Below are 922,746 nucleotides of genomic sequence, written 5' to 3' on the forward strand. Positions count from 1 at the left end.
ACAGTTCAATCTGGACTGGCTGGACGCCAGCTTGGGCAGTCTGGGTAAAGCGCTCGCGCCACCCGACGTGCAGGCCACCCTGCTCGAATTCACCGCCACCAGCCTCGCCGACGCAGTCAACCGCGAATGCGTGGGCGCGCATGAACTCTATGTCTGCGGTGGCGGAGCGCATAACAGGGCGCTGATGCAACGCATCAGCGCCCACCTGCCCGACCGCAAAGTGGCCACCACCGCTGCGCTAGGCATCGACCCAGACTGGGTTGAGGCGCTCGCNTTTGCCTGGCTGGCAAGGCAGACGCTGCATCAGATACCGGGCAATCTGCCCCCAGTCACCGGTGCACGCGGGGAGCGTGTCCTGGGAGCGATTTACCCGGCCTGAAACCCGTACCACCAGGAAACAAAAAGCGGCCGAGGCCGCGATGTCCCAAAGAAAAAGCGGCCGAGGCCGCTTTTTGGTTGTGGGGTGAGCTTACGCCGAGAACGACGAGCCGCAACCGCAGGTGGTGGTGGCGTTCGGGTTCTTGATCACGAACTGCGCGCCCTCCAGACCTTCCGAATAGTCGATCTCGGCGCCCACCAGATACTGGAAGCTCATCGAATCGACCAGCAGGGTGACGCCGTTTTNTACCATCACGGTGTCGTCGGCATTCTGCGCTTCGTCGAAGGTGAAGCCATACTGGAAGCCGGAACAGCCGCCACCGGAAACGAACACGCGCAGTTTCAGGTCGGGGTTGCCTTCCTCGTCGATCAGGCTTTTGACTTTGCTGGCCGCGCTATCGGTGAAGATCAGCGGGGATTCCATTTCGGTTGCTGCATTCATGGTGATGCTCCTTGAAAATGTGTGGGGTGATTATCCGCATCACCCGTGCTGCGTCAAGCAAAGACCCTGATGGGGCCGCGGAGTTCCTCCCTTAGGGCAGCATCCCCACGTCGGCCAGCGCCGTGTCTTCGGGCAAATCGAACAGGATGTTCATGTTCTGCACCGCCTGTCCCGCCGCGCCCTTGACCAGGTTGTCGATCACCGACAGCACGACCACGGTGTCGCCGCCCTGCGGCCGGTGCACGGCGATGCGACAGACGTTGGCCCCACGCACCGAGCGGGTTTCCGGGTGCGCGCCGGCTGGCATCACGTCGACGAAGGCCTCGCCCGCGTAGCGCTTCTCGAACAGCGCTTGCAGGTCGACGTCGGCGCTCACCTTTGCGTATAGGGTGGCGTGGATGCCGCGGATCAGCGGTGTCAGGTGCGGCACGAAGGTGAAGCCCACCGGCTTGCCAGCGAAGCTGTCCAGCCCCTGCTTGATCTCCGGCCAGTGGCGATGACCGCCGACCGCGTAGGCCTTGAAGTTGTCTGCCGCCTCGGCGAACAGGATGTGGGTTTCCGGTTTGCGCCCGGCGCCCGACACACCCGACTTGGCATCCGCCACCAGAAAACCGGCATCGGCCACGCCAGATTCCAGCAGTGGCAGGAATCCCAGTTGCACGGCAGTCGGATAACAACCCGGGTTGGCGATCAGGCGCGCGCCCCTGATCTTGTCGCGATTGAGCTCGGGCAGGCCGTAGACTGCCTCGGCAACCAGGTCCGGGCAGGCGTGTTCCATCTTGTACCACTTCTCCCACACCGCGATGTCCTTGATGCGAAAGTCCGCAGCCAGGTCGATCACCTTGACGCCAGCGTCGAGCAGCGCGCGCGTCTGCTGCATCGCCACGCCATTGGGGGTGGCAAAGAACACCACGTCGCACTGTTCCAGCCCTGCTTCTTCCGGCATGGAAAACGCCAGTTTCACCCGGCCGCGCAGGTTGGGGAACATCTCCGCCACAGGCATGCCGGCTTCCTTGCGGGATGTGATCGCCTTCAGTTCCACTTGTGGATGGCGCGCCAGCAGGCGCAACAGTTCGACCCNCGTGTAACCCGTTCCGCCGACGATACCGACTTTGATCATGGTGTTTTTCCTTGCGAAGAATGCGCCCGATTAAGGAGGCGAAGAATGACTTAATTGTAAGACACGCGCGCTGACAGACATAAAAAAGCCGCCCGGGAAAGGCGGCTTTCTGTGCAGGCCAGCGCCTTAGCGCTTGGAGAACTGCTTGCGGCGACGCGCCTTGTGGAAGCCGACCTTCTTGCGCTCGACTTCGCGGGCATCGCGGGTCACCAGACCGGCGGCCTTCAGCGTGGGCTTCATCTCCGCATCCAAATCGATCAGCGCGCGAGTAATGCCGTGGCGCACTGCACCGGCCTGGCCCGATTCGCCGCCGCCTGCCACGTTGACCATGATGTCAAAGCGGTTCAGGTTGTCGGTCAGCACCAAAGGCTGGCGCACAATCATGCGACCGGTTTCACGCGAGAAATACTCGTCCACCGGCTTGTCGTTGACGACAATCTTGCCGCTGCCGGCCTTAATGAACACACGGGCAACCGACGATTTACGACGTCCCGTACCGTAGTTGTAATTACCGATCATGATGCGGCCTTAGCGTTGATGTCGAGGGGCTGGGGCTGTTGGGCTTCATGCGGATGGTCCGCGCCCGCGTAAATCTTCATTTTCTTGATCATGGCGTAGCCAAGCGGGCCTTTGGGCAACATGCCCTTGACCGCCTTCTCCAGCGCACGACCGGGAANACGCTCCTGCATCTTGTCGAAGTTCGTCTCGTAGATGCCGCCGGGATAGCCGGAGTGGCGATAGTATTTCTTGTCGAGGCCCTTGTTGCCGGTCACGACCATCTTGCTGGCGTTGACGACCACGATGTAGTCGCCCGTGTCGACGTGGGGCGTGAATTCGGGCTTGTGCTTGCCGCGCAGACGGCGAGCAATCTCGGACGCCAAGCGACCCAGCACTTTGTTATCGGCGTCAACCACGAACCAGTCGCGTTTGACTTCATGCGTTTTAGCGGAAAAGGTTTTCATGACCCAACCTCTGCACAGAGGACAATCTCGGAAAGCCGGGCATTTTAACTGCCGACCCGGAACAAAGTCAAACACTGTCTGAAATTAGACTACCCGACTGACATACAATCCCCACCATGACCGCCTGGCTTGCCACCAACCTGATCGCCCTGGCCTTGCTGCCCCCATTGTCGCTGGCGATCCTGCTGGTCGCCGGGCTTATCGTCCATCGCCGCCGCCCCCGCCTGGCCATGTCACTGATCCTGCTATCCACCACTGCACTCTACGTCCTGTCCACCCCCTGGGTGGGTGGCCTGTTGCANAAAAGCCTGGAAATCAGCGCTCCGATCATCCCGAGCCAACTGCAGACCGCCGAGGCCATTGTCGTCCTCGGCGGCGGACGTCGGCTCGGTGCAGCCGAGTATGGCAGCGACACGCTCAACGGCCTCAGCCTGGAACGCCTGCGCTACGCCACCTTTCTCCACCGTGGCAGCGGCCTGCCCATCCTGGTCACCGGCGGCAAACCCGGCGGCGGTACCTTGTCCGAGGGCCGCATCATGCAGCACATCCTGCAAAACGAGTACGGCATCTCACCCCGGTGGGTCGAAGACGCCGCGCTTACAACCTGGGACAACGCCCGCCTGTCAGCACAGCTACTGCGCAGTTCCGGCGTTCGCCGTATCGTCCTGGTCACCCATGCCTGGCATCTGCGGCGCGCCGTCCCGCTGTTCGAAGCCCAAGGGCTCAGCGTCATCCCTGCCGGCATCCAGTTCTCCAGCACGCGCCTCGACTCCATTCTCGATGTCCTACCCACGCCTGCCGGCCTGCGCGACAGCACCTTCGCCCTGCACGAATGGCTCGGCATTTTGTGGTACAAACTCCGGGCCAATTTCTAACAAACCCCGTTCGCCCTGATCGTGAGCCTGACGAACGATCGAAGGGCAACGGTTCTTAATTGAAGGACCTCCCATGAAAGCCCGCGTCAAACTCATCGAAGGCGTCAGTTTCGTCGGCCAGAGCGAATCCGGCCACAGCGTCGTCATGGACGGCCCGCCCGATTCCGGCGGCAAGAACCTAGGGGTACGCCCGATGGAAATGCTACTGCTTGGATTAGGTGGCTGCTCCGCCTTCGACGTCGTTCACATCCTGCGCAAGAGCCGCCAAGCCGTCACCGACTGCGTCGCCGATCTGTCCGCCGAGCGGGCCGACACCGATCCCAAGGTCTTCACCAAAATCCACGTCCATTTCACCGTCACGGGCAAGGCGCTCGATCCCAAGCGGGTTGAACAGGCTGTGAAGCTCTCCGCCGAGAAATACTGCTCGGCCTCGATCATGCTCGGCCAGGTGGCAGAGATCACTCACGATTTCGGGGTAGTGGAAGGCTAATCCCCCAAAACGGGCTCCCGAAGGAGCCCGTTCAGTACGACTAATTGGCTTGAGCCAGATTAGAAGTTGTGGACCACACCCATCGAGAAGCCGGTGGGGTTGCCGCCAGCAGACGTGCCCGGGTTGTCGCCATGGCCGCCGCCGAAAGCGGAGAAAGCGGCGCCGCTGTCGTTGTCGGTAGCAGCATAAGCAAACTGCAGCTTGGTGCGCTTGGACAGGCTGTAGTCCACACCTACTGCGTACAGTTGAGCGCCGGTGTTGCTGACGCTGTTCAGGTCGCCTGCCTCATAGTACTGGGCCTTGAGCAGGATGTTGCCCATGTTGTAGCCCGCACCCAGACCCCAGACCTTGCGGTCGGCGCTGTTCACGCCAGCAATGTCGTTGGCTTTCTGATACAAACCGGTGAACTTGAAGTTGCCGATGGCATAACCAGCCGCCAGGCGCCAGACTTTCTCGTCGCTCAGCAGAGCGTTCGCGTTGCTGAGGTTGTGCTTCTCATAACCCAGGCCCAGCATCAGGGGGCCATTCTCGTAGTTACCGGCAGCTGCCCAGCCGTCGACGGCAGCATCCGTTGCATCCACACCGCTCATGGCGCTGAAATAAGCCACCGTGCCGGACAGACCGCTCATACTCGGCGTGGTGTAGGCAACCTGGTTATTGGGACGGGTGTCGAAGCCCAGGCCTGCAGTATCCACAGAGGTGAGGTTACTCGAGTTGCCGATCTGGGTGTCGAAGAAGTCCGTCTTGCGGCTCAGCATCTTGACCGGGGATTCGTTCTTGCCGACGATCACGGTACCGAAACCGCCATTCAAGCCCACGAAGGTGTTGCCGGAGCCAACGCCATCCTGTGCGCTACCGTTGAAGGTATCGCTATTGCCGGTACCACCTGCGCTGAAGTAGGTCTGGATCTGCCAGATGGCATTCAGGCCGCCGCCCAGATCTTCGCTACCCTTGAAGATGATGTTCGACGCGTTGCTGGAAACGCCGACGTTGCCGCCGTTGGCTGCGTTGTCGGAATCCAGATAATCAACCGACAGGTTCATCTGGCCGCTGATGTCGACGTTGGACGTCGCAGCGAAGGCGGGAGCGGCAAAGGCGGAAGCCAGTGCCAGCGCGATCAGTTTCTTTTGCATTGCAAATCTCCTTATTACAGAATTTTTGAAAGCTCTGCAGAGCTGTCCTGCACGGACGTGTGCCTAGTGGACGCTGTCGATTATCCAGACTCCCTTCCAGCCAGCAAGAAAAGTTGTTGTTTTTCCATCACGCATACGTCAAAGTGTTGTTTTGTTGCATCAGCACAACAGATGGCGTGACGCAAGGCCTGTGTGTATTGGCGCAGTCGTGGTGAAGCCCCCATGGCTACAATAAGCCAACCCGCCTACCTCACAGGAGAAACTCATGCGCTGGGAAAACGGACGCCGTAGCGACAACATCGAAGACCGGCGCGGCATGCGCGTGAATGGCCGCGGGCTGGCCGGCGGCGGCATCGGGGCAATCATCCTGGCCTTGGTGGCGATGTATTTCGGCGTGGATCCGTCGGTCGTCCTGAATCAGACGGGCAGTCTGGCGCCGCCACAGGAAACGCATCAGCCTGCCCCGTCCAGCCCGGAGGAGGACAAGCTGAAGGATTTCGTGTCGGTGGTCCTGGCCGACACGGAAGACGTGTGGGGCACGCTGTTCAAGGAGTCAGGCAAGTCCTACCAACCGCCCACATTGGTGTTGTATTCCGGCGCGGTGCAGTCGGCGTGCGGGTTCGCCGAAGCGGCGATGGGGCCGTTCTACTGCCCGGGCGACCACAAGCTGTATCTGGACATGTCCTTCTTCAACGATCTGGCCAAGCGCCACGATGCGCCCGGCGATTTCGCGCAGGCCTATGTGGTGGCGCACGAAGTCGGACACCACGTGCAGACCTTGCTGGGCATCTCGGACAAAGTCAACGCAGCGCGCCGCCGTGCAAGCGAAGCCGCCGGCAATGCGCTGCAGGTGCGGATGGAACTGCAGGCCGACTGTTTTGCCGGGGTGTGGGCCTACCATGCCAATCAGGCGCGGCATGTTCTGGAGCCGGGCGACATCGAGGAAGCGCTCGCGGCCGCAGCCGGAGTGGGCGACGACCGTCTGCAGCAACAGGCTCGAGGCTACGTGGTGCCGGAATCCTTCACCCACGGGTCGTCGGCCCAGCGGATGCGCTGGTTCAGCCGCGGCATGCAGGGCGGCGATCCGGGACAGTGCGATACCTTCCAGGCGGCCCGTCTGTAAGCCGAACGAACCATGCACATCTGGGTGGATGCCGACGCCTGTCCAGCCGTGATCAAGGACATCCTGTTCCGAGCGGCAGACCGGATGCAGGTGCCGCTGACGCTGGTGGCCAACCGCCTGCTGCGGGTCCCGCCCTCACCTTATATACGCGCACGGCAGGTGCCGATGGGTTTCGACGTGGCCGACCGCCATATTGTGGACGAGGTTGCGGAAGGCGACCTGGTGATCACCGCGGACATTCCGCTGGCGGCCGCGCTGATCGAGAAAGGGGCATTCGTCCTGTCACCGCGGGGGAGTGCCATAGCGCCGAAAACATCCGCGAACGGCTGGGCCTGCGCGATTTCATGGAAGGCCTGCGTAGCGCCGGCGCGGACATTGGCGGGCCGACTGCGCTGTCGCCGGCAGATCGGCAGGCGTTTGCCCGGCAACTCGACCGCTTTCTGGCGAAGCGGGGCGTCAAATAAGTCGCCCTGCACCGGCCAGCCCCACCATCAGCCGCACGCCGCCGTATGCCAGCCAGGACATCATGCGCCGCGGCCAGGAACGGCGTTGCCAGTCGGCCGGATCAAGCGCAGCGGATTGGTCGAGCGCCTGTTGCAGACGCTCCCGCAGGTCGTGCGCAAATCCCGCATCGTTGACGACAAGGTTCGCCTCGCGTGCTAGCAACAAGCTGAACGGATCAATATTGCTGGAGCCCACGGTCGCCCAATGGCCATCGACCACGGCGACCTTGGCATGCAGTTCGCTCGCCTGGTATTCGTAAATATTCACGCCGGCGGCAAGCAGATCGCGGTAAAGCGCACGCGCCGCAGCCTGAAAGAAAAGGTGGTCGGTATGCCCCTGCACCAGCAGGTGGACCGGTACGCCACGCGCGACAGCCTNTTTAAGCAGCTTCCTGAACCGGCGTCCCGGCAGGAAGTAGGCATTGGCAATGACGATCTCGTCGCGCGCCAGGGCCAGGGCGGCAAGATAGACGCGCTCAATGTCGCGGCGATGGGCGAAATTGTCGCGCACCACGAAGGCGGCACGCACATGGCCATCGGTCGGCCAGGACGCTTCGATCGCGACTGTGCGCCCGCGTCCCTGCAGTTGCGTGAAGGCCACCAACCGCCAAAGATGGCGGACGCTCCGGTGGATGGGGGCGAGCAACGGCCCGCGTACTTCCACGCTGTAATCGAGCCGCGGCGTGGCAAGGTGCACCGGTTCGAAATCGCCAATGAGATTCATGCCCCCAATGAAGGCAATGCAGGCATCGATCACCGCCAGCTTGCGATGCAGCCGCCGCAAACTCCTGGGATTGGAGCGCCAGCCGCTGCCTACCAAGGGACGATACGCCCGCACACTGACGCCGGCCGCTTTCAGTGCGTCGAGCCAGTCAGCCGGCAGGTCGCGCGAGCCCACGCCATCGATCAGCACACGCACTTGCACGCCGCGCCTGGCTGCGCCGATCAGGGCATCGCGCACGGCCACGGTACTGGAGTCCGCGTTGAAAATGTAGGTTTCGAGGTGGATCTCGTCGCGTGCGGCATCGATCGCGGCAATCAATGCCGGAANAAATTCCGCGCCGCTTTGCAACAGGCGCAACTGGTTGCCGGAAACCGGCTCGACGCCGCGAAAGAAGGATGGGTTTAAGCGGCTGTGCGCGGTCATCAGGCCGGGCTGAGCGAGGCGGTCAGGGCGGCATGGTCGGAAATGCGGTGCCAGGCGTTGCCGGTGTGAACCTGCGCCGCCTGGATGCTGAAGCGCCGCACATAGATGCGGTCAAGCTGGAACATGGGCAGGATGGAAGGGTAACTGCGCGCCGACTTGCCGTGGTGAGCCTCGAATACCTCGACCAAACCCAGTTCGTCCTCGAAAAACCGTCCTGTCCGCACCAGCCAGTCGTTGAAGTCGCCTGCCAGGATCAAGGGCGCATTGTCCGGCACCATAGCCCGCACGCGCGCGGCGATCATCGCCAACTGGCGCTTGCGCCCGCGTTCGGTCAGGCCGAGGTGCACGTTGATGCAGTGCACCGGCACGGCGATGCCGGGCACCTCAACCTCGCAATGCAGCATGCCGCGGCTCTCGAACGCATGGGCGGAGATGTCCTCGTTCTCCCAGGTGAGAATCTTGTAACGCGACAGGATGGCATTGCCGTGGTGTCCGGTGTCGTAGATACAGTTCTTGCCATAGGCGAAATCGGTATAGATCTGGCCGGCCAGAAACTCATGCTGGGGTCGGTTGGGCCAGTGCTGGAAACGGCTGGCGCGCAATCCATGGCTGCCCTGCACTTCCTGCAAAAACACGATGTCGGTTCCCAGCGTGCCGAGACGGTCACGCAGCTCATGCACCGTCAGGCGCCTGTTGAATTGCGACAGGCCCTTATGGATGTTGTAACTGGCGATATGCAGCGGAGAGACCATAAACCCATTATAGGCGTGTGGACAGCAGGCGAATCGCCGCTGCATTGCTGGATGAGAAGCAGCGCTCAGCCGCCACATCCCAGGGCAGCCACACATAACGCAGATGCTCACGCGGCGCCAGCGTGATCGGCAGCGGCCCAGGCAAGCGCAAGCCGAATACGTGCTCGGTATTGTGGGTCACGCCTGGCGCATAGCGGTGGCGCCAACGCTCGTAAATTTCGTAGCGGGTTTCGATATTCCAGGNGGTCAATTCGAACTGGCTGGCGTCGAGCCCGGTCTCCTCGCGCACTTCGCGGATCGCGGTCTCAATCAGCGTTTCGCCTTCGTCCTGCGAGCCCGTCACCGACTGCCAGAGGCCTGGTGCATCGGCGCGTTCCATCAGCAGCACCTGGCCGTCCTGCGTGTAGATGACGACCAGCACCGAAACAGGGATTTTATGCACGGTCAAACGATGCGGGCGTTGAGCGGAACACCCGTCGCCAGGATGGCGATCAAACGGTCGATATTGGGGTGCTTGCCAGGATGGCGACTGGCATCCTCGGTGTGTTCGGCGAAAATCGCCAAGCCTTCTGCGGCGGCCTCGGCATTGATCACGCCATATTCCTGCACGAGATAGGCATACACCCGGAACGACCCGGCAGTACCGGGCGCGTTGGCGATCGTCGCAATCTCAGCGCCGGTGGAGTCGCTCAATACCAGTGTCTCGCCCGAGAACTCTGGCAGGGTTTTCAGGGTGTCGGCGAATTTCATCCCGCCGCCTTCTCCGTGGGCGCGGTGTTGCGCAGCCGGATATGCAGTTCGCGCAGCTGTTTTTCGTCCACCACGTTGGGCGCGTTGGTCATCAGGCAGGAGGCGCGCTGGGTCTTGGGGAAAGCGATGACGTCGCGGATCGACTCGGCGCCGGTCATCAGCGTGACCAATCGATCCAGCCCGAACGCGAGGCCGCCATGCGGCGGTGCGCCGTACTGCAGGGCGTCGAGCAGGAAGCCGAATTTCTCACGGCGCTCTTCCACACCGATGTTCAGCGCGGCGAACACCTTCTCCTGCACCTCCTCTTTATGGATACGCACCGAGCCGCCGCCAACTTCCCAGCCGTTCAGCACCATGTCGTAGGCCTTCGACAGGCACTTGCCGGGATCGGTGGCGAGCCAGTCTTCGTGGCCGTCCTTCGGCGCGGTGAAGGGATGGTGCAGCGCGTCCCAGCGGTTCTCGTCCTCGTTGTATTCGAACATGGGGAAATCGACCACCCACAGCGGCGCCCAGGCGCGTCCATCGACGTGGCCCTTCTCGTGGCCGATTTTCAGGCGCAGTGCGCCAAGTGCGTCGTTGACCACCTTGGCGCGGTCGGCGCCAANAANAATCAGGTCGCCATTCGCAGCACCGGTGCGTTCCATTACGGCGCGCAACGCGGCTTCGGAGAGGTTCTTGACGATAGGCGACTGCAGGCCGGACTCGTTGAGCTGAGCGACGTCGTTGACCTTGATGTAGGCCAGGCCCTTGGCACCGTAGATCTTGACGAACTCGGTGTAGCCGTCGATCTCACTGCGCGAGAGGGCGGCGCCGCCAGGAATGCGTAGCGCGGCGACGCGACCTTTCGGGTCGTTGGCCGGACCGGCGAACACCTTGAACGCGACATCCTTCATCGCGTCGCCGACGTCGACGATTTCCAGCGTCACCCGCATGTCGGGCTTGTCTGATCCATATTTATTCATCGCCTCGGCGTAGGTCATGCGCGGGAAGGCGGTGGGCAGCTCGATGCCCTGCGCCTTCTTCATCATGTCGCGGATCATGCCCTCGACGAGATTCATGATCTCCTCCTCGCCCATGAATGAGGTTTCCAGGTCGACCTGAGTGAATTCGGGCTGACGGTCAGCGCGCAGGTCCTCGTCGCGGAAGCACTTGGTGATCTGGAAGTAGCGGTCGACACCCGCCACCATCAACAGTTGCTTGAACAGTTGCGGCGATTGCGGCAGCGCGTAGAACATGCCGTCGTGCACGCGGCTCGGCACGAGGTAATCACGCGCGCCTTCGGGCGTCGAGCGCGTCAGCATCGGCGTTTCGACTTCCATAAAGCCGTGCGCGTCGAGGTGGTCGCGCATGATCTTGGACACGCGGTAGCGCAGTTTGAGGTTCTTCTGCATCGGCTCGCGGCGCAGGTCGAGGTAACGATACTGCAGGCGGATGTTCTCGTTGATAGTGTCGTCGTCGATCTGGAAGGGCGGCGTCAGCGAGGGGTTCAGCACCTCCAGCTTTTTGGTCAGCAGTTCGACCATGCCAGTGGTCATGTTGGGGTTCTCGGTGCCGGCGGGACGCGGCCGCACCAGACCCTCGATCTTCAGCACGAATTCGGAACGCACCTCCTCGGCCAGCTTGAAGGCCTCCGGGGTGTCGGGATCGATCACCACCTGCATCATGCCTTCACGGTCGCGCAGGTCGATGAAGATGACGCCGCCATGGTCGCGGCGGCGGTGCGCCCAGCCGCACAAGATGACGGTGTTGCCGATGTCGGCGGCCGTGACGACGCCGCAGTAATGTGTACGCATAGTGGTTTTCCTAGTAGCTGCCCCGCCCCGACTCGCCGGAGGCGACGCCCATCGAGACGATGTATTTCAATGCGCGGTCGACCGGCATATCCAGCTCGATGACCTCGCCCTTTTTCACATAAAAATAGAATCCGTTGACCGGGCTCGGCGTGGTGGGGATGAACACCGCGACGTGTTCCTCCGGCAGCATGCGCGCCACTTCGTCCGGCACATTGGTCTGGAACGCCAGCGACCACGCCTGAGGATGCGGGTAACGCACCAGCAGCACCTTGCGGAAGGCGTGCCCGCTGCCTGACAAGAGCGTGTCGGACACCTGTTTGACGCTGCCGTAGATGGTTTTCACCACCGGGATGCGAGTCAATTGCCGCTCCCAGAAGTCGATGATCTTCTGACCGAAGAAATTGGCGCCGAACACGCCGGTCAGCACGATGATCAGCAGCGTCAGGATCACGCCCAGGCCAGGAATCCGCATCCCAAGCCAGGCCTCGGGCTGCCACGCGGCTGGCAGCACCAGCAGGCTCTGATCCAGGGTGCCGATCAACAGATCGAGCACCCACAGGGTGATCCCCAGCGGCACCCAGATCAGCAGGCCGGTAATGAAATAACGTTTCATACGTGCAATTCAATCAAAAACGAAGAAGCGGACGGCTCGCACCGTCCGCTTCCCGGTTTGCTGCCCTCGTCAGTTACACGCCGGACACGCGCCCGTGCCGCAGGCGGGCGAAGGCGCCTCGGACTTCGTTTCCGCTGGCTTGCTGCCACCGCCTTTGAAATCGGTGGCATACCAGCCGGTTCCCTTCAGTGCGAAACCGGCCGCCGTTACCTGCTTGGCATACGCGGCCTGGCCGCAAGAGGGACACACCGTCAGCGGCGCATCGGACACTTTCTGCATTTCATCCTGGGCGAAGCCGCAGGCGGTGCATTGGTAGGCATAAATCGGCATAAAAATTCTCCGACAATCAAGAAGTTGCGGAATTATACCTAGATGGACACAAGTCCCCAAACAGCGGCTGAAAATCCCCCGTCAGACCCATCCAGCCAGGCCACCGGAAGCGCCTGTCACCAGCCCAGACTGAGGCTGCCATAGACACGGCGGCTGAAAATGTTGGTATCACGAAACTCCTGGTAATTGCCGAGCAGGCTCTGCCCGACCACCGATGCCTCGATGTCGCGTCCCAGCCATTTCCAGCGTCGCGCCACACGCAGGTCCATGCGATTGTAGGCAGCGGTGAGGTCGCCTTCGGACAGCCATTTCATTGCATCGCTGCGCCACACGCCCATGCTCGCTTCCCAGCCATGATCCAGACGGTAGCTGGCAAGCAGGCCCCAGGTGTTGCGCGGCGCGGAGACGGGAACGTCCTTGTTGAAATTGATGACGTTGTGGATGACAGCCCCTCCAAAACGCGCCTCCAGAAACACGCGTGAATAGTGCGCGCTCAGATCGAGCGCATGCACGGGCCGCCAGCGCAGCTGGATCTCGCCGCCGTGGGATCTGGCGCTGCCAATATTCGCGTACTTGAACTCGTTGGGCCGGATTCCGGCATCGTCCGAGGGTCNGAAGTCATACTTGTCCTGGCCGATAAAGTCGTCGATCTTGTCCTGGAACAGCCGTACATCCATTTCGAGCCGGGCCGGGCGCAAAAACCCCACATAGCCAATCTCGCGCGACAGGACGCGTTCGGGCGCAAGGCCGTCGGACGGCACCGTCACCACATCGGCCACCGCGCCGGATTGCAGTACATAAACCTGGTTACCCTTCTCCTCGAAGAACGTAGGCGAACGATAGGCACGCGAAATTCCCAGCCGGATGACGTGCCCGGGCATCAGGGTGAAATTGGCTGCGACACGCGGAGAAATATCGATGCCCGTAAAGTAGTGGTGCTCCAGCATGGCTCCGCCTTGCAGCAGTACCCGCTCATGCGGGCGCCACTCCAGATTGCCGAACACGCGCGCAAGCTCGCCGCTCCATTCCCTGCCGGAATTGTAATTCTGTGGGCTGGTAACGGTTTCCTGACGTACTTCGCCGCCCCACACCCCACGCAGATTGGGGAGCCATTGCTCGTTCACCTGCAGTTCGATGTTGCTGCGCGTCTGCAGCAGATACTGGTCGACGTTCACCACGCCGATGCCGAGGGCAGTCAGGTCCGCCAGCGCGTTGGCATCGAAGCGGTTCTGAGCATAGTAGGCTTGCAACCGCCACTCGCGGCGCGCGGATTCCACTTTGTGATAGGCCAGTTGCAGATACATTGCCCGTGCGTCCTGCTGCCGGGGTTCCAGAACGGCAGTCGGGCTGACGACGCGCCGGCCAGCGCTCCAGTCGCCCTGGGACAGGCCGAACTGCACCATCGCATCGGAATTCGCAGATAGCTGCCAGTCCATGCGCCCGTTGACGAAAGCGGTCTTGCTGGCCTCGAAGTACTGCCCGTTGTCCCCGGCCCCGTCCGCCGTCTTGGTGGTGATGTCCCGCTCGAAGCGGTCGCGTTGCTGGGTCGATGCAGTCAGACGATAGCGCAATGCGCCGTCACNCCCGCCATGGCGGACCGTCGCGCCACGCATGCCCTGTTCGCCGAGCTGCAAGGAAACGAATTCCCNCGCGACCTGCGCCGCCGTCTTGGTGATGATGTTGATGACCGCCGCGAAAGCATTGGCGCCATAGATCGCGGCATCCGGCCCGCGTACCACTTCAATGCGTTCAATATCGTCGATGGAAAGCGGAAGATCGGTCCAGTTCACGGCGCCATAATGCGGACTGTATATCGAACGCCCATCGACCAGCACCTGAAAACGCCGCGAGAACGCGTCGCCCAGGCCGTGATAACCGGCAGCCCATGTGTTGTCGCGCGTATAGGCGACCGAGAAGCCCGGCACGAGGCGCAGGAGATCGGGGATGTCGCGAAACCCCGATGCGTGAATCATCTCCTGATCGATGACGGTCACGGCAACGGGTGCCTCACTCACTGGCTGGGACAGGCGCGACGCCGACAGCACTACCGGCAGATCGTCGAGAAAGTCGGACTCGGTCACTGCCGCCCTCGCCTGCTGGGCACCCGCCAAAACGGCGCCGATCAACAGTGCGCCCGTCCATCCCCTGAATATCGTGTGTGGTCTGCTGATCACCGCATACCGGTGCGCTGCGCACCGTCTCCCTATTCACCCTGTTTATTTATGTATTTCCAGGGCTAACGGCTGGCCATCCTACCCGCCGGAAATCAGAACGGAATATCGTCGTCCATGTCGTCAAAGCCACTACTGGCCGGACGCTGCGCGGCGGCAGGCGCACTGCTGCGCGGCTGGCTGCGCGGGGCGCTTGCGGGTGCTGCCTGATTGTAGGAACCGTCGTCCATGTCGGCCATCCCACCGCCACTGCGTCCGCCCAGCATCTGCATGCGGTCGCCGCGAATTTCGGTGGCGTATTTCTCGATGCCTTCCTTGTCGGTGTACTTGCGGGTGCGGATGCTGCCCTCGACGTAGACCTGGCTGCCCTTCTTCAGGTATTGCCCACACACTTCGGCGGTACGCCCAAAGAAGCTGACCCGGTGCCATTCGGTCTGCTCGACCATCTGACCGGTTTTGTCCTTATATTTGTCGGTGGTGGCGATGGCAAGGTTGGCGACAGCCTCTCCGCTCGGCAGGTAGCGCATTTCGGGATCGCGCCCAAGGTTGCCGACCAGAATCACTTTATTGACGGATGCCATGTTTTCCCTGGATGTAAGCGTTGTCGTGTTGCGGATTCTATCAGGCCAGCCTGTCAGGCGCCCGTGGCTTCCAGCAGGATGCGGGCGGCGGCTTCATCCCAGCCCTGCAGGCTGACCTTGAGCATGGCCACCCNCTCTTCGGCCAGCACCACGGCTTCCACCACGCCAGCCACCGCTGCCAGTTTCGTTTTCAGCAGCGCTGCCTGGTCCGCAGGCATCGTCCCGACGCGGAACATGCGTGTCTTGATCGCGAGCGGTGCGGTCATCGACAGGCTCAGCGCCAGCCAGACCGCCATCAGGACCACACAGAACAGGAACACGGCGTAAAACCCGACATGCTGCGCCAACCAGCCGCCGAAGACGCCTCCGAAGAACAATCCCAGTGCCTGTGCGGTGTTATACACGCCCATCGCGGTACCTTTGGCCGACACGGGGGCCAGTTTGGAAATCAGCGACGGGAGGCTGGCTTCGAGCAGGTTGAAGGCGGCGAAATAAAAGAACAGTGCCCNCACGATGCCCCAGAAATGTCCGATGCCGAACGCCATCCCCAACTGGGCCAGCAGCATCAGCGCTACCGCGCCGATGAACACCGGTTTCAGTTTGCCGTGCTTCTCGCCATAGATGATTGCCGGCACGATCAGCAGGAACGAACCCAGCAGCACAGGCAGGTAGACCATCCAGTGGTGGGCCGGCGGCAGGCCGCTGTTCTTGAGGGCCACCGGTACCACGACGAACATCGCCATCTGCGCCGCGTGCAAGGCAAAAATACCGAAGTCGAGGCGCAGCAACTGGGCGTCATGCAGCACGTCTTTCAGTCGCGCCGGGTTGGCCTGGGCATCGGCGTGGAAATGACTGCTCAGGGGATCGGGTACCCAGACTTTCACCACCCAGATGGCAGCCAGCGCCAGCACGCCGGTCAACGCAAAAATCCCAGGCACGCCGATGAGGTGATTGAGCGTCGGCCCCGCCACCATCGACGCGGCAAACACGAGGCCGATGGTCGAGCCGATCATCGCCATCGCCTTGGTGCGGTGTTCCTCACGGGTAAGATCGGCCAGCATGGCGGTGATGGCGGCGGAAATCGCACCGGCACCCTGAATGGCACGGCCGAAAATCGTCCAGTAGATGTCGGGCGCTGTGGCGGCCACAAAGCTGCCGATCGCGAAGAGGATCAAACCGAAAATGATCACTTTCTTGCGGCCGATGCGGTCGGACGCCATGCCGAAAGGGATCATCAGCAATGCTTGGGTCAGGCCGTACATGCCAAGCGTCAGCCCGACCAGAGTGTGATTGTCCCCGCCCGGCAGATGTTCGGCATACAGCGCGAACACTGGCAGGATCAGGAACATGCCCAGCATGCGCAGGCCGAAAATCGCTGCCAGGCCTGAGGTGGCGCGCTTTTCAGCGCGGGTCATGCTTTCTGAAAGGTCGATTTGAGCCACGGCGGGATGTGCTAAACAGTGTTAGGCGAATTCGTGAAGTCCGTTATATTAGCAGGTTGCGAATTACGCCTCACGCACCCTGACCAATGGAATTCATCCGCATCCGTGGCGCCCGCACCCACAACCTGAAGAACGTCAACCTCGATCTGCCGCGCAACAAGCTGGTGGTGATCACGGGGCTGTCGGGCTCGGGCAAGTCCTCGCTCGCGTTCGACACACTCTACGCCGAGGGCCAGCGGCGCTACGTCGAATCGCTGTCGGCCTATGCGCGTCAGTTCCTGCAACTGATGGAGAAGCCCGACGTCGATCTGATCGAGGGCCTCTCGCCTGCAATCTCGATCGAGCAGAAGGCGACCAGCCATAACCCGCGCTCGACCGTCGGCACGGTCACCGAAATCCACGATTACCTACGCCTGTTGTACGCCCGCGTCGGCGATCCGCAATGCCCCGAGCACGGCATCACGCTGGCGGCGCAGACGGTGTCGCAGATGGTCGACGCGGTGCTGGCGCTGCCCGAGGACACCAAACTGATGATCCTGGCCCCGCTGGTGGTGGGCAGAAAAGGCGAGAACCTCGAACTGTTCGCCGAATTGCGCGCGCAGGGTTTCGTGCGGGTGCGCGTCGACAGCAAGGTGCACGAGATCGACACCGTGCCCAAGCTCGACAAGAACAAGAAGCACACCATCGAGGTGGTGGTCGACCGCTTGAAGGTGCGGGCCGACGCCAAGCAGCGCCTCGCCGAAAGCTTCGAAACCGCACTCAGACACGCCGACGGCCGCGCGCTCGCGGTGGAAATGGACTCCGGCAAGGAGCATCTGTTCTCCGCCAAGTTCGCCTGCCCGGTGTGCAGCTACGCGCTGCCCGAACTGGAACCACGCCTGTTCTCGTTCAACAACCCGATGGGCGCGTGCAGCCAGTGTGATGGGTTGGGCCAGATCACCTTCTTCGACCCGGCGCGCGTGGTCGCCTTCCCGCACCTGTCGCTGGCAAGCGGGGCAATCAAGGGCTGGGACAAGCGCAATCAGTTTTTCTACATGATGCTACAGAGCCTGGCGATGCATTACGGCTTCGACCTCGACACGCCGTGGGAATCGCTGCCGGCGCGGATCCAGGACGTGATCCTGAACGGCAGTGGCAAGGAAGCGATTGCCTTCCAGACGCTAGCGCCGCGCGGCGGTTACACGACGAGAAGCTATCCGTTCGAGGGCGTGCTCGCCAACATGGAGCGGCGCTACCACGAGTCCGACTCGATGGCGGTGCGCGAGGAACTCGCCAAGTACCAGAACAACAAACCCTGCCCGTCCTGCCACGGCACGCGGCTGCGCGAGGAGGCGCGCCACGTGATGGTCGGCGGTGTGCCGATCTTCGAGGTCAGCGCGATGCCGCTGAAACAGGTGCTGGGCTTTTTCGAATCGCTGACGCTCGAAGGCCACCGGGCCCAGATCGCCGACAAAATCGTCAAGGAGATCGTCGCCCGCGTCGGCTTCCTCAACAACGTCGGGCTCGACTACCTGTCGCTCGACCGTTCCGCCGACACGCTCTCCGGCGGCGAGTCGCAGCGCATCCGCCTGGCCTCGCAGATCGGCTCGGGCCTGACCGGCGTGATGTACGTGCTCGACGAGCCGTCGATTGGCCTGCACCAGCGCGACAACGACCGCCTGCTGGCGACGCTCAAGCACCTGCGCGACATCGGCAACTCGGTGCTGGTGGTCGAGCACGACGAGGACGCGATCCGCGCGGCCGACTATGTGGTCGACATNGGGCCCGGGGCCGGCGTGCACGGCGGTGAGGTGGTGGCCGAGGGCACGCCGGAGGAAATCCGTCTCAGCAAGAACTCGCTCACCGGACAGTTCCTGTCCGGCCGGCGCCGCATCGCCATCCCGAAGAAACGCCGTCAGCCCGACACTGACCGGCAGCTGGTGGTGACGAACGCCAGCGGCAACAACCTGAAGCACGTCACGCTCAAGCTGCCGGTCGGCCTGTTCGTCTGCATCACCGGCGTGTCGGGCTCGGGCAAGTCGACGCTGATCAACGACACGCTCTATACCGCCGTCGCGCGTCATCTGTACGGCTCGTCAGCCGAGCCGGCGCCGCACGATGATATCCAAGGACTGGAATTTTTCGACAAGGTGATCAACGTCGACCAGTCACCGATCGGCCGCACCCCGCGCTCCAACCCGGCGACCTATACGGGGCTTTTCACTCCGATTCGGGAGCTCTTCGCCGGTGTGCCGGAGGCGCGTGCACGCGGCTACGGGCCGGGAAGATTCAGCTTCAACGTCAAGGGCGGACGCTGCGAGGCCTGCCAGGGCGATGGCGTGATCAAGGTCGAGATGCACTTCCTGCCCGACATCTACGTGCCGTGCGACGTCTGCCATGGCGCACGCTACAACCGTGAGACGCTGGAGGTGCAGTACAAGGGCAAGACCATCCGCGACGTGCTGGAGATGACCATCGAGCAGGCGCACGACTTCTTCGCCGCGGTGCCTGTGGTCAAACGCAAGCTGCAGACCCTGCTCGACGTCGGCCTCGGCTACATCCGCCTCGGCCAGTCGGCCACCACGCTGTCGGGCGGCGAGGCGCAGCGGGTCAAGCTCGCACTCGAACTGTCCAAGCGCGACACCGGCCGCACGCTCTATATCCTCGACGAACCGACCACCGGCCTGCACTTTGCCGACATCGACCTGCTGCTGAAGGTGCTGCAGCGGCTTTCCGACGCCGGCAACAGCGTGGTCGTCATCGAGCACAACCTCGACGTCATCAAGACCGCCGACTGGCTGATCGACCTCGGCCCGGAAGGCGGCGCCGGCGGCGGCCTGATCATCGCCGAGGGCACGCCGGAGACCGTAGCCGACAACCCGGCCAGCCACACTGGCCAATACCTGCAGCCGGTGCTGTCCAAGCACTGACATGGCTGAGCCGGTCCGCCTTTCCAAGCTGATGTCCGAGCGCGGCCTCTGCTCACGCCGCGAGGCCGATAGCTACATCGAGAAAGGACTCGTATTCGTCGACGGCCGCCGGGTCAGCGAACTCGGCACCAAGGTCGACCCCGATTGCGCGATCCGCCTGGACAACGCCGCCAGTGCGCAGCAGCAGCAGCGCGTCACGATCCTGTTGCACAAGCCGGTCGGCTATGTCTCCGGCCAACCTGAGCCGGGTTACCAGCCGGCCGTCGTCCTGATCCGCCCCGACACGCTGTGGCAGAGTGGGCGCGCCGGGCAGGCATTCCACCCCTCCCACCTCAAAGGCCTGGCGCCCGCCGGCCGGCTCGACATCGACTCCACCGGCCTGCTGGTGCTGACCCAGGACGGACGCGTTGCCAAGCAGCTGATCGGCGAGGATTCCGGGATCGAGAAGGAATATCTGGTGCGGGTCGAGGGCCGACTGGATGAAAAGGGGCTCGCGCTGCTCAATCACGGCCTCTCGCTCGATGGCCGCAGACTGCGCCCGGCCAAAGTGAGTTGGCAGAACGCCGACCAGTTGCACTTTGTGCTGAAGGAAGGCCGCAAGCGCCAGATCCGCCGCATGTGCGAACTGGTCGGACTGAAAGTGGTGGGACTCAAGCGCGTGCGCATCGGCCGGGTGCGGCTGGGCGAGCTCCCTCCCGGACAGTGGCGCTATCTGCGCGACGACGAATCGTTCTGACGGGAAAATCGTAAAGCAGGCCGCGCCGTGCCGAGGCTTGTTTCATCGGGCTTTTGCACTAGAAATAGATTTGCAGAAAATTAACTCTGCATTTTTCCACGCACACCAGGGAGACTTTCCATGCAATCCAAACTTCTCGTCGCACTTCTCGCCGCACTTGCCCTCACTGCATGCCAAAAAGCGCAAGAGGCTGCTGCCCCTGCCATGGATCAGGCCAAGGAAGCCGCAGGCGCCGCAGCAGATTCGACTGCGGAAGCGGCCAAGTCAGCAGCCGATGCCGCAAGCGCGGCTGCCTCGTCAGCGGCCGAGTCCACCCAAGACGCAGCCGCCACGGCCGCCCAGCATGCGGCCGATGCGGCATCTGCAGGCGCAGACAAGGCACAGGAAATGGCCGATAAGGCCAAGGACGCCGCCAAGGAGTAATCCAGGCGCTCAAATACTCAACGGTCAGGACTTCCTGGCCGTTTTCATTTTGAAATCCGGCGAGCGCCATCTCAAAACGTAGCCCCTACAATTGGGTCTCGCCTTTTCAATTTCGCCACATGGATCCACGCTCGCTGCTGCTGGGCTCATTCCAGGCCGCGGTCGCCGCAGCCGACCCCGGGCATATCCTGCCATCGCATCTGCCGTCGCCNCCGCGCGGCCGCACGCTGGTGGCCGGTGGCGGCAAAGCCGCTGCCAGCATGGCGGTTGCCGTCGAGACCCACTGGCCAGCGGACGCACCGCTGGCCGGATTGGTCGTCACACGCTATCTGCACGGTCTACCCACCCGCCGCATCGAGATCGTGGAAGCCAGTCATCCGCTGCCCGACGGACGCGGCGAAGCGGCCGCCCTGCGTATGCTGGACATGAGTCGTCAACTGGGTCCGGACGATCTCTTGCTGGTGTTGATTTCAGGTGGCGGCTCCAGCCTGCTCGCCGCGCCAGTCGAAGGCGTGACCCTGAAGGAATTGCGTCAGGTGACCAAGGCGCTTCTGCATGCTGGCGCAAGCATTCACGACATCAACACCGTGCGCAAGCATCTCACCCGCTTATCGGGTGGCCAGTTGGCTCAGGCTGCCCAAGCGGCCCACGGACTGGCGCTGATCATTTCCGATGTGGTCGGCGACGATCCGGGCTCCATCGCATCAGGTCCCTGCGCGCCCGACGTCAGTTCCTGCGTCGACGCCCTTGAACAATTGCAGCGGTTGCGGATAACCCCGCCGGAAGGCGTCAGGCACCATCTTGAAGCCTGTGCCGCAGGGTGTCTTCCGGACACGCCCAAGCCGGGGAACGCCTGCTTCGCCAGGATGGAGAACCGTGTGATCGCATGCGCGCACGACAGTCTGATGGCGGCAGTCCGATATTTCGAACAGCACGGGATCCCCGCTTTTCTGCTTTCGGACAAGGTCGGGGACGATGCACAAAGCGTGGCACGTCATCATGCCGCATTGGTGCATGCATTGGCACGTCGACAGACGCTCGCCCTCATCTCCGGCGGAGAAACCACCGTCGCCTTGCAGCCCAGGCATGGTCGGGGAGGCCGCAATAGCGAATTTCTGCTGGCCCTGGCGCTTGCGCTGCGCGAGACGCCCGCCTGGGCGATCGCCTGCGACACGGACGGGATCGATGGCAGCGAAGACAATGCGGGCGCCCTGCTCACACCGGACACCCTGGTACGCGCACGCGCTNNGGAACTCGATGCTGAGGGTCGGCTCACTGCGCACGACAGTCACGGTTTCTTTTCCGCCCTGGGCGATCTCGTCGTGACCGGCCCCACCCGTACCAATGTCAACGATTACCGTGCGCTCGTGATTGGTCTGGATTGACGGCTTTGCAAAACACGATTCAGTTCAGGCGTTGAACCTGGACCGGGTCGCCGACCGCCAAGCCATACGTCGTGGCGGCGCTTCCGCGATTGACTGCCAGTTCGAGCAACCCCACGCTATTGATGAACCAGAATCCGTCGCCTTTGCCGACCAGACCGAAACTCTCTCCGTGCTTGAACCGTTCACCTGCTGCGCTGACATGGGCGTTCTGTGGCACCCCGCGCATACCCGTCCAGGCGTTGCCGTAGTGATCGATGTAGATGACACGTGCCAGATCCCCTGCGTCGAATTCAACGTCGAGCGCTTCGATCGATGTCAGTTTATCGGTCGGGAAGTCGCCGCGTGCAATTTCGGCCGCGATCGGCGCAAACAGGTCGCGCCCATGAAAGGTTGGAGACACGCCCTCTGGTTCCCAGATAATGCGCCACAACCGGGCATCGGCATGACGGGCAGCGATGACGGATAACAGGCCGTTGTCAGGTCCGACAAACCAGCGCCCGCCTGCCAGTACTACGGCCGTGCGGCGCGGCGTGCCCACCCCGGNGTCTACCACCGCTAGGAACGTGCTGCCCGGCGGAAAAACGGTCGCGAACGCGGCCAGCAGATGTGCGCCCGCATGGGGATTGAAATCGGGCGCCTCATGCAGGAGATCCACCACCTGCTGTGTGGGCGCATGTTCCGCCAGGCGCGCCTTGACCTGCCCCACATAGGGATCTCGAGTTCCAAAATCGGTGAAGAGAACGATCACGTGCTTTCCAATTCGATAGGGACCGGGAAGGGTGACTATGCCTGACGGACCGAACTGACGGCAAGCCCTCGACCCCCTCCGGTCTATTGCATCCGGCCCTGACATGAAAAAGCCGGGATGACCCGGCTTTTATAGCGAAATATCGGTGACGCCTTACTCGACGTCAACCGCCGCCGTATCGGTATCGGGGCGATCGACCAGTTCGACCAGTGCCATCGGTGCGTTATCACCATTCCGGAAGCCATATTTCAAAATGCGCAGATAACCACCAGGACGCGTCTTGTAACGGGGACCCAACTCACCGAACAGCTTGACGACCATGTCGCGGTCGCGCAGGCGGTCGAATGCCAGGCGGTGATTCGACAGGCTAGGCTCCTTGCCCAAGGTGATCAGCGGCTCGACGAAGCGGCGCAGCTCCTTGGCCTTCGGCAGCGTGGTCTTGATGACTTCGTGCTTCAGCAGCGACACGCTCATGTTGCGAAACATGGCCAAGCGATGGCTGGTAGTACGGTTCAGTTTGCGATTGGATTGACGATGACGCATGGCTTATTCCTTTCAGACAGTATTCTTGGGCAAGGCCGCCAGCCACGGCGACCCGCACTTTATTGTTGATTTCGGTTCAGTAAATCAGGGGCGCTCAAGTCCTGCGGGCGGCCAGTTCTCAAGTTTCATGCCCAGGGACAGCCCCTTGGAGGCCAACACATCCTTGATCTCGTTCAGCGACTTGCGGCCCAGATTGGNGGTCCGCAGCAGTTCGGTCTCGGAACGCTGGATCAGATCGCCGATGAAATAGATATTTTCGGCTTTCAGACAGTTGGCCGAACGCACGGTCAGCTCGAGATCGTCAACCGGCCGCAGCAGCAGCGGATCGACTTGCGGCGAACGCGGCGACTCGGATTCGGCCGGGGTGCCTTCCAGATCGGCAAACACCGACAGCTGGTTCACCAGGATGCGGGCGGCTGTACGCACGGCTTCTTCTGGCTCGACCACACCATTGGTTTCGATATCGATCACCAGACGGTCAAGGTCGGTACGCTGCTCAACGCGGGCACTCTCGACCGAGTAGGCGACACGGCGCACCGGGCTGAACGAGGCATCGACCAGGATCGAACCGACGGCACGGGTTTCATCTGAAACCTTGCGCGTGGTGGCCGGCTGATAACCGCGACCCGCTTCGATCTTGATTTCCATGTCCAGCTTGCCACCCTTGGTCAGGTGGGCAATCACGTGATCGGGATTCAGCACTTCGATGTCGTGGCCGACCTCGATGTCGCCCGCGGTCACGACGCCTTCACCGGCCTTGGAGACTTTCAGCAATGCCTCGGACTTGCCGTGCATTTTGAATGCGATGCCCTTGAGGTTCAGCAGGATGTCGACAACATCTTCCTGCACGCCTTCAATGGTCGAGTATTCGTGAACCACGCCGCTGATGGCGACTTCGGTCGGCGCATAGCCCACCATGGAAGACAACAGAATGCGACGCAGCGCGTTGCCGAGCGTATGGCCATAGCCACGCTCAAAAGGCTCCATAATGACCTTGGCATGCAGCGGGGAGGCGCGATCCACCTCCACAATACGCGGCTTGAGAAATTCCGTAGCGCTTTGCATAAAGTGCGTTTCCTTAAGACCGTCTCAGCTTATTTGGAGTACAACTCGACGACCAGCGACTCGTTGATCGTCGACGGCAGTTCCGAGCGTTGCGGGACCGCTTTGTAAGTGCCCTTGAGCGCCTTCGCATCGACCTCGACCCATTCAGGATAGCCGCGCGCCGCAGTCGCTTCGGCAGCTGCCTTGATACGCAGATGGGCTTTCGCCTTGTCCACCACCTCGACCACATCGCCTGCGCGAACCTGATACGACGGGATATTGACCCGGCGACCGTTCACGGTAATGCCGTTGTGGCGGACCACCTGACGCGCCTCGGTACGCGACGCGCCAAAGCCCATGCGGTAGCACACCGAATCCAGACGCGACTCGAGCATGGACAGCAGATTTTCACCAGTCACGCCCTTGCGGCTTTCCGCGCGCTTGTAGGTCAGGCGGAACTGGCCTTCGAGAACGCCGTAGATGCGGCGGATTTNTTGTTTTTCACGCAGTTGCACGCCGTAACCGGAGAGGCGTGCACCGCTCTTCTGGCCATGCTGACCAGGCGCATAGGCACGACGTTCAATCGCGCATTTGTCGGTAAAGCACTTCTCGCCCTTCAGAAAGAGCTTTTCGCCCTCACGACGGCACTGACGGCATTTGGGATCAAGATTACGAGCCATGATTTTCCCTGGAAATTAGATACGACGCTTTTGGAGGGACGGCAACCGTTATGCGGAATCGGGGTCACATCCGAGATCGCGACGATCTTGAAACCCAGCGCATTCAGCGCACGCACGGTGGATTCGCGGCCGGGGCCAGGGCCCTTGATCCGCACTTCCAGGTTCTTGACGCCGTATTCCTGCGCCATCTTGCCGGCGTTTTCGGCCGCAACCTGCGCCGCAAACGGTGTCGATTTGCGCGACCNCTTGAAGCCCGCACCACCCGCCGTCGCCCACGACAAGGCATTGCCCTGACGGTCGGTGATGGTCACGATGGTGTTGTTGAACGAGGCGTGAATATGCGCAATCCCTTCCGCGACATTCTTCTTGACCTTTTTGCGTACACGCGCTGCTGTTTTAGTAGCCATGATTAACCTTTACTTTTTGATGGCCTTGCGCGGGCCCTTGCGGGTACGCGCATTGGTACGGGTGCGCTGACCACGGACTGGCAAACCCTTGCGATGGCGGAAGCCACGGTAGCAGCCAAGATCCATCAAACGCTTGATGTTCATGGTAATTTCACGGCGCAGGTCGCCCTCGACCGTGAACTTGGCCACGCCTTCACGCAAGCGCTCCATTTCGGCTTCGGACAGGTCCTTGATTTTGGACGTACGGGCAACCCCGTCGCGTCGCANAATCTTGCCGGAGGTGGTCCGGCCGATACCGTAAATGGCGGTCAACGCAATAACCGCGTGTTGATGATTCGGGATATTAACCCCAGCAATACGAGCCATTCGCAAAGCTCCGAACGCAAAACAAAAATTATAACACGTCAACCCATCTTTGGGTCGACTCGGATACAAACTTGGCAGTTTAGCCCTGGCGCTGCTTGTGGCGCGGATCGTCACAGATCACGCGCACCACGCCCTTGCGGCGCACAACCTTGCATTTACGGCACATTTTCTTGACTGAAGCCTGCACTCTCATGGTTCTCTCCATTCATCCACCGGCAGAGACTGCCGGTTAAAATCATTTGGCCCGGAAAACAATCCGGCCTTTGGTCAAATCGTACGGCGTCAATTCCACCGTCACCTTGTCGCCCGGAAGGATGCGGATGTAATGCATGCGCATTTTTCCGGAGATATGACCTAACAACACATGACCGTTTTCCAGCTTGACTCGAAAGGTGGCGTTCGGCAGGTTCTCGATCACTTCACCCTGCATCTGAATGACATCTTCCTTAGACATCAGCGCCCCGCCAAGCTGTTCTTGAAATTGGCCTTCTTAAGCAAGCCTTCATACTGGTGCGACATGACATATGCCTGAACTTGAGCCATGAAATCCATGGTCACCACCACAATAATCAGCAGAGAGGTTCCGCCAAAGTGGAACGGAACATTCCATTTCAAAATCAGAAACTCGGGCAGCAAACACACCAACGTGATGTAAATCGCGCCCACCAGTGTCAGCCGGGTCAGGATCTTGTCGATATAACGCGCCGTCTGCTCACCCGGGCGGATACCTGGCACAAACGCACCGCTTTTCTTCAGGTTATCTGCCGTCTCCTTGGAATTGAACACAAGGGCCGTATAGAAAANACAGAAGAATATGATCGCGATTGCGTACAACAGCACGTATACCGGCTGACCGGGAGACAGGGTTGCCCCGATGTCCTTCAGCCAGCTCATGCTCTCGCCGCTCCCGAACCATCCCGCCAGCGTGGCCGGGAACAGAATGATGCTGGAAGCGAAAATCGGCGGGATCACCCCGGCCATATTCAGCTTCAGCGGCAAATGTGAACTCTGGCCACCCACAACCATTTTTCCAACCTGGCGTTTGGCATAGTTGACCAGAATCTTGCGTTGGCCGCGCTCGACAAAAACAACCAGCGCAGTCACCAGCAATACGGCGACAAACAGCATCAACACGAGCGGGATCGAATACGCACCCGTGCGCGTCAGTTCCAGCGTACCGCCAATCGCATGCGGCAAGCCCGCAGCGATCCCTGCAAAAATGATGATCGAGATGCCGTTGCCCAAGCCGCGTTCGGTCACCTGCTCGCCCAGCCACATCAGGAACATCGTACCTGCCGTCAGTGTGACCACAGTAATCGCACGAAATGCCAGACCAGGATCCAGGACGAGGCCCGCTTGCGATTCCAGTGCAATGGCGATGCCCAAGGCCTGGAATACGGCCAGGAACAAGGTTCCGTAGCGGGTGTACTGCGTAATCTTGCGCCGGCCGGCCTCACCCTCTTTTTNTAGGGCTTCCAACTGCGGCGACACGCTGGTCATCATTTGCACAATGATCGACGCCGAGATGTACGGCATGATCCCCAGCGCAAATACGCTGAAACGCGACAATGCACCGCCCGAAAACATGTTGAACATGCCCAGGATGCCGCCCTGCTGCGACTTGAACACCTGGTCGAGGACGAGCGGGTCGATGCCCGGCACCGGAATAAACGTGCCAATCCGGTAGACAATCAGGGCGCCAAGCAGAAACAGCAAGCGACGCTTGAGATCGCCGTATTTGTTCAAGCCGGTTTTGGGCGTGGCCAAAGCGGAGTCCTCGCTGACTTATTCGGCGACACTGCCGCCAGCTGCTTCGATCGCAGCGCGCGCACCTTTGGTCACTGCGATCCCGCTCAGCTTGATCGCCTTGCCGATTTCGCCGGCCAGATAAATCCGGGCGGACTTGGCGCTGGCGCTGACGATACCCGCCTGCTTCAGCACCAGCAAATCAATCTCATCCACGCCCACTGCCGCCAGTTCATACAAGCGCACGCGCGCCGTATCCGCCTTGGTCAACGAGACAAAGCCACGTTTCGGCAAACGGCGATGCATAGGCATCTGGCCGCCTTCGAATCCCACTTTGTGGAAACCGCCCGCACGGGATTTCTGGCCTTTGTGGCCGCGACCCGCGGTCTTGCCGAGGCCCGATCCAATGCCACGACCCACGCGGCGCTTGTCCTTCTTGGCACCGTCTGCCGGTTTAATATTGTTCAGTTCCATTTAAGCCTCGCACTTCACCAGATAGGCAACCTTGGTAATCATTCCGCGGTTTTCCGGCGTATCCAGCACTTCAACGGTATGGTTCATCCGACGCAGGCCCAGGCCGCGCACACAGGCGCGGTGCGGCGCCTTGGTGCCAATCAGGCTCTTGATCAGCGTCACCTTGATTTTCTTCTGCTCGCTCATGGCTTACCCCGCAATGTCTTCGACAGACTTGCCACGCTTGGCCGCGATCTCGGACGGCGTGGACATCTTCATCAAGCCGTCGATCGTGGCGCGCACGACGTTATAGGGATTGGTCGAACCCAGGCACTTGGCGAGCACGTTCTGCACACCCATGACCTCGAACACCGCACGCATCGCGCCGCCGGCGATAATGCCGGTACCTTCCGATGCCGGCTGGATCAGCACGCGCGAGGCGCCATGCTGGCCCACCACCGTATGGTGGAAAGTGCCATTCTTCAGGCTGATCTTGACCAGCTTGCGACGCGCTTCCTCCATGGCCTTCTGCACGGCAACCGGCACTTCGCGGGACTTGCCCTTGCCCATGCCGATACCGCCATCGCCGTCGCCAACCACGGTCAGCGCGGCAAAACCCATGATCCGGCCGCCCTTCACCACTTTGGTGACGCGGTTGACCGAAATCATCTTCTCGCGCAAGCCGTCGCCGCGCTCTTCGTTACTCGTAGGTGCTGTACGGGCCATCTTGATTCTGCCTCGTTAAAATGCCAAACCGCCTTCGCGGGCCGCTTCAGCCAGGGCTTTCACACGCCCGTGAAACTTGAAGCCGGCTCGGTCGAAAGCCACTTTTTCAATGCCCAAGCCCTTGGCTTTTTCGGCCAGACGCTTGCCCACAGCCGCCGCGGCGGCCACATTACCGCCATTGGCCAGCTGGCCGCGCAGTTCCTTGTCGTTCGAGGACGCGCTGGTCATGACCGTTCCGCCATCCGCCGAAATNNGATCTGGGCGTAGATGTGGCTGTTGGTGCGGTGAATTGCCAGGCGAATCGCCTTGACGGCCGCGATTTTGGCGCGGGTTTTGCGCGCTCTGCGAATCCGTGATTGCTTGGTGTTCATTATCTGTCCTTAAGCCTTACTTCTTCTTGGTCTCTTTCTTGATGACCACTTCGTCGCTATAGCGAACGCCCTTGCCCTTGTAGGGCTCCGGCGGACGGTATGCGCGCACGTCGGCGGCCACCTGCCCAACAGCCTGACGATCAATGCCCTTGATCACAATTTCAGTCTGCGTCGGGGTCTCAACCTTGATGCCAGCCGGCATCTTGTGCACGACCGGATGCGAGAAACCAAGCGTCAAATTGAGCGCATCGCCCTGGGCTTGAGCGCGATAACCGACCCCAACCAGCGTCAGCTTCTTCTCGAATCCCTTNNGGACACCTTGCACCATGTTGTTGACCAGCGCACGCAAGGTCCCCGCCATGGCATTCGCCTGAATGCTTGCGCCGACGGGCGCAAAGGTCAGCACACCCTCATTGAGCGCAACCGACACATCGGACGACATCGCCCGGCTCATGGTGCCCAGCGGGCCCTTGACGGAGATGGCGCCACCCAAGGTGACTTCGACACCTTTCGGCAACGTAATAGGATTATTGGCTACACGTGACATATCCGCTCCCTCTTACGCAACCACGCACAGAACTTCGCCACCCACGCCCTTGGCGCGCGCATGGCGATCAGTCATCACGCCGCTCGAGGTGGAGACGATTGCCACACCCAAGCCGTTCATGACACGCGGTAGGTCTTCGGCACCTTTATAGATGCGCAAACCAGGCTTGCTGACGCGCTCGATGCGCTCGATGACCGGACGGCCTGCGTAATATTTCAACTGCAACTCGAGTTCAGGCTTACCGGCCTCGCCACGAACGGCGAAATCCTCGATGTAACCTTCGTCTTTCAGCACCTTGGCAATCGCCACTTTGACCTTGGAGGAGGGCATCGTGACAGCCGCCTTTTCAACCGCCTGCGCATTGCGAATGCGGGTCAGCATGTCCGCGATGGGATCACTCATACTCATATCGTCTACCCCTTACCAGCTAGCCTTGACGATGCCCGGGATCTCGCCCCGCATCGCATATTCACGCAGCTTCCCGCGCGCCAGGCCAAACTTGCTGAACACGCCACGTGGACGGCCCGTCAATTGGCAACGGTTACGCTGCCTCACCGGGCTGGAATTACGCGGCAATTCCTGCAACGCCTTGTATGCCGCCATGCGATCTTCGTCGCTGGTCGCCACGCTGGCGATGACGGCTTTGAGCTCGGCGCGCTTGGCGGCATATTTCTTCACCATACGCGCGTTTTCTTCACGATTGATCAAGGATAACTTGGCCATGCCTACCTCAATTCTTGAACGGGAAACTGAAGGCGGCAAGCAGAGCTCGCGCTTCATCATCAGTCTTGGCGGTGGTGGTGATCGTGATGTTCATACCACGCAACGCATCGATCTTGTCGTACTCGATCTCGGGAANAATGATCTGTTCCTTGACACCCATGTTGTAGTTGCCACGGCCATCGAAGGACTTGCCCGAAATACCCCGGAAGTCGCGGATACGCGGCATGGCCACCGTAACCAGACGATCCAGGAATTCGTACATCTGCGCGCGGCGCAGGGTCACCATACAGCCGACGGGATAGTTCTCACGGATCTTGAAACCGGCAATCGACTTCTTGGACTTGGTGACGACCGGCTTCTGGCCCGCGATCTTCTGCATGTCCGCCACCGCGTGATCCATCACCTTCTTGTCAGCCACTGCCTCGCCAACCCCCATGTTCAGGGTAATCTTCTGGATGCGCGGCACTTCCATGATGGATTTATAGCCAAACTGCTCGACCAGCTTGGGCACCACCGTCTCACGATACAATTCTTGAAAACGCGCCATGATCACCCCTGAGCGTCAACCATTTCGCCATTGGACTTNGTACACCCGCACCTTGCGGCCGTCCTCCAGCATCTTGTAACCCACGCGATCCGCTTTCTGCGTGCCGACATTGAACAATGCGACATTCGAAGCCTGGATCGGCATCTCTTTCTCGACGATCCCGCCCTGGATGTTGCGCATGGGATTCGGCTTTTGATGCTTCTTGGCCCGATTCACACCCTCAACAACCACATGGCCGTCATCCAGCACACGCAGCACAGTACCGCGCTTGCCTTTGTCTTTTCCGGCCAGGACGATCACCTGATCGCTTTTACGAATTCGTGCCATGATTCCCTCTCACAGAACCTCGGGCGCAAGCGAGACGATCTTCATGAACTTCTCGGTACGCAACTCACGGGTAACCGGCCCAANAATACGGGTACCGATCGGCTCTAATTTGTTGTTCAGCAACACGGCAGCATTGCCGTCAAAGCGCACCAGCGAACCGTCGGGGCGACGAACACCCTTGGCGGTACGAACCACCACGGCGTTGTAAATATCACCCTTCTTCACGCGGCCACGCGGCGCAGCATCCTTGATGCTGACCTTGATGATGTCGCCCACACTTGCATAACGGCGATGACTGCCGCCCAGCACCTTGATGCACATGACGGAGCGCGCACCGGTGTTGTCTGCCACGTCCAATACGGACTGCATCTGAATCATTTAATTGCCTCCAACTTTATCCACCACAGAGGCGGCCAGTTTTGGAACCCGTTCGGGAGAACACCCGCATGATGCGGGATTGCTTGAGTCAGCGAACCGGGTTCAAAACCGGCTCCCCAACCGGAAAACCCGGCACTATACCGGGTTTGAGCACCTGATGCAAGCCTTATACGCGAGCGCGCTCGATCAGTTTGCTGACGGTCCACGCCTTGGTACGCGAAAGCTTGCGCGATTCCTCGATCTGAACCATGTCACCCTCGTGAAACTCGTTGTTTTCATCGTGGGCATGATACTTTTTCGACAGGCGGATCACCTTGCCGATAACCGGATGCTTCACGCGGCGCTCAACCAGAACCGTGACCGTCTTGTTCATCTTGTCGCTCACCACACGCCCCGTGAGCGTGCGCACCATCTTCTTGACTTCAGTCATGCTTGACCCGCCTTCTCGCGCATAATGGTCTTGACACGGGCAATATCGCGACGCAGCTTGCCCAAATCAGCAGTTTTGCTCGACTGCTGGGTGGCCACCTGCATACGCAATGCAAAGTGGGCGCGCAACAGCGATTCCAGTTCCTGCTTCAACTCTGCGGCATTCTTGCCGCGCATTTCTTTCGTATTCATCACTCAGCTCCCGATCATGCGGGTCACGAAGGTGGTCGCGATCGGCAGTTTGGCCGCCGCCAGGCGGAATGCCTCGCGTGCCAGCGTTTCGTTCACACCATCCATCTCGTACAAAACCTTGCCCGGCTGGATTTCAGCGACGTAATACTCAGGCGCGCCTTTACCGTTACCCATCCGCACTTCGGCCGGCTTACGGGAAATCGGCTTATCCGGGAAGATACGGATCCAGATACGACCACCACGCTTGATGTGGCGAGTCATCGCACGGCGCGCAGCTTCGATCTGGCGCGCGGTCAGACGGCCACGACCGACGGCTTTCAGGCCGAAATCGCCAAAACTCACATCGGCACCGCGGGTTGCCAAGCCGGTGTTACGGCCCTTCTGTTCCTTGCGATATTTTCTTCTAGCTGGCTGCAGCATGTTTCACTCCCGATTTCTTGCCGCGCTTTTCCTGTTCAGCGGCCGCAGGCTGTTCGCCGCGATTCAGCGNNCATCGCCCTTGTAGACCCAAACCTTGATGCCGATGATGCCGTAGGTGGTCTTCGCTTCGGCAAAGCCGTAATCGATCTCTGCACGCAGCGTATGCAGCGGCACACGGCCTTCGCGATACCACTCGGTACGGGCGATTTCCGCACCGTTCAAGCGACCCGAGCTCATGATCTTGATGCCCTGGGCACCCAGGCGCATCGCGTTCTGCATCGCGCGCTTCATGGCGCGGCGGAACATCACGCGCTTCTCCAGCTGCTGGGCGATACCGTCGGCGATGATCTGGGCATCGGTCTCCGGTTTGCGCACTTCCTCAATATTGACGTGCACAGGCACCGACATCAGGCGCGCCAGCTCGCTGCGCAGCACTTCGATATCCTCACCCTTCTTGCCGATCACCACACCGGGGCGGCCGCTGAAGATCGTGATGCGCGCATTCTTCGCCGGGCGCTCGATCAGCACCTTCGAGACCGAAGCATGGGCAAGCTTCTTCTTCAGATAGTCACGAACCTTGATGTCCTCAAGCAGGGTGCTTGAGAAGTTGCGGTTCGAACCGTACCACTTGGCCGTCCATATGCGTTGAACACCAAGACGGAACCCAATCGGATGTATTTTTGTCCCATGCCGCTTCCTTAATCGCCGACCGTCACGGTGATGTGACAGGTCGGTTTGCTAATACGGTTGCCACGGCCTTTGGCGCGGGCAGTGAAGCGCTTAAGCACCGACCCCTGGTCGACATAAATCGTCTTGACTTTCAGGGTATCGATGTCGGCACCTTCGTTGTGCTCGGCATTAGCGATCGCCGACTCGAGCACCTTCTTGATGATGCCCGCGCCTTNTTTCGGGCTGAAGGCCAGAATATTCAGCGCCTTTTCCACGCGCAGGCCGCGGATCTGGTCAGCAACCAGACGGCCTTTCTGTGCGGACAGGCGGGTACCACGCAAAATTGCAGAAACTTCCATCATGCGCTCCTTATTTCTTCGCCTTCTTGTCCGCAACGTGGCCCTTGAAGGTACGCGTCAGGGAAAACTCACCCAGCTTGTGGCCGACCATGTTTTCGGTCACGAACACCGGCACATGCTGGCGGCCGTTGTGCACCGCAATCGTCAGACCGATGAAATCGGGCAACACGGTGGAACGACGCGACCAGGTCTTGATCGGGCGCTTGTCATTGGAACCGCGAACGGCTTCAATTTTTTCAGCAGGTGCCCGTCGACGAACGGGCCTTTTTAATTGAACGTGCCATATCTTTCTACCTCAATCAGCGCGCGTGACGGCGGCGGACGATCATGTTGGAGGTGCGCTTGTTACTGCGGGTACGATACCCCTTGGTCGGCGTACCCCACGGGCTGACCGGATGACGACCCGCCGCGGTGCGACNCTCACCACCACCATGCGGGTGGTCGACCGGGTTCATCACGACACCGCGCACGGTCGGACGAACACCGCGCCAGCGCATTGCGCCGGCCTTGCCGATCGAACGCAGGCTGTGCTCTTCGTTGCCGCACTCGCCCAGAGTCGCGCGACAGTCGACGTGCACCTTGCGGATTTCACCCGAACGCAGACGCAATTGAGCGTAGCTGCCTTCGCGCGCCAGCAACTGGACCGAGGTGCCAGCGGAACGTGCGATCTGCGCGCCCTTGCCCGGCATCATTTCGACGCAGTGCACCGTGCTGCCGACCGGGATGCTGCGCAGCGGCAGGCAGTTGCCGGCCTTGATCGGCGCTTCGGCGCCGCTCACCAGCTGAGCACCCGCGGCAATGCCGCGAGGGGCAATGATGTAACGACGCTCGCCGTCCGCGTAGCACAGCAGGGCGAGGTGCGCGGAGCGGTTGGGGTCGTACTCCAAGCGCTCGACAGTTGCCGGAATGCCGTCCTTGTTGCGACGGAAATCGACCACGCGGTAATGCTGCTTGTGACCGCCGCCTTTGTGGCGAACCGTAATATGCCCGTTGTTGTTGCGGCCCGAACCGCGCTTCTTGGGCTCGAGCAGTGCAGCAACGGGTTTGCCTTTATGCAGGCCAGGTGTAACGACCTTGACGACCGCGCGGCGACCGGCAGAGGTAGGTTTGACTTTGATCAATGCCATGATTTTCTCCCTTACTGACCGGACGCGAAGTCGATGTCCTGACCCGGCTTCAGGGTGACATACGCTTTCTTCCAGTTGTCACGGCGACCCATGACACGACCGGAGCGCTTGACCTTGCCCTTGACGTTCAGCACCTGCACACCCGTCACCTCAACCTTGAACAGGCTGGCAACCGCTGCGCCGATTTCCCGCTTGGTTGCGTCGGGCAACACACGAAAAACAACCTGATTCAGTTTGTCGGCCACGCGCGTGCTCTTTTCGGAGATCACCGGCGCGAGAATGACTTTGAGCAGACGCTCCTGACTGATCGCACTCATCACACCATCTCCTCAAACTGCTTGACCGCCGCCTTGGTGATCAGCACGTTACCGAATTTGACCAGACTCCACGGATCGGCCTGATGCGGCTCGACCACGTAGACGTTCGGCAGGTTGCGCGAAGACAGCCACAGGTTGTCGTCCACGCTGTCGGCAATGATCATGACCTTGCCATAACCCATCGACTTGAGTTTGTTGGCAAGCACCTTGGTTTTGGGGGACTCGATGCCCAGGCTTTCGACAACCTTGAGCTTGCCCTCGCGCGCCAGCTGCGACAGGATGGTCGCCAAGCCGGCACGATACATCTTGCGGTTCACCTTATGGGTGAAGTTCTCGTTCGGCTTGTTCGGGAAGGTCACGCCACCCCACGCCAGATCGGGCTGGAGGTACGGCCAGAACGCGCGCGGCCGGTGCCTTTTTGGCGCCACGGCTTGTGCGTGGAAGCCGTCACCTCGGCACGCGTCTGCTGCGCGCGGTTTCCGCTGCGCGCATTGGCCTGGAACGCGGTCACCACCTGGTGCACCAGCGCTTCGTTGTAGTCGCGGCCGAAGGTTTCGTCGGAGACAGCGAGGCTGGTCACATCCTGCCCCTGCTCGTTAATGATCGTCAAATCCATCAGGCACCCCTTTCACTGCCGGGCGCACCACGACATGACCACCCTTGGAACCCGGAACGGCGCCTTTCAACAGCACCAGACCACGCTCCACATCGACACGCACAACCTCAAGGTTCTGCTTGGTGCAGGTGACCGCACCCATATGGCCGGACATGCGCTTGCCCGGGAAAACACGACNCGGATCCTGCGCCATGCCGATCGAGCCTGGCACGTTGTGCGAACGCGAGTTGCCATGGGTGGCGCGTTGCGATTTGAAGTTATGGCGCTTGATGGTGCCCGCAAAGCCCTTGCCCTGCGTCACACCTGTAACATCCACCTTCTGCCCCGCCTGAAGCACCTCGACAGAAACCGTGGCGCCCGCCTGGTATTGGGCAGCGACGTCGGCAGGCACGCGGAATTCACGCAGCAGCTCGCCCGCATCCACACCCGCCTTGGCGTAATGTCCGGCTTCCGATTTATTGACACGGCTATTGCGACGGCTGCCGTAAGCAACCTGCACAGCGGAATAACCGTCATTTTCTGGCGTGCGCACTTGCGTCACACGATTGTTTGACATTTCCAGCACCGTCACCGGAACGGACGCACCGTTCTCGGTAAAAATGCGGGTCATGCCGACCTTGCGGCCAACGAGCCCGATACTCATCTTTGTATTTCCTATCTCAAGCCGGCAGCCGAAGCTGCGGACAAGGGTTTTAGGTGCCGATTACAATTGACCGGCGACTATTGGTACAACTGAAGGGGCGGCAGTATACCCAAGCCGCCCGCTTTTTACAACTTGATTTCGACGTCCACGCCGGCAGGCAGATCCAGCTTCATCAGGGCATCGACCGTCTTGTCGGTCGGGTCCATGATGTCCATCAGGCGGCGATGGGTACGGATCTCGAACTGGTCGCGCGACGCCTTGTTGACGTGGGGCGAACGCAGCACGTCAAAACGCTCGATCGAGGTCGGCAGCGGGACCGGGCCCTTGACCACGGCGCCCGTGCGCTTGGCGGTTTCCACGATTTCGAGCGCGGACTGGTCGATCAGTTTGTAGTCAAACGCCTTCAGGCGGATGCGGATTTTCTGGTTTTGCATTATTGAGCCTTACTCTTCGATCTTGGCCACGACACCCGCACCGACGGTACGACCGCCTTCGCGGATGGCGAAACGCAGACCTTCGTCCATGGCGATCGGCTGAATCAGCGAGACTTTGATGCTGACGTTGTCGCCAGGCATCACCATCTCGGTGCCAGCCGGCAGCTCGATGCTGCCCGTGACGTCGGTGGTACGGAAATAGAACTGCGGACGGTAGCCGTTGAAGAACGGGGTGTGACGACNCCCTTCGTCCTTCGACAGCACGTAGATCTCGGCCGAGAACTTGGTGTGCGGCTTGATGGAGCCGGGCTTGGCCAGAACCTGGCCACGCTGGACTTCTTCACGCTTGGTGCCACGCAGCAGGACGCCGACGTTGTCGCCCGCCTGGCCCTGGTCGAGCAGCTTGCGGAACATTTCGACGCCGGTGCAGGTGGTCTTGACGGTGGGGACGATGCCGACGATCTCGATTTCTTCGCCAACCTTGATGACGCCGCGCTCGACACGACCGGTGACAACGGTGCCGCGACCGGAGATGGAGAAGACGTCTTCAACGGGCATCAGGAAGGGCTTGTCGATGGCGCGCTCGGGCTCGGGAATGTAGTTGTCGAGGGCGTCGGCCAGTTTCATGATGCTGGGCTCGCCGATGTCGCTCTGGTCGCCTTCGAGGGCTTTCAGGGCGGAGCCCACGATGATGGGGGTGTCGTCGCCCGGGAAGTCGTACTTGGACAGGAGTTCACGGATTTCCATTTCGACGAGCTCGAGCAGTTCGGCGTCGTCGACCATGTCGGCCTTGTTCATGTAGACGATGATGTAGGGCACGCCAACCTGACGGGCCAGCAGGATGTGCTCGCGGGTCTGGGGCATGGGGCCGTCGGCGGAGGATACGACGAGAATGGCGCCGTCCATCTGGGCAGCACCAGTAATCATGTTCTTGACGTAGTCGGCGTGACCCGGGCAGTCGACGTGGGCGTAGTGGCGCTTGGCCGTCTCGTATTCGACGTGGGCGGTGTTGATGGTGATGCCGCGCGCTTTCTCTTCGGGCGAGGAATCAATCTCATCATACTTCTTGGCAGCCCCGCCAAATTTCTTCGACAGAATGGTGGTGATCGCCGCGGTCAAGGTGGTCTTGCCGTGGTCAACGTGTCCAATGGTGCCAACGTTTACGTGCGGTTTCGTCCGCTCGAATTTTTCCTTAGCCATTTTTCAATACCCTATAAGATCAAAATTNNATTTCTTGGCAATGATCGCTTCCGCGACGCTCTTCGGCGCCTCGGAGTAGTGCTTGAACTCCATCGAGTAGGTCGCACGACCTTGCGACATCGAACGCAGATCAGTGGAGTAGCCGAACATCTCGGCCAGCGGCACCTCGGCCTTCACCAGCTTGACCCCGGCGGCATCTTCCATGCCCTGGATGATGCCACGGCGACGGTTCAGGTCACCCATGACGTCGCCCATGTAGTCTTCAGGCGTCTCTACTTCGACTGCCATCATCGGCTCCAGCAGGACCGGGCTCGCCTTGCGCATCCCGTNCCTGAAAGCCAGAATCGCTGCCAGCTTGAACGCCAGCTCAGACGAATCGACGTCATGGTAGGAGCCGTCGAACAGCGTGACCTTGACATCCACCACCGGGAAGCCGGCCAGCACGCCGTTGTTCAGCGCTTCTCTCAGGCCCTTCTCGACCGCAGGGATGAATTCGCGCGGGACCGTACCGCCCTTGATGGCATCAATGAATTCAAAGCCCTTGCCAGCCTCGTTCGGCCCCATCTTGATCCAGACGTGACCGTACTGACCCTTACCACCCGACTGCTTGGCATGCTTGCCTTCCTGCTCGACTTCCTTGCGGATCGCCTCACGGTAGGCCACCTGCGGCGCGCCAACGTTGGCCTCGACGCCGAACTCGCGCTTCATGCGATCCACCAGAATTTCGAGGTGGAGTTCGCCCATGCCCGAAATGATGGTCTGGCCGGATTCTTCATCCGTGCGCACGCGGAACGACGGGTCTTCCTGCGCCAGACGACCCAGCGCGATACCCATTTNTTCCTGGTCGGCCTTGGTTTTCGGCTCAACCGCAACGTGAATCACCGGCTCGGGGAACTCCATGCGCTCCAGCGTGATCGGGCTGGCCACATCACACAGCGTATCGCCCGTGGTCACATCCTTCAAACCCACCGCCGCCGCGATGTCGCCCGCGCGCACTTCCTTGATTTCTTCGCGCTGGTTGGCGTGCATCTGCAGGATACGGCCGATCCGCTCCTTGCGGCCCTTGACCGGGTTGTAAATCGTGTCGCCGGAATTCACCACACCGGAATAGACGCGGAAGAAAATCAACTGGCCAACATAGGGATCGGTCGCGACCTTGAATGCCAGCGCCGAGAATTTTTCGTCGTCCGCCGCACGACGCTCACCCTGCTCACCGTTGTCGAGTTCACCCTTGACAGGCGGAATATCGGTTGGCGCAGGCATCAACTCGACCACCTTGTCGAGCATGGCTTGAACGCCTTTGTTCTTGAACGCGGTACCGCACATCATCGGCACGATTTCGCTGGCAATGGTGCGCGCACGCAAACCCGCAAGGATGTCAGCCTCGGAGAGATCACCCTCTTCGAGGTACTTGTTCATCAACTCTTCGGACGACTCCGCAGCCGCCTCGACCATGGTCTCGCGCCATTTCTTGCTGACCTCAACCAGATCGGCCGGGATGTCGCGCAGGTCAAATTTCATGCCCTGGCTGGCCTCATCCCAATAGACCGCCTTCATCTTGATCAGGTCAACCACGCCCTCGAACTTGTCTTCCGCCCCGATCGGCACTTGCACCGGAACCGGGTTGGCCTTCAGGCGCGAGCGCATCTGCTCATAGACCTTGAAGAAGTCGGCGCCGGAACGATCCATCTTGTTGACGAAGGCCAGACGCGGCACGCCGTACTTGTTGGCCTGGCGCCACACGGTTTCGGACTGCGGCTGCACACCACCCACCGCACAGTAGACCATGCACGCGCCGTCCAGCACGCGCATGGAGCGCTCGACCTCGATCGTGAAGTCGACGTGCCCCGGGGTGTCGATGATGTTGATGCGATGCTCGGGGAATTTGCCATCCATCCCCTTCCAGAAGCAGGTCGTCGCAGCAGAGGTAATGGTGATGCCACGCTCCTGCTCCTGCTCCATCCAGTCCATGGTGGCCGCGCCGTCATGGACTTCGCCGATTTTGTGCGACACGCCCGTGTAGAACAGGATGCGCTCGGTGGTGGTGGTCTTGCCGGCGTCAATATGGGCCGAAATGCCGATATTGCGATAGCGCTCAATGGGAGTCGTGCGTGCCACTTTAGTTACCTGCCAATCAATACGTTGGGTTTAGAAGCGGAAATGCGAGAAGGCCTTGTTGGCCTCAGCCATACGGTGCACTTCTTCGCGCTTCTTCACTGCGCCGCCACGACCCTCGGCCGCATCCAGCAACTCGCCCGCCAGACGGGCGCCCATGGACTTTTCGCCACGCTTGCGCGCCGCATCCTTCAGCCAGCGCATGGCCAGCGCGGTACGGCGGCTCGAGCGCACCTCGACCGGGACTTGGTAGTTGGCGCCGCCGACGCGACGACTCTTCACCTCGACCAGCGGACGAGCATTATTCAGCGCCGTGCTGAACACTTCCAGCGGATCCTTGCCGGACTTGCTGGTGATCTGCTCGAAGGCGCCATAGACAATGCGCTCGGCGACCGACTTCTTGCCGCTGGACATGACGACGTTCATGAATTTCGAAACTTCCTGATTACCGAATTTCGGATCAGGCAGGATTTCACGCTTGGGGACTTCGCGACGACGGGGCATTTTCCTGTCTCTCTATCTAGTTAAGCTTGCTGGCCAATTAGGCTTTTGGGGGACACCAAGTTCAATCACGCCTTCTTGGGGCGTTTGGCGCCATACTTCGAGCGCGACTGCTTGCGATCCTTCACNGCCAGCCGTATCCAGGCTGCCGCGCACCGTGTGGTAACGCACACCCGGCAAATCCTTGACGCGGCCGCCGCGCACCAGCACAACCGAGTGCTCCTGCAGGTTATGGCCTTCACCACCGATGTAGCTGATGACCTCGAAGCCGCTGGTGAGCTTGACCTTGCACACCTTACGCAAGGCGGAGTTCGGTTTCTTGGGCGTCGTGGTGTACACGCGGGTGCACACGCCGCGGCGTTGCGGGCAGGCCTTCAAGGCCGGAACCTTGCTCTNTTCCACCGGCGCCTGGCGCGGCTTGCGGATCAGCTGGTTAATCGTTGGCATGTCAAAAATTCCGAAAAATTAAGGTGAGCGTATCGTTTGTAAAACAAGCGGGACGGCGCCAACCGCATTTTTGAACGCGGCGCCGTCCCGGGCTACAGTCCTGCGCTTCCCGGCGCACGTATGGCCGGAAAAAGACGCGTGATTCTAGGGAGAGCCCTCTCCCTGTCAAGCCACTTCCTGATTCTGGTCGGCACTGGTTTCACCGCCTTCGATCAGGTGCGCAGCGCCCAAGTCCTCCCCGGCTGCCTGGCGGCGACGGGTATTGTGGTAGGCCAGACCGCTGCCTGCCGGGATCAGACGACCGACAATCACGTTTTCCTTCAGGCCGCGCAGCTCGTCCTTCTTGCCCATGATGGCCGCTTCGGTCAGCACGCGCGTGGTTTCCTGGAAGGAGGCCGCCGAAATGAAGGAATCAGTCGACAACGACGCCTTGGTGATACCGAGCAGGATCGGATCGTAGGTGGCAGGTTCTTTGCCTGCCGCGACCATCTCGTCGTTGATCTGCAGCACTTCCGAACGCTCGATCTGCTCCCCAGGGATAAGTCCGGTCGCGCCCGGATCCACCACAGTGACGCGGCGCAGCATCTGACGCACGATGACCTCGATATGCTTGTCGTTGATCTTCACACCCTGAAGACGGTAGACGTCCTGCACCTCGTCGGTGATGTAGCGGGCCAGCGCTTCCACGCCCTGCAGGCGCAGGATGTCGTGCGGGTCAACCGGGCCGTCGACGATCATTTCGCCCTTCTGGACGATCTGGCCGTCGTGTGCGGTCACATGCTTCTCTTTCGTGATCAGGTACTCGTGCGCCACGCCGTCCATATCGGTGATGACCAAGCGCTGCTTGCCCTTGGTGTCCTTGCCGAAGGAGACGGTGCCGGTGACTTCCGCCAGCACGCCGGCATCTTTCGGCGAACGTGCCTCGAACAGCTCGGCCACGCGCGGCAGGCCGCCGGTAATGTCGCGTGTCTTCGAGGTTTCCTGCGGGATACGCGCGAGCACGTCACCCACCGCCACATCCTGGCCGTCCTTCACCGTGATGATGGAGCCGATNNCTGGAAGGTGATGTTGACTAGNGGTGTCGGTTCCCGCGATCTTGATCTCGTTGCCGGTTTCGTCCAGCAGCTTGACCTGCGGGCGCANGGCCCTGCCTGCACCGCTGGCCTTGCGCTTGGGATCGATCACCACCAGCGTGGAGAGGCCGGTGACGTCGTCGAGCTGCTTGGCCACGGTGACGCCCTCTTCGATGTTCTCGAAGCGAATCCGGCCGGCATATTCGGTGATGATCGGGCGGGTGTGCGGATCCCAGGTGGCCAGTACGGCGCCTGCCTTGATCTTGGCACCGTCGGTCACCATCAGCGTGGCCCCGTACGGTACCTTGTGGCGCTCGCGCTCGCGGCCGCTGTCGTCGGCAATAATGATCTCACCGCTGCGCGAGATCGCAACCAGTTCCTTACGCGCGTTGGTCACGTAGCGCATGGTGGCGGTGTACTGTACCGAACCGTTGGACTTCGCTTCCAACTGGCTGGCAGCGGCAGCACGCGACGCCGCGCCACCGATGTGGAAGGTCCGCATGGTGAGCTGGGTGCCCGGTTCGCCGATCGACTGGGCGGCAATCACACCGACCGCCTCGCCAGCATTGACCAGATAGCCGCGCCCCAGGTCGCGGCCGTAGCACTNGGCACACAGGCCATAGCGGGTCTCGCAGGTCAGCGGCGTACGCACCTTGACCTCGTCGATGCCCAGCGATTCGATGGTGTCGACCACGTCTTCCACCAGCAGGGTACCGGCTTCGAACACGGTTTCCTGGGTCTCGGGATGGATGATGTCGCTGGCAGCCACCCGGCCGAGAANCCGTTCGCGCAGCGCTTCAACCACTTCACCGCCCTCGACCAGCGCCTTCACGACCAGGCCGTTCTTGGTACCGCAATCGTCCTCGACCACCACCAGATCCTGCGTCACGTCGACCAGGCGACGCGTCAGGTAGCCCGAGTTCGCGGTTTTCAGTGCGGTATCGGCCAGACCCTTACGCGCGCCGTGAGTCGAGATGAAGTACTGAAGCATGTTCAGGCCTTCACGGAAGTTCGCCGTGATCGGGGTTTCGATGATGGAACCGTCCGGCTTCGCCATCAGGCCGCGCATGCCGGCCAGCTGGCGAATCTGCGCAGCGGAGCCCCGCGCGCCCGAGTCAGCCATCATGTAAATCGCGTTGAACGATTCCTGGGTGACGTCCTTGCCATTGCGATCGGCGACTTTCTCGCTTCCCAGCTGCGCCATCATGGCCTTGGCCACGGCGTCGCCGGCACGGCCCCAGATGTCGACCACTTTGTTATAGCGCTCGCCCTGCGTCACCAAACCCGAGGTGTACTGCGATTCGATCTCTTTGACCTCGGCTTCGGCCGCGCCCAGGATCTGTCCCTTCTCGTTCGGAATCAGCATGTCCTTGATGGCGATCGACATCCCTGCGCGGGTCGCGAAGGTGAAGCCGGTGTACATCAGCTTGTCGGCGAAGATCACCGTCTCGCGCAGGCCGCAGCGGCGGAAGCTGGCGTTGATCAGCTTGGAGATTTCCTTCTTCTTCAGCGCCTTGTCGACGAAGCTGAACGGCAGCCCCGGCGGCAGAATTTCCGACAGCAGCGCACGGCCGAGCGTGGTTTCCACCCGCTTGATGGTCTCGACGCGATTTTTGTTCTCGTCAAGCGTCACTTCCTTGATACGCACCGTGACGCGTGCATGCAGCGCTGCCTCACGGTTGTCGTAGGCACGGCGCGCCTCGGTGACGTCGGCAAACATCATGCCTTCGCCCTTGGCGTTGACCATTTCACGCGTCATGTAATACAGGCCGAGCACGATGTCCTGCGACGGCACGATGATGGGCTCGCCGTTGGCGGGCGACAGCACGTTGTTCGACGCCAGCATCAGGGTGCGCGCTTCGGCCTGCGCCTCCAGCGAGAGCGGCACGTGGACGGCCATCTGGTCGCCGTCGAAGTCGGCGTTGAATGCCGCGCACACCAGCGGATGCAGTTGGATCGCCTTGCCTTCGATCAGCACCGGCTCAAACGCCTGGATGCCCAGGCGATGCAGCGTCGGTGCGCGGTTCAGCATCACCGGATGCTCGCGGATGACCTCTTCCAGCAAGTCCCACACGATCGGCTCTTCGTCTTCCACCATCTTCTTGGCGGCCTTAATCGTGGTCGCCAGCCCCAGCACTTCGAGGCGGTTGAAAATGAAGGGCTTGAACAGCTCGAGCGCCATTTTCTTCGGCAGGCCGCACTGGTGCAGCTTGAGCGTCGGGCCCACCACGATGACCGAACGGCCCGAGTAGTCGACACGCTTGCCCAGCAGGTTCTGGCGGAAACGACCGCTCTTGCCCTTGATCATGTCGGCCAGCGACTTCAACGGGCGCTTGTTGGCACCGGTCATCGCCTTGCCGCGACGGCCGTTGTCGAGCAGCGAATCAACCGCTTCCTGCAGCATGCGCTTTTCGTTGCGCACGATGATTTCCGGCGCCTTCAGTTCCAGCAGCCGCTTCAAGCGGTTGTTACGGTTGATGACGCGGCGATACAGGTCGTTGAGGTCGGACGTGGCGAAGCGGCCGCCATCCAGCGGCACCAGCGGACGCAGTTCGGGCGGCAGCACCGGCAGCACTTCGAGGATCATCCATTCGGGCTTGATGCCGGACTTCTGGAAACCTTCGAGAATCTTCAGGCGCTTGGACAGCTTCTTCAGCTTGGTGTCGGAACCGGTTTTGCTTATTTCCGCGTGCAGGGTCTCCACTTCGGTATGCAGGTCGAGCGAGCGCAGCAGCTCGCGCACGCCTTCCGCACCCATCAGCGCCTTGAACTCATCGCCGTATTCTTCCAGCTTGGCGAGGTAGTCTTCCTCGGTCAGCAGCTGGCCACGATTGAGCGGCGTCATGCCGGGCTCGACCACGACAAAGCCCTCGAAGTAGAGCACGCGCTCGATGTCGCGTAGCGTCATGTCGAGCACCATGCCGAGACGGCTGGGCAGCGACTTCAGGAACCAGATGTGGGCGACGGGCGAAGCCAGTTCGATGTGGCCCATGCGCTCGCGGCGCACCTTGGACAGCGTGACTTCGACGCCGCACTTTTCGCAGATCACGCCGCGATGCTTGAGGCGCTTGTACTTGCCACACAGGCACTCGTAGTCCTTCACCGGACCGAAGATCTTGGCGCAGAACAGGCCATCGCGCTCCGGCTTGAAGGTACGGTAGTTGATGGTCTCCGGCTTCTTCACTTCGCCGTAGGACCAGGAGCGGATTTTCTCCGGCGACGCCAGGCCGATCTTGATGGCGTCGAACTCTTCCTCGTGGGTGGCCTGCTTGAAAAGATCTAACAATGCTTTCATGGCTGTGTCCTCACCCCTAAATTAATAACGTTCCAGATCGATGTCGATGCCGAGCGAGCGGATTTCCTTCACCAGCACGTTGAAGGATTCCGGCATGCCCGCCTCGATCTTGTGATCGCCCTTGACGATGTTCTCGTACACCTTGGTACGGCCGTTCACGTCGTCGGACTTCACGGTCAGCATTTCCTGCAGCACATAGGATGCGCCATACGCCTCCAGTGCCCACACTTCCATTTCGCCGAAGCGCTGGCCGCCGAACTGCGCCTTGCCGCCCAGCGGTTGCTGGGTGACGAGCGAGTACGGGCCGGTGGAACGCGCGTGCATCTTGTCGTCGACCAGGTGGTGCAGCTTCAGCACGTGCTTGTAACCCACCGTGACCTGACGATCGAAAGCTTCGCCGGTACGGCCATCGTACAGCGTGACCTGACCACCTTCGGGCAGGCCGGCCAGCGTCAGCATGCGACGGATTTCCTCTTCCGAGGCGCCGTCGAACACTGGCGAGGCAAACGGCACGCCCTTTTGCAGGTTGCGTCCCAGCTCGATCACTTCCTCGTCGGTGAAGCCGTCGATGTCTTCCGACTTGCCCGACTGGTTGTAGATTTCCTTGAGGAAGTGGCGCAGGTCCTTCACCAACGTCTTGGTCTGGGCCGCCAGCATCTGGCCGATCTTCTCGCCCAGGCCCTTGGAGGCCCAGCCGAGGTGGGTCTCCAGGATCTGACCGACGTTCATCCGCGACGGCACGCCAAGCGGGTTCAACACGATATCGACCGGGCGGCCATCCGCCATGAAAGGCATGTCCTCGACCGGCACGATCTTCGATACCACGCCCTTGTTGCCGTGGCGGCCGGCCATCTTGTCGCCGGGCTGCAGACGGCGCTTGACTGCCAGGTAGACCTTGACCATCTTCTGCACGCCAGGCGGCAACTCGTCACCGGCGGTGAGCTTTTTCTTCTTCTNTTCAAACATCGCATCGAATTCGATGCGCTTCTGCGTGAGACTGTCCTTCAGCGACTCGACCTGACGGCTGGCCTCGTCGTCGGCCAGACGGATGTCGAACCAGTCGTGGCGATTCACCGATTCCAGGTAGTCCTTGGTGATCTTGCTGCCCTTGGCCAGTTTCTTCGGCCCGCCGTTGGCGACTTTCAGGTGCAGCAGTTTTTCCAGACGCGCGAAGGTATCGTCCTCGACGATGCGCATGCGGTCGGTCAGGTCCTTCTTGTATTCGGCGAGTTGGGTGTCGATGATCGACTGCGCGCGCTTGTCGCGCTCGATGCCTTCGCGGGTGAAGACCTGTACGTCGATCACCACGCCCGACATGCCGGACGGCACCTTCAGCGACGTGTCCTTCACGTCGGATGCCTTCTCGCCGAAAATGGCGCGCAGCAGCTTTTCTTCCGGCGTCAACTGGGTTTCGCCCTTGGGCGTGACCTTGCCGACCAGCACGTCGCCGGCTTCGACTTCGGCGCCGATGGCGATGATGCCGGAGTCATCCAGACGCCCCAGTTGGCGCTCGGCCAGGTTGGAGATGTCGCGGGTGATCTCCTCGGGCCCGAGCTTGGTATCGCGCGCGACCACCGACAGTTCCTCGATATGGATCGAGGTGTAGCGGTCTTCGGCGACGACTTTCTCGTTGATCAGGATCGAGTCTTCGAAGTTGTAGCCGTTCCATGGCATGAACGCGACCAGCATGTTCTGTCCGAGCGCCAGTTCGCCCATGTCGGTCGATGCGCCGTCGGCAATGACGTCGCCGCGGGCGATGACGTCACCCACCTTCACCAGCGGACGCTGGTTGATGTTGGTGTTCTGGTTGGAACGCGTGTACTTGATCAGTGAATAGATGTCGACGCCGACTTCACCGGCGCGTGCTTCCTCGTCATGCACACGGATCACGATACGGCTGGCGTCGATATAGTCGACGATACCGCCACGATGCGCAGTCACCACCGTGCCGGAATCGACCGCAGCCGTGCGTTCGATCCCGGTGCCGACGAAAGGCTTTTCCGGACGCAGACAGGGCACGGCCTGGCGCTGCATGTTGGAGCCCATCAGCGCGCGGTTGGCGTCATCGTGCTCGAGGAACGGAATCAGCGACGCGGCCACCGACACGATCTGCGCCGGCGCGACGTCCATGTATTCAATCTTGTCGGGCGTCGACAGCGTGAATTCGTTCTTGTAGCGGCACGAGACCAAGTCGTCCTTGAATTTGCTCTTGGCATCGAGATCAGCATTGGCCTGTGCGATGACGTATTTGCTTTCCTCGATCGCCGACAGGTATTCGATCTCGTCGGTCACCTTGTGGTTGACGACCTTGCGATAAGGCGTCTCGATGAAGCCATACCAGTTGGTGCGGGCGAACAAGGCCAGCGAGTTGATCAAGCCGATGTTCGGACCTTCCGGCGTTTCGATCGGGCAGACGCGGCCATAGTGGGTCGGGTGCACGTCGCGCACCTCGAAGCCGGCACGTTCGCGGGTCAGGCCACCGGGGCCCAGCGCGGAAACGCGGCGCTTGTGGGTGATCTCGGACAGCGGATTGGTCTGGTCCATGAACTGCGACAGCTGTGACGACCCGAAGAATTCCTTGATCGCCGCCGACACTGGTTTGGCGTTGATCAGGTCATGCGGCATCAGGTTGTCGGACTCGGCCTGCGAGAGGCGCTCGCGCACAGCGCGCTCGACCCGCACCAGGCCAGCGCGGAACTGGTTCTCCGCCAGTTCGCCGACAGAACGCACGCGACGGTTGCCGAGGTGATCGATATCGTCGATTTCACCGCGGCCGTTGCGCAGCTCGACCAGGATCTTGATCACCGCGACGATGTCCTCGGTCGATAGCGTGCCCGAGCCGGTCAGCTCGTCACGACCGATGCGGCGGTTGAACTTCATGCGGCCGACGGCCGAGAGGTCATAACGCTCTTCGCTGAAGAACAAATTGACGAACAAGGCATTCACTGCATCTTCCGTGGGCGGTTCGCCCGGACGCATCATGCGATAGATCGCCACCTTGGCGGCGTATTCGTCGGTGGTATCGTCAGTGCGCAGGGTCTGCGAAATGAAGGCACCGTGATCGAGGTCATTGGTGTAGAGCGTATTGAACTTGTCGACGCCCGCTTCGGCCAGCTTCGTCAGCAGGTCTTCCGTGATCTCGTCGTTGGCGCGCGCCACCAACTCGCCAGTATTCTTGTCGACCACATCGTGCGACAGCACACGGCCCACCACGAATTCGACCGGAACCGCCCATTTCTTGACGCCGGCGGCGTCAAGCTCGCGAATGTGCTTGGCGGTGATGCGCTTGTCCTTGGCGACGATCACGTGGTCATCCTTGCCGCAGATGTCGAAACGCGCCAACTCGCCGCGCAGGCGCTCCGGCACCAGTTCAAACTGGATGCCCTGGGTGTTGATGTAGAACGTGTCCTTGCTGAAGAAGGCATCAAGGATGCTCTCCGGCGTATAGCCGAGCGCCTTCAGCAGGATGGTGACCGGCATCTTGCGACGACGGTCGACGCGGAAGAACAGGATGTCCTTAGCGTCGAATTCGAAATCCAGCCAGGAACCGCGGTAGGGAATCACGCGCGCCGAGAACAGCAGCTTGCCCGAGCTGTGGGTCTTGCCGCGGTCGTGTTCGAAGAACACGCCGGGCGAACGGTGCAGCTGCGACACGATCACACGCTCGGTACCGTTGATGACGAAGGAGCCGGTCGGCGTCATGAGCGGGATTTCGCCCATGTAGACTTCCTGCTCCTTGACCTCCTTGATGGTCGGCTTGGATGCCTCCTTATCCATGATGACCAGGCGCACTTTGGCACGCAGCGGCGCACNAAAGGTCAGACCACGCTGCTGACATTCCTTGATGTCGAACACCGGCTCGCCCAGCAGGTAGCTGACGTATTCCAGACGGGCGTTGCCGCTGTGGCTGACGATCGGAAAAATCGAGGTGAACGCGGCCTGCAGGCCTTCGTTCAGGCGCTCGTCGCGCGAACGGCCCTCTTGCAGGAAGGCACGATAGGATTCAAGCTGGGTCGCCAGAAGAAACGGCACCGGAAGGGTGTTGGTCCGGCTGGCAAAGCTCTTGCGCAGACGTTNTTTCTCGGTAAAGGTATAAGCCATGGGGTCTCCTTGACGATCAGGGGCGGGCGGGCACGCGGGTTACGCGCCGGCGCTTTGTAGGGCACACGCAAAGCAAATGACCCGGAAGCCGATTCCGGGTTCCGGGTATTTGCTGCTTGCGTCTGCCGCGGGTTTCCCGCAACACACCACCGCAATATGAATGTGGCGAAATAAATGCGTCTCCGGAAACGGCGGCACGCTTGCGCGCGCCGCCCTGGGGACCGTACTTATTTGACTTCGACGCCTGCGCCAGCTTCTTCCAACTGCTTCTTCAGCGCGTCGGCATCGGCCTTGGATACGCCTTCCTTCACGGCCTTGGGTGCGCCATCGACCAGGTCTTTGGCTTCCTTCAGGCCCAGGCCGGTAGCGGCACGCACCACTTTGATGACTTCCACTTTCTTTTCGCCAGCGGAGGTCAGCATCACGGTGAACTCGGTCTGCTCTTCAGTAGCAGCACCAGCAGCGCCACCGGCAGCGGGGCAGCCACGGCAACCGCAGCGGCAGCGGCGGAAACGCCGAATTTCTCTTCCATTTCCTTGATGAGCTCGGACAGCTCAAGCACGGTCATGCCAGCGATGGCATCCAGAATGTCAGCTTTTGCAACAGCCATTTGTATTACTCCTGTCAATTATGCTTCAGATTAAAAATCAATGTCGTTTATATGCGGATGTCGGCAGGCTGCTCAGGCAGCCTGCTTGTCGCGCACCGCAGCCAGCCCGCGAACGAACTTGGTCGGCACTTCGTTGAGCGTACGAACGAATTGCGCGATCGGGGCCTGCATGGTGCCCAAGAGCTTGGACAGCAGTTCTTCGCGGCTGGGCATGCTGGCCAGATTCCCCACATCCTTGGCGGACATGATGAAGTTGGGCATGGCACCGGCCTTGACGACGAACTTGTCGTTGGTCTTGGCAAACTCGTGCATCACTTTGGCGGCAGCCACCGGATCCTTGGAAATGCCATAGGCAAGCGGGCCGACCAGCTGGTCGGCAATGCCTGCAAACGGCGTATCCACAATCGCGCGGCGTACCAGCGTGTTTTTCAACACGCGCAGATAGANCCCTTCCTTGCGCGCTTGCGCACGCAGCTGGGTCATGTGCTCCACCGTGATGCCACGGTATTCGGCAACAACAACCGTCTGGGCAGCCGCAACCTGCGCAGCAACCTCGGCAACGACGGCTTTCTTTTCTTCAAGATTCAGACTCAAGGTCTTACCTCCTTCTCAGTTACGGAGCGTTACCCGCTTGTGCCCACGGGGCGCTCCGGCTGGCGGCCTTGACAGGAAAATCCTGCTGGGGAACGCCATCTGCGTAGGGCCCGGTACCCGCAAACAGAGGATGTAACTCATCGCCCACTTGTCAGTCACCGGCAATTAAATCCTTGCGGATGCCTACGGTCTTTGACAACCCGTCAGCCAAACATCTGGCTGACGGCCCAAAGTTCAGACTGGGGCACACCTTCCGGCGTGCCCTCAAATAAATTTATGCGCTGACGCTGGCCTGGTCGACGCGCACGCCCACGCCCATGGTGCTCGACACCGACAGGCGCTTGAAGTAGACCCNCTTGGAGCTGGCCGGCTTGGCCCGCTGCAATGCGTCCAGCAAGGCCGCCAGGTTTTCCTTCAGATCCTCGACGCTGAACGAAGCACGGCCAATGGTGCAATGCACGATGCCACCCTTGTCGGTACGGTATTGCACCTGACCGGCCTTGGCATTTTTCACTGCGCCGACCACGTCAGGCGACACGGTGCCGACTTTCGGGTTCGGCATCAGGCCGCGCGGACCCAGAATCTGGCCGAGCTGGCCGACCACGCGCATGGCGTCTGGCGTGGCGATGACCACGTCGAAATCCATCTTGCCGGCCTTGATCTCCGCCGCCAGATCGTCGAAGCCGACGATATCCGCACCAGCATCTTTCGCTTTTTGCACGTTATCGCCCTGGGCGAACACTGCCACGCGAATGGTCTTGCCGATACCCTTCGGCAAAACCACGGCGCCGCGCACCATCTGGTCGGATTTACGCGCATCGACGCCAAGGTTCACGGCGATATCGATCGATTCGTCGAATTTGGCCGTAGCCGTTTCCTTGACCAGCTGCAAGGCGTCCGTCACCGGGTAATTGCGGTTGCGGTCAATTTTCTCTTTGAGCGCACGCAGGCGCTTGGATGTATTAGCCATCTCAGACTCCCTCCACGATGATGCCCATGGAACGGGCCGTACCGGCAATGGTGCGTACCGCCGCGTCCATGTCGGCCGCAGTCAGGTCGGGTTCCTTGGTCTTGGCGATCTCTTCGAGTTGGGCGCGGGTGATCGTGCCCACCTTGTCAAGATGCGGTTTGGCGCTGCCCTTGTCGAGCTTGATCGCCTTCTTGATCAGCACGGTCGCGGGCGGCGTCTTCATGATGAAGGTGAAGCTCTTGTCCGCGAACGCAGTGATCACGACCGGAATCGGCAGACCGGGCTCCATGCCCTGGGTCTTGGCGTTGAACGCCTTGCAGAATTCCATGATGTTCAGGCCGCGCTGACCGAGCGCAGGACCAATGGNGGGCGACGGGTTGGCTTTACCCGCCGGCACTTNGCAGCTTGATGTAGCCGACAATCTTCTTTGCCATGATGGCTCCTAATAAATGAGTACCAACGCGCTTTGGGGTTGCCCTACTCGCGCTCCTCGCCGGTTGCCCGGACCTACCTTCCTATTTGATGCCGCTTCCAGGCTGATGCCGAAGCGACCTCACCCAGCCAGACTTTACTTTCGCCTGGACTAGCTTTTCTCGACCTGACCGAAGCCCAGTTCCACAGGCGTCGCCCGACCAAAAATCATGACCGACACGCGCAGCTTGCTCTTGTCGTAATTCACTTCTTCCACATTGCCATTGAAGTCGGTGAACGGACCATCGATGACCCGCACCACCTCGCCCACCTCGAACAGCACCTTGGGCTTGGGCTTCTCCACACCCTCGCGCATCTGGTCGAGAATAGCCTGTACTTCCTTTTCGGAGATGGGCGCCGGCTTGGTCGCCGTTCCGCCGACGAAACCGGTGACCTTGGGCGTACTCTTCACCAGGTGCCAGGTATCGTCGTCCATCTCCATCTGAACCAGGACATAGCCGGGAAAGAATTTGCGCTCGGCAGTCTTTTTCTGCCCCGCCTTCATTTCCACCACTTCCTCCACCGGCACCAGGATTTCGCCGAAACGATCCTTCATGCCAGCACGCTCGATGCGCTCAACCAGGTTGCGCGCAACGCTTTTCTCGAAGCCGGAGTAGGCNNATGAACCACGTACCAACGCATACTCAACTCCCTGTCCCATGGCCAGCTTGACCAGCCACAACAAAATTCCATCTACCGCCCACAGGAACAATGCCATCACGACCACAAAAGCCATGACCACGCCCGTCATCTGGACAGTCTCCTTGCGCGTCGGCCAGACAACCTTCTTGGCCTCATCGCGCGAGTCCAGCGCAAACCGGTAAAAGCGCTTGCCCGGGGCCGACAACCCCGCCACCACGCCCGCCAGCACGACGCCGCCGATCACCGACAGGACACGCACCACGGTTGGCGCATCCGCAAAAATAAANNAGCCGGCCACCCCTGCGATGACCAGCAATACCGCTACCAGCAGCTTGATTTTGTCAGCCATGAATGCTGTGCGCCTTACGGCTTATCCTGTGGCAGGCCAAGAGGGTCTCGAACCCCCAACCTTCGGTTTTGGAGACCGACGCTCTACCAATTGAGCTATTGGCCTGTATTACTCAAGGCCGGGGGCAGGCATACGGCCCGACCCCATCCTTCCGGTCAAACCGGCTTACTCTTCGATCTTGGCCACGACACCCGCACCGACGGTACGACCGCCTTCGCGGATGGCGAAACGCAGACCTTCGTCCATGGCGATCGGCTGAATCAGCGAGACTTTGATGCTGACGTTGTCGCCAGGCATCACCATCTCGGTGCCAGCCGGCAGCTCGATGCTGCCCGTGACGTCGGTGGTACGGAAATAGAACTGCGGACGGTAGCCGTTGAAGAACGGGGTGTGACGACNCCCTTCGTCCTTCGACAGCACGTAGATCTCGGCCGAGAACTTGGTGTGCGGCTTGATGGAGCCGGGCTTGGCCAGAACCTGGCCACGCTGGACTTCTTCACGCTTGGTGCCACGCAGCAGGACGCCGACGTTGTCGCCCGCCTGGCCCTGGTCGAGCAGCTTGCGGAACATTTCGACGCCGGTGCAGGTGGTCTTGACGGTGGGGACGATGCCGACGATCTCGATTTCTTCGCCAACCTTGATGACGCCGCGCTCGACACGACCGGTGACAACGGTGCCGCGACCGGAGATGGAGAAGACGTCTTCAACGGGCATCAGGAAGGGCTTGTCGATGGCGCGCTCGGGCTCGGGAATGTAGTTGTCGAGGGCGTCGGCCAGTTTCATGATGCTGGGCTCGCCGATGTCGCTCTGGTCGCCTTCGAGGGCTTTCAGGGCGGAGCCCACGATGATGGGGGTGTCGTCGCCCGGGAAGTCGTACTTGGACAGGAGTTCACGGATTTCCATTTCGACGAGCTCGAGCAGTTCGGCGTCGTCGACCATGTCGGCCTTGTTCATGTAGACGATGATGTAGGGCACGCCAACCTGACGGGCCAGCAGGATGTGCTCGCGGGTCTGGGGCATGGGGCCGTCGGCGGAGGATACGACGAGAATGGCGCCGTCCATCTGGGCAGCACCAGTAATCATGTTCTTGACGTAGTCGGCGTGACCCGGGCAGTCGACGTGGGCGTAGTGGCGCTTGGCCGTCTCGTATTCGACGTGGGCGGTGTTGATGGTGATGCCGCGCGCTTTCTCTTCGGGCGAGGAATCAATCTCATCATACTTCTTGGCAGCCCCGCCAAATTTCTTCGACAGAATGGTGGTGATCGCCGCGGTCAAGGTGGTCTTGCCGTGGTCAACGTGTCCAATGGTGCCAACGTTTACGTGCGGTTTCGTCCGCTCGAATTTTTCCTTAGCCATTTCCAAGTACCCCTCAAATTTGCACAAGAACGATGCGGCGCATCACAACCAACATCCCGACTACCGCTTTATCAAATACAGGCGCGCCGCCTCAAACGGCGACCACCCAAAACCTGGTGCCCATGGGCAGGATTGAACTGCCGACCTCTCCCTTACCAAGGGAGTGCTCTGCCACTGAGCTACATGGGCTTCGGACTTACTACCAAATAAGCCCACACAAAAACTGGAGCGGGTGAAGGGAATCGAACCCTCGTCTTAAGCTTGGAAGGCTTCAGCTCTACCATTGAGCTACACCCGCTTCGCCCTGCTCGGCCTGCAAAAACTGGTGGTGGGGGAAGGATTCGAACCTTCGAAGGCAGAGCCGTCAGATTTACAGTCTGATCCCTTTGACCGCTCGGGAACCCCACCCAAACGAAGCGCGAGATTATAGGGGGTTCCCGAGACGCTGTCAAACACCTTCACCGCAAAAACCCGTCCAGCTCACACATTGAACAGGAAATTCATGACATCGCCATCCTTGACGACATATTCCTTGCCTTCCGCACGCATCTTGCCGGCCTCCTTCGCCCCCTGCTCGCCCTTGCAGGCAATGAAATCCTCGAACGCGATGGTTTGCGCGCGGATGAAGCCACGCTCGAAATCGGTGTGGATGACGCCCGCCGCCTGCGGCGCGGTATCGCCCTTGTGGATGGTCCAAGCCCGCACCTCCTTCACCCCCGCGGTGAAATAGGTCTGCAGGCCGAGCAGATCGTAGGCGGCACGGATCAGGCGGTTGAGCCCGGGTTCGTCCCAGCCGAGTTCCTTCAGATACTCCAGTCGATCTTCCGGCGACAACTCCTGAAGCTCGGCTTCCAGCGACGCACATACCGGAACGACCGGGGCGCCCTCCTTTTCGGCAAAGGCCTTCAGCGCGTCGAGCATGGGGTTGTCATGGAAGCCGTCCTCGCTGACGTTGGCAACATACAGCGCGGGCTTGACCGTCATCAGACATAGCGGCTTGATCGCTTCCAGCCCTTCCGCGTCGAGGCCGGCGGCACGTGCGGGACGCCCCTCGTTCAGTGCGGCAAGCACCGGCTTCAAGGCCTCCGTGATGATTTTCGCCTCCTTGTCGCCCCCGCGCGCCGCCTTTTCATACCGTATCAATGCCTTCTCGGCACTCGCCAGATCAGCAAGCGCCAATTCGGTCGCAATAGTCTCGATATCTGACAGCGGATCGACCTTACCTGCGACGTGAATCACGTTTTCGTTGTGAAAACAGCGCACAACGTGGCAGATCGCATCCGTTTCACGGATGTTGGCGAGAAACTGGTTGCCCAGACCCTCGCCTTTCGAGGCGCCGGCCACCAGGCCAGCGATATCGACGAATTCGACGATTGCCGGCACCACCTTTTGCGGTTGGATGATGTCGGCCAGTTGCGCCAGACGCGGATCCGGTACTTCAACGATACCGGTATTCGGCTCGATGGTGCAGAAGGGGTAATTCTCCGCCGCAATACCCGCCTGGGTCAGCGCATTGAACAGGGTGGATTTTCCGACGTTGGGCAAGCCAACGATGCCGCATTTGAGACTCATGGGTTTTCCAGTTTAGGTTTGACTGAGGCGGTTTTTACGGACGGATTGGTGTTGGCGCGCTGGGTGGCCATATTCCACTCGCCTTTCTCGATCAACGGCACCAGATCGAGTGCACGATCGATGGCCGCGTCGATCTCCGCCTGCTCCTCGCGCCGTGGTTGCTTGAGGACATAGTTCACGACTTCGTTGCGGTCGCCCGGATGACCGATCCCGATGCGCAGCCGCCAGTAGTCCTGCGTGCCCAGATGCGAGGTGATGTCCTTGAGACCATTGTGCCCGCCCATGCCGCCGCCGAACTTGAGGCGCAACTGGCCGGGTGGAATGTCGAGCTCGTCATGCACCACCAGAATCTCGCCCGGCTCAATACGATGAAAACGCGCCAACGCGCCGACCGCCTGACCGGAGCGGTTCATGAAGGTCTGCGGCAACAACATCCAGATGTTTCCCGCACTGCGCCCGACAATGCCGTGAAAACGCGATTCATGTGCCAATGGAATGCCCCACGCCCGCGCGAGACGCGCGCAAACCAAAACCCGGCATTGTGCCGGGTTTCTTCGTAGTCACGCCCCGGGTTACCGAGGCCGACAATCAGGCGGGGGCCATCATGACGACTCACAACGCAACCGCAGCCGGGTTGCGTCAAGACTCAAGCTGCGGGTGCAGCCGGCGTCTCAGGTGCGGATTCGTCAGACTTCATACCCTTGGGCAACGTGATCGTCGCCACTGCGGGATTCTCGTGCTGCACATGTGCAACAAGTTCCACACCCTCGGGCAATACGAGGTCATTCGCATGAATGGAATGGCCGATCTCCAGCGCCCCCATGTCCACAGCAATGAACTCGGGCAGGTTACCCGGCAGACAGGTCACGTCGATTTCGGTCACCACATGGCTGACCTTGCCACCACCGGTTTTAACACCAGGGGCAGTATCCGCATTCAGGAAGTGCAGCGGAACCTTGACGTGTATTTTGTGCGTCTTGTCGACACGCTGGAAGTCGACGTGCAGCACTTGCTGCCGGTAAGGGTGCCATTGCGTATCACGCAGCAGCACCGACTCCTTGGCGCCGTCGACATTCAGCGTCAGCACGGAGGCGTGAAAAGCCTCCTTGCGCAGCGCGTGGTACAGCGCGTTGTGATCCAGCTCGATCTGCACCGGGGCTGCCGTGCCGCCGTAGACGATGCCGGGGACTTTGCCCGCGTGACGCAGACGGCGGCTCGCACCCGTACCTTGCAATTCACGCTTGGCGGCGATGACTTCGATTTCCATAGTATTTCTCCAATTTACCTACCCAATGATGCATTGCCGAAAATGGTCAATGCATGCGCAAAACCCCGCGACCAGGGGCATTCCCAGCCCGCTATTCGATGAAGAGCGAACTGACGGAATCTTCGTTGCTGATGCGGCGGATGGTTTCCGCCAGCAGTTCAGCCACCGACAACTGCCGGATTTTCTTGCATGCGCGCGCATCATCTCGCAACGGGATGGTATCGGTCACCACCAGCTCGTCGATCGCGGAATTCGTCACGCGCTCGGCGGCGCTCCCCGAGAGTACGGCATGCGTGCAATATGCCATCACCTTCTTGGCACCATGCTCCTTCAGCGCATTGGCCGCTTCGCACAGCGTATTGGCCGTATCGACCATGTCATCCATGATGATGCATGTCCGATCCTTGACGTCGCCGATGATGTGCATCACCTTCGCCACGTTTGGCTTGGGACGGCGCTTGTCGATGATCGCCAGGTCGCATTCCAGCCGCTTGGCAATCGCCCGTGCCCGCACCACCCCGCCTACATCAGGCGATACCACCATCAGGTTCGGGTGGTTACGCTTCCAGATATCGCCCAGCAGGATTGGACTGGAATAGATGTTGTCGACCGGAATATCGAAAAACCCCTGGATCTGGTCCGAATGCAGATCCATCGTCAGCAAGCGGTCGATTCCCACGCCCTGCAGCATGTTGGCCACCACCTTGGCGGTGATCGCCACCCGGGCCGAACGGGTGCGCCGGTCCTGGCGCGCATAGCCGTAATACGGGATCGCCGCGGTGATGCGGGCGGCCGAGGCGCGTTTCAGCGCATCGACCATCACCATGACTTCCATCAGGGTGTCGTTGGTCGGCTGGCAGGTCGACTGCAGCACGAACACGTCCTTGCCGCGCACGTTCTCCAGGATCTCGACCATCACCTCGCCATCGGAAAACCGCGACACCGTGGCACGGCCGAGATGAATGTTCAAGTGGCGCACCACGTCGCTGGCAAGACGTGGGTTGGCATTTCCGCTGAACACCATCAGGTTGTCTATGGACACACGAGTCTCCGGCGATTTGGCTGGTCCGACACAACAACAAAAACAGCCGCCACCGGCGGCTGTTCGCTTAACTGGCTGGGGAGGTAGGGATCGAACCTACGAATGTCGGAATCAAAATCCGATGCCTTACCACTTGGCGACTCCCCAATAAAAATCGGGTGCTGCTCAGTCGCAGTACTCGTACAGCGGATGCCGGTCGAGCCCCTGCGCCACAAAACCCTGCATCGTTTCGGGTAGCCGGCGCAACACGCCGCGCGCCGCTTCTTCCGTCCCGAACGATGCAAACACGCAGGCCCCCGAACCGGTCATTCGCGCCTCGCCGAAATTCGCCAGCCATTCGAGATGACGCGCGACTTCGGGGTATCGACTGACCACCACGGACTGCAGGTCGTTACGACCCATGCCTGCGGAAAAGGGCGCTATTTTGAGGGGTGGCGTGTTGCGTGTCAATTCCGGCACGGCAAAAATTGCTGCGGTCGGCACCTGCACCGGCGGCATCAGCACCACATACCAGGCCGGNNGGGCGCTCACCGCATGCAGGATTTCGCCGACACCTTCGGCAAATGCGGTCTGCCCGAACACGAACACGGGCACGTCGGCCCCCAGTCGCAACGCCAGCTCCTGGAGCGTCTTGCGCGGCAGATCGACCTGCCACAGACGATTGAGCGCCAGCAGGACCGTGGCGGCGTCCGAACTGCCGCCGCCCAGGCCGCCGCCAAGCGGCAGATTTTTATCCAGCCGGATGCTCACACCCACTCCGGCAGGTGCGTAGGCCTGCAATAGGCGCGCCGCACGAACGGTCAGGTCATCGTCCTCGGACACACCGGGAAGATCACCTTCACGCACGATCCGGTCATCATCGCGCAATTCGAGATGTACGGTGTCGCCGTGGTTGATCAGCCGAAACACGCTCTGCAGCAGGTGGTAGCCATCGGCACGCCGGCCGACGACATGCAGGAACAGATTCAGTTTGGCTGGGGCGGGATAGGCGTGGCTGCTCATTCGCTTTGCCAACTGTCAGCTACCAGCCGGATTTCCAGGCCTTCTCGCTTCACTACCAGTTTGCGCGGACGCGCAGACGCATCGGCGACATATTGGAGATAATCGATCGTCCAGCCATCCTGCTTGAGTTGCGCAAGACGGCCCGAGGCATCGCGCGTGGCCTCGAAGGCGCTGTCCGGGGCCGGGCGCGCCTGCACCCACCAGGTCAGCCCCGTGACCGGCAACACATAACCGAGCGCCTCGCGCGTCAAGGTGTCGGCATCGCGGGCGTGTCGCGTAGGCTGATTGGGGATTTCGAGCGTCACGCCGTCGCCGTCGCGCACGATGCGCGCCACCCCCTGCCCCAGGGGCGACGTCATCAGCAACTCGTCCCGGTCTGCCCGATGCTGCCAGTGGATCTGGCCCGACAGATTCTGCTCGTCGCCCTGCACGCCGATGCGGCCCTGCAGGGTCCAGTTGGCAGACTGGGCTGGCATCTCGACGACCGGAGGCACGGNGGGAGCCGATGCACAACCGCCCAGTAGCAGCGCCAGGAGCGCTGTTGTAGAGGCGGCGCGCATCAAGGCTTGAGACGGCGTAGCGTTTCCAGCAACAATTCGTTTTGCGGGTGGCTTTGCAGGCTGCTTTGCCATAGCTTGCCCGCTTCGTCACGCTGGCCGCGCGCCCACAGGACTTCGCCCAGGTGAGCGGCGATTTCGGGGTCGGGGCGCGCCTTGAAGGCACGTTCGAGATATTCCTGCGCGCGCGCCAGGTTGCCTGAACGGTACTGTGCCCAGCCCACGCTATCGAGGATGAAAGGATCGTCCGGCGACAAGGTCAATGCCTTGTCGAGAAGGGTGAGGGCTTCGGAAAGACGCTTGGTGCGGTCAGCCAGCGTGTAGCCCAGCGCGTTATAGGCTTGTGCATCCATGGGACGCAGCACGATCACGCGGCGCAAATCCGCCTCCAGCACATCGAGCTTGTCGAGTTTCTCGGCCGCCATGGCATGGTCGTACAGCAGATCTGCCGAGTCGGGGTAACGCTTGAGTCCCTCCGACAGCACCTCATAGATCGCCGCGTACTGCTTGCTGCCGCGCAACACTTCGGCCTGGGCCTGAATCAGCCGCACATTCTGCGCATCGTTCTCGCCCTGGGTGGCTTTCAACAGGGCGATTGCCTCCTCCGGCCGGCCGGCCCCGACCAGCAGCACGGCCTGACGCGCACGCGCCGGAACCAGATAATTGCCGGCCTTGACCCCAGCGTAGTAGGCACCGGCCGCTTCCGGCTGTTTCATCTGTTCGGCCGCCTGTCCCAGGTAGTAGTACACGGCGTTCGGATCGCGCGGGTTGTATTCCAGGGTTTTCGCCAGGAAATCGTGGGCTGTCTTGGCATCGCCCATTTGCAGGGACAACAGGCCCGCAGCGAAACTCACTTCGGCATTGCGCGGAAAATCCCGGGTCAGCCGGGTGAATTCGGCACGCGCCTCGTCGAAATGGTTGGCGCTGACAAGGACGCGCGCGTAAGCCAGCCGAACCTCGCGGGCATCGGCATGTGCAGCCAGAAATGTCCGCATGAACGCGAGCGCGTCGGCATGCGATGTCTGGTCGAGTATCTGGGCCCGCAGCAAAGCGGCTGGCTCCCAGCCAGGACGCAGGTCATCGGCCTTCTGCAAGGCGGCGACCGCCGCCTCGTTACGTCCGACGCTGGCCGCGGCTTGGGCCACTGCAAAACGCGCTTCCGGCAAGGTCGGATAGTCCTCGGCCAGCCCTTCGACCAGTTCCAGACTGGCCGGCGAGCCACGCGTTTTCCCCATCACGGAGGTCAGATGCAGAAAGCCATTCGCAGGATCCTTCTTCAGCAGGACCCGCAGAATGGGCTCGGCCTCGTCGAATTTACCCTCATTCAGCAGCAGCACCGCCATCGTCTGCTGGGCAGGCTCCGAATCCGGTTCGGCCGCCATCCACAGCCGCGTGGCCTCCAGCGCGCCGGCCGGGTTGCGGGCGAACATCGAAACCTCGGCGGCCCGGCGGGCGATACGGGGATCGTGCGTCTCCCGCGCGAGATTGAGATAAGTCGACTGGGCGACGCCGATCTGGCCACGCTGTCCGGCCACTTCCGCCACCAGGAACTTGAACAGGATGTCCGGCGTAAGTGGCTGCTTGGGCAATGCGGCTTGCGCCTTGGCCGCAGCCTCCGCCGCCGGGTCGACTGCAGGCTCAGCCACCGCTTCGGCAGGCGGCTGGGGCTGGGATTCCACCGCGACAGGCGGCGGCGACTTGACGCCAAGCTGGCTGCACGCGGTCACGAGCGCCAGCATTGCGTAGAGAGGAAAAGTCTTGAGGAATGCCATGTTATGCCTTGTTGATCGATTGCTTGTCACGATTCTAAGCGTTCGAGGCCCGCCTGTATGCAAGGTTCAACCTTGCCCCCTATTGCGACCGCAGCGCGTCGATGGGATCGAGTCCTGCGGCGCGTCTGGCCGGGTAGAAGCCGANAAACACGCCGATCAGGAAAGATACGCCGACCGCCATCAGTACCGAGGCCGGCGTGACCGCTACCGGCAAGCCGGCCAGCCGTTCGACCAGCCAGGCGCCGCCAATACCGAACAGCAGCCCGATTCCGCAGCCGAACAGTGACAGGGTCAGCGCCTCGATCAGAAACTGCCACAACACATCGCGGCGGCGTGCGCCGATCGCCATGCGGATGCCGATCTCGCGGGTCCGTTCGGTCACCGACACCAGCATGATGTTCATGATCCCGATACCGCCCACCACCAGCGAGATGGCGGCGATCGCACCAAGCAGCAGACTCATGATGCGGGTGGTCGAGGCGGCGGTCTCGGCGAGGGCCGTCAGGTTGCGCACGGTAAAGTCGTCATCCTGGCCCAATCCGATCCGATGTCGGCTGCGCAACAGATCGTTGATGGACGCTTCGGCGGCATCCATGCGTTNTTCCGACACCGCCTGCACCATGATGAAGCGGGCGCGGTTGCGCAGGGTGTTGCTGAATATCTTTTGCTGCGCGCTGCTGATCGGCACCAGCACGGTATCGTCCTGGTCGCGCCCATCGAGACTCTGTCCTTTGGACGCCAGCACGCCGATCACCTCGAACGGCGCCTGCTTGATACGGATGATCTTGCCGACGGGATCCTCGTCGCCGAACAGTTCGCGCGCCACCACGCCGCCGATGACCGCCACCCGCGCCCCGCGGCGCACGTCGGCGTCGCTGAAGAAACTGCCCGACGCCATCGACCAGTTCCGCACCACCGCATAGTCCGGCGTGGTGCCGTAGACCGAGGTGTTCCAGTTGACGCCCCCGTAGATCAACTGGGCGCCGCCGGGCGACACGGGCGCCGACGCCAGGATGTCGGGCAGCTCGCGAATGGCGTCGGCATCGTCGAAAGTGAGCGAGGGCGCATCGCCGGTCGCCACCCGCGCGCCCCNCGACGAGACGGCACCCGACATGATGATGAAGAGATTGCTGCCCATCGACTCGATCGAGCTGCGAACCATCGCCTGCGCACCCTGGCCGATCGCCAGCATGAGGATGACGGCCGCCACGCCGATGACCATGCCGAGCATGGTGAGGAAGCTGCGCATGCGATGCGTGGTGAGCGCATGCCAGGCGGTCTCGAGCAGGCTGGTGAAAATCATGCGGCAACCTCCGCCTGAACCACGTCCTCGATCACCCGGCCATCCTGGAAACGGATGCACCGACGGGCATAGGCGGCGATGTCGGCTTCGTGCGTCACCAGCACCAGCGTGATGCCTTCTTCACGGTTGAGCCGGCTGAACAGGTCCATCACCTGGCGGCTGGTTTCACTGTCGAGGTTGCCGGTCGGCTCGTCGGCAAAAATGATGCGCGGGCGCGTAGCCAGCGCGCGGGCGATCGCCACCCGCTGCTGCTGGCCACCCGACAGTTGCAGCGGCGAGTGATGCGAGCGCTCGCCCAGCCCCACCCGTTCGAGCATGGCCTGCGCCTGCTGGCGGCGCGCCACGCGCCCCATCCCGGCATACATCAGCGGCAGTGCAACGTTGTCGAGCGCGGTCAATTTGGGCAACAGGTTGAACCCCTGGAACACGAAACCGATTTCACGATTGCGCAACGCCGCCAGTTGATCCGACGACAGACGGCCGACATCCTGTCCGTCGAGGTGGTAGCTGCCGCGGGTGGGCCGGTCGAGGCAGCCGAGCAGATTCATGAAGGTGCTTTTACCCGAGCCCGACGCGCCCATGATGGCGACGAACTCGCCCTCGGCAATGCTGAGGCTCACGCCGCGCAGCGCCTGGAACACGCCGGCACCGGTCGAGTAGTCTTTTTCGAGATTCGCCACCTCGATCAGCGGTGCGCCGGGAACGGCCATCAGAACAGACGTCCGCGCGACATGCCGCCATTCTCTTTTTGGCCGCCAGATCGGCCACGATCACCGTATCGCCCGCTTTCAGCGTTCCGCTGACGATTTGCGTGTAGGCCTTGTCGCTGATGCCGGTCTTCACCGCTACCCGTACGGGCTTGCCGTCGACCAGCCGATACACCGCCGAACCACGCTGCTTGCCGGCGCCCTCGACGACGCTGCCTACCTGCGGGCGGAAGCGCAGCGCCGTCGTCGGTACCCGCAGCACGTCCGGCCGGGTCTCGACCAGCACGCGCAGGTTTGCCGTCATCCCTGGCATCAGCGCCAGGTCCGGGTTGGCGACATTCACCACCACGTTGTAGGTCACGACGTTCTGCGCGGTCGTGGCGTTCAGCCGCACCTGCCGCACCGCACCGGTGTATTCGGTATCGGGGAACGCATCGACACGAAACTTGACCGGCTGACCGACCTTGATCTGCCCGATATCGGCTTCCGACACGGTGGAATCGATCTGCATCTGCGTCAGATCCTTGCCGATCTGGAACAGCGTCGGCGTCTGGAAGCTCGCCGCCACGGTCTGGCCGACGTCGACCTGGCGGTTGATCACGGTGCCGTCGACCGGCGAGCGGATGATCGAGAAACCGAGATTGGTCTGGTCGCGCGTCACCTGCGCGCGCGCAAGCCGCACCTGCGCTGCCGCCTGGGCGCGCGCGGCCAGCGCCTGATCGAGTTCCTGCTGCGACACATATTCCTGCTTGAACAGCGTCTGCATGCGTACCGCATTGGCCTCGGCGAGATCGAGCTGCGCCTGGGCGTTGGCGAGGTTGGCCGTGCTTTGCGCCAGCGCTGCCTTGAACAGTGCCGGGTCGAGTTCGGCCAGCACCTGCCCGGCTTTCACCTGCTGATTGAAGTCGGCATCGATGCGCCGCACCGTTCCCGAGACCTGGGTACCCACGTTGACCAGCGTGACCGGATTGAGCGTGCCGTTGGCCGACACTTCAGCTGCAATATCGCCACGATCCACCGTCACCGTCCGGTATTGCGGTTCGGCAGGCTTGCTCTTGCCGTTCCACCACCATGCCGCCGCCGCAAGCACCATGACCAGCAGTACAAGCACCCCTGTTTTTCTCATCGCTTTCCTTCCTGCTGCGCCGGTTCCAGCCAGTCCCAGCTCAAATCCCCAATGGCCTGCGCCAGCTGCGCCCGCGCCACCCGCAAGCCCAGCCGTGTCTGCAACTGGGTCTGCCGCGCCTGGGCCAGATTGGCCTGCGCGCTCAATACATCGAGCAGGATGCCAAGCCCCGCCTGATAACGCCCCAGCGCAAGCTTCTCGGCCGCAGCCGCGCTTTCCACCAGATCGGCGCTGCGGCTGTCCGCCTCGGTCTCGCTCTTCACGCTGTAGTAGGCACGCCATACATCCAGCGCGACCTGGTTGGCGACACGGTCGCGTTCCGTCGCGGCCAGGTCGGCCTGGGTTTGTGCCGCGGCGATCTGATAGGTGTTGCGGTAACCGGTGAAGAGCGGAATGGTCAGATTGATCCCCACGCTGGAACTGGTCGCCGCCAGGGACCCGTTGTCCTGCCGTTGCGCCCCATAGAAAGCCGAGAGGCTGGGCTTGCCGGCGGCCTCGGCGCTTCGCACACCGGCCTGCTGCGCCAGCACCGTCGCCTCCGCCGCACGCAGATCCGGCCGGCGGTTGCGCGCGGCCTCGATCAAACCATCCACCGCCGCGCTCAGGTCCGGCATCTGGCTGAATGCCGCCTCGCTGTCGATGACGCTGAAGCCGGTTTGTCGGGTATCACCCATCAGTGCAGCCAGTTCACCTTGCATCCGCGCGGCCTCGCCTTCGGCACGGATCCGCTCGATCTGGCGCTGGGTATACACCGTTTTCGCCTGCAGCCGGTCGAATGGAATGGCCGTCCCTGCCGCCACCCGTGCGGTGGCGGCCTTGAACGCGAGCGCCGAGGCCTCGGCCTCGCGCGCGACGTTGACCGCACCCTGTGCGGTCAACAGGTTGAAATAGGCGGTCACCGTCTGCAGATAGAGCTGGCGCACACTGTCGTCCTGGCTTGCACGCGCCGCCGCCAGCAACGCCTCGGCGGCATCGCGCTGGGCCGCACGGCCACCGAAGTCGTACAGCAGGTATTGTGCGTCCAGCCCGAGTTGCCAGGCGTTGCGATCGTTCGGCAGCGTACGGTCGCCGGTACGGGACGCGTTGCCGCTGATCGACAGGCTGGGCAGATAGGCACTGTATGCCTGCCCCAGCTCGGCGGCGCGCAGCCGCGCCGTGAGCCAGGCGCTGCGGGTGGCCGGATTGGCGCACAGGGCGCGCTCGACCGCGCGCGCCAGCGTAATCGGGCCAGTCGGCACGGCCGCGTCGCATACCGCCGCCGGGCGCAGTTCGGCCACCGGCGACGGTGGCACCCGGTCGAGCACCCCGAAGGGATCCGCAGCCGAAGCCGCACTGCTGACCAACATCACCAGCAGCAGAGAAAATCGTGCATTCAAAGTAAGGGGTTCTGGGGTAAAAGCGCGTTATATAGAATGACAGTGTATCGGTTCAGTTCCCATTTGCGGGTACAAAACATCACAGAGCGTCGTGCTTCCCCGAACGGCTCCGCCCCTTTTCCATCGCCCCTCCTCCATCCGCGCCATGCCCGAATTACCCGAAGTCGAAACCACCCGCCTGGGATTGCTGCCCCACTTGCAGCATCGCATGCTCACGCGCATCGTGGTGCGCAACCCGCGCCTGCGCTGGCCGGTACCGGCCGATCTGGAGACACGGCTGGGCGGGCTGACACTCAAAGGGCTCGACCGGCGCGGGAAATACCTGCTGTTCGATTTTGGGGCCGTCACCCAGATCGTCCACCTGGGCATGTCGGGCAGTCTGCGTCTGGCCGGGCCGGACGAGCCCGCCGCCCTGCACGATCACGTCGACTGGCTGTTCGACGACGGCAGTACACTGCGATTGCGCGACCCGCGCCGCTTCGGCGCCGTGCTGTGGACCGACGACGTGACGCGGCACCCGTTGCTCGCCCATCTGGGACCTGAGCCCCTGACCCCGGCGTTCGACGCTGCCTATCTGCATGCGCAGTGTCAGCGCCGCAACGCTGCGATCAAGCAGGTCATCATGGATGCGCAGGTGGTGGTCGGCGTTGGCAACATCTACGCCTCCGAGTCGCTGTTCCATGCCGGCCTCCGCCCGGCGACTGCTGCGCGCCGCCTCAGCCGTCCGGCCTGCGCCCGGCTGGTCGCCGCGATCAAACAGGTGCTGACGGCCGCCATCGCTGCGGGCGGCAGTTCGCTACGCGACTATGTCGCGAGCGACGGCGAACTGGGTTATTTCCAGCTGCAAACACGGGTATACGATCGCGAAGGCCTGCCGTGCAAAACATGCGCGACCCCGATCCGGCGCATCGTGCAAGGTCAACGCGCAAGCTTCTACTGCCCCAGCTGCCAGCATTAAGCCAGCCGGCACAGAATCAAGTTTTGTCATTAATATGTCGTTAAATGACAATGCCTTATCTCTGACTGGCCCCATGCAATCCACCACCCTGGTTGACGAATTCGAGCACTACAGTAACTGGCGCGAAGCCGTGTACGTGCGCGTCGAAGCGTTGCGCGACTGGCTCGACGCCCAGGAACTGAGCGATGCCGAATCCGAAATGCGGCTGAACCAGCTGCTCGGCCGCCTGCAGGAGGACAGGTTGAACGTGGCCTTCGTCGCCGAATTCTCACGCGGCAAGTCCGAACTCATCAACGCGATCTTCTTCTCGGATTATCGGCAGCGTGTGCTGCCGTCGTCCGCAGGGCGCACGACCATGTGCCCCACCGAACTATTTTTCGATCCACTGCATCGCCCTTCGCTACGTCTACTACCGATCGACACCAAGACCCGCGAGGGCAGCATTGCCGACTTCAAACGCAACGCGGATGCCTGGACCGAATTCCCGCTCAACCTCGATTCTGCCGAGGAAATGAGCGCAACGCTGATGCGGCTGGCCGATACGCTCGATGTCGATGCCACCACGGCCGAAGCGTTCGGCCTGATCAATCCCAACGATGAGGAAACCGCGCACAGCCTGGCGCGCGACGGCAGCATTGCCATTCCCCGCTGGCGCCATGCGCTGATCAANTTTCCCCACCCGTTGCTGAAACAGGGGCTGGTCATCCTCGACACGCCTGGACTGAATGCCATCGGCACCGAGCCCGAACTGACGCTCAACATGCTGCCCAGCGCCCATGCAGTGCTGTTTCTGCTGGCAGCCGACACCGGCGTCACCAAGTCGGACATCGAGATCTGGCGTCAATACATTGCGCCGGTGCAGGGCGCCAGCCGCGCACGGCTGGTGGTGCTGAACAAGATCGACGGCCTGTGGGACGAACTGAAGACGGAAGCGCAGATCGACGCTGAAATCGCCAAGCAGGTCGCCAGCAGCGCCGCGCTGCTCGATCTGCCTCCGAGCCAGGTTTATCCCGTATCGGCGCAGAAAGCGCTGGTCGCCAAAGTGAAGAGCGATTCCGCCCTGCTGGAAAGAAGCCGCCTGCCCGGATTGGAAGCGGCCCTGACGCAGGAGCTCATCCCTTGCAAGCAGGCGCTGGTCAGCGAATCGTCGCAGGCTGCTGTGGAAGACGTGGTGATCAAGACCACCGAGCTGTTGGAAACCCGGCTCGCCACGATCCAGGATCAGGTCGACGAACTGCAGGGGCTGCGCGGCAAGAACCGCGACGTCATTCAGCACATGATGGTCAAGGCCAACGAGGACAAGCAGCAGTTCGAGCGCGGCCTGGAGCAGTTCAATGCCTTGCGCAATGTATTCGCGACGCAGGTCGAGGCACTGAGGCAGCGGCTAGGGATGCAAGCGCTACGTCAGGAAGTGCACCTCACCCGGCTGGCGATGGANAAAAGCCATTTCAGCGTAGGACTGCGTGAGGCGATGGGGCGCTTTTTCCGCCAGGTGGACGGCAACCTGGATGCGTCGGCTGAGACCATCAAGGAAATCCGCGCCATGATGACGGCGATGTATCAGAAATTCAGCGACGAACACGGTCTGGCGGCGGTCAACCCGCCGGATCACAGCCTGCACAAATATCGCAAGGAAATGGCACGGCTGGAGCGCATTTTCGATGAGCGCTTCAATACCGTATTCAAGATGATGACGGTGGGGCAAAGCCAGTTGACCGCGCGCTTCTTCGAGACGCTGGCGAGCAAGGTGGTCCAGGTGTTCGAACTGGCCAATAGCGAAACCGAGTCCTGGCTGAAGGCGCTGATTGCGCCCATGGAAACTCAGGTGCGCGAACACAAGCTCCAACTGAAACGTCGCCTGGAAAGCGTCAGCCGCATCCATACCGCCACCGAGACGCTGGACGAACGCATTGCCGAACTGGAAGCCTCGATTGGAACCGTGAGCGACCAGCTGGACAGCCTGGCACGTATCAACCTGCGCATCGCCGACGCCCTGGCGGATGAACTCAACAAACCCGCTCTGGCCAAAACGGCCTGAGTGATTACTTGCTGGCGGTCAGGCGCAGAAACTTCTCCTGCAGCTGCTCTTTGGTTTCCGGGTAATCCGGATTGAGCGGGATGCAATCGACCGGACACACCTCGACGCACTGCGGCGTATCGAAATGGCCGACACATTCGGTGCACTTGTTGGGATCGATGATGTAAATCTCGTCGCCCTGCGAAATGGCGTCGTTGGGGCATTCGGGCAAACAGACGTCGCAATTGATGCATTCGTCCGTGATCATCATTGACATGTCATTCTCCGGGTCATATCAGTTTTTACTTATTTTCTCACTTAATCGCTGCGCCACCAATGGGTGGACGAAGGGTGTCACGTCCCCACCCAACTGCGCGATCTCGCGGATCATGCTGGCTGAGATGAACATGTATTGATCCGACGGCGTGAGGAACAGGGTTTCGATGTCGGGCTTGAGGTTGCGGTTCATGCCCGCCAGCTGGAATTCGTATTCAAAGTCGGACGCCGCGCGCAGCCNCCGCAGCACCGCGATCGCGCCCTGTTCGGCGACAAAATCGATCAGCAGGCCGGAAAATCNCTCGACCCGCACCTGCGGCACGTCGGCCAGCACGTCACGCGTCATCGCCACCCGCTCCTCCATGGTGAAGAAAGGCCGCTTGTTGCGCGATTCGGCCACCGCGACGATGACGCAGTCAAACAGCCGTACCGCGCGCCGCACCAGATCCTCATGGCCGCGTGTGATGGGGTCGAAGGTACCGGGATAGACGGCGGTCAGCATGGATTCATCATTCCTTGATCAGTAGCGCGAAATGCGAGCGCCCCGCGCGCCCGCTGCGGTGGATGATAAACCCCGAAGGCGCCACGACTGCCGTCTCCTGTTCGATATAGGCATGGCCGCCGGGCTTGAGATGACGTCCCAGATCGGCCAGTACGCTTTCGGCCAGCCCGCTGCCGAAGGGCGGGTCGACGAAAATCAGATCGAACGCCTCGTGGCTGTTCGCCAGCCACGCCAGCGCGTCGGCACGCAGGATGTCGACCTGGCTTGCCCCGAGCACGGTCCGGTTCTTTTCCAGTGCAGCGGTCGTTTTGAGATCGCGTTCGATCATGACGACCCGGCCTGCGCCGCGTGAAGCAGCCTCGAAACCGAGTGCGCCGCTGCCGGCGAACAAATCCAGACAAATCCATCCTGGCAGATCCTGGCCGAGCCAGTTGAACAACGTCTCGCGCACGCGGTCGGGCGTCGGGCGCAAACCCGCGCCATCGAGAAAATCGAGCAGGCGACGACGGTATTGTCCACCGATGATGCGCACCCGGTTGGCCGCGCCATGTGCTCGCTGGGNGGCGGCACGCTTAGCGAGCACGCTCTCCTCCCACGATGACCGTCACCAGCCTGTCGGGATCTATGTGGCGGGCAAATGCCTGCTTCACGGTCGCCACATCGACCGCATTGACCTTGTCGACCCAGGTATCCAGATAATCCAGGGGCAGCTTGTAGAAGCCGATCAGCGACAGGTATTCGAGAATCTTCTTGTTGCTGTCGATACGCAAAGGAAATCCACCGGTGAGGTTGTCCTTGGCCTGTTTCAGCTCCGCCTCGCTGGGGCCGTCGGCGATGAATTGCCGCAGGGTAGTCCGCGCCACCTTGAGCGCGTCGTCGGTTTGCGCCAGCTTGGTCTGCAGGCCAAGCTGGAATGGCCCGGCCTCCATCATCGGCATGAAATAACTATAGGCACTATAGGCATAGCCGCGCTTGTCGCGCACTTCGCGCATCAGCCGCGAATCGAAGCCGCCGCCGCCCAGCACATAGTTGCCCACGAATAGCGGAAAGAAATCGGGGTCGTTACGCGCCACGCCCACCGCGCCTACCAACACATGGCTTTGCGTGGAGGGAAACGCGATCCGCTGTTCATTTGCCCTCGCCGGCTCAGGCTTCGGCAGTGCCGGGACGGCCGCCGCACTGGACAGGCCCCCTGCCAGACGGGCGGCGATGGCCTCGGCCTCGGCACGGGAGATATCGCCCATCAGCGAAATCACGGCATTGGGTGCACTGTAGTGTGCACGGTAGAACGTCTGCACGTCTCCGCGCGTCAGTTTTGCGATCGCCGCGGGGTCGCCCGATTCGTCGTGGGCGTAGGGGTGGGTGCCGTAGAGCGCACGATAGAACGCCTTGTCGGCCACGGTGCCGGGGTCGGCCTCCGCCTCGCGGATGCCGGCAATGAGCCGCTGTTTCTCGCGCTTGACCACGGCCTGCGGGAAATCGGGCTGCTGCAGCACGCGCGCCAGGATATCGAGCGCAGCGTCCTTCTCGGCCTGGGACGACAAGGTACGCAGCGTGACGCCTCCACGATCGCGGTCGAATGTGCCGCCCAGCACGGCTCCCACATCGGCCAGGCGATGGGCGATCGCCGTATCGCTGAGGCCGCCGGCTCCTTGATCGAGGAGAATGTGAGTCAGTTGGGCAAGGCCCGCCTGACCGTCTGGATCGCGCGCGCTTCCTGCGGGAAAGTCCACCGAGACATCGAGGATAGGCAGTTCATGGCTTTCCACGAAGATCACCTGCGCGCCGTGCGGCGTGTGCCAGTGCTGGATGGCCAGTGCAGCCTGTGCCGACAGGGGCAGGCACAACAGCAATGCGACACAGAAAGTCTTAATCATGGCGGACTCCCGGCACCGCAGGGCGGCGCGTCTGGGGTTGCAAAGCTTGCGGGTCGAGTATGCCCACGCTCAACTGGTCATCCTGCAGCCATTGCTTCGCTGCGGCCTGCACCTNCCCGGCGCTCACCGCACGCAACTTTTCGACCCGGTGCGCAAGCGCCTCGGGCGGCAGCCCCGCGGTCACGTATTCGCCCAACTGCATCGCCTGGAAAAACAATGAATCGCGCTGGAACACGTCGGCCGCAATGACCTGCGCCTTCACCCGGGCAAGTTCCGCCTCGCTGACGCCATCGCGCTGGATCTGCTCGATCTGGCCGCGTATGGCTTNTTCGAGTTCGTCCGTCGTCTTGCCCGGCGCAGGCGTCGCGTCGATCATGAACATGCCCGGGCCGCGCGAAACGGCGTCGTAGCCGGCACTCGTGCTCACTGCGATCTGCTGTGTCTTGACCAGCGATTTCTGCAGGCGCGCCGAGTCATTCCCGGAGAGCACGCCCGCGAGAATCTGCAGCGCATAGGGCGCGGTATCCTTTTCCCAGTCCTTGAGGATGGGCGCATGCCAGGCCATCAGCAGATAGGGCACCTTCGCAGGCACCTTGACCACGACGCGCTTCTCGCCGATCTGCGCAGGCTCGTCCTGCGGCTTGCGCACCGGCAACGCACGCGCGGGAATCACGCCGAAATAACGCTTCGCCATGGCGATCACGTCGTCCGATTTCACATCGCCGGCCACGACGAGAGTCGCATTGTTCGGCACATACCAGCGGGCGTACCAGTCGCGCGCGTCCTGCGCGGTCATGTGCTGGAGATCGTCCATCCAGCCGATCACGGGACGGCGATAGGGACTCTCCTGGTAAGCCGTCGCCATCAGGCGTTCGTACACCACCGACTGCGGCTGGTCGTCGGTGCGCAGCCGGCGTTCCTCCATCACCACCTGCATTTCCTTGGCGAACAGGTCATCGCGGATGACGAGGTTGGCCATGCGGTCCGATTCCAGCTGCATCGCCAGTTCCAGCCGGTCTTTCTGCATCTGCTGGAAATACGCCGTGTGGTCGCGGTTGGTAAAGGCATTCTCGCGCCCGCCTGCGGCGGCAATGCGCTTGGAAAACTCGCCCGGCGGCACTGTCTTCGTGCCACGGAACATCATGTGCTCCAGCACATGCGCCACGCCCGTCGTACCGTTGAATTCGTCCATTGATCCGGCGCGATACCAGACCTGCGACACCATCACCGGTGCCCGGTGATCTTCCTGTACGATCACCCGCAGACCATTGTCCAGTGTGACGTCCGTCACCGCCGCCTGCGCACTGCCCACCATCAGCAGTGCCAGCAGCATTCCCCGCATGCCGAGCATGTTTCCACCTCTTGTTGAATGAGTCCGAATGATAAGCCGTAGCCGAATGATAAGATTAGGCGTCCGTCAAACAGCTATGCTGACTGCCTTTATCCGTGTTTAGTTTCTTCAAGCCCAAACCGCCCGCTTCCGAACCGACTACGCCCGCCACCCCGGTCGAGCCCGCGCCCCCGCCAGTCGAGTCGCGTCCCGGCTGGGCACAGCGGCTGAAACAGGGGCTCGCCAAAACCCGCGACCGGCTGGGTGGCCAGCTGGCCGGACTGTTCGGCGTCGGACGCAAAATCGATGCCGAGTTGTTCGAGGAACTCGAGACCATCCTGATCACAGCCGATGTCGGCGTGGACGCGACCCAGGCCCTGCTCGACACCCTACANAAAAAGGTCAGGCGCGAAAACCTGACCGAGGCCTCCGACCTGCAGGCCGCCCTCAAGCAGGCACTGGTCGACTTGCTGACGCCGCTGCAGGCGCCGCTCGACGTCACCCCGCACAAGCCCTTCATCCTCATGCTGGCGGGCGTCAACGGCGCCGGCAAGACCACCACCATCGGCAAGCTCGCCAAGCTGTACCAGTCGCAGGGTCTGTCAGTACTGCTGGCGGCCGGCGATACCTTCCGCGCGGCGGCACGCGAACAATTGCAGGTCTGGGGCGAGCGCAACAATGTGACCGTGGTGAGCCAGGANAAAGGCGATTCTGCCGCAGTGATCTTCGACGCCATCCAGGCTGCCCGCGCGCGCAACATCGACGTGGTGCTGGCCGACACTGCCGGCCGTCTGCCGACGCAACTCCATCTGATGGAAGAGATCAGGAAGGTCAAGCGCGTGATCGAGAAGGCCATCCCCGGTGCGCCGCACGAAGTGCTGCTGGTACTCGATGCCAATACCGGCCAGAACGCCGTCACCCAGGTCAAGGCCTTCGACGATGCGCTCGGCGTGACGGGCCTCGCGCTGACCAAGCTCGACGGCACCGCCAANGGGGGAGCCATCGCGGCCATCGCCCACGCCTGTTTGACACGCCCGCGGCCGATCCCGGTGCGCTACATCGGCGTCGGCGAGACCGTCGACGACCTGCGCCCCTTCGATGCGCGCGAGTTCGTCGAGGCGGTGTTTACTGCATGATCAGCTTCAGCCAGGTCACCAAGCGCTATCCCGGCGGGCACGAAGCTCTCTCCGGCGTCAGCCTCGCCATCGAGCAGGGCGAACTGGTTTTCCTCACCGGACACTCCGGCGCCGGCAAGAGCACGCTGCTGAAACTCATCGCCGCGATCGAGCGCCCGACCAGCGGGGTAGTGTCGGTCAGCGGCCAGAATGTCAGCCGCCTGTCGCGCCGTGCAGTGCCCTATCTGCGCCGCAACATCGGCCTGGTGTTCCAGGACCACAAGCTGCTGTTCGATCGCAGCGTGATCGACAACGTGGTGCTGCCGCTCGACATCGCCGGCTTCGACCGCCGCGAGTCGCTCAAGCGCGCCCGTGCGGTGATCGACAAGGTCGGCCTGCTCAACCGCGAGAAGGCCAATCCCGTCAGTCTCTCGGGCGGCGAGCAGCAGCGTCTGTGCATCGCCCGCGCACTGGTGAGCCGCCCCGCCCTGTTACTGGCCGACGAACCGACCGGCAACCTCGACGCCGGCTACGCGGCCGACATCATGGCCATGTTCCGCGATTTCCATCAGGTCGGCACCACGCTGGTGATCGCCACTCACGACGAACGCGCTATCACGGCCCTGGGCGGACGGACGCTGCACCTGGATCACGGCAGGATCGGCGAGGGGGCATGATAGGCGGCTGGATGCGTCACCACAAACACGCGCTCGGCGCCGCCTTGCATCGGCTACGCATCCAGGCATTCACAACGCTGCTGACCGCCCTGGCCATGGGCGTGGCGATCAGCCTGCCCAGCGGGTTGTATCTGGGGTTGTCGAATCTCAGCCGAGTGGCAGGCGAATTGCCGGCGCAGCCGGAAATCAGCCTGTTTCTAGACGCCGGGGCGTCCGCCGAACAAAAACAGGCTATCGCCGCGCGGCTCAAGCAGCCCGATATCGCCAAAGCCCGCTTCGTGCCCAAGGATGAGGCGCTGGCTACCCTGAGCGCCTCGCAGGACTTGTCCGACATCACGGCCGGCCTGACGGAGAACCCGTTGCCGGATGCCTGGATCGTACGGCCCCAGGCCACATCGCGTGATGCGCTGGTGCATATTTCCGACAGCCTGCGCAAACTGCCAGGAATAGCGGAAATCCATCTCGACAGCCAATGGGCGGAGCGCCTGCAGGCCGCACTCGCCATCGGCCGTACNGGGGTCTGGCTGCTGGCTGGGCTCTTTGCCATCGCGCTGATCGCCATCTCGGGCAACGCCATCCGTGCCCAGGTGCTGGCCCGGCGCGACGAAATCCTGGTCAGCCGACTCATTGGCGCCACCGACCGCCATATCCGCCGCCCGTTTCTCTACCTGGGCGCACTACAGGGCTTGTTCGGCGGACTTGCAGCCGGCGGGGTGCTGGCGGTGGCGGGCATTCTCCTGCGTGAACCTGTCGAGCATCTGGCTGTCCTTTATGGATCGACGTTTCATCTGCTGCCGCCGGACGGAGCCGAAATCGCCGTGGTGCTTGGGCTGACCACGCTGTTCGGCTGGCTGGGCGCCTGGCTCTCGGTAACGCGGAGCCTGCATCAGGTCGAAGCGGCACGCTGATTTCCCTTTGGTTTTCCCACGCCGGGGAACCCAGGCCGGTCTTAGCACTCTTAGAATGAGAGTGCTAAACTATTTGCAAGGGGTTTTACACGCATGAATCAATCGATGTCTTTACCCATTCCCGCTGCTTACAGCCTGGATAGCTATATTCAGACCGTCAACCGCTATCCCATGCTCAGTCTGGAAGATGAGCAGAAGTTTGCGCGTGCCTGGCACGACAAGCAGGATGTCGAGGCTGCCCGCCAGTTGGTTGTCTCGCATCTCCGCGTGGTGGTGAGCGTGGCGCGGCATTACCTCGGCTACGGTCTGCCGCACGCCGATCTCATCCAGGAAGGCAATGTCGGCCTGATGAAGGCCGTGAAACGCTTCGATCCGGACCGCGGCGTACGCTTGGTGTCATTCGCACTGCATTGGATCCGCGCCGAGATCCATGAATATGTTCTGAAGAACTGGCGTCTGGTCAAAGTCGCGACCACCAAGGCGCAACGCAAGCTGTTCTTCAACCTGCGTAGCCTGAAGCAGTCGCTCAATGCCTTGACGATCAAGGAAGCCGACGCCATGGCCCGCGAGCTCAATGTCAGCCGCAAGGACGTGCTGGAGATGGAAACGCGCCTGTCGGGGCACGATGTGTCGATCGACCCGACCATGGACGATGGCGAGGAAAGCTACAGTCCCCTCGCCTATCTGGCGAGCCCGGACGAAAACCCGGCCCAGTTGCTGGAACGCGAGCAGACCGAACAATTGCGGCACAAGGGACTGGTGAACGCACTGGAAGACCTCGACGAACGCAGCCGCCACATTATCCAGGCGCGCTGGCTGACCGAGGGTGAGGCCGCCACGCTGCACGAACTGGCTGCTGAATACGGCGTGTCGGCAGAGCGCATCCGCCAGATCGAGGCGCGGGCCCTGCANAAAATGCGCGCCGCGATCCCGGCATAAGGTTTGTTCCCCCAATGACAAGGCCCCGCAATTGCGGGGCCTTGTCATTGGGGGAAGGTCGATCAGAAAAACGAGCCGATCAGTACCGAAAAATGCTGATCCAGGCCCAGACGATCAATCCCGTTACCACGACCATGGGAAAACCCTGAAAAGTCAAAAGCTGTTTCATTGTGCGTGCTCCATTAAAGTTGGTGAATTTTAATTGACTTGCGCCGTTTTGGGTATGTGTTCGCTTGATTGCCCTAAGAATCCTCGTCCTTGCCGCCCGAGCGGCGCGTCGGGAGAAGGGGATCATCGTCGTCCATCAGAATACGTTCGGCAGGCCCTTCCAGATCGTCGAACTGGCCACTCTTGATCGACCAAAACACACCGAGGGCGATCAGCAACACGAATATGCCGGATAGCAAGAACAAGAACCCTAGGGTACTGTTCATGGCATCACCAGCTCCTGCGTATGCTGATAATGCAGGGTGTTTTCCCGCGAGAGGCGGAGTTCAACCAGCCAGCGCCCACTCGCCGGCACCTGCAGCACGCCGCCATATACGCCTGCATCGAGCTCGGGCAGCGGGACGGTGAGCGTCGCCTGGACGGCGCCCGGGCGATGCAAACGCAACTCGGCCACGACGCGGTCGACCGGCAAGCCGGTGTGGTTCCGGACACGAACACGGACCGTCCGGACGGATTCGTTGCCGTCCAGGCCACTGACGTCAATATCCCAGCCCAGTTCGGCCTCACGGTGCGCCTTGGACAGCTCCGACGAGATTGCAGTGGCCGCCTCCTGATTGTGGGGAACCACGCCTGAGAATCCGCTATACACCGGTCCGCCATTGCTGCCCAGCCACCAGCGCCCGATCGGCTCGGGCAGCCCCTTGTTCGCGATGTAGAGGAACCNCCNCATGAGCACCGTCAGCCCCGCGANAANAAACATGAGCAACTTGGGCGCCCAGTGCATGCGCCCGCCACGCCGCCGGAACAGGGTCAGGGCAAACAGCACGAGTGCCGTCGCGAAGAAAACCGAGATATGGATGGCGACCACGTCCAGCCCGGGCCAGTGGCCAACGATGAGTACAAAATAAGCGACCAGCGGAATACCGCCCGCCAGTACCGCGCGCAGGATGGGTGGCAAACTGCGGATCAGGCCGCCCAGGGCGTACAGGACGAGCACAGCGGCCAGCCCGCCAAACAGGGTGATCACTGTATTAATCATGTTCTTCTTTCGGGCCGTCAAATCGAACGTTTTCGGAACGCGCCTCAGCCGGCTTGCCCTTCGGCGTGATGATCAGTTCGAAATGATGGGTATGTTCTGCCAGTTCAGGCGTCAGGCGCACGCTGGCCTGAACAAGCCCGCTGTGCCCTGGTTTGATCGTGATTTCGCGGAAATTCCCCAGGTCAAGCGCGCCAGCCGGTATGCCGCTTGCGCTGATCTCATAGGTCTGGTCCTGCGCCGCCTTGTTGGTGATGCGGACCTGATATCGATTGCGGATGTCCCCGTTCGACAACACGACGTACAAAGGTTGCCGAATCTGATTGACCGCACGGTCGTAGCTGCCGCGGGTACCGATGCTGTAGGCGAGATACGCGCTCATCAGAATCAGGGCCGCGCCATAGCCGATGGTTTTCAGGCGCTTCCATTCCACTCTTGGCGCAGTCGGTTCGGGTGCGGCCAGATTCTGTTCCGAGTCGTAGCGGATCAGGCCCTGTGGGAAGCCGAATGAATCCATGATGGTGTTGCAGGCATCAATACAAAGCCCACACGAAATGCATTTGTATTGGAGCCCGTCGCGGATATCGATGCCGGTCGGGCATACCTGCACGCATAGTCCGCAATCGACGCAGTCGCCCAATCCTTNTTCGTGGCGCTCGTCCAGCGTACGTTGGCCGGCACGCGCACTGGCGCGCCCATGCGCCCCTTCACCCCGCCTCGCGTCGTAATGCACGGCCAGGGTTTCGGGTTCGTACATCACGCTCTGGAAACGTCCGTACGGGCAAACATAAGTACAGATCTGCTCGCGCATCAACCCAGCGGCAGCGTAAGTGGAAATCGTGAGGATACTGACGGTGATATACGCCGCAGCAGCAGCCTGGCCGGTGAAAAAGTCCAGCACCAGTTGCGGCGCATAGGCGTAGTAGGCCACAAACGTCATGCCCGTCCAGAACGACGCCAGCACCCACAGGACATGCGTGCCGCCGACCTTGAGCAGCTTTTCACGATTCCAGGGCTGGCGGTAGAGGCGCACGCGCGCGGGCCGCTCGCCCTGAATCTTATGCTCGATCCAGATAAAGAAATCGGTCCACAGCGTCTGGAAACAGAAATATCCGCAAAATGCGCGCCCCACCAAGCCGGTGACGAAGAACAGCAGGATGGCGGCGATGAACAACAGCAACGCCAGCCAGACAACGTCTTGCGGATAGACCGTAAGGCCGAAGATCAGGAAGCGCCGTCCCGGCAGATCAAACAGGACAGCCTGCGACGGGGCATCGAGCCGCGACCACGGCAGCCACGGCAACAGGAAATAGATCGCATAGGCCAGCACCAGCACCGTCGTCTTGAAACGACGAAACCGCCCCTTCACCGAGCGGGTAAAAATCGGAATACGCTTCTGGTAAAGCCCTAGCTGCTCTTCTAAGCCTGTTTGCATGGTGTGGCCGTTGGATCCGCGGGAAGCAAAAGCCCCCGTGAACGGGGGCTTTGCTCATGTCAGTCTGCAGTTCTACTGCCCACCGCCCAGTTCATGGACATAGACCGTCAAAACCTTGATCTGTTCAGGCGAAAGACGTCCAGCCCACGCTGGCATCACACCCTTGTTGAGGCCGCTGGCGATGACATTGCGAATGGCTGCAACTTTCCCTTCCGCACTGCTTGCCGCGGGCACGTTGGCCCACAGCCAGATATTGTCGGTCAGGTTTGCCGAACCGATCTCCTTGCGTCCCTTGGCGTCGGCACCATGACAGTAGTAGCAGGCCGCGGTTTCGCTATGGAACAGGACATTGCCGGCCGCCGCCTTGGTTGCGTCATGGCCAATTCCCGAAAGACTGGCCACGTAATTGGCCAGCTGGTCGATCTGCTCGGGCGAGAGCACCTCGCTGAAGGTCGGCATGTAGCCATGACGACCACCCGTGATCGTTTCATGAATCTTGTCGAACGAACCGCCATACAGCCAGTCGTCGTCAGTCAGGTTGGGGAAGAAGCCCACCACGCCTTGGCCGCCCGCCTGGTGACAGGGCGCGCAGTTGTCGGAGAAGAGCGCCTTGCCCGCCGACAGGATGAAGCCGTTCATGTCCGGATCCTTGGCGATCTGGGCATAGGACATCGCTGCAACCTTGTCGAAATAGGGCTTTTGTGCAGCCGCAGCCTGATTCATATCCTCCATCAGAAGCGCTCGGGTATTCCAACTGTGCGTCTTGGTCTCGCCATCGCTGTTGACGTAGGTGATGTTCGACAGGCCGCCTATCCAGCCCTTGCCGAACGGCCAGGACGGGTAGATCGTCCAGTACACGAGGGCGAACACCACCGTGACGTAGAACGTGTAGACCCACCAGACCGGCAGTGGATTGTTGTATTCCTGCAGGTCTCCATCCCAGGCATGGCCCGTGGTTTGCACAGTTTGAGATTGTAGTTTTTGCTCGCTCATTGCTTGTCCTTCGTGTCTTCCTGATCGTCCAGGAACGGTATGTTGCGGTAAGACTCGAGTTGGTCGCTCCGCTTCTTGCTACCGTAGGCGTAGATCACGATGCCGATAAAGGTGACGAAAAAGATGACCAGGCCAAGGGGTTTGGTGTTTTCGGGTTTCGAAAACCACATCAAAAAGTCCATTCCAAACCCTCCGGCCTGTTTCGATCAGCGGTCGTTGACGAATGCATCGTCCTTGTACTTGCCGAAATCGACCATGGTGCCCAACACCTGCAGATAGGCTACCAATGCATCCATCTCGGAAATACCCGAACGATCGCCGTCATAGTTGCCGAAGTTGGCCTGTTCGATCAGGCTCTGCTGCGCATTAGGAATGTGCAGCTGCTTGGCAACGGTTTCACCGAACTTGGCCACGTTCGCCTTGTATTCGGCATCCGTCAGCGAGTACGGCACCCCGACCTTGCGCAACGCCTTCATACGTTCCGCGATATCGGACGTATCCAGTGGCGTCGCCTTCAGCCAGGGGTAGTTCGGCATCACCGACTCGGGCACCATCGAGCGCGGCGCGGTCAAGTGCTGGACATGCCACTCGTTCGAATATTTGCCGCCCACGCGCGCCAGGTCTGGGCCGGTACGCTTGGAGCCCCACTGGAAGGGGTGGTCGTACTGCGACTCCGCTGCCAGCGAGTAGTGACCGTAGCGCAACTTCTCGTCACGGAACGGGCGGATCATCTGGGAATGGCAGAGATAGCACCCCTCGCGCTGATAGATGTCCCGTCCGCGCTGTTCCAGCGGCGTATAGGGACGTACGCCGTCGACCTTCTCGATGGTTTTGTCGATGAAGAACAGGGGCGTGATTTCCACCAAGCCGCCGACGCTGATCGCCAGCATGGTCAACACCGCCAGCAGGCCGATGTTGGTTTCAATCCATTCGTGTTTGAAGTTGAAGTTCATGATCTATCTTTTCCCGAATCATGCGTGAGCCAGCTTGGCGGCCAGCTTGGCTTCCAGCGCGGCGCTTTCGCGTTTGCCCTGACGGATGGTCATGAACACGTTGAAGGCCATCATCACCATACCGGTCAGGAAGAACATGCCGCCGATGGCGCGCATCGCGTAGAAGGNGTGCATGGCCGCAACCGACTCGACGAACGAGTACTGGAGGTTGCCGAACTCGTCAAATGCGCGCCACATCAGGCCCTGGGTGATCCCGGAAATCCACATTGCGACGATATAGAGAACGATGCCGATCGTGGCCAGCCAGAAATGCCACTCGATCAACTTGCGGCTGTACATTTTGGTGTCCCACAGCTTGGGCATCATGTGATACAGCGAGCCGAAGGTGATCATCGCGACCCAGCCCAGCGCGCCGGAGTGGACATGGCCCACGGTCCAGTCGGTGTAGTGCGACAGCGCATTGACTTCCTTCAGCGACATCATCGGGCCTTCGAAGGTCGACATGCCGTAGAACGACAGGGCCACGATCATGAAGCGCATGATCGGGTCGGTACGCAATTTATCCCAAGCGCCCGACAGGGTCATGATGCCGTTGATCATGCCGCCCCATGAGGGCATCAGCAGCAGGATGGAGAACGCGGCGGCCAGGGAGGAGGTCCAGTCCGGCAAGGCGGTCCAGTGCAAGTGGTGAGCGCCCACCCACATGTACATGAAGCCCAGCGCCCAGAAGTGGACGATGGACAGCCGATAGGAATAGATCGGCCGGCCGGCCTGCTTGGGCACGAAGTAATACATCATGCCGAGGAAGGCCGCGGTCAGGAAGAAGCCCACCGCATTGTGGCCATACCACCATTGCGTCATCGCATCCTGCACGCCCGAGAACAGGCTGTAGGACTTCATCGAGAACAGGTCGATGGGCATCGCCAGGTTGTTGAAGGTATGCAGCAGCGCGGTCGCCAGGATAAAGGCCAGATAAAACCAGTTGGCCACGTAAATATGCGGCTGCTTGCGGCGCATGATGGTCCCGACGAACACCGTGAGATACGCGACCCACACGACTTCGATCAGGATATCGATCGGCCATTCCATTTCCGCGTATTCGCGCGACTGGGTATAGCCCAGCATATAGCTGAAGTCTGCCAGCGCGATGGCGGCCATCCAGCCCCAGAACGTGAAACTGGCCAGGCCGTCCGAAATCAGACGGGTCTGGCAGGTACGCTGAACCACGTAGTAGGAGGTGGCAAACAACGCCGAGCCACCGAAGCCGAAAATCACCGAGGTGGTATGAACGGGACGGAATCGCCCGAACGAAATGTAGGGACTATCGAAGTTCAGAAACGGCCAGGCCAGTTCGGAGGCGATATATACGCCCACGAACATGCCGATCACAGCCCAGACGATCGACATGACGGCAAATTTCTTAACGACTTCGAAGTTGTACTGCTCCGCACCGGAATATGTGGTTACCGCCATGGCCCGCTCCTGTTGTACCCGTAATAGCGCCTGCGCCGCGCCTTAACAGCATATGCTTATATTAAAAAACTGCGGGATTATATTCCGGCCACCCTGGGTCCCGCAAGCCCAAAACCGGGCTCAGGAAGGCAGCAACAGCAACTTCAGATCGTGCGCGATCGCTTCCGGGCTGCTGCCATAGGGCATGAGCAATCTCAAATTCCCCTTAGGATCATAGATATACGTCCCGGCACTGTGATCGATCAGATAATCGCCTGCGGCTTTAACCGATGTCTTTTGATAGACGACTTTGTATTCTTTTGCCAACTGCTTCAGCGTTTCGGCATCGGTATACATTCCCAGGAATGCCGGATTGAAGGCGGGGACGAACTGTTTCAGGATGTCAGGGGTATCACGCTGCGGGTCCAGCGTCACAANAATGACCTGTACGCGTCCGGCCTGGTCTCCGAGGAGTTTGAGTGCTGCGGCAAAGTCCGACAGTGTCGTGGGACATACGTCCGGACAATGCGTATAGCCGAAAAAGATGGCGACGACCTTGCCCTTGAAGTCCGCCAGCGTACGCACACGGCCGTTGTGATCGGTCAAGCGGAAATCCCGCGCGAAGCCTGCGCCTGTAATATCGGTCGCCTGGAATGAGGGCGGCTGCGGGGCAGGGTGACACCCCGACAGCGCGATCAGCGCCATCGCCCAGACTGCGGCGAGCCAGCGTGTCATGCCTTGATCTGCTCGAACAGCTGTCCGGGGATATCCGCCAGCCGGTATTTGCCGGACTCCACCGCCTTCGCCAGCTTGTCCAGCGTAGTGTCCTGCAACAGATCGATGATTTTCTTCTTCACGGGCACCCAGCGAAAATGCAGCGGACACGCTGTCTCATCGCTACACTTTTTCAGTCCCAACAGGCAGCTCTGCGTAAACGCAGGCCCTTCTGTCAACAGCAGGATTTGCATCAGGGTGATCTTGTCCCNCCNCTCGCGCAGGCAGAAGCCGCCCAGGCGACCCCGAAAGGAAAACAGCAAATTGCCTTTGGCCAGGCTCTGCAGGATTTTGGCTAGATAGGGTGCGGGCACGCCCAGTTTGGCTGCGATATCCTTGTTCAGCACCGGCGTGGCGTCAGGCTGGGTAGCCATGTAGATCAGCGCCTGAACGGCATACTGACTGGTGCGCGAGAGGATCATTCTGTACCCCAATGAAATGAATTGGGGACAATATAAAACAATCCTGTCTGAATATCTAGTTAAAAGCCCGAATTCCCATACAAATCAAATGGGTAAGTTGATGTAATGATCAACCAGCATGATTGCGAACAATAGGCTCAAATACCAGATGGAATAGCGGAAGGTTTGCTTGGCGAGCGCATCACTATATTCGCGATATAAACGCCAGCCATAGTGGATAAAGCGCCNCCCGAGCAAAACGGCACCAATCAGATAGATCCACCCGCCCATGCCCGTCCCGACCGGCAACATGGTCACGGCAAACAGCAGCACGGTGTAGAGCAGTACATGCAGGCGGGTATAGGCCTCGCCGTGCGTCACCGGCAGCATCGGCAGGCCGGCCCGGGCGTATTCCTCGCGCCGGTATAGCGCCAAGGCCCAGAAATGCGGAGGTGTCCAGGCAAAAATGATCAGGAACAACAAGAGCGCATCGTGATGGATTTCGCCCGTTGCCGCGGCCCAGCCAAGTACCGGCGGCATCGCGCCGGACGCGCCGCCAATGACAATGTTCTGCGGCGTGGCCGGTTTCAGCACGGCTGTATAGATCACCGCATAGCCGACGAACGTGGCCAGTGTCAGCCACATCGTGAGTGGGTTGACGAACACATTCAGCAGATACAGGCCGGCCCCCACCACGCCGGAAAACACCAGCGTCTGGGTGCTGGTCAATTCGCCGCGAGGTAGCGGACGAGCACGTGTACGCGCCATCACCGCATCGATTTTCTGTTCGATCAGACAATTGAATGCCGCCGCCGCACCGGCCACCAACGCAATCCCGAGCGTACCGGCCCACAACGCGTTCCAGTTCGGCCAACCGGGCACGGCGAGGAACATGCCGATCACGGCCGTGAATACGATCAGGCTGACGACACGCAGCTTGCACAAAGCCAAAAACTGTTGGCATCGGCAGGCCGCACCCTGGACCATCAAAGATTCCATGTTCATCTCCTGCGCACCCGATAATTCAGCACAACCAGGCTGGACAGCAACAATGCCGCACCCGCATTGTGCGCGACCGCCACGGCCAACGGCAGGCTAAACAGGACATTGCTGATGCCCAGCGAGACCTGCAACACCAACAGCCCGCCTATGACCAGCCCCATGCCGGCGTAGCNCGGACTACCTACCAGGCGCAGAACCAGCCAACTCAAATACAGCGTCACTACCAAGGCCATGACCCGGTGCGTCCAATGGATGGCGGTCAATGCCGACAATGGCAACAACTCACCGGTCGCGGTCTCGCCAAGATTCCGGTGCAGGGTGAAGCCCTGCTCGAAATCCATCGGCGGCACCCAGGCACCGTGACACAGCGGGAAATCGGGGCAGGCCAAGGCTGCATAGTTGGTGCTCACCCAGCCGCCCAGCCCGATTTGCATCGCCACCAGAATCAGCCCCAGCAAGGCCCCGTTGCGTAGATGATCGCTATTCGCATAGTAGGTGTGGCCCGATTGGCCGCGTTCGCGCAGCCAAAGCCAAAGCAGCAGCGCGAGGGTCGTCATGCCGCCCAGCAGATGCGAACTGACGATCAACGGCTTAAGCAACTGGGTGACTGTCCACATACCCAGCATGGCCTGGAACACGATCAGACCGAGTAGCAGCCAAGGCAAGCCAAGGCCACCGCGTGTTTCATGCCGCCCGCGCCATGCCAGTATGGCAATGGCCAGCACCAGCAAACCCAGCGTGCCAGCAAAATAGCGATGCACCATCTCCTTCCAGGCTTTGACATGGGACACCGGCCCATCCGGGCGCACGGCAAGTTCTGCGTTGATGGCATCCGCGGCGTTGTGCGGGGTCAGCTTGCCGTAACATCCGGGCCAGTCGGGGCAGCCCAGTCCGGCGTCGGAGAGACGAACGTACGCACCCAAGGCCACCACTCCGAACGCAAGGATCAGGGCAGCCAGAATGATTTTCCGATATGTCGTCATGGTCGCGGATCAGCCTATCTGGGATGCCTTGAGCAGCAGCTTGAGGTCTTTCATCATGCGGTCGAAATCGGCCTGAGCCGGGAAACGCAGCATCAGATTGCCCAGCGGATCGATCAGATAGATGTGGTCGACCCGATTCTGCGCAGCTGGAAACTGCGCCACGAAAGCCGCGTTCGCCGGCCGCCACACATGCAAATCGGGATGCGCCTGTAACAGCTTCGCATCCGGCGTACCGCTGTCGGTCACCACCCACAGCCGCTCGATGCGGTCCTGCTCCTTACCTTGCGCGATCCGCGTCTGGCGCATCAGATAGAGTTGCCATGCGCACGCCGCGTCGCAGCGAGTTGGACCCACATGCACCATCACCCATTTTCCGTGCAGTGCCTCCAGATCGTATGGGCGGCCATCGGGCGTGCTGCCCGCAGTTTGCTGCAGGGGGTGACCTTGAGCAGGTCGCCGTAATTGGAATGGCCCGCCGGACGCCATCCCGCGTAGGCCAGATAAGCAGCCACCACAGGCATCAGAAACACGCCGACCAACAACAGGAATTTACCGCGCGGAGTTAATTGCATACTCGAAACCATTTCGGACGTTGGGTACATCAGTCATCGTCATCCCGATGACGCTTTACGTTCAGGACCAGCCACAACACTGCCAGCGTCGTCGCCAGACTGTACCACTGGATTGCATAGCTGACATGCATGCTGACGCCGGTATCAGGACGCGGCCAGTCACGAACCAGGCCATCCGCCAGCGGAGTGGTCTGCAATAACAGCAGCGGTTGCAGCGTCAGCCGGGTAGTTGCGGCATAGCGTGCGAAATCCAGGTTCTGCCACACCCGTCCCTGGGACGGTGCATGCATCAACTCGATATAGCGGCTGTGCGGATCGACGGCCATGCCTTCGAGTCGTATCAGCCNCCNCGGCGTCGGGGGCAAGGGAATCTNTTCGCGAGAGGGCCCTACCGCCACCCAGCCGCGATTGACCAGAATGGCAAGCGGCCCGCCCTCGATGATGAGCGGCGTCAGTACGTGATATCCCGCCANCCCTTTATAAACTCGGTTGTCGAGGAAGATGGTATGCGCCGCGTCAAACACCCCGCGCACTTCCAGCTTCCGGTACAGCACGCTGTCGCGGTCCAGCAGTGTGCTGCCGACATGGATGGGCGCTTCCCGAATCGCCACATCGTAACGTGCCTGCAAGGCGCGCTTGGTTTCGGCGCGCCCACTCTGCCAGTTGCCGAGCCACAAGGTCAGCACAANAAAGAACAATGCAGCCAGGGTCGGCCAGAGCCTCGGGGAAAACTGCCATGGGCCTACACGCAGTCTCAACAAGTGCATAGGCCCGTCAATCCGGTTAGACTGGAATTTTTACGAGCATACCGTTCCATGCGCATCGTTGCCCTGCTCTTCATCGTGTTCATCCTGGCCAGCCTCGCCAGCGCACTCTACTACCTCATCAAGGACAAGGGCCGATCGGATCGCACAGTCAAGATGCTGACGGTGCGCGTCGTGCTTTCCCTCACCCTTTTTCTGCTGCTGATGGGTGGCTACTACTTCGGCATCATCCCGCAAACCGGGCTGCGTTAGCCTATCCCCCGCAACAAAAAGCCGCGCTGAACGCGGCTTTTTGTTGAACTGGTGGCCACGGTCAAGCGTGGCCCGCCTGCTGCGTATCAGCTCCCGACCTAGATCAACCAGTAGACCAGGATAAACAACAGCACCCACACCACATCGACGAAGTGCCAGTACCACGATACGGCCTCGAATGCGAAATGATGTTCGGCAGTGAAATGCCCGGCGATCGAACGCAGCAGCATGACGATCAGCATCGTCGTTCCCACCAGCACGTGAAAACCGTGAAAGCCGGTCAACATGAAGAAGGTCGCACCATACACGCCTGCACCCAGCGTCAGCCCCATCTCGGTATAGGCATGATGGTATTCGTAGGCTTGCAAACATAGAAAGACCACACCGAGCGTGACCGTCATCCCCAGCCCCAGAATCAGCTGCATACGGTTGTTCTTTTTCAGTCCCCAGTGCGCCCAGGTGACCGTCACCCCAGAACTCAGCAGCAGCAGCGTGTTGATGGCCGGAATGCCCCATGCTTCCATCGGCGTGAATTTCAAGCCATCAGCGGTAAGGCCGGGCCCCGCAGTCGGCCACGCCGCCTTGAACGTGGGCCAGAGTTGCTGCATCGTGTCGGACTCGCCCAGCCAAGGCACCGACAGCACCCGGGTATAAAACAGCGCGCCGAAGAAAGCGGCGAAGAACATCACTTCGGAAAAGATGAACCAGCTCATGGACCAGCGGTACGAGGAATCCACCTGCTTGTTGTAGCGGCCGGCTTCGCTGTCTCGGATCACTTCGCCAAACCATCCGAACATCATGAAAAACAGCACGGCCACCCCGGCCAGCAGCACCCAGAGGCCATGGTTGATTTCGTGCATGGTCATGACGCCTCCCACTGCCATCGTCAGCAGGGCCACCGACCCGATGATCGGCCAGAGCGAAGGTTGCGGCAGGTAATATTTATCGGTTTGTGCCAGGCTCATGTCTTTCCCTCTTCCTCGTCTATTGATCGTTTACTTCACGAACTGCAGCACCAGGTACACCACCAGCAATAATGTCAGAACAAACACCACACCGCCGACCAGCCCGGCAATGATGATCTGTGCCTGCGTCAGGCTTTGCGCGTCATCATCGTAATCGCGCCGTTTGCGCACGCCGAAAAACTCCAAAACACGGCAAGTGCAGCACGCAGGTTCCCCTTTTCAGCCATGCGGCACTTTTTCCGGCAACGTCGCCGTCTGCGCCTTGGGGTCCGTGTTGAAGAAGGTGTAGGACAAGGTCACGGTATGCAAGTCCTTGTCCATCGACGGATCCAGCACGAACAACACTGGCATCTGGCGCCGTTCGCCCGCAGCCAGCTTCTGCGGAGTGAAGCAGAAGCACTCGATTTTCCTGAAAAATGCGCCTGCGCGGGCCGGCCCGTAACTTGGCACTGCCTGGCCCACGATTGCATGGTCGCTGTTGTTGGCCGCTTCGTAGTCCACCTGCACCAGCTGGCCCGGATGCACCTTGATACTGCGCTGCATGGTTTTGAATTGCCACGGCAGCCCCTCGTTGGTATTGGCGTCGAATTCAATCGTCACCCAGCGGCTGGTATCGACCTGGGTGTTTTTCACCAGACTCTGCTCGTCGCCAGAATTGATTCCGGTCACTTCGCAAATCTTGTAATAAAACGGTACCAGCGCAAACCCAAATCCAAACATGCCCAGCGCCACAACAATGAGCTTGGTCAGCGTGTTGGATTTGCCGGTGGTCATGGTCTATTTCAATCCGTTGTATAGCGTGAACAGGAACAAGCCAATCGCAATGGCAGCCAGAATGCCGGCCGTCAGATATTTGCCATTTTGCTTGTTGTCCGTCATGCCGATTGAATCGCCGCTCATTTCACCACCGGTGCGGTTTCAAAAGTATGGTAAGGCGCGGGCGAAGGCACCGTCCACTCCAGGCCTTGGGCCCCTTCCCAAACCTGATCGCTCGCCTTGGCCCCGCCCTTGATCGTTTTCAGTACCAGAGCCAGGAAGATCAACTGGCTGAATCCGAAGATGAAGGCGCCCACGGTCGCAATCTGGTTGAACTCAGTGAACTGCAGTGCATAGTCGGGTATGCGTCGCGGCATGCCGGCCAGGCCGAGGAAGTGCATCGGGANAAACACGATGTTCATGCCGATGACGGACAGCCAGAAGTGTGTTTTTCCGAGCGTCTCGTTGTACATATGGCCCGTCCATTTCGGCAGCCAGTAATAGATCCCGGCAAAAATGGAGAACAAGGCGCCGGAAACCAGCACATAGTGGAAATGCGCCACGACGTAATAGGTGTCCTGCAGCTGGATGTCGACCGGCGCCATCGCAAGCACCAGTCCCGAGAAGCCGCCTATCGTGAACAGGCACACGAACGCGATGGCGAACAGCATCGGTGTCTCAAACGTCAGAGAACCTTTCCACATCGTGGCCACCCAGTTGAACACCTTCACCCCGGTCGGGACCGCGATCAACATGGTGGAGAACATGAAGAACAGCTGCGCCGCCACCGGCATGCCCACGGCGAACATGTGATGCGCCCACACGGTGAACGACAGGATCGCGATCGACGCAGTGGCATACACCATTGAGGCGTAGCCGAACAAGGGCTTGCGGGAGAAGGTCGGAATGATCTGCGAGATGATGCCGAAAGCCGGCAGGATCAGGATGTAGACCTCGGGATGCCCGAAGAACCAGAAGATATGCTGGAACATCACCGGGTCGCCACCGCCTGCCGCGTTGAAGAAATGGGTACCGAAATTACGGTCGGTAAGCAACATGGTGACCGCACCCGCCAGGACCGGCATGGTGGCGATCAGCAGATAGGCGGTAATCAGCCAGGTCCATACAAACATCGGCATCTTCATCAGCGTGAGCCCAGGCGCGCGCATGTTGAGGATGGTGGTGATGATGTTGATCGAGCCCATGATCGACGACAGGCCCATGATGTGTATGGCCAGAATCGTCAGGTCATAGGACACGCCGCCCTGGATGAAAAGCGGCGGGTACATCGTCCAGCCGCCGGCCACGGCGCCGCCCGGCAGCCAGAACGACCCCAGCAACATGATGCCGGCCACCGGCAAGAGCCAGAAACTCCAGTTGTTCATGCGCGGGAATGCCATGTCGGGCGCACCGATCATCAGCGGCACCTGCCAGTTCGCAAAGCCGGTGAAGGCCGGCATGATGACGCCGAAAATCATGATCAGGCCGTGCATCGTGGTGAGCTGATTGAAGAAATCGGGGTGCATCAGCTGCATGCCCGGCTCGAAAAGTTCGGAGCGAATCAGCAGCGCCATCGAGCCGGCAGTAAACAGCATGATGAGCGAGAACCACAGGTAGAGCGAACCGATATCCTTGTGGTTGGTCGTGGTCAGCCAGCGCATGATTCCGGTGGGATGCGCGTGGTGTCCGTGGTCGTCGTGGGCGTGTGCTGCGTCAGACATGACTGTGCTCTCCTCTCGGTTGTTCACTGCGCGGCGGGGGCGGCGGCGACGGCTGCTCNCCCGCGGGCGGCTGCGATGTCCGCGGGCTGCGCCGCGTCACCCATCTTGTTGTCCCAGGCATTGCGCTCATACGTCACGACCGCGGCAATTTCCGCATCGGACAAGCGGTCGGCGAATCCGACCATGGCGGTGCCTGGGCGACCGCCGTGCACCACGATATTGATATGCGCGGCAATTGGCCCGGTGGCGACCTTGGAACCGTTCATCGCAGGGAACACGCCTGGCAGGCCCATGCCATTGGCTTGGTGGCAGGCGGCGCAGTTGGCTTGATAGACTTTCTCGCCCCGTGCCACCAATTCCTTGACGTCAAAGGTTTTGGTGTTGTCAGCCGCAGCAGCCTGCGCCGACCCTTTCTTCTTGGCCACCCAGGCTTTGTAATCCTCCTCGGAGACCACCTTGACCACAATCGGCATGAAACCATGGTCCTTGCCGCACAACTCGGCACATTGGCCGCGATAGGTGCCGATCTTGTCTGCCTTGAACCAGCTATCACGGATGAAGCCCGGGATGCCGTCCTGCTTGACGCCGAATGCGGGAACCCACCAGGAATGGATCACGTCATTGGCGGTAATCAGCAAGCGCACCCGCTTGCCAACCGGCACCACCATCGGATCGTCCACTTCGAGCAGGTAGTGTTCGTCCTTGGCCGCCGTGCCGTCGATCTGTTCACGCGGCGTGGCAAGTGTGCTGTAGAAGTGAACGCCTTCGTTAAGGTAATCGTAGCCCCATTTCCACTGGTAGCCCGTGATCTTGACGGTCATGTCGGGATTGGAGGTGTCTTTCATCTCGATCACGACCTTGGCGGCCGGATAGGCCATCCCCACCAGGATGATGAACGGGATGACGGTCCAGATGATTTCGACTGTGGTGTTTTCGTGGAAGTGCGCAGCTTTGTGGCCGACCGATTTGCGGTGCTTGACCAGCGAGTAGAACATCATGCCGAAGACGATGATGAAAATTCCGACGCACACCAGCATGATGAGGTTATGCAGATGGAACACCTNCCTCGCCACCTGACTCGCCGGTGGTTGCAGGTTGTATGCATAGTCTGCCAGTGCTGACTGGCTGGCTGCCCATACCGCCCCCATCACCCCTGCCCTTTGCCACATGCTTTTCATCGCGTTCCCCGTCCTCTGACTTTGTTATGGGTAGTCGTTGCGGCGCGTATTGCCCTATGCCTGCAACTTTCTGCGTAAGGTCGCAGCCAGTTGCAGCCGCGCCTCGTCACTCAGGTACTGTCCGACTTTTGTTTCGCGACCATGAGAACTCAGGCTGAGACGGCAGTTTCTGCCTGACGTCCCGCAGTCGCATATCACACGCGCCCATTGGCGATTCATTTCACGGCGCTCTCCATACGTGCCGGCATGCCACTCCAGCACTATCACATCCCCTTCAATCGTTAGTGTTTCGTAATCCCCTTCTCGGCTGCGCAGCGTCTCCAGTGCCCATGCCAGCAATCCAATTTCCAATCCGGCAAAAGGCAAGATCAGCCAGTATCCCAGGAGCGCGAAGCCACTTGCCGTTACAAAACATACTGTCGCCAGACTCCAGAGCACCAGCTGCTGCTGGCGGTGTGTCAAGGAATGGTTAGGGCGGGACTGGAATACAAACGCGCCTGCTGACACACCTTCACAGTCTTCCGTATTCACCTGTTCCATATGGAGAAGCGAGGAAACCGCGTGCGGCATCATGTCGCAGACAGTAACACGACGCCGCTCGCCAGAACAAGCGGTGCGCTCGAATTAACTTATTGATTTGTTTATAAAATATCGTTATTACAGACTATTCTAAGATACTAACCAATCAGGCAGCGTCAGCCATTGCGGCATGTTCAACGCCAAACCTTCCCCCTCAAAAAATCCCTGAACGCCCAGACACGGACCGGGCAGGCGCGTACGCAAGGCCGCCAGGTTTTCCGCTGCCTGCGGCATCGCCGGCTCGATGTGGTTGCCCACCCACCCTGCCCACGGGACACGTCGCAGAGTGATCGATTCGGCCGTCAGCAATGCATGATTCAGACAACCCAGTCGCAGTCCCACCACCAGCGCGACGGGCAGGCCCAGACGCAGAGCGAGGTCCGCCATATCCTCATGCTCGTTAAGCGGGACCCGCCATCCCCCTGCGCCCTCGACCACCACGATATCGGCGATGGCGGCGAGGCGCGCATACGCTTCAGCAATGACGTCCAGTTCAATCCGCACACCGAGCGATTCCGCGGCAATATGCGGCGCGATGGCTTCGGCAAAGGCGTAGGGATTCACATCGTGTACATCCGCATCGACGTTGGCCGCCTGCATGAGCGCTACCACGTCCTCATTCAATTCGCCCGGCGCAGCGCCGGCCGACACCGGCTTCATTACTGCCACCCCTAGCCCGCGCGCGCGCAGCGCATGAATCAGCGCCACCGCCACGCGCGTCTTGCCGACACCGGTATCGGTGCCGGTGACGAACAATCCACGCGCGCTCATGCCAGCCCCAGTTTGCGGCGACGCTCGCCGATGTTGAACTGGATCACCTGCCGTCCGTCTTCGCGCCGGATCTTGTCACCTGCCCAGGCATGGCCATAGATCACTTCGAAGGTCGCCGGCAGCCGTCCGTCACGGCGTTGCATTTCATAGGCCTGCTCAAGCCGCGACCACGCCGTCTTGCCCAACAGGCCGCGGCGGCGGGCCAAGGCCGCATTGTGCGCGCCGATTCCCTTGAGATCCTGCATCAATGATTTGAGGTCGGTATAGGTCAGCGTCAGCATCTCCATTTCCATCACCGGGCTCGAGAATCCGGCGTGGATGAGCATGTCGCCGATGTCGTGCAGATCGATGAAGCGGTTCACGTGCGGGGCATCGTCGATGGCCGTAAAAGTCTCGCGCAGTTCCTTCAGCGTATCGGGACCGAATGTTGCGAAGATCAGCAGGCCGCCTGGAGCCAGCACCTGATGAAACCCCTTGAACGTGGCTTCAAGATCGTGCGCCCACTGTATGGCCAGGCTGGACCAGACGAGATCCATACTGTTGGGCGAAAGCGGAAGCCGCTCCATGTCGGCGCACACCAGATGATTCGTCTCCGCAGGCGAAGGCGCCAGGCGATGCAGCACACGCCGCGCCCACGTCGGCTGCGGCAGGCGCGCGCGNNCTGCCGCCAGCATGGCCGGCGCGATGTCGAGCGCGCAGAGTTCGGACGCCGCATAGCGCGCACGCAGATGCGCCAGACCATAGCCGGTACCCGTGCCGACATCGAGCACGCGACCTGGTTGCAGCGACATGAAATCGAGACGTTCCAGTAGGCGATCGCATACTTCGCGCTGCAATACCGCGTGCGCATCGTAGCTGGTGGCGGCATGATCGAACGCACGCCGCACTTCGGCAAAATCCAGCTCGGCTTCAGTCATGGGCAAAGCGTCCGATTGCGGCAGCCACGTCTGCACTGTGCGACAGATGCGGCGCATGCGCAGCCCTAGCCAGTTCGACATACCGTGCGTTCGGGAGGGTTTCCGCCAGCCAGCGCCCTGCCGCCGCCGGCGTCAATGCATCGAGTGCGCCATGCAGCACCAACGTCGGCTGCGTCAGACGCGTCAACTGCTGACGCAAGTCTGTTTCACGCAGAATCGTCAATCCACCCGACAAGGCCTCGGCGCGCGCCTGCGGCAGGGCCAGAAAGTGCTGGCGCAGCTGCTGCAACAATGATTTTTGATCGGGCACACCACGTGTCTGCAAGCTGAGAAAGCGCAGTAGCGTGGCCTGCGGGTCAGCCAGCAGCGCTGCGCCGAAATCCTCCAGGTCGGTTGCGGGCACCCCATGTGACCAGCTTTCATCTGCGACGAAACGCGGTGTCGAGGCCAGCAGGATCAGGCGTCTCAACTTGCCCGGATGATCGAGCGCAGCGCGCATCACCACCTGCCCGCCCAATGACCAGCCCAGCACGGTGCTGCCTTCCGGAACCTGTTTCGTCAGATCGTCTGCCCAACTCTGCAACGAGTTGTTCGGCTGACTGTTGCGCCCACCATGTCCCGGCAAATCGAGTGCATGCACGTCGAAATCATCAGCCAGCAATTGCGCAAGCACGTCGAACACGCGCGCATTCATGCCCCAGCCGTGCACCAGCACCAGTATGGGCTTAGTCGAGCGCATGCAGGGCCTCGACCAGTTGCGCGATATCGTCTGCGCTATGTGCCGCTGACAGGGTAATGCGCAGGCGCGCCGTGTCGGCGGGAACCGTCGGCGTACGGATGGCGGGCACCATCAGCCCACGTTGCAGCAAGTCTTTCGACAGTTGTACCGCATCGGCATTCGCGCCGATCACCAGCGGCTGGATCGGCGTGTCCGAAGGCATCAGAGCGCCCCGTTTCAAATCAGCCAGACCTTGGCGCAGTTGCACGACATGCGCCCTCAGCCGTTCGCGCCGCGCTGTGCCTGCTTCGATCTGGCGCAGGCTCTCCAACAGGCATGCCGCCAGGTGCGGTGGCGAAGCCGTCGTGTAGATGTAGGGACGCGCCTTCTGGATCAGCCAATCGATCACACTGGCGTGCGCGGCCACCACGGCACCCGACACGCCCGCGGCCTTGCCCAGCGTGGCCAGATAGATCACGCGGTCGCTCGAGCGCGCGCGTTCGGTCAAGCCGCCGCGACCGCCGTTGAGCACGCCGAAGCCATGCGCGTCGTCGAGATACAGCCAGGCGTCGTAGCGTTCGGCCAGCTCGAGCAGGGCGTCGACCGGCACCAAATCGCCGTCCATGCTGAAGACCAGGTCGGAAACAATGAGCTTGTCCTGGACCGTACTGTCTGCGAGTTGCGATTCAAGTTGAGCGAGATTGTTGTGACGGTAGCGGCTGAAACGCGCACCGGACAGCTGCGCTGCGTCGACCAGCGAGGCATGGTTGAGCTTGTCGGCGAAGATCTCGCCATGGCGGCCGACCAGCGCGGTGATCACCGCGAGGTTCGCCATATAGCCGGTGGAAAACAGCAGGGCCGCCGGTTTGCCGATGTAACTGGAAAAAGCCGACTCGAAGTCGTGATGAAAACGGTGGTGGCCGGTGATGAGATGGGCGGCACCCGCGCCAACACCGCATTGGTCGAGCGCGGCATGCGCGGCTCGAATCAAAGCCGGATCAGCGGCAAGGCCGAGATAATCGTTACTGCAGAAGGAAATGACGCGCTGGCCATTGATCGTGACATGGGCGCCTTGTGCGCCGTCGAGCAGCAGGCGCCGCCGTTCGAGATGATCGGTCCTCAGCGCCGCCAGCCCCTGCTGCAGGCGGGTCAGCGCAGCAAAACTCACAACGGCTGCAGGCCCAGCGAATCGAACAGGCGCTGGTCGCGTTCCCATTCGGGGTTGCCGGTGGTGAGCAGTTTCTCGCCGTAGAAAATCGAGTTGGCGCCGGCGAGGAAACACAGCGCCTGCACCGCGTCGCTCATCTGCTGACGCCCGGCCGATAGGCGCACGAAGCTCTTCGGCATGCAGATGCGCGCCACCGCGATGGTACGGACAAACTCCAGCGGATCGAGCGCTTCGGTGCCGGCCAGCGGCGTGCCCTCGACCTGGACCAACAGGTTGATCGGCACCGATTCGGGCTGCGGATCGAGCGAGGCCAACTGTGCGATCAGACCGGCGCGCTGGGTGCGCGATTCACCCATGCCGACGATGCCGCCGCAGCACACGTGCAGGTCGGCATGACGCACGCGCTCGAGGGTGTCGAGGCGATCCTGATATTCGCGCGTGGTGATGATCTCACCGTAGAACTCGGGCGCGGTGTCGAGGTTGTGGTTGTAGTAATCGAGGCCTGCTTCCTTCAGCTGCTCGGCCTGGCCGTCCTTCAGCATGCCCAGCGTGGCGCAGGTCTCCAGCCCCAGCGCCTTCACTTCTCGCACCATGTCGAGCACGGGCTCGAGGTCGCGCTGCTTGGGGCCGCGCCAGGCAGCGCCCATGCAGAAGCGCGAGGCGCCGGCGGCCTTGGCGGCTTTCGCGGCGGCCAGCACGTCGTCGAGTTCGAGCAGGCCCTGGTTTTCCACGCCGGCGTCGTAACGTGCCGACTGCGGGCAATAGCCGCAGTCCTCGGAACAGCCGCCGGTCTTGATCGACAGCAGCGTCGACAACTGCACGCGATTGGGGTCGAAGTTCTCACGATGCACCGTTTGCGCCTGATACATCAGGTCGGCAAACGGCAAGGCGAACAGCGCCTCGATGGCGGCCATGGATAGGCGCGCAGGCGGTTGAGTCATGTCATTCATTGATGGCTACCTCGATGGTCATGTCCTGCCACGACTCGCGCGCGGCCCGGTAAATATCAAACAACGCCCACGGCACGATCACCACCACCGCGAATCCCAACACCAGCATCAGCCCCTGCCAGCCGCCCAACAGGTCGTAGAGCGGTTGGCCGAACACCACCAGACTGCCCATCACGCCGTAATAGCGGTAACCTGCCCATTTGTTGTAATGCGCCGTGCGCGGATTCGGGTGGTGCGCGATACTGGCATAGACGAAAATCGACGCGCCCAGCCAGATCATGATCGGTGGCAGGGACAGCACGAACGGCAGGAAACCGATTTTCTGGCCGGCAAGCAGCTTACCCAGGAGCAATGCCGTCAGCGAAATCAGCAACACCACGACGGTGATGAGATTGAACAGCTGCGCGGCGAAGCGGGAAGATGAAGCTGGAATGACGCGTTTGGCTTTCATGACCGCGATTTTCAGGGCGCACGCAGCCTCTGTCAAATTTCATAGACGACAAAATTGAACATCCGATCAATTTTTAATCAACTCATCCCACGAACCTGTCTACTGTGCGGCGACGCGACGCGCACTGGGCATGTATGCCCGGCCTGCCTGACCGATCTGCCCTGGCACGCGCAGCCACAGTGTCCGCAGTGCGCCACGCCCACGCCCCAGGGACAGACCTGCGGCGCCTGCCTCAAACGNCCCCCTGCGTTCGACCGTACCATTGCGGCACTGCGCTATGTCTTTCCGCTCGACCGATTGATTCCGCGCCTGAAATACCAAGGCCAGCTCGCCATCGCACCGGCGCTGGGCGAGTGGCTGGCCCGGGCCACGGAAGCCGCACCAGTGCCGGATCGCCTGATTGCCATGCCGCTGCATGCAGCACGCATCCGTGAGCGCGGCTTCAACCACGCCACCGAAATCGCCCGTGACGTGGCGGCCCGGCAAGGACTCCCGCTCGATCTCAGCAGTTGCCGGCGCATCCGCGACACGCCACCGCAGACGGGACTGAAGCACGATGCACGACGCCGTAATCTGCGCGGCGCATTTGCCTGTTCCGGAGACGTACGAGGGCAGCATATCGCGCTGGTCGACGACGTGATGACGACTGGAACCAGTCTCGACGAACTGGCCGCGACACTGAAACAGGCTGGTGCGCGCGAGGTGACGTGCTGGGTGGCGGCGCGCACGTTGCCGCCGGGTGACACGCAAGCCTCGCGCTAAAGCGCTGTTGAACGAATCGGCGTCAGCCGTAGATCTCTTCCACCGCGAAAATCCGCCGGTGTTCGCGCATGGCATAGCGGTCGGTCATCCCCGCGATGTAGTCGGCCACGGCGCGCGCACCCTCGAGCGATTCGCGCATCTGGTGCTCCGGCGGCAGCAGGCGGGCATCGCCGGTAAAGGCCGTGTAGAGATCGCTGATGATGCGTCCCGCCTTGGCGCTCATGCGGGCCACCTTGTAATGGCGGTACAGGTGGCGCAGCAGGAAGCGTTTGAGCTCGCGGTGCTCGTCGAGTAGTGCGGGGCTGAACGCTGCCAGCGGCGGTGCGGTACGTACCTCGGCCAGGGTCTGCACGCCGCTGTTCTCGACGTTCCTGCGCGTGGTATCCACCAGGTCGAGAATCAGCGTATTGATGATACGGCGAACGGTTTCGGTCACCACGCGACGCCCCTGCAAGGTCGGATATTTCGCACGCACCTCCGCCAGGTGGCGGGCAAAGATCTGGACTTCGCTCAACTGCTCCAGTGTGATCAGTCCAGAGCGCAGGCCGTCGTCGACGTCGTGGTTGTTGTAGGCGATTTCGTCGGCCAGGTTGGCAATCTGCGCCTCGAGCGAAGGCTGCTGTTTGTTCAGGAAGCGCTCGCCCACTGCGCCGAGCTTCTCGGCATTGGCGAGCGAGCAATGCTTGAGGATGCCCTCACGCGCCTCGAAGGTAAGGTTCAAACCCTCGAATTCGGCATAGCGCTCTTCCAGCAGGTCGACCACGCGCAGCGACTGCAGGTTGTGTTCGAACCCGCCGTGCTCGCGCATGCAGGCATTCAGCGCATCCTGGCCGGCATGACCGAACGGCGTGTGGCCAAGGTCGTGCGCCAGCGCCACCGCCTCCACCAGATCTTCGTTGAGATGCAGCAAGCGGGCGATGGTGCGGCCGATCTGCGCCACCTCGATGCTGTGGGTCAACCGGGTGCGGAACAGGTCGCCTTCGTGGTTCACGAACACCTGGGTTTTGTATTCCAGCCGCCGGAATGCGGTGGAATGGATGATGCGGTCGCGATCGCGCTGGAACTCGGAGCGCGGCGCAGCGGGCGCCTCGGGATGCAGCCGGCCGCGGGATTGACTGGAATGCGCTGCGTAGGGTGCGAACGACGGTTCCATCAAGCCTCCTTCAGTGCGNNGCGCGGTCAGCACGGCGGTCAGCACGTCGGTCGGCACGTCCGCGGTAATCACGGCCTCGCCCAGTTTCTTCAGCAGCACGAAACGCATCTTGCCGCCCTCCACCTTCTTGTCGTGGCCCATGTATTCGAGATACCGGTCCATCCCCAGATCGGGCGCAACGTCCGGCAGTCCGGCTGCACGGATCAGCGCGCGCGTGCGCGCAACCTCCGCTTCCGACAGCCAGCCCAGCCGCCGCGAGGTTTCCGCCGCCATCACCATGCCGGCACCCACGGCCTCGCCGTGCAACCAGTTACCGTAGCCCATGCCGGTTTCGATCGCGTGACCGAAGGTATGGCCCAGGTTGAGGATCGCACGGATACCGCCTTCGCGCTCGTCCTGCCCCACCACCTGCGCCTTGATCTCGCACGAACGGTAGATCGCATGGGCAATCGCCATCGCATCGAGTGCGCGCAGATTGTCCATGTTGGTTTCCAGCCAGGCAAGAAAGTCGACATCCCAGATCAGGCCGTACTTGATCACCTCGGCGAGTCCTGCCGACAATTCGCGTGCAGGCAACGTCTTCAGGGTATCGGTGTCGGCGAGCACCACTTTCGGCTGGTAGAACGCGCCGATCATGTTCTTGCCGAGCGGATGGTTGATCCCGGTCTTGCCGCCCACCGACGAATCGACCTGCGACAGCAGCGTGGTGGGAATCTGGATGAAGGGCACGCCGCGCTGATAGCTCGCCGCAGCGAATCCGGTCATGTCGCCGATCACGCCGCCACCCAGCGCGATCAGCGTGGTCTTGCGCTCGGCACGCTGGGTCAGCAACGCATCGAAAATCAGGTTCAGCGTTTCCCAGTTCTTGTAGGCCTCGCCGTCCGGCAGCACCACCTGCGCCACCGTTACGCCGCCGGCCTCCAGGGTTGCCCTCAACTGCGCCAGATACAACGGTGCCACAACGGTGTTGGTGACCACCATCACACGTTTTTGCGGCAAGTGCGGCAGAATCAGCTCAGGTCGGCCCAACAGACCCGAGCCAATGTGGATAGGGTAGGAGCGGTCGCCGAGATCGACTTGGAGGGTTTGCATGAAACTGAAAAAGACAAAAGAGTTGTTCGATTGTAACCAAAGCCGGCATTTTCCTTGAACTAACGCGTATGGCACATTGCTTGCTGAGCCCACAATCCATTAATTGATGATGATCCATGAATAGCCACTCACTCTCTGCCGCCGCTGATTGCCGCCTTTTCATAGTCGGAGCGCATACCCATGCCAAGCCACGGCTTTGTTTTTGTGTCGCCATATCGCCAAGGCAGATGAAATCCCATTCATGGTCATCCATCGTTTGATCTAATGTCCATGCCTGACCGTATTCTGCTGGTTTCACCGGCGTCCCCGTTCAATCCCCAGTCGGGCGCACAACAGCGCACTGCTTTGCTGTACGAAGCCCTGCGGACGCTNGGGGAGGTGGATGTGGTGTTGCTGGAGCCTACCGCCGACCCCAGCCGACTGGATATACCGCCCAAACCAGGGATCCTGGCACATGGACGCTGGCACCAGCGTCCGTTCGGCATCGGAAAATTCAAACCGGACAGCGCCCTGAATCTGGCACTCAAGGCAGCNGGGGTTGACCTCGAGCGCTATAGGCTGATCGTCAGCCGCTATCTCAATCCACTCGCCAAGCTGGTCGTCCCACCCGGCGTACACAGCGTGGTTGACCTGGACGACTGGGGCTACCATTACGGACCCGGTGCACTGGCACTGGCCGCACAATTCAAATCGCGATATGCTGCGTGGCTGGCAAAACGACAGCTCAAACGCTTTGACGCATATTTCTTTGTCAATCGACGCGATCAGGCACAGCATCGCGAACTCAAATCGGTACTGCTGCCCAACATCCCATACGCACCACCCACCCAACCATTTCCACAGACGAACAGCCCTGTTCTGCTGTTCGTCGGCTCGCTCTGGTATGCACCCAATCGCGAGGGCATCGACCGTTTCCTGGCCCGCAGCTGGCCGGCCATCAAGTCCGCCCATCCGGAGGCAGAACTGCTGTTGGTGGGGGCCGCACCGCCCGCCGTGCGACAAGCATGGGAACAGCATCCCGACGTTTCTGCCCCCGGTTTCGTTGACGATCTGGGCGAGGCGTACCGCAATGCTGCATTCACCATCGCTCCCATTTACTCGGGCGGCGGCACCAACATCAAGATTCTGGAATCGCTCGCTTATGGCCGGGCATGCATCACAACGCCCCACAGCGCCGAGGCCTTCAAGGAGGACCTNGGGAGCGCAGGNCTTGGGGTTGCCCGGGACGACAGACACTTTGCCGAGCAATGCATCGCCTGGCTGGATGATAGCGATGGCCGGAGACGCAACGCAGAAGCAGGCTGGAACACGGTCACCGCACGCTACACACGCCCCCACTTTATCGAACAAGTCACGCAACTTTGCGCGCCACTTCTAAGATGACCCTGGATAGATGATACGCAGGCAATCCCTCATCGATCAGGCCATCATTGCCCGTAATCTTCTGCAGGCCGTGCTCCCTCTGCATCGGTTACGGGCCTCGGCATCCAGGCCCATCCTGCCGAAAACGCCCACGCGTTTCGCCATCATCGCGGGCGACGTCACCGACCCTTCCAGCTCCCTGGGCGACCTGGCCATGTTCAGCGCCTTGATGCAATCGCTTCGGGCGCAAAATCCGGACTCGATATTTACCATTATCGGTGAACGCCGCCACACCATTGTCGTACCCGGTATTGGCGAGACGCCGGTCGTACCCGCATGGTCCGGNAAAACCGGAACGCGCGCGTTCGACGAATTGATACGCCAGCACCATGCCTTGTTTGTCATGGGCGCCGATATCCTGGACGGCAAATACGGTGCAGCCCTGGTACAACGCATCGTCGCCTACTGCAACCACAGCGTAGCACTCGGCATTCCTGCCACGATGCTGGGTTTCAGTTTCAACAGCAACCCACGGGCTCCGGCGGTCCACGCCCTGTCGAGATTGCACCCCAAGGTAACCATCAATATCCGCGACCAGCCGTCTCTTGACCGCTTCGCCCGGATTGTCGGCATACCTGCCAAGCTATGCGCCGACAGCGCCTTCCTGATGCCTCCCGCCACGGAGTCCGAGCCCGAAACTGAAGCCTGGATCGCCGCCATGCGCCGTGAAGGCCGCACACCCGTGGGCGTCAACCTGAATGCCCACGCCTTGGCGCCCGCCATTGCCCAAGTGGGCATGGACAAACTGATCGATCACATCGCCGAACAGCTCAGGTGTGCGGGCGTACAGAACAAACTTGCCTTCCTGCTGCTGCCACATGATCTCAAGTTGCAATCAGGCGACGTCATCATGCTGAAGGCACTCGACAGCATCCTGCAACGGAAGGGCTTCACACACGTACGCTATACATCGATCAACCACCCCGACAAAATCAAGCGGCTCACAGGCCAGCTTGACCTCGCCATCACGGGCCGCATGCATTTGGTCATCGCCTCATTGGGTAGTGGAACCCCTACGCTGTCGATTACCTACCAGGACAAATTCGAAGGCCTGTACCAGCACTTCGATCTGTCGCTCGAACACACCATTACCCCGATACAATGTCTCAGCGACGCATTCTTGAGGAAAATCAACGACGCATTCATGCATAGGCATGACAATCGCGCACGGATACTCAGCCACCTGCCNAGAGTAAAAGCACTGGCTTCGCAAAACCTTGCGATCGCAACGTGCGACCCCGCCGATTAAAAGCCAACAAACCAGCATATCAATTACCACAAACCAACCAGACCATCATTACAAAATCAGGAGGGGTGATGCTTATCCGGGATATCCAGGCAAAACATGAAGATGGCCAATACCGCGTGCAGGCCGAGGTGGCATTTGAGACCCGCCCCCGGCAGGAAACCATTTTCTTTTCCGTACCCTCGGAACAAGCTGACTGGATTCGCCCCGAACCCAATGCATTCATGGTGGGAACCGCCATAGCCGCCATGTGGAACGGTGAAAATACGCTCGCAATTGAAGGGACCGTAGATCCGCAACTCCGTACCAGACTCACCATAGCCATGCGGCTGTTAACGAGTTGGCATAAAGCCCGCTGCGTCCAGTCGATATCGTGGCGCCAGCAGCGCCGCGCGCTGCCGGATATTCCGCGATCGACCACAGCATTGTTTCTGTCCGGCGGCGTAGACTCATTGTCTGCCCTGTACTGGAACGCCAGCCAGTATCAGAAGGGCGACCCCAGGCGGGTAAGCGTCGCATTCTTCGTCCACGGCCTGGATGTGGGCGATCCGAACAAGCCCAATCGGCTCGATGTCTGGAGCCTTGGCATTCAGACGCTCTCCACCCTCTGCCAGGAGCTTGAGGTCGAACTGGTGACAATAAAAGTGCCTCTTGAAATCCGAGTGGGTAAGCTGACGTCATATTGACCAACCTGGATGAGTGAATTCATGACTGCCAAGCTGTTTGAAACTGCCCTTGGAATTGCCCCGCCGTGGACGGTGGCGTCGGTCGACTTCGACGAGTCGGCCAGACCTTGACCGTGCTGATTGACTTCAAGGCTGGCAGCCGCTTCAGGTCTCGGGCCATGAAGGCGTGCATCCGGTGCACGACACCGTGACCAAGACCTACCGGCACCTGAACTTCTTCCAGCATGAGTGCCATCTGCAGGTGCGCACGCGAGTGAAGCTGCCCAATGGTTCGGTGCGACTGGTCGAGCCTGACTTTGCCGGGCGGCTGAATGGCTTCACGCTGCTGTTCGAAGCCTTCATCCTGATGCTGGCGCGCCAGATGCCGTTTGCCGCCGTGGCGCGCATCGTGGGCGAATCGTCCCACCGGGCTGGCGGTGTGCCAGAAGTACGTGGAGATGGCCTGCGGCCTGGCGGATCACTCCGGTGTCACGGCGCTGGCCATTGACGAGACCTCGCGCGCCCGAGGCCACAGTTATGTCACCCTGGCCGCAGACGCCGAGGCCAGGCGCGTGCTGTTCGTCACGGAAGGGCGCGACGCCCAGACCATTGCGCAACTGGCCGAGTATCTGGGCGACCATGGCTGCCCGGCCGGGAACATCGCCTCGGCGAGCATCGACATGTCGCCAGCCTTCATCGCCGGAGTCAGCCAGCATCTGCCCAATGCCCGCATCACCTTCGACAAGTTCCACGTCATCGGCCACGCCAGCACGGCGGTGGACAAGATGCGCCGCATCGAGCAGCGCACCGACAAGTCCTCAAGGGCATGCGCTGGACGCTGCTCAAGGATGCCTCCCGGCTCAAGCCCGAGGCTGCTGCCGATCTTGACGCACTGATTGCCAGGATGACTGTCAAGCGCACGGCGCGCGCCTGGGTCCCAACCGCGCGAAATCCTTGATCGCAAACAAATCAACGTCGTGCGCGCCATGCTGGAACACTGGTGCACTTGCGTCATGCGCTCCAAGGTCGAGCCGATGAAGGAGGTTGCCCGGATGATCCGATCCCATCTGGAAGGAATCGTGGCCTGGGCTCAGACACGGCAGACCAATGGATTTCGGAGGCGATCAACGGCTTGTTCCAGGCCGCCAAGCGGCGTGCCCGTGGCTTCACCCGCATCGACACAATCAAAACCGTCATCTTCCTGATCGCCGGCCGTCTCGATTTCCACGCCATTAACCCTCTGCAGAACAACCCACTTGAAATCAACAGAGCAATAAAAGTCAATTTGCGGAATCTGGCCCCGAGCTGGCGGCTTTACGGCAGCTGGCAACATGCTTCCCTTCTGGCCTCCATCGCCCACGCTGCGAGTTCACGCATTTACCGATGTATCATCGCCCCGGACTACTCGGTGGAATACATCCCGCATCCCCATGGTTCGCATCCCTGGCTGAACAGTTATTTCGGCGCCGACTTCCTTGAAATCCTCACCGGTGACATGGAGCAGTTCAGCCGTCTGGAAAAAGTCCGTTTCCTATCGACTCAACCTGGCGTATTGGATGCGCTCAGAGTGTGCTGGGATGCCGGCGCCATCCCGCAGGGGTATCTGAATTGCGGCCGCTGCCTGAAATGCGTCCGAACCATGCTCGCGTTCATGGCCTGCGGACAACTCGCCACGACCAAGGCATTTCCGTTCAATGATGTAAGCGCCGAAATGATGAGAGCAACCCCATCAGGACGCCTGCCGAGATGGAACTTTATCTCGAACTGCTGGCTCCCCTCGATGCAATGGGGCGGAAGGATCTGACAACGATCATCAAACGAAAAATGTGGCTGTTTCAAACCGAACACGCACTGAAGCTCTATCGTTTACGCCCGTTTGCCAAGAAACTTCTGGGCAGAAACTGACGCGATTCCACACATGGATATAGGAGTTGTGGTCACAATGACTGCCTATCCAGGCAAGCAGCCCAGTCATCCCAGATGAAATGCCATCTTTGCAGCGCAGAAACCAGGATCATGTTCACTGCGGAGATTCTCCACAAATACATGGTTCCCTATCACTACTGTGCAGCGTGCGACCACCTGTTCGTCAGCGATCCCACCTGGATGGAAGAAGCCTATTCGGATGCCATCGTGCAGGAAGACACGGATATTGCTGCCCGGAACATCTTTAATGCGTTAAAGCTCGCTGCAATCGATTTCCTGGTCCTGGGCGATCGCGGACGGGGAAAGTACGTTGACGTGGCGGGTGGATACGGCCTGCTGACTCGCCTGATGCGCGACCTGGGATTCGACTACTACTGGTCTGACCCCTATGCGAACAACCTCTATGCGAGAGGCTTCGAGTACGATCCCTCGCTAGGCGGCTGTCTGGCCGTCAGCGCCATCGAAGTCCTGGAGCACACGACCAATCCGCTCGATTTCATACAACGTACCCTGGCCGACCACCAGTCCGACACATTCATCTTCACGACCGAAGTTTTCGCTGACAATGACCCACCCCTGCCTGGTCACTGGGGTTATTACGCATTCGACACCGGCCAGCACATCGCTTTCNNCCGCCAGGGGCTGAAACGCCTGGCCGAACGACTGGGCATGACTTACTACCCATTGGGGCGTCTGCATGTCTTCTCGAAGAAAAATCTGCCGCGCTGGAAACTCAAACTGGTCAGCTGCAAATGGCTGGCCATNCCCCTCGCATTGATTGCGGCATCAAGACTGGGCTCCAGGCGAGGCCGGGATCAGGCAATAATACGCAACCGAACGAACCGGACCCAGGCATAGAGCTTGCTTTTCAAAATCCCCATGCCCCCATCTAACACCCTAGTATTCAAAAAAATGAGCCTTGGTCATTCCATCCGCCATGGCGCCAAGTGGGTCTTCATTGGCAACACCGGCAGCCAGGTCGTCAACTTCGCGCTGGGACTGATACTCGCGCGCCTCCTGGTGCCGGCCGAATTCGGCATGGTGGCGACCATCCAGATATTCACCAGCCTGGCCGGGTTCGTTGCTGGCGGCGGCATGGGACAAGCCATCGTACGCGCCAAGGAAGCCGGCAAGCGTGACTACGATCTGCTGTTCACGCTGCAATTCCTCATCGGGCTGGCGATCGTCAGCTTCTTCTTCGTCATCGCCCCCTGGTTCGGACGCTGGTACGCGAACCCGGTGTATGCCGATCTGCTGCGCGTGGCCGCGTTATCCTTCCTCGTGCGCCCATTTTTCAATGTGCCCAGCAACATGCTGCACCGGGAAATGCGCTTCAAGGCCAAGACTGCAGTCCAGTTGACCAATTTAGCGGTCTACAACAGCATCGCTCTGAGTCTGGCTTATCTAGGTTATGGTCCCTGGAGCCTGATCCTGGCTGGACTTTTCGGTTCGATTTCAGGAGCGCTGCAATTTTCCTGGTATGCGCGCTGGCGCCCGGGCATTTGCTTCGATTTTGCGCGTGCAGGCGAATTGATGCGCTATGGCTTACTGGCCACTTCAAATAATGTAGTCAGCTACCTCCAGAGCCAGGTAACGATTTTCATTTTGTCTCGGTCGGGCAATGCAACTCTGGTCGGTCTATTCAACAAAGCATTAAGCCTGGCTTACATGCCATTCACAATGATCAGTGGATCCGCATATGAACCGGTTTTTCGGGCCATTGCACAATCTGCCGACAATCCAGACCGCATACGCTACCTGTATTTACAGAGTATTCGGCTAGGGTGCATTTACACATACCCTATATACGTTTTGCTGTACTGGTTAGCGCCTGAAGCAATTCGGTTCTTTTATGGCGCAAACTGGCTTGGCTCTGCAGAACCATTATCCATACTTATATTTGCGGGGTTCTTCATGTCGATAGGCCACCCTGCAGGCGCATTGCTGGCAGCCATAAATTTGCTAGGAAAAGAACTGGTTATCCAGCTTGTCAATCTGGTTATCCTGATACTAGGCATGCTCATCGCCATTCCTTATGGTCTCAAGGGTGCAGCGTGGGTAGTTGTTTTCTCACAATTCGTAGGCATGATTTACATTACTTTTGTTGCATGCCAAGCAATCCGGATCCGGTTTGTAGACATAGCACACGCAGTCATTCCCGCCGCTGTTCATGCAATCATTTTGCTCATTTCGCTAGCTATGCTCGAGAAACTGGCCGGCAATGTCATACACGGAGACTTTCTAACACTTGCTTTCTTTGGGACGGCAGCAGCCGGAATAATTGTGCTTGGCGGCCTATTCTCTCCCTTTGAGGCCATGCGTGCCGAAAGCAAGAAAATGATTGGCGTCGTACGTAATCGCTTGGCTTTGGCAGGGAACAAAAATAATGAATCAGAAAATTTCAGCAATCGCTTTTTATCTACCTCAATTCCACCCCATTCCAGAAAACGATTTGTGGTGGGGAAAAGGTTTTACTGAGTGGACCAATACCGCCAAAGCCACGCCCCTGTTCCAAGGACACTATCAACCGCATGTTCCGGCTGATCTTGGTTTTTATGACTTGCGTTGTGCCGAGAGCCGTGAAGCGCAAGCAAAATTGGCAAAGGAATATGGCATCACAGGGTTCTGTTATTACCACTACTGGTTTGGTGGAAAACGAATTCTGGAGCGCCCTTTCAATGAAGTCCTCTCCTCCAGCCAGCCCGATCTTCCATTCTGCTTATGCTGGGCAAACCAGACTTGGACCGGCATTTGGCATGGGACACCCAATAAAATTCTGGTCGAGCAGACTTACCCTGGCGAAGCCGACTACCGCGCGCATTTTGAAGCCTTGCTGCCCGCTTTTTCCGATTCACGCTATATCCGGGTTCAAGGAAAACCACTATTCGTGGTGTACCGTCCCTCAGAACTACCCGATGCCAAAGCATTTGTCAGGCTATGGACAGAGTGGGCGCAAGCGGCTGGATTACCCGGCTTTTATTTTGTTGGCGTAAACCACAATGACAAATGGACACCACAGCAAGATCATTTTGATGCCGCAATTCTGCAAAATNNTCCCACCCAAAAGCCCAATGTGCCGTGGAAATACCCATTGCTCAAACTCAGCCAGCTTCGTCACAACTTCCAGCTGACGATTCACAAGTATGCGGATATCTACCCCACCCTCACCCGGAATGAACAACCAAACCATGTCGAGTTCCCGTGTGCCATTCCCAATTGGGACAACACACCTCGTTCAGGGCTCAATGGACTGGTCATGCAGGACTCAACACCAGCATTATTTCAGAAACACTTCGATGCCTGCCTGCGCAATGCCAAACGGTTGCCGGAAGACCAACAGATCATATTCGTGAAATCGTGGAATGAATGGGCTGAAGGTAACCATCTGGAACCTGATCTTCGTTATGGCCATGCCTATCTAGAAGTTATTAAAAACGCACTTGACAATCCAGGCCGGTCTTAAGCCTCTCAGTTGCACACGCGACCAGTAGCTCACCTATGATCGATCCCATTACCCGTTACCTCCACCACAACGCTGGCAAGCATGGTCCCATCATGCTCATGTATCACGCCATCGCATCAGGCAAAGACACGCCAGCCTGGCCTTGGGCCGTGTCCATGCGACAATTTTGCGACCAGCTCAATTTCCTGGCCACAGAAGGCTATGCCACGCCAACCATGAACGAACTGATCGCAGCGCCGGCGAAGAAATGGCAGGGACGCACGGCTGTAATCACATTCGACGATGGCTATGTTGACAATCTTGCTGCCTGCGAAGAGCTGCAGAAACGCGGCATGCGTGCCACATGGTTCATCGTGTCCGGCTCGATCGGCCAGTCACCACCCTGGCCTGAGGATGGCCGTCCCGCAGGCCGGCTACTGAACGCTGACGAACTTCGCGAGATGCTGGCAAATGGCATGGAAGTTGGTTCCCATACAGTCAGCCACACGCGCATGACAGAACTCGACGACATGAATTTGATGCGNGAGTTAGCCCATTCCAAGGCCACTCTAGAAGATCTCCTTGGCAGCCCTGTCGACAGTTTTGCCTATCCCTATGGCGATTGGGACACACGCTGCGCCGAGGCAGTGCAACAGGCTGGCTACAGCGCGGCCTGCACCACCCGCACTGGCTGGGCATTACGCGACAACACNCCTTACCAATTGCGACGGCTGACCGTATTCAATACGGACACCACGAGCAGCTTCGCACGAAAACTTTATTTCGGGAGCCACGACGTGCGATGGAGAGACATCGCCCGCTATGCCCTGCGACGATTTCGAAATGCCTGAGTTGGCCGATGACACCCGCCATCTCCATTATCATGCCCTGCTACAACGCCGCGGCCCATTTGCCGACCAGCGTCGGCAGCGTGCTGGCCCAGACGTTCCCCGACTGGGAACTGCTCGCGGTCGACGACGGATCCAGTGACGCCACCCTGGCGTGGCTGCAGGCGCAGACAGANCCCCGGATCCGTCCGCTCGCCCAGCCCAACCAGGGCGTCAGCGCAGCACGCAACACCGGCCTGGCGGCGGCGCGCGGCCAGTATGTGGCGTTTCTGGACGCGGACGACACCTGGGCCGAGCGCTTCCTGGAAAAGATGCAGGCCGCATTGCAACATCGTCCTGATGCGGTATTGGCGTATTGCGGCTGGCAGAACCTCGGACTGCCCGGCGGACGCGGCGAACCGTTCGTGCCGCCCGATTATGAAACCCCGGACAAGGCGAAAACCCTGTTTGCCGGCTGCCGTTGGCCGATCCATGCCGCGCTGGTCCGGCGCGAGGCCGTGCTGGCCGCAGACGGTTTCGATCCCACCCTGAAAAATGCCGAGGACTACGCGCTATGGCTGCAAGTAGCAACGTGTGCGCCCATCGTCCGCGTACCTGAAGTACTGGCCTTCTACCATTTCCACGGCAACGGCCAAGCCTCGGCTGACCATGCCAGTGCCGCACTGCAGCACTGGCAGGCACAGTGCCACTATCTGGCCGCCCACCCCGCTTTCCGCGCCGCACTCAGCCGCCCTGACAGGCGCGCGCTGACCGTGGGTGAGTTGCTGCAGCGCGGCTATGCCTGCTACTGGCAGCGCGACCTACCCGCCGCCCGGCAAATTTTTCGTACGGTCATGAAACAAGGCTATGGCACACTCACCGACTGGAAGTACATGTTGCCCGCCTGGCTGCCCGAATCCTGGCATCGGAGGCTGATCGGGTTGCGAGACCGGAATACCTAAATACAACCGTATGGACAACTTCGACCCCACGCTGATCTCCGTTGTCATGCCCTGCTACAACGCCGCACCCTACGTGGAAGAAGCGATCGAGTGCGTGCTGCAGCAAAGCTACCGGAATGTCGAACTCATCGTCGTGGACGACGGGTCGAACGATGCATCCATGCGGATCGTCGAACGTCTGGCGGCCGGCAATCCCGACCGCATCACCGTGCTGCACCAGACCAACAGCGGCCCCTATGCGGCACGCAATCACGGCCTGTCCCATGCGCATGGCAATTTCGTCGCTTTTCTGGACGCGGACGATTACTGGCACCCCGACGCGCTCAACCGGCTGCACGCCGCGATGACGGAAACCCTTTCCGATGTGGCGTATTGCGGCTGGCAAAATGTNGGGGAGGCCGCTGCCAGCACCCATCCCTACATCCCGCCCGACTATGTCCAATCGGATGCCGCCGCCCTGTTCCTGCAATCCTGCCCGTGGCCGATCAATGGCGTCCTAGTGCGGCGTCAACTTATCGACACCTTGCGCGGATTTTCGGAACGTCTACCCACCGCCATGGACTACGACATGTGGCTGCGCATGCTCGCCCTCCAGCCCACGGTGGTGCGCGTTCCCGAGGTACTGGCATTCTATCGCCGCTATCCGCGCGGCGATGCGCATATCCCACGCTGGCGCCAGGTCTTCGATGCCATCGCCGTGCGCGAGGACTTCGTCCGCCGGCATCCCGCCCAGATCGCCCATCTCAGCCGGGCTGAACGTGATGACCGGGTGTACGGCTCGCTGCTACCCGAGGCGTATCGCTGCCATTGGCGGCGCGATACCGACTCCGCGCGGCGCCTGTTCCGTCGTGCGTCCCGCAAGACAGAATGGAAAGCACGTGATGCCAAATACATCCTGGCCAGTTTCTTGCCTGCATCGGTATTCGAATCGCTGATCCGGATGATCGATACCCGGCGCAGCACGCGTAATTCCATCTGAACCGTCGTCATGCCTGTGCTTACCTTCGCTTTTTGCACCTATAACCGTGCGGACCGCCTGGAAAAACTCGTTGCGGCGATGCGTACTCAGACTTGCCCCGTTCCTTTCGAAATTCTGGCGATCAACAACAATAGCCCTGACAATACGCTAGAAGTATTGGCGCATCTGCAACGACAACCCGGCACTCCCCTACGCTTTGTGACCGAAACGGCACCTGGCATCGTGCCCGCGCGCAATCGTGCGTTGGCTGAAGCGATCTCGAGCGACATACTGGCATTCATCGATGATGATGAGATTCCACAGCCTGATTTCCTGAATGCAGCCTTCGACGCCATCGTGAACGAAGGGGCGCAATGCGTAGGTGGCCGCATCGAAATCGATTTCAGCCCATATGGCCGGCCGGCCTGGCTGGATGATGACGTGGCTGGTTTTCTTGGCCGGCTTGATCACGGCCAGGCGCCACTATGGCTTAGCGACACCTCAACACCCATCTGGAGCGGCAATACAGCTTATGCAATGCAGCTCTTTCGCGACCATTCTGACCTGCGTTTCGATTTGCGTTACAACCGTAAAGGTGAAGGAATCGGTGGCGGCGAAGATGCCATGATGCTTCGCACGCTTCTCGATCTAGGCACAAGAATCCGCTATCGATCTGATATGGCCGTCACGCACAGCGTGGATCCCTGGAAACTGAAAGCCAGTTACTTCCTGAGGCTTCATTATCTGGCTGGCGTGCGGAATGGCCAGTATGTCCTACCTGATTACCCTACAACGCTACTCGGGATGCCNCCCTTCATGGTTACCCAGTTCCTGAAGCACAGCGGTCGAACATTGAAGCTGGCGCTCAGCGGAAAACCAGGTCTGGTCCGCCAGGCGATGAATGCTGCCCATGCGCTGGGCAGCCTGCAAGGCTACCGAAACCGGTCCGGGGCTTGACCATGATCGACGCCGCCATTCGCTTCGATGATCCATCCGCGGTCAGCGACCATGCGCTCGAGCACGGAATATTGCATGCCATGGCCATGCACGATGTCTGCGCCACCTTTGCGGTCATTCCGCATGCCGGACAGCACGCCTTGTCGGCCAGCGATGTGCCCCATCTCGTCGAGGCACGGCAATCCGGCAGGATGGAAATCGCCCAGCACGGGTTCAGCCATGAACCCTGTCAAGCCGAGGCCAGTCTTCCTTCCGAATTCGCCGGTCTTGATCAGGCGGAACAAATGAAGAAAATCGTAGCCGGCCGAGCGACGCTTGAACAGGTATTTGGTTGTGCGATCCCAGGATTCGTTCCGCCGTTCAATACCTTCGACCCCATCACCGCTGCCGTGCTTTCCGAGCAGGGTTTCCTCTACCTCTCGGCGGGCAGTGAACACGGATCGGTCGAATCCGGCCGTCTCACCGAGCTTCCGCGCACCTGTCAGCTCACCGAACTCCGTCCGGCGCTCGCCGAAGCGCGACGCCACCCGCACGGCGATCTGGCCATCGTGGCTGTCATGCACCATTACGATTTCCAGGAGTCGGGGAGTACCGACGCACCGTTGACGCTCGAGCAACTCTCGGGTCTGTTTCGATGGCTCCGCCAGCAACCCGATGTGCGATTGCACACATTGAGCCGGCTGGCCTCCAGGCATGACGCGAATACCTGGCGCAAGGCGGTGCAGCGAAACCGCTGGGTGCAGCGGCAGCACTGGCGCATCCGTTCCGTTTTCCCGCGATATGGCCTCATGCCCCACGCTCTATTCAGATACGTTCGTTTGACTGGAACCTCCACGTGACCTCGTCTTTCTCGCCCCCATCACGTCAGCAAGGCCCGATCTTCATCGTCGGGGCGCCGCGCTCCGGCACCACCATGCTGCAGTACCGGCTGCGCAATCACCCGCACATTTCGCTCCCCACCGGGGAATCGCATTTCTTCATTCCGCTGTACCGCAATCTGAAAAGTTTTGGCGATCTCCGCCAGGCGGACAATATCCGGCGCGTGCTGCAAGCCATGCATGAGCAAAGCCGGGACTTTCTGGAGACCGATCTGCATGGCTTGAAATTCGATGTCGACCGGTTGGCCCGAGAACTTCATACCGAAGGCCGGTACACGATGCCGGCGATCATATCGGGGCTGTTCGAGAAAAATGCGCGGGGCGAAGGAAAGTCCAGATGGGGCGACAAGACGCCCTATTACGTGATGCATCTCCCCAAACTGCTCGAGTGGTTTCCCGATGCCCAGATCGTGCACCTGATCCGCGACGGACGCGATGTCGCCCTGTCGCTGTTCGGCAGACAGCACGATTTCTCCGTGTACAACACATATTTCGCGGCGGAATACTGGGAAAGCTATGTGGAGAAAGGCCGCGCACTGGGCAGCCAATTGCCGCCCCAGCAATACATGGAACTGCGCTACGAGGACTTGCTCACGCACCCCGAAGACAGCATGCAGCGGATTTGCACGTTCCTGGGCGAACCCTACTCGGCCGAGCTGTTTGCCATCACGTCGGTGGACGACCCGGGCAAGACCCCGCTGGTGCATGAGCCCCTGAAAGCCGACAACGCGGGAAAATGGCGCAGCAAGATGACGCCAGCCCAGATCAGGGCCTTCGAAAGCGTGGCAGGCAAGACCTTGCGCGAGTTCGGCTACGATCTGGTCACGCCGGGCACACCGCCTGCGCTCGCCGTGAAAGCCGCCTACCGTCTGCATAACAAGGTGCTGACCCGTTTCTGGAAACGTACCCGACGGGCACTCGCGTGACCGCGCTCACCATCCTCATCTGCACCCACAACCGGGCGGATCTGCTGCANAAAACCCTGGCGTCGCTCAACCGGGCGCGCCGCCCCGCCATGCCCGTGCACATCCTGGTGGCGGCCAATGCCTGCAGTGACGATACCGTGGCGCAGATGCAGGCGTACCAGGCTCGCCAGGCGACCGAAAACAGTTTGCCGCTGCAGGTGCTCGACGTACCCACACCCGGGAAATCCCATGCGCTGAATGCCGCCATCCCGACCATCGAAACCGAACTCATTGCCCTGGTGGATGACGACCACCGGGTGGACGAGAACTATTTGACAGCCATCGAACAGGCCGCTGCGGCNTGGCCGGAGGCTGGCCTGTACTGCGGAAGGATCTTGCCGGATTGGGATGGCAGCGAGCCTGCCTGGGTGCACGACGACGGCCCCTACCGCATCTATCCGCTGCCGGTTCCGCGCTACGACCAGGGCGATACGCCTCGGGCCGTCACGGCCGAGGCCGGCCCGATACCAGGCGGCGGCAATCTGGTCGTGCGCCGACACGTGTTTGAATTGGCCGGCCAGTTTTCCACCGAGCTGGGGCCGCACGGGCACGATCTCGGCGGTGGCGAGGACAGCGAATACGTATTGCGTGCCCTGGCGCGCGGCGAGCACTGTCAATATGCGCCGGCCATCGTGCAGTACCACTATGTCGACACGGAACGGCTTCGGCTCGGCTATCTCCTGAANAANAGCTATCAGCGAACCCGCTCGACCGCTCGCCTCCGTGGCAACGGTTCGGTTCCCTTGTACATGTGGCGCAAGCTGGCCGAGTATGGCGCCCACAGCGTATTCAGTCTGTCATGGGCCAAGCGGCGTTTTTACTGGGTGCGCACCGCGGCAGCCCTGGGCGAGATTCAGGGCTGCCGCGAGTCGGGACATCGCAGCAAGAACCTGGAACTCCCGCCCGATCGCGGCATCGTGCTCACCGAATCGCTGGCCTTGGTCACCGCCGTCTGCGGCCTGATCGCCTGGTTCGCCAGCGGCCAGGCGCGCTGGACCGGCCTGCTTCCCGCCCTGGGCGTGGCCGGAATCGGCACAGCCGCCCTGCTCGCCAAATCGCTGCTCGATTTTTCGCATACCGGCCCCCGTATTCGCGACGAGGTACTCAAGCATTACCGCCGCTATACGCTGTTTTCGCTGGCACGCCTGACGGCCTGGGCTTTTGCGCTCATGCTTTTCACCGGNGGAGCCGGCGTGCTGCTCTATTTCATGCTTGCCACGGCGACGGGCACCGGCTGGTCGGCATGGCTGGCCGCCATCGCCGCGCTGCTCGGCATCCTCGGCGGTTTCGGGCTGCAATTCATCCGCAAGCTGCGTTTCAATCCCGGACTGCTGGCGGCGTCGATGCATTACCGCATGAGCCGGCTCTATCGACTCTGGCATGCCATGACGCCGGCGCGCATCGCCCGGTTGCAGACTCTGGGGATCGTCCTGATCGGGCTATTGTTCATGGCCGCCTCCTGGCAGTTGGCGAAGGAAAACCGCATGGCCACCTTGATGGCCCTGTGGGCGGCCACGCTGTTCTTTGCCGGGACGATCGTGTGGGCCGGCTGGCAATCCGAGGCGCGCGCGCCGCGCAAGCGTTCTGCGCGCACGTCGGATTCGCAGCCCAACATCCTCATGATCGGATCCGATACGCTGCGCGCCGACCGCTTGGGCGCGCTGGGATATCGCCGCATGCTGACGCCCCATATCGACCGATTGGGCGAGCGCGGCGCACTCTTCGCCAATTGCTATGTGCCGTGCGCGCGCACGGCGCCGAGTCTGATCTCCATGCTGACCGGCACCTGGCCCCACACCCACGGCATCCGCGATAACTATGCGGACCACAAGACCACGCGACTGAACGTGGATGCCCTGCCCGTGTGGCTGAAACAGGCCGGCTATCGTACCGCGGTGATCTCGGACTGGTGCGGTGCCGACATGGGGAAATTCTCCTTCGGCTTCGACTACACCGATCTGCCGGAAGACCAGTGGAACCTGAAATACCTCATCCGTCAGGGTCCCAAAGATCTACGGTTGTTTGTTTCCCTGTTCGTCCATAACCGGCTGGGGCGGTTGCTCCTGCCCGAGGTGTACTATCTCGGCGGGGTACCACTCACGCAGCCACTCGGCAAACGCGCCCGGCATCTGGTGTCGCGCCTTGCGGAAAACGCACAGCCGTTCTTCCTCAATGTGTTCTACTCCACCACACACCCGCCCTTTGCCTCGGAGTGGCCGTGGTATACACGCTTCGCCGACCCGAGCTATGCCGGCGAGTCAAAATTCGCGATGGCCCGGCTCACGGACCCATTCGAGATCATCCGNCGCCAAGGCGCNCCCCGTGAGGAATTCGATCTCGACCAGATCATCGACTTGTACGACGGCTGCGTGGCGGAGTTCGACGACGAAGTCGGCAAGATGCTGGCGCACCTGGATGTCTGTGGCCTGGCCGACAATACGATCATCGTCGTCTACTCCGACCACGGCATGGAATTCTTCGAGCACGACACCTGGGGACAGGGCAATTCCGCCGTCGGTGATTTCAGCCCGCGCATTCCGCTCGTCATCCGCGCACCCGGCCGGCCGGCTCGCGGCGCGGTGGAGCAGGTAGTGCGCTCGATCGACCTTGCACCCACGCTACTTGAACTCGTCGGCGCACCGCCCGTCGCCAGCGTGGACGGCGTGTCGCTCTCAGGCTGCATGGAGCTGGACGGCAACTGCCCCGAACTCGACGCCTTCAATGAAACCGGCATCTGGATCGCGCATATTCCCGGCCTGCCGGATGCGCACCTGCGCTATCCCAACCTGCTGGAACTGATGGAGGTGCCGGATCGCGCCAGCGGCGCCCTGGCAATCAAGTCCGAATACTGCAACGCCATCCTCGACGCCAAGGATCGCATGATCCGAAGCGGCCGCTGGAAACTGGTTTACCAGCCACTTGAGACAGGCCATGTGCTCAGCCTGTTCGACCTGGAAACCGACCCCGCTTGCCAGCACGACGTGTCGGCGCACCATCCACAGCTGAAGGCGGATTTATGGGCCCGGTTGCAGGCCTTCGTCCAGGCGTCGCGTCAGCGCGCCCGCCCCTGATCAATCCGGGCAGAAGCGGCAGTAGGGATTGGTCGGCGAGCCGATTTTGGGCGGCGCTGCAGGCGTCTCGGCTGGAGGCGGCGGTGCGCTGTCAGACGACTCGACGGGTGGCGTGGAACCGGGTTCTGCAGTCGGCGCGGCGGCCGTGTCCGCCTGAACGGCAACCGGTACAGGCTCGACGGGGGCTGGGTACGGCAGCTTGCCACCCAGTTCGGTGTAGCGCCGTTGCAGGCNTCTGGTGTCGGGATTGTGCCGCAAGCCCTCCGTGACGGTCTCCAGAGCCTTGGCGCGATTCTTCTGCTGGCTGTACAGGTCTGCCAACGTCATGTAGGCGCGGGGCTGTTTCGGATCCGCCTCGATCGCTTTCATCAGATCCCCGACCGCTTCGCCCGTCCGCTTCATCATCGACAGGGCAATGCCGCGATTCATGAGGATTTCGGGGCGCAGGGAAANATCCGCAGGCGCATTGGTCAGCATGTAATCGAAGTTACGCAGCGCCGCCTCCAGGGTACCTTGCCGATCCTTGTTAGCCGATCCCATGCCGCGTGCCCGGTTCACAAAATTGAGTCCGGCGCAGTAGTGATGAATATGGATAAAACCACTCCCCATGGAATCACGCCACATCTTCGCAGGCCCAGGGTTAGTTTCTTCATTGAATTTGGCAGTGCAATATGCCGGAAGTGTCGCCAATTCCATTTTATTGGGCGCCCAGCCCGCTGCAACGGGCCACGACGTGACCACGCAGGCAAGGACTAGTCCTAGTTTGGTGAGTGTTTTCATCACACGTCCTTTCTCAGTCATCTCGATTCCGTCATGCCGACCGTATCTCCCGAATGGCCAGCCAGTCAAACAGGGTGTTCAATCCGCGCCAATCCAGCCTGAGCACCTCCGGATAGAGGGGATACAGGTCGCGCACATGAAACGGCAATGCAGTGAACCCTGCGGGCTGGATGGCCCGTCCCAGCATCTTGTTCTGATATCCCCGCACGCTGTAGCGCACGCGCCGCCGAAAGTATTTTTTCCATTCGCGCGGCAACCAGGGCGACACCGAGTCGAATTCAAACCCAGCCTCACGGACCACGACCACCCGGCCGTTGTCCCAGCGGGTGTCCCNCTGCAAATCCCATTTCAGCATCGCGCCCATCAGCGCATCTTCGCCGATGGTGCCGACAGGCATTTTGATGGCCTGGGCGCGGATGCGTTCCACGAAGCTTCCACGCAAGCCGTATAAATTGCCCGCCACACCATTATCCCTGAGCATGTCGCGCTGGAACGCGGCAACACCGCGGCCGCTTTGCGGCAATGCCGACACGCCGTTTGCCTGGGGATGCTGCGCCAGTGCCTGCGCCATGGCATCGAGCGAGCCGGCCACCGCCCGCACGTCACCATCGATGAAAANACAGGGGGTCTCCGTACACACAGCAATCTCATGCACGAACACGTTCCAGGCGTTGGCCTTGTCTCCCAGTGCGATCGACACGAGGTGGACATTGGGGTGGTCGGCCGCGTATTCGCGTACCAGCGTTTCGGTCCGGTCAGTGCAGGCATTGGCCAGCACATGGCAGGCGAGCGGGTGGGTCGCGGCGGCCTGCAGGCTGTCAAGGCAGGCGATGATGTTGCGCGCTTCGTTATGGGCAAAAACGGCGACGGGCCAAGGGGATACGGTATCTGTCATGGATGCGGCTCAGGACCGGGTTGTTGTCATGTTCAGTTGGCGGGTTTTCTCTGCCACCCGCTCCCAGGAGAATTCGCGTTCCACCCGCTGCAATGCGCGCTGGCCCCAGGCACGAGTCAAGTCCGGCTGCGTCAGCAGGCTGCGCAAGCCATCTGCCACGGCATCGACCGACGTGCCATCCACCCGCAGCCCCGTCTCGCCATGCAGGACCGCCGATCCCGTCCCGCCGGCCAGGCCTGCCAGGCTCGGTTTGCCGCAGGCAGCCGCTTCGATGAAGACCATGCCAAAGCCTTCATTGTCGCCGTTGATCTCGCGGTTGGGCATGGCAAATATATCGCAGGCATTCTGCCAGCGAGGCAGATCCGCTTCCCTGACCGGGCCAATGCGATGGACCACGCCCGTCAGGCCGAGGTCATGGATCAGGCCGTCAAGATAGTCGGCATCCTCGCCTATCCCGCCAATGACATAGCGCAGCGGCATCCCTTCGGCATGCAGTTTCCNCACGGCCCGGATCATCTGGTCGAAACCCTTGCGACGCGACAGCCTGCCGACCGAGAACAGCAGTTTCTCGTCCGTGCCGATCCCCAGNNGCTCACGCAAACCGGTGGTATCCAGGCCCGGCCGGAATACCGAGACGTCGACACCGGGATAGATGAGCGTGATGCGCGCCGGGTCGACGCCCATGCCCCGCAAGGTGTCACGCGTATGGTCGCTGTTGGCAATGACCCGGTCGGCATGACGCAGGGCGAACCGCATCGCCTTGAATTTCCGGCCGTTCCCCCAGCTGGTGAGTTCTTCGCCATGGGCATAGATGGCCACCGGCCTGAACGTCAAGCGCGCCACCCNCCATGCCACCAGCCCTTCCGGCAGCGCGCGGAAGGCATGCACGGCCTCGAAGCGGTGCGTAAACGCCAACCGCAGCGACCGGAGGANAANACGGGCATACATCGCGAGCGACTCGGGACGCAGCCAGGCCACACGCCTGAGGCTCAGACGATGAATGGTATTGGGATGCGTCGCGTCCACAGCCGCCGCGCCGGCCACATCGGCAGTGACGATATGGATTTCCTTGCCGCCGAGACGCCGGTACACCTCGGCGGCCCACACGGCTGTACCGCCCTTGGTCGGGAGAAAGAGTTCGGTGAGGACAAGCAGACGAGTCATGGTGGGGAAGCGGAACAGGCCGTATAGCATCATCGGTGCCTGCAGCGGTTATTTGTCGGTTTTGAAATTTCTGCGGAATTGGACATGTCAATGCAGCATGCCCGAATGATAACGGCCCTGCCCGGAATCAGGCGATTTATGCCGCAACCTGGACCCTTTCCACCTTGCACGCTGCCGAGAACAATCTTCACAACCCGCATCAATGCTGTCGCGTTATCGCTTGACGAATGCGATTCTTCAGTACTTTCCCTGCCAGGCTGAAGTGGTGCCAGTACAGCCCGCTGACTGTTGAGTCGAAAANATTGCGCCAGGGAAAAGCCTGGTGATTCTGGTACGCGTAATAGGCCTTGTTGAAATGGGCGTTTGCCAGGGAAGCCGTCGTCAATCGCTTGAGCAGGGGCGTGGCGGCGACCTCGTCCAGGTTCAGAAGTCCTTTGCGAATATGGATGATGGTGTCGATGAGGCGTTGCTTTTCCTCCGGCCGGCTGAAATAACTCTGCCCCTCGCATCGCACACGATAGCTGGGCGTCACGAGCAGGCCACACGTACAGCGAAGTGCCACCCGGTAATACCATTCCAGGTCCTCGAACCCTTTTCCGCTGTAGAACCCGACTTTCTGCAATTGGGCCTGTTTGATCGCCACCCGCTGAAACGCCATCGGGATACGCTCGAGCAATGCGCCGAACAACAGGTCGGAATGCAGGCGCAACACGCCTTCGGTTCCCTCCAGGCGCTCGCCCATCGTAGCGAGTACACGCGTCACTGCCTGCGTCTGATTGTGTCGGGTACCCTCGGCATCGCTGCCGAAAGGTTCCACATTCACAAACAGACAATTCAGGTTCGCATCATCCCGGAAAGCCGCATCGATCTGCGCCAACGCATCGACACCGAGCAAATCGTCGTCGTCGAGAAAGAAAATCACTTCGCCAGTCGCCGTCCGCATTCCTGTATTGCGGGCTTCCGAGGGTCCTTGCGCTACCTCGTTCCGCAGCAGCCTGATGCGTCCTGCCAATTCTTTCTGCCGGGCATCGAACGTCACCGCGGGACGGGACCCATCGTCCACCACGATGACATCCCATTCGTCGAAGCGCTGCGCCTCGACACTGGCAATAGCCTCACGGAGCAATTCGGGGCGATCGTGAGTCGTGATTACAGCGGTGATCTGCATACCCTATCCATGTCACCCAGGGGCCTCGTTCAGACCAGACAAACCTTCCATCCGGCTATTCTCCATGCCGGCCATGTACCTAGCGGGGCCCGGCAAAGCCGGCATACTCAACCGGTCAGCATCGACAGCACAGCACGCAGGCTCTGCCAGCCGGGGCGCGCAGCCAGCAGCGGCAACACGGCCCGGACGGCCGCGATACGCTGCCCGCTCTTGCTCAAAGCACAGCCGAGGTTGTAGCGCGCGCCATATATCCGGCCCGCCACCCCTGCCTGACCGGTGTCGGGAAACGTTCGGCCAGCCGCATCAGATCGGACAGCGTGCGCACATTTTCACGCTGCGCTGCCACCGGATTGCGGCGCGTGGCGCTGCCGCCATGTATCACGTACACGCCGAGGCTTTCGCAGATTACGCCGATACGATGACTATTGGCCACCAGCCGGGTCAGAAAATGGACATCCTCGCAGACCTTGAATCCGGTTGGGTAACCGCCCAGTTCGATGAACCGGGCACGTGGAACCGACAGCGTGTGCGTGTCGCCGAAATGATCGGCCACGAAGGCCGCGATTTCTGCGGGTGCGTCCATGACCACACGCACCGCTCCGGCAGCCTTGGCCAGCATCAGGCGTCCCGATTCGTGCTGCGCCATCGACGTGCCAAGCAGCTTTCCATCCGTATCGCGATACTCGTAGTCGCCCGTCAGGCAATCCAGCGTCGCGTCCTCGGCAATCCATGCCGCATGGAGCCCGACACGACCGGGTGCATACCAGTCGTCGGCGTCGAGAAACGCCAGCCAATCGCCCGTGGCGACGGCGGCACCCGCGTTGCGCGCCACCGACACGCCGCTGTTGGGCTGCCGGATCAACCGCACCGCCTCGCCGAACCGGCGCGCGACATCGGCCGTGGCATCGGTCGAGCCGTCATCCACCACGATGATTTCATGTACCGGCCAGCTTTGCGCACGCACCGACTCGATGGCGCGCGCCAGGGTGTCGGCTGCGTTGAATGCGGGAATGATGACCGAGAAACGCGGGCTCATGCCGAACGTCCAAGCCAGGCCAGCGGCAGTGCCAGGCCGCTTAGGTGGGCCATCCGGCGAAAGCGCGGCACCTCGTCCAGCCGGACGCGCCAGACGGCAAGGCGACGGCGCAACCGGCCTTCGATCCAGGCCGGATCCCGTTTTTCGATCGCGTGTGCCAGTTCGAGCGGGGTGAGAAAGCGCACNNGTGGGCAGGCGGCCAAGGCCGCATTCAATCCCGCTTCGAGTGCCGCAAGGCTGCCATCCGCTGCCTGCAGGAAATTGAAACGATGGGTTTCCACCAGGCAAGCCCGTCCCTGCCGGGTGCGCGTCTTGAGTCCATCCGCCAGCCGTTGCGGCGCATGGCCCAGGGTCGGCTCGAAATACACATCGCGCACCAGATAGGTTTGCCCGGCCCGTGAGCGCTCGCCGGACAACATCGACGCATCCACGCATCCTGGCCGGCCCGCGGCATCCCGGCACGTGGCGCGCTGGCCGGGCGTGACGACGACATCGATTCCCGACCGCGCCCACGCCGCCTCGACGGCTTCGCTCCAGATGAACGTCGTGGCGACCGCCACTTGCGGCAACCGGCCCAGAACAGCCCGATACGTTGCCGTCTCCACGGCAACGGCTTGCTCGATCGCCACGGTCGGCAGTGCGCGCGAGGGCAGATCCGAGGCATCGACCCAGCGGCTCTGCAAGGCGGACGGCAGCGCCTCGGTCGCGGCAGGTTCCGGTGCGGCAAGCCAGTCGCGCACGGCCGCTTCGTTTCGGGCCGTGGCCAGCAGGGCCGGCGGCCAGTAGTGGCACTGGCCATGCAACTGCGGTGCAAACACCCCGGCCTCGATGCCTGCCTGCATTGCCATACGCACCGCCTCGAAACGCTCGTCAGCGAGCGTCAAAGCGTGATATTCCGTAAAACGGCTCGCTGCGATGCGAGCCCCATCTGGCACCTCCAGTACGATCCCCAGCGTCATGACGGCCGGACGGCCGTTGCGGTCGCGTATGCGCTGCAACAGGCCCGACAGGCGGATCAATGCATCCGCCTGAGACAATGGCCCTGCGCCCCAGTCGTCGCTTTCGACGATAAGCACGGGATGACGCAGCACCGGTTCGCGCCAGCGTGCGACGAGCGGACCGGCGAATGCCAGCAGCACTCCTGCCCATAGCAGCATCACCATCGCCAGGAGCAGCGCCAGTATGGTCATCGATACCCCATCTCCGCCGCCACGTCAACCACCTGCGGCAACACCCGTTCGATCTTGTCCCGGTTGCGGCCATCCTTCCATTTGTCCAGGCGGATTTCGGAAAACGCGTTGTAGGGAATGTCGAGCACCTCGGCGCAGTGCGCCTGCAGATGCGCATCGAAGGCCAGGCCGCAGCCTTCGAATACCTGGCGGAAGGTGGCGACCGGGTCGCGCAGGAAATCCTCGTAGAACACCTCGACCCACTGTCCAGCAGGAATGCCGGCCTTGGCATCGAGGATGGCCCGGTTGACCGCGGCATACTGAAAGGCGGCGACCTCTTCGACCGGTGCGTTCACGTAATGGCGCCAGCCCTCGGAAAGAAAGAAACACCATTGCGTCAATTGCCCGCCCTCCACACCCACGCGTGCCGGCAGGTCATTCGACCAGGTGGCGAATTCGTCGGGCTTGCGCCAGCCTTCGATCAGCGAATTGAGGTTGTCGCCCGGGCTGCGCTTGACGAAAACGAATACGGCGTCGGGAAACAGTGCCCGCAGATACGCGACGCACAGTCCGTTCTGGTTGTTCTTGTCGACCCAGCGATGCTGGCCGGTCCAGCTGTAGAAGTAGCGACTGACGTCGTCCCGTTCGGCTGCGCTGGCATCCGTCGCATCGAGCGCGTGCGTGTTCCAGTCCTTGTCGGCCAGAGGGTGCAGGTCCGTCCAGTAATCATGGGTCTCGCGTTGCAGACTGCCGATCTCACGCGACTCGGACAGCGTTTTGTAGACCAGCGTGGTCCCGGCCCGGGAGCAACCGATCACGATGATGGGGCGTTCCGCCGGGCGCGGCGAAAGCTGCCAACGCATCCGGCGCAAGGCGCGACGCGTTCGCCGCGCATGGAATGCCAGCGTCTTGACCACCTTTTCAGCAAATTCACTCAAACTCATAGACTTTCTGTCGTTATCAAACGAAGTCCGATTACCCCGCAACCGGGCATACAGGATTCGTGCCAATCGGCATGCTCGTTTATATTGGCAGACATTATCCCGTATCACGCTGACACAACACACCATGGATGGCATTTTTGGCTGGCTGGGCGACCACGGCGCGCATCAGGACCTGATCCGACATATGAGGGGAGCGGCCAACCCGGCACCGGAAGGTCTGCTGCACGAACACAGTAGCCAGATGCTGGGAGTGGCCGCGTGTTCGCGCTTCGGCAAGGCCGACATCCACGTCGAAAACGGTCTCGCCGCCACCTTGACGGGTCGCCCGGTCTTCCTCGATGAGGAACTGGCCTTCATCGCCCGCGACCGCAATCCGGCCACCGCCGTGGCGCACGGCTGGATACGCCATGGCGAGACGCTGCCCACGCTGATGCACGGCAATTTCGCCTTTGCCGTGCTGGAACCGCTCAAGAANAAAGCCTGCCTGGTTCTCGATCGCGTGGGGGCAGAGCGCCTCTGCTATGCGTATCGGGGCGGCCATCTGGTGTTCGGCACCAGTGCACAGAACGCCAGCGCCCACCCCGCGGTCGGGCGGGTCATCGANCCCCAGGCGATCTACGACTATCTGTATTTCCACACCATTCCGGCACCTCGCAGCCTCTATCAAGGCGTACACAAACTGTTGCCGGGGCAAATGGTCACCTTGAAAAACGGCCAGCTCAGCACCGCGTTCTACTGGCAGGCCGATTACACCCCGGTCGAGGCCGGATTCGACGCCCATCGCAGCGATTTTCGTACCGTACTGGATGAGGCCGTACGCGATGTCGACGCCCCTTCCACGGCGGCGTTTCTGTCCGGCGGCACCGACAGCTCGACAGTTGTCGGCGCGCTCACCGCCGTACGCGGCGCACCGGTCGACACCTTTTCCATCGGCTTCGACGCCGACGGGTTCGACGAAATGGAATACGCGCGCTGCGCGGTCGAGCGCTACGGCAGCCGCAGCCACGAGTATTACCTGAAGCCCGCCGACATCGTGACGGCGATTCCCGTCATCGCACGCGAGTACGACGAACCTTTCGGCAACGACTCGGCGGTACCGACCTATTTCTGCGCCAAGGCTGCACGCGAGGCAGGGTTTGAACACATGCTGGCAGGCGACGGCGGCGACGAGATCTTCGGCGGCAATGCGCGCTATGCCAAGCAGAAGCTGTTCGAGAACTATTTTCGCCTGCCTGCGGCGATCCGGCGCGGCGTGGTGGAGCCGATCGCACACCTGCCCGGGCTGTCCAACCGCTTTCCNCTTGCCAAACTGAAAAGCTACGTGCGGCAAGCCAACATGGGCCTGCCGCTGCGCCTGGAAAGCTACAACTTCCTGCACCGTACCCCGCTCGACCAGATCCTCACGCCGGATTTCATCCATGCCGTCGACCCTTCGACAGCAGACGCCGCACTCACCGAAGTCTATGAACGTACCGCCTCCGACCATTACATCAACCGCATGATGCATCTGGATCTGAAGTTCACCCTGGCCGACAACGACCTGCGCAAGGTGGGCACGATGACCGAAGCAGCCGGTATCGAAGTGCACTATCCACTGCTCGACGACCGCATGGTCGCCTTTGCCAACCACCTGCCGGTCGACTACAAGGTGCGCGGCCAGATGCTGCGCTGGTTCTTCAAGGAGGCCCTGCGCGATCTGCTGCCCGAGAAGATCATCAACAAGAGCAAGCACGGCTTCGGCCTGCCGTTCGGCGTGTGGAGCACCCAATATGCACCGCTCGGCGACCTCGTCGGCGACAGCCTCGCGGACTTCAAGCAGCGCGGCTGGATCCAGCCGGCCTATCTGGACCATATGCTGGCCATGCAGCGCGGACCGTACGCCAGCTACTACGGCGTGATGATCTGGGTGACCATGATGCTGGAACAATGGCTGCAGGCGAACGAACACTGAAGTGAACGCCAGTCAGCAGCCTCAGAAGTCGAAATAGATGAACTTCTGGCTGCTGCCGCCGAAGACGATGAGCGTCAGCGCCAGGCCTGCGTAGGCCGTGCCGCGCAGCGTGAAATGCAGTTGCCCCCAGCGCTGCAGACCTTGTCTCAAGAACCGTTCGATGGACGGTTCCAGCAAGGTGAGCAGCAGGCTGCCCCATACCAGCCACTGCACATAGCTGCGTACCGACGCGACCTCGGTTGTCTCTCCCAGCCCCAGCATCGCCGCGGTGATGATCCACGCATCGTGAAACGAATGCGCCCGGAAGAACACCCAGCTGATCCACACCAGTGCAAGCGTCACCGGCCAGCCCAGCCAGGACAGCAGTCGCGCGCCGAAGGAATGCGACAGCACGCCCAACCGCGAATAGAGGTCGAGCAGCAGGCGATGCAACACCAGATAACCGCCATGCAGGAATCCCCAGAACACGAAGGTCCAGGCGGCGCCGTGCCAGAGTCCGCCCAGCAGCATCGTGATCATCAGATTGGCCAGATTGCGGGACTTGCCACGCCGGTTGCCGCCGAGCGAGAAATACAGGTAGTCGCGCAGCCAGCGCGACAGGGTGATGTGCCAGCGCTGCCAGAATTCGCGGACGCTGCGGCTGGTATAGGGGTGGAGGAAGTTGCGCGGCAAGGTCACGCCGAACATCAGCGCCAGGCCGATGGCCATTTCGCTGTAGCCGGAAAAGTCGAAATAGATTTGCAACGCAAATGAAGTCGTGGCGAGCCAGGCCAGGTAGAAGTCCAGCATGTCGGGGCGGCTGAACAAGTCGTCGGTCAGGAGCGAGAGGTTATCGGCAAACAACACTTTCTTGACGAGACCCACCATGAACACCAGTGCGCCCAGTTTCACGCACTCCGCCTTCAGCGGCTGCAGGGATTCCAGCTGTTCGACCAGTTCGGAGGCACGCAGGATGGGGCCGGCGATCATATGCGGGAAGAAGGTCACATACAGCCACCAGGCGCGAAAGGAAATGCGGTGCGTCCATTCGCCACGGTAGACGTCGATCATCACCGACAGCATGTGGAAGGTATAGAAGCTGATGCCCAGCGGCAGCGCCCAGTCCGCCCAGCCAGGCGGTGCGCCGCCCACAGGCAGGTCGAACCATGTGCCCAGCGTCCACAGGCTGTCCAAGGCCATCCCGAGATATTTGACGACGCCCAGGAAGCCCAGATTCAGCACCAGGCCCGTCACCAGCAGCCGCTTGCTGCGGGTAGCCGACAGACCCGAGTAGATCAGGTAATTGAGGCTGACCGACACCGCCAGCAGGATGAGATAGACCGGTTTCCAGGACGCATAGAAAATTAGGCTGCCGACCAGGATGACGACAGCACGCTCGCGATAATTGCGTGCGCCGGCGTAGAACATCAGCAGCACAGCAAAGAACAGCAGGAAAGTCGGGGAGCTGAACAACATGCCTATCGATCCTTCCAGGCGGCCAGCTGATGCCCCAGTTCGGCGCTGTAACGCTGCGCGCCCCGGTCGTTCAAATGGCCTGCGTTGACGAAGTCGTCAGGGCCGAAACCGGTCGGCGTGGGCAACACGATCACGCCGCGTTGCCGCAGGCGTGCCAGCAGTGCCCGATAGGAGGCGGCCTCGGGGCGGGGATCGACAAAGGCGGACAAGCGGTCGCGCAAGGGCGGCAGGGTGACGAACACCCGTACGCCGCGCGACTGCAGGAGATCGATCGCCTGCCATAAAANACGTTCGACGGCCGGTACCGNGGGATGCAAGGCCGCACGTTCCTGCTGCGCCACCTGACCCGCATTCTGGGCCGCGCCGAAACCCGCTCGATAGCCCGAATAGGCCGCTGCTGNCCNCCCGACCGGATCGAGCGAGCGCACACTGGCCTCGACGAATCGCAGCGCCTTGTCCGGTTCGCGCAACTGGCGAAGGTTGCCACTGTACGACCACAACCGCAGATGGCTTCCCAGCCAGTCGCGATAGCGGGCCGCATCCCACAGGGCGCACCGGTCGGCAAGAAAGCTGACGTAACCGAGTGAATTGTCTTCCTGAAGGGCGCTTTCATCCAGGCCAAGCACCACGGTCTGAATCGCCGCTTTTCCCAGCAGACCGCGTTCCTCCAGCCGCCGGATTTCGCCGTGATACACGATGGCATTGGCACCCGGCAAGCCCAGGTTGAAGCCGCGCAAGACATGGCCCGGCCAGACCCGCTCCACTGCACGCGGATCAATACCGTTGTCCGTCCGGCTGTTGCCGATGAAGAGGATCTGCGGCGGGCGGCGCTCGACCTCGAACAGCTTGTCGTAGGCCCGCCCCTGGGCAAACACCGCACGGTAGCGAAACATCACGGCTTCACTGTGCAGGGCCAGCTCGACCAGACCCGTCAGCAGCAACGCCAGCCAGAAAGCCCAGCCCAGCCCGGGCGGCAGGCGCAAGCGAATCCCCGGCACGGTCAGCCCCTGGGCCCGGTGCTTTCCGGGCTGAACCGGCTCGATGGATGGGGCAGTTCACTGCTCCGGGCGCGGCCATCGACAGGGACCACCTTTGCCAGCACGCCGGAGAACTTGGCGGCCAGTACCAGGATGATCATCAAATGATAGGGCAGGTCGAAATGACTCATGCCCAGGAATGCGCCGGCCACCGCATAACCGATGAGGCTCACCTGGATCATGGCCGCCAGATCGGCGGCCCATTTTCGCTCGGGGTCATGCTTGCATCGCTTGATGATCTGCTGGGCCCGAATCCAGGCCAGCAATCCCAGCAGCATGAACAGGGCGAATCCGATGAACCCCTGTTCGCCCATCATCTCGAAATAGATGCTGTGCACATCGTGGACATTCCAAGGGTCCGGGGCATATTGGCGGAATGTAGGCGGCCTGAACATATCGAACCCGCCACCGGTGATGCGGTCCTTCGCCACATTGAACGCAGTGTGCCAGGCATTGATCCGGCCCTGCGCCGACTGGTCCTGCTGATAGGACTTGATCGTGTTCATGCGGTCATACCAAGCCTGCGGCATGATCGAGGCCATGATGGCCACGGCGATCAGCATGTAAAAGCCGGTGACGATCTTGTTGCGGCTTTTCATCCACAGGAACAGCCCCATCGCCACCATTGCCAGCATGCCGCCGCGCGACTGGCTGCCGATGGCCGCGACGCCGGTCAACACCATGGCGCTGGCCAGTCCGATCTTGACCCACTTGCGCGCTTCCTGCAGGTGGAGGTAGCGGATGAGCGGAATGGTCATCACCAGGGCGAGCGCCATTTCGTTGTTGCCGCCGACAAAGGTGCCGGTCGGCCCCTGCACGCGGTATACCCCGCCGTTGATGATGGTGAAGATCCCGCCCTTGACGCCGTAGAAGCCGAACGACAATGCAATCACCCAGACCAGCCAGTGCAGTTTGTAGCGCTCGTTGATGATCAGCACCGTGAGCAGGACCATCAGCATGATCTTCCAGACCTTGTTCCACTGGAACCATGCCAGGTCGGGGTAGAACGCAAAGAAGGTGGTAAACAGCATCCAGCCGGTAAGGATCAGCAGGACGATGACTTCGCGCGTCCACAGCATCTCCTTCTTTTCCTTCGACGCCATGAAGGCGAGGATGGTGACGCTACCGACGATCATCGAGAACGGCATGTTGTAGGCAAAGCCCCACGCCAGCCGGTGCGGGTTCATGTAGCCAAGCCACGACCACAGCAGGATGCCCAGCCAGGGACGTTTGAAGACGAAAGGCAACAGGCCGAAAATCAGGCCGGTGATGAACAGGTCTCTCATGCGGGTTCGGCTTTCTGCGCGACGGGCGGAATGATGGCGCCTGACCGATCCGTCATCAAGTCATCTGGAAAATACTGCGTACTCGAAGTGCCGCAACAGAACGCAGCAGGGCTGGGCCAGATTTGTGGCTTCATGGTCAGGACACTCATCGGCCGACCTGCGCCAGCGCGCCATGCACAGGGACGTGACTCACCACATAGCGATGCTTGCCGGAGGCTTCCGGCGCGATCGCGTCCAGCAAGCGGATATCGACGGCCAGCCCAGTGCCCAGACGCGCCTGCAGCCCCGGATCACGGCTGCGCGCGTCGTCGTTCCAGCGCGCGTCCGGGACGACCTGCACCTCGAGCCGGTCGATCGCATGCTGGATCAGCTTGAACTGCCCCACGCCCGGTACCGCGCGCAGTACGTAGATCACCGCCAGGGCATGCATGATGCGGCCGTCGGCGGCAACGATGAAATCGGTCTGTCGCCCCACCACGGTATCCAGTACCGTGAGGCCGCGCCCGCCCGNGTCGTTCCGGCCGGAATGGCGCACGATGTCGCCGGTACGATAGCGGATGAACGGTTGGGCGGCCGACACCAGGCTGGTGATCACGGCCTCGCCTTCCTCCACTGGATTGCCCGCCGCGTCGAGCACCTCGATCAGATGCGTTTCGCACATCTGCAGCAACACCCCATCCGGCGACTGCAAGGCCATCAGGCCGGCATCGCGCGCGCCGTATTCGACCGAGACCGGCACCCCGAACACCCGTTCGATCAGTTCGCGTTGATGCGGAAACAAGGGCTCGCCCGTGGTGCTGACCACGCGCAGGGCGGGCAGCCGGAGCCGCGCGGCGCGCGCCTCGGCATGCGCCGCGAGCAACGCCAGGCTGCTGGCATAGCCATAGATCGCTTTGGGGTTCCAGGCTTGCATGGCTTCCAGGTACCCGTCCATGCACGCAGGCGACATGTCGAACGCATTCAGCAGCAACTGGTTGACCAGCCGGTCACGCAAGGTCTTGAGGCGATCGGTCTTGCTCAATTCCACCGGTGCGCCCCACAGATAGACCTCGCGATCGCCGGGCTCCACACCCCACCAGCGTCGCGCGCGCAATCGCCCGGCCGCATCCGCGGCCTGGCGTGCCCGGCCGAAATGGAAAATCAGCGGCTCGCCACTGGAGCCGCCCGTCGTATAGGNGAACACGCCGCCCGGCACGTCACGCCACACCAGCTGTTCGACGTTCTCGCGCGCATCGCGCTTGTCCATCGTCGGCAAGCGCGACAAATCGCTCGGCAATACCGCCCCCGCCCGAACGGTCTCGACAAGCCCGGCGGCATGCAGCCGGGCGGCATGCCAAGGGCTATGCGCCAGCGCGGTTTGCAACAGTACATTGAGATGCCCGGTCTGATAGTCCAGCATGTCGTCGCGCGACAGCCACTGGGTGCGCTCGAGCTCCTCCAGCAGGGGAAACGTGGGCCGATGCATCGCCGCTTCCTGCAAGCGAAACACATTGCGGGCGAACCAGGCCGGCACGCTCATGTCCGGCTCCGCAAAGGCAATGCCTTGAAACGCGCCAACAGTTCGTCGCACAAGGCCGTGACAGCCGGCGAAATGTCCGGCGGACTGCGATGCCTGACCGAGCGCGCATGGATGCGCCCTGCGATGGCGGCGTTGAATCCTGGCAATTCGAGGAAATCGTATACCGCCGCGACCTCGCGCATCGGGTTCTGAACCAGTGCTTCGTAGAACACCACACGCACACGGGGTCCGCCGCCAACTGATGCTCGAAGAACAGCGCATTGCGATAGAACCACATGATCGCGGCGCCTTCCGCCTCGCTGGCGTCAGGGCGGTACAAGGCCATCAGCAGCTCACGGGTTGCCGGCGACATGCCGCGTCCACGCCAGTCGCTCGTATCGCCGTGTGCCAGTCGCTGCCACTGCGGCACGAAGTTTCCGAAGGAACGGATCGCCGAATTGACGCTGTCGCGCCAGTCGCGCACCACCCACAGGGTCTTGGCGGGACGGAACGTCGCCATCAAATGCGGAAGCTGGTCGAGTTCGCACAAGGCCTTGATCACGAACACCGGCGCCGGGCTTGCCAACGCCAACTGGCGGATCACGGCCGGATTGCGCATCTCGTAACGCTCGAACGCGCGCGGATCGGTCTCGTGAAACACCTGGGTGGCCGCGCTGGCATCCAGCACGTCCATCAGGAGATTGGTCCCGGAGCGCTGCATGCCCGCCACGAAAACATGCTGGGCCACCGGGCGCGGACGCAGGCGCTGGCGCCATACCTTGGCGTGGCGCCACAGCGCATGTCGAATGCGCGTCGACATGCTGCGGGCATCATGGCCTGTCGCAGGCTTGGCGACGCTCATTGTCCGGCAGCCGCCGGCGCAGACCGGACGGAAGAGGCTGGCGCAGCCAGCAGGGCATCGAACGCACGCAACAGCTGCGCCACACGCTTGTCCCACTGGTTGGCCTGTGCATAGTCGATGATCGCGGCGCGATCCCAATTCTTGTCGAGCGCGGCGTCCAAGGCCTGCTGCAGCGCCGCGGCATCGCCGAACGGCACGATACTGCCGAGCGCGTCGCGGCAGACCACTTCCGCGTTGCCGCCCACATCGGTGGTCACGACAGGCAGGCCACAGGCCATGGCCTCGAGAAACACGTTCGCCCAGCCTTCGTTGCGGGTGGCCAGCACGAACACATCGGCAGCCGACAGTGGCCATTTGAGCGCGTCGGGCGGCAGCGTGCCAAGGAAATGCACGCGCCCGCGCAATCCCAGCCGGGCGACCTGCGCCTCGAGCTCGGCGCGCAGATCGCCTTCGCCGCNCCCGCCGCCGACGATGAGGTAATGCAGATCCGGATGGCGCGCCATGAGTGGCGGCAAGCAATCGATGACGCGGTGCATGCCCTTGCGCTCGACCAGGCCACCGACCGAAATCAGCACCTGCGCCCGGTCCGGCAAATCGAAGCGCGCGCGNNCCACGCGATCGACAGGGTGGAAAACATGGGTGTCCACGCCGTTGCCGACGACTTCGGTTTTGCTTGCGTCGACACCAAGATCCAGCGCCAGTTGGCGCAGCGAGCCGGATACTGTGAACACCCGCGCCGCCGCCCCGAGCGCGCGTACCAGCTGGCGGCGCAAGACCGGATTGCGGCTATGCGGCACTTCGGTGCCGCGCAAGGTCAGGGTGACCGGCAAGCCCAGCCAGCGCCCCAGCCGGGTTGCGGCATCGCCGTCCGGGTAGCCGAAATGCGCATCGATGAGCCGTGCGCCTTCGCGCCGCAGACGCCGCATCAGAANAAAGCTGCACAGCGCCATCGATGCGCCGTCGAGTCGACGCAACAGGCCGGGCAACGACAGGAAGCGCGGATGATAGACGCGGATGCCCTGCTGGATTTCCAGCACCGGCGCCTGCGGGCGGTAGCCAGGACGCAGCCGGCGGATCAGCGACTGCCCGGGAAACCACGCCTGCGGCGAGACGACGGCAAGCGGTCGATGCTGCGCCACCCGGAACATGCGTTCACGAATGAACAAGCCCGCAGCGGGACGCACTGCGCTGGGGAACAGCGAACTGAACACGACCAGATCGAGGCGGCCGGTATCGGCGGTACATCCGTCAGCCAAGCGCCGCCTCCATCCCCGGTTTGACAAGGTTGCCGTATACGCTGCGATAGCGCGCCACGCTGGCGGGCCAGTTGCGTTCGGATTCCACGAATTGGCGGCCGTTGCGCTTCATGCCGTCCCAACCCTGCTCGTACTTCAGCAGCGCCACCACCTTGCTGGCAAGATCGCCGGCATGGCCAGCCCGGAACAGCACGCCGGTCTTGCCGTCCTGGATCAGTTCCTTGTGGCCGCCGACGTCGGAGGCCACCATCAACCGCCCCTGCGCCATCGCTTCCAGCGGCTTCAGCGGCGTGACCAGTTCGGTCAGGCGCATCGGGTGACGCGCATACACCAGCACGTCGATCAGATCGTAATAACGATTCACCTCGCCGTGCGGCACACGGCCGGTGAAAATCACGCGGTCTTTCAGATCGAGCGCCATCACCTGCTGCTTCAGCGCCGCATCCTGCGGCCCGCCGCCGACCAGCAGCACTTTGACGTCGGGCATCTGCTTGAGTATCGTCGGCAAGGCGGCGATCAGCAGGTCCAGGCCTTCGTAGGCATAGAACGAGCCAATGAAGCCGAGCACGCGGCTGGTGCCGAGCCCCAGTTTCATCTTCAGTTCGGCATCCGGTTTGCCGCCGACGGCAAACTTGTCGATGTCGACCGCATTGGGAATCACCGTGATCTTGCCGGGCGGAACGCCGCGCGCGGCAAGATCGCTGCGCAGGCCTTCGCAAATGACCGTCACCGCGTCGGCATGCTTGACGGCCCAGGTTTCCAGCGCCCGGGTGAGCCGGTAGCGCAGGCTGCCCTCTTTCGTACTGCCGTGATCGACTGCGGCGTCTTCCCAGAAGGCACGGATTTCATAGACGACTGGAATACCCAGCTTGCGGCCGACGCGGATCGCCGGCACCGCATCCAGCACCGGCGAATGCGCGTGGATCACGTCGGGCTGCAATTCCTTTGCCAGCGCCAGCAAGCGCTTTTCGATGGCGCCCATCACGGCGAACGGGTCGCCCCCGGCAGGTGTGCCAGCAGCCCCATCGGCTTCGGCGTGCGATAGAAATGCAGGCCATCGGCATCCTCTTCCATCACCGTGCAATCGATCTGCTTGGGGCCGGACAGGTGATAGGTCTCCCAGCCCATTTTTCGCTGGTTGCGCAGAATTGCCGCGCTGCGGAAGGTATAGCCGGAATGCAGCGGCAGGGTATGGTCGAACACGTGGAGGATCTTCATGCCGCTTGCCGCTCGCCCTCGAATACGCTCTGGCCATCCATGCCCAGCACCTGCCCCAGGAAGGCATCGAACATCAACACCGTCCACAGAATCACCGAATAGTCGCGCCGGCCGGACTGGTGCGCCTCGACCACTTCGCGCAGATAGTCCTGGTTGAACAGACCAGTGGACGCCAGCCGTTCGCCGAGCACCACGCTGCGGATGGTGATGGCCAGCGGGCCGCGGAACCAGGCCGCCAGCGGCACCGAGAAGCCCATCTTCTTGCGATACAGCACATCGTGCGGGAGATAGGGCTCCATCGATTTCTTCAGCAGGTATTTGCCTTCGGTGCCGCGCAGTTTCAGATCGACCGGCAGGCCCGACACCCAGCCCATCAGTTCGTGATCGAGCAGCGGTTCGCGTACCTCGAGTGCATGCGCCATGCTGGCGCGGTCGACCTTGGTGAGGATGTCGCCGACCAGATAGGTCTTCATGTCGAGATACTGTACCAGCGACAGGGGATCGTCGGTGGGCGCGACCGCAGCATGGCGGCGCAGCACGTCCACCGCCTGGTAGCCTTGCAGCTCGCGCTTGAAGGACGGCGAGAACAGCTGTTTTCGTTGCGTATCCGACAGGAGCGAGACGCCGTGAAAATAGCCTTCGACGGTGTCGCGCGCCAACGCCTCGAAGGTCGTCTTGGCGCGGAAGACCTTGGGCGCCCAGTCGGCCTTGGGATACAGGCGGCCCAGCGCGCCGAACAGTGGGCGGCGCAGCATCAGCGGCATCGCCGCACGCATGCGTTCCTCGTAGCGGAACCAGCGATAGCGCCGGTAGCCCGCGAAGTGTTCGTCACCGCCGTCGCCCGACAGGGCAACCTTCACGTGCTTGCGCGCGAGTTCGCACACCCGGTAGGTCGGCAGCGCGGACGAGTCGGCATACGGTTCGTCATACACCTGGGCAAGCTTGTCGACCAGGCTGAAATCGTTGGAGGCGACGATTTCGATGTGGTGGTGCGTGCGGTAACGATCGGCAACCTGCTGGGCGAATTCGATTTCGTTGAATGCGGNGTCGTCGAAGCCGATCGAGCAGGTGTTCACCGGCGTGGCGGACTGGGTCGCCATCATCGCCACCACCGCGCTGGAATCGACGCCGCCCGACAGGAAGGCGCCCAGCGGCACATCGGCAATCATGCGCAGGCGGATCGATTCCTTCATGCGCGCCACCAACTCATCCATCGCGTCCGCTTCGTCCTTCACCGCCACCGGGGTGAAGGGCATATCCCAGTACTGCTTCGGCAACGCGCGTGTCTGGCCGCGTTTGAGGGTGAGCGTGAAACCGGGCGGCAGCTTGTACGCCCGCTTGAAAATGGTGCGCGGCTCCGGCACGTAGCCGTAGGCGAAGTATTCCTCGACCGCCAGCGGATCGATGTCCCGCGCCAGACTGGGGTGCACCATCAGCGGCTTCAGTTCCGAGCCGAAAATGAATTCGCCGGTTTCGAGGAAGGCGTAATACAGCGGCTTGACGCCGAAGCGGTCGCGCACGACGAACAGCGTTTCCTGCTTGCGGTCCCACAGCGCAAACGCAAACATGCCGCGAAAGCGTGCGACGCAGGCTTCGCCCCAGGCCTCCCAGGCGTGGACGATGACTTCGGTATCGGAATGGGTACGGAAGGTGTGGCCGAGCGCCTCCAGTTCGGGCACCAGTTCCTGGAAGTTGTAGATTTCGCCGTTGAATACGACGACGACCGAGCCGTCCTCGTTGAACAGCGGCTGCTGGCCGGAGGACAGGTCGATGATGGACAGGCGCCGATGCCCCAGTCCCACGCCAGGCTCAAGGTGCAGGCCGCCTTCGTCAGGGCCGCGATGGAACTGGGTTTCGTTCATGCGATGCAGCAGTTCGCGGGAAATCTCGTTCACGCCGCTGGTATCGAAAATGCCGGTAATGCCGCACATGCTAGTTGTCTGTCCCTGTCGATTTATCGGGTTGTTCGACGGCCGCTCAGCGCCGGAGCCCCAGCGTCCGGTCGTATACCGCGGCATACGCCTCGGCCATCGCCGGAATGCTGTAGCGCTGCTCGGCCTGCCGCCGGGCGTTGCCGCCCTGCCGCGCGATGCGCGCCTCCGGATCGCCGAGATAACCCAGCAAGGCCTGTGCCATATTCTCTGCGTCGCCGGCCGGCACCAGCCGTCCGGTGACCCCATCTTCCACCAACTCGACGTTGCCGCCCACTGCGGTGGCGATCACCGGCAGTCCGCTCGCCAGCGCCTCGAGTATGGTATTGAGATGCCTTCGTTTTTCGACGGCAACACGAACACGTCGAATGCTTGCATCAATTCCGCAATGTCATGGCGCTCGCCCGGCAGCCAGGCCAGATGCGCCATCCCTGCCTGCGCCAGCAGTTCCATGCAGGCCGCACGTGCAGGCCCGTCGCCAATGATGACCAGCCGCGCCTGCGCGGCCCGTTCGGGAGACTGCTGGAGCAGCTTGATGAAGGCGCGCGTGAGCATGGGATAGTCCTTGACCTCGACCATCCGACCGACCGACCCGAAGACCGTGCTGCCGGCGTCGGCGAATCCAGGTGGCAGCACCGCCGGTCGCGCACCGGCGCGCGGATGGAATTTCACGCTGTCGACGCCATTGTAGATCTGGTGCAGCTTGCGCGGCGGCACCCTGACGGTCTGGCGTAGCCAGCTTTCAAGATCGCGGCTGACTGCAATGTAATTCGACACGAACGACCTGGCGGCACGGCGCAGCAGATTGTATTTCCAGTTGCGGCCATGCAGGTCGAACACGTCGCGCCCATGCTCGCCATGGACGGTGGCGTGCACGCCGGCGGCAGCGGCGACGAATTGCGCTTCCAGCGCGGCCAGATTGCGGGTGTGCACCAGATCCGGTTTGAGCTGGTGCAGCAGTCGCCACAGCCGCACGGTCCAGCCGAGGCCATGTCCCGGCGCACGGTGCAAGGCATGGAACTCGACCGGCTGCGCCGTGATGCGTTGGTGAAAATCGCTGTAGTCGGTGAGCGCAACCACGGTATGCCGGTAGCGTTGCGGCGGCAGGGTATTGAACAGGTTGACCATGCCGTTCTCCATGCCGCCGGTATCGAAACGGTGGACGATATGCACGATGTGTGCGGTCACTGCCCGTCGACCTGGTCGAGCCCGCGGGCGATGGCAGGCTCCATGTCCGCCGCAAAGCGTGCCAGGGTGGCGGTCGCCGTCTTGAAATCGGCATTCTGGTACGGCGTGGCGATCAGCACCGACAAGCCGTCGTCGCGTACCAGCCTGACCCGGTCGAATGCAAGGATCAGCTTGGCGAGATAGTCGTTGACGACGGAGCGCTGATCGATCAGGTTCCACTGCCACACCAGCAGGCGCTGGCCGTTGCTCCCGCGCATCTTGGCCTGTCGCACCTGCCGCGCGATCCCGTCGATCCGTACGGTGACGATCGTTTCGCCGACGTTCGACCAGGCCGGGTCCTTCTGCTTGATCATGTAATTCTGCGAGTTGATGAGCTCGGCGCCCTGCCGCTGGGTTACGTAGTAGTTCAGTTCCAGCATCACGTCATGTCCCGCCTGCGTATAGGACTGGCGCAGCTGGCGGTCGGCTCCGATCCAGTGCGGCACCCAGGTCGTGAAGACCTCGCCGGGTTGCCACCCGCCGGCCGCCTCGACCTGCAATGCCGGCATGTCTGGCAACGGACGCGACTCGAGCCAATGTGCATACATCGGCCACAGGACCGCCACGCCCAGCGCCAGGAGGGCCGCCGGCAGGATCGATCGCGACGCCATGGCCGTTCCGCTTGCCTCCGCCGGCACGACGGGCGGCGGCGAAACAGGCTCCACCTGGTCGTCCTCGCGCCAGAAACTGCCGATCCAGAACAGCAGCATCATGACGATGCCGAAGAACACCCAACCGTAGATGTAATGGTCGACGCCGAGCGCCAGCTTCATGTCGGACAGATGGGCGATCATCACAATCATGAAGGCCCGCCCGCTGTTGGCGAAGACCGGAACGATCATTGCCGCGACGGAGAACAGCAGCCGGCGTTTCCACGAGCGATAGGTGAGGTAGGCGTACAGCACGCCGAGCGTCACCGAGGCGATCAGGTAACGCAGGCCGGAACAGCCTTCCACCACCGACCAGTCGCCACTGGGGATGCTGAAGAACGTGCCCTCACGATACACCGGGATGCCGGTGGCCTGCAGCATCGAGACGGTGAAATCGGCGGTCACGCCCATCAAGGGCTGGATCAGGAACTCGCCCATTGGGACCGCGAAGAAAAGGAACATCAGCGGGAAAAATGCCGCCCGCACGAATGCAGCGCCAAGCAGGGTCCATACCGCGGCGATCAGCATGGCAATGAATGCGAGTTGCGCGACGACATTGACGCTGCCGGCGTCGGCCAGCAGCCAGCCGACGCCGGCGGCCGCCAGCAGATACAGGCCGCGCAGGTCGGCGCGCGGCCGGATTCGCGCCAGTTCGTCGCGCTTGCGCCAGATGAGCCAGATGCTGATGGGAACGATCAGATAGCCGTGGGCAAAGGTCTCCGAGCGCGCCCACACTTCCTCCATCGAGAGGAACGTCGGCCAGAAGATGGCGGTCAGGAGCAGCAGGACGCCTATCGTCACACCAGCGGACAGCCACCAGCCTCGCGGCGTGGTCACGGGAAGGGTCTCAGGCAGGGCACTCATGCGGGGCACGTCTCCAGGGCAGAGGATGCGGCGGGCACCGCATCGAACAGGGCATCGATCATCGACAGATTGCGCGTCCAGTCGTAATGGGACAGGATGCAGGCGCGCGCTGGGGCGCTGGTGGTTCGCGCCTGCAATTGCGCAATGACGGCACCCGCCAGGCCGGCTTCGTCCTGTGCCAGCAGGAAGTCGCGTCCTGCCTCGGCACGGATGCCTTCCGCCGCCTGCGCGGTGACCACCACCGGACGTGCCATCGCCATCGCCTCCAGCACCTTGTTCTGGATACCGCGCGCAATCCGCAAGGGCGCCACGGCGCACGTCGCGTGCGCCAGATAGGGCCGTACATCGGGTACGCTGCCGGTGACGACGACGCCTGGCTGGCGCGCCAGCGCCAGGACGGCTTCCGTCGGCCGGCTGCCGACGATGGTGAACTGAGCGGCCGGGACCGTCTCGCGGATGGCGGGAAACACCCGTTCGGCAAACCAGCTCACGGCGTCGACGTTCGGCCAGTAATCCATCGCACCGGTAAAGACGACACCCAGCACGTCGGACGGATAGGGATTCGGATAGTCGCGCGCCGGCGAGAAGTAATCGGCATCGACACCGTTCTCGAACGCACCGATCTTGTGGCGCGCTTGCGGAACCCGGCGCTGGAGCAGTGCCGCCTCGTCGCACGACACCAGCAGTGTGGCATCGAAATCCTGCGCCACCTGCGCCTCCCATGCCGCCAGCCTGCGGCCCTCGCGCGCGTAGAGCCAGGACATGGGCCAGCGCTGCGTCGGGGCGTATTGGCTCCACTTGTCGGAGTCGACGTCGACCATGTCGAGCACGCGGCGGGACAGCTTCGCCGGCATGAACTGCGCCATCGCCGAGGAAAATGCGAGTCCGCGCGTCACCTTTCCGGAGTCCGCCAGATCGGCAGCCCAGTGCCCGAGTTCGCGGCTGCGATAGTAAGGCAGCGTCAGCGCCTGGCCAGTCAACAGTCCGGTCAGGCTCGCCAATTTGGCGCGGCGTGGCTTCAGCGGCAACAGCTTGACCGAGGCGCAATAGGGCTTCAATGCGTCGGCATACTGCCAGTCGTCGGGGTCGTCGACGAAGGCGCCGAGGTGGACAGCGTAACGCGCGCCCAGATGCCGCAACAGATGGAACGAGCGGATCTTGTCGCCTTTGTTGGGCGGGAACGGGATGCGATGTGCAAGAAACAGCAGCCCCTCTTTCACGCTCACCCCAGGTTCTTGACGATGTGCGGCCCGATGACATTGGCGAGCGCCAGCGGCATTTTCTTCCAGGCCTGGATGAAGAGGCGATATTTTGGATTGAGCGGATTGATCTCGGGAACGTCGGTGTCGGTTACCAGGAAATATTCGTAATACAGCGGCGTCGGCTCGAAGCCCCAGTTCTTCTTGAAGTCGAACGAACCGGTGCCGCGCTTGCTGCGGCCGAAGTCGAACACCTTGAGGCCGCGCTCGCAGGCACGGCGCATCAATTCCCAGTACATGAAATCGTTGCCGGCCACCGCGCGCGCGGCGTCCACGCNCCCGCCGTAATACGGCAATACCTCGTCGCGGAAATAGAACGACATCACGCTAGCGATGACCTGTCCTTCCAGCGTGATGGTGAGCACCTCGCAATCGTCGCCGAACGCCTCCTTCAACAAGCGGAAGAATTTGCGCGAAAACACCGGTGTGCCCAGGCGGTGCACGCTCGCCGAATACGCCTGGAAGAATCGCGTGGTGTCGCTGTCGATTTCGCCCACCAGACCGGCCTTGATGCCTTTGCGCACCATCGCGCGCTGCTTGCGCGGGATGGCATTCATATTGGCCTCGACGTCGGGTTCGATGGCTTTCTTGAAGGTGACGTACAGATCCTTGGTCGGCCAATGGGCATGCTGGGCCACCTGGTTGCGGTATTCGAGCGCGCCGACCTTGAGGCGCACGGCCAGGGCCTGTGCCGCCTCGTCGAGCGCGCGCCAGGCGGCGTCATGGTCGGCGAGGATGCCGCCATAGGCGCAGAACGGCAGCGAGCCCAGGCTATGGCCAAACAGGCGGCTGCGGATTTCGGCCAACGGCAGGACGCCCACGATCTCGCCGCCGCGTTCGGCGAGCATGAAATGCGTGCGGTGTCCGAAAGCGGCTTCGATCACGCGTTTCCAGCCGGCACAATGAAAGAACGTCGCATCCGGATGCGCATTCACATAGGCATCCCACTGCGCGAGATCGCGTGCTTCCAGCGCGCGCACCGTGACATCGGTCGCCATCGTTTCAACCAGAAGGGGTTCGGATTGCATGTTCAATGTTTTGACAGGAACACGCGGTCGACGCGGTCCCATTCGAAATCGGTGAGCAACTGGCGCAGCCTACCCGGCATGCGTTGCAGATTGACGTAATGGCGGAAGCGCGTCCTGGCCGACAGGCCGGACTGACGCGGCTGTCCGGCGTCGATCTCCCACGGGTGGAAATAGAACATGCAGGGCGCGCAATCCTCCGTGTTGACGCGATTCAGCATCCAGCGCGACATCGAATACGGCAACAGGCGGAACCAGCCACCACCCGCTGCAGGCCAGTTGCGCCCCATCAGCGGCACCGTGGTGGGCGGCAGTTCGAGGATGCCGGCTTCGCCATTGGGGCGATGCGGGAAACGCGGCGCGTCGGGCATGCCGTAATGGTCGTGGCGTACCGGATAGATGCTCGAGCTGTATACGTATCCTGCGTTTTCAAGTTCCTCGACCGCCCACCAGTTCTTCCGGTTGATGGAGAAACTCGGCGCACGGTAGCCGCGGATGGCGACGCTACCGAGGTCTTCGAGAATATGCTTGGCCCGGGTGATGTCGGCGCGAAATTGCTCAGGGGTCAGGTCGCTCGCGCGCTGGTGGCCGTAGCCGTGACTGGCGAGTTCGTGGCCGTTGTCGACGATACGGCGCACCACCTGCGGGTAGCGCTCGGCGATCCAGCCGAGCGTGAAGAACGTCGCCTTGGCATTCGTCTCATCGAGCAGGCCGAGGATCAGGTCGACATTACGCTCGACCCGACATGGCAGCGTGTCCCAGTCTTCGCGCCGGATATGCGGGGCGAATGCCGACACTTGGAAATAATCCTCGACATCGATCGACATCGCGTTTTTGATGCGTTCGGCCATTACACGATCCTCGTGCCCGCCATGGCATGAACCCCTTTCGGCATGGGCAGCCAGTCCTTCAGCTTGTACGCAATGCGCATCGCCGCGCGGCCATCCCAGTATTCGGGGATGCGGCCGGCCTTGCCGCCGCCCGCCATCACCTCGGCGAACGCGCGACGGATGGCCTCGGGATGCGGGCCGACCAGCGTGTTGGTTCCTTCGTCGAGCGTGATCGGTCGCTCAGTGTTCTCGCGCAACGTGAGACACGGCACGCCCAGCGCCGTGGTTTCCTCCTGGATGCCGCCGGAATCGGTCAGCACCAACTTAGCGTCGCGCATCAAGCCGAGCATTTCCAGGTAGCCCACGGGCGGCAGGATGTGCAGGCCGTCGAGCTTGGCGGTAAAGCCGAATTTCTCGATGTTGCCGCGCGTGCGCGGATGCAGCGGCATCACCACCGGCAAAGTACGGTTGATTTCGCCGACCACATCCAGCAGCGCGGCGAGCGTCGGCGCATCGTCCACATTGGACGGCCGGTGCAACGTCAGCACCGCATACTGCGGCAGCGTGGCGCCCAGGGTCCGGGCGCTCGGCACAGCCTGTTCGAGGTTGCGATGCAGGGTGTCGATCATCACGTTGCCGACGAACTCGACGCGCGCGGGATCGATCCCCTCGCGCTGCAGGTTGGCCAGTGCGCTGCGCTCGGTGGTGAACAACAGATCGGAAATCTGGTCGGTCAATACGCGGTTGATTTCTTCCGGCATGCTGCGGTCGTAGCTGCGCAGGCCGGCCTCGACATGGATCACGCGCACGCCGCGCTTGGCGGCCACCAGCGCACACGCGATGGTGGAATTGACGTCGCCCACCACGAGCACGGCCTGCGGCCGCACNNGCTCGAGCACGGGTTCGAAGCGCTTCATCACTTCAGCCGTTTGCACCGCATGGCTGCCCGAACCCACTTCCAGATGATGGTCGGGCCGCGGAATGCCCAGGTCGGCGAAAANACTGTCGCTCATCGCCGCGTCGTAGTGCTGGCCGGTATGCAGCAACTGCGCGGCAATGCCGGTCTCGGCCAGGGCGGCCATCACCGGAGCGATTTTCATGAAATTGGGACGCGCACCTGCGACGCATAAAACCTGGGTCATGGCTGGGTCGTCAGTGCGTGGTATCGGGGCTGTCCGGCGAGGCATCGCCGTCTGCCGCCGCGTGGCGTTCGCTCACCGTGTACAGGATTTTGCGCACGATGGGCAGGATGCGGTTGACCGAACGTTCCACCTGATCGATGCGTTGCGCCAGACGGGCGCTATCTTCGTTATTCAGTAGCCCGACTGCCTGTGCATGGTTATTGACACCCGTTGTGCCATTGAAGTCCTGGTGTGCGACCTCGTTCTTCAGATCGGCGATCACCTCGGCCACCTCGGCTTCGCCAAAATGATTTTTCTCTTCGAGAAAGCCGAACAGCAACAGGCGATCGCAAGTGGTATTGAGGCGTCGCGGAATGCCGCCGGTAAAACGGTGCAATTCGGCGAAGGCCTCATCATCGAATCCCGGCGTGCCATGCCAGCCGACCGTACGCAGGCGGTGCTCGATGTAGCCGCGCGTCTCGTCGGCATCGAGCGGCCCCAGATGGTAGGAGGCCACCACGCGCTGGCGCAGCTGCTGCATGTCCGGGCTTTGCAGAATGCCGCGGAATTCGGGCTGCCCCAGCAGGAAGGTCTGGATCAGCGAACGTTCGCTGGTCTGGAAATTGGACAGCATGCGCAGCTCTTCCACAGCGCGCGGCGTCAGGTTCTGCGCCTCGTCCACCACCAGCAGCGCGCGCTTGCCCTGACGCGCGGCCGCGGCGAGAAAATCCTCCAGATTCTTCAGCAGTGCGGATTTGGTCAGGCCTTCGTGCTCCAGGCCGAACGACGCGGCCACGCTACGCAAGGTGTCCTCCGCATCCAGCTGGGTCGACACCAGCTGCGCCGCCACCAGATTGTGGGACTCGAGCTGACGGAACAGGTTACGTACCAGCGTGGTCTTGCCGGCACCGACCTCGCCGGTGATGACGATGAATCCCTCGCCCAGCGACAGGCCGTAATCCAGGTAGGCCATCGCCCGCTTGTGGCCCTTGGAGCCGAAGAAAAATCGCGGATCGGGATTGAGCTGGAACGGTTTGGCGCTAAAGCGGTAATAGTCTTCGTACATGGACAATCCGTTGTCTGAGTGGAGGCACGGCGCACTGGATAAAGCAACCGCTGTGCCATGCCGGCGGATCGGTCAGAAGCGCATGTTGACCGACGCCGTGAGGCTGTTTTCGTCGTAGTCGGCGTTCGCCACGTTCGAACTCCGTTGGGTGTGGCGGAAAGTCAACGCGCCATTGAGTCTGTCAGTGAAACGGCGGTTGAGTCCAAGACTAAGACTCATAAGATCATCCTGTCGCGCGACGCCATTCGTTAATGAACTATCCAGACTCGTACGGGTGAGCGACAGAATGCTGTTGGCCGTTACTGTCTCTGACAAGCGATAACTGACAGACCCTGTTACACCTTGAATATGGTCTTGGGCGTTGCCAAATAACTGATACAGCCGCTTCGTATCTTGCGCTGAGAGGCCGAATCCCAGTTTGCCGATATCCCATGACACTCCCGTTGTAAAACTTTTGATAATGAAAACACCATTGGCAATTGAAGTAGGAAATCCTAGTTCCACCAGATCTGCTGCTGAATAGCCATAAAGTCTTTGGAACACTTCCGCAATCAGCCCAGCAGGATATGGGCCTTCACAACCCAGCGGAGGCGATTGTGCAATGTCGGAGGCTGGAGNGAAGTGCGGAGCTGCCGCGCACACAAAGTACAACTGCCCGCTCTGTTCCAGAAGCTGTTGTGAAATATCACTCACATCTTCAGAATAGCGCACTCGCCATTGCGTGAGCCGCGTGCGGTGGTTGGCGGCCAGGCTGAACGTGCGACCGAAATAGCGCTCACCGGCCGACGCCTCGACGCTCGTGCGGCGCGTGGGTGACCAGCCGAAGCCAGCACTGTAGAAGGAACCGCTCGTGCCACTGCTGCTCAGGTAATCGTTCGAATCATGACCGACCGTGCCGAACACCCGGAACTGGCGCGTCAAGGCATAGCCGGCGGTTGCACTGGCACTTTCAAATGTGACGTCGGTATTATTAGCCGTGTTAAGGGCATTGCGGTTCTGCACCTTGCGAATCGAGTAATTGAGCCNCCAGCTGAGATCGGTGAAACGAGTGCCGCTTTTCAGGCTGGCCGCAAGCGAATTCGAATTGGCATTGGGCGCGACGTTGTTCTGGAAAATCGCTCCGCTGGCCGTGTAACGTACCTGCGCGAAAGCGAAGGTCCCCAGCCGCTGCTGGATGTAGGGGCTGATCGAGTAGGTGCCAACGGTGGTCCGGTTGCTGTTGTTGGTGGTGGCGTCGGCAGGCGACCCCAGCAGCGAAATCAACTGCTGCGAGATATTGGCACTGCCGTCGATGAACAGGAAATCCTTGACCAGTTCGGCTTTTCCGACCGCGTTGAGGTTGTGATAGAAGTTGTCGCTCTGGTCGCCACCGAAACGCTTCACGCCCGTCAGGCCGTATTGCAGACTGGCCTGCACCCGGCGCGATCCTTCCGAGCGCAGCGTGAAGCCGGGCGTCGCGGTGAGGATCAAGGCATCCTGCGTATTGCTTGAGCTCTGCTTGACGTTGTCGGTGTAAGTGGACGATGCATTCACATATGGCTCGAAGCGCCAGTCGATGGCGTGAGCGGCCGGCGCGAAGGCCAGCGCCATGAGGACGCCACACGCACCGGTACGGCGAATCGCTTTGTTCCGCCCGACAGGAGCGCCGGGGCGGCGCTTACTTGCCGTAACTGCCATAGTAGCCATAGTAGTAGTCTGCGCCCGGGGTCGGCGTGGTCTTGTTCAGCAACATGCCGACGACCTCGCACGATTGGATATGGCTCAAGGCTTCGCGTATCGCCTCCTGCGAGGTTTTCTCGGCTTCCACCACCATGACGATCTGGCCCATGTGTGTGGCGAGTACGCTCGACTCGCTGGTCGCCAGCAACGGCGGCGAATCGAACAGGATGATACGGTCGGGGTACCGGTTGCCGATGTCCTCGATGAGACGCGTCATGGCTGCGCTCGCCAGCAGCTCGGTCGCGCGCTTGTAGGTGCGGCCGGCCGGCAGCACGGTCAGCTTGGCGATGTCGGTCTTGATCAGCACGTCGGACAATTTGAGATCCTTGTCCTGCAGCACATCGAGCAGACCCTTGTCCGCATGGATGCCGAGGTACTCGGGTACGCGCGGCTTGGCGGCGTCGGCGTCGATCAGCAGTACGGTGCGATCCATCTCCATCGCCATCGAGATCGCCAGGTTGATGGCGCAGAAGCTCTTGCCCTCGCCCGGCAGTGAACTGGTGACCATGATGAGGTTGCCGTTCTTGACGCGCGCAGTGCCCTGGCCAAACGCATTGGCGATGAGCGGCCGCTTGATGATACGAAACTCTTCGGCGATCTGGCTCTTTTCCGCGTCCGGTGCGACCACGCCCATGCGATGCAGGCGCGCCAGGTTGATCGACTGCACCTGGCTTCCGCCTTCCATCGCAAGGGTATCCGGCGCATTGAATATCGGCTCGACCGGCGTGGCAACGAAGGGCGCCGCATGGCTGCTGCGTTGCTTGTTGAGCGCATTTTCGATCAGGCTGGCGTCGTGGCCGGGATCGCTCTGGGNGGCGGGATGCGGCGCGCCCGTGCCAATCTTGCCTGCTGCTTNTTCAATAATGCTCATGGTTTCTCCTAGCCGGCGCGCGACACGAGCAGTTGCAGGACCATCACCGCGCCATAGGCGGCAATCAGGCTACCCAGTGCTGCCAGATACGTCAGCAGGCCTTTGCGTTTGCGGCGACGGGTTTCGTCGGTCTCCACCCTGGACACGGCGCCCAGCAGCGGCAAACCGGTCAGTTCGCGCAGGACACGGCGATCGGTCACGGTACGGCGCAGCTGGCTCAACAGGAAGGCTACGGCAATGCCGGCACCGAGTCCGCCCAGCGTCACCAGCGAAAGCAGCAGCGGGCGGTTCGGCCACGCCGGCTGACTCGGCACGAAGGGCGGATCGATCACGCGGAAATCGACGGTGTCGGTCTTGCTCTCGACTTCGCCGGACATGGTGACCGATTCGCGGCGTTTGAGCAGGGCATCGTAGTTCTGCCGATACACGTCGTAATCGCGCATCAGCTGGGTATATTCCTGTTCTACCTGCGGGATCATGTTGGACGCGTTGCGCAACTCGGCATAACGGCGTTGATATTCCGCCACGCGTGCACGTAGGGAAGACACATTGGCATCCGCTTCGGCGATGGAAAGCGTGAGCTGCTGATAGACCGGATTCTGAATCTTGGAGCCCGACGGGTCGGCCTTGTGCTTCGCCAGATCGGCTTTCTTCTCCGCCTCCAGTTTTTCGATCAGGCGCTTGGTCGCCTGGACATCGGGATGCAGGTCGGTGTATTGCAGGCGCATTTGATCCATCTGCTTTTGCAAAGCCTGGATGCGGTCATCGATTTCGCTGTTGGTCGCGCCCGCCGCTGCCGCTGCGGTCAACTCAGGTTCCTCGTCCGACAACTGGCGTTTCAGCTGGTCGCGGCGGTTGATCGCTTCCTGCTGGTCCAGCTGGGCCTGCCGCAACTGGGTGCTCACCTCGGCCAGCTTCGCGTAATAGTCGCCGCCTTGCCCCGGCATCATGCCGATATGCTTCTGCTTGAATTCCTTGAGCGCGTTTTCGGCATCGGTCAGCTTCTGCTGATACTGCTGCAGCTGCTCTTCGATGAAGCGCTGCGAACTGGAAATATCCTGGCGCGTCTTGCCGAGACTGGATTCCACGAAAATGGTCAGCAACGACTGCACGACCTTCTTGGCCAGTTCGCCGTTGGCATCCTGGTAGCTGATGGTATAGAGATTCTCGCGCCCCGCATCGGCGATGGAAATCTTGCTCGCCAGGTCGTTCAACATCCGTTCGGTCTGTTCGGACGTTTTCGCCTTGACGTCCAGATCGGTCATGCGCGCAACTTTTTCCAGCGTCGGCCGGCTCACCAGCTGGCGCGTCATCAGCTTGATCTGCTGCTCGACATTAGGCTCCGCCGCCAGCCCTGACAGCAGCGGCTTCAACAGGGTTTGCGTATCCACATAGACGCGCGCTGACGCCTGGTAGCGGTCCGGGATCATCATCACCCAGGTCCAGCCGACGACGCATACCAGCCAGGCTATCGCCACGCCCCACCAGCGACGATACCAGGCGGCTTTGGCATAGCCAAAAAGTTGCTGCAACAATTGATCCATGTGGACGTTCCGCCATCAAGAAGCGCCGCCCAACGGCGGCGCAGACACGTTTTAGAACAGGCTTTCCGGCACGACCAGCACGTCACCCGGCCGCATGTCGACGTTGGCCGACGTATCGCCGCCGCGCAGCAGGTCGTCAAGTCGCACGCCGAGACGTTCCTGCTTGCCGTCCACAGTACGCAGGATGTAGGCCTTGTTGCCCGCCGCGAAATCGGTCAGTCCGCCCACCGAGATCATCAGATCGATCAGGCTCATATGCTCGCGGTAGTTCAGCGCCTGCGGTTTGGCCGCCTCGCCCACGACACGGATCTGCTGATCGAACGGACCGATGCCGCCCGAGACGATGACGGTGACGATGGGTTCCTGGATGTATTTGCCGAGCGCTTTCTCGATATCGCGCGCCAGCTGGGTGGNGGTCTTGCCGGAGGCCTGGATATCCTCGACCAGATTCATGGTCATCTTGCCGTCAGGGCGGACCGGGAAGGTTCCGGAGACTTCGGGGTTGCGCCAGACGAAGACCTGGACCGAATCGCCCGGGCCGATCAGGTAATTCCAGTTGTAGCTTCCCGTCTGCGCAGGGGCGGGCGGATAGGTCGGCGTGCTGGAGCAGCCTGCCATGGCAGCGACGGCCAGCATGACGCCAGCACGTGCAAGATGCTTCTTGATCGTAAACATATCCATCCTCCCTTATATGCCGTTAATCCGCTGGCATTATGCCAGAGCGAACTAGAAAACTGGTGTCAACGCAAAGACTGCTAGCAAGCCGCAGGCCAAATCGGAATTTCCTCGAAATCCCCACCACGCCGCGATTTACACGTCACCCGCCATGACTGGAGCGTCGGCCACTCGACAGCGATGTCGTAAGTCTGTCGTCTGCCGCGCTATTATGCCAATCATGAGCACGCGTGAAATCGACAGCCTAGACACTCTGCGCCAGCATATTCGCGATTTCGCGCTGGCACGCGCATGGGAGCGTTACCATACNCCCAAGAATCTGGCCATGGCGCTTTCCGTGGAGGCGGCGGAACTGCTCGAGCCTTTCCAGTGGCTAACGGCAGAACAGAGCGGACAGTTGAGTCCGGAACAGCACGAAGCGGTACGTCAGGAAATCGCCGACGTACTGATCTACCTGACCCGGCTGGCCGACCTGCTGGACATCGACCTGCTCGACGCCGCAGCCGACAAGCTGGCGATCAACGCAGCCAAATACCCCATCGACAAGGCGCACGGCAACGCGCGCAAATATTCGGACTTCTCGGATGACTGACCCGTATTACAAGTATCACGTTTTTCTGCACCAACCAGCGCGACGACGGCGCCAAGTGCTGCGGCGCATCCGGCGGGCAGCAGATGCGCGACTACCTGAAGAAAAAGGTCAAGCACACTCATCTCAATGGCGAGGGCAAGTGCCGTATCAACAGCGCCGGCTGTCTCGACCGCTGCGACGAGGGTCCGCTGCTGGTCGTGTACCCCGAAGGCGTCTGGTATACCTATGTGGACGAAGCCGATATCGACGAAATATTCGAGGTCCACCTCAAGCAGGGGCGTATTGTCGAGCGCTTGCAATTGAAGTGACGCGGCCGAGCGGAACGGCCACATGAAGCGTTACAAGCTGCGTATCCCGGTATCCGTAGGCAAGCTGGAAACCGTGATCGACGACCCCGAAACCGAACGCCGCGGCCTGCTGCTGGTCGCCCACCCGCACCCCTTGCATGGCGGTAGCCTCGACAACAAGGTGGTGACGACCTGGCCAAGGCGGCCAACGAGGCCGGCTGGATCAGCGTGCGTCCGAATTTCCGCGGCGTCGGCATGAGCGACGGCGAATTCGACGCCGGCGTCGGTGAAACCGAGGACCTGCTCGCGGTCGCCCGCTTCGTCGAAGCCAGCTACCCCGGCCTGCCATGGGCATTGGCCGGTTTCTCGTTCGGCGCCTTCGTGCAGCATCGGCTGCGCCAGGAACTCCATGCAAAACGCCTGATCCTGGTCGCCCCGGCGGTCACCATGTACGAATTCGATCCGGTTCCACCCGACACGATTGTGATTTTTGGCGATGCCGACGAACTCATCCCGCCCACCGCGATCAGGCTGTGGGCCGAGCAGCAGCAGCTTGCGGTAAAAGCCATCCCCGACGCCGGGCATTTCTTCCATGGCAAGCTGAAGGAACTGAAGCAGGCGTTTCTGGAGGCCTGTCCATGCTGAAGGTACGCGGCCTGACNAANAAATATGGCGATATCGAAGTGGTGCGCGGCCTCGACCTGACTGTGCGGCGCGGCGAGTGTTTCGGCCTGCTCGGGCCCAACGGCGCCGGCAAGACCACCACGCTGCGCCTGCTGCTGGGCCTGATCGAGCCGGATGGCGGCAGCATCGAGCTGGCCGGCATTGCAGTCCCTCAGCGCGCGCGCGAGGCCCGCATGAAAGTCGGTGTGGTGCCGCAGATGGACAACCTCGACCCGGACTTTTCGGTACGCGAGAACCTGCTCGCCTACGGCCGTTATTTCGGCATGAGCAAGGCCGCCGTCACGGCACGCGTGCCGGAATTGCTCGATTTCGCCGGCCTCGCCAGCAAGGCCGACGCGCAGATCGCCCAACTGTCAGGCGGGATGAAACGGCGCCTCACGCTCGCCCGCGCGCTGGTGCACAACCCCGACATCCTGTTTCTCGACGAGCCCACCACCGGACTCGACCCGCAGGCGCGCCACCTCATCTGGCAGGGCCTGCGGCGGCTGATCAACGCCGGCAAGACCATCGTGCTGACCACACATTTCATGGACGAGGCCGAACGCCTCACCGACCGTCTCGCCATCCTCGACCACGGCCGTGTCGTCGCCGAAGGCGCGCCGCGCGCGCTGATCGAAACGCATATCGAGCCGGCAGTGGTCGAAGTGTTCGGCGAAGGCCTGGCCGATTGGACCGGCCAGCACGCGACCGATCTGTGCCAGCGCTTCGAGACCGTCGGCGAAACGCTGTTCTGCTACACCAGTACGCCCGACATCGTGATCGACGCGCTCAGGCACGCCCCGGCCTTGCGCTACCTGCACCGTCCGTCGAACCTGGAGGACGTGTTCCTCAAGCTCACCGGACGCGACTTGAGGGATTGAGCGCATGAATCCTTTATTCCGCCTTCCCCGTCTGTCGGCACGCTTCATTCCGGTATGGCAGCGCAACTACCTCGTGTGGAAGAAGCTCGCCATCCCGTCCATCCTCGGCAACCTGGCCGACCCCATGCTGTACATGCTCGGATTGGGCTACGGCCTTGGCAGCCTGCTGCCTGACGTCGGCGGCATGCCCTACCTGACTTTCCTCGCTGCCGGTACCGTGGCCTACAGCACGATGAACGCAGCCACCTTCGAGGTGCTGTATTCGAGCTTCTCGCGCATGCACGTACAGCGCACCTGGGATGCGATCCTCAATGCGCCGATGACGCTCGACGACGTGATGCTGGGCGAACTGACCTGGGCCGCCTCCAAAAGCCTGCTCTCCGGCGTGGCGATCCTGGCGGTGATCTGGGGACTGGGGCTCTACGGAAACTTCTGGATGACGCTGTGGATCGTCCCCGTCGTCGCCCTGGTCGGCTTCTGCTTCGGCGGCATGGGATTGGTGATGAACGCGGTGTCGCCCAGCTACGACTTCTTTCTGTATTACTTCACGCTGGTGATCACGCCGATGGTGCTCTTGTGCGGGGTGTTCTTCCCTGTGTCGCAGCTGCCCGCGGCTGTGCAAGGCGTATCCGCCTGGCTGCCGCTCACCCACGCCATCGACCTCGCACGACCGCTGGTCGTCGGCACCCTGCCCAACAACATCGCGCTGCACGTGATCGCGCTGCTGGTTTACGGCAGCCTCGGTTACATCGTCGCGCTGGCGCTCACCCGCAGACGGCTCCTGAAATAAGCGGGTGTCGAAGCGCCGACGATCGCGTCGGCCCATGGACGCAACAGGCAATTGGAAAACGGCATGCCGCCCGGCTCGACGCGGGTTACGGTCCATTTGACCCCTGGTACGGGAATTGCGAAGTCATTCGCAATTCCTCCCCAGATCTTCGCCATGTCCCGCACACCNTCCGCTTCACGCGCCCGCACCCGTCGTATCGGTCTGCTTGGTCTGCTGCTCGCCACGGCACTCACGCCGGCCGGCATTCTGATAGGCACGGTCACCGCCGCTGCCCTGGTTGGNGGGCTGGCACTCCATCTGGACCACGCCAGGCCCACGTCGCCTGCCGTCGTCACATCTCACTTTGTCGCGAAGCAGCGCCTGCATCCGCTCGCCATCGAACACAANGGNGAAACCCTCTCGCTTGTCATGGCCGAGAGCGAGTTTGCGGACGGCGGCAACCTGGACCCATTCATCCTCACCGGGCCGTCACCCGGCAATCCTGCCGGCAACGAGGCGGCGCCTGATCATATGGAACACGGCATGCCGGGCCCGGACCGCGCGCCGGGCGGCAAACCTGGCAGCGCGCGTCCTTTGACGCCGTCGCATCCACCATCGGGCGAGCCCGCCGGCATCCCGCCCGGCGACGGATCTTTCTTTCCTGCAGGGAAGCCGCAAGGCAGCCCCGCCATCCCGCCCCCGGCAAACGGCCCCTCCACCTCACCTCCAGGCGGCCCGCACTCACCCGAGCATAACGGTCCGACCGGAGGACCCGGTGCACCCTGGTCTCCGACATCGCCCGACGATGCACCAGGCGGTAATATGCCGCCGAGCCCGTTCCCCGCAGCCGGCCCCGGTTCGTGGGCGCCGCCCCAGACGGACACGCCCCTCGGCCCGCCGTCAGGCCAGCAAGCAGCCACTCAGCCTCATGCCGTACCGGAACCGTCGATGATGGGATTGATGGCGCTCGGTATCGCCGCCCTGCTCTGGATGGGGCGCCGTCGGACGAGGCCGTAGGGGACAGCCGGGTTCTAGACGCCTGCCGCCTGCTGGTCGGCGTGGTAACTCGAGCGCACCATCGGCCCGCAGGCGGCGTGTTTGAAGCCCATTGCCAGTGCTTCCTGCTCGAACTGGGCGAAGCGTTCGGGAGTGACGAAACGCAGCACGGGCAGATGATGCTGCGAAGGCTGCAGATACTGGCCCAGCGTCAGCATGTCCACATCATGTGCACGCAGATCGCGCATCACCTGTAGGATCTCGTCGTCGTCCTCTCCCAGCCCCAGCATGAGGCCGGATTTGGTCGGGATGTCCGGATGGCGCGCCTTGAAATCCCGGAGCAGTTTCAGCGAGTGCGCATAATCCGCACCAGGACGCGCCGCCTTGTACAGGCGCGGCACGGTTTCCAGATTGTGGTTCATCACGTCGGGCGGGGCGGTGGCGAGCATGTCGAGCGCCTTGTCGAGCCGTCCGCGGAAATCGGNGGTCAGGATTTCGATCCGCGTCGACGGCGAAGACTCACGCACGGCAGCGATGCACTGCGCAAAATGTTCGGCGCCGCCATCGCGCAAATCGTCGCGGTCGACACTGGTGATCACTACGTATTTCAATGCCATCAGTGCAATCGTATCGGCCAGATGGCGCGGTTCGTCGACGTCCGGCGGCAGCGGCGTGCCATGGCCGACGTCACAGAAGGGGCAGCGCCGCGTGCACAGGTCGCCGAGAATCATGAAGGTGGCGGTGCCATGGCCGAAGCATTCGCCCAGGTTGGGGCACGAGGCTTCTTCGCACACCGTGTGCAGCTTCGCTTCGCGCAGGATGCCCTTCAGCCGGGCCACGTTCGGCACGTTGGGCGACTTGGCGCGGATCCAGGACGGCAGCCGCATCCTGGGTTGCGGCACGATCTTGATCGGGATGCGCGCGGTCTTGGCTGCGCCTTTGTGCTGGAGAGGGTCTGCCATGGTCTGAACATACCGGGAAATGCAATTCCCGGATTCTAGCCTATGCGCCCAACAACCCTGACCCTGTCGGCTGTATGGTATGCATCACAGCCTAGGCTTTCACCCAGACTTGGCCGGCTTCTATTTTCACCGGATAGGTGCGGATCGGCTCGTCTGCGGGGTCGCAGGTGGGCTGGCCGGTGGTGAGGTCGAAATAGCTGCCGTGCAGCGAGCACTTGATCTTGCCGTCCTTGATGCAGCCCAGGTACAGCGAGTAGTCCTCGTGGCTGCACATCTCGTCGACGACGTAGTGGGTGCCGCCGGCATTGCACAGTAGCAGCCGCTTGCCATCGACGAGGATGCGCTTCATCTCGGCAGGCTTGAGCTCGTCGGCAGCGGCGATGGCAACGTATTCGCCCATCACTTGACCCGTGCGACGGCCTTGCCGGAATCCAGCACGGCGCGAATCTGCGCGGCCGCGGCGGCCACGCTGGCGGCCTTGCCGACGTGATGCAGGACAATCGAACCAGCCAGCACCAGCGAATCATAGGTCGCACCCTTGTCGCCCTTGAGCGCCAGGATGCCCGCTTCGGCAGCAGCGTGCGCGGTGGCCTTGATGTCGATCGCGGCGACGATCTCGTCCTCGCCCGCTTCGGTGGCGACCGCGCCGGGCAGTGGCACCGCGCGTACCGGCTGAGCGATGCCGAGCGCCACCGGATCGACCGTCGCTTCGATTTCGGCACCCCGATCGTGATAGTGGAAATACTTGCCAGCCTGGCGCAGCGACGGGATCACGCCGCCTTCGACGCCGCGCACGATACAGGCCGTGTCGAAGCCGGCCTCACGCGCGAGGTCGGCATACACCGGCGGATAAGGCTTGTGTACGTAGCCTGTGACGAAATGGGTCAGCTTGCGGCCCTCTATGGGCTTGGACAGCACTTCCACCGTCGTCAGTACCTGGCGCTTGATCATCTGCGCACGGAGCGTGGTGAGGTTGTGCAGACCGGGATTGGATTGCGCCTGGTCGATGTAGGTCCAGCCGAGGGTGGGATCGGCCAGCCGCGCGGCGGCCTCCGCCGGCGTCAGGTTGACCGGCACGCCCGCGGCTTCCAGCACGTGGCGCGCCGTCACGCCGTACTTGGGCCCGACCTTGTCGAGGCCATGACTGACGACGTGCACGCCGAATTCAGCCAGCAAGGGGCCCAGGAAAGGCGCGGCAGGCAGGCAGCGGTTGTAGCCGTCATAGGGATCGCCGATGTCGACCACTTCGTCGACCTCCGCCGTGACGCGGCGGGTGGTTTCGAGCACGGCGTCGAGCACGCCGCGGTTTTCGTCCATCGTCTCGCGTTTCATGCGCAGGGCGATGAAATAGATGCCGACCTGAATCGGGTCGATCACGTTGTCGATGATGGCCTTGGTGCCCAGATGCGCCTCGGTGCGGCTGATGTTCTTGGACAGGTCCGGACCGGTGGCGATGCGCTGGATGATCGAGCGCATCAGGAGTTTAGGGTCGGACGGCAGCGTGTCGGTGCTCATGAATAACTCCATTAGAAGTTATAAGAATACTTATAACCAAGTAAATCAGTCAAGAATAGATCGTGTCCTGCAGGCAGCGGACAAGCGCCTGTCCGGCTTCGGCCGGAGACCATTTCAGGCCGAGATCGCGACATTGCGTCACCCGCATCCCCGCGTAGCCACACGGGTTGATGGCGGCGAACGGACGCATATCCATGTCGACGTTGAACGCCAGGCCATGATACGTGCAGCCGTGTCTGACGCGCAGGCCGAGTGCGGCTATTTTCGCGCCATCGACATACACGCCTGGCGCGCCTCCCAGGCGTGCGGATGCCACGCCCTGCTCCGCCAGGAGATTGATCACGGCCTGTTCCAGTCGTGTCACCAGCTCGCGGATGCCGTAGCCACGCCGCCGCAGGTCGATCAGCACGTAGACCACGACTTGTCCCGGGCCGTGATAGGTAATCTGCCCGCCGCGGTCGATTGGTACGACGGGAATGTCGGTCGCGGCGATCAGGTGCTCCGGCTTGCCGGCCTGACCCTGCGTGTAGACAGGCAAATGTTCAAGCAGCCAGATTTCGTCCGCGGCATCGGGTGCACGCCGTGCCGTGAAAATCTGCATCGCCCGCCAGGTCGAAATATAGTCGACCTGCCCCAGTAGCCGAATGATCGCCTCGCCGCTCACCGCTTGCTGCTCACCGCTCGCCATCAAAGCGCCATCTTCACCCACGGATGGGCGGTGATTTCTCGATACAGCGCATCGAGCTGGGCTTTCGAGGTGGCGCGCACCACGCAGGTCACCGACAGGTAGTTGCCGCTGCTGGATACGCGCATCTCGACGGTCTCGGCCTTGAAATCAGGCGCATGCCTCAGCACCAGCTCGACCATGGTCTGCGCAAAATCGTCGCGGCGTTCACCCATGATCTTGATGGGAAAGTCGGTGGGGAATTGCAGCAGGGTTTCCTGTTCACTCATGACCGCATCACCTGTTGTTTGAAGGTCTGGTACAGCGCATCCATCCGCCTGGCCAGCGGCCCCGGTACGCCGGCGCCGACCGGCACGCCGTCCAGTGCCACGATCGCCATGATCTCCTTGGTGGACGAGGTCATCCAGAGTTCGTCCGCGCCACGCACCTCGGCTTCGGTAATCGCCCGCACCTCGTGCGGTATGTCGTGGGCAGCGGCGAGTTCCAGCACCACGTCGTAGGTAATGCCGGTCAGCATCAGGCTGGACGGCGGCGGCGCACGCAGCACGCCGTCCTTGACCACAAAGATATTGCTCGCCGCGCCCTCGGTCAGGAAGCCGTCACGCAGCATCACGGTTTCGGCACAGCCAGCGTCCACCGCCTGCTGGCGCAGCAGGAGATTGGCCAGCAGCGAAATGGCCTTGATGTTGCAGCGCAGCCAGCGGTTGTCGACCGCGCTGACGGCACAGACACCGGCAGCCTTCTGCGCCGGCGTGGCGGTCACCAGCGGCTGCGCAAACATGAATACGGTCGGCGACACATCGGATGGAAAGGCATGGTCGCGCAGAGGCTGTCCTTCGGCAGGCGTGCCGCGCGTCACCTGAATGTAAACCGACTGGTCGGCAAAATCCTGCTGCGCGATCAACTGCAGGATGCGCTCACGCCACTCGCCCACGCTGTGCGGGTTGGCCAGGCGGATGCCGTCGAGGCTGAACTGCAGGCGACGCAGGTGCGCGTCGAGCCGGAAGGGCTTCCCCGAATACACCGGGACCAATTCGTAGACGCCGTCGCCGAAGACGAAACCACGGTCGAGCACCGGCACCTTCGCCTCGGCGAGCGGCAGGAACTGCCCGTTCAGGTAGACGCTCATTTTGCGAACAGCAGCCGGATCGAATCCCAGCCGCGGCCGAACAGACCGGCCACACCGACATCCTGCAGGGCGACCAGCGGATAGTCGCCGAGCGACTTGCCGTCGAGCGTCAGCCGCAGGGTACCCAGGCGCTGCCNCCTGTTTATCGGTGCCACGATGGGCTGCCGGGTGATGACTTCCGCCTTGACGCGTGCGGCGCTGCCTCGCGGGACCAGCAGATGGAAATCCTGCTCGAACCCCATACTCACCGACGGGCGCTCGCCCCGGTAGATATTGACGACCTTGACGGCCTGGCGAGCCCGATAAAGCGGCACACTGTCGAAATTCTCGAAGCCGTAATTCAGCAGCTTCAACGCGTCCTGCGTGCGCTGCGCATCCGAGCGCGCATCCAGTACCACCGCGATGCGGCGCTGGTCGCCGCGCTGCGCCGACGCCGCCATGCAATAGCCGGCCTGCGNGGTACGCCCGACCTTCAGGCCGGTCACGGTGCTGTCGCGCCACAACAATCGGTTGCCGTTGTAATACGTGACGCCCTTGTAAGGCAGTTCCTTCTGGCTGAAGAAGGACAGCCGCTCCGGGAAATCGCGCGCCAGGGCACGACCGAGCAGGGCGAGGTCGCGTGCGCTCGATTCATGGCCCGGCTCATTCAGGCCGGTCGCATTCATGAAGCGGGTCTTGCTCATGCCCAGTCGCTTGGCCTCGCGATTCATGCGCGCGACGAACGCGGCCTCGCTGCCATCCGCTGCCGTCACCAAGGTGATCGTGGCGTCACTGGCCGATTCCACCAGCATCGCCTGCAGCAGCGTATCGACGCTCACCTGGTCACCCGCCTTGAGGAAGACGCGCGCACCATCCATCTGGGTGGCCGCCGCCGGCACGGTCACCATCTCACCCAGGCTCAGCTTGTTCTTGCGGATATCGCCCAGCAGAACATAGGCTGTCATCAGCTGGGTCAGCGAGGCCGGGGCCAACGGCAGGTCGGCCTGGCTGGCCGCCAGCTCGCGCCCGCTTGCCTGGTCGATCACGACCCAGGCACGCGACGAGACATTGGGCGGAGCGGCCCATGTCGTTGCTGTAAACAAGAGCGCCAGCCCCAGCCAGAAGAATTTCATGTTCAGCCTTTTCATCAATCGCGTCTGACCAGGACTGCATTCAGGTCGAGGCGTTCCCGCACGCGCGCACGATCCGACTGTGCCGCATCGTCATTGGCATACGGGCCGAGCTGCACGCGATGCAACCCGCCATCCAGCACCACGCGCGTCTGGCTGGCGTCGATATCGAGCTGGCGTTTCAGGCGGTCGAGCAACTGTTGCGCATTGTCGGCACGCGAGAAGGCGCCCACCTGGAGGTAGATACCATCCTGTAACGCCTTGCCCTGCGTATCGTAAGTGTCGGGGTCGATGCTTTCCACCCGCACCCGGGCGCTGCCGCGTCCCAGGTACCCCAGCTTGTAGGCCGCGGTATACGACAGGTCGATGATGCGCTTGCTGTGAAATGGTCCGCGATCGTTGATGCGCACCACCACCGATTTGCCGGTGTCGAGCGACGTGACCCGTGCGTAGCTCGGAATCGGCAGGGTCGGATGCGCAGCCGTCATGGCGTACATGTCGTAGGGCTCGCCCGAGGAAGTTTTCTTGCCCTGGAAACGGCGGCCATACCACGAGGCCAGCCCTTCCTCGCTGTAGGGCTGGCGCGTGGTCTGCGGCGTATACGTCGTCCCCAGCGCGACATAGGTGCGGTTGGCAAAGGGATGCAAGGGTTCCTTGCGCGGCACGGCGTCGGGAACGGTATCCAGATTTGCCGGCGGATTGGCCTCCGGGCCATCATCGAGGTAATAGCCCCCGCCTTTGGGGGCAGTGGAGGCCTGTTTTGCAGGCGGCGTGCTGGCACATCCGCCGAGGGCCAAGGCGAGGGCAAGCATCCCCAGGAGCGATTTAGTTTTCATGGCACGTATTTTATCGCGTCATGATTTATTGAGTTGGCGATGCGTCGCGACGCTCATCAGGATACCCATCCCTAGCAGCAGCGTGACGAGCGCCGTTCCACCGTAACTCATCAGCGGCAAGGGCACACCGACCACCGGCAGGATGCCCGACACCATGCCCATGTTGACGAACACATAGGTGAACAGATTGAGGCTCAGGGTGGCCGCCATCAACCGGCCGAACAGCGTCGGCGCCCGCGCGGCGATGACCAGGCCGCGCGCGACGATGGCCAGATAGAGACACACCAGCAGAATCGCGCCGGCGTAGCCGAATTCCTCGCCGAACACGGCGAAAATGAAATCGGTGGTGCGCTCGGGAATGAAATCGAGCTGGTTCTGCGTGCCCTGCATCCACCCCTTGCCGAACAGTCCGCCAGAGCCGATGGCGATGGTCGACTGAATGATGTGATAGCCCGCGCCCAACGGATCGGACGCGGGATCAAGCAGCATCAGCACGCGGCGCTGCTGATAGTCATGCATCAGCCCCCACACCACAGGCAGACTCGCCGCGCCCAGCGTGGCGCCTCCCAGAATCACCTTCCAAGGCAGACCGGCAAAGAACAGCAGATAAAACCCCGATGCGCCGAGCATCAGCGCCGTCCCCAGATCAGGCTGTCGCAGGATCAGCAGGAAGGGCACCAGCAGCAGGATGCCGCCGACCATGAAATGCTTGGCGCGCAGCACCGCTTCGTTGCGCTGGAAATACCAGGCCAGCATCAGCGGCAAGGCCAGCTTCAACAGCTCGGACGGCTGAAACGCGATGAATCCCAGATCCAGCCAGCGGCGCGCACCGTTGCGGATCTCGCCGAACAGCGCCACGCCGACCAGCAGCACCACGCCCGCCGCATACAGGGGCGGCCCGACTTTGACAGCAGGTGCGGCGGCACGTTGGCCATCAACACCATCACCGCCAGCGCCAGCCCGATGTTGACCAGGTGGCCGCTGATGCGCACCGGACTCTGCCCCGAGGCGCTCGTCACCACCGCCAGGCTGATGCCCAGCACCAGCAACGCCAGCGTCAGCAGGATGCCGTCGACATGGCGCAGGCCGCGCAGGAGCCAATGGCTAGTCCGAGGCATCGCTTCCTCCCTCCAGTTTCATGTTACCGGGGCGTTTCCCGGTCAGGTAGTAATCGAAGACCGCACGCGCAATCGGCGCCGCCGTGGAGCCGCCATGGCCGCCGTTCTCGACCATGACCGCCACCACGATGGTGGGGTTCTCGGCCGGCGCATAGGCAATGAACAACGCATGGTCCCGATTTTTCCGGGACAGGCTGCCGGCGTCATAGCGGGCGCCCTGCTTGATGCCGACCACCTGCGCGGTGCCGGTCTTGCCGGCAATGGTGTAGGGTGCGCCGGCAGCCGCGGCCGCGGCCGTGCCGCCCGGCCGCATCGCGTCCAACATGCCCTGCCGCACCACGGCCAGATCCTCCGGCTTGAGCGGCAGTTGTTCGTGTACCACGACCGGCTGCGGCTGCCAGACGTGGGTAAGCGGGTCGCGCACCGCCTGCACCAGGCGCGGTTCGATCCGCTTGCCACCATTGGCGATCATGGCGGTCGCGGTCGCCAGTTGCAGCGGTGTGGTGAGGTGGTAACCCTGGCCAATGCCCGCGATCACCGTCTCGCCGGGATACCAGACTTTCTTCCAGCGGCGCTGCTTCCATTCGCGCGAAGGCAGCAGGCCGGCGGATTCGCCATCCAGATCGATGCCGGTTTTCTCGCCGAAACTGAATTTCTGCAGATAGTCGTGCATGCGGTCGATCCCCATGTCGACCGCCAGTTTGTAGAAATAGGTGTCGCACGATTGCGCGATGGCCCGGCGCAGATCGACGATTCCATGACCGCCGCGTTTCCAGTCGCGGTACTGGTGGCTACTGTTGGGCAAGCTGAAATAACCGGGGTCGACGATGGTGTCCTCGGGCTTGCGTACGCCCAGTTCCAGCCCGGCCAGCCCCATGAACGGCTTGATCGTCGAGCCCGGTGGATAGATGCCGCGCAGCACGCGGTTCACCATCGGCCGCTCGGGCGATTCGTTGAGCGTCTTCCAGGTTTCCGGGTCGATGCCGTCGATAAAGAGATTGGGGTCGAATCCCGGCTTGCTCACCAGCGCCAGCACGCCGCCGGTATTGGGATCGAGCGCCACCAGCCCGCCCATGTAGTCGCCGAACGTATGTTCGGCCACCGCCTGCAGCCCTTCGTCCAGGTACAGGCGCAAATCCTTGCCCGGCACCGGCGGAATCCGCGACAGGGCACGTACGGCGCGGCCGCTGGCGTCGGTTTCCATCTGGTCGAATCCGGTACGGCCGTGCAGCAGGGTTTCGTAACTCTGCTCCAGCCCGGTCTTGCCGATATGGACCGTGCCCCGATAGTTCTGCTCCCGCCCCGATTCCCGCAGGCTCTTGAGATCGCGATCGTTGATCCGGCCAATGAAGCCGACCACGTGCGCCATGCCGGGTCCGGCCTGATAGTTGCGGAACAGCCGCGCCTTCACTTCCGCACCCGGCAGGCGGTAGCGGTTGGCCGCCAGGATCGCGACCTCTTCGTCGGTCAGCTTGCTTTTCAGGGGCACCGTTTCGAACTCGTGCGATTCAGCGAGCAGGCGCCGAAAACGCCGCAACTCGCCCGGCGTGATCTCGATCAACTTGGCCACTTCGGCCAGGGTGGCTTCCAGATCGTGGGGCTGCGCCCGCGCCAGTTCGAGCGTATACGCCGAGTAGTTCTCCGCCAGGATGCGGCCTTTCCGATCCAGGATCAATCCGCGGTTGGGCGCCACGGGTACCAGCGAAATACGGTTGTTTTCCGCGCGCTGGATATAATAGTCGTGCTGCGTGATCTGCAGATAGAAAGCGCGTCCCAGCAGCGCGGCCGCGAGCAGCACGACGAAGATTCCGCCCGCTTTCAGCCGCCCGTGAAAACGGGCCAGTTCACGATCCAGGTTTTTGAGCGGAGTGGCTAACGGCATGTCCGGCTCATGCCCGATCCTGGGCACCCTTGCCATGCCATAGGCGCACGAACAAGGCGATCAGATACCACAGCACGGTACTGCTCAGCACCGGAATGAGGATACTCAATCCGGCCGGTGGGTTGACCGCGAGCCAACCGACCAGCAACACCATCAACTGTACCCCCAGCAGGATCGGAAACATTTGCGCAGCCTGCCGGGAGGGGTCGAACTGCAACAGGCGCAGACGCAGGTACAACACCACGTACACTCCGATCGCATAGGCGATGGCATGCTGGCCGAACACTGCGCCATCCTGGAAATCGGCCAGCAGGCCGAAAAAGAACGCCACGCCGAAACCGATGCGCTCAGGCTGGTGCAAGGCCCAGAAGAGCACGGCGACCAGCACGAAATCCGGCCGCACGATCAGCGCCCAGCCGGACCACGGCAACTGCTCCAGCAGGACCGCCAGAACCAGGCTGCCGAGAATGCGACGCCAGCTGCTGCCGGACTGGGTCGACACGTTCATCGTGCCGTCACCTGTGGTTCGGCAATCAATACCAGCACGCCGCGGGAACGATCCAGGCCTGCCAGCGGCAGACAGTCCACCCGCAGGTAGGGGCTGGACTGCGAGCGGGACACCCGATTGATGGTTGCCACGGGGATACCCGCCGGATAGACCCGGTCGATGCCCGAAGTCAGCAGGCGATCGCCCGCCCGGAGATCGGTCTGCGACGGCATGTAACGCAACTCCATCTGGCCGTGCCCGCTCCCGGCAGCCAGCCCGCGCTGGCCGGTGCGCTCGACGAACACCGGCGTCAGCTGATCGGTGCTGCTGACCAGCGTGACCTCGCTCGATCCGGGATATACCCGCGTCAGCTGCCCCACCAGACCGTCCGCATCGACCACCGGCAAACCGGTGCGTAGCCCGGCTCCACTTCCCTGGTCCAGCGTAAGGCGCTGGGCAAACCAGTCATGCCCTTGATACAAGAGCGCCGCGTGCACCACTTTCTGGCCCGGACGGACCTGTAATTGCAGCAGGGCGCGCAATTCGGCGTTCTCCCGGGCCAGTTCGGCCGCGCGATTCACCCCGAGCTGCAGCTGCGCCCGTTCAGCCAGCAGGGCGTCGCGCTCTTTTTGCAGGAGACGGTGGCGGGTGAAAAACCTGTCAGTTCGGCGGCAACGCTGGTGGGAACCCGCATGACTTCACGCACCGGTTGCAGCAGCAGTGAAAACCCGCTGCGCAGGCCGTCGAGCGCGTGATAACGGACATCGACCACCACGCAGGACAAGCCGATCAGGAGCCAGATCATCAGGCGTGCCGTCGGCCCCAGCCGGCGGGCGAACATGAGCTGGCCCGGCATGGCCATCAGGGGTTCCGGTCAGCTGCGACTGCGTTCACTCGTTGGTGAACACCGACGCCAATTTGTCCATCTCTTCGAGCGCACGGCCCGACCCGCGCACCACGCAAGTCAGCGGATCGTCGGCGACGATCACCGGCAGGCCGGTCTCTTCCATCAGCAACCGGTCGAGATCGCGCAGCAACGCGCCGCCGCCGGTCAGCACCATGCCCTTCTCGGCGATGTCGGCGCCCAGTTCCGGCGGGGTCTGCTCCAGCGCCTGCTTGACCGCGCTGACGATGGCATTGAGCGGCTCGGTCAGCGCCTCGAGGATTTCATTGGACGACACATTGAAGCTGCGCGGCACGCNCTCCGCGAGGCTGCGGCCCTTGACTTCCATCTCCAGCACTTCGGCGCCGGGGAAAGCCGAGCCCATCTTCTTCTTGATCTGCTCGGCGGTGGCTTCGCCGATCAACATGCCGTAGTTGCGGCGGATGTAGTTGATGATGGCCTCGTCCATGCGGTCGCCGCCGACGCGCACCGAATTGGCGTAGACCACGCCGCCGAGCGAGATCACGCCGACCTCGGTGGTGCCACCGCCGATGTCGACCACCATCGAGCCGGTCGCCTCGGCCACCGGCAGGCCGGCGCCGATCGCCGCCGCCATCGGTTCCTCGATCAGATAGACCTGCCGGGCGCCGGCGCCGATCGCCGACTCGCGGATCGCACGGCGTTCCACCTGGGTCGAGCCGCACGGTACGCAGATGATGATGCGCGGGCTGGGGCGCAGCATGCGGGTGTCGTGCACCTTCTTGATGAAATACTTGAGCATCTGCTCGGTGACGGTGAAGTCGGCAATCACGCCGTCCTTCATCGGCCGGATCGCCTGCAGGTTGCCCGGCGTGCGGCCCAGCATCAGCTTGGCCTCCGCACCCACCGCCTGCACGGTGCGCTTGCCGCCTGCTGCCGCATCGGTGCGGATCGACACCACCGAGGGCTCGTCCAGCACGATGCCCCGGTCGCGCACGTAAATCAGCGTGTTGGCGGTGCCGAGATCGATCGCGAGGTCGGTCGAGAAATAGCTGGTCAGAAACTTGAACATGGTGGCGGCAGCACCGCGCCAGCGGGCGAAAGGGCAGAAAAACAAGGGGGCTATGATACCCTAACGCGCTTCGTTCCCGTAAGTCATTCAGGTGCTTCCATGTCCCTCAGTCCGGACGACGTCAAGCGCATCGCTCGCCTTGCGCGCATAGAAACCAGCGATGCCGAGGCGCAGGCCACACAGGCCCAACTCAACACCATTTTCGATCTCATCGCCACCATGCAGGCGGTGGACACCCGCGGGATTGCCCCGATGGCTCATGCGCAGGAGGTCTTCCAGCGCCTGCGCGACGACGCCGTGACCGAGGCCGATCGTCATGCCGCCTTCCAGGCCATCGCGCCGGCGGTCGAGAACGGCCTGTATCTCGTGCCCAAAGTCATCGAATAAGCCATGTCCGACACGTCTCTTTCCACGTTTGCCGCGCAGCTCGCTGCGAAGCAGGTCTCCAGCCGCGAGCTGGCGCAGACCTATCTCGACCGCATCGCCGCGCTGAATCCGTCGATCAATGCATTCATCACGGTCGATCCCGAGAAGACCCTGCTTGAGGCCGCCGCCGCCGACGCCCTGATCGCCGCCGGCCAGGCCGGTCCGCTGACCGGCGTGCCGATCGCGCACAAGGACATCTTCTGCACCGACGGCTGGCTCACCACCTGCGGCTCGAAGATGCTGCACAACTTCGTCGCNCCCTACGATGCCCACGTGATCCAGCGCTTCAAGGTCGCCGGCATGCCGAGTCTCGGCAAGACCAACATGGACGAGTTCGCCATGGGATCGTCGAACGAGACGAGCTACTACGGCGCGGTGAAGAATCCGTGGGACACCGCCCGCGTGCCGGGCGGCTCGTCGGGCGGCGCCGCCGCCTGCGTGGCCGCGCGCATGGCGCCGGCCGCCACCGGCACCGACACCGGCGGTTCGATCCGCCAGCCGGCCGCGTTCACCGGCATCACAGGCCTCAAGCCCACCTACGGCCTGGTGTCGCGCTACGGCATGATCGCGTTCGCCTCCAGTCTCGACCAGGCTGGGCCGATGGCGCCCTCGGCCGAGGACTGCGCGCTGCTCTTGAACGTGATGACCGGCTTCGATCCCAACGACTCGACCAGCCTCGAGCGCGACAAGGAAGACTACACGCGCGACCTCGGCAAGCCGCTGACCGGCCTGCGCGTCGGCCTGCCGCGGGAATTCTTCGCCGAAGGCCTGAACAACGAAGTCGCGGCGGCGGTTGACGCTGCCGTCGAGGAACTGAAGAAGCTCGGCGCCACGACGGTCGAGATCTCGCTGGCCAACTCGAAGCTCGCCATCCCCGTGTACTACGTGCTCGCGCCTGCCGAGGCGTCGAGCAACCTGTCGCGCTTCGACGGCGTGCGCTACGGCTACCGCGCGCCGGACTACGCAAGCCTCGACGACATGTATGGCAAGACCCGTGCGCAAGGCTTCGGCGCCGAGGTCAAGCGGCGCATCCTGATCGGCGCCTATGTGCTCTCGCACGGCTACTACGACGCCTATTACCTGCAGGCGCAGAAAATCCGTCGCCTGATCGCCGACGACTTCAACGAAGCGTTCAAGGTCTGCGACGTCATCCTCGGCCCCACCGCGCCCGGTACTGCGTTCAAGCTCGGCGAGAAATCCGACGACCCGGTCGAGATGTACCTGAACGACCTCTACACCATTCCCGCCAACCTGGCAGGCCTGCCGGGCATGAGCCTGCCGTGCGGCTTCGATACCCGGGGCCTGCCGATCGGACTGCAGCTGGTCGGCAACTATTTCAGCGAAGCGAAGATGCTCAACGTCGCCCATCAATACCAGCGCGCCACCGACTGGCATGCGCGCGCGCCGGAGGGTTTGAAATAATGAAATGGGAAACCGTCATCGGGCTGGAAGTCCACACCCAGCTCGCCACGAAATCCAAGATTTTCTCGGGCAGCAGCACCGCCTTCGGCGCCGCGCCCAATACGCAGGCGAACGCGGTCGACATCGCGCTGCCCGGCGTACTGCCGGTGCTGAACAAGGGTGCAGTGGAATGCGCGATCAAGTTCGGGCTCGCGATCGGCGCCACGCTCAACCGCGTCAACGTGTTCGACCGCAAGAACTACTTCTATCCGGATCTTCCGAAGGGCTACCAGATCAGCCAGCTCGCGAAGCCCATCGTCGAGGGCGGCGCGCTGACCATCGCCGTCAACGGCGCGGAGAAAGTCGTACACCTGACTCGCGCCCACATGGAAGAGGACGCCGGCAAGTCGCTGCATGAGGACTTCCACGGCATGACCGGGATCGACCTCAACCGCGCCGGCACGCCGCTGCTGGAGATCGTCTCGGAGCCGGAAATGCGCTCCAGCGCCGAGGCCGTGGCCTACGCCCGCGCGCTGCACACGCTGGTGACCTGGATCGGCATCTGCGACGGCAACATGCAGGAAGGCAGCTTCCGCGTCGACGCCAACGTCTCGGTTCGCCCGGTCGGGCAGACCGAATTCGGCACCCGCCGCGAGATCAAGAACCTCAACTCCTTCCGCTTCCTGCAGCAGGCGATCGACTATGAAGTCCGCTGGCAGATCGAGACGCTGGAGGACGGCGGCCGCATCGAGCAGGCCACGGTGCTGTTCGACCCCGACACCGGCGAGACGCGCATGATGCGTAGCAAGGAAGAGGCGCACGACTACCGCTACTTCCCCGACCCCGATCTGCTGCCGGTGAGGCTCGACGAGGCCTGGATCGACGCCGTGCGCGCGACGCTCCCCGAGCTGCCCGCCGCGATGCAGACGCGCTTCCAGGACGACTACGGCGTATCGGCCTACGACGCGACCGTGCTCACCGGCTCGCGCGCGCTCGCCGCCTATTTCGAGGCCACCGCCCAAAAATCAGGACAGCCCAAGCTCGCCGCCAACTGGGTGATGGGCGAACTCTCGGCTGCGCTCAACAAGGCCGAGCTCGACATCGCACAAAGCCCGGTCTCCGCCGCCCAGCTCGGAACGCTGATCACCCGCATCCAGGACGGCACGCTCTCGGGCAAACTTGCCAAGCAGGTATTCGAAGGTCTGTGGGAAGGCGCCGGCGAAGTCGATGCCATCATCGAGGCGCGCGGTCTCAAGCAGATGTCAGACTCCGGCGAACTGGAAAAGATCATCGATGACGTGCTCGCCGCCAACCCGAAGTCGGTCGAGGAATTCCGCGCCGGCAAGGAAAAAGCGTTCAACGCGCTGGTCGGCCAGGTGATGAAGGCTAGCCGGGGCAAGGCCAACCCGGCGCAGGTCAACGAGCTGCTGAAGGGCAAGCTGCAGTAAAAACAAAGGGCGCCGTTTGGGCGCCCTTTTCACGACAATGCCGCCGGCTATTTGCCGGTCAGTTCGCGGAAGCGCAGCTTGTCCGCCTCGTATTTCTCGCGCACCTGCACCATGGCGTTCTGATTTTTCTGGATGGTGCGTTTCAGTTCCTCGCTTTCGCGAACGGCCTGGTCCAGCTGTTCCTGTAGCCCGGGCCCGACCTTGCGGCCTGCCTTTTGTACATTTGCGATGCGGGTGCGCAGATCGGCCAGATTGGCATCGACCGCACCAGCCCTGATTTCGGCGCCCCGGATCATCAGCTTGTAGTTCTCCAGTGCTCGGTCGCGCGCCAGGTCGATTTCCGCTTCGGTGGTATAGGTCTGGGTCAGTGCACGGTCGAGCTGCGCCTGCTTCTGTTGCTCGTCCTGGATGCGTTTCTGCTCGGCCTCGCGCTCGGCCTGGGCACGGCGCTCGGCTTCGGATTGCGTGCGCTTGATGATGTTGCCCTGCTTGCTCATCTCGGCCGCGCCGCTTTGCTGGTAGGTTGGCGGCAGCGTGTCGCCGTAATGCACACGGCCATTGCCATCCACCCAGCGGTACATGCCCGCCACGGCCGGGCTCGCTGCCAGCAGCGAAACGGCCGCAACCGCCGCCAGCAGGCTATACGCCATACGTTGAACGGTACGCGGCCACGGCTTGCAATTCAGCTTGTCGGTTTGCATCACGCTCCAGAAACTCCACCAAATTGTCCAGCGTGACCACTGCCACCACTGGAATGCCATATTGTTCCCGCACTTCCTGCACTGCGGACGTCTCGCCCGTTCCGCGCTCCATGCGGTCCAGCGCAATCACCACTCCGGCCGGTTCCGCACCCGCGTGCCGGATCAGATCCACCGACTCGCGCACCGAGGTGCCCGCCGAGATCACGTCGTCGACGATCAGCACCCGGCCCTGCAGCTTCGCGCCGACCACCGACCCGCCTTCGCCGTGATCCTTCGCCTCCTTGCGATTGAAGGCGAACGGCACGTTCCTGCCCATGCCTGCCAGCGCGATCGCGATGCTCGCCGCCAGCGGGATGCCCTTGTAGGCCGGACCGAACAGCACGTCGAACGCGATCCCCGAGTCGACGATGGCTTTCGCGTAAAATTCGCCCAGCCGCTTCAGCTTGTCGCCGTCGTTGAACAGACCCGCATTAANAAAGTAGGGGCTCATGCGCCCCGCCTTGGTTTTGAACTCGCCGAAACACAACACGTTCGAAGCGATGGCGAATTCCACAAACTCGGCTTTGTAATCGGACATTTTCCTTAACTTCTTGAATCGATCTTGATGCGAATTATATCGGCCAACCTCAACGGTATCCGCTCCGCCGCCACCAAGGGCTTTTTCGATTGGCTCCCCACGCAACATGCCGACGTCGTCTGCGTGCAGGAACTCAAGGCGCAAGCCGCCGACCTCAGGCCGGCATTCGTGGCCTGCGGCGGCCTCAGCGGCGCCTTCCACTACGCCGAGAAGAAGGGCTACAGTGGCGTCGGCGTCTACACCCGCCAGCCGCCCCAGCGCATCATCGAGGGCCTCGGCGTCCCGGAATTCGATGCCGAAGGCCGCTACATCGAGGCCGACTACGGCCATCTCGCCGTCATCTCGCTCTACCAGCCTTCCGGATCCAGCAGCGAGGAGCGCCAGCAGGCCAAGTTCCGCTTCCTGGACGTCTTCTTCCCGCACCTCGAAGCGCTGATGAAATCCGGCCGCGAGATCGTCATCTGCGGCGACTGGAACATCGCGCACAAGGAAATCGACCTCAAGAACTGGAAATCCAACCAGAAGAACTCCGGCTTCCTGCCCGAGGAGCGTGCCTGGATGACGCGCCTGTTCGACGAACTCGGCTGGGTCGACGTCTACCGCAGCCTCTACCCCGAGCACACCGGTGAGGCCTACACCTGGTGGAGCAACCGCGGCCAGGCCTGGGCCAAGAACGTCGGCTGGCGCATCGACTACCAGATCGCCACNCCCGGCATCGCCACCAAAGCCACCTCCGCCAGCGTCTACAAGGACCAGCGCTTTTCCGACCATGCGCCGCTGATTGTCGATTACGATTACGCACCGTAACCCCTTACGCCGAAAACAATCGAGACAACCCAAAGGGGAAGAGGAGGAGGAACAACATGGCAAAAAGAACTGCCAAGCATTGGCGGGCAATCCTTCGAAAACCTCAAACAGGTCAACGACCACGGCGCCGAGTACTGGAGCGCTCGCGATCTGCAGCCTCTACTAGGCTACAGCCAGTGGCGACGATTTGAAGACGCCATCAATCGAGCCATAACCTCTTGTGAGCAATCAGGAAACAATCCCGAGCATCACTTTGCCGGCGCCGGCAAACCGATAACGGGTGGCAAGGGTGCCGTCCAAGTCGTACAGGACTACCAGCTTTCCCGCTTCGCCTGTTACCTCATCGCCCAGAACGGCGACCCGCGCAAGCCGGAAATCGCCCAAGCCCAGAAATACTTCGCCATCCAGACCCGGCGCCAGGAACTGTCCGAGCAGCTCGCCTCGGATATGGAACGTCTGGAACTGCGCAAACAGACCTCAGAAGAATTCAAGGCGCTATCCGGCGCCGCCCGACAGGCCGGCGTACAAAACCGCATGTTCGGTATTTTTCACGACGCCGGCTACAAAGGCCTTTACGGAGGCCTGGGTAATGAACAAATCAAGACCAGAAAGGGTGTCCCAGCCAAAGAGCAACTGATGGATCGGATGAACGCCACTGAACTTGCCGCCAACCAGTTCCGCATGACCCAAACCCGGGACAAACTGGCACGAGAAGGCATCCGTGATCAGCAGCAGGCCATTCGTACCCACGAACAGGTCGGCAAGGAAGTCCGCGCCGCGATTGAACGCATTGGCGGCGAACGCCCAGAGAACATCCCAGTCGCCGAACACATCAAGGAAGTGGAAAAACGCCTCAGGGCCGCCACGCCCAAGCTGGAACTGGACGAGCGCGACGCGGGTGGTTTGTTGGGAGACAAGGCAAACAACAAGGGAACGGGCAAATAGCAGTCATGCCGCTTTCCTGGAACGAGATCAAATCCCGCGCATTATCGTTCTCGCGCGAATGGGCCGACGCTGCCGATGAGGCCAGCGAGGCCAAGCCGTTCTGGATCGCNTTTTTCGAAATCTTCGGCATCACCAACAAGCGCGTCGCCACCTTCGAGCATGCGGTCAAGAAATTCGGCGGCGGCCAGGGCTACGTCGACCTGTTCTGGCCCGGCGTGCTGCTGGTCGAGCAGAAATCGCGCGGCAAGGACCTCGACCGCGCCTTCTCGCAGGCGCTCGATTATTTTCCCGGCATCAAGGAGCGCGACCTGCCGCGCCACATCGTCGTGTGCGACTTCGCCCGCTTCCGCCTCTACGACCTGGAAACCGGCGACACCCGAGAATTTGCGCTGAAGGACCTGCACAAGCACATCCGCCACTTCGGCTTCGTCGCCGGCTACGAAACGCAGGAGATCAAGCCGCAGAACCCGGTCAACATCCAGGCTGCCGAGCGCATGGGACGGCTGCACGACGCGCTCAAGGCCAGCGGTTTCGAGGGCCATGCGCTCGAAGTGCTGCTGGTGCGCCTGCTGTTCTGCCTGTTCGCCGACGACACCGGCATCTTCCAGCCTGCCCAGGCACTGCGCACCTACATCGAGGAACGCACCCGGGAAGACGGCTCCGACCTCGGCCCCCTGCTCGCCCAGCTGTTCCAGGTGCTGAACACGCCGGACGCCAAACGCGGCAAGGCGCTCGACGACCAGCTCGCCGCCTTCCCCTACGTCAACGGCCGCCTGTTCGAGGAAGCGATTCCCATCGCCGATTTCGACTCGGCCATGCGCGAAGCCCTGCTTGACGCCTGCGCGCTGGACTGGAGCGCGATCTCGCCGGCCATCTTCGGCGCGCTGTTCCAGAGCATCATGGACAGGCAGGCGCGCCGCAACCTCGGCGCGCACTACACCAGCGAGGAAAACATCCTCAAGCTCATCAAGCCGCTGTTCCTCGACGCGCTGTGGGCCGAGTTCGACAAGGTGAAGAAGAATCGCAACCGGCTGTTCGAGTTCCACCAGAAGCTGCGCGGGCTCACCTTCCTCGACCCCGCCTGCGGCTGCGGCAATTTCCTCGTCATCGCCTACCGCGAACTGCGCCTGCTGGAACTGGACATCCTGCGCGCCTCGCTCGCGCTGGAGCGCGAGTTCAAGCAGTCGCTGATCGACATCTTCCAGCTGCTCTCCATCGACGTCGACCAGTTCCACGGCATCGAGATCGAGGAGTTCCCCGCCCAGATTGCCCAGGTCGCGCTGTGGCTGGTCGACCACCAGATGAACCTCAAGGTCAGCGAGGAATTCGGCATGTATTTCGCCCGCATTCCGCTCAAGACCAGTCCCAAGATCGTCCACGGCAACGCACTCACGCTAGATTGGAATAGTGTGCTGCCGGCGGAGCGCTGCAGTTATGTTATGGGCAACCCACCGTTTCTNGGGAAAAAAGAACAATCTTCCGCGCAGAAATCAGATTTCGAATCTGTTATGAGTGTCTTGAAAGGCTTTGGTGTTCTAGATTTTGTATGCGCTTGGTACGTCAAGGCCATTCGATATATGGCGGCGCCACCGCGAGTACCGCAGGAGTGTGGCGATCCAGAACACAAAAACTGGACTATTTCGGTTACGTCTTGCAATGATGACATCCGCGCCGCCTTCGTTTCCACCAACTCCATCACCCAAGGCGAACAAGTCGGCGTGCTGTGGAGCTGGCTGCTGGCACAGGGCACGCACATCCATTTCGCCCACCGCACCTTCCAATGGAACAACGAAGCTCGAGGCAAGGCCGCCGTGCATTGCGTCATCATCGGTTTTGGCCTAAACGACACAGATAACAAAACCATTTTTGAGTACGAAGATATTCGCGGCAAACCGCATGCCGTACCTGCTAACCAAATCAACCCATACCTTGTTGACGGCCCAGATGTCCTATTAACTAATCGCCCCGCACCTATTTGTCCCGTAAGTGAAATTTCCTACGGGAGTTTTGCCCTTGACGATGGAAACTACACACTCACCGAAGCAGAACGCGATTCCATCATCGAAGAGAATCCAGGTTCTGCAGCCTTTATACGGCCCTTCATTGGTGGCCGAGAATTACTACATAGTGAGAAGCGTTATTGCCTTTGGCTGTTGAGTATTCAGCCGCAAATGTTGGGGCAAATGCCCACCATATTGAAACGCGTTGAAGCAGTTCGTAAGTGGCGCATAGCAAGCGATAGGAAGACGACCCGCGATCTGGCGGCAACACCAACGATTTTTGCCGAAATTCGGCAACCAGAATCTGATTATCTTGCCTTCCCCACTGTCTCTTCTGAACGTCGAGCATTCATTCCGATCGATTTCCTAGCTGCCGATGTAGTCGCCTCTAACCAAATATATGTACTGCCTGATGCCACTCCGTATTATTTCGCCGTGCTGTCTTCTACGATGCACAATGCTTGGATACGTTACGTTGCGGGTAGATTAAAAAGTGACTGCCGCTACTCCGTCGGCATCGTCTACAACAATTTCCCTTGGCCCGACGCTCCGGACAACAAGACCCAACAGGCCATTGAAGCTGCCGCCCAAGCCGTGCTCGATACCCGTGCTGCTTTCCCCGATGCCTCGCTCGCCGACCTCTACGACCCGCTGACCATGCCGCCCACGCTATTGAAGGCACACCAGAAGCTCGACGCCGTGGTGGACAAGGCTTACGGCAAGACCGGCTTCAAGTCCGACGCCGAGCGGGTGGCGTTCCTGTTCCAGCGCTACCAGGCACTGACGTCGCTGCTGCCGCAAACGGCCGCCAGGAAACGGGTACGCAAGATGGCCAGCACGTCCGAGACCGAGGGGGCAAAGGTATGAAATTCGAGCAATTCAAGGCCGGGGACTGGCACCCGCAATATCAATACAAGAGCTTTTCACCTTCGCTGGTGAATCATGTCTGGACCTGGGACGANCCCGCCATCAACACCCTGCTGGAAGATGCCAATCGGGCGCTCGGCGAGCTGAATGCGTTTTCGCTGATCGTTCCGGATATCGACCTCTTCATCGAGATGCACGTGGTGAAGGAAGCACAAACATCCAGCCGGATCGAGGGAACCCAGACCGGAATCGATGAGGCGCTGCTGTCGGAAGAACAGATCCAGCCGGAAAAACGCAACGATTGGCGCGAGGTTCGCAATTACATCGACGCAGTGAATGTGGCTATCGGCGAACTGGCCACGCTGCCCTTATCCAACCGCCTGCTCAAGCACACCCACGAAATCCTGATGCGCGGTGTACGCGGCGAACACAAGCAGCCGGGTGAATTTCGTTCAAGCCAGAACTGGATCGGCGGCGCCAGCCTTGCGGACGCGGTTTTCATTCCGCCGCATCCCGATGAAGTGCCCGATCTGATGAGCGATTTGGAGAAGTTCTGGCATAACGAACATGTGGCTGTCCCACACCTGATTCGCGTGGCCATCAGCCATTATCAGTTCGAAACGATCCACCCTTTCCTGGATGGCAATGGACGTATCGGGCGCTTGCCGATCCCGCTCTATCTGGTCAACCACGGTTTGCTGGCCAAGCCTTCGCTCTATCTTTCGGACTACTTCGAGCGCAACCGCGCAAGCTATTACGACGCCCTGATGCGCGTACGGGTTTCGAATGACCTGATTCACTGGATCCGATTCTTCCTCGGGGGCGTGGCTGAGACCGCAACAAAGGGCCGTGACGTATTCCGTAAAATCCTGACCTTGCGGACAGAAGTCGAACACGCCGTCCTGTCACTGGGCAAGCGCACGCCTAACGCGAGACTGATGCTCAATCTGCTCTATCGCAAGCCAATGGTGTCGGCAATGGATGTGGAAGTGGCGCTGTCTGTCAGTACCCCAACGGCCAATGCCCTTATTCGTGACCTGGAAAAACTGGGGATATTGATCGAGATCACCGGTCAGCAACGTGGGCGTGTTTATTCATTTGATCGTTACCTTAGCCTGTTCTTTAGTTAAAGGAATTTGATTTTCATTAACTAAACAAATTGTTTAGTTAAGGCTAAATCACACCTCTCCCCCAATGGCCCATCACTCATGACCGCCCACCCCTGGCTTGCCGCCCTCAAGGTCTACACCCACCCACGCGTCGTCGGCATGCTGTTCCTCGGCTTTTCCGCCGGGCTGCCGCTGCTGCTGGTGCTGGGCACGCTGTCGTTCTGGCTGTCGGAAGCGGGCATCGCGCGCGCGACGATCGGGCATCTCTCGTGGGTGGGACTGGCCTATGGCTTCAAGTTCCTGTGGTCGCCGCTGGTGGACCGGCTGCCGCTGCCCTTCCTGACGGCACGGCTGGGCAAGCGGCGGGCGTGGCTGCTGCTGTCGCAGGTGTGCATCGCCGCCGCGCTGTTCGGGATAGCGAACACCGACCCGGTGCTGAACCTGGCGCACACGGTGTATTTCGCGCTGGCGGTCGCCTTCGCCTCGGCGACGCAGGACATCGCGCTCGACGCCTACCGCATCGAGGCGGTGGAAACCGAGAAGCAGGGCGCAATGGCGGCCACCTACCAGGCGGGCTATCGCATCGCGATGATCACGGCCGGTGCCGGCGCGCTGTGGATCGCGGCGAGCGTCGACACAACCACGGCCGCCTACGACTTCCACCCCTGGCAGGTGGCGTACACGGTCATGGCGGCCCTGATGGCGGTTGGCATCCTCACCACGCTGACCATCCGCGAACCCGAGAAGAAAATTCCCCACACCACAAGCGAACGCGAGTTGCATGCGCGCGCGAAGTTCGCCTCGCTTGGGTTGTCGGACGGGCTGCTCAACGCCACCGCGTGGTTCTACGACGCGGTGCTGTCGCCCTTCATCGATTTCATCCAGCGTTACAAATGGCAGGCGCTGTTGATGCTGGCACTGATCGCGCTGTATCGGATTTCCGACGTGGTGATGGGGGTGATGAGCAATCCCTTCTATCAGGAAATGGGGTTCACCAAGGACGAAGTCGCCACCGTGTCCAAGGTGTTCGGCGTGATCATGACCATTGCCGGCGCCGGGCTCGGCGGGCTTCTGACGATGCGTCTCGGCGTGATGCGCACGCTGTTTCTCGGTGCGTTGCTGTCGGCAGCGACCAACTTGCTGTTCGTCTGGCTGGCCGGCCGCGGGCATGATGTGGGCGCGCTGGTGTTCACGGTGTCGGCCGACAATCTCTCCGCCGGCATCGCATCCAGCGCCTTCGTCGCCTATCTGTCCGGCCTGGTGAACCAGGCGTATTCGGCCACACAGTACGCGCTGTTCACCTCGGTGATGCTGCTCCTGCCCAAGTTCATCGCCGGCTTTTCCGGNGAATTCGTCGACGCCTATGGCTGGGCAACGTTCTTCACCGGCACCGCGCTGATCGGCGTTCCGGTGCTGCTGCTGGTATGGCTGGTCGCCCGTGAGCAGGAAGCAGCAAGCAGGAAGCAGGAAAAGCCATGATCGAGTTCTCCCTCCTGACCGCCCTGCTCGCCGGCCTGCTCGGCGGGGTGCACTGCGTCGGCATGTGCGGCGGCATCGTCGCGGCGTTCTCCTTCCGCGCCGATGGCAGCACGCCGCCGTTCCGTCTGCACCTGGCCTACAACCTGGGGCGTGTGTCGTCGTATGTACTGTTCGGCGCGCTGGCCGGCGCATTGGGTGCTTCGCTCAAGCTGGCGGAATTCATGCCGGTGCAGACCGTGCTGTATGTGCTGGCGCAGGCCGTGATGATCCTGCTCGGCCTGTACCTGGCAGGCTTCAATCAATGGGTGCTGGTATTCGAACGGGCCGGCGGATCGGTGTGGCGACGGGTCAAGCCGCTGTTTCAGAAACTGCTGCCGGTAAAGTCGCTGCCCCAGGCAGTGCTGGCCGGCATGGCCTGGGGCTGGCTGCCGTGCGGCTTGGTGTATTCGGTTCTGGTGTCGGCACTGGCGGCTGGTAGCGCCACCTCGGGCGCGGCACTGATGCTGGCATTCGGACTCGGGACGCTGCCCAACCTGCTGGGCATGGGGCTGTTCGCCCGCCAGATCCAGCCGTTCATGCAGCAGCTGTGGCTGCGGCGTGCAGCCGGCCTGACGGTGGCGGGATTCGGCGTGTGGGGACTGATGACGCTGGGGTATGCCGCGCTGTCCCACGCCTGAACCACGCTTCCGCGTGGGTTTACTTGAAGAACTTCTGGTCGAAGGTCATTTCCTGCTTGAGCTCTCCCGGCACTTCCACGGTCGCCGTGAAGGTCAGCGTATCCGNGGGCGCGACGCGGAATTCGCCCAGGTAATAGATCGCGGTGCCTTCCTTGATTTCGCGCATGCTCACGTCAGCCAGCTGGCGGGTGAGATTGGTGGCGTAGACGGTCAGCTTGGCCGGTACCGGGCTGAGCACGCCGACTTTGTTCTTCTTCAGCACCGACATCGTCAGCAGGCCGCGTGTCTTGCTGCGCTCGATCTTGTAGGTGCGTGCGACTTCAGGCTGTAGCTCGTCGGTGGTCAAGGCGTTGTAATGGATTTCGAATTGGCCGAATTTCTGCATGATTTCGGCGTGGGCAAGGGCAGCGACGGAACACAGGCACAGGGCGGCAAGCAGGCGTTTCATGGTGTCTCTCCTTTTGTTGTGGGGTCTGCTTTTAGCATTCTAGGCGCTTATTTGAAGGTGGCGAGCCAGGCGCTCACGTCGTCGAGCACGCGGCTGACTGCCAGGTTGGACGCCTGGGCGGCGCCGGCGGCATCGTAGGTCGTCAACGGCACCTTCTGTTCAAACGTATGGCGGCCCAGCAATCTGCGCTGCTTCAGGTCCATCAGTTCGGCACGCAGTTCCAGCCGCACCTGCCCCGGCTCGCGGGTGGCGTCGTGATAGAACTCGACCAGCCGGGTATCCAGCATCAGGTCGCTGCGCACGACCCGCCGGCGGGCGCGACCCGGTAGCGGCCAAGCCGGTCGAGCCGGGCGCGCAGCAGTTCGGCGAAGCGCCTGCCGGGCCGCTCGGTCCAGCGGGCAAACTGGTACTGGCCGCGGGTGCCGGCACTGCGGCTGAAGACGAGCTGGTCGCTATCGTAAAAACCGCCGGTGGTGGTATCGAGCACCCGCAGCGTAGGGGCATACGATTTCTCACGGGTTTCAGCCCGTAGAGAATCGGAGTCCTTTAGGGCGTCGGCAGGTACAGGCGTCGGTGCGGCGGCGGGCTCTGCGTCGTTCAGCACGTAATACACCACGCCGGGCGCGTTGGCGCTCTGGCCGAAATTGACGCAGCCGCTCAGTGCAAGAACGAGGGCGATCAGGGAAAGACCGGTTTTCATGGAAGTTTCTCTCCGGGGCCGAGCTGCTTCTTGTCGGGGCCGAACAGGATGGCACGCGGATTCGACAGGCGCTGCCCGGCCGTGGTGAGCACATCGGCGCTGGTGCGCACGTCGCGGCTGACGCTGTTCAATTCCAGCGTGCCGGATTCGCTGAGCTGCTGAACCTGCTGGGAAATCAGATTGGCGTCGCGTTGCAGTTTCACCATCGCGACCGTGGCTTCCTTCAGCGCAGCGTTGGCGTTCTGCCCTACGCTGGCGATGTTGACTTCGGCGCGGGTGGCGGCCTGGCCGATGCTGGCGCCGGCCAGACGGAATTCATCGGAAGCGGCGCGGATGCTCCGCACGGCCGCGGTGAGGTCTTTCTTGTTGGCCGCCAGGTGGCGGGACAGTTCATTGAGATTAGCCAGCGTCTGGCCGATGGCATGCTGGTTCTCATCCGACAACAGCGTATTCATTTNTTCCAGCACCTGCGCACCGTTCACCGCCAGCCGCGAAAGGGCGGTCGCGACCTTGTCGATATCGGAACTGCCCTCGGAGATGACCGGATAGCGCTCGCCATCGGGCGCCTTGCTGAGCAGCGGGCTTTCGATCGGGCCATTGGTGATTTCAACGGCAGCAATGCCGGTCACCAGGTTGCGCTTGATGAAGGCCGTAGCACCGCTATGAACCGGCACTCCTTCGTCGATGCGTGCGGTAACCGCGACCGCTTCTTCCTGCTTGTTGGAGAAACGGTAGCCGTCGACCACCCCCACCTTGATGCCGCGCATTTTCACCGGGCTGCCGACCGCCAGGCCGTCGAGCGACTGTTCCTTGAAATAAATCGTATACGTCTGATAGGCGATGGTGTCGGCCGCGCCCGTCAGCCACACGATGGCCAGGGTCAGCAGGCCAACCACAGCCAGCACTACCGCGCCAACCAGTGTGTAGCGACCTTCAGTTTCCATGTTGGGTCTCTCCTCCGGAGCCCGCGCTGCGAAATAGTCGTTGAGCCACGGGTCGTCGATGTGCTTCAGTTCGGCCACCGTGCCGCTGCCGAGCACGCGGCCGTTCGACAGCACGATGACGCGGTCGATAATCGAAAACAGTGTATCCAAGTCGTGGGTGACGAGGAATATGGTGAGGCCCAGGCTGTCGGCCAGCAGCCGGATCAGTGCGTCGAACGCGCGGGCGGAAATCGGGTCGAGGCCGGAAGTCGGCTCGTCGAGGAACAGCAATTCCGGGTCGAGCGCCAGCGCGCGCGCCAGCGCCACCCGCTTGCGCATCCCGCCCGAGAGCTCGCTCGGCCGCTTGTCCGCGGCATCCGGCGGCAGGCCGGCCAGCGCGAGTTTCAGCCGGGCCAGTCGGCGGCAGATGGCGTGCGGCAGGTCGGTATGCTCGAACAGCGGCGTGGCGACGTTATCCTCTACCGTGAGCGAGGAAAACAAGGCGCCATCCTGGAACAGCACGCCAAAGCGCCGCCGCAGCACATTCATTTGCTCGGTCGTACTGTCCAGGACCGATTGTCCGAATACTTCGATATGCCCCGCTTGCGGCCTCAACAAGCCGATGATCTCGCGCAGCAGGACCGATTTCCCGGTGCCGCTGCCACCGATCAGCGCGACGACTTCGCCACGCGCGACGGACAGACTGAGGCCGCGATGGATGCTGTGTCCGCCCAGTGTGGTCGACACGTCACGGACCTCGATCACGGACTCGGCCATCAGATATCCAGCCGCACGAACGTCACGGCAAAAATGGCGTTGAGAATGATGATGGCGATCAGGCTCTGCACCACGGTGGAAGTCGTATTGGCGCCGACGCTGCGCGCGTCGCGGGTCACCGACAGGCCCATGCGGCAGGCGATCAGCGCGATGAACATGGCGAACACCGGCGCCTTGCCGAGTCCCACCACCAGGGTTTTCAGCAGGATCACATCGGCCATCCGGTCCATGAACATGGAATACGAAATATCCAGTTGTTGCTGCGCCACCAGCATGCCGCCGGCAATCCCGGCGATATCGCCGATGAATACCAGCAGCGGCATGGCGATCAGCAGCGCCAGCATGCGCGGAATCACCAGGACAGCCAGCGGCGACAGGCCGAGCGTGGTGATGGCATCGATCTCCTCGGTGACTTTCATGGTGCCGAGCTGCGCGGTGATGGCGGCACCCGTGCGCCCGGCCACGAGAACGGCGACGATGACCGGCGAGATCTCGCGCAGGATTGCCAGCAACAGGCCGTCGACCACAAAGATGTTGGCGCCGTACTGTTGCGCCTGGTCCCCCAGCAGGTAGGCGAATACCACGCCCAGCAGGAACAGCATGGCGGACACGATGGGAATCGCACCGACGAACACCGCGCGCACCTGGGCCGCGAATTCGCGCCACCGCCAGCCGCCGGGCTTGCCCAGCAATACCCACAGTTCGATGGACAGTCGGCCGACGAAATCGAGCAGGCCGAGCGCATGCTCCGCCATTACCTGTGCGCCGCGGCCGGTCATCGCCAGCACGCTTTCGCGCCGGTGCCCGGGCTGCGCGGCCGAGGCTGCGCTGTGGCGGTTGACCAATTCCAGTATCGCCAGGTGCTGCGGCTGGAAAGCCTGCAACGCGGGCATCGGGTCGTTCGCCCGCGGACGGACAGCGGACAGCAGCAACCACGCGCCATTGGTATCGAGCTGGGTGACCCCGGCGCCATCTATGGCACGTACAGTCTTGCCGCCAAGTGCCGGCAAGACCGATGCGGCTCCGGCATGCCAGGCACCACTGACGACCAGCGTACCCTGGGCCTCATCGAAGTCCGCGCGTGCTTCCGTCACGCCAGCCCTAAAGGATTGTCGGGGTCGATGCCCGGCATGAAGGGCAGGCCGCGTTCGCGGTGTGTGACCTGGTAGACGCAGCCGATCCAGTTGCCGACCACGCCTTCGGCCGTGTCGTGCCAGGTATTGTCGAGCAGCGGCAGCACCTGCGCCTCGGGGAAGGTCAACATCTCGCCCGCCTGGGTGCGGCTGCCGTACTCGGCCAGCAGAGCCTGCGCCTGGCGGCTGAAATAGCGCTCGGGGAATGGGGGAANCGCAGGCAGCTTGCCTGCCGCGGCAAGCATCAGATCACGTTTGTATTCCTTCAGCAGCGAGACGGTGTCGTATTCGGGATGTCCCTGGAAGAACACGGTACGCAGGCCGTCCCCGCTCACCGCCATGTGGACGCCGGCCTCCACGCTTTCGACCAGCACCTTGACCCCTGCCGCCTCGAACTGCGCACGCGAGATGTCGTTCCAGCGCGAATGCGGTACGTCGAAACGCGTATTCACGTCGGCCACCAGCGGGTGGCGGCCATCGGTCACGCGATGCTCGAATACGCCCCAGATCTTCCGCGGCTGCATGATGCGCGCCTGGCCATGGCGGAACTGCATCACCGCATGCGTGGCCAGGCACGAACACAGCGTCGAGGTGACGTTGTCCCAGGCCCAGTCGATCACTTCGATCAGCGGTTGCCAGAACGGCTCGTCGGCAAGGTCGGAATGGGTGACGTTGGCACCGGTGATGATGAGCGCATCGAGTCCTTTCTCGCGGATCGCGTCGAAGCTTTCGTAATACTGCGCGATATGCGATTGCGCCGCCTCGCCGCGCGGCAATGTCGGCAAGGTGAAGGGATGCATGTAGAACTGCGCGATCGGGTTCGATTCGCCGACCAGCCGGTAGAACTGCCGTTCGGTCGCTTCCAGCGCCGCGTCCGGCATCATGTTCAGCAGGCCGACATGAAGCTCACGGATTTCCTGGTTGGCCGCGCGCTCGGTCGACAGCACCGTGATGCCGTCGCGGCGCAGGCGCTCGAAGGTGGGCAGGGNGTTATGCGCGACCAGCGGCATCGTCAGTCCTTCTTGCGCGCAACGGCTGACTCGACCAGCGCGAGGAAATCGCGTTCGTCGCGCACCTGGGCCACCTCCTGCGAGGTCACCGTATAGCCATGCGGCTTGGCGATCGCCTCGTAGCGGGGAATGCGCGAGTGGAACAGGCGCGGAAACACCCAGCGGGCGAAGTCGTCGGGCTCGATCTGCGCCACGAACTCGATGCCCTTTTCCTTCAGGTAGGCCGGCAGCTGTTCGGCGAGGAAGGCCGGGCGAAAATACAGCGGTTTGGGATCGGACTGCGCGCGCTTGATCAACGTGTCCTCCTCTTCGCGGGTCGTGGTCTGGATATAGAGGATCAGCGTATGCTCGGCAAGCAATTCGACCACGCCGGGTTCGTCCAGCTCGCACAGGCTGCCGCCGACGTCGTTGACGAAGTGATGATAGCCGTAGATTTCCTGGCCTTTGCGGATAAACGCCGGCACGTCGCGCATGGCGGCGATTTCGCCATCGCGGTAGGCCGCCTGGCGGCGCGAGAACTCGTCGAGCGGGAGCCCGCCCCATTCCGGCCNCCCGAGCTTGCCGACGAAGGTCAGCACCGGGCCGAGGTCGTGGATCTTGATGTTGTTCTTGATGTCGATCCAGTCGTTGCGCAGCAGCTCGCGCANAAACGGCACGCTCATCGCCTGCTGCTTGATGAGATCCAGAATCGGTTCGTCGAGGTAGCGCGTGCCGATGCGGTAGTCGCCGGAAAAATGGAACCAGTCGTGGCCGCGCAGCATGGAGGAGATGTGCGTCTTGCCGACGCCGGACATGCCGAGCAGGGTAATGCGCTTGGTCGGCCAGGCGCGGAAGGCTTCAGGTGTAAAGTGCATGGGGTCGGTTTTCTTGAGGCTAGCGCGAAGCCTACCGAAAAGCCACCCAATAAAGGGCGTCGGGATGCCGTCCGGCATCCCGACGCCCTTACCGTGCCGTGACGACCATCAAGCCGCGACGCGGAACGCCGCCATTGAACTGCTGAGCTGCCCCGACTGCGCCTTCAACGACTGCGCCGCCGCGCTGAGCTGAACGACCAGCGCGGCATTTTGTTGCGTCATCGTATCGAGCTGCGAAATGGCCTGGTTCATCTGGCCGATGTCATTGTTCTGCGATTGCCCGGCATCGGCGATGCTGACGATCAATTCCGCCATGCGCGCCACGCTCTCGAAAATCTCCTGCATCGTGCGCTTGGCATCGTGTACCAGCTTCGACCCGGCTTCGACCCGCGCGGTCGAGGCGTCGATCAGCGCCTTGATCTCACGCGCCGCGCTTGAACTGCTTTGGGCCAGCGCGCGCACCTCGGACGCGACCACGGCAAAGCCGCGCCCGCTGTCGCCCGCACGGGCCGCCTCGACCGCCGCATTCAACGCAAGAATATTGGTCTGGAAGGCTATGCTGTCGATCACCCCGACAATCTCGCCGATGCGGGCGGCCCCGTCATGAATTTCGGTCATTTGCACCACCACATCCTGCATCGTCTGCGAGCCGAGCAAGGCCACCTTGCTCGACTGCGCGACCACATCGCGGGCTTCCTGCGTACTTTGCGAGTTGCTGCGCACCATCCCGGCGAGCAGCTGCATCGAGCTCGAGGTCTGCTGCAGTGCGCTCGCCTGGTTCTCGGTCCGGGAAGACAGATCGGTATTCCCGCTGGCGATCTCCTCGGACGCGCTGTTGACGTTCTCCACGGTCTGGCGCACCTCGAGCACCATGGTGCGCAACTTCTTCCGCATCGAATTGAGCTCGCTCCGCAGCCAGGAAATCTCGTCCTTGCCGGNGGAGCTGATCACGGTCTCGAGGTCACCACCCGCAACCCGCGCCACGCATTGCACGGTGGACTCCACCGAATCCTTGATGCTCCTGCGAATCGCCCAGCCTGCCAGCAGCGCAAATCCGACGCCCGCCAGGGTAATCAAGCCGATCACCCATTCCGCTTCCGATCCGGNGGCGGTTCCCGCCGCACCGCCCATGGCTGCATGCTGCAGCATGGCAGCCCTGTTTTGCAGCGACCAGATCGCGCTCGCCCCCAACACGCCGACCACCGTGGCCATGACCCAGAATCCGATCATGACCCGGCGCACCAAACTGACCTCACGAATCCATTCCACAGCAGTACCCCAGTTCTTCTATCAAGTTGAGTGGCGGGCAGACGTGGAGCTTGCCTGCGCTTGACAGCGTTATCGGTGGCGCACGAACCGGCTGAAGCGTACTAAGCAAACACCCTAGTCGTCCCCGTGAAATTCCGTACCTGCCGGATGCTGCATCGCATCTGCGTACATCGAACTGTCTCACGGACAGCCTCCTCGACAGTCCACCGTGGTGCATGCACGTCCGCGGCCGCACCAATTCAGGCCATGGACCGTCGTCATCCTCCACCACTACGGTGCATGCGCCCTGCGCCCACCACGCCAATACACGGCGGCGGCCCCCATCTCGCATACCGGATTCCGATGGCACATCTATTGCTCTCTGATGTTCAACGGGAATAGCGGCGCTTGTCGTCTGCATCGCCCGCAGGAGGCCAGGGTGTTCCGATCCCGTCGACAGGCGAGGGCCACGGCGGGACAAACACCCGGAAGTACGCGTCCCCTGTGCTCCCGGGACCTGCAAACCCGATATTTCCACGGAGTACACCATGCGCCAGAACCGCCTGCCGAAGCGATTGCTCGCCACCGCAACCGACATCCCTGCCGGCGAATGGCCACGCCATCTGACGAACGCTGCGACGCTTCCCTGCATTCCATGAATAGGGTCGAAAACCTGCAGCCCATCGAGCCGGACATGACGGATCCGACGGCGCCGCTCAACGTCACGCGCCTGCTCACCACCATCACTGACAACCTGGTCGGGATGATCTACCGCTGCCGCATCGATGCCATCTGGACGATGGAATACGTCAGCGAAGGCTGCCACAAGCTCACCGGCTACCGCCCCGACGAACTGGTGTTCAACAACCGCGTGTCCTATGACCAGATGACCCTGCCCGAGGATCGCGAGCACGTCGCCCGCACGATCCGCGCCGCCCTCGCGGCCAACGAAGCCTTCGACGTGGAATACCGCATCCGCCGTGCCGACGGAAAGATGCGCTGGGTCCTGGAGCGCGGTGTCGGGCTGTACGACCAATACGGCCACCTGGCCTGGATCGAGGGATTCATCCAGGACATTTCCGAGCGCATGGCCGCCAACGAAGCGCTGCACGAAGCGGTGCGGCGCTATCGCAGCATTTTCGAGCACGCCACCGAGGGGATCTTCCAGACCACGCCGGAGGGCCGCTACCTCAATGCCAATCCGGCGCTTGCGCACATCTACGGCCACGCCTCGCCGGGCGAACTGGTTGCGCACCTGCACGACATCCAGCGTCAGCTCTATGTGCTGCCGGAACGGCGCGCCGAATTCGTGCGATTGATGCAGGCGCATGGCGTGGTGCGCAATTTCGAATCGCAGGTATACCGGCACGACGGCCGCATCATCTGGATTTCCGAGAATGCGCGCGTGGTGCGCGATGCCGACGGCAGCGTGCAGTTCTTCGAAGGCACCGTGGTCGACATCACCGAGCGCAAGCAGCACGAAGCCGTGCTCGAACACCAGGCCAGCCATGACAGCCTGACCGGCCTGCCCAACCGCTCGCTGCTGCGCGACCGCATCGAACAGGCCATCGTCAAGGCGCAGCGCGACCATCATCTGGTGGCGGTGGTGTTCGTCGATCTCGATCACTTCAAACTGATCAACGACAGCCTCGGCCACCATGTCGGCGACCGCCTGCTGCTGGAAGTCGCCGACCGCCTCATCGCCTGCGTCCGCAGCCACGACAGCGTGGCGCGCCAGGGCGGCGACGAGTTCGTCCTGGTCCTCACCGAACTGCACGAGGAAAATGAAATCCTCGCCATCGTCAGCCGCCTGCTGGAAGTCATTTCACAACCCTGGATGGACGAGGGCCAGGAATACGGGCTCAGCTGCAGCGTCGGCATCAGTTGCTACCCACAGGACGGCGGCGATCCGGACGCCCTCCTGCGCTGCGCCGATGCCGCCATGTACAAGGCCAAGGCATCCGGCCGCAGCACCTATCACTTCTATACGCCCGAACTGAACCAGGCGATCAGCGAACGCCTCGAACTGGAAAACAGCCTGCGTCACGCACTGGAGCGCGAGGAATTCCGCGTCTACTACCAGCCCCGCATCGACGTCGCCAGCGGCCACATCATCGGCGCAGAAGCCCTGATCCGCTGGGATTGCCCAGGCAAGGGCATCATCCCGCCCGACAGCTTCATCTCAATCGCCGAGGAAACCGGACTGATCATTCCGATCGGGCAATGGATCCTGGAGGAGGCCTGCCGCCAGAACAGCGCCTGGCAGCGCGCCGGACTGCCGCCCATCAACGTGTCGGTGAACCTGTCGCCCATCCAGTTCCGCCATACCGGGCTGGTGCAGGCGGTGGCATCCGCCCTGACGCAAGCCGGACTCGACCCGGCCTTCCTGGAACTGGAACTGACCGAGTCCTTCGTCATGCACGATGCCGAGCGCATCAATGTCGCCATGAAGTCGCTGAAGACGCTGGGCGTCGACATTGCGGTGGACGATTTCGGCACCGGCTATTCCAGCCTCAGCTATCTCAAGCGTTTTCCCGTCGACCGCCTCAAGGTCGACAAAAGCTTCGTGCGCGACATCGACAGCGATCCCGACGATGCCGCCATCGTGCGGGCCATCATCACGCTCGGCCATGCGCTCGGGCTCAAGGTGGTGGCCGAAGGCGTGGAAACCCTTGCGCACCTCGAGTTCCTGCGCCAGCACGGTTGCGACGAGCTGCAAGGCTACTACTTCAGCCGTCCGATCCCCGCGCTCGAAATGGAAGCCTTGCTGTGCGCCGGCGGCGCCAGCCAAACCGACATGAACCATCCGGATGAGCATGAATCGTAACGACCTAGGCCTTGCCGGCGCCTTGCGCGATCTGTCACGGCGCTACTTCGCTCCCCAGGCCGACATGGCAGTAGCCCCCGCGCCGGTTCCCAACGCCTATCTCGGCGTGTGGCGCCGCAGCCTGCTGGAAACTCCCAATCTACGCGACACGCACAGCCACGTCTTCTGGCTGCAGACGCCGCGCTGGCATGCCGACCTGCGCCTCCCTGCCGGGCGGCCGGACTTCTCCGGCGTCGACAGCCTCGCCGAATGCAGCGTCGCCCAGCTGGCCTGGCTGGCGCGCCAGCAGGGGTTTTGCGGCGTCACCCAGATCGATGGCGAACGTTGCACCTGGCATCGCCAGATGGATTTCCAACCTTCCAACGGCAACCGCGACATCGGCCGCATGGTCTTCGACGGCGAACGCCTGACCGAAACCGGTATCGAGGCCGACTACCTGGAGACCTGGGTACGCCTGCCGCCCAGCCGCGGCGGCACCGCCGCACTCGAGCTCGTGATGGAAGCGGGCGAACAGCCCGTCCGCCCGGCCTGGCTGCTCGTCGCCGGGGCCTGCTTCATGTATGTGCAAGGCCGCCCCTATTCGCTGCCCGATGCGCCCGACCTGCCGCACCTCATCGCGAGGATGCAGCCATCGCATGCGCAATGGATCGAATGGCTGGATGTCGAAATCAGCTTCGGCTATCGCATGGGCCCGAATCCCTGGCGTATCGAACATTCCACCCTGCCGTTTCGCGAAGAGACCTTCCTTACCCGCCCCGGCGCCATCCGCCGCCTGGGGTACCAGATCGCCGTCGAAGGCAGCCGCGAACGGCGCTGGCGGATACTGGACTGGAGCCTTGGCGCTGCGCTCTGAGTGCGTCCGTCCAGCGCCGATGCGCGCGGGAGCGGACGACAGCTGCCCGCAGGCCTCCGCAATGCTTCGATCAACCGCCCATCATCTGACGATAGGCCGCGTCGGCCAGTTTTTGCATGTCCTGATGCGCGATCTGGCCGGACAGGGCATAGCCGAAATCGCGGTCGATCCAGTAGAACACCTCGACGCCGTTTTCGGTGACGTGGCGGAACGCCGTCTCGCGATTGCCCGTCACGGCGCGCCGCACATAGAGCGTGACGCGATGCCCGCCCGCATCCTGGTACATGAACTGTGCCACCGGGCCGGATTCGCCCGCCAGCAGGCGCCCGCCCAGCAGTTCGAAACCGAGCGCACCGAATTCCGGCGCCTTGATCGGTACGCCGACGCGCTTGGAAAGCCAGCTCACCAGATGCGCGGCGTGGGCCGCATCCACCTCGACCGGGTGCCGCGCCTCGGNGCTGAACACCGCATGCGCGATCGCTGCATCGCGGGCGAAATGCAACGGCACCGGGACGGGTTGATCCTCTCTGAGGCCGATGCCGTAGCCGATCAGGCCGCTGGCGGCCAATGCAAGCGCCGCCGCCATCGCCCGCCACGGCGCACGGACCGGCCGGCGGCGCGCCGCACGTACCAGGTCGATCGGCAAGGGTTCGTTGAGCACGCCATCGAATGCGGCATGCAGCGCCTGGTTCTGTCCAGCCCATGCCTGTACCCGCGCGGCGTCCTCCGGATGCGCAGCCAGCCAAGCCTCGACGTCCAGGCGCCGCGCCTCGGGCAGCGCGCCATCCACATAGGCATGCAAATCGTCCTCGCGCACAGGATCCGTCATTTCACCACCTTCAACTGTACGGCGGGCGCCCCCGCCAGCATGTGTCGCATCCGCTCGCGCGCACGGGCGAGACGCGACATGATCGTGCCGACCGGCACGCCCAGCACCTGGGCAGCCTCGGCATAGGAAAACTGTTCCAGCCCGACCAGCAGGATCACTTCCCGTTGCTCATCGGGCAAGCGCACCAGCGCCGCGTGCATGTCGCGCGCCGCCAGCGCTTCCATCTGTCCGCCGCTCACCGGGATGTCCAGAGCCTCGTCGAGCGCCGTGTCCTGCGGGCGGCGGGTCCGCAACTGGTTCACGAACAGATTGTGCATCAGCGTGAACAGCCAGGCGCGCAGGTCGCTGCCGGGCTGCCACAGGTCGAGCCTGGCCAGCGCGCGTTCGAGCGTGTCCTGCACCAGATCGTCGGCACGCACGACATCGCCCGTCAGCGCCCGGGCGTAGCGGCGCAGACGGGGCAGGTGCTCGATCAGGTCCGGCTTAGGGTTTAGCCGCATGCCACACGTTCTTCACGCCGTCGCCCGTGGTATCGCCAGGCTTCTGGTCCTTGACCCAGCGATACAGCGGCTTGCCCTTGTAGGCCCACTGGCGGCTGCCGTCGTCGCGGGTAATGATGCTGTAGTCGCCGCTCGCCTTGTCGCCGGCCGTTGCCATCAGCGGCGGCCAGTTCGTCGCGCAATCGCCGTTGCACGCGCTCTTGCCGGAGCCGGCGGCATCCTTGTCGAACACATACAGCGTCATGCCGTCGGCATTGGTCAGCACGCCCGATTGCATGGCCACGGGCGCGGCGTTCGGCGTCGCACAGGCAACGAGCAGGGCCAGGCCCGCCAGGGAGGAAGTGAATGCGGTTTTCATGGGAAGTCCTTTTCTCGAAAATGGAGGGATGCAGTCAGCCTGCATGGACGTAAACACCGGGACGCCCCGGTTTATTCCATCGCCACGAAAATTTATCCAGCCCGATCGACAACCGCATTATCCTGCGATGCGGCAGGACGCGCTTCCAACCCGGATTCTCGGCTATACCAAGTGGGACTGCCCAGAAAGGACACCATGCCGGACACACTCAAGACCGCGGTGATTGCCGCGCTGGAAGACCAGGACGTCCGTCGTGCCATGACGGAAAACATGCAACAGGCTGTCCAGGGGACGCTCCAGACCGCCCTGCCCGCAGTAGTGAAAGCCGCTGTGCTTGGCACGCAACAGGCCGCTGACCAGAANAAAGGCGATCCCTACCGCACCACCCTCTATTTCCTGGCCGGCCTCATTGCCTTCTGCCTGGCGGTCATCACCGGGGTTTTCAACGCCTTTCCCGATCCGCCCGCCGACACCGGCGATGTCGTCTACCGCATGCTGGGCGGCGTGCTCGCGTGGATCTCGATCACGGCGCTGGTCGCCACCGTGTGCATGGCCGTCGTCCAGATTCTCAAATACAGGCACCGCAAGGACGCCAACGCGCAGGATCCGGACACGGCCACGCTGGCGCTGCTCATGGGCATTCCGACGCTCTTCGGCGCCATGGCCGTCAGTTATTGCGTCCGCGGGGGCATGGCTGTTCTGCACGGCAGCACGGAACTGGTCGGGCTGCTGGATGCACTCTGCAAGCTCATTCGTTTCTGAGGCGCCGATTTGAGCTGAGCCGCGCCGAGCGGCTACTTATTTCCCAGGCGGGACCGGGCGGATTCGAGCGCCTCGCCGATGGCATCCCATGCCAGTTCGACGCCGGCTTTCATATCCTGCCAGGCGCCCTCGCTCGCAGTGCGCAACGACTCCAGCCTGGTGCGCGCCTCGTCCTGCTGGGTGCGCAGCGTAGCGATCTGCTTCTGATACGCGTCGCGCGCGCCCGCCTCGGCATGCTCCATCCTGGCCGCCAGCGCATCGATCTCGGCATTGCCCTTGTCCAGCAGGGAATGCATCTTGCGCACATATTCGTCACGGGTACTCATGTCAGTGTCCTTTCGTTTCGGTTGCATTCCGCGCAAGCGCGCGGTCGATCTTGTCGTCCATCTCGCCGACCAGTGCGGCAAGGCCATTGGCGGCTTCGTTCATGGATTGCCGCATCGACTGTTCCATCTTGTCCATATGGATATCAGCTTGCCCGATCGCATCGCGCAACTGCGCGAATTCATGCGTGACCTGAGCACGCAATTCGTTCAGGCGCGAAGCTTCGGCGCTTTCCGCAAGTTTGCGCTGGGCCTGCAATTCCTGATTGTGTCGACGCGACTCCATCAACATGTTCGTGCGCAACATCAGGGCATAGAGGACAAACAGCGCCACCAACACCAGCGTCACGCCCAGCAGGATCACCCCGAGCGGCCCTTCGACGTGGAAGGCCACGAACGACAGCAGGGTGGGGGCGGTCAGCACCGACCAGTTGGCCAAAGTGAAGCCCGCCAACAGAAACAAGGCCACCAGGATGACTGCGCCGAGTACGTTCATTGCCATTCCTTCACTTCTTGTAGGGGTACACCCAGTATAGACGTGCGAGGAAACAGGCTGCCTGCGCACGGTTCACGCCGATCATCCGCGAGCGTTCTTATCCGGCAAGCTGTCCGCCGCCTCGGGGCATAATGACTACTCTCGATATTTCCGGCTCCATCATGACCCTCCCGCGCCTGCCCGTCCTGTCCCTGCTCGAAACCCGCGTCCTCGGCGTGCTCTGCGAAAAGCAGCACACCGTACCCGACACTTATCCGCTGTCGCTCAATGCCCTGGTGGCCGGCTGCAACCAGAAGACCAGCCGCCATCCCATCATGGAGGCCAGCGAGGCCGAGGTGCAGGCCGCCATCGACGCGCTCAAGGGACCCGCCCTGGTCATCGAGTCCAGCGGCGGCCGCGTGACGCGCTACGCCCACAACATGGAAAAAGTCCTGCGCCTGCCTGCCCAGTCCGTCGCGCTGCTCACCGTGCTGATGCTGCGCGGCCCGCAAACCGCGGGCGAGTTGCGCATCAACAGCGAACGCCTGCATCGCTTTGCCGACATCTCGGCAGTGGAAGCCTTTCTGCAGGAACTGGCCGAACGGCCCGATGGCGCCCTGGTGACCGAACTGCCGCGCCAGCCCGGCTCGCGCGAAAACCGCTGGGCGCATCTGCTCAGCGGCACCCCGGATATCGAGGCAATTCCGGCAGCGCCTGCCGCTGCATTCGAACCCGGCGACACCGCCAGCATCGGTGAAATCGCCGCGCTCAAGGCACATGTGGCGCGACTGGAAACCGAGATCGACGCCTTGAAGGGATTGGTGGGTAGACTATGCGAGGAACTCGGCGTGCAGCCCTGAAAGGGGCCGCGCGTTGCGCGCCCCACGCACACAGCCGGCCTGACTGTCTATATTTCATTCAAACTGAACGAATGGATGACGCATGCCGGATTGGGTACGCAACTCGATGGGGGCGGTCATCGCCCTCGCTCTGGCAGGCGGGATCGCATATGCCACGGAAAGGCACACGACTATGGAACTGACTTCAAGCGCATTCGCCCCGAACACCGATATTCCCAGCCTGCATACCTGCGAGGGCAGCGACCTGTCGCCCCCGCTGGCGTGGACCGGCGTACCGGCCGAGACCCGAAGCCTGGCGCTGATCGTCGACGACCCCGATGCACCCGACCCGGCTGCGCCGAAAACGACCTGGGTGCACTGGGTGCTCTACAACCTCCCGCCCAGCACCCCCGGACTCGCCGCCGGCATGACCACGACGCGGCTGCCGGCCGGCACGCGCGAAGGTCTCAACGACTGGCAGCGCACAGACTATGGCGGCCCCTGCCCGCCCATCGGCCGCCATCGCTACGTCTTCAAGCTATACGCACTCGACACCCGACTGCCGGTTTTCTGGTCGGCGACCAAGGCCACACTGGAAAAGGCGATGCAGGGCCACATCCTGGCGCAGAGCGAATTGGTGGGGTATTACAANAAGTCAGGCAGGCGCTCGTAGATCGCTGGAAAGTCGTTTTTTGTTCCGGCCGATTGGCCAAGTAGCGGCAATATGCCGAAGTGAATGCTGGCGCCGATCGTCATCGCAAAAATACTCCACGCAAGCCCCGCGCCGGATCCTGGCTCTTGCCGCAGGATCTGATTAGATTAAGGCGTATTCATTTCGGCAGCCGATTCCGGCTTCCCGAAATGCTTAGCGACTGGCTACCTGGTTCGACCGCCATCCTCCATAATCCGGCATCCTGAAAGTCTGGTTAATTCCATGCGCCGCCTCGCCCTGCTCCTCTTCACTGCCCTGCTCACCGCCTGCGCCGTGCCGCCACCGGTGCCGACAGTACCCGTCCCGACGCCGAAACCGCCGCTCAAGATCGCGCTGGTCCTGGGCGGCGGCGCAGCGCGCGGCTTTGCCCACATCGGCGTGATCAAGGCGCTGGAAGCCCAGGGCATCGTGCCCAGCATGGTGGTGGGCACCAGCGCAGGATCGGTGGTGGGCGCGCTCTATGCCTCGGGCATGAACGGATTCGAGCTGCAGAAGCAGGCGCTGGACATCCAGGAGACCATGGTGACGGACTGGGTCATGCCCAACCGGGGCGTGTTGAAGGGCGAGGCGCTGCAGGACTTCATCAACCGGCAGGTGAAGAACCAGCCCATCCAGAGGCTGCCGAAACCTTTGGGCGTGGTGGCCACCGATCTGCAAAGCGGCGAGATGGTGCTCTTCCGCCAGGGAAACACGGGCATGGCGGTTCGCGCGTCCAGCGCCGTGCCGGGCGTGTTCCAGCCCGTCGAGATCAACGGCCGCGATTACGTGGACGGCGGCCTCACCTCGCCGGTGCCAGCCCAGGCCGCGCGCGCCATGGGGGCGGACTTCGTCATCGCCGTGGACATTTCCAACGTCAACCGCCGCGACAAGCTCGCCGGCACGCTGGACGTACTGCTGCAGACCTTCGCCATCATGGGCCATACGATCAGCCGCCACGAGCTGGAAGACGCGGATGTCGTCATCCGGCCGAAGACCGCCACCGTGAGCAGCACCGATTTCGCGGATCGCAATCTCGCCATCCTGGAAGGCGAGAAGGCCGCCGCCGCCGTCATGCCCGAACTCAAGGCCAAGCTCGCCCGGGCCCAGCAGCGCTGAAAACGGGTTTCCCGCACGCCGGGGAACGAGTTGGACAATAATTGGGGATGACCCCGGCTCCCCCACCTCCGCGGCCAGCCCCCGCCCCCTGTCGGCGCTGGCTGGCCTGTGGCCTTTCCTGCGGCCCTACCGGGCCCGGCTTGCACTGGCCTTCGTGCTGTTGTGTCTCGGTTCCGGCACCATCCTGCTGGTGCCGCTGGCGTTTCGCGATCTCATCGACTTCGGCTTCGGCCAACCGGTGCAACCGAGCGGTGGCCTGCTTGGCGCCTTGAGCCTGAACGGACATTTCGTCGTCCTGTTCGGCCTCGCGTGCATCTGGGCACTCGCCGTCGCGGCGCGCTACTACACCGTGGCCTGGATCGGCGAGCGGGCGACGGCGGATCTGCGCAGCGCCGTCTACGCGCGCGTACTGGCGCAATCGCCGCAATTCTTCGAGACCCTGCAGACCGGCGAGGTGCTGTCGCGGCTGACCGGCGACACGACGCTGGTGCAGACCGTGGTCGGCAGTTCCATTTCGATGGGCCTGCGCAGCCTGTTCCAGTTCATCGGCGGCATGATCATGCTGGCCGTCACCAGCCTCTATCTGTTTTCGCTCAACCTCGGCCTGATGGCGCTGCTGACGCTGCCCATCCTCGCCATTGGCCGCAAGGTCAAGAAACTCTCGCGGGAATCGCAGGACAAGATCGCCGACGCCTCGGCGCTGGCAGGCGAGATTCTCAACGCCATGCCGACGGTGCAGGCCTATACGCAGGAACAGCAGGAAGCCCGAAGGTTTTCCGAACGCACCGAAGCCAGCTTCGTCACCGCGATCCGACGCACGCGCGTGCGCGCCGCGCTCACGGCGCTGATCATCACTGCCGTGATGGGGACGATCATCTTCGTCCTGTGGATCGGCGCCCGTCAGGTGCACGACGGCATCCTGACCGGCGGCCAGCTCGCTTCTTTTGTCCTCTACGCGGCGCTGGTGGCCGGCGGCGTCGGCACTCTGTCGGAAGTGTGGGGCGACGTGATGCGCGCCGCCGGGGCGACGGAACGGCTGCTCGATCTGCTGCACGCCGAATCGGCCATCCACGAGGCCCCCAGCCCGCAAGCGCCGGCTCAGCCGGCCCGAGCGGCGATCCGCTTCGATCACGTCACGTTCCGCTACCCCGCCCGTCCGGACATCGACGCGCTCCACGACATCCGCCTCGACATCGCGCCGGGCGAAAGCGTCGCGCTGGTCGGTCCGTCCGGCGCCGGCAAGACCACGCTGTTCCAGCTGCTGCTGCGCTATTACGAGGTATCCGAAGGGGCGATCCGGCTCAACGGGCAGGACATCCGCCAGCTGAGCCTGCACGACCTGCGCCAGGGCATCGCCATCGTGCCGCAGGACCCGGTGATNTTTTCGGCCAACGCCCTGGAAAACATCCGCTATGGCCGTGCCACGGCCAGCGACGAAGACGTCCTCCAGGCGGCCCAGGCTGCCTTGGTGGACGAATTCATCGAACGCCTGCCCGAGGGTTACCAGACCTTCCTCGGCGAACGCGGCACCCGCCTGTCCGGCGGCCAGCGCCAGCGCATCGCGATTGCGCGCGCCATCCTGAAGGGCGCGCCGCTGCTGCTGCTCGACGAGGCCACCAGCGCCCTCGACGCGGAATCGGAAGCCCTTGTGCAGCAAGGCCTCGGCGCCGCCATGCAGGGGCGCACCACGCTGGTCATTGCGCACCGGCTGGCCACGGTGCAGAAAGTCGACCGTATCGTGGTGATGGACGGCGGCCGCATCGTGGAAACCGGCACCCCGGAGGATCTGCGCAGGCAGGGCGGGCTCTACGCGCGGCTGGCCGCGCTGCAGCTCAACCAGTGACCGGCCGCGTCCTGGTCGCTGCATTCAGTTATTCCAGAACGGGCCGATACCCCTACTAAGAACGACACCGATGCGAGACCTGCTTGAACGCTTCNCCCGCCCCTGCTGCGAGCCCACGCTCCCGCGAACCGACTGACGCGCCGGCTGCGGAGGAAACCCTGGCTGCGCATGCCAGGCGTGCCTTGCGCACCCGGGTGCGTACCCGGATCACGGCCGTGCTCGACGCCGGCATCGGCTTCCTGCAACGCCTGCGCACGAAAGCCGGCGGGGAGCCGGAGAAGGCCGACGACGCCGATGACAGGCGCGGTGCCCGGCCGGACCGCTCGGAGACGCGGCGCGGCGCATCGGCAGCCCCGGCCGAGACACCCGTCGAAGCCCCCAAGCCCAAACGCCGTCTGCGCGCACTCCTGATTTATGTCAGCGTGCTCCTGGTCGGCGGCGCCGGCGGCGGCGCCCTTGCCTATACCCTGTTCCAGCAACAGCTCGACCAGGTGCTCAACGACAATCTGCGCCAGGAAGCCGCGCGCGCGAAAACCCGGCCCAGCGCCGACATCCAGAAGGCGTTCGACACCGAGCAGACCCAGCGCGCCGACGCCGAGAAGAAACTGGCGGCGTCACTCGCCGCCTACTCGACCGCCACCTCCGACGCCCATCGCCAGCTCGAAAGCCTGATCGGCGAGCAGGTCGCGGAGAACCGGCGCCTGCAGGCAGCCCTGGCCGATTCGACCCAGTCCAGCGCGGAAACGCACAAAGCGCTGACGGAAGAACAGGCCAAGCGCACCGCGGCAGAGGAAAAGCTCGCCGAGACCTCGAAGGCCATGGCCGAAAAACAAAAGCAGCTCGACGCGGCGGAAAAGCAGCTGGCCGCGCACAACGTCGCCGAAACCTCGCCCGGCGCCCGGCGGGACCTGCTGGCCAGCCGCAGCCCCCGCGACGAGTCGGGAAGCCGTCCGCTCAAGACAGGCAACTGCACGCTCGGCACAAACAACGTCAACGCGCTGAAGAACTGTATCGCGGACTTCAACCGCTAAGAAAACGCTGAAAAAGTGGGTTTTCTGGGGGTTCGACAAGCCTGTCCTGAGCTGCGCCGAAGGGCTCACCACGAACGAAATCCACTACTTGCCGTTCGTCCTGAGCTTGTCGAAGGACGTGTTCAGCGTTTCCCTCAGTCTAATGGCCGATCTACAAGGGAAGCCCCCGCGCGCTCACGCTCCGCCGATGAGTTGCTGCACGTCGTGGGCAATGGCCGCCGCGCTGCTGGAGGATTCCGCCATCAGCCGCGCCTTACCCTTGTCGTCGAAGATGAAGACCGCGCTGCTGTGGGTCGCTTCGTAGTTGCCGTGGGCATCCGGTTTGCCGAGGCTGTAGGTGACGCGATAGCGTTTGACCAGCTGGCGCAGTGCCGGGTCGTCGGTGCGAAGTCCGATGAATTCAGGCCCGAATGCCTCGGCGTAGCGCTTGAGCAGTGGCGGCGTATCGCGTTGCGGATCGACCGTCACGAACAATATCCGCACCTTGTCGGCAGCGGCCCCGAGTTTCGACAGCGCCTGGGACAGCGTGGCCAGCGTCGTGGGACACACGTCGGGACAATGCGTATAGCCAAAGTACAGCATGACGATCCTGCCGCGGTAGGTCTCTGCCGTGACGTGTCGCCCCGTGTCGTCCGTGAGCACGAACGCCAGCGGCGACACAATGCCGGTAATGTTGACCAGGTCCCAGGTTTTATCCTGGCCACAGCCGCTCAGCAGGGCCGCAAACGAACAGAACGCCGCAGCCAGGAAAATTCGCGTACGGGCAACAGGATTCCGGAGGCTCATTGCATGTCGGCGCCTCTGACCGCGAACATCACGTCCATCGAGCGCCCTCCGGAAAACGTCAATCGGATCGGCACCGCGTCGCCCTTGGCCAGCGTCCGGGTACGCCCCATCAACATCAGGTGGTAGCCGTCCGGCGTGAAATGCAGCGTCTGCCCGGGGCGCACCTTCAAGTCGCGTACCGGCATCATCCCCGTTTCGCCCCCGCGATGAACCGTGCGGTGCATCATCACGTCACCGAATACCGTGCTGGATGCGCCCGTGAGCGTGAGCGGTCGCGGCCCCGTGTTGGTCAGGTCGAAGTATCCGGCCAGCGGCAGATCGCCCGGCAGCCAGCGGATACGCGCATGCTCGACAGACGCGGGACTCCCCGCAGCCTGCGCCAGACCGGCAAACGCCATGCACAGTGCTGCGGCAAGCCATAGCAGCGGTTTTCGCGAAACATCCTTCAGGGACATAGTGCCTCCATTGATCGTGTGCGTGCTTATCCAGACCGATGATCGGGCCCATCGGGCAGACAACCCGACAGGCGGCGGCGTTTGCCCGAACACGGTTTCACTGCACCTCGACGCCAAGCTGCGGCTGCCTCGCCCGCTCGGAATGGCTATCGTTGCGCCACCGCCGCAATACGACCAGCGCGCCCACCGCGCTCATCATGGCGGCCGGGATCCAGGTGATCAAGCCGCCGATATCCTGATCGGTCATCGGGGCAATCGGCCAGGCACGGCCGCATACGCTGTAGCTGGTGTAAAGAATGGTGCTGCTCAAGGCGATGTAGGCGCCGATCGCGATCTGCGGCAGCATGATGGCCCACAGCATGATGATGCGGGTGCCATAGCCCAATGGCTTGAGACCGGTGTGCTTCTCCGGTCCCACGATCAGCCACCAGAACAGCAAGCCGTCGATCAGCATGCTCCAGTTCATGGCATCGTAACGCGCGAGACTGAGCATGGCCTTGAAATGAATGGACGGGATGAGCCAGAAACCGATCAGTCCCGTGAACAGAAGCGGGGCGACGACCGGATGCTGGAGGAGCCGGTATAGCCGCAGCGTCAGCGGATTATTGAACACGGGCACGAAGACCCGCCGACGCAGCCAGCGCGGTGTACCCAAAGCCATGGTCTCCAGCGGCGCCGCCAGCGCAATGAGAAACGGCCCCGCATGGTGCAGCACCAGATGCTGCAGGCGATGGATCCAGAACATGTGTTGGGACAGATAATCCAGATGCGCCTGCAGAAACCCATAGATAGAAGCCAGGCCAACGAAGAAAGCAGCGTTACGCCAGAATCCGGGCGACGTCGCCTCGCCACCCGCATGGCACAACCCGCGCGCATACACCAGCGCGCTGCCGGCACACAGCAGCAGCACCGTCGGAGAGAACTCCCAGGGGCTCAGAAAGAGGGCGATGGATTGCAGCAGCGAGTGCACCGTTTAAAAAGCCGTAGCAGTCCTCCATCCAGCGCCCTGCGCTGCTTGGACGCGCTGCCAAGTACGGATCAAACCCGGCACGCGTATGAAATCGAAGATGTCTTTTGCAGTGGCCAGGGCATCGTGTTCAGAGGCCACGCTGTACTTTTGCGATTATTCCGTCACGCGTTCTAGAGCGTCGCAGAAATCCGGAAGCATTCAGGTGACTCGTGGAAGGCGGGTTTTGTTCCTGATCGGGCCGCCCGACTTGGAGCAAGGGGCCCGGTTCGGGGACGAACTGGGTACCGGCATGCTGGAACAAATACTGGGAACGGTCTTGATTGCCGCTTCCGTGGACCTCGGTCTATTTTTACGCCTCTCTTGAAATCCGAGTGGGTAAGCTGACGTCATATTGACCAACCTGGATGAGTGAATTCATGACTGCCAAGCTGTTTGAAACTGCCCTTGGAATTGCCCCGCCGTGGACGGTGGCGTCGGTCGACTTCGACGAGTCGGCCAGGACCTTGACCGTGCTGATTGACTTCAAGGCTGGCAGCCGCTTCAAGGTCTCGGGCCATGAAGGCGTGCATCCGGTGCACGACACCGTGACCAAGACCTACCGGCACCTGAACTTCTTCCAGCATGAGTGCCATCTGCAGGTGCGCACGCCGCGAGTGAAGCTGCCCAATGGTTCGGTGCGACTGGTCGAGCCTGACTTTGCCGGGCGGCTGAATGGCTTCACGCTGCTGTTCGAAGCCTTCATCCTGATGCTGGCGCGCCAGATGCCGTTTGCCGCCGTGGCGCGCATCGTGGGCGAATCGTCCCACCGGGTGCTGGCGGTGTGCCAGAAGTACGTGGAGATGGCCTGCGGCCTGGCGGATCACTCCGGTGTCACGGCGCTGGCCATTGACGAGACCTCGCGCGCCCGAGGCCACAGTTATGTCACCCTGGCCGCAGACGCCGAGGCCAGGCGCGTGCTGTTCGTCACGGAAGGGCGCGACGCCCAGACCATTGCGCAACTGGCCGAGTATCTGGGCGACCATGGCTGCCCGGCCGGGAACATCGCCTCGGCGAGCATCGACATGTCGCCAGCCTTCATCGCCGGAGTCAGCCAGCATCTGCCCAATGCCCGCATCACCTTCGACAAGTTCCACGTCATCGGCCACGCCAGCACGGCGGTGGACAAGATGCGCCGCATCGAGCAGCGCACCGACAAGTCCCTCAAGGGCATGCGCTGGACGCTGCTCAAGGATGCCTCCCGGCTCAAGCCCGAGGCTGCTGCCGATCTTGACGCACTGATTGCCAGGATGACTGTCAAGCGCACGGCGCGCGCCTGGGTCTACAAGGAGCAACTGCGCGAAATCCTTGATCGCAAACAAATCAACGTCGTGCGCGCCATGCTGGAACACTGGTGCACTTGCGTCATGCGCTCCAAGGTCGAGCCGATGAAGGAGGTTGCCCGGATGATCCGATCCCATCTGGAAGGAATCGTGGCCTGGGCTCAGACACGGCAGACCAATGGATTTCTGGAGGCGATCAACGGCTTGTTCCAGGCCGCCAAGCGGCGTGCCCGTGGCTTNCACCCGCATCGACACAATCAAAACCGTCATCTTCCTGATCGCCGGCCGTCTCGATTTCCACGCCATTAACCCTCATGCAGAACAACCCACTTGAAATTCAACAGAGCCATTTTTACAGTCTCGAATCGGTCACGAGCGGAAGTTCAGATTGAATGCATGTCCGCCTCATGTTCGGCCTTTGCTGCCGTTCGAAGCCGTTAGCCGCAATGTCAGCAATATGTTAGTGAACGGAAATAGTGTCACTAGAAGCAATTACGTGGCACTGCGGTGAAAAAGGGCCAACCAGACAGGCTAGGCGTTAAGTTAAGGTGTTGAAAAGCGTTTGAGTAATTCCCACAATCCCCATAGGTTTTAGACCATGGGGGATTTCTTTGCCGATGATTTTGCCGGCGGTAAGTGGGCTACCGAGCCGAGTCCAGCATATCCTTGATGAGCGGGGCCAAGGTGAGCTGACGAGAGCACTCTGCCTCCACCACATCAGTGATTCGGCTGACCACTCCGCTCACTGCGCCGTCGCGAAGAACTTCCTCAGCCACTCTCGGCAGTTTAGCCCGAATGGTCTTGACGCTGCGCTCGAGTTCCCTGCGCACCAAAGTCGGGTTGGTTTTTGTGGCGATACAGAACTGGGCCCACTCGTAGGCCGATAGCTCCTCCGTGCTAAAGGCATCCCCGATGGCCATGGCATAGGTCTGGCTCACGTTGTCCGCTTGGTAGAGCGAGCCGCAAAGCAGGTCGTAGGCCGGCGCCTGCACCGGCCCAGCCGCGGTCATGTAGAACGAAAGGTTCTTTGCGTGGGCATCGGTATTGCCGAGGAGCACCTGGAACACCAGCCAGCGCAGCAGCTGCAATTTGGCCTTTGCGGGTTGCGGGCTTGCATGAGTGGCAGCGAAGAAGCGTGCAAGGGAGGCCCCATCCCGAATATCCTTAACATCAGGGCTGTCTCCATAGGGCCGCTCGTACTTGAAGCCACTTTGCAACCCCAGCAACTGACAGCCGTCAATCACGTGACGGCGGCGCACTGCCGTACCCTCCCGATACCGGTCGAAGCGAGTGATGCAGAGAACGGGCTCTGGCACCTGTTGCAGCGCTACAGCAGCGGTCTCCAGGCCACATGCGGCCGCCAGCCTCATGCAGAAGAATTCGTTCGAAGTGAGCCCGGCTAGCGCCGGATTGATTGGGTCCGGCTTCAGGATGTGAGTGGACGCCAAGTCGGGGCCCTCCACCAAGTACCAGACGCCCGCGTCGTCCAGCACGGCCAGCTTGTCCTGGAAGCCAGCGATGGACAGGCGCACCTTGCCATCCCATACCGTGAATGGCATTTGGGGACGTGCGCGTATCCGCTCGGAGAGTTCCTCACGGGTCAGCAGCCGGCGCCGCTCCTCTTCCCGCTGTTGTGCACCGGACATCACAAGGCGCACCGCCCCCGCGGTTTCACGCCCCAAGGCGATGAGCAGCCCGGTCAGATTGGCCTTCGATACCCGGTATGCGCTAGCGGCGTCATCCAGGGCCTGGCCTTCTGGAAGAAGGTTTTCAAAGAACTGTCGCACCCTCGCGCTGTGCTCATCTGGCGTCGACGGCGCTGGCGATAAGGGGAGCGTCGGACCTAGAGGATAGGCATGTGGCTGGCTCAGCCAGGCCGGGGCGTAATCGAAGGCAAATCGGTTGCTGCCAGGGTCATAAGACAACTCGCCTACGAAATCCAGATCTAGCCAAACATCAAGATGCATCCGAGACATCCTTCTTTCTTGTCTCAGGATTTGTACCTTCAGGCGCCTGCCAGCGTAGCTTGATGCCCAACCCGGTCAGCACCTTGAATGCCAGGGCCAAAGATATGGTGCCCTTACCTTTTCCAAATTCTGCAAGGTCTGCTTTGCTACTTGGAGGGTAAGGGCCGCCTCCTCCAGGGTCATACCGGTTGCTGTGCGAACCGCTCGCACAAGCACGCCGATATCCTCCGGGTTAGCGACGGCCGAATGGTCCGGGAGTGGGGTAACGGAGAGTTTGCGCATGTATAAATCCTATTGAACTAGGATTATACGCGCCAACACCACGGAAGTCAATATTAATCCTGCTATAGTAGGATTAATCTGTCATGCCTAACTGAATTCCAAATAAATCCTACTATGGTAGGATTTATTGGCCTCAGTGCTTTTCAACACTTTAACTTAACCCATAGGCCGTTCAGGCACTCTCGCTTTAGGCGTGCAGTGCGAGTTGCCGGATCAGCAAACTATCCCTCAACGTGATTTTCAGCTGAACGGCAGGTAACCGGCATATTGTTGCCCGCCACCGACCTCGAACCTAAGGTCCGCTAAGGCCGAAGAACAGCCAGTCCCGGCTAGTGCATGAACTTCCGCTTCGGGCCGTTAGAAGTCATTCCCCCTCGCCGCCAGCCAGGCCCGCCATCCGCCGTATTCCGTAATGTCCCGCGCATCGGTCATGCCGATGCCTTCGCAGATGAATCCGCTCACCATCGATCCATCGGCCAGTTCCAGCTTGCCGATGCCGAGCGGCGCGGGGATGCCGTCGACGAAGGAGCCGAACTGGCTGGCGGGCATCTCCCACACTTCGCAGGCGATGGTGGCACCGCCTTCCTGTACCTGGATGAGACCGGGTCGCTTGCCGTCGGGCAAGGCGTAGAAACGGTATTTGGTGGCAGTCTGTGTGGCACTCACCAGGCGTGCACTGCGTCCGGTGAGCTGGACATTCAAGGGCAGACCGCTCAAATGCGCACCGACGACGGCCACCCGCACCTGACCGCCCGGCAGCAGATTCAGCGACTCGGCAGGCGGCAGCGCATGGTCGGTTGCGCCCAGCTTGCCCCCGAGCGCCTGCTGCATGCGCGACGCCAGATGCAGCAGCGGGCCATCCTGGTGTGGCGGCGCGATGAGCGTGACGCCGAACGGCAAGCCGTCGTTCTGGAACCCGGCCGGCACGGCGGTGGCGGCGAGATCGAGCAGGTTCATGAAGTTGGTGTAATAACCGAGATGGGAATTGAGGCGGATGGGATCGGCCTGCATGTCATCGATGCGGTAGATCGTCCCCGCCGTCGGGGTGAGCATGACGTCGATGTCGTTCCATACCGCATCGCATGTCCGCTTGAGTGCGCGCAATGTGTGGAGATGGGCGAAGGTGTCGGCGGCGCTGATGTCGCGGCCGCCGGCGATGATCTCGCGCACCGGCGGAAAAATCGTGTCCGGTTGCGCGTCGAAGAAGTCGCGAATGGCCAGGTAGCGCTCGGCGACCCAGGGGCCGCCGTAGAGCAGGCGCGCGGTGTCGAGGAAGGGATCGAGGTCGATCTCGACTGCAGTGCCGCCGAGCGATTTCAGTCTTTCCACGGACTCGGCGAACAACCGTTCCGCGTCGGCGTTGCCGAAGAATTGCAGGTCTTTTTGCCGGGGTACGCCGAAACGGAAATCTGCTGCACGGCCGAAATCGAAGCCGTGCGGCGCCAGCGGGCGCGCGTATTCGTCGTCGGCATCGAAGCCGGCGGCGACCGCCAGCACGCGTTCGGCATCCTCGGCCGTGAGCGCGAAGATCGACACCGCATCGAGCGAGCGACAGGCGGGCACCACGCCACGCGTGGAGAGCGCACCGCAGCTCGGCTTGTGGCCGACCAGATGGTTGAACGCGGCGGGCACGCGGCCGGAACCGGCCGTGTCGGTGCCAAGCGAGAAGCTCGCCAGTCCCAGTGCCACGGCGACGGCCGAACCGGAACTGGAACCGCCGGAAATGAAATCGGGGTCAAAAGCATTGCGGCAGGCGCCGTAGGGCGAGCGGGTGCCGTTCAGCCCGGTGGCGAACTGGTCGAGGTTGGTTTTCCCGATCGGGATCGCGCCGGCGTCGATCAGGCGCTGCACCACCGTGGCGCTGCGTTCCGGCGTGTAGGCAAACTCGGGGCAGGCCGCCGTGGTCGGCAGACCGGCGAGGTCGATGTTGTCCTTGATGGCGAACGGGATGCCGTAGAGCGGCAGGCTCGCGATGTCGCGCCCTTCGAGATTTCGGGCGTAGGCACGCAGGGCATCGACGTCGAGACGGCTGATCCAGATGTGGTGCGCGTCCTCGCCCGCCATGCGGGCGAGCAGGACTTCCACCAACCCGAGTGGAGTGAGTTCGCCGGACTGATACAGGCTGCGCAGCGTGGTGATGTCGAGTGAAGTGTTCATGTTGCCGGCCTCATTCGCTCACCAGCACCAGCAGGTCCTGCCCGGCGCTCACCTGCCCGCCTTCTCGGCAGAACACTTTGTGGATACGGCCGTCGCACGGCGCCAGCACGGCGAATTCCATCTTCATCGATTCGACGATGACGAGCGTGTCGCCCTGCTTCACTTCGGCCCCTTCGGCGACCTCGACCTTCCACACGTTGCCGGCGACATGGCTGGCTAGGGCGCGGCCGTTCTCAGGCAGGTCGAGTTCGCTGTCGGGCGCGGCTTCGGCCACGGTCAGGTCGCTGGCATAGTCAGCCTGGCCACTGGCACGCCAGCGTTCGCGTTCGGCGTCGAACGAGGCCTGCTGCTGCGTCTTGAACGCGGCGATCGATTCGGCCTGGTCGGCGAGGAAGGCGTTGTACTCCTTGAGGCTGAAGGTGGTTTCCTCGATCTCCAGCTGGTAGCGGCCGAGCGGGAAGTCCTCGCGGATCTTCAGCAGCTCGTCTGCGCTCACCGGGAAGAAGCGCACCTGGTCGAAGAAGCGCAGCAGCCACGGCTTGCCGTCGGTGAAATTGGCGGTCTGGCGCCAGCGGTTCCACATCTGCAGCGTACGGCCGACGAACTGGTAGCCGCCGGGGCCTTCCATGCCGTAGACGCACATATAGGCGCCGCCGATGCCGACCGCGTTTTCCGGGGTCCAGGTACGCGCCGGGTTGTATTTGGTGGTAACGAGACGATGGCGCGGATCGACCGGCGTGGCGACCGGCGCGCCGAGGTAGACGTCGCCCAGGCCCATGACCAGGTAGCTGGCGTCGAAGACGATGCGCTTCACGTCCTCGATGCTGTCGAGCCCGTTGATGCGGCGGATGAACTCGATGTTGCTCGGACACCAGGGCGCATCCTTGCGCACCGACTGCATGTACTTCTCGATGGCCAGTTGCGTGGCGGCGTCGTCCCACGACAGCGGGATGTGCACGATGCGGGTCGGCACCTGCATGTCCTCGATTGCCGGCAGCGCTTTTTCCGCCGCGAGCAGCAGCTCCATCAGTTTGCCCAGCGGCAGCACACGCGAATCATAGTGAACCTGCAGCGAGCGGATGCCGGGCGTGAGGTCGAGGATGCCAAGCACGGCATCGGCCTTCAGCCGCGTCATCAGCGCGTGCACACGGAAGCGCAGGTTGAGGTCGAGCACCAGCGGGCCATATTCGACGAGCAGGTACTTGTCGCCGGCGCGGCGGTAGACGACCGCCACCGGGTTGTCGGTCTCGGCGATGCGCTGCAGCACCGGTTCGGCGAGCGGATCGGCAGCGGCCGCGAGCGTGGGCGCGGCCTGCGCGGCAAGGCTGGCGATGGCGTCATCCTGCGCCGCTTCCATGCGCTCGGCCTGCGCCTGGCTCAATCGCCTGAAGCGCACGGTGTCGCCGGGACGCAGCTGGCCCATCTTCCACAACTCGGCCTGCACGATGGTCGCCGGGCAGACGAAGCCGCCAAGGCTGGGGCCGTCCGGGCCGAGGATCACCGGCATGTCGCCGGTGAAGTCGACCGCGCCGATCGCATAGGCGTTGTCGTGGATGTTTGACGGATGCAGCCCCGCCTCGCCACCGTCCTTGCGCGCCCATTCAGGACGTGGCCCGATCAATCTGACCCNCGTCCGGCTGGAGTTGTAATGCACTTCCCAGTCGGTGGCGAAGAACATGTCGATGTCGGCGTCGGTGAAGAAGTCCGGCGCACCGTGCGGGCCATAGAGCACCCCGATTTCCCAGGCGTGGCTGTAGGCCGGTACCAGCGCGGCGGGCAGCGTGTTCTCGATGGCCGCATCTTCAGCCGCCTGGATATGCAATACATCTCCTACCCTGAGCGTGCGCCCGGCATGCCCGCCGAACTGGCCCAGCGTGAAGGTCGATTTGCTGCTGAGATAATCGGGCACATCGAAACCGCCGCGCACCGCCAGGTAGGCGCGGCAGCCCGTGTCCTTGATGGCGCCGAGCTTGAGCAGCGAGCCCGCCTTCACCGCATGCGCGGTCCAGTTGGTAAGCGGCTGGCCGTCGAGCTCGGCGGCCATGTCGGCACCGGCGAGCGCGATCACGCTGTCGCAGTTGAAGCGCAGCGTGGGGCCGGCGACGGTCAATTCGAGTGCAGCCTCGCCTTCGGCGTTGCTCGCGAGGCGGTTGGCCAAGCGCAGCGCCAGCGCGTCCATCGGACCCGACGGCGGCACGCCGACGTCCCAGTATCCGGCACGGCCCGGCCAGTCCTGAATGCTGCTCTGGACGCCGGGTTCGATCACGTCGATGGTCGCGGGGCGGTAGTGGAAGGCGTTGAGGTAGCGCGTGGTCTGGCGCCCTTCGGCGAAGACGCTGTCGCGCACGATCTGGGCGAGGTAGCCGAGATTGGTCTCGATGCCGGCGACACGGGTGTCCGCCAGCACCGCCTGCATCCTGCTCAGCGCCTCGGCACGGTCGCGGCCCTTGACGATGATCTTGGCGACCATGGGGTCGTAGAACGGAGGCACGTCCGAACCACGCTCGACCCAGGTTTCGATGCGGGCGTCGGGCGAAAAGACGGCTTCGGTCAGCACACCGGCGGCCGGCTGGAAATCCTTGCCCGGATCCTCGGCGTAAAGGCGCACCTGCATCGATGCACCCTGCGGCTCGGCCTTGAAGCCGGCGAGATCCAGCTCTCCCGCGGCTTCCTTCACCATCCACTCGACCAGGTCGACACCGGTGACTTCCTCGGTGACGCCGTGCTCGACCTGCAGGCGCGTGTTCACTTCCAGGAAATAGAACTCGCCGCTCTGTGTGTCGTAGACGAACTCGACCGTGCCGGCGGAACGGTAGCCCACCGCCTGGCCGAGACGCACGGCGGTCGCCAGCAGTTGTTCGCGCTGCAGATCGGTGAGGCCGGGTGCGGGCGTCTCCTCGATGACCTTCTGGTTGCGCCGCTGCACCGAGCAATCGCGTTCGCCCAGTGCGACGACATGGCCTTTGCCGTCGCCGAAGATCTGCACCTCGATGTGACGCGCGTGCTCGACGTATTTCTCGAGGAAGATGCCGGCCTCCTTGAAGTTGGCGCGGGCGAGACGTTCCACCGACTGGAAGGCTTCCACCAGTTCGTCGCTGCTCCAGATCAGGCGCATTCCGATGCCGCCGCCGCCGGCGGTGCTCTTCAGCATCACCGGGTAGCCGATGCGCGCCGCTTCGGCCTGCGCATGGCCGGCGTCGCTCAGAAGACCGGAGCCCGGCAGTAGCGGCACCTTGTTCTGCTCGGCGAGATCGCGCGCGGTGTGCTTGAGGCCGAACGCGCGCATCTGGTCCGGGCTCGGGCCGATGAAGGCGATGCCGGCGGTCGCGCAGTCCTCGGCGAAGCCGGGATTCTCGGAGAGGAAGCCGTAGCCGGGGTGGATGGCCTGGGCGCCGGTGGCCTGGGCCGCTTCGAGGATCTTCTCGGCACGCAGGTAGCTCTGTGCCGCCGACGCGGGGCCGATTTCCACCGCCTCGTCGGCCAGCCGCACGTGCAGCGAATGACGGTCCGCCTCGGAATAAACGGCAACCGATTTCACCCCCATGGTACGGAGGGTGCGGATAATGCGGCAGGCAATGGCGCCGCGGTTGGCGATGAGGACCTTGTCGAACATATTTTTCCTTGCGGGTCGTCCCGCTCCGGAGAGACCGAATAACCTACTGCGCGAACACCGGGCGGCGTTGCGCGGTGCTCGGAATCCTCATGTACTTGCATGTATATTCCGGTTCCTGCGCGCCGCGCGCCTTGCCCAGTGTCCGCTCGCTACGGTTCTTCAGCCTCTCCTTTCTCGCGGCCCGGGCCGTCCCGAGCCGGCTGTTTTCATTGTTCCGGTGCGTCCCAGATCAGTACCCGAACCGGGGTCGGGTTGTAGGCGTTGCAGGGATTGTTCAACTGCGGGCAGTTGGAGATCAGGCACAGCACGTCCATCTCGGCGCGCATCTCCACGTATTTTCCAGGTGCCGACACGCCATCGGCGAAGGTGAGACCGCCCTCGGGCGTCACCGGCACATTCATGAAGAAGTTGATGTTGCTGGTGATGTCGCGCTTGGTCAGCCCGCCGCCGCTTTTATTAGAGTCATAGTGCGCCAGCGCGTGCAGGAAGCTGTCGCGGCACGAGTGCATCGGCCGCTTGTCGAGCGCGTAGCGCACGGTGTTGCTCTCGCACGAGCAGGCGCCGCCCAGGGTGTCATGGCGGCCGCAGGTGTCGGCGGTGATGGTCAGCATGACCCTGCCCTCGGTCGACATCAGCTGCGTGCCGGCGGTCAGATAGAGCGCCCCTTGGGCCCGGACGGTGTCGGCGGCGCTGTAACGCTCCTCGGGATCGCGTGCGTTGTAGAACAGGGTATCGACCGCCTGGTTGCCTTCGAGGTCGAGGATGCGGAACACCTGGCCCTTCTTGATTTCGTGGATCCATGGATCGCCGGCATCGACCACGGTATCGACCACGGCAGTCTTAGGATCAAAGGGGCTTTCGACGAGGTTGAAGCTGGTCATGATGTCACCTCAACGGAATAGGATTTCGGTTTGATAGAAGCCGCGCTGGTTTTCCGCGCAGCTGTTGCGGCAGACATCGTCCGCACCCGACGTACCACTCTTCCAGGCGGTCAGCATGACGTCGCCCGGCGCGTAATCGGGACGCGAATCGAGCGGATGCGGCGCGGCAGACAGCACCACCAGCACGTTCATCTCGAAGCGTAGGTCAACGTAGGCGCCCGGGCGCGAATTCGTCTCATCGAAGTGCAACCGGCCGGCTTCGTCGGCCACCGCCTTGCTGAAGAAGTTGGCGTTGGGCACCACGTCGCGCTTGCCCAGTCCCCACTTGCCAAGCTCGATCAACAAGCCGTCACGACCGTTGCGGTACATGGCGTTGCGGTGGGTCTGGTAAGTCGCCTCGCCGTATTTCGCCTTCACCATCTCGGCGTTGGTTACGCCGCATACCGTGTCGTGCCAGCCGCAGCTGTCGTTGATGACCGAACACAGGACATGTCCCATGTCGGAGTAGAGCGCGTGGCCCGTGGTGAGATGCGCGGTGTGCTGCGCCTTCAGGGTGTCCGGCATGTTGTAGCGCTCGAGTTTCTCCTCGGCGTTGTAGAACAATGCCGACACGTTGGCGCGACCGCTCAGGTCGGTCAGCCGGAGCACGTTGCCCCGACGGATGATGCCCGACCAGTGGCAGCCGCCGGGCAGGGATTCTTCCCACAGGAACAGCGCCGGGGAATGGGGTTGAGGTGTTGTGCCATGTGAAATCCAGTCGATAGATTGATTGCCGGCGTTTCCTGTTTCAACCGGCAGCCGGCGCATGCAGGGCGGGATGACTGCCGCCAGCAGTTGCAGACGGCCGGTGATGACGCCGCGCTGGGCAAGCATCTCATGGGTGATGGCCTGGAGCTTAGTGGCCGGCCCCTGGACCAGGATCACCTCCAGCATCTGGTCCTCGGTCAGGTGCACATGCAAGGAGCTGATGACCTCGGCGACATGATGGTACTGGATGTCCGCCAGCCGTCCTTGCAGGCCACGCGTGGCGCGGTTGTAGAGCAAGGTGAGCGTGCCCGCCATGACCTCGTTGCCGAGGCTGCGCTTATGTTCGGCCAACTGGTAGTTGACCATTTCGCCGATGGCCCGCGAACGGCTGTCGTATCCGCGGCTCTCGACCATGCGATCCAGTTCGGTCAGCAGATCGGCAGGCAGCGAGACGCTGATGCGGCTCACCAGGCTGGAGATTTTTCGCTTCCGTTTTTCGTCGTCATGGTCGATTCGTCCCTACCCGTCAGAACATGTAGCTGTAGCGTTCGACTTCCCACTTGCTGACGGCGAGATGGTAGGCCTCCCATTCTTCGGTCTTGTAGCGGACAAACTCGTCGCGCAGTTCCTTGCCCAGGGTAGCCTCGACCAGCGGGTCGGCGGCGAAGGCGGCGACCGCTTCCTGCAGGGTCTGGGGCAGAAACTCGATGCCGCGCGCGTTGCGTTCCGCTTCGCTGATGGCGTACAGGTTGTCCTCGTTCGGATTGCCCGGATTCAGCCCCTCGCGGATACCTTCGAGGCCGGCGGCCAGGACCAGGGTCGCGGCCAGGTAGGGGTTGACCGCGCCGTCGGCGTTGCGCGATTCGCAGCGGCCGCCGCCAGCCGGGATGCGCACCGAGTTGGTGCGGTTGTTGGAGCCCCAGGAGTTGAACACCGGCGCCCACGAGAAATAGCTCATCGCGCCGCGCCGCACCAGGCGCTTGTAGCTGTTCACGGTCGGCGCGAAGACGGCGCACAGCGCGCGGCCGTGCTTGAGGATGCCGGCGACGAAGCTGTAGCCGAGCGACGTCAGACCGATGCCGTGCGGATCGTCCTCGGGCGCGCAGGCGAACAGGTTCTTGCCGGTCTCCAGGTCGTAGATCGACATGTTGAAGTGGGCGCCGTTGCCGGTCTTGTCGGCGAATGGCTTGGGCATCATGGTGGCGAGCAGGCCTTCTTCCTTGGCGTAGTGCTTGGCCATGAAGCGGAAGAAGGTCAGGCGGTCGCAGGTGGTCAGCGCATCGGCATAGTTGAAGTCGAATTCGAACTGGCCGTTGGCGTCCTCGTGGTCGAAGGAATAGAGGTCCCAGCCCAGGTCGTTGATCGAGGTCGCCATCTTGTCGAGCCAGGAGAAGTTGTCGACGAAGCCGCGCACGTCGTAGCAGGGCTTGGTCAGCTTGTCGTCGGCGACCGGCACCGACAGGCTGCCGTCCTCGTCCTGCTTCAGGAGAAAAATCTCGCATTCGATGCCGAGGTTCATGCCGTAGCCGAGCTTGGCGGCTTCGGCGAGCTGGTTCTTCAGCGCGACGCGGGTGTTGAGGGCGTAGGGCTTGCCCTGGAAATGGTTGTCGGCCGGGATCCAGGCGATCTTCGGCTCCCAGGGCAGCTGGATGGCGCGGTCGAGGTCGGGCACCGAGGTCAATTCGTCGTCGTTGGGCGCCTGGCCGAGGCCGTCCAGCGCGTACCCGGTGTAGCGCTCGGACCCCTTCGCCATCTGGGNGAGATGGCCGATCGGCACGACCTTGGCCTTGGGCACGCCGTGGATGTCGACGTAGGCGCCGATGCAGTATTTGACCCCCTTGTCGGTCAGCTCGCGCTGCAGGCGGGCCGTTTCCTCTGCCGGATGGTGGGTGACGGGCTTGCCCAGTACGGCGGTATCGTCGATCGTGTTCATGATGCGTCCTTGTCTATCGGGTGGTGGCAGCGGGGACGGCGTCCCCGAAATAGGATTGATCGAGCGGCGGCGTTTCGACGCTGCCGGTGCGAACCAGTGCAGCGAGATCGGCCACCAGCCAGTCGAACCAGCGCTGGCCTTTCTCCACAGTGGCCAGGCTGGGCATGCCGGTGACGCCGTTCAGGCTGGTGCGGTTGACCGGGTGGGCGAAGACGCAGCTGCAGGTGCGATCCGGGTCGTCGGCCTGCGGAACCTTGTCGGCGCGCACGCCCTCAGGGGCGATCGCCAGCATGATCGATGTTTCGGCGTCGTTGGCATGCCAGTCGGCGGCGTCGGCGAAATGGAATTCACGCACGCGTTCGCTCAGCGTCGCGGTATTGATCACCGCGACCATCAGGTCGTCATGCTCGGCGCGCAGCATCTCCAGCGCGCAGCGCAGTGGCGCGGCATTGGTGACATGGGCGTTGACGATGAACAGCCGGCGCACGCCGCTGTGATAGGCCCAGTCGCCGATCTGCTTGACGACTTCGATGAGGGTGATCGGCGGCAGCGCGATCGTGCCGGGCCAGCGCCGGCTGTGGCCGAGCGAGCAGCCGTAGGGCAGCGTGGGCAGCATGGGCACGCCGGTCTGCGCGGCGACCGAGGCGCAGAGCTGCTCGGCGATCACGAAATCGACGCCGCATCCGAGGTGCGGGCCATGCTGCTCGGTAGCCCCCACCGGCAGGATAGCGGCGTGGCCGCAGCGGGCCAGGACGGCGGGGATTTCGGACCAGGTGAGATCAGACCAGCGCATGCTCATCCCTTACTCAACGTTGTCGTGCACGTCGGTGAAGCGGATCAGATGCGGTTTCACCGCCTGCTCGTCTTCCGGTTCGGGTTCCGGCTCGGGATGGATGAGTTCTTCCAGGCGCGCCTTGGTGGCCAGGAATTCCGGCGTGTTGAACTGGCCCGGCGAACGCGGACGCGGCACCGGTACCTCGATCACTTCCTGCACTTCGCCGGGATGGGCTTTCAGCACCAGGATGCGATCGGCCAGATAGATCGCCTCGTCGAGATCGTGCGTGATGAACAACACGGTGACGTCGATGTTCTTCCAGATGTCGATCAAATGCGACTGCATCTTGGAGCGGGTCTGGGCATCGAGGGCGCCGAAGGGCTCGTCCATGAGCAGGATGCGCGGCTGGTTGACCAGGGCGCGGGCGATGGCGACGCGCTGGCGCATACCGCCGGACAGTTGATGCGGATAGGCGTCGGCAAACTGGGTCAGGCCGACTAGATCCAGCCACAGCAAGGCATCGCGCTCGGCCTCATCCTTGTCGCGACCGTTCATCTGGGGGCCGAACATCACGTTTTTCTTCACGGTCAGCCAGGGAAACAGGGAATAGCCCTGGAACACCATGCCGCGATCCTGTCCCGGACCGGTGACCGGCTTGCCGTCCAGCAACACGTCACCGGAGGTGTGGCTTTCGAGGCCGGCGAGGATGCGGATCAGGGTCGACTTGCCGCAGCCGGAGGGGCCGATGACGCAAACGAATTCGCGCCGGCGGACGCTGAAGTCGATGCCGCGCAGGGCCTCGACCTCGCCTTGCGCCGACAGGAAGCGCTTGCCGAGCTTGCGCACCTCGAGAATGGTTTCGCGCTGGTTGATCCGGTCGAAGCGCGCCTTCACAGCTTCCGACTGGTCCAGGTAGCTGGGCAGATTGTTCGGGTTCATGGCGAGGTTCCTCAGCGGCGATCCTGGGTGCGGTCCCAGGGAAACAGTCGGCGGCCGAGCCGGGCCAGGATCAGGTCGGTGCCGAAACCGATGATGCCGATGGTCATGATGGCGGCGTAGACGTTGTCGAAATGCTGGTAGCGCGCCTGCTGGGTGATGAACCAGGTGATGCCGGAACTGGTGCCGATCAGCTCGGCCACGATCAGGTAGGTCCAGGCCCAGCCAAGCAGAATGCGCTGATCGCGATACAGATCGGGCAGGATGCCGGGCACCACCACTTTGCTCAGCAGCTTGATATTGCGCGTGCCCAGGGTGCGGGCGGCCTCGATGAGCGTGACCTCCAGCTTGCGCGTGGTATTGGCGATGATCAGCACCTGCTGGAACAGGGTGCCGATGACGATGATGGCAATCTTGGGTCCATCGTAGATGCCGAGGATGGCCACTGCCAGGGCGCCGAAGGCCGGCGCCGGCAGGTAGCGGAAGAATTCGATGAACGGCTCGCTCAGCCGTCCCATCAGGGTATAGGTGCCGGACAGGATGCCCAGCGGCACGCCGACGATCGACGAGATCAGGAAGCCCCAGAAAATGATCTGGATGCTGTGCCACAGGCTCGCTGGCATCGAGGGCACGTCGGTGCTCTTGGGCGGATGGACGAAACCGTTGTAGAAGGCCTTCGCCACCTGGTCGGGCGCCGGCAGATAGATCGGGTTGGCGGATTTTCCGACCGGAACAGCCAGATGCTCGCGTTCCATGTTGGCGACTTCATCCGCGAACATAGTCTTGTCGACCAGCATGTCGACCTGGAAATAATCCACGCCGCCGGGATCGATGACGTGGACCTTGGGATGCCAGACGAAAGGCACATAGCTGACCAGACACCAGGCCAGCAACGGCAGCAGAAACGAGCCGATTCCCAGCAGCGTGCGTTTGCGCGCATCCCTATCCACGCTGCCCAGCCATTTGGAAGTCGTGCTCATTTCCGCTCCGTGCTCCGGTTTTACTTGGCGTTGGTGAAAGACGAATCGAGGTAGCTGTCGATGTCCTGATGCGCCTTATAGACCCCGTTCGCCACGTTGAAGTCGTCAGCCACCTTGGAGGAGCCATACAGCGACGTGAAGCCAGGACCCTTGACGTAGATCTTCTTGCCATCGGCCAGGCTCAGCAGATGGGTGCCCTTGAGCAGCGGCAGATAAACTTGCGGCGTGACGCCGACCCGGGCCGCCATGATCTTCACTGCGTCAGGCTGGGTCTTGGGATCGTTGATGTAGTGCACGACGCGGTCCCAGACCTTCACGACCTTGAGCCACTCGGCCTTGCGCTGCTTGGCACTGGCCGGGTTGACTGCGAGGACGTCGTAGATCAGGCCCGGCTCATCCGCGGAGGTATAGACCGGACGGGAGCCCGGCAGCGACTTCATGGCCTGGCCGGCGATCGGTTGCCAGGCGCCGATCGCCGAGACGTCGCCTGTCGCGAGCACCTGGGGCATCTCGTTGGTCTTGGCGTTGACCAGGGTGACGTCGGATTCCTTCATGCCGGCCTTCTTGAGGCCGTTCAGCAGCAGCAGGTGCTCGACCAGGCCTTCCTCGACGGCAACTTTCTTGCCCTTAAGGTCCTTGAGCGACTTGATCCCGGGCTTGGCGACGATCATGTCGTTGCCGTTGGAATAGTCGGTCAGCATGATCATGACGCTCTTGCCGCCGGCCGNCCCGGTCACCAGGGCGTCGCCGTTGGTCATGGTCACGGCGTCGATCTTGCCGGCCGCGAAAGCGTCCATCGACGCGGAGTAGTCGAACCATTCGAAATCGACCGCGACGCCGGCTTCCTTGAACCAGCCCTTGTCGATGGCGACCTGCCAGGCGACCCAGCCCGGCCAGTCACTGTAGCCGATCTTGAGCGGCTGGGCCGCGTGGGCCGAAATGGACAGGGCGGCGGCAGCGGGAATCACCAGCCGGATGAACAATGACTTCAGGGTGCTGCCGAGATGCTTCACATTCATGGTGGGCTCCTTGATGTTGGGTATTACCGAAGTGAATATTCGTAATATTCACTTCCTAATTAGCAACCCCATGCCACACCATCAACCCACATCTATCACCATGAATAAAAAGGAAAATCAGCAGAAAGCCCCTGTGCTTTCAGCATCCTGCGAGCATTCTTTTAGTGCGCAAACGCACTGTTTTGGCGTTCTTGAAAGGCACACGCAGCACGCCACCCAAGCGGCAAGCTTTCAATCAGGACGGCGCAGACCGGCCGCGAACGCGTGTCGCTGCAGCCGTGAGGGGCCAATGAAAAAGGCGCCCGAAGGCGCCCTGAAAATGTACTCTGAAGCGGGCGGGGAGAGGATCCCTCCCCCTGTTTGCATCACTCTACACGTTCACCATGCAGGGCAATATCCAGGCCCTCGCGTTCCTGTTCTTCGGTCACACGCAGGCCCATGACCAGATCCAGCACCTTCAGGATGATGTAGGTGCCGATCGCGGTGTAGGCGATGGTAATGAGCACGCCTTCGATCTGGGTCACGACCTGGGCCAGACTGCCGGCAGTGCCGCCGATCGATTCGACCGCGAAGTAGCCGGTCAGGATTGCGCCGACGATACCGCCGATACCGTGTACGCCGAAGGCATCCAGCGAATCGTCATACTTCAGCATGCGCTTGAGCGACGTGGCCGACCAGAAGCACACCACGCCGGCGACGAGGCCGATGACGAGACCGCCCGTGGGTCCGACGAAACCGGACGCCGGCGTGACGGCGACCAGGCCCGCAACCGCACCGGAGGCGATACCCAGCACGCTCGGCTTGCCCTTGCTCATCCACTCCGCAATCATCCAGCCCAGCGCGGCCGCGCCGGTGGCGATCTGCGTGACGGCCATGGCCATCCCCGCACGGCCATCCGCGGCAACCGCCGAGCCTGCGTTGAAGCCGAACCAGCCCACCCACAGCATGGCCGCGCCGATCACCGTCAGGGTCAGGTTGTGCGGCGCCATCGGCTCCTTGCCATAGCCGAGACGCGGGCCCAGCACCAGGGCGGCGACCAGGCCTGCCACACCGGCGTTGATGTGCACCACGGTACCGCCGGCGAAGTCGAGCACGCCCATGTCCCACATGAAGCCACCGTCACCGGACCAGACCATGTGCGCGATCGGCGCATACACCAGCAACGACCACAGGCCGGTGAACCACATCATCGCCGAGAACTTCATGCGATCGGCGAACGCGCCGGCAATAAGGGCTGGCGTGATGATCGCAAAGGTCATCTGGAAGGTCATGAACACCGACTCAGGGATGACGCCCGTCAGGCTGTCCTTGCCCATGCCGGACAGGAAGGCCTTGGAGAGACTACCGAAGAAGGAATAGAAGTTGGTGACCCCTTTCGCCATCCCCGTCGTGTCGAAGGCAATGCTGTAGCCCGCCACCATCCACAGCACCGTGATCATGGCGGTGATGGCGAAGCTTTGCATCATGGTGCCGAGGACGTTCTTCTTCCGCACCATGCCGCCGTAGAACAGGGCCAGGCCGGGAATCGTCATCAGCAGCACCAGGGCGGTGGACGTCAGCATCCAGGCCGTGGCGCCGGAATCCAGCTTGGGCGCTTCAGCTGCGGGAGCGGGTGCGGGTACCTCGGCGGCCGGCGCGGCGGCCTCAGCCGGTGCTGCCATCGCAGGCGCGGCGGATTCGACCGCAGCCGCTTCCGGGGCCGGGGCCGGGGCCGCATCTTCCGCCAGAACGAGATTGGGAGACAGGAGGGCAAACATCAGGCCCAACGAAGCAAATAGCTTTTTCATATTCAGGCTCCTCACAGGGCGTCGGGGCCGGATTCGCCCGTGCGGATACGCACGACCTGCTCCAGGCTGGTGACAAAAATCTTGCCGTCGCCGATTTTGCCGGTGTTGGCCGACTTCTCGATGGCCTCGATCACGCGCTCCAGCAACTCGGCCTTGATGGCCACCTCGATCTTCACTTTGGGCAGAAAGTCGACCACATACTCCGCGCCGCGATACAACTCGGTGTGACCCTTCTGCCGCCCAAATCCCTTTACTTCCGTAACCGTCAGGCCGGTGACGCCGATGGCCGACAAGGCCTCGCGCACTTCGTCCAGCTTGAACGGCTTGATGATTGCCGTTACGAATTTCATGATGTCTCCCAAGTTAGGGCCAGAAAAGTAGGGGAGCAGTTGTTTGAACCGCCCCGGTTGGTCAGCGCATTAGAAAGCCTTGGAAATCGACACGGTGGTCGTGGCCTTACCCAGATACTTGCCGTTAGCCGTGTCAGTCCAGAACCCCTTCTCAGCATCGGTGTCGGTGTACGCCACACTCAGGGTCATGCCGTCGCCCAGTTTGCCCAACTTGCTCAAGTCATAGGCTGCGCTGACTTTCCAATCCTTGTAGTCCGGCGAAACCCCGTAGATGCCAACAAAGTAAGAGTCTTGCTTAAAGTTGAAAGTACCCCAATGCGCACCCAGGGTCAGACTGGTGTCACCGACAGGCAGGCTGCCGGAAAGATCCAGATAGTAGGAACCGTCGGTATTGGGGCCAACGCCAAACACCGAATCGCTCAGATAATAGGAGTACTTAGCAGTGAACCACTTCCAGCCGGCGGAAACATAAGCCTCCGAGGTCCAGACACCAGGAACCCCAGCGCCGTTTTTGCTGCCCGGGTACATATAGCGGATCGCCCCGACGTCATAACTGACAGGTCCGATGCTGTTGCGGTAACCACCGTAAACGTCAAGTTCCATGCTGCCACTGGTATAACCTTGGAAATCCGTCAGCCATCCCACATTGGAACCCCAAGTACCCAGGTAGAGACCGCTACTGTGCGAATAATCGAAGCCGCCCTGAATGGCAGGCTTGCCTCCCGTTTGCGAAATACCACGGAAGACATAGTTGGAGGTGAGGCTGACATTGGCGCTCAGGGTATGCGGCGAAGCGGGTTCATCCGCCATGGCGAGAGCGGGCGCGCCCACCAGACCAGTCAGAACCAAAGCGTGTACGAGTTTTTTCATGAATTTCTCCTGTTTGAATAAGGGCGCGCAAAATCGCACTCCACAATGAGCACAAGCCATGCCAATATTTTTTTTGTTTAAAAACAAACAGTTGAATCAATCAATCCGCCCAACCCAGAATAGTCCGCACTTTCATGGTGCGCCATCAAATCGTCATGCACCCTCTTCGTGCCGCATGCTTCGATCTGTTGCTGCTGTACGCCACCAGGGCAGTGCTTGTTACACTCTCCCTGTCATGGAGGCCGTATGAACCCGAATCCGAAATTCCCCACCCCTGCATTCATCAACGATCTGGTCGGCAAGCTGGGCGAGGTCATGAAGCAATCCCCGCCAAGGACATCGAACAGAATCTCAAGGCCGGCGTCACGTCGATGCTCGGCAAGCTGGATATGGTGAGCCGCGAGGAATTCGACGTGCAGACCGAAGTGCTGGCGCGCACGCGCGCGAAGCTCGCGCAACTCGAGGCGCGACTGACCGAACTGGAAAAGCAGCAGAGCCAAGACGCCTAAGTGGCCGTTGCCGTCGTCAAAAGCCGGGCGCTGAACGGCATGCATGCGCCGGAGGTGGTGGTCGAAGCGCATCTGGCCAACGGCCTGCCAGCGTTCACGCTGGTCGGCCTCCCGGAAACCGAGGTGAAGGAAGCGCGCGACCGCGTACGGGCGGCGATCCAGAATGCGCGCTATGAATTCCCGGCGCGCCGCATCACGGTCAACCTCGCGCCGGCCGATTTGCCGAAGGAATCCGGACGTTTCGACCTGCCGATCGCGCTGGCGATCCTCGCCGCTTCAGGGCAGGTTCCGGCCGACAAATTCAAGCACGCCGAATTCGCGGGCGAACTCGCATTGACCGGTGAATTGCGTCCGGTACGCGGGGCGCTGGCGATGGCACTCGCGACACGCACGGCAGGCAGGCAACTGGTGCTGCCCAGCGCGTCGGCGAGCGAAGCGGCGCTCGCCAGCGGCGTCGAGACGCTGGGGGCGGCGAGCCTGCTCGATGTCTGTGCCTGGCTCGCCGGGCAGGCCGCGCTCGCCGCGCCCGAACCGGGCACCCTCCCTCTGACGCCCGACTATCCCGACTTCGCTGACGTCAAAGGCCAGGCCGCCGCCCGGCGCGCGCTCGAAGTCGCCGCCGCCGGNGGACATTCGATCCTGATGTCAGGCCCGCCCGGCACCGGCAAGTCGATGCTGGCCGCACGCTTTCCGGGCATTCTGCCGGTGATGGATGAGACCGAGGCGCTGGAAGCGGCTGCGGTCGCTTCGCTCAACGGCGGTTTCCGCCACGAGCACTGGCAGCGCCGCCCCTTCCGCGCGCCGCACCATACGGCCTCGGCGGTTGCGCTGGTGGGCGGTGGCGGCAACCCGCGTCCGGGCGAGATTTCGCTGGCACACCACGGTGTGCTGTTTCTCGACGAACTGCCGGAATTCTCCCGACAGGTACTGGAGGTGCTGCGTGAGCCGCTGGAAACCGGGCGCATCACGATCTCGCGCGCCGCCCGGCAGGCCGATTTCCCGGCACGCTTCCAACTGGTCGCCGCAATGAACCCTTGTCCCTGCGGCTACCTCGGCCACCCGACCCAGGCCTGCCGCGACACGCCGGACCAGATTGCGCGCTACCGTGGACGCATTTCGGGACCGCTGCTCGACCGCATCGACATCCAGATCAGCGTGCCGGCGTTGACGCAAGCCGAACTGATGCAGGCCAGCGCCGGCGAACCCAGCGCGGCCATCCGCGGCCGCGTGCAGGCGGCGCGCGCACGCCAGATGCAGCGACAGGACAAACCCAATGCCTCGCTCGGTACGCAGGAAATCGAACAGTTCTGCCAACTGGATACCGCTGGGGAAAACTTGCTGAAGCAGGCGATCGCGCGGCTGAACCTGTCCGCGCGCGCCTATCACCGCGTCCTCAAGCTCGCGCGCAGCGTGGCCGACCTGGCTGACAGCGACGCGATTGCACCGGCGCATCTCGCCGAAGCCATTCAATACCGACGGCCTCCCGCATGAGCGATCCCTACGAATCCTGGCAGGAAGAAAAGCAGTCGGCCTGGTTGTACCGCGTCGTCGCGGAATGCGAGCGCGGCACGACGCGCGAAGCGCTGTTCAACGAACTGGCGCAGGCGGCCGACGACCAGGCGGAAATATGGCTGGCCGCCATTATGCAAAAGGGCGGGCAACCGCCCGCCGCGTTCCGGCCCGATCTGCGCGCGCGTCGTCGCCACCCTCACCCGCAGATTCAAGCCGCGTGCCATGCGCGGCGTGCTGGCGGCGATGAAGGTACGCGGCATGGCGCTCTATACGCTAAACCCGCCGCATCCCATGCCGCTTCGGCGCGACGACATCGGCAAGCGCCACCAGAACGGTGCCGCGGGCAATGCCTTGCGGGCAGGGGTGTTTGGCATCAACGACGGCCTGGTATCGAACGCGGCCTTGATCTATGGCGTGGCAGGCGCCGCCCCGGAGCCCTCGATCATCGTGTTGACCGGCGTGGCCGGCTTGCTGGCGGGCGCATTCTCGATGGCGTCGGGCGAATATGTATCGGTGCGTTCGCAGCGGGAAATGTTCGAATACCAGATCGGCCTCGAGCGCGACGAGCTGGACGAATACCCCCAGGAGGAGGCCGCCGAACTGGCGCTGATCTACGCCGCCAAGGGCATGGACGCCGCCGAGGCGCGGCGGCTGGCCGACACCCTGATGCAGGATCCCGAACGCGCGCTCGACACCCTGGCACGCGAGGAGCTCGGCCTGAACCCCGACGAACTCGGCTCGCCATGGGTGGCGGCCACCTCGTCGTTTGCCGCCTTCACGGCAGGCGCGGCGCTGCCCTTACTGCCCTTCCTGTTCGGTTACGACCAGGCGCTTCCTCTCTCGATCGGGCTGACGGCACTGGGACTGTTCGCCGTCGGCGCCAGCATGAGCCTGTTCACCGGCCGTCACGCCCTCCTGAGCGGCCTGCGCATGCTGGGCATCGGCGGCGCGGCGGGTTTGGCCACCTATTTCATCGGTGCCTGGCTGGGGGTGTCGCTGGGCTGAGCGTTCTGTCCACGGAGAATCCCAGGGTACATTCCTGAGACAGGAAATCGTGGCCGGATGGGCGGCGACAATCAGTTTGCTCCGCCTTGCTTGGGACGTTCCATGAATGGAAGGCTCAGGTTTGCTCCCAGGGCAAGCCGTCATGCCGCCAGCCATTTTTTGTGCTGCGATGGCGCGTTTCATCCATATCGCCTTCAAACCCGTGCAGCACGTTGTAGACCTCGGGGAACCCGTATTTCTCGAGGTAACGTCCCGCTTCCATCGAGCGCCGCCCTGAACGGCAGATCAGCACTACGGGCCGATTGACCGATGCCGCCTTGCGCGCATGCCCTAGAAAATCGGGATTGACGTCCCAATCCGGTCCGTCTTGCCAGGCAATGTGGATTGCGCCGACCGGATGGCCGACGAACAGGTATTCGATTTCCGAACGGCAATCGATGAACACCGCCTCAGGATGCAGTTGCAAAAACTCATGGGATTCCCGGGNGGTCATATGTTTCATGGTGCGCTCCGCAGTGACGTTCTTACCCACCCTAGCAGATCGATTTCAATGCCCCAAACCAGGGCCCCGACAAGCGGGGCCCTGTGTGCTCTGGCGAATGTCATCAGGCAGCAGCGTGCATTGTGCGCCGGACCTTGAAACGTGTCAGACCGAGCAGCCCTGCCCCCATCAACAACAGGGTGCCAGGTTCCGGGACGCCACCGCCGCCGCCCGTGCTGCAACCCGGGGTTCCGGGCGGGGCGTTATCGCAGGTACAACCCGCCAGCGAGATCAGCTTGAAATAGTCATTCCCCGCCTTGGTCGAGTCGCCCCCGACCATGGTGTTCAATGCGCCGATCAGCCAGTAGCTGGAATAGGTGCTGTTGGTGAAGTCATGCGCGCCCGTGCTGGAACCCGCGAGAATATTCCCGATCAGCGACCAGCCGTTGGACAGCAGATCCGCATAGGACTGGCCGGCCAGGGTGGCCGGGTTGCCTGCCCCCGTATAGGCCAGGACCGAAAAATCGGAATCGGTCGAAACCCATCCTGCGGAGAAGGACGTGAGATTCACCTTGTCCGTGAACGAGAACAGGATGGAGTCCGTGCGTCCATTGTTGTCGATCGCATGCTCGGGGCTGGTCCCCTCGTTGGTGTCCCTGCCGGAGGTGCCGCCCGTGCAATTGGCAAAGCCGCTGCAATCGTTGTTCCGGACACCCAGGCCGCTGCTGCCGTTCAAGGTGATGTAGGCACTGTCCAGCAGGACATTGGCGGAACCGACCGTATTGGACCAGCCGGAAGCCGTGGCCGTGATGCCGCCCTGTGTATTGCTGGTCTGGTTGTTGAATGTCCAGGTATCGCAATTGGGGTTGCTCGTGCCACCCCCGCCGCAATTACTCGTGTGACTGGCGGAGTACGTAGCCTGGGCGGTGTTCATGACGCCCAGCCCGATTGCCATCACGCTCGCCGCCCTGATTGCCTGCCAGAATTTTCTAGTCATTTTGATTGGTCCTTACTTATCCAAGGAATACACGCTTTACTTTAAGCAACAGCCGTACCAAAAATTGTTTTTCATTAATTATCAAATAGATGAATCACATCCCCTACTCGGTACCATGCTTTCCGGGGCGTTGTGTAAAAACCGACTGCGGCCCGGCCCAACGCCAACCCCTTATCTGCTGCCCGCCTGTTTGCGCCTCAGCGCTTCGGCCAGATGGTCGCGTATCTCGGGGTTTTCCGGCGACCGCACCTGGGCTTCGCGCAGGTAGCGCAGACNCTTCTCAACCTGCCCGGCTTCCACCCAGGCCCAGCCCAGGGTGTCGGCCACATTGGCATCGTTCGGCGCCAGTTGATAGGCCCGTTCCGCCACGGCCAGCGCGCCGGGCTGACGCCGCTTGAGCATGACGTAGGCCAGGTCGTTGTGGATGCCGGCGTCGTTGGGCAGTTGCCGGCTCAGGGTTTCGTAATGCTGTTGCGCGAGATCCAGCCGTCCTGATTGGACATAGGCCCCGGCCAGGACGCGACGGGCAGCGGGATCCGCCGGATTGCTGCCGACCCAGGACTGGATGAATGCCAGCGCCTTGACCGGGTTGCCCGACGCGTTGTAGGCGTTGTACAAACCGATCGCGTGCGTCGCATTTTTCTCGAGATTGTATGCGGCACCGTAAGCCGTGATGGCCTNCCCATAACGCTGGCGTTGCATGGCAATGTCGCCGAGCAGCTGCTGCACGGCGGCAGCTCGGGGATACTGGGCAGCCAGGGCACGCGCCTGCTTGTCGGCCGCCTCCAGGTTGCCCGAGAATTTTTCAAGGCCGGCCTTGAGCAGCAGCGCCGGGAAGTAGCCCGGTTTGCTCAGCAAGGCCTTGTCCAGCGAATAGCGCGCGCCTTCGTAGTCGCCCGCGCTGATCTGGAACTCCGCCGCACGCTGCTGCCAATCGGCATCGAAACCCGCCAACTGCGTAATGCGCTTGAAGTTCTCGCGCGCCAGGCCACGATTGCCGATGGCCAGATAGCACCGGCCCAGCGCCGCCAGGGCCGACAGATTATCCCGATTGGATGCCTGCGCGTCCTTGGCGATGTTCAATGCTTTCTGCGCGTCGCCCGTGCCCAGATACAGATCGACCAGCATGAGGTTGGGTCTGAGGCTCTGCGGGTTGAACGAACGCGCTTTCTCCAGCCAGCGCACCGCATCCTGCGTGCGCCCGGCAGCCAGCTCCAGCTGAGCCAGCTCATACAGCGCATCCAGGTTCTTCGGCTGGTCCTTGAGCACGGACAGCAGACGGCGGCGCGCGTCCTCTGGCTTGCCTTCATATCGGTCCAGACGCGCCAGATTGAGTCTGGCCGGGGTAAAGCCCGGATTCTTTTCCAGCACCTGCTCATAGGTTTTACGGGCGCCAGCCGTGTCTTTCGACACGCCGCGCGCCACCGCCAGGAGGTTCAGCACGGTCAGATTCTGCGGTTCGTTCTTGAGCACGGCCTGCAGCACCTGTATGGCCGGTTTGGCCTGGTTCTGCTTGAGATACATGATGGCCAGCGGAACGCCCGAATAGGCACGGCCCGGGGTTTNTGCGTAGGCCTNTTGCAGCTGCGCCATACCCTGCGCTTCCTGCCCGACCCCAATCAGGCTCAGGCCGAAATTCGCGGCGATATCCGGCGTATTGCCGCCGCTCATCCCCTCGGCCTGCTCGAGTAGCGAAACCGCCTTGGAATGCTGACCCAGCGCCATGTACGCCGTAGCCAACATGGACAGCGCCTGGGNGTCGTTGGGCCGCGCCCGCGCCGGTCCTTCCAGAAACGCGATTGCCTTGGCGTAATCCTTCTCGCTCATGAGGATGGCGGTCATGATCTTGCGCGCGCCCATATGCTGGGGATATTTCTTGAGGTAGCTGCCCAGATAGGTCTTGGCTTTTTCATTCTGGCCCAGGCTGTAATGGGCAATGCCGCCCAGGAGCACCAGTTGCGGACGCGTCTGCACTGCCTCGAAGGGCAGGGCATCCAGCGCACTCGCCGCCGCAGTGAGCGCATTGCGCGCTTCCGTATCCTTTCCTTGCCGTCCGGCCTGGAGTGCCTGCAGATAGGCGCTTCGCGGATCGTCCGGAAACTTCTGCTTCAGCACAGCCACGTCCCGGGCCGCTTCCTTGTCGCGGTTGAGATCGAACAGCAAGGACGCCCGGGCGATCAGCGCATCCAGATAATCGGGCTTCAAGGTCAGCGCCTTGCCATAGCCTGCCAGCGCATCCGGGGCATTTCCCTGCGCATGGGCGATCGAGCCTTTCATGTTCCAGCCGGCGGGATCGTCCGGTTTCTTGGTGATGGCCAACTGCGCCATGGCCGCCGCATCCGCGAAGTTTCCGCTGCGCAAATAGGCCATCGATTGCGCAACCAACGCAGCCGGATTATTGGGCTCGAGCTGCCGGGCCTGTTCCAGCGATTGGATCGCCGCGCGCGTCTGTTCGAGGTCGATCTGCGCATAGGCGCGCGTGACCAACACCTTGTATTTCACCTCGGGCGGGAGTCCGTCAGGCGAAAAGCGCTCCAGCAACGCCCGATTCTTGCCCAGCAGGTTGTAAACCTCGACCTGCATGGCGATGATCTGCGACCGGTCCGCCCCCAGCCGTTCCGCATCCGCCAGCACGCGTTCCGCGCCCAAGGGCGCGCCGCTGTCGAGGTAGGCCTTGCCCAGCAGGACCAGGGCCGGCAGCATTTTGCTGTCCTGCTGCAAGGCATTCTTCAACTGGACGATGGCGCCCTTGGTGTCCTTGTTCTGCATCCGGACCAGTGCATCCTCGTAAAAGTCCGAGGCCTGCACCGCACGGTCGGCCGCCCATGCCGGATGAGGAGACAGTGCACCCAACAGGAGGGCTAGCAGGATTGGGGTCACGTGTTTTCTTGTCGTCATCCGAATGCTCGTGAGATCGAGTACCTTGCATTTTGCATGGCAAGAGCACTGCAAGGATCAGACCAGTCCGGTCGGCGCTTGCCAGGCCTGTCCGCTCGGGACGCCGCATTCCGCCATGTGGCAAACCCGATAGCGATGTCGACATGTCAACAGTCGCCGGCAGGGCTCCGGCCCGGCAGTGATACCATTCAGGTTTGTCCGCATCCGCCTGCATCATGTCCAACCGCACCGCCCTGCTCCACTCGCTGCTCGCCCAACGTATCCTGGTTCTCGATGGTGCGATGGGGACGATGATCCAGTCCTACAAGCTCAGCGAAGCCGACTATCGCGGCACACGCTTCGCCGATTTTGCGCACGATCTCAAAGGCAACAACGATCTGCTCTCGCTGACGCAACCGCACATCATCCGGGAAATCCACAACAAGTATCTGGCGGCGGGCGCGGACATCCTGGAAACCAACAGCTTCAATGCCACCGCGATTTCCATGGCGGATTACCACATGGAACATCTGGTGCCGGAGCTCAATTTCACCGCGGCCCAGCTGGCACGCGAAGCCGCCGACGCGGCAACCGCGCAGAATCCGGACAAACCGCGCTTTGTCGCCGGCGTGCTGGGCCCCACCTCGCGCACGGCGACCATCTCGCCGGACGTAAACGACCCCGGTTTTCGCAATGTCACTTTCGACCAATTGCGCACTGCCTACCTCGAAGCGATCGACGGTCTGGTCAAGGGCGGCGTCGACATCCTGATCGTCGAGACGGTATTCGACACGCTGAACGCCAAGGCTGCGCTGTTCGCCATCGAGGCGTACTTCGAGGCCCACCAGTTGCGGCTGCCGGTGATGATCTCCGGCACCATCACCGACGCCTCTGGCCGCACGCTCTCCGGCCAGACCGGCGAAGCNTTTCTGAATTCGGTGCGCCACGCGCGGCCACTTTCAATCGGCTTCAACTGCGCCCTTGGGCCCGACCTGCTGCGCCAGTATGTCGAGGAACTATCCAACAAGGCTGACGTGTTCATCTCGTCCCACCCCAACGCCGGTCTGCCCAATGCCTTCGGCGAATACGACATGGACGGCGCACAAATGGCCGTGCACATTGGCGAATGGGCGCGCGCCGGGCTGCTCAACATCGTCGGCGGCTGCTGCGGTACCACGCCCGCCCATATTGCTGCAATCGCCAAGGCGGTCGAAGGCGTCGCGCCGCGCATCCCACCCACCGTGGAACCAGCGATGCGCCTCTCGGGACTGGAGCCGTTCAACGTCGGCAAGGACTCGCTCTTCGTCAACGTCGGCGAGCGCACCAACGTCACCGGCTCCAAGGCCTTCGCCCGCATGATCCTCGAGGGCCGCTACGACGACGCGCTGTCGGTCGCACGCCAGCAGGTCGAAAACGGCGCCCAGGTGATCGACATCAACATGGACGAGGGCATGCTCGACGCCGAGGCGGCGATGGTGCGCTTCCTGCACCTGATCGCCTCCGAGCCCGACATCGCGCGGGTGCCGATCATGATCGACTCGTCGAAATGGAGCGTGATCGAGGCCGGCCTCAAGTGCATCCAGGGCAAGGGCATCGTTAATTCAATTTCCATGAAGGAAGGCGAAGCCGAGTTCATCGAGCGCGCGAAGCTGTGCCGGCGCTACGGCGCGGCGGTGATCGTGATGGCTTTCGACGAGACCGGCCAGGCCGACACCTACGCGCGCAAGACCGAGATCTGCGCGCGCGCCTACAAGCTCTTGACCGAAACCGTCGGCTTCCCGCCCGAGGACATCATCTTCGACCCCAACATCTTCGCGGTCGCCACCGGCATCGAGGAGCACGCCAACTACGCTGTTGATTTTATTGAAGCCACCCGCTGGATCCGCCAGAACCTGCCGCATGCGCACGTCTCCGGCGGCGTGTCGAACGTGAGCTTCTCGTTCCGTGGCAACGACGCCGTGCGCGAGGCAATCCACACCGCTTTTCTGTATCACGCGATCCAGGCCGGCATGGACATGGGCATCGTCAACGCCGGCCAGCTCGGCGTCTATGCCAATCTTGACCCCGAGCTCAAGGCGCGCGTCGAAGATGTGCTGTTGAACCGCCGGCCCGATTCGACCGAACGGCTGGTGGCCTTTGCCGAAAACGTGAAGGGCGGTGCCAAGGAAAAAGTCGTCGATCTGGCCTGGCGCAACCTGCCGGTCAACGAGCGTTTGAGCCATGCACTGGTGCAGGGCATCACCGAATTCATCGTCGAGGACACCGAAGCCGCGCGGCTGGAAGCCGAACGCCCGCTGCACGTGATCGAAGGNCCCCTGATGGCCGGCATGAACGTGGTCGGCGACCTGTTCGGCGCCGGCAAGATGTTCCTGCCGCAGGTCGTGAAATCCGCCCGCGTGATGAAACAGGCGGTCGCCCACCTGATCCCGTTCATCGAGGCCGACAAGCGGGCCGGCGACGCGCAGAGCGCGGGCAAGATCGTCATGGCCACGGTGAAGGGCGATGTCCACGACATCGGCAAGAACATCGTCGGCGTCGTGCTTGGCTGCAACGGCTACGACATCGTCGACCTCGGCGTCATGGTACCGACACAGAAGATTCTCGATGCCGCCCGCGAGCACAAAGCCGACATCATCGGCCTGTCGGGTCTGATCACGCCCTCGCTGGAGGAAATGGCGCACGTCGCCAAGGAAATGCAGCGCCAGGGTTTCACCATTCCACTGCTGATCGGCGGCGCGACCACCTCGATGGCACATACCGCGGTGAAAATCGAGCCGAATTACGAACACCCGGTGGTGTACGTGAAGGATGCCTCACGCGCGGTCGGCGTCTGCACCCAACTGCTGTCGAACGACCTGCGCGGCGCCTTTGCTGCCGACATCAAGGCCGACTATGCCAAGACGCGCGAACGGCACCTCAAGCACAAGTCCGATACCGTGCGGCTTCCGCTGGCCGAGGCACGCGCCAACAAATTCAAGATCAACTGGACCCGCTACACACCACCGGTGCCGAAGCAACCCGGCATCCACGTACTGAAGGCCTACGACCTGGCGAAGCTGGCTGAGGCCATCGACTGGACGCCGTTTTTCGCTTCGTGGGAACTGCACGGCAAATTCCCGAAAATCCTCGACGACGAGGTGGTCGGCACCGAGGCGACCAAGCTCTACCACGACGCCCAGGCCATGCTGCAGAAAATGATCGCGGAAAACTGGGTCGAAGCGCGCGCCGTGTTCGGCCTGTTTCCGGCCAACAGCGTCAACGACGACGACATCGCAATCTATGTGGATGAATCGCGCAAGAAAATGCTCATGGTCTGGCACAACCTGCGTCAGCAGATGAANAAACCGGAAGGCCGCGCCAACCTGTGCCTCGCCGACTTCATCGCGCCGCGCGAATCCGGCATCAAGGACTACCTCGGCGCATTCGTCGTCACCGCCGGCATCGGCGAGGACGAACGCGCAAAGGCNTTTGAAGCCGCCCACGACGACTACTCCGCCATCCTCTTCAAATCACTGTGCGACCGTCTCGCCGAAGCGTTCGCCGAGCATCTGCATCTGCGCGTGCGTAAGGAATATTGGGGCTATGCGAGCGAGGAAGCGCTTACCAATGACGATCTGATCGCGGAGAAGTACCAGGGCATCCGGCCCGCGCCCGGCTATCCCGCCTGTCCCGAGCACAGTGAAAAGGCCCCGCTGTTCAAGGCACTCGACGCCGCGGCGCAAATCGGGGTGAAGCTGACCGAGAACTTCGCCATGTGGCCGGGCGCCGCGGTATCGGGATTCTATCTGTCGCATCCCGACAGCCAGTACTTCGCCGTGGCCAAGATCGAACGCGACCAGGTCGAGGACTACGCCCGCCGCAAAGGCTGGACTTTGGCGGAAGCGGAGCGCTGGCTGGCGCCGAACCTGGCCTACCAGCCGGAAAACTAGCGGCGCTTCAGCCAGGCGATCCAGCCGGCGACCGCTCCCAGCACCGCGCCGCCCGGGCCGGTGATGAAGATGCCGAGCATCGGCCCCTGATTCGCTTCGGGCGCGAAGATCATGGGGCCGAAAAATCCCAGCGCGAACCCGAGGCCGCCGAGCGCCAGCGCCCCCGTGCCGACGAACACCGGCAGGCCGGTTGCAGCGACGTCCTCGAGTTGCCGCCACACCCGACGCGCGCCCCAGATCGCAAACCCCAGTGCCACGATGGGCTGCAGCCAGTGCAGGGACTCGGGCAGCACCATCAGCGACAAGAAGAACATCAGCAGCCACGCCCCGAAAAACGCGGCGACCGACAGGGCCAGGCGGGCAGAATGCGCCATGCGTTACCAGCCTTGCTCCAACATCTTCTCCAACCAGAACAGCCCGATCACGGTCTTGGTTTCGCAGATCGTCCCACTGCGTAGCCAATCCATCGCCTCGCCAAACGGGACTCGCAGGATTTCCAGGAATTCGTCGGGATCACGGCCATGGTTGCCGGGTGTCAGTCCGCGCGCCAGATAGAACGCCAAGCGTTCGTCGGAATAGCCGATGCAGGGATAGATGGTGGTGACCTCGCGCCATTCGGCAGCGGTGTAGCCGGTTTCCTCTTCCAGTTCGCGCTTTGCGCAGGTCAGATCATCCTCGCCGGGATCGATTTTTCCGGCTGGCAACTCGATGAAATCGCGCCGCAGCGGATAGCGATGCTGGCGTTCCAACAGCAGGTCGCCATTCTCGAACACCGGGATGATCACGACGGCGCCAGGGTGGATGATGTATTCGCGAGTCGATTCGCCGCCGTTGGGCAGGCGCACGCGGTCGCATTTGACGTGCATCAGCCGCCCCTTGAAAACGGTTTCGCTGGCCAGTTCGATTTCGGTGAGCCCGGTTGTCGACGCGCGATCCGAAGGGGACTCCCTCGCGGGGCCAACCAANNGGCCTACCCCTTGCGGGTTCTGATCCGTGATGTCTTTCTTCATGGCCGCATGATAGCTGGCACGGGCAAATGCCGGGTTCTTACGAACCCGGCAGAATTGAGGAGACACGTTCCTCATTGCGGAGAACTTCTGCTCACTGCGAAACAGCAAGCCCAGTCATCCTACGAAGGAGAACGGAATCCGGCTATACAACTTTAGTTGTAGGCGCGGCCTAAGAGCATGATAGAAAAGGAATTTATTTTAAGCCCCAACCCGAAAAGCAGGGACATCCCACCACTACCGCATGAGAATGCCCGCCCCTCAGGCGGATTTGAAGGTCTCGCGCAACGTGGAATACTGTCGCCGACTGACCATCAGCCGTTCGTCCAATCCGTCCAGACGCAGGAAGTGGCCATCGTCTTCGCCAGGCAGCTTGCCGATTTCCCGAATGCGCGCTCGCGCAACCAGGCAGTTGCGGTGGATGCGCAGGAACGTGTCGCCCCATTCGCTTTCCAGGCGGGTGAGCGATTCTTCGATCAGGAATTCACGTGCGGCCGTGCGCACGGTGACGTACTTGAGCTCCGCCTTGAGGTAGAGGATATCCGCGACGGGGATCAGCACGATACGGCCCTTCTCATTGACCGAAAGATGCGTGCGCGCCTTGGGGTGCACGGCTCGCAATCGTTCAAGCACGCTATCGCTCAGGCTATGTGCGCGTGACAGGGCGCGGAGGAGGCGGTCGGCACGCACTGGCTTCAGCAGGTAGTCGACCGCATTGAGATCGAACGCCTGGCAGGCATAGGCTTCGTAGGCCGTACTGAAAATGACAGCCGGCGGTTTGTCCAGTGTATTGAGGTGGGCCGCGCATTCCAGGCCATCCATGCCGGGCATGCGGATGTCGAGCAATACTGCGTCGACCGGGTACTGCTGGATCTGGTTCAGCGCATCCAGCCCGTTATCGGCCTCGCCGACGATATCGACCGGCAACTGATCGGCACAATCCGCCAGCACGTCTCGCAGGCGGCGGCGCGCCGGGGCCTCGTCATCGACGATGAGGACGCGCAGGGGCGGGTTGGGTGCGTTCACGGGTATAGGGAATCACGATGTGCACCTGATAAACGGCACCCAGCGGTTCCAACTTGAGCTGGGCATCGAGGTCGAAATGCAGCAGCAGACGTTCACGGATGTTCGCCAAAGCGATGCGGTTGCCTTTGTGATGGCTCGCATCGGTGGCGATCGGATTGCGCACGACGATGTGGACCTTGTCGGCGCTGCGGTAGAGATTGAGGCTGATTTCGCCCCCGTCCGGTAGCGGCTCGATACCGTGGTAGACCGCGTTTTCCACCAGCGGCTGGATCACCAGGGGGATCAGCGCGTCGGCCGGCATTTTATTGATATGCCAGGCGACCTGCAGGCGATCGCCCAGGCGCAACTGTTCGAGTTCCAGATAGGCGCGGGTGAGCGCAACTTCGTCCTCCAGCGGCGCCAGCTGGCTGGCGTTGCCCATCAGCGCACGGAACAGGTCGGCCATATTCTCCAGCGCATGCTCGGCGCGGCGCGGGTCGCTGCGCACCAGCGACAGCACGGCATTCAGGCTATTGAACAGAAAATGCGGGCGGATACGCGCCTGCAAGGCCTGCAGGCGCGCCTCGGTGATCGCGGGCGACAGCGCGCGGGCGCGCAGATTGAAATAGGCCAGCAGGCCCGCACCAAGCAACAGGGAAAATAGCGCCACGCCGATGAGGGGATACGTCTCCCCGCCAACAAGCACCGGACTCAACCACAACGTGACCAGCATCGGCACCGCGACACCCAATGCCAGCGTGAATGCCACCCCCAACCGGTAAGGTTGGCTGCGCAACCAGCGTCCCGCCGCACACAGTGCCAGCAGGGTCAACAACAAGGCAGGTTGCGCAAGCGCCGAGAGTCCGATGAATTCGGCCCAGAATGCCTGAGCGTCCGCCACCCGAGCCACCACGCCCGCCACCAGCGCCGCCTCCGCCGTCAGTGCGATGCGCAGGTTCACCCCAANGTGACAGAAGTTCGGCAATTCGACCTGCCGATTGTTATGATTCCTTCTTTTCATTCCCCGTTTTGTCCCATGAGCACGTCATCGACACCGCCGGACGGCGCGCCCGCCGCTTGGTCCGGCCGCTTTTCCGAGCCGGTTTCCGAAATCGTCAAACGCTATACCGCGTCGATTCCCTTCGATTATCGGCTGGCCGAGTTCGATATTCAGGGTTCGCTGGCGCACGCCGCCATGTTGCACCACGTCGGCGTCCTGTCCAAGGACGATCTGGAGACGATCCGCTCTGGCATGACGGAGCTGCTGACCGAGATTCGCGGCGGCCAGTTCAACTGGTCGCTGGACAAGGAAGACGTCCACCTCAACATCGAGGCCGCGCTAACCGCAAAAATCGGCGACGCCGGCAAGCGCCTGCACACCGGACGCAGCCGCAACGACCAGGTGGCGACCGACATCCGCCTCTACCTGCGTGACGCGATCGACCGCATCCTGGGTGGGCTCCGCGCCTGCCAGACCTCGCTGGTCGACCTCGCCGAGCAACACGCCGACACCGTGATGCCGGGTTTCACCCACCTGCAGGTGGCGCAACCGGTGACCTTCGGCCACCATCTGCTGGCCTACTTCGAGATGCTGGCGCGCGACGCCGAGCGCATGACTGACTGCCGCCGCCGCGTGAACCGGCTGCCGCTGGGCGCCGCCGCCTTGGCCGGCACCAGCTACCCGATCGACCGCCCGTTCGTTGCCGACCAGCTCGGCTTCGAAGCGGTATGCGAGAACTCGCTCGATGCCGTGTCCGACCGCGACTTCGCCATCGAGTTTTCTGCCGCCGCCGCACTGGTGATGACCCACCTGTCACGCCTGTCGGAAGAACTGATCCTGTGGATGAGCCCGCGCTTCGGCTTCATCGACCTGGCCGACCGCTTCTGTACCGGCTCTTCCATCATGCCGCAGAAGAAGAATCCCGACGTGCCCGAGCTGGTGCGCGGTAAGACCGGACGCGTCAACGGCCACTTGGTCGCACTGCTCACCCTGATGAAAGGCCAGCCACTGGCCTACAACAAGGACAATCAGGAAGACAAGGAACCGCTGTTCGACACCGTCGACACCCTGACTGACACGCTGGCGATCTATGCCGACATGCTGCGCGGGGTGACGGTGAAACCCGACGCGATGCGCGCCGCCGTGATGCAGGGCTTCGCCACGGCCACCGACCTGGCCGACTACCTGGTGAAAAAGGGTGTGCCGTTCCGCGATGCGCATGAAGTGGTGGCGCGCGCGGTGCGCGCGGCGGAAGCCTCGGGACGCGACCTCGCCGACCTGCCGCTGGCCGAGTTGCAGGCCTTCAGCCCGGTGATCGCGGACGACGTCTACGCCGTGCTGACGCTGGAAGGTTCGCTCGCCGCCCGCGACCACCTGGGCGGCACCGCACCGTCGCAGGTGCGGGCTGCCATCGCCCGCGCCCGAAAACGGATCTAGTGAGACTCAGCCAGCGCCACCGGCGGCGCATGCTCGCGGCAGATCCGCCGCACCTCGGGACTGCTGAGCTTTTCCTGCATCAGTCCGCAAAAATAGCTGCGTGGGCCTAACCGCTGGTTGTAGCGGCAGGTCGCGCACACACCGAAGCTGCGTTTCCCGCTTTGCGCCTGCACCTGCGCCAGCACCTGCCGCAGCACCACCATTGCCGAGGTCACCCGCGCCGGACTCGCCGTCTGCACGATGTCGCGCCAGGCACCGCCAGCGCTCAGGGTTTTCAGCAGGTTGGTACCGCCTTCGGTCAGGATCAGGCGCACCACCCGGCCGTCGCGCGGGTCGGCATAGCGCGAGATCAGGCGTCGGCGCGCCAGTACCAGAACCGTCTGCGACACCGTGCCCTTGGTCAGCCCGAGATATTCGGTCAGCGCCTGCGGCGTGTTGCTGAAGCGATTGGCCTGGTTCAGGTAGAACAGCACCTGCAGGTGTACCGGCTGCAGGCCCTGCGCCGCCCCTGCCTGCCGCAAGTCGGCCCGGGTCAGCAGCGACAGCCGCTCGACCAGATCGAACAGGGTGAGCGCCTGGCTTTTCAAGTTACCCCGTATGTTTCATGAATTCGCGCGATGATCGCGCAGGATTTTGTTTTGTAGGGAAGTTTGGGAAGGAGTGGCGTAGCGATTCATACGCCCGACTGAGCAAAGTTTCCATACGAAACAAAAGACCAGCGAGGGCGCGTGTCAATTTATGAAATATCCGGGGTGAACTAGAAGCGGACCATGACGCCGCCCTGCGCGGCGATCAGCGCAGCCAGCTTGTCGTAGAGTGGCTCGCCGCTCTTGGTGTCGAACCAGCCGGCATCCTGCGGTTTGAAATGAAAGCCGCCCGAGCGTGCGGCCACCCAGATTTCGCGCGCCACGCCGTGGCGATTGATGATGATCTTGCTGCCGTCGTCGAACTCGACCTCGATGATGCCGTCGGCCGGTGTCTCGAAATCCAGGTCGGCGTCTTCCAGTACCTGTTCGATGCGGGCCAGGGTTGCGCCGGCAGCCTTCGTGAAGTCGGCTTCGTTTGATTCGCTTTGCATCATGATGTCCCGTGCTAACATTTCGCGCATGAAACTGCGCACCTTATATATAGTGTCCCTGCTGCTGTGCGGGCTCGGTCTGACGGCCTGCGGCTCCAAGGGTGACCTGTATCTTCCCGAAAATCCTGCCGCACCGCAACGGACTCCCAATTGAACACCCTGCATCGCATCGACGGCCGCCTCCATCTTGAGGACGTGGCACTGGACACGCTTGCCGAACGCTTCGGCACNCCCCTCTATGTCTACTCCCGGCAGGCGCTCGAGATGGCCTACCAAGACTACGCCCGGGCGTTTGCGGATACGCCCCACCTGATCTGCTATGCGGTCAAGGCCAATTCGAGCCTGGCCATCCTCAACCTGTTCGCCCGACTCGGCGCCGGATTCGACATTGTCTCCGGCGGCGAACTGGCTCGCGTGCTGGCTGCCGGCGGCGATCCGGGCAAGGTCGTATTCTCCGGTGTCGGCAAGACCGCCGAGGAGATGCGTGCCGCCCTCAGCGCCGGCATCCTCTGTTTCAATGTCGAATCGGTCAGCGAGCTGCACCGGCTCGACCGCGTGGCCGGCGCACTGGGCAAGGTCGCGCCGATCTCGTTCCGCGTCAACCCGGATGTCGACCCCAAGACGCATCCCTATATCTCTACCGGCCTCAAGGAAAACAAGTTCGGCGTGCCGATTGCCGATGCACCCGCACTGTATCGGCTCGCCGCCAGTCTGCCAAACCTAAGGATCACGGGCATCGATTGCCACATCGGTTCGCAACTGACCGACCTGTCGCCCCTGGCCGATGCCGCCGGGCGTGTGCTGACTCTGGTCGATGCGCTGGCAGCCGAAGGCATCGTCTTGCACCATGTCGACCTCGGTGGCGGCGTCGGCATCCGGTACCGCGACGAAACGCCGCCCGATCTCGCCGCCTACGGCCGCGAGCTGGCCGGGCGTTTTGCCGGCCGCCGCGAAAAACTGCTACTGGAGCCAGGACGTTCGCTGGTCGGCAACGCAGGCCTGCTGCTCACCCGCGTCGAGTATCTGAAGCCCGGAGAAGACCGGAATTTCGCCATCGTCGATGCCGCGATGAACGACCTGATGCGGCCCGCACTCTACGAGGCGTATCACGACATCGTCGCCGTCGACCAGCGGACAACACCAGCCCGGCGCTACGACATCGTCGGCCCGATCTGCGAAACCGGCGATTTTCTTGGCTTTGCGCGCGATCTGGCGATCGAGGAAGGGGATCTTCTGGCCCTGCTTTCGGCGGGCGCCTATGGCATGAGCATGGCATCGAACTACAATTCTCGCCCTCGCGCCGCAGAAGTATTGATCGACAAGAATGAAATCCATCTCATCAGGGAACGCGAGACGCAGGACAGTATGATTTCCGGAGAACGGCTTGTAGACTGACTTTCATGGAATTATGTGAGTCTGAAGTTTCTCCGGATATTAGTATCGGTTCGATACATTTTGCTTGACCGCGACATCTTTTATCGAATTATTCCCACCATCCCTTGACTATTCATTGAACACAGAAGAAAAGTAACTAGAATGAGGCTCACCAAGCGGAGCCTCGGTATCGCCCGTTTTTAGCGGGTTTCGGGCAAATCAGTTGCCTGTCGGTACCACGCTTTGGAAGTGCAAATTCTGACTGCACGTGGCATCAAGCTGTAGTGATAAGTGAATGTGTTCAACTTCTAAGGAGTGTTAGATGGCAACAGCAAAGAAACCCGCTGCCAAACCGGCAGCCAAGAAACCGGCAGCCAAGCCCGCAGCCAAGAAAGCCGCCGCCAAGCCGGCAGCCAAAAAGGCAGCACCGGCTAAAAGGTCGCCGCCAAAAACCGGCAGCCAAGCCCGTAGCCAAGAAAGCCGCCGCCAAGCCGGCAGCCAAAAAGGCAGCACCGGCTAAAAAGGTCGTCGCCAAAACCGGCAGCCAAGCCCGTAGCCAAGAAAGCAGCCGCCAAGCCGGCAGCCAAAAAGGCAGCAACGGCTAAAAAGGTCGCCGCCAAAAACCGGCAGCCAAGCCCGTAGCCAAGAAAGCAGCCGCCAAGCCGGCAGCCAAAAAGGCAGCACCGGCTAAAAAGGTCGCCGCCAAAACCGGCAGCCAAGCCCGTAGCCAAGAAAGCAGCCGCCAAGCCGGCAGCCAAAAAGGCAGCACCGGCTAAAAAGGCCGTCGCCAAAAACCGGCAGCCAAGCCCGTAGCCAAGAAAGCAGCCGCCAAGCCGGCAGCCAAAAAGCCTGCCGCCAAACCGGCAGCCAAAAGCGGCCCCGGCCAAGAAGCCTGTTGCGAAGAAAGCGGCTCCTGCCGCCAAACCTGCGCCGGCTCCTGCGCCTGCCCCGCACCGGCGGTACCGGTCATCAAGCCTTTCGGGCTCTAACAGGTCGGGCACTGCCCAATCTGAAACGGGGGCGTGTCCCCGTTTTTTATTTGCGCACCGCGCGTGCAAGTCAGCGCTTCAGTTCATACACGGTCCCCACCGACTCTTCACGCAGGCGTTGCTATCTCATCTGGCAACTGCCAATCGGTTCCGCACGGCATGCAGCGCGTTCCTGCTCCATGGCAGGCGCATGGCCAGCAACAGGACCAGCACCGCGCCGAACATCAGAGGCTGAGTCAGGTCTTTCTTCACCAGCCACACGTAGTGGATCACCCCCAGCAAAGCGATCAGATAGACCAAGCGGTGCAACGGCTGCCAGCGGCGACCTAGACGACGCATCATGGCGCGGGTCGAGGTGACGGCGAGCGGAATGAGCATCACGAAAGCTGCGAAGCCGACTGTAACGAAGGGGCGTTTGGCGATGTCCTTTGCGATACCCGCCAGATCGAAGAACTGATCCAGCCATAGGTAAGTCATGAAATGCAGGGTGGCATAAANAAAGGCAAACAAGCCCAGCATGCGGCGGTAACGGATGAGATCGGCCCGTCCGGTCAGCCGCCGCAACGGAGTGACAGATAGGGTCACCAGCAGCCCGACCAGCGTCCAGGTACCGGTTGAATGGGTGATGAACTCGATCGGATTTGCACCCAGGCCGCCACCGGAACCAAGCACGAACAGCCGCGCCAGGGGCAGCAGACAGACGGCAAACAGCCAACACTTCGGATTACGCAGAGTCGCGCCCATCAAAAACCTCTGCAGATCCATGCCGCGATACAGTTGCGCCACCTGGGCGCCGTAACCATTGAACATCAGCGTGTCGCGTTTCAGGAATTCGCCGATACGGCGTTCCTTCGCCTGGCTCCAGCGGGGATGGTCGACATGCGGATTCACGTTGGAATAGAAGCCATACTCCTGCGGCGCCGCGCGCATCCACGCCGTCAACGGCTGTTTCTCGACGAAACGTATCCTGACGATGGACTTGGCACTCTTGAATCCATACTTCCACGGCACCACCAGCCGGATCGGCGCACCATTCTGATTGGGCAGCACTTCACCATAGAGCCCGACAGCCAGTATCGTCAGCGGGTGCATCGCTTCATCCAGCCGCAAGCCTTCGACATACGGCCAGTCCAGTACGCCCGAACGCTGCCCCGGCATCTGCCTGGGGTCGTTCAAGCTGACGAATTCGACATATTTGGCCTTGCCGGTCGGCGCAACGCGGCGAATGAGCTCGCCCAATGGGAACCCCACCCAGGGGATCACCATCGACCATCCTTCCACACAACGCATCCGGTAGATGCGCTCCTCCAGTGGCGCTAGTTTCAACAGGGAATCGATGTCGTAAACGCCCGGTTTACTCGCCTCACCCTCGACCGTCACCGTCCACGGACGCGTTTTCAGGCTGCCGGCATGGTCGGACGGATCGCTCTTGTCGGTGCCGAATTCATAGAAGTTGTTGTAGGTCGTGACCGCCTTGTAAGGGGTTTTCTCGTCGTCCAGCGTGTAGGCGCCGCTGCGCACACCAGCCAGCTTGGTGCCGGCCTGTGCATCAGGGGCGCTTCCCAGGGCGGCACTCGCCGCCAGCGCGCCCATGCCCTGCATGAAGCGGCGGCGCTCCCGATAGATTTCGGGCGGCGTGATTTCGGACGGCAGAATATCGCAGGATGGGCGCGGAGGCATGACGGAGTCCTATCAATATAAAAGGGGCTACCCTGACAGTCGGGCCAGGTCGGGCATCCTTACAGTCCATTGCACGGTTGACTCCCCCATGCCGCGTTTGTTTCGCATACCCCACCCATTTCCGAACGCTGCCGTCCCCTTTCCTCCAAAGCACGCCTGGAATTGACGAATCGCGTACCGCGCTGACGAAGCTTCGTCAGCGCGGTACGGCCCAGGCTTCATCAAGCCGTCAAACCCCTTGGTTTAATGCGGCTTCCAATGCCAACACACAACACGGGAGGCTGGCATGAACCCTGCTGAAGTCCTTGTACAGGAAAAACAAGGAGAGATAGAAATGATCGAACTGGAACCCGGCAACGCGCTGGACATCGCCCTGAAGGAAGATGCGCATGGCCGTGACCGTGTCGTCGTGACCCTGGAGGCGCACGGGTGCGAACTCAACCTCACCCCGCATCAAGCCCGGGTGCTGGCTACCGAACTGATCATGGCAGTGAACCGCGCGGAAGTGCGCGGCAATCTGAAGCATAGCCAGAACATGGTGCGGAGCTCGCAGCCCGCCGAACACAAACGCAGCCTGTTCAATCAGGCTTTTGCCAAATAGATTCAGGCCAGTCGGCTTCGACTGGACCGGGGCAGGGGTTGATCAGCCCACCGCCCGATAAGCCGCCTCCGCATTGTCGGAGGTCCACCATCCGTGATAGGGTGGCACTAGGCGCGAAGGTTCGTCCTCGCGCCTTTTATTTCCAGACCCCTGCCGGGTGTCTTCAATTACAACATTGCGGGAATCAGCATGGCCGTCATCGAACTCACCAAGGACAACTTCGAATCCACCATCAACGGCAATGACGTCGTCGTCGTCGACTTCTGGGCCCCTGGTGCGGCCCCTGCCGTGGATTTGCCCCGATTTTCGAAGCCGCGTCCGACAAGCACGCCAACATCGTGTTCGCCAAGGTCAACACCGAGGTCGAGCAGGAACTGGCCGGCTACTTCCAGATCCGCTCCATCCCCACGCTGATGGTGTTTCGCGAGCAGGTCATTCTCTATTCCGAAGCCGGTTCGCTGCCCGCCAACGCGCTGGACTCGCTGATCGAACAGGTGATGGGACTGGACATGGCGCAGGTCCACAAGGACATCGCCGAGCAGCAGGCGCAGCAGGGTCAAGCCTGATCCGTCTTGCCGGCCAATAGCTGCCGCAGCAGCGGCAGCGTGATCGGGCGACGCGCCTCGAGGCTGAACCGGTCGAGCGCCTCCAGCATCTGCAGCAGACTCTGCATATCCCGCGCGGTGTGATTCAACAGATAGTCGGCCACTTGGGGTTCGAGCCGAAATCCCAGGGTTTCCGCATGCTGGCTCAAGGCGGCGCGCTTTTCGGCATCATTAAGGCCATGCAACTGGAACACCAGACCCCAACCCAGACGGGTCTGTAATTCCGGCATCACCGGCAGTTCGGCCGGTGCCACATTTCCCGCCGCCAGCCACAGACCGCCCGCTTCACGCACTCGGTTGAACGCGGCGAACCCGGCATGCTGCTGCGTATCGTTCCAGTCCTCCACCTGATCCGCGATCACGGCCTGCGCAGCCTGCTGCCCACTGAGTTCCACCGTCATCCCGCGTGCCCGGCAGGCATGTGCCCAGGCCGCCAGCAGATAACTCTTGCCGCTGCCCGGCGCGCCCCATATATAGACCATTCGTTCGGCCGCAGTCCCCTCCAGCATGGTCTGCAATTGCGCCATCAACTCGACGTTGCGCCCCACCACGAAACGGGCGAGTTCGGGCTGGGCGGGCGGCCGGATATCCAGAAGCAGTTGCTGCATGGGACGCAAGGATAAGGCATAAGCCCCGGCCTGCTCCAGAAAAACCCGGAGATCGCCATGTGAAAACGCCGCACGCGCGCGGCTATACTTGACGCTTCCGCGCCCGATGTTCGAGTCACCCCGATGAGTTCCATTTTCCCCGTCCCGGTCAAACCCGTGATCCAACCNCCGCCCATGGTGGAAGAAGTCCTGAGCGCCGAGGAGCGCGACGCGCTCAAATCCCGTATCAAGACGCTGATGAAGCAACAGGATGCGGTGCTGGTCGCGCATTACTACACCTCGGCCGATCTGCAGGATCTGGCCGAGGAAACCGGCGGCTGCGTGTCCGACTCGCTGGAAATGGCGCGCTTCGGCCACGCCCATCCGGCAAAAACGTTGATCGTCGCCGGGGTCAAGTTCATGGGCGAAACCGCCAAGATCCTCAACCCGGAAAAGCGCGTCATCATGCCTGACCTGGGAGCCGACTGTTCGCTCGACCTGGCCTGTCCTGCAGATGAGTTCGCCGCCTTTTGCGACGCCCATCCCGACCGGATATCGGTTGTCTACGCCAACACCAGTGCAGCCGTGAAGGCGCGCGCCGACTGGGTCGTCACCTCCGGCATCGCCGCCAAGATCGTCAAATACCTGCACCAGCAGGGCCACAAGCTATTGTGGGCGCCGGATCGCCACCTGGGCGACTACGTACGGCGCATCAGCGGCGCCGACATGCTGTTGTGGCAGGGCTCGTGCGTCGTGCACGAGGCGTTCAAGGCCGAGGCGCTCAGGAAACTGCGATCGGAACACCCGAACGCGGCGGTGCTGGTACATCCCGAATCGCCCGAATCGGTGATTGCGCTGGCCGACGTGGTCGGTTCGACTACCCAGCTGATCGAGGCGGTGCGCACCCTGCCCAACCCGGAATTCATCGTCGCAACCGACAATGGCATCTTCCACAAGATGCACGCCGCCGCCCCGGGCAAGATCCTGCTGGAGGCGCCGACCGCCGGAGAAGGCGCGACCTGCACCTCGTGTGCACACTGTCCCTGGATGGCGATGAACGGCTTGCGGAAACTCGCCGACGTCCTGGAAACAGGCGGCAACGAAATCCATATCGAGGAATCCATCCGCGCCCGCGCCCGGCTGTCGATCCAGAAAATGCTGGATTTTGCCGCGGCTGAAAAGGCCGGAACCCTCCAGTTGGGCGACTGAGGCGCCCTCATGGCCGGAACCAGCCTGCTTGCCCTCATCGACGACATCGCCACCCTCCTCGACGATGTGGCATTGCTGACCAAGGTCGCCGCCAAGAAAACCACGGGCGTGCTCGGCGACGATCTGGCGCTGAATGCGGAGCAAGTCTCCGGGGTACGCGCCGAACGCGAATTGCCTGTCGTATGGGCCGTATTCAAGGGCTCGCTCAGAAACAAGCTCATCCTGGTGCCGGCGGCGCTCGCCATCAGCGCCCTGGCGCCGTGGCTCATCATGCCGATCCTGATGCTGGGCGGGGCCTTTCTCTGCTACGAGGGCTTCGAGAAACTGGCACACAAATTCCTGCCCAGCCACGACCAGGATGACGCGCACAAAGCCGAACTCGCACAAGCGCTGGCCAACCCGGCCGTCGACCTGGCCGAGTTCGAGCGCGACAAGATCAAAGGGGCCGTACGCACCGATTTCATCCTGTCTGCCGAAATCATCGTCATCACCCTGGGCACCGTCGCGACCGCGTCGTTCGGCACTCAGGTTGCCGTACTTGCCGGCATCGCCATCCTGATGACCATCGGGGTATACGGGCTGGTGGCCGGCATCGTCAAGCTCGACGATGCCGGGCTCTACCTCAGCCGGCGCAGCGGCAGCGGCTTCGCCGGCATGCAGCGCAGCATCGGACGCGGCATTCTGCGCGTCGCCCCGTATCTGATGAAAAGTCTTTCCGTGCTCGGTACGGCGGCGATGTTCCTCGTCGGCGGCGGCATCCTGGTCCACGGCCTGCCGGGCACGCACGGCATCCTGCCCGCCCTCGCCCAGGCTGCGCACGCCGTGCCGGCCATCGGAAGCGGACTGGCTGCCATGACGCCGCTACTGCTCAATGCGCTGGCCGGTATCGTGGCCGGAGGGATGGTCCTGGGCAGCGTGACGGTAACCCGGCGCCTGTTCCGGTAGTCCGGCCGTCTATTTCTGGTAGGGCTGAATCAGCTTGCGCACCGGATCGTAAGCCTGGTCGTCGACGACAGCAAAACCGTCGTAGGTACGATCGAACGCTTCCAGCGTGGCGCTTCCGTCAGGGGTGGTTTTCTTCAGCGCGAGCAAGGCATCGCGCAGCTTGTTGCGCACGGCCACAGGCATGCCCGGATGCACGGCAAAGATATACGACGGCAAGGGGGACGTGCTGCCGATCACGACAATGCCCTCATTCTTGAAATCGTCGGCAACGGAATCTTTCAAAATACCGCCGTCAAAATCCCCTGCCAGCACCGCCTTGGCGATATTGTCGTAATGCTTGAGATAGGCGAAGCGCGAAAAATCAGCCATCTTCACACCCATCGACTCGACCGATGCCCTTTGCAACAAGGCCTTTTCATCGCCAAAGGCAAAGCGCTTGCCCTTGAGGTCTACCGGGGTGGTAATGCCGGAACCTGCTTTTACGCCAATGACCAGCGAAAATACGGGCGGCCCTGAATAGTCGGCGCAACCAGCGGGATCACCCCGTATTTCCTGCGCGCCTCGATGTAGGCTACCGGCGTGAGATAGGCTATTTGCGTCTGCTCCGTACCCAGGTCTTCCACGGCCGACCCCAGATTGGGCGACGGCCGGAAGCGGATATTGAGATCGGTGCTCAGCGCGAGATAGTTCGTCAGCGCGCTCATGCGCTTGATCATCTCGACCGGAATGTCCATGGCCACCGAGCCCATGGTTACCTGGCCAGTTGGCGCATGCTGTTTTGGCGCAGCCCAGGCGAGTGAATGCATCGCGCCCACAAGAAGCACGACCAGTACGGCCTGCGCCATTCCCCGTTTCGGTTTCATGCTGATTCTCTCCCGCGTAAAGGCGATGCGTCGGCCCCGTCGTACACGCTGTAACAGTCCCGTCCGCTGTGCTTCGCCTGGTAAAGTGCCTTGTCGGCCGCATAGTAGAGGGCCTGCGGCGTTTTCATGGAATCGTCGCACTGGGCAATCCCGACGCTCAGACTGATGCTCAGCCGCTTGTCCTCGTAGTGAAAGCAGTGCGCACGGACGCCTTCCAGCAGAATCTCGACAAACATTCCAGCCTGCTCGGCGTTGGTGTGATACAGCACGATGCCGAACTCGTCTCNCCCAAGGCGCGCGGGCAGATCGGATTTTCGGACGTGCAGGCGCATGAGGGTGCCGATTTCGCGGAGGATCTCGTCCCCGGCGCCGTGGCCATGGCTGTCGTTGATCAGCTTGAAATGATCGATGTCAAACAACACGAGCGTGATTTCTTCCGCATAACGTTCGGATTGATGGAACATCCGCGACAGGGTTTCATCGAATTTGCGGCGATTCGGCAATTCGGTCAGCCAGTCGGTCGTGGCCATGGTGCTGAGCAAGTCGAGCGCATGCTCAAGCTCGCGGGTGCGCCCGCCCAGCTGGATGTTCTTGTCCCGCAGTTCCTGGTTCGCAAAATCGATCTTGCTTTGCAACTTGTCGTGGTAACTGGCGAGGGATGTGTTCAAAGTATTGAACACCGACACCAGCCGGCCGATCTCGTCACCACTTTTGACCTCCAGATAAGGGGCGACGTACGAATCGCCCTTTTCCGTCGCCTCTTCCATGGCCGTCGTCAGCTTGCGGATCGGCGAGACAATGCCGCGCGCGGTAAACAAATAGACGATCAGCCCGAGTATCGCGCCAAAAACGGCCTGTTCGACAAACACACGCCAATAGAGCGCAGCCAGCGCGCGTTCCAGTGCATCGGTCGAGACATCGACGGTCACGGCGCCAATGGTCTGTCCATTGAATACGACGGNGGTCTCGAAACGCTGGTGGGTCCGGGCATCGTCCACCTCGGACTGGGCCATGATGCGCCCATCCCGGTTGCGGATGGTGACGCGGATCACATTGATTTGCCGGGCAACATTGGCGGCGAGCATTTCCAGATTGCCATAATCGTATCCGGCTATCAGGGAGGCTGCCCCGGAGGCGGTGGCGTTGGCGACGCTTTGGCCAGCCTTGCCGATCAGTTCGCTAAGCGAAGCGCGCTCGCTCTGAACGCGAATCACGCCGATGACGGCCGACGTGACCAGTACGCCAACCATGACATAGCCCATGAGCTTGATGCCCAAACCAAACCGCAAGTCAATCTCCTCTACGAGGCCAGGCGACCTAATCCTTTTTCCTTATTCGGTTATCGGCTTGCCCGACGAAAGCTGAAGCCCCCGATGCGGGCAAGGATGACGTGGTCTGCCTGCCTTCGGTCTGCCCGAACCCATCCATATCCCGTAAAATAGCGGCTTTGAAGCAGATCGATTCGGCTCCGCCCCGGCGATGCCCGAGTCCCATCCAGCATGACCGCACGCCTGCGCGAGATCCCTTACAACTACACTTCGTTTTCAGACCGCGAAATCGTCATCCGCCTGCTCGGTGCCGAGGCATGGGGCGTACTCAACACGCTGCGTGGTGAACGCAAGACAGGGCGTTCGGCCCGCATGTTGTTCGAGGTGCTGGGCGATATCTGGGTGGTTCGGCGCAATCCCTATCTGGAAGACGACCTGCTCGACAACCCCAAGCGGCGACAGATGCTGATCGACGCATTGCGCCATCGCCTGCACGAAATCGAAGTGCGGCGTCAGGGCAACGAACTGGTGGGACAGTTGCTGGCGGCGGCCGAGCGCGCGGTACGCGAATTCGAGGCCTGGTTCGCCGACACGGTCAGTCTGCGCGCGCGTATCCAGCGCCGCCTGGCCGGCGTGACCCGGCGCGACAACATCGCATTCGACGGCCTGGCACGCGTCTCGCATGTCACCGACGCGACCGACTGGCGCGTGGAATATCCTTTCGTGGTGTTGACGCCGGACACCGAAGCCGAGATGGCCGGCCTGGTGGCCGGCCTGATCGAACTGGGCTTGACCATCATTCCGCGCGGCGGCGGCACCGGCTATACCGGCGGCGCGGTACCGCTCACCGAACATGCGGCCGTCATCAACACCGAAAAGCTCGAAACGATGAGCGCGGTGGAACTGCAGCACCTGTCCGGCTGCGAATTCGAAGTGCCCACCATTCATTGCGGCGCTGGCGTCGTCACCAAGCGGGTGATGGAAGCGGCCGATGCCGCCGGCCTCGTGTTCGCGGTCGATCCGACGTCCGCCGATGCCTCCACCATCGGCGGCAACGTGTCGATGAACGCAGGCGGCAAGAAGGCCGTGCTATGGGGTACCGCGCTCGACAATCTGGTGTCCTGGAGGATGGTTACGCCCGACGCCAGCTGGATCGAAGTGAGCCGGCTCAACCACAACCTCGGCAAGATCCACGACGCGTCCTCGGCAACCTTCGAAATCCGTCATTTTGCCGCCGACGGCAAGACGCCAAAGGGCTCGCCGGAGATCCTCACCATACCGGGCAGCCGCTTCCGCAAGACCGGACTCGGCAAGGACGTCACCGACAAGTTCCTCGCTGGCCTGCCGGGCATCCAGAAGGAAGGTTGCGACGGCCTGATCACCTCGGCACGCTTCATTCTGCACCGGCTTCCNGCGCATACGCGTACCGTGTGCCTGGAGTTCTTCGGCACGGCACGCGACGCCACACCCGCCATCGTCGAGATCAAGGATTATTGCGATGCCCATCCGGGCATCCTGCTCGCCGGGCTGGAGCATCTCGACGCGCGCTACGTGAAAGCGGTCGGCTACGCGACCAAGGCGCCTCGCGCCACGCGGCCTAACATGGTGCTGCTGATCGACGTGGTGTCGGACAACGAAGTCGCGGTCGGCGAAGCCGCCTCGCACATCGTGCGCATCGCCAACGCGCGCGGCGGTGAAGGCTTCATCGCGGTAACGCCCGAAACCCGCAAGATCTTCTGGCTCGACCGCGCCCGCACCGCGGCCATCGCGGCGCATACCAACGCGTTCAAGATCAACGAGGACGTGGTGATTCCGCTGCCCCGTCTGGGCGATTACACCGACGGCGTCGAACGCATCAACATCGAGCTGTCGATCGCCAACAAGCTGAAGCTGCTCGACGCCCTGGCCAAATTCTTCGCGGCATCGCTGCCGCTGCTGGAGGACGACGATACCATCGCCGATCCGGTGCAGGTGGAAGAAAAACAGGTCCAGGCACGCAATCTCATCGCTGCCGTGCATGCCCGCTGGGCAGGCTATCTGGCCGATCTCGATGCGCCGCACGAGAGCGGCACCGTGTTCACTGCCCTGCGCGACAAGCATATTCGCGTGTCATGGAAACGCGAGGTGAAGCGCGAACTGCACCAGCTATTCATCGGCCGCGAATACACCAGGGTGCTCGAATCCTGTGACCGTATCCACAAGGCGGTATTGAAAAGCCGCGTGTTCGTGGCATTGCACATGCACGCCGGCGACGGCAACGTGCACACCAACATCCCGGTCAACTCCGACGATTACGCCATGCTGCAGGCGGCCAACGCCGCGGTGGCGCGCATCATGGCGCTGGCAACCGAACTCGGCGGGGTGATTTCGGGCGAACACGGTATCGGGTTGACCAAGCTGGAGTTTCTCGACGCTGCGACCATCGCGACCTTTGCCGAATACAAGAAGAAAGTCGATCCCGAGCATCATTTCAATAAAGGCAAGCTGCTGCCCGGCGGGGATCTGCATAATGCCTACACGCCGTCATTCAGCCTGCTGGAGGCCGAATCGATCATTCTCGAGGCCTCCGAGACCGGGGCCATCGCTGATTCCATCAAGGACTGCCTGCGCTGCGGCAAGTGCAAGCCCGTGTGCAACACCCATATCCCGCGCGCCAACCTGCTGTACAGCCCGCGCAACAAGATCCTCGCCACCTCGCTGCTGATCGAGGCCTTCCTGTACGAGGAACAGACCCGGCGCGGCACATCCCTGAAGCACTTCGACGAGTTCGGCGACGTCGCCGACCACTGCACCATCTGCCACAAGTGCAAGAACCCCTGCCCGGTCGACATCGACTTCGGCGACGTCTCCATCGCCATGCGCAACATGCTACGCAAGCAGGGCAAGAAGAAATTCAACCCTGGCACGTGGGCGTCGATGGCCTTCCTCAACGCGACCGACCCCGCCACCATCAAGGCGCTGAGGAAGCCGCTGATCGAATGGGGCTACGCCAGCCAGCGGCTGGGGAACCAGCTGTTCAAGCGCATGGGCCTGATCCAGGCGCAGACCCAACATCCGCCTGCCACGCTGGGCAGGCCGAAGCTCGTCGCGCAGGTGATCCATCTGGTCAACAAGCCGATGCCAGGTGGGCTACCGAANAAGACCTCGCGCGCGCTGCTGGGCCTGGAAGACCCATCCATCGTCCCCATCCTGCGCAACCCCGCCAAGCTGTCCGACGATTCCGACGCGGTGTTCTATTTTCCTGGCTGCGGTTCGGAGCGCCTGTTCTCGCAGGTGGGGCTCGCCACCCAGGCCATGCTGTTCGAGCTCGGCGCCCAGACCGTGCTCCCGCCCGGCTACCTGTGCTGCGGCTATCCGCAGACCGCGGGCGGCCAGGCCGACAAGGGCGAAGCGATCACCGCCGCCAACCGCGTGCTGTTCCACCGCGTCGCCAACACGCTCAACTACCTCGACATCAAGACCGTGCTCGTGTCGTGCGGCACCTGCATGGACCAGCTCCTGAAGTACGAATTCGAGAAGATCTTCCCCGGCTGCCGCCTGCTCGACATCCACGAATACCTGATGGAAAAAGGCGTCAAGCTCGACAACGTAAGCGGCGAGAAATACCTCTTCCACGANCCCTGCCACACACCGATGAAAACCCACGCGCCGATGAAAGTCGCCAACGCGCTATTGGGCGGCGGCGTGCACCTGTCCGACCGCTGCTGCGGCGAATCCGGCACCCTCGCCGTCAGCCGCCCGGACATTTCCACCCAGATCCGCTTCCGCAAGGAAGAGGAAATCCGCACCGGGGTCGCCGCACTGGCCACCGGCAGCCAGCCGGTCAAGCTCCTGACCAGCTGCCCGTCGTGCCTGCAGGGACTGGCACGCTACAGCGACGACACGAATACCGAGCCGGATTACATCGTGATCGAACTGGCGAANAAACTGCTCGGTGAAAACTGGATGACGAATTACCTCACCCGCGTCGGGAATGGCGGCATCGAGCGCGTGCTACTGTAAACCCCCAGTTCGACCGGAAAATCCGGGGCGCGATTGCCCCGGAAAACCGATCATGCTATCGTCCGGCCTGCGGAGACCAGATATAACAAGCAGTCAAATCAAATACTTGGTCTTAGGGAGGAAAATCATGCACGTCCGTCTGACGACGCTTGCTGCCGCACTTATGGTCGGCGTCACACCTGCTTGGGCAACCGGTTTGCCCGCTTACGAAACCTATTCGGCCGCTGCCGATGTCGCCAATGATTTCCTGACGGGTAGTCTCTACACTCCGAATTTGGACATCACCACGCTGCCTGGGGAAACAGCAAGCATCAGCGTATCCGGCCCATTTGTTGCCAGCCTCCCGTATTACACCGCTTCGGCCAGCACGATTCAGGGAAGCAACCATGCTTACGCCAGTGCCAACACGTTTCCCTTGGGCACGCTTAGTACCATTAGTTATTCTGGCTGGTATGACACCGTTACGATCAACGGTGGAAACGGTACTGGCGTGATGCAGTTCACAGTACAGTTGAACGGGAACGTAGATGCTGGCGCAATCGCCGGGATCGTCGGCTATGGTTTGTATGCCAGCAACGTACACCCGACCCAACTGGCCAGCGACACAATCATCAACTATGCATCGCTCCCGACAAACCCATGGTTCCTGAACGCAAATGGAGTAACCCCTATTGCGGGCCATACCATTGGTGTTTCACCCTACAACGACACCTCGCTTCTGTTCACAACCGAGATACAGCCTCCCCTGGACGGAGTCCANGGGATTCCAGCTTTGCAGCCCCCACAAACGCTTGTTGACCAAATTCTCGCGCCAGGAGTCGGGCAAAATCTCAACATCACGCTGCACGGCACACTAACCTTTACCTACGGCGAGACGTTTTATCTGATCGGCGCTCTGGGTGCTGGCCTCGGCGGGATTGAGACATTTTGCGCATTTTCCACAGATAGCTCCTGCAGCAGTCCAACTAAAGACGGCAGCGGCGCCACCACCCTCGACTTCTCCAACAGCGCGAACCTCGTCAACATCGCGCTGCCCGAGGGCGCAACGGCCAGCTTCGCTTCCGGCAACACCTACAACGTGACTACCGTGCCCGAACCCGACGCATGGCTCATGCTGCTGGCCGGGCTGGGGCTGGTGGGCTGGCGGGCGCGCCGCCGCGCCTGAGCGGCTGCTTGCCAAGCCTGGTCCCGCCCCGCATGATGCGGGGCGTCTTGTTTCAAGGAAGCGCGTATGTCTGATTGTCCCTTATGCAATGCGCCGGGCGGGCGGCTGTTGTGGCAGGATGAGTTCTGCCGCGTGGTACGGGCCGACGAACCGGATTACCCCGGTTTTCTGCGCGTGATCCTCAACCGCCACGTCAAGGAAATGACCGACCTGGTGCCTGAAGAGCGCTCGCGTTTGATGATGATGGTGTGCAAAACCGAGCAGACCGTCCGCGACGTGATGCGGCCCGACAAGATCAATCTCGCCTCGTTCGGCAACGTGGTGCCGCATTTGCACTGGCACGTGATTCCGCGCTTTGCGGACGACCCGCATTTCCCGAATCCGGTATGGGGAGAGAGACTGAGGGAAACATCTCACGCAGTACCCGCCGATCTGGACGCGCAGCTTGCCGCGGCGTTCAACTCACTGGTGTAGTCCCACTCCCAACCCATTGAAGCCCTAAAGGACTCCAATCCACTACGTGCTGAAGCACGTGTGGAATCGTATGCGCCAAGAACCACGCTCCACCCGCGAGGGGCAGGCCGTGGTTCTATAGGCGCTAAAGCCCTAAAGGACTCCGATCCGCTACGCGCTGAAGCGCGTGCGGAATCGTATGCGTCATGAACCCCCTCAGCCGACGGCTTGCTCGCGTTCGGGAAACGGAATGACCGTGCCGCNTTTCTCCGCGCCCGGGAGTTGAAGACGCTGAGCGGGGAAAACGGCCGAGAAGGTGCTGCCCTTACCGGGCACAGACTGGATCTCCAGGCGCGCACCGTGGCGGGTCAGCACATGCTTGACGATGGCCAGCCCCAGTCCGGTGCCGCCGGTTTCGCGCGAGCGGCTGCGGTCCACCCGATAGAAGCGTTCGGTCAGGCGAGGAATATGCTCGGCCGCGATGCCTTCGCCGGTATCGATGACTGAAANAACCCNCTCGCCGTTGCGCTCTCGCCAAGCCAGGGTGATGTCGCCGCCTTCCGGGGTGTAGCGCACGGCATTCGACACCAGGTTGCCGAGCGCGCTGCGAATTTCCTGCAGGCTGCCTTTCAAGCAGGCCTCGCTCTGGCATTGCAGGCTGACCCTGTGCCGTCCGCGGCTCAGCGATTCCGCTTCGGCCTTCAAGGCCTGCGCCAGCTCGGGCACGTTGACGAGCTCGTCCTTGAGCATGTGATCGGCGCTTTCCAGCCGTGACAGGGTCAGCAAGTCATCCAGCAGGTGTTGCATGCGCCGGGTATGGTCCAGCATCAAATCGAAATAATGGCGGCTCTCGGCGGCAGGCAGGTCGGGGGCATCGGCCAGGGTCTCGACAAAACCGCCGACCACGGTCAAGGGCGTGCGCAATTCGTGCGAGACATTGGCAATGAAGTCGCGGCGCATCGCATCGACGCGCTCGAGGTCGGTGATGTCGCGGGCGACCAGCAGCTTCTGCGATTCGCCGAACGGCACCAGTTGCAGGGACAGGATAAGTTCGCGATTCACCGGCGATTTGCACACCAGGCGCCGCGAATAATCGGCTGCGTCGAGAAAATCCAGGAACTGTGCCTGCCGCAGCAGGTAGCGGATGAACTGGCCGCGGTCGCGTTCGCAGTCCAGGCCCATGTAGGTGCGGGAAGCGGGGTTGCACCATTCGATCTGTTCGCTGCGGTTGAGAATGACCATGCCGTCGGGCACGGCCATCGCGGCATGTTCGAACTGTTCGAGCGCGGAGGTGAGCTGGCCACGGCTGGCTTTCTGGCGGCGCTGGAGTTTTTGCAGCCGGTAGAAGATGTCGCCCCAGGTGCCGGTGGCGTCGGGCGGCTCCACTTCGTCCGGATTTTCCAGCCAGCGCGCCAGGCGGAATTCCTGCCACAGGCGGCGCAGCATCACGAAAGCCTGGATGCCGGCCAGGAACCCCAGCGCAGCCACCCATCCGGAGCCGGCCCACAAGATCAGCGCCACCAGCAATACGCCGGCCAGCACACTGAGTGGACGCCACCAAAACCCATGTTTGCCTGCTTGAAAACCGCGGTGGGTGGATTATCCCACGTCGGCCGAAAAGCGGTAACCCGAGCCGCGCACGGTCTGGATCAGTTCGGAATGGCCGGACGGCTCCAGCGCCAGGCGCAGGCGGCGAATGTGGACGTCGACCGTGCGCTCTTCCACGAACACGTCGTCGCCCCACACCTGGTCGAGCAACTGGGTGCGCGAGTAGACGCGCTCGGGGTGCGTCATGAAGAAGTGCAGCAGGCGGAATTCGGTTGGCCCCAGTTCAAGCGCCTGGCCCTTGCCCTGGACGCGATGGCTGGTGGGATCGAGCTTCAGGCCGTTGATTTCCACCGGCTCGTCGGTCATCTGCGGCGCCCGGCGACGCAACACGGCCTTGATGCGCGACACCAGTTCGCGCGGTGAGAACGGCTTGGTGATGTAGTCGTCGGCGCCGGTATCCAGCCCAAGCACCTTGTCCCGCTCTTCTCCGCGCGCCGTCAGCATGATGATGGGGATTGGCTGGTAGCGCTCGTCGCTGCGCAGGCGCTTGCACAGGTCGATCCCCGACATGCCGGGCAGCATCCAGTCAAGCAGGATGACGTCGGGCAGCGTGCTTTTGAGGAATTTCAGCGCATACTCGGCGTCACCGGCGGCGGTGACCTGATGCCCGGCCTGCGCCAGGTTGAACTTCAGCAATTCCTGGATTCCGGGTTCGTCTTCGACCAGCAAAATATTGGCAGCCATGGTGATTCCAGCATTGTTTGAATGGTAGCCATACTATGACAGCAGTATGACTGATTTATGACATAGAACAGGCCCGCCCAAATCCGCGCCAGCCCGTGCGCTGGTAGAATCCAGAGGTTTCCCTTGACCCCGTCTGCCATGGATAAAACCACCCATTTCGGCTACCAGCAGGTCGCCGAGTCCGAAAAAGCCGCCAAAGTGGCCGAGGTCTTCCATTCCGTCGCCGCCCAATACGACGTCATGAACGATCTCATGTCGGCCGGCCTTCACCGGCTGTGGAAGCGCTTTGCCGTGGCGCAGGCGGGCTTGCGGCCCGGCATGAAGGTGCTCGACGTCGCCGGCGGCACCGCCGACCTGACCCGGCTGTTCCTGAAGGAAGTCGGCGACACCGGCCAGGTGCTGCTCACCGACATCAACTTCTCGATGCTGCGCGAAGGCCGCGACCGCATGCTCAACGAGGGCAGGACGCCGCCGGCCATTCAGTGCGATGGCGAGCGGCTGCCGTTTCCGGATGACTATTTCGATTGCGTATCGGTCGCCTTCGGCCTGCGGAACATGACGCACAAGGATCAGGCGCTGGCCGAGATGAACCGCGTGCTGAAACCTGGCGGCCGCCTCCTGGTGCTGGAATTTTCCAAGGTATGGAAACCACTGGAACCCGCCTACGACCTGTATTCCTTCAAGCTGCTGCCGCTGATGGGCAAGCTGGTCGCCAAGGACGCCGCCAGCTACCAGTACCTGGCCGAATCGATCCGCATGCATCCCGGCCAGGAAGAACTCAAGGCGATGATGGAGACCGCCGGCTTCGCCAAGGTCAGCTATCACAACCTCACCGCCGGTGTCGTCGCACTGCATAAAGGCTTCAAGGTTTGATCGCTGAAAGCCTCTTCGAACGCAGCCTCAACCATCTGTTGCGGCAGTCGCCCGGTACGGCCGAGGCGCTGGTCAGACACGCCGGTGCGAGCGTGCGCTTCGACCTGGCATTCAAGCAATTCGATTTCCGCATCGCCGACGACGGGTGTTTTTCCGAAGCCGTGGTCGATGCCCCCGACGCCGTCATCCGCCCCACCCCGCGCTCGTCGCCCGCCTGCCGTTTTTCGGCCGCGATGCGCTGCGCGACGCCGACTACACTGGCGACCCGGCCCTGCTCGCCACGCTCGACCGCGTCTTCAAGCAGCTGGATTGGGATGTCGAGGCCGATCTGGCGCCATGGGTCGGCGACATTGCCGCACACAGACTGAACACGATCAGCCGCGACGCCCTCGCCGGTATCGCCCGCGCTTTCTCGGCACTGGGCCACAACGCAAGCGAATACCTGGTCGAGGAAGTCGAGCTGATGGCGCGCGGCGTCGACGTCGCGCGCTTCAACCAGGCAGTCGACGTGCTGGCCGACGACACGGCACGGCTGGATGCCCGCCTGCGGCGGCTGGAAACGCGCGACGCATGAAACTGCTGCGCCTCGCCCGCATCCTCAGCATCGGCCTGCGCTACGGGTTGGAAGAGTTCTTTCTCGGCCACGAGCGGGTGCGCCCACTGCGTTGGCTGGTGCGCGTCACCCTGTTCTGGCGACCGCTCAACGAACCACGCGGCGTGCGCCTGCGCCGTGCGCTGGAAGCACTGGGGCCGATCTTCGTCAAATTCGGCCAGATGCTCTCCACCCGACGCGATCTGGTGCCGCTCGACATTGCCGACGAACTCGCCCAGCTACAGGATCGGGTCCCGCCTTTCCCTTCGTCAGAGGCCATTGCCGCCCTGGAAGCGACCTATACAAAGCCGCTGGTCGACGTATTCGCTGAATTCGACGCCACGCCGGTTGCGTCCGCCTCGGTGGCGCAGGTGCATTTCGCCCGCCTGCATGACGGTACCGCCGTCGCGGTGAAGGTGCTCCGCCCCCGCATCGCGCCCGTGATCGCGCACGACGTCTCGCTGCTCTATGCCGCCGCCGGCCTGGTGGAGAAACTGTTCGCCGACGGCAAGCGGTTGCGTCCGCGCGAAGTCGTCAGCGAATTCGAGAAACACCTGGCAGACGAGCTCGACCTGATGCGTGAAGCCGCCAACTGCTCGCAACTGCGGCGCAACTTCAAGGACTCGCCGCTGCTGAAAGTGCCCGAGGTGTACTGGGACTACTGCGGCCGCGACGTCATGGTGATGGACCGCATGGACGGCATCCCGGTGAGCCAGATCGAGCGCCTGCGCGAATCCGGTGTGAACATCCCGAAACTCGCCGCCACCGGCGTGGAGATCTTCTTCACCCAGGTGTTCCGCGACGGCTTCTTCCACGCCGACATGCATCCCGGCAACATCCTGGTGCGCCCCGGTTCCGAGCAGTACATCGCGCTGGATTTCGGCATCATGGGCACGCTCACCGAGGTCGACAAGCAGTATCTGGCACGCAACTTCCTCGCCTTCTTCCGCCGCGACTACAAGGGCGTGGCGCTGGCGCATCTGGAATCCGGCTGGGTGCCGGCCGACACCCGCATCGACGAACTCGAGGCCGCGGTGCGCGCGGTATGCGAACCGGTGTTCGACCGCCCGCTGAAGGACATTTCATTCGGCCGCGTGCTGCTGCAGCTGTTCCAGGCCTCGCGCCGCTTCAACGTGGAAATCCAGCCGCAGCTGGTGCTGCTGCAAAAGACCCTGCTCAACATCGAGGGCCTCGGTCGGCAACTCGATCCCGACCTCGACCTATGGAAAACCGCCAAGCCCTTCCTGGAACGCTGGATGAACGAGCAGATGGGCTGGCGTGCGCTGGTGAAGAACCTGCAAGCCGAGGCACCGAAGTGGGCAGTGCTGCTGCCGCAACTGCCGCGGCTGGCCCATACCTACCTCTCCCGCAGCGACGACCAGAGCGCACTCGAAACCCGACTCGAACACATCGCTGCCCAGCAGACGCGCAACGCCTGGCTGCTGGCTGTCGCGATCGGTCTGGCGGTTCTGAGCCTGGCGCTTATCCTACTGAAATAGTGCGTGTCCCTGGCGTTCAGGGAATCACCTTGTCGATATTGATCTGAACATTCTGCGTGCCCGGCTTGAGCGGCCCCACACTGCCCTCCAGATCGCCGCTTTGCACACTGGCATTGCCGCTTTTCGAGATGCGGGCCACGACCATGACCGAAGAGAAAGCCGACAGCTTCATGCCAGGCGCCATGGAATTGGAATCATCCAGACTGAAACGACTGGGTAGGTCGCCAGCCTTCTGGCTCAGGATGGCCAGCGGCATGCGCGGACCGTTTTCCGCTCGGGCGAAGATGAACAAAGTATCCCCGGGCGACACTTTGGCCGCCAGTGCCGGGGCCAGTTTGATCTGGCCGCTGACCTGGCCGCCATTGGCGGCAGCCGGTGCCACAGCCTCCGGCGTGGCAGACATGATGCTAGGCAGTGCGGCGGGCGGCGTACGGCCTTCAGCCAGGGCGCGGGCCTCGTCCAGGCTGGCTTGTAACGACTGGGTAAATTNCGAGTCGGCGGGCGCCGTCCGCACTACTTTTTCCCAGTAGCCGATCGCCCNCTTGTAATCCTTTCTATCGAAGGCGGCGGTTCCCATCAGCGCCAACGCCTTGAGGTTGGCCGGATCGATTTTCAGGGCACGCTGCAGCATCGCCAGCGGCTCACCGTCGAGTTTCTGTCCCTGGGACATGGCCAGTGCATCGGCATGATCAGCCATCAGCTGAGCATCGGGCGGCAGCCGTTTTTCCGCCTGGGAATAGGCTTCGGCGGCTTCGGCGAAGCGACCCAGCACGTTGTAGGAACGTGCCAGCATGGCCCAGCCTGCACCATCGTCCGGGTTGTCCTTGAGGCGGGCTGCGAGTTTCTCCGCCATGGCCCGGATGGCATCGAATGACGTGCTGTGCGGGCTGCCGCCCTGAGTCTGAGCGCCGGCCGGCGCAGCGGCTGCCTGCGGCGCCATGTCTGACGGCGCGATGGCCTGAGGCGCGCCAAGCTTGAGATACATCCCCACGGCGACAGCAGGGATCAGCAGCGTCAGTGCAATCGGCGCCCAGGCACCCCGCCGGGCTTGCGAGGGCGCGGCTTCGTTGACAGCGGCCAGTGTGTCTTCCAGCGCACGCTTCTCCAGTTCGCGCCGCCCCGCGGCATGCTGTTCTGCGCTGAGCGTGCCGTTTGCCAGGTCGGCATCCAGTTCCTTGATCTGGTCACGGTAGATCAATACGTTCGCCTGCGCCCGCATATTCCTGTCATCCTCGCCGCGTTGCCTGACCAGCGCAGGCAGCACGAAGGCAAGCCCCAGGGCAATGAGAACGCCGATCACGATGAAAAATCCGGTCATGTTGTTTCCTTGGTTTGGTCGGTTTGCAGCAGGGATTCGGCCAGCGTCTGTTCGTCGCGGCTCAGCTCAGGTTCGGCAGCGCGCTGCCGCCGTTGTCTCAGATTGAAATACAGGATGCCTCCGCCCACTGCCAGCAAAAGGAAGGGCCCGACCCAGAGAAACAGGGTGGTGTTCTTGAGCGGTGGTCGATACAGCACGAAGTCGCCGTAGCGGGCGACCATGAAGTCCTTGATCTCGGCATCGCCCATGCCGGACTCGATTTTTCGCGAATCTCATTGCGCAGATCGACCGCCAGATCGGCATTGGAATCCGCAATCGTCTGGTTCTGGCACACCAGGCAGCGCAACTCGCTGGCGAGTTGCATCAGCCTTGCCTCGGCCACGGGATCAACCGCAGCAAGAGCAGCCTCCTTGGCAAACGCCGGGGAAAGCGACGCTGCCAACAAAAGCGGAAGAACGAATTTATGCAGCATTGAGTTTTTCACCAGCGGTAGAATCGTGTCGCGCCAGATTTCAGGCGTAATAGGACCGGTCTGCTTGTGGCGAATGATGCCGGCTTTGTCGATGACAAAGGTTTCGGGTACGCCGTAGACGCCGAATTCGATACCCGTCCGGCCATCCAGGTCGGATACGCTGGCAACATAGGGATTGCCCAAACTGTTCAGCAGGCGGCGCGCATCGTCCGGCTGATCCTTGTAATCCAGCCCATAGATCGGTACGGCACGGGTTTTGGAAAGCTCGACCAGAACCGGATGCTCCTCGCGGCAACCGCTGCACCACGAAGCCCACACATTGAGCAGCCAGACCTGGCCACGCATCTCCGCGGAAGACAACACACGCGGGGGTGTATCGAGCGTTTGCAAGCGGAATGCGGGCGCCGGTTTGTCGATGAGCGGAGACGGCACCTCGCGCGGATCGAGCTTGAGGCCCACGCCCAAGAACACCAGCATGGCAATGAAAATCGCCAGAGGAATCAGGTAGCGTGCCTTCATGCCGCCTCCGCCAGGCGGCCAGCCAATGCAGCGGGTTCCCGGCGGCGCGCCATGCGGTAACGTCGGTCGGACAACGCCATCGCGCCGCCCAGCGCCATGACCAGACAGCCGCCCCAGATCCAGTCCACGAAAGGCTTGTAATACACGCGTACGACCCAGGCACCGTTACCGACTGGCTCACCCAGCGAGACATACAGGTCACGGGTGAGGCCGGGATCGATGGCCGCCTCGGTCATCGGCATCTGCGTCGCGAAATACATGCGTTTTTCCGGTGCCAGGGTGTGCTCCAATCGGCCATTTTTCAGGATGTCGATGGCGCCTCGCGACGCCATGTAGTTGGGGCCGGGCGTTTCGGTCACGCCCTTGAAGACGAACTGGTAGGCGCCGATGGTGGCCGTGTCGCCGACCTCCATGCGCACGTCCTTCTCGACCTGGTAGCCCTTGACCAGGGTCACGCCGACGATGAATACGCCGACGCCGAGGTGCGCCAGCAGCATGCCGTAATAGCTTCTCGACTGGGTGCCCAACCGCTGCTGCACCGAGGCACCCATGGTCGGCCTGACCCGATTCCACAGATTGAGCGCAGTGGTTGCGAACACCCACAGGGCGAGCAGCAGGCCAAAGCTGATCATGGGCGACCAGCGCCCCAACACGACAGGCAGCAGCAAGGCACTGACGAGACTGATCCCGAAGGCCCAGCGCAGGCGCACGGCCAGGTCAGGCAGGCTGGCGGATTTCCAGCGGGCGAACGGACCGACCCCCATCAGGAAAATAGCTGGGGCCATGAGCGGCGCAAACACAGTGTCGAAGTACGGCGGACCGACCGATATCTTGCCCAGCCGCAGCGCGTCGAGAACCAGCGGATACAGCGTTCCCAGCAATACCGAGCCGGCCGCCACGACCAGAATGACATTGTTGGCAAGCAGCATGGATTCACGCGACACCAGATCGAACCGTCCGCCGAGACCGACCTTGGCCGCGCGCCAGGCGAACAGCAGGAGCGAACCGCCCGTCACGACCGCCAGGAAACTCAGAATGAAAATGCCCCGCCGGGNGTCGGTGGCGAACGCATGGACCGAAGTCAGCACGCCGGAACGCACGAGAAAGGTGCCCAGCAACGACAGGGAAAAGGCGAAGATGGCGAGCAGCACGGTCCAGTTCTTGAAGCTGCCGCGTTTTTCAGTGACGGCCAGCGAGTGAATCAGCGCCGTACCGACCAGCCAGGGCATGAAAGACGCGTTTTCCACCGGGTCCCAGAACCACCAGCCGCCCCAGCCCAGTTCGTAATAGGCCCAGGCGCTGCCGAGCGCGATGCCCACGGTGAGGAACACCCAGGCCACCAGGGTCCACGGCCGTGACCAGCGCGCCCAGGCCGCGTCCAGGTTGCCGCCCAGGAGTGCCGCGATGGCGAAGGCGAAGGCCACGGAGAAGCCCACATAACCCATGTAGAGCATGGGCGGATGGAAGATCATGCCGGGGTCCTGCAGCAGCGGATTGAGATCGCGGCCGTCCGTTGCGGCGGGCAGCAAACGCTCGAAGGGGTTGGACGTCAGCAGGATGAACAGCAGGAACCCGACACAGATGAAACCCATCACGCCGAGAATGCGCGCCACCATTTCCCGCGGCAGATGGCGGCTGAACAGCGAGACCGCGACCATCCAGAAAGTGAGCATGAACACCCACAGCAGCACCGATCCCTCATGGCCGCCCCACACCGCGGCCAGCCGGTAGTGCAGCGGCAGCATGGAGTTGGAGTTGCTGGCGACATACAGCACGGAAAAATCGTTGACCGCGAAGGAATATGCCAGGCAGACCATGGCCAGCATGATGAATACGAACAGCCCCTGCGCGGCGGGTCGCGCCATGGCCATCCAGGATGCGATGCCGCGTTGCGCACCGACGATGGGGAACACCGTCAGCGCAGCGGCGATGAGGAGAGCGACGATGAGGGCGAAATGCCCGATTTCAGGAATCATTTGCTTGGGCTTTCTGTATCCATGACCAGCGTCCTGCCGGTGCTTTCTCCGGAAGCTTGCGCGCGCTTGAGAGCCTCGGCCGCTTCGGGGGCATGTAGTTTTCGTCGTGCTTGGCCAGCACCTCGCTGGCCTGGAAGACGCCATTGGCAGACATTTCCCCCTGCGCCACCACGCCTTTCCCCTCCTTGAACAGATCAGGAAGGATGCCGGTATAGGTCACGGGGATCGAATGTGCGGTGTCGGTCACGATGAAGTGAACCGTCACGCCGTCACGCCGGACGCTACCGGTTTCCACCAATCCGCCAATACGCAGGCTGCGGTCGATGGGCGCCTCGTGCGCAGCGATCTGGGTCGGCGTAAAGAAAAAGCCATGTTGCTGCGCAAGGCGTTCAGCACCAGGCTGGCCGCAATGCCTACCGCAGCCAGCCCGGCAGCAATCAGGACCATGCGTTTATGGCGTGGCTTCATGTGTCACCTGTTCGGATAGGAGCGCCTGCATTCGACGGGCCTTTTCAACGGCGCGTCGACGCATGCGAAGCATAAGAATTTCAGCCGTGATGAGGACGGCCGTGACGAGGTAAGCCCCCAGACATAGAAGCCATAGCCCCCATGGCGATGAAGTCATCCAGACTCTTCCAGATCATGACGGTTCTCCGGTCAATTTTGCGAGCCACTCGGCCTGTTGCTCGCGTTCGAGAATGATGCAGCGCACGCGCGCCAGTGCCGCGGCAATGCTGTACATCCAGCAGGCCAACGCCATGACCAGCATGCCCAGCAGCATGGTGGCCGCCATCTTGGGGGCCATGGTCATGCTGACCGATGCGCCCTGGTGCAGGGTGTTCCACCACTTGACCGAAAAATAGATGATGGGCACGTTGACCACGCCGACCAACGCCAGTAATGCGCTGGCGCGATCGGCGCGGCGTGTGTCGTCGATCGCGGCATGCAAGGCCAGGAATCCCAGATACAGGAACAGCAGGATTAGCTCGGACGTCAGTCGGGCATCCCACACCCACCAGGCACCCCAGGTGGGTTTTCCCCAGAACGCACCAGTCCACAGAGCGATGAACGTGAACAGGGCACCGGTGGGCGCCAGCGCACTCGCCATCATCGACGACAGACGCGTATTGAAGATCAATCCCGCTGCGGCCCATCCCGCCATCACGATGTAGATGAACATCGACATCCAGGCGGCAGGCACATGGATGAAAATAATGCGGTACGACTCGCCCTGCTGGAAGTCGGTGGGCGCCACAAANNAGCTGAGATACAGGCCAGCGAAGGTAAACCCCGCCGCGCTCAGCGCAAACCAGGGAATCAGCTTGCCTGCCAGCGGATAGAACGTGGCAGGCGAGGCGTATTTGAACCAGTTCAGTTTCATTCCGGAAATCGTTCCATGCAGGTCATAGGGAGACGCACCTCGATCATTCCAGCGAGATTCGCAAAGCCGCCGCGGTAGCCCAGGGCGCCAGTACCATGCCCAGCAGCAGCAGTGCGCCGAGGATGGACAAGTGGCCACTGGCATCCATACCGGTGGTACTGGCGTCCACGGCCCCGGCACCAANAACCAGCACCGGCACATACAGCGGCAATACCAGCAATGACACCAGTACCCCGCCACCACGCACGCCCACCGTCAGGGCCGCACCGATGGCGCCGATCAGGCTCAATAGCGGCGTACCCAGCAGCAGTGCCGCCAGCAGCGTGCCAATGGAGCCGACCGGCAAATCGAATTGCAGCGCGATCACCGGCGCAATCAAAACCAGTGGCAAGCCCGAAATCAGCCAGTGCGCCATGACCTTGCCGATCACCACCAGGGCCAACGGCTCGGGGGCCAGAACCAGCTGTTCAAGGCTGCCATCCGCATAATCCGCGTCGAACAGCCGGCCCAGGGACAACATGGAAGCCAGCAAGGCCGCCACCCATAGAATGCCGGGCGCCATGGCACGCAGCAGTTTGGGCTCCGGACCCACACCGAGCGGGAACAGGCTGGCAACGATGACGAAGAAAAATAGCGTGGTTGCCACATCGGCCCGCCGACGCATGGCGAGCAATACGTCACGGGTAACAATATGGCCCAGGGTTCGCATCATGTCCGTGTACCCTCAGGCATCGAGCCGCAACGTCTGGGTGTCGGTTGCCTGGACGCCGACGTCCTGATGCGACGTCAAGGCGATCATGCCGCCCCTTGCCAGGTGGCCTTCCATGATTTGCCGTACCCNCGCGACCGCGTGGGTATCCAGTGCGTTGAAGGGTTCGTCCAACAGCCAGAGCGGGCGTGGCTGAGCGAGCTTCAACCGGGCCAGGGCTGCACGGCGGCGCTGCCCCTGGGACAGGAATTTGACGGGCAAATGTTCGCGCCCTGCCAAGCCCATGTCTTGCAAGGCGTCATCAACCTCGGCGTGACTGGCCGGCTGGCTGGCAAGGCGTGCGGCGACAAGGAGATTCTCCTGCGCACTGAGTTCTTCCTTCAGGCCATTGGCATGGCCGATGTAGGTCAGTTCCCGACGGTAGTCCTCGCCCCACGCTCTGATAGGTTCGCCGCGCCAGCGTACTTCGCCAGCCATGGCTTGGGTCAGCCCGCACAGCGTGCGCAACAACGTGGTCTTGCCGCTGCCGTTGCCGCCCTGGATCCAGATCAGTCCGCCCGGCTCGAGGGTGAACGACACGTTTCCAAACAGGCGACGCTCACCGCGCGCACAACCCAGTCCGATTATTTCCAACATAAGTAGCCTTTGCTGCGTCCGCCGCTCAGATGTCCCAGCGGTAGCCTACATAGAAGAAATGTTGCTGGCTGACTTCATTGTTGCCAGGACTGGTTGTCGTCGAATGCTCATAGATGTAATCCGCTTCCAGGGACAGGTTGCCCTTCCACAGATAGGTCAGGTGAATCTCGGGCGTCCAGCGGGCCAGATTGGTATCGGGATCGCTTTTCTGCTGGTAATACTTCAACGAAGGCTCAAGCGTCCAGCGTTCCAGCCGGGTGACGTTGTTGTATGCCAGGAGTTGGCCGTTAAAGGTATTGCCCTTGTTCAGGGACAAGGTGAACACATTGACGTCGTTGGCCATCANAAGCCCGGAGCCGATGGCCCGCAGGGAATAGGCATAAATGTTTCCGGTGGCCGGCGTCGGCGGCAGGACGGTTCCATCGCTCAAGGTCGACCCGGGCAAGGCGCCGGTATTGGTCAGATTGAAATCTCNCCCTACCTGCCAGGTTTTATTCAGCGGCGTGATGTATCCCGCCTGGAACAGTTTGGAGACCGCACTACTATTGTCTGCCCATGTGCGAACCTGATCTTCCGTACTGGTCGCGAGCAATTGTTTGATGCTGGTCGGAATAGGCGACATAGACGTCACCGCAGCGTTATACAGGGCAACCGATGTGGTGAGCAACGGCGAGCGGCGATAATCCAGCAGGAAACTGAACATGCCCCNCTTCTCCGTCTGCCAGTTGCCCTGGAGGGTACCGATGTTAAGCGCGCTGTAGCTCACGTCATAGTCCACCAGGCTGCTGACGGAACCGCGCATGTCGTAGAACCCCAGTTCCAGGCCGACGGCGCGCCGATCCTGGATGCCGTCTGCCGACTGCTCGATATAGTAGGTCTTGCCACGCAGGCGTTCGGTCAGTTCGTCGCCATCCAGGCTGANCCNCCAGAATTTTCGATCGGAGCCGAGCGCGGGGAATTCGACCGGCACACCGGCAACCACGTTGGCTCGCCATTTGGGCGCGAAATAGTAGCCAAGCTGCGCGCCATCGAACCGGCCGAGCACGCNCCCGGACGTTCCGATCTGGCGACCCAGTGTGGCATTGAACCCGTTCCCCAGGCCCTTGTAGCTATAGTAGGCCGACAGGACATGATTCAGGCTCGGGCGCGACTTGAGGAAACTGACGATGTTGTCATCCCGAAAAACCAGTTTCTGGTCCGCATCGGAATTCCGGTAACGACCCTGCAAATCGAGATGGGTTCGCAGCGAAGACTGGTTTATGGCCGAAAGCGTCGAGGTCCCGGCAGTGGTAGGCGTATTGAAAGCGGTCTGCGTTTGGGTGCTGCCGCCGAAATAGTATTGCGAAAGGCTGCCGGACACGGTCTTGATGACAGGCTCATCGCGTCTTCTGGCTTTTGCCCGAATCGCCCCCGTAGACGTGCTCTCCGCTTTGAGTCCCGCCAAGTGCTGACGCACGCGTTCGGCACCCGCTCCTTCCGGAAACAACTTCAGATACAGCGCATACTCGGCTCTCGCCTTGGCCAACTCTCCGTTGCGCTCCCGGGCCACGCCGATCAATTCCTGCGCGTCCTGCGAATAGTGGTTGGGCGGTAACAGCAGAATCTGGTTAAAGAGATCGATGGCCAGTTCGTAATTCGCGGCCTTCAAGGCTTCCTGCGCCTTCGGCATCAGCATGGCCGCCTGGTTTTCCACGTCAGGAAGCGCCACCGGGGCTTGCCCTGGTCCCAACGTCACGTCGGATTTCGCACTCGCGGAAGCAGCCTTGAGCATGGCTTTCCTGCGCTTGCGCAGATCGCTTATTTCGGCCTGCGGAAATTGGGACAGCAGGCCGGCACGGACCTGTTCAGCCTGTTCGGNGGTGGCGAAATAACCCAGGTTCAGTTCATAGAACGTCTGGCCTTCACGCGTCTGCTGTGACGTGAAAACGTCATAGTCCTGCAACTCGCGAGGGATGACTTTGCCACTCACTTCATCCCGGGATGTCGAACTGAGCAATGTCAGGGCGTAGCGTTTACCGTCCGGAACCAGTTGATACTTCCTCGCCGTGTCGCCAAAAATGATGTCCACACTGCGGCCATCCGCGCCGGCGAGCACCCGTCCATCCGCGACCTGCTTGTCTTTCCCAATCTGTAACGTCAGCTTCTTGACTGAAGAAGCCTGAGGCGAGAGCGTCGCCGCCACTTCGGGAAGTTGATCAAATGATTTTGACTTGAGCGTCTCGACCGATTTGATTTCCGTCGATTCCTCGCCTTGAAGAATCCGGAAATACACCACGATGGTATTGGTCTTGCCGACTTTGACCGCCCGTAGAAACTGGATCCGGGCATTGAACTGCAACCGGATGACATTTTCGAAGTTATCGGGTTGAACCTGGATCTCCTCCAGAATCTGTGCACCCGCCATCTGCGGACTGATCGCCAGCATGCTGCAACCGATCAACGCTGCAACCAGCTTGTTCCGAGTAGTAAAAACATTGCCTGTCCCGTCATGATTCCTGAAAGCGCCCCGCGCGAGCCGATCGGTGGCTCACTCGGGAAACTCGAGCGAGTAAGTTGCTTACGGCTTAATCCCATTTGACGTAGGCCACACCCTTGTTGCCCAAGGGTCGGTGACAGCCGGATTGAGAACAATCGGTGGCCGTTTTCGACTGATGGGTCACGCTCTTCTTCTCCATGCTGCCCAGGTAGCTGGTGCCGCTCGCATGACAGGTCTTGCAACCAGTCAGAATATTGTTGTGGTCCATCTTCATGGTCGACCAACTGGCAGTACTGGTATGACAGGCCTTGCAGTCCTTGCCGCCGACCAAGGCCGTCGGAATGTGATTGATCGGTTTGGCCTGTGCCCCGGAAGACGTGTACGCCCCGTTGTGGCACGACTCGCAGGTAGCGCTGATAACTGCACTGTGATTCATGGTTGCAGTGGTAAACGGGGCCGTCGTCCGGTGGCAGGCGTCGCAGGACGCCGTGGTCGGAATGTGGGTCGTGGGCTTGCCCGTCGCGGTCGTGCCGTTGTGGCAGGTCGAGCACGTGCCGGGGGCAATGCCGGTATGGCTGAAGGTAGCAGGCGTCCAGGCGCTGGTCTTGTGACAGGTGTCGCACGACGCCGTGGTCGGGATGTGGGTAGCCGGTTTGCCCGTGGCGGTTGTGCCGTTATGGCAGGTCGAACAGGTACCTGGCGCAATTCCAGTGTGGCTGAAGGTCGCAGGCGTCCAGGCGCTGGTCCGATGGCAGGTGTCGCACGACTGAGTCGTAGGAATGTGCGTGGTCGGCTTGCCGGTTGCGGTCGTGCCATTGTGGCAAGTTGCGCACGTGCCAGGCGCCACGCCGGTGTGGCTGAAATTAGCTGGGGTCCAGGCGGATGTCTTGTGACAGGTATCGCACGACTGGGTCGTAGGAATGTGCGTGGTCGGCTTGCCCGTCGCGGTCGTGCCGTTGTGGCAAGTCGAGCACGTGCCGGGGCAATGCCGGTGTGGCTGAAGGTAGCCGGGGTCCAAGCACTGGTCTTGTGGCAGGTGTCGCACGACTGAGTCGTAGGGATATGTGTGGTCGGCTTGCCCGTGGCGGTCGTGCCGTTGTGGCAAGTTGCACACGTTCCAGGCGCGACGCCCGTATGGCTGAAAGTCGCCGGGGTCCAGGCGCTGGTCTTGTGACAGGTGTCACATGACGCCGTGGTCGGAAGGTGGGTCGTGGGTTTACCCGTGGCGGTCGTGCCGTTGTGACAGGTCGAACAGGTGCCAGGCGCAATGCCAGTGTGGCTGAAGGTCGCCGGGGTCCAGGCGCTGGTCTTGTGACAAGTGTCGCACGACTGGCTCGTGGGAATGTGCGTGGTCGGCTTGCCAGTCGCGGTGGTGCCGTTGTGGCAAGTTGCGCACGTGCCGGGGCAATGCCGGTATGACTGAAAGTCGCAGGTGTCCAGGCGGATGTCTTGTGACAGGTGTCACATGACGCCGTGGTCGGAAGGTGGGTCGTGGGCTTGCCCGTGGCGGTCGTGCCGTTGTGGCAGGTCGAACAGGTACCTGGCGCCACACCCGTATGACTGAAAGTCGCGGGCGTCCAGGCAGATGTTTTATGGCAGCTGTCGCATGAAGCTGTGGTCGGAAGGTGGGTCGTGGGCTTGCCGGTTGCAGTCGTTCCATTGTGGCAAGTTGCGCACGTTCCAGGCGCGACGCCGGTGTGGCTGAAGGTAGCCGGGGTCCAAGCACTGGTCTTGTGGCAGGTGTCGCACGACTGAGTCGTAGGGATATGTGTGGTCGGCTTGCCCGTGGCGGTCGTGCCGTTGTGGCAAGTTGCACACGTTCCAGGCGCGACGCCAGTGTGGCTGAAGGTAGCCGGGGTCCAGGCGGATGTCTTGTGACAGGTGTCACATGACGCCGTGGTCGGAAGGTGGGTCGTGGGCTTGCCCGTGGCGGTGGTGCCGTTGTGGCAAGTCGAGCACGTGCCAGGCGCAATGCCGGTGTGACTGAAGGTCGTAGGTGTCCAGGCAGAGGTCTTGTGGCAGTTGTCACAGGACTGGGTCGTAGGAATGTGCGTGGTCGACTTGCCCGTGGCAGTCGTGCCGTTGTGACAGGTCGAACAGGTACCTGGCGCGACACCCGTGTGGCTGAAAGTCGCGGGTGTCCAAGCGCTGGTCTTGTGGCAAGTGTCGCAGGACGCCGTGGTCGGAAGGTGGGTAGTCGGTTTGCCCGTGGCCGTGGTGCCGTTGTGGCAAGTTGCACAGGTTCCGGGAGCAATGCCGGTATGACTGAAAGTCGCAGGCGTCCAGGCACTGGTCTTGTGGCAGCTGTCGCATGAAGCCGTGGTTGGAATGTGGGTCGTGGGTTTACCCGTGGCGGTTGTGCCGTTATGGCAGGTCGAGCACGTCCCGGGGCAATGCCGGTATGGCTGAAGGTAGCCGGGGTCCAAGCACTGGTCTTGTGGCAGGTGTCGCATGAAGCCGTGGTCGGAAGGTGGGTCGTGGGTTTCCCTGTGGCGGTGGTGCCGTTGTGGCAGGTCGAACAGGTGCCAGGGGCAATGCCGGTATGGTTCATCGTCGCCGTATTCCACGATGAGGTCTTATGGCAGGTATCACACGCAGCCGTGGTCGGAATGTGGGTCGCGGACTTGCCTGCCGCAGTTGTTCCGTTATGGCAGGTGGCACAGGTTCCGGGCGCAATACCCGTGTGGTTCATCGTCGCGGGTTTCCAGCTGGCAGTCTTGTGGCAGGTGTCGCAGGCCTGCGTGGTAGGAAGGTGGCTGGTGGGTTTGCCTGTGGCCGTGCTGCCATTGTGGCAAGTCGCACACGTGCCAGGGGCAACCCCGCTATGGTTGAAATTGGCAGGCACCCAGGCAGCAGTCTTGTGGCAGCTATCACAAGCAGCCGTGGTGGGGATATGCGTGGTCGGCTTCCCTTTGGCGATACTGCCGTTGTGGCAGGTCGCACAGGTTCCCGGAGCAACCCCACTGTGGCTGAAAGCAGCGGGCTTCCAGGCAACGGTCTTGTGACAGGTGTCGCAGGACGCTGTGGTCGGGATATGGGTACTCGGCTTGCCGGTCGCAGTTTTGCCGTTGTGGCACGTTGCACAACTCCCCGTGGTCACGCCATTGTGATTGAAGTTGGCCGGCGTCCAGGCGCTGGTCTTGTGGCAGGTGTCGCACGCCTGCGTGGTGGGGATATGGGTAGCCGGTTTGCCCGTGGCCGTGCTGCCGTTGTGGCAGGTCGAACAAGCCCCTGGCGCAACCCCGCCATGGCTGAAGGCGGCGGGTTTCCAGGCAACCGTCTTGTGGCAGGTGTCGCAGGACGCCGTGGTCGGGATATGCGTACTTGGCTTGCCGGTCGCGGTCTTGCCATTGTGGCAACTGGCGCAGCTACCTGGGGTGACCGCGCCATGATTGAAACTGGCGGGAGTCCACGCGCTGGTTTTGTGGCACGTGTCGCAAGCGGCCGTCGTCACAATATGCGTGCTCGGCTTGCCCTTGGCCGTGCTGCCGTTGTGACAGGTGGCGCACGTGCCGGGCGCGACGCCTATATGGTTGAAGCGCGCTCCCGCGAATGACAAGGTGTTGTGGCAGGTTTCGCATGCCTGCTTGGTCGGAATATGTGTGGCCGGCATGGCAGCGGCCGTGATGCGCTGGCTGCCGCTGGCATGGCAACTCGAACACTGGGTAGGTGTTCCCTTGAAAACACCCTGGACGTGGCACGATTCGCACCGCACGTTCCGGTGAGCCCCACTCAGCTGGAAGCCTGTCTTCGCATGATCGAAACCGGCAGCACCTGACCCCGCAGCGAGGGTCGGCTGGGTAACCATGCTTGCTACGCAGAGCAGCAGAACGGCCCATAGCTGCCACAATCCTGGAAGAATGCGTGACCTGACAACAGAATAGGCATCCTTCATCGTGCGTCGCCTCCCGAAGCAAACATGGCCTGCAAAGCACGTACGGCTTGTCTGGCGCCGCCCTGGCATCCTCCCCGAACGGCGGTTGGACAGGCCACTTCTGAAGCCGCGATTTTCGTGGGCGGTGAATTTTGGCCCTGGCGCAGACGGACCTGCTTGAAAGAATCCGTGCCATGGCATTTCTCGCACTGCCTGCCGAAGCTGCCGTCGTGCACATCATCCTTGTCGTGACAGCTCACGCATCCCATCGGCAGGGAGGCCTTTCCTGAAACGGGTTGTCTGTGACAGCTATAGCAATCCAGGCCCCGATGCCCACCTTCGAGCCTGAAGCGGGTCCGAGTGGCGTGGTTGAAGTCCCACAACCGCCAATCGCGGCTGTTATGGCAGCTTTCGCACTGATCGCCGAGACGCCGCTTGTGGGTGTCATCCTTGTCGTGGCACGCCACGCATTCCGTCTTGGCATCCTTGAATTGAGCCGTGGCATGGCATTNTTTGCATTCAACAACCAAGTGCCTGCCCAGCAGGGGAAAACGGGTGAGGCCGTGGTTGAACGTGGTCTGCTTCCAGTCCTGTGCGCTATGGCATTGCTCGCATTTTTCGCCTTGCTGGCCTTTGTGCACGTCGTCTTTCCTGTGGCAGGCGTTACAGGTCATGGGCGTATTCCTGTACTTCTGCCCCTGGTGACAGTCGTCGCACTTCACGGAACGGTGACGGCCTGACAACGCAAATCGCGTTCTGCCGTGATCGAAGCGGTTTTCCTTCCAGTCGCGCTCGCCATGACAGGAGTCGCACGCGTCGCCCAATCCGCCTTTATGCTTGTCATCTTTCTTGTGGCAGGCGATGCATTTCATGGGTGCATCCTTGAAGAGCGGGCNTTTGTGACAGGCTTTGCACTCAATGCCCGCATGCTTGCCGCGTAGCGGGAAACGGGATTGAGCGTGATCGAAGCGCGCCTCGTTCCAGGCGCGCTCGACGTGACAGTCGCCACATTTCTCGCCCAGTGTGCCTTTGTGCTTGTCGTCCTTTTTGTGGCACGCGACACAGGTCGTCTGCAATTTGTCCCGGTACAGGTTCCCGGTATGGCAGGTATCGCATCGGGCCTGCCGATGCTTGCCGCGCAGGGGAAATTTCGTGGATTCATCATGGTCGAAGTCCACGGCATCCCAGGCCTTGGCGTGATGACAGGTCTGGCATTTTTCGCCAAAACGGCCCTTGTGCTTGTCGTCTTTGCGGTGACACGACACGCAGGCCATAGGCGTGTCTTTGAAGACATTGTCCCGGTGACAATCCCTGCACGTCGCATTGACATGCTTGCCTTCAAGTTTGAAATCCGTGGTGTCATGGTCGAACCGCGCTTCTTTCCAGCCGGACTCGGTATGGCAATCCGCACACTTCGAACCCAGCCTTCCCTTGTGCGTGTCGTCCTTCTTGTGGCACGCGACACACACGCTCTGCGCACTGCGAAATTTCTTCCCTGGCTGGTGACATTTGCTGCATTCCGTTTCCGTGTGCTTTCCCTTGAGCGGGTAATCCGTCAGCGTGTGGTCAAAACTTTTCTCGTCCAGCACGACAATCCGTGCCTCGCGTCCCTTGTGTTCCGTATGGCAGGTGCGACAAGCCTGTTCCTTGATCCGTCCGTGGTACCCCTGTTTCTGTGCCATGTCCTGGCCCACGTCCTTGTGGCAGTCCCGGCACAGTCTGTTTTGTCCTTCCCGGTCGAACCGGACATGACAGTTCGTACACTTCTCTTCCGCCTTGGCATGCCCCTGGATGAGCTTGCCCGGCATCAGCACGTTTTCCAGCGCACCCGCCTCCGCTTGGCGAGGTCCCAGTCCCGCCGTCACCCCTGACAGCAGCAGGAGCAGCACAGCGAAAAACGTTCTTATGGAAACCACGCAACCGTTTTTGATTCTTCTTCCTCGCCCGCCAGCTTCATCAGTACATATGTACGGCGACAACGTGTGCTATCGCGCTGAACACCAGCATGTATACGAGCGGCACATGCAGGACATGCCAAAGCGAGAACAGGCGCTCGTAGGTATTGAACTGGGCAACGCGCTGGACGCCCTGCAAATAGGTGCGGACCAGATGCTTGGCTGCCGCAAGGCGGCGCTGGGTTTTAGCGTGATCCCAGCCCTGCGCGTGGGCGTGGTCCCGATAAAGCTGATTCAGTTCGCGCACGCAACGCATATAAACGATGCGGCCACGCAACCAAAGCGTGGTAAATGTCCACACGGATCTCAAACGATTCCGCTGGGGTGTTGCGAGCTCAGCCTCAAAATCGGCCAGCGCACCTTCCACTCTGGGCGCAAAGGCAAGCCTGGACTGAACCTCCTTCGAGTTCAGCCCGGCCAGTTCTCGTAACTCCTGCAAGCTGGCACGGCGTCCATAGAGTCCATGGTGGATACGCGTATAGATGAAGCGACCGATGATGCCGCTCCCTGCGACCAGCGACATGCTGGCCAGCGCAATTCCTGCATTGATCGAGCCTACGTGAAAACGCGAATGCGCGAGGATGAACAGGGGGCCCAGGATCCCCAGTGTCATGTGCAAGGCAAACCAGTATTTGGCCGGTCCAAGGCCATGCATGAAACGGAAATGCTTGCGCAGCGGGTACAGAAACAACAACAGCATCATGATGCCGCCGGCCAAGCCGAGGTTATAACCCACACGTGATCCAGCGGTGAATCCACCCCAGCGCCCGATCGCCCAGGCGCACGCAACGAGCACAGACACGCCCAGCAGCATCGCGGTCGCGCCGACTTCGCGCTTACGCGGCTTGGTCGCCTTGTCCCGTGGCGTGTTTAGCCTGGTGGGTGATTGCATGCTCAAAGTCTGTTGCACGTGATTGCCTTGGCTTTCTTGGTTTCCCTGGTGCCCCTGTTTACGGCTGCGATCCTAACAAAGTTTACGTAAAAAAGTGTAAATATTTTACACGTGATATTTTTGTTTTAAATTTCCTGGCCCAACCGGGGAATTGTTCCGTAAAGTCATTGGACAGCCCGCAGCCTTTGCGGCGACCCCACACCGGGTGCCGCATGAACCATTAAAACCATTTATATTCATGAACTTAACAACAGTCCTTCTTTACCTTGCGCCTTTGGCAGTCGTTCTNTTTCTCTATTTCCGCCGGCGCCAGTTGCGCAATGAACAGCATGCGCTGGCGCTACAGGAATCCAGGGCAGCCGGCCTGGGAGAGCCTGTTTCGTTGCACCCTGTGTTCGATCCGCTCCGGTGCATCGGATCCGGCTCATGCGTCAAGGCCTGTCCGGAAGGCGCGCTCGGGCTTGTGGAGGGCAAGGCCCATCTGGTCAATCCGTCGGTTTGCATCGGCCACGGCGCCTGCATGGCGTCCTGCCCATTCGAGGCCATCAAGCTGGTGTTCGGGACGGANAAACGCGGGATCGACATCCCGCTCGTCAAGCCCAATTTCGAAACCAACATCCCCGGGTTGTTCATTGCCGGCGAATTNGGGGGAATGGGCCTCGTGCGGAAGGCCGCCGAACAGGGGCGTCAAGCGATGAACGCCATCAAGGACAAGATCAANGGGGAGCGGGACGCCGAACTGGATGTGCTCATCGTGGGCGCAGGTCCGGCGGGAATCGCGGCCGGGCTGGGTGCAATCCAGCACAAGCTGCGCTACCGGATCGTGGAACAGGAGGATTCGTTGGGCGGCACGGTTTATCACTATCCGCGCAACAAGGTCATCATGACTGCCCCGGTCCAGTTGCCGATCGTCGGCAAGGTCAGGATGTCGGAAATCAGCAAGGAAGCCTTGCTCGAATTCTGGAATGGCATCGTAGGCAAGACAGACCTGAAAATCAGCTTCCGGGAACGCATGGAAAGCATTGAATCGAGCGGCCGGGGCTTCAAGGTCAAAACCTCAGGAGGAGAATATTCAGCCCGCGCGGTACTGTTGGCCATCGGACGGCGCGGCACGCCCCGCAAGCTGGACGTCCCCGGCGAAGAATTGCCCAAAGTGGTTTACCGATTGATCGATCCCGAGCAATACCGGGGCCAGAAGGTACTGGTCATCGGTGGCGGCGACAGCGCATTGGAAGCGGCACTTGCCATCGCCGCAGAACCGGATACCACTGTGGCGCTATCCTATCGGGGCGACGCCTTCGGCCGGGTCAAGCCGAAAAATCGCCAGCGCCTGGATGAAGCCCAGAAAACCGGCCGCATCACTGTCTTGCTCAAATCGAATGTGGTACGGATCGAACCTGGNGAGGTGCTGCTGGAGGCAGCATCCGGAGAGATTGCCCTGCCAAATGACATCGTCATCATTTCTGCTGGCGGCGTACTGCCCATCGATCTGCTGAAGACAGTCGGCATCCAGTTTGAAACCAAACATGGAACAGAATAGCCACCCTGAAAACTGCTGCCGCTGCCCATGACTCACCCACGACATACATTTGCGTGGTAAATTGTTACACTCATAAGTAACCACTTTGATGTCAGGTAGCCATGTCGGACCAGGGTGTTGCCCAAGCCATCGTTACCCCGCCTCGCTCAGTGACGGCGGCGGTGAAGCGTTTGTTGCGTCCGCTGGTCAAGCTGCTGCTGAACTATAGCGTGCAGTACCCTGCACTCGCCAACCTGCTCAAGCTGACCTATGTAGAAGTGGCGACCGCAATGCCCGTTGATGGCAAGGATCAGACCGATAGCCGGGTCAGCCTGCTCACAGGCATCCACCGAATGGATGTCAAACGGCTGCGTAATGAGATCGTCAGCGGTCACGACGAACCCCCGCTGTCCGTATCCATTGGCGCACAAATCGTGGCCCGCTGGACGGCCTACCCAGAATACCTGGACAACAAAGGCCGTCCCCTGCCTCTGCATCGACTCGCCAGTACCGGNGGCGCCATGAGTTTTGAATCACTGGTGCGCTCGGTGACGAAGGACATTCGACCACGCGCGGTATTGGACGAATGGCTCCGGCTNGGGGTCGCCCAGATCGACGAACTCGGCCGCGTCATACTGCTTACGGATGCGTTCATCCCGAGTCATGGATTGGACGAAAAACTGTTCTACCTCGGTAANAACGTGCACGATCACATTGGCGCATGCACGCACAATCTGACCCGCCTCAATGAACCTCCGCTGCTGGAACGAAGTGTCTATTACGATCGCTTGAGCAAGGATTCGACCCTGATTCTGTCCGCCTATGCCCGCCAACTTTCCAGCCAAGTGATGCAGGCCTTCAGCCAGAAAGCAATGGAACTGCAGGAACGCGATCACCAGAATGCCCAGGCTCACTACCGGGTGACCTACGGCCAGTATTATTTCCAGGCCGACGAACAGGAAGAATTGGGCACCAAACCATGAAGTTCTGGCACCAGGCCCTGCTGGGGTTATTGGCCTTCACGCTGGCCCCGGCGCTTCATGCCGCCAATCCTTGCGAGTCAGGTGGCTCGCCCATCATGCACGATGGCAATGGTGCCGGCGGTACCGGCTTCCGACCGGAAGGAACTGATGGGACCGGACAGGGCGGGACCGGCCTGTCCCCTGACAGAAAGCCAGGCGGAGACGGCAGCGGCAGCGGCGGTATGGGACACACGGTTGAAGTTGACGGGGTCATCACTGGATTCGCCAGTATCTGCGTGAACGGTCTGGAGTTGCATTACCTCCCGACCACGCCTGTCTTGATCCAGGGCAAGTCGGGCTCTCCCAAAGACCTGCGCGTAGGCCAGGTCGTGCGTGTGCGCGCACAGGGGCAAGGCAGCCAGCTCTCCGTCGAGCGCTTGCATGTCAGACACCTGCTGGTTTCCCCATTGCAGCAGCTCGGGTTGGATGGGATACGTGCGCAAGGACGCAATATCAGCCTGAGTCCCAATGCAGTGTTACCGAATGGCCTCGTCCCGGGCGTCAAAGTCGCCGTCAGCGGTTTTGCGGGTGTGCGTGGACACGTTGTCGCCACGCGTTTGGATGTTGTGCCGGACGATACGCCTGACAGTCTCAGCGGCGAAGTCCAACGCAACGCGCAAGGCGAGTTGACGGTGGAGGGCGTTGTGCTGAAGGGGCACCTGCACAAACTCGAGCCGGGCGACGTCGTCCGCGCCGAAGGCCGCTATGAGCAAGGCCGGTTGCAGGTCTCCCGATTCGAACGCGAGGAGCGCGGCATGCCGGTTGACCGCGTCGTCATACAGGGGCTGGTCAGCCATGCCAACAAGTCGGGAATCAACATCAACGGCCAGCACTTCCTGCTCGATTCGCAAACACGGATCAAACAGGCTCCTCCCCGTGCCGGNGGATGGGCAATAGTCGACGCCGTCCGTGCCGATGGCCAGCTCCGTGCCCGCGAGATCGAGGCGCAGCCCTTCCCGGGACATCCTCTCGACAAGCCACACCAGGAAGGGAGCCCCTTNTCCAGGCATTCCCGCCAGGACGATAAAACATTCCAGCAGGAGACGGAACACGATACGGGCGCGAGCAACGAGTCATCGACTCGGGAAGGTGTCGAGCAGCCAGAAAAACAAGACTCCCCGGTCTCATCGGAACAAGCCGAAAAACTCGAGCGCCCGGAGAAGATTGAACGGGTTGAAGCCATCGAACGTCCTGAGAAGATTGAACGTGTCGAGACGATCGAGCGCCCAGAAAAGGTTGAGCGCCCGGAGAAGGTCGAACGCCCGGAAAAAGTCGAGCGACCCGAGAAAATCGAGCGCCCGGAAAAAGTCGAACGCATGGAGAGAATTGAACGGGTTGAACGCCCCGAGCGCGACGATTGATATGCCTGAGCGATCCCAAGACCTTTTAATGCTTGGCATCGCAATCCTTTGCTGGATTTACGCCAAGCCCCGCATCCTGCGTTGGGCGGCCCCCGGATGTATTTGTCAAAACGGCAACGTTGGTCCGAGGATTCACGGAATGCGTCCTGTCTAAATCAGGGCGTTCTGGAACGCTCTACCCGGATAAACATGCGGGCGTGAACAACATGGCAATCAGCTAAATAGTGTTTTCGCATCGAAACAGCCCGCCCTTGCCAACGCACAGTTGGTCATTCCTCCATTAAAATCTCGGCCACCCGCTTGAAAGGTTGCCATGCGCCTTATTACCCCGATATGCACGCTACTGGCCACAGTTTGCTCGCCCGTCCAGGCCGCCGACGGAAAATTCAGCGCCAATCTGGGATTCGATTATTCATCCGGTAAATACGGTAGCCAAACCAAGACCGAAACATGGGCGTTGCCGTTAAGCCTGAAATATCGTACCGACGACTGGAGCCTGCGATTGTCGACGGCCTGGCTCCGCGTCAAGGGGGATGGAAATGTCACGCCGGAAGGCGACCCGCTCAATACGTCACGGACCACAGCGATTTCCGAGGGAATGGGCGATATTTCAGCCACCGCCACCTATAACCTTCTGGACGAACGAGCCGCATGGGTGGGGCTCGACATCAGTGGGAAAATCAAGTTCGGTACCGCCAGCACGGCAAAATCCCTGGGCACCGGCAAGAACGATTACACCCTGCAGGCCGAGTTCTTCAAACCCATCCTGAATCAATGGACCCCTTTTGTCAGCCTGGGATACAAGTGGAAAGGGGATCCTGAAGCCATCAACTATCGCAATGTCTGGCTGGGGTCGGTCGGCACCGATTATCGCGTCACACCGTCCCTGTCATTNGGGGGCAGCTACGACTGGCAACAAGCCGTCACCCGAACCAGCGGCCCCATCAGCGAGGCCATGCTTTANCTCAGCTATCGCCTGAATCCCGCCAACAAGCTGAATCTGTATGCAGTAGGCGGCTTCAGCCGGGCCAGTCCGGACTGGGGTTCAGGGCTCATTCTTTCTCATCGTTTTTGACTCTGCCCACCATGCTGATCGGCTTCGTCATCCTCTATCTGGTCATCTCCATCGGCGTCGGCATGTATGCCGCCACGCGCGTCCACACTGCCCGGGATTACGTCGTGGCGGGCCGTCATCTGCCGATCTATATCGTCACGGCCACCGTCTTCGCCACCTGGTTCGGCTCGGAAACCGTCCTCGGCATCCCCGCCACCTTCCTCAACGAAGGCCTGCACGGCATCGTGTCCGATCCCTTCGGCTCTTCGATGTGCCTGATCCTGGTCGGCTTGTTCTTCGCCCGCAAGCTCTACCGGATGAACCTACTCACGCTGACCGACTACTACCGCAAACGCTATGGCCGCAAGGTGGAAGTCATCACGGGCGTGGCCATCATCATTTCCTACCTCGGCTGGGTATCAGCCCAGATGACCGCGCTCGGTCTGGTATTCAACATCCTGTCCCAGGGCGTCATCACGCAAACCCAGGGCACCCTCATCGGCGCTGCCATCGTGCTGCTCTACACGCTATACGGCGGGATGTGGTCGGTGGCGCTGACCGATTTCTTCCAGATGAGCATCATCGTCGTCGGCCTCTTGTACATCCTGTATGTGGCATCGGATATGGCGGGCGGACTCGGCCACGTGGTCCAGCATGCCGCGCAGAAAGGGCAGTTCAACTTCTGGCCAGAGGCCAACAGCAAGGATGTCATCGCCTTCATCGCCGCCTGGATCACCATGATGTTCGGCTCCATCCCTCAGCAGGACGTATTCCAGCGCGTGATGTCCGCCAAGAGTGAAAACATCGCGGTCGCCGGTTCGGTCATGGGCGGCAGCTTCTACTTCTTCTTCGCCTTCGTGCCGCTCACCATCGCCTATTCCGCCACGCTCATCGACCCCGGCCTGGTCTCGGGTCTGCTGGACAAGGATTCGCAGATGATCCTGCCGCAGCTCATCCTCAACCACATGCCCGTCTTCGCCCAGATCATGTTCTTCGGCGCCCTGCTCTCGGCCATCATGAGCACGGCTTCAGGCACATTGCTAGCGCCCGCCGTCACGTTCTCCGAGAACATCATCAAGCCCTACCTGCCACACCACAACGACAAGACCCTGCTCCTGACCATGCGCGTGGTCGTCGTGGGGTTCGCCGCCATCGTCACGACGTTTGCACTGTATTCCGACGCCACCATTTACCAGATGGTGGAAAACGCCTACAAGATCACGCTCGTGGTCGCCTTTGTCCCGCTTGTTTCAGGCCTGTACTGGCAACGCGCCTGCAAGCAAGGCGCCTACCTTTCAATCGCTCTGGGCCTCGCGGTCTGGCTGCCCATGGAAATCTGGCTGCCGGAAGGCACGGCATTGCTGCCGCCGCAGTTTGCGGGTTTCCTGGCGAGCGTGATCGGAATGATCGTCGGCTCGCTGGCGCCCCGGCACGTCGGTGGCCGGCACGCCCAGCATCGCCATGGCGATCCGTCCTTCGACTGATCGTACAGCCCCTGTTTGAATTCCACCCGCCGGGGCCAGGGCCCCCTGTCGCAGCAACCTGGTCTGCAAGCCTGCTGCGTCGATTTTTTACATTTCTTCTTTTTCTTACCTCGGCTGGTCGCCGCATACGAATGTAAGTATTTGTAAAACAAGAATAAATAAAAACACACTTGCTTCTGGCATGCACAATGCTTATTTGCTTTCGAAAGCAACACGACGACATCGGCAAGTAAGACGTGTGGTTGTGACGCTCGGAAAAGGTACGGGCACGGCGGGTAGCCATGCCAACCTCAGACAACCTTCGGGAGAACATCATGATGAAAAAATCCTCGTTAGCCTTGGCCATCTCCGTGATGGTCTCCGGCCCCGCCTTCTCGGCGGCGTTCGTGAATGGCGGTTTTGAGACCGGCGACCTCTCTGGCTGGACCCAGGGCGGTGGCTGCTGGAACAGTAACAACTGTGCCAGCAACGTATACGTCCCCTATACGGGCGGCGCTTTGCCGACCGCCCCGCAATACGCCGGCGGCACGCCCGTCAACACGATCATGAGCGCGGGCACGGATCCCTACACCGGCCAGAACACGGTCTATAACGGCAACTACTCGGTGCGGGTGAACAACTCCATCAATAACTACTCCGTCTCCACGATTTCCCAGAGCGTCGCCAACTACACGGACAACGACATCTACTTCCAGTGGAACGCCGTGCTGGAATCCTCGCATGGCCTGAACAACTCCGACTACTTCTCCCTGACGCTGACGGACAACACCACCAACACCGTCCTGCTCACCCGCTCCTTCAGTTCCGCTTCCGCGCCTGCTACTTTCACCTATTACAACGGCTGGTATGGCAGCGGCTGGCAGCTTGAGCATATCGACCTCACCACTGCAGGCGCCGGCGGCACCAGCATCGTGGGTCATGACCTGACCCTGTCGCTGCTTGCCTCCGACTGCCCCTACGGCGGTCACGCCGGTTACGTGTACCTGGACGGCTTCGCGCCGACGATCCAGCCTCCCGGCCCCAACCCCACCCCCGAGCCCGCTACCCTGGCCCTGCTGGGTCTCGGTCTGGCCGGCCTGAGTGCAGCGCGTCGCCGCAAGGTCGCCTGATCCCTGCAACAGCCGGAAAAACGGCGGCCTCTGGCCGCCGTTTTTTGCTGCCTAAAATGAGCGCTTTGATCCAAGGCCGGCACCGTGACCAAGCAGAACATACTGACCCGAGGCAAGAAAGCCCAGGCCAACCAGCTGGCCCTGAACGGGCGCTTCGAGGAAGCGTGTACCTTGTACCAGGCTGTAAGCAAGACCGATCCCAGCGATGTGGAAGTCTGGGCCAAGCTGGGCGCAACGCAATATCGGCTTGGCCGTTACCCTGAAGCCGAAGCGAGCGCGCGCCGGGCGCTCAAACTTGCCNNCCCTCTGGCTTTTGCCCAGCACACCCTGGCGCTCGCCCTGCAAGGCCAGGGCAAGCTGGATGAGGCAGCCGCGCTCCTGGAGCACGCCCTGTCACTGCAGCCGAACTCTGCGGAAGCGATCACCAATCTCGCCCGGCTGCGGGAACAGCAGGGGCACGTACAGGAATCATTCGAGCTCTACCACCGCGCACTGGATCTGCAACCCGACTCCGCCTACGTACATGCCAAGCGCGCCGAACTGCTGGAAAAAGCCGGCCGGGTGGAGGAGGCAGAGGCGATCCTGGCCCGCGGCCTGGCCCGGGAGCCTGGCCATCCCATCCTTAACCTGGTAGCCGCCCGTCTGGACCGGCGTGCCGGCCGCCACGCGCAGGCGGTAACCCGGCTGGAAAGCATCCTCAACCTGCCGGCAGCCCAGGAGAGCCGCGCCGAGATCCATCTGCTGCTTGGTCAGCTCCACGATCGCCTGGGCAACACGGACAAGGCCCTGCCCCACCTGATCGAGGGAAAGCGCCGTGTCGCACTGGCCACCGATCCCAACGGCCAGAGCCGCAGCCGCTTTCTGGCCCGCGTCGGGACCGCCCGCGCCTGGATGAGCGACGATCTGGCGACACCNCCCTCTGCCGCCGTCCAGGACAGGACCCCGATTTTCCTGGTCGGCTTTCCACGCTCAGGCACCACGCTGCTGGAGCAGATCCTGGACAGCCACCCTCGCCTGCAGACCCTGGAAGAGAAACCCATGGCCGAGGTGCTGGAGCAGGCGTTTCTGAACCTGACCGGTGGCGGACCCGGCGCGCTGGCCAATCTGTCGGAACCACAACTCGTCCATCTGCGTGAGGTCTACTGGACGGAGGCGGAACGCCTTCTGGATCGTCAGCCTGGCACGTTGCTGGTGGACAAGCTGCCGCTCAATATCGTGCGCGTCCCTTTGCTGTGGCGGGTCTTCCCCGAAGCCCGCTTCATCCTCGCCATCCGCCATCCCTGCGACGTTGCCTTAAGCTGCCTGATGCAGAACTTCGGCCACAACGATGCCATGGCGGGCCTGGTCAGCCTCGACAGCATCGCGCAGATCTATTCCCGGGTCATGGGAAGCTGGCTCGACTACGCAGCCCGGCTGCCCCTGAACTGGCATCAGGTGCGTTACGAAGACCTGATCACGAACCTGGAGGACGAGGCGCGCTCGCTGCTGGATTTCCTGGGCGTGGGCTGGGATGACGCTGTGCTCGGTCACACCCGCCATGCCCGGGAACGCGCCCTCATCAACACGCCCAGCTACCATCAGGTCACCCAGCCGATCTACCAGCACGCACGATATCGCTGGAAACGCTATCAGAGCGCTTTCGCCCCCATCCTGCCCACCCTGCAGCCGTTCATCCAGCAATTCGGCTACAGTGAGGCCGGCTCAGTCGCTGAAACCTCAGCTTCACAATGATCGTCGAACGTACCTGCCATCATCGCCATTTGATCGTTGTTCCGCCCTCTACAATAAACATCCCCATTTCGACCCCAGACCGTGGCGAAGAAAAACATCCTGACCCAGAGCAANAAAGCCAAGGCCGACAGCCTGGCCCTGGCAAATCGGCTGGAGGAAGCGCTGATGCTGTATGCCAGCGCCTGCAAAACCGACCCTACCGACGTGGAAGCCTGGGTCAAGCTTGGCACGACCCAACGTCGTCTGGGCCGCTACGCCGAGGCCGAAGCCAGCGGGCGGCGGGCGGTGCTGCTCGCGCCGAATCAGACCTTCGCCCACCATACCCTTGGCGTGGCATTGCAATGTCAGGGCAAGCTGGAAGACGCCATGTCGTGCTACCGCCAGGCGATCCGGCTCAAACCGGACTATCCCGATCCGCACTACCTGCTCGGCAACGCCCTGCTGCAATCAGGCCAACTACACGATGCCGAATCCAGCCTGCGCCAGGCGCTCGCGCTGCGGCCCACCCAGTTTGAAGCGCTGAGCGATCTGGGCGCCCTGCTGCTCACCCTGAATCGGATCGACGAGGCAGCTCACTTCCTGCAACGGGCTCTCGGACACCGACCCGACAGTATCGAGGTTCTCGCCAACCTGGGCAGCCTGNNAAGGAAAAACGGGGACATGGACGGCGCCCTCGAATGCTACCGGCAAGCGTTGTCGCGACGCCCGGATTCGCCGGACGTTCTGGCCAAGCAAGGCGAACTGCTCGAGCGACTGGGGAACCTCGACGAAGCGGAAGCGGCCGTGACACGCGGGCTGGCTTCCGCGCCCGACCATCCCCTTCTCAATCTGGTGGCAGCCCGCCTGGATCGGCGAAACGATCGCCTGGCCGAGGGTGTGGCCAGGCTGGAGCGCATCCTCGACCACCCCATGTCCCTGGAAACGCGCTGCGAGATTCATTTGTTGCTCGGGCAATTGCATGACCGCATGGGCAATACGGAACAGGTCATGCCGCACTTGAGCGCAGGCAAGCGCGGTGTGGATCAGGCCACCGATCCGGACGGCAGCAGCCGCGCCCGCTTTCTCGCCCGCATCGATCAGGCCTGGACGTGGCTGGGCAGCGAAGCATCCGGACTCGATCAGCGGGAACCNCCTCCTTCGGAAGACACGCCGATTTTTCTGATCGGGTTTCCACGTTCCGGCACGACCCTCCTCGAACAGGTTCTTGACAGCCATCCGGCCTTGCAGGCCCTGGAAGAGAAGCCCATGGTGGCGGTAATGGAGCAGGCTTTCCTGGCGTTGACCGGCGGCGGAAGCGGCGCGCTGCAGGCGCTCAGCGAGGCGCACATTCTCGAGTTGCGCAGGCTCTACTTCCAGGAAGCGGAACGTCATCTGGTGCGCCGGTCCGGCAGCCGGCTGGTGGACAAGCTGCCGCTCAACATCGTGTCCGTTCCCCTGATCTGGCGGGTTTTTCCCGAGGCCCGTTTCATTCTCGCTCTCCGCCATCCCTGTGACGTCGCGCTGAGCTGCATGATGCAGAGCTTTGCCCACAACGACGCCATGGCCGGGTTCGTTAGCCTGGAAAACATTGCGGAAATCTACGCTCGGGTAATGGAAGCCTGGCATGAAACCACCGAGCGTATTCCGCTTCAGTGGCAACGCATTCGCTACGAAGACCTGATCACGAATTTCGAGCCGGAAGCAAAGAAATTACTGGAATTCATCGGTGTGGGCTGGAGCGATGCCGTACTGGAGCACACGCGTCATGCGCAGCAGCGGCTTGCCATTCAGACGCCCAGCTACCACCAGGTCACCCAGCCGATCTACCAGCACGCGAGATACCGCTGGAAACGCTATGAGGACGAATTCCAGCCAGTCATGGCAACCTTGCAGCCGTTCATTGAACGCTTCGGCTATCAGGAATGAGACCGCTGGCGTGCCACGCCGGATTCAGAAAGGCGCGGAGCCGAAGGCGGCGATGTACGGTTCGAGGGTAGGGGTCACCGGCGCGAACTCCACCGCGTAGTGCTGCCAGCGGCCCACCGAGGAGGCATACAGGGGCTGCGCCACCTGCGTGCGGCTGGGACTGGCGATGTGTTTATTCGCCGCGTGCTCGTGAAACCGCTTCACGTCATCATCCCAGGCCAGTCCCAGTGCGTCGAAGACGCGCCGGAAAGTCGGCTCGAACTGGATGACCGCATCTTCATAGTGGAACTCGATGACGTCCATCGTCAGCTGCGGCCGGATGTGCCGCCACCATGCCATCACCATGGCATAGAAGTCGGCCGTTCCTTGCCAGCTGAGCAGATGGACCGTCGCGGGCGACGGCACCATGAGCTGCATGAAACAGCTCAGGCAGACGTCGCGCGGATCGCGCAGGACGAATACCAGCCTGGCATCAGGGAAAACGGTATTGATCAGGCCGAGATCAAGCGTATTCAGGGTGAACTTGTCTACCAACCTGCGTTCCCNCACGGCGTCGCCAAAACGATCGCGGACACGATTCCAGTAGAACGCACGCAGGTGCAGGATGTCCGCATGGTTCAGTTTGCGCAGCTTGTCCGCCGTGCTCTCGCTCCCGCCGACCATCTGATGAAGCTCGCGCTGCATGGCCCAGACGAAATCGGCCTCGTCGGCGACGTGGACGCCGGAATGGGCACCCAATACCTCCTGGGCCAATGTGGTGCCGGAGCGGAAGAAGCCGACGAGGAAAACCGGCGGCGGCAACTCCGGCGGAAAAGCCGTGCCGGACCAGCGCCCCATGAGGTCGCGATCGAAACCCGCCGTGTTGGCCCGGATCATGTTCGGCAGCAGCGCCGGATTCTGCTGCGCATACTCGGGCAATGACGCGGACAGGTTGGCCGAGGCATGCAGATGGGAGAAGACCTGGTCGTACGCCTTGAGCTTGTCGAGCACCCGTGCCAATTCCTTGTGCGCACGGAACGCCTCGCGGGGTTCCAGCGGTGCGGCCAACGCGGTCTCCAGGCGGTCACGTGCCGCTTCGTTCAGCCCCGCATCGGCCTCCAGGCTTGCCAGCAGGATCTGCATCATGCTGTTCGCCGGCAACATTGCGGCAGCCCGCCGGCCAGCATCGAGCGCAGCCGCCGTCCTGTTCAACTGGGCCCGCGTCACCGCAAGCATCTGGAATACGCGAAACTCACTGTCGTTGATCGCGGCTGCCTGCTCGAGCAGTTCGTGCGCCCCGGCAAAGTCGCTCCACTGCTGCATTTGCTGGGCGATATCGAGCACCGGCTTGAGGTCGCCACGCTGGCGCGCCGTCTCCAGCAGGCGCCGTCCCGATTCGCGCAGGCGTTCGAATCCCTCCACCCGTCGTCCCACGCTGCACAGGGTCTGGCCCAGCCAGGACATCGCCTGGATATCCTCCGGATTCTCCCCGATCGCCCGCTCGAACCACTTGATGGCCTCCGGCACGTTGCGCGCCTGAAGTGCGGCGTAGCCGCGCTGCAGGGAACCGCTCATCGTCTTCCGCGCCCCGGCAGAACGGGAAAGCATCGGACCGGGCTCACCGCAAATACCCCTCGTGCTCGAGCTTCAGCAGAATCTGCTGCACGGCCTCATCAATGCCCAGACCCGTCGTATCGATCGCCAGCTCCGGTTTCTCAGGCACTTCGTAAGGATCGGACACCCNCGTGAACTCGGGGATCAGACCGGCACGCGCCTTGGCATACAAGCCCTTGCGGTCACGTGATTCACAGGTCTCGATCGGGGTGGCGACGTGGATTTCGACGAAGCCGCCGACTGCTTCGATCATGCTGCGCACATCGCGGCGGGTCTGGCGATACGGCGCGATGGGGGCGCAGATGGCGATGCCACGGTTCTTGGTGATCTCGGACGCAACAAAGCCAATGCGACGCACGTTGATGTCGCGGTGCGCCTTGGTGAAGCCGAGCTCGGATGAAAGATGGCGGCGGACGATGTCGCCGTCGAGCAGGGTGACACAGCGACCGCCCATCTCCATCAGGCGTGCCGCCAGCGCGCGNNCCAGGGTGGATTTCCCCGCCCCGGACAGGCCGGTGAAAAACACGGTGAAACCCTGGCGTTCGCGCGGCGGACTCTGCCGGTGCAATTCGGCAATCACTTCGGGAAAGCTGTACCAGTCGGGGATTTTCAGCCCGCTCTGCATGCGTCGCTGGAATTCCTCGCCGCTCAGGGTGAGCAAACGCGCGCCGGCAGGCGCTTCGGGCTCGGGTAAATACTCGGCACGGTCTTCCACGTACACCATGCGCGGATAGGGGATGAGATGTACCCCGATCTTCCCGGCCAGTTCCGTCACAGGCAGGTCGGCGTGCGTATGGATGAGGTCTTCACCCCGCCTGCAATCGCCGTCAGACTGATGCTCTCCGCCTGCGATCAACAGGCTGCAGCCGTAGTTGCGCGCAATGATGGCGCGCAGCAGCAGGGCGCGGGCGCTTCCCTCGCGCGGCGGGGCGGGCAGCAGCGACAACTGGGTCGTGGCAGCCGGGAAGCGTTCGCGAATGGCGAGAAAACTTCTCACCAGGCCGAAGTACGCCGGCGCCTCGGTAATATCTCCACCCACCTGCGGGTGCAGCAGCAGGTTGGCCTCGTTTTCGATCGCACTTTTGAGACAGAATTCGAATTGCGCGCGATGCATCGGCTGGCGCGCCTGCCAGGCCACCACCCGCCGCCAGCCGCGCCGGACAAACAGCGCACGCAGTTCGGCCGGGGTAGCGCGCAGACCGGAAAAATCAGGATGCGGCGGCAGGGCCACCCNCTCGATCGCCCCGCCTAGATGCCGGATGCCATCAGTCTCCCAAGCATCGCTGACGGTCAATATTGCAAGCATGAAACCTTCACCGTCGCGCAAGGCCACCCGGTCTCCCGATTTCAGGTCGGTGGCGGCTTTCTGTTTGCTGGCGAGCGTGACCGGCAGAGGCCAGAACGTGCCATCGTCGAGTTGGCTATCTGTTTCTACGCGCTCGCATTGCATACGCGTCATGAAGCCGGTGAGCGGCGAGTAGGCGCCCGTCAGCAGCATTTCAAGTTCGCACTGTTGCCGCCAGTCCAGATCGAGCGAAGGCAGGCTCAGGGCCTCCTGCTTGAGTGCGACACTTTTCGCGGGATCGATCAGATTGACGAGGGTTCCGCCGTAGGGTGCGATCAGTTGATTCACGATTCAGCTCCGGGAAAAGACCGCAAAGAATGTAGCAATAAACCGGCCAACCTCGGCGTCAGGCAGATGATTGATGCCGGCCGCTCCTTTGCGCCCGCCGCCAGTGTCGAACTGGCTGCATAGTTCATCCGCGCCGGACTTGGCCACCAGCGGGGCACGCACGCTGACGACATAGCCGCCACCCGGCTTGGCTGTGAGCACGGCATGCGCCTGCGTGGGAGACTCGACTGCCAGTTGATTGCCGAACACGCCGGAAATCCGCCGCGCCCATTTCTCGGCAGGCAGCATGAAGATGCGCCCGGCAGCACGCGCTTCCGCCGCGTCCAGGGCAACGGCGCGCGTCATGTCCTCCTGATAGCCGGCCTTCAGCGTTCGATAGGCGGCCGACTCGGCGATGAAGGCGAAGGGGTCGGCAAACGGACGCATCTGGCGATACAACTCGGCCGGGTCGTAAAACAGATCATCGAGCGTTTCGCCATAGCCGTTGTAATTGAGACATTCGCCCAGCGATTGCAGCTGCGCCAACTGGTCAGCCGACAGGTTCAGCGGGGCGGCAGCCTGCCGTGCCGCATCGGCGAGATTGTCGCCGAACGCGGCGGTGACCGCCCACGCCAGATGCCGGCCCTGCAAGTACCGGTTCACCAACAGGCTGGTGCAGACGTTGGCGTCGGTATCGATGTGCGGCTCGAAATGGGGATGCACGGGAATGTCGCCCGGCTGGTGGTGATCGAAGTAGCGTACTTCTGCCCCTGCTTCGAGAATCCGGTCCAGCGCGTCACGGTTTTCGACAGGGCGATGTCGAGCACAGTGATGCGATCGCCTGCGTGAGCTTGGACCCGTTTCAGCAAGCTGATATCGCGCTTGGGTCCGGTCACCAGTTCGGAATCGGCGGGATCGGCGAGGCGCAGCTGGTGCAGCGCACAGAGACCGTCGGCGTCGCCGTTGAAAACGTCAATGAGAGGCATGGCGGGTAGGGGCATGAAGCCGTTGAGCGGCGCGAAAGTGCGGCCATTGTATGAAGGCAAGCGTTGCAATGACAAGCACATGCAACGCGCTGTAACGTAGCCAGATGACAGGCATCGCAGCGTAATGCTGGCGGTCGGTACTCAGCAGGAACTGCAGAGCCGAGAATTGCTGGCCGTACTTGTCGATTGTGCCGGCCAGTCCGAGGTGCAAGAACAAGGCAGCGAGGGGCAACGAAACCAGTGGGCTGACCAGCCGCAAAATGCGTTGCGCGCCCATTGCAGGCGAAGCGAGCAGGGCAGATGCCAGGAACACAATATAGAGCCAGGCACTCAAGGCCGTAAAAGCCAGCGGCTGCGGCGTAGCCATCAACTCGACCAGATTGTCGGTATCGGCCTGGATGACCACGCCCCAATAGGCCAGGCCCAAGACCGGAAGCGCCGCCCAGAAATGCAGGGCGCTCAATCGCCGCCCGCGCCAGCGGCGCACGGTTTGCGCAGCCAGATAGATCAACGTACCGGGTATTGCGGCTAACGCCACCCAGCGCAATCCGAGCTCCCACTGCCCGGACCAGCCCAGCACCGGACTGCCGGCCAGATCGAAAAGACTCTCATCCGGCACGGCCGCATCCAGCAATAAAAAAGCGATGGCGCCATACACCAGCAGACCCAGGGGCAATTGCGCCAGACGGGCCAGGCCGGACACCGGCCGGCGCGCCAGCCACACGGGCCAGACGGCCAGCCAGTAGCACGCCACCGCGAGCAGCAACGCCGACAGCCAGGCATTATCCTGCCGCAGCAGTTCGCGTACGTTGTACGGTACGAAGGGTGCGTGGGCGGCGCCCCAGAACAGTACGCCCATGCCGCCCAGGACAAGCGGCATCTGCCAGCGCATCCGTGTCGCCGGGGGTGCGGCCGGGGATTCGGGCTCCGCGCGATGAGAATCCCGTGGCATGGTGACATGCCGGGGCGCCCGCAAGATGCGGCGTGCCACGCCATAGCCTGCCAGCCCGCCCAGCCAGGCCAGCAACCAGTCGGTGGTATCGGCGATCTTTTCCGGCAACATCACCTGTCCCAATTCGATGAGCGCAGGCATCCCGACCAGCACCAGCATGGCTACCACAAACAGCGTGGCCCGCCAACGCCACGGCTGGCGGGTCACACCCCATGCCAGCAGCCCGCCCAGCGGCGCAAAGAACAACGTCTTGCGCAAGACTTCGGTGATGGCCCGGTATTCGGTGCCGAAGTAATACACCTCGAACGGCACCCGCTGTACGAAGTCGAGCCGGTCTTTGATGAACGCGCCGTCGGTACGGAAATCGAAGGGAAACCAGAACACGAACAGCAGTACCCCCATCCACCCTGCAGCCAGCGCAANAGGCAGCCAGGTCCCCCACTTCACCGGCGCGCCGCCGTGTGCTTCGCGTTTGGCCAGACGCCCGCCGACGACACTGCCCAGCGCGCCGCCAAGCGAAGCCGTCAGAATGTCGGTCACATCGCTGACGCGGGAAAAGACGAACAGCTGCGCGAACTCCAAACCGGTCGCGGCGGCCAGCGTCATGCCCCATGCGCGCCACGCACTGCGTGTTCCGTCCAGTCGCCAGAGCAAGGCCAACGGCGTCCAGATCAGCGCATCGGTGGCAATTTCATAGACGGCCGTGGCCGGGTCATGCGGCAAATCGCCAAACGGAATCAGCACCACCATGCCGTCCCGCCATTTATGAAAAATCTCGACCAGGCTGATGGTCAGATCGAGCGGCAGGACGTTGTAAACGACGACACCCGCCAGGTATGTCCAGGCCAGACGCTCGGCGAGTGCGGCACGAGCATGGTTGTGCTGCCAGGCTTGCAACCAGTCGACGAACCGCCTGTCTGTCATCCACCATGCCAGCACACCGATGAAACCGCCCAGCGTTTCGGCAAAGATGTCATTCTGCGACACCGTGCGCTGCGGGAAAAACAGCTGGGTGAATTCAATGCCGATGCTCAATGCGGTAGCAGCGGGAATCAACGCCAGTGTGGCCAACAGGTTGTGCAGGCGGCCGCTCCCGCCTGTCATGGCCCCCATCCACAGATAAGTCAGCGGAATGAACAGCAACAGATTGGCAACCCAGTCGGCACGCGACCCGATCCCGAGCTTGAGAAACGGGATCGCCCCAAATCGGGCCACGGCGACATCCCATGGCAACGCATGAAATTTGAGCGGCACCAGGCTGCCGTAGATGACAAATACGGTGTAGCCCAGTGCGACCAGCCACAGCAACGCTCTCGGGTTGGTGGAGGACTGCGCGCGCCCGTTCATGGCCAGGATGAATCCAGTGTGTGCTGCAAAGCGGATGAAACGCTTGCGCCGGGATACACCGTCGCCTGCCAGTCAGGATAGGCAGCCAGTTCGCGAACCAGGTTTTGTGGCAGGCGATTATTTTGCGGATATTGCCCCAGCAGGTCCGGCGTCAGGTCCGATACGGCAACGTCCAGTAGATCAGGTCGATAGGCTAAGGCGACGTTGTACGCTGCCTCAACTGCCTGCAAAGGTGTCGAGGCGGCTATCACATTGGCAAGCACGCGTTGGCGATAGGGTGTGCCTACGGCATGGCGCACCCGGATGCCTGTGCCAGACGCCAGCACGGTGTTGGAGAAAATGGCCATGTCACGCGGCACATCGTTGTGCGGCTGGATATGGATCGCATCGCCGCCGCCGTTGACGAAGACATTGTCGTAGAGCACCACACGCCCCTCCGCCTGCAATAATGCCTCGCTGGGATTGTGCTGGAAGAAATTGCCGTAGACCAGATAGCGGTCCTCACTACCCGCTCCGGCCAGCGGAAAATGCCCAAGCAGGACGTTGGGGCGTGCCTGCGGCCCAGGTAACGCATCCTGTTTGGAAAAGACGTTGTAGCGAATCACCGTATCGTAGCGGTCGGCATGGCCGGCGGGACGGCCAGCTTGATGCTTGATCTGCAGGTTGTAGCCCAGCGTATGGGAAACCCGATTGGCCTCGATCACGCCGCCGACGAAAGGATCCGAACCATCGGCGTCGCCAAGGTACATGCCGGTGCCGACCCGCTCGATACGGTTCCCCCAGATCACCCAGCCGAATGCCGGACACTTGGTTGAAATGCCCACATTCTGTTGCGATGCGGCATGGTCGTGAATGTAAAGACGGTCCAGCGTAATGAAGTCGGCATAGCGGCTGTGGCCTTCGGCCTTGACCGCATCCACCGGCTGATTACGGCCATCGAGTTCCAGGTGGCGTAATACCAGATGGCGAACGTCGACCAGACTGATCGTATTGGCGCCCGGCCGGGCGAGGAAACGCGGCGGCGCGCTAGGCGAGGCCGCCTCGATGACAATAGGCTGACGGGCCTCACCGGACAAATTGCGCAAAGGCAAGCCCTGCCGGTAATCGCCTGCCTCCAGCAGCAAGCGATCGCCAGATTGCAGGCGGCGTACATAATCGAGGTAATCCTGTGCATTCGCACGGTAATCCGTTGCGGCCGCTGTCCCCGCCAGCAAGCAAAGCCATGCTGCGCTGACGGCCCGCCGCATTCAGTCCGCCGTGTCAGACAAAGGCAATCCGCTTTTAAGCAGATCCAGCTTGCCGTAGAGCACGCGGGTCATGCCTGCCACGCTCTGTCGGCCCGTATCCACCACGATGTCGGCCACTTCGCGATACAGCGGGTCACGTTGCTTGAACAGTTCCCGCAGCCTGGCGAGCGGATTCTCGGTTTGCAGCAAAGGGCGGTTGCGGTCGTGCCGCGTACGCTCATACAAATGCTCGGGCATGCCGCGCAAATAAATCACCACCCCATTTTNTTTCAGATTGTTGCGATTGGCCGCCGAGAGGACCGCACCGCCTCCTGTGGCCAGAACGATGCCAGACAAGCCTGTCAGGTCAGCGATCGCAGCCTCTTCGCGTTTACGGAAACCCGCCTCGCCTTCTATCTCGAATATGACCGGAATCTTGACGCCGGTTCGCGCCTCGATTTCGTGGTCCGAGTCGTAAAAGACGCACCCATAATGCTTGGCCAGCAGCCGCCCCACGGTAGTCTTGCCCGCCCCCATCAACCCGACGAGGTATAGATTGTCTCGCTTGCTCATGGCGCCATTCTAATTGAGAGCGGCCGAATGGATAGCGCTGAACGAACGCAAAAATCAAGGCGAAAAAGCGCGGGACACACCCGCGCTTTGGATATCAGCCGTGATCAGCGTATCGACAAGCGATCGTCAATAATTCGCGGTGTCAGGAAGATGATCAATTCGGTTTTACTGTTTTCCTTGGTAGTGGTCTTGAACAGATTTCCGAATACAGGTACATCTCCCAGTAGCGGTACTTTGCTCACAGTTGAGCTTTCACTACCGTCAAAAATGCCGCCCAATACCAGAGTTTCACCATTATTCACCCTCACTTGCGTTTTGATCCGCTTGGTATCGATTGCCGGGTTGTCGCCAATATTGGCAATGTCACGTACCGCATCTTTTTGTACTTCAACTGTCAAAATAATCGAGTCGTTATTAAGGATTTGCGGGTCCACCAGCAAACACAGGAACGCATCCTTGAATGTCACCGTCGCGGGTGAATTAGCCGTACCAGGCGTAATGTAGGGAATCTGCGTGCCATTCAGAATCACTGCCGGCTTCTGGTTGGATGTAACAACGCGGGGATTGGAAATCACCTTGCCACGGTTATCCGCCTCCAATGCGCGCAACTCCAAACTCAAAAGATTGCCGTTAGAGAGATTGAGCAAAGACATAGCCAAATTGGCGGCACCGGTTACAGTTGGTAAAGCCTGTCCACTGGCCGTACCAGGAGCTCCAGCCGTCGTCCCGCCAATCTGGTGAGGGTCGCCCCCGATATTTCCAACCCGATTGATTGCAGACAAACCTAAACGCGCACCTAGATCACGGCTCCAGCCATCGGTCGCCACCACAACCCGTGCCTCGATCATGACTTGTCGGGCCGGCACATCCAGACGCGCGAGCAGTTCGCGGACCTCCTGAATCTTACGCGCCGTGTCGGTGATGATCAGCGTATTGGTCTTCAGTTCGTAAGTTGCACGTCCCCGCTTGGTGAGGATTTTCTGCTCTTCGTTGCCTTGGCTTTGCTGCGCAGCTAGCGCGGCCGAACCTTTCAGACCCTGCGCCTGTGCCGAGCAGTTCACCGCCTCGCCGCTCGCCGAACTGAGCGATCCTGTCGAGCCATACAACATCGATTTTGCTTCATCCGCCCGCATATAGTTAAGTTGGATGTACTCGGTGGTCAGCGGCTCCAGATCGGCCACCTGATTCTTCGCCTCGAACTCCAGCTTTTCCTTGGTCATCAACTCGTCTTTGGGCGCGATCCAGATCACGTTGCCGTTCTGGCGCTTGTCGAGGCCCTTGGTCTGCAGGATGAGATCGAGCGCCTGATCCCATGGCACGTCTTTCAGCCGCAGGGTGAGGTTGCCGGTCACGGTGTCGCTGGCGACGATGTTGAGGCCGGTGAAATCAGCGATGACCTGCAATACCGAACGCACTTCGACGTTCTGGAAGTTGAGCGAGAGTTTCTCGCCGGTGTATTTCACCTTACCGTCGGCCGTTTNTTTCTGGGCGTCATCGCTCTGTTTGACTTCGACGATGAAGCTGTTGTCGGTCTGGTAGGCGGAGTATTCCCAGCCGCCCTTGGGCTGGATCACCATGCGCGTATTGTCGCCCAGGGTATAGGTTTCGATGGTTTGTACCGGGGTACCGAAATCCGCCACGTCGAGACGACGTTGCAAGGCCTTGGGCAGTTCGGTGCCGATGAAGTCGACGACGACGCCGTTGGACTGCTGGCGGATGTTGATCCCGGCCTGGGCGTCGGACAAGGTCGTCACGATACGCGCCTCGCCCGCCGCGCCGCGCCGGAAATCGACGTCGCGAATCGTGTGACGCGCGCCATCGGCCGCCGCTTCGGCAAAACGCGGGCTGACATTCACGGGCGCAGCACTGGCCCCGACATCGCCCAGGGCGATCAGAANGGATTTGCCGTCCACGCTGGCTTCATACTCAACCGATTTGTTCAGGTTGAATACCAGGCGGGTCCGGGTCCCGGCTTGCACCACATTCACGCTCGACAGCGGGCCAAGATTGGCTTCGACGGTGTTGCGACCTAGCGCATTCCCCGTGTCGGGCAGGTCGAGTGCGATGCGCGGCGGATTCCCGACCGTAAAGCCGGCCGGTGTGGCAGCCAGCGCCTTCTTGAGATTGACGCGTACCACGACTTTGCCGCCAGGCAAGGTCGTGGTTTCGACGCTTTGCACAGCATTGCCCGTGGGCGGTGCGTCGGCAGCGCGCACCGCGAACGGCAGCACCAAACCGGTGAATAGGATGAGCCCGAACAGGTGGCGGGTCATTTTCTGGGCAATTTTCGGCAATGCATTCATGTCAGCCTCTTTGAAATTCAGTACTACAAATCATTCCTGCAAATTCAGGGTGCTGGTACGCTCTGACCAATCCCCAGCGCTATCCTGGACAATTTCACGCAGCGTCACTTCGCTATCGCTGATCTGCGTGACCAGGCCGAAATTCTGGCCCATGTAATTGCCCTTCTTGATGTGGTAAATCGCATTGTCCGGTGTCTTGATCACCGCCTGGTTGACCCCGTTCTGTGACAATACGCCCACCATTTTCAGCGTCTCAAGCGAGAAGGCTTCCAGAGGCTCCTTCGGACGGGTGAGATCGGGCTGCATCCCGCCGCCTCCGCCGGTCGAGAGTTTTCTCGGCTTGAAGGGATCGGGCAGATCGAAGGCCGCATAACTAAACGGCTCGTACGCCTTCACCTCCGGCAGTGGATCGATTTTCCCTTGCATGTCCTTGCCGGTTTCGGCGACGAATCGGTGCAGATCGTCCATGTCGCCGCTGCCGCAGCCGCTCAAACCGGTGACTATCAATACGATGGCCAAGCGCTTCATTTCTTTTGCTCCTTGGCTTTTTGTTTCCGGGCGATGACCTCATCGTCGTCCAGGTAACGGTAGGTTTTAACGATGGCATCCATATTCAGCACGCCATCCTTCGCCGGCTGCATGGAAATATCCTGCAAAGTCACGATGCGCGGCAGCTTGGAGACATCGCTGACGAAGGCGGCGATGTCATGATAGCCGCCGGTCACTTTGACCTGGATGGGCGTTTCGGCATAGAACTCGGACACCGTCTCGGCTTGGGGCCGGAACAGGTCGAACTGCAGGCCGCGCCCCAGACCTGCCTGGTTGACGTCCGTGATCAGCGCATCCATTTCCTGCTTGTTCGGCAATTGCTTCAACAACGCGCCGAACGCCTGCTCAATGTCGGCCAGCTGCTTTTTGTACGCCTCCAGATTGATGGCCTGATTCTTCTTGGTGGTAAACACGCTGCGCAGCTCGGTTTCCTTCTGCTTCGCGGTATCGAGCGTTTCCATTCCGCCGCGCCAGTCGAACCACCAGCCTGCCAGCACGATCACCACGCACAGGAATGCCAGCGCAACGAGCTTGGTCGGCAGCGGCCAGTCGGCCAGCGTCTTCAGATCAAGTTTATTGAGTTCGTCCAGGGTCATGCCTTGCCCCCTTGTCATTCGCGCTGTCCGGTTGCTGATGCGTCTGCTTGACGGTCAGCACGAATTCGTTGGCGCGCAGATTGTTCACGGTGGCGGCCTTGATCTCGACCAGCGTGGCCGATTCGAACCAGGGCGAACCGTCGAGATTCCGCATCAATGTGGAAACGCGCGCGCTCGACTGGGTATAGCCGCTGATCGTGACGATATCGCCCGCCTGTTTGAAGGACTTGAGATAGAGGCCGTCCGGAAGCAGGCGGATCATCTGGTCGAACAAATGGACGACTTCGGTACGGTTGGACTGCAAGGTTTCGACGACCTGCTTGCGTGCCAGCAATGCCTGCGTCTGTTCGCGGATTTTCTTGATTTCGCCGATCTGGCCGTCGAGCTTGGCGATTTCCTGTTCCAGATAAGCATTGCGCGCTTCCTGGTTTGACTGCCGTGCGGCAATCACGCTATGCCCCAGAACGACAACCAGAACACCCGTCGCAACGGCAATGCCAAGCAGGATATTGAACTGGCGTCGCCGGGCGGCACGCGCAAGTTCGCGGTGGGGGAGGAGGTTAATGCGGATCATTGTGGGTCAAACCTCCGCATGGCGAGGCCGCAAGCGACAAAGAGAGAAGGCGCATCGGCGGTCAATGCCTGAGGCCGGATTTTGGAGCCGACGGCCATGTTGGCAAACGGGTTGACCACCATCGTCGGCGTGCCCGTGCGCTGCGCGACCACTTCATCGATGCCAGGAATCATGGCGCCGCCACCGGCCAGCAGGATCTGGTCGACCTTGCGATACTGTGTCGAGGTCGTGAAGAGCTGCAGGGCACGGCCGATTTCCATAGCCAGGGTTTCACTGTAGGGCTGCAGCACCTCCATGTCATAGCTCTCGGGCAGCGTACCCTTGCGCTTGGCATTTTCGGCCTCTTCGCTGGTCATGCCGTAGCGTCGCGAGATTTCGTTGTTGAGCTGGTTGCCGCCAAAACCGTGTTCGCGCAGGTAAACCGATTCGTTGTCGTTGAGGATATTGATGTGCATGTTCTGCGCACCCACGTCGATGATCGCCACGGTCTGTCCGGCACCGCTATTGGGCAGCAGATGGGCAATCTGTTCGTAGGCGGTCTGCGTGGCATACGATTCGACGTCCATGATCAGCGCCTTCAGGCCGGCCGCCTCGACGGCCGCCACGCGATCCTCGACCTTTTCCTTGCGTGCCGCGGCAAGCAGGACCTGCATATCGTCCGGGCTGCTGGGCGACGGGCCGAGCACCTGGAAATCCAGATTCACCTCATCGAGCGAGAAGGGAATGACCTGGTTGGCCTCGGCCTCCACCTGGTTCTCCAGGTCGATCCCCTTGAGGCTGGCCGGGGCCAGGATCTTTTTGGTGATGACGGCCGACGACGGCAATGCCAGGGCCACATTCTTGATCCGCGTCCCCAGATCCTTCCAAGCGGCCCGCAAAGCATCGGCCACCTGATCGAGATTGGCGATATTGCCGTCTGTCACGGCATCCTTGGGCAAGGGCTCGATGACGTAGCGTTCCACCCGCAACATGCCTTTCCCTGCGTCGGACAACTCCACCAGTTTGACCGCAGTCGTACTGATGTCGAGCCCCAGGATGGGCAGACCCTTGGCAGACAGCCAGTCTAGATTGATATTCAGGTGCAAGAGTTTTCCTTTACACTTCTGTGGGTTGGCGCTTTTTCTTATTATTGTTTTTAGATGCTAGCAACAACACACGGTTTTTAACAGTTTTTTCTTGCGACTACATTGGAGTTGAACATATGTGTCCAATTTCCAACACCACTAACGCCTATAATCGGCGGAAACTTTAGGCATCGCAGGGCAGATTCGAGCAACACGCCGGCGCATGGGGGCTCCCAAGTACCCTGCGCGGCACGTGACGAATCCATGTGCATAAGAAACAGCGGGTTATCGAGACGGACCCGCCGCCCCACCCGGAGCTCGATATTGGGTGCGGATTTCCAAATGTATGGCGTCTCCAAAGAAGGAATCGGATGTTTTCGAAATGGTGGCATTACGCACTGGCATTGATTGTCAGCCTCGGCGTCGTCGGCACGGCACTGGCCGGATTGGCTGCAGCCCTGATTTACCCGAACCTGCCGCCGCTCGAAGCGCTGACAGACTACAAACCCAAGCTGCCGTTGCGCGTCTTCACGGCTGACGGCGCCCTGATCGGCGAATTCGGTGAAGAACGCCGGGCCTTCATCGCCATCGATAAAGTCCCGACCTATATGAAGCAGGCGATCATCGCCGCTGAAGACGAGCGCTTCTATGAGCATGGCGGGGTCGATACGCTGGGCGTGCTGCGTGCTGCGATGTCAAACCTGGTATCCGGCGGCGCCAAGGAAGGCGCCTCGACCATCACCATGCAGGTAGCCCGCAACTTCTTCCTGTCGAACGAGAAGACGCTCACCCGCAAACTGTCCGAAGCCATGCTGGCGATGAAGATCGAACACAGCCTGTCGAAGGACAAAATTCTCGAGTTGTACCTCAACCAGATTTATCTCGGCCAACGCGCCTACGGCTTCGAAGCTGCCGCGCGCACTTACTTCGGCAAGCCGATGCGCGAATTGTCGCTGGCGGAATTCGCCATGCTTGCAGGCTTGCCGAAAGCACCGTCTCGTTACAACCCTGTGGTCAATTTCCCGCGCGCCAAGGCACGTCAGGAATATGTCCTGGGGCGGATGCGCGCACTCAAATTCATCGACCAGCCGACCTGGCAAGCTGCCGTCAAACAGAAACTGGTCATTCGCCAGGCACGCCAGCAAACAGACGTTTCGGCTGACTACGTCGCCGAAATGGTGCGCCAGGCTCTGTTCGAGAAATACGGCGAATCCATCTACAGCTCAGGCTACAAGGCCGTCACCACGCTACGCCGCGCCCAACAGGCCGCGGCCGATCTCGCGGTCTGGCAAGGCATTGCCGACTACGACCAGCGCCACGGCTATCGCGGCCCGGAGAAGGAAATCAGCCTGCCCGCCGACAAAACCGAGCGCGAAGCGGCCATCGCCAGCGCTCTGGAAGATCTCGCGCCGGTCAGCGACATGCAACCGGCCGTGGTCGTCAGCGTCACNCCCAAAATGATCCGTGCCCAACTGGACGACGACACGGTGGTCGACATTTCGGGCGCCTCGCTCAAATGGGTGGCCAACTGGGTGGCAGGNAANAAAGGCCGGCAGCTCGTCCCCGGAGCGGTCGTGCGTGTACAGGCGACGGGCAAGCCGCAGCAATGGCGGCTCGCGCAGCTTCCCGAAGTGGAAGCCGCACTGGTGGCTCTGAATCCGAATGACGGCGCCATCACCGCCTTGGTCGGCGGTTTCGATTTTCATCGCAACAAATTCAATCGCGTGACGCAGGCCTGGCGACAGCCGGGATCGAGTTTCAAGCCGTTCATCTACTCGGCCGCGCTGGANAAAGGCTATACCCCCGCCACCATGATCGACAACATGCCGTTGACGCTCAGTGCCGACGAGGCCGGCGGCACTGCCTGGGAACCGCAGAACTACGACGGCGACACCAGCGGTCCGGTACGCATGCGCACGGCACTGACCAAATCGCTCAACCTGGTGTCGATACGCATCTTGCAAGGCATCGGTCCGAACTACGCGCGCGACTACATCCGCCGCTTTGGTTTCGATCCCGCTCGCCATCCGCCTTACCTCACCATGGCGCTTGGGGCCGGCAGCGTCACCCCGCTTCAGTTGGCTGCGGCTTATGGCGTCTTCGCCAACGGCGGTTTCAGCGTCAAACCCTATCTGATCGACAAGGTCTACGACAAGGATGGCCGCCTGCTGATGGAAGCCAAGCCGCAAACGGTGGGCTCCAACGCGCCCCGCGTAATCGATCCGCGCAATGCCTGGCTGATGACGAACATGATGCAGGACGTGGTGCGCTACGGCACGGGTGCACGCGCAGGCCAGCTTGGACGCAGCGACATCGCCGGCAAAACCGGCACAACCAACGATGCACGCGACACCTGGTTTGCCGGTTACACGCCTGACCTGGTGGCTATCGCCTGGATGGGGTACGACCAGCCACGTTCCCTCGGCCGGCACGAAACCGGGGCGCAATCTGCGCTCCCGATCTGGATGGGATTCATGGGACCGACGCTGAAAAACATGCCGCAGCATGACTGGACCATGCCCAGCGGCATCATCAACGTGAATATCGACCCGAACACCGGCACGCGTCTGCCCGACACCCTGATAGGCGAATTCCTGGGACATATCCTGGGCGCGACCTCAGGCGGCATGGTTGAACATTTCTACCAGGAGTTTCCGCCGCCCGACGCGCCGCCGGCCGGATGGAGCACAGGCACCGAGACGCCATCGGATCCCGCGACCCTCCTGCATGGAACCGGAACGCCGCCATGAAACATCAGGATATGCGCCGCCGCATTGCCCATGCCGCGGCCCGCATACTGGCCGAGGACGGCAGCCTCGATTACGGCAGCGCCAAACGCAAGGCGGCGCGCCAGCTCGGCGCACCCGACAGTGGCAATCTGCCGGACAACCAGCAGATCGAAGAAGCGCTACGCAGCTACCAGGCCATTTACCAGACCGACGAAACCCGGGCGCAACTGACACTGCTGCGACAAACCGCAATCGAATACATGGAACAACTCGTGGATTTCGACCCTCACCTTACCGGGTCGGTACTCAATGGGACGGCCGGCCCGCATGCCGACATCAACCTGCAACTGTTCACCGACCACCAGAAAGACGTCGAATTTCTGCTGATGCGCCTGCCTGCAGCCTATCAGGCCGGTGAATACAGAGCCTCGGACACCCCGGGGCGAATCTATCCGCGCTTCATGATCGACGATCCACGGGCCCGGGTCGATCTGGTCGTCTACCCCGCCTCCGAACTGCGTAACATGAAACGCCTGCAAGCCGATGGCAGCCCGCGTCGCTTGCGCTTGCCACAGGTCAGGACGCTCATTTGATCATTCTCATTGCCGCATGCTCTGGCATGGAAGATGCTCACTCACCCTCCATGGTTCTTATGAGTGAACGGCTGTGATCAGATTTTTCCGGCACTACGTGCCGCTGAATTTATTGCTGCTGGTATTGATCGAAACGCTGATCCTGGGCGGGTCGATCTACGCCGGGGTAAGCGCCCGCTTCCTGGATGGCAGCGTGATTCCGCCTGAGCTCGACCCTCTGCTGCCCAAGGCCCTGACCTTCGCCGTCGTCATGCTGGGGCTGATGACCGCAAGCGGACTATACGATCTCGAATGGCAGGGTGGAGTACGTGCCTTGCTGCAGCGCCTGGGCCTGAGTTTCGGACTGGGCCTGGTGACCATGAGCCTGCTGTTCTACTTCTTTCCCGCTTTGCTGGTCGGGCGGGGCGCTTTCCTTCTGTCTTTCGGACTGGCATTACTGGGTATTTTGCTCAGTCGTGCCCTGTTCATTCGCTGGGCACGCGTCGGCGCGCTCAAGACCCGCGCCCTGGTGATCGGCACCGGTAGCCGCGCCGCCCATGTCGAAGCCATGCTGGCCAAGCGTTCCCGCGCCAGCAATGTCCAGGTCATCGGCTATCTGCCGATGGGCGGTAGTCATCATTTCGTCGATCATGCTCGTATTCTCGACACCCAGGAGCCGCTTCCCGAGTTGGCGCTTCGCCTGCAAATCAGCGAAATCATCCTCGCGGTACGCGACCGCCGCGGCGGCGGCATGCCGGTGCAGGACCTCCTCAAGTGCAAGCTGTACGGCATACGCATCCTTGAGTTGTCGAGCTTCTTCGAACGCGAGAACGGCCATCTGCAACTCGACTCGATGAATGCCAGCTGGATGATCCTGTCCGAAGGGTTTCACCAGGGCATGCTGCGCGACACGGCCAAACGGCTGTTCGATCTGCTGGTAAGCGCCGCCATGCTAGTCGTCTGCCTGCCGATCATGGCCCTCGCGGCCCTACTGATCAAACTGGAAAGTCCGGGGCCGGTACTCTATCGTCAGGAACGCGTCGGCCAAGGTTGCCGCAATTTCACCATCCTCAAGTTCCGCAGCATGTGCGTCGATGCCGAAAAAGACGGCAAGCCGCGCTGGGCCGGCCAGAACGACAGCCGCGTCACACTCACCGGACGTTTTATCCGGCGCACCCGCATCGACGAGCTGCCGCAGATCTTCAACGTTTTCTTCGGCGACATGAGTTTTGTCGGCCCGCGCCCCGAGCGCCCCTATTTCGTGGCGGACCTGACCCAGAAAATCCCCTATTACGGCGTGCGCCACACCGTCAAACCCGGCATTACCGGCTGGGCACAAGTGCGTTACCCGTACGGTGCGAGCGACGAAGACGCCATGCACAAGCTGCAATACGATCTCTACTACGTCAAGAACCACAGCCTGTTCCTCGATCTCATGATCCTGTTCCAGACCGCGCAAGTCGTGTTGTGGGGAAAGGGCGTGCGCTAAGCGTACGCGCCCGGAACCGACCATGCCCGACACCCTGCTTCTCCTGGCCGCCGTCGGTTATGGACTGGCAGCGCTCGCCTATCTCGGCCTCTCCGGCCTGATCGTCGCCAGCTGGCGCCGTCGTCCGCAGGGCCGCCAACTGGTGCTCGCGACCGGGCTGAGCGCCGCATGGGGTGCATTTTCGGCGCTGACGGCCTTAGGTGCCTTGCCNCCNCAACTCGGCCTGGCGGCCGAAGTCGCACGCAATGGCGCCTGGCTGGCACTCCTGCTGTACATCCTGCAACTGCGCCTGCCCTCCGACGCCGTCCTGCCCGCGCCGATCCGGCTCATCCGCATCCTGAGTGGCATACTCGTCGGGGTTCTGCTTCTCGCCAGCATCTACCCCTTCATTGCCCCGACCCAGCCAGTGCTGGCGCGCTGGGCGGGCAATCTGGGGCTGGTTCTGCTGACCGTCATGGGCCTGGTGCTGACCGAACAGGTGTACCGCAGTACCCGACCGGAAGACCGCTGGGCGATCAAATTTCTCTGCCTGGGACTGGGCGGGCTCTTCGTTTACGACTTCTACCTCTACGCCAATGCCGCCCTGTTCAATGCCATGGATGCCCAGGTATGGGCTGCGCGGGGCTACGTAGCCGCCCTGGTGACGCCGCTGATCGCGGTTTCCGCCGCCCGCAATCCGGAATGGGCCGCACCGGTCGGCCTGTCACGCAGCATGGCGTTCCATACTGCCAGCCTGTTGGCTGCGGGCATCTATCTTCTGCTGATGGCCAGCGCAGGTTATTACCTACGCCTGTTCGGCGGCGAATGGGGCAACGTGGTGCAAACCGTCTTCATCTTCGCCGCCGCCATGCTGCTGGTGCTGCTGATGTTCTCCGGCACCTTGCGCGCCCGCTTGCGCGTGTTCCTGTCCAAGCANTTTTTCAGCTATCGCTACGACTACCGCGAAGAGTGGCTCAACTTCACCCGCACCCTCACCGAAGGCCGGCCCGGCGAGCAGCTATGCGAACGTGCAGTCGAGGCGCTGGCCGGGCTGCTCGAGAGCCCTGGCGGAGCACTCTGGATGCGCGAAGGCGATGCCGGCTATCAACGCGCCAGCCACTGGAACTGGGCCGATCTCCAGGGAACCGAGCCTGCCGATGCACCATTCATTCAATGGCTTGCCAGCAAGCAATGGGTGGTGGATCTGGACGAAATGAAAGTACGCCGCGATCTGTACGGTGACCTGAGTACGCCGGTATGGCTCGAGCGCGCCGACAACGCCTGGCTGGTCGTGCCGCTGATGCTGCACGAGGAATTGCTCGGATTTGTCGTGTTGAAGCACTCGTTGGGCAATGTCACGTTCAACTGGGAAGTCAGCGACCTGCTCAAGGTAGCGGCCCGTCAGGCGGCAGCGCATCTGGCCCAGATGCGGGCATCCAATCAGTTGATCGTGGCTCGCCAATTCGAATCGTTCAATCGCACCACGACTTTCGTCATCCACGACCTGAAGAATCTGATTGCCCAACTGTCCCTGTTGCTGGCCAATGCGGAGAAACACAAGCACAAGCCCGAGTTCCAGGCCGACATGCTGGATACGGTGGCGAACGCAGTTACCCGTATGAACAAGGTGCTGGCGCAATTGCGCCGGGGCAGCGATGCGGCCCAGGTGCAGTCGGTGGTGCTGGCCGACATCCTCGATGAAGCCGTTGCCAGCAAACAGGCATTCAAGCTGCACCCCACCCTGGAATTGCCACCCGCATCCCTGCGCGTGCGTGCCGAGCGCGATCGACTCACCCGCGCGATCGGCCACTTGTTGCAAAATGCGCTTGAAGCCACGCCGCTGACCGGCCAAGTCACGCTGCGGGGATTCGAGGAGGCCGGACGGGCGGTTATTGAAATCGTCGACACCGGATGCGGCATGGACGATGAATTCATTCGTACCCGACTGTTCCAGCCATTCGATTCAACCAAGGGAGCCGGCATGGGTATCGGCGCCTATGAATGTCGTGAGACCCTGCGCGCCCTGGGCGGGAACATCGAAGTGGACAGTACACCCGGCCTCGGCACCCACTTCCGTCTCAGCCTGCCGCTGGACAATCATTCACCTGCTGGAGGAGACGCCGCATGAGCGACGCCAAACAAAAGATACTGCTGGTCGAAGACGATCCCGGACTGCAAAAGCAGCTGAAGTGGAGCCTCGCCGATTACGAACTGGTCATGGCAGCCGACCGCGACAGCGCCATCGCCCAATTGCGCCGCCACGAGCCTCCGGTCGTATTGCTCGACCTCGGCCTGCCGCCCGACGTCGACGGCGCCACCGAAGGCTTGGCAGCACTGCAGCAGATCCTGTCGCTCGCCCCGTCCACCAAAGTCATCGTGGTCACGGGCAACCTCGACCGTGTCAATGCGGTCAAGGCGATCCATCTCGGTGCCTACGACTTCTTCCAGAAACCCTTCGACCCTGACGTGCTGGCCCTGATGATCGCCCGTGCCCTACATGTTCATGCGCTGGAAACCGAGAACAGGATGCTCGCCGCCAAACAGCGCGTCTCCGCCCTGCAAGGGCTGATCACCAGCAGCGAGCCCATGCTGAAGATCTGCCGTACCGTGGAAAAAGTCGCGCCGGCCAACGCCACCGTATTGCTGCTGGGCGAATCCGGCACCGGCAAGGAAGTGCTGGCACGCGGCGTACACGAATTGTCGCCGCGCGCCGGCAAGCGTTTCGTCGCCATCAATTGCGCGGCCATTCCCGACACCCTGCTGGAATCCGAATTGTTCGGCTATGAGAAAGGCGCCTTCACCGGTGCCGCCAAACAAACCATCGGTCGTATCGAATATGCCAACGAGGGCACGCTCTTTCTCGACGAGATCGGCGATCTGCCGATGCCGCTGCAGGCCAAGCTGCTGCGCTTCCTGCAGGAACGCGTGATCGAGCGCCTGGGCGGCCGCGGCGAAATCCCGGTGGACGTGCGCGTCGTCTGCGCCACCCACCGTGATCTTGCCGACATGATTCGCGAAGGCAGTTTCCGCGAGGATCTGTACTATCGCCTCTCTGAAATCTCGGTGAAAATCCCGCCGTTGCGCGAGCGCCCCGGCGACGCCGTATTACTGGCGCAAGCCTTCCTCGAACGCTATGCGCGCGAACAGGGCCGCAACATCCGCGGCTTCACGGCCGACGCGCTGGGTGCACTGGAAGCCCATGCCTGGCCCGGCAATGTGCGCGAGATGGAAAACCTGATCAAACGCGCCACCATCATGGCTGAAGGCAACCAGATCACGGCAGCCGACCTCGGACTCGACACCGGCCACACCGAGCCTCCCCGTTCAACCTGCGTCAGGCGCGCGAAAACGCGGAACGCCTGGCCGTCAGCCGCGCGCTCGCGCACAGCGACGGCAGCATCGCCCAGGCTGCCGAACTACTCGGCATCACCCGTCCCACCCTGTATGACCTGATGGCAAAAATCGGCATGAAATAAACGCCACCCTTTCGACTTTACAATTCCTACAAAAATACAGGAGACCCGAATGTCGCCCACGCTCCCCGCCCCCGGCTATTGTCGGCCCTCATGCTTGGCGCCTGTCTGCTGTCGGCCTGTGGCGGNGAGAACAGTTCGGCCCTGGTCGCCGAAGCACGGACGAAACTCGCGGCAGGCGATTACAAGGCCGCGATGATCCAGCTGAANAACGCCGTGGCCAAGGACGAGAAAAACGCCGAGGCGCGCTTCGAACTGGGCAAGCTGTATTTCGCCCAGCTTGATCTGCCCAGCGCGGAAAAGGAATTCCGCCGCGCTCGCGAAGCCGGTTTCCCCGCCGCCACCGTCAATCCCATGATCGCCCGGGCCTTGCTGGGCCAACGCGAATACCAGCGCGTGCTGGACGAACTGCCCGCCCCGGTCGACAGCGATCCCGATGGCGCCACCCTGCAGGCGCTGCGTGCCACTGCCGAACTTGGCCTGAAGCACAAGGAGGACGCCCGCAGGATGCTGCAGCACGCACTGGCCGCAGCGCCCCGTAATCCCGAAGCCCACCTCGCGCTGGCGCAACTGGCCCTGGCCGATGGCGACCCGGGCAAGGCCATGCAGGATCTCGACCAGGCCTTGCGCATCGACCCCAGGCATCGCGACAGCCTGCTGCTGAAAGGCGATCTGTTGCGCACGTCGGGCAAACCGGCCGAAGCGGCTGCTGTCTATCGTGAAGTGCTGCGAATCGATCCACAACATAGCAGTACGCTGCTCGCACTGGCCGGCATTGCCATTTCCGACAACAAGCTGGACGATGCGCGCCAGGACGCCAATGCCGCCCTGAAAATCACCCCCAACAGCCTGCAGGCGCGCTATACCCTGGCGCTGATCGATTTTCGCGAGAAGAAAATGNNAAAGCGCGCGCGACCGCCTCGCCTCGGTACTGAAGGCAGCCCCGATTACGTTCCTGCACTGCTGCTGCATGGCTCGATCGAATACGCGCTCGGCAATCTGCAGATTGCCGAGGCGGATCTCAACAAGGTGATCAAAGCCACCCCGAGTAATCTGTATGCAGTGCGTCTGCTGGCCGCCTCGCAGCTGCGCCAGGGGCGCCCCGATGATGCAGCGGCCACGCTGGCGCCTGCACTCAGGTCGGCCAGCCATGACGCCGGTGTGCTGACCGTCGCCGGTGAAATCGCGCTAGCCAANAAAAACTTTACCCAGGCCTCGGCGTATTTCGAGCAGGCCGCGCAGCGTAGCCCCGACAGCGCCGCCATCCGCACCGAACTCGGCATCGCCCGGCTGGCGCAGGGCGACAGCCGCGCCATGGCCGACCTGCACACCGCCGCCGGCATGGAAGGCGCGGGCGGACGGGCCGATACCGTCATCATTCTCAATCAGCTGGAACACAAACAGTTCGATGCGGCGCTGACCACCATCGCTGCACTGGAAAAGAAACAGGGCGCCAATCCCCTGGTCTGGAACTACCGNGGGGCGGCCTATCTCGGCAAGCAGGACACGGCCAGGGCGCGCGACAGCTTTGAGCAGGCGCTCAAGCTCGACCCCAAATTCTTCCCCGCCGCGGCCAACCTGGCGCAACTCGATCTGGAAAACAAGCAGCCGGCCGCAGCACGCCAGCGTTTCGAAGGCATCCTCAAGGCAGACCCGCAGCACCTCGACGCCATGCTCGCATTGGCAGATCTGAGTCTGCGCAGCCATGATGAAAAGGCCTACGAGAGCTGGCTAAGAAAAGCCGCCGCGGCGCATCCGCAGGCGCTGCCGCCGAGGGTGGCGCTGGCGCGCTACCTGCTGGCCAAGGGCAACAAATCGCAGGCACTCACCGTGGCGCGTGAGGCCGTCGACGCCCAGCCCGACAATCCGGCAGCCCACGACCTGCTCGGCACCACCCAGTTGGCGCTGGGAGATACCACTAACGCGCTGGCCAGCTTCAGAAAACTGGTCGAACGCGTGCCAGGAAAGACCGTCCCGCTCATCAAGCTCGCCAACGCCCAGATCGTCGCCAAGGATCTCGACGGCGCACGCGAGACCCTGAGGAACGCGTTGCGCATCCAGCCCGATTTCCTGGATGCGCAACTGATGCTCGGCGGCGTCGAGATCCAGAGCGCGCATTTCGATGANGGCGCTCAAACTCGCCAAGCAGGTTCAACAGCAAAACCCACTTCCCCAACTGGTTTCGCGCTCGAGGGCGATGCCGCACTGGCCCGCAAGGACTACGCGGCCGCACTTGCCGCGTTCGAGCGCGCACAGAAACTGGCGCCTTCCGGCGCGCTATTGATACGTCAACTGCAGGTCTTCAATATCACCCAACGCGCCGAAGCCGGCGAGAAGCGTCTCGCCGACTGGCTGGCCAACCATCCTCAGGATGCCAGCACGCGCGCCGCCCTGGCAGAAAACCTGCTCAAGCGGAAACAGTACGCAGCCGCTGTCGAGCAATATCTGATGCTGGACAAGAGCAATCCCGGCAACCTGCTCGTGCTGAACAACCTGGCGTGGGCGCTGTCGGAACTGAACGACAAACGGGCTCTGCTCTTTGCCGAACAGGCACTGAAACTGAAACCCGACAATCCGGATGTGCTCGATACCTATGGATGGCTGCAGGTTCGCATGGGCAATGCGACCAAGGGACTGGATACATTGAAAAACGCGCAATCCAAGGCACCCGACGATGCAGACATCCAGTGGCACCTGGCCTATGCACTCAACGCAAACGGAGACAAGGCCCGCGCCCGACAGGAGCTCAAGTCACTGCTCGATCGCCGCATCAGCTTCCAGGGCGATACCGAGGCCCGTGCGCTTTACCAACAACTGACCGCTACCCCTGAGGTTCTCATGCGCTCCCATTTTCCACGTATCGCACCGCTCGCCCTTTCGCTCGCCCTGGTATTTGCCTCGGCGGTTCCATTGTCTGGCTGCGACCGCAGTGCCCATTTAAGTGTCGAAGAGCACATCGAGCGCGCCAAGGATTTCCAGAGCAAAGGCGATACGCGGGCCAGCATTCTCGAACTGAAGAATGCGGTGCAGAAAGACCCCAACAACGCGCAGGCACGCTGGCTACTGGGTAACGCCTACCTCGACCTGCGGCTGGGTGGCGAGGCGGAAACCCAGCTCGACAAAGCGGTGAAGCTCGGCATCAACCCGAAAAGCGCACGCATCCCGGTCGCCCGGGCGCAGCTTTATCAAGGCAATTTCCAGCAGATTCTCGACACGCTGCCCGCAGTCGATACGGAGGAACCCGGCATCCTGGCTCAGATCCTCGATCTGCGCGGCAATGCCCTCCTCGGTCTCAGCAAGTATCCTGAAGGTTGCCAATTGTTCGACCGCGCGATCCAGTTGGACAAGTCCTTCGCCCCGGGCTATCTGGGACGTGCGCGCTGCGAATACAGTGCGGGCCGCACCGACGCAGCGGTAGCCAGCGCCAAGCAGGCCACCACGCTCGATCCGAGCCGCATGGAATCCTGGTATCTGCTGGGCGATCTCTATCGTGCCATCCAACGGCCCGACGACGCGCTTGCCGCCTATGACCACGCGCTCACGATCAAAGCCCAGGATTTCAACGCCATCGCCTATAAGGCGATGACCCTGCTGTCGGTCAATCGCGTGAAGGAAGCCGAAACCGAGATCAAGCGACTCAACAGCCTGCGCCCTCAGGCTTTACTGGCCAAATATCTGAAGGCCTATCTGTATTACCAGGAAAAGAAGAACAACGAAGCCGTCAACCTGCTACAGGAGGTTCTCAAGGACAACCCTGACAACCCGCAAGCGAACCTGCTCTATGGCACGATCAACTATGCCCTCAAGAACGATGAGATCGCCCTTTCCAGCTTCAACCGCGTTCTCAGCACGACCGAGCTTCCCGAAGCGCGCCTGCTCCTGGCCGCCACCCAGTTGCGCATGGGCGCCAATGCCGACGTGATCAAGACCCTGGAACCGCTGCTCGCGCAGCGGAACAATGCCAAGGCGTACCTCCTTGCCGGGCAGGCGACTCTCAATCTNGGGGAGACCGACCGCGGCATGGCCTATCTGAATCAGGCAAGCACCCTTGATCCCAAGGATACGGTTATTCGTAGCACCCTGGCACAAAACCAGTTGCTCTCTGGCGACCAGCAGGGTATCAAGGGGCTTGAATCCGTCATCACGGCCAACCCGGACGATTCGCAAGCCTATCTGCTGCTTGCGACGTCCCAAGTCGGCAAAGCCGATTTCAAGGGTGCACTGGCCACCTTGCAGAAAATGGCCGCAGCACAGCCAACCAATGCGCTCCCATCCGTACTCATGGGCCGCATATACCTCATGCAGCGTAATCCAGATGCTGCGCGCAAAGCTTTTGAACACAGCCTGACGCTGGACGCCAGCTTCTTGCCTGCAGCGAGCGCCCTGGCCAGCCTGGATATTGAGGAGAAGAAGCCTGCCCAGGCAAAAGAACGCTTCAAGACCATTCTGTCAAAATCGCCCGATAATCTGGGGGCGCTCATGGGGCAGGCGCGTATCGGCATGGCTGTGGGAGACAAGAAAGAATTCGTGACCTATCTCGAAAAAGCGATCCAGTCACATCCAGATGCACTTGAACCCGTCAGCGTGTTGACGCAGTACTACATGAGTCAGATGCGACAACCCGAACTCGCGCTCGAGGTGGCACAGAAAGCCGCGAAGGCCAATAACGGCAATCCGGCATTCCTCGACAATTTGGGTCAGGCCCAGCTCGGCGCCGGGCACAANAAAGATGCCATAGACACTTACACCAACGTCACCAACCGGGCGCCGAATTCAGCCATTGCCTGGTACCACCTGGCTTGGGCGCAACGGGTCGCGGGAGACATGAATGCCGCATTGAAGTCATTGCAAAAATCGGTTCGCCTAGCACCCAATTATCTGGACGCCCGCATTGCCCTGGCAGGCCTGTATGCCGTTCTGGGCCAGCAGGACAATGCACTTCAGGAAACCCGCACAATTCAGGCCCTGAATCCGCAGTCGCCCACAGGCTACAACCTGGAAGCCGAACTCGCGGCGCGCTTCAANAAAACGGATGCTTCTCTGCAGGCACTCGCGCGCGCTCATCAAACCGCGCCGTCGTCGAGTACCGCTGCAACCTATCACTTTGCTCTGATACGTGCAGGCAAAGCCGCCCAGGCCGAGCAAGTTGCCCAGCAGTGGCTCAAGCAACATCCTGACGACAGTGTGTTTCGCATGTATCTGGGTGGAACCTACCTGCAGAAACAGCAAATCGGACAAGCCGTGGCCGAGTACCGGCAGATCGTCAAAACTAGTCCGAATCATGTCATGGCGCTGAACAACCTCGCCGCCGTGCTGGAGGAACAGAACGATCCCAGCGCCTTTGGCTATGCCCAGCGCGCCTACGGTCTGCAGCCCGCCAATCCCGTCGTGATGGATACATACGGCTGGAGTCTCTTGCAGCAAGGCAAACTCCAGGAAGCAATCCCTTTGCTGAAACAGGCTTCCCAAGCCATGCCGGAAACGCCATCCGTGCAATATCACTGGGCCACTGCGTTGGTCAAATCCGGCCAGACCAGCGAAGCCCGGGCGCTGCTACAGAAACTGCTGACGTCATCACAACGCTTTGACGAACGTGACAAGGCCAGCGCACTTCTCAAAACCATTGAGGCTCCCAGCAAACGCTAGGAACTCCACCACCCGCAAACGCAGGGATGGGGAGCCCCATCTGGGGTTTTTTCTGGTAGGGGCACGAGCACAAGGCGGTCGAATGTTTCCCTCGCCAGCACGGCAGGATCACGTTCCAGTAGGGCGCCTTTCCATTAGAGAGATAGCTGGCCACGATCGGAATCCGCTGGCAGGGTTTACCTGTTACCCGAGCATTTTCCTGGGAGCAGTGACACACAACAGCAAGCGCCAGTGGACCGCCGATACAGCTAGGAGGCGACTCTGCCATGCCACAAGGATGAGGATCAGACGCAAGGGATTGTCTTGCGCTGCCTTCAGGAGCCACTGAGGGGGAGGAGACAACCCAACAAGAACGACGACGTCATGGAGCCAAGGCGCACGCTTCTTCAGCCCTTTCTACCGTAGCCACCAAAGAAAAAGCCCCAAGGCCAGAGCCTTGGGGCTTTCCATGAACGCGGTTGCGATCGATCAGGCTGCTTGCTTGCGACGACGCAGGCTAACACCCAGTCCAACCAGACCCAAGCCCATCAGCGCAATACTGGTCGGTTCAGGCACACCGAACACCACGTCCAGCGAACCGTTGATCGTTTGCGTACCAGCAACCTGGAAGGAATTCAACTGGCCAGACTCGAACGAGACGTTATAGAACGGGGACGGCAGGATGAAGTAGTTCGAGCCCGCAGCGGTCAGTGCAAAGCTTGTCGACATACCGAAGCTGCCGCAGTTGATACCGCCCTGGCAGGTCCCCAAGGTCGGATCCAGCGTACCCGAGCCACCAAACAGCGCGCCCGTTGCGATCAACGAGTCCGTGCTTGTCGTCGTCCACGCGTCTGCGCCCGTCGCCGGTGCAGTGAAGCTGCCGAACGAGCTCAGATCGTAGTCAATCCACACGTTGAGGCTGCCGCCGGGATTGAAATTGAAGGTGGTCACGCCCGAACCGTTCGTCGAGTACGAACCCGAACCCTGCAGGAAACCATACATCAGATAGGTGTTGCCCAGACCGGTGAGACCACCGGGGATCGGGTTCACGCCATCGTCCTTCACGAACTGGCCGGCTTCCCATTTGATGGAAGTGGCGAACGTACCGGTGTTTACACCGGTCGGGGTGAAGGTTACGACTTCAACATAGTTACCGGTAATTTTGTCGGCCGTGTAGGTAGTGCCGCCGGCAACAGAATCAGGGTCGATGGTAAAATCATTAAAGACCGCTGCGCTGGCGCCAGCACTTGCGGTGGCCATAGCTGCGATCAAGCTTGCTTGAACCAGTTTCAGATTGAATTTCATGTTGCGCTCCTTGAGTTAACTTCTGTTCTAGGCATTCGCCTTACTTGCCTTGACCAACACAAAGCATGGCGCATGCCAGATAATAAATATCTATATATTTCATACGATTACGAAAACCCACCCAAGGCACGACCAGGCGAAATGTAAAAAAACCGACACCCGCAAAGGGAGTTGCAGCGGCTCCAGTCGGTCTTCTGCCGGGAAGGGTTCAGGTGACTTGATTCATGCCAGGCATACCCGCACTAGCTGTGATGTTTCAATAGGTTGTTCACCCGGAAGGATCTGGGAGACTGGAGTTNNTCCACGCTTCAGAACTTCCAGAGGGGCCGACCGGATGAACAGCCATAAGAATGCCAGAACCACCTTCGAGGGGCGCAAATTGCTCGTTGAGCGCATTGCCGTGATGGGGCTTGCGCCCGCTGCCGAGGCCGCGGGCATCAGCGTACGTACCGCCAGAAAGTGGCGCAGCCGATTCAGGCAATCAGGGCCGGACGGCCTACTCGATCTCAGCTCCAGACCCCGTAAGACGCGCAGCACCGTGGACGAGGCGCTTTGCCAGAGGATCGAACAGCTACGCCGTGCGCGCATGCCCATGCGGCGTATCGCCGCCACCGTCGGTCGCAGTGTGGCGACCATCAGCCGGGTGCTGAGCCGCTTGGGACTGTCCAGCCTCAAGGCCCTCGAACCTGCCGTTGTCGTCCAGCGCTACGAGCGTGATGCGCCTGGAGAATTGCTGCACATGGACACCAAGAAGCTCGGCCGGATCGTGCGTCCCAGTCATCGCGTGACCGGCAACCGGCGCGACAGCGTCGAAGGCGCGGGCTGGGAGTTCGCTCATGTGGCCATCGACGACCACTCCAGGGCGGGGTTCGTGCAGATGTACGCGGATGAGCGCCGCGACTCGGCGGTGGACTTCCTCAAGGCCGCTGTGGCTCACTATGCCGCGCTGGGAGTGAAGATCAAGCGCCTGCTGACCGACAATGGTCCGGCGTATCGCTCCCACCTGTTCGCCAGGACGTGCCAAGCCTTGGGCATCAAGCACACCTTCACGCGGCCGTACCGGCCGCAAACCAATGGCAAGGCCGAGCGCTTCATTCAGACCTGCCTCAGGGAGTGGGCCTACGGCCGTGTCTGGCGCAACAGCGCGGAACGAACCGCGTGGTTGCCCGCGTTCCTCGCCTATTACAACGCTCGAAGGCCGCACTCGGCTCTCCGCTACAAGCCTCCAGCTTCTCGCCTTGGCGGGAACAACCTATTGCAACTCAACAACTAGCCAAGGCCGATGGGGATAAACCGGGTCAGGTATGGGCGCGCGACAGGCGCCAGTTGACGTACGCGATCGCCAACCGCTGTAGCGGATGGGCATTGCCCCCTGGGCGCCAGACGTGCTTCAGCTTGCCGGTGTAGGCGTCGAATTGCATGCTGTGGGGAACGCCACGAACCTTACCTCGGCCCAGCAGGATCTTCAGGGCCTCGGTGCCGGCCATCCCTGCGCACAACTGGCATGCCAAGCCGGTCGACGGGACACGCTGTGTCTTGAAGTCGACGATTTCGGGATAAACCAGATAACCGCGGTGAAGCAGGGCGGGAGCCAGCCCGACCAGGAAGCGGGTCGGCCATTCGTCCTCGGNGGTGCCCTCCAGCCGAAAATAATCGTCGAAACCAGGGCCGTCCGGCAGAAAATTGAGCACGGCCGCACCCATGCCTAGCGGAACGGCAAAGGTAATAGGGATGCCGCGGGCACGGCAGGCATCGTAGACCAGCCGGCGAGCCGGAAAAACAAAGTAATCCAGACCATCCACGTACAAGTCGACGCCGTCAAGGAATGCGTCCACATTATGCGGCTGCACCCCTTCGTCGAATACCTGGATATCCAGTTCGGGATTGATCTCGCGTGCCAGTCCCGCCATGACCCGCGCCTTGGGCTGGCCCAGGCTGCCCAGGCTGGCCCCTGCCTGCCGGTTGAAATTCACCAGGGCAAAATCGTCGAGGTCGGCCACGTGGAATTTTCCAATACCCAGGCGGGCCAACGTCAGCAGATGCACGCCGCCCGCCCCTCCCAGCCCGGCAATGGCAATTTTCTTGCCGCGCAGCAGGGTTTGCTCATTCGGCGTTAACCAGCCGATATTACGACTAAACGCTTCGTGGTAATCGAAGGAGGGCACGTCAGTCGAGTTCAGGTTTCCTCCCGCAGCAAGCGCCCAAGGATGCCTTCCTGGTCATGTGCCGAGAAAAATACGGATAGAGGCTACGATCCTTGGCGGCCTTGCCCTTGCCGCCAAGCGCCTCGATCTGTTTCCGCATGTAATCCAGTTCCAGATGCATCAGCAACACCGGGAAATTGACCCGGTTGTTCATTTTCTCCTCGCCAATCTGCTTGAAGCCCAGCATCCTTTCATAGAAGGCCTTGTGGCGGGGCACGATTTCGATGATGGCATCGGTACATTCGTGGATCACGCCATACAGATATGCGATATGGATAAGGCTGGCGAGCAGTTGCTTGGAGCCGATATTCTCGTCGATGGCAAGCTTGCTGAGTTCGCCGACCCGTTTGCCCTGCGCGCGGAGCGCATCGATTTCAGGCTTGTAGATTTCGTCGGCCAGCATGCCTTCTTCCGAGTCATAGCCGACGGTAACGGTCCCGACGATTTTTCCTGGTGGAACGACAGAATCGTGATGCGATTGGGGTATTTTTCAGTTGCGCCTTGGGAAAACCGCGCCAAGCATAGCGTTTCTGCACCAGCATGCTGGCGTGATTGAACACCTCGTCCTGCTGCGCAAAGCGCAGCTTGAAGAGTTTTTCGCCCAGACGCTCTTCCTGGGTTTCGGGCTCCCCTTCCGACAACGGGCTCAAATCCTTGAGGCGGTAGGGCGACTCAAAGCTGATGATGGTTTTGTCAAAATCATCAGCAATGCTCCGGCCACGCCCGATCAACTTACTCAAACTCAGCGTCACCTTGCGCTCCTGACATACCGGGGAAAATCCATTCCCCACCTGCTTTCTATCGGCCCCTATGACACGAAAGTTTAGGTTCCGGCACGCAACCAGCGTGCGGCGTCGCGCGCAAAATACGTCAACACGCCATCCGCTCCTGCACGTTTGAAGGCCATCAAGGCCTCCAGCACACAGGCCTGCTCATCTAGCCAGCCATTTTGTACCGCTGCCTTCAACATAGCGTATTCGCCGCTGACCTGATAGGCGTAGATCGGCGCCCCGTACGCGTCCTTGACCCGGCGAATGACGTCCAGATACGGCAGTCCCGGCTTCACCATGATCATATCGGCGCCTTCCTGCAAGTCCATGCCGACTTCCCACAGGGCTTCGTCGCTGTTGGCCGGGTCCATCTGATATGTGGTTTTGTTGCCCTTGCCCAAGTTGGCAGCCGATCCGACGGCATCGCGGAACGGCCCGTAAAAGCTGGAAGCGTATTTGGCAGCATAGGCCAGGATGCGGGTATGGATATGTCCGGCCTCTTCGAGCGCGGCGCGGGNTGCCGCAACCCGCCCATCCATCATGTCGGAGGGAGCCACCACGTCAGCGCCTGCCTGGGCATGGGTCACTGCCTGCCGTGCCAGCACAGCCACCGTTTCGTCGTTCATGACGTAACCGCTGTCGTCGAGCAGCCCATCCTGGCCATGACTGGTATACGGGTCGAGCGCAATATCGGTGATGATGCCCAATTCGGGAANACGGTTTTTCAGTGCGGACACGGTCCGTGGCACCAAGCNCCCGGGATTGAACGCCTCTTCCGCCCCCAAGGTCTTCAAGTCGGCATCGATCACCGGGAAAAGCGCCAAGGCGGGAATCCCCAATTTCAGGCAATCCTCGGCGACCGGTATCAATAAATCGAGCGACAGCCGCTCGACACCCGGCATCGAACTCACTGCCTCGCGCTTGTTCTGCCCCTCCAGAACAAATACCGGATAGATAAAATCGTTAGGTGTAAGTGTGTGCTCACGCATCAGGCGCCGGGAAAAATCATCGCGTCGCATGCGCCGCATCCGGCGGGCTGGGAATTGGCCAAATGGCAGATTCACAAAGTTCTCCAAAATTTGTGGGTGGCTGGAACTATTTCAGCCTAGGGTTGCTCCATGGAATAGACGGTCTCGTATCGTCTCCCGCTTCTCCTCCCTGAGCGGGATGCCTTAATCCCCTTAAGGCATTTTTAGCCCCGATCCCTCCCTTGGTCGGGGCTTTNTTGTGGGGCGTCGCCAGGCATTGGGTGGGNGTCGGTCGTGGCCGGATGTGCATGGCCAAGCCAGCCTTCGATCAAAGCGGCGGCCTCTTCAGCCCCCAAGCGGGAGAGACTTGAGAACAGCTGCACAGTGACGCACGCTTGCGACATGAGTTCCTGCTTGACACGGCGCAACGTCAACGCCTTCTCACTGTTCGAAAGTTTGTCAGCCTTCGACAGCAATATATGTACGGGCTTGCCCGTAGGCGTAAACCAGTCGAGCATCTGCCGGTCCAGCGGCGTAAGTGGGTGGCGCGCGTCCATGATCAACACCATGCCGACCAGCGCCTCACGCTCCTGCAGATAACGCGACAGCAGGCCTTCCCATTTTGCTTTCACTTCCGGCGGCACTTTCGCATAGCCGTAGCCGGGCAGATCGACCAGATAGGTGTCGGCATCCAGTTCGAAAAAATTGATAAGCTGCGTCCGTCCTGGCGTTTTGGACGTGAACGCCAGACGGTTTTTACGCGTTAACAGATTGATCGCACTGGATTTTCCGGCATTCGATCGCCCGGCAAACGCAATCTCGGCGCGACTGTAGGGCAAATCGCGCAGCTGGGCGACCGAGGTATGGAATTGAGCGCGATTGAGCACGGGCTTGGCAGTCATATTAGTTGCCGCTAAACTACCCGTTTTCCCAAGTTTTGCAAGCTTCAGGAGCTTTTGATGAAACTCGTCGTCTCACTGGTTGCCGCACTGGCCGCCACCTCCGCTTTTGCCAACGAACCTGCTGCGGGCCCGGCCAGCAAAGGCGATCCCAAGGCGGCTGAAAGCATCGTCAATCAAGTCTGCGCAGGCTGCCACGCGGCGGACGGCAACAGCACCGTCGCGGCCAATCCCAGGCTGGCCGGCCTGAATGCGGAATACATCGACAAGCAACTCACCAACTTCAAGTCGGGTGAGCGCAANAATGCGGTGATGGGCGGCATCGTCGCCAGTCTCAGTCCGCAGGACATGCTGAACCTGGCGGCCTACTTCAGCGCCCAGCAGCCCAAGCCCGGGACCTCCAAGGATCAGGAACTGGCGCTGCTGGGCCAGAAAATCTTCCGTGGCGGCGTACAAGGCGCTGGCGTGCCGGCGTGCGCATCCTGCCACGGCCCCCAAGGCAAGGGCGTCCCCGTCCAGTTTCCGCGCCTGGCCGGACAGCACAGCGAATACATTTACGCCCAGCTGAACAATTTCCGCCTTGAGACGCGTGCCAACGACGGCGCCAAGATGATGCGTACCATCGCGGCGAAGATGACGGATGCTGACATGAAAGCCGTGGCTGCTTATATTCAGGGCTTGCGTTAAACTTATTGACCGCATCCGAGTCGATGAAAGGGTGACGCAGGTCACCCTTTTTTCTGGTGCCCTAGAGGGTATTGCTGCCCCCATGAATTCCACGTCCCCGTCCTTCGGAAAATCCGTATTCGAGCTGTTGAGCTCGATGCGTTTCGCGATCAGCCTGCTGTCCATCCTGGCTGTCGCCTCTATTATCGGGACCGTACTGAAGCAGGCCGAGCCCTACAACAACTACATCATCCAGTTCGGGCCGTTCTGGTTCGAGGCCTATGAAAAACTGGGGTTGTACGATGTCTATCACGCCGCCTGGTTTCTGGTCATCCTGACCTTTCTGGTCGTCTCCACCACCGTCTGTATTTACCGTAATGCGCCGAACTTCGCACGCGAGATGAAAAGCTTTCGCGAGCACGTCAGCGAACAATCGCTGAACGCATTCAAGCACAAGCACGAGGCTGACACGACCCAGACGCCCGAAGCCCTCGCCGCCAGCGTGCAGCGCTACCTCGAAGGCCAGGGCTACAAGGTGAAGAACCTGCCGCGCGAGGAAGGCGTATTACTCGCCGCCAAAGCCGGCAGCTGGAACCGTCTCGGCTATTTTCTGGCGCACTCGGCCATCGTGATGATCTGCATCGGCGGCCTGATAGACGGCAATCTGGTATTCAAGGTGCAGCAACTGCTGGGCTACAAGAAAATCGAGACACGCGACATTCCACAGAGCCAGGTACCGGCAATTTCGCGTCTATCCCCTTCCAACCCGTCGTTTCGCGGGAGCGTGCAGATCCCGGAAGGATCCAGTGCCGACGTGGTTTTTCTGAATGTGGCTGACGGCTATCTGGTTCAGGATCTGCCTTTCACCGTGGCACTTAAGCAATTCCGCATCGAACATTACACGACGGGACAACCCAAGAATTTCGAGAGTGACCTCGAAATATTCGACCGCTCCGGGAAGAAAATCCGCGATGCGACGATTGCCGTCAACCATCCGTTGATCCAGGACGGTATCGCGATCTACCAGGCCAGCTTTGCCGATGGCGGCACGCGGCTGAGCCTCCGCGGCTGGAACCTGTTTGCGCCTACGGACTCGCCCTTTCCGATCGAAGGCACCGTGCACCAGAATGCCACGCTGACCAGCGTGGCCGGCGACTACACGCTGGAGTTCACCGATTTCCGGCCCTTCAATATCGAGAACATGGGCGGCGACGCCGCCGAGACCGGCAGCACTATGAGTGTGCTGGGCGGCAGCCCGATCAGCGACAAGAAGCATCTGCGCAATGTCGGCCCCAGCTTCCAGTACAAGCTGCGCGATTCGCGCGGACAGGCACATGAGTTCAGCAATTACATGCTGCCGCTGGAGCTTGATGGCCGCTGGTACATGATGTCGGGCGTCCGCGACGCGCCGAACGAGGCCTTCCGCTACATGCGCATGCCCCTCGACGCGGACGGCAACATCGAGACGTTCATGCGGCTGCGCGGCGCCCTGTTGAATCCCGCATGGCGGCACGAAATCGCTGCCAATTTTGCCCATCAGGCCCTGCCGCAAAATGCATCGGACCCGCAAATCGAGGGCAAGCTGACCAATAGCGCCGCACAGGTGCTGGCCTTGTTTGCCAAAGGCGGGTTTCAGACCCTGGGCCAGTTCATCGAAACAAACGTACCCGCCGCCGAGCGCGAAAAAGCGGCGGGCACCTATCTGCGCATTCTTGAACTTGCGGCATACGAGGCCCTGAGAATCGCCAATCGCCAAGCCCATCTGCCCGAACCCAAGCCCGATGACGCGACCGGCTGGCTGGTACGCGACACGCTCAACAGCGTCAGCGACATGTTCGTCTACGGGGCGCCAATCTACCTGCAGTTGATGCATTATGACGAGGTCAAGGCGAGCGGCCTGCAGCTCACCCGGTCGCCCGGGAAGAACGTAGTCTATTTAGGTTCGTTTTTGCTGACACTCGGCGTATTCTTCATGCTCTTTGTACGCGAACGCCGGGTCTGGCTGCGCATCAAACCTGGCCACGCCCTGCTGGCCATGTCGTCGGCCAAACACACGATAGACTTCGANAAAGAGTTTACCCAACACGCCCAGGCGCTCGACACGCTTGCCAAGTAATCCGGAGGTCACAATCATGGAACTCGCCCTGCATCAACCCGCCCCGCTCCTGAAGCGCCTGTCGTGGTTCGACTGGCTGTTCGCCGTCATCATTGCGTCAAGCGGCCTGTTCGCGCTCTCGCGTTTCGGCGAATTCATGGATCCGTACGAAAAGGGCATCCTGCTGGCGGCCATTCCGGCGCTGGCGGTGTTCGGCTGGTTCTGGAAATCGTTCCGCCCGCTCTTCATCGTGGTCGGCGCGGTCAGCCTGTTCGCCATCAGCCAGTACCACGGCAACCTGGCACGCATGGATGAAGCCTTCTTCCTCAAGTACCTGATTTCCAGCCAGGCCGCCATCATGTGGATGTGCGCCTTGTTCGTGCTCGCCACCCTGACCTATTGGGTAGGCTTGCTGGCACGTTCCGCGTTCACGATGAAAACGGCTACCGCGATGACGTGGTCTGCCGTCGCGCTGGGTTTCATCGGCCTGATGGTGCGCTGGTACGAGTCATACCTGATCGGCACCGACGTTGGCCATATTCCAGTATCCAACCTGTACGAAGTGTTCGTACTGTTCTGCCTGATCACCGCGATGCTGTACCTGTATTACGAAGCGCGTTACCAGACGAGGCAGATGGGCGCCTTCGTGCTGCTGGTGATCTCGGCAGCCGTGGGCTTCATCCTGTGGTACGCCCTGGATCGCGGCGCACATGAAATCCAGCCGCTGGTACCGGCACTCAAATCCTGGTGGATGAAGCTGCACGTCCCGGCCAACTTCATCGGATACGGCTCGTTCTCGATTTCCGCCATGCTGGGCGCTGCCTACCTGCTGGCGCAGCGCGGCATTCTCGCCAGCCGTCTGCCCAAGCTGGAAGTGATCGACGACGTCATGTACAAGTCCATCGCGATCGGCTTCGCCTTCTTCACGATTGCCACCATCCTCGGTGCCATGTGGGCAGCCGAAGCCTGGGGCGGCTATTGGTCGTGGGACCCGAAGGAAACCTGGGCGCTGATCGTGTGGCTCAATTATGCCGCCTGGCTGCACATTCGCCTGGTCAAGGGCCTGCGCGGACCGATGCTCGCATGGTGGGCGCTGGGCGGCCTGCTCGTCACGACGTTCGCCTTCCTCGGCGTGAACATGTTCCTGTCGGGCCTGCATTCCTACGGTACGCTGTAAACAGCCGGCCTGATGGCTGTGTCTCCCCGCGTCCCCGGCAGACCGGGCTGCCTGAGCGCCCTGTCCTCATCCTGTTTTCAGGATGGGGAACTTGACGACGCGCCATCCCCTATGCAAAAAAACTGCTGTATGGCCTCCCCTGGTCCTGGCTGCGCTGGCGGCGGGAATCTGGCTGGCGCAGACACGCTATGCGCCCAAAACGCCCGCTGCGTCCGCGGTCTCGGGGCTGTGGCAGCTCGGTTTTCCGGATGCGCAAGGACGCCGGCAACCGCTGTCACAATGGCGTGGGCAGGTCGTCGTACTGAATTTCTGGGCCAGCTGGTGTGCACCGTGTCGCGAGGAAATACCGGATTTCGTTGCCCTGCGCAGCCAATATCGGCCCAAAGGCGTGGAATTTGTCGGCATCGCCATCGACAATTCGACCAACGTCGCACAATTCCTGCAACGCGTGTCAGTCAATTATCCGATCCTGATCGGCGAAGGCGCCGCGCATAACCTGGCCCGACAGCTTGGCAATCCGAGCGGCGCGCTCCCGTATACGATCGTGCTCGATCGCGACGGCCATGTCGCATTGAGCCACCTGGGCCGGCTGCCGCGCGCCACGCTCGAACAAGCGCTGGACAAAATCGGCTCATAGTTGTGATTTAGCGTCAATATCTAGACAATTTACCCCCATTTACGGCAAACTCGCCGCCATGACGACCAAACGAACCAGCCGCACGTCGGCCAAATCGGTCCCCAGTCTGCGCCCACATGTCCTGGTGTTGCATGGCCCCAATCTCAATTTGCTGGGCAGCCGCGAACCCAAACATTACGGTCTCGCCACGCTCGACGACATCAATCGTGCGTTGGTCAGCCTGGGAGAAGCCTCCGGGGCACACGTCGAAACCTTTCAGCACAACCATGAAGGCGCCCTGATCGACCGGCTGCACGACGCTGCCCGCGACCACGTGGATTTCATCGTCATCAATCCGGCGGCCTACACCCACACCAGCGTTGCGCTGCGCGACGCACTGGCAGCGACCGCCATTCCATTTGTCGAAGTTCATCTTTCCAATATTCACGCGCGCGAATCCTTCCGCCACCACTCGTATTTCTCCGACCTCGCCGTTGGCGTGGTGTCCGGTCTGGGCGCGCACGGCTACGAACTGGCGCTGGAATATGCGCTGCGTCACCTTCAAAACAGGACCCCCATGGATCTCAGAAAACTGAAAAAGCTCATTGACCTGGTCGAAGCCTCGGGCATTGCCGAGCTGGAAATCACCGAGGGCGAAGAAAAAGTCCGCATCGCCAAAAGCATCGCAAGCGCGCCGATGATGATGGCGCACGCCCCGCAAATGATACAGACGGCTGCCCCGGTCGCGGCCCTCCCCGTCGCGGCCCCGGTGGAAGACGCTGTCCCCGAGGGGCATGTCGTGCGTTCCCCTATGGTCGGCACCTTCTACCGCGCTCCGGCGCCCGGTTCCAAAAACTTTGCCGAGGTCGGCCAGAATGTGAATGCCGGCGACACGCTGTGCATCATCGAGGCGATGAAGCTGCTGAACGAGATCGAGGCGGATCAGGGTGGCGTCATCAAGGCCATCCTGGTCGAAAATGGTCAGCCGGTGGAATACGGCGAGCCCTTGTTTGTGATTGCTTGAGGAAAGGATTCAGAGGCCAGGGTCAGGGATTCAGGGTCAGGGAAGGTGCTTCATGCCTCGTTCATTTGACGCGGCAATGCCGCGCATCCCCTGAATCCTGAATCTGAATCCTGCCTCTCCCTCTAAACCATGTTTGAAAAAATCCTCATCGCCAACCGCGGAGACCAGCTGCCGTCAGGCAGCGCAGCGGCGAAGCCAAAACGCGCAACGGCCGAAGGCCGTCAGGGCGATTTCGCCGCGGAGAACCCAAATGTTTGAAAAGATTCTGATTGCAAACCGCGGTGAAATCGCCCTGCGTATCCAGCGCGCCTGCCGCGAAATGGGCATCAAGACGGTCGCTGTGTATTCCGAAGCCGACCGCGACGCCAAGTATGTGAAGCTGGCCGACGAATCGGTCTGCATCGGCCCGGCACCCTCGGCACAGAGCTATCTGCACGTGCCGTCGATCATCGCCGCCGCCGAAGTCACCGATGCCGCCGCCATCCATCCCGGCTACGGTTTCCTGTCGGAAAATGCCGATTTCGCCGAGCGCGTGGAGTCGTCCGGCTTCACCTTCATCGGCCCGCGTCCCGACAATATCCGCCTGATGGGCGACAAGGTCGCCGCCAAACAGGCGATGCTCGAAGCCAAGGTGCCGTGCGTGCCCGGCTCTGACGGCGCCTTGTCCGACGATCCCGACGAGATCGTCCGGACCGCCGCCCGTATCGGTTACCCGGTCATCATCAAGGCAGCCGGCGGCGGCGGCGGCCGCGGTATGCGCGTCGTGCATACCGAAGCCGCGTTGCTGAACGCCGTCACCATGACCAAGACCGAAGCTGGAGCGGCTTTCGGCAATCCCATGGTCTACATGGAAAAATTTCTGCAGACCCCGCGCCACATCGAAATCCAGATCCTCGCCGATGAACACGGCAACGCCGTTCACCTGGGTGAACGCGACTGCTCGATGCAGCGCCGCCACCAGAAGGTGCTGGAAGAGGCGCCGGCCCCGGGCTCGACGCCAAACTCCGAGACAAGNATCGGCGAACGCTGTGCCGAAGCCTGCCGCAAGATCGGCTACCGCGGCGCCGGCACCTTCGAGTTCCTCTACGAGAACGGCGAGTTCTATTTCATCGAGATGAACACCCGGGTACAGGTCGAGCATCCGGTGACCGAGCTCATCACCGGCATCGACATCGTGCAGACGCAGATCCGCGTCGCTGCCGGCGAGAAACTGCCGTGGAAACAGAAGGACATCACCTTCAAGGGGCATGCCGTCGAATGCCGCATCAACGCCGAGCATCCGACGACCTTCGTCCCCAGCCCCGGCAAACTGACCAACTACCATGCGCCCGGCGGTCCTGGCATCCGCGTCGATTCGCATGTGTACCACGGCTACTACGTGCCGCCGCACTACGATTCGATGATCGGCAAGCTGATCGCCTACGGCGATACCCGCGACCAGGCGATCGCCCGCATGCGAGGGGCGCTGATGGAAATGGTGGTCGAGGGTATCCACAGCAATATCCCGCTGCACCAGGAACTGATGAACGATGCGGCTTTCATCGCCGGCGGCACCAGCATTCATTATCTGGAGCACAAACTGGCGGCGGAGAAAGCTGACAGGTAAGCAGCGAGCGGTAAGCAGCAAGCCGAAAAACACCCTCCCCATCGCTCTTTACCGCTTACTGCTCACCGCTAACCACTTACTACCATGCCCTGGCAATCCGTTCGCATCCTCGTCGAATCCAAACAGGCCGAGCCATTGTCCGACGCGCTGATGGATGTGGGTGCGCTATCGGTGTCGCTGGAAGACGCCGACGCCGGCACGGTGGACGAAACCCCGCTGTTCGGCGAACCGGATCATCCGACTGCCGAATTGTGGCCGCACAGTATCGCGGTGGTGCTGCTGGACGAAGATGCCGACGTGGCGGAAACGCTGGCTGCTGCGGCAAAACAGGCTGGCATTCCCGCTCTGACCGACTACACGGTCGATACCGTGGCCGAGCAGGACTGGGTACGCCTCACGCAATCGCAGTTCGATCCCATCCCGATCTCGCCACGCTTATGGATCGTGCCGACCTGGCACGACGCGCCAGACAGCCGCGCAATCAACCTCAAGCTCGATCCCGGCCTGGCATTCGGTACCGGCAGCCATCCCACCACGCGTCTGTGCCTGCGCTGGCTGGATACGCAGCTCGCCGGCGGTGAAACGCTGCTGGACTATGGTTGCGGCTCCGGCATTCTCGCCATCGCAGCGGTCAAGCTGGGCGCCGTGCGCGTCGACGGCGTCGACATCGATGCCCAGGCCGTCGACGCATCGCGCGACAACGCCGCGCTGAACGAGGTTTCCGCCCATTTCTGCCTGCCCGGCGAACTCGCACCGGGCCAGTACGACGTCGTCGTCGCCAACATTCTCACCAACCCGCTCAAGGGCATGGCCCCGCTGCTGGCCAGCCGGGTACGCGCCGGCGGACGGCTCGTGCTGTCCGGCATCCTGGCCGAACAGGCCGACGAGGTCATGGCGGTCTACCGCGACTGGTTTGATTTCCAAGCGCCCGTCGTCGATGAAGGCTGGGTGCGTCTGGCTGGCGTCAAGCGGTGAATTACCGCACCACCTGTCCGCACTGCGCCAGCGTATTCCGTCTCGGCACAGACCAGCTCGACGCCGCGCAGGGCTGGGTGCAATGCAGCGTGTGCGGCACGGCCTTCGATGCGCGGCTGAGCCTGCTCATGGAAGACGGCTCGCCGCTGCCACAGCCAGAACCCGAGTCGGTCGAACCGACTCCGCAGCCTGAAACCCACCCGTCTGCCGAACAAGAAGCCACGACTGCCGACACCCCGGACACGGCCGACGAGGCACCNCCTGCCGCACCGTTGCCAGAAGAGGATGGCATCGCGGTTGCCGACACCCCACGCGGGATCGTCCAGCGCGAGACATCGTTCGACCTGGATTCGATCATACTGATCGACCCGGACATTCCGGTTCCGGACGACCCCGGTCCACTGCCGCAGATCCACACCACCCCTGGTTATCCGCCCGAACCCGCCACACCCCTGCGCCGGTCCACCGCTGCCGAAGCGCCNCCCGCCGCACGCATCGAATATGCCTCCCCGATGCCCAGCAAGGCACGCATACCATCCTCGCCCCGCCGCCTCAGTCCCTGGGTGTGNGGAACGGCGAGCCTGTTGCTGCTTGTCGTGCTGCTGGCACAAACCACTTATTTTCTGCGCGACACTCTGGTGAGCCGGCTGCCGCAAACCCGACCCGCACTCGAACAAGCCTGCGCAGCGCTCGGCTGCACGCTTTCGCTTCCCAAAAACCTGGCGCTGCTGCAGATCGTCGGCTCCGACCTGCAAACCGAGGCCAGCGGGCGCCTCAAACTCACGCTTACCCTGGGCAACCGCGCCAATCATGTCCAGGCCTGGCCGGTACTCGTGCTGACCCTGACCGACCAGCACAACCGTCCGCTCGCGCGCCGCAGCTTCGCCCCCAGCGAGTACCTCGGCGACGCCCAGCGCATCGCCGCGGGCATTCCCGCGCGCAGCGAACAGCCCCTGAGCCTGCCACTGACCGTGCACGACCTGACGCCGATGGGCTTCAACCTGCAACTGACGTATTGATATAGCGTCAAGCTAGCCGGCCCAGCGCTTCTTCGGTATAGTGCGCACTCCCGTTGCGGGAGAGCGCATGAACATCGTGCCGCCGAAGGCGTAACCCACCCGGAATCGCTCAGGCAAAAGGACCGCAACAACCGGAACACTCTGGAGAGCGCAGTCGCGGATTGGATCAGATCCACGCAACTGCCACCGAAGGGGCAGCAGCCCGCTGGTTCATTGGATCAGCCGCTGTAATCTCTCAGGTACCAAGGACAGAGGGGTGGAGCGCATCCTCGCTTCACCCTTTTTATTTTTGGTGCCCCATGCTCAAACAAACCCCGCTCAACGCCACCCACCGCGAACTCGGCGCCAAGATGGTCGATTTCGGCGGCTGGGACATGCCGGTCAACTACGGCTCGCAGATCGAGGAACACCACACCGTGCGTTCCGGATGCGGCCTGTTCGACGTCTCCCACATGCTGCCGCTCGACATCAAGGGCGCCAATGTGCGCGCCTTCCTGCGACGGCTGGTCGCCAACAACGTCGACAAATTGCAGGTCTCGGGCAAGGCGCTGTATTCCTGCATGCTCAACGAGGCCGGCGGCGTCATCGACGACCTCATCATCTATTTCATGGACGAATCCTGGTTCCGCCTGGTGGTCAACGCCGGCACCGCGGAGAAGGATCTCGCCTGGATGGAAAAGCAAAACGCCGACTGGGACATGGGCCTCACGCTGACGCCGCGCCGCGATCTCGCGATGATCGCGATCCAGGGCCCCGACGCGACCCGCGTCCTCAACGAAGCCCTGCCCGGCGTCGACCAGATCACGGCCAGCCTCAAGCCCTTCAACGCTGCCGCCATGGGCGAGATGTTCATCGCCCGCACTGGCTATACCGGCGAGGATGGTTTCGAGGTGATGGTGCTGGCGAAGTCCGCGCCGTTCTTCTGGAAGGCGCTGATGGAAGCCGGCGGCAAGCCGATCGGCCTGGGCGCGCGCGACACCCTGCGGCTGGAAGCCGGGATGAACCTCTACGGCCAGGACATGGATGAAACCACCTCGCCGCTGGAATCCGGCCTCGCATGGACGGTGGACCTGAAGACCGAGCGCGACTTCGTCGGCCGCAAGGCCCTGGAGGCCAGCGAAGTCACGAAGCAGCTTGCCGGCCTGGTGCTGATCGACAAGGGCGTCTTACGCAGCCACCAGAAAGTCCACACCAAGAACGGCGACGGCGAAATCACCTCCGGCACGTTTTCGCCTACGATGCAGCAATCGATCGCGCTCGCCCGCATCCCGCTCGGCATCGCCCCGGGCGAGGAAGTCGAAGTCGAGATCCGCGACAAGAAACTGAAAGCCAAAGTGGTGAAGTATCCGTTCGTGCGCAACGGCAAAGTTTTAATTTCGTGAGGCGTGAGGCGTGAGGGGTCAGGTGCATAGCAACCGCTTCTCACGCCTTACCCTAACCCCTTACCTGGAGAAACCATGAGCATTCCCGCTGACCTCAAATACACCCCCAGCCACGAATGGGTGCGCGTCGAAGCCGACGGCACGTTGACCGTGGGCATCACCCATCACGCGCAGGATCTGCTCGGCGACATGGTCTTTATCGAAAATCCGGCCACCGGCCGCACGCTTGCCAAGGGCGAGGAATGCGCCGTGGTCGAGTCGGTCAAGGCCGCATCCGACGTCTACGCGCCCGTGGCCGGCGAAGTGATTGCTGCCAATGGCGACGTGGAATCCAGCCCCGAGTCCGTGAACAAGGACGCCTACAGTGCCTGGATGTTCAAGCTCAAGCCCACCAATGCCGGCGATGTCGCCGAACTGCTCGACGCCGCGGCTTACCAGAAGCTGGTCGAGTCCGAAGCGCATTGATGACGGTGAGGCGTGAGAGGTAAGGCGTCAGGAACCCCTCTTGCGCCAGCGCATTCCTCACCCCTAACCCCTATCACCTCTCCCCAATAAAATGCCCTTCATCCCCCACACTGAAGAAGACGTCTCTGCCATGCTTGGCGCCATCGGCGCCAAAAGCATCGAAGACCTGTTCGACGAAATCCCGCCCGCGCTGAAGACCGGCAAGCTCAAGGACGTGCCCGACGGCCTGCCCGAGATGGCGGTGGCGCGGCTGATGCAGGAACGCGCATCGACCGACGGTTTCTGGTCGAACTTCATCGGCGCCGGCGTCTACGAGCACCACATCCCGGCGGCGATCTGGCAGATCACCACGCGCGGCGAGTTCTATTCCGCCTACACGCCCTACCAGGCCGAAGCGAGCCAGGGCACGCTGCAGCTGATCTACGAATACCAGACCATGATGACCCGGCTGACCGGGCTCGACGTCTCGAACGCCTCGCTCTATGACGGTGCCTCGGCGCTGGCCGAAGCAGTGCTGATGGCAGTCCGCTCGCACAAGACCTCGCGCCGCGTGCTGGTGCCGAAGACGGTGCACCCGATCTATCGCCGCGTGGTCGACACCACGGTCAGGAACCAGGGCATCGAACTGGTCGAGCTCGACTACGACGCTGCTACAGGAAAAACGGTGCTGCCGGCCGACCCGGGTGCCTTCGCCGGACTGGTGATCCCGCAGCCCAACTTCTTCGGCGTGCTGGAAGATGTCCACGCCATGACCGACTGGGCGCATGAGAAAGGCGCGCTGGCGATCGCGCTGGTCAACCCGACCACGCTGGCGGTGCTGGAAGCACCCGGCAAGTGGGGCACGAAAGGCGCCGACATCGCCGTCGGCGAAGGCCAGCCGCTGGGCGCGCCGATGGCCTCGGGCGGCCCCTATTTCGGCTTCATGTGCTGCCGCCAGGAGTTCGTGCGGCAGATGCCCGGGCGCATCGTCGGCCGTACCGTCGACCTCGACGGCAAGCCGGGTTTCGCGCTGACGCTGCAGGCACGCGAGCAGCATATCCGCCGTTCCAAGGCCACCTCCAACATCTGCACCAATCAGGGCCTGGTGGTCACCGCGGCGACGCAGTACATGTCGCTGCTGGGACCGCAGGGTTTGGCGAAAGTCGCTGCCAACAGCCACGCCAACACCGTGGCGCTGGCCGACAAGCTCGCAGCGATTCCCGGCGTCACACGCGCATTCGCTTCGCCCTTCTTCCACGAAGTGGTGTTGAAGCTCAACGACAATACCCCGAAGGGCACAAGCGCGCGTGACGTGCTGCGCGCACTGCGTGCGCAGGGCATCCTTGGCGGACTGGACATCTCCGGCTGGTATCCCGAACTCGGACAGGCAATCCTGGTGTGCGTCACCGAAACCAAGACCGCAGCGGATCTCGACCACTACGCGCAACAAATGGAACGTATCCTGTCGAAACGGCGCGAAGCCCCGCCGTGTGCGTACAAGAGCTGATTGGAGTCAAGCATGAGCGATGTACTGCGGGACAAGCAATTCTGGGATATGACCGACTCGTTCATTCAGTTGGCCAATACCCACCTGAACGAGGTGAAGCCCAGCCGGGTCAGCGCATGCGCGCTATTTGCAGCCTCGAGATTCAACGCCTTCGTCATCACGGCGGCATCCGAAAGCAAGGAACAGCTGATCGCGGAAAAGAGGCTGCGATCGCTTATTTCCTCGACCAATACGAAAAAATGCTGCGCGAGAACCTGGATGAGCATCTGGCGCGCTACGACCAGCACAGCAGTTAATTGGCAGGAAATGGATCGGGCGTTATCGTTCTAGTGCCCGGCATTTAATCGATTTATTCAAGGAGAGCAATCATGGCAGTGACTCTAGGCGGCAACCCCATCGACGTCGCAGGCAGCTTCCCAAAGTCGGCGACACCGCGCCCGATTTCAAGCTGGTCAACAAGGATCTGGCCGACGTCTCGCTGGCCGATTTCGCCGGCAAGAAAAATCCTCAACATCGTGCCGAGCCTCGATACCCCGGTGTGTGCGACGTCGACCAAGAAGTTCAACGACGCAGCCGTCGGCAACACCGCCGTGCTGATCATCTCGGCCGACCTGCCGTTCGCAATGAGCCGCTTCTGCGGCGCCGAAAGCACCAACAACGTGACCACGCTGTCGACTATGCGCGGTGCCGAGTTCATGAAGAACTACGGCGTCGCCATCACCAGCGGCCCGCTGGCCGGCATCACGGCGCGCGCAGTCGTGGTGCTGGACGAGCACAACAAGGTACTCCATGCCGAACTCGTTCCCGAGATCAAGCAGGAGCCGAACTACGACGCTGCACTGGCTGCATTGAAATAAATTCGTGAGGCGTGAGGGAAAGGGGCGAGGAACGGTTGCGAGACAACATCGCGCCTGCCCAGCCCCACCCCTCGCCCCTCACCCTTCACGCCTTACGTCTAACCACCATGCTGATATTCGACCATTCCCGTCCCGGCCGCACCGCCGCCGCCCAGTTGCCCGCCGCTGGCGGCAGCCTCGACGACCTGCCCGCCGAATTGCGCCGCAAGGATGCGCCTGCGCTGCCTGAAGTCTCTGAACTTGACGTCGTGCGTCACTACACGCGCCTGTCGCAGAAGAATTTCTCCATCGATACGCAGTTCTACCCGCTCGGCTCGTGCACGATGAAGTACAACCCGCGCGCGTGCAATTCGCTGGCGATGCTGCCGCAGTTCCTCGCGCGCCATCCGGCCAGCCCGGACGAGACAGGGCAGGGTTTCCTCGCCAGCATGTACGAACTGCAGGAGATGCTGAAGGACGTCACCGGCATGGCCGGCGTGTCGATGGCGCCGATGGCGGGCGCGCACGGTGAATTCGCCGGCGTGGCGATGATCCGTGCCTACCACGACGCGCGCGGCGACACGGCCCGCAGGGAAATCATCGTGCCGGACGCGGCGCACGGAACCAACCCGGCAACGGCGACCATGTGCGGCTACACGGTCAAGGAAATCCCCACCGACGCGACCGGCAGCGTCGACCTGGTCGCGCTCAAGGCCGCAGTCGGCCCCCAGACCGCGGGCCTGATGCTGACCAACCCGTCGACGCTCGGCGTGTTCGAGAAGACCATCGCCGACATCCAGAAGATCGTCCACGACGCCGGCGGCCTGCTCTACTACGACGGCGCCAACCTCAACGCCATTCTCGGCAAGGTGCGCCCCGGCGACATGGGCTTCGACGTCATCCACATGAACCTGCACAAGACCTTCTCCACCCCGCACGGCGGCGGCGGCCCCGGTGCAGGCCCGGTCGGCGTGGCGCAGCGCCTGCTGCCCTTCATGCCGATCCCGCTGGTGCTGAACGAAAACGGTTTCTACCGGCTGGCGACCGAGGCCGACCTGCCGCAGTCGATCGGCCGCATGTCGGCCAACATGGGCAACGCCGGCGTGCTCATGCGCGCCTACGTCTATGCGCGCCTGCTGGGCCGCGAGGGCATGCACCGCGTAGCCGAGTATGCCACGCTCAACGCCAACTACCTGATGGCGAAGCTGCGCGAAGCCGGCTTCGACCTGGCCTATCCTGAGCGCCGCGCCAGCCACGAGTTCATCGTCACGCTGAAAAAGCTGAAGGACGCCACCGGGGTGTCCGCGATGGACTTCGCCAAGCGCCTGCTCGACTATGGCTACCACGCCCCGACGACCTATTTCCCGCTGCTGGTGCCGGAATGCCTCCTGATCGAGCCGACCGAGACCGAGAGCCGCGAAACGCTCGACGGCTTCATCGAGGCGATGAAAGCGATCAAACGGGAGGCCGAGACCACCCCGGATCTGGTGAAGGGTGCGCCCTACAGCCTGCCGGTGCGGCGGCTGGACGACGTCAAGGCCGCCCGCGAGCTCGATCTGGCCTACAAACCTGCCGCCTCCGCCCACGCATGACCGATCCCGTCAGCCCCTACAAGGGCAAGACCGGCCTGCGGCGCGTGCTGAACGCGGCGGGCTATTCGTGGGCCGGACTCACCGCCGCGTTCAGGCATGAGGATGCTTTCCGGCAGGAAGTGTTTCTGGCGCTGCTGATGATCCCGCTTGCGCTTTATCTGGGCCAGACGGGGATAAGCCGCGCGCTGATGATCGGCGCGGTGCTGCTGGTGCTGATCGTCGAATTGCTGAATTCGGCGCTCGAGGCCGCGGTGGACCGGATTTCCCTTGAGCACCACCAGCTCATCAAGCGCGCCAAGGACATGGGGAGTGCCGCCGTGATGATTGCGCTGGCCAACGTGGTCGTCGTGTGGGCGCTTGTACTATTGGGTTGAGTGAATTACAAAAACCATGCCAATATGGCGCGGCACCCTAAAGTTGTGGCGTTCTTAGCCGGAATAGAGGTGTGCGCCCCTTATCATTTTCCGACGGTGTGAACCTCAAAACTGTTTGCTTTCTTCTGAGTCTGTGCCAGGCCGGCTCCGCCGCAGCCTTGGGCATGGGCGACATCAATGTACATTCGCAACTGGGCCGGTCCCTGAATGCGACCGTCACCCTACTCGGCGCGACCGCCGACACGACGGCGGACTGCTTCAGCCTCGGCAGCAGCGCAAACAGCGTCGCACCGCCGCTCCGCGCAAAACTGAGTATCGAACGGGCCGGGGATCAGACACGCCTGCTCATCCGTACGTCCTACCCGGTAAATGATCCGATCGTACAGTTCGTGCTGGTTTCGGACTGCGAGGTACGCTTGCAACGCGAGTATGTCGTGTTGCTCGACCCACCCGTGGCGACGGAAGCNCCCCTCAACGAGAATGTCCCCGCTGCAAGCGCGCAAACCGGACCGGCGCCCGCCGCTGTCCCATCCCGTCCCGTTTCACCTCGACGCGCCCATCGACCTTCCCATCGCGCGGCCACGTCCATCGCGCGACCGCCGAACGCGGCCGCGCGGACCCAGACCCCACCCCGTGTGCATGCCGCACCAAAGGAAAGCGTCCCACGTCTGGTGCTGTCCGGGAAGCATGAGCTATCCAGCCAGAACGACACCCCGGTGGCGCTGCGTCTCGACACGCGCCTGCCCGACCTGACGCAGCCGCGCCTCGATGGCCTGACCGCCACCGAACTGTCCGATGAAAACACGGCATTGGGCCGCAAACTTGCGCANCTTGAGGCCCAACTCGCCGCGTTGCAGCGCCGCAATGCCGAGCTCGAAGCCGCCCGGCATGCCACNCCCACGACGGCACCCGCGCCTGCCACGTCCTCGCAACCCGCCCAGTGGCCGCTGTATCTGCTGGCGATGGCGATCGTGGCCAGTTTGATTGCGCTGGCCGCCTGGCTGCTGCGCCGCACCCGCGCCGCCCGGCCCGCACTTGGCGACACGCCCTGGACGCAAACGGGAATGCCGGAGAAAACGCTATCTGAATTGAGCGCCGACATGCCGGCTGAGCCGCCGTCCGTTTCCCCGCGCATGCCGGAAATCGCCCCGCCTCAGCAAACCAGCGGCACCGAAGTCAAGGAAGATGTTCTCGACCAGGCCGAAGTGTTCATGGCCTTCGGGCATGGCGACCTGGCCATCCATCTGCTGCAGGAGCATCTGCGCGCCACGCCGACCGAGTCGCCGGTACCCTGGCTGCTGCTGCTCGACCTGCTGCACCGCGAAGGCGATACCGCCGGCTATGCAGCCGCCAGCGCCGAATGCCGCCGCTATTTCAACGTCAACCTCACCGACCATCCGATTTCCCAGGACAACGAAGCCGGCCAGGGGCTGGAGGCGTATCCGCACCTGCTGGAACAGTTGGTGAAAGTCTGGAATACCCCGGATATCGAGGCCTTCTTCCACGATTTGATTTACGACAACCGGGGCGGCACGCGCATCGGCTTCGAACCGGGCGCCTACCGCGACATCCTGCTGCTGCGCTCGATCGCGCAGGACGCATTGCCGCTTGCGGCCTGAGCACCCGCTTCACCAAACCATCACTTCGGCGTCATCTGTTTGTCGCACGGCAGGGGCATGCTGCGCCCCATGGATGCCGCCGAATTCACCTGCCAGACGCTTCCGTCCATGCGCCCGCAACTGCGCATTGCGGTGGTGACCGAAACCTACCCGCCCGAAGTCAATGGCGTGGCGATGACGCTCGGCCGCCTGGTCAACGGCCTGCAGGTACGCAATCACCAGGTGCAGTTGATCCGTCCGCGCCAGCATTCCGACGACCAACCGCAGCCCACCGCCACCCTCAGCGAACATTTGCAACGTGGCATCGCGCTGCCGCGTTACGAAGGCCTGAAGATGGGCCTGCCGGCGAAAGCCGCGCTGACCCGGCTGTGGACGCGACAGCGCCCGGACGTGGTACAGATCGCCACCGAAGGTCCGCTCGGCTGGTCGGCGCTGGCGGCCGCCAACAAACTGCGCCTGCCGGTGGCGAGCGATTTCCACACCAATTTCCACAGCTACAGCAGCCACTACGGCTTCGGCCTGTTGCGCCGCGCCATCGTCGCCTATCTGCGCAAATTCCATAACAAGGCCGCCGTCACGCTGGTGCCGACCGAAGGCATCCGCCGCGAACTGCTGGCGCATGGCTACGAGAACATCGAGATCATCGGGCGCGGGGTGGACACGCAACTGTTCCACCCTGGCCGCCGCGATGCGGCCTTGCGCGCGCAGTGGGGCGTGGGCGAGAACGAGACTGCGGTGCTGTACGTGGGTCGCCTGGCAGCCGAGAAGAATCTGTCCCTGGTGTTCAGCGCCTTCGATGCCATGCATCAGGCGCACCCGGCCACCCGCCTGGTGCTGGTGGGCGACGGCCCGGAACGCGCCGGCTGGCAGGCCAAACGGCCCGATGCGATATTCTGCGGCACCCAGGTCGGCGAGGCGCTGGCGGCACATTACGCCTCGGGCGACGTGTTCCTGTTCCCCAGCCTGACCGAGACCTGGGGCAACGTGACGATCGAGGCGATGGCCTCCGGTCTCGCGGTGGTGGCCTACGATTGCGCGGCCGCCGAAGAAATCATCCGGCACGGCGAAAACGGCCTGAAGGTCGCGCCCGAGGATCAAGCGGCGTTCATCGCCCAGGCGGCATCGCTGGCTCCTGATGTCGCACGGCAACGCCGATTGGGCACCGCTGCAGCCGCGCGTGCCGCCCAATTGTCGTGGGACGCCATCATCGACAGTTTCGAGCGGGTACTGCTGCGCCTCGCTCACCCCGAACCCGCGACCGAACCCCAGCTGGATTGGCCTGCCGCGGCCCCGACAGTCCGTTCATGAGGATTCCGCCATGCAAAATCGTCTGAGTCTGGTTGCCCACCACGGCCTCGATCGACTGGCCGCACGCGAACATGCCTGGCTGGAGCGCCTTAACGGCGTGCGCCTGCCCGACTGGGAGGTCGGCCTGCTGCGGCTCGCCAGCCGGCTCGGCGACGGGGTGTTCTGGTATGCGCTGATGCTGGCGCTGATCGTCTGGAACGGATGGGACGCCCTTCCGGCCGTACTCCACATGATCACGGCCGGCCTCGTCGGCACGCTCGTCTACAAATGGCTGAAAGGCGCTACCGAACGTCCGCGCCCCTATCAGGCCTGCCCGTCGATCTGTTGCCTGACCGCGCCGCTCGACCGCTTCAGTTTTCCCTCCGGCCACACCCTGCATGCCGTGGTCTTCAGCGCGGTCGCCACGGCCTATTACCCGGCACTGGGATGGCTGGTATGGCCATTCACCGCGCTGGTCGCGCTGTCACGGCTGGTGCTGGGGCTGCACTACATGAGCGATGTGCTGGTGGGGGCGCTGCTCGGCGGCACGATCGCCGCCCTTNNTTCGCTGGCGTTGTAGGGCGCCTGTCTTAAAAACCTAAGGTTGCGTTGCGGAAACGCGGCTACACCTCGACTTCGAACAGATCCCCTGGCAGCGGCAACCGGCATGCCACCAGTTCCGGTGCGTGCGCGGCGATGCGTTCCCGTGCCACCGCCATCGGCGGACAATCCGGCAGCCAAGCGGGCGCCTCGCCGGCCAGCACCCGATTCATTTGCGGCAACCGGGCCGTCACTTCCTGGATGTAGTAATCGAAACGCGCGGCAAGCTTGCGATCCAGCACGCACCCTACGCCATGCAGCGCATGGGGCAGACGGCTCTGCCGCAATAGGCGTTCGGCACTCGACAGCTGGCGGATTGCCCGTCGGCTGGCGGCGGACGAGCAATCGAAGTTGCACGCCACATAGTCCACCAGCCAGTCGTCGATCTGCAACAGCGGGACTGACGAACTGAACAGATGGCGCGAGATATGATGGTCCATCGCCCATTCCGCGGCGGCATGCGTGAGCATCGGCACGTTCCACCACAGATGCTCGTGAGCGGGAACGAAATGATTGTGCGCAATGATGTCAACCCACAGATGACTCATCGCACCGACTGCACAGGCCCGCGATTCGTCGTCGTGCGCCGCATCCAATAGCGCGTGAGCGGTCTCCCAGCGGTGGCTGGCGTCGAATGCGCGAGTCCCCGCAGTCGTGCCCACCAGCGCCAGATCGGGCAGACAGGCGCCGGCCTTCAGGCGCTGCGGAAACCGTCGCACCGCGCGGCGCAGAGCAGGATCGAGCAGGGGCACGCCCCATACCAGCAATTGCGCAAAATACACATGGGTCATCAGTCCCCAGGCCAGCGCATCGCCGGCAAACAGCAGCGCAGGCACCGACCAGAACAAGGCAGTGCGGCGGGTGTGGGCATGGGCGGCAACGTTCATGCGCGCAGCATGGCCGCGCTGCGTGAATCTGCGCTGTCAGGCGCATGAATCTTCCGTGAATCCCAGCCAACCGGCTGCGTATAATCCGGGCTGTCGTTTTCAGCCCACACTGAGCCTGTTTCAGCAGGAATCATGCCCCGCGTTGAGATCAGGATCGAACGGATGCAAGGCGCAGTGCGCAGGAAAGGGTAATCCCTTTCCAAGCGCTGCAACGCCGCAGACGCCGACCCTGGTCTCAACCCGGAGGGCCGGTTGCCTGCGGGCGTTTATGCCCTTCTCGGGCACATTGCGGTGTTGCAGATGACTCATGGAGAATGACTACTTCGCCCCCGCGCCTTGCCCTGCATCCCGCAGGCAACCGACGCGGGGCATGATTCCTACTGAAACAGGCTCAACATGCGCACCCTCATCTGCGGTTCCCTCGCCTTCGATTCCATCATGGTGTTCCAGGATCACTTCAAGCACCACATCCTGCCCGACAAGATCCACATGCTGAACGTGTCGTTCCTGGTGCCGGAGATGCGCCGCGAGTACGGCGGTTGCGCGGGCAATATCACCTACAACCTCAAACTGCTGGGCGGCGAGCCGCTGATCATGGCGACCGTGGGCGACGACTTCGCCGCCTATGCCGAGCGCCTCGACGCCTTGGCAATTCCGCGCGACTACATCCACCATGTCGCCGGCACCTATACCGCCCAGGCTTTCATCACCACCGACCTCGACGACAACCAGATCACCGCCTTCCATCCCGGCGCGATGAACTACTCGCACGAGAACGACGTGCGTCAGGTACCGGACGTCAAACTGGGCATTGTCGCCCCGGACGGACGCGACGGCATGCTGCGCCACGTGCGCGGCTTTCACGAGGCNGGGGTGCCATGCGTCTTCGATCCAGGCCAGGGTATGCCGCTGTTTTCCGGCGAGGAACTGCTGGAGTGCGTCCACAAATCCAGCTACGTCATCCTCAACGACTACGAAGCCGAATTGCTGCAGAGCCGCACCGGGGAAGACCTGGCGACGCTGGCGCGCCACGTCGAGGCGCTGATCGTGACGCGCGGCGGCGAAGGTTCGGTGATCCACACGGCTGCCGGTCAGATCGACATCCCGGCCGTGCGGCCGGCGGCCATCCTCGACCCCACCGGCTGCGGCGACGCCTACCGTAGCGGCATTCTGTACGGCATCGTCCACGGACTCGACTGGGAAACCTCGGGCCAGCTGGCGAGCGTGATGGGTGCGATCAAGATCGAGCACCGCGGTGGTCAGAACCACGCGCCGAGCCGGCAGGAAATCGCCGGACGGCTCAAGATCACGTTTGGCAAAACGCTCTGAACCACGCCGAGAATCGACGGTCACACCGCCTATAGTGAAACATGTGCAACTACAGGACCCGCACCATGAAGAAGACCTCAACCATCGTTGCCGTCACCCTGATGACAGCCAGCTTGGCCCTACTTGGCGGCTGCGCCAGCGGCGTCGGCGGCAAAGACTACAGCCGCGACCAGACCCGGGCCGTCCAGGAGGTGCAGATGGGCGTGGTGGAGTCGGTGCGTGAGGTGAATATCGAAGGTACCAAGACGCCGATCGGTGCAGGCGCTGGCGCCGTCGTCGGCGGTGTGGCCGGCAGCACGGTAGGCAGCGGCAAGGGCAGCGTGGTCGGTGCGGCGATTGGCGCGGTACTGGGCGGATTGGGCGGTGCAGCCGCGGAAGAGGCAACCACGCGCCAGAAAGGCGTGGAAATCACAGTCAAGCTCGATTCGGGACGGATGCTCGCCATCACCCAGGCGGCGGACGAGGAATTCCGGGTAGGTGATCGCGTACGGGTATTGTCGGGCGGAGGAACGACACGCGTATCGCACTGAAGCCGGGCCCGATCTCCCGGTATCTCCTGATTCGTAGTTCATCGTTCCGAAACCTGAACGTCACGCCGGGTTAACACCCGGTCTCTAAGCTGGGCGCATTCCATCAATGGGAGTGCCCCATGCTCGACGTTCTCAGCGCCCAACCATCCCTTTCCGCCAGCCGCTACCACATCTCGCTGGCGGTGGACGACAACGAAATCCGCGAAGCGCAGCGCCTGCGTCACAAGGTGTTTGCCGAGGAGATGGGCGCGCGTCTGTCCTCCGTTCTGCCGGGGCACGATATCGATCTGTATGACCCTTTCTGCGACCATCTGCTGGTACGCGACTTGGCCAGCGGCGAAGTCGTCGGCACCTATCGCATCCTGCCGCCCGACGCCGCCAAGCGCGTCGGCAGCTATTATTCCGAACAGGAATTCGACCTGACCCGCTTGCACTTCCTGCGCCCGCGCATGGCCGAACTGGGACGCTCGTGCGTGCATCCGGCGCACCGCAGCGGTGCCGTCATCGCCCGCCTGTGGATCGGGCTGGCTGACTACATGACGCGCTATGGCTACGAATACATCGTCGGCTGCGCCAGCATCGGCATGGCGGACGGCGGCCATGTCGCAGCCAGCGTGTACCGCCAGATCATCCAACGTCATCTCGCGCCGATCGAATGGCGCGCCACGCCACGCTACCGCCTGCCCGTCGAGTCGCTCGACGAAGGCCAGACCGCAACGCTGCCGCCGCTGATCAAGGGCTACACCCGGCTCGGCGCGATGGTATGCGGCGAACCGGCGTGGGATCCCGATTTCAATACGGCCGATCTCTTGATGCTGCTGCCGATGGCGCAACTCAACCGCAACTATGCCCGCCGTCTCATCGGTTGAGTCTTACAATGGACGGGTGAGCCTTGCCTATTTCCCCGCCCCTCTGCGCCGCGCCCTCCGCATCGGCCTGCTGGCCCTGCACTTGGTCTGGGGCGTCATCCTGGCAGGGCTGATTTTCCCCAGCTCAATCCCGCACAGCGGGACCGCCGCATCATGGCCTGGGCCCGGCGCCTGCTCCGGGTACTCGGCGTACGGCTGAAGGCGGACACTGCGCCCCGCCTGCCCGGCGGCGCGCTGCTGGTATGCAATCACGTGTCGTGGCTGGACATCTATCTGATCTACGCGGCCCAGCGGGTGCACTTCGTCTCCAAGGCCGAAGTGCGCAACTGGCCGGTGGCCGGCTGGCTGGCACACAAGACCGGCACGCTGTTCATCGAACGCGGCCGTCGTGCCGACACGGCGCGCATCAACACCGAGATGCGGGCGCTGATGCAGTCGGGCGCCTGGGTCGCGGTGTTCCCCGAAGGTACCACCGGCGACGGGAAGGGGCTGCGGCGCTTCATGCCGTCGCTGCTGCAGCCGGCGGTCGAACTGAATTGTCCGATCGTGCCGGCGGCTTTGCGCTACCGCACGCTGGATGGCGAATACAGCGCTGCACCCGCCTACATCGATGACCTCAGCATGTGGCAAAGCCTGAAGCAGATCGTCAGCGAGCCCGGCCTCGTCGCCGAACTGCATTTCGCCGAGCCTATCCTGCCCAACGGCCACCGGCGCGATCTGGCGGCGCAGGCGGAAGCGGCCACCGCCAGGCTGCTGGGCCTCAGGACTTCGGGTGCCGAACCTGCGGGCACGGCACCGCAAACACCTGCCGGTCCTCCAGCCTGACCGCGGTCAGGCGCCCGCCCCACAGGCAACCGGTGTCGAGCGCAATCAGGTCGCGGCGGTTGATCAGCCCGAGCGTCGACCAGTGTCCGATGACGAGGGTCGCCTCGGCGCTCCTGCGCCCCGGCACCTCGAACCACGGCAGCCAGCCGGCCGGCTGTGTACCCGGCGCGCCCTTGTGGTGGAATTCCATCTCGCCCGCCGCCGAACAGTAGCGCAGCCGGGTGAATGCGTTGACGATCACCCGCAGGCGCTCGACGCCATGCAGCGCCGCATCCCACGCCACCGGCGCATTGCCGTACATCTGCGCGAAGAATTCCCGGTAATGCGGGCTTTGTAGCGCAGCTTCCGCCTCCGCGGCATGCTGCATCGTGTCGTCCACCGTCCAGCCCGGCAGCACGCCCGCGTGCACCATGAGGAACTCGCCATCGCGCCAGGCCAGTTTCTGCTGTCGCAGCCAGACCAGCAGCTCGTCGCGGTCCGGCGCATTCAGTATCTCGTCGAGCGTATCGCCCTTGTGTACCCGTCCGAAACCTTCGGCCAGCGCCAGCAAGTGCAAATCGTGGTTGCCGAGCACACTGATGGCGGCATTCCCCAGTTCCCTGACGGTCCGCAACACCGCCAGCGATTCCGGCCCACGGTTGACCAGATCACCCACAAGCCACAGCCGGTCGGCGCCCGGGTCGAACCGGATCGCATCCAATAAACGCAGCAGGGACGTGTGACATCCCTGAAGATCGCCAATGGCATAGGTAGGCATATAAAATACGGCTTCTTTGTGTGCTGTGTTGACCTGCATCATAGCGCGCCCGCCCGAACCTCTTGTGACGTCTGCGCCATGAAACCCCTGATCCGCCTGTTTTTTCGTACCCTGCGCCTCATCCTCGCCCCCTTCATGCTCGTGGGCTATTGGCTGACACGCCCGAAAGGTGTCGTGCGCCCGCTGCCGCGCAGCAGGACGTCGACGCACGCACACGCAGTCTGGCGCTGTACCACTACCCCACCTGCCCGTTCTGCCTCAAGACCCGGCGCACGATACAGCGGCTTTCGCTCAACATCGAACTGCGCGACGCGCAGCATGACGAAACGCACCGGGCAGCCCTGATCGCGGGTGGTGGCAAGCCGCAGGTGCCGTGCCTGCTGATCACTGACGCGCAAGGCAAGCAGACCTGGCTGTATGAATCGGATGCCATCAACGCCTGGCTGAACCGCGAATTCGGCGCGGCATGAGCCTGCTCGCAGCGCTCAATCCGCCGCAGCGCGAGGCGGCGAAATACCTCGACGGCCCCTTGCTCGTGCTGGCGGGCGCCGGTTCGGGCAAGACGCGCGTCATCACCCACAAGATCGCCTATTTAATTGGGGAATGCGGCTACAAGCCGGGTTCGATCGCCGCGATCACCTTCACCAACAAGGCCGCACGCGAAATGCAGGAGCGCGCCGCCAAGCTCACGCAGGGCGTCAACACGAAAGGCCTGATCGTCACCACTTTCCATTCGATGGGCCTGCGCATGCTGCGCGAGGACGCGAAATTCGCCGAGCTGAAGCCGGCGTTCTCCATCCTCGATTCGGCCGACGCCGCCGGCATCGTGTCGGAAATCCTCAAGACCACGGACAAGCAGGAAATCCGCCGCGCCGTGTCGCGCATCTCGCTGTGGAAGAACGAGCTGAAGTCGCCCGCCGCCGCGCTCGCCACGGCCGAGGACGACAACGCGCGCGCNTACGCCAAGATCTACGACCGCTATGACGCCACCCTGCGCGCCTACCAAGCGGTCGATTTCGACGACCTCATCCGCCTGCCGGCCGAGCTGCTGGATACACACGCCGAGCTGCGCGAGAAGTGGCAGAACCGCCTGCGCCACATCCTGGTCGACGAATACCAGGACACCAACGTCGCGCAGTACCGCCTGCTGCAGAAGCTCACCGGCGTGCGCGCGGCGTTCACCGCGGTCGGCGACGACGACCAGGCGATCTACGGCTGGCGCGGCGCCTCGGCCGACAACCTGCGCCAGCTGAACGAGGACTACCCGCACCTGCATGTGGTCAAGCTGGAGCAGAACTACCGTTCGAGCGTGCGCATCCTGAAGGCCGCCAACAGCCTCATCGCCAACAACCCCAAGCTGTTCGAGAAACGCCTGTGGAGCGACCTCGGCCTCGGCGACGCGATCCAGGTGATGCCGACCAAGGACGACGAGCACGAGGCCGAATCGGTGGTGATGCGGCTCCTGTCGCACAAATTCCAGCACCGCACCGAATGGCGCGACTACGCCATCCTCTACCGCGGCAACTACCAGGCGCGCATCTTCGAGCAGGCATTGCGCAACGAGAAGGTGCCGTACCAGCTGTCCGGCGGGCAGTCGTTCTTCGACCGCGCCGAGATCAAGGACGTGATTTCCTACCTGCGGCTGATCGCCAACAGCGACGACGATCCCGCCTTCATCCGCGCGGTCACCACGCCCAAGCGCGGCATCGGCGCGGCGACGCTGGAAAAGCTCGGCCAGGTCGCCGCCACCCTGCACGTGAGCCTGTTCGAGGCGGTGTTTTCCGCCGCTGCCGCATCACAGATCGGCGAGCGTCAGCTGGCGCCGCTAATCGAGTTCTGCAACTTCATCAACCGCATGGAGGAACGCGTGCCGCGCGAGCCGGCGGGCGAACTGCTGAACGACCTCCTGAAAACGATCGACTATGAGGTGTATCTCTTCGACCAGGACGACCAGCGCGCGGCGCAGAACAAGTGGAACAACGTGCTCGAATTTGCCGCCTGGATCGCCAAGAAGGGCGAGGAAGACGAGAAGGACCTGCTGCAGCTGACGCAGACCATCGCGCTGATCACGCTGCTCGAAGGCCGCGAGGAAGAAGAACCTGACGCCGTGCGCCTCTCGACCCTGCACGCCGCCAAGGGGCTGGAATTCGGCCACGTGTTCCTGGTCGGCGTCGAGGAGAACATCCTGCCGCACCGTGACGCGGTGGACGAAGGCCGGCTGGAGGAAGAGCGCCGCCTGATGTATGTCGGTGTCACCCGCGCGAAGAAGTCGCTCACGCTGTCCTATTGCTCGCGCCGCAAGCGCGCCCGCGAAACGGTCGCCTGCGACCCCTCGCGCTTCATCGACGAGCTTGGCGACGACGTGCGCCAGCCGGAGAAGCCCTCCAGCGCGGACGCCAAGGCCAGCGGCAGTGATCGGCTGGCGGCGTTGAAGGCGATGCTGGGGTAGATTCAGTCGCCTCACACACAAGCCGAGAACGGACGAAGCACGTTACTTACCGGCCATGTGCCGACATCGTCCTGGACTGCCGCCTCTCAAGCGAGATTTCCTGGTGCGCTGACCTGGCTGAAAATTGGCCGATGGCGCCAGAAACGACTATGCGAATTGCGGCTCCTTGCATAACTGTTCGAGCGTGTCGATCATGGCCAGCACGCCAGTCTGTATCTGCACAGCGTAGGCATCCATTATTCTTGCCGTCATCGGATGACTGCGGACGTACTGCCGTCAATCACGCTCGTGCCGCTCGTCCCCGCTTTCAAGAGGCCGAGGGACAGGTAGATTCCAGCCATGCCGGATCGCCATCAGCCGAAGTCCGAAACAGACAACAGCTCCAGCAATCGCGGTCGGGACGATCGGCAAAGCCAGTGCATGTCCGATGACAACGAGCACCGCGCCAGCAAGTGCCGCGAGGGCGTAGAGGTCTCTCCGAAGCACGGCGGGTGTCTGGGCGACGAGCAGATCGCGCACAATGCCTCCGCCAATACCGGTCAACATGCCCAGCAGTGCCGCCATCAACGGGTTCAGTCCGTACGCAAGCGCCTTCTGTGTGCCGGCGACGGCAAAGAGCGCAAGACCTGCCGCATCGAAGATCAATATTGCGGTGCGCAGGCGCACGAACAGTGATGACCAGAAAANAGCCAGCAACCCGGCGGCAAGAGCAACCGCAAGATAACGCCAGTCACGGATCGCGGCGGGCGGAACGGCGCCGATCAATAAATCGCGTGTAATCCCTCCGGCACTCGAGGCCGCGAAGGACAGGACCAGAACTCCGAAGATATCGAGATTGCGGCGCACGCCCAACATCGCGCCACTGGTTGCGAAGACAAAGGTACCCGCCAGGTCGAAAACCAGCAGAAGTTCGTGAATCGCCTTCTGTTCGAGAACGGGGATCAGCGGCATTGAAAACGTCCTGTGAGGGCGTTAAACGTTTGATTAGTTCTTCATTTAGCCAGCCAGGCCAGCGCGCCCACGACCATGGCTTCGATGCCTGTCTGCAGGGTTGGATGGATGACGGGAGCAAAAANAGGACTGTGATTGACTGGCAGGTCGTTGATCCGTCCCGCTGCCTTGGCTTTTGCATAGATGTCGGGATCGGTCCCACCGACAAACCAGTATACCGATGGCGTATTCCATTCACTCCCGAAGCAACCGAAGTCCTCGCTCGCCGGCGCGGGCCCGGTGTGCCGGACGCGGTCAGGCGGGAAATGGCGGCGTAGGGCCTCCGCAATACGGTCGCTTGCCTGCCTGTCGTTGACGTTGAGTGGATAGCGATCCAACGAGGTGATCTCCGGCGCTCGCGGCGCGCCGGAAGCTTGCGCTTCAGCGTTGACGATCCGTTCGATCGCTGCAAGCACATGCTTGCGTACCCCTTCATCGAACGTCCGGATGTTCAGCTTGATGATGGCCTCGTCCGGAATCACATTCTCCTTGGTACCCGCCTGCAACACCCCGACGGTTACCACTGCGGCGTCGGTGGCGGCCACTTCTCGGGAAACGATGGTTTGCAGTCGCAGGACGATCGCTGCGGCCATGACGATCGGATCGATGCTGGCCTGCGGCATCGAGCCATGCGCACCGCGTCCGAACAGGCGAATTTGCAGACTATCGGCGGCGGAGGTGATCGGCCCGGCGCTGCCTGCGACAGTGCCTGCAGGGCCAACCATGACATGCTGGCCGAGCACGACATCAGGCTTGGGAAAGCGTGTGAATAGGCCATCGTCAATCATGGCCCGTGCACCTTGCGCCGTCTCTTCACCTGGCTGGAAGACCACCATCAGCGTACCGCGCCAGGTCTCGCGCCGTTGCGAGAATAGCGAAGCTGCACCCACCAGCCATGCCACGTGCATGTCGTGGCCGCAGGCATGCGCCACCGGAACGGAATTTCCCGCGGCATCCGTGGCCATGACGGTGCTCGCATAATCGACGCCGCTCGCTTCTCGGATAGGAAGCGCATCCATGTCGGCACGCAGCATGACCGTGGGGCCTTCCCCGTTGCGCAGCAGGCCGACGACCCNCGTCTTGCCCACGTCAGTGGTCACTTCGTAACCATTGTCCCGGAGATGTTTCGCTGCAAGACCCGCCGTGCGGTTCTCCTGCATCGACAGTTCCGGATGCGCATGGACATCCTTGTAAAGTGCTTCGAGCTCAGGCAGCAGGCTGGGAAGATTCCCAAGGAGGGTGCTTGAAGGATCAGATAACGTCGTATTCATAAGTCACCTCCGGCACATTATTGTTTGGTATAGCATCCGTTCGCCGTGATAAGGGACTGTTAAACCGTCTTCTGAGTTCCATTCGTGTCTAGGCAAGCAGAGGTTGTTTGAGGTCGCCATAGCTGACCTAGGTGGTGCAGTGCGCTTCCGGCGGATCCGGCCGATAATCAGCCAGCCGAGACGATCACACTGCACGACCGCCCCCGCCAAAAGGCGCCGCCAAGATCATCAGTGCGGCGCTCGTGGGCTCAAAAATGGGACGCCGCAGCGTCCCATTTGATCTCAGCGTCCGATCTCGGCAAGCCGGCGATCAGTTGACCTTGGGGTCGAGTTCGCCCTTGTCGTAGCGCTTCTGCATTTCTTCCAGATTGAAGACTTTCTTGATCTTGCTGGCTTGGCCGGCGGCGCCGAAGGCTTCGTAGCGGGCCTTGCAGATCTCGCTCATGCCCTTGGTGGCTTCCTTGAGGAACTTGCGCGGGTCGAAGTTGGACTTGTTCTCGGCCAAGTGCTTGCGGATCGCGCCAGTGGAGGCCATGCGCAGGTCGGTGTCGATGTTGACCTTGCGCACGCCGTTCTTGATGCCTTCGACGATTTCGCTGACCGGCACGCCGTAGGTCTGACCCATGTCGCCGCCGTAGCTGTTGATGATGGCGAGCCAGTCTTCCGGCACCGAGGAGGAGCCGTGCATCACCAGGTGGACGTTCGGGATGCGGGCATGGATTTCCTTGACGCGGTCGATGCGCAGCACCTTGCCGGTGGGCTTCTGGGTGAACTTGTAGGCGCCGTGCGAGGTACCGATGGCGATGGCCAGGGCGTCGACCTTGGTCTTGGACACGAAGTCGGCGGCCTCGTCGGGATCGGTCAGCAGGGCGGAATGATCCAGCACACCTTCGGCGCCGTGGCCGTCTTCCTCGCCGGCCTTGCCGGTCTCGAGCGAGCCCAGGCAGCCCAGTTCGCCTTCAACCGACACGCCGCAGGCATGTGCCAGTTCGGACACCTTGGCGGTGGTGGCGACGTTGTATTCGTAGGTGGACGGGGTCTTGCCGTCGGTACCGAGCGAGCCGTCCATCATGACCGAGCTGAAGCCGGACTGGATGGAGCGGAAGCAGATGGCGGGCGACGCACCGTGATCCTGGTGCATGCAGATGGGAATCTGCGGATACATTTCGATCGCGGCCAGGATCAGGTGGCGCAGGAAGGGCTCGCCGGCATAGGAACGGGCGCCGGCGGAACCTTGCAGGATCACCGGCGAATCCACGGCGGCGGCGGCCTGCATGATGGCATGGACCTGTTCCATGTTGTTGACGTTGAACGCAGGCAGGCCATAGCCGTTTTCGGCGGCATGGTCGAGCAATTGACGAAGGGAAATCAGGGCCATTTACAGTCTCCTAGGTTAAAAATGTGCAGCAAGCTGTTTTCAAAATCAGGATTTTTTCGATCCGCCCACGCGGACGATTTTCATGGTGTTGGTGCCGCCCGACTGGCCGATGGGTTCACCGATGGTCAGCAGGATCAGGTCGCCGTCACGTACCGCGCCACGCCGCCGCAACTCTTCCTCGGCTTCGGCCAGCAAGGCATCGCGCTCCTTGCTGGCGGTTTTCAGGTTAATCGGATAGACGCCGCGGAAAAGAGTGACTTTTCTACGGGTTTCGACCTGCGGTGTCAAGGCATAGATCGGCACCCGGGTGGACAGACGGCTCATCCATAGACAGGTGTTGCCCGACTCGGTCAGGGCGGCGATCGCCTTGATGTTGAGGTGAACCGACGTGAACACCGCCGACATCGCGATCGCCTCGTCGGCGCGCAGGAAGCTTTTGCTCAGGCGGTCGTTGGAAAAGCCGGGCTCGGCTTCCTTTTCGGCTTCCAGGCAGACGCGGTCCATCGCCTGGATCGCCTCGACCGGGAACTGGCCCGCCGCCGTTTCCGCCGACAACATCACCGCGTCGGTGCCGTCGAGCACGGCGTTGGCGACGTCGGACACTTCGGCACGGGTCGGGATCGGGCTCGAGATCATTGACTCCATCATCTGGGTCGCGGTGATGACGACCTTGTTGCGCTCGATCGCCATGCGGATCATGCGCTTCTGCAGCGCCGGCACGGCCGCGTCACCGACTTCCACGCCGAGGTCGCCGCGCGCGACCATGATGGCGTCGGACGCCTCGAGGATGTCTTCCAGATGCTCGATCGCTTCGGTGCGCTCGATCTTGGCGACGAGCTGGCTCTTGCCGCCAGCCGCGCGAAGCAGTTCGCGCGCCTGGCGCATGTCGGCACCGGAACGCGGGAACGACACCGCCAGGTAATCCGCTTTCAGGGCGGCGGCAGTCTTGATGTCCTCGATGTCCTTCTCGGTCAGCGCCGAGGCCGACAATCCGCCGCCCTTGCGGTTGATGCCCTTGTTGTTCGACAGCACGCCGCCCTGCACCACCTTGCAGATGATCTCCGCGCCCTGGACGTCCTCGACCCAGAACTCGATGCGGCCGTCGTCCAGCAGCAGGGTCACGCCCCGCTTCACGTCATTCGGCAATTCCTTGTAGTCGAGGCCGACGCGGGTCTGGTCGCCTAGCGCGCAGGCGGCATCGAGGATGAAGGTATCGCCCTTGGCCAGCGTGATCTTGCTGTCCTTGAACTTGCCGATGCGGATTTTCGGGCCTTGCAGGTCGACCAGCACGCCAACCGCGCGGCCGCGCGTGCGCGCCAGCGAGCGCACCAGTTCGGCGCGATCGATATGGTCTTGTGCAGCACCGTGTGAAAAGTTGAGACGCACCACGTCCAGGCCGGCCTCCATCATGCGATCCAGCGTTTTGGGATCGGAGCAGGCGGGGCCGAGGGTGGCGACGATTTTGGTTCTGCGAATCATATTGGGGTGAGCGGTGTGCAGTGAGTAGCAAACGGTATAAAAACAAAAACGGTGAGCGGAAACCGCTCACCGTTTGCCGTTTGTACCTTAGCCTTGCGCGCGTTCCTCCAGGATCGCCACAGCAGGCAGGACCTTGCCTTCCAGGTATTCGAGGAAGGCGCCGCCGGCGGTAGAAATGTAGCTCACCTTGTCGTAGATGTCGTACTTCTGGATCGCGGCGATGGTGTCGCCGCCGCCGGCCAGGGTGAAGGCATTGGTGTTGGCGATCGCCATGGCGATGGTCTTGGTGCCTTCGCCGAACTGGTCGAACTCGAACACGCCGACCGGGCCGTTCCACACCACGGTGCCGGCCTTCATGATGATGTCGGCGAGCTGCTGGGCGCTCTTCGGGCCGATGTCGAAAATCATGTCGTCGTCGGCGACGCNGCCGGCGTCCTTCAGCACGGCGGGTTCGTTGGCGTCGAATTTCTTGCCGCACACCACGTCGACGGCGATGGGGATGGTCGCGCCACGGGCGGTCATCTTCTCGATCAGCGCCTGCGCGGTGGGGACCAGGTCGTCCTCGCACAGCGATTTGCCAACGTTGTGGCCGGTGGCCTTGAGGAAGGTGTTGGCGATGCCGCCACCGACCACCAGCTGCTCGCATTTCTCGGCCAGCGCTTCCAGCACTGTCAGCTTGGTCGAGACCTTGGAGCCGCCGACGATGGCGACCATCGGACGCGCCGGGTTGGCCAGTGCCTTGTCGAGCGCCTCGAGCTCCTCGGTCAGCAGGATGCCGGCTGCAGCGGTCGGCGCGAACTTGGCGATGCCGTGTGTCGAGGCTTCGGCGCGGTGCGCGGTGCCGAAGGCGTCCATCACGAACACGTCGCACAGCGCAGCGTATTTCTTGGCGGTCTCGTCGACGTTCTTCTTCTCGCCCTTGTTGACGCGGCAGTTTTCCAGCACCACCAGCTCGCCGTCGGCGACGCNGAAGCCGCCGTCGGTCCATTCGCGGATCAGGCGCACGTTCTTGCCGAGCTTCTGCGCGATCACGTCGACCACCGGCTTCAGCGAATCCTCTTCCTTGAACTCGCCTTCGGTCGGGCGGCCGAGGTGGGAAGTGACCATCACCTTGGCGCCGGCCTTGAGGCAGTGCTCGATGGTGCGCATCGACGCGGTGATGCGGGCGTCGGAGGTGACCTTGCCGTCTTTGACCGGAACGTTCATGTCGGCGCGGATGAAGACGCGCTTGCCTGCCAGATCGAGATCGGTGACGCGGATGAATGCCATGGTTTGTTTCTCCTGAAAATTAAGCGGTAAGGGTTGGGCAGCGTACCACCCAGGCCTTACAGCTCAGTCGGGTGAGCAGTGAGCGGCAAGCCGAGAGCGGAACAAAGCCGCTCACTGCTCACCGCTCACCGTTTACCGAATTACTTCGCGACATGCTGCACGAAGCGCAGCATGTTGCAGGTGTAGCCGTACTCGTTGTCGTACCAGGACACGACTTTGACGAAGGTGTCGTCCAAAGCGATACCGGCTTCGGCGTCGAAGATCGAGGAGAAGCCATTGCCACGGAAGTCGGTCGAAACGACCTTCTCATCGGTGTAGCCCAACGTCTTGCTGATGTCGCCGGACTGCGAGGCCTTCTTCATCGCAGCGCAGATGTCGGCGTACTTGGCCGGCTTTTCCAGCTCGACGGTCAGGTCAACGACCGACACGTCGGAGGTGGGAACGCGGAACGCCATACCGGTCAGCTTGCCCTTCAGTTCCGGCAGCACCACGCCGACGGCCTTGGCGGCGCCAGTCGACGACGGGATGATGTTTTCCAGGATGCCGCGGCCGCCGCGCCAGTNCCTGGACGACGGACCGTCGACGGTTTTCTGGGTGGCGGTGGCGGCGTGCACGGTGCTCATCAGGCCGCGCTTGATGCCCCAGTTGTCGTTCAGCACCTTGGCGATAGGCGCCAGGCAGTTGGTGGTGCACGATGCGGCGGAGACGATGGCCTCGCCGGCATACTTCTCGTGGTTCACGCCGTACACGAACATCGGGGTGTCGTCCTTGGACGGGGCCGATTGAACGACTTTCTTGGCGCCTGCATCGATGTGCTTCTGGCAGGTTTCCTTGGTCAGGAAGAAGCCGGTGCACTCGATCACGATGTCGGCGCCCACTTCGTTCCATTTCAGGTTGCTCGGCTCGCGCTCGGCGGTCAGGCGGATCTTCTTGCCGTTGACGATGAGGTTGTTGCCTTCAACGGCGATGTCGCCCTTGAAGTTGCCGTGCACGGAATCGTACTTCAGCATGTAGGCCAGGTACTCGGGATCGAGCAGGTCGTTGATCGCGACCACTTCGATGTCCTTGAAATCCTTGGCGATTGCGCGGAAAGCCATGCGGCCGATGCGGCCAAAACCGTTGATACCAACTTTGATTGCCATGTGTCAGTCTCCAGTGAGTTGAAAATCTTGTTGTGGTGAGGCGCGGGGCGAGGGGTGCGGGGCGGGTCAACGCCCCTCACCCCTCGCGCCCCACACCTCACGGTTTACAGAACGCCCTTGACCGCGGCCGCGACGGCCTCGGCCGTGATGCCGAACTCCTTGAACAGCGCCGGGGCCGGAGCGGATTCGCCGAAGCGGTCGATGCCGATGACGGCGCCTTCCAGACCGACGTACTTGCGCCAGTAGTCGGTGACGCCGGCTTCCACGGCGACGCGCGGCAGGCCCTTGGGCAGCACGCTGGCCTTGTAGGCCGCATCCTGCTTGTCGAAGGTGTTAGTCGACGGCATGGAGACCACGCGCACCGCGATGCCTTCGGCAGCCAGGGCTTCCTGCGCCTTCACCGCCAGTTCGACTTCGGAGCCGGTGGCGATGATCACGGCCTTGGCGCCTGCGGCATCCTTCAACACGTAGCCGCCCTTGGCGATGTTGGCGATGGTCGCATCGTCACGCTTCATGAACGGCAGGTTCTGGCGGCTGAGGATGTGGCAGGTCGGGCCGTCGGTACGCTCGACCGACGCAGCCCAGCCCACCATGGTCTCGACGGTGTCACACGGACGCCAGACGTCGATGTTGGGGATCATGCGCAGGGTGGCGGTCTGCTCCACCGGCTGGTGGGTCGGGCCGTCCTCGCCAAGGCCGATGGAGTCGTGCGTGAACACGTGGATCACGCGCTGCTTCATCAGCGCGGCCATGCGGATGGCGTTGCGCGAGTATTCCGAGAACATCAGGAAGGTGCCGCCGAAGGGCAGCAGGCCGCCGTGCAGCGCCATGCCGTTCATGATCGCGGCCATGCCGAATTCACGCACGCCGTAGCTGATGTAGTTGCCGGGGTTGCCGTGGCGCACCGGGTGGCAGCCTTCCCAGTTGGTCAGGTTGGAACCGGTGAGGTCAGCCGAGCCGCCGAGGAACTCGGGCAGCGCGGGCGCCAGCGCGTTGATCGCGATCTGGCTGGCCTTGCGGGTGGCGACGGTCTCGCCCTTGGCGTTGATCGCGGCCAGCTTCTCAGCGACGTGCGCCTTCCAGTTGGCGGGCAGGTCGCCCTTCATGCGGCGCTCGAATTCGGCGGCTTCCGCGGGGAAGGCCTTCTTGTACTCGGCGAACTTGTTGTTCCACAGCGTTTCGAGCCCCTGGCCCTTGGTCTTGGCATCCCAGCCGGCGTAGATGTCGGCAGGAATCTCGAACGCGGGGTGGTTCCAGCCCATGTTCTTGCGGGTGGCCTCGACTTCGTCGTGGCCCAGCGCGGCGCCGTGCACGTCGTGGGTGCCGGCCTTGTTGGGCGAGCCCTTGCCGATGACGGTCTTGCAGCAGATCAGGGTGGGCTTGTCGGTGCTGGCCTTGGCCTTCTGGATTGCGGCCTCGAGGGCGACCACGTCATGGCCGTCGACGTTCGGCACCACGTTCCAGCCATAGGCTTCGAAGCGCTTGGCGGTGTCGTCGGTATACCAGTTCTCGATATGGCCGTCGATGGAGATGCCGTTGTCGTCCCAGAAGGCGACCAGCTTGTTCAGTTTCCAGGTGCCGGCCAGCGCACAGGCTTCGTGCGAGATGCCTTCCATCATGCAGCCGTCGCCCATGAACACGTAGGTGTGGTGGTCGACGATGGTGTGGCCGGGCTTGTTGAATTCGGCGGCGAGGATCTTTTCCGCCATCGCCATGCCGACGGCATTGGTGATGCCCTGGCCGAGCGGGCCGGTCGTGGTTTCAATACCGGNGGCGTAGCCATACTCGGGGTGGCCCGGGGTCTTGGAATGCAGCTGGCGGAACTGCTTGAGGTCGTCCATCGACAGGTCGTAGCCGGTCAGGTGCAGCAAGGCATAGATCAGCATCGAGCCGTGGCCGTTCGACAGCACGAAGCGGTCGCGGTCTGCCCACTTGGGGTTGGTGGGGTTGTGGCGCATGTGGTGGTTCCACAGCGTTTCAGCGATTTCCGCCATGCCCATGGGGGCGCCGGGGTGGCCGGATTTGGCTTTTTCGACGGCATCCATCGCAAGCGCACGGATGGCATTGGCCAGGTCATTACGGGTTGGCATTGCGTTCCCTTCTGCTAAGTAAAAACGGTCGCATCCCCACCCGGGTAAGCCGCGCACAGACAGCTTGGGCAGAATATGCAAAAACCTTGATTATCCGTCAGCAGGGCAGGCTTCCGCAAGCCAAGCCCAAACCGAACAAAACAGGTGACGCGACAAGGACTTAAGCCGACAAGCTCAAGCCATGACTCATAAATGAGACCCTAAAATCTTTTATTTGCCCGATGCGACGGCTTATGCGCCTGCCGCCTTCAACCAGTCGCGCCACAACTCGAACAGTTCGGGGCTGGCCGAGGCGACGACGGAGCGCTCCCACACATTGGCGATATCGAAGCTGCCTGACAGGCTGGCCAGCCGCCCGCCAGCCTCCTCCAGAATCAGGGCGCCGGCGGCGTAATCCCATAATTTCTGCCCGCCATGGACATAGATGTCGAAACGGCCGGCAGCCGTATAGCACCAATCCAGGGTGGACGCGCCGAAATTGCGTTGCGAGGCATAGGGCGGCCACGATGCCAGGCGACCGGCCAGTTCGCGGTCGATGCGCTTCATCTCGACGCCGGCGAGCGCGCGTCGCAACTCCGTGGCAGGCGCCCGCAGGGGCAACGGGGTCCCGTTGAGATGGGCACCGCGCCCGCGTTCGGCGCTGAACATCTCGTCGGCTACCGGGTCGTACACCACGCCCAATTGGCGCTCACCCTTGTAGAGATAGGCCACCGACACGGCGAAATAGGGCACCCCGGCGACGAAGTTGGACGTGCCGTCGATCGGATCGACACACCACAATCCGTCGCGGCCGGCCTCCCAGGCGTCGTGCTGCTGCCGTTCGGTCATCTCCTCGCCCAGCACCGGCACGTTGCGAATCCTGGGCAGCGTCTCTTCCAGCGCAGCCTGGGTTGCCGCATCGGCCTCGGTAAAGAGGTTGCCGTCGAGCTTGTGGCTATGCGTCACCTTGAGGAAGCGCGGCGTTACTTCACGCCGCGCCACCTCGCGGACCAGTGTCTTGACCTGTTCAAGCATGGTCAGATCCGCACGCAATAACAGTAGACAAATTCCTGCTCCCTGCCCGTCGGCGTGTGATGGATTTCGGTTTCGTGGCCCAACAGACGGAATGGCGCACCGAATTCGGCATGCAGCGAGTCGGGGGCATACCGCACCACGTCCAGCCCAGAACATTGCAGCGGCCCGCCGGGGCCGAATGCGGCCACGATGACATGACCGCCCGGTTTTACGCTGGCCAGCACCTGCGCCACATAGCGCGCACGATCCGCGGGATCGGTCAGGAAATGAAACACGGCCCGGTCGTGCCAGACGTCGTAGCGTGCCGCCGGCAATTCGGCCCGGGTGATATCCGCGACGACCCACTGCACCGATTTCGCACGCGCGCCAAGCCGCGTGCGGCTGGCTTCCAGCGCCGACTCGGCAAGGTCGAGCACGGTCAGGTTGCGGTAGCCGGCATCGAGCAGATCATCCACCAGGACCGACGCGCCGCCGCCGACGTCGATGATGTGCGCGTCCTTGCCTGCGTTGTTCTCGATCAAACGCAGCGATGACGCGGCATGCGGCTGGAACCAGCCGACCTGGTCCGCCGCCTTGCCGCGATACACGTTTTCCCAGTGCTGCCGACGATCGGCCATGTCACGCATCCTTCCACTTGATCGAGCAGCCCATGCTGGGAATCTGCTCTGCAGGCCCATGCTGGGTCGCCGCGATGACCTTCATCGCCTCGAACAGATCGCGCCGCACGCCTTCGGGCGCGGTCTCCTTGCGCGATTCGTCGAAGCGGCCGCGATACTGCAGTTCGAAATTGCGGTTGAAGCCGAAAAATCGGGGTGCATACGGCCCCATAGGCTTTGCCACGTCCTGGGTCTCGTCGATCACATAAGGGAACGTAAAGCCGAATTCGGCAGCCACTTTTTCATGTTGTCGAACGAGTCCTCGGCATACTCGGTCGGATCGTTCGACATGATGGCGATGGCATGGATGCCATGCGCCTTGAGCTCGGCCAGATCGCGCACCAGACGTGGACGGATCGCCTTCACATACGGGCAATGGTTGCAGATGAACATCACCAGCAAGCCGTTTGGGCCCATCGCCTCGCTCAGTGTCCACATCCTGCCGTCGACGCCGGGCAAACTGAAACCGGGGGCCTTCCAGCCAAAGTCGCATACCGGGGTGGTGAGGGAAACCATGACGTGCTCCGTAAAAACGCTGGACAACGTCGGCATAATACCAAGATGTCACCGCCACGCTTCTACCTTGACCAGCCGCTTGCACCAGGCGCCCGTTTCAACCTGCCGGCCGGCCCTGCACGCCATGCCGTGCGCGCGCTCCGGCTGGCGGTAGACGACGCCATCACCCTGTTCAACGGCCATGGCGGCGAATATGCCGCGCGCATCGAACGCATCCAGAAGGACGAGGTGGCCGTCAGCGTCACCGGCTTTGCCGATGTCGAGCGCGAATCGCGCTTGCGCGTGATGCTGGCGCAGGGCATCTCGAGCGGCGAGCGCATGGACTACACGTTGCAGAAGGCGGTCGAGCTGGGCGTGGCGGCAATCCAGCCGATCGCCGCCAAACGCAGCGTGGTCAAGCTGGCGGGCGAACGCGCCGACAAACGGGTGGCGCACTGGCAAGGCGTCGTGGCGAGCGCCTGCGAACAGTGCGGTCGCAACCGGGTGCCCGTCGTGGCGTCGCCGATGGCGCTGGCCAACTGGTTGGGACAGCATGAGGCCGGGCGCCTGCTGTTCTTGTCCCCGACGGCCGAGGCGCGACTGGCCGACCTGCCATCATCGACCGCCCTGGACTGGCTGGTGGTCGGTCCGGANGGGGGCTTTGAGGCCGATGAAATCGCTGCACTGCATACAGCAGGCGCCGTTCCGGTCCGACTGGGGCCGCGCGTGCTGCGTACCGAGACGGCGGCGTTGGCCGCACTGGCGGCGATGCAAACGCTATGGGGTGATTTTTAAGGGCATGAAAAACCGGGCTTGTGCCCGGTTTTTTCATTTCGCGGCGATCAGGGACGAATGTAGCTGTACCCTTCCTTTTCACGCTCCACGATTTCCACCACGCCGCCAGGCACGATGTCGACCTTGGCATTCATGTCTTCCTTGGTGAGCTTCTTCGCCTTCATGGTATTCCCGCACGCAGCCACTTTCACACCGGAATCGACCGCTTCACTCACGCGATTGGCCACTTCGGAATCAGCCGTCAGCATGCCGATGCCCGGTCCGTAAGCCACGACTTCAATGATGGCCTGCCCCTTCGTGGCCGCCTGGAAGTTCTTGACGTTATTCAGCGCCAGGTTCCAGGTGGCCGGGTTCGAATCGCTGACCTGGATCACAACCTTGGTCTTGCCGTCATCGGCGCCTGCCGCAGCGGTACCCGGCAGTGCCAGGGCACCCATCATCACCGCGCCGCCCAGCAAAGCGCCCATCAACTTATTCATCTGCTTCATTGTTGTCTCCTTCAAAATTATTTTAAACAGGAAATGCCGCCATGCCCAGTTATGACGCCAAGCCTAACCGATTTATTCCATTTATTTCATGCAGAAAAGTCGGCGCCCTCCAGTTTCGCAGGGTTTTCTGTATCCTTCGCCCTAAAGACTTCCCGTTCTAGGCCATGTCATTGAAAGACACTACCCATTTCGTCCACTGGTTCCGCTCGGCCGCGCCGTACATTCACGGTTTTCGCGGCAAGACCTTCGTCATTGCGTTTGGCGGAGAACTGGTGGCGGACGGNGGCTTCGTGCAGTTGGCGCACGACGTCAACCTGCTGAACAGTCTGGGCGTGCGGCTGGTTCTGGTACACGGCGTACGGCCGCAGGTCGAGGCGCGCCTGACCGAGAACGGCACCGCAATCCGCTATGTGAGCGGCCTGCGCGTCACCGACGACGCAGCGCTGGCCTGCGTCAAGGAAGCCGCCGGCACGGTACGGGTCGAGATCGAAGCCCTGCTGTCGCTGGGGCTCGCCAACACGCCGATGGCGGGTGCCGACATCCGGGTGGCCTCGGGCAACTTCGTCACGGCCAAGCCCATCGGCGTCATCGAAGGCGAGGACCTGCTGCACACCGGGGAAGTCCGCAAGATCGATGCCGCCGCCATACGCAGGCGGCTGGACCAGCACGACATCGTGCTGCTTTCGCCCATCGGCTACTCGCCGACCGGCGAAATCTTCAACCTCAGCCTGGAGGACGTGGCCACCCAGGCTGCGGTCGAACTGGCGGCCGACAAGCTGATTTTCCTGATGGACACCGAAGGCGTGCCGGGCAAGGGCCGTACGATCCACAACGCCCTCACCGTCAACGAGGCACGGCAGGTACTCGAACAGGCAGGACACGGCAAGACCCGCAAATTGCCCGAGGACGTGACCTACTATCTGCCCTGTACGATCACCGCCTGCACGCAGGGCGTGAAGCGCGCCCACCTCATCAGCCGCCACCGCGATGGGGCGCTGTTGTCCGAATTGTTCACCCGCGAGGGCGTCGGCACCCTCATTACGCCGGCGCCGCTGGAAACCCTGCGCGCCGCCACCATCGACGATGTCGGGGGCATCCTCGGCCTGATCGAACCGCTCGAGCGCGACGGCATTCTGGTACGGCGCTCGCGCGAACTGCTGGAAATGGAAGTCGAGCGCTTTCTGGTGCTCGAATCCGACGGCGTCATCGCCGGCTGCGTGGCGCTGTATCCCTTCCCGGAAGAACAGGCGGCCGAGCTCGCCTGCCTGGCCGTTTCAAGCGAATATCGCGGACGCGGCTTCGGCAATCTGCTGCTGGCCGAAGCCGANAAAAGAGGAAAGAAGGCAGGATTCAAGCAACTGTTCGTGCTGACCACGCGTACCGAACACTGGTTCGAGGAGCGCGGCTTCGTCGACAGCAGTCCGGATCATCTGCCCCGTAGCAAGCAGGCTTTATATAACTACAAGCGGAGATCCAAGGTTCTGCAAAAAACTGTAAACGAGGAAAGCACGCTTGCACCGAATTCTCCAGCGGTCGGGTATACCCCGCCTTTGCGCCCATGCCCTCGCGCACGTCACCTCCCCACACCAGCCGGACCGGGCCGCGCACGCGTCGCCGCGCGTTCGTCCCGCACGGCGACGTCTCCCGGTCTGGGTACCGTGGCTCAGATCTGTCGTTCTGTCGGGGGCGCTTGCCCTCGTACTGATTGCCGATGCCCATCCTGAAACCGATACGGATACGCCGCTCATATTTGGTGTCTTCCCCAACATGACGGCCAAGCAGACCCTCGACATCTACCAGCCGCTGGCCAAGGCGATGGAAAAGCACTTGCGGCGGCGAGTCGCCGTTTATAGCGCGCGCGACTTCAAGACTTTTGTCGAACGTACCCGGCAGGGTGACTATGACATCCTGCTCACCGCCCCGCACCTGGCCTGGCTGGCTCGACAGGATGCCGGCTATCGGCCGCTGCTGAAGTATGCCCAGCCCACGCGCGGCCTGCTGGTCGTCAAGAATAGCGGGCCTTACCGGGTGGCGGAGGACTTGCGCGACCAAAACATCGCCACTCCCGATTCCATAGCCGTGGCAGCCCTGGCCGTGCAGGCCGACCTGGCCGCACTCGGGCTTCGGCGCAATATCGATTACCAGACCATGGATTACGGCTCCCACCTCAATGCCGTGATGCAGGTCATCAATGGACGCACGGCGGCAGCCATGCTGGGCTTGCATCCCTACCGGCTGCTGCCCGCCGATATCCGCGAACAATTGCGTATCGTCGTGGAGACTGCCCCGCTTTCAAGCCTGATGTATCTGACGCATCCCCGTCTGCGCGACCAGGAAGCAAACGCAATCCGCCGGGCATTGCTCGATTTCGCCACCACCCCGGAAGGAAAGGTGTTTTTACAGCACGGCGGGTATGGGGGATTCGTCTCCGTGGACGGCAATGAATTGCGTGCTTTCCGCCCCTATGCCCTGCAGGCGGAGAAAATGATGCAGGTGGCGCATTGAGGGCTTGGTTCGGACGGCTCTCGTTGCGCTACAAGCTCACCCTCGCCGCGTTNGGGGTGGAAGCGCTGATGCTGGCGTTCCTGATCATCAACGGTGTCCACCTCACCAGCGAGGAATTGCAGAAACAGGCCGAGAATCGGGCCCAAGACATNGGGAAAACCCTGGTTGCCGCCCTGCTGGCCCCGNNCTCGCAGCAGGATGACGCCAGTGTGCGCGACATCGTCGAAACCCTGCAGCGTGAAGGCGGCCTGAAAATGATCGAGGTGCGCGACAGCAACCGGCGCATCGTGCATCAAGCCGGGACCGAAAGTACCGATGCCGATTTCCGCCTGACCCTGCCGATCGAGTATGCCGGCCAGCGTTATGGCGAAATCGCCCTGGTCCTGTCGGGCGACTTCATCCAGCACGCGCGCAACCGTTACCTCCGGCAGAGCCTGTTCATTGCAGCCGCGGCTTTGCTGCTGACTGGCATTCTGCTGGCCCTGTCGGTCGGCGGCGTGATCCGCCGCTTCGATGCGTTGACCCGCGCCAGCAAGCGCATGGCCCAGGGCGATCTGGACGTGAAACTGACCGGCGCCGGCGAAGACGAGATCGGACAACTGATCGACACCTTCAATCGCATGGCCGAATCCGTGCGCTTCAACGTCGACCGTGCACGCGAAAACGAAGCGCGCTTTCACGCCATCGCCGATTACACCCACGATCTCGAATTCTGGCTGTCGCCCGAGGGCAAGCTTCTGTGGGTGAATCCCTCGGTCGAGCGCATGCTCGGCCATAGTGTCGGCGAATGCATGGGACAGATGAACTTCCCGGCCGACATCATCCATCCGGAAGACCGCACCGCCGCCGAGTTTCAGTTGCGCCATGCCTTGCGCGGCACGTCCGGCCAAGGCTATGCCTTGCGCATCTGCCGCAAGGACGGCGGCCATTTCTGGGCGGCGGTGAACTGGCAACCGATCCATGACTACAGCGGCGTGTACCAGGGCATCCGCGCCAGCATCCACAGCATCGACGACCTCAAGGCAACCGAGGCCAACCTGCGCCAGGCCATCAACGAACTGCGTGCGGCGGAAAGTCTGCAAAGCCGTTATCTGGAAGAGACCGAACAGGAACGTGCCCGCCTGGTATCGCTGCTGTCGGCGATGAATCTCGGCATTCTCTTCGTTGCCGCCGACGGCCGGGTGATCTATCACAATCCCGCGTTCACCCGCATGTGGATGATCGATGAGGAGATCCATCTGATCGGCCTGCCAGTACACGAGGTGCTGGCCAAATCCACCTCGATGCTGGCGCGTCCCGATCATTTCTCCAAGCATCTGCTGTCGGTGCTGGAAACGCGCGAACTCTCCGACAGCTACGAAATCCAGATGACCGACGGACGCGTCATCACCGAGCTCGATTACCCTGTACGCGACCGCGAAAACCGCTTCATCGGCCATCTGTGGATTTACGAGGATGTCACCCGCGAACGCCAGACGGCCGAACAACTGGTGTATCTGGCCGAACGCGATGCCCTGACCGGACTCTACAACCGCCACCGCTTCCAGCAGGAGTTGGCACGCACCATGCTGGACAGCGACCGCCACCAGACACAATGCGCGGTCATGTTCTTCGATCTCGACGAATTCAAGACCATCAACGACAGTTATGGCCATCGCGCCGGCGATGCGCTGCTGATCCGGGTGGCCAGCGAAATCAGCACACTGGTGCGGCGCAATGAAGTCCTGGCACGTCTGGGCGGCGACGAATTCGCCATCCTGCTGCCGTCGGTGCACGGCAATGAAGCCGAAGTGCTGGCCGACCGCGTGGTGCGGGCGATCGCACAGATCCCTTTCCGCTTCGAAGGACAGAACCTGCGGCTCACCACCAGTCTCGGCATCGCCTACTATCCCGGGCAGGCCGCCGATGCCGACGACCTGGTCGCGCGCGCCGACATCGCCATGTACCAGGCCAAGGATGCCGGCAAGAACACCTGGCGCGTCTTCCGCGCGGACACCGAGGCCGACACCGAAATGCGCACCCGCCTGTCGTGGGGCGAGCGCATCAGCAACGCCCTCGACAAGGGCCTGTTCCAGCTGCATTTCCAAGGCGTATACCGGGCGGAAGACGGCACCTTGTCCCACCTGGAAGCGCTCATCCGCATGACCGACGAGCGCAACCCCGGCCAGCTCATCATGCCGGGGCATTTCATCCAGCTGGCCGAGAAAAGCGGGCGCATCCTCGACATCGACCGCTGGGTGATCCACGAAATCGTGCGCCGGCTGGCGGAGAATCCGGCGATTCCATCGATTGCGCTCAACCTGTCCGGGCGCTCGCTGTCCGAGCCCGGCCTGCCGCAATACATCGGCGACGAACTGCGCCAGGCCGGCGTCAATCCCAGCCGCCTGATCGTCGAGATCACCGAGACCGCAGCCGTGTCCGACCTGCACGATGCGCAGCGCATGATCGAGGCCTTGCGCCAGCTCGGCTGCGGCGTCTGCCTCGACGATTTCGGCGTCGGTTTCGCCTCCTTCGCCTACCTCAAGCACCTGCACGTCGACACCATCAAGATCGACGGCATTTTCATCCGCGATCTGCCCAGCGATCCCGACAACCAGGTGTTCGTCCAGGCCATGGTCAGTGTCGCGCTCGGCCTCGGCAAGTCCGTCGTCGCGGAATATGTCGAGGATGGCCCGACGCTTGCCCTGCTGCGCCAGTTCGGCGTCGACCTGGTGCAGGGCTATTTTCTCGACCGGCCGATTCTCGACCACCCGGCGCTGCACGTCTCCACCTAGCCGCGTCCGACAGGCGGCAGACCGTCCGCCATGATCACGCAGGCGGAATGTTAAAATGTCCGGCTTTGCGTCCCAGGATTTCCGCCGTGCTCACCGCTTCCAGCATCACCCTGCAATTCGCCTCCAAGCCACTGTTCGAGAACGTCAACGTCAAGTTCGGCGACGGCAACCGCTATGGCCTGATCGGCGCCAACGGCTGCGGCAAGTCGACCTTCATGAAAATTCTTGCCGGCGAACTGGAGCCAACCGCCGGCAACGTCTCGCTCGATCCGGGCGAACGCATGGCCTGGTTGCGCCAGGACCAGTTCGGCTACGAGGACCAGCGCGTACTCGACGTGGTGATGCAGGGCCACGCCGAGATGTGGCGGGTGATGCAGGAAAAGGACGCCATTTATATGAACCCGGAGGCGAGCGAGGAGGACTACCTGCACGCCGCCGAACTGGAGGCCAGGTTCGGCGAGATGGGCGGTTACGATGCCGAGGCGCGCGCCGGACAGCTGCTGCTTGGCGTGGGCATCCCCATCGAACAGCACAATGGTCCGATGAGCGAGATTGCGCCAGGCTTCAAGCTGCGCGTGCTGCTGACGCAGGCACTGTTCTCCAACCCGGACATCCTGCTGCTCGACGAACCGACCAACAACCTCGACATCAACACCATCCGCTGGCTGGAAAACGTGCTGAACGAGAGCAACGCCACTATCGTCGTCATCTCGCACGACCGCCACTTCCTGAACCAGGTCTGTACCCACATGGCCGACCTCGATTTCGGCACCATCAAGGTCTATCCGGGCAACTACGACGACTACATGCTGGCGTCCACCCAGGCCAAGGAGCGCCAGGCCGCGGCCAACGCCAAGGCCAAGGACAAGGTGGCCGAACTGCAGGAATTCGTGCGCCGCTTCTCGGCCAACAAGTCGAAGGCGCGGCAGGCCACCAGCCGCATGAAGATGATCGACAAGATCAAGATCGAGGATTTCAAGCCGTCCTCGCGCCAGAACCCCTACATCCGCTTCGAGCCGGAAAAGCTGCTCCACCGCCGCGCGCTCGAGGTCGAGAACCTCAAGTTCGGCTATGACGGCACCCCGCTGTTTGCCAACATGAACTTCTCGCTGGAAGCCGGCGANAAAATGGCCGTCATCGGCGGCAACGGCGTCGGCAAATCGACGCTGATGAAACTGCTGATGAACGAACTGACGCCGCAATTCGGCGAAGTGAAATGGAGCGAGAACGCCAGCATCGGCTACTTCTCGCAGGACCACGTCAGCGATTTCGACATGGACCTGAACCTCACCGACTGGATGCACCAGTGGACCCAGCCGGGCGACGACGAGCAGGTGCTGCGCGGCATCCTCGGCCGCCTGCTGTTCTCCGGCGACGACGTCAAGAAATCGGTACGCGTGCTGTCCGGCGGCGAAAAGGGGCGCATGCTGTATGGCAAGCTGATGCTCGGCCGCCACAACGTGCTGGTAATGGACGAGCCGACCAACCACATGGACATGGAATCGATCGAGTCGCTCAACCTTGCGCTCGACCTGTTCAAGGGCACCCTGATCTTCGTCTCGCACGACCGCCAGTTCGTCTCCAGCCTCGCCACCCGCATCCTCGAAATCACGCCTGAAGGCGTCGAGTTCTACATGGGTACCTACGACGAATACCTGCATTCGAAGGGCCTCGAGTGAGCGAAGCCGTCGTCATCGGTCTCGGCCAGCTCGGTCGCGTATTCGCCGGCGGGCTGCTGCGCGCCGGCCGTACCGTGGTTCCGGTCAATCGCGGCGACGACATGGCAGCGTTGGCGCAACGCCATCCTGCGCCGGAACTGGTCTTGGTCGCGGTTGGCGAAGCCGACCTGCACACGCTACTGGCAGCACTGCCCGATGCCTGGAAGCCGCGCGCCGCGCTGATCCAGAACGAACTGCTGCCGCGCGACTGGGAAGCCCACGGCTACGTCGACCCCACGGTGATCTCGGTCTGGTTCGAGAAGAAGAAGGGCACCGACGCCAAGCCACTGATCGCCTCGCCGGTGGCAGGCCCCGGCGCCGTCCTGCTATGCCAGGCGCTGACCGCCATCGATTTGCCGTGCCGTGAAGTCGCCCCGGGAAACGAACTGCTGTTCGAACTGGTGCGCAAGAACGTCTACATCCTCACCACCAATATCGCCGGTTTGAAAACCGGCGGCACGGTTTCGCAGCTTTGGGCGCAGCACGAAGCCTTCGCGCGTCAGGTGGCGGACGAGGTGATGGACATTCAGGATGCACTGACTGGCGTCGTGCACGACCGCAACGCGCTGATCGCCGGCATGCTCGAGGCTTTCGACGGCGATCCCGACCATGGCTGCACCGGCCGGTCGGCGCCGGCGCGGCTGGTGCGCGCGCTGCAGCACGCCGACGCATTCGGGCTGGGCGTCCCCACCCTGCGATCCCTGGCGGGCTGATCCTTCCTGGATGGGCCTCTGCCGCCCCGGTCAGACTGGGTGGCCCTCGGGCTTCTCCTTGTCGCCACCATACACGCCCGCATGGTCGAACGGCACCCAGTTGGGCGAGCGGTCGGTCTTGAGCCGGCCGTGGATGCGATAAGGGACGCCCGCCTTCAAGGATTCCGGCGACAGGCTCTCGATCTGCCGGATCAGATCCTTCGATTGCGTGGTGGCATCGATCCGCAGCAATGTGCTGGAGGTCGCCGCAATCCGGGTCGAGGTCTGCGACAAGCCGCTGGCGAACGGTTGCCCGTTCACCTCCAGTTCGAAATCCAGCGCCTCGATCGTCAGGTCGAAATCGTTCGGGTTACTCACGCGCAATCCCACATCGAAACGCTGTTCGAAGAAACCGAGACGTTTGACCGCCACATCCGCCACGCTCACCTTCGGTGCGACCGCATTGAAAGGCAGGCCGGAACAGGCGGCCAGACCGAGTGCGAGAACCAGGATGAACAGACGCTGCAGCATGGAAAAGCCTATCGAATCTGCGCCAGCAACTGGGCGGCCATGTGCGCGGCCTGCGTTGCATAGCCGCCGCCGAACAGATTGGCATGGTTGAGAATATGGTAGAGATTGTAGAGCGTTTTACGCACGGCGTAGCCTGCGTCGAGCGGCCACGCCTCGCGGTAGGCCGCGTAAAAATCCGGCGCAAAACCGCCGAACAGTTCGCTCATCGCCAGGTCGCATTCACGGTCGCCGAAATACACCGCCGGATCGAAGATCACGGGCGTTCCATCGGCCAGATAGGCATGGTTGCCGCCCCACAAGTCACCGTGCAGCAGCGAAGGGCCGGGCGCGTAGCTGTCGAAGAATGCATCGAGATGGGCAAGCAGGGATTCTCCGTCCCGCTGTAACGCACCGCCGTAGCCATTTTCGGCTGCACGCTGCAACTGGAACCCGAGCCGCTGCGTGCGCCAGAAGCCGATCCAGTCGTCGTGCCAGGCATTCGGCTGCGGCGTGGCGCCGATCCAGTTGTTACGCGTCCAGCCGAATTGTGCGGCGCTGACACGGTGTTGTTGCGCGAGCTGCCGCCCCAGTTGCACGGCGTCGCCCCGCGCGCCCAAGGGCAGATAGCCGAGTACCAGATACGCCTGCCCTGCAGCCAGGCCATGACAGATCACCTGCGGGACCCGAACGGCGTTCGCGGAAGCCAGTTCGGCGAGCCCGGCCGCTTCGGTTTCGAACATCGCGAGCTGGGCAGCAGGCTGGATCTTGACGAACACGCTGCGCATCCCGTCGCTGAGCCTGAAGGCCTGGCTGATGTCTCCACCATGCACGGCCTGTGCGCCGGATACCGCGAATGGCAATCCCGTGGCGTGGCCGATGGCCGCGGCGAGTTCATGGTGGAAGGCGTTCATGACTCAAGCAAGGGCTGGACACGGATGGTGAGCGCCGCATGGGCGGCCCGCAGGGCATGTTCGGCTTCCTGCGGCGTGGCAGCCCGGCTGAAGATGAAGCCGAGATAGCTCGCACCCGCGGGCGGCGGCGCCACCAGCTGACCGGCCTGGGCGGTGATTTCGATGCCGCTGACATGCGGTACGTCGCGCGCCGCGTCGAGGCTGTCGACGCCCTGCAGGATACCGCTCGCTGGCACGGGGATCATCATCACGCCGGCCGCCGCCTTTCCTGCCTGCGCCGGTAGCGGCAGGCCCGCTGCATGGCGCAGCACGATTTCGGCCGACGTCATGCCCAACGTTGCGTCCAACACGCGTCCGCATAACCCGCCGATGCCGCGCGGCGCGATCTCGAGCAGCCACACGCCCGCGTCGTTGATGCGGGCTTCGGCATGGATCATGCCCTCGGTCACGCCGCTCGCCATACAGGCGCGCTGCACGGCGGCGGCCAGCTCGGCCTGCGTGGCAGCGGGCAGGCGCGAAGGCGTGACGAACAGCGTTTCCTCGAAGTAAGGCCCGTCGAGCGGATCGGGTTTGTCGAACACGGCAAGAACCTGCAGCGCGCCGTGGACCAGCACGCCGTCGAGTGCGACTTCGGCACCCGCGATGAAGCGCTCGACCAGCAGGCCAGCGCCGGCGTCGCGCTGGGCACGCGCCTGGATGCGCCGAACCTGTCCGAGCGTGCGTCTGAGTTGATCGGCATCGTCCACCCGGATCACGCCGCGGCTGGCGTTCAATCGGCGCGCTTTCACCACCAGCGGAAAACCCAGCGCAAGCGCGGCACCCACGTCATCGTCGCGGACCTCGACAAAGGCAGGGCAAGGCAATCCAATCGTCTGCAGCTGCCGGCGAAAACGCAGCTTGTCGGTCAAGGTCGCCACGGCCTCGGGCGGATTGCCGGGCAGCTGGAGTGCCACGCGCAGCTGCGCTGCCAGCGCCGCGCCGTGATCGTCCACAGCCAACACTGCATCGACGGTCTGCGTCAAGGCGCGCAAAACCTGGGGCAAGGCGATGTCGGGCTGATCAAAAGGCACGCTCATCAGCGGCGGCAGGCCCCAACCCGGCGCAAGCCGATGGCAATAGTCGGCACAGGCGACGAGTTCGATGTTCAGCCGCCTGGCAGCGACGATGAAGTCCTGGTTGGCATAACCCGCGGCGGGGAGCAGCAACAGGAGACGCGGCATGGTTAGAAGCTGGCGAGTTGGGTTTCGGTCGGCTCGGCGCAGCAGTACCAGGGCTCGGAATGATGCGCGATGGTCTCGCCGAATTGTGCGGGATCGAGAGGCGGCGGCGTCTCGGCCAGCGCGGCATGGGTGCGTGTCCAGATTCCGGCGAACACGTCGGCACGCGGCAATCCCTTTTTCTCGGCATCCATCACCCAGGCCATGACCTCGCTTTGCAAGGCATCGACACGCGGGTCGTCCGCCTGCCACGGATAGCCCAGCATGACCTCGTCGAAGGCGCCGACCTGTGCGGCGAAATCGGGCATGTGCAGAAGGTGCGATCCCTGCGGCACCAGCAGGCGGATCGCCAACTGTACCGGCGGCACGGCTTCGACCAGCCGCAGGCGCAGCAAGGTGGCGAGCAACTCGCGATAGCCTGCCAGCGTGGTCCACGGCGTGAACGGCACGAAGGTGGGGGCCAGCGCGATGCCGAGCCTGCGGCAGTGCGCCAGTGCCACTTCGAAATCGGCGCGGGTATGGCCTTTGGCGAGGCGATCAAGAATCGCGTCGTCGACCGATTCGACCGCGGTGACGACGAACAGCAGGCCGCATTGCCTGAGGCGTGGCAGCAGGTCGGCGTGGTTCAGCAGGTGCTCGACCTTGATCGTGGCATCCCAGCTCAAATCGGGGAATTGCGCATGCAAGGCCTCCGCCACTTTCAACGCATGGGTCGGCCCATTGAGAAAATCGGGATCGCCAAAACTGATGTGCTGCGCACCCACTTCGACCTGCTGCGCGATGTCGGCCATCACCGTCTCCACCGGGACGATGCGGAATTTCCCTTCGTACACCGGCACCACCGGACAGTGGCGGCACAGATGTTTGCAACCTCGGCTCGCCTCGGCGAAGCCGGTGANTTNTTGCGTGCCGTCGGCCAAGATCAGTTTGGCATAGCGCTGCAGATCGGGCAGGCCGCGTCGTTCAGGCAGCAGGAACGTGATCTTGTCGCGCCGCACCAGAATGTCGGCCGACGCAATCCCCGTTCGTACCCAGTCCAGCAGATCGGGCTCGGACTCGCCGCCGAAAACCGCGTCCACACCAAGTGTTTTCAGCCATGCGGCGTTGACCGGCGCATACAGGCCGAACGCGGCGATGCGCGCACGCGGAGCGAGCGAGCGGATTTTCGGCAGCGCCGCAGCAGCAATCCGCGTGGCGGTATGCATGCCGAGGTAAATCGCCACATATTCGGCATCCGCAAAAGTGGCAGGGTCGAGTTTTTGCTGCGACAGGTCGACGCAGGCGGCAGCAATGTGTTCGCGCGCGAACCATGCGGCAGGCTGCGCCAGATTGAACGGCTGGCGCCCCAGTTCGTACGGGCTCACCAAAACAACACGCGCCCCGGAAGGCGCGTGTGTGGGTGCCGTACAGGAACTGCCCATGACGGCTACTTGGCCTTGGGGCGCTGCTCGAACATCTTGGCGATGCCAGGGTCGCGCGAGGCGCCGGCGGCTTCCATGCGCTTGAGGTATTCGTCCCACAGCGCGGCCTGGTTGACGCCGAGATCGTAGAGATACTCCCAGGAATAAATCCCAGTGTCGTGGCCGTCGGAGANAAAGAAGTTGATACCGTACAAGCCCACTGGCTCGGCGGCATTGATCAGGACTTCGCGCTTGCCGACCTGCAGCACTTCCTGTCCGGGACCGTGACCGCGCACTTCGGCGGACGGCGAATAGACCCGCAGAAATTCGAACGGCAATTCGAAACGGGCGCCGTCGGTGAAGGCGATTTCCAGCTTGCGCGAAGTCTGATGCAACTTGATGTCGGTCGGGGTGGGATGGGCCATGTTGTAACACTCGAAATTGAACGCCAGCGCGAAGTTTAAACCCGTCGTGCGAAGTTTAAACCCTTGAGGGACAAGGGGCTGAAGCCGATGGGGGATCGGGAAACTGGCGCGCCCGGCGCGATTCCCGCTAGGCGCAACAGAATCCTTCAATGTCAATAAGTTACGGAGGCCGGAGCGCCGCCGTGTGTAGCAGTCGTGCTAAGCACCTACGGCTACCCTTGGGCGCAAGGATACCGCATCCGTCGCACCTTGACGATTCCCCGAAACTGGCCAATAGTCCGTGCCATAAGAGGTTAATTCAAAAAAATAACCTAGGGAGGAGGCAGCACGATGCGCATTTTGGGAGGTATTTTTGCCGGCCTAGTGGCGTTGGCCTTAATGTTGGTGGCGGGGGCTGTATTTGTTGCGCAGCTTTTCGTCGGCTTCAAGGGCATTGCGTTAGGGCTTGGGACTGGCTGGGCATGGGCCGCCGTCGTAGTCGCGCTAATCCTACGCTTCACACTTCCAATAACCATTGGGGCGGTTTACGGAGCTATACATGTGCTGGGCTGGCCCTGGTATTGGGCCGTGCTCTTTGCAGCGCCTGGACTCTTATTCATGGTTCCCGGCTTCGTCGCCTTAGTGGTGTCGTCAGTGGTTTCATTTGTGGGAAGCAAGCGAGGCAACCAAGCGCAGGGGAGCTAAGCGATGCGTGGTATAGCGGTTCTTCTTGTGACCTTGCTGGCCGCGTGCAGTGGCAACGCAGATCAAGCCGTGCCCCGTGACAATCGCACAGCGAGTACGGGACAACAGCAGTTAGTGATTCATTGCCGCGAACCCCTCCCGGAATTCACTTTGGGGAAAGCTCGAACCCGACCGCCGAGCAGCAAGCCGCGCTCTGCTCATGTATCTGGCAGAACCTCGGCCAGTGGGCACAAGCGGCGTCCCGGAAAATAGCAGAGGGTAAAGAGTCGGAAGTTTCAGCGCTCGACATACGGGCCTACCCTGCCCGCTTCGGGAGCACCCTGAAGCAATGCGGCGGGATGAAGCTGTAACAAGACGCCGAGCAGATTTACACCGCAAATTTTCGAGAGGGTATATCGTCTCTCGGCCTCCGCAGTTATCCCCCGTGCCCCCGGTGCGATGCCACCAGCGGCAGCGGATGGGCTTCCCAAAGCTAAGGCCGGCCCGGCCCCTACCGTAGCCCTTCCGCATGGCCACCCCCTGCGCATCAGACCCCAGGCAGCACCGCCAGCAAGGCCCGCGAGCGGCGCCCTTGCACAGGTTTCCGGGACGTGGTACAAAACAGACTAACGACCGTTGCACCGTTGTGTACCCATAGGAGCCCACACCATGAAAGCCACCACGAAGCCCCGCAGCAGCAGCAGCAAGGCCACCAGCAGCACGAAGACCAAGGCAGCCCCACGAAGCGCAACGAGTAACGCCCCGCAGGCGAGAGCACCCCGTAGCGTCAGCAGCGCCCACGATGAGCGGCCCCGCGTGGTTGCCTACCTCCGAGTGTCCACCGCGAAGCAAGGGCAGAGTGGACTAGGCCTAGAGGGACAACAAGCCGCCATTGACGCCTATGCCCAGCAGCAGGGGGCGCGAGTGCTGCACACCTTCATGGAGGTCGAAAGCGGGAAGCTGAACGCCCGGCCCGAGCTAGCCAAGGCGCTGCATATGGCGAAGGTGACAGGGGCCACGCTGGTTATTGCGAAGCTCGATAGGCTGTCCCGGAATGCGGCCTTTCTGCTGGCCCTGCGGGAGAGTGGCGCGCGTGTGGTTGCGGCTGACATGCCCGAGGCGGACACAGCCCTCTTCGGCTTTATGGCGGTGATTGCCCAGCATGAGCGCGAGGCCATATCGAAGCGTACCAAGGTGGCGCTGGGTGCAGCCAAGGCGCGAGGCGTGAAGCTGGGCAACCCGAACGGGGCGGCGGCGCTGCGGAGGGCCGGCAAGGGCAACGCGGCAAGTGTGGGGGTCATCAAGGCGAAGGCTACGGAGCGCGCGGGAGACCTGCGGCCCGTGCTGGATGGCCTACGGAGCGAGGGCATTACCAGCCTCGGCGCTATCGCTGCGGCCTTGAATGAGCGAGGCATGAAGACCCCGAGAGGGGGAAGCTGGCACAAGTCTTCGGTGCGGAACCTGATAGACCGCTGTGAGAGCCACTAGGATTGCTCAGGAGGCATTACCTCGGCGGAGAGACACGAAGGGTGCGGCCGTTTTAGACGCAGCGTAGAGGGGCTGTAGAGGGCTCCTAAGGGCCTCCCTTGAAAGCCGCACCAGCAGAGGCTTTGCGAGTTACCCCAGTAAACCCCTCACTTAGGAACCAGAGGCGCGGGAGGAACCCCTAGAAACCCTGACACTAGGAGAGCCCACAAGTTGCCCCTAGGAAACGCTCAACTTAGGAGACAGGCGAGCTACCCCCATTAAACCCCGCCCTTAGGAGAGCCGGCGCGGCCAGCCCCAAGGAAAATAATTACAAACGGGATTACCCTCCAAACCCCCATTTAGGAGAGCCGGCGCTCTCGGGAGACGATAAGGCGGCGACCGAGGGCGAAGACGTGAACGCTCCCGGCGTCGGCTTCGTCCCGCCAGACCTCCCACAGCTTGCCCCCTTCGGGCTTGTGGCCGGTGCGCTCTAGCCAGAATGACCAGCGGCCGACCTGTACGAACGGCCACGCGAACTCCATAGCGAACCCCTTTAGTTGCAGTGCTAGTGCCATGCTGTTGCTCCCTGTGTCAGTTGATGGAGCCGGCAGGCTAGCGCCCCTCCGCGAGGGGAACAACACAACAGCGGATACCATGCAGCAGCGCATGGGACGATGGCCGGAGAGCCGCGCCAGCAGAGGCTTTGCGGGAGACCCCTCGAAACCCTCACCTTAGGAAAGGGGCGGCACTATCTGAGCGGCCCCGAAACCGGGCGGACCGCTGACCCCATTAAACCCTGTACTTAGGAGAGCCGGCGCGGCCCTTGCGGCCTCCGGTCTACCTGGGCCTCCGAAGCCGCCTGGACCTGTAGCCCCAGAAAACGCTTCCATTAGGTATCAGAACCGCCACCCCGTCTACCTGGGCCTCCGCGACCAGCTCGACCTGTAGCCCCTCGAAACCCCTCACTTAGGTATCAGAAACCTAGCACTGGCGTGGCCTGATGCGCTTTCAGCGTGTGTCCCTGATTCCCTGTTTTTATGCCAGTGAGGCAATCCACTAGCGCCCTCTTCCGGGGCCACTTCCGACCCATCACCCCCGACACCATGAATACGACTAGACCAAAACCACTGAAGCAAGCCCTAAGGGTGAAGACCCTCGGGGCCATGCTGGACCTCGATATCCCCGAGAGGGAATACCTGTTGCTGCCTTGGCTGCGGCAAGGCGATAGCGCCCTGATCTACGCGCCCACCGGGGCCGGCAAGTCCATATTCACCCTTGCGCTGTGTCTCGCTGTGGCAGGCGGCGGGGACTTCCTCGGGTGGCGCTGCGCGAAGCCCCGCAAGGTGTTCTATGTGGACGGCGAGATGCCCGAGGCGGACATCATCGAGCGTGCGCGGATGCTACTGCCGACCATCGAAGGATGCGATGCAGAGGCCGCGAGGGGGAACCTCTGTTTTCTCGCACGGCAGGCGCAGCACATGGACGCGGAGTTCCCCGACCTCGCCACGCCCGAGGGGCAGGCGGACGTGCTGAAGCGGGCTACAGCGGGAGGCTATGAACTGCTGGTGCTGGATAACTTCTCGACGCTGGCCGAATGCGAGGATGAGAACGCAGCGGGAGCCTTTAACGGCATCGTGAAGTTTCTCATGCGGGCCAAGCAGGCGGGCCTCGCGTGCATCCTGATTCACCACAGCAACAAGAACGGGACGGACTATCGGGGCTCCTCGAAACTGGCAACCACGTTCGAGGTGCTCATCGGCCTGAGCAGGTCCACCAAGGCGAGCATCCCGAGGGACGCGCTGGGGTTTGACCTGGCGTGGGCCAAGTATCGGCATAAGCGCGATGCGACCACGCGGGGGCGCTCCGTATGGTTTGGCAAGGATGACACTGCCGGGGCGCTGACGTGGCACTACGAGACCACCGAAGCCGAGGAGCTAGGCGAGCTGGTGGAGCTGGTGAAGACGCTGAACTACGCCAAGCAGGCGGAACTAGCGGAGGCCATCGGCATATCCACCGGGGAGCTAAGCAAGCGCAAGGCCCGCGCCATCGTGCTCAAGCTGATAACTGAAGAGGATTGGACCGGCTGCCTTGCACAAGCCCGAAGCCTCCGCGAAGGAGTCCCCGAGGAGGAAAACACCAGCGCCGAATTCTGACCAGCGGAAGCGCTCCCCGGCGTGCCCCTTGTAGGAGCCTTCGCGGGATGTTTCCGAATCGAGAGGGGCGTTAGCACCTCTCTCCTGTACCGCACTCAGTTTCCATTCTGTTTTATATAGGGTCGGAAACTGGAAACTCCCGCAACCATGCGGCTTTGCGGCGAGTTGAGAGCGCGAAAGTTTCCTGAGTTTCCGGGGCAGTTTCCAGCCCCGCACCCACCACCACACCACCAGAAGCAACCGAGGCAGGCCCCGAGCGGCACGCCACGGCCCCGCTTTATCCATTCACCACGAAAGGCGCACCCATGAACACGAACACCGAGCAGCCACACCAGCCACACACAACAGGCGAAGACGCAGCGACGGCAGCACCCATCGTCCGCTATGCCGATCCCGCCAAGGACCTCCACGGCCTCGCCGAAAGGCTCCGGGAAGCTGACCGCATTGAGCTAACGCTTGCAGTCGGTCCCGACATTCAGGCGACGTTAGAACTGGCCGCGCAGGTCTCCGGGGAGTGCTTCGTAGCGGANGACCCCGAGGATGGCGTTATCGCCTTCTTTGGCGTGACCCCCACCGTATTCCCCGAAATAGGCTCGCCGTGGATGGTCGGCACGGACGCCGTACTGAAGTACCCCAAGGGAATCATGGAGGGCGGCAGGTGGGCCACTGAGCGATGGCTGGAGAAGTACCCCACGCTGGCCAACTACGTCCACGCCGAGAACGAAGCGAGCATTGCGTGGCTTCAGCACCTCGGCTACAGCCTCGGAAAGCTCGTGCATTACTACGGGGTAGCCGGGGCGCCCTTCTATCAGTTCTACAGGCACCGCACGACACACGACAACACTTCCACCGAGGGGCGCATAGCATGTGCGGACCAGCAGCACCCTTCCTCGCAATGGCCGCCCTCTCGATAGGGACCACTTTGTACCAAGCCGACCAGCAGAACAAGCTGGCCGACCGCCAAGAGCAGGTCATTCACAGAAATCAAATCCTGGAGAACGCCCAAGTCTCCCAGCAGTACGACCAGCAGAACCGCGAGGCGATGAATCAGACCTCCCAACGCTATCAGGAGTATCTGGTAGACATGGGCAGGCTTCGTGCTGCGGGGGCCGAGTGGCCTCCTCGGGAACACTAACGAGAAGCTCGCGGATACCACCACCAACAAGGCCTTCGCTGACATGGCCACCATTGAGTCCAACCGGGAGGGTTCCGTGCAGAACACCAACTACCAGGGTCAGGCCGCCTATCAGCGGTCACAGGGCCAACTGGCGAACGTTCAGCGCCCCTCTACCATCGGCACAGGTCTTCAGATAGCTGGCGAGGCAGCGACCGCCTACGGCAGCTACAAGAAGGCAGGCGGATAACCCCGGCTCTCCTCATTACTGACCGCCCCTTATCTCCCCCTAACGCGGCAGGCGTAGGGCGGGTGGCGGTTTATGAAACCGATTCAGAAAGGCAGCACCATGAACACACACACCAAGCAACCCCGTCAGCCCCGCACCACGCACGAAGGCGGCAAGACCATCATCCTTGTCCCGCTAGCTGGGGGCCACGCCTCGGCCAAGCTGTTCCCGGAAGACTTCGAAGCCATCACGGCGGCGGGCTACTCCGACCAATGGCGACTAGACAGCAACGGCCACGGCAGCGCCTATGTACGTGCGCGGCGGAAAGACCCAGCGTCGAAAGCTGCCGCCATAGCCATCGCGCGGCTAATCATGCGGCCCGAGCGCGGCGAGAAAGTTTGCTATCTGGACGGCAACCGGCTGAACCTGCGGCGGGACAATCTGACCCTTGANGCGGGGCGCGAGGCTAGCGAAGGCCGACAAGCGGGGAAGCCGTGGGGAGTCTCTGGAGAAATTCGTAGAGCGCATGTCGCACCGCCCTTGAACCCCTACGGCCCCGACTGAGTTTCCCCCTCGGGGGCGGACTCGGCGGGCTTGTGGAGGTGCGACAAGTCTAGGCCGTCATAGCGGATGCGCCCCATCGCCTCGGCCAGGGTCGGCAGCGGCCACCCGCCGTAGCCGTCCCCTTCGTCGCGCGTGCCGTGGCCCGTGAATTGGTAGCGCAACTCCCTAGCGATTCCAGCGGCGCGCCCTGCTTCCATGAAGCCATGTCGGAACGAGTGGAAGACCTCGCGCTCGTCCGTAATCCCGAGCTTCTTACGGTAGCGCCCGAACCACTGCGAAAAGCTGGCGGTGCGCTTGCGGTCCGGTGCCGAGGAGAGGCGCGGGAATAACCACGAGTGGCCGGCCGCCTTGGTCTCCGCAACGTAGCCGAGGAAGCCGCAGCGGACCAGCTCGGGATGGACGGGCACACGGCGGCGCGAGTTTGGATTCTTCAGGCGTTTACCCTTGGCGGGGTCAGGCTCGAAATCGAAGTACCAGATGCCGGCCTCCTGCTTAACGCTCCCCACTTCCAGTTGCCCCAATTCATCCAGCCGGGCACCCGTCCACAAGCCGAGCAGGGGCAGCCAGTAGGCGGCCTCCCNCGCGCCACCCTGCGGGCGCTTGCCCTTCGTGTAGACCTCGGAATGAAAGAGAGTGCGCAGGCTTTCCAGGTTGAGCGGGACGCGCTTCGCCCGGCCGGGTGCATCCTTGGGCACCTTGAGCCCGTCCGCTGGATTCTTCGGCAGCCTGTCGTTATCGACGGCTACTTGGAACACGGCGCGCAGCATGTTCATGTACTTAAGCACCGTGGCCTTTTGCAGTTTGCCCGAGGCGAGCAGGTCATCCTTTAGCTGCACCAGATGGCGCTTTTCGATGCGGGACGCTGGCATGGCTTCGCCCGCTATCTTGCGGAGGAGCCGCACGGCGCGCTTGGCCTCCTTCACGGTATTGTCTGGGCGGTCCTTCTGGGCCTCCCAATAGGCGAGCAGTGCGTCTAGCGTGTCTTCCCTATGGGGGACGGCAGGGGAGCGGGTAACGGCCTCCGCTGCTGTCGTTGGGGTATCGACCACCTCCCCACAGTGGCGGGCTGCGATGGCATCCCCTGCGCGTCTGCGCTCTCTGGTGAACGCATAGGCGACCTTGCGATAGACCTCCGAGGCGGGCTCAAGCTTGATGCCGTGCAGTTCCAGAAAGGCGTCCATGTCGGGGTCGGGTATCTTCACGTCTCCCCGTGCGTAGCGTTCGCCGTCCCTCTTCGCAAAGCCCTCCGAAGCCTTCCCGTAGAGGTTGAACATGTCATGACCCGGCACCGGCAACATGAGTAGCCCCCGCGCCCTGATGTCTTCATCATCGGCTAGCAGCTTGGTGTAGTAGAGCGAGGCGAGCCGCTCAAGTTCGGCGGTGGCTAGTTCATGGACCGGCGCAGCATTGCGCATGGCCCGCAGGTGGGCGTATTCCTGATCGAACTTCAGGCGGTCGAGACGGGCCAGCGTGGCGGCCTCGGGCTTGCTCTTAGTGCGCAGTGAATAGTAGTGGACCGTCTTCCCGTAGTGCTCGTGAAGGTCCTTCGGGACCCTTGCCCGGAAGTAGTAGACCCCATCCCGGCGAACGAGGTTTGTTTGGTCCTTCACGTCTTTTCCCATGCCGAAAGTTTAGCCGCTGTGTAGCAGCACTGTGTAGCACTTTGGCTTGGGTAACTTACTGACGGGACTGATTAATCTTGTCTATCAGGCCCTTACTGGGTGACTGGCGCGCCCGGCGCGATTCGAACGCACGACCCTGCCTTCGGAGGGCAGTACTCTATCCAGCTGAGCTACGGGCGCTAGGAGCCGCGAAGCATAGCCTTTTGCCACGTTGCGTCTATCCGCCGGGCGCAACGCCCTTTCCTGTCGGGGTGGCTTTCCTTATAATCGCCGCTTTCGATGCCACCCCCAAGGAACCTTTCATGGCCGATTCGCACGCCAAGATGACTCAAGCCACCCCGCAGGAGATCATCATTTCCGTTCTTGCCGGATTGTTCGCGCCCCTGCTGGCGATTTTCCTGATCGTCATGCTGGTGCTCAGCATTCAGGACAAACATCTGCCCGACACCACCAGCGAAGCCGCCCAGAAAGCAACGCTCGACCGCATCAAGCCTTTCGCCCATCTGGTCGCGCTCGACGCCAATGCGCCCAAGGTCGAGAAGTCCGGCCAGGAAGTCTTCGAGGCCGTGTGTACCACGTGCCACACGCCCGGCGCACTGGGCGCGCCCAAGTTCGGCAACAAGGGCGACTGGGGGCCGCGTATCAGCCAGGGCTATGAGACCTTGATCAAGCATGCCCTCGAAGGCATTCGCCAGATGCCGCCGCGTGGTGGCGACGGCGACTTGTCCGATACCGAAGTGGCTCGCGCAGTGGCCTACATGGCCGATGCGGCCGGCGCCAAATTCAAGGCACCGGAAGCGGCGGCACCGGCTGCGCCCGCGGCTGCCGCGGCGTCGGCCGCCAAACCCGACCCGTCCAAGGGCAAGGCCGTCTACGAGGCCAATTGCGCCGTCTGCCATGCCACCGGCGTGGCCGGCGCNCCCAAGATGGGTGACAAGGCGGCCTGGGGACCGCGCGTAAGCCAGGGTTATGCGACGCTCTACAGCCATGCGCTGAATGGCATTCGCGGCATGCCGGCCAAAGGCGGCAACGCCGGCTTGTCGGAAGCCGATCTCGCCAACGCGGTCGGCTTCCTCATGACCCAGGGAGGCGGCAAGCTGTAAACCGGAATTGCGCGAACGGGCGTCGCCCAAACGCGCATTGGGAGACGAGGAGCCCGCGGCCATGAAATACGTCACGTTGCTGACCATGCTGGCTCCCTTGTCGCTCGCAGCCTGCGATCAATCCGCCATGCCCCCGGCGGGAATGGGCATGGCGCCCACCCCGATGCAGACCGGGCCCCACGCCATGCGCGCGCCTGAATTGCCCACCGATTCCGCACAACCCGCTCCGACCGCCGTCCCCAGCAGCGACAGCTCTCCTGCCATCCAGTCCGACCTCGCTCATGGCCTGCAGGTCTATCGCCAGACCTGCGCCTTCTGCCATGACAAAGGCATCGCGGGCGCACCGATCATCGGTGAAGCCAGCGACTGGCGTCCTCGCCTGGCCCAGGGCATGACCGCCCTCTACGCTTCGGCCCTGCAGGGCAGGAACGCCATGCCGGCCAAGGGTGGCAATCCGTCGCTGGCGGATGCCGACGTCCGGGCGGCGGTCGATTATCTCGCCGGGCAGGTACGGTAATGGCCCATCTGCCACGCGTCTGCCCCCAGTGCGGAAGCGACAAGATTCGCAGCGGCTCGCTGCATGCCCATGACGGGATCCGTCACCTGCTGCTGCACACCCCGCTGCGCTGCCGCGACTGCCGCCATCGCTTCTGGACGTTCACTCCCCTGAAGCCGGTGCTGTTGCTGACAACCCTCGGTGCACTGGTTGGTGTCACAGCCTGGTTTGCCATCGACCCGAGCGACACCATGACTGCCGCACAGGAACCCATCAGCGTGCCCCACGCCCGGGCCGAGAAAGGCGATGCCGAGGCCCAGCTGCAATTGGCCATGCGCTATGCCGAGGGCGATGGCGTGATCCAGAACGACAAGGAAGCGGCCCACTGGTTTGCCCTGGCCGCCCAGCAAGGCCTGCCCGAAGCGCAGTATCGTTACGGCCTCGCCTTGCTGAAGGGGCGCGGGGTCGTGCAGGATTACCGCGCAGCCTTCAGTTGGATCGAAAAACCCGCGAAAAGCGGCTACGCCAAGGCGCAGTACAGCCTGGGCGAACTCTACCGCTATGGAACCGGCACGGCGATCGACAAGGCACGTGCCTATCTCTGGTTCAACCTCGCCGCGGCACAAGGGATCGAGGCCGCCGCCAAGGCGCGCGACAGCCTGGTATGGCAGTTGAAACCCGAACAGATCACCGCAATGCAGGAAGAGGCCCGGCGCATGAGCCCGACGCCCTCGTCACCCCGCCCGGCGCAAGCGCCCGCAGCGGCACCGGCCCCCGCCACGCCCTGAACGAGGGCGCGCCCGACTTGACTTCCGTTTTACGGATGGGCGTGCTCGCCGTCCTGGTCCGCGGCCACATCCAGCGGCCACAATCGATGGGCGTCCAGCTTCAATCGGGCATCTGCCGCCAACGCAGCGAACTGCGCCTGCTGGGCGTTCAACTGGCCTTCCAGCGCCAGCCGGCGGTTGAGTAGCACCTGATCCAGACTGCCTTCGCCCAGGCTATAGGCACGCGCCGCCAGCCGCGCCGCCTCCGCCAGCGACTGGGCGGCATGGTCGGCCTGCTGCCAGTTTGCCACCTGGGCCGCCGCCGCCTCGAAATCCGCGCGCGCCTCCTGACGCAAGCGTTGCTCCAGACGGATGGCCGCCTCTTCCGCGATGGTGCTGAGCTGCTCGGCGGCCTGCTGGTCGGTACGCCGCGCGCTGCCCGGCAACGTCAGCCCGACGCTTACGCCCAACTGGTGCTCGCTGCCGCCCAATTCATTCTTGTAGAACACACCGACCGTGGGGTCGATGCTGCGGCGGCTGGCCAGTTGCCGGGCCTCGGCCCGCAACACCTCGGCCTGGCGCCGCGCGCGGAACAGTTCGTGGTTGTGTGCCAGCACGGCGCTGACATAGTCCTCAGCCGACCCGGCTGGCTCGACTGGCGCCGGCAACGTGTCGTCCGCCGTCACCGGCAGGCCCGGTATTGCGCCATGAGTCGGCTGCGCGCCCGTTGCTCGCGCGTGGCCGCCTGTTGCTGCTGCAGGCGCGCCTGCGCCAGCGCCGCTTCCGCGTTGACGCGTTCGGAACGCGGCGCCTCGCCCAGGCGAATGCGGGCATCCACGGTGGCGAGCTGCTGTTCGGCCAGACTCACCTGCGCCAGCCACAACCGGGTCTGGCCGGCTTCGTTCAGCCAGTCGAACCAGAGCGCAAGCAGTTGCCGTCCGCTTTCGTGCATCGCTTCGCCGTAACTTGCTTCGGCATGGGCGGTCAGCGCGCCGGCAAGCACGCGGTCGGCCGCAGCGCGCCGGGCAGACGCAGCGGGCGCGACAACGCCACGCCCCACTCCGCGAAACGATCCTGCGGCGTATCGATCCGGCGTTGCAGGGCATCCGCGCCCAGCACCCACTCTTCGCGACCGCGGCGCAGGCTCTCGCTCCGCAGCGATTGCGCGGCAAATTCGCCGCGTGCCTGCGCCACCATGGGCGAGGCCCGTAAGGCCGCTTCGGCGGCGACCGGGTCGGGCAGATAATCGGCGTAGGCCACCCTGGGGAAAATCGGCGTGGCGAACGCCAGTGCCAGCGCGAGACTCAATGTGTGTACGGCCCTCATGCGTGCGCTCCTTTCAATATGAATTGGCGGTACAACAGCGGCAGCATCACCAGCGTCAGCAGAGTGGCGCTGACCAGGCCGCCGATGACGACGATGGCGAGCGGGCGCTGGATTTCGGAACCGGGCCCGGTCGCGAACAGCAGCGGCACCAGGCCGAATGCGGCGATACTGGCGGTCATCAGCACCGGACGCAGGCGCCGCAACGCGCCATCACGTACCACGGCGTCGCCCTGCAATCCCTGCGCACGCAACTGGTTGAAATGGCTGACCAGCACCACGCCGTTCAGCACCGCGATGCCCAGCAATGCAATGAAGCCGACCGAGGCGGGCACCGACAGGTACTCGCCTGACGCCGCCAGGGCGAAGATGCCGCCGATCAGCGCCAGCGGCACGTTCATCATCACCAGCAGCGCCTGGCGCGCATCGCCGAACGTGACATACAGCAGGAAGCCGATCAGCAAGAGCGCCACCGGTACCACGATCATCAGGCGTTTCGCGGCACGCTGCTGGTTTTCGAACTGGCCGCCCCAGGTGATGCTGTAGCCGGGCGGCAGCTTGACCTGCGCGGCCACGGCCGCTTTCGCGTCCTCGACGAAGCTGACCAGATCGCGGCCGGCAACGTTGCTCTGCACCACGGTGAAACGGGCTGCGTTTTCACGCTTCACCGCCACCGGCCCGTTGGTGCGCTTCAGGTGCGCCACCTGGTCGAGGCTGATCTCGCGGCCATCCGGCAGGGTCAGGCGCAGCGCCTGCAGGGCATCGGGCGACGCGCGCAAATCGGCGGGGCCGCGCAGTTGCAGCGGGATGCGCCGCCCCTGCTGCTGGATCGTGCCGATGACTTCGCCCTCGAGTTGGGTACGCAACAGCATGGCGATGTCGTCGGCACTGAGGCCGAAACGGGCAGCCGCATTCCGGTCGACCTCCGCCTGCAGGTACTGCACGCCCGCATTCTGCTGGGTATAGACGTCGGACGCGCCAGGGACTTTCCCGACCACGTTGAATATCTCGCCGGTCAGCCGGTTGAGCGTGGCGAGGTCAGGGCCGAAAATCTTGATCGCGGCGTCGCCGCGCGAGCCGGTAAGCATTTCCGACACCCGCATGTCGATTGGCTGGGTAAAGGTGTAGGCGATGCCGGGAAAGCCTTCGACCACGGTTCGGATCTCCCCGATCAACCATTCCTTGTCCGGACGACGCCACTCGGCCATCGGCTTCAGCACCAGGAAGGAGTCAGTGTCGTTGAGCCCCATCGGATCGAGCCCGAGTTCGTCGGCACCGGCGCGCGCAACGATGCGGCGGATTTCCGGAATGTTCTTCAACAGCGCCTGCTGCACCCGCAGATCCTGCGCGACAGCCTCTTCCAGGCTGATCGAGGGCAGTTTTTCCAGCTGCACCAGGATGTCGCCCTCGTCCATGGTCGGCATGAAGGTCTTGCCGATCAGCGGATAGACGCCGACCGCCGCCAACATCAGCACGCCTGCGGTGGCATAGACGATCTTCGGCCGCGCCAGCGCGCGATCGAGCAGTGGCGTATAGAGGCCCTGCGCCTTGCGCAGCAACCACGGATCGGTGTGTGTGCCCTGCTTCAGCAATATCGAGGCCAGCACCGGGATCACGCTGAGCGCCAGCAGCAGTGACGCCGCCAGGGCGAACACGATGGTCAGCGCGACCGGCGCGAACAGCTTGCCTTCCAGGCCTTGCAACGTCAGCAGCGGCAGGAACACGATGGCAATGATGGCGATGCCCGAGGTCACCGGGCGGGCAACCTCCTGGGTCGCCCACAACACACGCTGCAGCGGCGTTTCGCTGGTGTCTTCCGGATCGTGCGCCAGATGCGCGACGACGTTCTCGACCACCACCACCGCCGCATCGACCAAGAGGCCGATCGCGATGGCCAGTCCGCCCAGGCTCATCAGGTTGGCCGACAGCCCGAACTGACGCATCAGCACAAACGTCGCCAGCACGGACAACGGCAGGATCAAGGCCACCACAATGGCCGCGCGCAGATTGCCGAGAAACAGCAGCAGCAGGATGACCACCAGCACCGCCGCTTCGAGCAGCGCCTTGCTGACGGTGCCGACGGCGCGGTCGACCAGTTGCGCGCGATCATAGAACGGCGAAATCGTCACGCCCTTGGGCAGAGTGGCCTGGATCTCCGCGAGCTTGGCCTTGACGTTCTTGATGAGTTCGCCCGCATTGACGCCCTTCAGGCCGATGACCAAGCCTTCCACGGCCTCGCCCTTGCCGTTTTGCGTCACGGCGCCGTAGCGCGTCATCTCGCCCAGTTCCACACGCGCGACATCGCCGACGGTGATGACCACGCCATCGACGGTCTTGATGCCGACGTGCCGCAGATCCTCCAGCGAGCCGATGCCGCCGTTGACACGCACCACCCAGGTTTCCTCGCCTTCGTTGACGCGCCCGGCGCCGTCGTTGCGGGTATTGCTTTCCAGCGCCCTGCGCAATTCGTCATAGGTGATGCCGCGCGCGGCCAACGCCGCCGGGTCAGGGCTCACCGCGAAGGTGGCGACGCGACCACCGAGCGAGTTGACGTCGGCCACGCCGGGAATCGCCCGCAACTGCGGACGCACCGTCCAGTCGAGCAGGGTGCGCTTCTCCATCAGCGACAGCGGCCCTTCGAGGGTGAACATGAAGAGTTCCGACAGCGGCGTGGAAATCGGCGCCAAGCCGCCCGATACGTTGGCGGGCAGATCGCCCTTCACGTTGGCGAAGCGCTCCGCCACCTGCTGTCGCGCCCAGTAGATGTCCGTGCCTTCGGCAAAATCAACGGTAATGTCGACCAGTGCGTTTTTCGACTGGCTGCGCAGAATGGTCTGCTTCGGAATGCCCAGCAGTTCGGTTTCGACCGGTTGGGCGATGCGCGACTCCACTTCTTCCGGCGTCATGCCCGGCGCTTTCAGGATCAGCTTGACCTGGGTGGTCGAAACATCAGGGAAGGCGTCGATGGGAATCTGCTGGAATGCGCGCACGCCCAGCCCAGCCAGCACCAGTGCCAATGCGAGCACGAACCAGCGTCGCGCGAGCGCGGTTTCGATCAGGCTATTCATCATGGATTACTCTCCCAGCCACTGCGCCTTGAGCGCCGCCACACCCTTGGCGGCGACGCGGCTGCCGCCAGCCAGGCCGGTCACTTCGGCCTGACTGGCATTCTGGCGAATCAGCTGCACCGGCGTCGGCACGAAACCCTGCGCGGTTTCGACAAACACGTAGGGCCGGCTGGCCTGCCACACCAGCGCCGCGGCCGGCACAATCAAGGTCTGGGCCGGCTGCGTACCCTGCGAAGCCGACGTCCCGGCCAGGGCAACCTGAACCGACTGGCCGGGACGCAGTAGCTTGTCGGGATCGACGAGACTGGCACGTGCCAGCACGCTTTGCGACGCATTGAGTTGCGGCAGCAACGCAGTGACGCGCCCGCTGGCCTTGCTGTCCGCCACCGTCACGGATTGCCCGATCGCCACCTGGCGCGCCTGGATCGTCGACAACGGAATCTCCAGGGTCAGATTCGACAGATCCGCCACTTTCACCAGCGCCATGCCGGCATCCACGCGCTGGCCCGGTTCGGCGACACTCTCCGTTACCACGCCGGCGATCGGCGCGGTCAACGTGATCGAACTGCCCGTCACCTTGCCTGCACCCATCATGGACAATGCGGTCTGTGCCGCAACCAGACTGGCGTGAGCAGACTGGGCTTCGGAGCGGGTGGCGCGCAGGCGCGACTCCGCGATCAAACCCTCGCTGAACAGTTTTTCGTCGCGCGCGGCATTGCTGGCCGCCAGCTGCGATCTTAGCCGGGCCTGCGTCAGGGCATTCTGCGCTTCGGCCAGGCCGGTCATCGACAGGGTGACGAGCGGGGCGCCGCGCTTGACCGTGTCGCCCGCCTGTACATGCAGCTGGGTGACCAGCCCGGCGCCGGCCGCCGCGGCCACGCGCACGCTGGCAGGCGGCAGGGTCACCCGCGCCGTATAGGCAAGCGCGGGACTGGTGTCCTGCGTGGTCGCAACGACGGTGACGATGCCAAGATTCTTCTTCTGCGCTGCGGACAAGGGCAGGACGTCGGCGGCGAAAGCCGGGGCGGCGCCGAGCAGCGCCAATACGAGAATACGAGTAGAAACATAACCAGCGATCATGCTTGATCTCCATGAGCAAGAAATTCGGGCCGGCACACAGGCAGGTGCGCCGAGTGGAACGATCAGCAGCGCGGCGGCGCCAGCGCGTGCGGCAGGGTGTGATCGGGAAAGTTGGCCTGCAACGGGATGACACCCAGCCAGGCAGGGCTCAGTCTGACGGCTGTCGCCACCGACGGCAGAAGCGCCGGTACGGGATAGGACGCATCGGCATCCGCCGCAAACAGCACGGCCTGCCGCAACGATGGCATGCCCTGCGCCACTTCGATCTCCGCACCTTGCTCCCTGTTTTCAGCCAGGTGCCAGGCCACGTCGCCGGCTGTGCCCGCATGCCCATACAGCCCACTTGCATGGCTCGCTTGTGTCGATCCCGCATGGGCATGGACGAACGGCGTCATCGCCTGCAAGGCAATGACCAACCAGAGCATCAACAGGCGGAGAAATCGGTTCGGCACGGGTCGAAGTGGAATGCGTCGCAAAAGTTAAGTTATAGGATGGGCGTCGGCACTGATACCTCCACCAGGCTCGAGGCGCATCCTGCCGGTGAATTCTTAAGACCGCCTTAAGTGGCTGTCCGTCGCGCCCGGCAGGGCGGTCGTCCCATTTCGGACGACCGCTTTCAGCGCATCTGAAATATTTCCTGGTGAAAATCATCCGGCGCCAGGCCATGGGAGACGAAATCGTTCCGTATGGTCTGGCCAAATCCTGGCGGACCGCAGAACCAGATGCTCGCCGACTGCCATTGCGGCACGGCTGCGCGAATGCGGTCGGCATCAAGCCGTCCATCTTTCCCGCTGACCAGCACATGCAGGCGTACACGGGCTGCCTGGGCATCGGCCGTGAGCTTGTCGATGGCGGCCTGTTCGAAATCCGCCGTCGGATGGAACAGGTCGATCTCCTGTTCGCCGGGCGTGCGTGCCAGCTGCTTCATGCGGGCGATGAAGGGGGTGATGCCGATGCCGGCGCCAATCCAGATCTGGCGCGAGCGCCCGTCGCGGAAATCGAAGCAGCCATAAGGTCCTTCCACCGTGACGGGCGCCCCGACCTTCAAGCAATCGTGCAGCTTGCTGGTATGGTCGCCAAGCGCCTTGGTAATGAAGACGATGCGGCGGTCATCGGCATCCCAGGCCGATGCAATCGTATACGGATGGGCGCCTTCGCTTTTTCTGGACGTGACAAAGGCAAACTGTCCGGCATTGTGGCCCGGCCAGCCGCTTTCCAGGCGAATGGCCGTTTCGAGTACGCGCAATTCCGGATAATAGATGAGCGATTCGATCGTGCCCTGCACTCTGCGGCTGGCGCCGACACGGCGCAACAGGACGAGCAGCGCCGCCACGGTGCCGCCCAGCATCGACAGGGCCATGACCCACCCGACTGGCTGCGACCAGTAGGCAAACTTGAGCAGCACGATGGAGTGATAAACCAGTATCAGATACACCACCGCCAGCCATTTATGCGTCTTGGTGAACAGGTGGTNAGGAAAGCGCCTGACCAGCGCCAGGACGATCAGCACCACCGTGGCATAAAACGCCCACTCGCCCAGCGATTCAGCCAGCCCGCGCTGGCTGCGCAGCCAGCTCTCGGCCGGCCCCAGCATCGGACCGGCAGCCGACTTGCGCGCAGGCCTGCTCAGCCACCCCCAGCCCACCATCCACTTGGTTCCCTGCGCCCACCACCAGTGAATGCAGGAAAACACCAGCCCGGTGATCCCCAGCCATTTATGCAGGCGATACATCTTGTCGAGCCCACCCAGCGGAGGTTCCAGCCATGTCGGCCGCGTGGCCAGCAGCATGGCGACGCTCATGACCCCTATGCCGATGACGCCGGTGTATTGCATCAGCACGGTGCGAAGCGAGAAATAGGTGAATGGGTCGGGTACCCACGTGTCGGCCAGCAGCCACAGCGCCGTCAGCACGAGTAGCAGCAGCCAAAACCNCAGCTTGATGTTCTTCATGCCCAAACCCGATCCGGTTGATTGCCAATGGCTCCGTGCAATGACTCGAAGCACGCATGTGGACATGCATGTATTTTTCGACCCACCGTCAGAATAGCCTTTGTGCGCGTGTTTGGAGAAAGTGAACCCATGCGGCGGCCCGGATTGCCGAATAAATGTTTCTCTTAAGGTGTCCCTAAGCTGACGCGCATACAGTCTGCTGCATTCCCCTCTGAGGAGATTGCCATGTCACATGCCGCCACCCATCCGCACCGCGTGTTCGANCCCCTGTTGCGCCTGCTGCACTGGGTCATTGCGCTGTCCATCGTATCGCTCATCGCCACCAGCCAGATGGCCGACTGGTTCGAACACGGGCCATATGAAAAGACGCTCTGGAATCTGCACATTCTCATCGGCTACACCCTGACGGCAGGCCTGCTGACACGCCTGCTGTGGAGTCTGGCTGGCCCGGCCAGCGCGCGCTGGCGCGACCTGTGGCATCCCGCCGTGTGGAAGGACAGCATCAGGAATTTGCGCCTGCCCAAGACCCACCGCGCCGGGCACGATCCGATCGCTAGCCTGGGCTATCTGTTTGCCTATGGCGTAATGGCGCTGATGGTCGTCACCGGACTGGGGCTGGCCGCCAGCGAGTTCCAGACGGGCCCGCTCGCCGGCTGGCTGGGCAATGTGGCGTGGCTGGAGGATGTGCTGGGCGAACCGCACGAATTCGGATTCGGCCTGATGCTCGGCTTCATCGGCCTGCATCTGGCTGCGCTGGTGTTTCACCAATGGCGCGGCGAACGGGTGGCGCAAAGCATGGTGACCGGCAAGCAATACCTCGGCGCGGGAAACGAGGTGCAGCATGATTAAGCACCTTCTCTACGGTGGCCTGGCGGTACTCGGCATGGCCTCCGCCGTGGCGGCGGCCGACAGCCCTGCCAGCCTGATGGCGCAGTATGCGCAGCAGGCGGGCGTGCCAGTGTCCGGCCTGTCCGCCTCGCGCGGTGCTGCCTTGTATCGCACTGAGCACCCGGGCCGCGATGGCCAGGCCGTGAGCTGCGCCGGTTGCCATACCGCCAACCCCGCCCAGGCCGGACGCAGCCGCGTCGGCAAGCGCATCGAGCCGCTGGCGCCGGTGGCCAATCCGCAGCGCTTCACCGATGCCGCCAAGGTCGAGAAATGGTTCCGGCGCAACTGCCAGGACGTTCTGCAACGCGAATGCAGCGCGCAGGAAAAAGGCGATTTCATCGCCTGGCTGAGCCTGGCCCGATAATGAGCACACCATGAACTATCTATTGCGCGGAATCGGAGTCGTCACGGCGGTCGGCGTGTTCAGCCTGTTGGCGTTTTCGCTGCCATCCGGCGATGCGCACGGCGATGGCGGCGGCAATGTCCTGCCGCGGACGACCAACAAGGCCTGGCAACAGGAATGCGCAAGTTGCCATATCGCCTATTCGCCGGCTTTCCTGCCGAAGACATCGTGGCGCCGTCTGATGGGCGGACTCGATCAGCACTTCGGAGAAAACGCCAGCCTTGATCCGGCAACCCAGGCTGATATCCTGCGATTCCTGGAGGCCAACGCCGCCGACAGCGGCACCAGCCGGATGGGCAGTCGGGTGATGCAAAGCATGGGGGCCAACCAGGCGCCGCCCCGCATCACCGAAACCCGCTGGTTCGTGCGCAAGCACGATGAGGTGTCGAAGTCGGTGTGGTCGCGCAAATCGATCGGCTCCGCCGCCAATTGTGCTGCCTGCCACCGCCAGGCGGAACAGGGCGTGTTCGACGAGGACACGGTCAGGATTCCGAAACAATGACCCAAGGATGAACCGGAACGATGCGCATATTGTTGGTGGAAGATGACCGCCTCCTGGGCGACGGCCTGCAGGCGGGACTGACCCAGGCGGGCTATGCCGTTGACTGGCTGCGCGATGGCGAGGCGGCGGTAATGGCTCTGTCCACCGAATCGTTTGCGGCCGTGGTGCTCGACCTGGGGCTGCCGAAACGCGACGGTCTGTCGGTGCTGCAATGGCTGCGCGGCCGCCATGACGCCACGCCGGTGCTGATCCTGACCGCGCGCGACCAGCTGGAGGACAAGGTACGCGGACTCGATCTTGGCGCCGACGACTATGTGCTGAAGCCGTTCGATCTCGACGAGATCACCGCCCGCCTGCGCGCACTGGTGCGGCGCGCCCATGGCCGCCCGGAGCCTGTGCTCGCCGTCGGCGAGATCGAACTCAACCCGGCGGCGCGCAGCGTGACGCGCGCCGGCCAGGTTGTCGAACTGACCCCGCGTGAATTCGATCTGTTGCACCTGCTGCTGGAAAACACCGACCGGGTGCTGACGCGGCGCACGCTGGAAGAGCAGCTCTACACCTGGAACGACGCCGTCGACAGCAACGCGCTCGAGGTCCACATCCACCATTTGCGGAAGAAGCTCGGCAACGACCTGATCCGCACGGTGCGCGGCGTCGGCTACATGGTGTCGACGGGCGCTCCCGCGTCATGAGCCGGCCGTATTCCCTGCGCCGGCGGCTGGTGTGGTTGCTGACCGGATCGGTGGCGGCGATCTGGCTGCTATCTGCGCTGGTGGTGTATCAGCGCGCGCACCATGAAGCGGACGAATTGCTCGACGGCCAGCTGACGCAAGTCGCCGACACCTTGCTGGCGATCGTGGCGGCCGGCGAAGTCGAGCATTTTGCGAAGGAACTCCAGGATCACAGCCACCACAATCCGGTGCCCATCGCATTCGAGGTGTGGCACGACGATGACGGACGGATGCTGCGTCTGGCCACGTCCATGGGCCACGCCGGATTTGAATCCGGGATCGGACCGGGATTCAGCGAACGCCAGTACGAGGGCGCACGCTGGCGGTTCTATGCGGTACAGGATCCCGACGCGAAATATCGGGTCGTCGTCGGCCAGGCCCATGCGGCACGCGAAGGCCTGGCGCGCGAGATTGGCCTGTCGCTGCTGATTCCCGCCGCGCTGGCGCTGCCGCTGATGGCGCTGGCGGTCTGGTGGGGTATCGGCCGCAACTTGCGACCGGTGGATACGGTGGCGCACCAGGTCGGCGCGCTTGATGCGCAGGCCCTGACGCCACTCGACGAATCGCCCGCCCTGCCCGAGGAAATTGCGCCGCTGCGTACCGCGCTCAATGCGCTGATCCGGCGCGTCAACGAAGCCTTCGAAAACGAGCGCCGCTTCACCGCGGATGCCGCGCATGAATTGCGCACGCCGCTGGCGGCCTTGAAAGTGCAGACGCAGGTCGCGCTGCGCGCGCAAACGGCAGACAGCCAGCAGCATGCGCTGGCACAGGTGATCGCCGGCGTGGACCGGATGACGCACCTGGTCGAGCAATTGCTGACGCTGGCGCGCGTCGATCCAGCTACGCAGGGCAATCCGCCCGCACCGCTGGATCCCGCAGACATCGTCGCCGCAGTGTGCGAAGAGCTTTTGCCGCACGCGCAACGCCAAGGACAAACCCTGACGGTCGATGCGGCAGCGGGATGCCGTATCGCCATCACGTCGGCGTGGCTCCAGGTCGCGGTCCGCAACCTGCTCGACAATGCCGTGCACTATGCGGGAGAAGGTGCGCGGATCGACGTGCGCATCGCGCATCGCGAAACGGGCTGTGCGATCACCGTTGCCGACGATGGTCCGGGCGTCGCCCCCGCGTTGCGGTCTCAACTCAGCGCCCGCTTCGTGCGCGGCGAGGTCGAGACCGAAGGATGCGGCCTTGGCCTTTCCATCGTCGCGCGCATTGCGGCGCTCTCACACGCCCAGCTTGAACTGGGGGACGGATTGCCGCGCGCGGATGGCGGCCACGGATTCGCAGCCACACCACGCTTCAGCGCAGCCGCCGCTCCCACCTAACCGCACGGTGCAACCCGCTAGCGGCGGGACCCCGGTCCCATGCCGGAGCCTGGTCCCATACCCGGCCCCATCCCCGAGCCGGGCCCCATGCCGGCAGGCGGCATGTCGGGCAGGGTCTTGCCCTGGGCCTGGGCACGCTCCTGCATCTGCTTGTGATGTTCCAGGCGGAAGGCTTCGCGCTCCTGCTGGGTTTTCAGCGTGCGCATACGATTGCGGTATTCGGCCCGTTCCTGCCGCGTCATCAGTTCGGACCCGTAAATGCGATCTTGATCACGCACCTGGGTACGATCCTGATCGCGCGCCTGATCGGCGGCATACACCGGCATGACACCCACCATCCCCAAGGAAAGGGCAAGGGTGGCTATGGATAGGCGTGTTATGCGTTTCATCTCTGTCTCCTTCGCTAAAAATGTCCCTGTACTCGATGTTGCACGTGCTCGGCATCGTCCACTTTCAATCTAGTACAAAAGACCCACTTGTCCTAATGCGGGACACTTCGTGCCTGGATGGATCCGGCGATTCGCCGGGTCCATGCCTTGTCCGTTATTGCGCAGGCTGGATCGCGGTGACGGTCAGGGTGTCGTCGATGCTCTCGGCATGAAATTTCACCGCGTCGCCCACTTTGAGTCCCTTCATCAGTTCCAGCGGCTGCANCCGGAACACCATGGTCATGGCGGGCATGTCGAGGTTGACGATCGGCCCGTGCCGCAGGGTGAGCTTACCGTTGGCTACATCCACCCGGCGCACGACACCATCGGTCATCACATTGGCCTGGGCAACCGGCGCGGCCACAGGTTCGGCATGCAGCGGTGCGGCGATCGCCAGTGCGGCCAGCAAGGGAATCCATGTCTTCATTTTTCAGCTCCTACGTAACAATATAAAAACGGCATTCAGTGGCCGACGGGTTTGCGTACGGTTACCTCGACATCGCCCGGGGTACCCTGGGGCGAGGCAGTGGATGGCGCGCGCATCGGCTCGGCCATCGCGCCGGCAAGCTCGCGTGCCTGCGTGCCGGGCGGCTGCTTGTACCAGCCGGGGTCGGAATAATCGCCGCGCTTCTGCCCGCGCCGCACCTTCATCACGCTGAACATGCCGCCCATCTCGACCGGACCGAATGGTCCCTTGCCAGTCATCATCGGCAAGGTGTTGTCGGGCAGCGGCATCTCCATTTCAGCCATGTCGGCCATGCCGCGCTCACCCATCGCCATGTAGTCGGGAATGAGCTTGCTGATCTTGCCCGCCAGGCCACTGTAGTCAACGCCGATCATCGTCGGCACCGCATGGCCCATCGCATTCATGGTGTGATGGCTCTTGTGGCAGTGGAACGCCCAGTCGCCTTCTTCGTCGGCGACGAACTCGATCTGGCGCATCTGGCCGACCGCGATGTCGGTGGTCACCTCCGGCCAGCGCGCGGACTTCGGCACCGGGCCGCCGTCGGTGCCGGTCACCTCGAATTCCACGCCGTGCAGGTGCATCGGGTGGTTGGTCATGGTGAGGTTGCCCATGCGGATGCGCACACGGTCGTCCAGCCGCACGTTGAGGCTGTCGATGCCGGGAAAGGCGCGGCTGTTCCAGGTCCACAGGTTGAAATCGAGCATGGTGTTGACCGAGGGCGTGGCGCTGCCGGGATCGATGTCGTAGGCGTTGATGAGGAAGCAAAAATCGCGGTCGACCGGCTCGATCGCCGGATGCCTGCCCTTCGGGTGTGTCACCCAGAAACCCATCATGCCCATCGCCATCTGCGTCATCTCGTCGGCATGCGGGTGGTACATGAAGGTGCCGGGGCGACGCGCGACAAATTCGTAGACGAAAGTTTTGCCCGGCTTGATATGCGGCTGGGTCAATCCGCCGACGCCATCCATGCCGTTGGGCAGGCGCTGGCCGTGCCAGTGGATGGTCGTGTGTTCGGGCAAACGATTGGTGACATAGAGCCGCACCCGGTCGCCTTCCACTACTTCGATAGTGGGCCCAGGGCTCTGGCCGTTGTAGCCCCACAAGTGCGCCTTCATGCCGGGGGCGATTTCGCGTACCACCGGCTCGGCGACGAGATGGAATTCCTTCACCCCGTCCTTCATGCGCCACGGCAGCGTCCAGCCGTTCAGCGTCACCACCGGATTGTAGGGACGGCCGCTGGATGGAATCAGCGGCGGCTGGGTATCGGGCCTGTCCATGCTGACAATTTCAGGGAGCGCCGCCAGGGCAGCCGGACTCACCGTGGCGACGGCGGCTGCGCTGCCGAGTTTGAAGAAATCACGTCTTGAGGTCATGGAAAATCCTTTCAGTGTCCGCCCGCCGCATCGGCAGACGCGGACGGGAGAGAGGTGACCGGGGTTTTGCCCGGCGTGCCGGCCAGTACCATCCGCATGTCGGCGTCGGCGAGCCAGAAATCGCGCTGCGCCTCGATGGCGGCGTTGACCGACGCGATCTGCGAACGCGCGTCGGCCAGCAGCTCGAACACGCCGATCAGCATGCCGTTGTAGCGATACTGGTTTTCCTCGAAGATGCGCTGCTTCAGTGGCACCACCTCGTCGCGCAGGTGGCGGGCGACGGCGTACTGGCTCTGCTGCATGGCATAGGCCTCGCGCACCTCGGAACGCGCGTTGACCGCGATCTCGCGTGCGCGCTCGAGTGCCTGGCGGTAGCGTGATTCGGCCTGCACCACCCGGGCCTGCCCCCAGTCGAACAGCGGCAGTTCGAAGCTGATTTCGTAGCCACGCTGCAATGGCACTTCGTTCGAACTGTTGCTGATGGCGCCCAGCTCCAGCACGTTGACGAAGCGCGTGCGGCGTGTGAGTCCCAGGTTCCTGGCCAGCGCCTCGGTTTGCAGCCGGGCGGCCTGCAGATCCAGGCGCGAATCCATGGCCTGCTGTTCGACTTCCGGCAGCGCGGGCAGGGTTGCAGGCAGATCCGGCAAACGTTCGGGCAATTGCATCGCATCGCCATGGGGCAGGCCCAGCAGCCGGATCAAGCGCTCGCGCGCCTGCAGCTTCGTCTGTTCGGCACGCGCCACCGCCAGTGCGGCGTCCGCATAGAACGACTGCTCACGTGCCTGTTTCAGCTTGCTCCAGTTGCCGACCTGCGCCATGCGGCGCGCCAGTTCCGCGCCGGCCTCGGCAGCATCCATCGTCTGCTGCTGGTAATGCGCGGATTGCTTCGCCGCCACCGCGACGACCCAGGCCTTGCGGGTGTCCGCCGCCAGCCGCAGTACGTTCAGAATCAGTTCGCGCCGGGTTTGCTCGAACAGCCGCTGCTCGATGTCGATGCGCATCGGCATGGTCAGCAGCCGCATCAGGTTGAGATGCAGGCTGCGTTCCCATTCCACTTCGCTACCCCGCGTGAGACGGCCGATGGAAACGCCCGGGTTCGGCAGGCGCTGCGCCGCGACCCAGTCGGCCTCGGCGATGCCGAGCGTGTTGAAGGCCGCCTGCAGGCCGGGATTGTTGAGCAGCGCAATCTGCACCGCGTCATCTGCGGAGAGCGGTTGCGCCAGCAGCGCATCGATGCGCGCCTGGATCTGTGTACGGCTGGCTTCATCGCGTGACCAGACGACATCCTTCTGGATGCGCGACTGGGTGGCGGACCGGACCGTTTCGAAGCCGCCGTCGGTGGAAAAGCTCGCGCAGCCGCCCAGCAGGATGGCAGACAACACGGCGAGGGTCAGCGTACGCGGCGCAGGAAAAGTCGGATGCATGGCCTTCCACTCAGTGCGCATGATGTGCCTGCCCGGTCTGATCCGGGGCCTCGCCGGTTTGCTGCGACTCGCGCAGGTAGGTACGCCAGCCGCCGATTTCACCCACCCGGTCGTTGGCCTGGCGCCAGTCCTGCAATGCGTCCTCGCGCCAGGCCCGATAGTGCGCGAAAGGATTGGATACAGCTGGCGGAGAAGGCGGCACTTCGGCTGCCTGTGCGGCAGGCAACGCTACCAGCCACGCAGAAGCCGCCGTCAGGCCCAGGAAAGATGCGCGCGCCCACGGCGCCGCATGGCGTAAATAAAGTTTCAACATGATCGTCCTCGCAATTTCGCGGCAGGATCGCCGCGCGCAAACGGAACCGCGCTCGTGCGCGGGATTCAGGCGAGGGCGGTTCGGGGGACGGTCGGGACTGTCGGGAATGAAGCCGCTGAACGATGCAGCCGGCTGTGGAGCATAGCGGTGCGCGATCGGGACGACCGGGACGCCATCGGCGAACCCGATCGGCAGGGCCGTGGCCAGCGCGCAGGCAGCGCAGAACTTGCATTCGTGCTGGTCAGACGGATGATGTGGCTGGTCGGGCGCGTGACAGTCTGCCACGGCCATGGCGTCATCGGGCATTGCCGCCATCTGTTCCATCGCAGCCTGGTCCGACAGGATGCAGACCCGCATGGCGGAATAGGCAAACGCCTGCACCGGCAGGGTCAGCAGCAACAGCATCAGCAGAAATCGACGGAGTCGGGCGCGCACGCGGAAAGTGTAATCAAAAAGCGAAAGCTGACAAGTGACCGGGCGCGGCGAGCCGGGTTCCCGCTCCGCTCATGGGCGACGCTTGCGCGGCTCGTAGTGCACCACGGCACGCATGATCTCGGAATAGGGAANATCGGCAATGTCGCCGAAACGTGCTCGCCCCTGCAGCACGCTGGCGGCAATGTCGGTCGCCTCGTCGGTCGGGCCATCCAGGGCAGCCGACAGCCCGCGCACGCCGCCGCATTGGGCGCGGATCTCCTTGCCAAACGGCCAGGGCGCATCAGGGTTGATCCGGAGCGCGAATTGCGCGTTCTCGTGCAGGTCCTGGTAAAACGCCAGGCAATGCTCGCGTACCACGGGATCGCTGCAGGCGATCGCCTCACGCTCGGCAAGACTCAGCTTGCGCGAGCGGTCGCAGCTCACGCAGCGCGACAACAGGGCCCGTTCGAATGGGCAGCTGTATTCGATGTAGGCTTTTCTAGCCAGTCGATAAGCGTCTTCGTTGTATTCAGCCATGACTGCTTAATCAGAGTGATCAGGACGCGCAGTGCGTGAACAACTTTACCAGTCGTCGCCCGACAAGCGCTGATCCAGTTCACGCTCCGCCGTCAGCGTTTCCTGGGCGGCAATCTCGTTCTCGGCGAAGATCATCTTGTACTTGTCGCCGGTCTTGGGATCGAGCGTCTTGCGCAGTTCGTTGGTGTGGGCCTTGGCTTCCTTGAAGCTCGCCCATTCGCCCTGCTTTTCCAGTACTTTGAACATTCCCAGACGGAAAACATAGTAAGGCATGGCGGGTCCTCAGTTCAGCCGGCCGTGGCACTGCTTGTATTTCTTGCCCGAACCGCACGGGCAGGGATCGTTGCGGCCGACCTTGGGATAGCCCTCGCCCGCAGCCGCGGCCTGATCGACTTCGGCAAAGTCCTGGCCCTCGTCGTACTCGGTATGCTGGAATTGGACGTTCGACGGCTCGTGCGGCTCGACGGCCTGCACGTCCTCGGGCGCACGAATCTGTACGGTGGTGGTGATCTGCGTCACCTCGGTCTTGATCGCGGTCAGCATGGCAGAGAACAGTTCGAACGCCTCGCGCTTGTATTCCTGCTTCGGCTGCTTCTGTGCATAGCCGCGCAGGTGGATGCCCTGGCGCAGATGATCCAGCGCCGACAGGTGCTCGCGCCAGTGGGTATCCATGCTTTGCAGCATCACCGCACGCTCGAACTGGCGCAGGCCGTCGCCGCCGACCAGGGCTTCCTTCTCCCGATAGATCGCGTCGGCGGCTTCGAGGATCTTCTTGCGCAGCCCCTCTTCGTTCAGGGTCTTGTCCTCGTCCAGCCATTGCTGCAGCGGCAGGTCCAGCGAGAACTGTGCCACCAGCGACTTTTCAAGGCCCGCCACGTCCCATTGCTCGTCCATGCTGCCCGGCGCAATGTGCAGGCTGACGGTCTGGTCCAGCACGTCGTCGCGCATGGCGCGGACGGTATCACCGATGTCGGCGCTCGCCAGCAGTTCGTTGCGCTGCTCGTAAATCACCTTGCGCTGGTCGTTGGAGACGTCGTCGTATTCGAGCAGCTGCTTGCGGATGTCGAAGTTGCGCTGTTCGACCTTGCGCTGCGCGTTCTCGATCGCACGCGTCACCCAGGGATGCTCGATGGCCTCGCCCTCGGGCATCTTCAGCCGATTCATGATCGCGGCGACGCGGTCGGACGCGAAGATGCGCAGCAGCGGGTCTTCCAGCGACAGGAAGAAGCGGCTCGAGCCGGGGTCGCCCTGGCGGCCGGAGCGGCCGCGCAGCTGGTTGTCGACGCGGCGCGACTCGTGGCGTTCGGTGCCGATGATGTGTAGGCCGCCGGCCGCCACCACGGCGTCGTGGCGCGGCTGCCAGTCGGCCTTCAGCGCGGCGATGCGCGCGTCCTTCTCGCTGTCGGACAGCGCTTCGTCGGTGCGGATCGCGTCGATTTCCTTCTGGATGCTGCCGCCCAGCACGATGTCGGTGCCGCGGCCCGCCATGTTGGTGGCGATGGTGATGCCGCCGGGCATGCCAGCCTGCGCGATCACTTCCGCTTCGCGGGCGTGCTGCTTGGCGTTCAGCACGTTGTGCTGCAGTCCGGCCCGGGTCAGTTCGGCGGACAGATGTTCGTTGGCCTCGATCGACGTGGTGCCGACCAGGACCGGCTGGCCATTGGCGTTGCGCGCGCGAATGTCGTTGATCACCGCCTGGTCGCGTTCCTTGGCCGTCCGGTAGACCTGGTCGTGCTCGTCCTTGCGGATCATCGGCCGGTGGGTCGGGATGACCACGGTTTCCAGACCGTAAATGCTCTGGAATTCGAAGGCTTCGGTGTCCGCCGTGCCGGTCATGCCCGACAGCTTCTGGTACATGCGGAAGTAGTTCTGGAAGGTGATCGACGCCAGGGTCTGGTTTTCCTTCTGGATCGCCACACCCTCCTTCGCTTCCACCGCCTGGTGCAGGCCTTCCGACCAGCGGCGGCCGCTCATCAGGCGGCCGGTGAACTCGTCGACGATGATGACTTCGCCGTTCTGCACCACGTAGTGCTGGTCGCGGAAATACAGCGCGTGCGCACGCAACGCTGCGTACACGTGGTGCATCAGCATGATGTTGGAGGCGTCGTAGAGGCTGCCGCCGGGCAGCAGCAGCCCCATCTCGGTGAGAATGTCCTCGACCTTTTCATGCCCGGTTTCGGACAGCAGCACCTGACGCGATTTCTCGTCGACCGAGTAGTCGCCCTCGGATTCCTCGTCCTTCTGGCGAATCAGGCGCGGCGGCACCAGGTTGACCTGCTGGTACAGCGCGGTGTTCTCTTCCGATTGCCCGGAAATGATCAGCGGCGTGCGCGCCTCGTCGATCAGGATCGAGTCGACCTCGTCGATGATGCCGAAGGCCAGCGGACGCTGCACCTTCTCCTCCATCTGGTAGACCATGTTGTCGCGCAGATAGTCGAAGCCGTATTCGTTGTTGGTGCCGTAGGTGATGTCGGCGGCATACGCGGCCTGTTTTTCGTCATGCGGCATTTGCGACATGTTGACGCCGGTGGTCAGACCGAGAAAGCCGTACAGCCGGCCCATCGACTCCGCATCCCGGCTGGCCAGGTAATCGTTCACCGTCACCACGTGTACGCCCTTGCCTGCCAGCGCGTTCAAATAGGCCGGCAAGGTCGCCATCAGCGTCTTGCCTTCGCCGGTGCGCATCTCGGCGATCTTGCCGTCGTGCAGCACCATGCCACCCACCATCTGCACGTCGAAATGGCGCATGCCAAGCACGCGGCGGGAGGATTCGCGCACCACGGCGAAGGCTTCCGGCAGCAGCTTGTCGAGCGTCTCTCCGTTTTCGAGCCGCGATTTGAATTCGGCTGTCTTACCTGCCAGCTCGGCGTCTGACAGTTTCTCCATCGCCGGCTCCAGCGCATTGATCGCTTTCACCTTTTGCAGGTATTGTTTGACCAGCCGGTCGTTGCGGCTGCCAAAGACTTTCTTGAATACAGATTGCAGCATGAGGAATCCGAAATGCCCGCAGGACGCGGTAAACCGTTGAATCTTAACATAGCGGGACCGGCATCCCGTGACGCCGGCGTGTCACGCGCATGAGCGCCTCGAGCCTGGCCGACCTGCTCGCCAGTCAACTGCCGAACGGCCTGGCCATACGCGCCCGGACCCTGCTGAAGACCCAGGCCGCGCTCGATCGTTCCCTGCCGCTGCGCTGGCCGGGCACGTTCGCGTGATGCAGCTGGAAAACGGCCTTTAAGCCTCGCCTGCGACAGCGGCGCCGTCGCCAGCCGCCTGCGCCACCAGACCGAGGCGCTGATTGCCAGCCTCGACAAGCACGGAATCATGGCGACGGCGATACGCGTCAGCGTCAACCCCGAGTTGCTTGCGCGCTATGTCCATCCCGTCGAAAAGACCGGCCTGCCGCCCGCCGCACTGGAGGGACTGGCGCATCTCAATGCGGAAATCGAGGCCGGTCCACTGAAGGACGCCCTGGACAAACTGTTGCGCCACCACCGGAAAACCTGATCAAGCTCGCTTGGCCCACCAGCCACGTGCGTTCTATCGTGCGCGTTGAACTCAATATTGCGCGCTCGTCGAAAACTGCCCGGCCGATGTCATACTGCCTTCATTGACCCCATGCCCTGCATGGGTGTTTGCTAAAATCGCGCGCGTCCTGTTTCTCCCGTATATGTATTCAGCACACCGTATTTTCAAGCGCCAGCGTCTGCTCCTGTGGCTGAGCATCCTGTTGGCAGCCGGCTTCTTCGCCACCACGCTCAGCAGCTACTACGTGTCGAAACAGGCGATCCTGACTGCCATCGTCGCCCAGGAACTGCCGCTTACATCGAGCAATATCTATTCGGAAATCCAGAAGGACCTGGTGCGGCCCGTGCTCATCTCGTCGACCATGGCGCACGACACCTTCCTGCGCGACTGGGTTGTGGGCGGGGAGCGGGACGTCGGCGCCATGGCTCGCTATCTGCAGGAGATCAAAACGCGCTACGGCGCATTCAGCAGCTTCTTCGTGTCCGAGCGCAGCACCAACTACTACACCGGCGAGGGCATCCTGAAGCAGGTGTCGCCGAAGGCATCCCGCGACGTCTGGTACTACCGGGTGCGCGCCATGTCGGAACCCTACGAGATCAATGTCGACCCCGACCTGGCCAACCGGGATGCACTGACCATCTTCGTCAACTATCGTGTCTTCGACTTCGACGGCCGCTTTCTCGGCGCCACCGGCGTCGGGCTCACTGTGGATGCCGTGCGCCACCTCATCTCGAATTACCAGCAGCGCTTCCAGCGCACCATCTATTTCGTGGATGCGCACGGCAAGACCGTCCTGTTCGGCAACCAGTCCGGACGCCAGGAGACCGACCTGCGCGCAACGCCGGGCCTGCGCGACATCGTCGACCGCGTCCTGCGTGAAAAATCCGGCTCCTATCAGTTCAGGGACAGTCACGGCCTGCATCTGCTCAATGTGAACTACATCCCCGAACTCAAGTGGTATCTGTTCGTGGANAAAGGCGTGGATGCCGCGCTGGCCGACATCCGTCAGACCCTTTACGTCAATCTCGCGGTATGTCTTGGCATTACGCTGCTGGTGCTGTTCCTGACCCATATCGCGCTTGCACGGTATCAACAACGCATCGAGGACATGGCCGCTACCGACAAGCTCACCGGCCTGCTCAACCGCCAGGCATTCAGCATCCTGATCGACAAGGCCTTCGCCGAATACCGGCGCGACCCGCGCCCGATTTCCATCCTGCTGATCGACATCGACCACTTCAAATCGATCAACGACCGGTTCGGGCACATCGGCGGCGATCGCATCCTCAGCCAGGTCGCGGTCTCGCTTCAGAAAGGGCTGCGGGCGTCGGATATCGCCATCCGCTGGGGCGGGGAGGAATTTCTCGTCGTACTCAAGGGCAGCACCCTCGAACAGGGACAGCATGTCGCCGAACAGCTACGCCTGAAAATCGAGCAAACGCAGTTCGCCGTCGACGCACAACCGGTCTCGGTCACCGTCAGCATCGGCGTCAGCCAGTATGACGGCGCAGAGTCCTACGAACAGGCCATCGGCCGCGCGGACGCCGGCCTCTATACGGCAAAGCATGGCGGCCGCAACCGTGTCTGCGTGGCGCCGCGCGTCTAGGGTCATCATTAGATTGCCACTGGACTCGGATTCGGGCCGGCCGCTTGGCAGCCGACCTCGAGCCGCGCCTGTTACCTCTCGTCCATGAAAGCAAAAAGGCCGCACCCGTAGATGCGGCCTTTCCGTGTACGGCGGTGTGCGCTTACTTGACGACCAGCTCCACGCGACGGTTCTTGGCACGACCTTCGCGGGTGGCGTTGCTGGCGATGGGCTTGGTCTCGCCATAGCCCTTGGTGGTCAGCCGATCGGCGGCAATGCCTTTGCTGACGAAATAGTCGTACACCGACTTGGCACGGCGCTCGGACAGGCCCTGGTTGTACTGCTTGGTACCGGTGCTGTCGGTGTGGCCGACCACGTCCACGCTGATGTCCTTGCGGCGGTTCAGCACCGTCACGGCCTCGTCAAGGATGGTGATGGCATCCGGGCGCAGGCGGGCGGAATCAAACTCGAAATTCACGCCTTCCAGAATCACCACCACATCGCCCGACTTGGCTTGATCGAGCTGCTGCGCCTGCGGAGTCTTGAGCGCCGGGGCGGCAGGCTCCGGCTGCGCGACAGGGGCGGGCGCAGGTTCCGGCATGGGGGCAGGCGCGGGCTCTGCAACGGGGGCAGGCGCGGGTTCCGGCTTGGGCATGGGCTGGGCTTTCTGGCCCAGGGCGAAGTTCAGGCCGACACTGATGATCGCGTCGCCGAAATCATTCGCCCCAAACGCCTTGGTGGAATTGCCATCCATGCGGTAGCGTGCGTCGGCACGCAGGGAAATATTGTCGGTCAGGCGCTTCATGATGCCGAGGCCGATATTGCCCATCAGGCCGGTGTCATGCTTGCCCGGGATGTCGGTGTACAAGGCGCCCAAGCCCACCACGCCGTAGGGCGTAAAGTCGGCATCGCGGTTGAAGAGATACAGCGCGTCGACCCNCAGACCCCACAGGTCGTACTTGCCGCTGCCGGTCTTGTAATCAAGCGAACTGCCCGTCAGCGACAACTCCATGTTCAGGTGTTCGGTGATGGGCTTGCCGAGTGCCAGACCGCCGCCCCAGCCGTCGTCGGCGTGGCGATCGTTGTCGGAGAAGGTGTAGTTCAGGGTCGGCGCGACGTAGAGGCGGTCGTCCGCCGCGTGCGCCTGCAGGGCCGCGCCGGCAAGGGCGATGAGGACTGACAGGGTCTTGATACGCATAGGGTTACTCCTTGGGATCTGTGGGATTCAAAATGGACGGATCTTCAACAATAAGCTAGCGCTCTCCCATCAGCAGGAGTGCGGTCTGGCGCAATGTTACTCCTCCAGGGTTTTGTATGGATAGCCTCGGCGGCCTTGTAAATACGCCATTCCACCCTGATTTTCGCAAGCGCCGTCGCGGAATGCGCCTTGCTTGGTACTCGATACGGTCCGCACACTCCGTTGTTTTATAGCATCAATTCCATGCCTTGGCTGTGGCTTTTCCACATCGTCGCTCATCTCAGTACCACGCGTTCCACTACAAACAACAAGGCGGCAACAAAGCCGAACACGATCGCGAAACGCAGCACGCGGCCCATATACCCGAGATATTTCCGATTGCCGGTAAACAGCCAGGCCAACCCGAGCGCAGCCACCGCAATGAGCAGGGCGACGATCAGCAACCGGATGACGATCATCAGGCCGTGAGCGGATGCAGGCGCAGGAAGGCGGCCGGCACCTCCTCTTCATGCGCGAAGCTGACGAATTCCCAGGACTCCCGGTGCCGCAGCAACTCGCGCAGCAGCGCATTGTTGAGCGCATGGCCTGATTTGTAGGCCTCGAAGGCGCCGATGACCGGATGACCCAGCAGATAGAGATCACCAATGGCGTCGAGCACCTTGTGTTTGACGAACTCGTCGTCATAACGCAGGCCATCCTGGTTCAGCACGCGGTATTCATCCATGACAATGGCGTTGTCAAGCGAGCCGCCCAGCGCCAGTCCGCTGTTGCGCAAGGCCTCGACCTCGTGCATGAAGCCGAAGGTACGGGCGCGCGCGACTTCCTTCGTGTAGGCCGTGTCGGCGAAATCGATGCTGACGGTCTTGCCGCTCTTGTCGAACACGGGGTGCTTGAAGTCGATGGTGAACTCGACCTTGAAGCCGTTGTGCGGCACGAAACGCGCCCATTTGTCGCCGTCCTTCACCTCGATCGGCTGCGTGATGCGCACATACTGCTTCGCCGCATCCTGCTCGACGATGCCGGCGGACTGCAGCAGGAACACGAACGGCGCCGAGGAGCCATCCATGATGGGAATCTCCGGACCGGTCAGGTCGACCAACAGGTTGTCGATCCCCAGGCCGGCGAGCGCCGACATCAGATGCTCGACGGTCGACACCTTGGCCGGACCGGACTCGAGCATCGAGCACAGCCGGGTGTCGGTGACGAGATAGGGGTCGGCCTTGAGGTCGACCGGCGGGTCGAGATCCATGCGCCTGAACACGATGCCGGTATTGGGCCCGGCAGGGCGCAGGGTCATCTCGACCTTGACGCCGGAATGCAGGCCGACGCCGGTCGCCTTGACGGGCGTTTTAAGAGTACGTTGCTTGATCATTCCGCCATTTTAACCGGTCGCGCGACGGGCAACCCTACACATGAAACGGGAATAGGACCCGGTTCCATGCAGACGAGTTCACCCCGCATGGGATTCCCCACGCAAAGACTCCGATCCACGATGGGCGGAAGCCCTTCGTGGACTCGTACGCGGCAACAACCCCGCTCTACCCGCAAGCAGGCCGTGGTTGTAAAGCCGCTAAAGCCCTAAAGGACTCCGATCCGCTATGGGCTAAAGCCCATGCGGAATCGTATGCGGCTACAACCATGCTCAGTCCGCCTGGCGACGCAGGAAGGCCGGGATGTCCAGGGTGTCGATGCCGGAATCGGTCATCGCCTGGATGGTCCGGCTACGACGGCTGGTCATCACGCTGGGCAGTTCCTCGCTGTTGCCGTTCACCATCATCGGCGCATCGTCGGTGCCGGTGCGGATGATCTGCATTGGCTTCTGGTTCTGCCGGGCAACGGGATTGCCCAGGCCGGTGGCGACCATGGTGACGCGCAGAGCGTCTTCCATCGTGTCGTCGAGTACCTGGCCGACGATGACAGTGGCCTCTTCCGCGGTGAAGCCCTTGATGGTGTTCATCACCTCGTGGATTTCCTTCATCTTGACGGTGGAGGAAGCCGTGATGTTGACCAGCACGCCGCGCGCGCCGGCGAGGTTGACGTCTTCCAGCAGCGGGCTGGCGACGGCCTGCTCGGCAGCGATGCGCGCACGGTTTTCGCCGCTGGCCTGTGCCGAACCCATCATGGCCATGCCCATCTCGCTCATCACGGTGCGCACGTCGGCGAAGTCGACGTTGACCAGGCCGGGGCAGTTGATGACTTCGGCGATGCCACCGACGGCGCCATGCAGCACGTTGTTGGCGGCCTTGAAGGCGTCGAGCATGGAGACGTCGTCGCCCAGCACCTGCATCAACTTCTCGTTGGGAATGATGATCAGCGAATCGACGTGGCGCGACAGCGCCTCGATGCCGGCGTTGGCGGCGCGCACGCGCTTGCCTTCGAACATGAAGGGTTTGGTGACGACCGCCACCGTGAGGATGCCGAGTTCCTTGGCGACCTCGGCCACCACCGGCGCCGCACCGGTGCCCGTACCGCCACCCATGCCGGCGGTGATGAACAGCATGTCCGCCCCGTCGATCAGTTCGGCAATGCGCTCGCGGTCTTCCAGCGCGGCTTCGCGGCCGACATCGGGGTTGGCGCCGGCGCCCAGGCCCTTGGTCACGCCATTGCCCAACTGCAGTTGCAGCTTGGCCTGGTTGCGCTTCAGCGCCTGCGCGTCGGTATTGATGGCGATGAATTCCACGCCATTCAACCCGGAGCTGATCATGTGATCGACCGCATTGCCGCCACAACCACCCACGCCGATGACCTTGATCACTGCGTCCTGGGTGTCTACATCCATCAGTTCAAACATATTGCTTCCTCCTTTTTGCCCAATCAAAAACCACACTCGAAAATCCTTTGGCGTGTTTGCCTCGATGTACCGATACACCCGACACCACCGCCAAATGCCGTTTCAACGTCGTTCGCACGGCGTCAAAAATTCCCCTTGAACCAGCTCTTCATGCGTTCAAAAATGTCCTTGAAGTTGCCGCTGGACAACTTCGGCGCATCGCGCCCGCGCGCTTCCAGGCCGGCCATCAACAGGCCCATGCAAGTGGCATAACGCGGATTGCGCATGACGTCCGACAGCGTGCCTTCATAACGCGGCCAACCCATCCGCACCGGCATGTGGAAGACCTCTTCGCCGAGCTCGACCATGCCCTGCATCGCCGCCGAGCCGCCGGTAATGACGATGCCGGACGACAGCAGTTCCTCGAATCCGCTGCGGCGCAATTCGGCCTGCACCAACGAATACAGCTCTTCCATGCGCGGTTCGATGAATTCGGCCAGCGTCTGGCGGGACAGCGTCCGCGGCGGACGGTCGCCGATGCCGGGCACTTCGATCATGTCGCGCGCGTCGGCCAGCTGGCGCAAGGCGCAGCCGTATTGCACCTTGATGTCCTCGGCCTCCTTCGGCGGCGTGCGCAGCGCCACCGCGATGTCGTTGTTGACCTGGTCGCCGGCGACCGGGATCACCGCGGTATGGCGGATGGCACCGTTGGTGAACACCGCGATGTCGGTGGTGCCGCCGCCGATGTCGACCAAGCACACGCCAAGTTCCTTCTCGTCCTCGGTCAGCACCGCCATCGCGCTGGCCAGCGGCTGCAGCACCAGGTCGGCCACTTCGATCCCGCAGCGGCGTACGCATTTGATGATGTTCTGCGCCGCCGACACCGCGCCGGTGACGATGTGCACCTTCACCTCCAGGCGCACCGCGCTCATGCCGAGCGGGTCGCGCACGTCTTCCTGGCCGTCGACGATGAATTCCTGCGGGATGGTGTGCAGGATCTGCTGATCGGTCGGGATGTTCACCGCACGCGCGGTTTCCACCACGCGGTCGACGTCCATCTGGCTGATTTCCTTGTCCTTGATGGCGAACATGCCGTGCGAGTTGAAGCTCTTGATGTGGCTGCCGGCGATGCCGGTGTACACCTCGCGGATCTTGCAGTCGGCCATCAGCTCGGCCTCCTCCAGCGCGCGCTGGATGGCGTTGACGGTGGCTTCGATGTTGACCACCACGCCACGGCGCAGGCCGCGCGACGGATGCGTGCCCATGCCGATGACCTCGAGCATGCCCTCGTCGTTGATCTCGGCAACGATGCAGACGATCTTGGACGTGCCGATGTCGAGACCGACGACGAGGTTTTTGGGATCTCTTGGCTTACTCATGTTGCAGTGCACTCATGTTTCACTCGATTTAAAAGGGGACACGCCGTTCGGCATGCGCACGGCGAAGCCGTCGCTGTAGCGCAGGTCAACCATCAGCGGGATGGGAGGGGTGGCCGCAGCCTGCCCGTCCTTTGCCGGCTGCGGGCCGAACAGGCGCGGATACAGGGCGACGAAACGCGCCAGCCGCTTGTCGGTCTGCATCCGACCAAGCGCCAGCTGCATGCCGTTGTCGAGGCGCACACGCCAGGCGCGGCGCGGTGACAGCCGCAATTCGTCTATCGTCATGCCCANGGGAGCCAGCGCCGCCTGATAGCGGCGGTACGTCGCGACCACTTCGGTGCTGCTGCCCTCGGGGCCGACAAGGCGCGGCAGCTTGGTGGACACAGCGGCGCCAAACACTTCGCCGGTCTCGCTCACCAGGGCATCGTCGTTCCAGCGTGCCAGCGGCACATGTTCGGTGAGCGACACCACCAGCGTATCGGGCCAGCGACGCTCCACGCGNNCTTCGCGCACCCAGGGCAGTTTTTCCAGGCTGTTGCGCACGCGTTCGAGATCGACGGTGAAGAAGGTGCCGCGCACCTGCCGCTCCGCCACCAGCCGGATCTGCGCCTCGGTGACGTGCGCGACCGGCGTTTTCACCTCGATGGTGTGCAGGGCGAACCACGGCTGCGCAGCCACCCAACTGGCGGCGCCGTAGGCCAGCAGCCCGAGCGCGCCCCAGGTCAGCACACGGGCGACCTGCGACAGCGGATGGGCAGCGAGTTCCGGAGACGTCACAGCGTCTGCTCCAGTATCTTCATGCACAGGGCGTCGAAATCCAGACCGGCGACGCGCGCGGCCATCGGTACCAGGCTGTGGTCGGTCATGCCGGGCGAGGTATTCACCTCCAGCAGGTAGGGGTTGCCGAGGCTGTCCAGCATGACGTCGACCCGTCCCCAGCCGCGCCCGCCGACCAGGCGGAAAGCGTCGAGCGCCAATTTCCGCAACGCCATTTCCTGCATCTCCGGGAGCCCAGCCGGGCAGTGATATTGGGTATCGTTGCGCAGGTATTTGGCTTCGAAGTCGTAGAAGGCCTTGTCTTTCGCGGGCTCCAGGCGGATTAGCGGCAAGGCGGCCTCGCCGAGGATGCCGACGGTGAATTCGGCGCCGTCGATGAACTTCTCGGCCAGCACCAATGTGTCGTGTTCGGCGGCGGTCTCATAGGCCGCCTTCAGCGTACCCGGCTCGGTCACCTTGCTCATGCCGATGCTCGACCCCTCACGGGCGGGCTTCACGAAAATGGGCAGGCCCAGCTTCTTTTCCGCTGCGACAAAATCGCTGGCCGCGGTGAGAATGTCCCAGTCGGCCGTCGGCAGCCCGGCGGCGCGCCACAACAGCTTGGTACGCCACTTGTCCATGCCGATGGCCGACGCCATCACGCCGCTGCCGGTATAGGGAATGCCCAGCAGTTCGAGTGCGCCCTGCATGCACCCATCCTCGCCGTAGCGCCCGTGCAGCGCGATGAAGACCCGGTCGAACTCACCTGTGATGAGATCTCCGAGATTACGGTTCGCCGGATCGAATGCGTGCGCATCGACCCCCTGTCGGGCCAGCGCAGCCAGCACCGCTGCGCCGCTATTGAGCGACACCGGCCGTTCCGCCGACGTGCCGCCCAGCATCACGGCGACTTTTCCGAATGCCTTCGCCGATACGATCGTGCTCACAGACGNTTCTCCAATAATTCTCACTTCGCGGATCAACCGCACATTGGTGCGCGTCTCCACGGTCTCTTCCACATGCTCGATCAGTCGCTCGATGTCGGCTGCCGTGGCGTTGCCTGTATTGACGATGAAGTTGGCATGCTTGGTCGACACCTGCGCGCCACCGATCCTGAAACCCTTGAGGCCACAGGTCTCGACCAGCCGGGCCGCATAGTCGCCAGNGGGATTGCGGAACACCGAACCGGCGTTGGGCAGATTCAGCGGCTGCGAGGCAATGCGTTTTTNCAGCAAGTCCTTGATGATTTCGCGCGAAGCCGCGCCATCGCCACGCGCGAGGCGGAACCAGCCGCCGATGAACCATTCCTGATGCGGAAGCTTCAGCGCGACATGGCGGTAGCCGGTCACATATTCATCCGGCAACCGTTCGTTCAACTGGCCATCGCGATCCAGGGTTTGTACCTGCACCAGCTTGTCCCAGGTTTCGCTGCCGTAGCAGCCGGCGTTCATGGCGATGGCACCGCCGACGGTGCCCGGAATGCCGGCCCAGAACTCGCCGCCGACGAGATCGTGGTTGGCGGCAAAACGTGCCAGCTTGGGCGAGGCGACGCCTGCCTGGGCGTACACCAAGGCAGTGTCGACATCTGCCGGTGCCGGCGGCAGTCCATGCGTACGGCTTTCGATGGCCAGTTTTCTCAGCACGCCGTGCAACAGGATCACCACGCCGGCGACCCCGCCGTCACGCACCAGCAGATTGCTGCCCAAACCCACCATGTGAACGCTTTCGTGCGCCGGGACCGAACGGACCAGCCAGGTCAGATCCTCGAGATCGGCCGGAATGTAGACGCGTTGCGCGGCACCGCCAGCGCGCCACGACACATGCTTCTTCATCGGTTCGTTGTAGAGGAAGTGCCCGCGCAGGACGGGTGCGCCCCCGCCCGCCATGTCGACTTCGCTCATACGGTAGTCATGCCGCATGGTTTGTCCTCCCGGCGGATTCCGAACCCAGTGCGGGCGCCACCTGGCCGATACTGCCGGCCCCCATCACCAGCACCACGTCGCCCGCCTGCGCGAGATCGCGCACCGTGGCCGGGACATCGGTCACGTTTTCCACGAACACCGGCTCGACCTTGCCTGCCACCCGCACCGCGCGCGCCAGCGCGCGGCCATCGGCCGCCACGATGGNGGCCTCGCCGGCCGGGTACACCTCGGTCAATACCAGGACGTCGGTTTCCGACAGCACTTTCACGAAATCTTCGAAGCAGTCGCGCGTGCGCGTGAAACGATGCGGCTGGAACACCAGCACCAGACGCCGGCCGGGAAAGGCACCGCGCGCTGCGGCGAGCGTGGCGGCCATCTCGACCGGATGATGGCCATAGTCGTCGACCAGGCAATACTTCCCGCCATCCTTCGCGGACAACTCGCCGTAACGCTGGAAGCGGCGGCCCACGCCATGGAACTCGGCAAGCGCCTTGACGATGGCGGCATCATCGGCACCGACTTCGCTCGCCACGGCAATCGCCGCCAGCGCATTCAGCACGTTGTGCATGCCCGGGTGATTCAGCATCACGTCGAGATCGGCCATGCCTTCGCGCTTGACCGTGAAACGCATCTGGCCGCGCTCGAAGCGCGGATTGACCGCACGCACCTGCGCCGACTCGTCCAGACCGTAGGTCGTGATCGGCTTGGTGATGCGCGGCAGGATCTCGCGCACGTGCGGATCGTCGATGCACAGCACCGCCATACCGTAGANAGGAAGCCGCTGGCAGAAATCGACGAAGGCGGTTTTCAGGCGCTCGAAATCATGGCCATAGGTATCCATGTGATCGGCGTCGATGTTGGTGACGATCGCGATCACCGGCGTGAGATAGAGAAAGGACGCGTCGGACTCGTCGGCCTCGGCCACCAGGAAATCGCCCTTGCCGAGCCGCGCGTTGGTGCCGGCCGCAGTGAGCTTGCCGCCGATGACGTAGGTCGGGTCCATGCCGGCCTCGCCGAGGATGCTGGCGACCAGGCTGGTGGTGGTGGTCTTGCCGTGCGTGCCGGCAATCGCAATGCCCCGCTGCAGTCGCATCAGTTCGGCCAGCATCAGTGCGCGCGGCACGATGGGAATCTTCTTCTCGCGCGCAGCGATGACCTCGGGGTTGTCTTCCTGTACTGCGGTCGAAGTGACGACAGCATCGGCATCGACGATATTCTCCGCCGCATGGCCGCGATGGATGCGCGCGCCCAGGCCGGCCAGCCGCTGCGTTACCGCGTTGTCGGCCAGGTCCGAACCCGACACGCTATAACCCAGGTTCAGCAGCACTTCGGCGATGCCACTCATGCCGACGCCGCCGATGCCCACGAAATGGATGTGTTTGACGGCATGCTTCATCAGCCGCGACCTCCCTTGCCACCGCCCGATGTGGACATCCGGCGCCCCTCGCGGCCGGTCGCATCCCGCAAGCGGGATCCCTGCTCCCTGCTCGGATCGACCATGCCCACGAAATGGCTGTGTTTGATGGCGTGTTTCATTTGGCTAGCGCCTCGCAAATATCGGCGACGTGGGCGGTGGCGTCGGGTTTTGCCAGCGCGCGTGCCTTGCCCGACATCGCAGCGAGGCTGGCGCGATCGAGGCTGCCGATTAGTTCCGCCAGCTTTTCCGCAGTCAAATCCTTCTGCTGGATCAGCCACGCCGCGCCTGCTTCGGACAGGAACTCGGCGTTGCCGGTCTGGTGGTCGTCCACCGCAAAGGGAAAGGCACCAGCACCGCAGGCACGCCGGCACAGGCCAGTTCGGCCACGGTCATCGCACCGGCACGGCAGATGGCGAAATCGCAGTCGCGGTAGGCGGCAGCCATGTCCTCGATGTAATCGCGCACCTCGGCCTCGACGCCGGCGGCGGCATAATTCGCACGCAGCGCATCCAGGTGCTGACGGCCGGACTGATGGACGACCTGCGGACGCTGGTCCGCAGGCAGCAGGGCCAGCGCCTGCGGGACCCGTTCGTTCAGGGCCTGTGCGCCGAGACTGCCACCGACCACCAGCAGGCGTAGCGGTCCGCTATGCGCCATCGGCGTGGTGGCGGCAATGTCGGTGCGCTGTTCGTTTGCCAGAGCGACAATGTCGCTCCGTACTGGGTTACCCACCCATTCGCTCGTCGCATGACGGCATGGAATCGGTTTGTCGTGCGCATGAGTGAATACCTTGGGAAAAGCCGTCAGCACACGGTCTGCAAGACAAGCCAGCACCCGGTTGGTGAGGCCGCCGATCGAATTCTGTTCGTGGATGACCAGGGGCCGGTTGAGCAGGCTCGCCATCATGCCGCCGGGGAAGGCGGTATAGCCGCCCATGCCGAGCACGACATCGGGGCGGCGCTTGAGGATGGCGACGAGGCTCTGCCAGAAGGCGACCAGCAGGGTGGCCGGCAACAGCAGCTTTTTCAGCAGGCCCTTGCCACGCACGCCACCCATGCTGACCCACACCATGTCGATGCCCGCCGCCGGGACTACGCGCGCTTCCAGCCCGGCGCGCGTACCGAGCCAGAATACCTCCCAGCCGCGCGCGCAGCGCGTCGGCCACCGCAAGCGCCGGGTAGACGTGACCGCCGGTGCCGCCGGCCATGACCATGAGCGTACGGTTCAGGGCAGCCATCAGAAGGTTTTTCNCCGCATCATCTGCCGGTGTTCCCAGTCGATGCGCAACAGGATGGCGACCGCCAGGCAGTTGGCGATGATGCCGCTACCGCCGAACGACAGGAACGGCAGCGTGAGCCCCTTGGTGGGCAGAAGGCCGACGTTCACGCCCATGTTGATGAGCGCCTGCACACCGATCCAGATCCCGATGCCCTGCGCCACCAGTGCACAGAAATTGCGCTCGAGCTGGGCTGCACGGTGGCCGATCAGGAAGGCCTTGACGATGAGCCAGCCAAACAGACCGATTACCACGACGACACCAACGAAACCGAACTCCTCGGCGATCACGGCCATCAGGAAATCGGTGTGCGCCTCCGGCAGGTAGAACAGTTTTTCGATGCTGCCGCCCAGGCCCAGGCCCAGCCACTCGCCACGACCGAAGGCGATCAGGGCGTGCGACAGCTGGTAACCCTTGCCATACGGGTCGGCGAACGGATCCATGAAGCCGAGCACGCGCTGCAGACGATACGGCGAGGTCAGGATCAGGAGGGCAAACCCGACCAGCAGCACCACCACCAGTCCGGCGAATACCTTCCAGTTGAGGCCGCCGAGAAACAGAATGCCCATGGCGATCGAGACGATGACGACGAAGGCGCCGAAATCCGGCTCGCGCAGCAACAGGGCACCGGCCAGCATCATCACCGCGGCCATCGGCAGAAACCCCTTCTTGAAGTCATGCATGAAGGCGGCCTTGCGCGTGGTGTAGTCGGCCGCATACAACACGGCAAGGAATTTCATCAGTTCCGAGGGCTGCAGGTTGGCAAAACCGAGCGGAATCCAGCGCCGGCTGCCGTTGACCTCACGACCGATATGCGGGATCAGCACGACCACCAGCAACAGCAGGCCGGCCAGAAAGAGATAGGGAGCTGCCTGCTGCCACACGCGCATCGGCACCCGGAACGCGGCGATGCCGACCCCGACGCCCATGGCGATGAAAATGCCCTGCCGCAGCAGGTAGTACTCGCCGTTGTGATGGGTATAACGAGCGGCTTCGGCGATCGCGATCGACGCGGAATAGACCATCACTAGGCCGATCGCCAGCAGGCCCATGGCCAGCCACAATAGGCTGAAATCGAGCTCGGCACTGGGTTTTGGCGCACGCGCGGCATAGAGCATCAGTTCGCTGCCCTTTCAGCCGCCAGCTTGTTCACGGCGGCAACGAACACTTCGGCGCGATGAACGTAGTTGCGGAACATATCGAAGCTGGCGCAGGCGGGCGACAGCAGGACGGCATCGCCGGGATGGGCGAGACGCTGCGCCTGGCCTACCGCATCGGCAAGACTCGTGGCCGCATAAACGTCGACGCCGCAACCTGCGATGGCGGCATCGATCAGCGGAGCGTCGCGCCCGATCAGCACCACGGCACGGGCATTGGCTTCCACTGCCGCCTTGAGCGGGCTGAAATCCTGCCNCTTGCCGTCGCCGCCCAGGATCACCACCGCCTTGCGATTGCCCATGCCATACAGCGCGGCCTCGGTGGCGCCGACATTGGTGCCTTTCGAGTCGTCGTAGTAGATCACCCNCTCGATCTCGGCGACCTTTTCCACCCGGTGCGGCAGTCCCTTGAAATGCAACAGACCGCGCAACAAGGCCTCCATCGGCAAATCCAGCGCGCGGGTCAGCGCCAGGGCCGCCAGCGCATTGGCCGCGTTGTGCAGCCCGGCCACCGGCAGCGCGGACAAGGGCATCAGCATGTCGCCGCCCAGGCAGAGCTCGTCCTCGCACAAACCGAAGTTCTCGCCCCTCGGGCAGCGATCCAGACCGAAGCTGACCACGTGACGGCCAGGTCGTGCCATGGCGAGGCTGCGTGCATCGTCGCGGTTCACCACCTGCACGCCGACGCCACCATAGATGCGTGCCTTGGCAGCGGCGTAAGCGTCCATGTCGGGATAGCGATCCATGTGGTCTTCCGACACGTTGAGCACCGTGGCGGCATCGGCGTTGAGGCTGGTGGTCGTCTCGAGCTGGAAGCTCGACAATTCCAGTACCCACACCTGGGGTGCAGGGGCGATGCCTTGTTCGATTTCGGCCAGTGCATCCAGCACCGGCAGGCCGATATTGCCAGCCACGCAAGTGGTCAGCCCAGCCGTGCGGCACATGTCGCCGCACATCGAGGTGACGGTGCTCTTGCCGTTGCTGCCGGTGATGGCGATCACCCGCATCGGGCCGCTTGAATCGGTCGACGCGGCACGCTCGGTGTTGAGTGCATGGATCGCGCGGGCGAACAGTTCCACATCACCCACCACCTCGACGCCTGCAGCGACGGCACGCGCGACAGCCGGTTCGGCCAACGGCACGCCCGGGCTGAGCACCAGCATGTCAGCCGCCAGTAGACGGGCATCGTCGAACGGACCGGTAAAGAGCGGCACCTGCGGCAGCCATTCCGCCAGACGCGCAGCATGCGGCGGCGTCGCGCGGCTGTCGGCCACGCTCACCTGGGCGCCACGCGCCGCCAGCCAGCGGGTGCATGACAGTCCGGTGTCGCCGAGGCCGAGCACCAGGACCTGTTTGCCAGAAAGGTTCAGGCTGTCGTAGTTCATCTCAGCTTCAGGCTCGACAGGCCGATCAGCACCAGCATCATGCTGATGATCCAGAAACGCACCACCACCTGGTTCTCCTTCCAGCCTTTCAGTTCGTAGTGATGGTGGATCGGCGCCATGCGGAACACGCGTTTGCCGGTGAGCTTGAACGAGGCAACCTGCACCATGACCGACAGGGTTTCCACCACGAACACGCCGCACATGATGAACAGGATGATTTCCTGCCGCACGATGACGGCGACCACGCCGAGCGCCGCACCCAGCGCCAGCGCGCCGACGTCGCCCATGAACACTTCCGCCGGATAGGCGTTGAACCACAGGAAGGCCAGCCCCGCACCCGCCATCGCCGAACAGAACACCGCGAGCTCGCCCGCACCGGGCACGTGCGGCAGGCCGAGGTATTTCGAGAACACCGCGTTGCCCGCGACGTAGGCAAAGATCGCCAGGGCGGATGCCACCATCACGGTCGGCAGGATCGCCAGGCCATCGAGGCCGTCGGTCAGGTTGACCGCGTTGCTGGAGCCGACGATGACGAAATAGGTCAGCGCGATGAAGCCCACCGCCGACAACGGGACCGTGGCGTGCTTGAGGAAGGGAATGATGAGCTCGGTGTGCGCCGGCAGGCTGGCCGTGTGCCACAGGTAGGCCGCGACCGCGAGGCCGATCACCGACTGCCAGAAATATTTCCAGCGCGAGGGCAGGCCGCGCGAGTTCTTCTCGACGACCTTGCGCCAGTCGTCGACCCAGCCGATGACGCCGAAACCCAGCAGGGTAAGCAAGGCCAGCCACACATAGTCGTTGGACAGGTCCGCCCACAGCAGCGTGGTCACGGCGACCGAGACCAGGATCAACGCGCCGCCCATGGTCGGCGTGCCGGCCTTGACCAGATGGGTTTGCGGGCCGTCGCTGCGCACCGACTGGCCGATTTTCAGCGCAGTGAGCTTGCGAATCACGGCCGGGCCGACGATGAAGGAGATCGTCAGCGCGGTGAGCGTGGCCAGCACGGCACGCAGCGTCAGGTAGTTGAAGACGTTGAATACCCGAACGTCCTGGCCTAGATGCTGAAACAGCCACAGGAGCATGTCAGTGTCCCTCGTGCCCCGGCTGCGAAGGAGCCGGGTCTTCCATAAAACTGTTGACCACACGTTCCATCTGCATGAAACGCGAGCCTTTCACCAGCACGGTAGTGTCGGGCGTGAGTGCGTTTTCGAGTTCGGCAAGCAGTTCCTGGATACGTTCGAAATGCATTGCACCGGCGCCGAAGGCCCCGACGGTTTCCTTCGTCAGTTCGCCCAGCGCCAGCAGCCTATCGACGCCGGCTTCGCGTGCCGCCTGCCCGATCTGAGCGTGCATCGCCGCGGCGTCGCTGCCCAGTTCGCCCATGTCACCCAGCACCAGCACTTTCTTGCCGGCCTGTTGCGTCAGCACGGCCAATGCGGCCTTAACCGAATCGGGATTGGCGTTGTAGGTGTCGTCGATGAAGGTGCTGCCGTGCAGTGCGGGCTTCTTCTGCAGGCGACCCTTGACGCCGCCGAATCCCGACAGCCCGGCGACGATGCTGCGGTGGCTGATGTCGAGTGCAAAGGCGGCCGCCGCCGCGGCGAGCGCATTCATTGCGTTGTGCTCGCCCGGCACCTGTAGGCTGATTTCCAGTGTGGCATTGGGTAGCGTGAGGGTCAGCACCGAGCCGAAATCGCACGGCTGGTAGTGCCCGCGCACCGCAGCCGGCTGCCTGATGCCGAAGTCGATCACGCAGCGGTGCGCATTGGCTTCGCGCCACAGCCAGGCATGCGGATCATCGGCGTTGAACACTGCGATACCGGCATCCGACAGGCCATTGAATATCTCGCCCTTGGCGCGTGCGATATTCTCGATCGAACCGAGAAAGCCGATGTGTGCGGACAGGGCGTTGTTGACCACTGCCACATCGGGCGCGGCCAGGCGCGTCAGATAGTCGATTTCGCCTGCATGGTTCATGCCCATTTCCAGTACGGCGTATTGATGCGACTCGCGCAGGCGCAACAGCATCAGCGGCAGGCCGATGTCGTTGTTGAGATTGCCTTCGGTATGGAGCACGGCGGCGTCCGATCCGGCTTCCGCCCGCAGGATCGCCGCCAGCATTTCCTTGACCGTGGTCTTGCCGTTGCTGCCGGTGATGGCGACCACCGGAACGGCGAAGCGTCCGCGCCAGGCGGCCGCCAGCTTGCCCAATGCCCGGCGGGTATCGTCGACACGGATGGCGGCGGTCACATCGGGTGCCTGGACCGGGTCGAGCACCACGCCGACCGCGCCCTGCCCCAGCGCCTGGCCGGCAAACCTGCCGCCGTCGAATTTTTCGCCGCGCAACGCGATGAAGAGATCGCCCGGCCGGATCGTCCGGCTATCGGTGGCGATGCGCAGCACCTCGGCATCCTCACCCGCAAACGGTACGCCCAGCATGGCGGCGGCTTCGGAAAGACGCATCATGTCCACGCCTCCGTCAGGTTTGCCCCATAGCCGATTGCAGCACGTCGGCGCAGGTGGCCATTCGCGGTGCTCGCAACTGCGCAGGCTCGGTCGCTCATGTCCACGCCTCCAGTGCCTTCTTCGCCACGGCCACGTCGGAGAATGGCAGGCGCTCGCCCGCAACTTCCTGGTAGTCCTCATGACCCTTGCCGGCGATCAGCACCACATCGCCTTGATGCGCGCCGCCGATGGCCTCGAAGATCGCGCGCGCGCGATCGGGCTCGACATGCGGCTTGCCGTTCATCCCGGCGAGAATGTCTTGAATGATGTGATGCGGGTCTTCGTTGCGTGGATTGTCGCTGGTGACCCAGACTTCATCCGCGCCTTTGGCGGTGGCCCGTCCCATCAACGGACGCTTGCCCTTGTCACGATTGCCACCGCAGCCGAAGACGCAGATCAAACGCCCGCCGCCGGCGATTTCACGCAGCGTGGCAAGCACTTTTTCCAGCGCATCGGGCGTATGGGCATAATCCACGACCACCAGGGGATGCACATCGCCACCAAGCGTCTGCATCCGTCCCGGCGGCGGCGTGACATGGGTCAATGCCTGGCAGGCATCGTCCAGCTTCACGTCCGAAACCAGCAGGGTGGTGAGCACAGCCAGCAGATTGGCTGCATTGAAACGCCCCAGCAGCGGCACATCGAACTCGGCATTGCCCCAGTCGGTATGAACCCGCAGGTGCAGACCGGCCTGGGATAGATGCAATTTTTCCGCTACCACCGCACCGCGCTGGAATCCGTATCCGGCGACGCGCGCGGGCCGGGTTTCGCTTTCCAGCCGCCGCCCGAACTCGTCGTCGACGTTGACCACGACCCATTGCAGCCCGGGCCAGCTGAACAGCCGGGCCTTGGCGTCGGCATAGTTCTCCATGCTGCCGTGGTAGTCGAGGTGGTCGCGCGACAGATTGGTCAGCACGGCGACATTGAAGCGTGTGCCGTTGACACGGCCCTGCGCGAGCCCGTGCGACGAGACTTCCATTGCACAGGCGACCGCGCCCTGCTGCCGGTACGCCGCAAGGCGCTGCTGCAATTCGATGGCGTCGGGCGTGGTGTTGAGTGCAGGCGTCAGCGCGCCGGGCTTGCCTCCGACAGGCGGAAAGCCGTTGCCGACAGTGCCGACGACAGCCGCCTTGCGCCCCAGTTGCGTGAAGGCCTGTGCCACCCAGTGCGCCACCGAGGTCTTGCCGTTGGTGCCGGTGACGCCGACCATGTGCAGCGCGCGCGAAGGCTCGCCATACACGTGCGCGGCGATTTCGCCGATACGGGTCTTCAACCCGACCACGCCGGCGTTGGGGATGTCCAGCGCCGGATCCCACTGGTAATGGTCCGCTTCCCACAACACGCCGTCGACACGCCGCGCCACGGCTTGCGCAATGAAATCCCGCCCGTCGCGCGCCTCGCCGGGGTAAGCGGCAAACACCGTACCGGGCACGGCCTTGCGGCTGTCGCTGGTGAGTTCGCCGACGGCGATCCCGAGCCGTTCCAGAATATGCGGCACCGTCTCGTGGATAGCCTGGGATGCGGCCAGGCCGGAAACGGGATGCGAGCCGGCCGTCGCCATCACGCGCCCCCTTGGCCGACACGGCATTCTCGGTCATCTTCGTTTCGGTTTCCGGCGCATCAGGCGGCAGCCCGAGCAGGCGCAGGCTCGCTGCCATGACCTGCGCGAAGACAGGCCCTGCGACACTGCCGCCGTAATACACGCCATCCGACGGCTCGTCGATCGCCACGCCGATGATGAGACGCGGATTCGACGCCGGCGCCATGCCGACGAAGGAGGCCAGATAACGGTCCGGTGCGTAATGGCCATTGACGAGCTTGTGTGCGGTACCGGTTTTGCCGGCTACGCGATAACCCGGCACCCGGGTCAATGTCCCGGTACCGCCTTCCTGAGTCACGGTCTCCATCATCGCGCGCACTTCCCGTGCCACGGCTGGAGAGAACACCCGCTCGCCGACGATCTCCTGCGGCTCGCGCTTGAGGAAAGACAGCGGCATGACTTCGCCGTCGTTGGCAAACGCCATGTAGGCCCGGGTCAGTTGCAGCAGACTGACCGACAGTCCGTAGCCATACGCCATGGTGGCCTGTTCGACCGGCTTCCAGGTCGCCGGATCGCGCAGCCGTCCGGCAGTCTCACCCGGGAAGCCCGAACCCGGCAACTGGCCGAAGCCGGCGCGGTGAAGCACTTCCCAGTGTTGCTGTGGCGTCAACGTCATCGCCATTTTGGCGGCGCCGACATTGCTCGATATCTGGATGATCTGCGTCACCGTCAGGTGATCGTGGTGATGTTCATCGTGCACCAGCTTGTTTCCGACGCGGAAGTTGTCCGGCGTTTCGATCACGCTGTCCGGACGGAACAGGCCCCGCTCCAGTACCGCTGCCGCGACGAAGGGCTTGACGGTGGACCCCGGTTCAAAGGTGTCGATTACCGCGCGGTTGCGCATCAGGTCCGGCTTGTAGTTCTGGCGGTTGTTGGGATTGAAAACCGGTTGGTTCACCAGCGCGAGGATCTCGCCGGTCTTGGCATCGAGTACCACGATGCTGCCGCCCTTGGCTTTGTGCTTCTCGATTGCCGCCGCCAGTTCCCGGTATGCCAGATACTGGATCTTGAGATCGAGCGATAGGGTCAGATTGCCGCCCATCTGCGCGGTCTTGATCGGCGCCAGATCGCGAATGGTGTTGCCGTGACGGTCACGCAGGATCTGGCGCTCGCCCGCGCGCCCGGCCAGCCAGTCCTGGTAGGCGCGCTCGACGCCTTCCTGCCCTTTGTCGTCCACATTGGTGAAGCCCACCACCTGCGCAGTGACCGCACCCGCCGGATAGTAACGGCGGTATTCGCGCCGCAGCGTCAGGCCCGGCAACCCCATGGCGGCGATCTTGACGGCCTGCTCCGGAGTAACGGGACGGCGCACGCTGAATTCGCCGCGCGTTTTGTGCGCCAGGATTTTTGTCAGCTCCGACGGCGAAATCTCGAGCACTCTGGCCAAATGCGCGCGCTGGTCTGCCGACAGATTGAGTTCGGTCGCGCGCGCCCACAGGGATTCGACTGGCGTACTGATCGCCAGCAACTGACCGTAGCGGTCGGTCACCTGCCCACGGTGCGCCGGCAGCGTAAGGTTGCGATTGGCCACCGCATCGCCCTTGCCCTGCAAATAATCGGTATTGAGACCCTGCAGATAGAAGGCGCGCCCGGCCACCACCGTCAACCCGGCAAGCAGCAGACCGCCCACCGTCGCCATGCGCCAGGGAGCGAGATTCAGCTTGAGCAGTTTGCGCGAATGGTAATTCATGGCGCGTTCGTCAGCGTTTCGATGCGCACACGATCATGCGGCGGCGCAATCAGGCCCAGCCGGGTCCTTGCAAGCGTATCGACCCGTGCCGGATTGGCCCAGGTGCCTTGCTCCAGCTGCAATTGCCCCCATTGCTCATCCAGCACGCGCGCCTCTTTTTCAGGCGCTCCAGCTCGACAAAATACGTGCGTGCACGGTGCTGCGCCTGGATCACCGCCAGCGCACACGCCACCAGCACCAATGCGAGGACGACGTTGAGGCGGCTCATGTCGTTTCGCCCATACGCTCCGCCACCCGCAATACGGCGCTACGCGCACGCGGGTTGACTGCGATTTCGGCATCGCTTGCATGCTGGGCACGACCCACGCGCTTCAGACGCCCCGGTTTCAGCATGGCAGCCGGTATCGGCAGCCGGCGCGGCGCCTGTTCACCCTGCGACTCGTCGCGCATGAAACGCTTGACGATGCGATCTTCGAGCGAATGGAAACTGATGACGACAAGCCGGCCGCCGGGCTGCAGCCTGTCCACGCATTGCGGCAACACGATGCTCAGTTCTTCAAGCTCGCGGTTGAGATAAATCCGTATAGCCTGGAAGCTGCGGGTCGCCGGGTGTTGCCCCGGTTCGCGTTTCTTGACCGTTGCGGCGATGAGATTCGCCAGCTGCCCGGTGCTGCGGATGGCCTCTTTTTGCCGTGCCGCAACAAGCGCGCGCGCAATCGATTTAGCAAACCGCTCTTCCCCATAGGTGCGGATGACTTCACTGATCTCCTCCTCTGCCGCCGTCGCCAGCCAGTCTGCAGCCGACAGCCCACTCCCCGGATCCATGCGCATGTCGAGCGGGGCATCGAAGCGAAAACTGAATCCACGCGTCGCATCGTCGAGTTGCGGAGACGACACGCCGATATCCAGCAAAATCCCGTCCACCTGCCCTATGCCCAATTCATCCAGCACCGCGCCCAAGCGCGAAAACGTACTCTGTACCAGCGTCAGCCGGACGTCCTTCAGGGTGCGGCCAACGTGAATGGCATCGGGGTCGCGATCCAGCGCGACCAGACGCCCCCGCGCGCCCAACTGCGCCAGGATCAGCCGGCTATGGCCGCCGCGTCCGAACGTCGCGTCGACATACACGCCATCGGGCTTGATCGCCAGCGCCGCCACCGCCTCCTGTGCCAGCACCGGCACATGGGCGGGCTCCATCACAACGTAAATCCCTCCAATTCGGGCGGCAGCACGTCGTCGCTGAAACTCAGCGCCTGCGACACCTGCGCTTCCCAACGCGCCTCGTTCCACAACTCAATCTTGCTGCCCTGTCCCACCAGCACGACGTTCTTGTCGAGCTCGGCAAACTTGCGCAGCATGGGCGGCAGCAGCACACGGCCGGCGCCGTCCATGTCCATGTCGTGCGCATAGCCGACAAGCAATTGTTTGAGGCTGCGGGTACGGGGATTGAAATCGGACAAGCCGTTGAGCTTCTTTTCGATCGGTTCCCACTCGGGCAAGGGATAGAGCAGCAGGCACTGGCTGGGATCGGCCGTGATCACCACGCGACCGCCTCCGTTCACCAGAAGGGCGTCGCGATAGCGCGCCGGCACCACGAGCCGGTTCTTGCTATCCAGACTGACCGTTGCGACCCNCCGAAACATGCTCCCCCAGTTCTTTGAAACCCAATCCGGCTGAATTTGATTGTGATTGGACGGGCGCATTCTCCCACAACTTCCCACCAATCACCACTTACACCCACTATAGGGGATAGTTTTGGGGGTCAAGCCGACAGACACAAAAAACCCCTACGTCTCAAGGACTTAGGGGTGGTTTTGGGTTGTGGATAAGTTTCTGGAAAAACCGCCACTTAGCAGTCTTTTCTACCTATGGTTTTAGGAAAAAAAGCTAAGTGATTGAATTGAATGAAAAGTGGAAAAGCGGGCCGATAAGCCGGGTTCTGTCGTGGGCAACCATTCCTCTAGGCCAGCCATTGCTGGCCGGCTCAAGCCACCTACCCGCAGACTCAGCGAGCCGCTTCATCGCCTGCCTATTTGGTGTTGCTCCGGATGGAGGTTACCGCGTTTCACCGTAACTGAATACGCTCGTCTCTGTGGCCCTATTCCTCGCCTCGCGGCGTCCGGCCGTTAGCCGGCATCCTGCTCTGTGGAGCCCGGACTTTCCTCTCCCCTCACGCCCAACGGGCTAGAGGACAGCGGTTGCCTGACCTGCTTTTCCACTCCGAATTATAGAACTTTAACTTGACTGCATCCGCTAATTTGCTAATCCAAGGTATCCGGGGACAATCTTGCCCCCGCCAGGAGAGCCATCATGAGAAGACGACTGTATTTCATGGTGCCGGACGTGGCGAGCGCCCGACAGATCCACAACGAACTTCTGCTGGCCCGCATCGAGGATGGCCATATTCATGTTCTGGCCCGGGATGGCATCTCCCTACCCGGTCTGCACGAAGCCTCGATCCTTCAGAAAACCGATTTTGTCCACGGTGCCGAGACGGGATTGGCGGTCGGTGGCGGCATCGGCATTATCGCCGGGCTGGTTGCCGTGGTGTTTCCGCCTGCGGGCGTGGACCTGCAACTGGTGACCATCCTGCTCACGGCCTTGATCGGCGCAGCGTTCGGCGCCTGGGTCGCCAGCATGGTAGCCAGCGCCATCCCCAATTCGCGGCTGAAATCCTTCGAGTCGGCCATTGCCTCAGGGCGCATTCTGATGATGGTCGACGTACCGTCCGGGCGGGTCGATGAAATCAAGAAACTGATCGCCGCATACCACCCCGAAGCCTTGAGTTCCGGCATCGAACCCACCATCCCGGCGTTCCCGTAACGCCTCCTCCCCGCGCGTAGCGCAATGCTGCGCGACATCTGGAAGCAGTCAGCCGCCAACGCTGACGCCGCTTCCGCCGCGGCAGACTTCCCTGGTCTGCCGTTTTTGTCAGACCACGCGCCAGCGGATCGTCTCGCCGGCGCGCAGCGNGATCAGCGCCTCGTCGCCCAGCTCGAGACGGGCTGGGGCCATCCAGTTCTCACGGCGTAGCGTGATCGTGTCAGCATGGCGCGGCAAGCCGTAGAAATCTGCACCATAGAAACTGGCGAAGGCTTCCAGACGATCGAGCGCACCGGCATCCTCGAACGCCTCGGCATACAGCTCGATCGCGGCATGCGCTGAATAGATGCCCGCGCAACCGCATGCGGCCTCCTTGGCGCCGACCGCATGCGGTGCGGAATCGGTGCCGAGAAAGAATTTCGGGTTGCCCGAGATGGCCGCCGCAACCAGTGCCTGGCGATGCTGTTCGCGCTTCAGTACCGGCAGGCAATACATGTGCGGGCGGATGCCGCCGCGGAACATGGCGTTGCGGTTATACAGCAAGTGGTGCACGGTGATCGTCGCGGCAACATTGGCCGGCGCCGTCGCCACGAACTCGGCAGCCTGACGTGTGGTGATGTGCTCCAGCACGATCTTCAGGCGCGGAAAATCGTTCATGAGCCGTATAAGGTGGCGCTCGATGAACACGGCTTCGCGGTCGAACACGTCGACCTCTGCATCGACCACTTCGCCATGCAACAGCAGCGGCATGCCCGCCTCCTCCATCGCCGCGATCGCCTGATAGGCCTTCACCAGCTCGGTGACGCCGGAATCGGAATTCGTCGTCGCACCGGCCGGATAGTATTTGACGGCATGCACGAAGCCGCTGGCGCGCGCTCGGTGGATTTCGTCCGGCTGGGTGCTGTCGGTGAGATAAAGCGTCATCAAGGGATCGAATGCGGCGGCACCTGATGCTGCGAGCAGACGGTCGCGGTAGGCCGCGGCGTCGGCCACGTTCACCACCGNGGGTTTCAGATTGGGCATGGCGATGGCACGGCCGAACACGCGCGCGGTGTCGGGCAGCACGCTCCGCATGGCCGCCCCATCGCGGAAATGGATGTGCCAGTCGTCGGGCCGGGTGATCGTGAGGGTGTCGGTCATTCTGCGTCCTGCGGGTGCGGCTTGAGTGCCAGCGACATTTTATAGAGTTCGGCCTTGCTGCGCCCGGTGATCTGCGATGCCAGTTTGGCAGCAAGCGTCGGCGGCAGCGCACCCTGCAGGATGTCGAGCACGCGCATCGCTTCCGCATCGACCGCCACCTCGGTCGCCGGCGGATGCACGATGACGACGAATTCGCCACGCACATTATTCGTGTCGGCGGCGAGCCAGGCCGACGCATCGGCAAGCGGCAGCGTAACGATGGTCTCGAATCGCTTGGTCAGCTCACGCGCCAGGGTCACCCCGCGTGCACTGTCGAACACGTCCGCCATGTCGGCCAGCGTCTCCTCGATGCGATGCGGCGCCTCATAGAACACCAGTGCCGCCGGCAGCGCGGCGAGCGATTGCAGCTGGGCACGACGTGCACCGGTCTTGGGTGGCAGGAAGCCGTGGAACAGCCACGCACCCGATTCCACCCCGGCCGCCGACAGCGCCGTTGTCACGGCCGACGCGCCAGGAATCGGCACCACCTTCAACCCGGCCGCGCGGACCGCTGCCACGAGCCGCGCACCGGGGTCCGATACGGCCGGGGTACCCGCGTCCGACACATAGGCGACTGCCTCGCCGGCGGCGATCCGCGCGACCACGCCGGCGGCGGCTTCGCGCTCGTTGTGCTCGCGGATGGACATCAGCGGTTTGGAGATATTGAAATGCGCCAGCAGCTGTCCGGATACACGGGTATCCTCGGCCGCCACGCGATCCACGCGCTGCAGGATGTCGAGCGCACGCAGCGTGATGTCGCCCAGATTGCCGATCGGCGTGGCGACGACATAGAGCGCGGGAAACAGAGGCGTATGATGCGGACTTTCACTCATCCCTGCATTGTCGCAGATGTTGAAATCCCTGCTCGGCCAATCCGCCGAATCGCGCGCCGCAGCCTTCCTGAAGACACAAGGCCTGAAACTCGTGGCGCGCAACTGGCGCGGTCGCTTCGGAANAATCGACCTCATCATGCGGGATGATTCGACGCTGGTGTTCATCGAAGTGCGACTGCGCAGTCGTAGCGATTTCGGCGGCGCTGCCGCCAGCGTCACGCCGGCCAAACAGAAGAAGCTGCTGGCCACCGCGCATCAATATCTGGCCACGCTGAAAACGCTGCCGCCGTGCCGTTTCGACGTGGTCGCACTGTCTGGCGACAGCGCCCCGGAATGGATCCGGAACGCCTTCGACGATATGGGATAATTAAGCTCGAATGTTTCATAAATTACTCGCGCCCTCGCTTGTCTTTTGTCCCGCATGGAAACCTTGCTCGGTCGGGCGTATGAATAACTACGCCGCTCCCTCACAAAATTCCCCTGCAAAACAAAATCCTGCGCGATCATCACGAGAATTCATGAAACACCCGAGCTAGCCATGCCTTTACACGACAGAATTCTCGGCCATTTCAAGGCCTCGGCACAGACCAAGCTGGATGCTGCCGAAGCGCTTGCTCCAACGATCGAGGGCGCGGCACGCCTGATGGTGCACAGCCTCGCCCAGGGCGGCAAGATCCTCGCCTGCGGTAATGGCGGATCGGCAGCGGACGCCCAACATTTCGCGTCGGAAATGATCAACCGTTTCGAGCAGGAGCGTCCGGGTCTCGCGGCCATCGCGCTCACCACCGACACCTCGACCTTGACCTCGATCGCCAACGACTATGCCTACGATCAGGTGTTTGCGCGACAGGTGAAAGCGCTCGGGCATCCGGGCGACATCCTGCTGGCGATTTCGACCAGCGGCAATTCGCCTAGCGTGCTGCAGGGCGTGGCTGCTGCCCACGCACGCAACATGCATGTCATCGCGCTGACCGGACGCAGCGGCGGCGGGCTGGCGGAACAAATGCAGGAGGACGACGTCTTCCTGTGCGTGCCCGCCGAATCCACGGCGCGCATCCAGGAAGTCCATCTGCTGACCATCCATTGCCTGTGCGATGCGGTGGACAGCGTTTTATTAGGAGTCGAGGAATGAACAAACTGATTCGTGTCGCGCTGATCGGCGCAGTCCTGTCGCAATTGGGCGGTTGTGCCGCCGCCGTCGTGGGCGGTGCCGCCGTCGGTACCTCGGTCGCACTGGATCGCCGCACAGCCGGCGTGTACGTGAGCGACCAGGAAATCGAGCTGCGTGCGCTGGCGCGCCTGCGTGAAGCCTTCCCGCAAAAGACCGACAACATTTCCGCCACCAGTTATAACCGTCAGGTACTGCTCACCGGCCAGGTGCCGGACGAGGCCACCCGCTCGCGGGCAAGCGACGTGGTCAAGGGCATTCCCGACGTACGCACGGTATTCAACGAGCTGACCGTATCGGGGATTACCTCGCTGACTTCTGACGCCAACGACGTCGCCCTGACCAGCCAGGTCAAGGCGCGCATGCTGCGCGACGAGCGTGTACCCGGGACCAAAATCAAGGTGGTCACCGAGGCCGGCGTGGTCTACCTGATGGGACTGGTGACGAAAACCGAGGCCGAGGCTGCCACGGATATCGCGCGCACCACCTCGGGCGTGGCCAAGGTCGTCACCCTGTTCGAATACCTCAACTAACCGCCCGGCTGCAATCGATGCACGCACCCGCATTCGAGCGCAAGTTGTGCGGCCCTGCCGACCTGGCCGAACGGGTCGCACAGCTGCCGCACCCGCGGGTGTTCACCAACGGCTGTTTCGACATCCTGCATCGCGGCCATGTGACCTATCTGGCCGAGGCGCGCGCGCTGGGCGCCTCGCTGATCGTCGCGGTAAATTCGGATGCGTCGGTGAAACGCCAGGGCAAAGGCGGCGAACGTCCGATTAATACGCTGGACGACCGCATGGCCTTGCTGGCGGCGCTGGAGTCCGTATCCCTGGTCACCTGGTTCGATGCCGATACACCGCTCGACCTCATCCTCGCCATCCGCCCCGATATGCTGGTGAAGGGCGGCGACTGGACGCCGGACCGCATCGTCGGCGCAGCGGAAGTAAGCGGCTGGGGCGGCAGCGTGCATTCGATCCCGTTCCGGCACCACACCTCGACCACCGCGCTTCTTCGGCGCATCCGCTCATGATCGGCCGTCCATGATCTATCACGACCTGCGCGACTTCATCGCACAACTCGAAAAAATGGGCGAGCTGAAGCGCATCGCCGTCGAAGTCGATCCAAAACTGGAAATGACCGAGATTGCCGACCGCGTGCTGCGCGCCGGCGGCCCGGCCCTGCTGTTCGAAAGACCCAAGGGACACGACATGCCCGTGCTGGCGAACCTGTTCGGCACGGTCAAGCGCGTGGCGCTGGGGATGGGCGAGGACGACCCGAGCCGACTGCGCGAGGTCGGCAAGCTGCTGGCCTATCTGAAAGAACCTGAGCCGCCGAAAGGCCTGCGCGACGCCTGGGACAAGTGGCCGGTGCTCAAACAGGTCTTGAACATGGCGCCCAAGGAAGTGAAAAGCGCACCATGCCAGGAAATCGTCCGGGAAGGCGTGGAGGTGGATCTGTCGCAGCTGCCGATCCAGCACTGCTGGCCGGGCGACGTCGCGCCGCTGATCACCTGGGGGCTGACCGTCACCCGCGGCCCGCACAAGAAGCGCCAGAATCTCGGCATCTACAGGCAACAGGTCCTCGGGCCGAACAAGCTCATCATGCGCTGGCTCGCGCATCGCGGCGGCGCACTCGATTTCCGTGAACACCAACTGGCCCATCCNGGGGAGCCGTTCCCGCTCGCGGTCGCGCTCGGCGCCGATCCGGCGACCATCCTCGGCGCGGTCACCCCGGTCCCGGATTCGCTGTCGGAATACCAGTTCGCCGGCCTCCTGCGCGGCGCCAAGACCGAAGTGGTGAAATGCCTCGGCAACGACCTGCAGGTGCCGGCATCCGCCGAGATCGTGCTCGAAGGCGTGATCCATCCGGGAGAAACGGCACTCGAAGGCCCATACGGCGACCACACCGGCTACTACAACGAGCAGGAAACCTTCCCGGTCTTCACGGTCGAGCGCGTCACGCTGCGGCGCGATCCGATCTATCACAGCACCTATACCGGCAAGCCGCCGGACGAACCGGCGATCCTCGGCGCCGCACTGAACGAGGTGTTCGTGCCGCTGCTGCAGAAGCAGTTCCCCGAGATCGTCGATTTCTACCTGCCGCCCGAAGGCTGCTCCTACCGCATGGCGGTGGTGTCGATGAAGAAGGCCTACCCCGGCCACGCCAAGCGCGTGATGTTCGGCGTGTGGTCCTTCCTGCGCCAGTTCATGTACACCAAGTTCATCCTCGTCACCGACGACGACGTCGACGTGCGCGACTGGAAGGAGGTCATGTGGGCGCTCACCACGCGCGTCGACCCGGCGCGCGACACGCTGCTGGTGGAAAACACGCCGATCGATTATCTCGACTTCGCCAGCCCCGTGTCCGGGCTCGGCAGCAAGATGGGCATCGACGCCACCAACAAGTGGCCCGGCGAAACCACCCGCGAATGGGGTACGCCGATCGTGATGGATGCCAACGTCAAGGCGCGCGTCGATGCGCTGTGGCAAGACCTGGGGCTGTAATCATGACTGCCCGGAACATCTTCCTCGCCCGTCAGCCCATCCTCGACCGCAACCAGCGCATCGTCGCCTACGAGTTGCTGTTCCGCGCCGGCAACACTTCCGGCGCCGCTGTCACCGACGACATGCAGGCGACCGCGAGCGTCATTCATCATGCGTTCAGCGAAATGGGCGTCCAAACGGTACTGGGGTCACAACTGGGGTTCATCAATGTCAGTGCCGACATGCTGCTGTCCGACATGATCGAACTGCTGCCACGGGCCCAGGTGGTGCTCGAACTGCTCGAAACCATCCGTGTCGACGAGGCCATCATCGAACGCTGCCGCGTACTCAAGCAGCTCGGGTTCACGCTGGCCCTGGATGATTTCATCTTCGATGAAAGTTATCGTCCCTTGCTGCCGCTGGTCGACATCATCAAGGTCGATCTGCTGTTGCATAACCAGGACCAGTTGCGTGTAATCGTCAACCAGCTCAAGCAATGGCCGGTGAGACTGCTGGCGGAGAAAGTCGACCATGCCGAGCAGGCGGCTTATTGCCATTCGCTTGGATTCGACCTGTTTCAGGGCTATTACTTTGCACGGCCATTGGTGCTCTCGGCCAAACGGGCGGACTCCAGCCAGATGGCACTCATTCAGTTGCTGGGCCTGGTACTGAGCGACGCCGACACCGTGCAGATCGAGCAGATCTTCAAGCAGCATCCCAATCTCACCTACAACCTGATGCGGCTGGTGAACTCGGTTGCAAGCGGCGTCCACCGCAGCATTACTTCGGTCTCGCAGGCCATCCTGGTCCTGGGACGCAAGCAATTGCAACGCTGGCTGCAATTGTTGATGTTCACCCTGCAAAGCGGCCCGGTCTATCCCAGCCCCCTGCTGCTGCTCGCCGCCACGCGCGGCAAGATGATGGAAGTGCTGGCGCTCAAACAGCAGCGCAATGCCGATTATTGCGATGAGGCCTTCATGGCCGGGATCCTGTCCCTGATCGAAAGCCTCATCGACAAGCCGCTGATCGATATCGTGCACGAACTCAATCTAGGCGAACGTCTTGCGGCAGGCCTGCTGCGCCGTGAGGGCGAAATGGGCGTCCTGCTGCAACTGGTCGAAAGCGTCGAGCATCTGGACCTGGACTACACCAACGCATTGCTGGCACAGGCTGGCGGGCTGACGCTTTCGGATCTGACCACGGCAGAGATCGAAGCCATGGCATGGGCCAACCAGGTGGCAGACAGCCCTGCCTGAACTTCCCCACCCCGCTACCATGACAGACAAACCCCAGGGCAAGCGAACCTGTCTCTATACCACCCGACAACTCGACACCATCGTCGACGACATGGCGCGCCAGGCCGCGGGTTTGCTGACAGGACGCACCCGGGTTGCGCTTGTCGGGATCCTGCGCCGCGGCGCGCCATTGGCCGACCGCCTGCATGCACGCTTGCAGGCGCACTATGGCCTCGCCGATTGCGTACGCCTCGATTTGCAGATCACCCGTTATGCCGACGATCTCACCCTGCTGTATCCCGAAACCCGGCTGACGGAAAACCCGCTGCACACCACTCTCGATCTCACAGGCCATACCGTGCTGGTGGTGGACGACGTGATGTATCGCGGGCATTCCATGCTGCGCGCGGTGGAATACCTGGCCCGCAAGCAGCCCGGTGAAATACGCACCGTGGTATTGGTGGATCGCGGGGCGGCGAAGCTGCCGGTACGCTCGGACATCGTGGGTGTCCGCCTCGATGTCGCGCCACCAGACGTCATCGAATGCAACGTACCGCCATACGAAGCCGGCTTCAGGATCGATTTGCTGCAACCGGACTGACCTCGCTACGGAAACGTACCGCGAGTGAACTATTATTTGATTTGGAATTCAGTAACCTTCGCAATCTTCCTGGGAAAAATCATGAATAAATCCATGCTGACGGGTGTCGTACTGGGTGCAATCGCCGTGACGGCGATTGGTGGCGTAGCGGGCTACAAGGCCCTGAATCCGAAGCCGGAATTCGCCGAGGTTCTGGCCACCAAGCCGGTGACCGAAACCGTCAAAACGCCTCGACAGGAATGCCATGACGTGGTCGTCAACGAGCAAGCTCCCGTCAAGGACAGCAACCGCATCGCCGGCACGGCGATCGGCGCGGTGGCAGGTGGTCTGCTCGGCCACCAGATCGGCGGCGGTACNCGGGCGCACCCTGGCCACTGTCGGCGGTGCGGCAGCGGGGGCTACGCGGGCAATCAGATACAGAAGAACCTGCAGGAAAAGGACACCGTCAGCCGCACCGAGACGCGCTGCAAGACCGTCTACGAATCGCATACCAAAACGATCGGTTATGACGTGCGCTATCGCCTGGGCAAGGAGGAAGGCCACGTGCGGATGGACCATCAGCCCGGTTCGCGCATTCCGGTCAAGGACGGCCAATTGCAGCTGGACGCGCCCGCCGAACCCTGATTCCAACCCGTCTCAGGCCTTGGGCGGCCAGGCGGTCAGGGTCGCCTCCCAGTCGGGCGGCGGCGCGCCCTGGCCCAGCCGCGCGATGCGTCCGACTTCGTTTTCGTACCAGCCCTTATCCTGCTTGTTGGGCTCGGCTTCGTAGGCCCACCAGACCCCATCCGCATCCTGTGCCAGCCACGCCGCCCATGCGGGCACCTTATCGAACGTCATCCCGCGCCCCGCTATCCAAAGGCATCTCCGACTGCACCCATTCCAGCAACGCACGCTGCGCCGCCTCGCTACGGTTTGCCTTGGCGTGATTCACCAGCATGACGAAACTCACCCGCCGGCCGCTCGCCGTATCCACATAGCCCGCCAGTGCGCTGACATCGCGCAGGGTACCGGTCTTGAGATGCGCGCTGCCGGTCAGGGTACTGCCCTTGAAGCGGCGCTTCAGAGTGCCATCGGTCGCGGCAATGGGCAGAGCCGACTCGAATTCGGCAAACAGCGGGCTCCGATAGGCCGCGCGCAACAACTGGTTCAATGCGCCCGCACTGATGCGCTCGATGCGCGACAGGCCGGCGCCATTTTCCAGCACCAGCTTCCGCGTTGAAATCCCGCGCTGCGCCAAGTCTTCGCGTACCGCGCGAGCCCNCTTGTCCGGCGTCGCCGGCGGGCCATAGGCTTCGGCACCCAGCGTCAGGAACAGGTTGCGCGCCATCAGATTGTTGGAATACTTGTTGAGACGGATGAGCGCATCGGTCAGTGGAAGTGATTCGAAACGCAAGAGAGGCGGCGTTTCCGGTGCCATGCCGGGCACGGTCTGCCCGCCAAGCGTACCGCCCGTTTCCGCCCATAGGCCGCGAAACAGGAAATCGAAGGTCACCGCGGGTTCAAACAGGTTCAGCGACAAGGCCTGTTCACCGCATCCGCGCGGGTAGCGCCCGCCCACGACCAACTCTCTTCGCTCGGGATCGGGAATGCTCGGCGCCAGTGCATCCTTCCAGCCATTGCAGGCGGCACTCTCGGTCAACGCGATATCCGAACGAATCGCGACGCCGGGCAGCGCCACATCCGGTTCGATCCCGATGACGTTGCCATCGGGCTTGAGACGCAAGGTCGTTGCGTTGAAATTGGCAACCAGTGCGCCCGGCGCGGCGTTGTACAGGGCCAGCGGCTCGCCATCGAATGCTCCCGGATCGCTGGCCGGCAACTCGAAGTCGCTCAGGTCGAGCACCAGGTTGCCGTGGATGTGGCGCACCCCGCGTGCACGCAGTTCGCGCTGCAGCAGCCACATCCGCTCCAGCGTCAAGGTAGGATCGCCGTAGCCCTTGATGATCAGGTCGCCTTCGAGCACGCCATCCCTGATTGGCCCCTCCGTCCAGACATCTGTCTTCCACACATAGTCCGGACCCAGCTGATTCAATGCCGCAAAACTGGTCACCAGTTTCATGACGGAAGCAGGATTCAGCGCCGCGTCGGCATTGTGGCTGATCAATGGCTCGTCCGCATCCAGTGGCTGCACCACCACCGCCACGTGGTCGAGCGGGATGCCGGCCTGTTGCAGCGCAGTCGTGAAGGCGGATGGAAGCGATTCGGCATGCGCCGCGACGGCGAGGCCTGCAAACAGCAGACCGGACAGGAAACGGGACACGATTCGGAAAAACGGCATGACGACATTATGCCGAATTCCGGCGCGGCGACCGGCACAGCAACCGCCGACGTCGCAGGCAGGGCCTACAAGGATTGCCGGATCGCCAATACTGCCTGGTTACGCAGCGACTTGAGCAGGGACAGCTCTTTCTCGGGGATCGTGATGTCGCCGGCATGCGGCCGGTCGGCATAGATCAGACCGACCGGCTTGCCTTTCACGATGATGGGAAACAGCACGAAGGTGTGCGCCGGAACGTGCCGCCGATACCAGGCCGGAATCCGCGTGGCGATCTTGGAATCGTCGATGTCGGAAATCAGGATGTCCGCATTGTTCTGCAGCGCGACGAGGAAGACGTCCGGCTGGCCCGCCAGGGAAAAATCAAACGCCTTGACCAGGCGCTGCACGTCGTCGCCAAAACCGAACTTGCCGCACATCGCGTTGCGGCGTCCGTNCCTGATGCACAGCACCACGTGTTCGAATCCCATACCGGTATACATGGCCTCGAGGATCATGCGCAGGATATCGTTGATGGAAATGTTGTCGTCGATCAGCGAATTGCCAACATCCTGCAAGCCCGAGGCCAGGATGGATTGAATCTCCTCTGGCGTGCGTTCCTGTTTATCGCGGGCGACGGCGCCCTGTTCGATAGCCGGTGCGGCCTCGTGCAACACATTGGCATCCAGCGCCGCCATGGCATCCGGCACGGCGTCCGGCATGTCCGTGTTCGTTTCCTCTTGTGCCGACGCCTGGCCCGGCGGTGCCGCCAGACCCGCCCATTTCGATGCCTGCCGGGCAAAATCGCTGTGCTTCAAGTTCACATTCACCACCCGCGCAAACTGGCCGATGTCCTGCATCGATTTTTCCATCATGCCGGACAGCTGTTCCGCCGTTACCGGCACGGTGTCGCCGAACCGCGCCGTGAGCCTGCCCAGAGCCTTGCTGTGGTCTTCATCGGGCGTCTCGAGGATGATTTCACACAACTCGTTGGCGAATCCTGCCAGCGCACGCAACCGCTCGACGTTGCTGGCGCTTTTTCTGATTTTCCCGTCCGGCAGCTTTTTCATGCTCTGCACCAGCTGGTCGGGAAACCNCCAGCTGCGTGCGATGCCAATGCCAAGATTCTCGAACGACACGCCCAGCACTTCGGCCGACACCCGGACGTCGCTCAAGCCTTCGGTTTCGACGCGTTGCAGGACCAGAGCCATCTCCTCGGGGAAATAAAACATCGCCAGCATGCGACCGAGCTTGTGCAGCATGGCCCCGATGAAGGCCTCCTCCACATCCTTCACTTGCGCATTGCCCGCCATCTCGCGCGCCAGCATGCCGGCATACAGCACCTTGACGAACTCCTCTTTCAGGTGCTGCGCGTGCGCCTTGTTTTCCAGGTTGTCGAACAGGATCAGGCTCAGAGCGATCGACCGTACCGCATCGAAGCCGAGGACCACCACCGCGCGCGAAATCGTGCTGATCGAGCCGCCGCCCACCTGGTTGTAGAAGGCGACGTTGGCCAGTTTCAACAGCTTGTTGGTGAGCGCGAAGTCCTTGAGGATATGGTTGGAGAGTTCGTTGACGCCCTCACGGTCGGACGAGGCGATCCGGTTGATATCGCCGATCGCTTCGGACAAGGCCGGGAAATCGCTCTCGGCCTGCATCCGTCGCAACAGGATATCCAGCGCACTCTGCCTGGCGGCGTCGCTCGGCCCAGTCTGTTCATCATGCATCGTCATGGTTGAACGGGCATCCTTCCTGGCCGTTGCGCGGCACGCTCCATGCGTCTGGTGCGAGGCCCGGCACATTGCTCGGCAAACAGCCTCAATTCAGATCCTGCACATACCAGTCCATCGCCTCGGCCAGGCCTTCGCCGATGCGGTGCGTCGGCGCGTACCCAAGACGGGTGCGGGCCTTGGAAATGTCGGCAAGCGAATGGCGCACGTCACCGGCGCGGAAATCGCGATAGACCGGCTTGAAGTCGGCCAGATGCGGGAATTTCGATGCGAGCAGGCTCCGTATGGCTTCGAACAGCTGGTTCAAGGTCGTACGGTCGCCGACCGCGACGTTGTAGACCTGGTTGGCCGCGTCCGCATGCTGACTGGTGGCGGCAAGCAGATTGGCCTGGATGACGTTGTCGATGTAGCAGAAGTCGCGGCTGGTTTCGCCGTCGCCATTGATGTACACCGGCTCGTTCCTGATCATGCTCGACACCCACTTCGGCACCACAGCCGCGTAGGCGCCCTGCGGATCCTGGCGGCGGCCGAAGATGTTGAAGTAGCGCAGGCCGATCGATTCCATGCCGTAGCAGCGGCCGAACACGTCGGCATACAGTTCGTTCACCAGCTTGGTCACCGCATAGGGCGACAGCGGCTTGCCGATGACGTCCTCGACCTTGGGCAGACCGGGGTGGTCGCCATAGGTGGAACTCGACGCGGCGTAAACGAATCGCTTGACCTTCGCGTCGCGCGCGGCGACCAGCATGTTGAGAAAACCGGTGTTGTTGGCGGCGTGCGTCGTCAACGGATCCTCGATCGAACGCGGCACCGAACCCAAAGCCGCCTGGTGCAGGACGTAATCGACGTCCTTGCATACCGTGTGGCACGTGATGAGATCGCGGATGTCGCCGCGTTTGAATCTGAAATTCTCCCAGCGGGACGGACCGACGCTGACCAGGACCTGCGCCAGGTTNNTTTCGTGACCGGTCGCGAAGTTGTCGAGACCGACGACGCGCTGGTTGAGCAGCAGCAACGCTTCCACCAGATTGCTGCCGATGAAGCCGGCAGCTCCGGTGACGAGCCAGGTGCGGGGCTCGGCTTCGAGCGTTTTCTTCAGCGCATCGAATGCGGACATCACAGCCTCCAGAGGGTGAAACCCGCCGCTTTCNNACGGCTGCCGGATCGTAGGCCGCCTTGACGTCGGTGAAGGCGCCGCCTTTTTCAGCTTGGCGGTCAGTTCGGGAAACGATTTTTCCAGATACGCGTGATGCGATACCGCTGCGATGATGGCATCGCATTCGGGCAGGTCGTTCCATGCCGAGAGATGGATGCCATATTCGTGCTCGGCTTCCTTCGGTTCGCCAAGGGGATCGTGTACATGTACGTCGCAACCGAAGGACTGCAGTTCGCGGATGACGTCGACCACCTTGGAATTGCGCAGGTCGGGGCAGTTTTCCTTGAAGGTGAGACCCAATACGTTGACCTTGGCGCCTTTCACCTGAACGCCGTTGGCGATCATGTTCTTCACCGTTTCTTGGGCCACGTACGCCCCCATGCCGTCGTTGATGCGGCGACCGGCGAGGATCACCTGCGGGTGGTAGCCGAGCATGTCGGCCTTGTGGGTGAGGTAGTAGGGGTCGACGCCGATGCAGTGGCCGCCGACAAGGCCGGGGCGGAAGGGCAGGAAGTTCCACTTGGTGCCGGCGGCCTTCAGCACTTCGAGGGTGTCGATGCCGAGGCGATGGAAGATCAGCGAGAGTTCGTTCATCAGTGCGATGTTAAGGTCGCGCTGGGTGTTCTCGATCACCTTGGCGGCTTCGGCGACTTTAATTGAACTGGCGCGATGCACGCCGGCGGTGATGACGCTGCCGTAGAGATCGGCCACCTTATCGAGGGTAGCGGCGTCGTCGCCGGAGACGACTTTCACGATCCTGGTGATGGTCCGTTCCTTGTCGCCGGGATTGACGCGTTCGGGTGAGTAGCCGACGTGGAAGTCCTGCAGCCATTTCATGCCGGAGAGCTTTTCCAGGATGGGGATGCAGACCTCCTCGGTGGCGCCGGGGTAGACTGTGGATTCGTAGATGACCGTTGCGCCTTNTTTCATATACTTGCCGACGGTGGTGGAGGATCCGACCAGCGGCGAGAAATCGGGGATATGCGCCTGGTCCACCGGGGTGGGAACGGCAACGATGATGAAGTCAGCCTTGGCCAGATCGGCGGGGTCGGTGGTCACCGTCAGCTGAGTCGCCGCCTTGAGGTCATCCGTTGATACTTCGCCGGTGGGGTCGCAGAATCGACGGTAATGCTCGACTTTTTCAACCGAGAGATCGTAGCCGATGGTGGTCATTTTCTTGCCGAATTCCACCGCCAACGGCAGGCCCACATAGCCCAGCCCGACAACCGCAACAACGCTCATGCTTGGATTCCCCTATGAATATAAAGTCTTTGCTGCCGCCCGGATTGTATCGAATTTACAGGTCCTTGCCCGGCTGCATCCGGCGGCTGCGCGCTTCATGGGTGAGCAAGCCGCATACCAGCTGGGCCGTGATTACGCTCCTGCTGGCCTCGCCCGTCCACGCCGACGTGGCCGACATGCTCCCCAGCATCAAACCGGGCGTAGTCGGCGTCGGCACCTTCAAGCCCACCGGCCGGCCGCCCGCCAACCTGATGGGCACCGGCTTCGCGGTGCTGGACGGGCACTACGTCGTATCGTGCGCGCATATATTCAGCAAGCCGCTGGATAGCGAGAAGAAGGAAATGTACGCCGTGTTCGTCGGTCGTGATCAGCGGATATCGGTCCGCGCCGCGGAGCTGATCGCCAGCGACAAGGCGCGCGACCTGGCCTTGCTTAAAATCGCNGGGGAGCCATTGCCCCCGCTGAAACTTGGCGACTCCAGCCAGGTGCGCGAAGGCTGGCAGCTCTATTTCACCGGCTATCCGATCGGCTCGATACTGGGCCTCAATCCCTCCACGCATCGTGCCGGGCTGGCCGCCATCATTCCCATTTTCACGCCCGTCGCCGCCGCGTCCCAGTTGAATGCGCATGCGCTCAAACAGGCCGCCTCGCCGTATGAAGTGTTCGAACTCGACGCCGTAGCCTATCCCGGCAACAGCGGCAGCCCGGTATGGCACCCCGATACTGGCGAGGTCCTGGGCGTGGTCAATTCAGTGTACGTACGGGGCACGCGCGAAGCCGCGATCTCCGCGCCCAGCGGGATCAGCTATGCCATTCCGGTCAAGTACGTGCATCGCCTGCTGGAGGAAGCGCTGCCCCACGCGCCCTGAAGCTTACATCCCCTCGGCCAGGCTGACGCCGAGACCCAAGGACTGCTGCCGGTGGTTGTAATCGATCAGCGACTCGCCGTAGCCGTTGAAATATTGCACGTAACCTTTCAGGCGCCCGATCAGCGGAAAGCTCCAATTCAGTTTCAACGCACCCCTGTTGTTCGGGCTCTTGAGATTATTGCGCAGCAGGAGCGAATAGGCGTTGCGGCCCTTGCTGTAGACCACCAGCAGATCGCCATGCCCCATGTAGTCTTCGATATCGGGGTTGTCGTCACTGCCCCGGTTTTCGTGGATGCGGATCCAGGGCCGGACCAGCAAGGCCAGATTGCCGCGTTCCAGCCCGAACTGCGCATAAGCCCGGTTCCAGCTGCGCGACAGACCTTCGCCGCGCCCGTTCGACTGGTGCGACAGACCGAAATTGATGAAACGCCCTCGGAAACCGGCAAGCTCGTAATTCGTGCGGTACACCAGCATCGCTTCCGGTTCGTAGTTGGTCTCGCGAAACGGCGAGGAAATGCTGTGGTTGTAGGCCTGCCAGAACGAAGTCGCCGTGTAGCCGAACCACAGATCGGCATTGTCATGGCCGAACACGCCCTGCATGGCCTTGATCTTGAAACTCAACTGCAATTCCGTCTCGACGTTTTCGAGGCCGAGGCCGGGCTGGGCGAAGGTATTCCGAAACGGGGAATCGTTGGGTGCGTTGCTGTATTTGACGGGCAGGAAATAGTTGGGCCGGTGAGGCTGAAACAGGAAGACGCCCTGCTTGGCTTCGTCGTCCAGTTCCCAGTGGCGCGACAGCGTAGAAAGCAGCTTCGGTTCCGGCAGCTGCGCCAGCGGCGGCGCAGCTGCAGGCTGTGGTGCTGGTTTGGCCTCGACCCGAGGGGCAGTCTCGAGTTGCGAACGTCCTGACACGCGGTCGTAGCAAGCCAGCCGTTCGGCATTCGCCGGAATCGCGCTGCACCNCTCCCAGTCAGCCGTCGAAGCGGCCCGTGCATACCCCGCCAGGCTGCCCCNCAGCAAAGCCAGCAACAGGAGGCCGTACGATGGGCTGGGAAAATTCATCGGCACAGGCTCATTCAAGGATGACGCCATGGCCCGGCGCCGGCGCCATCGCATCCCAGTCGAACTGCGTCTTCAGATCGGCGGCAAAATCCTTCGCCACCGTCTCCTCGCCATGTACGACGAACACCTGGCGCGGCTTGCTGCGAAAGTGGCCCAGCCAGGCGAGCAGGGCGGTACGGTCGGCGTGCGCCGACAACCCGCCCAATGTATAGAGATCGGCACGCACCGGAATATCCTCGCCCAGCAGGCGTACGCGCTTGGCGCCATCGACCAGGCGGCGGCCGAAGGTGCCGGCAGCCTGGAAACCGGTGATGAGGATGGTCGATTCGCGGCGCGCCAGATTGGCGCGCAGGTGGTATTTGACACGACCGGCCTCGCACATGCCGCTGGCCGAGATGATGACGGCACCGCCCGTGACGCGGTCGAGCGCCTTCGATTCCTCGACATCCTCGACGAATTCGAGCTTGCGGAAATATTGTGCGCCGCCATGCCGGCCCATCAACGCGTGGGTTTCGGCATCGAGCAGTTCCATGTGCTTGAAGGTGATTTCGGTGGCCGCAGTGGCCATCGGCGAATCGACGAAGACGGAAAGCTTGGGAATGCGCGCCTGCCGGGTCAGGTCGGCCAGCAGGTAGAGCATGTCCTGCGTGCGGCCCACCGCAAAAGCGGGAATGATGACGTTGCCGCCTTTGCGCTCGATGGTGTCGTTGATCGCTGTCACCAGTTCATCCTGCGTCGCTTCCATGCTCTTGTGGTCGCGGTTGCCGTAGGTCGACTCGACCAGCAGGTAGTCGGCGTCGAAGATCGGCGTCGGGTCGCGCAGCAAGGGCCGTGCAGGCTGGCCCAGGTCGCCGGAAAACACGATTTTGCGGCGACGCGGTCCTTCGCCCACCCAGACTTCGACGATCGCCGAACCGAGAATATGGCCGGCGTCGCGAAAGGTGCAGCGCACCTGCGGATGCGGCGCGATTTCCAGATCGTAATCGACCGGATTGAGCTGTTTGAGCGAGGCCTGCGCCTGCGCCACGGTATACAGCGGCGCCGTGTCGCGCGGAGGCGAACCGCGTGCCGCGTCGCGCCTGGCCATCCNCTGGCGGAAGCGATGAAGGTTCTGGTATTCCGCTTCCTTTTCCTGGATATGCGCCGAATCGGGCAGCATCACCGCCAACAGGTCGCAGGTCGCACGCGTTGTGTAAATGCGGCCTTTGAAACCGAGCGCGACCAGCCGCGGCAGCAGCCCGGAGTGATCGATGTGGGCATGCGTCAGGATGACGAAATCGATCGTTCGGGGATCGAAGCTGAAGGCGCGGCAATTCTTGTCGCGCGCTTCGCGCCCGCCCTGGAACATGCCGCAATCGACCAGAAAGCGCACGCCGTCGGCGTCCAGCAGATAGCTGGAGCCCGTCACTTCGCGCGCTGCGCCAAGAAAGGTCAGTTTCATATCGCGCGTCCTTCGCCCGCTTCTTCGTAAGTCTTGCCGTCACGGATATGGTAAATGCGTTTGAAGGTCGGGATGATTTTTCGTCGTGGGTGACGACGATGATCGCGGTCTGGAATTCCTGCGCCAGGCGGTTGAGGATCGTCACCACAGTGAGCGCGCGTTCGCTGTCGAGCGGCGCGGTCGGCTCGTCGGCGAGGATGATCGGCGGCTTGTTGGCGAGTGCCCGCGCGATCGCCACGCGCTGTTGTTCGCCGCCCGAGAGTTCGGCGATGCGCGCCTGCGCACGGTGCTGCACGTCGAGCGCAGTGAGCATCTCCAGCGCAGTCGCACGCGCCTGGGGATTGGGGACGCCGGCCAGCATCGGCAACAGCGCGACGTTGTCGGTGGCATCGAGAAAGGGGATCAGATAAGGCGCCTGGAACACGAATCCGATACGGTCGCGGCGCAGCGCGCGCAGATCGTCGGTCTTCCAGTCGCCGTCGAAGATCATTTCGCCGCCGAGTGTGAACCGGCCGGCGGTCGGCTCGATCACTGCACCCAGGCATTTCAGCAAGGTGGTCTTGCCGGAGCCGGACGGCCCGATCAGGCCGACCACCTCGCCGGGCCAGACCGTCATGTCGACGCCCTTCAGCGCATCGACCGCCGTGCTGCCGCTACCGTAGCGCTTGGTGAGGCCCTCGATGAGAATCGCGGGCTGGATTGAAGTAACGTCAGCCACCAATCGCCTCCGCCGGGTCGATCCTGAGCGCGGCGCGTATCGCCAGCACCGAGGCCAATGCGCACACCACCAGGGTCAGCACGAAGGCGCGTCCTGCATCGCCGGTTTCAAGCAGCACGTATTTGGGAAAGGCCGGCGCCCACAGGGTGGCGGCGAACTTGCCGACGAAGAAGCCGATCACGCCCAGCCCCATCGCCTCCTGCATGATCATCGCGGCGATGGTGCGATTTTTGGTGCCGATGAGTTTCAGCACGGCGATCTCCTTGATCTTGCCGAGCGTCATCGTGTAGATGATGAAAGCGACGATGGCCGCGCTGACCACCGCCAGAATCACCAGGAAGAGGCCGATCTGCTTGGCTGCGGTGGCGATCAGCTTGGCCACCAGGATCTCTTCCATGTCGTCGCGGGTATAGGCGGTGAAGCGCTGCCAGCGCGCGATCGTATTGGCGACAGCGCGTGCATCGGTCCCGTGCCGCAGACGCAACAGCACGGCATTGACCTTGTGGCTGGACGTCTGGATCGCCTGCACCGCATCGAGTACGCCAGGTTGGCCGGGGCGGTTGATCGCCGGATTGGCGGCCAGGCGTTGACGATCCTCCACGATGGCGTCGTTGTCCTTGAGAAACTGCGCTTCCTGTGCATCCTTCAACGGAATGAACAGCATCGGATCGCCGTTGGACGACACCATACGCCGCGTCAACCCGACCACGGTGTAGTCGTTGCGGCGAATGCGGACCACGTCACCCACCCGCAGGCCGGTCTTGGCGTCGGCCACAGCTTCGTAATGCGCACGGGCGATCGGGCGGCCGGCCACCAGAAACGCCGGCCCGCCCGGCTTGCCCGGCTCGAATCCGGCCACCATCACTCGCTGCGACTTGCCTGCGTGCGACACCTGCATGGTGAGATAGGCGACGTTTCCCGCCTGCACCACGCCCGGCAGCCCCAACAGCGCACGATAGAGGTCGTCCGGCACGGAGGAGGGCTCGGCGAACGGGCCAAGGGTATCCTGCTGCACCACCCAGACGTCGGCGTCGACCGCACGCAACAACACCTTGGCGTCGTCGACCATGCCGCGATACACGCCGGCCATGGTCAGCGTCACCCCGATCAGCAGCCCCAGCCCCAGCCCGGTCAGCAGATAGCTTTTCAGATGGTGGACGATGTCGCGCCTGGCGAGATTGATCATGGCAGGGGTGGCTCAGCGCGCTATCAATTGTTGCTCGCGCACCCGTATGCCGGCGTCGAGCTGCCTCGCGCTGTAGACGATGACGCGCTCGCCCTCGGCCAGGCCGGAGACGACCTGCACACGATCCGCGGTTTGCACGCCGAATTGCACCGGCTTGAAGCGGGCACGGCCGTCGACTGCCTGCCATACGCCGGTCCGGTCGTTGCGCAGGCCAATGGCGGCGCGCGGCACGGTCAACGCGTTGCGCACACCGGGCAGATGCAGCGTCACCTCCGCCAGCTCGCCCAGATACAGACGATCGGGCACCGGATCGAACGCCACGTCGACGATGCGTTCCTCGGTCACGGCATCGCTTTGCAGTTCGATGCGCGCCACCTTGCCCGGCAGGGCCACGTCGGGCGCAGAACGCATCGCGATATCCGTCGCCTGCCCCACCCGTATGGCCTGCGCGCGCGCCTGATCGACCCGCGCGCGGACCCACAGGTGTGCCGGATCGGCCAGCCGTAGCACGGCCTGCCCTGCCACCACCGTCGTGCCGGGTTCGGCCTCCCGCGCCGTGACCACACCTGTGATCGGGCTCAGCAATGTGAGGCTGTTGCGCAGCTGATCGACGCCCTGCCGCTCGGCGTCGGCCCGCCCGATCTCGCGCTGCGCGGCCGCGGCATTGGCGCGCGCCGCGGCCAATGCCGCTTCGGCCGCCGCCGCTTCGTGCAGGCGGCTGTCCACCATTTCCTTGGCGACGAAATTCTGCCGATACAGCGCCTGATAGCGCGCCAGATTGGCCTGCGCCAGGCGCGCCCGGCTTGCGGCCTCCGCCACCTGCGCCTGTGCCGCCGCTGCAGCCTGCCGGGCGCGTGCGGCCGCGCTCACCGCCGCGTCGGCACGCTGCCGCAGATCCACCGGATCGATCTCGGCCAGCACCTGGCCAGCCTCGACCCGATCGCCTTGATCAACCATCACCCCCAACAGCCGGCCGGCCTGGATCGGGCCGACACTATAGGCATGCTGCGCCTCCACCGTGCCGATTCCGTACACGCCGGGATGAAGGTCGGCGCGGGTGACGGCGGCCTGCTCGACGCCCACCGACGCCAGCGGCCCGCGCGTGGCAAGCAGCCAGACGAAGACAGCGGCAAACACCATGAAACCGACAGCCAGGGACAGGTTACGTCGATTGATGAACGAGACAGCGCGGCGCTTCATACGGGGTCCGCTCAGTGTGTATCGACGTTCAGCGGGCTGCGGATTTGATACGCCGCATGGCAGCTCACGCATTTTTGCAGCGTAGCGGACAGCTGGTTGAGCGTGTGGCTCACATCTTTCAGGCTGTCGGCATCCATTGCGATCTGGTCGAAATCGCGGTGCACTGAAAACCCAGCTGCCTGAATTCCATGGGCAACTTGGCTCGCAATGCGGGCGGAACCTCGTGCACCATCTTCATCCCCATTCCGCGTGCCGCGGCCGCCGTCGCTTGCATGTCCTGCTTGCCGAGCGCGCCGGTCATGGTGCCGACGCCGTCGAGGAACAGACGCATTTCTTCCAGGATCATGGCACGTTCGTCCGGAGACAAGGCCAGGATCACGCGCGTGTCGGCGGCAGGCGCATGGGCGTGGTGGGGCGTCATGTCCTGCGCATGGGCGGTGGCCAGATTCATGCACAGGCTGGCTGCAAACAATATTGAAAAATATTTCATGGATGCGTTCCTTGGGTGGGTGAGGGCGTACGGACCGCCGCGAGAAAAACCGGGAAGGTGCGGGCGGCTTCGGCAGCCAACGTGCGCTGCCCCCGCAGAATGGAGGTTTGCAGCACCAGCCCCTGGATCATGCCGATGTAGAGCGTTGCGGCTGCCTGGGTGTCGAGGCCGGGGCGTACCAGCTTCTGCGCCTGGCCATCTCGCAGAAGGCCGGCGATCTTCGCCTCGTACGCCAGCATGATTTCGGTCACGAGCTGACGCAGCACCGCATTGCGGCCATGCAGATGCTCGGAGGTGAGCACGCGCGGAATGGCCGGATGGCCAGCGATGAACGCGATATGGGCAANAAACATGCGTTGCAGGGCATCCAGCGGATCGCGGCCTTGTGCGGCCGCACGCGTCAGCACCGCCATCATGCGGTCGCGCACCCATTGCATCACTGCCAGCCAGATGGCGTCCTTGCTTGGAAAGTGCCGGAACACCGCGCCCTGTGTCACCCCCATCGCCTGGGCCATGTCCTGGGTAGTCACGTCGTCGACACCCTGCCTGGCAGCCAGTTCGAGCGTCACGCGGATGATTTCCTCGCGCCGTTCGTCGGCGCCCAGCCGTTTACGCGCAGCCTCGGACATGAGCATAGCCTTTAGATAGTTATTGATTACTATCTTATGGTCGAGCCCGACAAGCGTCAAGCCCGGCAGGGTGCCAATCAGATATCCGGGGTTTTAAGACAGGCCAGCAGGGTCGCCGCCAGGATGCGCATATCGTCGGCGCTCGTCACATACGGCGGCATGGCGTACACCGTATTGCCGATCGGGCGGATGAACACGCCTTGCCCCAGCGCCGCCTGGTGCAGGCGGGCGGAAAAGCCAGGCTGTGCATCCGCCACGTCGAACGCCCAGATCATGCCGCGCTGGCGAAAATGGCGCACCCGCGGGTGCGTCGCCACGTCCGCCAGCAATCCAGTGAATTCCTGCGCCTTGATGCGGTTGGCAGCAATGACCTGGTCCGTTTCGAAGATATCCAGCACCGCCAGCGCTGCCCGACAGGCCAAAGGGTTGCCGGTATAGGAATGCGAATGCAGAAAACCGCGCGCCGTGGCGTCGCCATAGAACGCGGCATAGACAGCGTCAGTCGTCAGCACGGCCGATAGCGGCAAATAACCCCNCGTGATCCCCTTCGACAAGCAGATGAAATCGGGGTGGATGGCTGCCTGCTCGCAGGCGAACATCGTGCCGGTGCGGCCGAAACCCACGGCGATCTCGTCGGCGATCAAGTGCACTCGATATTTTGTGCACAGTTCCCGGGCCCGCTTGAGATAGATCGGGTGATACATCGCCATCCCTGTCGCACCCTGCACCAGCGGTTCGACGATGAAGGCGGCCGTTTCCGCGGCGTGTTCGACCAGATGCGCTTCCAGGACATCCGCACAGCGCAGGGCAAATTCCTCGGCCGTTTCGCCTGTTTCGGCCAGGCGCGCATCCGGCGTCGGAACCTGCACCGTGTGCCGCAGCAGGGGCGCATAGGTGGCCTTGAACAGCGGAATATCGGTCACCGACAGCGCGCCGACGGTTTCGCCGTGATAGCCGTTCTGGAGGCTGATGAAGCCGTTTTTCTCCGTTTGACCAGCATTACGCCAGAAGTGAGCGCTCATTTTCAGTGCGATCTCGGTAGCCGACGCGCCATCCGAGCCATAGAACGCGTGGCCCAGCCCGGTCAGCTTGGCCAGCCGCTCCGAGAGCGCCACGACCGGTTCGTGGGTGGCGCCGGCCAGCATCACATGCTCGATCCTGCCGAGCTGGTCGACGATCGCGGCGTTGATGCGCGGATTGCAGTGGCCGAACAGATTGACCCACCAGCTCGAAATCGCGTCAAGATAGCGCCGCCCGCCGGTGTCGACCAGCCACACCCCTTCGCCGCACGCAATCGGCAGCGGCGGGGCGGCTTCCAGCTGTTTCATCTGGGTGCAGGGGTGCCAGACGGCAGCGCGGGTACGGCTTAAAAGATCGTTGTCGGCCGCCATTGGATTCGATAGTCCACTTGCACGTCTCTCAAGGGGTTCCGACGACTATCGCCATTCCCAACATCAGAGAAATTGACGTTAATTCCAACAGTCGTCAGGGTTTTCGACATTAAAAAGGATATTGCGAATAAGGAGCACCCATTCTAGCCGAGCGGACACTCCGGGTGAGCCCTTTAGCCGGCAGCAGTTCGGCGAGGCTGCCGCTGGAGATTTGGCCTTCTACTTCTGCTATGTAGTCGTTACCGGACATAGGACAGGAAATTCCCCGAACGTACGCGTTCTGATTTCCCCGCGGCAGGACCCGACCCAATACAGGCGTTGTATCGCGCGGGCCGGAAGGTCAGCTTTCAGCAGCAATCGGTCGGTTGTGAAGAGGAGCGACCGCCGAATCGCAGGCGGCCGGAGCGCCCATGCGCGATCTGCGGCGAATGCGCAGCGTGCAGACCTACAGGTGGAAATCACCCGCGGCCTCCGGCTGATAAAGTACTTTCCCAATCCGGATATGGCAGGTTCGGTTCGGAATCCGCCAGCTGAAGGCATCGCCCTCCTTGTAGCCCAGGATCGCGGTGCCGATGCCGGAGCAAACCGATAGTTTCCCGGCACGATCGTCCGCATCCTCTGGGTAAACCAGCGCAACTTCCACCTCCTCGTCGTCCACCTTCAGCAAGGCCCTGGAGTTCATCGTGACGACATCCTCCGCCACTTTCTTTGGATCGACGACGATGGCTCGCTCGATCTCATGCTCAAGCTCGAAAATACCCGAGCCCTGTTCGAGGTCGACCAGACTCCTGAGCCTGGCCTTGTCGATCTCGGTGATGTAGATGTCGGCGATGTGAACCGGAGGGCGTTCGCGCAAGAGCCGGAGATAGCGCGTTGAGTTCATGACCAAGGACTTCATCGCCGGCGTTTCGCTTTCCAGCAAGAAGCCGCTACGCAGGAAAGCATTCAACGATCGCACGTTGTCCGGGTGGATTTTGGCGATGAGCCTCTCGGCCCGCATCTCGAAGAAAGCGAGCTTCATGCCTTCGCGGATGGCGCTGGCGCCGAGCTTGCGGCCCCAGTTTTCGCGGTCACCGATGACCAGGACCATTTCGCAGTCCGGGCCCGCCTTGGCGAGACGCACGAAGCCCACCGGTACGTCATGCTGGTCGTAGGCCATGAAGAACCGGCCACCCTGGTTGAAAAGATGGGTCAGGATTGGCAACTGGACCCGACCGATGACCTGCTCGATCAAGCGGGAGACATCGCGGGAATCGCTCAGGTAGCGGGTGATGTCCTCATCCTCCAACCAGTCAATCAGCGTCAGCGCGTTTTCCCGAGTGATCTCGGGACACAGAGAAATGAAAGGTGTGTTCATCTTGACCTCATTTGGCAGCAAGAAGGAAAAGCTGCGTCGCTCAGGACGTGGCCGGTGCTTGCCAATGGCCGCTGAACAGCCGGTTCGGCAGTTCCCGCGCGCGTACCCACGCGCTGGCTTCCCACACCTCCACCGGTACGTTGAGGCCGGCGTAGATGCCGTAGCCGTCGCCAGCACGGATCGTCGCTTCGGTCTGCAGGCTTTCGCCAGCTTTGATCGCCCCGCCGGCGACGATGGCGCCGAGTGCCTTGATGCCCCAGCCTGCCTCCAGGTGTTCCTGGCAATGAATTGTCGTGCCGGCCTCTATGCCATGGGTGGCGCGGATCGAACTGGCGCCGGTGATGAAGCCGCCGGTTCGCAGGCTCTTGCGGCACTGGACGGCACCCTTGGCAACCACGTCCTGGCCGATGTAGGCATTGCCGCCCACCGTCAGCAGGCCGCCGCAGGACAGATCCCACTCGGCACGCAGGTTGCCACCACATTGCAGCGCGCCTTCGGCCTCGATGCTCCAGCCAGCCTTGATGTCTCCGCCGGCGTCGAGCGTTCCGCCCGAACGGATGTTGCCGTCAGCCCGGACATCCTCGCCCGCGATGATGGACTGGCCAGCGCGAATCCCGCCGCCGGCCCGGATCGACCCACCCGCACGTAGGATCGAATCGACCTCGATGTTGCCGCGCACCTCCAGGGTGCCAGCGAACACGATGGCCTGTGCATCGATCGCATTCACGGACAGAACCGCATCCGTGGGACCGAACTGGGTCAGCAGCCAGCAGGCGTCGTCAACCCTTCCGTCTCTGACGAGGGCATCGAGCAACGGCTGGTAATCACCGCCGTTCTGGTGGGTGCGGAGAAACCAGCGAAAACCCTCGGCACAGGGGCGCTTGGCTTTTACGAAATTCTTGGTCAGATCCATGGCAAGCCGGCCTCATCGAAAAAGCGGTGGCCTATACGTCGCAGCAGACTGAAGAGTCGCCCAGAGAGGGGCCGGCGGTCACGGATAGCCGCTTGGCGCGGGTCTTGCTCCAGCCAGGAAAGATGGACGAAGCTGGGTGCGTCAAGCATGGGCCTGACAGGGATGTACGTATGCATGGTGATTCCCAAAAGCGCGGCCGACCCGGCAAGGGGACGGCCACTATCGCGCCTGGCTTAGGCCCGGCGATATGTGTTTGCGCAAATGAGATGAGGTGGGGTATCGCCGGGCTTAAGTATCTGCGTCCGGCGGGCAAGTGCCCATGACGCTTGTCAACTTGAGGCCGTGCGAGTGCATGCCTGCCATCAGGGTTTGGCGGGCGGCATGCGTGTAGACGGGGCAATCAAAAGCAAACATGGCCGGGAAGGTAGGCGATCAGGCGGAGACTGTCAAGCCGCCGCTCGCGCACCGTCTGGATTCATCGGGAACGACGGCGCTCCATACAGATGTTCGCCCAGTCATGGTCCCAGTACGGATCCGGGCTGACGCGCGCCAGCCGGAAATCGATAAAAGCGCGTAGGTGCACAGTAGCTCCTGCTCGATGTTGGTGTTAGCCGAGCGGTCGATCCAGTTGCCCAACTAATGGCAGGCCAGCCGGTCGTGGAACAGGGCGACGACGCGGGCCTGGGTGCGCTTCTCGATTTGGCCTGTGGTATTCATAAGTGGCAATCTCTGAACGTGTCAGTCGCTTAGTCGAACATTCGTTTTGCCTTGCCACCGGACGCTACGCCCACTCCCCAAGCGTTCGATCGCTCCCATGTCATATAGCCGACTTATCACGCGGCTCTGCGGCACCCGCAGTCGCGCAAGCAGGCTGCAAGGCCAATGATCAAGCAAAACGCATCCCTCGCGTCCTCAGAGGCGAGGGATTGGAGCCACTCGGGGTACAGATCCGAATTCAGGACATCCGTACGCATGTTGAAAGCAGGCGAGGAATTTGTCAGGTGACCGCCACAGCCACCCTAACCGTATCTGATTGATTTTTATACACGTTAGTGAGCGCCATCGCACCAAGCGGCTTCGCCGCAGTGGCCGGGCTATCAAGTTTATTGGCAAAACTATCAACTCTAATTGTCGGAGGGGAGATGGTTTGAAACACGGGAGGGAATCGGGACTTGGCGAGATATAGCGGTTTTTATCGAGACAGGACAAAGAGTTAAGGACTTTTAGCCAGTCACCCTATGAATTGAAACAAAACCGGGAAAAAGCACGACGAGGCATAAGAAATGAAACGCCATCTAAAAATCGTTGACCCCGACTTCATGTAGTAGTCGCAGGGCCAGTTTAGTCATTTCAGCGTCCAGCCTTTTTCGTCTACGACCATTTCTTCGCCCTGCATTTTCATCGTATCAAGCGTGATCCTGAGGGCTTGATCCAGGGCGTAACCCAAGCGTTCCCCGCGCATCCCGAGGAGGGAAGTGATCTTGCTGAGCAGATGGAAATACGCTGCCGCCCGCAATGTTTGAACCGCCTCACCCGTTCCCATGAGCTGGGATAGATCAACTCCAACCCGCTTGAGCGCTTCCAGATACTCCAAAGTCGGCTGTCGTTTGCCCGTTTCGTAGTTGATTTGGCTACGTCTGTGCACACCCATCATTTCCGCAAAAGCGGCTTGGCTTAAGCCCATAGCCTCTCTTTGCGTCGCAGCCTACTCCCAAAGTCATTTTCGGCACTTGACATGGTGTACGAATGTATCCAACATAATCCCATTAGGTTCGATTTCGAGGGTACACAAATGAAAACTCGGGAACAAGTTAGGGCCGAATTGCGGTATCACGGCCTGAGCATGGCCGCTTGGGCGCGCAAGAATGGGGTGAACGAAGAGCTGACCCGCAGAATCCTGCTTGGGCGCATTGAATGCCAATATGGCGAAAGCCACAAGATCGCCGTCAAGCTCGGCTTGAAAGACGGTGTCATCGAAGAATGAACTTCCAACCTTTTCCGCCAAAGGTTGGAAGTATCAGCGAGTCACTTCCAACCCCAGCGAAACCCGCATAAACAAACGCGATAAGCGGATTTGCAAGCCATGACTGATAGTGCAAAAGGTTGGAAGCAAGGTCGGAACCAGGAATCTCTTGGAACGGAAGCCTGGCTGACGGCTGCAGAAGTCGGAAAGCTCAGCGGAGTCAGCGCGCGTGCCGTTCGTGATAACTGCAACGCCGGCCTCTACCCCGGCGCCCGGAAGGCACGAATCAATGGCGGGGAAGGTTGGCAAATCCCTATGAACTGTCTGCCGGCATCCGCCCAGGTCGCTTGNGCACGAAAGCCAGCGCAAAAGCGCGCATCAGATAAGGCCGCGCGTATCAAGGTGCGGGACAGCGTTTCGCCCGACAAGACAGCGGCCGGCGGCCAGGCGTATCAGGATGCGCTGTGGGGTGCCTTCTGGAAGGCGACAGAAAATCAACGCGCGGAAGCGATACGGCGTGCCGAAATCGTCATCGAGTTCAACCGCCTGCAGGGCGAGGGCACGCAACAGGCTGAAATCTTCGCAGCGCTGGGCGACCGGTTCGACAAGAGGATCAACCGGGCTACGGTCTGGCGCTACAGAAGCCAAGTGAAGGGGCAGGACCCGAGCCTATGGGCTCCGCTGCTGCTACCTGAGTGGAAGGGAAAAACCGGCCGCGCTGAGTTCTCCGAAGAGGCGTGGGAGCACATCAAGGATCAATACCTTATTCAGTCGCAGCCGTCGCTGCGGATGGTGTATGACCTCACGATGAAGGTCGCCCCGGAAAAGGGCTGGATTATCCCGAGCTACGACACGGTGCAGGCGCGCCTCAATGAATTGCCACATGACTATGTGGTTCTGAAGCGCGAAGGAAGGAAGGCACTAGGGCGCACGTTTGCGCACCAGGTGCGCGACTATTCCGGCCTTGAGCTACACGAGCTCTGGAACGCTGACGGCCACAAGGCGGACGTATTCGTCAAAGACAAATCAGGCGAAGTATTCCGGCCTATCGTGGTCGCGTTTCAGGACGTACGCAGCCGGAAATTTCTGGGCTGGGCGGTCGGCAGGAGCGAAACCGCCGAGCTGGTGAGGCGGGCCCTCCATGCTTCCATCGTCGCCGGCGGCAACGTCATCCCCGTCGCNGTCCTAATGGACAACGGCATGGCCTTCGCCGCCAAGGAAAACACCGGCGGCGCGCCGAATCGGCACCGCTTCAAGGTCAAGGAAAACGAGTTGCCCGGCACCATGACTCTTCTGGGCATCGAGTACATGTGGGCCACCCCTGGACATGGCCAGTCCAAGCCGATCGAACGAGGATGGCAGGCGTTCACGGAAATGGCGAAGAGGAAAGAATTCGAAGGCGCCTACTGCGGCAACAACCACGACGCCAAGCCCGAGAATTTCAGCGTGAAAAACGCCGTCCCATTGGCTGAGTTTCTACGCATTCTCGAAGAGACGTTCCACGCCCACAACGCGCGCGAGCACCGGGGCGACAGCATGCACGGCAAATCTCCGAATCAGATCTATGAAACGCTGTTGCCGGTCACTGTTGTGCGCAATGCATCGGCAGAGCAGCTCCGATATTGCCTGCTCGCCACCGAACCGGTCAGGCTCGACCGCGAGAACGGAAGCTTCGAAGTTCTCAAGAACCGCTACTGGAACGAGGCATGCAGCGCGCTTGCCAGGGCTCCGGGCTACTCGGTTCGCTACGACCCGAGCAACCCTTCGGCCCCCGTGCATCTTTTCCTGAACGGGCGCTATCTCTTCGATGTTCCGCTCTACCAAAAGACCGGATTCAACGACAGGGAAGCCGCGAAAGAACATGGCCGGCGAAAGCGTGCCCACGCGGCCCGCGTGAAGCAGCTCACCGAGGCGACAAAAAGGCTGTGGGAAGCAGAAAGCCAAGATTTCAGCCTGGCGGATGAAGCGCCCCCGCAGGANGCTGGCGCGGCCACGAAGCCCCAGGTCGTGGAACCCGTCAGGCTACCCCTGGTGATACCAGCGCCCGCGAAGGCAGTGAAAGACGAAGAGGATCCGCTGATAAGTCCAGAAGATTTCGCCGATTTGCTGGAAAGGCAGTTCCATCAGCGCGGCAAGTAGGCCCCTGACGCAAGTTGCACCTTGCGTCAGGCGTTTTAGCCAATGGCCAATTCCCCAATAGGAGAACGCATCATAATGAACCACATTGAGGCAATCAACAGACCGGAAACGGTCCCCGAATATACCGAGCCTGGGTGGGTGGATACGCCAACTAGCACACGTATCCGCATGGCCCTGATGTATGCGCAGACCACTCCCACTATTGCAGTGGTTTACGGNGGNGCGGGTATCGGTAAAACCCGCACTGCGCTGCGCTATCAAGATGCCAATGCTTCGCCTCATAGCAGCAATGCCCTGTATATGAGTTCCGGCGTGCCAACTGTTTACATGGTAGAGGCGCACGCCAGCATGAGAACGATCACGTCTGCTCTATGCGCGATTAGCGAAGCAATGGGCCGCGGTGACGACGCCTACCGTTGTGACGCTATGGTTCGTCAAATCACACGGGCGTTTAACCCAGGCGACCTTCTTATCGTGGATGAAGCCCAACACTTGGATATCAAGGCGCTCGACCAAATCCGGCATTTCCATGATGCCTGCCACATTGGCATTGCCTACCTAGGAAATGAAGAGATTCACACGCGCATAAATGGGCGGGGTAAACAAGCAGCGTTTATGGGCCCCCTGTCGTCTCGCGTAGGGATGCGCATGCCTATCCCGTTACCAACTGAAGGGGATGCCCTGGAAACGCTCAAGGCATGGGGGATCGGAACAGGGAAAGACGAAGTTGAGTACGCAACGCGAATTGTGAAAGGGGANGGCGGGTTGCGCGCCCTCACCCAGGTTCTTCGTCAGGCGGCACTTATCGCAAGAGACAAGAATTGGATCATTGATGTACGAGTTATGAGAGCCGCATCAACAAATCTTGGCTACAACATCTGAAAGGGAGCTAACTTGAAAAACAACCTGAATCAAATTCAGAACCTCCAAACCCAAATGGACCTGAAGCTGTCGGCTGCACGCACGATCATGACCGCTATCGATGCTTTGTTCGCCAATTCCGTGATCAAGATAGCCGGCGACGATCTAGGAAACGAGGACATTCACACACTGGTGCTGATCGCACTCGACCATGCGCGCGAGGCTGAATCCATGAGTGCCGAACTTGAGGTAGCCATACGTTTGGCACGACAGGCAGCATGATAAGGCCGGTTTGTGGCTTCAAACCGGGCCACAAACCGTTTCAATCACCGCTTCCCATATCCAACCATGCCCAAGCAAATTTAAACGCCTCAAAACGCCATTGGTGGCGTTCCCCAATCTCAAATAACTAACCCCGGTTAATCTCCTAACCCGTGTTGTGGTGGGTACTGTCTTGGCCATCGACCAAGACAGTGATCGAGCGCAATGAATCATCATGCTCAGGCCCAATGCAGTACGGAACAGATCGTCTCGGCAAAGAGCGTGTTTCGACTCATTCCGGACGGCCTTTTTCGTGCCAGCGATGGGCGCCCCGACAATATCGCGGGGTGGTCAATAAGCCGGGAGGCGGCTATGGCGATCATTGGCACGGCGAACGCCCGTGCCAACGAGTTCGTGATTGACTACGAGCATCAGAGCCTCAATGCGAACCGTAATGGCGCACCGGCTCCGGCTGCAGGCTGGTTCAAGCGAATGGAGTGGCGGGACGGCGATGGGCTCTATGTCATTGATGCCAGGTGGACCGATATCGCGGCAAAGATGATCGCGACGCGTGAGTATCGCTACATCTCGCCGGTCTTCACGTTCGACAAGAGCGGAAACGTGTCTTCCATATTAAGCGCTGCACTCACGAATACGCCCGCACTGGATGGGCTTACCGATCTTGCCGCAGCNACGTTATGCCGGATCATCAGTCGCGCCTGGCCGGCGCCAGGGGCGCGAAGCAGAAGCGGCGGCGCTTTCCTAGCCAACAAAGCCTTGGCCTATCAAAAGGAACAAGCTGCNAGCGGGGTTTATGTGACCCCGATGCAAGCCGTCAACAATGTTACCGATCTTGCTGCAGCACGCTATGCCGGATCATCGGTCGCATCTGGCCAGCACCTGGGGCGCGAAGCAGAAGCCGCAGCGCTTTCNCTATCCAACAAAGCCTTGGCCTACCAAAAGGAACAAGCTGCAGCAGGGGTCTATGTGACTACCCTGCAAGCCGTCAATCATGTTTTTAAAGAAGGTGGGAAATGAGATATCGGACGTGCGTGAACGTAAATTACAACGGCGATCAATATCCTGCGGGAAGCATGATCGAGCTTGGCGACAAGGATGCTGCTGAGCTGCTGGAATGCGGCGCCATCGAGAAGGTGAACAAACCGTTTGCCGCGAAGAGCCTCAACATCTCGGTACAACTGGACAAAGGTGACGACAATGTCTGAAATCAAGTCGTTGCTTGCTCAGATGGGCAAAGCCGCCAATGAAGTGGTGGCGAAGATACGTGGACTTGATGAGCAAATCGACGCTCTGGTGACGAAGCGCAATGAAATTGCCGATGCGCCTTTGGCAAAAAGCGATTTGATGGAGTACGTCCGCGAAGACATCAAGCGCCGCGCGGAATCGTTCCCCACGCGGCTGAAAATGAAATGGGCCCGAGATGGACGACATCTCAACTTCATCAACCATGAGAGGGTTCTCAGTGGTGGTGGGGTACAGATGATTCCGTACCTTGACGGTGAAGTTGCCAATCCCGGAATTGCCTTCAAGCCTGATGCGTTTTTCTGGATGTTTGGCGAGCTTATCGAGAAGCGCTTTGAGGACGCCATCAACAACCTATATTGGCCTGACCCCGGATTGCCGCTTGCCGATCGTCGAGGTGCACTTGAAAAACTGAACGCGGAGATCGATGCGCTACAAGCCGAGCGCGACGAATTGGCCGAAGAACTGCAGGGCGTGGTGGTGGAATAGCTTGCTCGAAGGTGTGTCCCGAGGAGGCGGTTCATAGGGATACATGCTCGTGGCTGATCTGACCAGCTACGAGGGGAAATGATCCGCCAGGGTCCACCTGCCCACCCCCGCCTCGGTTGCCTTTCCGCGGTGGCTAAGCAGGTTTTTTTGTATGACTCTGAAATCGTACCGCCCTTTACGATGATTGAATCTCTGGAAGAACGGCAACTTTTCGACGGCGAGCCACTGACACCGGATGCGGACTTGGCGATACTGCCGGCCGAGATTGAATGTCACTGGCCGAAAATGCTGGTGGACATGCTGGACGTGGCGCGGGATGCGCTGGCCCATGCGGGGGCGAACGAAGAGCGGGCCCGCGAGATTGCGATCATCGTGATGCGGGCGCTGGCTCGCTATCACGGCGGGCACAGCTTCTATCTGCCGCGTGGCTTGGCTCTGGAGATGGCCCTNAAAAACTATCGGATTTTTCTGGAAATGGGGAAATTGTCGATACATGAATTATCTGTGAAGTACAGCATGAGCGAGGTTCACATTTATCGCATCATCGCCAAGCAGCGAGCTTTGGCACGCGATCGTGTGCGAGCATCGGGGAGTGCTTTGTGATCAAGGTTGAAGCAAATGATGCAGAGGTGCTGCGCGTATTTGGCCGAGTAGTTTCCGCCGTCAAACAGCCTCAGCCTCTGCTTGCCGCCATCGGCGAAGTCCTGATCGACTCGACCAAGCAGCGCTTTCAGACAGGCACAGGGCCGGACGGCACGCGCTGGCCCGATAATAGTCCTGTAACGCTCCTGGAATACCTACGGCGATTCGACGGGATTCATGAAAAAACCGGCAAGCGCATCGGCACTAAGGACGGGTACTACATCAAGCGCGGCGCCGATGCTGGCCGCTTAACCAAGAAGTCGGCCGCAATGCTCGCGGCCAAGAGGCCACTCATCGGCGAAACCCGATTACTTTCGCACATCATCGGCTACAAGGTGGCGGGCCACAGCGTACAGGTGGGCACCCCTTTTTGTACGGTGCCATGCTTCAGTTCGGCGGCAAAAAATCACAGTTCCCTAATTTGTGGGGCGATATTCCAGCTCGGCCGTTCCTTGGCATTTCTGCCTATGACCGCGATAGCATCCTGGAGCAGGTACGGCAATTCGTCGAGCTGAAGTAATTGCGATGCGGCTACCGAAGTCATCAAGACTGATCTATGTCGCCGGGGGCGGAATACCTTCTCCAGCGCGTTGCCGATCTTCTCCGCGATGGCGGCGATCCCGCCCAGGAACACGGCCCCGAACAGGAAGAACACCAGGGCTGGAACAAACCCTTCCAGGAAACCGAGCCACACCGTAGCGCCAATGTGGGCCATGCCAAACAGGCCGAATACGGTTTCCGTCAGCTTATTCATGAGGCCAGCTTAGCATATGGATACGATGCAATTCGCCCTGGTGTTGACGGCGTTCGACAAGATATCGCCGGTCGTCCGCAACGTGCAGAATCGCTTTGGCGCACTGGCTGAAAGAATCGATAAGGTCCGTGATGTCAGCGAACGCTTTGGACGCAGCACGGCTATTGCTGGCGCGGCTTCTGCTGCGGCACTGGCCAAGCCGATCGAGGCATTTGCCGAGCTGGAAGATGCCTCTGTCCGGCTCAAAACCGTGATGATGGACAAGAATGGTGCGGTCGGTGCGTTCGAGCAGGTGAACGCGCTGGCGGTGAAGCTGGGCGACCGGCTGCCTGGAACCACGGCGGACTTCCTCAACATGATGTCCAAGCTCAAGGCCTACGACATCACCGACGCCTCGATTCTGGGCGGCGTGGGCGAGGCGGCCGCCAACCTTGCCGTGCTGCTGAAGATGGCGCCGGACGGCGCCGCTGAGTTCGCGGCCAGGATGAAGAACGCGACCGGCACCGTGGACCGCGACATGATGGGGCTGATGGACACGATCCAGCGCCTGAACTTCATGGGCGTGGACTCGACCGAGATGATGTACGCCTTCGGCCGTTCGGGCGGCGCGCTGAAGACCTTCAAGATTCAGGGGCTGGAAGCGACCAAGGCGCTGGCGCCGCTGTACGCGATGCTGGTCAAGGGCGGCCTCTCCGGCGAAACGGTCGGTACCGGGTTCGCCTCGCTGCTGAGCAACATGGCGGACAAGACCAAGCTGAGCAAGGCCAACGCGCTGCTGGCGCCGGGAATGAAACTTGAGCTGTTCAATAAAGACGGCCAGCTCAAGCCGATGCGGGATCTCGTCGCGCAGTTCGACAAGCTGAAAAACCTCGATCCGGTGAGGCTGAACGCCATCCTGAAGACGCTGACCGGCGGCGGCCAGGATCAGCAGATGCTGGCGCAGGTCATTACACAAGGGCTGGATGGCTACGACAAGATCGTGGAATCCATGAAAAACAGGCCGATCTGCAGAAGCGCGTCAACGCGCAGCTGGGCACGCTTGCCAACGTGTGGGAGGCCGCGACCGGCACGTTCCGCAATACGATCGCGGCGTTTGCCGGAGCGATGGGGCCGCAGCTGAAATCGTTGGCGGAGTGGTTCGGCCGCATTTCGTCGTCAGTCGGCGAGTGGGTAAAGGAATGGCCGACCGTGTCCAAATATGTCGGCCTGGCTACGCTCGCTGTCGCTGCTGCCTCCAGTGGACTAGGCGCAATGGCGCTCGCTCTGGCCGGCGTGTTGAGATACGTCGCCCTGGTGACGCCGCTCTGGAATGGCGCGGTGCTGGCCTTCGGGGTTGGAGTCCGTGTATTCCGAGTACTGGGCAGCGTCATCCCCTGGGTGGGCAGGGCTTTTCTATGGCTCGGCCGCGCCTTTCTGACCAACCCGATCGGGCTGGCGGTCACGGCCATCGCCGGCGGCGCGTACCTGATCTACAAGAACTGGGACAAGCTGAAGAAGTGGTTCGGCCAGTTCTGGGACTGGATTTCGAGCAAGGCCAGCGCTGTCGGCGCGATCCTGCTCAAGGTGCTGTCCCCACTGACTGCGGCAAAATGGCTGACGGACAAGGCGATCGAACTGACGTCTCCCGCGCCGCGCCCGCGCGCGCCTTCGGTTTCCGGTGCCGGTCACCACAGCGTTGGCGGCACGGTCCACGTCAAGATCGACCAGGACGGCCGCGCCCGCGTAACGCAGGTGCGCTCTGAAAATCCGCGCGTGCCGGTGCGCGTCGACGTCGGCCGGGCGTGGGCTATGCCATAACCCCGATAGAGTGACACCGCGTGTCGCTGTCTAATATTTTCCGTGGCAGTTGGGAGGCTTTTTGTTTCATTTCTAACCCCCAAAGTTTCAAATCTTTTGCCTCGCCACACTAATGGCGACCGACAATCGTCCATGGGCTTGAAATTGAAACTCTGCGCCTCTACTATTAGCACTCAATGGCGACGAGTGCTAACAACACCTTCGCCGCTTCCTCATTTTTCGGGCAGCTCCGGCTGCCTTATATCAACGTACCGCAATGGAGACTTTGCAATGAAAATCCGTCCTCTGCACGACCGAGTGATTGTCAAGCGCATGGAAGAAGAGCGCAAGACCGCTTCCGGGATTGTGATCCCCGACACCGCGACCGAGAAACCCGACCAGGGTGAAGTGATCGCCGTCGGCGCAGGCAAGAAAGACGACCAGGGCAAGCTGATTCCGCTGGACGTGAAAGTCGGCGACCGCGTGCTGTTCGGCAAATATGCTGGCCAGACTGTCAAGGTCGAAGGCGACGAACTGCTGGTGATGCGCGAAGAAGACATCATGGGCGTGGTCGAGCAGTAATCATCCGCTGACACGCAATCCAACCGAATTCAATTTAGGAGTTAAAGCATGGCTGCAAAAGACGTACGTTTTGGCGATTCTGCGCGTCACCGCATGGTGGCTGGTGTCAATGTCCTGGCTGACGCCGTCAAGGTAACCCTGGGTCCGAAAGGCCGCAACGTGGTGCTCGACCGTTCCTACGGCGCCCCCACCGTGACCAAGGACGGTGTGTCGGTCGCCAAGGAAATCGAGCTGAAGGACAAGCTGGAGAACATGGGCGCGCAGATGGTCAAGGAAGTCGCTTCCAAGACCTCCGATGTCGCGGGTGACGGCACCACCACCGCCACCGTGCTGGCGCAATCCATCGTCAACGAAGGCATGAAATTCGTCGCCGCCGGCATGAACCCGATGGATCTGAAGCGCGGCATCGACAAGGCCGTCGTCGCGATCACCGGCGAACTGAAGAAGATCTCCCAGCCCTGCAAGACCTCCAAGGAAATCGCCCAGGTCGGCTCCATTTCCGCCAACTCCGACTCCTCGATCGGCGACATCATTGCCGCCGCCATGGACAAGGTCGGCAAGGAAGGCGTCATCACGGTCGAAGACAGCTCGGGTCTGGAGAACGAACTCGACGTCGTCGAAGGCATGCAGTTCGACCGCGGCTACCTGTCGCCCTACTTCATCAACAACCCCGACAAGCAGATGGCGATCATGGAAGATCCCTTCATCCTGCTGTTCGACAAGAAGATCTCCAACATCCGCGACCTGCTGCCGGTGCTGGAACAGGTCGCCAAGGCCGGCAAGCCGCTGATGATCGTCGCCGAAGACGTCGACGGCGAAGCGCTCGCCACGCTGGTGGTCAACAACATCCGCGGCATCCTCAAGACCTGCGCCGTCAAGGCNCCCGGCTTCGGCGACCGTCGCAAGGCGATGCTGGAAGACATGGCCATCCTGACCGGCGGCACCGTGATCGCCGAGGAAGTCGGCCTCTCGCTGGAGAAGGCCACCCTGCAGGACCTCGGCCGCGCCAAGCGCATCGAAGTCGGCAAGGAAAACACCACCATCATCGACGGTGCCGGCGATGCCAACGCGATCAAGGGCCGCATCGCCCAGATCAACAAGCAGATCGACGAAGTCACCAGCGACTACGACCGCGAGAAGCTGCAGGAGCGCAAGGCCAAGCTGGCCGGCGGCGTGGCGGTGATCAAGGTCGGCGCTGCGACCGAAGTCGAGATGAAGGAGAAGAAGGCTCGCGTCGAAGACGCGCTGCACGCCACGCGTGCCGCCGTTGAAGAAGGCATCGTCCCCGGCGGCGGCGTCGCACTGCTGCGCGCCAAGGCCGCGGCCGCTGCCGTCAAGGGCGACAACCACGACCAGGACGCCGGCGTGAAGATCGTCCTGCGCGCGATCGAGGAGCCGCTGCGCCAGATCGTCAAGAACTGCGGCGACGAGCCGTCAGTCGTGGTCAACAAGGTGCTCGAAGGCACCGGCAACTTCGGCTACAACGCCGGCACCAGCGAGTACGGCGACATGGTGGCGATGGGTGTGCTCGACCCCACCAAGGTCACCCGCACCGCGTTGCAGAACGCCGCGTCGATCGCCGGCCTGATGCTGACCACCGACTGCATGGTCGCCGACTTGCCGGAAGACAAGCCGGCCATGCCGATGGGCGGCGCCGACATGGGCGGGATGGGTGGCATGGGCGGCATGATGTAAAGAAGCAAACGCCTGCCCGTTTAACCCGTTTCGGGTTTTCAAGCAGTCCCCAAGCCCCGCTTCGGCGGGGCTTTTTATCCAGCAAAGCCTCTTGGCAATCGGCATCTGTCGGCGTTTTTACGTTCCAGTATCAAATGCCCCATGCCTGATGCAAACACCCCACGGGAAAATGCAACAAGCCATTGATTAAACAGATGTATAAAAGATCAAATCATCTGATGGCCCGGTATTTGCTGTGCGATGGGAAACGTCCAAGAAGGGAGAAACGAATGAAAACGATCAAACAGCTTGCAGCTGCCGCCTGCATCCTCACCCTGGCGGGGCAGGCCGGTGCTGCCGTGATCAGCTACCCGGATTTTTCCAGCGTGGCCGGTCTCACACTCAATGGCAATGCCGCTCAGGTGGGCAACGTACTACGGCTGACGCCCGCGAATTATGGCGAGTCCGGCAGCGCCTTCTCGACCAGCACGGTTTCCCTTGCCTCCAACGCCTCGTTCAGTACCTTCTTCCAGTTTCGCTTCACCAATCCCGGCGGCGCCTGCGATGGTCAAGGATGCGGCGCCGACGGCCTGGTGTTCGTAGTACAGACCGTCGGCAACAACGTCGGCGGCGCTGGCGGCGGCATTGGCTATGCCGGCATCAACAACAGCGTCGGCATCGAATTCGACACATGGAACAATGGCGCCGGAGACAACAACAGCAGCAACCACGTCGGCGTCGATGTCAACGGCAGCGTCAATTCGATCGCCCTTGCCGAAGTGACCGAAGCCGACATGAACAATGGCGACATCTGGAACGCGTGGATCGACTACGACGGCAGCACCAATCTGCTGGAAGCCCGCCTGGGCCGTTCCGCTGTACGCCCTGCCAGCGCCATTCTGTCACTGACGCGCAATCTGGCGAGCGATCTGGGTACCACCAATGCTTTCGTCGGCTTTACGTCGGGCACCGGTGCGGCATACGCCAATCACGACGTTCTCAGCTGGACGCTGGAAGACCGCTTCGCACCGATTGGCGGGGGCGGAAACTCCGTACCCGAACCGGGATCGCTGCTGCTGCTGGGTACGGGGCTGGTACTTACTCGCCTCATGCGTAAACGCGCAAATTAAATCGTTTCAGCAGCCTTTGAAGCGGTGGCAATTGCCCACCGCTTTTTATGGGCGGCCGTTGCCTGCCCGATAACTCGCCTTGCGAAATACGCCGGCACCTGACGATAATGGGCCACGAACCAGAAGACACGCCGAGGGAAAACGATGTCGGAGGCTGCCAATTCACTGATTCAGGCGACCGTTGAGCACCTGAGCCAGTTTGCGCCGTTTGACCAGATGGCCCGTGAACACCTGCTGTGGATGGCCCGAAAACTGACATTGGGCTATTTTGCAAAGGGTGAAGTGATCCTCTCGCCCGGACAGAGCGACCCGGTTCCTTTCCTCATCATCAAACAAGGCATCGTGCAGGGCGAGCAGGGCATCGCACAAACGCAGGAGGACAGTGCCTGGCTGGAACTGCACGAGGGCGAGTGCTTCCCGCTGGGCGCACTGCTCGCCGATCGCCCCGTCACCAGCGTCTATCGTGCCAGCAGCGATGTCTTTTGCTATGCCTTGCCGGCCGGCGACTTCCTGCAGCTGACCCGCCTGAGCGCAGCCTTCCATGATTTCTGCACCCGCCGCATCGCCAATCTGCTCGAGCAATCGAAGCATCTCATCCAGGCGGGCTATTCCAAGGCCAGTTCGGAACAGCAGTCGATGAGCAGCAGTCTCGCGTCCGTCATCCGGCGCGAGCCGGTGACCTGCGCCCCGGACACGTCCATCCGGCAGGCGCTGCAGCGCATGGAAGACCACGGCGTGGGCGCCATGGTTGCCGTGGAATCCCGTGTTCCCAAGGGGATCCTTACCTTGCACGACGTGCTGAGCCGCGTAGCCCTGGCCGGAATGGATCTCGACGAACCCGTCATCCGCATCATGAGCACGAATCTCATCACCCTGCCGCCCCATGCCGCCGCCCATGAGGCTGCCCTCGCCATGGCCAAACAGGGTATTCGTCATGTGCTGGTAACCGACAGCGGCCGTCTGACCGGCGTGATATCGGAAAAGGACTTGTTCAGCCTGCAACGCGTCGGGCTGAGCCGGATCAGCACAGCCATCCGCCATGCACCCGATCTTGCGTTGCTCAAGCAATGCGCGCGCGACATCCAGCAGCTTGCCCGCAACATGCTGGCCCAGGGCGTGGCCGCCGAGCAGCTGACCCAGATCATCACGACGCTCAATGACCTGCTGACTACACGCATCATCGAACTGGAGTTGCAGGAGAGCCCGGCTCGAGGCATCGAATTCTGCTGGCTGGCGCTAGGCTCCGAAGGTCGCTTCGAGCAGACGCTGAACACGGACCAGGACAACGGCATCATCTTCGCGCTCAAGGACAACCAGGACCCGGCCGCGTTGCGTGCGGTGCTGCTGCCCTTTGCCAAACGCATCAATCTCGCCCTCGCGGAGTGCGGGTTTCCGCTGTGCGGCGGCGACGTCATGGCGTCGAACCCGAAATGGTGCCTGTCGCTCGATGAATGGCAGACCACGTTCGACAAATGGATCTACCACGGCGCCCCGATGGATCTGCTGCACTCGACCATTTTCTTCGACTTCCGTCCGCTCTACGGTGCGACCCACCTTGGGACGGCGCTGCGTGAATGGCTGCAGGCAGCCGCACCGAAGAACTCGCGCTTCCTCCACCAGCTTGCCGTCAATGCCTTGCGCAACCGACCGCCCCTCGGCATGGTGCGCGATTTCGTAACGGGTGACGATCACACCATCGATCTCAAGATGAACGGCATCACCCCTTTCGTCGATGCCGCGCGCATTTTCAGCCTGGCGACCGGCGGCACGCACACCAACACGCTGCAGCGCCTGCGCGAGATCGCCCTTCCCTTGAATATCAGCACGCGCGACGCCGACGCCTACTGCCAGGCCTTCCTGTTCATTCAATTGCTGCGCCTGCGCCTGCATCACATGCAAAGCGAGCAGGGCACAACGCTTACCAACCGGGTGGATCCCGACACGCTCAACAACCTCGACCAGCGCATTCTCAAGGAAGCCTTTCGCCAGGCACGCAAGCTGCAGACCAAGCTGGGCCTGGACTACCAGGTATGAGCTGGCTGCTGGATCGGCTCGTCGGCAGAAAGCCGGACCTGACCTCACCACAAATGCAGCGCCTGGCCGCCTGGCAGGCGCTGCCGCCGCCGCGTCAAAACACGCCTTTCAATGAAAGCCGCTACGTGGTGGTGGACGTGGAAAGCAGCGGGCTCAATATCAGCCGCGATCGCCTGATCGCGATTGGCGCGGTCGCGGTGGCGAACGGACGCATCCGGCTGGACGACAGTTTCGAAATCGTATTGCAACAGGCGCAGGTCAGCGAAAAGGACAACATCCTGATCCATGGGATCGGCGGCACCGCCCAGCGGGAGGGCATGCCGGCTGCCGATGCCCTGCTCGCCTTTCTCGAATACCTGGGCAAGGATCCACTCATTGCCTTTCACGTCGCGTTCGACGAGTCGATGATCGGCCGGGCCATGCGCACCTTCCTTGGGCTCGATTTCCGGCATGCCTGGGCCGACCTGGCATATGTGGCGCCCGCGCTGCACCCACAACTTGCCCGGCGCTATCGCACGCTGGATGACTGGATGGGCCGGTTCGGGATCGGCAATTACGCCCGTCACAATGCCCTGGCCGATGCCCTGTCCACGGCCGAACTGCTGCTGGCGTTGCGCCCTGGCCTGGCGCCGCGCGGGATGGCCAGTTTTGGGGGCCTGAAGCGGCTGGAGCAGGAACACAGGCGGCAAACCCTGTCGGTCTGACGACCATGCAAAACAAAGGCCCCGCCGCAGCGGGGGCCTTTACTTCACCAACTTTCGATCAGTGTGCCTGGGCAGTACCGGCACCCCGCGGGTAGCGGATGCCTTCGACCAGATGCTGGATGTGATCCGGACACACGGGCGTCAACTTCATCACCACATAGGAGACGACAAAGTTCAGGATCATGCCAATGACCCCGATGCCTTCCGGCGAGATGCCGAACAGCCAGTCCGAATCGGGCACCTTGGGCATGCCGAGCAGCACATCGCGCTTGAAGTAGATGATGTAGGCCAGGGTGAACACCAGGCCGGTCAGCATGCCGGCGATCGCGCCGCCGCGGTTCATCGACTTGCTGAAGATGCCCATGACGATGGTCGGGAACAGCGACGCGCAGGCCAGGCCGAAGGCAAACGCCACCACCTGCGCGACGAAGCCTGGTGGGTTGTAGCCGAGGTAGCCGGCCACGAGCACCGCGACGGCGGCAGCGACACGGCCCGCCATCAGTTCGCCCTTCTCGGAAATGTCCTTGGCGAACACCCNCTTCATCAGGTCGTGCGAGATGGCGGCGGAGATCACCAGCAACAGGCCGGCGGCGGTCGAGAGCGCGGCCGCGATCCCGCCGGCAGCGATCAAGGCGATCACCCAGTTGGGCAGATGAGCGATTTCCGGGTTGGCCAGTACCATGATGTCGTTGTCAACGGTGCCGACAAACTTGCCATCCTTCTTGGAACCGAGCTCGTTGCCCTTCCAGCCGGCGGCCTCCGCCCTGGCGAGGACCTCAGGGTTCTTGCTCTTGTCGTTGTAGTACTGGATGCGACCGTCGCCGTTCTTGTCGTCCCACATGATGAGACCGGTCTTTTCCCAGCGCTTCATCCACTCGGGGCGGGTCTCGCCGACGATGCTGGCATCGGNGGCGAACTTGTCACCGCCGGTGGCCACCGCGGTATTCACCGTGGCATGCAGGTTGTAGCGGGCCATGGCGCCCACCGCCGGAGCGGTGGTGTAAAGAATGGCGATGAAGACCAGCGCCCAGCCGGCCGACAGACGGGCATCATGCACCTTCGGCACCGTGAAGAAACGCACGATCACGTGGGGCAGACCCGCCGTGCCAGCCATCAGGGCCAGGGTGATGCAGAACACGTCGATCATGGTCTTGCTACCGGTCGTGTAGGCGGAGAAACCGAGATCGGTCACCGTCTTGTTCAACTTGTCGAGGAAGTACATGTCCCCCATGTGACCGCCCAGCCCGAGCTGCGGGAACACGTTGCCGGAGATCTGCAGCGAGATGAACACCGCCGGGATGGTGTAGGCGAAGATCAGCACGCAGTACTGCGCCACCTGGGTGTAGGTGATGCCCTTCATGCCGCCGAGCACCGCGTAGAAGAACACCAGCCCCATGCCGATGATCAGGCCGGTCGTAATGTCCACTTCGAGGAAGCGGGAGAACACGATGCCGACGCCGCGCATCTGGCCCGCGACGTAGGTAAAGGAAATGAAGATCAGGCAGATCACCGCGACGATCCGTGCCGTCTGCGAGTAATACCGGTCGCCGATGAACTCGGGCACGGTGAACTTGCCGAACTTGCGCAAGTACGGGGCAAGCAATACGGCCAGCAGCACGTAGCCACCCGTCCAGCCCATCAGGTAGACCGAGCCGCCATAACCAAGAAAGGCGATCAGACCGGCCATGGAGATGAAGGAGGCGGCGGACATCCAGTCAGCGCCGGTCGCCATGCCGTTGATGATCGGGTGAACGCCGCCACCGGCGATGTAGAACTCCTTGGTGGTGCCAGCGCGCGCCCAGATGGCGATGCCGATGTAGAGGGCGAACGACAGGCCCACCACGACGAAAGTCAGGGTTTTCAGATCCATTGTGCTATCTCCTCGGTCTTGTGCTTATTCTTCGTGGACATCATGCTCGCGGTCGATCTTGTCCATGCGCTTGGCATACCAGAAGATCAGGCCGACGAAGACGAAGATGGAACCCTGCTGGGCAAACCAGAAGCCCAGGGGATAACCGCCGAGGTGAATGCCGTCGAGCGCATCGCGGAACAGGATGCCGGCACCGAACGAAACAACGAACCAGATAACGAGTGTTATGACAAGTAGCCGGAGTGTTGCACTCCAGTACGCTTTTGCATCAAAGTCTTGTGGTCTTGACATCGACAGTTCTCCCTGGTGGCTGTGATTTATGAACAAGTTCGGACTTGCTTTTGCTTATGTTATTGCGCGCACTCTACACCGTTTGCAACGGTATAGCCCATCCGGCCGTCCGGCGATAGTCAATTCAAACCATTCTCCGGAAAACTCCGAGCGCTTTCAGGCAGGTCCGGCGATCGCGCGCTGACTCCTGGCGCGCTGCACAACAACCTGCAGGGAAAAATAATAGCTCCAGATAATGAATGCCGTCAGCCCCGACCAGATTGCAAACGGCAGACCGATCAGCAGGACCAGTATCCCCACCACAAGCAGCCCCGCCCCGCACAGTCCATTGATGCCCAGGACGACAGGAGCCCAGCGTTTCCNCTCCTGAATCGACCGGCCGCGCCAATCCGCCACGTAGCGATAATCCCCGCGCACCGCGATGGACCAGGCGCGGAAAAGCATGCCGATGCCCAAGGGGAAAATGCCGACGAACATCAAGCGGGCAAGCCAGACAAACCAGTCATCCATGCGTTATCCAGTTTTGCGTATGAGCCAGAAACCGCATGCTCACCCATCCTTGGGCCGCTTGCAACCCCGCCATGCAAGCGCGTTGCGTCACATTCCCAATCGGCCGCCATGAGGTCAGGCGCGGCATCCGTGCATGCATTGTGATGATCGACTGACCCGCCTGGGCCGTACTGTCCGACGTATTGATGCGGCCGATGAACATCCCCTGAAAATCCGGTCGTCGCGCGCCTGACCGGGCCGGGGCACGTCACCATGCTTGCCTTTGTTATCCCCGACGGCGAGCCGGTTGACCACCTTGTCCACGGCAAACAGACACCAGGCATCCTGCTCGGCCCGGGTTTTCTCTGTCTCCGTATTGACCAGGCCTTCCAGCGTGACGACGTAATTGCGCGTCTGGACATGGATCTGTTCCGGGTGGGGAATCAGGGGATCCAGTTCCAGCACCAGCGACAACGCGTCGCTGACTTCGTCGTCATTGTCCTGTTCCGGCGGGAGCACCTCCAGGCAGTCGACGACGTCGCGACAACCGGGCGTCCACCACGCCAGCACGCCTGTCATGCGCTTGTGCGACAGGCTGAGCACCCAGCCGTCGAGGGTCACGATCCCCGCTTTCACCGAAACCAGAATATCGCCGCTGGAATCCTCGCCACCCGATTCCTGCACCATCCGGGCGCCCCCTTTCTTCACCGCACGCAGCGTGCAGTTCTTCAATTCGGCCGCCCCGAGCAACGAAGCGGTCAGGCTATCCAGCATCGCACCGTCGCCCTTGCGTTCGGAAGGCGCCACATGCAGGCGGTCGACTACGCCGCGCACGTTGTGCCAGGATCCCGCTATCTCCAGCGCCCGTTTCTTGGCGGCGACGCTCCCGACTTCGCCCTCCAGAACCAGCGCATCGTCGGTGGTCAACTCGATGCTGACGGGCCAGCGATGCAGATCGATGCGCGATTCGCGCTCCAGCGCCGCGCGTACGGATTTGACGGTCGAATGGGCGTTCGGATGAGCGTTTTGCATGGTGGACACCTCCTCGTTCAACATAGCACACCGACACTGCCCGGCCTGCCCTCCCTACTGTATGCGATGGCGGGCCGACCGCGACGCGAAAACGCGCTTTCAGCGCGGCGCGCCCTGGCCCAGGACCTCGGCCAGTGTTTCCCGTGAAATCGTCGTTGCCTGTGCAAACCCGCCGACGAAACGAATCGTGTCCGGCACGATGACGAACAGCGAGAAGTCGGAAAAACCGAACATCGGTTCGCTCTGCGGGAAGCGCGCCAGATAAGCCGCCTTCGCGGCGGCATGCCCAGACGTACCGGCGACCCGTTGTACCGCTTCGCCCTGCACCGTAATGCGCGCCTGCTCCTGCGCCATCACCCCGGGCACGGGCGGCGCGATCACCAGCAGACTCACCGGCGGACTCGTCAGCATGTNCCTGGTATGGGCCGCGAGCTGGCTGACATGGATGATGAAATCCGTTTCGCCAGGCAGCATGGCGAAGGGCACCATGGACACATAGGGACGGCCCTGGTGCAGCGTGCCGAGGGCGGCGATCTCCTGCGTGCGCAGCAGATCACAGAGTATTTGGGCGTGGGCGGAGATCATAAGGGTTCAGAACCCGCTGCGCGGCTGCGGTGGACTGCCGGTCCGGCTGGCGGCGTCACGATGCGCAAACGACGGATCTGCCTGTCGTGAATGCGCGAGAGAAACAGCATCGCCATCATGCCTCCGATAAGCGCAAACAGCATGTCGGACTGGGTATCCCAAGCGTCTCCCTGCGTCCCGAGGAACTCTTCGGCCCCCTGTCCGAGCGCGACGGCCGATGCCCATTCGATGAGTTCGTAGCTCGCACTGATGGCGAGCACGACGCATACGGACAGGAAGGCCAGCATTTTCCTGCCACGGACAAATTCGCCGCGAATCAATATCTCGCGCGCAATCAGGGCCGGCACGAAACCCTGGAAGAAATGGCCGATCTTGTCGTAGGGATTTCGGCCCAGATGCAACAAGCCTTCGATCTCGAATCCGAGGGGCACCCGGGCATAGGAATACTTGCCGCCGACCATGAGGACCAGGGCATGCACGAAAATCAGGCTATAAAGGAGAGAGGTCAAGGNGAAGCGACGATGAGTCGCCCAGAGCACGGGCAGCGCGATCAGGACGGGAAAGATTTCGAGCACCCAGGTCGTGCGATCGAAGGGGTGGATACCGGAGAGCACCAGCAACAGCATGAGTGCCGCGGAACCGATCAGAAATAGAGAGGGGCGTAGCAAAAGAAACTCCTGCCGAAGCGCTTGATGGAAATGTTCGGTCTCACTTCATTCATGAATATCAGGGACGGCAGCCATGGCTAACTATCCTGATGATTCCTGCCGGTCTTGAGAATGCCTCGCCTCCAATATTACGTTATGGAAAAAGTAGACCGGTAACAGGATCCATCGTTGCGGGATTCATGATGATCCCGATCGAACCCGCAGGAAACACCCACTCTCTTCCCCGCCCCATCCCGCCACGCTGGCCGGTGGTCTCGATGCAGGCTTGCCGTGTTTGCGCGAGCAGGCGATCAAACTGCGCACGGATTGGATGCGCGCACCCTATAGCGCATAGAATCGCAGCGCGGAGTCTTGGTGCCCCGCCTTTCCAATAAACGACCATCCCGCCATGCTGCCTTTTCCCGTCGAGTTCTTCTTCTTCGCCCTGACCCTGCTGGGCGTGGCCCTCATGCACCAGCGCAACTTCGAGATCGCCTTGACGGGACTCGTGGTCATCGCGCTCTACAAGGTCTCGGAGCTGGGCTACCCGCTGCTGCCCCACCTCGGACACGAAGCGCCGTTGCTGCTCAACCTGCTGGGCCTGCTGCTCGGCTTTGCCATCCTCGCCAAGGTGTTCGAGGAGTCGCACGTCCCCGATCTGCTGCCGCACTGGTTGCCCGACGACTGGCGCGGCGGCTTCCTGCTGCTGGTGCTGGTGGCGGTGATCTCCAGCTTTCTCGACAACATCGCCGCGGCCATGATCGGCGGCGTCATCGCGCGCCGCGTCTTCCAGGGCAAGGTCATGGTGGGTTACCTCGCCGCCATCGTCGCCGCCTCCAACGCCGGCGGCGCCGGCTCGGTGGTGGGCGACACCACCACCACCATGATGTGGATCGCCGGCGTGCCCGCCATCCACGTCGCCGACGCCTTCATCGCCTCGATCGTCGCCGTCGCCTTCTCGGCCTTCGTCGCCGCCCACAAGCAGCATGCCTATCAGCCCATCCGCAAGGACTGGCCGCGCGACCACACGGTCGACTGGATGCGGCTGGGCGTGGTCGGGCTCATCATCGGCGGCGCCATCGCGGCCAACGTGATCCTCGGGCTTCCCGCGGTCGGCGTGTGGGTGGCCATCCTGCTCGGCGCGCTGATCCGTCCGGCGCCCTGGCGCGAGGCGTTCCACGCACTCAAGGGCAGCCTGTTCCTGATCTTCCTCGTCACCGCCGCCAGCCTGATGCCGGTTGACAAACTGCCTGCAGCCTCGGTGCATACCACCTTCGGTCTTGGCTTCGTGTCGGCCGTGTTCGACAACATCCCGCTCACCAAGCTCGCGCTCGATCAGGGCGGCTACGACTGGGGCATGCTCGCCTTCGCGGTCGGCTTCGGCGGCTCAATGATCTGGTTCGGTTCCTCAGCCGGCGTCGCCATCACCAACGAATTCGAAGAAGCCAAAAACACCGGGCGCTGGATCCGCGAAGGCTGGCACGTGGCGGCCGCTTACGTGCTGGGCTTCTGGGTGCTGTATTTCGTGTTGGGCTGGGTTCCCGAGGCACTCATCCACGCGGGCAGTTGAGGCCCGGAATGTCTGCAATAGCCGAGTGGATGGGTGTGAATCTCACTGCCATGACGGGGCGAATTCCCCTCCTTCCCTCCCGTCCAACGTTTGCATCACCGGCCTCACGACCTTTCGCGCAGGCAGGCGGAGATGGGGTGGGCCTGCCGGACCATTTAGGGGCGAGCTCGCTGATTATCGTCTTGCTCAGGCGCCAGCGCCGGGAGGCGATGGACTGACTGAGACATGATCACGACGCCTGTTCCATCACAAGCAAAGACGTTGCCAAATTCTTCAAGGACCGACAGCGTACCAGCAGGACCGACCTTCAGGCTGCGCGGCCACAGCTTCACAAAACCCGGTGGGTCGCTTATACTGCGCCCCGCATGTAAACGGCGGCTCCCTGCTTCGGCGTTTGCATTGGCATCGCAAAACAAATGCGTCAGGCTGTGCAGCCATGCATTTGATCTCAACGTGGTCGCATGACCGCGGACTGGCCAGTTAGCTCAGTTGGTAGAGCAGCGGATTGAAAATCCGCGTGTCCTGGTTCGATTCCGAGACTGGCCACCACTTCCAACGGCTCGCGCTTTTCGCGGGCCGTTTTCATTTCCAGTCATCCCATTGCCCTCTTTCAGACACATCAGGCATCACCCGGGATGTACATTCGCTGAGAATCGGTACGGGGCAAATCGACTTGGCGTGATCCGGAACGCACTGAGTACGGTAAAGGCTTGTTCTTCCTGACGTCATGGCAAACATGACACGGGCGGGAAGGCGAGAGACGCCGGCCCGTATTGATAGCAGGGATGGCACCACGATGGGCGGTACCCTCCCCGCTTGTGTTACATCACTTCTTTTTCGCGGCTTTCTTGCCTGCGACGGCGGTCTTGAAGCCGGCGCCTGCGGTGAAACGCGGCACCGTCGACGCGGCGATCTTGATCTCGGCGCCGGTTTGCGGGTTGCGGCCAGTACGCGCAGCACGCTTGGACGACTTGAAGGTGCCGAAGCCGACGAGGGTCACGGTGTCCCCTTTCGCCACGGCCTTGACGACTGCATCAAGGATTGCGTCGAGTGCTCTGCCAGCGGCGGCCTTGCTGATGTCTGCCTCGGTTGCGGCGACTTCGATCAATTCGGATTTGTTCATAAATATCCCTTCGTTGGTTGAGAGAACTAAATACTACAAGCATTCAGGCTTCCTTGGCTTATCTGCACACAACTTCCCCTTCATCAGCCACACAAAGGGTCAGGTTCAAACCACACCATTCCTGAAGAACGGACAATAGGCGGTATTCGCAAGCAATGCTAGGGGTAGAGTCCGGCCAATTCCGGCGTGGCCGCAATTCTACCTTTTGTGTTCCCGTCCAGGCGCGTGAGCATTTCCGCCAACGGCTTTCCCGTCCACGTCCCGCCGGCATAACAGACCCGGTCGAGTTGCTTCAGCAAGTTTTTCGATGCGGCATCGCCAAGTCGGTCCGACAAGGCCTGGAGACCCAGCGGCGGATCGAGCGGCCAAGTGGCACGCGCCCAGTCGAGCAGCGCCCGTCGCGCCGCGTGCGGATCGTCGTCGTGGCAGGCTTGCCGGAAGGCCTTGCGCGCATCTGCGACGGCAACCGTCGGTGTCGGACTGCTTGCATCCGGGCTCGCCAGCGGACGGCGCCGGCGGCTGACTCCCCATGCTGCCAACGTCCCGAGCCAGAGCACGCCAAGAACCAGACTGAGCCAGTACCCGTGGACGTTTGCCGGCGCCCGGATCTGTTCGGCGACCGACTTGGACGGATTGGCCGGCAGCAGCGGCGTGCCGGCTGTCGGACCTGCGGACGCGGTCGTGGCAGCAACGCCGCCGGAACCGGGCAGGACAAACAAGGTACGCGCCGGCAGCTCGACTTCGCGCTGCTGGTTGCGGGTGGTGTCCCACCAGTACAGATGCAACGCAGGGATCTGATAACGACCCGAACGGCTGGCGACCAGTGCAATGTCCTGGTCGCGGGTGCCGACGACGCCGTCGCCCTGCACGCCGGTATCCAGCTTGGCCTGGTCGGGATAGGCTCGCAGGCCATCCGGCAGCGGCATCAGCACGCTCAGGTCGGGCAGCTGCGAAGCGGTGAGACCGAGCGCGCTGAGATGCACGTGGCGCGTGATGGGGTCGCCGACATGGAGCGGCCCGTTGTCGGGCTGCCAGGTCTCAGCCAGCGTCACTTTCTGCGCGGGCAGCCAGTCGTGGCCGGTGCCGCTCGCGGGACGCGGGCGCACGTCGAGAACCAGCGGGTCGGCCCGGACCCGTAACGGCCGGGTGGCATTCATCATGCCCGCGAACGGGTTGCGACCGAATACGTTACCGAAAAAGGTGTTCGTACCGAACGGATCGTTGCCGCCGCGGTCGTCCTGCACCTCGGCGTTCAGCACCGGGCCATCAAGGTGGATCTTGCCGCTGCGCTGCGGGAACAGCAGATATTTGCGCTCGATCACCCGATAGCTGCGGCCGTCGCGCGTAGCGCTGGTCTGGCTGTCCTGCCCCAGCTGCTGCACCAGCACATCGTTGCTCGGTTGCAGTTCGAGGCTGGCCTGAAAGAGCGGCTGGTCGGTATAGAGGCGTACCGTCAGGGTGTCGGCAGCCTGGACATAGGGCTGCTTCTGGTCGAGCGTCGCGGTGAGGAAGACGTGCGCCGAGCCGCTGGCGGGCGCCGGGGCGTTGCCGGGCTGGGCGGCGGCCGCGTTTCNCCCTACGGTCAAGGTGAGGGCGGGCGACGTCTCGCCGTCCCACTTCAGCGGCGGCACCTGCAGCGTGCCGCCATGCTTCGGCATCAGCGTCAGGCTGATTTCGGTCTGTGCCGACATCTTGCCGTTGACGATCTGGATACTGGAGCCCGTACTGCGGCCGAGCACGTCGAAGTCCTGCTTGAGCGGGCCGAGGTCGGGCTGCTTGCCGGTCTGGCCGTCGTGCTTGAGGATGAGCTGCGCCGCTTCGCCGGAACCGACCTGGGTCGGGTCGAGCCAGGCGCTCACCGCCGCGGATGCGGTCAGGCTGACGCTGCAGAGTGCGGCAAAAACGAAGAGGCGGCATGGGGTATTCATGGTTGCGTCCCTTGCTGTCGGATGAGGTGTTCGATCATGAATTTGCGCCGCAGCAGGCCACCCGGGTCGTCCGGAATGCGGCGCAGCCATTGCGACTCGGCGAGCTGGCGTTCGCTGGGCGGGTTGGCCGCCGGGGACGCCTGTCCCGCTTGCGGCCTGGCCAGTCCGGCTTCGGCATCGCTGCGGGCCTCGGCGGCTTCGTTCGCTGCCTGATTCTGTTGTGTGGCGTTCGCATCCGCGTTGCGGCAATCGGGCGTCGGACTGGCTGGGCCGGCTTGCTGCTGTCCCGGCTGGGACTGTCCTTGCTGAGGCTGACCTTGTCCGGCCGGCTTGGTCTGGCTGCCGTCGGCCGGGGTCTGCCCCGGCTTGCCCGCTTGCGCCGTATTGCTCGAGGACGGCTTCGACGCCTCGCCGTTCTGCGAGCCGGAATTCTGTTTCTGCTGGCCCTGCTCGCCCTGTTTCTGGCTGTTCTGGCTCGTGTTTCCCTGCTGGCCATGGCCCTGGCCCGAGGCGGATGGCGGCTTGGGCGGCTGTTTCTGCAGGGCCTTGGCCACCAGCTCGCGGTTGTGCCGCGCATCGCGGTTGTTCGGGTCGCGCGCCAGCGCCGCATCGTAGGCCTGGATCGCCTCCTGCAGGCGACCGGCACGCGCGAGCGCATTGCCCCGGTTGTACTGGCCGTCCGTGTCATTGAACGCATTGAAATCCTGTGCCGCCTGCGGAAAATTGCCGGCCTGCAATTCGGCGTAGGCCTTGCGGCGCGGGTCCTGGAACAGCCGGGAGGCTTCGGCCGGCTTGCCCTGGTGCAGCAGTTGCTGGGCGCGCTGGTCGGGCGTACGCCACAGGCTGTCCCAGGTCGGATTTGCCTGTGCCGCGGCGGCCCACAGCAGCAGCCCGGCCAGCCACAGGCTGCGCATCACAGCCACCCCCGTCGCGCCAGCAGGCCGGCAAACAACAGCAGGAACGGCAGCAACCAGACCCCGCCATCCAGCCAGTGCGCCACGCGGATATCCTGCGCAGCCCGCGTCATGCCGGCACGACTGGCACGGGCCTGGAGGTCGCCGACCAAGGCGGGCAGGCTGGCGGCGTCGACGTAATATCCGCCGCCCGAGGCGGCCAGTTGCCGCAACCGATCGGCGTCGAGCGGTTTGACGTTCGACTGGCCCGTACGGACGACACCGCCCCCCGGGCGCCAATCCCCACGACGTTGACGGCGATGCCGCGCGACCGCAGTTTCCCGGCAGCGTCGAAGGCAGCGGACGGGTCGGCGAAACCGTCGGTCACCACCACGACCTGGCCCGACTGGCTCCCGCCATGCGCCAGCAGTTTGCCGGCCTGTTCGAGCGCCGGCGCCAGGTCGTCGCCGCGCGTCGGCATGATGCCCGGGGCGAGAGGCGGCAGCAGGGCACGTACGGTGGCGACATCGTCGGTCAACGGCGTGACGGTATAGGGCTCGTCGCTGAACACCACCAGGCCGACGCGGGCATCGTGTGCTGCATCCAGCAGGTCGTCGAGCGCATAGCGGGCGCGGGTGACCCGGTTCGGCGCCACGTCGGCTGCGGCCATCGACGGCGACAGGTCGAGCACCAGCACCCAGGCTGCATTGCCACGATAGGCGGGAGAAGGCGCGCGTTGCCAGCTGGGCCCGGCCAGGGCCAGCGCCGCCAGCGTCCAGGCCAGCGCCAGCCACAGCCACGGCGAGCGTCCGGGCTTGCCGTCGCCGGCCAGACGCAGCGCCGGCAGCAGGTCGGGGTCGATGAGCCGAGCCCAGTCACCATCGCGGCCACGACGCCGGGCGAGCCAGACGCTGAGCCCCCAGAGCACGGGCAAGGCCAGCAGCCAGAACGGCCGCAGGAAGTGAAGCGACTGCGTCAGCGCCATGCGCGTCCGCTCCACAGCGCGGCCGGCAGGCTCAGCAACAGCGCCAGCCCCAATGGCCACGCGAACCATTCGTCGCGCGGGCGATACCACTGCTGGCGCGCAGCGCTCGGCTCCAGTCGGTCGATGCGATCGTAGACCTGTTCGAGGGCGGCGGCATCGGTGGCGCGGAAGTATTCGCCGCCGGTTGTCTTGGCGATGCTTTTCAGCGTGTCCTCGTCGAGATCGCTGTTGCCGCTGATACCGAAGAAGCCATCCTGCGCGGCGGCGCCGACGCCGATGGTGTAGATGCGCAGCCCGGCTTGTGCGGCCATTCTGGCCGCTTCGAGCGGCGGCATGGCGCCGGCGTTGCTGCTGCCGTCGGTCAGCAGGATCAGTACGGTATCGCCCTTGTGGCCCGCCCTGGCCGGGTCCGCTTTCAGCCGCTTGATGGCAAGGCCGATGGCGTCGCCGATGGCGGTCTGCGTGCCGGCCACGCCGATCATGGCCTCGTCGAGAAATTGGTCCACCGTGTTTAGATCGGGGGTGAGCGGCGCCTGCAGATAGGGCCGGGTACCGAACAGGATGAGGCCGACCTGGTCGCCGTGACGGCGGCGGATGAAATCGCCGGCCACTTTCTGCACCACCTGCAGGCGGGTCGCGCCGCCGGCCATGTCCTGGTTCGCCATGGAACCGGACACGTCCACCGCCAGCAGCAGGCGCCGCCCGGTGGCGGCGACCGCTTCGGGGTCGCCCAGCCACTGCGGCCGGATGGCGGCGAGGACCAGCAGCAGCCAGACCAGGGCGAACAGCAATTTGCGCGGCCGCGGCACGGGACGCCCAACCGGCAGCGCTGCGTCCGCGACCGTGGCCGCGAAGGGCAGGAACAGCGCCACGCCCTGCGGCTGGGCGGGCGGCAGCCAGCGCGCCAGCAGCCAGGGCAACGGCAGACACAACAGCATCCAGGGCCAGGCGATGTGGATCATCGACGCGTCCCCAGGAAACCGCGAACCCCTTTCAGCCAGCGGGTGCGATCGGCCGGGACCGAGCTGCCGTAAGCCGCGCGCAGCAGCGCCTGGCCCGCGTCGCCTGCCAGATCCTTGCCGCCGTGCGCGACGACGAAGTCCAGCCAGGCCGATCCGCTCAGATGTGCCACGGTTTCGCGGCCGTAGACGGCCACGGCATAACGGCGCATCAAGTGTTCCAGTTCGCCGGCCAAGTGGGCATCGTCGTTCGTGCTCCCTTCCAGGCGTTTGAGTTCGCGTAGGGCCGTACGGCGCAGGCGGACGGGCGGGCGGCGAACCCTGTAGACCAGGCCGGCAGCGATCAGCCCGAGCAGCAGGGCCAATCCCCACCAGCCCGGCGCCAGTGGCCACCAGCCCGGCGGGGGCGGCGCATGGGCCGGCGCCAGTTGGGACAGCCAGTCGGCATTCATGCCGCCCATGCCGTTTCCCTGAGTAGCGGCGGCAGCGACTCGGCCACGGCATCCGCGGTATCCAGGTGGGTCAGCGGCAAGGCAAGCCGGCGGGCCAGGGCGTCCAGCCGCTGCTGCCGCGCCGCCCATTTTCCTGCCAGGCGTCCCGGCTGCGCGCGCCATCGAGCCACCAGAGCCGGCCGGGCAGGCCGGCGCGATACAGGCCGGCAGGCAGGCCGTTGCGCTCCAGCGGATCGCTCAATCCCAGCAGCCGGCAGTCGCTGTGCGCGCTCAGTGCGGCGAGGGCGGATTCGGTGCCCGCGTCCAGCGCGCTGAAATCGCTCAGCACCAGCACCAGACTGCCGGGCTGCAGCAACGGCCGCAACCCGGCCAGCAAGGCATTCAGGCTGCCAGCATCGGGTACGCCGGGCGCCTGCGGCTGCGCCTCGACCAGCGCTTCGAGCACGGGCAGCACACCAGCCTCGCGGCCTCGCGGCGGGAAGATGCGTGGCAGGTCCGCGCCACCGGCGATCAGCGCGCCGAGGCGGTCGCCGCCCAGCACCGCGACCCAGGCCAGCAGGGCCGCCGCACGCAGCAGCAGGGCGGACTTGAGCTGGCGGCGGCTGCCGAAATAGAGGCCGGGATGCAGGTCCGCGAGCAGCCAGACCGGCCGCTCGCGTTCCTCGCGAAACAGCGGTGTGGGGCCGACCACGGCGGGCGGTGACGCGCCAGTCGATGGTGCGGGCGTCGTCGCCGGGCGCGTAGGGCCGTACCTCCTCGAACTCCAGGCCGCGGCCGCGCTGCGCTGCGGTGCGAACCTTGCAGCAGCGCCAGTGCGGGACGGTGCGCGTGCAGGCTGAGACCGCGAGCGGGACCGCGCAGCGCGACCAGTTCCGCCAGATCGGGCAGGCTCACGGGGCGGGCACCTGCTGCAACAATTCGGCGACGCATTGCTGGGCGGTGACGCCGCGCGCCTGCGCGGTGTAGTCGAGCAGCAGCCGGTGGCGCAGCGCATCGGGGGCGATGGCCTGGGCGTCGTCGGGGCTGACGTAGTCGCGTCCATCCAGCCAGGCCAGCGCGCGGGCGCCGCGTTCGATGGCGATCGCTGCGCGCGGACTGGCGCCCCAGCGCAACCATTCGGCGAGGCCGGCACTGTATTTTTCTGGGCTGCGCGTGGCCTCGACCAGGGCGGCGATGTACTCCGCCACCGAATCGGCCAACGCCAGCTCAAGCACTTCACGGCGCGCAGCGGNGATCGTTTCCTGGCTCAGGCGGCTGGGCGGCGGCGGCAGCTCGCGCGCCTCCCNGGCCTCGCGCCGCGCCAGCTCCATGATGCGCAGGGTGGTGGCGCGATCCGGGTAGTCGACCCGGGTGTGCAGCATGAAGCGGTCGAGCTGCGCCTCCGGCAGCGGATAGGTGCCTTCGTGCTCGATCGGGTTCTGGGTCGCCATCACCAGGAACAGGCGCGGCAGCGGATAGGTGGCGGCGCCGACGCTGATCTGTCGCTCGGCCATGGCTTCGAGCAGCGCGGACTGCACCTTCGCGGGCGCGCGGTTGATCTCGTCCGCGAGGATCAGGTTGTGGAACAGCGGGCCGCGCTGGAAGTGGAAACCGCCTTCCTCAGGCCGGTAGATGTCGGAGCCGGTAAGGTCGGCCGGCAGCATGTCGGGCGTGAACTGCAGGCGCTGGAAATCGCCTTCGAGGCCGTGCGCCAGGGCTTTGATGGCGCGGGTCTTGGCCAGCCCGGGCGGGCCTTCGACCAGCAGGTGGCCGTCCGCCAGCAGGGCCACCAGCAGGCGTTCGACCAGGCTTTCCTGGCCGAGGATCTGGTCGTTGAGATAGGTGCGCAGGCCGTTGAGGGCAGCGAGCGCGGGNNGAGTGACTGAGGCAGTTGCGGCGTCCACGGCATCCTTCCGATCAGGCGTGTTGTTGAGTTGCCTGATAGAGAAGCGCGGCATGGCCACGAAGTTCCCGAACGCCTGCCCGGCCACGCACAGACAGGTCGACGCGATCTGCCCTATCATGCTTGGCGAACCAGGCAGACCGGTCGACCCGCTCGAAGGACGTACCATGAAAATTAAAATCATCCTGATCATCGCCGCAGTCGTCGCCGTGCTTGTCGGCGTCGGCTGGTTCTGCAGCGAAGAGGGCCGCCGNCAGAACGAACTGACCTTGCACGGCAACGTGGACATCCGTCAGGTCGAACTGGCTTTCAACGCCAGCGGCCGCATCGCGCAGGTCCTGGCGCAGGAAGGGACGCGTGTGAAAGCCGGGCAATTGCTGGCCAGCCTGGACACCGAGCGGCTGCGTCTCTCGCGCCAGCAGGCCGAGGCGCAAGTAGCCGTACAGCGCCAGGTGGTGGCGCGCTACCTGGCGGGGTCCCGCCCGGAGGAGATCCGCCAGGCGCGCGCGCAGCGCGACGCGGCCCGGGTGGCCGTGGCGGACGCCCAGGCCTATTACCAGCGCCAGGCTGACCTGGTGGCCCGCAACTTCATCTCGCAGCAGCAGGCGGACAGCGCCCGTNNTTCGCCCTCGACAAGGCGCGCGACCAGTTGAAGGCGGCCGAGGAAACGCTGCGCCTGGCCGAACTCGGTCCGCGCAAGGAGGACATCGCGGCAGCGAAGNGCAACCCTCGCCGCCAACGAGGCGACCGTGGCCGTGCTCCAGCGCGACCTTGACGAAGGCGAACTGCACGCGCCCTCGGACGGCGTGATCCAGAACCGCATCCTGGAGCCGGGCGACATGGCCTCGCCGCAGAAACCGGTGTTCACGCTGGCGCTGACCGATCCGGTCTGGGTACGCACCTGGCTGGCCGAACCCCAACTCGGCCGCGTGCCGGTGGGCGCGCGGGCCTGGGTACAGACCGACAGCCACCCGGACAAGCGCTACCGTGCCTGGATCGGCTACGTTTCACCGAGCGCCGAGTTCACCCCCAAGTCGGTCGAGACCACCGAGATCCGGTCCAGCCTGGTCTACCAGGCCCGCGTGTTCGTCTGCGAAGGACAAGGCGAGCTGCGCCTGGGCATGCCAGCGACGGTGACCATTCCGCTCGACCAGACGCCGCCGGCGCAGGGCGCGGCTCCTTGCGCGGACAGCAAATAGGCAACGCCGTCATGGACGCTGCGCCGATCCTGGAGGCGGTTGATCTGGCCCGGTCCTTCGCTTCCGGCCACCAGCGCACGCAGGCGCTGGATGGCNGTGAGCTTCGCCATCCGCCCCGGCGTGGTGACCGGGCTGATCGGGCCAGACGGGGCGGGCAAGACCACCCTGATGCGTCTGGCAGCCGGGCTGCTGGTGCCCGACGCCGGCAGCATCCGCGCGCTCGGCCTGGATTCCACCCGCGAGTCCCTCGCGGTGCAGGCTGCGCTCGGCTACATGCCACAGCGCTTCGGCCTGTACGAAGACCTCAGCGTGCAGGAAAACCTCGACCTCTACGCCGACCTGCAGGGCGTACCCCATACGGCACGCGCCGAACGCTACGCCGAACTGATGCACATGACCGGCCTCGGCCCCTTCACCCGCCGGCTGGCCGGCCGGCTGTCCGGCGGCATGAAGCAGAAACTCGGCCTGGCCTGCACCCTGGTGCGGGCGCCGCGCCTGCTGCTGCTCGACGAACCTACCGTGGGCGTGGACCCGGTATCGCGCCGCGAACTGTGGAGCATCGTCGACCGCCTGGTGAAGAACGAAGGGATGAGCGTGCTTCTGTCCACCGCCTACCTGGACGAGGCGGCACGCTGCCAGGCGGTGATCCTGCTCGACCGNGGGAAAATCCTCGACCAGGGCCCGCCGGCGACGATCAGCGCGCGCATGGCGGGACGGACCTGGGCCGTCAGCGTCGCCGGACAGCGCCCGCGCGACCTGCAGGCCGGGCTGACGGGCCAGCCTGGCGTGGTGGACGCCCTGGTCCAGGGCGACCACGTGCGCCTGGTGACGCAGTCGGCTGACGATCCTGCGCAGCTGGCCCGGCTGCCCGGCCTGCAGGACGCCCGCATCGAGGCGGTGCCGCCGCGTTTCGAGGACGGCTTCATCGATCTGCTGCATACCCACAACGACCTGATGGCCGCCCCGCATGGCGTACCCCGCGTCGACACGCTACCGCAACGTACCGACGCGGACGATGCGCCGGTCATCCAGGTGGACGGCCTGCGCCGCCGCTTCGGCAGCTTCTGGGCAGTGGACGGGATCAGTTTCGACGTGCGGCGCGGCGAGATTTTTGGCCTGCTGGGCGCCAACGGCGCCGGCAAATCCACCACGTTCCGCATGCTCTGCGGCCTCCTGCCTGCCAGCGCCGGCACCCTGCGCGTGGCGGGACTGGACCTGCGCCACGCCGCCTCCACGGCACGCGGCCGAATCGGCTACATGTCGCAGAAATTCTCCCTCTACGGCAACCTGAGCGTGGCGCAGAACCTCGATTTCTTCGCCAGCGCCTACGGCCTGACGGGCACGAGGCGCGAGACACGACGGGACTGGGCGCTGACCGAATTCGAGTTGTCGCCCTACGCCGAACGGCTTTCCGCCGACCTCTCGCTCGGCTACAAGCAGCGCCTGGCGATGGCCTGCGCGCTGATGCACCAACCGGAGATCCTGTTCCTCGACGAACCGACCTCGGGCGTCGACCCGCTGGCCCGGCGCGAGTTCTGGCTGCGCATCAACGCGCTCGCCCGCGCCGGCGTGACGGTGCTGGTGACCACCCATTTCATGGAGGAGGCGGAATACTGCGACCGCCTGGCCATCATGGCCGCCGGCCGCATCCTCGCGATGGACGAACCCGCCGCCATCAAGGCCGGCGCACGCACGCCCGAGCAGCCCGAGCCCAGCATGGAAGACGCNCTTCATCCGGCTGGTGGAAGCCGCCGACGCGGCGCAGGAAGCGGCATGAGCGCCGCGCAGAAGCCGTCTTTGCGCGGCGGCGGCCTGATGCGGTTGAAAGGCCTGGTACGCAAGGAGTTCCTGCAGATCGTGCGCGACCCGAGCAGCATCGCCATCGCCTTCGTCATGCCGATCTTCCTGCTGGTGCTGTTCGGCTACGGGGTATCGCTCGACGCCGACCACGTCCCGGTGGCGCTGGTGGCGGAGGCTCCTTCGCCGGATACGGCGGATTTCTTCGCCAGCCTGGAGAGCAGCCATTATTTCGCGCCCTTGCATGCCCGCACGCTTGCCGCGGCGGAACAGGCGCTGCGCGACGGCCGGGTGAACGCCATCGTGCATCTGAGCGCCAACTTCGCCGAGCAACTGCGGCGATCCGACGGCGCCCCCATTCAGGTCATCGTCAACGGCGTCGACGCCAACACCGCACGGCTCACCCAGGGCTATATCGAGGGCGCCTGGGGCAACTGGCTGGCGCGCCGTGCCACAGGCCAGGGACAGGCGCTGGCCACGCCGGTGCAGCTGGAGCAGCGGGTGTGGTTCAACAGCGAACTGCGCAGCCGCAACTATCTGGTGCCGGGCCTGGTGGCCATCATCATGACCCTGATCGGCACCCTGCTCACCGCCCTGGTGATGGCGCGGGAATGGGAACGCGGCACCCTGGAAGCGCTGCTGGTGACGCCGGCCAGCATGAGCGAAATCCTGCTGGGCAAGATCATCGCCTATTTCGTGCTGGGTACCGGCGGTATGCTGCTGACCGTGGGTCTCGCCGTAGGGCTGTTCGGCGTGCCGCTGCGCGGCGCGTTCTGGCTGCTGTGGGCGTGCGCCTCGCTGTTCCTGCTGGCGGCGCTGGGCATGGGCCTGGCCATTTCCGCGGTGGCACGCAACCAGTTCGTGGCAGGGCAGGTCGCCATCATCGGCACCTTCCTGCCCGCCTTCCTGCTGTCCGGTTTCATCTTCGACATCGACAGCATGCCGACCGTGGTACAGGGCATCACCCACGTCATCGTCGCGCGTTATTTCGTGTCCATCGTGCAGACCCTGTTCCTTGCCGGCGACGTGTGGTCGGTGGTGCTGCCCAATGCCCTGGCCCTGCTGCTCATGGCGGCAATCTTCCTCGGCATCACCTGGCGCAAGTCCCGGAAGCGACTCGAATGACAGGGCACGCGACATGTTGATCCGTCTGCTGGCGCTCATCCACAAGGAATTCCTNNGGCCCTGCTCAAGGACCCTCGGAGCCGCATGGTGCTTATCGTGCCGCCGATGATCCAGCTGCTGGTATTCGGCTACGCCGCCACCTTCGACCTCAAGGACATTTCCTACGCCCTCTACAACGAGGACCGCGGCGCAGCTTCGCGCGAACTGGTGGCGGCATTCGACGGCGCACCCGCCTTCCACCGCGTGGCCACCCTGCATGCCGAAGGCGAGATCGCGCCGCTGGTGGACAAGCGGGCTGTGCTGGTGGTGCTCCGCATCGGCCCGCGCTTCAGCGCCGACCTGCAATCGCTCGGCAGCGCACCGGTACAGGTCATCGTCGACGGACGCAACTCCAATACCGCCATGATCGCCCTGAACTACGTGCGCGCCATCGTGGACGATTTCAATCGGGCATGGATTGCGACACACGGTCTGCAAACCCCGCCGGCCCGCCTGGAAACGCGGGCCTGGTTCAACCCCAACCTGGAAAGCCGCTGGTTCTTCGTCCCCGGCATCATCGGCATGCTCACCCTGGTGACCACCATGCTGGTGACGGCACTGACCGTGGCACGCGAGCGGGAGCAGGGCACCTTCGACCAGTTGCTGGTGACGCCGCTGCGGCCCGGCGAGATTCTGCTGGGCAAGGCGCTGCCGGGCTTCCTCATCGGCATGGTGCAGGGCACGGCGATCCTGCTCATCGCCACGCTGTGGTTCAAGGTTCCGCTACTGGGCAGCCTGTCCGCGCTCTACGCCGGACTGGCGCTGTTCCTGCTCTCNGGGGTGGGGGCCGGACTGCTGATTTCCTCGCTGGCGGTGACCCAGCAGCAAGGTCTGCTGGGCGCCTTCCTGTTCATGGTGCCGGCGGTGATCCTGTCGGGCTTCGCCACGCCCATCGCCAACATGCCGGCGGTCGTGCAGACGATCACATTGATCGATCCGCTGCGTTATTTCCTGGTGATCCTGCGCAAGGTGTTTCTGGAAGGCGCCGGCTTCGACGTGCTGACGGGCCAGTTCTGGCCCATGGCCGTGATCGGTGGCGTGTCGCTGATTCTCGCCAGTTGGCTGTTCCGGCACCGCCTGTATTAAGAGGGACACCCCTGCCTGTTGTTTGAGGCCTGCAATATTGAAAACGGGTCGACCGCAAACGACCCAAAGCGGAAGTTAGGCTTTTATGTAATTGCGTCTGCTCTCGGACAGCAAGCGGATCTTCAACGTAAAGCTAAGGCGCGTCCCAGCGACCGAAGGGAGCAAACTTGAGCGAAGGGTTAGGGCGCATAGGCATCTTTAGCTCCTCGGTCAAAATGGCGGATCAATAGGCTGCAAAGCGGCATTGGCAAAGGAAGTACGTCAATTTCTGCGAGCCACTCTTTCTTTCCCTTTGTTCCGGCCACGTGAATCTTAGGTTTGATGAACTCGCACTCTGTGCCGGGGAACCGCCGGGTTTCGAAACCAACATACTCGGCATGTATGACTTTGTGACATGCCTCAAGCATTGTAAGCGGCTGCCAAGTGTTCGATGAGCTATCAGCACACAACCGGCCAACACTCTCCGAAGGGGAGGGCGCCGAGCGTTCCAGAACATGAGACGAAAAGCGGTTGCGATCTCGATGGTCAGCCGGATGATCTCGGACTCCTTTTCTTCTTCGGCTAAAGTTTCAAGGTGCGGCAGAGCATGGCCTCGATAGGCACGCTTTAGCTCTTTGTCGGCAAGGAAAAGTGAAACAAGGTGCAACGCCGTGCCTTCAAGGCGGAAGTGAGTTTGATCGTATTCGTGGACGTACTCGGGGCGGACAGGCATGGGGGTCTCGATGCGCCTTAACGCTGAAGTTCAGCGGGCTGTCAAAAGTGGCGCGCAGCGACGCTTTGGTTGGTCCGCTGGAACGCCGGGGTAGCCGGCAAGTGTGCTCAGCACTTAGCACGATGTTTATCGGTGTCCGGATGGAACGTTGCATGTTGTGCCAGCATATTTTGAAACGAAGAGACGCCGTTCATTAAGGAGCTTACACAGAAGCATCCGTGCGTGTCGGTTTTTATGCAAACATCATTATCGGAACGGGAATAGCTTTGCACTGAAGACCAAGGTACGCACTTGGTTCTCGCCCACGGGGAATGCAGAAAGATATTGTCATCGTTGTAAGCGATCTTGGAGATATTGGTTCCAAGTGCAAGGTAAGTGCCAATGGCTAAAAAGAAAAGGCTTATGGCCATTGTGGTGATGTCTGGCTCTTGATAATCAAGGGACTCTATGGATGTACCAAAGAATGAAACATAGGTGGCCGGAATAAGGGCAAGAAAAATCCCCACAGAGAAGATACGAACACCCAATGTGTACCTTAAGACGTTCAGACCCGCGATGAACTCTGGCTCCGGGTTGGCGGATCTTTGGAGCAACTTAACAAACCAGGGGCCTGCGTTCATGACGGCTAACAGTTAATATACGGACGCCAACGTCCGCATAACATTATTATTTAGGGCGCTCATCATGGCCTCCTATCCTACTGATTCTTAATCATTTTCGTTTTGTGACGTCTCTATAATAACCCCCAATAATACGGACAGGTTGAGCGTCTCGTTTTGCGGGCAAGCAGACGTCTAAATTGGCTTGGCCAAAGTCACTTTCTGGCCGATAGCACGCGAAGAACATTATTCCTAGTGGAGTAGCATTTATCCCTGCAGACCCCATCACGGTAATGTGGTCGCTGTAGGCAGGATCGGGCAATTTCGGATCGGTGTGCCGGAGTCTTTGCGGCTCAAGTGTTCGGCTCCGAAGCCGCAAATGAATTACGGGGTCTTGGAACCCGTTTCGACTTCAGGAGAACTTGCATGGCTATTTCATCCGTAACCTCGAGCGAGACAGCGCAGTTAGCCGCAACTTATGCCAAGTCTCAGGCCGAGCGAATTGAACGGGTCGAGAATGACGGCGACAGCGACGACAANAANGCCGAAGCGGCGCAGCCTGCAAAGGAGCCGACATCAACGGTCAATGCCAGTGGCCAGACCATCGGCTCGGTTGTAAATACAAAAGCCTAGCCGCCATCCAAATAGCCGGTCTCCGGGATCCCTGACTGGCGGCTCCTGGCCGATTGATGCCGGCTATCGATTCAAACCGGATTTAATCCTTACATCGTGACGGACAAGCCCGTCGGCATCCGTTTTCCTCACTGGATTCCGGATACCCGGATTAAGCCCGTCTCCGCGCGCTCAACCCGCCACCTGATGCTCCGCCTGCGTGAAACCCCGCGCATGCCGGCCCAGCAGGGTGGTGGCTTCATGGCTGGACATGGCGGCGCTGTNATAATACCCCTGCACTTCGTGGCATTGCATCTGCTGCAGGCTGGCACGCTGGGCCTCGGTTTCGACACCCTCGGCGACGACGTTGAGATTCATGCCGCGTCCCATGGCGATCATGGCGTTGACGATGGACATGTTCTCTTCGCGTTCGAGGTCCTGCACGAAGGACTGGTCGATCTTCAGGGTGTGGATGGGGAAACGCGAAAGATATTTGAACGAGCTGTAGCCGGTGCCGAAGTCGTCGATGGCCAGCCGGATACCCGAGGCGGACAGCCGGCCGAGCTTGATCGCGTTGGCCTCGAAGTCGCGCATCAGCAGGCTCTCGGTGATTTCCAGTTCCATCTGGTGGCCGTCCAGCGAATACACCTGAACCGCGCGCATGACGCTGTCGACGAAATCGGGATTCTCGAGCTGGCGCGCGGAGATGTTGACCGAGAGGCGCACCGGCGGCAGCCCGGCCTTGCGCCAGTCGGCCATCTGCGCGCTGGCCTGGCGCAGCACCCAGTCGCCGATCGGCACGATGACGCCGGATTCCTCGGCCACCGGGATGAAGTCGGCGGGCGTCAGCAGGCCGCGCTGCGGATGCCACCAGCGCAGCAGGGCCTCGAACCCGCGCACCTCGCCGGTCGTGGTGTCGACCTGCGGCTGGTAGAACAGCACGAATTCGTTGCGCGCCAGCGCGCGGCGCAGGTCGGCCTCGATCTGCATGCGCTCAGAATAGGGCGCCTGCATGCCGGATTCCCAGAACTGCAGACGGCTGCGGCCCTGCGATTTGGCCTGGTACATGGCGATCTCCGCCTGGCGGATCAGGCTGTCGATCATGTCGCCGTCTTCCGGCGCGACGCAGGCGCCGATGCTGACCGAGATGTAGATCTCATGGCCCTTGACGTACACCGGCTTGGACAGCACCTGGATGATCTTGCGGCAGATGTGCTCGGCGTCGCTGCGCGACACCAGGGTGGGCAACAGCACGGCGAACTCGTCGCCGCCCAGGCGCGCCAGCGTGTCGCCCTCGCGCAGGCACTGGCGCAGGCGCGCACCGACCGCAAGCAGCAGTTCGTCGCCGATGGTATGGCCGAGTGAATCGTTGATCACCTTGAAATGGTCGAGGTCGAGGCTCAGCACCGCCAGCGGTTTCTGGTTGCGCTTGGCCTGTGCCAGCATGAGGCCGAGGTGGTCGCGGAATAGCGCGCGGTTGGGCAGGCCGGTCANGAGGTCGTGGTAGGCCTGGTAGTGCACGGTTTCCTCGGCCTGCTTGCGCTCGGTGACGTCCTTGGCGACGCCGTAGCTGCCGATGAAGCGTTTCTCGAACGGGCTCGCCTCCTCGTCGTACATGCCGGTCGCGGTGAGCTCGACCGACTTGCAGCGGCCGTTCATCAGGCGCGGGCGGCGCATCCCGGGATTGCACTTGAGGCGGATCTCGGTGTTACGCGCGCTGCGGTCACCAGCCCGGCGCTCGTTGAACACGTGTTCGGCCCGCGCGATGTCGTCCTCGTGGATGACCAGGCTGTAATGCTGACCCAGCAGCTCCTCGCTGCGGTAGCCGAGCAGGCTCTCGACGCGGTCGTTGACGAAGGTGAAGCGGCCGTCGCAATCCAGCGTGTAGATGAAATCGGGCGAGCTGTTGACCAGAAAACGGTGCCACTTCTCCGACTGCTGCAGGCGCTGCAGGATGTGGTTGTTTTCCTTTTCCAGTCGCCGCCGCGTCAGCGTGTTGTCGATACGCCTCAGCAGCTCCTCGGGCTCGTAGGGCTTGCGCACGAAGTCGGCGGCGCCGCCGCGCAGCGCGCGGATCGCCGCGTCGATGGTGCTGTCGCCCGACACCACGATGACCGGCGTATCGGCGCTGCGGTCGGCGACGAAGCGCAGCACCTCGTTGCCGTTGAGGTCCGGCATGCCGAGGTCGAGCAGGATGGCGTCGAACTGCTGCTTGCCGATGGCGATCAGCGCGTCGCAGCCGCCGTTGGCGGTCACCACGTCGTAATCGCGGGTGGCCAGCAAGCGCGTCAACCCCTCCAGAATCAGCGGCTCGTCGTCCACCACCAGGAGGCGCGGGCGCACCGGAAACGTGCTGACCGTACTGCGGGGCGGGGNGGATTCGATGGGATCGTCGGACACGTGTGTTCTCCTTGGCGCGGGTTACATAGACCCGTAGCGTGTTGTTGTGAGCGGAGCCTGGCCGTTTTGCAAAGTCGGCAGGCGGATCAGGAAACGGGTTCCCTGCGGTGTACTGGTGCAGCTGAGCTGGCCGTTCAGACGCTCGACCAGGCTGCGGCTGATGGTCAATCCGAGGCCGGCATGGTCGCCGCCTTTTTCGCTGACCACCGGTTCGAACAAATGCGACGCGACGGCGGCAGGCAGGCCAGGGCCGGTATCGGCCACTTCGATTTCGATCTGACGCTGGCCGTCGGCCGCGATCAGCCGCGTGATGAATTTGAGATGGCCGCCTGCATGCATGGCCTCGACCGCGTTCTTGGCGAGGTTGAACAGCACCTGCTTCAGCAGGTCCTTTTGCAGCGGCATCGGCGGAACGTCCGGGTTGAGATCGATCTGCACGTTGACCTTGTTCGGTGTGAACAGGGTGCCGAGTGCCATGCGCACCAGTTCGGAAACCACGCTGTTGACCGATACCAGTTCGAGCGCCGCGGCGGGCACCGCGGTTTCCTCGGCCAGCGTGATGCCGCGCACGATGCGCGCCACCCGTTCGATTTCGTCGCTGATGATGCCGAGGTCGCGTTGCACCGCCGAATCCGCGCCCAGCTTGTCGGACAGCAGGTTGACGTAATTGCGCATGATGGTGAGCGGGTTGGCCACTTCATGAATGGCCCGTCGCACGCGGTCGCGCGGAATGTCGTCGCCCTGTGCCGCGGCGGGCGCAACGGGCTGCAGGGCGGGCGCGGGCGCGGCAGCCGGCACGGCGGCCGGCCGCAACATTTCGCTGTATTCGGCCAGGGTAAACCGCCACAGTGGCGACAGCCCCAGGCCGGGCAACGCATCGCCCACCACCAGCACGCCCATCTGGCCATCGTGCAGAGCCAGCGGCTGACACAGAAAACGCGCCACGCCCAGCAGGCGGGCGATCTGTTCGTCGACCAGCGCGGCATCTACCTCGCCGCGCTCGAACTGCTGGGGCGCGTTGCGTGCCAGCGCGCGAGGCAGTGCGGAGTGGCCGTCATCCGGGGNGATCGCCAGTGCCCGCAGCCCGGCATTGGCCGGAATCAGCGTGGTCAGCCGCAGCGTCCCGTCGACCGCGGGCGCGAACAGACAGGCGTGTTCGATCCCGAACAAGGCGCGCAGACTGGCCTGCAGCAGTTCAATGGTGTGCCCGGAGGAACCGTCCGAATGGCGGAAATGCGCGTGCAGCGCCGATTGCGCCGCCTCCACGGCATACAGGCGGGCGAGGCGATCGAATCCGCCGCCGGCCGACTGCGCCACGGCATCGACCAGCCCGAAGCGCTGCGCCAACTGGCGTACCTGAACCTGGCTGTCGGCCAGCAGCTGGGCGGCTTCGCCCGCACCCATCTGCAAGGCGGCGAGCGCGGCCCGCACGTCCACACTGTCCACGGCATCAGCCCGCGTCGCCAGTTGATAGGCCAGTTGGACGATGCGCACCAACGGATGGGCGGCGCGCCCGCGCGCCAGCGGTTCGGCGTGGTAGCGCACCGCATCGGCCAGCCAGCCGTCGGCGTCGAGCGCCTCCAGCCAGTCGGCCGCATGGGCCGGCGGCATGATGTCCGTGTCGAGATAGTCCGCCAGATTGTGGGCGAGGCCGGCCGTCCAGGCGGCCTCGGCATCCACCGCGCCCGACCGCACGCCCAAGGCCTGCGCCAGATGCGCCACCCCGATCGACTGCCGCCAGCGGCCAGCATAGTTCACCTGCGCCGTACCCGCCGCAACCGGCGCAGCCAATAGCAGTGCGCGCAGCATATCCGGCTGCGTGCCGAAATCGACGGGCAGCAATTGCAATCGCAGCGCCAATACGGGGTCGCAGCGTACGCAGGCGGCAAATTCCGCCTGCGCAGCCTCGCCCCGCATCAGGAGCTCCAGCGCTTCAGCCACCACGCCGGGGGCGCACTGACATGCTGTTAGCCCCGATTTCTTTAGTAAATTATTCGGAAGTTCTCCCATGTCCTTGCTATATATAATAAATTTTGTTACACCGTCAATCTAGGGCTTAAAATAATTGGGCAGGCGCCGCGAACTGTTGTTTTCAAGTTTTGGTCTGCGTGTCCGTATTGGCCATAGCTGATATATTTTCGTACCTCTTTGAAAGCAGAATGCACATGAAAGCTTTTCTGACCGGATTGATTTTGCTGTGCGTCCATACCGGCGCCGCTGCGCTCGACGGCAACACCGCGCTCGAAGTGGACAAGCCGGTCGCCGCCCCGCAATCGCAGCCCGAACCCGCGTCCATGCCCGAGTTGAATGCGCAGTCCGTGCTGGTGTACGACCAGGCCAGCGGGCGGCCCTTGCTGGAAAAGAATGCCACCATGCAGACGCCGATCGCGTCGATCACCAAGCTGATGACCGCCATGCTGGTGATCAATGCCGGCCAGCCTCTGGACGAGCGCATCACCATCACGTCCGACGACCGTGACACCATCAAGGGCACCGGCTCGCGCCTGGCGATCGGCGCCCACTACACCCGCGAACAACTGCTGCACCTTGCCCTGATCGCCTCCGACAACCGCGCGGCGCACGCGCTGGCCCGCTCCTATCCGGGCGGCCTCGACCGCTTCATCGCCACCATGAACCGCACGGCACGCGTGCTGGGCATGCGCGACACCGTGTATGTCGAACCCACCGGCCTGTCGAGCAGCAACCGTTCGACCGCGCTCGATCTCGCCAAGCTTGCAGATTACGCCTATCAGAACTATCCCGAAATCCGCCAGATCACCGCGACCGGCCAGTACACGCTGGGGACCCAGCGCGTGGTGCTGAAGAAGAAGCACCACCGGCAGGCGAAGGTGTATTACCGCACCGTTGCCTTCAACAATACCAACCGCCTCACACGCATGGACGACTGGCATATCGGCCTGTCGAAAACCGGTTTCATCAATGAAGCCGGACACTGTCTGGTGATGCAGGCGGAGGTGGCGGATCGCGATGTCATCATCGTGCTGCTCGACTCCAGCGGCAACAACAGCCGCGCCAGGGACGCCGCGCGCATCAAGGCCTGGCTGGAAGAAACCAATCTTCCGCGCAACACCGGAACCCACTACACCGCCGCATCCCGCACCTGACGCTTCCTGGCGCCGGGCCCAACGGGCTTTCACGGGTTCATCGCCCCGTGAAAGCCCGTTTCATTTGACGGGCGCACTGCAGGGCCGGATCCCGCCGGAACCGGGGCGACACGCGTTATGATGGCCGCCCCGTCCGCCCGACATCTCGCTTCATGTCCGCCGATCTCGCCCAGCAACTGCTGCTGAAAACGCTGCTGCCCCTGTCCCTGCTAATCGCCGCGGGCGGCATCTGGCCGCGCTGGCAAAGCGGCATTTCCATCGTCGGCCTGCGCGGCGAGATCAACCGGCTGGTGTTGAACTTCTTCGCGCCCGTGCTGTTCTTTTCGGCCGGCGCGGCGGCCACGGTCGACCTGAACCTGTTGCAGGTACCCTTGATTCTCGGCGTCGCCACGCTGGCCGGCCTGGGGCTCGCCGCCCTGGCGCTGTTCGCCACCCCGCTCGGGCACGGCCTGTCGCGGCCGCAGCGCGGCGCGGTCATGCTGGCCGCCGGCTTCGGCAATGTGCTGTTTTTCGGCTATCCCTTCCTCACCACGGTCTTCGGCGAACGCGGCGCGCGCTATCCCTTCTTCGCCGACATGCTCGCGACCACGCCGCTGGTGTGGTCGCTCGGCGTGTGGATCGCCTTCCGTTGCGGCAAACACACCGAACACGCCTCGTTTCTGCGGATGTGGCTGAGACTGCCGCCGGTATGGGGATTCGCCGCCGGCATCGCGGTCAACCTGTCCGGCGCGCACCTCGACCCGCTGGTGGAGGCCGCGCGCTGGGCCGGTAGCCCGACCATTCCGCTGATGCTGTTCGTGCTCGGCCTGACCATCCCCTGGCATGATCTGCGCCCGCAAAAAGCCGTCGCCGTGGCCTTGCTCATCAAGCTGGCGCTGATGCCCCTGCTCGCGCTCGGCGTCGCGCTGGCATGGCCGAGCCCCCTCACCGAACCCGGNGAAGCCGGCGTCCTCGAGGCCGCCATGCCGACCATGGTGATGGTCATCGCACTGGCCGACCGCTTCGGGCTCGACACCCGTCTGGCCGGCCTCATCATGGGCTGGTCAACGCTGACGGGATTGGTTACGCTGCCATTCTGGTTATGGCTGCTGAAGGGACTTGCATCATGAAAATCGGATTTATCGGCAGCGGCATCATGGGTCGCCCCATGGCGGAGAATCTCCTGCGCGCAGGGCACCAGCTCTATGTCTACGGCCGCCGTTTCGACCGTATCGAACCCATGCTGGTCGCCGGCGCGCTCGGCAAGGGCACGCCTGCCGAAGTGGCCGCCGAGGCCGACATCAGCTTCACCGTCGTCTCCGACACCACCGGCGTCGAGCAGATCATCCTCGGCGACCGCGGCCTGGTACACGGCGCCAAGCCCGGCCACACCATCGTCGACATGAGCACCGTGTCGCCCGCCGCCACCCGCCGCATCGCCGCCGCCCTGGCAGAGCGCGGCGTTCACATGCTCGACGCCCCGGTATCGGGTGGCGAGACCGGGGCCAAGGAAGGCACGCTGTCCATCATGGTCGGCGGCGAAGTGCCGATCTTCGAGAAGGTTCGCCCACTGTTCGAGGTGCTCGGCAAGAACGTCGTCCACGTCGGCGGCCACGGTGCCGGCCAGGTCGTCAAATGCTGCAACCAGATCGTCGTCGGCCTCACCTTCGAGGGTGTCGCCGAAGCCATCCTGCTCGCGCGCCGCAACGGCGTCGACCCGGTGAAGATGCGCGAGGCGCTGCTGGGCGGCTTCGCCGGCAGCCGCATCCTCGAAGTCCACGGCCAGCGCATGCTCGACTCCAACTACAAGCCCGGCTTCAAGGTCAAACTGCACCACAAGGACATGGCCATCGTCATGGACAACGCGCAGGAAACCGCCACCCCGCTGCCCGGCGCCGCGCTGATCGCGCAGCAGATGAATGCGCTGATGGGCGCCGGCGACAGCGAACTCGATTCCTCGGCGCTCATGCGCGCGCTCGAGCGGCTGACCGGCGAAAACCACGGCAACGGCAAGTGAGCGCGAAAGAACGCGTCGTTTTCCTCGACCGCGCCACCTTCACCGCGGACGACCTGCCGATCCCGCGCTTCGAGCACAACTGGAGCGAATACCCGGACACCGAAGCGGCCGACATCGTGCCGCGACTCTTCTGGGCGACGACGGCGATTACTCATGCGTGCCCGATCGATGCGGAGACGATCGGACAGTTGCACAAGCTAACCCGTATTGTCGTCACCGGACCTGCCAAGATCGACGTCGAAGCATGCGCAGCGCGCGGAATCGTGCTGCAGCCACTGGCCACGAGCAATGGCTCGGGACAGGCGCTGGTCAGTCTGCTCGAAGCAATGGTTGAGGCCGCGTCCAGCGGCGCCCAATCCTGAATTCACAGGCGATCTGCACAAGGTCACGAGATGATGCTCGGCGATTCCATACTGTTCAGGCAACAGGCATTGATCGACGGCGAATGGCAGGACGCCGTTAACGGCGCGCGCTTCGCCGTCCACAACCCGGCCAATGCGGAACGCGTCGGCCACGCGCCGAGCTGCACTGCTGCCGATGTCGCGCGCGCCATCGGAGCCGCGCACACTGCCTTCCCCGCTTGGCGCGACACACCTGCCAAGACCCGCGCGCACCTTTTGCGCCGTTGGTTCGACCTCATCCTCGCGCACCGCGACGATCTCGCCACGATCATGGTGTCCGAGCAGGGCAAGCCGCTCGCCGAGGCACTTGGCGAGATCGACTACGCGGCGAGCTTCATCGAGTGGTTCGCCGAAGAGGCGCGGCGCGTGTATGGCGATGTGGTGCCGTCGCCGTGGGCGGACCGGCGCATGTTCACGCTGAAGCAACCGCTAGGCGTTGCGGCGCTGATCACGCCGTGGAATTTTCCCGCCGCGATGCTCACCCGCAAGGCGGGCGCGGCGCTGGCCGCCGGCTGCACGGTGGTGGCGAAGCCGGCATCGCAGACGCCGTTCACCGCGCTGGCGCTGGCCGAGCTGGCGCAGCGCGCNGGGCTGCCGCCGGGCGTGCTGAACGTGGTCACCGGCGACGCGGCAACAATTGGCAGCGTGCTGACGTCGCATCCGCTGGTCAGAAAAGTCTCGTTCACCGGCTCGACGGCGGTAGGCAAGCAACTCCTTGCGCAGAGCGCCGGCACCTTGAAGCATGTCTCGCTCGAACTCGGCGGCAACGCGCCTTTCATCGTGTTCGACGATGCCGACCTCGATACAGCGGTGGCAGGCGCACTCGCCAGCAAGTACCGCAACAGCGGGCAGACTTGTGTGTGCGCCAACCGGGTGTTCGTGCAGGACACAATCTTCGACGCGTTTGCCGGAAAATTCAGTTCGGCCGTTGCGCAGCTAAAGGTGGGCGAAGGCTTCACGACAGGCGCGGAAACCGGTCCCTTGATCAGCGTCGCCGCCGTGGAAAAGGTCGAGGCGCATATCGCCGATGCGCTCGCCCACGGCGCGACCCTGCTGACCGGCGGCCATCGCCATGCGCTCGGCGGGCTGTTCTTCCAGCCGACGGTGCTGGGCCAATGCACGCCCGACATGCAGATCTGCCGCGACGAGACCTTCGGCCCGGTAGCGCCGCTGATCCGCTTTGCCGACGAGGCCGAGGTGATCCGCATGGCCAACGACACCGAATACGGCCTCGCTGCCTATGCCTACACGCGCGACCTCGGCCGCGCCTGGCGGCTGGCCGAGCGGCTCGACTATGGCATGGTCGGGATCAACGCCGGGCTGATTTCCACTGCCGAGGTGGCATTCGGCGGCGTCAAGCAGTCGGGACTGGGGCGCGAGGGTGGGCGCAGCGGAATCGACGAGTACCTGGAAAGCAAGTACGTAAACCTGGGCGGGCTGGGATAAGTCGTTGCACCTGCTAGGCTGACGGCATGAACCCGGCCTCCGTTTCTTCCTCGCGCAATCTCATCGTCATCGGCGCCGCCAGCGCNGCCGGCGCGCCCGACCCGGCCACCGCCGAAGGGCCGGATGCGTTGCGCCATTACCGCGTCTTTCACGACACGCCGCTGCAGCATGTGGAATGGAATGCGATCCTGCACGTGCCGCGTGCCGCGCTGGACACGCCACTGCACGCGGTGAGGGCGCTCGGCGAACGGCTGGCTGCCGAAATGGAAAGGGTGCTGCAGGCGGGAAACTTTCCGCTGGTGGTCGGGGGCGATCATTCCTGCGCGATCGGGACCTGGAGCGGCGTGCATCGCGTGCTGGCCGACCAGGGTCCCATCGGCCTGATCTGGATCGACGCCCACATGGACAGTCATACTTTCGCCACCACGCCGAGCGGCCAGATTCATGGCATGCCGCTGGCCGCCCTGCTCAGCCACGGCGACGCAACGCTCACCGGGATCGAGGGCATGGAAGCCAAGCTGCTGCCCGAGCATGTGTGCCTGATCGGCGTGCGCAGTTACGAAGCCGGCGAGGCGGCGCTGCTGCATGGCCTCGGCGTGCGCGTGTTCGAAATGGACGAGGTGCGCCGGCGCGGGCTCGTCGCCGTATTCGATGAGGCGCTCGCCATAGCGCGGCACGGCACCGCCGGCTTCGGCGTGAGTGTGGATCTGGATGCGCTCGATCCCGAGGAGGAGCCGGGCGTCGGCACGCCGGTGCCCGGCGGCCTGCGCCGTGCCGAGCTTGCCGATGCGCTGTCCCGATTGCGCGGCGACCGCGCCTTCGTGGCGATGGAAATCGTCGAATACAATCCGCGCCGCGACCGCGGGCATGCCACGGCCGATGCCGCCGGCGCGCTGGCCGGTGCCATCACCCCGCTTTGAGACCGACCCGGTTGCCTGATTACTCGATCGGCAGGCCGGCTCGCATCCAGTTGACGAAGCCGTCGCGGTAATTCTTCACGTTCGTGTAGCCGAGCTTGATCAGCGCGTCGGCCGCAAGCGGGCTGCGCTGGCTGACGCCGCAATAGACGACGATGGGCGTGGCCTTGTCCGGCACCGCGGCTTCGATCCTGAATTCCAGCAGCCCGCGCGTGATGTTGAAAANATGCGCCGCCGCAATGTGGCCCGAGTAGTCGACTTCGGCCGGCGTGCGCACATCGAGCACCACCGTTTGCGGCTGCGTCTTCAGCTGCGTCAGCAGGCCGGCCGTGTCGAGCTGCGGCACGCGCGCATTGGCCGCGTCGACCAGGGCTTGCGCGGTCTGCGTCAGCGCGGGCGCTTCGGGCGGCGGCACGACGATGACGGAGAGGTCCTGCGCCTGCGCAGCGGCTGCCAGCAGCAACACAGCCGGGAACAGAGCACACGATAATCGGGGAGGGTTCATCTCGGTCTCCTTTCGATGATGGGAAGCCTCGACACGGGGATCAATCCGCCGACTGGCCGACAAAGGGATTTTCTCGGCGCTCGCGGCCGAACGTGGACATCGCGCCGTGTCCCGGCACGAAACGCACGTCGTCGCCGAGCGGGAACAGCTTGTCGCGGATGGCGGCGATCAGCGCCGCGTGGTCGCCGCGCGGGAAATCGGTACGGCCGATCGAGCCCTTGAACAACACGTCGCCGACGAAAGCGAGCCGCGCATCCGGCTGGAAGAACACGATATGGCCGGGCGTATGGCCGGGACAATGCAGCACGTTGAAGCGGAGGGTCCCCACGTCCACCCGATCGCCGTCGTTCAACCATTGGTCGGGCGTGAACGCCGCCGCAGGCGGGAACCCGAACAGCTCGGCCTGCCGCGGCAGCAGGTCGAGCCAGAACTGCTCCTCGCGCTGCGGGCCGACGATGGGGATGCCGAGCGCCTCGCGAAGTTCGACCGCTGCGCCGACATGGTCGAGGTGGCCGTGGGTGAGCAGGATTTNTTCCAGTGCGAGGCCGCGCGATTGCACTTCGCCCAGCAGGCGCGCGGCCTCACCGCCCGGATCGATCAAGGCCGCCCGGCCATCGGCGTCCCATACCAGCGAGCAGTTTTGTTGATACGGGGTGACGGGGAGGATGGTAAATTCCATCCTGCCATTATCTGCCGATTCCGCCACAGCGGATTCACGCCGCCATGTCCGCACCCGACGCCCTGCTGCTCATTTCCACCCAATGCCCATACTGCCCGGCGATGCTGTCGTCGCTTTCCGACCTGGTGAAGCGGGGCGCGATCGGACGCCTCGAAGCCGTGAACCTGAACGTTCACCCCGAGGTGGGACAGACACTCGGCGTCTGGACCGTGCCCTGGCTGCGGCTCGGCCGCATCGAACTCGCCGGCATGCGCAGCCCGGCCGAACTCGCCGAATGGGCGGCCAAGGCCGACAGCGAGACCGGCTTGGCCGACTGGTTCCACATGCTGTTGAAGGAGGGCCAGCTACCGCGTGCTCAGGCGCTGATCGAGGCCGATCCCACGCTGCTTGCGGCAGTGCTGCCCATCGTCGGCAACGTCGAGGCCAGCCTCAACGTGCGGCTGGGCGCCGGCGTGCTGCTGGAAGCCTTTGCCGGCAGCGACACGCTGCGCGCGCTGCTGCCTCGCCTGGGCGAACTGTCGCAACACGCCGACGCGCGGGTGCGTGCCGATGCCTGCCATTACCTGGGACTGACCGGGGAGGCCGCCGCGCGCAGCTGGCTGGACGCGCGGCTGGCGGACGAAGACGCGGACGTACGCGAGATCGCCGCGGAAAGCCTGGAGAGCCTGCCGCCGGCAGCTAGTTGCAGGCTGGCCCGGGCACCCTTCGGTGCTATAGTTTTGTGCATACACCGCCCGGGCTTCGGCCCGGGCGGTTTCATTTTTAGACTTGTTCCAGGAGACCGCCATGGAAATCACGACCCGTCCCGCCATCACCGTATCCGAGCGCGATCTGGAGCGCCTCGAAACCATGCTCGCCGGCCTGCCAGACGACCAGCCCGGGGTGGAGGCGCTGCGCGAGGAACTCGATCGCGCGCAGATCGCCCCGTCCGAAGCGATGCCGCCCAACGTCGTGACAATGAATTCGCGCATCCGTTTCGTGCTCGAACCGGCGGACCGGGAAGTCGAGATGACCTTGGTGTATCCGCGCGACTTCACCGGTCGCCCGGACCAGCTGTCGGTGGCCGCACCGGCAGGCATCGCCGTACTGGGGCTGGCGGTCGGCCAGCACATCGAATGGTGCGTCCCGGGCGGGCAGACTGTGCGTGCGCGCATCATCGACATCCCCTATCAGCCCGAACGCGCGGGCGACTATATGCTCTGAGCCGGGAGGCCGATGTCCGTTCCTGCCGCCTATCTCGGCGTCATCCTCATCTGGTCGACCACGCCGCTCGCCATCCAGTGGAGTGCGCAGGGCGCCGGCTTCAGCTTCGCGGTGATGGCACGCATGCTGATCGGCCTGGCGGTCTGCCTCGTGCTGCTCGCCGCCACCCGCACCGCCTTTCCCTTCACCCCGGCTGCGCGCCGGCTGTATGCGGTCAGCGGGCTGTCGCTGTTCGCGTCGATGCTGCTCACCTACTGGGGCGCGCTGCACATTCCGTCGGGGCTGATCTCGGTCATCTTCGGGCTGTCGCCGCTGGTCACCGGCGTGTTCGCCGCATTGTGGCTCGCCGAACGCACGCTCACGCCGCTTCGCATCGCCGGTCTGGCGCTGGCGCTGGCCGGGCTGTGGCTGATTTTCGGCCAGCCGTGGCCGGGCGACCGCCACGCCGCGCTCGGCACGTTGGCGACGGTGAGCGGCATGGCGCTGCAGGCGCTGGGGCTGGTGTGGATCAAGCGGCTGAACGTGCGGGTCTCGTCGCTCGCCATCACGACCGGCTCGCTCGGCGTGGCCGTGCCCTGCTTCGTGCTGGCCTGGATGATCGCCGACGCCGCGCAGCTACCCGCCGACGCCACGCTGCGCGCCGGCGCGGCCATCGTCTATCTGGGCATCCTCGGTTCGGTGGTGGGCTTTACGCTGTATTACTACATGATCAAGCATCTCGACGCCGGCCGCATCGCGCTGATCATGCTGGTCACGCCCGTGTCGGCGCTGCTGCTCGGCCAGACGCTGAACCATGAACGCATCCCGGGCATCGGCTGGGCCGGCATCGCGCTGATCGGCGCGGGCCTGTTGCTGTATGAGTGGCAGGCGCTGCGGCAGCTGCGGCGGCCGCTTATTTCCTGAACAGGTCGTCGAGCGAAGCCGGGAGGCCGGCTTGTCGGGTTCGCCGTCGGCCGGCGGGTTCGTACCGGATGCGTTCGAGAACAGCGCATCGAGCGCGCTGCGGCCGGGCTGCGCCATCACCGCGCCGCCACCCCGATAGGCTTCCGGCCGCGGCACGAACCAGCCGCAATCGTTGACACGCGTCTTGTCGGCAACCCGGTCGGCCGCCAGCTCGCGGCATTGGCCGGCACGGTGCGCATCGTAGTGGCGACACAGCTTGCAGACGTGCAGGTCGACGCGGCAGCTCGGGCAGGTATCCCGGCGCGACAGCGGCAAGGGCATGCCGGCCAGGCTGGCGCCGCATTTCCAGCAGACCAGGCTCATGGTTCGGGGAACAACTGGCCCGGGTAATCGGGATAACGCAGGGCGTGATACTTGAGGTCCGCCAGGGCGACCGTCTGCAGGGTGTGCTCATGGGTCGCATCCAGCACCACCGGCGGCGCCATGCCGTCCTCGGCGGCTTCGAGCCAGCGCGCGGCACACACGCACCAGCGATCGCCTGCCTTCAGGCCGGGAAAACCGTATTCCGGAACCGGCGTGACGAGGTCGTTGCCGCGGCTTTGTGAATACTGCAGGAAGGCATCGGTCATCTGCGCGCAGACGGTATGGCTGCCGATATCCTGCGGACCGGTATGGCAGACCCCATCGCGAACGAATCCGGTCATCGGCGAGACGCTGCACACCTGCAGCAGGCCGCCCAACACATTGCGCGCGTCACTCACCCTTCGTCTCCTGGATTGAACGACTAAAAATATCACAGTTGCCACATGCGTGCGTCAAGGCAAGCCGCTGGGCTCGGCGAAGGTCGGCGCGGGCGCCAGCGTCAGTTTGCCCGCAGCGGCGGCAGCGGCATGGCTCTGCTCGACATGGGCCAGCACGCTCGGTGCGGGATAGCCGTCGACCGGCAGCTGGTGCAAGGCCTGGTACACACGGATCGCGGTTTGCGTGTGTGGACCGAGCAGGCCGTCCGGCGTGCCAGCGTCGAAGCCCATTTCGTTGAGCGCCTGCTGCATCGCTTTCAACTGTTCGACACTGAGTGCCCCGGCTTCGCCTTCACGCGCGGCCAGCGCATGCCCTCCCGCCAACTGGTGCGACAGCAGCGCCACCGCCAGTGCATAGTTCTGTGAGCGGTTCCACTTCATCACCACGTCGAAATTATCGAACACCATGAAAGCCGGACCCTGCCAGCCCTGCGGCAGGACGATGGCGGCGCGTCCGGCTACCTCCGGCAAGGCGTCCGCATCCGCCGCCTGGACGCCCAGTGCTTTCCAGTCCGCCACCGGCAGGCGGTGCGCCACCCTGGCCAGACGCCAGTCGAATCCCTCCGGCAGCCGCACCTCGATCGCCACCGGCTCGTTCGCATGCCAGCCAGCCTGCTGCAGGTAGTTGGCAGCGGAGTACAGGGCGTCGGGCAGCGACTGCCACACGTCGATGCGGCCGTCGCCGTCGCCATCCACCGCATAGGCGCGGAAAGTCGACGGCATGAACTGCATATTGCCCATTGCGCCGGCCCAGGAACCGTTCATGTCGGTGGCGCTGACGTGTCCGGCATCGATGATGCGCAGCGCGTCGAGCAACTGGCTGCGGAAGAACCCGCTGCGCCGCCCGTCCCAGGCCAGCGTGGCCAGGCTCGTCGGCACGTTGAGGCTGCCCAGCACGGCGCCGTATCGGGTTTCCAGCCCCCAGAACGCCACCAGTACGGTCTTCGGAATGCCGTATTTCTGCTCGACCGCATCCAGCAGCGCCGCGTGCTGCTCCAGCTGGTCCTGACCGCGCGCCACCTGGTCCGGCGTGACGCGCCGCTCCAGATAATTGGAAAAGGTCTGCAGGAATTCAGGCTGGCGGCGATCGAGTTCGATCACGCGTTCGTTCGGCTCGACGCCGGACAGTGCGGCGTCTAGCGTGGCCGGGGAAATGCCCTGCGCCCTGGCATCCTGGCGGAAGGCGCCGAGCCAGCTGTCGAAGTCGTCCTGCGCCTGAACCGGGCCTGCCGCCAGCACAGCCAGGAACAGGAATGTCCTACGCATGTTTCTGCAGCCAGTATTCGAGCAGCGCCAGGTGCCACAGCTTGCTGCCCTGGATGCGGGTGTGGTGCTTCTCCGGTGCATCCAGCAGCCTGTTCACGTAACTGCGCTGGTACAGGCCGCGCTCGCGGCAGGCCTGGGAATTCAATATGTCCTGCATGAAGTACAAAANATCTCCTCGCACGAATTTGAGCGCCGGCATGGNGAAGTAACCCTTCTTGCGGTCGATCACCGCATCCGGGATCAGGCCGCGCGCGATGTTCTTCAGCACGTGCTTGCCTTCGGATGCCAGCTTCAGTTGGGCGGGCATCGCTGCGGCAAGTTCCACCAGCTGGTGGTCGAGAAAGGGCACGCGCGCCTCCAGCCCCCAGGCCATGGTCATGTTGTCGACCCGTTTCACCGGATCGTCGGTGATGAGCATGGTCGTGTCCATGCGCAATACCTGATCGATGAAGTCGTCGGCGAAAGGTTCCGCCAGATGCGCCGCAATGGTTTCCGCCGTGTAATCCGGACCGTGATAGGCCGGCATCGCCATGTCCAGGAACTCGTCGTGGTCGCGGTCGAAATAGTGGCGGCGGAAGCGCTCCAGTGGGGCCCCGTCCGTTTCCGCCGCCATGCGCGGATACCAGAAATAGCCGCCGAACACCTCGTCCGCACCTTGCCCGCTCTGCACCACCTTGACCGTCTTGCTGACCTGTTCGGACAGGAGATAAAAGGCCACCGCGTCCTGCGCGAACATCGGCTCGGACATCTGGTCGACGGCCTCGGGCAGGCGACGCAGCACCTCCGAATTGGGGATCAGGTACTTGTGGTGGCGGGTGCCGTACATGGCCGCCACCGGGTCGGAATATTCGAACTCGTTGCCGCGCTCTTCCGGCTGGTCCTCGAAACCGACCGAGAAGGTCATCAGGTCGGGCACACCCTGTTCGGCGAGCAGGGCCACCAGCAGGCTCGAATCGAGCCCACCGGACAGCAAGACCCCGACCTTGACGTCGGCAATCTCGATGCGCTTTTTCACCGCCTGGCGCAGGCTGTCGTGGATGGCCTCGGTCCACTCGGCTTCGCCCCATTCCGATTGGGCAGCCGGCTGGGCCGGCCGCTGCGCTTTCAGCGACCAGTATTTCCGGTGGCAGAGTTCGCCGCGCGCGTTCACCGTCAGGGTGGTGCCGGGAGCGAGCTTGCGGATGCCGTTGAGGATCGTGCGAGGCGCCGGCACCACCGCATGCAGGGTGAACAGGTGGTGCAACGCCACGGCGTCGATGCTGGTGTCGACGCCGCCTGCGGCGATCAAAGCCTGGGGCGTCGAGGCGAAGCGGAAGCGCCCGAGGTTTTCGCTGTAGTACAGCGGCTTGATGCCGAGGCGGTCGCGCGCCAGGAACAGTTCCTCGCGGTTCCAGATGGCGAACGCGAACATGCCGTGCAGGCGCTCGACGCAGGCCTCGCCCCACTCCAGGTAGGCGCGCAGGATGACCTCGGTATCGCCGTCGGAATGGAAGACATGACCGAGATCGATCAACTCGGCACGCAATTCCGGATAGTTGTAGATGGTGCCGTTGAACACCAGCGCGGTGCCGCTGGCAGCGTCGACCATCGGCTGGCGCGAGCGCGGCGACAGGTCGATGATCGCCAGCCGCCGGTGGCCCAGACGCACCGGCCCGTCGGTGTGCTGGCCTTCGGCGTCCGGCCCGCGCCGGGCCAGCCTGGCCAGCATTCGCGCCATCGCTGCCGCATCGGGCGCCGTGTTGTCGAATCGGAATTCACCTGCTATGCCGCACATGCCTTTGTCCTCATCAAGCCACCAGCGGCGGCTCGTCCATCAGCGCGATCTGCTCGCGTAATTCGAGGATGCGCGCCTGCCAATACTGTTGCGTATTGAACCACGGAAACGCAGCGGGAANAGCCGGGTCGTCCCAGCGCCGGGCCAGCCAGGCTGCATAGTGGATCAGCCGCAAGGTTCTGAGCGCTTCGACCAGATGGAGTTCGCGCGGATCGAACTCCATGAAGTCCTCGTAGCCCGTCAGGATCGCGTTCATCTGCGCCTGTTGCTCCTCGCGTTCGCCAGACAGCAGTATCCACAGGTCCTGCACTGCCGGGCCCATGCGGCTGTCGTCGAAGTCGACGAAGTGCGGCCCGGCTTCGGTCCACAGCACGTTGCCGGCGTGGCAGTCGCCGTGCAGGCGGAGGGTGCGCACCGCCCCGGCACGTGCGTAGCAGTGCGCCACACTGGCAAGCGCATGCTCGACCACGCTGTCCCATGCGGCGATCAGGTCGGCCGGCAGCCAGCGGCCCTGCTGCAGAAAATCGCGTGACGCGTAACCGAAGGTCTCCAGATCGAGTGCCGGTCGGTGCGCGAAATCCGCCGTTGCGCCGACCGCATGGATGCGCCCGAGGAAGCGGCCCATCCATTCAAGCGCATCGGCGCGATCGAACTCGGGCATGCGGCCACCCTGTTTAGGATAGACCGCAAAACGAAAACCGGCATGCAGGTGGAGCGTGGTGCCGTTCAACCGGAGTGGCGCCACCACCGGGATTTCACGCTCGGCCAGATCTTGCGTGTAGACATGTTCCTCCAGGATCGCGTCGTCGCGCCAGCGTCCGGGACGATAGAACTTGACGACGACCGGCTGCGCGTCTTCGACGCCCATCTGGTAGACGCGGTTTTCGTAACTGTTCAAGGCCAGCAGGCGGCCATCGGTCCTGAGGCCGGTGCTGTCGAGCGCGTCGAGCGCACAGTCCGGTGTCAGGGCGGAATACGGGTGGGATGAATCCATCATGGTCAGGGACAAAGCAGCTATACCCAAAGGACCGCTGCCCAGAAAACGTCAGGAGGCAGATAATGCCTCAAACGCCGCCTGACATCGTATCCGCATGAAGACGAACGACCCATTCAGCATGGACATTTCCCGCCATATCTGGGAAACCCGCTACCGCGCCGCGGGCGAACCCGATATCCGCGCCAGCTGGCGGCGCGTGGCGCAGGCGATCGCGCAGGCCGAAACGAACCGGCGTGAACAATGGACCGAACGTTTCGCCACGCTGCTTGACGATTTCCGCTTCCTGCCTGGAGGCCGCATTCTTGCCGGTGCCGGTACCGGCCGCCGGGTGACGCTGTTCAACTGCTTCGTCATGGGTGAGATCGCCGACGACCTCGAGCACATTTTCGAGGCGCTGAAGGAAGGCGCGCTCACGATGCAACACGGCGGCGGCGTGGGCTATGATTTTTCCACCCTGCGTCCGGCCGGCATGGTGGCGCAGGCCACTGGCAGCATCGCGTCCGGCCCGGTGTCGTTCATGCACATCTGGGACGCGATGTGTGCGACCTTGCTGTCGACCGGCGCACGGCGCGGCGCCATGATGGCGACGCTGCGCTGCGACCATCCCGACATCGAGAAATTCGTCGACGCCAAGCGCGATCCCGCCGTGCTGCGGCATTTCAATCTGTCGGTACTGGTGAGCGACGCCTTCATGGCGGCGGTGGATGGGGACCGCGACTGGCCGCTGACGTTTCCCGGCCTGGCCGGCGCACGTACGGTGNNAAAGCGCGCGCTGTGGCAGCGCATCCTGCGCGCCGCCTACGACACCGCCGAGCCTGGCGTGTTGTTCGCCGACACCATCAACCGCGACAACACGCTGGCGGGCCACGAGACCTTGACCGCCACCAATCCGTGCGGCGAGATCCCGCTGCCGCCCTATGGCGCCTGCGATCTCGGCTCGCTCAATCTGACCGCCTTCGTGACATCGCCTTTTACCGCCGACGCGCGTCTCGATCTCGCCGCACTGGCCGACGCGGCAGCGCACGCGGTACGCTTTCTCGACAATGTCATCGACGTCTCGCGCTACCCGCTGCCGGCACAGGCCCAGGAAGCGCGCCTGAAACGCCGCATCGGCCTCGGCATCACCGGACTGGCTGACGCGCTGGTGCTGCTGGGCCTGCGCTACGACAGCGAAGCTGCGCAACGCCTGGCCGCGCAGGCGATGCAGGCGGTGCGCGACCATGCTTACCAGGCGTCGGTTGAGCTCGCACACGAGAAAGGCGCGTTTCCTGCCTTCGAGCGCGACACCTTCCTGGCGAGCGGTTTCGCCACCCGCCTGCCGGCCGGCATCCGCGACGCCATCGCCGTACACGGCATCCGCAACAGCCATGTATTGGCCATCGCACCGGCCGGCACCATCAGCCTGCTCGCCAACAATCTTTCCAGCGGCATCGAACCGATTTTCTCCGCCGAAGCGGAGCGCCGCGTACTCGAAGCGGATGGCGAGTATCACACCCATCGCGTAGTCGACCACGCCGCCCATCTGTGGCAACAGCAAGGCCATACAGGCCTGCCACCTACGCTGATCGAGGCGCAGCAGATCGACCCGCTCGCCCATCTGCACATGCAGGCGGCGCTCCAGCCCTTCGTCGACAACGCCATTTCGAAAACCATCAACGTCGCCGCCGACATCCCGTTCGAACGTTTCGAGGATCTCTACCGGCAGGCACATGCGCTGGGCCTCAAGGGCTGCACCGTATTTCGTCCCAACCCGGTCACCGGCGCCATCCTGAGCGAGCCGGCCGGCGAGCGGGTCCAATGCTGCGGCATCGAACGCGAGGCGGATTGACCCCATCGTGAGCAAATCTCCNCTCATCGGTCTGGCGCTCGGCGGCGGCTCGGCGCGCGGCTGGGCACATATCGGCGTCATCCGCGCACTGGCGGAAGCCGGCATCGAACCCGATCTGGTCTGCGGCACCTCGATCGGCGCGCTGGTGGGCGCCGCCTATGTCGGCGGCGAACTCGACCGCCTGGAGGCCTGGGTACGCAGCCTGCGCCTGCAGACCGTGGTGGGCTTCCTGGATTTTTCACTCGGCAGCGGATTGATCAAGGGCGACCGGTTGATCGAGTTCTTCCGCAACCATTTCGTCGATCGCGACATTCGCGAACTGCCCCGCCCCTTCGGCGCCGTCGCCACCGACCTGCTGCGCGGCCGCGAAATCTGGCTGCGCGAGGGCCGGGTGACGGACGCGGTACGCGCCTCGATCGCGCTGCCCGGGCTGTTCACGCCTGCATTGCATGACGGCAACTGGCTGGTCGATGGCGGACTGGTCAACCCGGTTCCGGTGTCGCTATGCCGGGCAATGGGCGCCGACCTCGTGATTGCGGTCGATCTGAACGCCGATCTGCTCGGCCGACACCTCAAACCCAAGCCGGCCAAGAGCAGACCGCGCCTGCGCGCCGCGGCAGAACCTGAAACGCTGACCGACAGCGTGATGGCGCACATCCAGAACGGCATGTCGCAACTCGGCCTCAACCACGACAGCGGACCCAAACCGCCGGCCATGCTCGACGTGCTGGCAAGCAGCATCAACATCATGCAGGTGCTGATCACGCGCAGCCGGTTGGCTGGCGAGCCGGCAGACGTGATGGTGACGCCGCTGCTCGCGGACCTGGGCTTGATGGAGTTTCATCGGGGCGATGCCGCGATCGATGCTGGTCGGCGTGCCGTCGAAGGGGCCATGCCGGAGGTGCAGCGGCGTCTGAAAGGCTGAGTGGGTGGGGCGTTATCGGCCGGATGCACACAACGCCAGCTTGCGCACGCGGTCCAGGCGCTTGATCGCGGCTTCGCGCCGCGCCGCCTCGGCGCGATCGGCTGCGGCCTCGACGTAGACCAGTTGCACCGGACGCCGGCTGCGGGTGTAGCGGGCACCCAAGCCGCCTTCGCCGTTGTGCTCGGCGACGCGGCGGGCGATGTCGGTGGTGATGCCGGTGTAGAGCGTGCCGTCGGCGCAGCGCAGCATGTAGACACACCATGCGGCGTCCGCAGCAGTCGGCATGTCAGGTCATACGTCGCCGGACAGCTGCTGCGCCCACAACAGCGCATCCATGTGCACGCCATTGATGTCGGCCACGTCGCGTCCGATCTGCTTGGCCAGCGCTTCGATGCTGCTCTGGTCGTCCTGTTCGCAGGCAATGGCCAGCGCCAGATAAGNGGCATACGGGCCGCGCTGCGAGACGATGGCCTCGGTGATCTCGGCCGGCAGGCTGATCTGCTTCAATACCTGCTCCATCGGCATGTGCATCACGACGTCCAGCAAGGAAAACAGTCCGGCGACAAAAATTTCGTCGCGCGCCTTGGCAAACAGGGCGCGGCCGGCCAGCTGCTCGGCCACTCGGCCGCGCACCAGGGCATTTTCCAGCACGGCCTGGTCGAGCTCCTGGGTCTGGCCGCCAGTAAACAGGATCAGCGTCAGCCAGCGATAGAGCTTGTCCTGCCCCATCACCATCAATGCCTGTTCGATGCCGCCAATCTTGTTCATCAGGCCCATGCCGGGCGAGTTGACATAGCGCAGCAGGCGTACCGACAACGCCGGGTCGTGGCGGAACTGGGCGGCCAGTTCCGGCTGCTCGGCACCGGTACGCACCCGGTTCATCAGGTCCAGCACCTTGGCGCGCGACGGTCCCATGACCGGGTTGCCGAGGTTTTCGCGGCGGGTGATGAACGGCCCCATGAACAGCGCGAACTGCAGCTTGTGGCACATGTGGAAGGCTTCCAGCGTCTGCACGCCGGTCGCGACCAGCCGCTTGCCCGCGGCCAGCTTGGACACAGCGGCGATTTGCGCGGTGATGGCGGGAATATCCTCGCTGCTGACATCCATCATCACATAATCCATATGCGGCAGAAGCGCATGGCGCTCGGGGCGGATGGCCGCGTCCGCCTGCACCGCGAAACTGAACCCGCGCGCTTTCAGTTCGGCCAGCCGAGCCGGTAAAGCCGCGTCCACCGTGGTCAGGGTGTCGATGTTCAGGAGCCAGACCGTACCGGTAGCGGGCCATTCCTCGATGAGGGGGTGGTCCAGGGTCGCCGGCGAAATCGGCACGAATGCCAGGCGCTGCCCCAGCAGGCGCGCGATATCCATGCGCTGCAGGTTGCCCAGCAGGGTTTCGTCGTAGAGGCGCTGCACATCGGGCAGGTTCGGATCGGGGTGTTCGTCGGCCGTGCGGCGCAACATGAAGGTATAGCCCGCGACACGCTGGTCGCGTCCCAGCATGGCCTCGCGACGCATGACCGACGGCGCTTTGCCAGCCGGCCTGGCTGCCGGCTCGGGCTCGACGGCCTCGACGCGCGGCGGTGGCGGCGCAACTGTATTTTCCCGATTACCCGACCACATTCCGACAAGACGATTCAGCACGCTACATTCCCCCACAACAGACTTGGACGCATCACGTGAATAATCGGCAACGCCACCCGGGACTGAAGCCTCATCGCACAAATATTTTGGGTGGGGCGACAGGCCGGTCGTATTAACATGCATTTGCCAGCCGATTCTCTCCCACGGCTCATACGCCCGTCGCTGCTATGCTAACGGGACAGGATGAAATGATGGCTGCGGCCACCCGGCCCCGAAACCGATGAAACGCATCTCCCAGTANTTTTTTCGCGGACTGCTCACTGCGCTGCCGCTCGGCCTGACGGTCTATCTGCTGTACGTCTTTCTGCGCTGGAGCGAAACGCTGGCCATGCAGCTGACGCGTCCCCTGATCGGCGAATACTATGTACCGGGAATGGGGCTGGTGCTGGGTGTAGTCTGCATTTTCCTGCTCGGCATCCTCGTGTCGCAACCGGGTGTGGGCAAACTGCTGTCGCTGGTGGAACTGCCCTTCACCAATCTTCCCGTCGTGAAGAGCATTTATTCGTCGCTCAAGGATTTTGCCGATTATTTTTCGCCCCGCCGCGATACGGCCGCGCAGCAAATGGTCGTCGTCCTGAAGATTCCGGGACAGGCGCTCGAGGTCGTGGGTCTGGTCACGCGCCAGAGCGTCGACACACTGCCCGCCGGTTTCCTGCAGGGCGACCGCGTGGCCGTCTACCTGCCGATGGGCTACATGATCGGCGGGTATACCGTNTTTGTGCCGCGTACCTGGGTGCAGCAGATCGACATGCCGGTGGAGGAGGCCATGCGCGCCTCGCTGTTCGCCTGGATGGGCACGGCAACCCACGACACGTCGGCGACACATCCGCCATCGCCTTGATTGCTCACAATAGCGGAGGAGAGTCCCGCCCATGCAGATCGAATGCTACGCCCAGCGCCTGCTCAACCCGTTTCGCGGGGTGGTGCACACGATTCGGTACCAGTCGGCCGAGGCAGTGACAACCGACGGCGTCGAGTGGGACATCTATGTGGCCAACGACGCCCTGCTCGACGGCCTGGGGCGCGCAGGGCGGCGCGCGCAGATTTCCGACATCCGCTACGGCCACTGGTCGGCGGAAAAAGGCCTGAAACGCGGCCCGCTTTTCCCCTCGGACGATTTCAGGCGGCTGGAAGACATGGGCGCCGTGGTCTACGAGCACCTGCTCAAAGTGCATCGCGAGGTGCCCTTCGCCTTTCGCGACCAGTTCGAACTCTGGCTGCTCGACCGGCACGACCGGCCACTCGCGCTGCTGCACAGCGTGCGCACTGACATCGAGACCGACACCAAGCCCCCGCTCGACTGGCGCGCTGGCATGGCGGCACAGGAACATTTCGTAAGCGCGGCGGTGGCCGGGCTCGACGAGGCCGCCGGCGTGTACCTGACGCGCCATGTGAACGACCTCGCCAGCGGTGTGGTGCAATGGTTCCGCCGCTCGGACGACGGCGCCGGGCTGGGACTGCATACGCTCAGGGGCGGCGATCACCTGCGCGGCCGCGTACTCGAGGCCGACGCCTTTCCGCAGCTGTTCATCTCCACTGCCGGCATGGACGAGGCACACACCCGGCTGGTGCATGATTACCACGCGTGGCAGGCGCCGTGGATGCTGTTGCTGCCGCATCTCGACATGGCCGCCCGCGGCCGGCTCGAGTCCTTCGCATTCCAGCAGGCCGAACTGATCGAGAAGCACTACCGGCTGTATCCCGTAGTGCTCAACCGCACGGCGTTGCAGGCCGCACGCGTCGAGGCGGCGCTGATACGCAGTCAACCTCGCAAGAAATCGGAGGCCGAGGTCATGCCGATGTATTACATCGAGCTCGGCGTCAGCGCCGACGAATGATCAGGCCGCGACGTTGAGGATGGCGGCGGGCAGTACGGCCGAGGCGCCCAGATGCGGCGCCAGCCGGACCGTCACCGCCGGATGCGCCGCAGTAAATTCGGCGATGGCATCAGGGATATCCTGCGCCACATGGGTGCCCGCGGCGAGGAAGTAGGGAAACGCGACGATTTCACGGGCGCCTTTCGCTGCCAATGCAGCCAGCCCGTCGGGAATGCTGGGCTCAGCAAGCTCCAGGAATGCGGTTTCGACGTGTTCGTACACCACGCCTGCTTGCGCGCGCACGGCATCGGCCAGGACGCGGACTTCGTCATTTGAGGCGGCGCGGCGGCTGCCGTGGGCGATGATGAGCATGCTGGGCATGTCGATGATCCTGAACAGATAGGGAACCGCAGTGAACGGCGCGCGCAGCGTAAAGTCCCGACCTACATCCTGACCGGCTCGAAGGTTGCGTCGAGATTCTGGTCGTCGCAATAGTCGAGAAAATCGCCGCGCAGCGTTGCGATATGGGTGTCGGCGGGAATGCCGAGCGTCATGTGGACGGCAAACATCGGGGCGCCGGTATGCGGGGCCGGATAAGTTTCGGTGTCGAGTGCCTCGATGTTGATATGCAGGCGGGCAAAGAAATTTGCCAGGCTGTTGACGATGCCTGGCTGGTCGAGCGCGGCGACCTCGACGGTATAGGGAATCAGCGGCTTGTCGGCGCGCGTCGGGCGGGTGCGCTGCTGGGTCAGCGACAGGCCGAGTTCCTCGGCAACGGCAGGGAGACGCGCTTCCAGTTTTGCCAGGGCATCCCAGTTTCCCGAGACGCGCATCAGCAGCGCAAAGCGCCCGCCGAGCGCGGCCATGCGCGACTCCTCGATATTGCAGCCGCTATCCGAGATGCGGCGCGTGAAACCTTCCACCAGGCCGATTTTATCCTCGCCGCTGGCTGTGATGACGAGTGATTCGGTGTCGTTGGACATGCTTAAATTAACTCCCTGTCGGACAGTTCTTNTTTGATGTAGGCGTAAATGATCGGCGCGGCGATGACGCCCTGCACGCCAAACGCGGCATCCATCACCAGCATGGCGATCAGCAGTTCCCACGCCCGCGCCTGGATCTGCCCGCCGATGATACGGGCATTCACGAAATATTCGAGCTTGTGGATGAGGATCAGGAACACCAGGGATGCAGCCGCCACATGCAGCGAATGGGAAAGCGAGATGATGACGATGATCGTGTTGGACACGAGGTTGCCCAGCACAGGCAGCAGTCCGACGACAAACGTGACGACGATCATGGTCTTGGTGAACGGCAGATGCACACCGAAGGTGGGCAGCACCAGCATCAGATAAATGCCGGTCAGCAACGCGTTCAGCGCCGAGATACGAATCTGCGCGAACACCACGCGGCGGAACGCCTCGCCCAGGCGCGACACGCGCTCGCACATCGCCAGGGCCAGCGGTGCCAGCGCCTGGGTCTGGCGCGCCTCGCGCAAGGCAATGAAGCTGCCGATTACGAGGCCGATGATGAAGTGCAGCAGGACGCGTCCAGCATCGCCGCTGAATTTACGGATATCCAGTGCATGAGTGCGCAGCCATTCGACTAACCCCGCCCGGATGACCGATCCGTCCCCCTGCGGCAACCAGGCGGCGGCCCACAGCGGCAGCAACTGGCGGGAGTTCTCGATGATCTCGGCCATTTTGGTCAATAGCCCTGCCAACCCGCCTTCGGTTCGCAAATAGAGAATCACGCCGGCGGTGAGCCCGCCCAGCGCACCGAGCACCGTCAAAGTGATCAGGGACACCACCAGCACCTTGGCCCAGGTGTGATCGAGGCGGCCGATCACAAAACGCGGCGCCAGCATGTGTACCAACTGGACCACCAGCAAGCCGGACAGCAAGGCAGGGAGCAGGTGAAACATCAGGGTGAACGACAGTCCGACCGCCATCAGCAGCCAGGCGGCGATCTGATAACGGGTAGCGACGAAAGGCGCAGGGAGGGCGGTCATGGCCGCACAGTGCCAAGAAACGGGCTAACGGGCAAGTGTTGCCTCAACCAGCATGTTGCCGAGGCATTTGCCGGGCGAGGCATTTGCCGGGCCAGGAACTTTCCGACAAACATATTGTTCAGAAAACTGTCGATATTGAGTCGGGCACAGAAGTATTCAAACATGGACAAATCTGAACCAATGCGTCGATAACGATAAACCGGAGTCAGGAATTTGACTTTTTGCTGTCATCCTCTCGCTTTTGTGCGTCCGCATTTTCCCGAACAGTCACCATTTACAAGCAGGCTATGGGATTCGCGTGTGTCGCTGGCGCCCTGCTTGGTTTCCTCTCCACGTCAGCCTCGGCATTCGATTTTCAGGATGTCGCGCAACGTGCCCGTCGCTTGGCGGACGCCCCGTACAAAAGGCCGACGCGGACCTGCCGCCGGAATTGCGCAACCTCAACTATGAAAACTATCACCAGATCCGCTACAAACCGGAGCGGATGCTGTGGCGCAATGACAAGCTCCCTTTCGAAGTGGATTTCTTCCCTCCGGGTTGGCATTTCGACCAGCCGGTCAGGATCAACGAAGTCACGGCTCAGGGTGTGCGCGAGATCCGCTTCGATCAGGACGCGTTCGACTTCGGGGCCACCAAGGTCGACCCCGGCCAACTGCACGGCCTGGGCTTCGCTGGCTTCCGGGTGCGCTATCCGGTCAATTCGGCCGCGCACAAGGATGAGGTGCTGACGTTTCTCGGCGCCAGCTACTTTCGCGCGCTCGGCAAAGGGCAACATTACGGCCTGTCGGCGCGTGGATTGGCGATCGACACTGCACTGGGTACAGGCGAGGAGTTTCCGCGCTTCGTGGAATTCTGGATATTGCGGCCGCAGGCGTCGGATAAACAGTTGGTCATCTACGGTCTGCTCGATTCGCCGCGCGCTGCTGGCGCCTACCGTTTCGTGCTGACGCCCGGCGTCGACACGGTGATGGACGTCACGGCGCGCCTGTATCTGCGCAGCAGTGTGGGCAAGCTGGGACTGGCACCGCTGACCAGCATGTTTTATTTTGGCCGGGGCAACATGCGACCGAAGACGACTTCCGTCCGGCGGTGCACGACTCCGATGGACTGTCGATCCATATGGGCAACGACGAATGGATCTGGCGGCCTTTGAGCGACCCCAAGCGCCTGCTGGTGACCTCGTTTTCCACCACCAATCCGATCGGCTTCGGTCTGATGCAGCGCCAGCGTGACTTTGCCAATTTTGAAGATCCGGTTTTGCGGTATGAGCTGCGGCCAAGCGCATGGGTCGAACCCAAAACCCAGTGGGGCGCCGGGCGAGTCGAGCTGGTGCAGATCCCGTCACCGAACGAGACCAACGACAACGTCGTTGCCTACTGGGTGCCCGGCCGGCTGCCTGCGCCCAAGACGCCCTATGACTACGCCTACCGCGTATGGTGGCAGAAGGACAAGGATACGCAGCCGCCCGGGCTGCACGTGGCCCAGACGCTGTATGGGCGGGGCTACACGCACACACCCGACGGCAGCATCTCGCTGGCGGTCGACTTCGAAGGGCCATCCGATTTGGAATCGTCCGAACTCAAGCCTGAGGCGCAGGTGTCGGTCGATGCAAACGCCAAGCTCCTCGAACAGAAAATGATCCACAACGATGCGACGGGTGGCTGGCGGCTCTCGCTGCGCCTGCAACGGCTCGATCCAGGTAAGCCGGTGGAAATGCGCGCGTCCTTGCACAGCGGAAACAAGGGGATATCCGAGACATGGAGCTACATCTTGCCACCCGATTGAACGGCAGCTTTCCCGGCCGGGAGCGGTGCGAACATTATCTCGGCCGCCTGCCATTGGCGCAGGAACAGCGCGACGCGATATTGGCCCAGCTGGCCGAACTGGATGTGTCCAGTACGCGCGAAGCGATGGCGGCGTTGCATATCGCGCTCGCCGGCCACGGAAGCGATGCCGACCCGGCTAACCCGGCCGTCGCGTCCATCGACAGCCGGCTCGCTCTAGGCAAAAGCGAACTGCCCCCGACAACCGGAACCGGGCCCGAGACGGTGGCGCAATCGACCCTGCCCATCTCGCCGCCCATCAATCGCAGCAGCATGGCCCCACTGCGCTGGCCNCCCAGGCCCAGCTTTCGTCTGTTCAAATCGCGCCGGCTCCGGCATGGCCCGGGTTGTCCCACGCCCGGCAAGGATCCGTCGGATTCCCGCGCGTCCCCAGGTGGCTGGCAGGCTGCCGCCAATCTGCGACGCCTGGCATTGCTGGTATTGGTGGTTACCCAGGTCTACTTTTTCACCAGCGCCATGGCTGCGGTGTTGCCTTATCACGGCCACCGGATGTTGGAGATTGCCATCCTGATCCTGTTCGCAATCTTGACGTCATGGGTCTCGCTCGGCTTCTGGACCGCGATCATGGGTTTCGTGGTGAAAGTCACCGGCGGCGACCGCTTTGCAATTTCCGCCAGCGCGGCTGCCGACGCGCCCATCGACGAGCTCGCGCGCACTGCGGTGATCATGCCGATCTGCAACGAAGACGTCGCACGCGTCTTCGCCGGGCTGCGCGCCACCATTGAGTCGCTGGCACGCACCGGCGAATTGCGTCACTTCGACTTCTTCATACTCAGCGACAGCAGCGATGCCGACAATCGCGTCGCCGAGGTCGATGCCTGGCTCGCGCTGTGCCGCGCCGTGCAAGGTTTCGGCCAGGTGTTCTACCGCTGGCGCCAGCACCGGCTCAAGCGCAAGAGCGGCAACGTCGCCGATTTCTGCCGGCGCTGGGGCGCCAACTACCGTTACATGATCGTGCTCGATGCCGACAGCGTAATGAGCGGCGCGTGCCTCGCCAGTCTCGTGCGCCTGATGGAAGCCAACCCCGGTGCCGGCATCATCCAGTCCGCGCCGCTGGTCGCGGGGCGCGACACCCTTTATGCCCGCATGCAGCAGTTCGCCAGCCGCGTATACGGGCCGCTCTTCGTCGCCGGGCTGCACTTCTGGCAACTGGGCGAATCCCATTACTGGGGGCACAACGCCATCCTCCGCGTCGCGCCTTTCATGCGCCACTGCGCGCTTGGCCGGCTGTCAGGCGGCGGACCGCTGTCGGGAGAAATCCTCTCGCACGACTTCGTCGAGGCTGCGCTGATGCGCCGCGCCGGCTGGACGGTGTGGATCGCGTATGACCTTCCAGGAAGCTACGAGGAAGTGCCGCCCAATCTGGTCGACGAACTCAAGCGCGACCGGCGCTGGTGCCAGGGCAACCTGATGAACGTTCGCCTGTTCCTGGCAAACGGCGTGCATCCGGCGCATCGGGCGGTCTTCCTGACCGGGGTGGCCGCCTATGCGTCCGCTCCCCTGTGGTTTCTGTTCCTGCTCCTGTCCACCGTTCAGCTGGCAGAACATGCACTCGCGACGCCGCAATACTTCGTCACGCCGTTTCAGTTGTTCCCGGTGTGGCCGGAATGGAATCCGCAACGCGCCATTGCGCTCTTCTCGTTCACGGCAGCGTTGTTGTTTCTGCCCAAGATACTGAGTGTCGTGCTGGTCTGGATCCAGGGCGCGAAAGACTTCGGNGGAAGACTGCGCCTCGTTTCGGGCATGTTGATGGAATCGCTCTTNTCTGCCCTGCTGGCGCCGATCCGCATGCTGTTCCATACCACTTTCGTGTTGGCCCCATTGCTGGGGAAGGGTATCCAATGGAAATCCCCGCCGCGGGAAGACGTCGAGACGGGCTGGGGTGAAGCGCTGCGCCGCCATGGGTTGCATACGCTGCTGGGTCTGGGTTGGGCCGCCGGCGTCTATTGGCTCAAGCCCTCCTACCTGTTGTGGTTGCTGCCCGTCGTGGGCGCGCTCGTTCTCTCGATTCCGATCTCGGTTCTCTCGAGCCGTATTTCGCTGGGCCAGCGGCTCCGTGGGCTTCGCTTTTTCCTGATCCCGGAGGAATTGAACCCGCCCGTGGAATTGAGCCGGACTCAGGAGTACGCCGCCCGCGCAGCCACGCCGCCGGACTTCATCGAAGCCATTACCGATCCGGCAACCAATGCGATGATCTGCGCCGCCGGCGTGCCCCGCTTCCGGCAGGCTCGTGTCGCGGAACATCGCGCAAAACTGGTGGACAAGGCGCTGCGCGAAGGCCCCGATGCCCTCGGCACCCGCCACAAGATGCATTTGCTCAACGATCCCGTCGCATTCTCGCGTCTGCACTTCGAAGTATGGGTCTCTGCCGAGGCCCATCCCGCATGGCGCGACTCACTTTCACTCATTCCAGACCGCCTGTCATGCACCGACGTCGTTTCCTGAAAGCCGGTACCGCCTTGGGGATTTCCGCCTTGCCGGCGTGGGGCAACGCCGCGACGGCCACGCTGCTCAACACCACAGACGAAGCCCACCGTTTCGACTATGCCGCGCTCAAGGGGCGAGCCCGGGCGCTGGCTCGCAGCGCCTATCGGCCCCCGAACGAGGCGCTACCTGAGAGCGTGCAGAAGCTCGACTGGGATCAGTTCCAGGCGATTCGCTATCGTCCCGATCACGCCTTGTGGGCAAAGAGCCATCACGCTTCGAAGCGCGTTTTTTCACCTGGGTCTCTTCTTCAAGACCCCGGTTCGCATGTACGAGATAAAGGGCGGCCAGGCGCGAGAAATCGCCTACGATCCCGCCATGTTCGACTACGGCAAAAGCGGGTTGCAAAGCGCACACCTGCCACAGGATCTTGGTTTCGCCGGCTTCCAGCTTTTTATCACACCGATCGCAAGCGCGACATCGTCGCCTTCCTCGGCGCAAGCTATTTCCGCGCAGTCGGAGGAGAAATGCAGTATGGCCTCTCGACGCGCGGCCTGGCCATCGACAGCGGCATGTCGCGCAGCGAGGAGTTCCCGCGTTTCACCGCCTTCTGGTTTGAACGGCCCGAGCCCGAATCGGACGTGCTTACGGTTTATGCCCTGATGGACTCTCCCAGCATCACCGGCGCATATCGTTTCCTCATCCATCCAGCGGCGCGGCTGGTCATGGGCGTCGATGCCGCGCTTTACCCGCGCAAGCCGATCGAGCGGCTCGGCGTTGCCCCCTGACCAGCATGTTCCTGTTCGGCGAGAACGAAAATCGTATCAACCACGATTGGCGGCCGGAGATCCACGATTCGGACGGGCTCGCAATATGGCGCGGAAACGGCGAGTGGATCTGGCGGCCGTTGGTCAATCCGGTGAACCTGCGTTTCAACGCCTATGCCGACGACAGCCCGCGCGGCTTCGGCCTGCTGCAGCGCGACCGCAATTTCGACCATTACCAGGACGACGGCGCCTTCTACGAACGCCGGCCCAGCCTCTGGGTCGAGCCACGGTCGGGCTGGGGCAAAGGGTCGGTCCAACTGGTCGAATTGCCGGCCTCCGACGAGACCTTCGACAACATCGTTGCATTCTGGAACCCGGCCGAGAAACCCCAACCCGGCCAGGAGTTACTGTTCGCCTATCGTCTCTATTGGGGTGACGGGCCCCCGGTCGTTGCGCCGCTTGCCCGGGTAGTCGCCACGCGTACCGGTCTCGGTGGCATTGTGGGGCAGAAGCGCAAATATTTCTCCTGGCGTTTCGCGGTCGACTTTGCTGGGGGCGATCTCGCCATGCTCGGCAAAGATACGGTTGTCGAACCGGTGATCGTCGTTTCGCGCGGTCAAGTCGAGATCACATCCGTGCGCCCCTTGGCACCCATACAGGGATTGCGTGCGATGTTCGACCTGAAACCAACCGATTGGGATCCGGGCCCGATCAACCTCCGTATGTTTTTGCGGGTGGACGGCCAGCCCTTGACGGAGACCTGGCTGTATCAGTGGACACCGCCGCAGGTGCGGCCGCCCTTATAACCTCCGGCAGAGTCATCTGCGGGTACCCCTGGTATTCGCGCCACGTATGTCGGCTCTGGCGCGGCCCGGATCAGACCCGTTTGCGCCGCATCATGCCCAAACCGAGTAGCCCTAGGCCAAGCAGGCCCACCGTGGCCGGTTCCGGCACCCCGTTGCTTCGCGGTTGCACGGACAGGGTCAGCGTGTAGGCGCCCGGATCAATCGAGATCAGGTTTTCAATATGCGACACGGCACCGAATCCGGCCGGCGGCAAGCCATCCATGAACCAGGCCTGGTTGCTGGCACTGATCGCGTACATTTCGTAGTCGCCGATGCCGATGTAATAGGTCCCGGCACTGATGACATAGGTCAGCATGGAATCGAGGCCGTTCGCATCGTCGTTGCCGGCCAGGGCCTGGAAGCCGGCATCGAACAGGGCGATGTTGGTATCCAAATTTGTCCCAATCTGACCCGTGGCATTGATCGTCAGCAGGCCACCGGTGCCAAAAACGAGCTTGTATACATCGCCTTCGTCGCCCTGGCCGATCGTGCCCTGGATCTGCATATCGGTAGCCAGTTGGGCTGATGCCAGGAAATTCGAGGCATCGCCCGATTCGATATACGTGGCATGAGCCGAGGTCATGCCCGCTGCCAGCAGGAGCGCAAGGCTCAGTTTATTCAGGTTGGTTTTCATTCTCTCCGCTTTCCGCTCGATCTTGGTTGCGCTGGCAGGCAGCTTTTCCATTCATTGCATCTGCCTTTCCAGCCTGCCATTCGGTGAGCACGGAACATGCCAGTCCATCCCCACACAACAGAGTCCCAATTTAAATACAATGACTTACACGTATCGTGTGCGCTGATGTGCGGACGGGGAGGCTCATTCGGGGCGATTTGTAAAATCCTTCGACAGCGCGCGCCACGCCGCGCCAGCGACCCGGTTCGTTTCAAGCAATGGCCTGGTAACCCAGCGCGGCACCGGTCTGCCCAGCAGCTTNTTTCAGTGCCTCGACCCAGCCCGGCTTGTGGCGATCGGCCGGCGCGGAAATCGACAGGCCCGCCACCAGCTTGCCCTCTGCATCGCGTACCGGCGCGCCGATGCACGCCACGCCCAGTTCGGCTTCCTCGCGGTCGCGGGCCAGCTGTTCGTGGCGTATGGTGTCCAGTTCGGCCGAGAGGCGTTCCAGCGTAGTCAAGGTATTCGGCGTATAGGCCGGCAGGCCGGTGCGCTCGGCATAGCCCATCACGCCGCTGGCGCTGTCCTCGGCCAGGAAGATCTTGCCGACCGCGGTGACGTGGAGCGGCGCGTGCGCCCNCACCACCTGCACCACCTGGATCAGCGTCTGGCCACCCGACACGCGCTCGATGTAGACCGCCTCGTCGCCGCGCCGCACGATCAGGTTGACCGTCTCGCCGGTCAACTCGGCCAGTTGCTGCATATACGGCATGGCCACCTGGCGGATGTTAAGCCGCGCACGTAAGCGATTGCCCACTTCCAGCCAACGTACGCCCAGGTCATATTCACCGGCGCCCGTCTTCTCGACAAGGCCGTGCGCCATCAGCGCGCCGAGGATGCGGTGCGCGCTGGCGGTATGCAGGCCGGCCTGCTCGGCCAGCCGGGTAAGCGTCGCCGGGCCGGGCGCGCGCGCAAGAATGCCGACCAGCGCCATGGCGCGGTCGAGAACCTGAATAGAGGAAGCACCGTTTTTCATAAAGTGAAAATTTATCACGCAATGTGAAATTGTTGACAGTTTACTGCTTCAATACGTTCATCGTTTCATATGATGTGAAACATTTTCATATTGTGAAAGGCATAGCCATGAGCGCCCAGATGCAGTCCACNCCCGAGACCTTCCCTGCGTTTTGCGAAGGCATTCAGTATTTCGCCGACAGCTTNCCCGAAATCGACCGTCTGGGCGCCACACCGCTGCTAGGCCCCAACCAGCCCGCACTGCCGGATGCGACCAGCGAAGCGGCGGTCTACCAGACCCTGCTCGCCGCCGACGCATTGCGCTACCTGACGTTGCAGGTCACCGGCAGCAAGTCGTCCGGCCATCCGGGCGGCTTCGCCTCCAACGCTGACGCCGTCGCCGCGCTGCATCTGCTGGGCCACCGCAACATGGTGACCGAAGTCGGCCACCACGCGCCCGGTTTCTATTCGGCGATGTTCCTCGACACCTCGCTGGAAGCGATGGGGATCCAGACAGTCGCCGAAATGCGCACGCGTTTCCGCGAACGCCATGGCCTGCTTGGCCACCTGTCCGGCGCAATCCCCGGCCTGCTCGCGCCCGCCGGCCCGCTCGGACAAGGCCAGCACTTCGCCATGGCCGGCGCCTACCTGCGCCGCGACAAGCTGTTTCCGGTCACCATCGGCGACGGCGGGCTGGGCGAACCCTACATCATGAGCGCGTTCCAGCACTTCGCGACCGCGTATCCCGACGTCACCAACTACCTGCCGGTGCTGGTGTGGAACGGCTATTCGCAGGAACATCACAGCATGGTGTCGCTGTGGGACAACACGCGCATGACCGACTACTGGCGCGCCCACGGTTTCGACGAGGTGCACCTGATCGACGCGCGCGACTACGCCGACACCCCCGACGCACCGGTGTACACCGACAGCACCACGTTCGGCTTCGCCGCGCGCATGGCCTTCACCGGCGCCATCCTCAAAGCCGCCGATGCTGCCGCGAAGAGCGCCCTGTCCGGCCGCCGCGCCTGCCTCATCGTCAAGCAGCTGAAGGGCGCCGGCGTGCACGCCACCGGCGCCAAGTCGCACAACCTCTATGCCCACCACACGCTCGATTCCGACGACGTGAAGGGCGGTCTGCAGCGCCGCGCGCTGCCGATCAAGGCTTGGGAAATCACGCGGGAAAACTTCCGCAACGCCGGTGGCGGGCCCGCCGCACGCGTCGCTGTGACCGAAAGCGTGCGCGATCTGCCCAGCCTGGATGGCTTGCCGCTGACCGAGTTCGCCATTGGCGAAAATCATGTGCCCACCACTGCCTTCGGCCACGTGGTCGGCGAGGTGGGCAAGCGCGACCCGATGTTCGTGGTCACCAACGCCGACGGCAACGAGGCCTCGGGCATGGCCAACATCAACAAGGCGCTGACGATCCGCCACCCGACTGCCGACGACCTCTATTTCCAGGGCCCCTCGGGCCAGGTCTACGAGCCGCTCAACGAGGATGCCTGCGCCGGCCTCGCGGTGGGCGTGGCGCTGTTCGGCGGCCGCAGCCTGTGGTGCAGCTATGAGTCGTTCGCGATCAACGGCCTGCCGATCTGGCAGACGGTGACGCAGGCAATGGCCGAACTGCGGCGCAAGACGCCCGCCACGGTATGCCTGTTCACCGCCGGCGCGCTCGAGCAGGGCCGCAACGGCTGGACCCACCAGCGGCCGGAAATCGAGAGCTACTTCGCCGCGATGATGCGCAACGGCAACGTCTACCCGCTGTTCCCGGTCGACGCCAACATGATCCAGGCGAGCTACGACTGGGCACTGAAGCAGCACAACAAGGGCATCGTCATCACCGCATCGAAGTCGCCGCTTCCGGTGCGTACCTCGCTCGCACAGGGCGAGGCCGCCATCGAGCAGGGCGCGATCGTGCTGCAGGAGCATCCCGGCAAGAAGTCGGTCGTGTTCGCCGTGACCGGCGACATGGTGCTGCAGCCGGTGTTCGCCGCTGCCGAGAAACTGGCCGAATCCGGCATCGGTTCCCGCATCGTCGCCGTGGTCAACCCGCGCCGCCTGTACCGTCCGGGCGACGTGCTGTGGGGCAGCGTGTCGGAGCCCGACGACCGCTTCATGGACGACGACTCCTTCAAGGCGATGTTCCAAGGCGACGTCCTGCTCGGCGTCAGCGGCGGCCCGTCGGCACCGCTCGAGCCTGTTTTGTTGCGCAGCCAGGCCGCCCAACGGGATGTGTTCTGCTGGAAGCGCGGCGAAACCACTGCCAGCCCGCAGCAGCTGTTCGACTTCAACGGCATGAATGCGCAGGCCATGAGCGCACGCGTGCTGGCCATGCTGGAGCGCACGGCATCATGAGTCCCAAGATCGTCGTTCTAGACGACGATCCCACCGGCTCGCAGACGGTGCATTCCTGTCTGCTGCTGACGCGCTGGGATGTCTCCACGCTGAAGACGGCGCTGGCCGATGCGGCGCCGCTGTTCTTCATCCTCACCAATACGCGCGGGATGGATGCGGGACGCGCGGCCGCCGTGACGCGCGAGGTGTGCGAAAACCTCAGGCTTGCGCTCGCCGATTACCCCGGGCCGGTCCTGCTCGTGTCGCGCTCGGATTCCACCCTGCGCGGCCACTACCCGGTGGAGACCGACGTGATGAACGCCGTGCTCGGGCCGTTCGACGCGACGCTGCTGACGCCGGCTTTCTTCGAAGGCGGCCGCATCACGCGTGACAGCACGCATTACCTGATCGTCGACGGCAAACCGATACCGACCCACGAGACCGAGTTCGCGCGCGACTCGGTGTTCGGCTATCGCACGGCCTATCTGCCGGACTATGTCGCCGAGAAGACAAACGGTCGCGTGGCATCCGATTCGGTACGGCGCCTGACGCTGGCCGATCTGCGCACAGGGCAGGCGGACACCTGGCTGGCGGCGCTGCACGACAATCAGGTGGGGGTGATCGACGGCGAAACGGCGGACGACTACCGGCTGTTCGCCGACGCTGCGCTGAAGGCCGCGGCCGGCGGCAAGCGATGGCTGTTCCGCAGCGCCGCTTCGCTGCTCACCGCGTTGGCGAAGCTGCCACCGCAGCCGGTGGCCGCCGAAGCCTTTTCCACCCTGGTGCGCGACCGCCAGCCTGGCGCGGTCGTGGTCGGCTCGCACGTCGCCAAGACCACCGCACAACTCACCGCGTTGCTGAAGGAGCGCGGCGTGGTCGGTCTGCCGCTCGACGTTGCCCGCCTGCCCGGCGCGCGCGCCGCAGTGGTCGACGAACTCACCGCCGGCATCGCCCACGCCCACGCACGCGGTCTCACCCCGGTGGTGTTCACCAGCCGCAGCGAGCGGCAATTCGCCAACATTACAGAACGCCTGACGTTTGGCGAGTCGGTGTCGGGCACGCTGATGGACGTGGTGAAACGGCTGCCGGACACGCTCGGCTTTCTCATCAGCAAGGGCGGCATCACCTCCAACGACGTGCTGTCGACCGGATTGGCGCTAACCGCCTCGCGCGTGTTGGGGCAGATCCTGCCCGGCGTCACCGTGGTGCAAACGCCGCCCGGCCACCGTTTGCCGCAGTTGCCGGTCGTCATCTTCCCCGGCAATGTCGGCGGCGACGGTGCGCTGGCCGAAGCCTACCGGCGGCTCGCACCCTCGCACGCGCAGGCAAGCCCGGCTACACTCGCAGCCTGAACGTACACATCGCTTTTCATGCTCAGCCCCGCTTTTCTGTCCCAGCTACGCAAACTGCTGCCCGACCATTGCGTACTCCACGCGCGCGAGGATCTCGTGCCGTTCGAGAGCGACGGCCTGTCGGCGTACCGCAACACGCCCGATGTGGTGGCGTTGCCGGAAAACGAGTCGCAAGTGGCGGCGATCCTGCGGCTGTGCCATGCCAACCAGGTGTCGGTGGTGGCGCGCGGTGCCGGTACCGGTCTGGCCGCCGGCGCGCTGCCCGTCGACGGCGCGGTCCTGCTGGTGCTGTCCAAGCTCAATCAGATCAGGCACATCGACCCGCTGGCCCGGACAGCGACCGTGCAGCCCGGAGTACGCAACCTCGCAATTTCCGAAGCCGCCGCCGTGCACGGCCTCTACTACGCGCCCGATCCCTCGTCGCAGATCGCCTGTTCGATCGGCGGCAACGTGGCGGAAAATTCCGGCGGCGTGCACTGCCTGAAATACGGTCTCACCGTACACAACATCCTCAAGCTGCGCGCCTGGACCATCGATGGCCAGCTGCTCGAAATCGGCAGCGACACACTCGATAGTCCCGGCTACGATCTGCTGGCGCTGATGACCGGCTCCGAAGGCATGCTGGCGGTGATCACCGAGGTCACGGTCAAACTTCTGCCGCGCCCCCAGCGTGCGCAGGTGGTGCTGGCCGCGTTCGACGACGTGGCCAAGGCGGGGGCCGCAGTGGGCAACATCATTGCCGCGGGCGTCATCCCCGCCGGCCTGGAAATGATGGACCGCCTCGCCATCCAGGCCGCCGAGGCCTTCGTCCACGCCGGTTATCCGCTCGACTGCGAGGCCCTGTTGCTGTGCGAGGTTGACGGCGTCAACGAGGAAGTCTCGGACGACATCTTTACCGTGCACGAAGTGCTCGCGGCCTCCGGTGCGGTCGAGATCCACACGGCCGAGAGCGAAGAACAGCGCCTCCACTTCTGGGCCGGGCGCAAAGCGGCGTTTCCTGCCGTGGGACGGCTGGCGCCCGACTATTACTGCATGGACGGCACCATTCCGCGCGCCCAGTTGCCGCAGGTTCTGCGCCGCATCAGCGAGATGAGCCTCGAGTTCGGGCTGGCCGTCGCCAACGTGTTCCATGCCGGCGACGGCAACCTGCACCCGCTGATCCTGTTCGACGCCAACCAGCCGGGCGAACTGCACCAGGCCGAAGCCTTCGGCAGCAAGATCCTGGAATTGTGCGTCGAGGTCGGCGGCACCATCACCGGCGAACACGGCGTCGGACTGGAGAAGATCAACCAGATGTGCGCGCAGTTCGCCACGCCGGAGCTGACCCGTTTCCACGAGGTGAAAGCCGCGTTTGATCCCGACACGCTTCTCAACCCCGGCAAGGCCGTGCCCGAGCTGCACCGCTGCGCCGAGTGGGGCGCGATGCACATCCACGGCGGCCAGCTGCCGCATCCCGAGTTGCCGAGGTTCTGATGCTGGACACCTTCATCGACCGCATCCGTACGGCCTATGCCGAAGGCTCGCCGCTCATCCTCCAGGGCGGCGGCAGCAAGACCTTCTACGGCAACGCCGACGAAGGCGAGGTGCTCAGCACGCGCGCGCTCACCGGCATCGTCGACTACCAGCCCAAGGAGCTGGTGCTGACCGCCCGTGCCGGCACGCCGCTGGCCGAGATCGAAGCCGCGCTAGCCGAACGGAACCAGATGCTGGCGTTCGAACCGCCGCACTTCGGCGGCGCCGCCACGCTGGGCGGCAGCATCGCCACCGGCCTGTCCGGCCCGCGCCGGCCGTATGCCGGTGCCGCACGCGACTTCGTGCTCGGCGTGCGCATGATCGACGGCACCGGCCAGCCGCTGCGCTTCGGCGGCCAGGTGATCAAGAATGTCGCCGGCTACGACGTGTCGCGGCTGATGGCTGGCGCACTCGGCACGCTCGGCCTGATTACCGAGGTGTCGCTCAAGGTGCTGCCGAAACCTGCGGCGGAAACCACGCTGCAATTCGAACTCGACGAAACCGGCGCGATCGAGAACATGAACCGGTGGGCGGGACAGCCGCTGCCGCTGTCTGCCACCTCATGGCACGCGGACCTATTGACGGTGCGGCTGTCGGGCGCGGAATCCGCGGTACATGCCGCACGAGCCCGGCTCGGCGGCGAGTTGCTGCATGACGCAGCCGCCTTCTGGCAGCGCCTACGCGACCAGGCCACGCCTTTCTTCGACAAGCGCCCGCTCTGGCGGCTGGCGGTCAAGCCAACCACGCCGCCTCTGAGTCTCGGCGGCGCCGAATGGATCGAATGGGGTGGTGCGGTACGCTGGCTGGCGTCCGATCTGCCTGCGGCCACCCTGCGCGACGCGGCAAAAACAGCAGGCGGGCATGCCACCCTGTTTCGCGGCACGGCACCGGTCGACGGCGCTTTCGCCCCGTTAGCCCCGTCCCTGCTGACCCTGCATCGCAACCTGAAGCAGCGCTTCGATCCCAANGGGATTCTCAACCGCGGCCGCCTGTATCCGGAATTCTGAATGGACCTCGATACGATCGATCACGTGGTGCTGACCGTACGCGACATTCCTGCCAGCGTAGCCTTCTACACGCGCGTGCTGGGCATGCGCGAGGTCATTTTCGGCAACGACCGGCGGGCCTTGGCCTTTGGCCGCTGCAAGCTGAACCTGCATCAGGCCGGCCGCGAATTCGAGCCGAAAGCAACGCATCCCACGCCGGGCGCCGCCGACCTCTGCCTGCTCGCGCGCACGCCCATCGCCGACATCACGCGCCAACTTGCCGCACTAGGCATCGCCATCGAAGCCGGCCCGGTCGAACGCACCGGCGCACAAGGCCCCCTCCTGTCAGTCTATGTGCGTGATCCCGACGGCAATCTGATCGAACTGTCCAACCCGCTCTGACATGCAGACCACGCTCGCCGAACCTTATCGCAATACNCCCGAAGGCGACATTGCCGAACGCATTCTTCGCAATTGCGTTCATTGCGGCTTCTGTCTCGCCACCTGCCCCACCTACCAGATTCTCGGCAACGAGCTCGACTCGCCGCGCGGCCGCATCTATCTGATGAAGCAGGTGCTCGAAGGGGCGTCGCCGACGGCCAAGACCCAGCTCCACCTCGACCGCTGCCTGACCTGCCGCAACTGCGAAACCACCTGCCCGTCGGGCGTCGAATACGGCAAGCTGCTCGACATCGGCCGCCACATCGTGGAAGACAAAGTCGGGCGCGGCATCGCCGAGTCCGCGACACGCACTGCGCTCAAGACCGGCCTCGGCTCATCCATGCTGTTCAACAGCGCGTTGAAGCTCGGCCANGGGGTGCGCGGCCTCATGCCGCGGTTTCTGAAGTCACGCATTCCGCCAACGGAAGCCGCAGGCACCTGGCCGGCACCGCGCCAACCTCGCCGCATGCTGGTCTTGCAGGGCTGCGTGCAGCCCGGCCTCAAGCCCAACATCAACGCCGCCACTGCACGCGTCCTCGACCGCATCGGCATCTCGCTGGTCGCCGCGGACGAGGCCGGCTGTTGCGGCGCGCTGGCGCACCACCTCAACGACACCGACGCAGGGCTCGCCGCCGCACGCCGCAACATCGACGCCTGGTTGCCGCATCTCGAGGCCGGGGCAGAAGCCATTGTGATGACGGCCTCGGGCTGCGGCGTGATGGTGAAGGACTACGGCTGGCTGCTGCGCCACGACCCCGCCTACGCCGACAAAGCCGCGCGCGTCTCCGCCGCGACGAAGGATATTTCGGAAATCCTCGCCGCCGAGCGCGATGCCCTGAAACCGCTCACNCCTCACCCCTCACCGCTCACCCACAAGCGCATCGCCTACCATCCACCCTGCACCCTGCAGCACGGACAGAAACTCGGCGGCGACGTCGAGGCGTTGCTGACGCAAGCCGGTTTCGAGCTCACGCCGGTGGCGGAGAAACATCTGTGCTGCGGCTCGGCCGGTACCTATTCGATCCTGCAGCCCGAGATCGCCGGCGCGCTCAAGACCCGCAAGCTCGGCCATCTGCAGGCCGGTGCGCCGGAGATGATCGCGACCGCCAACATCGGCTGCCTGACCCATCTGCAATCGGCCAGCCCGATCCCGGTACGGCACTGGGTGGAACTTTTGGACGAGACGATGGCCGCATCCTGACTAGCCTCGGGAGCACGTCATGATCTTCAAACAACTATTCGAACCCATTTCCAGTACCTACACCTATCTTCTGGGGTGCGAGGAAACCGGCCAGGCCCTTTTGATCGACCCGGTTCTACCGGCCTGGGAGCGCGACCTGGCCACGGTCAACGCACTCGGACTGGAACTCGCGTTCACGCTGGAAACGCATATCCACGCCGACCACATCACCTCGGCCAATAAACTCAAGGCCATAGCCGGCAGCCGCATCGCGGGCCCCGCGCTCGACCGGCTGCCGTGCACCGACATCGGCATTGTCGAGGGGACGCCGTTCAAAATGGGTTCGGTCGAACTCGCACCGATTCACACGCCCGGCCATACCGACAACCACTTCGCCTACCTGCACGACGGGCGCCTCTACAGCGGCGATGCCCTGCTGATCGAGGCCTGCGGCCGCACCGACTTCCAGAACGGCGACGCGACCGCGCTGTATCACTCGGTGCGCGGCAAGCTGTTCGCGCTCGACGACGATACGCTGGTCTATCCCGCCCACGATTACGAGCAGCGCCGTATCAGCACCATCGGTCAGGAGAAGGCGCGCAANCCCCGGCTTGGCGGTGACCGGACGCTGGACGATTTCGTCCGGCTGATGGGCGAGCTGAAGCTCGCCTATCCCAAGTTCATCGACTATGCCGTGCCCGGCAACCGCGAATGCGGTACCTGCCCGCCTGGCGTGCCGGACCATTTGCAGCAGTATTGCGCGCAGATCACGGAAAGCCGCCAGGGCTGACTGGGTTTGGATCGGCCCTGTCCAAAATGAACGAGTGGGCTAGGGCTGGAGATCGTCGGGCCGATTGAGATTGGCAAAGGCCGCCGCGTCGAAACGCACGGTGGTCGAGGACAGTTCCGCCTGCCAATGACGCACTGCGCGTTCACCACGTGCCAGGTAGCCGGCCAGATGCTCGCGCTGGTCGGTATGCACCAGGAAGCAGCTATGGTGTATGCGCGTGTCATCCTCTGCCACCGCCAGCGGCACGCCTTCCAGTTGTGCCGCGCCCAGCAGGCGAAATGCCAGGTCGGCAGGCAGGTGCGGTGTATCGCACGGAACGACCAGCAGCCAGTCGGTCGTCACCGCCTGCAACGCCGCCAGCACGCCTGCCAGCGGGCCCGGGTAGTCGGGCAGGGTGTCTGGCAGGACGCGCCGGCCATAGGCCGCGTAACGCTCGAGATTGCGATTGGCGCTGATGACGATCTNCCCGACCTGCGGCGCCAGCACGGCCAAGACCCATTCGACCAGCGGACGGCCCTGATAGTCGACCAGCCCCTTGTCCGCGCCGCCCATGCGGCGACCCTGCCCGCCGGCCAGGATGACGGCCGTCACGTCCTGCATGCCAGGGGCGTCAGCGGTGGCCATACAGGTGAANAAGATCCGAGCGGTCGCCGGGGCGGGCACCGTCCCACACCTTGACCCAGTCGGGCGAGATATGCGGTTCGACATCACGCTGCCGCGTCTCCACCAGCAGCCAGGCGCAGCCGATGTCGGCCGGCGCGAGCATGCGTCCGCTGTGATAGGCCAGCAGCAGGCGCTGCTGGCTGCGCACCTGGTAGGTCTGGATGCATTCCGTCGGCGGCACCCGTGCCGCCAGCACCGCGCCCACGCTGGCGTAGGAGAGACGCTGGTCGAGCGGCGCCTGGAACAGCGCCATCAGCAGCCCCCAGCTGAAAGTCATGCCGGCCGTCCACACCAGGATCGGGCGCAGCGGCGAACGACGAATGCGGGCGAGGAACACAACCCACGCCAGCGTGACGACGATGCCCAGTGCGAGCGCCCACGGACGCAGGACGCCCACGCCCGTCATGCCCAATCGGGTCAGCCGCGCCGCCAGCCGCGCCGGGCTGCCCAGGTCGTGTGCGCTCCAGTAGACCCACAGGACCAGCGCCAGAAAACCGAAGAGCATGATGCCAAACCACAGCAGGGCATAGGCGGCACCGCGCCGCAGGGTGTAGAGGCCGGACGCCCCCAGCAAGGCGAGCGGCAGCAGCAGAATGAGGCCTTGTTCCTCACCGGGATCGGTGTCGAAGACATACAGAGCAAGCAGGCCCAGCAGCGCGCCTACCGGCAGCACGATGCCCGGCGTGCGCCACTGACGCCGGCCGCGATAGAGCGCCCAGGCGGCCAGCGGCCACGCCGGCCAGGCGTACCAGCCGAGAATGCCCAGGTAGAACGCCGGGCGCAGAGGCGCATCACCCAGCCAGCGCTGCAGGTTGAGCGCCTGCTTGAGCGGAATGGCCTGTGTGGTCAGGTAGGCCAGCCATGCCGCGCTTGCCGCCAAGGCAAGGCCCACCCNCCATGCCAGCGCACGCCGTGCCGGCGGCGAACGGAAGGCTTCGAGCAGGCCCGGCAATCCCATCGCCAACAGCAGGAACAAGGCCGCTTCCGCCGCGCCGCCGGCAAGCAGCATCAGGATGGCGCCCGCGCCCAGCGTCCAGCCGCCGCGCGGACCCTGGGGCAGGGTGGCGATGCCGTGCAGCATGATCGCGGCGGCGGCGAACTGCGCGGTTGCTGCATTGAGTTCATGGCCGCGAACCAGGAGTCCCATGCAACCCAGCAAGGTGAGCGCGGCGGCCCACGCGGTTTCCGCGCCATACAGTGCGCGGGCCGTACGCGCAATGAAGAACAACGCCAGCGCGATGAACAGTCCCGAAGCGAGGCGCGCGCCATCGGCCAGACTCAGAAAGGACGACGTCAGCCAGGCGGTGGCGGTGGCCACCCAGTAGTAGAGGGNAGGCGTAGCCGACACGGACTGCGNGGCGGTGCCACTTTTCAGCAGCAGCCACAATTGCACGAAGTGCTCGCCGTCGCCCCCTTTCCAGGGCGCGTGTCCAACCAGCCCGGGCAACAGCCACGCCGCGCAGAGCAGCAACAGCCCGAGCCGGGCAAGAGGGAGCGGATGCTTATTGAACAATTTTGAGAAGCTGGCCCGGTCGGGGTTCGCCATCAGGGTAGAGATCGTTCATCAGGCGCAATTGGCCTTCGGCCTCGCCCCCAGCGGAGACTGCCGCGCCAGCGCGGCCATCGTCAGGCCGGGGCGGGTCGTGAGCAGTTGCAGGACATAGGGACGGGCGACCAGCTTCTCGGCCGGCGTGATCGCACGGAAGCTGTTGATCGCCGCCCGCAGGGCGCTGCGTTCGCGCTCATAGGTGGCCGTGTCCCGGGTCATGCCGGCAATCAGGTATTGCGTGCCGTTGAACACCACGACCGCCACCACCACCGGCTTGCCCTGCTGGGCGCCCGCGGCAAATGCGGCCGGGAAACCGCCCAGGTGACCGGTATCATAGCGCGCGCCCGCATCCAGCTTGACCCCTTTCTGCGCGGTCTCCAGCGGATTGTCGTTCTTCGGTCCCTGTACCAGCTCGACCAGGGCATCGCCCTGGGGGCTGGTCGCCACGACCCGGTCAGGTCGGTTCCGCACCCGCCAGTCCGGCGGAAACTGGATCGCCATGCCGAGTTTTTCATGCAGCAGGGCATTGTCGCGGATCACGCCCTGATCGGGACTGTCGCCGAAATAAAGTCCCGGCAGCTTCTGCAGATAGTCGTTGCGGCCTTCGCGTGGTTGGGACACGCGGTATTTGTTCGCCTCGGCCACCACCTGCCCGAGGCGTGCATCGTTACGGGGATGCGTATCGAAGATTCCGTGATAGGTGGCTTGCGGCAGGCGCCCGCTGCGGGCGGCCTGTTCGGCGGAATACCGTTCCTGGTTTTTCAGCACGCCGATGACGTCGATCATCGCCTGCGGGTCGTAGCCGGTTTTCGCCAGATACGCTGCACCGAGCCGATCCGCTTCCAGCTCGTGCTCACGGCCATAACCGGCGGTCCAGGCTTGCGCCAGCGTTTGCAGCAGAGCGGAACCCGCCTGATTACCCAGTTCCGGGACCAGAATCGAGCCCAGCGCCGCACCGGGACCCGCCACGGTGGGCGCGCTTTGCAGACGTATACCGTGGCGTGCGGTGACATGGCCGATCTCGTGGCCGACCACACCCGCCAGCTCGGCTTCGGAATTCAGGTACGCCAACAGCCCGCGCGTAATGTAGACATAACCGCCGGGCAGCGAAAAAGCATTGACCTCGGGACTGTCGACCACGGTGAAATGCCATGACAGGCCCGGGCGTTCGCTCTGTTTTGCCAGTCGCTGGCCCACTTCGTTGACGTACGCCTGCAGCGCGGGATTATCCAGGGCCGCGTATTCCTTCAACACCGCCAGGTTGGCCTGGGCGCCCATCTGGATTTCCTGCTGTTCGGACATCGACACGAAATCCCGGTCCCCGTTGACCGGATTTTGCGCGCAACTGGCCAGCGCCAGCGCGCCTAAAGCGGTCACTGCGATACGGCGAAATACTCGGGACGTCACATCTGCCTCTTTCTCGGGATGGCGCGCACGAAATGATACCGTCGTCGTGCCGCAAAATGCAAAAAGCGGCCGAAGCCGCTTTGGATTGCATACGCAGTTTCGCGCAGGCCTGCTTACTTCATGCCGTAACGCTGGCGGAATTTCTCGACACGTCCGGCGGTATCGACGATCTTCTGCTTGCCGGTATAGAACGGATGGCAGGACGAGCAGACTTCGACGTGCAGCTTGTCCTTGCCCAGCGTGGAGCGGGTGACGAACGTGCTGCCGCACGAGCAGGTGACGGCGACTTCTTTGTAATTGGGGTGAATGCCGGCTTTCATGGCAATTCCTTCGGGTTGAATTCGGAGAACGGGAGAGTATAACGGAGCGACACCCGGCGCGCAAGCGATGGGCACCGCTCGCCGAAGGGCGCGCAGTTCTCCGATAACGTCAGCCGCGCCGCATCGAATCGAAGAACTCGTTGTTGTTCTTCGTCGCGCGGATCTTGTCGAGCAGGAATTCCATCGCCTCCATGTCGTCCATCGGGTACAGCAGCTTCCTGAGCACCCACACCTNTTGCAGGATGTCATGCGGCATCAGGAGCTCCTCGCGGCGGGTGCCGGAGCGGTTGACGTTGATCGCCGGATACTGGCGCTTCTCGGCCATCTTGCGGTCGAGGTGGATTTCCAGGTTGCCGGTGCCCTTGAATTCCTCGTAGATCACGTCGTCCATGCGGCTGCCGGTGTCGACCAGCGTGGTGGCGAGGATGGTAAGGCTGCCGCCTTCCTCGATGTTGCGCGCCGCACCGAAGAAGCGCTTGGGCTTCTGCAGCGCGTTGGCGTCGACGCCGCCGGTGAGTACCTTGCCGGAGGCCGGCTGCACGGTGTTGTAAGCACGGGCCAGACGGGTGATCGAATCGAGCAGGATCACCACGTCCTTCTTGTGCTCGACCAGACGCTTGGCGCGCTCGATCACCATTTCGGCCACTTGCACATGCCGGCTGGCGGGTTCGTCAAAGGTCGATGCCACGACCTCGCCGCGCACGGTGCGGCTCATTTCAGTCACTTCTTCCGGACGCTCGTCGATCAGCAGCACGAACAGCACGACGTCGGGATGGTTGGACGTGATGGCGTGCGCGATGTGCTGCAGCATCACCGTCTTGCCGGATTTCGGCGGCGCCACCAGGAGGCCGCGCTGGCCCTTACCGATCGGCGCGACGATGTCGATCACGCGGCTGGTGATGTTTTCCTCGGCCTTGATGTCGCGCTCCAGCTTGAGCGGCTTGTCCGGGTGCAGCGGCGTAAGGTTCTCGAACAGGATCTTGTTCTTGCTGGCTTCGGGCGGCTCGCCGTTGATCAGGTCAAGCTTGGTCATCGCCGAATAGCGCTCGCCGTCCTTCGGCGTACGGATCTCGCCTTCGATCTTGTCGCCGGTATGCAGGTTGAAGCGGCGGATCTGCGACGGCGACACGTAGATGTCGTCGGTGTTGGCGAGGTACGAGGACTCCGGCGATCTCAGGAACCCGAAACCGTCCGGCAGCACTTCCAGCACACCGTCGCCGTAGATGCTCTCGCCGCGCTTGGCCAGGGTTTTCAGGATGGTGAAGATCAGTTCCTGCTTGCGAAAACGGTTGGCGTTGTCGATACCGTTGGCGGCGGCAAGCTCGAGAAGCTCGGTAATGGGTTTCTGCTTGAGTTCGGAAAGATGCATGGGATGGGCCTGGGTGGGCTCGCTTGAAAGAGCCGGACGTGAGGGAGAAGCGAAGCCGGACGGTACTGCGAAGCGGCGGCGCGTCGATGCGCCGTCCGGTTGAAACGTATTAGATATTGCTGTCGACGAAGGCGGTGAGTTGCGATTTGGACAGGGCGCCGACCTTGGTGGCTTCGACATTGCCGTTCTTGAAGATCATCAGGGTGGGGATGCCACGAATGCCGAACTTGGGCGGGGTGGCCTGGTTTTCGTCGATATTGAGCTTGCACACCTTGAGCTTGCCGGAATATTCCTTGGCGACTTCGTCCAGAATCGGCGAGATCATCTTGCAGGGGCCGCACCAGTCCGCCCAGTAATCCACCAGCACGGGCACACCGGCCTGCAGGACTTCCTGTTCGAAAGAATCGTCGGATATGTAATGAACATGCTCGCTCATCGGTGAAGCTCCTAGTTTAGAAGTAGGGGTAGCCGGATACGGCCTGGGCAGTTTGGGAAGATGGTAATGCTGGAAAATTCGGTTTTGTGCCGATATGCTACATCAAAATTGCCGCCTGCAAGCATCCGGGCATTTATCAACTCATCAGGGTAATTACGAATGACATACGTTGTAGCCGACGCCTGCGTGAAGTGCAAATATACCGATTGTGTCGATGTCTGTCCGGTCGACTGCTTCCACGAAGGCCCCAACTTCCTCGTCATCGACCCGGAGGAATGCATCGACTGCACCCTGTGCGTAGCCGAATGCCCGGTCGAAGCCATTTTCGCCGAAGACGACGTTCCGGACGATCAACGCGCCTACATCGCGCTCAACGCCGACCTTGCCAAGGTGTGGAAAGTCATCATCGAGAAGAAGGATCCGCTGCCCGACGCCGACGAATGGGCCGGCGTCAGGACAAGCGCCAGTACCTGGAGCGCTGACGCGCTTGGAAACCCTGGGCGGTCCGGCACTGCCGCACGCCGTCGCCCGCCACCTGCTCGACCGGCATGCCGACCGCCTGCCCGATCTCTCCGGTCTGACGGTACTCGTCCCCAATCATCGTGCCGGGCTCGATCTGGCCCGCGCGCTGGCACAGGGCGCGGGCCGACCCGTTCTGATCCCGCCGCACCTCACCCCGCTGAAAAGCTGGGCCGAAAGCACCCTGAAGAGTACAAGCCTGGCTGACGGTCACGCCGAGCCGCAGGCGCGAAGGTTGGCACGGCTGCACGGTGTGCTTCGGCACCAGGATTGGCTAGGGGCAGTCGATAAGTGGGCGCTCGCTAATGAACTCCTGCTACTGGCCGACGAACTATCTGCCGCGCGGCTGGGCGACGCCATTGGATCGCGTATTCGCGCACTGCATGGGGAGCTCTCGACCGGGAAACTGCGCTGATCGAGGGCGTGTGGCAGGCGCTCAATACCGACGGCAGCGATCCGCAGGCGCGCTATGCACGTGCACTCGACACGCTGTTCGAACAGCTTCGCGCCGCGCCCCGGCCAGTCTATGGCTACGCGCTCGGCATGCTCACCGCCGTCGAACAAGGGTTTCTCGCGCGCTGTGCCGAGCATGTTCCGCTCACGCTGTTCGAACAGGACACCGGCGATGACGTGGCCTTCGCCCTGCGGCAGGCCTGGCAGGAGACCGCGCCGCCGCTGCGCGAGCGCGCCGCCCTGCTGGCACAGCACTGCCCCGCCTCGCCGCTGCAGGCCCGCATCACGCTCAGCCCGGCGCCGCACCTCGAAGCCGAGGCGCGCGCTGTTGCCACCTGGGTGGCCGGCCAGCTGCAGGCCGGCCGGCGTGGCATCGCGCTGATCGCGCTCGACCGCGAAACCGCGCGCCGGGTGCGTGCGCTGCTCGAGCGCATGAATGTGCTGGTGGCCGACGAGACCGGCTGGACGCTATCGACCACGGCCGCCGCCGCCGTGATCGACCGCTGGCTGGAATGCGTGGCGAGCGACTTTCCGCACGTCGAACTGCTGGACCTGCTGAAATCGCCGTTCGTGCTGGGCGAACCCAGCGCGCGCCAAGATCAGGTACTCGCGTTCGAACTGGCACTGCGCCGGCACGGGGTATCGCAAGGCATGGTCGACATGCAGCGACTGGCGCACCGCGAGTTCGCCGCACTTCCCGTCTGGCTGGCTGCACTGGCCGACGCCCGGCAAGGCTTTGTCCAGACCCGCGCCCCGCTGGCGGTCTGGCTCACCCGCCTCGTCGACAGCCTGGGCAAGCTGGAGGCCACCGCATCCCTCAAGGCCGACGCCGCCGGTACCCGCGTGCTCGACACGCTCGACACCCTGCGCCGCGACCTGGCGGACGACGGCGAAAAATACGGCTTCGGCGAATGGCGGCGCTGGCTCAATCTGGCACTGGAGTCGGAAAGCTTCATCGACGCCAGCGTGGCCAGTCCCATCGTGCTGACCTCGCTGCCCGCCGCGCGCGGCCGTCTTTTCGACGCGGTGGCGGTGATCGGCGCCGACGCTCGTCACCTGCCTGCCCACCCCACCCCGGGCCTGTTCAGCCAGGTCACCCGCACGCAGCTCGGCCTGTCCACCCCGGCCGACGAGGCGCGCGCCGCCACCGCCGATCTGATGGCGTTGCTGACGCAGGGGCCTGCCCTGCTGAGCTGGCAGGCCTGGAACAACGACGAGCCCAATCCCGCTTCCTCGCTGGTGCTGCGGTTGCAGGCCCTGCACCAGGCCGCATGGGGCACGGCCCTGCCGACACAACCCATCGGCGTGCCGCCTGCCCAATCCAGTCCGCTGCCCGGCGCATCCGCGCAACCTGCGCCGACGGTCTCGGCCGCGCAGCTGCCGCGCCATTATTCACCTACCGCCTACCAAACCCTGCTCGATTGCCCCTACCGGTTTTTGCGCGCAGCGTGCTCGGCATCCGCGAACTCGACGAAGCCGACGAGACGCTCGACAAGAGCGATTACGGCAACGCGCTGCATCGCATCCTCAAGGCCTTTCATGACAGCCGCCCGCCGCTTGAACGCGACGCCGCGCTGGCCCGGCTGAATGCGGTTTCGGCCGCCGAATTCGCCGCGCTGCCCGCATGGACCGCCGCCGCCTGGCGCAGCAAATGGGAAAAATCCAGCCGGCCTACCTCGATGCCTGGCTGGCCCACGCGTCCGCTGGCTGGCGCTACGAATCCGGCGAAACCGATTTCGCGGTGCCGTACCCCATTGCCGGACTCGGCGAAGTCACCCTGCACGGTCGCGTCGACCGCGTCGATGCAAAAGACGACACCCGCTACGTGATCGACTACAAGACCAGCGCCGCGCAGAGCCTCAGGAAAAACTCAAGGCGCCGGACGAAGCCGTGCAGCTGCCGTTCTACGCCTGGCTGTGCGAAGCCGCTGCCGCCTACCTGCCGATCAACGAAGTGCCCGTCGCACCGCTCGAACTGGACGGCGAAACCGATGTCGAGGCCATCAGCCGCCGCCTGCCCGACCTGCTCGAAGCCATCGCCGCAGGCGCCAGGCTTCCCGCCCATGGCATCGACGGCGTATGCGCATACTGCGAAGCGCGCGGGCTGTGCCGCAAGGGAATGTGGCATGAATAAGCCGCTGGATAACGCCATTGCCCTGTCCCCCGCCCGCTCGGCGGTGGTGGAAGCCTGCGCCGGCAGCGGCAAGACCTGGCTGCTGGTGTCGCGCATGCTGCGTCTGCTGCTGGCCGGCGCGGCGCCGTCGGAACTGCTGGCGATCACCTTCACGCGCAAGGCGGCGCAGGAGATGACCGATCGGCTGCATGAATGGCTGCGCGTGCTGGCACTGGCGGATGACGCGACGGTGCGCGAATTTCTGCGCNNGCGCGCAGTGCCGGACACCGAGATCGACGCGATCCTACCGCGTGCGCGCGGCCTGCTGGAAGCCGTGCTGACTGCGCAGCCAGGGCCGACGGTGACGACCTTTCACGGCTGGTTTCTTGATCTCTTGAAACGCGCGCCGCTGGAAGCCGGCTTGCCATGGGGCGCGCCGCTGCTGGAACGCGAAAGCCAGCTGCTGAACGAAGTGCGCGATCGCCAGTTCAACCGCTGGGCCGCCGCCCCGGACACCGCCGAAGGCGCCGCGCTGCTGGCGCTGCTGGCCGACATCGGCGAGCACAACCTGCGCTCGCTGTTGAAGCATTTCGTCCAGGCGCGCGCGGAGTGGTGGGCCTATACCGACGGTGCGGCCGATCCAGTGAGCCATGCGCTGGAACAGTTGCGGCCGCTGTTGCACGCCGACCTGGACAGCGATCCCGTATCGGCGTTCTGGGCCGATGAATCAATGGCAGCCCGTGTGAAGCGGGTCGGCCTTGCGCTGGAAAAAGGCAGCAAGAGCGAACAGGCGCGCGCGCCGGAAATCCGGCGCAGCCTGGATCTGCCGCCCGACGACGCGCATGCCGCGCTGATGAAGCACCTGATGACGGCAGGCAAGCGGCGCAAGAAGCAGGCGACCAGGGAACTCGAAAAAGCGCTCGGGGTGGATTTCGACACGTATCTGCGTGACCTCGACACGCTGGAAACCGCGCTCGAAACCCTGACCGCGATCCAGACCGACATTCGCATCTGGGTCCTCAATCGCCACGGTTTGCTGCTCGGTCACGCGCTGATCGCGGCCTATCAGGAGGCCAAGTCGCAGCAGGGCGTGATCGACTTTGCCGATGCCGAATGGCAGGCCTGCCGCCTCCTTGCCAGCGAGGAGCACGCGCCGGCGCTGGCGCTGAAGCTGGACGCACGCTACCGGCACCTTCTGCTCGACGAATTCCAGGACACCAATCCGCTGCAGTGGCAGGCGCTGTCGACCTGGCTGCTTGAGGCACACGGCGCCGACAACGGCATGACCGTCTTCATGGTGGGCGACCCCAAGCAGGCGATCTACCGCTTCCGACGCGGCGAGGCACGGGTGTTCGACGCGGCGGCGGATTTTCTGGCCGCGCATTTCGACGCCACCCGCTTCAGCACCGACATGACGCGCCGGCTGGCGCCGTCGGTGGTGGCCGCGATCAACCCGGTTTTCGCCGACGTGGCAGGATTTGCCGCCCACACCTACGCGCCAGAAAACGCCGACCGCCCGGGCGCGCTGCGCAGCCTGCCGGTACAGGCGGAGAAAACCGAAGCCGCCATGGCCGATGGCCTGCTCCACACGGTGGCTCCGATCCACTACGCGGCCTCCGGCCACGTGTGGGGTCGACTGCGCAACCCGCTCACCACTCCGCAGCCGGAAGTCGACGACCGCGCCGTGCACGAGGAAGCACGGCAGTTTGCACAGGTATTGCGCGACGAGGTGCTGGGTCGCTGGGGCGTGATGGATGGCGGAAGCCCACGTGCGGCACGCCCGGGCGACGTCATGGCGCTGGTCAGGAAACGTACGCACCTGCACCTGTACGAACGCGAACTGGAAACGGCGCGCATCCCATTCATCACCTCACGCCGCGGCGGCCTACTGCATGCGCTGGAAGCGCGGGATGTGGTCGCGCTGCTCGAAACGCTGCTATTGCCTCACGCCGACCTGAAGCTGGCGCACGTGCTGAAAAGTCCGGTGTTCGGCTGCAGCGACGAGGACCTGCTGCGGGTGTTCGCGCCGCGACCGCCGGACGAAACACGCGGCTGGGAGCGGCTGGCCACCCTGATCCATCAGCCCGGCTGTCCACCCACCCTGGCACGCGCCGCGTCTCTGCTCGGTCGCTGGCGAGCGCATTGCGGCACATTGCCGGTACACGACCTGCTCGACCGCATCTATTTCGAAGGTGACCTCGAAGCGCGCTATGCCGACGCCGTGCCAGAGGCGATGCGGCCGCAGGTCGCCGCCAACCTGCGCGCCTTCATGCAACTGGCGCTGACGCAGGACGCAGGACGCTACCCCACGCTGGCCGGCTTCATCCGCGAACTCGCCAGCCTGGTCGACGATGCCGACGCTGCACCCGGCGAAGGCCTGGCCGCCGACGGCGAGAATGCGGTTCGCCTGCTGACTATCCACGGTGCCAAGGGGCTGGAAGCGCCCATCGTCTGGCTGCTGGGCGGCAGCGACCACCAGAAAGGCACGAGCTACGCCGTGCTGGCGCCATGGCCTCCCGAAGCATCGCGGCCGGTGCANTTTTCCCTGTTCGGCAGGCAGGAGGAGCGCGGCGCATGCCGCGAAGCCTGGTTCGAGGAAGAAGCCGGGCTGGCCCAGCGCGAATCCGACAATTTGCTGTATGTCGCACTCACCCGCGCCGAACAGGCGCTGGTCGTAAGCGGAGACGCGGAGAAAAACGCCTGGCTGCAGCGCGTCGATGCTGCGTGGCGGAACCTGGGCCTGCCGGCCGACTTGCCNCCCACAACCGCCCGGGTGGTGGATCGCCTCCTNGCCGCCACCCCCATCGACGCCCCGGCAATCGGGCAGCGCGTCGGCACGCCGGTGACGAACCCGGCCGCGGCAAGCGGCGAACTCTTTCACGCCTGCCTGGAACACTATGCGCCACCCGGAACTCCGCGCGACCTGGCGGCGCTGGCGACGCGTCTGGGACTCGAAAACCGGCTGGACACCATCGAATCCGCCGCCCGCACACTGCTGGCGCAGCCGCATCTGGCGCGNTTNTTCGACCCCGCGCAGTATCGGCGCGCGTACAACGAACTGGCGCTGCTCGATAGCCACGGCTGCTTGCAGCGGCTCGACCGTGTGGTGGAACGCGACGATTCGGTGTGGCTGATCGACTATAAAACCGGCGATGACAGCCTCACGCTGTCCGACGCCGAGCTGGCCGAGCGCCACCATCCACAACTGGCGGGATATCGCACCTTGCTGGCGGCACTGTATCCCGGCAAGCCCCTCCATACCGCCTTGCTGCTGGCCGACGGACGGCTGGTCGAACTGAACAGCGTATAAATACAGCCCTGCTTCACTGTTATTAGGACCGCAACCTTGACCGACAAGCCTTTTTCCGAATCCTGCGTACAAAACCGCGACCCCATTCTGGCGATATTGCGCACGCTGTTCGCCGATCGCCGGCATGTGCTCGAAATCGGCAGCGGCACCGGCCAGCATGCCGTGTATTTCGGGGCCGCCCTGCCGCATCTTATCTGGCAGACCGCCGATGTGCCGCAGCATCACTCCGGCATCCAGGCCTGGCTTGAAGAGGCCGCACTGCCCAATGTGTTGCCGCCGCTGGCACTTGACGTCAACGACACCGCCTGGAGCAGTGGCCACTATGACGCGGTGTTTTCCGCCAACACCCTGCACATCATGGGCTGGCCCGAGGTGGAAAGATTCTTCGCGGGCGTGGGCGCAGTGCTGGGAGCCGGCGGCATCCTGGCGGTATACGGCCCGTTCAACTATGGCGGCCGCTACACGTCGGAAAGCAATGCCCGCTTTGACGCCTGGCTGAAGGCACGCGACCCGGCTTCGGGCGTACGCGATTTCGAGGCGGTGGATGCATTGGCGCGTTCGCAGGGTCTGCTTCTGCAGCAGGACATCGCCATGCCGGCCAACAATCGCACACTGGTGTGGCGCATGGCGGACTGAATTCCGCTTTGCCTTGCGAGGCACTTTGCTATAACACAACCATTAAGAAGCTGGTTGGGGAACTTGAATGCGCATCGCCGAATTGATCCAGCGCTGGGGCCAGGAGGGGCATGCGCACCCGGATGCGCGTACCTATACGGTTCACTTGCCATTGCGTGATGCCGCCCGCGTCGAAGCGCTGCACGTGATGTATCCCGACTGCAGCGACTCCCAACTGATAGCCGACCTGATCCGGGCCGCCCTCGACGAACTCGAGGTTGCCATGCCCTACATACCGGGCAACCGCATCATTGCCGAAGACGACTATGGCGATCCGATCTATGAGGATCTTGGTCCCACCCCGCAGTTCTATTCGCTGTCGCATGAGATCCTGCGCAAGTTGGCCGCGCCGCCCATGGACAAGTAGCTGTCGAATTAATTTACATATCGCGCTGCGCCGCGTTGGCCCAAACAAGCCAGCGTCTTGTTTCTTATGGTGTTTATTTCCTGGCACGACGATTGCTGTCCTTCCTCTTACAACAACCCTGACTGCGAATACCATGTATCTCGGCCCGGCTTTTCTCTTCGCAGCATTTGCCAGTCTGTTTTATGTTCCCGGCTTTCTGGACATGCCACTGGGAATGCTTACTTCGCGTCAGCTCATCTCGGAATTGCTGTTTCTCGTCTTTGCGCTAATTGCGCTGGCCGCGCTGGCACGCTCGATCGAGCTCGACCCCGTGTGGCCATGGCGGCCGGGGTTCCGCCGCCTGCTGAACGTACTGCTGGGGCGCGCGCAGTAAGACCCAGCCATCTATTTGCCGCAAGCCGGCATAAAATAGCGGCTTTCCGTTCTACCGTGCCGCCATGCCCGTCAACCTTACCGCTCCCGACCCTGCCTCACTGCTGCCCGTTGCCGGTGTGCGGCTCGGCATCGCCTCCGCCGGCATCAAGAAGCCGGGGCGGCGCGATATCACGCTGATCGAGCTCGCTGCCGGCAGCCAGGTCGCCGGCGTGTTCACGCAAAATCGCTTCTGTGCCGCACCGGTCACGCTGTGCAAGCAGCATCTGGCGACGGGAAACATCCGTGCGCTGGTGATCAACACCGGCAACGCCAACGCCGGGACCGGCGAGGAAGGCCTCGCGCGGGCTCGCCAGACCTGCGACGCCGTGGCACAACTGATGGGGTGCGCCACCGATAACGTGCTGCCATTTTCCACCGGCGTCATCCTGGAACCGCTGCCGGTCGACAAGATCCTGCCGGCCCTGCCAGCCGCGCAGGCCGACCTTGCGCCAAATCACTGGAGCGATGCCGCGCACGCGATCATGACCACCGACATCGTCGCCAAAGGCGCCTCGCGCCAGATATCGATCGGCGGCAAGGCAGTAACAGTGACGGGCATCGCCAAGGGGTCCGGCATGATCCACCCCAACATGGCGACCATGCTGGGCTTTGTCGCGACCGACGCAGCGATCGCCGCGTCCCTGATGCAACAGTTGGTCAAAGAAGTGGCCGACGTGTCGTTCAACTGCGTCACTGTCGACGGCGACACCTCCACGAATGACAGCTTCATCCTCATCGCCTCCGGCCAGGCCGGCAACGCCGAAATCGCCGACGCCTCCGGCGCCGATTACGCCGCGCTGAAGGCGGCATTGAGCGAGGTCGCCATCGAGCTCGCGCAGGCCATGGCGCGCGACGGCGAAGGCGCGACCAAGTTCATGACCATCGCCGTCGAGGGAGGACGCGACCGCGCCGAGTGCAAGCAGATCGCCTATGCCATCGCACGCTCGCCCCTGGTGAAGACCGCCTTCTTCGCCAGCGACCCCAACCTCGGCCGCATCCTCGCCGCCATCGGTTATGCCGGCGTGACGGATCTCGACGTCAATGCACTGAAGGTCTGGCTCGGCGACGTGCTGGTGGCGGAACATGGCGGCCGCGCTACCAGCTACACCGAGGCGCAGGGTGCGGCGGTGATGCGGGAAGCCGAGATCACCGTGCGCGTCGCGCTGAATCGCGGCACTGTGAATGCCACCGTATGGACCTGCGACTTCTCCTACGATTACGTGAAAATCAACGCGGAGTACCGCACCTGATGCCATGAGCGTCCAGCTGACCGTCGAGCAGACCGCCTTTCTGCAAGGCCCCTTGTCGATGAACGTCGGTGCGGTGGGCCGCGACGGTTGGCCATGCGTGTGTCGGGCACAGGGCGTGATGGTGGCGCGCGACCGGCGCGCGCTGACGGTATTGCTGTCGGCCAGCCGCGGGCGTGCAGTGATCGACGCAGTCGACGCGGGAAGCGGGATCACACTGGTGGTCAGCCGCCCATCCACCCATGCCACCCTGCAACTCAAGGCGTCCGCGGCCACGCGCGCGACCACTGGCGCGGCCCAGCGCGCCTGCAGCGCACGCTGTGTGGCAGCATTCGCCGACGAACTGAAAGGGCTGGGCTACGGCGCAGGGCTGGAACAGGCACTGGCCGCGCTCCTGCCCACGGATGACCTGGTGGCGCTGCGCTTCGCGCCGGAAATCGTGTTCGACCAGACGCCCGGACCCGACGCCGGGCGCGTGCTGGCGCGCACATGAAGATCTCGCTCGAATCGCTGCGGCCCTGCCTCGACGGCGCGATTCCAGCCGTCGTCGCCACCAGCGCCCAGGACGGCACGCCGAATGTGGCCTATGCCTCGCAGGTGCATTTCGTCGACGCCGAACACGTGGCACTGTCCTATCAATTCTTCAGCAAGACACGCGAGAACGTGCTCGCGCATCCTTATGCACAGGTGCAGGTGGTCGAACCCGGCAGCTTCCGCCACTTCCGCCTCAAGCTACATTACATGCGTACCGAAACCGAAGGTCCGCTGTTCGAATACATGAAGGCGCAGCTCGCCGGCATCGCGGCACAGACCCACATGGACAAGGTGTTCGTGCTGCGCGGTGCGGACATCTACCGGGTGCTCGACATCGAATCCGTCGATCCCCATATCCCACCCCCGCCGCCGCCATCCGATGCGCTGCTGAGCCTGCGGCGCACGCTCGACCGCCTGGGCGACACGACCGATCTGTCGGATCTGGCCGACCGCGGACTCGCCGCACTGACCGCCGGCTTCGGCATCCGCCACGCGCTGCTGCTGATGCTGGACGAGGCCGGCGCCGCACTCTATACACTGGGAAGCCTGGGCTACCCGGATTCAGGGATCGGCGCGGAAGTGAAAGTCGGCGAAGGCCTCATCGGGGTCGCTGCACGCGAACGGATTCCCATCCGCATCAACTACCGCACGGGCGACTACGCGTACCAGACGGCGATGCGCGCAACGCATGCGACCGAGCCGCGTATCCCGCTGCCGGTGCTGGCCAATCCGCACAGCCGGATCGCCGTCCCCCTCATTCACGGCGGCCGCCTCCTAGGCGTGCTCTACGCCGAAAGCGAACACGATGCCTTCTTCAGTCATGCCGACGAGGATGCACTGGTCGTCTACGCCCGCCACCTTGCCGCGCTGGTCGCGCAGGCCGCGTGCGAGCCGGACGACACCGAGCCCGCGCATGACGAACCCGCGACGCGCCCCACCGGTACGCCACTGGCAGTGCGCTACTTCGCCGCCGACCACAGTGTCTTCATCGACAACGACTACCTTATCAAAGGCGTAGCCGGCAGCATCCTGTGGACGCTGCTCAACGAACACGCCCGCAACGGTCGCCGTGATTTCTGCAACCGCGAGCTGCGGCGCGACCCGCGCCTGCCGCTGCCCGACTTCGGCGACAATCTGGAGACGCGCCTGATTTTGCTGCAACGCCGCCTCGCCGAACGCTGCCCGACGATCGCACTGGANAAAACCGGTCGCGGCCGCTTCCGACTGAACATCGGCCGACCGCTGCAACTCAGCGCCTGATCCTTCGTCAGGACACCGCGAGCACCTCGCGGCCGACCGCGACCCCTCTCAGCATGCCCCGCACCGCCTCCACCACGGCTTCGGCGGTCGGCAGGGCGGCTTGTTCCAGCACCCACGAGGATGCGCCGGGCGCATCCGGACCGGTCAGCCGCACAACCGGCGCACGCAGGACCTCGAACGCCCGGGTGACCGCCAATGCAGCCAGTTCCGCCGCCATGCCGCAGAGGCCGCTGGCTTCGGTAACGACGACAAGCCGTCCGGTCTTGCGCAGCGAGCGCAGTACCGTCGTTTCATCGAGTGGCTTCAGCGTGCGTAGATCGATCACCTCGGCCGCGATGCCTTGCGCCTGCAACTGCTCGGCAGCCTGCAGGCACACCCCGACCGTCTTGGCATAGCTCACCAGCGTCACGTCGGCACCGACGCGGCGCACGGCAGCCAGCCCCAGCGGGACGACATGGTCGGCTACATCGGGCACCTCGCCCTCCTGATGCAGCAGGGCAAGATCGGTGAAAAACACGACCGGGTTGTCGTCGCGGATGGCTGCCTTGAGCAGGCCCTTGAAGTCCGCCGCGGTCGACGGCATCACCACTTTCAGCCCCGGCGCATGCGCGAACATCGCTTCCAGGTTGTGGTTGTGCTGCGCGCCGACGCACCAGCCACTGCCGGTCATGCTCATCGCCACCAACGGAAATTCGAACTGTCCGCCCGACAGGTAGCGCAGCTTGCCGGCGCTGTTGACCAGCGCGTCCATTGCATAGGCGAGAAAAGGCGCGAACAGCAGGTCGACCACCGGCCGCAGGCCGCTCGCGGCCGCTCCCACTGCGGTGCCGGCGATAATGGCCTCGGCCAGCGGGGTATTGCGCACACGTGCCGCACCAAAATCCTGCACCAGGTCAGGGCGCTTGGTCGCCACGCCTTCGCCCATCAGGAGCACACGTTCGTCACGCTGCATTTCCTCGGCAAGCGCCTGATGGATCGCCTGTTCAGTCGTCATTCGGGTCATGAGCGGGCTCCTTGCTCGGCATACACATGATGGGTAAGCGTGCGCGGGTCGGGCCACGCGCTTGCCTGGGCGAAGCGTGCCGCGGCCTCGATACGCGCCGCGACCCGGTCGCGCAACTGCACCAGATCCGCCGCGTCGAGGGTGCCCAGTGCGAGCAGTCGATCCGCCTGCCCTTGCAAGGGATCGCGCGCCTGCCAACGCGCCAGTTCGTCAGCGTCGACATAGGCCTGATCGTCGGGTTCGAAGTGCCCGCGCAATCGGTAGGTCACGAGCTCCAGGAAACGCGGCTGCCCATCCGCACGGATCGCCGCGACCGCATCGCGTGCGGCCGCATGCACCGCCTCGACGTCATTGCCGTCGACTGTCGCAACCGGCAGCCCGTGGCCTGCCGCCCAGTCGGCGATCGCATTGTCGGGCATGGTCTCGCGGCGGTGCACGAAAGCCTGCCAGTCGTTGTTCTCGCACACGAACAGCAGCGGCAACTGCCATTGCACAGCGAGGTTGAGCGCCTCGTGGAAAATACCTTCGCAGGCTGCGCCGTCGCCGAAGAACACCGCAACGATCCCGCCCGATTCGCCCTGCCCCATCTTCTGCGCAAGGGCGACGCCGGGCGCCATCGACAGCTCGCCGCCGACGATGGTCGAAGTGAGCACCACGCCGAGCGCCTTCGCCGAAATGTGCAGGCTGCCGCTGCGGCCTCCGCAGTACCCGTCGACGCGACCCAGCACTTCGGCCATCAGGCGGCCGGGGTCGGCACCGCGGGCGATCAGGTGCGCCGCGCTGCGGTGATTCGTGAGAATGCGGTCGCGCGACTCCAGTGCGCCGACCACACCGACGGCGCAGGCTTCCTGGCCGACACTGGTGCAGGTGCCGGNGGCGCCGCCGCGCTGGAATTCGACGAGCTTCTCTTCACAGGCACGGATCAGCAGCATGGCTTCCAGCCTGCGGAGAGCGTCGGTCATTCCGGCCGCACTCATTGAGCCACCTGCACCGGCAGATTTTTCGGCGTCAGATCGAGATAGGGCGTGGCCACCTGACCGCCCGGCGGCACATAGGCCGGCGCCGCCTGACCCTTTGCGCCGAGGCTGCGCACGTAACGGTAGATCGCCTTGAGGTCGGCATCGCTCATGGCCCGCAGCGAAGGGGCCGGCATCGGCGGCCGCATCGGCTGACGCACCCGTTTCAGCCAAGTTGTCTCGTCCATCTGCTGGACCAGCTGACGCAGATTGGCTGGGTAGGTCGTCCCCACGGCCCATGCCAGCCCATCGCGTCGCCGGTCAGCCATTCGGATTCCGCCACCTGCCCGTCTTTCTGCATGTAGCCCGGGGTATGGCAATCGTTGCATCCGGATGTCTGGATCAGATAACGGCCATGGCGGATTTCGGCGTCACCCCCTGGGCCCAGGCTGCAAGGGAAACGAGACTGGCGAGCAGCGCCCCTGCGATTTTCATTGGTGTGTTCATGTTCGCTCCTTCCTGGTTCGCCGGCTGCGCATGCATCCGGACGGAAGGGAGCTTAGGCGGGTTGCAGAACGCGCGTTGATAAGTCTTTGCTAGCGGAAACCTAAATTTTCCTAAGCCAGCGGCTAGAATCTGCGGATGACCGATCTCGCCACCCTCCTTCCCCGCATCGAGCGGCTGCTCGACCGCCTCGACAGTTCTGCCGCTGCCCACGGCCTCGACTGGAAAACCGTCCGCGCCGCGCGCTGGGCCGCGCAGACGGGCGAACTCAAACCGATTCTGCACCCGCAACGGGTGGCGCTGAAGGATCTGCTGGCGATCGACGAGCAGAAGCAGCGGATCGACGCCAACACGCGCCAGTTCGTCACCGGCAAGCCCGCCAACAACGTGCTGCTGACCGGCGCGCGCGGCTGCGGCAAATCCTCGCTGGTGAAGGCCGTGCATGCCAAGTACGCGCCCAAGGGGCTGCGCCTGATCGAGGTGGACAAGGCCGGCTTGCCCCATCTCCCCGATCTGTTCGACCTGCTGGCGGATGCCGATTACCGCTTCATCGTCTTCATCGACGATCTCAGCTTTGCCGAGCACGAACCGGGTTACGCCAGCCTCAAGGCGGCGCTCGACGGCTCGCTGGCCGGCCCATCGGACAATGTGCTGATCTACGCCACCAGCAATCGCCGCCACCTGATGCCGGAATACATGGCGGAAAACCTGGAGACCCGCCACCTCGGCGGCGAGGTGCATCCGGGCGAGGCGACCGAGGAAAAGATCTCGTTGTCCGACCGCTTCGGGTTGTGGGTACCGTTTCACAGCATGGACCAGGACACCTATCTCGCCATCGCACGGCACTGGACGGAGACGCTGGGTGCGCCCGCCGACGACGGCTTCGAACGCGCCGCGCTGCAATGGTCACTCGGCCGCGGCGCTCGCAACGGCAGGGTGGCGTGGCAGTTTGCGCGGGATTGGGCCGGGAAGCAGTGAATCCGATCACCGAAGTCGCCGCAGCGGTGCTGACCCAGCCCGACGGCCGTGTGCTGCTGGCGCAGCGGCCGCCCGGCAAGCCCTACGCAGGCTACTGGGAATTCCCCGGCGGCAAGGTGGAGCCGGGCGAGTCGCTGGGCGCGGCGCTCGCCCGCGAACTGCACGAGGAACTGGGCATCGTCGTCACCCGTACCTGTCGCTGGATCACACGCGTATTCGAATACCCCCACGCCACTGTGCGGCTGAACTTNTTCCGCGTGTTCGAATGGCAGGGTACGCCGCATCCGCACGAGGGACAGGTGTTTTCCTGGCAGTTGCCCGACGCGGTTGAGGTGACGCCGCTGCTGCCGGCCAATTTCCCGATCGTGAAGGCGCTCTCGCTGCCCGCGGTGCTGGGGATTTCGCACGCCGAGTCGCTCGGCGTGGACTCGTTCCTGGCCCGCCTGGATGTAGCACTGCACAACGGCCTGCGGCTGATCCAGCTGCGCGACAAGACGCTGCCTGAAGAGACGCGCCTGAAATTGGCGCGCGAGACCGTGCGCCGCGCCCATCTGCAGGGTGCGCGCGTGCTGGTCAACGGTCCACTGGAATTGGCGCGCGCCGCAGGGGCCGACGGCATTCATCTCGATTCGTCCGCCGCCGCGCGGCTGACGGCGCGGCCCGACTGCGAATGGGTTGGCGTGTCGTGCCACGACGGTGCCGAACTGGTGCAAGCTGCCGCGCTCGGTGCCGATTTCGCGCTGCTGTCGCCGGTATTGCCCACGCTGACGCACCCGGGTGCCGCCACGCTAGGCTGGGACGCTTTCTCGACACTCGCCGCGGCCAGCCCCATTCCGGTATACGGACTGGGCGGACTGGGGCGCGAGGACGTGGCATTGGCGCAGTCGCACGGCGCCCACGGCGTGGCGCTGCTGCGCGGGGCATGGACATGAAGCGGGTGCTGCGCCAAGACCGCCCGCAGGGCGAGTACCCTGAGGGGCATAAACACCCTGAAGGGCATGAACGTCTGGCGGCGTACCCCATGCGGGTGCTGGTGCCCCTGCTGTTGATCGTCGTGCTGGCAGCGATCGCGGTGGCGGGCTACTGGCTGAATCGCCCGGCCAAAGCGCAGGCTGTCGCATGTGCCGATCCGGTGGCGGGCTGTCGCTTCACCCACCACGGCGCCACGGTCACGGCGTATTTTTCGGCTCATCCCAAACCGCTGGAAGCGTTCCGGTTCAGCGTCAACGCGCCCGGAGCGTCGCGAGTGAGCGCCGAGTTCCAGATGAACGGCATGGAAATGGGATTCAACCGCTATGACCTGCACCCGTCCGACAGCGGCACGTTTGTTTCAAGCGTGACGTTGCCGGTATGTGTCAGCGGACGACGCGACTGGACCCTGACCCTCGAGATTGACGGGGTACATTACGCGCTGCCCTTCAGTACGCGCTGAAACCTTCCGTACATGTAAGCGTCATAATACGCAGCCTATAATGAAAAGTGGATTATTGAGGGGTCAACACGATGCCAACTGAACACACCTATAAACAGTTTGACGCCGAGCTGGAAGCCGTGCGCGCCAACGTGTTGAAAATNGGNGGGCTGGTCGAGGAACAGATCACCAACGCCATCGAGGCGCTCATCCAGGGCAACATGAAGCTGGCCGACCAGGTGGACGCCAACGATCACAACGTCAATGCGCTGGAAGTGGCCATCGACGAGGACTGCACCCACATCATCGCGCGCCGCCAGCCGACGGCCTCCGACCTGCGCATGGTGATGATGGTGGTCAAGACCATCACCGATCTGGAACGCATCGGCGACGAAGCGGCGAAGATCGCGCGCATGGCCAGGCTGATCCATCAGGCCGAGCGCATCAGCCTGCCGCGCTTCTCCGAAGTCAAATACATGGCCGACCTGGTGCTCGACATGCTCCGCAAGGCACTCGACGGCTTTGCCCGCCTGGACGCCACCAAAGCGGTCGAGATTGCACGGCAGGACCAGTCGGTGGACGAGGAATTCCGCCTCAACCTGCGTCATCTCATCACGTTCATGATGGAAGACCCGCGTACCATTTCGGTGTTCATCGACATCCTGTTCGTCACCAAGGCGATCGAACGCATGGGCGACCACGCGAAGAACATGTCGGAATACGTGGTCTACATGGTGAAGGGCAAGGACGTGCGCCACACGTCGCTGGAAGAGATCGAGAAGGAAGTGCTGTAGCCCGGGAACATGCGCCGGACAAAAACGGGCGCCGAAGCGCCCGTTTTGCTATGCGACAATCCCTTATTTGCTGGGCGGCACATACCCTGCCGCGGCATCGACATTGCCACCGCCGAAGAAGTAGCGCTCCATCTGTTCCATCAAATAGCCGCGCGCCTGCGGGTCGGCCAGGTTGAGGCGGTTCTCGTTGATCAGCATGGTCTGGTGGCGCTGCCAGCCGCTCCAGGCTTCCTTCGACACGTTCTCGAAAATCTTCTTGCCCAACTCGCCCGGCACCGGCTGGAAGGCCAGACCTTCGGCTTCACGTCCGAGCTTCACACAATTCACCATCCGCGTCATTTGCTGCTCCTGAAAATTCAATCGCTCGATTTTAACCCAAGCCGCTTCTCGATACGCCGGGCAAACACCGTCATTTCCTTGGCCGCCTGCTTGTCTCCACGCCCCTCTGCCACCGCGATGCCCTGCTGGTAGGCCGCCAGGGCTTCGTTCCAGGCTTCGGCGTCGGTCAGGGCCTTGCCCAGCAGTTTCCAGGCGGCGGAATACTTCGGATCGAATTCAACCGCGCGGCGCAGATGCTCGGCGGCACTCGATGCATTCCCCTGTTTGAGGTATTCGTTACCGAGCGAAAAGCGCAGCAAGGCGTTGTCGCGGCCGCTGGCCAGCATGGCGAGGAAGTTTTCCAACGGTTCAGGCACGCCAGAAAGCTCGGGTAAAGACGACAAGCACGGTAAGCAACTCCAAACGTCCCAGCAACATGGCAATCGTACAGATCCAGGTCTGGAAATCGGTCAAGCCTGCAAAGGTGGAGGCAGGCCCGACCTGGTTCAACCCGGGCCCGGTGTTATTGATCGAGGCCACCACGGCAGAGAACGCGCTGATGAACTCCAGCCCGCTGAGTGCCATCAACAGCGTCATGATAATGATGGCGAACACATAAAGAAATGCAAACGCCAGCACTGCGTAGATCACATTGTTGGGCACCACCTGTCCGGCCAGCTTGACGGGCAATCGGGCCGCCGGGTGCACGAGGCGGGTCAGTTCGCGCCGCCCCTGCCTGAATAGCAGCTGGGCGCGCACCATTTTCATGCCGCCGCCGGTACTGCCCGAGCAGGACGCAANAGAGGACAGAAGCAGCATACAGAGCGGGGCGAAAATCGGCCATTTGTTGTAGTCGGTATTGGCAAAGCCGGTCGTCGTGGCGATCGAGACGGTATTGAAAACAGCGAAACGAAGCGCCTGGAAAANACTGGGATAGACGTGCATGACGGTCAGGTAGATCGCGATCACCACTGCGCTGCCCAGCGTCGCGATCAGGAACCAGCGCACCTCGGGATCGAGCCGGTAGGCCGCCAGCGAGCGGTGTCGCCACGCGAGGAAATGCGTGGAGAAATTGATTCCGGCCACCAGCATGAACACCACCGCCACCACCTCGATGGCCGGCGAGTTCCAGTAGCTGAAACCGGCATCGTGCGAAGAAAACCNCCNCATCCCCATGGTGGAAAACGTGTGCATGACGGCATCGAACGGCGTCATCCCTGCCGCCCAGTACGACAGCCCGCACGCGATCGAAATACCGACGTAGACCAGATACAGGCCCTTGGCTGTTTCGGTAATGCGCGGCGTGAGCTTGGTGTCCTTCATCGGACCCGGCGTTTCGGCCTTGTAGATCTGCATGCCCCNCACGCCCAGCANGGGCAGGATGGCAACGGCCAGCACGATCAAGCCCATGCCCCNCAACCAGACCAGCAGGCCACGCCACAGATTGATGGAAANGGGCAAGGCATCCAGGCCGGTCAGGATCGTCGCGCCCGTCGTGGTGATGCCCGATACCGTTTCGAAATAGGCGTCGGTAAACGAAAGGTGGGGCAGGTAGATCAGCAAGGGCAAGGTAGCGAAGGCCGGCAGGCTGGTCCACGCCAGCAGCACCAGCAGAAAGCCGTCCCGGGTCTGCAGCTCGCGTTGCGATTTCCGGGTAAAGAGCCAGGTGAGCGCCCCGGCGACGAACGTGACGATGATGGCATCATCATAGGCGCGCTGCGCCCCGTCGGCCACCAGCCAGGACAGCGTCAACGGCAGCAGAAAGGTGGCCGAGAACAGCATCACCACCTTGGACAGCACGTTCAGAACGGGGGCAATGCGGGACATCAGAAGAAACCGAAACCGACCTGGAGCAGTTTTTCCACCTTGGGAATGATGCGTTTGTTGAGCGCAAACACGATGAGATGGTCTTCCGCTTCGATCAGCGTGTCGTGGTGGGCGATGATGACGTCGTTGTTGCGGATGATCGCGGCAATCGTCGCGCCGTCGGGCAGGTCGATCTCTTCAATGCGCCGGCCCACGACGCGCGAGGTCTTGGCATCGCCGTGCACCGCCACCTCCAGCACTTCGGCCGCACCGCGCCGCAGCGAATGCACCGCCACCATGTCACCGCGCCGGATCTTGGACAGCAGAGGCCCGACCGTCGCCTGCGCCGGCGAGATGGCGATGTCGATTTCGCCGCCCTGCACCAGGTCGACATAGGCCGACCGGTTGATCAGTGCGATCACGCGGTGCGCGCCCATCCGCTTGGCCAGCAGCGCGGACATGATATTGTCCTCGTCGTCGTTGGTGAGCGCGCAAAACACGTCCATGGACGCGATGTTTTCCTGCTCCAGCAGTTCCTCGTCGGTCGCGTCGCCCTGCAGCACCAGCGTATGGTGGAGCTGCTCGGCCAGCAGGTTGCTGACCTTCTTGTTATGGTCGATCACCTTGACGTCGTAATCGCGTTCGATCTGCGCCGCCAGCCGCCGTCCGATATTGCCGCCGCCGGCGATCATGACCTTCTTGACCCGGCGTTCCATGCGGCGGAGTTCGCGCATGACGGAGGGAATATCCTGCTTGCGCGCCAGGAAGAACACCTCGTCGCCCGGCTCGATCACCGTGATCCCCTTGGGCACGATGCCGTGGTCACGCCGGTAAATGGCCGGAATACGGCATTCCAGATCCGGCATATGGCGCTTGATCTCCTGCAGCTCGTGCCCCACCAGCGGACCGCCGTGGTATGAGCGCACCGCGATCAGGCGCACCTTGCCGTCGGCAAAGTCGAGCACCTGCAACGCTTCCGGATGCTCGATCAGCCGCCTCAGGGTGTCGGTCACCTCCTGCTCCGGGCTGATGACGTCATCGACGCCGAATTGCTCGGCCAGAAAACCCGGCTCCAGACCCAGGAAATCATTCGAACGGATACGCGCAATACGCGTGGGGACATTGAACAGTGTGGATGCGATGCGGCATGCCACGAGGTTGGTTTCGTCGCTTTGTGTGACCGCGACCAGCATGTCGGCATCTTCGGCGCCGGCCTGTTTCAACACCGAAGGATGCGCCGCATGGCCACGCACGGTGCGCAGGTCGAAGCGGTCCTGCAACAGCGTCAGGCGGCTGGTATCGAGGTCGATGACCGTGATGTCGTTGTTTTCGGCGACCAGACTCTCGGCCAGATTGGCCCCGACCTGGCCTGCGCCCAGAATGATGATCTTCAAGCGTGTTCCCTGGGTCTACAGGTCTTCGTCAAGACGACGCCCGTGCCGGATGTTCAGTTGTTTCAGTTTGCGGTAGAGGTGTGTGCGCTCCAGCCCCGATTTGTCGGCGACCCGGGTCATGCTGCCGCCTTCCTTCTGGATCAGGTGTTCGAAATACATGCGCTCGAAGGCGTCGCGCGCTTCACGCAGCGGAATGTCGAGCGGAATGCCGTGCGCCACGGCCGGCGCCGATAGTTTCATGGGAGCCAGCACGCGGTTGACGTCGGCTGCGTCGATTTCGCCCGACAGCGCCGTGACCGCCAGCGTGCGCACCACGTTGTTGAGCTGCGGCAGATTGCCCGGCCAGTCGAAATTGCGCAACTGGTTCAGCGCCGGCGTCGTGAGCCGCCGCACCGGACAGACGCCCGCTTCGATCAGCTGCGCCAGCATGAAGTTGGCAATCTCGGGAATGTCCTCGCGATGCTCGCGCAAGGGCGGCACCTGGATGGCGAGGCTGGACAGGCGGTAGAACAGGCGGCTGTCGAATTCGCCGGCTGCGACCATGGTGTCGAGACTGCGGCTGGACGCGCACACCAGACGCGCCCCGCTGCCTTCGATACGGTCGAGCAGCAAACCCAGACCTTTTGTTCCAGGCGTGCCAGCTCGCAGACCTCGGGCAGGTAGAGCGTGCCGCTGCCGAGCATTTCGACGAAGCTCAGCGGATCCGACACCAGCCGCGCACGATCCTTGATCTCGACCCACGGCGTGGATGGCTGATGCAGGAAATGGGCGCAGATTTCAAAACCGCTGCCCGGTTCGCCCATCAGCATCACGGGCGCGGTATTGCCGGCGATCTGGGAAAGGCGCTTTTTGAGTTCGAGGATCAGCGGGCTTTTGCCGAGCGCCGACAAGTCCATGCTGGCGGCGCGCCGGGGCAGGGCGACGCCGCGCTTGATCGCCTTGTTGACGGTATCGATCAGCTTGGCGAGCGCCACTGGCTTTTCGAGGAAGTCGGCTGCGCCGAGCCGGGTGGCCTCCACGGCGGTATCGATGGTGCCGTGTCCGGACATCATCACCACAGGCATGGTGAGCAGGCCGCCGCCGGCCCACTCCTTCAGCAGGGTCACCCCGTCGGTATCGGGCATCCAGATGTCGAGCAACACCAGGTCGGGCCGTCTTTGGGAGCGGAAGGCACGTGCCGCCTCGGCGTTTTCCGCCAGATGCACGTCATACCCTTCGTCGGTAAGGATTTCCGACAACAACTCACGAATGCCCACTTCGTCGTCCACGACGAGAATATGCCCGCTCACGTGTTCTCTCCGCCTGCCGCAAAAACAGGCAGCGAAATGCGGATTGCCGCGCCGCCCGTTTTGAGGTTTTCTATTTGAATTTTACCGTGATGCTCTTCGACGATCTTTTTGACAATGGCCAGGCCCAGGCCCGTCCCCTTGGCCTTGGTCGTTGCATAGGGCTCGAACAGCCGTGTCATCAGATGTTCCGGAAACCCGGCTCCATTGTCTGTTACGGATAAACAAACTGTATGTTGATTGCTGCGCAGGCGCGTACCGACCTCCACGCACGGTGCAGCGTGACCGGCCAGCGCATCCTGCGCATTTTGCAACAGATTATGTATCACCTGACGCAATAATGTGGCGTCGCCTGCTATACGCGGCAAGTCGGCGTCGAGACTCAACACCAGTCCGAGCGTTTTGGCATCGTACAAGGTCAGCACGTCGCGTACCAAGGCATTGAGATCAAGCGCCTCGAGTTTGGCGCGCGGCATTCGCGCATAGCCGGCAAAGGCATCCACCATGCTCTTCATGGCGGCAACCTGGTTGACGATGGTATGCGTGGCGCGCGCGAGGAATTCGGCATCGGCCGTTTCCAGGCGCCCGTCCAGCTTGCGCGCGATGCGTTCGGCCGAAAGTTGTATCGGCGTGAGCGGGTTCTTGATCTCGTGCGCGAGGCGGCGCGCCACTTCGCTCCAGGCAGCATTGCGTTCGGCGTCGATCAGCTTGGTCACGTCGTCGAATACCAGCACATAGCCGCGTTCGACACCCGCCGGCAGGCGGGTGCCGCGCAACAGCAGCGACTGGTTGCCGCCATGGCCGGCATAATCGACCTGCTCTTGCCACTCGCCTTCGTGCTCGCCGAAGCGGGCCACCACCGTGGCCCCGAACACATGCAACGCCTCGCCCGGCTGACCCAGTTCCGCCAGCGGCTGGGCATCCAGAATCGAAGCGTCCACGCCCAGAATCTGCGCCGCGGCGCTGTTGGCTGTACGTACCCGCAAAGCCTCGTCCAGCACGACCACGCCGGACGACAGGTTCGCCAGCACCCGTTCGAGAAAAGCCTTGGCCTGCTCGGTCTGCTGATGGTTCTGCGCAACTTGTTCGCGCGCGTCGGAAAGCTGACGGGTCATACGGTTGAACGACTGAATCAGCACGCCCAGCTCGTCACGGCTGGATACCGACGGCATCTGCGAGAAGTCGCCCTTGGCCACGGCGCGGGTACCGCGCGCCAGCGTCCGCAGCGGCGCGCCGAGCCGTTCCGACAGCAGGTAGGCGATCACAAAGGTCATCAGCAAGGCCAGCATCAGGGTAAGGGTGAGCGCCACGCCGTAGATGCGTTTCAGGCCCAGCCGCGAGACCGAGATCTGCTGGTATTCCTGGTACGCCAGCTGGACCGCCTGGGCATCGTGCGCGAGCCGGGCCGGCACCGGCTGCACCAACTGCAACACGCGTGTCTCGCCGGTCAGCGAGCTGGTATACACCGGCACGATCACATGCATGATCAGGCCGCGTTCCGGCACCTCCTCGATGCGGCTATAGGGCTGCTGCTGCCGGACCTGCCACAGCACATTGCGGTCGGGCAGTACCGGCAACAGGGTTTCGCGTTCGCCGCTGACGTGGGCAACCACGCCACCACGCTCGTCGAACAGCGTCAGTTCCTGCACCGAGCTTTGCTCGCGCAGCGTGGACAGGCTGGTGATGACCGAGCCCATGCCTTCGTCCGACAGGGCCAGCGCCATGCGCTGGGCTTNTTTATCGAGATCACGCAGCAGGTCATCCAGCGCGGCCTGCCCGAGGTTGACGCCGGAGGCCAGCGCATTGTCCACCCGCACGTCGAACCAGGTCTCGATCGAACGATTGAGGAAGAACACCGACGCGCCATACACCACCAGGCCGGGCAGCATCGCAACCACCCCAAACATCAACAGCAATTTCAGCGTGAGCTTGGCGCCAAACACGCCACGACGGATGCGCTTCTGCAGCCACCACATGCGCCAGCCCAGCAGTACCAGCAAGGCCATGCCCAGGATGCCGCCGCCGATGAAAAGCGTGGGCAGCGTGTCGGAAAAGGCGCTGCTGCCGCCGCTGGCATAAAACAGCAACGACAGGAGCACGATACCCAGGATCAGGGCGACGACAATCAGACTGCGCATCAGGGCAAAGGTGCGGGCGGAGCCGGAGCCACGGGTGCATCGAACGACCAGTCGTACCAGGGTGTGACCAGTTCCCAGCGGTCGCCCCCGACCGCGCCGATGGACAGCGGCTTGGGAAGTTGCGAGGTATCGAGGCGCAGACGCAGGCGCGCATCGTAGCGTTGACCGGTCTTGAGCGCACCCCGCTCCAGCACCTGCCATCCGTCTACCCGCCCCAGCATGGCCAGGGCTTCGCTCAGCGTGGCGGCGGTGCGCGTGGTGTATCCGGTTTCGACCACATAGCGTCGCAGCAGCAGGTGGTAATAGATCCGCATCTTGCGCACCGGGTCGGCGATGTCTTCATCGAACCACCAGTTACGCGGCCGGGACAGTTCAAGTTCGAGCAGGAAGTACAGGTTGATGCCCCGGCTGAGCGCGTCTTCCAGCGTGCTGTTGAGCACGATGTTGACATCGCCGTCCAGCACGTAGCCTTGCGGGGTCACACGGATGGCGGCCTGGCTGACCGCGCTTTTATCGCTGGCCAGCGCGCTGCCCGCGACCGTCAGCCAGAAAACCAGCAACAGCCCGGCCAGCCCGCGAAGGGTGGAATCACGTCTTGCGCAACAGGGCGTAAAAGAAACCATCATGCTCGGCATCTGGCAGCAGCGACCCGTCTGACAAAGGTTCAGGAAACATACAGCGTTCCGCGTCGTCTGGATGACGCGCCAGGAACGCACGCACTTGCCCGTCGTTTTCTTCATTGAATATCGAGCAGGTGGCGTAAAGCAATGTACCACCCGGGGCCAACAGCCGCCAGAGCGCATCCAGCATAACGGCCTGTTGCGCGGCAAATTGAGCGATGTCCTCGGGACGACGCAGCCATTTGATGTCCGGATTGCGGCGCACCACGCCGGAAGCGCTGCAGGGCACGTCGGCCAGGATGCGGTCGAAGGGCTGCTTGTCCCACCAGCGCTCGGGATGCGCGGCATCGCCCTCCACCAGGGTGGCGGCGAGGTGCAGCCGGTCGAGATTTTCCTGTACCCGTGCCAGCCGCGCCGCATCGACGTCGAGTGCGATCAGGTCTACGTCGGCGCGCTCCAGGATGTGGCCGGTCTTGCCGCCGGGCGCCGCGCAGGCATCCAGTACCCGCTCGCCGGGCTGCGCATCGAGCAGGCGCGCCGCCCACTGCGCACCGGCGTCCTGCACCGACACGTGGCCCGCATCGAAACCAGGCAGGTCGTGCACCGGCACCGCGCGGTCGAGCGTGACCGCATCCGGCCCGGTTTGATGCGCGGGCAGCCCGGCCTCATTCAGGCGCCGCAGATAGCTTGCCACGTCGCCATGACGGCCATTGACGCGCAGGGTGAACGGCGGATGCAGCAGGCTGGCGTCGAGGATGCCCTGCCAACGGTGCGGGTACTCGGCTTTCAGTTTGTCGATCCACCAGCCGGGATGCGACCAGTGCGCGGATGGCTGGGCGTTGGCGATCTCGTCCAGCTCGGCGCGACGGCGCAGGAAGTTGCGCAGCACCGCGTTGGTCAGTCCGCGCCGCCACCNCTGGCCGGCTGCCGTGACGGCATTGTGTACCACTGCATGGGCCGGCGCGCGCGTATAGGCCAGCTGATACAGCGCCACGCGCAGCAGCCAGCCCAGTTGCGGATCGGTCAGCGGGCGTTCGAGCAGGGCCGCCAGCCAGGCGTCGAGCCGGCCCAGCTGGCGCAGGCTGCCGTAGACGATGTCCTGCAGGGCGCCGCGCTCCCNCGGCGTGTGCAGTTGCTGAAGGCCTTGCGGCAGGGCCTGATGCAGAGCGGTGCCGGCAAGCACCGTTTCCAGCACGCCGGCCGCCAGCTTCTGCAGCTTACGCATGGAGGAAATGGCCGGAAAGTGCTTGCTGATTCATCGGGGTTACGCCTGCTGCGGGGAGCGGCGGATGATAACAGGCGACGACGTCAGGCCGTGCGTGTCATCTGCAACAGCCGCGCGACGCGCTCCTCGGTGGCGGGGTGAGTCGAAAACAGTCCGGCCAACCCGCCACCGGACAAGGGGTTGATGATCATCATCTGCGCCGTCTCCGGATGGGCCTCGGCCGTCGGCATCGGCAGGCCCTTGGCGTAGGCTTCGATCTTCCGCAGCGCGCTCGCGAGTGCCTGTGGATCGCCGGAGATTTCGGCGCCACCGGCGTCGGCACCGAATTCGCGGGCGCGCGAGATCGCCATCTGGATCAGCATCGCCGCAATCGGCGCGACGACCATGATCGCGATGGCCANAAGGGGATTGGCCGAACGCCCTTCGCTGTCGCGGCCGCCGAAAAACATGCCGAAGTTGGCCAGCGCCGAGATCGCGCCGGCGATCGACGCGGAGACGGTGGAAATCAGCGTGTCGCGGTTTTTCACATGGGTCAGTTCGTGCGCCATCACGCCGCGCAGTTCGCGTTCGCTCAACAACTGCATGATGCCGGTGGTGGCCGCCACGGCCGCGTGTTCCGGATTGCGGCCGGTGGCGAACGCGTTCGGCTGCGCCTCGTCGATGACATACACGCGCGGCATCGGCAGCCCGGCCCGCGCGGACAGTTCCTGCACCATCGCGTAGAAACGGCCGCCGCTGCCGGCGTCCACTTCGCGCGCATGGTACATGGAGAGCACCATCCGGTCGGAATTCCAGTAGGCGAACAGGTTCATGCCTGCACCGAACAGCAAGGCGATCAGCATGCCTTGGGCGCCGCCGATGGCCGCACCGATGGCGCCGAACAGCGCAATGATCCCGGCAAACAGAATGGACGTCTTGACCCAGTTACCGAACATGTGAGGCTCCTTAAAACGCGCCCACAGGCGCGTCGACGAGCGTTAGATGGGGATCGGCCGGCCGGGTTTCAATGGCCGAGCCGGGACCCCAGTGGCACCGGCCGCCCGGCGAGAAATGCGGCGGTGCTCATCCGCTTGCTGCCTGCCGGCTGGATCTCCCGCAAGGCCAGCGCGCCGCTGCCGCAGGCGACGACCAGTCCCTCCGCGTCGGCGCGCAGGACGGTACCCGGGTCGCCGGCGCCCGTTGCGGTCGCTGCCATCCACACTTTCAGTGGCGCGCCCTCCAGCAGCGTCCATGCGCCGGGCGCCGGATTGTAGGCGCGCACCGCACGTGCCAGGGCATCGGCAGGTTGGCGCCAGTCGAGTTGCGCCTCGTCCTTGCTGAGCTTGGCCGCATACGTGGCCTGGGCGTCGTCCTGTGTAGCCGGAACAAGCGTAGCGTAATTCGCCAGCGCCGCGACGATGGCGGACGCGCCCGCCACGGCCAGCACGTCATGCAGACTGGCGGCCGTGTCGTCGTCGCGAATCGGCACCACGGTTTTCGATAGCATCGCCCCGGTATCGAGGCCCGCATCCATTTGCATGATGGTGATGCCGGTCTCCAGGTCTCCCGCCAGGATCGCACGCTGGATTGGCGCCGCGCCGCGCCAGCGCGGCAGCAGCGAGGCATGGATGTTGAGGCAGCCGAGACGCGGCAGGTCCAGCACGGCTTGCGGCAGGATCAGGCCATAGGCCGCGACCACCATGACGTCGGCATCCACGGCACGCAGCTCGGTCTGGGCTTCGGGCGATTTCAGGCTCGGCGGCTGCGACACCGGCAAACCGCGCGCCAAGGCGGCCTGCTTGACCGCACTGGGCATGAATTTCATGCCGCGCCCGGCCGGACGATCGGGCTGGGTCAGCACCAGGGCGATGTCATGCCCGGCGTCCGCCAGAGCGTTGAGTGCGGCCGCCGCAAACGGCGGCGTGCCGGCAAAGATGATGCGCATGGAAAGGAAAACTCAGAGCGAGGCGCGCACCGGCGCCGCGTCGGGCCGATGCTCGCGCGCCTGCTTCAGCAGCTTGGCCTTGATGCGATTACGTTTGAGGTTGGACAGGTAGTCGACGAAGACCTTGCCCTTCAGATGATCCATTTCGTGCTGGATGCACACGGCCAGCAGGCCGTCGGCGTCGAGTTCGAACGACTTGCCGTCGCGGTCCAGCGCACGCACGGTGACGCGCTCGGCGCGCACGACCTTGTCGAAGATCCCCGGCACCGACAGGCAACCCTCTTCGCTTTCCTCGGTGCCGGACTGGGCGATGAGCTCCGGATTGATGAAGACACGCAGTTGGTCATGGGTTTCGGATACGTCGATGACGATGACCCGCTCGTGCACATCGACCTGGGTGGCGGCCAAGCCGATCCCGGGCGCGGCGTACATGGTTTCGGCCATGTCATCGACCAGCGTACGGATGCGGTCGTCCACCACCTTCACCGGCTTGGCGACGGTGTGCAGGCGCGCATCGGGGTAATGCAAAATGTCGAGTCTGGCCATAACTAAAGTCTAAGAATTGAATGGGCTGGGCGCGCACTTTGATGCAGAATCTGCGTTTAATTGCGCGCAACCCTAAATATAAGGCGACGGATAGCCGTAAGCTAAGCGCACAGTATATTTTCAACGCTGAAAATTAGACAAGGTCTAAATGGAGGGTTCNCCCGTGCGTCAACTCGTAGTTTCTCTCGCCCTGCTGCTGGCCACCGCTCCCGCGTTGGCCGATACCCTTAAACTGCAGGACAACGCGCCGGACAAGTACGTCGTGGTCAAAGGCGACACGCTATGGGACATTTCCGGCAAATTTCTCAAGGACCCGTGGCGCTGGCCCCAGATCTGGAAGATGAACCGCGAGGAGATCAAGAACCCGCACTGGATTTATCCCGGCGACATGATCGTGCTCGACCGCAGCGGCAAGGAACCGCGCCTGTCGCTGGTCAAGGGCAGCAAAGACGGCATGGAGACGGTCAAGCTGTCNCCCGGCGTACGTGCAACCGAAATCCGCAATGAAGCGGTCCCGTCCATTCCCATCCGGGTGATCCACCCCTTCCTGTCGCAACCGCGGGTGGTGGCCAAGGGCGCGCTCGACGATGCGCCTTTCATTCTGGGCAGCAACGTCGAGCGGGTGGTGCTGGGCTCGGGTGACGATGCCTTTGCCACCGGCGGCAAGCCCGGCGTCACCCGCTGGAACGTGCTGCGCCCGGGCAAGGCGCTGAAAGACCCGGAAACCGGCGAAGTCCTGGGCTATGAAGTCGAATACCTCGGCGACGCCCGCACGCTGGTGGAAGGCGCCCCGCANAAAATCCGCATCACCCAGTCGGTACGGGAAATCCTGCCCAAGGACAAGCTGGTGGAAGCGGACAGCAGCACTCCCTTCGAATACGTCCCGCACGCCCCGGAAGGCAAGATCCGCGGCCGCATCATCTCGGCCTACGGTGGGCTGTCCGACAGCGGCCGCTACCAGACGGTCGTCATCAACCGCGGCAGCCGCGACGGCCTGGAGCCGGGCCACGTGCTGGCGGTATACCGCGAAGGTCTGGCCGTAACGCTGACCCGCGACGAAAAGGACCGCATGGCCTGGGTCAAGGAAAAATCCGCGGGCATTCCCGATGGCGGCGCCTGGCTGTACAGCGATGTGCGCTGCCTGAAGGAGGACGGCAAGGCCACGTATGATCAAATCGTCGACGTGCGCAACTCCTTCCGCAGCACCTGCCTCGGCAACAACAGCGATAACGCCGTCAAGCTGCCTGATACCCGCAGCGGCCTGGTGATGGTCTACCGCGTGTACGACCGCGTGTCCTACGCGCTCATCATGCAGTCGGATGGCCCGGTCTACCTGCTCGATAGCGTGAAAAATCCTGATTGAACGCACGTGATCCCTGGCTGCACCTCGCCCTCGTTCCGGGGTGGGCAACACCAGCCTGATCCGCCTGCTCACGGCCTTCGGATCTCCGGAGGCCGTTTTATCGTCCAGCCGCCACGCGCTGGCGGCCCACCTCACGCCCGCCCAATGCGACGCCCTGCTGGCCGAACCCGATGCCGCGCAGCTTGACGCCGCCCTAGCCTGGCTCGACCAGCCCGACAACAGCCTGATGACGCTGGCGGACACGGACTATCCAAAGATCCTGCTCGAGATCCCGGATCCACCTGCCATGCTGTATTGCAAGGGACGGCGCGCGCTGCTCAACCAGCCTGCGCTTGGCATCGTCGGCAGCCGCAACGCGACTCCGCAGGGGGTGCGCGATGCCGAAGCCTTCGCTCACGCCCTGTCGGACGCCGGGCTCACCATCGTCAGCGGGCTGGCGCTCGGCATCGATGCGGCAGCTCACCGGGGTGGGCTCGCAGGCGCTGGATCCAGCGTGGCCGTCATCGGTACCGGGCTCGACCGCATTTACCCCGCACGCAACAAGGCGCTGGCGCATCAGTTGGCCGAAACCGGGTTGATCGTGTCGGAGTTTGCGCTCGGCACGCCACCCCTGCCCGGCCATTTCCCTCGCCGCAACCGGCTGATCAGCGGCTTGAGTCGCGGCGTGCTGGTGGTGGAGGCCGCGCCCGACAGTGGTTCGCTGATCACCGCCCGGGTGGCCACCGAACAGGGGCGCGAGGTGTTCGCCATTCCCGGTTCGATTCATTCCCCACTGGCGCGCGGCTGCCATGCCCTGATCAAGCAGGGCGCCAAGCTGGTCGAGTCCGCCGCCGACATTCTCGACGAACTGGCCTGGCAGCAGCGGCTGGCCCCGCCAGGACTACGCCAGGACCGTCCACACAGTGAAGCGCTCGCGGAGGACGCCTCGCCGGAACACACTGCGGCAGCCCTCACCGACCCGGTGTTGAACGCATTGGACGGCGCGCCCACCACGCTCGATACCCTTGCACAAAGAACCGGGTTGACGCTGGATGCGCTTTCAGCGAAGCTGTTGACGCTTGAACTGGATGGGCGAATTGCTTCCTTGCCAGGCGGGCGCTACCAAAAATTCACTGACACTATGCTCGACATCCTGGTTTACCTATATGAAAGCTTCCGCATGGCGGAGCTGGCGCCCGATCGCGACGCACTGGAAAAGCGCCTGTTTGCCGCCGGGTTTGAAGAATCCGACATCAACGCCGCCCTGGACTGGTATGCCAACCTGACCGGTAGCGCCACCCATGAGCGGCTCGCGCTGGCCTATGATCGTCATTACGCCGCCGAAGAGCTGGAGCGCCTCAACGAGGCCTGCCGCAGTGAACTCGCATTCCTGGTCGGCGCCGAGATACTCGACCCCGAATCGCGCGAATGGGTGATTTCCGGCCTGATGGCCTTGGGCGGTGAGGACATCGAACCCGACCATGTGCGCTGGATGACGCTGATCGTGCTGTGGAGCCGCGGCCTGATCGAACATTTCACGCATCTGGAAGACATGCTGTTAAATCACGAGCCGGGACGTCTACATTAATTTAGGGCGTGTTAACTCTGATTTCACACTCGCGACGAGGACGATTCGGGACACAGGCCGCGAAGCGAGATGTGCCGCTGTGCCATTCACAGCAAGCGGCTCGCGACAAAGGGATGTGCCCGAATCGTCCCGTCCTTCGGGTTGCTGTGAGAAAGCGCGTCTGCTACGTTGCGTCTCTTGGCAAGGGATGACCCTTGCCGGCGCGACACGCCTTGCATCCATCGCTTTCTCGCAGCAACGCGAGCGCGAAACCAGAGTTAATACGCCCTAACATGTCCAAACTCGTCATTGTCGAATCGCCGTCGAAATCCAAATCGCTGAAAAAATACCTCGGCGCCGACTACGACATCCTTGCCAGCTACGGCCACGTGCGTGACCTGGAGCCGAAAACCGGCGCGGTCGATACCGAAAATTTCAGCATGAAATACCAGGTCATCGAACGCAACGCCAAGCACGTCGAGGCCATCGTCAAGGCCGCCAAGAAGGCCGACGAAGTGCTGCTGGCCACCGACCCGGACCGCGAAGGCGAGGCGATTTCCTGGCACATCAGCGAAATCCTCAAGGAACGCAAGGTCAAGACGCCGATGAAGCGCGTGGCCTTCTACGAGATCACCGAATCGGCTATCCAGGACGCCGTGCGCCATCCGCGCGAAATCGCGACCGACCTGGTCGACGCGCAACAGGCCCGGCGCGCGCTCGATTATCTGGTCGGCTTCAACCTGTCGCCGCTGCTGTGGCGCAAGATCAGCCCGGGTTTGAGCGCAGGGCGCGTGCAATCGCCCGCCCTGCGGATGATCGTCGAACGCGAGGAAGAGATCGAAGCCTTCGTGCCGCGCGAATACTGGACGCTGCACCTCGACACGCATAAAGGTGCGCAGCCGTTCACCGCCAAGCTCACCCACTTCAAGGGCGAAAAGCTCGAACAGTTCTCGGTCGAACACGAGGCGCGCAGCAAGGAATGGCTGGCCATGCTGGAGGGCAAGGATGCCCGCGTCATGCGCATCGAGAAGAAACGCCGCGCCCGCCATCCCGGCGCCCCGTTCACCACGTCGACGTTGCAGCAGGCCGGGGTGCGCCAGCTCGGCATGACCACCGACCGCGTGATGCGTACCGCTCAACAGTTGTACGAAGGGATCGACCTCGGCGAAGGCCCGGTCGGCCTCATCACCTACATGCGGACCGACTCGGTGAACCTGGCGCAGGAAGCCATCACCGACATCCGCAAGTATGTGGGCGCCAACTTTTCCAAGGAATTCCTGCCGCCGGCCGCCATCACCTACAAGGCCAAGACCAAGAACGCACAGGAAGCGCACGAGGCAGTGCGTCCGACTTCTGTGACGCGCACGCCGGAAGCGGTGAAGCAATTTCTGTCGCATGACCAGGCCAAACTCTATGAGTTGATCTGGAAGCGCACCGTCGCCTGCCAGATGACGCCCGCGCAATTCGACACGGTCGCCGCCGACATCACGGTGGGCGAGGGTACCTTCCGCGCCACCGGACAGACTCTGGCATTCGCCGGCTTCCTGGCCGTCTACCAGGACGACGAGGATGAAGAGGAGTCGAAACTGCCGGCACTGACCGAGGGCGAAACCCTGCCGGTCGACAAGCTCTATGGCGAACAACACTTCACCCAACCGCCGCCGCGCTACACCGAGGCGAGTCTCGTCAAAGCCCTGGAGGAATACGGCATCGGCCGCCCCTCGACCTACGCCAGCATCATCTCGACCCTGCAGGACCGCGAGTACGTGGTGCTGGAGAAGAAGCGCTTCCAACCGACCGACATCGGCCGCCTGGTCAACTGCTTCCTGACCCGGCATTTCACCCATTACGTCGATTACGACTTCACCGCCAAGCTGGAAGACAAGCTCGACGATGTCTCCAACGGCAAGCGCGTATGGTCACAGCTGCTGGGCGAATTCTGGAAGGGCTTCGACGGCGAACTGAAAGCCAAGCAGGACGTCGAACGCGGCTGCCCCATCCTCGAAGTCTGCCCCAAGTGCGGCAAGCCGCTCTTCATGCAGGCGAGCAAGCGTGGCCTCTTCATCGGCTGCTCGGGCTATCCGGAGTGCGATTACACGCGCCCGTTGCATGCGGCCACCGCCGAGGGCGACAACATCCTCGGCCAGGATCCGGCCAGCGGCCTCGACGTCAAGCTCTTGTCCGGCCGCTTCGGTCCCTACGTGCAGATTGGCGAGATGCCCGAGGACAAGAAAGCGCCCAAGCCGCGCCGCGCCTCGTGGCCCAAGGACATCCCGCTGGAAAACGCCACGCTCGAACTGGCGCTGAAATTCCTCTCGTTGCCGCGCGAAGTCGGACACCACCCGACCACCGGCCTGCCGATCGTCGCCAACAACGGCCGCTTCGGTCCGTATCTGCTGCATGACGGCAAATTCAAGTCGATCCCCAAGACCGACAGCGTGTATGAGATCGACCTGCCGCGCGCGCTTGAGGTCTTGGCGATGGAGCGCGCCCCGCGCGGCGCCGACTCGGCCGCTTCGGTGCTGAAGAATCTGGGCCCGCACCCGGAAGACGGCAAGGACATCACCGTGCGCAGCGGCCGCTATGGCCCCTACGTGAAGCACGGCAGCACCAACGCCACATTGCCCAAGGACATCACGCCGGAAGAGATCACACTGGACGAGGCGCTCGGGCTGATCGCCGCGCGCGTGGCCAAAGGCCCGGCCAAGAAACCGGCACGCAAGGCGGCCGCCAAGCCGGCGGCGGCGAAGAAAGCCAAGGCGGGCGACGCGGACGAACCGAAGAAACCCGCTGCGAAAAAGCCGGCCGCCAAAAGCCACGACCAAGAAAGCGACAACCAAACCCGTTGCCACCAAAAACCGGCCAGCAAGAAACCTGCTGCATGAGCACGCCGCCCCGGCTGCTCATGCTCAACGCCTTCATCGGCACGGCTGGCTACAAGAAGCTTTATCAGGAACTGGGTTTCAGCGTCGTCAGCGAATGGTCGGAACGCAAGGCCATCAGTCTGGTACGCAAGACCCCACCTGCCGTCATCGTCGCGGACTTCTACCATCAGACCGATTTCCGCGACCGGCTGTCCAACCTCGAATCGCTGCTGGCCGCCGTGCAAAGCGCGCCTGCTACGCGCATTCTGGTNTTTTACGAACCCGCGCATCAGGCTGTCCTCGACAAGGTCAGCGCGCGACTGCGCATCGATGCCGCACTGACGCTGCCGGTACAGGAAGACCGCTTGCGCGCCATGCTGCAGGCCTGGCTGGAAGCCCCTCCCTCTCCAAGTTGACGCGCCGTTCAACTATCAAACATGAATGGGCACGGCGATGCCGGGCCGTTGCGTGATGCTGGCCGCCTGAACGAATGGCATAACTGTCCGTCAGACCGTCATCGTGTGGATAATGACGGAGCGCTTAACTGAAAATGAATTCGTTCCTGCAAATCACCCAAGGAAAGCTTGTCGCCGCCCTCCTGATGCCCCTGGCATTGGGCGGTTGCGCCAGCAGCTTGATCGACGTCCGGCAAGGATCCGAGCAGGTTGCCGTTGCCCAGGCTGATCATGTAAGCCAATGCAAAGCCATCGGAAAGACCACGGTCAGCGTCCTCGCTGAAGTGGGATTCATCAGCCGGGGCATCGACAATGTCGACGCCAACCTGCTGCAACTGGCACGAAACGAAGCCGTGAACCAGGGCGGCGACACGGTTGTACCTGGCGACAGACCCGAGATTGGCAAGCGCACCTTCGCGATCTACAAATGTCGTCCCTGAGCAACGGTCCCGGAAGAATCAACAGGGTAAATGCCCTTGTACGGATTGGTGAAAGCGCAAGTCGGAGCTTGATGAGTTGGCGGAACACATCCTGAATCGATGAGCTGATCACAGCTACAACGGGTTTCACCCGGCGCGTTCCAAGCCATGCGCGGCATAGATAGACGTCACTTCATCGGTCATCAGGAACGTATCTAGCTTACTGCCCCACGGCCCGCCATCACCCACCAAGCCGAAACCAAAGCGGCTGATAGCGCAATGCTGATTACCCTGGGAACCGGTTGGCCAAACTGAATCAAACAGTTCAGGAAAGATACGCTGATAGCGCAGCGCCAGGTGATAGAACACCACTGCCGCATCTGCCCGTCCATCCATCAAGGCCTGCGGCGCTTCGCGATGATGAATGGTATCGCCGTAAATCACGTTGGACGCGCCCGGATGACCCGGTGGGCTGGCGAGAAAATCTAGCGGGACATTTTCATGCATGGCCAGTCGCCGCAGGCAATCCGTGTATATCCGGTAGCTGACTTTTTCATTGAAGGGATTGGATAAAAACACCCTCACATCCTCTCGCAGCAAATCCCGGAGACCGCTGATGTTCTTAGGGTTACCTTTGCGTACGAGTAGCACCACACCGCGGCTATGCATGAAGGGCCGATAAGCAGTCATGCGTTTCTCCGCTATCAGTTGGTCGAGCACAGCCGATGGGCTGATGAAGACATGCGGCGTTACCGACAGTCTGAGATTGCCGATATTCAGACACCCCGCCTGAAGCATTTGCAGCGCCACGCGCGGTGGGGTGGTGACATAGAAGACATCCTCCACCTCGGGGAATTTCAACAGAAAGGCACGCAATGTTTCCTGCAGCGCCATATGATGGTTGCCGTCGGAAAAAACCACCAGCCGCGCACGCATCGGATCGCCGTGAAAATCCAGGCAGATATTCGAGCCAGGCTNGCAAAAGCCCGGCTCCTCATGGTTCCTTGGCCGGGCGGTTTCGTCCGGCCAGCGCAATGAATTCATGGGCATGGCAAAACTGTTATCCGCCAGGGACGCAAGGGCATCGGGAAGGAAGGCGGGTGGATCTTCCCTTGGCAACCCGTTGCGCCCCGTGTGAGAGAAGCCGTTCATCCATCAAAGGCGATGAACAACGCTGATGTCCATACCTTTGCATCATCGATCTGCCTCCCAANAAAGTAAACCGGGCGATGGCCGTGCGGGCCATTATGCGGGTCGATGTTGAGCGTACCGCTGACTTCCCGCGGTGCGGGTGAATCACTCATCCGCTCGAAAGCGAGAAACATCTCCACCCNCGGCAGATCCCTCTTGAGCCGCGCTGCTTCCAGCAGTTCCGCCCCTGTGATCTCCCATTCGAATGTCGGGCAATGCACAAAGGGATTGCCCTTGAGCGGATCGCCAACTTTCACGTAACCGTCTATCGTGCCTTCGACGCGAATCCTTGCCGTGGCCAGGTGCGACACGTCGAGCTCGATAGCATCCACATCGCCATAGGTATCGCTCCTGAAACCCACCGTGGTGGCGGATTCGCGCCAACAGGTTTCTTCGAGGTGTTCGAAGCCGCGGCCGGTGAAATCGTTGATTACCGCATTGGTGATGGTGACCTTGCCCTTCCAGGCAGCCCAGCGATAGCGATCCTTGACCCGCGCGCCGCCCCAACGAAAGCGAATCTTGCGCTCGGAGTAGCCGAGTTCCTGTTGCAAATTGCGGCGCCAGATTTCTCCTGTGTGGTCGAAGGCGATGATTTCGTCCCAGCCCGCGTCGCCAAGAAAACGATAGTCGACCGTCGCCGGGCCTTTGTGCGCGAACTCGTCACCCATGATGTGCTCATTGCAGCGAATCAGGCCGTAGCTGCGTTCGCCTGTGGACGCAAAGGTGTGGCGCGCACGCAAGGCCTCTGCCACAGCTTTTCGAGAAAGCTCCGGCGCAATCACACCCGAGATCCCTCCCTTGGTGCCGAACACCGCGGTGCCGGGCACGCCACCGCCGCAGCGACCGCGATGTTCGTCGCCGGCCATGGACGCACCGATCTTGTAACCGCGAGTCATCGCCTCCTGATACAACCAGCCGAAATGACCCCAGCTGGAACCGATCTCGATCAGCCGCTCCAGCTTGGGATGGTGCCAGTCGAGAATACAGCGCCGACCGCCCACGTGCGGAATCAGCAGATGGCCATCCGGATCTTTCGCATAGGCCACCCATAACTCTTCCAGCGGCCAAGCACCCGGCTCGACGGTGGCCGAGCGCATGTCTTCGTTCCATTCCACCGATCGCACATGCTCGCCGGTCTTAAGATAAGGGAATTCCGGTTCCCCGTCGTGCAGAAACACTACGTTGTGATCTCCGCCTGCGCAGCTCGATCCGCACCACTCGGTGCCCGGATAGGCCACGAAGCTGCCGTCCGTGGTGATCGAATGAATCAATTCGACCGTACTTTTCCATTTCTCCGTGGTGATATTGAAGTCGTTATGCGCAAAGGCCAGGATATCCAGACCGCTTACATCGCGACCGTAGGTGAGATTGTAGCTCGTGGTATTGGTGCCGATCGTGTCTTCGGAATGCACATGCAGATCGCAGTAGTAAATACGCGGCACCGCCAACGCCTCGTCCACTGTGACGTAAAAGACCGCCGGCTTGACCCAGGGGTGCTCGGATAGATGGGCGGTGACCGCCAATTCGCCGGCTTCCTGTGTCGGCAAGTCGTCCAGCAACAATACGGCCCAGCCTTTTTCCGCCAGTGTCGCTTCTTTACTGTACACCGACCTGCCGTTCAGCGTCGCGTTGATCCGCACCTTGTCGCCGCGATTCCAGCAGGTGTTCCCCCATTGATCCTCGCTGCGCAGCCGCAGCGGAAATTTTTCATTCGCGCGAACGATGCGNNAGCCGGCCCACATCAGTTGCGCCGGTGCACCGGGTTTGATATCGATCACCAGGTCTTCGCCAATGGAGGCGAAACGCGAGGTGCCGAGGGNGTCGACATAGCAGCGGATGCGGAAACTCTCTTCGACGAAAGTCTGCACGCGCGTACCGGCACCGCCAAAACGCCGGTCGCCCAGGCGGATGATGATGTGGTCGCCAGCCTTGAGGTAACCGTCGTAGGTATCGACGATCACCGCTTTCTGGAATGGCCGTTCATGGCCTTTCTGATCAAAGCGCACGCTGAGCTTCTGCACGGTCGCCGGTGACTGGCCGGGAATGGTGGGGGCAGCGTGATACTCGGCGGAAATGTAGTTGGCGCCGGCCGGATCGGTGTTCTGGAACAGCGCCCAGTCGGAATAGAAGCGGAATGTCGCCTTGAACCAGGACCCGTCGGCCATGCCCGAGGCACCGAGTTCGTAGTCGATGACGATTTCCTGCCACGAGCCCGCTTCCATGCGCTCGATGTTGCACGAGACTTTTCCCAGGAAAGGCATGTCCTTGGTGATCTGATACAAGCCATGCGGTGCGATGTAGTCGCCAAGTTTTTCTTTCAGTTCGGCGTCGGTCATTTTCTTCATGTTGTCTTCCTCGTTATACAAATACGGCCAGGCACATCCCCAGCCGAATGGACATCGGCCGGGGATGTGTCGATCAGAGCAGATTCATTGGAAAGGCCAAGGTGCTGCGGGATCCCACACCGGGATGCCCATGAAGGCATACCATGGCGCCATGACACAGATGCCGTAGGCGATCGCGATCAGCACGGAGACCCAACCCACTTTCGCATAGTCGGCCATGCTGAAGGTGCCGCTGCTGTAGGCGATGACCGCCGCCGTGATTTGCGTGGGCAGGATGTAGGCGAAGGTGTCAGTGTCGGATACAAGCATGGTGAACGCGACCGGGTGCAATCCAAGCTTGGGGGCAAGCGCCAGCAGGATCGGCGCCAGCATGGTGATTGCCGCTACATTCGACAACATACCGAGCCGGATCACATGCGTACCCGCCATCAGGATCAGCAGCACCATCCACCACGGATGGCCCATCGCCAGCGGATGAATGATGTCAGACAACCACTGTGCAAGCCCGGTACTACCCATTGCGGACGACATCGAAAGCGCACCCGCGAGTAACAGGAAGGTGCCCCAGATCGTGCGATCCTGCAGTTCTTTCCACTTGAAGCCGAACATGCCGGGCATGAACAACACCGCCAACCCCATCAGCGCCGCATTGTGCGATTTGATGCCGTGCCAGGATTCCGTCACCCACAATAGTGCGATCACGCCGAATACCACGAGAATGAGCCATTCCGCCTGGCTGGTCTTCGGCTGTTCCGCGTACTGCTTCTGCACTGCCTCATAGCCCCCATGTACGCCCACGCCATGCGTTTTGAAGTAGCGCTGCATCCACCACTGGGTGATGACAAACATGCCGAGATAGGGCCATTGCAGCTTGAACCAGTCGATATAGGACAGGTGTAGTGCAAGCTCGGTGTCGAGCAGGCCGACGATCACCAGATTGGGCAGGTGCGCGGTCATGATGCACATGCCGCTGATCATCGAACCATAGACCAGCGTCTGGATGACGATGGCCTTCTTGCCGGCACGTTCTTCCGGTGTATCGCCGAACATATTCGTAATGCCGTTCACCACCGGCAACAGCGTCGCGGCACGTGCGTTGGCTGCAGGAATGATCAACGACAACAGCAAGTTGGCGCCGAACATCGCCCAGATCACGCCATTGACCGTTCGTACCTTGAGCTTGTGCAGCATCCCCAGTGCGATGCGTCGATCCAGACCGGCTGCCTGCATCACAGCAGCAAAAATAAATGCCGCCAGACACAGAAACACCACCGGCGTAGAAANACCACTGGCCGCCTTGGGAAACTTGTCGATCGCCCCGGTCATCACCAGCAGCATAGGGATCAACATTCCGGATATGCCGACCGGGATCGCTTCGGTAATCCACATGAGGCATGCCCATACCATGACGGCCAGCGTTGCCTTGCCCGCGGTGGAAAGCCCCTCTGGCGCGGGCATCACCCAAAGAATCAAAAAGAACGCGATCCAGGCAGCAATGAACCCGCACGCACACTTGCCGGGCGATCGGCCGGAATCACGAATGTTGCTGCCCCAGTTGGCGATAAAACCGCCGCTCTGAACTTGTTCGCTCATAAGACCCCCTATTGCAGATTGGCTGCAGTCAGCGACACCAGCAGCACGCCGATCACATCATTGCCATTTTTCACGGGTGCGGAAATTTGTACCGATTCGATATTGGTGCTGGGGTCGGGTTTGGATTCACCCTGTTGCCACATTTTTCCGCTGAACGATTCGTCGAAGTTTGGCTTGCCCTTGCCGATATAAATCGCCGGCATGGACGTAAAAGCGACGCGATGGCTCTTGTCGCCCGAGAGTACGATCTTATTGATCCCCTTGGGGTCGGCATTCATCCACTTGGTCAGGCGCTGCCCGGCCGGATTGTCGACCAAGCCTTTGACGATGGGATCGCTTTCCTTCAACTCCCGCCACTTGGCATTGCCCAACATGGGAATCGGGCCTTTGGCGTTGGATTCCTTCACGGCTTTCACAATGACAGGATCCATGGCCCACATGGCTGCCTGCTTTTTATAGGTATCGATCTTGGGCTGCATCTTGGGTGTCACGTCAGCCGCCCTTACAGGGTCGTGACGATCACTGCAGCCAGCAGCATCCAAATATAGAGGAAATGGGAAGAAGAGAAGCATCGGGCTCGAGAGTCGTAAGGCATCGTAACCTCCATCAGGGTAGAACTCCGCTATGAGGGACACCGACAATGTCCCTTTCCTGTTTTGTGGTTCTCCGACCTCGGACACCAACCCCTTTACACTCCCGAAGCGGCATAAGTAGTATTCTGGCCATCTCGGGGAAAGTATGTCGGCCAACTGACATTTCCGGCATTAAAGAAAATGTCGTTTAAGGCACGGCAATCCAACAGAGGATGCACATGCCACTTGATCAGCAAACCGACATACTCGCCCGCATGAGCGGGGAAGACCGGGAGGCGTTACTTTCCCTTGGCACGATGCAGCGTTTTTCCAAGGGCGAATTCGTGTTCCGTGCAGGGGCGCCGGGCAAGCACGTCTATTTCCTTCGCAAAGGTCGAGTCAAGATTTGCCAACCGTCGCATACCGGCAAGGAAGTCATTCTGTGGTTCTGCTTTGCAGGTGAAATGTTCGGCCTTGCAGAAGTGGCACANGGGGGAGGACGCGTGGTGCATGCGCACGTGTGCGAGGCATCGGAGGTGCTTAAATTGTCGCAAAGCCAGTTTTCCGGGTTTCTTCGCGACCATCCTGATTCCCTGCATCTCGTCATGCAGGTACTGTCGTGCCGTATGCGCACCCTGAGTGAAGTCATCGTCAACCTGGTCAATGACGACGTTGAGACCCGCATCATGAAGTTGATCCTACGTTTGAGTGCGCGCCATGGCGTCCACGTTGGGCAGGATATCCACCTCGACATCACGCTTACCCACCAAGAAATTGCCGATATGGTTGGCACCACACGCCAAACGGTTACCGGGATGCTCAGCAAGCTAAAGCGGAGAGGCTTTCTAAGCCTGGAAAACCGCAGAATTTACATTGAGAGTCCGGAAATGCGCGCTGCGGCCTCTGGCCCGGACCATTGGGAATGATGGGGATTGCCTTCGGCCAATCCCATGTCTGCGTTTTCTTTGCTTCTTCATTGCGCCAAAGAAAAGGCCAACCAGATTGGTTGGCCTTAAAGCGTTGCCAATTTCAGAAATTCTGTGCCGTAGAATGGCTTCTCGTGACGCTATTTCCGTTTACGCACAAGAACCACAACTCAAACATCCAAATTGCGTACACCCAGCGCATTCGTCTCGATGAAATTCCGCCGCGGCTCGACTTCATCGCCCATCAGCGTGGTGAAAATCTGATCGGACGAAATCGCATCCTCGATCTGCACCTTCATCAGGCGGCGCACTTTCGGATCCATGGTGGTTTCCCACAGCTGGGCCGGGTTCATCTCGCCCAGGCCCTTGTAGCGCTGAATGCTCATGCCGCGTTTGACTTCGGCGAGGAACCAGTCCATCGCTTCGCGGAAGCTTTGTACCGGCGCTTCCTTCTCGCCGCGTTTAGCGCGGGCGCCCAGGCCGATTAGGTCGCGCAGCAGATCGCCGACCTTGACCAGCTGGCTGTAGTCGCCTGATTCAAGCAGGTCCGCTTCGAGGAAGTTGACGTAGGCGTTGCCGTGGGAATGGCGGGTGATGCGCAGACGATGGGTGTCGGTTTCGCTGAGATATTCGGCGGCCACCTCGAATTTATGCGCGTCGAGCGCCGCGCCCAGGCTGGCTTCGGCCATCATCGCGGCGCCGCTGTCGGCGAGGCTCAGACGTGGGATCTTCATCAGCACCTGCAATACGTCGTCTGGAAGCAAGCGGGCCAAGCGTTCGCTGACGGCCTCGGCGAGGAAATATTCGCGCGCCAGCGCCTCCAGCGCTTCGCCGGAAATCGGCATGGCGCCGTCCATCGGGGTCAGTTCGGCGTCCTTCATCGCCTCGGCCATCAGGTGCTCCTTCAGCGCATGCTCGTCCTTGATGTAGCGCTCGGAGCGGCCATGCTTGACCTTGTACAGCGGCGGCTGCGCGATATAGATATGGCCGCGCTCGACCAGTTCGGGCATCTGGCGGTAGAAGAAGGTGAGCAGCAGGGTGCGGATGTGGGCGCCGTCGACGTCGGCGTCGGTCATGATGATGATGCGGTGATAGCGCAGCTTGTCGGGATTGTAGTCGTCCTTGCCGATGCTGGTGCCGAGCGCGGTGATAAGCGTGGCGATTTCCTGGCTGCCGATGACCTTGTCGAAGCGCGCGCGCTCGACGTTGAGGATCTTGCCCTTGAGTGGCAGGATCGCCTGGAATTTGCGGTCGCGTCCCTGCTTGGCCGAACCGCCTGCGGAATCGCCCTCGACCAGATAAATCTCCGAGAGAGCGGGATCTTTTTCCTGGCAGTCAGCGAGCTTGCCGGGCAAGCCCAGACCGTCCATCACGCCCTTGCGACGAGTGATTTCACGCGCCTTGCGGGCGGCCTCGCGCGCGCGNNCGGCGTCGACGATCTTGGCGCACAGGAGCTTGGCGTCGTTGGGGTTCTCCAGCAGGAATTCGGCGAGCTTCTGGCCGACCACTTCCTGCACCACTGGCTGCACTTCGCTGGACACCAGTTTGTCCTTGGTCTGCGACGAAAACTTGGGCTCCGGCACTTTCACCGACAGCACACAGGTGAGGCCTTCGCGCATGTCGTCGCCGGTGGTCTCGACCTTGGCTTTCTTGGCGACTTCGTTTTCCTCGATGTACTTGTTCAATACCCGCGTCATCGCCATGCGCAAGCCGGTGAGATGCGTGCCGCCGTCGCGTTGCGGAATGTTGTTGGTGAAGCACTGCACAGTTTCGGAATAGCTGTCGTTCCACTGCATGGCGACTTCGACGGTCATGCCGTCCTTTTCGCCCATGGCGCTGAAAATCTTCGGATGCAGCGGATTCTTGAGACGGCTCATGTATTTGACGAAGCCCTTCANCGCCCCCGAGTGCGCGAAGTTTTCGCTCTTGCCGTCGCGATGGTCGATCAGTTCGATCTTCACGCCGTTGTTGAGGAAGGACAGCTCGCGAATACGCTTGGCGAGGATGTCGAAATGGAATTCGACCTTGCCGAAGATTTCCTCGTCGGCCAGGAAATGCACCTCGGTGCCGCGGTTCTTCGTTTCGCCGATGATCTGCATGGGCGACACTTCGACGCCGTTCTGGATTTCGATCGGGCGGTCGAGCACCTTGCCCTGGTTGAAGGTCATCGCGTATTNTTTGCCGTCACGACGCACGATCAGTTTCAGCCATTTCGACAGGCCGTTGACGCACGACACGCCGACGCCATGCAGGCCGCCCGAAACCTTGTAGCTGTTCTGGTTGAACTTGCCGCCGGCGTGCAGCACGGTCATGACGATTTCGGCCGCGCTGCGCTTGGGTTCGTGCTTGTCGTCGAATTTGACACCGACCGGGATGCCGCGCCCGTTGTCGGAAATCGAGATGGAGTTGTCGGGGTGGATGATGACCTTGATGTCGTCGCAATACCCGGCCAGCGCCTCGTCGATGGCGTTGTCCAGTACCTCGAACACCATGTGGTGCAGGCCGGTGCCGTCGGAGGTGTCGCCGATGTACATGCCGGGGCGCTTGCGCACCGCTTCCAGACCTTCCAGCTGCTGGATGCTGTCTTCGTCGTAGCCGCCATTGGCGTTGTTGTCGGACTTGTCGCTCATGGTGTTCTCACCCCGTAGGGCATTCCTGTCAGTTGTTGCTAGGAGTATTGCGTGGGTTGGCTTGATGAAGCCTGATTCCATTCATGCCCTTCGACTTCGCTCATGAGAGCATTCGACAGGCCTGTCCTGAGCCTGTCGAAAGGCTCACCACGAACGGAATCAACCACCCGCCGTTCGCCCTGAACTTGTCGAAGGGCCTTGTTCAGGATCAGATCCGCATCGGCATCACGACGTACTTGAAACCGGCTTCGCCTTCGCTGGTCAAGAGCATGCTGCTGTTGGCGTCGCCCAGCGACAGCGTGATTTCGTCGGTATTGACTGCGCCGAGGCCGTCCAGCAGATAGGTCACGTTGAAGCCGACGTCGAGTGGATCGCCGTTGTAGCTGACTTCGATTTCGTCGGCGGCTTCTTCCTGCTCGTTGTTGTTGCAGACGATGCCCAAGGTGTTCTCGCTCATCACCAGGCGCACGCCGCGGAATTTCTCGTTCGACAGGATCGCCGCGCGCTGCAGGGCCTGTATCACGCTCTGACGGTTGGCCTTGAGGTGACGCGGCTGATTGGTAGGGATGACGCGCTGGTAGTCGGGGAATTTTCCGTCGACCACCTTGGTCACCAGCTCGGTACCGGGCAGGGTGATGGTGACTTGGTTGGTGCCGATGCGCAGCTCGACCGGATCGTCCACATCGCCAAGCAGCTTCGAAAGCTCGACCACGGTCTTGCGGGGAATGATGACTTCGCGCGCTTCGGCTTCGGTTTCCAGTTGGGTTTCGGCATAGCTCAGCCGGTGCCCGTCGGTCGCAACGACGCGCAACTGCTTGCCGTCCAGTACCAGCAGCATGCCGTTGAGGTAATACCGGATGTCCTGGCTGGCCATGGCGAACTGCACCAGCTGCAGCAGGCGCTTCAGCGTTTTTTGCGGCAGGCTGATGGCTTCGCCCAGGCCGGCTCCGGTCTCGACCCGCGGAAAATCGGCAGCCGGCAGGGTTTGCAGCGTGAAGCGGGACTTGCCTGCGCTGACCACGACCTGGCTGTCCTTGGAATCGAGCTTGACCTTGGCGGAATCTGGCAGCGCACGCACGATGTCGAATAACTTGCGTGCCGCGATGGTGATGGCGAAATCCTCACCGGCCTGCACATCCAGCTGCGTGCTCACCTGCAATTCCAGGTCGGTCGCCAGCAGGGTCAGCTTGCTGCCCTTCTTCTCCAACAGGAGATTGGACAGGATGGGGAGGGTATGGCGGCGTTCGACTACCCCGACAACGGCGGTGAGGGAAGCCAGGAGTGTGTTGCGTTCGCTTTGTACTAATAGCATTTATATATTCCTGAGAATCATAATAAAGGCAGCCTGAAATTGGGGGTAAGCCTTTTTACTCAATTAAAACATCTACTTGTTACTTGTTTTAAGCTGTGGATAACAGCGGGGAAACACGGGAGGAAAGGGGATGGATTCCTCGCTTTGTACGCTTAACCTGCTTTATCCACATTTCATCCTCAGCCTGTCAGGCTTTGTAACAACACCAGATAATCACGGCCGATATCCGCTTCGGTCTNCCGCAGTTCGGCGACCTTGCGGCAGGCGTGGATCACCGTGGTGTGGTCGCGTCCGCCGAAGGATTCGCCGATTTCCGGCAGGCTCTGGTTGGTGAGTTCCTTGGCCAGCGCCATGGCGATCTGGCGGGGGCGTGCCAGGTTGCGCGTCCGTTTCTTGGAGAACATGTCGGCAACCTTGATCTTGTAGAAGTCGGCAACGGTTTTCTGGATGTTCTCGATCGAGACGATGCGTGACGTCGAGGCGATGAGATCCCGCAGTGCTTCCTTTACCAGTTCCAGGGTGATGGGTTNTTCGTGGAAGCGGGAAAAAGCGATCACCCGTTTCAGCGCACCTTCGAGTTCACGTACATTGGAACGCACCTGCTTGGCAATGAAGAAGGCGACGTTCTCGTCGAGCTTGACGTTTTCCGCTTGCGCCTTGGCCAGCAGGATCGCGACCCGCATTTCCAGTTCCGGCGGCTCGACGGCGACGGTCAGGCCCCAGGCGAAACGGGATTTCAGACGGTCGTCGAGGCCACTGATTTCCTTGGGAAAGGTGTCGCAGGTGATGACGATCTGCTTCTTGTTCTCGATTAGCGAGTTGAAGACGTAGAAAAACTCTTCCTGGGTACGGTCCTTCTTGGCGAGGAATTGGATGTCGTCGATCAGCAGCAGATCGAGCGACATGTAGCGCCGCTTGAGGTCGTCGAACTGTTTGTTGAGATAGGCCTTGACCACGTCATCCACATAATCGTTGGCATGGATGTAGCTGATTCGCGCATCGGGATTGGCCAGACGCACGGTATTGCCGATGGCTTGCAACAGGTGGGTTTTTCCCAGCCCGACGCCGCCATAGACGAACAGTGGGTTGTAGGCCACGCCGGGGTTGTCGGCGATTTGCAGTGCCGCTGCCCGTGCCAACTGGTTGGCGCGGCCGGAGACGAAATTGTCGAAAGTGAAGCCGGGGTTGATGCGCATCCCCATCTGGGCAGGAGCAGCCACGCTGGCGGGCAGCGGCACTGGTGCAGCGACGGTAGACGGTGCCGTGTGCGTGCGCGGCGCACTGGGTTTNNTACCCAGTGCATAGGTAATGGAGACAGGGCGGGCATAGAACTCTTGCGCCCAGCCATCGATGTGTTCGGCAAATTTCTCGCGGACCCAGTCCATTACGAAATGATTGGGTGCCAGGATGCGGACCTCGCCGTCAGCATCCTCAAACACCANGGGTTTGATCCATGTGCTGAACTGCTGCTGGGTCAGGTTGGCGCGAAAGCGCTCTTGGCAAAGGTCCCAGAAGGAATCCATAGTCGAGGGGAGAGGGGCGGAAAGCAGCATGGGATTCAAACGCGAATCTTACTCCCCTTCGGCAAGGTTATCCACAGGCAGGATCCCCGGACATTGCGGGGCATTCTCCGCTGAACTTGACACCCCCGGTAGGGCGGGTCTAATATGCGGTTTTTCAACAGATTTTTGTGTTTGGCCCGCCCGCACTGCGGGATGGGCCGATGCCTGCCAGAAAGGATATGCCATGAAACGCACTTACCAGCCTTCCACCGTCCGCCGCAAGCGCACCCACGGTTTCCGTGCCCGCATGAAAACCAAGGCAGGCCGTGCCGTGATCAACGCGCGTCGCGCCAAGGGTCGCGCACGTCTGGCTGTCTAATCAACGCGCATCTCAACTCAGCGGGTGGCGTGCGCCTCCGCGATGCGCGGCTGGTCGACAAGGCCGATTTCGATCAGGTATTTGCCGACAATCAACGCGCACGAACGGATTATCTGATGGTGATGGCGCGGCCCAATCAGGTGGGATATCCCCGGTTGGGTATGGTCGTTGCCAAGCGCTTGCTTGCGCGTGCGGTGGATCGCAACCGCGTCAAGCGGTGTGTGCGCGAAAGCTTTCGACAGGTTTTGCCGGAACTGCCCGCCTGCGACTTTGTCGTTCGTCTCATTGCCAAGCCGGTTCCGGGCGATGAGGCACGGGATTTGTTGCGCACGTTCGCACGTGCGGGCCATCGAGCCATGGCAAAATGGCCCGCCATGGCAGCAGGCGACCCCTGATTGCCACTCCGGAACCCCATCCCAACTCATAGCGCCCCGTTCCATGGATAACCAGCGGCTGATTCTTTTCATCGTCTTTTCCTTCTCCCTGCTTTTGTTGTGGGAGGCTTGGCAGGACAAGCATGCGCCGCCGCCACCAGCTGTCACGGCGACGAACGCGCCGGCCAGCACGAGCACGCCGCCTATTCCAAGCCAAGGGCTGAACGCCCCCGCCGCCGCGCCAGCCCAAGCCGGATTTGTGAAGGGTGCGCGTGCGGTGGTGGAAACCGATGTGTTGCGCGCCACGATCGATGCCAATGGCGGCGACCTCCGCCAGCTTCAACTGCTGACCTATCGCGAGACGGAAGCACGCAACGAGATCTTCACGCTGTTTGAAGACGATCCGGCCCAGCCCTATCTTGCGCAGAGCGGTCTGCTTGGCAAGGATCTACCGACACATCGCAGCGTTTTTCAGTTGAATCCCGGCACCTACCGTCTGACCCGGGGCGCTTCGCAAGTGGAGGTCCCCCTGGTGTGGAATGATCCCGCCACGGGCGTGCGCGTCGAGAAGACCTATATCTTCAAGCGCAACAGCTATGAGATTGCCCTCAGAACCCGGGTCATCAACAACGGGACCCAGCCTGTCGACCTGACCCCGTATTACCAGTTCACCCGCCATTCCGGCGCACCGCGCGGCGCGTCTTTCTTCCTGCATACCTTTACCGGCCCGGCGTTCTACACGGACGCCAAGAAATTCCAGAAGGTCACGTTCAAAGCCATCCAGGAAGGCAAGGCCGAGTTTGAAAAAACGGCCGACGACGGATGGGTGAGTTTGGTGCAGCATCACTTTGTGGCGGCCTGGCTGCCCGAGGGCACTGTCAAGCGCGAGTATTACGCACGCGCTCTGGGGCATGATCTCTATTCCGCCGGCGTCATTCTGGCGGAGGGCACCTTGGCGCCCGGCCAGCAGAAAGTCTTTACCGTGCCCTTGTACGCGGGACCGCAGACGCAGAAATTGCTCGAAGCGGCCGCNCCCGGCCTGGATCTCGCGCGCGATTACGGCTGGCTTACGCCCCTGGCCTTCCCCATTTACTGGTCGCTGGCAAAAATCGAGCACTTCGTCGGCAACTGGGGATGGGCCATCATCATTCTGACCATCCTCCTCAAACTGGCGTTGTTCCCGCTGTCGGCCGCCGGCTACAAGTCGATGGCCAAGATGAAGAAACTCACGCCGCGCCTGCAGAAGCTGAAGGAAACCTATGGCGACGACCGCGCCAAGCTGCATCAAGCGATGGCGGAGATGTACAAGACCGAGAAAATCAATCCGCTCGGCGGCTGCTTCCCGATCCTGATCCAGATTCCCGTGTTCATCGCGTTGTACTGGGTGTTGCTGGCGGCGGTGGAAATGCGCGGCGCGCCGTGGCTGGGCTGGATCCACGACCTGACCGCGCCCGATCCTTTCTTCATCCTGCCGATCATCATGGGCATCACGTCGATCCTGCAGGTCAAGCTCAATCCGCAGCCGATGGATCCGATGCAGGCCAAGATCATGATGATCATGCCGGTGGCGTTTACCGTGATGTTCGTCTTTTTCCCGGCCGGCCTGGTGCTGTACTGGATCGTCAACAACATCCTGTCCATTACCCAGCAATGGGTGATCAACAAACAGGTTCAGGACGGTGGCAAGCCCGCCTCCGGCAAAGCCTGATCTGATTGCAGCCATCGCCACCGCCCCCGGACGCGGTGGCGTGGGTGTGGTACGGGTATCAGGGGCGGATATCGTCCCGCTTGCACAAGCCATGCTTGGGCGCGTGCCCGTGCCGCGCCATGCGACGTTCTGTCGCTTTCTCGATCGCGATGGCGAAGCCCTCGACGAGGGAATCGCGCTTCATTTTGTCGCCCCCATTCGTTTACCGGCGAGCACGTGCTGGAACTGCAAGGCCACGGCGGACCGGTGGTGTTGAACCTGATCCTGCAACGTTGCCTGGAACTCGGTGCGCGGCTGGCCGAGCCGGGTGAGTTCTCCCGTCGCGCCTTTCTGAACGGCAGGCTCGATCTGACCCAGGCCGAGGCGGTGGCCGATCTGATCGACGCGGCTTCCACCGAGGCGGCGCGCTCGGCGGTGCGTTCGCTGGCAGGTGCCTTCTCGGCGCGGATCGCGGAACTGGTCGACGCGCTGACGCGTCTGCGCATGCTGGTCGAGGCCACGCTCGACTTTCCCGAAGAGGAGATCGATTTTCTCAAACAGGCCGACGCCTTCGGGCGCCTCGATGCGATTGACGCCAGCCTGGCTGCGGTGCGATCGCAGGCAAAACAAGGCGCGCTGCTGCGCGAAGGGTTGACCGTGGTGCTGATCGGCCAGCCGAACGTGGGCAAGTCGAGTTTGCTGAATCAATTGGCTGGATTCGAGGCCGCGATCGTCACCGAGATCGCGGGCACCACGCGCGATACCGTACGCGAGGCGATCCAGATTGAAGGCGTGCCGTTGCACATCGTCGATACCGCAGGCCTGCGTGAGACCGACGACACGGTGGAAAGACTGGGTATCGCGCGCACCTGGGAGGCGGTGGAAAAGGCCGACGTGGCGTTGCTGCTGGTGGATGCGGCGCATGGCCTCAGCGAGCGCGAGGCGGCGATCCTGGCGCGCTTGCCGCCGGTGGTGCGGCTCACGATCCACAACAAGATCGATGTCACCGGCGAAGCACCGCGCGTGGCGGGCGACGAGGTCTGGCTTTCCGCCCGGACCGGTGCCGGGATCGATCTCCTGCGCGGCAAGCTGCTGGCGTCGGTGGGTTGGCAGGCGGCGGGCGAGGGCACGTTCATGGCGCGCGCACGTCATCTGGATGCGCTGGGTCGTGCCGCCGGCCATCTTGCCGTTGCGCGTGAATCGACCGGCCAGCTGGAATTGTTTGCCGAGGAACTGCGGCTGGCGCAGGCTGCCTTGTCGGAAATCACCGGCGAGTTTACGGCTGACGATCTGTTGGGTGAGATTTTCAGTTCGTTCTGCATCGGAAAGTAAAGGGTCTTGTGCGTCTGCCTGCCCCGCTTTGCGGGCGCGATCCGCATTATTTGCGAGCCCCTGCGTGCCCTGGGGAACTCGACATATGTTTACGCTATCCATAGACCTTTGCCGTTTTCTGCCCTCGGCCAGGAATGACCATGATTTCGCTCAAACCCTATTGGCGCGCTGCGCCGTTATTGATGGGTGCCGCCCTGATGCTGGCCGGATGCGGCCCCAAGGCCGATACGCATCCCGGCCAGCCGGTGACCAAGCGCCGCGCACTGTTGCAGGAAACCCTGCGTACGTTTGAGCCGATGGGGATCATGGTGCGCGGTAAAACGCCTTATGTCGCAGCGAAATTCCTTACGCTCGCCGACAAGCTTCAAAGCCTGAGCACCCAGCCGTGGCCTTATTTTCCGCCGGGCAGCACCTATGCGCCGAGTCGTGCCAAACCCGCAGTGTGGCAGCAAGCCGCGCAATTCAAACAGGCACAGGACACCTACATCAAGGCGGTGTCCGGCCTCGCCGCGTCGGCCAAGACCGGCAATCTGGACGCGATCCGCCCGGCCTATATGCACGTGAGCGACAGCTGCGCCGCCTGCCATAAAACGTTCCGGGGCCGTCTGTGTTATGACGCAGCCGTCTGTGCGGGTCAGGGTATGGGATGTCCCAGTGCGGCTGTTTCACTGGCTGCTGCTGGCCTTGTTCGGATTCTCCTGGTGGAGCGGGGAGCAGGGTAACCAGTGGATGGAATACCATGCCTGGTCGGGGCTTGCCATTCTTACGCTGGTGCTGTTCCGTATTGTCTGGGGGCTTGTGGGCAGCGACACGGCGCGTTTTGCGCATTTCGTGCGGGGTCCGCGCGCCAGCTACGCGTATTTTCGCAGCGTGTTGCAACGCCAGCCGAAGGCTTATCTGGGGCATAACCCGCTGGGCGGATGGATGATCGTGAGCCTGTTGCTGCTGTTGGTGGTGCAGGCGATGACCGGTCTGTTCGGAAACGATGACAGCGATTACGAGGCGCCGCTCTCGCATTGGCTCGAGCACGACACCAGCAGTCTCATCACTACCCTGCATACCTACAATTTTGATTTGCTGCTGGCCTTGATCGGTCTGCATGTTGCGGCTGTGTTGGCCCATCAGCTGCTGCGCCGTGACGACATGATCAAAGCGATGTTCTCCGGCATGAAGGTCGGGATGGCGTGTGCGACGGCCGGGCGTATGGTGTCGACTTGGTGGGCGCTCGTGCTGTTGGGTTTGACGTCGGCGCTCGTTTACGCGCTGCTCTGGATAGGCGGCGGCGTTTCAGGTCTATAAGTCGCTCTACGGGCGGGCCGGCGCACAGCGCTTTTATCCGGGCACGTCAACGCTTATGCTTGCAGCGTGTAACTTTCCTTCAGGATGGCCCCTCATGCTGACGTGGCGCGGCATCGCCGACGAGCTCAAAATCCATCGCACGCGTCTGCTGCAGGCCAACGTCATTGCCCTGCTGGCAGTGGTGGCTGCCGTACCGGTGCCGCTGCTGCTGCCATTGATGGTGGACGAGGTGCTGCTGCATCATCCGGGGGCCTTCGTAGGCAGGATCGGCGCGGTCTTTCCCGCTGCCTGGCACGGGCCGGTGCTGTTCATCGGTATGGCGCTGCTGCTCACGGTCGCGCTTCGGCTGACGTCGATCCTGCTCAACGTCTGGCAGGGACGTACATTTTCCCTGCTGGCCAAGGATGTGGTCTACCGCATTCGGGTAAGGATGCTCGCCCGGCTGTCGCGCATCGCGCTGTCAGAGTTCGAGACGGTAGGCGCGGGTCGGGTCACCTCGCATTTCGTCACCGACCTCAATGCCGTCGACAGCTTCCTCGGGGCGTCGGTTTCGGGTTTGGTGGTGTCGGTGCTGACCCTGGTCGGGGTGGCAGCGGTGCTGTTCTGGATGCACTGGCAGCTGGCGCTCTTCATCCTCTTGCTGAACCCGGTGGTGATCCTGTTTTCCACCCGGCTCGGCAAGCGGGTGAAGGATCTGAAGCGACACGAAAACCGCGCTTTCGAGGTGTTCCAGGATGCGTTGTCCGAAACGCTCGACGCGCTGACCCAGATTCGGGCGATGAACCGCGAAAAGCATTACCTGATGCGGGTAACGGACAAGGCGGCCGACATTCGTCGGCACGCGGCCGCGTTCGCCTGGAAGTCGGACGCGATGAGCCGGATTTCGTTCTTCGTGTTTCTTGCCGGCTTCGACGCCTTCCGCGCCGGCGCGATGCTGATGGTGGTGTTTTCCAATCTCACCATCGGCGAGATGCTGGCGGTGTTCGGCTACCTCTGGTTCATGATGACGCCGGTGCAGGAACTGGTGAATCTGCAATATGCCTGGTTCGCCGCCAATGCGGCACTGGGCCGCATCAATGCGCTGCTCGGCCTGCACAGCGAACCGCAGCATTCCGCGCAGCGCGATCCGTTTGCCGGCCAGCCGACCGTCGGGATCGCGCTTGAGCACGTAAGCTTTGCCTATGCGGACGGCGAGACGGTGCTGGACGACGTCAGTCTCGAGGTGGCGGCGGGCGAAAAAGTGGCGTTGGTCGGAGCCTCCGGCGGTGGCAAGTCGACGCTGGTGCAGGCCTTGCTGGGGCTCTATCCGGTGAAATCCGGCCGGATCCTGTATGGGGCGGCGCCGGTCACCGAGATCGGCTGGGAAGCCGTGCGCGAACATGTGGGCGTGGTATTGCAGCACCCGGTACTGTTCAACGACAGCGTGCGTGCCAATCTCACGCTCGGCCGCGCAGCCGATGACGCCACGCTGTGGCAGGCGCTGGAAATCGCGCAGTTGAAGGACATCATCGCCGCCCTGCCGCACGGGCTGGATACCCTAGTCGGGAAACANGGGGTGCGGTTGTCGGGTGGACAGCGGCAACGGCTGGCCATTGCACGCATGATCGTCGCCCATCCGCAGATCGTGATCCTCGACGAGGCCACGTCGGCGCTCGATACCGATACCGAACGGCGGCTGCACCAGGCGCTTGGCGGATTCCTGGCCGGGCGCACGACGCTCATCATCGCCCACCGTCTGTCGGCCGTGAAACAGGCCGACCGCATCCTGGTGTTCGAGAACGGCCGTGTGGTGGAGGAGGGCGGCCATGACGAATTGATCGGCCGCGGTGGGTTGTATCACAAGTTGTACCACCACGCGTAAATACAGTTCTGGAAAATCAGCGTTTTCTGATACACTGCGCGCAGTTGTGCATACAGCAGTGGGCAGGTCAGGCTTTTGCCGCCGTGCCTCGGGACTGTTCTCACAGCCCCATCGTCTTCGACCTCTCTTTGTGCCGCCGGTTATTTTTGCAGCCGGCAGTGACAAGTCTTGTGGTTGGCGCCGATGTGATCGACGCGACCCGTTGGGCGTGCAGGAATCAACCGATTCCAAACGCTGCTTATTTCCGGTTCGTATTTTGTGGCCTGTCTGGCGTGTGCCGGGCGCAGGTCTGATTTGCGCGTTTGAGCGCACTTTAAAAGGTTTGCCATGAGCTTTTCCGAACTGGGGCTTGATCCCCTCATCCTTAAATCCGTTCTGGCCGCAGGCTATGAAAACGCCACGCCGGTTCAAATGCAGGCGATACCCGCCGCATTGAGCGGGCGCGATCTGTTGGTATCCTCGCACACCGGCAGCGGCAAGACGGCGGCTTTCCTGCTGCCGTCGATCCAGCGCATGCTGGCCGAGCCGACCGTCAAGAGCATGGGCCCGCGCGTGCTGGTGCTGACCCCGACGCGCGAACTCGCGCTGCAGGTCGAAAAGGCTGCCATGACCTATGGCAAGGATCTGCGCCGTTTCCGTACCGCCTGTCTGGTCGGTGGCGCGCCTTACGGCCTGCAGTTGAAGCGTCTGTCGCAACCGGTCGACGTGGTGGTGGCGACCCCGGGCCGCCTGATCGATCACCTGGAGCGCGGCAAGATCGACTTCTCGCGCCTGGAAGTGCTGGTGCTGGATGAAGCCGACCGCATGCTCGACATGGGCTTTGTCGACGACATCAAGGCCATTGCCGCGCGCTGCCCCGCCGAGCGCCAGACGCTGCTGTTCTCGGCCACGCTCGACGGCGTGGTAGGCAACCTGGCACGCGAACTGACCCGCGACGCCCAGCGCATCGAAATCGAGGCCGTGCCGCACAAGGAATCCAAGATCGAACAGCGTCTGCTGTTTGCCGACAACATGGACCACAAGAACCGTCTACTCGACGCGTTGCTGCGCGACGTGGACATGGTGCAGGCCATCGTGTTCGCCTCGACCAAGCGCAGCACCGAGGAGATCTCCGACCTACTGGCCGACAGTGGCTTCGCGTCCGACGCGCTGCATGGCGACATGCAGCAGGGCCAGCGCAACCGCGCGTTGCAGCGCCTGCGCGAAGGCCGTACCCGCGTGCTGGTGGCCACCGACGTCGCCGCGCGCGGCATCGACGTGGCGACCATCAGCCATGTCATCAACTTCGACCTGCCGCGCCAGGCCGAGGACTATGTCCACCGTATCGGTCGTACCGGCCGCGCCGGCCGCACCGGCATCGCGGTGAGCTTTGCCGGCATGCGTGAAGGCGGACTGGTGAAGAACATCGAACGCTATACCGGCAACCGCATCGAGGTGCACACGCTGCCGGGGCTGGAGCCGACCCAGAAGCCGGCCTCCGGGCGTCCGTCATCGTCGGGTCGTCCGCGCAGCAACAACGGCCCGCGCGGCGGGTTCGGCGACAGGCGCCCGGACGGGCAGAAGCGCACTTTCGGCGACCGCAACGAACCGCGCAGCTATGGTGACCGTCCGTCGCGTGGCGACAGCCGTGACAACCGCGATCGCAGCTACCGTACCGACGCACGTCCTGCACGCAGCGATGCGCCGCGCGGCAACCGTTTTGAACAGGCCGCCGTGCGTGGCCCGTCCGACGTGCCTCGCATGACCGGCGATCGTCCGCCGCGCCACGAAGGGTTCCGCGGTGGTGACGTGCCGCGCGAGCCGAACGGTGAAATCAACGGCAACAGCGTCGAATATTGGGAGAAGCGCGAGCGCGAAGCCAAGGCCAAAGCAGTGGCCGCGGCGACCCGCAGCTACGGCAATCGTGCGCCCGGCGCGCGCGCGGGCGCAGCGCAGCCACGTGGCAACGACAACCGGGGTGGCGCCAACCGCGTCGGCGTACGGGGCCGGTTCAAGGACTGATTGCGCGGATGTCCGGCCGGAGAGAGAAGGGGGCAGATGCCCCCTTTTTATTGTCTCTGGCGTATCCGGACCGCGCCGGGGCGCGGCTGACACGAGGCGGTCCATTACGACGTGGCGGGTTGTGCCAGATCCGTGAGACGGTTGAAGTGGCAGACCTGGTTCCGGCCATTGTGTTTGGCCGCGTAGAGCGCCTGGTCGGCCTTGTCGAGCAGTTCGGCCAGTATTCGGCGCGTTTCGTGTTTCTGTGTTTGCGGGATGAGCGTGGCAATGCCGATGCTGGTTGTGATGCGGGTTTTCATGTTTTCGATGGCCGCCACGGCCGCGCGCAGCCGTTCGGCCGCGACCAGGCTTTCCGCTTCGCTCAACCCGAGCGCAGCCACGACAAATTCCTCGCCGCCATGTCGCGCCACGATGTCGTTATCCCGGGCTGCGGCCTTGAGGGTGGATGCGACGGCTTGCAGGACGCGATCGCCTTCGGCATGGCCGAAACGGTCGTTGATCTGTTTGAAATGATCCAGATCGATCATCAACAGCGTTGCATTTTCCTGGCGGCGGTGAGCGGTTTTGAGCATTTGTTCGGCATATTCGTAAAATGCGCGCCAGTTATACAGGCCGGTCAGGCCGTCATGATTGGCGAGCAGTTCCAATTCCGCATGCAATCGCCGGAGCTCGGTGGTTTGTCGCGCGAGCGCATCCTGGGCGGCCTTGCGCTCGGTGATGTCGCGTACGACACAGAGGACCAGTTGGTCGCCATGAAGCATCATCGGACTCAGCATGATGTCGACCGGAAACTCGCTGCCGTCCTTGTGCAGGGCGAAAAGCTCGGCGGTGCCGCCCATCGATCGGGTGTGTGCGTCGGTGATATAGCGGGCGCGATGGCCGGTATGGAGGGCAGCGAAGCGGGCCGGGATCAACATTTCGACAGGTTGGTTGATCAGCTTGCTTCGGTCGTAGCCGAACAAGGTTTCCGCCTGCGCGTTCGCCAGAACGATGCGCCCGGCCCGGTCGATGACGAACAGGGCATCAGGTGTGTATTCAAAGATGTGTTGGTAGATTTCCATCGGAGAGATGAGACGCGATATTCCGTCAGGCGCGGGGAAGGGCAGGGCGGTTGCGATACACGACCGATCTCCGCGAGGGCGGGTGTTTCCACTTTGGCGACGTAATCCTCGCCTGGAGGGTGGTCGACGGCCTGCGGGGGTTTTGTGCGGGGACTGCAAGCGCCGGTATTGCCTTTACACTGGCATTTTTCAGCATAGCGCTGCTTACGATCCGTCGCATCATGCGAAACTCCGAAAAGGGACTTCACCCTATGGGAAAGCAGACAACCGGTCAACCTCTCGTCGCCTCAACTGGTTGGCGCTGGGTCGGCGAGCGCGGCCTGAGGGTCGAGACGGGCACCATGACGCTGGCACGCTACAATCTGTTAATTTCGAAGAATTTAACAGACGTAGAAGACATTATTCCTGCAGATGGAAGCTTGTTGTTGATATTGCGGCGGACTGCGAGGGTGTCGTCAGAGGTGCGGGCGGCGTTGAGTGCGCCCTTGGATGTTGCGCAGACGGCAGTGAAAGGGAAACGGCATGAGATCGTCGTCGACTACGGCGGCGCGGCGGGGCCGGATCTGCCGGCATTGGCCAAGCGCGCGGGCATGAGTGTGGCAGCCTACATCGATTGCCACGCCGCGACGGAATATACGGTGGCGTTTTTGGGATTCCAGCCGGGATTCCCCTATCTGCAGGGGTTGCCACTCACGCTGCAGGCAGCGCGCCGGGCGTCGCCGCGGCAACAGGTCGCGGCGGGTAGCGTGGCGATTGGCGGACGCTATACCGGGATCTACCCGACAGGTGGGCCGGGCGGCTGGCATGTGATCGGCCGAACCGATACCGTGTTGTTCGATCCCCAGCGGGCAGCGCCGGCCTTGCTGATGCCGGGCGATCGGGTATGTTTCGTTCCCGCATGATCGAGGTTCTGCGTGCAGGTCTGTGCGACCTGGTGATGGATGTAGGACGCCCGGGCCGGCGGATGCTTGGCGTGCCGGCGGGCGGGGCGGCCGATCCGGCGGCACTGGCGGCGGCCAACCGTCTGGTGGGTAATGACGCGGCGGCGGCTGGGCTGGAGATCGCGTTGTCCGGGCCCCGGCTGCAGTTTCCGCTGGGCGGGGTGGCGGCGCTCACGGGCGCCCGTTTTGCCGCCCGTCGCAGCAGTGGCGCGCCCGTGGCGTGGAATGAGACGCTGGTGCTGGCGGCAGGCGAAGTGTTGAGCTTGGACCGTCCCGAGTCAGGCTGCCGCTGCTGGCTGGCACTGCGCGGCGGGCTGGCGGTCCCGTCGGTGATGGGTAGCCGCAGCACCTTTCTGCCGTCGGGGTTTGGCGGACATGGCGGGCGGGCCCTGCAGGCCGGGGATGTTCTGCACTGCGGTGTGCCGGCGAATGAAATGAAACTGCTGCGTGTCAGTCCCCCGGCCGACGAGGCGGAGGGCGACCTGCGGGTGGTGGCAGGGCCGCAGGCTGGGCAGTTCGATGATGTCGGCTTGGCCGCATTTTTCGGCACGCCATATCGGGTCGATGCGGCATCGGATCGGCGNGGTGTACGCCTGGCCGGGACACCGGTCAGCCATCGCCGGGCCGAGTTGCCGTCGCAGGGCGTCTTGCCCGGCAGCGTACAGGTCCCGCCGGACGGTCAACCGATCATCCTGGGATGGGATGGGCCGGTGACCGGCGGTTATCCGGTGATTGCCGGGGTGATTACGGCGGACGTGCCCCGGCTGGCGCAATTGAAGCCCGGCGATGCAGTCCGGTTCGTGACGATCGAGGTCGAGGCGGCGTGTGAACTGGCAGCAGCGCAGTGGACGTTCAAGGAGCTGGCATGATCGAGTTGAATGCAGATATTGGCGAGGGCTGCGATGACGGCGCACTGATGCCGTATCTGTCGCGCGTGTCCATCGCCTGCGGTGGGCATACCGGCGATGCCGTGAGCATGACGGCAGCATTGCGGCTGGCGGTCGAGCATGGCGTAGCGGTAGGCGCACACCCGAGCTATCCGGACCGCATCGGATTTGGCCGCCGCGCGTTGGCCGCTTCCGCGGAAGATATTGCGGCCTGGGTTACGCAGCAGACGGAAGCGCTGGCCGAACAGGCCGCACGGTTGGGCTTGCGGTTGGTGCATGTGAAGCCGCATGGTGCGCTCTACAATGTGGCGGCTCAGGACCGCAATGTGGCCCAGGCCATTGTGCAGGCGGTCACGGCATTCGACCCCGGTCTGGCACTGGTCGGGTTGGCAGAGTCGCAATTGGTCGCTGCCGGTCGGGCAGCTGGACTGATGGTATTGAATGAAGCGTTTGCCGATCGCCGCTACCAATCCAACGGCCGGCTTGTTTCACGTGAAACCGTAGGCGCATTGGTGACCGACCCCGACGACGCGGCACAGCAGGCGCGCGCACTTGCGCAGGGTGGGGAGGTTACCGCGCTGGATGGCACGCCCCTCCGGATTCGGGCCGAAACCCTCTGCCTGCACAGCGACACCCCCATGCATTAAATATTGCGCGAGCCGTCCATGCGGCCCTCAATCGCGGATAATTCCGCGCTCACCGCTCACCGCTCACCGCTCACCGCTCACCGCTCACCGCTCACCGCTCACCGCCATGCCCCTCCTTACGCTTGACCGACTTGAACTGGCCTATGGCCACTGGCCGCTGCTTGATGGCGCTTCGCTGGTGGTCGAGGCGGGCGAGCGTATCGGTCTGATCGGCCGCAACGGTACGGGCAAATCCAGTCTGCTGAAGATCATTGCCGGCGAGAGCCTGGCGGATGCGGGCGAGGTGTGGCGCGCGCCTGGCTTGAAGCTGGCCTATGTGCCCCAGGAGCCGCAGTTCCAGGCCGGCCACAACGTGTTCGAGGCGGTGGCGGAAGGCGTCGGCGCGGCACAAACCCTGCTGGCCGAATACCATGCCGTGGCGCATGCCATGGCGGAAGGCGATGAGACGGTCTATGCCGATTTCGAGCGGTTGTCGCATGCGCTGGAAGTGGCGGACGCTTGGCGGCTCAACAGCCGGGTGGAAGAAACGCTACAACGTTTGGGCCTCAATGCCGACGCGGCAGTGGAAACGCTGTCTGGGGGACTGAAAAAGCGGGTGGCGCTGGCGCGCGCGCTGGTGACCGACCCCGAACTACTGCTGCTGGACGAACCGACCAACCATCTGGATTTCTCCGCCATCGAATGGCTGGAGACCCTGCTCAACGATTATCGCGGCGCGCTGCTTTTCATCACCCACGACCGGCGTTTCCTGGACAACGTCGCCAATCGCATCGTCGAGCTCGATCGCGGTCAGTTGCGTGAATACCAGGGCAACTTCAGCGCCTATCAGCTCAAGAAGGCCGCGCAGCTGGAGGTCGAGGCGGTTCATAATCGAAAATTCGACAAGTTCTGGAAACAGGAGGAAGCCTGGATCCGCAAAGGGGTCGAGGCGCGCCGCACCCGCAACGAAGGCCGGGTGCGCCGGCTGGAGGCGCTGCGGCGCACCCGCGAGGCGCGCATCGCCCATGCGGGGCAGGTGGGGTTCCAGATCGACGCCGGCGATCGCTCCGGCAAGGTGGTGGCCGAGCTCGATCACGTCAACTACGGTTACGACAGCCGTGTGCTGATTCACGATTTTTCAACCACCATCTTACGGGGCGACAAGCTCGGCCTCCTGGGTCCCAACGGCGTCGGCAAGACCACGCTGATCCGGCTGATCCTGGGCGAGTTGAAGCCGCAATCGGGTTGGATCAAGCAGGGGACCAAGCTCGAAGTCGCGTATTTCGACCAGTTCCGCAACCAGTTGAACGACGAGGCGACGCTGATCGACACGATTTCGCCCGGCTCCGACTACGTTGAAATCGGCGGCCAGAAAAAACACGTCATCAGCTATCTGGAGGANTTTTTGTTTCCCGCCGAGCGCGCCCGTGCCAAGGTGTCGGCGCTGTCCGGNGGCGAGCGCAACCGGCTGTTGCTGGCACGCCTGTTCGCCCGCCCCGCCAACCTGCTGGTGCTGGACGAGCCGACCAACGATCTCGACATCGATACCCTGGAGCTGCTGGAACAACTGCTGCAGGACTATGGCGGCACCGTCATCATCGTTTCGCATGACCGTGCGTTCCTGGACAACGTTGTCACCCAGTCGATCGCGTTCGAAGGCGAAGGCCGGCTGACCGAGATCGTCGGCGGCTATGCCGACTGGCGCGCCTGGCAGCAGCGGCAGCGGGCCACAGCTGAGGCACCGCGCGGGGCCGCNCCCAAGGCGGCTGTCCAGACTGCGCCGGCCAAGCCCGCATCCAAAAGTAAACTCAGTTTCAAAGAAACACGGGAGCTCGAAGCGTTGCCGGCACAGATCGAGGCGCTCGAGATCGAGCAGGCACAGATCGCCGAGCGGCTGGCGGATCCGGTGTTGTATCAATCGAGCCCACAGGATGCGGTGGCGCTGCAGGCGCGCTCGGAAGCGATCGAAGCCGAACTGCTCGAAGCGCTAACACGCTGGGAAATGCTGGAGGCGAAAGCGTCTGCGGGCTGACATGGATTGAGTGGTGGAGCAGCGTAGCCATTTTCGCATTGCCTGTTTCACGTGAAACGGAGCCTGGCAACGGGTAGAATGGCGGCCATCATGAAATTCCCCGAATCCTTCGATGTCATCGTCGTCGGCGGTGGCCATGCCGGCACCGAGGCCGCGCTGGCGGCCGCTCGCATGGGCGTGAAGACGCTGCTGCTGACGCACAATATCGAGACCCTGGGCGCCATGTCGTGCAATCCGTCGATCGGCGGCATCGGCAAGGGGCATCTGGTCAAGGAAGTCGATGCGCTTGGCGGCGCAATGGCCTTGGCCACCGACGAGGCAGGGATCCAGTTCCGCACGCTCAATTCGTCCAAGGGGCCGGCGGTACGCGCCACCCGTGCCCAGGCCGACCGCGTGTTGTACAAGGCGGCGATCCGGACTCGGCTTGAGAATCAACCCAATCTCACGCTGTTCCAGCAGGCGGTCGACGATCTGGTGCTCGATGGAGACCGCGTCGTTGGCGTGAAAACCCAACTCGGTATCGTGTTCAGTGGCCGCGCGGTGGTGCTGACCACTGGCACGTTCCTGGCCGGCCTGGTCCATGTCGGCCTGGAAAATTTTCAAGCAGGGCGCATGGGCGATCCACCTGCGGTGTCACTTGCCGCACGACTGCGCGAGCTGAATCTGCCCGTAGGACGGCTGAAAACAGGCACCCCGCCGCGCATCGATGGCCGTACCATCGATTACAGCCAGACCCAGGTGCAGCCGGGCGACGATCCGGCGCCCGTGTTTTCCTTCATGGGGCGTGCGGCGATGCATCCCGAGCAGCGTCCTTGCTGGATTACCCATACCACTGCGGAAACGCACGAGATCATCCGCGGCGGACTCGACCGCTCGCCGATGTACACCGGCGTCATCGAAGGGGTGGGGCCGCGCTACTGCCCGTCGATTGAGGACAAGATCACCCGCTTTGCCGACAAGGCCAGCCACCAGATTTTCCTCGAGCCCGAGGGACTGACCACACACGAGATCTATCCCAATGGCATCTCGACTTCCTTGCCGTTCGACGTTCAGCTTGCCATCGTGCGCTCGATCCCTGGACTGGAGCAGGCGCACATCCTGCGCCCCGGCTACGCCATCGAATACGACTACTACGATCCGCGCAACCTCAAGGCCTCGCTGGAGACCAAGTCGATCGCCGGGCTTTTCTTCGCCGGCCAGATCAACGGCACCACGGGTTACGAGGAGGCCGCCGCTCAGGGTCTGCTCGCGGGAATCAACGCGGGATTGCGGGTGCAGGAGAAGGCGGCCTGGAGCCCGGGTCGCCACGAGGCCTATCTCGGCGTGCTGGTCGACGACCTCATCACCCGTGGCGTGTCGGAGCCTTATCGCATGTTCACCAGTCGCGCCGAATACCGGCTGCAGCTGCGTGAGGACAATGCAGACATGCGGCTGACTGAAGTCGGGCGCGACCTTGGCGTGGTGGATGATGTCCGCTGGGATGCGTTCAATCGGAAAAGGGATGCCGTTTCACGTGAAACCGCACGCCTGAAATCGATCTGGGTCAATCCGGCCATTCTGCCTGCCGAGGCTGCCACCCGCCTGATTGGTCAGCCGATCGAGCACGAATACAGCTTGTTCGAACTGCTGCGCCGGCCCAATCTGAGTTATGCGCAGGTGGTGGCCCTGCCGGGCGGCGGCGCAGGGGAGGTTGACGCGCATGTCACCGAACAGGTCGAAATCGCCGCCAAATACCAGGGCTACATCGATCGCCAGAACGAGGAAGTCGACAAGCAGCGTGAACAGGAAAACCTGCGCCTGCCCGCGGATCTCAATTACACCCTGCTGACCGGTCTGTCGATGGAGGTTCGCCAGCGCCTGCAGAAAGCACGTCCCGAAACGCTGGGCCAGGCATCCCGCTTGCAGGGCATTACCCCGGCAGCGATCTCGGTGCTGCTGGTGTATGCCAAGCGCGGCTTCAAGCCCGACGAGCAGAAGAAAAGCGCATGACCCTCCAGGCGCAACTCGCGGCGGGAATCGCCGCCCTCGGGCTGGCATTGCCCGTGGATGCCGAGGCGAAGCTGCTGGCCTATCTTGCGCTGCTGGACAAATGGAACCGCGTATACAACCTGACCGCGGTGCGCGATACCGAGCGCATGGTCAGCCATCATTTGCTCGATTCTCTGGCAGCCGTCCCTTTTTCCCGGGCGGGCGCGTGCTAGACGTGGGTAGCGGCGGCGGTTTGCCGGGCATTCCGCTGGCGATCGCGCGGCCGGATTTGCAGGTGACGCTGATCGACAGCATTGCCAAGAAAACCGCTTTCCTCCTGCAGGCCAAAACGGAACTTGATCTGGATAATCTGAGTGTGGTGACGAATCGGGTGGAGGATTATCGGCCCGAAACGGGATTCGACCTCATTACCTCACGGGCATTTTCCGACCTCAAGGAATTCGTCACCTTGACCCGCCATCTGCTCAAGCCGACGGGCCACTGGCTCGCCATGAAGGGCTTATATCCGCACGAAGAGCTTGCTTTATTGCCGGTTGGCGTGAAAGTAAGCGCTGACCATGTGCTGGTCGTTCCGGGTCTGGATGCGACCCGCCACTTGATTGTTCTGGAGCCTGTTGAATGAGCCGAATCCTGGCAATTGCCAATCANAAAGGCGGCGTCGGTAAGACGACGACAGCGGTGAATCTGGCCGCGAGCCTGGCTGAACTTGGGCAGCGCGTGCTGCTGGCCGATCTCGATCCGCAGGGCAACGCGACCATGGGTGCGGGGATCGAAAAGCGCACGGCGCTCCCGACCGTTTACCAGATACTGCTCAATCAGGTGAGCGTGCGCGAGGCGCGGATGCGTTCGGCGCCGGGGCATTTTGACGTCATTCCAGCGAACCGTGAACTCGCCGGCGCGGAAATCGATCTGGTGAATCTGGAACAGCGCGATCTGCGGCTGAAAGTCGCGCTGGCGCAAGTGGCCGACGACTATGATTTCATCCTGATGGACTGCCCGCCGACCTTGAATCTGCTGACCGTCAATGCCTTTGCTTCCGCGCAATCGGTGCTGATCCCGATGCAGTGCGAGTACTACGCCCTGGAAGGACTGACCGATCTGGTGGCCACCATCAAGAAGGTCAAGCAGCGCTTGAATCCTTCGATCGAGATCGAAGGGTTGCTGCGCGTGATGTTCGATCCGCGCAGCACGCTGGCGCAACAGGTGTCGGACCAGATCAAGCAGCATTTCGGCAACAAGGTGTACGACACCGTGATTCCGCGCAACGTGCGACTCGCAGAGGCACCCAGCCACGGCCTGCCCGTGCTGGCCTACGACCGCCAGTGCAAGGGGGCCAAGGCGTATATGGAGCTCGCAGAAGAAACGTTGCGGCGTGCAGGCATTACAGTGGGGAGACAGCATAATGGCCAAACTCAAGGGACTCGGGCGCGGGCTCGATGCGTTGCTCGGCGGGGAAGACAACGCCGCGCCGCCGCAAGGCGATCTGCGCATGATGAAGGTCGGGCAGCTGGCGCCCGGCAAATATCAGCCGCGTACCCAGATGGACAGCGAGTCGCTGCAGGAACTCGCCGATTCCATCCGCGCGCAGGGTCTGATGCAGCCGATCCTGGTACGTGAAGTCGCCAGCGGCTATGAGATCATTGCCGGCGAACGGCGCTGGCGTGCAGCGCAACTGGCCGGATTGAACGAAATCCCGGTGCTGGTACGCGAAGTTGCCGACGACGCGGTGGCGGCGATGGCGCTGATCGAGAACATCCAGCGCGAAGACCTCAATGCCATTGACGAAGCGCATGGCCTGCAGCGCCTGATCCACGAATTCGGCATGACCCACGATGCGGCCGCACAGGCGGTCGGGAAATCGCGGGCGGCCGTATCCAACCTGTTGCGTCTGCTGAACTTGTCGCACCCGGTGCAGGATATGCTCACCGCCGGATTGATCGAGATGGGTCATGCGCGTGCGCTGCTGCCCTTGCATGCAGGCGCACAGCGCGAGTTGGCGCACGAAATCGAAACCAAAGGCCTGTCGGTGCGCGAGGTCGAGCGTCGGGTGGCGCGCTTGAAGGACGTTGCTACCGTGCCAGCCGGCCGGACCGTTTTGCGTGACACGCTTCGCTTGGAAGAGGCGCTGTCGGATGCTCTGGGCATGACGGCCCACGTGCGAACCAACAGCAAAGGCAGTGGCAAACTCACACTCCATTTCGCCAGCGCGGAAGAGTTGCAGGGTCTGCTGCAACGTCTGGGAATCCAGTTGTAGCGGGCTCGCCAGCAACATCACTACGTACTGAAATTCATCATCAAGCAGCCTGATGATTGCATAGACCGCACTAATTCTAGTATCATGATTGGCTAAATGTTTAACGGCATCACAAGCGGCACCCGACGGGTGGTTCGGGCGCAGTCGGTGCTCGTGTTCGTGGCCGCGTTAAGCGGCGCTGCGATTGCAGGGATGGATGCGGGGCTGGCGGCTGCATACGGCGTGTTCGTCGCGCTGGCCGTGAGTGCGGTACTGGTCTGGCGTGAGCAGCAGTCGATGGCTCATCCGGAATGGGATCAGCATCGATTGTTGAAGATGTTTGTTCGCGTCAGCGTCGAGCGCCTGATCCTGCTGGTTGCCTTGTTGAGCCTGGGGCTCGGCGTGTTGAAGCTGGACCCGCTGCCCTTGCTGCTTGGCTTGGTGCTGGCCCAGTTTGCCTGGCTGGCTGCTGCGGCAGGCCGAAGCGGCAAATAGCCGAAGGGCGAAGTTTTGCCAAGGTTGGTTTTGAATGGGAACGCCCCGCGTGTTCATCCAAAACCCACTTATTGAAATAGATCACTATGGCTACGGAATCCCATTCCTCCGGTGAATACATCAAGCACCACCTGCAAAACCTGACTTACGGACAACTTCCTGACGGCACTTGGGGCTTCGCCCATGGCGCCGCAGAGGCCAAGTCCATGGGCTTCTGGGCGATCAACGTCGACAGCATGCTCTTCTCGATTGGCCTGGGGTTGCTCTTCCTGCTTCTGTTCCGCATGGCAGCCAAAAAGGCGACGGCCGGCACCCCGTCCGGTCTGCAAAATTTCGTCGAATGGATCATCGAGTTCATTGATGGTTCCGTGCGCGGCTCCTTCTCCCACCAGAATGCGATGGTCGCTCCGCTGGCCCTCACCGTGTTCATGTGGGTGTTCCTGATGAACCTGATGGACCTGTTCCCGGTCGATTGGTTTCCCTATGCCGCGACGCTGTCGGGCGTGCCGCACCTGAAGATCGTGCCGTCGACCGATCCCAACGTGACCTTCGGCCTGTCGTTGTCGATTTTCTTCCTGGTGCTGTACTACAGCGTCAAGATGAAGGGCGCCGGCGGCTTCTTCTCNGAACTGGCCTTCCAGCCTTTCCCCAAATTCCTGTTTCCGGTCAATCTCTTGCTTGAGGGCGTCGGCCTGATCGCCAAGCCGATTTCGCTGGCACTGCGTCTCTTCGGCAACATGTACGCCGGTGAAATGATCTTCATCCTGATTGCGCTGATGTTCGGTGGTGGCTGGGTGCTGGCCGTATTTGGCGGCGCATTGCAATGGGCGTGGGCGGTGTTCCACATCCTCATCATCACGCTGCAGGCCTTCATCTTCATGACGCTGACCATCGTGTATTTGGACATGGCGCACGCCGAGCACCACTAAGCGATCCCCTGATTTCAGTCAAATTTAATTTTCTGGTTTCTTGTTTTCAACTTTAATTTTTACTTCTAGGAGCAACAAATGGAAATGACTCAAGCCGTACTGTACATCGCTGGCGCCCTGATGATGGGCCTGGGCGCGCTCGGTGCAGCCGTCGGTATCGGCATCCTCGGTGGCCGCTTCCTCGAGGGCGCAGCCCGTCAGCCCGAGCTGATCCCGATGCTGCGTACCCAGTTCTTTATCGTCATGGGCCTGGTCGACGCCGTGCCGATGATCGCCGTCGGTCTGGCCATGTACGTTCTGTTCGCCGTTGCCGGTTAATTCGCGGGTTGCTACGGAACTTGTCTAACCCCGTCATTAAAAGGTGCGGATATGAACTTCAACGCAACTTTGATCGGCCAGTCCATCACGTTCATCTTCTTCGTGTGGTTCTGTATGAAGTTCGTGTGGCCGCCGATCATGAATGCGCTCGAAACGCGTAANAAGCAGATCGCCGATGGCTTGGCTGCTGCGGATCGCGGCAAGCATGAACTCGAACTGGCTGCCAAGAAGGCCGGCGACAACATGCGCGACGCCAAGGCACAGGCTGCCGAAGTGATCGCCCAGGCTGAAAAGCGTGCGGCGCAGATCATCGAAGAAGCAAAAGTGGCCGCCAAGGAAGAAGGCGATCGTCAACTGGCTGCTGCCCAGGCCAATATTGCACAGGAAACCAACCGTGCGCGCGAAAGCCTGCGCGAGCAGGTGGCCGGGCTGGCTGTGGCTGGCGCGGAGAAAATCCTGCGCCGCGAGGTCAATGCGCAAACCCACGCTGACCTGCTGGGCCAGCTGAAAGCCGAGCTGTAAACCATGAGCGAACTGTCTACCCTGGCTCGCCCCTACGCCGAAGCGGTATTCCGTATGGCGCAGGGCGAAAATGACCTGGCAGGCTGGTCGAGCCGTGTCGCTACGCTGGCGGCCATCGTTTCCGACGCCCAGGTGGCACGCCTGATCACCGATCCGGCCGTTTCGGCCGAGCGGGTGGCCGGCCTCGTCATCGACGTCGCCGGTGGCGACCTCGGCGAGCGCGGCGCCAACTTCGTCAAGGTACTGGCCGAGAACGACCGCTTGTCGCTGCTGCCGGAAGTTTGCACGCAATTCGAGACGCTGAAGGCCAACGCCGAAGGCACCCTCGAGGCCACCATCACCAGCGCGCAGGAGCTGACGCAGGCGCAGGTCGATGATCTGGTCGCAGGACTCAAGGCCAAATTCAACCGCTCAGTGAACGTACAGGTTGCGGTCGATCCCGAACTGATCGGCGGCGCGGTGATCGCCATCGGCGACCAGGTGATAGACGGCTCGGTCAAGGGACGGCTGCAGCGCATGGCTTTCGCGCTGCAAGGCTAATCACGAACTCAAAATTATCGGAACCTCACGGTTCGGAGAACAGACATGCAATTGAATCCAAGCGAAATCAGCGAACTGATTAAAGCCAAGATCGAGAACCTCGGTGCGTCGAGCGAACTGCGCACCCAGGGCACGATCGTGTCCGTCACCGACGGCATCGTCCGCATTCATGGTTTGTCCGACGTGATGTCGGGTGAAATGATCGAGATGCCGGGCAACACCTTCGGCGTGGCGCTCAACCTCGAGCGCGACTCGGTCGGCGCGGTGATCCTGGGTGATTACGAACACATCACGGAAGGCGACGTTGCCAAGTGCACCGGCCGCATTCTCGAAGTGCCGGTGGGCCGCGGCCTGCTCGGCCGTGTGGTGAACTCGCTGGGCCAGCCGATCGACGGCAAGGGCCCCATCGCCGCCGACACCACCATGCCGATCGAGCGCATTGCGCCCGGCGTGATCGAGCGTAAATCGGTTGACCAGCCGGTGCAGACCGGCCTCAAGTCGATCGACGCCATGGTTCCCGTCGGCCGCGGCCAGCGCGAATTGATCATCGGCGACCGCCAAACCGGCAAGACCGCGGTTGCGATCGACGCCATCATCAACCAGAAGGGCACCGGCGTGAAGTGTATCTACGTCGCCGTCGGCCAGAAGGCGTCGTCGGTGGCCAACGTGGTGCGCAAGCTGGAAGAGCACGGCGCGATGGACCACACCATCGTCGTGGCCGCGACCGCTTCCGATGCGGCGGCCATGCAGTACATTGCGCCGTATTCCGGCTGCACCATGGGCGAGTACTTCCGCGACATCGGCGAAGACGCGCTGATCGTGTACGACGATCTGACCAAGCAGGCCTGGGCCTACCGTCAGGTCTCCCTGCTGCTGCGCCGTCCGCCGGGCCGCGAAGCCTACCCGGGCGACGTGTTCTACCTGCACTCGCGTCTGCTGGAACGTGCCGCGCGTGTCAACGCCGACTACGTCGAAAAGATCACCAAGGGTGCCGTCAAGGGCAAGACCGGCTCGCTGACCGCACTGCCGATCATCGAAACGCAGGCTGGCGACGTGTCCGCCTTCGTGCCGACCAACGTGATCTCGATTACCGATGGCCAGATCTTCCTGGAGACCGACCTCTTCAACGCCGGCATCCGTCCCGCGATCAACGCCGGTCTGTCCGTGTCCCGCGTCGGCGGCGCCGCGCAGACCAAGGTGATCAAGAAGCTCGGCGGCGGTGTCCGTCTGGCGCTGGCGCAGTACCGCGAACTGGCGGCCTTCGCGCAGTTTGCCTCGGACCTCGACGAGGCGACCCGCAAGCAACTGGAGCGTGGTCGGCGCGTGACTGAACTGATGAAGCAGGCGCAGTACTCGCCGATGTCGGTGTCGCAGATGGCGCTGACCCTGTTCGCCGTCAACAAGGGCTACATGGACGACGTCGAAGTCACCAAGATCCTGCCGTTCGAATCCGCGCTGATGGCGTTCATGAAGTCCAAGTACGCCAGCATCATGGACACCATCGAGACCAGCGGCAACCTGGACGACGCGACCGAGAAGTCGCTGACCACCGCGGTGGACGAGTTCAAGAAAACCGGCGTCTATTGATAGGCCGCGCTGATTAGTTAGGAGCCACGATGGCAGCCGGAAAAGAGATACGGACCAAGATCAAGAGCGTGGAAAACACGCGCAAGATCACCAAGGCCATGGAAATGGTCGCGGCGTCCAAGATGCGCAAGGCGCAGGAGCGCATGAAGGCCGCGCGCCCATACGCCGAGAAGATCGCCCGCGTGGCGACCCACCTGGCGTATGCCCATACGGAATACAAGCACCCCTTCGTGATTGCGCGTGAGAACGTCAAGCGCGTCGGCCTGATTGTGGTTTCGTCGGACAAGGGCCTGTGCGGAGGCCTCAACACCAACGCCTTCCGCATGATGATCAACCAGATGAAGCAGTGGGAAGCTGCCGGTGTCGGCATCGACGTCACCGCGATCGGCAACAAGGGGCTGGGTTTTGTCCAGCGCCTGGGCACCAACGTGGTGTCGCAGCTGACCGGCATCGGCGATACGCCGCATATGGACAAGCTGATCGGCCCGGTCAAGATCATGCTGGACGCGTATCTGGAAGGCCGCATCGACGCGCTGTACATCGTCTACAACCGCTTCATCAACACGATGAAGCAGGAGCCGACGCTGACCCAGCTGCTGCCGCTGGCGCAGATGGAAGACGCCGAGGAAGCCAGCCTAAAGACGCACTGGGACTACATCTACGAGCCCGATGCCAAGCCGGTGGTCGACGGCATGCTGATGCGCTACATCGAATCGCTGGTGTACCAGGGCGTGGCCGAGAACATCGCGTGCGAACAGTCGGCGCGGATGGTGGCGATGAAGGCTGCCTCCGACAACGCCAAGAACGTGATTGGCGAGCTGAAGTTGGTCTACAACAAGACCCGTCAGGCCGCGATTACCAAGGAACTGTCGGAAATCGTCGCGGGCGCCGCTGCAGTCTGAGCGCTTATAGAATTCAATTTATTAGGANNAATCAACATGAGCAACGGAAAAATTGTTCAGATCATTGGCGCCGTGGTGGACGTGGAGTTTTCGCGTGATGCCATGCCCAAGGTCTTCGAAGCGCTGAAAATGCAGGCTCCCGAGCTGACGTTCGAGGTCCAGCAGCAGCTGGGCGACGGCGTGGTGCGTACCATTGCGATGGGCTCCACCGACGGCCTGCGCCGCGGCATGGAGGTGCTTGCCACCGGCAACCCCATCATGGTGCCGGTCGGCCAGAAGACGCTGGGCCGTATCATGAACGTGCTGGGCGACCCGGTCGACGAAGCCGGCCCGATCGGCGCGGAGAGCACCATGCCGATCCACCGCAAGGCCCCGGCTTATGCTGACCAGGCCGCCGCGGTCGAGATTCTCGAAACCGGCATCAAGGTGATCGACCTCATCATGCCGATCGCCAAGGGCGGCAAGGTTGGCCTGTTCGGCGGCGCCGGCGTGGGCAAGACCGTGACGCTGATGGAACTGATCCGCAACATCGCCGTGCAGCACAGCGGTTTCTCGGTGTTTGCCGGCGTCGGCGAGCGTACCCGCGAAGGCAACGACTTCTACCACGAGATGAAGGAAGGTGGCGTGCTGGACAAGGTCGCGCTGGTCTACGGCCAGATGAACGAGCCGCCAGGCAACCGTCTGCGCGTTGCGCTGACCGGCCTGACCATGGCCGAATACTTCCGCGACGAGGGCCGCGACGTGCTGCTGTTCGTCGACAACATCTACCGCTACACCCTGGCCGGTACCGAAGTGTCCGCGCTGCTGGGCCGGATGCCGTCCGCCGTGGGCTACCAGCCGACGCTGGCCGACGAAATGGGCCGCCTGCAGGAGCGCATCACCTCGACGCGCACCGGCTCGATCACCTCGTTCCAAGCCGTGTACGTGCCGGCGGATGACTTGACCGACCCGTCGCCGGCCACCACCTTCGCCCACTTGGATGCGACCCTGGTGTTGTCGCGTCAGGTGGCCGAACTGGGCATCTACCCCGCGGTGGACCCGCTCGATTCGACCTCGCGGATCCTCGATCCGCAGGTCGTTGGTGATGAGCACTACGGCGTCGCCCGTGCGGTGCAGGGCACCCTGCAGAAGTACAAGGAACTGCGCGACATCATCGCGATTCTGGGCATGGACGAACTGTCGCCTGAAGACAAGCTGGCGGTGTCCCGCGCGCGGAAAATCCAGCGCTTCCTGTCGCAGCCCTTCTTCGTCGCCGAAGTGTTCACCGGCGCGCCGGGCAAGTACGTCACGCTGAAAGAGACCATTGCCGGCTTCAAGGCGATCGTCGAAGGCGAATATGACCATCTGCCCGAACAGGCTTTCTACATGGTCGGTGCGATCGAAGAAGCCGTCGAAAAGGCGAAGACGATTCAGTAATGGGGAGCGGTAAGCGGTCAGCGGTGAGCCGGGTGCTTGCCGCTCACTGCTCACTGTTCACCGCTCACGAGGTTTCAAAATGGCCATGACTATCCACGTCGACATCGTCAGCGCAGAAAAATCGCTCTACTCCGGTACCGCCGAAGTGGTGATTGCNCCCGGGCAGCGCGGCGAACTCGGCATTTACCCGCGGCACACCCCGCTGCTGACCACACTCAAACCCGGTGCGGTGCGCATCAAGGTGCCGAATCAGGCCGAGGAAGAGCTGGTCTACGTGTCAGGCGGCATTCTCGAAGTGCAGCCCCACGTCGTCACTATTCTGTCTGACTCCGCCATCCGTGGGGCCGACCTTGACGAGGCCAAGGCACTCGAGGCCAAGCGCGCAGCCGAGGAAGCAATGAAGGACAAGGCCGCCACGCTCGACTATGCGCAAGCGCAAGCCGAACTGGCCCAGGCCGTCGCCCAGCTGGCGGCAATCAAGAAGCTGCGCAAACTGACTTGATTCGTCGGTGTGTTTGACGTAAAAAGGGCAACCTCAGGGTTGTCCTTTTGTTGGCAAGAACCTACTGCCCTGCCATTTATGAACCTGCGAAGGGTCAACCGTTAATCCACTCTGGAGTTACGCGCTGACGCGTCATGGCACATCCCGTACTTGATCCCAGGCTTGGCGTTGAGTGCACCTATGGTGATCCGGTCACGTGGCGCGAAGCGCTGGATCTGCTGTACGGCCTGTTGCCGGAATATGCCGACAATCTCCGTGCAGCCCTGAAAACCGGAGATATCGCACGCATGCACCGCGTGGCACATGGCCTGTCTGGTGCATCCAGCTATTGTGGAACCGTAGCCGTGTATGCCTCAGCCAAGCAGCTGGAGGCATTATGCCTGCATGAAAATGCCAGCGCTCTCCGGGAGCCGGTGAACGCGGTACTTCACCATATCGACCGTCTGATGCATTTGAGGCAATCGGGGCACCTGCCAGCTGCGGATGGCGACCCTATCTATTGAATAAATCGGTGGCACCCCGAAAGGGCTTAATGGCAGCAACGCGTAATGGCTTCCATCACCCGTGCCGCGCTGAACGGCTTGACGATAAAGCCGTCGACGCCATGGGCATGTGCTTNTTGTACATTGCCTACGGTCGAGTCCGAACTGATCATGATGACGGCAAGGCCCGGTATGGCATGTCGGACGTGCTGCAGTGTCTCAAAGCCATCCATCTCCTGCATATTGATGTCCAGAAAAAGGATGTCGGGAATCTCGGCGGCACACTTTTGCAACGCTTCCTTGCCATTGCACGCTTCGCCGACGACTTCAACATTGTGCTGGCGCAATAGCGTGCGCAGAAGATGACGGGTCACGCTGTCGTCATCAGCAATGATGGCTTTGATCGCCCGTATCATCATGGAGTCTTTTACGGTACACAACGCAAAATTTTAACGGTTTCTTTTGACTATATTTTTATGGGCTGGCAGGTGGCCCATGTGCGGAGCCGGCAATCCCTCAGGCTATGTAAAGCACGAGACGTTGTTCATCGGCGCAACCCATACCCAGGAGTTGATCGCCCACACGGATGGGCGACAGGGGGCCTGCATTGATGGAGTGTCCCCATGATAAAGTCGGGCGACTGACCGACAACAAAAGTCAGCGAATGCGCTAGATTGGTAATGTGCACACAGGATAGGGCATGACAATCGTCCGATCCAGTGATGTGCTTCCAGGGGAATACGAAAATCACGAGCATTTTCGTTTCTGTGGTTTTTACATCATCAAAGGAATATAAATATGCGAACAACCCGTCTACTTCTCTGTGCCAGCGCGACGACGCTGATGTCTGCCGGTGCGATCACGGCCCAAGCAGGCCAAGGCGTTTACTACGATCCCAGCAATGCGGCGAGTTCGACCGGGAAAACGATCGGCTACGAGCTCTACAGGACCATTGGTTGTCCGGGCAAGCAACTTCTGGATCAGCCCTGCGCTGTGCCCAAGGAGGTCGATAGCGACGGCGACGGTGTCGTCGACAGCAGNGACAAATGTCCCGATACGCCGGCCGGCCGCAAGGTCAACGCCGATGGATGCGAACTGGACAGTGATGGCGACGGGATTGTGGATGGCGATGACAAATGCCCCACGGTTTATGCCAAAACGGACGATGGCTGCCCGGCGGTGGTGGCCGCGCCCGTTGCGCCTGCTGCCCCGGCCGCGCCTGTTGCCGCCCCAGCTCCCAANAAGCTGGTATTGAACGACGTCAATTTCAATTACGACAAAGCCACCCTGCGGCCGGAAGCGCACGCCACCCTGGATGAAGCGGTAGCCAGTCTGAAGGAATGGGGCGACGGTAAAGTGGAAGTTGCGGGCCACACCGACAATCGGGGAACCGCGGCTTACAACATGCGCCTCTCGCTCCGCCGCGCAGAAGCGGTACGCGATTACCTGGTCAGCAAGGGGATTGCGGCAGATCGCCTGGTGGTCAAGGCTTACGGCGAATCCCAGCCGGTCGCCGACAACAAGACGGAGGACGGCCGCTTCAAGAACCGCCGAGTCGAATTGCAGCCGCTCAATTGAGTTTGGTTGCGGAAACGTGAGCCGGCGATACGGGGCGTGGCCCCGTATCGCCGGGAGGCGATCCCACGCGCGAAAATAGAAAAGGCAACCTTCGGGTTGCCTTTTCATTTTGGCGGCCCCGCCCAGGCTTTATACTTGGCGCGCGATTTGCTCTCATTCTGCTGATGCGATTCACACACACGGACGACCCGTATGCATTCCAAGCTTGAAATCCTGATACTCGCGGCGGGCAAGGGCACCCGGATGCGGTCCGACCAGCCCAAGGTGCTACACAAGCTGGCGGGCAAACCCCTGCTGGGCCACGTTGTGGATACGGCCCATGCGTTGGGTGCAGCTCAAACCTGCGTGGTCTACGGCTTTGGCGGCGAGGCCGTGCCGCAGGCGATGGCTGACGACAAACTGACGTTTGTGCTTCAGGCCGAACAGCACGGCACGGGCCACGCCGTGAAGCAGGCGTTGCCGCAGCTGTCCGACGACAGTGTGACACTGGTGTTGTATGGCGACGTGCCGTTGACGCATACGCGTACCTTACGGCCGCTCGTGAGCGCGGCCCAGGCAGGCAAACTGGGACTCCTTACGGTCAAGCTGACGCAGCCCGATGGCTATGGGCGCATCGTGCGGGATGCCGACGGCCGGGTACGACGCATCGTCGAACACAAGGACGCGACCCCTGCCGAGCGGGCGATCCATGAAGTCAACACCGGCATCCTTGCGGTGGCGACCCGTCATCTCAGGCAGTGGATCGATGAACTGAAGAACGACAACGCACAAGGTGAGTACTACCTTACCGACATCATCGCGCTGGCGGTGCGCGATGGCCTGACAGTGGAAACCCATCATCCCGCATATGAATGGGAAGTGCTCGGCGTCAACAGCAAGGCCCAGTTGGCCGAACTCGAACGCATCCACCAGGGCGAGATCGCGCAAGGATTGCTCGACGCCGGCGTTACCTTGATGGATCCCACCCGGCTTGACGTGCGCGGCATGCTGACCTGCGGGCGCGACGTCGTGATCGACGTCAATTGCGTATTCGAAGGCCTTGTGGAATTGGGCGATGGCGTGCAAGTGGGCGCCAACTGCGTGCTGCGGAACGTGAAGATTGCCGCGGCCACCCGCATCGACGCGTTCACTCTGATCGACGATGCCGTCATTGGCGAGGCCAATCGGCTGGGGCCGTTCTCGCGCATTCGCCCGGGTACCTCCCTGGCGCGCGACGTCCACGTCGGCAACTTCGTCGAGATCAAGAACAGCCAGATCGACGACGGCACCAAGATCAACCATCTGTCCTACGTCGGCGATACCACCATGGGCAAGCGGGTCAACATCGGCGCGGGCACCATTACCTGCAATTACGATGGTGCCAACAAGCACCGCACGGTCATCGAGGACGACGTGTTCGTGGGGTCCGACACGCAACTGGTGGCGCCCGTCACTGTCGGCCAGGGCGCGACACTGGGCGCGGGCACGACGCTGACGCGCGATGCCCCAGCCGGTGAGCTGACGTTATCGCGGGCGAAACAGCTCACCGTCAATGGCTGGAAACGGCCGGTCAAACAGAAAAAGGAAGGCTAGGTATGTGCGGCATAGTCGGCGCGGTAGCGCAGCGTAACGTTGTCCCCATTCTGCTCGAGGGCCTGCGGCGGCTGGAATACCGCGGTTACGATTCGGCCGGCCTCGTCACCATCAATGGCGGTCTCAAGCGGGTACGTAGCGTCGGTCGCGTTGCCGGCCTGGCCGAAGCGTGCGCCGCGCAGCAGGTGCACGGCAACCTTGGCATTGCGCATACCCGCTGGGCCACGCACGGCGCGCCGTCGGAGGCCAATGCACATCCGCACGTCAGCGGCCGCCTTGCGGTGGTGCACAACGGCATCATCGAAAACCACGAAGCACTGCGTGAACGCCTGAAGGCGGATGGCTTTGTCTTCACGTCGGAGACCGATACCGAGGTCATTGCGCATCTGATCGATCTTCACTTCCGCCAGACGAAGGATCTGCTCGCGGCCACCCGTGCTGCCGTGGCTGAACTCGAAGGTGCCTACGCCATCGGTGTGGTGAGCGAGGACGCGCCCAATCGCCTCGTGTGCGCACGCAAGGGCAGCCCTTTGCTGGTCGGCCTGGGCATCGAGGAAAACTTCATTGCCTCCGACGTGTCGGCCTTGCTGCCGGTGACCCAGCGGGTGATGTACCTGGAAGAAGGCGATGTCGCCGACATCGGCCTGTTGTCGGTAACGGTGTATGACGTGGCGGGCAACCAGATCGACCGCAGCGTGCACGTCTCCGAGCTGACGTCCGACATGGCCGAACTCGGCAATTACCGCCACTTCATGCAGAAGGAAATCCACGAGCAGCCGCGTGCGCTCACCGACACCCTGCTGACTGCCGTGGCACAGGATCGCGTCCAGCCCGAATGGTTCGGCTTCGACGCTGCCGACGTGTTGGGCCAGGTGAATGCGGTGACCTTCCTTGCTTGTGGCACCAGCTACCATGCCGCGAAAGTGGCTACCTACTGGCTGGAGGAGATTGCCGGCATCCCGGCCTATGCGGAAATCGCCAGCGAATACCGCTATCGCACCAGCGTGCCGAACCCTGACGCGCTGATCGTCACCATCTCGCAGTCGGGCGAAACGGCCGACACGCTGGCGGCGTTGAACCATGCCATCTCGCTTGGCCAGAACAAAACGCTGACCATCTGCAACGTGGCGGAATCGGCACTGACGCGCACGTCGCGGCTCAAGTTCCTGACGCGCGCCGGGCCGGAGATCGGCGTGGCCTCGACCAAGGCCTTCACCACCCAACTGGCGGGCCTGTTCCTGCTGACGCTGGTACTCGCCAAGCTACGCGGCCGGCTGACGTCTGAGCAGGAGGCTGCCCACCTTGCCGCGTTGCGCAGCTTGCCGAACAAGCTGCAACAGGTACTGGCACTGGAGCCGCAAGTCGAAGCCTGGTCGCAGCGCTTCGCCAACAAGCACCACGCGCTCTTCCTCGGCCGTGGCGTGCACTACCCGATCGCGCTCGAAGGCGCGCTGAAATTGAAGGAGATTTCCTACATCCACGCCGAAGCCTACCCGGCGGGCGAGCTCAAGCATGGTCCGCTGGCACTGGTCGACGAAGACATGCCGGTGATCACCATCGCGCCCAACGACCAGTTGATCGAGAAACTGAAGTCGAACATGCAGGAAGTGCGGGCACGCGGCGGCGAATTGTATGTGTTCGCCGACGGCGACGTGCATATCGAGGAATCGGCCTTCGTCCACGTCATCCGGCTCCCGGGCGGCAGCAACGGCGTGTTGTCGCCGATCCTGCATACCGTGCCGCTGCAGCTGTTGTCGTATCATGCCGCCCTGCANAAAGGCACGGACGTCGACAAGCCGCGCAATCTGGCGAAATCCGTGACCGTGGAGTAGTCGTGCCCGCCCACAAAAAGCGCGGCTGCATGGCCGCGCTTTTTGTGGGCGAATTCCGCCTAGTGCCGCTTGCGGTCTTCTTTCAACGCCAGGGTGGCGACCTGGACGCGATTGCGCAGGCCGAGCTTTTCCATGATGTTGCTCAGGTGGTTGCGCACGGTGTTTTCCGACAGGGTCATCTTGTAGGCGATGGCTTTGTTGGAAAGCCCTTCCTTCACGTGGTCGACGATTTCCATTTCCCGCGCGGTCAGCGCCGACAGGGCATTGTTGTTGAGTTCGCCGCGCGCCATCTTCTGCATGATGTTGAGCGGAAAACTGCTCTGGCCGTCGCACACGCTACGGATGGCGGCCAGGACCTGGTCGGGATCGCTGGATTTGACGACGTAGCCGTCGACGCCGGAAGAAATGGCTTCGGAGATTTCCTCGTCGGAATCGGCAATGGTCAGCATGATGACCTTGATGCCCAGGTCGCGTAGATCGGAGACCAGGTCGAGGCCGTCGGCATCGGGGAGGGAGCGGTCGAGCAGCGCCGCGTCGGCCCGGTTGCCAGCTTCGATCCAGGCACGCAGTTCGGCGGCGTTGGCCAGTTGCGCGGTGAGGCGCAGATCCGGTTCCTGCTCGATGTAGCCCGCCACACCCATGCGCAGGAGCGGATGATCGTCGATGAGGATGAGGTTCAGGGNGGCAGGCATTGCTTCTCCGATACGTTGTATGCGATGCGCATTATGTTGGCAGATTGCGCGGTTTGCGTGGCGCTTTTTCGAAAACTGCATCATAGACCGGAATGGGGAGCCATTTCAGCATCCGCGCCACCCAGGCCATTTGCCAGGGGATCACCGTGAAACGGCGGCGGCGGGCAATGCAGCGGGCCACTTTGGCGGCAGCGGCCGGCGCCGTCATCCTGAAAGGCATGGCATAGGGATTGACCTGCGTCATGGGCGTATCGATATAGCCTGGCGCCACCGTGACCACGGCAATGCCACGCGCTTTCAATTCGAGTCGCAGGGCTTCCAGGTAGACCGTGGCGGCTGCCTTGGAGGCCGAGTAGGCGCCACCGCCCGGCAGTCCGCGTATTCCGGCCACGCTGGAAATGCCGCACAGCACGCCGCCGGGCGGCATGGTGTCGATGAAAGGCTGAAAGGTGTGCACCAGCCCCAGCACGTTGGCGTCCATCACTGCGCGGAATGTCGGGGCGTCTTCGGCGAATTCGGTGAGTGTGCCGACGCTGATCCCGGCCGCTGCGATGACGATGTCGGGTGCGCCGACTTCGTTCAAAAACGTCGTGGCAGCCTGCTGCATGGCCGCGGCGTCGCGCACATCGGCTTGATAGAGGTGCGCATCCAGCCCGGCGGCGGTGTCCTGCAAGCCGTCCGGACGGCGCCCGACCAACCCCAGTTGCGCGCCTGCTGCGCCATAGTGCCGCGCCAACGCGGCACCGAGGCCGGAACTGGCCCCGGTGATGAAAACCCTGAGGGGTTCATTCAAAACCCGCAAGGGCCTCTTCGCTACCTTGAGCGGGGTGGGCGGCAACAGGCTTACTTCGCGGGTTTCTTGCCGCCGCGCTCATCGCGTGCCTTGGCGATCAGCTGGTCGAGAACCTCGAACAGGCGGGGTTCGCTGCCGGTCATCGACTCCGAAGTGGTGTATTTGCCGTCGATGATGAAGGCCGGCACGCCCATGACGCCGTAGGTGGTGGCAAGCCGTGCGCCTTGCATGGCCTTGGACTGGATGGAGAAGGAGTTGTAGATGCTCTCGAATTTCTTGCGGTCCACGCCCTGCTTCGCGATCCAGCTGCCCAGCACGGCCGGGTCGTTGAGGTTGAGGTTGTCCACGTGGTAGGCGTCGAATACCTTGTCGTGCAGGCGGCTCAACAGATCCATCTGCTGCAGGGTGTAATAGATCTTGGCGCCGGGCATCCAGTCGTCGCGGAACACGGCCGGGACGCGGCGAACCTGGGCGTCCTTGGGCAGTTTCTTCAGCCACGCATTGAGACCGGGTTCAAGCGCGTTGCAATGCGGACAGCGATACCAGAAGAACTCCAGCACCTCGATCTTCTTCCCGGTCGCAACCGGCTGCGGCACGCTGACGCGCGTGTAGTCGCGACCTTCGAATGCCTCTTCGGGCGCAGCAATGGCGGACAAGGACAATACGGCGGCGGCAANAANAGCCAAAGTGCGGGCAAACATCAAGGCGTCTCCTGTTGAGTGGGAACTTCTTTGACCAGCGTGACCGGGATATTGTTCTGCGCGAGCAGGCTGCGGGTACGGTTTGCTTCGTCAGCGGTGTGGAACGGGCCGATGCGTACGCGGTGCAGCACGCCCTTGTTGGCGACCTCGCTGGTCTGTATGACCGCCTCGACACCCAGCAAGGCCAGTTGGGCTTTCAGGTTGTCGGCTTCATCGGCCCGCTGGAACGCGCCTGCTTGCAGATAAAGCCGGGGCGCGGTGTCGGCAGGGGCCGGGGTGGCGGGCAATGCGCTCGACGTGTTGTCGGGCAGAACCTTGTAGAAATCGAAGCTGGGTGCGGTGTCCGGTGCGGGGATGCGGGCGCAACGGGCTTGGTGGGCGCGTTTGCGTGTTTGCCGAGTTTGAACGGGTTGACGCCGGTCGCCCACAGCGCTACGCCCACGGCGAGGATTGCGCCGATGATGAGGCCGATCAGTACGCCGGTGAAAATGGAGTTGCCACCTGAGCGGCCGGACTTGCGGGAAGCGGGTTTTGCCATGACTACATTTTCTCCGGGGCGGATACGCCGAGCAAGGCCAGGCCGTTGACGATTGCAATGCGCGTGGCATCAGCCAGAGTCAGTCGGGCAAGTTTCGTCGATGCATCGTCGACCAGGAATTTTTCGGCGTTGTACCAGGAATGGAAATCGCCCGCCAGCATCTGCAGGTAATGCACCAGCAGGTGCGGCGCCAGTTCGCGTGCGGCGGTGGCGATCGTTTCCGGATATTCGGCCAGACGCTGCANAAGGGCCAGTTCATGCTGAGCGGTCAGCGGCGCGAGGTCGGCGCCGTCGAGCGCGTCGGACATGCCACCCCATTCCTCGAACACCCGGCAGATGCGTGCGTGCGCATACTGTACGTAGTACACCGGGTTGTCGTTGTTCTTGGCGAGTGCGAGGTCGACGTCGAAGATGTATTCGGTGTCGGGCTTGCGCGAGAGCAGGAAGAAGCGCACCGCGTCCTTGCTGGTCCACTCGATGAGATCGCGCAACGTGACATAGCTGCCAGCGCGCTTGGAGATCTTCACCTCCTCGCCGCCGCGCACCACGCGCACCATGGTGTGCAGTAGGTAATCCGGATACCNCTTGGCGATCCCCACGTCCGCTGCTTGCAGGCCGGCCCGCACGCGCGCGATGGTGCCGTGGTGGTCGGAACCCTGGATGTTGATGGCCCGGTCGTAGCCGCGCTCCCACTTGGCGATGTGGTAGGCGACATCCGGCACGAAATAGGTGTAGGTGCCGTCGGACTTCTTCATCACGCGGTCTTTGTCGTCGCCGTAGTCGGTGGTGCGCAGCCACAGCGCGCCGTCCTGCTCGTAGGTCTTGCCGGCGTCGATGAGCTTCTGCACCGTTGCCTCGACGCGGCCGTCGGTGTAGAGGCTCGATTCCAGGTAGTAGTTGTCGAAGCGTACCGCGAAGGCCTTGAGGTCGAGGTCCTGCTCGTGGCGCAGGTAGGCGACGGCGAACTGGCGGATCGAGTCGAGGTCGTCGACGTCGCCCGACGCGGTGAATTCGCGGTCGTCCGACTTCACGGTCTTCCTGGCGAGGAAATCAGCCGCGATGTCGGCGATGTAGTCGCCGTTGTAGGCGGCTTCGGGCCACGCGGCGTCGCCCGGCTTCAGGCCCCTGGCGCGCGCCTGCACGCTGTTGGCGAGCGTCGCGATCTGCACGCCGGCGTCGTTGTAGTAAAACTCGCGGTAGACGCCCCAGCCCTGTGCGGCGTAGAGATTGCAGATCGCGTCGCCGAGCGCGGCCTGGCGGCCGTGGCCGACGTGCAGCGGGCCGGTCGGATTGGCCGACACGAACTCGACCAGGACCTTGTGTCCCTTGCCGGTTTCTGCGCAGCCGAATTGCATGCCGGCCGAACGGATCTGCGGCACGATCCCGTGCCAGGCGGCCGGCGCGAGGTGGAAGTTGATGAAGCCGGCGCCGGCGATCTCGGTTTTGGCGACCAAGGGCGATTTCGGCAGCTCGGTGAGGATCCGCTGCGCCAGTTCGCGCGGATTCTTCTTCAGCGGCCGCGCCAACTGCATCGCGGCATTGCTGGAAAAGTCGCCGTGGGCGGGGTTCTTCGGGCGTTCGATCTCGAGGCTGACCGGCATGTCGGGTGCCACCGTTTCGAGGGCTTCGCCGATCAGCAGGGCGATCTGGTCTTTAAGCGGATGGGTGTTGGACATGGTTACATTGAAGATGGGGTCGGGCAGGCATCTTCAGTGTTCAAAATGGGTAGCACGCGATTATATGCGCCACGTGCGAGGCGGCCAAACACCAGACGACGAGTGAGCCGGCGAGTCAGCCTGCCTGGAGCAGCGTCTGCGCGCGCGCGACCCAGAACTCCACGGCGGCGCGGCCGGCGCTGTCGTCGCGCAGGGCCGCCCAGCGACGACGGACCTCTTTCAGGATGTCGCAGACCTGCCGGTGTGATTCGCTGGTCATGAGTTGTATTTCGGCCAGCACGGCCGTGTCATTCTCGATTCCAGTCGTGAAGGCGGCCAGCGCGTCCGGATGGAAACCGGTCTCCAGCAGGGTGCGTTCCAGGTCGGTCAGGCGCTGGTTGACGAATGTCACCAGCGGTTCCTCGGCCACCTCGGGCGGACAGGTGTGGTGTGCGTGGTGCCACAAGCGGAACACTTCGGCCAATTGGTTGAGCTGAGCCGCCACCGATTCGGACGAGATGTTGTCCGCCCGCCCGCCCGGTTCCGCCCGCTCGCCGCTGTTGAGCAGCCTGACGAGATGATTGATCAATTCGCGGTCGAATTTGCGGCGATTCATTTTCAGCATCACCGCCAGGCGAGCGGCGCCGTGGGTGTGCCAGCTCTTTTCGAACAGGGCGTTGACGGCCTCCGCCAGCATCAGAATCTGGCCTAGGCGGCCGATTTCCTCGCCCTTGAGCCCGCGCGGGTAGCCGCTGCCATCCAGCCGTTCGTGGTGCTCGAATACGGCTGTGCTGATTTCCGGATGGAACATGGGATAGGTTTGCAGGATGAGATAAGCCGTCATCGGATGGGCGTAGACATGGCGCATCGCATCGGGATCGAGCGGATGGCCGGGCCGCAGCAGGGCGGGATCGATATGCAGTTCGCCGATATCGTGAAGCATGCCCGCGGCGGCGACGTTTGCGAGATCGCGTTCGGGCAGACGGCTTTTGATGGCGAGGATGAGCGCGATCAGCGTCATCTGCACGCTGTGCTCGAAAATCTCCGGGCGCCGCTCGCGCGCCACCGTGAGTTTGAACGCGAGCGGCGCGTTGAGCGGCATGGCATAGATGGCATTGAGCAATCGCGCGGTTCCGGGCAGGGCGGAGTGGAAAAACTGGAAGCGGGGCTCGTTATCCAGGATCTCGCGGGCGCGGTCGCGCAGGCTGGCGTTGGTGACGCCGTCGGTGACGGAGAGGCATTCGTCGATGGCCGGAATCAGCTTGTGCTTCACCAGCTTTTCACGCATGGCCGAGTTGATGCGTGCCCCACGGTCGATCAGCTTGATGCCGTTGCGGGTGAATATTGCCTGGGTCGTGACGACCTCGTGGGTATCGCCCAGCGCGGTCACGCTATTGATGTAGTGCTCGTCGTAGTGTTCGCTCATCGGTGTTCCGCCATCGTGTGGGCTTCGATGCTGTGTTAAATCCCCGCCCCAAGATACGTTATCGAACGGAAACCGGTCTAATTGAGGGCTTTCGACATACAAGGACCGCTAGAACACTAGCGGATCGACGTCGAGAGACCAACGTGCGATACGCGGTTTGATGCTGTCGAGTCGCGGCCGCCAATCGCGAACGAAGGCTTGCAGGGCCTGACGCTGCGCCGACTGGATCAGAAGCTGTGCACGTTCGAGATTGGCCACGCGCGCCATCGGCGCCGGCGTGGCGCCGAATACGCTGACGCCGGCCGTGTCCGGGGCCCGCGCCGCCGCGTGTTGCAGGAAGGCCAGCGCCGCATCCATCGTCGTCGCTTCGGCGCGCAGCAGCACCTGGCGGGTGAACGGTGGCAGATCGAGTTGCTTGCGCTCGGCCAGCAGCGTGTGAGCATAGCCGGCGTAGTCGTGGCGCTGCAGATAACGGAACAAGGGATGGTCGGGGAAAGCGGTCTGGATCAGTACGCGGCCGGGTTTGTCGGCGCGCCCGGCGCGCCCGGCTACCTGCATCAGTTGGGCGAACAGGCGCTCGGTGGCGCGGAAATCCGGGCTGTAGAGGGCGCCGTCGGTGTCGAGGATCAGCGCCAGCGTCATGTTGGGAAAATCGTGGCCCTTGGCCAGCATTTGCGTGCCAACCAGGATGTCGACTTCGCCGCCATGCACCGCTTCGCCGAGCTCGGCCCAGGCGCGCGGCCGCATGGTGTCGCGGTCGATGCGGCGAATGCGTGCGGCAGGCAGGAAGGCGGCCAGCGTTTCCTCCAGTCGCTGCGTCCCCTGGCCGAGGGCTTTGAGGTCGGGGTTGCCGCAACTCGGGCACTCGGGCGGGATGCGCGTCTCGAATCCGCAGTGATGGCACTTCAGCCGGTGCGAGGTGCGGTGCAGCACCAGCCGCGCCGAGCAGCGCGGGCAGGGCGACACCCACGCACAACTCGGGCAGTACAGCGCCGGGGCATAGCCGCGCCGGTTGAGAAAGACCAGGCTCTGCTCGCCGCGCGCCAGGGTGTCGGTCAGCGCCTGTAGCGCGGGCCGTGTCAGGCCGTTGTCGACCGGAATGTGCTTCAGGTCGACGAGCTCGATGTCCGGCAGTTGCGCCTGGCTGATCGCGCGCTGTTTCAGTTCGATCAGCTGGTAGCGGCCATTCAGGGCCTGCGCATAGCTTTCCAGCGAAGGCGTGGCCGAGCCGAGTATCACAGGAATATCGGCCTGCTTCCCACGGGCGATGGCGACGTCGCGTGCCGAATAGCGCAGGCCGTCCTGCTGCTTGAACGAGGCGTCGTGCTCTTCGTCGACGACGATCAATCCCAGCCGGGGAAGCGGCGTGAACACGGACAGTCGGGTGCCGAGCAGGACGTCGCAGTCGGGTGCGGCGAGCCAGTTTTCCGCGCGCGCGGTTTCGCTCAAGCCGCTGTGCAGGGTGGCGATACGCCGCCCGGGAAAACGACGGCGGAAATGTTGTTCCAGTTGCGGAGTGAGGGCGATTTCGGGGATCAGCACCAGCACCTGCCGGCCTGTTGCCAACACCACATCGATCAGGCGCAGATATAGCTCGGTCTTGCCGCTGCCGGTGACGCCGTGTATGAGGTGGACGCCGAATGGCCCCAGCACGGGCAGCAGGCGGTCGAGCGCAGCCTGTTGCTCGACGGTCGCCGCAGGGGCCGCCTGGGTCGGTGGCGCATGGCCGGCAGNGGGCGGCAAGCGTGACCATTCCGCCCAACCGGCCGCAACCAGCGCTGCGGCGTGGCGGCCTTGTTTCTGTTCACGCAATGTCGCGCGCCCCAGTGGCGCCGCGCGCAAGGCATCGAGCAGTGCGCGTTGTGCGCGGGCACGAGNCGNGGGTTCGGTCGTCCGCCCTGCCTCGGTCACGACCAGCCAGGGCGTGTCCGCGGCAAATGGCGCAGCATTGCGCAGGCGCGGCGGTAGCGTGGCGAGCAGGATCGCGCCCAGCGGATAGTGGTAATAGTCGGCACAAAACTGTGCCAGGCGGAGGATGTCGGGCGACAGCGCGGGGCGATCGTCCAGCACACGGATGACGTCGCGCAGCTTGTCCGCCACGATGGCGCTATCGCTCTGCCGTTCCAGGGCGACGCCGATTTGTAGCATTCGGCCGAACGGGACTTCGACCAGGCTGCCCGACTGCACCGGACCAAGCTGTGCCGGCAGGCGATAGTCGAACAGCCGGTGCAGCGGAGTATCGAGCGCGACCTGGAGAATGAACGGCATGTTAGTGGCGAATCTTGGTCAGGTATCGGGAAAGTTTCACTAACTGATTGTTAGCCAAGGGTAATTTGGCGTTGTCCACGCAGGCTGTGGATAATTGTGTGGGTGATTTGTGTTGATTGCCCCCAATGCCCGTATTCAGGCGGGTCAGCCTTAAAGACTAAAAAGCAGGCAGGCCGACAAATCCATATTATTCAGTTACTTATAAACAAGGTGTGACTGTCAAGGTCTTGACACAAAAAGTTCCCGTGCGTCAAAACTGTGCATAAGTTGATGCTTCTATTGCCGCAATTACGGGCCTTGTGCACGTTTTTCGTGCGCAAGGCCTTGTTTTGTCTGAGTTTATGCTTGCTGAATCCCGGCAATCACCCAACCGCCCTGGCCTTGGGCGGGTTTGCTGAGGTGCCAGATCTCATCGAGTGGGGTGGCGCCGAGGTCGTCGGCCGTTTCGCGAACCATCCCGGTGAAACGGACGCTGACCACATGGCGACCATCCTCGTCGGCGGCTTCGAGCACCTCGGCGTCGAGCGCCATCACGTCCGTGGTTTGCGCAGCCGTGCCGCGCTCGGCCAGTTGCATGCGGATTTCGGCGAATACTTCGGGCGAGGTAAAGGCGCGCAGGTCGTCCAGGTTGCCGGCGTCGAAGGCTGCCTGGAGGCGGATGAAGTTGAGCTTGGCCTCGCGCACGAACGCCTCGGCGTCAAATCCGGGCGGAAAGGTGGGGATGGGACTACCAAATCNCCCGGCTGTCACCTGCTCAAACCCGGAGGATGCAGGGTTCATTGCGGAAGCCGGCATGCCGGCATATTGCATGGCCGGCGTTGTGGGCGCAGAGCGGCGCATCAGGAAGCGGAACAACATGAACGCAGCCATGGCCAGCAGTGCCAGCATCAGGAAATTGGCCATTCCTTCGCCGAAACCGAAGTGTGAAGCCAGGGCGGCAAGCCCGAGGCCAGCGGCCAGTCCTGCGATCGGCCCCATCCAACTGCGTTTCTGCGGGGTGGCCGGGGCCGGCGTGCTGGTCGTCTGCTGGCGTTGCGGCGCAGGGGCGGCCTCCTGTTTGGCGGGCGCGCTGCGCTGCATGCCGAAAGACTTGCCGCCGCCGAGGCGCCTGGCCTCGGCGTCGTGGGTGGCGAACGCGAAGGTGAGAAACACTGCGAACAGGCTGATCAGGAAAGGTTTCACGATGAGGCTCCGGAATGTCGACGAGAGCGGGTATGGTGACGTAAACCCAACCGTGCTGAAAAGTCGATTTTTATATGTAAATAATTCGGAATTTTCGATGCTTTACATTTGGAAAATCAGTTTTCACCGGCGGCACGCATGGCCCGGCTACGGCTGTGCACGGCCTCGACCAGGATGCTGACGTTGTCCGGGTTGGTGAATTGCGAAATGCCGTGGCCGAGGTTGAACACATGGCCTGGATGGTTGCCGTAGCCGTCGATGATGCGTGCGACTTCGCTACGGATGATATCCGGCGTGCCGTGCAGGGCGCTGGGATCGAGATTGCCTTGCAGCGCCACCTGGCTGCCCACGCGGCGGCGCGCTTCGCCGATGTCGATGCTCCAGTCGAGGCCGACCGCGTCGGCGCCGCAGGCGGCGATGGCTTCCAGCCAGTTACCGCCCCNCTTGGTGAAGACGATGCTCGGCACGCGTCGGCCATCGCGCTCCTTGATCAGGCCGTCGACGATGCGCTCCATGTAGGCGAGCGAGAATTCCTTGTACGCGTGGGGCGTCAGGCTGCCGCCCCAGGAATCGAAAATCATCACCGCCTGGGCGCCCGCTTCGATCTGCGCATTGAGGTAGTCGGTCACCGCCTGGGTGTTCACTTCGAGGATGCGATGCAGCAGGTCGGGGCGGCTGTACAGCATGGTCTTGATGTGGCGGTAGTCGTCCGAGCCGCCGCCTTCGATCATGTAGCAGGCCAGCGTGTACGGGCTGCCGGAGAAACCGATCAGCGGCACCGAGCCGTCGAGCGCACGGCGGATCGAACGTACCGCATCCATCACGTAGCCCAGCTTGTCGGTCGGATCGGGTGCGGAAAGGTCGCGGATTTCCCATTCGTCGCGTAGCGGGCGCTCGAAGCGCGGGCCTTCGCCGGTCGAGAAATACAGCCCCAATCCCATCGCGTCGGGCACGGTGAGAATGTCGGAAAACAGGATCGCAGCGTCGAGCGGGTAGCGCGCCAGCGGTTGCAGCGTCACTTCGGTCGCCAGATCGGNGGTCTTGCACAGGGTCAGAAAATCTCCTGCGCGTGCGCGGGTGGCGTTGTATTCCGGCAGATAGCGCCCGGCCTGGCGCATCAGCCACAGCGGCGTGTAATCAGTAGGCTGGCGCAGCAGCGCGCGCAGGAAAGTATCGTTCTTGAGGGCAGACATGAAGCGGGCCAGGACGCAAAGTCGGCATTTTAGCAGGCTTGGCGTCGCCGACCCGGAAGCGGGGGCTGATCAGGTGCGGCGGAAAGACCATTCGCCGCGCCCGGCCGGGCAGGCCAGCACGTCGTGTGGCCGTTGTCCATCGACCACCAGGGTGGCGTAACGGCAGCCGTCGCGCGCATCGCCGCGCGGCGTGAAGCGATAGGCGTGACCGTCATGGCGCCACGCAACCGGAACGCCCGGACGGCCGAGCTCCAGGGCATGTCCCATGCAGGCGCGATCGCGGGCATCCATGCTGTCGCCGATGGCGTGGCCCAATACCGCGCCGAGTACGCCCCCGACCACCATGCCGACGACGCGATCGTCGCGTCCCGCGACCTGGCCGCCGATGACCGCGCCGGACACGCCACCGATGACCGCGCCGATTTCGTCGCGATTGCAGCGGCCGGCCGGGATGCCGTAGTCGTGCACATAGANCGACCCGCTTTGGCCCCGGTAATGTCCGGCATGGCGGTGCTGCCGACGGCCGCGGTCATCATCGTGGTGCTNTTTGTAGTAACCGTACGCCGGGGCATGCTCGGGCGGGTCGGCCCACGCCGGGCTGGTGCCCGCGAGCGCCGCCAAGGCCAGTGTGACAGGCACGTTCATGATTTGCTCCTGGGTTGTCTTTGGAATGGAAGTGATTGGAATAGAAGTGATCCACGCAGCCGGCGGTGGCCGGGTTCAACGGGGCCAGGTATTGTAGGCGTAGCGTACCTGGCGGTCATGCCGTTCTGCCCGGATGTTGCGGCCGGCCTGGTCTAGTGCATGGTCGAGACGCCGGAACTCACGGGCGTCGATGATGCCGTCGGCGCGGAAATGATGCTCCATGGCCTGGATTTCGTGCTGCTCGCGCATCAAGTCGCGGACTTCGTGGCGAGTCAGGCTGCCGTTATGTTTGCCGGCTTCGATACGATCCCTCTGCCGTGCCTGACGCGCATTGATCTGCTGACTGTATGCCTGGCTTTGTTGGTAGGCGTGCCTGACCTGGGNGTGGCCGTAACGATCCCAGTCGGCTTGCGCGGCGGTCGCCATGAGACTCAGACCCCNCAGCATCAGCATGCCGAGGCGGGTTGCAATCAGTGTGGTTTTCATGATGTGGCTCCTGTTCGGTTGATCAATGCCCCCGGCGATATCTTTAATGTCGGCGGACAATTGCACTCTAGGCGCGCCGTGTAAGCGGCTTGTTTGGAGCAGGTAACCACATGTAACGCAATGTAACGTCCTGCGGGCTAATGTTTTCCCGGCGGGTGCCGATTCATGATCGACGGGCCGAAATTTCCCGCGTCGTGTTGCCCATCCCGATGCATCTGATTTGCAAGACCCCGGCCGCCCATTCGGCTGCATACATAAATAGGTTAGAATTTTCGACTTTTCTAAAAATCTATAACGCGTCCCTCTAGGAGAACCCCGATGCAACTGAATAAACTCGCGGCCACGCTTGCCGCGGCGGGCCTTGCTGTGCCCGGCCTGGCCATGGCAACCAATGGCATGCTCATGGAGGGCTATGGCCCCATTGCCGCCGGCATGGGCGGTGCGGCCATGGCCTATGACAACGGCACGGCCGCCATGGCGAACAATCCGGCCACGCTGGGCCTGATGGCGGAAGGCAGCCGGATCGATGTGATGCTGGGTTTCGTGGGTCCGGACGTCAAGACGTCCATGGGGATCGGCAAATCCAAAGCGGATGCCTTCTACATGCCGGCATTCGGCTACGCGAANAAACAGGGCAAGCTGACCTACGGCGCCGGCATCTACGGCCAGGGCGGCATGGGTACCGAATACGCCAGCGGCGACATGGCGCAGGTGAGCGTCGGGCGGGTGATTTTCCCGCTGGCCTACGCGGTCAATGAGCGCTTCAATATCGGCGGCAGCGTCGACCTCGTCTGGGCCGGGATGGACATGGTGGTCACCGGATACGGCATCAACTTCAAGGATGGCAGCGACTTCACCGGCGCCGCCAAGGGCTACAGCCTGGCGGCCAAGCTCGGCTTCACCTACAAGCTGGCCGATGCGCTCACCGTCGGCGGCGTCTATCAGTCCGCCGGCAACCTGCCTGACCTCAAGGACGGCATCTACAAGGTGAAGGGCTTCGACATGCCGGCCACCCTGGGCCTGGGTCTGGCCTGGCAGGCGAACGACAAGCTCATGGTCGCGGCCGATGTCAAGGACGTGCTGTGGGGCGACAGCATGAATACCGTGACCATCTACAAAAACGGCGCCGTCTATGCGCCGTTCCAGCAGGACTGGAACGACCAGATCGTGCTGTCGCTGGGTCTCGCCTACAAACTCAACGACGCCCTGACGGGTCGCATCGGCTACAACCACGGCAAGAATCCGATTCCGGACCAGTTCGTCAACTACCTGTGGCCGGCGATCGTCGAGAATCACTACACGGCGGGCTTCGGTTATGCCTTCAGTAAGCAGTCCACGGTGAATTTCGCGTTGAGCTATTCGCCCAAGACCTCGGTGACCGGTACGGGACCCAATCCGCCCGCCGGCAACGGCGGCATGGTCATCGACCATAGCCAGTTGAACTGGCAACTGATGTACAGCTACGCGTTCTGATCGTCGTTCGATCCACACAGCCGGTGGCACGCGCGTGCCACCGGCTTTTTGGCGGGGTTCCACGTCGAACCGGCATGACGCTATTGTTTCGGCATGTCGGAGCCAGGCGGCGTGCCGTCCGAAGGGGCTTCCTGGGCGGGCGCCGCCGCCTCAGGGCTGGCGGATGGCGTGTTCATCTGCTGCGAACGCGCATCCTCCGCCTGCATGTNCCTGACGGCCTGATCGACCTGTTCGCCGGCCTGTTCCACCGGGCCCTTGCTGTCACAGCCGTTCAACGCCAGCAGGGACGTCAGCAACGCCAGTACGCCGTATGAAGCATGCCAGGCATGCGTCCGCTTCGATTTTTCCGGGGCGGCAGCCTGCAGTCTGGTTCCTGCCCCGGCGCCGCTCCATTCGTACAGCCGCATATGCTCATCGTTGAGGTGTTGCATAGTCTGATGCATGTGAATTCTCCAGGTTGCGGCCGAGACAGCGGCACCTGCCGCCGCCGGCCTGATCCTTACAGCGATCAATTCTTGATCTGCAGGGTGTTCTTGACCCCGGTGACGCCTTTGACACTACGCGCGATTTTTTCGGCCTCGGCGACCTGGGTGGCGTTGTTGACCCAGCCGGCCAACAGCACCATGCCTTTGTGGGTCTCCACGTCCACGCCGAGTCCCTTCATGCCTTCGTCCTTCAGCAACATCGTCTTGACCTTGGTGGTAATCCACGCGTCATCGATATATTTGCCGGCCTTGATGCGATCGCCGCTGGCGTCGGCCTTGACGAGCTCATCCTGGCTCAGGCTGTTGTCATGGTTGGTGTCGCCATCGCGGAAGGCCTGCGCCTGACCGCCGTGTTCCTGGAATTCCGTCAGGCTGATCTTGCCGTCGCCGTTGCTGTCGTAGGTTTTGAAGCTGGCTGTCGCGGCCATGGCCTGCCCAGCAACACCCGCGCTGAACATGGTGGCAAGCGTCAGCTTCAAGAGCGTTCGATTAAGGTTTTTCATGTTCGTCTCCATTGACATAGGGTGATTCGGCCCGAGGCGCAATGCGCCAACCGGCCGTTCAGATGTTCAAAGGCGATCGTTGGGGCTCGGCATACCTGGGGTCGCGGGATTGGCGGGCGCTGAGGGAGGCGTGGACGCGCTGCCTTTCTTGACGAATTCGTCGTGGCTCAAGCTGCCGTCGCCGTTAACGTCGATCATGCGGAACGTCCCTTCGCTGCCGCCCTGGGCTTGGTATTCCTGCTGGCTGATCTTGCCGTCGCCGTTGCTGTCATAGGTTTTGAAGTCGGCTGCCGTCGACGCGGCCAGGGCGGAGGTGGAAGCGGCAGCGCCCAGCACGCTGGCCAGCGTCAAGGTCGTCAAGCGATGGTGGATGTATTTCATGGCTATCTCCTGTAATGGGTTGAGTTGAATGCACATGCACTCAGGCGGATTACAGCGACGACCGTGCCAGTTATTTTTTCCGCTGTTGAATCAAGGCCTTGAGATGGGGCAGCGGTAATTTTTCCAGGATCCTGGGGCCTCGACCGGGTAGATATGTCGCCGGCCGGCGACACAGGGGCATGCTGTTTTATAAACCTATGTTTTTTCTTGTCATTTTTGTATGTCGATGGCGACAGGCCATAAAAAGGGAACCTCGGCTCCCTCTCTTCGTGTGCATCACGGATTTACATCGTCGGCGGTCGGCGGCCCGTGGCCAGCATGACAAGAAACACGACCAGGCCCACGACAAACAGGATCTTGGCGATCCAGGCGGCGGTGCCGGCCACGCCGGCAAAGCCGAAAATTCCAGCGATGATGGCAAGGATCAGGAACGTGATGGCCCATCCAAACATGATGTTCTCCTCTGATAATTGATAAGCGCCACGAAGGCGGTATCCCCTCAATGCAGAGTGTGTGCCAAGCGAAAATCCTTATTTGAATCAACGGACTGCGGGGTTGGCGTGCAAGCCGGCGACAGCCTGCAAGATGCAGGCGTCGCCCCTGCCCGACATTAGTCGGTTTCGTCGCGATCCTTGAACAGCGCGGNGGTGAGGTCGTGGCGCTGCAACAGCCGGTATACCTCGGTGCGGTTGCGTCCGGCCAGCCGGGCCACTTCGCTGACCTGTCCGCGCGTCAGCTTCAGCAGGGTGATGAGGTAATCGCGCTCGAAGGCTGCGCGTGCCTCGGCCAGCGGCTGGATGTCGGCGGGTTTGTCGCGCAATGCCCGCCCGACCAGCGTGGCCGGGATGGTCGTGGTGGTGCACAGGGCGACGCACTGCTCCAGGACGTTGTGCAGCTGCCGGATATTGCCCGGCCAGTCGGCCGCCACCAGCATGTCGAGCGCATCGGGTGCGAAGCTGTGGATGCGGCGGCGGTATTTTTCCGTCAACAGACTCAGGAAATGCTGCGCCAGCAAAGGGATATCCTCACGCCGTTCGCGCAGCGGTGGCAGCGTCAGGTTGACCACGTTCAGCCGGTAATACAGGTCTTCGCGAAACTCGCCGCTGACGATCGCCTCCTCCAGGTTGCAGTGGGTCGCCGAGAGAATGCGCACATCGACGGCGCGTGTCTCGGTCGAGCCGACCGGGCGTACTTCGCCCTCCTGCAGCACGCGCAGCAGCTTGACCTGTAGCGGGGCCGGCATGTCGCCGATCTCGTCGAGGAACACGGTGCCGCCCTGCGCGCTGAGGAACAGGCCGGGATGGTCGCGTCCCGCGCCGGTGAAGGCGCCTTTGACATGGCCGAAAAGTTCCGACTCGAGCAGTTCGGCCGGGATCGCGCCGCAGTTGATCGCGACGAAAGGCTTGGCGTGACGCGGGCTGGCACGGTGGATCGCACGCGCCAGCAATTCCTTGCCGGTGCCCGATTCGCCCTGGATCATCAGCGCGGCGTCAATCTGGGCGGCCAGACGGGCTTCGGCCAGCAGCGTGTCCATTGCCGGGCTGGCGGTGACGATGTCGCTGCGCCAATTGTCGTCGTGTGCCTCGGAGCTGCTGCCGGCCAGCCGGGTGGCGCGCTTCAGCAGGTCGACCAGCGTGGGCGCGTCGTAGGGCTTGGTCAGGTAGCCGAACAGCCCCTGCTGAGTGGCGGCCACCGCGTCCGGAATGGTGCCGTGCGCGGTCAGTACGATCACCGGCAGCGACGGGTCGCGTGCATGGATGGCCCGAAACAAGGCCATACCGTCGATGCCGCCCATCTGCATGTCGGTCAGCACGGCGTCGGGCCGTGCCAATGCCAGCTGCGCCAGGGCGGCTTCGCCGCTGTCGACTGCCTCGACCTTGAATCCGTTGGCTTCCAGCCGCAGGGTGATCAGTTCGCGCAGTGCCGCGTCGTCGTCCACGACCAGGATGGCAGGTTTCTTCATGGCGATTTGGGAGTGTGTTGCGCTGCTGCAGGGTTTTTCCAGCGCCTTGATCTGATCGAGCTTGTCCTGCAGCTCCTGCGCGCGCGCAGTCTGTTGTCGGAGCTCGATGCGGGCCGAGAGCGATTTCTTCATCAGATCGAGCACCGTATGTGCGCGGGGATCGACGTCGTCGATCATGGCCAGGCTCTTGAGGCTGCGCTCGAACGCGTCCACGCTGTCTTCGCGTTCCAGCAGCGCGGCCTGCTGGAAACGCTTGGCATCGTCGAGGCGGCGTTCATTGTCCAGCGCGGCCAGTTCGCGTCGGCGCTGTTCGGGAGACAGCGCCGCCACCCGCGACAGCTCGTTCAGGAGTGCCGATGCGCTCAACCCGAATAGCCGGGCGCCGGGTTGAGCCGGCTGGCCGGGCAGGGGCGGGACGACGCAGGCGCTCAGCGTCAGCAAAAGACTGGCAAGCAGGACGGATTTGAAGCTCATTCGGTACGCGTCAGGTTAAGCGGGCCGCGGTAAGCGGGCCACGATAATCGGAAACAGGTCGACCAGGGCGGGCGATCGACCACTTCGACGTTGCCGCCGACAGCCAGCAGCGACTCGCGCACGATCGACAGGCCGAGCCCGCTGCCCCGAACCACGCTGGCGGGTTGGCGTTCGCCCTGGAAAAACGGCTCGAAGATGCGGGAGCGTTCGGCTTCCGGGATGCCGCCGCCCTGATCGCATACCCAAACCTCGATCGCGCCGTCGACAGACGCACTCTTCACCAGGATGCGTCCGCCCTCGGGACTGAATTTGACCGCATTGGACAACAGATTGTCGAGAACGGTTTCCAGCTGACCGCGCTCGGCATGGAGCACGGGCGCGTCGAACTGCGTTTCGACCTCGATGTGGCGCGTATCGAGCCCCAGCCTTTGCCGCGCCAGGACGGCATCGAGCGCGTCGCCCAGCGCTTGCGGCGTGGCGGGCGAGGGCGTGGCGTCGCGTACCATGCTGCTGTAACGGATCAAGTCTTCGATGCGCTTCTGCAGGTCGCGGCTGCCGCTGTCCATGATGCCGACGATGCTGCGCTGGCGCGGGTTGAGGCTACCTGCCAGTTCGTCGCCCAGCAGCGCCACGCCTTCGCGCAGCGATGCGAGCGGCGTCTTCAACTCGTGCGACACGTGGCGGAGGAAGCGCAGCTTCTGTTCTTCCAGTGCCTGCAGGCGCTGGCGCAGCCAGTCGATTTCCCGTCCCAGTTCGACGATATCCTGCGGTCCGCTGATGGCCGGCAAGGGGCGCAGGTCAGCCTGGCCGAGCTGCTGGATCGAGGTCTTGAGCTGCTTGATCGGGCGGTTGATCATCCAGGAAAACACGGCCGCGAGCAGCAGCGTCAAGGGAATCAGGGCCAATGCCAGCACGATCAACCGCCGGCGGGTCGCCTGCACCGTGCCTTCCAGTGCCTGCAATTCGCGCTGTACTGCGGCATCCGCCTGAACGAGCAGGGTGCGCGCGACATCATGCAAGTCATCGAAGGTCGGGTCGAGTGCGTGGAACTGGTCGCTATCCAGGAATTCCCNCGGCCGCACCTGGCGATACAGGGTCTGGCTGCGCGCCTGAAGCGTGGCCAGTGTCGCGCGCGAACGGGAGTCGGTGAGCTGGGTATCGAGTTGCGACAGCTGGGCGCGCAGTTCGTCGAAGCTTTGTCGCAGGGCCGGTCCGAATTCGGCGTCCTGCAACAGATGGTATTGTCCGGCGGCGCGTTGCAGCTGGCTGACCGACTCGACGATCTGCCGCACGTCGCGCGTGACGGCAAGGCTGGTGTGGGTGAACTGGCGCTGGGTTTCGACCACGCCTTGCAGCACGTGCACCGCATTGATCAGGCCGCTGGCCAGCGGCACGATCAACACGCCCATGGCAACGATGACCAGGATGGTGAACGAACGTGGGTAATAGGGGGCTGAAAGCATCCGGTAAGAGCGGTCGATGGCAATGCCGCAGCATACCCCGATGGGTGGACACGGGTGCGGCCGCCGCACCCGTGCAGGCGGCGTTACAGCAGGTCGAGGTAGGCGAGGATGCCCTTGGCGGCCTCGCGGCCTTCCCATACGGCGGTCACCACCAGATCGGAACCGCGCACCATGTCGCCGCCGGCGAAGACCTTGGGGTTGGCGGTTTGGAAGGCGTGCGACTGCCCCTTGGCGATGACGCGACCGCCCGGATCGACCGCGATCTGGTGCTGTTCGAACCACGGTTGCGGATTGGGGCGGAAGCCGAAGGCGACGATCACGCGGTCGGCCGGAATGACTTCCTCGGAACCCGGAATCACCACCGGGGTGCGGCGGCCGCGCGCATCGGGCGGGCCGAGTTCGGTGGTCACGAGCTTCACGCCTTCGACCTTGCCGTCGCCGACGATCTCGACCGGCTGGCGGTTCCACAGGAACTGCACGCCTTCTTCCTTGGCGTTGCCGACTTCGCGCTTGGAGCCGGGCATGTTCTTCTCGTCGCGGCGGTAGGCGCAGGTGACGCTGGCCGCGCCTTGGCGGATGCTGGTGCGGTTGCAGTCCATGGCGGTGTCGCCGCCGCCGAGCACCACGACGCGCAGGCCCTTCATGTTGTGGTAGACCTCGTCCGGCTTGGCCAGGTCGAGGCATTTGCGCACGTTGGAGATCAGGAAAGGCAGCGCTTCCAGCACGCCGGGCAGATCCTCGCCGGGGAAGCCGCCCTTCATGTAGGTGTAGGTGCCCATGCCCATGAATACGGCGTCGTATTCGTCGAGCAGGGACTGCATGGGAACGTCCTTGCCGATCTCGGTATTGAGGCGGAATTCGACGCCCATGCCTTCCAGCACCTCGCGGCGGCGTGTCATCACCCATTTTTCCATCTTGAACTCGGGGATGCCGAAGGTCAGCAGGCCGCCGATTTCGTCGTAGCGATCGAATACCACCGGCTTCACGCCATTGCGCGCCAGCACGTCGGCACAGCCGAGTCCGGCCGGGCCGGCGCCGATGATGGCGACTTTCCTGCCGGTTGGAACGACGTTCGACATGTCGGGACGCCAGCCGGCCTTGAAGGCTTCTTCGGAAATGTATTTCTCGATCTGGCCGATGGTCACCGCGCCGAAGCCGCCCGTGTTCGGCCCACCGCCCACGGCTTCACCGAAGCCGTCGGTATTGAGGGTACAGGCCCCTTCGCACAGACGATCCTGCGGGCAGACGCGGCCGCACACTTCAGGCAGCGAGTTGGTCTGGTGCGACAGTTCCGCGGCTTCGAACAGGCGCCCTTCGGTCACCAGCTTGAGCCAGTTGGGAATGTAGTTGTGCACCGGGCACTTCCATTCGCAGTACGGATTGCCGCAGCCGAGGCAACGGTCGGCCTGTTCCTGCGCGTGCGCCGTATCCATCAGCGCGTAGATTTCGCGGAACTCGTGCTTGCGGACATCGGCGGCGGTCTTTTCGCCGTCGCGCCGGGCCTGCTTCAGAAACTGGAATACGTCACCCATCGTTAAGCTTCCAATACTTCACGTGTCTGGCCGGGGATGTCCTCGACCAGGTCTTCAATCGAAATGCGCTTCGGCTTGACCAGCCAGACGCGAGACAAGGTGGCGTCGAACTCGGCCAGCAGCGCCTTCGCGCGGGCGCTGCCGGTGAGCGCCAGATGGCGTTCCACCTGCGTCTTGAGAAAGACGCGGAACGGCTCGGTTTCGTCGCTGGTGATGCGGGTCAGCTCGACCATTTCCTTGTTGGTCTTCGACACGAAATCGTTCGTGTCGTCGACCACGAAGGCCATGCCGCCGCTCATGCCGGCACCGAAGTTCAGGCCGGTGTCGCCCAGTACGATCACCGCGCCGCCCGTCATGTACTCGCAGCCGTGGTCGCCGATGCCTTCCACCACGGTCAATGCGCCGGAGTTGCGCACGCCGAAGCGCTCGCCGCCCATGCCGGCCGCATAGAGTTCGCCGCCGGTGGCGCCGTACAGGCAGGTGTTGCCGATCAGCGTGTTGCGGTGTGCGTCGAAGGTGGCCACGCGCGGCGGGTAGATCACCAGGCGGCCGCCGCCCATGCCCTTGCCGACGTAGTCGTTGGCGTCGCCTTCGAGCGTGATCGTCAGGCCCTTGTGGTTCCACACGCCGAAGCTCTGGCCGGCCGAACCGGTGAGCTGGACGCGGATGGTGTTGTCCGGCAGGCCCTTGGAGCCATGCGCCTTGGCGATCTCGCCTGACAGGCGTGCGCCGATCGAGCGGTTGACGTTGCGCACTTCGTAGCGCAACTCGATCGGCGTGCCGGCCTTGATCGCGCCGATCGCGTCGGCCACCATCCGTTCGGCCAGTTCGCCCTTGTCGAACGACGGATTGCGCTCCTGCTGCGAAANACGCGGCGCGTCGGCCGGGATGTCGCCCTGCGAGAGCAGCACGTCGAGCTTCAGCCGGCCCTGGCGCGGTGTGTCGCCGGCCGAGAGGTCGAGCAGGTCGGTGCGTCCGATCAGGTCGGTCAGCTTGCGGATGCCCAGCGAGGCCATCAGCTCGCGCGTTTCCTCGGCAACGAACTTGAAGTAGTTCACCACCATCTCGGGCAGGCCGATGAAATGCTCGCGGCGCAGCTTGTCGTTCTGCGTGGCGACGCCGGTGGCGCAATTGTTCAGGTGGCAGATGCGCAGGTACTTGCAGCCCAGCGCGACCATCGGGCCGGTACCGAAGCCGAACGACTCGGCGCCGAGGATCGCCGCCTTGACGACGTCGAGGCCGGTCTTCAGGCCGCCGTCGGTCTGCACGCGAACCCGGCCCCTCAAACCATTTGCGCGCAGCACCTGCTGCGCCTCGGACAGGCCGAGCTCCCACGGCGTGCCGGCGTACTTCACCGAGGTCAGCGGGCTCGCGCCGGTGCCGCCGTCGTAGCCGGAGATCGTGATGAGGTCGGCGTAGGCCTTGGCGACGCCCGCGGCGATCGTGCCGACACCCGGCTCGGCGACCAGCTTCACCGACACCAGCGCGTCGGGGTTGACCTGCTTGAGGTCGAAGATCAGCTGCGCCAGATCCTCGATCGAGTAGATGTCGTGGTGCGGCGGCGGCGAGATCAGCGTGGTGCCGGGCTTGCAGTGGCGCAACGAGGCGATCATCGGCGACACCTTGTCGCCGGGCAACTGGCCGCCCTCGCCGGGCTTGGCGCCCTGTGCGATCTTGATCTGCAGCACCTCGGCGTTGACCAGGTAGGTCGCGGTCACGCCGAAGCGGCCGGAAGCGACCTGCTTGATCTTGGAGGTCTTCACCGTGCCGTAGCGCTTCGGGTCCTCGCCGCCTTCGCCCGAGTTGGAGCGGCCGCCGATGCGGTTCATGCCCTCGGCGAGCGCCTCGTGCGCTTCCGGCGACAAGGCGCCGAGCGACATACCGGCCGAGTCGAAGCGCTTGAGGATGGTTTCCAGCGGCTCGACTTCCTCGAGCGGGATCGGCTTGGCGCCGGCCTTCAGCTTCATCAGGTCGCGCACCATCGCCACCGGGCGGGTGTTGACGATCTCGGAATACTTCTTGAACTCGGCGTAGTCGCCGGTCTTCACGGCTTTCTGCAGCTGCTGCACCACGTCCGGGTTGTAGGCGTGGTATTCCTCGCCGAACATGAATTTCAGCAGGCCGCCGGCGGTCAGCGGGCGCAGCGGGTTGAACGCCGCCTTGTGCAGCAGCTTCTGGTCGGACTCGAAGTCCTCGAAATTGGCGCCGGAAATACGCGACACTGTGCCCTTCAGGCACAGCTCGATGACATCTTCATGCAGTCCCACGCCTTCGAACAACTGGGCGCCGCGGTAGCTGGCCACCAGCGAGATGCCCATCTTGGAGAGCACCTTGTACAGGCCTTTGTCCATGCCTTTGCGGAAGTTGCACAGCGCCTTGTCGAGATTGGGCTTGATCTCGCCGGTCTTCACGAATTCGCCGATGACCTGGTAGGCGAGGTACGGATACACCGCGGTCGCACCGTAGCCGATCAGGCAGGCATAGTGGTGCGGATCGCGCACGCTGCCGGTTTCCACCACGATGTTGGCGTTGCAGCGCAGGCCGGCCGTGATCAGCGCGTGGTGCACGGCGCCGGTGGCGAATAGCGCGTGGATCGGCAGTCGATCCTTGGCGAGGTTGCGGTCGGACAGCACCAGAATGACCTTGCCGGCCTTCACCGCGTCGACCGCGCGTGCGGTCAGCGCATGGATCGCGGCTTCCAGGGTAGTCGCCGTCGGATCGTAGTGCAGGTCGAGCGTGGTTGAAGCGAACGACGGGTCGTTCAGGTTCAAGAGCTTGTCGAAGGCCTCCTTCGACAGCAGCGNGGTGTGGACTTCCACCCGGTGCGCGTGCTCCGGGGTTTCCTTGAACAGGTTGCGCTCGGGGCCGAAGCTGGTGTTGAGCGACATCACGATGGCTTCGCGGATCGGATCGATCGGCGGGTTGGTGACCTGTGCGAACTGCTGGCGCAGGTAGTCGAACGGCGAGCGCACTTTCTGGCTCAGCACCGCCATCGGCGTATCGTCGCCCATCGAGCCGATCGCCTCGGCGCCGTCCTCGGCCAGCACGCGGATGATCTGGTCACGTTCCTCGAAGCTGACGTTATGCAGTTTCTGGTGCGTCAGCAGGCTGGCCGCATCCATCACCGCCAGATCGGCGTCCTGGTTGATCGACAGCTCCAGCTTGACCACGCCGGCCTTGAGCCATTCGCGGTAGGGTTGCGCGCCCTTCAGTTCGTTGTCGATGTCTTCCGGCATCAGCAGGCGGCCGGTCTCGAGGTCGGCGGCGACCATCTGGCCCGGCTTGACACGGCCCTTGCGCTCGACGTTGGCCGGATCGATCTGCCACACGCCGACTTCCGAAGCGATGGTGAGGATGCGGTNCCTGGTCAGCACCCAGCGCGCCGGACGCAGGCCGTTGCGGTCGAGCGTGCAGACGGCGTAGCGGCCGTCGGTCAGCACCACGCCGGCGGGGCCGTCCCACGGCTCCATGTGCATCGAGTTGTATTCGTAGAAGGCGCGGATGTCGGCGTCCATCGACTCGACGTTCTGCCAGGCCGGCGGGATCACCAGGCGCAGTGCGCGGAACAGGCCCGCGCCGCCCATCACCAGGCCTTCGACCATGTTGTCGAGGCTCATCGAGTCCGAGCCCCGGGTGCCGACGATGGGACGAACGTCATCCATGTTCGGGATCAGGGGCGTCACGAATTTCTGTTCACGCGCGCGGCTCCAGTTGCGGTTGCCCTGCACCGTGTTGATCTCGCCGTTGTGCGCCAAGTAGCGGAACGGCTGGGCCAGCCGCCACTGCGGCCAGGTGTTGGTCGAGAAGCGCTGGTGGAACACCGCCAGGCTGGTGGCGAAGCGCGCGTCGTTGAGGTCGGGATAGAACACCGGCAGGTTGTCCGGCATCACCAGGCCCTTGTAGCTGATCACGCGGCACGACAGCGTCGGCAGGTAGAACACCGGATCGGTCGGTTCCAGCGTCTTTTCGGCCTGGCGGCGGGCGATGTAGAGCTTGCGCTCGAAATCGTCTTCAGAGAGTCCAGCCGGCGCGTTGACGAACACCTGTTCGATGTGCGGCAGCGATTCCAGCGCCGATTCGCCGCACACCGACGAATCGGTCGGCACCAGGCGGAAGCCGGCGACCGTCAGGCCCTGCGCTTCCAGCGCGGACTTCAGCGTCGAATGCGCATGCGCCTGTGGCGCGGCGTCGCGCGATAGGAATACCAGACCGGCAGCGTAGAGGTCACTGAGCTTGAAGCCGGCGTCAGCCGCCACCGCGCGCAGGAAGGCATCCGGTTTCTTGAACAGCAGGCCGCAGCCGTCGCCCGACAAGCCGTCGGCGGCGATCGCGCCGCGGTGCGTCATGCAGGCCAGCGAGCCGATCGCATTCTGCACCAGCGTGTGGCTGGGCTGATTGTCGATCTGCGCAATCAGGCCGAAGCCGCAGCTATCCTGTTCGAAATCGGGCGAATACAGCGTCCCGTCCAGCCAGCGTTGTCGTTCCATGGTTCCGTGAGCTCAGGCAACAGCGGCCTGCCCACAGGGCAAGCCGCAAAAATTAAAGCGAAAAGTGCGGCATTTTAATCCCTCAAGCCGCGTGCGGCAATGATTGCCTCCGCCAAGGCCTTGCCGCTGCAAGGGTTTACGGCCGGACGCCACCTCAATTGGGAGTCCCGCCGCCCCGGAAAATTCCTGGTCCGGACCGACGGGCGGACCCCGCCTGCCGATGTTTCATTCAAATGAGACCATTCGCTATGCTGACGGCAAGAGGTGCGACATGAAATTACTGAGCTGGAACATTCAATGGGGGCGCGGCATGGACGGCCGCGTCGATCTTGCGCGCATCCTGCGGACGATCCGCCAGCTGGGCGATTTCGACGTCATCTGCCTGCAGGAGGTTGCGGTCGATTTTCCTGGCCTGCCCGGCAGCCGCGGCGAGGACCAGGTCGCCGAATTGTCCGCCGGCCTGCCCGGCTATACGGCGGTTTACGGCGCAGCGACCGATGTGCCGGACGGCCGCGGCGGACGCAGCCGGTTCGGCAACGCCATNTTTTCGCGCCTGCCGGTCGGCCAGGTATGGCGGCATCTGTTGCCGTGGCCGGCCGAGGCGGCGGTGCCCAGCATGCAGCGCGTGCTGGTGGAAGCCGTGGTGACGACCGATGTCGGGCCGCTGCGCGTGCTGACCACCCACCTCGAGTACTACTCGCAACGCCAGCGCCAGGCCCAGATCGACGCCATCCGCCACCTGCATGCGGAAGCCTGCGCCCTATCCNNGCGCGCGCCGATGCCGGAGGAGGCGGGCGGGTCCTTCGAGGTATTTCCCCGCCCTGCGCAGGCGCTGTTGTGCGGCGACATGAATTTCCCCGCCACCGCATCCGAGCGTTCACAAATTCTCGCCCCGTTTGCCGACGGGACGCCGGCATTTCACGACGCCTGGTCCGTGCTGCATCCTGGCGAAGCACACGCGCCCACGGTCGGCATCCATCCGGTGGATTTCGTCCAGCAGCCCGAATGCTTCGATTTCGTCTTCCTCACCGAGGGACTGGCGGGCCGGCTCAAGGCGCACGGCATCGATGCCGCGACCGAGGCATCGGACCATCAGCCGGTGTGGGTGGAGCTGGCCTGACGGCCCACTGCGGCGCAGGGATTACTTCTTCGCGTCGGCCGCACCTTCATGGGTTTCGAACGCCTTCTCGGCTGCCGCCTTGGTGGCTTCCATGGCGTGGCGCGCCGCATCCCGGGTGTCTTCGGCGGCTTTCCGTGCGGCTGCCGCGCCGGATCGGGCCGCCTGCCTGGCGGACACCTCGGCTTTCTCCAAGGCCTCCTCGCTCGCAAGGGCGGCTTTCTTCGCGGCGTCTTCAACTTTCTGAGCGGTTTCGCGTGTTGCCGCCGTGGCTTTCCGGGTGGCCTCGGCGGCTTTGTGTGCAGCGAATTGTGCGGCCTTCTCGGCATCCTTCGCCGCCTGTCTGGCCGCCTCGGCGGCTTTCTGCGACGTATTGCCGACAGCCTGTTCCGCCTTGTCCATGGCCACTTTCGCGGCATCTGCGGCCTTCTGCGCAGCCTCCTTGGCGTCCGCGGCCGTCTTCTTCGCGCTTTCTTCCGCCTTGTGCATGGAGGTCGACGCACCTTCAGCGGGCTTGGCGGCGGGCGTGTCGGCGGCCCACACATTCGTCCCGGCCACCAACGCAGACAAAATCAACCAGTTTTTCAGTTTCATGAATTCTTCTCCTTCGATGTGGAGCCCGCTCCACGGGGTTGCCAGGATGTACCATGATCGGGCCTGTTGCCCGATACAACACAGACTTCGGCGGCGGCATAACGTTTCAAAACGGGAAGCCCGCGATGCGTCACGGTGGATACGGTGCCGGCGTCGCGCCTGGAGGGCGATCCGCCAGGTCGGCCGCTTGATCCACGTCCCGCACGATCCCGGGATCGTCCACGTCGCAGCGCACGATGGCGTCGGGAAAGCCGGCCACGATCCGCCGTGCCCCCTCGTCGCCCGTCAGGCGCGCGAGCTGTCCGCCCCATTGCCTGGCGAAGCCGACCGGATGGCCTCGGCGCCCTTGGTACTCGGGCATCACGATACTGCCCCCGTCACGCAGGGCCGCCGCCACGCGGCCGTAGCTGGCGGGAGCGATGAAGGGCATATCCGCCAGGGCGATGAGCCAGCCGCCGGCATCCGGCGCGGCGCGGACGCCCGCCGCCAGGCTGTGGCCCATGCCCTGAAGGGAGGCTGCGCTGACAACCAGTTCGAACCCTGCTGCGGCCAGCTGCGCCGCCAATACCTCGCTGCCCGGCCGCACCACGGCGAGGACGCGATCGCAGGCCGGGCGCAGCCGGCGGGCGGCGGCCAGCCCCATGGGCGTGCCGTCGGCCAGAGGATGCAGCAATTTGTCGCTGCCGAAGCGGCTGCCGCTGCCGGCAGCCAGGAGAATGCCGACGATGGGGCCTGGCGTCATGCGGGTTAATCGATGCGGCAGCCGGAACGGTCCGCTGCGGGCAGCCGTTCCGTTGCCGCGAAGGGCGGGAGGCCGTTCTTGGTCGCCGTGATCTCGGCGAGGATGGAGACGGCGATTTCCGGCGGCGTGCGGCTGCCGATGGGCAGGCCGACCGGTCCGTGAAGCCGCGCCACCTCGGCCTCGGACAGGTCGAAATGCTGCAGCAGCCGTTCGCGGCGCCGGGCGTTGTTGGCGCGCGAGCCGAGCGCGCCAACATAGAAGGCTGGCGACTTGAGCGCTTCCAGCAGCGCCATGTCGTCCAGCTTGGGGTCGTGGGTCAGGGCGACGACCGCGCTGCGGGGATCGAGGGCCAGTTCGACTACCGCGTTGTCCGGCATGCCCGGCACCAGGGCGGCGCCCGGGACATCCCAGCCGGCACTGTACTCGACCCGCGGATCGCAGATCAGCACCTGGTAGTCCAGGGCCTGGGCCATCGAGGCGAGATAGCGGGAAATCTGGCCGGCGCCGATGATCAGCAGGCGCCAGGCGGGGCCGTGCAGGGTGGTCAGGCAGCGCCCATCCCAGCTCAGCTGGTCGCTGCGGCAGCCGTCGCGGACCGTTGCCGCGCCGCTGTCGAGGTCGATGCTGCGCAACGCCAACTGGCCCGCGGCGATGCGCCGGGCGAGATCGTCCAGCGCGGCCGCATCGGGTGCCGGTTCGATCACCAGCTCCACGACGCCGCCGCAGGGCAGGCCGAAGCGGCGCGCCTCGTCCGGGGTGACGCCATAACGCTGGACGAAAGGCTGCGTGCCGTGGAATTCGCCGGCCGCCATGCGGGAGATCAGGTCGTCCTCGATGCAGCCGCCGGATACCGAGCCCTGCACCCGGCCGTCGTCGCGCAGCGNCATCCAGGCGCCCGNGGGACGCGGCGCCGAGCCCCAGGTGCGGGCCACGGTGACGAGAACGAAGCGATGTCNCCCGGCCGCCCAGTTGCGGACCGCCGCCAGCACCTCGCTGTCCTGGCTGTCCATGCTCAGGCGGCCAGTTCGGCGGCGTTGAACGGCATGCGCGTGAGATGCTTGCCGGTGGCGGCGGCGATGGCGTTGGCCACGGCCGGCGCCGCAGGCGGCACGCCGGGCTCGCCGATGCCGCTGGGCGCGGCGGCCGACGGCACGATATGCACCTCCACCACCGGCATCTCGTGGATGCGCAACGGCGGATAGCCGTCGAAGTTGCCCTGCTCCACGCGGCCTTCCTTGAGCGTGATCTCGCCATGCAGGGCGGCCGACAGGGCAAAGCCGATGGCACCCTGTACCTGCGCGCGGACGTTGTCCGGGTTGATGGCGATGCCGCAATCGACCGCGCAGACGATGCGATCGACCTTGATGCTGCCGTCCTTGGCGACCGTCACCTCGGCCACCTGGGCGACGTAGGAGTTGAAGGATTCATGCACCGCCACGCCGCGGCCGCGGCGCTCGCCCGGCTTGCCGGGCTTGAGCGGCGTGCCCCAGCCGGCCTTCTCGGCCGCGAGCTTCAGCACGCTGGCGTGGCGCGGGTGCGTGTCGAGGAGTTCCAGCCGCAACGCCACCGGGTCCTTGCCCATGGCCGCGGCCACCTGGTCGAGGAAGGTCTCGGTGGAGTAGGCCGTGTGTGAGGAACCGACCGAGCGCCACCACAGCACCGGCACCGGGATGTCCTTCGGGGTGTGGAGGTCCACCTTCATGTTGGGAATGGCGTAGGGCAGGTTGGCGGCACCCTCCACCGACACCTGGTCGATGCCGTCCTTGACCAGGTTCTTCTCGAACGCGGTACCGGCCACGATGGACTGGCCCACCAGGCGATGGCGCCAGCCCGTCAGCCGGCCCTTGTCGTCCAGCGCCGCCTCCAGCGCATGGTGGAACAGCGGCCGGTAGTAGCCCGCGCGCATGTCGTCCTCGCGCATCCAGACCAGCTTGACTGGTGCCTTGCCATTGATGGCCTTGACGATGTGGGCGGCCTCCAGCACGTAATCCGAGTGGCTGCTGGCGCGCCGGCCGAAGCTGCCGCCGGCGTACAGCATGTGGATGGTCACCTGTTCCGGCTTGAGGCCGAACAGGCCAGCCAGCGCGTACTGGTCGCCGGTCTGCATCTGCTCGCCGTTCCAGACCTCGCAGCCGTCGCTGCCGAGCCGGATCACGCAGTTCATCGGTTCCATGGCGGCGTGCGCCAGATAGGNGAAGTCGTAGCTCGCGCGAACCACGCGGGCGGCCTTGCCGAAGGCCTGGTCCGCGTCGCCGCTCTGGTGCGCGACCAGCCCCGGCGTCTTGGCCAGTTCCCGGTAGCGGGCGAATATCTCCTCGCTGCCAAGCTTGAAGGCCTGGCTTTCGTCCCAGCTCACCGAGAGGGCGTCGCGCCCCTTCTTCGCGCTCCAGGTATCGCGCGCCAGCACGGCCACCCNCTGCGGGATCTGCACCACGTCCACCACCCCTTTCACCGCCTTGGCGCGGCGGGCGTCGAAGGATTTGACCGTGGCGCCGAAGCGGGGCGGGTGGGCCACCACCGCGACCAGCATGCCCGGCAACTGCACGTCCTGGGTGAAGCGGGCCTGGCCGTTGGTCTTGTCGGCGCTGTCCTTGCGTTTTGCCTGCTTGCCGATCAGGCGGAAATCCTTCGGGTCCTTCAGCTTCAAGTCGGTGGGCACAGGCAGCGTTGCCGCGTCCACGGCCAGTTCGCCGAAGCTGGCGCGGCGCTTCGACTGCGCATGGCTGACCACGCCGTCGCGCACCATGATCTCGGCGGCAGGCACGTTCCATTTGATGGCCGCCGCGCTGACCAGCATGGCACGCCCGGCGGCGCCAGCTCGGCGCATCTGCTCCCAGGAATTGGCCATCGCGGTGCTGCCGCCGGTGCCCTGCGCCGGGCCCCAGAACAGGTTGTTGTAGCGCTTGGCGTCAGCCGGCGCCCCTTCGACGCGCACCGTGTTCCAGTCCGCGTCCAGTTCGTCCGCGAGGATGGTGGCGAGCCCGGTGTAGGTGCCCTGGCCCATTTCCAGATGCTTGGACAACACCGTGACGGTGTTGTCGGTGCCGATGCGGAGGAAGGCATTGGGTTCGAAATGGATCGGCCCGACCACCCCTTCTCCGGCCTTGCCGGGACCGGCGACCGGGGCGGCGAGGGCGGGCAGGCAGAAGCCGAGCGTGAGGCCGGCGCTGCCCTGCAGGAAACGACGGCGGCTGAGGTTTTCGATCGTGTTCATCGCGGCGTCTCCTAGGCGAGGGTCTTGGCGGCTTCGTGGATGGCCGCCCGGATGCGGACGTAGGTCGCACAGCGACACAGGTTGCCGGACATGGCGTTGTCGATGTCGTCGTCGCTGGGCCTGCGGTTCTGGCGCAGCAGCGACACCGCGCTCATGATCTGCCCGGACTGGCAGTAGCCGCACTGGACCACGTCGAGCTTGCGCCACGCGTCCTGCACCGCCTTGCCGACGCGGTCGGTGTTCACCGCCTCGATGGTGGTGATCCTGCGGCCGGCCACCGCCGACACCGGGGTCACGCAGGACCGCGTCGGCGCGCCATCCACCTGCACGGTGCAGGCACCGCAGAGCGCCTGGCCGCAGCCGTATTTGGTGCCGGTCAGGTGCAGCGTGTCGCGCAGCGCCCACAGCAGCGGGGTGTCAGGCGCCACATCGAGCTGATGCTGTTTGCCATTCACGTCGAGTTTGATCATGGGTAGGACTCCTCAGGAGATGGATGAAGCCGGCCGCGGCGTCCCGGATGACAGAACGGCAGACTCTATGCGGAAGCGATACCCATCGATTCTAGACCATGGAAAATCCGCCTGTATCGGCTGGCCGATACCCGAAAATGACGGCGGATGGGCGGCCATCGCGTTTTCGGCCTAAACACTTGGCCGTGCCTGCCGCTATAGCCTTACTCGGCAAAATAATGAACTCCGTATCGAGGATGCCTTCACGTTCCCCTTTTTCCCGTCTCTTGCGGCGCGCTTTCTACGCATTCGTGGCTGCGGGGCTGCTAGGCTTTGTGGCGCTCGGCATCATCAGCTGGGACCGGGAGCAGGCGGACGAACGGAAGAATCTGTCTGTTCTTTCCGGATTCCTGGCGTCTGCGACCCAGGCCTTCTTCGACGACCTGGGCCATGGCCTCGATCCGCTCGGCCAGCTGCTGCAGCAGATCGATGTCGTCAACCACCCCGAGGCGGCCCGCGCCGCCCTGGAAAAATTCCAGAAGCGCTATCCCCAGGTCGGCGCCATGGCAGTCCTCGACCCGGGCGGCCGGATGCTGATCAATACGGCCTTGCCGCCGGGCGCCCCGCTGCCGGACTACCGACACACGACGGATTACATGGCCCCCTTCCAGGCCGCGCTTGACGACCCCGGGCTGTATACGATCGGTCGCCCCGAATACGGGCAGGTCCTCCGTGAGTGGCGCTTCCCGTTCCGCTACACCATGCGGAACGAACAAGGGCAGGCCCTGTTCATGATCCAGGCAGCCATNCCCCTGGGAACGGGCATGCATTTCCTGCGCAACATGTCGTTGCCGTCGAATAGCCTAGTCGGCATCCTGCGCGAGGACGGGTTCCAGCAGGCGCGCTGGCCCGTGGACAGCCCCGACAAAGTCTACGGCCGNCCCCTGAACGGCCCGCTCATCAAGACGATCCGTGCGCAGCCCGGCCTGCGCGACGGCTATTTCACCGGCTTTTCGCCCTGGATGTACACGGAGCAGCAACGGCTGGGCGCCTACAGCCACCTCGCCACCCTGCCCATGTACGCCTATGTGTCGATTCCCTACGGCCATATCTGGAACAAATGGTGGGAACACAACAGCCCGGTCCTCGGCGTGTTCCTGGTCTTCGTGGCCATCTTTGGCGCCATTTCCTACTGGGTCAGGATCCACGAGCGGCAGCACAGCGACGAACTCCTGAGCCAGGCCCGGCGCGATTCGCTGACGGGGCTCACCAACCGCGCAGGTGCGGAAGAACTTCTGGAACACCAGATCCAGGCCGCCAAGGCGAGCGGCCGCCCCTTCTCGATCATGTTTTTCGATCTCGACCGCTTCAAGGACATCAACGACACGCTCGGGCACGGCATCGGCGACCAGCTCCTGGCCGAAGTCGGCAAACGGACGGCCGCCACGCTGCGTCATCACGACATGCTGGCGCGCCTGGGCGGCGACGAGTTCCTGATCATCCTGCCCGACTGCCCGCCCGCCGCTGCCGCACGGACGGCGCAACGCCTGATCGTGGTGTTCGAAGCGCCGTTCCAGGTGGCCCAGCACCGATTGAAAATGTCCTGCAGCATCGGCCTGGCCTTCTTCCCCGACCACGGCACCGACCGCGAAACCTTGCTCAAGCACGCCGACACGGCCATGTACGAAGCGAAGCGCCTGGGCCGCAGCGGCTTTGCCTGTTTCGAGGCGGGACTGGGCGAACGGCTGCAGCAGCGGCTGACGCTCGAAGCGAAAATGCGCGACGCGCTGGTCAAACAGCAGTTCAGGCTCCACTACCAGCCGATCGTCGACTTGAAATCGGGCCGGATCATTTGCGCCGAGGCCCTGCTGCGCTGGCGCGACACCGACGGCGTCGAACACCATCCCGCCCAGTTCATTCCGGTCGCCGAGGAGTCCGGGCTCATCCTGCCGCTGGGGGAATGGGTATTGAAAACCGCCTGCGCGCAGGCCAAGGCATGGCTCGACCAGGGATTCGATCTGAGCATGGCGGTCAATCTTTCCACGCGCCAGTTCCAGGATCCGGACCTGCTGGGCAAGGTCACCTCCGTCATCGGCGGCTGCCACCTGCCGCCGTCGCGCCTGGAACTCGAAGTCACCGAAGGCGCCGCGATGCTCGACGCCGAGTCCAGCGTCGAGGTGCTCGGCGCCCTCAAGCGCATCGGCGTACGTATCGCCATCGACGACTTCGGGACGGGCTACTCGTCGCTGAGCTATCTGAAACGCCTGCCTGCCGACACGATCAAGATCGACAAGAACTTCGTCGACGGCGTGGTCGACGAATCGGAAGACCGGGCCATCGTCCGCTCCATCATCGCCCTGGCCCACGCCCTCGACAAAGACACGATCGCCGAAGGCATCGAGACGGAAGAGCAGAAGCAGGCGCTGGAAAAAGCCGGCTGCCACATGGGGCAGGGCTATCTGTTCAGTCGTCCGTTGCCCGCAGAGGAATTCCAGGCGCTGCTGCTGGCGGATGCGAACGGGTCACGCTGGACAAACGCTTACGTCAACTGAGGTAGGGCGACCCGTGTCGGGCCGCTGGGAGCAGATCATTGCAGATATTCCTCGATCCAGTCCCACTGCTTGTCCTTCACCATCACGAAGCGACAGCGTCCCTCTGATAACCCTGCCCACAAGCCACCCATCAAGCGGTCATCTTCGGCCGCCGTCCAGCGATCCGCGCCCTTGTACTCGACGGCGAGGATGACGGCCGGTTTGCCTTCAGGTCTGGGTAGCTGACACAGGAAGTCAGGGTAGAAACGTCCATCCGCCTTCTGTAGGAAGAAGGCGCTGCCCTCGCGCCGCACCAGGTTGCGCACCCAGAACTGGATGCGTCCTTTCTGCGCCTGCATATCCAGCCAGCAGGCGCATTCGAACTCCTCCTTGCTGTCGAAATCGCCAATACGGCCGTAGAAGTGCTTGCGAAAATCGAAGTGTCCAAAGCGGCCGTCGTAATCGCGGCTGGGTGCGTAGGCCTGGGCCTGAAACTCGAAAGCATAGTGACCGGTCACGGCCACGCGCGATGCGGCGTCGTCACCAAACAATACCTGCTGGAATGCCTTGCCCACCGCCTGGCGGCGCAGCTCGCGGATACGCGCCTCCAGCAGATTGCGGATCAGGAATTTCTGCAGGTTGACGCGGGCCAGCGTGAAACCCTCGCGGCGCAGCAAATCGGTGAGCCACGCAGCAACAAACGCCTGCTTGCTGGCGTGCGTCAGCGACGGTTCCGGCAGGTTGCGGCACAGCCAGGTGGCAATACGCACCTCATCCCAGTTTTCCGGCTGATAGACCAAGCCCAGATCGCGCTGCAACTCCGGCAGGAAGCGCGACACCATGTGGCCGCCTTCGTCGATGTCGATCTCGCCGCCTTCCGAAACCTTGAGCCCTGCACCCAGCGCAGTCACGTCATCAGCCGTGGGCGTCGCGTCATAGGGCGATACGTCCCACGGATATTCCAGCACCTCCGGGTCATCGAACAGGGCAAGCTCGCCCTGCACGCGCAAGGCCAGTTGCGGCACACGGAAGCGCTCGCCCAGTTCGGCGGGCGTCTGGAAGAACTCGATGGCCGTGGTGCGGCTGACCTCGGCCGCTTCCGCAATCGCCGCGACGGCGGTTGCGGACATGACTGCGGCCTTGAGCGCTTCCGTTTCATCCTCGGTCAGCGGCGTGCTGATCGTCAGCGTGTTGAGCTTGCCGTCCCAGCTGACCTTGTCGCGCACGGGTTTGGGCACGCTTTTGAGGTTCGGCTTTTCAGACAGGGTGATCGCTACCGGCCGAACGACAACGCGCCCGGCATGTCCTTCCAGATCCAGCCGCGCCTGTTCGGCCCTGGCGGCGGTGACGAACTCGGCTACCTCGCGCCGCTCGAAACCAGCACCGGCCACCAGCCGGTCGCGCAGGGCGCTCGCCGTTTCCGCGAAGTTGCGCGACACCACGAAGGCATACGACTGATTGAGCGCCCTGGCTTGCCGGTGACTGGCGTCCGGCTGCCGCAGCACCCGCCCCAGCAGTTGTTCCACTGAGGTGGCGGAGTGCAGAGAGGCCATGCTGACCAGGATATAGGCGAACGGACAGTCCCACCCTTCGGCCAGCGCCTTTTGCGTGATGACGAACTTCACCGGGCAGGCCGGGTCGGCAATGCCCAGCTTGTAGTCCGTCTCGATCTGCTCCAGCCCCTTTTCCTCGCCGGTGGCGACGACAATCTCATGGGCCGGAATGCCGTGGTTGGCGATCAGCTCGGTGCGAACCTTCTCAAAATCCAGCGTCTCCACCCCGCTCCGACGCGGCTCCGACTGGATCAGCACCAGCGGCCGCAGGTAGGCCGCGCCCGCGCGCCGCTCCTCGTCGGCCAGCTTGTGCAGGGCATCGCGGCGACCGATGGCGTCGGCCAGGCATTGCTGCCAGTTCGGCTCGGTTTCCAGCACCACCGGCAGCTTGATCATTTCCTCCGCCTTTAGCTCGGCGGCTGACACGCTGTGCAGCACGTTCGACGGCGTGCGCTCCAGGTCGGGCGTCGCGGTGAGCTCCATCACCCCGCTCGGGCGGAAGCGCGCCAGCATGTCGAAGGCAAGCTCCGTACGGTTGTTGTGCGCCTCGTCCACGACCACGAAGGGCCGGCGCAGCCGNNGCACGTTGGCGAGCGAATAAGGTGTGGTTTGATCCGTTCCCGCGCCATCCTTCAGCAACTCATCGCGCTGGGCCGGCGTAAGGTTGTCGAAGTGGTGCATCAGCGCGCCGCTCGACTGGTACACCTTACGGCACTCTTCCTCTTCCACCTGAAACGCCTGCCGCGTCGCCACGATGATCGTGGTCGAGGTGTCGAGCGTGGCGCGGGTCACGCTCTTGGCCTCGTCCAGGTCCATCACGGTGATGGGCCCGGCCTCGCGCAGCGCCGTGTGGTAAGGGTGGTTGCGATCCTTCAACGCCCGCAGCGTTTGTTCGCGGATCGGCTTCGAGGGCACCAGCCACAAAATGACGCTGTGCTCGCAGCGCAGCAGATGCGTGTTGACCCGCGCCACGCTCTTGGCCGCCAGCCAGGTCTTGCCGCCGCCGGTCGGCACGCGCAAACAGAAATAGGGCATGTCGGCCGGAAAGCCCGGCAGCGGGTTGTAGGCCAGGCCGCGCCNCCACAGGCGCTCGGTGGTGGCGGCGAAGGCAATCGAGGGCGACGGCAGTTCGTGGCAGGCCTGGAAATAGGCCTCCACGCTTTCGAGCACCTGCGACTGGTAGGTCTTGGGGGCGAAGGTCGTCATCGCTTACACCTCCAGTGCGTAAGGGGTCTGCTTGAAGGTGATGTTTTCACGTGCGGCGCNGGCCCCCATGCGGTTGGCGGCGGCGTAGATCGTTTTCGGCCCGGCGAACGTCGGCAGCACGTCGAACACCGGACCGGTCAGCACATTGCCGCCGGCCACCGACTTGTCCTTGAGGATGCCGTTGTAGAGCAGGTAGATCGCGCGGCCTTCGTGAACGCCCAGCAGCGGCGAATCGCCCTTGCCGCTGTAGCCGGTGCCGGTTTCCGCGAACCAGATGAACTCGGCCAGCTGGGAAAAGCGCACGTCGGGGCGAATCTGGCCGTCAGCGGTGAACAGCGGTTCGGCCGACAGGCGGCAGAACTGGAAGCCGCCGCCCAGGCCTTCGACCGACTCACCACCATCTGGCGTGTAACCCTCGGCGACCTTCCTGACGCGCTCGGCGGCCACGCGGACGGCGATGCCATCATCCATCTCGACCAGCAGGAAGCGTCGCGTTCCACCGTCCTCAGCGTTCTGCTTGAGGACTGCATGCCCCGTGGTGCCCGAGCCTGCATAGCTGTCCAGTACCAGCGCTGCCGGATCATTCATCATCCTCAGGATGCGCTCGATTAATTCGACGGGTTTCGGGGTGTCGAAAAGATCCGCGGTGTTGAAGACGTCGCGCAGAAAGGCCTTGGCCTGCCGCATCGTCGGGAGGTCGGCCCAAATGCTCGGGTACGGTCGTCTCGGCTCCTCTGGGGCGTATTCGCGCGTGTAGGGTTCCCATACCGTTTGGCCCTGGCGTTGGCGCTGCTTCCAGATCAGCGTGCCTGCGGCAACATGACGGTCAATCCCGGCCTGCCCCATTGCCCATACTGCTTCTTCACCGTTGTCATGGGTCGGGTACACCTCAGCACCATCAGGCGCCGTGAGCGGGAAGTACATCGTCGGGCGATCGCGGCGCAGGCTGTTTCGGCCGTTTTTCTTGAGCAGGCGGTCGCGGTAGCGGCGGCCCTGGTCATCGAGCCGGCCGTATGCATCGACGATGCTGGGCGCCGACATCTGCGCGAGCTTCAGTTTGTCCTTGCTGCGGGCGTAGGCGAGCACGTATTCGTGGTCGGNGGTCAGCGGCACCTTGTTGTCGTTCGGGCTGTCGACCTTGCGCCAAATGAAGCCGGTGATGAAGTTGCGTGCGCCGAACACTTCATCCATAAGCGGCCGCAAGTTCCCGGCCTCGTTATCGTCGATGGACACGAAGAGCGCCCCGTCCTCGCGTAGTAACTGCCTCAGCAGCACCAGTCGCGGATACATCATGCACAACCAGCGGTCGTGCCGGTCCAGCGTCTCGCCTTCCTTGCCGACCACTTCGCCCAGCCACTTGCGGATCTCCGGGCTGTTGACGTTGTCGTTGTAGACCCAGCCCTCGTTGCCGGTGTTGTATGGCGGGTCGATGTAGATGCACTTTACCTGCCCGGCGTAGCGCGGAAGCAGCGCCTTGAGTGCATGCAGGTTGTCGCCCTGCACGATCAGGTTGCCGCTGTCGCTACCGTTTGAATCGGTGCCGCAGGACAGGCCCGGCACCGGCTCCAGCAGGCGGAACGGAACGTCCTTGTGGTGTTTGACGACGGCTTCCTTGCCGATCCAGTTCAGTGTGGGCATGGGGTTTTAATGTTCGTGTTTTTGCGTCCTGTACCGCCCGGTATGCCTGCTGCGGGTCGTTCGGCTCTTGCGGGTTGGTCATGACCAAACGCCCATCGCGCATCAGGGGGCGCAGATAGTTGTTGCGCACATAGCGGGGATGCCGTCGTACCAGTGCCGCCAGTTCATCAGCCTGCCAGGCGCGCTGGCGACAGATTTCCACGATCACATCGCACACCTCGCCCGNGGGATTGCGTTGGCCGATGGCGCCTATTTTTGCGGCCAGGGCGCCCGGCAATTCATCCAGCAGGGTCTTGCGCCTGTTTTCCTCTTCTTCGGAGTGCTCGGCATATAAGCCTTCGAGGTTGGTAGATAAGGCCGGGGGTTGGTAGATAAGCCGTCCGGGTTGGTAGATAAGGCGGGGGTTACTAGATAAGCGCTCACGCGACTTGCTAGACAAGCCCGCCTCATCGGTGGCCAGACGCTCGGTCGGCACATAGTAGGTGGCCGAGCCCCGGCCCTTCTGAGCCAGCAGGCCGGCATCCCGCAGCCGGCGCAGGGCGCCGCTGGCGGCCAAGGCATCGACCTTGTTCAGCTCGCGGTAGGTGGCGTTGTCGATGGCGCCGGCCTNCCTGACTACGATCAGCGCCTTGGCCTCTTCATCGGTGAGGTGCAAGTCGCGGAATTGGGCGAGCCAGGCGATATCTTCCTCGCCGAGGAAGTGATGGAAGAAGTAGCGGGCAACGAACTGATCGGCGCCCCGGTCGGATTCGAACAGCGGCGGGGTGAGGCCGGCCTCTTCCATGCTCTCGCGCATGACGCGGATGCCGCTGCCCTTGGTTTCGGCAAAGCGGGTTTCGTGCAGCACGGCGGCGATCTTGGGGTTGCGTGGCTGGGAGCCGGGCTCGCCCAGGTGCTCGGGCGACTTGAGTGAGAAGCCGGGATTGCGGATTTCGAGCCGGTTGGCGTAGCGGATGATCTGCACCGGGCTGTGACTGCGGTAGCTGCGGTGCATCAGCGCATTGACCAGGGCCTCGCGGATGACGCGCAAGGGGATCACGGGTTTGTCCTGCCGCTGCAGCGCGCCTTCGTCGAGGCCGAAGCTCTTGGGCAGATCGTCGAGAACGGCGGCCTGGGCGCGGCGGATCAGGCGGAACAGCGAATCGCGCAGTTCGACCGTATCGAAACGGTGGTCGGGATCGGGCACCCATTCGCGGCCTGGCACGCGGATGTAATCGACGCGGGTCATGGGAANACAGCGGCGCAATGCCGAGGGCTTGCCGAACAGGATCAGGCCGGCGACGGTGGGCTTCCATTCCCCTTTCTGATCGCGGCGGATGGCGCCCAGGGATTGCAGCAACTCGTCGTCGGGCCAGCGCAGTTCCTCGGCATCCGGGTTGGCACTTGCGCGGGACTGGCGGTAGTCGGCAATGGCCTCCGGGGAGAAATCTTCCTGGGTGGCGTCGGCGACGATGCCGGCGTCGAAGCTTTCCTGCTGGCGCCCCTGGTAAAACACTGCCAGGTCGTCGTCGGTGCAGCGCTGGTCGGTGCTGCCAATGCGGCGGAACGCGCCCCTGGGCAAGCCCTGGCCTTTGAAGAAGATGGGCTTGTCCTGCGGCTGCGCCTCGGGGACGAAAGCGACGACGACATTCTTGCCCTGGACATTTTCTGTCGAGATGTCCACCCGCAGGGGCACATTGAACATGTCGCGGCACTGGCTGGCGATATCCGCCGAGAGCTTGTCCGGCTGGTCGATGCCCTCGACTTCGTAGGACGGGAAAAGCGCCATCTCTTCCCGCACGACGCCCAGTGCAATCCAGCCGCCACCCAGGCCGGGCTCGTTGGCGAAGGCGCAGACGGTTTCCAGTACTGACTTGCCAGCTTCGGAGGCACGCTTGGCCTCGATGCGCTCGTGCTCATCGAGGAGGTTGAGGCTTTCGAGCAGTTCGACAGCGGTCACGTAGTGATCTCGCGCTCAGACTCATGCTGCGGTGGCCGGCAGAGCCCGCAGCTGGTAATGTCCCAGATGAAATTGAGTAGTTCGCGGCGCTTGCTCATGGATGATCGTCCTTAAGACCTTGAGCTTGTCTGGCCTTGTTTTGATGGTGGAGCGGAGGAGGATCGAACTCCCGACCTTCGCATTGCGAACGCGACGCTCTCCCAGCTGAGCTACCGCCCCAGTGCGGCGGATTATAGCCTCGTTTCTAGCGGGGCCGGAAGAGCTTTCCGAGGGTGTCCGGCAGGTTGGGGAGCAGGCGGGCGGCGAACCAGCCGAGCAGGACGCCGCCGGTGTTGGCCAGCGCGTCGAATATGTCGGGGTCGCGATCCGGGGTGAGGCCCTGCAGCAGCTCGATGGCACCGCCGAACAGCACGACGGCCAGGGCGAGCCGCCAGCGGCGGCGGACGACGATCTGCGCCCACCAGAACATCAGCACGGCGTAACCGGTCAGGTGCACGATCTTGTCGGTGTGGCCGGCTTCGTTGATCACAGGCGGGGTCAGCGACAGCACCAGGGCGGCGGCGACGCCGAGCCAGCCGCATCCCTTCCAGAGGCGGACGATCATGCGCGCCGCAGCGACCAGCGCAGCAAGATGAGGCCGGCGACGATCATCGGCATGGAGAGCCATTGCCCCATGGAAAGCCCCAGCCCCAGCAGGCCGAGGAAGCTGTCGGGCTCGCGGGCGAATTCGGCGAGGAAGCGCAGGCTGCCGTAGCCGATCAGGAACACGCCGGAGACGGCGCCGACCGGACGCGGCTTGCGCGAATAGAGCCACAGGATGGCGAACAGCAGCAGGCCTTCGCCGGCAAATTCGTAGAGCTGGGACGGGTGGCGCGGGATGCCGTCGCCGGCCTGCGGGAAGATCATGGCCCAGGGCAGGTCGGTGGCGCGTCCCCACAGTTCGCCGTTGATGAAGTTGCCGAGCCGGCCGGCGGCCAGGCCCAGCGGGACCAGCGGGGCGATGAAGTCGGTGACGGCGAGCCAGCGCAGCTTGTGGCGGTGCGAGAACAGGGCCATCGCGATGATGACGCCGAGAAAGCCGCCATGAAAGCTCATGCCGCCTTCCCATACCTTGAAGATGTCGAGCGGGTGGGCGAAATAGTCGCCGGGCTTGTAGAACAGCACGTAGCCGAGCCGGCCGCCGAGGATGACGCCGAGCACGCCGTAGAACAGCACGTCGTCGAGCATCTGCTGCGTCCAGCCGGTCCACGGCCGGTGCGCGATGCACCAGCGCCCGAGCAGGATCACCTGGACGAAGGCGACGAGGTACATGAGGCCGTACCAGTGGATGGCGAGTGGCCCAAGCTGCAGGGCGACGGGGTCGAATTGGGGATGGACGAGCATGGGTCGGGGTCGGGATTCAGAAGGTGGGATTCAGGGAGGTCAAAGCGCGGGTAAAATGACTGGCTGATTATAGATTGCCTGAGTGACCAACATGCCTGACTATCGTTCCTGGACAACCACCCGTGGCCGCAACATGGCGGGGGCACGCGCACTGTGGCGCGCCACCGGCATGAAGGACGGCGACTTCAACAAGCCGATCATCGCGATCGCCAACTCGTTCACCCAGTTCGTACCGGGTCACGTGCATCTGAAGGACATGGGCCAACTGGTGGCGCGCGAGATCGAGGCGGCGGGCGGCGTGGCCAAGGAATTCAACACCATCGCGGTCGACGACGGCATCGCCATGGGCCACGGCGGCATGCTGTATTCGCTGCCGAGCCGCGACCTTATCTCCGACTCGGTCGAATACATGGTCAACGCCCACTGCGCCGACGCGCTGGTGTGCATCTCCAATTGCGACAAGATCACCCCCGGCATGCTCAACGCCGCGCTGCGCCTCAATATCCCGACGGTGTTCGTCTCCGGCGGGCCGATGGAAGCGGGCAAGGTGGTGTGGGACAAGCAGACCATCAAGCTCGACCTCGTCGACGCCATGGTGTCGGCGGCCGATGCCAAGTTCAGCGACGAGAAGGTCAACCAGCTCGAGCGCTCGGCCTGCCCGACCTGCGGTTCGTGCTCGGGCATGTTCACCGCCAACTCGATGAACTGCCTGACCGAGGCGCTGGGCCTGTCGCTGCCCGGCAACGGCTCGCTGCTGGCGACCCACGCCGACCGCCGGAATCTGTTCCTCGCCGCCGGCCGCCTGATCGTGAAGAACGCGCGCCGCTACTACGACGACGGCGACACCACCGTGCTGCCGCGCGCGATCGCCAGCTTCGACGCGTTCGAGAACGCCATCGCGCTCGACATCGCCATGGGTGGTTCGACCAACACCGTGCTGCACCTGCTGGCCGCGGCGCACGAGGCCGGCGTCGACTTCACGATGGCCGACATCGACCGCATGAGCCGCCGCGTGCCGCACCTGTCGAAGGTCGCGCCGTCGATCCAGACCTACCACATGGAAGACGTGCACCGCGCCGGCGGCGTGATGGCGATCCTCGGCGAACTCGAACGCGGCGGACTGGTGCATCGCGAGGTGCCGACCGTGCTGATGAAATCGCTCGGCGAGCAGATTGATGTCTACGACATCCGCCGCACCATGAACAAGGACGTGAAGGACTACTTCCGCGCCGCGCCCGGCGGCGTGCCGACGCAGACCGCGTTCTCGCAGGATCGGCGCTTCGCCAAGCTCGATGACGACCGCGTCAACGGCTGTATCCACGACATCGAGCATGCCTACTCCAAGGACGGCGGACTGGCCGTGCTGTACGGCAACCTCGCGCTGGACGGCTGCATCGTCAAGACGGCGGGTGTCGACGAGCACATCCTCAAATTCTCCGGCCCGGCGCGCGTGTTCGAATCGCAGGACGCTGCGGTCGACGCCATCCTCGGCGACCACATCCAGCCCGGCGACGTCGTCGTGATCCGCTACGAAGGCCCGCGCGGCGGCCCCGGCATGCAGGAAATGCTGTACCCGACCTCGTACCTGAAATCCAAGGGCCTCGGCAAGGTCTGCGCGCTCATCACCGACGGCCGCTTCTCGGGCGGCACCTCAGGGCTCTCCATCGGCCACGCCTCGCCGGAAGCGGCCGAGGGCGGCGCCATCGGCCTGGTGGAAGAGGGCGACCGCATCGAGATCGACATTCCCAATCGCACGATCAAGGTCGCGGTGAGCGACGCCGAACTCGAACGCCGCCGCGCCGCGATGGACGCCAAGGGTGCGCAGGCCTGGAAACCGGTCAACCGTGCGCGTGAGGTCTCGCCTGCGCTGCGCGCCTATGCGGCGATGGCGACCTCGGCCGCCTTCGGCGCGGTGCGCGACGTCAGCCTGGTCGAGCACCCGACCGAGGCGCAGGCGCACGCCGACCCGCTGGCGCGCTTCGCCATTCCCGGCCAGCTCAGCTTCCGCGTCGGCGCCGGCGGTCTCACGTATGCCGACATCGACAACCACGCCGGCCGCGCGACGATCTGCCTGCAGGGCGCGCACGTGGTGAGCTTCCGTCCCAAGTCGCAGCACGCGCCGGTGGTGTGGGTGTCCGACGCCGCCAAGTTCGCGCCGGGCAAATCCATCCGTGGCGGCGCGCCGGTGTGCTGGCCGTGGTTCGGCGCGCATGCCAGCGCGGCTTCGTTCCCGGCGCACGGCTTCGCCCGTACCGTTCCCTGGACGGTGACCGGCAGCCGCAAGCGCAACGATGCCAAAACTGAAATTACCCTGGAATTGCTGGACAACGAGCAGACCCGCGCGCAGTGGCCGCATGCCACGCGGCTGTCGCTGACGGTCATCGTCGGCGACAAGCTGGAGATGCATCTGGCCACCACCAACACGGGGACTGCGCCGATCCAGATCGGCGAGGCGCTGCATACCTATTTCCACATCAGCGATATCGGCGCGGTCAAGGTCGCCGGGCTGGAAGGCGCGACCTACCACGACAAGGTCGACAACTTCGCCACCCGGAAACAGAGCGGCGCCATCGGTTTCGACGGCGAGGTCGACCGCGTCTACGTCAACACGCCGGCCGATTGCGTGATCGTCGACGCCGGCCTCAAGCGCCGCATCCGCATCGCCAAGACGGGTTCGCAGTCGACCATCGTGTGGACGCCGTGGACCGAGAAAGCCGAGAAAATGGGCGACATGGGCAAGGGAAAATCCGGTGCCGGCTGGCGCGAGATGGTGTGCGTCGAATCGGCCAACGCGATGGACAATGTCGTCACCGTGGCGCCGGGCGAAACGCATACGATGTCCGTGACCTACAGCGTGGAAGCGATGTAACCAAAGGGAGAAAGCGGTATGCGCGTGATTCTGGTGGCCAACCCCAAGGGCGGCAGCGGCAAGACGACGCTGTCGACCAATCTTGCCGGCTATCTGGCGGCGCAGGGTCAACGCGTCGCCTTGCTCGATCTCGACCGGCAGAAGTCCGCCACCCAGTGGCTGGCGATGCGCGATGGGGCATTGCCGGAGATCGAACTGATGCGCGAAGGCCAGAAGGCGGACAGCGACTGGCTGGTGATCGATTCACCCGCCGGGCTGCATGGAAAGAGTCTCGAACGGGCGCTGAAGCTGGCGCACAAGGTGGCGGTGCCGATCGCCCCGTCGCTGTTCGACATTCGCGCCAGTCAGGATTTCCTCGCCGCGCTGCATGCCGAAAAGGCGGTGCGCAAGGGCCATGCATTCGTCGGCGTGGTGGGGATGCGCGTGGATCCGCGCACGCGCGCCGGCGTCACGCTGGAACAGTTCATGGCGCAGCAGGACCTACCGGTGCTCGCGCATCTGCGCAACACCCAGCATTACGTCAACGCCGCGTTCGAGGGCAAGAGCCTGTTCGACCTGCCGCCCCACATCGCCGAGCGCGACGTGGAACAGTGGCAGGGCCTGATCGACTGGCTGGACCGCTAGGCGCCCCGGCCAGCCCCACGCACGTCAGTGCGTGGTCGGCTTCATCAGGTTGACGACCTGGGGTTTGGCCACACCCCGGGTGGACGAGCACGAGCCGTCTACCGATACGCCCAGTTGTTGCTCGGCTTCGTGCAGCAGGTTGATCACATCCACATAGAACTTGTCGTCCGCCATCATGCGCGCGGTGCGGCCACCTTCGTTGGCGGCGAGCACGCCGGCCCCGGTGTTGATCAGCCATTCCACGACCTGGGCGTCGCCGCCGCCGGCCGCCAGCATCAGCGGCGTGATGCCGAAGAAGATGCGTTCGTCGAGCGAGGCGCCCGCCTCGTGCAGCACCTCGATGACCTCGACGTAGCCGCGTTCGGTTTCGCTGTTGTAGGCGGCCTTGGCGAGCGCCGTCCAGCCTTGCGGCGATTTGGCGTTGACGTCGGCGCCGGCGGCGATCAGCAGTTGCACCGCGGCGACATGGCCGCCGTGGGCAGCGTGCATCAATGCGGTTTCGCCGGCTTCGTCGACAGCGGCGTGATCGGCGCCGGCCTCGAGCAGTGTTTTGATCTGGGCGACATCGCCCGACTGGGCGGCTGCGAATAATTCCTGGGACATGGGAGCTCCTGCTTTTGTTCGGGATTGCAGCAAGCGTACAATTGTTGACTGATTTAATCAACTATTAGCCTGCGAGGCTCTGTCGCCATGCCCAACCGTCTTGCTACCGAACCCAGTCCCTACCTGCTGCAGCACGCCGACAACCCGGTCGACTGGTACCCGTGGGGCGAGGAAGCCCTGGAAAAATCACGCCGCGAGGACAAGCCCATCCTGCTGTCGATCGGCTATTCGGCCTGTCACTGGTGCCACGTGATGGCGCACGACTGCTTCGAGGATGCCGAGGTGGCGGCAGTGATGAACCGCCTGTTCGTCAACATCAAGGTCGACCGCGAGGAGCGCCCCGACCTCGACCAGATCTACCAGACGGCGCATCAGCTCTTGACCCAGCGCGGCGGCGGCTGGCCGCTGACGGTGTTTCTCACGCCCGACCAGACGCCGTTCTTCGCCGGCACCTATTTTCCCAGGACGCCGCGCTACCAGTTGCCCGGCTTCATCGACCTGATGGAAAACGTCGCGCGCGCCTGGCGCGAGCGGCGCGGCGAAGTGCTGGCGCAGAACGAGGCGGTGCGCGCCGCGCTCGCGCAGCAGCAGCCGGATGCGGGCATGCCTGAGGCACTGACCGATGCGCCGCTCGCCCAGGCCGTGCGCGACCTCGCGCAGGCCTTCGATCCGGTGTGGGGCGGCTTCTCGCGTGCGCCCAAGTTCCCGCGTCCCGGCGAGCTGTTCTTCCTGCTGCGCCAAGCCAATCCGGGTAGGGGTAGGGCGCAACGCAGCGGCAATGCGCAGGCGCGTGAGATGGCGCTGTTCTCGCTGCGCAAGATGGCGTCGGGCGGGGTGGTCGACCAGCTCGGTGGAGGATTCTGCCGTTACTCGGTCGACGAGCAGTGGATCATCCCGCACTTCGAAAAAATGCTCTACGACAATGGCCCGCTGCTGCATCTGTATGCCGACGCCTGGGCGCTGACCGGCGAGACCCTGTTCCGGGACACGGCGGAAGGCATCGTCGGCTGGCTGCTGCGTGAAATGCACGCCCCGCAGGGCGGGTTCTATTCGGCGCTGGATGCCGACAGCGAAGGTCATGAAGGCAAGTTTTACGTGTGGACGCCCGATGAGGTCCGTGCGCAGCTGACGCCCGAGGAATACGCCGTGGCGGCGCCGGTATACGGTTTCGATGGGCCGCCCAATTTCGAGAACGCGCATTGGAATCCCGTCCTGGCGCGCCCGTTGGCCGAGGTCGCGGCCGAGCTGGGCTTGGGCGACGAAGTTGCCGCGGCGCGGCTGGCGAATGCGCGGGCCAAGCTGTTTGCCGCGCGCGAGACGCGCGTGCGTCCCGGGCGCGACGACAAGCAGCTCACCAGCTGGAACGCGCTGATGATCGCCGGTCTGGCGCATGCCGGGCGGGTGATGGCGCGTCCCGACTGGATCGATGCGGCCCAGGAGGCGATCGACTTCCTGCATCGGAATGTGTGGCGCGACGGGCGCCTGCTCGCCAGCACCAAGCACGGCGTGGCACGATTGAACGCCTATCTCGACGACTATGCGTTCCTGCTCGATGCGCTGCTGGAAACCATGCAGGCCCGCTATCGCGAAGTCGACATGGCCTGGGCGCGCGAGCTTGCCGATGCCCTGCTGGCACATTTCGAGGATGCCGACGCGGGCGGCTTTTTCTTCACCAGTCATGACCACGAGGCGCTCATCACGCGTCCCAAGCCCGGCTACGACAACGCGACGCCTTCGGGCAACGGCGTGGCGGCCTTCGCCCTGCAGCGGCTGGGCCATCTGCTAGGCGAGGTGCGCTACCTCGACGCCAGCGCCCGCTGCCTGAACATGTTCCATGCGCATCTGATCCAGCAGCCGATCGCGTATCCCACGTTGTTGGCCGTGCTCGACGAATCGCTGGTGCCGCCGCGCGTGATTCTGTTGCGCGGCCCGGCATCCGCCTTGCAGGCATGGACGCACGCGTTGGCACCGCGACTCGGCGCGCATGACCTGATGCTGGCTTTGCCCAACGGGCTGACCCTGCCCGATGCGCTGGCGAAGCCGGCGCCCGAACGCCCCACGGCCTGGATCTGCAGCGGCACCGCCTGCCAGCCGCCAGTGGTCGACCTGGATAGCGTGCTGGAATAAGGCTTTATCAGTATTTGCTATTAGGAACCCGCGCCGCCGCCTGCTATCAAACAAACAGTCTGTCTGTCATCAGGAGCGAGCATGAGCACACATACTGAACACCCGGTTTTCCACCCGCAGGCCGCGCGCATGAACCTGCCGGCAATCCGCAGCGTGACATTCGAGCAGCCCTTCCACTGGCTGCGTGCGGGCGCGCAGGACATGGCCAAGGCATGGCCGCTGAGCCTCTTNTACGGCGTGGTGTTTGCATTGCTGGGATACGGCCTGGTGCATGCGACGGAAGACAAGCCGCATCTGGCGATGGCGCTGACCTCGGGTTTCCTGTTCATCGCGCCGGTGCTGGCCACGGTGTTTTATTGTGTGAGCCACCGCCTGGAGCACCACCACAAGCTGCCGAGCCTCTTCGTTCCCCTGTTGTCGTGGCGCGCCAATCCCGCTTCGCTGGGTTTGTTTGCGCTGACGCTGGTGTTCGTGCTCTCCGTCTGGGAGCGCATCTCGGCCATTCTGGTCGGCTTGTTCCTGAACGGATCGGGCATCGGCGGCCTGTCCGAATTGCTGACCCTGTCCGCGGTGCAGCAGCACACCGATTTCGTCCTGGCCTATCTGGCGTTCGGCGGCATGCTGGCCTTGATGGTGTTCAGCTTCTCCGTGGTCTCGCTGCCCATGCTGCTGCACCGCAAGGTCGATTTCGCCACGGCACTGGTCACCAGTTTCATGGCGACCCGGCTGAATTTTCCGGTGATGCTGTTGTGGGGCGTGTTGATCGCGGGTCTGGTCGTGATCGGCATGGCGACCGACTTCATTGCGATGGCGGTGATATTTCCGTGGCTGGGGCATGCCAGCTGGCATGCTTACCGCGAACTGATCGAACGCGAATAACTCTACCCCCGGGGCTTGGTAGCAAATACTCAAGCCCCTGCCTTGCGTGGAAAGGGATTTCCCTTAATATTGCAGACGCGAGATGTCTCAAACGCGCCCAACCCGACTTCCACGGAGACTGTAATAATGATGAACAAGTTGATGATGACCGCAGCGTCTGCTGCGCTGCTGTTGATGTCCGGCGTAGCCTCTGCGGATGACCCGGCTGCGGCCATGGCCCTGGCCCAGAAGAACGCCTGTTTGTCCTGCCATGGCGTGGACAAGAAGATCGTCGGCCCGGCCTACAAGGATGTCGCCAAGAAATATGCGGGCGACAAAGGCGCGAAAGCCCATCTGGTCGCCAAGGTGAAAGCCGGCGGCAAGGGCGTCTGGGGCCAGATTCCCATGCCCCCGAACCCGCAGGTCAGCAACGAAGATGCCGAGAAGATCGTTTCCTGGATTCTGACCCTGAAATAATTCTCGACGACCCGATTCAGATCGAAAGCCAAGGCCGGCGTTTACGCCGGCCTTGGCTTTCCGGGCAGCTGGAAAGCCGGTCGCCGCTGGCTTTGTGGTATAAATTCCCCGTTTCAGTTTGATTGCGGAGAAGACCGAGATGACGGGTCGAAGGCTGGCTTGGGTGATGGCAGCGGCAGTGCTGGTCGCAGGATGTGGCGACAAGCCGCAGCAGAATGGCGATAGCCAGGTGGTGTTGATCGGCCAGGCTTCNCCNCTCACCGGCCCGCAGGCGCATCTGGGCAAGGACAACGAAAACGGCGCACGCATGGCGCTGGATGAAATCAATGCCGCCGGGCTCACGCTGGGCGGCAAGAAGGTCGTGCTCGAAATGCGCAGCGAGGATGACGCGGCCGATCCCAAGACCGCCACCACCGTGGCGCAGAAGCTGGTCGACGAAGGCGTGGTCGGCGTGATCGGCCACCTCAATTCGGGTGCCACGATCCCGGCTTCCAAGATTTATTCCGACAATGGCATTCCGCAGATTTCACCGTCGGCCACTGCCGTGGCCTACACGGCATCCGGGTTCAAGACGGCTTTCCGCGTGATGACCAACGATGCGCAGCAGGGAACCGTGCTGGGCGACTACGCGGTGACCAAACTGGGCGCGAAACGCATTGCCATCATCGACGACCGGACCGCCTATGGCCAGGGGCTGGCCGACGAGGTGGAGAAGGCGGCCAAGGCGGCCGGCGGCGACGTGGTGGCGCGCGAATATACGTCCGACCGCTCGACCGACTTCATGGCGATCCTCACTTCGATCAAGGGCAAATCGCCCGATCTGGTGTTCTTCGGCGGGATGGATCCGCAGGCTGCACCCATGATCAAGCAGATGAAACAGCTCGGCATGAAGGCGCAATTCCTCGGCGGTGATGGTGCGCAGACGCCCAATTTCATCGAACTGGCCGGCGCCGCTGCCGAGGGCGCGGTGGCGTCCAACCCCGGCCTGCCGCTCGACGCGATGCCGGGCGGTAGCGCATTCAAGGCCAAGTTCGAAGCCAAATACGGCCAGATCCAGAATTATTCCCCCTATGCCTACGACGCCATGCATGTGCTGATCGCCGCAATGAAACGCGCCGACTCCAGCGACCCCGCCAAGTATCTGGCCGAACTGCCGAAGACCGATTATCAAGGGGTGACCGGCCACATTCGCTTCGATGCCAAGGGTGACCTCGCCGGCGGTGCGGTGACGCTGTATCAGGTGAAGAATGGCAAGTGGCAAACGCTCGAAACCGTGCAAAGCGGCAAGTAAGCTGAGCTGAATTCAACCGGGTCTCAGCAGGCGCATAGATGGACATTTTCCTGCAACAACTCATCAACGGCCTGGTGCTCGGCAGCGTCTACGCGCTGGTGGCGCTGGGCTACACCATGGTGTACGGCATCCTCGAACTCATCAATTTCGCCCACGGCGAGATCACCATGATGGGGGCGATGGTGGCGCTGTCCGTGATCGGCGCCCTGGCGCTGGCGGCGCCCGGGCTGCCGGGCGTGCTGGTGCTGGCGTCGGGCCTGGTGGTGGCGATTCCGGTGTGCGTGGCGCTGGGTCTCCTGATCGAGCGTGTCGCCTACCGGCCGCTGCGGCATGCGCCGCGCCTGGCCCCGCTCATCACGGCAATCGGCGTCTCGATCATCCTGCAGAACGTCGCGATGCTGATCTGGGGCAAGCAATACCTTCCCTTTCCCGCCATCCTGCCGCAGGGCCGGCACACGCTCTACGGCGCGTCGATCACCGACGTGCAGATCGCCATCCTGCTGCTGGCCACGGCCATCATGCTGCTGCTGATCCTGATGGTGCAGAAGACCCGGCTCGGCCGGGCCATGCGCGCCACCGCGCAGTCGCGCCAGGTGGCAAGCCTGATNGGGGTGGACGTCAACCGGGTGATCGCCGCCACCTTCGCGATCGGATCGGCGCTGGCGGCGGTGGCCGGGGTCATGGTCAGCGCGTATTACGGTCTGGCGCACTACTACATGGGCTTCCTGCTCGGCCTCAAGGCCTTCTCGGCGGCGGTGCTNGGGGGCATCGGCAATCTGGGCGGCGCGATGCTCGGCGGCCTGCTGCTGGGGCTGATCGAGTCCTTCGGCGCGGGTTACATCGGCGACCTGACCGGCGGCTTCCTCGGCAGCAACTACCAGGACGTGTTCGCATTCTTCGTGCTGATCGCGGTGCTGGTGTTCCGTCCCTCGGGCTTGTTGGGAGCGCGTGTTNNGTCGAGCGTGCTTAGCTTGAATAAAACACGGTCGCGCTGGCTGACGTTCGGCTTGCTGGCGTTGGGGCTGGCGCTGCTGCCTTTTCTGGTCGACGCCGGGTTGGGGCGTTCGTGGGTACGGCTGCTCGATCTTGCACTGCTGTATGTCATCCTGGCGCTCGGACTGAACATCGTCGTCGGCTACGCCGGGCTGCTCGACCTCGGCTACGTCGCGTTCTATGCCTTGGGCGCGTACGTCTACGCCTGGCTCTCCAGTCCGCATTTCGGCCTGCACCTGCCGTTCTGGGCGGTCCTGCCGCTGGGCGCCGCGCTGGCCGCGCTGTTCGGCGTCTTGCTGGGTGCGCCCACCCTGCGGCTGCGCGGCGATTACCTCGCCATCGTCACGCTGGGCTTCGGCGAGATCATCCGCATTTTCCTGAACAACCTGAATGCGCCGGTCAACATCACCAACGGCCCGCAAGGCATCAACCTGATTGATCCGGTACGCCTCGGCAGCTTCGACCTGAGCCAGTCGCATGCACTCTTCGGCTATACCTTCACCGGCATCCATCTCACCTACTATCTGTTCCTGCTGTTCACGCTGATGGTGATCTTCATTTCGATGCGGCTGGAGGATTCGCGCATCGGCCGCGCCTGGGTGGCCATCCGCGAGGACGAGATCGCCGCCGCGGCGACCGGTATCAACACGCGCAACCTGAAGCTGCTGGCGTTCGCCATGGGCGCCACCTTCGGCGGCCTGGCGGGCGGCCTGTTCGCCAGCTTCCAGGGCTTCATCAGCCCCGAGTCGTTCAACCTCATGGAGTCGATCATGATCCTGTGCATGATCGTCCTCGGCGGCATGGGGCATATTCCCGGCGTNGATCTTCGGCGCGGTGGTGCTGACGCTGCTGCCCGAGGCGCTGCGTTATACCGGCGACTGGCAGCGCAATCTGTTCGGTCACGTCTATATCGATCCGGCGGATCTGCGCATGCTGCTGTTCGGCGTGGCGCTGGTTGCGGTCATGCTGTACCGTCCCGCCGGGCTCCTGCCCTCGACGCGCCGCCGCCGCGAATTCGCCGACGCGCAGGGATGAGTGCACCCAAGGCCGCTCCCTCTCCATCGGGCAAGCCCGATGCAGGATCGACGCCGCTGTTGACGGTTTCCGGCGTAAGCAAGGCATTTGGCGGCTTGCAGGCGCTCTCCGATATTTCGCTGCAGGTTCATACGGGCGAGATATTCGGTCTCATCGGCCCCAATGGCGCGGGCAAGACCACCTTGTTCAATGCGCTCACCGGACTGTATTCGATCAACCGCGGCGAGATCCGCCTGAACGGCCAGCGGATTGACGGCCGCAAGCCGCACCAGGTCCTGCACGCAGGCCTGGCGCGCACCTTCCAGAACATCCGCCTGTTCGCGGAAATGACCGCGCTCGAGAACGTGCTGGTCGGCCGCCATGCGCGCACCACCAGCGGCGTCGTCGGTGCGGTGTTGCGCCTGCCCGGCACGCGTCGCGAGGAAGCCGATTCGCGCGAACGCGCCCATGCCTTGCTCAAGCGCGTGGGGATTGCGCAGCACGCCCATCGCCTGGCCAAAAACCTACCCTATGGCGATCAGCGCCGGCTCGAGATTGCCCGCGCGCTGGCGACCGAACCGAGGCTGCTGGCGCTCGACGAACCTGCCGCCGGGATGAATCCAGCCGAGCGTGCGGCTTTGCGCGAACTGCTGCTGCAGCTGCAGGCCGACGGACTGACGCTGTTGCTGATCGAGCACGACGTGAAGCTGGTGATGGGCTTGTGCACCCGGCTGGCGGTGCTCGACTACGGCGTGAAAATTGCCGAGGGCACGCCCGACGTGGTTAGNCCGCGACCCCAAGGTCATCGCCGCCTACCTCGGGGACGAAACACTATGAGCGCATTGCTGGCGATCAACCGCTTGTCGGTCGCCTACGGCGGTATCCACGCGGTGCGTGAGCTCAGCCTGGAGGTGGCGCCGGGCGAAATGGTCTGCCTCATCGGTGCCAATGGCGCGGGCAAGACCACCACGCTCAAGGCCGTCAGCGGCCTTCTGGCGCCGCACGGCGGCAGCGTGCATTTCGACGGCCAGTCGATCACCCGGCTGCCGGCGCACGAGGTGGCGCGGCGCGGCCTGACGCTGGTGCCCGAGGGGCGCGGCGTGTTTCCGCGCATGTCGGTCGCCGAGAATCTGATGATGGGTGCCTACGCCCGGTGCGATCGCGCCGAGATTGCGCGCGATCTCGACCAGGTCTATGCCTTGCTTCCGCGCCTGACCGAGCGCCGCGCACAGCTCGCTGGGCTGCTGTCCGGCGGCGAACAGCAGATGCTGGCGCTGGGACGCGCAATGATGGCGCGTCCGCGTCTGCTGCTGCTGGACGAACCGAGCATGGGACTGGCGCCCTTGATGGTGCAGGCGGTGTTCGACATCATCCGCCGGATCGCGGCGGGCGGCGTGGCCGTGCTGCTGATCGAACAGAACGCGCATCTGGCGCTGAAGACCTGCGCGCGCGGCTATGTGCTGGAAAACGGCACCGTCACGCTGAGCGGCCCTGCGGCCGAGCTGTCCGCCAATCCGGCAGTGCGCCAGGCCTATCTGGGCGACTAAGCCCTGCGTCAGGGAGGGGTTGAAATGAAGCGGTGCAGCCGGCGCTCGGTCAGCACCGCGTCGAGCGGCATGTCCCACGGATCGTGCGGCAGCGTCTCCGCCTGCTGGCATTCGTAGGCAATCCCGATGAGCCGCGGTTTCCGCCACAGCCGCCGGTGGCGCATGAACGCTAGCGTCGCATCGTAGTAGCCGCCGCCCATGCCCAGCCGGTAGCCCTGTTTGTCGAACCCCACCAGCGGCATCAGCAGCAGGTCGAGCTGGCGTGCGCGCAGCGGCTTGGCATCCAGCGGCTCGAGGATGCCGTAGCGGTTGGGCTGCATGCGCGTGTTGCGGCCCACCCGGCCGAAGCGCATCATCCGGCCGCGACGCGGCAGGATAGGCAGATAGCATTCGCGCTGCATGCAGAGGGCTTGGTTGAGCAGGAGGTGGGCGTCGAATTCGCCGCCTTGCGGCAGATAGAAGCCGATCCGTTGCGACCGCAGCAACAGCCCGTGGCGCAGCGCCAGGCGCANGGAAGCGCGCGCGGCGTGCCGGCGCTCAGCCGGTTTGAACGCGCTGCGTGCGGCTTTGAGTTGACGTCTGAGGGTGGCTTTGTCCATCGGGAATAAGGGCTCCCCGCCTGTGCCGTGACTGGCTGCGGACTCTTGAACCTGGGTTCAAGATGGCCGCAATCAAAGGCGCTTTGGGCACATGAGACGTGTCACGCGCACACCCGCACCGGAATAGACCGCAGCCTTGCACGTATGCATTGGTTCAGAGAAATTGCAACCAGCCTCGAACACCGCAGGGAGCAGCACCAGTTTAGAAGAGTTTGTCCTGATCTTCCAGCACTGAATCGAGCAGGGTGTTGCAATGGGTCAGCCGGGCGCGTGCTTCCTCGATCAGGCCGCCGCCGCCCTGGGTCAGCAGGTCGTGCGCCAGGTTGAGGCCCGCCATGATGGCGATGCGTTCGGCGCCGATCACCTTGCTGCTGTCGCGGATCTCGCGCATTTTCTCGTCGAGATAATCGGCCGCCGCGATCAGGGCCGATTCCTCCTCGCGCGAACACGCCACCTTGTAGGCGCGGCCCAGGATATTGATTTCGATCGAGCGGGGGCCGGCCATCACACGTCCTCCGGCAAGGTGTCGAGCAGCGCATGCAGGCGCGTCCTGGCGGCATCCAGGCGGGTCGTCAGCTGCCTGCTGTCCTGCTGCGCAGCCAGCAGCTGCTGGCGTAGCGCGATGTTTTCCTGCCGCAGGGTGTGGCACAACTCGGCCACCTGGCGGATCTTGGCTTCAAGGGTATCGAGTTCGGCGTGCATGGCGCGACTATAGGGGCGGCGTGCGGCCGGTCAATCGGCTCCGCAGCAGATATGCACACCCGGTACCGGCACGACTCCCGCAGCCGGCTCGGCCGATCCCAATCACTCCGGAACCGGCCGACGACACCGAAGATTAGCGGAAGTCGTACCGCGCTGCGACGCCGAATGTTCTGCCGTCGGCGGGATAGTAGAACGTATCGTTGGCAAACGTCCCGGAATTGAAACCATAGCCTGCGTACGCGGCATATCGTCTGTCGGCCGCATTGAGAATCTTGGCGTCGATCTTCCAGTCGCGGATTCGCCAGCTCGCCACCAGATCAAGCGTCGTGTAGCCGGACAGATAACCGGCGTCATTCCCGTAATCATCCCCGTATCGGCGTTTTCCCACATGATTCAGCCGTGCGGCGTAGACCGTACCCGGGCTCGCATCCCAGCTCAAGCCTGCGCTCGCCTGGACACCGGGCACCAGCGGCATCTCGCGCCCCGCGTAAGCACCGGCCCGGATCTGGGCGTCTTCGAGCGTAACGCCGACGTTTCCATGCAGGGTGTCCGTGATGTTGAGCTTGGCGCTCAGCTCGCTTCCCAGGCGCCGCGTCTTGCCGACGTTCATGTTGCCGCCATTGGGGTCGGAGGTGATTTCGTCCTTCAGGTTCTGTTGGTAGACGCTGAGGGAGAGGCTGCCCCGCGTCATTTNTTTCGTGGCGCCGACCTCATACACGATTCCATGCTGCGGCTTCAGGCCAATGGCGAAAACCGGGTCCCAGGTGATCGGGTCCAATCCATACAGTTCATCGGTATTGGGGAAGCGGAAGCTCGTCCCGAGCCGGCCATAGAATTTCCAGTCGCCGGTCCGATAGGTCATGCCCGTTTCGTACGCTTCCCGCGTGTCGACCGAGTGGCCGGACAGGGCAGGCTGGGGCGCACCATAGTAGGTCGTATACGCAGACTGCTCTGCAGACTGCCGCTGTCGCTGCACGCGCATGCCGAGCGTCCAGGCCAGGCGCTCGGTGAGTTCCATGATGTTCTGGGCGTAGAGTGCATGGCTCGTCTGCGAGGCGTTTTGCGTGTAGGACTGGAATCCGGTCGGCGAGGTCCGGCTGTCCGCGGTTCCCCTGAAATAATCGTAGCCCACCGTGGCATGGTTGCTGAATCCACCGAGACGATGCTTGATCTTGAGTTTGGGACTGAACGAAATGAAATCGCGCGACAGGTCACGGGTCTGTTCCACCGGATTGGTTGCGTCGCTGAAGCCGCTGCGTTCGTCCCGCGACAGGACAAGATCGGCGTCCAGTGCAATGTCCTCCGACAGATTGACCATTACGCCGGGGCGAATCCTGAAGCCATTGCGGTCAGACCGGTCCCNCGGATGGCGCGACTGGGCAGGATCGGCAAGATACTCGGCGCGCCACAAGCCGCCCGGGAAGCCCAGCTTTTCGTCGAAGGCGGCAAGATCGACGAAGCCGTGCAGATCGTGTTGATTCAGGAAATTGATCCGGCCGCCCAGTGCATAGCGCCGCTGGTCGCTGTTTGTTCTCCAGCCATCGCTCGCGCCGTATTGGAAATACAGGCTGGAATCGATTCCGCCTGTCGCGCCGCCCGCCTGAAGGCTGAGTTCACGCGTGCCATGACTGCCCACGCCGACGCTGGCGTAGCGCGTGTCGGCCGTTTTCTTGGTAATGATGTTGATGACACCGCCACTGGACCGGTCGCCGTATAGAACCGTCCCGCTTCCCGGCATGACCTCGATGCGCTCGATGCTCGCCAGGGGAATCAATGACCAGTCTATCGACCCCGAGTCGATGGGATTCAGACGCTGCCCGTTGAGCAGCACCAGGGTGTTGCTGGTAGCCGTACCGCCGCTTCCCGCGCCGCGCAAGCTCACGGCGGAATCAATCCCGAGCGACCCGTAAAGCGGGATGACCGTCGTACCCACGATCCCTGCCAGGAGATCGGGGACGCTGGTTGCCGGTGTCCGCTCGATATCCTGCCGCGTAATCACGACGAGATTGCCGGGCGTGGCGGGTGTGGGCTCTTCGAAACGCGTTGGCGTGACGACGATCGTTTCACTGACGAATTCCGGCAGGGTTTCCGCGTAGGCGGGTATCGCGAAGCCCGTGGCGAGGGCAAGGGCGAGAGAGGTTTGACGCATGATGGTTTCCGGTTGGGTGCCCGATTCCCCGCGGGCACGTTGCACGATCCGCCGCGTGACGCAGGTCACGCGGGGTTCAGGCCGGTATCCGGGCTCGCGCCGCATGCATCGCCTTCCCGGACGAATCCAGTGGCGTGTGTGATGCATCGTTTAACGCTTACCGTTGCGGGGGCAGCCCAGGCATGGTGGCATTGCGCCACGCACCTGATTCCCGTTTATCCAGGACGATAGAAGATCGTTTCTGGCACCTGATTGCCGGATTCTTATTTATTTAATCGATTCTGTCAAATTAACCAGCGAATAACGGAAAGCTATGAGCGCCATAGTTTTTCGCTATCTGCGAAATATCCTGAATTTTATTCATATAAATCAATCTATTGAAATAGATATTTTGTTTATTTGAACATTGATGAATTAATGTTGGATTAATCTGGAAAAAACATTTTTTATTGTTTAATATGGGGTTCCGGCGGCGGGTGTGGACCGGTAAATGCATTTGAAGCGGTATCACCTTGATACAGCCTCCTGTCCTGTGATTTCTGAGATCGAGGGTGGGGTGGGCGGTAAACCGGAGGGAACGGGAATGGCAAAACAGCGTGGAGGGCGCAAGCCCATCATCGAACGGGATGGCGCGGGGAAGCCGCGCGTTCATCGCTGGCCGATGCCGACCGATCCGGACACGCTTCACGATTTTCTGGCGGACACGTTCCTGTGCTACTGGGACCAGTTGATTTTTGGCCCGTCTGTCAGTGGCGCGGCGTATGAGTGGACATGTCCCTGTGCGCCTGACCTGATCGAGCGGGATGGCGAATTCCTGACGATCGGGTTCAACGGCCCCCACTTCCATCTGTGCATCGGATCGGACACCCCCGATGCGGACTCGGACCGCGAGGCGCGGATGCGTGGGTTGCGCCCGGCGGACGCCAGCATCTTTCGCACCCTGGATGATCGGGGTGCGCCCAACAGCTGGGGATTCGAGATGCGCAACGCGGCGGGCGTATCCATGCTGACCATCTATTTCGCCAATCCTTTTGTGTTGCCTGGGGACCGGCTTGCCGAGCGGCCGGATTGGTCTCGGCTGTCGATGTGGCGGGATATTTCCTTCCGCTATCTCGGCCGGGAACCGGAGGCGTTCGATCAGACCAGCAAAGGCTTTGGGCACTATGAGGCGGCATAGCGGCGAGATGGGGCAGGCCCCTTTCCAGCCGGATGTGACGGTACCGGTACTGCTCGAACGACTGTCGCATTTGACCGGCGCGCTCAGGGTTACGGTGGACCCTCACGACCCGGACGACTGGATCCAGGCGGACGCGCTGATGACGCCGGAAACCGGTGCGCTGGCCGATTTCATCGTCCATCTGGCAGACGCCGGTTTCGGCGCAAACAGGCGGGCGGCCGCGGCGTCACTGCTGTTACGCCATGGCTGGGCGGCGGGGCCCATCATTGCGGCCTATCTCGCAGAGCGGCGGACGCTTCGCATCCATGATTTCGCGCTGCGCTTTTCCGCGTCCACCTTGGTCGAAGGCGTCTGGATCCGGCAGGCTGATCTCCAGGCGAGCCGCAATCCGGCCGATATCGGCCCCGGCGTGCTCGCCAGTCTGCTGGCATTCAGCGAGCCGGTACTGGAAGCCTGCGGCGCTGGTCCGGCTATTCCCGCCACGCCTTATGGTCGATGCTGGCCTCGTCCTGGCTGGCCCAGTTTTCCACGATCGGCGAGTTGCTTGGCGACCGTGAGCAGGCCGTCAGGACGGCCCGCGCCTTGCTGGCGCGGCATCCGGAGTTGGCGCGCGCTGCCGGAAACGTATGTGATCGCGAGCGGTGACCGCTCGGAGGTGTGCCAGATACTCAAGGCGTGCTGCCTCCAGCACAAGGGTTTCCGCCGCCGTTTCTGTCCGAGCTGTCCTGTCATCCAGGATCGGGAACGCATTGTCAGGAATCGGGAGTGGGTATGCCGGGCGAAATGAGTATCGAGCATCGATACGCCAGCGGCTATGCGGCGTTGGTCGGCAGATTGCTGGACGATACGCGGCATGGCTGGAGCATCGGTACGTTTGGTGCGGTTGGCGAGTTTGTCCGGGATGACGACGAGCCCGCCACGCGGACGATCACCGCAAGTGCGCAGTGCCTGTACACGGCGCGTGCCGCCATCCGGATCAACCTGGATGTCGAGCCGCGCATGCTGGCTTACGACACCCTGTCGGGCGACGGGGAAAGCTGGGGGCATTCGCTGGCCTTTTGCCTGCCGGTTCCCGACAGGGCGCGCCGTGGCGTCATCCAGTCGCTGGGACACGATACCGACGCGGTGCGCGACGAAGATCGCGACGTCGCGATTTTCGACCTGGGGGCCGGGATCGGCCATGTGCGGTTCTGCCTGCGGACCCGCGACGCGCGCCTGATCGACACATTGCTCGCGTTGCAAAACCAGGACGTCTTCGGCCCCCATGGCGGTGCATTGATGGCCGATGTCCTGCGTGCCCAGCCCCACCGGGTGCTGATTTCGCCTGCCGGCAGGATCGAGGTCTTTGCCGCCATCCCGCCGCCCGACGGCGAGAGCCCGGAAGGTCCGCATACACACCTTCTGCCTCAGCTCATCCAGTCGGGACGGACCCACGATGCGAACGCGCCCATTCCGCGTGGATTTCAGCCGGTCTTGATGTTCAATCCGCGTTCGCCCTGGCGCGATGCGCTGGGGCGGCGCGTGCCGTTCGAACCCGAACTGGACGCCGACTTCCGGAAATTGCTGGATCGCCATGGCGTGCCAGGCGAGGCGCGTATCCGTGCCGGCGTCGAAGCGGCCGTCGCGTCGGGAATCCGTCCCGACGCATTCGCCTGGCCGACCACCCGGCGCGGCCGCGCGGTCGCCCGCCTGACCCTGCGGCGGATCGCACAACGCAGTCCGGGCGACCTGGTCGCCGCGTGGCGCGCGCATCATGACCACGCCGAGGAAGAATGAGCTGTCGTTGAAAGCGGCAAGCGTGTGTCGGCGGCTGGCGTGCCTGCCGCTGATGTGTCTGCTCCTTCCGGCTTGTGCCGGCCCGGCCACGGGGACGGAAGGCCTGCCGTCGGACGGCGCGTCAACCGGCGCATTGCCCGCACCGGTCGCGGCCGGGAAGCCGACCCGGATCATGTCGATGATGCTGTGCAACGATGTACTGCTCCTGATGATGGTACCCAAGGATCGGATCGCGTCGATCACCTATCTGGCCCACGATGCAGTCGAGGCCCTGTTGCCGGGGGCCGATATGGGCGTCGCCGTCAACCACGGAACCGCCGAGGAGATCCTGCTGCAAAAGCCGGATCTGATACTTGCCGGCACCGATTCCGCCCCGATGGCCCGCAAGCTGGCGAAGGCGGTCGGCGCACGCGTGGTCGAAGTCGGGGCTGCCAACAGCTTTGCGGATATCCGCCGGGTCGTCCGTCAGGTTGGCCTGGCAGTGGGCGAACCCGGCCAGGCCCATGCCTTGTTGGCGGAGATGGACAGGAAACTGGCGTGGCTCGCCTCCCATCAGCCCGCCCGGCCCCTGCGGGTTGTCGCGTGGAGCGGCAGCCAGGCCGTGCCGGGCAAGGGCACGCTGACAAACGAGATCATTGCGGCCTCCGGCGCAGACAATATCGCCGCCCACCTTCCCGACAACCGGTATGGCAGTTTCGGGCTGGAAGAGCTGCTGGCAGCCCGGCCCGACGCCATCCTGCAAGGCGAAACCCGATGGTCGGGCCCATCCTTGCAGGATGCGCAATCCATGCATCCGTTGATCGAACGATACTGGCGTGGGCGCCGGATCGGCTATCCGGATGCCGCCTATGCGTGCGGCCTGCCGCAATCAGCCGATGCGGCGATCGCGCTGCGTAAGCTGTACCGCGAACTTCCAGTCGATCGGCCGCGATGGTAAGGCTGCGCCAGGATCCCATGCCGCTGATGCTGGCCCTGCTGCTGCTGGCGGCGGGCGCATCCCTGGTGATCGGGAAGGTCTGGCTGCCGCCCGCCGTGTTGTTCGACGGGCTGGCAGCGCCCAAACCCAATCTCGCTTGGCTGATCGTGACCGAGCTGCGCATACCCCGTACCGTGCTGGCGCTCATGGTCGGCGCGACGCTGGGCCTTGGGGGCGCGGTGCTGCAGGGTTTGTTGCGCAATCCGCTGGCGGAGTCGGGGCTGCTGGGCGTATCGGGTGGCGCGGCATTGGGTGCGGTCATCGCGATCTATTTCGGTCTGGCCGCCCGGTTTGCCCTGGCCACGCCGCTGCTGGGCATAGCGGGGGCACTGGTTGCGGGCGCGCTGACGTTTCTGTTCGGACGTAGCGGGACGCTGACGCTGATCCTGGCCGGTTCGGCGGTGTCGGGCCTCGCGGCGGCCGGGCTGGCCCTGGCCCTGAATTTCGCGCCCAGCCCCTACGCAGCGTATGAAATCACCACCTGGCTATTGGGGTCGGTTGCCGACAGGGAATGGCGTCAGATCGCATTGTGTACGCCCTTCGTCCTGGCAGGCTGGCTATGCCTGGCGGCCACGCCGCGCGGGCTTGATGCGCTCACGCTGGGCGAAGCGCAGGCCGAGAGTCTGGGCGTCAACCTGAACAGGCTGCGGGCGCTCGCGCTGGCCGGGGTGGCGCTTTCGGTCGGCGCGGCCACGGCGATGGCGGGCGCCATCGGCTTTGTGGGGCTTGTCGCGCCCCATCTCGTCCGCCCCTTCGTCGGGTATCGACCCAGCCGGATTCTTCTGCCGTCGGCCGTGTTCGGCGCCCTCCTGCTGCTGGTGACCGACATCGCCATCCGCGTGATTCCCACGAGCGCGGAACTCAAGCTTGGCGTGCTCACGAGCCTGGTCGGCACCCCTTCTTCTTCTGGCTGGTCCTGCGCTTGCGGAGGCTGTCGCCGTGACCGTCCTGCACGCCGAGAACGTGAGCTACGACATTGCCGGGCGCAGCCTCGTCAGCAATATCGACCTTGTATGCGAGAGCGGACAGTTCGTCGCCTTGCTGGGGACCAATGGCGCCGGAAAATCCACGCTCATTCGCATGCTGAGCGGCCTGGAACGGCCGTCCCGCGGCCAGGTGCGGCTCGACGCCCGACCCATCCGTGCCATCGACCGGCGCGTGCTTGCACGTCGCCGCGCCTATATTCCCCAAAATGCCCGGGTGGAGTGGCCGGTGGCCGTCGAGCGTCTGGTGGCCCTGGGACTCATGCCGCAACTCCCTGTTTTCGGTGACCTGGACAGGGCGGCATGGCGCAAGGTCGAGGCGGCGCTCGCCCTGTGCGACCTGAGCCATAAAACGGGTCAGCCCGCCACCACCCTGTCCGGCGGCGAACTGGCCCGNGCCATGCTGGCGCGGGCGCTGGTTGGCGAGCCGGAGATCGTCATCGCCGACGAACCGCTTTCCGGCCTGGACCCGAGACATGCCATGGACGGGGTTGCGCGCCTGGCCGCGCTGGCGCGCGATGGCCGACTGATCATCGCGTCGATCCACGACCTGACCCTGGCGGCGCGCTATGCCACCCATGTCGCCATCATGCGTGGCGGCCGGCTGCTTGCCTATGGCCCGACCGCGTCGACCTTGACGTCCTCGCGCATCAGCGCGGCCTTTGATGTGGATGCCTGCGTCCAGGGCACGGGCGCCCAGGCGATCATCGATTTCATCGCGCGGCCGGATCAACCCGCGCGGCATCCATTCCCGGGCCTGGCGTCGGCCTGAAGCCGCGGATAGGGTACATTGCCCCCGGACGTTTGCTCTATGCTGTCCTCTGTTCCCGCTTCCCCGACTTGCCATGAATACTGAATCCGCAGATCGCAATGCCCGCCATGCCGCGCGAATGGCACGCAAAAAGGCCCTGATCGATGCGGCCATCGGCGCCGCCACCGACGAACGCGGCCTGCTCCTCGTCATCACCGGCAACGGCAAGGGCAAGAGCACCTCGGCCTTCGGCACGATGGCGCGCGCGCTTGGCCACGGCATGAAGGTCGGCGTGGTGCAGTTCATCAAGAGCCGTACCGATACCGGCGAAGAAGCCTTCCTCGGCAGGCAGCCCGGCGTCGAGTGGCACGTCACCGGCGACGGCTTCACCTGGGATACGCAAAACCGCGCACAGGACATCGCAACCGCCGAACGCGGCTGGGCGATCGCCGCGCGCATGCTGGGCGACCCATCCTATCAGCTGGTGGTGCTCGACGAACTGACCTACCTCTTGAGCTACGGCTACCTCGACAGCGACGTCGTGCTCGACGCCTTGGCCAACCGGCCGCCGATGCAGCACGTGATCGTCACCGGGCGCGCCGCGTCCGACGCGCTGATCGAGCTGGCCGACACGGTGTCGATCATCGCCGACGAAAAACACGCCTTCCGCGCCGGCGTGAAGGCGCAGCCCGGCATCGACCTGTAATCAACCTGTAACCGTCTTGCCATACAACACGGGCTTTGCTTCTGGCGGAGTCTGCCGTGCGTATCCTGATGGTGTCCGACGTGTATTTCCCGCGCGTCAACGGCGTGTCCACGTCGATCCAAACCCTGCGCCAGGCGCTGACCGAAGCGGGGCACAGCAGTCTGCTGGTGACGCCGGACTACCCGGCCGCGGCCGCCGAGTCTGGCGTCGTGCGGGTGCCGGGCTGGCAGATTCCGCGCGATCCGGAAGACCGGTTGATGCATCCGCGCGCGCTCACTCAAGTACTCGATGCGCTCGATCCCGCCGACTTCGATCTCGTCCACATCCACACGCCCTTCCTGGCGCATCGCGCCGGCGTGCGCTGGGCCCGTAGGCACGGCCTGCCGTGCGTCGAGACCTACCACACGCTGTTCGAGGAATACTTCCACCACTATCTGCCTTTCCTGCCGAAGCCATGGCTGGCGGCGGCGGCGCGGATGATTTCGCGCAAGGAATGCGACGGCGTCACCGCGGTGATCGCGCCGTCGTCGGCGATGAAGCAGGCGCTGCTTTCGTATGGCGTCAGCAGCCCCATCCACATCATTCCCACCGGGCTGCGGCTGGCCGACTTTTCCAACTGCGACGGCCCCGCGTTTCGCGCCCGCCACGACATCGCATCCGGACGTCCGGTGATGGCCTATGTGGGACGGGTGGCGTTCGAGAAGAATCTGGATTTCCTGCTGCAGGTGACCGATCAAGCACGTCGCAGCCTGCCCGATGTGTTGTTCGTCATTGCCGGCGAGGGCCCCGCGCGCGCGTCGCTCGAACGCGCAGTGGCGAAGCGCGGGCTTGCCGGCAACGTGCGCTTCGTCGGCTACCTCGAACGTCGGACCGAATTGTCGGCCTGCTACTGCTCGGCGGATGTCTTCGTCTTCGCGTCCAAGACCGAAACCCAGGGCCTGGTGCTGCTGGAAGCGATGGCGCTCGGCGTGCCGGTGGTCGGGCTGGCCGAAATGGGCACCAAGGACGTGCTGCAGGAAGGGCAGGGCTGCCGTATCGCACCGGACGATGTCGCGGGATTTGCCCGGGTGCTGACGCCTTTGCTGACGGATCGTGCCGCGGCACAGGCGCTCGGCGCGGCTGGCAGGACCTACGCGGCGAACTGGAGCGAAGCGCGCATGGGTGAAGCCATCCTCGCGCTCTATCAAACCCTGCATACAGGGCCGGTGGCCGGAGGCATACCCGCCCCTGCATAATGGCCGGGTGAATTCCGTACCCTACGTCGGACGCTTTGCGCCGTCTCCCACCGGGCCCTTGCACGCCGGTTCGCTGGTCGCCGCCGTGGCGAGTATGCTCGACGCCCGCGCAGCCGGCGGGCGCTGGCTGGTCCGCATGGAGGATCTCGACCGCCCCCGCTGCGAGCCCGGCGCGGCCGACACTATCCTGCGCCAGCTGGAAGCCTATGGCCTGCACTGGGACGGCACGGTGCTCTACCAGTCGCAGCGCGACGATTCCTATGCCGCAGCACTCGATGCGCTGAAAGCCCGCGACGCGGTCTATCCGTGCGCCTGCACCCGCAGCCAGCTCGCCCAGTCGCAGCGCAATCACGAGGGCGAGATTCTCTATCCCGGCACCTGCCGTAATGGCCTGCCGCCCGGTACGATCGCGCGGGCATGGCGGGTGCGCGTGGCGGATGCAAACTTCCGTTTTCACGACCGCATCCACGGCGACCTGGAACAGAACCTGGCCCGCGACGCCGGCGACTTCATCGTCAAACGTGCCGACGGCCTGTTCGCCTACCAGCTGGCCGTGGTGGTCGACGATGCCTTCCAGGGCATCACCCACGTCGTGCGCGGCGCCGACCTGCTGTGGAACACGCCGCGCCAGATGGTTTTGCAAGGCCTGCTGGGGCTGCCGACGCCGGTTTACGCGCACGTGCCGCTCGTCACCAACACCGCTGGCCAGAAGCTATCCAAGCAGACTCTCGCCCCGACCTTGCCCGAGAGCGGACGGGGCGCGGTGCTGGCGCAGGCGCTCGTCGTGCTTGGCCATCCGCCGCCGCCGGAACTGAACGATGCTGGGCCGGCTGAACTCCTGGCGTGGGCAGGCGCACACTGGCGCATCGAGAATGTGCCGCTACGCCCCGCCATTGCCAACGCCGCCCCTGACCGGACAATCCGCTCACCCCTTACCGCTCACCGTTTACCAAAATGGCCCAACTCCCCCGCCGTTGAACAGGTCCTGCGCGTCCACGCGCCCTTCATCCACACCGTGGTCAATGCGCTGCGCGATCGCAGCCAGCTGCCCGACCTGATGAAACAGCTCGATGCCGCGGAGCAGGCCGGATGGGCGCGACTGGTCGGCGCATTGCGCCACGTGATCGACGGCCGCCGCGATCCCTCGATCAAGCTGGGGCTGGACGAGGAGGACAGCATTCTGCTCGACGCCATCCTGCGCGGCCTCGACAATCCGGCCACGTTGCCGCCGCTGGAGGCCCAGCCGGACGGCAGCAGCGCCGCCCCAGGACTGGCCGCGCTCATCGACGCCTCGGCGCGCGGCGATGCACAGGCGATGTCGGTGCTTGCCAACATGGCCGAACAGATGATGAAAGCAGGCGGCGACATGGCGTTGCTGGGCGGCCGCATGCGCCGGCTCGTCAACGGCGAGCGTGACACCGACCAGCTCGTCGCCGGCATGGGACCGTTGGGGCGCGAACTGCTGATCAGCCTGCTCGACGAGCTGGCCAAACTGCGGCCGCAGTGAATTCCCCGGCCACTTTGACAGTACATGCCCTGGTCAGCTAAAATGCGCGCCTTTTCGGCGGTCCTCAGCCGGAAAAGCAGTCCCAAGGGTGATGTAGCTCAGCCGGTTAGAGCGACGGATTCATAATCCGTAGGTCGGTGGTTCAAGTCCACTCATCACCACCAGAACACCAGCGGCCTGCAGCGATGCAGGCCGTTTCGTCTCGGTCAATGGCACGTGGCCGACCTGCTTCTTGAAGCTGGAACAATCTGTCCGTTCATGCGTCACAAGAATGCAACATTCGTCCCGGCCAGATTAACGACAGACGATTTGACGAGGTAAAGTGTGATCGACGACCCTACCTGGAATTCGAACGCGAAGCCATGATTCTGCGCGACTGGCTCGCGCTGGATCGCACGGTTCTGGCCAACAAGCGCACCTTTCTGGCCTACAGCCGGACCGCTATTGCCATGGCGGTTCTTGGCATCGCATTCATCAAGCTGATCGGTCACCCGTTCTTCGAAATCAGCGGATTCCTTTTGGTCCTGTCCGGGATCGTGGTCTTTTATGTCGGAGCACGCGAGTACAGCAGTAATACCAAGCGCTTCAAAAACTGGTCGAAAAGGAACGTGCCCTGGAGGCACATATGCACGAAGTGGAGGCCGTGGAAGCGAAAGAGGACAGCAGCATTGGAACAGCGGCCAATCGGACATCGGCTTCGGCAGGTTCCACGTAATCGGAAGGCAGGTAAAGGTGATGCTGGCGCCCCGTTCCTTATTGCTACTTACTTGATCGAAACCTGCAGCGAATTTCCCGCCCCCAGTTTATTCACTGTCCCGGCATCCCCATGAAGAAGATCTACATCAAAACTTTCGGCTGTCAGATGAACGAGTACGACTCGGACAAGATGGCCGACGTGCTCAACGTCGCCGAAGGCTTGACCCCGACCGACACGCCGGACGATGCCGACGTCATCCTGTTCAACACCTGCTCGGTGCGCGAGAAGGCGCAGGAGAAGGTGTTCCATGACCTCGGCCGGGTGCGCCACCTGAAGCAGGTGAACCCCAATCTCATCATTGGCGTCGGCGGCTGCGTGGCGAGTCAGGAAGGCGCGGCGATCGTGTCGCGCGCGCCCTTCGTCGACGTGGTGTTCGGCCCGCAGACCTTGCATCGCCTGCCCGAGCTGATTGCGAAGCGGCGCGAGAGCGGCCGCGCCCAGGTCGACATCAGCTTTCCCGAAATCGAGAAATTCGACCACCTGCCGCCCGCGCGCGTCGAAGGGTCGTCGGCCTTCGTCTCGATCATGGAAGGCTGCTCCAAATACTGCACCTTCTGCGTCGTGCCCTATACGCGCGGCGAGGAGGTCTCGCGCCCGTTCGACGACGTCATCGCCGAAGTGGCCGACCTCGCCGGACGCGGCGTCAAGGAAGTCACGCTGCTGGGGCAGAACGTCAATGCCTACCAGGGCATGCTGCACGAAGGCGGCACCGCCGACTTCGCCTTCCTGCTGGAGATGGTGCACGAGATTCCCGGCATCGAACGGATCCGCTACACCACCAGCCACCCGCGCGAAATGACGCAGCGTCTGATCGAATGCTACGGCAAGCTGCCCAAGCTGGTATCGCACCTGCACCTGCCGGTGCAGTCCGGCTCCGACCGCATCCTCGCGGCGATGAAGCGCGGCCACACGGTGCTCGAATTCAAGTCCATCATCCGCAAGCTGCGCGAACAGCGCCCCGACCTTTGCCTGTCGTCGGACTTCATCGTCGGCTTTCCCGGCGAGACCGAGGCCGATTTCGAGGCGACGATGAAACTGATCCGCGAACTCGACTTCGACGCCAGCTTCTCCTTCATCTACAGCAAGCGCCCCGGCACCCCGGCGTCGGACTATCCCGATGATGTGACGGCCGAACTGAAGACGCAGCGCCTGATGCAGCTGCAGGCGCAGATCGAGGCGCAGGCGCAGCGGGTCAACCAGGCCATGGTCGGCACCGTGCAGCGCGTACTGGTCGAGGGGCACGCGCGCAAGAACGCCGAGGAACTCGCCGGCCGCACCGACAACAACCGCATCGTCAACTTCGCCGGCCAGCCGCGCCTGATCGGGCAGTTCGTCGACGTCACCATCACCCAGGCCCTGCCGCACAGCCTGCGCGGCGAAGTGGCGATCACCGAGAGCCAAACCGCTTGAAAACCGACATTGTTGAACTGCGGCTGGCCCCGAGGACAACCGGCGGCTGGCCAACCTGTGCGGGCCCATNNGGACGAGAACCTGCGTCAGATCGAGGCCGCGTTCGATGTCACCATCGGCCGCCGCGGTTCAAGTTTTAGATTCACTGGCGACGCCGCGCAGGCCGAGAAGGGCGCGCAGGCGATCGAACATTTTTACAACCGCGCGCACGACGAGTTGAGCCTCGACGACATCCAGCTCGGCCTTGTCGAGCTCACCCGCGGCCGTGCCGACGAGGAAGGGCCCGCGCTGCGCACGCGCCGCGCCGACCTGCGTGCACGCACGCCACGCCAGGGTGAATACATCGAGCAGATCCGCAGCCACGACATCACCTTCGGCATCGGTCCGGCCGGCACCGGTAAGACCTATCTGGCCGTCGCCTGTGCGGTCGACGCGCTCGAACGCGAGCAGGTCAAGCGCCTGGTGCTGACGCGCCCCGCGGTGGAAGCGGGCGAGCGGCTCGGCTTCCTGCCGGGCGACCTGACGCAGAAGGTCGATCCCTACCTGCGCCCGCTGTACGATGCGCTGTACGACCTGATGGGCTTCGACAAGGTGACGCGGCTGATCGAGCGCCACGCCATCGAGGTGGCGCCGCTCGCCTTCATGCGCGGGCGCACGCTCAACCATGCCTTCATCATCCTCGACGAGGCGCAGAACACCACGCCCGAGCAGATGCAGATGTTCCTCACCCGCATCGGCTTCGGCGCGCGCGCGGTGGTGACCGGCGACCCGACGCAGATCGACCTGCCCAAGCACGTGAAGTCCGGCCTGATGGATGCCAACGACGTGCTGGAAGGCGTGCGCGGCATCGCCTTCACGCATTTCCAGTCGGAGGACGTGGTGCGCCACCCGCTGGTCGGCCGCATCGTCGACGCCTACGCCGCGCGCCGCGCGGAAACGGACAANGTGAGCCCGCAATTCAGTCTGTCGGTGCAACTCGCCAGCGACGCCGACAACCTGCCGAGCCGCGAACAGATCCGCCGCTGGGTCGCTGCCGCGCTGGAACACGCCGCCGAGATCACCGTGCGCATTGTCGATGCCGAGGAGGCGCAGACACTCAACCAGGACTACCGCGACAAGGACTACGTCCCCAACGTGTTGACTTTCGAATACGGCGAGATTGCGCCTGGCATACTCGGCGGCGACGTGGTGATCTGCGCGCCCGTGGTCGAGCGCGAGGCACGCGAGCAGGGCAAGCCGCTGAAGGATCATTACGCGCACATGACCGTTCATGGTGTGCTGCATCTGCAAGGCTACGACCACATCGACCCGGCTGACGCGGATATCATGGAATTGCGCGAAGCCGTTATACTGAGGCGATTCCGCATTCCTAATCCTTATCTTTCATTTCCTGACGAAAATGGAGTCCGACAGTAGTCCGCATAAACCGAGCCTGCTCGAACGCATCTCCCACTGGTTGATGCGTGAACCCGAAGACCGTGAACAGCTGATCGAATTGCTGCACGGCGCCTACGAAAACAGTTTGATGGATGCCGACGCCCTGGCGATGATCGAGGGCGTGCTGCAGGTGTCCGAGATGCGCGTCGGCGAGATCATGATCCCGCGCGCGCAGATGGATGTCATCGACATCAATGACGCGCCCGAGGTCTTCATCCCCTTCGTCATCGAGACCGCGCACTCGCGTTTCCCGGTCATCGACAAGGATCGCGACGACGTCATCGGCATCCTGCTGGCCAAGGACCTGCTGCGGCACTATGCCGAATCCGACAGCGACATCCGTGGCATGCTGCGCCCCGCCGTGTTCATTCCCGAATCGAAACGGCTCAACGTGCTGCTGAAGGAATTCCGCTCCAACCGCAACCACATCGCCATCGTCGTCGACGAGTACGGCGGCGTGGCCGGACTGGTGACGATCGAGGACGTGCTCGAGCAGATCGTCGGCGACATCGAGGATGAATACGACTTCGACGAAACCGAGGACAACATCATCCGCGAGAAGGAAGACGTGTTCCGCGTGAAGGCAGGCACCGAAATCGACGATTTCAACCAGGCCCTGGGCGCGCATTTCTCCGACGAGGAATTCGATACCGTCGGCGGCCTCGTCGTCTCGCGCTTCGGTCATCTGCCCAAGCGCGGCGAGTCGGTCAAATTCGACGGCTTCCAGTTCAGCATTTTGCGCGCCGACAGCCGCCGGTTGCATGCGGTGCGGGTGACTCGCCTGCCACCGGAAGAGGACGCGCAGTTGCCGTTGGTCTGATCCTTGAGCCGTTCGCCCTGAGCTTGTCGAAGGGCATGTCCGGGTAAGCACAGGGTCGCTTCGACAAGCTCAGCCGAACGGCATTACTGTTAGACTCTCTTGGCTAAGTTAGGACGAATGGCTCGAAAGATTAACTCAAAGCGTGTGTCGGCGGTCGCCGCGCGCAAACCCGGCAAGCGGCGCGACGCTGCCCTTGCTCAACCCGATCACCTTGAATAGCTCACCCATCTCGGCGGGCGACACCAGGCGCTGCACGGCGTTGGCCTGCGGTAGATAAGCCGCCGCATCCGCAGGCGGCGTCTGCATCAGCAATTCGGTCAACCCGCTTCCCAGCAGGAAATTCGCCTGGCTCGCGTAGCCCGCGAGTGCCAGCCCAGCGTCCTGTCCCGCACGCGCCACCGCGCTGAAATCGACGTGCGCAGTGAGGTCACACAGGCCCGGCAGATAAAACGGATCGTCGAGCGCATGGTGACGGACATGCACGCGCAGCGTGCCCATGTGGCGTTGCGGATGGTAGTACTCGACGGCGGCAAAGCCATAGTCGATCATCAGGATCAGGCCGTGGTCGAGCATGCGGGCGAGCGAAGCGATCAGGGCGTCGGCGGCAAGATTGATCTCGGACAGATAGCCGGGTGCCTGATTGATCGTCCCGGCGCGGGCGCGCAGCACAGGGTCGGCGATGGGCCGGTCCTGCCATGCGAAGGACTTTCCTTCCCGCACCACGCCACGCGTCTGCGCGCCGTCTTCCGTCCAATGCACCAGCTCCACCGGCAGCGCGTCGAGCACCTCGTTGCCGAGGATCACGCCCCGGAAGTGATCGGGCAGCGCATCCAGCCATTGCACCCGTTCGCACAGATGCGGCCGTTCGCGCACAAGCGTTTCCTGCTGGCGCTGGCGCAGGTCGGCGCTGACTTCCAGGATGCCATAGCGTGTCGGCAAGGCGCCCAGCCGTTCCAGCTCGCCCAGTATGTCCGCCGCCAGCTTGCCGCTGCCCGCGCCGAGTTCCAGCACCTCGCCGCCGGTCTCGGCCAGTACCGGTGCAATCGCCTGCGCCAGCGTGCGGCCAAACAGCGGCGTCAGTTCCGGCGCGGTGACGAAGTCGCCTGCCGTGCCGAATTTCGCCGCGCCGGCGGCATAGTAGCCCAGCCCCGGCGCATAGAGTGCGGCTTCCATGTAGCGCGAGAACGGGATCCAGCCGCCCGCGTCGTCGATCATCGCATGCAGATGCGCGGTCACGCGCTGGCTGTGCGCAAAGGCGTCAGGAGTCGGGACGGGCAGCATCGAGTTCGGGGATAATGCGCAATGGCTGGATAATCCAGAATCGAGTGACTATAAAGGCGAATCCCGATGCATGGCAAAGTCGTATTGATTACCGGCGGGGCCAGGCGTGTGGGCGCGGCCTCGGCGCGCCTGCTGCACGCGGCCGGCGCCAACCTGATGATCCACTATCGCAGCTCGGCGGCCGAGGCGCGCGCGCTGCAGAACGAACTCAATGCCCTCCGCCCCGATTCGGTGGCGCTGATCCAGGCCGACCTGAACGACACGGGCGGCCTGCCGAGCCTGGTCCACCAGACCGTCTCTTCGTTCGGCGGGCTGGACGTGCTGCTCAACAATGCGTCGAGCTTCTATCCCACGCCGGTCGGCACCATCGGCGAAAAGGACTGGATCGACCTCATGGGCAGCAACCTCAAGGCCCCCATGTTCCTGTCGCAGGCCGCCGCGCCCGAACTGAAGAAGCGCCATGGCTGCATCATCAACATCACCGACATCCACGCCGAACGGCCGATGAAAAGCTACGTCGTCTATTCCGTCGCCAAGGCCGGTCTTGTGGGGCTCACCAAGTCGCTGGCACGCGAACTCGCGCCGGAAGTACGCGTCAACGGCATCGCGCCCGGGCCGATCATGTGGCCCGAGGACGACGCGAACTTCGACGAGGTCTCGCGCCAGCGCATCGTCTCGCACACCATGCTGAAGCGCGCCGGCGATCCCCACGATATCGCGCTGGCGGTGCGTTTCTTCGCGATGGATACCCACTACGTGACCGGGCAGATCCTGGCGGTGGACGGCGGACGCAGCGCGAAGCTGTGACGAAACCTCAACCTGACGCACCGCCTGCCGTGCTGAACTGGACCGAGGCCGGCGAGAGCCGGACCGCCCGCTGGCGCTCGGAAAACGGATCGCCGCCACCCAAACGCGTGATGCTTGCGGACGACCGCCTCGCGGCGGATGCGGCGTATCGCCTGGCCAGCGAGGGCAATGCGCTGCTGTGGCGCGGCGATTTCCAGAATGCGCGCCAGTTGCTGCAGGCCATGGCGCGTCGCATCGACCGCAAGCCGCGCAAGCCCGCCGCATCGTCGATCGAGGCCTTCAATCTTTATCGCCAGGCCCAGTCCCAGCGCGCCCGTACCCTCGGCATGCTATTGCTGCCCCTGGAGGCGGATTACAGCATTCCCTTGCGGCGCGCGCCGAATGTGAAGGAAGCCTGCGCCGAGGCCTATGGTGCGGGCGAGGTGCCTTCGGTGGTCTCGCTGCGCGAGTTGCTCGGCGTGATCGGCGCCCACGAGTGGCGCAAGAAGGGCGTCGACATTCCGGTGCTCGGCGAACGCATCCACCCGCACTACGGCGTGTTTTCGCCGGTGCGCGGCGAGTATCTGCGGCTGGTGGCCGAGGCGCCGCTGCCTTCGTCGGCGCTCGCCTTCGACATCGGCACGGGAACGGGCGTGCTGGCGGCGCTGTTGGCGCGCCGCGGTGTCAAGCACGTCGTCGCCACCGACCAGGACCCGCGTGCCCTGGCGTGTGCGCGCCAGAACATCGCCCGGCTCGGGCTGAAAGGACGGGTGGACGTCGTCGAGGCCGATCTGTTCCCGCCGGGGCGTGCGCCCCTGGTCGTCTGCAATCCGCCCTGGTTGNNCCCGCGCGCGCATTCTCCGCTCGAACACGCGATCTACGATCCGGACAGCCGCATGCTGCTCGGCTTCCTGAACGGGCTGGCGGCACATCTGGAGCCAGGCGGCGAAGGCTGGCTGATCCTGTCGGACCTGGCCGAGCATCTGGGCCTGCGCACGCGCGCATGGCTGCTCGATGCGTTCGACGCGGCCGGATTGGACGTCGTGGCGCGGCTGGACACCCACCCTACGCACCCGCGCGCGGCCGATCAAACTGACCCGCTCCACGCCGCCCGTGCCGCCGAGGTCACGTCGCTGTGGCGCCTCGCGGCACGCGAAGCCTAATCCCTTTTCGCATCACGCTACACAGGAAACCGACCATGAATTCCCGCCGCCATCTGTTTACCTCCGAATCCGTCTCGGAAGGCCATCCCGACAAGATCGCCGACCAGATTTCCGATGCCATCCTCGACGCCTTTCTGGCCGAGGAACCCGAGGCCAAGGTGGCCTGCGAAACCTTCGTCGCCGACAACCTGGTGGTGATCGCCGGCGAGTTCAAGACCGTCCGCAAGGAACTGTTCGACGAGGTTCGCGAGCGCGCCGAGGGAATCGCCCGCCAGGTGCTGCGCGACATCGGTTATCGCGACACCGAAACCGGCATCGATCCCAACACCTGCGAAGTGCAGGTGCGCTTCAACCACCAGTCCATCCAGATCCACAAAGGCATCACGCTCGCGGGCGGCGACATCGGCGCCGGCGACCAGGGCCTGATGTTCGGCTATGCCTGCGACGAAACNCCCGACCTCATGCCCTATCCGGTCTGGCTGGCGCATCGTCTGGTGCAGAAACAGGCCGAACTGCGCAAGTCCGGCGCCTTGCCCTGGCTGCGCCCCGATGCCAAAAGTCAGGTGACGGTGGCCTATGAAGGGCAGCGGGTGGCCGGTATCGAGAACGTGGTCATCTCCACCCAGATCGAGCGCGACCTCGACCCCGCGTGGGTCGCGCAGGAAGTCGCGCGCGAAATCGTCGATCCGCTGGTGCCTCTGGCGTTGCGCACGCCGGGCTTCAAGCTGTGGGTCAATCCTGCCGGCCCGTTCGAGATCGGCGGCCCCAACGGCGACACCGGCCTCACCGGGCGCAAGATCATCGTCGACACCTATGGCGGCTCCTGTCCCCACGGCGGCGGTGCGTTTTCGGGCAAGGATCCCACCAAGGTCGATCGCTCGGCGGCATACATGGCGCGCTACATCGCCAAGAATCTCGTGGCGGCGGGCTATGCCAGACGCTGCCTGGTCCAGCTGGCGTATGCCATCGGCGTGGCCGAGCCGGTGTCCCTCTTGATCGACACCTACGGTACCGGGACCGTGGCGGACGACACCCTCGAAGCCATGGTGCGCCGCACCTTCAGGCTCACCCCGCGCGGCATCATCGAGAGTCTCGACCTGCGTCGCCCGATCTATCGGAAGACCGCAGCCTACGGCCACTTCGGGCGGGCCGAGCCGGGTTTCAGCTGGGAGCGCGTGGACCAGGCGGAGGCGCTGGCGGCCTCGAACGGCTGACCCGGCGCGCCGGGGAAAAGCCGGCCTCCCGTTACCTGCGCGCACACGCTCACTGGTGGCGCCGCGCCGCGTCCAGATTCCAGAAACGCTCCATGGCAATGTAGGTGTACGACGCCGACCAGCCGATCAGCAGCAGGCCGTTCAGCGCTTCCACCCCGGCAATCATCCGGATCTGACCGACGGGCGTGAGATCGCCAAAGCCGAGCGAAGTATAGGTTTCTGCAGAAAAATAAAGACAGCTTGCCAATGAATGGCCGGACGGCCCGCTGAGGGCGCCTACCCCGAAATATTTCGTCAGGAGATAGATGGTCAGACCGTAGAGCGTCATTTCCAGCGCATGGGCCATGAAGGCCGTCGAGATGACGACCAGCAGCTTGCTGCGGTTGGGAATGGCGAGCGATACCAGCCGCGTGTTGAGGCTGCTGAGCGCCTCGTAGTGGGTGACGGTGGTCAAGGCCAGGAGCAGGACACAAGCGAGCGCAACGATGAACATACGGGACCCGATGACGGCAGCCAAAGCGGCAAAAATGCGGCCGGGGGCCGCGCCGATTTCTTGACAAGCCAGCCCGCAGGAACGTTCGCATGAATGAGCGCCTGGGGAAATGAAGTTTTCGTGAAGCCCCGTTTACATGGGGCCGCCCCAGCGCATCGAACCTGCATGACGTGAGCAGGCTGCCGGGGATTGGAGCAATCCGACCGGGCCGAGTTCAGTCCGGCGGGTCGTTTTCCGCACCGATTCAGCAGGCCGGATAGTCGATGTGAGGCAAGGATGGGGCGGGGCGTCGAGCGTCCCCGAAGATGCGGGCGGAGCTGTCGCCTATCGCAGACAGCCCTGCCTCAGATTGGTCAGTTGCGTCGCTGGTTGCGGCCGAACGTGGATGCGGAACGAATCTCTTCGAGCTCCGCTGCCTTCTCCTGGACCGCTTCGGACACCGGCGCCGCGGCATCCGGCAGCTTGGCCAGACTGGGGCCGGCCGTATGCATCGCCATGTTGCCGGTGATGACGCCGCCTTCCTCGACCATCAAGGCCCCGTAGCGGATCGTGCCGTTGACGCGGCCGGTGGCATAGACCACCAGCCGCTTGCGGGCGGTCAACTCGCCCTCGAAGGTGCCATGCACTTCCGCCACGTCGATCTCGGCCTTGCCCGAAAACACGCCGCCTTCGGCGATGCGGATGTCGCGGCTGTTCATCGACGCTTCCACGCGACCTTCCACCACCAGGATTTCGCAATCGGTGATCTCGGCGCCCTTCAGCTTGATGTTCGGCCCGACGATGAGTTTGCTGCCCTCTTCGTTGCGCGTGGACGGGATGGCTTCCGGAGCCGTTTCCACTTTGGTGGGCTCGGCCGGCTTGGCGGTTTCGGCCGGTTTGCTCGGATATCCCGAATGGCCCGTCCGGGTCGAATCAGTTCGTGAATTGCTGGAAGTGCCGGGTTGCATGAAGGATTTGAGCATGGGTAGGGTCTCTCTCTGTATCGGGGTGAATCTGGGTGAAACGCTCTGGTGTGGTTGCGGCCGGAACTGGACGCACGGGTGGATTAGCAACAGATGGGCCAGCACAGAAAACCCGTTGATAAACAGTCGTGTAAGAAATTCAGCAGGCTCGGCCAAAGAGAAAAACAGGCCAAAACGTCGCCTGACGACGACATTGGAATCAGCCTATTTTGGAATATTCCTACAAAACAAAAAGATAGGACGGATTGAGCCTGTCGTCATATGACGACAGGCTGGCATGCCGCATGTGAACGAGATGCGGCGAGTGTGGTTTACTTGGAAGGCTGGCACGGTAAGGGGAGAGGAATCGCCGATGGCCGGTATCGTTATGATGACCAGGAGGCATCNAGACGAAACGTCGAACTGCGTCCGCCCGGGAACCCGATGCGGGCCTTGGCAAANTTGACGTACCGTCATGCCGTATCGAGAAAATTGTCACGTGGACGCGCCATGTCAGAACAGCACAAATCAACCGCCCCAGACAAGCCAACATCCGGCGGCCCGGAAGATTCATCCGCCAAAGCCGGCAAAGTCGAGCCGGCCTCGCCCCAGCGCGAATCCGGGGTGCTGTCGCTGGACCAGATCAAGCTGGGCATCGGCGATACGATACAGCTGCAGTTCCAGTCCGATGTCGAACCGTCCCGCTGCTTCGTCACCCTGATCGGTTACCTGGAAGGCCAGAGCGTCATCGTGACCACGCCCATCATCAATGGCAGCCTGATGCTGGTGCGTGAAGGGCAGGATTTCGTCGTGCGCCTGTTCAGTGGGAAAACGGCCTACGCCTTCACCGCGATGGCCAAGCGCGTCACCAATACGCCCTACCCGCACCTCCATCTCGCCTATCCCAAGGAAGTGCGCGGACTGGTCGTGCGCGGCAGTTCGCGCGGGCGGATCAACATCATCTGTCACGCCACGTCCGAAGGNGGGCGAGGCCATGCCTGCGTTGCGCGCGACATCAGCCTCGGCGGCGCCTTGCTCGCCGCCGGCGAAAAGATGGGCGACGTGGGCAGCCCGCTCACGCTCAAATTCCGCGTCAAGATCGGCGACGCCGAGCATGTGCTCGTATTGGACTGCACGATTCGTTCGGTGAATGCGTCGCGTCCCACGGTGGATGAAAACCTCACCCTCCTGCACGGGCTGTCGTTCGACAACGTGAACAGCCAGGACACGCTGGTCATCTCGGCGCTGCTCTACCAGAACATGATCAGCGCGCAGGAAGTGGAGCGATAGGTCGGCGGCGGATCGCGCAGGCGGGCCGTTTTTACCGCGCTCATTCCACCACGCGCACCGATCCCCGGCTGACGATTTCGCCATCCCTGGGGCGGAGCGACCAGAACGACAGCGACGAGAGGATCGTCAGCCCGGCCAGCGTCAAAAAGGCATGGTGCAGCGCGGTCGTCACCGCCACGCGGTCGGTTTGCGGCAGGTCGCCCAGATACCAGCCGGCGATCAGCGAACCGCACGCCAGCCCGAAGCTCATCGACATCTGCTGCAGCGAGCTCGCGATCGTGCTGGCCATGCTCGAATCGGGCGTATCGATGTCGGCGTAGGCCATCGAATTCATGCTGGTGAACTGCAGCGAATTGAAGAAGCCCATGGACAGGCCCAGCAGCACGATCAACGCGATCGGCGTGGCCGGGTTCACCAGCGAGAAGAGGCTGATGACGCAGCCGATCATCACCGTATTCACGATCAGGATGCGCCGGTAGCCGAAGTGCGCCAGCACGCGCGGGGCAATGATTTTCATGCCCATGGCCGCCGCTGCGGTCGGCATCATCAGCAAGCCCGACTGCCAGGCCGGCAGGCCCAGGCCGAGCTGGTAGAGTAGCGGCAGCAGGAACGGCATCCCGCCCACCCCCAGCCGCGTGACGAACCCGCCCATCACCGAGATGCGGAACGTGCGTACCCGGAACAGCCTCAGGCGCAACAGCGGATGAGGCGTCTCGCGGGCATGCCATACATACGCGGCCAGCAGGCTCACGCAGAGCAGAAGCAACACGGCCGCCGAGGTGGCGTCGATCCGGTGCTCGCCGAAGATTTCCAGCAGCCAGGACAACAGCGCCGTGCCGCTGCCGAACAGGACCAGGCCGACGACATCCAGCGGGCGCGCCGCGTCGCCGCGATAATCCGGCATGTGGCGATGCGCCAGCCACAGCGCCAGCAGGCCCATCGGCACGTTGACGAAGAAGATGTAGCGCCAGGAAACCCAGTGCACGATCAGGCCGCCGACCGTAGGTCCGAGCAGCGGGCCGATCAGCGCCGGGATGATGACGAAATTCATCGCCCGCAGCAGTTCCGATTTGGGAAACGTGCGGATGATCGTCAGCCGGCCCACCGGCATCATCATCGCCGCGCCCACGCCCTGCAGAATGCGCGCCGCGACCAGCATCGGCGCGTTCAGCGCCAGGCCGCACAGGACCGAGGAAAAGGTGAAGAGCCCGACCGCGATGCTGAACACGCGCCGCGTGCCGTAGCGATCCGCCATCCAGCCGCTCACCGGAATGCATACCGCCAGGCTCAGGATGTAGCTTGCCACCACCGCCTTCAGGCTCAGCGGCGTCACCTGCAGGCTTTCCGCCATCGCCGGCACCGCCGTGTTGACGATGGTGGTGTCCAGCTGCTCCATGAATAGCGCCACGGCCACGACCCAGGGCAGGTAGCGTTTAACCGTGGCGGGATTCATCGTTGAAGGTGGGGTGGCGGTTTCGAATGGCTAATCGACATCGGGCAAGGCGAGCGGGTCAGTATGGGCTGATTCATCGAGCCGATAAAGGTTCTTCGCGCGGCCGGCTGACTGTGTGATGTATCGATTAATACGATAGCAAATGCCGATAAATATCGTTTGATAAATAGTTCGTCGCTTCATATCCTGTGGCCGCACTCAACTGGCATGTTTTTCAATCACCACAGGAGCAGAAAATGAATGGCTTGATCGCGAACTTNCCNCCCGACGGCATTGTGACCGTGAACCGCGTCGTGCTCAAACCCGAATACAGCGTCGAGGACCTGCAGGAGCGCGTGGCCTTCCTCTGCGAAAACGTCAAGACCTATCATTCCGACACGGGCTTCGTCGGCGGCTTTGTCGCGTTGAATTCCGGGCAAGTGTCGAATGAAGGCTCGACCATCGGACAGGCGGTCGAAAGCCCCATGAAAGGCCGCGAAGCGCTGATCGTGACCTTCTGGACGACCTTCGAACTCCACGAGCGCTCGCACAAGTCGGAGACCTTCCAGCCCCTGTTCCGGCGAGCGCTCGAACTATGCGAAAACGGCAACGAAGAAATCGCCTACGAGATGCTGTGGTCCGGCAAGGCCTACGATCCCGTGGAACTCGAAGCGGCGCGGCATGCCAAGGAGGCTTATCCCGCCAAGGCCTAGGGCCAGCACACAACAACTTTTACACCAATGAAAATTTAGGGGCTTGGTTCGGTAGGTAGATCGAGCCAGGCTCCTTTTGATTTGCTGTTCATCTGTGTGGATGGCGAAGTGGCGGCTGGCAGGCGGATATTGCTGCCCGAAAGCGATGGTTTTTCGATATTGCCCACAATACGGCAGTGCCGTATCATTGTCTAATGTACACCGTCATCGAAACGGATGTTTTCGTGCGTGCAGCAGCCCAGGTCTGGACGGATGCCGAGCGTATCGCGTTCATCAACTGGCTGGCCGCCAACCCGGACGCGGGCGATGTCATTCCGGGCGCCTGCGGGTGTCGCAAGGTCCGATGGACGCGCCCCGGCATGGGCAAACGCGGCGGCGCGCGGGTCATTTATTTCAACCAGCTGGAGCACGGCGAAATCTGGTTGTTGATGGTGTACGTGAAAGCGAAGTTCGACAACCTGCCCGCGTCATTTTTGAAACAATTGCGAGAGGCCATAGAACATGGATAAGGAAATGGAACAGTTCCAGAAGGACTTGCTGGACTCCGTCCGCCAGATGAAGGCGGGCAAGGGCGTCCGGAAAACCCAGGTTGCCCTGTCGCCCATCGCCGAGGCGCGCAGCCGACTGGGAATGTCTCAGTCCGAACTGGCTAGCCTGATGGGGGTGTCCACCCGCACGCTGCAAGACTGGGAGCAAGGCCGCCGCAAACCCACCGGCGCGGCGCAAACGCTGCTGCGTGTGGCAATTGCGCATCCGGAAGCCTTGTTGGATTTGAAGGCTGCGTAAGAGGGGTGGCAAAAGGAAGACCCCACCCTAATCCTGTTGTTCAGATAGCGCATCCCTTATGAAGGTAAGGTCTCTTTCGTCAAATGGGCGAAATTCACCATCTCGGAAAGAAAAATATCCCCGCTCAATAACATGCGCCGAAACAAACCAAAGCTCTTCTGCGGCTGAGTCAATTTCTCTCGATCTGTCTGGGATGTATTTAACTTGTAATGACAGAGAAGACCGGTTTGTGAGATGGGAAAATATTTGGTGACTACTGGGACTTGGCGTAAAGAAACTTGAGCTTATATTTACCACTGGCTGCAATAGGGAGTCACATTCGCTAATGTGAACATAATGCGAACTGGGCGTCAGATCCCGCATGGAGATCAATAAGGAAAGAAGCTCCTGAAAGCCTGGCTTGTCGATGTCTTTGCGGGGTGATGTCCGTAGAGCTCCGACCAAGTAGGGAATCGTGAGGCCAAAACCACCAGTGTTGTTTCTATGCTGGATGAGCTTGAACCATAGCGGAGGCATGAAAGTAAACAGCTGTTCCTAACTAAAAAGAGATCCAACCACGAGACTTAAAAACCTGTATGCGAAAACAAAAAATAAGTGATAAACAAAAAAATTAATACATAAGAAACGATAACGGCCGCATATATAACTATTAGTCCAGCCTTCTCAAATAGAGAAGCGCGTTTGAACTCATCTAATTTGTAACGAAGTTCATTTCGGAGTGTCGAACTAGTAGGGTTTTGCATAGAGACCTCTTTCAGCTTAGTTTCTTGTACTTCCGATACCACTCCACCCACTTCCCGATCCCAAACTCCAGCGTCGTCGCCGGCTTGAACCCGGTATCGCGGATCAGATCGTCCACATCCGCGTAGGTCGCCTGCACGTCGCCGTCCTGCATCGGCAGGAAATTCTTCTTCGCCTCCTGGCCCAGTGCCTTCTCGATCGTACCGATGAAGTCCATCAGCTGCACCGGGGTGTGGTTGCCGATGTTGTAGATGCGGTAGGGCGCGTGGCTGGTGGCGGGGTCGGGGTGCTTGTGGTCGAAGTCGGGGTTGCCCTGCGGGATGCGGTCGAGCACTTTCACGGTGCCGTCGGCGATGTCGTCGATGTAGGTGAAGTCGCGCATCATGTCGCCGTGGTTGAACACGTCGATGGTGCGGCCTTCTAGGATGGCCGAGGTGAACAGCCATGGCGACATGTCGGGCCGGCCCCAGGGGCCGTAGACGGTGAAGTAGCGCAGGCCGGTGGTGGGCAGGCCGTAGAGGTGCGAGTAGGTGTGCGCCATCAGCTCGTTGGCCTTCTTGCTCGCGGCATAGAGGCTGACCGGATGGTTGACCGGGTCGTGCACCGAGAACGGGATCTTGGTGTTGGCGCCGTACACGCTCGATGAACTCGCGTAGACGAAGTGCTTGATGCCGTGGTGGCGGCAGCCTTCGAGCAGGTTGGCGAAGCCGACCAGGTTGGACTGCACGTAGGCGTGCGGATTCTTCAGCGAGTAGCGCACGCCGGCCTGTGCGGCGAGGTTGATGACGGCGTCGAAGTGGCCCTTCTCGAACAGGTCCTCCATCACCATGCGGTCGGAGATGTCGTCCTTGACGAAGCGGAAGTTGGGGTAGGGCTTCAGCTGTTCGAGTCGCGCGAGCTTGAGCGCCGGATCGTAGTAGTCGTTGAGACTGTCGATGCCGACCACCTCGTCGCCGCGCTTGAGCAGGATTTGCGCGACGTGCATGCCGATAAACCCGGCCGCGCCGGTGAGCAGGATTTTCATTGTTGGGCCTCCAGAGTGGCGTCGATTCTAGCACTCGCCCATTTACAATCCGGTGATGTCCACCCCGCGCCTGTTATTCGACTGGAGCCTGTATCGGCTGGCCCTGCTGCTGGCGGCGCCGCTGATTCCGCTGCGCCTGCTGTGGCGCGGGCGCCGCGAGCGCGGTTATTTGAAGCACTGGGGTGAACGCCTGGCACTCGGCCCGGCATCGGTCACGGGCGCGCTGTGGATCCACGCGGTGTCGGTTGGCGAGATGCGCGCGGCGCAGCCGCTCGTCCAGGCGCTGCGTGACGCGCATCCGGACGCGCCGCTGCTGCTGACCTGCATGACGCCGACCGGGCGCGCCACCGCCGAATCGCTGTACGGCAGCTTCGCGCGCATCGTCTACCTGCCTTACGACTATGCCGGGTCGATGCGCCGCTTCATGCGCCGCGTGCGGCCGCGCGTCGGCATTCTGATGGAAACCGAGATGTGGCCCAATCTTATCCATGCCGCCGCGCGCGGGCAGGTGCCGATCGTGCTGGCGAACGCGCGGCTGTCCGAGCGCTCGGCGCGCGGCTACGCGCGGCTGCCGGCGCTGACGCGGGCGTGTCTGCAGCGGATCGCGGTCGTTGCCGCGCAGTCCGACGCCGACGCCGACCGCCTGCGGACACTCGGTGCGCCGGCCGTGCACGTCACCGGCAATCTCAAGTTCGACATTGCGCCGCCTGACGTGTTGCTCGAACGCGGCGCAGCGTGGAAAAGGCAATGGGGATCGCGCCCAGTGCTGCTCGCGGCGAGCACGCGCGAGGGCGAGGAGGCGCCGCTGCTGCGCGCGTTTGCCGAGACCGCGCCGGACGACGTGCTGCTGGTGCTGGTGCCGCGCCATCCGCAACGCTTCGACGAAGTGGCGGCGCTGATCGAGGCGGCAGGCCTGGCGTACCGGCGGCGCAGCGCGCTGGACGAGGCGCCGCTGGACCCGCGTGTGCGCGTGCTGCTGGGTGACAGCCTGGGCGAGCTGTTTGCGTATTACGCGGCCTGCGACGTGGCTTTCGTCGGCGGCAGCCTGATGCCGCTGGGCGGGCAGAACCTGATCGAGGCGGCGAGCGTGGGGCGGCCGGTGCTGGTGGGGCCGCACACTTTCAATTTCGAGGAGGCGACACGCCGCGCGATCGAGGCCGGTGCGGCACGGCGGGTCGACGATGCGACGGCCTTGATGCGTGACGCGCTGGCGCTGCTGGGCGATGCCCCGGCGCGTGCCCGAATGGGCGAGGCGGGACAGGCCTTTGCCGCCCGCCATCGCGGCGCGGCGACGCGGGTGGCCGAGCTCGTTCCGGCTTAGGCTGTCGGCGCTTTATTGCGCCGCGGGTTTCAGGTGCTGGTCGATCTCGGCGAGGTCGGCGGGATTGAGGCTGCCCACGGCGGCCTTGAGCGACAGGCCGGCCAGCAGGTAGGCGTAGCGCGCGCCGGCCAGGTCGCGGCGGGCGGACAGCACCTGCTGCTCGGCGTTCAGCACGTCGAGGCTGGTGCGCACGCCGACCTGCAGGCCGAGCTTGGTGGAGTCGAGCTGGGCCTGGGTGGAGGTGAGCGCCTGTTCCAGCGCTTTCACGCGGGCCGCGCCGCTGCTGACGTTGAGCCAGGCCTGGCGGGCCTGCAGGCTGGCGTCGCGGGTGGCGGCCTCGAGATCCTGACGTGCCTTTTCCTGGTTGGCGACGGCTTCGCGCACGCGCGAGTTGACGAGACCACCCTGGTAGATTGGCAGGTTGAGCTGCACGCCGATGCTGGCGGCGCGGGTGTCCACCTGCATCGTGCCGAAATTCTGGTTGTTGTTGATGGTGTAGCCGGCGACGGCGTCGAGCGTGGGGTAATGGCCGGCGCGGTTGCGTTCGACTTCCTGGTCGGCAATGGTTTTGGCAATGCGCTGTATCTCGGCCTGCAGGTTGCCTTCGGTGGCGCGTGCGGCCCAGGTGTCGATGGACTCCGCTTCGACCTTGAGCGCACCCGGTTCCACGAAGATGTCGAGCGCGCCGGGCGGCTTGCCGATGAGTTTTTCCAGCGCGCGCAGACGGATGGCGAGGCTGTTCTGCTCGGCGATTTCCTGCGCCACGGCGAGGTCGTAGCGCGCCTGCGCTTCGTGGGTGTCGGTGATGGTGGCGGTGCCGACCTCGAAGTTGCGCTTGGCGGACGCCAGCTGTTCGGAGATGGCCGATTTTTGCGCATTGATGAAGGCGATGTTGTCCTGCGACTGCAGCACGTCGAAATAGGCCTGCGCGACGCGCAGGATCAGGTCCTGCTCGGCCACCTTCAACTGCATCTCGGCGATCTTGACCTGCTGCTTGGATTGCTCGTACTGCACCATATTCTGTTTACGGAACAGCGGCTGCGTGGCGTTCAGCGACAGGCCATTGGACGCGAAGTCGGCATCGCCGCCGGGCAGGCTGGAGTCGATCTTGTTGTACTGGGCATTGCCGCCCAGATTGACGTTGGGCAGCAGTCCCGCACGCCCCTGGACCGCCTTCTCCTGACCGGCCTGGTAGGCGGCGCGGGCGGCGGCATACTGCGCATCGTAGGCCTGCGCGTCCTGGAAGACGGCGGACAGGTTTTCTGCGTGGGCGGCTGGCGCCAGGGCAAGGGCAAGGGCGAGAGACAGGGGTTTGAATTGCATGGGGTCCAGTCCTAGGTAGAGGGTATTCAGTAGCGCGGCATGGCCGGATCGACTTCATCGGCCCAGGCGGCGACACCGCCCGCGAGGTTGACGACGCCGACAAACCCGGCTGTCTCCAGATAGCGCGCCGCGTGATAGCTGCGTACACCATGATGGCAGATGACGACTGTTTCGGCATTCTTGTTCAACTCCGACAGGCGTGCCGGCAACTCGCGCATCGGAATCAGGATCGCGCCGGGCAGGCGGCAGAGGTTCCACTCCCAGGGTTCGCGCACATCGAGCAGCACGGGCGTGTGGCCAGACTGGATGTGGGCGGCGAGTTCGGGGGCGAAACTGGCGCATCAGAATACGAATGCGGCCGGATGCGGCGCGTTCAGCAGCGGCGCCACGCAGGTTTCGAACAGCGTCACGCTGCGAAACGCGCCCGGCGCGGTGCAGGTGATGAGCTGTGCCTGCATCACCGGCGCCTCGCCGACGATGGCGAACAGGCGGCCGCCCACGTGAAGGCGGCGGCGGAAGGCGTCCGACAGCAGCGGGGTCGAGCCGGTGAGCACGATGACGTCGAAGCCGGCTTCGTCGGGCCAGTCGCGGGCGCCGTCGCCGGGATGCAGCGCAACATTGTGGAAGCCGTGCGCACGCAGTTTCTGGGTGGCGGCGGCGGTGAATTCGGGGACGATGTCCACCGAGACCACCTCGGCCGCCTGGGATGCCAACAGGGCGGTGAGGTAGCCGCTGCCGGTGCCGATTTCCAGCACGCGGTCGGTGGGACGGATGACGAGTTCCTGGAGCGCGCGTGCTTCCAACCGGGGCGTCCACATCGACTGGCCGTGGCCGAGCGGGATTTCCATGTCGACGAAGGCCAGCGCCTGGTGTGCCTCGGGTACGAAATCTTCGCGGCGGACCTTGAACAGCAGGTCGAGCACATCCTGATTCAGCACATCCCAGGGGCGGATCTGCTGTTCCACCATGTTGTAGCGCGCCTGTTCCATGTCCATGCGGTACCCTTGAATATCAATAAGTTAGATGGGGATTGCCTTGCAATTATTCCACAATTCCGCTACCTTGAGCCGCTCGCCAGGGGTCTCCGGACGGCCGTCACGCCGAATGGAGTGAGAGATACCCTTCGAACCTGATGCGGTTGAGACCGCCGTAGGGAGGCTGACAGGCCTCCCGTGGACTAAACAGCGAGGCTGACTCAGCGGCCTCCACCCTAATTCTGCTGGAGCGCCCGCCATGAACGCCAACCCCAAATTCCTAGCCGCCACCGCGCACGCCGATGAAGCAGCGGTGCAGCCGCTGCCGAACTCGCGCAAGATCTACGTGCAGGGCAGCCAGCCCGACATCCGCGTGCCGATGCGCGAGATCAGCCAGGCTGACACGCCGCTGATGTTCAGCGGCGAGAATGGCGCAGGCGGCGCGCACTCCGAACCGAATCCGCCGATTTTCGTCTACGACTGCTCCGGCCCGTACACCGATCCGACGGCGAAGATCGACATCCGCACCGGCCTGCCGGCGTTGCGCACGCGCTGGATCGAGGCACGTGGCGACACCGAGGTGCTGGCCGACCTGAGTTCCGAATACGGCCGCCAGCAGGCGGCCAATCCCGAACTGGCGACCATGCGCTTCCCCGGCCTGCACCGTACGCCGCGCCGCGCCAAGGCGGGCATGAACGTGAGCCAGATGCACTATGCGCGCCAGGGCATCATCACGCCGGAGATGGAGTTCATTGCCATCCGCGAGAACAACAACCGCGCCGCCTACCTGGAATCGCTGAAGGCATCCGGCCCGATGGGCGAGAAACTCGCCGCGCTGATGAACCGCCAGCATCCCGGCCAGAACTTCGGTGCCAGCCTGCAGAACGAGATCACGCCCGAGTTCGTGCGCGACGAAGTTGCGCGCGGTCGCGCCATCATCCCCAACAACATCAACCACCCGGAATCCGAGCCGATGATCATCGGCCGCAACTTCCTGGTGAAGATCAACGCCAACATCGGCAATTCGGCGCTCGGTTCCAGCATCCAGGAAGAAGTCGAGAAGATGACCTGGGCGATCCGCTGGGGCGGCGACACCGTGATGGATCTCTCCACCGGCAAGAACATCCACGAGACGCGCGAGTGGATCATCCGCAATTCGCCCGTACCCATTGGAACAGTCCCGATCTACCAGGCGCTCGAGAAGGTCGACGGCAAGGCCGAGGAGCTGACCTGGGAAATGTTCCGCGACACGCTGATCGAGCAGGCCGAGCAGGGCGTCGACTACTTCACCATCCACGCCGGCGTGCTGCTGCGCTACGTGCCGATGACCGCCAACCGCATGACCGGCATCGTCTCGCGCGGCGGCTCGATCATGGCCAAGTGGTGTCTCGCGCACCACAAGGAGAGCTTCCTCTATACCCACTTCGAGGACATCTGCGACATCATGAAGGCCTACGACGTGGCCTTCAGCCTCGGTGACGGCCTGCGTCCCGGCTCGATCTACGACGCCAACGACGAGGCACAGCTCTCCGAGCTGCGTACGCTGGGCGAGCTGACCCAGGTCGCATGGAAGCACGACGTGCAGGTGATGATCGAAGGTCCCGGCCACGTGCCGATGCAGCTCATCAAGGAGAACATGGACATCCAGCTCGAGTCCTGCTCCGAGGCGCCGTTCTACACGCTCGGCCCGCTGACCACCGACATCGCGCCCGGCTACGACCATATCACCTCCGGCATCGGCGCCGCCATGATCGGCTGGTACGGCACCGCGATGCTGTGCTACGTCACGCCGAAGGAACATCTGGGCCTGCCGGACAAGGACGACGTCAAGGAAGGCATCATCACCTACAAGCTCGCCGCGCACGCGGCCGATCTGGCCAAGGGCCATCCCGGCGCGCAGATCCGCGACAACGCGTTGTCGAAAGCGCGCTTCGAATTCCGCTGGGACGACCAGTTCAATCTCGGCCTCGACCCGGACAAGGCGAAGTCCTTCCACGACGAGACGCTGCCCAAGGAGTCGGCCAAAGTCGCGCACTTCTGTTCGATGTGCGGTCCGCACTTCTGCTCGATGAAGATCACCCAGGACGTGCGCGAGTTCGCCGCCAAGGAGGGCCTGAACGAAGCCGAAGCCCTCGAGAAGGGCATGGAGGTCAAGGCGGTCGAGTTCGTGAAGCAGGGCGCCGAGGTCTACCGCAAGATCTGACATTCCAGTACACGACCGGCGCCGAACTTGTACAACAGATTGTTCAGATGGCTTTTTCGGCTTGTCGCCATGCTGGTTTGGCTGGGCAGCGCACCGGTGGCGGCCCAGCCGCTGTCAGCCGTCCTCGATCATGAGTCGGCCATTGGCCTGTCGACGGAGTTTCTGAAAGAGCAGGACGGGCGGCTCACCTTGCCGGCCGCGATTGCGGCCTACCAGGCGGGACAATTCTCTCCGGGGAACAGCCCGGTCCTGAATTTCGGCATTGGTTCGAAACCTGCGTGGATCCATTTTGCGGTGGACAACCCGACTGCCGCGCCGCTGCAGAAAAGACTGTCCATCGAAATCGCCTGGCTCGACCAGGTCGAGGTCTACGTCCAGTATCGCGGCAGGACGGTCGAACGGTACCGGGCCGGCGATACGCTGCCCTTCGCGCAACGCCCGGTCGACAGCCGTTACTTCGTGTTCGACCATACGTTCGAGCCGGGGACCAGCGACGTGTTCATCCGCCTGGAGACGCCCGACCCCATGGTCGCGCCGATCTATCTGTTGAGCCCGGAAACCTCGCGGCTCCGGCAAATGCAGCAGGAATTCAGCTATGGCATCGTCTATGGTTTCCTGCTCGCCCTGATGGCGTATAACGCCATTCTNTTCGCCAGCCTCCGTAGCTCGCGTTATCTGTACTATGCGCTCTACCTGGCGATGTTCGTCGCCATGAACGTCGCCTATACCGGTCATGGTTTCGCCTGGTTCTGGCCCGATTCGACTATCTGGCAGCAATGGTCCAACCCGGTCCTAATGTTCCTGTATGGCGTGTCCGGCCTGCTGTTCGCCATCCGCTTTCTCGATCTGCAGGTGTATTTCCCGCGAGTGCGCAAGGCGGTCATCGGGTTTTGCGTCATCTTCGGCGTTCTGCTGGCGGCGGCCATCCTGCTGGACAGCCAAAAATATGCATTGCTGGATGCGTTCATCTTCGCGTTCCTGTTCAGCAGCATCATGTTGTTGCTGGGCATCATCTCGGTCCGCACCGGGCAGAAACCGGCGCAATATTTCCTCATTGCCGCCCTTTCGGCCATGGTGGGCGCCCTGCTGACGACCTTGTCGGTCTGGGGCTTCATCCCGCACAACAGCTGGACGTTCCGTGCCGTGGAAATCGGCATGCAGCTCGACGCCACGCTGCTCGCCCTGGCCCTGGCCTACCAGCTGCGCGTCGGCCAGGAAGAACGGTTGCGCGCCGAACGGCTGGCGCAAATGGACCCGCTGACGGGATTGAACAACCGGCGCGCCTTNTACGACAAGACCGGCGCACTGTGGAGCCACGCTATTCGCCACGGGCATCCCACGTCGGTCATGCTGCTCGACATCGATCTGTTCAAGCAGGTCAACGATGCCTATGGCCACGCACACGGCGACGACGTGCTGAAGGCGACTGCGGCCATTCTCAGGCAATCCATTCGCCTGGGCGATGTGCTGGCCCGCTGNGGNGGCGAGGAATTCATCGTGTTCCTGCCCGAAACCGATCGGGATGAGGCGACAAAGCTGGCGGAGCGGCTGCGTACCGCGATCGCGGGCATGCGCGTTCCGAACGAATCCGGCGCAAGCGCGGTGACGGCGAGCTTTGGCATTGCCCAGCGTGCGCCCGCCCATCTCACGCTGGATGCCCTGATCGCAGCCGCCGACGAATGCCTTTACCAGTCCAAGCAGCAGGGACGGAACCGGGTGACCGCCTGCCAGTCTGAACAAGCGCTTTCCCTCTGAATGCCGCGATCACGAAGCGGCCATGAGCGCCGCGTATAATCCGCAGGCGCGTCAGCCCGACGCGTTTTTTCATGCCCAGACCTTTGCCATGACCGATCCCACCATCCTTCTGCACGCGTTCATCCTCGGCATCGTCGAGGGCCTGACCGAGTTCCTGCCGGTGTCCAGCACCGGGCACCTGATCCTGGTCGGACAGCTGCTCAACTTCAATGACGACAAGGGCAAGGTGTTCGAGATCGCGATCCAGTTCGCGGCGATCCTGGCGGTGGTGTGGGAATACCGGGCTCGCCTCGGACATGCGCTGGTCAACGTCACGACCGAGCCGGCCTCGCAGCGGCTGGCGATCAACCTGATCGTGGCCTTTCTCCCTGCGGCGGTACTGGGCTTCTTGTTCATCAAGCAGATCAAGCACTATCTGTTCAATCCCATCGTCGTCGCCTCCGCGCTGATCATCGGCGGCGTGCTGATTTTGTGGGCGGAACGACGCAAGCATGTCATCCGTGCGGAAACGGTCGACGACATGACTTGGCGCGATGCGTTGAAGGTCGGGTTTGCGCAGGCACTGGCGATGATTCCCGGCACCTCGCGTTCGGGGGCGACCATTATCGGCGGTCTGTTTTTCGGCCTGTCGCGCAAGACGGCAACGGAGTTCTCGTTTTTCCTCGCGATCCCGACCATGTTTGCCGCGACGTTCTACGACGTCTTCAAGAACCGGCATCTTTTCAGCGCGGACGACATCGGCCTGTTTGCAGTGGGTAGCGCGGCTTCGTTCATCAGCGCGCTGCTGGCGGTGCGCGGCCTGATCCGCTTTGTCAGCCGCCACGATTTCACGGTGTTCGCCTGGTACCGCATCGTGTTCGGCCTGTTGGTGCTGCTGACGGCGTATACCGGATGGGTCGACTGGGGCAGCGGCGGCTAGCCCGCGCTGACGGACCCCGGCGTTCAACCGCCTTCGGCGGGTTCTTGTCGAGTTTTCGCTGCAGGGTCCGGCGGTGCATCTTCAATGCGCGCGCGGTGGCCGAGATGTTGCCGTCGTGTTCGTTCAGCACCTTCTGGATGTGTTCCCATTCCAGCCGCGCCACGGATAGCGGCTCGGGACTGACTTCCAGCGCGGCATCGGGCTGGTCGCGCATGAGCGCGGCGAGGATCTCGTCGGCATCCGCCGGTTTCGCCAGGTAGTGTCGTGCGCCCAGGCGGACCGCCTCGACGGCGGTGGCGATGCTAGCGTAGCCGGTGAGCACCACGATGGCAGGCGCGGGCGTGCGCGCGGCGAGCGCGGCCACGACAGCCAGCCCCGATTCGCCCGGCAGCTTGAGATCGACGACGGCATGACTGGGTGAAAAAGCCGTGGCTACGGACCGGGCTTCTACCGCATCGTGCGCCACGGCAGTCTCGAAGCCGCGCTTGCCCATGGCGCGCGACAGGGCCGCCGCAAAATCGGCGTCGTCCTCAACGATCAGCAATTTCTTGTTCATACCGGATGTGTCCAAGGCAAGGTGATGCGCACGCGGGTACCGCCGCCGTTGCGTTCGGCCAGGGTCAGCGTGCCGCCGATCCGTTCCAGGGTGGCGTGGGTGAGCGCGAGGCCCATCCNCCAGCCGCGCCCTGGCTTGCCGCTGAACAGCACGCGTCCTGCCTGCGCCTTCTGGTCGGGCGTAAAGCCGGGGCCGCGATCCGCGATATCGATCGCCAGCGCGTCGCGGCTGGCGGTGGCTGCGAATTCGACGGCGTGGGGCGACACGTCGGCTGCATTGTTCAGCACGTTCAGGATCGCCTGCTCCAGGCCCTCGGGCGGGATGAAGTCACGGCTGTCGTTCAGTAGCGTGAAGCGGACATGGGCGTCGGGGCGCAGCACCTGCCAGCGCTCGACCAGGGTGGCGAGCCAGGCATCAAGCGGATGCGCGGTCACCGCACTGTCCTGCGCGCGTGCGGCAAGCTGGGTGAGGATCTGCTTGCAGGCCTGGGCCTGTTTTTCGAGCAGATGGCAATCGGCGCCGATATCGGGGTCGTTGGCGAACTCGCGCGCGAGCTCGTGTGCCGTGGTCTGGATGGTGGCGAGTGGGGTGGCGAGTTCGTGTGCAGCCAGCGCGGCCTGCGTGCCCAGCGCGACGATGCGTTCGTCGCGCAGCTGTTNTTCACGCAGCGCGGACAGTTCCTGGTCGCGCGTGCGCAGGGCGGCATGCATGCGGGTGACGAAGAAGGCGATCAGTCCCGCGCTGATGAGGAAGTTGAACCACATGCCGCCCAGATGCATGCCGTAGGCGGCGATCGGATCGGTCACGGCGAGCGGCTGGAAATAGAACAGCAGCAGGCCGTAGAAACCGCCCGCCACGGCTGCCAGCAGCCACACCCAGCGTGGGCGCAGGCTGATCGCCGCGATGACGAGGGGCACCAGCATGAGTGAGACGAAGGGGTTGGTCACGCCGCCGCTGANAANAACCAGCACCGCAAACGCGGTGAGGTCGGCGAGCAGATGGGCCAGAAATTCCATCTGGGTGGCGGGCAGGTCCAGCCGCAGCCGCCATGCTGTGGTGAGCGAGAACATGCCCATGAGCAGCAGGACCGCACCCATCGGCAACAGCGGCATCGGGATGCGCAGGCCCCAGTGCAGCCAGACGATGCCGGCAGCCCAGCCGCCGATCAACGAGAGGCGCACCGCCAGCAGACGCCCCAGCAGGGCACGCGCGGGCAGGGTGGACAACAGGGTGGAATCGGTCGCTGACGACATGGCGGCATTGTAATACCCGTGTCGTCGGCCGCCGCGGGCTGCGGCAATTTGTCCAATTGTGCGCATCGTGCGTCGTCTTTAAAGTGTGCAGGCGTTTTACCCGCGCTCTGCTCCAAACCTGTCCCGCCTGCCCGGCGGGATTTTTGCCGTGCCGCCGCCGTCGGATGAGGTGTGTCGAAATGAAACGGGTCCCATGCGCGCAGCGCGCGGGACCCGGATTCGCGGCAGGGATTGAAGCCCGCTACGGCATTCCTAGAACTGGTAATTCACGCCAGCATAGACCGACCGACCCGGGCCGGGCACAGCGATGCCCCAGGGGATGCCATTGATGGACATAGTCATGCCCTGGCCGACATAGGCGCCGCCCAAGGGCAGCGCATAGCCCCTGTCGAACAGGTTGTCGATCCCCACGTCCAGGCGGACCTGCTTCCATGCGTAGCTGCTGCGCAGATTGAACAGGCTGTAACCGCTGGTCTCCACTTCGTTCCGGACATCCGAGACGGTGTGTTTGGCCGCGACGAACTGCGCTTCGACCGTGTTGGTCAGGCGTCCCCGTTTCTGCGTCAACGCCAGCTTCGCGTTCAGCGGCATGATGTTGTACAGATTGTCGCCCGTATCCCGGTTTTCGCCGCGGGTGACGTTCACGATGCCGCTCACGGTGAAATCACCATACGTGGGCGTGCTGGCGGCGAGGAGATGGCCGGAGAGGTCGACGCCAACCAGCCGGGCCGACTGGTTGACGTACTTGAGCACGTTGAATTGTCCGTCGGGGCAGCTGGCGCTGCTGCAGCGTGCGTCGATGTAGTCCCGGACGTGCGTGTAGTAGGGCGCGATGCGCACGCCCCAGATTTNTTGTCGGGCATCGTGCCAGTCGGCGGCAAAGCTCAGCGTGTGCGCCACCTCCGGCTTGAGGTCGAGATTGCCGACATAGCCATTTCCGTCGCCGACGAAGTTGTTCATGATCGCCGCCATGGGCCAGGTGGACCAGGTGTAGCGTTCGTACAGATTGGGCGAGCGGGTCTNTTGCGCGAGGCCTGCCTCGTAGGTCTGCGTGGCATCCGGGGTATAGCGCGCCAGCGCGGTCAGATCCCAGTTGCGATCGGTTTTGCTGTGATCCTGGCTGTTGAAGCTGGCGCTATCGGCAAGCTGGTTGCCCATGCACATGCCGCTGGTGCAGTAGCCCGCCGCATCGCCCGCATCCATCCTGACCGTCTCGTGACGCAGCCCCAGCAGGCTGGTCCATTGCGGCGTGAGGCGCGCCTCCCATTCGCCGAAGAGGGCGTAGCGGTCGCGCTGGCCGTCGTTGATGTTCCAGAAGATGCCCGGAGACATGCCGCCCGTCCCCGACGGCGGCCACCAGTCGTCCAGGCGATAGGCCTGGTATTCGCTGCCGACCCGCACGGTGTCGCGTTCGGAAAGCCGGATATCCGCGTTGACCGATACGCCGGTGGTCTTCCCGTCGGAGTTCATCGGCATGCCCGGGGCGGTGCCATACACGAGCTGCTTGTCGTCGCCGAAGTTCATTTCGTGCCGGGTCTGCTCGTGATAGACGCGCGCCTTCAGAACGCCCCACTGGTATTGCCCGGTGTAGCCCAGATTGACCTGATCGCTCGTGTTGTCGGTCATGTCCATGCGCTGGTTCGGGAAATTCTCGTACGGAATGTGCTGGCGGCCCAGCTTCAGATCGAACAGGTGATTCTCGTTGCGCAGCGCGATCGCGAGCGCCTGGTTGATCGACCGGTAGGCGGACGAGCCGACTTCGTCGAGCGACAGGGTATGTCCGGGCCGTCCCGTGAGCGTGTTCGTCTTGAAGTTGTCACCCGCCTTGTAGTTGCCCGACCGCGCGGTCGAACCGGTATAGGTCACGCTGAGGTTTTCGCCGGCCACCGTAACGGCGGCGTTGGCGCCCATGGCATTGTCGTTGCTGCGGTAGAAGGTGCCGACCGATCCCCGGGTGAGGGCGCCATCACCGGCGCGGGCGAATTGCGGTCTGGCCGACTCCACGATGAGAGTGCCGCCGATGCTGTCGCCACCGACACTGACAGGCGTGATGCCGGCGAATACCTTGATGGCATCGACGCTGGTGGGATCGATGTAGGACAAGGCCGGGTTCATGTGGTTGGGACAGGACGCGATCAGGTCCATGCCATCGACCTTGATGCGCAGGCGATCATCGCCCAGACCGCGAATCGACGGCAGGCTCGACACCCCGCCGGCACCCTGGAGATTGAGGCCCGGAACGTCCCGGAGCAGGCTGGCCGTGTCGCTGGTGGCGGCATGCATGGGCTGCAGGCTTGCCGCATCCAGCGTCACGCTGTTGAGCTCGGCATCGGTGGAATCCGGCGCGCCCACGACGACGACGGTCATGAGTGGCGTCTCTGGGAGAACGGGCGAGGCATCGCTCTGGGCGGCGGCATTGTTCCAGATCGCCGACATGGCAAGCGAGAGGGCGAAGGGGAGGGGCTTTCTGGGAAACAGCATGTTCTTCTCGGCGTTGTTGAAATTTTGCCCGAGTCTAAAAAGCCGTGCGCCGCCGAGAATGTGACAAATCGCCGCAACCCATGCGGTTGGCGCGCCGATTGCATGCCGTTCCGGGCGCCAGCCCGTCGTGCATTCTTTCGCGCATGCCGCACGGCGTCTGGCCCGGGCGGTTTGCGACATGCCGAGGAAATGCGGACGAACGGATGCGCACGGCATGCGACGATATGTCGCACTGCCGGGGGTGGACAATTTGTTATCGTGCACGAACTGAAACCCCTGCGTGACGTGACGAATGAACCCCACTTGGCAGACCGGCCTTGCGCTACCGCTGTTGCTTCTTCCGATGGCCGCAGCCGCCAGTTGCGGTTCGGCGTTCTGCACGATCAACACCGACTGGGATACCCAGACNCCCTGGCAGGAAAACGCCACGCGCCTGGACCTGCGCATGGAAATGATCCACCAGAATCAACTGCGTTCAGGTACGGACAAGACCACGGCCGCAGGCGTGACAGGCGAACACGACGAGATCAAGACGCTCAACCGGAATATGGTCGCCAGCGTGAGCCATGCCTTCAGTTCCTCCCTGGGCGTGACGTTGCAGGCCCCGCTGGTGTCGCGTGACCATTCCCACGTCTTCAACGGCGTTGGCGGGCCCGAACCGGAAAGCTGGAACTTCACCCGGCTCGGCGACGTGCGTGTGCTGGCGCACCTGCGGCTGGATGATGCACAGTCCGCGCACGGCCAGGCCTACGGCCTGATCGGCGGCGTCAAGCTGCCGACGGGTTCGACCAAGGTACGCAATACCGACGGCGAACTGGCGGAACGATCATTGCAGCCGGGATCGGGCTCCACCGACGTGATCGCGGGCGGGTTCGTCTCCGGCCATCTGGCGCAAACGGGCTGGCACACGCAGATGAATTGGCAGCACGCGGTCAGCGAGCGGCAGGATTACCAGCCGGGTGACCATGTCAGTCTTGACGCNGGGGTAACCTATCCGCTCGGGATGGTACACGCGCTCGCGCAAATCAATCTGCTCTGGCGGGGACACGATTCCGGCCGCAATGCCGAACCGGCCGACAGCGGTGGAAAGTATGCGTATTTTTCNCCGGGCCTGGCGATGCCGGTCGGCCATAATGCCCAGGTCTACGGACTGGTCCAGCTGCCGCTGTATCAGAATGTGAACGGCACGCAACTGACGGCGGACTGGGCGGCGACCCTGGGTTTGACAATGCATTTCTGAGAGAAGAGGAAACCGGAATGAAACATGGATGGATGATTGCAGCAGTCTTCAGCCTGGCAGCGCAGACGGCCTGGGCCGCCAATATCAGCGTGACCGACGCATGGGTACGCGCCACCATGCCGGGCCAGCCCGTCGGTGGCGCCTACATGCAGATCCAGTCGGATGCCGATGCGCGCCTGGTTGGCGTCTCCAGCAGCGTCGTGCCGCGGGTGGAAGTGCACGAAATGAAAATGGATGGCGACGTGATGCGGATGCGCGAAGTGAAGGCGGTCGATCTGCCGAAGGGCAAGACCGTCTCGCTGGAACCAGGCGGTTTCCACATCATGCTGATGAATCTGAANAAACCGATCGCGGCGGGCGACGTCATCCCGCTCACGCTGGTGATCGAATCAGGCGGCAAACAGCAGACCGTCGAGGTGAAAGCCGAAGCGCGTGCCATGGGCGGCGCCATGCAGATGCAGCACCCTCACTGAGCAGCGTCGCCGCTCACGCCAGCTCTTCGGCGGGCGTGAGCGGGTGAACCCGCCGTGCCGAGTATCGCGCCGCGCGCCCGCATATCCTCCAGCAGGGCGCCGCCGGCCTGCAGGATCAGCGCAGGGTCGGGGTGGCGGCTTTCGGCGGCGATGCGTTCCAGAGCGGCGCGACCGCTCAGCGAACCGGATTCCAGGAGCGTCAGCAGGCGTGCAGTGAAGGCGTTGATCTCGCTGAATTGCACTTGATCGGCCGCATCGCGGAACACCAGCAGACAGGTGTCCGCAGGCCGTATCTTGCGGCGCGGGCCGATTCGATGGACTGGCCAGTCGTAATGCAGATTGGCCAGTACCGGGTTCAGGACGGGTAAACCATCGACCAGGTCGCCCGCGTCGTCGATGTCGCGATCGGCGACGCGGTCCGACACGGACAGCACCAGTTCGATCCATTCGTAGTGCGCCAGCGCGAGCGTCCAGGGCGGGTAGGTTTCCGGCGCGTTCCATTCGTTCTGCAGGAACTGGATGAACTCGTCGGGGATCTGCCGGAAATAGGGCGTGCGGCAGCGATGCGTGCTGAAGAACGCGCGCACCAGCCGTGTCCACCTGCGCGTGCCGAGCACCTGCCGCAACACCGGAAAGCACGCCAGCAGGAATCCCTCGATATTGTCGTAGAGCAGCGTGCTGTAGATTTTCATGCGCCGCGCCTCCACGCCCTGCGGGCGCGGGTTCGCCTTGGGGTCGCGGATATGCGCCGTGAAGGCGAACTGGTAGCGCTGGAATTCAGGACGTGTGGGCGACGGAGGCATGCGGACGGTGGGTGGTCTGAATGCGCGCGATATGCTCGACCTCGCGCGCCAGGTCGGTCAGCGGTGGAATGTTGAAGTCGCGTTCCAGCAGCGTGGGGGCGACGCCGTGGATGCGGTAGGTTTCGTCGAGCAGCGACCATACCGGGTCGATCACGTCGGCGCCGTGGGTGTCGATGATCAGATCCTGCGCTTCGTTGTGATGCCCCGCCATGTGCAGGTACACGATGCGTTCGGTCGGCATGGCGCGGATGAAGTCGACCGGGTCGTAGCGGTGGTTCACGCTGTTGACGTAGACGTTGTTGACGTCGAGGTGCAGGTCGCAGTCGGCTTCCTGCAGTACGGCGCGAATAAAGCTCGCTTCGTCCATGTCGGCGATCGGGGCGGCCGCGTAGAACGACGCATTTTCGATGGCGATGCGGCGTTCCAGGATGTCTTGCGTGCGCCGGATGCGTGACGCGACATAGTGGACGGCCTCCTCCGTGAAAGGGATCGGCAGCAGATCGTACAGATGGCCGTCGTCCGAGCAATACGACAGGTGCTCGGTAAACAGCGCGATCTGATGCAACTCCATGAACTGCCGGGTTTTGTGCAGCAGCATTTCGTCGAGCGGTGACGGTCCGCCGAGCGACAGCGACAGGCCGTGGCAAACAAACGGGTAGCGCTCGGTAAAGCTGCGCAGGTCGCGGCCGCGCGCGCCGCCCATGTCGATCCAGTTTTCCGGAGCAAGCTCGAAAAAATCGATGGTGTCAGGGACGCGGGCTTTCAGCGCAGGGATGAGTTCGCGCCGAAAGCCCAGCCCCGCACCGGACAGGCGCAGGGGCTTCATGCTTACTTCATGTCGCCTTTGTTCATCCCATCAGCCTTGGGGGCTTTTTGGGAGCGCCGCACTTGCCCTCGCCGCACTTGCCTTCCGGCATCTTCTTGTCGGTGGCCTGCATCTCGACTTCTTCGGCTTTTTCTTGGTGGCGCCGCATTTGCCGTCCGCGGACTTGGCGGCCTGATTGTCGGCCACTTGGTAACCGTTCGAGAGCGCGGACAGGGCGAAGGGGTTGCTGGCGGCGGAGGCGAGGGGGCGGCCGCCATGCTGGCAACGAACGCGGAACCGGCAGCAGCGACGAACAGGGATTTTTCGACACGATTTTTCTCCTAACACTATTGAGTAAAGTTACGACAACGCCGGAAAATTCCGGCTTCTTGCAACACGCTCAGCGATCGAGCTTGCCCTGCAATTCGGTTGCGATGCGCTGGCGGGCCTCGTCGGTGAGTCCCGTTGCGTCCTCGCCGGCATCGGCATCTGCGCGGAACAGGCGGCGCATTTCCTGCAACTGCCGGGCGAAGCGGGCGCAGTTCTCGCAAATGGCCAAGTGCAGATGCATGGCCATCCGGTCGGCAAACGGCAGCCGCACGTCCATCGCACGTGAGGCGAGCACGGTGGTTTCCTTGCATGTCGGCATCCACTTCATGCTGCACCTGCCTTCGAAAAGCCATTCAATTCCAGGCACTGCCGCATGAACAACCGTGCGCGATGCAGCAGTACCCAGCAGTTGGTCGGCGTGATATCGAGTTCCTTACAAATTTCTTCGGTTTCCATGCCGGCGACCTCGCGCAGGCTGAACACCTGGGCCATGGCGGGTTTCAAGCGGTCGGCACACTCGTCCAGCACGCGCCGCAACTGGCTGAGTTCGGCCTCGGCCTGTGGATTGCCCCAGGGGCGGAGCGGCTCCGCCCAGTGGCCATCCTGCTTGAACAGGAGGTCGACGGCTTCTTCGCCCTCTTCGTCGCACGGCAGCGCGACTTCGCGCAGCTGTTTCCGGATCAGGTCGACGATCTTGTGTTTGAGGATGCCGGTGAGCCAGGTGCGCGGGCTGGCATCGCCCGCATAGCGAGTCTGGGCGGCGATCGCGGCGAGCAGGGTTTCCTGTACGGCGTCCTCGGCCAGTTCGTCGGAGTGCAACTGGCGTCGTGCGACCCGGAACAGATAGTCCCCGTGGTCGGCCAACCAGGTTTGCGCGTCGAGTTTGCTCATCGAAAGATCCTTGTTCCCGTGTCGCGGGGGCGTAGGCACTTTAGAGGCTGCTGCCCAAAGGGACAAGCCGGCCTCTTGAAAAGCCGGGTGAGCTGCCCCAGATCATGCGTATCCGCAACGTTTGTCAACCAGAAGGAGGACACGATGTCTAACATGACCCGCTACGATCCGTTCGAAACCGATTCCCTGGACAACCTGTTCCGCGGNTTTTTCCGCCCGGTGAAACTGGACAGGGACATGCCGCAGATTCGCATGGATGTGAAAGAGGATGAAACCGGCTACGCTGTGCATGCCGATATTCCGGGCGTGAACAAGGACGATATCCATATCACCATCGACGGCAATACCGTATCGATCAGCGCCGAGACGAANAAACTCACCGAGCAGAAGGACGGCGAGAAAGTGCTGCGCCGCGAACGTTATATCGGCCGCGTCGGTCGCAGCTTCGCACTCGAGCACGAGGTCGACGAGGCAAGTGCAAGCGCCCGTTATCAAGATGGCGTGCTGGAACTGGTTCTGCCGAANAAAGCAGCGGCCGCGGCCAAGCGTCTGGCCGTGCAGTAAGCCGGCGGTTTCGGGCTCGAAAGGCGGCCGCGCGCCGCCTTTTTATTGGCGTAAAATCCGCGCAATCTTATACGGAGCCATCATGACCCCCTCCACACCGCCGCCGAGAAGGCCAACATCCTGTCCGAGGCGCTGCCCTACATCCAGCGCTTCTACGACAAGACCATTGTCATCAAATACGGCGGCAACGCCATGACCGAGCGGCATCTGATGGAGGCCTTCGCCAAGGATGTGGTGCTGCTGAAGCTGGTGGGGATGAACCCGGTCGTGGTGCACGGTGGCGGCCCGCAAATCGCCGGCCTGCTGCAGCGCATCGGCAAGCAGAGCGAGTTCATCCAGGGCATGCGGGTGACCGACGAGGAAACGCTGGATGTGGTGGAAATGGTGCTCGGCGGGCTGGTCAACCAGGACATCGTCACGTTGATCAACAAGCACGGCGGCCGCGCGGTGGGATTGACCGGCAAGGACGGCAATTTCATCCACGCCAAGAAAATGCTGGTGCGCAGCAAGGAAAAGGCCGACGAGATGCTCGACATCGGCCAGGTTGGCGAAATCACCAGCATCGACCCGGAAATCATCCAGGTGCTCGACGCACGTGACTTCATTCCGGTGGTGGCGCCGCTCGGTACCGACTCCGAAGGCAATGCGTACAACATCAATGCCGACGTCGCCGCCGGCAAGATCGCTGGCGTGCTACAGGCCGAAAAGGTCATTTTCATGACCAACACGCCGGGCGTGCTCGACAAGCAGATGCAGCTGCTGACGGGGCTTACCCCGCGCGAGGTCGATGAGTTGATCGAGGACGGCACCATTTCCGGCGGCATGATTCCCAAGGTCGGCTACGCGGTCGACGCGGTGAACAGCGGCGTCAAGACTGCGCACATCATCGACGGCCGCGTCGAGCACGCCCTATTGCTGGAAGTGCTGACGCCCGAAGGCGTCGGCACCCTGATCAAGCGGGCCTGACCATGCGCTACTGGCTGATGAAATCCGAGCCGAGCGACGTCAGCATCGACGACCTCGCCGCCATGCCCAAGCAGAGCGTCGCCTGGTATGGCGTGCGCAACTACCAGGCGCGCAATTTCATGCGCGACCAGATGAAGCCCGGTGACAAGGTGCTGTTCTATCATTCCTCGTGTGCCGAACCCGGCATCGCCGGGCTGGCCGAAGTCAGCGTGCCGGCCTATCCCGACGCCACCCAGTTCGATCCCAGGAACAAGTATTTCGACCCCAAGGCCACGCCGGAAACGCCGCGCTGGTTCAATGTCGACGTGAAACTGGTGAAGAAGACGCGGCTGATGCCGCTGGCGGAAATCCGCGGCTATCCCGAACTCGCCAACATGCGCATCCTGCAGAAAGGCAACCGCCTGTCCATCACTCCCGTCGACCCGGCCGAGTACGCTTTCATCGTCAAGCATCTTTGATGATCGAACTGGCCGCATTGGCGCCTTATGGCGGCCTGTCGCTGTTCGCCGCCTACGGCGGGCTGGGGCTGGTGGTCGGTTTCGTGGCTGGCCTGCTGGGCGTCGGCGGCGGCCTCATCATCGTGCCGGTGCTGATCATGCTGCTGCACACGCATGGCCAGGCGGTCGGAATGGAACCGCAGCTGGCGTTGGGAACGTCGCTCGCGACCATCCTGTTCACTTCCCTGTCCAGCGTTCGCGCGCACCATCGCCGTGGGGCTGTCGAATGGTCTCTGGTACGGCGCATCGCGCCTGGCATCGTGCTCGGCACGCTGGCGGGTGCGGCCTTGGCAGCGCGGATGCCGGCCACGGTGTTGAAAATATTCTTTGTGATTTTCCTGTTCTACGCGGCCATCCAGATGTGGCTGGATTTCAAACCGGCGCCGCATCGCGGCCTGCCTGGACGTGCCGGGACCTCGCTGGCAGGCGGCGTGATCGGCGTCGTGTCGAGTTGGGTCGGTATCGGAGGCGGCACCTTGTCGGTACCGTTCATGCTCTGGCACAACGTCCCGCTGCACCGGGCGATCGCCACCTCGGCGGCGATCGGCTTTCCGATCGCGTTTGCCGGCGCGGTGGGCTACGTGCTGGGCGGTTGGACGGTGAGCGGTCTGCCTGCAGGCAGCCTGGGATTCGTCTATCTGCCGGCGCTCGCCGGCATCGTGCTGGGCAGCGTGCTGACCGCTCCGCTGGGCGCGCGCACGGCTCATCGGCTTCCGGTGCGCCCCTTGAAGCGGGTTTTTGCGCTGTTGCTGTTTACGCTCGCGCTGCGCATGGTATGGACATTCTAGGGATGCCCTCCCGCAGCCTTGATCTAGCGTTCTGAGGCATGAATCCCCACTAGATATGGGGTGATGCCGTAAGCTTCAATTTCGTGCTTGAGCGGGCGCCAGCCGCGCGTTAGTCTTTGGACACATGCCGAAAATTCGTCGCATGACCAATCAATGTCCTCGTGGAGAAAGCATCATGGCGCACCTGCAAGCAGTACGGACCACTCTGCAACCACAGCAGAACGATTACAGCCAACTTACGACGTACTACGACGAGCACAATCAGGTTGCCTGGGGCTACATGAACGCGGCGCCACGCCCCTGTTTTACGGGGACGTTGCTGCGGGAGATCGTCGATTGGTTTGGTGACGTGGCCCGACGCGTGGACGATCCGGAGTGTGCAGACGTGAATTATGTGGTGGTGGCCTCCGGACATCCCGGGATCTACAACCTGGGGGCGACCTCAACTTGTTTCGCCAGTTGATCGAGGCGCGCGACCGTGAAAACCTGTGTAAATATGCGCAGGCCTGCATTCGTCCCTTGTTTCTGAATGCCCTGCATTTGAATCGCCCCAATCTGAAAACCATCACCCTGGTGCAGGGAGACGCACTGGGGGCGGCTTCGAGTGCGCGCTTTCGGGAAACGTCCTGATCGCGGAGCGCGGGACGAAAATGGGCTTTCCGGAAATACTGTTCAACCTGTTCCCCGGCATGGGCGCCATGACCCTGCTCGGCAGGAAGATCGGTTACACCAAGGCCGAGAAAGTCATTCTCAGCGGCAAGCTTTATACGGCTGAGGAAATGTACGAACTGGGCGCCGTGGATGTGCTGGTCGATCCGGGCAGCGGCGAGCAGGCAGTCTATGACTTCATCCGCAAGGAGGCGCGCCAGCGCAACGGCGCCTTGGCATTGCGGGCGGCGCGCGAACTGTCCCAGCCGATCGCACATGACGAACTGATGCGGATCGCCGAAATCTGGGTAGATGCGGCGTTGCGGCTGGAGAGCAAGGATCTGCGCATGATGGAACGCTTGGTCATGCGGCAGACCGGCAAGGTCGAAACCGCACATACCGGCGATTCAGTTGTGCTCAGCGCGTAATTTGCTGGTTTGATAGGCAACGAGCGTGGCCTGTGCGGCCGCCAGGGCGTCCCGCACTGAATCGAGCTTGGCGTGGGCCACGGGCGTCGCGAGTTCGAACGGTTTGATGCGTTCGGCTTCCGAGCAGAACTGGGCCAGCTGGTTGGCGCCGACATCGCGGGCGCCGCCCTTGAGCATGTGCAGCTGGTCGTGCCACTGGCCATAATCCTGGACGGTCAGCGCGCGCTCGATGTTGCGCAAGGCGCGTGCGCTGTCTTCCTCGAAGCTCGTCAGCAGGTCTTCCACGAAACCCGGTCCGCCAAGCTGGGCGAGATTGTCGAGAATCGATTCGTCCAGTTCATCCACCGCCGGCTGCGCGCGGGCAGGGGCATTCGTCGCTGTTTGCGCCGACTGCCCCGCCAACCGGGCGATCACCTCGATCAGCTCGCGGCTGTTGACTGGCTTGGTGAGGAAGGTGTCGGCGCCAGCTTCTTCGCAAGCCACCTGCGCTTCGTTCCGCGCATCCGCAGTCAGCATGATGATGGGCAAATGGCCGGTTTCCATGAAACGCCAGCGTTGCACCACCTCGGGTCCCGACAGTTGCGGCATGTGCATGTCGATGATGGCCAGGTCGAATGGCTGCTCGCCGGATTCGAGCATGGTCAGCGCTTCTTCGCCGTCATGCGCCAGATAGGTCGTGTGTCCGGCATGTTCCAACAGGCCGCGGATCACCCGCTGGTTGACCGGATTGTCTTCTGCCACCAGGATGTTCAACCCCGGCGTGTGCCCCGCCTGCGCCTGCAGGTGGTTGGCCAGCGAGACCACGTTGGACGGCGTGTCGTGGCTGGTGACGGCGTGGATGGCGTTGAACAGCAAGGTCGTGTTGACCGGTGTACGCAGCACCGAGGCGTAGCCTTCGCGGAGCAGCTGCGTATCGCGCGACAGGGTGACGCGGGCATCGGACTCGATCAGGATGACCGGCAGGGCCGCCAGACTAGGATCGTCGCGCAGAAGGTGCAGGAAAGCGACCGGATCGCCCGGCAAGGTGCTGCGTTCTACCACCACTGCGCCCAGCGGCGTGCCGCCTGACAGGTAGGCCGACAACTCGGCGGCAAGCCGGGTGGTGTTGTCGACTGCCACCGTATCGGCCCNCCAGTTGCGGATCACGCTCTGGATGCGCGTCGTGAGTTCGCCGCTTGCCAGGATCGCCACGCGCATCGGTGCGTCGAACTGTTCGGGCACGGGGCCGGCCTGGCTCGCCTGCAGGACGAATGGCAATTCGAACCAGAAGGTCGTGCCTTCCCCTTCGCGGCTATGCACGCCGATCTGGCCGCCGAGCGCTTCCACCAGCTGCTTGGCGATGGTGGTGCCCAGGCCGCTGCCGCCGAAGCGGCGCGTGATGCTCGGGTCCGCCTGGGTGAAGGTGTCGAAAACGCGGGGCAGGGCGGCTTCCGAAATGCCGATGCCGGTATCGACGACCTCGAAGCGCAGGCGTTGCGGATTGGCCTGTCCGATCGGCCGGACGTAGATATCCACGCGCCCGTGCTCGGTGAACTTGATGGCGTTGCCGATCAGGTTGATGAGGACGTGACGCAGGTGGCGTACATCGCCATGCAGCTGAAACGGTGTCTGCGGTGCGATGTGAGACGCCAGCACCAGACCCTTGCTCTGGGCCTGGGTAGACATCATCGCGATCGTGCCGTTCACCAGGCGATGCAGGTCGAAATCCTCTTCGTTCTTGGCAATGCGGCCGGCTTCGATGCGTGAAATGTCGAGTACGTTTTCGATCAGATCCAGCAGCGTATTGGCCGATGCACGGATGATCTGGGCGAATTCCTTCTGTTCCTTGTCGAGCCGCGTTTCCGCCAGCAGATCGGCGACGCCGATGACGCCGTTCAGCGGCGTGCGGAGCTCGTGGCTCATGTTGGCGAGGAAGCTGGATTTGGCCTGGTTGGCCTTGCGTTCGCGCTGGATGGCGGAATGGACCTGCTTCAGCAGCGACGCCGAATACAGCGGCACGGCAATCATGGACAGCAGGAAGGCCACCCCGATGGACATGTGCTGGCTCCAGTAGGGCGAAAGGGCGAGGACCAGCACAAACCCTGCGATCGCCATGGCCGTGGCGGCGTACAAGTAGTTGGCGCCGTAGCGAAAGCCGTTGCCCAGCGTGACCCACAGATACACCACCAGCAGGGNGCTGCCGGCCTCCCNCGTATAGGTCAGCAGGAAAGAACACGTCGCATAATCCAGCGCCATCGCGACGAGACGGCGTGCCGGAGAAATATTCAGGCGGACCAGCGAAAGCGCGACGATCAGGATGGCGATCCCGGTGAACAGGATGCTGATGAACTGGGCCGGGCCGCGAATGGCGTCATCCAGAACGGCATAATCGCTGGAGAAGTAGGCCAGAAAGATGAATCCGATCACGACGCGGATCAGGGCCTGCTGGCATTCGGTATCCGGCCGGCTACGAATCCGCTTGATCAGATAGTGCAGAAATCGAGGCGTCGATGTGGAGAACATGGCCTTCATGCGTTAGGCGTGCTTGTCGCCAAGCACGCGCATGATGGCAACCACGGAGTCGATGCGCCGTTCGAACGCACGAACGCAGTCGGGGTCGAAATGGTGTCCGCTCTCCGTCTGGACATATTTGAGGGCATCCTGGAACGACCAGGCGCGCTTGTAGGGCCGATCGGAGGTGAGCGCGTCAAACACGTCGGCCACGGCCACAATGCGTGCCGCGAGCGGAATGGCGTCACCCGCCAGGCCTTGCGGATAGCCGCTGCCATCGAATTTCTCGTGGTGGCCGAGCGCGATGACCGCGCCCATCTGCAGATAGCGCGACGGGCTGTCTGCGAGGATCTCGTGGCCGATCAGCGGGTGGCGACGCATGATTTCCTGTTCTTCCGGGGTGTGGCGTCCTGGTTTGAGCAGGATCACGTCGGGGATGCCGATCTTGCCGATGTCGTGCATGGGTGCGGCGGCTTCGATCTCGTCGCATTCCATTGCGGTGAGCTTGAGCTCCTCGGCGATCAGGCGCGCATATTTCGACATGCGGATGATGTGGTTGCCGGTTTCCTGATCGCGGTATTCGCCGGCCTTGGCGAGTTTCATCAGGGTTTCGCGCTCGCGCGTGCGTACCTCGCGGGTGGCCTGCAGGACCTGGTCCTCCAGCCATTGTGCGCGATCCGACACCATCTTCTGGCTGCGCCGTAGCGCCAGCAGGTTGAGGCAACGGGCGCGACATTCCTGTGGATCGATGGGGCGGGTGAGGAAATCCGTGGCGCCGTTCTCCAGCGCCTGATATCGAATCTGGCGGTCCTCGACCACGGTGACGATGATGATGGGGACGTCGGCCAGACGGCGTTCCGCGCGGATACGGCGGGTAAACTCGATGCCGTCCATGCCGGGCATGCGGTAATCGGTGATGATGAGATCGGGCGTACCCTTGTTCTGCATGTGCGTCAGGGCGTCGAGCGGATCTGCGTAGCTTTCCACGATCACGCCCGGTTCCAGCGTACGGGCCAGGCCTTCCAGCAGGCTGCGCGCGGTGCTCCGGTCGTCGACGATGACGACATGTGCGGCGCCGCGAGACCGCGAGTCTCGCTGCGGGGTGGAGGGTGCAGAAGAGGGCACAATGCGCAACGGCTTGGCGGTCACTTTATATTTACCTGGATGGTTGATAAAACCACGAATTCGTAGAATTATCGGGCAAATGGAGCGTTAACTTTAACTCTGCGGGGTACCGAGATGAAGCAAAACATTTGGATGGGTCTGATGGGTGGTCTGGTGGCCTTGTTCTCCGTCGTCGCGTTTGCCGAGCCGGCGGCCGATTATGCGCGCGAGAAAAAATGGGCGGACGAGGTGGTGCCCGGACTGGTGGTGGGCGATCCGGTCTATTTGCAGACACCGCGCGGCCATCACAAGTTTCTTGCCTTGTTCACGCCCGTCGAAGGCGACAAGGCGGCCATTGTCGTTCATGGCATGGGAATCCATCCTGACTGGGGCATGGTCGGCACGCTACGCACCGAATTGGCCGATCGCGGTTTTGCCACCCTGTCGATCCAAATGCCGGTGCTCGCCGCGGACGCCCAGGGCGCGGCCTATCCNCCGACCTTCCCGGAGGCCGCCGAGCGCATCGCCCAGGCCGTCGATTTCCTCAAGGCGAAAGGCTACACGCAATTGGCCATCGTTTCCCACAGCATGGGCTCGCGCATGAGCCGCGCCTATTTCAGCGGCCAGCCTGATGCCGCGGTGAAAGCGTGGGCGAGCCTGGGACTGCAGCAGGATGACTATGCCGGGCTGAAACTGCCGGTCCTGGATATGTATGGCGATAACGACCTGCCGCCAGTACTGACGGACGCGGCGAAGCGCAAAGGCAGCCTGGCGGCCGGTCATTCAAAGCAGGTGATGATCCCGCATGCCGACCATTTTTACACGGGCCACGAGGAAGAAATGGTCGAGACGGTTGCGTCGTTCCTGAACGATACCCTGAAATAACAGGCGTTCAAGCCAGCAGCCGCGTCATCACTTCGCGGTATTTCTCGCTGGTCTTGGCTACGATCTCGTCAGGCAGCACCGGCCCCGGCGCCTGCTTGTTCCAGCCGCTGCCTTCAAGCCAGTCGCGCACGAACTGCTTGTCGAAACTGGGTGGGCTGCTTCCCGGCCGGTATTGATCGGCCGGCCAGAAGCGCGACGAATCGGGCGTCAGCGCCTCGTCGATCCATACCAGTTTGCCGGTTTCGTCCAGCCCGAATTCGAATTTGGTGTCGGCGATGATGATCCCGCGTGTGAGCGCATACTCTGCGGCAGATTTATACAAGGCAAGGCTGGCGTCGCGTACCTGGGTGGCCAGATCCTGGCCGATCAGGGCGGCCATCTGCTCAAACGTGATGTTCTCGTCGTGCGCGCCGAGCGCCGCCTTGGTCGAGGGCGTGAAGATGGGTTCCGGCAGGCGACCGGCCTGGACAAGCCCGGCGGGGAGCGGAATGCCGCAGACCGATTGGCTGACCTGGTATTCCTTCCAGCCGGAGCCGGCCAGGTAGCCGCGCACGATCGCTTCAACCGGCAAGGCCTTCAGCTTTTTCACCACGATGGCGCGCCCGGCGACCTGATCGCGCTCGGATTCCGCCACGACCGACTCCGGGGCGATGTCGAGCGCCTGGCTCGGCACGATGGCTTTCAGCTTGTCGAACCAGAAGGCGGACACCCGGGTCAGCACCCCGCCCTTGCCGGGGATGGGGATCGGCATCACCACGTCGAAGGCCGACAGGCGGTCGGTGGTGACGATCAGCAGCTTGTCGTCGCCGACGGCGTAGATGTCGCGCACCTTGCCACGGTGGACCAGCGGTAGCGACGCGATGTGGGATTCAAGTAAGGGCTGGCCGAGTAGGGGTGCGGACATGGCGGACGAAGCGGAATCGAAAGAGCCGGCATTATAGCTGCCGGCATAGAAGTCGCTGGCTTCGTATACGCCGCGCAATTCGCGCAACGCCACCAGCAGGATCGCCGCCAGCGGCACCGCCAGCAGCACGCCGACGAAGCCGAACAACTGGCCGAATGCCGCCAAGGCAAAGATGACCGCCACCGGGTGCAGGCCGACGCGCTCGCCGACCAGGCGCGGCGTGATGACATAGCTTTCCAATACCTGCCCGGCGAGATAGATGCCTGCCACCCAGGCCACGCCGGTCCAGTCGGTAAATTGCAGCAGGGCCACCAGCAGCGCCAGGATCACGCCGAGGCCGAAGCCGAGGAAGGGCACGAAGGACAGCACGCCGGTAAGGATGCCGATCGGCAATGCGTAATCCAGTCCCGCCGCCCACAACGCAAGGGCGTAATACAGCGACAGGGTCGCCATCACCGCCAGCTGGCCGCGCAGGAACTCGCCGACGACCGCGTCCATGTCGCGGGCAATGCGGGTGACGGTCCCCAGCCAGCGACGGGGCGCCAGGGTCGCGATCCGTGCCACCATGACGTCCCAGTCCCGCAGGAGATAGAACATCACGACCGGGATCAGCAACAGATTGGCCAGCACACCGACGATGGCCAGTGCGCCGGTTTGCAGGGAGGGCAGCCAGGCAGTGCCGTTCTGGGTGGCCTTCTCGGTGAGCCAGGTCTTCAGCGCAGCCAGGTTGAAGTCGATGCCGATACCGAAAGTCTGTTGCAGCCAGGGCAGGAAGCGGGTCCGCAGCAGGTCGAGGGCCGCTGGCACGCGCTGGCTCAATTCGGCGAACTGTCCCTGGAACAGCGGCAGCGCCACCAGCAACAGGGCCGACACCGCTAGCCCTGCCAGCACGATGACGACCACCGTACCGGCCGTGCGCGACAGTCCGCGTGTTTCCAGCCGGTCGACCAGGGNGTCGAAGATGTAGGCCAGCAAGGCGCCTGCAAGGAACGGCGTCAGGATGGGTCCCAACAGATAGACCAGTCCGCCCGCGACGAGCAGTACCGCGAAGGCAAGCCAGGGAGTGTTGCCGGGGAAGCCTGGGCGTCGGATCGTGTGCATAGGCGGTAAAATAGCGCACTTTTTGATTCTGGAGCCGGGCGTGTCTTCCATTTCCTATAAAGATGCCGGCGTCGATATCGACGCCGGCGATGCACTGGTCGAGCGCATCAAGCCGCTGGCCAAGCGCACCATGCGTCCCGAAGTGCTGGCCGGCATCGGCGGTTTTGGCGCGCTGATCGAGATTTCCAAGAAATACCAGGAGCCGGTGCTGGTGTCCGGCACCGATGGCGTCGGCACCAAACTCAAATTGGCGTTCGAGCTCAACCGCCACGATACCGTCGGCATCGATCTCGTCGCGATGAGCGTCAATGACATCCTGGTACAGGGCGCCGAGCCGCTGTTCTTCCTCGACTACTTCGCCACCGGCAAGCTCACGCTCGACACCGCCGAGGCCGTGATCGCCGGCATCGCCACAGGATGCGAGCAGGCCGGCTGCGCGCTGATCGGCGGCGAGACGGCCGAGATGCCCGGCATGTACGCCGAAGGCGAATACGACCTCGCCGGTTTCGCCGTCGGCGTGGTCGAGAAATCGAAAGTGATCGGCGGCCAGTCCATCGCGCCGGGCGACGTCGTCCTGGGACTCGCGTCCAGCGGCGCGCATTCCAACGGCTACTCGCTGATCCGCAAGCTGATCGACATCAGCCACATCGGCTTGAAATCGGACTTCCATGGCCGCCCTTTTGCCGATGCAGTGATGGCGCCGACCCGGATCTACGTCAAGCCGTTGTTGGCGCTGATGGCGAAGCTCGACGTCAAGGGCATGGCCCACATCACCGGCGGTGGTATCACCGGCAACCTGCCGCGCTGCCTGCCGGAGAGTGTGGCGGCAAAGCTGGATCAGGCAAGCTGGACGCGGCCNCCGCTGTTCGACTGGCTGCAACAGGCCGGCAACGTCGAACCGGCCGAAATGCTGCGCACCTTCAACTGCGGTATCGGCATGTGCGTGGTCGTTGCCGCATCGGATGCCGCCCCTGCGATGGCGCATTTGCAGGCCAGCGGCGAAACCGTGTGGCAGATCGGCGAAATCGTCGCGCGTCCGGATGGCGCCGAGCAGGTCATTTATCTGTGACCTGCCGCGTCGTCGTGCTGCTGTCCGGGCGTGGCAGCAATTTTCAGGCAATGATCGAGGCGCAGCTACCGATCGACATCGCGGCCGTCATCAGCAACCGGCCGCAGGCGGCAGGGCTGGCGTATGCCCGTTCGCGAGGTATCCACACCGTCGCGCTCGATCATACGCAGTACCCGGACCGCGCGGCCTTCGACGCCTTGCTGGCCGATGAAATCGAGCGCCATCGCCCCGACCTGGTGGTGCTGGCCGGCTACATGCGGATCCTCAGCCCGGCCTTCATCGCGCGTTTCGAAGGCCGCCTGCTGAACATCCATCCCTCGCTGCTGCCCATGTTCCCGGGCCTGAAGACGCACGAGCGCGCGCTCGCCGAAGGCGTGAAAATCCACGGCTGCACGGTGCATTTCGTCACCGCCAACCTGGATCATGGCCCCATCGTCATCCAGGCGGCCGTGCCGGTGCGCGCGGACGACACGCCGGACACGCTCGCGGCGCGGGTGCTGGCGCAGGAGCATCGCATCTATCCCCAGGCCATCCGCTGGTTTGCCGAAGGCCGGCTGATCAAAGTGCATGGCCACATAAACTTGAAGGACGATTTGGCGTCACAGTCTGTGTTATCACCCGGAACGTGACCATGCTCAAGATCATTCTGCTCACCGCCGCGCTGGTTGCGGGATCTGCCCAGGCGGCAGGCCCGTCCCAGATGAACGTGGTGTACGACCTCTACCGCAACGGCATCAAGCTCGGCCAAGTGGTCGATACCTTCACCCGCAACGGCACCCGCTATGTACTGACCAGCGAAACCCGCGCCAGCGGCCCGCTCCAAATGCTGTGGCCCGGCAATATCCACCTGGAAAGCACGGGGGTGACGCCGAAAGGCCTGCGGCCCATGCAGTTCCAGCACGCCCGCAGCGACGCCCCCAACAAGCTGGCGACAGCCCGGCTCGACTGGAAGCAGCGCACTATCACGTACCAGTACAAAGGTGAGACGCGGCGGGTGGATGGCTTGCAGGACGGGGCGCAGGACCAGTTGTCCCAGCTCTATCAGTTCATGTTCGCGCCCGGCCTGCCCGCCGATTACAGCGTGCAGGTCGTGAGCGGACGCGGCCTCAACGACTATCACTATATGCGCAGCGATGGCGGCTCAATCCGGACGCCGTTGGGCGCAATGGCGACCCAGCAGTATCAACGCATCACGCAGAAACCCGATGAAAAGGCCATCACGGTGTGGGTGGCGCCGGCACGCAACAATCTGCCGGTGCAAGTCCGTGTCAGCGAGGATGGCGTCACGATCGAACAGCGCCTGGTACGCGCCAGCGTCAAAGGCTGAAGCGGGTGGGGCGCCGCGTTCGCCTGTGGTGGTGGGCGCTGGCCATCTCGCTGTTGTTGCATGGAGGTCTGTTGGGCGGCCTGGAATGGCGACTTCCGCACGAGTCTGTACCTCCCGAGCCGGCGCCGATCGACGTGGANGCTTGTTCCGGCTCCTGCGCCGATCGCTGCAGCCGTTTCGCCTTCTCCTCACCCCCGGCCTGCGCAAAAACCGGCAGTTCTCCCGCCGGCTGCACCGCCGCCACTTCCCGTAGAGTCTCCACCCGAACCGCCTGCCGAGGCGGCCGCACCTGAAGCGCCCGCCGCTTCCGTCGTTGCCGATACCGTGTCAGCATTCACTGCGCAACCCACGGCCCCGGCTCCGCCACCTGTCGAACCCGTAGTTGCGCCCCTGTTCCTCTGAACCCCTTGCCGCCGCGCATCGACCTGCGGTTCGAGGTGCGCTACGGGCTGGCATCGGGCGAGCAGACCCTGGTTTGGGTGAACGACGGGACGCACTACACGCTGACCAGCGTGGTGGGGGCGACCGGCCTGACCGGTCTGTTCTACCGGGGACGCTTCGTGCAGACCAGCCGCGGCCGTATCACGCCGCACGGTTTGCAACCAGAGGAGTTCTGGGATCAACGCGGCGACAAATTCAGCAATGCGCGTTTCGATTCCACGCAGGGCCAGCTCACGCTGATGCCAGAGAAAAGCGAGCCGCGCCACTTCGCCTATCAGGGCGACGTACAGGATGTCTTGAGCCTGTTCTTCCAGTTTGCGCTGACGGCGCCGCCGCCGGACGGACAACGACTGACGTATCAGGTGTTCAACGGCAAGAAACTGCGCGACTACACCTACGAAGTGCGCGGCGAGGATAGGCTGGATACTGCGCTGGGTACGTTACGTACGCTGCATATTGCGCGGGTGGCCGATGACGACGGTCGTTTCGAGGCCTGGCTGGCGATCGATCGCCACTACCTGCCGGTGCGCGTGCTCCGCAGCGACGACGCGGGTCGCGAGATGGAGCTTCGGGTGCGGTCGATCGCACCCTAGCAAGCCTACTTCGGCAAGCCGTCCACCCGCATGCGCGGCGTGATCCCGCGCTTCTGGAATTCGCCTTGCCACACTTCCAGCGCATAGCGCACGTCGACGCTCGGGCAGTGCCGCGTCTCGGTGCGCGGTTGCATGTCGGCGAGGCTGGCGATGCGGCCCGTCGCGTCGATGAAGGCGATCGACAGCGGCAGCGGCGTGTCGCGCATCCAGAAGCAATAGCGCCCCGGTCGCTCGAATACGAACAGCATGCCGTTATCGGCAGGCAGATAGGAACGCCCCGTCAGACCCTGTGCGCGCTCGCGTGGCGTATCCGCGATTTCGATCTGGAAGGTGTGCGGGCCGATGTGCAGGGTCGGCTGCGCCGCTTCCACGGCGGGTGCGCCGCCGGCGAGCAGCAGCGCAAGTGCCAGGCGAAGACGAGGATCGGTGAGCGCGCCACAGCGGCTGCCCTTTATGAATGTGCTAAAGCGGCTGCCCTTTATGTATGCGCTAAAGCGCATGGCGCATCTGTTCGGCCAACCGCAGCGCGGCGTCCGGATCGGCATCCAGCACGTTGAAATGTCCCATCTTGCGGCCCGGCCGTGCGGTCTGCTTGCCGTACAGGTGCAGCTTGATATTCGGGTGCGCCAACAGCGTGTTCCAGTGCGGTCCGCCGTTCTGCCAGCGGTCGCCGAGGATGTTGACCATCGCCACCGGCGACAGCAGCCGGGTGTCGCCCAGCGGCAGGCCGCACAGGGCGCGCACCTGCTGCTCGAACTGGTCGGTGGCACAGGCGTCGAGCGTGTAATGGCCGGAGTTGTGCGGGCGAGGCGCGATTTCGTTGACCATCAGGCGGCCGTCGGCGACAAAGAACTCGACCGCCATCACGCCAACGTAGCCGAGCTTGTTGGCCACGTCGCGCGCCATCCCGCAGGCCTGATGCGCCAGACTCTGCGGCACGCGGGCGGGGACGATGGAGACGTCGAGAATACCGTTCTCGTGGCGGTTTTCGGCTACCGGGAACAGTGCACATTCGCCGGCATCGCTGCGGGCGAGTACCACTGACACCTCGCGTTCCAACTTGACGAAGCCTTCCAGCACGCAGGGCTGGCCGTCGAATTCGCGGAACGCGGCGCGCGCTTCCTCGCGCGTGTTGACCCGCGCCTGGCCCTTGCCGTCGTAGCCGAAGCGCGCGATCTTGAGCAGTGCGGGTGTCCCCACGTCGGCCATGCCGGCATCGAGGTCCCCTTCGCTGTAGACCAGCGCGAACGGCGCGGTGGCGAAGCCGTTCTGGGCGAGCCAGGATTTCTCGTGGCTGCGGTCCTGCACGATGGCGACGGCGGCGGCGCCGGGCGATACCCGACAATGATTCGCCAGTTCGATCAGGCTCGCGGCGGGGACATTCTCGAATTCAGTGGTGACGGCGGCGCAGGCTTCGCCAAGCCGCTTCAACGCCTCATGGTCGGCATAGTCCGCCTGTAGATGCGTATCAGCCATCTGTCCAGCGGGGCTGGCAGCATCGGGGTCGAGCACCATGACCCTGTAGCCCATGGTGCGCGCGGCGATGGTGAACATGCGACCGAGCTGGCCGCCACCGAGGATGCCCAGTGTCGCGCCGGGGAGGATGGGCGGTTTACTCGACATCGGGCAGGTCCATCGCCATCACCGTGTCCGATTGGCTGCGGCGGAATTCATTCAGCTTGGCTGCCAGGCCGTCGTCGTAACGGGCGATCAGCGAGGCGGCAAACAGCGCCGCGTTGGCCGCGCCCGCCTCGCCAATGGCGAAGGTGGCGACCGGGATGCCTTTCGGCATCTGTACGATGGACAGCAACGAATCCATCCCCTTGAGGTATTTCGACGGCACCGGCACACCCAGCACCGGCACGATAGTCTTGGACGCGATCATGCCGGGCAAATGGGCCGCTCCGCCCGCCCCGGCGATGATTGCCTTGAGCCCGCGCGCCTCGGCGCTGGCGGCATACTCGAACAGCAGGTCCGGTGTGCGGTGCGCGGACACCACCTTGGCTTCGAAGTGGATGCCCAATTGCTTCAGCAGCATCGCTGCATGTTTCATGACTTCCCAGTCGCTGGAAGACCCCATCACCACCCCCACCTGAGGCGCGTTCATCATGCTGACCCTTGCAATGCGAAAGGCCGCATTTTACCAGCCTGGCGACGTGCGGATTCCCTACAATGGTGCCGTGCGATTCCGGACGTCGATCATGCCCGCCTCCCTGCAAACCCTGATCCTGCTCACCTGTTCCAATGTCTTCATGACCTTCGCCTGGTATGCGCACCTGAAGGACATGAACAACAAGCCCTGGATGATCGCTGCGTTCGCCAGCTGGGGTATCGCCCTGTTCGAATATCTGCTGCAGGTGCCGGCCAATCGCATCGGCTACACCGTGATGAGCCTGCCGCAGCTGAAGATCATGCAGGAGGTGATCGCACTGGCAGTATTCATGCCGTTTGCCGTGCTGTACATGAAAGTGGAGCTGAAATGGGATTTCCTGTGGGCTGCACTGTGCATGGTGGGGGCGGTGTACTTCATGTTCCGCAGCCATCCCTGAGCAGCCGTAAAAGCCCCGCAGGGCGGGGCTTTGACGAGCTGACGAGAATTTACACGCAGCCGGTCGGCTTCGGGGTGCCGGCGTAGCGACCAGCCTGCTTGGCGGGGCCGAACGGGAAGAGATCGAACAGAAATTTCTTCTCGCCCCATTCCGGACCGAATTCTTCCTTCAGACCCTTCTGCAGGAAGCGCAGGTTAGGCGCAGTGCCGTTCTGGGCAAAGAAGTCGCGCATGTAGTGGATGATCTTCCAGTGGTTTTCGCCCAGCTCCAGCTTGTCTTCCTTGGCCAGCTCGACCGCCAGTTCCTCGGACCAGTCTTCCAGGTTGACCAGATAACCTTCGGGGTCGGTTTCGACCATCTTGCCGTTGATTTCGCGTTCCATGATGCAGTCCTTGCAGTAAATAATTAATTGCGATGACGCACAATAGAATAACCGAGCAAATTAGTCAACTACTCATTCCGGACATAGAGATTATTTGCGGGCGATCTTCCCACCGGCCAGCTTGTATGCCTCGAGGCCACCCTCGATGAAGCGCGCCTTGATGCCCGCAGCCTGCAGCCGGTCGACCACACTGTTCGACACCGTGCCGCCGCGCACGCAGTAGATCACCACGTCCTGCGTGAGCGGCAGGGCGCCGATCCAGGCGTCGATCTTGTCCGGATTTTTCCACAGCGCACCCGGGATGATCTCGTTTGACGCGGCGTAATCGGCCTCGCGCCGCACGTCGAACACCAGCGTGCTGTCGGGATTAACCTTGGCAGGTTCGATCGTGCGCGGTAGGTCCGGGCATTTGTCGGTCGGACTGCCGCATCCACAGCGTTTGAGGGGTTGAGCAACGGGTTCCATACGATCCTCACATGAAAAATGAATAAGCCAGCCCGAGCAGGGCGCACACGCCGATCACTGCCGTGATGTCGGCCTTGTATCGCGACAACGCGATGAACGCAGCCACGGTGACGATGACGGCGAGTCCGTCGAAACCGCCGGCGAACGGGGCGTCTGCCGTGGCGTGCGGCCAGAAGGCATGCCAGGCGAAGAATACCGCGAGGTTGAGGATGACGCCCACTACGGCTGCGGTGATGCCGGTGAGCGGTGCGGTGAAGGCCAGCTCGCCGCGGGTGGCTTCGACCAGGGNGCCACCCACCAGGATGAACAGGAAGGACGGCAGGAAAGTGAAGAAAGTCGCGACTGCCGCGCCTGCCAGTCCGGCCGCGACCGGATTGTCGACGACTTGCCCTGAGACACCGCCGAGATAACCGATCCAGGTGACGATCATGATCAGCGGGCCGGGCGTAGTTTCGCCCAGCGCCAGGCCGTCCATCATCTGCGGGCCGGTGAGCCATTGGAAATGCTCGACCCCACCCTGGTAGACGTAGGGCAGCACCGCATAGGCGCCGCCGATGGTGAGGAAGGCCGCCTTGGTGAAGAACGCACCCATGGCCTGGAGAGCCGGCATGCCCGAAAGCGTGCCCATCGCGCCCAACCAGATCAGCACGAAGGCAGCGAGTGTGAGCGCGAACCTGCGCCAGTTGAAGCGTGCGTGCGCCGGCGGCGNGGTGTCGTCGTCGATGATTGCCGGGCCGGCCTGTGCGTGGCGGGTGCCGTGGCNCCCGCCTGTCCTGAACTTGTGTGGCGCGAGTTTGCCGCCCTCGGCGCCGAGCAGGCCGGCGGCCAGCACGATCCACGGAAATGCGACGTGGAAAACGAAAATGCCGACGAAAGCCAGTGCCGCCATGCCCCACAGTAGGTCGTTCCGCAGGGCGCGGCTGCCGATGCGCCATGCGGCGAAAAGTACGATCGCCACCACTGCGGGCCGGATGCCGTAGAACACCCNCTGCACCAGCGGCAGCGTGCCGTAGGCGAGATAGAGGCCGGCGAGCCCTGACAGCAGCAGAAAGGACGGCANAAAGAACAGCACGCCCGCGATGACACCGCCGCGGATACCGTGCATCAGCCAGCTGATGTAGATCGCCAGTTGGGTCGCCTCGGGTCCGGGCAGCAGCATGCAATAGTTGAGGGCGTGCAGATAGCGTTGCTCGGAAATCCAGCGGCGCTTGTCTACCAGTTCGTGGTGCATGATCGCGATCTGCCCGGCGGGACCGCCGAAGCTGATGAAACCGAGTTTGAGCCAGTATTTGAAGGATGTGCCCAGGGTGACGGGCGCGGGTCGGGTGTGGTGTGCGGTGTCCAAGCAATTAGCTCCAGGTTAAAGGATAAGAGCCAGTCTTGGACGGGACACCGTCTTGCGGATGCGAGCATCCTGACGCCGGGGGCTGGTACCCCGACTGAGGTGATTCTAGCCGAGTGTCGTTTGGACAGGTGAATTCGCAGGCCCCAGCACGAAGATCTTGAATGCCTGCGCCACAGGCGACAGCCGCTTGTCGGTGCGATGCACGACGTACCAGTGGCGCATGATGGGAAATCCCTCGACCGCGAGCACCGCCAGCCGTCTCAGCGCCAGTTCCATCTCCAGCGTCTGCAGCGACAGGATGCCCAGGCCGAGGCCGGCCTGCACCGCCTGCTTGATGGCCTCGTTGCTGCTCATTTCCATGCTGCTTCGGATTTCCAGCCCGCGGGCGGCGAAGAAGCGTTCCATCGCGCCACGGGTGCCGGAACCCGCTTCGCGCACCAGGAAGGATTCGGACGCCAGGTCGCGTACGGAAATTTTCTNTTTGCCGACCAATGGGTGGTCGGGTGGGGCGATGACGACCAGCGGGTTGTCCATGAAGCGGGTGGCTTCCAGGCCGAGCCCGTCCGGTACTTGTCCCATGATGGCAAGATCGATGCGGTTGCCGACGAGCTGTTCCAGCACGGCCGCCCGGTTGGAGACGTCCAGATGGATCCCCACCCCGGGATGGCGACCTCGGAAGCGGGCGAGGATATCGGTGGCGACGGCGTTCACCGTCGAGGTCGCGGCCATGTTGAGACGACCCGTGTCGACGCTCCGCAGCTGTGCAAGATTGTGCTGCAGGTCGTCGAGGCGGGCGGTGATCGCCTGGCTGGCGTGCAGCACCTCAAGGCCGGCGTCGGTAAGGAAAATCTTTTTCCNCAGCTGTTCGGTGAGCGGGACGCCCAGGATGGCCTCGATGCCCTTCACCTGCATGGAGACGGCGGGCTGGGACAGATGCAGCTCCGCCGCCGCCCGGGAGAACGACAGATGGCGGGCGACGGCTTCAAACACCCTGAATTGGCGTAATGTCAGGCGGCGCATATATATAAGCCTATATATATAGTTTTTATCAGAACTATTGAATTTTAATTATATAAGCGTGTGCGTATAGTCCGCCCCTGTCGATTTCAGGGGCATTGGCTTCTGGAATCTTGTTTATCTACCGCAGGAGCCAAGCAATGGATCAGTCCGCACGTTACGCCGACCTTTCCCTCAAGGAAGAGGACCTCATCAAGGGTGGCAAGCACATCCTCGTCGCCTACAAGATGAAGCCGAAATCCGGCCATGGCTACCTCGAAGCCGCCGCCCACTTCGCCGCCGAGTCCTCCACCGGCACCAACGTCGAAGTGTCCACCACCGACGAATTCACCAAGGGCGTCGACGCGCTGGTCTACCTGATCGACGAAACCACCGAAGACATGCGGATCGCCTATCCGCTGGACCTGTTCGACCGTAATGTCACCGACGGCCGCATGATGATCGTCTCCTTCCTGACGCTGGCCATCGGCAACAACCAGGGCATGGGCGACATCGAGCACGCCAAGATGATCGACATCTATTTCCCCGAGCGTGCCATCCAGCTGTTCGACGGTCCCTCCAAGGACATCTCCGACCTGTGGCGCATCCTGGGCCGTCCGATCCAGAACGGCGGCTACATCGCCGGCACCATCATCAAGCCGAAGCTGGGCCTGCGCCCCGAGCCCTTCGCCCATGCGGCCTACCAGTTCTGGCTGGGCGGCGACTTCATCAAGAACGACGAACCTCAGGGTAACCAGGTGTTCTCGCCGCTGAAGAAGACCATNCCCCTCGTCTATGACGCGATGAAGCGCGCCCAGGACGAGACCGGCCAGGCCAAGCTGTTCTCCATGAACATCACCGCCGATGACCATTACGAAATGTGCGCCCGCGCCGACTTCGCGCTGGAAACCTTCGGTCCCGATGCCGACAAGCTGGCCTTCCTGGTCGACGGTTTCGTCGGCGGTCCCGGCATGATCACCACGGCCCGCCGCCAGTACCCCAACCAGTACCTGCACTATCACCGCGCCGGCCACGGCATGATCACCTCGCCGTCCGCCAAGCGCGGCTACACCGCGTTCGTGCTGGCCAAGATCTCGCGTCTGCAGGGAGCGTCCGGCATCCACGTCGGCACCATGGGCTACGGCAAGATGGAAGGCGACGCCACCGACAAGGGCATCGCCTACATGATCGAGCGCGACGAGTGCCAGGGCCCGGTCTACTTCCAGAAGTGGTACGGCATGAAGCCCACCACGCCGATCATCTCCGGCGGCATGAACGCGCTGCGCCTGCCCGGCTTCTTCGAGAACCTGGGCCACGGCAACGTCATCAACACCTCCGGTGGCGGCTCCTACGGCCACATCGACAGCCCGGCCGCCGGCGCGATCTCGCTGCGCCAGTCCTACGAGTGCTGGAAGTCGGGTGCCGACCCGATCGAATTCGCCAAGGAGCACAAGGAATTCGCCCGTGCCTTCGAGTCCTTCCCGGGCGACGCCGACAAGCTGTTCCCGGGCTGGCGCGAAAAGCTGGGTGTGCACAAATAAGCAAGCAGGGATGGAAACGCATCCACGCGGGGCGGGTTTGAAGCGATCTCCTAGCCGCAGAGAACCCTCCCCGCGCTACACGCCCCGGCTTCCCGGGGGCGTTTTTCTTCCGTCGTGAGGAATCAAGATGACCAACAAAAACCAGTACAAGGTTGAGCAGGAACCCTTCTACCAGCAGCAGAAGAACGAGGTCGCGCTGTACGAGGCCGCCTACCGCAATCGGCTGCCGGTGATGGTGAAAGGTCCCACCGGCTGCGGCAAGTCGCGCTTCGTCGAGTACATGGCGTGGAAGCTCGGCAAGCCGCTGATCACCGTGGCCTGCAACGAGGACATGACCGCGTCGGATCTCGTCGGCCGTTATCTGCTGGAAGCCAACGGCACCCGCTGGCTCGATGGGCCGCTCACCACCGCCGCGCGCATTGGCGCCATCTGTTATCTGGATGAAATTGTCGAGGCGCGCCAGGACACGACCGTGGTGATCCACCCGCTGACCGACCACCGCCGCACGCTGCCGCTCGACAAGAAGGGCGAGCTGATCCACGCGCACCCCGACTTCCAGCTGGTGATCTCCTACAACCCCGGCTACCAGACGCTGATGAAGGATCTGAAGCAGTCGACCAAGCAGCGCTTCACCGCCTTCGACTTCGATTACCCCGATGCGGCGATGGAAGCGCAGATCGTGGCGAAGGAAACCGACATGGACGAAGCCGTGGCCGCCAAGCTGGTGAAGATCGGCGGCGTCGCCCGCAGCCTGAAAGGTCATGGTCTCGACGAAGGCATCTCCACCCGCCTGTTGGTCTACGCGGCTATGCTGATCAAGGACGGCGTGGAGCCGACGGACGCCTGCCGCATGGCGCTGGTGCGTCCGATCACCGACGACGCCGACATCCGCGAAACGCTGGATCACGCCATCGACGCCACGTTTGCCTAAGCTTTGAACGTGACTACCGAAACCGAATACCAGCATCCCCTGATGCGCGCCTATTGGGCGCAGGTCGACACCCGCTTCCCGCAGGTGGAGGAGGTGTTCGAGGACGTCATGGCCGAGGCCCTGGCGGTACTTACGCGCGAAGGGGTCGATGCCTACCTCGAAGCCGGCCGCGTCATCGGCAAGCTGGGACGCGGCGTTGAGCCGATGCTGGCGTTCCTGGAGGAGTGGCCATCCACCGCCAAGGCGGTCGGCGAATCCGCGTTGCCCGCGGTGATGACGCTGATCCAGCGCCTGCAGAAGTCGCCCAACGGAAAGGCCATCACGCCCTTCCTGCAGACGCTGGCGCCGGTGGCACGCCGGCTGCAATCGCAGGAACAACTGCAGCATTACCTCGACATCACCCTTGATCTGAAGACGCGTACCACCGGCTCCATTCACGGCCACCACACCACGTTTCCGAGTCCGGGCCTGCCGGAATTTCTGGCGCAGGCGCCGGCCCTGCTCGGTCAGCTCACTCTGGCGGGTCTGAAGAACTGGGTCGAATACGGCATCCGCAACTACCGCACCCATCCCGAGCGGCAGAAGGACTACTTCAGCCTGCAGTCGGCCGACAGCCGCGCCGTGCTGCAGCGCGAACGTCACGGGACCTTGCTGGTCGACGTCGAGCGCAAGCTCGATCTCTACCTGCGCGGCCTGTGGCGGGATCACGACCACCTGGTGCCGTATTCGACCGCGTTCGACGAAATCCGCAAGCCGATCCCCTACTACGACAAGCTCGGCATCCGCCTGCCCGACGTGTACGACGATCTCGGTGATGTTTCCGGGATTGACCGCTACCGCGCCACGCTCGCCCATATCGTCGGCCATCGCCGCTGGTCCGAGGCGCAGGTGGCCGACAACTGGAGCCCGTTCCAGCGCATGGCGGTCGAGTGCTTCGAGGACTGTCGCATCGAGTCGCTGCTGATCCGCGAATATCCCGGTCTGCGCAAATTGTTCCTCGCGCTGCACCCCAACCCCGTGGCAGACGCCTGCGATCCGGAGACCACCTCCTGCCTGCGCCACCGCATGGCGATGCTGTCGCGCGCGCTGCTCGACCCTGATCACGGCTATCTCGATACCGACCTGCTGGATTACGTCCAACGCTTCCATGCCGTGATGGCNACAGGGAAATCCAGCACCAAAGACATCGCCGCGCTGGCGCTTTCCTATGTCGCCAGGACCCGCCGCCAGAGCGACCAGTTCGCCAGGGTCCATTTCGCCGACACCGTGGTCGACTACCGCGACGACAACCGCCAGCTGTGGAAATTCATCGAGGCAGGCGACGAGGAAGAAGCCTTCGACGAGAAGCGCAGGATCGAGCCGGACGAGGAAATCCGCGGCCTGCCGCCGCGCCACTATCCCGAGTGGGACTACGGCAGCCAGACTTACCGCCCCGACTGGGCGAGCGTCTACGAGGCGTTGCATCCCAGCGGCAACGCCGCCGACATCGACCGCCTGCTAGCCAAGCATGGCGCGCTCGCCAAGCGGCTGAAGAAGATGCTCGACTTGCTAAAACCGCAGGACAAGGTGCGTATCCGATACCAGGAGGAAGGCAGCGAGCTCGATCTCGATGTCGCCATCCGCTCGCTGATCGATTTCAAGGGCGGCGCCACNCCCGACCCGCGCATCAACATGAGCCACCGCACCGATGGCCGCGACATCGCTGTGATGTTGCTGCTCGACCTGTCGGAATCGCTCAACGACAAGGCGGCAGGCTCCACCCAGACGATTCTCGAACTCTCACAGGAAGCCGTCTCATTGCTGGCCTGGGCGATCGAAAAGCTGGGCGATCCCTTCGCCATTGCCGGTTTCCACTCCAACACCCGCCATGACGTGCGCTACCTGCACATCAAGGGCTACGGTGAACACTTCGACGACGACGTGAAAGCGCGCTTGGCTGCGATGGAGGCAGGCTATTCCACCCGCATGGGCGCAGCGATGCGCCACGCTGCGCATTACCTGGCCGCGCGGCCGGCAGATAAGAAACTCATGCTCGTCCTGACCGACGGCAGACCATCCGACGTGGATACCCATGACGAGCGCCTGCTGATCGAGGATGCGCGACGGGCTGCCAACGAGCTCGACCAGCAGGGCATTTTTACCTATTGCATCAGCCTCGATCCCAAGGCCGACGAATATGTCGGCGATATTTTTGGTCGCCAGTTCACCGTGATCGATCACATCGAGCGGCTGCCGGAACGGCTTCCGCAGCTGTTCATGGCGCTGACGAAGTAGGTCCTCTGTTCCGACCGCGCTTCCGGTCAGCCAGGCATTCGGCAGGGCACGAGCAGGGTGACGCCGAGATAGATTGCCGGGCGGTGAGCGCGGTTCCTGTCCCCGCAGTTGCAGCAGTTGCACGCCGCCGATCTCGGGGAGAGCCTAGCCCCGGGATTTACTTGGCGGGGAATTTGCATTAAAATGATTTTGTACAAAACGATATTGCACACGTGTTATGGCGGCTTCCCGGAAAAACCGCTGATTAATAAACAAAAATAGCTCGGTCGTTTCCTGCGACTGTGATTTCCTCTGCCACTCCCGGCGTTGATGTCTTCATGGAGGAGACATCGCCCCACGTTCGCGGTATCCCCGCCGATACCCGGGCGTCAGGGCTGCGCGAATTTGTGCAGTTCACCGAGCGTGCCAACCCTACGTTGGCCTTCTTCCAACGAGCGTGCCTCACCGCCGCCCCGATTTTGGAGACTTCATGCCTGACATGTTCCAAGGTTTCGACCCCATTCCACCTGCTTCGAGCCCCCGGCATCCGCCCCTGGCTTGTGCGGCCGTACTGGGCGCCGGCGCCTGGGGCACTGCCCTGGCCAGTGCCTTGCAGCGCGGCGGCATCCCCACCTGGCTGTGGGCGAGGCGCCCGGAAATCGCCGAGGCAATTCACAACCGGAACCATCATCCACACTGTTTACCGGAGATCGATCTGCCGTCCGGCCTGGGTGCAACACACGATCTGGCGCATGCCCTGCATGGCGCGCAACTGGTCATCCTGGCCGTGCCGTCGGCCGCGACGCGGGATACTGCGCGCAAAGCCGCAGGGCTGATGACGCCCGGCACGGTGGTGCTGACCGCCAGCAAAGGGATCGAGCAAGGGAGTGGAGCGCTGATGACCCGTGTGTTGGACGAGGAACTGGGCAAGATCATGCTGACCGGATCGATTGGCGGACCGAGTTTTGCCGACGAGGTGGCGAGTGGCAAATCCACCTTGTTGACCCTGGCCATGCCGGCACTGGCGCGTAACCATGCGCAATACCAGGATGCGCAGCGTGTCGCGGGCAGCCTGATGCAGGAGCTTGCACGGGCCGGCGTTACGCTGGAACTGACTTCGGACGTCATCGGGGCGCAGGTGGGCGGCGCCCTGAAGAACATGGTTGCCATCGCCTGTGGCATGGCGACGGCGCAGGGCATGGGCGAAAACGCGCGTGCCGGGATCATCACCCGCGGGCTCGACGACATGCGCCGTCTCACCCAGGCCATGGGCGGCCGCGTCGAGACTCTGTTGGGATGCAGCGGCGTGGGCGACCTGTTCCTCACCGCCGCATCCGAACAATCGCGCAACACGCGTCTGGGAATGCGGCTCGGACGGCCGGGGGCTCANGCCCTCGACGCCACTGGCGAACTGGCCGAAGGCGCCGTCAGCGTGATGTCGGTGCAGATCCTCGAACGCAAATTCGGCCTGCGTCTGAACGTGGCGGCCGCCGTGCGCGATGTGTTGCAGCAGCGCGTTCCGGTCGAACAGGCCTTGCAGCGTCTATTGCACGACACCACGCGGAGCGCGGTGGCACCTGCGGCACGCATGCCTCGCCCACGCAGCCTCAAGTCAGGGATCGGACGCGGCAGCGAAACGACGCGGCCTGTCATGCAGCCCTGGAGCCTCAGCTATGTGTAAGGCGGGCTGCGGTGCGCCGCGGACCGTCCTGGCGACCGACCTTGACGGCACTTTTCTAGGCGGCAGCGCCGCACAGCGCACCACGCTGTATGACTGGATTGCACGACGGCGCGACGAGATCGTGCTGATTTTCGTCAGCGGGCGCGGCATCGACTTCATGCGCGGGCTGGCCGACGAACTGCCGGTACAGCCCGATCACATGGTTGGTGATGTGGGCACCAGCGTCGCCTGCGGACCCGCGTACGAGCCGCTGCCGCACCTGGAGCAGTGGTTGGACGCCAACTGGCCGGCCGATGCGCACGCGCGCATCGGCGCGGCCATGCAACAGCATCCGGGGCTGAGCGAGCAGCCGATCGTCGGGGACGTCGCCGCTCCTACTACTTCAAGGATCACGCCCATGCGACGGCCGCCCGGCACGACGTGCAGCGGCTGGGCTTCGATGTCCTGATCTCGGACAACCTGTACTTCGACGTGCTGCCGCGCGGCGTGCAGAAAGGGCCCACCCTGCTGCGCACCCTGCAGGCGCTGAACCTGCCTGCGCACCGCACCCTGGTGGCCGGCGACACGCTCAACGACCTGTCCATGTTCGACACCGGGCTGGCCGGCGTGGCCGTGGGCAACCGTGAGGCCGCGCTCGACACGGCCATCCAGCAGCATGGCAACGTGTACCGCAGTCCGCATCCGGGCGCGGCCGGCGTGCTCGACGCACTGCAGCGTTTTCACCGAACGGAGGACTCCCATGGCTTCATCACTGGTCATCGTCTATCACAGACAACCCTATGAGGAGCATGTCGTCGGCGGCAGGACCGTTCTCCGGGAAAATGCCAGCCCCAACGGCATCGTGCCCGCGCTCAAGGGCTTCATCGGGCAGACCGAGCGTGCGAGCTGGATCGCCTGGAANAAGGCACCAGCCGGCAAGCCGCCGAAATTCGAACGCCGCATCACCGTGGAAGACGGTTATGGCAGCTACGAAGTGGTGCGCCTGCCGTTGACCAGCGAACAGATCAGCCAGTTCTACCATGTCACCTCGAAGGAGGCGCTGTGGCCGATTCTCAACAGNTTTCCCTCGTTGTACTCCACCGAAAATTGCGACTGGGCCACCTTCCGCGAAGTCAACCGCCTGTTTGCCGAAGCGGCCTGCGAGGAAGCCGCGCCCGGCGCCGTGGTCTGGGTGCACGACTACAACCTGTGGCTGGTGCCGACGTTCGTGCGCGAGATGCGTCCCGATGTGCGCATCGCCTTCTTCCATCACACGCCGTTTCCGCCGGCGGATGTCTTCAATATCCTGCCGTGGCGCGACGAGATCATCGACAGCCTGCTGGCCTGCGATCTGGTGGGCTTCCACATTCCGCGCTACGCGCGCAATTTCGTCGCCACCGTGCAGTCGCTGCGCCCGGTGGAGGAGGTGGTCGAGCGCGAGGTATCCGATGAATTGCGTGCCACTGGAACGGCACTGTCCGAACCGGTGACGCCGGTGTCGATCCGGTGTGGCGGCAGACAGATCCGGATCGACGCCTTNCCCATCGGCACCCACGCCGAGCTGATCCGCAAGACGGTGCAGCAGGACGACAAGCTGGCGCAGGTCACGCAAATCCGGCGTGACATCCCGCAGGAAAAGATCATCGTCTCGATCGGCCGCGTCGATTACGCCAAGGGCACCCGGGAAATGCTGATGGCCTACGAACGGCTGCTGCAACGGCGCCCCGAGCTGCACGGCAAGGTCAAGCTGCTAGTCACCGCCGTGGCCGCGGCCGACGGCATGCGCGCCTACAAGAAGGCGCAGCAGTCGATCGAGCAGCTGGTCGGCCGCATCAACGGGCACATCGGCACCCTGTCGTGGCAGCCCATCCTGCTGTCGACCACGCCGATGCCGTTCGCCGACACGCTGTGCTACTACCGCGCCGCCGACATCTGCTGGATCACGCCGCTGCGCGACGGCCTCAACCTGGTCGCCAAGGAATTCATCGCCGCCCACGTCAACGAAAGCGGCGTGCTGGTGCTGTCGGAATTCGCCGGTGCGGCGGTCGAGCTGCAGGACGCGGTGCTAGTCAATCCCTACAGTCTCGTCCAGATGGACGCTGCCATCGACCGCGCGCTGGACATGCCGCGTGAGGAACAGCGCGTACGCATGCAGCGCATGGATGCACTCATGGATCGTTATGACATCGGGCACTGGACCGGCCATGTGCTGGCATTGTTCGAACAGCTCCGCCTGCAGCCCGCCGACAACCGCGCGGCGGCCTGACGCTCGGGCCGCCCGCATTTCCTGTTCGCCCCGTGCCTGCGCAAGCACTTCACCCGAGGATCCTCCCATGACCCTGCGCAACCAGGTCCAGCTGATCGCTTATCCCGACCGGATGGGCGCCAACCTGGCCGAACTGTCTATCCTCATCGACCGGCACTTCTCGAAGGCCATCGGCGGTGTCCATATCCTGCCGCCGTATCCGTCGAACGCCGACGGTGGATTTTCGCCGCTGACGCACAAGGAAATCGACCCGAAGTACGGTACCTGGGCCGACATCGAAAAGATCTCTGCGCGCTTCGATCTCTGCCTCGACCTGACCCTGAATCACATCTCCGACGAATCCGAGGAATTCAAGGACTTCGTCGCCAAGGGCTACGATTCGGAGTACGCCGACCTGTTCGTGCACGCCGACCAGCTCGGGCCGATCTCGCAGGACGACTTGGCGCGCATCCACATCCGCAAGGAAAAGGAACCGTTCCGCGACGTGAGCTTCGCCGATGGCACGAGTGGGCGCGTCTGGTGCACCTTTACCGAACACCAGATCGACCTCAACTACAACTCGCCCAAGACTTACGCGCTGATGGAGGACGCCATCAAATTCCTCACTGCGCGCGGCGTGAAGCTGTTCCGCCTCGACGCGTTCGGCTACACCACGAAGAAGATCGGCACCAGTTGCTTCCTGGTCGAGCCGGACGTCTACGACATCCTCAAGTGGATCGACGGCGTGGCGCGTGAACATGGCGCGGAGACCCTGCCCGAGGTGCACGACCATGCCAGTTTCCAGTACGCCATCGCGTTGCACGGCATGCATCCCTACGGCTTCGCGCTGGCGCCGCTGCTGCTGTATTCGCTGTTCGACGCCAACAGCGTCTATCTCAAGCAGTGGCTGCGCATGTGTCCGCGCAATCAGCTCACCGTGCTCGACACGCATGACGGCATCTGCATCCCGGATGTCGAGGGCGTGCTGCCCAAGACCGAGATCCAGGCGGTGATCAACAACGTCAGCCAGCGTTCGGCCGATCCCATCCTGCGCCGTTCCGCCGCCAACGTGCACAGCGTTGGCGCGATCTACCAGCTCACCTGCACTTACTACGACGCGCTCAAGCGCAATGACGACGCCTACATCGCCGCGCGCGCGATCCAGTTTTTCGCGCCGGGCATCCCGCAGGTCTATTACGTCGGCCTGCTCGCCGGCAGCAACGACCAGGAATTACTGGAAGCCACTGGCGAGCAGCGCGACATCAACCGCCACCGCTACAGCGCGGCCGAGGTCGACGAGGCCGTGAAGTCACCCGTGGTGCGGCGCCTGCTCAAGCTGATGGAGTTCCGCAACAGCTATCCTGCGTTCGACGGCGTGTTCCACCTGATGTACTCGAACGACAGCAGCGTGGCGATGTGCTGGCGCAACGGTGAATGGCGCTGCGAGCTGTTCGTCGACCTCAACTTCAAGAAGGCGACGATCGGCTACGTGGACGTGAAATCCAGACGCTGGCTGAGCATGCGCTGCTAGGGTATGGGGGACCCAGGCGGCCTGATGGCTGCCGCACGGTTTTATGCAGGCTGGGCGTCGGCCTGGCGGAACGTGCCCTTGCCGTCACGTTTCGCGGCGTAAAGTGCCGCGTCGGCTTTCTTCAGCAGGGCATCCAGCGTGTCGCCGTCCTCGCAGCACATGGCGATACCCACGGAGGCGCCGATGTGGGCGCTGGCCCCGCCCGCCAACGGGATAGGTTGCCGCAGGTTGTCCACCACGCGGCGTGCCACCTCGCGCGCGGCTTCCGTATCGTCGACCTGAACCAGCACGATCACGAACTCGTCTCCGCCAAAGCGGGCGATCACGTCCGCTTCGCGGAGCAACTGCTTCATCCGCTGGGCCGCTGTCACGAGCACCGTGTCGCCCGCCGCATGCCCGTGCTGATCGTTGACGGCCTTGAAATTGTCCAGATCGACAGCCAGCACTGCCATCTGCGTCCGCGCGCGCGCGCCGGCGATCATATGTCGCGTGTTTTCCTGCAGGAAACGCCGGTTGGCAAGCCCCGTCAACGGGTCGCGCAGGCTGAGTTGCCGGATCGTCTGCTCGGCATGGATACCTGCCCGGATCAGACGAACGGTTTCCCGGTACAACCCGAACAATGCCAGGCCTGTCCATAATCCAGCGATTCCCAGCAGTGCCGACGACAGGCTTTCGCCATGGACGCGTGCCGCTTCGCGCGTTTCCAGCTGATTCAGCTCTTCCCGCTCGGCTTCGATCAGAATGCGATGGATTTGTTCGATGGCGGATTTGTCGAATCCGCCCAGTTCCTGTCCGGGCGGCAGGGTGCCGCNCCCAGTCGTGCCCTGTTGCAGCGCGCTGAATCCGGTTTCCAGGGCCGCCTGCAAGGCCGGCAGGGGAGCCAGGCGAGCGGCCTGGGGACCGTCGTTTCCGATCAAGGCAATCAGCTGTCCGGCACTGGGGCACGATGATGGGCGGCAGATCAGGCTGGGATCGAGATCGGTGCGGTTCTGCGAATCGGCATACTGGCGGACCGCATTGTCCAGGTTGAGCAGGTAGGTGCGCAGCGCGTTGATGTAGGCGATGACCTGGCGCGTGTGCTCCACCGAGTGGACAGCCTCGGCCGAACGCTGGTATTGGTAGAACATCATGGCAAACAGGATCGTGATGATGAGCGCGAAGATCAGCAGGCCCTTCTGGAGCACCTGCCTGAAACCGGCGAAGACGGAGCTATCGATATCGGCAAGCGCGGGCAGGGTGCCCGAATTCATTCCCAGTGCTGCGGCAAGACGGGACATCAGGGCATTCGTGTTCTGGCGCATGAAAGACAATCCGGGCAGAGGTGCCCATTGGGGTAGCAAGGTTACAGAAAGTTCTCGGGTAACGGCCTGAATACTAGCGGGCCATCGAGCCAGATCAACCGGTATTCGTGCGCACTGGAGCCTGTCTGCAGGCGTGGCCAAGGAAACCATGTCCCCGGATACGAGGTCGAAAGAAAGCTGATTCCCCAAGGACGCTGGTCAAGGATAGGATGAAGCCATGGCGTCCCGGCATGCGCGCCCGGCTGATCTTCCGAATCGAAGCAAAGGAGATGCATCATGAACCGTCTTGTTGCTGCAGTCATCGCATCCATCCTGGGCATTGCGCTGGCAGGGGGCTCGTACGCGTCGCCCGCCACGCCTTTGCCCGATCCGGCCGTCGACACCCCGCTCGCCGGCGTGAGCGGCATGCAGACGGCTGTGCTGGCCGGCGGATGCTTCTGGGGAATGGAGGGTGTGTTCGAGCATGTCAAGGGCGTCACCCGGGTGGTGTCGGGCTACGCCGGCGGCAACGCGGATACGGCCACGTATGGCCAGGTGAGCAGCGGCCGGACCGGCCACGCCGAATCGGTGCATATTTTCTACGACCCCGCGCGCATCAGCTACGGGCAGCTCCTGAAGGTGTTCTTTTCCGTCGCGCACGATCCGACGGAATTGAACCGGCAGGGGCCGGATACCGGCACGCAATACCGTTCGGCAATCTTCTATGCCAACGCCGACCAGAAGCGCGTGGCCGACGGCTACATTGCCCAGCTCCAGGCAGCGGGCGTGTTCAGGCGCCCCATCGTCACCCAGGTCGTGCCGCTGAATGGGTTCTACGATGCGGAGGCCTACCATCAGAACTATCTGGACCGCCATCCCAACCAGCCGTATATCGTCATCAACGACTTGCCGAAGATTGCCGCGCTGCGACAACAGTTCCCGGCCTGGTATGTGGACAGATAGGTTGGAGCGAACCGGTTCGGACGAGGTGAACCATCATGGACAGACGAACATTCATCAAACTGACGGCCAGCGTGCCGGTGCTCATGCAGCTCGCGCTACCCGGGCCGGTATGGGCGGCGGAACGCATCGACCGGCTGGTTCTCGGCAACGCCGAGTGGAAGAAGCGGCTTACGCCGGAACAGTTCGACATCCTGCGCGAGGAGGGGACCGAGCGGCCCTTCAGCAGTCCGCTCGACCATGAAACGCGCAGCGGCCTGTACGTGTGCGCGGCCTGCCGACTGCCGCTCTTCCCCTCCCGGTTCAAATACGACAGCGGCACCGGCTGGCCCAGCTTCTACGATGTGCTTCCGGGACACGTGGAAACCAAGACCGACCTGAAACTGCTGTTGCCGCGCACCGAATACCACTGCGCACGCTGCGGCGGCCACCATGGCCACGTCTTCAAGGACGGGCCGAAGCCCACCGGCCTGCGCTACTGCAACAATGGTGCGGTGCTGACGTTCATTCCCGACAAGGCGTGACCGTGGCGCTCGTGCAGCATCCGGATCACGCCTGCCATACCCCGTATCCGGCTTCACGGAAATCGATCGCCAGCTCAACCTCCAGGGTGCGGGCGTTTTCATACGACAGCAGACCGTAGAGCTCATAAAGCTCAGGCAGCAGGCGCAGGCCGTATTCCTTGACGAATCGGTTGGACTGGATGCCGGCCTTGTGCTTGTCGAATCGTATATCGGGATCCAGCCCCGTCATCCCGACATAGAGACAGGGCTTGCCCATGACATAACCGGGGTTGGCTTTCTTGAACCGGCCTTCGTAAAGCACATCGTTCGACAATTCGATCACATAGACGTGATAGTGGTCCCGGCGTCCCATTGCCTCATTCGTCGCGTTCGAATGCCGCGATGCGTTCAGTCTCCGCCACGCCGTCTGTCACCCATTCCTGCAACGCCGGCAGCGCCAGCACTGCCGCCGCATAGTCGCGCGCCGCGCCTTCCAGCGCCACGCCATAGGTCTGGAAGCGCAGCACCACCGGCGCATACATCGCATCCGCAATGCCGAAACGCCCGAACAGGAAATCGCCGCCAGCGCCGAAGCGCGCGCGGCACTCCGTCCAGATCGCCAGGATGCGCGCGACATCCGCCAGGCATTCCGGCGTGCGTCCCTGGCCCGGGCGCCGTGCCCGGATGTTCATCGACATGTGCTCGCGCAGCGGAAAGCCCGCGTGCATCTCCGCGCTCACCGCGCGCGCCACCGCCCGCGCCGCTGCGTCGAGCGGCCACAACTGCTTGTCCGGAAAACGCTCGTTGAGGTATTCGCAGATCGCCAGCGAATCCCACACCCGGAGGTCGCCGTCATGCAGTGCCGGCANCCTGCCCGAAGGCGACCACGCCGCCAGTGCCTCGGTCGACCCGGNGGTGTACAGCGGGATGCGCACTTCCTCGAAGGGAATGCCTGCCTGGCGCAGCAGCAGCCAGGGCCGTAGCGACCAGGACGAGTAGTTCTTGTTGCCGATGACGAGGGTAAGCGATGGCATGACAGATCGATCCGGAATGAATGTGGATGGAACGCAAGGCTATTCGGGTGACGCGCGGAATCGGCCGGGCCTTGCGAGTTGTTCGGTTGGACATTATCAGGCTGGGCCGATCGAATCGCCATCCCGTTCGAGCGATGCGCGATCCCAGGCGCCCAGGTCGGCCGCAGCGTCATAAGTCGTTTGCAGGAAGGCGAGCAGTGCGTCGTCCGGTGCCGCCGCCTGTCGCACGGCATCGTAGGGCAGGATGAATTCGCGAAGCTCGGTGCTGTAGAAGGCGGCAGCGGGCTCGACCTTCGCCTTGGCGTAGCCTGCAGGTTCCGGGTAGGCGTAGGAATAGAACGCCGCATAGGGAATCGGGCCGCCGCCGGGCCAGAATCCGCCACTGCTGACTTCGTGCGAATACGCTTCCCTCGTCACCCAGTCCGGCAGGTTCGGAATGCCGCCGGGATGCCGTGGGGCCGGTCGCCCGGAAAAACGTGTCACGGCCAGGTCTGGCGCCCNCCAGAAAAAATGCACCGGACTGCACTTGCCCATGAAGCGCGTGCGGAACTGCTTGAATACCCGGTCCGCCTGAACCAGGACCTGCCAGAACCGGGCGGCAAACTCCGGATCGTAGGCACAGTGCGTTTCGTCCTGGTCGAAGGGTTGGGGGTCGGCGACTTCGCAAGGAAGAAGGTGAAGTTCCACATGCAGCTGGAGCGCATCCAGTTCGGCCATCAGGCGCGCATGGAACGCGGCCACCGATTGCGCCTGGAGCGAGAAGGACGCCATTCCGCCATCGCTCGACTGTATCGTCAATCGATGCGCGATGAAGTCGAAATCGATCTGGAACGTCCGGGTGCCATACGGGATGGAGGTGGTGGTGAGGCCGCGCGCCGTCACAACCAGCGTGACATGCCAGGCATGGTTGACCCAGGGGCTTTGCACCAGCCGGATCTTGCCGACGATCTGGGTCCACAGGTGCAAGGTTGCATAGGTGTCGCGCCAGGCCTCAAGCGGCAGGCTGGGCCAGGGTTCCGTATGGGAGGCGGTCTGTATGTCCATGATTTCCCCTCGAACTTTACAAGCGCAAGTGGCCAACTATGATCCTAGTAGACTATGCGTCGCAGTGTGTGCACCGGAGGGCCATCCAGACAGGCCCGGCACGGGACAAAGACCACGCGATGTTCTGACATTCAAGCAGGCAAACCAAGGAACCATGGTCATTCCCGACTCAATGCCGGCATCGCCGGATGAACAGCGCAGCTTTTGGTCGAACGCCTATCTGAACGTGCGACAGCAAAGCGAAGCGCTATGCGCACCGTTGACGCGCGAAGACCATGTGATCCAGACCGCCCCCGAGGCCAGCCCGGCCAAATGGCATCTGGCACATGTGAGTTGGTTCTTCGAGACCTTCCTGCTGAAGGCCTATCTTTCGGGCTACGCGGAATTCCATCCCGTATTCGGCTATCTGTTCAATTCCTATTATGAGCAGATCGGAAAATTCCATCCCCGCCAGGAACGCGGATTTCTGTCGCGTCCGGACGTCGACGACATCATCCGTTACCGGGCGCATGTGGACGAACACATGCTGACCCTGCTGCAGCGTGCCGGCGGCGACGTATGGCCGGTCCTGGAGCAGCGGCTGGAGATCGGCCTCAACCACGAACAGCAGCATCAGGAATTGCTGCTGACCGACATCAAGCTCAACTTCAGCGCCAATCCGTTGCGTCCCGCCTACCGCGACGACCTGCCCGAAACCTTACCTGCCGCTGCGCCGCCCTTGCACTGGATCGCGCTTCCCGGAGGCATCCACGAGATCGGCCATCAGGGTAGCGGCTTCGCCTACGACAACGAAAAGCCCCGCCACCGGGTCTATCTGAACGCGTTCCGCCTGGCTTCGCGCCCTGTGACCAACGGCGAGTTCCTCGCATTCATGCAGGACGGCGGCTATGACAATCCCGCATTCTGGCTCTCCGACGGCTGGGCGACGTCGAGGCGCCTGCACTGGTCGAGCCCGCTGTACTGGGAATCGCAAGACGGGGCATGGCGGCACTTCACGCTCGGCGGGATGCGCCCGCTGAACCTGGAGGAGCCGGTCTGTCATGTCAGCTACTACGAAGCGGATGCGTATGCTGCCTGGGCAGGCAAACGGCTGCCTACGGAAGCCGAATGGGAAATCGCGGCGCGCGGAGTGGCCGTTGGCGGCAACCTGCGCGACAGCGGCAGGCTGCATCCGGCACCCGCACTGCCAGGGGAGGGTCTGCTGCAGATGTACGGCGACGTGTGGGAACATACCGCCTCGCCTTATCAAGCCTATCCAGGCTTTCGCCCACCGCANGGCGCGCTCGGCGAATACAACGGCAAGTTCATGTGCAACCAGATGGTGTTGCGCGGCGGCGCCTGTGTCACCGCCGCCGACCATGTTCGCGCCAGCTACCGCAACTTCTTCTATCCTCATGATCGCTGGCAGTTCCAGGGAATCCGGCTGGCGGAGGACGCATGATGGAAACGGCGCTTCCGAATTTTCACTTCCATGATCTGCATCCCGAGCCGGAGGACTTCCATTCGGACGTCATTGCCGGACTGCGCCAGACCCCGGCAGCTGTCGCCCAAATTCTTCTACGATGAACGCGGATCGCAACTGTTCGACGCCATCACCCGGCTGCCGGAATACTACCCGACGCGTACCGAAATCGATCTGCTGCAGCGGCATGGCGAAGACATGGCCGACATGCTGGGCAACGACGGCCTGCTGTTCGAGCTCGGCAGCGGCAGCGATACCAAGATACGCGTGCTGCTCGATGCGCTGCAGCCCCAGACCTATGCGCCGATCGACATTTCGCGCGAGCCGCTCCGATTGTCCGCAGGGGCCATCGCCGAGGACCATCCAGAACTGGAGGTGCATGCGATCTGTACTGATTATTCAAAGCCGCTCGCGCTTCCCGGTGTCGTCGCCGCGAAGCGGCGGTCAGCCTTCTTCCCCGGTTCCAGCATCGGCAATTTCGATCCTGGCCAGGCCTGCGATCTGTTGCGGCGCATCGCCAACATCATCGGCCCCGAAGGCCGGTTGCTGATCGGCGTCGATCTCAAGAAAGCCCCGTCGCGCCTGCATGCCGCCTACAACGACAGCGAGGGTGTCACCGCGCAGTTCAACCTGAACCTGCTGGCGCGGATCAACCGCGAACTGGATGCCGATTTCGACCTCACGGCCTTCCGCCATGAAGCCTTCTACAACGCGCAACTGGGTCGGATCGAGATGCACCTGATCGCCACCGTACCGCAGCGCGTCCGGATCGACGGTTGCTGCTTCGAATTCCAGGCCGGCGAAAGCATCCATACCGAGAACTCCTATAAATTCAGCGTCGAGGAATTCCGGACACTGGCGGCACAAGCCGGGCTGGCCAGCCTGCGCGTATGGCAGGACGACGACGCGCTATTCAGCGTTCATTGCCTGCAACCCGTCTAAACGGAAATAGCCTCTGCCACCGCGGCAACCGCAGCCGACAATTGCGCCTCGGTGGTGTAGAAGTGCGGCGAAAAGCGCACGCCGCCGCCGCGCTGGGCGCAGATCACGTTTCGCGCAAGCAGGTGCGGGTGCAGGTCTGCCGCGTCGATGCGGCGATGGCGGAAGCTGACGATGCCGGCATAACGTCCGGGCTGGCGCGGGGTGAGAATCTCGACGCCGGGCAGTTCGCCCAAGGCCTCCATCAACCAGGCGCTGTTTTCAAGCACGCGCGCCGCCACCGTCGCCATGCCTACCTCGGCCAGCAGCGCAAGGCTCGCGCTCAGGGCATGGATACCGAGCATGTTGGGGCTGCCGCATTCGAAGCGGCGGGCGCTCGCCGCGGCCTGCCAGTCGTGGCGGGAGAAATCCAGAGGGTGTTCCACCATGTGCCAGCCGTACTGCCTGAGCCGTAGCCGATCCCGGACCTCGGCGCGGGCGTAGAACACCGCGCAGCCCTCCGGCCCGAGCAGCCATTTGTGGCCGTCGGCCATCGCGAAATCCGCGCCGCAGGCCTGGACATCCAGCGGCAGCGCGCCCAGGCTCTGGATGGCGTCGATGCAGAACAGCACGCCGCGCGCGCGGCAGTATGCGCCCAGCTGTGCCAGATCCAGCCGCAGTCCGCTGGCGTACTGCACCGAACTGATCGCCAGCAGGCGGGTGCGCCCGTCCATGCACGCGTCAAGCGCCTGTTCGGGCGATGCGCCGCGCGCCAAGTCGACGCAGCGGGTTTCCACGCCTTCGTCCTGCAGCGACTGCCAGACGATACGGTTGGAGGGGAATTCCTGGTCGCTGATGACCACGTTGTCGCCCGCACGCCAAGTCAGGCCATGCGCCACGACGGATAGCGCTTCGGACGTGTNTTTCAGGAGTGCGATGTCGTCAGCGGAAGGGGCGTTGAGCAGGCTCCGGCATTGTTCGCGCAAACGGGTTTCCGTTTCCAGCCAGCGCGGGTAATCGCGCCCGCCCTGATGCAGGTTCTCCTCGGCAAAGCGTTTCACCGCCTCTGCCGTACGCCGCGGCCAGGGCGACACCGCCGCATGGTTGAGATAGATCAGACCGGGATCGAGCGGAAATTCATCGCTGAAGTCGCTGGGATGCATGTCGGCTGCGGAGGTGGATGTGACGGAAGCCAGTTTATGCCGCTTGTGTTGTTCGTGCCTGCGTGCGCCAAAGCATCGCCACGCCGAGCACGGACGACAACACCGAGGCGGCGAACACCGCGATCTTGGCGACGGCAAAGTCGCCGGCAAGCGNGAACGCCTGCCCGGCGATGAAGAGCGACATGGTGAAGCCGATGCCGGCCAAGGTTCCGGCGCCCGCGAGCTGCCGCCAGGAATACGCCTCGGGCTTGTGCGCGAGCCCGAGGCGAACGGCCAGGGCGGACGCCAGGATGAAGCCCAGCGGCTTGCCGACGGACAGGCCGGCCACGATGGCGAACACGAGCATGCCGTGCTGGCTGAACACATCCGTGCTGATGGGGACGCCGGCATTCGCCAGGGCAAAGATCGGCAGCACCAGATAGCTGGATCGCGGCGCGGCATTGCGCAGCATGCGGCCCGCCGGGGATTCCAGTCGATCGTGGATCGCGTCCAGCGCCTCCAGTGCGGGGGCGGACGGCCCGCGGCGGAATTGTTCGCCACGGTGCCGGGCCTCGGTCGTCAGGATCGCTTCGGCCTGCATCGCGAGGGTCGTGTAGTCGGGCGGCGGACGCGTGGGGATGAAGGCGGCCAGGATGACGCCGGCCAGCGTGGCGTGGAGGCCGCTGGCCTGCACGCAGGCCCATAGCGCAACCCCGGTCAGCATGTAGGGCAGGACACGATAGATTCCCGCTCGGTTCAACAGGGCCAGTACGCCGGTGAGGGCGGCTGCGGCGGCGAGATAGCCGGCATGCAGATCGCCGGAATAGAAGATGGCCACGACGAGAATGGCGCCGATGTCGTCGACGATGGCCGCCGCCGTCAGGAAGATGCGCAGCTCCACCGGCACGCGGGCGCCCAGCACCGCGATCAGGGCCACGGCGAATGCGGTATCGGTCGCCATCGGCACGCCCCAGCCAAGCGACCACGGGCCCGTCGGGATGAGTGCCAGGTAGATGAGCGCCGGCACTGCCATGCCGCCGATCGCGGCCGCGATGGGCAAGGCGGCCGCGCGGCGGCTGGCCAGGTGGCCGACGGTGAATTCGCGTTTGATTTCGAGCCCCACGACGAGAAAGAAAATCGTCAGGAGCGCATCGTCGACCCAGTGCAGCAAGGACATCCGGAAGCCGGTTTCGCCGAAGGAAAACCCGAATCCGGTGTGCCAGAAGGCTTCGAAATCGGCACCCAGCCGGGAATTGACGAGGACCATGGCCAGGATGGAGGCCAGCAGCAGCAGGATGCCGGCCGACGGCGCCCAGCTCGCGAAGCTCAGTGCGGCCGTGCGAACGCGATGCCCGAGCGAGCCCAGCATCGCATCGGTAAAGGAACTCTCGTCCCAGGGCCCATCGTAGCGGCGCCCGTTGATGAAAAACGTCGGCGTGTAGCGCACGCCGCTGGCCTGTGCGCTGTCGATGTCGCGCGCCACGCGCTGTCGCGCCCGTTCGGCCACCTCGCGCGCCGCGTCGGCATCCAGCCGTGTCAGGCCCAGCGTGTCCGCCACCGCCTGCAAATCGTCCTCGGTCAAGTGCGGCGATCGCGTCATCAAGCTCACGTGCGCGTCCCAAAACTGCGCATGGTTCGTGGCCGACTCCGCCAATTCGGCCGCAGGCCGCGCGATGTCGCTGCCGATCAGCGGCCGATGGCGGAACACGTAGCGCAGGCGATCTCCCAGCTGGTTGCGGACTTCGGTAATGCGTTCATTGGCCGCCCGGCAGTGCGGGCACGCGTAGCTGCCGTATTCCACCAGCGTGATCGGCGCCTGCGCAGGGCCGAGAATGTGGTCCAGCTCGTCGTCGACCGGGCGGTCGAGGCGTACGCCCGTTGCCGCGAAGTCCGAGGCTTCGGTCATCGGCTCGCGCGTGGATCAGTAATCCGCGAAAGCGTCATCCGGATAGCAGTACAGCCAGCGCTCCCCGGGCTCCGCCGACGCAATCACCGGATGACCGCTCATCTGCGCATGCCGGGTGGCATGGCGGTTGGGCGAGTTGTCGCAGCACAGGGTTGTACCGCATGTCTGGCAGGTCCGCAGGTGGACCCAGCTGTCGCCCGTCTTGATGCATTCCTCGCATACCTGGTTTTTCGCATGCTTGACGGCCGTGATCGCGCCGATATGGTCGCAGGGGTCTGCCATGGTTTCTCCTTTATTCGTGAAGGACTTGATGTACGAACGAGACTGAAATCGATCCCTCGCCGGCAGCGGATGCTACCCGCTTGATATTGCCGGCGCAGATGCCGCCGGCCGCAAATACGCCGGGTACGCTGGTTTCGAGCAGGTGGGCGCGCAGCCGAGCGGCCAATGGGCCGCAGAATGATGCGCCGCCTTCCGGAAACATTTCTTCAGGGTAGAGCCTGCTGCAACAATTTCCACTTGGTGTCATCACTTTCATCAGACGCTGAAGCGACCGTGTCAGGTGGCCACGCTGCTTCCCGGGAAGGCGCTCGTTCAGGCATTCACAGATCGCCAGCGAATCCCACACGCGGAAGTCGTTGTCATGCAGCGCCGGCTGCTTGCCCGAGGGCGATCATGTCGCCAGTGTCGCGGCCAACTTGGCCCGGCACAGCGGAAGGAATACACAAAGCAAGCTACGACAGCTGAGGCAGAGTGTGAAAGTCCGCCTTCGACCCGTAGCGGTCCTTCGGGTTGGTCGTGCCGATGTCCGGTTGTCGGCCTTTGCTGCCGGTGGTGTTGGCTGAGTTAAACGTCCGGTATCGCACAGATTACTGACGTTGACGGGGTGGGCTGATTGAACGTCCGCTTCCGTCGTCGTGAGGGACGGCACCCGACCCTGAAGGGCCAGTCAGACTGGCCGCCACCTAGGTCCGGTCGTCGCCCGAAGCAGTCATTCGCGGCCGATCGGCTACCTTTGGCATGGTTGTGCACGAGAGCATACATGCTCGGCTAAAAGTGTTTAACGATGGATGGCATCGTAAATGAATGCATTCTGGCTAATCGTATTTCCAACATTGGCACCACATGCGCGTTTATTCGCACTGTCAACCACATAGGTCTGTATGCCCAGGATGGCGCCTGAGCGGCGATCTGTCAGAGTGTTTTGGTAACGTATGGCCCCTGTATGCATGGGCGTTTTATGCAATTCACTAGGTTTGTCGACATCGATGAAAGCCAGAATATCCGCACTTAAAGAGTCGATACCGTAGAAAGGCTGTTGTGAACTGAAATCGGGAAATGGATGTAGGGGGCGTTAGCGGCATCACCGACAGGAGGAGCACGAAACTCAGGAGCGGCAGGATCTATCACAGCGTACCCGGCACGTGGAGCGCGGCTTTCTGTAAAATCAAAAACTGGTATCTTACTTGAATCTTCTAAGGGACGTTTGCGTTCAGCAAAGCCGAGAATACGACCTTTTCGTCTAGTTCAATCAGCCTATCGACTTGGCTGAGCGAGCCCAAACGCTCTGGATTCCAGTCATAGGCTATAGAACGCACAGGTGCCACAGGTTTTTCCAGGAACTGGACGCCGACGCCTTTGCACAGAGTTTTGAATTCGTCATTTGCTTTGTCAGTCATGGTGAGTGGTTCGCTCGGGTCAAATAACACGGGCAGCATTGACAAAACAGGCGGAATAACTGCCCAGGCAAGAAGCTTCTTAGGTAAATAGAGGGGGCTAAAGTACTTTGTCCAACCAAAGCAGTCAGCTCGCCGACTGCTGCAACAAATGACCACAAAGCCAAAACCAAAACAATTGGCAACGCATAAAGGCCAATTACGAACATGAGGGCGCTCGCGCCTTCCCATGGCCATATTTTTGACCCACAAGATATGGAAGAAAACTTAGGGCTGCCCATGCTAGCCACATAAGGTTTATTCCTAGCGATGTGGCAACGCGCCGACGAGCCACGATTCTCGTGTGCAGGCCTGTCATCCAAAAATCATCATCAGAACGGATGCGAGTAGCCATAGATCAATCCCAAGTCGCATAACCTGAACAGCCAATGGTGATACATCTGTCAGGCTGCTGTCTGAGAGCCACGGCAAGAGCAGCCACCGTGTGGGCCTCAGCAACTGAGTAAAGCCAACAAATGAGCCAATGCTGTTCAGGAGAGCCGCAAGACCTAGTGCCAGACTCACAAGTCGCCATTGTGACGGCCTAGTCCTATTGCCCTGCTCTTGATGGTCTTCCATATTCATCTTCCCGAGCTCCCTTTCTACAAAGGGGTCATCATATAAGTAGGTTCATGCGGCCCACCAATACAGGTTGATCATTGACCGCTCAGAGCAAATAACAGACGCTCGGCCTGCTTCCCACCAGTGTCCGCTCTTGGCCGATCTCAGCCATCCACCGCCCGTTACTCGACTACCGCTTCATCCCTTCCGCATCCGCCTATCCATCCGCGAGCATCCTTGCCCGGGCACAAAAAAGGGAGCCGAAGCCCCCATTCTTGTCCCGCATGTTCGTCTGGATCAGGCTGCGGCCTGTTTCCGTCGCCGCATCGCAAGCCCCACCAGGCCCAATCCAGCCAGCATCATGCCGTAGGTTTCGGGCTCGGGAACGGGCAGCAGCGACGGGTCGGTCAGCGTGACGCCGGTCAGCGCAAAGTCGACGAAGAGCGACAGGTTGTAGGTGTCGTAGCCCTTCAGTGTGGAGGTATTGAAGCCGCGGTAATCAGACAGGGTGGTGCTGTAGGAAAACGTGTTCGAGTAACTGCCTGACGCGTCGAGGAAGACCTGCGGCCCGTCGTTGCCGTCGAGCATCGGGGTGATTTCCAGGTCGGCGCCGGTAGCCCAGGTATTGGCCAGCAGCTTGAAATTCAGGGCGTCCAGGTCGAACACACCGCCGTCGACGCGCCGGATCGTGATTTGTGCCGGCCCGGTTACGGGCCCGCTGGTGACCGCCTGCGCATGCAGCCCGGTCGGCCACTGGACGATTTGCGTGCGGCCGATCGGGGTGGTCAGGCCGACGCCGCCCGTGAACAGCTTGTCGAGCGTGTAGGTGAACAGATAGCCCTCGGTGCTGATCGTGTCGGAGGTCGTGCCCGACGCGACCAGCGTCATCGTCTGCGAAGCGTCGAAGAATGTCGTGGTTACCGCGTGGACCGGTACGGGCAGGAACAGCGCGCAGAGCGAGGCGGCTGTGGCGAGGGCGAGTTTGCTGGGCATGGTGGCGAGTCAGTTTGATGAGGGTAGGCCGGTATCTGGGCCGGCGACAAACCCTATCAAACGATATGCCGATCTGCAATGACAATTGCTGTCCGGTCGTCCGGTAACGGACGGTGCGGCGTTCTTTGCCGGTCTATCCGGGCCTGCATGCCGATGACGCGCGGCAGGGCAGGCATGGCGGTTCAATCATTCGCAGACAAAACCGCGAACCGATACAGGGCCAGTGGTGGGCGGGCGAGGGCCTGGAACTGCAGCCGTAGCTGGCCCGGCGGTCCGGCGGGCGCCTCAATCCGGCCAGATTCGGTCCGGATGCTTCGGCGGCGGCGCGGGTTTGGGTGCGGGCGATGCGGCCTTGCGCGGCTCGGGTTTCGTGACGGCGCTTTCCTGTTGCGCTTTCACTTTGCGCATGCCGGCAGCGAGCTTGCTGGATGTCTTGTTCATGATTGCAATAACTCCTCGATCAGGGCTTCAACTTCGTGGGCGGCTGCCTTGCCGCGGTGTCCGAGCCCATACACACTGGTGCCTTCCACTGCGGCGCTGCGGTAGGCGGCGCGCCGGGCGAGACCGGCGCGCAGCGCGGGGAATTCCAGCTCCGCCAGCGCTTCGTGCATGAGGCGCGAAAGCACATTGCGGCTGTCCAGTTGGTTCAGCACGGCGAAGGCCTTGAGCTGGGGATTGCGCTGGCGCGTGTTGTGAACCGCGGTGGTGATGTCTATGCTCGCCCAGAGATCCACGGGCGAAGGTTGGATCGGGACCAACAGCACATCCACGTTGTTCATAACGTCGCCTACCATCGTGGTCCGCAGCGTCGGGGNGCAGTCGATCACGACGTAGCGGTGGCCGCGGGCGCCCTGTGCGATGCGCGCACACACGTCATCCTGTGCCACCGCCTGAACGGCGGGCAGCTGTCCGCCCTTGCCGCTCATGGCCGCCCACTGGCTGATCGAGGCCTGGGGATCGGCATCCAGCACCAGCGTGCTGGCGCGCCGCTGCAGGCCGGCGGCCAGATTGAGCGCCAGGGTCGTCTTGCCTGTGCCGCCTTTCTGGTTCACGACCGCGATGCGTAGACCAGACATGGGCGATCAGGTCGCCGATGCGAGCAGGCCGTCGATCTTCTGGGCCAGCGCTACGCAGTCGGGTCCGACTTTCTTGCCGTCGGCGTCGATGGTGACGCTGACATAGGTTTTCCGAAACTCAGGTTCGGATACAGTCCGGCTTCCTCGGCGAGCTTGGCGACGCCGTCCAGGAAGCGACGCGTCTCGGCATAGGTCTCGAATTCGAAACGCCGGGTCAGCATCGGCGGCAAATCCTGCCGCTGCCAGTGTGGAATGGGGTTGTTGTCTTCAGGCATAACGTTGTTCCTTTTCGAGCAAGTCAGCCTCCATCTTGCCGAGCTCGTCGAGATGCATCAACTCGTCTTTCAGAATGCCTGCAANAAGACCGTGGTGACCAAAATCACGCACCCGTGCACAGTAGGCAGCAGCTTCCTCGTATAGCCGAATCGCCTCGACTTCCAGTACGCGATCGATGGCGATCATTTCGCCCAGGTTGCGGCCAAGCCGTACCGGCGGAAGTTGGGTGGCGTTGGGCGTGAACCCGAGTCTGAGCAGGGCGTCCATCAGACTTTGCACGTGGCCGAGTTCCTCGGTGACGTCCTGGTGAAAATGCGCACAGTAGTCAGCCAGGTTCCACAGGTCGCAGAGCCTGGACTGGGCCATGTATTGCTGTACTGCGGCCATCTCATGCTCCAGTGCCCGGTTCAGATACCCCAATAGCCGTGGATCGATTGCCATGCAGTCCCCTTTGCTAAGCTGCGATACAGGTCACGTCGCCGTCGCGTCCCGCCCCACCTGCGCTGGGCTGCGTTGGCAGGATGTGCTCCACTTCGCCGTGCACGCGGGCGATGATGTGGGCGGCGATCAGGCCGTCGCCCACGCGCTCGCAGGCATCCGCGCCGGCACGCACCGCCGCGTTCACCGCACCGGTTTNCCCGCGTACGAGGACGGTAACGTAACCGCCGCCGACGAACTGGCGGCCGATCAGCCGCACTTCCGCTGCCTTGGTCATCGCATCCGCCGCCTCGATGGCAGGGACCAGTCCGCGGGTTTCGATCATGCCCAGCGCGATGCCGGTGTTCGTGCTGGTCATGATGTCCCCTTTGCCTCGACCTTGTCCACCATCATGTCCATGATGGTGTCCGATCAGGCAGCAGCAGCGGTGGGGAGGATGTTCTCCACCTCGTTGTGGACGCGGGCGATGATGTGGGCGGCGACCAGGCCGTCACCCACACGCTCGCAGGCATCCGCGCCGGCGCGAACTGCGGCGTTGACCGCACCGGTTTCACCACGCACGAGAACGGTGACGTAACCACCGCCGACGAACTGACGGCCGATCAGGCGCACTTCCGCCGCCTTGGTCATCGCGTCAGCTGCTTCGATTGCGGGAACCAGACCGCGGGTCTCGATCATGCCCAGGGCAATGCCAGTCATACCAGTAGCCATTTTCTCTCTCTATTGCAAATTGCGTTCAATCAAATCAGGCGGCTGCGGCGGCGGGGAGGATGTTCTCCACCTCGTTGTGGACGCGGGCGATGATGTGGGCGGCGACCAGGCCGTCACCCACACGCTCGCAGGCGTCGGCGCCGGCGCGAACTGCGGCGTTGACCGCACCCGTCTCGCCGCGCACCAGCACGGTCACGTAACCACCGCCGACGAACTGGCGGCCGATCAGGCGCACCTCGGCGGCCTTGGTCATGGCGTCGGCGGCTTCGATCGCCGGCACCAGACCACGCGTTTCAATCATTCCCAGGGCGATGCCCGTCATTGCGTTTGCCATGATGTTTCTCCTTTACANNCGGTTAATGAAACTGCCTTGCTTGCCTCGTGGTGCTCATCCACCACATTCCACTGATCGATGATCCCGAGGATCGTCAAATCGGTAAGAATCCTGTAATCGCCGGCGCCATAGCGGGCGGCCGAGCCGCCGGCGGTAAATACCCATTTCCCTTCCGGCACGCCGACCGGATCCACCGCCACGGCGAGCGTGCCTTTGGCGTCGGCCAGCACGCGCAGCGACGCGTGAAAGAGGCCGGGAATGCGCCGCGTGCACACCAGATCCGACACCACGCGCATGATCTCCATTTCAATGCTCCTGGTGCTGCCAGTGATCGATGATGCCGATGATGGTCAGGTCGCTCGGGAAGTCCTTCGCGCCCGCCGCCTCGCGCGCCGCCGAGCTGCCGACGCAGATCACCCAGTCGCCCGGGATGCAGCCCACCGCGTCCACCGCCACGCTGCGCGTGCCGCCGGCCTTCTCGCGCACCACCAGCAGAGGGCGATGGCCCATTTCGCGTACGCGGTTGGTCGAGACCAATGTTTNTTCCACTTGCATGATCTTCATGACTTCACCTCAATGCCCATGCGAATTGGTTTCGATGTCCGTCACGTCTTCCTGCATGCTGTCAGGCTGTTTGGCCTGCACGGTCATGCCGCAGAACAGCAGGCCTTCCCTGGCCAGAACCGGGTAGCGCGTCTCGATCGCGGCCTTGATCCGGCGGCAGCGCGCCACCGCACGTTCGCGCGAACCCGGCACCTGCTCGTCGTAGCGATAGTGGATCGCGATCGGGATCGGCAGGCCGTGTACCACGTTCAGCTTGCTGAAGATCTTGATGCCGACGTCCATGTCCGCCGCGCCTTCCTCGATGGTGTGCAGATGGCCAAAGTAGGCGAGGTTGCGCAGATGCAGCACATCGAAGCTGTCGCCGATGTTGATGAAGCGCTCGGCGTGGCCCACGTCGGCGTAACGGCCGCCGTGCTGGGCACAGACGTAGTCGATCTGCGACAGATTGTTCGTGAGCAGGCGCTCGATCAGGCTGCGCATGCCGGTTTCCGGCGCGCTGCGGCCGGTCTCGCGCACGGCTTCGTCGATCGCGGCGCCGAGGCGCCAGCGCGCTTCGGAGGCGGCCATGCCGGCGGTCTGCTGATAGATGGCCTGGTTGTCGACGAAACAGTTGACACTCATCTCGCCAGCGGTATCCGGGACGTGGATCCTGATCGCGTCGTTGTCGGTGTCCACGCCGATCAGCAGCGTCGCCACCGAGGCGCCGCAGCAGAAGCCGTTCTCGATCGCGGTGCGGAAGGCGGCCAGGCGGTCGAGTGCAGCCTGGGCGGCCTTGCGGTCGTCGCTGCCATGGGCCGCGCAGCCTTCGTGGTGCGGATCCGAACTGCTGAAGTGATAGACGGCAACCTTGAGATAGCGGGTGCCGGCGTCCGACAGCGTCGGCACGCCCTCGCGGAAGCGGCGCAGCTCGATCTCGGTCCACTGCTTGACGTTCAGTTCGACGTCGAACATGGCGCCGGCGTAGGACTTACGGCGCACCGCCTGGTTCGGCAGGCGCAGCACGAACTGAAGCAGGCCCTTCAGACGACCATCGGCGCAGGGGCTGATGTCGACTTCGTGGAAGCCGCATTCGATGAAGAAGCGCTGCATGGCATCCGCTTCGGCGTGGCCGTTCCAGCGCGCCGCGTAGTCCCGGGCCAGCGCGTGGTAGGTCTGCAGCACGCTGTGGCCGTAAAGCTTGCGCATGTCGAGCGTAGTCACCCAGGCGTCGGCGAGCACCGTTTCGGGCAACTCGAAACCGAGGCGTTCGCGTGCGATCTGCTGCGCGCGCTGCTCGAAGCCTGCCTCATGCTGCTGCGCGGCAATCTCCTTGAGCGCCGGCACGATGGCATCGAAGCGGGCGCGAATCGTGCGCTCGTAGTCGGCCAGCTCGGCATTGCGCGCCACGTCGATCAGCGAGTGCGCTTGCGGCGCGCACGCGCTCGTCACGCATTCGCCGCTGCGTTCCTGCATGCCGGGCGGGCAGAAGCTCGGGCGCTGCGGCCAGCTCGGCAGCGTGGTCGCAGCCGGTGCGGTCCGCATCGCCATGCCCGCCGGGGCGGGTTGGCGCGCGCATCGCTTCGAGACGTTGACGGGTGTTCATGCTGGATCGTCCTCGCTATGCGCGCTCAGCCCCGGGCGCCGCCGGACACGGTGATCGCCGCGCCGCCGTTGGCATTGCCGCTGCTGCCGGTGATGCGGCTGGCAGCCGGTGCCGGGCGCTCGACCTCGCGGTTGTCGCGGGCGGTGGTGCCGTTGCCGCGCGGATCACCACGCAGGGTCGGATTGCGGCGCTGTGCCGAACGGCCCTCGGTGCCGGTCACACGGTCGCCGCGATCCCAGGCGTCGCCGGTAATGCGGCGCTCGCGGCCTTCGCCGGTGATGCGCTCGGGCGCGGCTTCGTCCGACGGCTGGGGTGCAGCGGGAACGGCCACGGTGTCGGTCTCATCGCGGTAGCGGAATTCCGGCGTGCCGGATACCAGGCCGGTGGCGCGTGCCAGCGGACCGGTGATGCGTCCGCCGACGCCGTAGGCGCTGCCGGTGATGCGACGGGTCTCGCTAGCCTGCGCGGCGCGTGCCGGCGACACCACGGAAAAGTCGCCGGTGCGGTTGCCGCCCTGGCCGGCGTCCATCGCGTTGCCAGTGATGGATGCCGGCGCCTGCGAGCCCTCGGGGCCGCGGCTGCGGTAGGCCTGTGCCATGGGCGGACGGCCGCAGGCGGCCGCGGTCTGGCTCTCGCCCTGGTAGGGCGTGCCGCTCACCGGCTGGCAGGTGCCGCGCTCGTTGCCGGTCATCTTGTCGTCGGGCCCCGGCTGGATGCCGGTGAGGTCGGCGTTGCGGCCGAGGCGGGCGCGGTTGATCGCTTCCGCCGCGGTGCGCGCCGCGCAGAACTCGGCGTACTGGTCGGCGCCGATGTAGGCGGTGCCGGTCACCGGCTTGCAGGCGCCGTGCTCGTCGCCGGTCACCTGCGCCGAACGGCCGACCTGGGTGCCGGATACGTCCTGACCCTTGAGGGTACGCGACACGCCCACCTTGGCCGGCGACTGGTAGGGCTCGGCGCGGCAGAAGGACTTGAATTCTTCGGTATTGATGTAGTCGGAACCCGTCACGCGTGCGCAGGCGCCCGGCTCATCGCCGGAAAGTTTCGATGAGCGACCCGGTAGGGTGCCGCTCACCATTGCGCCAGCGCTCGTGCGACGGGTTTCCACCTTTTTGGNGCCGTTGCCCTCCGCGGCGGGGCGCGCCAACGCGTCGGCGTAGGCGCTGCCGGTGATGTGACGGGCCGCACCGGACTCGCCGCCCGTCACCGTCACGGTGCGGGCGAGGTCGCTGCCGGACACGGCATTGCGCGCCGCCGTCATGCCCATCACCGCCTTTTCCGGGCGCGGCTCTGGCGCCGTGCCGCAGAATTCGCCAGCCTGCTCGGCGGCGAGGTATTCGGTGCCGGTCACGCGCTTGCAGGTGCCGGTCTCGTCGCCGGTCACCCGGGTGCTGCGGCCGACTTCGGTGCCGGTCACGCGACGGCCGCGGCTGGTGCTGGTCGTGCCGACCTTGGCCGGCGCCGGCTCGGGCAGGATTCCGCAGAGGTCGCCGAACTGTTCTGCTCCCACGTATTCGGTGCCGGTGATGGCGCGGCAGGAGCCGGACTCGTTGCCGGTGACGCGCGAGGTGCGCTCGACCTGGTTGCCGGTCACGGTGCTGCCTGCGAGCGTCGTGCCGATTTCCACTTTCGGCGGTTCGGGCTTGATGCGACCGCAGGGGCGACAGGGCGGCGCGTCGCCGCGGCCGCGCTGCGACTGCTTGATGCGACGCTGGCGCACGGCGGAGACCGGTGCCAGCGCCACGGGCGTAGCCGGACGTGCTTCCTCGACGCGCGCGGAAANAGTCTCGCCGTGCTGGCAGCCGCAGTTCGGTGCTTCGGCAGGTGCCTCAGCGGCGGTTGGAGCGGGTGCGCGGGCGCGCGCAGCCATCCGGGCTTCGGTCGCGCTCTTGGGCGCTGCGGTCGGGCCGGCCTTGAGTGCACCTTTCCCGTGGAGGGAGAGCGCCTGGCGGCGGGCGATGGCCGCTTCCCGGCCGCTCAGGCGTTCGGCCGTGGCGGTTGCTGTCGCTTCACTCATAATCTGGTTTCCTTATGCATCAGCGGTTGATCATTAGGGTATGGCGTCGGACTGTTGTGCCTAATGCCCTTGTTGCGAACTATAAAAAGTCCGTTGCATAATTAAAAATGAATAATATTTATTGTTGCCATTCACTAACATGAATGGTTAAGTCTACAGAAAGGGAACCGCATGAACGTGACGTTTCGCCAATTGCGCCTGCTGGAAGCCGTGGCGCGGAATTCCAGCTTCACCCGCGCGTCCGAGGAGTTGCATCTGACCCAGCCTGCGGTCTCGACCCAGATCAAGCAGCTCGAAGAGGAAGTCGGGATGCCGCTGTTCGAGCAGATGGGCAAGAAGATCTTTCTCACCGAGGTCGGCAAGGAAGTCTATGCCTTCAGTCGCGCCATTGCCCAGCAGTTCCGCGACATCGAATCCGTACTCGACGACATGAAGGGCGTGAAGCGCGGCACGCTGGCGCTCACCGTCACCAGCACCGGCAAGTACTTCGCCCCCTATCTGCTGGCGGCTTTCCTCAAGCGCTACCCCGGCACCCAGGTGCATCTCGAGGTCACCAACCGCGAGGAGGTCGTGCAGCAGCTGCAGGACAACACGCCGGACATGGCGATCATGGGCACGCCGCCCGACAACATGGAACTGCGGTCCCAGGCCTTCATGCAGAACCCGCTGGTGATCATTGCGCCGCCGGATCATCCGCTCGTCGGCGTGAGTCGTGTGCCGCTTAGTCGCCTGGTCGAGGAAAATTTCATCCTGCGCGAGCGCGGCTCCGGCACGCGCAATGCGGTCGAGCGCTTCTTCCAGCAGCGCGGCGTCAAGCTCAACACCTCGATGGAAATGAGCCGCAACGAGGCGATCAAGCACGCGGTGATGGCCGGACTGGGCCTCGGCATCGTGTCGCTGCACACACTGGAGTTCGAGCTGGCGCTGGGGCGTGTCGCGATCCTCAGTGTCGAGGGCTTCCCGATCATGAAGGAGTGGTACATGGTTCATCGCAATGGCAAACGCATGTCGCCCATTGCACAGGCCTTCCACGAATTCGTGCTGAACGAGGCGGACCGCATCATGAAGCTGCCGCAGCCGAAGCCGGTGACGCGCTCGCACCGGCGCGTCACGCGGTCGTAGACTGGCGAACGAAGGGGGATGGCGGCTGCTCAGCCCGCCCCTGGCGTGCTCGTGCCCAGCCAGAACTCGACACGCTTGTCGAGGAACTCGTTCCACGGCATGTAGTGCGATCCGTCGCAGGAGAATGTCAGGCCGACGATGCCGTTGAATATGTTCAGCGTGCCGGAGCGCAGGTAAATCGTTTCGTCCATGAACCGCAGGTCGCGGAAAGTCTGGAGAATCGCGCGAACCTTCTCCGCCGGAACCACCGCATCGCCTGGGTACTCGCGATGCGGGAAGGCAAGGCAGAGATCGGGATCGGTGAGTTCGGCGATGTTGTGGATGCGGAAGCGGTAGGGATCGTCCAGCAGCCACAGGGTGGCGCGCGAGCTCGAGAAGTGCAGCTTGGCGTGGAACACGCCGTGCACCGTGATCAGTTCGGTGAGCAGGTCCAGTACCTCGTCGATGCGTTCGTCCATCGGGCTCGCGACCCGCGCCTGATGAAACAGTCCGGCGCGAATGGCCGGATCGCCCTTGAGCTGCACCCACTGCTGGGGCTGCTCATACAGCGCCTGGGTCGCGGGCAGCTCGCGCAGGTCGAAGTCGGCGCCGAGATAACCGTGCAGCTCGCCCGACGGCGTGACAATGCGCTGCACGGCTGTCAGCGAGGGGCGGCGCGCGTTGCGGCTGATGTAGGCTTCCGACAGGGAGAATGCACTTCCCGCGAGCGCCTCGGCCATGTACGGCCGGTCGCTGCGGTCGCGGCCGAAATGTTCTGGCAGCAGGCCGCCGCGTGAGGCGTTGGCGGTGAGCTGGTGGGCATGGCCGTCGAGGATGTAGAGATACTTGCAGTACGGCAGCTCGTTCAGCCCCTCCATCAGGCGCTGTTCCAGGGCCTGGCGATCGGGCCAGACCGCGCGACAGCGTTCAGCGAGATGCGAGAGAGGGGACGACAGCCAGTTCTTCAGGATGCTTCGCTGGCGCGCGATGCTCGCTTGCAGGTCGTTTGCCATCACGGGCTCCAAATTCGGGTGGAAAGGGTTTCCCATTGTATGGGGGCACGCGGGGAGCCGGCATCAAGGATTGCAGATGTCGCAGCGCCCGGGGTCGGCATGGCGGGATCCACTGAGCGGATGCGTCTCGCGATGTGCGCACTTCAGACAGCCCTGAACCTAGGCGCGGGTTTCCCGCGTCGGCGCGCCGCAGCCCGCGCACGGCAGTCCCGCGACGCGGTCGACCTGCCAGAAGCCCGGCGTGCCGCAGGCGGGGCACAGCGACGCGAGCCTCGCCGTCAGATCCGCCGCCGCCCAGGCCGATATTCGCCATGCGCGTGGGGTTGACATGGGCGCGGCTGTCGGTCTCGACGAAGGCCAGGCCGTTTTCCGCTTCTGCCGCCGCCCAGGCCAGCGCCGCTTCCAGTTCGGGCCAGGCGTGGATGCCTTTGCGGATGCGCCGGTCGTGCTCGTCGCCGGGGCCGGCATGCTGCCCTGTCTCAGGCCCGCTGCCAGTTCGCGCTGGCCACGCGCCGGTACGCGGCCCCGTCGTCGCCAATCCGGAACAAGTGCAGCCAGCCGTTCTCCACCAGCTGCCGTACCAGGTCGTGGCGCGCGACGATGTCGTCCATGGCCGCTTCCGGCGCCTCGATGAATACGGACAGGCGCAGCGGTTCGTGCACCCAGCGCTTGCCGTCGTGCAGCGATTGCAGCGGCAGGCCCACGCGCAGGTCGCCGCCATTGCCTTCGAGCACGCCGATGGCACCGCCGACGATGTTGTGCAGCACCTTGTTGCCGCTGCCGAAGCGTAGATTGTCGACCACCGAGCCGTAGTACTGCATGTTGATCCAGTTCCCTACCACCATCGGCGCGGTCATGATCAGATCCAGGATCTTGAAGCCCTCGTCCTGCTGCCAGACGTATTCATGCAGGAAGGCGCGGCCGTCCAGGTCCATGCCGGCGGTGCGCAGACGCGGCGCCGCGATGAAGGCGGCGTTGTTGGCCAGGGCCCATTCCGGCCGCACCTGCGACCAGTCGCGGCTGCGCTGGCGCACATCGGCCGCCACGCGATGATCGGGCAGGTTGTCGATGCCGAGCATGGCGGCGCGCTCCATGCGCGCGAGGTCGCCGGCCTGCTCCAGCCACTGGCGCAGCCGGGCGAGGTCCTGGGACAGCGCCTTGGGCACGTCGTCGGTGTCATACAGGCGCAACTCGTCCGTGGTGGTGTCGTGCAGGCCGGCCAGGAACCAGGTGTCCTCCGGAATGTCGATGCCTCGCTCGCGCAGGCCGCGGCGCACCGCTGGGTCGTTCATCAGGGCGGCCACCACGCGGGCGCTGGCCTCGCCGGTCTGGCCGGCGCAGGCGCCGCAGTCCAGGCCGGTGGCGTGCGGGTTGTTCACCGTGGTGCTGCCGTGGCCGGCCAGCAGCACCAGGCGGCCGAAGTTGCCGGTCATGGCCATGGCGCGCAGGATGCGCTCGGCATGGCCGAGCCGATCGTTATGCGGGATGCCCGAGTCGGCGTGATGCGTGCAGCATTGCGCCTGCGACACCGCTTCCAGGGTCGGGCCGATGCGGTCGATGTCCTGCCTGGCGAGGCCCTGGCTGTTGGGATCGGGCACCGGTCGGGTCCAGCCGAAGCTGTCGGTGAGCAGCTTGGGGCCATAGCTCAGGCCGGCGGCCTCGACGAAGGAGAAGCAGGACGAGGCCGACAGCTTGAATCCCTTCCATGCCTTGGACAGGCCGATGCGCTGGCGCCGCTGTTCGAGGAGGCTCATGGCGTCGCCGCCCTTGACCCGGTCATAGATGCGATAGCCGGGATTGAAGATCACCGGCACATGGGTGCGGCCCGCGCTGGCGCCCAGCGGCACGTGCTCGATGAAGATGCCAAAGAATCCGGCGAAGCCGATGGTCTGCACCGCCGGCGCCACGGTTTCCAGCGAGCGGCGGAACACCTCGGAACGCACGTCGATGCNAAAGGCCGCCTGCACCGCCGGTCGCACGGCGGGGGCGGACAGGGCTGGGTTGCCGAGCCCGGCGATCACGCCGCGCTGGAAACCGATCTCCATCGCGTTGAGCAAAATGCGGTCGATTTCGGCCGCGGCCTGGCGCTTGGCGGACGGCGGCCGCATGCTGGCGGCCAGCATCTCGCGCCAGCGCGCGACCAGCGCCGCGCTATTTTTTTCCTTGAACAGCAGCACGTCCCACATCAGACGAATCGCCAGCAGGTCGACGATGGCGTTGTCGCGCTGTCCGGCGAGTTCCGCCTGCCAGCGCAGATAGCGCGCCCACGCTGCCCAGCCGCCGATGCTCAGGAGGGCGGCGTGCAAATAGCGCTCCACCGCCGCGTCAGGCACGCCCAGCTCGATCACGGCCCAGGCGATAGCGGTACGCGGCTCCGCAGGCAATCTGGCGACGGCGGTACGGAAATCACCCAGGCCCATCATCGCCGGACTGCGGTCGATGCTTGCTGCCTTGCGCCAGGCGGCATAGAGGGACAGCGTCCGCCACGGCATGCCCACCATGGCCTGGCCGAGATCGAAATAGGCGGCGCAATGCAGGCTGATGCGCTCGGTGACAAAGCTGGTCCAGATGCCGCCTTCCACGCGGTCGAGCACCTCGCTCACCGAGGCCATGCCCATCTTGGGCTGCGGCGCTTCGGTGGCCAGCGCATGCTCCACCGCGGCCGCGTCGAGCGGGCTGCCGCAGCGTTCGATGGCCTGTTCGATGTCTTCGTGCGTGATGCGGCCGTTCGCGAGCTGCTCCCGGAAGTAGGAGCGCGGCATGTAGAGGCTGCTGCCGGTGATGCGCGCCAGGGTGTCGGAGGCATCCTGGAAGCTGTGGTCGATGAGGCCGAAGAAGGGGTTGACCGCGACGAAGTGCTTCAGCGGCCACAACGGTGCGATGCGTGCGCACGCGGCATCGATGCGGCGGTCGAGTTCGTCCGTGGATTCCTTCGCGAAGATGGCGTCGGTCATGTTCATGGTCAGGCTCCCTGGTTGTGGGCGGGTTGAAGGGGGCGGGCCAGACACGCTGCAACAGCCGNCGTGATGTACACGTCGATGTACAGCCCGTTATAAAGATGCAGGTACAGCGTGTCGCGCAGATTCGAACGTGCGGCCTTGATGAACTGCTGCATCAGCAGCAGACCGACGAAGGCGGCGATGGTCAGCGGCACGAGCACGGCCTGGAACGCACGGGCAGCGTCACGTAGCGGCAGCACACTGCCATGCAGGGCGTGATCGAACAGCGCGTGCAGGATGAAGTAGGCAATGGACACGACCGCACTGAGCCCGACGGCTCGCAGCAGCGCGGCAGCGTTGCCGAGTATGGTCGCGGTCTGCAGCATGAGCTGGCTCACCGCGATGGCGACGATGGTGCCGGCGGCAATGAGGGCGGGCTGCTGCTGCCAGGTCACGCCGAACGCGGCGCCCACGCCCACCGCCATGGCGCCGGCGATGATCAACGCGAGCAGCAACTGGCCGAACTGGAAGCCCTTCGACTCGTAGCGGATGACCGGCGCGCGGAAGGCGTCGACGCCGCTGCCCGAGGCGAGGAAGGCATGGGCCTTGTACAGTGAGTGCGCGACGAGGTGCAGCATGGCCAGGCTGTACAGGCCGAGGCCGCACTCCAACAGCATGAAGCCCATCTGCGCCGTGGTGGACCAGGCGAGCGACACCTTGATGCTGGTCTGTGTCAGCATGACCAGCGAGGCGAGGGTCAGCGTCACCAGACCGATGATGGCCAGCGCGGCCATGGCCGTGCCGGAGTGCGACATGATCGGGCTCATACGGATGACGAGGAAGGCGCCGGCGTTGACGATGCCCGCGTGCAGCAGGGCGGACACCGGCGTGGGCGCTTCCATCACCTGGATCAGCCAGCCGTGGAACGGAAACTGTGCTGACTTGAGCGCCGCGCTCACGACGATCAGCAGGCTCGCGGCCTGCAGTGCCGCGGGCAGCGCGCCGTCCATGGCCGCCATGCGTTCAAAGATCTCGCTGAATTCCAGCGTGTGCAGCGTCGAGCCGATCAGGAAGATCGCCAGCAGCAGGCTCGCATCGCCGATGCGGCTGGCGATGAACTTCTTGTGCGCCGACAACACCGCGGCCGGGCGCTCGCGATAGAACATCAGCAGCTGGTGCAGGCACAGGCTGGTGGCGATCCACGCCAGCGAGAACATCAGCAGGTTGCCGGACACGATCAGGGTCAGGATCGATGCCAGCGTGAGTGTGAGCCACTTGTGAAAATGGCCTTGGTTCGGGTCGCCGTCGAGGTAGTTGCGCGCATAGCGCGACACGATGGCGCCGACGAAGGACACCAGCAGCAGCATGATCACGGTGACGCTGTTGACGTAAGTACCGATGGAGAAGGCGCCGATGTCGCCGGGCAGGGCGATGGAGAACAGCGTCCAGGCGTGAGGTGTGTCGAAGAGGTGTGCGACGGCCGCCACCAGGGCGCCTGCGAACACCAGCCACGCGGCGCTGATATTCATCTGCGCCATCAGGCGCGGTCGGGCGTTGGCGAAGCTGGCCGGCGTGAACCCGACCCNCCAGAGTAGTGCGGGTGCGAACAGGACGAGGGCGGGAATGAACGAACTCAGTGTCGATGGCATGGCCGGGCTCCTTGCTGATTGACAAGTGGAGCGTCTTCTTGACGTCCTGGCGCCGAGTCTAGGGAATACCCTACTAAAACACTAATGAATAGTTGTTATGAAAATGATAGCCTGTAGGCAATATCAAAACGGAGGGATCGTCCCATGATGCATGTCAGCTTGCGCCAGCTGCGGACCTTCGAGGCCGTGGCACGCCTGAAGAATTTCTCGCGCGCGGCGGAGGAACTGCACGTCACGCAGCCGACGGTGTCGAAGCAGATCCGCCTGCTGCATGAGGAAGTCGGGCTGCCGCTGCTGGAGCAGATCGGCAAGAAGATTTTCCTCACCGAGGCCGGCGAGCAGCTCTACGCCACCTGCGCCGACTGGCTGGAGACCTGGGGTTGCTTCGAACAGACCGTCGCCGACCTCAAGGGCATCAAGCAGGGCCGGTTGCGAATCGCCGCGGTGACGACCGCCAAATACTTCATGCCGCGGCTGCTGGGTCCGTTCTGTGCGCAGTACCCGGGCATCGACATCGCGATGGAGGTGGTCAACCGTGACCGCCTGCTGGAACGCCTCGCGCGCAATCAGGACGATCTCTACGTCATGGGCGTGCCGCCGGATGGGCTGGACATCGAGTGCGAGCCATTCCTGGAAAATCCGCTGGTGGTGCTGGCGCCGGCGTCGCATCCTTTGGCGCGACGCAAGCGTATTCCCTTCGCGCATCTGGCCAACGAACCCTTCATCGTGCGCGAACGCGGCTCGGGCACGCGGCTTACCGTCGAGCGCGTGTTTCAGGAACGGGACGTGCCGCTGAAAATCAAGATGGAATTGGGCAGCAACGAGGCGATCAAGCAGGCGGTTGCCGGCGGCCTGGGGCTGGCGCTCTTGTCCCAGAGCACCCTGAGCCTCGATCCCAACCAGACGGAAGTGGCGGTTCTCAATGTCGAGGGTTTCCCGATCAAACGCTACTGGTACGTGGTACGCCCGCGGGACAAGCAGCTATCGGTGGTGGCGAATGCATTTCTGGAATTCCTGCGGACGCATGTGCAATTGCTCAAGCCGAGGAACTAGTCAGCCGGGGCGGATGCTACAGGCCACACGCATCGCCCAGGTTATACGCCGAAGCCGAATGGCGGGACGACGGCCCATCCACGCAGCACAGGATGTCGCTCGCAGGACCCTGCCCCGCGCGTTTTTAGTTCTTGAACTTCACCAATCGGGTGACCTGGATGTCCGAGATGAACACGACGCCGGTGTGTTCGCTGAAAAAGGCGCATAGCCCTCCAGTATGGGTTTCACCAGTTCTTCCGGTACGGCAACGATGATCATGATCAGCACGGCCTCCTCGTTGAACATCAGGTGGCCTTCGTGAAAGCCGTGGCGCCCCTTGCCCGACAGGTTGTTGACGATGGTGTAGCCGCTGACACCCGCCCGATCCAGCAGATCGGTGGCAAATTCCTGATGGGCGCCTTCGAGAATGATCTCCAGTTTCTTGAGGGGACTGAAGTTGAGGTTTTTCATGCTGCGAGCTCCTTGAATTCTTCGCTTGTGTCGGCGGTCCCCATCGTTTGCTGCCGCCAGCCGCCATCTTCGTACAGATGGCATATCCCGGTCTCCGGGTCCACGATGGCCATGCGAACCCAGCCGTTGTAGACAAGATTCTTGACCTGGACGACGCCCTCGATGGCGCGTCTGGCCAGGTCGAAGGGCGCGTCGATGAAGGTCAGCAGACGCATGGGCTCGTGATAGGGCAGGCCGTCCTTGAGGACGGTCTGTGCCGGCAGCCCGGTACGCAGGTCGCTGAGGTTGCCGGTCATGACGCCGAAGCGTCCGGCGACGTTGTGGTAAACCTTGCTGCCGCTGCCGTAATGCTCGTTGTCCACTGTCGAGAAGTAGTGCTCCATGTTGATCCACTGCCCGACCACCAGCGCTCCGGATAGAATGTTTTCGAGAAGACGGCCCTTGGGATCGATGCTGTAGTCATACGACTGCAGGAAGACCCGCCCCTCCATATCCATCTGCTCGGTCAGGTGCCGGCGGCCGATGACACATCCGATGTTGCGCGACAGACCCCACTCCGGACGCACCTGGGACCAGTCCGATGCATTCCTCTGGGCGTTGCGGTATGCCTTCGCCGGATCGATACCGTCGTTCTCCGGCTCCAGCGTCGGCATACGCTCCGCCGCGCTGAGCCGGGTGGCGGATTGCAGGTTGCTGCTGAGCCGGTCGACATAGACCAGATGGCTGGGCGGCAGCAGATCCATGTCGTGTAGCTGGATGCAGTCTGTCGTGGTGTTGTGGAATGCAGGGACGAACCAGGTGTCATCCGGGATGTCGATGCCCTGTCCACGCAGTCCTTCGCGTACCGCCGGCTTGTTGGCGATTTGTGCGAGCACCCGTGCATTGACGATGCCGTGATNTGCGCCGCAGGCGCCGCAATCCAGCGCGGATTCGTAGGGGTTGTTCTCGGACGTGCTGCCATGGCCTACCAGCAACACGAATCGTGAGAACCCTTCGATCAGGCCGATGGAGCGCAATGCCGTGCCGACGAAGTTCAATTGTTCGTCCAACGTAAAGCCGATGCGCCCCAGCCTTTCCATCTGCATCCGCGCATAGCCGCGGTCGATGCGATAGACCGTGCGCAGGCGCGCGATGAAAGCCGACTCGGTATGGGTGTCCAGATTGAAATGGCGTGCGAATTCGGTCGANNACTCGCGATTGCCCAAGGCGGTTTCCCGTAATTCACGAATCATGCCGTCGGTGATCGTCTCCCGTTGCAGGCCCAGTTCCCTCACGATGGCCTTGACGATCAGCGCACGCTGCAGCGAACGGATGATGGAGTCCGCCTGTTCCCGGCTGAGCTTGTCCAGCAACAATCGGCTATCCGATTTGCCCGGATTCAGCCGCTGGCGCCAGCGGCTGTAGGCGAGCGGCGCGAGGCTCTTGCCGAACATGTCGAACCCGAACAGCAAACCGATCGCCTCCACCGTGATGAAGGGCGAAAGCACCGAGGCCTTCAGGTCGTGGACAACCTGTTCCAGCGACGAGACGAAGGCCTGTTCGTCCACGCTGCGCGCGATCGCCAGCTCCAGCACCACGTTCTTGGGACTGGCCACCACCGGGCAGAGATGGGTTTCGCTGCCTTTCTCCAGGCCGATGAAGCTCACCGGTATGCCGAAGAAACCGGCGATACCGAAGGTCTGGCAATCCCCGATCTTTTCGAGATGGCGCCGGATGCGTTCCGAACGCACATCGATGCAGAACATGAGCTGCGCGAACGGCCGCTTTTCGCGTTGCACGGGTCGTGACAGATCCATCCCTTGCCGCAGCCGGTCCATGGTGCGTGCCTCCAGCGCACCCAGCCACATGCGGCCTTCCGCTTGTTCGAAGCGGGCGAGCGTTGAAGTGAGCTTGGCCAGATCATCCGGTCCCAATCGCTGCATGGCATCTGCCATTCCGGCCTTGTCCGCCAGCCTGCGCAATGCGGAGGCAAGCCCTCTTGCTTCGTGTTCGCGCTTGCGCGCCAGGTATTGCGGCAGCACACGCGCAATGCGCGAACCACGCCGCGCCGCGATGGCGTCCTCTACGGCATGCGCCATTTCCGGCAATACATGGCCGCCATGAAACTCGCGTCGCAAATAGGCTTCTGCCGGATGAGCCTCGACGAAACGCGCAAGCCCGGTGAGGGTGTCCGGCACGCTCTTCCGCTGTGCATGCTCGCGCAGAAGCGCAAGTCCCAGCACGAGCCGAATGGCCAGGTAGTCGACCAGATCGGCCGGATAGTGTCGGGACCAGTGGTAGTGCTTGGCGCCGGCGCGCCAGCGGATGAAGCCCGCCCAGCCATGCAGGCGGGTGAGTTCGCAAGCAAAGTGGCTTTTCCAGTCATCCTCGGGGACTTCCAGTGCTTCCATGACATGACTGATGATGCCTTCCGGCGTGTCGTCGGCAGCCAGGATGCGTTTGATGTGCAGCCNCCGGATGAACAAGCGTAGGTTGCGTTGCGCCACCGCGGTCCAGGCGGCGAACAGACCTTTTTCGCGCCCCGGCATCTGCCACACCGACTGCCCCTCATCGAAGAAATCGAGGCAGCTCTTGATCACCAATTCATTCAACGTCGCGCCGATCTCGGTACCGAAAAGCATGTCCACGATGGCGTAGAGCGGGCGACCGGGCGGCATGTCGGCGCCGACCTGCGCCGCCAGTGCGACGTCGTCGATCGTGCGCACCGGCAGGGCAAAACCGGCCAGCGCGGCGTGAACGTCGACGGCGTCGGCGAGCGAAGGCGGCGCGCCGATCGGTTCCTCGATTTCGGTGAGGAGCGTCATCAGCAGGCGGCGCTGGTTGAACCCGGCGATGTCCGGCTGCGTGGCCAGAAAGCGCTCGACCTGATCCTCCAGCGCGGCGAGATCGATCTTGCCCGAGGCCAGATACCGCTGCTGGATCGGGCGCGGCAGGAAGCCGCGCGCATGGAACAGGCGCTCGCCCTCGCCAACCGCCTGTTCGAACGGCAAATGCTCCAGGCCGTAGAGGGGGTTGTGGTGGATGAAGGTCCGCATGGGCCAGAAGAAGGGAATCGGTTCCCCGGCCACGTGAACCGTGGCGCGAATCTTGAGGCGTTGCCCGAGTGAAAGGCTCATAGTCCCCCTCCTGTCGAATAGAGACCGACTGCAATGAAGACGCCGAGCATGCCGGCGAAGGCAAGCGTCGAGACGTGTCCGATGTCGGTGTCGGACTCCATGCGCTCGGCCCCGAAGACGAACCCCTGCAGCAGCTTCGTCGCGGCCCAGCCCCAGGTCAGCCAGATGAATAGGACGGTGATGGCTCCCGCCCAGTCGAGCACATGCAGTACGCGCAGCAGGCCGAAGAAGCCGGGGAAGGGGGTCGCGACCGCAGCCAGCGCCGTCACTGCCAGCACGCCGGACAGGCGCGGCAGATGACCGATGAGGCCGCCCTGCAGGCCCGCGTACGCGGCCCCGAAGCGGCGGGTCAGGGGAGGGCCAGCAATGCCACCAAGGCGTGCGGCAGGCTGAACCAGAAGGCGAACAGATGGAGGTCCACACTATCGGCGCCGGCGGCCGCGAGCGCCCAAGTGAGTGCGAGGCCAGACGTCGCGAGGAGGCCAGCCCACCGCCCCATGTCGCGGACGGTCAGCAGCCGCAGCGCATAGAGACCGGATGTCAGCAGCGCCCAGGGAACGAAGTAGGGCGGGACGGCGTGTGGTGCGAGTTGCAGCAGTCCGATCCCCAACTGGGGCCACAGAAGCAGCAGCGCGCCGCGTGCGACGGGGTGGCGCAACGTCGTCAGTGCGCCGTTGAACACGATGCTCAGCGGGAACAACGGCAGGAACAGCGAAGCGATCAGCAGTAGCGTCATGTCACACCCACCTTGACCACACGTTGAGGCGTCGCGACAGGCCGAGCGTTGCCTGGGTGAGCCAGGCGTACACGTCGGCCACGTAGAACTCGCGCGAGATCAGGGAATAGAAGGCGAGCCGCAGCGGCGATGCATCACTGCCGCGGTGCGCGCGGCCGTTGGCGGCAGCGTAGTAGGTGGCGATCCAGCCGACCACGATGGTGGCTGTGAGGATCATCACCAATACTTCAAAAGTCGCCAATGGAAGGCTGGCTGCCGCATAGATACGCTCGCTCAGCTCTCGATCAGGGTAGAGGAAGAGGTCGAAGCCATGCTCGATCAGCGTATAGCCTGCCACCACGATGATCAGCGACAGAATGATCATCGCCATCAGCCGCCACGGGCTATCCACGCGCAGGCGATAGGTCGCGAACAGGAGTTGGGCACCGGTCACCCAGCCGAAGAACAACAGGATGATCCCGCCCTGCTCCCCGACCGAGTCGCCGCCCATCAGCCAGCGTGACGCGCCGAGCACAAGCAAGGGCACCACCACGGTGATGACGGCAGCCAGCACCCACGGCAGGCGCGGTGCCAGCGGCTTGCGCTCGACCACGAAGGTGTAGACGTCGTCGTGGGGCACGCCGTCGTGCTTGCGCGCGTTGCTGATCACGCTGCCGGCGCCGAGGAACAGCGTGCCCTTGAACAGGCCGTGCGCGATCAGGTGGTAGATCGCGAGGGAGAACGCGCCGACGCCGCATTCCACGAACATGAAGCCCATCTGGCCCATCGTCGAGTAGCCGAGCGCCTTCTTGATGTCGTTCTGGGTGAGCATCAGGATCGAGCCGAGGATGGCCGTGACCAGGCCCACTGCGAACACCAGGTGCAAGACGCCGCCAGCGTGCACGAACACCGGTGCGAAACGGTTGATGATGAAGCCGCCAGCGTTGACGATGCCGGCGTGCATCAGCGCCGACACCGGGGTCGGGCCCTCCATGGTGTAGGGCAGCCAGGTATGCAGTGGAAATTGCGCCGAGCGGGCAAACGCCGCCAGGGCGACCAACAGGGCCACCACGGTGAGCACGGGCATGCCCGCCACCGTGTGCGCATCCGGCGCGGCGGCGATGCGCTCGAACAGCGTTGGCAGCGCCGCGGTGCCATAGGTTTCGTACAGCAGGACCGCAGCCAGTACCAGCGGCAGGTCGCCCAGGCGATAGGTCAGGAAGGTCCAGAAGGCATAGCGCTGGGCCGCGGGGCGCGCGGCGTCGTGGCCGAGCAGGAAGTAGAGCAGCACCCCGATCAGGTGCCATGCCACCAGCAGCGTGACGAGATCGCCCGCAGCGACCATCAGCAGGATGGCCGCGGCCATCAGGTCGAGCAGGATGTAGAAGCGCGCGTAACCGGGTTCCTCTGCCATGTAGCGCACCGAATAGACGTGTACGACCAGGCTGATGCCCGCGACCATCAGGGACATCACGCTGGTCAGCGGGTCGAGATACAGGCTGCCCCAGCCCGGCGCGAACGATGCCCATTGCGGCTGTCCTTCGGTCAGATAGAGCGCGAGCGAGGCCGCGGCGAGCAGGAAGGTGAGCACGCTGAAGCCGACGCTCAGCCGCGCGATACGACGCCGGGATCGATCGGCGAGCAGCGTAATCAACAAGGCCGAGAGCAATGGCGTGGCCGGAAGCAGGACGATGAGCTTGTCCACCGCGTCAGTTCTCCTTGATTCTAGTGTTGTCTTGGTTGGCGCCTGCCGTGAACGCTGCCCGGGTGACCACGATGCGGTGTGAATCAATCCATAAGTTATGGTAGAAGAGCCACCCTAAACATCGATTGCATCATTTATCGCGTTCGCGCGGCGCACTCTGCCAAACTTGGTCAACGAACCCTAATCCACGAGGTACCAGGTCGAATCCTAAATTCGACGATCCATACATAACAGTCTTAAATTTTTATGGGAACCATAAAGTAAATAGAATGATATGCACTGGATACTGGGCGCGTCGCAGGCGGGCGGCGTTCTCGCCGAACTGGTCGCGTTCGACGCGTTGCGGCTAGGTTGTCTTAGCGGCCCGCGTCTTTGGTGCCGGCTGATCGCTTGCCAACCGCCGTCGGTGCCGCCTCCGCGCGGTCGAGTAAGTACTCGAGAAACGCGCGTGCCACGACTGACAGCTGCCGAGTGGCCGGGTAGACGGCATACCAGTGGCGCAGGATCGGGAAGCCTTCGACGTCGAGCACGGCGAACTGCCCGGGCTGGTTGAGCGCGAGGGTGTCTCGGGACAGGGCGGAGATGCCGAGCCCGACGAGGATTGCCTGCTTGATTGCTTCGTTGCTTCCCAGCTCCAGGCGTGGATGGATGTTGAGGCCATGTCCGCTGAACATGCGCTCGATGGCGTTGCGCGTGCCCGAACCCTTCTCCCGCATCAGCCAAGGCTCCGCGGCGATCCGGTCGAGGGNGATCTNTTTCCTGTGCGCCAGCGGATGTTCTGGTGCGGCCAGCACGATGATGGGGTTGTCCATGATGGGCGTGGCGACAACGTCAATGTCCTCCGGCGGCTGGCCGACGAAATAGAGGTCGTCGAGACCGTCGACCATGCTGGCAAGCACCTGCTCCTTGTTGGTGACGCGTAGCGAGACATCAATACCGGGGTAGAGCTTGGAAAATTCGCCCAGCAGGCGCGGCGCAAAGTACGATGCCGTGGTGATTGCCATCAGACTGAGTTGCCCCTGCTTCAAACCCTTGCGCTCGGCGACCGACATGGAGAAACGGTCGAGGGTGCTGAAGATCTCGCGGGTGGCCTGGGCAAGGTGCTGGCCGTCGGNGGTCAGGTGGAGTTTCTTGCCTACCTGCTCGATCAGCGGCACACCAACTGCTTCGGTGAGCTTTTTCATTTGCATCGACACGGTCGGTTGCGTGAGGTAGAGCTCCTCGGAGGCGCGGGTAAAGCTGCCGAGCCGGGCGATGGCCTCGAAAATTTCCAGCTGGCGAAACGTGGTATGGCTGCGCATGGCGTTAACCTGATTTCCTGGTCTTCTCATAGATAATAATCTATTTTTCTAATAGAAAAAATCGACTGTTATTTATGGTTTGCCTCCTGCATGATGCGACCCATCGTGCATGACCACTTCTGGCATGTCCGTAAACCTAACCTTTGCTAGGAGGAATCATGGCTGTTAAGACCTACAACGCCGGTGTTAAAGAATACCGGCAGACTTACTGGACCCCGGATTACACCCCGCTGGACACCGATGTTCTGGCCTGTTTCAAGATCACGCCCCAGCCGGGCATCGACCGTGAAGAAGTCGCCGCTGCCGTGGCCGCCGAATCGTCGACCGGTACCTGGACCACGGTGTGGACCGACCTGCTGACCGACCTGGACTACTACAAGGGCCGTGCCTACCGCATCGAAGACGTGCCCGGCGACGACACCTGCTTCTATGCATTTGTAGCCTATCCGATCGATCTGTTCGAAGAAGGCTCCGTCGTCAACGTGCTGACCTCGCTGGTCGGCAACGTGTTCGGCTTCAAGGCCTTGCGCGCCCTGCGTCTGGAAGACATCCGCTTCCCGATCGCCTACGTCAAGACCTGCGGCGGTCCGCCCGCCGGCATCCAGGTCGAACGCGACCGCATGAACAAGTACGGCCGTCCGCTGCTGGGCTGCACCATCAAGCCGAAACTGGGTCTGTCCGCCAAGAACTACGGCCGTGCGGTGTACGAGTGCCTGCGCGGCGGTCTGGATTTCACCAAGGACGACGAGAACGTCAACAGCCAGCCCTTCATGCGTTGGCGCGACCGTTTCGCCTTCGTGCACGAAGCGACCTTGAAGGCCGAGCGCGAGACCGGCGAGCGCAAAGGTCACTACCTGAACGTGACCGCGCCGACCCCGGAAGAGATGTACAAGCGTGCCGAGTTCGCCAAGGAAATCGGCGCACCGATCATCATGCACGACTACCTGACCGGCGGCCTGACGGCCAACACGGGCCTGGCCAACTGGTGTCGCAACAACGGCATGCTGCTGCACATTCACCGCGCCATGCACGCCGTGCTCGACCGCAACCCGCACCACGGTATCCACTTCCGCGTGCTGACCAAGGTGCTGCGCCTGTCGGGTGGTGACCACCTGCACTCCGGCACCGTCGTGGGCAAGCTGGAAGGTGACCGCGAAGCGACCCTGGGCTGGATCGACACCATGCGTGACGGCTTCATTGCCGAAGACCGTTCGCGCGGCCTGTTCTTCGACCAGGACTGGGGTTCGATGCCCGGCGTGATCCCGGTTGCGTCCGGCGGTATCCACGTGTGGCACATGCCTGCACTGGTCTCCATCTTCGGTGATGACTCCGTGCTGCAGTTCGGTGGTGGTACGCTCGGCCACCCCTGGGGTAACGCCGCTGGCGCCGCCGCCAACCGCGTCGCGCTGGAAGCCTGTGTGGAAGCCCGCAACCAGGGCCGTGCCATCGANAAAGAAGGCAAGGACATCCTGACCGCTGCCGCCGCGCACAGCCCCGAACTGAAGATCGCCATGGAAACGTGGAAAGAAATCAAGTTCGAGTTCGACACCGTCGACAAGCTGGACGTCGCGCACAAGTAAACCGGTGAGGCGTGAAGGGGAGGGGTGAAGCGCATGCACACCTTCCTCACCCCTTACCCCTTACCCCTGACTTTTACCGAAAGGATATGAAATGTCTGAAGTGATGGATTACAAAAGCCGTCTGAGCGATCCCGCCAGCCGCAAATTCGAGACCTTCTCCTACCTGCCCGCCATGACTGCGGACAACATCAAGAAGCAGGTCGAGTACCTGGTGAANAAAGGCTGGAACCCGGCCATCGAGCACACCGAGCCCGAGCATATGATGGACTCCTACTGGTACATGTGGAAGCTGCCGATGTTCGGTGAAACCGACGTCTCTCGCGTGCTGGCTGAAGCTGAAGCCTGCCACAAGGCCAACCCCAACAACCACGTCCGTCTGATTGGCTACGACAACTTCTCGCAAAGCCAGGGCGCGTCGATGGTGATCTTCCGCGGCAAGACTGTTTAAGCGGCGGCAAGGCTGTCACACCCGGCCCCCGCTGCCCGATCCGAAGCCCTGAAGTGGGCGCAGGGTCGGTGCCCGGGGCTTTTTATCTGTCGTAAATCCAGAGGCTGCACGCTGAGCGGCCTGCGTATTTGCGATCCCTTACATGGAGCTGTCATGAGCAATATCGTCGACCAGTACCGCGTTACCCAGGAACCCTATTACCGTCCGGTTGCGGACGAAGTCGAATTGTATGAGGCCGCCTATTCGGTGCGCATGCCGATGATGCTCAAGGGTCCTACCGGCTGCGGCAAGACGCGCTTCGTCGAATATATGGCCTACAAGCTCGGCAAGCCGCTGATCACCGTGGCGTGCAACGAGGACATGACGGCGTCCGACCTGGTTGGCCGCTTCCTGCTGTCCGCCTCCGGCACCGAGTGGCAGGACGGACCCCTCGCCATCGCCGCCCGCCATGGCGCGATCTGCTACCTCGACGAAGTTGTCGAAGCGCGCCAGGACACCACCGTGGTGATCCATCCGCTGACCGACAACCGTCGCGTGCTGCCGCTGGANAAGAAGGGCGAGCTGGTGCACGCCCACCCCGATTTCCAGATTGTGATTTCCTACAACCCCGGCTACCAGTCGCTGATGAAAGATCTCAAGCAGTCGACCAAGCAGCGTTTCGGCGGCCTCGATTTCACGTATCCCGAGCACGGCATCGAAACCGAGATCGTCGCGCACGAGTCCGGCGTCAATGCAGACATCGCCGCCAAGCTGGTGTCGATCGCCGAGCGCAGCCGCAACCTCAAGGGCCACGGCCTTGATGAAGGCCTGTCGACCCGCATGCTGATCTACGCCGGGTCGCTGATCGCCAAGGGCGTCAACCCGCTGGCCGCTTGCCGCGTCGCCCTGGTCCGCCCGATCACGGACGATCCCGACATGCGCGATGCGCTCGACGCGGCCGTGTCCACGTTCTTTGATGGGGAGCGGTAAGCGGTGAGCAGCGAGCGGAAAATCGCCGACCCCGCCCTTCACCGCTCACTGCTAACCGCTTACTGCTCACCAAACCATGTCGATCAAACTCGAAGACTACGCTGAACTGCTGGAAGACCTGTCGCCGCACACGCGCGATACGTTGAATGCGACCTGGCACGAGGCCACCAAGGTGTTCTCGCCGCGTGGGCTGGACAACTACCTGAAGGGTGTGTCGGCCATCCGCGGGCTGGGGCGAGGCGACGATCTGGTCGAAACCTGGATCGAGCAGGCGCCGCTGGTGGCCAAGGAAGTGGGCGAGGATGTGGTGGCCGACCTCGCCACCGCCGCGCTGGTGCTGGCGTCGAAAACCTCGGGCGCGGTGATCGAGCTGCTGCTCGCCAGTGCGCCCACCGCCGCCAACCGGCTCGGGGACGCCGACCTCTTCCTCAAGTATCTGCAGTTTCTCAATACCCTCATCGCGCAGGCGCCGCGCGGCGTGCGGCCGATGCTCGACAAGCTGGAAGTGCTGTTCCAGCACCTGACGTTGGGCGGCCTGCGTCGCTGGGCGCTGTGGGGCGCGCACGCGCATCGCACCAACTACGAAGAGCAGATCAGGTACTTTGGCCTCGAGTCGAAGGAGTCGCTGGCGATGCTGCAGAAGGAGCGCAAGGGCACGCTTCTGGTCGACGTGCAGCGCCGCATCAACATGTATTTGAGGGCGCTGTGGGCACGTGACTTTTTCATGCGGCCGACCTCGGGCGACTTCGAATCGCGCGAAGGTTACCGGCCCTACATCGCCGACTATCTGCTGCATGTGCCCGACGCCGTCGATGACTTCGCGATCGANGGGCAGGAGCCGGTGTCCGGTCTCGAACTCTATCGCGCGACCGCCGCACACTGCGCCGCGCACGTCGTGGAAACGAAGGAACCGATTTCGGCCGAAGCACTGAACCCGATGCAGATGGCGGTGATTTCGGTGATCGAGGACGCGCGGGTAGAAGCCCTATCGATCCGCCGCTTCCCNGGCCTGAAGCAGCTCTGGAGCAGGCTGCACGTCGCCACGCCGGAAATGAATGCGAGCGTCGGCGATTATCTCAACCGCCTGGCCCGCGCGCTGCTGGACGAAACCTACCAGGATAACGATCCGTGGATCGCCGAGGGCCGCGTGCTGTTTGCCGCAGTGCAGGACCGCCTCGGCGACAACCAGATTTCGTGGGAAATCGGCGTCCAACTCGCGCACAATCTGACCGAGAANAAAATCCCGTTCAACCCGCGCACCGACATCCTCGCCGCGCCTTACCGCGACGACAATCGCTATTTCTGGGAATTCGAGGAATTCGATTTCGACAAGGCTGCGGGCGCCGGCTACGAGAGCGTCAAGCAGGTTCGCAAGAACGTCAGCGTGATGGAGATGGTCAACGCGATCGACGTCGAAACCGCGGGCGACGATGCGGAGGAGATCTGGGTACTCAGCACCGAGCTCTTCCCTTACGAGAACATCGGTGACGAGAGCCACGGCAAGAGCTTCAACGAGATGGAAGGCAAGGAGCCGGTGTCCGATCCTTTCCACTATTCGGAATGGGACTACCAGATCCAGCTGGAGCGTCCGGCCTGGGCCACAGTGCTGGAGAAGCGCGCCAAATCGGGCGATCTGCAGGTGATCGACGACATTACCGCCAAGTACAAGCGCGAAATCCATCGCATGAAATTCCTGCTCGACGCAATGCAGCCGCAGGGCGTGCAGCGCATCCGCAAGCTCGAAGACGGCGACGAGATCGACATCAACGCGGCGATCGCGAGCTTCATCGACATCCGGCTGGGCAACCAGCCCGACCCGCGCATCATGATGCGCAGCGTCCGGAAAACGCGTGACTTCTCGATTCTTGTGCTGCTCGACCTGTCCGAATCGACCAATGAGTTGGTGCAGGACCAGGAATACAGCGTGCTTGATCTGACGCGGCAGGCCTGCGTGCTACTGGCCGATGCGATCGACAAGGTCGGCGACCCGTTTGCCATCCATGGCTTCTGTTCGGACGGTCGTCACGATGTCGAATACACTCGCTTCAAGGACTTCGACCAGCACTGGAACGAGGTGCCCAAGGCCAAACTCGCGGGCATGACGGGCCAGTTGTCGACCCGCATGGGTGCGGCGATCCGCCACGCTGGCCATCATCTGAAGCTGCAGCGCTCGGCGAAGAAGCTGCTGATCGTGATCACCGACGGTGAACCGGCCGACATCGACGTGCGCGATCCGCAGTATCTGCGCTACGACACCAAGAAGGCGGTCGAGGAAGTGGCGCGCAACGGCGTCACCACCTACTGCATGAGCCTCGATCCGCGCGCCGATAATTATGTGTCGCGCATCTTCGGGCAGAAGAACTATATGGTGGTCGACCACGTGCAGCGGCTGCCGGAAAAACTGCCGCTGCTGTACGCGGGTCTGACGCGCTAAAGCCAGGATCTTGGAAGCAGCCTGCGGACACGTCTGTCGGCGACCGTGCACCCTATACGGGTAATGATGGGCAACGGCCATGCGGAGCGCAGGTGACGCGGGGTTGCCGATCCGTTCGAACCGGGGCGCCCGGGACTTAGAGCGCCGGCATTTCGCCTTTCCAATATTTAAAGAGCGGCTGTCTTGCCGTTCTTGTTTACGTTCACTTCGATGGGTTTCCTGCCTTGGCGGCAGGCCCGGTCAACCATTCGGGCAGTTCTCGCGGGCCCGCGTGATCGATGATGTACTGGCGCATCAATTTGCGAATGACTTGCGACGACGTGAGGTCTTGTTGCGTACAGATGTCCTCGAAAATTTCCTNTTTGAGCGGATCGATCAGGATGGTCATCCTGGCGGTACGGTTTTCCATAGCGGGACTCGTGATGGGCGGGGTAGGGATAATATGATAATTGTATTATCATGAGAATGTCATCTGATGATGTGATTTGATCGATCGCGCTTTTTGCCATGCGTAATTGGCAGACACGTTTATAGGTCTTCGTCATTCTTGTCCCATTCCGCTTCCGCCATCGCCACCCCCAAGAGTCGCCCCCGCTGCTGGAGTTGCCCGGCAAGGTGGCGGGCGAACCGGTCAAGGTGTGCGTACTCGAATCGCCGCAGAGCGATCCTGTGAGACTCTACGAGCAGATTCTGGACGGGCGTTACGCCAGGCCTTTCATCATCGACGACGGCGAGACACGGCAACTGCTGTTTAATCTGGATTTCATCCAGAGCTCCATGCGCATCGATGATCCTTTCGCCCTGGATATCGCCTATACCCGCAAGATGATGGCTTTTCTGCTGTTCGCGCCGAATCCGGGCCATGTGTTGCTGGTCGGGTTGGGTGGTGGGTCGCTGGCCAAGTTCTGCCACCGCCATCTGCCCCACACACGCTTGACCGTGGTCGAGTTGAACCCCGACGTCATCGCGTTGCGCCAGGCGTTCGGCGTACCCGACGATGAACGCCTGGCGATCGTTCAGGCCGATGCAGCCGCGTATCTCCCCGAGGCCGAAGGCGATACCGACGTACTGTTGCTGGATGGCTTCGACGCCCGAGGCATCGCCCCGACGTTTCTCAGTCGCACCTTCTATCAGGCGGCACGTAACCGACTCCGCCCTGGCGGACTGCTTGTCGCCAACTTCGCCGGGCCCCGGAAATACTGGTCCAGACACCTGGCCTTGTTGAGCGAAGTCTTCCAAGGGCATGTGCATTTGGGGACGGTCCCTGGCGGCGACAACCATATTGCCTGTGCATGTGCCGGACCGGCCTGCCCCCTCGATTGGGGACAGCTGGAAAAACGGGCGAGTGCGCTTGCCGATCGGATCCCACTCGATTTTTCAGCAATCGTTACCAGCTTGCGCGANGGNGCTGACTTGCCCTGGGCAAAGCAGGCTGCCTGCTCCAAGGTCTCGTCACTCATGAAATCAGGTACCTCAGATATGCAGAAAATCCACCAATACCTGAAAAGTCGCGGCGAGCAGTTCGACGCCGAGATCGCCGCGGCAACCCGAATCCCGCTGGAAGACGTTCGACTTCATCTGGCCGAATTGTCGAAAAGAGGGGACGTCATCGCGTGTCACTCCACGCGCTTCATCAAGGGCAAGAAAAGCGAAGGGATGCTGTATCGGATCTCGGGATATATCCCGACCGCCAGCCCCGGCAGGAAACCCAAAGCCTAGACCGGCCAAGCGAATACGGGCGACCCCGGCAGGGACGGCACGATGATGGCTGGGCCTGCCTGTAGGACGTTTCCCTAGCCGCTTGCGTTGGACGTGTCCTTGCTGACGGCAGCCAGGATGCCTTGCAGCAGCGCGGTCGGGGTAGGGGNGCAACCCGGCACTTCGGCGTCGACGGGAATGACGTTGGATATCTTTCCGCACGACGCGTAGCTCTCGCCGAACATCCCGCCGGTGCAGGCGCACTCGCCCATGGCCACGACCCACTTGGGATCCGGTATGGCGTCGTAGGCGCGTTTCAACGCGGCTTCCATGTGGCGCGAAACCGGGCCGGTCACCAGCAGTACATCGACGTGCCGGGGACTGGCGGAGAACTTCACGCCCAGGCCATCGATGTTGTAGTGCGGACCGTTGAGCGCATGAATTTCCAGTTCGCAGCCGTTGCAGGAGCCGGCGTCGACGTGGCGGATCGCCACCGCCTGGCCGAACACCTTGAGGATTTCCGCCTGCAGTGCCTGCTCGCGCGTGCGCAGGGCGGGGTNGGCCTGGGGCGCCGGTTCGGAGACGAAGCCGGTCTTGAGGATCTTCCGGAGGATCAGATACGAAGCCATCTTATAAATCCGGTCCGCTGTAGGAGAGGTTGAAGGATTTGTTGATGAGCGGGAAGTCGGGCACGATGTTGCCCAGCACGCCCATTTCCACCAGCGGCCAGTTCTGCCAGGACGGATCGTGCGGATGCACGCTGTCGAGCGTGCCGTCGGCCGCAATCCTGACTGCCACCACCACCTCGCCGCGCCAGCCTTCCACCCAGCCCAGACCTTCGCATGCAGCTTGCGCTGGTTGGAGTGGCGTGTGTATGCCGCCCGCTGGCAGGCGCTTGAGGATGTCGCGGATCAATCGCAGGGATTCGTACACCTCGGCAAAGCGCACTTCCACGCGCGCCAGCACATCGCCGCGGCGCTGGGTCGCCATGTTCACGTCCAGTCGGTCATAGGGGGCCTGTGGAAATTGCGTACGCACATCCCAGGTCTGGGCGCTGGCGCGACCGGCCAGCCCGGTCAAACCCAGTTGCGCGGCCAGCTCGGGTTTGCAGATGCCGGTGTCGGCAAAGCGGTCCTGCAGGGTGGCATGCTCGTCATAGATGATCTTGAGCTCACGTACTTCGGCCTCGATGCGGCGGGCCAGGGCGTCGAGTTCGGCACACCCTGCGGCGTCGATATCCGTGGCCACGCCGCCCGGCGTGATGCAATCGAACAGATAGCGGTGGCCGAACAGTTTGATGCTCATCCGCAGCCAGTCTTCTTTCAGGCGCCAGAACTGCACGAAGCCGAACGCAAGCGCCACGTCGTTGCCCAGGTAGCCGAGATCGCCCAGATGGTTGGCGATGCGTTCGATTTCCAGGAACAGGGCGCGCAGCCACAACGCCCGTTCGGGTACCGTGCTGGCGGTCGCCATCTCGACGGCCATGCAATAGGCCCAGGCATAGGCGCTGTGCGAATCGCCGGACACGCGCCCGGCGAGCCTGGCGCCGGTGACGAGTTCCATGCCTTCGAAACGTTNTTCGATGCCCTTGTGGGCGTAGCCCAGGCGCGCTTCCAGCTTGAGGATACGGTCGCCAATGATGGAGAAGCGGAAATGTCCGGGCTCGATGGTCCCGGCGTGGATGGGACCGACTGCGATTTCGTGGACGCCATCGCCCTGCACGTAAATGAAAGGATAGGCGTCGGCCTCCGGGAGCGGTGAGCGGCGAGCGGCGAGCGACGNAAATCCTTGCGCAGGGAATTCGCTTGCGGCCCAGGCGTTGTGGCGCAGCCATTTGCGCTCGTCCACCGCATCGGTGGCAGTGATGCCGAGCAGATCGAAGGCCGCACGCTGCATGCGGTCGGCTTGCGGGAAGATATGCGCGAGATCGGGATAGGCGGGCGCCTCCGCCGGCAGGACGCAACTCACCCAGGCCAACCNCCGGCCCGTGAGCAGGGCGACATGAATACTGAAGCCGCCGTTCAGGTGACGGTCGTCCGAACCCCACAGTGCGACGAGCTGTCCGCCTTCATCCTTGACCGCGCGCGACAGCGCGAGCAATTGCCCGGTTTCCATACTGCCGCGCCAGATGTGCGGGCCGATGGAGTCGAGACGCCACTCGTGATCGCCGATTTTCATCTCAGCCTCCCAGCAGATGGGCCGCCTGCCTGTACCAGGCGGCGAGATATGGCGGGATGAACAGGCCCAGCATCAACACCAGCCCCAGATGCAGGAACACCGGTGTCTGCGCGGGCTGGTAAGGCAGCTTCGGCAGCTCGGTTTCGCCGAACACCATGGGCTGCACCTTGCCGAAGATGGCTGCGAAGGCCACGCCCAGCGCCAGCAGCAGGAAAGNCGTGGCCCAGGNGTGCTCGTGCATGGCGGTGGTGATGATGAGGAATTCGCTGGCGAACACGCCGAACGGCGGCATGCCGAGGATGGCGACGGTGCCGAGCATCAGACCCCAGCCGAGGGTGGGATTGGTCTTGATGAGGCCGCGGATGTCGTCCATCAATTGCGTGCCGGTTTNTTGCGTGGCGTGGCCGACGGCAAAGAAGATGGCGGACTTGGTGAGCGAATGCATGGTCATGTGCAGCAGGCCGGCAAAGTTCGCCACTGCGCCGCCCATGCCGAAAGCGAACGTGATCAGCCCCATGTGTTCGATGGAGGAGTAGGCGAACATGCGCTTGACGTCGGTCTGACGCACGATCAGGAATGCCGCCAGCACGACGGAAAGCAAACCGAAGCCCATCATCAGCGTACCCGCCATGTCGTTGCCGAGCGCACCGTCCACCAGCACCTTGGAGCGCATCACCGCATACAGTGCGACGTTGAGCAGCAGACCGGAGAGCACGGCGGACACCGGCGTCGGGCCCTCGGCGTGAGCATCCGGCAGCCAGCTGTGCAGCGGCGCCAGACCAACTTTCGTCCCGTAGCCGACCAGCAGGAAAACAAAGGCCAGCGACAGCACCGTGGGCTCGAGCTGGGCCTTCACGCCGTTCAGGTGCGTCCACAACAGCGCGTTACCGCCCGAACCCAGTACTTTCTCCGCCGCGAAATAGAGCAGGATGGTGCCGAACAGCGCCAGCGCGATGCCTACGCCACACAGGATGAAATATTTCCAGGCCGCTTCCAGCGAGGCCGGGGTGCGATACAGCGAGACCAGCAGCACGGTGGCGAGCGTCGCGGCCTCCATCGCCACCCACAGGATGCCCATGTTGTTGGTGGTCAGCGCCAGCAGCATGGCCCCGATGAAGATCTGGTAGCTGCTGTGATACAGGCGCAGGCGCGTGGCGTTGAGGCGGCCGTGTTCCTGTTCGATGCGCATGTAGGGACGCGAGAACAGGGCGGTGGTAAAAGCGACGAAGGCGGTCAGCGCAACCAGGAACACATTGAACGAATCGATGAAAAACCAGCCGTTGCCCACCATCATCGGACCCGCCTCGACGATGCGCACAGTCAGTAGTGCCGCCATCGCCAGTGTGAGCAGGCTGAAGAGCGCGTTGATCTCCGGCGCGTTGCGCCGGTAGCCCCANNGCGCCAGGAAAATGCCGCCTGTCAGCGGAATGCCGAGTAGCCAGAACAGTTCCATGACCTATTTTCCTTGAGCTTTTCCATGTGCTTCAGATCCAGCGAGTCGAACGTCTCGCGGATCTGGAAGATGAAGATGCCGAGCACGAACACGCCGACCAGCACGTCCAGGGCCACGCCCAGTTCCACCACCAGGGGCATGCCGTAGGTCGCGCTGGTGGCGGCGAAGAACAGGCCGTTTTCCATGGACAGGAAACCGATCACCTGCGGGATGGCCTTGGTGCGCGTGATCATCATGAGGAAGGCGAGCAGCACGCAGGCCATGGCGATACCCAGGGTCGAGCGTGTCACCGTGCCGGACATTTCCGAGATGGGTAGCGCCAGGTTGAAGGCGAAGATCACCAGCACGATGCCGATCAGCATCGTGGTCGGGATGTTGATCATCGGCTCCACGACCCGGTTCACGTTCAGCTTTTTCACCAAGTGGTAGAAGTACCAAGGCATGGCGATCACCTTGAGCCCCAAAGTCATGGCCGCCGAGTAATACAGGTGGTGCTGGCCGGTGGACCAGGCGACGATGGCCGTGGACAAGGCCAGCGCCGCACCCTGCCAGGCGAACAGGGTCACCAGGCCGACGACGCGACGCTGCGACAACATGGCGAACGAGATCAGCAGCAGCAGGGCCGCAAGCAGGTTGACGATCTGAAGATGGTAGGCCAATACCGTCATGATGTTTTCCACCCGGCGTTCAATGTGCGAATCGCGTTCGATTCCATCTCATCCCTCCAGCAGGAAATGGATCAGCATGCCCAGTACACCCAGCAGGAAGGCCGTGCCGAGAAACTCCGGAACGCGGAACAGGCGTACCTTGGCGGAGACGACTTCCATGAACGACAACGCGGCGCCGCCGACCGCAAGCTTCGCTACGATGGCGGCCAGCGCCAAAGGCAGGGCGGCGATATCGCCTTGGGGTGCGATGCCCCATGGCAGGAACAGCGCGATGCCCAGCGCGGAGTAGGTGAACAGTTTCAATGCCCCGCCCATTCGATCAGGGCGAGATGCCGGGCGGAATACTCCAGGATCATGGCCTCGTGAATCATCGTCAATTCAAGGTGCGTACCGGGATTGTCAACGGGGATGCGCGCGTTCTCCGCCACCGAGATCATCCAGAACGCCACCGCCGCGAACGCCAGGCTGGGGTGGATGGCGAAGGCCTTGTGCGCCAGGGTGGCGACGATGATGGGAAGTTCAGTGGACTGCGAAATCAGGCTGGCGGTGAAGAACACCATGAGTAGCGCAGGCTCGGCCAGGAAGGACACCAGCATGTCCCTTCGTGCCCCGAGGGTGCCGAACGGGGTGCCGATGTCCATGGCCGCCAGCGCCAGGAACACCCGTGCCAGCGCGAAGATGCCCACCAGGGCAATGACGTCCGCCGCCGGCGAGAAGGACAGGTCGTTGGCGATGGTCGGCACGATGCCGGCCGCCAGCGCCATGCAGGCAAACTTCATGTAGGGCGCGAAGCGGAACAGCGGCGAGGCAGTGTGCGCGATCACCGCGTCCTTGTGGAACAGTTTGCGCAGGGAGCGGTAAGGCTGGGTGATGGGTGGCGCGCTGCGCCCCTGCAGCCAGGCGCGGCACTGGTTGACCCAGCCCATCAGCAGCGGTGCCAGCAGGATGGCCAACAGGGTCTGGGCGACTTGCAGGAGGATGCCGGCGCTCATCGTGTAAATACCAGGAGGAAGATCAGGGTGACGAAGCTGTAGATCAGGTACCACTGGATTCGGCCATGTTGCAGGCGTGCGGCCTGCATCGACAACCAGGCAGTCAGGTCGGCGATGGGCTGATAGATCAGCAGCCAGAGCTTGTCGCGGCTGTCACCGCGGTAATGCGGGTGACGGTCGAAAGGATCGGGAGTTTCGCGCTCCACCCGCATGAACACCTCGAAGATCTGCCGGATCGGCTGACCGAAGCCTTCGGCACTGTCCTGCATGCGCGTATTCTGTTCCGGATAGCCACAATCCCACGGTTCGCTGCGGCGTACCCTGCCGTGATAGACGCGGCGTACCCACAGATAGGTGAGCGCTACCACCGCTGTGACACCTGCCAGGAAAATCAGCGGCGCATAACTCGCCCGCTCCGCCGAAACCGGCGTCAGCAACAGCCAGTTGCTGATGCCGGACAGGCGTTGTCCGGTCAGCATCAGCACGACCGGTTCCAGCCACTGGATGACCAGCGTGGGAAACAGCCCCAGCTGGATGCAAGCGCCAGCCAGCCACAGCATGCCCAGGCGCTCCGGCCAGCTTGCCTCGTGTGCATGTTGCAGCGCCGGATCGCGCGGCTGCCCGAGGAAGATGACACCGTAAAACTTCACCATCACGTAGGCGGCGAGCGCGGCGGCAAGCACCACCGTGGCTGCCGCCACCGGAATCACCATGTTGAGGTAGGGCTGGGTGAGTCCCGGTGTCAGCAGGAAGGCCTGCAACAACAGCCACTCCGAGACGAAGCCATTGAGCGGCGGCAGGCCCGCGATGGCCAGCGCGCCGATCAGCGTGAGCCAAGCTGTCCACGGCATGGTGCGGATCAGTCCGCCCAGGCGGCCCATGCGCCGCTCACCGGTGGCATGCAGCACCGAACCCGTGCCGACGAACAGCAGGCCTTTGAAGAATGCATGGTTGAGGGCGTGGTACAGCAGGGCGGTCAGCGTCAGTGCCGCCAGCGCGCCCTTGCCGTCGGTGTGAAAAATCAGCGTCAGGCCGAAGGCGGCGATGATCACACCGATATTCTCGATCGAGGACCAGGCCAGGAGGCGTTTCATGTCCGATTGCACGGCGGCGAAGATCACGCCGTACAGGGCGGTCACTAAGCCCAGCGCCAATGCCAGCGTGCCCCACCAGCCAAGCTGCATTTTGAGCAGGTCGAAGGTGACGCGGAGTAGACCGTAGATGGCGGTCTTCAGCATCACGCCCGACATCAGGGCCGATACCGGCGACGGCGCGGCGGGGTGGGCTTCCGGCAGCCACACGTGTATCGGTACCAGGCCCGCCTTGGCGCCGAAACCGAACAGCGCCAGCAGGAAGGCCGCCGAGGACCAGAACGGCGTCATCTCCGCGAGGCGCATGGTGTTGAAGGTGTAGTCCCCATGGCCGCCCTGCAGCACGCCGAAGGTGAGCAGCAGGGACACCGCGCCGATGTGCGCGATCAGCAGATAGAGAAACCCGGCGCGGCGGATCTCGGGAATCTTGTGATCGGTGGTGACGAGGAAGTAGGACGACAAGGCCATCACTTCCCAGGCCACCATGAACGCGTAGGCATCGTCGGCCAGCAGCACCGTGACCATACCGGCCAGGAACAGATGGTACCAGAGGGCGAGCAGGGCGAGCGGACCCGCAGCCATGTTCCTGAAATAGCCGCAGGCATACACAGTGATGCCGAATGCGGCGCCGCCCAGCAACACCATGAAGAAGGCAGACAAGGCGTCTAGCCGAAGATGGAATGGCAGGTCGGGCAGACCGATGGGCAGCACCATGGACGAGGCGGGCAGCAGCAATCCGGCGACGCCGATGCCTGCCATGAACAATGCGCCCAATGCGCCAAGGGGAAAGATCAGTCGGGTGAGTAGGCCGTGCCGACGTTGCAGCAGCAGCGCTGAAAAACCTACCCNCAACCAGTACAGCACCCCGGCCCAAGCCAAATCGAGGACATGAGCGTCAAGGGATGCCAAATGTGACATTGAACGTACGCGCGTAGCTGACCAGATTTGATTCTATTGACAAACCAAATCAACTACAATGTTAATCTGATTAACATATCAAGTCGTTATTCTGTTGCCATGGAAAACCGTACAGCCCGGCTCACCGTTCTGATCGATCCCAGGAAAAAGAAACTGTTCGAAGAAATCTGCGTGCAGCGCGACCTGACGCCGTCACAGGTCGTGAGGCGACTGATCCGTCAATACATCATCGACAATGCGGGCGGAAGGGAATTGCCCGGGTGGCTGACCGCTGCGGCGCCACGGGGCGAGGAATGATGTCCGGAGGACATCCTCCCAAAATCAGAACTCGTTGCGGATGCGCTTGTAGCCTTTGACCAGCTCGTGGTTGGCCTGCGCCACGCTTTCCGAAAAGTCGGCGGCCTGCGGCGATACGCGCTCGATCGTCGCCAGGTCGGCATCGGAGTGGATGTTGGCGGTGGAGGGGATGTAGAAGCCCGGCGGCACGGTGCAACCTTCCACCACCGAGTTGTGGCGAACGACCGAGCCGTCGGACACGATGCAGTTGAATAGCACCGAGTTGAAGCCGACGAATACGTTATCGCCCACCGTGCAGGGGCCATGCACGATGGAGCGGTGCGCGATGGAAGTGCTGCGTCCGATGGTGACGCCGCCGCCTGCCTTGCAGTGGATGACCACGCCGTCCTGGATGTTGGAATGGGCACAGATGATGATGGGCTCCATCTCGCCGTTATCGTCCACCTCGTCGGCGCGGATCACCGCGTAGGGGCCGATGAACACGTTTTCTTCTACGATGACCTTGCCGCACAGAATGGCGGTGGGGTCGACAAATGCGGTGTCATGTACGACAGGCAAATGCCCGGACGGGTTTTTGCGGATCATGATGAGCGAGGTTCTCCGTTGGGTAGGTGTTGGTGACAGATGGGGAAGGCGCGTACGGTGCAATTCCGGCAAATCTCGTTGTCGAGCTTCGGATACAGGATCTCGGCAGGGCGGGTTTTGGCCGGAAACAGGTTTTCTTCACCGACGTCTTCCATGAAATGGCCGCGTTTCAGCGTCTCGGCCAGGCTGTTCTTCATGCGATAGAAAGACAGGGTCCCCCCNNATTTTCGCCGTTGGCGCGCAGCCTCGGCCAGGAATTCGGCTCCGGCCAGATCGACAAAGTTGATGCCGCTGGCCATGACGACCAGATGCTTGCGCTCGGGTTCCGATTCTTCGATTTCCTGCAGTTGCTGCTGCAGGTGGGCGACGGCGCCAAAGAAGATCGAGCCATTGACCCGCATCATTTTTATCTGCGGGCACTCCGACCGGCCATCGAGGGGTGTGTAATGGTAGCTTGCCGGATCGGGATCGGGCAGCACGGGTTCGAGCGCGGGGCGCGAGGTGCGATACAGGTAGAACACCAGCGACAGGGCGATGCCGAAGAAAATGCCCTTTTCCAGATCGATCAACGTACCGATGAGCGTCACCCACAGGACGATGGTTTCCTGCCGGCTGATCTTGGGCAGCAGGCTGATGTGGTGGAAGTCGATCAGACTCCAGGCCACCAGGAACAGGATCCCGGCCATTGCCGCATCGGGCAGATAGGCAGCCAGAGGCGCAACCAGCAGCAGGATGATCAGCAGAAACACCGACGCGAACACGGCGGCCAGGGGCGTGCGTGCGCCTGCCGCGTAATTGACCCCGCTGCGGTTGAACGATCCGCTGGATGCGTAGCTCGAGAAAAAGCTGCCGATCACGTTGGAGAGCCCCTGGCCGACGAATTCCTGGTTGCCGTCAATGTGTTGTCCGGATTTCGTGGCGACGGCGCGCGAGATGGATACTGCTTCCGTCAGAGCCAGCATGGTGATGATCAGGGACGGGAACAGCATCTGGTTCAGCGCGCCGAAGGAGAAGTCGGGCGCCGACAGCGGCGGCAGGCCGGACGGCAGGGCGCCGACCGTTTTGATGTGGGTGATCTCCACGCCGTAACGCGCGTTCAGGAACAGCGCCGCAAAGCTGCCGACCAGCATGGCGGCGATCATGTAGGGGAACTTGGGCATGAAGCGCTTGACCAGGATGCCCGAGGCAAGCGTGATGACGGAAACCGCCGTGACGTAGGGGTTGATGTCCTGAAGGTGCTGGACGAACAAGGACAGGATCTCGAAGAACGGCGTGCCGCGCGGGATGCTGACTCCGAAGAAGTTCTTGATCTGGCTGCCTGCGATGAGCATGGCCGCGCCAGCCGTAAAGCCGATCACGACTGTATGGGAAATGAAGTTGACGAGCACGCCCATGCGCGCCAGGCCCAGAATGAGTTGGAAGACCCCGGTCAGGAAGGTCAGGGTCAGCACCAGGCTGATGAATTCGGGTGTGCCGGGATGGGCAAACGGGCTGACCGACGCAAACACGGCGATCGAAATGGCGGTGGTGGGGCCGGACACGAGATGCCATGACGAGCCGAACAGCGCGGCGATGATGGCCGGCATCATCGCCGCATAAAGACCGTATTCGGGCGGCATGCCGGCAATGGTGGCGAAGGCCACCCNCTGGGGTAGCACGATCAGGGCACCCGTAAGCCCCGCCATCGCGTCGTCGCGGGTTGTGCTGCCGTTGACCGAAGGCCACCAGCGGAGAAAGGGGAGCATCCTGTAAACCCAGAGAGGACAGACGGAGGAGAGTTTGGAAAGTGTTTTTGCATGGTGGGCGCATTTTAAAGCATTGGGCGGCTATGAGACAGTGGTTTTGCCATTTCGGGGCGTGTGCATGGCCAGCCGGACGCCTGCGTACGCATTGCCGGCGAGGCGCGGCCATGCTGCCCATCCGCCTCGTGCCAGCGGGATATGGCCGGTTTTCGGACGTTCACCTTGATGTCACTTTGTCGGTCCGGACACCGACTGTGAAAAAGCCATGTAAGCCGCGATGCAGCCAGCCCGCGCAGGGATGCTTACTTGAGCGGTGAAGCGATTCTGATTGCGAACCTCATCAGTTGACGTATAAAAATAAGTTAACCATGCAATCGCAACCCTCAGGAGACAGAAAAATGGCCCACATCGTGATTTTAGGAGCAGGTATAGGCGGAATGCCCATGGCGTTCGAGATGCGGGAGAACGCACGTGCCGAAGACCGCATCACCGTCATCTCCAACACCCCCATCTTCCACTTCGTTCCCTCCAACCCCTGGGTGGCGGTCAACTGGCGCACCCGTGCGGATATCGAGTTGCCGATCGAACCCATCCTCAGCAAGAAGAAGATCGACTTCATCCCCGTCGCCGCGAAACGCGTCCATCCCGCCGAGAACCGCATCGAACTCGAAGACGGCCGCAGCATCGACTACGACTACCTCGTCATCGCCACCGGCCCCAAACTGGCTTTCGACGAAATCGAGGGCCTGGGCCCCAACGGCCACACCCAGTCCGTCTGCCACGTCGACCATGCCGTCACTTCCAGCGACAACTGGCAGGCCTTCGTCAAAGACCCCGGCCCCATCGTCGTCGGCGCCGTCCAGGGCGCCTCGTGCTACGGCCCCGCCTACGAATTCGCCATGATCATGGAAACCGACCTGCGCCGCCGCAAACTGCGCGACAAGGTGCCCATCACCTTCGTCACCGCCGAACCCTACATCGGCCACCTCGGCCTCGGCGGTGTCGGCGACTCCAAGGGCATGATCGAATCGGCCTTTCGCGACAAGCACGTCAAATGGATCTGCAACGCCAAGGTCACCAAGGTCGAAGCCGGCAAGATGTTCGTCACCGAGGTGAACGAGGACGGCAGCGAGAAGAAACAGCACGAACTACCGTTCAAGTACTCCATGATGCTGCCCGCCTTCAAGGGCGTGGACGCCGTCCTCGGCATCGAAGGGCTGACCAATCCGCGCGGTTTCATTGTCATCGACCCGTACCAGCGCAATCCCACCTTCAAGAACGTCTTCTCGGTCGGCGTATGCGTCGCCATTCCNCCGGTCGAAGCCACCCCGCTGCCGGTCGGCGTGCCCAAGACCGGCTACATGATCGAGTCCATGGTGACGGCCACCGCGCACAACATCCGAGCCCTGCTGGATGGCAAAGAGCCCGCCGAGAAGGCTACTTGGAACGCAGTCTGCCTGGCCGATTTCGGCGACACCGGCATTGCGTTTGTTGCGCTGCCGCAGATTCCTCCGCGCAACGTCAACTGGTTCTCAGAAGGCAAGTGGGTGCATCTGGCCAAAATCGCGTTCGAGAAATATTTCCTGCGCAAGATCAAGAAGGGAAATGTCGGGCCCTTCTACGAAAACCTCACGTTGCGCGCGCTGGGAATATCGAAACTCAAGGAGTGAGGCGAACGTCCGCACGCGGCGCGCGTCAGCGTGACGCGTCGTCGGGAGGTTTCCTGTCCGTAGGCTGCAACGCGATCACGCTGGCAGGTGCATCGGGCTNTTGGCGCCCGGCGAGCAGCAGCAGGGCCTGATGGAATTCTCCCGGGAGGCGTTTCATGGTTTCCGCAGCCTGGGGCTGGTAATGCACCACCTCGAACGGCACGCGTTCGTCCAGCGATGCACGCGCCTGGGGATGGAAGTGCTGCCAGGCCAGTTCGACCCAGGCCTTGTTCTGGCCGTCGACGAAAATGAATTCCTCCGCATCCAGCACGGCCAGGTACTGCAGGCTGCGAATCGGCACGAACAGGCATTTTCCCGCCCGCGCCAGCAGCGTGTGCAANNGGTTGTAGGTGGCGGCGGGAAGAAATGCCGGCAAGCGCGCGATTTCCTGCTCGCGATAGAAACGTTCTTCCATGGCGTTACGTTAGCAGTCCGGCACCCGGTTGGTTAAGCATTTTTGCACACGTACCTGTGTACGGGCGAGGCATGAAGCATGTCTGTGGGAATCATGCGCCCTTGAGGCAAAATAGGGATCAGACATCCCGACCGCAATCACCATGAACGATCCCACTCCTGCCCACGGGCCGGGCCTGATTTTCGATACCCATCTGGAGCATTTCGATCACGACGTGATCGAAGCCTCGCATACGCTTCCCATCCTGGTCGATTTCTGGGCCGACTGGTGCCCGCCTTGCCGTGCGCTGACCCCCGTGCTCGAACGTGTCGTCGCGCACCATGCCGGCAAGATCCACATGGCCAAGGTCGAAGTCGACGAAGGCGACAACATGAAACTTGCCGGACGCTACGCCTTGCGCGGTTTCCCCACCGTCCTGCTGTTCGTCAAGGGCGAGATCGTCGGGCGTTTCTCCAGTGCCCATCCCGAGCATTGGGTGCGTGAGTTCATCGCCGAGCACACCGATATTGAGTGACACACGCATCGTGCTCGACACCAATGTGGTGCTCGATCTGTTGCATTACGACGATGCGGTGGCGCGCCCCCTGCTGCATGCGCTGGAAGCGGGGCGCGTACGCTGCGTGGTGACGAGCGCCACGCTCGACGAGTGGCGGCGCGTACTGGCGTATCCGGCGTTTGGGCTGGATTCGGCGCGTCAGGCAGCGCTGTATGCGCGCTATCAAGCCCTGGCCGTGTTGGAGCCGGCAACTGTCGTCGCAGACCTGCCGCGTTGTCGTGATCCAGACGACCAGAAATTCATCGAGTTGGCCACCACGGCCCGTGCGCAAGGGCTGGTCAGCAAGGATCGTGCGGTGCTCCGCTTGCGTCGCCACTGCGTGGCGCATTTTCGGATCATGCTCCCGGCGGAAGCGGTGTGCTGGTTGACGGATAGGCTTAATTGTCCTGCGGCCGGAACCGCTGTCGCGCCGCTTCGCTGACCGCCAGTACGGCTGGATGACTCAGCCGCCGTTCCACCGAAATGGCAANAANACGTTCGCGTATCTCCTGCGTCCGTCCTAGCTCGATTACCTCGTATTGCCGCATCACGTCCTGAACGGTGGTAATCGGTACCGGAAACACGCCGGCTCCGGCTTGGCCGAAGGCGCTCATCAGCGCGCTGTCGTCGAATTCGCCGACGACGGTGGGCTGGATATNCCTGCGTTCGAGCCAGCGCAACAACGGCACGCGCAGTGCGCTGTCTTCGCCCGGAATCAGGAACGGAACGCCATGCAGGTTGGCGGGGAAGGCCGCTTCCAGTGTGTCGGCGATCGCGCGTGCGGCCAGAAAGGCGATGCCGCATTCCCCCAGCGGATGGCTGTAGCCCTTGATGTCCATCGTGGAGGGGGGGCGGTCGGCCAGCACCATGTCGAGCCGGTGGATGGACAGCTCGGCGGCGAGTTGTTCCAGCCGGTCTTCCCGGCACACCAGCTTGACTGGCTCGGCCAGTGCCAGCGCAGGGGCCAGCAACTGGTAGGCGATCGCCTTCGGCACGACGTCTGCGATGCCCACCCGGAACGGATGGGCGCGAGGTGCGAGGCGGTTTTGCAGGGCGTCTTCTAGTTCGGCGCCGACCTGGAAAATGTCGTCGGCGTAGATCAGCGCGGTACGTCCGGCATCGGTCAGTTCCAGCCGTCGCCCACTGCGCCGGAACAACGCCACGCCCAGGCGTTCCTCGAAGGCGCTGATCTGTCCGGACAGCGTCTGAGGGGTCAGATGCAGCTTCTCGGCGGCGCGGTTGAGCGCGCCCGCCTTGGCAACGGTACGGAAGTAATACAAATGCTTGTAATTGAGCATGGTGTCGAAATGGTTCGATAAAACAGAACAATAGCATTATAAAAATCGAATTTTATTGTCCTTCTTCCAGCTATATTCTTCACTTGTGTGTCATGCAATGGCCCTCAGTCCGACCGGGCAGGGATTAAAGGAGAACATCATGAAACGTATTGTCTTGTTCCTCGCCACCAACCTGGCGATCGTGCTGGTGCTGTCGTTCACCATGCGCATCCTGGGCGTCGAGCCCTACCTTACCGAGAACGGGCTGAACCTGGGTTCGCTGTTGGTCTTTGCCGCCGTGATGGGCTTTGGCGGTTCGTTCATCTCGCTGGCGATTTCCAAGTGGATGGCAAAGAAATCGATGGGCGTGCGGGTGATCGAGACGCCGTCGAACTCGACCGAGTTCTGGCTCGTGGAGACCATCCGCAAATACGCGGCGGACGCCGGGATCAAGATGCCGGAAGTCGGCATTTACGATGCGCCCGACGTCAACGCCTTCGCCACCGGCATGACCCGCAACAGTTCACTGGTCGCCGTGTCCTCGGGCCTGTTGCGGCAGATGTCGCGCGAGGAAGCGGAGGCCGTTCTGGGCCATGAAATCGCGCACGTCGCCAACGGCGACATGGTGACGCTGGCGCTGATCCAGGGCGTGGTGAACACCTTCGTGATGTTCCTGTCGCGCGTGATCGGCCATACCGTCGACCGCGTCGTGTTCAAGAACGAGGAGGGCCACGGCCCGGCGTTCTTCGTCACCATGATCGTGGCCGAACTGGTGCTGGGCATCCTGGCATCGATCATCGTCATGTGGTTCTCGCGCCAGCGTGAATTCCGCGCCGACCGCGGCGGTGCCAGCCTGGCCGGACGCGGTGCCATGATCGCGGCGCTGGAGCGCCTCAACAGCCTGCATCCGCACCCGCTGCCCGACAAGATGGCGGCCTTCGGCATCGCCGGCGGCAGNCCNCAGGGCTGGAAGCGCCTGTTCATGACGCACCCGCCGCTGGAAGAGCGCATCGCCGCATTGCGCGCGGTGCAGTAAGCAGGCGGACCGAGGAAAACATGGACGCTGTCCTGCATATCGGCGAACCCTGGATGTGGGCGGCCTTCGTCGGCTTCGTGCTGGCGATGCTGGCCGTCGACCTGTTCCTGGTCGGCGGCAACAAGGCGCATAAGGTCGGCTTCAGAGAGGCGGCAGCATGGTCGGTCGTGTGGGTTTCGCTCGCGATGCTGTTCAACCTCGGCCTGTGGTGGTATCTCAAGGGCGTGCACGGCAGCGAGGTGGCCGACGCCAAGGCGATGGAGTTCCTGACTGGCTACCTGATCGAGAAATCGCTCGCGGTCGATAACATCTTCGTCTTCCTGATGATCTTCGGCTTCTTTGCCGTGCCGGCGGAGTTTCAGCGGCGCGTGCTGATCTACGGTGTGGTCGGCGCGATCGCGATGCGCGCCGTGATGATCCTGGCAGGCGCCTGGTTGGTGCAGGAGTTCCACTGGATTCTCTATGTGTTCGGTGCCTTCCTCGTCGTCACCGGCATCAAGATGCTGATGTTCGCCGAGGCCGAGCCGGACCTCGGCAAGAACCCGATGCTCAACTGGATCAAGCGGCACATGCGGCTGACGCCGGATTACCGCGGCGAAAAATTCTGGGTGCGGGAAAACGGCGTGTGGCTATTCACCCCGCTGTTCCTGGTGCTGGTCATGATCGAGCTGTCGGACGTGATTTTCGCGGTCGATTCGATCCCGGCGATCTTCGCCATCACCACCGACCCCTTCATCGTGTTCACCTCGAACATCTTCGCTATCCTCGGATTGCGTGCGATGTATTTCATGCTGGCCGGCATGGCGGACCGCTTTCATCTGCTCAAATATGGTCTGGCCATGGTGCTGGTGTTCGTGGGAACCAAGATGCTGATCGTCGATGTCTATAAAATCCCGGTAGGCCTGTCGCTCGGCATCGTGGGCCTCATTATCGCCAGCTTCATGTTTGCCAGCCTGTGGGTGACGCGAAAACCGGCTACTCCAGGCTGAAACCGGGCGACGAACGCGCGAGAGGCTTCGCCGCCTGTTGTTGGACTCCGGCGCCGGCGCACAACTGAAGTACCCTTGCAGGGATCATGGCTGAAGGGCAATCATGCCGACTTATACCGATTCNCCCCTGGCCCGACGGATCGTGGGATTTGCGTTCCTGGTCTCGATATTCGGGCTGACCATCTGGGTGCTGTCGCCCTTTCTTGCGGCCCTGGCCTGGGCAGGGATCCTCGCGTACGTGACCTGGCCGCTCCATCAGTGGGTGTGCCGTCGAATGCCGGGACGCGACAATCTCGCCGCGCTGTTGATGACGCTGGGGGTGACGGCGACCCTGTTGCTGCCGCTGGTGTGGGTGATGTTCACGGTGGCGGCCGATGTGGTGGCGGCTTCGGCGACGCTCACGCAGTTTGCCGTTCATGGGCTTCCACCTTTGCCCGCCGGGATGCGCAACTGGCCGGGCGGAGCGTGGCTGGCCGAGCAGTACCAGCGTGTCCAGGCCGATCCGGCCTGGGTGCATGCGCAGTTCGATGCGCTGGGCCTGACGAATACGGTCGCGCTGAAATCGCTGGCNGGGGGCGTCGGGCGCAATGTGGCGAAATTCGGCCTCGCGGTGTTCGCGCTGTTCTTCCTGTATCGCCACGGCGTCAGCGTGCTGGCGCAGTTCCGCGGCGTGGCCACGCGCTGGCTGGGCGAGGCGGCGCGCGGCTATATCCAGGCGGTCGGCGTGACCGTGCGGGCCGTGGTGTTCGGCATCGTGCTCACCGCGCTGGCACAGGGCACGCTTGCCGGGCTGGGTTACTGGGTGGCGGGACTTGCCGCGCCCGCCCTGTGGGGTGTGATTACCGCGCTGGTGTCGCTGATCCCCTTCGTCGGCCCGGTGGTGTGGATCGGGCTGTCCCTGACCCTCCTGGCGAATGGCGAGACCGGTGCCGCGCTGGGCCTGTTCCTGTGGGGTGCGCTGGTAGTGAGCTGGGTCGACAATCTGATCCGGCCGCTCGTCATCAGCGGGCCGACGCAGATCCCCTTCCTGCTGGTCTTTCTGGGCGTGCTGGGCGGCCTGCATGCCTTCGGTCTGATCGGGCTGTTCCTGGGGCCTGTGCTGCTTGCGGTATCGGTCGGGATCTGGCGTGAATGGCTGGGACATGCACGTCCGGATTGAGGTTGAGGTATCCTTGCCAGTCACTTGATCGTAACGCCCATGAATCCCGCCAAAGACCGGTTATTCGCGCGACTGGCACTCAACGTGCTGGGTGTGTTCGAGGCCATCGGCCTCATCGTCATCACGCTTGCCACGCTGGTCGCCGGCGTGTTCGAAGTCAATGCCATGATTGCGGCCAGGACGGTGGCGCTGGGCGATCTGCTGCTGCTATTCCTGTATCTGGAAGTCCTTGCCATGGTGGGGTGTACTTTCGGTCCGGACAGTTGCCGGTGCGCTTTCCCATCTATATCGCCATCGTGGCGTTGGCGCGTTATCTGGTGCTGGACATGAAAAGCCTCGATGCATGGCGCATGCTGGGCGTGACGGCGGCGATGCTGCTACTGGCCATTTCTGTGCTGGTGATTCGCTATGGTCATATCCGTTTCCCGTATGACGAACATCCAAAGGACAGAGATTCGCAACCATGAATACCAAAATGACCTATGCCGGTTTCTACAATGACAAGCACGGCGTCACCATGCTGGCGCGCGTCGTGCTCGATGGCTGGCTGTTCGGCTTTATCCCCGAGAGCGAGGATTGCGCCGGCTGGCAGCTCGGACAAATGCAGGCCTTGACGGAAAAATCGAGGCCGAATGGGACAAATACGGCAACCTGCCGAGCCGTCTGCCACCCGATCTGCGTGAGCGCCACACCGCCCTCTACAAGATGGCCACGGAACGCGCACGCGAAATGGGCTGGGATCCCGAGCTCGGCGAAGACGAATAAACCCCGGCGGGGATGCCCCTGTCGCCTGCCAACCTGCCTGCCGCCCCTGATGGAACTGACCCCGCCGTTGTTGCAACTTGCCACCCAGGCGCTCGATCTGGTGCTGGACTTCAATCGCCCAGCCGATGCCGTACTGTCGGCGTTTTTCCGCGAGCATAAGAAGCTCGGTTCGCACGACCGTGCGTTCGTGGCCGAAGCCGTATTCGGCGTATTGCGGCGCTACCGCTATCTGTCGGTGGTGGTGCCGGCGGCCAATCCGCGCACGCTGATCATTGCCTGGCTGATCAAGGTGCGTGGCATGAGCGGAGCGACGCTGGAGAAATTCGCCAAGCCCGAGTTGATCGATCACATCCGTAACGCCAAAACGGACGACCTGCCGCTGGCTGTGGCGGCGGAACTGCCCGACTGGGTGATCGAGAAACTGCAGGCGTCAATGAGCGACGCTGACATCCTTGCGCTCGGCCGGGCCCTGCAGCAGCCGGCGCCGCTCGACGTGCGGGTGAACGCGCACAAGGCGAGCCGCGACACCGTGCTGGCGCAGCTGCGCGAGGCAGGCTTCAAGGTCGAGGCGACGCCGTATTCGCCGTGGGGCATCCGCTTCAAGGACCATCCGGCGATCAACCGCCATCCGCTGTTTCTCGACGGCAGCCTCGAAGTGCAGGACGAGGGCAGCCAGCTGCTGGCCCTGCTGCTGGGGGCGCGGCGCGGCGAAATGGTGTGCGATTTCTGTGCCGGCGCCGGCGGCAAGACGCTCGCCATCGGTGCGATGATGGCGTCAAGCGGGCGTCTGTATGCGTTCGACGTGGCGGAAAAGCGGCTCGCCAACCTGAAGCCGCGGCTGGCGCGCTCGGGCCTGTCCAACGTGATGCCACAGCTGATTGCCTCCGAGAACGATACCCGGGTGAAGCGCCTGGCCGGCAAGCTCGATCGTGTGCTGGTCGACGCGCCGTGTTCCGGCCTCGGTACCCTGCGCCGCAACCCCGACCTGAAATTCCGCCAGTCGCCCGACAGCGTGACGGAACTGACCCGCAAACAGGCGGCCATCCTNGCGCGCAGCAGCGAAGCTGCTGAAACCCGGGGGCGGCTGGTCTATGCCACCTGCAGCCTGTTGCCGGAGGAAAACGAGGCCATTGTCGAGACGTTGCTGGCGGAAGGCGGATTTACCCTGTTACCGGTCAACGAGCTGCTGGCGCAACACAAGATCGACCTCGATACGGGCAGCATGCTGAAATTGTCGCCTGCCTTGCACGGCACAGACGGTTTCTTCGCGGCCGTCCTGGTCAAAGCCGCGGCTTGACCCATCCGGGCTTTGCAGTTATCAATGCGGCGTTTCCTCCGGCCGGTTCGATACCCTTGACATGGTAGCCACGCCCTTCCATCCCGATGTGCTCGGCACGCTGTGCGGCCTGTTCCGCGCGCGCGTCGACGCGACGCCGGATCAGGTGGCCTATCGTCAATTCGACGAGGCGAACGCGACCTGGGTGAGTTTCACCTGGTCGCAGGTGGCGGCCGAGGTGGCGCGCTGGCAGGCCGCGCTGGTGAAGGAGGGGCTGGCCCCAGGCGATCGCGTGGCGGTGATGCTGAAGAACAGCGTCGAGTGGGTGATTTTCGACCAGGCCGCGCTGGCGCTGGGTCTGGTCACGGTGCCNCTGTATCTCGACGATCGTCCGGAAAGTGCGGCCTATATCCTCAACCATTCCGGCGCCAGGCTGCTGCTGGTCGAAGGCAAGTTCCAACACAAGAAACTGGCCGAGATCGCAGGATCGGCGACGACGCTGCAACACATCGTCAGCCTCGTTCCACCTGAAAACGGACTGGTGAACTGGAGCACGCGCTTTGTCGTGGCAGCCGATTGGCTCGCAGCGGCGGCCGGCACGCCCGTGCCCGAACGCCATCTCACATCCGATCTGCTCGCCAGCATCGTCTACACCTCGGGCACGACCGGGCGACCCAAGGGCGTAATGCTGACGCACGACAATCTGCTGTGGAATGCGTTCTATGCCTCGCAATGCACCGATTTCGACCCGCACGAGGTCTTTCTGTCGTTTCTGCCCATGTCGCACACGCTTGAGCGCACCGGCGGGTATTACCTGCCGATGTTGATCGGCGCCGAGGTCGCCTATGCACGTTCCATTGCCCAGCTGGCGCAGGATCTGCAGACCATTCGCCCGACCGTTCTGATTTCGGTGCCGCGCATCTACGAACGGATGTACGGACGCATCCAGGACAGCCTGGAAAAGAAGGGACTGCTCGCCAGACAGGTATTCAAACTTGCGGTACAGGTCGGCTGGCGGCGCTTCGAGCTCAGCCAGGGACGGGCACGATGGAGTCCGGAGCTGCTGCTGTGGCCCCGGCTCGAGAAGCGTGTGTCAAGCAACATCACGGAAAAACTGGGCGGTCGGCTGAAACTGGCGATTTCGGGCGGGGCGGCGCTCTCGCCGGAAATCGCACACATGTTCATCGGCCTGGGCGTGCCGATCATCCAAGGCTATGGACTGACCGAAACCAGTCCGGTGGTATGCGTCAACCGCCCGGAGTCCAACATCCCGTCCAGCATCGGCCCGCCGCTGCCTGGCATCGAGGTGAAGATCGGCGACGACGCCGAACTGCTTACGCGCAGCCGCTGCGTCATGCGCGGCTACTGGCAGGACGAGGCCGCCACCCGCGCCATGATCGACGGCGAGGGTTGGCTGCACAGCGGCGACCAGGCCACGCTGGACGCCTGGGGCCACTATCACATCACCGGCCGCATCAAGGACATCATCGTGCTGAACAACGGCGAGAAGGTGCCGCCGACCGACATGGAATCCGCCATCCTGCTCGACCCGCTGTTCGAACAGGTGATGGTCGTCGGCGAAGGCAAACCCTATCTGGCCGCACTGACCATACTCAACGAGGAACATTGGCAGGAATTTGCCGCGCATCTCAACGTCGATCCCAACCATCCCGGGGCTTTGCGCGATCCCAAGGTGATGAAGGCGCTGACCCACCGCGTGGCGCACCATCTCAAGCATTTTCCCGGCTATGCCCAGATTCGCCGGCTGCATCCCGAGCTCAAGCCATGGACGCTTGAAGACGGCCTCCTGACTCCCACCCTCAAGATCAAACGCAATCAGGTGCTCGACCGCTACCGCGCGACGGTCGAGGCCATGTATGCTGATTTCGCACGCTGACCCCATAAAACCGATTAGGGAGATATTTCATGCCTTCGTTTCCTCGTAAACAATTGATGCTCGGCCTGGCACTGGCCGGGTTCGCCGACCTGGGCCAAGCCGCCGGCTTTGCGTTGGTCGAACAGAACGCCAGCGGCCTGGGCAATGCCTATGCCGGCCAGGCCGCCAGTGCGCAGGATGCCAGCACGATATTTTTCAATCCGGCGGGTATGACGCTGCTGCCGGATGCGCAGTTGGTCGTCGCGGGCCACCTGATCCAGCCCTCCGCCAAGTTCTCGGGGACGTTCAGCGCGCCAGTCGGCGGCGGGCAGGGCGGGGATGCCGGCGGGTTGGCGTTCGTGCCGAACCTGTATTTCGCGCTTCCCCTCACGTCGAGTGTCAGCCTAGGTGTAGGGATCAATGCGCCATTCGGCCTCAAGACCGATTATGACGCTGGCTGGGTCGGCCGCTTCCAGGCCCTCAAGTCCGACCTCAAGACGATCAACGTCAACCCGTCGATCGCCTGGAAACTCAATGATCGACTGTCGCTGGGGCTGGGGTTGGACGTCCAGCGTGTTGAAGCCACCTTGTCGAACAACATCTCGCCCCTCGCGCCAGGCTCCCTGATGACGGTCAANGGGGACGACTATGGCTGGGGTTATAACCTGGGTGCGTTGTGGCAGGCTACCCAGGATACGCGTGTCGGCCTGGCGTATCGCTCCGAGGTGGATTACAAGTTGAAAGGAACGCTGTCATCAAATGTTACTTTGCCCTTACCGCCAAGCGGTGACGTGACTGCCGATGTCACCATGCCGGCTAGCGCTTCCCTGAGCGTTTTTCACAAGCTCTCGCCCAAGGTGGATCTGCTGGCCGATGTCACGTGGACTGGCTGGAGTGCATTCGATCGCCTTGCTGTTGTGTATACGTCAATTGCCTACCCGCTACCTGCAACCCAGGAAAACTGGCACGACAGCTGGCGTTACTCGATTGGCGCAACGTGGCACAGGGATGCCGCCTGGAGTTGGCGCGCNGGGGTGGCCTATGACGAAACACCGGTTCCGGACGCCTACCGTACTCCACGCATTCCTGACGAGAGCCGCACGTGGCTTGCGCTGGGTGGCCAATATCGCTTGGACAAGAAGAACGTGGTCGATTTCGGATTTGCCCACCTGTTCGTCAAACAGGCAAGCATCCACAGTACGACGGCGACGGGCACGTTAAATGGGAAGTACGACAACTACGTCAACATCCTTTCGGCGCAGTTCACGCACAATTTCTGACCTTGGACCGCCCCATCCCCTTTGACAACCTTCTGACGCGCCTGATCGACGACAGTAAAAACGTCGATCTGCTGTGGCAGATGGGCGTGCTGGCGGCGTGCGCCCTCGTGGCTTGGGGTGCGATGCGCCTGATCGCCCCCTTTCTTGCGAAGACCGATACCGTCTGGCACGCCGGCTTGCGCAGGGTGGGGTTTCCGCTCTTCATGCTGCTGGCGTTGCTGCTCGGGCGCGACCTGGCCCATCACTGGCTGGCCCATACGCACCTGCTGAACCTGGCTGTGCCGCTGTTGCTGGCGCTGGCGGGGGTGCGGTTGGTGGTCTATGCGTTGCGTTACGCGCTCAAGCCGCGCGCATCACTCAAGCTGTGGGAACGCACGGCTGCCTGGCTGATCTGNGGGGCGTTTGCGCTGCACATCACCGGCCTGCTGCCGCGCATCCATGCAGCCATGGAGGCGCTCTCGTTCCAGTCAGGCGACCATCGCTTCTCGCTGTGGCTGCTGTTCCAGGCTGCAGCGGTCATCATAGCGGCGCTCATCATTGCCCTGACGCTGGCGCGCGTGGTCGAGAACCGCCTGATGGGCATCACGCAGATGAACCTGTCGCTACGCATGGCCTTGTCCAAAGCTGCGCGCACCGTGCTGTTGATTCTGGCCGTGCTGGTGGCCTTGCCGGCAGTGGGGATCGATCTCACGGTGTTGTCGGTGTTCGGTGGGGCGCTCGGGGTGGGGATCGGCTTCGGCCTGCAAAAAGTCGCCAGCAACTACATTTCCGGATTCATCATCCTGCTCGACCGCTCGGTGCGCATCGGCGACCTGGTGACGGTCGACAACAAATATGGCCAGGTTAGCCAGATCAATACGCGCTACACGCTGCTGCGGGCGCTCGACGGCACCGAAACCATCGTGCCGAACGAGACGCTGATCACCCAGACGGTTGTCAACCATTCGCTGTCCAAGCCCAACGTGAGGATCGCATTGCCGGTCCAGGTGTCCTACGATACGGACCTGGAGCAGGCCGAAGCCTTGATGCTGGAAGCGGCGAACAGTCATGTCCGGGTGGTGCATGATGAGCCGGACAGCCCGCCCAGGGTGTTTTTGAAGGAGTTTGCCGATAATGGCGTTCTTCTGGAGTTGGCTGTATGGATCCGCGACCCCAGCGAGGGACAGAACAATCTGCGTTCGGACATCAACTGGGCAATCTGGCGACGTTTCAAGGCTGCCGGCATCGAGATTCCCTTTCCGCAACGCGTTGTGCATATGGCGACCCCGTCTTCGATTGATAATAATCCTTGATTTTTATGGGGTTTATCCGTAAATTACCGGACGATATTGTCCTTTTTGGAACTCTGAACCATGCAATTAGGCTTGTTGGATTTACCCTGGTGGGGCTATGTGCTGGTGGCCCTTGGCCTGACGCACATCACCATCGCCGCTGTCACCATTTTTCTGCACCGTTCGCAGGCGCACCGCGCCGTCGATCTGCACCCCGTTATCAGCCATTTCTTCCGTTTCTGGCTGTGGATGACCACCGGCATGGTCACCAAGGAATGGGTCGCCATCCACCGCAAGCACCACGCCAAGTGCGAAACGCCCGAAGACCCGCACAGCCCGCAGACGCGTGGCATCAAGAAGGTCTTCTGGGAAGGCTCCGAGTTGTATCGCGCCGAGGCCAAAGTGACCGAAACGCTGGAAAAATACGGCCACGGCACGCCCGACGACTGGATGGAGCGTAATGTCTACAGCCGTCACTCGGCAGCGGGCATCTGGACGATGATGGCGATCAACCTCGCCCTGTTCGGTCCCCTAGGCCTGACGATCTGGGCCGTGCAGATGGCATGGATCCCCGTGACCGCCGCCGGCATCATCAACGGCATCGGCCACTACTGGGGCTACCGCAACTTCGCCAGCGAGGATGCCAGCACCAACATCGTCCCGTGGGGCATCCTGATCGGCGGCGAGGAGCTGCACAACAACCACCACGCCTACGGCACCTCGGCGCGGTTGTCGAACAAATGGTACGAGTTCGACATCGGCTGGCTCTATATCAAGCTGATGTCCTATGTGGGTCTCGCCACCATCCGCAAGGTCGCGCCGACGGTGAAATGGCAGCCCGCCAAGCCGCTGTGCGACCTCGACACGCTGCAGGCCGTCATCACCCATCGCTACGACGTGATGACGCGCTTCGTGAAGAGCGTGCGCGCGGACAGCAAGGCCGAGATTGCCAAGCTGAAGGCCGGCGCGAACCTGCCGCAGAACTGGAACTTCGACAGCTTCCGCCGCTGGCTGCACAAGGAGCCGGCCGAGCTGGCCGCGTCCGACAAGGCCGAGCTCGACACGCTGCTGGGCAAGAGCGAGCGCCTGCAAACGGTCTATCGCATGCGCCAGGAACTCGCCGCCATCTGGGGCCGTTCCACCGCCAGCCGCGAGCAATTGCTCGACCAGTTGCAGGCGTGGTGCAAACGTGCAGAAGAAAGCGGCATCCAGTCGCTTAAGGATTTCTCGGTGCGCCTGCGCTGTTATGCCTGATGCCGAGGCGGGCGGCCTGGGGGCCGTCCGTTGATGCGCGAGTGCCCCGGCATGCGTGCAGAAGCGCCCAACAAAAACCCGCCGATCGGCGGGTTTTGTTGGGAACCGGCTGAATTACTTCAGCTTGGTCTCCTTGTACATCACATGCTTGCGAGCCTTGGGATCGAACTTGCTGATCTCCATTTTCTCCGGCATGGTCTTCTTGTTCTTGGTGGTGGTGTAGAAGTGGCCGGTGCCCGCAGTGGACTCCAGCTTGATCTTTTCGCGTCCGCCTTTAGCCATGATCTAGCTCCTTAAACCGCTTCGCCGCGGGCACGCAGGTCGGCCAGAACGGACTCGATGCCATTCTTGTCGATGGTGCGCAGAGCAGCATTGGACAAACGCAGACGAACCCAGCGGTTCTCGCTCTCGACCCAGAACCGGCGGTATTGCAGGTTGGGCAGAAAACGACGCTTGGTTTTATTGTTGGCGTGGGAAACGTTGTTTCCGACCATGGGCTTCTTGCCCGTAACGACACATACGCGAGCCATGACGCTGCTCCAGAATTGAGGGTTAACCGGTGGGGTTAACAATGAGGGTTAACCCGAGAACCGCGATTTATATCACAGCTTGCAAGCGCGAGGCAAGTTCGGCACACCCATCAAAGATGGCCGGATTCCATGAACGACAAGGAAGACGCGCCCGCCACGATGAAATGGTCGAGCACGCGCACGTCCACCAGCGCCAGCGCGTCCGCCAGTTTCCGGGTGAGGCTGCGGTCGGCGGGACTGGGTTCGGCCACGCCGCTGGGATGGTTGTGTGCCAGGATCAGCGCCGCGGCATTGTGTGAGAGCGCGCGCTTGATGATCTCGCGCGGATAGACGCTGGTTTGCGTCAGCGTGCCGCGAAACAGTTCTTCCACGGCGATCACCCGGTTCTGGGCGTCCAGAAACACGCAGCAGAAGACTTCATACTCCTTGCCGCGCAGGATCAGCCGCAGATAGTCGCGCACGGCGGTGGGCGAGGTCAGGGCGTCACCCGCCTGCATGTCCTCGGCCAGGGTGCGGCGTGCCATTTCCATCACCGCCTGCAGCAGCGCAAATTTGGCTTCGCCGACGCCGGGCGCTTCGCAGGCGGCTTTTCTGCCGGCGCGGCACAACCCGCCCAGACCGCCGAAGCGTTCGATCAGCTCGCGCCCGAGGTCAACTGCACTTTTGCCGACGACCCNCGTGCGCAGGAAAACCGCGACCAGTTCGGCGTCGGTCAGCGCAGCGGCACCCTGCTTCAGCAGTTTCTCGCGCGGGCGCGCATCTTCCGGCCAGTCCCGAATCGCCATGATTCCTCCCTCCCGTAGAATGTGCCATTTTCATGGAAAGCGGGCAGGGAATCGAGACCGTGACGCTGGCAGGCAAGAAAATCATTCTGGGGGTGACCGGCGGCATCGCGGCCTACAAGGCCGCCGAGTTGTGTCGCCTGCTGGTCAAGGCCGACGCCGAGGTGCAGGTGACGATGACCGCTGCCGCGCAGCAGTTCGTCACGCCGCTCACCTTTCAGGCGCTGTCCGGCCGGCCGGTTCTGACGTCTCTGTGGGACGCCGCCAGCGGCGACGGCATGGCGCACATTCACCTGTCGCGCGACGCCGACCTGATTCTGGTGGCACCGGCCTCGGCCGATTTTCTGGCGAAACTCGTTCACGGCCGGGCCGACGATCTCTTGACGACCTTGTGTCTGGCGCGCACCTGCAAACTGGCGGTGGTGCCGGCGATGAACCGCGAAATGTGGACGGCGGCTGCGACCCAGCGCAATCTTGCGCAATTGCGCGATGACAGCGTGCAGGTGCTGGGGCCGGCTGCAGGCGAACAGGCCTGCGGCGAAACCGGTCTTGGACGCATGCTGGAGCCGGCCGACATCGCAGTCGCGTTGCATGGCATGTTGGGGAAGGGCGTGCTGGCAGGCAAGCGGGTCGTGATCACGGCCGGCCCCACCTTCGAAGCGATCGATCCGGTGCGCGGCCTGACCAACCTGAGTTCCGGCAAGATGGGCTACGCGGTTGCCCAGGCCTCGGCCGAGGCGGGCGCCGAGGTATGCCTGGTCTCGGGACCGACCTGCCTTGCCATGCCGGCAGGCGTGCGTCGGGTCGATGTGCAAAGCACAGCCGAAATGCGCGATGCCGTACTGCGCGAATTGCCGTGCGACGTATTCATCGCAGTGGCAGCAGTGGCCGATTACCGGGTGGAGACGGCGGCATCGCAGAAGATCAAGAAAAGCGACGCCGGACTCACGCTGAATCTGGTCCCCAACCCCGACATCCTGGCTGAAGTGGCCGCCTTGCCCGACGCGCCTTTCTGCGTGGGCTTCGCCGCCGAGACCGAGCGGCTGGCCGAACATGCCGAGTCCAAACGCCTGAAGAAGAAGCTACCGCTGCTGGTCGGCAACCTGGCGCAGGACACGCTCGGCCAGGACAGCGCCGAGTTGGTGCTGCTCGACGATCAGGGCAGGCATCCGCTCTCGCGTGCCGACAAACTCACCCAGGCGCGCCATCTGGTCCGCCATCTCGCAACCCTGCTCAACTGACGAAATTCCGACGAAAATGAAGATGGATGTGAAGATTCTCGACGCCCGCCTGCGCGATCAGCTGCCGCATTACGCCACGCCGGGTGCCGCGGGGCTCGATTTACGTGCCTGTATCGATGGTCCAATCGTACTGGCGCCAGGCGAAACCCGGCTGATTCCGACCGGCATGGCGATCCATCTGGCCGACCCGGGCTATGCCGCGCTGATCCTGCCGCGTTCCGGTTTGGGCCACAAGCATGGCATCGTGCTGGGCAACCTGGTGGGGCTGATCGACTCCGATTATCAAGGCCAGCTCATGGTGTCTGCTTGGAATCGCGGGCAGCAGGCGTTCGAACTGACACCGATGGAGCGGCTGGCCCAACTCGTCATCGTCCCGGTCATGCAGGCCGAATTCAACGTAGTGGAAGCGTTTACAAGCAGCGAGCGCGGCGAGGGCGGATTCGGCAGCACTGGCCGACAGTAGTGTCGGAAATTTTTACATATCGGTAAAGACGCACCCGGCAGGCCGGCCTGTCGGGTGCGTGCACATCAGGGCATGGAATTTGCTGCATCAAGACCATGTCGGCGGGTTGCCTGGATCTCGGGCACCCGTCATTGCGGAGAAACAAATACTAAGAGGTTGGAGCCGGCTGGCGCAGTCATGCCCCATACGTCGATATCACGGTTTGGCCTGATCCTGGCTGCAGCGTTGGTGCTGCTGGCGGGGCTCGTCACATCCGTGATTTTTCTGACCCGACCGCAGGCACAAACGGCGCCGGAAGAACTGGGCAAACCGGTGATGGCGGCGCAGATCGAGTTTCTTGCCGATGCCATGAAGCGCAGTGCCGCCCGGATCGCGGCGCATCCGCAGACGCTGGCGTGTTTCGCCAGCGTGTCGCCCGACGTGTGCCAGGCCCAGGCAGCCAACCTGCAGGCGCTGAACCAAGACGCGACCGTGTTGTTCGTCACGGAAGGCCAGCGCCAGTTGCTGCCCGGTTTCCTGCCGGGCGACACACGGAAACTGTTGGCCAACGCCGGGCGTGGCGGTAGTGGGGCGACCGCCACCGCCACCTTTAACCTTTCGCTCTCGCATCCTGTAACGGGGGCCGACGGTAAGCGCCTTGGCTATGTCATCGTCGAGCAGAGCGTGCCGCAGCTGCAGGCGCTGTTCGATACCCTGCCGTTGCCGGACGCCGCAGCCTATGCCGAATTGCAGCAAAGCGGGAGCGGCGACTCCGCCATGGTGCTGATGCGGCGGGGCAACCAGGCGATCAAGCGAAACGCCCACCCCACTCTCATCGCGCTAGCCGGCACGCCCTGGCAGATTGCCGTATGGCGGCCGGTCACGCCGGTGGTCGAGAGTATCGCGCCTTACCTGCTGGGCTGGCTGGTGGCCAGTCTGGTCATCGCCATCCTGGTGGCGGCCACCATTCTGGCGGTGCGTAACCGGGTTGCCGATAATCTTCGCATACTGGTGAAATTCACAAACGACCTGCGCCAGCAGCGGTTGCGCGCAGATTATCCGGTCAGTCTGGCGGAGTTTCAGACGCCACTCGAGACCATGCTGAAATTGGGCAAGGTCATGCTGGGTAAACAGAAGGAAGTCTCCTCGCAGGCCCGAATCGATCATTTGTCCAAGGTGAACAATCGGCGCAGCTTCGACGAAAAGCAAAAGGAGTTGTTCGGTACGCTGAAGGACGGCTGGACCCACAGCCTGCTGATTCTCGACATCGATAATTTCAAGCAGGTCAACGATACCTTCGGCCACGAGGCGGGCGATCAGCTCATCATCAAGTTCGGCAACGCGTTGAAAACCAGTCTGCGCAACAGCGATTTCATCGCCCGCCTGGGCGGCGATGAGTTCTGTGTGGTATTTCCCTACACGCCGCTCGATCGGGCGCAGGAACTGGCGGAGCGCTTGCGCGCCAAGATGCCGGAGAGCGTTGAGCTCATTCCGGGTGTGACACAGAAGCTGTCGTGGAGCGGCGGCATGTCCGAGTTCAGCCGCGACGACCGTGAGGAAAACGAGGCGCTGGCACGTGCCGATGCCGCCTTGCTGGAAGCCAAGCGTGGCGGCCGCAATGCCACGCGGGTCAGGGCTGCCGCCTGAGTGTGGCTGTTGCCGCATACGACTCCACATGGGCTTCAGCCCATAGTGGACCGGAGTCCTTCAGGGCTTTAGCGGCTATCAGCCACGGCCTGCTCTTGATGCCTTTCAGGGTGCTCGCGGGTAGAGCGCGGCGGCCAGCAGGATGATACCCAGCGTTCCCCATAGCATCAGCACCGGTGTATTGCCCCAGCGCACATACGGCGTGCTGCCGGCGTAGCCCTNGATTTCGCCGGCGAGGCTGCCGGCAATGAAGAGCGGCAGGCTCGCCAGCACCTGGCCTTTCGCGTCGATGATTGCGGTGAGGCCGGTATTGGTCGCGCGCAGCATCATGCGTCCGGTTTCCAGTGCGCGCATCTGCGACATCTGCGCATGCTGCCAGGGCGCCAGCGAATTGCCGAACCAGGCCAGGTTGCTGACGTTGACCAGCACGCTCGCTTCCGGCAGCTGGCGGATGATTTCCTCGCCGAACGCGTCCTCATAGCAGATGTCGGCTGCCACCCGCTGGCCGCCGATGGCGAGCGGGCGCTGGTCGATGGCGCCGCGTGCGAAATCGGAGAGCGGGATGTGCAGGACCTTGATGACCCAGCCCCACACCTTCTTCAGCGGGATGTATTCGCCGAACGGTACCAGATGCACCTTGCTGTAGCGCTGGCTCGGTGCGCTGCCGAAACTGACGACGCTGTTGTAGTAGGCGCCATCGAGTGAGCCGGTCGGCAGCCCGGCCAGCACATCGCNCCCGTTATGCCGGCCGAGCGCGGCCAGCGTGGTGCGATAAGTGTCTGGGAGTTCGGACTCGAACAGCGGCAGTGCCGTTTCCGGCAATACGATCAGGCGTGCGGGCGCGGCTGCGGCCATGCGCGCGTAGCTGTCCAGTGTGGCGCGGGTTTTGTCGGGTTGCCACTTCATGTCCTGAGGGATGTTGCCTTGCAGCAGTGCCACCGACGTCGGGACGCCGTCAGGCGTGGTCCATTGAATGCCGCGCAAGGCCTGGCCGCCGATCCCCAGTGCCACGATGGCCGTTGCCGCCCAGACGCGCGACGCCGGCGATATGCGCGGCGTCATGCCCCACGCCAGCAGGCCTGCGATCAGCGCCAGCAGAAACGAGATGCCGTACACGCCGACGAGGGNGGCATAGCCAGCCAACGGGCTGTTGGGTACTTGCGAGTAACCCGCAACCAGCCAGGNGAAGCCGGTGAAAATCCAGCCGCGTGTCCATTCCATCACGCTCCAGGCAAGCGGAAGCAGCAGCAGGGTCCGGAGCGCAGGTCTGTGACGCCACCCGGCCTGCAGTGCGCCGACTGTCGCCGGAAATAGCGCAAGGAATGCGCAGAACAGGAAAGTGGCGAGTCCGGCCAGCCACATGGGCATGCCGCCGTATACCCACAGGCTGACAAATACCCAGCTCACGCCGGCCAGAANAAATCCCAGCCCCCAAACCAGACCGATCAGAAACCCGGCTCGCCTGGAGGGCGCGCGCGACAGCTGCACGAACAGCACGGCCAGACTCAGTATGGGCAGGGGCCAGAGTTCAAACGGCGCGAATCCGGCGACGGCCGTCGCGCCGGCTAGCAGGCTGAGAAGCAGCGGCAGGAGGGGCGCGCGACGCATGGCGGAACGCTTACCCGCCATATGGGTTGCAGCGGCTAGCGGGGGCTTCAAAGTCGATATGGCCGTCGATCACGGTGTAACGTACCCGGCCCTGCATCGGATGATCGAGGAAAGGCGTGTTGTCGCCCTGGCTGGCCAGGGTTTTGGGCGTCACGACCCATTCGGCGGACTCGTCGAATATGCAAAGGTCGGCGCAGCCGCCAACCGACAGGTTGCCGCCGGACACGCCGAGAATTTGTGACGGTTTCCAGGAAATCAGATCGAGCGCCCGCATCAGTGGTACGCCCATCTCGCGCGCCCATTTCAACGTCAGCGGCAACAGCAGTTCGACCCNCGAGGCGCCCGGGGCCGATTCGCCGAAGGGGACCTGCTTCACATCCTCGTCGACCGGGGTATGGTCGGAGCACAGTGCGTCGATGGAACCGTCGCGCAAGGCCTCGCGGATGGCCTCGCGGTCGCGTAGGCTCCTGAGCGGCGGCACCAGATGCAGATGCGAATCGAAACTGGTGAGGTCGTTTTCTGATAGATGCACGTGCGTGCAGGCCACATCGCAGGTCACGGCGAGCCCCTGCGCCTTGGCGGCACGCACCATGGCAATACTCTCGCGTGCCGACAGACGGGCAAGGTGGACGCGTGCGCCGGTTTCGCGCGCCAGTTGCAAAATGGTTGCCAGTGCCACCGTTTCGGCCAGTGCCGGAATGCCGGGCAGCCCGAGACGCGTGGCTACGGCCCCGTCGTGTGCGACACCGCCACGTGCCAGTGTCACGTCCTGCGGCCGCAGCCACAGGCTGAAGCCGAAGGTGGCGGCGTATTCCATGGCGCGCAGCAGGACCAGGGTGTCGGTCAGCGGCGCGTCGGCCTGGGTGAAGGCGCGACAGCCGGCTTCGGTCAATTCGGCCATCTCGGTCAGCATCTGCCCTTCGAGCTTTTGCGTCATCGCACCGATCGGGTACACGCGTGGCCCCGGCAGGTTCTTTGCGCGGAATTTCAGCATCTCGACCAGTCCGGGCTCGTCCAGCGGCGGGTCTGTATCGGGCGGGCAGGCGAGCGAGGTGATTCCGCCCGCGGCGGCGGCGAGCATTTCCGATTCGAGTGTGGCCTTGTACTCGAAGCCGGGCTCGCGCAGCCGTACCGACAGATCGACCAGGCCGGGGCAGACGATCAGGCCGCTGGCGTCGATCGTGCGGTTGGCGTGGAAGTCGGCAGGCCCCTGGCCGATGGCGACGATCTTGCCCGCCGCCACAAACACGTCGGCGACTTCGTNCGCGTTCGCTCATCGGGTCGATTACGCGCCCGTTCTTGATATGGATCTTCATGCGTTCCCCGTCCCTGCCAGCATTGCCATCACCGCCATGCGCACCGCGATGCCGTAAGTCACTTGCGGCAGGATCACCGACTGCGGGCCGTCGGCCACTTCGGACGCGATCTCGACGCCGCGGTTCATCGGTCCGGGATGCATCACGATGGCATCCGGCTTGGCGAGTGCGAGTTTTTCCGGCGTCAGGCCGAAGAACTTGAAGTATTCCTGCGCGCTCGGCAGCCGTGCGCCTTTCATGCGCTCGTTCTGCAGGCGCAACATGATGACGACATCGCAGCCACGCAGGCCGGCTTCCATGTCGTGGAACACCTTGACGCCCATCTGTTCGACTCCGGTCGGCAGCAGGGTTTTCGGGCCGATGACGCGGACTTCCGGTACGCCTAGCGTGGTCAGCGCATGAATCTGCGACCGCGCCACGCGCGAATGCAGCACGTCGCCGACAATGGCCACGGTCAGATTGTGAANACTCCCCTTGAAGCGGCGGATGGTGAACATGTCGAGCAGGCCCTGCGTGGGATGTGCGTGGCGGCCGTCACCCGCGTTCACCACCGAGATGTGCGGCGCAACGTGCTGTGCGATGAAATGTGCCGCACCCGACTGCGAGTGGCGCACGATGAACATATCGGCGTGCATGGCCGACAGGTTGTCGACGGTGTCGAGGATGGCCTCGCCCTTGGTCTGGCTGGAGGTCGCGATGTTGAGATTGACCACGTCGGCGGACAGGCGCTTGGCGGCGATTTCAAAGGTGGTGCGGGTGCGCGTCGAGGGCTCGAAGAACAGGTTGAAGATCGATTTGCCGCGCAGCAATGGGACTTTCTTCACCTCGCGCTCGCCCACGTCCATGAAGGATTCTGCGGTGTCGAGGATTTGCGTGATGATGGCGCGCGGCAGGCCGTCGAGGGTGAGCAGGTGGCGCAGCCTGCCGTCTTGGGTGAGTTGTCGGTTCATGCAAGGCTGAGGGTCAGATGGCCATCGTCGAGNGCGGGAAAGATTGATGTTCTGGTGGTCGGGCACGGTGATCGTCAGACCGGCGAAATCGGGGCGGATCGGCAGTTCGTGGCCGCCGCGGTCGACCAGGACGGCCAGCCTGATCGAGGCGGGGCGGCCGTAGTCGAACAGTTCGTTCATCGCCGCGCGCACCGTGCGTCCGGTGTGCAGAACGTCGTCGACCAGCAGGATGGCGCGGCCTTCCAGATCGAAGGGCAGGTTGGAAGGTTTGACCTGCGGGTGCAGGCCGATGCGCGAAAAATCGTCGCGGTAGAACGAAATATCGAGCGTGCCGAGCGGTTGGGCGCACTGCAGCAATCCGTGCAGACGCTCGGCCACCCATACGCCGCCGGTGTGGATGCCGACGATCAGCGTGTCGGGCGTGAGGGCGGGGGCGATGGCGTCGGCGAGCCGCGCGATCAGTGTGTTGGCGTCAGGCAGTGAGGCGTGCATCGAAAAACCCTTGCAGTATGAGTTGAGCGGCGACGGCGTCCGCCAGCGCCCTGTTTTTCTTGCCGTGGATGCCGCGCGCATGGAGCTCGGATTCGGCTGCCGTGCTCGTGTGGCGTTCGTCCACCAGAAAAACGGGGAGATTGAAGCGGGATTCTAATTTGCGCGAGAAGTTTCTGGCCACCCGCGTCATGTCATGTTCGCTGCCGTCAGCGTGGGTGGGCAGGCCCAACACCAGCAAAACCGGACGCCATTCTGTCACGAGCTTGCCGATGGCGGTAAGCCGGGCATCGGTCGAGTCGGCCTGAATGACGGTGAGGGGATGTGCGATCCCGATCGACAGATCGCCCGAGGCCACGCCGGTGCGCTTCAGACCCAGGTCGAAGGCCAGCACCGTGCCGTGGGTATGCTCCGGGTTCAAGCGTGCCCGGCTTCTTCTGACAGGCTGGCGAAGTCGATGCCCAGCAGCTTCATCGCGGCAGGCAGACGTTCTTCGGGGGCCAGGTCAAAGATCACCTGCGGGTCGGCGGCCACCGACAGCCACGCATTCTGCTTGATCTCATCTTCGAGCTGGCCGGCCGACCAGCCTGCATAGCCCAGCGACACCATGAATTTTTCCGGCCCCGCACCCTGGCTCACGGCTTCGAGCACGTCCTTCGAGGTGGTGAGGCTGACCGCGTCGTTGACGGTGAGCGTGGAACTGAACGTGAGCGGCGGCGTGTGCAGCACGAATCCGCGTTCGGTCTGGACCGGGCCGCCGAAATACACGGTGTCGTGGTGCAGGCGTTCCGGCAGCGACAGACCGATCTGCTCGAACAGCGTCGACAGCTCCAGGTCGATTGGGCGGTTGACCACCACGCCGAGCGCGCCCTGGTCGCTGTGGTCGCAGATATAGGTCAAGGTGCCGTTGAAATTGGGATCGACCATGCCGGGCATGGCGATCAGGAAGTTGTGGGTCAGGTTGACGGTATCCATGGTTGCGTTCCCATTGTAATCTGCCTCAAATCCGGCAAGCACCACTTTTTCAACTTGCCTTTCCACTATAGCGACCATCTCGTCTCATGCCTGAATATGTCCGTGCCCTGGTGTGGTTTCGCCGCGACCTGAGGGATTTCGATCACGCTGCGCTTTATCACGCGCTCAAGTGCGCGCGGCAGGTGGTCTGCGTGTTCGTATTCGACCGCGACATCCTGGATGCGCTTCCCGGTCGGGCCGACCGGCGAGTCGAGTTCATCCACGCCTGCGTCACCGAGTTGCAGCATGCCCTGCAGGCCCGGGGTGGNGGGCTTGTCGTGCGGCATGGCGTGGCCCGCGACGAGATCGTCCGACTGGCAGCCGAACTCGGGGTCGATGCCGTGTTCTTCAATCACGATGACGACCCGGTCGCCCTGGCGCGTGACGCGGCTGTCGAAACCGCCCTGCATGCGCATGGCAGGGCCGTCCACCACTACAAGGATGCAGTCATCTTCGAACGTGGAGACGTACTTACAGCCAACGGTACCCCTTACAGCGTCTTTACTCCCTACAAGAATGCCTGGCTGAAACAACTGACGCCCTCTCATTTGCAAGCCTATCCGGTTGAAGCGTATGCCGGCCAGCTGTCAGCATTGTCGACACCGGTTCCCACCTTGCGGGAAATGGGGTTCGTCCCCACCAATCTGCGCGAGCTCGGGTTCCCGACAGGCATGTCGGGCGGCGCGCAGTTGTTCGGGGATTTCCTGCAGCGGATCGACCGTTATCAGGCCGCGCGCGATTTTCCTGCACGCAAGGGACCGTCGTATCTGTCGGCACACCTGCGCTTCGGCACGGTGTCCATCCGCCAGCTTGCCGCGGCGGCCTGGCAGCAGGGTGGACATGGGGCGCAGACCTGGCTGTCCGAGCTGATCTGGCGCGACTTCTACCACCAGATCCTCTGGCATCGTCCCGACGTCGCGACGGGCCACACTTTCAAGCCACAGTACGATGCGCTGCCGTGGCCGAATCCGCCGGGGCATTTCGAGGCCTGGTGCGAGGCGCGTACAGGCTATCCACTGATCGACGCGGCAATGCGCCAGCTCAATCAGACCGGCTACATGCATAACCGGCTACGCATGGTCGCAGCTTCGTTCCTGACCAAGGACCTGCTGGTCGACTGGCGGCTCGGTGAGCGTTATTTCGCCGACAGGCTGATCGATTACGATCTCGCCGCCAACAGCGGTGGCTGGCAGTGGGCGGCCTCGGTGGGTTGCGATGCCCAGCCCTGGTTCCGCATCTTCAACCCGCTGGCGCAATCCGAGAAATTCGACCCGCAAGGCGTGTTCATTCGCCGTTATGTGCCCGAACTCGCGCAGGTGCCGGAAAAATTCGCCCATGCGCCGTGGAAGCTGCCAGTCGGCGAACAGATGCGCCTTGGCGTGATCGTCGGGCAGACCTACCCTGCCCCCATCGTCGAGCATGCGCGCCAGCGCGCACAGGTGTTGGCGCTGTTCAAGACCATAGTGCCAGCGCGTTCGGTCTAGCCGGCGACCGGCCGGCAGATGGGCGGGCGGGCGGCCAGTCCGGCCAGATAGCAGTCGATTAGCGGTTCGGCGCACACGGCGAGATCGTAGCTCTCGGGATTCAGCACCCATTCGTGCATCAGGCCCACCATGTAGGCATGCAGGCCATGAGTCGCCAGAAAGGTGTCGGTGGCGGGCGGCAATTGGCCGCAGGCAACGGCTTGGTCGAAGAGCTGCTGCACCTGCGATAGGCAGGCGGCGCGGTCGGCATCGTTTTNTGCCACCACCGGCGCCAGTTCCTCGGTGAATTCGCATTTGTGGAAGATCACGTCGAACATGGCCTGGGTATCGGCATGCTGGGCCAATTGGGTGAGCGCCATCAGGGCAAGCTGTCGGACCATGGCCAGCGGATCGCGCTGCGCATGCTGGCTGGCCTGGGCAAGGAGCGCGTCCACTGGCAGGGTGCCGCGTTCGCAGACGGCCTGGAACAATTCGGCCTTGTCCTTGAAATGCCAGTAGATGGCCCNCCGCGTTACCCCGGCGCGTTCGGCGACGTCGGAGAGCCGCGTGCGTGTGACGCCGCGTTCGCGAAATACCTGGAGCGCGGCGGCAAGCAGGGCGTCACGGGTGGCAAGCGCTTCCGCACGGGNTTNTTTGACCATAGGCAGAATTGTCCAATAAATGGCCAGCGCCTGCAATTTACATTCATGTATGTATGCTTTTATGATGGCGAGGTACAAATAATTTCAGGGGCACCATGCACCGATTTTCCGGGGTAGTGGTTGTGGGCTTGAGCACTGTGCTCACAGCGTGCGGACAACATGAAACGGCACAACAGGGGGCNGGGGCNCCACCGCCTGCGCAGGTGACGGTGGAAGCGGTGACGCCGCACGTGGTGCCGATCAATTTCGAATATGTCGGGCGACTGGAAGCCTCGCGGGAAGTGGAGATCCGGCCGCGCGTCGCGGCCGTCATCGAGCATCGCTATTTTCAGGAGGGCGCACCGGTCAAGGCAGGTGCCCTGTTGTACAAACTCGACGCCGCCAGCTTTGCCGCGCAGGTTCGAGCGGCGAATGCCGAACTCGCCAACCGGCAGGCCTTGCTCGCGGAAGCCAAGCTGGAACTGGACCGCAACCGCGCGCTCGCGGCGCAAGGGTTCGTCAGCACACGTGCGCTGGATGCCACACAGACTGCGCTCGCAGTGGCCGAGGCGGGCGTGCGCACGGCCGAAGCGAATCTGGCCAATGCGCGTATCAGCCTCGGCTATACCGATATTCGCGCCCCGCTGACGGGCGTGATGGGCCGCGCGCTTCAGGTCGAAGGTGCGCTGGTGAGTCCAACGGGGCCCGCGCTCAGCACGTTGGCGCAGATCGCNCCTATCTACGCGCGCTTCTCGATCGGCGAGGACGCGCGCCTGGCGCTGGAGAAACAGCGTGCCGAGGGAACCCTGGAACAGGGCCGGCAACATGTTCGTCTGGTGCTTGCCGACGGTACGCGCATCGCAGCCACCGGCACGCTCAATTTCAGCGATTACAAGGCGAATACGCAAACCGGCGCATTCGACATGCGGGCCGAGTTTGCCAATGCCGACGGCGTCTTGAAACCCGGGCAATTCGTACGGGTGGTCGTCGAAGGCGGGCAGCTACCCGATGCGATTACCGTGCCTCAGCCCGCGGTGCAGGATGGTCCGACCGGCAAGTTCGTCTATGTGGCCACGCCCGGCGAGAAGGGGATGACCGTTGCGTTGCCCCACCCGGTCGAAGTCGGCGCGTGGGTAGGTGGCGGCGAGCCCGGCAAGGGGATCGGTCGCTGGGTGATCAAAAGCGGCCTGAAGTCTGGCGACAAGGTCGTGGTCGATGGCATGGCGCGGATTTTCTTCCCGGGCATGCCCGTCGTGCCCTCGGAAGCCGGGGCCGAACCGAAGGCTGCGGCTGCGCCGCCCGCCGCCACGAAACCATAAGGAACGCTCATGTTCTCGCGCTTCTTCATCGACCGGCCGATCTTTTCGGTCGTGATCTCCATCCTGATCGTGCTCGCCGGACTGCTGGCGATGCGCGTGCTGCCGATCGCGCAATACCCCGAGATCGCGCCGCCGGTGGTCACGGTACGCGCGGTCTATCCGGGCGCTTCGGCGACGGTGCTGGAACAGACCGTCGCGGCGCCGCTGGAAAACGCGATCAACGGCATCGAGGACATGATGTACATGAGTTCGACCTCGGCCTCGAACGGCGTCCTGGAAATCCAGGTGACGTTCGAGATCGGCTCCGACGTCGACAAGGCCGCGCTCAACGTCAACAACCGGGTCAAGCAGGCCGAGGCACGGCTGCCGGAAGAAGTGCGCCGCCAGGGCGTGACCGTGGAGAAAGGCTCGTCCGCCTTCCTGCAGGTGCTCGCATTCCTATCGCCCGACGGCCGCTACGATGATCTGTACACCAGCAACTACGTCACGCTCAATGTGCTGGATCGCCTGAAGCGCATTCCCGGCACGACCAACGTGCAGATTTTCGGCGCCAGNGACTACGCCATGCGCATCTGGCTCAAGCCCGACCGCATGGCCCAGCTGGGCGTGACCGTGGCCGATCTCACGCGCGCGATCAACGAGCAGAACGCCCAGTTCGCGCCCGGCAAGATCGGCCAGCCGCCGGTCGACAACGGGCAGGCGCTGGTGTATTCGCTGACCGCCAAGGGACGGCTCGCCGACCCCAAGGAATTCGAGAATATCGTCGTGCGTGCGAATACCGACGGCTCGATGCTGTACCTGAAAGATGTCGCGCGAGTCGAGCTCGGCTCCAAGGATTACGATTTTGCGGGGCTCTACAACGGCAAACCCGCGACGCTGGTGGGCATCTTCCTGCAGCCCGGCGCCAATGCGCTCGAGGTGGGAGATGAAGTGACCCGTACGGTCGAGGAACTGAANAAGAAATTCCCGCCTGGCCTCGACTACGCCGTGCCCTATGACACCACGCGCTTTGTCGAGGTGTCGATCCGCGAGGTGGTGAAAACCCTGGGCGAGGCGATCCTGCTGGTCGTGCTGGTGGTGTTCCTCTTTCTGCAGAACTGGCGCGCGACGCTCATCCCCGTCCTCGCCGTGCCTGTGTCGCTGTTGGGCACCTTCGTCGGCCTGCTGTTGCTCGGCTATTCGATCAACACGCTGACGCTGTTCGGCATGGTGCTTGCCATCGGCATCGTCGTCGACGATGCCATCGTGGTACTGGAAAACATCGAGCGCATCATCCACGAGCACAAGAAGACCCCGCGCGAAGCGGCGCTGCTGGCGATGCGCGAGGTCACCGGGCCAGTGATCGCGATCGTGCTGGTATTGTGCGCGGTGTTCGTTCCCATCGCCTTTCTCGGCGGCCTGACCGGCGAGCTGTACCGGCAGTTCGCGGCGACGATCGCGATTTCGGTGGTGATTTCCGGCCTCGTTGCGCTGACCCTCACGCCGGCGCTGTGCGTGGCGCTGCTCAAGGGCGAGAAGCCGCATGAACCCGGGCGNTTTTTCCGCGCGTTCAACCGGGGTTTCGCGGGCATGACCCGGCATTACCAGGGCGGGGTGAAATTCCTCATGCGACGCTCGCTCGTCGCGCTCTCGATTTACCTCCTGATGATTGCCGCGGCCGTCACTTTGTGGAAGGTCACGCCCGGCAGCCTGGTGCCGGACGAAGACCAGGGCTACTACATCAGCGCGGTCTACCTGCCGGACGGCTCGGCGCTGTCGCGTACCGAAGCCGTGGTCAAACAGGTCGATGCGATCGTGCGCAAGGACCCGGCCGTCCAGCACGTGGTTGCCTTCGCCGGGCTCGACTTCCTCGGCGGCGGTTTCCGTAATAGTGCGGCGACCATCTTCGTCGCCGCGCGTCATTGGGACGAGCGCAAGAAGACCATCCAGCAGATGGTCGGCGAGATGATGGGGGCGACGTCGGGCATCCGTGAGGCGCTGGTGCTGGCCTTCGCGCCCCCGCCGATCTTCGGTCTGGGCAATGCCGGCGGGTTCGAGTTCTACATCCAGAACAAGGGCGAGGGCGGTCCGCAGAAACTGTCTCAGGTGGCCGATGCCTTTCTCGCTGCCGCGCGCCAGGACAAGCGGCTCGCGCAGGTGCTGACGCTATGGCGGCCGCACGTGCCGCAGCTGTATGTCGGCGTCGACCGAGAAAAGGCCAAGATGCTGGGCGTCAAGATCGACGACGTGTTCACGACCTTGTCGGCCACGCTGGGTTCGTATTACGTCAACGATTTCAACAAGTATGGCCGCACCTGGCAGGTGTTGATGGCGGCCGAGCCGGGCGCGCGGAAGACGCCGCAGGACGTGTCGGCGCTGTTCGTGCCCAACGCGTCCGGCGAGATGGTGCCGATGTCGGCCCTGGCCAAAATCAGCTTCTCGTCCGGTCCGGAAACGCTCGACCGTTACAACAATTCTCAGGCGGTCAAGATCATGGGCAGCGCGGTGCCCGGGGTCAGTTCGGGCCAGTCGCTTGCCATCATCGACGAAATAGCGAANAAAGTGCTGCCGCCCGACTTCAGCTACGAATGGACCGGCGCCTCGTTCCAGGAGAAGCGTTCGAGCGGGACGTCGGGCATTGCGCTGGGTTTGGCAGTACTGATGGTGTTTCTCATCCTTGCGGCGCAGTATGAAAAATGGACGCTGCCGTTTGCCGTTCTGATGGCACTGCCCTTCGGCACCTTCGGCGCGCTGGCAGCGGTGTGGCTGCGCGGGCTGTCCAACGACGTGTATTTCCAGATCGGCTTGGTGACCTTGCTGGGGCTTGCGGCGAAGAACGCGATCCTGATCGTCGAGTTCGCCGTGCTGAAGAAACAGGAAGGCTATTCCAGTGTTTCGGCTGCGCTCGAAGCCGCCCGCCTGCGTTTCCGTCCCATCCTGATGACTTCGCTCGCCTTTATTCTCGGCGTTCTGCCGCTGGCGATTTCGACTGGCGCGGGCGCCGGTGCACGTCATGCGGTCGGCACCGGCGTCGTCGGCGGCATGCTGGCTGCCACGTTCCTCGCGGTGTTCTTCATCCCGCTCTTTTTCCACTGGGTGTCCGACAGGCGGCTGCAAGCCAAGACGGAAGAGATCGATGCGCATCCGCATGCCACGCGCTACGACAATGTCCATCTGCCGTCCCACCATCCGTCGCCGGCCTCGAAACCGCCGGAAGCGCCGTAAAGCTGACGGCCCACCGCGATCGTCCGCCGTGGGCCGGCAGGGCAATGCCCATCAGGCAATCGACACGCATCCTGTTGGCCGGCATTGCGCATGCCGGCGTTGACCGCGGCCGGCAAAACCGAAATACTTGCGTCAGTAGTATGGTTAATTGTGCAACCCTCCAGTCAAGAGAGGATCGCCTGCTTTAATGTCAGGGCAAGACACACACCGCCTCGCCGGCATACTGCTGCTGTCCGCAAGCATCCCCTTGCTGCTGTGGCAGGCATTTCCAGCCAATCAACTGACGCTCTCGGCCCCGACTTTCCTGGCGGTCCATTCGATGATGGAAATCTTCGCCGTCATAGTGGCCGCGCTGGTTTTCTTTACCGGCCACGGCGTACAGGAAACCTTGCGCTCGATCCGTTCCGTGGCATTGGGCTGCGCGTTCCTGGCGGTGGCGTTGTTCGACACCTTGCATTTCCTGTCCTATATCGGCATGCCGGACCTGGTCAGTCCGAATTCNCCCCACAAAGCCATCCTGTTCTGGCTGTGCGGCCGTCTGGCGGCCGGGATCGGGCTGCTGGCGTATGTGCTGCTTCCGGAGACGCCTGCCACGCGTGTCCCGGCCAGCCGCTACGGCTGGATGGGTGTTCTGCTGGTGCTGGGGAGTTTGTCGTACGGGCTGCTGGCTTCGCCCCACGCCATTCCTGCGATGTATGTCATGGGCGAGGGATTGACCCCGCTCAAAGTGGCGCTCGAATGNGGGGTGTTCGGTCTTTACCTGGCGATTGCCGTCCTGTTGTACCTGCGTCGTGCACGCATCACCCACTGCGATTTCGAGAGCCTGATGCTGGCCCTGCTGCTGCTGGCGGCGGCCGAACTGTTCTTCGTCGTGTATGTGCAGGTGAGCAGCACGGCCAACCTGCTGGGGCATACCTACAAGGTGTTTGCCTATTATTTCTTGTATCGCGCGATCTATGCCGAAGCGGTGAGCCGCCCGTTCCGCCAGATGCGCCATATGCTCACGCATGACGATCTGACCGGATTGCCGAACCGGACCGCATTCGGCGAACGGCTCAACCAGTCCGTCCTCACCTGCAATGAGGCGGCACCCTGTACGGTGATGCTGCTGGATCTCGACTATTTCCAGAACGTGAATGACACGCTGGGCCACGAATACGGCGACCTGTTGCTGGTGGCGGTTGCCGGACGCATTCGGACGAGCCTGCCTCCTTCCGCCTTCCTGGCTCGTTTCAGCGGCGACGAATTCGTGATCCTGCTGGAAAACACCTCCGCCGAACAGGCCAAGCAGGTGGGACAGACCCTGCTGGACGCCATGGGGCGGGAATTCGATATCGGCAACGACCGCCTGGGAATCGGGGTCAGCATCGGTATCGTCAGTTATCCGGCCGACGGCGAATCGGCCAGCATCTTGATGCGCTATGCCGACTTGGCCCTGCATCGCGCCAAATCGGCCGGCCGCAATTGCTTCCGGGTATTCAGCCACGATCTATCCGAAGAAATCCAGCGCCGTGTGCTGCTTGAGGCGCGCCTCAAGCAGGCCTTGGAGCACAAGGAACTGACGCTGCACTACCAACCCAAGCTGGAAATCCGGACAGGTCGCCTGATCGGGTGGGAAGCGCTGTTGCGCTGGCAGTCGGCGGAACTGGGCATGGTCAGCCCCGAAGAATTCATTCCGGTTGCCGAGCACACCGGCCTCATTCTGCCGATTGGCGACTGGGTGATGCGCGAGGCCTGTCGTCAAATGCGCGCTTGGCAGGACGCGGGCTTGCTGGCCGGCACCATGGCGGTCAACCTCTCGACCCGCCAGTTTCGCCAAAAGGACCTGGCGGAGGAAGTCAGCGCGGCCCTGCGCGACACCGGGTTGGCGGCGAGCGACCTGGAGCTGGAGATCACCGAATCGTCGATCATGGACAATCTGGCGACCGCGGCGACCGTTCTGACCGAACTGGAGCGGCTGGGTCTGCGTATCGCCGTGGACGATTTCGGTACCGGCTATTCCTCGCTCAGCTACCTGAAGAGTTTTCCCATCCATTGCCTGAAGATCGACCGTTCGTTCATACGTGACATTCCTGGCGACGAAAACGACACCGCCATCGTGCGCACCATCATTGCGCTGGCCGGTAGCCTCGGGTTGACCGTGGTCGCGGAAGGCGTCGAGACCGACGCGCAACTGGCTTATCTGCGAACCAATCATTGCGATCAGGCTCAGGGCTATCTGTTCAGCCGGCCCCTGCCGCCGGATGACTGCATCCGGTTGATGCGTGCCGGCCTGCGTCGGGTGGCGGCATAGGGGAGCGCAGCACGAAAAAGCCGGGCACAGCCCGGCTTTTAATCCTGCATTGAGACGGGACTCAAGCAGCTTTTTCGTGGTGGTAGCCAGTCACGGTGTCGACTTCGCTCTTGGAACCCAGGATCACCGGCACGCGCTGGTGCAGACCTTCCGGCGCCAGATCGAGGATGCGCTCGCGGCCGGTGGTGGCAGCGCCGCCGGCCTGCTCGACGATGAAGGCCATCGGATTGGCCTCGTACAACAGGCGCAGCTTGCCGGCCTTGGCGGGGTCCTTGGTGTCCTTGGGGTACATGAAGATGCCGCCGCGGGTGAGGATGCGGTGCACTTCGGCGACCATCGAGGCAACCCAGCGCATGTTGAAGTCCTTGCCGCGCGGACCGGTCTTGCCGGCCAGGCACTCGTCGACGTAGCGCTGCACCGGCTTTTCCCAGAAACGCATGTTGGAGGCGTTGATCGCGAATTCCTTGGTTTCGGTGGGAATCTTCATGTTGGGGTGGGTCAGCACGAACTCGCCGGCGTCGCGGTCGAGCGTGAAGCCGTTGGTGCCGTGGCCGAAGGTCAGCACCAGCATGGTCGACGAACCGTAGATCGCGTAGCCGGCGCACACCTGCTGGGTGCCGGTCTGCAGGAAGTCTTCCATCTTGGCGGCGCGGCCGGCGACCGGCGCTTTCAGGATCGAGAAGATGGTGCCGACCGAGATGTTGACGTCGACGTTGGACGAGCCGTCGAGTGGGTCGAACACCAGCAGGTACTTGCCGAGCGGGTACTGGCTGGGGATGGCGTACACGTCGTCCATTTCCTCGGACGCCATGCCGGCGAGGTGACCGGCCCACTCGTTGGAGCGGATCATGATGTCGTTGGTGATGACGTCGAGCTTCTTCTGCGTCTCGCCCTGCACGTTCTCGGAATCCAGCGCGCCCATCACGCCCAGCAGCGCGCCCTTGTTGACGGCATTGGAGATGGCCTTGCAGGCGGTGACGACATCGTTCAGCAGCGAGGTGAAGTCGCCGGTGGCGCCGGCGGTGCGGCGCTGTTCTTCAATGATGAACTGGGTAAGGGTGGTGCCGGTGTGCATGACAGTCTCCAGAAGCGGAATTAAATGAAAATATTAGAACAATCAAACATTTTATCACGTGATAAAGATATCAAATATCCCAGGCCGGCTGGCGAAGCGCACCCGGAAGGCATGAAAAAACCCGCCTGAAGGCGGGTTGTTGTCGATTGCGGCCTGCGGCTTAGGCTTGGCGCCGGTTCACGCGAAAGCCGACCAGGCCCAGGCCGGCCAGCATCGTCATCCAGGTGGCGGCATCCGGTACCGGCTGGGCCACGGGATTGATCGTCAGGGATTGCAGCTTGGCAAAGTCGTTGTTCTGGCCGATCCGGGCGGCCACCGCAATCCAGTCGTAGCTTCCGGTGAAACCGGCGAGGCTGACGGTTTTGACGGTGTTCACATTGCTGGTGTTGTCATACAAGGTCGCCGTGCCAATCAGGCTGGCTTTCAGCCCGGCCGGGCTGAAGGCGCCGGCGCCGGCCCAGATGCTGAGGTCGGAATCGCCACCGAACTGGATCATGGACAGGGACTGCAGATTGACCGCGCCAGAGAAGCTGAACAGGATCAGATCGTCGGCGCCCTTGTTGCCCAGCGCGTCGGCAAAATTCTTGGCCGTGCAATTGGCCTTCTCCTGGCTGCTGCATACGCCCAGGCCGAAGCCCGGCGTGAGTGTCAGGGCAGCCTGCTCGAACTGGTTGGCGCGTGCCGTGCTCGACCAGGCGCTGGCCGAGATCGTCAGGCCATCCACCGTGGTGGTATAGGTATTGCCATAGCTCTGGGCGAGTCCGGCACTCGAGGTGAAGGAAACGTCTACAGCGTGTGCCTGGGCGGAAACCAGGGTAATACCCAAGATGGCGACAAATCGATTGAATGGGGTCATGTCTGCTCCTGTCATTCGGCGGTGGCCAGGGAAAACGCCCTGCAACCGGCTTTGCCTGACTGGAGCAATATGCATGCCTTACGCGGCAGCTATTCGTAAGCTATTGATAAGTATCTGAATTCTATGGGTGGGCGTGGCGGATTCGCCGCCGCATCCAGTCCTGGCGCACGGCGGCAATGACGGGATTCAGTCAGTCCCGACGAGCTGGTCGGAGCGCGTGAAGGTCCAGGTGCGGGTGATCGACAGGATGTCGGCCTNTTTCCGCATCTCGTCGGGAAAAGGCGCGTAGGGGGCGGCGAGCTCGACGATCTTGATCGCGGCGGCGTCGAGAATCTTGGAACCGGATGAGCGATCGATGTCGACGGTCTCGATGCGGCCGTTGGCATAGATCGATACGGTCAGCCGCAGGCTGCCGTAGATGCCCTGGCGGCGTGCGGCTTCCGGGTAATTGACGTTGCCGATGCGCTCGACCTTGGTGACCCAGTCCTCCACGTAGCGCGCAAACGCGTATTCGCGCACATTGGCGCCGACGAAGGCGCGCTTGGGACGTTTCTGGTATTCATCCCATTGCTGCGAGATGCGCGCCTGCAGTTGCGCCATTTCGCGTGCCTGCTCGTTGAGTTGGCTGGCGTCGACAGTGGGTCGGACGGGAGCGGGGGTTTCCACCGGCGGCGGAGTCTGCAGTTGAGCGTCGGGTTTCAGTTGGCTCAACAGGGTTTTGGCTTGTTGTTCGAGGGAGGCCACCTTTGCCTGCAAGGCGGCTTCCTCGGTCCCGGTCTGGGTTCTGGCACTGGCGGGAAGCGGGCTTTTCAGCCGGCGGTCTTCATCGGTGTTGCCGCCGCCTGCCAGGTTCACCTGTGCCAGTGCGTCGGGATTGAGCGGGGAGTCCACACTTTTGGCGTTGACCAGCACCACCTCCATCGGCAGATTGGGATCCTCGAACAAGTGCGGATTGACATGCACGAACTGGGTCGAGAGCACCATGCCATGCACCGCCGCGGACGCCAGCAGGGCCAGCGCCATGCGCGTGCCCTGTTTGGAGGGCGCGGCGAGAGCGGGAGACGGGGCAGGAGCAGAAGACACCATGGACTCGAAATGATCGGACAAGCTGGATTCTACGGAACGACGGCGGCGCTGTCAGGCGGCAAGGCGACCGTCTCCAGATACTCGGCATGAAAACCGATGTCCAGCAAATCGATGCTGGAAATGGCCAGCCGCACTTTCGATCCCGGTGCGATGCCCATCACCGAGGGCGCACGCGTCACCATCGGCAAGTTGTCGAAGCGAACCAGGTCTTCGCGGATGACGTTGGCGGTGACTTCGTTCACGTTTTCCTGGATCAGCCAGCGCAGCATCCAGTAGCGTTCGAGCCGCCGCTGGAATTCATTGTAGGCGTCGTAGGCCAGCTCGAAGTCGCGTACGGTCGAGAACAATTGCTCGCTCCTCGNGGGATACACCGGATCGGCTCCTTGCACGATGCTGATCAGTTGCCGTTGGTTGACCAGGTCGACGTAGCGCCGCAGCGGCGAGGACGACCACGCATACTGGTCGACGCCAAGGCCCACGTGGGGGTCGGGGGNCGTCGTCATGCGTGTCTTGCCGTTGGCCTGGGCGCGATAGATGCCGGGCACGCGCTTTTCAGCCAGCCAGCNCCNCCAGTGCGCATTGGCGAAAATCATCAGTTCGGAGACCACCTTGTCGATCGGGCTGCCGCGCTTGCGCGGGACGATGCTGATGCGCTCGCCGTCGAGTTTGAAGTTGTAGTCGACGCGATCCACATTGTCGGCTTTGCCCCGCCCCGCTTCGAGTACGGCGGCAAAGTCGCGCAGCCATTCGAGTTCGCGGCGATAAGGATAGTCGGGCACGCCGGGATTGCGCAGAGTGTCGTCGTTGAACTGCACCTCCAGCGTTTCGTGGCGCAGGTTGTCGGCGATGTGCACCATTTCCAGCTTGGTTTCGGTGCCGAGCACGCGCAGGTCGGACGCCACGTCCACGTACAACGACAGCGCCGGGCAATCGTGAGTCTCGCCCAGCGTGTAGTGATGGATCAGCGCCTCGGGCAGCATGGTGATCTTGTTGCCGGGGTAGTACACGGTGGAGAGCCGCTCGCGCGCGACCTTGTCGAATTCCGAGCCGGGTGCGATGCCGAGTGCCGGCGCCGCGATGTGGATGCCGACGCGGACGCTGCCATCGCCGCGCCATTCGACTGACAGTGCATCGTCGATCTCGGTGGTCGCTTCGTCGTCCATCGAGAACGCACGCACGTTGCTCTTGGGCAATTCCGGCGGGTCGAGCGGTTCGGTGACGGGCGCGAAACCGGTGCCGCGGGGAAAGTATTCCAGCAGGAAAGTCGCGAGATGGAAGTCGAGCGTCGACGGGATCGCGCCGCAGCGCTCGATGAGCCGCAATTGGGACAGTCCGGTGGCCGTTGCCGCGTCTTCCAGCGCCTTGTATTCCAGCGTGTTCTTGTCCGGCGCGATGAGAATACGCGGGATCAGCGACGTATATTCGGGTGGCAGGCGGAAGGCCGCGAGTTCGGCGGCCAGGTGTGCCTGCCGTTCCGCCGCGAGGCGTTTCTTCTCCAGGCCGGCCTTGGCTGCCGCCAGCGTTTCGGCTGGCGCCGGGCGGTAGCGTCCCTTGCCCTNTTTATGAAAATAGATCGGCGAGGTGTGCAGCTTCAGCAGCAGCGCCACCGACTCCGCCGGCCGCGGCGCGTGGCCGTAATATTCCTGCGCCAGTTGCTCGAAACCGAATTCCTCGGTGCCTGCCGCTTCCCACAGGAAATCGGCGTCGAGTTCGGCCGTCAGCGTCTCGGCTTCGGCCATCACCTCGGCCGGCGCCGGCGTGGCGAAGCGCAGCAGGATATTGGCCGTCTTGATCTTGCTGCGCTTGCCCGAGGCCGCCTCCACCTGCGCCGTGGCGTCGGTTTCGGACAGGATGGAACCGGCCTTGAAATGGCCGTCCTCTTCAAAGATGAGATGCATGGAAAATCAGAAATCCAGAATGGTTTGGAAGTGGCGCTCGAACCCGGCAAAGCCATGGTCGCCGCCGTCTTCGACGATTTGCGTGGCGCCGGCGTAGTAGGCGATGGCGTCGCGGTAGTCGAGCACCTCGTCGCCGGTCTGCACCAGCAACAGGTAGCGTTCGGGCTGCGAGATGGCGGGGACGTCGAGCGCCGCGAGTTCGGCCAGGTGCGCCTCGGTTAGTTCCCATTTCTCGCCGCTATGCCAGTTGGTCTGCGGACCGAGTGCGGCGCGCAGCAGCGTGTGTGCGTGCACGGCGGGGTTCACCAGCACCGCTTTCCAGCCGTGCCTCTCGGCCAGGTGGGTGGCATAGAAGCCGCCCAGCGAACTGCCGACCAAGGTGACGGATTCAGGGTGGCGTCGCGCCAGTTCGGCCTCGACCTGGGTAATGGCCGCACGCGGGCTGTTGGCGAGCATCGGACAATAATAATCCGCCTGCCGCCCGATACGCGCCATGTGCTCGCCCAGCTGCCGGGCCTTGCCGGATGCGGGGGAAGAGTTGAAGCCGTGGAGATAGACGATCATCCCCGGATTTTACCGGGGCGGCCCCCATTCCAGAAATTAAGTGTGAATGGGCCTAGTCGTCGAAGCAGTAGAAATCCGCCTTGGTCACGCCGCAGTCGGGACAGCTCCAGTCGTCGGGGATGGCTTCGTAGCGGGTGCCCGGCGCGAGGCCATGGTCGGGGTCGCCGAGCGCCTCGTCGTAGACGTAGTCGCAGACGGCGCAGGTCCATTTGCGGAAGGCGGGAACGGATTCGGGGGCAGAGATAGCAGCGGAGAGATTCATCATGGCAATTTCCACGGATCGAGCGTGGCCAGCAGTTGATTGAAGATGGCGTCGAGCTCGCCGCCCAGCACATCGAGCTGCGGGTTGACGTAGGGTTTGAAGACGTCGGTGGCAGGGCGATGCGCGACCCAGGTGTGGCCGCCGGCCTCGTACAGGTGGATGCGCAGCGGGATATCGATGCCCGCTGCCTTTTCCGCCGCCCAGACCTTGGCGGCATAGTCGGGGCGAAACACCTCGAGGATCTGGTCAGCCGGCACCTCGATCCCCTTTTTGCGCAATTGGCCTGGCCATTGGCGTGGGCGACCAGACCCATCGGATAGGCGGCGATGGCGGCGATCAGTTTCTCTGCGGCTTCGTCCACCGATAGCGATACGGCAAAACGGATCATGCGACCTCTCTTTCATCCTGCGCCAGTGCGCAGGCGTGGCTGTCGAACTCATGCAGCTCCTTGCGCAGGTGCTTGATCGCCGGGGTGACGATGGCGATGAAGTAGGCCTCGCGCAATCTGCGCTGTGCCGCATTATTCGACAAATAGCCCTTGGCGCCCAGATGCAGCATCGCCGCGTTGGCGGCCTTCAGGCTCAATTCGCTGCCGGCCAGCCGCAGTTGCAGCGTTTCCTTCACGTGCGGCAGGCTGCCGTCGCGGTCGATGCGGTCGGCCAGGTCGTAGGTCGCGGCACGCGCGGCGTCGAGCTCGGCTTGCAGGGTGTCGGCCTGGACGTCGAGGAAGCGGTTGACGTGGCCGAACTGCTTGTCGGCCCGTTGCATCATGCCCACGCATGCATCGACGAGGCCGAGGCCCATGCCCATCTGCAACAGGATGAAGGCCGATTTGGTGCGGTCGCGGAAAGCGTCGAATTCGTGCGGGTGGCAGACCACCTGCGCGTCGGGCAGGAACACGTCGCGGAACTGGCAGGCGAAGGTGTTGGTGCCTTCCATGCCGATGAAGTGCGCGTTCTGCGCCAGCGTGAGGCCGCGCGTGCTGCCGTGCAGCAGGCCGATCACCAGCCCTGGCGCGTCGGGTAGCGAGGCGCCCATGTGGAAATGATGCTCGGGCCCGATATTCGACACCCAGGGCAGCACGCCGTTGACGCGGTAGCCGCCCTCGACGCGCTGCGCCTTGAGACGGGTTTCCTCGATACCCACGCAGGATTTCATGGTGTTCGACTGTGCGGTGCCGCCCAGCACCTCGCCACGTGCCATCTTTGGCAGCATGTCGGCTGCGAGCGCGGGGTTGGTGCCGTTCAGCACGTACCACTGCAGCGCGTACTGTGCCCACAGCAGGAAGCCGGTGGACACGCAGTGCTTGGACGCTTCCTCGATGATCTGGATCGCGTGTTTCAGGCCGAGCCCGCTGCCGCCGTGCGACGCCGGCGTGAGGCCGCTCAGTCCGCCGAGCGCGCCGAGCTTGCGCAGAAAGGTGTCGGGATATAGGCCCTTCAGGTCGATGTCGATCACCTTGGGCGCGAGTTCTTCGGCGATGAGGTCGGACAAGCCCGGCAGGATTTCGCAGGCTTCAAGCGGGAGAGTGGGGGCGAGGGCGACGGCGGGCATGGTGCGCTCCTGATTCGATAAAGGGACGGCTCAGGCCAGCTCGACGCTGACGTTCACCGGATTGCGCAGCGTGTTGGCCACCGGCGACCAGGCGTTGGAATGCGCGACCAGATCCTTCAGCTCGGCCTCGGTGGCGTCGCCTTCCAGGTGCACTTTCACGCGCACGTCGGTAAAGCCCAGCTTCTTCATCGGGTCGAGGTCGCCCACGCCCCACACGGCGGTCACGTTGATGTCGCCTTCGAGTTCGAGCTCGATCTTCGACAGCGTGATGCCGCGCGCCACGGCGTTGGCGTGCAGGCCGACCGACAGACAGGAACCCAGCGTGGCCAGCACGGCTTCGGATGGATTCGGCGCGGTGTCGTCGCCCAGCAGGTGCGGCGGCTCGTCGATCACGTGGGCCGGCAGGTTGCGTACGTAGGTGAGATTGCGGAACTTGCTTTCGCATACGGTCTTCGCTTTCAGCGTGACGACCGATTGCGGGTTGGCCTTGCCTTTGGTGGACAGCGCGGCGAGGCCTTCGCTGGAAATGGGCTCGAGGATGGTTTGGGTTTTCAGGGCAACGACTTCAGACATGGCATGACTCCTTGGTTGAGAGGGTCGGGGAACCGACATGACCTGTATTGCGATTCCTGTGCCAGCTCCGAAATGACGCATTAAGTCGTTGTTTGTTATTCGTATTTTCCTTCCTATCCGGTTGTCGCCAATTGCCTGCGCTAACAAATTGTCAACCATTGTCAGCTCGCTTCGGCCGCTTCGAGCCGCTGCAGGCGGTAGTTCAGCTGGCGCAGGGTCAGCCCCAGCATCTGGGCCGCGCGCGATTTGTTGCCATGGGCGTGCGCCAGCGCCTGCGCGATCTGCTGACGATCGTGCGACTGCGCAGGGAGATAGGGGCGTACGGCGGCAACCGCAGGCGGGCTCGCCGGGACGCTGCCGAACGATCTGCCGTTCTCCGGCGAGGCTTCGCTGTGGATCACGCGTTCGACCTCCTGTGCCGGAATCGTCGCGCCCTCGGCCAGCAGCACCAGGCGTTCCAGTACGTTGCGCAATTGCCGGATATTGCCCGGCCAGTGGTAACCCGCCAGCGTCTCCATCGCCTCCTGCGTCAGGCCGACGTTGCGCTGATAGCTTTGGCTGATGAGGTTGAGCTGGTGGCGCACCAGCGGGCGGATGTCCTCGGGACGTTCGCGCAGTGCGGGCAGGCGGATCGGAATGATGTTGAGGCGGTAATACAGGTCGAGACGGAAGCGGCCTGCGCTCACCTGCTGCTGCAGGTCGAGGTTGGTGGCGGCGACGATGCGTACGTCGATCGGCGTTTCGCGGCGGCCGCCGACGCGCTGCAGCGATTTCTCCTGTAGCACGCGCAAGAGCTTCACCTGCATCGACAGCGGTAGCTCGCCGATCTCGTCGAGGAACAGCGTACCGCCGTTCGCCTGCTCGAAGTAACCGGCCCGTGCCGTGACCGCGCCGGTGAATGCGCCTTTCTCGTAGCCGAACAATTCCGACTCGAACAGGTTTTCCGGGATCGCGCCGCAGTTCACCTTGACGAAAGGCTGGTCGCGCCGCGGGCTCGACAGATGCAGCGCGCGGGCGAACAACTCCTTGCCGGTGCCCGATTCGCCCAGCAGCAGCACCGTCACGTCGGTGGACGATACCTGTTCGATCTGGCGCAAGGCATGACGCAGGGCAGGCGATTCGCCGACGATGCCGAGCGTGGCCGGCTGCGGCGTGCCGCGCTCGAGCGCCCATTTGAGTTCGCGGTTCTCGTGTTCCAGACGGGCGGTCTGCTCCGCCACGCGATCGTTCAGTTTGAGGATCTGCGTGATCAGCGTGGCGATGATTTCGAGGATGCGCAGGTCGTCGGTCAATGCCCGCGCGCGTCCGCGGATGCGGTGCACCCNCAGCAGACCCAGGACCTCGCCATCGCTGCGCAGCGGCAGCGCAATGAAGCTGACCGTTTCGCTTGGCAGGTGTGAACGGTCCACCGCGCGCGCGAGGTAATGCGGATCGTTGTCGATGTCCTGCACGATCACCGGCTCGCCGCTTTGCAGGGCGCGCCCGGTGACGCCTACCCCGGNGTGATAGACGCCGCGCTTGATTTCCGTGGCCGTCAGGCCGTAGGCATAACGGATCGCATAGTCGCCGTCGGGCTGCCGCAACACCACGCGCCCGCGATTGAGCCCAAGAAACTCCGAGACCAGATGCAGCATTTCGCGGATCACCGGTCCGGGCTCCAGGCTTTTTCCCACCAGGCGTGCCGATTCGCGAATGACCAGCATTTCCTCGTTCTGTAGATGTTCGGCTGGCAATGCAGGGGATGTCATAGCGATTCCTCAAAACATTTTGTCAACACTGTGTAATCAAGAATCGGACCAACGTTGAGGACGGTTCCGGATATTCCTTGAAAAGCCATGGATAAACAGCCGCTTAGTGTCGATCGTGCGGGCTGGCACGCTTCCTGATAAGACTTTTGGTGTCAACACGACGCATCGCTCGGCCGGGTTCCTCCAGGCCCGCCAAATCAGGCGTTGGAGCGGTCGGCGCGCTGCAAACCGGAATCGGTGGCCATGCACCAGACCGGAGCGCGGTGCGGCGACGCTGGTGCATGCGGACGTGTTGTGACACCAAGTTTTTCAACCGATGGGAGCGCTTAATGTCCGGTTTTGATAATCCGTTTGACCCCGATACCACACTGCACCGTGCAGGTTGCAGTTGCGGTCGCCACCACAGCCAGGCTGATCATGATGCCGCCATGCAAAACGAGGATGCGCGCGTGTCGCGCGTGGTCGAATCGGCGGTGATGCGCGGTCTGTTCCCCGACGACCAGTTGCGCCGCAATTTCCTGCGCGCGGTCGGCGCCGGCACGGCGATGGCGGCGATCTCGACCTTGTTCCCGATGGGCGCCGCCAAGGCGCTGGCGGCGGANAAAGGCAAGCTGGAAAAAACCGATCTCAAGATCGGCTTCGTCCCCATCACCTGCGCCACGCCCATCATCATGGCGGGGCCCATGGGTTTCTACGAGCGCGAAGGCTTGAACGTCAGCCTGCAGAAAACCGCCGGCTGGGCCGTCGTGCGCGACAAGGTGCAGAACAAGGAATATGACGCGTCGCACCTGCTGTCCCCGATGCCGCTGGCGATGTCGCTGGGGCTGGGGTCGGCCAAACAGGCGGTCGACGTGGCGACGATCCAGAACATCAACGGCCAGGCCATCACGCTGCATCTCAAGCACAAGGACAAGCTCAATCCCAAGGACTGGAAGGGGATGAAGTTCGGCCTGCCGTTCGACTACTCGATCCACAACCTGCTGCTGCGCTACTTCCTCGCCGAGCATGGCCTCGACCCGGACAAGGACGTCGAACTGCGCATGATGCCGCCNCCCGACATGGTGGCCAACCTGCGTGCCGGCAACATCGACGGCTTCCTCGGCCCCGAGCCGTTCAACCAGCGTGCGGTATACGAAGGCTTCGCCTTCATCCACACCCTGTCGCGCGACATGTGGGATGGCCATCCCTGCTGTGCCTTCGGCGTGAAGGAGGGCTTCTACAAGGAATACCCCAACACCTACGCTGCGCTGTTCCGGGCGATTGCGAGCGCGACCGACTACGCGCACAAGCCGGAAAACCGCAAGGCCATCATCGAGGCCATCGCCCCGGCCAACTACCTCAACCAGCCCATCCCGGTGCTGGAGCAGGTCATGACCGGGCGTTTCGCCGACGGCCTCGGCAGCGTGAAGAACGTGCCGGACCGCGTCGACTTCGATCCTTTCCCCTGGCAGTCGATGGCGGTGTGGATCCTTACGCAGTTGAAGCGCTGGAACTACATCAAGGGCGAGGTCAACTACAAGGCCGTCGCCGAAGACGTGTTCCGCGCCACCGATGCGAGGAAGCGCATGGCCGAGATCGGGCTGAAGGCGCCGGCGTCGAGCTATACGAAGCACACCATCATGGGCAAGGTGTTCGATCCCGCGAAGCCTGCCGAATACCTCAACTCCTTCGCCATCAAACGCACATGAAGACCCGACTCTCACTCAGTCAAAAGGCCGGCTTGTTGTCGCTCGGGCTGTTCGCGGCAATCCTGCTGGTCTGGCAGCTGCTGACGCTGCCGGAAGCCCATGTGGCCGCGGCCAACGTCGATCCTGAATACGCCGCGCTGATGGGGGCGGGGGCCAAGGCCGCCTCGGGTTTCCCCACGCCGGCGGCGATGGCGCAGACCGTGTGGGACAAGCTGTCCCACCCGTTCTACGACAACGGTCCCAACGACAAGGGCATCGGCATCCAGCTCGGCTATTCGCTGGCGCGCGTGCTCGGCGGTTTTTCNCTCGCCGCCGTGGTGGCGATCCCGCTCGGCTTCGCCATCGGCAACTCGCGCGTGGTCTACCAGGCGATCAATCCCTACGTGCAGCTGTTGAAGCCGATCTCGCCGTTGGCGTGGATGCCACTCGCGCTCTACACGATCAAGGACGCCTCGGCCTCGTCAATCTTCGTCATCTTCATCTGCTCGCTGTGGCCGATGCTGATCAATACCGCGCACGGCGTCGCCAACGTGAAGAAGGACTGGCTCGACGTCTCGCGCACGCTGGAAGTGAATCCGCTGCGAAAGGCCTTCCGCGTGATCCTGCCGGCCGCCGCGCCGACCATCCTCGCCGGCATGCGTATCTCCATGGGGATCGCCTGGCTGGTCATCGTCGCCGCCGAAATGTTGGTCGGCGGCACCGGGATCGGCTACTTCGTGTGGAACGAGTGGAACAACCTGTCGCTCACCAACGTGCTGTTCGCCATCCTCATGATCGGCGTCGTCGGCATGGCGCTCGACAGCCTCTTCGGCGTGCTCGGCAAGCGCGTCGCGTACCAGGAATGAACCGGGGAATGCAACCATGACAAGTCCAGCCATCCATCCCTTCCTGCAGGTCGAGAACCTGGCGCGCATCTACCCCAGCCCGACCGGGGGCGAGCCGGTCACCGTCTTCGACCACGTCAACTTCCGCATCCACAAGGGCGAGTTCGTCTGCGTCACCGGCCATTCCGGCTGCGGCAAGTCGACCATTCTCAACATTCTCGCCGGCCTCGACAGCGCCAGCCTGGGCAACGTGTTCATGGACGGTCGCGAAGTATCCGGCCCCAGCCTCGATCGCGGCGTCATCTTCCAGAGCCATGCGCTGATGCCCTGGCTCACCGTGCTGGAGAACGTCGCCTTCGCCGTGAAGTCGCGCTGGCCCGCCCGCAACAAGCAGCAGGTGCGCGAGCATGCCATGCGCTACATCGAACTGGTCGGCCTGAAAAGTGCCGAACACAAGCTGCCGTCGCAGCTGTCCGGCGGCATGAAGCAGCGCGTCGGCATCGCGCGCGCGTTTTCCATCGAGCCGAAAATGCTGCTGATGGACGAGCCTTTCGGCGCGCTCGATGCGTTGACGCGCGGCGTCATCCAGGACGAATTGCTGAAGATCTGCGCCGAAACGCAGCAGACCGTGTTCATGATCACGCACGACGTCGACGAGGCCATCCTGCTGTCCGACAAGATCATGTTGATGTCGAACGGACCGCACGCGCGCATCGCCGAGATCGTCAACAACACCCTGCCGCGTCCGCGCGACCGCAGCGCCATCCACAAGCAACCGCACTATTATCCGATCCGCAACCACCTGGTCGATTTCCTGGTGAGCCGCTCGAAGTTGTTCGGCAGCCTGCGCGATGCGCCCGATGCNCCCAGTTCACCCACCGTGTTCGACCCGGCCGACCTCATCGAATCCGACGTCGAGCCGGCCGCCGTCCACACGCCACCCGTCGGCAAGCCCCACATCCACCTCGTCAACGCTTAAGGACTTTTCATCATGACCCGCACCGAAGTCACCGATCTCATTCTCGCCGCCAAGCACAAGAAAGGCCTCAAATGGGCCGACATCGCCAAGAAAGTCGGCCAGAGCAAGGAATGGACAACCGCCGCCCTCCTGGGCCAGATGACGCTCGACAAGAAACAGGCCGCCACCGTCGGCAAGCTGCTCGGCCTCCCGGCCGAAGCGGTCGACCAGTTGCAGATGGTGCCGTACAAGGGCAGCCTGCCCAGCGCCGTGCCGACCGATCCGCTGATCTACCGTTTCTATGAGCTGATCATGGTCTATGGCATCACGATCAAGTCGCTGATCCACGAGGAGTTCGGCGACGGCATCATGAGCGCGATCGATTTCTCGATGGATATTTCGCGCGTGCCGGATCCCAAGGGGGATCGGGTGAAGATCGTGCTGAACGGGAAGTTCCTGCCGTACAAGATGTACTGATCCATTAGTTGCGCCGCAGCCAGGCCTCGAACTCATCCGGTGGCAGCGGTTTCCCGGCGTAGAGATAGCCTTGCGCGTAATCGCACCCTGCTGCGGCCAGCAGGGCGCGCTGTCCAGTGGTTTCCACGCCCTCCGCGATAACCTTCAGACCCAGTTCGTGCGCCATGACGATGATCGCCCTCGAGAGGGCCATGTCGTTCGGATCCGTTTCGATGTCGCGCACGAACGACCGGTCGATCTTCAGGTAATCGATGGGAAACTGCTTGAGATAGGACAGCGTGGAATAGCCCGTCCCGAAATCGTCGATGGCGATCTGGATGCCGGCGTCGCGAAATGCCAGCAGCTGCTCGGTGACGTCGGCATGCGCATTGAGCAGCAGGTTTTCCGTGATCTCGATCGTAAGATTCGTACCCGGCAGCCCGATGTCCTGCAGATGCCGTAGCCAGGCCCGGGTGCGCGGGCGCCCTTCCGCCCGGAACTGCACGGGCGACATGTTGATGCTGACCTGGAAGTCGTCGCCGAATTCATGGCGCCATGCCTGTGCGCGCCGCGCCGACTCCATGAGGACCCATTCGCCGATTTCGTTGATGAGCCCGGTTTCCTCGGCGAGCGGAATGAAATCCATCGGGTTGACCAGCCCGCGCGTAGGGTGTTGCCATCGCAGCAGCGCTTCGGCCTTGCAGGTGCGGCCGGTGGACAATTCGACGATCGGCTGGAAATAGGCGACGAATTGCCTGGCGGCGATCGCTTCGCGCAGGTCGCGGGACAGTTTCAGGCGAGTCTGGGCGGCTTCCTGCAGCGACGCGGTGAAATAGAAGAAACGATTGCGCCCGTGTTTCTTGGCGGCATACATGGCCTGGTCGGCATGCTTCAGCAGGGTATCGATATCGTCGGCGTCGCCCGGATACACGGTGATGCCGATACTGGCCGTGACATAGGCCACTTCGTCGCCAAGGCGAAAAGGCTCGGCCATGCGCCCGATGATTTTCTGGGCGATGGTCTCGATGTGGGTACGGTCCGACAGGTCGGCCAGGATGACCGTGAATTCGTCGCCGCCCAGGCGTGCGACCGTATCGGTATCACGCAGGCAGCTGCGAATGCGTCGGGCCGCTTCCTGCAGCAGGATGTCGCCCACGTCGTGCCCCAGCGTGTCGTTGACCTCCTTGAACTCGTCGAGATCGACCAGCAGGAGTGCCAGGAAGAAATCGGCACGCCTGGACTTGATGATTTCCTGGCCCAGGCGGTCGAGGAACAGCCGTCGGTTGGGCAGTTGCGTCAGCGGGTCGAAGTTGGCCTGGCGCTGGATGGTTTCCTCCGCCTGCCTGCGCTCGCTGACGTCGAGGTAGGTTCCGATCAGGCGCGTGGGGACACGGGCCGAATCGCGGGTGACCACCATGCCATGCGTCTGGACCCATTTCCAGCTGCCGTCCTTGCAGCGTTTGCGATGTTCGTGGGTGAAGGTGTCGCGGCTGCCGTCAAGCAGCGGTTGCCGTGCGTCCATCAGGCCGGGCAGATCGTCCGNGTGAACACGCTGCAGCCAGTCGTCCATGCGGGGGCCGATCTCATCGTCGGCAAATCCCAGCATGGCCTTGCTGCGGCTTGAAAGCAGAATCCGGTTGGCCGGAATGTCCAGGTCCCATACACCGGCCCCTGTGCTGTCCAGCGCGAAGCGCCAGCGTTCCTCCACATCGCGCAACCTGGCGTTGATCTCCGCGGTTTCCCGTCTGGAGAGGACGAGCTTGCGCACGAGCGGCGCCACCAGTCCATACAACAGGAGAATGCCGGTCACGACCAGGAGGGCCAGCAGCGGAACGATGATCCAGAGTTGTCGTCGGACGGGACCGAACAGTTCAGCCTGGTCGATCTTCAGCACCATGCCGGGCCCCAGGCGGCCCAATGGCGTGTAGGCGGCGACCACGTTCTCGTGGCGGTAATCCTGCGTGAACACGGTGCCGGTTTCCCCTTTCAGCGCATGGCTCATGGGCAGCGGTTGCCCGCCTATCGTGCGGGCCAGACGCGCGAACACGTGTTGCGACCGCGTCAGCGGGAAGCATTGCATGTCCTTTTCCAGCGGGGCGCACAACGCGAGTTCCACGGTTTTTCCCAGCACCCNCGCCTCGGCGATGGCATCTGTCAGTCGCGGCAGGGTGGATTCGGTCCGTGCCGTGCCGACGAGATGGCCCGCTTCGTCCAAGACCTCACGGTCGACTCGCAGGATCAGTTGCCCATCCCACAGCAGATGTGACTTGGCTTGCGTGTTGAGGGGCACGCTGAGCGCCGGGCTTTTCGCCGGATGGCCTGCATGCACGATCGTCTGGCCGTGGCTGTCATGAAAGGAGACGCTGACGAATCCGATCGGCAGAAAGGAGTCCGCAATCTGCTGCAAGACTTGGCGGCTGGCCTCATTGTCAGGCTTCGCCTTCAACTGCTGCAGGTTGTGGATCACGAAAGGGCGGGTGGAAACGGCCAGCGCATTGGCCACGTTGGCGTCGATCTCGCTTTCGAACAGGCGGCGGTCGTTCTGCAGGGCGGTGGCCAGGCTTTTGACGAGGATGGACTCCGCTTGTCGCTGCATCAGGGCATACACGGCGATGCCGGCGGCGAGCGTCAGGACAATCAGGATGAGGCCACCGATGAGGCCGATGCGGTGACTTTCGAATTGCCGATCCAAATACATTCCCCCGATCTCGCGCTGGGCATGCCGGGGCGTGCACGCGCAAGGTATTGATATCGTGGATGCTGTTACAGATTGACAACTTACCACGCATTCCGGGAGAAGGTTGAAAGGACGGTCGGCCACCGTAGTGGCCGACCGCAATGACGGGCAGTGCGTCAGCGCGCCATCGCCACCGCGTTCACCGCCACACGGGCGCTGGCGCGCTGGCTCAGCAGACTGTTGAGTATCAGCGCCAGGATGACAAACGCAGCGCCTGCCAGTTCGGCAAGCCCGAAACGATGGCCGAGGATGACGCCGATGACGAACGCGGATACCGGCACGAAGTTGATGAACAGCACGCCGTTGAGCGCGCCAAGCTGCCGGATGCCGGCATTCCAGCTCAATACGGCGATCACCGCGCCGATCACCACCATGTAGGCCAGTGCCCACAGTCCGTCCTGCACGGCCGCCAGGGTGGGCGGATGAATGTGGCCCAGGCGCGTCATCGCGGCAGTCGCGGCAAAGATGCTCAGCGCACCCAGCAGACAGGTCAGCGTGGTATAGCGCAGCGGCGACCAGTGCGTGAAGCGTGCGGCCCCCAGCGTGTAGAACACCCAGCACAGCGCGCCGAGCAACAGCAGCAGGTCACCGCCAACCTGACCCGAGGCAGACAGCGCGGAGAGATGGCCGTTGCTCACCACCAGCACTACGCCGGTCAAGGCGATGGCGATGGCGACCAGCGTGTGCGAGGCCGGGCGGATGCCGCGCATGCCCCAGTTCACCAGGGCAGTCATCAAGGGCATCAGCGCCATGATGACCGCAGCGTGCTCGGGCCGGCTGTGTGCCAGACCGGTGAATGCGAGCAGGTTGAAGCCGGCAAAGCCCAGGCTGCCATATAACCAGAGCAGCATGCCGCGACCCTCGAGCCGGAAGGCGCCCCGCCCTTCGCGGTAGGCCAGCAAGCCGGCGAAGAGAAAGGCGGCGCNCCCATAGCGGATGGCGGTCATATGGAAGGCGTCGATCTGCGGCAGCAGGGGCTTGGCGACCTGGAACATGCCGCCCCAGGAGACGGCGGCGAGCAGCAGCAGGCCCATGGCCTGGAAAAGCGAAGCGCGGGACATCGTGATCTCCTTGCAACAATGCGATGTGCGTAGCGTAGCCACTCGAGCCTTGTTAAAAATCCCCCGAAAGGCATATGATTGTTTCCCTGTGGTTAACAATAGTGTCTGCCATGCTCGACCTGGAAGCTGCCCGTATCTTCACCCTCGTGGTCCAGAACCAGTCCTTTTCGGAAACCGCGCGCAAGCTGGGCGTATCGGCCCCGGTCATCAGCAAGCAGGTGGCGCGTCTGGAAAAATCGCTGGATGCGCGGCTGCTGCAGCGCACCACGCGCCGCCTCGGCCTGACCGAAGCCGGCACCGCGTTCTACGCGCATTGCGTGCGCATGCTCGAAGAGGCCGACGCCGCCGAACGCGCGGTCAGCCGTCTGCATGAAGCGCCGCGCGGCCACCTGCGCGTCAGCGCGACCGTCGGCTTCGGCAGCCTGCGCATCGCCCCGCTGCTGCCGGGCTTCCTGGCGCGTTACCCCGAAGTGAGCGTGGAACTGGTGTGCGACGACCGCGTGGTGGATCTGGTCGATGGCGGCTACGACCTCGCCCTGCGCCTCACCGCCCAACCCGGCGAACTGCTGGTGGCGCGGTCCTTGGCTGCGGTGCGCCAGGTGCTCTGCGCCGCACCCGCCTATCTCCAACGCCGTGGCACGCCGCAACGGCCGGAAGAACTCGCGGACCACAACTGCCTGCGCTACCTGCGCAGCGACGAGACGGGCGATACCCGCTGGGCGTTCGTGAGCGAGGGCCGCCCGCTCAACGTGCCGGTGGCGGGCAATTTCTCCACCAACAACATCGACGCCCTGCGACGGGCTGCGATGGCGGGGCTGGGAATTATCCTCGGATCGAGTTACCGGCTGGAGCCGGATATTCGGGCGGGGCGGCTGGTGGAGATACTGGCGTCGTTTCTGCCCGGGCAGGATGCGCGGATTTATGCGGTGTATCCGTCGAACCGGCATCTGAGTCCGAAGGTGCGGGTGTTTATTGATTATCTGGTNGGGGAGTTGGCGGAGGCTTAGTGCTGCGGAAGAATCCAGCCTGCGCTTGCCACAGCGCTGAATGCATAGTGCGCTGCTCCCCGCACCGTTCGCCCTGAGCTTGTCGAAGGGCTGTCAATAGTAGTGAAGGATTTCACTTAACCACTGACCGTTGGCCGGGGGTAGCCCGGCAGCTAGTTACTTTCTTTGTCTCGCCAAAGAAAGTAACCAAAGAAAGGCGACCCCGACATCCCCGAATTCCCGGAAATCGAGCCCACCGGACGGGCGGCGAAGAACTCGCCCCGCCTTCGATGTTTTTAATTGTTTTTGTGGGCGGGGCTCAGACACCTTCGCCACTGATCCGCCCGGCAGGCTCGATTTCCGGCGGGGCTGTAAGGGGAAGAAAGTCAAAACCAGGTCGGTGACGACTGGATGGTTTACGTGCTTGTGATGCCCCACATCCGGCGCAATGCCCTTCGGTCATTGCGCCCTACCCGCGGTCCCTTTTATGTGGTTTTTCTTTACTTAATCGGACTATCGCTTCGATGCCTCCAAAGCACCCGAAATGGCAACCAGACTCCTACCATAAGCAAGAAAATGTATAACCAGTGGTCGTTCTGATCGTGTCGGGCTACCTGTCCTCGTCTGGACTGGTATTGGTACAAGAATTGGCCAGTTTTTGAATTTTTATTTCATATACATTTTCAACAAAAAAATTGGCATTTCTAAAAGTAGGTATGCGAAACCCGGTTTGGCTCCAAACCGCAAGCTGGGTACCGATATAGCTCTTAAGCTTTTGAGCATCTCTCTTCGCGATCGGAAATTCGATAGGGCTGCTGGAGTTTTTCGCGCGTACGGACAACGTAGGCACGCAAGCCCGTGGGCACTCGCTGATGGCAGTTAATATCCCCGACGTAATGTGCATCTGCTCGAGTGGAATCGCAGAGGTCATGTAATCATTTATTAGCGAAGCGCTCATCAGAGGAATAAGCACAAAGAATCCAAAGATGTATGAAAGCAGCGAGACAAAGCGCGTTTTCCATTTATCCTTTCCTCTTGGAAACGGCCTCACCATTGCCATTTGCCAAATAGAACTAGATTTAAGCCTTGCAACGGTCGAGTTCATGTCAATTTGGAATCAGTGAGATGGTAGTGAAATACGTTTCGATAGCTCGCTCCGGCGCATGAGCCATAGGCGTAATGCGCCGGATGGGTGAAGCCAAAATCGTAGTCGCAAACATTCGGCCACTACTGCCCTGGTTTTGACTTCCCCTTACAGCCCCGCCGAAGATCAAGCGTGTCGGGTGGATCAGCGGCAAAGGTGTTTGAGCCCCGCTCACAAAAATTAAATCAACCCGACAAAAGCGGGGCGAGTTCTTTGCCGCCCACCCGACGCGCTTGATCTTCGGGGTTTCGGGGATGTCGGGGTCGCCTTTCTTTGGTTCCTTTCTTTGGCGAGACAAAGAAAGGAACTTGCTGCCGGGCAACCCCGGCCAACGATCCTCAGTCCTGCGAAATCCTTTACTACCCCGAACGGCGCTTCGACAGCACCCGCAAGGGCACGCCGGTGGGTCCCCGCCGCTGCGCGGCGACCCTTCCGCAGGCTCAGGGCGAACGGTGGTGAGGGCAACGCCCTGTAACTACCTCCAGTTTACGCATACCCCCATACCGATGCATCGGCGTCAACACGATCTCCTCGTGATAGTGATGATGCAGCGCGTCCAGCAGTTTCGCGTGTATCCNCCCGAACCNCCCGTTGCTCATCATCAGCACATGATCGCCCGGCCGCGCGTCGGCCACCAGTTGGCTGACCAGTTTGTCGAGGTTGTCGAACACGCGCGCCTTGTCGCCCAGCGGCGCCAAAGCCTCGGCGGGGTCCCAGCCGAGGCTGGCGCCGTAGCAGTAGACCTGGTCGGCCTCGGTGAGGCTGCCGGGTAGCTGGGCTTTCATGACGCCGAGCTTCATGGTGTTGGAACGCGGCTCCAATACGGCGAGGATGCGGCTCTTGCCGATCTTGGCCCGCAGGCCTTCGACGGTGGTGGCGATGGCGGTGGGATGGTGGGCGAAGTCGTCGTAGACGGTGATGCCGTGGACGGCGCCGCGGATTTCCATGCGGCGCTTGACGTTCTCGAAACGGGACAGGGCATCGATCGCAGTGGCGGCGGGCACGCCGGCGTGGCGCGCGGCGGCAATCGCCGCGAGTGCGTTCATGCGGTTGTGTTCGCCGATCAGCTCCCATTTCACGCGGCCCTGCAGCGTGCCGTTGAAGAAGACGTCGAAGCTGCCCTGGGCGTCGGCTTCGCCTGCGGTCCAGCCGTCTGCGCCGTTGGTTGACGTCGCGCCGAAGCGCTCGACCGGGGTCCAGCAGCCGCGTGCGAGCACGCGCTCGAGGTTGGCGTCGGCGCCGTTGGCGACGATGAGACCGTTGCCGGGAACGGTGCGTATCAAATGGTGGAACTGGGTCTCGATGGCGGCGAGGTCGGGGAAGATGTCGGCGTGGTCGTATTCGAGGTTGTTGAGGATGACGGTGCGCGGCCGGTAGTGGACGAACTTGGAGCGCTTGTCGAAGAAGGCGGTGTCGTATTCGTCGGCTTCGATGACGAAGAAGGGCGTGTCGGTCAGCCGCGCGGAGACCTCGAAATTCTGCGGAACGCCACCGATCAGGAAGCCGGGACGCATGCGCGCGTCGTCGAGGATCCAGGCCAGCATGGCGGAGGTGGTGGTCTTGCCGTGGGTGCCGGCGACGGCGAGTACCCATTTGTCGCGCAGGACGTTGTCGGCCAGCCACTGCGGGCCGGAGGTGTAGGGCAGGCCGCGTTCGAGGATGGCTTCCATCAGCGGGTTGCCGCGGGTGACGACGTTGCCGACGACGAAGATGTCGGCCTGGATGTCGGCTTGGCTGGCGTCAAAGCCTTCGATGAGGTCGATGCCGAGCGCGCGCAGCTGGTCGGACATCGGCGGGTAGACGTTGGCGTCGCAACCGGTGACGGTGTGGCCAGCCACACGGGCGATGGCGGCGATGCCGCCCATGAAGGTGCCGCAGATGCCGAGGATGTGGATGTGCATGGTTGTGGGTAGTGAGCGGTGAATGGTGAGGGGTGAGTGGGAAGCGGTGAGCGGATTATCCCATGGCGGCGGCCCGTGCCTGCTGGATCAGGTGGGTCAGCAGGGCGCGCAGTTTGGCGGGGCGCAGCGGTTTATGCAGCAGGGGGAAACCGGCCTGGCTGATGCGCAGGATGGTGTCGGGTGCGGTGTCGCCGGTGACCAGGATGGCCGGAATGTCGTGGCCGAATTTTTGCCGCAGGCGGACGATGACCTCGATGCCGTCGATGTCGTCGGGCAGGCGGTAGTCCGACACGATGACGTCGGGCACGCGGTCGAGACTGGTGAGCCAGTGTTCGGCTTCGTCGGCGCTGTGGGCGGTGACCAGGTCGATCTGCCAGTTGTCGAACAGTTCGGCCATGCCGCGCAGGATGGCGCTTTCGTCGTCCACCAGCAGCACCAGCGCATCGGCGGGGATGGAGCCGGGCGAATGCGCGGCGGTGGGCGGCTGGATTAGGCGCGTTTCGCCGCTGGGCACGTCGATGCTGAATATCGAGCCGTGCCCCGGGTGGGAGAGCAGGTCCACCCGGTGTCCCAGCAGCCGGCCGAGGCGGGACACGATGGCGAGTCCGAGTCCGAGACCCTTGCTGCGGTCGCGTGCCGGGTTGTGCAGTTGGACGAATTCCTGGAATACGCTCTCCTGCTGGTCGAATGGGATGCCGCGTCCGGTGTCGATCACGCTGATGCGCACCAGTTCGCCGCGCTGCCGGCAGGCCACCAGGACGCCGCCGTCGTCGGTGTAGCGGATGGCGTTGGCGATCAGGTTGACGAGGATACGCTCGAGCAGCAGCGGGTCGCTGTACAGGGTAGCGTCGCACGGACGGAAACGTAGGCGCAACTGCTTCTCCGCCGCCAGTGCGCCGAACTGCTGTTCGAGTTCGACGAACATCTTCTGCAGCGGGAAATGCACCGGATGCGTTTCGATGGTGCCGGCGTCGAGCCGCGAAATGTCGAGAAGCGCATTGAACAGCAGTTCCATGGCTGCGGTGGAGGCTTCGATGTTGTCGATCAGGGTTTGCGCCTCGGGCTGCTGGTTGCGCGCCTTCAGCGCGGCGACGAACAGCGACAGGGCGTGCAGCGGTTGCCGCAGGTCGTGGCTGGCCGCGGCGAAGAAGCGCGACTTGGCCTGGTTGGCGCGTTCGGCCATGTCCTTCTTGGCGGCGAGATCGGCGGTGGCTTCGCGGATGCGCCGCTCCAGTTCGCCGCGGTGCGTCTGCAAGGCTTCCGCCATGTCGTTCACGCCGGCGGCAAGGGCGCCAACCTCGCCTTCGGGCGGCAAGTGGGTGCGCACCGAGAGGTCGTCGCAGGCGAGCAGTCCCACCACGCGGCCGACATGCCGCAGCTGGCCGGCCAACCGGTTAGACAGCCGCCAGGCCAGTGCGCCGGTCAGCGCCAGGGCCAGCAACATCAGGAGGACGGCATGGATCAGGGTGTTGCGCTTGAACGTAGCGATCTGGTCGAGCTGAACGCCAACTTCCACTTCGCCCAGCAGGTCGCTGGCAGTGGCCGGGTTGGCGGGGAGGGCGTTGTCCTGGACCACGGCGCTGGGCAGGAGAATGCGGGCGCGCTGCCGGTAGCGGTCGGCGAGCTGGTCGGCGTCCAGGACGTCGCCGGCGCTGGCCAGCGTATGGCCATGGATATCGGTGATGCGGGCAAACGCCAGCTGGTTGTTGCGGGCTTCGGTCTCGAGCAGGTGGTGGGCCAGTACGGTGTCGCCGCTGATCAGCGCGTAGGGCAAGGCGTCAGCCAGGTGTCGGACCGAACTTGTGGCCCGTGCATGGAGGGCTTTCTCGGCCGTGGCCAGTGCCTGCGAGGTGAAGTAGGCCACCATGCCGAATTCGGCGAGCAGCGCAGGCAGCAGGGCGATCATCAGCATCCGGCTGTGGATGCTGGAAGGCGTCAGGCGACGGAGCCAGGCGCGCGGCGCGGTCACGAATTATGGGTCAAGCGCTGAATGGCGAGCACGGCCTCGGTTCGATTGGTCACGTCGAGGGCGCGAAAAATTGCCGCGATGTGGACTTTCACCGTGCTTTCCGACATCGCCAGCATGCCGGCGATGGCCTTGTTGGCACAGCCCTGCGCCAGCAGGCGCGCCACTTCGAGCTGGCGCGCGGTCAGCCCGCTATGCTGCAGGGCCTCGAAATCTGCCGGCGCCACCGTATGCAGTCCGCCGTTCCCGTCGCCCAGGCAGGCCGGCACGAAAATGTTGCCTGCCAGCACCTGCCGCAGCGCGGACAGCATCACTGCGGTGGACGCGGCCTTGGGAATGTAGCCGAGCGCGCCGGCTTCCAGCGCATTGCGGATGTCGTGCGGTGATTCGGAGGCGGACAGGACCACCAGGGGAATGTCGGGGAAGCGGCTGCGATATTGCGTGATCCCTTGCATGCCGACGAAACCGGGCATATTCAGGTCCACCAGCGCCAGGTCGAGATCGGCATGCAGCGCTGTCTGTGCGAACAGGCTGGGGTAATCGTGGGCATCGATGATCTCGACCGGCGGCTCCAGTTGCGATAACACCTGTCGCACGCCCTCGCGCATCAGCGGATGATCGTCGGCCAGGAGGGTTTTCATGTCTGCGCGTCCTGCATGGCGGGATTCTAGCAGCCTGCCCAGCTTGGAGAATCGATGCGCGCGGAGGAGGAGACCGATCGGCGGGCCGAGTCGGCACCGCCGCTATTTGCCGCGTACTTTGCTCACGCCGGCGTCGATGGCGTTTTCCAGATAGCCGAAGTAGTAGTCGGGGATCAGTAGGCCGACGATGGGATCACCGACCCCGTTGCCCTGGGTGTCGAAGACCTGGACGGTGGGCACCATGAATACCTTGTGCGCGGCGGCAAACGCGCCTTCGGTGGTGGACGTGCCGTCAAAGTCGGTCAAGGGATCGGTGGTGCCGATGGTGACCTCGCGGATGATGACGCGCTTGCGGTAGGCCGGATCCTTGTGCATGGGAATCAGATAGTCGTGCTTGACGCGTTCGCAATACGGGCAGTGCGGCGTGGTGAAGACGACCAGTACGGGCACCTGCCGTTTGGCGGCGGTGCGCGCGTCGGCCTGGAAATCCTTGGCGTGGACCAGGCTGTCCGCCGCGCGGGCAGTGCAGGACAGCCCCAGGCCCCATGCTAAAATCAGGGCCCAGGCTGCGATCTGTCGTGCGATTGTCGCCATTCCTGCGGGTGGTTTCGGGTACGTCATAATCGCCAGTATCGCGCCATCATTTGCCAAATCAAACAGTTTATTCCTACCGCCATGCATACCCTGACCATCGCTTCCCGTGAAAGTGCACTTGCCATGTGGCAGGCCGAGCATATTCGCGATCGCCTGCGCGCGCTGCATCCCGGTTGCACGGTGAACATCCTGGGCATGACCACGCGCGGCGACCAGATCCTCGACGTCACGCTGTCCAAAATCGGCGGCAAGGGCTTGTTCGTCAAGGAGCTCGAAGTGGCGCTGGAGGCCGGCGAGGCCGATCTGGCGGTGCATTCGATGAAGGACGTGCCGATGGAACTGCCGCCGGGTTTTGCCCTTGCCGTGATCGGCGAGCGCGAGGACCCGCGCGACGCCTTCGTGTCGAACCGCTATGAACGCCTGTCCGAGCTGCCGCCCGGCAGCGTGGTCGGCACCTCCAGCCTGCGCCGCGAAGCCCAGTTGCGTGCCCGCTACCCGCACCTGGCGGTGAAGCCGCTGCGCGGCAACGTCGGCACCCGCCTGAANAAACTCGACGAAGGCCAGTTCGACGCGATCCTGCTGGCTGCCGCCGGCCTCAAACGACTCGGACTGGGTGATCGCATCAGGAGCCTGCTTTCCGTGGAAGACAGCATTCCCGCCGCTGGCCAGGGTGCCCTCGGCATCGAGATCCGCAGCGGTAGCAACGAGGTGGCCGCCATGCTGACCGCATTGAACCATCCTGAAACCGCCGCGTGCGTGCGCGCCGAGCGCCAGGTCAGCCGCGTGCTCGGCGGCAGCTGCCAGGTGCCATTGGGCGCACATGCGGTGCAGCAGGCGGGGCGACTGGTGCTGAACGGCTTCGTGGCGAATCCGGACGGCAGCGGCTTCATCCATGATCGTGCCGAAGGCGATGCGGCCGATCCCGAAGCGGTCGGCCAGATGCTGGCCGACAAGCTGCTGGCGCAAGGCGCGCGTGCCATCCTCGACGCCCTCCCGGCCACATGACACAGCCTCTGGCCGGTCGCACCGTGCTGGTGACGCGGCCAGCCCATCAGGCAACTGCACTGGCACAGAAGGTTGCGGCAGCGGGCGGGACAGCCTTCGTGTTTCCCGCGCTGGGTATCGAACCAGTTGCGGCGGATCGGCTGGCGGCGGCGCTCGCGACTCTGGCCGGGGCTGACATCGCAATTTTCATCAGCCCCAATGCCGCACAATTCGGCATGGCGGCGATCCGCGCACGCGGCAGTTTGCCCGACGCGCTCCGGGTTTTGCGGTCGGTCCCGGCACTGCGCGCGCGTTGGCGGAGCAGGGTGTCGAAGATGTCGTCACGCCGGACGGCCAGGACAGCGAGGCCGTGCTGGCCTTGCCGCAATTGCAAGCGGTCGCGGGCAGGCAGGTGGTGATCGTGCGCGGGGTCGGCGGCCGCGCGCTGATGGCCGACACGCTGCGCGCGCGCGGTGCCGACGTGCATTTCATGGAGTGTTATCGGCGTACGTGTCCCCACGCCGACCCTGCGCCCTGCTGGCGCGCTGGCAGGCGGGCGGCATCGATGCGGTGACGGTTGCCAGCGCGGAGACGCTGCACAATCTGGCGACGCTGCTGGGCGAGCCGGGTGCGCCCCTGCTGGCGGCCACCCCGCTTTTCGTCCCGCATGAGAAAATCGCTGATGCGGCTCGCCGCTTCGGCATTGCGCACGTCGTCGCCACGCCGGGGGCGACGCAGGCCTACTGGATGGTCTGGTTAACTGGTTCAGGAATAAGACAGGCTCTAAACATGAATGACACGCCCGAAACCTCCTCCGCACCGCCTGTTGCCACGCCCGTGGCAACGCCGCAGCCGCGCATGCATGCGCTGCCGCTCGTTGCCATGCTGGTGTCCGTGCTGGCGCTGGCTGCGGCAGGGTGGTCGTGGTCCGACAGCCGCGAACGTATCCGCGACCTGAAGACCGAGTTGGGACGCCGCCTGGCCGAATCGGGCAAGGATGTGAGCGAATCCCGCCTGCTGGCGCGCAATGCCGACGATGCGATGCGACAGGTCAGCGAAAAGGTCTCGCATATCGAAAGCCAGATGGCGACCTCGCAGCAACAGCAACTGGCGCTCGAGTCCCTGTACAAGGATCTGGCGCAGGGCCGCGACCAGTGGACGCTGGCCGAAATCGAACAGGTGTTGCTGACCGCAGCGCAGCAGTTGCAGCTGGCAGGCAATGTGAAGGCGGCGATCATCGCGCTGGAGGGCGCCGATACCCGTCTGCAGCGTCTGAACAAGCCGCAGTTCACGGCGCTGCGCCGTGCCATTGCTTCGGATCTGGCCAATTTACGGGCGGCGCCCTCGGTTGACGAGGTGGGGATGAGCGCACGCATCGAGGCCTTGGTGGCACATCATATGGACTGGCCGCTGGCCAGCGCGCAAACCTCCGAGGCGGTGCCCGTGCCGCGCAGCGTGCGGGCGGCCAACTTCGGCCAGGAACTGTGGTCGGAACTGAAGCACCTGGTGCAGATCCGCCGCGTGGAAGGCAACGAAGCGGTGCTGCTCCCACCCGACCAGGCCTACTTCCTGCGCGAGAACCTGCGCTTGCGCCTGCTGTCGGCGCGGTTGGCGCTGTTGTCGCAGGATCAGGCGGCATTCCGCGCGGACCTGCGCGCGGTGCTGCTCATGCTTGAACGCTATTTCAATACGCGCGATGCCGGGGTCGCCGACGCCATCAAGGAGGTCAAGCGCCTCTCCAGCCTGCAGATCGCCATCAAGCTGCCCGGCATCGATGCCAGCTTGGCCGCTCTCGATGCCTACAAGGGGAGCATTAAATTGCGCTGGCTCATCTCGCTTCTCATCATTGCGGTGTTGGCGGTCGCCCTGGCCATGGCGGGGCGCTACGACCCCGGCTACGTGGTGCTGGTCTACCCGCCGTGGCGGATGGAAATATCCTTCATCGGATTCGTGCTGGCGGTGGTCGGGATGATAGTCGGCGGCATCGTGCTGCTGCGATTGGCCATGCTCACGCTCAATCTGCCCAGCATCGTGCGCGAGCAGCGTGAGCGCCGCGCTGCCCGCAAGCGCGACGAGAATTTCGTCGGCGGCCTGCGGGCGTATGCCGAATATCGCTACCAGGATGCCGAACAATCCCTGGGGCAGTGGCTGGGCGACGAAGCCCGGATCGGCCTGGCACGCGTGCTCGCGGCCCGCGCGGCACAGGAAATGCGCGCGGTCGCGCAGCGCGAGCGGCACATTCAGGAAGCCACCGAACACGGCGCCGAACTCGCGGCGCAGCTGTTCGAGGCCGAGGCGCGTCTCGACGCCAAGGACGCCACGGCGGCGCTGGTGGCAATCAACCGGGCCAAGGAAATGGCTCCGCAGCACACCGCGCTGCTGCGGCTCGAACTCAAGGCGAGGCAGATGACGGGACAGTGGGACGAAGCCGAGCGCCTGCTCGACGCGCTGATCCGAAGCAATGCGCTGGAACCGGGCGTTGCCGCGCAGAGCCGGCGCATGGTGTACGCCGAGAATCTCAAGCGCCGTGCCGAGGACGATCGCGGGCTGCTGGAATACTGGAAGAAAATCCCGGTCGATTTCAAGGCCGANCCCTGGGTGGCGCGTGCCGGCGCACGTGCCTTCATGCAGCGCGGCGGCCACGATACCGCGCTCGATGTGCTGGAAACCGCGCTCGGGCGCGAGTGGAACGAGGAACTGGTGGCCTTGTATGGGGAAGTACGCGGCAGCAGCCCGACCCGGCAGATCGAGCAGGCCGAAAAGTGGCTGCATGCACAGCCACGCGATGCGCAGTTGTTGCTGACGCTGACGCAGCTGTGCAGCGTGCAGCAGCTATGGGGCAAGGCGCAGAGCTATCTGGAGGCCAGCCTCGCCATTGCCGCCAGTGCCGACGGCCATATCCGCATGGCCGAGCTCAAGACCCAGAGCGGCCAACCCGGCGAAGCCTGTCTGCATTATCAGAAAGCGCTGGCATTGTGCCGTGCGCAGTAGGGTTTAGAGTAGGCGCCTGGCACGTTTGTACGGGGTTGCCATCCTGTGTAGCGTGTACCATTAGAGTTTTCTAATATTTAGAAGGAGTGTCCCATGCGTCGTACCTTTTTTGCCGTGTTCGGGATCGTGCTGGGCGGCCTGGTATTGTCTGCACCCACCAGTTGGGCTGCCGAGTCCAAGGCCCAACAGTCGAGCCAGACTGCCGGCGTCTACAAGGTGGCCATCGATCCAGGCGTCAGTCTCGACGATGCAGCCCAATCGATGCGCCTGCGGGCCAATGCGCTGAATCTGAAGCTGGTCGCGGAACTGCCGTTGTCCAAGCAGGTGGAAGCGGTGACGGGCAAGCCGCAGCGCACCATCACCATTTTCCAGTTCTGCGACGCGGTCACGGCCAAGGAACTGATCGACATGAGCATGGACTTTGCCATCTACATGCCGTGCCGCATCTCGATGATCGAGGATGCCGACGGCAAGGGCTGGCTGATCATGCCGGACATCAACGTCGATCTGGTGGCGAAGGAAAAGAATCTGCAACAGGAATTGACTACGCGCATCAAGAAAGTGCGCGAAGGGCTGATCGAGATCATGCAGGCGGGCGCCCACGGGGATTTGTAAACCGGTCCCGCTTCGAGCGGAACGCCATCCTTCAATCGTAAGAGGCTCGAATCGAGATGCCCGCTTCAAGCGGGCATTTTTATTGCGCGGCTGCCGTTTCCGTGTCGGCTGCGTAGACGAAGGCGTCGGCGAAGAATTCGTCCTCGGGCAGCTTGCGGGTCTTCACGAAACTGTCGCGCGCGTTATCCACCATGATGGGCGCGCCGCAGGCATACACTTGGTAGCCCGACAGATCGGCAAAATCGGCCAGCACGGCCTCGTGCACGTAGCCGGTGCGTCCCTGCCACTGATCGTCCGGCTGCGGGTCGGACAGCACCGGGATGAAGCTGAAGTTCGGCCGCTCGGCCAGCCACTGCTGTGGTAGTTCGGCCATGTACAGATCTTTCAGCGAGCGCACCCNCCAGTACAGCACCAGTTCGCGGTCGGTGTGTTCGGCAAAGGCGTGCTCCAGCATGCCCTTGATCGGCGCGAAGCCGGTGCCGCCGGCGATGAAGATCATTGGCTTGTCGGAGTCCTCGCGGATGAAAAAGCTGCCGAGCGGGCCTTTCAGACGCAGGATGTCGCGTTCCTTCAGGGTGGTGAAAACCTGGTCGCTGAAGAAACCGCCCGGCACGTGGCGGATGTGCAGCTCCAGCAGCGAATCGTCGTGCGGCGGGTTGGCGAGCGAATAGCTGCGCGTCTTGCCGTCCTTCAACTGGAAGTCGATGTACTGTCCGGCGAGAAACTGCAGGCGTTCGTTGGCGGGCAGCTTGATTTTCACCACCATCACGTCGTCGGCCCGCTTCTCCAGCTTTTCCACCCGGCACGGCAGGGTTTTCACCATGATGTCCTTGGCAGCACCGATTTCCTTGGCCTCGATGACCATGTCGCTCAGCGGTTTGGCGCGACAGAACAAGGCGCGGCCCTGCGTTTTCTCCTCGTCCTTCAGCGCGTTGGCCGAATGCACGCCGTAGTCGAGCTGGCCGGACAGCACCTTGCCCTTGCAGGCGCCACAGGCGCCGTTGCGGCAGCCATAAGGCAGCGAGAACCCCTCGCGCAGGGCGGCTTCGAGGATGGTTTCGTCGTCGTTGACGGTGAATTGGTGCCCACTGGGCTGGACGGTGACCTGGTACGGCATGATGTGCGCTTAAAATACGGGGATAAACCGGCGGATTATCGCCTGAGTGGACGGGTTTCACCCTTGCGGCGCAAGGGTTACAGGCGGAGGCAATGAAAAAGATTTTGATCGTAGGATTTGGCGACGTCGCCGAGCGACTGGTGGCACGCTATGCCGGCCAGGCCGACTTCATTGGCATGATCCGCCGGCCCGAGCGTGCCGCCGCGTTGCGCGCGTTGGGGGTGACACCCTATGTCGGCGACCTCGATGCGCCTGCCACGCTGAAGCGCCTGCCTCGCGTCGATGGCGTATTCCATTTTGCGCCGCCGCCCAATGAAGGCACGACCGATCCGCGCACGGCCCGGCTGCTGCATGCATTGGCCCGCCGGGGCAAGCCGGGCGCGCTGGTGTACATCAGCACCAGCGGCGTGTACGGCGATTGCGGCGGCAACTGGGTCAGCGAAACGCGTCCGGTGGCGCCGGTGAACGGCCGTGCCGTGCGGCGGGTGGATGCCGAGCGGCAGCTGCGCAGCTGGGGCGAGGTCCANGGGGTGCAGGTGAGCATCCTGCGCGCACCGGGTATCTATGCCGTCGATCGTTTGCCGCTCGAACGCATCAAGCGCGGCACGCCCGCGCTGATTGCCCGTGACGACAGCTATACCAACCATATCCACGCCGACGACCTGGCGCGTCTGGCGTGGGCGGCGTTGTTCCGNGGGCGCGCACAGCGCGTCTACCATGCGGTCGACGCGCATCCGTTGAAGATGGGGGATTGGTTCGACAGCTGCGCCGACGCCTTTGGCCTGCCGCGGCCGCCACGCGTGAACCGCGCCGAAGCGGAAAAGGTATTGTCCGAAGCGCTGCTGTCGTTCCTGCGCGAGTCGCGCCAGTTGTCGAACGCGCGCACCACGCGCGAGTTGCGGCTGAAATACCGTTACCCGACTTCGGACGACCTGCTGCGCGAAATCCGGCAGGCGTACCCTGAAGGGCACAAGCACCCTGAAGGGCACAAGCACCCTGAAGGGCATCAACGCGGCCAGATGAAGCTGTTTTGAACGATCCGGTTCAGCGCAGCAGGTCGTCCGGTTCCCGCTTGAACTCGCCTTCCAGCACATCGTCGTTTGCCGGGCGCATCGGGTCCGCCTTGCGGCCGGCCCAGGTGCCCGGGATCAGCAGCAGCACGAGTGCGATGGCATCGCTGATGAAGCCGGGGAAGACAAGCAGGCCGCCCGCGAGGAGAATACGGCCGCTGGCGAAGAGGGAGGCCAGGGGATGCGCGCCCGACTGCAGCGAAAACAGCAGGCGCGGCCCCCAGACGGCGCGTTCGATGCGAATCAGCATGATGCCGGCAACGGCTGCCAGCAGCAGCAACAGCAGCACCCAGCTGCCGATGGCATGGGCCACCCAGAAAATACCGATGGCCTCCAGAACCGGAAACGACAGGAGCAGTAGCACAATCCAACCATAGCGCATGACATGGAACCTTTGTTAATCTTGACGAATGTACCCGATGTTGCGGATGCCGAGAAACTGGCGCACGCATTGATCGAAAGCCGCGCGGCGGCATGCGTGAACGTTTTGGCGGCATGCCGCTCCATCTACCGTTGGCGGGGTGCGGTAGAAACGGCCGACGAAATCCCGCTGCTGATCAAAACCACCGCGGCACACTACCCGCTGGTCGAGTCGATTGTCCGCGCGCACCACCCCTACGACGTACCTGAACTGATTGCCGTACCGATAACACATGGCCTGCCCGCTTACCTCGACTGGGTGGCCAAGGAGACTGAAAAGCATGATTAAGTGGATTCGTTTGCTGAGCGCACTATTCGCACTTGGGGGTGCGCTTGGGCATTTTCCAGTGGCCCACGCCGAAGATTTTCTTGACCCCGAAGCGGCGTTCAAGTTCTCGGCACGTGCGCTGGACGCCAATACGCTGGAAGCGCGCTGGCAGATCGCCGACGGCTACTACATGTATCGCGACAAGTTCAAGTTCGAGGTCGACGGCGCCACCCTGGGCACGCCCCAACGGCCTGCCGGCAAGGTGAAGCACGACGATAACTTCGGCACGGTCGAAACCTACCGCAAGGATGTACGGATCGCATTGCCGATCCAGCGTGCCGCGGGCGTCACGTCGGTGACCCTGAAAACGGTGTCGCAGGGCTGCGCGGATGCCGGCCTCTGTTACACCCCGCAAAGCGAAAACGTCACGATCAAGCTGCCCGCGGCCGTCGCCGCTGCGGTGGCCCTGCCTGCGGCCAGTGCGGCAGCTTCCGCGCCCTCCGCGCTGGATCGGTTACGCAGCCTGGGCGGCGATACCGGTATGCCGCAACTCCTGCCGCCGGACGAGGCTTTCCTGGTCAAGGCGGCCATGCCGGATGCGCAGACGGTCAAGCTGGACTATGCGCCGACAGCCAACACCTACCTGTATCGCGACAAGCTCGCCTTCGCTGTCAAATCGCCGGCCGACATCAAGATCACGCGTGTCGACACGCCTGCGGGCGACATCAAGGACGACCCGAGTTTCGGCCGCACCGAGGTATATCACCATAATTTTTCCGCCAGCCTTGCGCTGTCGCGCGCGCTGGCCGGCAACGAAACCCTGGTGCTGGCCGCAACCTGGCAGGGCTGCAATGAGGCGGTCGGCGTCTGCTACCCGCCGATCAAGCACGACTTTTCCCTGACGGCNGGAGGNGTGGCTGCGCCCGTTGCGACGAGCGACCGGGCTGCCTCGCCGGCCGAACCCGTTGCGGCCGAGTCCGATACCTCGAAGATCGAGCGGGTGCTGAAGGGCGGCAGCTTCTGGGCGGTCGTCGCCACCTTCTTTGGATTCGGTCTGCTGCTGGCGTTGACGCCGTGCGTGTTCCCGATGATCCCGATCCTCTCGGGCATCATCGCTGGACAGAACAAGGAACTGACCAAGGCCAGCGGTTTCCTGCTTTCGCTCGCGTACGTGCTGGGCATGGCCATCACGTACGCGCTGGCCGTGGCGGCGGCCCTGTCCGGCACACTTTTGTCGAATGCCCTGCAGAACCCGTGGGCGCTCGGCATCGGCGCAGGTATCTTCGTGCTGCTGGCGCTGTCGATGTTCGGTTTCTTCGAGCTCCAGCTGCCGAGCTTCATCCAGAGCAAGTTCTCCGACGCCTCCAACAAGATGAAGGGCGGCAACTTCGTCGGCGTCTTCGTCATGGGCGCGCTGTCGGCCGTGATCGTCGGCCCCTGCGTGGCGCCGCCGCTCGCCGCCGCGCTCGCCTTCATTGCGCAGACCGGCAACACTACGCTGGGCGGCGTCGCGCTGTTCGTGCTGGCACTGGGCATGGGCGTGCCTTTGCTGTTGGTGGGCCTGTCGGCGGGTGCGCTGCTGCCGCGTGCCGGCGGCTGGATGAACGCGGTGAAGTATTTCTTTGGCGTGATGATGCTGGCGATCGCCATTTATCTCATTTCGCCCATCATCCCCGCCTGGATCAACATGCTGCTGTGGGCCGTGCTGCTGATCGCATCCGCGATCTACCTGCACGCGCTCGACCCGCTGCCGGAGAAAGCTTCGGGCTGGAAGCGTTTGTGGAAAGGACTCGGCGTGGTGCTGCTGGTCGGCGGATTGTCGATCATTCTCGGCATGCTGGCGGGCAGTCGCGATCTGTTGCAGCCGCTGGAGATCTACAAGGGCAGCGTCTTCAAAGGAGGCGCAGGCGGCGTTGCGATGGCAGCCGAGCAGGAGGGACTGGCATTCGAGAGAGTGAAGAGTGTCGCGGAGCTCGATACCCGGCTGGCCTCGGCCAAGGCCGAGGGCCGGGCAGTCATGCTCGATTTTTATGCGGACTGGTGCGTGTCGTGCAAGGAAATGGAACACCTGACCTTCAGTGATCCCAAGGTGCAGGCCCGCCTGCACAAGATGGTCCTGCTGCAGGTCGACGTCACGGCCAACACCGATGCCGACAAGGCCCTGCTGAAACGCTTCAACCTGTTCGGGCCGCCCGGCCTCATTTTCTGGGACGGCACGGGTGCGCAGTCGGACTACAAGGTGATCGGCTTCGAAAAGGCGGACAAGTTTCTCGCCAGTATCAACTCGGCGCTCGGCCAGTAAGCTTGCCAGCCCCTGAAGCCCTGCGAGCTTGCGCCCGCAGGGCTTCTCGTTTTATGGCTGGCGCCGCAATACCGCGATAGCGTCGAGCAACGGTGTGACGACAGGCTGGATCTTGCGCCGCATCAGCGAGCCGATGGCCGTGGTCTTGAGGAAGATCGGTCGCACCGTGTCGGCATCCACCGCAGCCAGTGCGTCCAGTGCCGCGCAGTCCGTTTCGAATTGCGGCGCGGCAGCGAGCAATGCGGTACGTGCAGCGGCACGCGAGGCCTCATCCGCCTGGCGAAGCGGCGCGCACCATCCGGCCAGCGCATTCAGCGTGTGATTCACGACTTCCTGGATTTCCGGGCGGTCGAGAATGGTCGCGGTGGTGGCGAGGAAAGTTTGCCCTTGTCCGGACAAGGCCTTGTCGAGCATCGCGCCGTAGGAATTGCCGGCGAGCTGCGGCACGCTGGCGTGGTCGACCCGTGCAGGGCGCGGGTTGGGCAGATCGTCCGGCTGTAGCTCGAGAAAGGCCACGTAATAGGAGTTGCGACTGTTGCCGCGTTTCCAGATCGACAGCCGTTCAGCATCGCTGAGTACGCCGGAGTACAGCATTACCGCGACGGTATCGAGAATACCGACGTCATCCTCGTGCAGGAAGGCGAGATGCTCGACCAGGAACTCGGCCAGCGTGCGTCCCATGCTGCCCTGGCACACGACATCGCGCATCAGCATCAGCCGTGCGTTCTCGATGGTTGGCATGCACCACCAGGCGTAACGTGCGAGCTCGTCGGTGAGTGCAGGCGAGTGCACCACCGCGACGACCGCTTCCTCTTCGGCGATCAGCAGCAGTTGCGCCAGATGCTGGGTCGACAGTCCAGCCTGCGATTGCCGTGTCCAACGCGTCAGATGCACCGGATAGCCGCCGGGCGAACCCAGGGCGTGGCCGGATAGCATCTCGCGTACCCGTTTCAGGTAGCGGTCGGAACGCTCGGTGGGCTTGAGCGGCACGCTGGCCTCGCCCTGCGGCGTCAACGCCCACAGCGTCATGTTCGACTCGTCGATGCGGACGGCCTTGAGTTCGGTGTTGAAGAGAACGTTGAGGCGCAGTTCGTCTTCCGGGGACAGTTCGTCGTTCATAGTGTCTTGAATACTTCGTGCGCCGCGCTGATCGTGGCGTCGATGTCCGCGTCGTTGTGTGCGGCGGAGACGAAGCCTGCCTCGAACGCCGACGGGGCGAGATAGATGCCGTGATCGAGCATGGCGTGGAAGAAGCGGTTGAACTTCTCCTTGTCGCATTGCATCACCTCGGCGAAGCTCGTCGGCGGCTTGGCCGCAAAATAAAGGCCGAACATGCCGCCGACCGAGTCGGCGCAGAAGGTGACGCCGGCGTCTTTTGCGGCGGCGGAGAGGCCCTTCACCAGTTTTTCGGTGTGGGCGGCGAGTGCCGTGTGGAAACCTGGCACGGACACCGCTTCCAGTGTAGCGAGGCCAGCCGCAACGGCGACCGGGTTGCCGGACAGCGTGCCGGCCTGGTACACCGGGCCGGTTGGTGCCAGCGCGTCCATCACGTCTGCGCGGCCGCCGAAGGCACCCACCGGCATGCCGCCGCCGATCACCTTGCCAAGCGTAGTCAGATCCGGCTTGATGCCGAGCAGATTTTGCGCACAGCCGAGGTCGACGCGGAAGCCAGTCATCACCTCGTCGAAGATCAGCAGGGCGCCATGGGCATCGCATAGCCGACGCATCGTGGCCATGAATTCGGCAGTCGGCTTCACCAGGTTCATGTTGCCCGCGAAAGGCTCGACGATGATGCAGGCGATCTCCTTGCCGATCTCGGCGAAAGTGCGCTCGAGCCCGGCGACGTCGTTGTAATCCAGCACGATCGTTTGTGCCGCAACTTCCGGTGGCACACCAGCCGAAGTCGGGTTGCCGAAGGTGAGCGCGCCGGAGCCGGCCTTCACCAGCAGGAAGTCGGCGTGGCCGTGGTAGCAGCCCTCGAACTTGATGAACTTGGAACGGCCGGTGAAGCCGCGCGCGAGACGGATCGCACTCATGGTCGCTTCGGTGCCGGACGACACGAGACGTACCTTTTCAATGCTCGGCAGCAACTGCGTGATGCGGTTGGCGATGGTGAGTTCGGCCTCAGAGGGCGCGCCGAACGACAGGCCGTTGGCGGCGGCGTCCTGCACTGCCTTCACCGTACCAGGATGCGCGTGGCCAAGAATGGCCGGCCCCCAGGAGCCGACGTAGTCGATGTATTCGCGGCCGTCGGCGTCCCACACGCGCGAGCCCTTGGCGCGGCTGAAGAATACCGGGGTGCCGCCGACGCTCTTGAAGGCGCGCACCGGCGAGTTCACCCCGCCGGGGATGACTTTCTGCGACTGTTCGAATAGCTGTTCATTGCGGGTCATGGCTGCTTTCATGGTTGGACGTTCACTCTTCAGATTCGGTTTCGAATAATTGATTGAGGTCGTGCGCAGCGGCTTGGATGTCGGGGGCGTCGAATAGGGCCGAGAGCACGGCCAGGCTGTCGGCACCGGCGTCGAGCAACAGCGGCGCGTTGGCCAGCGTGATGCCGCCGATGGCGACCAGCGGCACCTGGATGGCTGTCGTGGCGTCGCGCAGCAGGTCGAGGCCGGCGCGCGGTGCGGCCGGCGGTGGGCGACGCAAAGAAACTGCCGAAGGCCACGTAGTCGGCGCCCGTGGCCTGGGCTGCCTGCGCCAGTTCGATGTCCTGGTAGCACGACGCGCCGATGAGTTTGTCCTTGCCGAGGATGATGCGCGCTTCGCGCAGGCTGCCGTCATCGCGTCCCAGGTGCACGCCGTCGGCGTCCGTCAGGTCGGCCAGCCGAAGGTCGTCGTTGACGATCAGCGGCACGCCGAAGCGGCGACACAGCGCGACCAGTTCGCTGGCCTGTTCGTGGCGGCGTGCGACGTCATCCGATTTGTCACGGTACTGCACCGCGGCGACGCCGCCGGCAAGCGCCGCCTCGACCTGCGTCAGCAGCTGCTCGGTGTCGGCCGTTTCGGAGGTGAGGGCGTAGATGCCGCTCGGAAATTCACGCATGGCAAGAATCAGGCATTGCCTTCGGCCTGCCCGTCCTGTGCCCAGAAGAAACGCTCGGGGATGTATTGGCCCATGCCGGGCCGGAACGCAGCCTTCAGGGATTCATAGGTGAAATTCTGCGCGTCGCGTACCGCCTGCGGGACGTCCTGGCCGTAGGCCAGGGCGGCGGCGATGGCCGAGGCAAGCGTGCAGCCCGAACCGTGGTAACTGCCGGGCAGGCGGTCCCAGGCGTCGGTCTGCACGTGGCCGTCGGCGTCGTACAGGCTGTTCAACACGCGCGGCGTGGCCTCGTGGGTGCCGGTGACGAGGACATACTCGCAGCCGAGATCGGTCAAATGCTTGGCGCAAGCGGCGAGGTCCATGTCGTCCTCGTCCGATTCGAACAGCGCCAGCCGCCGCGCCTCGTGGCTGTTCGGCGTGAGGACGCTGGTCTGCGGAATCAGCAGGTCGCGCATGGCGGCGATCATGTCGTCATTGGCGAGTTCGTCGCCGCGCCCGGAAGCCAACACCGGATCGAGGATGACCGGAATATCCGGATAGTCGGCCAGGATCTCGGCGATCACCGCGATCGATTCGGCGCTTCCCAGCATGCCGAGCTTGAACGCGGCCACCGGTACGTCTTCCAGCAGCATGCGTGCCTGATCGGCCACCCACTCGGCGTCGATCACCAGGATCTCGTCGACGCCGGCGGTATCCTGCACGGTGAGCGCGGTGATCACCGACAAGGGATGGCAGCCCATGCTGGCCAGCGTCAACAGGTCGGCCTGGATGCCTGCGCCGCCGGTCGGGTCGGACGCGGCGAAACTGAGCACCAGCGGCGGCGCGGGTTTGGGGGTGAAAATAGGCGGCATGGCGTCACTGCTTTAAAATCAATCTCCAATTTTAGCCGATTACCCAAGAGCCTACTCCAGTAGAAATCATGCCCCGCGTTGAGACCAGGACCGGATGGATGCAAGGCGCAGTGCGCCGGCAAGGGTCGTCCCTTGCCAAGCGCTGCAACGTCGCAGACGCCGATCCTGGTCTCAACCCGAAGGGCCGGTTGCCTGCGGGCGCATTGCCGCGTTGCGGGTGGCTCATGGAGAATGGCTACACTTCGCCCCCGCGCCTTGCACTGCATCCCGCAGGCAACCGGCGCGGGGCATGATTTTTACTGGAATAGGCTCTACCCCATGTCCGAAACCCCTGAATACAAAAGCTGGATGTGCCTGATCTGCGGCTACATCTACCACGAGGAAAGCGGTGCGCCCGAGGATGGAATTCCGCCCGGCACGCGTTGGGAAGACGTGCCGATCAACTGGACATGCCCCGATTGCGGTGCGCGCAAGGACGATTTCGAGATGGTGGCGTTTTAAAACTCGGATTCGTCATCTGCCCGCTCAAGTAAAGCGTCGGAATGGGCGATAGTTACGTTGGCCTATCGAATCCCGCTTCGAACAGAGTGGGATACTATATGGCGCCCTGTCAATGGTACGGTAAGACAAAAAACGGGGTACATATAAATCAGGAGACGATAATGATGATGCGGTGGATGACAACGTGGGTTCTGTTTGTTTTCTCGACAAGCGTATGGGCGATTTCCCCTTATCTCCAAGGCGATTCGGTAAAGGGAGGAAACGTGCAGGCGGCAGCGACGGCTGTCGAGTCCAAGCTCAAGACCGGTGGTTTCAAGGTGGTCGGCAAGTATTTCCCTAAAACCCTGGCGGGGTATGGCGTGGTCATCGCCACGGATGAGGCCATGCTCGACGAAGTGGGGTCGGTCGGNGGGAATGCCATCCTGGGTGCGGCGATCCGCGTGGGGGTGGCTGCGGACGGCAGTGTGGCGTACACCAATCCCGACTATTGGTATCGCGCCTATTTCCGCAAAGCCTTCGCCAAGAAGGAAGACGCAGTCAAGGCCCTGCAGGCGCGCCTGCAGGATGCGCTGGGCGCCGGTAAGGGCTTGGGCGGTGACGAATCGGCCAGCAGTCTGGCCAACTACCGCTACATGATCGGCATGGAGCGCCTCGATTCGCCGAAGAACAAGCTGGCCGAATATGGCAGCTTTGCCGAGGCGTTGAAAACCGTGCGCGACAATCTGGCCAGAGGCGTCGGCAAGACGGCCAAAATCTACGAAGTCGTGATGCCCAATCGCAAGCTGGCCGTATTTGGCGTGGCGATGAATGATGGCGAGAACAGCGACGGCGACTGGATCAAGAAAATCGACATGCAGAACAATGTCGCCGGCCTGCCCTACGAGATTTATGTGGTCGACAAGGAGGTGGAGTCGCCGCACGGCCGCTTCCGCATCGCGCTGGCGTTCCCGGACGTCGGGATGGGGCAATTCATGCGGATTTCCTCNCTGCCCAACACCATTCTCGAAACCATGAGCGCGGTGGCCGGGGTTGAGAAGAAGTCCAGCGGGGATGCCTGGCAGCAGTAAGGTATCGATTCCAGGCCGGAGAAAAGGGCGTTGCGTTGCAACGCCCTTTTTGTTGCCCACCTGATCCTCGATGCGCATGCACTAAAGAAGCGCGGACCGGTGCCGTAATGTTTACCACACAGGGGGTGGCACGTGCCGTTCCCCGATGACCCTGCTGGAGAAACGTGTGGACAATGAAGCATTGAAAGGCGTCAAGGTGATGGTCATCGATGACAGCAACACCATACGCCGCAGCGCAGAAATCTTCCTGAACCAGGCGGGCTGTGAAGTCATCCTGGCGCAGGACGGTTTCGACGCGCTGGCCAAGATCACCGACCACGAGCCGGACGTGGTGTTTGTCGACATCATGATGCCGCGACTCGACGGCTACCAGACCTGCTCTCTGATCAAGCGCAATGCCAAGTACCGCACCACGCCCGTCATCATGCTGTCGTCCAAGGACGGATTGTTCGACCGGGCACGCGGCCGCATGGTGGGGTCCGATGAATACCTGACCAAGCCGTTTACCAAGGATACGCTGCTGACGGCGGTGCGCGAGCATACGTGCGCAGGCGCTTAATTTTCTTCTAGGAGCATAACTATGGCGATCAGCCGAATTCTGGTTGTGGATGATTCTCCCACCGAGCGCTTTTTCCTGTCCGAGTTGCTGGTCAAGAATGGCTATCTGGTCAGCATGGCCGAAAGCGGCGAGGAAGCTGTCGCCCAGGCCAAACAGACCCTGCCCGACCTGATCGTGATGGACGTCGTGATGCCCGGCATGAACGGCTATCAGGCTACCCGCATGATTACCAAGGAAGATGCGACCAAGCATATCCCGGTCATCATGTGCACCACCAAGGGCCAGGAAACCGACAAGGTATGGGGCATGCGCCAGGGTGCGAAAGCCTACCTGGTGAAGCCTGTGAAGCCGGAAGACCTGCTGTCGCAAATCAAGGCCTTGGGCTAAGCACACCACCATGGCCAAGAAATTCAATCTGCGCGAATTTCAGACCCAGCTTTCGCAGCAGTTGCAGGCGGCGGCCAGCCGCGACAACTCCGGTTCGCGACTGGGTTTTCGCGTGGGTGACGTGAACTGGCTGGTGAGCCTGTCCGATACGGAGGAAGTGATCCCGGTTCCGCCCATCGTCAAAGTCCCCGGTGCGTGCCGATGGTTTCGCGGCGTTGCCAACATCCGCGGCAACCTGTTTGCCGTGAGCGACTTTGCCGATTTCATGGGGCAGGGCGTGACACCCGAGCATGCAGACTGCCGCCTGCTGATCCCGCATCACGATTTTGGCGTCAATGCGGCCCTGCTGGTGCGCAATACCTTAGGCCTGAAGAACATCAACCGTTACCAGCCGAGCAGTGCACGCGCAGCGCACCCATGGGTTGCGCGCCACTATGCGGACGAGGCAGGCGTCAACTGGTTCGACATGGACTTCGGACAGTTGCTTGGCAATACCGAGTTCCTCAAGGTCGAAGCACAGATCGGCAATTGATTGATCATTAAAACCGGGCGCACAGGCGCCGATACAGTGGAAGGACTGGAGCGATGAACATGGCAATCACGATGAATGGTCTCAAAGGGCTGGCGGGCCGTATGACGGGCAAGGCTGCGGGCAAAGCCGGAACCGAACACACCACCCTGATCATGCAAACCGTGCGCAAGCTGGCGGACAAGGAACCTGGCAAGGCACCCTTGATCGGCAGCCTGCCCGTCGAAAAGCAATATCTCTATACCGGCGGTACCCTGATCATCTCCCTGTTGTTGGCAGCCGGTTTCACCATCTACAGTTCGCTCCAGCTCGACAACCGAACCGGTTATGAAACGCGCGCGGGCGAGCTGAAAGTGTTGTCGCAGCGCCTGCCGCTGACCGCCCAGCAGTCTGTCCTGGGTAATACTGCGGCTTTCAAGAAACTGGCAGCGGGTAAGGCCTCGTTCGAGGCAACGCTGAAGGGCTTGACCGAAGGCGACGATACCGTACCTGCGTCCACGGGTGCGGCGCGCGCGACGCTGGAGAAGATCGAGGCGCAATGGAAGACGTTCAATCCGCAGGTCACACAGATCCTGTCGCAGCAGAAAAACCTGGTGGCGACGAGCGTCAGCATCAAACGCATTAACGACCTGAGCGTCGACTTGCAGAAAGTGGCCGAGCAGCTCGCCAGCCAGCTGGCCGATTCCGGTGCCAGCGTGCGCGAAGTGTCGCGCGCCAACCATCTGGTCATGTTGAGCCAGCGTCTGCCGAAAAATGCCAACCTGCTGCTGTCGGCCGAGTTGATCGACCCTGCCGTGGTGATGCAGTTGGAGAAAGACACGACGTCGTTCCGCGATACCGTGCAGGCCTTGATGGCAGGCGGGGCCAGCCGCAACGAGAACAGCATGGCGACGCTGGAAGACCTCGGCAGCAACATGGGTGACATGGTCGAGGTGGTCGGCTCTGTGCTGGCCAATACGCAGCCGCTGCTGCAGGCCAAGGTGTCGGCCAAGAACCTGTTCACCGGCAGCGACACGTTGTTGGCGAATACCGATCAGCTGTCGAAGGACTATCAGTCCGTCGGGGGTGCCGGCTATCTGTTGGCCGCACTGTTCGGCCTACTGGCGATCGGTTCGTTGGTGATGCTGGGGTTGGTCAATATCAACGAGACCAAGTCGCGGGCGCGCAGAAGCGAAGAAGAGAACGGCCGAAACCAGGAGGCGATCCTGCGTCTGATGGACGAACTGGGCGAACTGGCCGAAGGCAACCTCACCATCAACGCCAGCGTGACCGAAGACATCACCGGCGCGGTGGCCGACTCGATCAACTACACGGTCGAGGAATTGCGTACCCTAGTGCGCGGAATCAACAATGCCGCGCAACAGATGGACCAGGCAGCCAGCCAGGCGGGCCAGGTGTCCGATTCGCTGCAGCAGGCAGCGCGCCGTCAGACCGTGGAAATCGAAGGGACCTCGGCTGCGGTGGTGAGCCTGGCGCAGTCGGTGCAGCAGGTGTCGGGCAACGCTGCCGAGTCTGCCCGCGTGGCCGAACAATCGCTGGCTGCCGCCGAGAAGGGCCAGCAGGCGGTGGCCAACGCCATTGCCAGCATGAACGGCCTGCGCGAACAGATCCAGGAAACCTCGAAGCGAATCAAACGTCTCGGCGAATCCTCGCAGGAAATTGGCGAAATCGTCGAACTGATTTCCGACATTACCGAACAGACCAACGTGTTGGCGCTCAACGCCGCCATCCAGGCCGCATCCGCGGGCGAAGCCGGCCGCGGTTTCTCGGTGGTGGCGGAAGAAGTGCAGCGGCTGGCGGAACGTTCGGCCGATGCGACCAAGCAGATTGCCGCGATCGTGAAGACCATTCAGTCCGACACCCACGATACGGTGGCGGCGATGGAAGTGTCGACCCAGGGCGTGGTCGAGGGCGCCAAGTTGTCCGACGCCGCAGGCCAGACGCTGGCCGAGATCGGCGATGTGTCGAAGAAGCTGGCCGGGCTGATCGCCGACATTTCCTCGGCCACTCAGAGCCAGGCCGAATCGACTGCCAAGGTGGCCGAAACCATGCAGGACATCAAATCCATTTCGGCGCAGACCAGCAGCGGTACGCAGCAGACCGCCGAGTCGATCGGCGGCATGAAGCAGCTGGCACAGGATCTCAAGAATTCGGTTGCAGGCTTCAAGCTCGCCTGATTGGACTGAACGCATAGACAAGCAGTCAGCGACCTCAGGCTAAGCATACAACGTCAGGAACACACACCATGAGCGCCTTACTCGATTACGATACCGGCCCGTTGAACTGGGTGCGCGGAGACATCGACGCCGCCCTGCAAGCCGCCCTCGGCCGCGTGCAGGCCTACAGCGTGGATGCCGATCTCACCAATGCCCTGCGCCTGGCAGCCGACGACGCGCACCAGGTTACCGGCGCGCTCCGCATGGTGGGCCTCGAAGGCGCGGCCACGCTGGCGAGTGCGCTCGAATCCGCGCTGGGCGACGTCAACGAAAATCGCCTGCAGGCGAACGACGAGGTGCTGCGCGCCTTGCGCAATGCCATCGAAGGCCTGCAGCGCTGGGTCAAGGACCTGGCTGACGGGCGTGGCAGCGGCGAACTGGCACTGTTCCCCCTCTACAAGCGTCTGCGCGAGTTGCAAGGCGCGGAGCGGGTATTCGAAGGCGAGCTGTTTTTCCCTGACCTGCGCACGCGGGCGCATGCCAAGGCGGCCAACGATGCCATGACGCAGGAGATGCTGGCAGCGGAAGTCAAGACTGCGCGCGGCCTGTTCCAGCGCGGCCTGCTGGCCTTCCTGCGCAATGTCGAGGCCGAGCAGGGATTGAAGCGGATGCGCGATTCGCTGGCCGCGATCGAACGCATTGCACCGTCGCAAGCCTCGCAAACGTTCTGGTGGGCCTGCGTCGGTTTTGTCGACAGCCTGATCGCGCACGGGGTCGAGGCCGATTTCCATGTCAAGCAGCTGCTGGCCCGTGTCGACCTGCAGATGCGTCGCCTCATGGAAGGCTCGCCGCAAGTGGCCGAACGCCTGCTGCGCGATGCCTTGTTTTTCGTGGCNAAAAGCCAGACCCTGGATGGGCGCGCTGCCGAAGTCCGGGCGACGTTTGGCCTCGATCGCTACCTGCCCGGCCGTGGCATGCTCGATCCTGAGGCACTGGCACGCATGCGCCCGGTCCTGGATGCCCTGCAGGCAAGTCTCAAGGCGGCGCGCGATAGCTGGCACGCCTATGTGGAAGGCGACGCTGGCCAGTTGCCGCAGTTCCAGACACACCTCGAACGCATGATGCCGCAGGCTCAGGCGTTGGAAGACAGCAAGCTGAAACCCCTGCTGGACGAATTGGCCGCCGCCGCTGCCGCACGGGCCGCGCGCGAGGGCGATGCACGCGAGCAGATGGATCTGGAGATCGCAGCCACGCTGCTGTTCATGCAGAACGCCGTCGATCAGGAAGACGTACTGCACAGTGATTTTGCGGTTCGCGCGGAAGGCCAGCAGGCGCGTCTACTGGCCCTGATCGAAGGTCGGGAGATGCCGGCTGTCGTCGTGGATGCCAATAGCCAGCGCGAAGCCGAGCGCGACATGCTGGTGCATATGGCGCAGGAAGTTGGTCAGAATCTGAAGCAGATGGAAGACGCACTGGACGCCTTCTTCCGCGACGCGGGCGAACGCGAGGCGCTGGCGGGCGTCCCCGCGCTGGCACAGCAGGCGCAGGGTGCGTTGACCATGCTGGAATTGCCCGACGCTGCAGGTCTGCTGGGTGCGGCGACCGCGACGGTACAAGCGTTTGCCAAGGAAGGCTACCCTGACGAAGCGACCCAGCAACGCCTGGCCGATGCATTCTCCAGCCTCGGTCTGTATATCGAATCCTACTGCGCCGGCCGTGCCGACGCCGCCAGAATCCTGCGACCCGTGCTGATCGAGTTCGGCGTGATCGATCCAGGTAGCGTTGAAGACAGCGCATTCGACGACACCGTCGAATCAGGCTTGCCCGCTCGCAAAACCGAAGTCCAGGAAAATTATCTTGAGTGGCGCGATCAACCCGACGACGCCACAAAAAAATTCCTTGATGCCCTGACCGAACTCAGCCGCGACGCCGAACTGATCGATGACGCCACGCTGAAACAGCAGACCCGTGCGGCGCTCGATGCCTGTCGCGATGCGATGGAAGCCCCGCTGGCACTCGATGCCGATGTGGCCGTCCTGACCGGCCTGCCGCTGCCCGAACGGGTTGCGATCGACATGCCAGTGGCGCTTGAAGGCGAGACGGAAACGACACTGCCGGCGATTGATCTGCGTACGGATGACGTGTTCGACAATGGCGTGCCGACTGAGGCGCAAGCCGACGAAGCAGCCGTGTTCGCATACGCTGCAATCATCGAAACGGTACAGCCGTCGGCCGTGGCTGCAGCCGAGCCAGCCTCAGTGGCGGAAACCGGTTCGCCTGGCGATGATGCACTCGGTGAAACCCTGCTTCACGTTATGATTCCCGAAGGATCCGAAGCGGAACTGCTGGAGATCTTCCTAGAGGAAGCCAACGAGGTGCTGGCGGCCATGGGCGAAGCCGGCGAAGCCTGCCAGGCCAATCCCGACGACCAGGCTGCCCTGACCGTCATCCGCCGTGGCTTCCACACGTTGAAAGGTAGTGGGCGCATGGTGGGCCTGGACGAACTGGGCGAAACCGCGTGGCGTCACGAGCAGTTGATGAACGGCTGGCTGGCCGAGAACAAGCCAGCCAGTGGCGACTTGTTGCGCCTGGTAGGACGTGCACGCGGGGTCTTCCAGGACTGGGTGAACGCCCTGCAGAAAAATCAATCTGCGAGCTTGCCGGTTTCAGCCTTGCTGGCGGCGGTCGATCGTGTAGCACAGGGACAAGCTCTGGATGTGACGCCCGTTCCGGTTGCTGCGCCGCCCGAGCAGGTTGTCGAAGCGCCGGCTGCGAATGCGCCGGGCAGGCATGAAACGGTTGCAGAAGCCGAGTTTTTGGCTGAAACCGGGACGGTAGGGGAAACTGAAGAAACGACAGCTGTGCCGGAAGGCGAGGCGACGGCCTCAATCGACATGGACGTTGCGGCCGATGCTGAAGCGGAAAGCGATTGGCTGGCCTTGTCAGCGGTCGAGCAAGAGGACGCTGTCGCCGCACTGGAAAATGGTGCGACGGATGATGCCGAGGCCGCTACCGCTGACACGCCAGTCGAGTTGATCGAACAGGCAGGCTGCGAAGTGCGTGCCGATGCTGCACCGATCATGGTGGACGATGTCCAGCCTGAAGCCGAAGTAGTCCGTGTTGAACTGCCTGCGCTGAACGTTGGCGCGATCATTGAATATGCGGTTGCCCCCGCAGTGGCCAGCGATCTGTCCATCCAGGAAGAAATGGCTTCGCCGGACGAAACCCTGGCAGAACCACCTACCGCCGTACAAGAGCATTCTGCCCCGCTCGATGAGGCGCTCCCTGCGGAGCTGCCCATGCCGGACGAAATCTGCATCGGGCCGGTTTGCCTCTCCGCCGGGCTTTACGAAATTTTCATGACCGAAGCCCACCAACGGCTGGCCGTGCTGACGGAAGAGGCCGAGCGTCACGCCGAAGCCGAACACAGTTCGGTCAGCGAGCATGCGCGACGCGCGATCCACACGCTGGGTGGCATTGCAGGGACTGCCGGCATCACTGCCCTGTCGGATCTGTCGCATGCCTTCGAGCAGTATTGGAACCGCTTCGTGCATGTGCCCATCCCGACTTCGCATCTCTCACTGGTCCAGGATACCGTTGCACGTCTGCACGAGATGATCGCAAGTATCGAGAGGGGACACCTGCCCGATGCGGCAAACGACCTGATCGCAACGTTGGGCGAACTGGAGGATGAACAGACATCGTTGATGTCGGACGCGGTGTCCGCTACAGCCCATGAGGAAACGGGCGAGGTGAACGTGCCGTCCGCCGAGAGCCAGGAACAGGACGCGCCGGTCGAGCCGGAGCGCGTTGCCGAGCCGGCCGCCACCGTTCAAGCCGAAACGACGCCCGCCCTGCCGGATATCAGTGCGCTGGTCCCTGACATCAAACCTACGGCTCCGGCACCGGTATTCGAACGGCGTGAAGTAGCCGATGAAATCGACCAGCAGCTGCTGCCGATCTTCCTTGAGGAAGCCGATACGCTGGTGCCGGATACCAGCGCGCAACTTCGTGCGTGGAAAGAGGCGCCCGCCGGCACAGGCCCGCGCGACGCGCTCCGCCGCAACCTGCATACCATCAAGGGCAGTGCGCGCATGGTCGGTGCGATGCGCCTGGGCGAACTGACCCACGTGATGGAATCGCGCGTGATCGCCGTGATCGAGGGCCATCTGGCAGCTAGCCACGACGTGTTCGATACGCTGGAAACCCAGCTCGATCGGCTGGCCGATGCCGTGGAACGCCTGAAGCAGGGCGATCTTGCGCCGGCACTCGAGGACGCGCCCGTCCCGCTGGAAGCACCGGTCGAACCGGTGCTGGGTCGGGCCGATCCTGCGGCTGCCGCAACGGCCGACCCGCTTGCGCCTGCGACACCGGTCACGCGCGAAAGCAATGCCCTGACGCTGCGTGTGCGGGCCGACTGGGTCGACCGCATGGTCAACCAGGCTGGCGAAGTGGCGATCGCACGTTCACGTATCGAAAGCGAAGTATTTGCGTTCAAGCGTCACGTCAACGAATTGTCGGAAGCGCTGGTGCGCCTGCGTGGCCACATCCGCGAAGTCGAGATCCAGGCCGAGTCGCAGATGCAGGCGACGTTCCAGACGCAGGGCGCGGCCGAGGAGTTCGACCCGCTGGAGTTCGACCGTTTCACCCGTTTCCAGGAAGTCACCCGTTTCCTCGCCGAAAGCGTGAACGACATCTCCACGGTGCAACATATCCTCTTGGCCCGCCTGGGTGAGGCGGATGCCGCGCTGATCCAGCAGACGCGGCTGAACCGCGAACTGCAGCAGGATCTGCTGCGAGTCCGCATGGTGCCGCTGTATTCAGTGGCCGAGCGCCTGTATCGGACCGTGCGCCAGACCGCGCGCGACGTCGACAAGCGCGCCCAGCTTGACATCCAGGGCGGCGAACTCGAAATTGACCGCTCGGTGCTGGAGAAGGTGACCGCGCCGCTGGAGCACTTGCTGCGCAATGCGCTGGCGCACGGCATTGAAGATCCCGAGGTGCGCCGGGCGGCGGGCAAGGCCGAGTTTGGCGAGATCGTGTTGTCGGCGCGCCAGACCGGCAACGAAATGATGCTGACCGTGAAGGACGATGGCGCCGGCCTCAACTATGCGCGTATCCGTGAAAAGGCGGAGGCCAGCGGCCTGCTGTTGCCNGGGGTCGAGCCGACCGAGTCGCTGCTGGCGCAGATGATTTTTGCCGCCGGCTTCTCCACCGCCGAAACCGTCAGTCAGGTTGCCGGGCGCGGTGTCGGCATGGACGTCGTCAAGAGCGAAATCTCCGCGCTGGGCGGCCGTATCGACATCACCTCCACGCCCGGCGCGGGTACGGCTTTCAACATCTATCTGCCGCTCACCCTGGCGATGACGCAGGCGGTGATGATCCAGGCCGCCAAGCACGATTACGCACTGCCGGCTCCCTTGGTGCAGCAGGTGCTGGAACTCAAGCCGCATGATCTGGAGCAGGCCATGGCAGCCGGCGAACTGACGTGGCGCGGTGCGCGTTATCCGTTCTCCTATCTGCCGCATCTGCTGGGCGATACCGAGGCGGTGCACGAGGTGCAGCGCTACAACCCGGTGGTGCTGCTGAAAAGCGGCTCCAGCCAGGCAGCCGTGCTGCTCGACGCGATCGAAGGCACGCGCGAAATCGTGGTCAAGAACATTGGCCCACAGATGGCGCGCATTACTGGTGTCGCGGGCGCTACCGTACGCGGCGACGGACGCGTGATCTTGATCCTCAACCCGGTGCCGCTGGCATTGCGTTGGGCCAGTTTGCCGCGCGGCGCAGCGGAACGCACGGCGCCTGCCGAGGCTGTGGAAGTCAGCACCGCCCTGCAGCCGCCGCTGGTGCTGGTGGTCGACGATTCACTCACCGTGCGCAAGATCACCACGCGCCTCCTCACCCGCGAAGGCTTCCGCGTCGACAGCGCGAAGGATGGCGTCGATGCGCTGGAAAAGATGCACGACCTGATCCCTGACGTGGTCCTGCTCGACGCCGAGATGCCGCGCATGGACGGTTTCGAGCTGGCGCGCGTCATGCGTAGCGATGCACGCCTGAAGTCGGTACCGATCATCATGATTACCTCGCGGACGGCGGACAAGCACCGCAACCGTGCGATGGAAATCGGCGTCAACGTGTACCTGGGCAAACCGTATCAGGAGCAGCAGTTGCTCGACTCCATTGCCGAGCAGCTTGGCCAGGAAGCCGCTGTGCCGGCATAACAGCAGGGTGCTAGAAAACGGGCGCGCCTGGCGCCCGTTTTTTCGCCTAGAGGCGGAGGCCGGCGAGATCGCCGCTGGCCAGCGCGTTGAGCTGCGCGTTGCCTTGCGCCGGATCGTGATGGTAGGTCGTCGTTAGCAGGCGGGCGGCATCCAGCCAGTGGGATTCAGCCGCCTTCACCATTGAGGTCAGGCTGGCGGTGTCGCCGTTGCCGAGCCAGGCTTCGTATGCCCGCGGGAGTGCCGGGAACAGGGCGCGGCGCAGCCCGGATAGATTCGCCAGGTAGAAATGCAGCGAACCGATGGCTTCGCGTTCGAGCAGCGTCGGCAGCGTGATCAGGCAGTCGGCCAGATGGTCGCGCACAGCACGCGCCAGCAGTTCGGCATGCCGCGAACTGAGGTGGCCGAGCATCGCATTCCAGTCCTCGCCCAGCAGTGATTCCGCGCGCGCCTCGCCGATCTCGTGGAGAATCATCGCCTCGCTCTCCGCCTCGGCCATGCGATCGAGGCCGTGCTCGGTGTCGCGTTCGAAGTCGTAGTGGGCAAACGCGCGGCCCAGCGCCGTGTCCTTTTCCTTCCACTGCCATTCTTCGTACTTGTTCCACAGCAGGCGGCGCACCGCGTCCATGCGTAGGAAGATGGCGCCGTCCCGCATGGCGGCAGNGGNGGCGATCAGATCGCGCGCATATTCGCAGCCGGCGACCAGCACCTGCACGCCATCACGGACCTCGGCGCGCTTGAGCTCGGCCAGCACGAAATGCGGCTTGCGGAAGTGCCCCAGGCCGCTGCTGTAGACCAGCCCCTGCGGGATCAGCGCGCGGTTGATGTCGTCGGCCTCGAACGGGTCGATGCCGGCTTCGTTCAGCGGTAGGGNGGCGAAATCTTCTTCTTCCACTGTATCCCACAGGCTTTCGCGTGCATTCAGCCAGTCGCCGAGTTCGTCCTTGGGCAGGCGCGCGCCATAGGGAATTTCCATTTCCCAACGATAGTACTCGCGCATTTCCAGCAGAAAAGTACACATCGTCATGTCGCGCGCGTGGCGGGCGTCGGCGATGGTGCAATTTTTCTGCACCGTGTCGATAAGAGCAGAAAGTTCAAGCATGACGCACTCCTGAAGACAGCTTTATCTGGAGTGTACAAATAAAAACAGCCCATGTAACCGGGCTGTTTTCAGGGGTATTGCAGGTGGCCAGCGTGACCCGGTCCGCCGGCCGGCCGGCGGACTAGTGGCGGCGGGTGACGCCGAAGAAATTCAGGTCGGCGCGCGAGCGGCNGGAAAGCTCGAAGCGCGCGGCATCGGCGCCGCTGAATTGTCCCGCAAGCTGGCCATACACCTCGGTTGCCCAGGCCTTGTCGTTGAGTGCGTCGGCAATGCCTTCGGCCCAGCGCAGCTTGTCGGCAGGCTTGCTCAAGTGGGCACCGCATTGGGCATACCATTNTTTCAGCGTCTCGGCCGGGAGTGCGAATCCCTTCAGGCGATCGATGAACTGAATGCAGGCGTCGCCATTCGGGCAGGCGGCCGCAGCGGCTGCATAGAGTTCATCGGCCCGGGCGCTGTTGCCCATGGATGCATACAAGCGGCCGATGTGGGTGAGCGCGAAGTGATCCTTGGCTTGCGCGCGTGCGGCCTCGAGCAGGCGGCCTGCCTCGGTTGCATCCTGCGTCGCGGCGAAGCTCGCCTCGGCAAGTTTGGCGGTATCGTAGACCGTGGCATTCGGGTCCGCCGCCAGTGCAGTTTCGCGCGCGGCGAGGTAGGCGCGTGCCTTGGAGACACCCAGTTCGCGGTGATGCAGATGCGCGGCGGTGACCACCAAATCCTTGAACGCGATGAAGTCGGTGGCGTTTTCCGCGGCGCGGTCGAGCAGGCGGGAGAGCCAGTCGGTGTCGTCCAGATTCTTGTCTACCGCCAGCATGATGGGCTTGTAGCGCGAGAACTGATAGCCGGTCCCGTCGAGCAGGGTCTCGGCTGCCTCGATCAGCTTGGCGGCGTAGAACGGGTCTTCCAGTTCCAGCCGGACGCGGTCGGCCAGGGCGAGGAATTGCTTGACGCTGGCGGCTTCCTTTTCCAGCTGCTGGAACTCCATATAGCGTGCGTGGTTGGCCTGGCGCTTCTCCAGCTTGATTTTCACGCGGGCGAGGCGTTCGGCATCGTCGGCCAGATGTGCTTCCACCGCGGCCACGAGTTTCTGCATTTCGTCCAGTCCGGCCACGGCGTCTTCGGCCTTGTCGAGCAGGGCCGCCGCACCCGGCTTGTCGCCCACGCCGGCCAAACCTTCGGCGAGCTCGATGTAGTCGCCGGTGGCGTTCGCCAAGTCCCCCGCCTNTTTCAGGGCAGACTGCATGAATGCCGTGTCGCCCGCCTGCTTGGCCGACTCGATCAGCGTCTTGGCGGCGCCGAAGTCGGTGGCGCCAGCCAGGGCACGCTCATACAAGGCCTTGGCGCGCGCCGGGTCGCCCAGCGTCTTGGTGACCTCGCCGGCCAGCGACAGCAGGTCGGGCACGCTGGAAAGCTTCTCGCCGGCCTTGTTGAAGATCGCCGCGGCGTAATCCTTGTCGAGCAGATGCTCGGCCGAGGCCGCTGCCAGTTTGCTGTATTCGACCGCGCGGGAAATTTTTGCTTCGGCCTTTTCCAGTATCTTCTTGGCAAACGCGCCGTCGGCGATGACGCTCATCACGTTCTTCGCCAGGTCGATCAGCGGGTCGAGGTTGTTGGTTTCCTTCAGCGCCTTCTCATACGCGCCCACCGCGGCCGCCTTGTCGCCCAGCACCTTGAACTTGGCCTCGGCCAGCGCGATCTGCTCCTCGCCGCTCATGCAGTAGTCCTCGGCAGTCTGCAGCAGCTCCTCGGCGCGGCTTTGTTCGCCCAGTTCCTTGTAGACGATGGCGCAGGCAGCCAGATCCTTGGTGAACTGGCAGTCGTCCGCCACGCGGTCCATCAGCTCCTTGGCGTAGGCCGCGTCGGCGGGTTCCTGCAGGGCTTCCAGCGCGAGCGCCGCGTAATCGGCGCCGCCGCTGCATTGGGCTTCTTTGGGGGTGAGAGTGTCGCGGGTGGCCATAAGGGGTGTCTCCAGATAAACGTAACTTAACCGGGCAATTTTCCGCCTGCGGGGGTGGACAGCCAAATAAGTAATGTCGATGGAGGCATTAGCGGCGGCATCAGGCCCTGCCGGCGTGGCCGCGCCCCGAGGTCAATGCCTTGCCGTCTGCGGCATCAGCTTGTCGATATACGCGATCGACACCGCCGACACGATGAATGCCATGTGGATAACCGTCTGCCACAGCAGGACCTTGTCATCCAGGTTGGGGGCGTTGATGAAGGTCTTCAGCAGATGGATCGACGAGATGCCGATGATGGCGGTGGCAAGCTTGACCTTGAGGACGTTGGCGTTGACGTGAGACAGCCACTCGGGCTCGTCGGGATGGCCTTCGAGGTTGAGGCGGGAGACGAAGGTCTCGTAGCCGCCGACGATGACCATGATGAGCAGGTTGGAGATCATCACCACGTCGATCAGACCCAGCACGATGAGCATGATCTTCTCCTCGGTGAGCGTGAAGGTGCCGACGACGAGATGCTCCAGTTCGATCATGAAATGCACGACGTAGACGAGCTGAGCGCCGATCAGGCCGAGATAGAGGGNGACCTGCAGCCAGCGGCTGCCGAACAGGAGGGTGGAGAGAAGCTTGTTGCGCGTAGCAACGGGCTGGCGGTCTTCGGGATTCATGTATTCAGGGCGTTAACAGGGTTGCAAAGTGCAGGGTGTGCCTGGGCCACGCGTTACAGGACGTAGCGCGCGAGGTCCTCGCGGGCGGCCAGGGCGGCCAGCCGGGTGGTGACGGCGTCGGCGTCGACCACGTATTCGCCCGTGGTGGTGCCGGCGTCGAAGGAAATATCCTCCAGCAGTTTTTCCATCACCGTGTGCAGGCGGCGGGCGCCGATGTTCTCGGTGCGCTCGTTGACCTCGAAGGCAATCTCGGCGATGCGGCGGATGCCGTCGTCGGTGAACCTGAGCGCCACGCCTTCGGTCGCCAGCAGGGCTTCGTATTGCCGGGTCAGACAGGCATCGGTGGCGGTCAGGATGCGCTCGAAGTCCTCCACCGACAGTGCCTGCAGCTCGACGCGGATCGGCAACCGTCCCTGCAACTCGGGGATGAGGTCGGACGGTTTGGACAGATGGAACGCGCCGCTGGCGATGAACAGGATGTGGTCGGTCTTCACCATGCCGTACTTGGTCGAGACCGTGGTGCCCTCGATCAGCGGCAGCAGGTCGCGCTGTACGCCCTGGCGCGACACGTCGCTGCCGTGGGCGTCGCTGCGGGTGGCGATCTTGTCTATTTCATCCANAAACACGATGCCGTGCTGCTCGACGGCTTCGAGCGCCTGCTGCTTGGTTTCCTCGTCGTTGATCAGCCGCCCGGCCTCTTCTTCGGTCAGCAGCTTCATCGCCTCGCGTACTTTCAGCTTGCGGTTCTGCCGGCGGCCTTGCCCGAGGTTCTGGAACATGCCCTGCAGTTGCTGCGACAGGTCTTCCATCCCCGGCGGGGTGAAGATTTCCATGCTGGGATTGGCTGCGGCGACTTCGATCTCGATTTCCTTGTCGTCGAGCTGGCCTTCGCGCAGCATTTTGCGGAAGCGTTGGCGCGCCGTGCCTTCCTCGCGTTGCGGCTGCTCGGCTTCGCCGAAGCCGACGCTGCGGGGCGGCGGCAAGAGCGCGTCGAGGATGCGTTCCTCGGCAGACTCTTCGGCGCGGAACTGCACCTTGGACGTGGCCTGTTCGCGCATCTGCTTGACTGCGGTTTCCATCAGGTCGCGGATGATGGTGTCGACATCGCGGCCGACATAGCCGACTTCGGTGAACTTGGTCGCCTCGATCTTGATGAAAGGCGCATTGGCGAGGCGCGCCAGGCGGCGGGCGATCTCAGTCTTGCCGACACCGGTCGGACCAATCATGAGGATGTTCTTCGGCGTGATTTCCTGGCGCAGCGGTTCGTCGACCTGCTGGCGCCGCCAGCGGTTGCGAAGCGCGACTGCGACCGCGCGCTTGGCGGCGGCCTGGCCGACGATGTGCTTGTCGAGTTCGTGGACGATTTCTTTGGGAGTCATGGGCGGGGAGCGGTAAGCGGTGAGCGGGGGCTCACAGGGTTTCGATGACGTGATTCTGGTTCGAGTAGATGCAAATATCCCCTGCAATGGTGAGGCTCTTCTTCACGATTTCAAGCGGGGGCAGGTCGGTGTTCTGCAGCAGCGCCACTGCGGCGGACTGGGCGAAGGCGCCGCCGGAGCCGATGGCGGCGATGCCGAGCTCGGGTTCCAGCACGTCGCCGTTGCCGGTGATGATGAGCGAGTGCTCGCGGTCGGCGACCGCCAGCATGGCCTCCAGCCGGCGTAGCATGCGATCGGTACGCCAGTCCTTGGCGAGCTCGACCGCGCTGCGCAGCAGGTGGCCGGAATGCTTGTCGAGCTTGGCTTCGAAACGCTCGAACAGGGTGAAGGCATCGGCGGTGCCGCCGGCGAACCCGGCCAGGACTTTATCCTGGTATAGCCGCCGTATCTTGCGTGCGGTGGATTTGATGACGATGTTGCCAAGCGTGACCTGGCCGTCGCCGCCAAGGGCGACGTCGGCGCCCCGGCGAACGGAGAGGATGGTGGTGCCGCGATACTGTTTCATGTGCGGGAAGCTTCCTGAAAAGACGGTGAACCGTGGAAGACGCAAGCGGATGGATAGGGCTGTCCGGGATGGCGTCTTTCGCGGCTCGGTTCAAGTGTCGGAAATTATACGTGGGCAGGGGTCGACAGCCTGCACCGGCGGAAGGGGTCAGTCCGGGTGGTGCGGAATGAGTTGCGCCAGCTGATCGATACCCATGACGCGGAAAAGTTCATGAATGAGTGCATTGTGGCCGCGCAGGGTGATGGCCTTGCCGCTGCCCAGGCATTGCATCAGCACGCTGATGAACTGGCTGACGCTGCCGTAGTCGACCCGGGTCACCTGGGTCAGGTCGACCAGCACGTCGTTATGCGTGGCGGCATAGCTGCCGAACTGTTGCAGGGCGCTATCGTTGGCCGGGGTGATCTCGCCGGCCAGCCGCAAGGCGTCGTCTACCGGTTCGGGAGGTGGGGCTTGGACCACCTCGGCTGCCTGCCCTTCGCTCCAGGAAGGCGGCGAGACCTCGAAGCGGACGGCATAGTCAACGGCCAGGTCTTCGAAATTGTCCTGCTGGCCGAGTATCTGGTAGAGCTCCAGCAGCAACAGCCAGTGTACGGCGCGGCTGTGGGTGGCGCGATTGAGATCCTGCAGCAGGGCGATCAGGCGGTCAACGCCGCTAACCTGGAGTTTGCGCTTGGCTTTGCGGGCCGCGCTCAATATCTGGGCGCATTCGTTCGCACCGCTTTCATCGACCATCTCGATGCGGGAAAAGTCGATCCGCACCACGGCCTTCTTGTCGGTACCGGCGATACCTTCGCGCAGGGTGGCCGCCGCTTTCCTGTCGAGCAGTCCCGGCAGTTCCAGACTGGCCGCTTCGGCCTGCTGGGGTGCGCCAGCCGCGCCGTTGCTCCCCATTTTCTGCCAGACAGGTGGCGAGGTTTCGAAGCGCATCGCATAATCGAGCGCCAGTTGCTCGAATTCCTTCTCGCGGCGCTGGATGCAATAGAGGTCAAACAGCATGTGCCAGGCGCGGCGATCGCCGCCGCCCAGGATGTCCTTCAGCAGACGCTCCGCCATGTCGGTCTGGCCGCTGGCATACATGATGGCCGCTTCGTCTACCGCCGACTGGGGTGCACCGCTGGATTCCTCCACCACGATGCCGCTGGCCCCCATGTCCATGGTCAGCAAGGTTTCGGTGGGGTGCGGTTCGACAGGTGCGGAGACAGGCGCCTGCTTGGGCGCGGGCGCCTTGTCCTTACCTTTCTTGAAAAACGGAAGAGCCACAGAGTATGCGTGCGCGGGTCAGAGTCAGTGATGGATACTAGCGCTGTCGCCCCGTCCCGGCAACCGCAATAACCCGCCGCCAAGCAAGGCAACCGCGGCAAGTGCCATGACGATCGCCGGACCGGCAGGCCAGTCGAAGAGCGCCGATGCCGCCAGTCCGGCTGCGTAGGCCAGCGCGCCGAGTCCCCAGCCGATCAGCAATCCCGCCCGCGGCGGCCAGCCGCGTACTGCCAGCGCGGGCAGGATCAGGCTGGCAAATACCAGATAGACACCGACGAGCTGTACCGAGGCGGTGATGGCGAGCGCAAAGATCAGGTAAAAGCCCATCCGTCCGAGGCGTAGGCCCCGCAGCCGCCAGAAACCGAGCAGCAACGCGTAGACCACCGCGATCTGGGCCAGCTGGGGCGGCCCGACCCAGAGGATCTGTCCGGCCAGCAGCTCGTTCAGGTGCTCTCCGCCATGCGGATCGCCCGACAGCAGCAGCACGGCCAGGCTCGCCGCGACGGCGAAAGATGAGCCGATCAGCGCTTCCTGGATATCGGGCCAGCGCGATTCACACCACGCCAGAAACGCGGCGCCGGCCAGTGCCGCCGCCGCCGCCGCCAGCTGGGTCTGCCAGCCCTGGGTTTCCCAGCCCAGGGTGTGGGCGGCAATGACACCGAGCACGGCGATCTGGGCAATGGCGAGATCGAGGAAGATGATTCCGCGCGCCAGGACCCGCCGCCCCAGCGGGACATGCGTGGCAAGAACGAGCAGGCCGGCGACGAACGGCCAGCCGAGCAGCCCCGGGTCGAGTGCGGCCCAGTTCATCGTGCGACCTTCAGCAATTGCGCGACGCTGTCGTCGAACAGGCCAAAGAGATCCTTGGCCCGGTCCGATCCGCCAACGGTGAACGGCATCGCGACGGCCGGGATCCCGGCGTGCTCGGCCAGCCATTCCGACGGGCGCGGGTCCTGGTAGGCGGCCCGGATGACGACCTTGGCGGGCGTGGTTTTCAGTTGCGCGACGATTTCTGCCAGATGGCCGATCGACGGTGCGACACCAGGTTTGGGTTCCAGCACGGCCACTTGTTTCAGCCCCAGCCAGTTCTCCAGATAGGNGAAGCCCTCGTGCTGCACGGCGATGGGCATGCCCTTCAGCGGGGCGGCCTGCGCCTGCCAGCGGGCCATTACCGCATTCCAGCGCGTGTTGAAATCCGCCAGCCGCGTCTTGTACACGGCGGCGTGGGCCGGATCGATCTCGGCCAGGCGTGCGCCGAGCACCTGCGCCACGCGCGCGATGTTGCGCGGATCGGTCTGGATATGCGGATTGCCCGCAGCGTGGATGTCGCCCTGGGCGCGGTCGAGGATAGCCGGCTTTTCCAGCAGCGCGACCTGTCGTGCCGCCTCGAAATAGCCCGGCTGCCCCGGCTGGGTCGCGGCGTTGCCCGCCTGCCGCAGCAGCACCGGCAGCCAGCCGATCTCGAGTTCGGCGCCGGTGCAGACGGCAAGCTCGGCGCGCCGCATCTGCGCGATCAGGCTGGGGCGCGCCTCGATGTGGTGCGGGTCCTGGAAGGCCGTGGTGGCGGTATAGACCTTGACGGCGTCGCCGCCGAGTTCGGTGGCCAGTGCGCCCCATTCAGGCTCGCAGGCAAAAACATTGAGCGCGGCATGGGCGAAGACCGGCCAGGCCGCGACGAGGATGGCGAATAAACGGAATGCTTTCATCGGGATTTCCTTTAAAAGAGTGCGCGCCATGCGTGCCGAGACTGAAGATGTACTGCACGTACCACTGGTTCTCGTCCTGTCCTTCAGTGGCCTTGTCTTTCGTGTATTGCAGGCGCCAGCGAGAGAACTCCGAAGGCGAGTAATCGACCATCAGCGAATGGCGGGTCGGTTTGTAATCGGAGTTCGGCAGCTTGGCGTTGTTGAGGCCGAAATCACGCGAGCCCGGGTCGAGCAGATCGTAGCGATAGCCGGCGCGCCAGTGCTGCATGAACTGGTACACGCCCTGCGCGTAGCCACCGTACTGGGTGGCTTGGTAAGCACCGGCCCCACACAGCGATGTGCCTATACAGTCGAGGCTGCCGCTTTCCTCGCGGCGGAACGCCTCGGCGGCAAACTTGAAGTTGTGGATGGTGGAATTGCCTCGCGGTGCCCACTTCCAGACGAAATCCGCAAGCCAGGTCTTGCTGTCGCCGGTGAAGACGGTGTTGACGTCGTTACCGGCAAAGTCGGCGAGTTTGCCGGTACGCGCGTCGGCACGGGTCGATAGATACGACACGCCGCCGCGCCAGCTGTGCGAATCGCCCACGTCGCCGCCGACATGGCCATACAGCGCGTAGTTGCCGATGCCGTTCGTATTGCGGTCGGTGCCGGGGAAGTTTGCCCCGCGCCCGATTTCGGCGCCCAGTTCGGTGAAGAGGTCGGTCGGTGCCACCCACCGAAGCTGCAGGCCGTCGTTGCCATAGCCTTCGCCGAACAGGGCTTCGTACATCAGGTTGTTGGTGGCGAAATCCCAGGCATGCGGATGTTGTTCGTTCTGGTAGCCGATGCCGGAACGGAAGCGGCCACCCTTCACGGTCAGGCCCTGGCCCAGCGCCAGAGTCTGGAACCAGGCTTCTTCCACGCCGACCGTGCCGTCGTTCAGCGTGGCATTGAAATAGCCACGGAAATACGGATCGATATTGGAGGACAGGACCAGTTCGCTGTCGTCGACCGAGAAGCCGCGCGAGGTAGCGGGCGCCGTGCCGTCAGGCAGGAAGCCCGTGATGCGGCGTGCGGGGAGGTCCTTCAGATGGGCATACCCGCCCTGCAGGATGAGCGAAATTTCGGGATTGAAGGCTCCCGGGTTGCTGGGTGCCGAGCTGGCCGCGTCTTGCGCAGGGACGGCGGGCTGGACGGCATTGGCGGCGGCAGTCGCTTCGGCACGGGCAAGCCGCGCTTCCAGCGTCTGGATACGGGTTTCGTAATCGGTTTTCATTTTCTGGACTTCGGCGCGCAGGGCGGCGAGATCGGCATCGTCGGCATGGGCCGGACAGGCGGCCGCCAGCGCGGCCGCCAGGAGGGCGGGACGTAACATGTTTGACTCCGTCAACGTGAGATGAACGCCATGCGCACATGGTTGGCGCAGGCTTCGAAAAACTCAGGCGTTGGACGGAGTGGGTGGCGCGCGGGCGCACGCAGGGCGGGNGGCAAGATCGGCGCACTGGAACGTTACGCCGGGCGCATACGCGTATTCGCCCGGCGCCGGCGCCATGACGACCAGGCTGGGCGGCAGGGCGGTGCCCAGTTGGGCCTGCGCGAGGCAGACTTCGCAGACCTTGTCGGGCAGGCCCGTATCGTGCGTACGCAAATGGGTCAGCGCATGCGCGAACGCGGCCGCCTGACCGAACAACAGGGTCAGGGCCAAGAGCCAGGAGAGCAGGCGGCGCGACGGCATGGGGCGAATTCTAACGTCTCGGCGGATCGACGGGCGGGACCGGATCATAGCCGTGATCGCAGCCGGGGCGGCAGCGGCCGATGCGTTTCGCTGCTAGCCAACTGCCTTTGAGCGCGCCGTGTTTTTCGATGGCTTCCTTGCCGTATTCCGAGCAGGTCGGCAGGTAACGGCATTGCCGCCCTAGCCAGGGCGAAAGTGCCAGCTGGTAGACGCGAATCGCGCCGACGAGAATTTTCTGAGCCGGGTTCATGAAGGCGATACCGGCATGGCCGATTCGGCGTGACGGTGTGCCGCGCCACTGAAATCGGCCAGGAGCCTGGCGACGAATTCGGGTTCGAGGTCGCGCACGATGAACACGAAGCGGCTGCGATGGTCGTCATCCGGCCAGGTGTCGAGCCGGACCTCGGGATACAGCACGTGCTGCACGCCATGCAGCACCACCGGCAGCGGTTCATCCTTCAGGTTCACGATGGCCTTGAAGCGCAGCAGATTCTCGGCGCGAAACGAGGCGAGCATGCCGAGGGCCGATTGCAGCCCAAAACGATCGAGCGGGGTGTCGATCACCACCGAAAACGCCTGGATGCGCGCATCGTGCAATTCGGGGTGCGCCTTTCCGGCAAGCGGGCTGGCGCTGGCAGGCCGATAGCGCTGCGGCTTCAGCCAGCGCATGACTTCCAGCGAGCGGGTCTCGGCGTTCCACAGTCCCAGGTTCTGGATCGCGGCGGGGTCGAGCTCGCCGTGCGTCACGGTCACGATGTCGGCCGCCGGGTTGAGCGTTGCAAGTCGATTGCGTAACGCGGCGACCAGGTCGGCAGATGCGAGGTCGGTCTTGGTGAGCAGCAGCCGGTCGGCCACCGCCACCTGTTTGACGGCCTCGAAGTGTTCGTCGAGCTGGCCCATGCCGAACAGCGCGTCGACCGTGGTCACCACGCCGTCGAGACGGTAGCGTGCGCGCACCCAGTTGTCGTGTAGCAGATTGTCGAGCACGGGTGCCGGATCGGCGATGCCGGTGGTTTCGATGATGACGCGTTCGAACGCCGGAATGTCGTCCCTTTGCCGGGCCATCCACAGGTTCTTCAACGTCGGGGACAGACTGCCGGAAATCGTGCAGCAGACGCAGCCGCCCGACAGCAGCGCCATCGGTCCGTCCATTTCTTGCAGCAGCTGGTGGTCGAGCGCGACTTCGCCGAATTCGTTCATGAGAATGGCCGTGCGCGGCAGCGTGCGCACCAGATGATTCAGCACCGTGGTCTTGCCGCTGCCGAGAAAACCGGTGAGCAGCGTGATTGGGATGGAGGACTCGGGCGTCGCGATCACACGGATGTCCTCACGGGAATGAGCGCTGGTTTCGGTACAGGCTCATGTCGGCGCAGTCGACGTGAAGCCACGCAGCGGCGGCCGGAGCCAAAACCGGTGAGCGGCGTGACGGTAAGCGGTGTCTCGGGCTTCATGGCGGCACTGACCCTGGCAACGGATGAGCAACAGGTTTCGGTACAGGCTCATGTCGGCGCAGCCGACGTGAAGCCGCGAAGCGGCGGCCGGAGCCAAAACCGGTGAGCGGCGTGATCGGCAGAAGGGAATCAGACGCGAGCATGGCGACGAGCGAAGCCAGGAAACGGTTGCATGATTCAAACGCCTGCGTGCGTGCAATCCGCACAGCGGCCATGCACGGTGACATCGATGTGGCGCGCCTCGAATCCGGGCGGGGTTCGCGGTTGCGCGCTCGGTCGGTCCGCCAGACAGAAGAGACGCCCGCAGGCGTCACATTCGAAATGCGCATGGCCGTGGTGGACGTGCGCGACACCGAAGCGGCGTACGCGATCCTGGCCGGTCACGCTGTGCGCCAGGCCTTGCGCGACCAGCCAGTCGAGCACGCGATACAGGGTGACCTTGTCGAGCGGTTGTGCTTCGTCCGTGGCCGCCTGCATCAGGGCCTGGTGGGATGCTGTCGTGTTGGCCGCCAGAAGCAATTGCAGCACCTGGACGCGGGCAGCCGTTGCGCTTGCGCCGCATTCCTTGATCAGCTGGACGGCTTTATCGTGGTGCGAACCGGAATTCATGGGGCGATTCTAGGAGACGCAGGGCCCGAATGCAACCAAGTTGCATTCGGGCCCTTGAAAACCCCTTCGCGCAGGAAGGGGGCGGATCAGGCGTGCAGCCGCTCCTTCTNTTCGTGGCGTTCCTGCGCTTCGATCGAGTATTCGGCGGTAGGACGGGCCAACAGGCGGGGCAGCCCGATGGGGTCACCGGTTTCCAGACACCAGCCATATTCACCGCTGTCGATGCGTGCCAGGGCGGAATTGATCTNTTTCAGCAGTTTGCGCTCACGGTCGCGCACGCGCTGTTCCAGCATGTGCTCTTCCTCCACGGTGGCGCGGTCGTTGGGATCGGCAAAATTCTCGTTTTCCTTCAGATGCTCGCCGGTGTCGGCCGCATTGCTGAGCATCTCGTCGCGCAGCGTTTCAAGGCGGGTGCNGANAAACGTGAGCTGGGCCGCGTTCATGTAGGCGGAAGCCGGCATCTTCAGCAGGGCGGCTTCAGTAAGGGGTTTGGACGAGGCGGTCATCGGAACTCCAGGCGTCTAGGATGGTTGAAAATGCGGCCGGGCATGCGCCCGGGCAGTCGAAATGGAACCGGCCGTGGCAGATGCGCGACCCGCATCATAACTCCGTCATGGCCGCCAGTGTCATCGGGTGGTATCGGGCGATGGGGACCGGACAGGTCGAACCCGTGACGATGGGTGATAATCCGGGCATGAAAGCCTTTCTCCCTTTGACGGTCCTTGTGCTCCTGCTGGCTGCGTGCGGACGCGATGCGCCGCCTGCGGCGCCCGAGGATATTCGTCCGGTACGCGCGGAGCAGGTGGGGATGCACACCGCCCAGCAAGGCACGCGCTACGCGGGGAGGTGCGGGCGCGCTACGAGACCGATCTGGCGTTTCGCGTGGCGGGACGGGTTGACGCCCGCAAGGTGGACGTCGGCAGCCAGGTCCGGGCGGGCCAGGTCATCGCCACGCTCGACCCCAACGACTATGTGCTGGCGTCGCATGCGGCACACGCACAGCTGACGGCCGCCGAGGCCGAGGCCCGGCTGGCGCGCCAGGATTTGCAGCGGTTTACCGAGCTGCGCGCACAGAATTTCATTTCCCAGGCCGAACTGGATCGCCGCCGGACCACTGCCGAGGCAGCCGCGGCGCAGGCGCGCCAGTTGCGGGCGGAAGCGGCCCGCCAGGACAACCAGCAGGCCTATACCCGGCTGACTGCGCCGCATGCCGGCGTGGTGACGGCCATTTCATTCGAGGCGGGGCAGGTGGTGGCGGCCAGCCAACCGGTGGCGCAGCTGGCGCGCGATGGTGAGCGCGAAGTTCGCATCGACGTGCCGGAAAATGCGCTCGATGCATTGCGTACCGCGCACAACCTGCGCATCCGCCTGTGGTCGGTACCAGGGCGGGACTATGCCGGCCGCCTGCGCGAAGTGTCGCCGGTGGCCGATGCGGGCAGCCGTACCTACAGCGCCCGCGTCAGCCTGCTGCATCCCGATGCGGCCGTGAAACTGGGCATGACGGCTACGGTCGAGGTCGACAGTGAACTGCGACCGAGCCTGTCGGTGGCGCAATCGGCCTTGTTCAGGATCGACGGCAAGCCGCAGGTGTGGGTGGTGAATCCCCAGACCCGCAAAGTGGCGGCGCGCACCGTGCAGATCGGCGAATTGAATGGCGAACGTGCGGCCATCGTGTCGGGGCTGGCTGCCGGCGAGTGGGTGGTGACGGCAGGCGTGCACAAGCTGGCGCCCGGCCAGCAGGTGCGTCTGGCCGACCCCGGCCGCCCATGAACGACACCCCGCGTTTCGTGCCCGCGCGCGGCAACCTGTCGCGCTGGGCGATCGAGCATCCGGCACTGGTGCGCTTCTTCACCGTGCTGATCCTGCTGGTCGGGGTGCGGTCCTATTTCCAGCTGGGCCAGGCCGAGGATCCGCCGTTCACCTTCAAGACCATGCTGATCCAGGCGCAATGGCCAGGGGCGACCGCGCAGGAAGTGTCGGAGCAGCTGACCGAACGGATCGAGAAGAAGCTGCAGGAAATGCCCGAGCTCGATTACGTGCAGAGCTACGCCAAGGCGGGCGAGACGGCACTTTTCGTCAATCTCAAGGAAACGGTGCGCGGGCGCGACGTGGCCGAGGCCTGGTATCAGGTTCGCAAGAAGATCGGCGATCTGAAGACAATGCTCCCGGCCGGTGTGCAGGGGCCCTTCTTCAACGACGAGTTCGGCGACACCTTCGGTTCGATCTATGCCTTCACCGGCGACGGCTTCAGCCGGTCCGACCTGCGCCGCGTCGCCGAGGACGCGCAGCGCGAAGTCCGCCGCCTGCCCAATGTGGGCAAGGTCGAGCTGTTCGGCATCGTCCCGGANAAAATCTACGTCGAGATTCCTGCGCANAAGCTCGCCACCCTCGGCCTCACGCCGCAGCAGATCATGCAGGCCGTGCAGGAGCAGAACGGCGTGGTGGCGAATGGGCGGATCGAAAACCAGGCCCTGTCGATCCCGCTGCGTGTATCGGGGCCCTATTCCGACGTCGAGGGCGTGCGCGAAACGATCATCCGGATCGGCACGCGCAGCATCCGGCTGGGAGATATCGCCAGCGTGACGCGGCGCTACGAAGATCCGCCCACCGCCGAAATCCGTTCGCAGGGCGAGCCGGCAGTGCTGCTCGGGGTGTCGCTGGCCGACGGCGGTGACGTGGTGGCGATGGGACGTGCCGTGGCGGCCGCCATGGAGGACTTGCAGAAGACGCTGCCGGTGGGCATGGAGATCCAGCGGATCCACGACCAGCCCAGCATCGTCAGCCACGCGGTCCGGCTCTTCATGCAGAGTTTCTTCGAAGCCGTCGCCATCGTGCTGGCGGTGACCTTCCTTGCGCTCAAGTGGCGTGCCGGCCTGGTGGTGACGCTGTCCATCCCGGTGGTGCTGGCGATCACCTTCACCACGATGTGGCTGTTCGACATCGACCTGCATCGTATCTCCACCGGGGCGCTCATCATCGCTCTCGGCCTGCTGGTGGACGACGCCATCATCGCAGTGGAAATGATGGCGCACAAGCTGGAGGCCGGCTGGAACCGCTTCGAAGCGGCCACCTACGCCTTCCATTCGACCGCGTTTCCCATGCTGACCGGTACCTTGTTGACCGCCACCGCATTCCTGCCGATCGCGCTGGCCAAGTCGATGGTCGGCGAATACACCTTCGCCATTTTCGCGGTGACGACGATCGCGTTGCTGTCCTCCTGGCTGGTGGCGGTCGTGGTGACGCCTTACCTGGGGCACGTCCTGCTGAAACCAGCTCGCCACGTGACAGACGAAAATGCGGCGTATCTCACGCCGTTCTACCGGCGTTTCCGCGCCATGGTGAACGGGTGCCTCATCCATCGGCGCAGCGTGATTGCGCTGACGGTGGCGGCGCTGGTCGTCGGACTCGTCGCAATGCAGCGGGTCGAGAAACAGTTCTTCCCGCAGTCCGACCGGCTGGAAATCCTGGTCGAAATGTGGCTGCCGGAAGGCGCGTCCATCGATGCCACGCGCGCCCAGGCGATCAGGCTCGAAACCCTGCTGCGGCAGGACAAGGATGTCGCCCATGTGCTCGACTACATCGGCCAGGGCGCGCCGCGTTTCGTGCTGGCGCTGGACCAGCGGCTGAACAACCGCAATTTCGCACAGCTGGTGGTGATCGCGAAGGACGTGCCGGCGCGGGAGCGCGAACTGGCGCGTATCCATCGGCTGTTCGAGATCGACTTCCCCAATGTGCGCGGACGTGCCGTGCGTTTCGAATATGGACCGCCCGCCGGCTACCCTGTGCAGTACCGATTGTCCGGCGCCGACATCCCGAGGCTCAAGATCGAAGCCGAGAAACTGCGCAGGATCGTCGCGGCCCAGCCGCAGGTGACGGCCGTGAACCTGGACTGGAACGAGCAGTCGCTGGCGATCAAGGTCCAGCTCGACCAGGACAAGATCAAGGCGCTCGGCCTCAGCTCGGATGCGGTCGGGCACCTGCTGGCGCTGGAGTTGTCGGGGACGACGGTTACCCAGTTCCGGGAGGACGATCAGCTGATCGACGTCGAATTGCGCATTCCGCGCAAGGAACATCGCGACGTCGATGCGTTGAAATCGCTGCCTGTCGGCAGCTTCGACGGCCAGAGCGTGACCCTGGGGCAGATCGCCACCTTCCGTCCGGTGTTCGAGGACGGCGTGATCTGGCGGCGCGACCGCCTGCCGACGATCTCGGTGCGCGGCGATCCGGTGGGTAACACGCAGCCGGCGACGATCATCGAATCGATTGCGCCGCAGGTGGCCCGATTCAAGGCGCAGCTGCCGCCCGGTTTCCGGCTGGAAATCGGGGGACCGGTGGAAAGCAGTGCCAAGGCCAATGCCGCCATCGCCGCCTCGTGGCCGTTGATCGTGGTCACCACGCTGACGCTGCTGATGCTGCAACTCGGCAATTTCGCGCGCGCCCTGCTGGTGGTGCTTACGGCGCCGCTCGGCATCATCGGCGTGGCGGTCGCGCTGCTGGTGACCGGCCAGCCGATGGGCTTCGTGGCCTTGCTGGGCATCATCTCGCTGTCCGGCATGATCATGCGCAATTCGGTGATCCTGGTCGACCAAATCCAGCAGGACGTGGCCCGCGGCCTGTCGCAGTGGGATGCGATCGTCGAATCCACGGTGCGGCGCATGCGGCCGATCAGCCTCACCGCCGCCGCCGCGGTGCTGGCGATGATCCCGCTGTCGCGCTCGATTTTCTGGGGGCCGATGGCCGTATCGGTCATNGGGGGGCTGATCGCGGCGACCTTCCTCACGCTGTTTTTTCTGCCTGCCCTGTATGCGGCTTGGTTTAGGGTCAAACCGAGCTAAGGTACAAAACATGCAAGGAGACCAGCATGAAAATGATCGTATTCGCATTGCTGCTGGCGGGGTGTGCCAGCCTTGAATCGCCCGACCCGGCTTCGCCCTACTACGCCTATCCCCCAGGATGGCTGGCGCAGCTCAACCATTCCCTGACGATTCCACCCGGCTCGGCCACGGTGCGTCTGCAGTATGGCCAGATCGTGCCGCGCAACGGCGTGCAGGAGTTCGATCCGTATTGCGTGGTGGAACTGAATACGGTGCGCGACACGCCGCAGACGCTCAAGCCGGGGCGTTTCCAGATATGGCGGGTGACGCGCACCGTGGATTTCTATGCAGCGGCGAAGTCGCCGCTGATGAAGGCCCGGTATGTGGACGATGACGGCGACGTGACGCCCCTCTATTACAAGACGGAGTTTCGGCTGCGCGATCCCGCGCAGCCGAATCTTCGTGGCATGACCTGTGCGTGGAACCAGATGGTCCCTGGCAACCCGCTGTTGATGCGGCACCTCAGGTTGAGTGAAATCCGGGCGGCGCTGGGCGACTGGATCACCCTGATCCCGTCGAAGGCGATGCTGTAACGACGAAGCCTCCGCGATCGATTGTTGCGCCGTGCGTGCCGGCCGGCGCGGTCCTATTTGATCAGCGTCAGATGAGGAAAGCGTCCGGCATGTCCGGCTGGCGCCGTCAGCGTGTTGGTGACCGGCTGCCAGTAAGGGAAGGCCTCCGGACGGTGGATGTGGTAGCCCTGCAGATAATCCACGCCCATGTCTTCGAGCAGCGCCGCCATATTGGCGTCTTCCACCTGCTCGGCCACCGAATGCATGCCGAAATCGCGTGCCAGCTGGGCGATCGAACGGACGATGGCCTGGTCGCGCCGGTCGTCCAGCATGCCGCGCACGAAGGCGCCGTCGATCTTGAGGAAGTCGGCGGGCAGGTGCTTGAGATAGAAGAACGAGGAGGCGTCGCGCCCGAAATCGTCCAGTGCGAACTGGCAACCGCGTTCGCGCAGGCCGTGGATCAGGCGCTGCGCGTCGCCGAGATTGACCACCGCGGCGGTTTCCGTCACTTCGAAGCCGAGGCGCGAACCTTCCACGCCATAATGATCGAGCATGTGGCAGACCACGCCGAGGAAGGACTCGTCGGCGACGGTCTTGCCTGAGAGATTGATGAAATAGACCGCATTGTCGTCGGGCTGCGCCGCCAGGTAGGACACCACGGCTTCCAGCATCCAGCGGTCGAGGATGGGCGCCTGTCCGTAGCGCTCGAGGGCCGGCAGCAGCTTGGCCGGCCCTTCGACCACGCCATCGCGCTGCCAGCGGATCAGCACTTCATAGTGTGGCTGGCCGCCGCGTGAGGTCGGCCGGATCAACTGGCGATAGGGCAGGAATTGGTTGGCCTCCAGTGCCTGGGCGAAATCGGCTGCCCAGCCCATTTCCGTTTCCAGGCGGCGGAATCCGACCTCGTCCGCCTCGTACAGCATGACGCGCCCACTCCCCTCCGACTTGGCGCGATAGCACGCCATGTCGGCCTGGATCATGAGGTCGCCGGCCGTGGTCGCGGCCTGGGTGATCGGGGCGACGCCGGCGCAGGCACCCAGCGTGAAGCGTCGTCCCTTGTGTTCGAAGCGGAAGTCGCGAATGCGCTGCACCAGCTGCCGACAGATCCGGTTGGCCTCGTCGGGCCGGGTATCGAACAGGATGAGGCCGAATTCGTCTCCACCCAGACGGCCCAGATAGGCGTGCGCGGGCAGGGCGGCTTTCATGGTCTGGGCAATGTCCATCAGCAGGGAATCGCCCACCGAATGGCCGCAGGTGTCGTTTACCAGCTTGAACTGGTCGAGATCGATGTAGCAGAACGCATGCTGCTGACCGTGATCACGCGCAGTACGCAGCGCCCGGGCCAGGCGTCCTTCCACCGCACGCCGATTGGGCAAGGTGGTCAGCGTGTCATGGAAGGCCATCTCGCGCAGGTTGTCGAGCAGTTCTTTCTNTTCGGTTTCGTCGCGCAGCACGTAGACAGCGCCCAGGCCGTCCTGGTCGGTCAGCGGCGCGCAACTGTAGCTGATGGCCAGGTGCTGGCCATAGCGAGTGTGCAATTCGGCCGATCCGGTCTGGCCATGCAATGCTGCCGTCGACGACAGGAAGCAGGCCGGCGCATCCTCGTCGCCGTTCACCCGGTCGAACTGGATCATCTCGCTCAACAAATTCAGCTGTGCATCCTCGAGGGCGATACCCAGCAGGCTTTCTGCGGCCGGGTTGAGATAGGTCACCTGGTTGTGCGGGTTGGTGACGATGACGGCATCGTTGATCGATTGCAGCGTGACCTGCCAGCGCTCTTTCTCGTTGCTGAGCGCCGCCTCGTCGATCTTGCGCTGCGTGATGTCGAAGCGGATCGACAGGTACTTCTGCGGCAGACCGTCGTCGCCCTTGATCGGGATGATGGTGGTGGCAGTCCAGAATAGCCGTCCATCCTTGGCGCGGTTGCAGATCTCCCCGCGCCAGGTCCGGCCGTTCGTGATGGTTTTCCACAGACGGGTAAAAAATGCGGGAGCGTGGCAGCCCGAATTGAGGATGCGGTGATTCTGGCCGATCAGTTCTTCGCGCGTGTAGCCGCTGAGGATGCAGAACAGGTCGTTGGCGAGCGTGATGTTGCCGGCGAGATCCGATTCGGACACGCTGGCCGCGCTGTCGAGCGCTTTCTGTTGTTCGCCGAGATCGGTAAGCAGCCGTTCCAGGGCCGCGCTCATGTAATTGAAGGCGCGTGTGGATTCCTGCAGTTCGGGCGGACTGCTGGCGCGGACGGGGATGCGTACGCTGTAGTCCCCGGACTCGATCTGGTGGGCAGTTGCGCTCAATCGGGTCAGGTCCTTCAGGTTGATCCGCAGCATGGCATGGATCAGCCAGCCGAGCAGACCCATCGCGAAACTGAACAGAATGAACAGTCGGGTACCGAGATGCCACAGGAAATCTTCATACGCGTGGGCGGAAGGCTGGATGCGCAGATGACCGTAGTAGGTACCCTGGATGATCAGGTCTTCCTGCATGACGGGGAGGGCCAGGCGGGTCAGCCGGGCGAACCAGTCGGGGCGGTCGACTGTGGGCGGGCTGGCTTGTTCGCGGATGACGCGGCCATCCGGCGCGACGTATTCCACATGCTGCAAATTCCCCTGGTCGATCGGAATCCGCAATCGCGTTCGCACCGCAAGGTAATCCTGCCAGATGGCCGGATCCGCGACGGCCTGCGACAGTGCAGCGAGCTGTGCGGTGGCCTGTACACGCAAGGCGGCATCGGCGTCCTGGCGGACGATATGCAGTGCCTGTTGCCCGGCCAGCACGAACACCGTCAGCATGACGAGCAGGGCCGCCCNCAGCACGCGACCTTGTGTGCTGAGGCGGGCCGGACGCAAGGCGTGCGCGAAGCGGGCGAGCGGAGGCGAGAGGTGGCGAGACATACGGAAGGAATCGGCCGCCAGTCTGCTTTCTGAAGCCATTCAGGCACATATGCTTCAGAGTAAGTGGATACTTACATGCGGGGCGAGGGGGTCAGTTTTTCCTGCGCGCGCGGGGATGCGCCTGGTCGTAGACCTTGGCCAGGTGCTGCCAGTCGAGATGGGTGTAGACCTGGGTGGTGCTGATGCTGGCGTGCCCAAGCATTTCCTGCACGGCGCGCAGGTCGCCCGACGATTGCAGCACATGGGTGGCAAATGCGTGGCGCAGCAGGTGCGGGTGGACGTGCTGGCTCAGGCCGGCCTGTCGTGCCCAGCGGTTGAGCCGCAGTTGCACGCTGCGGGGCGTCAGGCGGGTGCCGCGCCGGTTGATGAACAGGGCGGCGGTGTCGGCCTGCGCCAGGGGTTGCCGGTGCGGCAGCCAGGCGGCAATGGCGGCCAGGGCCTGCTGCCCCACCGGCACGACGCGGGTTTTATTACCCTTGCCGGTGACCTGCGCCTCACCCGCGTGCAGATTGACATCGTGGAGATCGAGCCCGACCAGTTCCGACAGGCGCAGCCCGGACGAATAGAACAACTCGAACATGGCGCGGTCGCGTGCCAGCAGGGCATCGTCGGACTCGGCGGGCAGGCCGCCGTCGAGCAGTTGCGTGCAGGCGTCGGGCGACAGGATCTCGGGCAGGGCCTTGGCCGCTTTGGGCGGGCGCAGGCCGGCGCAGGGGTTGTTCGCATAGCCGAGCCGGCGGCAGGCGAAGGTATAGAAGCCGCGCCAGCTGGACAGCTGGCGCGCCACGCTGGTGGCGGCCAGGTTCTGGCTACGCAGCTTGACGATGGCGCCGCGGATATCGCTTACCTCGAGCGTTTCAAGCGGCTTGCCGTCGGTCAGGCAGGAAAGATTTGCCAGGTCGCGTTGATAAGCTGCGACCGTATGCGGAGACAGCCGCCGTTCGGCGGCAAGGGATTGCAGATAGGCGGCGACTGCGTTCAATCCTGCATCCGCACCAGGGCGGCGCCGACCAGCTGGCCCAGCCGTTCGAGGTAGAGCGTGCCCATGCCGGCGTAGAAACGCTTGGCTTCCTCGGAAGCCAGCACGAGCAGCCCGATGGGGGCGGCCGCCGCAACTGGCCGCAGCGGAATGCAGGCAAACGCACGCAGATGCGGCGAGATCTCGCCGAACCAGTCGCTGGCGTCGTCGACCGCAAGCGGGCCGCAGACCGGTTGACCCATCGATTCAATACCTGCGCGCGCGGCGTCCGATACCGGATCGGTGAGGCCAGGCGCGGCGTCGGCCGGCAGGTTCCATACGCGCACCGCATGGTGCGGTACCGCGAAGCCTTCCCGCAGGTGCAGGTTCAAGGCTGCGAGGACATCCTGCGGCGCACGCGCCGCCAGCAGGGCAAGGGTGAGTGCGTGGAGCTTGTCGGAGATGCCGTCGTTCTCCTCGCCGAATTGAATCAGTTCGGCGAGCTTGTTTTCCAGCATCCGCACCTTGTCGCGCATCGCGATCAGCTGGCGTTCACTCATCGACACGGCGTGGGTGCCATGCGGATGCGGGATGTGGAGGTCCGCCAGCAGGGTGGGGAAGTCGTTGAAGAAGTTCGGATGCCGGGTCAGGAATTCGGCGATAGCCTGAGCGTTCAGGTCGGTGGGCTGCATGTCCATTAAAGTTCGATCTCCCCTTCAAATACTGTTTCGGCCGGGCCGGTCATGGTGACCGGCTGGCCCTTGCCTGCCCATTCGATGATGAGGTCGCCGCCGCGGGTATGCACGCTGACCGGGCTTTTCAGCCAGTCCTGGCGGATTCCCGCGACGGCCGCGGCGCAGGCGCCGGTGCCGCAGGCCAGCGTCTCGCCGGCGCCGCGTTCATATACGCGCAGGCGGATGTCGTGCGGGGTCAGCACCTGCATGAAGCCGGCGTTCACCCGCTGCGGAAAGCGCGAATGCGATTCGATGGCGGCGCCGAGAATGTCCACCGGCGCGCTGTCGAGGTCATTTACCCGCAGCACCGCATGCGGGTTGCCCATCGACAACGCGGCGACCTCGATGACGTGCTGGCCGACCTTGAGCGCATACGTCATCGCCTCGGTGTCGGCGGCAAACGGAATGTCGGCGGGCGCGAAGCGCGGCGCGCCCATGTCGACCGTGACCTGGCCATTGGCCAACAGGCGCGGCTCGATCACGCCGGACGCGGTTTCCACGCGGATCGCCGTCTTGTCGGTCAGCCCCTTGTCGTGCACGAAGCGCACGAAGCAGCGCGCGCCGTTGCCGCATTGCTCCACCTCGCCGCCGTCGGCATTGAAGATACGGTAGCGGAAATCGACGTCGTCGCGCGTGGGTTTCTCGACCAGCAGGATCTGGTCGCAGCCGATGCCGAAGTGGCGGTCGGCAATGCGGCGACATTGCTCGGTGGTGAGCGCGACGATCTGGCCGATGCCGTCGAAGACGACGAAGTCGTTGCCGAGGCCATGCATTTTGGTGAATTTCAGTCGTGTGCCCATTTGGGTGCTTGTGCCTGTGGTATTCATTCGGTTTTGAGTCTGACGTATTCCTTGAGCAGGCAGCGGTCCATGACCACGCTCATCCCGCCCGCCTGCGCGCGCAGTGCGGCGGCGTCATGAACGATCCCTTCCTGAAACCATATAGCGGGCAAGTGTAGCGCCAGGCACTGTTCGACGATAGCGGGCACATGCTCGGCAGCGCGAAACACGTCGACCAGGTCGACCGCAAACGGAATGTCGGTGAGGCTCGCGTAGGCTTTCTCGCCCAGTACCCTGTCGACCAGGGGGCGTACCGGCACGATGCGGTAGCCATAATGCTGCATCGCCTGCGCCACCCGGTAGCTTGGGCGTGCGGGCTGCGGCGACAAACCGACGACCGCGATGGTCCTGACGTGGTCGAGCAGTGTGCGCAAGTTGGCGTCGTCGGGGTTGGCAAAGTTCATAAAGGCAACTCCATGACGTGATCGTCCATCACGAAGCCATGCCCGATGTCGAACACGCGCGACTCGGTGATCCCGAACCCGTATTTAAGATAAGCGGCGACGGCCTGCGTGTTGCCGCGATTCACCTGCAGCCACAGACGGCGCCCCTGCTGCTGGCGCGCCCACTCCTGGACGGCCTGCAGCAGCGCCGCCCCGATGCCCTGGCGCTGGTGGCCGGTATCCACGTACAGCTTGTCGAGTTTGCAGCGCACGCCGTCGCGCACTGCGTGGGCGAATCCCACGGTTGCCTGGCCGCGTCGTGCAATCCACCAGGCGTGATTCGGGTCGTCGAGTTGAGAACGTATGCGGTCGGCAGCGTAGCGGTCGGCCAGCATGGCATCGATCTGGGCTTGCGAGATCAGCGCCGGGTAGGTGGCCTGCCAGACAGTGCGTGCCAGCGCACAGACGGCGTCGATCTCCTGCGGCGTCAGGCGGTGCAGACGCGTGTCATCCATACAGGCTGGTCTCGCCTTCAGGGCGCGTCTTGAAGCGGCGGTGCAGCCACAGATATTGCGGCGGCATTTCGCGGATGCGTTCCTCGATGAAGGCATTCATGCGCGCGACGTCGGCTTCCAGGTCGTCGCTCGGGAAGTTGTCCCACGGCGGGTAGCAATGCAGACGGTAGCCCGCACCGCCGGGCAACTGGCGGGTGATGACGGGCACGATCTGTGCGCCCGTGAGCTTGGCCAGCCGCGGCAGCGCCGAGAGGGTGGCGGTCTGGATGCCGAAGAATGGGACGAATACCGCATTGAGGCGGCCCTGATCCTGATCCGGCAGGTAATAGAACGGGAGGTGAGTCTTCAGCGCCTTCAATACCGGCTTGATGCCGTCCGACTTGGCGATCAGCACCGGCGCATGGAAACGCGAGCGCCCGCGCAGCATCAGCCAGTCCGAGGCGGGATTCTTCGAGGGAGCGTACATCGAGGCGACCTGGCGGTCCATACTGAGTCGCACGCCCCNCATGTCCAGCCCGACGAAATGCGGCGCCAGCCAGATCACCGGCCGTTTGCCATCGCCCAGTACGGCGTCGGGATTGTCGATGCGGACCAGCCGCCTCAGACGTGCTTCACTCCCCCACCACAAGAGGCCGTGCTCGAGCACGGCGCGCATGGAGGCCTGATAGGTCTGCCGTAGCCAGCGATCACGTTCCCGTTTGGGGGTGTCGGGGAAACACAGGGCGAGGTTGGTGGCGACGACGTGCCGGCGCTTGCCCGGCAGTAGCGCCAGCAGCCCGCCCAGGATGTTGCCGAGCGCGACCTGCAGTGGCAGCGGCAGCCAGTGCAGCAGCCACAACAGGCCGACGCTGAACCAGACCGGCAGCAATGACGGGCGCCACAGGGTATCGGACGCGGCGGCGCTCATGCGGCGGTGGGGTCAAAGGGTCGGGTGCGCCGCCCGGACGCTTGTGGCGGTTGTAGCTCCACAGATACTGTGCCGGAAAGCGTCGCACGACGTCTTCCACGCCCCGGTTGATCCGGGTGGCGGCAGCAGTCTTGTCTTCGGGCAGTGGGGCTTCGAGCGGGTAGACGTGGATGTGGTAGCCGCGACCCCAGCTCAGGCGCTCGGCCGCAACGAAGAACGCTGCTGCGCCGGTCTTGCGCTGCAGGCTGGCAACCAGTGTGGGCGTATAGGCCGGGCGTCCGAAGAAAGGCGCCCACACACCATCGCCGCCGGTGGCGACCTGATCGGGCAGGATGCCGATCGCCTCGCAGCGCTTCAGCGCCGCCAGCTGGGCACGTACGCCCGACAGGTCGGTCGGCACCAGCGTCGCCTGGCCACGCTGGCGGCCGGCCAGCATCAGGGCTGCCAGCACCGGCTTGCGCGGCGGCTTGTACATGGCCGTGAACGGATGCAGCGACGCGTAATACAGGTTGATGATTTCGAAACAGCCGACATGCGGGCCGATCAGGATGATGCCCTTGCCCGCTGCGCGCGCGGCGTCGATATGCGTCCAGCCGCTGGTTCCCCTGACCAGTTTCACGACCTTGTCGTACGGACGAAGCCACACCGGCAGCAGTTCGACGATGGCCTTGCCGGACTCGCCGACGGCCTGACGCAGCAAGCGCCTGCAATCGCGTCCGGGCGTGCAGAGGCCGCTGTCGAACAGGTTGTTGCGCATACGCCCGGAATGGCGCCCCGGCGCCCAGTAGACGAGCCAGCCCAGGGCGATGCCCAACGCATGCAGCAACGGCAGCGGCAGGCGGGCCAGCAGCTTGAACAGGAACATCATGCGGACATGCGACTCCACATGGGCTTCCACCCTAAAGGGTGCAAGAGCCCATAGTGAATCAGGGTATTGCAGGGGAATTGACGTTGAAGGACGGGGCGGGGCACAATGCACGCGTTGGAGCCGCCGCGTTAATCTTGACAACTTGCGGGCGGGATACAAATACAGCTAAAGCGTCGCCGCTTCGTTTGTCCCCGAGCCGGTTACGCAGTCGGTAACCGGGACAACAGGAGCTGTCATGCAGAAGGATTTCATCTTTACGTCTGAGTCGGTGTCTGAAGGGCATCCCGACAAGATGGCGGATCAAGTGTCGGATGCGGTACTCGACGCGATTCTAACCCAGGACAAACATGCGCGCGTGGCATGTGAGACGCTGCTGACCACCGGCCTGTGCGTCATCGCCGGCGAAATCACCACCTCGGCGGTCATCGACTACAACCAGATCGCGCGCCAGACTATCAAGCGCATCGGCTACGACTCATCCGACATCGGCTTCGATTACAACACCTGCTCGGTGCTGGTCACCGTCGGCAAGCAGTCGCCCGACATCGCGCAGGGCGTGGATCGCGCCCACGACGACTATCTCGACCAGGGCGCAGGCGACCAGGGCCTGATGTTTGGCTACGCCTGCAGCGAAACGCCGGTCCTGATGCCGATGCCGATCTACCTCGCGCACCGCCTCACCGAACGCCAGTCCGAACTGCGCAAGGACGGCCGCCTGCCGTGGCTGCGCCCGGACGCCAAATCGCAGGTGTCGATCCGTTACGTCGACGGCAAGCCCCACTCCATCGACACCGTCGTGCTGTCGACCCAGCATCACCCCGAAGTCTCGCACGCCCAATTGTCCGAAGCGGTCATCGAGGAAATCATCAAGCCGGTGCTGCCGAAAGAGATGCTGACCGCCGACACGCGCTATCTGGTCAATCCTACCGGACGCTTCGTCGTCGGCGGCCCGATGGGCGACGCTGGCCTCACCGGCCGCAAGATCATCGTCGACACCTACGGCGGTGCGGCTCCACACGGTGGCGGCGCCTTTTCCGGCAAGGATCCGTCCAAGGTCGATCGCTCCGCCGCCTACGCCGGCCGTTACGTGGCGAAGAACATCGTCGCCGCCGGCCTGGCCGACAAGTGCATGGTGCAGGTGAGCTACGCGATTGGTGTGGCCAAGCCGACCTCGCTGATGGTCGACACCTTCGGCACCGGCAAGATCCCGGAAGCGAAGATCGTCGAACTGATCCATGCCCACTTCGACCTGCGTCCCAAGGGCATCGTCCAGATGCTCGACCTCTTGCGACCGATCTACACGCGGACCGCGAGCTACGGGCACTTTGGCCGTGACGAACCGGATTTCACCTGGGAAGTGACGGACAAGGCGGCGGCGTTGAAGGCGGCGGCGGGGATCTGATCAGATTCTGTCTCGTTGTGGAAACGAAAAGAGCCGGTTTTTCCGGCTCTTTTTCTTGATGCGGGCAGAGGTTATGCCGGCTTGCGACGGCGGTGTTTAGCCACCCCAACCAACGCCAGGCCTGCCAGCATCATCGCGTAGGTTTCGGCCTCGGGAACAGCGGTTACTAGGATGCCTTCCAGGTGCCAGAAAGTGTTTAGGTTCGCATACTGGCTGTTTTCGTCGGAAGTGATCAGGTGCGACCAGTCGATCGTGTAGAAATAGTGGGTCTCGTCAATCTCATCGACAGCGGTCACAAGGGTGCCCGCATCGGGTGGCAGGACAAACTGTGTCCCCTTCCAGTCGAGCCCCCAGCCCGATAAATCAACTTCGAGTTGCGTTCCGTCCTTGACGGTGCCAATAGGCGCGCCGTAACGGGTATTTGGCAGTGCTGCACTGCCAGAAAGCATGCCGCCAAGCGTAAAGTCTCCGACATCTTGGGTAGTGCCCATCAGAACTTGACCATCAGTGCTACCCGCGCTCACAAAGCCATAAGGCGTACCAGTCTGTGTACCCAAATACGCATTTCCCCCAGTGTGAAGTGCCGAGTTGCTGAATCCGCCAGAGCGACCACCAATCTCTTCGATCGACATGCTAACAATTGTCTTGTTGCCAGGTGTGATGGTAGGAACGAGGCTGGCTACCCCTTCCATGTGCATCTGCCATGTGTAGCCATTTGCCTGCGGGATTACGATGCCGGTGCTCAGCGAGTTCACGTCGTTGTTGGCAACGTGTGTCCAGTCCGCCGTATAGAAATATCTGTTTGCGCTGATTCTTGAAAAGCTGGTTGTGAGGCTTTGGGNGGATGTATTGATCGACATGCCTTGGGCTTCGACCCGCAGCCCAGGCATGCTGAGCGACATGACGCCGCCGTCGATCGCGCCCGACGGAGCGCTAGGCAGTGTGTTTAGGTTGTAACCGCTGATTGTTGCGACAGCAAATGCATTATTAGCTTGTTGTACACCCATGAGCAGTGCGCCATCGGTGCTGCCTGCGCTGTAAAAATGCTGGTTGGCGCTTAACATGGGATTGCCTGCTAGGTCTGTGCCATTAAACCAGCCCGCTCCGTACGCCACGCCGCCTATTACAATCGCGTCATCTGCAGAAGTTCCAATTCNCCCTGACATGGTGCTAATTTCCTGAATGGTCATACTCTGGATTTCTGCCGCCCGCACCATGCTGCTTGCCATGCAGAAACTCAAAGCAATCCCTGCCAGCGTTCTTGTTATGTGTTTCATGTCCCCCTCGCCTGTTTTCTGGTTTTGTCTGATTGGCGCGCACGCATTGGCCTGCAAACGCGCCTTGGCGGGGGTATGCAATATATGTTCCCGTTAATGCATCTGTCCATTGTCAATTAATAAAAACAATGGCTTGGGCTGTCGATGCGGAGATACAGGCAAGGTCGATGTAAAGAACGCCGACATAATTCCGCGTTTGCCACTTCCAGGGTAGAATGCCGCCTCGGTTCTGAGGAGCGCTGCGACGGTTCACCCGCCAGGCTCAGGACGCTTCCTTTCAACGGCGCTCACGTTTTCTTTTTGTGAACAGAAAGGAGGGCGTGATGAACGCCGCACTCAATTCCACCGCCGACTATGTAATTGCTGACTTGGGGCTCGCCGACTGGGGCCGCAAGGAAATCCGCATCGCCGAAACCGAAATGCCGGGCCTGATGGCCATCCGCGAGGAATTTGCCGCTGCGCAGCCCCTGAAGGGCGCACGCATCACCGGCTCGCTGCACATGACCATCCAGACCGCCGTGCTGATCGAGACGCTGACCGCGCTCGGCGCGCAGGTGCGCTGGGCGTCGTGCAACATCTTCTCGACCCAGGATCACGCCGCCGCCGCCATCGCCGCCACCGGCGTGCCGGTGTTCGCGGTCAAGGGCGAATCACTGACCGACTACTGGGACTACACTCACCGCATCTTCGAGTGGACCGATGGCGGCTACTCGAACATGATTCTCGACGACGGCGGCGACGCGACGCTGCTGCTGCATCTGGGTGCGCGTGCTGAAAAAGATATCTCGGTGATCGCCAAGCCGACCAGCGAAGAAGAACAAGTGCTCTACGCTGCGATCAAGGCCAAGCTGGCAGTTGATCCGACCTGGTATTCGGTGCGGCTCGCGCAGGTGAAGGGCGTGACCGAGGAGACCACCACCGGCGTGCACCGCCTCTACCAGATGCATGCGCGCGGCGAACTCAAGTTCCCGGCGATCAACGTCAACGACTCGGTGACGAAGTCGAAATTCGACAACCTCTACGGCTGCCGCGAATCGCTGGTCGACGGCATCAAGCGCGCGACTGACGTCATGGTGGCGGGCAAGGTCGCGCTGGTCGCCGGCTACGGCGACGTGGGCAAGGGGTCGGCGCAGGCGCTGCGTGCGCTCTCCGCCCAGGTGTGGGTGACCGAGATCGACCCGATCTGCGCGCTGCAGGCAGCGATGGAAGGCTACCGCGTGGTGACCATGGAATACGCCGCCGACAAGGCCGACATCTTCGTCACCGCCACCGGCAACTTCCACGTCATCAATCATGATCACATGGCGAAGATGAAGGACCAGGCCATCGTCTGCAACATCGGGCATTTCGATAATGAAATCGACGTCGCCTCGATCGAGAAGTACCAGTGGGAAGAGATCAAGCCGCAGGTCGACCACGTGATCTTCCCGGACGGCAAGCGCATCATCCTGCTGGCCAAGGGCCGCCTGGTGAACCTCGGCTGTGCCACCGGCCATCCGTCGTATGTGATGTCGTCGTCGTTCGCCAACCAGACCATCGCGCAGATCGAGCTGTGGCAGGAACGCGATTCCGGCAAGTACCCCGTCGGCGTCTACACCCTGCCGAAGCACCTCGACGAGAAGGTCGCGCGCCTGCAGCTGAAGAAGCTCAACGCGCAGCTGACCGAACTGACCGACCAGCAGGCGGCCTATATCGGCGTGCCCAAGACTGGTCCGTACAAGGCCGAGCACTACCGCTATTGACCGGTTTCGCCTGAAAAGGAGGGCGCCATGCGTCTGCTGCTGCTGTGGATTCTGAATGCCGTCGCCCTGCTGGCGGTGACGTATCTGCTGCCCACCATCCAGGTGGCGGGCTTCGGCACGGCGCTGGCCGCCGCGCTGGTGCTGGGTTTCATCAACACGCTGGTGCGGCCGGTGCTGGCGCTGCTCACGTTGCCGATCACCGTGCTGACACTGGGGATCTTCTACCTGATCCTGAACGGCCTGTTGTTCTGGCTTGCCAGTGCGCTGCTGCCCGGTTTCCAGGTGCAGGGTTTCGTTTCGGCGATGGTCGGCGCGATCCTGTATGGCGTGATCGCCTGGGTGCTGTCCGCACTCATTCCCCATTCCAGAGGTTGAAGCATGACCGAACGCACATTCAGCTTTGAATTTTTCCCGCCCAAGACAGCGGAGGGGACGGAGAAGCTGCGCGCCACGCGCAAGCAGCTCGCGCAACTCAATCCCAAGTTCTTCTCGGTCACCTTCGGGGCCGGTGGCTCCACCCGAGACCGTACCCTGGAAACCGTGTGCGAGATCCAGGCCTCCGGCTCGGAAGCTGCGCCGCATCTGTCGTGCATCGGCTCGACCGAAGCCAGCATCCGCGACATCCTCAACGCCTACAAGCGCCAGGGCATCCGCCATCTGGTCGCGTTGCGCGGCGACCTGCCCTCCGGCACCATGGATGCCGGCGAATTCAACTACGCCAACGAACTGGTGGCCTTCATCCGCAAGGAAACCGGCGACTGGTTCGAGATCGAAGTCGCCGCCTACCCTGAAGTCCACCCGCAGGCGCGTTCTGCCACCGAAGACCTCGCCAACTTCAAGCGCAAAGTCGACGCGGGCGCCAATTCGGCGATCACGCAGTACTTCTTCAATGCCGATGCGTATTTCAACTTCGTCGAAGATGCGCGCGCGTTGGGCGTCGCCATTCCCATCGTTCCCGGCATCATGCCGATCGGCAACTACGTGCAACTGGCGCGCTTCTCCGATGCCTGCGGCGCGGAGATTCCGCGCTGGCTGAGGAAGAAGCTTGAAACCTACGGCGACGACCTGGCGTCGATCCGCGCCTTCGGGTTGGATGTCGTGACCGACCTGTGCGACCGCCTGCTGGCCGGCGGTGCGCCGGGTCTGCATTTCTACACCATGAACCAGGCGGGACCCAGCACCACCATCTGGCAGCGACTGGGTTTGTGATTTCTCCGACCTGATGCGATTACGCAAGGCCCGCTGACAGCGGGCCTTGTCGCGTGTGCCGTGTTCTCTGTCCGAAGCGACGGGTAGAATCGTCCTCCTACCCGTTCCCGCTTCCTGATCATGAATGCCCTGTGGATCCTGATCCTGCTCATCCTGCTTTCCGGCATGTTTTCGCTCGCGGAAATGGCGCTCGCCTCCGCCCGCCGCGGCCGACTGACCCAGCTAGCCGAGGCCGGCGACATGGGGGCCGTCAAGGCGCTGGCCATCAAGGAGCATCCGAGCAGGCTCCTGGCCGCCAGCCAGACGGGAATTACCGCCGCTGCGTTGTTGATGGGGATCTATGGCGAGTCGGCCCTGTCCACGTCCATCGAGTCGGCCATCCGGGCCGCGATTCCCGGCCTGGCCGAATGGCGAGAGTCCATTGCATTCGGCGCCACCATCGTGATCGTCACGGCGGTTTCCATCATCCTCGGCGAGATCGTGCCCAAGCGGATCGCACTTGCGCATCCGGAAAAGGTGGCGGCGTTTTGCGCGCCCTTCATGTCGCTGTTCATCCGCTTGTTGTCCCCGGCGATCCGTTTCCTGTCCTTCGCTGCGGACCGCGTGCTGGCCCTGCTGCCGATTCAGTCGGCACCCGCGGTCACCAGCATCGAGGACATCCTGGCGTTCGTGGACGAAGGGGAACGGACGGGCACCATCGCCCCGGAGGAGAGCGAGCTGTTCGGCAACGTGCTGCGCCTGGAGGATTGGCGCCTCGCCACCATCATGACGCCCGTTGCGGACGTGGCCTGGCTGGATCTGCTCTCACCCCGCGAGCACAACCTGCGCACCCTGAAAGAAGCGCCGCATTCCCGCCTGCCCATCTGCAAGGGCGACCTGCAGCAGGTGATCGGCATTGCCGAAAGCCACGACATTCTCAAGGCCGCCATGGAAGGCGACATCGACTTCGCCGAACTGCCGCTCGCGCCCCCTCTGTTCGTGCCGTCCAGTCTCACGCTCATCGACCTGCTGCGCACCTTCCGCCAGCAGCGCGCCAATTTCGCCCTGGTGGTGAGCGAATTCGGCCTCACTGAAGGCATCGTCACCCTGGACGATCTGATGTATTCGCTGGTGGGCGACATGATGCCCCTGGCCGACGACACCGAAGACGCCCTGGCTGTGCGCCGGGCCGACGGATCCTGGCTGCTGGATGGCTTGCTGCCCATCGACGAGATGAAGGACCGGCTGGAAATTCGCCATGTGCCTCAGGAATCGCTGGGTAACTATCACACGGTCGGTGGGTTCGTACTGGCTTCGCTGGGCCGCATTCCGCGCAAGGCGGAGCGCTTCACCTGGGCGGACTGGGAGTTCGAAGTGGTGGACGCCGACCGTAACCGGGTGGACCAGGTGTTGGCAACCCAGGTGGCGGCACTTGGCACGCCGCGTGAGGACATCTGAAAACCCGCTGCCTCATCTACCCGCTTCAGCCAACCGCTCCGTAAGACACCTCGCCGGCTGGGGCCCCGTTTTCAGCGGATGCCTGCCAGTGCATAGGCAAAATCCTACCGACCCGCCGCAACCGACCGACCACAATCACAGTGACCTTGCTGGACCTTGGCAAGGCTTGACCAAAGCCCGTCATGGGCAGGGCCAACTTCGAACGCACAAAGGAGATCGGTATGCAAAGACTCGCATTGATGGACAACGACGTGAATGATTTTGCGCAGGCGCGCCGCACGGCGGTTGGCAAGGCCGGGGAAATGCTTGCACGCCCCGTCATCGTCGCCTGGAAAGACGACAGGAGCGGCAAGTCGGCGCCCGAGATTCCGGGCGGAAAAGCGGGGCGCTGGCACGACTATGGCGAGAGCAATGATGGCGTGCTGGAACTCGAGGTGGCGAACGACTACCACTTTATTTTTACCGAGGCGGAGGGATTCGACGAACCTGATATGAACCTGGCCACCCTCGAGGATAACGGAACGCGGTTCATGTGCCTGAACAACGCATGCACCGAGGAAGACAAGGAGAAGCTGGGCTATGAGTTATTGTCAAATCTGNGTGTATGGGCATCAAGCCGCGTTCCTGTCTGATTGATCCTGTACTTGCTCGCCGTCCTTGAACTTCACGTTGTTGACCACGAGGGCCAGCAGATCAAATCCCTTGATCCGTTTCCAGCGCTTCTGCGCGGTTTCCAGTAGCTTGTAGACCATCGCCAGCGTGGTCTCTCGGGAGNNCCGCAGTTCCGCGCTCTCTTGCTTCTCAGGCGCACCGTCGAAAACGTCGATTCGATCGGATTGGTCGTCCGGATATGGATCNCAGTGTTCNTGCCGGGAAGTCGTAGAAGGCCAGCAGCTCCTCACGATCCTTGCGCAGCCGTTCCATGGCGCCGGGATACTTCGACTCGAAGCGAACCAGAGTCCGGTCAAAGGCCTTGTGTGCGTCAGCCCGCGTCTCGGCCATCCAGATCTCATGCAGCGCCGCCTTGACTTTCGGTTGCACCGACTTTGGCAGCGCGGACAGGATGTTCGCCGTCTTGTGCACCCAGCAGCGCTGATGGCGGGTGTCCGGATAGCACTTGGCCAGTGCTTTCCAGAAGCCCAAAGCGCCGTCGCCGATGGCCAGCTTCGGGCTGGTCGTCAGGCCCCGGGCCCGCAGTCCCGACAGCAGTTCTGACCAGCTGGCCTCCGACTCTCGGTAGCCGTCCTCAACCGCAACCAGCTCCTTGCGCCCATGCTCCGTCACGCCGATGATCACCAGCAGGCAGAGGCGGTCATCCATGCGCACGTTGCTGTATACGCCGTCGGCCCACCAGTACACGTAGCGGCTTTGGCTCAAATCTCGCTGACACCACTCCCGGTGCTCATCGATCCAGTGCTGCTTCAAGCGACTGATGGTGTTGGCCGACAAGCCCCTGGCCTGATCACCCAGCAACGCGGCCAGTGCCTCTTGGTAATCGCCGGTGCTCACACCCTTCAGGTACAGCCAGGGAAGCACTTCCTCCACACTCCGGGCTCGCTTCAGGTACGGCGGCAGCAAGGTGCTGTTGAAGCGAACCCCGGAACCACTCCGATCCCGTACTTTCGGCACCTTGATGTCGACATTGCCGATGCCGGTCTGGACAGTACGCTCAGGCAAATAGCCATTGCGCACGACGGCCTGACGGCCATCCGGGAGCCGGTGCTCGGCATGCTGATCCAGAAGCGCCTGAAGCTCGGCCTCGACGGCCTGTGCGATCAGCTCCCGTGCCCCAGTCCGCAGCAGCTCGGTCAGCGGATCAATAACGTCTTTTTCTGGTTGTGGAAGAGTCTTCAGGGTAGACTTGGCCATGGCGTATCACCTTCTGTTGGTTGTTGATCTGGCGTGATCAATCAACAGGATACGCCATCCTTTCTACCTTCCCGTACACCAGAAATGACCATAACTCCTGGGCTATTTCCCGGGTGGCGGTCTCGGCGGCTAGCGGCGGACTCGCCCGAATCGGGCGACGCAATACTACCCCGCACGTTCGAGCGGAGATGCCAGGTTCGACCTGGAAGTCCAGGACAGACATAGCGCGGATGTCACGCTCGTTTCCTTCAACGTTACAAGGAATACGTCATGAGCATTGGAACCATACTTTTGATCGTGTTGATCTTGATCCTGATCGGGGCGGTTCCCGTCTGGCCGCACAGCCGCGCGTGGGGCTATGGTCCCAGCGGAGGCATCGGCCTGCTGGTCGTCATCCTGATCGTACTACTGGTAATGGGCTTGATATGACGGCGCATCGGTCTGCGCATCAGCCGCAGACTGATGCGCAGAAGGCCTGCACTACTGCAAGATCAAGCCGGGCGGCCCGGCAAACACGCCCGCAGCGCTTTCAGGCAAAAGTCGACGTTCTCCTGCTTGGCGGAGTAGCCCATCAGGCCGATGCGCCAGATCTTGCCGGCCATGTCGCCGAGGCCGGCGCCGATTTCGAGGTTGAACTCCGTGAGCAGGCGGGCGCGGATCGTGGCCTCATCGACGCCTTCGGGCACGTAGATCGAGTTGAGCTGCGGCAGGCGTGCGGATGGGTCCACCACGTACCTGAGGCCCATGCTTTCGAGCCCGGTCTTGAGTTTTTCGTGCATGGCACGGTGGCGCGCCCAGGCGTTCTCCAGACCTTCTTCCTCCAGCATCACCAGCGCTTCGTGCAGGCCGTACATCGGGTTGATCGGCGCCGTGTGGTGGTAGGTGCGCTTGCCGGCGGATTGCCAGTAGCCGAGCACGAGATTGAGGTCGAGGAACCAGCTCTGCACGGNGGTGGTGCGCGCCTTGATGCGGGCGATAGCCTTTTCCGAGAACGACACCGGCGACAGGCCCGGCGTGCATGAGAGACATTTCTGGCTACCTGAATACGCGGCGTCGATGCCCCATTTGTCCAGATACACCGGTGTGCCGCCGAGGCTGGTGACGCAGTCCATGATGGTGAGCGCACCGAATTCCTGCGCGATCTTCGCCAGGCTTGCGGCGTCCGACTGCGCGCCGGTCGAGGTTTCGGCATGCACGAAGGCGAGAATCTTCGCATCCGGATTCGCCTTGAAGGCGTCACGCACCTTGTTCGGGTCGACCGGCGCGCCCCAGGCGTCGTCGACGATCACCGGCACGCCGCCGGTGCGTTTGACGTTTTCCAGCATACGGCCGCCGAATACGCCGTTGCGGCAGACGATCACCTTGTCGCCCGGTTCCACCAGGTTGACGAAACACATTTCCATCCCCGCCGAGCCTGGCGCCGAGACCGGGAAGGTCAACGCGTTCTCGGTCTGGAACGCCATGCGCAACATGGACTTGATCTGTTCCATCAGGTCGACGAAGGCGGGGTCGAGGTGGCCGATGGTCGGACGTGCCATGGCATCGAGGATGCGCTGGGGCACGTCGGAGGGCCCGGGGCCCATGAGAATGCGCTTGGGCGGAATGAAGGAAACGGTCATAACCTTGTTCTCTTTGTGGAAAATGTCAACCAAAACAAAGGGTTGATTTTACGGAAAACGACGGTGCCTGGAAATCAGGCAGGCGGTTCCCCCATCAGTGGCCGCATCGCGGTCAACAGGCTGTTGAAGATGCGTGGGTGGGCCTTCTCCTGTTCGGCCAGCATTTGCTTCATCGCGTAGCGCTGCGGCTTGGCGAAGCAGGCTGGACAGTTCTCGAAGATCACCGGCAGGCCGGCGTCGGCGGCGAAGGCGCGGGTCTGGCGTTCGCGCGCATAGGCAAAGGGCCGGATGATGCGCAGGTCGCCAGCGTCATTCAGGTAATGTGGCGACATGGTCCGGAGCTTGCCGCCGAACAGCATGGACATCATCAGCGTCTCGGCGAGGTCGTCGAGATGCTGCGCCAGCGCGACGACGTTGCAGCCCTGTTCGCGCGCGACGCGGTAGAGGATGCCGCGCCGCATGCGCGAGCAGTAGGCGCAGTACGAGTCACTGTCCTTGGTCAGCGTCTTCTGTGCCTCTTCCAGGATGGGCTGCGATTCGAGGAAGTAGGGCACGCCGAGTGCGGCCATGTAGGGCGTGAGCGGCGAGGGATCGAACTGGTCGGACTGCGGATCGACCGTGCAGGCGAGCAGCTCGAATTTCACCGGCGCCTTCTGTTGCAGATGGTGCAGGGTATGCAGCAGCGACAGCGAATCCTTGCCGCCCGACAGGCCGAGCAGAATGCGGTCGCCTTCGCGGATCATGCGGAAATCGCCGATGGCGCGTCCGGCTGCGGTGAGCAGCGAGCGCGCGGGTTTCACCCAGCCGGTCGGCGTGTCTTGGCTCATGCGGAAAACTGCAGTGCGTGCAGTTGCGCGTAACGGCCCTGCCGGGCGATCAGGTCGGCGTGGCTGCCGACTTCGACGATGCGACCGCCTTCCAGCACGACAATCCGGTCGGCGCGTTCGATGGTGGACAGGCGATGTGCGATGACCAGCGTGGTGCGGTTTTCCATCAGCGCCTCGAGCGCGGCCTGCACGTGGCGTTCGGATTCGTTGTCCAGGGCCGAGGTGGCCTCGTCCAGGATCAGCAGCGGTGCGTTTTTGAGGATGGCGCGTGCGATGGCGATGCGTTGGCGCTGGCCACCGGACAGTCGCATGCCGTTCTCGCCGATCAGCGTGTCGAGGCCGTCGGGCATGGCCTGGATGAAGTCCCAGGCATGTGCGGCGACGCAGGCGGTGCGGATCTCGTCGGCCGTGGCGTCGCGTTTGTGGCCGTAGGCGATGTTGTGTGCCAGCGTATCGTTGAACAGCACGACATCCTGCGACACCAGGGCAATGTGGCTGCGCAGGTTCTGCAAGCGGATGTCGCGGACGTCGATGCCGTCGAGCTGGATCGAGCCGGCATCCGGATCGTAGAAGCGCGGCACCAGATTGGCCAGTGTCGTTTTGCCCGAGCCTGACGCGCCGACCAGCGCCACCGTCTCGCCGGGGGCGATGTCGAGCGTGATGCCGGCCAGCGCCGGTGTGGTCTTGCCGGGATAGGTCAGCGCCACGTCGCGCAGCGCCAGCCGGCCCTCGATGCGCTCGAGCGTGCGCGTGCCGCCGTCGCGCTCGGCGTCCTCGTCGAGCATGGTGAAGATGGTCTCGGCCGCGGCCAGCCCGCGCTGCAGCTGGTCGTTGACCGAGGTGAGCCGCTTCAGTGGCGCGAACAACAACAGCATCGCCATGAAGAAGGCGACGAAGCCGCCGACCGTCGTGGCGTTGTCGCTCGCCTGGTCGGCAGCGATGTAGACGATGATGGCGAGCGCGATCGCCGCGATCAATTGGATGACGGGTTCGTACACTGCGTTGGCGGCGACACGCTTCATCTCGAACAGCCGCGCCAGATTGGCCGCCTCGCGGAAACGCGTCTGCTCGTAGGCCTCGCCGCCATAGAGCTTGACCACGCGGTGTCCGCCCACCGCCTCGTCGACCACCTGGGTGAGGTCGCCGATGTTCTGCTGCGCCTTGCGCGATAGGCCGCGCAGTCGTTTGCTGGCGACGCGCACCACCCACAGCGTGAGCGGCACCAGCGCGAACACGATCAGCGTGAGCTGCCAGTTCAGCCACAGCAGATAGCCGAGCAGCCCCAGCACCGTCACCGTGTCGCGCACCAACGTGGTGAGCGAGCTGGTGGCCGACTGCGTGACCTGGGTGACGTTGAAGGCCAGATGCGCGATCAGCTGGCCGCTCGGGTTCTGGTCGAAGTAGCGCGTCGGCAGCGTCATCAGCTTGTCGAACATGGTGGCGCGCAGATCCATCACCAGGCGGCTGCCGACCCAGGCCATGCAATAGGTGCTGACGAAGCTGGTGACACCGCGCACCAGAAACAAGGCCAGTAGCAGGATCGGAATCCAGCGGATGAAATCCTGGTNCCTGGCGACGAAGCCCTTGTCCAGCAGCGGCTTGAACAAGGCAGGCAGCACCGGCTCGGTGGCGGCGGTGAGGACCAGCGCGACGAGGGATAGCGCGAACATGCGCCAATACGGCTTGACATAGCCGAGCAGGCGGCCATAGAGCGCGCGACTCTTGTGCCCTTCAGGGGAGTCGGGAGCGGGCGTCATAGCAGCAGCAGGGTGGCGAGCCCAAGCAGGATGACGAAGCCCAGGCTGTCCGGGATGACGGTGAGCCGTCCCGACGCGCCGATGGCCGGATCGTGCTTCACGCGTTCCTGAATCATGTGCTGCGGCGGGTTTTCGGGGTTTTCGGTCATGGGCGGATAGTGAAAAGCCCCGCGATTGTAACGCGTCATGGTTCGCTGGCGTCGATTCTGCCGGGATGGGCGCCCTCAGTTCGGGTCCCCGGAGAGACGGCATTTTGTCGCCCATTCGCAGTCCGAAGCGGTGCCTTGAACGAGTCGTCGAGCGTAGAATACGCGCCATGTCGGAACCCATCGATCAGCGCCCGCGCGCGCAGAACCAGTTGGAGCAGCACCTCAGCGAGGTGCAGCTGCTGCTCGCGCGCCAGCGACGCGTCGAAGCCCTGGTGCAGAAGCAGGACATGCCGCGCCACGAACTGGTCGAAGGCCTGGTGCACCGGCAGCATCTGGTCGAGCTGCACAACCTGCTGCGGCGCCTGTCGGCCGGCGAGATCGCGCGGGTCATCGAGGCCTTGTCGGAGGAAGATCGGCTCGCCGCCTGGCGNGAGGTCGAGGANAACCGCTGCGAGCTGGTCCTGGAAATCGTGTCGGACGACGTACGTGCCGAACTGCTGGGCGCGCGTCCCCACAGTAGCGCGCGCAACATGCTCTCGGCCTTCGAACTGAAGAACGGCCGGCTGAGCCAGGTGCGCATCGACAGCCGCGCCGACCTGGCCAACGTCAACCCGATGTGGGTCGACCTCGTCGCCCCCTCGGCTAGTGTGCGCGCCTGGGTGGGCGAGTTCTTCGAGCTTTACCTGCCCGACCCGGAAGAAGTCACCGACATCGAGGAAAGTGCGCGTTTCTATATCGACGACAACGATGCGGTGCACATGAGCTCGAACTTCCTGCTCGACAAGCAGGGCGATTCGCGCAACGTCCCGGTGGCCTTCATCCTCCACCGCAACATCCTGTTCTCAGTCCGCAACGAGGAGCTGCCGGTGTTCCGCCTGCAGCGCCTGCGCGCCCGGACCCAGCCCGGCTATGTCTCTGACGGCAAGGACGTCCTGCTCGATCTCTACGGCGCCGATGTCGAATACTCGGCCGACGCGCTCGAAGACGTCTACGCCGAATTCGAACGCGTCGGCCGCCAGGTGCTGTCGCCGCAGGTCAGCGACGACGAAGCCGCCGAGATCCTGTCCGAAATCGCCAAGGGCGAAGACCTCAACGGCCGCATCCGCCGCAACGTCCTCGACACTCGCCGCGCGCTCTCCTTCCTGATGCGCGGCCGCCTGCTCTCGTCCGACCAGCACGAGGACACGCGCCAGATCCTGCGCGACATCGAATCGCTCGACGGCCACACGTCCTTCTTATTCAACAAGATCAACTTCCTGATGGACGCCACCGTCGGCTTCATCAACATCAACCAGAACAAGCGCGTGTCCAAGCTGACCGCGATTTCGGTCGTGTTCGTGCCGATCAACATCATCGCCGGCATCGGCGGCATGTCCGAGTTCTCGATGATGACCGCCGGCATCCCGTGGCCGATCTCCTACGGTGCCTTCACGCTGGCGATGGGCGCGCTCGGTTTCGGCACCTACCACGCGCTACGCCATCTCGAACAGCGCAAGGCCCAGCAGACGCTCACGGCTCGGCAGCGGAAGGAAGCCTGACGGCGCTTGCTGTTCTTCGCCGACGAGGCAATTGGGAATAACCGGCTAGTCCCTTTGTTCTGCGCGCTTCTACACACCGCACGGCAGAACGACAGCGACTGGAAGTTCCGCCTTGTCCATCGTCTGGACCAGGACTCACGAACCGAACCCAAGACCCCCAATAGAATCTCGACCTCGTTCTCCCGTGGGCCTGATTCACGCCAGCAGGCGTTCGTCGAGCAGCCGGGTTTCCAGGAGTAGGCGATATCAGCCGGGTGTGCTCTTCCAGCCTGAGCTGCAATTCTGTCGGGTTTTGCTTCTGCATCAGGCCCTGCTCCGATCTGCTCTGCTTGTGGCCGAGCTCTTCTACCCGTCACATCCTGGCGAGTAAGCTTTGACCAGCGTCGGGTTGGCTTCGAGGTTTGGTCAGGACTGGTTTTCGAGGGCGTCTGTCATGGGGGCGGGTTGGCAGCCCCGCGATTGTAACGCGCTATGGATTGCAGGCGGCGTCTGTCATGGTTCCAAGGTCTACATAGGAAAGCTTGATCGTGCGTGATGGCACTCGGGAAGTGGCAGTGGCTCCGCAAGAACGCCATCAGGTGTGTTGAAATTAAATATCTAGATAAATCAGTTGGTTGAGCGTATCTACAACTAAAGTTGTATAGACGGACCCAAAGGCATCCGCGCACAGTCCGGAAAAACCCTCGGGCGCAATACCTGGGGGTCAGAAAACAGGGGGATGTTGTGCGTCGAAAATTCAATAACCACATGGAAACCATGCGGATAGGCTGGTTGAGCTCGTCTCAGCTATCGGAACGCCATCTGGTTGCTGCTATTGGTGGATCCGCATCTCAACTTTACGCCATGAAATGAGTAAAGCCCCGCTTGTGGCCGCTCAGAAGGCATTGCCTAAACCCGACACGGTATTAATGGAGATCCTGATTCTTCAATGCGTAAGAGCGACGCAATGTGGTGTCAAGCGGCTGGGTAGCGAATGGTTGTGAATGGAGATGGGTAGCGTGAAGAAGAAAACTCAAATTACGAATTGGCTGCTGGGAATTTCACTGATGATTCTGGGGGCGGAATGAGTGCCTGCGCGTTGGGTGACAAGATGAGCTGGAAGGAAGAAGTGCTGCTGCACGATGGCAGCAAGATCATCTCTGAACGTCATTACAACCTGGGTGGGTATCCCGGGCTTGATGCACGTGAGCGTGTGCCATTGGATGAAACCGTTACTTTCAAACTACCCAATAACAAAAACATCATCTGGAAAAATGACTTTCGCGATTCGGTGCCAGAGCCCAACAGCCTCAACCACTTCCGCTTCGACATCGTAAACGGCGTGCCTTATCTCGCCACCTACCCGGCTGGCTGCATTGCCTACAACAAATGGGGCAGGCCGAATCCGCCGCAGATATTGTTCAAGTATGAGAACGATCAGTGGAAGCGCATCATTCTGGCCGATCTACCGTCAGTACTCGTCGGCACTACGGCCAACGTCATCGTCGGCAGGCCCGCGACGAGTTTGCTTAAGTCCTTTTACACGGTTGAAGAGGTCAATGCGAAGAACGCCCCCATCAGTACGCCCGAATACAAAACCATTCTGCGGGAGCCCGTGAAGGGCAGCGATGCAGTGACGAATTGTTTAGTGTTGGTGCCTTATAAGGGAAATGGATTATGCCAAACGACCCAGTTATGAAGGCAATTATTGATCGCGAATCAAAATAGTCACATTCCATTTTCAGGGATAACAAATCATGGCTACTGCACTCGAATATGCATTGATGGCTGGTGCTTCATACATTTCAAATCGTGACTTAAGGAATCAAATTCCATTACCTGTGAACTGGTACAGAATTTCCTATGCACAACCAAGGCCCAGCGGTTTTGAGGCTGCGGCCTTTGGTAATGGAACAACCCTAGCCAACAGTAACGAAATCGTCATTTCCTTCGCAGGCACCGACTTCAGCAAGGGCATCGCCTCACTTTTCAACAGCGATTTCTGGAACGGCAACATTCCCTGATTACCGGAACCAGCGTCAACGGAGCCGACCAATTGGTGGACGCGGTGGAGTATTACCTTCAAGTCAAAGCGCAAGTCAAAGCGCTCAACCCCAATGCCAACATCAGCCTTACCGGACACAGCCTGGGCGGCGCACTGGCCGCCCTGGTCGGTGTGTTCTTCGGCGAGACCGCCTTCACCTTTGATCAGGTACCTGCCGCTGCAACTGCTTCGTCGGCAAGTGCGGTCGCCCTCTACAACGCGCTGATTGCCAAAGGCCACACATCAACTGAATTGGCGAGCCTGCATAATTACATTCAATTGCAGTCAGACAACGGCGGTATCCCCAACGAAGGCCTAGTGACCAACCTTAATGTAGACGGCGAGGTGGCCGGCCTCATCCCCTTGTTTCAGCGCATCGGAAACGAAGCCAGCATCGACAGCAGTCATGACGGATTGGATGCGGTCGGGAGCGACCTGCATTCGATCGCACTGCTCAACGTCTTTCTGCAAAGCAACCAGACCGCGCCCTCATTCAAGACACTGAGTGACGTCACCTTCGAACTGCCTGATCTGCTGAAGATGACTTTTGACAAGAATCTATTTGCATCTGACCCGCTCAACAAAGACGCACCCGTAGAAAACTTCCTCGAACGCCTGGTGAAACACGAAGCCGGCATGCGTGACCCCGCAACAGGCGCAACCGTCTTGACCACCGACGCCATGGTCACCCGCTTCACCCAAGACATGTGGAAGATCGCCCAGGACGGCGGCTTCACCCTCACCAACAAGGACATCACCAACACCCTCGTGGCGTTTGCCATGCAGAAGTACTACGAAGAGCCCGCGAGTGGCGCGGATCATGGGAAGCTGCTTTTCAACACCATCTCCGTTACAGGCGGCATCCGCTTCGACCGCACCGACGTATCGGCCCAGCTTTCTGAAGCCAAAGGCTGGCAACTGTATTTTCAGAATTATCTCAACACCCTCACCCTTGAAGAACACCGGATCGTTCTGCAACTATTGCCTGCCGCCACCGACTGGTTCATCCAAGCCGGTAACGTCAGCATGAGCGCCACCGCCGATACCAGCAAAGCCTTCATGGTCGGCGGCACCGGCAACGACTGGATGACGGGCGGCAGCCAGGCCGACCTCCTGATCGGCAACGCCGGAGACGATACCCTCAATGGCGGGGCGGGAAGCGACACCTTGATGGGGGAGCGGGCAACGACACCTATGTCATCAACACCGGAGACGGCACCGACACCATCCTCGACGTTGACGGCATCGGCGCCATCGTCCTCGATGGTCTCA

842 protein-coding genes, 9 tRNA genes, 2 other RNA genes, 56 pseudogenes and 4 riboswitches (2 of these 913 only partly in view) are annotated in these 922,746 nt (G+C 63.0%); of the genes and pseudogenes, 377 read left to right on the plus strand and 532 right to left on the minus strand.

Annotated features, from left to right (window positions below):
• Positions 1-379, plus strand: partial view of an anhydro-N-acetylmuramic acid kinase gene (locus tag HZY77_RS08795; RefSeq protein ID WP_296813915.1) — the 3' portion only. The gene continues 695 nt to the left of window position 1, outside the view; only the last 379 of its 1,074 coding nucleotides appear in the window; its start codon lies off the left edge, out of view; it ends in the stop codon at positions 377-379.
• 90 nt (positions 380-469) lie between these two features.
• On the opposite strand, the gene erpA is transcribed toward HZY77_RS08795, so the two are convergent.
• The 4 genes from erpA to rplM form a co-directional block, all read right to left on the minus strand.
• Positions 470-820: an iron-sulfur cluster insertion protein ErpA gene (erpA, locus tag HZY77_RS08800; protein ID WP_296813917.1), complete on the minus strand. Its 351-nt coding sequence runs from the start codon at positions 818-820 to the stop codon at positions 470-472.
• A 91-nt stretch (positions 821-911) separates the two neighbouring features.
• Positions 912-1,940, minus strand: a complete 1,029-nt coding sequence (gene argC / locus HZY77_RS08805; protein WP_296813919.1) for an N-acetyl-gamma-glutamyl-phosphate reductase — start codon at positions 1,938-1,940, stop codon at positions 912-914.
• 126 nt (positions 1,941-2,066) lie between these two features.
• Positions 2,067-2,459: a 30S ribosomal protein S9 gene (rpsI, locus tag HZY77_RS08810; RefSeq protein ID WP_296813921.1), complete on the minus strand. Its 393-nt coding sequence runs from the start codon at positions 2,457-2,459 to the stop codon at positions 2,067-2,069.
• Positions 2,456-2,902 carry a 50S ribosomal protein L13 gene (gene rplM, locus HZY77_RS08815; protein ID WP_296813923.1) on the minus strand — a complete coding sequence of 149 codons (447 nt, stop codon included), beginning with the start codon at positions 2,900-2,902 and terminating at the stop codon, positions 2,456-2,458. The genes rpsI and rplM overlap by 4 nt, the downstream gene beginning before the upstream one ends.
• A gap of 116 nt (positions 2,903-3,018) precedes the next feature.
• On the opposite strand from rplM, the gene HZY77_RS08820 reads away from it, so the two are divergent.
• Positions 3,019-3,777 carry a YdcF family protein gene (locus HZY77_RS08820; protein WP_296813925.1) on the plus strand — a complete coding sequence of 253 codons (759 nt, stop codon included), beginning with the start codon at positions 3,019-3,021 and terminating at the stop codon, positions 3,775-3,777.
• A gap of 73 nt (positions 3,778-3,850) precedes the next feature.
• Positions 3,851-4,267 carry an OsmC family protein gene (locus HZY77_RS08825; RefSeq protein WP_296813927.1) on the plus strand — a complete coding sequence of 139 codons (417 nt, stop codon included), beginning with the start codon at positions 3,851-3,853 and terminating at the stop codon, positions 4,265-4,267.
• 59 nt (positions 4,268-4,326) lie between these two features.
• On the opposite strand, the gene HZY77_RS08830 is transcribed toward HZY77_RS08825, so the two are convergent.
• Positions 4,327-5,400, minus strand: coding sequence for a porin (locus tag HZY77_RS08830; RefSeq protein ID WP_296813929.1), 1,074 nt, complete (start codon positions 5,398-5,400; stop codon positions 4,327-4,329).
• Positions 5,401-5,665: 265 nt separating this feature from the next.
• Between HZY77_RS08830 and HZY77_RS08835 the strand changes: the two genes are divergently transcribed.
• Both HZY77_RS08835 and HZY77_RS08840 read left to right on the plus strand, forming a co-directional pair.
• Entirely contained in the window at positions 5,666-6,523 is an 858-nt protein-coding gene (locus tag HZY77_RS08835) for a neutral zinc metallopeptidase (RefSeq protein WP_296813931.1), read from the plus strand.
• A 12-nt stretch (positions 6,524-6,535) separates the two neighbouring features.
• Positions 6,536-6,987 (plus strand): annotated as a pseudogene (locus tag HZY77_RS08840) (YaiI/YqxD family protein).
• Here HZY77_RS08840 and clsB read toward each other — a convergent pair.
• From clsB to HZY77_RS08890, 10 genes are all read right to left on the minus strand, one after another.
• Positions 6,980-8,173 (minus strand): cardiolipin synthase ClsB, encoded by a 1,194-nt coding sequence (clsB, locus tag HZY77_RS08845; protein WP_296813933.1) that lies wholly within the window; start codon positions 8,171-8,173, stop codon positions 6,980-6,982. The pseudogene HZY77_RS08840 and the gene clsB sit on opposite strands and share 8 nt — an antisense overlap.
• A complete protein-coding gene (locus HZY77_RS08850; protein WP_296813935.1) occupies positions 8,173-8,925 on the minus strand; it encodes an endonuclease/exonuclease/phosphatase family protein in 753 nt (250 codons plus the stop codon). Before HZY77_RS08850 ends, clsB begins: the two co-directional genes overlap by 1 nt.
• A 7-nt stretch (positions 8,926-8,932) precedes the next feature.
• Complete coding sequence (nudB, locus tag HZY77_RS08855; protein WP_296813937.1) at positions 8,933-9,373, minus strand: dihydroneopterin triphosphate diphosphatase; 441 nt, start codon at positions 9,371-9,373, stop codon at positions 8,933-8,935.
• Complete coding sequence (locus HZY77_RS08860; protein ID WP_296813939.1) at positions 9,370-9,675, minus strand: DUF2322 family protein; 306 nt, start codon at positions 9,673-9,675, stop codon at positions 9,370-9,372. Before HZY77_RS08860 ends, nudB begins: the two co-directional genes overlap by 4 nt.
• Positions 9,672-11,468 carry an aspartate--tRNA ligase gene (gene aspS, locus HZY77_RS08865; RefSeq protein ID WP_296813941.1) on the minus strand — a complete coding sequence of 599 codons (1,797 nt, stop codon included), beginning with the start codon at positions 11,466-11,468 and terminating at the stop codon, positions 9,672-9,674. Before aspS ends, HZY77_RS08860 begins: the two co-directional genes overlap by 4 nt.
• Before the next feature lie 10 nt (positions 11,469-11,478).
• Positions 11,479-12,081, minus strand: coding sequence for a DUF502 domain-containing protein (locus HZY77_RS08870; protein WP_296813943.1), 603 nt, complete (start codon positions 12,079-12,081; stop codon positions 11,479-11,481).
• Between the two features lie 69 nt (positions 12,082-12,150).
• Positions 12,151-12,411 carry an FmdB family zinc ribbon protein gene (locus tag HZY77_RS08875; RefSeq protein ID WP_296813946.1) on the minus strand — a complete coding sequence of 87 codons (261 nt, stop codon included), beginning with the start codon at positions 12,409-12,411 and terminating at the stop codon, positions 12,151-12,153.
• Between the two features lie 116 nt (positions 12,412-12,527).
• Positions 12,528-14,492, minus strand: coding sequence for a TonB-dependent receptor (locus HZY77_RS08880; protein ID WP_296813947.1), 1,965 nt, complete (start codon positions 14,490-14,492; stop codon positions 12,528-12,530).
• A gap of 185 nt (positions 14,493-14,677) precedes the next feature.
• Positions 14,678-15,163 carry a single-stranded DNA-binding protein gene (gene ssb / locus HZY77_RS08885; RefSeq protein WP_296636255.1) on the minus strand — a complete coding sequence of 162 codons (486 nt, stop codon included), beginning with the start codon at positions 15,161-15,163 and terminating at the stop codon, positions 14,678-14,680.
• A gap of 53 nt (positions 15,164-15,216) precedes the next feature.
• Entirely contained in the window at positions 15,217-16,578 is a 1,362-nt protein-coding gene (locus HZY77_RS08890; RefSeq protein ID WP_296813949.1) for an MFS transporter, read from the minus strand.
• A 113-nt stretch (positions 16,579-16,691) separates the two neighbouring features.
• Here HZY77_RS08890 and uvrA point away from each other — a divergent pair, with 113 nt between their 5' ends.
• From uvrA to HZY77_RS08910, 4 genes are all read left to right on the plus strand, one after another.
• Positions 16,692-19,514, plus strand: a complete 2,823-nt coding sequence (uvrA, locus tag HZY77_RS08895) for an excinuclease ABC subunit UvrA (RefSeq protein WP_296813951.1) — start codon at positions 16,692-16,694, stop codon at positions 19,512-19,514.
• Between the two features lies 1 nt (position 19,515).
• Positions 19,516-20,250, plus strand: coding sequence for a pseudouridine synthase (locus HZY77_RS08900; protein WP_296813953.1), 735 nt, complete (start codon positions 19,516-19,518; stop codon positions 20,248-20,250).
• A 120-nt stretch (positions 20,251-20,370) separates the two neighbouring features.
• Positions 20,371-20,673, plus strand: coding sequence for a hypothetical protein (locus HZY77_RS08905; protein ID WP_296813954.1), 303 nt, complete (start codon positions 20,371-20,373; stop codon positions 20,671-20,673).
• A 119-nt stretch (positions 20,674-20,792) separates the two neighbouring features.
• Entirely contained in the window at positions 20,793-22,058 is a 1,266-nt protein-coding gene (locus HZY77_RS08910; protein ID WP_296813955.1) for a glycerate kinase, read from the plus strand.
• 19 nt (positions 22,059-22,077) lie between these two features.
• Here HZY77_RS08910 and HZY77_RS08915 read toward each other — a convergent pair whose 3' ends face one another.
• The 59 genes and pseudogenes from HZY77_RS08915 to HZY77_RS09205 form a co-directional block, all read right to left on the minus strand.
• The gene (locus tag HZY77_RS08915; protein ID WP_296813956.1) at positions 22,078-22,806 is read right to left on the minus strand and encodes an SAM-dependent chlorinase/fluorinase; all 729 of its coding nucleotides are present in this window, start codon (positions 22,804-22,806) and stop codon (positions 22,078-22,080) included.
• A 153-nt stretch (positions 22,807-22,959) separates the two neighbouring features.
• Positions 22,960-23,349, minus strand: coding sequence for a 50S ribosomal protein L17 (gene rplQ, locus HZY77_RS08920; protein WP_296636237.1), 390 nt, complete (start codon positions 23,347-23,349; stop codon positions 22,960-22,962).
• An 84-nt stretch (positions 23,350-23,433) separates the two neighbouring features.
• Positions 23,434-24,414: a DNA-directed RNA polymerase subunit alpha gene (gene rpoA, locus HZY77_RS08925; RefSeq protein ID WP_296813958.1), complete on the minus strand. Its 981-nt coding sequence runs from the start codon at positions 24,412-24,414 to the stop codon at positions 23,434-23,436.
• 29 nt (positions 24,415-24,443) lie between these two features.
• The gene (gene rpsD, locus HZY77_RS08930) at positions 24,444-25,073 is read right to left on the minus strand and encodes a 30S ribosomal protein S4 (RefSeq protein WP_296813960.1); all 630 of its coding nucleotides are present in this window, start codon (positions 25,071-25,073) and stop codon (positions 24,444-24,446) included.
• A 35-nt stretch (positions 25,074-25,108) separates the two neighbouring features.
• A pseudogene (gene rpsK / locus HZY77_RS08935) lies at positions 25,109-25,480 on the minus strand (30S ribosomal protein S11); the annotation flags it as partial.
• A 9-nt stretch (positions 25,481-25,489) separates the two neighbouring features.
• Positions 25,490-25,846: a 30S ribosomal protein S13 gene (gene rpsM, locus HZY77_RS08940; RefSeq protein ID WP_296813962.1), complete on the minus strand. Its 357-nt coding sequence runs from the start codon at positions 25,844-25,846 to the stop codon at positions 25,490-25,492.
• A 79-nt stretch (positions 25,847-25,925) separates the two neighbouring features.
• A complete protein-coding gene (rpmJ, locus tag HZY77_RS08945) occupies positions 25,926-26,039 on the minus strand; it encodes a 50S ribosomal protein L36 (RefSeq protein WP_026240735.1) in 114 nt (37 codons plus the stop codon).
• 42 nt (positions 26,040-26,081) lie between these two features.
• Positions 26,082-26,300 carry a translation initiation factor IF-1 gene (gene infA / locus HZY77_RS08950; protein WP_011310938.1) on the minus strand — a complete coding sequence of 73 codons (219 nt, stop codon included), beginning with the start codon at positions 26,298-26,300 and terminating at the stop codon, positions 26,082-26,084.
• Positions 26,300-27,613, minus strand: a complete 1,314-nt coding sequence (gene secY / locus HZY77_RS08955) for a preprotein translocase subunit SecY (protein WP_296813964.1) — start codon at positions 27,611-27,613, stop codon at positions 26,300-26,302. The genes infA and secY overlap by 1 nt, the downstream gene beginning before the upstream one ends.
• Positions 27,614-27,631: 18 nt before the next feature.
• A complete protein-coding gene (gene rplO / locus HZY77_RS08960; protein ID WP_296657914.1) occupies positions 27,632-28,066 on the minus strand; it encodes a 50S ribosomal protein L15 in 435 nt (144 codons plus the stop codon).
• Positions 28,067-28,252 carry a 50S ribosomal protein L30 gene (rpmD, locus tag HZY77_RS08965; protein ID WP_018507851.1) on the minus strand — a complete coding sequence of 62 codons (186 nt, stop codon included), beginning with the start codon at positions 28,250-28,252 and terminating at the stop codon, positions 28,067-28,069.
• Positions 28,253-28,255: 3 nt separating this feature from the next.
• Positions 28,256-28,771 carry a 30S ribosomal protein S5 gene (rpsE, locus tag HZY77_RS08970; protein WP_018507850.1) on the minus strand — a complete coding sequence of 172 codons (516 nt, stop codon included), beginning with the start codon at positions 28,769-28,771 and terminating at the stop codon, positions 28,256-28,258.
• A 15-nt stretch (positions 28,772-28,786) separates the two neighbouring features.
• Positions 28,787-29,142: pseudogene (gene rplR, locus HZY77_RS08975) on the minus strand (50S ribosomal protein L18).
• Positions 29,143-29,158: 16 nt separating this feature from the next.
• Positions 29,159-29,689: a 50S ribosomal protein L6 gene (rplF, locus tag HZY77_RS08980; RefSeq protein ID WP_296813966.1), complete on the minus strand. Its 531-nt coding sequence runs from the start codon at positions 29,687-29,689 to the stop codon at positions 29,159-29,161.
• A gap of 12 nt (positions 29,690-29,701) precedes the next feature.
• Positions 29,702-30,097, minus strand: coding sequence for a 30S ribosomal protein S8 (gene rpsH / locus HZY77_RS08985; protein ID WP_018507847.1), 396 nt, complete (start codon positions 30,095-30,097; stop codon positions 29,702-29,704).
• A gap of 12 nt (positions 30,098-30,109) precedes the next feature.
• The gene (rpsN, locus tag HZY77_RS08990) at positions 30,110-30,412 is read right to left on the minus strand and encodes a 30S ribosomal protein S14 (RefSeq protein WP_296813967.1); all 303 of its coding nucleotides are present in this window, start codon (positions 30,410-30,412) and stop codon (positions 30,110-30,112) included.
• 7 nt (positions 30,413-30,419) lie between these two features.
• On the minus strand, positions 30,420-30,959 hold the full coding sequence (gene rplE / locus HZY77_RS08995; protein WP_296813969.1) for a 50S ribosomal protein L5: 540 nt from the start codon (positions 30,957-30,959) through the stop codon (positions 30,420-30,422).
• 2 nt (positions 30,960-30,961) lie between these two features.
• Positions 30,962-31,286: pseudogene (gene rplX / locus HZY77_RS09000) on the minus strand (50S ribosomal protein L24).
• A gap of 9 nt (positions 31,287-31,295) precedes the next feature.
• Positions 31,296-31,664 carry a 50S ribosomal protein L14 gene (rplN, locus tag HZY77_RS09005; protein WP_296813971.1) on the minus strand — a complete coding sequence of 123 codons (369 nt, stop codon included), beginning with the start codon at positions 31,662-31,664 and terminating at the stop codon, positions 31,296-31,298.
• Between the two features lie 166 nt (positions 31,665-31,830).
• Positions 31,831-32,094 carry a 30S ribosomal protein S17 gene (gene rpsQ, locus HZY77_RS09010; RefSeq protein WP_018507842.1) on the minus strand — a complete coding sequence of 88 codons (264 nt, stop codon included), beginning with the start codon at positions 32,092-32,094 and terminating at the stop codon, positions 31,831-31,833.
• Positions 32,091-32,285, minus strand: coding sequence for a 50S ribosomal protein L29 (gene rpmC, locus HZY77_RS09015; protein WP_018507841.1), 195 nt, complete (start codon positions 32,283-32,285; stop codon positions 32,091-32,093). The genes rpsQ and rpmC overlap by 4 nt, the downstream gene beginning before the upstream one ends.
• A gap of 3 nt (positions 32,286-32,288) precedes the next feature.
• Complete coding sequence (rplP, locus tag HZY77_RS09020) at positions 32,289-32,705, minus strand: 50S ribosomal protein L16 (RefSeq protein ID WP_018507840.1); 417 nt, start codon at positions 32,703-32,705, stop codon at positions 32,289-32,291.
• Positions 32,689-33,434: pseudogene (rpsC, locus tag HZY77_RS09025) on the minus strand (30S ribosomal protein S3). The gene rplP and the pseudogene rpsC overlap by 17 nt, the downstream one beginning before the upstream one ends.
• Positions 33,404-33,733: a 50S ribosomal protein L22 gene (rplV, locus tag HZY77_RS09030; RefSeq protein WP_296813973.1), complete on the minus strand. Its 330-nt coding sequence runs from the start codon at positions 33,731-33,733 to the stop codon at positions 33,404-33,406. Before rplV ends, rpsC begins: the two are co-directional and overlap by 31 nt.
• Before the next feature lie 10 nt (positions 33,734-33,743).
• A pseudogene (gene rpsS / locus HZY77_RS09035) lies at positions 33,744-34,017 on the minus strand (30S ribosomal protein S19).
• A 15-nt stretch (positions 34,018-34,032) separates the two neighbouring features.
• The gene (rplB, locus tag HZY77_RS09040) at positions 34,033-34,860 is read right to left on the minus strand and encodes a 50S ribosomal protein L2 (RefSeq protein ID WP_296813975.1); all 828 of its coding nucleotides are present in this window, start codon (positions 34,858-34,860) and stop codon (positions 34,033-34,035) included.
• An 11-nt stretch (positions 34,861-34,871) separates the two neighbouring features.
• A complete protein-coding gene (gene rplW, locus HZY77_RS09045) occupies positions 34,872-35,177 on the minus strand; it encodes a 50S ribosomal protein L23 (protein WP_296813977.1) in 306 nt (101 codons plus the stop codon).
• Positions 35,177-35,793: pseudogene (rplD, locus tag HZY77_RS09050) on the minus strand (50S ribosomal protein L4). The gene rplW and the pseudogene rplD overlap by 1 nt, the downstream one beginning before the upstream one ends.
• Complete coding sequence (rplC, locus tag HZY77_RS09055) at positions 35,774-36,436, minus strand: 50S ribosomal protein L3 (protein WP_296813979.1); 663 nt, start codon at positions 36,434-36,436, stop codon at positions 35,774-35,776. The pseudogene rplD and the gene rplC overlap by 20 nt, the downstream one beginning before the upstream one ends.
• A gap of 125 nt (positions 36,437-36,561) precedes the next feature.
• Entirely contained in the window at positions 36,562-36,870 is a 309-nt protein-coding gene (gene rpsJ / locus HZY77_RS09060; RefSeq protein WP_296636924.1) for a 30S ribosomal protein S10, read from the minus strand.
• A gap of 9 nt (positions 36,871-36,879) precedes the next feature.
• Positions 36,880-38,070, minus strand: a complete 1,191-nt coding sequence (gene tuf, locus HZY77_RS09065) for an elongation factor Tu (protein WP_296813982.1) — start codon at positions 38,068-38,070, stop codon at positions 36,880-36,882.
• A gap of 3 nt (positions 38,071-38,073) precedes the next feature.
• Entirely contained in the window at positions 38,074-40,188 is a 2,115-nt protein-coding gene (gene fusA / locus HZY77_RS09070; RefSeq protein WP_296813984.1) for an elongation factor G, read from the minus strand.
• A 30-nt stretch (positions 40,189-40,218) separates the two neighbouring features.
• Positions 40,219-40,689 carry a 30S ribosomal protein S7 gene (rpsG, locus tag HZY77_RS09075; protein WP_018507896.1) on the minus strand — a complete coding sequence of 157 codons (471 nt, stop codon included), beginning with the start codon at positions 40,687-40,689 and terminating at the stop codon, positions 40,219-40,221.
• A 65-nt stretch (positions 40,690-40,754) separates the two neighbouring features.
• Positions 40,755-41,133: pseudogene (rpsL, locus tag HZY77_RS09080) on the minus strand (30S ribosomal protein S12).
• Positions 41,134-41,298: 165 nt separating this feature from the next.
• A complete protein-coding gene (gene rpoC / locus HZY77_RS09085; RefSeq protein WP_296813986.1) occupies positions 41,299-45,501 on the minus strand; it encodes a DNA-directed RNA polymerase subunit beta' in 4,203 nt (1,400 codons plus the stop codon).
• A 21-nt stretch (positions 45,502-45,522) separates the two neighbouring features.
• Positions 45,523-49,602, minus strand: a complete 4,080-nt coding sequence (gene rpoB, locus HZY77_RS09090; RefSeq protein WP_296813987.1) for a DNA-directed RNA polymerase subunit beta — start codon at positions 49,600-49,602, stop codon at positions 45,523-45,525.
• A gap of 227 nt (positions 49,603-49,829) precedes the next feature.
• Positions 49,830-50,212 (minus strand): annotated as a pseudogene (gene rplL / locus HZY77_RS09095) (50S ribosomal protein L7/L12).
• Between the two features lie 72 nt (positions 50,213-50,284).
• The gene (rplJ, locus tag HZY77_RS09100; RefSeq protein ID WP_296813989.1) at positions 50,285-50,806 is read right to left on the minus strand and encodes a 50S ribosomal protein L10; all 522 of its coding nucleotides are present in this window, start codon (positions 50,804-50,806) and stop codon (positions 50,285-50,287) included.
• 274 nt (positions 50,807-51,080) lie between these two features.
• Positions 51,081-51,776, minus strand: a complete 696-nt coding sequence (rplA, locus tag HZY77_RS09105) for a 50S ribosomal protein L1 (RefSeq protein ID WP_296813990.1) — start codon at positions 51,774-51,776, stop codon at positions 51,081-51,083.
• Between the two features lies 1 nt (position 51,777).
• Positions 51,778-52,210 (minus strand): annotated as a pseudogene (gene rplK / locus HZY77_RS09110) (50S ribosomal protein L11).
• Between the two features lie 149 nt (positions 52,211-52,359).
• Positions 52,360-52,895: pseudogene (nusG, locus tag HZY77_RS09115) on the minus strand (transcription termination/antitermination protein NusG).
• A gap of 1 nt (position 52,896) precedes the next feature.
• A pseudogene (secE, locus tag HZY77_RS09120) lies at positions 52,897-53,238 on the minus strand (preprotein translocase subunit SecE); the annotation flags it as partial.
• A gap of 29 nt (positions 53,239-53,267) precedes the next feature.
• Positions 53,268-53,343: transfer RNA gene (locus HZY77_RS09125), tRNA-Trp, on the minus strand.
• Positions 53,344-53,403: 60 nt separating this feature from the next.
• Positions 53,404-54,594, minus strand: coding sequence for an elongation factor Tu (gene tuf / locus HZY77_RS09130; protein ID WP_296813982.1), 1,191 nt, complete (start codon positions 54,592-54,594; stop codon positions 53,404-53,406).
• Between the two features lie 114 nt (positions 54,595-54,708).
• Positions 54,709-54,783 (minus strand) — tRNA-Thr (locus HZY77_RS09135).
• A gap of 35 nt (positions 54,784-54,818) precedes the next feature.
• A tRNA-Gly gene (locus HZY77_RS09140) sits at positions 54,819-54,892 on the minus strand.
• Between the two features lie 25 nt (positions 54,893-54,917).
• Positions 54,918-55,002, minus strand: a tRNA-Tyr gene (locus HZY77_RS09145).
• Positions 55,003-55,074: 72 nt separating this feature from the next.
• On the minus strand, positions 55,075-56,166 hold the full coding sequence (gene ychF / locus HZY77_RS09150; RefSeq protein ID WP_296813991.1) for a redox-regulated ATPase YchF: 1,092 nt from the start codon (positions 56,164-56,166) through the stop codon (positions 55,075-55,077).
• A pseudogene (gene pth / locus HZY77_RS09155) lies at positions 56,163-56,782 on the minus strand (aminoacyl-tRNA hydrolase). The gene ychF and the pseudogene pth overlap by 4 nt, the downstream one beginning before the upstream one ends.
• A gap of 30 nt (positions 56,783-56,812) precedes the next feature.
• Positions 56,813-57,433: a 50S ribosomal protein L25/general stress protein Ctc gene (locus tag HZY77_RS09160; protein ID WP_296660498.1), complete on the minus strand. Its 621-nt coding sequence runs from the start codon at positions 57,431-57,433 to the stop codon at positions 56,813-56,815.
• A 91-nt stretch (positions 57,434-57,524) separates the two neighbouring features.
• Complete coding sequence (locus tag HZY77_RS09165) at positions 57,525-58,475, minus strand: ribose-phosphate pyrophosphokinase (protein ID WP_026240893.1); 951 nt, start codon at positions 58,473-58,475, stop codon at positions 57,525-57,527.
• 72 nt (positions 58,476-58,547) lie between these two features.
• Positions 58,548-58,622 (minus strand) — tRNA-Gln (locus tag HZY77_RS09170).
• 18 nt (positions 58,623-58,640) lie between these two features.
• A complete protein-coding gene (ispE, locus tag HZY77_RS09175; protein WP_296813993.1) occupies positions 58,641-59,477 on the minus strand; it encodes a 4-(cytidine 5'-diphospho)-2-C-methyl-D-erythritol kinase in 837 nt (278 codons plus the stop codon).
• Entirely contained in the window at positions 59,474-59,953 is a 480-nt protein-coding gene (gene lolB / locus HZY77_RS09180; RefSeq protein WP_296636527.1) for a lipoprotein insertase outer membrane protein LolB, read from the minus strand. Before lolB ends, ispE begins: the two co-directional genes overlap by 4 nt.
• 83 nt (positions 59,954-60,036) lie before the next feature.
• On the minus strand, positions 60,037-61,806 hold the full coding sequence (locus HZY77_RS09185; RefSeq protein ID WP_296813995.1) for a tetratricopeptide repeat protein: 1,770 nt from the start codon (positions 61,804-61,806) through the stop codon (positions 60,037-60,039).
• A 79-nt stretch (positions 61,807-61,885) separates the two neighbouring features.
• Positions 61,886-63,109: an ABC transporter permease gene (locus HZY77_RS09190; RefSeq protein WP_296813997.1), complete on the minus strand. Its 1,224-nt coding sequence runs from the start codon at positions 63,107-63,109 to the stop codon at positions 61,886-61,888.
• Entirely contained in the window at positions 63,106-63,729 is a 624-nt protein-coding gene (locus HZY77_RS09195; protein ID WP_296813999.1) for an ABC transporter ATP-binding protein, read from the minus strand. The genes HZY77_RS09190 and HZY77_RS09195 overlap by 4 nt, the downstream gene beginning before the upstream one ends.
• A complete protein-coding gene (locus tag HZY77_RS09200; protein ID WP_296814001.1) occupies positions 63,668-64,942 on the minus strand; it encodes an efflux RND transporter periplasmic adaptor subunit in 1,275 nt (424 codons plus the stop codon). Before HZY77_RS09200 ends, HZY77_RS09195 begins: the two co-directional genes overlap by 62 nt.
• Complete coding sequence (locus HZY77_RS09205) at positions 64,939-66,318, minus strand: TolC family protein (RefSeq protein ID WP_296814002.1); 1,380 nt, start codon at positions 66,316-66,318, stop codon at positions 64,939-64,941. The genes HZY77_RS09200 and HZY77_RS09205 overlap by 4 nt, the downstream gene beginning before the upstream one ends.
• Before the next feature lie 145 nt (positions 66,319-66,463).
• Between HZY77_RS09205 and mutM the strand changes: the two genes are divergently transcribed.
• Positions 66,464-67,276 carry a bifunctional DNA-formamidopyrimidine glycosylase/DNA-(apurinic or apyrimidinic site) lyase gene (gene mutM / locus HZY77_RS09210; RefSeq protein WP_296814003.1) on the plus strand — a complete coding sequence of 271 codons (813 nt, stop codon included), beginning with the start codon at positions 66,464-66,466 and terminating at the stop codon, positions 67,274-67,276.
• Between the two features lie 73 nt (positions 67,277-67,349).
• Positions 67,350-69,314, plus strand: coding sequence for a dynamin family protein (locus HZY77_RS09215; protein ID WP_296814004.1), 1,965 nt, complete (start codon positions 67,350-67,352; stop codon positions 69,312-69,314).
• Between the two features lie 4 nt (positions 69,315-69,318).
• On the opposite strand, the gene HZY77_RS09220 is transcribed toward HZY77_RS09215, so the two are convergent.
• From HZY77_RS09220 to HZY77_RS09240, 5 genes are all read right to left on the minus strand, one after another.
• The gene (locus tag HZY77_RS09220; RefSeq protein ID WP_026240896.1) at positions 69,319-69,570 is read right to left on the minus strand and encodes a YfhL family 4Fe-4S dicluster ferredoxin; all 252 of its coding nucleotides are present in this window, start codon (positions 69,568-69,570) and stop codon (positions 69,319-69,321) included.
• Between the two features lie 18 nt (positions 69,571-69,588).
• Positions 69,589-70,071 carry a pantetheine-phosphate adenylyltransferase gene (coaD, locus tag HZY77_RS09225; RefSeq protein ID WP_296814006.1) on the minus strand — a complete coding sequence of 161 codons (483 nt, stop codon included), beginning with the start codon at positions 70,069-70,071 and terminating at the stop codon, positions 69,589-69,591.
• Positions 70,072-70,078: 7 nt separating this feature from the next.
• Positions 70,079-70,654 carry a 16S rRNA (guanine(966)-N(2))-methyltransferase RsmD gene (rsmD, locus tag HZY77_RS09230; protein ID WP_296814008.1) on the minus strand — a complete coding sequence of 192 codons (576 nt, stop codon included), beginning with the start codon at positions 70,652-70,654 and terminating at the stop codon, positions 70,079-70,081.
• Positions 70,644-71,948 carry a pitrilysin family protein gene (locus HZY77_RS09235; protein WP_296814009.1) on the minus strand — a complete coding sequence of 435 codons (1,305 nt, stop codon included), beginning with the start codon at positions 71,946-71,948 and terminating at the stop codon, positions 70,644-70,646. Before HZY77_RS09235 ends, rsmD begins: the two co-directional genes overlap by 11 nt.
• Positions 71,941-73,299, minus strand: coding sequence for a pitrilysin family protein (locus HZY77_RS09240; RefSeq protein ID WP_296814010.1), 1,359 nt, complete (start codon positions 73,297-73,299; stop codon positions 71,941-71,943). The genes HZY77_RS09235 and HZY77_RS09240 overlap by 8 nt, the downstream gene beginning before the upstream one ends.
• 95 nt (positions 73,300-73,394) lie before the next feature.
• On the opposite strand from HZY77_RS09240, the gene ftsY reads away from it, so the two are divergent.
• From ftsY to rpoH, 4 genes are all read left to right on the plus strand, one after another.
• Positions 73,395-74,414 (plus strand): signal recognition particle-docking protein FtsY, encoded by a 1,020-nt coding sequence (gene ftsY, locus HZY77_RS09245; RefSeq protein WP_296814012.1) that lies wholly within the window; start codon positions 73,395-73,397, stop codon positions 74,412-74,414.
• Positions 74,411-75,070 carry a cell division ATP-binding protein FtsE gene (gene ftsE / locus HZY77_RS09250; RefSeq protein ID WP_296814013.1) on the plus strand — a complete coding sequence of 220 codons (660 nt, stop codon included), beginning with the start codon at positions 74,411-74,413 and terminating at the stop codon, positions 75,068-75,070. Before ftsY ends, ftsE begins: the two co-directional genes overlap by 4 nt.
• 11 nt (positions 75,071-75,081) lie before the next feature.
• Positions 75,082-75,978, plus strand: a complete 897-nt coding sequence (gene ftsX, locus HZY77_RS09255; protein WP_296814015.1) for a permease-like cell division protein FtsX — start codon at positions 75,082-75,084, stop codon at positions 75,976-75,978.
• 93 nt (positions 75,979-76,071) lie between these two features.
• On the plus strand, positions 76,072-76,917 hold the full coding sequence (rpoH, locus tag HZY77_RS09260) for an RNA polymerase sigma factor RpoH (protein WP_296814017.1): 846 nt from the start codon (positions 76,072-76,074) through the stop codon (positions 76,915-76,917).
• Positions 76,918-77,159: 242 nt separating this feature from the next.
• Here the strand turns inward: rpoH and ccoS are convergent, their stop codons facing one another.
• From ccoS to HZY77_RS09330, 14 genes are all read right to left on the minus strand, one after another.
• Positions 77,160-77,351 (minus strand): cbb3-type cytochrome oxidase assembly protein CcoS, encoded by a 192-nt coding sequence (gene ccoS / locus HZY77_RS09265; protein ID WP_296635530.1) that lies wholly within the window; start codon positions 77,349-77,351, stop codon positions 77,160-77,162.
• Complete coding sequence (locus HZY77_RS09270) at positions 77,348-78,124, minus strand: FixH family protein (protein WP_296814019.1); 777 nt, start codon at positions 78,122-78,124, stop codon at positions 77,348-77,350. The genes ccoS and HZY77_RS09270 overlap by 4 nt, the downstream gene beginning before the upstream one ends.
• Entirely contained in the window at positions 78,117-79,556 is a 1,440-nt protein-coding gene (ccoG, locus tag HZY77_RS09275; protein WP_296814020.1) for a cytochrome c oxidase accessory protein CcoG, read from the minus strand. The genes HZY77_RS09270 and ccoG overlap by 8 nt, the downstream gene beginning before the upstream one ends.
• 72 nt (positions 79,557-79,628) lie before the next feature.
• Positions 79,629-80,549 carry a cytochrome-c oxidase, cbb3-type subunit III gene (gene ccoP / locus HZY77_RS09280; RefSeq protein ID WP_296814021.1) on the minus strand — a complete coding sequence of 307 codons (921 nt, stop codon included), beginning with the start codon at positions 80,547-80,549 and terminating at the stop codon, positions 79,629-79,631.
• Positions 80,546-80,731: a cbb3-type cytochrome c oxidase subunit 3 gene (locus tag HZY77_RS09285; protein ID WP_296635542.1), complete on the minus strand. Its 186-nt coding sequence runs from the start codon at positions 80,729-80,731 to the stop codon at positions 80,546-80,548. The genes ccoP and HZY77_RS09285 overlap by 4 nt, the downstream gene beginning before the upstream one ends.
• A gap of 24 nt (positions 80,732-80,755) precedes the next feature.
• On the minus strand, positions 80,756-81,502 hold the full coding sequence (gene ccoO, locus HZY77_RS09290) for a cytochrome-c oxidase, cbb3-type subunit II (RefSeq protein ID WP_296635545.1): 747 nt from the start codon (positions 81,500-81,502) through the stop codon (positions 80,756-80,758).
• 18 nt (positions 81,503-81,520) lie between these two features.
• Complete coding sequence (gene ccoN, locus HZY77_RS09295) at positions 81,521-82,975, minus strand: cytochrome-c oxidase, cbb3-type subunit I (protein WP_296814022.1); 1,455 nt, start codon at positions 82,973-82,975, stop codon at positions 81,521-81,523.
• A gap of 120 nt (positions 82,976-83,095) precedes the next feature.
• Positions 83,096-83,689 carry an SCO family protein gene (locus tag HZY77_RS09300; protein WP_296814024.1) on the minus strand — a complete coding sequence of 198 codons (594 nt, stop codon included), beginning with the start codon at positions 83,687-83,689 and terminating at the stop codon, positions 83,096-83,098.
• Positions 83,686-84,150 (minus strand): Rrf2 family transcriptional regulator, encoded by a 465-nt coding sequence (locus HZY77_RS09305; protein ID WP_296814025.1) that lies wholly within the window; start codon positions 84,148-84,150, stop codon positions 83,686-83,688. The genes HZY77_RS09300 and HZY77_RS09305 overlap by 4 nt, the downstream gene beginning before the upstream one ends.
• A gap of 84 nt (positions 84,151-84,234) precedes the next feature.
• Complete coding sequence (gene cyoE, locus HZY77_RS09310) at positions 84,235-85,128, minus strand: heme o synthase (RefSeq protein WP_296814027.1); 894 nt, start codon at positions 85,126-85,128, stop codon at positions 84,235-84,237.
• 2 nt (positions 85,129-85,130) lie between these two features.
• Positions 85,131-86,114 carry a COX15/CtaA family protein gene (locus tag HZY77_RS09315; protein ID WP_296814029.1) on the minus strand — a complete coding sequence of 328 codons (984 nt, stop codon included), beginning with the start codon at positions 86,112-86,114 and terminating at the stop codon, positions 85,131-85,133.
• A gap of 9 nt (positions 86,115-86,123) precedes the next feature.
• Positions 86,124-86,480 (minus strand): hypothetical protein, encoded by a 357-nt coding sequence (locus HZY77_RS09320; protein WP_296814030.1) that lies wholly within the window; start codon positions 86,478-86,480, stop codon positions 86,124-86,126.
• Positions 86,477-86,716: a hypothetical protein gene (locus tag HZY77_RS09325; protein WP_296814031.1), complete on the minus strand. Its 240-nt coding sequence runs from the start codon at positions 86,714-86,716 to the stop codon at positions 86,477-86,479. The genes HZY77_RS09320 and HZY77_RS09325 overlap by 4 nt, the downstream gene beginning before the upstream one ends.
• Positions 86,716-87,384 carry an SURF1 family protein gene (locus HZY77_RS09330; protein WP_296814033.1) on the minus strand — a complete coding sequence of 223 codons (669 nt, stop codon included), beginning with the start codon at positions 87,382-87,384 and terminating at the stop codon, positions 86,716-86,718. Before HZY77_RS09330 ends, HZY77_RS09325 begins: the two co-directional genes overlap by 1 nt.
• 117 nt (positions 87,385-87,501) lie before the next feature.
• Here HZY77_RS09330 and HZY77_RS09335 point away from each other — a divergent pair, with 117 nt between their 5' ends.
• Positions 87,502-87,702, plus strand: coding sequence for a twin transmembrane helix small protein (locus HZY77_RS09335; RefSeq protein WP_296635570.1), 201 nt, complete (start codon positions 87,502-87,504; stop codon positions 87,700-87,702).
• Positions 87,703-87,800: 98 nt separating this feature from the next.
• Here the strand turns inward: HZY77_RS09335 and HZY77_RS09340 are convergent, their stop codons facing one another.
• The 13 genes from HZY77_RS09340 to HZY77_RS09400 all read right to left on the minus strand — a co-directional run bounded on the left by HZY77_RS09340 (position 87,801) and on the right by HZY77_RS09400 (position 97,876).
• Positions 87,801-88,667 (minus strand): cytochrome c oxidase subunit 3, encoded by an 867-nt coding sequence (locus HZY77_RS09340; protein WP_296635571.1) that lies wholly within the window; start codon positions 88,665-88,667, stop codon positions 87,801-87,803.
• A gap of 30 nt (positions 88,668-88,697) precedes the next feature.
• On the minus strand, positions 88,698-88,838 hold the full coding sequence (locus HZY77_RS09345; RefSeq protein ID WP_296814034.1) for a DUF2970 domain-containing protein: 141 nt from the start codon (positions 88,836-88,838) through the stop codon (positions 88,698-88,700).
• A 48-nt stretch (positions 88,839-88,886) separates the two neighbouring features.
• Positions 88,887-89,441: a cytochrome c oxidase assembly protein gene (locus tag HZY77_RS09350; RefSeq protein WP_296635576.1), complete on the minus strand. Its 555-nt coding sequence runs from the start codon at positions 89,439-89,441 to the stop codon at positions 88,887-88,889.
• A gap of 3 nt (positions 89,442-89,444) precedes the next feature.
• Complete coding sequence (locus tag HZY77_RS09355) at positions 89,445-89,567, minus strand: hypothetical protein (RefSeq protein ID WP_296635580.1); 123 nt, start codon at positions 89,565-89,567, stop codon at positions 89,445-89,447.
• The gene (gene ctaD / locus HZY77_RS09360) at positions 89,564-91,144 is read right to left on the minus strand and encodes a cytochrome c oxidase subunit I (protein ID WP_296814036.1); all 1,581 of its coding nucleotides are present in this window, start codon (positions 91,142-91,144) and stop codon (positions 89,564-89,566) included. Before ctaD ends, HZY77_RS09355 begins: the two co-directional genes overlap by 4 nt.
• 23 nt (positions 91,145-91,167) lie before the next feature.
• Positions 91,168-92,292 (minus strand): cytochrome c oxidase subunit II, encoded by a 1,125-nt coding sequence (gene coxB, locus HZY77_RS09365; RefSeq protein WP_296820875.1) that lies wholly within the window; start codon positions 92,290-92,292, stop codon positions 91,168-91,170.
• 84 nt (positions 92,293-92,376) lie between these two features.
• Complete coding sequence (locus tag HZY77_RS09370) at positions 92,377-92,784, minus strand: DUF2244 domain-containing protein (RefSeq protein WP_296814037.1); 408 nt, start codon at positions 92,782-92,784, stop codon at positions 92,377-92,379.
• Positions 92,785-92,991: 207 nt separating this feature from the next.
• A complete protein-coding gene (gene bioD / locus HZY77_RS09375) occupies positions 92,992-93,672 on the minus strand; it encodes a dethiobiotin synthase (protein ID WP_296814038.1) in 681 nt (226 codons plus the stop codon).
• Positions 93,669-94,589 carry a malonyl-ACP O-methyltransferase BioC gene (gene bioC, locus HZY77_RS09380; RefSeq protein WP_296814040.1) on the minus strand — a complete coding sequence of 307 codons (921 nt, stop codon included), beginning with the start codon at positions 94,587-94,589 and terminating at the stop codon, positions 93,669-93,671. The genes bioD and bioC overlap by 4 nt, the downstream gene beginning before the upstream one ends.
• Entirely contained in the window at positions 94,582-95,328 is a 747-nt protein-coding gene (gene bioH, locus HZY77_RS09385; RefSeq protein ID WP_296814042.1) for a pimeloyl-ACP methyl ester esterase BioH, read from the minus strand. The genes bioC and bioH overlap by 8 nt, the downstream gene beginning before the upstream one ends.
• Positions 95,315-96,475 carry an 8-amino-7-oxononanoate synthase gene (gene bioF / locus HZY77_RS09390; RefSeq protein WP_296814044.1) on the minus strand — a complete coding sequence of 387 codons (1,161 nt, stop codon included), beginning with the start codon at positions 96,473-96,475 and terminating at the stop codon, positions 95,315-95,317. The genes bioH and bioF overlap by 14 nt, the downstream gene beginning before the upstream one ends.
• Positions 96,472-97,425 carry a biotin synthase BioB gene (gene bioB / locus HZY77_RS09395; RefSeq protein WP_296814047.1) on the minus strand — a complete coding sequence of 318 codons (954 nt, stop codon included), beginning with the start codon at positions 97,423-97,425 and terminating at the stop codon, positions 96,472-96,474. The genes bioF and bioB overlap by 4 nt, the downstream gene beginning before the upstream one ends.
• Positions 97,418-97,876: a hypothetical protein gene (locus HZY77_RS09400; protein WP_296635601.1), complete on the minus strand. Its 459-nt coding sequence runs from the start codon at positions 97,874-97,876 to the stop codon at positions 97,418-97,420. Before HZY77_RS09400 ends, bioB begins: the two co-directional genes overlap by 8 nt.
• Positions 97,877-97,930: 54 nt before the next feature.
• Between HZY77_RS09400 and HZY77_RS09405 the strand changes: the two genes are divergently transcribed.
• Positions 97,931-98,638, plus strand: a complete 708-nt coding sequence (locus tag HZY77_RS09405) for a ComF family protein (protein WP_296814049.1) — start codon at positions 97,931-97,933, stop codon at positions 98,636-98,638.
• Between the two features lie 22 nt (positions 98,639-98,660).
• Here HZY77_RS09405 and HZY77_RS09410 read toward each other — a convergent pair whose 3' ends face one another.
• On the minus strand, positions 98,661-99,791 hold the full coding sequence (locus HZY77_RS09410) for a deoxyguanosinetriphosphate triphosphohydrolase (protein WP_296820876.1): 1,131 nt from the start codon (positions 99,789-99,791) through the stop codon (positions 98,661-98,663).
• A gap of 57 nt (positions 99,792-99,848) precedes the next feature.
• Positions 99,849-100,883: pseudogene (gene aroB, locus HZY77_RS09415) on the minus strand (3-dehydroquinate synthase); the annotation flags it as partial.
• Positions 100,884-101,153: 270 nt separating this feature from the next.
• Between aroB and HZY77_RS09420 the strand changes: the two are divergent.
• From HZY77_RS09420 to HZY77_RS09495, 16 genes and pseudogenes are all read left to right on the plus strand, one after another.
• On the plus strand, positions 101,154-102,266 hold the full coding sequence (locus tag HZY77_RS09420) for a glycosyltransferase family 4 protein (RefSeq protein ID WP_296814050.1): 1,113 nt from the start codon (positions 101,154-101,156) through the stop codon (positions 102,264-102,266).
• A 10-nt stretch (positions 102,267-102,276) separates the two neighbouring features.
• Complete coding sequence (locus HZY77_RS09425) at positions 102,277-103,554, plus strand: polysaccharide pyruvyl transferase family protein (protein WP_296814052.1); 1,278 nt, start codon at positions 102,277-102,279, stop codon at positions 103,552-103,554.
• 68 nt (positions 103,555-103,622) lie between these two features.
• Positions 103,623-104,237, plus strand: coding sequence for a hypothetical protein (locus HZY77_RS09430; RefSeq protein WP_296814054.1), 615 nt, complete (start codon positions 103,623-103,625; stop codon positions 104,235-104,237).
• A gap of 175 nt (positions 104,238-104,412) precedes the next feature.
• Positions 104,413-104,724 (plus strand): helix-turn-helix domain-containing protein, encoded by a 312-nt coding sequence (locus HZY77_RS09435; RefSeq protein ID WP_296814056.1) that lies wholly within the window; start codon positions 104,413-104,415, stop codon positions 104,722-104,724.
• Positions 104,675-105,421: pseudogene (locus tag HZY77_RS09440) on the plus strand (transposase). The gene HZY77_RS09435 and the pseudogene HZY77_RS09440 overlap by 50 nt, the downstream one beginning before the upstream one ends.
• Complete coding sequence (locus tag HZY77_RS09445; RefSeq protein WP_296814058.1) at positions 105,349-106,020, plus strand: hypothetical protein; 672 nt, start codon at positions 105,349-105,351, stop codon at positions 106,018-106,020. The pseudogene HZY77_RS09440 and the gene HZY77_RS09445 overlap by 73 nt, the downstream one beginning before the upstream one ends.
• 212 nt (positions 106,021-106,232) lie before the next feature.
• Positions 106,233-107,000, plus strand: a complete 768-nt coding sequence (locus HZY77_RS09450; RefSeq protein ID WP_296814059.1) for a class I SAM-dependent methyltransferase — start codon at positions 106,233-106,235, stop codon at positions 106,998-107,000.
• Between the two features lie 3 nt (positions 107,001-107,003).
• Positions 107,004-108,620 carry a lipopolysaccharide biosynthesis protein gene (locus tag HZY77_RS09455; protein ID WP_296814060.1) on the plus strand — a complete coding sequence of 539 codons (1,617 nt, stop codon included), beginning with the start codon at positions 107,004-107,006 and terminating at the stop codon, positions 108,618-108,620.
• Positions 108,529-109,605 carry a glycoside hydrolase family 99-like domain-containing protein gene (locus HZY77_RS09460; protein ID WP_296814062.1) on the plus strand — a complete coding sequence of 359 codons (1,077 nt, stop codon included), beginning with the start codon at positions 108,529-108,531 and terminating at the stop codon, positions 109,603-109,605. The genes HZY77_RS09455 and HZY77_RS09460 overlap by 92 nt, the downstream gene beginning before the upstream one ends.
• A gap of 35 nt (positions 109,606-109,640) precedes the next feature.
• Positions 109,641-110,435 carry a polysaccharide deacetylase family protein gene (locus HZY77_RS09465; RefSeq protein WP_296814063.1) on the plus strand — a complete coding sequence of 265 codons (795 nt, stop codon included), beginning with the start codon at positions 109,641-109,643 and terminating at the stop codon, positions 110,433-110,435.
• Between the two features lie 8 nt (positions 110,436-110,443).
• Positions 110,444-111,373: a glycosyltransferase gene (locus HZY77_RS09470; protein WP_296814065.1), complete on the plus strand. Its 930-nt coding sequence runs from the start codon at positions 110,444-110,446 to the stop codon at positions 111,371-111,373.
• 10 nt (positions 111,374-111,383) lie between these two features.
• Complete coding sequence (locus tag HZY77_RS09475) at positions 111,384-112,352, plus strand: glycosyltransferase (protein WP_296814067.1); 969 nt, start codon at positions 111,384-111,386, stop codon at positions 112,350-112,352.
• A 9-nt stretch (positions 112,353-112,361) separates the two neighbouring features.
• A complete protein-coding gene (locus HZY77_RS09480) occupies positions 112,362-113,288 on the plus strand; it encodes a glycosyltransferase (protein WP_296814068.1) in 927 nt (308 codons plus the stop codon).
• Between the two features lie 2 nt (positions 113,289-113,290).
• Positions 113,291-114,127 carry a DUF2334 domain-containing protein gene (locus HZY77_RS09485; protein ID WP_296814069.1) on the plus strand — a complete coding sequence of 279 codons (837 nt, stop codon included), beginning with the start codon at positions 113,291-113,293 and terminating at the stop codon, positions 114,125-114,127.
• Complete coding sequence (locus HZY77_RS09490; RefSeq protein WP_296814071.1) at positions 114,124-115,092, plus strand: sulfotransferase; 969 nt, start codon at positions 114,124-114,126, stop codon at positions 115,090-115,092. The genes HZY77_RS09485 and HZY77_RS09490 overlap by 4 nt, the downstream gene beginning before the upstream one ends.
• Entirely contained in the window at positions 115,089-118,202 is a 3,114-nt protein-coding gene (locus tag HZY77_RS09495; RefSeq protein ID WP_296814072.1) for a sulfatase-like hydrolase/transferase, read from the plus strand. The genes HZY77_RS09490 and HZY77_RS09495 overlap by 4 nt, the downstream gene beginning before the upstream one ends.
• Here the strand turns inward: HZY77_RS09495 and HZY77_RS09500 are convergent, their stop codons facing one another.
• The 7 genes from HZY77_RS09500 to HZY77_RS09530 form a co-directional block, all read right to left on the minus strand.
• Entirely contained in the window at positions 118,203-118,982 is a 780-nt protein-coding gene (locus HZY77_RS09500) for a tetratricopeptide repeat protein (protein WP_296814074.1), read from the minus strand.
• Positions 118,983-119,013: 31 nt separating this feature from the next.
• A complete protein-coding gene (locus tag HZY77_RS09505; protein WP_296814076.1) occupies positions 119,014-119,877 on the minus strand; it encodes a glycosyltransferase family A protein in 864 nt (287 codons plus the stop codon).
• A 9-nt stretch (positions 119,878-119,886) separates the two neighbouring features.
• The gene (locus HZY77_RS09510) at positions 119,887-121,074 is read right to left on the minus strand and encodes a glycosyltransferase family 4 protein (protein WP_296814077.1); all 1,188 of its coding nucleotides are present in this window, start codon (positions 121,072-121,074) and stop codon (positions 119,887-119,889) included.
• Positions 121,075-121,240: 166 nt separating this feature from the next.
• Positions 121,241-122,209, minus strand: coding sequence for a glycosyltransferase (locus HZY77_RS09515; protein ID WP_296814079.1), 969 nt, complete (start codon positions 122,207-122,209; stop codon positions 121,241-121,243).
• Between the two features lie 214 nt (positions 122,210-122,423).
• Positions 122,424-123,245, minus strand: coding sequence for a glycosyltransferase (locus tag HZY77_RS09520; RefSeq protein ID WP_296814080.1), 822 nt, complete (start codon positions 123,243-123,245; stop codon positions 122,424-122,426).
• The gene (locus tag HZY77_RS09525) at positions 123,242-124,435 is read right to left on the minus strand and encodes a hypothetical protein (RefSeq protein ID WP_296814081.1); all 1,194 of its coding nucleotides are present in this window, start codon (positions 124,433-124,435) and stop codon (positions 123,242-123,244) included. The genes HZY77_RS09520 and HZY77_RS09525 overlap by 4 nt, the downstream gene beginning before the upstream one ends.
• Positions 124,432-125,358: a sulfotransferase gene (locus HZY77_RS09530; protein ID WP_296814082.1), complete on the minus strand. Its 927-nt coding sequence runs from the start codon at positions 125,356-125,358 to the stop codon at positions 124,432-124,434. Before HZY77_RS09530 ends, HZY77_RS09525 begins: the two co-directional genes overlap by 4 nt.
• 124 nt (positions 125,359-125,482) lie before the next feature.
• Between HZY77_RS09530 and HZY77_RS09535 the strand changes: the two genes are divergently transcribed.
• Positions 125,483-127,309 carry an asparagine synthetase B family protein gene (locus HZY77_RS09535; protein ID WP_296814084.1) on the plus strand — a complete coding sequence of 609 codons (1,827 nt, stop codon included), beginning with the start codon at positions 125,483-125,485 and terminating at the stop codon, positions 127,307-127,309.
• Between the two features lie 21 nt (positions 127,310-127,330).
• Here the strand turns inward: HZY77_RS09535 and HZY77_RS09540 are convergent, their stop codons facing one another.
• The 5 genes from HZY77_RS09540 to HZY77_RS09560 form a co-directional block, all read right to left on the minus strand.
• Positions 127,331-128,764: an MBOAT family O-acyltransferase gene (locus HZY77_RS09540; RefSeq protein WP_296814087.1), complete on the minus strand. Its 1,434-nt coding sequence runs from the start codon at positions 128,762-128,764 to the stop codon at positions 127,331-127,333.
• 2 nt (positions 128,765-128,766) lie between these two features.
• Positions 128,767-129,762, minus strand: coding sequence for a hypothetical protein (locus tag HZY77_RS09545; RefSeq protein ID WP_296814089.1), 996 nt, complete (start codon positions 129,760-129,762; stop codon positions 128,767-128,769).
• Positions 129,763-129,764: 2 nt separating this feature from the next.
• On the minus strand, positions 129,765-131,087 hold the full coding sequence (locus HZY77_RS09550) for a putative O-glycosylation ligase, exosortase A system-associated (RefSeq protein ID WP_296814090.1): 1,323 nt from the start codon (positions 131,085-131,087) through the stop codon (positions 129,765-129,767).
• 145 nt (positions 131,088-131,232) lie between these two features.
• On the minus strand, positions 131,233-132,606 hold the full coding sequence (locus HZY77_RS09555; protein ID WP_296814092.1) for a phenylacetate--CoA ligase family protein: 1,374 nt from the start codon (positions 132,604-132,606) through the stop codon (positions 131,233-131,235).
• Complete coding sequence (locus HZY77_RS09560) at positions 132,603-132,827, minus strand: hypothetical protein (RefSeq protein ID WP_296814094.1); 225 nt, start codon at positions 132,825-132,827, stop codon at positions 132,603-132,605. The genes HZY77_RS09555 and HZY77_RS09560 overlap by 4 nt, the downstream gene beginning before the upstream one ends.
• Before the next feature lie 54 nt (positions 132,828-132,881).
• Here HZY77_RS09560 and HZY77_RS09565 point away from each other — a divergent pair, with 54 nt between their 5' ends.
• Positions 132,882-133,211 carry a hypothetical protein gene (locus HZY77_RS09565; RefSeq protein WP_296814095.1) on the plus strand — a complete coding sequence of 110 codons (330 nt, stop codon included), beginning with the start codon at positions 132,882-132,884 and terminating at the stop codon, positions 133,209-133,211.
• Between the two features lie 232 nt (positions 133,212-133,443).
• Here the strand turns inward: HZY77_RS09565 and HZY77_RS09570 are convergent, their stop codons facing one another.
• From HZY77_RS09570 to HZY77_RS09635, 14 genes and pseudogenes are all read right to left on the minus strand, one after another.
• The gene (locus tag HZY77_RS09570) at positions 133,444-134,703 is read right to left on the minus strand and encodes a glycosyltransferase (protein ID WP_296814097.1); all 1,260 of its coding nucleotides are present in this window, start codon (positions 134,701-134,703) and stop codon (positions 133,444-133,446) included.
• Positions 134,696-135,921: pseudogene (locus tag HZY77_RS09575) on the minus strand (TIGR04063 family PEP-CTERM/XrtA system glycosyltransferase). Before HZY77_RS09575 ends, HZY77_RS09570 begins: the two are co-directional and overlap by 8 nt.
• A complete protein-coding gene (locus HZY77_RS09580) occupies positions 135,918-137,852 on the minus strand; it encodes an XrtA/PEP-CTERM system amidotransferase (RefSeq protein ID WP_296814098.1) in 1,935 nt (644 codons plus the stop codon). Before HZY77_RS09580 ends, HZY77_RS09575 begins: the two are co-directional and overlap by 4 nt.
• Before the next feature lie 46 nt (positions 137,853-137,898).
• Positions 137,899-138,992 (minus strand): annotated as a pseudogene (locus HZY77_RS09585) (TIGR03088 family PEP-CTERM/XrtA system glycosyltransferase).
• A gap of 44 nt (positions 138,993-139,036) precedes the next feature.
• Positions 139,037-140,593, minus strand: coding sequence for an exosortase A (gene xrtA, locus HZY77_RS09590; RefSeq protein WP_296814100.1), 1,557 nt, complete (start codon positions 140,591-140,593; stop codon positions 139,037-139,039).
• Positions 140,590-141,819, minus strand: a complete 1,230-nt coding sequence (locus tag HZY77_RS09595) for a TIGR03087 family PEP-CTERM/XrtA system glycosyltransferase (protein WP_296814102.1) — start codon at positions 141,817-141,819, stop codon at positions 140,590-140,592. The genes xrtA and HZY77_RS09595 overlap by 4 nt, the downstream gene beginning before the upstream one ends.
• On the minus strand, positions 141,816-142,880 hold the full coding sequence (locus HZY77_RS09600; RefSeq protein ID WP_296814104.1) for a FemAB family XrtA/PEP-CTERM system-associated protein: 1,065 nt from the start codon (positions 142,878-142,880) through the stop codon (positions 141,816-141,818). Before HZY77_RS09600 ends, HZY77_RS09595 begins: the two co-directional genes overlap by 4 nt.
• A 2-nt stretch (positions 142,881-142,882) precedes the next feature.
• Positions 142,883-143,728, minus strand: coding sequence for an XrtA system polysaccharide deacetylase (locus HZY77_RS09605; RefSeq protein ID WP_296814106.1), 846 nt, complete (start codon positions 143,726-143,728; stop codon positions 142,883-142,885).
• Entirely contained in the window at positions 143,728-144,849 is a 1,122-nt protein-coding gene (gene wecB, locus HZY77_RS09610; protein WP_296814108.1) for a UDP-N-acetylglucosamine 2-epimerase (non-hydrolyzing), read from the minus strand. Before wecB ends, HZY77_RS09605 begins: the two co-directional genes overlap by 1 nt.
• A gap of 10 nt (positions 144,850-144,859) precedes the next feature.
• On the minus strand, positions 144,860-145,894 hold the full coding sequence (locus HZY77_RS09615; RefSeq protein WP_296814110.1) for an XrtA/PEP-CTERM system-associated ATPase: 1,035 nt from the start codon (positions 145,892-145,894) through the stop codon (positions 144,860-144,862).
• A gap of 72 nt (positions 145,895-145,966) precedes the next feature.
• Positions 145,967-147,484, minus strand: a complete 1,518-nt coding sequence (locus HZY77_RS09620; RefSeq protein ID WP_296814112.1) for a TIGR03016 family PEP-CTERM system-associated outer membrane protein — start codon at positions 147,482-147,484, stop codon at positions 145,967-145,969.
• Positions 147,485-147,551: 67 nt separating this feature from the next.
• The gene (locus HZY77_RS09625) at positions 147,552-148,484 is read right to left on the minus strand and encodes an XrtA-associated tyrosine autokinase (RefSeq protein WP_296814114.1); all 933 of its coding nucleotides are present in this window, start codon (positions 148,482-148,484) and stop codon (positions 147,552-147,554) included.
• A gap of 8 nt (positions 148,485-148,492) precedes the next feature.
• Positions 148,493-150,028: an XrtA system polysaccharide chain length determinant gene (locus HZY77_RS09630; protein WP_296630947.1), complete on the minus strand. Its 1,536-nt coding sequence runs from the start codon at positions 150,026-150,028 to the stop codon at positions 148,493-148,495.
• Positions 150,029-150,079: 51 nt separating this feature from the next.
• Positions 150,080-150,703, minus strand: a complete 624-nt coding sequence (locus HZY77_RS09635; protein WP_296814116.1) for an XrtA/PEP-CTERM system exopolysaccharide export protein — start codon at positions 150,701-150,703, stop codon at positions 150,080-150,082.
• A 211-nt stretch (positions 150,704-150,914) separates the two neighbouring features.
• Between HZY77_RS09635 and HZY77_RS09640 the strand changes: the two genes are divergently transcribed.
• The 7 genes and pseudogenes from HZY77_RS09640 (at position 150,915) to HZY77_RS17800 (ending at position 154,912) form a co-directional block, all read left to right on the plus strand.
• Positions 150,915-151,295 carry a nucleotide pyrophosphohydrolase gene (locus tag HZY77_RS09640; protein WP_296814118.1) on the plus strand — a complete coding sequence of 127 codons (381 nt, stop codon included), beginning with the start codon at positions 150,915-150,917 and terminating at the stop codon, positions 151,293-151,295.
• Positions 151,288-151,603 (plus strand): annotated as a pseudogene (locus tag HZY77_RS09645) ((2Fe-2S) ferredoxin domain-containing protein). The gene HZY77_RS09640 and the pseudogene HZY77_RS09645 overlap by 8 nt, the downstream one beginning before the upstream one ends.
• Positions 151,604-151,625: 22 nt before the next feature.
• Complete coding sequence (locus HZY77_RS09650; RefSeq protein WP_296814120.1) at positions 151,626-151,841, plus strand: hypothetical protein; 216 nt, start codon at positions 151,626-151,628, stop codon at positions 151,839-151,841.
• Entirely contained in the window at positions 151,811-152,227 is a 417-nt protein-coding gene (locus HZY77_RS09655; RefSeq protein WP_296814121.1) for a hypothetical protein, read from the plus strand. Before HZY77_RS09650 ends, HZY77_RS09655 begins: the two co-directional genes overlap by 31 nt.
• Positions 152,221-153,126 (plus strand): ATP-binding cassette domain-containing protein, encoded by a 906-nt coding sequence (locus tag HZY77_RS09660; protein ID WP_296814122.1) that lies wholly within the window; start codon positions 152,221-152,223, stop codon positions 153,124-153,126. Before HZY77_RS09655 ends, HZY77_RS09660 begins: the two co-directional genes overlap by 7 nt.
• Before the next feature lie 4 nt (positions 153,127-153,130).
• Entirely contained in the window at positions 153,131-153,916 is a 786-nt protein-coding gene (locus HZY77_RS09665; protein ID WP_296814123.1) for an ABC transporter permease, read from the plus strand.
• Positions 153,917-154,855: 939 nt separating this feature from the next.
• On the plus strand, positions 154,856-154,912 hold the full coding sequence (locus HZY77_RS17800) for a hypothetical protein (RefSeq protein ID WP_363154623.1): 57 nt from the start codon (positions 154,856-154,858) through the stop codon (positions 154,910-154,912).
• A 14-nt stretch (positions 154,913-154,926) separates the two neighbouring features.
• Here HZY77_RS17800 and lipA read toward each other — a convergent pair whose 3' ends face one another.
• The 14 genes and pseudogenes from lipA to HZY77_RS09735 all read right to left on the minus strand — a co-directional run bounded on the left by lipA (position 154,927) and on the right by HZY77_RS09735 (position 166,548).
• Positions 154,927-155,853, minus strand: a complete 927-nt coding sequence (gene lipA / locus HZY77_RS09670) for a lipoyl synthase (protein ID WP_296814124.1) — start codon at positions 155,851-155,853, stop codon at positions 154,927-154,929.
• A 91-nt stretch (positions 155,854-155,944) separates the two neighbouring features.
• Positions 155,945-156,253 carry a non-heme iron oxygenase ferredoxin subunit gene (locus HZY77_RS09675; RefSeq protein ID WP_296814126.1) on the minus strand — a complete coding sequence of 103 codons (309 nt, stop codon included), beginning with the start codon at positions 156,251-156,253 and terminating at the stop codon, positions 155,945-155,947.
• Positions 156,253-157,368 carry an anthranilate phosphoribosyltransferase gene (locus tag HZY77_RS09680; protein ID WP_296814127.1) on the minus strand — a complete coding sequence of 372 codons (1,116 nt, stop codon included), beginning with the start codon at positions 157,366-157,368 and terminating at the stop codon, positions 156,253-156,255. The genes HZY77_RS09675 and HZY77_RS09680 overlap by 1 nt, the downstream gene beginning before the upstream one ends.
• Before the next feature lie 49 nt (positions 157,369-157,417).
• Entirely contained in the window at positions 157,418-158,056 is a 639-nt protein-coding gene (gene lipB, locus HZY77_RS09685) for a lipoyl(octanoyl) transferase LipB (protein WP_296630919.1), read from the minus strand.
• On the minus strand, positions 158,056-158,322 hold the full coding sequence (locus tag HZY77_RS09690) for a DUF493 domain-containing protein (RefSeq protein WP_296630917.1): 267 nt from the start codon (positions 158,320-158,322) through the stop codon (positions 158,056-158,058). The genes lipB and HZY77_RS09690 overlap by 1 nt, the downstream gene beginning before the upstream one ends.
• Complete coding sequence (locus HZY77_RS09695; RefSeq protein WP_296814129.1) at positions 158,319-159,182, minus strand: D-amino acid aminotransferase; 864 nt, start codon at positions 159,180-159,182, stop codon at positions 158,319-158,321. Before HZY77_RS09695 ends, HZY77_RS09690 begins: the two co-directional genes overlap by 4 nt.
• The gene (locus HZY77_RS09700; protein WP_296814131.1) at positions 159,179-160,309 is read right to left on the minus strand and encodes a D-alanyl-D-alanine carboxypeptidase family protein; all 1,131 of its coding nucleotides are present in this window, start codon (positions 160,307-160,309) and stop codon (positions 159,179-159,181) included. The genes HZY77_RS09695 and HZY77_RS09700 overlap by 4 nt, the downstream gene beginning before the upstream one ends.
• Positions 160,309-161,127 (minus strand): septal ring lytic transglycosylase RlpA family protein, encoded by an 819-nt coding sequence (locus HZY77_RS09705; RefSeq protein WP_296814133.1) that lies wholly within the window; start codon positions 161,125-161,127, stop codon positions 160,309-160,311. Before HZY77_RS09705 ends, HZY77_RS09700 begins: the two co-directional genes overlap by 1 nt.
• 18 nt (positions 161,128-161,145) lie before the next feature.
• Positions 161,146-162,245: pseudogene (rodA, locus tag HZY77_RS09710) on the minus strand (rod shape-determining protein RodA).
• Positions 162,232-164,127, minus strand: a complete 1,896-nt coding sequence (gene mrdA, locus HZY77_RS09715; protein WP_296814135.1) for a penicillin-binding protein 2 — start codon at positions 164,125-164,127, stop codon at positions 162,232-162,234. The pseudogene rodA and the gene mrdA overlap by 14 nt, the downstream one beginning before the upstream one ends.
• 7 nt (positions 164,128-164,134) lie before the next feature.
• Entirely contained in the window at positions 164,135-164,635 is a 501-nt protein-coding gene (mreD, locus tag HZY77_RS09720) for a rod shape-determining protein MreD (protein WP_296630901.1), read from the minus strand.
• Positions 164,632-165,195: a rod shape-determining protein MreC gene (gene mreC / locus HZY77_RS09725; protein WP_296814137.1), complete on the minus strand. Its 564-nt coding sequence runs from the start codon at positions 165,193-165,195 to the stop codon at positions 164,632-164,634. Before mreC ends, mreD begins: the two co-directional genes overlap by 4 nt.
• On the minus strand, positions 165,192-165,476 hold the full coding sequence (locus HZY77_RS09730; protein ID WP_296814139.1) for a hypothetical protein: 285 nt from the start codon (positions 165,474-165,476) through the stop codon (positions 165,192-165,194). Before HZY77_RS09730 ends, mreC begins: the two co-directional genes overlap by 4 nt.
• A 28-nt stretch (positions 165,477-165,504) precedes the next feature.
• Complete coding sequence (locus HZY77_RS09735) at positions 165,505-166,548, minus strand: rod shape-determining protein (RefSeq protein ID WP_296814142.1); 1,044 nt, start codon at positions 166,546-166,548, stop codon at positions 165,505-165,507.
• A gap of 99 nt (positions 166,549-166,647) precedes the next feature.
• Between HZY77_RS09735 and gatC the strand changes: the two genes are divergently transcribed.
• The 3 genes from gatC (at position 166,648) to gatB (ending at position 169,823) form a co-directional block, all read left to right on the plus strand.
• Positions 166,648-166,935: an Asp-tRNA(Asn)/Glu-tRNA(Gln) amidotransferase subunit GatC gene (gatC, locus tag HZY77_RS09740; protein WP_296814143.1), complete on the plus strand. Its 288-nt coding sequence runs from the start codon at positions 166,648-166,650 to the stop codon at positions 166,933-166,935.
• A 3-nt stretch (positions 166,936-166,938) separates the two neighbouring features.
• Positions 166,939-168,396, plus strand: coding sequence for an Asp-tRNA(Asn)/Glu-tRNA(Gln) amidotransferase subunit GatA (gene gatA / locus HZY77_RS09745; protein WP_296814145.1), 1,458 nt, complete (start codon positions 166,939-166,941; stop codon positions 168,394-168,396).
• A complete protein-coding gene (gene gatB / locus HZY77_RS09750) occupies positions 168,396-169,823 on the plus strand; it encodes an Asp-tRNA(Asn)/Glu-tRNA(Gln) amidotransferase subunit GatB (protein WP_296814147.1) in 1,428 nt (475 codons plus the stop codon). Before gatA ends, gatB begins: the two co-directional genes overlap by 1 nt.
• 47 nt (positions 169,824-169,870) lie before the next feature.
• Here the strand turns inward: gatB and HZY77_RS09755 are convergent, their stop codons facing one another.
• Both HZY77_RS09755 and pyrE read right to left on the minus strand, forming a co-directional pair.
• The gene (locus tag HZY77_RS09755) at positions 169,871-170,473 is read right to left on the minus strand and encodes a DUF4124 domain-containing protein (RefSeq protein ID WP_296765824.1); all 603 of its coding nucleotides are present in this window, start codon (positions 170,471-170,473) and stop codon (positions 169,871-169,873) included.
• On the minus strand, positions 170,463-171,101 hold the full coding sequence (gene pyrE, locus HZY77_RS09760; protein WP_296814149.1) for an orotate phosphoribosyltransferase: 639 nt from the start codon (positions 171,099-171,101) through the stop codon (positions 170,463-170,465). The genes HZY77_RS09755 and pyrE overlap by 11 nt, the downstream gene beginning before the upstream one ends.
• A 27-nt stretch (positions 171,102-171,128) precedes the next feature.
• Between pyrE and HZY77_RS09765 the strand changes: the two genes are divergently transcribed.
• The 6 genes from HZY77_RS09765 to HZY77_RS09790 all read left to right on the plus strand — a co-directional run bounded on the left by HZY77_RS09765 (position 171,129) and on the right by HZY77_RS09790 (position 178,985).
• Positions 171,129-171,908, plus strand: a complete 780-nt coding sequence (locus HZY77_RS09765; RefSeq protein ID WP_296820878.1) for an exodeoxyribonuclease III — start codon at positions 171,129-171,131, stop codon at positions 171,906-171,908.
• 78 nt (positions 171,909-171,986) lie between these two features.
• Positions 171,987-172,853 (plus strand): DNA damage-inducible protein D, encoded by an 867-nt coding sequence (dinD, locus tag HZY77_RS09770; RefSeq protein WP_296820879.1) that lies wholly within the window; start codon positions 171,987-171,989, stop codon positions 172,851-172,853.
• Between the two features lie 5 nt (positions 172,854-172,858).
• Entirely contained in the window at positions 172,859-175,720 is a 2,862-nt protein-coding gene (locus HZY77_RS09775) for a DNA methyltransferase (protein WP_363153541.1), read from the plus strand.
• Positions 175,721-175,788: 68 nt separating this feature from the next.
• Positions 175,789-176,850, plus strand: coding sequence for a Fic family protein (locus HZY77_RS09780; RefSeq protein WP_296814154.1), 1,062 nt, complete (start codon positions 175,789-175,791; stop codon positions 176,848-176,850).
• 78 nt (positions 176,851-176,928) lie between these two features.
• Positions 176,929-178,308 carry an MFS transporter gene (locus HZY77_RS09785; protein ID WP_296814156.1) on the plus strand — a complete coding sequence of 460 codons (1,380 nt, stop codon included), beginning with the start codon at positions 176,929-176,931 and terminating at the stop codon, positions 178,306-178,308.
• Positions 178,305-178,985: a sulfite exporter TauE/SafE family protein gene (locus tag HZY77_RS09790; RefSeq protein ID WP_296814158.1), complete on the plus strand. Its 681-nt coding sequence runs from the start codon at positions 178,305-178,307 to the stop codon at positions 178,983-178,985. Before HZY77_RS09785 ends, HZY77_RS09790 begins: the two co-directional genes overlap by 4 nt.
• Positions 178,986-179,004: 19 nt before the next feature.
• Here the strand turns inward: HZY77_RS09790 and HZY77_RS09795 are convergent, their stop codons facing one another.
• The 8 genes from HZY77_RS09795 to HZY77_RS09830 all read right to left on the minus strand — a co-directional run bounded on the left by HZY77_RS09795 (position 179,005) and on the right by HZY77_RS09830 (position 186,099).
• Positions 179,005-179,433, minus strand: coding sequence for a DUF4426 domain-containing protein (locus HZY77_RS09795; protein WP_296814160.1), 429 nt, complete (start codon positions 179,431-179,433; stop codon positions 179,005-179,007).
• Between the two features lie 47 nt (positions 179,434-179,480).
• Positions 179,481-179,735: a hypothetical protein gene (locus tag HZY77_RS09800; protein ID WP_363153544.1), complete on the minus strand. Its 255-nt coding sequence runs from the start codon at positions 179,733-179,735 to the stop codon at positions 179,481-179,483.
• Entirely contained in the window at positions 179,720-180,133 is a 414-nt protein-coding gene (locus tag HZY77_RS09805) for an ABC-type transport auxiliary lipoprotein family protein (protein ID WP_296814162.1), read from the minus strand. Before HZY77_RS09805 ends, HZY77_RS09800 begins: the two co-directional genes overlap by 16 nt.
• Entirely contained in the window at positions 180,130-181,833 is a 1,704-nt protein-coding gene (locus tag HZY77_RS09810; protein WP_296814164.1) for an ATP-binding cassette domain-containing protein, read from the minus strand. The genes HZY77_RS09805 and HZY77_RS09810 overlap by 4 nt, the downstream gene beginning before the upstream one ends.
• Positions 181,833-182,927 (minus strand): ABC transporter permease, encoded by a 1,095-nt coding sequence (locus HZY77_RS09815; protein ID WP_296814166.1) that lies wholly within the window; start codon positions 182,925-182,927, stop codon positions 181,833-181,835. The genes HZY77_RS09810 and HZY77_RS09815 overlap by 1 nt, the downstream gene beginning before the upstream one ends.
• Positions 182,924-183,976 (minus strand): homoserine O-succinyltransferase, encoded by a 1,053-nt coding sequence (locus tag HZY77_RS09820; RefSeq protein WP_296814168.1) that lies wholly within the window; start codon positions 183,974-183,976, stop codon positions 182,924-182,926. Before HZY77_RS09820 ends, HZY77_RS09815 begins: the two co-directional genes overlap by 4 nt.
• Positions 183,977-183,978: 2 nt before the next feature.
• Positions 183,979-184,830, minus strand: a complete 852-nt coding sequence (locus HZY77_RS09825; protein WP_296814170.1) for an ATPase — start codon at positions 184,828-184,830, stop codon at positions 183,979-183,981.
• Between the two features lie 108 nt (positions 184,831-184,938).
• The gene (locus HZY77_RS09830; RefSeq protein ID WP_296814172.1) at positions 184,939-186,099 is read right to left on the minus strand and encodes a methyl-accepting chemotaxis protein; all 1,161 of its coding nucleotides are present in this window, start codon (positions 186,097-186,099) and stop codon (positions 184,939-184,941) included.
• 634 nt (positions 186,100-186,733) lie between these two features.
• On the opposite strand from HZY77_RS09830, the gene HZY77_RS09835 reads away from it, so the two are divergent.
• Together HZY77_RS09835 and HZY77_RS09840 are read left to right on the plus strand one after the other, a co-directional pair.
• Positions 186,734-188,905, plus strand: coding sequence for a bifunctional diguanylate cyclase/phosphodiesterase (locus HZY77_RS09835; RefSeq protein WP_296814174.1), 2,172 nt, complete (start codon positions 186,734-186,736; stop codon positions 188,903-188,905).
• Complete coding sequence (locus HZY77_RS09840) at positions 188,895-189,758, plus strand: hypothetical protein (protein WP_296814176.1); 864 nt, start codon at positions 188,895-188,897, stop codon at positions 189,756-189,758. The genes HZY77_RS09835 and HZY77_RS09840 overlap by 11 nt, the downstream gene beginning before the upstream one ends.
• Positions 189,759-189,828: 70 nt before the next feature.
• Here the strand turns inward: HZY77_RS09840 and HZY77_RS09845 are convergent, their stop codons facing one another.
• The 5 genes from HZY77_RS09845 to HZY77_RS09865 all read right to left on the minus strand — a co-directional run bounded on the left by HZY77_RS09845 (position 189,829) and on the right by HZY77_RS09865 (position 193,032).
• On the minus strand, positions 189,829-190,587 hold the full coding sequence (locus HZY77_RS09845) for an anti-sigma factor (protein WP_296814178.1): 759 nt from the start codon (positions 190,585-190,587) through the stop codon (positions 189,829-189,831).
• Entirely contained in the window at positions 190,584-191,087 is a 504-nt protein-coding gene (locus tag HZY77_RS09850; protein WP_296814180.1) for a sigma-70 family RNA polymerase sigma factor, read from the minus strand. The genes HZY77_RS09845 and HZY77_RS09850 overlap by 4 nt, the downstream gene beginning before the upstream one ends.
• Positions 191,071-191,445 carry a hypothetical protein gene (locus tag HZY77_RS09855; RefSeq protein ID WP_296660062.1) on the minus strand — a complete coding sequence of 125 codons (375 nt, stop codon included), beginning with the start codon at positions 191,443-191,445 and terminating at the stop codon, positions 191,071-191,073. Before HZY77_RS09855 ends, HZY77_RS09850 begins: the two co-directional genes overlap by 17 nt.
• A 794-nt stretch (positions 191,446-192,239) precedes the next feature.
• Complete coding sequence (locus tag HZY77_RS09860; RefSeq protein ID WP_296814182.1) at positions 192,240-192,533, minus strand: coiled coil domain-containing protein; 294 nt, start codon at positions 192,531-192,533, stop codon at positions 192,240-192,242.
• A gap of 1 nt (position 192,534) precedes the next feature.
• The gene (locus tag HZY77_RS09865) at positions 192,535-193,032 is read right to left on the minus strand and encodes a hypothetical protein (RefSeq protein ID WP_296814185.1); all 498 of its coding nucleotides are present in this window, start codon (positions 193,030-193,032) and stop codon (positions 192,535-192,537) included.
• A gap of 125 nt (positions 193,033-193,157) precedes the next feature.
• Between HZY77_RS09865 and HZY77_RS09870 the strand changes: the two genes are divergently transcribed.
• The 4 genes from HZY77_RS09870 (at position 193,158) to HZY77_RS09885 (ending at position 197,494) form a co-directional block, all read left to right on the plus strand.
• Complete coding sequence (locus HZY77_RS09870) at positions 193,158-193,865, plus strand: YceH family protein (protein WP_296814187.1); 708 nt, start codon at positions 193,158-193,160, stop codon at positions 193,863-193,865.
• Between the two features lie 172 nt (positions 193,866-194,037).
• The gene (locus HZY77_RS09875; protein ID WP_296814189.1) at positions 194,038-194,517 is read left to right on the plus strand and encodes a YbhB/YbcL family Raf kinase inhibitor-like protein; all 480 of its coding nucleotides are present in this window, start codon (positions 194,038-194,040) and stop codon (positions 194,515-194,517) included.
• A gap of 261 nt (positions 194,518-194,778) precedes the next feature.
• Entirely contained in the window at positions 194,779-195,651 is an 873-nt protein-coding gene (locus HZY77_RS09880; protein WP_296814191.1) for a patatin-like phospholipase family protein, read from the plus strand.
• Between the two features lie 40 nt (positions 195,652-195,691).
• The gene (locus HZY77_RS09885; RefSeq protein WP_296820882.1) at positions 195,692-197,494 is read left to right on the plus strand and encodes an ABC transporter transmembrane domain-containing protein; all 1,803 of its coding nucleotides are present in this window, start codon (positions 195,692-195,694) and stop codon (positions 197,492-197,494) included.
• 1,205 nt (positions 197,495-198,699) lie between these two features.
• Here HZY77_RS09885 and HZY77_RS09890 read toward each other — a convergent pair.
• The 3 genes from HZY77_RS09890 to HZY77_RS09900 all read right to left on the minus strand — a co-directional run bounded on the left by HZY77_RS09890 (position 198,700) and on the right by HZY77_RS09900 (position 200,736).
• Entirely contained in the window at positions 198,700-199,311 is a 612-nt protein-coding gene (locus HZY77_RS09890; protein ID WP_296814193.1) for an SCO family protein, read from the minus strand.
• On the minus strand, positions 199,308-199,766 hold the full coding sequence (locus tag HZY77_RS09895) for a copper chaperone PCu(A)C (protein WP_296814195.1): 459 nt from the start codon (positions 199,764-199,766) through the stop codon (positions 199,308-199,310). Before HZY77_RS09895 ends, HZY77_RS09890 begins: the two co-directional genes overlap by 4 nt.
• A gap of 97 nt (positions 199,767-199,863) precedes the next feature.
• Entirely contained in the window at positions 199,864-200,736 is an 873-nt protein-coding gene (locus HZY77_RS09900; RefSeq protein ID WP_296814197.1) for a cytochrome c oxidase assembly protein, read from the minus strand.
• Between the two features lie 416 nt (positions 200,737-201,152).
• Between HZY77_RS09900 and HZY77_RS09905 the strand changes: the two are divergent.
• A pseudogene (locus HZY77_RS09905) lies at positions 201,153-202,389 on the plus strand (ISL3 family transposase).
• A gap of 307 nt (positions 202,390-202,696) precedes the next feature.
• On the opposite strand, the gene HZY77_RS09910 reads toward HZY77_RS09905, so the two are convergent.
• The 13 genes from HZY77_RS09910 to HZY77_RS09975 all read right to left on the minus strand — a co-directional run bounded on the left by HZY77_RS09910 (position 202,697) and on the right by HZY77_RS09975 (position 220,352).
• On the minus strand, positions 202,697-204,022 hold the full coding sequence (locus HZY77_RS09910; protein ID WP_296814198.1) for a HipA domain-containing protein: 1,326 nt from the start codon (positions 204,020-204,022) through the stop codon (positions 202,697-202,699).
• 639 nt (positions 204,023-204,661) lie between these two features.
• The gene (gene atzF / locus HZY77_RS09915) at positions 204,662-206,461 is read right to left on the minus strand and encodes an allophanate hydrolase (protein WP_296814201.1); all 1,800 of its coding nucleotides are present in this window, start codon (positions 206,459-206,461) and stop codon (positions 204,662-204,664) included.
• A gap of 10 nt (positions 206,462-206,471) precedes the next feature.
• Positions 206,472-210,074, minus strand: coding sequence for an urea carboxylase (gene uca, locus HZY77_RS09920; protein ID WP_296814202.1), 3,603 nt, complete (start codon positions 210,072-210,074; stop codon positions 206,472-206,474).
• A gap of 206 nt (positions 210,075-210,280) precedes the next feature.
• Positions 210,281-210,955, minus strand: coding sequence for an urea amidolyase associated protein UAAP2 (locus HZY77_RS09925; RefSeq protein ID WP_296814203.1), 675 nt, complete (start codon positions 210,953-210,955; stop codon positions 210,281-210,283).
• A 9-nt stretch (positions 210,956-210,964) separates the two neighbouring features.
• Positions 210,965-212,170: an urea amidolyase associated protein UAAP1 gene (locus HZY77_RS17805; RefSeq protein WP_363153553.1), complete on the minus strand. Its 1,206-nt coding sequence runs from the start codon at positions 212,168-212,170 to the stop codon at positions 210,965-210,967.
• Positions 212,171-212,228: 58 nt separating this feature from the next.
• Complete coding sequence (gene glnT / locus HZY77_RS09940) at positions 212,229-213,635, minus strand: type III glutamate--ammonia ligase (protein WP_296814204.1); 1,407 nt, start codon at positions 213,633-213,635, stop codon at positions 212,229-212,231.
• 13 nt (positions 213,636-213,648) lie between these two features.
• Positions 213,649-214,428: a creatininase family protein gene (locus HZY77_RS09945; protein ID WP_296814206.1), complete on the minus strand. Its 780-nt coding sequence runs from the start codon at positions 214,426-214,428 to the stop codon at positions 213,649-213,651.
• A gap of 9 nt (positions 214,429-214,437) precedes the next feature.
• Positions 214,438-215,349, minus strand: coding sequence for an ABC transporter ATP-binding protein (locus HZY77_RS09950; protein WP_296814207.1), 912 nt, complete (start codon positions 215,347-215,349; stop codon positions 214,438-214,440).
• Between the two features lie 11 nt (positions 215,350-215,360).
• Positions 215,361-216,326 carry an ABC transporter permease gene (locus HZY77_RS09955; RefSeq protein ID WP_296814209.1) on the minus strand — a complete coding sequence of 322 codons (966 nt, stop codon included), beginning with the start codon at positions 216,324-216,326 and terminating at the stop codon, positions 215,361-215,363.
• 20 nt (positions 216,327-216,346) lie between these two features.
• Positions 216,347-217,345: an ABC transporter substrate-binding protein gene (locus HZY77_RS09960; RefSeq protein WP_296814211.1), complete on the minus strand. Its 999-nt coding sequence runs from the start codon at positions 217,343-217,345 to the stop codon at positions 216,347-216,349.
• Positions 217,346-217,710: 365 nt separating this feature from the next.
• Positions 217,711-219,132, minus strand: coding sequence for an ammonium transporter (locus HZY77_RS09965; RefSeq protein ID WP_296814213.1), 1,422 nt, complete (start codon positions 219,130-219,132; stop codon positions 217,711-217,713).
• Positions 219,133-219,143: 11 nt separating this feature from the next.
• Complete coding sequence (gene glnK / locus HZY77_RS09970; protein WP_018509024.1) at positions 219,144-219,482, minus strand: P-II family nitrogen regulator; 339 nt, start codon at positions 219,480-219,482, stop codon at positions 219,144-219,146.
• A 69-nt stretch (positions 219,483-219,551) separates the two neighbouring features.
• Positions 219,552-220,352, minus strand: coding sequence for a TorF family putative porin (locus tag HZY77_RS09975; protein WP_296814215.1), 801 nt, complete (start codon positions 220,350-220,352; stop codon positions 219,552-219,554).
• Positions 220,353-220,486: 134 nt separating this feature from the next.
• Here HZY77_RS09975 and HZY77_RS09980 point away from each other — a divergent pair, with 134 nt between their 5' ends.
• Both HZY77_RS09980 and HZY77_RS09985 read left to right on the plus strand, forming a co-directional pair.
• Positions 220,487-220,861: an accessory factor UbiK family protein gene (locus HZY77_RS09980; RefSeq protein ID WP_296814217.1), complete on the plus strand. Its 375-nt coding sequence runs from the start codon at positions 220,487-220,489 to the stop codon at positions 220,859-220,861.
• Positions 220,862-222,352, plus strand: a complete 1,491-nt coding sequence (locus HZY77_RS09985; RefSeq protein ID WP_296814219.1) for a YifB family Mg chelatase-like AAA ATPase — start codon at positions 220,862-220,864, stop codon at positions 222,350-222,352.
• Here the strand turns inward: HZY77_RS09985 and HZY77_RS09990 are convergent.
• Entirely contained in the window at positions 222,328-222,633 is a 306-nt protein-coding gene (locus tag HZY77_RS09990; RefSeq protein ID WP_296814221.1) for a hypothetical protein, read from the minus strand. The two genes, HZY77_RS09985 and HZY77_RS09990, sit on opposite strands and share 25 nt — an antisense overlap.
• Here HZY77_RS09990 and HZY77_RS09995 point away from each other — a divergent pair.
• On the plus strand, positions 222,596-223,378 hold the full coding sequence (locus HZY77_RS09995; RefSeq protein WP_296814222.1) for a VIT1/CCC1 transporter family protein: 783 nt from the start codon (positions 222,596-222,598) through the stop codon (positions 223,376-223,378). The two genes, HZY77_RS09990 and HZY77_RS09995, sit on opposite strands and share 38 nt — an antisense overlap.
• A 115-nt stretch (positions 223,379-223,493) precedes the next feature.
• On the opposite strand, the gene HZY77_RS10000 is transcribed toward HZY77_RS09995, so the two are convergent.
• From HZY77_RS10000 to prsT (HZY77_RS10010), 3 genes are all read right to left on the minus strand, one after another.
• Positions 223,494-223,880 carry a rhodanese-like domain-containing protein gene (locus HZY77_RS10000; protein ID WP_296814224.1) on the minus strand — a complete coding sequence of 129 codons (387 nt, stop codon included), beginning with the start codon at positions 223,878-223,880 and terminating at the stop codon, positions 223,494-223,496.
• 103 nt (positions 223,881-223,983) lie between these two features.
• Positions 223,984-224,856, minus strand: coding sequence for an exosortase-dependent surface protein XDP1 (xdp1, locus tag HZY77_RS10005; protein WP_296814226.1), 873 nt, complete (start codon positions 224,854-224,856; stop codon positions 223,984-223,986).
• Between the two features lie 171 nt (positions 224,857-225,027).
• Positions 225,028-227,736 carry an XrtA/PEP-CTERM system TPR-repeat protein PrsT gene (gene prsT, locus HZY77_RS10010; protein ID WP_296814228.1) on the minus strand — a complete coding sequence of 903 codons (2,709 nt, stop codon included), beginning with the start codon at positions 227,734-227,736 and terminating at the stop codon, positions 225,028-225,030.
• A 233-nt stretch (positions 227,737-227,969) separates the two neighbouring features.
• Between prsT (HZY77_RS10010) and metH the strand changes: the two genes are divergently transcribed.
• Positions 227,970-231,662, plus strand: coding sequence for a methionine synthase (gene metH / locus HZY77_RS10015; RefSeq protein ID WP_296814230.1), 3,693 nt, complete (start codon positions 227,970-227,972; stop codon positions 231,660-231,662).
• Here the strand turns inward: metH and HZY77_RS10020 are convergent.
• From HZY77_RS10020 to HZY77_RS10035, 4 genes are all read right to left on the minus strand, one after another.
• Complete coding sequence (locus HZY77_RS10020; RefSeq protein WP_296814232.1) at positions 231,659-232,036, minus strand: multidrug ABC transporter permease; 378 nt, start codon at positions 232,034-232,036, stop codon at positions 231,659-231,661. The genes metH and HZY77_RS10020 overlap by 4 nt on opposite strands.
• A 3-nt stretch (positions 232,037-232,039) precedes the next feature.
• Complete coding sequence (locus HZY77_RS10025; protein WP_296633436.1) at positions 232,040-232,528, minus strand: NUDIX hydrolase; 489 nt, start codon at positions 232,526-232,528, stop codon at positions 232,040-232,042.
• A gap of 402 nt (positions 232,529-232,930) precedes the next feature.
• A complete protein-coding gene (locus HZY77_RS10030; RefSeq protein WP_296814234.1) occupies positions 232,931-233,695 on the minus strand; it encodes a LytTR family DNA-binding domain-containing protein in 765 nt (254 codons plus the stop codon).
• Complete coding sequence (locus HZY77_RS10035) at positions 233,652-234,635, minus strand: histidine kinase (RefSeq protein ID WP_296814236.1); 984 nt, start codon at positions 234,633-234,635, stop codon at positions 233,652-233,654. Before HZY77_RS10035 ends, HZY77_RS10030 begins: the two co-directional genes overlap by 44 nt.
• Positions 234,636-234,710: 75 nt before the next feature.
• On the opposite strand from HZY77_RS10035, the gene argH reads away from it, so the two are divergent.
• Positions 234,711-236,111: an argininosuccinate lyase gene (argH, locus tag HZY77_RS10040; RefSeq protein ID WP_296814238.1), complete on the plus strand. Its 1,401-nt coding sequence runs from the start codon at positions 234,711-234,713 to the stop codon at positions 236,109-236,111.
• On the opposite strand, the gene HZY77_RS10045 is transcribed toward argH, so the two are convergent.
• Together HZY77_RS10045 and cyaY are read right to left on the minus strand one after the other, a co-directional pair.
• The gene (locus HZY77_RS10045) at positions 236,108-236,698 is read right to left on the minus strand and encodes a MarR family winged helix-turn-helix transcriptional regulator (RefSeq protein WP_296814240.1); all 591 of its coding nucleotides are present in this window, start codon (positions 236,696-236,698) and stop codon (positions 236,108-236,110) included. The two genes, argH and HZY77_RS10045, sit on opposite strands and share 4 nt — an antisense overlap.
• Before the next feature lie 170 nt (positions 236,699-236,868).
• The gene (cyaY, locus tag HZY77_RS10050; RefSeq protein ID WP_040724554.1) at positions 236,869-237,189 is read right to left on the minus strand and encodes an iron donor protein CyaY; all 321 of its coding nucleotides are present in this window, start codon (positions 237,187-237,189) and stop codon (positions 236,869-236,871) included.
• Positions 237,190-237,217: 28 nt separating this feature from the next.
• Between cyaY and HZY77_RS17810 the strand changes: the two genes are divergently transcribed.
• Together HZY77_RS17810 and lysA are read left to right on the plus strand one after the other, a co-directional pair.
• Positions 237,218-237,343 carry a lipoprotein gene (locus tag HZY77_RS17810; RefSeq protein ID WP_363153563.1) on the plus strand — a complete coding sequence of 42 codons (126 nt, stop codon included), beginning with the start codon at positions 237,218-237,220 and terminating at the stop codon, positions 237,341-237,343.
• The gene (lysA, locus tag HZY77_RS10055; RefSeq protein WP_296814244.1) at positions 237,340-238,584 is read left to right on the plus strand and encodes a diaminopimelate decarboxylase; all 1,245 of its coding nucleotides are present in this window, start codon (positions 237,340-237,342) and stop codon (positions 238,582-238,584) included. Before HZY77_RS17810 ends, lysA begins: the two co-directional genes overlap by 4 nt.
• A gap of 410 nt (positions 238,585-238,994) precedes the next feature.
• On the opposite strand, the gene HZY77_RS10060 is transcribed toward lysA, so the two are convergent.
• The 3 genes and pseudogenes from HZY77_RS10060 to msrP all read right to left on the minus strand — a co-directional run.
• Complete coding sequence (locus tag HZY77_RS10060; RefSeq protein WP_296814246.1) at positions 238,995-239,486, minus strand: hypothetical protein; 492 nt, start codon at positions 239,484-239,486, stop codon at positions 238,995-238,997.
• Positions 239,487-239,678: 192 nt separating this feature from the next.
• Positions 239,679-240,296 carry a protein-methionine-sulfoxide reductase heme-binding subunit MsrQ gene (locus tag HZY77_RS10065; protein WP_296820885.1) on the minus strand — a complete coding sequence of 206 codons (618 nt, stop codon included), beginning with the start codon at positions 240,294-240,296 and terminating at the stop codon, positions 239,679-239,681.
• Positions 240,297-240,302: 6 nt separating this feature from the next.
• Positions 240,303-241,232, minus strand: a pseudogene (gene msrP, locus HZY77_RS10070) (protein-methionine-sulfoxide reductase catalytic subunit MsrP); the annotation flags it as partial.
• A gap of 334 nt (positions 241,233-241,566) precedes the next feature.
• Here msrP and HZY77_RS10075 point away from each other — a divergent pair.
• Together HZY77_RS10075 and trxA (HZY77_RS10080) are read left to right on the plus strand one after the other, a co-directional pair.
• A complete protein-coding gene (locus HZY77_RS10075; protein ID WP_018509043.1) occupies positions 241,567-241,833 on the plus strand; it encodes a hypothetical protein in 267 nt (88 codons plus the stop codon).
• A 189-nt stretch (positions 241,834-242,022) separates the two neighbouring features.
• Positions 242,023-242,399, plus strand: a pseudogene (trxA, locus tag HZY77_RS10080) (thioredoxin).
• Here trxA (HZY77_RS10080) and hda read toward each other — a convergent pair.
• Positions 242,390-243,046 (minus strand): DnaA regulatory inactivator Hda, encoded by a 657-nt coding sequence (hda, locus tag HZY77_RS10085; RefSeq protein WP_296814248.1) that lies wholly within the window; start codon positions 243,044-243,046, stop codon positions 242,390-242,392. The pseudogene trxA (HZY77_RS10080) and the gene hda sit on opposite strands and share 10 nt — an antisense overlap.
• Before the next feature lie 174 nt (positions 243,047-243,220).
• On the opposite strand from hda, the gene nadA reads away from it, so the two are divergent.
• Positions 243,221-244,234, plus strand: a complete 1,014-nt coding sequence (gene nadA, locus HZY77_RS10090) for a quinolinate synthase NadA (protein ID WP_363154627.1) — start codon at positions 243,221-243,223, stop codon at positions 244,232-244,234.
• Positions 244,235-244,243: 9 nt separating this feature from the next.
• Positions 244,244-245,179 carry a DUF808 domain-containing protein gene (locus tag HZY77_RS10095; protein ID WP_296814252.1) on the plus strand — a complete coding sequence of 312 codons (936 nt, stop codon included), beginning with the start codon at positions 244,244-244,246 and terminating at the stop codon, positions 245,177-245,179.
• 9 nt (positions 245,180-245,188) lie between these two features.
• Here HZY77_RS10095 and HZY77_RS17815 read toward each other — a convergent pair.
• Positions 245,189-246,042 (minus strand): annotated as a pseudogene (locus tag HZY77_RS17815) (PhnD/SsuA/transferrin family substrate-binding protein).
• On the minus strand, positions 246,039-247,331 hold the full coding sequence (locus tag HZY77_RS10110; protein WP_296814256.1) for a sensor domain-containing diguanylate cyclase: 1,293 nt from the start codon (positions 247,329-247,331) through the stop codon (positions 246,039-246,041). The pseudogene HZY77_RS17815 and the gene HZY77_RS10110 overlap by 4 nt, the downstream one beginning before the upstream one ends.
• A 210-nt stretch (positions 247,332-247,541) precedes the next feature.
• On the opposite strand from HZY77_RS10110, the gene HZY77_RS10115 reads away from it, so the two are divergent.
• From HZY77_RS10115 to HZY77_RS10125, 3 genes are all read left to right on the plus strand, one after another.
• On the plus strand, positions 247,542-251,312 hold the full coding sequence (locus HZY77_RS10115; protein WP_296814258.1) for a DUF3683 domain-containing protein: 3,771 nt from the start codon (positions 247,542-247,544) through the stop codon (positions 251,310-251,312).
• A gap of 127 nt (positions 251,313-251,439) precedes the next feature.
• The gene (locus tag HZY77_RS10120; RefSeq protein WP_296814260.1) at positions 251,440-252,477 is read left to right on the plus strand and encodes a PEP-CTERM sorting domain-containing protein; all 1,038 of its coding nucleotides are present in this window, start codon (positions 251,440-251,442) and stop codon (positions 252,475-252,477) included.
• A gap of 66 nt (positions 252,478-252,543) precedes the next feature.
• Entirely contained in the window at positions 252,544-252,951 is a 408-nt protein-coding gene (locus tag HZY77_RS10125; protein WP_296814262.1) for an HIT family protein, read from the plus strand.
• A 195-nt stretch (positions 252,952-253,146) separates the two neighbouring features.
• Here the strand turns inward: HZY77_RS10125 and phoR are convergent, their stop codons facing one another.
• A complete protein-coding gene (phoR, locus tag HZY77_RS10130) occupies positions 253,147-254,472 on the minus strand; it encodes a phosphate regulon sensor histidine kinase PhoR (RefSeq protein ID WP_296814263.1) in 1,326 nt (441 codons plus the stop codon).
• 57 nt (positions 254,473-254,529) lie between these two features.
• On the minus strand, positions 254,530-255,222 hold the full coding sequence (gene phoB, locus HZY77_RS10135; protein WP_296814265.1) for a phosphate regulon transcriptional regulator PhoB: 693 nt from the start codon (positions 255,220-255,222) through the stop codon (positions 254,530-254,532).
• A gap of 138 nt (positions 255,223-255,360) precedes the next feature.
• Between phoB and ubiE the strand changes: the two genes are divergently transcribed.
• The 3 genes from ubiE (at position 255,361) to ubiB (ending at position 258,186) form a co-directional block, all read left to right on the plus strand.
• The gene (gene ubiE, locus HZY77_RS10140; RefSeq protein ID WP_296633413.1) at positions 255,361-256,095 is read left to right on the plus strand and encodes a bifunctional demethylmenaquinone methyltransferase/2-methoxy-6-polyprenyl-1,4-benzoquinol methylase UbiE; all 735 of its coding nucleotides are present in this window, start codon (positions 255,361-255,363) and stop codon (positions 256,093-256,095) included.
• Between the two features lie 145 nt (positions 256,096-256,240).
• A complete protein-coding gene (locus HZY77_RS10145; protein ID WP_296814267.1) occupies positions 256,241-256,669 on the plus strand; it encodes a hypothetical protein in 429 nt (142 codons plus the stop codon).
• On the plus strand, positions 256,666-258,186 hold the full coding sequence (gene ubiB / locus HZY77_RS10150) for a ubiquinone biosynthesis regulatory protein kinase UbiB (RefSeq protein WP_296814269.1): 1,521 nt from the start codon (positions 256,666-256,668) through the stop codon (positions 258,184-258,186). The genes HZY77_RS10145 and ubiB overlap by 4 nt, the downstream gene beginning before the upstream one ends.
• 16 nt (positions 258,187-258,202) lie before the next feature.
• On the opposite strand, the gene ccmI is transcribed toward ubiB, so the two are convergent.
• From ccmI to HZY77_RS10200, 9 genes and pseudogenes are all read right to left on the minus strand, one after another.
• Positions 258,203-259,504 carry a c-type cytochrome biogenesis protein CcmI gene (ccmI, locus tag HZY77_RS10155; protein ID WP_296814270.1) on the minus strand — a complete coding sequence of 434 codons (1,302 nt, stop codon included), beginning with the start codon at positions 259,502-259,504 and terminating at the stop codon, positions 258,203-258,205.
• Positions 259,501-259,976 (minus strand): annotated as a pseudogene (locus HZY77_RS17820) (cytochrome c-type biogenesis protein). Before HZY77_RS17820 ends, ccmI begins: the two are co-directional and overlap by 4 nt.
• Before the next feature lie 6 nt (positions 259,977-259,982).
• A pseudogene (locus tag HZY77_RS10170) lies at positions 259,983-260,495 on the minus strand (DsbE family thiol:disulfide interchange protein); the annotation flags it as partial.
• The gene (locus HZY77_RS10175) at positions 260,492-262,471 is read right to left on the minus strand and encodes a heme lyase CcmF/NrfE family subunit (protein WP_296814274.1); all 1,980 of its coding nucleotides are present in this window, start codon (positions 262,469-262,471) and stop codon (positions 260,492-260,494) included. The pseudogene HZY77_RS10170 and the gene HZY77_RS10175, both read right to left, overlap by 4 nt.
• A pseudogene (gene ccmE, locus HZY77_RS10180) lies at positions 262,461-262,939 on the minus strand (cytochrome c maturation protein CcmE). The gene HZY77_RS10175 and the pseudogene ccmE overlap by 11 nt, the downstream one beginning before the upstream one ends.
• 172 nt (positions 262,940-263,111) lie before the next feature.
• The gene (gene ccmC, locus HZY77_RS10185; RefSeq protein WP_296814276.1) at positions 263,112-263,852 is read right to left on the minus strand and encodes a heme ABC transporter permease CcmC; all 741 of its coding nucleotides are present in this window, start codon (positions 263,850-263,852) and stop codon (positions 263,112-263,114) included.
• Positions 263,853-263,895: 43 nt separating this feature from the next.
• Entirely contained in the window at positions 263,896-264,561 is a 666-nt protein-coding gene (gene ccmB / locus HZY77_RS10190) for a heme exporter protein CcmB (RefSeq protein ID WP_296820889.1), read from the minus strand.
• A 15-nt stretch (positions 264,562-264,576) separates the two neighbouring features.
• Positions 264,577-265,140, minus strand: a complete 564-nt coding sequence (gene ccmA / locus HZY77_RS10195; protein WP_296814277.1) for a cytochrome c biogenesis heme-transporting ATPase CcmA — start codon at positions 265,138-265,140, stop codon at positions 264,577-264,579.
• 2,621 nt (positions 265,141-267,761) lie between these two features.
• Entirely contained in the window at positions 267,762-268,109 is a 348-nt protein-coding gene (locus HZY77_RS10200) for a cytochrome c3 family protein (RefSeq protein ID WP_296814279.1), read from the minus strand.
• Here HZY77_RS10200 and HZY77_RS10205 point away from each other — a divergent pair.
• From HZY77_RS10205 to HZY77_RS10215, 3 genes are all read left to right on the plus strand, one after another.
• On the plus strand, positions 268,108-268,284 hold the full coding sequence (locus tag HZY77_RS10205) for a hypothetical protein (protein WP_296814281.1): 177 nt from the start codon (positions 268,108-268,110) through the stop codon (positions 268,282-268,284). The genes HZY77_RS10200 and HZY77_RS10205 overlap by 2 nt on opposite strands.
• Before the next feature lie 1,782 nt (positions 268,285-270,066).
• Complete coding sequence (locus HZY77_RS10210; protein ID WP_296814282.1) at positions 270,067-270,678, plus strand: hypothetical protein; 612 nt, start codon at positions 270,067-270,069, stop codon at positions 270,676-270,678.
• 105 nt (positions 270,679-270,783) lie between these two features.
• The gene (locus HZY77_RS10215) at positions 270,784-271,065 is read left to right on the plus strand and encodes a hypothetical protein (RefSeq protein WP_296814284.1); all 282 of its coding nucleotides are present in this window, start codon (positions 270,784-270,786) and stop codon (positions 271,063-271,065) included.
• Positions 271,066-271,564: 499 nt separating this feature from the next.
• On the opposite strand, the gene HZY77_RS10220 is transcribed toward HZY77_RS10215, so the two are convergent.
• Both HZY77_RS10220 and HZY77_RS10225 read right to left on the minus strand, forming a co-directional pair.
• On the minus strand, positions 271,565-273,436 hold the full coding sequence (locus tag HZY77_RS10220) for a cytochrome c3 family protein (protein ID WP_296814286.1): 1,872 nt from the start codon (positions 273,434-273,436) through the stop codon (positions 271,565-271,567).
• A 67-nt stretch (positions 273,437-273,503) separates the two neighbouring features.
• Positions 273,504-274,394: a hypothetical protein gene (locus tag HZY77_RS10225; RefSeq protein WP_296814288.1), complete on the minus strand. Its 891-nt coding sequence runs from the start codon at positions 274,392-274,394 to the stop codon at positions 273,504-273,506.
• A 151-nt stretch (positions 274,395-274,545) separates the two neighbouring features.
• On the opposite strand from HZY77_RS10225, the gene HZY77_RS10230 reads away from it, so the two are divergent.
• The 7 genes from HZY77_RS10230 to HZY77_RS10265 all read left to right on the plus strand — a co-directional run bounded on the left by HZY77_RS10230 (position 274,546) and on the right by HZY77_RS10265 (position 285,579).
• On the plus strand, positions 274,546-275,934 hold the full coding sequence (locus HZY77_RS10230; protein ID WP_296814289.1) for an NAD(P)-binding domain-containing protein: 1,389 nt from the start codon (positions 274,546-274,548) through the stop codon (positions 275,932-275,934).
• 101 nt (positions 275,935-276,035) lie between these two features.
• Complete coding sequence (locus tag HZY77_RS10235; RefSeq protein ID WP_296814291.1) at positions 276,036-276,896, plus strand: DUF6502 family protein; 861 nt, start codon at positions 276,036-276,038, stop codon at positions 276,894-276,896.
• The gene (locus tag HZY77_RS10240) at positions 276,893-278,296 is read left to right on the plus strand and encodes a DUF5666 domain-containing protein (protein WP_296814292.1); all 1,404 of its coding nucleotides are present in this window, start codon (positions 276,893-276,895) and stop codon (positions 278,294-278,296) included. The genes HZY77_RS10235 and HZY77_RS10240 overlap by 4 nt, the downstream gene beginning before the upstream one ends.
• A 1,086-nt stretch (positions 278,297-279,382) precedes the next feature.
• Positions 279,383-280,834 carry a sodium:solute symporter family protein gene (locus tag HZY77_RS10250; protein ID WP_296814295.1) on the plus strand — a complete coding sequence of 484 codons (1,452 nt, stop codon included), beginning with the start codon at positions 279,383-279,385 and terminating at the stop codon, positions 280,832-280,834.
• Positions 280,835-281,148: 314 nt separating this feature from the next.
• Entirely contained in the window at positions 281,149-281,943 is a 795-nt protein-coding gene (locus HZY77_RS10255; protein WP_296814297.1) for a PEP-CTERM sorting domain-containing protein, read from the plus strand.
• Between the two features lie 84 nt (positions 281,944-282,027).
• Positions 282,028-283,674, plus strand: coding sequence for a tetratricopeptide repeat-containing sulfotransferase family protein (locus HZY77_RS10260; RefSeq protein WP_296814299.1), 1,647 nt, complete (start codon positions 282,028-282,030; stop codon positions 283,672-283,674).
• An 81-nt stretch (positions 283,675-283,755) separates the two neighbouring features.
• The gene (locus HZY77_RS10265) at positions 283,756-285,579 is read left to right on the plus strand and encodes a tetratricopeptide repeat-containing sulfotransferase family protein (protein ID WP_296814302.1); all 1,824 of its coding nucleotides are present in this window, start codon (positions 283,756-283,758) and stop codon (positions 285,577-285,579) included.
• 24 nt (positions 285,580-285,603) lie between these two features.
• Here the strand turns inward: HZY77_RS10265 and HZY77_RS10270 are convergent, their stop codons facing one another.
• The 12 genes from HZY77_RS10270 to HZY77_RS10320 form a co-directional block, all read right to left on the minus strand.
• Entirely contained in the window at positions 285,604-287,133 is a 1,530-nt protein-coding gene (locus HZY77_RS10270; RefSeq protein ID WP_296814305.1) for a tetratricopeptide repeat-containing sulfotransferase family protein, read from the minus strand.
• Positions 287,134-287,176: 43 nt separating this feature from the next.
• Complete coding sequence (cysC, locus tag HZY77_RS10275; protein WP_296814308.1) at positions 287,177-288,805, minus strand: adenylyl-sulfate kinase; 1,629 nt, start codon at positions 288,803-288,805, stop codon at positions 287,177-287,179.
• A gap of 3 nt (positions 288,806-288,808) precedes the next feature.
• Positions 288,809-289,507, minus strand: a complete 699-nt coding sequence (locus tag HZY77_RS10280) for an acetyltransferase (RefSeq protein WP_363153576.1) — start codon at positions 289,505-289,507, stop codon at positions 288,809-288,811.
• Positions 289,444-289,770, minus strand: a complete 327-nt coding sequence (locus HZY77_RS17825) for a hypothetical protein (RefSeq protein WP_363153578.1) — start codon at positions 289,768-289,770, stop codon at positions 289,444-289,446. The genes HZY77_RS10280 and HZY77_RS17825 overlap by 64 nt, the downstream gene beginning before the upstream one ends.
• The gene (locus HZY77_RS10285) at positions 289,757-292,069 is read right to left on the minus strand and encodes a VanZ family protein (RefSeq protein ID WP_296814311.1); all 2,313 of its coding nucleotides are present in this window, start codon (positions 292,067-292,069) and stop codon (positions 289,757-289,759) included. The genes HZY77_RS17825 and HZY77_RS10285 overlap by 14 nt, the downstream gene beginning before the upstream one ends.
• Positions 292,066-293,316 (minus strand): hypothetical protein, encoded by a 1,251-nt coding sequence (locus HZY77_RS10290; protein WP_296814313.1) that lies wholly within the window; start codon positions 293,314-293,316, stop codon positions 292,066-292,068. The genes HZY77_RS10285 and HZY77_RS10290 overlap by 4 nt, the downstream gene beginning before the upstream one ends.
• The gene (locus HZY77_RS10295; protein WP_296814315.1) at positions 293,317-293,868 is read right to left on the minus strand and encodes a shikimate kinase; all 552 of its coding nucleotides are present in this window, start codon (positions 293,866-293,868) and stop codon (positions 293,317-293,319) included.
• Between the two features lie 104 nt (positions 293,869-293,972).
• A complete protein-coding gene (gene pilQ, locus HZY77_RS10300) occupies positions 293,973-296,171 on the minus strand; it encodes a type IV pilus secretin family protein (RefSeq protein ID WP_296814317.1) in 2,199 nt (732 codons plus the stop codon).
• 30 nt (positions 296,172-296,201) lie between these two features.
• Complete coding sequence (locus tag HZY77_RS10305) at positions 296,202-296,699, minus strand: pilus assembly protein PilP (protein WP_296634616.1); 498 nt, start codon at positions 296,697-296,699, stop codon at positions 296,202-296,204.
• Entirely contained in the window at positions 296,696-297,316 is a 621-nt protein-coding gene (gene pilO / locus HZY77_RS10310; RefSeq protein ID WP_296814320.1) for a type 4a pilus biogenesis protein PilO, read from the minus strand. The genes HZY77_RS10305 and pilO overlap by 4 nt, the downstream gene beginning before the upstream one ends.
• Positions 297,294-297,890: a PilN domain-containing protein gene (locus HZY77_RS10315; RefSeq protein WP_296814323.1), complete on the minus strand. Its 597-nt coding sequence runs from the start codon at positions 297,888-297,890 to the stop codon at positions 297,294-297,296. Before HZY77_RS10315 ends, pilO begins: the two co-directional genes overlap by 23 nt.
• The gene (locus tag HZY77_RS10320; protein WP_296814326.1) at positions 297,887-298,975 is read right to left on the minus strand and encodes a pilus assembly protein PilM; all 1,089 of its coding nucleotides are present in this window, start codon (positions 298,973-298,975) and stop codon (positions 297,887-297,889) included. The genes HZY77_RS10315 and HZY77_RS10320 overlap by 4 nt, the downstream gene beginning before the upstream one ends.
• Positions 298,976-299,325: 350 nt before the next feature.
• On the opposite strand from HZY77_RS10320, the gene HZY77_RS10325 reads away from it, so the two are divergent.
• From HZY77_RS10325 to prsT (HZY77_RS10350), 6 genes and pseudogenes are all read left to right on the plus strand, one after another.
• Positions 299,326-301,704: a penicillin-binding protein 1A gene (locus HZY77_RS10325; RefSeq protein ID WP_296814329.1), complete on the plus strand. Its 2,379-nt coding sequence runs from the start codon at positions 299,326-299,328 to the stop codon at positions 301,702-301,704.
• On the plus strand, positions 301,701-302,276 hold the full coding sequence (locus tag HZY77_RS10330) for a hypothetical protein (RefSeq protein WP_296634628.1): 576 nt from the start codon (positions 301,701-301,703) through the stop codon (positions 302,274-302,276). Before HZY77_RS10325 ends, HZY77_RS10330 begins: the two co-directional genes overlap by 4 nt.
• Before the next feature lie 73 nt (positions 302,277-302,349).
• Positions 302,350-303,744: a TIGR03013 family XrtA/PEP-CTERM system glycosyltransferase gene (locus HZY77_RS10335; protein ID WP_296634631.1), complete on the plus strand. Its 1,395-nt coding sequence runs from the start codon at positions 302,350-302,352 to the stop codon at positions 303,742-303,744.
• Positions 303,745-303,766: 22 nt separating this feature from the next.
• Complete coding sequence (gene prsK, locus HZY77_RS10340; protein ID WP_296814331.1) at positions 303,767-305,851, plus strand: XrtA/PEP-CTERM system histidine kinase PrsK; 2,085 nt, start codon at positions 303,767-303,769, stop codon at positions 305,849-305,851.
• Positions 305,848-307,199: pseudogene (prsR, locus tag HZY77_RS10345) on the plus strand (PEP-CTERM-box response regulator transcription factor). Before prsK ends, prsR begins: the two are co-directional and overlap by 4 nt.
• A 78-nt stretch (positions 307,200-307,277) precedes the next feature.
• The gene (gene prsT, locus HZY77_RS10350; protein ID WP_296814334.1) at positions 307,278-312,842 is read left to right on the plus strand and encodes an XrtA/PEP-CTERM system TPR-repeat protein PrsT; all 5,565 of its coding nucleotides are present in this window, start codon (positions 307,278-307,280) and stop codon (positions 312,840-312,842) included.
• A gap of 468 nt (positions 312,843-313,310) precedes the next feature.
• On the opposite strand, the gene pepA is transcribed toward prsT (HZY77_RS10350), so the two are convergent.
• The gene (gene pepA, locus HZY77_RS10355) at positions 313,311-314,126 is read right to left on the minus strand and encodes a flocculation-associated PEP-CTERM protein PepA (RefSeq protein ID WP_296814336.1); all 816 of its coding nucleotides are present in this window, start codon (positions 314,124-314,126) and stop codon (positions 313,311-313,313) included.
• Between the two features lie 334 nt (positions 314,127-314,460).
• Between pepA and HZY77_RS10360 the strand changes: the two genes are divergently transcribed.
• Positions 314,461-315,399 (plus strand): IS481 family transposase, encoded by a 939-nt coding sequence (locus HZY77_RS10360; RefSeq protein ID WP_296814339.1) that lies wholly within the window; start codon positions 314,461-314,463, stop codon positions 315,397-315,399.
• Positions 315,400-315,424: 25 nt separating this feature from the next.
• Here HZY77_RS10360 and HZY77_RS10365 read toward each other — a convergent pair whose 3' ends face one another.
• The 5 genes from HZY77_RS10365 to yihA form a co-directional block, all read right to left on the minus strand.
• Positions 315,425-316,291, minus strand: a complete 867-nt coding sequence (locus HZY77_RS10365; RefSeq protein ID WP_296814350.1) for a ThiF family adenylyltransferase — start codon at positions 316,289-316,291, stop codon at positions 315,425-315,427.
• Position 316,292: 1 nt separating this feature from the next.
• Positions 316,293-316,733 carry a hypothetical protein gene (locus tag HZY77_RS10370; RefSeq protein WP_296814353.1) on the minus strand — a complete coding sequence of 147 codons (441 nt, stop codon included), beginning with the start codon at positions 316,731-316,733 and terminating at the stop codon, positions 316,293-316,295.
• Positions 316,734-316,746: 13 nt separating this feature from the next.
• Positions 316,747-317,082 (minus strand): hypothetical protein, encoded by a 336-nt coding sequence (locus HZY77_RS10375; RefSeq protein ID WP_296814356.1) that lies wholly within the window; start codon positions 317,080-317,082, stop codon positions 316,747-316,749.
• 71 nt (positions 317,083-317,153) lie between these two features.
• A complete protein-coding gene (gene hemB, locus HZY77_RS10380) occupies positions 317,154-318,119 on the minus strand; it encodes a porphobilinogen synthase (RefSeq protein ID WP_296814358.1) in 966 nt (321 codons plus the stop codon).
• 173 nt (positions 318,120-318,292) lie between these two features.
• The gene (gene yihA, locus HZY77_RS10385) at positions 318,293-318,970 is read right to left on the minus strand and encodes a ribosome biogenesis GTP-binding protein YihA/YsxC (protein WP_296814361.1); all 678 of its coding nucleotides are present in this window, start codon (positions 318,968-318,970) and stop codon (positions 318,293-318,295) included.
• Between the two features lie 57 nt (positions 318,971-319,027).
• Between yihA and HZY77_RS10390 the strand changes: the two genes are divergently transcribed.
• The 20 genes and pseudogenes from HZY77_RS10390 (at position 319,028) to HZY77_RS10485 (ending at position 337,766) form a co-directional block, all read left to right on the plus strand.
• Positions 319,028-319,654, plus strand: coding sequence for a c-type cytochrome (locus HZY77_RS10390; protein ID WP_296814363.1), 627 nt, complete (start codon positions 319,028-319,030; stop codon positions 319,652-319,654).
• Between the two features lie 82 nt (positions 319,655-319,736).
• Positions 319,737-321,749 (plus strand): cytochrome c biogenesis protein ResB, encoded by a 2,013-nt coding sequence (locus tag HZY77_RS10395; protein ID WP_296814365.1) that lies wholly within the window; start codon positions 319,737-319,739, stop codon positions 321,747-321,749.
• A gap of 16 nt (positions 321,750-321,765) precedes the next feature.
• The gene (gene ccsB / locus HZY77_RS10400) at positions 321,766-322,905 is read left to right on the plus strand and encodes a c-type cytochrome biogenesis protein CcsB (protein ID WP_296814368.1); all 1,140 of its coding nucleotides are present in this window, start codon (positions 321,766-321,768) and stop codon (positions 322,903-322,905) included.
• Between the two features lie 91 nt (positions 322,906-322,996).
• On the plus strand, positions 322,997-323,542 hold the full coding sequence (locus tag HZY77_RS10405) for a TlpA disulfide reductase family protein (protein WP_296814371.1): 546 nt from the start codon (positions 322,997-322,999) through the stop codon (positions 323,540-323,542).
• A 58-nt stretch (positions 323,543-323,600) separates the two neighbouring features.
• Positions 323,601-324,083: pseudogene (aroQ, locus tag HZY77_RS10410) on the plus strand (type II 3-dehydroquinate dehydratase); the annotation flags it as partial.
• 15 nt (positions 324,084-324,098) lie between these two features.
• Entirely contained in the window at positions 324,099-324,545 is a 447-nt protein-coding gene (gene accB / locus HZY77_RS10415; protein ID WP_296820890.1) for an acetyl-CoA carboxylase biotin carboxyl carrier protein, read from the plus strand.
• A 129-nt stretch (positions 324,546-324,674) separates the two neighbouring features.
• On the plus strand, positions 324,675-324,803 hold the full coding sequence (locus HZY77_RS10420; RefSeq protein ID WP_296814374.1) for a hypothetical protein: 129 nt from the start codon (positions 324,675-324,677) through the stop codon (positions 324,801-324,803).
• Complete coding sequence (gene accC, locus HZY77_RS10425) at positions 324,796-326,151, plus strand: acetyl-CoA carboxylase biotin carboxylase subunit (protein ID WP_296814376.1); 1,356 nt, start codon at positions 324,796-324,798, stop codon at positions 326,149-326,151. Before HZY77_RS10420 ends, accC begins: the two co-directional genes overlap by 8 nt.
• Positions 326,152-326,235: 84 nt before the next feature.
• Positions 326,236-327,126, plus strand: a complete 891-nt coding sequence (gene prmA, locus HZY77_RS10430; RefSeq protein WP_296814378.1) for a 50S ribosomal protein L11 methyltransferase — start codon at positions 326,236-326,238, stop codon at positions 327,124-327,126.
• A complete protein-coding gene (locus tag HZY77_RS10435; RefSeq protein WP_296814382.1) occupies positions 327,123-328,145 on the plus strand; it encodes a zinc-ribbon and DUF3426 domain-containing protein in 1,023 nt (340 codons plus the stop codon). Before prmA ends, HZY77_RS10435 begins: the two co-directional genes overlap by 4 nt.
• 46 nt (positions 328,146-328,191) lie before the next feature.
• Positions 328,192-328,280, plus strand: a riboswitch (glycine riboswitch).
• A 164-nt stretch (positions 328,281-328,444) separates the two neighbouring features.
• Complete coding sequence (gene gcvT, locus HZY77_RS10440; protein ID WP_296814385.1) at positions 328,445-329,527, plus strand: glycine cleavage system aminomethyltransferase GcvT; 1,083 nt, start codon at positions 328,445-328,447, stop codon at positions 329,525-329,527.
• 75 nt (positions 329,528-329,602) lie between these two features.
• A complete protein-coding gene (gene gcvH, locus HZY77_RS10445; RefSeq protein WP_296814387.1) occupies positions 329,603-329,992 on the plus strand; it encodes a glycine cleavage system protein GcvH in 390 nt (129 codons plus the stop codon).
• A gap of 91 nt (positions 329,993-330,083) precedes the next feature.
• Positions 330,084-331,478 (plus strand): aminomethyl-transferring glycine dehydrogenase subunit GcvPA, encoded by a 1,395-nt coding sequence (gcvPA, locus tag HZY77_RS10450; RefSeq protein ID WP_296814390.1) that lies wholly within the window; start codon positions 330,084-330,086, stop codon positions 331,476-331,478.
• Positions 331,479-331,490: 12 nt separating this feature from the next.
• Positions 331,491-331,808 (plus strand): DUF3144 domain-containing protein, encoded by a 318-nt coding sequence (locus HZY77_RS10455; protein ID WP_296814394.1) that lies wholly within the window; start codon positions 331,491-331,493, stop codon positions 331,806-331,808.
• Between the two features lie 38 nt (positions 331,809-331,846).
• Positions 331,847-332,335, plus strand: coding sequence for a thiol peroxidase (gene tpx, locus HZY77_RS10460; protein ID WP_296814396.1), 489 nt, complete (start codon positions 331,847-331,849; stop codon positions 332,333-332,335).
• A 107-nt stretch (positions 332,336-332,442) separates the two neighbouring features.
• Positions 332,443-333,906 (plus strand): aminomethyl-transferring glycine dehydrogenase subunit GcvPB, encoded by a 1,464-nt coding sequence (gene gcvPB / locus HZY77_RS10465; protein ID WP_296814399.1) that lies wholly within the window; start codon positions 332,443-332,445, stop codon positions 333,904-333,906.
• Positions 333,903-334,280 carry a diacylglycerol kinase gene (locus HZY77_RS10470; protein ID WP_296635213.1) on the plus strand — a complete coding sequence of 126 codons (378 nt, stop codon included), beginning with the start codon at positions 333,903-333,905 and terminating at the stop codon, positions 334,278-334,280. Before gcvPB ends, HZY77_RS10470 begins: the two co-directional genes overlap by 4 nt.
• Before the next feature lie 164 nt (positions 334,281-334,444).
• Entirely contained in the window at positions 334,445-335,899 is a 1,455-nt protein-coding gene (locus tag HZY77_RS10475; RefSeq protein ID WP_296814402.1) for a hypothetical protein, read from the plus strand.
• Positions 335,900-335,956: 57 nt separating this feature from the next.
• Complete coding sequence (locus HZY77_RS10480) at positions 335,957-337,207, plus strand: glycosyltransferase family 1 protein (RefSeq protein ID WP_296814405.1); 1,251 nt, start codon at positions 335,957-335,959, stop codon at positions 337,205-337,207.
• 10 nt (positions 337,208-337,217) lie between these two features.
• Entirely contained in the window at positions 337,218-337,766 is a 549-nt protein-coding gene (locus HZY77_RS10485) for a phosphatase PAP2 family protein (protein WP_296814408.1), read from the plus strand.
• 43 nt (positions 337,767-337,809) lie between these two features.
• On the opposite strand, the gene HZY77_RS10490 is transcribed toward HZY77_RS10485, so the two are convergent.
• On the minus strand, positions 337,810-338,673 hold the full coding sequence (locus HZY77_RS10490; protein WP_296814410.1) for a zinc dependent phospholipase C family protein: 864 nt from the start codon (positions 338,671-338,673) through the stop codon (positions 337,810-337,812).
• A 396-nt stretch (positions 338,674-339,069) separates the two neighbouring features.
• On the opposite strand from HZY77_RS10490, the gene HZY77_RS10495 reads away from it, so the two are divergent.
• The 4 genes from HZY77_RS10495 (at position 339,070) to HZY77_RS10510 (ending at position 342,226) form a co-directional block, all read left to right on the plus strand.
• Entirely contained in the window at positions 339,070-340,002 is a 933-nt protein-coding gene (locus tag HZY77_RS10495) for a carbohydrate kinase family protein (RefSeq protein WP_296814412.1), read from the plus strand.
• Positions 340,003-340,067: 65 nt separating this feature from the next.
• The gene (locus HZY77_RS10500; RefSeq protein WP_296814414.1) at positions 340,068-340,532 is read left to right on the plus strand and encodes a glycine zipper 2TM domain-containing protein; all 465 of its coding nucleotides are present in this window, start codon (positions 340,068-340,070) and stop codon (positions 340,530-340,532) included.
• A gap of 119 nt (positions 340,533-340,651) precedes the next feature.
• Positions 340,652-341,401 (plus strand): GNAT family N-acyltransferase, encoded by a 750-nt coding sequence (locus HZY77_RS10505; RefSeq protein WP_296814415.1) that lies wholly within the window; start codon positions 340,652-340,654, stop codon positions 341,399-341,401.
• Between the two features lie 153 nt (positions 341,402-341,554).
• A complete protein-coding gene (locus HZY77_RS10510; RefSeq protein WP_296814419.1) occupies positions 341,555-342,226 on the plus strand; it encodes a lysophospholipid acyltransferase family protein in 672 nt (223 codons plus the stop codon).
• On the opposite strand, the gene HZY77_RS10515 is transcribed toward HZY77_RS10510, so the two are convergent.
• Positions 342,162-342,983, minus strand: coding sequence for a symmetrical bis(5'-nucleosyl)-tetraphosphatase (locus HZY77_RS10515; RefSeq protein WP_296814422.1), 822 nt, complete (start codon positions 342,981-342,983; stop codon positions 342,162-342,164). The two genes, HZY77_RS10510 and HZY77_RS10515, sit on opposite strands and share 65 nt — an antisense overlap.
• 149 nt (positions 342,984-343,132) lie before the next feature.
• Here HZY77_RS10515 and HZY77_RS10520 point away from each other — a divergent pair, with 149 nt between their 5' ends.
• Entirely contained in the window at positions 343,133-343,453 is a 321-nt protein-coding gene (locus HZY77_RS10520) for a glutaredoxin (protein ID WP_363153593.1), read from the plus strand.
• Positions 343,450-345,432 (plus strand): UvrD-helicase domain-containing protein, encoded by a 1,983-nt coding sequence (locus tag HZY77_RS10525; RefSeq protein ID WP_296814424.1) that lies wholly within the window; start codon positions 343,450-343,452, stop codon positions 345,430-345,432. The genes HZY77_RS10520 and HZY77_RS10525 overlap by 4 nt, the downstream gene beginning before the upstream one ends.
• A 276-nt stretch (positions 345,433-345,708) precedes the next feature.
• Here HZY77_RS10525 and HZY77_RS10530 read toward each other — a convergent pair whose 3' ends face one another.
• From HZY77_RS10530 to HZY77_RS10575, 10 genes and pseudogenes are all read right to left on the minus strand, one after another.
• A complete protein-coding gene (locus HZY77_RS10530) occupies positions 345,709-346,383 on the minus strand; it encodes a trimeric intracellular cation channel family protein (RefSeq protein WP_296814426.1) in 675 nt (224 codons plus the stop codon).
• Positions 346,384-346,424: 41 nt separating this feature from the next.
• A complete protein-coding gene (locus HZY77_RS10535) occupies positions 346,425-347,693 on the minus strand; it encodes a M20 family metallopeptidase (protein ID WP_296814429.1) in 1,269 nt (422 codons plus the stop codon).
• 310 nt (positions 347,694-348,003) lie between these two features.
• On the minus strand, positions 348,004-349,071 hold the full coding sequence (gene fba, locus HZY77_RS10540) for a class II fructose-bisphosphate aldolase (protein ID WP_296635175.1): 1,068 nt from the start codon (positions 349,069-349,071) through the stop codon (positions 348,004-348,006).
• Between the two features lie 45 nt (positions 349,072-349,116).
• Entirely contained in the window at positions 349,117-350,550 is a 1,434-nt protein-coding gene (gene pyk / locus HZY77_RS10545; RefSeq protein ID WP_296635174.1) for a pyruvate kinase, read from the minus strand.
• 87 nt (positions 350,551-350,637) lie between these two features.
• Positions 350,638-351,819 carry a phosphoglycerate kinase gene (locus HZY77_RS10550; protein WP_296814433.1) on the minus strand — a complete coding sequence of 394 codons (1,182 nt, stop codon included), beginning with the start codon at positions 351,817-351,819 and terminating at the stop codon, positions 350,638-350,640.
• A gap of 140 nt (positions 351,820-351,959) precedes the next feature.
• Complete coding sequence (gene gap / locus HZY77_RS10555; protein WP_296814437.1) at positions 351,960-352,961, minus strand: type I glyceraldehyde-3-phosphate dehydrogenase; 1,002 nt, start codon at positions 352,959-352,961, stop codon at positions 351,960-351,962.
• Positions 352,962-353,065: 104 nt separating this feature from the next.
• Positions 353,066-355,051, minus strand: a complete 1,986-nt coding sequence (gene tkt, locus HZY77_RS10560) for a transketolase (protein ID WP_296814439.1) — start codon at positions 355,049-355,051, stop codon at positions 353,066-353,068.
• A gap of 231 nt (positions 355,052-355,282) precedes the next feature.
• Positions 355,283-356,065 carry an inositol monophosphatase family protein gene (locus HZY77_RS10565; protein WP_296814441.1) on the minus strand — a complete coding sequence of 261 codons (783 nt, stop codon included), beginning with the start codon at positions 356,063-356,065 and terminating at the stop codon, positions 355,283-355,285.
• 2 nt (positions 356,066-356,067) lie between these two features.
• A complete protein-coding gene (locus tag HZY77_RS10570; RefSeq protein WP_296814443.1) occupies positions 356,068-356,682 on the minus strand; it encodes a class I SAM-dependent methyltransferase in 615 nt (204 codons plus the stop codon).
• 1 nt (position 356,683) lies between these two features.
• Positions 356,684-357,237 (minus strand): annotated as a pseudogene (locus HZY77_RS10575) (thioredoxin family protein).
• A gap of 45 nt (positions 357,238-357,282) precedes the next feature.
• On the opposite strand from HZY77_RS10575, the gene HZY77_RS10580 reads away from it, so the two are divergent.
• Positions 357,283-358,011 carry a 16S rRNA (uracil(1498)-N(3))-methyltransferase gene (locus HZY77_RS10580; RefSeq protein WP_296814446.1) on the plus strand — a complete coding sequence of 243 codons (729 nt, stop codon included), beginning with the start codon at positions 357,283-357,285 and terminating at the stop codon, positions 358,009-358,011.
• Between the two features lie 47 nt (positions 358,012-358,058).
• Here the strand turns inward: HZY77_RS10580 and HZY77_RS10585 are convergent, their stop codons facing one another.
• Positions 358,059-358,499, minus strand: a complete 441-nt coding sequence (locus HZY77_RS10585) for a DsrE family protein (protein WP_296768355.1) — start codon at positions 358,497-358,499, stop codon at positions 358,059-358,061.
• Between the two features lie 170 nt (positions 358,500-358,669).
• Here HZY77_RS10585 and argA point away from each other — a divergent pair.
• From argA to HZY77_RS10610, 5 genes and pseudogenes are all read left to right on the plus strand, one after another.
• Positions 358,670-359,995 (plus strand): annotated as a pseudogene (argA, locus tag HZY77_RS10590) (amino-acid N-acetyltransferase); the annotation flags it as partial.
• A 271-nt stretch (positions 359,996-360,266) separates the two neighbouring features.
• On the plus strand, positions 360,267-361,004 hold the full coding sequence (locus tag HZY77_RS10595) for a phosphate/phosphite/phosphonate ABC transporter substrate-binding protein (RefSeq protein ID WP_296814449.1): 738 nt from the start codon (positions 360,267-360,269) through the stop codon (positions 361,002-361,004).
• Entirely contained in the window at positions 361,001-363,778 is a 2,778-nt protein-coding gene (locus HZY77_RS10600) for an EAL domain-containing protein (protein WP_296814452.1), read from the plus strand. The genes HZY77_RS10595 and HZY77_RS10600 overlap by 4 nt, the downstream gene beginning before the upstream one ends.
• Before the next feature lie 86 nt (positions 363,779-363,864).
• Positions 363,865-365,457, plus strand: a complete 1,593-nt coding sequence (locus HZY77_RS10605; protein ID WP_296814454.1) for an ABC-F family ATPase — start codon at positions 363,865-363,867, stop codon at positions 365,455-365,457.
• Entirely contained in the window at positions 365,454-366,209 is a 756-nt protein-coding gene (locus HZY77_RS10610; protein ID WP_296814457.1) for a hypothetical protein, read from the plus strand. The genes HZY77_RS10605 and HZY77_RS10610 overlap by 4 nt, the downstream gene beginning before the upstream one ends.
• Before the next feature lie 30 nt (positions 366,210-366,239).
• Here HZY77_RS10610 and HZY77_RS10615 read toward each other — a convergent pair whose 3' ends face one another.
• From HZY77_RS10615 to HZY77_RS10635, 5 genes are all read right to left on the minus strand, one after another.
• Complete coding sequence (locus tag HZY77_RS10615) at positions 366,240-366,719, minus strand: LEA type 2 family protein (protein WP_296814459.1); 480 nt, start codon at positions 366,717-366,719, stop codon at positions 366,240-366,242.
• A gap of 8 nt (positions 366,720-366,727) precedes the next feature.
• Complete coding sequence (locus tag HZY77_RS10620; protein ID WP_296814461.1) at positions 366,728-367,609, minus strand: fructosamine kinase family protein; 882 nt, start codon at positions 367,607-367,609, stop codon at positions 366,728-366,730.
• Positions 367,606-368,829 carry an ATP-grasp domain-containing protein gene (locus HZY77_RS10625; protein ID WP_296814465.1) on the minus strand — a complete coding sequence of 408 codons (1,224 nt, stop codon included), beginning with the start codon at positions 368,827-368,829 and terminating at the stop codon, positions 367,606-367,608. Before HZY77_RS10625 ends, HZY77_RS10620 begins: the two co-directional genes overlap by 4 nt.
• 2 nt (positions 368,830-368,831) lie before the next feature.
• Positions 368,832-370,247 (minus strand): CUAEP/CCAEP-tail radical SAM (seleno)protein, encoded by a 1,416-nt coding sequence (locus HZY77_RS10630; RefSeq protein WP_363153602.1) that lies wholly within the window; start codon positions 370,245-370,247, stop codon positions 368,832-368,834.
• A gap of 5 nt (positions 370,248-370,252) precedes the next feature.
• The gene (locus tag HZY77_RS10635; RefSeq protein ID WP_296814470.1) at positions 370,253-370,651 is read right to left on the minus strand and encodes a DUF971 domain-containing protein; all 399 of its coding nucleotides are present in this window, start codon (positions 370,649-370,651) and stop codon (positions 370,253-370,255) included.
• Positions 370,652-370,981: 330 nt separating this feature from the next.
• Between HZY77_RS10635 and HZY77_RS10640 the strand changes: the two genes are divergently transcribed.
• Together HZY77_RS10640 and HZY77_RS10645 are read left to right on the plus strand one after the other, a co-directional pair.
• Complete coding sequence (locus tag HZY77_RS10640) at positions 370,982-371,335, plus strand: hypothetical protein (RefSeq protein ID WP_296814472.1); 354 nt, start codon at positions 370,982-370,984, stop codon at positions 371,333-371,335.
• Positions 371,336-372,148: 813 nt separating this feature from the next.
• On the plus strand, positions 372,149-372,802 hold the full coding sequence (locus tag HZY77_RS10645) for a recombinase family protein (protein ID WP_296820891.1): 654 nt from the start codon (positions 372,149-372,151) through the stop codon (positions 372,800-372,802).
• Positions 372,803-373,140: 338 nt separating this feature from the next.
• Here the strand turns inward: HZY77_RS10645 and HZY77_RS10650 are convergent, their stop codons facing one another.
• Positions 373,141-373,356, minus strand: coding sequence for a hypothetical protein (locus HZY77_RS10650; RefSeq protein WP_296814475.1), 216 nt, complete (start codon positions 373,354-373,356; stop codon positions 373,141-373,143).
• 588 nt (positions 373,357-373,944) lie between these two features.
• Between HZY77_RS10650 and HZY77_RS10655 the strand changes: the two genes are divergently transcribed.
• The 3 genes from HZY77_RS10655 (at position 373,945) to HZY77_RS10665 (ending at position 376,298) form a co-directional block, all read left to right on the plus strand.
• Entirely contained in the window at positions 373,945-374,934 is a 990-nt protein-coding gene (locus HZY77_RS10655) for an AAA family ATPase (protein ID WP_296814478.1), read from the plus strand.
• A gap of 895 nt (positions 374,935-375,829) precedes the next feature.
• Positions 375,830-376,069, plus strand: coding sequence for a hypothetical protein (locus tag HZY77_RS10660; RefSeq protein ID WP_296814481.1), 240 nt, complete (start codon positions 375,830-375,832; stop codon positions 376,067-376,069).
• A 43-nt stretch (positions 376,070-376,112) separates the two neighbouring features.
• Entirely contained in the window at positions 376,113-376,298 is a 186-nt protein-coding gene (locus HZY77_RS10665) for a hypothetical protein (protein WP_296814484.1), read from the plus strand.
• A gap of 527 nt (positions 376,299-376,825) precedes the next feature.
• On the opposite strand, the gene HZY77_RS10670 is transcribed toward HZY77_RS10665, so the two are convergent.
• Complete coding sequence (locus HZY77_RS10670) at positions 376,826-378,463, minus strand: site-specific integrase (protein ID WP_296814487.1); 1,638 nt, start codon at positions 378,461-378,463, stop codon at positions 376,826-376,828.
• A gap of 104 nt (positions 378,464-378,567) precedes the next feature.
• Positions 378,568-378,643 (minus strand) — tRNA-Arg (locus tag HZY77_RS10675).
• Between the two features lie 122 nt (positions 378,644-378,765).
• On the opposite strand from HZY77_RS10675, the gene HZY77_RS10680 reads away from it, so the two are divergent.
• The 3 genes from HZY77_RS10680 (at position 378,766) to HZY77_RS10690 (ending at position 380,850) form a co-directional block, all read left to right on the plus strand.
• Positions 378,766-379,566, plus strand: a complete 801-nt coding sequence (locus tag HZY77_RS10680) for a c-type cytochrome (RefSeq protein WP_296635073.1) — start codon at positions 378,766-378,768, stop codon at positions 379,564-379,566.
• A 61-nt stretch (positions 379,567-379,627) separates the two neighbouring features.
• The gene (locus HZY77_RS10685; protein WP_296814490.1) at positions 379,628-380,083 is read left to right on the plus strand and encodes a c-type cytochrome; all 456 of its coding nucleotides are present in this window, start codon (positions 379,628-379,630) and stop codon (positions 380,081-380,083) included.
• A complete protein-coding gene (locus HZY77_RS10690; RefSeq protein WP_296814493.1) occupies positions 380,083-380,850 on the plus strand; it encodes a tetratricopeptide repeat protein in 768 nt (255 codons plus the stop codon). Before HZY77_RS10685 ends, HZY77_RS10690 begins: the two co-directional genes overlap by 1 nt.
• 29 nt (positions 380,851-380,879) lie before the next feature.
• Here the strand turns inward: HZY77_RS10690 and HZY77_RS10695 are convergent, their stop codons facing one another.
• From HZY77_RS10695 to HZY77_RS10725, 7 genes are all read right to left on the minus strand, one after another.
• Positions 380,880-381,515, minus strand: a complete 636-nt coding sequence (locus tag HZY77_RS10695) for a TolC family protein (RefSeq protein ID WP_296814496.1) — start codon at positions 381,513-381,515, stop codon at positions 380,880-380,882.
• A complete protein-coding gene (locus HZY77_RS10700; RefSeq protein ID WP_296814499.1) occupies positions 381,512-381,832 on the minus strand; it encodes a TolC family protein in 321 nt (106 codons plus the stop codon). Before HZY77_RS10700 ends, HZY77_RS10695 begins: the two co-directional genes overlap by 4 nt.
• Positions 381,814-382,155, minus strand: a complete 342-nt coding sequence (locus HZY77_RS10705; protein ID WP_296814501.1) for a hypothetical protein — start codon at positions 382,153-382,155, stop codon at positions 381,814-381,816. The genes HZY77_RS10700 and HZY77_RS10705 overlap by 19 nt, the downstream gene beginning before the upstream one ends.
• Entirely contained in the window at positions 382,152-385,223 is a 3,072-nt protein-coding gene (locus tag HZY77_RS10710; RefSeq protein WP_296814503.1) for a CusA/CzcA family heavy metal efflux RND transporter, read from the minus strand. The genes HZY77_RS10705 and HZY77_RS10710 overlap by 4 nt, the downstream gene beginning before the upstream one ends.
• Before the next feature lie 3 nt (positions 385,224-385,226).
• Complete coding sequence (locus HZY77_RS10715) at positions 385,227-386,300, minus strand: efflux RND transporter periplasmic adaptor subunit (RefSeq protein WP_296814508.1); 1,074 nt, start codon at positions 386,298-386,300, stop codon at positions 385,227-385,229.
• 62 nt (positions 386,301-386,362) lie between these two features.
• The gene (locus tag HZY77_RS10720; RefSeq protein WP_296814511.1) at positions 386,363-386,725 is read right to left on the minus strand and encodes a hypothetical protein; all 363 of its coding nucleotides are present in this window, start codon (positions 386,723-386,725) and stop codon (positions 386,363-386,365) included.
• 191 nt (positions 386,726-386,916) lie between these two features.
• Positions 386,917-388,251, minus strand: coding sequence for a ferric reductase-like transmembrane domain-containing protein (locus HZY77_RS10725; protein WP_296814513.1), 1,335 nt, complete (start codon positions 388,249-388,251; stop codon positions 386,917-386,919).
• Positions 388,252-388,476: 225 nt separating this feature from the next.
• On the opposite strand from HZY77_RS10725, the gene HZY77_RS10730 reads away from it, so the two are divergent.
• The 5 genes from HZY77_RS10730 to HZY77_RS10750 are packed head-to-tail and all read left to right on the plus strand — an operon-like array spanning position 388,477 to position 392,103.
• On the plus strand, positions 388,477-389,100 hold the full coding sequence (locus HZY77_RS10730) for a cytochrome b/b6 domain-containing protein (protein WP_296814516.1): 624 nt from the start codon (positions 388,477-388,479) through the stop codon (positions 389,098-389,100).
• Positions 389,093-389,503, plus strand: a complete 411-nt coding sequence (locus tag HZY77_RS10735) for a DUF1924 domain-containing protein (protein ID WP_296814519.1) — start codon at positions 389,093-389,095, stop codon at positions 389,501-389,503. Before HZY77_RS10730 ends, HZY77_RS10735 begins: the two co-directional genes overlap by 8 nt.
• Before the next feature lie 10 nt (positions 389,504-389,513).
• Complete coding sequence (locus HZY77_RS10740; RefSeq protein WP_296814523.1) at positions 389,514-390,044, plus strand: diheme cytochrome c; 531 nt, start codon at positions 389,514-389,516, stop codon at positions 390,042-390,044.
• Positions 390,045-390,064: 20 nt separating this feature from the next.
• On the plus strand, positions 390,065-390,736 hold the full coding sequence (locus tag HZY77_RS10745; RefSeq protein WP_296814525.1) for a response regulator: 672 nt from the start codon (positions 390,065-390,067) through the stop codon (positions 390,734-390,736).
• On the plus strand, positions 390,733-392,103 hold the full coding sequence (locus HZY77_RS10750; RefSeq protein ID WP_296814527.1) for an ATP-binding protein: 1,371 nt from the start codon (positions 390,733-390,735) through the stop codon (positions 392,101-392,103). The genes HZY77_RS10745 and HZY77_RS10750 overlap by 4 nt, the downstream gene beginning before the upstream one ends.
• A 17-nt stretch (positions 392,104-392,120) precedes the next feature.
• Here the strand turns inward: HZY77_RS10750 and HZY77_RS10755 are convergent, their stop codons facing one another.
• From HZY77_RS10755 to secA, 8 genes are all read right to left on the minus strand, one after another.
• A complete protein-coding gene (locus HZY77_RS10755) occupies positions 392,121-392,492 on the minus strand; it encodes a hypothetical protein (RefSeq protein ID WP_296814530.1) in 372 nt (123 codons plus the stop codon).
• 154 nt (positions 392,493-392,646) lie between these two features.
• Positions 392,647-392,958, minus strand: a complete 312-nt coding sequence (locus tag HZY77_RS10760; protein ID WP_296814533.1) for a copper-binding protein — start codon at positions 392,956-392,958, stop codon at positions 392,647-392,649.
• Between the two features lie 35 nt (positions 392,959-392,993).
• Entirely contained in the window at positions 392,994-394,370 is a 1,377-nt protein-coding gene (locus tag HZY77_RS10765) for a copper oxidase (RefSeq protein ID WP_296814537.1), read from the minus strand.
• 11 nt (positions 394,371-394,381) lie between these two features.
• Positions 394,382-395,794 (minus strand): TolC family protein, encoded by a 1,413-nt coding sequence (locus tag HZY77_RS10770; protein ID WP_296820892.1) that lies wholly within the window; start codon positions 395,792-395,794, stop codon positions 394,382-394,384.
• 10 nt (positions 395,795-395,804) lie between these two features.
• Positions 395,805-396,542, minus strand: coding sequence for a hypothetical protein (locus HZY77_RS10775; protein WP_296814540.1), 738 nt, complete (start codon positions 396,540-396,542; stop codon positions 395,805-395,807).
• Positions 396,543-396,611: 69 nt separating this feature from the next.
• Positions 396,612-397,058, minus strand: a complete 447-nt coding sequence (locus HZY77_RS10780) for a hypothetical protein (protein WP_296814543.1) — start codon at positions 397,056-397,058, stop codon at positions 396,612-396,614.
• Positions 397,059-397,103: 45 nt separating this feature from the next.
• Positions 397,104-397,331 (minus strand): hypothetical protein, encoded by a 228-nt coding sequence (locus HZY77_RS10785; protein WP_296635012.1) that lies wholly within the window; start codon positions 397,329-397,331, stop codon positions 397,104-397,106.
• 9 nt (positions 397,332-397,340) lie between these two features.
• Positions 397,341-400,046, minus strand: coding sequence for a preprotein translocase subunit SecA (gene secA / locus HZY77_RS10790; protein ID WP_296814546.1), 2,706 nt, complete (start codon positions 400,044-400,046; stop codon positions 397,341-397,343).
• A gap of 89 nt (positions 400,047-400,135) precedes the next feature.
• On the opposite strand from secA, the gene HZY77_RS10795 reads away from it, so the two are divergent.
• From HZY77_RS10795 to HZY77_RS10810, 3 genes are all read left to right on the plus strand, one after another.
• Positions 400,136-400,273, plus strand: coding sequence for a hypothetical protein (locus HZY77_RS10795; RefSeq protein ID WP_296814549.1), 138 nt, complete (start codon positions 400,136-400,138; stop codon positions 400,271-400,273).
• Between the two features lie 109 nt (positions 400,274-400,382).
• Entirely contained in the window at positions 400,383-400,565 is a 183-nt protein-coding gene (locus HZY77_RS10805; protein ID WP_296814554.1) for a hypothetical protein, read from the plus strand.
• Between the two features lie 163 nt (positions 400,566-400,728).
• Positions 400,729-402,192, plus strand: a complete 1,464-nt coding sequence (locus HZY77_RS10810) for a sensor domain-containing diguanylate cyclase (protein WP_296814557.1) — start codon at positions 400,729-400,731, stop codon at positions 402,190-402,192.
• A gap of 142 nt (positions 402,193-402,334) precedes the next feature.
• On the opposite strand, the gene HZY77_RS10815 is transcribed toward HZY77_RS10810, so the two are convergent.
• The 21 genes and pseudogenes from HZY77_RS10815 to rnpB form a co-directional block, all read right to left on the minus strand.
• Positions 402,335-403,369, minus strand: a complete 1,035-nt coding sequence (locus HZY77_RS10815) for an OmpA family protein (RefSeq protein WP_296814560.1) — start codon at positions 403,367-403,369, stop codon at positions 402,335-402,337.
• Between the two features lie 275 nt (positions 403,370-403,644).
• Positions 403,645-403,827, minus strand: a complete 183-nt coding sequence (locus tag HZY77_RS10820; protein WP_296661430.1) for a hypothetical protein — start codon at positions 403,825-403,827, stop codon at positions 403,645-403,647.
• On the minus strand, positions 403,827-404,741 hold the full coding sequence (gene lpxC, locus HZY77_RS10825) for a UDP-3-O-acyl-N-acetylglucosamine deacetylase (protein WP_296814563.1): 915 nt from the start codon (positions 404,739-404,741) through the stop codon (positions 403,827-403,829). Before lpxC ends, HZY77_RS10820 begins: the two co-directional genes overlap by 1 nt.
• Before the next feature lie 270 nt (positions 404,742-405,011).
• On the minus strand, positions 405,012-406,160 hold the full coding sequence (gene ftsZ, locus HZY77_RS10830; RefSeq protein WP_296634991.1) for a cell division protein FtsZ: 1,149 nt from the start codon (positions 406,158-406,160) through the stop codon (positions 405,012-405,014).
• A 122-nt stretch (positions 406,161-406,282) separates the two neighbouring features.
• Positions 406,283-407,518: a cell division protein FtsA gene (ftsA, locus tag HZY77_RS10835; RefSeq protein ID WP_296814566.1), complete on the minus strand. Its 1,236-nt coding sequence runs from the start codon at positions 407,516-407,518 to the stop codon at positions 406,283-406,285.
• Between the two features lie 12 nt (positions 407,519-407,530).
• On the minus strand, positions 407,531-408,295 hold the full coding sequence (locus tag HZY77_RS10840) for a cell division protein FtsQ/DivIB (RefSeq protein WP_296814569.1): 765 nt from the start codon (positions 408,293-408,295) through the stop codon (positions 407,531-407,533).
• Entirely contained in the window at positions 408,292-409,176 is an 885-nt protein-coding gene (locus HZY77_RS10845; protein ID WP_296820894.1) for a D-alanine--D-alanine ligase, read from the minus strand. Before HZY77_RS10845 ends, HZY77_RS10840 begins: the two co-directional genes overlap by 4 nt.
• A gap of 51 nt (positions 409,177-409,227) precedes the next feature.
• Positions 409,228-410,193: pseudogene (gene murB, locus HZY77_RS10850) on the minus strand (UDP-N-acetylmuramate dehydrogenase); the annotation flags it as partial.
• Positions 410,183-411,592 (minus strand): UDP-N-acetylmuramate--L-alanine ligase, encoded by a 1,410-nt coding sequence (gene murC, locus HZY77_RS10855; protein WP_296814572.1) that lies wholly within the window; start codon positions 411,590-411,592, stop codon positions 410,183-410,185. The gene murC and the pseudogene murB, both read right to left, overlap by 11 nt.
• Positions 411,592-411,732: a hypothetical protein gene (locus tag HZY77_RS10860; protein WP_296814575.1), complete on the minus strand. Its 141-nt coding sequence runs from the start codon at positions 411,730-411,732 to the stop codon at positions 411,592-411,594. The genes murC and HZY77_RS10860 overlap by 1 nt, the downstream gene beginning before the upstream one ends.
• Positions 411,729-412,850, minus strand: a pseudogene (murG, locus tag HZY77_RS10865) (undecaprenyldiphospho-muramoylpentapeptide beta-N-acetylglucosaminyltransferase). The gene HZY77_RS10860 and the pseudogene murG overlap by 4 nt, the downstream one beginning before the upstream one ends.
• Complete coding sequence (gene ftsW / locus HZY77_RS10870; protein ID WP_296814578.1) at positions 412,850-414,007, minus strand: putative lipid II flippase FtsW; 1,158 nt, start codon at positions 414,005-414,007, stop codon at positions 412,850-412,852. The pseudogene murG and the gene ftsW overlap by 1 nt, the downstream one beginning before the upstream one ends.
• Positions 414,007-415,431 carry a UDP-N-acetylmuramoyl-L-alanine--D-glutamate ligase gene (gene murD, locus HZY77_RS10875; RefSeq protein ID WP_296814581.1) on the minus strand — a complete coding sequence of 475 codons (1,425 nt, stop codon included), beginning with the start codon at positions 415,429-415,431 and terminating at the stop codon, positions 414,007-414,009. Before murD ends, ftsW begins: the two co-directional genes overlap by 1 nt.
• Positions 415,428-416,513, minus strand: coding sequence for a phospho-N-acetylmuramoyl-pentapeptide-transferase (gene mraY, locus HZY77_RS10880; RefSeq protein WP_296661414.1), 1,086 nt, complete (start codon positions 416,511-416,513; stop codon positions 415,428-415,430). The genes murD and mraY overlap by 4 nt, the downstream gene beginning before the upstream one ends.
• A 1-nt stretch (position 416,514) precedes the next feature.
• Positions 416,515-417,897: a UDP-N-acetylmuramoyl-tripeptide--D-alanyl-D-alanine ligase gene (gene murF, locus HZY77_RS10885; protein ID WP_296814585.1), complete on the minus strand. Its 1,383-nt coding sequence runs from the start codon at positions 417,895-417,897 to the stop codon at positions 416,515-416,517.
• A 94-nt stretch (positions 417,898-417,991) separates the two neighbouring features.
• A complete protein-coding gene (locus HZY77_RS10890; RefSeq protein ID WP_296814588.1) occupies positions 417,992-419,497 on the minus strand; it encodes a UDP-N-acetylmuramoyl-L-alanyl-D-glutamate--2,6-diaminopimelate ligase in 1,506 nt (501 codons plus the stop codon).
• Between the two features lie 154 nt (positions 419,498-419,651).
• Positions 419,652-421,226 (minus strand): annotated as a pseudogene (locus tag HZY77_RS10895) (penicillin-binding protein 2); the annotation flags it as partial.
• Positions 421,223-421,576, minus strand: a complete 354-nt coding sequence (locus tag HZY77_RS10900) for a cell division protein FtsL (RefSeq protein WP_363153620.1) — start codon at positions 421,574-421,576, stop codon at positions 421,223-421,225. The gene HZY77_RS10900 and the pseudogene HZY77_RS10895, both read right to left, overlap by 4 nt.
• Entirely contained in the window at positions 421,491-422,423 is a 933-nt protein-coding gene (rsmH, locus tag HZY77_RS10905; protein ID WP_296820896.1) for a 16S rRNA (cytosine(1402)-N(4))-methyltransferase RsmH, read from the minus strand. The genes HZY77_RS10900 and rsmH overlap by 86 nt, the downstream gene beginning before the upstream one ends.
• A complete protein-coding gene (gene mraZ, locus HZY77_RS10910; protein ID WP_296814592.1) occupies positions 422,423-422,869 on the minus strand; it encodes a division/cell wall cluster transcriptional repressor MraZ in 447 nt (148 codons plus the stop codon). The genes rsmH and mraZ overlap by 1 nt, the downstream gene beginning before the upstream one ends.
• A 269-nt stretch (positions 422,870-423,138) precedes the next feature.
• Positions 423,139-423,440, minus strand: an RNA gene (rnpB, locus tag HZY77_RS10915) — RNase P RNA component class A.
• 96 nt (positions 423,441-423,536) lie between these two features.
• On the opposite strand from rnpB, the gene HZY77_RS10920 reads away from it, so the two are divergent.
• A complete protein-coding gene (locus tag HZY77_RS10920) occupies positions 423,537-424,049 on the plus strand; it encodes a DUF1269 domain-containing protein (RefSeq protein WP_296768493.1) in 513 nt (170 codons plus the stop codon).
• A 108-nt stretch (positions 424,050-424,157) separates the two neighbouring features.
• On the opposite strand, the gene pyrC is transcribed toward HZY77_RS10920, so the two are convergent.
• Positions 424,158-425,189: a dihydroorotase gene (gene pyrC, locus HZY77_RS10925; protein ID WP_296814594.1), complete on the minus strand. Its 1,032-nt coding sequence runs from the start codon at positions 425,187-425,189 to the stop codon at positions 424,158-424,160.
• Positions 425,186-426,061 carry a 16S rRNA (cytidine(1402)-2'-O)-methyltransferase gene (gene rsmI / locus HZY77_RS10930; protein WP_296814596.1) on the minus strand — a complete coding sequence of 292 codons (876 nt, stop codon included), beginning with the start codon at positions 426,059-426,061 and terminating at the stop codon, positions 425,186-425,188. Before rsmI ends, pyrC begins: the two co-directional genes overlap by 4 nt.
• 16 nt (positions 426,062-426,077) lie before the next feature.
• Here rsmI and HZY77_RS10935 point away from each other — a divergent pair, with 16 nt between their 5' ends.
• The 8 genes from HZY77_RS10935 (at position 426,078) to HZY77_RS10970 (ending at position 432,172) form a co-directional block, all read left to right on the plus strand.
• A complete protein-coding gene (locus tag HZY77_RS10935) occupies positions 426,078-426,428 on the plus strand; it encodes a YraN family protein (protein ID WP_296814598.1) in 351 nt (116 codons plus the stop codon).
• Positions 426,429-426,599: 171 nt separating this feature from the next.
• Complete coding sequence (locus HZY77_RS10940) at positions 426,600-427,193, plus strand: phosphoheptose isomerase (RefSeq protein WP_296814599.1); 594 nt, start codon at positions 426,600-426,602, stop codon at positions 427,191-427,193.
• Complete coding sequence (locus HZY77_RS10945; protein WP_296768504.1) at positions 427,190-427,762, plus strand: BON domain-containing protein; 573 nt, start codon at positions 427,190-427,192, stop codon at positions 427,760-427,762. Before HZY77_RS10940 ends, HZY77_RS10945 begins: the two co-directional genes overlap by 4 nt.
• A 17-nt stretch (positions 427,763-427,779) precedes the next feature.
• On the plus strand, positions 427,780-428,259 hold the full coding sequence (gene rfaE2, locus HZY77_RS10950; RefSeq protein ID WP_296768507.1) for a D-glycero-beta-D-manno-heptose 1-phosphate adenylyltransferase: 480 nt from the start codon (positions 427,780-427,782) through the stop codon (positions 428,257-428,259).
• Positions 428,260-428,269: 10 nt separating this feature from the next.
• Positions 428,270-429,733, plus strand: a complete 1,464-nt coding sequence (gene ubiD / locus HZY77_RS10955; RefSeq protein ID WP_296814600.1) for a 4-hydroxy-3-polyprenylbenzoate decarboxylase — start codon at positions 428,270-428,272, stop codon at positions 429,731-429,733.
• 2 nt (positions 429,734-429,735) lie between these two features.
• The gene (locus HZY77_RS10960) at positions 429,736-430,968 is read left to right on the plus strand and encodes an EAL domain-containing protein (protein WP_296814602.1); all 1,233 of its coding nucleotides are present in this window, start codon (positions 429,736-429,738) and stop codon (positions 430,966-430,968) included.
• 19 nt (positions 430,969-430,987) lie between these two features.
• Entirely contained in the window at positions 430,988-431,548 is a 561-nt protein-coding gene (locus HZY77_RS10965) for a phosphoribosyltransferase domain-containing protein (RefSeq protein ID WP_296814603.1), read from the plus strand.
• An 81-nt stretch (positions 431,549-431,629) separates the two neighbouring features.
• Positions 431,630-432,172 carry a glycine zipper 2TM domain-containing protein gene (locus HZY77_RS10970; protein ID WP_296814605.1) on the plus strand — a complete coding sequence of 181 codons (543 nt, stop codon included), beginning with the start codon at positions 431,630-431,632 and terminating at the stop codon, positions 432,170-432,172.
• A 12-nt stretch (positions 432,173-432,184) separates the two neighbouring features.
• On the opposite strand, the gene HZY77_RS10975 is transcribed toward HZY77_RS10970, so the two are convergent.
• From HZY77_RS10975 to HZY77_RS10995, 5 genes and pseudogenes are all read right to left on the minus strand, one after another.
• The gene (locus HZY77_RS10975; protein ID WP_296814607.1) at positions 432,185-432,385 is read right to left on the minus strand and encodes a hypothetical protein; all 201 of its coding nucleotides are present in this window, start codon (positions 432,383-432,385) and stop codon (positions 432,185-432,187) included.
• Positions 432,372-433,826 (minus strand): D-alanyl-D-alanine carboxypeptidase/D-alanyl-D-alanine-endopeptidase, encoded by a 1,455-nt coding sequence (dacB, locus tag HZY77_RS10980; RefSeq protein ID WP_296814609.1) that lies wholly within the window; start codon positions 433,824-433,826, stop codon positions 432,372-432,374. Before dacB ends, HZY77_RS10975 begins: the two co-directional genes overlap by 14 nt.
• 65 nt (positions 433,827-433,891) lie before the next feature.
• Entirely contained in the window at positions 433,892-435,535 is a 1,644-nt protein-coding gene (locus HZY77_RS10985; RefSeq protein WP_296814611.1) for an HDOD domain-containing protein, read from the minus strand.
• Between the two features lie 85 nt (positions 435,536-435,620).
• Entirely contained in the window at positions 435,621-436,649 is a 1,029-nt protein-coding gene (locus HZY77_RS10990) for an SDR family oxidoreductase (RefSeq protein WP_296814614.1), read from the minus strand.
• Positions 436,649-437,930 (minus strand): annotated as a pseudogene (locus tag HZY77_RS10995) (nucleotide sugar dehydrogenase). Before HZY77_RS10995 ends, HZY77_RS10990 begins: the two are co-directional and overlap by 1 nt.
• Before the next feature lie 101 nt (positions 437,931-438,031).
• Here HZY77_RS10995 and HZY77_RS11000 point away from each other — a divergent pair.
• A complete protein-coding gene (locus HZY77_RS11000; RefSeq protein WP_296814617.1) occupies positions 438,032-438,799 on the plus strand; it encodes a serine protease in 768 nt (255 codons plus the stop codon).
• A 3-nt stretch (positions 438,800-438,802) separates the two neighbouring features.
• Here HZY77_RS11000 and HZY77_RS11005 read toward each other — a convergent pair whose 3' ends face one another.
• The 12 genes and pseudogenes from HZY77_RS11005 to HZY77_RS11060 all read right to left on the minus strand — a co-directional run bounded on the left by HZY77_RS11005 (position 438,803) and on the right by HZY77_RS11060 (position 450,870).
• Positions 438,803-439,861, minus strand: coding sequence for a phospholipase A (locus HZY77_RS11005; RefSeq protein ID WP_296814619.1), 1,059 nt, complete (start codon positions 439,859-439,861; stop codon positions 438,803-438,805).
• Between the two features lie 10 nt (positions 439,862-439,871).
• Positions 439,872-441,302, minus strand: coding sequence for an MBL fold metallo-hydrolase (locus HZY77_RS11010; protein ID WP_296814621.1), 1,431 nt, complete (start codon positions 441,300-441,302; stop codon positions 439,872-439,874).
• Positions 441,299-442,020: pseudogene (locus HZY77_RS11015) on the minus strand (ABC transporter ATP-binding protein). The gene HZY77_RS11010 and the pseudogene HZY77_RS11015 overlap by 4 nt, the downstream one beginning before the upstream one ends.
• Entirely contained in the window at positions 442,013-443,206 is a 1,194-nt protein-coding gene (locus HZY77_RS11020; RefSeq protein WP_296814624.1) for an ABC transporter permease, read from the minus strand. The pseudogene HZY77_RS11015 and the gene HZY77_RS11020 overlap by 8 nt, the downstream one beginning before the upstream one ends.
• Positions 443,207-443,218: 12 nt before the next feature.
• Positions 443,219-444,406 carry an efflux RND transporter periplasmic adaptor subunit gene (locus tag HZY77_RS11025; protein WP_296814627.1) on the minus strand — a complete coding sequence of 396 codons (1,188 nt, stop codon included), beginning with the start codon at positions 444,404-444,406 and terminating at the stop codon, positions 443,219-443,221.
• A gap of 11 nt (positions 444,407-444,417) precedes the next feature.
• Complete coding sequence (locus tag HZY77_RS11030) at positions 444,418-444,543, minus strand: hypothetical protein (RefSeq protein ID WP_296814630.1); 126 nt, start codon at positions 444,541-444,543, stop codon at positions 444,418-444,420.
• Complete coding sequence (locus HZY77_RS11035; protein WP_296814632.1) at positions 444,525-444,896, minus strand: hypothetical protein; 372 nt, start codon at positions 444,894-444,896, stop codon at positions 444,525-444,527. The genes HZY77_RS11030 and HZY77_RS11035 overlap by 19 nt, the downstream gene beginning before the upstream one ends.
• Positions 444,893-445,525 (minus strand): TetR/AcrR family transcriptional regulator, encoded by a 633-nt coding sequence (locus tag HZY77_RS11040; RefSeq protein WP_296814635.1) that lies wholly within the window; start codon positions 445,523-445,525, stop codon positions 444,893-444,895. The genes HZY77_RS11035 and HZY77_RS11040 overlap by 4 nt, the downstream gene beginning before the upstream one ends.
• A gap of 77 nt (positions 445,526-445,602) precedes the next feature.
• Positions 445,603-446,916 carry an adenosylmethionine--8-amino-7-oxononanoate transaminase gene (gene bioA, locus HZY77_RS11045; protein ID WP_296814637.1) on the minus strand — a complete coding sequence of 438 codons (1,314 nt, stop codon included), beginning with the start codon at positions 446,914-446,916 and terminating at the stop codon, positions 445,603-445,605.
• Between the two features lie 445 nt (positions 446,917-447,361).
• A complete protein-coding gene (locus tag HZY77_RS11050; RefSeq protein ID WP_296814640.1) occupies positions 447,362-448,273 on the minus strand; it encodes a bifunctional GNAT family N-acetyltransferase/nucleoside diphosphate kinase regulator in 912 nt (303 codons plus the stop codon).
• 40 nt (positions 448,274-448,313) lie between these two features.
• Positions 448,314-449,186, minus strand: coding sequence for a hypothetical protein (locus HZY77_RS11055; protein WP_296814642.1), 873 nt, complete (start codon positions 449,184-449,186; stop codon positions 448,314-448,316).
• 1,345 nt (positions 449,187-450,531) lie between these two features.
• Positions 450,532-450,870, minus strand: coding sequence for a helix-turn-helix transcriptional regulator (locus HZY77_RS11060; protein ID WP_296814645.1), 339 nt, complete (start codon positions 450,868-450,870; stop codon positions 450,532-450,534).
• A gap of 108 nt (positions 450,871-450,978) precedes the next feature.
• On the opposite strand from HZY77_RS11060, the gene HZY77_RS11065 reads away from it, so the two are divergent.
• The 9 genes from HZY77_RS11065 (at position 450,979) to HZY77_RS17830 (ending at position 457,319) form a co-directional block, all read left to right on the plus strand.
• A complete protein-coding gene (locus HZY77_RS11065; protein WP_296814647.1) occupies positions 450,979-451,170 on the plus strand; it encodes a DNA-binding protein in 192 nt (63 codons plus the stop codon).
• 99 nt (positions 451,171-451,269) lie between these two features.
• The gene (locus HZY77_RS11070) at positions 451,270-453,288 is read left to right on the plus strand and encodes a transposase domain-containing protein (RefSeq protein ID WP_296814651.1); all 2,019 of its coding nucleotides are present in this window, start codon (positions 451,270-451,272) and stop codon (positions 453,286-453,288) included.
• A 75-nt stretch (positions 453,289-453,363) separates the two neighbouring features.
• Positions 453,364-454,170 carry an AAA family ATPase gene (locus HZY77_RS11075; protein ID WP_296814654.1) on the plus strand — a complete coding sequence of 269 codons (807 nt, stop codon included), beginning with the start codon at positions 453,364-453,366 and terminating at the stop codon, positions 454,168-454,170.
• Between the two features lie 12 nt (positions 454,171-454,182).
• Positions 454,183-454,431, plus strand: a complete 249-nt coding sequence (locus HZY77_RS11080) for a hypothetical protein (RefSeq protein ID WP_296814657.1) — start codon at positions 454,183-454,185, stop codon at positions 454,429-454,431.
• 204 nt (positions 454,432-454,635) lie between these two features.
• Positions 454,636-455,448 carry a phage protease gene (locus tag HZY77_RS11085; protein ID WP_296814660.1) on the plus strand — a complete coding sequence of 271 codons (813 nt, stop codon included), beginning with the start codon at positions 454,636-454,638 and terminating at the stop codon, positions 455,446-455,448.
• Between the two features lie 56 nt (positions 455,449-455,504).
• Positions 455,505-455,636 (plus strand): hypothetical protein, encoded by a 132-nt coding sequence (locus tag HZY77_RS11090; RefSeq protein WP_296814663.1) that lies wholly within the window; start codon positions 455,505-455,507, stop codon positions 455,634-455,636.
• The gene (locus HZY77_RS11095) at positions 455,629-456,162 is read left to right on the plus strand and encodes a hypothetical protein (RefSeq protein WP_296814665.1); all 534 of its coding nucleotides are present in this window, start codon (positions 455,629-455,631) and stop codon (positions 456,160-456,162) included. Before HZY77_RS11090 ends, HZY77_RS11095 begins: the two co-directional genes overlap by 8 nt.
• Positions 456,163-456,240: 78 nt before the next feature.
• Positions 456,241-456,765, plus strand: coding sequence for a Mor transcription activator family protein (locus HZY77_RS11100; protein ID WP_296814669.1), 525 nt, complete (start codon positions 456,241-456,243; stop codon positions 456,763-456,765).
• Between the two features lie 26 nt (positions 456,766-456,791).
• The gene (locus tag HZY77_RS17830; RefSeq protein ID WP_363154631.1) at positions 456,792-457,319 is read left to right on the plus strand and encodes a phage virion morphogenesis protein; all 528 of its coding nucleotides are present in this window, start codon (positions 456,792-456,794) and stop codon (positions 457,317-457,319) included.
• On the opposite strand, the gene HZY77_RS11105 is transcribed toward HZY77_RS17830, so the two are convergent.
• Positions 457,211-457,558 carry a hypothetical protein gene (locus HZY77_RS11105; RefSeq protein WP_296814672.1) on the minus strand — a complete coding sequence of 116 codons (348 nt, stop codon included), beginning with the start codon at positions 457,556-457,558 and terminating at the stop codon, positions 457,211-457,213. The genes HZY77_RS17830 and HZY77_RS11105 overlap by 109 nt on opposite strands.
• Before the next feature lie 16 nt (positions 457,559-457,574).
• On the opposite strand from HZY77_RS11105, the gene HZY77_RS11110 reads away from it, so the two are divergent.
• From HZY77_RS11110 to HZY77_RS11140, 7 genes are all read left to right on the plus strand, one after another.
• Positions 457,575-458,678, plus strand: coding sequence for a phage tail tape measure protein (locus tag HZY77_RS11110; RefSeq protein WP_296814675.1), 1,104 nt, complete (start codon positions 457,575-457,577; stop codon positions 458,676-458,678).
• A gap of 68 nt (positions 458,679-458,746) precedes the next feature.
• On the plus strand, positions 458,747-459,355 hold the full coding sequence (locus tag HZY77_RS11115) for a hypothetical protein (protein WP_296814678.1): 609 nt from the start codon (positions 458,747-458,749) through the stop codon (positions 459,353-459,355).
• Between the two features lie 270 nt (positions 459,356-459,625).
• Positions 459,626-459,916, plus strand: coding sequence for a co-chaperone GroES (groES, locus tag HZY77_RS11120; protein WP_018509198.1), 291 nt, complete (start codon positions 459,626-459,628; stop codon positions 459,914-459,916).
• A 48-nt stretch (positions 459,917-459,964) separates the two neighbouring features.
• Complete coding sequence (groL, locus tag HZY77_RS11125; protein WP_296814681.1) at positions 459,965-461,611, plus strand: chaperonin GroEL; 1,647 nt, start codon at positions 459,965-459,967, stop codon at positions 461,609-461,611.
• Between the two features lie 269 nt (positions 461,612-461,880).
• Positions 461,881-462,720 carry an L-type lectin-domain containing protein gene (locus HZY77_RS11130; protein WP_296814683.1) on the plus strand — a complete coding sequence of 280 codons (840 nt, stop codon included), beginning with the start codon at positions 461,881-461,883 and terminating at the stop codon, positions 462,718-462,720.
• Positions 462,721-462,864: 144 nt separating this feature from the next.
• The gene (locus tag HZY77_RS11135; RefSeq protein ID WP_296814688.1) at positions 462,865-464,754 is read left to right on the plus strand and encodes a DUF294 nucleotidyltransferase-like domain-containing protein; all 1,890 of its coding nucleotides are present in this window, start codon (positions 462,865-462,867) and stop codon (positions 464,752-464,754) included.
• Positions 464,751-465,458, plus strand: a complete 708-nt coding sequence (locus tag HZY77_RS11140) for a 3'-5' exonuclease (protein WP_296814691.1) — start codon at positions 464,751-464,753, stop codon at positions 465,456-465,458. Before HZY77_RS11135 ends, HZY77_RS11140 begins: the two co-directional genes overlap by 4 nt.
• Before the next feature lie 58 nt (positions 465,459-465,516).
• Here the strand turns inward: HZY77_RS11140 and HZY77_RS11145 are convergent, their stop codons facing one another.
• The 6 genes from HZY77_RS11145 to HZY77_RS11170 all read right to left on the minus strand — a co-directional run bounded on the left by HZY77_RS11145 (position 465,517) and on the right by HZY77_RS11170 (position 470,393).
• Entirely contained in the window at positions 465,517-467,328 is a 1,812-nt protein-coding gene (locus HZY77_RS11145; protein WP_296814694.1) for a sodium:solute symporter family protein, read from the minus strand.
• Positions 467,329-467,352: 24 nt separating this feature from the next.
• Positions 467,353-467,619 carry a DUF4212 domain-containing protein gene (locus HZY77_RS11150; protein ID WP_296814698.1) on the minus strand — a complete coding sequence of 89 codons (267 nt, stop codon included), beginning with the start codon at positions 467,617-467,619 and terminating at the stop codon, positions 467,353-467,355.
• Between the two features lie 156 nt (positions 467,620-467,775).
• Positions 467,776-468,129 carry a hypothetical protein gene (locus tag HZY77_RS11155; protein WP_296814702.1) on the minus strand — a complete coding sequence of 118 codons (354 nt, stop codon included), beginning with the start codon at positions 468,127-468,129 and terminating at the stop codon, positions 467,776-467,778.
• Between the two features lie 114 nt (positions 468,130-468,243).
• Entirely contained in the window at positions 468,244-469,140 is an 897-nt protein-coding gene (locus HZY77_RS11160) for a BON domain-containing protein (protein WP_296814705.1), read from the minus strand.
• Positions 469,141-469,239: 99 nt separating this feature from the next.
• On the minus strand, positions 469,240-469,725 hold the full coding sequence (locus tag HZY77_RS11165) for a pyridoxamine 5'-phosphate oxidase family protein (RefSeq protein ID WP_296814708.1): 486 nt from the start codon (positions 469,723-469,725) through the stop codon (positions 469,240-469,242).
• Positions 469,722-470,393: a DUF2238 domain-containing protein gene (locus HZY77_RS11170; RefSeq protein WP_296814711.1), complete on the minus strand. Its 672-nt coding sequence runs from the start codon at positions 470,391-470,393 to the stop codon at positions 469,722-469,724. Before HZY77_RS11170 ends, HZY77_RS11165 begins: the two co-directional genes overlap by 4 nt.
• A gap of 388 nt (positions 470,394-470,781) precedes the next feature.
• On the opposite strand from HZY77_RS11170, the gene HZY77_RS11175 reads away from it, so the two are divergent.
• Together HZY77_RS11175 and HZY77_RS11180 are read left to right on the plus strand one after the other, a co-directional pair.
• Positions 470,782-471,942: an SLC13 family permease gene (locus HZY77_RS11175; protein ID WP_296814714.1), complete on the plus strand. Its 1,161-nt coding sequence runs from the start codon at positions 470,782-470,784 to the stop codon at positions 471,940-471,942.
• Positions 471,943-472,416: 474 nt separating this feature from the next.
• Positions 472,417-472,491: transfer RNA gene (locus tag HZY77_RS11180), tRNA-Phe, on the plus strand.
• Positions 472,492-472,768: 277 nt separating this feature from the next.
• Here the strand turns inward: HZY77_RS11180 and HZY77_RS11185 are convergent.
• The 9 genes and pseudogenes from HZY77_RS11185 to HZY77_RS11220 form a co-directional block, all read right to left on the minus strand.
• Positions 472,769-473,065: an HU family DNA-binding protein gene (locus HZY77_RS11185; RefSeq protein WP_018509203.1), complete on the minus strand. Its 297-nt coding sequence runs from the start codon at positions 473,063-473,065 to the stop codon at positions 472,769-472,771.
• Between the two features lie 158 nt (positions 473,066-473,223).
• Entirely contained in the window at positions 473,224-474,993 is a 1,770-nt protein-coding gene (locus tag HZY77_RS11190; protein ID WP_296814717.1) for a BatD family protein, read from the minus strand.
• The gene (locus HZY77_RS11195) at positions 474,990-475,907 is read right to left on the minus strand and encodes a tetratricopeptide repeat protein (protein ID WP_296820897.1); all 918 of its coding nucleotides are present in this window, start codon (positions 475,905-475,907) and stop codon (positions 474,990-474,992) included. Before HZY77_RS11195 ends, HZY77_RS11190 begins: the two co-directional genes overlap by 4 nt.
• A gap of 109 nt (positions 475,908-476,016) precedes the next feature.
• Complete coding sequence (locus HZY77_RS11200) at positions 476,017-476,871, minus strand: VWA domain-containing protein (protein WP_296814720.1); 855 nt, start codon at positions 476,869-476,871, stop codon at positions 476,017-476,019.
• The gene (locus tag HZY77_RS11205) at positions 476,862-477,833 is read right to left on the minus strand and encodes a VWA domain-containing protein (protein WP_296814722.1); all 972 of its coding nucleotides are present in this window, start codon (positions 477,831-477,833) and stop codon (positions 476,862-476,864) included. Before HZY77_RS11205 ends, HZY77_RS11200 begins: the two co-directional genes overlap by 10 nt.
• Positions 477,830-478,291 carry a DUF4381 domain-containing protein gene (locus HZY77_RS11210; protein WP_296814725.1) on the minus strand — a complete coding sequence of 154 codons (462 nt, stop codon included), beginning with the start codon at positions 478,289-478,291 and terminating at the stop codon, positions 477,830-477,832. The genes HZY77_RS11205 and HZY77_RS11210 overlap by 4 nt, the downstream gene beginning before the upstream one ends.
• 61 nt (positions 478,292-478,352) lie before the next feature.
• Entirely contained in the window at positions 478,353-478,973 is a 621-nt protein-coding gene (locus tag HZY77_RS11215; protein WP_296814727.1) for a DUF58 domain-containing protein, read from the minus strand.
• Positions 478,974-478,986: 13 nt separating this feature from the next.
• Positions 478,987-479,163, minus strand: a pseudogene (locus HZY77_RS17835) (DUF58 domain-containing protein); the annotation flags it as partial.
• Positions 479,164-479,172: 9 nt separating this feature from the next.
• Positions 479,173-480,285, minus strand: a complete 1,113-nt coding sequence (locus tag HZY77_RS11220) for a MoxR family ATPase (RefSeq protein WP_296814729.1) — start codon at positions 480,283-480,285, stop codon at positions 479,173-479,175.
• 46 nt (positions 480,286-480,331) lie between these two features.
• Between HZY77_RS11220 and HZY77_RS11225 the strand changes: the two genes are divergently transcribed.
• From HZY77_RS11225 to HZY77_RS11240, 4 genes are all read left to right on the plus strand, one after another.
• A complete protein-coding gene (locus tag HZY77_RS11225; RefSeq protein WP_296814732.1) occupies positions 480,332-480,817 on the plus strand; it encodes a biotin/lipoyl-binding protein in 486 nt (161 codons plus the stop codon).
• A 96-nt stretch (positions 480,818-480,913) separates the two neighbouring features.
• Positions 480,914-481,363: an HlyD family efflux transporter periplasmic adaptor subunit gene (locus HZY77_RS11230; RefSeq protein WP_296814734.1), complete on the plus strand. Its 450-nt coding sequence runs from the start codon at positions 480,914-480,916 to the stop codon at positions 481,361-481,363.
• Between the two features lie 90 nt (positions 481,364-481,453).
• Entirely contained in the window at positions 481,454-484,285 is a 2,832-nt protein-coding gene (locus tag HZY77_RS11235) for an ATP-binding cassette domain-containing protein (protein ID WP_296814736.1), read from the plus strand.
• A gap of 84 nt (positions 484,286-484,369) precedes the next feature.
• A complete protein-coding gene (locus HZY77_RS11240; protein WP_296814739.1) occupies positions 484,370-485,410 on the plus strand; it encodes an ABC transporter permease in 1,041 nt (346 codons plus the stop codon).
• Between the two features lie 819 nt (positions 485,411-486,229).
• Here HZY77_RS11240 and HZY77_RS11245 read toward each other — a convergent pair.
• The 3 genes from HZY77_RS11245 to HZY77_RS11255 form a co-directional block, all read right to left on the minus strand.
• Positions 486,230-486,742 (minus strand): hypothetical protein, encoded by a 513-nt coding sequence (locus tag HZY77_RS11245; protein WP_296814742.1) that lies wholly within the window; start codon positions 486,740-486,742, stop codon positions 486,230-486,232.
• Between the two features lie 783 nt (positions 486,743-487,525).
• Complete coding sequence (locus tag HZY77_RS11250) at positions 487,526-489,733, minus strand: EAL domain-containing protein (RefSeq protein ID WP_296814745.1); 2,208 nt, start codon at positions 489,731-489,733, stop codon at positions 487,526-487,528.
• 21 nt (positions 489,734-489,754) lie between these two features.
• Positions 489,755-491,674: an ATP-binding protein gene (locus tag HZY77_RS11255; protein ID WP_296814748.1), complete on the minus strand. Its 1,920-nt coding sequence runs from the start codon at positions 491,672-491,674 to the stop codon at positions 489,755-489,757.
• A 224-nt stretch (positions 491,675-491,898) separates the two neighbouring features.
• On the opposite strand from HZY77_RS11255, the gene HZY77_RS11260 reads away from it, so the two are divergent.
• The 6 genes from HZY77_RS11260 to HZY77_RS11285 all read left to right on the plus strand — a co-directional run bounded on the left by HZY77_RS11260 (position 491,899) and on the right by HZY77_RS11285 (position 497,621).
• Positions 491,899-492,858: a serine hydrolase gene (locus tag HZY77_RS11260; protein ID WP_296659182.1), complete on the plus strand. Its 960-nt coding sequence runs from the start codon at positions 491,899-491,901 to the stop codon at positions 492,856-492,858.
• A 152-nt stretch (positions 492,859-493,010) separates the two neighbouring features.
• The gene (locus HZY77_RS11265) at positions 493,011-493,967 is read left to right on the plus strand and encodes an AEC family transporter (protein WP_296814751.1); all 957 of its coding nucleotides are present in this window, start codon (positions 493,011-493,013) and stop codon (positions 493,965-493,967) included.
• Entirely contained in the window at positions 493,964-494,854 is an 891-nt protein-coding gene (locus HZY77_RS11270) for a 2-hydroxy-3-oxopropionate reductase (protein WP_296814754.1), read from the plus strand. Before HZY77_RS11265 ends, HZY77_RS11270 begins: the two co-directional genes overlap by 4 nt.
• Complete coding sequence (locus HZY77_RS11275) at positions 494,851-495,216, plus strand: hypothetical protein (RefSeq protein WP_296814757.1); 366 nt, start codon at positions 494,851-494,853, stop codon at positions 495,214-495,216. Before HZY77_RS11270 ends, HZY77_RS11275 begins: the two co-directional genes overlap by 4 nt.
• A 30-nt stretch (positions 495,217-495,246) precedes the next feature.
• Positions 495,247-496,701, plus strand: coding sequence for an NAD-dependent succinate-semialdehyde dehydrogenase (locus HZY77_RS11280; protein ID WP_296814759.1), 1,455 nt, complete (start codon positions 495,247-495,249; stop codon positions 496,699-496,701).
• 26 nt (positions 496,702-496,727) lie between these two features.
• The gene (locus HZY77_RS11285) at positions 496,728-497,621 is read left to right on the plus strand and encodes an arginase (protein WP_296814761.1); all 894 of its coding nucleotides are present in this window, start codon (positions 496,728-496,730) and stop codon (positions 497,619-497,621) included.
• Positions 497,622-497,640: 19 nt separating this feature from the next.
• On the opposite strand, the gene HZY77_RS11290 is transcribed toward HZY77_RS11285, so the two are convergent.
• The 3 genes from HZY77_RS11290 to HZY77_RS11300 all read right to left on the minus strand — a co-directional run bounded on the left by HZY77_RS11290 (position 497,641) and on the right by HZY77_RS11300 (position 499,127).
• Positions 497,641-498,123, minus strand: coding sequence for a rhodanese-like domain-containing protein (locus tag HZY77_RS11290; protein WP_296814763.1), 483 nt, complete (start codon positions 498,121-498,123; stop codon positions 497,641-497,643).
• A gap of 40 nt (positions 498,124-498,163) precedes the next feature.
• A complete protein-coding gene (locus HZY77_RS11295) occupies positions 498,164-498,802 on the minus strand; it encodes an MBL fold metallo-hydrolase (RefSeq protein WP_296814766.1) in 639 nt (212 codons plus the stop codon).
• 172 nt (positions 498,803-498,974) lie between these two features.
• On the minus strand, positions 498,975-499,127 hold the full coding sequence (locus HZY77_RS11300; protein ID WP_296814769.1) for a hypothetical protein: 153 nt from the start codon (positions 499,125-499,127) through the stop codon (positions 498,975-498,977).
• On the opposite strand from HZY77_RS11300, the pseudogene HZY77_RS11305 reads away from it, so the two are divergent.
• The 3 genes and pseudogenes from HZY77_RS11305 to HZY77_RS11315 all read left to right on the plus strand — a co-directional run.
• A pseudogene (locus HZY77_RS11305) lies at positions 499,126-499,404 on the plus strand (HEAT repeat domain-containing protein); the annotation flags it as partial. The gene HZY77_RS11300 and the pseudogene HZY77_RS11305 overlap by 2 nt on opposite strands.
• Positions 499,405-499,588: 184 nt before the next feature.
• A complete protein-coding gene (gene rnk, locus HZY77_RS11310) occupies positions 499,589-500,005 on the plus strand; it encodes a nucleoside diphosphate kinase regulator (RefSeq protein ID WP_296659166.1) in 417 nt (138 codons plus the stop codon).
• Positions 500,006-500,017: 12 nt separating this feature from the next.
• Positions 500,018-500,908 carry a DMT family transporter gene (locus tag HZY77_RS11315; RefSeq protein ID WP_296814772.1) on the plus strand — a complete coding sequence of 297 codons (891 nt, stop codon included), beginning with the start codon at positions 500,018-500,020 and terminating at the stop codon, positions 500,906-500,908.
• A 359-nt stretch (positions 500,909-501,267) separates the two neighbouring features.
• Here HZY77_RS11315 and HZY77_RS11320 read toward each other — a convergent pair whose 3' ends face one another.
• From HZY77_RS11320 to HZY77_RS11335, 4 genes are all read right to left on the minus strand, one after another.
• On the minus strand, positions 501,268-501,669 hold the full coding sequence (locus HZY77_RS11320) for a DUF2237 domain-containing protein (RefSeq protein ID WP_296631112.1): 402 nt from the start codon (positions 501,667-501,669) through the stop codon (positions 501,268-501,270).
• Between the two features lie 54 nt (positions 501,670-501,723).
• Entirely contained in the window at positions 501,724-502,974 is a 1,251-nt protein-coding gene (locus tag HZY77_RS11325; RefSeq protein WP_296814774.1) for a lytic murein transglycosylase, read from the minus strand.
• On the minus strand, positions 502,967-504,748 hold the full coding sequence (locus HZY77_RS11330; protein WP_296814776.1) for an N-acetylglutaminylglutamine amidotransferase: 1,782 nt from the start codon (positions 504,746-504,748) through the stop codon (positions 502,967-502,969). Before HZY77_RS11330 ends, HZY77_RS11325 begins: the two co-directional genes overlap by 8 nt.
• A gap of 13 nt (positions 504,749-504,761) precedes the next feature.
• Complete coding sequence (locus HZY77_RS11335; protein WP_296814779.1) at positions 504,762-505,745, minus strand: serine/threonine protein kinase; 984 nt, start codon at positions 505,743-505,745, stop codon at positions 504,762-504,764.
• A gap of 94 nt (positions 505,746-505,839) precedes the next feature.
• Between HZY77_RS11335 and HZY77_RS11340 the strand changes: the two genes are divergently transcribed.
• Both HZY77_RS11340 and rssA read left to right on the plus strand, forming a co-directional pair.
• Positions 505,840-507,573, plus strand: a complete 1,734-nt coding sequence (locus HZY77_RS11340; protein WP_296814782.1) for an adenosylcobalamin-dependent ribonucleoside-diphosphate reductase — start codon at positions 505,840-505,842, stop codon at positions 507,571-507,573.
• 7 nt (positions 507,574-507,580) lie between these two features.
• Positions 507,581-508,498 (plus strand): patatin-like phospholipase RssA, encoded by a 918-nt coding sequence (gene rssA / locus HZY77_RS11345; protein ID WP_296814785.1) that lies wholly within the window; start codon positions 507,581-507,583, stop codon positions 508,496-508,498.
• 12 nt (positions 508,499-508,510) lie between these two features.
• Here rssA and HZY77_RS11350 read toward each other — a convergent pair whose 3' ends face one another.
• The gene (locus HZY77_RS11350; protein WP_296631130.1) at positions 508,511-508,783 is read right to left on the minus strand and encodes a GIY-YIG nuclease family protein; all 273 of its coding nucleotides are present in this window, start codon (positions 508,781-508,783) and stop codon (positions 508,511-508,513) included.
• A gap of 6 nt (positions 508,784-508,789) precedes the next feature.
• Positions 508,790-510,139, minus strand: coding sequence for an HDOD domain-containing protein (locus HZY77_RS11355; protein WP_296814788.1), 1,350 nt, complete (start codon positions 510,137-510,139; stop codon positions 508,790-508,792).
• Between the two features lie 220 nt (positions 510,140-510,359).
• On the opposite strand from HZY77_RS11355, the gene HZY77_RS11360 reads away from it, so the two are divergent.
• Both HZY77_RS11360 and HZY77_RS11365 read left to right on the plus strand, forming a co-directional pair.
• Entirely contained in the window at positions 510,360-510,980 is a 621-nt protein-coding gene (locus HZY77_RS11360; protein WP_296814791.1) for a DUF502 domain-containing protein, read from the plus strand.
• A gap of 31 nt (positions 510,981-511,011) precedes the next feature.
• Positions 511,012-511,977 carry a hypothetical protein gene (locus tag HZY77_RS11365; protein WP_296814793.1) on the plus strand — a complete coding sequence of 322 codons (966 nt, stop codon included), beginning with the start codon at positions 511,012-511,014 and terminating at the stop codon, positions 511,975-511,977.
• Here HZY77_RS11365 and HZY77_RS11370 read toward each other — a convergent pair whose 3' ends face one another.
• The 3 genes from HZY77_RS11370 to HZY77_RS11380 all read right to left on the minus strand — a co-directional run bounded on the left by HZY77_RS11370 (position 511,978) and on the right by HZY77_RS11380 (position 513,967).
• Positions 511,978-512,337, minus strand: coding sequence for a CbiX/SirB N-terminal domain-containing protein (locus tag HZY77_RS11370; protein WP_296814796.1), 360 nt, complete (start codon positions 512,335-512,337; stop codon positions 511,978-511,980).
• A gap of 62 nt (positions 512,338-512,399) precedes the next feature.
• Positions 512,400-512,939 carry a glycine cleavage system protein R gene (locus HZY77_RS11375; protein ID WP_296631140.1) on the minus strand — a complete coding sequence of 180 codons (540 nt, stop codon included), beginning with the start codon at positions 512,937-512,939 and terminating at the stop codon, positions 512,400-512,402.
• A 2-nt stretch (positions 512,940-512,941) separates the two neighbouring features.
• Positions 512,942-513,967 carry an AI-2E family transporter gene (locus tag HZY77_RS11380; protein WP_296814800.1) on the minus strand — a complete coding sequence of 342 codons (1,026 nt, stop codon included), beginning with the start codon at positions 513,965-513,967 and terminating at the stop codon, positions 512,942-512,944.
• A 430-nt stretch (positions 513,968-514,397) separates the two neighbouring features.
• Here HZY77_RS11380 and HZY77_RS17840 point away from each other — a divergent pair, with 430 nt between their 5' ends.
• From HZY77_RS17840 to HZY77_RS11405, 6 genes are all read left to right on the plus strand, one after another.
• Positions 514,398-515,120: a glucan biosynthesis protein gene (locus HZY77_RS17840; RefSeq protein WP_363153652.1), complete on the plus strand. Its 723-nt coding sequence runs from the start codon at positions 514,398-514,400 to the stop codon at positions 515,118-515,120.
• A complete protein-coding gene (locus HZY77_RS17845; protein WP_363153654.1) occupies positions 515,057-515,752 on the plus strand; it encodes a glucan biosynthesis protein in 696 nt (231 codons plus the stop codon). Before HZY77_RS17840 ends, HZY77_RS17845 begins: the two co-directional genes overlap by 64 nt.
• On the plus strand, positions 515,725-518,256 hold the full coding sequence (gene mdoH, locus HZY77_RS11390) for a glucans biosynthesis glucosyltransferase MdoH (protein WP_296814804.1): 2,532 nt from the start codon (positions 515,725-515,727) through the stop codon (positions 518,254-518,256). The genes HZY77_RS17845 and mdoH overlap by 28 nt, the downstream gene beginning before the upstream one ends.
• A 306-nt stretch (positions 518,257-518,562) precedes the next feature.
• Positions 518,563-518,898 (plus strand): glucan biosynthesis protein, encoded by a 336-nt coding sequence (locus HZY77_RS11395; RefSeq protein WP_296814807.1) that lies wholly within the window; start codon positions 518,563-518,565, stop codon positions 518,896-518,898.
• Entirely contained in the window at positions 518,898-519,023 is a 126-nt protein-coding gene (locus HZY77_RS11400; RefSeq protein WP_296814809.1) for a glucan biosynthesis protein, read from the plus strand. The genes HZY77_RS11395 and HZY77_RS11400 overlap by 1 nt, the downstream gene beginning before the upstream one ends.
• Before the next feature lie 5 nt (positions 519,024-519,028).
• Positions 519,029-519,808, plus strand: a complete 780-nt coding sequence (locus HZY77_RS11405) for a glucan biosynthesis protein (protein WP_296814813.1) — start codon at positions 519,029-519,031, stop codon at positions 519,806-519,808.
• A gap of 70 nt (positions 519,809-519,878) precedes the next feature.
• On the opposite strand, the gene HZY77_RS11410 is transcribed toward HZY77_RS11405, so the two are convergent.
• Positions 519,879-520,481: a DVUA0089 family protein gene (locus HZY77_RS11410; RefSeq protein WP_296814817.1), complete on the minus strand. Its 603-nt coding sequence runs from the start codon at positions 520,479-520,481 to the stop codon at positions 519,879-519,881.
• Positions 520,482-520,731: 250 nt separating this feature from the next.
• A complete protein-coding gene (locus HZY77_RS11415; RefSeq protein ID WP_296814821.1) occupies positions 520,732-521,496 on the minus strand; it encodes an IclR family transcriptional regulator in 765 nt (254 codons plus the stop codon).
• 107 nt (positions 521,497-521,603) lie between these two features.
• Here HZY77_RS11415 and HZY77_RS11420 point away from each other — a divergent pair, with 107 nt between their 5' ends.
• The 7 genes from HZY77_RS11420 (at position 521,604) to HZY77_RS11450 (ending at position 530,069) form a co-directional block, all read left to right on the plus strand.
• A complete protein-coding gene (locus HZY77_RS11420) occupies positions 521,604-523,829 on the plus strand; it encodes a phosphoketolase (RefSeq protein ID WP_296814824.1) in 2,226 nt (741 codons plus the stop codon).
• Complete coding sequence (locus HZY77_RS11425; RefSeq protein WP_296814827.1) at positions 523,826-525,160, plus strand: four-carbon acid sugar kinase family protein; 1,335 nt, start codon at positions 523,826-523,828, stop codon at positions 525,158-525,160. Before HZY77_RS11420 ends, HZY77_RS11425 begins: the two co-directional genes overlap by 4 nt.
• An 18-nt stretch (positions 525,161-525,178) precedes the next feature.
• The gene (locus tag HZY77_RS11430) at positions 525,179-526,633 is read left to right on the plus strand and encodes an FAD-linked oxidase C-terminal domain-containing protein (RefSeq protein WP_296814831.1); all 1,455 of its coding nucleotides are present in this window, start codon (positions 525,179-525,181) and stop codon (positions 526,631-526,633) included.
• Complete coding sequence (glcE, locus tag HZY77_RS11435; protein ID WP_296814834.1) at positions 526,633-527,679, plus strand: glycolate oxidase subunit GlcE; 1,047 nt, start codon at positions 526,633-526,635, stop codon at positions 527,677-527,679. The genes HZY77_RS11430 and glcE overlap by 1 nt, the downstream gene beginning before the upstream one ends.
• On the plus strand, positions 527,680-528,060 hold the full coding sequence (locus HZY77_RS11440; RefSeq protein WP_296814837.1) for a VOC family protein: 381 nt from the start codon (positions 527,680-527,682) through the stop codon (positions 528,058-528,060).
• 1 nt (position 528,061) lies between these two features.
• Complete coding sequence (glcF, locus tag HZY77_RS11445; protein WP_296814841.1) at positions 528,062-529,300, plus strand: glycolate oxidase subunit GlcF; 1,239 nt, start codon at positions 528,062-528,064, stop codon at positions 529,298-529,300.
• A 19-nt stretch (positions 529,301-529,319) separates the two neighbouring features.
• Complete coding sequence (locus tag HZY77_RS11450) at positions 529,320-530,069, plus strand: MBL fold metallo-hydrolase (RefSeq protein ID WP_296814844.1); 750 nt, start codon at positions 529,320-529,322, stop codon at positions 530,067-530,069.
• A 39-nt stretch (positions 530,070-530,108) separates the two neighbouring features.
• Here the strand turns inward: HZY77_RS11450 and mobA are convergent, their stop codons facing one another.
• The 6 genes from mobA to trxA (HZY77_RS11480) all read right to left on the minus strand — a co-directional run bounded on the left by mobA (position 530,109) and on the right by trxA (HZY77_RS11480) (position 535,813).
• Positions 530,109-530,669 carry a molybdenum cofactor guanylyltransferase MobA gene (mobA, locus tag HZY77_RS11455; RefSeq protein ID WP_296814846.1) on the minus strand — a complete coding sequence of 187 codons (561 nt, stop codon included), beginning with the start codon at positions 530,667-530,669 and terminating at the stop codon, positions 530,109-530,111.
• 10 nt (positions 530,670-530,679) lie between these two features.
• Positions 530,680-532,278 (minus strand): hypothetical protein, encoded by a 1,599-nt coding sequence (locus HZY77_RS11460; protein WP_296814849.1) that lies wholly within the window; start codon positions 532,276-532,278, stop codon positions 530,680-530,682.
• Positions 532,279-532,296: 18 nt separating this feature from the next.
• A complete protein-coding gene (locus HZY77_RS11465) occupies positions 532,297-533,658 on the minus strand; it encodes a M48 family metalloprotease (protein WP_296814851.1) in 1,362 nt (453 codons plus the stop codon).
• A gap of 143 nt (positions 533,659-533,801) precedes the next feature.
• Positions 533,802-534,008, minus strand: coding sequence for a 50S ribosomal protein L31 (gene rpmE / locus HZY77_RS11470; RefSeq protein WP_018509257.1), 207 nt, complete (start codon positions 534,006-534,008; stop codon positions 533,802-533,804).
• A gap of 109 nt (positions 534,009-534,117) precedes the next feature.
• On the minus strand, positions 534,118-535,377 hold the full coding sequence (gene rho / locus HZY77_RS11475; RefSeq protein WP_296814853.1) for a transcription termination factor Rho: 1,260 nt from the start codon (positions 535,375-535,377) through the stop codon (positions 534,118-534,120).
• 109 nt (positions 535,378-535,486) lie between these two features.
• Positions 535,487-535,813 (minus strand): thioredoxin TrxA, encoded by a 327-nt coding sequence (gene trxA, locus HZY77_RS11480; RefSeq protein ID WP_018076670.1) that lies wholly within the window; start codon positions 535,811-535,813, stop codon positions 535,487-535,489.
• Between the two features lie 159 nt (positions 535,814-535,972).
• Here trxA (HZY77_RS11480) and fdxA point away from each other — a divergent pair.
• The 12 genes and pseudogenes from fdxA to HZY77_RS11535 all read left to right on the plus strand — a co-directional run.
• Positions 535,973-536,269, plus strand: a pseudogene (fdxA, locus tag HZY77_RS11485) (ferredoxin FdxA); the annotation flags it as partial.
• 31 nt (positions 536,270-536,300) lie between these two features.
• Positions 536,301-536,747 (plus strand): hypothetical protein, encoded by a 447-nt coding sequence (locus HZY77_RS11490; RefSeq protein ID WP_296820961.1) that lies wholly within the window; start codon positions 536,301-536,303, stop codon positions 536,745-536,747.
• Positions 536,748-538,056: 1,309 nt separating this feature from the next.
• Positions 538,057-538,350, plus strand: a pseudogene (locus tag HZY77_RS11495) (hypothetical protein); the annotation flags it as partial.
• Positions 538,351-538,436: 86 nt separating this feature from the next.
• Positions 538,437-538,583 (plus strand): annotated as a pseudogene (locus HZY77_RS17850) (hypothetical protein); the annotation flags it as partial.
• 92 nt (positions 538,584-538,675) lie between these two features.
• Positions 538,676-538,918 carry a PD-(D/E)XK nuclease family protein gene (locus tag HZY77_RS17855; protein ID WP_363154633.1) on the plus strand — a complete coding sequence of 81 codons (243 nt, stop codon included), beginning with the start codon at positions 538,676-538,678 and terminating at the stop codon, positions 538,916-538,918.
• Positions 538,911-542,207 (plus strand): UvrD-helicase domain-containing protein, encoded by a 3,297-nt coding sequence (locus HZY77_RS11505; RefSeq protein ID WP_296814855.1) that lies wholly within the window; start codon positions 538,911-538,913, stop codon positions 542,205-542,207. Before HZY77_RS17855 ends, HZY77_RS11505 begins: the two co-directional genes overlap by 8 nt.
• 36 nt (positions 542,208-542,243) lie before the next feature.
• A complete protein-coding gene (locus HZY77_RS11510) occupies positions 542,244-542,843 on the plus strand; it encodes a DUF938 domain-containing protein (RefSeq protein WP_296814857.1) in 600 nt (199 codons plus the stop codon).
• Positions 542,844-542,910: 67 nt separating this feature from the next.
• A complete protein-coding gene (locus tag HZY77_RS11515; RefSeq protein WP_296631238.1) occupies positions 542,911-543,249 on the plus strand; it encodes a type 1 pili tip component in 339 nt (112 codons plus the stop codon).
• Between the two features lie 214 nt (positions 543,250-543,463).
• The gene (locus HZY77_RS11520) at positions 543,464-543,622 is read left to right on the plus strand and encodes a hypothetical protein (protein WP_245539322.1); all 159 of its coding nucleotides are present in this window, start codon (positions 543,464-543,466) and stop codon (positions 543,620-543,622) included.
• Between the two features lie 64 nt (positions 543,623-543,686).
• Complete coding sequence (gene argJ, locus HZY77_RS11525; protein WP_296814859.1) at positions 543,687-544,913, plus strand: bifunctional glutamate N-acetyltransferase/amino-acid acetyltransferase ArgJ; 1,227 nt, start codon at positions 543,687-543,689, stop codon at positions 544,911-544,913.
• Between the two features lie 4 nt (positions 544,914-544,917).
• On the plus strand, positions 544,918-545,403 hold the full coding sequence (locus tag HZY77_RS11530) for a hypothetical protein (protein WP_296814862.1): 486 nt from the start codon (positions 544,918-544,920) through the stop codon (positions 545,401-545,403).
• Positions 545,400-546,704, plus strand: a complete 1,305-nt coding sequence (locus HZY77_RS11535) for a GAF domain-containing protein (RefSeq protein WP_296814864.1) — start codon at positions 545,400-545,402, stop codon at positions 546,702-546,704. Before HZY77_RS11530 ends, HZY77_RS11535 begins: the two co-directional genes overlap by 4 nt.
• Positions 546,705-546,711: 7 nt before the next feature.
• On the opposite strand, the gene HZY77_RS11540 is transcribed toward HZY77_RS11535, so the two are convergent.
• The 3 genes from HZY77_RS11540 to HZY77_RS11550 form a co-directional block, all read right to left on the minus strand.
• The gene (locus HZY77_RS11540; protein WP_296814867.1) at positions 546,712-547,707 is read right to left on the minus strand and encodes a pyruvate dehydrogenase complex E1 component subunit beta; all 996 of its coding nucleotides are present in this window, start codon (positions 547,705-547,707) and stop codon (positions 546,712-546,714) included.
• Complete coding sequence (locus tag HZY77_RS11545; RefSeq protein WP_296814870.1) at positions 547,704-548,669, minus strand: thiamine pyrophosphate-dependent dehydrogenase E1 component subunit alpha; 966 nt, start codon at positions 548,667-548,669, stop codon at positions 547,704-547,706. The genes HZY77_RS11540 and HZY77_RS11545 overlap by 4 nt, the downstream gene beginning before the upstream one ends.
• Positions 548,670-548,680: 11 nt before the next feature.
• The gene (locus HZY77_RS11550) at positions 548,681-548,992 is read right to left on the minus strand and encodes a hypothetical protein (RefSeq protein ID WP_296814872.1); all 312 of its coding nucleotides are present in this window, start codon (positions 548,990-548,992) and stop codon (positions 548,681-548,683) included.
• A gap of 313 nt (positions 548,993-549,305) precedes the next feature.
• Here HZY77_RS11550 and HZY77_RS11555 point away from each other — a divergent pair, with 313 nt between their 5' ends.
• The 4 genes from HZY77_RS11555 (at position 549,306) to phoU (ending at position 552,350) form a co-directional block, all read left to right on the plus strand.
• On the plus strand, positions 549,306-550,145 hold the full coding sequence (locus HZY77_RS11555) for an ATP-binding protein (protein WP_296814874.1): 840 nt from the start codon (positions 549,306-549,308) through the stop codon (positions 550,143-550,145).
• Entirely contained in the window at positions 550,142-551,077 is a 936-nt protein-coding gene (locus tag HZY77_RS11560; protein WP_296814876.1) for a Nudix family hydrolase, read from the plus strand. The genes HZY77_RS11555 and HZY77_RS11560 overlap by 4 nt, the downstream gene beginning before the upstream one ends.
• Entirely contained in the window at positions 551,068-551,577 is a 510-nt protein-coding gene (locus HZY77_RS11565) for a hypothetical protein (RefSeq protein ID WP_296814879.1), read from the plus strand. The genes HZY77_RS11560 and HZY77_RS11565 overlap by 10 nt, the downstream gene beginning before the upstream one ends.
• Before the next feature lie 71 nt (positions 551,578-551,648).
• Positions 551,649-552,350 carry a phosphate signaling complex protein PhoU gene (gene phoU, locus HZY77_RS11570; RefSeq protein WP_296814882.1) on the plus strand — a complete coding sequence of 234 codons (702 nt, stop codon included), beginning with the start codon at positions 551,649-551,651 and terminating at the stop codon, positions 552,348-552,350.
• Positions 552,351-552,413: 63 nt separating this feature from the next.
• Here the strand turns inward: phoU and HZY77_RS11575 are convergent, their stop codons facing one another.
• The 11 genes and pseudogenes from HZY77_RS11575 to def form a co-directional block, all read right to left on the minus strand.
• Positions 552,414-552,689: an oxidative damage protection protein gene (locus HZY77_RS11575; protein WP_296659044.1), complete on the minus strand. Its 276-nt coding sequence runs from the start codon at positions 552,687-552,689 to the stop codon at positions 552,414-552,416.
• Between the two features lie 17 nt (positions 552,690-552,706).
• Complete coding sequence (locus tag HZY77_RS11580) at positions 552,707-553,045, minus strand: tetratricopeptide repeat protein (protein WP_296659042.1); 339 nt, start codon at positions 553,043-553,045, stop codon at positions 552,707-552,709.
• A complete protein-coding gene (locus HZY77_RS11585) occupies positions 553,038-554,495 on the minus strand; it encodes a potassium transporter TrkG (RefSeq protein WP_296814884.1) in 1,458 nt (485 codons plus the stop codon). Before HZY77_RS11585 ends, HZY77_RS11580 begins: the two co-directional genes overlap by 8 nt.
• Positions 554,495-555,868 (minus strand): Trk system potassium transporter TrkA, encoded by a 1,374-nt coding sequence (gene trkA, locus HZY77_RS11590; RefSeq protein ID WP_296814887.1) that lies wholly within the window; start codon positions 555,866-555,868, stop codon positions 554,495-554,497. Before trkA ends, HZY77_RS11585 begins: the two co-directional genes overlap by 1 nt.
• 15 nt (positions 555,869-555,883) lie before the next feature.
• A pseudogene (locus HZY77_RS11595) lies at positions 555,884-557,157 on the minus strand (sigma-54 dependent transcriptional regulator).
• Positions 557,154-559,292, minus strand: a complete 2,139-nt coding sequence (locus tag HZY77_RS11600) for an ATP-binding protein (RefSeq protein ID WP_296814890.1) — start codon at positions 559,290-559,292, stop codon at positions 557,154-557,156. Before HZY77_RS11600 ends, HZY77_RS11595 begins: the two are co-directional and overlap by 4 nt.
• The gene (locus HZY77_RS11605) at positions 559,292-559,918 is read right to left on the minus strand and encodes a DUF4390 domain-containing protein (protein ID WP_296659031.1); all 627 of its coding nucleotides are present in this window, start codon (positions 559,916-559,918) and stop codon (positions 559,292-559,294) included. Before HZY77_RS11605 ends, HZY77_RS11600 begins: the two co-directional genes overlap by 1 nt.
• Entirely contained in the window at positions 559,881-561,137 is a 1,257-nt protein-coding gene (gene rsmB, locus HZY77_RS11610) for a 16S rRNA (cytosine(967)-C(5))-methyltransferase RsmB (protein ID WP_296814892.1), read from the minus strand. Before rsmB ends, HZY77_RS11605 begins: the two co-directional genes overlap by 38 nt.
• Positions 561,138-561,220: 83 nt before the next feature.
• Positions 561,221-562,072, minus strand: a complete 852-nt coding sequence (gene htpX, locus HZY77_RS11615; protein WP_296814895.1) for a zinc metalloprotease HtpX — start codon at positions 562,070-562,072, stop codon at positions 561,221-561,223.
• A gap of 68 nt (positions 562,073-562,140) precedes the next feature.
• On the minus strand, positions 562,141-563,061 hold the full coding sequence (gene fmt / locus HZY77_RS11620) for a methionyl-tRNA formyltransferase (RefSeq protein WP_296814897.1): 921 nt from the start codon (positions 563,059-563,061) through the stop codon (positions 562,141-562,143).
• A gap of 12 nt (positions 563,062-563,073) precedes the next feature.
• Positions 563,074-563,607 carry a peptide deformylase gene (def, locus tag HZY77_RS11625; RefSeq protein ID WP_296630736.1) on the minus strand — a complete coding sequence of 178 codons (534 nt, stop codon included), beginning with the start codon at positions 563,605-563,607 and terminating at the stop codon, positions 563,074-563,076.
• 163 nt (positions 563,608-563,770) lie between these two features.
• On the opposite strand from def, the gene HZY77_RS11630 reads away from it, so the two are divergent.
• The 5 genes from HZY77_RS11630 (at position 563,771) to HZY77_RS11655 (ending at position 570,275) form a co-directional block, all read left to right on the plus strand.
• Entirely contained in the window at positions 563,771-564,970 is a 1,200-nt protein-coding gene (locus HZY77_RS11630) for a LysM peptidoglycan-binding domain-containing protein (protein WP_296814900.1), read from the plus strand.
• A 40-nt stretch (positions 564,971-565,010) separates the two neighbouring features.
• Complete coding sequence (gene dprA / locus HZY77_RS11635) at positions 565,011-566,537, plus strand: DNA-processing protein DprA (protein ID WP_363153671.1); 1,527 nt, start codon at positions 565,011-565,013, stop codon at positions 566,535-566,537.
• Between the two features lie 272 nt (positions 566,538-566,809).
• A complete protein-coding gene (gene topA / locus HZY77_RS11645) occupies positions 566,810-569,401 on the plus strand; it encodes a type I DNA topoisomerase (protein WP_296814902.1) in 2,592 nt (863 codons plus the stop codon).
• Entirely contained in the window at positions 569,398-569,796 is a 399-nt protein-coding gene (locus HZY77_RS11650; RefSeq protein WP_296814904.1) for a hypothetical protein, read from the plus strand. The genes topA and HZY77_RS11650 overlap by 4 nt, the downstream gene beginning before the upstream one ends.
• A gap of 134 nt (positions 569,797-569,930) precedes the next feature.
• A complete protein-coding gene (locus HZY77_RS11655) occupies positions 569,931-570,275 on the plus strand; it encodes a DUF4156 domain-containing protein (RefSeq protein ID WP_296814906.1) in 345 nt (114 codons plus the stop codon).
• 126 nt (positions 570,276-570,401) lie between these two features.
• Here the strand turns inward: HZY77_RS11655 and HZY77_RS11660 are convergent, their stop codons facing one another.
• From HZY77_RS11660 to HZY77_RS11675, 4 genes are all read right to left on the minus strand, one after another.
• On the minus strand, positions 570,402-571,406 hold the full coding sequence (locus HZY77_RS11660; RefSeq protein ID WP_296814907.1) for a substrate-binding domain-containing protein: 1,005 nt from the start codon (positions 571,404-571,406) through the stop codon (positions 570,402-570,404).
• Positions 571,403-573,790: a hypothetical protein gene (locus HZY77_RS11665; protein WP_296814908.1), complete on the minus strand. Its 2,388-nt coding sequence runs from the start codon at positions 573,788-573,790 to the stop codon at positions 571,403-571,405. The genes HZY77_RS11660 and HZY77_RS11665 overlap by 4 nt, the downstream gene beginning before the upstream one ends.
• An 84-nt stretch (positions 573,791-573,874) precedes the next feature.
• Positions 573,875-575,383 carry a DASS family sodium-coupled anion symporter gene (locus tag HZY77_RS11670; protein WP_296814910.1) on the minus strand — a complete coding sequence of 503 codons (1,509 nt, stop codon included), beginning with the start codon at positions 575,381-575,383 and terminating at the stop codon, positions 573,875-573,877.
• 8 nt (positions 575,384-575,391) lie between these two features.
• Positions 575,392-575,955 (minus strand): hypothetical protein, encoded by a 564-nt coding sequence (locus tag HZY77_RS11675; RefSeq protein WP_296814913.1) that lies wholly within the window; start codon positions 575,953-575,955, stop codon positions 575,392-575,394.
• 239 nt (positions 575,956-576,194) lie between these two features.
• Here HZY77_RS11675 and HZY77_RS11680 point away from each other — a divergent pair, with 239 nt between their 5' ends.
• A complete protein-coding gene (locus HZY77_RS11680; RefSeq protein WP_296814916.1) occupies positions 576,195-576,881 on the plus strand; it encodes a Crp/Fnr family transcriptional regulator in 687 nt (228 codons plus the stop codon).
• A gap of 170 nt (positions 576,882-577,051) precedes the next feature.
• Here HZY77_RS11680 and gyrB read toward each other — a convergent pair whose 3' ends face one another.
• From gyrB to dnaA, 3 genes are all read right to left on the minus strand, one after another.
• Positions 577,052-579,511, minus strand: a complete 2,460-nt coding sequence (gene gyrB / locus HZY77_RS11685) for a DNA topoisomerase (ATP-hydrolyzing) subunit B (protein WP_296814919.1) — start codon at positions 579,509-579,511, stop codon at positions 577,052-577,054.
• A 208-nt stretch (positions 579,512-579,719) separates the two neighbouring features.
• Positions 579,720-580,823, minus strand: a complete 1,104-nt coding sequence (gene dnaN, locus HZY77_RS11690) for a DNA polymerase III subunit beta (protein WP_296658988.1) — start codon at positions 580,821-580,823, stop codon at positions 579,720-579,722.
• Positions 580,824-581,002: 179 nt separating this feature from the next.
• On the minus strand, positions 581,003-582,346 hold the full coding sequence (gene dnaA, locus HZY77_RS11695; RefSeq protein WP_296814921.1) for a chromosomal replication initiator protein DnaA: 1,344 nt from the start codon (positions 582,344-582,346) through the stop codon (positions 581,003-581,005).
• Positions 582,347-582,569: 223 nt separating this feature from the next.
• Here dnaA and rpmH point away from each other — a divergent pair, with 223 nt between their 5' ends.
• The 8 genes and pseudogenes from rpmH (at position 582,570) to HZY77_RS11735 (ending at position 591,258) form a co-directional block, all read left to right on the plus strand.
• Positions 582,570-582,704, plus strand: coding sequence for a 50S ribosomal protein L34 (rpmH, locus tag HZY77_RS11700; protein WP_011313339.1), 135 nt, complete (start codon positions 582,570-582,572; stop codon positions 582,702-582,704).
• Between the two features lie 29 nt (positions 582,705-582,733).
• Entirely contained in the window at positions 582,734-583,099 is a 366-nt protein-coding gene (gene rnpA, locus HZY77_RS11705; RefSeq protein ID WP_296814923.1) for a ribonuclease P protein component, read from the plus strand.
• Between the two features lie 43 nt (positions 583,100-583,142).
• Complete coding sequence (yidC, locus tag HZY77_RS11710; protein ID WP_296658984.1) at positions 583,143-584,786, plus strand: membrane protein insertase YidC; 1,644 nt, start codon at positions 583,143-583,145, stop codon at positions 584,784-584,786.
• Positions 584,758-586,097: pseudogene (mnmE, locus tag HZY77_RS11715) on the plus strand (tRNA uridine-5-carboxymethylaminomethyl(34) synthesis GTPase MnmE). The gene yidC and the pseudogene mnmE overlap by 29 nt, the downstream one beginning before the upstream one ends.
• 140 nt (positions 586,098-586,237) lie before the next feature.
• On the plus strand, positions 586,238-586,819 hold the full coding sequence (locus HZY77_RS11720; protein ID WP_296814925.1) for a cytochrome c: 582 nt from the start codon (positions 586,238-586,240) through the stop codon (positions 586,817-586,819).
• A complete protein-coding gene (locus HZY77_RS11725) occupies positions 586,752-587,396 on the plus strand; it encodes a cytochrome b/b6 domain-containing protein (RefSeq protein ID WP_296814928.1) in 645 nt (214 codons plus the stop codon). Before HZY77_RS11720 ends, HZY77_RS11725 begins: the two co-directional genes overlap by 68 nt.
• A 94-nt stretch (positions 587,397-587,490) precedes the next feature.
• Complete coding sequence (locus HZY77_RS11730; RefSeq protein WP_296814930.1) at positions 587,491-589,257, plus strand: ABC transporter ATP-binding protein; 1,767 nt, start codon at positions 587,491-587,493, stop codon at positions 589,255-589,257.
• Between the two features lie 327 nt (positions 589,258-589,584).
• Positions 589,585-591,258, plus strand: coding sequence for a DEAD/DEAH box helicase (locus HZY77_RS11735; RefSeq protein ID WP_296814933.1), 1,674 nt, complete (start codon positions 589,585-589,587; stop codon positions 591,256-591,258).
• A gap of 104 nt (positions 591,259-591,362) precedes the next feature.
• On the opposite strand, the gene HZY77_RS11740 is transcribed toward HZY77_RS11735, so the two are convergent.
• Positions 591,363-592,319: a diguanylate cyclase gene (locus HZY77_RS11740; protein ID WP_296814936.1), complete on the minus strand. Its 957-nt coding sequence runs from the start codon at positions 592,317-592,319 to the stop codon at positions 591,363-591,365.
• A gap of 50 nt (positions 592,320-592,369) precedes the next feature.
• Here HZY77_RS11740 and pxpB point away from each other — a divergent pair, with 50 nt between their 5' ends.
• The 18 genes and pseudogenes from pxpB (at position 592,370) to HZY77_RS11830 (ending at position 608,741) form a co-directional block, all read left to right on the plus strand.
• On the plus strand, positions 592,370-593,221 hold the full coding sequence (gene pxpB / locus HZY77_RS11745) for a 5-oxoprolinase subunit PxpB (RefSeq protein ID WP_296814939.1): 852 nt from the start codon (positions 592,370-592,372) through the stop codon (positions 593,219-593,221).
• Positions 593,203-594,129, plus strand: a complete 927-nt coding sequence (locus HZY77_RS11750) for a biotin-dependent carboxyltransferase family protein (protein WP_296814941.1) — start codon at positions 593,203-593,205, stop codon at positions 594,127-594,129. The genes pxpB and HZY77_RS11750 overlap by 19 nt, the downstream gene beginning before the upstream one ends.
• The gene (gene pxpA, locus HZY77_RS11755) at positions 594,126-594,794 is read left to right on the plus strand and encodes a 5-oxoprolinase subunit PxpA (RefSeq protein WP_296814944.1); all 669 of its coding nucleotides are present in this window, start codon (positions 594,126-594,128) and stop codon (positions 594,792-594,794) included. The genes HZY77_RS11750 and pxpA overlap by 4 nt, the downstream gene beginning before the upstream one ends.
• Before the next feature lie 106 nt (positions 594,795-594,900).
• Positions 594,901-596,805 carry an ATP-binding cassette domain-containing protein gene (locus tag HZY77_RS11760; RefSeq protein ID WP_296814946.1) on the plus strand — a complete coding sequence of 635 codons (1,905 nt, stop codon included), beginning with the start codon at positions 594,901-594,903 and terminating at the stop codon, positions 596,803-596,805.
• 90 nt (positions 596,806-596,895) lie between these two features.
• Entirely contained in the window at positions 596,896-598,794 is a 1,899-nt protein-coding gene (gene mnmG / locus HZY77_RS11765; protein ID WP_296814949.1) for a tRNA uridine-5-carboxymethylaminomethyl(34) synthesis enzyme MnmG, read from the plus strand.
• A pseudogene (gene rsmG, locus HZY77_RS11770) lies at positions 598,791-599,416 on the plus strand (16S rRNA (guanine(527)-N(7))-methyltransferase RsmG). The gene mnmG and the pseudogene rsmG overlap by 4 nt, the downstream one beginning before the upstream one ends.
• A pseudogene (locus tag HZY77_RS11775) lies at positions 599,413-600,144 on the plus strand (AAA family ATPase); the annotation flags it as partial. The pseudogenes rsmG and HZY77_RS11775, both read left to right, overlap by 4 nt.
• 52 nt (positions 600,145-600,196) lie before the next feature.
• Positions 600,197-601,048, plus strand: coding sequence for a ParB/RepB/Spo0J family partition protein (locus HZY77_RS11780; RefSeq protein WP_296814952.1), 852 nt, complete (start codon positions 600,197-600,199; stop codon positions 601,046-601,048).
• Between the two features lie 96 nt (positions 601,049-601,144).
• Positions 601,145-601,522 (plus strand): ATP synthase subunit I, encoded by a 378-nt coding sequence (locus tag HZY77_RS11785; RefSeq protein ID WP_296814956.1) that lies wholly within the window; start codon positions 601,145-601,147, stop codon positions 601,520-601,522.
• Between the two features lie 86 nt (positions 601,523-601,608).
• Positions 601,609-602,451 (plus strand): F0F1 ATP synthase subunit A, encoded by an 843-nt coding sequence (atpB, locus tag HZY77_RS11790; RefSeq protein ID WP_296814959.1) that lies wholly within the window; start codon positions 601,609-601,611, stop codon positions 602,449-602,451.
• A 78-nt stretch (positions 602,452-602,529) separates the two neighbouring features.
• The gene (gene atpE / locus HZY77_RS11795; protein ID WP_018509318.1) at positions 602,530-602,769 is read left to right on the plus strand and encodes a F0F1 ATP synthase subunit C; all 240 of its coding nucleotides are present in this window, start codon (positions 602,530-602,532) and stop codon (positions 602,767-602,769) included.
• 51 nt (positions 602,770-602,820) lie between these two features.
• Positions 602,821-603,291 carry a F0F1 ATP synthase subunit B gene (locus HZY77_RS11800; RefSeq protein ID WP_296814962.1) on the plus strand — a complete coding sequence of 157 codons (471 nt, stop codon included), beginning with the start codon at positions 602,821-602,823 and terminating at the stop codon, positions 603,289-603,291.
• Positions 603,292-603,294: 3 nt separating this feature from the next.
• Complete coding sequence (locus tag HZY77_RS11805) at positions 603,295-603,831, plus strand: F0F1 ATP synthase subunit delta (RefSeq protein ID WP_296658942.1); 537 nt, start codon at positions 603,295-603,297, stop codon at positions 603,829-603,831.
• 45 nt (positions 603,832-603,876) lie between these two features.
• On the plus strand, positions 603,877-605,418 hold the full coding sequence (atpA, locus tag HZY77_RS11810) for a F0F1 ATP synthase subunit alpha (protein ID WP_296814965.1): 1,542 nt from the start codon (positions 603,877-603,879) through the stop codon (positions 605,416-605,418).
• Positions 605,419-605,447: 29 nt separating this feature from the next.
• Positions 605,448-606,320 (plus strand): F0F1 ATP synthase subunit gamma, encoded by an 873-nt coding sequence (atpG, locus tag HZY77_RS11815; RefSeq protein ID WP_296630650.1) that lies wholly within the window; start codon positions 605,448-605,450, stop codon positions 606,318-606,320.
• Positions 606,321-606,356: 36 nt separating this feature from the next.
• A complete protein-coding gene (gene atpD, locus HZY77_RS11820; protein WP_296630648.1) occupies positions 606,357-607,736 on the plus strand; it encodes a F0F1 ATP synthase subunit beta in 1,380 nt (459 codons plus the stop codon).
• 79 nt (positions 607,737-607,815) lie between these two features.
• Complete coding sequence (locus HZY77_RS11825) at positions 607,816-608,238, plus strand: F0F1 ATP synthase subunit epsilon (RefSeq protein ID WP_296814969.1); 423 nt, start codon at positions 607,816-607,818, stop codon at positions 608,236-608,238.
• A gap of 134 nt (positions 608,239-608,372) precedes the next feature.
• Positions 608,373-608,741, plus strand: a complete 369-nt coding sequence (locus tag HZY77_RS11830) for an Hpt domain-containing protein (protein WP_296630646.1) — start codon at positions 608,373-608,375, stop codon at positions 608,739-608,741.
• A gap of 26 nt (positions 608,742-608,767) precedes the next feature.
• Here the strand turns inward: HZY77_RS11830 and HZY77_RS11835 are convergent, their stop codons facing one another.
• Positions 608,768-609,139, minus strand: a complete 372-nt coding sequence (locus HZY77_RS11835; RefSeq protein ID WP_296814971.1) for a response regulator — start codon at positions 609,137-609,139, stop codon at positions 608,768-608,770.
• Between the two features lie 424 nt (positions 609,140-609,563).
• Between HZY77_RS11835 and HZY77_RS11840 the strand changes: the two genes are divergently transcribed.
• The 3 genes from HZY77_RS11840 (at position 609,564) to glmS (ending at position 613,702) form a co-directional block, all read left to right on the plus strand.
• Positions 609,564-610,298: an OmpA family protein gene (locus HZY77_RS11840; RefSeq protein ID WP_296820902.1), complete on the plus strand. Its 735-nt coding sequence runs from the start codon at positions 609,564-609,566 to the stop codon at positions 610,296-610,298.
• A gap of 192 nt (positions 610,299-610,490) precedes the next feature.
• Positions 610,491-611,870: a bifunctional UDP-N-acetylglucosamine diphosphorylase/glucosamine-1-phosphate N-acetyltransferase GlmU gene (gene glmU / locus HZY77_RS11845; protein WP_296814974.1), complete on the plus strand. Its 1,380-nt coding sequence runs from the start codon at positions 610,491-610,493 to the stop codon at positions 611,868-611,870.
• 2 nt (positions 611,871-611,872) lie between these two features.
• Entirely contained in the window at positions 611,873-613,702 is a 1,830-nt protein-coding gene (gene glmS / locus HZY77_RS11850; protein ID WP_296814977.1) for a glutamine--fructose-6-phosphate transaminase (isomerizing), read from the plus strand.
• 59 nt (positions 613,703-613,761) lie between these two features.
• Here the strand turns inward: glmS and HZY77_RS11855 are convergent, their stop codons facing one another.
• From HZY77_RS11855 to HZY77_RS11905, 11 genes are all read right to left on the minus strand, one after another.
• On the minus strand, positions 613,762-614,394 hold the full coding sequence (locus HZY77_RS11855) for a response regulator transcription factor (RefSeq protein WP_296814979.1): 633 nt from the start codon (positions 614,392-614,394) through the stop codon (positions 613,762-613,764).
• Between the two features lie 31 nt (positions 614,395-614,425).
• Positions 614,426-615,187 carry an SDR family oxidoreductase gene (locus HZY77_RS11860; RefSeq protein ID WP_296814982.1) on the minus strand — a complete coding sequence of 254 codons (762 nt, stop codon included), beginning with the start codon at positions 615,185-615,187 and terminating at the stop codon, positions 614,426-614,428.
• A gap of 50 nt (positions 615,188-615,237) precedes the next feature.
• Positions 615,238-615,888, minus strand: a complete 651-nt coding sequence (locus HZY77_RS11865; RefSeq protein WP_296814985.1) for a thiol:disulfide interchange protein DsbA/DsbL — start codon at positions 615,886-615,888, stop codon at positions 615,238-615,240.
• Positions 615,888-616,316, minus strand: coding sequence for an SPOR domain-containing protein (locus HZY77_RS11870; RefSeq protein ID WP_296814987.1), 429 nt, complete (start codon positions 616,314-616,316; stop codon positions 615,888-615,890). Before HZY77_RS11870 ends, HZY77_RS11865 begins: the two co-directional genes overlap by 1 nt.
• A 112-nt stretch (positions 616,317-616,428) precedes the next feature.
• The gene (argS, locus tag HZY77_RS11875; RefSeq protein WP_296814990.1) at positions 616,429-618,102 is read right to left on the minus strand and encodes an arginine--tRNA ligase; all 1,674 of its coding nucleotides are present in this window, start codon (positions 618,100-618,102) and stop codon (positions 616,429-616,431) included.
• 115 nt (positions 618,103-618,217) lie between these two features.
• Complete coding sequence (locus tag HZY77_RS11880; RefSeq protein WP_296814993.1) at positions 618,218-619,507, minus strand: HD domain-containing phosphohydrolase; 1,290 nt, start codon at positions 619,505-619,507, stop codon at positions 618,218-618,220.
• A 108-nt stretch (positions 619,508-619,615) separates the two neighbouring features.
• On the minus strand, positions 619,616-621,775 hold the full coding sequence (locus HZY77_RS11885) for a primosomal protein N' (RefSeq protein ID WP_296814996.1): 2,160 nt from the start codon (positions 621,773-621,775) through the stop codon (positions 619,616-619,618).
• Between the two features lie 339 nt (positions 621,776-622,114).
• Positions 622,115-622,957: a Tim44-like domain-containing protein gene (locus HZY77_RS11890; RefSeq protein WP_296814999.1), complete on the minus strand. Its 843-nt coding sequence runs from the start codon at positions 622,955-622,957 to the stop codon at positions 622,115-622,117.
• Positions 622,958-623,073: 116 nt separating this feature from the next.
• Positions 623,074-624,150, minus strand: a complete 1,077-nt coding sequence (gene hemE / locus HZY77_RS11895; RefSeq protein ID WP_296815002.1) for a uroporphyrinogen decarboxylase — start codon at positions 624,148-624,150, stop codon at positions 623,074-623,076.
• A 69-nt stretch (positions 624,151-624,219) separates the two neighbouring features.
• Complete coding sequence (locus HZY77_RS11900; RefSeq protein ID WP_296815005.1) at positions 624,220-624,795, minus strand: glycine zipper 2TM domain-containing protein; 576 nt, start codon at positions 624,793-624,795, stop codon at positions 624,220-624,222.
• Positions 624,796-624,870: 75 nt separating this feature from the next.
• Positions 624,871-625,281 (minus strand): hypothetical protein, encoded by a 411-nt coding sequence (locus tag HZY77_RS11905; RefSeq protein ID WP_296815008.1) that lies wholly within the window; start codon positions 625,279-625,281, stop codon positions 624,871-624,873.
• Positions 625,282-625,599: 318 nt separating this feature from the next.
• Between HZY77_RS11905 and HZY77_RS11910 the strand changes: the two genes are divergently transcribed.
• Positions 625,600-626,754: an outer membrane protein transport protein gene (locus tag HZY77_RS11910; RefSeq protein ID WP_296815010.1), complete on the plus strand. Its 1,155-nt coding sequence runs from the start codon at positions 625,600-625,602 to the stop codon at positions 626,752-626,754.
• Between the two features lie 80 nt (positions 626,755-626,834).
• Here HZY77_RS11910 and HZY77_RS11915 read toward each other — a convergent pair whose 3' ends face one another.
• The 8 genes from HZY77_RS11915 to gltB form a co-directional block, all read right to left on the minus strand.
• Positions 626,835-627,197, minus strand: coding sequence for a hypothetical protein (locus HZY77_RS11915; RefSeq protein WP_296815013.1), 363 nt, complete (start codon positions 627,195-627,197; stop codon positions 626,835-626,837).
• Between the two features lie 65 nt (positions 627,198-627,262).
• Positions 627,263-627,742 carry a BON domain-containing protein gene (locus HZY77_RS11920; protein WP_296815016.1) on the minus strand — a complete coding sequence of 160 codons (480 nt, stop codon included), beginning with the start codon at positions 627,740-627,742 and terminating at the stop codon, positions 627,263-627,265.
• Positions 627,743-627,808: 66 nt separating this feature from the next.
• A complete protein-coding gene (locus HZY77_RS11925) occupies positions 627,809-628,123 on the minus strand; it encodes an EF-hand domain-containing protein (RefSeq protein ID WP_296815018.1) in 315 nt (104 codons plus the stop codon).
• 284 nt (positions 628,124-628,407) lie between these two features.
• Positions 628,408-628,575: a DUF1328 domain-containing protein gene (locus HZY77_RS11930; RefSeq protein ID WP_296630611.1), complete on the minus strand. Its 168-nt coding sequence runs from the start codon at positions 628,573-628,575 to the stop codon at positions 628,408-628,410.
• A 158-nt stretch (positions 628,576-628,733) separates the two neighbouring features.
• Complete coding sequence (locus HZY77_RS11935; RefSeq protein ID WP_296820903.1) at positions 628,734-630,086, minus strand: sigma 54-interacting transcriptional regulator; 1,353 nt, start codon at positions 630,084-630,086, stop codon at positions 628,734-628,736.
• Positions 630,087-630,556: 470 nt separating this feature from the next.
• A complete protein-coding gene (locus HZY77_RS11940; RefSeq protein ID WP_296815021.1) occupies positions 630,557-632,023 on the minus strand; it encodes a HAMP domain-containing sensor histidine kinase in 1,467 nt (488 codons plus the stop codon).
• An 83-nt stretch (positions 632,024-632,106) separates the two neighbouring features.
• Positions 632,107-633,555 (minus strand): FAD-dependent oxidoreductase, encoded by a 1,449-nt coding sequence (locus tag HZY77_RS11945; RefSeq protein ID WP_296815024.1) that lies wholly within the window; start codon positions 633,553-633,555, stop codon positions 632,107-632,109.
• A 2-nt stretch (positions 633,556-633,557) separates the two neighbouring features.
• On the minus strand, positions 633,558-638,042 hold the full coding sequence (gene gltB, locus HZY77_RS11950; protein WP_296815027.1) for a glutamate synthase large subunit: 4,485 nt from the start codon (positions 638,040-638,042) through the stop codon (positions 633,558-633,560).
• Positions 638,043-638,313: 271 nt separating this feature from the next.
• Between gltB and HZY77_RS11955 the strand changes: the two genes are divergently transcribed.
• On the plus strand, positions 638,314-639,162 hold the full coding sequence (locus tag HZY77_RS11955; protein WP_296815029.1) for an endonuclease/exonuclease/phosphatase family protein: 849 nt from the start codon (positions 638,314-638,316) through the stop codon (positions 639,160-639,162).
• A 21-nt stretch (positions 639,163-639,183) separates the two neighbouring features.
• On the opposite strand, the gene HZY77_RS11960 is transcribed toward HZY77_RS11955, so the two are convergent.
• The 5 genes from HZY77_RS11960 to HZY77_RS11980 all read right to left on the minus strand — a co-directional run bounded on the left by HZY77_RS11960 (position 639,184) and on the right by HZY77_RS11980 (position 644,179).
• Positions 639,184-639,753 carry a hypothetical protein gene (locus tag HZY77_RS11960; RefSeq protein WP_296815031.1) on the minus strand — a complete coding sequence of 190 codons (570 nt, stop codon included), beginning with the start codon at positions 639,751-639,753 and terminating at the stop codon, positions 639,184-639,186.
• Between the two features lie 130 nt (positions 639,754-639,883).
• Positions 639,884-640,495 (minus strand): nucleotidyltransferase family protein, encoded by a 612-nt coding sequence (locus HZY77_RS11965; protein WP_296815034.1) that lies wholly within the window; start codon positions 640,493-640,495, stop codon positions 639,884-639,886.
• A 5-nt stretch (positions 640,496-640,500) separates the two neighbouring features.
• Complete coding sequence (locus HZY77_RS11970) at positions 640,501-641,505, minus strand: XdhC family protein (protein WP_296815036.1); 1,005 nt, start codon at positions 641,503-641,505, stop codon at positions 640,501-640,503.
• Between the two features lie 2 nt (positions 641,506-641,507).
• Positions 641,508-643,709 (minus strand): xanthine dehydrogenase family protein molybdopterin-binding subunit, encoded by a 2,202-nt coding sequence (locus HZY77_RS11975; RefSeq protein ID WP_296815038.1) that lies wholly within the window; start codon positions 643,707-643,709, stop codon positions 641,508-641,510.
• Between the two features lie 11 nt (positions 643,710-643,720).
• Positions 643,721-644,179 (minus strand): (2Fe-2S)-binding protein, encoded by a 459-nt coding sequence (locus HZY77_RS11980; RefSeq protein ID WP_296815040.1) that lies wholly within the window; start codon positions 644,177-644,179, stop codon positions 643,721-643,723.
• 236 nt (positions 644,180-644,415) lie between these two features.
• On the opposite strand from HZY77_RS11980, the gene HZY77_RS11985 reads away from it, so the two are divergent.
• Complete coding sequence (locus HZY77_RS11985; protein WP_296815042.1) at positions 644,416-646,710, plus strand: EAL domain-containing protein; 2,295 nt, start codon at positions 644,416-644,418, stop codon at positions 646,708-646,710.
• Between the two features lie 35 nt (positions 646,711-646,745).
• Here HZY77_RS11985 and HZY77_RS11990 read toward each other — a convergent pair whose 3' ends face one another.
• The 6 genes from HZY77_RS11990 to lgt form a co-directional block, all read right to left on the minus strand.
• Complete coding sequence (locus HZY77_RS11990; RefSeq protein WP_296815046.1) at positions 646,746-649,448, minus strand: DEAD/DEAH box helicase family protein; 2,703 nt, start codon at positions 649,446-649,448, stop codon at positions 646,746-646,748.
• Between the two features lie 3 nt (positions 649,449-649,451).
• Positions 649,452-651,086 carry a site-specific DNA-methyltransferase gene (locus HZY77_RS11995; RefSeq protein WP_296815049.1) on the minus strand — a complete coding sequence of 545 codons (1,635 nt, stop codon included), beginning with the start codon at positions 651,084-651,086 and terminating at the stop codon, positions 649,452-649,454.
• On the minus strand, positions 650,971-653,025 hold the full coding sequence (locus HZY77_RS12000; protein ID WP_296815052.1) for an ATP-binding protein: 2,055 nt from the start codon (positions 653,023-653,025) through the stop codon (positions 650,971-650,973). Before HZY77_RS12000 ends, HZY77_RS11995 begins: the two co-directional genes overlap by 116 nt.
• Positions 653,026-653,168: 143 nt before the next feature.
• Positions 653,169-653,244 (minus strand) — tRNA-Ala (locus HZY77_RS12005).
• A gap of 25 nt (positions 653,245-653,269) precedes the next feature.
• Positions 653,270-653,629 carry a VanZ family protein gene (locus HZY77_RS12010; protein ID WP_296630567.1) on the minus strand — a complete coding sequence of 120 codons (360 nt, stop codon included), beginning with the start codon at positions 653,627-653,629 and terminating at the stop codon, positions 653,270-653,272.
• Positions 653,626-654,408, minus strand: a complete 783-nt coding sequence (lgt, locus tag HZY77_RS12015; RefSeq protein WP_296630564.1) for a prolipoprotein diacylglyceryl transferase — start codon at positions 654,406-654,408, stop codon at positions 653,626-653,628. Before lgt ends, HZY77_RS12010 begins: the two co-directional genes overlap by 4 nt.
• 91 nt (positions 654,409-654,499) lie before the next feature.
• On the opposite strand from lgt, the gene ilvD reads away from it, so the two are divergent.
• Together ilvD and HZY77_RS12025 are read left to right on the plus strand one after the other, a co-directional pair.
• Positions 654,500-657,277: a dihydroxy-acid dehydratase gene (ilvD, locus tag HZY77_RS12020; protein WP_296815053.1), complete on the plus strand. Its 2,778-nt coding sequence runs from the start codon at positions 654,500-654,502 to the stop codon at positions 657,275-657,277.
• An 18-nt stretch (positions 657,278-657,295) separates the two neighbouring features.
• Positions 657,296-657,901 carry a ParA family protein gene (locus HZY77_RS12025; protein WP_296815055.1) on the plus strand — a complete coding sequence of 202 codons (606 nt, stop codon included), beginning with the start codon at positions 657,296-657,298 and terminating at the stop codon, positions 657,899-657,901.
• A gap of 24 nt (positions 657,902-657,925) precedes the next feature.
• Here the strand turns inward: HZY77_RS12025 and HZY77_RS12030 are convergent, their stop codons facing one another.
• Positions 657,926-658,504 (minus strand): ankyrin repeat domain-containing protein, encoded by a 579-nt coding sequence (locus HZY77_RS12030; RefSeq protein ID WP_296815058.1) that lies wholly within the window; start codon positions 658,502-658,504, stop codon positions 657,926-657,928.
• Positions 658,505-658,591: 87 nt separating this feature from the next.
• Between HZY77_RS12030 and HZY77_RS12035 the strand changes: the two genes are divergently transcribed.
• From HZY77_RS12035 to HZY77_RS12070, 7 genes and pseudogenes are all read left to right on the plus strand, one after another.
• Positions 658,592-660,631 carry a thioredoxin domain-containing protein gene (locus tag HZY77_RS12035; RefSeq protein WP_296815061.1) on the plus strand — a complete coding sequence of 680 codons (2,040 nt, stop codon included), beginning with the start codon at positions 658,592-658,594 and terminating at the stop codon, positions 660,629-660,631.
• An 81-nt stretch (positions 660,632-660,712) separates the two neighbouring features.
• On the plus strand, positions 660,713-661,510 hold the full coding sequence (locus HZY77_RS12040; RefSeq protein WP_296815063.1) for a DUF2189 domain-containing protein: 798 nt from the start codon (positions 660,713-660,715) through the stop codon (positions 661,508-661,510).
• Between the two features lie 126 nt (positions 661,511-661,636).
• Complete coding sequence (locus tag HZY77_RS12045) at positions 661,637-661,966, plus strand: c-type cytochrome (protein WP_296658869.1); 330 nt, start codon at positions 661,637-661,639, stop codon at positions 661,964-661,966.
• A 139-nt stretch (positions 661,967-662,105) separates the two neighbouring features.
• Positions 662,106-663,257, plus strand: a complete 1,152-nt coding sequence (locus tag HZY77_RS12050; RefSeq protein WP_296658865.1) for a branched-chain amino acid ABC transporter substrate-binding protein — start codon at positions 662,106-662,108, stop codon at positions 663,255-663,257.
• 38 nt (positions 663,258-663,295) lie between these two features.
• Positions 663,296-664,210, plus strand: a pseudogene (locus HZY77_RS12055) (branched-chain amino acid ABC transporter permease); the annotation flags it as partial.
• Positions 664,211-664,219: 9 nt separating this feature from the next.
• Positions 664,220-665,815 (plus strand): annotated as a pseudogene (locus HZY77_RS17860) (ATP-binding cassette domain-containing protein); the annotation flags it as partial.
• 282 nt (positions 665,816-666,097) lie between these two features.
• Positions 666,098-666,811, plus strand: a complete 714-nt coding sequence (locus tag HZY77_RS12070; protein ID WP_296815066.1) for an ABC transporter ATP-binding protein — start codon at positions 666,098-666,100, stop codon at positions 666,809-666,811.
• A gap of 8 nt (positions 666,812-666,819) precedes the next feature.
• Here the strand turns inward: HZY77_RS12070 and HZY77_RS12075 are convergent, their stop codons facing one another.
• The 5 genes from HZY77_RS12075 to HZY77_RS12095 form a co-directional block, all read right to left on the minus strand.
• Positions 666,820-667,410, minus strand: a complete 591-nt coding sequence (locus HZY77_RS12075; RefSeq protein ID WP_296815068.1) for a 5-formyltetrahydrofolate cyclo-ligase — start codon at positions 667,408-667,410, stop codon at positions 666,820-666,822.
• Between the two features lie 9 nt (positions 667,411-667,419).
• A non-coding RNA gene (gene ssrS / locus HZY77_RS12080) (6S RNA) lies at positions 667,420-667,604 on the minus strand.
• A gap of 8 nt (positions 667,605-667,612) precedes the next feature.
• Complete coding sequence (locus tag HZY77_RS12085; RefSeq protein ID WP_296815071.1) at positions 667,613-667,915, minus strand: cell division protein ZapA; 303 nt, start codon at positions 667,913-667,915, stop codon at positions 667,613-667,615.
• A complete protein-coding gene (locus HZY77_RS12090) occupies positions 667,915-668,112 on the minus strand; it encodes a hypothetical protein (protein ID WP_296658846.1) in 198 nt (65 codons plus the stop codon). Before HZY77_RS12090 ends, HZY77_RS12085 begins: the two co-directional genes overlap by 1 nt.
• A gap of 133 nt (positions 668,113-668,245) precedes the next feature.
• Positions 668,246-670,261 (minus strand): TonB-dependent receptor, encoded by a 2,016-nt coding sequence (locus HZY77_RS12095; protein WP_296815074.1) that lies wholly within the window; start codon positions 670,259-670,261, stop codon positions 668,246-668,248.
• A 61-nt stretch (positions 670,262-670,322) separates the two neighbouring features.
• Positions 670,323-670,528: riboswitch (cobalamin riboswitch) on the minus strand.
• Positions 670,529-670,751: 223 nt separating this feature from the next.
• Between HZY77_RS12095 and HZY77_RS12100 the strand changes: the two genes are divergently transcribed.
• The 15 genes and pseudogenes from HZY77_RS12100 to HZY77_RS12170 all read left to right on the plus strand — a co-directional run bounded on the left by HZY77_RS12100 (position 670,752) and on the right by HZY77_RS12170 (position 683,796).
• Positions 670,752-671,438, plus strand: a complete 687-nt coding sequence (locus tag HZY77_RS12100; protein WP_296815078.1) for a hypothetical protein — start codon at positions 670,752-670,754, stop codon at positions 671,436-671,438.
• The gene (locus tag HZY77_RS12105) at positions 671,425-672,225 is read left to right on the plus strand and encodes a hypothetical protein (RefSeq protein WP_296815080.1); all 801 of its coding nucleotides are present in this window, start codon (positions 671,425-671,427) and stop codon (positions 672,223-672,225) included. The genes HZY77_RS12100 and HZY77_RS12105 overlap by 14 nt, the downstream gene beginning before the upstream one ends.
• Positions 672,210-673,214, plus strand: coding sequence for a hypothetical protein (locus HZY77_RS12110; protein WP_296815083.1), 1,005 nt, complete (start codon positions 672,210-672,212; stop codon positions 673,212-673,214). The genes HZY77_RS12105 and HZY77_RS12110 overlap by 16 nt, the downstream gene beginning before the upstream one ends.
• Positions 673,192-674,151, plus strand: a complete 960-nt coding sequence (locus HZY77_RS12115; RefSeq protein WP_296815086.1) for an ABC transporter substrate-binding protein — start codon at positions 673,192-673,194, stop codon at positions 674,149-674,151. Before HZY77_RS12110 ends, HZY77_RS12115 begins: the two co-directional genes overlap by 23 nt.
• Before the next feature lie 26 nt (positions 674,152-674,177).
• Positions 674,178-675,029 (plus strand): annotated as a pseudogene (locus HZY77_RS12120) (iron ABC transporter permease); the annotation flags it as partial.
• 124 nt (positions 675,030-675,153) lie between these two features.
• The gene (locus tag HZY77_RS12125) at positions 675,154-675,945 is read left to right on the plus strand and encodes an ABC transporter ATP-binding protein (protein WP_296815088.1); all 792 of its coding nucleotides are present in this window, start codon (positions 675,154-675,156) and stop codon (positions 675,943-675,945) included.
• Positions 675,946-676,018: 73 nt separating this feature from the next.
• Positions 676,019-676,630 carry a cob(I)yrinic acid a,c-diamide adenosyltransferase gene (gene cobO / locus HZY77_RS12130; RefSeq protein WP_296815091.1) on the plus strand — a complete coding sequence of 204 codons (612 nt, stop codon included), beginning with the start codon at positions 676,019-676,021 and terminating at the stop codon, positions 676,628-676,630.
• Positions 676,631-676,686: 56 nt separating this feature from the next.
• Positions 676,687-677,865, plus strand: a complete 1,179-nt coding sequence (locus HZY77_RS12135) for a glycosyltransferase (protein ID WP_296815094.1) — start codon at positions 676,687-676,689, stop codon at positions 677,863-677,865.
• A 7-nt stretch (positions 677,866-677,872) separates the two neighbouring features.
• Positions 677,873-678,775 (plus strand): annotated as a pseudogene (gene gluQRS / locus HZY77_RS12140) (tRNA glutamyl-Q(34) synthetase GluQRS); the annotation flags it as partial.
• 684 nt (positions 678,776-679,459) lie between these two features.
• Positions 679,460-679,536, plus strand: a tRNA-Met gene (locus HZY77_RS12145).
• A gap of 198 nt (positions 679,537-679,734) precedes the next feature.
• Positions 679,735-680,202: a DUF202 domain-containing protein gene (locus HZY77_RS12150; RefSeq protein WP_296815096.1), complete on the plus strand. Its 468-nt coding sequence runs from the start codon at positions 679,735-679,737 to the stop codon at positions 680,200-680,202.
• Positions 680,199-681,539 (plus strand): tRNA (N6-isopentenyl adenosine(37)-C2)-methylthiotransferase MiaB, encoded by a 1,341-nt coding sequence (miaB, locus tag HZY77_RS12155; protein ID WP_296815098.1) that lies wholly within the window; start codon positions 680,199-680,201, stop codon positions 681,537-681,539. The genes HZY77_RS12150 and miaB overlap by 4 nt, the downstream gene beginning before the upstream one ends.
• Positions 681,536-682,457, plus strand: a pseudogene (locus tag HZY77_RS12160) (PhoH family protein); the annotation flags it as partial. The gene miaB and the pseudogene HZY77_RS12160, both read left to right, overlap by 4 nt.
• Positions 682,458-682,508: 51 nt before the next feature.
• Positions 682,509-682,955, plus strand: a complete 447-nt coding sequence (gene ybeY, locus HZY77_RS12165) for an rRNA maturation RNase YbeY (RefSeq protein ID WP_363154637.1) — start codon at positions 682,509-682,511, stop codon at positions 682,953-682,955.
• Complete coding sequence (locus HZY77_RS12170) at positions 682,939-683,796, plus strand: transporter associated domain-containing protein (RefSeq protein WP_296815101.1); 858 nt, start codon at positions 682,939-682,941, stop codon at positions 683,794-683,796. Before ybeY ends, HZY77_RS12170 begins: the two co-directional genes overlap by 17 nt.
• Before the next feature lie 135 nt (positions 683,797-683,931).
• Here HZY77_RS12170 and HZY77_RS12175 read toward each other — a convergent pair whose 3' ends face one another.
• Entirely contained in the window at positions 683,932-685,077 is a 1,146-nt protein-coding gene (locus HZY77_RS12175; RefSeq protein WP_296815103.1) for an SAM-dependent methyltransferase, read from the minus strand.
• Positions 685,078-685,143: 66 nt separating this feature from the next.
• On the opposite strand from HZY77_RS12175, the gene HZY77_RS12180 reads away from it, so the two are divergent.
• From HZY77_RS12180 to metK (HZY77_RS12190), 3 genes are all read left to right on the plus strand, one after another.
• Entirely contained in the window at positions 685,144-685,884 is a 741-nt protein-coding gene (locus HZY77_RS12180) for a pteridine reductase (RefSeq protein ID WP_296815106.1), read from the plus strand.
• A 29-nt stretch (positions 685,885-685,913) separates the two neighbouring features.
• A complete protein-coding gene (locus HZY77_RS12185; RefSeq protein WP_296815108.1) occupies positions 685,914-687,026 on the plus strand; it encodes a class I SAM-dependent methyltransferase in 1,113 nt (370 codons plus the stop codon).
• A gap of 35 nt (positions 687,027-687,061) precedes the next feature.
• Positions 687,062-688,240, plus strand: coding sequence for a methionine adenosyltransferase (metK, locus tag HZY77_RS12190; protein WP_296815110.1), 1,179 nt, complete (start codon positions 687,062-687,064; stop codon positions 688,238-688,240).
• Positions 688,241-688,289: 49 nt separating this feature from the next.
• On the opposite strand, the gene HZY77_RS12195 is transcribed toward metK (HZY77_RS12190), so the two are convergent.
• Together HZY77_RS12195 and HZY77_RS12200 are read right to left on the minus strand one after the other, a co-directional pair.
• Positions 688,290-688,733, minus strand: coding sequence for a potassium channel family protein (locus HZY77_RS12195; RefSeq protein WP_296658796.1), 444 nt, complete (start codon positions 688,731-688,733; stop codon positions 688,290-688,292).
• Positions 688,734-689,086: 353 nt separating this feature from the next.
• A complete protein-coding gene (locus tag HZY77_RS12200; protein ID WP_296815113.1) occupies positions 689,087-689,695 on the minus strand; it encodes a polymer-forming cytoskeletal protein in 609 nt (202 codons plus the stop codon).
• A 489-nt stretch (positions 689,696-690,184) separates the two neighbouring features.
• Between HZY77_RS12200 and HZY77_RS12205 the strand changes: the two genes are divergently transcribed.
• A complete protein-coding gene (locus HZY77_RS12205) occupies positions 690,185-690,964 on the plus strand; it encodes a flagellar brake protein (protein ID WP_296815116.1) in 780 nt (259 codons plus the stop codon).
• Between the two features lie 40 nt (positions 690,965-691,004).
• On the opposite strand, the gene HZY77_RS12210 is transcribed toward HZY77_RS12205, so the two are convergent.
• On the minus strand, positions 691,005-692,417 hold the full coding sequence (locus HZY77_RS12210; RefSeq protein WP_296815119.1) for a DHA2 family efflux MFS transporter permease subunit: 1,413 nt from the start codon (positions 692,415-692,417) through the stop codon (positions 691,005-691,007).
• Positions 692,418-692,653: 236 nt separating this feature from the next.
• On the opposite strand from HZY77_RS12210, the gene HZY77_RS12215 reads away from it, so the two are divergent.
• The 3 genes from HZY77_RS12215 (at position 692,654) to HZY77_RS12225 (ending at position 693,895) form a co-directional block, all read left to right on the plus strand.
• A complete protein-coding gene (locus HZY77_RS12215; RefSeq protein ID WP_296815121.1) occupies positions 692,654-693,109 on the plus strand; it encodes a ligand-binding protein SH3 in 456 nt (151 codons plus the stop codon).
• Between the two features lie 194 nt (positions 693,110-693,303).
• The gene (locus HZY77_RS12220) at positions 693,304-693,618 is read left to right on the plus strand and encodes a transcriptional regulator (protein ID WP_296815124.1); all 315 of its coding nucleotides are present in this window, start codon (positions 693,304-693,306) and stop codon (positions 693,616-693,618) included.
• Positions 693,611-693,895, plus strand: coding sequence for a helix-turn-helix domain-containing protein (locus tag HZY77_RS12225; protein ID WP_296815126.1), 285 nt, complete (start codon positions 693,611-693,613; stop codon positions 693,893-693,895). The genes HZY77_RS12220 and HZY77_RS12225 overlap by 8 nt, the downstream gene beginning before the upstream one ends.
• Before the next feature lie 754 nt (positions 693,896-694,649).
• Here HZY77_RS12225 and HZY77_RS12230 read toward each other — a convergent pair.
• The gene (locus tag HZY77_RS12230) at positions 694,650-695,660 is read right to left on the minus strand and encodes an NAD-dependent epimerase (RefSeq protein WP_296815128.1); all 1,011 of its coding nucleotides are present in this window, start codon (positions 695,658-695,660) and stop codon (positions 694,650-694,652) included.
• Positions 695,661-695,715: 55 nt separating this feature from the next.
• Here HZY77_RS12230 and waaA point away from each other — a divergent pair, with 55 nt between their 5' ends.
• Positions 695,716-696,981: a lipid IV(A) 3-deoxy-D-manno-octulosonic acid transferase gene (waaA, locus tag HZY77_RS12235; protein WP_296815131.1), complete on the plus strand. Its 1,266-nt coding sequence runs from the start codon at positions 695,716-695,718 to the stop codon at positions 696,979-696,981.
• 12 nt (positions 696,982-696,993) lie between these two features.
• Here the strand turns inward: waaA and HZY77_RS12240 are convergent, their stop codons facing one another.
• Genes HZY77_RS12240 through HZY77_RS12250 form a run of 3 tightly spaced genes read right to left on the minus strand, consistent with a single transcriptional unit; the run spans position 696,994 to position 699,299 of the window.
• Positions 696,994-698,304 (minus strand): TolC family outer membrane protein, encoded by a 1,311-nt coding sequence (locus HZY77_RS12240; RefSeq protein WP_296815134.1) that lies wholly within the window; start codon positions 698,302-698,304, stop codon positions 696,994-696,996.
• Between the two features lie 26 nt (positions 698,305-698,330).
• Positions 698,331-698,591: a rhodanese-like domain-containing protein gene (locus HZY77_RS12245; RefSeq protein ID WP_296815136.1), complete on the minus strand. Its 261-nt coding sequence runs from the start codon at positions 698,589-698,591 to the stop codon at positions 698,331-698,333.
• Between the two features lie 54 nt (positions 698,592-698,645).
• Entirely contained in the window at positions 698,646-699,299 is a 654-nt protein-coding gene (locus tag HZY77_RS12250; protein WP_296815139.1) for a protein-L-isoaspartate O-methyltransferase, read from the minus strand.
• A gap of 71 nt (positions 699,300-699,370) precedes the next feature.
• A riboswitch (TPP riboswitch) is annotated at positions 699,371-699,477 on the plus strand.
• A gap of 60 nt (positions 699,478-699,537) precedes the next feature.
• Between HZY77_RS12250 and thiC the strand changes: the two genes are divergently transcribed.
• The 3 genes from thiC to HZY77_RS12265 all read left to right on the plus strand — a co-directional run bounded on the left by thiC (position 699,538) and on the right by HZY77_RS12265 (position 704,155).
• On the plus strand, positions 699,538-701,481 hold the full coding sequence (gene thiC, locus HZY77_RS12255) for a phosphomethylpyrimidine synthase ThiC (protein ID WP_296815142.1): 1,944 nt from the start codon (positions 699,538-699,540) through the stop codon (positions 701,479-701,481).
• Positions 701,482-701,550: 69 nt separating this feature from the next.
• Entirely contained in the window at positions 701,551-703,236 is a 1,686-nt protein-coding gene (locus HZY77_RS12260; RefSeq protein WP_296815145.1) for a diguanylate cyclase, read from the plus strand.
• A gap of 88 nt (positions 703,237-703,324) precedes the next feature.
• Positions 703,325-704,155: an undecaprenyl-diphosphate phosphatase gene (locus HZY77_RS12265; protein ID WP_296820906.1), complete on the plus strand. Its 831-nt coding sequence runs from the start codon at positions 703,325-703,327 to the stop codon at positions 704,153-704,155.
• Between the two features lie 31 nt (positions 704,156-704,186).
• On the opposite strand, the pseudogene HZY77_RS12270 reads toward HZY77_RS12265, so the two are convergent.
• The 3 genes and pseudogenes from HZY77_RS12270 to HZY77_RS12280 all read right to left on the minus strand — a co-directional run.
• Positions 704,187-704,711 (minus strand): annotated as a pseudogene (locus HZY77_RS12270) (response regulator transcription factor); the annotation flags it as partial.
• The gene (locus tag HZY77_RS12275) at positions 704,708-705,964 is read right to left on the minus strand and encodes an ATP-binding protein (protein ID WP_296815148.1); all 1,257 of its coding nucleotides are present in this window, start codon (positions 705,962-705,964) and stop codon (positions 704,708-704,710) included. The gene HZY77_RS12275 and the pseudogene HZY77_RS12270, both read right to left, overlap by 4 nt.
• Positions 705,965-706,216: 252 nt before the next feature.
• Positions 706,217-708,445, minus strand: coding sequence for a TonB-dependent receptor (locus HZY77_RS12280; RefSeq protein WP_296815151.1), 2,229 nt, complete (start codon positions 708,443-708,445; stop codon positions 706,217-706,219).
• Between the two features lie 292 nt (positions 708,446-708,737).
• On the opposite strand from HZY77_RS12280, the gene HZY77_RS12285 reads away from it, so the two are divergent.
• Positions 708,738-709,685 carry a hypothetical protein gene (locus tag HZY77_RS12285; RefSeq protein WP_296815153.1) on the plus strand — a complete coding sequence of 316 codons (948 nt, stop codon included), beginning with the start codon at positions 708,738-708,740 and terminating at the stop codon, positions 709,683-709,685.
• 17 nt (positions 709,686-709,702) lie between these two features.
• On the plus strand, positions 709,703-710,158 hold the full coding sequence (locus tag HZY77_RS12290; protein WP_296815156.1) for a copper chaperone PCu(A)C: 456 nt from the start codon (positions 709,703-709,705) through the stop codon (positions 710,156-710,158).
• Here HZY77_RS12290 and HZY77_RS12295 read toward each other — a convergent pair.
• From HZY77_RS12295 to HZY77_RS12315, 5 genes are all read right to left on the minus strand, one after another.
• The gene (locus HZY77_RS12295) at positions 710,152-710,961 is read right to left on the minus strand and encodes a putative DNA-binding domain-containing protein (protein ID WP_296815160.1); all 810 of its coding nucleotides are present in this window, start codon (positions 710,959-710,961) and stop codon (positions 710,152-710,154) included. The two genes, HZY77_RS12290 and HZY77_RS12295, sit on opposite strands and share 7 nt — an antisense overlap.
• A complete protein-coding gene (locus HZY77_RS12300) occupies positions 710,936-711,787 on the minus strand; it encodes a DUF692 domain-containing protein (protein ID WP_296815163.1) in 852 nt (283 codons plus the stop codon). Before HZY77_RS12300 ends, HZY77_RS12295 begins: the two co-directional genes overlap by 26 nt.
• Before the next feature lie 22 nt (positions 711,788-711,809).
• Positions 711,810-711,935: a hypothetical protein gene (locus HZY77_RS12305; RefSeq protein ID WP_296815166.1), complete on the minus strand. Its 126-nt coding sequence runs from the start codon at positions 711,933-711,935 to the stop codon at positions 711,810-711,812.
• A gap of 231 nt (positions 711,936-712,166) precedes the next feature.
• Positions 712,167-712,391, minus strand: a complete 225-nt coding sequence (locus tag HZY77_RS12310) for a hypothetical protein (RefSeq protein ID WP_296815169.1) — start codon at positions 712,389-712,391, stop codon at positions 712,167-712,169.
• 29 nt (positions 712,392-712,420) lie between these two features.
• Positions 712,421-712,987: a sigma-70 family RNA polymerase sigma factor gene (locus HZY77_RS12315; protein WP_296815172.1), complete on the minus strand. Its 567-nt coding sequence runs from the start codon at positions 712,985-712,987 to the stop codon at positions 712,421-712,423.
• A gap of 144 nt (positions 712,988-713,131) precedes the next feature.
• Here HZY77_RS12315 and HZY77_RS12320 point away from each other — a divergent pair, with 144 nt between their 5' ends.
• The 7 genes from HZY77_RS12320 (at position 713,132) to HZY77_RS12350 (ending at position 716,878) form a co-directional block, all read left to right on the plus strand.
• A complete protein-coding gene (locus tag HZY77_RS12320) occupies positions 713,132-713,551 on the plus strand; it encodes an Hsp20 family protein (protein ID WP_296815174.1) in 420 nt (139 codons plus the stop codon).
• Positions 713,552-713,743: 192 nt separating this feature from the next.
• The gene (argB, locus tag HZY77_RS12325) at positions 713,744-714,517 is read left to right on the plus strand and encodes an acetylglutamate kinase (protein WP_296815177.1); all 774 of its coding nucleotides are present in this window, start codon (positions 713,744-713,746) and stop codon (positions 714,515-714,517) included.
• Between the two features lie 2 nt (positions 714,518-714,519).
• The gene (locus HZY77_RS12330; protein ID WP_296815179.1) at positions 714,520-714,975 is read left to right on the plus strand and encodes an EVE domain-containing protein; all 456 of its coding nucleotides are present in this window, start codon (positions 714,520-714,522) and stop codon (positions 714,973-714,975) included.
• Positions 714,975-715,802, plus strand: coding sequence for a sulfite exporter TauE/SafE family protein (locus HZY77_RS12335; RefSeq protein ID WP_296815182.1), 828 nt, complete (start codon positions 714,975-714,977; stop codon positions 715,800-715,802). Before HZY77_RS12330 ends, HZY77_RS12335 begins: the two co-directional genes overlap by 1 nt.
• 175 nt (positions 715,803-715,977) lie before the next feature.
• On the plus strand, positions 715,978-716,265 hold the full coding sequence (locus HZY77_RS12340; protein WP_296815185.1) for a hypothetical protein: 288 nt from the start codon (positions 715,978-715,980) through the stop codon (positions 716,263-716,265).
• A complete protein-coding gene (locus HZY77_RS12345; RefSeq protein WP_296815187.1) occupies positions 716,262-716,432 on the plus strand; it encodes a hypothetical protein in 171 nt (56 codons plus the stop codon). Before HZY77_RS12340 ends, HZY77_RS12345 begins: the two co-directional genes overlap by 4 nt.
• Entirely contained in the window at positions 716,432-716,878 is a 447-nt protein-coding gene (locus HZY77_RS12350) for a crotonase/enoyl-CoA hydratase family protein (RefSeq protein WP_296820907.1), read from the plus strand. The genes HZY77_RS12345 and HZY77_RS12350 overlap by 1 nt, the downstream gene beginning before the upstream one ends.
• On the opposite strand, the gene HZY77_RS12355 is transcribed toward HZY77_RS12350, so the two are convergent.
• Complete coding sequence (locus HZY77_RS12355) at positions 716,858-719,380, minus strand: ATP-binding protein (protein ID WP_296815189.1); 2,523 nt, start codon at positions 719,378-719,380, stop codon at positions 716,858-716,860. The genes HZY77_RS12350 and HZY77_RS12355 overlap by 21 nt on opposite strands.
• A gap of 12 nt (positions 719,381-719,392) precedes the next feature.
• Positions 719,393-720,517: an HD domain-containing phosphohydrolase gene (locus HZY77_RS12360; RefSeq protein WP_296815192.1), complete on the minus strand. Its 1,125-nt coding sequence runs from the start codon at positions 720,515-720,517 to the stop codon at positions 719,393-719,395.
• Between the two features lie 90 nt (positions 720,518-720,607).
• Here HZY77_RS12360 and HZY77_RS12365 point away from each other — a divergent pair, with 90 nt between their 5' ends.
• On the plus strand, positions 720,608-721,357 hold the full coding sequence (locus tag HZY77_RS12365; RefSeq protein WP_296815194.1) for a DUF3530 family protein: 750 nt from the start codon (positions 720,608-720,610) through the stop codon (positions 721,355-721,357).
• Between the two features lie 7 nt (positions 721,358-721,364).
• On the opposite strand, the gene HZY77_RS12370 is transcribed toward HZY77_RS12365, so the two are convergent.
• The gene (locus HZY77_RS12370; protein WP_296820909.1) at positions 721,365-722,261 is read right to left on the minus strand and encodes a phosphoribosylaminoimidazolesuccinocarboxamide synthase; all 897 of its coding nucleotides are present in this window, start codon (positions 722,259-722,261) and stop codon (positions 721,365-721,367) included.
• Positions 722,262-722,396: 135 nt separating this feature from the next.
• Positions 722,397-723,413: pseudogene (locus tag HZY77_RS12375) on the minus strand (AI-2E family transporter); the annotation flags it as partial.
• On the opposite strand from HZY77_RS12375, the gene purM reads away from it, so the two are divergent.
• The 4 genes from purM (at position 723,403) to HZY77_RS12395 (ending at position 726,792) form a co-directional block, all read left to right on the plus strand.
• Complete coding sequence (purM, locus tag HZY77_RS12380) at positions 723,403-724,431, plus strand: phosphoribosylformylglycinamidine cyclo-ligase (RefSeq protein WP_296815196.1); 1,029 nt, start codon at positions 723,403-723,405, stop codon at positions 724,429-724,431. The pseudogene HZY77_RS12375 and the gene purM overlap by 11 nt on opposite strands.
• Before the next feature lie 50 nt (positions 724,432-724,481).
• On the plus strand, positions 724,482-725,060 hold the full coding sequence (gene purN, locus HZY77_RS12385; RefSeq protein ID WP_296820910.1) for a phosphoribosylglycinamide formyltransferase: 579 nt from the start codon (positions 724,482-724,484) through the stop codon (positions 725,058-725,060).
• A gap of 2 nt (positions 725,061-725,062) precedes the next feature.
• Positions 725,063-725,758 carry a DUF3108 domain-containing protein gene (locus tag HZY77_RS12390; protein ID WP_296815200.1) on the plus strand — a complete coding sequence of 232 codons (696 nt, stop codon included), beginning with the start codon at positions 725,063-725,065 and terminating at the stop codon, positions 725,756-725,758.
• Between the two features lie 407 nt (positions 725,759-726,165).
• Positions 726,166-726,792 carry a DUF3108 domain-containing protein gene (locus HZY77_RS12395; protein ID WP_296815203.1) on the plus strand — a complete coding sequence of 209 codons (627 nt, stop codon included), beginning with the start codon at positions 726,166-726,168 and terminating at the stop codon, positions 726,790-726,792.
• Between the two features lie 5 nt (positions 726,793-726,797).
• Here HZY77_RS12395 and HZY77_RS12400 read toward each other — a convergent pair whose 3' ends face one another.
• The 3 genes from HZY77_RS12400 to purE are packed head-to-tail and all read right to left on the minus strand — an operon-like array spanning position 726,798 to position 728,902.
• Complete coding sequence (locus HZY77_RS12400) at positions 726,798-727,292, minus strand: DUF192 domain-containing protein (protein ID WP_296815206.1); 495 nt, start codon at positions 727,290-727,292, stop codon at positions 726,798-726,800.
• On the minus strand, positions 727,282-728,415 hold the full coding sequence (locus tag HZY77_RS12405) for a 5-(carboxyamino)imidazole ribonucleotide synthase (RefSeq protein ID WP_296815208.1): 1,134 nt from the start codon (positions 728,413-728,415) through the stop codon (positions 727,282-727,284). The genes HZY77_RS12400 and HZY77_RS12405 overlap by 11 nt, the downstream gene beginning before the upstream one ends.
• The gene (gene purE, locus HZY77_RS12410) at positions 728,405-728,902 is read right to left on the minus strand and encodes a 5-(carboxyamino)imidazole ribonucleotide mutase (RefSeq protein WP_296630356.1); all 498 of its coding nucleotides are present in this window, start codon (positions 728,900-728,902) and stop codon (positions 728,405-728,407) included. Before purE ends, HZY77_RS12405 begins: the two co-directional genes overlap by 11 nt.
• Positions 728,903-728,993: 91 nt before the next feature.
• Here purE and HZY77_RS12415 point away from each other — a divergent pair, with 91 nt between their 5' ends.
• On the plus strand, positions 728,994-729,341 hold the full coding sequence (locus HZY77_RS12415) for a DMT family protein (protein ID WP_296767937.1): 348 nt from the start codon (positions 728,994-728,996) through the stop codon (positions 729,339-729,341).
• A 49-nt stretch (positions 729,342-729,390) separates the two neighbouring features.
• Here the strand turns inward: HZY77_RS12415 and HZY77_RS12420 are convergent, their stop codons facing one another.
• From HZY77_RS12420 to HZY77_RS12435, 4 genes are all read right to left on the minus strand, one after another.
• The gene (locus HZY77_RS12420; protein ID WP_018507402.1) at positions 729,391-729,723 is read right to left on the minus strand and encodes a TusE/DsrC/DsvC family sulfur relay protein; all 333 of its coding nucleotides are present in this window, start codon (positions 729,721-729,723) and stop codon (positions 729,391-729,393) included.
• Positions 729,724-729,813: 90 nt separating this feature from the next.
• Positions 729,814-730,188 (minus strand): rhodanese-like domain-containing protein, encoded by a 375-nt coding sequence (locus HZY77_RS12425; RefSeq protein WP_296815211.1) that lies wholly within the window; start codon positions 730,186-730,188, stop codon positions 729,814-729,816.
• A 7-nt stretch (positions 730,189-730,195) separates the two neighbouring features.
• Complete coding sequence (chrA, locus tag HZY77_RS12430) at positions 730,196-731,533, minus strand: chromate efflux transporter (RefSeq protein ID WP_296815214.1); 1,338 nt, start codon at positions 731,531-731,533, stop codon at positions 730,196-730,198.
• Between the two features lie 105 nt (positions 731,534-731,638).
• The gene (locus HZY77_RS12435; protein WP_296815216.1) at positions 731,639-732,553 is read right to left on the minus strand and encodes a LysR family transcriptional regulator; all 915 of its coding nucleotides are present in this window, start codon (positions 732,551-732,553) and stop codon (positions 731,639-731,641) included.
• A gap of 137 nt (positions 732,554-732,690) precedes the next feature.
• Between HZY77_RS12435 and HZY77_RS12440 the strand changes: the two genes are divergently transcribed.
• The 8 genes from HZY77_RS12440 (at position 732,691) to gtfA (ending at position 742,690) form a co-directional block, all read left to right on the plus strand.
• Positions 732,691-734,070: a ribulose-bisphosphate carboxylase gene (locus tag HZY77_RS12440; protein ID WP_296815220.1), complete on the plus strand. Its 1,380-nt coding sequence runs from the start codon at positions 732,691-732,693 to the stop codon at positions 734,068-734,070.
• A 127-nt stretch (positions 734,071-734,197) separates the two neighbouring features.
• Positions 734,198-735,001, plus strand: coding sequence for a CbbQ/NirQ/NorQ/GpvN family protein (locus HZY77_RS12445; RefSeq protein WP_296815222.1), 804 nt, complete (start codon positions 734,198-734,200; stop codon positions 734,999-735,001).
• 42 nt (positions 735,002-735,043) lie between these two features.
• Complete coding sequence (locus HZY77_RS12450; protein WP_296820912.1) at positions 735,044-737,275, plus strand: VWA domain-containing protein; 2,232 nt, start codon at positions 735,044-735,046, stop codon at positions 737,273-737,275.
• 469 nt (positions 737,276-737,744) lie between these two features.
• Positions 737,745-738,935, plus strand: a complete 1,191-nt coding sequence (locus HZY77_RS12455) for an NAD(P)H-dependent glycerol-3-phosphate dehydrogenase (RefSeq protein ID WP_296815225.1) — start codon at positions 737,745-737,747, stop codon at positions 738,933-738,935.
• On the plus strand, positions 738,928-739,383 hold the full coding sequence (locus HZY77_RS12460; RefSeq protein WP_296815228.1) for an HAD family hydrolase: 456 nt from the start codon (positions 738,928-738,930) through the stop codon (positions 739,381-739,383). Before HZY77_RS12455 ends, HZY77_RS12460 begins: the two co-directional genes overlap by 8 nt.
• Positions 739,356-739,718, plus strand: coding sequence for an HAD family hydrolase (locus HZY77_RS12465; RefSeq protein WP_296815230.1), 363 nt, complete (start codon positions 739,356-739,358; stop codon positions 739,716-739,718). The genes HZY77_RS12460 and HZY77_RS12465 overlap by 28 nt, the downstream gene beginning before the upstream one ends.
• On the plus strand, positions 739,675-741,180 hold the full coding sequence (gene ggpS, locus HZY77_RS12470) for a glucosylglycerol-phosphate synthase (protein ID WP_296815233.1): 1,506 nt from the start codon (positions 739,675-739,677) through the stop codon (positions 741,178-741,180). The genes HZY77_RS12465 and ggpS overlap by 44 nt, the downstream gene beginning before the upstream one ends.
• 67 nt (positions 741,181-741,247) lie before the next feature.
• Positions 741,248-742,690, plus strand: coding sequence for a sucrose phosphorylase (gtfA, locus tag HZY77_RS12475; protein ID WP_296815237.1), 1,443 nt, complete (start codon positions 741,248-741,250; stop codon positions 742,688-742,690).
• A gap of 41 nt (positions 742,691-742,731) precedes the next feature.
• Here gtfA and HZY77_RS12480 read toward each other — a convergent pair whose 3' ends face one another.
• The gene (locus HZY77_RS12480; RefSeq protein ID WP_296815241.1) at positions 742,732-743,967 is read right to left on the minus strand and encodes a diguanylate cyclase; all 1,236 of its coding nucleotides are present in this window, start codon (positions 743,965-743,967) and stop codon (positions 742,732-742,734) included.
• Positions 743,968-744,267: 300 nt separating this feature from the next.
• Between HZY77_RS12480 and msrA the strand changes: the two genes are divergently transcribed.
• On the plus strand, positions 744,268-744,933 hold the full coding sequence (gene msrA, locus HZY77_RS12485; RefSeq protein ID WP_296815245.1) for a peptide-methionine (S)-S-oxide reductase MsrA: 666 nt from the start codon (positions 744,268-744,270) through the stop codon (positions 744,931-744,933).
• A 35-nt stretch (positions 744,934-744,968) separates the two neighbouring features.
• The gene (msrB, locus tag HZY77_RS12490; RefSeq protein WP_296815248.1) at positions 744,969-745,454 is read left to right on the plus strand and encodes a peptide-methionine (R)-S-oxide reductase MsrB; all 486 of its coding nucleotides are present in this window, start codon (positions 744,969-744,971) and stop codon (positions 745,452-745,454) included.
• Positions 745,455-745,479: 25 nt separating this feature from the next.
• Here the strand turns inward: msrB and HZY77_RS12495 are convergent, their stop codons facing one another.
• The 3 genes from HZY77_RS12495 to HZY77_RS12505 form a co-directional block, all read right to left on the minus strand.
• Positions 745,480-745,806 (minus strand): hypothetical protein, encoded by a 327-nt coding sequence (locus HZY77_RS12495; protein ID WP_296815251.1) that lies wholly within the window; start codon positions 745,804-745,806, stop codon positions 745,480-745,482.
• 4 nt (positions 745,807-745,810) lie between these two features.
• The gene (locus tag HZY77_RS12500) at positions 745,811-746,467 is read right to left on the minus strand and encodes a glutathione S-transferase family protein (RefSeq protein WP_296815254.1); all 657 of its coding nucleotides are present in this window, start codon (positions 746,465-746,467) and stop codon (positions 745,811-745,813) included.
• A 96-nt stretch (positions 746,468-746,563) separates the two neighbouring features.
• Positions 746,564-747,511 (minus strand): DUF5996 family protein, encoded by a 948-nt coding sequence (locus HZY77_RS12505; protein WP_296815258.1) that lies wholly within the window; start codon positions 747,509-747,511, stop codon positions 746,564-746,566.
• A gap of 154 nt (positions 747,512-747,665) precedes the next feature.
• Between HZY77_RS12505 and egtB the strand changes: the two genes are divergently transcribed.
• Positions 747,666-748,952: an ergothioneine biosynthesis protein EgtB gene (egtB, locus tag HZY77_RS12510; RefSeq protein WP_296815261.1), complete on the plus strand. Its 1,287-nt coding sequence runs from the start codon at positions 747,666-747,668 to the stop codon at positions 748,950-748,952.
• 72 nt (positions 748,953-749,024) lie between these two features.
• Positions 749,025-749,915 carry an L-histidine N(alpha)-methyltransferase gene (egtD, locus tag HZY77_RS12515; RefSeq protein ID WP_296815264.1) on the plus strand — a complete coding sequence of 297 codons (891 nt, stop codon included), beginning with the start codon at positions 749,025-749,027 and terminating at the stop codon, positions 749,913-749,915.
• On the opposite strand, the gene HZY77_RS12520 is transcribed toward egtD, so the two are convergent.
• From HZY77_RS12520 to HZY77_RS12600, 17 genes are all read right to left on the minus strand, one after another.
• Positions 749,912-751,054: an aminotransferase class V-fold PLP-dependent enzyme gene (locus tag HZY77_RS12520; protein WP_296815268.1), complete on the minus strand. Its 1,143-nt coding sequence runs from the start codon at positions 751,052-751,054 to the stop codon at positions 749,912-749,914. The two genes, egtD and HZY77_RS12520, sit on opposite strands and share 4 nt — an antisense overlap.
• 34 nt (positions 751,055-751,088) lie before the next feature.
• On the minus strand, positions 751,089-752,939 hold the full coding sequence (gene nhaA / locus HZY77_RS12525; protein WP_296815270.1) for a Na+/H+ antiporter NhaA: 1,851 nt from the start codon (positions 752,937-752,939) through the stop codon (positions 751,089-751,091).
• A gap of 15 nt (positions 752,940-752,954) precedes the next feature.
• Positions 752,955-753,221: a UBP-type zinc finger domain-containing protein gene (locus tag HZY77_RS12530; protein ID WP_296815274.1), complete on the minus strand. Its 267-nt coding sequence runs from the start codon at positions 753,219-753,221 to the stop codon at positions 752,955-752,957.
• A 10-nt stretch (positions 753,222-753,231) separates the two neighbouring features.
• Entirely contained in the window at positions 753,232-753,567 is a 336-nt protein-coding gene (locus HZY77_RS12535; RefSeq protein WP_296815277.1) for a hypothetical protein, read from the minus strand.
• A gap of 847 nt (positions 753,568-754,414) precedes the next feature.
• Positions 754,415-754,618: a hypothetical protein gene (locus HZY77_RS12540; protein ID WP_296815280.1), complete on the minus strand. Its 204-nt coding sequence runs from the start codon at positions 754,616-754,618 to the stop codon at positions 754,415-754,417.
• 894 nt (positions 754,619-755,512) lie between these two features.
• The gene (locus HZY77_RS12545; RefSeq protein WP_296815283.1) at positions 755,513-756,208 is read right to left on the minus strand and encodes a PEP-CTERM sorting domain-containing protein; all 696 of its coding nucleotides are present in this window, start codon (positions 756,206-756,208) and stop codon (positions 755,513-755,515) included.
• A 285-nt stretch (positions 756,209-756,493) separates the two neighbouring features.
• Complete coding sequence (locus HZY77_RS12550) at positions 756,494-756,649, minus strand: hypothetical protein (RefSeq protein WP_296815286.1); 156 nt, start codon at positions 756,647-756,649, stop codon at positions 756,494-756,496.
• On the minus strand, positions 756,646-757,284 hold the full coding sequence (gene parA / locus HZY77_RS12555; protein WP_296815289.1) for a ParA family partition ATPase: 639 nt from the start codon (positions 757,282-757,284) through the stop codon (positions 756,646-756,648). Before parA ends, HZY77_RS12550 begins: the two co-directional genes overlap by 4 nt.
• A 50-nt stretch (positions 757,285-757,334) precedes the next feature.
• Positions 757,335-757,559, minus strand: coding sequence for a 4a-hydroxytetrahydrobiopterin dehydratase (locus HZY77_RS12560; RefSeq protein ID WP_296815292.1), 225 nt, complete (start codon positions 757,557-757,559; stop codon positions 757,335-757,337).
• On the minus strand, positions 757,552-758,001 hold the full coding sequence (locus HZY77_RS12565) for a ferritin-like domain-containing protein (protein ID WP_296815295.1): 450 nt from the start codon (positions 757,999-758,001) through the stop codon (positions 757,552-757,554). Before HZY77_RS12565 ends, HZY77_RS12560 begins: the two co-directional genes overlap by 8 nt.
• A gap of 13 nt (positions 758,002-758,014) precedes the next feature.
• A complete protein-coding gene (locus tag HZY77_RS12570; protein WP_296815297.1) occupies positions 758,015-758,356 on the minus strand; it encodes a BMC domain-containing protein in 342 nt (113 codons plus the stop codon).
• A gap of 53 nt (positions 758,357-758,409) precedes the next feature.
• The gene (locus tag HZY77_RS12575; protein ID WP_081616722.1) at positions 758,410-758,709 is read right to left on the minus strand and encodes a BMC domain-containing protein; all 300 of its coding nucleotides are present in this window, start codon (positions 758,707-758,709) and stop codon (positions 758,410-758,412) included.
• Positions 758,710-758,743: 34 nt separating this feature from the next.
• Positions 758,744-759,043, minus strand: a complete 300-nt coding sequence (locus HZY77_RS12580; protein ID WP_296635355.1) for a BMC domain-containing protein — start codon at positions 759,041-759,043, stop codon at positions 758,744-758,746.
• Positions 759,028-759,348, minus strand: a complete 321-nt coding sequence (locus HZY77_RS12585) for a carboxysome peptide B (RefSeq protein WP_296815301.1) — start codon at positions 759,346-759,348, stop codon at positions 759,028-759,030. Before HZY77_RS12585 ends, HZY77_RS12580 begins: the two co-directional genes overlap by 16 nt.
• A 1-nt stretch (position 759,349) precedes the next feature.
• Entirely contained in the window at positions 759,350-759,607 is a 258-nt protein-coding gene (locus HZY77_RS12590) for a carboxysome peptide A (RefSeq protein WP_296815304.1), read from the minus strand.
• Between the two features lie 9 nt (positions 759,608-759,616).
• Positions 759,617-761,134: a carboxysome shell carbonic anhydrase gene (locus HZY77_RS12595; RefSeq protein WP_296815306.1), complete on the minus strand. Its 1,518-nt coding sequence runs from the start codon at positions 761,132-761,134 to the stop codon at positions 759,617-759,619.
• An 80-nt stretch (positions 761,135-761,214) separates the two neighbouring features.
• A complete protein-coding gene (locus tag HZY77_RS12600; RefSeq protein WP_296815308.1) occupies positions 761,215-763,203 on the minus strand; it encodes a CsoS2 family carboxysome shell protein in 1,989 nt (662 codons plus the stop codon).
• Between the two features lie 171 nt (positions 763,204-763,374).
• On the opposite strand from HZY77_RS12600, the gene HZY77_RS12605 reads away from it, so the two are divergent.
• Positions 763,375-764,325: a LysR family transcriptional regulator gene (locus tag HZY77_RS12605; RefSeq protein WP_296635346.1), complete on the plus strand. Its 951-nt coding sequence runs from the start codon at positions 763,375-763,377 to the stop codon at positions 764,323-764,325.
• Positions 764,326-764,354: 29 nt separating this feature from the next.
• Here the strand turns inward: HZY77_RS12605 and HZY77_RS12610 are convergent, their stop codons facing one another.
• The 4 genes from HZY77_RS12610 to HZY77_RS12620 all read right to left on the minus strand — a co-directional run bounded on the left by HZY77_RS12610 (position 764,355) and on the right by HZY77_RS12620 (position 769,905).
• Entirely contained in the window at positions 764,355-765,317 is a 963-nt protein-coding gene (locus tag HZY77_RS12610) for a hypothetical protein (RefSeq protein ID WP_296815310.1), read from the minus strand.
• 159 nt (positions 765,318-765,476) lie between these two features.
• Positions 765,477-765,785, minus strand: a complete 309-nt coding sequence (locus HZY77_RS17865) for a DUF6671 family protein (protein ID WP_363153733.1) — start codon at positions 765,783-765,785, stop codon at positions 765,477-765,479.
• Between the two features lie 11 nt (positions 765,786-765,796).
• Complete coding sequence (locus HZY77_RS12615) at positions 765,797-768,277, minus strand: DUF2309 domain-containing protein (protein ID WP_296815313.1); 2,481 nt, start codon at positions 768,275-768,277, stop codon at positions 765,797-765,799.
• Positions 768,278-768,279: 2 nt separating this feature from the next.
• Positions 768,280-769,905 carry an NADH-quinone oxidoreductase subunit L gene (locus tag HZY77_RS12620; RefSeq protein ID WP_296815316.1) on the minus strand — a complete coding sequence of 542 codons (1,626 nt, stop codon included), beginning with the start codon at positions 769,903-769,905 and terminating at the stop codon, positions 768,280-768,282.
• 144 nt (positions 769,906-770,049) lie between these two features.
• Here HZY77_RS12620 and HZY77_RS12625 point away from each other — a divergent pair, with 144 nt between their 5' ends.
• Positions 770,050-770,958: a LysR family transcriptional regulator gene (locus tag HZY77_RS12625; RefSeq protein ID WP_296815319.1), complete on the plus strand. Its 909-nt coding sequence runs from the start codon at positions 770,050-770,052 to the stop codon at positions 770,956-770,958.
• 138 nt (positions 770,959-771,096) lie between these two features.
• Here the strand turns inward: HZY77_RS12625 and HZY77_RS12630 are convergent, their stop codons facing one another.
• From HZY77_RS12630 to HZY77_RS12655, 6 genes are all read right to left on the minus strand, one after another.
• Entirely contained in the window at positions 771,097-771,408 is a 312-nt protein-coding gene (locus HZY77_RS12630) for a P-II family nitrogen regulator (RefSeq protein WP_296815323.1), read from the minus strand.
• A complete protein-coding gene (locus HZY77_RS12635; RefSeq protein ID WP_296815326.1) occupies positions 771,405-774,524 on the minus strand; it encodes a DUF2309 domain-containing protein in 3,120 nt (1,039 codons plus the stop codon). The genes HZY77_RS12630 and HZY77_RS12635 overlap by 4 nt, the downstream gene beginning before the upstream one ends.
• Positions 774,521-774,802, minus strand: coding sequence for a hypothetical protein (locus HZY77_RS12640; RefSeq protein WP_296815329.1), 282 nt, complete (start codon positions 774,800-774,802; stop codon positions 774,521-774,523). Before HZY77_RS12640 ends, HZY77_RS12635 begins: the two co-directional genes overlap by 4 nt.
• A gap of 71 nt (positions 774,803-774,873) precedes the next feature.
• On the minus strand, positions 774,874-775,260 hold the full coding sequence (locus HZY77_RS12645) for a hypothetical protein (RefSeq protein ID WP_296815332.1): 387 nt from the start codon (positions 775,258-775,260) through the stop codon (positions 774,874-774,876).
• Position 775,261: 1 nt separating this feature from the next.
• Positions 775,262-776,944 carry a proton-conducting transporter membrane subunit gene (locus HZY77_RS12650; protein ID WP_296815333.1) on the minus strand — a complete coding sequence of 561 codons (1,683 nt, stop codon included), beginning with the start codon at positions 776,942-776,944 and terminating at the stop codon, positions 775,262-775,264.
• Positions 776,945-777,300: 356 nt separating this feature from the next.
• A complete protein-coding gene (locus HZY77_RS12655; protein WP_296815337.1) occupies positions 777,301-778,245 on the minus strand; it encodes a LysR family transcriptional regulator in 945 nt (314 codons plus the stop codon).
• A gap of 158 nt (positions 778,246-778,403) precedes the next feature.
• On the opposite strand from HZY77_RS12655, the gene HZY77_RS12660 reads away from it, so the two are divergent.
• The 4 genes from HZY77_RS12660 (at position 778,404) to HZY77_RS12675 (ending at position 783,676) form a co-directional block, all read left to right on the plus strand.
• Entirely contained in the window at positions 778,404-779,825 is a 1,422-nt protein-coding gene (locus HZY77_RS12660) for a form I ribulose bisphosphate carboxylase large subunit (protein WP_296815340.1), read from the plus strand.
• 91 nt (positions 779,826-779,916) lie between these two features.
• The gene (locus HZY77_RS12665; RefSeq protein WP_296815343.1) at positions 779,917-780,273 is read left to right on the plus strand and encodes a ribulose bisphosphate carboxylase small subunit; all 357 of its coding nucleotides are present in this window, start codon (positions 779,917-779,919) and stop codon (positions 780,271-780,273) included.
• Positions 780,274-780,426: 153 nt separating this feature from the next.
• Positions 780,427-781,242, plus strand: coding sequence for a CbbQ/NirQ/NorQ/GpvN family protein (locus tag HZY77_RS12670; RefSeq protein ID WP_296815346.1), 816 nt, complete (start codon positions 780,427-780,429; stop codon positions 781,240-781,242).
• 76 nt (positions 781,243-781,318) lie between these two features.
• Positions 781,319-783,676 (plus strand): nitric oxide reductase activation protein NorD, encoded by a 2,358-nt coding sequence (locus tag HZY77_RS12675; protein WP_296815349.1) that lies wholly within the window; start codon positions 781,319-781,321, stop codon positions 783,674-783,676.
• A 202-nt stretch (positions 783,677-783,878) separates the two neighbouring features.
• Here HZY77_RS12675 and HZY77_RS12680 read toward each other — a convergent pair whose 3' ends face one another.
• Positions 783,879-784,064: a CopG family transcriptional regulator gene (locus HZY77_RS12680; protein ID WP_296815352.1), complete on the minus strand. Its 186-nt coding sequence runs from the start codon at positions 784,062-784,064 to the stop codon at positions 783,879-783,881.
• 215 nt (positions 784,065-784,279) lie between these two features.
• On the opposite strand from HZY77_RS12680, the gene HZY77_RS12685 reads away from it, so the two are divergent.
• On the plus strand, positions 784,280-785,395 hold the full coding sequence (locus HZY77_RS12685; RefSeq protein ID WP_296815355.1) for a spermidine synthase: 1,116 nt from the start codon (positions 784,280-784,282) through the stop codon (positions 785,393-785,395).
• Between the two features lie 74 nt (positions 785,396-785,469).
• On the opposite strand, the gene nuoB is transcribed toward HZY77_RS12685, so the two are convergent.
• From nuoB to hyfB, 7 genes are all read right to left on the minus strand, one after another.
• Complete coding sequence (gene nuoB, locus HZY77_RS12690; protein ID WP_296815358.1) at positions 785,470-786,003, minus strand: NADH-quinone oxidoreductase subunit NuoB; 534 nt, start codon at positions 786,001-786,003, stop codon at positions 785,470-785,472.
• Position 786,004: 1 nt separating this feature from the next.
• The gene (locus tag HZY77_RS12695) at positions 786,005-787,552 is read right to left on the minus strand and encodes an NADH-quinone oxidoreductase subunit C (RefSeq protein ID WP_296815361.1); all 1,548 of its coding nucleotides are present in this window, start codon (positions 787,550-787,552) and stop codon (positions 786,005-786,007) included.
• A 1-nt stretch (position 787,553) separates the two neighbouring features.
• A complete protein-coding gene (locus HZY77_RS12700) occupies positions 787,554-789,005 on the minus strand; it encodes a hydrogenase 4 subunit F (protein WP_296815364.1) in 1,452 nt (483 codons plus the stop codon).
• Positions 788,972-789,673: a formate hydrogenlyase gene (locus tag HZY77_RS12705; protein ID WP_296815367.1), complete on the minus strand. Its 702-nt coding sequence runs from the start codon at positions 789,671-789,673 to the stop codon at positions 788,972-788,974. The genes HZY77_RS12700 and HZY77_RS12705 overlap by 34 nt, the downstream gene beginning before the upstream one ends.
• Before the next feature lie 48 nt (positions 789,674-789,721).
• On the minus strand, positions 789,722-789,976 hold the full coding sequence (locus HZY77_RS12710) for a hypothetical protein (protein ID WP_296815370.1): 255 nt from the start codon (positions 789,974-789,976) through the stop codon (positions 789,722-789,724).
• On the minus strand, positions 789,973-790,665 hold the full coding sequence (locus tag HZY77_RS12715; protein WP_296815372.1) for an NADH-quinone oxidoreductase subunit H: 693 nt from the start codon (positions 790,663-790,665) through the stop codon (positions 789,973-789,975). Before HZY77_RS12715 ends, HZY77_RS12710 begins: the two co-directional genes overlap by 4 nt.
• Positions 790,662-792,674 carry a hydrogenase 4 subunit B gene (hyfB, locus tag HZY77_RS12720; protein ID WP_296815378.1) on the minus strand — a complete coding sequence of 671 codons (2,013 nt, stop codon included), beginning with the start codon at positions 792,672-792,674 and terminating at the stop codon, positions 790,662-790,664. The genes HZY77_RS12715 and hyfB overlap by 4 nt, the downstream gene beginning before the upstream one ends.
• A 99-nt stretch (positions 792,675-792,773) precedes the next feature.
• Between hyfB and HZY77_RS12725 the strand changes: the two genes are divergently transcribed.
• Positions 792,774-792,971, plus strand: coding sequence for a CopG family transcriptional regulator (locus HZY77_RS12725; protein WP_296635284.1), 198 nt, complete (start codon positions 792,774-792,776; stop codon positions 792,969-792,971).
• A gap of 24 nt (positions 792,972-792,995) precedes the next feature.
• On the opposite strand, the gene HZY77_RS12730 is transcribed toward HZY77_RS12725, so the two are convergent.
• Positions 792,996-793,556: a carbonate dehydratase gene (locus tag HZY77_RS12730; RefSeq protein WP_296635283.1), complete on the minus strand. Its 561-nt coding sequence runs from the start codon at positions 793,554-793,556 to the stop codon at positions 792,996-792,998.
• Positions 793,553-795,301 carry a SulP family inorganic anion transporter gene (locus HZY77_RS12735; RefSeq protein WP_296815381.1) on the minus strand — a complete coding sequence of 583 codons (1,749 nt, stop codon included), beginning with the start codon at positions 795,299-795,301 and terminating at the stop codon, positions 793,553-793,555. The genes HZY77_RS12730 and HZY77_RS12735 overlap by 4 nt, the downstream gene beginning before the upstream one ends.
• 395 nt (positions 795,302-795,696) lie before the next feature.
• Between HZY77_RS12735 and HZY77_RS12740 the strand changes: the two genes are divergently transcribed.
• The gene (locus HZY77_RS12740; RefSeq protein ID WP_296815383.1) at positions 795,697-796,968 is read left to right on the plus strand and encodes an FAD-dependent oxidoreductase; all 1,272 of its coding nucleotides are present in this window, start codon (positions 795,697-795,699) and stop codon (positions 796,966-796,968) included.
• A 25-nt stretch (positions 796,969-796,993) separates the two neighbouring features.
• Here HZY77_RS12740 and HZY77_RS12745 read toward each other — a convergent pair whose 3' ends face one another.
• Entirely contained in the window at positions 796,994-797,422 is a 429-nt protein-coding gene (locus tag HZY77_RS12745; RefSeq protein ID WP_296815385.1) for a hypothetical protein, read from the minus strand.
• Positions 797,423-797,564: 142 nt separating this feature from the next.
• Here HZY77_RS12745 and HZY77_RS12750 point away from each other — a divergent pair, with 142 nt between their 5' ends.
• Together HZY77_RS12750 and HZY77_RS12755 are read left to right on the plus strand one after the other, a co-directional pair.
• A complete protein-coding gene (locus HZY77_RS12750; RefSeq protein WP_296633749.1) occupies positions 797,565-797,936 on the plus strand; it encodes a thioredoxin domain-containing protein in 372 nt (123 codons plus the stop codon).
• Positions 797,929-798,399, plus strand: a complete 471-nt coding sequence (locus HZY77_RS12755) for a putative toxin-antitoxin system toxin component, PIN family (protein WP_296815387.1) — start codon at positions 797,929-797,931, stop codon at positions 798,397-798,399. Before HZY77_RS12750 ends, HZY77_RS12755 begins: the two co-directional genes overlap by 8 nt.
• Here the strand turns inward: HZY77_RS12755 and nhaR are convergent.
• The gene (nhaR, locus tag HZY77_RS12760; RefSeq protein ID WP_296815389.1) at positions 798,356-799,255 is read right to left on the minus strand and encodes a transcriptional activator NhaR; all 900 of its coding nucleotides are present in this window, start codon (positions 799,253-799,255) and stop codon (positions 798,356-798,358) included. The two genes, HZY77_RS12755 and nhaR, sit on opposite strands and share 44 nt — an antisense overlap.
• Before the next feature lie 139 nt (positions 799,256-799,394).
• On the opposite strand from nhaR, the gene htpX (HZY77_RS12765) reads away from it, so the two are divergent.
• From htpX (HZY77_RS12765) to HZY77_RS12815, 11 genes are all read left to right on the plus strand, one after another.
• Positions 799,395-800,270 (plus strand): protease HtpX, encoded by an 876-nt coding sequence (gene htpX / locus HZY77_RS12765; RefSeq protein ID WP_296815392.1) that lies wholly within the window; start codon positions 799,395-799,397, stop codon positions 800,268-800,270.
• A gap of 20 nt (positions 800,271-800,290) precedes the next feature.
• On the plus strand, positions 800,291-801,259 hold the full coding sequence (locus tag HZY77_RS12770; RefSeq protein ID WP_296815395.1) for a TerC family protein: 969 nt from the start codon (positions 800,291-800,293) through the stop codon (positions 801,257-801,259).
• A gap of 103 nt (positions 801,260-801,362) precedes the next feature.
• The gene (locus HZY77_RS12775) at positions 801,363-802,418 is read left to right on the plus strand and encodes an AI-2E family transporter (protein WP_296815397.1); all 1,056 of its coding nucleotides are present in this window, start codon (positions 801,363-801,365) and stop codon (positions 802,416-802,418) included.
• A gap of 39 nt (positions 802,419-802,457) precedes the next feature.
• Positions 802,458-802,748 carry a phosphate-starvation-inducible PsiE family protein gene (locus tag HZY77_RS12780; RefSeq protein WP_296815401.1) on the plus strand — a complete coding sequence of 97 codons (291 nt, stop codon included), beginning with the start codon at positions 802,458-802,460 and terminating at the stop codon, positions 802,746-802,748.
• Entirely contained in the window at positions 802,715-802,885 is a 171-nt protein-coding gene (locus HZY77_RS12785; RefSeq protein ID WP_296815404.1) for a phosphate-starvation-inducible PsiE family protein, read from the plus strand. Before HZY77_RS12780 ends, HZY77_RS12785 begins: the two co-directional genes overlap by 34 nt.
• A gap of 109 nt (positions 802,886-802,994) precedes the next feature.
• The gene (locus tag HZY77_RS17870; protein ID WP_363153746.1) at positions 802,995-803,183 is read left to right on the plus strand and encodes a hypothetical protein; all 189 of its coding nucleotides are present in this window, start codon (positions 802,995-802,997) and stop codon (positions 803,181-803,183) included.
• Positions 803,184-803,232: 49 nt separating this feature from the next.
• On the plus strand, positions 803,233-804,480 hold the full coding sequence (locus tag HZY77_RS12795; RefSeq protein WP_296815407.1) for an RsmB/NOP family class I SAM-dependent RNA methyltransferase: 1,248 nt from the start codon (positions 803,233-803,235) through the stop codon (positions 804,478-804,480).
• A 61-nt stretch (positions 804,481-804,541) separates the two neighbouring features.
• On the plus strand, positions 804,542-806,356 hold the full coding sequence (locus HZY77_RS12800) for a long-chain fatty acid--CoA ligase (protein ID WP_296815410.1): 1,815 nt from the start codon (positions 804,542-804,544) through the stop codon (positions 806,354-806,356).
• Between the two features lie 56 nt (positions 806,357-806,412).
• Positions 806,413-807,615: an outer membrane protein transport protein gene (locus tag HZY77_RS12805; protein WP_296820913.1), complete on the plus strand. Its 1,203-nt coding sequence runs from the start codon at positions 806,413-806,415 to the stop codon at positions 807,613-807,615.
• Between the two features lie 2 nt (positions 807,616-807,617).
• On the plus strand, positions 807,618-808,907 hold the full coding sequence (locus HZY77_RS12810) for a mechanosensitive ion channel domain-containing protein (RefSeq protein ID WP_296815412.1): 1,290 nt from the start codon (positions 807,618-807,620) through the stop codon (positions 808,905-808,907).
• A 60-nt stretch (positions 808,908-808,967) separates the two neighbouring features.
• On the plus strand, positions 808,968-810,140 hold the full coding sequence (locus HZY77_RS12815; RefSeq protein WP_296815415.1) for a fatty acid desaturase: 1,173 nt from the start codon (positions 808,968-808,970) through the stop codon (positions 810,138-810,140).
• Positions 810,141-810,254: 114 nt separating this feature from the next.
• On the opposite strand, the gene rpmG is transcribed toward HZY77_RS12815, so the two are convergent.
• The 3 genes from rpmG to radC form a co-directional block, all read right to left on the minus strand.
• Positions 810,255-810,422 carry a 50S ribosomal protein L33 gene (gene rpmG, locus HZY77_RS12820; RefSeq protein ID WP_011313102.1) on the minus strand — a complete coding sequence of 56 codons (168 nt, stop codon included), beginning with the start codon at positions 810,420-810,422 and terminating at the stop codon, positions 810,255-810,257.
• An 11-nt stretch (positions 810,423-810,433) separates the two neighbouring features.
• Positions 810,434-810,670 carry a 50S ribosomal protein L28 gene (rpmB, locus tag HZY77_RS12825; RefSeq protein WP_011313101.1) on the minus strand — a complete coding sequence of 79 codons (237 nt, stop codon included), beginning with the start codon at positions 810,668-810,670 and terminating at the stop codon, positions 810,434-810,436.
• Positions 810,671-810,780: 110 nt separating this feature from the next.
• Positions 810,781-811,455, minus strand: a complete 675-nt coding sequence (radC, locus tag HZY77_RS12830) for a DNA repair protein RadC (RefSeq protein WP_296815417.1) — start codon at positions 811,453-811,455, stop codon at positions 810,781-810,783.
• 32 nt (positions 811,456-811,487) lie between these two features.
• On the opposite strand from radC, the gene coaBC reads away from it, so the two are divergent.
• The 3 genes from coaBC (at position 811,488) to HZY77_RS12845 (ending at position 814,782) form a co-directional block, all read left to right on the plus strand.
• Complete coding sequence (gene coaBC / locus HZY77_RS12835) at positions 811,488-812,693, plus strand: bifunctional phosphopantothenoylcysteine decarboxylase/phosphopantothenate--cysteine ligase CoaBC (protein WP_296815420.1); 1,206 nt, start codon at positions 811,488-811,490, stop codon at positions 812,691-812,693.
• A gap of 22 nt (positions 812,694-812,715) precedes the next feature.
• Complete coding sequence (dut, locus tag HZY77_RS12840; protein WP_296815423.1) at positions 812,716-813,156, plus strand: dUTP diphosphatase; 441 nt, start codon at positions 812,716-812,718, stop codon at positions 813,154-813,156.
• A gap of 177 nt (positions 813,157-813,333) precedes the next feature.
• Complete coding sequence (locus HZY77_RS12845; protein WP_296815426.1) at positions 813,334-814,782, plus strand: GGDEF domain-containing protein; 1,449 nt, start codon at positions 813,334-813,336, stop codon at positions 814,780-814,782.
• Positions 814,783-814,887: 105 nt separating this feature from the next.
• Here the strand turns inward: HZY77_RS12845 and lnt are convergent, their stop codons facing one another.
• From lnt to HZY77_RS12875, 6 genes and pseudogenes are all read right to left on the minus strand, one after another.
• The gene (gene lnt / locus HZY77_RS12850; protein WP_296815429.1) at positions 814,888-816,390 is read right to left on the minus strand and encodes an apolipoprotein N-acyltransferase; all 1,503 of its coding nucleotides are present in this window, start codon (positions 816,388-816,390) and stop codon (positions 814,888-814,890) included.
• Positions 816,391-816,400: 10 nt separating this feature from the next.
• Positions 816,401-817,706 (minus strand): annotated as a pseudogene (locus HZY77_RS12855) (dihydroorotase).
• Positions 817,703-818,656: an aspartate carbamoyltransferase catalytic subunit gene (locus tag HZY77_RS12860; RefSeq protein ID WP_296815431.1), complete on the minus strand. Its 954-nt coding sequence runs from the start codon at positions 818,654-818,656 to the stop codon at positions 817,703-817,705. Before HZY77_RS12860 ends, HZY77_RS12855 begins: the two are co-directional and overlap by 4 nt.
• Positions 818,653-819,148: pseudogene (gene pyrR / locus HZY77_RS12865) on the minus strand (bifunctional pyr operon transcriptional regulator/uracil phosphoribosyltransferase PyrR). The gene HZY77_RS12860 and the pseudogene pyrR overlap by 4 nt, the downstream one beginning before the upstream one ends.
• The gene (ruvX, locus tag HZY77_RS12870; protein ID WP_296815433.1) at positions 819,129-819,566 is read right to left on the minus strand and encodes a Holliday junction resolvase RuvX; all 438 of its coding nucleotides are present in this window, start codon (positions 819,564-819,566) and stop codon (positions 819,129-819,131) included. The pseudogene pyrR and the gene ruvX overlap by 20 nt, the downstream one beginning before the upstream one ends.
• Positions 819,563-820,120, minus strand: a complete 558-nt coding sequence (locus HZY77_RS12875; protein ID WP_296633810.1) for a YqgE/AlgH family protein — start codon at positions 820,118-820,120, stop codon at positions 819,563-819,565. Before HZY77_RS12875 ends, ruvX begins: the two co-directional genes overlap by 4 nt.
• A gap of 86 nt (positions 820,121-820,206) precedes the next feature.
• Here HZY77_RS12875 and HZY77_RS12880 point away from each other — a divergent pair, with 86 nt between their 5' ends.
• Positions 820,207-821,643, plus strand: coding sequence for a deoxyribodipyrimidine photo-lyase (locus HZY77_RS12880; protein WP_296815436.1), 1,437 nt, complete (start codon positions 820,207-820,209; stop codon positions 821,641-821,643).
• Here HZY77_RS12880 and HZY77_RS12885 read toward each other — a convergent pair.
• Complete coding sequence (locus HZY77_RS12885; RefSeq protein WP_296815439.1) at positions 821,640-822,284, minus strand: TetR family transcriptional regulator; 645 nt, start codon at positions 822,282-822,284, stop codon at positions 821,640-821,642. The genes HZY77_RS12880 and HZY77_RS12885 overlap by 4 nt on opposite strands.
• Positions 822,285-822,421: 137 nt before the next feature.
• Here HZY77_RS12885 and HZY77_RS12890 point away from each other — a divergent pair, with 137 nt between their 5' ends.
• The 3 genes from HZY77_RS12890 to HZY77_RS12900 all read left to right on the plus strand — a co-directional run bounded on the left by HZY77_RS12890 (position 822,422) and on the right by HZY77_RS12900 (position 829,079).
• A complete protein-coding gene (locus HZY77_RS12890) occupies positions 822,422-823,582 on the plus strand; it encodes an efflux RND transporter periplasmic adaptor subunit (protein ID WP_296820914.1) in 1,161 nt (386 codons plus the stop codon).
• 9 nt (positions 823,583-823,591) lie between these two features.
• On the plus strand, positions 823,592-826,786 hold the full coding sequence (locus HZY77_RS12895) for a multidrug efflux RND transporter permease subunit (RefSeq protein ID WP_296815441.1): 3,195 nt from the start codon (positions 823,592-823,594) through the stop codon (positions 826,784-826,786).
• A 187-nt stretch (positions 826,787-826,973) separates the two neighbouring features.
• Positions 826,974-829,079: an EAL domain-containing protein gene (locus tag HZY77_RS12900; RefSeq protein WP_296815443.1), complete on the plus strand. Its 2,106-nt coding sequence runs from the start codon at positions 826,974-826,976 to the stop codon at positions 829,077-829,079.
• A gap of 61 nt (positions 829,080-829,140) precedes the next feature.
• On the opposite strand, the gene HZY77_RS12905 is transcribed toward HZY77_RS12900, so the two are convergent.
• The 10 genes from HZY77_RS12905 to HZY77_RS12950 form a co-directional block, all read right to left on the minus strand.
• A complete protein-coding gene (locus HZY77_RS12905; RefSeq protein ID WP_296815445.1) occupies positions 829,141-830,154 on the minus strand; it encodes a class 1 fructose-bisphosphatase in 1,014 nt (337 codons plus the stop codon).
• A gap of 160 nt (positions 830,155-830,314) precedes the next feature.
• Positions 830,315-831,010, minus strand: coding sequence for a hypothetical protein (locus HZY77_RS12910; protein ID WP_296815447.1), 696 nt, complete (start codon positions 831,008-831,010; stop codon positions 830,315-830,317).
• Between the two features lie 186 nt (positions 831,011-831,196).
• On the minus strand, positions 831,197-832,093 hold the full coding sequence (locus HZY77_RS12915; RefSeq protein ID WP_296815450.1) for a TonB family protein: 897 nt from the start codon (positions 832,091-832,093) through the stop codon (positions 831,197-831,199).
• A 32-nt stretch (positions 832,094-832,125) separates the two neighbouring features.
• Complete coding sequence (locus tag HZY77_RS12920; protein WP_296815452.1) at positions 832,126-833,994, minus strand: RNB domain-containing ribonuclease; 1,869 nt, start codon at positions 833,992-833,994, stop codon at positions 832,126-832,128.
• A 6-nt stretch (positions 833,995-834,000) separates the two neighbouring features.
• Entirely contained in the window at positions 834,001-834,558 is a 558-nt protein-coding gene (locus tag HZY77_RS12925) for a YqiA/YcfP family alpha/beta fold hydrolase (protein ID WP_296815454.1), read from the minus strand.
• Positions 834,559-834,610: 52 nt separating this feature from the next.
• Positions 834,611-834,820 carry a rubredoxin gene (locus tag HZY77_RS12930; RefSeq protein WP_296768003.1) on the minus strand — a complete coding sequence of 70 codons (210 nt, stop codon included), beginning with the start codon at positions 834,818-834,820 and terminating at the stop codon, positions 834,611-834,613.
• Positions 834,820-835,077, minus strand: a complete 258-nt coding sequence (locus HZY77_RS12935; protein ID WP_296815456.1) for a DUF302 domain-containing protein — start codon at positions 835,075-835,077, stop codon at positions 834,820-834,822. The genes HZY77_RS12930 and HZY77_RS12935 overlap by 1 nt, the downstream gene beginning before the upstream one ends.
• A gap of 127 nt (positions 835,078-835,204) precedes the next feature.
• Positions 835,205-836,374, minus strand: a complete 1,170-nt coding sequence (locus HZY77_RS12940) for an acyl-CoA dehydrogenase family protein (RefSeq protein WP_296815458.1) — start codon at positions 836,372-836,374, stop codon at positions 835,205-835,207.
• A 30-nt stretch (positions 836,375-836,404) separates the two neighbouring features.
• Entirely contained in the window at positions 836,405-836,947 is a 543-nt protein-coding gene (locus tag HZY77_RS12945; RefSeq protein WP_296767766.1) for an OsmC family protein, read from the minus strand.
• A gap of 161 nt (positions 836,948-837,108) precedes the next feature.
• The gene (locus HZY77_RS12950) at positions 837,109-838,695 is read right to left on the minus strand and encodes a sigma 54-interacting transcriptional regulator (protein ID WP_296815460.1); all 1,587 of its coding nucleotides are present in this window, start codon (positions 838,693-838,695) and stop codon (positions 837,109-837,111) included.
• 329 nt (positions 838,696-839,024) lie between these two features.
• Between HZY77_RS12950 and HZY77_RS12955 the strand changes: the two genes are divergently transcribed.
• The 4 genes from HZY77_RS12955 (at position 839,025) to cynS (ending at position 842,642) form a co-directional block, all read left to right on the plus strand.
• Positions 839,025-840,383 carry a CmpA/NrtA family ABC transporter substrate-binding protein gene (locus tag HZY77_RS12955; protein WP_296815462.1) on the plus strand — a complete coding sequence of 453 codons (1,359 nt, stop codon included), beginning with the start codon at positions 839,025-839,027 and terminating at the stop codon, positions 840,381-840,383.
• Complete coding sequence (gene ntrB, locus HZY77_RS12960) at positions 840,380-841,228, plus strand: nitrate ABC transporter permease (protein ID WP_296815465.1); 849 nt, start codon at positions 840,380-840,382, stop codon at positions 841,226-841,228. Before HZY77_RS12955 ends, ntrB begins: the two co-directional genes overlap by 4 nt.
• 16 nt (positions 841,229-841,244) lie before the next feature.
• Positions 841,245-842,186: an ABC transporter ATP-binding protein gene (locus HZY77_RS12965; protein WP_296815467.1), complete on the plus strand. Its 942-nt coding sequence runs from the start codon at positions 841,245-841,247 to the stop codon at positions 842,184-842,186.
• A gap of 12 nt (positions 842,187-842,198) precedes the next feature.
• Positions 842,199-842,642, plus strand: coding sequence for a cyanase (cynS, locus tag HZY77_RS12970; protein ID WP_296767759.1), 444 nt, complete (start codon positions 842,199-842,201; stop codon positions 842,640-842,642).
• A 4-nt stretch (positions 842,643-842,646) separates the two neighbouring features.
• Here the strand turns inward: cynS and HZY77_RS12975 are convergent, their stop codons facing one another.
• Complete coding sequence (locus tag HZY77_RS12975; RefSeq protein ID WP_296815469.1) at positions 842,647-845,313, minus strand: GGDEF domain-containing phosphodiesterase; 2,667 nt, start codon at positions 845,311-845,313, stop codon at positions 842,647-842,649.
• Positions 845,314-845,474: 161 nt separating this feature from the next.
• Positions 845,475-846,419, minus strand: a complete 945-nt coding sequence (locus HZY77_RS12980; protein ID WP_296815472.1) for a DMT family transporter — start codon at positions 846,417-846,419, stop codon at positions 845,475-845,477.
• A gap of 110 nt (positions 846,420-846,529) precedes the next feature.
• Here HZY77_RS12980 and HZY77_RS12985 point away from each other — a divergent pair, with 110 nt between their 5' ends.
• Positions 846,530-847,426 carry a LysR family transcriptional regulator gene (locus HZY77_RS12985; RefSeq protein WP_296815474.1) on the plus strand — a complete coding sequence of 299 codons (897 nt, stop codon included), beginning with the start codon at positions 846,530-846,532 and terminating at the stop codon, positions 847,424-847,426.
• 589 nt (positions 847,427-848,015) lie between these two features.
• On the opposite strand, the gene HZY77_RS12990 is transcribed toward HZY77_RS12985, so the two are convergent.
• The 6 genes from HZY77_RS12990 to HZY77_RS13015 all read right to left on the minus strand — a co-directional run bounded on the left by HZY77_RS12990 (position 848,016) and on the right by HZY77_RS13015 (position 853,651).
• Positions 848,016-848,510, minus strand: a complete 495-nt coding sequence (locus tag HZY77_RS12990) for a hypothetical protein (RefSeq protein ID WP_296815476.1) — start codon at positions 848,508-848,510, stop codon at positions 848,016-848,018.
• Between the two features lies 1 nt (position 848,511).
• Positions 848,512-848,871, minus strand: coding sequence for a hypothetical protein (locus HZY77_RS12995; RefSeq protein ID WP_296815478.1), 360 nt, complete (start codon positions 848,869-848,871; stop codon positions 848,512-848,514).
• 118 nt (positions 848,872-848,989) lie between these two features.
• A complete protein-coding gene (mpl, locus tag HZY77_RS13000) occupies positions 848,990-850,450 on the minus strand; it encodes a UDP-N-acetylmuramate:L-alanyl-gamma-D-glutamyl-meso-diaminopimelate ligase (protein ID WP_296815480.1) in 1,461 nt (486 codons plus the stop codon).
• A 55-nt stretch (positions 850,451-850,505) separates the two neighbouring features.
• Positions 850,506-852,419 carry an ATP-binding protein gene (locus tag HZY77_RS13005; RefSeq protein WP_296815482.1) on the minus strand — a complete coding sequence of 638 codons (1,914 nt, stop codon included), beginning with the start codon at positions 852,417-852,419 and terminating at the stop codon, positions 850,506-850,508.
• Complete coding sequence (locus HZY77_RS13010; RefSeq protein WP_296815484.1) at positions 852,416-853,057, minus strand: response regulator transcription factor; 642 nt, start codon at positions 853,055-853,057, stop codon at positions 852,416-852,418. Before HZY77_RS13010 ends, HZY77_RS13005 begins: the two co-directional genes overlap by 4 nt.
• A 102-nt stretch (positions 853,058-853,159) precedes the next feature.
• Complete coding sequence (locus HZY77_RS13015; RefSeq protein ID WP_296815487.1) at positions 853,160-853,651, minus strand: thioredoxin family protein; 492 nt, start codon at positions 853,649-853,651, stop codon at positions 853,160-853,162.
• Positions 853,652-853,732: 81 nt separating this feature from the next.
• On the opposite strand from HZY77_RS13015, the gene hemC reads away from it, so the two are divergent.
• The 5 genes from hemC to HZY77_RS13035 all read left to right on the plus strand — a co-directional run bounded on the left by hemC (position 853,733) and on the right by HZY77_RS13035 (position 858,241).
• Positions 853,733-854,656, plus strand: coding sequence for a hydroxymethylbilane synthase (gene hemC, locus HZY77_RS13020; protein WP_296815490.1), 924 nt, complete (start codon positions 853,733-853,735; stop codon positions 854,654-854,656).
• Positions 854,653-855,054, plus strand: a complete 402-nt coding sequence (locus HZY77_RS17875; RefSeq protein WP_363153762.1) for a uroporphyrinogen-III synthase — start codon at positions 854,653-854,655, stop codon at positions 855,052-855,054. The genes hemC and HZY77_RS17875 overlap by 4 nt, the downstream gene beginning before the upstream one ends.
• Entirely contained in the window at positions 854,949-855,209 is a 261-nt protein-coding gene (locus tag HZY77_RS13025; RefSeq protein WP_296815495.1) for a uroporphyrinogen-III synthase, read from the plus strand. Before HZY77_RS17875 ends, HZY77_RS13025 begins: the two co-directional genes overlap by 106 nt.
• Positions 855,146-857,626, plus strand: coding sequence for a uroporphyrinogen-III C-methyltransferase (locus HZY77_RS13030; protein WP_296815499.1), 2,481 nt, complete (start codon positions 855,146-855,148; stop codon positions 857,624-857,626). Before HZY77_RS13025 ends, HZY77_RS13030 begins: the two co-directional genes overlap by 64 nt.
• Before the next feature lie 93 nt (positions 857,627-857,719).
• On the plus strand, positions 857,720-858,241 hold the full coding sequence (locus HZY77_RS13035) for a DUF302 domain-containing protein (RefSeq protein WP_296815501.1): 522 nt from the start codon (positions 857,720-857,722) through the stop codon (positions 858,239-858,241).
• Positions 858,242-858,320: 79 nt separating this feature from the next.
• On the opposite strand, the gene HZY77_RS13040 is transcribed toward HZY77_RS13035, so the two are convergent.
• Positions 858,321-859,358, minus strand: coding sequence for a CDP-6-deoxy-delta-3,4-glucoseen reductase (locus HZY77_RS13040; RefSeq protein ID WP_296815504.1), 1,038 nt, complete (start codon positions 859,356-859,358; stop codon positions 858,321-858,323).
• A 92-nt stretch (positions 859,359-859,450) separates the two neighbouring features.
• Here HZY77_RS13040 and HZY77_RS13045 point away from each other — a divergent pair, with 92 nt between their 5' ends.
• The gene (locus HZY77_RS13045; RefSeq protein WP_296815507.1) at positions 859,451-860,392 is read left to right on the plus strand and encodes an SDR family oxidoreductase; all 942 of its coding nucleotides are present in this window, start codon (positions 859,451-859,453) and stop codon (positions 860,390-860,392) included.
• A 10-nt stretch (positions 860,393-860,402) separates the two neighbouring features.
• On the opposite strand, the gene HZY77_RS13050 is transcribed toward HZY77_RS13045, so the two are convergent.
• Positions 860,403-860,810 (minus strand): FxsA family protein, encoded by a 408-nt coding sequence (locus tag HZY77_RS13050; protein WP_296815510.1) that lies wholly within the window; start codon positions 860,808-860,810, stop codon positions 860,403-860,405.
• Between the two features lie 3 nt (positions 860,811-860,813).
• Between HZY77_RS13050 and cutA the strand changes: the two genes are divergently transcribed.
• Together cutA and dsbD are read left to right on the plus strand one after the other, a co-directional pair.
• Entirely contained in the window at positions 860,814-861,137 is a 324-nt protein-coding gene (gene cutA / locus HZY77_RS13055; protein WP_296633897.1) for a divalent-cation tolerance protein CutA, read from the plus strand.
• Entirely contained in the window at positions 861,130-863,418 is a 2,289-nt protein-coding gene (gene dsbD / locus HZY77_RS13060; protein ID WP_296815513.1) for a protein-disulfide reductase DsbD, read from the plus strand. Before cutA ends, dsbD begins: the two co-directional genes overlap by 8 nt.
• Before the next feature lie 51 nt (positions 863,419-863,469).
• Here the strand turns inward: dsbD and HZY77_RS13065 are convergent, their stop codons facing one another.
• The 4 genes and pseudogenes from HZY77_RS13065 to HZY77_RS13080 form a co-directional block, all read right to left on the minus strand.
• Positions 863,470-864,537, minus strand: coding sequence for a hypothetical protein (locus tag HZY77_RS13065; protein WP_296633900.1), 1,068 nt, complete (start codon positions 864,535-864,537; stop codon positions 863,470-863,472).
• On the minus strand, positions 864,534-865,811 hold the full coding sequence (gene hemL, locus HZY77_RS13070; RefSeq protein WP_296820915.1) for a glutamate-1-semialdehyde 2,1-aminomutase: 1,278 nt from the start codon (positions 865,809-865,811) through the stop codon (positions 864,534-864,536). Before hemL ends, HZY77_RS13065 begins: the two co-directional genes overlap by 4 nt.
• Positions 865,812-865,833: 22 nt before the next feature.
• Positions 865,834-866,467, minus strand: a pseudogene (gene thiE, locus HZY77_RS13075) (thiamine phosphate synthase).
• Between the two features lie 8 nt (positions 866,468-866,475).
• Positions 866,476-867,318: a hydroxymethylpyrimidine/phosphomethylpyrimidine kinase gene (locus HZY77_RS13080; protein ID WP_296815516.1), complete on the minus strand. Its 843-nt coding sequence runs from the start codon at positions 867,316-867,318 to the stop codon at positions 866,476-866,478.
• A gap of 318 nt (positions 867,319-867,636) precedes the next feature.
• Here HZY77_RS13080 and HZY77_RS13085 point away from each other — a divergent pair, with 318 nt between their 5' ends.
• From HZY77_RS13085 to HZY77_RS13115, 7 genes are all read left to right on the plus strand, one after another.
• Entirely contained in the window at positions 867,637-867,819 is a 183-nt protein-coding gene (locus HZY77_RS13085; RefSeq protein WP_296815519.1) for a rubredoxin, read from the plus strand.
• 176 nt (positions 867,820-867,995) lie between these two features.
• Positions 867,996-868,886 carry a hypothetical protein gene (locus HZY77_RS13090; RefSeq protein ID WP_296815522.1) on the plus strand — a complete coding sequence of 297 codons (891 nt, stop codon included), beginning with the start codon at positions 867,996-867,998 and terminating at the stop codon, positions 868,884-868,886.
• Between the two features lie 145 nt (positions 868,887-869,031).
• Positions 869,032-869,445: a response regulator gene (locus HZY77_RS13095; RefSeq protein WP_018507284.1), complete on the plus strand. Its 414-nt coding sequence runs from the start codon at positions 869,032-869,034 to the stop codon at positions 869,443-869,445.
• 21 nt (positions 869,446-869,466) lie between these two features.
• The gene (locus tag HZY77_RS13100) at positions 869,467-869,832 is read left to right on the plus strand and encodes a response regulator (RefSeq protein WP_018507283.1); all 366 of its coding nucleotides are present in this window, start codon (positions 869,467-869,469) and stop codon (positions 869,830-869,832) included.
• Between the two features lie 10 nt (positions 869,833-869,842).
• Positions 869,843-870,364, plus strand: coding sequence for a chemotaxis protein CheW (locus HZY77_RS13105; RefSeq protein ID WP_296815523.1), 522 nt, complete (start codon positions 869,843-869,845; stop codon positions 870,362-870,364).
• A gap of 53 nt (positions 870,365-870,417) precedes the next feature.
• Positions 870,418-872,538 (plus strand): methyl-accepting chemotaxis protein, encoded by a 2,121-nt coding sequence (locus tag HZY77_RS13110; protein ID WP_296815527.1) that lies wholly within the window; start codon positions 870,418-870,420, stop codon positions 872,536-872,538.
• A 68-nt stretch (positions 872,539-872,606) separates the two neighbouring features.
• Positions 872,607-878,738 (plus strand): Hpt domain-containing protein, encoded by a 6,132-nt coding sequence (locus HZY77_RS13115; RefSeq protein WP_296815530.1) that lies wholly within the window; start codon positions 872,607-872,609, stop codon positions 878,736-878,738.
• Positions 878,739-878,784: 46 nt separating this feature from the next.
• Here the strand turns inward: HZY77_RS13115 and HZY77_RS13120 are convergent, their stop codons facing one another.
• From HZY77_RS13120 to dksA, 14 genes are all read right to left on the minus strand, one after another.
• Positions 878,785-879,837 (minus strand): Sfum_1244 family protein, encoded by a 1,053-nt coding sequence (locus HZY77_RS13120; RefSeq protein WP_296815533.1) that lies wholly within the window; start codon positions 879,835-879,837, stop codon positions 878,785-878,787.
• Positions 879,838-879,958: 121 nt separating this feature from the next.
• On the minus strand, positions 879,959-881,791 hold the full coding sequence (locus tag HZY77_RS13125) for a hypothetical protein (protein ID WP_296815536.1): 1,833 nt from the start codon (positions 881,789-881,791) through the stop codon (positions 879,959-879,961).
• A gap of 132 nt (positions 881,792-881,923) precedes the next feature.
• Positions 881,924-882,457 carry a TIGR00645 family protein gene (locus HZY77_RS13130; protein WP_296815539.1) on the minus strand — a complete coding sequence of 178 codons (534 nt, stop codon included), beginning with the start codon at positions 882,455-882,457 and terminating at the stop codon, positions 881,924-881,926.
• A 53-nt stretch (positions 882,458-882,510) separates the two neighbouring features.
• Complete coding sequence (gene hslU / locus HZY77_RS13135; RefSeq protein WP_296815542.1) at positions 882,511-883,836, minus strand: ATP-dependent protease ATPase subunit HslU; 1,326 nt, start codon at positions 883,834-883,836, stop codon at positions 882,511-882,513.
• Positions 883,837-883,867: 31 nt separating this feature from the next.
• Positions 883,868-884,401 carry an ATP-dependent protease subunit HslV gene (gene hslV, locus HZY77_RS13140; protein WP_296815545.1) on the minus strand — a complete coding sequence of 178 codons (534 nt, stop codon included), beginning with the start codon at positions 884,399-884,401 and terminating at the stop codon, positions 883,868-883,870.
• A 147-nt stretch (positions 884,402-884,548) separates the two neighbouring features.
• Positions 884,549-885,661, minus strand: coding sequence for an STAS domain-containing protein (locus tag HZY77_RS13145; RefSeq protein WP_296815548.1), 1,113 nt, complete (start codon positions 885,659-885,661; stop codon positions 884,549-884,551).
• Between the two features lie 24 nt (positions 885,662-885,685).
• On the minus strand, positions 885,686-886,471 hold the full coding sequence (locus HZY77_RS13150) for a metal ABC transporter permease (protein ID WP_296815552.1): 786 nt from the start codon (positions 886,469-886,471) through the stop codon (positions 885,686-885,688).
• Positions 886,468-887,367, minus strand: coding sequence for a zinc ABC transporter substrate-binding protein (locus HZY77_RS13155; RefSeq protein WP_296815556.1), 900 nt, complete (start codon positions 887,365-887,367; stop codon positions 886,468-886,470). The genes HZY77_RS13150 and HZY77_RS13155 overlap by 4 nt, the downstream gene beginning before the upstream one ends.
• Entirely contained in the window at positions 887,279-888,721 is a 1,443-nt protein-coding gene (locus HZY77_RS13160) for a TonB-dependent receptor (protein WP_296815559.1), read from the minus strand. The genes HZY77_RS13155 and HZY77_RS13160 overlap by 89 nt, the downstream gene beginning before the upstream one ends.
• 63 nt (positions 888,722-888,784) lie before the next feature.
• Positions 888,785-889,129: a hypothetical protein gene (locus HZY77_RS13165; RefSeq protein WP_296815562.1), complete on the minus strand. Its 345-nt coding sequence runs from the start codon at positions 889,127-889,129 to the stop codon at positions 888,785-888,787.
• Positions 889,092-889,331 carry a membrane protein insertion efficiency factor YidD gene (yidD, locus tag HZY77_RS13170; protein ID WP_296815566.1) on the minus strand — a complete coding sequence of 80 codons (240 nt, stop codon included), beginning with the start codon at positions 889,329-889,331 and terminating at the stop codon, positions 889,092-889,094. The genes HZY77_RS13165 and yidD overlap by 38 nt, the downstream gene beginning before the upstream one ends.
• The gene (locus tag HZY77_RS13175; protein WP_296815568.1) at positions 889,328-890,398 is read right to left on the minus strand and encodes a GTP-binding protein; all 1,071 of its coding nucleotides are present in this window, start codon (positions 890,396-890,398) and stop codon (positions 889,328-889,330) included. The genes yidD and HZY77_RS13175 overlap by 4 nt, the downstream gene beginning before the upstream one ends.
• 311 nt (positions 890,399-890,709) lie before the next feature.
• Positions 890,710-891,141: a transcriptional repressor gene (locus HZY77_RS13180; RefSeq protein ID WP_296815570.1), complete on the minus strand. Its 432-nt coding sequence runs from the start codon at positions 891,139-891,141 to the stop codon at positions 890,710-890,712.
• An 86-nt stretch (positions 891,142-891,227) separates the two neighbouring features.
• Entirely contained in the window at positions 891,228-891,647 is a 420-nt protein-coding gene (gene dksA, locus HZY77_RS13185) for an RNA polymerase-binding protein DksA (protein ID WP_296815574.1), read from the minus strand.
• Positions 891,648-891,987: 340 nt separating this feature from the next.
• On the opposite strand from dksA, the gene HZY77_RS13190 reads away from it, so the two are divergent.
• From HZY77_RS13190 to HZY77_RS13200, 3 genes are all read left to right on the plus strand, one after another.
• On the plus strand, positions 891,988-892,911 hold the full coding sequence (locus HZY77_RS13190) for an efflux RND transporter periplasmic adaptor subunit (protein WP_296815577.1): 924 nt from the start codon (positions 891,988-891,990) through the stop codon (positions 892,909-892,911).
• Positions 892,908-895,976, plus strand: a complete 3,069-nt coding sequence (locus HZY77_RS13195) for an efflux RND transporter permease subunit (RefSeq protein ID WP_296815579.1) — start codon at positions 892,908-892,910, stop codon at positions 895,974-895,976. Before HZY77_RS13190 ends, HZY77_RS13195 begins: the two co-directional genes overlap by 4 nt.
• Positions 895,977-896,002: 26 nt before the next feature.
• On the plus strand, positions 896,003-896,548 hold the full coding sequence (locus HZY77_RS13200; protein ID WP_296815582.1) for a hypothetical protein: 546 nt from the start codon (positions 896,003-896,005) through the stop codon (positions 896,546-896,548).
• A 53-nt stretch (positions 896,549-896,601) separates the two neighbouring features.
• On the opposite strand, the gene HZY77_RS13205 is transcribed toward HZY77_RS13200, so the two are convergent.
• From HZY77_RS13205 to HZY77_RS13240, 8 genes and pseudogenes are all read right to left on the minus strand, one after another.
• On the minus strand, positions 896,602-899,460 hold the full coding sequence (locus HZY77_RS13205) for an EAL domain-containing protein (protein WP_296815584.1): 2,859 nt from the start codon (positions 899,458-899,460) through the stop codon (positions 896,602-896,604).
• Positions 899,461-899,512: 52 nt separating this feature from the next.
• Complete coding sequence (xerC, locus tag HZY77_RS13210; RefSeq protein WP_296815588.1) at positions 899,513-900,403, minus strand: tyrosine recombinase XerC; 891 nt, start codon at positions 900,401-900,403, stop codon at positions 899,513-899,515.
• Positions 900,400-901,077, minus strand: coding sequence for a DUF484 family protein (locus HZY77_RS13215; RefSeq protein WP_296633977.1), 678 nt, complete (start codon positions 901,075-901,077; stop codon positions 900,400-900,402). The genes xerC and HZY77_RS13215 overlap by 4 nt, the downstream gene beginning before the upstream one ends.
• Positions 901,077-901,913 (minus strand): diaminopimelate epimerase, encoded by an 837-nt coding sequence (gene dapF, locus HZY77_RS13220; RefSeq protein WP_296815592.1) that lies wholly within the window; start codon positions 901,911-901,913, stop codon positions 901,077-901,079. Before dapF ends, HZY77_RS13215 begins: the two co-directional genes overlap by 1 nt.
• Positions 901,914-901,936: 23 nt before the next feature.
• Complete coding sequence (locus tag HZY77_RS13225; RefSeq protein WP_296815595.1) at positions 901,937-902,356, minus strand: CoA-binding protein; 420 nt, start codon at positions 902,354-902,356, stop codon at positions 901,937-901,939.
• On the minus strand, positions 902,353-902,850 hold the full coding sequence (locus HZY77_RS13230; RefSeq protein WP_296815598.1) for a GNAT family N-acetyltransferase: 498 nt from the start codon (positions 902,848-902,850) through the stop codon (positions 902,353-902,355). The genes HZY77_RS13225 and HZY77_RS13230 overlap by 4 nt, the downstream gene beginning before the upstream one ends.
• Positions 902,843-903,757, minus strand: coding sequence for a lipid A biosynthesis acyltransferase (locus HZY77_RS13235; protein WP_296815600.1), 915 nt, complete (start codon positions 903,755-903,757; stop codon positions 902,843-902,845). The genes HZY77_RS13230 and HZY77_RS13235 overlap by 8 nt, the downstream gene beginning before the upstream one ends.
• A gap of 73 nt (positions 903,758-903,830) precedes the next feature.
• Positions 903,831-904,625: pseudogene (locus HZY77_RS13240) on the minus strand (lysophospholipid acyltransferase family protein); the annotation flags it as partial.
• A gap of 235 nt (positions 904,626-904,860) precedes the next feature.
• Between HZY77_RS13240 and metK (HZY77_RS13245) the strand changes: the two are divergent.
• A complete protein-coding gene (gene metK / locus HZY77_RS13245) occupies positions 904,861-906,027 on the plus strand; it encodes a methionine adenosyltransferase (protein WP_296815604.1) in 1,167 nt (388 codons plus the stop codon).
• 71 nt (positions 906,028-906,098) lie between these two features.
• On the opposite strand, the gene HZY77_RS13250 is transcribed toward metK (HZY77_RS13245), so the two are convergent.
• A complete protein-coding gene (locus HZY77_RS13250) occupies positions 906,099-907,385 on the minus strand; it encodes a PEP-CTERM sorting domain-containing protein (RefSeq protein ID WP_296815607.1) in 1,287 nt (428 codons plus the stop codon).
• A gap of 144 nt (positions 907,386-907,529) precedes the next feature.
• Positions 907,530-907,600: riboswitch (S-adenosyl-L-homocysteine riboswitch) on the plus strand.
• Positions 907,601-907,627: 27 nt separating this feature from the next.
• Here HZY77_RS13250 and ahcY point away from each other — a divergent pair.
• From ahcY to HZY77_RS13275, 5 genes are all read left to right on the plus strand, one after another.
• A complete protein-coding gene (ahcY, locus tag HZY77_RS13255) occupies positions 907,628-909,046 on the plus strand; it encodes an adenosylhomocysteinase (RefSeq protein WP_296815610.1) in 1,419 nt (472 codons plus the stop codon).
• 27 nt (positions 909,047-909,073) lie between these two features.
• Positions 909,074-909,421 carry a phage holin family protein gene (locus tag HZY77_RS13260; RefSeq protein ID WP_296815613.1) on the plus strand — a complete coding sequence of 116 codons (348 nt, stop codon included), beginning with the start codon at positions 909,074-909,076 and terminating at the stop codon, positions 909,419-909,421.
• A 3-nt stretch (positions 909,422-909,424) separates the two neighbouring features.
• Positions 909,425-910,255 carry a methylenetetrahydrofolate reductase [NAD(P)H] gene (gene metF, locus HZY77_RS13265; protein WP_296815616.1) on the plus strand — a complete coding sequence of 277 codons (831 nt, stop codon included), beginning with the start codon at positions 909,425-909,427 and terminating at the stop codon, positions 910,253-910,255.
• Positions 910,256-910,375: 120 nt separating this feature from the next.
• The gene (locus tag HZY77_RS13270) at positions 910,376-911,692 is read left to right on the plus strand and encodes a hemolysin family protein (RefSeq protein WP_296815619.1); all 1,317 of its coding nucleotides are present in this window, start codon (positions 910,376-910,378) and stop codon (positions 911,690-911,692) included.
• 221 nt (positions 911,693-911,913) lie between these two features.
• Positions 911,914-912,324, plus strand: a complete 411-nt coding sequence (locus HZY77_RS13275) for an AF1514 family protein (protein ID WP_296815621.1) — start codon at positions 911,914-911,916, stop codon at positions 912,322-912,324.
• Here HZY77_RS13275 and HZY77_RS13280 read toward each other — a convergent pair.
• Positions 912,304-913,561, minus strand: a pseudogene (locus HZY77_RS13280) (IS256 family transposase). The gene HZY77_RS13275 and the pseudogene HZY77_RS13280 overlap by 21 nt on opposite strands.
• A 276-nt stretch (positions 913,562-913,837) precedes the next feature.
• Here HZY77_RS13280 and HZY77_RS13285 point away from each other — a divergent pair.
• Positions 913,838-913,990 (plus strand): DUF3309 family protein, encoded by a 153-nt coding sequence (locus HZY77_RS13285; protein WP_363154642.1) that lies wholly within the window; start codon positions 913,838-913,840, stop codon positions 913,988-913,990.
• Positions 913,991-914,052: 62 nt separating this feature from the next.
• On the opposite strand, the gene HZY77_RS13290 is transcribed toward HZY77_RS13285, so the two are convergent.
• The 4 genes from HZY77_RS13290 to HZY77_RS13305 all read right to left on the minus strand — a co-directional run bounded on the left by HZY77_RS13290 (position 914,053) and on the right by HZY77_RS13305 (position 917,913).
• Positions 914,053-915,180 carry an alanine--glyoxylate aminotransferase family protein gene (locus tag HZY77_RS13290; RefSeq protein WP_296815625.1) on the minus strand — a complete coding sequence of 376 codons (1,128 nt, stop codon included), beginning with the start codon at positions 915,178-915,180 and terminating at the stop codon, positions 914,053-914,055.
• Positions 915,181-915,254: 74 nt separating this feature from the next.
• Positions 915,255-916,007, minus strand: coding sequence for an ATP-binding protein (locus tag HZY77_RS13295; RefSeq protein ID WP_296815630.1), 753 nt, complete (start codon positions 916,005-916,007; stop codon positions 915,255-915,257).
• A complete protein-coding gene (gene msbA / locus HZY77_RS13300) occupies positions 916,004-917,764 on the minus strand; it encodes a lipid A export permease/ATP-binding protein MsbA (protein WP_296815634.1) in 1,761 nt (586 codons plus the stop codon). The genes HZY77_RS13295 and msbA overlap by 4 nt, the downstream gene beginning before the upstream one ends.
• Positions 917,761-917,913, minus strand: coding sequence for a hypothetical protein (locus tag HZY77_RS13305; RefSeq protein WP_296634022.1), 153 nt, complete (start codon positions 917,911-917,913; stop codon positions 917,761-917,763). The genes msbA and HZY77_RS13305 overlap by 4 nt, the downstream gene beginning before the upstream one ends.
• Positions 917,914-918,080: 167 nt before the next feature.
• Between HZY77_RS13305 and HZY77_RS13310 the strand changes: the two genes are divergently transcribed.
• From HZY77_RS13310 to HZY77_RS13325, 4 genes are all read left to right on the plus strand, one after another.
• Positions 918,081-919,451, plus strand: coding sequence for a magnesium and cobalt transport protein CorA (locus HZY77_RS13310; RefSeq protein WP_296815637.1), 1,371 nt, complete (start codon positions 918,081-918,083; stop codon positions 919,449-919,451).
• A 1,090-nt stretch (positions 919,452-920,541) separates the two neighbouring features.
• Entirely contained in the window at positions 920,542-921,129 is a 588-nt protein-coding gene (locus tag HZY77_RS13315; protein WP_296815639.1) for a hypothetical protein, read from the plus strand.
• Between the two features lie 58 nt (positions 921,130-921,187).
• On the plus strand, positions 921,188-921,454 hold the full coding sequence (locus tag HZY77_RS13320) for a hypothetical protein (RefSeq protein ID WP_296815641.1): 267 nt from the start codon (positions 921,188-921,190) through the stop codon (positions 921,452-921,454).
• A gap of 35 nt (positions 921,455-921,489) precedes the next feature.
• Positions 921,490-922,746, plus strand: partial view of a hypothetical protein gene (locus tag HZY77_RS13325; protein WP_296820916.1) — the 5' portion only. The gene runs 180 nt beyond the window's last position; 1,257 of the gene's 1,437 nt are visible here — the first part of the coding sequence; it begins with the start codon at positions 921,490-921,492; the stop codon falls past the right edge of the window.

The organism is Thiobacillus sp., assembly GCF_013693775.1.
GTDB lineage: Bacteria > Pseudomonadota > Gammaproteobacteria > Burkholderiales > Thiobacillaceae > Thiobacillus.

Excerpts from the sequence above, each read along its gene's own strand:
- HZY77_RS11425 (WP_296814827.1), top strand. The coding sequence starts at position 523,826 with ATGAGTCCCAAGATCGTCGTTCTAGACGACGATCCCACCGGCTCGCAG.
- HZY77_RS11030 (WP_296814630.1), bottom strand. The coding sequence starts at position 444,543 with ATGGATGCCGACAGCCTGAAAGATGTGAGCCACACGCTCAACCAGCTG.
- HZY77_RS12540 (WP_296815280.1), bottom strand. The coding sequence starts at position 754,618 with ATGACTGACAAAGCAAATGACGAATTCAAAACTCTGTGCAAAGGCGTC.
- HZY77_RS09995 (WP_296814222.1), top strand. The coding sequence starts at position 222,596 with ATGCGCGGCGTGCTGGCGGCGATGAAGGTACGCGGCATGGCGCTCTAT.
- HZY77_RS11530 (WP_296814862.1), top strand. The coding sequence starts at position 544,918 with ATGAGCGTCCAGCTGACCGTCGAGCAGACCGCCTTTCTGCAAGGCCCC.
- HZY77_RS12315 (WP_296815172.1), bottom strand. The coding sequence starts at position 712,987 with ATGAGCAAACTCGACGCGCAAACCTGGTTGGCCGACCACGGGGACTAT.
- HZY77_RS11520 (WP_245539322.1), top strand. The coding sequence starts at position 543,464 with ATGCTTACTTCGCGTCAGCTCATCTCGGAATTGCTGTTTCTCGTCTTT.
- HZY77_RS11300 (WP_296814769.1), bottom strand. The coding sequence starts at position 499,127 with ATGTGGAACCAGTCGGCCAAGCCGGTCTCGCTGTCGGCCTTGGCCGCC.
- HZY77_RS11605 (WP_296659031.1), bottom strand. The coding sequence starts at position 559,918 with ATGATGGTTTCTTTTACGCCCTGTTGCGCAAGACGTGATTCCACCCTT.
- HZY77_RS13270 (WP_296815619.1), top strand. The coding sequence starts at position 910,376 with ATGAATGCCCTGTGGATCCTGATCCTGCTCATCCTGCTTTCCGGCATG.
- HZY77_RS12045 (WP_296658869.1), top strand. The coding sequence starts at position 661,637 with ATGATGAACAAGTTGATGATGACCGCAGCGTCTGCTGCGCTGCTGTTG.
- HZY77_RS08835 (WP_296813931.1), top strand. The coding sequence starts at position 5,666 with ATGCGCTGGGAAAACGGACGCCGTAGCGACAACATCGAAGACCGGCGC.
- HZY77_RS13095 (WP_018507284.1), top strand. The coding sequence starts at position 869,032 with ATGACCCTGCTGGAGAAACGTGTGGACAATGAAGCATTGAAAGGCGTC.
- argB (WP_296815177.1), top strand. The coding sequence starts at position 713,744 with ATGACCGAGCGGCATCTGATGGAGGCCTTCGCCAAGGATGTGGTGCTG.
- HZY77_RS12265 (WP_296820906.1), top strand. The coding sequence starts at position 703,325 with ATGACCGATCCCACCATCCTTCTGCACGCGTTCATCCTCGGCATCGTC.
- bioB (WP_296814047.1), bottom strand. The coding sequence starts at position 97,425 with ATGAATGACATGACTCAACCGCCTGCGCGCCTATCCATGGCCGCCATC.
- HZY77_RS12875 (WP_296633810.1), bottom strand. The coding sequence starts at position 820,120 with ATGGATACCGTCAACCTGACCCACAACTTCCTGATCGCCATGCCCGGC.
- HZY77_RS09855 (WP_296660062.1), bottom strand. The coding sequence starts at position 191,445 with ATGAAAACCGCATTCACTTCCTCCCTGGCGGGCCTGGCCCTGCTCGTT.
- HZY77_RS09805 (WP_296814162.1), bottom strand. The coding sequence starts at position 180,133 with ATGAAAACCGGTCTTTCCCTGATCGCCCTCGTTCTTGCACTGAGCGGC.
- fmt (WP_296814897.1), bottom strand. The coding sequence starts at position 563,061 with ATGCGCATCATCTTTGCCGGCACGCCGCCGTTTGCGGCGGCCGCACTC.
- HZY77_RS10900 (WP_363153620.1), bottom strand. The coding sequence starts at position 421,576 with ATGCAAGCGATGCCGAAATCGCAGTCAACCCGCGTGCGCGTAGCGCCG.
- HZY77_RS11185 (WP_018509203.1), bottom strand. The coding sequence starts at position 473,065 with ATGAACAAATCCGAATTGATCGAAGTCGCCGCAACCGAGGCAGACATC.
- HZY77_RS13260 (WP_296815613.1), top strand. The coding sequence starts at position 909,074 with ATGCGTCTGCTGCTGCTGTGGATTCTGAATGCCGTCGCCCTGCTGGCG.
- HZY77_RS11060 (WP_296814645.1), bottom strand. The coding sequence starts at position 450,870 with ATGGGCTTAAGCCAAGCCGCTTTTGCGGAAATGATGGGTGTGCACAGA.
- rplW (WP_296813977.1), bottom strand. The coding sequence starts at position 35,177 with ATGAGTGCGATCAGTCAGGAGCGTCTGCTCAAAGTCATTCTCGCGCCG.
- HZY77_RS12630 (WP_296815323.1), bottom strand. The coding sequence starts at position 771,408 with ATGAAAAACCTCAACTTCAGTCCCCTCAAGAAACTGGAGATCATTCTC.
- HZY77_RS12200 (WP_296815113.1), bottom strand. The coding sequence starts at position 689,695 with ATGCTCAAATCCTTCATGCAACCCGGCACTTCCAGCAATTCACGAACT.
- HZY77_RS10890 (WP_296814588.1), bottom strand. The coding sequence starts at position 419,497 with ATGGCGACGGCCGGCTCGCATCCCGTTTCCGGCCTGGCCGCATCCCAG.
- rfaE2 (WP_296768507.1), top strand. The coding sequence starts at position 427,780 with ATGCACGCACCCGCATTCGAGCGCAAGTTGTGCGGCCCTGCCGACCTG.
- HZY77_RS10860 (WP_296814575.1), bottom strand. The coding sequence starts at position 411,732 with ATGAAACACGCCATCAAACACAGCCATTTCGTGGGCATGGTCGATCCG.
- HZY77_RS09840 (WP_296814176.1), top strand. The coding sequence starts at position 188,895 with ATGAATCGTAACGACCTAGGCCTTGCCGGCGCCTTGCGCGATCTGTCA.
- HZY77_RS09945 (WP_296814206.1), bottom strand. The coding sequence starts at position 214,428 with ATGCGCTGGTCTGATCTCACCTGGTCCGAAATCCCCGCCGTCCTGGCC.
- HZY77_RS09615 (WP_296814110.1), bottom strand. The coding sequence starts at position 145,894 with ATGTACGAAGACTATTACCGCTTTAGCGCCAAACCGTTCCAGCTCAAT.
- xdp1 (WP_296814226.1), bottom strand. The coding sequence starts at position 224,856 with ATGACTAGAAAATTCTGGCAGGCAATCAGGGCGGCGAGCGTGATGGCA.
- HZY77_RS13200 (WP_296815582.1), top strand. The coding sequence starts at position 896,003 with ATGAAAATGATCGTATTCGCATTGCTGCTGGCGGGGTGTGCCAGCCTT.
- HZY77_RS09335 (WP_296635570.1), top strand. The coding sequence starts at position 87,502 with ATGCGCATCGTTGCCCTGCTCTTCATCGTGTTCATCCTGGCCAGCCTC.
- HZY77_RS13080 (WP_296815516.1), bottom strand. The coding sequence starts at position 867,318 with ATGCCGCCTATTTTCACCCCCAAACCCGCGCCGCCGCTGGTGCTCAGT.
- HZY77_RS12580 (WP_296635355.1), bottom strand. The coding sequence starts at position 759,043 with ATGGCAAACGCAATGACGGGCATCGCCCTGGGAATGATTGAAACGCGT.
- HZY77_RS12715 (WP_296815372.1), bottom strand. The coding sequence starts at position 790,665 with ATGAGCGCCGGCATCCTCCTGCAAGTCGCCCAGACCCTGTTGGCCATC.
- mutM (WP_296814003.1), top strand. The coding sequence starts at position 66,464 with ATGCCCGAATTACCCGAAGTCGAAACCACCCGCCTGGGATTGCTGCCC.
- HZY77_RS09675 (WP_296814126.1), bottom strand. The coding sequence starts at position 156,253 with ATGGGCGAATACGTTGCCATCGCCGCTGCCGACGAGCTCAAGCCTGCC.
- ftsA (WP_296814566.1), bottom strand. The coding sequence starts at position 407,518 with ATGAGTAAGCCAAGAGATCCCAAAAACCTCGTCGTCGGTCTCGACATC.
- HZY77_RS13085 (WP_296815519.1), top strand. The coding sequence starts at position 867,637 with ATGTCCGAAACCCCTGAATACAAAAGCTGGATGTGCCTGATCTGCGGC.
- atzF (WP_296814201.1), bottom strand. The coding sequence starts at position 206,461 with ATGAACACTTCACTCGACATCACCACGCTGCGCAGCCTGTATCAGTCC.
- cobO (WP_296815091.1), top strand. The coding sequence starts at position 676,019 with ATGAATACTGAATCCGCAGATCGCAATGCCCGCCATGCCGCGCGAATG.
- HZY77_RS10665 (WP_296814484.1), top strand. The coding sequence starts at position 376,113 with ATGGCCACCATTGAGTCCAACCGGGAGGGTTCCGTGCAGAACACCAAC.
- ubiB (WP_296814269.1), top strand. The coding sequence starts at position 256,666 with ATGAAACTGCTGCGCCTCGCCCGCATCCTCAGCATCGGCCTGCGCTAC.
- HZY77_RS13225 (WP_296815595.1), bottom strand. The coding sequence starts at position 902,356 with ATGAACTTTGCCAACCCCGACGACGCCAACTTGCGCACACTGCTCGAC.
- HZY77_RS12945 (WP_296767766.1), bottom strand. The coding sequence starts at position 836,947 with ATGTCTGAAGTCGTTGCCCTGAAAACCCAAACCATCCTCGAGCCCATT.
- HZY77_RS11945 (WP_296815024.1), bottom strand. The coding sequence starts at position 633,555 with ATGGGTGACGTATTCCAGTTTCTGAAGCAGGCCCGGCGCGACGGCGAA.
- HZY77_RS13050 (WP_296815510.1), bottom strand. The coding sequence starts at position 860,810 with ATGCGCTATGGTTGGATTGTGCTACTGCTCCTGTCGTTTCCGGTTCTG.
- HZY77_RS09605 (WP_296814106.1), bottom strand. The coding sequence starts at position 143,728 with ATGGCCGAACGCATCAAAAACGCGATGTCGATCGATGTCGAGGATTAT.
- HZY77_RS09705 (WP_296814133.1), bottom strand. The coding sequence starts at position 161,127 with ATGAAAACTAAATCGCTCCTGGGGATGCTTGCCCTCGCCTTGGCCCTC.
- lpxC (WP_296814563.1), bottom strand. The coding sequence starts at position 404,741 with ATGATCAAGCAACGTACTCTTAAAACGCCCGTCAAGGCGACCGGCGTC.
- HZY77_RS12445 (WP_296815222.1), top strand. The coding sequence starts at position 734,198 with ATGACCAACAAAAACCAGTACAAGGTTGAGCAGGAACCCTTCTACCAG.
- rpsQ (WP_018507842.1), bottom strand. The coding sequence starts at position 32,094 with ATGACTGAAGTCAAGAAGATGGTGCGCACGCTCACGGGGCGTGTGGTG.
- HZY77_RS11175 (WP_296814714.1), top strand. The coding sequence starts at position 470,782 with ATGCTGCCTTTTCCCGTCGAGTTCTTCTTCTTCGCCCTGACCCTGCTG.
- HZY77_RS13215 (WP_296633977.1), bottom strand. The coding sequence starts at position 901,077 with ATGGACATGCAGCCCACCGACCTGAACGCTCAGGCTATCGCCGAATTC.
- HZY77_RS10490 (WP_296814410.1), bottom strand. The coding sequence starts at position 338,673 with ATGAACGTTGCCGCCCATGCCCACACCCGCCGCACTGCCTTGTTCTGG.
- HZY77_RS10480 (WP_296814405.1), top strand. The coding sequence starts at position 335,957 with ATGCTGCGCCCCATGGATGCCGCCGAATTCACCTGCCAGACGCTTCCG.
- secA (WP_296814546.1), bottom strand. The coding sequence starts at position 400,046 with ATGCTGCAATCTGTATTCAAGAAAGTCTTTGGCAGCCGCAACGACCGG.
- HZY77_RS13105 (WP_296815523.1), top strand. The coding sequence starts at position 869,843 with ATGGCCAAGAAATTCAATCTGCGCGAATTTCAGACCCAGCTTTCGCAG.
- HZY77_RS10020 (WP_296814232.1), bottom strand. The coding sequence starts at position 232,036 with ATGGCGCATTCTGCCCGCCTGGCCCTGTCGGTCGCCGCGTTTTTCGGG.
- rpsJ (WP_296636924.1), bottom strand. The coding sequence starts at position 36,870 with ATGCAAAACCAGAAAATCCGCATCCGCCTGAAGGCGTTTGACTACAAA.
- HZY77_RS12115 (WP_296815086.1), top strand. The coding sequence starts at position 673,192 with ATGACCACGCCGAGGAAGAATGAGCTGTCGTTGAAAGCGGCAAGCGTG.
- HZY77_RS12070 (WP_296815066.1), top strand. The coding sequence starts at position 666,098 with ATGAGCGCATTGCTGGCGATCAACCGCTTGTCGGTCGCCTACGGCGGT.
- HZY77_RS11200 (WP_296814720.1), bottom strand. The coding sequence starts at position 476,871 with ATGGCGCTGACGCAGTCGCTTCACTTCCTGCGGCCGTTCTGGCTGCTG.
- HZY77_RS10920 (WP_296768493.1), top strand. The coding sequence starts at position 423,537 with ATGAGAAGACGACTGTATTTCATGGTGCCGGACGTGGCGAGCGCCCGA.
- HZY77_RS17810 (WP_363153563.1), top strand. The coding sequence starts at position 237,218 with ATGAAACTGCGCACCTTATATATAGTGTCCCTGCTGCTGTGCGGGCTC.
- HZY77_RS12210 (WP_296815119.1), bottom strand. The coding sequence starts at position 692,417 with ATGAATCCCGCCACGGTTAAACGCTACCTGCCCTGGGTCGTGGCCGTG.
- HZY77_RS13315 (WP_296815639.1), top strand. The coding sequence starts at position 920,542 with ATGAGCTGGAAGGAAGAAGTGCTGCTGCACGATGGCAGCAAGATCATC.
- HZY77_RS10705 (WP_296814501.1), bottom strand. The coding sequence starts at position 382,155 with ATGAGGGCCGTACACACATTGAGTCTCGCGCTGGCACTGGCGTTCGCC.
- HZY77_RS13150 (WP_296815552.1), bottom strand. The coding sequence starts at position 886,471 with ATGAACTGGGCCGCACTCGACCCGGGGCTGCTCGGCTGGCCGTTCGTC.
- HZY77_RS10735 (WP_296814519.1), top strand. The coding sequence starts at position 389,093 with ATGATTAAGCACCTTCTCTACGGTGGCCTGGCGGTACTCGGCATGGCC.
- HZY77_RS11920 (WP_296815016.1), bottom strand. The coding sequence starts at position 627,742 with ATGAAAAACCTTAATCGAACGCTCTTGAAGCTGACGCTTGCCACCATG.
- HZY77_RS12425 (WP_296815211.1), bottom strand. The coding sequence starts at position 730,188 with ATGGAACCCGTTGCTCAACCCCTCAAACGCTGTGGATGCGGCAGTCCG.
- HZY77_RS12090 (WP_296658846.1), bottom strand. The coding sequence starts at position 668,112 with ATGCACGCCGAACTCGATACCCTTGAAGCCAAGATCCGCCAGGTGGCC.
- HZY77_RS10820 (WP_296661430.1), bottom strand. The coding sequence starts at position 403,827 with ATGATCGTCATCCGGTTGCTGATCGTCGCCCTGCTCATTGCGGTGGCT.
- HZY77_RS09350 (WP_296635576.1), bottom strand. The coding sequence starts at position 89,441 with ATGACCACCGGCAAATCCAACACGCTGACCAAGCTCATTGTTGTGGCG.
- HZY77_RS10740 (WP_296814523.1), top strand. The coding sequence starts at position 389,514 with ATGAACTATCTATTGCGCGGAATCGGAGTCGTCACGGCGGTCGGCGTG.
- HZY77_RS12085 (WP_296815071.1), bottom strand. The coding sequence starts at position 667,915 with ATGGCCGGCCCCCGCTCGATCGAAATCAATATCCTGGGCCGCGCCTAC.
- rpmG (WP_011313102.1), bottom strand. The coding sequence starts at position 810,422 with ATGGCTAAAGGCGGACGCGAAAAGATCAAGCTGGAGTCCACTGCGGGC.
- HZY77_RS12340 (WP_296815185.1), top strand. The coding sequence starts at position 715,978 with ATGGCGCACCTGCAAGCAGTACGGACCACTCTGCAACCACAGCAGAAC.
- HZY77_RS10615 (WP_296814459.1), bottom strand. The coding sequence starts at position 366,719 with ATGCTGCAGCGTCTGTTCATCCTGGTTCTCGCACTCGGTCTGGCCGCC.
- HZY77_RS11050 (WP_296814640.1), bottom strand. The coding sequence starts at position 448,273 with ATGAACACACCTTTCATTTCTCTGTGTCCCGAGATCACTCGGGAAAAC.
- HZY77_RS11135 (WP_296814688.1), top strand. The coding sequence starts at position 462,865 with ATGTCGGAGGCTGCCAATTCACTGATTCAGGCGACCGTTGAGCACCTG.
- HZY77_RS12025 (WP_296815055.1), top strand. The coding sequence starts at position 657,296 with ATGCGCGTGATTCTGGTGGCCAACCCCAAGGGCGGCAGCGGCAAGACG.
- hemL (WP_296820915.1), bottom strand. The coding sequence starts at position 865,811 with ATGACCCGCAATGAACAGCTATTCGAACAGTCGCAGAAAGTCATCCCC.
- murF (WP_296814585.1), bottom strand. The coding sequence starts at position 417,897 with ATGATGCGTCTTTCCGAAGCCGCCGCCATGCTGGGCGTACCGTTTGCG.
- HZY77_RS12030 (WP_296815058.1), bottom strand. The coding sequence starts at position 658,504 with ATGTCCCAGGAATTATTCGCAGCCGCCCAGTCGGGCGATGTCGCCCAG.
- HZY77_RS09850 (WP_296814180.1), bottom strand. The coding sequence starts at position 191,087 with ATGCGGCTAAACCCTAAGCCGGACCTGATCGAGCACCTGCCCCGTCTG.
- HZY77_RS10625 (WP_296814465.1), bottom strand. The coding sequence starts at position 368,829 with ATGCCGCGTCTCCTGTTGCTGCTCCCCGCCGCGGGTTATGCCAACCAG.
- HZY77_RS11930 (WP_296630611.1), bottom strand. The coding sequence starts at position 628,575 with ATGTTTGGATGGGCCATCACGTTCCTGATCCTTGCCATCATCGCTGGA.
- HZY77_RS13035 (WP_296815501.1), top strand. The coding sequence starts at position 857,720 with ATGCGTCGTACCTTTTTTGCCGTGTTCGGGATCGTGCTGGGCGGCCTG.
- ahcY (WP_296815610.1), top strand. The coding sequence starts at position 907,628 with ATGAACGCCGCACTCAATTCCACCGCCGACTATGTAATTGCTGACTTG.
- HZY77_RS09630 (WP_296630947.1), bottom strand. The coding sequence starts at position 150,028 with ATGGATCAATTGTTGCAGCAACTTTTTGGCTATGCCAAAGCCGCCTGG.
- HZY77_RS12905 (WP_296815445.1), bottom strand. The coding sequence starts at position 830,154 with ATGCACACCGGCACCACCCTTACCCAGTTCATCATTGAAGAACAGCGC.
- gcvPB (WP_296814399.1), top strand. The coding sequence starts at position 332,443 with ATGCTGATATTCGACCATTCCCGTCCCGGCCGCACCGCCGCCGCCCAG.
- atpE (WP_018509318.1), top strand. The coding sequence starts at position 602,530 with ATGGAAATGACTCAAGCCGTACTGTACATCGCTGGCGCCCTGATGATG.
- HZY77_RS12150 (WP_296815096.1), top strand. The coding sequence starts at position 679,735 with ATGATTCTGCGCGACTGGCTCGCGCTGGATCGCACGGTTCTGGCCAAC.
- HZY77_RS10315 (WP_296814323.1), bottom strand. The coding sequence starts at position 297,890 with ATGATCCGCATTAACCTCCTCCCCCACCGCGAACTTGCGCGTGCCGCC.
- accB (WP_296820890.1), top strand. The coding sequence starts at position 324,099 with ATGGATCTCAGAAAACTGAAAAAGCTCATTGACCTGGTCGAAGCCTCG.
- HZY77_RS11260 (WP_296659182.1), top strand. The coding sequence starts at position 491,899 with ATGAAAGCTTTTCTGACCGGATTGATTTTGCTGTGCGTCCATACCGGC.
- ubiE (WP_296633413.1), top strand. The coding sequence starts at position 255,361 with ATGGATAAAACCACCCATTTCGGCTACCAGCAGGTCGCCGAGTCCGAA.
- HZY77_RS09160 (WP_296660498.1), bottom strand. The coding sequence starts at position 57,433 with ATGGAAATCGAAGTCATCGCCGCCAAGCGTGAATTGCAAGGTACGGGT.
- HZY77_RS10255 (WP_296814297.1), top strand. The coding sequence starts at position 281,149 with ATGATGAAAAAATCCTCGTTAGCCTTGGCCATCTCCGTGATGGTCTCC.
- HZY77_RS09975 (WP_296814215.1), bottom strand. The coding sequence starts at position 220,352 with ATGAAAAAACTCGTACACGCTTTGGTTCTGACTGGTCTGGTGGGCGCG.
- HZY77_RS09325 (WP_296814031.1), bottom strand. The coding sequence starts at position 86,716 with ATGTACCCAACGTCCGAAATGGTTTCGAGTATGCAATTAACTCCGCGC.
- yidD (WP_296815566.1), bottom strand. The coding sequence starts at position 889,331 with ATGAACCCGGCTCAGAAAATTCTCGTCGGCGCGATTCGCGTCTACCAG.
- HZY77_RS09865 (WP_296814185.1), bottom strand. The coding sequence starts at position 193,032 with ATGGCAATGAACGTACTCGGCGCAGTCATCCTGGTGGCCTTGTTTCTG.
- glmU (WP_296814974.1), top strand. The coding sequence starts at position 610,491 with ATGCATTCCAAGCTTGAAATCCTGATACTCGCGGCGGGCAAGGGCACC.
- gcvH (WP_296814387.1), top strand. The coding sequence starts at position 329,603 with ATGAGCATTCCCGCTGACCTCAAATACACCCCCAGCCACGAATGGGTG.
- lgt (WP_296630564.1), bottom strand. The coding sequence starts at position 654,408 with ATGCTCGTCCATCCCCAATTCGACCCCGTCGCCCTGCAGCTTGGGCCA.
- HZY77_RS12990 (WP_296815476.1), bottom strand. The coding sequence starts at position 848,510 with ATGAACTCGACCGTTGCAAGGCTTAAATCTAGTTCTATTTGGCAAATG.
- HZY77_RS13100 (WP_018507283.1), top strand. The coding sequence starts at position 869,467 with ATGGCGATCAGCCGAATTCTGGTTGTGGATGATTCTCCCACCGAGCGC.
- cyaY (WP_040724554.1), bottom strand. The coding sequence starts at position 237,189 with ATGCAAAGCGAATCAAACGAAGCCGACTTCACGAAGGCTGCCGGCGCA.
- metK (WP_296815604.1), top strand. The coding sequence starts at position 904,861 with ATGCAGAAGGATTTCATCTTTACGTCTGAGTCGGTGTCTGAAGGGCAT.
- HZY77_RS11325 (WP_296814774.1), bottom strand. The coding sequence starts at position 502,974 with ATGCGTAGGACATTCCTGTTCCTGGCTGTGCTGGCGGCAGGCCCGGTT.
- HZY77_RS12250 (WP_296815139.1), bottom strand. The coding sequence starts at position 699,299 with ATGGACATGGAACAGGCGCGCTACAACATGGTGGAACAGCAGATCCGC.
- msrA (WP_296815245.1), top strand. The coding sequence starts at position 744,268 with ATGAACCGTCTTGTTGCTGCAGTCATCGCATCCATCCTGGGCATTGCG.
- HZY77_RS13015 (WP_296815487.1), bottom strand. The coding sequence starts at position 853,651 with ATGGCGACAATCGCACGACAGATCGCAGCCTGGGCCCTGATTTTAGCA.
- HZY77_RS11720 (WP_296814925.1), top strand. The coding sequence starts at position 586,238 with ATGATTTCGCTCAAACCCTATTGGCGCGCTGCGCCGTTATTGATGGGT.
- HZY77_RS11565 (WP_296814879.1), top strand. The coding sequence starts at position 551,068 with ATGGACATGAAGCGGGTGCTGCGCCAAGACCGCCCGCAGGGCGAGTAC.
- HZY77_RS12940 (WP_296815458.1), bottom strand. The coding sequence starts at position 836,374 with ATGCCCGCCGTCGCCCTCGCCCCCACTCTCCCGCTTGAAGCCTGCGAA.
- HZY77_RS09485 (WP_296814069.1), top strand. The coding sequence starts at position 113,291 with ATGATCGACGCCGCCATTCGCTTCGATGATCCATCCGCGGTCAGCGAC.
- rpsI (WP_296813921.1), bottom strand. The coding sequence starts at position 2,459 with ATGATCGGTAATTACAACTACGGTACGGGACGTCGTAAATCGTCGGTT.
- rpsE (WP_018507850.1), bottom strand. The coding sequence starts at position 28,771 with ATGGCCCGTACAGCACCTACGAGTAACGAAGAGCGCGGCGACGGCTTG.
- HZY77_RS11880 (WP_296814993.1), bottom strand. The coding sequence starts at position 619,507 with ATGAGCGAACACTACGACGAGCACTACATCAATAGCGTGACCGCGCTG.
- HZY77_RS12530 (WP_296815274.1), bottom strand. The coding sequence starts at position 753,221 with ATGGCAGACCCCTGCGACCATATCGGCGCGATCACGGCCGTCAAGCAT.
- HZY77_RS12705 (WP_296815367.1), bottom strand. The coding sequence starts at position 789,673 with ATGACGGTATTGGCCTACCATCTTCAGATCGTCAACCTGCTTGCGGCC.
- HZY77_RS09565 (WP_296814095.1), top strand. The coding sequence starts at position 132,882 with ATGATCGCGGCGCCTTCCGCCTCGCTGGCGTCAGGGCGGTACAAGGCC.
- HZY77_RS11245 (WP_296814742.1), bottom strand. The coding sequence starts at position 486,742 with ATGAACGCAGGCCCCTGGTTTGTTAAGTTGCTCCAAAGATCCGCCAAC.
- HZY77_RS11980 (WP_296815040.1), bottom strand. The coding sequence starts at position 644,179 with ATGATCAAACTCGACGTGAATGGCAAACAGCATCAGCTCGATGTGGCG.
- pyk (WP_296635174.1), bottom strand. The coding sequence starts at position 350,550 with ATGATTCGCAGAACCAAAATCGTCGCCACCCTCGGCCCCGCCTGCTCC.
- HZY77_RS11805 (WP_296658942.1), top strand. The coding sequence starts at position 603,295 with ATGAGCGAACTGTCTACCCTGGCTCGCCCCTACGCCGAAGCGGTATTC.
- HZY77_RS09400 (WP_296635601.1), bottom strand. The coding sequence starts at position 97,876 with ATGAAAGCCAAACGCGTCATTCCAGCTTCATCTTCCCGCTTCGCCGCG.
- HZY77_RS09965 (WP_296814213.1), bottom strand. The coding sequence starts at position 219,132 with ATGAAAAAGCTATTTGCTTCGTTGGGCCTGATGTTTGCCCTCCTGTCT.
- HZY77_RS12420 (WP_018507402.1), bottom strand. The coding sequence starts at position 729,723 with ATGGAACGCGAAATCAACGGCAAGATGGTCGAAACCGACCCCGAAGGT.
- rplQ (WP_296636237.1), bottom strand. The coding sequence starts at position 23,349 with ATGCGTCATCGTCAATCCAATCGCAAACTGAACCGTACTACCAGCCAT.
- HZY77_RS10945 (WP_296768504.1), top strand. The coding sequence starts at position 427,190 with ATGAACAAACTGATTCGTGTCGCGCTGATCGGCGCAGTCCTGTCGCAA.
- atpD (WP_296630648.1), top strand. The coding sequence starts at position 606,357 with ATGAGCAACGGAAAAATTGTTCAGATCATTGGCGCCGTGGTGGACGTG.
- HZY77_RS11065 (WP_296814647.1), top strand. The coding sequence starts at position 450,979 with ATGAAAACTCGGGAACAAGTTAGGGCCGAATTGCGGTATCACGGCCTG.
- HZY77_RS09870 (WP_296814187.1), top strand. The coding sequence starts at position 193,158 with ATGACTACTCTCGATATTTCCGGCTCCATCATGACCCTCCCGCGCCTG.
- HZY77_RS09690 (WP_296630917.1), bottom strand. The coding sequence starts at position 158,322 with ATGAGTGAACAGGAAACCCTGCTGCAATTCCCCACCGACTTTCCCATC.
- gcvT (WP_296814385.1), top strand. The coding sequence starts at position 328,445 with ATGCTCAAACAAACCCCGCTCAACGCCACCCACCGCGAACTCGGCGCC.
- HZY77_RS10305 (WP_296634616.1), bottom strand. The coding sequence starts at position 296,699 with ATGAAGCGCTTGGCCATCGTATTGATAGTCACCGGTTTGAGCGGCTGC.
- HZY77_RS17865 (WP_363153733.1), bottom strand. The coding sequence starts at position 765,785 with ATGCCGGCCCCGGCGACGAGCACGACCGGCGCATCCGCAAAGGCATCC.
- HZY77_RS10720 (WP_296814511.1), bottom strand. The coding sequence starts at position 386,725 with ATGCTCTGGTTGGTCATTGCCTTGCAGGCGATGACGCCGTTCGTCCAT.
- HZY77_RS08905 (WP_296813954.1), top strand. The coding sequence starts at position 20,371 with ATGCAATCCAAACTTCTCGTCGCACTTCTCGCCGCACTTGCCCTCACT.
- HZY77_RS11410 (WP_296814817.1), bottom strand. The coding sequence starts at position 520,481 with ATGAAAACCAACCTGAATAAACTGAGCCTTGCGCTCCTGCTGGCAGCG.
- argH (WP_296814238.1), top strand. The coding sequence starts at position 234,711 with ATGAGCACGTCATCGACACCGCCGGACGGCGCGCCCGCCGCTTGGTCC.
- HZY77_RS09530 (WP_296814082.1), bottom strand. The coding sequence starts at position 125,358 with ATGAGTTTGAGTGAATTTGCTGAAAAGGTGGTCAAGACGCTGGCATTC.
- HZY77_RS08860 (WP_296813939.1), bottom strand. The coding sequence starts at position 9,675 with ATGAAATTCGCCGACACCCTGAAAACCCTGCCAGAGTTCTCGGGCGAG.
- ccsB (WP_296814368.1), top strand. The coding sequence starts at position 321,766 with ATGGAACTCGCCCTGCATCAACCCGCCCCGCTCCTGAAGCGCCTGTCG.
- HZY77_RS10360 (WP_296814339.1), top strand. The coding sequence starts at position 314,461 with ATGAACAGCCATAAGAATGCCAGAACCACCTTCGAGGGGCGCAAATTG.
- HZY77_RS11035 (WP_296814632.1), bottom strand. The coding sequence starts at position 444,896 with ATGAAATATTTTTCAATATTGTTTGCAGCCAGCCTGTGCATGAATCTG.
- cutA (WP_296633897.1), top strand. The coding sequence starts at position 860,814 with ATGGAACCTTTGTTAATCTTGACGAATGTACCCGATGTTGCGGATGCC.
- HZY77_RS12370 (WP_296820909.1), bottom strand. The coding sequence starts at position 722,261 with ATGTCCGCACCCCTACTCGGCCAGCCCTTACTTGAATCCCACATCGCG.
- HZY77_RS11550 (WP_296814872.1), bottom strand. The coding sequence starts at position 548,992 with ATGGCTGACCGGCGACGCGATGGGCTGGCATGGGCCGTGGGGACGACC.
- HZY77_RS10960 (WP_296814602.1), top strand. The coding sequence starts at position 429,736 with ATGACTGCCCGGAACATCTTCCTCGCCCGTCAGCCCATCCTCGACCGC.
- HZY77_RS13110 (WP_296815527.1), top strand. The coding sequence starts at position 870,418 with ATGAACATGGCAATCACGATGAATGGTCTCAAAGGGCTGGCGGGCCGT.
- HZY77_RS12400 (WP_296815206.1), bottom strand. The coding sequence starts at position 727,292 with ATGCGCTTTAGCGCATACATAAAGGGCAGCCGCTTTAGCACATTCATA.
- HZY77_RS09285 (WP_296635542.1), bottom strand. The coding sequence starts at position 80,731 with ATGGACTTTTTGATGTGGTTTTCGAAACCCGAAAACACCAAACCCCTT.
- HZY77_RS11210 (WP_296814725.1), bottom strand. The coding sequence starts at position 478,291 with ATGGGCGGCATGAATGCCGACTGGCTGTCCCAACTGGCGCCGGCCCAT.
- trxA (WP_018076670.1), bottom strand. The coding sequence starts at position 535,813 with ATGAGCGAGCATGTTCATTACATATCCGACGATTCTTTCGAACAGGAA.
- gtfA (WP_296815237.1), top strand. The coding sequence starts at position 741,248 with ATGACCCTGCGCAACCAGGTCCAGCTGATCGCTTATCCCGACCGGATG.
- rpmJ (WP_026240735.1), bottom strand. The coding sequence starts at position 26,039 with ATGAGAGTGCAGGCTTCAGTCAAGAAAATGTGCCGTAAATGCAAGGTT.
- HZY77_RS10965 (WP_296814603.1), top strand. The coding sequence starts at position 430,988 with ATGACAGACAAACCCCAGGGCAAGCGAACCTGTCTCTATACCACCCGA.
- HZY77_RS12845 (WP_296815426.1), top strand. The coding sequence starts at position 813,334 with ATGCCCCATACGTCGATATCACGGTTTGGCCTGATCCTGGCTGCAGCG.
- purE (WP_296630356.1), bottom strand. The coding sequence starts at position 728,902 with ATGATGAACGCGCCTCAGGTGGGGGTGGTGATGGGGTCTTCCAGCGAC.
- HZY77_RS11370 (WP_296814796.1), bottom strand. The coding sequence starts at position 512,337 with ATGCCCAGCATGCTCATCATCGCCCACGGCAGCCGCCGCGCCGCCTCA.
- HZY77_RS09890 (WP_296814193.1), bottom strand. The coding sequence starts at position 199,311 with ATGAGCCTCCGGAATCCTGTTGCCCGTACGCGAATTTTCCTGGCTGCG.
- HZY77_RS09695 (WP_296814129.1), bottom strand. The coding sequence starts at position 159,182 with ATGAGCGTCTACCTGAACGGGCAGTTCCTGCCGCTCGCCGAGGCGAAG.
- HZY77_RS11965 (WP_296815034.1), bottom strand. The coding sequence starts at position 640,495 with ATGACGCCAGGCCCCATCGTCGGCATTCTCCTGGCTGCCGGCAGCGGC.
- tpx (WP_296814396.1), top strand. The coding sequence starts at position 331,847 with ATGGCAGTGACTCTAGGCGGCAACCCCATCGACGTCGCAGGCAGCTTC.
- HZY77_RS12225 (WP_296815126.1), top strand. The coding sequence starts at position 693,611 with ATGGATAAGGAAATGGAACAGTTCCAGAAGGACTTGCTGGACTCCGTC.
- HZY77_RS10785 (WP_296635012.1), bottom strand. The coding sequence starts at position 397,331 with ATGCCTTACTATGTTTTCCGTCTGGGAATGTTCAAAGTACTGGAAAAG.
- HZY77_RS09185 (WP_296813995.1), bottom strand. The coding sequence starts at position 61,806 with ATGGCATTCCTCAAGACTTTTCCTCTCTACGCAATGCTGGCGCTCGTG.
- pxpA (WP_296814944.1), top strand. The coding sequence starts at position 594,126 with ATGATCGAGTTGAATGCAGATATTGGCGAGGGCTGCGATGACGGCGCA.
- HZY77_RS12240 (WP_296815134.1), bottom strand. The coding sequence starts at position 698,304 with ATGCAATTCAAACCCCTGTCTCTCGCCCTTGCCCTTGCCCTGGCGCCA.
- HZY77_RS10205 (WP_296814281.1), top strand. The coding sequence starts at position 268,108 with ATGGTTGCAGTGGTAAACGGGGCCGTCGTCCGGTGGCAGGCGTCGCAG.
- HZY77_RS12780 (WP_296815401.1), top strand. The coding sequence starts at position 802,458 with ATGAATCCCGCCAAAGACCGGTTATTCGCGCGACTGGCACTCAACGTG.
- rpmD (WP_018507851.1), bottom strand. The coding sequence starts at position 28,252 with ATGAGCGAGCAGAAGAAAATCAAGGTGACGCTGATCAAGAGCCTGATT.
- HZY77_RS10505 (WP_296814415.1), top strand. The coding sequence starts at position 340,652 with ATGCTCGACGTTCTCAGCGCCCAACCATCCCTTTCCGCCAGCCGCTAC.
- HZY77_RS12730 (WP_296635283.1), bottom strand. The coding sequence starts at position 793,556 with ATGATCCGCAAAAACCCGTCCGGGCATTTGCCTGTCGTACATGACACC.
- HZY77_RS12390 (WP_296815200.1), top strand. The coding sequence starts at position 725,063 with ATGCTCAAGATCATTCTGCTCACCGCCGCGCTGGTTGCGGGATCTGCC.
- HZY77_RS11735 (WP_296814933.1), top strand. The coding sequence starts at position 589,585 with ATGAGCTTTTCCGAACTGGGGCTTGATCCCCTCATCCTTAAATCCGTT.
- HZY77_RS13065 (WP_296633900.1), bottom strand. The coding sequence starts at position 864,537 with ATGAACGACGAACTGTCCCCGGAAGACGAACTGCGCCTCAACGTTCTC.
- HZY77_RS11365 (WP_296814793.1), top strand. The coding sequence starts at position 511,012 with ATGCAGATCGAATGCTACGCCCAGCGCCTGCTCAACCCGTTTCGCGGG.
- HZY77_RS10455 (WP_296814394.1), top strand. The coding sequence starts at position 331,491 with ATGAGCGATGTACTGCGGGACAAGCAATTCTGGGATATGACCGACTCG.
- msrB (WP_296815248.1), top strand. The coding sequence starts at position 744,969 with ATGGACAGACGAACATTCATCAAACTGACGGCCAGCGTGCCGGTGCTC.
- atpG (WP_296630650.1), top strand. The coding sequence starts at position 605,448 with ATGGCAGCCGGAAAAGAGATACGGACCAAGATCAAGAGCGTGGAAAAC.
- HZY77_RS11110 (WP_296814675.1), top strand. The coding sequence starts at position 457,575 with ATGGATACGATGCAATTCGCCCTGGTGTTGACGGCGTTCGACAAGATA.
- rsmI (WP_296814596.1), bottom strand. The coding sequence starts at position 426,061 with ATGAGTGAAAGTCCGCATCATACGCCTCTGTTTCCCGCGCTCTATGTC.
- HZY77_RS10095 (WP_296814252.1), top strand. The coding sequence starts at position 244,244 with ATGGCCGGAACCAGCCTGCTTGCCCTCATCGACGACATCGCCACCCTC.
- HZY77_RS12035 (WP_296815061.1), top strand. The coding sequence starts at position 658,592 with ATGCCCAACCGTCTTGCTACCGAACCCAGTCCCTACCTGCTGCAGCAC.
- HZY77_RS12495 (WP_296815251.1), bottom strand. The coding sequence starts at position 745,806 with ATGGGACGCCGGGACCACTATCACGTCTATGTGATCGAATTGTCGAAC.
- HZY77_RS10510 (WP_296814419.1), top strand. The coding sequence starts at position 341,555 with ATGGCCTGGGCCCGGCGCCTGCTCCGGGTACTCGGCGTACGGCTGAAG.
- HZY77_RS09665 (WP_296814123.1), top strand. The coding sequence starts at position 153,131 with ATGAATCCTTTATTCCGCCTTCCCCGTCTGTCGGCACGCTTCATTCCG.
- HZY77_RS11785 (WP_296814956.1), top strand. The coding sequence starts at position 601,145 with ATGTTTAACGGCATCACAAGCGGCACCCGACGGGTGGTTCGGGCGCAG.
- HZY77_RS11130 (WP_296814683.1), top strand. The coding sequence starts at position 461,881 with ATGAAAACGATCAAACAGCTTGCAGCTGCCGCCTGCATCCTCACCCTG.
- HZY77_RS12230 (WP_296815128.1), bottom strand. The coding sequence starts at position 695,660 with ATGAAAATCCTGCTCACCGGCGCGGCCGGGTTTATCGGCATGCACGTC.
- HZY77_RS10025 (WP_296633436.1), bottom strand. The coding sequence starts at position 232,528 with ATGCACGTCAAATGCGACCGCGTGCGCCTGCCCAACGGCGGCGAATCG.
- HZY77_RS12460 (WP_296815228.1), top strand. The coding sequence starts at position 738,928 with ATGTGTAAGGCGGGCTGCGGTGCGCCGCGGACCGTCCTGGCGACCGAC.
- HZY77_RS10765 (WP_296814537.1), bottom strand. The coding sequence starts at position 394,370 with ATGACCTCAAGACGTGATTTCTTCAAACTCGGCAGCGCAGCCGCCGTC.
- HZY77_RS13305 (WP_296634022.1), bottom strand. The coding sequence starts at position 917,913 with ATGACCGAAAACCCCGAAAACCCGCCGCAGCACATGATTCAGGAACGC.
- HZY77_RS09410 (WP_296820876.1), bottom strand. The coding sequence starts at position 99,791 with ATGGAACCGTCGTTCGCACCCTACGCAGCGCATTCCAGTCAATCCCGC.
- HZY77_RS10500 (WP_296814414.1), top strand. The coding sequence starts at position 340,068 with ATGAAGAAGACCTCAACCATCGTTGCCGTCACCCTGATGACAGCCAGC.
- HZY77_RS11960 (WP_296815031.1), bottom strand. The coding sequence starts at position 639,753 with ATGAAACTGAAAAACTGGTTGATTTTGTCTGCGTTGGTGGCCGGGACG.
- HZY77_RS11020 (WP_296814624.1), bottom strand. The coding sequence starts at position 443,206 with ATGATCAATCTCGCCAGGCGCGACATCGTCCACCATCTGAAAAGCTAT.
- HZY77_RS11400 (WP_296814809.1), top strand. The coding sequence starts at position 518,898 with ATGGACTCTCCCAGCATCACCGGCGCATATCGTTTCCTCATCCATCCA.
- HZY77_RS11025 (WP_296814627.1), bottom strand. The coding sequence starts at position 444,406 with ATGAAGCGCCGCGCTGTCTCGTTCATCAATCGACGTAACCTGTCCCTG.
- HZY77_RS10975 (WP_296814607.1), bottom strand. The coding sequence starts at position 432,385 with ATGACGTTCGATAAGGTGCCCGCATGGGCGGCGTGGCTGGCACAGGAT.
- xrtA (WP_296814100.1), bottom strand. The coding sequence starts at position 140,593 with ATGAGTGCCCTGCCTGAGACCCTTCCCGTGACCACGCCGCGAGGCTGG.
- topA (WP_296814902.1), top strand. The coding sequence starts at position 566,810 with ATGTCCAAACTCGTCATTGTCGAATCGCCGTCGAAATCCAAATCGCTG.
- HZY77_RS12560 (WP_296815292.1), bottom strand. The coding sequence starts at position 757,559 with ATGCCTGAAGACAACAACCCCATTCCACACTGGCAGCGGCAGGATTTG.
- rpsH (WP_018507847.1), bottom strand. The coding sequence starts at position 30,097 with ATGAGTATGAGTGATCCCATCGCGGACATGCTGACCCGCATTCGCAAT.
- HZY77_RS10750 (WP_296814527.1), top strand. The coding sequence starts at position 390,733 with ATGAGCCGGCCGTATTCCCTGCGCCGGCGGCTGGTGTGGTTGCTGACC.
- HZY77_RS10685 (WP_296814490.1), top strand. The coding sequence starts at position 379,628 with ATGAAATACGTCACGTTGCTGACCATGCTGGCTCCCTTGTCGCTCGCA.
- HZY77_RS11515 (WP_296631238.1), top strand. The coding sequence starts at position 542,911 with ATGCGCATCGCCGAATTGATCCAGCGCTGGGGCCAGGAGGGGCATGCG.
- HZY77_RS12295 (WP_296815160.1), bottom strand. The coding sequence starts at position 710,961 with ATGCCTCCGTCGCCCACACGTCCTGAATTCCAGCGCTACCAGTTCGCC.
- HZY77_RS09980 (WP_296814217.1), top strand. The coding sequence starts at position 220,487 with ATGGTGCGCCATCAAATCGTCATGCACCCTCTTCGTGCCGCATGCTTC.
- HZY77_RS11430 (WP_296814831.1), top strand. The coding sequence starts at position 525,179 with ATGCTCAGCCCCGCTTTTCTGTCCCAGCTACGCAAACTGCTGCCCGAC.
- HZY77_RS11095 (WP_296814665.1), top strand. The coding sequence starts at position 455,629 with ATGTCTGAAATCAAGTCGTTGCTTGCTCAGATGGGCAAAGCCGCCAAT.
- HZY77_RS11555 (WP_296814874.1), top strand. The coding sequence starts at position 549,306 with ATGACCGATCTCGCCACCCTCCTTCCCCGCATCGAGCGGCTGCTCGAC.
- HZY77_RS12100 (WP_296815078.1), top strand. The coding sequence starts at position 670,752 with ATGCATTTGAAGCGGTATCACCTTGATACAGCCTCCTGTCCTGTGATT.
- HZY77_RS09520 (WP_296814080.1), bottom strand. The coding sequence starts at position 123,245 with ATGAGCCCGCGTTTCTCGGTCATCATTCCCGCATTCAACGCAGCCGAC.
- prmA (WP_296814378.1), top strand. The coding sequence starts at position 326,236 with ATGCCCTGGCAATCCGTTCGCATCCTCGTCGAATCCAAACAGGCCGAG.
- thiC (WP_296815142.1), top strand. The coding sequence starts at position 699,538 with ATGAACGCCAACCCCAAATTCCTAGCCGCCACCGCGCACGCCGATGAA.
- HZY77_RS12595 (WP_296815306.1), bottom strand. The coding sequence starts at position 761,134 with ATGGCGATGCGGACCGCACCGGCTGCGACCACGCTGCCGAGCTGGCCG.
- def (WP_296630736.1), bottom strand. The coding sequence starts at position 563,607 with ATGGCCAGACTCGACATTTTGCATTACCCCGATGCGCGCCTGCACACC.
- ccoS (WP_296635530.1), bottom strand. The coding sequence starts at position 77,351 with ATGAACAGTACCCTAGGGTTCTTGTTCTTGCTATCCGGCATATTCGTG.
- glnK (WP_018509024.1), bottom strand. The coding sequence starts at position 219,482 with ATGAAATTCGTAACGGCAATCATCAAGCCGTTCAAGCTGGACGAAGTG.
- gcvPA (WP_296814390.1), top strand. The coding sequence starts at position 330,084 with ATGCCCTTCATCCCCCACACTGAAGAAGACGTCTCTGCCATGCTTGGC.
- HZY77_RS09860 (WP_296814182.1), bottom strand. The coding sequence starts at position 192,533 with ATGAGTACCCGTGACGAATATGTGCGCAAGATGCATTCCCTGCTGGAC.
- HZY77_RS11195 (WP_296820897.1), bottom strand. The coding sequence starts at position 475,907 with ATGCGCAGCCTGTGGCTGGCCGGGCTGCTGCTGTGGGCCGCCGCGGCA.
- HZY77_RS13320 (WP_296815641.1), top strand. The coding sequence starts at position 921,188 with ATGGCTACTGCACTCGAATATGCATTGATGGCTGGTGCTTCATACATT.
- HZY77_RS10250 (WP_296814295.1), top strand. The coding sequence starts at position 279,383 with ATGCTGATCGGCTTCGTCATCCTCTATCTGGTCATCTCCATCGGCGTC.
- ilvD (WP_296815053.1), top strand. The coding sequence starts at position 654,500 with ATGCCTGACTATCGTTCCTGGACAACCACCCGTGGCCGCAACATGGCG.
- HZY77_RS10710 (WP_296814503.1), bottom strand. The coding sequence starts at position 385,223 with ATGATGAATAGCCTGATCGAAACCGCGCTCGCGCGACGCTGGTTCGTG.
- HZY77_RS12300 (WP_296815163.1), bottom strand. The coding sequence starts at position 711,787 with ATGAAGCCCCTGCGCCTGTCCGGTGCGGGGCTGGGCTTTCGGCGCGAA.
- HZY77_RS10585 (WP_296768355.1), bottom strand. The coding sequence starts at position 358,499 with ATGAAGCAGATGAATAAGTTGATGGGCGCTTTGCTGGGCGGCGCGGTG.
- HZY77_RS10075 (WP_018509043.1), top strand. The coding sequence starts at position 241,567 with ATGATCGAACTGGAACCCGGCAACGCGCTGGACATCGCCCTGAAGGAA.
- HZY77_RS13010 (WP_296815484.1), bottom strand. The coding sequence starts at position 853,057 with ATGAAAACCCTCCTGGCCGACGATCATCCGCTGATGCGCGAGGGCGTG.
- mnmG (WP_296814949.1), top strand. The coding sequence starts at position 596,896 with ATGAAATTCCCCGAATCCTTCGATGTCATCGTCGTCGGCGGTGGCCAT.
- HZY77_RS12645 (WP_296815332.1), bottom strand. The coding sequence starts at position 775,260 with ATGACGCTACTGCTGATCGCTTCGCTGTTCCTGCCGTTGTTCCCGCTG.
- HZY77_RS10640 (WP_296814472.1), top strand. The coding sequence starts at position 370,982 with ATGCGCATTTTGGGAGGTATTTTTGCCGGCCTAGTGGCGTTGGCCTTA.
- phoB (WP_296814265.1), bottom strand. The coding sequence starts at position 255,222 with ATGGCTGCCAATATTTTGCTGGTCGAAGACGAACCCGGAATCCAGGAA.
- HZY77_RS12330 (WP_296815179.1), top strand. The coding sequence starts at position 714,520 with ATGCGCTACTGGCTGATGAAATCCGAGCCGAGCGACGTCAGCATCGAC.
- lolB (WP_296636527.1), bottom strand. The coding sequence starts at position 59,953 with ATGCCAGCCCAGTCTGCCAACTGGACCCTGCAGGGCCGCATCGGCGTG.
- HZY77_RS10755 (WP_296814530.1), bottom strand. The coding sequence starts at position 392,492 with ATGAAACGCATAACACGCCTATCCATAGCCACCCTTGCCCTTTCCTTG.
- HZY77_RS10745 (WP_296814525.1), top strand. The coding sequence starts at position 390,065 with ATGCGCATATTGTTGGTGGAAGATGACCGCCTCCTGGGCGACGGCCTG.
- argJ (WP_296814859.1), top strand. The coding sequence starts at position 543,687 with ATGCCCGTCAACCTTACCGCTCCCGACCCTGCCTCACTGCTGCCCGTT.
- HZY77_RS13180 (WP_296815570.1), bottom strand. The coding sequence starts at position 891,141 with ATGAATTCCGGTTCGCACCACGATAAAGCCGTCCAGCTGATCAAGGAA.
- HZY77_RS11405 (WP_296814813.1), top strand. The coding sequence starts at position 519,029 with ATGTTCCTGTTCGGCGAGAACGAAAATCGTATCAACCACGATTGGCGG.
- HZY77_RS11315 (WP_296814772.1), top strand. The coding sequence starts at position 500,018 with ATGTCCGTTCCTGCCGCCTATCTCGGCGTCATCCTCATCTGGTCGACC.
- HZY77_RS10225 (WP_296814288.1), bottom strand. The coding sequence starts at position 274,394 with ATGCAATCACCCACCAGGCTAAACACGCCACGGGACAAGGCGACCAAG.
- hda (WP_296814248.1), bottom strand. The coding sequence starts at position 243,046 with ATGCAGCAACTGCTTCTGGATATCCGGCCGCCCGCCCAGCCCGAACTC.
- HZY77_RS11655 (WP_296814906.1), top strand. The coding sequence starts at position 569,931 with ATGAATTCGTTCCTGCAAATCACCCAAGGAAAGCTTGTCGCCGCCCTC.
- HZY77_RS08850 (WP_296813935.1), bottom strand. The coding sequence starts at position 8,925 with ATGGTCTCTCCGCTGCATATCGCCAGTTACAACATCCATAAGGGCCTG.
- HZY77_RS10515 (WP_296814422.1), bottom strand. The coding sequence starts at position 342,983 with ATGCCTACCTATGCCATTGGCGATCTTCAGGGATGTCACACGTCCCTG.
- HZY77_RS10370 (WP_296814353.1), bottom strand. The coding sequence starts at position 316,733 with ATGCTGGCCGACGAAATCTACAAGCCTGAAATCGATGCGCTCCGCGCG.
- gatC (WP_296814143.1), top strand. The coding sequence starts at position 166,648 with ATGTCCCTCAGTCCGGACGACGTCAAGCGCATCGCTCGCCTTGCGCGC.
- HZY77_RS09220 (WP_026240896.1), bottom strand. The coding sequence starts at position 69,570 with ATGTCAATGATGATCACGGACGAATGCATCAATTGCGACGTCTGTTTG.
- HZY77_RS10620 (WP_296814461.1), bottom strand. The coding sequence starts at position 367,609 with ATGAACGCCTTCCACCATGAACTCGCCGCGGCCATCGGCCACGCCACG.
- HZY77_RS09540 (WP_296814087.1), bottom strand. The coding sequence starts at position 128,764 with ATGTTGTTCAGCTCCCCGACTTTCCTGCTGTTCTTTGCTGTGCTGCTG.
- HZY77_RS12605 (WP_296635346.1), top strand. The coding sequence starts at position 763,375 with ATGAACGTGACGTTTCGCCAATTGCGCCTGCTGGAAGCCGTGGCGCGG.
- rpmC (WP_018507841.1), bottom strand. The coding sequence starts at position 32,285 with ATGAATACGAAAGAAATGCGCGGCAAGAATGCCGCAGAGTTGAAGCAG.
- rnk (WP_296659166.1), top strand. The coding sequence starts at position 499,589 with ATGGAAATCACGACCCGTCCCGCCATCACCGTATCCGAGCGCGATCTG.
- HZY77_RS11925 (WP_296815018.1), bottom strand. The coding sequence starts at position 628,123 with ATGAAATACATCCACCATCGCTTGACGACCTTGACGCTGGCCAGCGTG.
- HZY77_RS12725 (WP_296635284.1), top strand. The coding sequence starts at position 792,774 with ATGGAAAACCGTACAGCCCGGCTCACCGTTCTGATCGATCCCAGGAAA.
- HZY77_RS12110 (WP_296815083.1), top strand. The coding sequence starts at position 672,210 with ATGCCGGGCGAAATGAGTATCGAGCATCGATACGCCAGCGGCTATGCG.
- HZY77_RS10845 (WP_296820894.1), bottom strand. The coding sequence starts at position 409,176 with ATGCTGGGCGGCACGTCGGCGGAACGGCCGGTGTCGCTCAATAGCGGC.
- HZY77_RS10125 (WP_296814262.1), top strand. The coding sequence starts at position 252,544 with ATGTCTGATTGTCCCTTATGCAATGCGCCGGGCGGGCGGCTGTTGTGG.
- infA (WP_011310938.1), bottom strand. The coding sequence starts at position 26,300 with ATGTCTAAGGAAGATGTCATTCAGATGCAGGGTGAAGTGATCGAGAAC.
- HZY77_RS08825 (WP_296813927.1), top strand. The coding sequence starts at position 3,851 with ATGAAAGCCCGCGTCAAACTCATCGAAGGCGTCAGTTTCGTCGGCCAG.
- HZY77_RS12815 (WP_296815415.1), top strand. The coding sequence starts at position 808,968 with ATGCAATTAGGCTTGTTGGATTTACCCTGGTGGGGCTATGTGCTGGTG.
- HZY77_RS10330 (WP_296634628.1), top strand. The coding sequence starts at position 301,701 with ATGAAACATCAGGATATGCGCCGCCGCATTGCCCATGCCGCGGCCCGC.
- pepA (WP_296814336.1), bottom strand. The coding sequence starts at position 314,126 with ATGAAATTCAATCTGAAACTGGTTCAAGCAAGCTTGATCGCAGCTATG.
- dapF (WP_296815592.1), bottom strand. The coding sequence starts at position 901,913 with ATGGGCACACGACTGAAATTCACCAAAATGCATGGCCTCGGCAACGAC.
- HZY77_RS10805 (WP_296814554.1), top strand. The coding sequence starts at position 400,383 with ATGGCGACGGCGATACGCGTCAGCGTCAACCCCGAGTTGCTTGCGCGC.
- ccoP (WP_296814021.1), bottom strand. The coding sequence starts at position 80,549 with ATGAGCGAGCAAAAACTACAATCTCAAACTGTGCAAACCACGGGCCAT.
- HZY77_RS11105 (WP_296814672.1), bottom strand. The coding sequence starts at position 457,558 with ATGAATAAGCTGACGGAAACCGTATTCGGCCTGTTTGGCATGGCCCAC.
- HZY77_RS10595 (WP_296814449.1), top strand. The coding sequence starts at position 360,267 with ATGACGGCCAAGCAGACCCTCGACATCTACCAGCCGCTGGCCAAGGCG.
- HZY77_RS08900 (WP_296813953.1), top strand. The coding sequence starts at position 19,516 with ATGGCTGAGCCGGTCCGCCTTTCCAAGCTGATGTCCGAGCGCGGCCTC.
- nadA (WP_363154627.1), top strand. The coding sequence starts at position 243,221 with ATGGTGGAAGAAGTCCTGAGCGCCGAGGAGCGCGACGCGCTCAAATCC.
- HZY77_RS08830 (WP_296813929.1), bottom strand. The coding sequence starts at position 5,400 with ATGCAAAAGAAACTGATCGCGCTGGCACTGGCTTCCGCCTTTGCCGCT.
- HZY77_RS09895 (WP_296814195.1), bottom strand. The coding sequence starts at position 199,766 with ATGTCCCTGAAGGATGTTTCGCGAAAACCGCTGCTATGGCTTGCCGCA.
- mraY (WP_296661414.1), bottom strand. The coding sequence starts at position 416,513 with ATGCTCCTGTGGCTGTTTCAGCATCTAGGCCAGGACGTTCGGGTATTC.
- HZY77_RS10655 (WP_296814478.1), top strand. The coding sequence starts at position 373,945 with ATGCTGGACCTCGATATCCCCGAGAGGGAATACCTGTTGCTGCCTTGG.
- HZY77_RS11440 (WP_296814837.1), top strand. The coding sequence starts at position 527,680 with ATGGACCTCGATACGATCGATCACGTGGTGCTGACCGTACGCGACATT.
- HZY77_RS12335 (WP_296815182.1), top strand. The coding sequence starts at position 714,975 with ATGATCGAACTGGCCGCATTGGCGCCTTATGGCGGCCTGTCGCTGTTC.
- gatB (WP_296814147.1), top strand. The coding sequence starts at position 168,396 with ATGAAATGGGAAACCGTCATCGGGCTGGAAGTCCACACCCAGCTCGCC.
- ychF (WP_296813991.1), bottom strand. The coding sequence starts at position 56,166 with ATGAGTCTCAAATGCGGCATCGTTGGCTTGCCCAACGTCGGAAAATCC.
- HZY77_RS12180 (WP_296815106.1), top strand. The coding sequence starts at position 685,144 with ATGCATGGCAAAGTCGTATTGATTACCGGCGGGGCCAGGCGTGTGGGC.
- HZY77_RS08875 (WP_296813946.1), bottom strand. The coding sequence starts at position 12,411 with ATGCCGATTTATGCCTACCAATGCACCGCCTGCGGCTTCGCCCAGGAT.
- HZY77_RS09235 (WP_296814009.1), bottom strand. The coding sequence starts at position 71,948 with ATGATTAAGACTTTCTGTGTCGCATTGCTGTTGTGCCTGCCCCTGTCG.
- HZY77_RS09340 (WP_296635571.1), bottom strand. The coding sequence starts at position 88,667 with ATGAGCCTGGCACAAACCGATAAATATTACCTGCCGCAACCTTCGCTC.
- HZY77_RS12545 (WP_296815283.1), bottom strand. The coding sequence starts at position 756,208 with ATGCCCAGCAAACTCGCCCTCGCCACAGCCGCCTCGCTCTGCGCGCTG.
- HZY77_RS11205 (WP_296814722.1), bottom strand. The coding sequence starts at position 477,833 with ATGATCCACATCGCCTGGCCCTGGATGCTGTTGTGTCTGCCGTTGCCC.
- HZY77_RS12220 (WP_296815124.1), top strand. The coding sequence starts at position 693,304 with ATGTACACCGTCATCGAAACGGATGTTTTCGTGCGTGCAGCAGCCCAG.
- HZY77_RS12405 (WP_296815208.1), bottom strand. The coding sequence starts at position 728,415 with ATGTCGAGTAAACCGCCCATCCTCCCCGGCGCGACACTGGGCATCCTC.
- HZY77_RS10470 (WP_296635213.1), top strand. The coding sequence starts at position 333,903 with ATGACCGATCCCGTCAGCCCCTACAAGGGCAAGACCGGCCTGCGGCGC.
- HZY77_RS11270 (WP_296814754.1), top strand. The coding sequence starts at position 493,964 with ATGAAAATCGGATTTATCGGCAGCGGCATCATGGGTCGCCCCATGGCG.
- bioH (WP_296814042.1), bottom strand. The coding sequence starts at position 95,328 with ATGCGCTCGACTAAGCCCATACTGGTGCTGGTGCACGGCTGGGGCATG.
- lipB (WP_296630919.1), bottom strand. The coding sequence starts at position 158,056 with ATGGCGAGCGGTGAGCAGCAAGCGGTGAGCGGCGAGGCGATCATTCGG.
- groES (WP_018509198.1), top strand. The coding sequence starts at position 459,626 with ATGAAAATCCGTCCTCTGCACGACCGAGTGATTGTCAAGCGCATGGAA.
- HZY77_RS17875 (WP_363153762.1), top strand. The coding sequence starts at position 854,653 with ATGACACAGCCTCTGGCCGGTCGCACCGTGCTGGTGACGCGGCCAGCC.
- HZY77_RS10420 (WP_296814374.1), top strand. The coding sequence starts at position 324,675 with ATGTTTGAAAAAATCCTCATCGCCAACCGCGGAGACCAGCTGCCGTCA.
- HZY77_RS13295 (WP_296815630.1), bottom strand. The coding sequence starts at position 916,007 with ATGAGCCAAGACACGCCGACCGGCTGGGTGAAACCCGCGCGCTCGCTG.
- HZY77_RS10795 (WP_296814549.1), top strand. The coding sequence starts at position 400,136 with ATGAGCGCCTCGAGCCTGGCCGACCTGCTCGCCAGTCAACTGCCGAAC.
- HZY77_RS17825 (WP_363153578.1), bottom strand. The coding sequence starts at position 289,770 with ATGCCTCTCATTGACGTTTTCAACGGCGACGCCGACGGTCTCTGTGCG.
- HZY77_RS10290 (WP_296814313.1), bottom strand. The coding sequence starts at position 293,316 with ATGCGGCGGGCCGTCAGCGCAGCATGGCTTTGCTTGCTGGCGGGGACA.
- HZY77_RS11830 (WP_296630646.1), top strand. The coding sequence starts at position 608,373 with ATGGCACATCCCGTACTTGATCCCAGGCTTGGCGTTGAGTGCACCTAT.
- HZY77_RS10715 (WP_296814508.1), bottom strand. The coding sequence starts at position 386,300 with ATGATCGCTGGTTATGTTTCTACTCGTATTCTCGTATTGGCGCTGCTC.
- rpsN (WP_296813967.1), bottom strand. The coding sequence starts at position 30,412 with ATGGCCAAGTTATCCTTGATCAATCGTGAAGAAAACGCGCGTATGGTG.
- HZY77_RS09430 (WP_296814054.1), top strand. The coding sequence starts at position 103,623 with ATGCTTATCCGGGATATCCAGGCAAAACATGAAGATGGCCAATACCGC.
- HZY77_RS12175 (WP_296815103.1), bottom strand. The coding sequence starts at position 685,077 with ATGCTGCCCGTCCCGACTCCTGACGCCTTTGCGCACAGCCAGCGCGTG.
- HZY77_RS09650 (WP_296814120.1), top strand. The coding sequence starts at position 151,626 with ATGAAGCGTTACAAGCTGCGTATCCCGGTATCCGTAGGCAAGCTGGAA.
- HZY77_RS10570 (WP_296814443.1), bottom strand. The coding sequence starts at position 356,682 with ATGGCCGATCGTCGGCAGCACTGGGAAAACGTGTATCGCGGCAAGGCG.
- HZY77_RS09835 (WP_296814174.1), top strand. The coding sequence starts at position 186,734 with ATGAATAGGGTCGAAAACCTGCAGCCCATCGAGCCGGACATGACGGAT.
- HZY77_RS09200 (WP_296814001.1), bottom strand. The coding sequence starts at position 64,942 with ATGAGAAAAACAGGGGTGCTTGTACTGCTGGTCATGGTGCTTGCGGCG.
- HZY77_RS10210 (WP_296814282.1), top strand. The coding sequence starts at position 270,067 with ATGCCGGTATGGCTGAAGGTAGCCGGGGTCCAAGCACTGGTCTTGTGG.
- HZY77_RS12010 (WP_296630567.1), bottom strand. The coding sequence starts at position 653,629 with ATGATCGTCCGCCTCTGGAAGGGATGCGGCTGGCTCGGCGTCGCCGCC.
- dut (WP_296815423.1), top strand. The coding sequence starts at position 812,716 with ATGGATGTGAAGATTCTCGACGCCCGCCTGCGCGATCAGCTGCCGCAT.
- rpmE (WP_018509257.1), bottom strand. The coding sequence starts at position 534,008 with ATGAAAGCCGGCATTCACCCCAATTACAAAGAAGTCGCCGTCACCTGC.
- HZY77_RS12625 (WP_296815319.1), top strand. The coding sequence starts at position 770,050 with ATGATGCATGTCAGCTTGCGCCAGCTGCGGACCTTCGAGGCCGTGGCA.
- HZY77_RS09925 (WP_296814203.1), bottom strand. The coding sequence starts at position 210,955 with ATGACCAGCTTCAACCTCGTCGAAAGCCCCTTTGATCCTAAGACTGCC.
- cynS (WP_296767759.1), top strand. The coding sequence starts at position 842,199 with ATGACCCGCACCGAAGTCACCGATCTCATTCTCGCCGCCAAGCACAAG.
- HZY77_RS10690 (WP_296814493.1), top strand. The coding sequence starts at position 380,083 with ATGGCCCATCTGCCACGCGTCTGCCCCCAGTGCGGAAGCGACAAGATT.
- HZY77_RS11540 (WP_296814867.1), bottom strand. The coding sequence starts at position 547,707 with ATGACCCGAATGACGACTGAACAGGCGATCCATCAGGCGCTTGCCGAG.
- coaBC (WP_296815420.1), top strand. The coding sequence starts at position 811,488 with ATGGAAAGCGGGCAGGGAATCGAGACCGTGACGCTGGCAGGCAAGAAA.
- HZY77_RS12925 (WP_296815454.1), bottom strand. The coding sequence starts at position 834,558 with ATGATCGTCTATCTCCACGGCTTCAACTCTTCCCCCGCATCCGGCAAG.
- HZY77_RS13160 (WP_296815559.1), bottom strand. The coding sequence starts at position 888,721 with ATGTTACGTCCCGCCCTCCTGGCGGCCGCGCTGGCGGCCGCCTGTCCG.
- pilO (WP_296814320.1), bottom strand. The coding sequence starts at position 297,316 with ATGACCCTGGACGAACTCAATAAACTTGATCTGAAGACGCTGGCCGAC.
- HZY77_RS12610 (WP_296815310.1), bottom strand. The coding sequence starts at position 765,317 with ATGGCAAACGACCTGCAAGCGAGCATCGCGCGCCAGCGAAGCATCCTG.
- HZY77_RS11395 (WP_296814807.1), top strand. The coding sequence starts at position 518,563 with ATGTACGAGATAAAGGGCGGCCAGGCGCGAGAAATCGCCTACGATCCC.
- hslV (WP_296815545.1), bottom strand. The coding sequence starts at position 884,401 with ATGAAACAGTATCGCGGCACCACCATCCTCTCCGTTCGCCGGGGCGCC.
- HZY77_RS12195 (WP_296658796.1), bottom strand. The coding sequence starts at position 688,733 with ATGTTCATCGTTGCGCTCGCTTGTGTCCTGCTCCTGGCCTTGACCACC.
- rpsG (WP_018507896.1), bottom strand. The coding sequence starts at position 40,689 with ATGCCCCGTCGTCGCGAAGTCCCCAAGCGTGAAATCCTGCCTGATCCG.
- HZY77_RS09680 (WP_296814127.1), bottom strand. The coding sequence starts at position 157,368 with ATGAGCACCGACACGCTGCCGTCCGACCCTAAACTCCTGATGCGCTCG.
- ccoO (WP_296635545.1), bottom strand. The coding sequence starts at position 81,502 with ATGAACTTCAACTTCAAACACGAATGGATTGAAACCAACATCGGCCTG.
- HZY77_RS12930 (WP_296768003.1), bottom strand. The coding sequence starts at position 834,820 with ATGAATCTCTCCGCTGCTATCTCTGCCCCCGAATCCGTTCCCGCCTTC.
- HZY77_RS09355 (WP_296635580.1), bottom strand. The coding sequence starts at position 89,567 with ATGAGCGGCGATTCAATCGGCATGACGGACAACAAGCAAAATGGCAAA.
- HZY77_RS12550 (WP_296815286.1), bottom strand. The coding sequence starts at position 756,649 with ATGAACAAGACATCCAGCAAGCTCGCTGCCGGCATGCGCAAAGTGAAA.
- HZY77_RS12105 (WP_296815080.1), top strand. The coding sequence starts at position 671,425 with ATGAGGCGGCATAGCGGCGAGATGGGGCAGGCCCCTTTCCAGCCGGAT.
- HZY77_RS09790 (WP_296814158.1), top strand. The coding sequence starts at position 178,305 with ATGATCGAGTTCTCCCTCCTGACCGCCCTGCTCGCCGGCCTGCTCGGC.
- HZY77_RS12415 (WP_296767937.1), top strand. The coding sequence starts at position 728,994 with ATGCCCGCCTCCCTGCAAACCCTGATCCTGCTCACCTGTTCCAATGTC.
- HZY77_RS12170 (WP_296815101.1), top strand. The coding sequence starts at position 682,939 with ATGGAGTCCGACAGTAGTCCGCATAAACCGAGCCTGCTCGAACGCATC.
- HZY77_RS12770 (WP_296815395.1), top strand. The coding sequence starts at position 800,291 with ATGGACGCTGTCCTGCATATCGGCGAACCCTGGATGTGGGCGGCCTTC.
- HZY77_RS09950 (WP_296814207.1), bottom strand. The coding sequence starts at position 215,349 with ATGAACCCGAACAATCTGCCCAGCTACCTGGACCAGTCGGAAGCTGTG.
- HZY77_RS11055 (WP_296814642.1), bottom strand. The coding sequence starts at position 449,186 with ATGGATCTGACCAAGAATTTCGTAAAAGCCAAGCGCCCCTGTGCCGAG.
- HZY77_RS09730 (WP_296814139.1), bottom strand. The coding sequence starts at position 165,476 with ATGGCCATGCCGGGCCAGCTCATGTTCGCCCGCCGGCTGGGGCCGACG.
- HZY77_RS11090 (WP_296814663.1), top strand. The coding sequence starts at position 455,505 with ATGATCGAGCTTGGCGACAAGGATGCTGCTGAGCTGCTGGAATGCGGC.
- HZY77_RS10660 (WP_296814481.1), top strand. The coding sequence starts at position 375,830 with ATGGCCGCCCTCTCGATAGGGACCACTTTGTACCAAGCCGACCAGCAG.
- HZY77_RS11575 (WP_296659044.1), bottom strand. The coding sequence starts at position 552,689 with ATGACGCGGATGGTGAATTGTGTGAAGCTCGGACGTGAAGCCGAAGGT.
- HZY77_RS11350 (WP_296631130.1), bottom strand. The coding sequence starts at position 508,783 with ATGCCGACTGCTGCGGACGCCGCATGGTGTGTCTACATGCTGCGCTGC.
- rpmB (WP_011313101.1), bottom strand. The coding sequence starts at position 810,670 with ATGGCTCGCGTATGTGTCGTTACGGGCAAGAAGCCCATGGTCGGAAAC.
- ftsE (WP_296814013.1), top strand. The coding sequence starts at position 74,411 with ATGATCAGCTTCAGCCAGGTCACCAAGCGCTATCCCGGCGGGCACGAA.
- HZY77_RS12750 (WP_296633749.1), top strand. The coding sequence starts at position 797,565 with ATGAACGATCCCACTCCTGCCCACGGGCCGGGCCTGATTTTCGATACC.
- metF (WP_296815616.1), top strand. The coding sequence starts at position 909,425 with ATGACCGAACGCACATTCAGCTTTGAATTTTTCCCGCCCAAGACAGCG.
- HZY77_RS11160 (WP_296814705.1), bottom strand. The coding sequence starts at position 469,140 with ATGCAAAACGCTCATCCGAACGCCCATTCGACCGTCAAATCCGTACGC.
- mreD (WP_296630901.1), bottom strand. The coding sequence starts at position 164,635 with ATGAACGTGTCGACCCAGTCCGGCAGCAGCTGGCGTCGCATTCTCGGC.
- HZY77_RS10565 (WP_296814441.1), bottom strand. The coding sequence starts at position 356,065 with ATGCTTGAACAGGTCAAGACACTGGTCCGCGAGGTGGCGCGGCGTGAA.
- HZY77_RS10770 (WP_296820892.1), bottom strand. The coding sequence starts at position 395,794 with ATGCATCCGACTTTTCCTGCGCCGCGTACGCTGACCCTCGCCGTGTTG.
- bioD (WP_296814038.1), bottom strand. The coding sequence starts at position 93,672 with ATGAGCGCGCGTGGATTGTTCGTCACCGGCACCGATACCGGTGTCGGC.
- waaA (WP_296815131.1), top strand. The coding sequence starts at position 695,716 with ATGTCCACCCCGCGCCTGTTATTCGACTGGAGCCTGTATCGGCTGGCC.
- rsmH (WP_296820896.1), bottom strand. The coding sequence starts at position 422,423 with ATGGAGCCCGCCCATGTGCCGGTGCTGGCACAGGAGGCGGTGGCGGCG.
- HZY77_RS09880 (WP_296814191.1), top strand. The coding sequence starts at position 194,779 with ATGCGCCGCCTCGCCCTGCTCCTCTTCACTGCCCTGCTCACCGCCTGC.
- HZY77_RS10650 (WP_296814475.1), bottom strand. The coding sequence starts at position 373,356 with ATGGCACTAGCACTGCAACTAAAGGGGTTCGCTATGGAGTTCGCGTGG.
- fba (WP_296635175.1), bottom strand. The coding sequence starts at position 349,071 with ATGGCCCTGATTTCCCTTCGTCAATTGCTCGACCATGCCGCCGAAAAC.
- ftsZ (WP_296634991.1), bottom strand. The coding sequence starts at position 406,160 with ATGTTTGAACTGATGGATGTAGACACCCAGGACGCAGTGATCAAGGTC.
- rplO (WP_296657914.1), bottom strand. The coding sequence starts at position 28,066 with ATGGAACTGAACAATATTAAACCGGCAGACGGTGCCAAGAAGGACAAG.
- HZY77_RS09550 (WP_296814090.1), bottom strand. The coding sequence starts at position 131,087 with ATGAGAGACCTGTTCATCACCGGCCTGATTTTCGGCCTGTTGCCTTTC.
- HZY77_RS08870 (WP_296813943.1), bottom strand. The coding sequence starts at position 12,081 with ATGAAACGTTATTTCATTACCGGCCTGCTGATCTGGGTGCCGCTGGGG.
- HZY77_RS11675 (WP_296814913.1), bottom strand. The coding sequence starts at position 575,955 with ATGCTTCTCTTCTTCCCATTTCCTCTATATTTGGATGCTGCTGGCTGC.
- HZY77_RS12575 (WP_081616722.1), bottom strand. The coding sequence starts at position 758,709 with ATGGCTACTGGTATGACTGGCATTGCCCTGGGCATGATCGAGACCCGC.
- HZY77_RS11150 (WP_296814698.1), bottom strand. The coding sequence starts at position 467,619 with ATGTCAAGACCACAAGACTTTGATGCAAAAGCGTACTGGAGTGCAACA.
- HZY77_RS11740 (WP_296814936.1), bottom strand. The coding sequence starts at position 592,319 with ATGGAAATCTACCAACACATCTTTGAATACACACCTGATGCCCTGTTC.
- mrdA (WP_296814135.1), bottom strand. The coding sequence starts at position 164,127 with ATGCCGTTAGCCACTCCGCTCAAAAACCTGGATCGTGAACTGGCCCGT.
- HZY77_RS09755 (WP_296765824.1), bottom strand. The coding sequence starts at position 170,473 with ATGGCGTATAGCCTGCTGGCGGCGGTTGCGGCCGTTTCGCTGCTGGCA.
- purN (WP_296820910.1), top strand. The coding sequence starts at position 724,482 with ATGATCGAGGCGCAGCTACCGATCGACATCGCGGCCGTCATCAGCAAC.
- rplP (WP_018507840.1), bottom strand. The coding sequence starts at position 32,705 with ATGCTGCAGCCAGCTAGAAGAAAATATCGCAAGGAACAGAAGGGCCGT.
- rpmH (WP_011313339.1), top strand. The coding sequence starts at position 582,570 with ATGAAACGCACTTACCAGCCTTCCACCGTCCGCCGCAAGCGCACCCAC.
- HZY77_RS11140 (WP_296814691.1), top strand. The coding sequence starts at position 464,751 with ATGAGCTGGCTGCTGGATCGGCTCGTCGGCAGAAAGCCGGACCTGACC.
- atpA (WP_296814965.1), top strand. The coding sequence starts at position 603,877 with ATGCAATTGAATCCAAGCGAAATCAGCGAACTGATTAAAGCCAAGATC.
- HZY77_RS09955 (WP_296814209.1), bottom strand. The coding sequence starts at position 216,326 with ATGAGCACGACTTCCAAATGGCTGGGCAGCGTGGATAGGGATGCGCGC.
- HZY77_RS11375 (WP_296631140.1), bottom strand. The coding sequence starts at position 512,939 with ATGTCCAACGACACCGAATCACTCGTCATCACAGCCAGCGGCGAGGAT.
- HZY77_RS11780 (WP_296814952.1), top strand. The coding sequence starts at position 600,197 with ATGGCCAAACTCAAGGGACTCGGGCGCGGGCTCGATGCGTTGCTCGGC.
- HZY77_RS12305 (WP_296815166.1), bottom strand. The coding sequence starts at position 711,935 with ATGCGGCGCCACCAAGAAAAAGCCGAAGAAGTCGAGATGCAGGCCACC.
- HZY77_RS13230 (WP_296815598.1), bottom strand. The coding sequence starts at position 902,850 with ATGGATGACACGCGTCTGCACCGCCTGACGCCGCAGGAGATCGACGCC.
- HZY77_RS10940 (WP_296814599.1), top strand. The coding sequence starts at position 426,600 with ATGCCTTTACACGACAGAATTCTCGGCCATTTCAAGGCCTCGGCACAG.
- HZY77_RS10200 (WP_296814279.1), bottom strand. The coding sequence starts at position 268,109 with ATGAATCACAGTGCAGTTATCAGCGCTACCTGCGAGTCGTGCCACAAC.
- ssb (WP_296636255.1), bottom strand. The coding sequence starts at position 15,163 with ATGGCATCCGTCAATAAAGTGATTCTGGTCGGCAACCTTGGGCGCGAT.
- HZY77_RS12910 (WP_296815447.1), bottom strand. The coding sequence starts at position 831,010 with ATGACCCCATTCAATCGATTTGTCGCCATCTTGGGTATTACCCTGGTT.
- dnaN (WP_296658988.1), bottom strand. The coding sequence starts at position 580,823 with ATGCTATTAGTACAAAGCGAACGCAACACACTCCTGGCTTCCCTCACC.
- miaB (WP_296815098.1), top strand. The coding sequence starts at position 680,199 with ATGAAGAAGATCTACATCAAAACTTTCGGCTGTCAGATGAACGAGTAC.
- HZY77_RS09910 (WP_296814198.1), bottom strand. The coding sequence starts at position 204,022 with ATGCATCTTGATGTTTGGCTAGATCTGGATTTCGTAGGCGAGTTGTCT.
- HZY77_RS09990 (WP_296814221.1), bottom strand. The coding sequence starts at position 222,633 with ATGCCGCGTACCTTCATCGCCGCCAGCACGCCGCGCATGGCACGCGGC.